At 65.6% G+C, this 908,019-nt stretch carries 855 protein-coding genes, 15 tRNA genes, 3 rRNA genes, 1 other RNA gene, 5 pseudogenes and 3 riboswitches (1 of these 882 only partly in view); of the genes and pseudogenes, 392 read left to right on the top strand and 487 right to left on the bottom strand.

Features of this window, described 5'->3' with window-relative positions; all coding sequences use genetic code 11:
• The 15 genes from PCA10_RS07085 to PCA10_RS07015 form a co-directional block, all read left to right on the top strand.
• A protein-coding gene (locus PCA10_RS07085) for a helix-turn-helix domain-containing protein (RefSeq protein WP_016491361.1) crosses the window boundary here: on the top strand, positions 1–266 show its final stretch. Its footprint begins 328 nt before the window's first position; 266 of the gene's 594 nt are visible here — the last part of the coding sequence; the start codon falls outside the window, past its left edge; the stop codon is at positions 264–266.
• 325 nt (positions 267–591) lie between these two features.
• Complete coding sequence (gene purU, locus PCA10_RS07080) at positions 592–1,458, top strand: formyltetrahydrofolate deformylase (protein WP_016491360.1); 867 nt, start codon at positions 592–594, stop codon at positions 1,456–1,458.
• Complete coding sequence (folD, locus tag PCA10_RS07075) at positions 1,455–2,378, top strand: bifunctional methylenetetrahydrofolate dehydrogenase/methenyltetrahydrofolate cyclohydrolase FolD (protein WP_016491359.1); 924 nt, start codon at positions 1,455–1,457, stop codon at positions 2,376–2,378. Before purU (PCA10_RS07080) ends, folD begins: the two co-directional genes overlap by 4 nt.
• Positions 2,360–3,601 (top strand): FAD-dependent oxidoreductase, encoded by a 1,242-nt coding sequence (locus PCA10_RS07070; protein ID WP_016491358.1) that lies wholly within the window; start codon positions 2,360–2,362, stop codon positions 3,599–3,601. The genes folD and PCA10_RS07070 overlap by 19 nt, the downstream gene beginning before the upstream one ends.
• An 11-nt stretch (positions 3,602–3,612) precedes the next feature.
• On the top strand, positions 3,613–3,915 hold the full coding sequence (locus PCA10_RS07065) for a sarcosine oxidase subunit delta (protein ID WP_016491357.1): 303 nt from the start codon (positions 3,613–3,615) through the stop codon (positions 3,913–3,915).
• Positions 3,912–6,809, top strand: a complete 2,898-nt coding sequence (locus PCA10_RS07060) for an FAD-dependent oxidoreductase (protein ID WP_016491356.1) — start codon at positions 3,912–3,914, stop codon at positions 6,807–6,809. The genes PCA10_RS07065 and PCA10_RS07060 overlap by 4 nt, the downstream gene beginning before the upstream one ends.
• 3 nt (positions 6,810–6,812) lie before the next feature.
• Positions 6,813–7,379 (top strand): sarcosine oxidase subunit gamma, encoded by a 567-nt coding sequence (locus PCA10_RS07055; RefSeq protein ID WP_016491355.1) that lies wholly within the window; start codon positions 6,813–6,815, stop codon positions 7,377–7,379.
• A 114-nt stretch (positions 7,380–7,493) separates the two neighbouring features.
• A complete protein-coding gene (locus PCA10_RS07050) occupies positions 7,494–8,282 on the top strand; it encodes an IclR family transcriptional regulator (protein WP_016491354.1) in 789 nt (262 codons plus the stop codon).
• Positions 8,283–8,738: 456 nt separating this feature from the next.
• A complete protein-coding gene (locus PCA10_RS07045; RefSeq protein WP_016491353.1) occupies positions 8,739–9,329 on the top strand; it encodes an amino acid synthesis family protein in 591 nt (196 codons plus the stop codon).
• 26 nt (positions 9,330–9,355) lie between these two features.
• Positions 9,356–10,189 carry an alpha/beta fold hydrolase gene (locus PCA10_RS07040; protein WP_016491352.1) on the top strand — a complete coding sequence of 278 codons (834 nt, stop codon included), beginning with the start codon at positions 9,356–9,358 and terminating at the stop codon, positions 10,187–10,189.
• Complete coding sequence (locus PCA10_RS07035) at positions 10,186–11,667, top strand: aldehyde dehydrogenase (RefSeq protein WP_016491351.1); 1,482 nt, start codon at positions 10,186–10,188, stop codon at positions 11,665–11,667. Before PCA10_RS07040 ends, PCA10_RS07035 begins: the two co-directional genes overlap by 4 nt.
• 11 nt (positions 11,668–11,678) lie before the next feature.
• Positions 11,679–12,164: a flavin reductase family protein gene (locus PCA10_RS07030; protein WP_016491350.1), complete on the top strand. Its 486-nt coding sequence runs from the start codon at positions 11,679–11,681 to the stop codon at positions 12,162–12,164.
• 73 nt (positions 12,165–12,237) lie between these two features.
• The gene (locus tag PCA10_RS07025) at positions 12,238–12,627 is read left to right on the top strand and encodes a carboxymuconolactone decarboxylase family protein (RefSeq protein ID WP_016491349.1); all 390 of its coding nucleotides are present in this window, start codon (positions 12,238–12,240) and stop codon (positions 12,625–12,627) included.
• A gap of 81 nt (positions 12,628–12,708) precedes the next feature.
• Positions 12,709–13,461, top strand: coding sequence for a GntR family transcriptional regulator (locus PCA10_RS07020; protein ID WP_016491348.1), 753 nt, complete (start codon positions 12,709–12,711; stop codon positions 13,459–13,461).
• A 4-nt stretch (positions 13,462–13,465) separates the two neighbouring features.
• On the top strand, positions 13,466–14,029 hold the full coding sequence (locus PCA10_RS07015; RefSeq protein WP_016491347.1) for an NUDIX hydrolase: 564 nt from the start codon (positions 13,466–13,468) through the stop codon (positions 14,027–14,029).
• Between the two features lie 92 nt (positions 14,030–14,121).
• On the opposite strand, the gene PCA10_RS07010 is transcribed toward PCA10_RS07015, so the two are convergent.
• The gene (locus PCA10_RS07010; RefSeq protein WP_016491346.1) at positions 14,122–14,415 is read right to left on the bottom strand and encodes a DUF1330 domain-containing protein; all 294 of its coding nucleotides are present in this window, start codon (positions 14,413–14,415) and stop codon (positions 14,122–14,124) included.
• 81 nt (positions 14,416–14,496) lie between these two features.
• Between PCA10_RS07010 and ribBA (PCA10_RS07005) the strand changes: the two genes are divergently transcribed.
• The 5 genes from ribBA (PCA10_RS07005) to PCA10_RS06985 all read left to right on the top strand — a co-directional run bounded on the left by ribBA (PCA10_RS07005) (position 14,497) and on the right by PCA10_RS06985 (position 20,079).
• On the top strand, positions 14,497–15,606 hold the full coding sequence (gene ribBA / locus PCA10_RS07005; protein WP_016491345.1) for a bifunctional 3,4-dihydroxy-2-butanone-4-phosphate synthase/GTP cyclohydrolase II: 1,110 nt from the start codon (positions 14,497–14,499) through the stop codon (positions 15,604–15,606).
• A gap of 524 nt (positions 15,607–16,130) precedes the next feature.
• The gene (locus tag PCA10_RS07000) at positions 16,131–17,156 is read left to right on the top strand and encodes an ABC transporter substrate-binding protein (RefSeq protein ID WP_016491344.1); all 1,026 of its coding nucleotides are present in this window, start codon (positions 16,131–16,133) and stop codon (positions 17,154–17,156) included.
• Positions 17,141–18,100, top strand: a complete 960-nt coding sequence (locus PCA10_RS06995) for an ABC transporter permease (protein WP_144276950.1) — start codon at positions 17,141–17,143, stop codon at positions 18,098–18,100. Before PCA10_RS07000 ends, PCA10_RS06995 begins: the two co-directional genes overlap by 16 nt.
• 3 nt (positions 18,101–18,103) lie before the next feature.
• Positions 18,104–18,913 carry an ABC transporter permease gene (locus tag PCA10_RS06990; RefSeq protein ID WP_016491342.1) on the top strand — a complete coding sequence of 270 codons (810 nt, stop codon included), beginning with the start codon at positions 18,104–18,106 and terminating at the stop codon, positions 18,911–18,913.
• Between the two features lie 17 nt (positions 18,914–18,930).
• Complete coding sequence (locus PCA10_RS06985; protein WP_016491341.1) at positions 18,931–20,079, top strand: ABC transporter ATP-binding protein; 1,149 nt, start codon at positions 18,931–18,933, stop codon at positions 20,077–20,079.
• A gap of 195 nt (positions 20,080–20,274) precedes the next feature.
• Here PCA10_RS06985 and PCA10_RS06980 read toward each other — a convergent pair whose 3' ends face one another.
• Together PCA10_RS06980 and PCA10_RS06975 are read right to left on the bottom strand one after the other, a co-directional pair.
• Positions 20,275–20,556, bottom strand: coding sequence for a hypothetical protein (locus PCA10_RS06980; protein WP_016491340.1), 282 nt, complete (start codon positions 20,554–20,556; stop codon positions 20,275–20,277).
• A 110-nt stretch (positions 20,557–20,666) separates the two neighbouring features.
• On the bottom strand, positions 20,667–22,007 hold the full coding sequence (locus PCA10_RS06975) for an OprD family porin (protein WP_016491339.1): 1,341 nt from the start codon (positions 22,005–22,007) through the stop codon (positions 20,667–20,669).
• Between the two features lie 616 nt (positions 22,008–22,623).
• On the opposite strand from PCA10_RS06975, the gene PCA10_RS06970 reads away from it, so the two are divergent.
• Together PCA10_RS06970 and PCA10_RS06965 are read left to right on the top strand one after the other, a co-directional pair.
• Positions 22,624–25,353, top strand: a complete 2,730-nt coding sequence (locus PCA10_RS06970; RefSeq protein ID WP_016491337.1) for a multicopper oxidase domain-containing protein — start codon at positions 22,624–22,626, stop codon at positions 25,351–25,353.
• A 46-nt stretch (positions 25,354–25,399) separates the two neighbouring features.
• A complete protein-coding gene (locus PCA10_RS06965) occupies positions 25,400–26,371 on the top strand; it encodes an SCO family protein (RefSeq protein ID WP_016491336.1) in 972 nt (323 codons plus the stop codon).
• Positions 26,372–26,555: 184 nt separating this feature from the next.
• Here PCA10_RS06965 and PCA10_RS06960 read toward each other — a convergent pair whose 3' ends face one another.
• On the bottom strand, positions 26,556–27,470 hold the full coding sequence (locus tag PCA10_RS06960; protein ID WP_016491335.1) for a LysR family transcriptional regulator: 915 nt from the start codon (positions 27,468–27,470) through the stop codon (positions 26,556–26,558).
• 159 nt (positions 27,471–27,629) lie between these two features.
• Here PCA10_RS06960 and PCA10_RS06955 point away from each other — a divergent pair, with 159 nt between their 5' ends.
• The 7 genes from PCA10_RS06955 (at position 27,630) to PCA10_RS06925 (ending at position 34,734) form a co-directional block, all read left to right on the top strand.
• Positions 27,630–28,274, top strand: coding sequence for a hydrolase (locus PCA10_RS06955; RefSeq protein ID WP_016491334.1), 645 nt, complete (start codon positions 27,630–27,632; stop codon positions 28,272–28,274).
• 66 nt (positions 28,275–28,340) lie between these two features.
• The gene (locus PCA10_RS06950) at positions 28,341–28,898 is read left to right on the top strand and encodes an antibiotic biosynthesis monooxygenase (protein ID WP_016491333.1); all 558 of its coding nucleotides are present in this window, start codon (positions 28,341–28,343) and stop codon (positions 28,896–28,898) included.
• A gap of 16 nt (positions 28,899–28,914) precedes the next feature.
• Positions 28,915–30,894 (top strand): amidohydrolase, encoded by a 1,980-nt coding sequence (locus PCA10_RS06945; protein WP_016491332.1) that lies wholly within the window; start codon positions 28,915–28,917, stop codon positions 30,892–30,894.
• A 257-nt stretch (positions 30,895–31,151) separates the two neighbouring features.
• Complete coding sequence (gene ycaC, locus PCA10_RS06940) at positions 31,152–31,778, top strand: isochorismate family cysteine hydrolase YcaC (RefSeq protein ID WP_016491331.1); 627 nt, start codon at positions 31,152–31,154, stop codon at positions 31,776–31,778.
• 249 nt (positions 31,779–32,027) lie between these two features.
• A complete protein-coding gene (locus PCA10_RS06935) occupies positions 32,028–33,833 on the top strand; it encodes a monovalent cation:proton antiporter-2 (CPA2) family protein (RefSeq protein ID WP_016491330.1) in 1,806 nt (601 codons plus the stop codon).
• Between the two features lie 217 nt (positions 33,834–34,050).
• Positions 34,051–34,278, top strand: a complete 228-nt coding sequence (locus PCA10_RS06930) for a LapA family protein (protein WP_016491329.1) — start codon at positions 34,051–34,053, stop codon at positions 34,276–34,278.
• A gap of 78 nt (positions 34,279–34,356) precedes the next feature.
• On the top strand, positions 34,357–34,734 hold the full coding sequence (locus PCA10_RS06925) for an SHOCT domain-containing protein (protein ID WP_016491328.1): 378 nt from the start codon (positions 34,357–34,359) through the stop codon (positions 34,732–34,734).
• Positions 34,735–34,835: 101 nt separating this feature from the next.
• On the opposite strand, the gene PCA10_RS06920 is transcribed toward PCA10_RS06925, so the two are convergent.
• Entirely contained in the window at positions 34,836–37,310 is a 2,475-nt protein-coding gene (locus PCA10_RS06920; protein ID WP_041770160.1) for a putative bifunctional diguanylate cyclase/phosphodiesterase, read from the bottom strand.
• Between the two features lie 387 nt (positions 37,311–37,697).
• Between PCA10_RS06920 and PCA10_RS31225 the strand changes: the two genes are divergently transcribed.
• From PCA10_RS31225 to PCA10_RS06880, 9 genes are all read left to right on the top strand, one after another.
• The gene (locus tag PCA10_RS31225; protein WP_331711921.1) at positions 37,698–37,850 is read left to right on the top strand and encodes a PSPA7_2676 family Cys-rich small protein; all 153 of its coding nucleotides are present in this window, start codon (positions 37,698–37,700) and stop codon (positions 37,848–37,850) included.
• A 267-nt stretch (positions 37,851–38,117) separates the two neighbouring features.
• Positions 38,118–39,266 (top strand): methyl-accepting chemotaxis protein, encoded by a 1,149-nt coding sequence (locus PCA10_RS06915; protein WP_016491326.1) that lies wholly within the window; start codon positions 38,118–38,120, stop codon positions 39,264–39,266.
• A 253-nt stretch (positions 39,267–39,519) separates the two neighbouring features.
• Positions 39,520–39,885 (top strand): response regulator, encoded by a 366-nt coding sequence (locus PCA10_RS06910; protein ID WP_016491325.1) that lies wholly within the window; start codon positions 39,520–39,522, stop codon positions 39,883–39,885.
• Between the two features lie 21 nt (positions 39,886–39,906).
• The gene (locus PCA10_RS06905; protein WP_016491324.1) at positions 39,907–41,745 is read left to right on the top strand and encodes a chemotaxis protein CheA; all 1,839 of its coding nucleotides are present in this window, start codon (positions 39,907–39,909) and stop codon (positions 41,743–41,745) included.
• Complete coding sequence (locus PCA10_RS06900) at positions 41,732–42,217, top strand: chemotaxis protein CheW (RefSeq protein ID WP_016491323.1); 486 nt, start codon at positions 41,732–41,734, stop codon at positions 42,215–42,217. Before PCA10_RS06905 ends, PCA10_RS06900 begins: the two co-directional genes overlap by 14 nt.
• Before the next feature lie 18 nt (positions 42,218–42,235).
• Positions 42,236–44,242 (top strand): methyl-accepting chemotaxis protein, encoded by a 2,007-nt coding sequence (locus PCA10_RS06895; protein WP_016491322.1) that lies wholly within the window; start codon positions 42,236–42,238, stop codon positions 44,240–44,242.
• Positions 44,243–44,293: 51 nt separating this feature from the next.
• Positions 44,294–45,139: a CheR family methyltransferase gene (locus PCA10_RS06890; protein WP_016491321.1), complete on the top strand. Its 846-nt coding sequence runs from the start codon at positions 44,294–44,296 to the stop codon at positions 45,137–45,139.
• Positions 45,136–45,747: a putative chemoreceptor glutamine deamidase CheD gene (locus PCA10_RS06885; protein ID WP_016491320.1), complete on the top strand. Its 612-nt coding sequence runs from the start codon at positions 45,136–45,138 to the stop codon at positions 45,745–45,747. The genes PCA10_RS06890 and PCA10_RS06885 overlap by 4 nt, the downstream gene beginning before the upstream one ends.
• Positions 45,748–45,752: 5 nt before the next feature.
• Positions 45,753–46,802, top strand: coding sequence for a protein-glutamate methylesterase/protein-glutamine glutaminase (locus tag PCA10_RS06880; RefSeq protein WP_016491319.1), 1,050 nt, complete (start codon positions 45,753–45,755; stop codon positions 46,800–46,802).
• Positions 46,803–47,518: 716 nt separating this feature from the next.
• Here PCA10_RS06880 and dmpG read toward each other — a convergent pair.
• The 4 genes from dmpG to PCA10_RS06860 are packed head-to-tail and all read right to left on the bottom strand — an operon-like array spanning position 47,519 to position 51,107.
• Positions 47,519–48,553, bottom strand: coding sequence for a 4-hydroxy-2-oxovalerate aldolase (dmpG, locus tag PCA10_RS06875; protein WP_016491318.1), 1,035 nt, complete (start codon positions 48,551–48,553; stop codon positions 47,519–47,521).
• A 13-nt stretch (positions 48,554–48,566) separates the two neighbouring features.
• Positions 48,567–49,475 (bottom strand): acetaldehyde dehydrogenase (acetylating), encoded by a 909-nt coding sequence (locus tag PCA10_RS06870; RefSeq protein WP_016491317.1) that lies wholly within the window; start codon positions 49,473–49,475, stop codon positions 48,567–48,569.
• A 16-nt stretch (positions 49,476–49,491) separates the two neighbouring features.
• Positions 49,492–50,283, bottom strand: a complete 792-nt coding sequence (locus PCA10_RS06865) for a fumarylacetoacetate hydrolase family protein (RefSeq protein WP_016491316.1) — start codon at positions 50,281–50,283, stop codon at positions 49,492–49,494.
• Positions 50,280–51,107 carry an alpha/beta fold hydrolase gene (locus tag PCA10_RS06860; RefSeq protein WP_016491315.1) on the bottom strand — a complete coding sequence of 276 codons (828 nt, stop codon included), beginning with the start codon at positions 51,105–51,107 and terminating at the stop codon, positions 50,280–50,282. The genes PCA10_RS06865 and PCA10_RS06860 overlap by 4 nt, the downstream gene beginning before the upstream one ends.
• Positions 51,108–51,472: 365 nt before the next feature.
• Between PCA10_RS06860 and PCA10_RS06855 the strand changes: the two genes are divergently transcribed.
• A complete protein-coding gene (locus PCA10_RS06855; protein ID WP_016491314.1) occupies positions 51,473–52,246 on the top strand; it encodes an SDR family oxidoreductase in 774 nt (257 codons plus the stop codon).
• Between the two features lie 88 nt (positions 52,247–52,334).
• Here the strand turns inward: PCA10_RS06855 and PCA10_RS06850 are convergent, their stop codons facing one another.
• From PCA10_RS06850 to PCA10_RS06815, 9 genes are all read right to left on the bottom strand, one after another.
• Positions 52,335–52,778, bottom strand: a complete 444-nt coding sequence (locus PCA10_RS06850; RefSeq protein WP_016491313.1) for a nuclear transport factor 2 family protein — start codon at positions 52,776–52,778, stop codon at positions 52,335–52,337.
• Positions 52,775–53,164, bottom strand: a complete 390-nt coding sequence (locus PCA10_RS06845; protein WP_016491312.1) for a nuclear transport factor 2 family protein — start codon at positions 53,162–53,164, stop codon at positions 52,775–52,777. Before PCA10_RS06845 ends, PCA10_RS06850 begins: the two co-directional genes overlap by 4 nt.
• Positions 53,165–53,174: 10 nt before the next feature.
• Positions 53,175–54,377: an acetyl-CoA C-acyltransferase gene (locus PCA10_RS06840; RefSeq protein ID WP_016491311.1), complete on the bottom strand. Its 1,203-nt coding sequence runs from the start codon at positions 54,375–54,377 to the stop codon at positions 53,175–53,177.
• A gap of 137 nt (positions 54,378–54,514) precedes the next feature.
• Positions 54,515–54,976 (bottom strand): MaoC family dehydratase, encoded by a 462-nt coding sequence (locus PCA10_RS06835; RefSeq protein WP_016491310.1) that lies wholly within the window; start codon positions 54,974–54,976, stop codon positions 54,515–54,517.
• 2 nt (positions 54,977–54,978) lie between these two features.
• The gene (locus PCA10_RS06830; RefSeq protein WP_016491309.1) at positions 54,979–55,761 is read right to left on the bottom strand and encodes an SDR family oxidoreductase; all 783 of its coding nucleotides are present in this window, start codon (positions 55,759–55,761) and stop codon (positions 54,979–54,981) included.
• Positions 55,762–55,775: 14 nt separating this feature from the next.
• Positions 55,776–56,963 carry an acyl-CoA dehydrogenase family protein gene (locus PCA10_RS06825; RefSeq protein WP_016491308.1) on the bottom strand — a complete coding sequence of 396 codons (1,188 nt, stop codon included), beginning with the start codon at positions 56,961–56,963 and terminating at the stop codon, positions 55,776–55,778.
• The gene (locus PCA10_RS06820; protein WP_016491307.1) at positions 56,960–58,117 is read right to left on the bottom strand and encodes an acyl-CoA dehydrogenase family protein; all 1,158 of its coding nucleotides are present in this window, start codon (positions 58,115–58,117) and stop codon (positions 56,960–56,962) included. The genes PCA10_RS06825 and PCA10_RS06820 overlap by 4 nt, the downstream gene beginning before the upstream one ends.
• A gap of 447 nt (positions 58,118–58,564) precedes the next feature.
• Complete coding sequence (locus PCA10_RS30170) at positions 58,565–59,056, bottom strand: hypothetical protein (RefSeq protein WP_016491306.1); 492 nt, start codon at positions 59,054–59,056, stop codon at positions 58,565–58,567.
• Between the two features lie 182 nt (positions 59,057–59,238).
• Positions 59,239–60,389, bottom strand: a protein-coding gene (locus PCA10_RS06815; RefSeq protein WP_144276949.1) for an IS3 family transposase whose coding sequence is annotated in 2 segments (ribosomal slippage) — positions 59,239–60,152 and positions 60,152–60,389 — 1,152 coding nt in all. Because the reading frame shifts where the segments join, the coding sequence is not laid out codon by codon here.
• Between the two features lie 869 nt (positions 60,390–61,258).
• On the opposite strand from PCA10_RS06815, the gene PCA10_RS06805 reads away from it, so the two are divergent.
• The 4 genes from PCA10_RS06805 to PCA10_RS06790 all read left to right on the top strand — a co-directional run bounded on the left by PCA10_RS06805 (position 61,259) and on the right by PCA10_RS06790 (position 64,376).
• The gene (locus PCA10_RS06805) at positions 61,259–61,726 is read left to right on the top strand and encodes a BRO-N domain-containing protein (RefSeq protein ID WP_016491303.1); all 468 of its coding nucleotides are present in this window, start codon (positions 61,259–61,261) and stop codon (positions 61,724–61,726) included.
• Positions 61,723–61,968: a hypothetical protein gene (locus PCA10_RS06800; protein ID WP_016491302.1), complete on the top strand. Its 246-nt coding sequence runs from the start codon at positions 61,723–61,725 to the stop codon at positions 61,966–61,968. Before PCA10_RS06805 ends, PCA10_RS06800 begins: the two co-directional genes overlap by 4 nt.
• 737 nt (positions 61,969–62,705) lie before the next feature.
• Positions 62,706–63,395 carry a GNAT family N-acetyltransferase gene (locus tag PCA10_RS06795; protein ID WP_016491301.1) on the top strand — a complete coding sequence of 230 codons (690 nt, stop codon included), beginning with the start codon at positions 62,706–62,708 and terminating at the stop codon, positions 63,393–63,395.
• A gap of 306 nt (positions 63,396–63,701) precedes the next feature.
• A complete protein-coding gene (locus PCA10_RS06790; RefSeq protein ID WP_016491300.1) occupies positions 63,702–64,376 on the top strand; it encodes a MarC family NAAT transporter in 675 nt (224 codons plus the stop codon).
• A gap of 230 nt (positions 64,377–64,606) precedes the next feature.
• Here the strand turns inward: PCA10_RS06790 and PCA10_RS06785 are convergent, their stop codons facing one another.
• The 4 genes from PCA10_RS06785 to PCA10_RS06770 form a co-directional block, all read right to left on the bottom strand.
• Entirely contained in the window at positions 64,607–65,731 is a 1,125-nt protein-coding gene (locus tag PCA10_RS06785) for an agmatine deiminase family protein (RefSeq protein WP_016491299.1), read from the bottom strand.
• 71 nt (positions 65,732–65,802) lie between these two features.
• Complete coding sequence (locus PCA10_RS06780) at positions 65,803–66,906, bottom strand: extracellular solute-binding protein (RefSeq protein WP_016491298.1); 1,104 nt, start codon at positions 66,904–66,906, stop codon at positions 65,803–65,805.
• Positions 66,903–67,817 carry an N-carbamoylputrescine amidase gene (gene aguB / locus PCA10_RS06775; RefSeq protein ID WP_016491297.1) on the bottom strand — a complete coding sequence of 305 codons (915 nt, stop codon included), beginning with the start codon at positions 67,815–67,817 and terminating at the stop codon, positions 66,903–66,905. Before aguB ends, PCA10_RS06780 begins: the two co-directional genes overlap by 4 nt.
• Before the next feature lie 4 nt (positions 67,818–67,821).
• Positions 67,822–68,871, bottom strand: a complete 1,050-nt coding sequence (locus PCA10_RS06770; protein WP_016491296.1) for an agmatine deiminase family protein — start codon at positions 68,869–68,871, stop codon at positions 67,822–67,824.
• 133 nt (positions 68,872–69,004) lie between these two features.
• Between PCA10_RS06770 and PCA10_RS06765 the strand changes: the two genes are divergently transcribed.
• On the top strand, positions 69,005–69,889 hold the full coding sequence (locus PCA10_RS06765) for a LysR substrate-binding domain-containing protein (RefSeq protein ID WP_016491295.1): 885 nt from the start codon (positions 69,005–69,007) through the stop codon (positions 69,887–69,889).
• 169 nt (positions 69,890–70,058) lie between these two features.
• Here the strand turns inward: PCA10_RS06765 and PCA10_RS06760 are convergent, their stop codons facing one another.
• Positions 70,059–70,481: a glycine zipper domain-containing protein gene (locus PCA10_RS06760; protein ID WP_016491294.1), complete on the bottom strand. Its 423-nt coding sequence runs from the start codon at positions 70,479–70,481 to the stop codon at positions 70,059–70,061.
• Between the two features lie 292 nt (positions 70,482–70,773).
• Here PCA10_RS06760 and PCA10_RS06755 point away from each other — a divergent pair, with 292 nt between their 5' ends.
• Positions 70,774–72,531: an AMP-binding protein gene (locus tag PCA10_RS06755; RefSeq protein ID WP_016491293.1), complete on the top strand. Its 1,758-nt coding sequence runs from the start codon at positions 70,774–70,776 to the stop codon at positions 72,529–72,531.
• A gap of 12 nt (positions 72,532–72,543) precedes the next feature.
• Here PCA10_RS06755 and rlmE read toward each other — a convergent pair whose 3' ends face one another.
• Positions 72,544–73,164, bottom strand: coding sequence for a 23S rRNA (uridine(2552)-2'-O)-methyltransferase RlmE (gene rlmE, locus PCA10_RS06750; protein WP_016491292.1), 621 nt, complete (start codon positions 73,162–73,164; stop codon positions 72,544–72,546).
• 237 nt (positions 73,165–73,401) lie between these two features.
• Between rlmE and PCA10_RS06745 the strand changes: the two genes are divergently transcribed.
• The 5 genes from PCA10_RS06745 (at position 73,402) to PCA10_RS06725 (ending at position 78,630) form a co-directional block, all read left to right on the top strand.
• Complete coding sequence (locus PCA10_RS06745) at positions 73,402–75,039, top strand: NAD(P)/FAD-dependent oxidoreductase (protein ID WP_016491291.1); 1,638 nt, start codon at positions 73,402–73,404, stop codon at positions 75,037–75,039.
• 11 nt (positions 75,040–75,050) lie between these two features.
• The gene (locus PCA10_RS06740; protein ID WP_016491290.1) at positions 75,051–75,782 is read left to right on the top strand and encodes a TrmH family RNA methyltransferase; all 732 of its coding nucleotides are present in this window, start codon (positions 75,051–75,053) and stop codon (positions 75,780–75,782) included.
• Between the two features lie 215 nt (positions 75,783–75,997).
• Positions 75,998–76,921, top strand: coding sequence for a chromate resistance protein ChrB domain-containing protein (locus PCA10_RS06735; protein WP_016491289.1), 924 nt, complete (start codon positions 75,998–76,000; stop codon positions 76,919–76,921).
• Positions 76,922–76,934: 13 nt separating this feature from the next.
• Positions 76,935–78,299: a chromate efflux transporter gene (chrA, locus tag PCA10_RS06730; RefSeq protein ID WP_016491288.1), complete on the top strand. Its 1,365-nt coding sequence runs from the start codon at positions 76,935–76,937 to the stop codon at positions 78,297–78,299.
• A gap of 10 nt (positions 78,300–78,309) precedes the next feature.
• The gene (locus PCA10_RS06725; RefSeq protein WP_016491287.1) at positions 78,310–78,630 is read left to right on the top strand and encodes a rhodanese-like domain-containing protein; all 321 of its coding nucleotides are present in this window, start codon (positions 78,310–78,312) and stop codon (positions 78,628–78,630) included.
• Between the two features lie 318 nt (positions 78,631–78,948).
• Here the strand turns inward: PCA10_RS06725 and PCA10_RS06720 are convergent, their stop codons facing one another.
• Together PCA10_RS06720 and PCA10_RS29500 are read right to left on the bottom strand one after the other, a co-directional pair.
• On the bottom strand, positions 78,949–80,073 hold the full coding sequence (locus PCA10_RS06720; protein ID WP_016491286.1) for a nickel/cobalt efflux transporter: 1,125 nt from the start codon (positions 80,071–80,073) through the stop codon (positions 78,949–78,951).
• A 6-nt stretch (positions 80,074–80,079) separates the two neighbouring features.
• Positions 80,080–80,311: pseudogene (locus PCA10_RS29500) on the bottom strand (metal-sensing transcriptional repressor).
• Between PCA10_RS29500 and PCA10_RS31285 the strand changes: the two are divergent.
• Positions 80,225–80,464 carry a hypothetical protein gene (locus PCA10_RS31285; protein ID WP_394296611.1) on the top strand — a complete coding sequence of 80 codons (240 nt, stop codon included), beginning with the start codon at positions 80,225–80,227 and terminating at the stop codon, positions 80,462–80,464. The pseudogene PCA10_RS29500 and the gene PCA10_RS31285 overlap by 87 nt on opposite strands.
• 110 nt (positions 80,465–80,574) lie before the next feature.
• Here PCA10_RS31285 and PCA10_RS06710 read toward each other — a convergent pair whose 3' ends face one another.
• The gene (locus PCA10_RS06710) at positions 80,575–81,798 is read right to left on the bottom strand and encodes an OmpP1/FadL family transporter (protein WP_158491036.1); all 1,224 of its coding nucleotides are present in this window, start codon (positions 81,796–81,798) and stop codon (positions 80,575–80,577) included.
• 169 nt (positions 81,799–81,967) lie between these two features.
• Positions 81,968–83,269, bottom strand: coding sequence for an OmpP1/FadL family transporter (locus PCA10_RS06705; protein WP_016491283.1), 1,302 nt, complete (start codon positions 83,267–83,269; stop codon positions 81,968–81,970).
• 221 nt (positions 83,270–83,490) lie between these two features.
• On the opposite strand from PCA10_RS06705, the gene PCA10_RS31280 reads away from it, so the two are divergent.
• Positions 83,491–83,670 carry a DUF6506 family protein gene (locus PCA10_RS31280; protein ID WP_016491282.1) on the top strand — a complete coding sequence of 60 codons (180 nt, stop codon included), beginning with the start codon at positions 83,491–83,493 and terminating at the stop codon, positions 83,668–83,670.
• A 213-nt stretch (positions 83,671–83,883) separates the two neighbouring features.
• Here PCA10_RS31280 and PCA10_RS06695 read toward each other — a convergent pair whose 3' ends face one another.
• From PCA10_RS06695 to PCA10_RS06650, 10 genes are all read right to left on the bottom strand, one after another.
• Positions 83,884–84,759 carry an SDR family oxidoreductase gene (locus PCA10_RS06695; protein WP_016491281.1) on the bottom strand — a complete coding sequence of 292 codons (876 nt, stop codon included), beginning with the start codon at positions 84,757–84,759 and terminating at the stop codon, positions 83,884–83,886.
• 206 nt (positions 84,760–84,965) lie between these two features.
• The gene (locus PCA10_RS06690) at positions 84,966–86,114 is read right to left on the bottom strand and encodes an acetyl-CoA C-acetyltransferase (RefSeq protein ID WP_016491280.1); all 1,149 of its coding nucleotides are present in this window, start codon (positions 86,112–86,114) and stop codon (positions 84,966–84,968) included.
• 158 nt (positions 86,115–86,272) lie between these two features.
• Positions 86,273–87,325, bottom strand: a complete 1,053-nt coding sequence (locus PCA10_RS06685) for an acyl-CoA dehydrogenase family protein (RefSeq protein ID WP_016491279.1) — start codon at positions 87,323–87,325, stop codon at positions 86,273–86,275.
• A 10-nt stretch (positions 87,326–87,335) separates the two neighbouring features.
• A complete protein-coding gene (locus tag PCA10_RS06680) occupies positions 87,336–88,502 on the bottom strand; it encodes an acyl-CoA dehydrogenase family protein (protein ID WP_016491278.1) in 1,167 nt (388 codons plus the stop codon).
• 5 nt (positions 88,503–88,507) lie between these two features.
• Positions 88,508–89,266 carry an enoyl-CoA hydratase family protein gene (locus PCA10_RS06675; protein ID WP_016491277.1) on the bottom strand — a complete coding sequence of 253 codons (759 nt, stop codon included), beginning with the start codon at positions 89,264–89,266 and terminating at the stop codon, positions 88,508–88,510.
• A gap of 67 nt (positions 89,267–89,333) precedes the next feature.
• Positions 89,334–90,407: an NAD(P)H-dependent flavin oxidoreductase gene (locus PCA10_RS06670; RefSeq protein WP_016491276.1), complete on the bottom strand. Its 1,074-nt coding sequence runs from the start codon at positions 90,405–90,407 to the stop codon at positions 89,334–89,336.
• Positions 90,407–91,270, bottom strand: coding sequence for an enoyl-CoA hydratase (locus tag PCA10_RS06665; protein WP_016491275.1), 864 nt, complete (start codon positions 91,268–91,270; stop codon positions 90,407–90,409). The genes PCA10_RS06670 and PCA10_RS06665 overlap by 1 nt, the downstream gene beginning before the upstream one ends.
• A gap of 14 nt (positions 91,271–91,284) precedes the next feature.
• Positions 91,285–92,097 carry a CoA-transferase subunit beta gene (locus PCA10_RS06660; RefSeq protein ID WP_016491274.1) on the bottom strand — a complete coding sequence of 271 codons (813 nt, stop codon included), beginning with the start codon at positions 92,095–92,097 and terminating at the stop codon, positions 91,285–91,287.
• Positions 92,098–92,107: 10 nt separating this feature from the next.
• Positions 92,108–92,989 carry a CoA transferase subunit A gene (locus tag PCA10_RS06655; protein WP_016491273.1) on the bottom strand — a complete coding sequence of 294 codons (882 nt, stop codon included), beginning with the start codon at positions 92,987–92,989 and terminating at the stop codon, positions 92,108–92,110.
• An 11-nt stretch (positions 92,990–93,000) separates the two neighbouring features.
• A complete protein-coding gene (locus PCA10_RS06650; RefSeq protein ID WP_016491272.1) occupies positions 93,001–93,894 on the bottom strand; it encodes a VOC family protein in 894 nt (297 codons plus the stop codon).
• A gap of 647 nt (positions 93,895–94,541) precedes the next feature.
• Here PCA10_RS06650 and PCA10_RS06645 point away from each other — a divergent pair.
• The 3 genes and pseudogenes from PCA10_RS06645 (at position 94,542) to PCA10_RS06635 (ending at position 97,776) form a co-directional block, all read left to right on the top strand.
• Positions 94,542–94,868, top strand: coding sequence for a hypothetical protein (locus PCA10_RS06645; RefSeq protein ID WP_016491271.1), 327 nt, complete (start codon positions 94,542–94,544; stop codon positions 94,866–94,868).
• A gap of 192 nt (positions 94,869–95,060) precedes the next feature.
• Positions 95,061–96,098: pseudogene (locus PCA10_RS06640) on the top strand (metal-dependent hydrolase).
• Between the two features lie 70 nt (positions 96,099–96,168).
• The gene (locus tag PCA10_RS06635; protein WP_016491269.1) at positions 96,169–97,776 is read left to right on the top strand and encodes a methyl-accepting chemotaxis protein; all 1,608 of its coding nucleotides are present in this window, start codon (positions 96,169–96,171) and stop codon (positions 97,774–97,776) included.
• A gap of 158 nt (positions 97,777–97,934) precedes the next feature.
• On the opposite strand, the pseudogene PCA10_RS06630 reads toward PCA10_RS06635, so the two are convergent.
• Both PCA10_RS06630 and maiA read right to left on the bottom strand, forming a co-directional pair.
• Positions 97,935–99,363, bottom strand: a pseudogene (locus PCA10_RS06630) (amino acid permease).
• Positions 99,364–99,451: 88 nt separating this feature from the next.
• Positions 99,452–100,117, bottom strand: coding sequence for a maleylacetoacetate isomerase (maiA, locus tag PCA10_RS06625; RefSeq protein ID WP_016491267.1), 666 nt, complete (start codon positions 100,115–100,117; stop codon positions 99,452–99,454).
• Positions 100,118–100,420: 303 nt separating this feature from the next.
• On the opposite strand from maiA, the gene PCA10_RS06620 reads away from it, so the two are divergent.
• Both PCA10_RS06620 and PCA10_RS06615 read left to right on the top strand, forming a co-directional pair.
• Positions 100,421–101,509, top strand: coding sequence for a helix-turn-helix transcriptional regulator (locus tag PCA10_RS06620; protein ID WP_041770159.1), 1,089 nt, complete (start codon positions 100,421–100,423; stop codon positions 101,507–101,509).
• Positions 101,510–101,663: 154 nt separating this feature from the next.
• On the top strand, positions 101,664–102,560 hold the full coding sequence (locus tag PCA10_RS06615) for a class I SAM-dependent methyltransferase (protein WP_016491265.1): 897 nt from the start codon (positions 101,664–101,666) through the stop codon (positions 102,558–102,560).
• A gap of 149 nt (positions 102,561–102,709) precedes the next feature.
• Here PCA10_RS06615 and PCA10_RS06610 read toward each other — a convergent pair whose 3' ends face one another.
• Genes PCA10_RS06610 through trhO form a run of 3 tightly spaced genes read right to left on the bottom strand, consistent with a single transcriptional unit; the run spans position 102,710 to position 106,060 of the window.
• A complete protein-coding gene (locus PCA10_RS06610; RefSeq protein ID WP_016491264.1) occupies positions 102,710–104,491 on the bottom strand; it encodes an ABC transporter ATP-binding protein in 1,782 nt (593 codons plus the stop codon).
• Positions 104,484–105,095: a DsbA family protein gene (locus PCA10_RS06605; RefSeq protein WP_041770552.1), complete on the bottom strand. Its 612-nt coding sequence runs from the start codon at positions 105,093–105,095 to the stop codon at positions 104,484–104,486. Before PCA10_RS06605 ends, PCA10_RS06610 begins: the two co-directional genes overlap by 8 nt.
• 29 nt (positions 105,096–105,124) lie before the next feature.
• Positions 105,125–106,060 carry an oxygen-dependent tRNA uridine(34) hydroxylase TrhO gene (gene trhO, locus PCA10_RS06600; protein WP_016491262.1) on the bottom strand — a complete coding sequence of 312 codons (936 nt, stop codon included), beginning with the start codon at positions 106,058–106,060 and terminating at the stop codon, positions 105,125–105,127.
• Between the two features lie 737 nt (positions 106,061–106,797).
• Between trhO and PCA10_RS29490 the strand changes: the two genes are divergently transcribed.
• Positions 106,798–107,859: a fimbrial protein gene (locus PCA10_RS29490; protein WP_158491035.1), complete on the top strand. Its 1,062-nt coding sequence runs from the start codon at positions 106,798–106,800 to the stop codon at positions 107,857–107,859.
• 57 nt (positions 107,860–107,916) lie between these two features.
• Here the strand turns inward: PCA10_RS29490 and PCA10_RS06590 are convergent, their stop codons facing one another.
• A complete protein-coding gene (locus PCA10_RS06590) occupies positions 107,917–108,222 on the bottom strand; it encodes a BolA family protein (RefSeq protein ID WP_016491260.1) in 306 nt (101 codons plus the stop codon).
• A 12-nt stretch (positions 108,223–108,234) separates the two neighbouring features.
• Positions 108,235–108,744: a DUF2059 domain-containing protein gene (locus PCA10_RS06585; protein WP_016491259.1), complete on the bottom strand. Its 510-nt coding sequence runs from the start codon at positions 108,742–108,744 to the stop codon at positions 108,235–108,237.
• A gap of 351 nt (positions 108,745–109,095) precedes the next feature.
• On the opposite strand from PCA10_RS06585, the gene PCA10_RS06580 reads away from it, so the two are divergent.
• The 3 genes from PCA10_RS06580 (at position 109,096) to PCA10_RS06570 (ending at position 112,189) form a co-directional block, all read left to right on the top strand.
• On the top strand, positions 109,096–110,106 hold the full coding sequence (locus PCA10_RS06580) for a DUF2804 domain-containing protein (protein WP_016491258.1): 1,011 nt from the start codon (positions 109,096–109,098) through the stop codon (positions 110,104–110,106).
• Between the two features lie 72 nt (positions 110,107–110,178).
• Complete coding sequence (locus PCA10_RS06575; RefSeq protein ID WP_016491257.1) at positions 110,179–111,573, top strand: class II fumarate hydratase; 1,395 nt, start codon at positions 110,179–110,181, stop codon at positions 111,571–111,573.
• The gene (locus PCA10_RS06570) at positions 111,566–112,189 is read left to right on the top strand and encodes an NAD(P)H-dependent oxidoreductase (RefSeq protein WP_016491256.1); all 624 of its coding nucleotides are present in this window, start codon (positions 111,566–111,568) and stop codon (positions 112,187–112,189) included. Before PCA10_RS06575 ends, PCA10_RS06570 begins: the two co-directional genes overlap by 8 nt.
• Before the next feature lie 231 nt (positions 112,190–112,420).
• Here PCA10_RS06570 and PCA10_RS06565 read toward each other — a convergent pair whose 3' ends face one another.
• The gene (locus PCA10_RS06565) at positions 112,421–113,368 is read right to left on the bottom strand and encodes a DMT family transporter (RefSeq protein WP_016491254.1); all 948 of its coding nucleotides are present in this window, start codon (positions 113,366–113,368) and stop codon (positions 112,421–112,423) included.
• Between the two features lie 209 nt (positions 113,369–113,577).
• Here PCA10_RS06565 and PCA10_RS30880 point away from each other — a divergent pair, with 209 nt between their 5' ends.
• Complete coding sequence (locus PCA10_RS30880) at positions 113,578–113,787, top strand: DUF6316 family protein (protein ID WP_016491253.1); 210 nt, start codon at positions 113,578–113,580, stop codon at positions 113,785–113,787.
• 58 nt (positions 113,788–113,845) lie between these two features.
• Here PCA10_RS30880 and PCA10_RS06555 read toward each other — a convergent pair whose 3' ends face one another.
• Complete coding sequence (locus PCA10_RS06555; protein ID WP_016491252.1) at positions 113,846–115,030, bottom strand: thiolase family protein; 1,185 nt, start codon at positions 115,028–115,030, stop codon at positions 113,846–113,848.
• Positions 115,031–115,136: 106 nt separating this feature from the next.
• On the bottom strand, positions 115,137–116,624 hold the full coding sequence (gene pap, locus PCA10_RS06550; RefSeq protein ID WP_016491251.1) for a polyphosphate:AMP phosphotransferase: 1,488 nt from the start codon (positions 116,622–116,624) through the stop codon (positions 115,137–115,139).
• Positions 116,625–116,826: 202 nt separating this feature from the next.
• Between pap and mnmC the strand changes: the two genes are divergently transcribed.
• The 7 genes from mnmC (at position 116,827) to PCA10_RS06515 (ending at position 127,615) form a co-directional block, all read left to right on the top strand.
• Complete coding sequence (gene mnmC / locus PCA10_RS06545; protein WP_016491250.1) at positions 116,827–118,794, top strand: bifunctional tRNA (5-methylaminomethyl-2-thiouridine)(34)-methyltransferase MnmC2/FAD-dependent 5-carboxymethylaminomethyl-2-thiouridine(34) oxidoreductase MnmC1; 1,968 nt, start codon at positions 116,827–116,829, stop codon at positions 118,792–118,794.
• A gap of 2 nt (positions 118,795–118,796) precedes the next feature.
• Entirely contained in the window at positions 118,797–119,546 is a 750-nt protein-coding gene (locus PCA10_RS06540; RefSeq protein WP_016491249.1) for a sulfite exporter TauE/SafE family protein, read from the top strand.
• A 114-nt stretch (positions 119,547–119,660) separates the two neighbouring features.
• Positions 119,661–121,430, top strand: a complete 1,770-nt coding sequence (locus PCA10_RS06535) for an N-acetylglutaminylglutamine amidotransferase (protein WP_016491248.1) — start codon at positions 119,661–119,663, stop codon at positions 121,428–121,430.
• Positions 121,431–121,434: 4 nt separating this feature from the next.
• Positions 121,435–123,171 carry an N-acetylglutaminylglutamine synthetase gene (gene ngg, locus PCA10_RS06530; protein ID WP_016491247.1) on the top strand — a complete coding sequence of 579 codons (1,737 nt, stop codon included), beginning with the start codon at positions 121,435–121,437 and terminating at the stop codon, positions 123,169–123,171.
• A gap of 131 nt (positions 123,172–123,302) precedes the next feature.
• Complete coding sequence (locus PCA10_RS06525) at positions 123,303–124,496, top strand: osmoprotectant NAGGN system M42 family peptidase (protein ID WP_016491246.1); 1,194 nt, start codon at positions 123,303–123,305, stop codon at positions 124,494–124,496.
• A 62-nt stretch (positions 124,497–124,558) separates the two neighbouring features.
• Positions 124,559–127,336 carry a hybrid sensor histidine kinase/response regulator gene (locus PCA10_RS06520; protein WP_016491245.1) on the top strand — a complete coding sequence of 926 codons (2,778 nt, stop codon included), beginning with the start codon at positions 124,559–124,561 and terminating at the stop codon, positions 127,334–127,336.
• Positions 127,337–127,384: 48 nt separating this feature from the next.
• Complete coding sequence (locus PCA10_RS06515) at positions 127,385–127,615, top strand: YheU family protein (protein ID WP_016491244.1); 231 nt, start codon at positions 127,385–127,387, stop codon at positions 127,613–127,615.
• 12 nt (positions 127,616–127,627) lie between these two features.
• Here PCA10_RS06515 and PCA10_RS06510 read toward each other — a convergent pair whose 3' ends face one another.
• Positions 127,628–129,061 (bottom strand): multiheme c-type cytochrome, encoded by a 1,434-nt coding sequence (locus tag PCA10_RS06510; protein ID WP_016491243.1) that lies wholly within the window; start codon positions 129,059–129,061, stop codon positions 127,628–127,630.
• Between the two features lie 791 nt (positions 129,062–129,852).
• Here PCA10_RS06510 and PCA10_RS06505 point away from each other — a divergent pair.
• Both PCA10_RS06505 and PCA10_RS06500 read left to right on the top strand, forming a co-directional pair.
• Positions 129,853–130,173 carry a hypothetical protein gene (locus PCA10_RS06505; protein ID WP_016491242.1) on the top strand — a complete coding sequence of 107 codons (321 nt, stop codon included), beginning with the start codon at positions 129,853–129,855 and terminating at the stop codon, positions 130,171–130,173.
• A gap of 187 nt (positions 130,174–130,360) precedes the next feature.
• Positions 130,361–131,434: an alpha/beta fold hydrolase gene (locus PCA10_RS06500; RefSeq protein WP_041770156.1), complete on the top strand. Its 1,074-nt coding sequence runs from the start codon at positions 130,361–130,363 to the stop codon at positions 131,432–131,434.
• Positions 131,435–131,989: 555 nt separating this feature from the next.
• Here PCA10_RS06500 and cls (PCA10_RS06495) read toward each other — a convergent pair.
• The 7 genes from cls (PCA10_RS06495) to PCA10_RS06465 all read right to left on the bottom strand — a co-directional run bounded on the left by cls (PCA10_RS06495) (position 131,990) and on the right by PCA10_RS06465 (position 139,917).
• A complete protein-coding gene (cls, locus tag PCA10_RS06495) occupies positions 131,990–133,384 on the bottom strand; it encodes a cardiolipin synthase (RefSeq protein WP_016491239.1) in 1,395 nt (464 codons plus the stop codon).
• A gap of 131 nt (positions 133,385–133,515) precedes the next feature.
• On the bottom strand, positions 133,516–136,395 hold the full coding sequence (locus PCA10_RS06490; RefSeq protein WP_016491238.1) for an HD domain-containing phosphohydrolase: 2,880 nt from the start codon (positions 136,393–136,395) through the stop codon (positions 133,516–133,518).
• A 111-nt stretch (positions 136,396–136,506) separates the two neighbouring features.
• Positions 136,507–136,839 (bottom strand): YnfA family protein, encoded by a 333-nt coding sequence (locus tag PCA10_RS06485; protein ID WP_016491237.1) that lies wholly within the window; start codon positions 136,837–136,839, stop codon positions 136,507–136,509.
• A 23-nt stretch (positions 136,840–136,862) separates the two neighbouring features.
• Positions 136,863–137,291, bottom strand: coding sequence for a hypothetical protein (locus PCA10_RS06480; RefSeq protein WP_016491236.1), 429 nt, complete (start codon positions 137,289–137,291; stop codon positions 136,863–136,865).
• A 75-nt stretch (positions 137,292–137,366) separates the two neighbouring features.
• Positions 137,367–138,521 (bottom strand): MFS transporter, encoded by a 1,155-nt coding sequence (locus PCA10_RS06475; protein WP_016491235.1) that lies wholly within the window; start codon positions 138,519–138,521, stop codon positions 137,367–137,369.
• A 110-nt stretch (positions 138,522–138,631) separates the two neighbouring features.
• Complete coding sequence (locus PCA10_RS06470) at positions 138,632–139,444, bottom strand: SDR family oxidoreductase (RefSeq protein ID WP_016491234.1); 813 nt, start codon at positions 139,442–139,444, stop codon at positions 138,632–138,634.
• Between the two features lie 104 nt (positions 139,445–139,548).
• Complete coding sequence (locus tag PCA10_RS06465) at positions 139,549–139,917, bottom strand: DUF2784 domain-containing protein (protein WP_016491233.1); 369 nt, start codon at positions 139,915–139,917, stop codon at positions 139,549–139,551.
• 123 nt (positions 139,918–140,040) lie between these two features.
• Here PCA10_RS06465 and PCA10_RS29345 point away from each other — a divergent pair, with 123 nt between their 5' ends.
• Positions 140,041–140,196 (top strand): DUF3309 family protein, encoded by a 156-nt coding sequence (locus PCA10_RS29345; protein WP_016491232.1) that lies wholly within the window; start codon positions 140,041–140,043, stop codon positions 140,194–140,196.
• Positions 140,197–140,470: 274 nt separating this feature from the next.
• Here the strand turns inward: PCA10_RS29345 and PCA10_RS06455 are convergent, their stop codons facing one another.
• Together PCA10_RS06455 and PCA10_RS06450 are read right to left on the bottom strand one after the other, a co-directional pair.
• Positions 140,471–142,129 (bottom strand): cation acetate symporter, encoded by a 1,659-nt coding sequence (locus PCA10_RS06455; RefSeq protein ID WP_016491231.1) that lies wholly within the window; start codon positions 142,127–142,129, stop codon positions 140,471–140,473.
• Complete coding sequence (locus tag PCA10_RS06450) at positions 142,126–142,437, bottom strand: DUF485 domain-containing protein (protein WP_016491230.1); 312 nt, start codon at positions 142,435–142,437, stop codon at positions 142,126–142,128. The genes PCA10_RS06455 and PCA10_RS06450 overlap by 4 nt, the downstream gene beginning before the upstream one ends.
• Before the next feature lie 224 nt (positions 142,438–142,661).
• Between PCA10_RS06450 and PCA10_RS06445 the strand changes: the two genes are divergently transcribed.
• Together PCA10_RS06445 and PCA10_RS06440 are read left to right on the top strand one after the other, a co-directional pair.
• Positions 142,662–142,886 (top strand): DUF2061 domain-containing protein, encoded by a 225-nt coding sequence (locus PCA10_RS06445; protein WP_016491229.1) that lies wholly within the window; start codon positions 142,662–142,664, stop codon positions 142,884–142,886.
• A gap of 101 nt (positions 142,887–142,987) precedes the next feature.
• A complete protein-coding gene (locus PCA10_RS06440) occupies positions 142,988–144,538 on the top strand; it encodes a glycoside hydrolase family 17 protein (protein ID WP_041770155.1) in 1,551 nt (516 codons plus the stop codon).
• 183 nt (positions 144,539–144,721) lie between these two features.
• Here PCA10_RS06440 and PCA10_RS06435 read toward each other — a convergent pair whose 3' ends face one another.
• Positions 144,722–145,102: a hypothetical protein gene (locus tag PCA10_RS06435; RefSeq protein ID WP_016491227.1), complete on the bottom strand. Its 381-nt coding sequence runs from the start codon at positions 145,100–145,102 to the stop codon at positions 144,722–144,724.
• Between the two features lie 240 nt (positions 145,103–145,342).
• On the opposite strand from PCA10_RS06435, the gene PCA10_RS06430 reads away from it, so the two are divergent.
• The 3 genes from PCA10_RS06430 (at position 145,343) to PCA10_RS06420 (ending at position 148,493) form a co-directional block, all read left to right on the top strand.
• Positions 145,343–146,638 carry an alpha/beta fold hydrolase family protein gene (locus PCA10_RS06430; RefSeq protein ID WP_016491226.1) on the top strand — a complete coding sequence of 432 codons (1,296 nt, stop codon included), beginning with the start codon at positions 145,343–145,345 and terminating at the stop codon, positions 146,636–146,638.
• The gene (locus PCA10_RS06425; RefSeq protein ID WP_016491225.1) at positions 146,631–147,395 is read left to right on the top strand and encodes an MlaA family lipoprotein; all 765 of its coding nucleotides are present in this window, start codon (positions 146,631–146,633) and stop codon (positions 147,393–147,395) included. The genes PCA10_RS06430 and PCA10_RS06425 overlap by 8 nt, the downstream gene beginning before the upstream one ends.
• Before the next feature lie 252 nt (positions 147,396–147,647).
• On the top strand, positions 147,648–148,493 hold the full coding sequence (locus PCA10_RS06420; RefSeq protein WP_016491224.1) for a pirin family protein: 846 nt from the start codon (positions 147,648–147,650) through the stop codon (positions 148,491–148,493).
• A 9-nt stretch (positions 148,494–148,502) separates the two neighbouring features.
• On the opposite strand, the gene PCA10_RS06415 is transcribed toward PCA10_RS06420, so the two are convergent.
• On the bottom strand, positions 148,503–149,708 hold the full coding sequence (locus PCA10_RS06415) for a patatin-like phospholipase family protein (RefSeq protein WP_016491223.1): 1,206 nt from the start codon (positions 149,706–149,708) through the stop codon (positions 148,503–148,505).
• A 37-nt stretch (positions 149,709–149,745) separates the two neighbouring features.
• Complete coding sequence (locus PCA10_RS06410; RefSeq protein ID WP_016491222.1) at positions 149,746–150,666, bottom strand: lipid A biosynthesis lauroyl acyltransferase; 921 nt, start codon at positions 150,664–150,666, stop codon at positions 149,746–149,748.
• A gap of 121 nt (positions 150,667–150,787) precedes the next feature.
• On the opposite strand from PCA10_RS06410, the gene minC reads away from it, so the two are divergent.
• The 7 genes from minC (at position 150,788) to lpcA (ending at position 156,090) form a co-directional block, all read left to right on the top strand.
• Positions 150,788–151,534, top strand: a complete 747-nt coding sequence (gene minC / locus PCA10_RS06405) for a septum site-determining protein MinC (protein WP_016491221.1) — start codon at positions 150,788–150,790, stop codon at positions 151,532–151,534.
• Positions 151,535–151,632: 98 nt separating this feature from the next.
• Positions 151,633–152,448 carry a septum site-determining protein MinD gene (gene minD / locus PCA10_RS06400; protein ID WP_016491220.1) on the top strand — a complete coding sequence of 272 codons (816 nt, stop codon included), beginning with the start codon at positions 151,633–151,635 and terminating at the stop codon, positions 152,446–152,448.
• The gene (minE, locus tag PCA10_RS06395) at positions 152,445–152,699 is read left to right on the top strand and encodes a cell division topological specificity factor MinE (RefSeq protein WP_016491219.1); all 255 of its coding nucleotides are present in this window, start codon (positions 152,445–152,447) and stop codon (positions 152,697–152,699) included. The genes minD and minE overlap by 4 nt, the downstream gene beginning before the upstream one ends.
• A gap of 63 nt (positions 152,700–152,762) precedes the next feature.
• Positions 152,763–153,398 (top strand): RluA family pseudouridine synthase, encoded by a 636-nt coding sequence (locus PCA10_RS06390; RefSeq protein ID WP_016491218.1) that lies wholly within the window; start codon positions 152,763–152,765, stop codon positions 153,396–153,398.
• Between the two features lie 37 nt (positions 153,399–153,435).
• Positions 153,436–154,011: a class I SAM-dependent methyltransferase gene (locus PCA10_RS06385; protein ID WP_016491217.1), complete on the top strand. Its 576-nt coding sequence runs from the start codon at positions 153,436–153,438 to the stop codon at positions 154,009–154,011.
• Between the two features lie 176 nt (positions 154,012–154,187).
• Positions 154,188–155,477, top strand: coding sequence for a M18 family aminopeptidase (locus PCA10_RS06380; protein ID WP_016491216.1), 1,290 nt, complete (start codon positions 154,188–154,190; stop codon positions 155,475–155,477).
• Between the two features lie 25 nt (positions 155,478–155,502).
• Positions 155,503–156,090 carry a D-sedoheptulose 7-phosphate isomerase gene (gene lpcA / locus PCA10_RS06375; protein ID WP_016491215.1) on the top strand — a complete coding sequence of 196 codons (588 nt, stop codon included), beginning with the start codon at positions 155,503–155,505 and terminating at the stop codon, positions 156,088–156,090.
• Between the two features lie 180 nt (positions 156,091–156,270).
• Here the strand turns inward: lpcA and PCA10_RS06370 are convergent, their stop codons facing one another.
• Positions 156,271–156,987, bottom strand: a complete 717-nt coding sequence (locus tag PCA10_RS06370; protein ID WP_016491214.1) for a UTRA domain-containing protein — start codon at positions 156,985–156,987, stop codon at positions 156,271–156,273.
• Positions 156,988–157,288: 301 nt separating this feature from the next.
• Here PCA10_RS06370 and PCA10_RS06365 point away from each other — a divergent pair, with 301 nt between their 5' ends.
• The 6 genes from PCA10_RS06365 to PCA10_RS06340 all read left to right on the top strand — a co-directional run bounded on the left by PCA10_RS06365 (position 157,289) and on the right by PCA10_RS06340 (position 162,623).
• Positions 157,289–158,347, top strand: coding sequence for an ABC transporter substrate-binding protein (locus PCA10_RS06365; protein WP_016491213.1), 1,059 nt, complete (start codon positions 157,289–157,291; stop codon positions 158,345–158,347).
• A 207-nt stretch (positions 158,348–158,554) separates the two neighbouring features.
• Positions 158,555–159,361 (top strand): alkaline phosphatase family protein, encoded by an 807-nt coding sequence (locus PCA10_RS06360; protein ID WP_016491212.1) that lies wholly within the window; start codon positions 158,555–158,557, stop codon positions 159,359–159,361.
• Positions 159,358–160,200 (top strand): ABC transporter permease, encoded by an 843-nt coding sequence (locus PCA10_RS06355; RefSeq protein WP_016491211.1) that lies wholly within the window; start codon positions 159,358–159,360, stop codon positions 160,198–160,200. The genes PCA10_RS06360 and PCA10_RS06355 overlap by 4 nt, the downstream gene beginning before the upstream one ends.
• The gene (locus PCA10_RS06350) at positions 160,187–160,984 is read left to right on the top strand and encodes an ABC transporter permease (RefSeq protein WP_016491210.1); all 798 of its coding nucleotides are present in this window, start codon (positions 160,187–160,189) and stop codon (positions 160,982–160,984) included. The genes PCA10_RS06355 and PCA10_RS06350 overlap by 14 nt, the downstream gene beginning before the upstream one ends.
• Complete coding sequence (locus tag PCA10_RS06345) at positions 160,981–161,970, top strand: ABC transporter ATP-binding protein (RefSeq protein WP_016491209.1); 990 nt, start codon at positions 160,981–160,983, stop codon at positions 161,968–161,970. The genes PCA10_RS06350 and PCA10_RS06345 overlap by 4 nt, the downstream gene beginning before the upstream one ends.
• Positions 161,970–162,623: an HAD family hydrolase gene (locus PCA10_RS06340; protein WP_016491208.1), complete on the top strand. Its 654-nt coding sequence runs from the start codon at positions 161,970–161,972 to the stop codon at positions 162,621–162,623. The genes PCA10_RS06345 and PCA10_RS06340 overlap by 1 nt, the downstream gene beginning before the upstream one ends.
• 222 nt (positions 162,624–162,845) lie before the next feature.
• Here PCA10_RS06340 and PCA10_RS06335 read toward each other — a convergent pair whose 3' ends face one another.
• Positions 162,846–164,177: an OprD family porin gene (locus tag PCA10_RS06335; RefSeq protein ID WP_016491207.1), complete on the bottom strand. Its 1,332-nt coding sequence runs from the start codon at positions 164,175–164,177 to the stop codon at positions 162,846–162,848.
• 249 nt (positions 164,178–164,426) lie between these two features.
• Here PCA10_RS06335 and modA point away from each other — a divergent pair, with 249 nt between their 5' ends.
• Entirely contained in the window at positions 164,427–165,182 is a 756-nt protein-coding gene (modA, locus tag PCA10_RS06330) for a molybdate ABC transporter substrate-binding protein (protein WP_016491206.1), read from the top strand.
• 117 nt (positions 165,183–165,299) lie between these two features.
• Here modA and PCA10_RS06325 read toward each other — a convergent pair whose 3' ends face one another.
• The 4 genes from PCA10_RS06325 to PCA10_RS06310 form a co-directional block, all read right to left on the bottom strand.
• On the bottom strand, positions 165,300–165,839 hold the full coding sequence (locus PCA10_RS06325) for a hypothetical protein (RefSeq protein WP_041770154.1): 540 nt from the start codon (positions 165,837–165,839) through the stop codon (positions 165,300–165,302).
• A 613-nt stretch (positions 165,840–166,452) separates the two neighbouring features.
• Positions 166,453–168,009, bottom strand: coding sequence for an alkyl hydroperoxide reductase subunit F (gene ahpF, locus PCA10_RS06320; protein ID WP_016491204.1), 1,557 nt, complete (start codon positions 168,007–168,009; stop codon positions 166,453–166,455).
• Between the two features lie 121 nt (positions 168,010–168,130).
• Positions 168,131–168,694, bottom strand: a complete 564-nt coding sequence (ahpC, locus tag PCA10_RS06315) for an alkyl hydroperoxide reductase subunit C (RefSeq protein WP_016491203.1) — start codon at positions 168,692–168,694, stop codon at positions 168,131–168,133.
• A 155-nt stretch (positions 168,695–168,849) separates the two neighbouring features.
• Positions 168,850–169,815 carry an NAD(P)H-quinone oxidoreductase gene (locus PCA10_RS06310; protein WP_016491202.1) on the bottom strand — a complete coding sequence of 322 codons (966 nt, stop codon included), beginning with the start codon at positions 169,813–169,815 and terminating at the stop codon, positions 168,850–168,852.
• A 126-nt stretch (positions 169,816–169,941) separates the two neighbouring features.
• Between PCA10_RS06310 and PCA10_RS06305 the strand changes: the two genes are divergently transcribed.
• Entirely contained in the window at positions 169,942–172,020 is a 2,079-nt protein-coding gene (locus PCA10_RS06305) for a carboxy terminal-processing peptidase (RefSeq protein WP_016491201.1), read from the top strand.
• Between the two features lie 72 nt (positions 172,021–172,092).
• Here the strand turns inward: PCA10_RS06305 and PCA10_RS06300 are convergent, their stop codons facing one another.
• A complete protein-coding gene (locus PCA10_RS06300; protein WP_016491200.1) occupies positions 172,093–173,295 on the bottom strand; it encodes an ISL3 family transposase in 1,203 nt (400 codons plus the stop codon).
• A 121-nt stretch (positions 173,296–173,416) separates the two neighbouring features.
• Here PCA10_RS06300 and PCA10_RS06290 point away from each other — a divergent pair, with 121 nt between their 5' ends.
• Positions 173,417–175,162 carry a bifunctional diguanylate cyclase/phosphodiesterase gene (locus PCA10_RS06290; RefSeq protein WP_016491199.1) on the top strand — a complete coding sequence of 582 codons (1,746 nt, stop codon included), beginning with the start codon at positions 173,417–173,419 and terminating at the stop codon, positions 175,160–175,162.
• Positions 175,163–175,278: 116 nt separating this feature from the next.
• Here PCA10_RS06290 and PCA10_RS06285 read toward each other — a convergent pair whose 3' ends face one another.
• From PCA10_RS06285 to PCA10_RS06275, 3 genes are read right to left on the bottom strand one after another with little or no spacing between them, the layout of a single operon-like run.
• Positions 175,279–175,746, bottom strand: a complete 468-nt coding sequence (locus tag PCA10_RS06285; protein WP_016491198.1) for an SEL1-like repeat protein — start codon at positions 175,744–175,746, stop codon at positions 175,279–175,281.
• Complete coding sequence (locus PCA10_RS06280) at positions 175,746–176,111, bottom strand: hypothetical protein (RefSeq protein WP_016491197.1); 366 nt, start codon at positions 176,109–176,111, stop codon at positions 175,746–175,748. The genes PCA10_RS06285 and PCA10_RS06280 overlap by 1 nt, the downstream gene beginning before the upstream one ends.
• Positions 176,108–176,422 carry a helix-turn-helix domain-containing protein gene (locus tag PCA10_RS06275; protein WP_016491196.1) on the bottom strand — a complete coding sequence of 105 codons (315 nt, stop codon included), beginning with the start codon at positions 176,420–176,422 and terminating at the stop codon, positions 176,108–176,110. The genes PCA10_RS06280 and PCA10_RS06275 overlap by 4 nt, the downstream gene beginning before the upstream one ends.
• A gap of 145 nt (positions 176,423–176,567) precedes the next feature.
• Between PCA10_RS06275 and PCA10_RS06270 the strand changes: the two genes are divergently transcribed.
• Positions 176,568–177,305: a substrate-binding periplasmic protein gene (locus PCA10_RS06270; RefSeq protein WP_394296625.1), complete on the top strand. Its 738-nt coding sequence runs from the start codon at positions 176,568–176,570 to the stop codon at positions 177,303–177,305.
• On the opposite strand, the gene PCA10_RS06265 is transcribed toward PCA10_RS06270, so the two are convergent.
• The 6 genes from PCA10_RS06265 to PCA10_RS06240 form a co-directional block, all read right to left on the bottom strand.
• On the bottom strand, positions 177,293–177,727 hold the full coding sequence (locus PCA10_RS06265) for a YkvA family protein (RefSeq protein ID WP_016491194.1): 435 nt from the start codon (positions 177,725–177,727) through the stop codon (positions 177,293–177,295). The genes PCA10_RS06270 and PCA10_RS06265 overlap by 13 nt on opposite strands.
• A gap of 368 nt (positions 177,728–178,095) precedes the next feature.
• The gene (locus tag PCA10_RS06260; protein WP_016491193.1) at positions 178,096–178,806 is read right to left on the bottom strand and encodes an FKBP-type peptidyl-prolyl cis-trans isomerase; all 711 of its coding nucleotides are present in this window, start codon (positions 178,804–178,806) and stop codon (positions 178,096–178,098) included.
• A gap of 201 nt (positions 178,807–179,007) precedes the next feature.
• A tRNA-Asp gene (locus PCA10_RS06255) sits at positions 179,008–179,084 on the bottom strand.
• A 14-nt stretch (positions 179,085–179,098) separates the two neighbouring features.
• Positions 179,099–179,174: transfer RNA gene (locus PCA10_RS06250), tRNA-Val, on the bottom strand.
• A 72-nt stretch (positions 179,175–179,246) separates the two neighbouring features.
• A tRNA-Asp gene (locus PCA10_RS06245) sits at positions 179,247–179,323 on the bottom strand.
• A gap of 15 nt (positions 179,324–179,338) precedes the next feature.
• Positions 179,339–179,414: transfer RNA gene (locus PCA10_RS06240), tRNA-Val, on the bottom strand.
• Between the two features lie 159 nt (positions 179,415–179,573).
• On the opposite strand from PCA10_RS06240, the gene rdgC reads away from it, so the two are divergent.
• From rdgC to sugE, 3 genes are all read left to right on the top strand, one after another.
• Positions 179,574–180,494 carry a recombination-associated protein RdgC gene (gene rdgC / locus PCA10_RS06235; protein ID WP_016491192.1) on the top strand — a complete coding sequence of 307 codons (921 nt, stop codon included), beginning with the start codon at positions 179,574–179,576 and terminating at the stop codon, positions 180,492–180,494.
• A 56-nt stretch (positions 180,495–180,550) separates the two neighbouring features.
• Positions 180,551–181,492, top strand: coding sequence for a bile acid:sodium symporter family protein (locus PCA10_RS06230; protein ID WP_016491191.1), 942 nt, complete (start codon positions 180,551–180,553; stop codon positions 181,490–181,492).
• 147 nt (positions 181,493–181,639) lie between these two features.
• Positions 181,640–181,957 (top strand): quaternary ammonium compound efflux SMR transporter SugE, encoded by a 318-nt coding sequence (sugE, locus tag PCA10_RS06225; protein ID WP_016491190.1) that lies wholly within the window; start codon positions 181,640–181,642, stop codon positions 181,955–181,957.
• A gap of 39 nt (positions 181,958–181,996) precedes the next feature.
• Here the strand turns inward: sugE and PCA10_RS06220 are convergent, their stop codons facing one another.
• From PCA10_RS06220 to PCA10_RS06200, 5 genes are all read right to left on the bottom strand, one after another.
• Positions 181,997–183,871 carry an MFS transporter gene (locus PCA10_RS06220; protein ID WP_016491189.1) on the bottom strand — a complete coding sequence of 625 codons (1,875 nt, stop codon included), beginning with the start codon at positions 183,869–183,871 and terminating at the stop codon, positions 181,997–181,999.
• 237 nt (positions 183,872–184,108) lie between these two features.
• The gene (locus PCA10_RS06215) at positions 184,109–184,438 is read right to left on the bottom strand and encodes an AzlD domain-containing protein (protein WP_016491188.1); all 330 of its coding nucleotides are present in this window, start codon (positions 184,436–184,438) and stop codon (positions 184,109–184,111) included.
• Positions 184,438–185,151 (bottom strand): AzlC family ABC transporter permease, encoded by a 714-nt coding sequence (locus PCA10_RS06210; protein ID WP_016491187.1) that lies wholly within the window; start codon positions 185,149–185,151, stop codon positions 184,438–184,440. The genes PCA10_RS06215 and PCA10_RS06210 overlap by 1 nt, the downstream gene beginning before the upstream one ends.
• A gap of 36 nt (positions 185,152–185,187) precedes the next feature.
• Positions 185,188–186,027 (bottom strand): AraC family transcriptional regulator, encoded by an 840-nt coding sequence (locus tag PCA10_RS06205; protein WP_041770548.1) that lies wholly within the window; start codon positions 186,025–186,027, stop codon positions 185,188–185,190.
• Positions 186,028–186,032: 5 nt separating this feature from the next.
• On the bottom strand, positions 186,033–186,602 hold the full coding sequence (locus PCA10_RS06200; protein WP_016491185.1) for a GNAT family N-acetyltransferase: 570 nt from the start codon (positions 186,600–186,602) through the stop codon (positions 186,033–186,035).
• Between the two features lie 240 nt (positions 186,603–186,842).
• Between PCA10_RS06200 and PCA10_RS06195 the strand changes: the two genes are divergently transcribed.
• Positions 186,843–190,322 (top strand): hybrid sensor histidine kinase/response regulator, encoded by a 3,480-nt coding sequence (locus PCA10_RS06195; RefSeq protein ID WP_016491184.1) that lies wholly within the window; start codon positions 186,843–186,845, stop codon positions 190,320–190,322.
• Between the two features lie 198 nt (positions 190,323–190,520).
• Here PCA10_RS06195 and PCA10_RS06190 read toward each other — a convergent pair whose 3' ends face one another.
• Entirely contained in the window at positions 190,521–190,940 is a 420-nt protein-coding gene (locus PCA10_RS06190) for a hypothetical protein (protein WP_041770547.1), read from the bottom strand.
• Positions 190,941–191,097: 157 nt separating this feature from the next.
• Between PCA10_RS06190 and PCA10_RS06185 the strand changes: the two genes are divergently transcribed.
• Together PCA10_RS06185 and PCA10_RS30780 are read left to right on the top strand one after the other, a co-directional pair.
• The gene (locus PCA10_RS06185) at positions 191,098–191,688 is read left to right on the top strand and encodes a Crp/Fnr family transcriptional regulator (protein WP_016491182.1); all 591 of its coding nucleotides are present in this window, start codon (positions 191,098–191,100) and stop codon (positions 191,686–191,688) included.
• 66 nt (positions 191,689–191,754) lie between these two features.
• The gene (locus tag PCA10_RS30780; RefSeq protein WP_016491181.1) at positions 191,755–191,898 is read left to right on the top strand and encodes a hypothetical protein; all 144 of its coding nucleotides are present in this window, start codon (positions 191,755–191,757) and stop codon (positions 191,896–191,898) included.
• Between the two features lie 9 nt (positions 191,899–191,907).
• On the opposite strand, the gene zapE (PCA10_RS06180) is transcribed toward PCA10_RS30780, so the two are convergent.
• Complete coding sequence (gene zapE / locus PCA10_RS06180) at positions 191,908–193,014, bottom strand: cell division protein ZapE (RefSeq protein ID WP_016491180.1); 1,107 nt, start codon at positions 193,012–193,014, stop codon at positions 191,908–191,910.
• Positions 193,015–193,150: 136 nt separating this feature from the next.
• Positions 193,151–194,389 (bottom strand): diaminopimelate decarboxylase, encoded by a 1,239-nt coding sequence (gene lysA, locus PCA10_RS06175; RefSeq protein ID WP_016491179.1) that lies wholly within the window; start codon positions 194,387–194,389, stop codon positions 193,151–193,153.
• Positions 194,390–194,509: 120 nt separating this feature from the next.
• On the opposite strand from lysA, the gene PCA10_RS06170 reads away from it, so the two are divergent.
• The 4 genes from PCA10_RS06170 to PCA10_RS06155 all read left to right on the top strand — a co-directional run bounded on the left by PCA10_RS06170 (position 194,510) and on the right by PCA10_RS06155 (position 199,693).
• Positions 194,510–195,436: a LysR family transcriptional regulator gene (locus PCA10_RS06170; protein WP_016491178.1), complete on the top strand. Its 927-nt coding sequence runs from the start codon at positions 194,510–194,512 to the stop codon at positions 195,434–195,436.
• A gap of 71 nt (positions 195,437–195,507) precedes the next feature.
• On the top strand, positions 195,508–197,004 hold the full coding sequence (pdxR, locus tag PCA10_RS06165) for a MocR-like pyridoxine biosynthesis transcription factor PdxR (protein WP_016491177.1): 1,497 nt from the start codon (positions 195,508–195,510) through the stop codon (positions 197,002–197,004).
• 312 nt (positions 197,005–197,316) lie between these two features.
• Positions 197,317–198,384 (top strand): sugar phosphate isomerase/epimerase family protein, encoded by a 1,068-nt coding sequence (locus PCA10_RS06160; protein WP_016491175.1) that lies wholly within the window; start codon positions 197,317–197,319, stop codon positions 198,382–198,384.
• Between the two features lie 49 nt (positions 198,385–198,433).
• Complete coding sequence (locus PCA10_RS06155; protein ID WP_016491174.1) at positions 198,434–199,693, top strand: MFS transporter; 1,260 nt, start codon at positions 198,434–198,436, stop codon at positions 199,691–199,693.
• A 61-nt stretch (positions 199,694–199,754) separates the two neighbouring features.
• On the opposite strand, the gene pbpG is transcribed toward PCA10_RS06155, so the two are convergent.
• The 3 genes from pbpG to PCA10_RS06135 form a co-directional block, all read right to left on the bottom strand.
• Positions 199,755–200,702 carry a D-alanyl-D-alanine endopeptidase gene (pbpG, locus tag PCA10_RS06150; RefSeq protein ID WP_016491173.1) on the bottom strand — a complete coding sequence of 316 codons (948 nt, stop codon included), beginning with the start codon at positions 200,700–200,702 and terminating at the stop codon, positions 199,755–199,757.
• Positions 200,703–201,428: 726 nt separating this feature from the next.
• Entirely contained in the window at positions 201,429–201,815 is a 387-nt protein-coding gene (locus PCA10_RS06140) for a DUF488 domain-containing protein (RefSeq protein WP_016491172.1), read from the bottom strand.
• Positions 201,816–201,827: 12 nt separating this feature from the next.
• A complete protein-coding gene (locus PCA10_RS06135) occupies positions 201,828–202,268 on the bottom strand; it encodes a thioesterase family protein (RefSeq protein WP_016491171.1) in 441 nt (146 codons plus the stop codon).
• 97 nt (positions 202,269–202,365) lie between these two features.
• Between PCA10_RS06135 and PCA10_RS06130 the strand changes: the two genes are divergently transcribed.
• On the top strand, positions 202,366–203,325 hold the full coding sequence (locus PCA10_RS06130) for a GlxA family transcriptional regulator (protein WP_016491170.1): 960 nt from the start codon (positions 202,366–202,368) through the stop codon (positions 203,323–203,325).
• Positions 203,326–203,376: 51 nt separating this feature from the next.
• On the opposite strand, the gene PCA10_RS06125 is transcribed toward PCA10_RS06130, so the two are convergent.
• Positions 203,377–204,255 (bottom strand): SDR family NAD(P)-dependent oxidoreductase, encoded by an 879-nt coding sequence (locus tag PCA10_RS06125; protein ID WP_016491169.1) that lies wholly within the window; start codon positions 204,253–204,255, stop codon positions 203,377–203,379.
• Positions 204,252–206,021 (bottom strand): FAD-dependent oxidoreductase, encoded by a 1,770-nt coding sequence (locus PCA10_RS06120; RefSeq protein ID WP_016491168.1) that lies wholly within the window; start codon positions 206,019–206,021, stop codon positions 204,252–204,254. The genes PCA10_RS06125 and PCA10_RS06120 overlap by 4 nt, the downstream gene beginning before the upstream one ends.
• A 238-nt stretch (positions 206,022–206,259) precedes the next feature.
• Between PCA10_RS06120 and PCA10_RS06115 the strand changes: the two genes are divergently transcribed.
• The 4 genes from PCA10_RS06115 to PCA10_RS06100 all read left to right on the top strand — a co-directional run bounded on the left by PCA10_RS06115 (position 206,260) and on the right by PCA10_RS06100 (position 211,863).
• Positions 206,260–207,843: a DUF1302 domain-containing protein gene (locus PCA10_RS06115; protein WP_016491167.1), complete on the top strand. Its 1,584-nt coding sequence runs from the start codon at positions 206,260–206,262 to the stop codon at positions 207,841–207,843.
• A 20-nt stretch (positions 207,844–207,863) separates the two neighbouring features.
• Positions 207,864–209,246, top strand: coding sequence for a DUF1329 domain-containing protein (locus PCA10_RS06110; RefSeq protein ID WP_016491166.1), 1,383 nt, complete (start codon positions 207,864–207,866; stop codon positions 209,244–209,246).
• Between the two features lie 99 nt (positions 209,247–209,345).
• Positions 209,346–210,695 (top strand): DUF1254 domain-containing protein, encoded by a 1,350-nt coding sequence (locus tag PCA10_RS06105; RefSeq protein ID WP_016491165.1) that lies wholly within the window; start codon positions 209,346–209,348, stop codon positions 210,693–210,695.
• 178 nt (positions 210,696–210,873) lie between these two features.
• On the top strand, positions 210,874–211,863 hold the full coding sequence (locus PCA10_RS06100; protein WP_041770150.1) for a 5'/3'-nucleotidase SurE: 990 nt from the start codon (positions 210,874–210,876) through the stop codon (positions 211,861–211,863).
• A gap of 609 nt (positions 211,864–212,472) precedes the next feature.
• On the opposite strand, the gene PCA10_RS06095 is transcribed toward PCA10_RS06100, so the two are convergent.
• The 5 genes from PCA10_RS06095 to PCA10_RS06075 form a co-directional block, all read right to left on the bottom strand.
• On the bottom strand, positions 212,473–212,685 hold the full coding sequence (locus PCA10_RS06095) for a tautomerase family protein (protein WP_016491163.1): 213 nt from the start codon (positions 212,683–212,685) through the stop codon (positions 212,473–212,475).
• Positions 212,686–212,834: 149 nt separating this feature from the next.
• Positions 212,835–214,046 (bottom strand): NADH:flavin oxidoreductase, encoded by a 1,212-nt coding sequence (locus tag PCA10_RS06090; protein WP_016491162.1) that lies wholly within the window; start codon positions 214,044–214,046, stop codon positions 212,835–212,837.
• Positions 214,043–215,134: a 3,4-dihydroxy-2-butanone-4-phosphate synthase gene (ribB, locus tag PCA10_RS06085; protein ID WP_016491161.1), complete on the bottom strand. Its 1,092-nt coding sequence runs from the start codon at positions 215,132–215,134 to the stop codon at positions 214,043–214,045. The genes PCA10_RS06090 and ribB overlap by 4 nt, the downstream gene beginning before the upstream one ends.
• Positions 215,135–215,145: 11 nt before the next feature.
• The gene (locus PCA10_RS06080) at positions 215,146–216,072 is read right to left on the bottom strand and encodes an alpha/beta hydrolase (protein ID WP_016491160.1); all 927 of its coding nucleotides are present in this window, start codon (positions 216,070–216,072) and stop codon (positions 215,146–215,148) included.
• A 10-nt stretch (positions 216,073–216,082) separates the two neighbouring features.
• Complete coding sequence (locus PCA10_RS06075) at positions 216,083–216,922, bottom strand: SDR family NAD(P)-dependent oxidoreductase (protein ID WP_016491159.1); 840 nt, start codon at positions 216,920–216,922, stop codon at positions 216,083–216,085.
• A 176-nt stretch (positions 216,923–217,098) separates the two neighbouring features.
• On the opposite strand from PCA10_RS06075, the gene PCA10_RS06070 reads away from it, so the two are divergent.
• The 7 genes from PCA10_RS06070 (at position 217,099) to PCA10_RS06045 (ending at position 224,896) form a co-directional block, all read left to right on the top strand.
• On the top strand, positions 217,099–218,145 hold the full coding sequence (locus PCA10_RS06070) for a Rieske 2Fe-2S domain-containing protein (protein ID WP_016491158.1): 1,047 nt from the start codon (positions 217,099–217,101) through the stop codon (positions 218,143–218,145).
• A gap of 109 nt (positions 218,146–218,254) precedes the next feature.
• Positions 218,255–219,385, top strand: coding sequence for a helix-turn-helix transcriptional regulator (locus tag PCA10_RS06065; RefSeq protein ID WP_016491157.1), 1,131 nt, complete (start codon positions 218,255–218,257; stop codon positions 219,383–219,385).
• Positions 219,386–219,508: 123 nt separating this feature from the next.
• Complete coding sequence (locus tag PCA10_RS30565; RefSeq protein WP_016491156.1) at positions 219,509–219,667, top strand: hypothetical protein; 159 nt, start codon at positions 219,509–219,511, stop codon at positions 219,665–219,667.
• Positions 219,668–219,852: 185 nt separating this feature from the next.
• Positions 219,853–221,268: a cytochrome c oxidase accessory protein CcoG gene (ccoG, locus tag PCA10_RS06060; protein WP_016491155.1), complete on the top strand. Its 1,416-nt coding sequence runs from the start codon at positions 219,853–219,855 to the stop codon at positions 221,266–221,268.
• 81 nt (positions 221,269–221,349) lie between these two features.
• Positions 221,350–222,771: a GntR family transcriptional regulator MpaR gene (mapR, locus tag PCA10_RS06055; protein WP_041770540.1), complete on the top strand. Its 1,422-nt coding sequence runs from the start codon at positions 221,350–221,352 to the stop codon at positions 222,769–222,771.
• A 301-nt stretch (positions 222,772–223,072) separates the two neighbouring features.
• The gene (locus tag PCA10_RS06050) at positions 223,073–223,270 is read left to right on the top strand and encodes a hypothetical protein (RefSeq protein WP_016491153.1); all 198 of its coding nucleotides are present in this window, start codon (positions 223,073–223,075) and stop codon (positions 223,268–223,270) included.
• A 153-nt stretch (positions 223,271–223,423) separates the two neighbouring features.
• Positions 223,424–224,896, top strand: coding sequence for an inorganic phosphate transporter (locus PCA10_RS06045; protein WP_016491152.1), 1,473 nt, complete (start codon positions 223,424–223,426; stop codon positions 224,894–224,896).
• Between the two features lie 243 nt (positions 224,897–225,139).
• Here PCA10_RS06045 and PCA10_RS06040 read toward each other — a convergent pair whose 3' ends face one another.
• On the bottom strand, positions 225,140–226,639 hold the full coding sequence (locus tag PCA10_RS06040) for a helicase HerA-like domain-containing protein (RefSeq protein WP_016491151.1): 1,500 nt from the start codon (positions 226,637–226,639) through the stop codon (positions 225,140–225,142).
• A 125-nt stretch (positions 226,640–226,764) separates the two neighbouring features.
• On the opposite strand from PCA10_RS06040, the gene PCA10_RS06035 reads away from it, so the two are divergent.
• The gene (locus PCA10_RS06035) at positions 226,765–228,642 is read left to right on the top strand and encodes a methyl-accepting chemotaxis protein (RefSeq protein ID WP_016491150.1); all 1,878 of its coding nucleotides are present in this window, start codon (positions 226,765–226,767) and stop codon (positions 228,640–228,642) included.
• A gap of 170 nt (positions 228,643–228,812) precedes the next feature.
• Here PCA10_RS06035 and PCA10_RS30710 read toward each other — a convergent pair whose 3' ends face one another.
• The 3 genes from PCA10_RS30710 to purU (PCA10_RS06025) are packed head-to-tail and all read right to left on the bottom strand — an operon-like array spanning position 228,813 to position 230,320.
• Positions 228,813–228,986: a hypothetical protein gene (locus PCA10_RS30710; RefSeq protein ID WP_016491149.1), complete on the bottom strand. Its 174-nt coding sequence runs from the start codon at positions 228,984–228,986 to the stop codon at positions 228,813–228,815.
• An 8-nt stretch (positions 228,987–228,994) separates the two neighbouring features.
• Positions 228,995–229,420: a CBS domain-containing protein gene (locus tag PCA10_RS06030; protein ID WP_016491148.1), complete on the bottom strand. Its 426-nt coding sequence runs from the start codon at positions 229,418–229,420 to the stop codon at positions 228,995–228,997.
• A 48-nt stretch (positions 229,421–229,468) separates the two neighbouring features.
• Positions 229,469–230,320, bottom strand: coding sequence for a formyltetrahydrofolate deformylase (purU, locus tag PCA10_RS06025; RefSeq protein WP_016491147.1), 852 nt, complete (start codon positions 230,318–230,320; stop codon positions 229,469–229,471).
• 328 nt (positions 230,321–230,648) lie between these two features.
• Here purU (PCA10_RS06025) and mvaT point away from each other — a divergent pair, with 328 nt between their 5' ends.
• Entirely contained in the window at positions 230,649–231,029 is a 381-nt protein-coding gene (gene mvaT / locus PCA10_RS06020; protein ID WP_016491146.1) for a histone-like nucleoid-structuring protein MvaT, read from the top strand.
• Positions 231,030–231,112: 83 nt separating this feature from the next.
• Here the strand turns inward: mvaT and sbcB are convergent, their stop codons facing one another.
• Complete coding sequence (sbcB, locus tag PCA10_RS06015) at positions 231,113–232,543, bottom strand: exodeoxyribonuclease I (protein WP_016491145.1); 1,431 nt, start codon at positions 232,541–232,543, stop codon at positions 231,113–231,115.
• A gap of 309 nt (positions 232,544–232,852) precedes the next feature.
• Here sbcB and PCA10_RS06010 point away from each other — a divergent pair, with 309 nt between their 5' ends.
• Genes PCA10_RS06010 through PCA10_RS05985 form a run of 6 tightly spaced genes read left to right on the top strand, consistent with a single transcriptional unit; the run spans position 232,853 to position 239,695 of the window.
• Entirely contained in the window at positions 232,853–233,581 is a 729-nt protein-coding gene (locus tag PCA10_RS06010) for an RDD family protein (RefSeq protein ID WP_016491144.1), read from the top strand.
• Positions 233,578–234,558 (top strand): stage II sporulation protein M, encoded by a 981-nt coding sequence (locus tag PCA10_RS06005; protein WP_016491143.1) that lies wholly within the window; start codon positions 233,578–233,580, stop codon positions 234,556–234,558. The genes PCA10_RS06010 and PCA10_RS06005 overlap by 4 nt, the downstream gene beginning before the upstream one ends.
• Positions 234,545–236,128 (top strand): DUF4129 domain-containing protein, encoded by a 1,584-nt coding sequence (locus PCA10_RS06000; protein WP_016491142.1) that lies wholly within the window; start codon positions 234,545–234,547, stop codon positions 236,126–236,128. Before PCA10_RS06005 ends, PCA10_RS06000 begins: the two co-directional genes overlap by 14 nt.
• The gene (locus tag PCA10_RS05995) at positions 236,125–237,345 is read left to right on the top strand and encodes a DUF4350 domain-containing protein (RefSeq protein ID WP_016491141.1); all 1,221 of its coding nucleotides are present in this window, start codon (positions 236,125–236,127) and stop codon (positions 237,343–237,345) included. The genes PCA10_RS06000 and PCA10_RS05995 overlap by 4 nt, the downstream gene beginning before the upstream one ends.
• Positions 237,342–238,367, top strand: a complete 1,026-nt coding sequence (locus PCA10_RS05990) for an AAA family ATPase (RefSeq protein ID WP_016491140.1) — start codon at positions 237,342–237,344, stop codon at positions 238,365–238,367. Before PCA10_RS05995 ends, PCA10_RS05990 begins: the two co-directional genes overlap by 4 nt.
• On the top strand, positions 238,364–239,695 hold the full coding sequence (locus PCA10_RS05985; RefSeq protein WP_016491139.1) for a DUF58 domain-containing protein: 1,332 nt from the start codon (positions 238,364–238,366) through the stop codon (positions 239,693–239,695). The genes PCA10_RS05990 and PCA10_RS05985 overlap by 4 nt, the downstream gene beginning before the upstream one ends.
• Before the next feature lie 286 nt (positions 239,696–239,981).
• On the opposite strand, the gene rhlB is transcribed toward PCA10_RS05985, so the two are convergent.
• The 5 genes from rhlB to PCA10_RS05960 all read right to left on the bottom strand — a co-directional run bounded on the left by rhlB (position 239,982) and on the right by PCA10_RS05960 (position 246,650).
• Positions 239,982–241,454: an ATP-dependent RNA helicase RhlB gene (gene rhlB, locus PCA10_RS05980; protein WP_016491138.1), complete on the bottom strand. Its 1,473-nt coding sequence runs from the start codon at positions 241,452–241,454 to the stop codon at positions 239,982–239,984.
• A gap of 98 nt (positions 241,455–241,552) precedes the next feature.
• On the bottom strand, positions 241,553–242,710 hold the full coding sequence (locus PCA10_RS05975) for a dipeptidase (RefSeq protein WP_016491137.1): 1,158 nt from the start codon (positions 242,708–242,710) through the stop codon (positions 241,553–241,555).
• Between the two features lie 107 nt (positions 242,711–242,817).
• Positions 242,818–243,756: a GGDEF domain-containing protein gene (locus tag PCA10_RS05970; RefSeq protein WP_016491136.1), complete on the bottom strand. Its 939-nt coding sequence runs from the start codon at positions 243,754–243,756 to the stop codon at positions 242,818–242,820.
• A gap of 302 nt (positions 243,757–244,058) precedes the next feature.
• On the bottom strand, positions 244,059–245,960 hold the full coding sequence (locus tag PCA10_RS05965) for an acyl-CoA synthetase (protein WP_016491135.1): 1,902 nt from the start codon (positions 245,958–245,960) through the stop codon (positions 244,059–244,061).
• Positions 245,961–245,990: 30 nt separating this feature from the next.
• A complete protein-coding gene (locus PCA10_RS05960) occupies positions 245,991–246,650 on the bottom strand; it encodes an alpha/beta hydrolase (protein ID WP_016491134.1) in 660 nt (219 codons plus the stop codon).
• Between the two features lie 476 nt (positions 246,651–247,126).
• Between PCA10_RS05960 and PCA10_RS05955 the strand changes: the two genes are divergently transcribed.
• From PCA10_RS05955 to PCA10_RS05940, 4 genes are all read left to right on the top strand, one after another.
• On the top strand, positions 247,127–248,155 hold the full coding sequence (locus tag PCA10_RS05955) for an amino acid ABC transporter substrate-binding protein (RefSeq protein ID WP_016491133.1): 1,029 nt from the start codon (positions 247,127–247,129) through the stop codon (positions 248,153–248,155).
• 109 nt (positions 248,156–248,264) lie between these two features.
• Positions 248,265–249,452, top strand: a complete 1,188-nt coding sequence (locus PCA10_RS05950; protein ID WP_016491132.1) for an amino acid ABC transporter permease — start codon at positions 248,265–248,267, stop codon at positions 249,450–249,452.
• Between the two features lie 10 nt (positions 249,453–249,462).
• Positions 249,463–250,560, top strand: a complete 1,098-nt coding sequence (locus PCA10_RS05945; protein WP_016491131.1) for an amino acid ABC transporter permease — start codon at positions 249,463–249,465, stop codon at positions 250,558–250,560.
• 10 nt (positions 250,561–250,570) lie between these two features.
• Positions 250,571–251,332: an amino acid ABC transporter ATP-binding protein gene (locus tag PCA10_RS05940; RefSeq protein ID WP_016491130.1), complete on the top strand. Its 762-nt coding sequence runs from the start codon at positions 250,571–250,573 to the stop codon at positions 251,330–251,332.
• A gap of 601 nt (positions 251,333–251,933) precedes the next feature.
• On the opposite strand, the gene PCA10_RS05935 is transcribed toward PCA10_RS05940, so the two are convergent.
• The 5 genes from PCA10_RS05935 to PCA10_RS05915 form a co-directional block, all read right to left on the bottom strand.
• Complete coding sequence (locus PCA10_RS05935; protein WP_016491128.1) at positions 251,934–252,710, bottom strand: ABC transporter substrate-binding protein; 777 nt, start codon at positions 252,708–252,710, stop codon at positions 251,934–251,936.
• A gap of 374 nt (positions 252,711–253,084) precedes the next feature.
• Positions 253,085–253,534: a molybdopterin synthase catalytic subunit MoaE gene (gene moaE / locus PCA10_RS05930; protein WP_016491127.1), complete on the bottom strand. Its 450-nt coding sequence runs from the start codon at positions 253,532–253,534 to the stop codon at positions 253,085–253,087.
• A 1-nt stretch (position 253,535) separates the two neighbouring features.
• Positions 253,536–253,784: a MoaD/ThiS family protein gene (locus tag PCA10_RS05925; protein WP_016491126.1), complete on the bottom strand. Its 249-nt coding sequence runs from the start codon at positions 253,782–253,784 to the stop codon at positions 253,536–253,538.
• The gene (gene moaC / locus PCA10_RS05920) at positions 253,784–254,257 is read right to left on the bottom strand and encodes a cyclic pyranopterin monophosphate synthase MoaC (RefSeq protein WP_016491125.1); all 474 of its coding nucleotides are present in this window, start codon (positions 254,255–254,257) and stop codon (positions 253,784–253,786) included. The genes PCA10_RS05925 and moaC overlap by 1 nt, the downstream gene beginning before the upstream one ends.
• A gap of 81 nt (positions 254,258–254,338) precedes the next feature.
• Entirely contained in the window at positions 254,339–255,730 is a 1,392-nt protein-coding gene (locus PCA10_RS05915; RefSeq protein WP_016491124.1) for a PhoH family protein, read from the bottom strand.
• A 422-nt stretch (positions 255,731–256,152) separates the two neighbouring features.
• Between PCA10_RS05915 and yaaA the strand changes: the two genes are divergently transcribed.
• The 15 genes from yaaA to PCA10_RS05840 all read left to right on the top strand — a co-directional run bounded on the left by yaaA (position 256,153) and on the right by PCA10_RS05840 (position 275,709).
• Positions 256,153–256,932: a peroxide stress protein YaaA gene (gene yaaA / locus PCA10_RS05910; RefSeq protein ID WP_016491123.1), complete on the top strand. Its 780-nt coding sequence runs from the start codon at positions 256,153–256,155 to the stop codon at positions 256,930–256,932.
• 795 nt (positions 256,933–257,727) lie between these two features.
• Positions 257,728–259,038, top strand: coding sequence for a GDP-mannose 6-dehydrogenase (gene algD / locus PCA10_RS05905; RefSeq protein ID WP_016491122.1), 1,311 nt, complete (start codon positions 257,728–257,730; stop codon positions 259,036–259,038).
• A gap of 256 nt (positions 259,039–259,294) precedes the next feature.
• Positions 259,295–260,776 (top strand): mannuronan synthase, encoded by a 1,482-nt coding sequence (alg8, locus tag PCA10_RS05900; RefSeq protein ID WP_016491121.1) that lies wholly within the window; start codon positions 259,295–259,297, stop codon positions 260,774–260,776.
• A 29-nt stretch (positions 260,777–260,805) separates the two neighbouring features.
• Complete coding sequence (locus tag PCA10_RS05895; RefSeq protein ID WP_016491120.1) at positions 260,806–261,966, top strand: alginate biosynthesis protein Alg44; 1,161 nt, start codon at positions 260,806–260,808, stop codon at positions 261,964–261,966.
• A gap of 13 nt (positions 261,967–261,979) precedes the next feature.
• Positions 261,980–263,338 carry an alginate biosynthesis TPR repeat lipoprotein AlgK gene (gene algK, locus PCA10_RS05890; RefSeq protein WP_016491119.1) on the top strand — a complete coding sequence of 453 codons (1,359 nt, stop codon included), beginning with the start codon at positions 261,980–261,982 and terminating at the stop codon, positions 263,336–263,338.
• Positions 263,339–263,472: 134 nt separating this feature from the next.
• Complete coding sequence (locus PCA10_RS05885) at positions 263,473–264,918, top strand: alginate export family protein (protein WP_016491118.1); 1,446 nt, start codon at positions 263,473–263,475, stop codon at positions 264,916–264,918.
• 58 nt (positions 264,919–264,976) lie between these two features.
• Positions 264,977–266,506 carry a mannuronan 5-epimerase AlgG gene (gene algG / locus PCA10_RS05880; protein WP_394296624.1) on the top strand — a complete coding sequence of 510 codons (1,530 nt, stop codon included), beginning with the start codon at positions 264,977–264,979 and terminating at the stop codon, positions 266,504–266,506.
• Between the two features lie 11 nt (positions 266,507–266,517).
• Positions 266,518–267,942 (top strand): alginate O-acetyltransferase AlgX-related protein, encoded by a 1,425-nt coding sequence (locus PCA10_RS05875; protein ID WP_016491116.1) that lies wholly within the window; start codon positions 266,518–266,520, stop codon positions 267,940–267,942.
• 14 nt (positions 267,943–267,956) lie between these two features.
• On the top strand, positions 267,957–269,057 hold the full coding sequence (locus tag PCA10_RS05870; RefSeq protein ID WP_016491115.1) for a mannuronate-specific alginate lyase: 1,101 nt from the start codon (positions 267,957–267,959) through the stop codon (positions 269,055–269,057).
• Between the two features lie 137 nt (positions 269,058–269,194).
• The gene (locus tag PCA10_RS05865) at positions 269,195–270,688 is read left to right on the top strand and encodes an MBOAT family O-acyltransferase (protein WP_016491114.1); all 1,494 of its coding nucleotides are present in this window, start codon (positions 269,195–269,197) and stop codon (positions 270,686–270,688) included.
• 12 nt (positions 270,689–270,700) lie between these two features.
• Positions 270,701–271,849: an alginate O-acetyltransferase gene (locus PCA10_RS05860; RefSeq protein WP_016491113.1), complete on the top strand. Its 1,149-nt coding sequence runs from the start codon at positions 270,701–270,703 to the stop codon at positions 271,847–271,849.
• Positions 271,850–271,917: 68 nt separating this feature from the next.
• Positions 271,918–272,562: an alginate O-acetyltransferase AlgF gene (locus PCA10_RS05855; RefSeq protein WP_041770538.1), complete on the top strand. Its 645-nt coding sequence runs from the start codon at positions 271,918–271,920 to the stop codon at positions 272,560–272,562.
• Positions 272,563–272,835: 273 nt separating this feature from the next.
• Complete coding sequence (locus PCA10_RS05850) at positions 272,836–274,278, top strand: mannose-1-phosphate guanylyltransferase/mannose-6-phosphate isomerase (RefSeq protein ID WP_016491111.1); 1,443 nt, start codon at positions 272,836–272,838, stop codon at positions 274,276–274,278.
• 46 nt (positions 274,279–274,324) lie between these two features.
• On the top strand, positions 274,325–274,786 hold the full coding sequence (locus PCA10_RS05845) for a hypothetical protein (RefSeq protein WP_016491110.1): 462 nt from the start codon (positions 274,325–274,327) through the stop codon (positions 274,784–274,786).
• 92 nt (positions 274,787–274,878) lie between these two features.
• Complete coding sequence (locus tag PCA10_RS05840) at positions 274,879–275,709, top strand: SDR family oxidoreductase (RefSeq protein ID WP_016491109.1); 831 nt, start codon at positions 274,879–274,881, stop codon at positions 275,707–275,709.
• 10 nt (positions 275,710–275,719) lie between these two features.
• Here PCA10_RS05840 and PCA10_RS05835 read toward each other — a convergent pair whose 3' ends face one another.
• From PCA10_RS05835 to bufA2, 3 genes are read right to left on the bottom strand one after another with little or no spacing between them, the layout of a single operon-like run.
• A complete protein-coding gene (locus PCA10_RS05835; RefSeq protein ID WP_016491108.1) occupies positions 275,720–276,493 on the bottom strand; it encodes an HvfC/BufC N-terminal domain-containing protein in 774 nt (257 codons plus the stop codon).
• Complete coding sequence (bufB, locus tag PCA10_RS05830; RefSeq protein ID WP_016491107.1) at positions 276,484–277,329, bottom strand: MNIO family bufferin maturase; 846 nt, start codon at positions 277,327–277,329, stop codon at positions 276,484–276,486. The genes PCA10_RS05835 and bufB overlap by 10 nt, the downstream gene beginning before the upstream one ends.
• Positions 277,330–277,377: 48 nt before the next feature.
• Positions 277,378–277,635, bottom strand: a complete 258-nt coding sequence (gene bufA2 / locus PCA10_RS05825; protein WP_016491106.1) for a BufA2 family periplasmic bufferin-type metallophore — start codon at positions 277,633–277,635, stop codon at positions 277,378–277,380.
• Between the two features lie 249 nt (positions 277,636–277,884).
• Here bufA2 and PCA10_RS05820 point away from each other — a divergent pair, with 249 nt between their 5' ends.
• Together PCA10_RS05820 and PCA10_RS05815 are read left to right on the top strand one after the other, a co-directional pair.
• A complete protein-coding gene (locus PCA10_RS05820; RefSeq protein WP_041770148.1) occupies positions 277,885–278,259 on the top strand; it encodes a hypothetical protein in 375 nt (124 codons plus the stop codon).
• 21 nt (positions 278,260–278,280) lie between these two features.
• Entirely contained in the window at positions 278,281–278,817 is a 537-nt protein-coding gene (locus tag PCA10_RS05815; RefSeq protein WP_016491104.1) for a GNAT family N-acetyltransferase, read from the top strand.
• A 37-nt stretch (positions 278,818–278,854) separates the two neighbouring features.
• On the opposite strand, the gene PCA10_RS05810 is transcribed toward PCA10_RS05815, so the two are convergent.
• Both PCA10_RS05810 and PCA10_RS05805 read right to left on the bottom strand, forming a co-directional pair.
• Positions 278,855–279,175, bottom strand: a complete 321-nt coding sequence (locus tag PCA10_RS05810) for a cupin domain-containing protein (protein ID WP_016491103.1) — start codon at positions 279,173–279,175, stop codon at positions 278,855–278,857.
• On the bottom strand, positions 279,172–280,077 hold the full coding sequence (locus tag PCA10_RS05805; RefSeq protein ID WP_016491102.1) for a DMT family transporter: 906 nt from the start codon (positions 280,075–280,077) through the stop codon (positions 279,172–279,174). Before PCA10_RS05805 ends, PCA10_RS05810 begins: the two co-directional genes overlap by 4 nt.
• A 147-nt stretch (positions 280,078–280,224) precedes the next feature.
• On the opposite strand from PCA10_RS05805, the gene PCA10_RS05800 reads away from it, so the two are divergent.
• Entirely contained in the window at positions 280,225–281,097 is an 873-nt protein-coding gene (locus PCA10_RS05800; RefSeq protein ID WP_016491101.1) for a helix-turn-helix domain-containing protein, read from the top strand.
• Here PCA10_RS05800 and PCA10_RS05795 read toward each other — a convergent pair whose 3' ends face one another.
• The 3 genes from PCA10_RS05795 to purL form a co-directional block, all read right to left on the bottom strand.
• Positions 281,098–281,415 (bottom strand): YqfO family protein, encoded by a 318-nt coding sequence (locus tag PCA10_RS05795; protein ID WP_016491100.1) that lies wholly within the window; start codon positions 281,413–281,415, stop codon positions 281,098–281,100.
• A gap of 172 nt (positions 281,416–281,587) precedes the next feature.
• Complete coding sequence (locus PCA10_RS05790) at positions 281,588–281,848, bottom strand: CDGSH iron-sulfur domain-containing protein (protein WP_016491099.1); 261 nt, start codon at positions 281,846–281,848, stop codon at positions 281,588–281,590.
• Positions 281,849–282,000: 152 nt separating this feature from the next.
• On the bottom strand, positions 282,001–285,897 hold the full coding sequence (gene purL, locus PCA10_RS05785; RefSeq protein WP_016491098.1) for a phosphoribosylformylglycinamidine synthase: 3,897 nt from the start codon (positions 285,895–285,897) through the stop codon (positions 282,001–282,003).
• Positions 285,898–286,062: 165 nt separating this feature from the next.
• On the opposite strand from purL, the gene mltF reads away from it, so the two are divergent.
• Complete coding sequence (mltF, locus tag PCA10_RS05780; protein WP_197539861.1) at positions 286,063–287,529, top strand: membrane-bound lytic murein transglycosylase MltF; 1,467 nt, start codon at positions 286,063–286,065, stop codon at positions 287,527–287,529.
• A 116-nt stretch (positions 287,530–287,645) separates the two neighbouring features.
• On the opposite strand, the gene tadA is transcribed toward mltF, so the two are convergent.
• Entirely contained in the window at positions 287,646–288,134 is a 489-nt protein-coding gene (gene tadA, locus PCA10_RS05775; RefSeq protein ID WP_041770146.1) for a tRNA adenosine(34) deaminase TadA, read from the bottom strand.
• Positions 288,135–288,141: 7 nt separating this feature from the next.
• Positions 288,142–289,506 (bottom strand): multicopper oxidase family protein, encoded by a 1,365-nt coding sequence (locus PCA10_RS05770; protein WP_016491095.1) that lies wholly within the window; start codon positions 289,504–289,506, stop codon positions 288,142–288,144.
• A gap of 214 nt (positions 289,507–289,720) precedes the next feature.
• On the opposite strand from PCA10_RS05770, the gene PCA10_RS05765 reads away from it, so the two are divergent.
• Complete coding sequence (locus PCA10_RS05765; protein WP_016491094.1) at positions 289,721–290,362, top strand: intradiol ring-cleavage dioxygenase; 642 nt, start codon at positions 289,721–289,723, stop codon at positions 290,360–290,362.
• A 192-nt stretch (positions 290,363–290,554) separates the two neighbouring features.
• Here PCA10_RS05765 and guaA read toward each other — a convergent pair whose 3' ends face one another.
• The 3 genes from guaA to PCA10_RS05750 all read right to left on the bottom strand — a co-directional run bounded on the left by guaA (position 290,555) and on the right by PCA10_RS05750 (position 294,424).
• Positions 290,555–292,132: a glutamine-hydrolyzing GMP synthase gene (guaA, locus tag PCA10_RS05760; RefSeq protein ID WP_016491093.1), complete on the bottom strand. Its 1,578-nt coding sequence runs from the start codon at positions 292,130–292,132 to the stop codon at positions 290,555–290,557.
• Positions 292,133–292,212: 80 nt separating this feature from the next.
• Positions 292,213–293,682 carry an IMP dehydrogenase gene (gene guaB / locus PCA10_RS05755; RefSeq protein WP_016491092.1) on the bottom strand — a complete coding sequence of 490 codons (1,470 nt, stop codon included), beginning with the start codon at positions 293,680–293,682 and terminating at the stop codon, positions 292,213–292,215.
• A 190-nt stretch (positions 293,683–293,872) separates the two neighbouring features.
• The gene (locus PCA10_RS05750; RefSeq protein ID WP_016491091.1) at positions 293,873–294,424 is read right to left on the bottom strand and encodes a hypothetical protein; all 552 of its coding nucleotides are present in this window, start codon (positions 294,422–294,424) and stop codon (positions 293,873–293,875) included.
• A 106-nt stretch (positions 294,425–294,530) separates the two neighbouring features.
• Between PCA10_RS05750 and xseA the strand changes: the two genes are divergently transcribed.
• The 4 genes from xseA to leuA all read left to right on the top strand — a co-directional run bounded on the left by xseA (position 294,531) and on the right by leuA (position 300,072).
• The gene (xseA, locus tag PCA10_RS05745) at positions 294,531–295,910 is read left to right on the top strand and encodes an exodeoxyribonuclease VII large subunit (RefSeq protein ID WP_016491090.1); all 1,380 of its coding nucleotides are present in this window, start codon (positions 294,531–294,533) and stop codon (positions 295,908–295,910) included.
• A gap of 2 nt (positions 295,911–295,912) precedes the next feature.
• Complete coding sequence (locus PCA10_RS05740; RefSeq protein WP_016491089.1) at positions 295,913–296,734, top strand: peptidoglycan DD-metalloendopeptidase family protein; 822 nt, start codon at positions 295,913–295,915, stop codon at positions 296,732–296,734.
• Positions 296,735–296,824: 90 nt separating this feature from the next.
• A complete protein-coding gene (locus PCA10_RS05735) occupies positions 296,825–298,048 on the top strand; it encodes a mechanosensitive ion channel family protein (RefSeq protein ID WP_016491088.1) in 1,224 nt (407 codons plus the stop codon).
• A 353-nt stretch (positions 298,049–298,401) separates the two neighbouring features.
• A complete protein-coding gene (gene leuA, locus PCA10_RS05730; RefSeq protein WP_016491087.1) occupies positions 298,402–300,072 on the top strand; it encodes a 2-isopropylmalate synthase in 1,671 nt (556 codons plus the stop codon).
• Positions 300,073–300,243: 171 nt separating this feature from the next.
• On the opposite strand, the gene PCA10_RS05725 is transcribed toward leuA, so the two are convergent.
• From PCA10_RS05725 to trmJ, 22 genes are all read right to left on the bottom strand, one after another.
• Entirely contained in the window at positions 300,244–300,609 is a 366-nt protein-coding gene (locus PCA10_RS05725; RefSeq protein ID WP_016491086.1) for a winged helix-turn-helix transcriptional regulator, read from the bottom strand.
• Between the two features lie 15 nt (positions 300,610–300,624).
• Complete coding sequence (locus PCA10_RS05720) at positions 300,625–301,419, bottom strand: amidohydrolase (protein ID WP_016491085.1); 795 nt, start codon at positions 301,417–301,419, stop codon at positions 300,625–300,627.
• On the bottom strand, positions 301,407–302,555 hold the full coding sequence (locus tag PCA10_RS05715; RefSeq protein WP_016491084.1) for a pyridoxal phosphate-dependent aminotransferase: 1,149 nt from the start codon (positions 302,553–302,555) through the stop codon (positions 301,407–301,409). The genes PCA10_RS05720 and PCA10_RS05715 overlap by 13 nt, the downstream gene beginning before the upstream one ends.
• 178 nt (positions 302,556–302,733) lie before the next feature.
• Entirely contained in the window at positions 302,734–304,212 is a 1,479-nt protein-coding gene (der, locus tag PCA10_RS05710) for a ribosome biogenesis GTPase Der (protein WP_016491083.1), read from the bottom strand.
• 78 nt (positions 304,213–304,290) lie between these two features.
• A complete protein-coding gene (gene bamB, locus PCA10_RS05705) occupies positions 304,291–305,430 on the bottom strand; it encodes an outer membrane protein assembly factor BamB (protein ID WP_016491082.1) in 1,140 nt (379 codons plus the stop codon).
• Between the two features lie 4 nt (positions 305,431–305,434).
• Complete coding sequence (locus PCA10_RS05700) at positions 305,435–306,073, bottom strand: YfgM family protein (RefSeq protein WP_016491081.1); 639 nt, start codon at positions 306,071–306,073, stop codon at positions 305,435–305,437.
• A gap of 32 nt (positions 306,074–306,105) precedes the next feature.
• Positions 306,106–307,395, bottom strand: a complete 1,290-nt coding sequence (gene hisS, locus PCA10_RS05695) for a histidine--tRNA ligase (protein ID WP_016491080.1) — start codon at positions 307,393–307,395, stop codon at positions 306,106–306,108.
• A 14-nt stretch (positions 307,396–307,409) separates the two neighbouring features.
• Positions 307,410–308,522, bottom strand: a complete 1,113-nt coding sequence (gene ispG, locus PCA10_RS05690) for a flavodoxin-dependent (E)-4-hydroxy-3-methylbut-2-enyl-diphosphate synthase (RefSeq protein ID WP_016491079.1) — start codon at positions 308,520–308,522, stop codon at positions 307,410–307,412.
• 3 nt (positions 308,523–308,525) lie between these two features.
• Positions 308,526–309,617 (bottom strand): RodZ domain-containing protein, encoded by a 1,092-nt coding sequence (locus PCA10_RS05685; protein ID WP_081663905.1) that lies wholly within the window; start codon positions 309,615–309,617, stop codon positions 308,526–308,528.
• Positions 309,614–310,369 (bottom strand): type IV pilus biogenesis/stability protein PilW, encoded by a 756-nt coding sequence (gene pilW / locus PCA10_RS05680; protein ID WP_016491077.1) that lies wholly within the window; start codon positions 310,367–310,369, stop codon positions 309,614–309,616. Before pilW ends, PCA10_RS05685 begins: the two co-directional genes overlap by 4 nt.
• 13 nt (positions 310,370–310,382) lie before the next feature.
• Positions 310,383–311,531 carry a dual-specificity RNA methyltransferase RlmN gene (rlmN, locus tag PCA10_RS05675; RefSeq protein ID WP_016491076.1) on the bottom strand — a complete coding sequence of 383 codons (1,149 nt, stop codon included), beginning with the start codon at positions 311,529–311,531 and terminating at the stop codon, positions 310,383–310,385.
• A gap of 24 nt (positions 311,532–311,555) precedes the next feature.
• Complete coding sequence (ndk, locus tag PCA10_RS05670; RefSeq protein ID WP_016491075.1) at positions 311,556–311,987, bottom strand: nucleoside-diphosphate kinase; 432 nt, start codon at positions 311,985–311,987, stop codon at positions 311,556–311,558.
• Positions 311,988–312,091: 104 nt separating this feature from the next.
• Entirely contained in the window at positions 312,092–312,292 is a 201-nt protein-coding gene (gene iscX, locus PCA10_RS05665) for a Fe-S cluster assembly protein IscX (protein ID WP_016491074.1), read from the bottom strand.
• Between the two features lie 2 nt (positions 312,293–312,294).
• Positions 312,295–312,633, bottom strand: coding sequence for an ISC system 2Fe-2S type ferredoxin (fdx, locus tag PCA10_RS05660; RefSeq protein WP_016491073.1), 339 nt, complete (start codon positions 312,631–312,633; stop codon positions 312,295–312,297).
• Positions 312,634–312,640: 7 nt separating this feature from the next.
• Entirely contained in the window at positions 312,641–314,500 is a 1,860-nt protein-coding gene (hscA, locus tag PCA10_RS05655) for a Fe-S protein assembly chaperone HscA (RefSeq protein WP_016491072.1), read from the bottom strand.
• A 47-nt stretch (positions 314,501–314,547) separates the two neighbouring features.
• Positions 314,548–315,069 (bottom strand): co-chaperone HscB, encoded by a 522-nt coding sequence (gene hscB / locus PCA10_RS05650; RefSeq protein ID WP_016491071.1) that lies wholly within the window; start codon positions 315,067–315,069, stop codon positions 314,548–314,550.
• Between the two features lie 7 nt (positions 315,070–315,076).
• Positions 315,077–315,400: an iron-sulfur cluster assembly protein IscA gene (gene iscA / locus PCA10_RS05645; protein ID WP_016491070.1), complete on the bottom strand. Its 324-nt coding sequence runs from the start codon at positions 315,398–315,400 to the stop codon at positions 315,077–315,079.
• 25 nt (positions 315,401–315,425) lie between these two features.
• Positions 315,426–315,812: a Fe-S cluster assembly scaffold IscU gene (iscU, locus tag PCA10_RS05640; protein WP_016491069.1), complete on the bottom strand. Its 387-nt coding sequence runs from the start codon at positions 315,810–315,812 to the stop codon at positions 315,426–315,428.
• 30 nt (positions 315,813–315,842) lie between these two features.
• Complete coding sequence (locus PCA10_RS05635; RefSeq protein ID WP_016491068.1) at positions 315,843–317,057, bottom strand: IscS subfamily cysteine desulfurase; 1,215 nt, start codon at positions 317,055–317,057, stop codon at positions 315,843–315,845.
• 49 nt (positions 317,058–317,106) lie between these two features.
• Positions 317,107–317,604 (bottom strand): Fe-S cluster assembly transcriptional regulator IscR, encoded by a 498-nt coding sequence (iscR, locus tag PCA10_RS05630; RefSeq protein ID WP_016491067.1) that lies wholly within the window; start codon positions 317,602–317,604, stop codon positions 317,107–317,109.
• Between the two features lie 186 nt (positions 317,605–317,790).
• Entirely contained in the window at positions 317,791–318,567 is a 777-nt protein-coding gene (gene cysE / locus PCA10_RS05625) for a serine O-acetyltransferase (protein WP_016491066.1), read from the bottom strand.
• Positions 318,567–319,340, bottom strand: coding sequence for a tRNA (cytosine(32)/uridine(32)-2'-O)-methyltransferase TrmJ (trmJ, locus tag PCA10_RS05620; protein WP_016491065.1), 774 nt, complete (start codon positions 319,338–319,340; stop codon positions 318,567–318,569). The genes cysE and trmJ overlap by 1 nt, the downstream gene beginning before the upstream one ends.
• A 150-nt stretch (positions 319,341–319,490) precedes the next feature.
• On the opposite strand from trmJ, the gene suhB reads away from it, so the two are divergent.
• Positions 319,491–320,306, top strand: a complete 816-nt coding sequence (suhB, locus tag PCA10_RS05615; RefSeq protein ID WP_016491064.1) for a type III secretion system regulator SuhB — start codon at positions 319,491–319,493, stop codon at positions 320,304–320,306.
• Between the two features lie 66 nt (positions 320,307–320,372).
• Here suhB and PCA10_RS05610 read toward each other — a convergent pair whose 3' ends face one another.
• The 6 genes from PCA10_RS05610 to queA form a co-directional block, all read right to left on the bottom strand.
• Positions 320,373–320,963, bottom strand: coding sequence for a glycine zipper 2TM domain-containing protein (locus tag PCA10_RS05610; RefSeq protein ID WP_016491063.1), 591 nt, complete (start codon positions 320,961–320,963; stop codon positions 320,373–320,375).
• A 183-nt stretch (positions 320,964–321,146) separates the two neighbouring features.
• Positions 321,147–322,061 (bottom strand): protein translocase subunit SecF, encoded by a 915-nt coding sequence (secF, locus tag PCA10_RS05605; protein ID WP_016491062.1) that lies wholly within the window; start codon positions 322,059–322,061, stop codon positions 321,147–321,149.
• Positions 322,062–322,069: 8 nt separating this feature from the next.
• Complete coding sequence (secD, locus tag PCA10_RS05600; protein ID WP_016491061.1) at positions 322,070–323,932, bottom strand: protein translocase subunit SecD; 1,863 nt, start codon at positions 323,930–323,932, stop codon at positions 322,070–322,072.
• A gap of 62 nt (positions 323,933–323,994) precedes the next feature.
• Positions 323,995–324,336 (bottom strand): preprotein translocase subunit YajC, encoded by a 342-nt coding sequence (yajC, locus tag PCA10_RS05595; protein ID WP_016491060.1) that lies wholly within the window; start codon positions 324,334–324,336, stop codon positions 323,995–323,997.
• A gap of 59 nt (positions 324,337–324,395) precedes the next feature.
• The gene (gene tgt / locus PCA10_RS05590; RefSeq protein ID WP_162472271.1) at positions 324,396–325,511 is read right to left on the bottom strand and encodes a tRNA guanosine(34) transglycosylase Tgt; all 1,116 of its coding nucleotides are present in this window, start codon (positions 325,509–325,511) and stop codon (positions 324,396–324,398) included.
• Between the two features lie 14 nt (positions 325,512–325,525).
• Complete coding sequence (gene queA, locus PCA10_RS05585) at positions 325,526–326,575, bottom strand: tRNA preQ1(34) S-adenosylmethionine ribosyltransferase-isomerase QueA (protein ID WP_016491058.1); 1,050 nt, start codon at positions 326,573–326,575, stop codon at positions 325,526–325,528.
• A 109-nt stretch (positions 326,576–326,684) separates the two neighbouring features.
• On the opposite strand from queA, the gene PCA10_RS05580 reads away from it, so the two are divergent.
• The 3 genes from PCA10_RS05580 to PCA10_RS05570 all read left to right on the top strand — a co-directional run bounded on the left by PCA10_RS05580 (position 326,685) and on the right by PCA10_RS05570 (position 327,895).
• Positions 326,685–326,770, top strand: a tRNA-Leu gene (locus PCA10_RS05580).
• A gap of 311 nt (positions 326,771–327,081) precedes the next feature.
• The gene (locus tag PCA10_RS05575; RefSeq protein WP_016491057.1) at positions 327,082–327,294 is read left to right on the top strand and encodes a cold-shock protein; all 213 of its coding nucleotides are present in this window, start codon (positions 327,082–327,084) and stop codon (positions 327,292–327,294) included.
• A gap of 103 nt (positions 327,295–327,397) precedes the next feature.
• Entirely contained in the window at positions 327,398–327,895 is a 498-nt protein-coding gene (locus tag PCA10_RS05570; RefSeq protein ID WP_016491056.1) for an RDD family protein, read from the top strand.
• A 52-nt stretch (positions 327,896–327,947) separates the two neighbouring features.
• Here the strand turns inward: PCA10_RS05570 and lptG are convergent, their stop codons facing one another.
• Positions 327,948–329,009, bottom strand: a complete 1,062-nt coding sequence (gene lptG, locus PCA10_RS05565; protein ID WP_016491055.1) for an LPS export ABC transporter permease LptG — start codon at positions 329,007–329,009, stop codon at positions 327,948–327,950.
• A complete protein-coding gene (gene lptF, locus PCA10_RS05560) occupies positions 329,002–330,123 on the bottom strand; it encodes an LPS export ABC transporter permease LptF (protein ID WP_016491054.1) in 1,122 nt (373 codons plus the stop codon). Before lptF ends, lptG begins: the two co-directional genes overlap by 8 nt.
• A 140-nt stretch (positions 330,124–330,263) precedes the next feature.
• Here lptF and PCA10_RS05555 point away from each other — a divergent pair, with 140 nt between their 5' ends.
• From PCA10_RS05555 to PCA10_RS05525, 7 genes are all read left to right on the top strand, one after another.
• Positions 330,264–331,751, top strand: coding sequence for a leucyl aminopeptidase (locus PCA10_RS05555; protein ID WP_016491053.1), 1,488 nt, complete (start codon positions 330,264–330,266; stop codon positions 331,749–331,751).
• Positions 331,748–332,164 carry a DNA polymerase III subunit chi gene (locus tag PCA10_RS05550; RefSeq protein ID WP_016491052.1) on the top strand — a complete coding sequence of 139 codons (417 nt, stop codon included), beginning with the start codon at positions 331,748–331,750 and terminating at the stop codon, positions 332,162–332,164. Before PCA10_RS05555 ends, PCA10_RS05550 begins: the two co-directional genes overlap by 4 nt.
• Positions 332,165–332,176: 12 nt before the next feature.
• A complete protein-coding gene (locus PCA10_RS05545; protein WP_016491051.1) occupies positions 332,177–332,677 on the top strand; it encodes a hypothetical protein in 501 nt (166 codons plus the stop codon).
• A gap of 120 nt (positions 332,678–332,797) precedes the next feature.
• Positions 332,798–335,647, top strand: coding sequence for a valine--tRNA ligase (locus PCA10_RS05540; protein ID WP_016491050.1), 2,850 nt, complete (start codon positions 332,798–332,800; stop codon positions 335,645–335,647).
• A 65-nt stretch (positions 335,648–335,712) separates the two neighbouring features.
• Complete coding sequence (locus tag PCA10_RS05535) at positions 335,713–336,009, top strand: winged helix-turn-helix domain-containing protein (RefSeq protein ID WP_016491049.1); 297 nt, start codon at positions 335,713–335,715, stop codon at positions 336,007–336,009.
• 41 nt (positions 336,010–336,050) lie between these two features.
• Positions 336,051–337,880: an SLC13 family permease gene (locus tag PCA10_RS05530; protein ID WP_016491048.1), complete on the top strand. Its 1,830-nt coding sequence runs from the start codon at positions 336,051–336,053 to the stop codon at positions 337,878–337,880.
• 34 nt (positions 337,881–337,914) lie between these two features.
• On the top strand, positions 337,915–338,484 hold the full coding sequence (locus tag PCA10_RS05525; protein WP_016491047.1) for a VTT domain-containing protein: 570 nt from the start codon (positions 337,915–337,917) through the stop codon (positions 338,482–338,484).
• A 13-nt stretch (positions 338,485–338,497) separates the two neighbouring features.
• Here PCA10_RS05525 and PCA10_RS05520 read toward each other — a convergent pair whose 3' ends face one another.
• The gene (locus PCA10_RS05520; protein ID WP_016491046.1) at positions 338,498–339,553 is read right to left on the bottom strand and encodes an ABC transporter substrate-binding protein; all 1,056 of its coding nucleotides are present in this window, start codon (positions 339,551–339,553) and stop codon (positions 338,498–338,500) included.
• Positions 339,554–339,727: 174 nt separating this feature from the next.
• Between PCA10_RS05520 and rlmF the strand changes: the two genes are divergently transcribed.
• Positions 339,728–340,714, top strand: a complete 987-nt coding sequence (gene rlmF, locus PCA10_RS05515) for a 23S rRNA (adenine(1618)-N(6))-methyltransferase RlmF (protein ID WP_041770535.1) — start codon at positions 339,728–339,730, stop codon at positions 340,712–340,714.
• A gap of 113 nt (positions 340,715–340,827) precedes the next feature.
• On the opposite strand, the gene PCA10_RS05510 is transcribed toward rlmF, so the two are convergent.
• Together PCA10_RS05510 and sbcD are read right to left on the bottom strand one after the other, a co-directional pair.
• Positions 340,828–344,265 (bottom strand): AAA family ATPase, encoded by a 3,438-nt coding sequence (locus tag PCA10_RS05510; protein ID WP_016491044.1) that lies wholly within the window; start codon positions 344,263–344,265, stop codon positions 340,828–340,830.
• Complete coding sequence (gene sbcD / locus PCA10_RS05505; RefSeq protein ID WP_016491043.1) at positions 344,262–345,482, bottom strand: exonuclease subunit SbcD; 1,221 nt, start codon at positions 345,480–345,482, stop codon at positions 344,262–344,264. The genes PCA10_RS05510 and sbcD overlap by 4 nt, the downstream gene beginning before the upstream one ends.
• 110 nt (positions 345,483–345,592) lie before the next feature.
• Here sbcD and PCA10_RS05500 point away from each other — a divergent pair, with 110 nt between their 5' ends.
• On the top strand, positions 345,593–346,927 hold the full coding sequence (locus tag PCA10_RS05500; RefSeq protein WP_016491042.1) for a TAXI family TRAP transporter solute-binding subunit: 1,335 nt from the start codon (positions 345,593–345,595) through the stop codon (positions 346,925–346,927).
• Between the two features lie 61 nt (positions 346,928–346,988).
• Positions 346,989–347,996, top strand: coding sequence for a nucleoid-associated protein YejK (gene yejK / locus PCA10_RS05495; protein ID WP_016491041.1), 1,008 nt, complete (start codon positions 346,989–346,991; stop codon positions 347,994–347,996).
• 120 nt (positions 347,997–348,116) lie between these two features.
• On the opposite strand, the gene PCA10_RS05490 is transcribed toward yejK, so the two are convergent.
• Genes PCA10_RS05490 through PCA10_RS05480 form a run of 3 tightly spaced genes read right to left on the bottom strand, consistent with a single transcriptional unit; the run spans position 348,117 to position 349,940 of the window.
• Positions 348,117–349,052, bottom strand: coding sequence for a glutathione S-transferase family protein (locus PCA10_RS05490; RefSeq protein ID WP_016491040.1), 936 nt, complete (start codon positions 349,050–349,052; stop codon positions 348,117–348,119).
• A gap of 36 nt (positions 349,053–349,088) precedes the next feature.
• The gene (locus PCA10_RS05485; protein WP_016491039.1) at positions 349,089–349,406 is read right to left on the bottom strand and encodes a GIY-YIG nuclease family protein; all 318 of its coding nucleotides are present in this window, start codon (positions 349,404–349,406) and stop codon (positions 349,089–349,091) included.
• Between the two features lie 48 nt (positions 349,407–349,454).
• The gene (locus PCA10_RS05480) at positions 349,455–349,940 is read right to left on the bottom strand and encodes a nuclear transport factor 2 family protein (protein WP_016491038.1); all 486 of its coding nucleotides are present in this window, start codon (positions 349,938–349,940) and stop codon (positions 349,455–349,457) included.
• Between the two features lie 118 nt (positions 349,941–350,058).
• Here PCA10_RS05480 and PCA10_RS05475 point away from each other — a divergent pair, with 118 nt between their 5' ends.
• Complete coding sequence (locus PCA10_RS05475; protein WP_016491037.1) at positions 350,059–351,012, top strand: GlxA family transcriptional regulator; 954 nt, start codon at positions 350,059–350,061, stop codon at positions 351,010–351,012.
• 125 nt (positions 351,013–351,137) lie between these two features.
• Here PCA10_RS05475 and PCA10_RS05470 read toward each other — a convergent pair whose 3' ends face one another.
• From PCA10_RS05470 to PCA10_RS05450, 5 genes are all read right to left on the bottom strand, one after another.
• Positions 351,138–351,770 carry a helix-turn-helix transcriptional regulator gene (locus PCA10_RS05470; protein WP_016491036.1) on the bottom strand — a complete coding sequence of 211 codons (633 nt, stop codon included), beginning with the start codon at positions 351,768–351,770 and terminating at the stop codon, positions 351,138–351,140.
• Positions 351,771–351,849: 79 nt separating this feature from the next.
• Entirely contained in the window at positions 351,850–352,974 is a 1,125-nt protein-coding gene (locus tag PCA10_RS05465; RefSeq protein WP_041770534.1) for an NAD(P)/FAD-dependent oxidoreductase, read from the bottom strand.
• 10 nt (positions 352,975–352,984) lie between these two features.
• Positions 352,985–353,941, bottom strand: a complete 957-nt coding sequence (locus PCA10_RS05460) for an ornithine cyclodeaminase family protein (RefSeq protein ID WP_016491034.1) — start codon at positions 353,939–353,941, stop codon at positions 352,985–352,987.
• A 143-nt stretch (positions 353,942–354,084) separates the two neighbouring features.
• Entirely contained in the window at positions 354,085–355,089 is a 1,005-nt protein-coding gene (locus tag PCA10_RS05455; protein ID WP_016491033.1) for a DUF481 domain-containing protein, read from the bottom strand.
• A 130-nt stretch (positions 355,090–355,219) separates the two neighbouring features.
• Positions 355,220–356,218 carry a DUF481 domain-containing protein gene (locus tag PCA10_RS05450; RefSeq protein WP_016491032.1) on the bottom strand — a complete coding sequence of 333 codons (999 nt, stop codon included), beginning with the start codon at positions 356,216–356,218 and terminating at the stop codon, positions 355,220–355,222.
• On the opposite strand from PCA10_RS05450, the gene PCA10_RS05445 reads away from it, so the two are divergent.
• Positions 356,217–356,603 carry an MGMT family protein gene (locus PCA10_RS05445; RefSeq protein WP_016491031.1) on the top strand — a complete coding sequence of 129 codons (387 nt, stop codon included), beginning with the start codon at positions 356,217–356,219 and terminating at the stop codon, positions 356,601–356,603. The two genes, PCA10_RS05450 and PCA10_RS05445, sit on opposite strands and share 2 nt — an antisense overlap.
• Positions 356,604–356,690: 87 nt before the next feature.
• Positions 356,691–358,433, top strand: coding sequence for an AmpG family muropeptide MFS transporter (locus tag PCA10_RS05440; RefSeq protein WP_016491030.1), 1,743 nt, complete (start codon positions 356,691–356,693; stop codon positions 358,431–358,433).
• Between the two features lie 60 nt (positions 358,434–358,493).
• Here PCA10_RS05440 and PCA10_RS05435 read toward each other — a convergent pair whose 3' ends face one another.
• Together PCA10_RS05435 and PCA10_RS05430 are read right to left on the bottom strand one after the other, a co-directional pair.
• Positions 358,494–359,318, bottom strand: a complete 825-nt coding sequence (locus PCA10_RS05435) for a mechanosensitive ion channel family protein (RefSeq protein ID WP_016491029.1) — start codon at positions 359,316–359,318, stop codon at positions 358,494–358,496.
• 116 nt (positions 359,319–359,434) lie between these two features.
• Complete coding sequence (locus PCA10_RS05430) at positions 359,435–359,914, bottom strand: YajQ family cyclic di-GMP-binding protein (RefSeq protein WP_016491028.1); 480 nt, start codon at positions 359,912–359,914, stop codon at positions 359,435–359,437.
• Positions 359,915–360,139: 225 nt separating this feature from the next.
• Here PCA10_RS05430 and PCA10_RS05425 point away from each other — a divergent pair, with 225 nt between their 5' ends.
• Genes PCA10_RS05425 through PCA10_RS05410 form a run of 4 tightly spaced genes read left to right on the top strand, consistent with a single transcriptional unit; the run spans position 360,140 to position 364,650 of the window.
• On the top strand, positions 360,140–361,102 hold the full coding sequence (locus PCA10_RS05425; protein ID WP_016491027.1) for a GGDEF domain-containing response regulator: 963 nt from the start codon (positions 360,140–360,142) through the stop codon (positions 361,100–361,102).
• Positions 361,099–362,010, top strand: coding sequence for a putative 2-dehydropantoate 2-reductase (locus PCA10_RS05420; protein ID WP_016491026.1), 912 nt, complete (start codon positions 361,099–361,101; stop codon positions 362,008–362,010). Before PCA10_RS05425 ends, PCA10_RS05420 begins: the two co-directional genes overlap by 4 nt.
• A 44-nt stretch (positions 362,011–362,054) precedes the next feature.
• On the top strand, positions 362,055–364,073 hold the full coding sequence (locus PCA10_RS05415; RefSeq protein ID WP_016491025.1) for a sensor histidine kinase: 2,019 nt from the start codon (positions 362,055–362,057) through the stop codon (positions 364,071–364,073).
• Between the two features lies 1 nt (position 364,074).
• A complete protein-coding gene (locus PCA10_RS05410) occupies positions 364,075–364,650 on the top strand; it encodes a cob(I)yrinic acid a,c-diamide adenosyltransferase (protein ID WP_016491024.1) in 576 nt (191 codons plus the stop codon).
• Positions 364,651–364,697: 47 nt separating this feature from the next.
• Here the strand turns inward: PCA10_RS05410 and PCA10_RS05405 are convergent, their stop codons facing one another.
• The 4 genes from PCA10_RS05405 to secA all read right to left on the bottom strand — a co-directional run bounded on the left by PCA10_RS05405 (position 364,698) and on the right by secA (position 370,615).
• On the bottom strand, positions 364,698–365,639 hold the full coding sequence (locus tag PCA10_RS05405) for a Nudix family hydrolase (protein WP_016491023.1): 942 nt from the start codon (positions 365,637–365,639) through the stop codon (positions 364,698–364,700).
• Positions 365,636–366,274, bottom strand: a complete 639-nt coding sequence (locus PCA10_RS05400) for a glutathione S-transferase family protein (RefSeq protein WP_016491022.1) — start codon at positions 366,272–366,274, stop codon at positions 365,636–365,638. Before PCA10_RS05400 ends, PCA10_RS05405 begins: the two co-directional genes overlap by 4 nt.
• A 265-nt stretch (positions 366,275–366,539) precedes the next feature.
• Positions 366,540–367,757, bottom strand: coding sequence for a bifunctional glutamate N-acetyltransferase/amino-acid acetyltransferase ArgJ (argJ, locus tag PCA10_RS05395; protein ID WP_016491021.1), 1,218 nt, complete (start codon positions 367,755–367,757; stop codon positions 366,540–366,542).
• Positions 367,758–367,873: 116 nt separating this feature from the next.
• Complete coding sequence (gene secA, locus PCA10_RS05390) at positions 367,874–370,615, bottom strand: preprotein translocase subunit SecA (RefSeq protein ID WP_016491020.1); 2,742 nt, start codon at positions 370,613–370,615, stop codon at positions 367,874–367,876.
• Positions 370,616–370,866: 251 nt separating this feature from the next.
• Here secA and PCA10_RS05385 point away from each other — a divergent pair, with 251 nt between their 5' ends.
• Positions 370,867–371,322, top strand: a complete 456-nt coding sequence (locus tag PCA10_RS05385) for a DUF721 domain-containing protein (RefSeq protein WP_041770144.1) — start codon at positions 370,867–370,869, stop codon at positions 371,320–371,322.
• 222 nt (positions 371,323–371,544) lie between these two features.
• On the opposite strand, the gene lpxC is transcribed toward PCA10_RS05385, so the two are convergent.
• The 18 genes from lpxC to rsmI all read right to left on the bottom strand — a co-directional run bounded on the left by lpxC (position 371,545) and on the right by rsmI (position 390,907).
• Positions 371,545–372,456 carry a UDP-3-O-acyl-N-acetylglucosamine deacetylase gene (lpxC, locus tag PCA10_RS05380; protein WP_016491018.1) on the bottom strand — a complete coding sequence of 304 codons (912 nt, stop codon included), beginning with the start codon at positions 372,454–372,456 and terminating at the stop codon, positions 371,545–371,547.
• Positions 372,457–372,568: 112 nt separating this feature from the next.
• A complete protein-coding gene (gene ftsZ, locus PCA10_RS05375; RefSeq protein ID WP_016491017.1) occupies positions 372,569–373,756 on the bottom strand; it encodes a cell division protein FtsZ in 1,188 nt (395 codons plus the stop codon).
• A 47-nt stretch (positions 373,757–373,803) separates the two neighbouring features.
• Positions 373,804–375,054, bottom strand: coding sequence for a cell division protein FtsA (gene ftsA / locus PCA10_RS05370; RefSeq protein WP_016491016.1), 1,251 nt, complete (start codon positions 375,052–375,054; stop codon positions 373,804–373,806).
• A gap of 22 nt (positions 375,055–375,076) precedes the next feature.
• Positions 375,077–375,940, bottom strand: coding sequence for a cell division protein FtsQ/DivIB (locus PCA10_RS05365; protein ID WP_016491015.1), 864 nt, complete (start codon positions 375,938–375,940; stop codon positions 375,077–375,079).
• Between the two features lie 4 nt (positions 375,941–375,944).
• Entirely contained in the window at positions 375,945–376,892 is a 948-nt protein-coding gene (locus tag PCA10_RS05360) for a D-alanine--D-alanine ligase (RefSeq protein WP_016491014.1), read from the bottom strand.
• Entirely contained in the window at positions 376,889–378,349 is a 1,461-nt protein-coding gene (gene murC, locus PCA10_RS05355) for a UDP-N-acetylmuramate--L-alanine ligase (protein WP_016491013.1), read from the bottom strand. The genes PCA10_RS05360 and murC overlap by 4 nt, the downstream gene beginning before the upstream one ends.
• Positions 378,342–379,412 carry an undecaprenyldiphospho-muramoylpentapeptide beta-N-acetylglucosaminyltransferase gene (murG, locus tag PCA10_RS05350; protein ID WP_016491012.1) on the bottom strand — a complete coding sequence of 357 codons (1,071 nt, stop codon included), beginning with the start codon at positions 379,410–379,412 and terminating at the stop codon, positions 378,342–378,344. Before murG ends, murC begins: the two co-directional genes overlap by 8 nt.
• Positions 379,409–380,617 carry a putative lipid II flippase FtsW gene (gene ftsW / locus PCA10_RS05345; protein ID WP_016491011.1) on the bottom strand — a complete coding sequence of 403 codons (1,209 nt, stop codon included), beginning with the start codon at positions 380,615–380,617 and terminating at the stop codon, positions 379,409–379,411. The genes murG and ftsW overlap by 4 nt, the downstream gene beginning before the upstream one ends.
• On the bottom strand, positions 380,617–381,963 hold the full coding sequence (murD, locus tag PCA10_RS05340) for a UDP-N-acetylmuramoyl-L-alanine--D-glutamate ligase (RefSeq protein ID WP_041770143.1): 1,347 nt from the start codon (positions 381,961–381,963) through the stop codon (positions 380,617–380,619). The genes ftsW and murD overlap by 1 nt, the downstream gene beginning before the upstream one ends.
• Before the next feature lie 6 nt (positions 381,964–381,969).
• Positions 381,970–383,052: a phospho-N-acetylmuramoyl-pentapeptide-transferase gene (mraY, locus tag PCA10_RS05335; RefSeq protein WP_016491009.1), complete on the bottom strand. Its 1,083-nt coding sequence runs from the start codon at positions 383,050–383,052 to the stop codon at positions 381,970–381,972.
• A gap of 2 nt (positions 383,053–383,054) precedes the next feature.
• The gene (locus PCA10_RS05330) at positions 383,055–384,419 is read right to left on the bottom strand and encodes a UDP-N-acetylmuramoyl-tripeptide--D-alanyl-D-alanine ligase (RefSeq protein WP_016491008.1); all 1,365 of its coding nucleotides are present in this window, start codon (positions 384,417–384,419) and stop codon (positions 383,055–383,057) included.
• The gene (locus tag PCA10_RS05325; protein WP_016491007.1) at positions 384,412–385,875 is read right to left on the bottom strand and encodes a UDP-N-acetylmuramoyl-L-alanyl-D-glutamate--2,6-diaminopimelate ligase; all 1,464 of its coding nucleotides are present in this window, start codon (positions 385,873–385,875) and stop codon (positions 384,412–384,414) included. The genes PCA10_RS05330 and PCA10_RS05325 overlap by 8 nt, the downstream gene beginning before the upstream one ends.
• Positions 385,875–387,608, bottom strand: coding sequence for a peptidoglycan D,D-transpeptidase FtsI family protein (locus tag PCA10_RS05320; protein WP_016491006.1), 1,734 nt, complete (start codon positions 387,606–387,608; stop codon positions 385,875–385,877). The genes PCA10_RS05325 and PCA10_RS05320 overlap by 1 nt, the downstream gene beginning before the upstream one ends.
• Entirely contained in the window at positions 387,605–387,898 is a 294-nt protein-coding gene (ftsL, locus tag PCA10_RS05315) for a cell division protein FtsL (protein WP_016491005.1), read from the bottom strand. Before ftsL ends, PCA10_RS05320 begins: the two co-directional genes overlap by 4 nt.
• Entirely contained in the window at positions 387,895–388,842 is a 948-nt protein-coding gene (rsmH, locus tag PCA10_RS05310) for a 16S rRNA (cytosine(1402)-N(4))-methyltransferase RsmH (protein WP_041770142.1), read from the bottom strand. The genes ftsL and rsmH overlap by 4 nt, the downstream gene beginning before the upstream one ends.
• Positions 388,839–389,294, bottom strand: coding sequence for a division/cell wall cluster transcriptional repressor MraZ (mraZ, locus tag PCA10_RS05305; protein ID WP_016491003.1), 456 nt, complete (start codon positions 389,292–389,294; stop codon positions 388,839–388,841). The genes rsmH and mraZ overlap by 4 nt, the downstream gene beginning before the upstream one ends.
• Positions 389,295–389,614: 320 nt before the next feature.
• Positions 389,615–389,973: RNase P RNA component class A (gene rnpB, locus PCA10_RS29315), an RNA gene on the bottom strand.
• 40 nt (positions 389,974–390,013) lie between these two features.
• Entirely contained in the window at positions 390,014–390,907 is an 894-nt protein-coding gene (gene rsmI, locus PCA10_RS05300; protein WP_041770141.1) for a 16S rRNA (cytidine(1402)-2'-O)-methyltransferase, read from the bottom strand.
• A gap of 99 nt (positions 390,908–391,006) precedes the next feature.
• Between rsmI and PCA10_RS05295 the strand changes: the two genes are divergently transcribed.
• The 4 genes from PCA10_RS05295 to PCA10_RS05280 are packed head-to-tail and all read left to right on the top strand — an operon-like array spanning position 391,007 to position 394,332.
• Positions 391,007–392,818, top strand: coding sequence for a penicillin-binding protein activator (locus tag PCA10_RS05295; RefSeq protein ID WP_016491001.1), 1,812 nt, complete (start codon positions 391,007–391,009; stop codon positions 392,816–392,818).
• Positions 392,815–393,183, top strand: coding sequence for a YraN family protein (locus PCA10_RS05290; protein ID WP_016491000.1), 369 nt, complete (start codon positions 392,815–392,817; stop codon positions 393,181–393,183). Before PCA10_RS05295 ends, PCA10_RS05290 begins: the two co-directional genes overlap by 4 nt.
• Before the next feature lie 28 nt (positions 393,184–393,211).
• Complete coding sequence (locus PCA10_RS05285) at positions 393,212–393,805, top strand: phosphoheptose isomerase (protein ID WP_016490999.1); 594 nt, start codon at positions 393,212–393,214, stop codon at positions 393,803–393,805.
• Positions 393,802–394,332, top strand: a complete 531-nt coding sequence (locus tag PCA10_RS05280) for a BON domain-containing protein (protein WP_016490998.1) — start codon at positions 393,802–393,804, stop codon at positions 394,330–394,332. Before PCA10_RS05285 ends, PCA10_RS05280 begins: the two co-directional genes overlap by 4 nt.
• A gap of 47 nt (positions 394,333–394,379) precedes the next feature.
• Here PCA10_RS05280 and PCA10_RS05275 read toward each other — a convergent pair whose 3' ends face one another.
• The 7 genes from PCA10_RS05275 to rplM all read right to left on the bottom strand — a co-directional run bounded on the left by PCA10_RS05275 (position 394,380) and on the right by rplM (position 399,196).
• Positions 394,380–394,802, bottom strand: coding sequence for a ClpXP protease specificity-enhancing factor (locus PCA10_RS05275; protein WP_016490997.1), 423 nt, complete (start codon positions 394,800–394,802; stop codon positions 394,380–394,382).
• A 10-nt stretch (positions 394,803–394,812) separates the two neighbouring features.
• Positions 394,813–395,430 (bottom strand): glutathione S-transferase N-terminal domain-containing protein, encoded by a 618-nt coding sequence (locus PCA10_RS05270; protein ID WP_016490996.1) that lies wholly within the window; start codon positions 395,428–395,430, stop codon positions 394,813–394,815.
• An 89-nt stretch (positions 395,431–395,519) separates the two neighbouring features.
• Complete coding sequence (locus tag PCA10_RS05265; protein ID WP_016490995.1) at positions 395,520–396,302, bottom strand: cytochrome c1; 783 nt, start codon at positions 396,300–396,302, stop codon at positions 395,520–395,522.
• Complete coding sequence (locus PCA10_RS05260; RefSeq protein WP_041770140.1) at positions 396,302–397,513, bottom strand: cytochrome b; 1,212 nt, start codon at positions 397,511–397,513, stop codon at positions 396,302–396,304. Before PCA10_RS05260 ends, PCA10_RS05265 begins: the two co-directional genes overlap by 1 nt.
• Positions 397,513–398,106 (bottom strand): ubiquinol-cytochrome c reductase iron-sulfur subunit, encoded by a 594-nt coding sequence (gene petA, locus PCA10_RS05255; protein WP_016490993.1) that lies wholly within the window; start codon positions 398,104–398,106, stop codon positions 397,513–397,515. The genes PCA10_RS05260 and petA overlap by 1 nt, the downstream gene beginning before the upstream one ends.
• Before the next feature lie 254 nt (positions 398,107–398,360).
• Positions 398,361–398,753 carry a 30S ribosomal protein S9 gene (rpsI, locus tag PCA10_RS05250; protein ID WP_016490992.1) on the bottom strand — a complete coding sequence of 131 codons (393 nt, stop codon included), beginning with the start codon at positions 398,751–398,753 and terminating at the stop codon, positions 398,361–398,363.
• 14 nt (positions 398,754–398,767) lie between these two features.
• Positions 398,768–399,196 (bottom strand): 50S ribosomal protein L13, encoded by a 429-nt coding sequence (rplM, locus tag PCA10_RS05245; protein WP_016490991.1) that lies wholly within the window; start codon positions 399,194–399,196, stop codon positions 398,768–398,770.
• Between the two features lie 274 nt (positions 399,197–399,470).
• Between rplM and PCA10_RS05240 the strand changes: the two genes are divergently transcribed.
• Positions 399,471–400,508, top strand: coding sequence for an NADP(H)-dependent aldo-keto reductase (locus PCA10_RS05240; RefSeq protein WP_016490990.1), 1,038 nt, complete (start codon positions 399,471–399,473; stop codon positions 400,506–400,508).
• 46 nt (positions 400,509–400,554) lie between these two features.
• Here the strand turns inward: PCA10_RS05240 and PCA10_RS05235 are convergent, their stop codons facing one another.
• Entirely contained in the window at positions 400,555–401,694 is a 1,140-nt protein-coding gene (locus PCA10_RS05235) for an acyl-CoA dehydrogenase family protein (protein ID WP_016490989.1), read from the bottom strand.
• Between the two features lie 150 nt (positions 401,695–401,844).
• Between PCA10_RS05235 and PCA10_RS05230 the strand changes: the two genes are divergently transcribed.
• Positions 401,845–402,843: a GlxA family transcriptional regulator gene (locus PCA10_RS05230; protein ID WP_016490988.1), complete on the top strand. Its 999-nt coding sequence runs from the start codon at positions 401,845–401,847 to the stop codon at positions 402,841–402,843.
• 63 nt (positions 402,844–402,906) lie between these two features.
• Here PCA10_RS05230 and zapE (PCA10_RS05225) read toward each other — a convergent pair whose 3' ends face one another.
• The 3 genes from zapE (PCA10_RS05225) to PCA10_RS05215 all read right to left on the bottom strand — a co-directional run bounded on the left by zapE (PCA10_RS05225) (position 402,907) and on the right by PCA10_RS05215 (position 406,266).
• Positions 402,907–404,001 (bottom strand): cell division protein ZapE, encoded by a 1,095-nt coding sequence (gene zapE / locus PCA10_RS05225; RefSeq protein WP_016490987.1) that lies wholly within the window; start codon positions 403,999–404,001, stop codon positions 402,907–402,909.
• Between the two features lie 259 nt (positions 404,002–404,260).
• Positions 404,261–405,607: a tryptophan--tRNA ligase gene (locus tag PCA10_RS05220; RefSeq protein ID WP_016490986.1), complete on the bottom strand. Its 1,347-nt coding sequence runs from the start codon at positions 405,605–405,607 to the stop codon at positions 404,261–404,263.
• 29 nt (positions 405,608–405,636) lie between these two features.
• The gene (locus PCA10_RS05215) at positions 405,637–406,266 is read right to left on the bottom strand and encodes an alpha/beta hydrolase (protein WP_016490985.1); all 630 of its coding nucleotides are present in this window, start codon (positions 406,264–406,266) and stop codon (positions 405,637–405,639) included.
• 126 nt (positions 406,267–406,392) lie between these two features.
• On the opposite strand from PCA10_RS05215, the gene PCA10_RS05210 reads away from it, so the two are divergent.
• Positions 406,393–406,833 (top strand): Z-ring associated ZapG family protein, encoded by a 441-nt coding sequence (locus tag PCA10_RS05210; RefSeq protein ID WP_016490984.1) that lies wholly within the window; start codon positions 406,393–406,395, stop codon positions 406,831–406,833.
• An 89-nt stretch (positions 406,834–406,922) separates the two neighbouring features.
• On the opposite strand, the gene cysN is transcribed toward PCA10_RS05210, so the two are convergent.
• Together cysN and cysD are read right to left on the bottom strand one after the other, a co-directional pair.
• A complete protein-coding gene (gene cysN / locus PCA10_RS05205; protein ID WP_016490983.1) occupies positions 406,923–408,824 on the bottom strand; it encodes a sulfate adenylyltransferase subunit CysN in 1,902 nt (633 codons plus the stop codon).
• Positions 408,825–408,836: 12 nt separating this feature from the next.
• The gene (gene cysD, locus PCA10_RS05200) at positions 408,837–409,754 is read right to left on the bottom strand and encodes a sulfate adenylyltransferase subunit CysD (RefSeq protein WP_016490982.1); all 918 of its coding nucleotides are present in this window, start codon (positions 409,752–409,754) and stop codon (positions 408,837–408,839) included.
• Between the two features lie 284 nt (positions 409,755–410,038).
• Here cysD and mltB (PCA10_RS05195) point away from each other — a divergent pair, with 284 nt between their 5' ends.
• Positions 410,039–411,136: a lytic murein transglycosylase B gene (gene mltB / locus PCA10_RS05195; protein ID WP_016490981.1), complete on the top strand. Its 1,098-nt coding sequence runs from the start codon at positions 410,039–410,041 to the stop codon at positions 411,134–411,136.
• A gap of 47 nt (positions 411,137–411,183) precedes the next feature.
• On the opposite strand, the gene PCA10_RS05190 is transcribed toward mltB (PCA10_RS05195), so the two are convergent.
• Entirely contained in the window at positions 411,184–411,942 is a 759-nt protein-coding gene (locus PCA10_RS05190) for a Nif3-like dinuclear metal center hexameric protein (RefSeq protein ID WP_016490980.1), read from the bottom strand.
• A gap of 111 nt (positions 411,943–412,053) precedes the next feature.
• Here PCA10_RS05190 and algW point away from each other — a divergent pair, with 111 nt between their 5' ends.
• Complete coding sequence (gene algW, locus PCA10_RS05185) at positions 412,054–413,223, top strand: Do family serine endopeptidase AlgW (protein WP_016490979.1); 1,170 nt, start codon at positions 412,054–412,056, stop codon at positions 413,221–413,223.
• Between the two features lie 82 nt (positions 413,224–413,305).
• On the opposite strand, the gene hisC is transcribed toward algW, so the two are convergent.
• From hisC to PCA10_RS05135, 10 genes are all read right to left on the bottom strand, one after another.
• Complete coding sequence (gene hisC / locus PCA10_RS05180; RefSeq protein ID WP_016490978.1) at positions 413,306–414,358, bottom strand: histidinol-phosphate transaminase; 1,053 nt, start codon at positions 414,356–414,358, stop codon at positions 413,306–413,308.
• Positions 414,359–414,360: 2 nt separating this feature from the next.
• Complete coding sequence (gene hisD / locus PCA10_RS05175; RefSeq protein WP_016490977.1) at positions 414,361–415,674, bottom strand: histidinol dehydrogenase; 1,314 nt, start codon at positions 415,672–415,674, stop codon at positions 414,361–414,363.
• A gap of 123 nt (positions 415,675–415,797) precedes the next feature.
• Positions 415,798–416,433, bottom strand: a complete 636-nt coding sequence (gene hisG / locus PCA10_RS05170) for an ATP phosphoribosyltransferase (protein ID WP_016490976.1) — start codon at positions 416,431–416,433, stop codon at positions 415,798–415,800.
• Between the two features lie 90 nt (positions 416,434–416,523).
• Positions 416,524–417,789 (bottom strand): UDP-N-acetylglucosamine 1-carboxyvinyltransferase, encoded by a 1,266-nt coding sequence (gene murA, locus PCA10_RS05165; protein ID WP_016490975.1) that lies wholly within the window; start codon positions 417,787–417,789, stop codon positions 416,524–416,526.
• Between the two features lie 20 nt (positions 417,790–417,809).
• The gene (locus PCA10_RS05160) at positions 417,810–418,049 is read right to left on the bottom strand and encodes a BolA family protein (RefSeq protein ID WP_016490974.1); all 240 of its coding nucleotides are present in this window, start codon (positions 418,047–418,049) and stop codon (positions 417,810–417,812) included.
• 109 nt (positions 418,050–418,158) lie between these two features.
• Complete coding sequence (locus PCA10_RS05155) at positions 418,159–418,467, bottom strand: STAS domain-containing protein (RefSeq protein ID WP_016490973.1); 309 nt, start codon at positions 418,465–418,467, stop codon at positions 418,159–418,161.
• Complete coding sequence (locus tag PCA10_RS05150) at positions 418,464–419,108, bottom strand: MlaC/ttg2D family ABC transporter substrate-binding protein (protein WP_016490972.1); 645 nt, start codon at positions 419,106–419,108, stop codon at positions 418,464–418,466. The genes PCA10_RS05155 and PCA10_RS05150 overlap by 4 nt, the downstream gene beginning before the upstream one ends.
• Positions 419,109–419,119: 11 nt before the next feature.
• Positions 419,120–419,587: an outer membrane lipid asymmetry maintenance protein MlaD gene (gene mlaD / locus PCA10_RS05145; protein WP_016490971.1), complete on the bottom strand. Its 468-nt coding sequence runs from the start codon at positions 419,585–419,587 to the stop codon at positions 419,120–419,122.
• Positions 419,587–420,384, bottom strand: a complete 798-nt coding sequence (mlaE, locus tag PCA10_RS05140) for a lipid asymmetry maintenance ABC transporter permease subunit MlaE (RefSeq protein ID WP_016490970.1) — start codon at positions 420,382–420,384, stop codon at positions 419,587–419,589. The genes mlaD and mlaE overlap by 1 nt, the downstream gene beginning before the upstream one ends.
• Positions 420,384–421,193, bottom strand: coding sequence for an ATP-binding cassette domain-containing protein (locus tag PCA10_RS05135; RefSeq protein WP_016490969.1), 810 nt, complete (start codon positions 421,191–421,193; stop codon positions 420,384–420,386). The genes mlaE and PCA10_RS05135 overlap by 1 nt, the downstream gene beginning before the upstream one ends.
• A gap of 232 nt (positions 421,194–421,425) precedes the next feature.
• On the opposite strand from PCA10_RS05135, the gene PCA10_RS05130 reads away from it, so the two are divergent.
• The 10 genes from PCA10_RS05130 (at position 421,426) to PCA10_RS05085 (ending at position 428,418) form a co-directional block, all read left to right on the top strand.
• Positions 421,426–422,400 carry a KpsF/GutQ family sugar-phosphate isomerase gene (locus tag PCA10_RS05130; RefSeq protein ID WP_016490968.1) on the top strand — a complete coding sequence of 325 codons (975 nt, stop codon included), beginning with the start codon at positions 421,426–421,428 and terminating at the stop codon, positions 422,398–422,400.
• On the top strand, positions 422,400–422,924 hold the full coding sequence (locus PCA10_RS05125) for a KdsC family phosphatase (RefSeq protein ID WP_016490967.1): 525 nt from the start codon (positions 422,400–422,402) through the stop codon (positions 422,922–422,924). Before PCA10_RS05130 ends, PCA10_RS05125 begins: the two co-directional genes overlap by 1 nt.
• 8 nt (positions 422,925–422,932) lie before the next feature.
• Complete coding sequence (gene lptC / locus PCA10_RS05120; protein ID WP_016490966.1) at positions 422,933–423,502, top strand: LPS export ABC transporter periplasmic protein LptC; 570 nt, start codon at positions 422,933–422,935, stop codon at positions 423,500–423,502.
• Positions 423,489–424,025, top strand: coding sequence for a lipopolysaccharide transport periplasmic protein LptA (lptA, locus tag PCA10_RS05115; protein ID WP_016490965.1), 537 nt, complete (start codon positions 423,489–423,491; stop codon positions 424,023–424,025). Before lptC ends, lptA begins: the two co-directional genes overlap by 14 nt.
• Positions 424,025–424,750: an LPS export ABC transporter ATP-binding protein gene (lptB, locus tag PCA10_RS05110; protein WP_016490964.1), complete on the top strand. Its 726-nt coding sequence runs from the start codon at positions 424,025–424,027 to the stop codon at positions 424,748–424,750. The genes lptA and lptB overlap by 1 nt, the downstream gene beginning before the upstream one ends.
• Before the next feature lie 147 nt (positions 424,751–424,897).
• Positions 424,898–426,394 carry an RNA polymerase factor sigma-54 gene (locus PCA10_RS05105; RefSeq protein WP_041770139.1) on the top strand — a complete coding sequence of 499 codons (1,497 nt, stop codon included), beginning with the start codon at positions 424,898–424,900 and terminating at the stop codon, positions 426,392–426,394.
• An 84-nt stretch (positions 426,395–426,478) separates the two neighbouring features.
• Positions 426,479–426,787 carry a ribosome hibernation-promoting factor, HPF/YfiA family gene (hpf, locus tag PCA10_RS05100; protein ID WP_016490962.1) on the top strand — a complete coding sequence of 103 codons (309 nt, stop codon included), beginning with the start codon at positions 426,479–426,481 and terminating at the stop codon, positions 426,785–426,787.
• 10 nt (positions 426,788–426,797) lie between these two features.
• Positions 426,798–427,262, top strand: coding sequence for a PTS IIA-like nitrogen regulatory protein PtsN (ptsN, locus tag PCA10_RS05095; RefSeq protein ID WP_016490961.1), 465 nt, complete (start codon positions 426,798–426,800; stop codon positions 427,260–427,262).
• Positions 427,263–427,271: 9 nt separating this feature from the next.
• Entirely contained in the window at positions 427,272–428,129 is an 858-nt protein-coding gene (gene rapZ, locus PCA10_RS05090) for an RNase adapter RapZ (RefSeq protein WP_016490960.1), read from the top strand.
• A gap of 16 nt (positions 428,130–428,145) precedes the next feature.
• On the top strand, positions 428,146–428,418 hold the full coding sequence (locus PCA10_RS05085; RefSeq protein WP_016490959.1) for an HPr family phosphocarrier protein: 273 nt from the start codon (positions 428,146–428,148) through the stop codon (positions 428,416–428,418).
• Positions 428,419–428,431: 13 nt separating this feature from the next.
• Here PCA10_RS05085 and PCA10_RS05080 read toward each other — a convergent pair whose 3' ends face one another.
• From PCA10_RS05080 to pmbA, 6 genes are all read right to left on the bottom strand, one after another.
• Entirely contained in the window at positions 428,432–429,313 is an 882-nt protein-coding gene (locus tag PCA10_RS05080) for a ZIP family metal transporter (protein WP_016490958.1), read from the bottom strand.
• A 57-nt stretch (positions 429,314–429,370) separates the two neighbouring features.
• Positions 429,371–429,982, bottom strand: coding sequence for a superoxide dismutase (locus PCA10_RS05075; RefSeq protein WP_016490957.1), 612 nt, complete (start codon positions 429,980–429,982; stop codon positions 429,371–429,373).
• A 14-nt stretch (positions 429,983–429,996) separates the two neighbouring features.
• Entirely contained in the window at positions 429,997–430,443 is a 447-nt protein-coding gene (locus tag PCA10_RS05070) for a hypothetical protein (protein ID WP_016490956.1), read from the bottom strand.
• A gap of 55 nt (positions 430,444–430,498) precedes the next feature.
• Positions 430,499–431,875: a class II fumarate hydratase FumC gene (fumC, locus tag PCA10_RS05065; protein ID WP_016490955.1), complete on the bottom strand. Its 1,377-nt coding sequence runs from the start codon at positions 431,873–431,875 to the stop codon at positions 430,499–430,501.
• Entirely contained in the window at positions 431,868–432,263 is a 396-nt protein-coding gene (locus PCA10_RS05060; RefSeq protein ID WP_016490954.1) for a hypothetical protein, read from the bottom strand. The genes fumC and PCA10_RS05060 overlap by 8 nt, the downstream gene beginning before the upstream one ends.
• A gap of 150 nt (positions 432,264–432,413) precedes the next feature.
• Positions 432,414–433,760, bottom strand: coding sequence for a metalloprotease PmbA (gene pmbA, locus PCA10_RS05055; RefSeq protein ID WP_016490953.1), 1,347 nt, complete (start codon positions 433,758–433,760; stop codon positions 432,414–432,416).
• A 144-nt stretch (positions 433,761–433,904) separates the two neighbouring features.
• On the opposite strand from pmbA, the gene yjgA reads away from it, so the two are divergent.
• Positions 433,905–434,426 carry a ribosome biogenesis factor YjgA gene (gene yjgA / locus PCA10_RS05050; protein WP_016490952.1) on the top strand — a complete coding sequence of 174 codons (522 nt, stop codon included), beginning with the start codon at positions 433,905–433,907 and terminating at the stop codon, positions 434,424–434,426.
• A 75-nt stretch (positions 434,427–434,501) separates the two neighbouring features.
• Here yjgA and tldD read toward each other — a convergent pair whose 3' ends face one another.
• The 8 genes from tldD to mreB all read right to left on the bottom strand — a co-directional run bounded on the left by tldD (position 434,502) and on the right by mreB (position 445,432).
• Positions 434,502–435,944 (bottom strand): metalloprotease TldD, encoded by a 1,443-nt coding sequence (tldD, locus tag PCA10_RS05045; protein ID WP_016490951.1) that lies wholly within the window; start codon positions 435,942–435,944, stop codon positions 434,502–434,504.
• Between the two features lie 2 nt (positions 435,945–435,946).
• Positions 435,947–436,795, bottom strand: a complete 849-nt coding sequence (locus PCA10_RS05040; RefSeq protein WP_016490950.1) for a carbon-nitrogen hydrolase family protein — start codon at positions 436,793–436,795, stop codon at positions 435,947–435,949.
• Between the two features lie 56 nt (positions 436,796–436,851).
• Entirely contained in the window at positions 436,852–440,670 is a 3,819-nt protein-coding gene (locus PCA10_RS05035; protein ID WP_016490949.1) for a YhdP family protein, read from the bottom strand.
• Positions 440,671–440,678: 8 nt separating this feature from the next.
• Positions 440,679–442,136: a ribonuclease G gene (gene rng, locus PCA10_RS05030; RefSeq protein WP_016490948.1), complete on the bottom strand. Its 1,458-nt coding sequence runs from the start codon at positions 442,134–442,136 to the stop codon at positions 440,679–440,681.
• 9 nt (positions 442,137–442,145) lie between these two features.
• Positions 442,146–442,736: a Maf family protein gene (locus tag PCA10_RS05025; RefSeq protein WP_016490947.1), complete on the bottom strand. Its 591-nt coding sequence runs from the start codon at positions 442,734–442,736 to the stop codon at positions 442,146–442,148.
• Between the two features lie 51 nt (positions 442,737–442,787).
• The gene (gene mreD / locus PCA10_RS05020; protein ID WP_016490946.1) at positions 442,788–443,276 is read right to left on the bottom strand and encodes a rod shape-determining protein MreD; all 489 of its coding nucleotides are present in this window, start codon (positions 443,274–443,276) and stop codon (positions 442,788–442,790) included.
• Complete coding sequence (gene mreC / locus PCA10_RS05015) at positions 443,276–444,313, bottom strand: rod shape-determining protein MreC (RefSeq protein WP_231866644.1); 1,038 nt, start codon at positions 444,311–444,313, stop codon at positions 443,276–443,278. The genes mreD and mreC overlap by 1 nt, the downstream gene beginning before the upstream one ends.
• An 81-nt stretch (positions 444,314–444,394) precedes the next feature.
• Positions 444,395–445,432, bottom strand: coding sequence for a rod shape-determining protein MreB (mreB, locus tag PCA10_RS05010; protein ID WP_016490944.1), 1,038 nt, complete (start codon positions 445,430–445,432; stop codon positions 444,395–444,397).
• Positions 445,433–445,650: 218 nt separating this feature from the next.
• Here mreB and gatC point away from each other — a divergent pair, with 218 nt between their 5' ends.
• Genes gatC through PCA10_RS04985 form a run of 5 tightly spaced genes read left to right on the top strand, consistent with a single transcriptional unit; the run spans position 445,651 to position 449,699 of the window.
• The gene (gene gatC / locus PCA10_RS05005; RefSeq protein WP_016490943.1) at positions 445,651–445,938 is read left to right on the top strand and encodes an Asp-tRNA(Asn)/Glu-tRNA(Gln) amidotransferase subunit GatC; all 288 of its coding nucleotides are present in this window, start codon (positions 445,651–445,653) and stop codon (positions 445,936–445,938) included.
• Between the two features lie 14 nt (positions 445,939–445,952).
• A complete protein-coding gene (gene gatA, locus PCA10_RS05000) occupies positions 445,953–447,404 on the top strand; it encodes an Asp-tRNA(Asn)/Glu-tRNA(Gln) amidotransferase subunit GatA (RefSeq protein WP_016490942.1) in 1,452 nt (483 codons plus the stop codon).
• Positions 447,405–447,415: 11 nt separating this feature from the next.
• Positions 447,416–448,861 (top strand): Asp-tRNA(Asn)/Glu-tRNA(Gln) amidotransferase subunit GatB, encoded by a 1,446-nt coding sequence (gene gatB, locus PCA10_RS04995; protein WP_016490941.1) that lies wholly within the window; start codon positions 447,416–447,418, stop codon positions 448,859–448,861.
• Positions 448,862–448,917: 56 nt separating this feature from the next.
• Complete coding sequence (locus PCA10_RS04990) at positions 448,918–449,307, top strand: septal ring lytic transglycosylase RlpA family protein (RefSeq protein WP_016490940.1); 390 nt, start codon at positions 448,918–448,920, stop codon at positions 449,305–449,307.
• Between the two features lie 14 nt (positions 449,308–449,321).
• Positions 449,322–449,699, top strand: a complete 378-nt coding sequence (locus tag PCA10_RS04985) for a carboxymuconolactone decarboxylase family protein (RefSeq protein ID WP_016490939.1) — start codon at positions 449,322–449,324, stop codon at positions 449,697–449,699.
• A gap of 126 nt (positions 449,700–449,825) precedes the next feature.
• Here PCA10_RS04985 and PCA10_RS04980 read toward each other — a convergent pair whose 3' ends face one another.
• From PCA10_RS04980 to PCA10_RS04970, 3 genes are all read right to left on the bottom strand, one after another.
• Entirely contained in the window at positions 449,826–450,767 is a 942-nt protein-coding gene (locus PCA10_RS04980; protein WP_016490938.1) for an AEC family transporter, read from the bottom strand.
• Positions 450,768–450,964: 197 nt separating this feature from the next.
• Entirely contained in the window at positions 450,965–451,525 is a 561-nt protein-coding gene (locus tag PCA10_RS04975; RefSeq protein WP_016490937.1) for a response regulator transcription factor, read from the bottom strand.
• Between the two features lie 24 nt (positions 451,526–451,549).
• Entirely contained in the window at positions 451,550–452,806 is a 1,257-nt protein-coding gene (locus PCA10_RS04970) for an ATP-binding protein (protein ID WP_016490936.1), read from the bottom strand.
• A 237-nt stretch (positions 452,807–453,043) separates the two neighbouring features.
• On the opposite strand from PCA10_RS04970, the gene PCA10_RS04965 reads away from it, so the two are divergent.
• The 4 genes from PCA10_RS04965 to PCA10_RS04950 all read left to right on the top strand — a co-directional run bounded on the left by PCA10_RS04965 (position 453,044) and on the right by PCA10_RS04950 (position 458,832).
• Complete coding sequence (locus PCA10_RS04965) at positions 453,044–453,757, top strand: SIMPL domain-containing protein (RefSeq protein WP_016490935.1); 714 nt, start codon at positions 453,044–453,046, stop codon at positions 453,755–453,757.
• 211 nt (positions 453,758–453,968) lie between these two features.
• The gene (locus tag PCA10_RS04960) at positions 453,969–455,570 is read left to right on the top strand and encodes an ABC transporter substrate-binding protein (RefSeq protein WP_016490934.1); all 1,602 of its coding nucleotides are present in this window, start codon (positions 453,969–453,971) and stop codon (positions 455,568–455,570) included.
• A 258-nt stretch (positions 455,571–455,828) separates the two neighbouring features.
• Positions 455,829–457,196, top strand: coding sequence for an OprD family outer membrane porin (locus PCA10_RS04955; protein WP_016490933.1), 1,368 nt, complete (start codon positions 455,829–455,831; stop codon positions 457,194–457,196).
• 37 nt (positions 457,197–457,233) lie between these two features.
• Positions 457,234–458,832 carry an ABC transporter substrate-binding protein gene (locus PCA10_RS04950; protein WP_016490932.1) on the top strand — a complete coding sequence of 533 codons (1,599 nt, stop codon included), beginning with the start codon at positions 457,234–457,236 and terminating at the stop codon, positions 458,830–458,832.
• A gap of 284 nt (positions 458,833–459,116) precedes the next feature.
• On the opposite strand, the gene PCA10_RS04945 is transcribed toward PCA10_RS04950, so the two are convergent.
• Positions 459,117–460,334, bottom strand: coding sequence for a M24 family metallopeptidase (locus PCA10_RS04945; protein WP_016490930.1), 1,218 nt, complete (start codon positions 460,332–460,334; stop codon positions 459,117–459,119).
• Positions 460,335–460,494: 160 nt separating this feature from the next.
• Here PCA10_RS04945 and PCA10_RS04940 point away from each other — a divergent pair, with 160 nt between their 5' ends.
• The 6 genes from PCA10_RS04940 to PCA10_RS04915 all read left to right on the top strand — a co-directional run bounded on the left by PCA10_RS04940 (position 460,495) and on the right by PCA10_RS04915 (position 467,118).
• Positions 460,495–461,058, top strand: a complete 564-nt coding sequence (locus PCA10_RS04940) for a cupin domain-containing protein (RefSeq protein ID WP_016490929.1) — start codon at positions 460,495–460,497, stop codon at positions 461,056–461,058.
• Positions 461,059–461,349: 291 nt separating this feature from the next.
• On the top strand, positions 461,350–462,924 hold the full coding sequence (locus tag PCA10_RS04935) for an ABC transporter substrate-binding protein (RefSeq protein WP_394296623.1): 1,575 nt from the start codon (positions 461,350–461,352) through the stop codon (positions 462,922–462,924).
• 190 nt (positions 462,925–463,114) lie between these two features.
• Positions 463,115–464,125, top strand: coding sequence for an ABC transporter permease subunit (locus PCA10_RS04930; protein WP_016490927.1), 1,011 nt, complete (start codon positions 463,115–463,117; stop codon positions 464,123–464,125).
• Positions 464,126–464,155: 30 nt separating this feature from the next.
• Positions 464,156–465,067, top strand: coding sequence for an ABC transporter permease subunit (locus PCA10_RS04925; protein ID WP_016490926.1), 912 nt, complete (start codon positions 464,156–464,158; stop codon positions 465,065–465,067).
• A gap of 108 nt (positions 465,068–465,175) precedes the next feature.
• Positions 465,176–466,150: an ABC transporter ATP-binding protein gene (locus tag PCA10_RS04920; RefSeq protein ID WP_016490925.1), complete on the top strand. Its 975-nt coding sequence runs from the start codon at positions 465,176–465,178 to the stop codon at positions 466,148–466,150.
• Complete coding sequence (locus tag PCA10_RS04915; RefSeq protein WP_016490924.1) at positions 466,147–467,118, top strand: peptide ABC transporter ATP-binding protein; 972 nt, start codon at positions 466,147–466,149, stop codon at positions 467,116–467,118. Before PCA10_RS04920 ends, PCA10_RS04915 begins: the two co-directional genes overlap by 4 nt.
• A gap of 87 nt (positions 467,119–467,205) precedes the next feature.
• Here PCA10_RS04915 and PCA10_RS04910 read toward each other — a convergent pair whose 3' ends face one another.
• Entirely contained in the window at positions 467,206–467,823 is a 618-nt protein-coding gene (locus PCA10_RS04910) for a LysE family translocator (RefSeq protein ID WP_016490923.1), read from the bottom strand.
• Positions 467,824–467,965: 142 nt separating this feature from the next.
• Here PCA10_RS04910 and PCA10_RS04905 point away from each other — a divergent pair, with 142 nt between their 5' ends.
• Complete coding sequence (locus tag PCA10_RS04905) at positions 467,966–468,439, top strand: Lrp/AsnC family transcriptional regulator (protein WP_144277023.1); 474 nt, start codon at positions 467,966–467,968, stop codon at positions 468,437–468,439.
• A 76-nt stretch (positions 468,440–468,515) separates the two neighbouring features.
• Here the strand turns inward: PCA10_RS04905 and PCA10_RS04900 are convergent, their stop codons facing one another.
• The 9 genes from PCA10_RS04900 to PCA10_RS04860 all read right to left on the bottom strand — a co-directional run bounded on the left by PCA10_RS04900 (position 468,516) and on the right by PCA10_RS04860 (position 482,329).
• Complete coding sequence (locus PCA10_RS04900) at positions 468,516–469,436, bottom strand: 5-oxoprolinase subunit C family protein (protein ID WP_016490921.1); 921 nt, start codon at positions 469,434–469,436, stop codon at positions 468,516–468,518.
• Positions 469,433–470,110, bottom strand: a complete 678-nt coding sequence (locus tag PCA10_RS04895) for a 5-oxoprolinase subunit B family protein (protein ID WP_016490920.1) — start codon at positions 470,108–470,110, stop codon at positions 469,433–469,435. The genes PCA10_RS04900 and PCA10_RS04895 overlap by 4 nt, the downstream gene beginning before the upstream one ends.
• Positions 470,107–470,853 (bottom strand): 5-oxoprolinase subunit PxpA, encoded by a 747-nt coding sequence (locus tag PCA10_RS04890; protein WP_041770138.1) that lies wholly within the window; start codon positions 470,851–470,853, stop codon positions 470,107–470,109. Before PCA10_RS04890 ends, PCA10_RS04895 begins: the two co-directional genes overlap by 4 nt.
• A 658-nt stretch (positions 470,854–471,511) precedes the next feature.
• Positions 471,512–474,079, bottom strand: a complete 2,568-nt coding sequence (locus PCA10_RS04885) for a sulfite reductase flavoprotein subunit alpha (protein ID WP_081664034.1) — start codon at positions 474,077–474,079, stop codon at positions 471,512–471,514.
• A 181-nt stretch (positions 474,080–474,260) separates the two neighbouring features.
• Complete coding sequence (locus PCA10_RS04880) at positions 474,261–476,465, bottom strand: TonB-dependent receptor (protein ID WP_016490917.1); 2,205 nt, start codon at positions 476,463–476,465, stop codon at positions 474,261–474,263.
• A 319-nt stretch (positions 476,466–476,784) separates the two neighbouring features.
• On the bottom strand, positions 476,785–477,888 hold the full coding sequence (locus PCA10_RS04875; RefSeq protein ID WP_016490916.1) for an alpha-hydroxy acid oxidase: 1,104 nt from the start codon (positions 477,886–477,888) through the stop codon (positions 476,785–476,787).
• A gap of 10 nt (positions 477,889–477,898) precedes the next feature.
• Entirely contained in the window at positions 477,899–478,579 is a 681-nt protein-coding gene (locus tag PCA10_RS04870; protein WP_016490915.1) for a Fe2+-dependent dioxygenase, read from the bottom strand.
• A 178-nt stretch (positions 478,580–478,757) separates the two neighbouring features.
• Positions 478,758–480,971, bottom strand: a complete 2,214-nt coding sequence (locus PCA10_RS04865; RefSeq protein WP_016490914.1) for a TonB-dependent receptor — start codon at positions 480,969–480,971, stop codon at positions 478,758–478,760.
• A 194-nt stretch (positions 480,972–481,165) separates the two neighbouring features.
• Positions 481,166–482,329, bottom strand: a complete 1,164-nt coding sequence (locus PCA10_RS04860) for a type III PLP-dependent enzyme (RefSeq protein WP_016490913.1) — start codon at positions 482,327–482,329, stop codon at positions 481,166–481,168.
• 590 nt (positions 482,330–482,919) lie between these two features.
• Here PCA10_RS04860 and PCA10_RS04855 point away from each other — a divergent pair.
• The gene (locus PCA10_RS04855) at positions 482,920–484,503 is read left to right on the top strand and encodes a peptide chain release factor 3 (protein ID WP_016490912.1); all 1,584 of its coding nucleotides are present in this window, start codon (positions 482,920–482,922) and stop codon (positions 484,501–484,503) included.
• Between the two features lie 245 nt (positions 484,504–484,748).
• Here PCA10_RS04855 and PCA10_RS04850 read toward each other — a convergent pair whose 3' ends face one another.
• Entirely contained in the window at positions 484,749–485,762 is a 1,014-nt protein-coding gene (locus tag PCA10_RS04850; RefSeq protein ID WP_016490911.1) for a M14 family metallopeptidase, read from the bottom strand.
• 96 nt (positions 485,763–485,858) lie between these two features.
• Between PCA10_RS04850 and PCA10_RS04845 the strand changes: the two genes are divergently transcribed.
• Positions 485,859–486,482, top strand: coding sequence for a TetR/AcrR family transcriptional regulator (locus PCA10_RS04845; RefSeq protein ID WP_016490910.1), 624 nt, complete (start codon positions 485,859–485,861; stop codon positions 486,480–486,482).
• A gap of 58 nt (positions 486,483–486,540) precedes the next feature.
• On the opposite strand, the gene PCA10_RS04840 is transcribed toward PCA10_RS04845, so the two are convergent.
• The 4 genes from PCA10_RS04840 to PCA10_RS31085 form a co-directional block, all read right to left on the bottom strand.
• Complete coding sequence (locus PCA10_RS04840) at positions 486,541–487,236, bottom strand: ABC transporter permease (RefSeq protein ID WP_016490909.1); 696 nt, start codon at positions 487,234–487,236, stop codon at positions 486,541–486,543.
• 10 nt (positions 487,237–487,246) lie between these two features.
• Positions 487,247–487,957, bottom strand: a complete 711-nt coding sequence (locus PCA10_RS04835; protein WP_016490908.1) for an amino acid ABC transporter permease — start codon at positions 487,955–487,957, stop codon at positions 487,247–487,249.
• Between the two features lie 70 nt (positions 487,958–488,027).
• A complete protein-coding gene (locus tag PCA10_RS04830) occupies positions 488,028–488,813 on the bottom strand; it encodes a transporter substrate-binding domain-containing protein (protein WP_016490907.1) in 786 nt (261 codons plus the stop codon).
• A 71-nt stretch (positions 488,814–488,884) separates the two neighbouring features.
• Positions 488,885–490,888, bottom strand: coding sequence for an aminotransferase class I/II-fold pyridoxal phosphate-dependent enzyme (locus tag PCA10_RS31085; protein ID WP_016490906.1), 2,004 nt, complete (start codon positions 490,886–490,888; stop codon positions 488,885–488,887).
• A 214-nt stretch (positions 490,889–491,102) separates the two neighbouring features.
• Between PCA10_RS31085 and PCA10_RS04820 the strand changes: the two genes are divergently transcribed.
• Positions 491,103–491,894 carry a TatD family hydrolase gene (locus PCA10_RS04820; RefSeq protein WP_016490905.1) on the top strand — a complete coding sequence of 264 codons (792 nt, stop codon included), beginning with the start codon at positions 491,103–491,105 and terminating at the stop codon, positions 491,892–491,894.
• Positions 491,895–492,050: 156 nt separating this feature from the next.
• Here the strand turns inward: PCA10_RS04820 and PCA10_RS04815 are convergent, their stop codons facing one another.
• From PCA10_RS04815 to PCA10_RS04800, 4 genes are all read right to left on the bottom strand, one after another.
• Complete coding sequence (locus PCA10_RS04815) at positions 492,051–494,081, bottom strand: methyl-accepting chemotaxis protein (protein ID WP_016490904.1); 2,031 nt, start codon at positions 494,079–494,081, stop codon at positions 492,051–492,053.
• 246 nt (positions 494,082–494,327) lie between these two features.
• The gene (gene ampE / locus PCA10_RS04810) at positions 494,328–495,164 is read right to left on the bottom strand and encodes a regulatory signaling modulator protein AmpE (RefSeq protein ID WP_016490903.1); all 837 of its coding nucleotides are present in this window, start codon (positions 495,162–495,164) and stop codon (positions 494,328–494,330) included.
• A 15-nt stretch (positions 495,165–495,179) separates the two neighbouring features.
• On the bottom strand, positions 495,180–495,728 hold the full coding sequence (gene ampD / locus PCA10_RS04805) for a 1,6-anhydro-N-acetylmuramyl-L-alanine amidase AmpD (RefSeq protein ID WP_016490902.1): 549 nt from the start codon (positions 495,726–495,728) through the stop codon (positions 495,180–495,182).
• 338 nt (positions 495,729–496,066) lie between these two features.
• Positions 496,067–498,346, bottom strand: coding sequence for a DUF1631 domain-containing protein (locus PCA10_RS04800; RefSeq protein ID WP_016490901.1), 2,280 nt, complete (start codon positions 498,344–498,346; stop codon positions 496,067–496,069).
• A 323-nt stretch (positions 498,347–498,669) separates the two neighbouring features.
• On the opposite strand from PCA10_RS04800, the gene nadC reads away from it, so the two are divergent.
• On the top strand, positions 498,670–499,518 hold the full coding sequence (gene nadC, locus PCA10_RS04795) for a carboxylating nicotinate-nucleotide diphosphorylase (RefSeq protein ID WP_016490900.1): 849 nt from the start codon (positions 498,670–498,672) through the stop codon (positions 499,516–499,518).
• A gap of 55 nt (positions 499,519–499,573) precedes the next feature.
• Here the strand turns inward: nadC and PCA10_RS04790 are convergent.
• The 3 genes from PCA10_RS04790 to PCA10_RS04780 all read right to left on the bottom strand — a co-directional run bounded on the left by PCA10_RS04790 (position 499,574) and on the right by PCA10_RS04780 (position 501,938).
• Positions 499,574–499,649, bottom strand: a tRNA-Thr gene (locus PCA10_RS04790).
• 71 nt (positions 499,650–499,720) lie between these two features.
• Positions 499,721–501,436 carry a PglL family O-oligosaccharyltransferase gene (locus PCA10_RS04785; protein WP_041770137.1) on the bottom strand — a complete coding sequence of 572 codons (1,716 nt, stop codon included), beginning with the start codon at positions 501,434–501,436 and terminating at the stop codon, positions 499,721–499,723.
• Positions 501,437–501,491: 55 nt separating this feature from the next.
• Positions 501,492–501,938: a pilin gene (locus PCA10_RS04780; RefSeq protein ID WP_016490898.1), complete on the bottom strand. Its 447-nt coding sequence runs from the start codon at positions 501,936–501,938 to the stop codon at positions 501,492–501,494.
• Between the two features lie 271 nt (positions 501,939–502,209).
• Between PCA10_RS04780 and pilB the strand changes: the two genes are divergently transcribed.
• The 5 genes from pilB to yacG are packed head-to-tail and all read left to right on the top strand — an operon-like array spanning position 502,210 to position 506,816.
• Entirely contained in the window at positions 502,210–503,916 is a 1,707-nt protein-coding gene (pilB, locus tag PCA10_RS04775; protein ID WP_016490897.1) for a type IV-A pilus assembly ATPase PilB, read from the top strand.
• Between the two features lie 2 nt (positions 503,917–503,918).
• Entirely contained in the window at positions 503,919–505,136 is a 1,218-nt protein-coding gene (locus tag PCA10_RS04770; RefSeq protein ID WP_016490896.1) for a type II secretion system F family protein, read from the top strand.
• Between the two features lie 2 nt (positions 505,137–505,138).
• The gene (locus PCA10_RS04765; protein ID WP_016490895.1) at positions 505,139–506,011 is read left to right on the top strand and encodes a prepilin peptidase; all 873 of its coding nucleotides are present in this window, start codon (positions 505,139–505,141) and stop codon (positions 506,009–506,011) included.
• Positions 506,008–506,619, top strand: coding sequence for a dephospho-CoA kinase (coaE, locus tag PCA10_RS04760; protein WP_016490894.1), 612 nt, complete (start codon positions 506,008–506,010; stop codon positions 506,617–506,619). Before PCA10_RS04765 ends, coaE begins: the two co-directional genes overlap by 4 nt.
• Positions 506,616–506,816 (top strand): DNA gyrase inhibitor YacG, encoded by a 201-nt coding sequence (gene yacG, locus PCA10_RS04755; protein WP_016490893.1) that lies wholly within the window; start codon positions 506,616–506,618, stop codon positions 506,814–506,816. The genes coaE and yacG overlap by 4 nt, the downstream gene beginning before the upstream one ends.
• A 9-nt stretch (positions 506,817–506,825) precedes the next feature.
• Here the strand turns inward: yacG and PCA10_RS04750 are convergent, their stop codons facing one another.
• From PCA10_RS04750 to PCA10_RS04735, 4 genes are all read right to left on the bottom strand, one after another.
• Entirely contained in the window at positions 506,826–507,041 is a 216-nt protein-coding gene (locus tag PCA10_RS04750) for a hypothetical protein (protein ID WP_016490892.1), read from the bottom strand.
• A 119-nt stretch (positions 507,042–507,160) separates the two neighbouring features.
• On the bottom strand, positions 507,161–507,850 hold the full coding sequence (locus PCA10_RS04745) for an energy-coupling factor ABC transporter permease (protein WP_016490891.1): 690 nt from the start codon (positions 507,848–507,850) through the stop codon (positions 507,161–507,163).
• On the bottom strand, positions 507,847–508,314 hold the full coding sequence (locus PCA10_RS04740) for a hypothetical protein (RefSeq protein WP_041770136.1): 468 nt from the start codon (positions 508,312–508,314) through the stop codon (positions 507,847–507,849). The genes PCA10_RS04745 and PCA10_RS04740 overlap by 4 nt, the downstream gene beginning before the upstream one ends.
• A gap of 4 nt (positions 508,315–508,318) precedes the next feature.
• The gene (locus tag PCA10_RS04735; protein ID WP_016490889.1) at positions 508,319–508,741 is read right to left on the bottom strand and encodes a GNAT family N-acetyltransferase; all 423 of its coding nucleotides are present in this window, start codon (positions 508,739–508,741) and stop codon (positions 508,319–508,321) included.
• A gap of 133 nt (positions 508,742–508,874) precedes the next feature.
• Between PCA10_RS04735 and PCA10_RS04730 the strand changes: the two genes are divergently transcribed.
• From PCA10_RS04730 to PCA10_RS04720, 3 genes are all read left to right on the top strand, one after another.
• Positions 508,875–509,501 carry a DUF1780 domain-containing protein gene (locus tag PCA10_RS04730; protein WP_016490888.1) on the top strand — a complete coding sequence of 209 codons (627 nt, stop codon included), beginning with the start codon at positions 508,875–508,877 and terminating at the stop codon, positions 509,499–509,501.
• 95 nt (positions 509,502–509,596) lie between these two features.
• The gene (locus PCA10_RS04725) at positions 509,597–509,770 is read left to right on the top strand and encodes a DUF3094 domain-containing protein (RefSeq protein WP_016490887.1); all 174 of its coding nucleotides are present in this window, start codon (positions 509,597–509,599) and stop codon (positions 509,768–509,770) included.
• Positions 509,771–509,830: 60 nt separating this feature from the next.
• A complete protein-coding gene (locus PCA10_RS04720) occupies positions 509,831–511,129 on the top strand; it encodes an NAD(P)/FAD-dependent oxidoreductase (RefSeq protein WP_016490886.1) in 1,299 nt (432 codons plus the stop codon).
• Between the two features lie 147 nt (positions 511,130–511,276).
• Here PCA10_RS04720 and PCA10_RS04715 read toward each other — a convergent pair.
• From PCA10_RS04715 to PCA10_RS04705, 3 genes are all read right to left on the bottom strand, one after another.
• Positions 511,277–511,352 (bottom strand) — tRNA-Lys (locus tag PCA10_RS04715).
• 10 nt (positions 511,353–511,362) lie between these two features.
• Positions 511,363–511,439 (bottom strand) — tRNA-Pro (locus PCA10_RS04710).
• A 9-nt stretch (positions 511,440–511,448) separates the two neighbouring features.
• A tRNA-Asn gene (locus PCA10_RS04705) sits at positions 511,449–511,524 on the bottom strand.
• A 205-nt stretch (positions 511,525–511,729) separates the two neighbouring features.
• Here PCA10_RS04705 and PCA10_RS04700 point away from each other — a divergent pair.
• Both PCA10_RS04700 and PCA10_RS04695 read left to right on the top strand, forming a co-directional pair.
• Positions 511,730–514,033, top strand: a complete 2,304-nt coding sequence (locus tag PCA10_RS04700; RefSeq protein ID WP_041770135.1) for a DUF1631 domain-containing protein — start codon at positions 511,730–511,732, stop codon at positions 514,031–514,033.
• A 19-nt stretch (positions 514,034–514,052) separates the two neighbouring features.
• Positions 514,053–514,394, top strand: a complete 342-nt coding sequence (locus PCA10_RS04695; RefSeq protein WP_016490884.1) for a PilZ domain-containing protein — start codon at positions 514,053–514,055, stop codon at positions 514,392–514,394.
• A 57-nt stretch (positions 514,395–514,451) separates the two neighbouring features.
• Here the strand turns inward: PCA10_RS04695 and clpB are convergent, their stop codons facing one another.
• The 3 genes from clpB to rluD form a co-directional block, all read right to left on the bottom strand.
• Complete coding sequence (gene clpB, locus PCA10_RS04690; protein WP_016490883.1) at positions 514,452–517,016, bottom strand: ATP-dependent chaperone ClpB; 2,565 nt, start codon at positions 517,014–517,016, stop codon at positions 514,452–514,454.
• Between the two features lie 188 nt (positions 517,017–517,204).
• A complete protein-coding gene (gene pgeF, locus PCA10_RS04685) occupies positions 517,205–517,930 on the bottom strand; it encodes a peptidoglycan editing factor PgeF (RefSeq protein WP_016490882.1) in 726 nt (241 codons plus the stop codon).
• A complete protein-coding gene (gene rluD / locus PCA10_RS04680) occupies positions 517,927–518,901 on the bottom strand; it encodes a 23S rRNA pseudouridine(1911/1915/1917) synthase RluD (protein ID WP_016490881.1) in 975 nt (324 codons plus the stop codon). Before rluD ends, pgeF begins: the two co-directional genes overlap by 4 nt.
• A 147-nt stretch (positions 518,902–519,048) precedes the next feature.
• Between rluD and PCA10_RS04675 the strand changes: the two genes are divergently transcribed.
• Positions 519,049–520,068 carry an outer membrane protein assembly factor BamD gene (locus tag PCA10_RS04675; protein ID WP_016490880.1) on the top strand — a complete coding sequence of 340 codons (1,020 nt, stop codon included), beginning with the start codon at positions 519,049–519,051 and terminating at the stop codon, positions 520,066–520,068.
• A gap of 58 nt (positions 520,069–520,126) precedes the next feature.
• Here PCA10_RS04675 and PCA10_RS04670 read toward each other — a convergent pair whose 3' ends face one another.
• On the bottom strand, positions 520,127–521,758 hold the full coding sequence (locus PCA10_RS04670; RefSeq protein WP_016490879.1) for an NAD+ synthase: 1,632 nt from the start codon (positions 521,756–521,758) through the stop codon (positions 520,127–520,129).
• A gap of 170 nt (positions 521,759–521,928) precedes the next feature.
• On the opposite strand from PCA10_RS04670, the gene PCA10_RS04665 reads away from it, so the two are divergent.
• Genes PCA10_RS04665 through PCA10_RS04655 form a run of 3 tightly spaced genes read left to right on the top strand, consistent with a single transcriptional unit; the run spans position 521,929 to position 525,096 of the window.
• On the top strand, positions 521,929–522,165 hold the full coding sequence (locus PCA10_RS04665) for a PP0621 family protein (protein ID WP_016490878.1): 237 nt from the start codon (positions 521,929–521,931) through the stop codon (positions 522,163–522,165).
• A complete protein-coding gene (locus PCA10_RS04660; protein WP_016490877.1) occupies positions 522,155–523,756 on the top strand; it encodes a sensor histidine kinase in 1,602 nt (533 codons plus the stop codon). The genes PCA10_RS04665 and PCA10_RS04660 overlap by 11 nt, the downstream gene beginning before the upstream one ends.
• A gap of 2 nt (positions 523,757–523,758) precedes the next feature.
• A complete protein-coding gene (locus tag PCA10_RS04655) occupies positions 523,759–525,096 on the top strand; it encodes a sigma-54-dependent transcriptional regulator (RefSeq protein ID WP_016490876.1) in 1,338 nt (445 codons plus the stop codon).
• Between the two features lie 10 nt (positions 525,097–525,106).
• On the opposite strand, the gene thiO is transcribed toward PCA10_RS04655, so the two are convergent.
• A complete protein-coding gene (gene thiO, locus PCA10_RS04650) occupies positions 525,107–526,216 on the bottom strand; it encodes a glycine oxidase ThiO (protein WP_016490875.1) in 1,110 nt (369 codons plus the stop codon).
• A 53-nt stretch (positions 526,217–526,269) separates the two neighbouring features.
• Here thiO and PCA10_RS29195 point away from each other — a divergent pair, with 53 nt between their 5' ends.
• The 7 genes from PCA10_RS29195 to PCA10_RS04615 all read left to right on the top strand — a co-directional run bounded on the left by PCA10_RS29195 (position 526,270) and on the right by PCA10_RS04615 (position 534,650).
• The gene (locus tag PCA10_RS29195; RefSeq protein WP_016490874.1) at positions 526,270–526,803 is read left to right on the top strand and encodes a GspH/FimT family pseudopilin; all 534 of its coding nucleotides are present in this window, start codon (positions 526,270–526,272) and stop codon (positions 526,801–526,803) included.
• An 80-nt stretch (positions 526,804–526,883) separates the two neighbouring features.
• Entirely contained in the window at positions 526,884–527,378 is a 495-nt protein-coding gene (locus PCA10_RS04640; RefSeq protein WP_016490873.1) for a GspH/FimT family pseudopilin, read from the top strand.
• Positions 527,369–527,959 carry a type IV pilus modification protein PilV gene (gene pilV / locus PCA10_RS04635; RefSeq protein ID WP_016490872.1) on the top strand — a complete coding sequence of 197 codons (591 nt, stop codon included), beginning with the start codon at positions 527,369–527,371 and terminating at the stop codon, positions 527,957–527,959. Before PCA10_RS04640 ends, pilV begins: the two co-directional genes overlap by 10 nt.
• Entirely contained in the window at positions 527,956–528,903 is a 948-nt protein-coding gene (locus PCA10_RS04630; RefSeq protein ID WP_016490871.1) for a PilW family protein, read from the top strand. The genes pilV and PCA10_RS04630 overlap by 4 nt, the downstream gene beginning before the upstream one ends.
• Positions 528,900–529,385: a PilX N-terminal domain-containing pilus assembly protein gene (locus tag PCA10_RS04625; RefSeq protein WP_016490870.1), complete on the top strand. Its 486-nt coding sequence runs from the start codon at positions 528,900–528,902 to the stop codon at positions 529,383–529,385. The genes PCA10_RS04630 and PCA10_RS04625 overlap by 4 nt, the downstream gene beginning before the upstream one ends.
• Positions 529,386–529,407: 22 nt before the next feature.
• On the top strand, positions 529,408–534,213 hold the full coding sequence (locus PCA10_RS04620) for a PilC/PilY family type IV pilus protein (RefSeq protein WP_016490869.1): 4,806 nt from the start codon (positions 529,408–529,410) through the stop codon (positions 534,211–534,213).
• The gene (locus PCA10_RS04615; RefSeq protein WP_016490868.1) at positions 534,213–534,650 is read left to right on the top strand and encodes a type IV pilin protein; all 438 of its coding nucleotides are present in this window, start codon (positions 534,213–534,215) and stop codon (positions 534,648–534,650) included. The genes PCA10_RS04620 and PCA10_RS04615 overlap by 1 nt, the downstream gene beginning before the upstream one ends.
• A gap of 60 nt (positions 534,651–534,710) precedes the next feature.
• Here PCA10_RS04615 and ispH read toward each other — a convergent pair whose 3' ends face one another.
• From ispH to murJ, 6 genes are all read right to left on the bottom strand, one after another.
• A complete protein-coding gene (gene ispH, locus PCA10_RS04610) occupies positions 534,711–535,655 on the bottom strand; it encodes a 4-hydroxy-3-methylbut-2-enyl diphosphate reductase (protein WP_016490867.1) in 945 nt (314 codons plus the stop codon).
• Between the two features lie 28 nt (positions 535,656–535,683).
• Positions 535,684–536,121: an FKBP-type peptidyl-prolyl cis-trans isomerase gene (locus PCA10_RS04605; RefSeq protein WP_016490866.1), complete on the bottom strand. Its 438-nt coding sequence runs from the start codon at positions 536,119–536,121 to the stop codon at positions 535,684–535,686.
• Positions 536,114–536,617, bottom strand: coding sequence for a signal peptidase II (gene lspA / locus PCA10_RS04600; protein WP_016490865.1), 504 nt, complete (start codon positions 536,615–536,617; stop codon positions 536,114–536,116). The genes PCA10_RS04605 and lspA overlap by 8 nt, the downstream gene beginning before the upstream one ends.
• Positions 536,610–539,444, bottom strand: coding sequence for an isoleucine--tRNA ligase (gene ileS, locus PCA10_RS04595; protein WP_016490864.1), 2,835 nt, complete (start codon positions 539,442–539,444; stop codon positions 536,610–536,612). The genes lspA and ileS overlap by 8 nt, the downstream gene beginning before the upstream one ends.
• Positions 539,445–539,459: 15 nt before the next feature.
• Entirely contained in the window at positions 539,460–540,398 is a 939-nt protein-coding gene (gene ribF / locus PCA10_RS04590; RefSeq protein ID WP_016490863.1) for a bifunctional riboflavin kinase/FAD synthetase, read from the bottom strand.
• Between the two features lie 110 nt (positions 540,399–540,508).
• Positions 540,509–542,044, bottom strand: coding sequence for a murein biosynthesis integral membrane protein MurJ (murJ, locus tag PCA10_RS04585; RefSeq protein ID WP_016490862.1), 1,536 nt, complete (start codon positions 542,042–542,044; stop codon positions 540,509–540,511).
• A gap of 218 nt (positions 542,045–542,262) precedes the next feature.
• On the opposite strand from murJ, the gene rpsT reads away from it, so the two are divergent.
• The gene (rpsT, locus tag PCA10_RS04580) at positions 542,263–542,538 is read left to right on the top strand and encodes a 30S ribosomal protein S20 (protein WP_016490861.1); all 276 of its coding nucleotides are present in this window, start codon (positions 542,263–542,265) and stop codon (positions 542,536–542,538) included.
• Positions 542,539–542,650: 112 nt separating this feature from the next.
• Here the strand turns inward: rpsT and PCA10_RS04575 are convergent, their stop codons facing one another.
• The 5 genes from PCA10_RS04575 to rplU form a co-directional block, all read right to left on the bottom strand.
• Positions 542,651–543,115, bottom strand: a complete 465-nt coding sequence (locus PCA10_RS04575; RefSeq protein WP_016490860.1) for a CreA family protein — start codon at positions 543,113–543,115, stop codon at positions 542,651–542,653.
• Positions 543,116–543,129: 14 nt separating this feature from the next.
• Positions 543,130–544,248 carry a glutamate 5-kinase gene (proB, locus tag PCA10_RS04570; protein WP_016490859.1) on the bottom strand — a complete coding sequence of 373 codons (1,119 nt, stop codon included), beginning with the start codon at positions 544,246–544,248 and terminating at the stop codon, positions 543,130–543,132.
• A gap of 80 nt (positions 544,249–544,328) precedes the next feature.
• A complete protein-coding gene (gene cgtA / locus PCA10_RS04565) occupies positions 544,329–545,546 on the bottom strand; it encodes an Obg family GTPase CgtA (RefSeq protein WP_016490858.1) in 1,218 nt (405 codons plus the stop codon).
• 140 nt (positions 545,547–545,686) lie between these two features.
• Positions 545,687–545,944, bottom strand: a complete 258-nt coding sequence (rpmA, locus tag PCA10_RS04560; protein ID WP_016490857.1) for a 50S ribosomal protein L27 — start codon at positions 545,942–545,944, stop codon at positions 545,687–545,689.
• Positions 545,945–545,968: 24 nt separating this feature from the next.
• Positions 545,969–546,280 (bottom strand): 50S ribosomal protein L21, encoded by a 312-nt coding sequence (gene rplU, locus PCA10_RS04555; RefSeq protein ID WP_016490856.1) that lies wholly within the window; start codon positions 546,278–546,280, stop codon positions 545,969–545,971.
• A gap of 243 nt (positions 546,281–546,523) precedes the next feature.
• On the opposite strand from rplU, the gene PCA10_RS04550 reads away from it, so the two are divergent.
• Both PCA10_RS04550 and PCA10_RS04545 read left to right on the top strand, forming a co-directional pair.
• Entirely contained in the window at positions 546,524–547,492 is a 969-nt protein-coding gene (locus PCA10_RS04550) for a polyprenyl synthetase family protein (protein ID WP_016490855.1), read from the top strand.
• Positions 547,493–547,620: 128 nt separating this feature from the next.
• On the top strand, positions 547,621–547,863 hold the full coding sequence (locus tag PCA10_RS04545) for a PA4570 family protein (protein ID WP_016490854.1): 243 nt from the start codon (positions 547,621–547,623) through the stop codon (positions 547,861–547,863).
• A gap of 142 nt (positions 547,864–548,005) precedes the next feature.
• Here PCA10_RS04545 and PCA10_RS04540 read toward each other — a convergent pair whose 3' ends face one another.
• From PCA10_RS04540 to PCA10_RS04515, 6 genes are all read right to left on the bottom strand, one after another.
• Positions 548,006–548,623, bottom strand: a complete 618-nt coding sequence (locus PCA10_RS04540) for an FKBP-type peptidyl-prolyl cis-trans isomerase (RefSeq protein ID WP_016490853.1) — start codon at positions 548,621–548,623, stop codon at positions 548,006–548,008.
• A gap of 88 nt (positions 548,624–548,711) precedes the next feature.
• Entirely contained in the window at positions 548,712–549,017 is a 306-nt protein-coding gene (locus PCA10_RS04535; protein ID WP_016490852.1) for a DUF6482 family protein, read from the bottom strand.
• A gap of 123 nt (positions 549,018–549,140) precedes the next feature.
• The gene (locus PCA10_RS04530) at positions 549,141–549,635 is read right to left on the bottom strand and encodes a TIGR00645 family protein (RefSeq protein WP_041770134.1); all 495 of its coding nucleotides are present in this window, start codon (positions 549,633–549,635) and stop codon (positions 549,141–549,143) included.
• Between the two features lie 192 nt (positions 549,636–549,827).
• The gene (locus PCA10_RS04525; RefSeq protein WP_016490850.1) at positions 549,828–550,169 is read right to left on the bottom strand and encodes a PA4575 family protein; all 342 of its coding nucleotides are present in this window, start codon (positions 550,167–550,169) and stop codon (positions 549,828–549,830) included.
• 212 nt (positions 550,170–550,381) lie between these two features.
• Positions 550,382–552,892: a Lon protease family protein gene (locus PCA10_RS04520; RefSeq protein ID WP_016490849.1), complete on the bottom strand. Its 2,511-nt coding sequence runs from the start codon at positions 552,890–552,892 to the stop codon at positions 550,382–550,384.
• A gap of 88 nt (positions 552,893–552,980) precedes the next feature.
• Positions 552,981–553,304 carry a TraR/DksA family transcriptional regulator gene (locus tag PCA10_RS04515; protein WP_016490848.1) on the bottom strand — a complete coding sequence of 108 codons (324 nt, stop codon included), beginning with the start codon at positions 553,302–553,304 and terminating at the stop codon, positions 552,981–552,983.
• A gap of 162 nt (positions 553,305–553,466) precedes the next feature.
• On the opposite strand from PCA10_RS04515, the gene PCA10_RS04510 reads away from it, so the two are divergent.
• Together PCA10_RS04510 and PCA10_RS04505 are read left to right on the top strand one after the other, a co-directional pair.
• Entirely contained in the window at positions 553,467–555,320 is a 1,854-nt protein-coding gene (locus tag PCA10_RS04510) for an Lnb N-terminal periplasmic domain-containing protein (protein ID WP_016490847.1), read from the top strand.
• Between the two features lie 174 nt (positions 555,321–555,494).
• A complete protein-coding gene (locus PCA10_RS04505) occupies positions 555,495–556,715 on the top strand; it encodes an RtcB family protein (protein ID WP_016490846.1) in 1,221 nt (406 codons plus the stop codon).
• Positions 556,716–556,745: 30 nt separating this feature from the next.
• On the opposite strand, the gene betT is transcribed toward PCA10_RS04505, so the two are convergent.
• A complete protein-coding gene (gene betT / locus PCA10_RS04500) occupies positions 556,746–558,773 on the bottom strand; it encodes a choline BCCT transporter BetT (RefSeq protein ID WP_016490845.1) in 2,028 nt (675 codons plus the stop codon).
• A 221-nt stretch (positions 558,774–558,994) separates the two neighbouring features.
• Between betT and PCA10_RS04495 the strand changes: the two genes are divergently transcribed.
• Positions 558,995–559,360, top strand: a complete 366-nt coding sequence (locus PCA10_RS04495) for a hypothetical protein (protein WP_016490844.1) — start codon at positions 558,995–558,997, stop codon at positions 559,358–559,360.
• 131 nt (positions 559,361–559,491) lie between these two features.
• Here PCA10_RS04495 and gdhA read toward each other — a convergent pair whose 3' ends face one another.
• From gdhA to ettA, 3 genes are all read right to left on the bottom strand, one after another.
• A complete protein-coding gene (gene gdhA / locus PCA10_RS04490) occupies positions 559,492–560,826 on the bottom strand; it encodes an NADP-specific glutamate dehydrogenase (RefSeq protein ID WP_041770133.1) in 1,335 nt (444 codons plus the stop codon).
• A 241-nt stretch (positions 560,827–561,067) separates the two neighbouring features.
• Entirely contained in the window at positions 561,068–561,598 is a 531-nt protein-coding gene (locus PCA10_RS04485; protein WP_016490842.1) for a hypothetical protein, read from the bottom strand.
• Between the two features lie 58 nt (positions 561,599–561,656).
• Complete coding sequence (gene ettA, locus PCA10_RS04480) at positions 561,657–563,324, bottom strand: energy-dependent translational throttle protein EttA (RefSeq protein ID WP_016490841.1); 1,668 nt, start codon at positions 563,322–563,324, stop codon at positions 561,657–561,659.
• Positions 563,325–563,703: 379 nt separating this feature from the next.
• On the opposite strand from ettA, the gene PCA10_RS04475 reads away from it, so the two are divergent.
• Both PCA10_RS04475 and glyA read left to right on the top strand, forming a co-directional pair.
• On the top strand, positions 563,704–567,948 hold the full coding sequence (locus tag PCA10_RS04475; protein WP_016490840.1) for an EAL domain-containing protein: 4,245 nt from the start codon (positions 563,704–563,706) through the stop codon (positions 567,946–567,948).
• Between the two features lie 131 nt (positions 567,949–568,079).
• On the top strand, positions 568,080–569,333 hold the full coding sequence (glyA, locus tag PCA10_RS04470; RefSeq protein WP_016490839.1) for a serine hydroxymethyltransferase: 1,254 nt from the start codon (positions 568,080–568,082) through the stop codon (positions 569,331–569,333).
• 218 nt (positions 569,334–569,551) lie between these two features.
• On the opposite strand, the gene PCA10_RS04465 is transcribed toward glyA, so the two are convergent.
• The 4 genes from PCA10_RS04465 to PCA10_RS04450 form a co-directional block, all read right to left on the bottom strand.
• Positions 569,552–570,619, bottom strand: coding sequence for an extracellular solute-binding protein (locus PCA10_RS04465; protein ID WP_016490838.1), 1,068 nt, complete (start codon positions 570,617–570,619; stop codon positions 569,552–569,554).
• Positions 570,620–570,982: 363 nt separating this feature from the next.
• Complete coding sequence (locus tag PCA10_RS04460) at positions 570,983–571,186, bottom strand: YbdD/YjiX family protein (protein WP_016490837.1); 204 nt, start codon at positions 571,184–571,186, stop codon at positions 570,983–570,985.
• 12 nt (positions 571,187–571,198) lie between these two features.
• Positions 571,199–573,265 carry a carbon starvation CstA family protein gene (locus PCA10_RS04455; protein WP_016490836.1) on the bottom strand — a complete coding sequence of 689 codons (2,067 nt, stop codon included), beginning with the start codon at positions 573,263–573,265 and terminating at the stop codon, positions 571,199–571,201.
• A gap of 154 nt (positions 573,266–573,419) precedes the next feature.
• A complete protein-coding gene (locus tag PCA10_RS04450; RefSeq protein WP_016490835.1) occupies positions 573,420–573,926 on the bottom strand; it encodes a DUF3015 domain-containing protein in 507 nt (168 codons plus the stop codon).
• A gap of 171 nt (positions 573,927–574,097) precedes the next feature.
• Between PCA10_RS04450 and PCA10_RS04445 the strand changes: the two genes are divergently transcribed.
• From PCA10_RS04445 to PCA10_RS04435, 3 genes are read left to right on the top strand one after another with little or no spacing between them, the layout of a single operon-like run.
• Positions 574,098–575,279: a DUF3142 domain-containing protein gene (locus PCA10_RS04445; protein WP_016490834.1), complete on the top strand. Its 1,182-nt coding sequence runs from the start codon at positions 574,098–574,100 to the stop codon at positions 575,277–575,279.
• Complete coding sequence (locus PCA10_RS04440) at positions 575,266–577,425, top strand: hypothetical protein (protein ID WP_016490833.1); 2,160 nt, start codon at positions 575,266–575,268, stop codon at positions 577,423–577,425. Before PCA10_RS04445 ends, PCA10_RS04440 begins: the two co-directional genes overlap by 14 nt.
• A gap of 51 nt (positions 577,426–577,476) precedes the next feature.
• Complete coding sequence (locus PCA10_RS04435; protein WP_016490832.1) at positions 577,477–577,845, top strand: PilZ domain-containing protein; 369 nt, start codon at positions 577,477–577,479, stop codon at positions 577,843–577,845.
• 88 nt (positions 577,846–577,933) lie between these two features.
• Here the strand turns inward: PCA10_RS04435 and radA are convergent, their stop codons facing one another.
• From radA to PCA10_RS04420, 3 genes are all read right to left on the bottom strand, one after another.
• Positions 577,934–579,301: a DNA repair protein RadA gene (gene radA, locus PCA10_RS04430; protein ID WP_016490831.1), complete on the bottom strand. Its 1,368-nt coding sequence runs from the start codon at positions 579,299–579,301 to the stop codon at positions 577,934–577,936.
• Positions 579,302–579,344: 43 nt separating this feature from the next.
• Positions 579,345–579,623: a hypothetical protein gene (locus PCA10_RS29190; protein WP_016490830.1), complete on the bottom strand. Its 279-nt coding sequence runs from the start codon at positions 579,621–579,623 to the stop codon at positions 579,345–579,347.
• An 80-nt stretch (positions 579,624–579,703) separates the two neighbouring features.
• Positions 579,704–579,949: a YdcH family protein gene (locus PCA10_RS04420; RefSeq protein ID WP_016490829.1), complete on the bottom strand. Its 246-nt coding sequence runs from the start codon at positions 579,947–579,949 to the stop codon at positions 579,704–579,706.
• 201 nt (positions 579,950–580,150) lie between these two features.
• Here PCA10_RS04420 and mscL point away from each other — a divergent pair, with 201 nt between their 5' ends.
• Positions 580,151–580,567 (top strand): large-conductance mechanosensitive channel protein MscL, encoded by a 417-nt coding sequence (gene mscL / locus PCA10_RS04415; protein WP_016490828.1) that lies wholly within the window; start codon positions 580,151–580,153, stop codon positions 580,565–580,567.
• Between the two features lie 156 nt (positions 580,568–580,723).
• Here mscL and PCA10_RS04410 read toward each other — a convergent pair whose 3' ends face one another.
• The 3 genes from PCA10_RS04410 to PCA10_RS04400 all read right to left on the bottom strand — a co-directional run bounded on the left by PCA10_RS04410 (position 580,724) and on the right by PCA10_RS04400 (position 584,696).
• The gene (locus PCA10_RS04410; RefSeq protein WP_016490827.1) at positions 580,724–582,277 is read right to left on the bottom strand and encodes a TerC family protein; all 1,554 of its coding nucleotides are present in this window, start codon (positions 582,275–582,277) and stop codon (positions 580,724–580,726) included.
• A 275-nt stretch (positions 582,278–582,552) separates the two neighbouring features.
• Positions 582,553–583,029, bottom strand: coding sequence for a DUF934 domain-containing protein (locus tag PCA10_RS04405; RefSeq protein WP_016490826.1), 477 nt, complete (start codon positions 583,027–583,029; stop codon positions 582,553–582,555).
• Complete coding sequence (locus PCA10_RS04400; RefSeq protein WP_016490825.1) at positions 583,026–584,696, bottom strand: nitrite/sulfite reductase; 1,671 nt, start codon at positions 584,694–584,696, stop codon at positions 583,026–583,028. Before PCA10_RS04400 ends, PCA10_RS04405 begins: the two co-directional genes overlap by 4 nt.
• 282 nt (positions 584,697–584,978) lie before the next feature.
• Here PCA10_RS04400 and ccoN point away from each other — a divergent pair, with 282 nt between their 5' ends.
• On the top strand, positions 584,979–586,415 hold the full coding sequence (gene ccoN / locus PCA10_RS04395) for a cytochrome-c oxidase, cbb3-type subunit I (RefSeq protein ID WP_051148022.1): 1,437 nt from the start codon (positions 584,979–584,981) through the stop codon (positions 586,413–586,415).
• Positions 586,408–586,650, top strand: a complete 243-nt coding sequence (locus PCA10_RS04390) for a hypothetical protein (protein WP_016490823.1) — start codon at positions 586,408–586,410, stop codon at positions 586,648–586,650. Before ccoN ends, PCA10_RS04390 begins: the two co-directional genes overlap by 8 nt.
• A 175-nt stretch (positions 586,651–586,825) precedes the next feature.
• Here the strand turns inward: PCA10_RS04390 and PCA10_RS04385 are convergent, their stop codons facing one another.
• Entirely contained in the window at positions 586,826–587,602 is a 777-nt protein-coding gene (locus PCA10_RS04385; RefSeq protein ID WP_016490822.1) for a ferredoxin--NADP reductase, read from the bottom strand.
• An 82-nt stretch (positions 587,603–587,684) separates the two neighbouring features.
• Here PCA10_RS04385 and PCA10_RS04380 point away from each other — a divergent pair, with 82 nt between their 5' ends.
• Positions 587,685–588,803, top strand: a complete 1,119-nt coding sequence (locus tag PCA10_RS04380) for a methyltransferase (protein WP_016490821.1) — start codon at positions 587,685–587,687, stop codon at positions 588,801–588,803.
• Between the two features lie 109 nt (positions 588,804–588,912).
• Here the strand turns inward: PCA10_RS04380 and PCA10_RS04375 are convergent, their stop codons facing one another.
• From PCA10_RS04375 to PCA10_RS04340, 8 genes are all read right to left on the bottom strand, one after another.
• Entirely contained in the window at positions 588,913–589,053 is a 141-nt protein-coding gene (locus PCA10_RS04375) for a DUF2474 domain-containing protein (protein WP_016490820.1), read from the bottom strand.
• A 9-nt stretch (positions 589,054–589,062) separates the two neighbouring features.
• Entirely contained in the window at positions 589,063–590,070 is a 1,008-nt protein-coding gene (gene cydB, locus PCA10_RS04370) for a cytochrome d ubiquinol oxidase subunit II (protein ID WP_016490819.1), read from the bottom strand.
• Positions 590,071–590,073: 3 nt separating this feature from the next.
• Complete coding sequence (locus PCA10_RS04365; protein ID WP_016490818.1) at positions 590,074–591,513, bottom strand: cytochrome ubiquinol oxidase subunit I; 1,440 nt, start codon at positions 591,511–591,513, stop codon at positions 590,074–590,076.
• 259 nt (positions 591,514–591,772) lie between these two features.
• Entirely contained in the window at positions 591,773–592,339 is a 567-nt protein-coding gene (locus PCA10_RS04360; protein ID WP_016490817.1) for a nucleotidyltransferase family protein, read from the bottom strand.
• Between the two features lie 129 nt (positions 592,340–592,468).
• Positions 592,469–593,440: an XdhC family protein gene (locus PCA10_RS04355; protein ID WP_016490816.1), complete on the bottom strand. Its 972-nt coding sequence runs from the start codon at positions 593,438–593,440 to the stop codon at positions 592,469–592,471.
• Between the two features lie 14 nt (positions 593,441–593,454).
• Entirely contained in the window at positions 593,455–594,675 is a 1,221-nt protein-coding gene (locus tag PCA10_RS04350; protein ID WP_016490815.1) for a cytochrome c, read from the bottom strand.
• A gap of 2 nt (positions 594,676–594,677) precedes the next feature.
• Positions 594,678–595,217, bottom strand: coding sequence for a (2Fe-2S)-binding protein (locus PCA10_RS04345; protein WP_016490814.1), 540 nt, complete (start codon positions 595,215–595,217; stop codon positions 594,678–594,680).
• Positions 595,210–598,038: a xanthine dehydrogenase family protein molybdopterin-binding subunit gene (locus PCA10_RS04340; RefSeq protein ID WP_016490813.1), complete on the bottom strand. Its 2,829-nt coding sequence runs from the start codon at positions 598,036–598,038 to the stop codon at positions 595,210–595,212. Before PCA10_RS04340 ends, PCA10_RS04345 begins: the two co-directional genes overlap by 8 nt.
• A gap of 287 nt (positions 598,039–598,325) precedes the next feature.
• Between PCA10_RS04340 and PCA10_RS04335 the strand changes: the two genes are divergently transcribed.
• Entirely contained in the window at positions 598,326–599,534 is a 1,209-nt protein-coding gene (locus PCA10_RS04335; protein WP_016490812.1) for an MFS transporter, read from the top strand.
• Between the two features lie 38 nt (positions 599,535–599,572).
• On the opposite strand, the gene PCA10_RS04330 is transcribed toward PCA10_RS04335, so the two are convergent.
• Complete coding sequence (locus tag PCA10_RS04330) at positions 599,573–600,136, bottom strand: DJ-1 family glyoxalase III (RefSeq protein ID WP_016490811.1); 564 nt, start codon at positions 600,134–600,136, stop codon at positions 599,573–599,575.
• Between the two features lie 194 nt (positions 600,137–600,330).
• On the opposite strand from PCA10_RS04330, the gene PCA10_RS04325 reads away from it, so the two are divergent.
• Together PCA10_RS04325 and trmA are read left to right on the top strand one after the other, a co-directional pair.
• Entirely contained in the window at positions 600,331–601,623 is a 1,293-nt protein-coding gene (locus PCA10_RS04325) for an NCS2 family permease (protein WP_041770131.1), read from the top strand.
• Positions 601,623–602,717 (top strand): tRNA (uridine(54)-C5)-methyltransferase TrmA, encoded by a 1,095-nt coding sequence (gene trmA, locus PCA10_RS04320; protein WP_016490809.1) that lies wholly within the window; start codon positions 601,623–601,625, stop codon positions 602,715–602,717. Before PCA10_RS04325 ends, trmA begins: the two co-directional genes overlap by 1 nt.
• Positions 602,718–602,755: 38 nt before the next feature.
• Here trmA and PCA10_RS04315 read toward each other — a convergent pair whose 3' ends face one another.
• Positions 602,756–603,142 (bottom strand): DUF4345 domain-containing protein, encoded by a 387-nt coding sequence (locus tag PCA10_RS04315; protein WP_016490808.1) that lies wholly within the window; start codon positions 603,140–603,142, stop codon positions 602,756–602,758.
• A gap of 140 nt (positions 603,143–603,282) precedes the next feature.
• Here PCA10_RS04315 and PCA10_RS04310 point away from each other — a divergent pair, with 140 nt between their 5' ends.
• The 3 genes from PCA10_RS04310 (at position 603,283) to ypfJ (ending at position 605,574) form a co-directional block, all read left to right on the top strand.
• A complete protein-coding gene (locus tag PCA10_RS04310; protein WP_016490807.1) occupies positions 603,283–603,717 on the top strand; it encodes a DUF411 domain-containing protein in 435 nt (144 codons plus the stop codon).
• Positions 603,718–603,777: 60 nt separating this feature from the next.
• Positions 603,778–604,632: a PhzF family phenazine biosynthesis protein gene (locus tag PCA10_RS04305; RefSeq protein WP_016490806.1), complete on the top strand. Its 855-nt coding sequence runs from the start codon at positions 603,778–603,780 to the stop codon at positions 604,630–604,632.
• 69 nt (positions 604,633–604,701) lie between these two features.
• Entirely contained in the window at positions 604,702–605,574 is an 873-nt protein-coding gene (ypfJ, locus tag PCA10_RS04300) for a KPN_02809 family neutral zinc metallopeptidase (RefSeq protein ID WP_016490805.1), read from the top strand.
• Between the two features lie 136 nt (positions 605,575–605,710).
• On the opposite strand, the gene PCA10_RS04295 is transcribed toward ypfJ, so the two are convergent.
• The 11 genes from PCA10_RS04295 to PCA10_RS04245 form a co-directional block, all read right to left on the bottom strand.
• The gene (locus PCA10_RS04295; RefSeq protein WP_016490804.1) at positions 605,711–606,064 is read right to left on the bottom strand and encodes an endonuclease domain-containing protein; all 354 of its coding nucleotides are present in this window, start codon (positions 606,062–606,064) and stop codon (positions 605,711–605,713) included.
• A gap of 82 nt (positions 606,065–606,146) precedes the next feature.
• Positions 606,147–606,740, bottom strand: coding sequence for an HAD family hydrolase (locus PCA10_RS04290; RefSeq protein ID WP_016490803.1), 594 nt, complete (start codon positions 606,738–606,740; stop codon positions 606,147–606,149).
• A 53-nt stretch (positions 606,741–606,793) separates the two neighbouring features.
• Entirely contained in the window at positions 606,794–607,762 is a 969-nt protein-coding gene (locus PCA10_RS04285; RefSeq protein WP_016490802.1) for a Csu type fimbrial protein, read from the bottom strand.
• A gap of 17 nt (positions 607,763–607,779) precedes the next feature.
• Positions 607,780–610,125: a fimbria/pilus outer membrane usher protein gene (locus tag PCA10_RS04280; protein ID WP_016490801.1), complete on the bottom strand. Its 2,346-nt coding sequence runs from the start codon at positions 610,123–610,125 to the stop codon at positions 607,780–607,782.
• A 24-nt stretch (positions 610,126–610,149) separates the two neighbouring features.
• On the bottom strand, positions 610,150–610,929 hold the full coding sequence (locus PCA10_RS04275) for a fimbrial biogenesis chaperone (RefSeq protein ID WP_016490800.1): 780 nt from the start codon (positions 610,927–610,929) through the stop codon (positions 610,150–610,152).
• 21 nt (positions 610,930–610,950) lie between these two features.
• Complete coding sequence (locus PCA10_RS04270) at positions 610,951–611,493, bottom strand: Csu type fimbrial protein (RefSeq protein ID WP_016490799.1); 543 nt, start codon at positions 611,491–611,493, stop codon at positions 610,951–610,953.
• Positions 611,493–612,020 (bottom strand): Csu type fimbrial protein, encoded by a 528-nt coding sequence (locus tag PCA10_RS04265; RefSeq protein ID WP_231866615.1) that lies wholly within the window; start codon positions 612,018–612,020, stop codon positions 611,493–611,495. Before PCA10_RS04265 ends, PCA10_RS04270 begins: the two co-directional genes overlap by 1 nt.
• Before the next feature lie 57 nt (positions 612,021–612,077).
• Complete coding sequence (locus PCA10_RS04260; RefSeq protein ID WP_016490797.1) at positions 612,078–612,617, bottom strand: Csu type fimbrial protein; 540 nt, start codon at positions 612,615–612,617, stop codon at positions 612,078–612,080.
• A gap of 319 nt (positions 612,618–612,936) precedes the next feature.
• Positions 612,937–613,806, bottom strand: a complete 870-nt coding sequence (gene tesB, locus PCA10_RS04255) for an acyl-CoA thioesterase II (protein ID WP_016490796.1) — start codon at positions 613,804–613,806, stop codon at positions 612,937–612,939.
• Between the two features lie 31 nt (positions 613,807–613,837).
• Positions 613,838–615,439: a nitroreductase family protein gene (locus PCA10_RS04250; protein ID WP_016490795.1), complete on the bottom strand. Its 1,602-nt coding sequence runs from the start codon at positions 615,437–615,439 to the stop codon at positions 613,838–613,840.
• Complete coding sequence (locus PCA10_RS04245; protein WP_016490794.1) at positions 615,436–615,996, bottom strand: GNAT family N-acetyltransferase; 561 nt, start codon at positions 615,994–615,996, stop codon at positions 615,436–615,438. The genes PCA10_RS04250 and PCA10_RS04245 overlap by 4 nt, the downstream gene beginning before the upstream one ends.
• Positions 615,997–616,066: 70 nt before the next feature.
• On the opposite strand from PCA10_RS04245, the gene PCA10_RS04240 reads away from it, so the two are divergent.
• The 5 genes from PCA10_RS04240 (at position 616,067) to PCA10_RS04220 (ending at position 620,344) form a co-directional block, all read left to right on the top strand.
• Entirely contained in the window at positions 616,067–616,987 is a 921-nt protein-coding gene (locus tag PCA10_RS04240) for a histone deacetylase family protein (protein ID WP_016490793.1), read from the top strand.
• A gap of 121 nt (positions 616,988–617,108) precedes the next feature.
• Positions 617,109–618,347, top strand: a complete 1,239-nt coding sequence (locus PCA10_RS04235) for a TIGR03862 family flavoprotein (protein ID WP_016490792.1) — start codon at positions 617,109–617,111, stop codon at positions 618,345–618,347.
• A 76-nt stretch (positions 618,348–618,423) separates the two neighbouring features.
• The gene (locus PCA10_RS04230) at positions 618,424–618,789 is read left to right on the top strand and encodes a VOC family protein (RefSeq protein ID WP_016490791.1); all 366 of its coding nucleotides are present in this window, start codon (positions 618,424–618,426) and stop codon (positions 618,787–618,789) included.
• Positions 618,790–618,913: 124 nt separating this feature from the next.
• Positions 618,914–619,888, top strand: coding sequence for a response regulator (locus PCA10_RS04225; RefSeq protein WP_016490790.1), 975 nt, complete (start codon positions 618,914–618,916; stop codon positions 619,886–619,888).
• A gap of 3 nt (positions 619,889–619,891) precedes the next feature.
• The gene (locus PCA10_RS04220) at positions 619,892–620,344 is read left to right on the top strand and encodes a PAS domain-containing protein (protein ID WP_016490789.1); all 453 of its coding nucleotides are present in this window, start codon (positions 619,892–619,894) and stop codon (positions 620,342–620,344) included.
• A gap of 147 nt (positions 620,345–620,491) precedes the next feature.
• Here PCA10_RS04220 and PCA10_RS04215 read toward each other — a convergent pair whose 3' ends face one another.
• From PCA10_RS04215 to yedA, 8 genes are all read right to left on the bottom strand, one after another.
• A complete protein-coding gene (locus tag PCA10_RS04215) occupies positions 620,492–621,961 on the bottom strand; it encodes an aldehyde dehydrogenase family protein (RefSeq protein ID WP_016490788.1) in 1,470 nt (489 codons plus the stop codon).
• Between the two features lie 19 nt (positions 621,962–621,980).
• Complete coding sequence (locus tag PCA10_RS04210) at positions 621,981–622,793, bottom strand: ABC transporter permease (RefSeq protein ID WP_016490787.1); 813 nt, start codon at positions 622,791–622,793, stop codon at positions 621,981–621,983.
• Positions 622,793–623,704, bottom strand: a complete 912-nt coding sequence (locus PCA10_RS04205; RefSeq protein ID WP_016490786.1) for an ABC transporter permease — start codon at positions 623,702–623,704, stop codon at positions 622,793–622,795. Before PCA10_RS04205 ends, PCA10_RS04210 begins: the two co-directional genes overlap by 1 nt.
• Before the next feature lie 98 nt (positions 623,705–623,802).
• Entirely contained in the window at positions 623,803–624,948 is a 1,146-nt protein-coding gene (locus tag PCA10_RS04200; RefSeq protein WP_016490785.1) for an ABC transporter substrate-binding protein, read from the bottom strand.
• A 57-nt stretch (positions 624,949–625,005) separates the two neighbouring features.
• The gene (locus PCA10_RS04195) at positions 625,006–626,124 is read right to left on the bottom strand and encodes an ABC transporter ATP-binding protein (RefSeq protein ID WP_016490784.1); all 1,119 of its coding nucleotides are present in this window, start codon (positions 626,122–626,124) and stop codon (positions 625,006–625,008) included.
• Positions 626,125–626,713: 589 nt separating this feature from the next.
• Positions 626,714–627,538: a response regulator transcription factor gene (locus PCA10_RS04190; protein WP_041770129.1), complete on the bottom strand. Its 825-nt coding sequence runs from the start codon at positions 627,536–627,538 to the stop codon at positions 626,714–626,716.
• A 681-nt stretch (positions 627,539–628,219) separates the two neighbouring features.
• A complete protein-coding gene (locus PCA10_RS04185) occupies positions 628,220–629,542 on the bottom strand; it encodes a DEAD/DEAH box helicase (RefSeq protein ID WP_016490781.1) in 1,323 nt (440 codons plus the stop codon).
• 60 nt (positions 629,543–629,602) lie between these two features.
• Positions 629,603–630,526 carry a drug/metabolite exporter YedA gene (gene yedA, locus PCA10_RS04180; RefSeq protein ID WP_016490780.1) on the bottom strand — a complete coding sequence of 308 codons (924 nt, stop codon included), beginning with the start codon at positions 630,524–630,526 and terminating at the stop codon, positions 629,603–629,605.
• 162 nt (positions 630,527–630,688) lie between these two features.
• Here yedA and PCA10_RS04175 point away from each other — a divergent pair, with 162 nt between their 5' ends.
• A complete protein-coding gene (locus tag PCA10_RS04175) occupies positions 630,689–631,165 on the top strand; it encodes an Lrp/AsnC family transcriptional regulator (protein WP_016490779.1) in 477 nt (158 codons plus the stop codon).
• Between the two features lie 172 nt (positions 631,166–631,337).
• On the opposite strand, the gene PCA10_RS04170 is transcribed toward PCA10_RS04175, so the two are convergent.
• Both PCA10_RS04170 and PCA10_RS04165 read right to left on the bottom strand, forming a co-directional pair.
• Positions 631,338–631,949, bottom strand: coding sequence for a 3'-5' exonuclease (locus PCA10_RS04170; protein WP_016490778.1), 612 nt, complete (start codon positions 631,947–631,949; stop codon positions 631,338–631,340).
• A 26-nt stretch (positions 631,950–631,975) separates the two neighbouring features.
• Positions 631,976–632,476, bottom strand: a complete 501-nt coding sequence (locus tag PCA10_RS04165) for an NYN domain-containing protein (protein WP_197539869.1) — start codon at positions 632,474–632,476, stop codon at positions 631,976–631,978.
• A 69-nt stretch (positions 632,477–632,545) separates the two neighbouring features.
• Here PCA10_RS04165 and PCA10_RS04160 point away from each other — a divergent pair, with 69 nt between their 5' ends.
• From PCA10_RS04160 to PCA10_RS04140, 5 genes are all read left to right on the top strand, one after another.
• On the top strand, positions 632,546–633,106 hold the full coding sequence (locus PCA10_RS04160; protein WP_016490776.1) for a cysteine hydrolase family protein: 561 nt from the start codon (positions 632,546–632,548) through the stop codon (positions 633,104–633,106).
• A gap of 164 nt (positions 633,107–633,270) precedes the next feature.
• Positions 633,271–633,996 carry a type 2 periplasmic-binding domain-containing protein gene (locus tag PCA10_RS04155; protein ID WP_016490775.1) on the top strand — a complete coding sequence of 242 codons (726 nt, stop codon included), beginning with the start codon at positions 633,271–633,273 and terminating at the stop codon, positions 633,994–633,996.
• Positions 633,997–634,039: 43 nt separating this feature from the next.
• Positions 634,040–634,519, top strand: a complete 480-nt coding sequence (locus PCA10_RS04150) for a YbaK/EbsC family protein (protein ID WP_016490774.1) — start codon at positions 634,040–634,042, stop codon at positions 634,517–634,519.
• 75 nt (positions 634,520–634,594) lie between these two features.
• Positions 634,595–635,260: a YciC family protein gene (locus PCA10_RS04145; protein ID WP_016490773.1), complete on the top strand. Its 666-nt coding sequence runs from the start codon at positions 634,595–634,597 to the stop codon at positions 635,258–635,260.
• Between the two features lie 95 nt (positions 635,261–635,355).
• Positions 635,356–635,793 (top strand): VOC family protein, encoded by a 438-nt coding sequence (locus tag PCA10_RS04140; protein WP_016490772.1) that lies wholly within the window; start codon positions 635,356–635,358, stop codon positions 635,791–635,793.
• Here PCA10_RS04140 and PCA10_RS04135 read toward each other — a convergent pair.
• Together PCA10_RS04135 and PCA10_RS04130 are read right to left on the bottom strand one after the other, a co-directional pair.
• Positions 635,787–636,587 (bottom strand): substrate-binding periplasmic protein, encoded by an 801-nt coding sequence (locus tag PCA10_RS04135; RefSeq protein WP_016490771.1) that lies wholly within the window; start codon positions 636,585–636,587, stop codon positions 635,787–635,789. The two genes, PCA10_RS04140 and PCA10_RS04135, sit on opposite strands and share 7 nt — an antisense overlap.
• A gap of 13 nt (positions 636,588–636,600) precedes the next feature.
• Complete coding sequence (locus tag PCA10_RS04130) at positions 636,601–636,849, bottom strand: CDGSH iron-sulfur domain-containing protein (protein WP_016490770.1); 249 nt, start codon at positions 636,847–636,849, stop codon at positions 636,601–636,603.
• An 88-nt stretch (positions 636,850–636,937) separates the two neighbouring features.
• Here PCA10_RS04130 and PCA10_RS04125 point away from each other — a divergent pair, with 88 nt between their 5' ends.
• Positions 636,938–638,026 (top strand): endonuclease/exonuclease/phosphatase family protein, encoded by a 1,089-nt coding sequence (locus tag PCA10_RS04125; protein WP_016490769.1) that lies wholly within the window; start codon positions 636,938–636,940, stop codon positions 638,024–638,026.
• A gap of 27 nt (positions 638,027–638,053) precedes the next feature.
• Here the strand turns inward: PCA10_RS04125 and hrpB are convergent, their stop codons facing one another.
• Positions 638,054–640,576 carry an ATP-dependent helicase HrpB gene (gene hrpB / locus PCA10_RS04120; protein WP_016490768.1) on the bottom strand — a complete coding sequence of 841 codons (2,523 nt, stop codon included), beginning with the start codon at positions 640,574–640,576 and terminating at the stop codon, positions 638,054–638,056.
• 127 nt (positions 640,577–640,703) lie between these two features.
• On the opposite strand from hrpB, the gene PCA10_RS04115 reads away from it, so the two are divergent.
• The 6 genes from PCA10_RS04115 to PCA10_RS04090 all read left to right on the top strand — a co-directional run bounded on the left by PCA10_RS04115 (position 640,704) and on the right by PCA10_RS04090 (position 644,220).
• Complete coding sequence (locus PCA10_RS04115) at positions 640,704–641,123, top strand: hypothetical protein (RefSeq protein WP_016490767.1); 420 nt, start codon at positions 640,704–640,706, stop codon at positions 641,121–641,123.
• A 1-nt stretch (position 641,124) separates the two neighbouring features.
• Positions 641,125–641,628: a DinB family protein gene (locus PCA10_RS04110; RefSeq protein ID WP_016490766.1), complete on the top strand. Its 504-nt coding sequence runs from the start codon at positions 641,125–641,127 to the stop codon at positions 641,626–641,628.
• Positions 641,625–642,512, top strand: coding sequence for a cation diffusion facilitator family transporter (locus PCA10_RS04105; protein WP_016490765.1), 888 nt, complete (start codon positions 641,625–641,627; stop codon positions 642,510–642,512). The genes PCA10_RS04110 and PCA10_RS04105 overlap by 4 nt, the downstream gene beginning before the upstream one ends.
• 59 nt (positions 642,513–642,571) lie before the next feature.
• Positions 642,572–642,991 (top strand): MAPEG family protein, encoded by a 420-nt coding sequence (locus PCA10_RS04100; protein WP_016490764.1) that lies wholly within the window; start codon positions 642,572–642,574, stop codon positions 642,989–642,991.
• 370 nt (positions 642,992–643,361) lie between these two features.
• Positions 643,362–643,841, top strand: coding sequence for an Lrp/AsnC family transcriptional regulator (locus tag PCA10_RS04095; protein WP_016490763.1), 480 nt, complete (start codon positions 643,362–643,364; stop codon positions 643,839–643,841).
• A gap of 175 nt (positions 643,842–644,016) precedes the next feature.
• Complete coding sequence (locus PCA10_RS04090) at positions 644,017–644,220, top strand: DUF2788 domain-containing protein (protein WP_016490762.1); 204 nt, start codon at positions 644,017–644,019, stop codon at positions 644,218–644,220.
• Between the two features lie 171 nt (positions 644,221–644,391).
• Here PCA10_RS04090 and PCA10_RS04085 read toward each other — a convergent pair whose 3' ends face one another.
• A complete protein-coding gene (locus PCA10_RS04085) occupies positions 644,392–645,024 on the bottom strand; it encodes a pseudouridine synthase (protein ID WP_016490761.1) in 633 nt (210 codons plus the stop codon).
• A 78-nt stretch (positions 645,025–645,102) separates the two neighbouring features.
• On the opposite strand from PCA10_RS04085, the gene PCA10_RS04080 reads away from it, so the two are divergent.
• Entirely contained in the window at positions 645,103–646,155 is a 1,053-nt protein-coding gene (locus tag PCA10_RS04080) for an MBL fold metallo-hydrolase (RefSeq protein ID WP_016490760.1), read from the top strand.
• 93 nt (positions 646,156–646,248) lie between these two features.
• On the opposite strand, the gene amn is transcribed toward PCA10_RS04080, so the two are convergent.
• The 4 genes and pseudogenes from amn to PCA10_RS04060 form a co-directional block, all read right to left on the bottom strand.
• A complete protein-coding gene (gene amn / locus PCA10_RS04075; protein ID WP_394296608.1) occupies positions 646,249–647,730 on the bottom strand; it encodes an AMP nucleosidase in 1,482 nt (493 codons plus the stop codon).
• A gap of 119 nt (positions 647,731–647,849) precedes the next feature.
• Entirely contained in the window at positions 647,850–649,499 is a 1,650-nt protein-coding gene (locus PCA10_RS04070; protein ID WP_016490758.1) for an acyl-CoA dehydrogenase family protein, read from the bottom strand.
• Positions 649,477–650,148, bottom strand: coding sequence for a TetR/AcrR family transcriptional regulator (locus tag PCA10_RS04065; RefSeq protein ID WP_016490757.1), 672 nt, complete (start codon positions 650,146–650,148; stop codon positions 649,477–649,479). Before PCA10_RS04065 ends, PCA10_RS04070 begins: the two co-directional genes overlap by 23 nt.
• A gap of 115 nt (positions 650,149–650,263) precedes the next feature.
• Positions 650,264–652,661 (bottom strand): annotated as a pseudogene (locus PCA10_RS04060) (hybrid sensor histidine kinase/response regulator).
• A 255-nt stretch (positions 652,662–652,916) separates the two neighbouring features.
• Here PCA10_RS04060 and PCA10_RS04055 point away from each other — a divergent pair.
• The 4 genes from PCA10_RS04055 (at position 652,917) to PCA10_RS04040 (ending at position 656,480) form a co-directional block, all read left to right on the top strand.
• On the top strand, positions 652,917–653,714 hold the full coding sequence (locus PCA10_RS04055; RefSeq protein ID WP_041770126.1) for a hydroxymethylpyrimidine/phosphomethylpyrimidine kinase: 798 nt from the start codon (positions 652,917–652,919) through the stop codon (positions 653,712–653,714).
• Positions 653,711–654,340: a thiamine phosphate synthase gene (gene thiE / locus PCA10_RS04050; protein WP_016490753.1), complete on the top strand. Its 630-nt coding sequence runs from the start codon at positions 653,711–653,713 to the stop codon at positions 654,338–654,340. The genes PCA10_RS04055 and thiE overlap by 4 nt, the downstream gene beginning before the upstream one ends.
• 32 nt (positions 654,341–654,372) lie before the next feature.
• Complete coding sequence (hemL, locus tag PCA10_RS04045; protein WP_016490752.1) at positions 654,373–655,662, top strand: glutamate-1-semialdehyde 2,1-aminomutase; 1,290 nt, start codon at positions 654,373–654,375, stop codon at positions 655,660–655,662.
• A gap of 269 nt (positions 655,663–655,931) precedes the next feature.
• On the top strand, positions 655,932–656,480 hold the full coding sequence (locus PCA10_RS04040; RefSeq protein ID WP_041770125.1) for a tetratricopeptide repeat protein: 549 nt from the start codon (positions 655,932–655,934) through the stop codon (positions 656,478–656,480).
• 27 nt (positions 656,481–656,507) lie between these two features.
• On the opposite strand, the gene PCA10_RS04035 is transcribed toward PCA10_RS04040, so the two are convergent.
• Positions 656,508–656,831: a DUF1820 family protein gene (locus tag PCA10_RS04035; protein WP_016490750.1), complete on the bottom strand. Its 324-nt coding sequence runs from the start codon at positions 656,829–656,831 to the stop codon at positions 656,508–656,510.
• Positions 656,832–656,968: 137 nt separating this feature from the next.
• Between PCA10_RS04035 and miaB the strand changes: the two genes are divergently transcribed.
• The 5 genes from miaB (at position 656,969) to lnt (ending at position 662,345) form a co-directional block, all read left to right on the top strand.
• Positions 656,969–658,309: a tRNA (N6-isopentenyl adenosine(37)-C2)-methylthiotransferase MiaB gene (gene miaB / locus PCA10_RS04030; protein WP_041770124.1), complete on the top strand. Its 1,341-nt coding sequence runs from the start codon at positions 656,969–656,971 to the stop codon at positions 658,307–658,309.
• Positions 658,310–658,401: 92 nt separating this feature from the next.
• A complete protein-coding gene (locus PCA10_RS04025; RefSeq protein ID WP_041770123.1) occupies positions 658,402–659,418 on the top strand; it encodes a PhoH family protein in 1,017 nt (338 codons plus the stop codon).
• The gene (ybeY, locus tag PCA10_RS04020; protein ID WP_016490747.1) at positions 659,411–659,875 is read left to right on the top strand and encodes an rRNA maturation RNase YbeY; all 465 of its coding nucleotides are present in this window, start codon (positions 659,411–659,413) and stop codon (positions 659,873–659,875) included. The genes PCA10_RS04025 and ybeY overlap by 8 nt, the downstream gene beginning before the upstream one ends.
• Positions 659,876–659,896: 21 nt before the next feature.
• Positions 659,897–660,736, top strand: coding sequence for an HlyC/CorC family transporter (locus PCA10_RS04015; RefSeq protein WP_016490746.1), 840 nt, complete (start codon positions 659,897–659,899; stop codon positions 660,734–660,736).
• An 88-nt stretch (positions 660,737–660,824) separates the two neighbouring features.
• Entirely contained in the window at positions 660,825–662,345 is a 1,521-nt protein-coding gene (gene lnt / locus PCA10_RS04010; protein ID WP_016490745.1) for an apolipoprotein N-acyltransferase, read from the top strand.
• A 61-nt stretch (positions 662,346–662,406) separates the two neighbouring features.
• Here the strand turns inward: lnt and PCA10_RS04005 are convergent, their stop codons facing one another.
• Positions 662,407–663,168 (bottom strand): YdcF family protein, encoded by a 762-nt coding sequence (locus PCA10_RS04005; RefSeq protein ID WP_016490744.1) that lies wholly within the window; start codon positions 663,166–663,168, stop codon positions 662,407–662,409.
• Between the two features lie 23 nt (positions 663,169–663,191).
• Positions 663,192–663,617, bottom strand: coding sequence for a hypothetical protein (locus tag PCA10_RS04000; protein WP_016490743.1), 426 nt, complete (start codon positions 663,615–663,617; stop codon positions 663,192–663,194).
• Between the two features lie 254 nt (positions 663,618–663,871).
• On the opposite strand from PCA10_RS04000, the gene leuS reads away from it, so the two are divergent.
• The 6 genes from leuS to lipA all read left to right on the top strand — a co-directional run bounded on the left by leuS (position 663,872) and on the right by lipA (position 671,018).
• Positions 663,872–666,493: a leucine--tRNA ligase gene (gene leuS, locus PCA10_RS03995; RefSeq protein ID WP_016490742.1), complete on the top strand. Its 2,622-nt coding sequence runs from the start codon at positions 663,872–663,874 to the stop codon at positions 666,491–666,493.
• A gap of 60 nt (positions 666,494–666,553) precedes the next feature.
• Positions 666,554–667,159: an LPS-assembly lipoprotein LptE gene (locus tag PCA10_RS03990; protein ID WP_016490741.1), complete on the top strand. Its 606-nt coding sequence runs from the start codon at positions 666,554–666,556 to the stop codon at positions 667,157–667,159.
• Between the two features lie 40 nt (positions 667,160–667,199).
• Positions 667,200–668,237 (top strand): DNA polymerase III subunit delta, encoded by a 1,038-nt coding sequence (gene holA, locus PCA10_RS03985; protein WP_016490740.1) that lies wholly within the window; start codon positions 667,200–667,202, stop codon positions 668,235–668,237.
• 74 nt (positions 668,238–668,311) lie between these two features.
• Positions 668,312–668,470 carry an alternative ribosome rescue factor ArfA gene (gene arfA, locus PCA10_RS29480; protein ID WP_081663898.1) on the top strand — a complete coding sequence of 53 codons (159 nt, stop codon included), beginning with the start codon at positions 668,312–668,314 and terminating at the stop codon, positions 668,468–668,470.
• A gap of 55 nt (positions 668,471–668,525) precedes the next feature.
• Positions 668,526–669,839: a lytic murein transglycosylase gene (locus tag PCA10_RS03980; protein ID WP_016490739.1), complete on the top strand. Its 1,314-nt coding sequence runs from the start codon at positions 668,526–668,528 to the stop codon at positions 669,837–669,839.
• 126 nt (positions 669,840–669,965) lie between these two features.
• On the top strand, positions 669,966–671,018 hold the full coding sequence (lipA, locus tag PCA10_RS03975; RefSeq protein WP_016490738.1) for a lipoyl synthase: 1,053 nt from the start codon (positions 669,966–669,968) through the stop codon (positions 671,016–671,018).
• Positions 671,019–671,135: 117 nt separating this feature from the next.
• On the opposite strand, the gene lipB is transcribed toward lipA, so the two are convergent.
• From lipB to PCA10_RS03920, 11 genes are all read right to left on the bottom strand, one after another.
• A complete protein-coding gene (gene lipB, locus PCA10_RS03970) occupies positions 671,136–671,771 on the bottom strand; it encodes a lipoyl(octanoyl) transferase LipB (protein WP_016490737.1) in 636 nt (211 codons plus the stop codon).
• Complete coding sequence (locus PCA10_RS03965; RefSeq protein ID WP_016490736.1) at positions 671,771–672,052, bottom strand: DUF493 domain-containing protein; 282 nt, start codon at positions 672,050–672,052, stop codon at positions 671,771–671,773. Before PCA10_RS03965 ends, lipB begins: the two co-directional genes overlap by 1 nt.
• A gap of 74 nt (positions 672,053–672,126) precedes the next feature.
• Complete coding sequence (locus PCA10_RS03960) at positions 672,127–673,290, bottom strand: D-alanyl-D-alanine carboxypeptidase family protein (protein ID WP_016490735.1); 1,164 nt, start codon at positions 673,288–673,290, stop codon at positions 672,127–672,129.
• 64 nt (positions 673,291–673,354) lie between these two features.
• Positions 673,355–674,356 carry a septal ring lytic transglycosylase RlpA family protein gene (locus PCA10_RS03955; RefSeq protein WP_016490734.1) on the bottom strand — a complete coding sequence of 334 codons (1,002 nt, stop codon included), beginning with the start codon at positions 674,354–674,356 and terminating at the stop codon, positions 673,355–673,357.
• 3 nt (positions 674,357–674,359) lie between these two features.
• Positions 674,360–675,349, bottom strand: coding sequence for a lytic murein transglycosylase B (gene mltB / locus PCA10_RS03950; protein WP_144277020.1), 990 nt, complete (start codon positions 675,347–675,349; stop codon positions 674,360–674,362).
• A gap of 35 nt (positions 675,350–675,384) precedes the next feature.
• Complete coding sequence (gene rodA / locus PCA10_RS03945; protein ID WP_016490732.1) at positions 675,385–676,530, bottom strand: rod shape-determining protein RodA; 1,146 nt, start codon at positions 676,528–676,530, stop codon at positions 675,385–675,387.
• A complete protein-coding gene (mrdA, locus tag PCA10_RS03940; RefSeq protein WP_016490731.1) occupies positions 676,527–678,425 on the bottom strand; it encodes a penicillin-binding protein 2 in 1,899 nt (632 codons plus the stop codon). The genes rodA and mrdA overlap by 4 nt, the downstream gene beginning before the upstream one ends.
• 9 nt (positions 678,426–678,434) lie before the next feature.
• Positions 678,435–678,902 carry a 23S rRNA (pseudouridine(1915)-N(3))-methyltransferase RlmH gene (gene rlmH / locus PCA10_RS03935; protein WP_016490730.1) on the bottom strand — a complete coding sequence of 156 codons (468 nt, stop codon included), beginning with the start codon at positions 678,900–678,902 and terminating at the stop codon, positions 678,435–678,437.
• A 12-nt stretch (positions 678,903–678,914) separates the two neighbouring features.
• Positions 678,915–679,274, bottom strand: a complete 360-nt coding sequence (rsfS, locus tag PCA10_RS03930; RefSeq protein WP_016490729.1) for a ribosome silencing factor — start codon at positions 679,272–679,274, stop codon at positions 678,915–678,917.
• Between the two features lie 22 nt (positions 679,275–679,296).
• Positions 679,297–679,941, bottom strand: a complete 645-nt coding sequence (gene nadD, locus PCA10_RS03925) for a nicotinate-nucleotide adenylyltransferase (protein WP_016490728.1) — start codon at positions 679,939–679,941, stop codon at positions 679,297–679,299.
• Positions 679,941–681,206, bottom strand: a complete 1,266-nt coding sequence (locus PCA10_RS03920; RefSeq protein WP_016490727.1) for a glutamate-5-semialdehyde dehydrogenase — start codon at positions 681,204–681,206, stop codon at positions 679,941–679,943. Before PCA10_RS03920 ends, nadD begins: the two co-directional genes overlap by 1 nt.
• 319 nt (positions 681,207–681,525) lie before the next feature.
• On the opposite strand from PCA10_RS03920, the gene PCA10_RS03915 reads away from it, so the two are divergent.
• Both PCA10_RS03915 and PCA10_RS03910 read left to right on the top strand, forming a co-directional pair.
• Positions 681,526–682,236: a DNA-3-methyladenine glycosylase gene (locus PCA10_RS03915; protein ID WP_016490726.1), complete on the top strand. Its 711-nt coding sequence runs from the start codon at positions 681,526–681,528 to the stop codon at positions 682,234–682,236.
• The gene (locus PCA10_RS03910; RefSeq protein WP_016490725.1) at positions 682,233–683,549 is read left to right on the top strand and encodes a bifunctional DedA family/phosphatase PAP2 family protein; all 1,317 of its coding nucleotides are present in this window, start codon (positions 682,233–682,235) and stop codon (positions 683,547–683,549) included. The genes PCA10_RS03915 and PCA10_RS03910 overlap by 4 nt, the downstream gene beginning before the upstream one ends.
• Positions 683,550–683,669: 120 nt before the next feature.
• Here the strand turns inward: PCA10_RS03910 and PCA10_RS03905 are convergent, their stop codons facing one another.
• From PCA10_RS03905 to PCA10_RS03895, 3 genes are read right to left on the bottom strand one after another with little or no spacing between them, the layout of a single operon-like run.
• Complete coding sequence (locus PCA10_RS03905) at positions 683,670–684,260, bottom strand: LON peptidase substrate-binding domain-containing protein (protein WP_016490724.1); 591 nt, start codon at positions 684,258–684,260, stop codon at positions 683,670–683,672.
• Positions 684,261–684,269: 9 nt separating this feature from the next.
• Positions 684,270–684,986, bottom strand: coding sequence for an LrgB family protein (locus PCA10_RS03900; protein ID WP_016490723.1), 717 nt, complete (start codon positions 684,984–684,986; stop codon positions 684,270–684,272).
• On the bottom strand, positions 684,983–685,345 hold the full coding sequence (locus PCA10_RS03895; RefSeq protein WP_016490722.1) for a CidA/LrgA family protein: 363 nt from the start codon (positions 685,343–685,345) through the stop codon (positions 684,983–684,985). The genes PCA10_RS03900 and PCA10_RS03895 overlap by 4 nt, the downstream gene beginning before the upstream one ends.
• A gap of 211 nt (positions 685,346–685,556) precedes the next feature.
• On the opposite strand from PCA10_RS03895, the gene PCA10_RS03890 reads away from it, so the two are divergent.
• From PCA10_RS03890 to PCA10_RS03875, 4 genes are all read left to right on the top strand, one after another.
• On the top strand, positions 685,557–686,012 hold the full coding sequence (locus tag PCA10_RS03890) for a MaoC family dehydratase (RefSeq protein WP_016490721.1): 456 nt from the start codon (positions 685,557–685,559) through the stop codon (positions 686,010–686,012).
• Positions 686,013–686,096: 84 nt separating this feature from the next.
• Entirely contained in the window at positions 686,097–687,824 is a 1,728-nt protein-coding gene (locus PCA10_RS03885) for a C13 family peptidase (RefSeq protein WP_016490720.1), read from the top strand.
• A 28-nt stretch (positions 687,825–687,852) separates the two neighbouring features.
• Positions 687,853–688,494 carry an oxidoreductase gene (locus tag PCA10_RS03880; protein ID WP_016490719.1) on the top strand — a complete coding sequence of 214 codons (642 nt, stop codon included), beginning with the start codon at positions 687,853–687,855 and terminating at the stop codon, positions 688,492–688,494.
• Between the two features lie 104 nt (positions 688,495–688,598).
• Positions 688,599–689,066, top strand: coding sequence for a YbaK/EbsC family protein (locus tag PCA10_RS03875; RefSeq protein WP_016490718.1), 468 nt, complete (start codon positions 688,599–688,601; stop codon positions 689,064–689,066).
• 618 nt (positions 689,067–689,684) lie between these two features.
• Here PCA10_RS03875 and PCA10_RS03870 read toward each other — a convergent pair.
• The 3 genes from PCA10_RS03870 to mpl are packed head-to-tail and all read right to left on the bottom strand — an operon-like array spanning position 689,685 to position 691,958.
• Positions 689,685–689,975, bottom strand: a complete 291-nt coding sequence (locus PCA10_RS03870; RefSeq protein WP_016490717.1) for a YceK/YidQ family lipoprotein — start codon at positions 689,973–689,975, stop codon at positions 689,685–689,687.
• A complete protein-coding gene (gene ubiX, locus PCA10_RS03865) occupies positions 689,968–690,597 on the bottom strand; it encodes a flavin prenyltransferase UbiX (protein WP_016490716.1) in 630 nt (209 codons plus the stop codon). The genes PCA10_RS03870 and ubiX overlap by 8 nt, the downstream gene beginning before the upstream one ends.
• An 8-nt stretch (positions 690,598–690,605) precedes the next feature.
• Positions 690,606–691,958: a UDP-N-acetylmuramate:L-alanyl-gamma-D-glutamyl-meso-diaminopimelate ligase gene (mpl, locus tag PCA10_RS03860; RefSeq protein ID WP_016490715.1), complete on the bottom strand. Its 1,353-nt coding sequence runs from the start codon at positions 691,956–691,958 to the stop codon at positions 690,606–690,608.
• Positions 691,959–692,239: 281 nt separating this feature from the next.
• Here mpl and PCA10_RS03855 point away from each other — a divergent pair, with 281 nt between their 5' ends.
• The 3 genes from PCA10_RS03855 (at position 692,240) to PCA10_RS03845 (ending at position 695,146) form a co-directional block, all read left to right on the top strand.
• Positions 692,240–693,595, top strand: coding sequence for a C4-dicarboxylate transporter DctA (locus PCA10_RS03855; protein WP_231866611.1), 1,356 nt, complete (start codon positions 692,240–692,242; stop codon positions 693,593–693,595).
• Positions 693,596–693,659: 64 nt separating this feature from the next.
• Positions 693,660–694,355, top strand: a complete 696-nt coding sequence (locus tag PCA10_RS03850) for a FadR/GntR family transcriptional regulator (protein WP_016490713.1) — start codon at positions 693,660–693,662, stop codon at positions 694,353–694,355.
• Between the two features lie 56 nt (positions 694,356–694,411).
• The gene (locus PCA10_RS03845) at positions 694,412–695,146 is read left to right on the top strand and encodes a GntR family transcriptional regulator (protein ID WP_016490712.1); all 735 of its coding nucleotides are present in this window, start codon (positions 694,412–694,414) and stop codon (positions 695,144–695,146) included.
• Here the strand turns inward: PCA10_RS03845 and PCA10_RS03840 are convergent.
• Positions 695,143–696,012, bottom strand: a complete 870-nt coding sequence (locus tag PCA10_RS03840) for a LysR substrate-binding domain-containing protein (RefSeq protein ID WP_016490711.1) — start codon at positions 696,010–696,012, stop codon at positions 695,143–695,145. The two genes, PCA10_RS03845 and PCA10_RS03840, sit on opposite strands and share 4 nt — an antisense overlap.
• Positions 696,013–696,142: 130 nt before the next feature.
• Here PCA10_RS03840 and PCA10_RS03835 point away from each other — a divergent pair, with 130 nt between their 5' ends.
• From PCA10_RS03835 to phnX, 3 genes are all read left to right on the top strand, one after another.
• The gene (locus tag PCA10_RS03835) at positions 696,143–697,312 is read left to right on the top strand and encodes a 2-aminoethylphosphonate--pyruvate transaminase (protein ID WP_016490710.1); all 1,170 of its coding nucleotides are present in this window, start codon (positions 696,143–696,145) and stop codon (positions 697,310–697,312) included.
• A 285-nt stretch (positions 697,313–697,597) separates the two neighbouring features.
• Positions 697,598–698,929: an MFS transporter gene (locus PCA10_RS03830; RefSeq protein WP_051148021.1), complete on the top strand. Its 1,332-nt coding sequence runs from the start codon at positions 697,598–697,600 to the stop codon at positions 698,927–698,929.
• Between the two features lie 36 nt (positions 698,930–698,965).
• Entirely contained in the window at positions 698,966–699,793 is an 828-nt protein-coding gene (gene phnX, locus PCA10_RS03825; protein WP_016490708.1) for a phosphonoacetaldehyde hydrolase, read from the top strand.
• Between the two features lie 205 nt (positions 699,794–699,998).
• Here phnX and PCA10_RS03820 read toward each other — a convergent pair whose 3' ends face one another.
• Entirely contained in the window at positions 699,999–701,900 is a 1,902-nt protein-coding gene (locus tag PCA10_RS03820) for a sigma-54-dependent Fis family transcriptional regulator (RefSeq protein WP_016490707.1), read from the bottom strand.
• Between the two features lie 351 nt (positions 701,901–702,251).
• Between PCA10_RS03820 and exaC the strand changes: the two genes are divergently transcribed.
• Positions 702,252–703,772, top strand: a complete 1,521-nt coding sequence (gene exaC / locus PCA10_RS03815) for an acetaldehyde dehydrogenase ExaC (RefSeq protein WP_016490706.1) — start codon at positions 702,252–702,254, stop codon at positions 703,770–703,772.
• Positions 703,773–704,046: 274 nt separating this feature from the next.
• Here exaC and qhpR read toward each other — a convergent pair whose 3' ends face one another.
• Complete coding sequence (qhpR, locus tag PCA10_RS03810; RefSeq protein WP_016490705.1) at positions 704,047–705,099, bottom strand: AraC-like transcriptional regulator QhpR; 1,053 nt, start codon at positions 705,097–705,099, stop codon at positions 704,047–704,049.
• Positions 705,100–705,397: 298 nt separating this feature from the next.
• Between qhpR and eat the strand changes: the two genes are divergently transcribed.
• The 5 genes from eat (at position 705,398) to PCA10_RS03785 (ending at position 711,931) form a co-directional block, all read left to right on the top strand.
• Positions 705,398–706,765 carry an ethanolamine permease gene (eat, locus tag PCA10_RS03805; protein ID WP_016490704.1) on the top strand — a complete coding sequence of 456 codons (1,368 nt, stop codon included), beginning with the start codon at positions 705,398–705,400 and terminating at the stop codon, positions 706,763–706,765.
• A gap of 54 nt (positions 706,766–706,819) precedes the next feature.
• Positions 706,820–708,214, top strand: a complete 1,395-nt coding sequence (locus PCA10_RS03800) for an ethanolamine ammonia-lyase subunit EutB (protein ID WP_016490703.1) — start codon at positions 706,820–706,822, stop codon at positions 708,212–708,214.
• 16 nt (positions 708,215–708,230) lie between these two features.
• A complete protein-coding gene (eutC, locus tag PCA10_RS03795; RefSeq protein ID WP_016490702.1) occupies positions 708,231–709,058 on the top strand; it encodes an ethanolamine ammonia-lyase subunit EutC in 828 nt (275 codons plus the stop codon).
• A 139-nt stretch (positions 709,059–709,197) separates the two neighbouring features.
• The gene (locus PCA10_RS03790) at positions 709,198–710,454 is read left to right on the top strand and encodes an OprD family porin (protein WP_016490701.1); all 1,257 of its coding nucleotides are present in this window, start codon (positions 709,198–709,200) and stop codon (positions 710,452–710,454) included.
• A 229-nt stretch (positions 710,455–710,683) separates the two neighbouring features.
• Positions 710,684–711,931: an OprD family porin gene (locus tag PCA10_RS03785; RefSeq protein WP_016490700.1), complete on the top strand. Its 1,248-nt coding sequence runs from the start codon at positions 710,684–710,686 to the stop codon at positions 711,929–711,931.
• Positions 711,932–711,949: 18 nt separating this feature from the next.
• Here PCA10_RS03785 and PCA10_RS03780 read toward each other — a convergent pair whose 3' ends face one another.
• Positions 711,950–714,073: an acetyl-CoA hydrolase/transferase C-terminal domain-containing protein gene (locus PCA10_RS03780; protein WP_016490699.1), complete on the bottom strand. Its 2,124-nt coding sequence runs from the start codon at positions 714,071–714,073 to the stop codon at positions 711,950–711,952.
• Positions 714,074–714,261: 188 nt separating this feature from the next.
• Between PCA10_RS03780 and PCA10_RS03775 the strand changes: the two genes are divergently transcribed.
• On the top strand, positions 714,262–714,720 hold the full coding sequence (locus PCA10_RS03775; protein WP_016490698.1) for a GNAT family N-acetyltransferase: 459 nt from the start codon (positions 714,262–714,264) through the stop codon (positions 714,718–714,720).
• A gap of 40 nt (positions 714,721–714,760) precedes the next feature.
• On the opposite strand, the gene PCA10_RS03770 is transcribed toward PCA10_RS03775, so the two are convergent.
• Positions 714,761–716,353 carry a serine/threonine-protein kinase gene (locus PCA10_RS03770; RefSeq protein WP_016490697.1) on the bottom strand — a complete coding sequence of 531 codons (1,593 nt, stop codon included), beginning with the start codon at positions 716,351–716,353 and terminating at the stop codon, positions 714,761–714,763.
• A 151-nt stretch (positions 716,354–716,504) separates the two neighbouring features.
• Here PCA10_RS03770 and PCA10_RS03765 point away from each other — a divergent pair, with 151 nt between their 5' ends.
• The 10 genes from PCA10_RS03765 (at position 716,505) to PCA10_RS30135 (ending at position 723,363) form a co-directional block, all read left to right on the top strand.
• Complete coding sequence (locus tag PCA10_RS03765; RefSeq protein WP_016490696.1) at positions 716,505–717,164, top strand: DedA family protein; 660 nt, start codon at positions 716,505–716,507, stop codon at positions 717,162–717,164.
• Between the two features lie 10 nt (positions 717,165–717,174).
• Positions 717,175–717,993, top strand: a complete 819-nt coding sequence (locus PCA10_RS03760; RefSeq protein ID WP_016490695.1) for a M90 family metallopeptidase — start codon at positions 717,175–717,177, stop codon at positions 717,991–717,993.
• Positions 717,994–718,071: 78 nt separating this feature from the next.
• Positions 718,072–718,599 carry an inorganic diphosphatase gene (gene ppa, locus PCA10_RS03755; RefSeq protein WP_016490694.1) on the top strand — a complete coding sequence of 176 codons (528 nt, stop codon included), beginning with the start codon at positions 718,072–718,074 and terminating at the stop codon, positions 718,597–718,599.
• A 212-nt stretch (positions 718,600–718,811) separates the two neighbouring features.
• Positions 718,812–719,192: a hypothetical protein gene (locus tag PCA10_RS03750; protein ID WP_016490693.1), complete on the top strand. Its 381-nt coding sequence runs from the start codon at positions 718,812–718,814 to the stop codon at positions 719,190–719,192.
• Between the two features lie 11 nt (positions 719,193–719,203).
• Positions 719,204–719,425 (top strand): hypothetical protein, encoded by a 222-nt coding sequence (locus PCA10_RS03745; RefSeq protein WP_016490692.1) that lies wholly within the window; start codon positions 719,204–719,206, stop codon positions 719,423–719,425.
• 375 nt (positions 719,426–719,800) lie between these two features.
• Entirely contained in the window at positions 719,801–721,036 is a 1,236-nt protein-coding gene (locus PCA10_RS03740; protein ID WP_016490691.1) for a tyrosine-type recombinase/integrase, read from the top strand.
• Between the two features lie 525 nt (positions 721,037–721,561).
• Positions 721,562–721,834, top strand: coding sequence for a hypothetical protein (locus PCA10_RS30140; RefSeq protein WP_144276941.1), 273 nt, complete (start codon positions 721,562–721,564; stop codon positions 721,832–721,834).
• A gap of 108 nt (positions 721,835–721,942) precedes the next feature.
• Entirely contained in the window at positions 721,943–722,149 is a 207-nt protein-coding gene (locus tag PCA10_RS03730; protein WP_016490689.1) for a helix-turn-helix transcriptional regulator, read from the top strand.
• Positions 722,150–722,359 (top strand): hypothetical protein, encoded by a 210-nt coding sequence (locus PCA10_RS03725; protein WP_016490688.1) that lies wholly within the window; start codon positions 722,150–722,152, stop codon positions 722,357–722,359.
• Positions 722,360–722,559: 200 nt separating this feature from the next.
• Complete coding sequence (locus tag PCA10_RS30135) at positions 722,560–723,363, top strand: hypothetical protein (RefSeq protein ID WP_016490687.1); 804 nt, start codon at positions 722,560–722,562, stop codon at positions 723,361–723,363.
• 50 nt (positions 723,364–723,413) lie between these two features.
• Here the strand turns inward: PCA10_RS30135 and PCA10_RS31080 are convergent, their stop codons facing one another.
• Positions 723,414–723,539 carry a hypothetical protein gene (locus tag PCA10_RS31080; RefSeq protein ID WP_269451127.1) on the bottom strand — a complete coding sequence of 42 codons (126 nt, stop codon included), beginning with the start codon at positions 723,537–723,539 and terminating at the stop codon, positions 723,414–723,416.
• Positions 723,536–724,003, bottom strand: a complete 468-nt coding sequence (locus PCA10_RS03715; RefSeq protein WP_016490686.1) for a terminase small subunit-like protein — start codon at positions 724,001–724,003, stop codon at positions 723,536–723,538. The genes PCA10_RS31080 and PCA10_RS03715 overlap by 4 nt, the downstream gene beginning before the upstream one ends.
• A 310-nt stretch (positions 724,004–724,313) precedes the next feature.
• On the opposite strand from PCA10_RS03715, the gene PCA10_RS30130 reads away from it, so the two are divergent.
• Together PCA10_RS30130 and PCA10_RS03710 are read left to right on the top strand one after the other, a co-directional pair.
• Positions 724,314–724,667: a hypothetical protein gene (locus tag PCA10_RS30130; protein WP_144276940.1), complete on the top strand. Its 354-nt coding sequence runs from the start codon at positions 724,314–724,316 to the stop codon at positions 724,665–724,667.
• A gap of 72 nt (positions 724,668–724,739) precedes the next feature.
• Complete coding sequence (locus PCA10_RS03710; protein WP_016490684.1) at positions 724,740–725,351, top strand: recombinase family protein; 612 nt, start codon at positions 724,740–724,742, stop codon at positions 725,349–725,351.
• Between the two features lie 124 nt (positions 725,352–725,475).
• On the opposite strand, the pseudogene PCA10_RS30850 reads toward PCA10_RS03710, so the two are convergent.
• Positions 725,476–725,736 (bottom strand): annotated as a pseudogene (locus tag PCA10_RS30850) (hypothetical protein); the annotation flags it as partial.
• A 124-nt stretch (positions 725,737–725,860) separates the two neighbouring features.
• On the opposite strand from PCA10_RS30850, the gene PCA10_RS03705 reads away from it, so the two are divergent.
• On the top strand, positions 725,861–726,400 hold the full coding sequence (locus PCA10_RS03705) for a DUF1003 domain-containing protein (RefSeq protein ID WP_016490683.1): 540 nt from the start codon (positions 725,861–725,863) through the stop codon (positions 726,398–726,400).
• A 718-nt stretch (positions 726,401–727,118) separates the two neighbouring features.
• On the opposite strand, the gene PCA10_RS30560 is transcribed toward PCA10_RS03705, so the two are convergent.
• Positions 727,119–727,289, bottom strand: coding sequence for a hypothetical protein (locus PCA10_RS30560; protein WP_016490681.1), 171 nt, complete (start codon positions 727,287–727,289; stop codon positions 727,119–727,121).
• A gap of 177 nt (positions 727,290–727,466) precedes the next feature.
• Here PCA10_RS30560 and PCA10_RS30125 point away from each other — a divergent pair, with 177 nt between their 5' ends.
• The 5 genes from PCA10_RS30125 to PCA10_RS03680 all read left to right on the top strand — a co-directional run bounded on the left by PCA10_RS30125 (position 727,467) and on the right by PCA10_RS03680 (position 737,701).
• Positions 727,467–727,763, top strand: coding sequence for a hypothetical protein (locus PCA10_RS30125; RefSeq protein ID WP_016490680.1), 297 nt, complete (start codon positions 727,467–727,469; stop codon positions 727,761–727,763).
• A 163-nt stretch (positions 727,764–727,926) separates the two neighbouring features.
• Positions 727,927–728,142 (top strand): CsbD family protein, encoded by a 216-nt coding sequence (locus PCA10_RS03695; RefSeq protein ID WP_016490679.1) that lies wholly within the window; start codon positions 727,927–727,929, stop codon positions 728,140–728,142.
• 44 nt (positions 728,143–728,186) lie between these two features.
• Positions 728,187–728,423, top strand: a complete 237-nt coding sequence (locus PCA10_RS03690; protein WP_016490678.1) for a hypothetical protein — start codon at positions 728,187–728,189, stop codon at positions 728,421–728,423.
• A 147-nt stretch (positions 728,424–728,570) separates the two neighbouring features.
• Positions 728,571–728,954, top strand: coding sequence for a hypothetical protein (locus PCA10_RS03685; protein WP_016490677.1), 384 nt, complete (start codon positions 728,571–728,573; stop codon positions 728,952–728,954).
• 29 nt (positions 728,955–728,983) lie between these two features.
• Positions 728,984–737,701, top strand: a complete 8,718-nt coding sequence (locus PCA10_RS03680; protein ID WP_016490676.1) for a glycoside hydrolase family 94 protein — start codon at positions 728,984–728,986, stop codon at positions 737,699–737,701.
• Positions 737,702–737,857: 156 nt separating this feature from the next.
• Here the strand turns inward: PCA10_RS03680 and PCA10_RS30120 are convergent, their stop codons facing one another.
• Positions 737,858–738,004 (bottom strand): lmo0937 family membrane protein, encoded by a 147-nt coding sequence (locus PCA10_RS30120; RefSeq protein ID WP_016490675.1) that lies wholly within the window; start codon positions 738,002–738,004, stop codon positions 737,858–737,860.
• 574 nt (positions 738,005–738,578) lie between these two features.
• Between PCA10_RS30120 and PCA10_RS03675 the strand changes: the two genes are divergently transcribed.
• Positions 738,579–738,914 (top strand): ElaB/YgaM/YqjD family protein, encoded by a 336-nt coding sequence (locus PCA10_RS03675; RefSeq protein WP_016490674.1) that lies wholly within the window; start codon positions 738,579–738,581, stop codon positions 738,912–738,914.
• Positions 738,915–738,936: 22 nt separating this feature from the next.
• Here the strand turns inward: PCA10_RS03675 and PCA10_RS03670 are convergent, their stop codons facing one another.
• The 4 genes from PCA10_RS03670 to PCA10_RS03655 all read right to left on the bottom strand — a co-directional run bounded on the left by PCA10_RS03670 (position 738,937) and on the right by PCA10_RS03655 (position 742,423).
• A complete protein-coding gene (locus PCA10_RS03670) occupies positions 738,937–739,653 on the bottom strand; it encodes an alpha/beta fold hydrolase (protein WP_016490673.1) in 717 nt (238 codons plus the stop codon).
• 148 nt (positions 739,654–739,801) lie between these two features.
• A complete protein-coding gene (locus tag PCA10_RS03665) occupies positions 739,802–740,704 on the bottom strand; it encodes a hypothetical protein (protein WP_016490672.1) in 903 nt (300 codons plus the stop codon).
• On the bottom strand, positions 740,701–742,107 hold the full coding sequence (gene cls / locus PCA10_RS03660) for a cardiolipin synthase (protein WP_016490671.1): 1,407 nt from the start codon (positions 742,105–742,107) through the stop codon (positions 740,701–740,703). The genes PCA10_RS03665 and cls (PCA10_RS03660) overlap by 4 nt, the downstream gene beginning before the upstream one ends.
• A gap of 97 nt (positions 742,108–742,204) precedes the next feature.
• A complete protein-coding gene (locus PCA10_RS03655; protein ID WP_016490670.1) occupies positions 742,205–742,423 on the bottom strand; it encodes a hypothetical protein in 219 nt (72 codons plus the stop codon).
• Between the two features lie 267 nt (positions 742,424–742,690).
• Between PCA10_RS03655 and nhaA the strand changes: the two genes are divergently transcribed.
• Together nhaA and PCA10_RS03645 are read left to right on the top strand one after the other, a co-directional pair.
• A complete protein-coding gene (nhaA, locus tag PCA10_RS03650; RefSeq protein WP_041770120.1) occupies positions 742,691–744,037 on the top strand; it encodes a Na+/H+ antiporter NhaA in 1,347 nt (448 codons plus the stop codon).
• 176 nt (positions 744,038–744,213) lie between these two features.
• Positions 744,214–744,942, top strand: coding sequence for a Crp/Fnr family transcriptional regulator (locus PCA10_RS03645; RefSeq protein WP_016490668.1), 729 nt, complete (start codon positions 744,214–744,216; stop codon positions 744,940–744,942).
• Positions 744,943–745,034: 92 nt separating this feature from the next.
• On the opposite strand, the gene PCA10_RS03640 is transcribed toward PCA10_RS03645, so the two are convergent.
• Positions 745,035–746,189: a DesA family fatty acid desaturase gene (locus PCA10_RS03640; protein ID WP_016490667.1), complete on the bottom strand. Its 1,155-nt coding sequence runs from the start codon at positions 746,187–746,189 to the stop codon at positions 745,035–745,037.
• Between the two features lie 54 nt (positions 746,190–746,243).
• Positions 746,244–746,390 carry a lmo0937 family membrane protein gene (locus tag PCA10_RS30115; RefSeq protein ID WP_016490666.1) on the bottom strand — a complete coding sequence of 49 codons (147 nt, stop codon included), beginning with the start codon at positions 746,388–746,390 and terminating at the stop codon, positions 746,244–746,246.
• Between the two features lie 200 nt (positions 746,391–746,590).
• On the opposite strand from PCA10_RS30115, the gene PCA10_RS03635 reads away from it, so the two are divergent.
• The 3 genes from PCA10_RS03635 to PCA10_RS03630 all read left to right on the top strand — a co-directional run bounded on the left by PCA10_RS03635 (position 746,591) and on the right by PCA10_RS03630 (position 747,771).
• Complete coding sequence (locus tag PCA10_RS03635; RefSeq protein ID WP_016490665.1) at positions 746,591–746,932, top strand: hypothetical protein; 342 nt, start codon at positions 746,591–746,593, stop codon at positions 746,930–746,932.
• 171 nt (positions 746,933–747,103) lie between these two features.
• Entirely contained in the window at positions 747,104–747,280 is a 177-nt protein-coding gene (locus tag PCA10_RS29465) for a CsbD family protein (RefSeq protein WP_016490664.1), read from the top strand.
• A 50-nt stretch (positions 747,281–747,330) separates the two neighbouring features.
• Positions 747,331–747,771, top strand: a complete 441-nt coding sequence (locus PCA10_RS03630; protein ID WP_016490663.1) for a PRC-barrel domain-containing protein — start codon at positions 747,331–747,333, stop codon at positions 747,769–747,771.
• A 62-nt stretch (positions 747,772–747,833) separates the two neighbouring features.
• Here PCA10_RS03630 and PCA10_RS03625 read toward each other — a convergent pair whose 3' ends face one another.
• The 5 genes from PCA10_RS03625 to PCA10_RS29335 form a co-directional block, all read right to left on the bottom strand.
• Positions 747,834–748,154 (bottom strand): BON domain-containing protein, encoded by a 321-nt coding sequence (locus PCA10_RS03625; protein ID WP_016490662.1) that lies wholly within the window; start codon positions 748,152–748,154, stop codon positions 747,834–747,836.
• A 221-nt stretch (positions 748,155–748,375) separates the two neighbouring features.
• Entirely contained in the window at positions 748,376–749,203 is an 828-nt protein-coding gene (locus PCA10_RS03620; protein ID WP_016490661.1) for a BON domain-containing protein, read from the bottom strand.
• Between the two features lie 162 nt (positions 749,204–749,365).
• On the bottom strand, positions 749,366–749,629 hold the full coding sequence (locus tag PCA10_RS03615; protein WP_016490660.1) for a hypothetical protein: 264 nt from the start codon (positions 749,627–749,629) through the stop codon (positions 749,366–749,368).
• Positions 749,630–749,748: 119 nt separating this feature from the next.
• Positions 749,749–750,084 (bottom strand): DUF3509 domain-containing protein, encoded by a 336-nt coding sequence (locus tag PCA10_RS03610; protein ID WP_016490659.1) that lies wholly within the window; start codon positions 750,082–750,084, stop codon positions 749,749–749,751.
• A 111-nt stretch (positions 750,085–750,195) separates the two neighbouring features.
• Complete coding sequence (locus PCA10_RS29335; protein WP_016490658.1) at positions 750,196–750,354, bottom strand: DUF3309 family protein; 159 nt, start codon at positions 750,352–750,354, stop codon at positions 750,196–750,198.
• A gap of 634 nt (positions 750,355–750,988) precedes the next feature.
• On the opposite strand from PCA10_RS29335, the gene PCA10_RS03600 reads away from it, so the two are divergent.
• From PCA10_RS03600 to PCA10_RS03595, 3 genes are all read left to right on the top strand, one after another.
• Positions 750,989–751,198: a hypothetical protein gene (locus PCA10_RS03600; RefSeq protein WP_016490656.1), complete on the top strand. Its 210-nt coding sequence runs from the start codon at positions 750,989–750,991 to the stop codon at positions 751,196–751,198.
• A 152-nt stretch (positions 751,199–751,350) separates the two neighbouring features.
• Positions 751,351–751,527, top strand: a complete 177-nt coding sequence (locus tag PCA10_RS29460; protein WP_016490655.1) for a CsbD family protein — start codon at positions 751,351–751,353, stop codon at positions 751,525–751,527.
• 104 nt (positions 751,528–751,631) lie between these two features.
• Positions 751,632–752,045: a PRC-barrel domain-containing protein gene (locus PCA10_RS03595; protein WP_016490654.1), complete on the top strand. Its 414-nt coding sequence runs from the start codon at positions 751,632–751,634 to the stop codon at positions 752,043–752,045.
• A gap of 52 nt (positions 752,046–752,097) precedes the next feature.
• Here PCA10_RS03595 and PCA10_RS30110 read toward each other — a convergent pair whose 3' ends face one another.
• On the bottom strand, positions 752,098–752,244 hold the full coding sequence (locus tag PCA10_RS30110) for a lmo0937 family membrane protein (RefSeq protein ID WP_016490653.1): 147 nt from the start codon (positions 752,242–752,244) through the stop codon (positions 752,098–752,100).
• A gap of 285 nt (positions 752,245–752,529) precedes the next feature.
• On the opposite strand from PCA10_RS30110, the gene PCA10_RS03590 reads away from it, so the two are divergent.
• Entirely contained in the window at positions 752,530–753,213 is a 684-nt protein-coding gene (locus PCA10_RS03590) for a Crp/Fnr family transcriptional regulator (protein WP_016490652.1), read from the top strand.
• Between the two features lie 310 nt (positions 753,214–753,523).
• On the opposite strand, the gene PCA10_RS03585 is transcribed toward PCA10_RS03590, so the two are convergent.
• Complete coding sequence (locus PCA10_RS03585; RefSeq protein ID WP_016490650.1) at positions 753,524–753,721, bottom strand: DUF3156 family protein; 198 nt, start codon at positions 753,719–753,721, stop codon at positions 753,524–753,526.
• A gap of 181 nt (positions 753,722–753,902) precedes the next feature.
• Here PCA10_RS03585 and PCA10_RS03580 point away from each other — a divergent pair, with 181 nt between their 5' ends.
• Genes PCA10_RS03580 through PCA10_RS30705 form a run of 4 tightly spaced genes read left to right on the top strand, consistent with a single transcriptional unit; the run spans position 753,903 to position 756,071 of the window.
• Positions 753,903–754,493, top strand: coding sequence for a hypothetical protein (locus tag PCA10_RS03580; protein ID WP_331711920.1), 591 nt, complete (start codon positions 753,903–753,905; stop codon positions 754,491–754,493).
• Positions 754,486–755,130: a BRCT domain-containing protein gene (locus tag PCA10_RS03575; RefSeq protein ID WP_016490648.1), complete on the top strand. Its 645-nt coding sequence runs from the start codon at positions 754,486–754,488 to the stop codon at positions 755,128–755,130. The genes PCA10_RS03580 and PCA10_RS03575 overlap by 8 nt, the downstream gene beginning before the upstream one ends.
• Positions 755,131–755,175: 45 nt before the next feature.
• Positions 755,176–755,904 carry a zeta toxin family protein gene (locus PCA10_RS03570; protein WP_016490647.1) on the top strand — a complete coding sequence of 243 codons (729 nt, stop codon included), beginning with the start codon at positions 755,176–755,178 and terminating at the stop codon, positions 755,902–755,904.
• The gene (locus PCA10_RS30705; RefSeq protein WP_016490646.1) at positions 755,901–756,071 is read left to right on the top strand and encodes a hypothetical protein; all 171 of its coding nucleotides are present in this window, start codon (positions 755,901–755,903) and stop codon (positions 756,069–756,071) included. The genes PCA10_RS03570 and PCA10_RS30705 overlap by 4 nt, the downstream gene beginning before the upstream one ends.
• A gap of 153 nt (positions 756,072–756,224) precedes the next feature.
• Here PCA10_RS30705 and PCA10_RS03565 read toward each other — a convergent pair whose 3' ends face one another.
• Entirely contained in the window at positions 756,225–756,545 is a 321-nt protein-coding gene (locus PCA10_RS03565; RefSeq protein WP_016490645.1) for a helix-turn-helix domain-containing protein, read from the bottom strand.
• A gap of 101 nt (positions 756,546–756,646) precedes the next feature.
• On the opposite strand from PCA10_RS03565, the gene PCA10_RS03560 reads away from it, so the two are divergent.
• On the top strand, positions 756,647–756,907 hold the full coding sequence (locus tag PCA10_RS03560; RefSeq protein WP_016490644.1) for a hypothetical protein: 261 nt from the start codon (positions 756,647–756,649) through the stop codon (positions 756,905–756,907).
• Positions 756,908–756,917: 10 nt separating this feature from the next.
• Here the strand turns inward: PCA10_RS03560 and PCA10_RS03555 are convergent, their stop codons facing one another.
• Both PCA10_RS03555 and PCA10_RS03550 read right to left on the bottom strand, forming a co-directional pair.
• On the bottom strand, positions 756,918–757,151 hold the full coding sequence (locus tag PCA10_RS03555) for a hypothetical protein (RefSeq protein ID WP_041770119.1): 234 nt from the start codon (positions 757,149–757,151) through the stop codon (positions 756,918–756,920).
• A gap of 358 nt (positions 757,152–757,509) precedes the next feature.
• Positions 757,510–759,270, bottom strand: a complete 1,761-nt coding sequence (locus tag PCA10_RS03550) for a SulP family inorganic anion transporter (protein WP_016490642.1) — start codon at positions 759,268–759,270, stop codon at positions 757,510–757,512.
• Positions 759,271–759,551: 281 nt separating this feature from the next.
• On the opposite strand from PCA10_RS03550, the gene PCA10_RS03545 reads away from it, so the two are divergent.
• From PCA10_RS03545 to PCA10_RS03530, 4 genes are all read left to right on the top strand, one after another.
• Complete coding sequence (locus tag PCA10_RS03545; protein ID WP_016490640.1) at positions 759,552–759,761, top strand: hypothetical protein; 210 nt, start codon at positions 759,552–759,554, stop codon at positions 759,759–759,761.
• 185 nt (positions 759,762–759,946) lie between these two features.
• Positions 759,947–761,431 carry an arginine-ornithine antiporter gene (arcD, locus tag PCA10_RS03540; protein ID WP_016490639.1) on the top strand — a complete coding sequence of 495 codons (1,485 nt, stop codon included), beginning with the start codon at positions 759,947–759,949 and terminating at the stop codon, positions 761,429–761,431.
• 49 nt (positions 761,432–761,480) lie between these two features.
• The gene (locus PCA10_RS03535) at positions 761,481–762,143 is read left to right on the top strand and encodes a VIT1/CCC1 transporter family protein (RefSeq protein ID WP_016490638.1); all 663 of its coding nucleotides are present in this window, start codon (positions 761,481–761,483) and stop codon (positions 762,141–762,143) included.
• 78 nt (positions 762,144–762,221) lie between these two features.
• Positions 762,222–763,160, top strand: coding sequence for a class I SAM-dependent methyltransferase (locus PCA10_RS03530; RefSeq protein ID WP_016490637.1), 939 nt, complete (start codon positions 762,222–762,224; stop codon positions 763,158–763,160).
• Between the two features lie 132 nt (positions 763,161–763,292).
• Here the strand turns inward: PCA10_RS03530 and PCA10_RS03525 are convergent, their stop codons facing one another.
• From PCA10_RS03525 to PCA10_RS03495, 7 genes are all read right to left on the bottom strand, one after another.
• The gene (locus PCA10_RS03525) at positions 763,293–764,180 is read right to left on the bottom strand and encodes a SphA family protein (protein WP_016490636.1); all 888 of its coding nucleotides are present in this window, start codon (positions 764,178–764,180) and stop codon (positions 763,293–763,295) included.
• A 74-nt stretch (positions 764,181–764,254) separates the two neighbouring features.
• Positions 764,255–765,316 carry an NADH:ubiquinone reductase (Na(+)-transporting) subunit F gene (locus PCA10_RS03520; protein WP_016490635.1) on the bottom strand — a complete coding sequence of 354 codons (1,062 nt, stop codon included), beginning with the start codon at positions 765,314–765,316 and terminating at the stop codon, positions 764,255–764,257.
• A 10-nt stretch (positions 765,317–765,326) separates the two neighbouring features.
• On the bottom strand, positions 765,327–765,686 hold the full coding sequence (locus PCA10_RS03515) for a phenol hydroxylase subunit P4 (RefSeq protein ID WP_016490634.1): 360 nt from the start codon (positions 765,684–765,686) through the stop codon (positions 765,327–765,329).
• A gap of 58 nt (positions 765,687–765,744) precedes the next feature.
• Positions 765,745–767,271 (bottom strand): aromatic/alkene/methane monooxygenase hydroxylase/oxygenase subunit alpha, encoded by a 1,527-nt coding sequence (locus PCA10_RS03510; RefSeq protein WP_016490633.1) that lies wholly within the window; start codon positions 767,269–767,271, stop codon positions 765,745–765,747.
• A gap of 35 nt (positions 767,272–767,306) precedes the next feature.
• Positions 767,307–767,576 carry an MmoB/DmpM family protein gene (locus PCA10_RS03505; protein ID WP_016490632.1) on the bottom strand — a complete coding sequence of 90 codons (270 nt, stop codon included), beginning with the start codon at positions 767,574–767,576 and terminating at the stop codon, positions 767,307–767,309.
• A complete protein-coding gene (locus PCA10_RS03500; protein ID WP_016490631.1) occupies positions 767,573–768,568 on the bottom strand; it encodes an aromatic/alkene monooxygenase hydroxylase subunit beta in 996 nt (331 codons plus the stop codon). The genes PCA10_RS03505 and PCA10_RS03500 overlap by 4 nt, the downstream gene beginning before the upstream one ends.
• 43 nt (positions 768,569–768,611) lie before the next feature.
• Positions 768,612–768,869: a phenol hydroxylase subunit gene (locus PCA10_RS03495; RefSeq protein WP_016490630.1), complete on the bottom strand. Its 258-nt coding sequence runs from the start codon at positions 768,867–768,869 to the stop codon at positions 768,612–768,614.
• A gap of 381 nt (positions 768,870–769,250) precedes the next feature.
• On the opposite strand from PCA10_RS03495, the gene PCA10_RS03490 reads away from it, so the two are divergent.
• The 6 genes from PCA10_RS03490 to PCA10_RS03465 all read left to right on the top strand — a co-directional run bounded on the left by PCA10_RS03490 (position 769,251) and on the right by PCA10_RS03465 (position 774,080).
• Positions 769,251–770,954, top strand: a complete 1,704-nt coding sequence (locus PCA10_RS03490) for a sigma-54-dependent Fis family transcriptional regulator (RefSeq protein ID WP_016490629.1) — start codon at positions 769,251–769,253, stop codon at positions 770,952–770,954.
• A gap of 88 nt (positions 770,955–771,042) precedes the next feature.
• Positions 771,043–771,477: a hypothetical protein gene (locus PCA10_RS03485; RefSeq protein ID WP_016490628.1), complete on the top strand. Its 435-nt coding sequence runs from the start codon at positions 771,043–771,045 to the stop codon at positions 771,475–771,477.
• Positions 771,478–771,968: 491 nt separating this feature from the next.
• Entirely contained in the window at positions 771,969–772,211 is a 243-nt protein-coding gene (locus tag PCA10_RS03480; RefSeq protein WP_016490627.1) for an exodeoxyribonuclease VII small subunit, read from the top strand.
• The gene (ispA, locus tag PCA10_RS03475; protein ID WP_016490626.1) at positions 772,208–773,095 is read left to right on the top strand and encodes a (2E,6E)-farnesyl diphosphate synthase; all 888 of its coding nucleotides are present in this window, start codon (positions 772,208–772,210) and stop codon (positions 773,093–773,095) included. Before PCA10_RS03480 ends, ispA begins: the two co-directional genes overlap by 4 nt.
• Positions 773,096–773,475: 380 nt before the next feature.
• On the top strand, positions 773,476–773,730 hold the full coding sequence (locus tag PCA10_RS03470) for a type II toxin-antitoxin system HicA family toxin (protein ID WP_016490625.1): 255 nt from the start codon (positions 773,476–773,478) through the stop codon (positions 773,728–773,730).
• Complete coding sequence (locus PCA10_RS03465) at positions 773,727–774,080, top strand: type II toxin-antitoxin system HicB family antitoxin (protein ID WP_016490624.1); 354 nt, start codon at positions 773,727–773,729, stop codon at positions 774,078–774,080. Before PCA10_RS03470 ends, PCA10_RS03465 begins: the two co-directional genes overlap by 4 nt.
• A 167-nt stretch (positions 774,081–774,247) precedes the next feature.
• On the opposite strand, the gene PCA10_RS29180 is transcribed toward PCA10_RS03465, so the two are convergent.
• Together PCA10_RS29180 and PCA10_RS29175 are read right to left on the bottom strand one after the other, a co-directional pair.
• Positions 774,248–775,147, bottom strand: a complete 900-nt coding sequence (locus PCA10_RS29180) for a phosphatase PAP2 family protein (RefSeq protein ID WP_016490623.1) — start codon at positions 775,145–775,147, stop codon at positions 774,248–774,250.
• Between the two features lie 107 nt (positions 775,148–775,254).
• Complete coding sequence (locus PCA10_RS29175) at positions 775,255–776,265, bottom strand: fimbrial protein (protein WP_016490622.1); 1,011 nt, start codon at positions 776,263–776,265, stop codon at positions 775,255–775,257.
• 318 nt (positions 776,266–776,583) lie between these two features.
• Here PCA10_RS29175 and PCA10_RS03450 point away from each other — a divergent pair, with 318 nt between their 5' ends.
• Both PCA10_RS03450 and dxs read left to right on the top strand, forming a co-directional pair.
• On the top strand, positions 776,584–779,850 hold the full coding sequence (locus tag PCA10_RS03450; protein WP_016490621.1) for a carboxyl transferase domain-containing protein: 3,267 nt from the start codon (positions 776,584–776,586) through the stop codon (positions 779,848–779,850).
• A 232-nt stretch (positions 779,851–780,082) separates the two neighbouring features.
• A complete protein-coding gene (gene dxs, locus PCA10_RS03445; RefSeq protein ID WP_016490620.1) occupies positions 780,083–781,978 on the top strand; it encodes a 1-deoxy-D-xylulose-5-phosphate synthase in 1,896 nt (631 codons plus the stop codon).
• 131 nt (positions 781,979–782,109) lie between these two features.
• Here the strand turns inward: dxs and PCA10_RS03440 are convergent, their stop codons facing one another.
• From PCA10_RS03440 to nrdR, 13 genes are all read right to left on the bottom strand, one after another.
• Positions 782,110–782,916 (bottom strand): cobalamin-binding protein, encoded by an 807-nt coding sequence (locus PCA10_RS03440; protein ID WP_016490619.1) that lies wholly within the window; start codon positions 782,914–782,916, stop codon positions 782,110–782,112.
• On the bottom strand, positions 782,916–783,335 hold the full coding sequence (locus tag PCA10_RS03435) for a hypothetical protein (RefSeq protein WP_016490618.1): 420 nt from the start codon (positions 783,333–783,335) through the stop codon (positions 782,916–782,918). The genes PCA10_RS03440 and PCA10_RS03435 overlap by 1 nt, the downstream gene beginning before the upstream one ends.
• Positions 783,332–783,946: a GTP cyclohydrolase II gene (ribA, locus tag PCA10_RS03430; RefSeq protein WP_016490617.1), complete on the bottom strand. Its 615-nt coding sequence runs from the start codon at positions 783,944–783,946 to the stop codon at positions 783,332–783,334. The genes PCA10_RS03435 and ribA overlap by 4 nt, the downstream gene beginning before the upstream one ends.
• A gap of 109 nt (positions 783,947–784,055) precedes the next feature.
• A complete protein-coding gene (locus PCA10_RS03425) occupies positions 784,056–784,730 on the bottom strand; it encodes a retropepsin-like aspartic protease family protein (protein WP_016490616.1) in 675 nt (224 codons plus the stop codon).
• Entirely contained in the window at positions 784,717–785,472 is a 756-nt protein-coding gene (locus tag PCA10_RS03420) for a substrate-binding periplasmic protein (protein ID WP_016490615.1), read from the bottom strand. Before PCA10_RS03420 ends, PCA10_RS03425 begins: the two co-directional genes overlap by 14 nt.
• 46 nt (positions 785,473–785,518) lie before the next feature.
• The gene (locus PCA10_RS03415) at positions 785,519–786,019 is read right to left on the bottom strand and encodes a phosphatidylglycerophosphatase A family protein (RefSeq protein WP_016490614.1); all 501 of its coding nucleotides are present in this window, start codon (positions 786,017–786,019) and stop codon (positions 785,519–785,521) included.
• Positions 786,012–786,980, bottom strand: coding sequence for a thiamine-phosphate kinase (thiL, locus tag PCA10_RS03410; protein WP_016490613.1), 969 nt, complete (start codon positions 786,978–786,980; stop codon positions 786,012–786,014). Before thiL ends, PCA10_RS03415 begins: the two co-directional genes overlap by 8 nt.
• 14 nt (positions 786,981–786,994) lie before the next feature.
• On the bottom strand, positions 786,995–787,468 hold the full coding sequence (nusB, locus tag PCA10_RS03405) for a transcription antitermination factor NusB (RefSeq protein WP_016490612.1): 474 nt from the start codon (positions 787,466–787,468) through the stop codon (positions 786,995–786,997).
• Positions 787,465–787,941, bottom strand: coding sequence for a 6,7-dimethyl-8-ribityllumazine synthase (gene ribH / locus PCA10_RS03400; RefSeq protein ID WP_016490611.1), 477 nt, complete (start codon positions 787,939–787,941; stop codon positions 787,465–787,467). The genes nusB and ribH overlap by 4 nt, the downstream gene beginning before the upstream one ends.
• A 61-nt stretch (positions 787,942–788,002) precedes the next feature.
• Entirely contained in the window at positions 788,003–789,097 is a 1,095-nt protein-coding gene (ribBA, locus tag PCA10_RS03395) for a bifunctional 3,4-dihydroxy-2-butanone-4-phosphate synthase/GTP cyclohydrolase II (RefSeq protein WP_016490610.1), read from the bottom strand.
• Positions 789,098–789,114: 17 nt separating this feature from the next.
• Positions 789,115–789,777 (bottom strand): riboflavin synthase, encoded by a 663-nt coding sequence (locus PCA10_RS03390; protein WP_016490609.1) that lies wholly within the window; start codon positions 789,775–789,777, stop codon positions 789,115–789,117.
• A 590-nt stretch (positions 789,778–790,367) separates the two neighbouring features.
• Positions 790,368–791,474: a bifunctional diaminohydroxyphosphoribosylaminopyrimidine deaminase/5-amino-6-(5-phosphoribosylamino)uracil reductase RibD gene (gene ribD, locus PCA10_RS03385; RefSeq protein ID WP_016490607.1), complete on the bottom strand. Its 1,107-nt coding sequence runs from the start codon at positions 791,472–791,474 to the stop codon at positions 790,368–790,370.
• Entirely contained in the window at positions 791,474–791,938 is a 465-nt protein-coding gene (gene nrdR / locus PCA10_RS03380) for a transcriptional regulator NrdR (RefSeq protein ID WP_016490606.1), read from the bottom strand. The genes ribD and nrdR overlap by 1 nt, the downstream gene beginning before the upstream one ends.
• Positions 791,939–792,051: 113 nt before the next feature.
• Between nrdR and PCA10_RS03375 the strand changes: the two genes are divergently transcribed.
• The 3 genes from PCA10_RS03375 to trxA all read left to right on the top strand — a co-directional run bounded on the left by PCA10_RS03375 (position 792,052) and on the right by trxA (position 794,228).
• Entirely contained in the window at positions 792,052–792,477 is a 426-nt protein-coding gene (locus tag PCA10_RS03375) for a YbaY family lipoprotein (RefSeq protein WP_016490605.1), read from the top strand.
• On the top strand, positions 792,474–793,127 hold the full coding sequence (locus PCA10_RS03370; protein WP_016490604.1) for a class I SAM-dependent methyltransferase: 654 nt from the start codon (positions 792,474–792,476) through the stop codon (positions 793,125–793,127). Before PCA10_RS03375 ends, PCA10_RS03370 begins: the two co-directional genes overlap by 4 nt.
• 231 nt (positions 793,128–793,358) lie before the next feature.
• Complete coding sequence (gene trxA / locus PCA10_RS03365) at positions 793,359–794,228, top strand: thioredoxin (protein ID WP_016490603.1); 870 nt, start codon at positions 793,359–793,361, stop codon at positions 794,226–794,228.
• Between the two features lie 121 nt (positions 794,229–794,349).
• On the opposite strand, the gene PCA10_RS03360 is transcribed toward trxA, so the two are convergent.
• A complete protein-coding gene (locus PCA10_RS03360) occupies positions 794,350–794,700 on the bottom strand; it encodes a hypothetical protein (RefSeq protein WP_016490602.1) in 351 nt (116 codons plus the stop codon).
• Positions 794,701–794,805: 105 nt separating this feature from the next.
• On the opposite strand from PCA10_RS03360, the gene PCA10_RS03355 reads away from it, so the two are divergent.
• From PCA10_RS03355 to PCA10_RS03335, 5 genes are all read left to right on the top strand, one after another.
• Entirely contained in the window at positions 794,806–795,369 is a 564-nt protein-coding gene (locus tag PCA10_RS03355; protein WP_016490601.1) for a DUF2796 domain-containing protein, read from the top strand.
• A gap of 39 nt (positions 795,370–795,408) precedes the next feature.
• Positions 795,409–796,116 carry an ABC transporter ATP-binding protein gene (locus tag PCA10_RS03350; RefSeq protein WP_016490600.1) on the top strand — a complete coding sequence of 236 codons (708 nt, stop codon included), beginning with the start codon at positions 795,409–795,411 and terminating at the stop codon, positions 796,114–796,116.
• Position 796,117: 1 nt separating this feature from the next.
• Positions 796,118–797,380: an ABC transporter permease gene (locus PCA10_RS03345; RefSeq protein ID WP_016490599.1), complete on the top strand. Its 1,263-nt coding sequence runs from the start codon at positions 796,118–796,120 to the stop codon at positions 797,378–797,380.
• Between the two features lie 7 nt (positions 797,381–797,387).
• Entirely contained in the window at positions 797,388–797,906 is a 519-nt protein-coding gene (locus tag PCA10_RS03340; protein WP_016490598.1) for a DUF3299 domain-containing protein, read from the top strand.
• Positions 797,907–798,059: 153 nt separating this feature from the next.
• Positions 798,060–798,731 (top strand): OmpW/AlkL family protein, encoded by a 672-nt coding sequence (locus tag PCA10_RS03335; protein WP_016490597.1) that lies wholly within the window; start codon positions 798,060–798,062, stop codon positions 798,729–798,731.
• 274 nt (positions 798,732–799,005) lie between these two features.
• Here PCA10_RS03335 and PCA10_RS03330 read toward each other — a convergent pair whose 3' ends face one another.
• The 6 genes from PCA10_RS03330 to PCA10_RS03305 form a co-directional block, all read right to left on the bottom strand.
• Positions 799,006–799,935, bottom strand: a complete 930-nt coding sequence (locus PCA10_RS03330) for an NAD-dependent epimerase/dehydratase family protein (RefSeq protein WP_016490596.1) — start codon at positions 799,933–799,935, stop codon at positions 799,006–799,008.
• Positions 799,928–800,812 carry a sugar nucleotide-binding protein gene (locus tag PCA10_RS03325; protein WP_041770118.1) on the bottom strand — a complete coding sequence of 295 codons (885 nt, stop codon included), beginning with the start codon at positions 800,810–800,812 and terminating at the stop codon, positions 799,928–799,930. Before PCA10_RS03325 ends, PCA10_RS03330 begins: the two co-directional genes overlap by 8 nt.
• 96 nt (positions 800,813–800,908) lie before the next feature.
• Positions 800,909–801,679: a precorrin-4 C(11)-methyltransferase gene (gene cobM / locus PCA10_RS03320; protein WP_016490594.1), complete on the bottom strand. Its 771-nt coding sequence runs from the start codon at positions 801,677–801,679 to the stop codon at positions 800,909–800,911.
• Positions 801,676–802,086: a cobalamin biosynthesis protein gene (locus PCA10_RS03315; RefSeq protein ID WP_016490593.1), complete on the bottom strand. Its 411-nt coding sequence runs from the start codon at positions 802,084–802,086 to the stop codon at positions 801,676–801,678. The genes cobM and PCA10_RS03315 overlap by 4 nt, the downstream gene beginning before the upstream one ends.
• On the bottom strand, positions 802,083–802,796 hold the full coding sequence (locus PCA10_RS03310; protein ID WP_016490592.1) for a CbtA family protein: 714 nt from the start codon (positions 802,794–802,796) through the stop codon (positions 802,083–802,085). Before PCA10_RS03310 ends, PCA10_RS03315 begins: the two co-directional genes overlap by 4 nt.
• A gap of 11 nt (positions 802,797–802,807) precedes the next feature.
• Positions 802,808–802,993 carry a CbtB domain-containing protein gene (locus PCA10_RS03305; protein ID WP_016490591.1) on the bottom strand — a complete coding sequence of 62 codons (186 nt, stop codon included), beginning with the start codon at positions 802,991–802,993 and terminating at the stop codon, positions 802,808–802,810.
• Between the two features lie 102 nt (positions 802,994–803,095).
• A riboswitch (cobalamin riboswitch) is annotated at positions 803,096–803,312 on the bottom strand.
• Positions 803,313–803,370: 58 nt separating this feature from the next.
• Positions 803,371–803,565: riboswitch (cobalamin riboswitch) on the top strand.
• A 92-nt stretch (positions 803,566–803,657) separates the two neighbouring features.
• On the opposite strand from PCA10_RS03305, the gene cobW reads away from it, so the two are divergent.
• Entirely contained in the window at positions 803,658–804,710 is a 1,053-nt protein-coding gene (gene cobW, locus PCA10_RS03300) for a cobalamin biosynthesis protein CobW (RefSeq protein WP_016490590.1), read from the top strand.
• A gap of 158 nt (positions 804,711–804,868) precedes the next feature.
• Positions 804,869–808,603 carry a cobaltochelatase subunit CobN gene (cobN, locus tag PCA10_RS03295; protein ID WP_016490589.1) on the top strand — a complete coding sequence of 1,245 codons (3,735 nt, stop codon included), beginning with the start codon at positions 804,869–804,871 and terminating at the stop codon, positions 808,601–808,603.
• An 85-nt stretch (positions 808,604–808,688) separates the two neighbouring features.
• Here cobN and PCA10_RS03290 read toward each other — a convergent pair whose 3' ends face one another.
• Positions 808,689–809,777, bottom strand: coding sequence for a 3-deoxy-7-phosphoheptulonate synthase (locus PCA10_RS03290; RefSeq protein ID WP_016490588.1), 1,089 nt, complete (start codon positions 809,775–809,777; stop codon positions 808,689–808,691).
• 514 nt (positions 809,778–810,291) lie between these two features.
• Here PCA10_RS03290 and PCA10_RS03285 point away from each other — a divergent pair.
• The 3 genes from PCA10_RS03285 (at position 810,292) to PCA10_RS03275 (ending at position 812,542) form a co-directional block, all read left to right on the top strand.
• Positions 810,292–811,293 carry an ATP-binding protein gene (locus tag PCA10_RS03285; RefSeq protein WP_016490587.1) on the top strand — a complete coding sequence of 334 codons (1,002 nt, stop codon included), beginning with the start codon at positions 810,292–810,294 and terminating at the stop codon, positions 811,291–811,293.
• Between the two features lie 2 nt (positions 811,294–811,295).
• Complete coding sequence (locus PCA10_RS03280; RefSeq protein ID WP_144276938.1) at positions 811,296–811,949, top strand: vWA domain-containing protein; 654 nt, start codon at positions 811,296–811,298, stop codon at positions 811,947–811,949.
• 149 nt (positions 811,950–812,098) lie between these two features.
• Positions 812,099–812,542 (top strand): hypothetical protein, encoded by a 444-nt coding sequence (locus PCA10_RS03275; protein WP_016490585.1) that lies wholly within the window; start codon positions 812,099–812,101, stop codon positions 812,540–812,542.
• A gap of 230 nt (positions 812,543–812,772) precedes the next feature.
• On the opposite strand, the gene PCA10_RS03270 is transcribed toward PCA10_RS03275, so the two are convergent.
• From PCA10_RS03270 to PCA10_RS03245, 6 genes are all read right to left on the bottom strand, one after another.
• A complete protein-coding gene (locus PCA10_RS03270; RefSeq protein WP_016490584.1) occupies positions 812,773–813,090 on the bottom strand; it encodes a CcdB family protein in 318 nt (105 codons plus the stop codon).
• Entirely contained in the window at positions 813,090–813,335 is a 246-nt protein-coding gene (locus PCA10_RS03265) for a type II toxin-antitoxin system CcdA family antitoxin (RefSeq protein ID WP_016490583.1), read from the bottom strand. Before PCA10_RS03265 ends, PCA10_RS03270 begins: the two co-directional genes overlap by 1 nt.
• A gap of 80 nt (positions 813,336–813,415) precedes the next feature.
• On the bottom strand, positions 813,416–814,123 hold the full coding sequence (locus tag PCA10_RS03260; RefSeq protein ID WP_016490582.1) for a (2Fe-2S) ferredoxin domain-containing protein: 708 nt from the start codon (positions 814,121–814,123) through the stop codon (positions 813,416–813,418).
• Positions 814,120–814,851 (bottom strand): cobalt-precorrin-6A reductase, encoded by a 732-nt coding sequence (locus PCA10_RS03255; RefSeq protein ID WP_016490581.1) that lies wholly within the window; start codon positions 814,849–814,851, stop codon positions 814,120–814,122. The genes PCA10_RS03260 and PCA10_RS03255 overlap by 4 nt, the downstream gene beginning before the upstream one ends.
• Entirely contained in the window at positions 814,851–815,945 is a 1,095-nt protein-coding gene (locus PCA10_RS03250; protein ID WP_016490580.1) for a cobalt-precorrin-5B (C(1))-methyltransferase, read from the bottom strand. Before PCA10_RS03250 ends, PCA10_RS03255 begins: the two co-directional genes overlap by 1 nt.
• Positions 815,946–816,036: 91 nt before the next feature.
• A complete protein-coding gene (locus PCA10_RS03245; protein ID WP_016490579.1) occupies positions 816,037–817,242 on the bottom strand; it encodes a bifunctional cobalt-precorrin-7 (C(5))-methyltransferase/cobalt-precorrin-6B (C(15))-methyltransferase in 1,206 nt (401 codons plus the stop codon).
• Positions 817,243–817,323: 81 nt separating this feature from the next.
• Positions 817,324–817,516: riboswitch (cobalamin riboswitch) on the top strand.
• Between the two features lie 89 nt (positions 817,517–817,605).
• On the opposite strand from PCA10_RS03245, the gene cobG reads away from it, so the two are divergent.
• From cobG to PCA10_RS03205, 8 genes are all read left to right on the top strand, one after another.
• A complete protein-coding gene (cobG, locus tag PCA10_RS03240) occupies positions 817,606–818,922 on the top strand; it encodes a precorrin-3B synthase (protein WP_016490578.1) in 1,317 nt (438 codons plus the stop codon).
• Positions 818,919–819,545, top strand: coding sequence for a precorrin-8X methylmutase (locus tag PCA10_RS03235; protein WP_016490577.1), 627 nt, complete (start codon positions 818,919–818,921; stop codon positions 819,543–819,545). Before cobG ends, PCA10_RS03235 begins: the two co-directional genes overlap by 4 nt.
• On the top strand, positions 819,542–820,294 hold the full coding sequence (locus PCA10_RS03230; protein WP_144276937.1) for a precorrin-2 C(20)-methyltransferase: 753 nt from the start codon (positions 819,542–819,544) through the stop codon (positions 820,292–820,294). The genes PCA10_RS03235 and PCA10_RS03230 overlap by 4 nt, the downstream gene beginning before the upstream one ends.
• Positions 820,294–821,949 (top strand): precorrin-3B C(17)-methyltransferase, encoded by a 1,656-nt coding sequence (gene cobJ / locus PCA10_RS03225; protein WP_016490575.1) that lies wholly within the window; start codon positions 820,294–820,296, stop codon positions 821,947–821,949. Before PCA10_RS03230 ends, cobJ begins: the two co-directional genes overlap by 1 nt.
• A gap of 110 nt (positions 821,950–822,059) precedes the next feature.
• Positions 822,060–822,560, top strand: coding sequence for a sigma-70 family RNA polymerase sigma factor (locus PCA10_RS03220; RefSeq protein WP_016490574.1), 501 nt, complete (start codon positions 822,060–822,062; stop codon positions 822,558–822,560).
• Positions 822,557–823,522, top strand: coding sequence for a FecR domain-containing protein (locus PCA10_RS03215; protein WP_016490573.1), 966 nt, complete (start codon positions 822,557–822,559; stop codon positions 823,520–823,522). Before PCA10_RS03220 ends, PCA10_RS03215 begins: the two co-directional genes overlap by 4 nt.
• A gap of 217 nt (positions 823,523–823,739) precedes the next feature.
• Positions 823,740–826,142 carry a TonB-dependent siderophore receptor gene (locus tag PCA10_RS03210; RefSeq protein WP_016490572.1) on the top strand — a complete coding sequence of 801 codons (2,403 nt, stop codon included), beginning with the start codon at positions 823,740–823,742 and terminating at the stop codon, positions 826,140–826,142.
• A gap of 465 nt (positions 826,143–826,607) precedes the next feature.
• Positions 826,608–827,870 (top strand): OprD family porin, encoded by a 1,263-nt coding sequence (locus PCA10_RS03205; protein WP_016490571.1) that lies wholly within the window; start codon positions 826,608–826,610, stop codon positions 827,868–827,870.
• Between the two features lie 357 nt (positions 827,871–828,227).
• On the opposite strand, the gene PCA10_RS03200 is transcribed toward PCA10_RS03205, so the two are convergent.
• From PCA10_RS03200 to kdgD, 7 genes are all read right to left on the bottom strand, one after another.
• Positions 828,228–829,160: a 2-hydroxyacid dehydrogenase gene (locus PCA10_RS03200; RefSeq protein WP_016490570.1), complete on the bottom strand. Its 933-nt coding sequence runs from the start codon at positions 829,158–829,160 to the stop codon at positions 828,228–828,230.
• A gap of 212 nt (positions 829,161–829,372) precedes the next feature.
• The gene (gene garD, locus PCA10_RS03195; protein ID WP_016490569.1) at positions 829,373–830,929 is read right to left on the bottom strand and encodes a galactarate dehydratase; all 1,557 of its coding nucleotides are present in this window, start codon (positions 830,927–830,929) and stop codon (positions 829,373–829,375) included.
• A gap of 145 nt (positions 830,930–831,074) precedes the next feature.
• Positions 831,075–832,421 carry a glucarate dehydratase gene (gene gudD, locus PCA10_RS03190; protein WP_016490568.1) on the bottom strand — a complete coding sequence of 449 codons (1,347 nt, stop codon included), beginning with the start codon at positions 832,419–832,421 and terminating at the stop codon, positions 831,075–831,077.
• 17 nt (positions 832,422–832,438) lie between these two features.
• Entirely contained in the window at positions 832,439–833,857 is a 1,419-nt protein-coding gene (locus PCA10_RS03185) for an MFS transporter (protein ID WP_081663892.1), read from the bottom strand.
• A gap of 46 nt (positions 833,858–833,903) precedes the next feature.
• Positions 833,904–835,175: a glucarate dehydratase family protein gene (locus PCA10_RS03180; RefSeq protein WP_016490566.1), complete on the bottom strand. Its 1,272-nt coding sequence runs from the start codon at positions 835,173–835,175 to the stop codon at positions 833,904–833,906.
• Positions 835,176–835,267: 92 nt separating this feature from the next.
• A complete protein-coding gene (locus tag PCA10_RS03175; RefSeq protein ID WP_016490565.1) occupies positions 835,268–836,710 on the bottom strand; it encodes an aldehyde dehydrogenase family protein in 1,443 nt (480 codons plus the stop codon).
• A gap of 21 nt (positions 836,711–836,731) precedes the next feature.
• Positions 836,732–837,643 carry a 5-dehydro-4-deoxyglucarate dehydratase gene (gene kdgD / locus PCA10_RS03170; RefSeq protein ID WP_016490564.1) on the bottom strand — a complete coding sequence of 304 codons (912 nt, stop codon included), beginning with the start codon at positions 837,641–837,643 and terminating at the stop codon, positions 836,732–836,734.
• Positions 837,644–838,060: 417 nt separating this feature from the next.
• Here kdgD and PCA10_RS03165 point away from each other — a divergent pair, with 417 nt between their 5' ends.
• The 6 genes from PCA10_RS03165 (at position 838,061) to PCA10_RS03140 (ending at position 843,707) form a co-directional block, all read left to right on the top strand.
• Positions 838,061–838,873, top strand: a complete 813-nt coding sequence (locus PCA10_RS03165; protein ID WP_016490563.1) for an NAD-dependent epimerase/dehydratase family protein — start codon at positions 838,061–838,063, stop codon at positions 838,871–838,873.
• Between the two features lie 51 nt (positions 838,874–838,924).
• Positions 838,925–839,806, top strand: a complete 882-nt coding sequence (locus tag PCA10_RS03160; RefSeq protein WP_016490562.1) for an SMP-30/gluconolactonase/LRE family protein — start codon at positions 838,925–838,927, stop codon at positions 839,804–839,806.
• Between the two features lie 64 nt (positions 839,807–839,870).
• Complete coding sequence (locus PCA10_RS03155) at positions 839,871–840,842, top strand: TRAP transporter substrate-binding protein (RefSeq protein WP_016490561.1); 972 nt, start codon at positions 839,871–839,873, stop codon at positions 840,840–840,842.
• A gap of 53 nt (positions 840,843–840,895) precedes the next feature.
• Complete coding sequence (locus PCA10_RS03150; RefSeq protein WP_016490560.1) at positions 840,896–841,423, top strand: TRAP transporter small permease; 528 nt, start codon at positions 840,896–840,898, stop codon at positions 841,421–841,423.
• Positions 841,424–842,704, top strand: a complete 1,281-nt coding sequence (locus PCA10_RS03145) for a TRAP transporter large permease (RefSeq protein WP_016490559.1) — start codon at positions 841,424–841,426, stop codon at positions 842,702–842,704.
• A gap of 91 nt (positions 842,705–842,795) precedes the next feature.
• The gene (locus PCA10_RS03140; RefSeq protein ID WP_016490558.1) at positions 842,796–843,707 is read left to right on the top strand and encodes an EamA family transporter; all 912 of its coding nucleotides are present in this window, start codon (positions 842,796–842,798) and stop codon (positions 843,705–843,707) included.
• A gap of 24 nt (positions 843,708–843,731) precedes the next feature.
• Here PCA10_RS03140 and PCA10_RS03135 read toward each other — a convergent pair whose 3' ends face one another.
• Positions 843,732–844,484, bottom strand: a complete 753-nt coding sequence (locus PCA10_RS03135; protein WP_016490557.1) for a FadR/GntR family transcriptional regulator — start codon at positions 844,482–844,484, stop codon at positions 843,732–843,734.
• Positions 844,485–844,605: 121 nt separating this feature from the next.
• Between PCA10_RS03135 and PCA10_RS03130 the strand changes: the two genes are divergently transcribed.
• Positions 844,606–845,469 carry an aldose 1-epimerase gene (locus PCA10_RS03130; RefSeq protein ID WP_016490556.1) on the top strand — a complete coding sequence of 288 codons (864 nt, stop codon included), beginning with the start codon at positions 844,606–844,608 and terminating at the stop codon, positions 845,467–845,469.
• Positions 845,470–845,527: 58 nt separating this feature from the next.
• Here the strand turns inward: PCA10_RS03130 and PCA10_RS03125 are convergent, their stop codons facing one another.
• Both PCA10_RS03125 and PCA10_RS03120 read right to left on the bottom strand, forming a co-directional pair.
• Positions 845,528–846,016: a single-stranded DNA-binding protein gene (locus PCA10_RS03125; RefSeq protein ID WP_016490555.1), complete on the bottom strand. Its 489-nt coding sequence runs from the start codon at positions 846,014–846,016 to the stop codon at positions 845,528–845,530.
• Positions 846,017–846,025: 9 nt separating this feature from the next.
• Entirely contained in the window at positions 846,026–847,420 is a 1,395-nt protein-coding gene (locus PCA10_RS03120; protein WP_016490554.1) for an MFS transporter, read from the bottom strand.
• 208 nt (positions 847,421–847,628) lie between these two features.
• Here PCA10_RS03120 and uvrA point away from each other — a divergent pair, with 208 nt between their 5' ends.
• Positions 847,629–850,463, top strand: a complete 2,835-nt coding sequence (uvrA, locus tag PCA10_RS03115) for an excinuclease ABC subunit UvrA (protein WP_016490553.1) — start codon at positions 847,629–847,631, stop codon at positions 850,461–850,463.
• 70 nt (positions 850,464–850,533) lie between these two features.
• Here uvrA and katG read toward each other — a convergent pair whose 3' ends face one another.
• The 55 genes from katG to tyrS form a co-directional block, all read right to left on the bottom strand.
• Positions 850,534–852,684: a catalase/peroxidase HPI gene (katG, locus tag PCA10_RS03110; RefSeq protein ID WP_016490552.1), complete on the bottom strand. Its 2,151-nt coding sequence runs from the start codon at positions 852,682–852,684 to the stop codon at positions 850,534–850,536.
• Positions 852,685–852,995: 311 nt separating this feature from the next.
• Positions 852,996–853,385, bottom strand: a complete 390-nt coding sequence (rplQ, locus tag PCA10_RS03105; protein ID WP_016490551.1) for a 50S ribosomal protein L17 — start codon at positions 853,383–853,385, stop codon at positions 852,996–852,998.
• Between the two features lie 44 nt (positions 853,386–853,429).
• On the bottom strand, positions 853,430–854,431 hold the full coding sequence (locus tag PCA10_RS03100; protein WP_016490550.1) for a DNA-directed RNA polymerase subunit alpha: 1,002 nt from the start codon (positions 854,429–854,431) through the stop codon (positions 853,430–853,432).
• A gap of 22 nt (positions 854,432–854,453) precedes the next feature.
• A complete protein-coding gene (gene rpsD / locus PCA10_RS03095) occupies positions 854,454–855,074 on the bottom strand; it encodes a 30S ribosomal protein S4 (RefSeq protein ID WP_016490549.1) in 621 nt (206 codons plus the stop codon).
• Between the two features lie 16 nt (positions 855,075–855,090).
• Positions 855,091–855,480 (bottom strand): 30S ribosomal protein S11, encoded by a 390-nt coding sequence (rpsK, locus tag PCA10_RS03090; protein ID WP_003093689.1) that lies wholly within the window; start codon positions 855,478–855,480, stop codon positions 855,091–855,093.
• Positions 855,481–855,510: 30 nt separating this feature from the next.
• Complete coding sequence (gene rpsM / locus PCA10_RS03085) at positions 855,511–855,867, bottom strand: 30S ribosomal protein S13 (protein ID WP_016490548.1); 357 nt, start codon at positions 855,865–855,867, stop codon at positions 855,511–855,513.
• A 132-nt stretch (positions 855,868–855,999) separates the two neighbouring features.
• Complete coding sequence (gene rpmJ / locus PCA10_RS03080; RefSeq protein WP_014854209.1) at positions 856,000–856,116, bottom strand: 50S ribosomal protein L36; 117 nt, start codon at positions 856,114–856,116, stop codon at positions 856,000–856,002.
• 29 nt (positions 856,117–856,145) lie between these two features.
• Positions 856,146–857,474, bottom strand: a complete 1,329-nt coding sequence (gene secY, locus PCA10_RS03075) for a preprotein translocase subunit SecY (protein ID WP_016490547.1) — start codon at positions 857,472–857,474, stop codon at positions 856,146–856,148.
• Positions 857,475–857,909 carry a 50S ribosomal protein L15 gene (rplO, locus tag PCA10_RS03070; protein WP_016490546.1) on the bottom strand — a complete coding sequence of 145 codons (435 nt, stop codon included), beginning with the start codon at positions 857,907–857,909 and terminating at the stop codon, positions 857,475–857,477.
• Positions 857,910–857,912: 3 nt separating this feature from the next.
• Complete coding sequence (rpmD, locus tag PCA10_RS03065; protein ID WP_016490545.1) at positions 857,913–858,089, bottom strand: 50S ribosomal protein L30; 177 nt, start codon at positions 858,087–858,089, stop codon at positions 857,913–857,915.
• A gap of 2 nt (positions 858,090–858,091) precedes the next feature.
• Entirely contained in the window at positions 858,092–858,592 is a 501-nt protein-coding gene (gene rpsE / locus PCA10_RS03060) for a 30S ribosomal protein S5 (protein ID WP_003448746.1), read from the bottom strand.
• A gap of 3 nt (positions 858,593–858,595) precedes the next feature.
• Complete coding sequence (rplR, locus tag PCA10_RS03055; RefSeq protein WP_003448744.1) at positions 858,596–858,946, bottom strand: 50S ribosomal protein L18; 351 nt, start codon at positions 858,944–858,946, stop codon at positions 858,596–858,598.
• Between the two features lie 10 nt (positions 858,947–858,956).
• Positions 858,957–859,490 (bottom strand): 50S ribosomal protein L6, encoded by a 534-nt coding sequence (gene rplF, locus PCA10_RS03050; RefSeq protein ID WP_016490544.1) that lies wholly within the window; start codon positions 859,488–859,490, stop codon positions 858,957–858,959.
• A 12-nt stretch (positions 859,491–859,502) separates the two neighbouring features.
• Positions 859,503–859,895, bottom strand: coding sequence for a 30S ribosomal protein S8 (rpsH, locus tag PCA10_RS03045; protein WP_016490543.1), 393 nt, complete (start codon positions 859,893–859,895; stop codon positions 859,503–859,505).
• Between the two features lie 193 nt (positions 859,896–860,088).
• Positions 860,089–860,394: a 30S ribosomal protein S14 gene (gene rpsN / locus PCA10_RS03040; RefSeq protein ID WP_016490542.1), complete on the bottom strand. Its 306-nt coding sequence runs from the start codon at positions 860,392–860,394 to the stop codon at positions 860,089–860,091.
• Between the two features lie 13 nt (positions 860,395–860,407).
• Positions 860,408–860,947, bottom strand: a complete 540-nt coding sequence (gene rplE, locus PCA10_RS03035) for a 50S ribosomal protein L5 (protein ID WP_016490541.1) — start codon at positions 860,945–860,947, stop codon at positions 860,408–860,410.
• Positions 860,948–860,967: 20 nt separating this feature from the next.
• On the bottom strand, positions 860,968–861,282 hold the full coding sequence (gene rplX / locus PCA10_RS03030) for a 50S ribosomal protein L24 (RefSeq protein WP_016490540.1): 315 nt from the start codon (positions 861,280–861,282) through the stop codon (positions 860,968–860,970).
• A gap of 12 nt (positions 861,283–861,294) precedes the next feature.
• Positions 861,295–861,663 (bottom strand): 50S ribosomal protein L14, encoded by a 369-nt coding sequence (rplN, locus tag PCA10_RS03025; RefSeq protein WP_016490539.1) that lies wholly within the window; start codon positions 861,661–861,663, stop codon positions 861,295–861,297.
• Between the two features lie 22 nt (positions 861,664–861,685).
• Complete coding sequence (gene rpsQ / locus PCA10_RS03020; protein ID WP_003448733.1) at positions 861,686–861,952, bottom strand: 30S ribosomal protein S17; 267 nt, start codon at positions 861,950–861,952, stop codon at positions 861,686–861,688.
• Between the two features lie 2 nt (positions 861,953–861,954).
• Complete coding sequence (gene rpmC / locus PCA10_RS03015) at positions 861,955–862,146, bottom strand: 50S ribosomal protein L29 (protein WP_016490538.1); 192 nt, start codon at positions 862,144–862,146, stop codon at positions 861,955–861,957.
• The gene (gene rplP / locus PCA10_RS03010; protein WP_016490537.1) at positions 862,146–862,559 is read right to left on the bottom strand and encodes a 50S ribosomal protein L16; all 414 of its coding nucleotides are present in this window, start codon (positions 862,557–862,559) and stop codon (positions 862,146–862,148) included. The genes rpmC and rplP overlap by 1 nt, the downstream gene beginning before the upstream one ends.
• A gap of 12 nt (positions 862,560–862,571) precedes the next feature.
• Positions 862,572–863,258, bottom strand: a complete 687-nt coding sequence (gene rpsC, locus PCA10_RS03005) for a 30S ribosomal protein S3 (RefSeq protein WP_016490536.1) — start codon at positions 863,256–863,258, stop codon at positions 862,572–862,574.
• A gap of 13 nt (positions 863,259–863,271) precedes the next feature.
• A complete protein-coding gene (gene rplV, locus PCA10_RS03000; RefSeq protein WP_007161246.1) occupies positions 863,272–863,604 on the bottom strand; it encodes a 50S ribosomal protein L22 in 333 nt (110 codons plus the stop codon).
• A gap of 13 nt (positions 863,605–863,617) precedes the next feature.
• The gene (rpsS, locus tag PCA10_RS02995) at positions 863,618–863,893 is read right to left on the bottom strand and encodes a 30S ribosomal protein S19 (protein ID WP_016490535.1); all 276 of its coding nucleotides are present in this window, start codon (positions 863,891–863,893) and stop codon (positions 863,618–863,620) included.
• A 14-nt stretch (positions 863,894–863,907) separates the two neighbouring features.
• Entirely contained in the window at positions 863,908–864,729 is an 822-nt protein-coding gene (rplB, locus tag PCA10_RS02990) for a 50S ribosomal protein L2 (protein ID WP_016490534.1), read from the bottom strand.
• Positions 864,730–864,740: 11 nt separating this feature from the next.
• Complete coding sequence (gene rplW / locus PCA10_RS02985) at positions 864,741–865,040, bottom strand: 50S ribosomal protein L23 (protein WP_016490533.1); 300 nt, start codon at positions 865,038–865,040, stop codon at positions 864,741–864,743.
• Complete coding sequence (gene rplD, locus PCA10_RS02980) at positions 865,037–865,639, bottom strand: 50S ribosomal protein L4 (protein WP_016490532.1); 603 nt, start codon at positions 865,637–865,639, stop codon at positions 865,037–865,039. The genes rplW and rplD overlap by 4 nt, the downstream gene beginning before the upstream one ends.
• 13 nt (positions 865,640–865,652) lie before the next feature.
• Positions 865,653–866,288, bottom strand: coding sequence for a 50S ribosomal protein L3 (gene rplC / locus PCA10_RS02975; RefSeq protein ID WP_016490531.1), 636 nt, complete (start codon positions 866,286–866,288; stop codon positions 865,653–865,655).
• An 85-nt stretch (positions 866,289–866,373) separates the two neighbouring features.
• Entirely contained in the window at positions 866,374–866,685 is a 312-nt protein-coding gene (gene rpsJ / locus PCA10_RS02970) for a 30S ribosomal protein S10 (protein WP_003463313.1), read from the bottom strand.
• A 158-nt stretch (positions 866,686–866,843) separates the two neighbouring features.
• On the bottom strand, positions 866,844–868,037 hold the full coding sequence (gene tuf / locus PCA10_RS02965) for an elongation factor Tu (RefSeq protein ID WP_016490530.1): 1,194 nt from the start codon (positions 868,035–868,037) through the stop codon (positions 866,844–866,846).
• Positions 868,038–868,067: 30 nt separating this feature from the next.
• The gene (gene fusA / locus PCA10_RS02960; RefSeq protein WP_016490529.1) at positions 868,068–870,197 is read right to left on the bottom strand and encodes an elongation factor G; all 2,130 of its coding nucleotides are present in this window, start codon (positions 870,195–870,197) and stop codon (positions 868,068–868,070) included.
• A gap of 18 nt (positions 870,198–870,215) precedes the next feature.
• Positions 870,216–870,686 carry a 30S ribosomal protein S7 gene (gene rpsG, locus PCA10_RS02955; RefSeq protein WP_016490528.1) on the bottom strand — a complete coding sequence of 157 codons (471 nt, stop codon included), beginning with the start codon at positions 870,684–870,686 and terminating at the stop codon, positions 870,216–870,218.
• 109 nt (positions 870,687–870,795) lie between these two features.
• The gene (rpsL, locus tag PCA10_RS02950; protein WP_003448708.1) at positions 870,796–871,167 is read right to left on the bottom strand and encodes a 30S ribosomal protein S12; all 372 of its coding nucleotides are present in this window, start codon (positions 871,165–871,167) and stop codon (positions 870,796–870,798) included.
• A gap of 165 nt (positions 871,168–871,332) precedes the next feature.
• A complete protein-coding gene (rpoC, locus tag PCA10_RS02945; RefSeq protein ID WP_016490527.1) occupies positions 871,333–875,532 on the bottom strand; it encodes a DNA-directed RNA polymerase subunit beta' in 4,200 nt (1,399 codons plus the stop codon).
• A gap of 67 nt (positions 875,533–875,599) precedes the next feature.
• Positions 875,600–879,673, bottom strand: coding sequence for a DNA-directed RNA polymerase subunit beta (gene rpoB, locus PCA10_RS02940; RefSeq protein WP_016490526.1), 4,074 nt, complete (start codon positions 879,671–879,673; stop codon positions 875,600–875,602).
• 222 nt (positions 879,674–879,895) lie between these two features.
• Positions 879,896–880,264 (bottom strand): 50S ribosomal protein L7/L12, encoded by a 369-nt coding sequence (rplL, locus tag PCA10_RS02935; RefSeq protein WP_016490525.1) that lies wholly within the window; start codon positions 880,262–880,264, stop codon positions 879,896–879,898.
• 83 nt (positions 880,265–880,347) lie between these two features.
• Complete coding sequence (gene rplJ / locus PCA10_RS02930; protein ID WP_016490524.1) at positions 880,348–880,848, bottom strand: 50S ribosomal protein L10; 501 nt, start codon at positions 880,846–880,848, stop codon at positions 880,348–880,350.
• A gap of 212 nt (positions 880,849–881,060) precedes the next feature.
• A complete protein-coding gene (rplA, locus tag PCA10_RS02925; protein ID WP_016490523.1) occupies positions 881,061–881,756 on the bottom strand; it encodes a 50S ribosomal protein L1 in 696 nt (231 codons plus the stop codon).
• Positions 881,756–882,187: a 50S ribosomal protein L11 gene (gene rplK / locus PCA10_RS02920; protein ID WP_016490522.1), complete on the bottom strand. Its 432-nt coding sequence runs from the start codon at positions 882,185–882,187 to the stop codon at positions 881,756–881,758. The genes rplA and rplK overlap by 1 nt, the downstream gene beginning before the upstream one ends.
• Before the next feature lie 116 nt (positions 882,188–882,303).
• Entirely contained in the window at positions 882,304–882,837 is a 534-nt protein-coding gene (nusG, locus tag PCA10_RS02915) for a transcription termination/antitermination protein NusG (protein ID WP_016490521.1), read from the bottom strand.
• A gap of 10 nt (positions 882,838–882,847) precedes the next feature.
• On the bottom strand, positions 882,848–883,216 hold the full coding sequence (gene secE, locus PCA10_RS02910) for a preprotein translocase subunit SecE (RefSeq protein WP_016490520.1): 369 nt from the start codon (positions 883,214–883,216) through the stop codon (positions 882,848–882,850).
• Between the two features lie 47 nt (positions 883,217–883,263).
• Positions 883,264–883,339: transfer RNA gene (locus PCA10_RS02905), tRNA-Trp, on the bottom strand.
• Between the two features lie 53 nt (positions 883,340–883,392).
• The gene (tuf, locus tag PCA10_RS02900; protein WP_016490519.1) at positions 883,393–884,586 is read right to left on the bottom strand and encodes an elongation factor Tu; all 1,194 of its coding nucleotides are present in this window, start codon (positions 884,584–884,586) and stop codon (positions 883,393–883,395) included.
• 84 nt (positions 884,587–884,670) lie between these two features.
• Positions 884,671–884,746 (bottom strand) — tRNA-Thr (locus tag PCA10_RS02895).
• 26 nt (positions 884,747–884,772) lie between these two features.
• A tRNA-Gly gene (locus tag PCA10_RS02890) sits at positions 884,773–884,846 on the bottom strand.
• A 26-nt stretch (positions 884,847–884,872) separates the two neighbouring features.
• Positions 884,873–884,957, bottom strand: a tRNA-Tyr gene (locus PCA10_RS02885).
• A 144-nt stretch (positions 884,958–885,101) separates the two neighbouring features.
• Entirely contained in the window at positions 885,102–885,779 is a 678-nt protein-coding gene (locus PCA10_RS02880; protein ID WP_016490518.1) for an SPOR domain-containing protein, read from the bottom strand.
• A gap of 9 nt (positions 885,780–885,788) precedes the next feature.
• On the bottom strand, positions 885,789–886,538 hold the full coding sequence (locus PCA10_RS02875) for a pantothenate kinase (RefSeq protein WP_016490517.1): 750 nt from the start codon (positions 886,536–886,538) through the stop codon (positions 885,789–885,791).
• Positions 886,528–887,484 (bottom strand): bifunctional biotin--[acetyl-CoA-carboxylase] ligase/biotin operon repressor BirA, encoded by a 957-nt coding sequence (gene birA, locus PCA10_RS02870; RefSeq protein WP_041770115.1) that lies wholly within the window; start codon positions 887,482–887,484, stop codon positions 886,528–886,530. The genes PCA10_RS02875 and birA overlap by 11 nt, the downstream gene beginning before the upstream one ends.
• Before the next feature lie 206 nt (positions 887,485–887,690).
• Positions 887,691–887,806, bottom strand: a 5S ribosomal RNA gene (rrf, locus tag PCA10_RS02865).
• A gap of 141 nt (positions 887,807–887,947) precedes the next feature.
• Positions 887,948–890,838 (bottom strand): 23S ribosomal RNA (locus PCA10_RS02860).
• A 227-nt stretch (positions 890,839–891,065) separates the two neighbouring features.
• A tRNA-Ala gene (locus tag PCA10_RS02855) sits at positions 891,066–891,141 on the bottom strand.
• A 32-nt stretch (positions 891,142–891,173) separates the two neighbouring features.
• A tRNA-Ile gene (locus PCA10_RS02850) sits at positions 891,174–891,250 on the bottom strand.
• 65 nt (positions 891,251–891,315) lie between these two features.
• Positions 891,316–892,852 (bottom strand): 16S ribosomal RNA (locus PCA10_RS02845).
• Together the 16S, 23S and 5S rRNA genes with 2 tRNA genes alongside form the textbook arrangement of a ribosomal RNA operon.
• Positions 892,853–893,379: 527 nt before the next feature.
• Positions 893,380–894,579, bottom strand: coding sequence for a tyrosine--tRNA ligase (gene tyrS, locus PCA10_RS02840; protein ID WP_016490515.1), 1,200 nt, complete (start codon positions 894,577–894,579; stop codon positions 893,380–893,382).
• A gap of 181 nt (positions 894,580–894,760) precedes the next feature.
• Between tyrS and PCA10_RS02835 the strand changes: the two genes are divergently transcribed.
• Positions 894,761–896,200, top strand: coding sequence for a peptidoglycan DD-metalloendopeptidase family protein (locus PCA10_RS02835; RefSeq protein ID WP_016490514.1), 1,440 nt, complete (start codon positions 894,761–894,763; stop codon positions 896,198–896,200).
• Between the two features lie 4 nt (positions 896,201–896,204).
• Positions 896,205–897,296, top strand: coding sequence for an anhydro-N-acetylmuramic acid kinase (locus PCA10_RS02830; protein WP_016490513.1), 1,092 nt, complete (start codon positions 896,205–896,207; stop codon positions 897,294–897,296).
• A 61-nt stretch (positions 897,297–897,357) separates the two neighbouring features.
• Here PCA10_RS02830 and erpA read toward each other — a convergent pair whose 3' ends face one another.
• Both erpA and argC read right to left on the bottom strand, forming a co-directional pair.
• Positions 897,358–897,708 carry an iron-sulfur cluster insertion protein ErpA gene (erpA, locus tag PCA10_RS02825; protein ID WP_016490512.1) on the bottom strand — a complete coding sequence of 117 codons (351 nt, stop codon included), beginning with the start codon at positions 897,706–897,708 and terminating at the stop codon, positions 897,358–897,360.
• 150 nt (positions 897,709–897,858) lie between these two features.
• Positions 897,859–898,893, bottom strand: coding sequence for an N-acetyl-gamma-glutamyl-phosphate reductase (gene argC, locus PCA10_RS02820; protein ID WP_016490511.1), 1,035 nt, complete (start codon positions 898,891–898,893; stop codon positions 897,859–897,861).
• 133 nt (positions 898,894–899,026) lie between these two features.
• Between argC and hemJ the strand changes: the two genes are divergently transcribed.
• The 5 genes from hemJ (at position 899,027) to PCA10_RS02795 (ending at position 903,666) form a co-directional block, all read left to right on the top strand.
• Complete coding sequence (gene hemJ, locus PCA10_RS02815; protein ID WP_016490510.1) at positions 899,027–899,452, top strand: protoporphyrinogen oxidase HemJ; 426 nt, start codon at positions 899,027–899,029, stop codon at positions 899,450–899,452.
• A gap of 20 nt (positions 899,453–899,472) precedes the next feature.
• Positions 899,473–900,435 (top strand): NAD(P)H-dependent flavin oxidoreductase, encoded by a 963-nt coding sequence (locus tag PCA10_RS02810; RefSeq protein WP_016490509.1) that lies wholly within the window; start codon positions 899,473–899,475, stop codon positions 900,433–900,435.
• Entirely contained in the window at positions 900,432–901,691 is a 1,260-nt protein-coding gene (locus PCA10_RS02805; protein WP_016490508.1) for an alanine racemase, read from the top strand. Before PCA10_RS02810 ends, PCA10_RS02805 begins: the two co-directional genes overlap by 4 nt.
• Before the next feature lie 93 nt (positions 901,692–901,784).
• Positions 901,785–902,822 carry a DUF805 domain-containing protein gene (locus PCA10_RS02800; protein ID WP_016490507.1) on the top strand — a complete coding sequence of 346 codons (1,038 nt, stop codon included), beginning with the start codon at positions 901,785–901,787 and terminating at the stop codon, positions 902,820–902,822.
• Between the two features lie 55 nt (positions 902,823–902,877).
• Positions 902,878–903,666: an SDR family NAD(P)-dependent oxidoreductase gene (locus PCA10_RS02795; protein WP_016490506.1), complete on the top strand. Its 789-nt coding sequence runs from the start codon at positions 902,878–902,880 to the stop codon at positions 903,664–903,666.
• Between the two features lie 3 nt (positions 903,667–903,669).
• On the opposite strand, the gene PCA10_RS02790 is transcribed toward PCA10_RS02795, so the two are convergent.
• Positions 903,670–905,151: an AAA family ATPase gene (locus tag PCA10_RS02790; protein ID WP_016490505.1), complete on the bottom strand. Its 1,482-nt coding sequence runs from the start codon at positions 905,149–905,151 to the stop codon at positions 903,670–903,672.
• An 89-nt stretch (positions 905,152–905,240) separates the two neighbouring features.
• Between PCA10_RS02790 and PCA10_RS02785 the strand changes: the two genes are divergently transcribed.
• Positions 905,241–905,579 carry a histidine triad nucleotide-binding protein gene (locus tag PCA10_RS02785; RefSeq protein WP_016490504.1) on the top strand — a complete coding sequence of 113 codons (339 nt, stop codon included), beginning with the start codon at positions 905,241–905,243 and terminating at the stop codon, positions 905,577–905,579.
• An 85-nt stretch (positions 905,580–905,664) separates the two neighbouring features.
• The gene (gene coq7 / locus PCA10_RS02780) at positions 905,665–906,312 is read left to right on the top strand and encodes a 2-polyprenyl-3-methyl-6-methoxy-1,4-benzoquinone monooxygenase (RefSeq protein WP_016490503.1); all 648 of its coding nucleotides are present in this window, start codon (positions 905,665–905,667) and stop codon (positions 906,310–906,312) included.
• Between the two features lie 60 nt (positions 906,313–906,372).
• On the opposite strand, the gene speD is transcribed toward coq7, so the two are convergent.
• A complete protein-coding gene (gene speD, locus PCA10_RS02775) occupies positions 906,373–907,167 on the bottom strand; it encodes an adenosylmethionine decarboxylase (protein WP_041770114.1) in 795 nt (264 codons plus the stop codon).
• Between the two features lie 246 nt (positions 907,168–907,413).
• Complete coding sequence (locus PCA10_RS02770) at positions 907,414–907,839, bottom strand: OsmC family protein (RefSeq protein WP_016490501.1); 426 nt, start codon at positions 907,837–907,839, stop codon at positions 907,414–907,416.
• Positions 907,840–908,019: the final 180 nt, after the last annotated feature.

Genomic DNA, 908,019 nt, shown 5'->3' with positions numbered 1-908,019 from the left:
ACCACACGCGCGGGCCGAAGAAGAACTTCGAGGCCTACATGGTGAGCATGGATGACGCCAGCGAGGAGTTCCCCACCTTCGCCCACCCCGGCACCGAGTTCCTCCACCTGCTGGAGGGCGAGCTGGTGTACCGCCACGGCAACCAGCTCTACCACATGCAGGCCGGCGACAGCCTGACCTTCGACGGCGACATCCCCCACGGCCCGGAGAAGCTGCTGCAGGTGCCGATCCGCCTGTTGTCGGTGATGAACTACGGCAACGAGTAAAGTCCGCCCATTCCGATACCCATCGATCTCCACCGATGGGTATCGCTTCGCTCAACCCATCCTACGCACCCGGTCCGGTAAACCTCTGTAGGGGCGAATTCATTCGCCAAGCAGCCCGCAGGGCTGCCAGACGCCGCACGAAAAGTTTCCTGACAGGATAAAAATTTTCCCAACAGGCTAGACCTGCAGATTTACTTCGCCTATAAAAGCGCAACAGGAATTTTAATTTCCTGACAGTAAAAATATTTCAGGGACGAAATCCCGTTTCACCCATGCAATTTTCCCGCCTTGCGATGAGCTGCCGCCCCCCAATCGAGGACCCGACATGCAACACGCCACCAGCCATTACATCCTCAAGATCAGTTGCCCGGCGACGTCCGGCATCGTTGCGGCGGTGACCACCTACCTCGCGGAGAAGGGTTGCTACATCAGCGAGATGTCGCAGTTCGACGACGACACCAGCGGCCGCTTCTTCATGCGCGCGGTGTTCCGCTTCAACGACCAGTACGAGGGCGACATCGACGAAGTTGAGCAGGGCTTCGACGCGGTGGCCCGCCGCTTCGAGATGGAGTGGTCCCTGCACGGCACCACCCAGCCCATGCGCGTGCTGCTGATGGTGAGCAAGTACGACCACTGCCTGGCCGACCTGCTCTATCGCCACCACAAAGGCGAGATGGACATGCAGATCACCGCCATCGTCTCCAACCACCTGGACCTGCGGCCCATGGCCGAGCGCGAGGGCATCCGCTTCATCTATCTGCCGGTGACCCGCGACACCAAATCCCAGCAGGAATCGGCCCTGCTGCAGATCATCGACGAGACCGGCACCGAGCTGGTGGTGCTCGCCCGCTACATGCAGATCCTCTCCGATGACCTCTGCCGCCAGCTGTCCGGCCGCGCCATCAACATCCACCACTCGTTCCTGCCCGGCTTCAAGGGCGCCAAGCCCTATCACCAGGCCTATGAGCGCGGCGTGAAGCTGATCGGCGCTACTGCCCACTACGTAACCAGCGACCTCGACGAGGGCCCGATCATCGAGCAGGAAGTGCAGCGCGTGGACCACGCCTACCTGCCCGACGACCTGGTCGCCATCGGCCGCGATACCGAGACGGTGGCCCTGTCCAAGGCGGTGAAGTACCACCTGGAGCACCGGGTCTTCCTCAATGGCGACCGTACGGTGATCTTCCGGTGAACGCACAAGCCCCTATCAAGCTGATCGACGGCAAGGCCGCCGCCGCCCGCGTGCTGGCGGAGGTGAGCGCCGAGGTGCGGCAAATGAAAGCCGCAGGCCTCGCCCCGGGCCTGGCCGTGGTGCTGGTGGGCCAGGACCCGGCCAGCCAGGTCTATGTGCGCAACAAGGTGCTGCGCGCCGAGGAGTGCGGCATTCGCTCCCTGGAGCACAAGCTGCCGGCGGACACCGCCGAGGCCGAGCTGCTGCAACTTATCCACACGCTCAACGGCGATGACAGCGTCAACGGCATCCTCGTCCAGCTGCCGCTGCCGGGGCATATCGACGAGAGCCGCGTGCTCCAGGCCGTGAGTCCGCTGAAGGATGTGGACGGTTTCCATGCCGAAAACGTCGGCGGCCTCAGCCAGGGCCGCGAGGTGCTCACCCCCTGCACCCCCGCCGGTTGCCTGCGCCTGCTTGAGGACACCTGCGGCGACCTCGCCGGCAAGCACGCGGTGGTGATCGGCCGCTCGAATATCGTCGGCAAGCCCATGGCCGCCCTGCTGCTGAAGGCCCACTGCACGGTCACCGTGGTGCATTCAAAGAGCGCCAACCTGAAGGATCTGTGCCGCCAGGCCGACATCGTGGTCGCCGCCGTGGGCCGCCCGCGCCTGGTGGATGCCGAGTGGATCAAGCCCGGCGCCGTGGTCATCGATGTGGGCATCAACCGCATCGAAGAAGACGGCCGTTCGAAACTGGTGGGTGACGTGGACTTCGACTCCGCCCTCGCCCACGCCGCCGCCATCACCCCGGTGCCCGGCGGCGTCGGCCCCATGACCATCGCCTTCCTGATGAAGAACACCCTGGCCGCCGCGCGCCTGCAGCACCCGGCCCAGCCCAACCTTGCCAAGCTCCCGGAGGCGCCATGCCGTTCAATCTCCTGAAATATGGCCTCAGCTCCGAGTACCCGGTGGAGGTGGACCTGCCGCCGCCCACCGAGCTCAAGCCGTCCTACGACGTGGTCATCATCGGCGGCGGCGGCCACGGCCTGGCCATCGCCTACTACCTCTCGAAGTACCACGGCATCACCAATGTGGCGGTGCTGGAGAAGTCTTACCTCGGCGGCGGCAACACCGCGCGCAACACGGCGGTGATCCGCTCCAACTACCTCACCTCCGAAGGTGTGCGCTTCTACGCCGAGTCGGTGAAGATGTTCCAGAACCTCTCCAACGAATTCGACTTCAACATCATGTATTCCGAGCGCGGCCAGCTCACCCTGGCCCACACGGATGCCACGGTGCGCGCCTTCCGCCAGCGCGCCGAAGTGAACAAGCACTTCGGTGGCCGCACCGAGATGATCGACCGCCAGCAGATCCGCGAACTGGTGCCCAGCCTCAACCTGGACCCGGGCCACCTGCCGGTGCTCGCCGGCCTCTGGCACATCGACGGCGCCACCGCGCGCCACGACGCCGTGGCCTGGGGCTACGCCAAGCAGGCGGCCAAGCGCGGGGTGGAAATCCACCAGCTCACCGAAGTGCAGGACCTGGTGATCGAGAACGGCCGCATCACCGCCGTGAAGACCAATCGCGGCACGGTGAAATGCGGTTGCGCGGTGCAGGCCATCGCCGGCGCCAGCTCGCTGATGCTGGCCAAGGCGGGCATCCGCGCGCCGATCCACACCTACCCGTTGCAGGCCATGGTGACCCAGCCGTTCAAGCCCTTCCTCGACCCGCTGGTGAGTTCCTCGGCCCTGCACTGCTACGTGCAGCAGACCAGTCGTGGCGAGATCGTCTTCGGCGGCGGCTCCGACCCCTACCCGCTGTACAACACCCGCTCCACCCTGGACCTGAAGGAAAGCCTGCTGGCCCACGCCATCGAGATGTTCCCCTTCATGGCCAACGCCAAGCTGATGCGCCAGTGGGCGGGCATCACCGACATGACCCCGGACTACAGCCCGATCATGGGCCTGTCGCCGGTGCAGAACTATTACCTGGACGCCGGCTGGGGCACCTGGGGCTTCAAGTCCACGCCCATCTGCGGCAAGACCATGGCCGAGCTGGTGGCCAGCGGCGGCAAGGTGCCGGAGCTGATCAAGCCCTTCGCCCTCGACCGCTTCAGCACCTTCCAGCAGGTCAACGAGATGGGCGCCACGGCGGCGAGCCACTAAGGGGAACCACCATGAAGATCATGAACTGTCCGCTCAACGGCCCCCGCAACATCAGCGAATTCACCTACGGCGGCGAATTCAAGGTGATGCCCGACCCGGCCACCTGCAGCGACGCCGAGTGGGCCGACTACGTGTTCAACAGCGACAACGCCGCCGGCGTGGTGCGCGAGTGGTGGCTGCACAACGCCTCCAGCTACTGGTTCCTCGCCGAGCGCCACACGGTTACCGACCAGATCATTCGTACCTTCGATCCGAAGGAAGTGTTCAGCCAGCGGGTCGAGTTCGCCCCGCACGCCCAGGAGATCGCCGGATGAGCCGCCTCCCCGCCCCCATGGGGCTGCTGATCGACCGCGACCAGCCGCTCCGCTTCAGCTTCGAGGGTACCGACTACCAGGGCTTTGCCGGCGACAGCATCGCCAGCGCCCTGCTCGCCAACGGCCGCTGGCTGCTCTCGCGCTCCTTCAAGTACCACCGCCCGCGCGGCCCACTGACCATGGCCGGGCAGGACGCCAACACCCTGGTGCAGCTGCCCGACGAGCCCAACGTGCTGGCCGACGCCCAGGCGATCCGCGCCGGCATCCAGGTGACCGGGCAGAACTTCAACGGCTCGCTGGACAACGACCGCGACGCCTACCTGGGCAAGTTTTCCAAGTTCATGCCGGTGGGCTTCTACTACCGCTCCTTCTACAAGCCCAAGGGCATGTGGAAGGTATGGGAGCCGCTGATTCGCAAGAAGGCCGGCCTGGGCGTACTCGACCTCGGCTTCAAGCCGCAGTACTACGACAAGGCCTACCTGTTCGTCGATGTCGCCATCATCGGCGCCGGTCCCGCCGGCCTCTCCGCCGCCCTGACCGCCGCCAACGCCGGCGCCAAGGTGCTGCTGGTGGAACAACAGCCGGTGCTCGGCGGCTCGCTGACCTACGCCCGCTTCGATGTGGAAGGTCGCCGCGCCGAACTGCTGCGCCGCGAGCTGGTGGCCGCCGTGGAAGGCCACGCCAATATCCAGATACTGAAGGACGCCACCTGCAACGCCTGGTTCACCGACAACTACCTGCCGGTGATCCAGGGCCGGCGCATGTACAAGGTGCGCGCCCGGCAGTGCATCGTCAGCGCCGGCGCCTTCGACCAGCCGGTGGTGTTCCGCAACAACGACCTGCCCGGCATCATGCTGGCCAGCGCCGCCCAGCGGCTGATGAAGCTCTACGCGGTGAAGCCGGGCAAGCGCGCCGTCGTGCTCACCGGCAACGACGACGGCTACCTGGCCGCCCTCGACCTCGCCGAGCAAGGCGTTCAAGTCGCGGCCCTGGTGGACATGCGCCAGCAGCCGTCCGATGCCACCCTCAAAATCGCCGTGGAAAAGCAGGGCATCCCCTGCCACCTCGGCAGCACCGTCTATGAAGCCCTGCACGAGAAAGGCATGCGCCATGTCAGCGGGGTGGATATCCGCCGCATCACCGCCCAGGGCCAGGTCTCCGAGAGTGGCCTTCGGCTTGCCTGCGACCTGCTGTGCATGTCCGCCGGCTACATGCCGGTGTACCAGCTGCTGTGCCAGGCCGGAGGCAAGCTGGCCTACGACGAGCAGCGCGCCGAGTTCGCCATCAGCGGCCTGCCGCAGCACCTTGCCATTGCCGGCTCGGTGAACGGCCGGCACAACCTGGACAACGTGCTGCTGGACGGCGCCCGTGTCGCCGCCGGCGCCTGCGTGGCCCTCGGCCTGGACGCGGGCATCGGCGAGGCGGCCTTCGCCGGCGAGGCGCGGGTCAACTTCGACTGGCCGATCTTCCCCCACCCCAAGGGCAAGGATTTCGTCGACTTCGACGAGGACCTGCAAGTGCGCGACATCGTCAACGCCACCCGCATCGGCTACCGCGACGTGCAGTTGGTCAAGCGCTTCTCCACCGTCGGCATGGGCCCGTCCCAGGGCCGCCATTCGGCGCTGCCCACCGCCCGCCTGGTGGCCCAGGCCACCCGCCGCAGCATCAGCGAAACCGGCGTGACCACCGCGCGCCCGCCCTTCGAGGCGGAGAAGCTGGCCCATGTCGCCGGCCGCGCCTTCGACCCCTACCGGCAGACGCCCATGCACAGCCGCCATGTGGCCGCCGGAGCCAAGCTGATGCCCGCCGGCATCTGGCAGCGCCCGGCCTATTACGGCAAGCCCGAGGAACGCGAGCGCTGCATGCAGGAAGAAGCCCGCCATGTGCGCGAGAAGGTCGGCCTGATCGACGTCTCCACCCTGGGCGGCCTCGACGTGCGTGGCCCGGATGCCGCCGAACTGCTGGAGCGCATCTACACCTTGCCCTTCAAGAAGCAGCCGGTGGCACGCACCCGCTACGCGCTGATGACCAACGAACAGGGCGTGGTGATCGACGACGGCGTCTGCGCGCGCCTGGCCGACAACCACTTCTACGTCACCGCCACCACCAGCGGCGTCGACCGCATCTACCAGCAGATGCTCAAGTGGAACGCCCAGTGGCGCCTGAACGTGGACATCACCAACGTCACCGCCGCCCTGGCCGCCGTGAACCTGGCCGGGCCGCTGTCGCGCCAGGTGCTGGAAAAGCTCTGCGACGACGTCGACCTGTCCGCCGAGGGCTTCCCCTACCTCGCTGTGCGCACCGGCACGGTGGCCGGTATCCCGGCGCGGCTGATGCGGGTGGGCTTCGTCGGTGAGCTGGGCTACGAGATCCACGTTCCGGCGCGCCATGGCGGCAAGCTGTGGGACGCGCTGATGGCCGCCGGCACCGAGTTCGGCATCCGCCCGTTCGGCGTCGAGACCCAGCGCCTGCTGCGCCTGGAGAAGGGCCACGTGATCATCAGCCAGGACACCGACGGCATGACCCATCCGGGTGAGATCGACATGGAATGGGCCATCGGCCGCAAGAAGGCCTTCTTCGTCGGCAAGCGCTCGATCGAGATCCTCGAAGCGCAGCCGCTCAAGCGCAAGCTGGTGGGCTTCACCCTGCCCAAGGGCAGCCCGCAACCGCTGGAAGGCCACCTGGTACTGAAGGGGCCGGACATCAGCGGCAACGTCACCTCCTGCGAGTACTCGACCACTCTCGGCCAGATAATCGGCCTGGCCTATGCCGGCGCCGACCAGGCCGAACCCGGCATGGTCATCCCCATCCGCGTCGAGGGCGGCCAGGTGGTGCAGGCCACGGTGGTGCAACTGCCCTTCTTCGATCCCGACAACCAGCGCCAGGAGCTCTGAGCCATGACCAGCCTGAACCCCATCGAGCGCTGCGCGCTCATCGACCTCACCGACCTGCCACGGGTGGGCTTCCGTGGCATCGACGCCGCCGCCTTCCTCAGCGGGCGCGGCTACCAGCTGCCGGAGGCGCCCAACCGGGCGCTGGCCCAGGCCGACGGCGGCCTGGTGGCGCGCCTGTCGCAGACCGAGTACCTGTTGCTGGGCAGCCTGGCCGACCGAGGCGAACGTATCGCCGCCGAGGAAGCCGGCTGGCAGCTGGGCGAACTGGGCAACTACCTGCTGCCGCGCCAGGACAGCCATGCCTGGCTGCAGCTCTCTGGGCGCCATGTGGCCGAGGTGATGGCCAAGGTCTGCGGGGTGGACCTGCGGCCCGAGGCCTTCCCGGTGGGCGCGGTGGCGCAGACCTCGGCGGCGCGGATCAACGTCATCGTGATCAACGCCGGCAGCGGCGAGCGGCCGTTCTTCCACATCCTCTGCGACCGGCCGTCCCTGGAGTACTTCCAGGCGGCCATGCTGGATGCCATGGAGGAGTTCGGTGGCCAGCCGGTGTCGTTGGAAGCGTTGCTCTAGTAGGTTGGTGCAGAGCGCAGCGAAGCCCAACATGGCGCGCGCAGCGGGCCCCCGATCGTTGGGCTTCGTACCTCTGCCCAACCTACAGGAGTCCACCTGATCGAAGGAGTCTCCATGACCGCCATCGAAACCCCTGATCGCGAAACGGACTACCGGGTGCCGGCCCTGCAGCGCGGCCTGACCATCCTCGGCATGTTCAACGCCCGCGAGCGGGTGCTGGGCATGCAGGACATGGCCGAGCGCCTGGGGGTCAGCACCTCGGCGCTGTACCGCATCGTGCAGACCCTGGTGGACATGGGCTACCTGCAGAAGGCCGGGCGCAACGCCTTCGAGCTGGGCCCCCAGGTGATCGCCGACGGCTTCGCCTACCTGGCCAGCCGCGACATAGTCGAAGTGGCCATGCCCGAGCTCAACGCCCTGCGCGACCGCACCTCGCTGTCCTGCCACCTGAGCATCCGCGAGCACACCGACAGCCTCTATGTGTACCGCGCCTTCGCGCCCCAGCGACTGACGGTAAACATCCCCATCGGCACCCGCCTGCCCTGCCACGCCACGGCCCTGGGGCGGGTGCTGCTGACCGCCCTGGGCGAGGCGGAGCTGGGCCAGCTCTACCAACACCTGCGCCTGGACGACTACCCGCCACCGGCGCCGCGCACCCTGCCGGAACTGCAGGCGCTGATCGCCCAGGACCGCGAACGCGGCTGGGTGCTGCACCGCTCCGACTACTCCACCGCCATCGCCACCGGCATCCGCGACCACGCGGGCCAGGTGGTCGCGGCCATCAACCTCTCCGGCGCCGACGCCGTCATGGACGGCCCCGACGCCCAGGGCCGCTTCCTCCAGGCGCTGTTCCAGAGCGCTGCGGCGATCTCGGCGCAGTTGGGGTACGTTCCCCGGGCCTGAGCCCCTTCCTTCCTTGTGGGGGCGAATTCATTCGCCATGGGCTGCGCAGCGGCCCCGAGACCTTGCCGGCCGAACCTGCGGTCCGGTTGGCGAATGAATTCGCCCCTACAACTATCCTGCCCATCCGCGGCGCACGCTTCTTTGTGGGGGCGAATTCATTCGCCATGGGCTGCGCAGCGGCCCCGGGACCTTGCCGGCCGAACCTGCGGTCCGGTTGGCGAATGAATTCGCCCCTACAACAATCCTTCCCGCACCGAAGGCGCCCCCAGGATATCCCCCACCACATGGAAGTCCGTATTACGGTATTCCATATTTTCCCGTATCCTTCCGCGCCCTTCCTGGGCTGCATGACCTTCCGTCGCCCGGCCCTGTCCTCCCCTGGGCCCTGGCTCTTGCATATTCAATATTATGGTATACCATCAGACAGCAAGAGATTTCCCAAACCAGGAGAGCCCAATGAGCTTCGAAATCCGCAAGATCGTCAGCTACGTGGAAGAGACCTTCATCGAAGGCGGCAAGGCCACCGACAAACCGGTGACCATGGTCGGCCTGGCCGTGGTGATCAAGAACCCCTGGCTCGGCCGTGGCTTCGTCGAGGACCTCAAGCCCGAGATCAAGGCCAACTGCTCCGACCTCGGCGCCATGATGGTCGAGCGCCTGACCGCCGCCATCGGCGGTGCCAACAAGATCGAGGCCTACGGCAAGGCCGCCGTGGTCGGCGCCGACGGTGAGATCGAACACGCCTCCGCGGTTATCCACACCCTGCGCTTCGGCAACCACTACCGCCAGGCGGTGAACGCCAAGAGCTACCTGAGCTTCACCAACAAGCGCGGTGGCCCCGGCACCTCGATCCAGATCCCGATGATGCACAAGGACGACGAGGGCCTGCGCTCCCACTACATCACCCTGGAAATGCAGATCGAGGACGCACCGCGCGCCGACGAGATCATCGTCGTGCTGGGCGCCGCCAACGGTGGCCGCCTGCACCCGCGCATCGGCAACCGCTACATCGACCTGGAAGAACTGGCCGCCGAGCAGGCCCAGTGATCCCAAGCCCCGTGCAGGAGCGATCCATGATTCGGCTCACCGCTGAACGCACACCGGCCGGCACCAGCTACCTGGCGACCGGCCAAGGCCACCCCGTGGTGCTCATCCACGGGGTCGGCCTGAACAAGGAAATGTGGGGCGGCCAGATCGTCGGCCTGGCCCCGCACTTCCAGGTCATCGCCTACGACATGCTCGGCCATGGCGCCAGCCCGCGCCCGGAACCGGGCACGGGCCTGGAGGGCTACGCCGAGCAGCTGCGCGAGTTGCTGGAACACCTGCAGCTCGAACGCGCCACGGTCATCGGCTTCTCCATGGGCGGCCTGGTGGCGCGGGCCTTCGCCCTGCACCACCCGCAGCGACTGGAGGGCCTGGTGATCCTCAACAGCGTGTTCAACCGCAGTGCCGAACAGCGTGCCGGGGTGATCGAACGCACCCGCCAGGCCGCCGAACACGGCCCCGACGCCAACGCCGAGGCGGCGCTGTCGCGCTGGTTCAGCCACGAATACCAGGCGGCCAACCCCGCGCAGATCGCGGCCATCCGCCAGACCCTTGCCAGCAATGATCCGCAGGGGTATCTGACTACCTATGAGCTGTTCGCCACCCAGGACATGTACCGGGTCGAGGACCTGCCCGGCATCACCGTGCCGACCCTGGTCGCCACCGGCGAACTGGACCCGGGCTCGACACCGGAGATGGCCCGGCAACTGGCCGAGCGCATTCCCGGCGCCCAGGTGGCGGTGCTCGACGAGCAGCGCCACATGATGCCGGTGGAGTCGCCGCGTCTGGTCAACCAGATGCTGCTGGACTTCCTCCTGCAGGCGCAGAACTTCCAGAATCACGCAAAGGGGATCGTCGCATGACGCTCGCACGCTTCCAGATGTGCATCGACGGCCAATGGGTCGATGCGCTGTCCGGCAAGACCTTCCAAAGCCTCAACCCGGCCCTGGCCGCGCCCTGGGCGGAACTGCCCGATGCCGACGAAGCGGATGTCGAGCGTGCCGTGCAGGCGGCCCACCAGGCCTTCGGCAACCCGGCCTGGCGCGGACTCTCCGCCACCGCGCGGGGCAAGCTGCTGCGTCGCCTGGGCGACCTGATCGCCGAGAACAAGGAACACCTCGCCCAGCTGGAAAGCCGCGACAACGGCAAGCTGATCCGCGAGACCCGTGGCCAGGTCGGCTACCTGCCGGAGTTCTTCCACTACACCGCGGGCCTGGCGGACAAGCTCGAAGGCGGCACCCTGCCCATCGACAAGCCGGACATGTTCGCCTACACCGTCCACGAACCCCTGGGCGTGGTGGCCGGGATCATTCCCTGGAACAGCCCGCTGTACCTCACCGCTATCAAGCTGGCCCCGGCGCTCGCCGCCGGCAACACCATCGTGCTGAAACCCTCCGAGCACGCCTCGGCGACCATCCTCGAACTGGCCCGCCTGGCCCTGCAAGCCGGCTTCCCGGCCGGCGTGGTCAACGTGGTCACCGGCTTCGGCCCGAGCACCGGCGCGGCGCTGACCCGCCATCCGCTGGTGCGCAAGATCGCCTTCACCGGCGGCGCCGCCACCGCCCGCCACGTGGTTCGCAGCAGCGCGGAGAACTTCGCCAAGCTGTCCCTGGAACTGGGCGGCAAGTCGCCCAACATCATCTTCGCCGACGCCGACCTCGACAGCGCCATCAACGGCGCCGTTGCCGGCATCTACGCCGCCTCCGGGCAGAGCTGCGTGGCCGGTTCGCGCCTGCTGGTGCAGGAAGACATCTACGACGAATTCGTCGAGCGCCTGGTGGCCCGCGCCCAGCGCATCCGCATCGGCAACCCCCAGGACGACGGCAGCGAGATGGGCCCCATGGCCACCGCGCAGCAGCTTGCCGTGGTGGAGGGCCTGGTGGCCGACGCCATCGCCGAAGGCGCGCGCCTGCGCATGGGCGGCAAGCGCCCGGCCATCGACGAGCAAGGCTGGTACTACGAACCGACCCTGTTCGAGTGCGACCGCAACTCGATGAAGATCATGCAGGAAGAGGTCTTCGGCCCGGTGGCCTCGGTGATCCGCTTCAAGGACGAGGCCGAAGCGCTGGCCATGGCCAACGACTCCCAGTTCGGCCTCGCCGCCGGCATCTGGACCCGCGACCTCGGTCGCGCCCACCGCATGGCCCGCGACATCCGCTCCGGGATCATCTGGGTCAACACCTACCGCGCCGTGTCGGCCATGGCCCCCATCGGCGGTTTCCACAACAGCGGCTACGGCCGCGAGAGCGGCATCGATTCGGTGCTGGCCTACACCGAGCTGAAAACGGTGTGGATCAACCTCTCGCAGGCGCCCATGCCCGACCCCTTCGTGATGCGCTGAGAGGCACCGCCATGATCGAACCCGGCATCTACAAAGAAGTGATGGGCTCCTTCCCCTCCGGCGTCACGGTGGTCACCACCCTGGACGAGGCAGGCGACATAGTCGGCATCACCGCCAGCGCCTTCAGCGCCTTGTCCATCGACCCGGCCCTGGTGCTGTTCTGCCCCAACTACGCCTCGGACACCTACCCGATCCTGCGAGACAGCAAGCGCTTCGCCATCCACCTGCTGTGTTCCGACCAGCAGGCCGAGGCCTACGCCTTCGCGAAGAAGGGCAAGGACAAGGCCAACGGCATCGACTGGCACCTTAGCGAGCTGGGCAACCCGCTGCTGTCCAAGGCCACGGCCATCATCGAGTGCGAGCTGTGGCGCGAGTACGACGGCGGCGACCACGCCATCATCGTCGGCGCGGTGAAGAACCTGATCCTGCCCCGGGAGCCGGTCACGCCCATGGTCTACCACAAGGGCAAGCTCGGTCCCCTGCCGGAGATCGCCTGAGTCACCTTCGGGGCCGCTCGCCACCTCTCTCGGCAGCGGCCCTTTTTTATCCACAGAGGAACCGGAGCCGCGCATGAGCAACGACAAGTACGCCAAGGGCCTGGAGATCCGCACGAAGGTGCTGGGCGAGGCCTACGTGAACAAGTCGATCCAGAACGCCGACGACTTCACCCGCCCGCTGCAGGAGCTGGTCACCGAGTACTGCTGGGGCCACGTCTGGGGCCGGGACGGCTTATCGCTGAAAGAACGCAGCATGATAAACTTGGCCATGATTTCGGCGCTCAACCGCCCCCACGAGCTGAAGCTGCATGTTCGCGGTGCCCTGCGCAACGGCCTGTCCCGCGAGCAGATCCGCGAGATCCTCCTGCAAGTCGGCATCTACTGCGGTGTGCCGGCGGCAGTGGACAGCTTCCGCATCGCCCGCGAGGCTTTCGCCGAAGCCGACGCGGAAGCACAGGGTTGACCGCCGGCGCCACCCGATGATGGAGCACCCTCTGGTGCTCCTTCGTTTTTCCTACGGACAGCCATAACCAGAGCGGACCACATGAAACGCTTGCCCCTCGACGACAGCTTCAAGGTCAACCGCAATCCCGTCACCCTGCGCGAGATCGTCCTCGACAAGCTGCGGGGCGCCATCCTGAACTTCCAGCTGCTGCCCGGCGACCGCCTGGTGGAGCGCGACCTCTGCGACCGCCTCGGCGTCAGCCGCACCTCGGTGCGCGAGGCCCTGCGCCACCTGGAGTCAGAAGGCCTGGTGGAATTCGCCGACGCCAAGGGGCCGCGCGTGGCCATCATCACCCTGGAAGACGCCTGCGATATCTACGAGCTGCGCTGCGTGCTCGAAGGCCTGATCGTCCAGCTCTTCACCCTCAACGCCAAGGCCAAGGACATCCGCGCCCTGGAGAAGGCCCTGGCGGAGAACCGCGAGGCCCTGGAGGAAGGCGAGCTGCAACAGGTGCTGGAATCGGTGCAGGGCTTCTACGACGTGCTGCTGGAAGGCTCCGGCAACCACATCGCCGCCACCCAGCTGCGCCAGCTGCAGGCACGCATCAGCTACCTGCGCGCCACCTCGGTATCCCAGGAGAACCGTCGCGGCGCCAGCAACCAGGAAATGGAACGCATAGTCGAGGCCATCAAGAGCGGCGACCCGCTGGCCGCCCACCAGGCCTCGGTGGACCATGTCCGCGCCGCCGCCAAGGTGGCGCTGGACTACCTCAAGTCCAAGCAGGACGAACCAGGCAAGGTGCGCGACATCGCCAGCCCGATCGCCCTCAAAGAGCCGCGCATCGGGCGCTGACGCCATGCCCGCCCCGCGATTCTGCTCACAGTGCGGCTCAGGCGACCTGAGCCGCCGGCAACCCGACGGGGACACCCATTCGCGCCTGGTCTGCGCCGGTTGCGGGCATATCCACTACGAGAACCCCAAGGTCATCGCCGGCTGCATCATCGAGCAGGACGGCAAGTACCTCCTCTGCCAGCGCGCCATCCCCCCGCGCCCCGGCACCTGGACCCTGCCCGCCGGCTTCATGGAGAACGGCGAGACCACCGAGGAAGCGGCCCTGCGCGAAGTCTGGGAAGAGAGCGGCGTGCGCGCCGAGATCGTCTCGCCCTACTCCATCTTCAGCGTGCCGAAGATCAGCGAGGTCTACATCATCTTCCGCGCCATCGCCCTGGAAGTGACCGGCCAGCACGGCCCGGAGACCCTGGACTACCGCTTCTTCGCCGCGGAAGAGATTCCCTGGGACGCCATCTACTACCCGGCCATCCGGCAGATCCTCGAGCGCTACATCGAGGAACGCCAGGCGGGGGTCTATGGCATCTACATGGGCAACGACGATACCGGGAAGATCCATTTCATCCGGTAATACCCAGGCCTTTGTAGGTTGGCGCAGAGCGAAGCGAAGCCCAACGAGCAGACCTCGGCTCCGCGTGTTGGGCCTCGCAGGCTCGGACCAACCTACGGCTCGACCCCCTCCACGATGATCACCTCCGCCCGCGCCACCCCCTGGCGATATCCACAGGCCTCCTGGTAGTCCGCCGAGCGGTAGCAGGCCTGGGCCTGGTCGTAGGAATCGAACTCGATCACCACGCTGCGCTGGGGCGTCGCGCGGCCCTCCATGGCTTCCGAACGGCCGCCTCGGGCCAGCAACTTGCCGCCATACTTGGCGAACGCGGCCGGGGCGCGACGGGTGTACTCGGCATAGCGTTCCGGGTCGGTGACATCCACGTGGGCGATCCAGTAAGCCTTCATGCTGACCTCTGCTGTTTCGGTGAAAATTGGTATTATGGTATACCAGATTACTTCCCCTTTGATCCAGCCAGGTAACACGCCATGCCATTCGACCGCATCGAAGAAATCATCGAAGACTTCCGCCAGGGCAAGATGGTCCTGCTGGTGGACGACGAGGACCGCGAGAACGAGGGCGACCTGCTGTTGGCGGCGCAAGCCTGCACCCCTGAAGCAATCAACTTCATGGCCCGCGAGGCTCGGGGCCTGATCTGCCTGACCCTCACCGACGAGCACTGCCAGCGCCTCGGCCTGGAGCAGATGGTGCCGGCCAACGGCAGCGCCTTCGCCACCGCCTTCACCGTCTCCATCGAGGCCGCGAGCGGCGTCACCACCGGCATCTCCGCCGCCGACCGCGCCCACACCGTGCTCACTGCCGTGGCGCCCGATGCCTGCGCCGACGACCTGGTGCAACCCGGCCACATCTTCCCACTGCGGGCCAAGGAAGGCGGCGTGCTGACCCGCGCCGGGCACACCGAGGCGGGCTGCGACCTGGCGCGCCTGGCCGGCTTCAGCCCGGCGGCGGTGATAGTCGAGGTGATGAACGACGACGGCACCATGGCCCGCCGCCCGGACCTGGAAGCCTTCGCCAAGAAGCACGGGATCCGCATCGGCACCATCGCCGACCTGATCCACTACCGCCTCAGCACCGAGCACACAGTGGCGCGCATCGGCGAGCGCGAACTGCCCACGGTGCACGGCACCTTCCGCCTGGTGACCTATGAAGACCGCATCGAAGGCGGCGTGCACATGGCCATGGTGATGGGCGAGATCCAGCGCGACCAGCCGACCCTGGTGCGGGTCCACGTGATCGACCCGCTGCGCGACCTGGTGGGCGCCGAATACACCGGGCCGAAGAACTGGACCCTCTGGGCCGCCCTGCAGAAGGTGGCCGAGGCCGGCCACGGCGTGGTGGTGGTGCTGGCCAACAACGAGTCCTCCCAGGCCCTGCTGGAGCGGGTGCCGCAGCTGACCCAGGCGCGCCGCCAGTTCAGCCGCTCGCAGTCGCGCATCTACTCCGAGGTGGGCACCGGCGCGCAGATCCTCCAGGACCTCGGCGTAGGCAAGCTGCGCCACCTGGGCGCGCCGCTGAAGTACGCCGGCCTGACCGGCTACGACCTGGAAGTGGTGGAGACCCTGCCGTTCGAGGGTTGAGCCCTGCGAGGGCGTGAATGCCCTTTCGTAGGATGGGTAGAGCGAAGCGAAACCCATCGCAGGATGCAGCCCGGATGCAATCCGGGAATCGTCCGCACCGAATGATGGGTTTCGCAGCGACGTAGGATGGGTTGAGCCTGCGATACCCATCAGTTCGCGCCGCATGGGTATCGCTCCGCTCAACCCATCCTACGGAGCTACCCATCCTACGGCTTCCGGCCGGGCAGGCCTGCGGCCTGCTTCGCGAATGAATTCGCTCCTACCTCCCGCCCCCTACACCTTCCCCCATCCGCAACCGCTGGCGATGACCGGCAAGGCGAAAGGCTTGCACAAAGTTTGGAATACCATAATATGACATTCCGTAGGCCGTAGATTTTCAGCGAGTGCGCCCGCCAGGGACCAGCATGTAACAAGAGCACTCGGCACGGCCGCCCTTGAAGGCCCCATTGGGGTCCCCTGCTCCTGATAAGCGGGTAGAAAGCGAAGCCCGCTTGCGTACAAACACAACAATGAGGGCAAGCAAGATGGTGTTGAAAAAACGTGCAAGCGCGGTACTCGCCGCAGTCATCCTGGCCGCGACCGGCACCGCCGCCTTCGCCACCGAGAACCTCAGCTTCGTCAGCTGGGGCGGCACTACCCAGGATGCGCAGAAGCAGGCCTGGGCCGAGCCCTTCAGCGAGGCTAGCGGCATTCGCGTGGTGCAGGACGGCCCGACCGACTACGGCAAGCTGAAGGCCATGGTCGAGAGCGGCAACGTGCAGTGGGACGTGGTGGACGTCGAGGCCGACTTCGCCCTGCGTGCCGCCGCCGAGGGCCTGCTGGAGCCGCTGGACTTCAACGTGATCCAGCGCGACAAGATCGACCCGCGTTTCGTCTCCGACCACGGTGTCGGCTCCTTCTACTTCTCCTTCGTGCTCGGCTACAACCAGGGCAAGCTCGGCGGCAACGCCCCGCAGGACTGGACCGCCCTGTTCGACACCACCAAATACCCCGGCAAGCGCGCCCTCTACAAATGGCCGAGCCCCGGCGTGCTGGAACTGGCCCTGCTGGCTGACGGCGTGCCCGCCGACAAGCTCTATCCGCTGGACCTGGACCGCGCCTTCAAGAAGCTCGACACCATCAAGCAGGACATCGTCTGGTGGGGCGGCGGCGCCCAGTCCCAGCAACTGCTGGCCTCCGGCGAAGCCAGCCTCGGCCAGTTCTGGAACGGCCGCGTCTACGCCCTGCAGCAGGACGGCGCGCCGGTTGGCGTGACCTGGAAGCAGAACCTGGTCATGGCCGATTTCCTGGTGATCCCCAAGGGCGCCAAGAACAAGGACGCGGCCATGAAGTTCCTGGCCAACGCCAGCAGCGCCAAGGGCCAGGCCGAGTTCGCCAACCTAACCGCCTACGCCCCGGTGAACGTCGACAGCGTGAGCCAGCTCAAGGGCGACCTCGCCCCCAACCTGCCCACTGCCTACGCTAAGGATCAGATCACCCTCGACTATGCGTACTGGGCCAAGAACGGCCAGGCTATCGCCGCGCGGTGGAACGAATGGCTGGTCAAGTGAAGATGGCGGCCATTCCGCCCGGCTCGCCGGCCAACGCCGGCGGAGGCGCAGCCCGCGCCTCCGCCGGCAGCGACTCGAAGGCTGCGCCGATGAAGCGAGACAACCAGACCGCGCTGCGCTGGCGCGGTGCCCGTAACCTGATCCCGGCCCTGCTGTTCCTCAGCCTGTTCTTCCTTGCACCGCTGATCGGCCTGCTCCTGCGCGGGGTGCTCGAACCCACGCCGGGGCTGGGCAACTACGAACAGCTGTTCGCCAACTCGGCCTACGCCCGCGTGCTGTTCAACACCTTCGCCGTCGGCGGCCTGGTGACCCTGATCAGCCTGCTGCTCGGCTTCCCCCTGGCCTGGGTGATCACCCTGGTGCCCCGTGGCTGGGGGCGCTGGCTGCTGAGCATCGTGCTGCTGTCGATGTGGACCAGCCTGCTGGCGCGCACCTACTCCTGGCTGGTGCTGCTGCAGGCCACCGGCGTCATCAACAAGACGCTGATGGCGTTGGGCATCATCGATCAGCCGCTGGAGATGGTGCACAACCTCACCGGCGTGGTGATCGGCATGAGCTACATCATGATCCCGTTCATCGTGCTGCCCCTGCAGGCCACCATGGCGGCGATCGACCCGATGGTGCTGCAGGCCGGCTCGATCTGCGGCGCCAGCCCCTGGACCAACTTCTTCCGGGTGTTCCTGCCGCTGTGCCGGCCGGGCCTGTTCTCCGGTGGCCTGATGGTCTTCGTCATGTCCCTGGGTTACTACGTCACCCCCGCCCTGCTGGGTGGCGCACAGAACATGATGCTGCCGGAATTCATCGTCCAGCAGGTGCAGTCCTTCCTCAACTGGGGACTGGCCAGCGCCGCCGCGGCGTTGCTGATCGCCATCACCCTGGCGCTGTTCTACGTCTACCTGAAGCTGCAGCCGGAATCCCCGGTGGCTTCGAGTACTGCGAGGTAAGCCATGCTGCTGTCACCCAACGCCATGGGCCTGCGCCTGCGCATCGGCCTCTACCTCACCACCGGGGCGATAGCGGCCTTCCTGCTGCTGCCGATCCTGTTCATCGTGCTGCTGTCGTTCGGCTCCTCCCAGTGGCTGGTGTTCCCGCCGCCGGGCTGGACGCTGAAGTGGTACGGCCAGTTCTTCTCCAATGCCGACTGGATGGACGCGGCGCTCGCCAGCCTCAAGGTCGCCGTGCTGACCACCGTCTGCGCCGTGGCCCTGGGCCTGCCCACCGCGTTTGCCCTGGTGCGCGGCAAGTTCCCCGGCCGGGAGTTCTTCTACGCCCTGTTCACCCTGCCGATGATCGTGCCCCTGGTGATCATCGCCGTGGCCGTGTACGCCCTGTTCCTCAAGCTCGGCTACACCGGGACGCTGTTCTCCTTCGTGGTCAGCCACGTAATAGTCGCCCTGCCCTTCACCATCATCTCGATCATCAACTCGCTGAAGCTGTTCGATCAGTCCATCGAGGATGCCGCGGTGATCTGCGGTGCCTCGCGGCTGCAGGCGGTGATGAAGGTGACCTTCCCGGCGATCCGCCCCGGCATGATGGCCGGCGCCCTGTTCGCCTTCCTGGTCTCCTGGGATGAAGTGGTGCTGAGCGTGATGATGGCCAGCCCGACCCTGCAGACCCTGCCCGTGAAAATGTGGACCACCCTGCGCCAGGACCTGACCCCGGTGATCGCCGTCGCCTCGACGCTGCTGATCGGCCTGTCCGTCCTGGTGATGCTGATAGCCGCCGTGCTGCGCCGGCGCAACCCTGCAAGCGCCTGAGCGCCGAGGTAAAGACAATGAGTGCCGTGATCCAAGACACCCGCGAAAACAAGACCCTGGTCAGCCTGCGCAACCTGAACAAGCACTACGGCGACTTCACCGCTGTGGATAACATTTCCCTGGATATCCAGGACGGCGAGTTCCTCACCTTCCTCGGCTCCAGCGGCTCGGGCAAGAGCACCACCCTGTCGATGCTGGCCGGCTTCGAGACCCCCAGCTCCGGCGAAATCCTGGTGGACGGCAAGTCCCTGGTGAACGTGCCGTCCCACAAGCGCGACATCGGCATGGTGTTCCAGCGCTACTCGCTGTTCCCGCACCTCAACGTGCGCGACAACATCGGCTTCCCCCTGGACATCCGCAAGCAGGCCGCCGGCGAGCGCGAGCGCCGCGTAGAGGCCATGCTCAAGCTGGTGCAGCTGGAGCAGTTCGCCCAACGCCGCCCGGCCCAGCTCTCCGGTGGCCAGCAGCAACGGGTGGCCATCGCCCGGGCGCTGGTGTACGAACCGCGCATCCTGCTGATGGACGAACCCCTCGGCGCCCTGGACAAGAAGCTGCGCGAAGACCTGCAGGACGAGCTGCGTCACCTGCACCGCCGCCTGGGCATCACCATCGTCTACGTCACCCACGACCAGGAAGAAGCCATGCGGCTGTCCCAGCGCATCGCCATCTTCAGCCACGGCAAGATCGTCGGCCTGGGCAGCGGCTTCGACCTCTACCAGAACCCGCCGAATGCCTTCGTCGCCTCCTTCCTCGGCAACTCCAACTTCCTCAAGGTGAAGGCCCAGGGCAACGCGGTGGCCAGCTTCGAGAACCAACCCTTGGCGATCCGCCCCACCGCCGGCCTGCAAAACGGCCAGGACCTGGTGCTGATGGTGCGCCCGGAGAAGGCCCAGGTGCTGAGCCCGGAACAGGCCGCCCGCGAACCGCTGGCCGCCGGCTGGAACCAGATCCAGGCCAAGGTGAGCGAAACCGTGTTCCTTGGCGAAAGCCTGACCTGCAGCGTCGTCACCGCAGGCGGCACCCAGCTGACCCTCAAGGAGCTCTCCGGTGCCACCGCGCCCCTGCAACCGGGCGACCCGGTGATGGTGCGCTGGGCCGCGGCGGATGCCTGCGTGTACAGCGAGTGGAACGAGAGCGACCTGGTCAAGGGCGCCGGGGCGCATTGATCGAGAGATGCGGGGCAGGCCTTCGGCCTGCTTTCGCGAATGAATTCGCTCCTACAACGGCCCCGGATTCCGAGCTCGGATTCGATGCGCGCAGCGCCGGCACGGCCGCGCTTTATGTAGGAGCGAATTCATTCGCGAAGGGCCGCGCAGCGGCCCGTGGGTCCGAGTCACACTGCTGGCAGGGGGAACTCCCGCTCACCCCTGCTCCGCCTTCCTGTCGGCCTCCTCCAGCTCCTTGATGCGCTGGTCGTAGATCGTGCACTCTTCCTCGCCGCCCTTGGTCTGGGTCTGCGGCTTGAGCGCCTTCATCTCCTCGTTGATCTCGCGGGCCTTTTCCGGGTTGCTCTCGGTGACCTGCTTGACCTTGGCGGCCAGTTGCTCGGCCTTGGCCGCGGCTTCGTCTGTGGTGCAGGCGGCGTGGCCGTATAGCGGCGCCAGCAGGATCAGGGCGGCGCCCAGGGCGCGGAAGGTGTTCATGGCGTGTTCCTCAGGTTGCGAAATGCCTCTCCCTTGGATGGAGGACCGCGCACGCGGGAAAGTTCAGGTGCGATGCGCCGCCCGCAGGAAGCGGGCGGCGGGCGGGGACCTCAGATGAGGTCGAGGGGGTAGTCGGTGATCACGCGGAACTCGTCGATATTGCCCTCGCCCTGGGCCGGGTTGCCCCGGTGCCAGGTCTGCCGCAGGCGGAAGCTCAGCCCCTTGGCGGCGCCGGATTGCACCACGTAGCGCGCCTCCAGGTTGGTTTCGCGGTGCTTGCCGCCATCGCCCCAGCGCCCGGCGTAGGGGCTGTTGGCTGGCAAGTGGGTGCCGTCGATGCCCGAACCACGTAGCCAGCGCCCCATCAGGTTGAGGCCGGGCGCGCCGAAGGCGGCCATGTCGAGGTCGTAGCGCAGCTGCCAGGAGCGCTCGTTGGGGCCGTTGAAGTCGGAGTACTGCACGGCGTTGGGCAGGCGCACGGGCCCGGCCTTGTCCCGGCCATTCTGGCCATTGCGGTTGACGGCGCCCACCGCGAGGAAGTCGAACGGCGTATTGCCGTCGATGTTCTGCATGGCCAGGGTGAAGCGCTGCGCGCCCACCTGGTACCAGCCGCTGAGCCCCAGGGTGGTGTTGTCGATGCTGCCGGCACGGGCACGGCCCGTGTCGAGGCTGCGGTAGAGGTTGAGCTCGGCGCCCAGGCGGCGGCCCCTGTCCAGTTCGCGGCTACCGGCAAGCTCCAGGTAGTACTGGTTCCAGATGTCCTCGAAGCGCGCGGTGTAGAGGCTGGCGGAAAGGTCCGGGCTGAACTGGTAGCGCCCGCCCGCGTAATCGACCGAGGGCGTGGTGACGCCGGCATAGAGGGCCCAGAGATCGCCGTCGCTGCCGGTGGTGACATGGCCGGTGGCCGAGGTGAAATGCCCGGCCTGCAGGGTCAGGCCTTTCAGCTCCCGGCTGTCCAGGGCGACGCCGGTGGCGGTCTGCGGGATCAGCCGGTTGTGGCCCACGGCGAATACCGGGGTATCCACATGCTGCTCGCCGATGCGCAACTCCGTGGCGGACACCCGCAGCTTCAGCGCGGCGCCGGCCTTGCCGTAGTCATCGGCCACGCTGCCGTCATCGCGGATCGACAGGTTGAAGGTGCCGCTCTTGCCGGGCGAGGCGTCCAGCTTCAGGCCCAGGTAGGCGAAGGCATCCAGGCCGAAGCCAACGGTGCCCCGGGTGAAACCGGAGCTGTAGTCGAGCATCAGGCCATGGCTCCAGTCCCGGCGGTTCGGCCGGCCATCCTGGGCGCTGCGGTTGAAGTAGTAGTTGCGGTTGAGAAGGGTCAGGCTGTCGTCGTCGAAGAAGCCGCCCTCCTCGGCCGCTGCGGACATAGGCAGGGTGAGAAGAACGGAGCCGAGCAGTACGGCGCCTTGGCTGGCGAGGCTCTTGTAGTCGGGCATGGCGGTCATCCGGCGGTTTCGTGAGTGGGCTTGGGCTTGAAGTGCGCGGATGTTAAGCGCCGCTCAGGCCACGGCAGAAACCCGGCAAAACACCCTTTCGGCACCCTACAGAGCGATTCGGAGGAATCCGTCGATCAATCGGACAACCCGCAAAACTGATCAGAAATAACCCGCTTCCACCAACCATTAATGGCCACGTCAGAAAAGTGTCGGCCGCTAAAAACCGCTTTCCGCCACCTCCACCCAAACGCCCTCTATCAGGCTGTAACCCCCGTATTTGGGGGTTCTACCGCTGATGCCAGCCTTTTGACCTTTCGCCAAACGCGACTCATCTCGCACATTGACACACCTTGTTACAAAGAAAAGGATTAACCCCGAGGCCAACGTGCCACTACCGCCTCGCACCTGATGTCGCGTGCCGCAGCGCCGCCGTTTTCAGTCAGCAGCGCTGACGACCTCCGCCCCACCCGTGCCTCTACTCAGTGGCTCGACTCTTCTCTCGATGTGTTCCTCACTCTTCGATAGCGAGGTGGGTATGTCTGCCCGGAAAACGCGCGTGATCGCCAAAGCCCTGAACAGGGTGCCGGCGATCTTCAAATCCACAGGTTTTTTCCTTGGCGCACTGATGGCGCTGGATCTCTACGCCGCGGTCGCCGTTCCCCTGGACCTGTTCGGGCCGCCGCCTGCGGACGACCCCTCGCACTTCAGCGGTCCACCGAAGAACTCCCAGGCGGCACTGGAGGCACTGGAGACCGCCGCCCCGGCCAATTCCGGCGCCCTCGAGTTGCCCAACGGGGTAACCGGCGACCGCGACGCCACCCGGGTCGACAACGTGTTGCCGCCGTCGCGGCAGACCTCCTTCAACTACCCCACCAACGGCCAGCCGAGCCCGCTCTTCGGCGCCCAGCCCTTCAGCCAGCAGATGATGCTGTTCGAAGTCTTCGGCCTGGAAAAACTCGACCCCACCTCCCCGCCGCAATCCCTCCCCTTCCCAGCGCCGAGCCTGGGCGCCGCGCCGGAACAGGACCCGGGTGACGTCTCGCGCAGCGGCCCGTCCGGCGCGGACCTCGACGACTTCCTCGGCCAGCCGGGCCTGGCGCCCTTCCCGACCCAGTACGCCGATACCCTGGACCGCAACCCCTGGAGTCCGGAGATCGAGGACTTCCTGCACCGCAACATAGCGGGCTCCGCGGAGGGTCGCCCTCCAGGCATGGGCTGGTCGCACCAGCGCTGGAACGAGTTCTACCCGCAAGTGGAAATCAAGACGGCCCAGGCCGGCGCCCGCACCAACGGCGGTGTCCGCGACCAGTACCAGCGGCACCAGTACGGCGAAGGGGAATTCGGGCCGGGCGGGCTCTACTACAACACCGCCGGCCTGCCCTACACCAACGGCACCACCCGTGGCATCCAGCCGCGCTTCCACCCCAACATGCCGGTGCAGGACCACAACGCCCTGTGGACCTTCGACGGCACCTTCCCGCCCAAGCTGATGATGGTCCGCTATGGCCAGCCGATCCTGATGCGCCACTACAACGCGCTGCCCATCGACCCGGCGGCCAACCGCGGCTTCGGCCTGCACACCATCACCACCCATGAACACAACGGCCACACCCCGGCCGAAAGCGACGGCTACGCCAGCGCCTTCTTCTTCCCCGGCCAGTACTACGACTACCGCTGGCCGATCCAGCTGGCCGGCTACGACACCATCAACACCAGCGCCACCGACCCCCACGCGGCCTTCCCCTGCGATGACGGCGAAACCCTCTGGGTCAACGACGCCCATCCGGGCATGAAGACCTGCCAGAACGGCAAGATCCAGATTCGCGGCGACTGGCGGGAAACCATGAGCACCCACTGGTTCCACGACCACATGCAGGATTTCACCGCGCAGAACGTCTACAAGGGCAACGCCGCGATGATGAACTACTACAGCGCCGTGGACCGGGGCAACGAAGCCTTCGACGACGGCGTCAACCTGCGCCTGCCCAGCGGCACCGGCCTGTCCTGGGGCAACCGCGACTACGACGTCAACCTGCTGGTGGCCGACAAGGCCTGGGATCAGCAGGGCCAGCTGTGGTTCAACCCCTTCAACACCGACGGCTTCCTCGGCGACCAGGTGCTGGTCAACTGGCAGTACAAGCCCTGGTTCGACGTACGCGCCCGCAGCTACCGCTTCCGCATCCTCAACGGCTCGGTGTCGCGCTACCTCAAGCTCGCCATCGTGCGCGAGATCAAGGGCACCAGCGGCGAATTCCAGGGGCCCAAGGGCTCGGGGGTTTCCTATGCGCGGGTGCCGTTCCACATGATCGCCAACGACGGCAACATCATGGAACACGCCGTGCCCTTCGACGGCACCATGGACCTGGACCGCGACGGCAACCTCAAGGATCACTTCGGCATCCTGCCCATCCAGGGCATCGCCGAGCGCTATGACATCGTGGTCAATTTCGCCAGGAACGGCGTCAAGGCCGGGGACAAGCTCTACTTCGTCAACGTCCTCGAGCATGAAACCGGCAAGGGCGCCAAGCAGGAAATCGCCCTGGCCGACATCCTCTCCGAGAAGTACAAGGCGGTGATCAAGCAGACCAGCAAGGGCCCCGCCTGGGACAAGGGCGATCCTGGTGTGGGCCGCTTCCTCGAACTGCGCGTGCAACCCTACAGCGGACAGGACCTGGCGATGAACCCGGCGGACTACGAGCCGGCCAAACCGGGCAAGGCCGCCGGCAAGGTGATGATCCCCCTGACCCTGCACGCCGATAACGCCAGCGACCGCCAGCTGCTGAGCCAGACGCGCCACCGCAGCTTCGAGTTCGGCCGCAGCAACGGCACCGACGAGACCCCCTGGACCATCAAGACCGACGGCGGCCAGGGCTACAACATGGACCCACGGCGCATCTCCGCCGCCCCGCAACTGGCCAATGGCCCGACGCCGGCCGGCTACGCGGGCGCCGGCACCCTGGAGATCTGGAAGATCAAGAACGGTGGCGGCGGCTGGTCGCACCCGGTCCACGTGCACTTCGAGGAAGGCGTCATCCTCAGCCGGGGTGGCCTGCCGCCGCCGGAATGGGAGAAGTGGGCACGCAAGGACGTCTACCGCATCGGCGAAGACAGCGAGACCCAGCAGGAAGTGGAAATGGCCGTGCACTTCCGCGAGTTCGCCGGCACCTACATGGAGCACTGTCACAACACCCAGCACGAGGACAACTCGATGCTGCTGCGCTGGGACATCGAGCACCCCGGCCAGGTCCAGCTGATGCCCACGCCACTGCCCAGCTGGGACGGCGTGAGCTACGTGGACTCGGTCGCCCTGCCGACCTTCCGCAGCGGTGACGGCACCGGCCAGACCAGTCGCTGAACCTGAACCAGGCGGAGCCACCGGCTCCGCCTTCCGGAGAGAGCCCATGCGCATTCCAGGCATCCACTGGCTGGCCCTCATCCTGCTGGCGCTGGCCACCAGCGGCGCCGGCCTCTGGCTGGCACCGGCCAGCCGCCCCGTCTCATCCGCCCCCTGGGGCCGCGACTACTTCCCCAACACCGCCCTGATCGACCAGGACGGCAACCACCTGCGCTTCTTCGACGACCTGATCGAGGGCAAGGTGGTGGCGATCAACTTCATCTTCACCAGCTGCGGCGATACCTGCCCGCTGGAAACCGCGCGCCTGCGCCAGGTGCAGAAGCTGCTGGGCGAGTCGGTCGGGCGGGATATCCACTTCTACTCCATCAGCATCGACCCGCTGCACGACACCCCCGAGGTGCTCAAGGCCTATGCGCGGAAATTCCAGGTGGCGCCGGGCTGGCAGTTCCTCACCGGCGACTACGACGACATCACCCAGCTGCGGGAGAAGCTCGGCCTGCTGGTGCCCGGCGACGATCCGGGCAACCTCAAGCAGCACAACCTCAGCCTGGTGGTGGGCAACCAGGCCACCGGCGAATGGATGAAGGTCTCGCCCTTCGAGAACCCCTACATCCTCGCCGACAAGCTCGGCAACGGCCTGCAGAACTGGCGCCGCTCCAACGCCGGCAGCCAGAGCTACGCCGAGGCCCCGGTGATCCGCCCGCCCTCCAACGGCGAGCAGCTGTTCCGCACCCGCTGCAGCGCCTGCCACACCCTCGGCCCCCAGGACGGCGAGCTGGGCGCACTGCGCAGCGTCGGCCCCGACCTGCTCGGCGTGACCCACCAACGCGACCGCGCCTGGCTCATCCGCTGGCTGAAGGAACCCGACCGCATGCTCGCCGAAAACGACCCGCTGGCCAGCGAACTCTTCCGCCAGTTCAACCAGGTGGCCATGCCCAACCTGCAACTGGGCGAGATGGATATCCAGGCGCTGCTCCAGTACCTGGACGACGAAACCCGGCGCCAGGCGCAGCGCTGAGAAGCAGCAAGCCGCCCTTGTAGGATGGGTTGAGCCTGCGATACCCATCAGCGGGGCCGCATGGGTATCGCTTCGCTCAGCGGTACGCCGCCCGCCCCATCCTACGGAACGTTCTTCTTCGATGGGCAGAGCTTGCGAAACCCATCAATTCGCGCCGCATGGGTTTCGCTCCGCTCTACCCATCCTACAAACCTGCGCAGGGTATCGCCTCATTCGCCCGGCTCATTTCCTCCACCAGGAAATCGATGAAGGCGCGGGTCTTCTGCGGCAGGCGTCGGGCCGAGGGGTAGACGGCGTTGATGCTGATGGGCGGTGCCTGCCATTGGCACAAGAGGGCCACCAGGCGGCCGGCCGCCAGGGCGTCGTCGACGATGAAGCTGGGCAGCAGGGCGATGCCCATGCCGGCCTCGGCGACCTGGGCAAGGAAGTCGCCGTTGTTGGCCTGCAGCGGCCCGTGCAACTGCACCCGGCGGGTTTCCTCGCCGTTGCACAGGGCCAGGCTGACCCCACTCTGCAGGTAGCCGTAGCCGAGGAAGGCGTGCTCGGCCAGCTCCTCGGGCGATTGCGGGGTGCCCGCCTTGGCCAGGTAGCCGGGCGAGGCCACCAGGATGCGCGGGGCCGGCGCGATGGTGCGGGCGACCATTGAGGAGTCCGCCAGGCTGGCGATGCGGATGGTCAGGTCGAAGCCGCCGCGCACCGGGTCCACCTGCTGGTCGCTGAGCACCAGTTGCAGCTCGATCTGCGGATGCCGCTCGTGGAACAGCGGGATCAGCGGCCCCAGCTTGCGCAGCCCGAAGGACATGGGCGCGTTCACCCGCAGCACCCCGCGCAGCTCCCCTACCCCGTCCCGCGCCCGTTGCTCGGCCTCGTCCAGGGCCGCCAGCAGGTCCCGCGCCGACTCGAAGTACTCCGCGCCCGCCTCGGTCAGGTGCAGGCTGCGAGTGGTGCGCACCAACAACTGCACACCGATGGCCTCCTCCAGCGCCTGTACCTGCTTGCTCACGGTGGAGCGCGGCAGGTCCAGCGCCCGCGCGGCGGCGGCAAAACCATTGCTGCGCACGGTTTCGATAAAGGCGCGCATGCAGTCGACCCGGTCCATCAGTGTCTCCAATTCAGAATCAATGAAGTTCAAATATAGCTAATTGTTTCTCTCAATGGGTGAGCACAAACTTTATCCCACGTCGGCACACAACAGCCTCCACGAAGGAGGCACCGGCAGGAAGAACTCAAACAACCCATCGCCCCAAGGAGAAACACCATGTCCATTCGCGAACTGCTGAACCCGACCAACTCCGCCCTGATCCTCATCGACCACCAGCCGCAAATGGCCTTCGGCGTGCAGTCCATCGACCGCCAGCAGCTGAAGAACAACACCGTGGCCCTGGCCAAGAGCGCCAGGATCTTCAACGTCCCGACCATCCTCACCAGCGTGGAAACCGAAAGCTTCAGCGGCTACATCTGGCCGGAACTGCTGAATGTGTTCCCGGGCCAGCAGCCCATCGAGCGCACCTCGATGAACTCCTGGGAAGACGAAGGCTTCGTCGCCGCCGTGAAGGCCACCGGCCGCAAGAAACTGATCATGGCCGCGCTCTGGACCGAAGTTTGCTTGACCTTCCCGGCCCTGGAGGCCCTCGAGGCTGGCTATGAGGTGTACATCGTCACCGACGCCTCCGGCGGCACCTCCCAGGAAGCCCACGACATGTCGGTACAACGCATGATCCAGGCCGGCGCCGTCCCGGTCACCTGGCAGCAGGTCCTGCTCGAGTACCAGCGCGACTGGGCCAAGCGCGACAGCTACGACGCGGTGATGGACCTGGTGCGCGAGCACAGCGGCGCCTACGGCATGGGCGTGGACTACGCCTACACCATGGTGCACAAGGCCCCCCAGCGTCAGGTGAAGTAAGCCCCACGGGCCGGCGGCGCGAGACGCCCCCGGCCCCCTTCCACGCCTTGCACGGAGCACCGCGCCATGAGCACCGACGACATCGTCACCCTGCTGATCCGCCACCGGGTCAAACACGGCAGCGAACAGGAATACGAAGGCTGGCTGCGCCGCATCATCGGCATCGCCAAGGGCTACCCCGGCCACCTGGGGATCGACGTGGTGCGGGACAAGCAGGACGGCCTGCAACAATTCACCTGCGTCCTGCGCTTCGCCAGCGGCGACCAGCTGCAGGCCTGGCTGGGCTCCAGCGAGCGTCGCGACCTGGTGGCGGAAGTCAGCCACCTGCTGGCCGACGGCGACCAGGTGGAGATCAACCCCGAGCGGGAATTCTGGTTCACCCCGGCCACCACCGACGCCACGCCGCCGCCACGCTGGAAGCAGGCCTGCGTCACCTTCCTGGTGATCCTGCCGCTGGCGCTCGCCGTGCCGCTGCTCTGGCAGCCCGTGTTCAAGGTCGTGCCCTGGCTCGGCGGCTATGTGCCGAGCAACGTGGTGATCACCGCCAGCATCGTGCTGCTGGTTGTCTATCTTTTCATGCCGCCGGTGACGCGCTTTTTCGCCGGCTGGCTGAACCAACGCTGAGCCCAAGGAGGGTTCCATGAGCGAAGACCCATCCAGCAACAGCCGCCGCCAGTTCCTCGCCGCCAGCTCCGTGCTCGGCGCCGCCGGCGCGCTCTGGTCCGCATTGCCATTCGCCGGTAGCACCGGCTCCGCCCATGCCAGCACCCAAGGGGGTTCCATGACCGCTGACCTGATCCTGTTCAACGGCCGCCTGCACACGGTGGACCGCGAGAAGCCCAGCGCCAGCGCCGTGGCCATCAAGGACGGCCGCTTCCTCGCCGTCGGCAACGACGCCGAGGCCATGGCCCATCGCGGCGACGCCACCCAGGTCATCGACCTCAAGCAGCGCACCGTGATCCCCGGCCTCAACGACTCCCACCTGCACCTGATCCGTGGCGGCCTCAACTACAACCTGGAGCTGCGCTGGGAAGGCGTGCCCTCCCTGGCCGACGCCCTGCGCATGCTGAAGGACCAGGCCGACCGCACCCCCTCGCCGCAGTGGGTACGGGTGGTGGGCGGCTGGAACGAGTTCCAGTTCGCCGAAAAACGCATGCCCACCCTGGAAGAGATCAACCGCGCGGCGCCGGACACCCCGGTGTTCATCCTCCACCTCTACGACCGCGCCCTGCTCAACCGCGCCGCCCTGAAAGCCGTGGGCTACAGCAAGGACACCCCCAACCCGCCCGGCGGCGAGATCCAGCGCGACGGCAACGGCAACCCCACCGGCATGCTCATCGCCCGGCCTAACGCCACCATCCTCTATGCCACCCTGGCCAAGGGGCCGAAGCTGCCGCTGGAATACCAGGTCAACTCCACCCGCCAGTTCATGCGCGAGCTCAATCGCCTGGGCCTGACCAGCGCCATCGACGCCGGCGGCGGCTACCAGAACTACCCGGACGACTACCAGGTGATCGACGAACTGGCCAAGCAGGGCCAGCTCAGCGTGCGCATCGCCTACAACCTGTTCACCCAGAAGCCCAAGGAAGAACTCACGGACTTCCAGAACTGGAGCAAGGTGGTCAAGCCCGGCGACGGCACCGACTTCTTCCGCCACAACGGCGCCGGCGAGATGCTGGTGTTCTCCGCCGCCGACTTCGAGGACTTCCTCGAACCGCGCCCGGACCTGCCGCAGACCATGGAACAGGAGCTGGAACCGGTGGTGCGCCACCTGGTGGAACAGCGCTGGCCCTTCCGCCTGCACGCGACCTACGACGAATCCATCTCGCGCATGCTCGACGTGTTCGAGAAGGTCAACCGCGACATCCCCTTCAACGGCCTGCCCTGGTTCTTCGACCACGCCGAAACCATCAGCCCGAAGAACATCGAGCGGGTGAAGGCCCTCGGCGGCGGCATCGCCATCCAGGACCGCATGGCCTTCCAGGGCGAGTACTTCGTCGACCGCTACGGCGCCAAGGCCGCCGAGAAGACCCCACCGATCCAGCGCATGCTCGCCGAGGGCGTGCCGGTGGGCGCCGGCACCGACGCCACGCGGGTGTCCAGCTACAACCCCTGGACCTCGCTCTACTGGCTGGTCAGCGGCAAGACGGTCGGCGGCCTGGAGCTTTATCCACAGGGCCTGTCCCGGGATACCGCGCTGCAACTGTTCACCCACGGCAGCGCCTGGTTCTCCAGCGAGCAGGGCAAGAAAGGCCAGATCAAGGTGGGCCAGCTGGCCGACCTGGCGGCGCTCTCGGCGGACTACTTCAGCGTCGACGAGGAAGCCATCAAGTGGATCGAGTCGGTGCTCACCGTGGTGGACGGCAAGGTGGTCTACGCCGCCGGCGAGTTCGACAAGCTCGGCCCGCCGCAGGTGCCGGTGCTGCCCGAGTGGTCGCCGGTGGCCAAGGTGCCCGGCCACTGGAAGCCCGCCGCGCCGCTCACCGCCCAGGTCCACCAATGCGTCGGCGCCTGCGCCGTGCACGCCCACAGCCACGAACGGGCGCGCCAGTCGAACATGCCGGTGAGCGACTACCAGGGCTTCTGGGGCGCGCTGGGCTGCTCGTGCTTCGCCTTCTGAGGAGGGAGCGCCCAGCAACGAATTGTGGGGGCGAATTCATTCGCCAAGGGACGCGCAGCGCCCCCTGGGACTCCCGGGCAGGCCTACGGCCTGCATGGCGATTGAAATCGCCCCTACAAGGAAAGCGGCACTCCATGACACGCCGCACGCACCGACGACTGACCCGTAATCGACAACTTCGCCGCCTATAGTTTTCCCATCCCGTCGCGCCGCAGAGGACCTGCGGCAAGACGCCTACCCGTGCAAGGAGATTCACCATGGCTTTCCAATACAAGCGTCTGGACAAGAACGATGCCGCCGTCCTGCTGGTCGACCACCAGGCCGGCCTGCTCTCCCTGGTGCGGGACATCGATCCCGACAAGTTCAAGAACAACGTGCTGGCCCTGGGCGACCTGGCCAAGTACTTCAAGCTGCCGACCATCCTCACCACCAGCTTCGAGACCGGCCCCAACGGCCCGCTGGTGCCCGAGCTGAAGGCGCAGTTCCCCGACGCCCCCTACATCGCCCGCCCCGGCAACATCAACGCCTGGGACAACGAGGACTTCGTCAAGGCGGTGAAGGCCACCGGCAAGAAGCAGCTGATCATCGCCGGCGTGGTGACCGAGGTCTGCGTGGCCTTCCCGGCGCTCTCGGCCATCGAGGAAGGCTTCGAGGTGTTCGTGGTGGCCGATGCCTCCGGCACCTTCAACGAAGTCACCCGTGACGCCGCCTGGCGCCGCATGGAGGCCGCCGGCGCGCAGCTGATGACCTGGTTCGGCGTGGCCTGCGAGCTGCACCGCGACTGGCGCAACGACATCGAGGGCCTGGCCGAGCTGTTCTCCAACCATATCCCCGACTACCGCAACCTGATCACCAGCTACAGCACCCTCACCGCCAAGAAGTGAGACTCAGGGGCCGCGTCCCATCGACGCGGCTCCTGCCCCGAGGCATCTCCCTGCTCTAAGGTCTCTACGAAAAGTCTCCGAGCGAAGGTCAGGCAAGGCAAAAACAGGCGAAGAAGCGGAGTTTACGAGTTGTAAATGAGCATTCTGATCGGACTCGCGCACGAGCCTGTTTTTAACGCAGCATCACCGAGCGCAGGTACTTTTCGTACAGAGCTTAAGATGTCGCCCCCCAAGACCAAGGAGAGCCCAATGACCCAGGAAGGCAGCCTGCTACAGGCCGCGGTGGTGTTCCTGTTAGCCGCCGTACTCACCGTACCCCTCGCCAAGCGCCTGCAGCTGGGCGCCGTGCTCGGCTACCTGCTGGCCGGCGTCCTCATCGGCCCCTCGGTGCTGGGCCTGGTCACCGATCCGCAAAGCGTCGCCCACGTCTCCGAGCTGGGGGTTGTGCTGCTGCTCTTCATCATCGGCCTGGAGCTCTCGCCCCGCCGGCTCTGGGTGATGCGCCGCCCGGTGTTCGTCGCCGGCCTGGCCCAGGTGCTGTGCACCGCCCTGGCCATCGGCCTGGTGGCCTGGCTGGTGTTCGGCAGGAGCCTGAACACCGCCGCCGTGCTGGGCTTTGGCCTCGCCCTGTCGTCCACCGCCTTCGGCCTGCAGTTGCTCGCCGAACGCAAGGAACTCACGGCCCCCCATGGCCGCCTGGCCTTCGCCATCCTGCTGTTCCAGGACATCGCCGCGATTCCCCTGATCGCCCTGCTGCCACTGCTCAGCGGCAGCGGCCAGCTCGACGCCGACGAGATGGACCCGCAACACATCCTCCTGGCCGTGGCCAGCATCGGCGCGGTGATCATCGGCGGGCGCTACCTGCTGCGACCGGTGTTCCGCGTGGTGCTCAAGGCCGGCCTGAAAGAAGTCTCTACCGCCACTTCTCTGCTGGTGGTGATGGGCACCGCCTGGCTGATGGACCTGGCCGGCGTCTCCATGGCCCTGGGCGCCTTCATCGCCGGCCTGCTGCTGGCCGACTCGGAATACCGCCACGAACTGGAAGCCCAGATCGAACCCTTCAAGGGCCTGCTGCTGGGCCTGTTCTTCATGGCCGTGGGCATGAGCGCCGACCTCGGCCTGCTGCTGCGCGAGCCCTTCGCGGTGATGGTGCTGACGGTGCTGCTGCTGATGCTCAAGCTGCCCCTGCTGTACCTGGTGGGGCGCCTGGCCGGCGGCCTGGAACGCGCCCAGGCGCTGCGCCTGGGGATAGTCCTGGCGGCCGGCGGCGAGTTCGCTTTCGTGGTGTTCAAGCTGGCCTTCGAGCAGGGCATGCTGGACGACCGCCTGCACGGCCTGCTGGTGCTCAGCATCACCCTGTCCATGGCGGTGACGCCGCTGCTGGTGCTCGGCCTGTTTCCGCTGCTGGGCACGGCACCGGCGCCGGTGGAGGTGCCCGAGGAATACACCCGCATCGACAACGACGAGCCACGGGTGGTGGTCGCCGGCATGGGCCGCATGGGCCAGATCATCGCGCGCCTGCTGCGGGCCCAGCGGGTGCCCTTCGTGGCCCTGGACACGGCGGTGGAGATGGTGGAATACGGCCGCAGCCTGGGGCGCATGCCCATCTACTACGGCGACCCGCTGCGCCCGGAAATCCTCCGGGCGGCCAAGGTGGACAAGGCCGAGTTCTTCATCGTCGCCACCGACGACCCGGACACCAACCTGAAAACCGCTGAGCTGGTGAAGCGCCTCTACCCGCACATCCAGGTCATCGCCCGCGCCCGCAACCGCCAGCACGTCCACCGCCTGCTGGACCTCGGCGCCGTGCCGGTGCGCGAGACCTTCCACTCGGCCCTGGAGATGAGCCGCCAGGCCCTGCTCGGCCTGGGTCTTTCGCCGGACCAGGCCGACGCCCGCATCCGCCGCTTCCAGCGTCACGACGAGGAAGTGCTGGCCGCCCAGCACCAGGTCTACGACGACGACGCCGCGGTGATCCAGACCGCCCGCCAGGCCCGCGCGGAACTGGAGCACCTGTTCGACGCCGACCTGATCGAGGACAAGGGTGTGAAATAAGCGGCCGGCCCTCCCTTTCCCGGCGAGGGCCGCGATTCCCCCAGGTTTGACAACGCTTGGCTCCCCACTACGTTTGATTGGCAGAGGGTCATGGAAAAGCCTGGCGGCCGATTCGTGACGCTCCGGATGCGTCGCGGCCAACGGGGATCGAGGCTCGGGCCAGCTCGAAGACGTCATGGCCGCGCCGCTAGCCTTTCCGCCCCCAGGAGCACGCTGTATGAGCCGCTACCTCTACATCGCATTGATCGTACTTTGCGCCGGTATCGCCCTGCTGCTGAAAGTCCAGAACATGGAAACGGCAACCGTCTCCCTGTTGAACATGAGCGTCACCCTGCCAACCTCGATTCTCGTTCTGTCGGTCTACGTGCTCGGCATGTTCACCGGAGGCTTCGTCTTCGGCCTGCTGCGCAGCTGGATAAACAAGGCCACCGCCAGGCCGAACTAAGCGTCAGGCATCCGCCGAGAGCGCCCCGGCGCAGCGACGACCGCCTCTTTCAACCTTGGCCATTACATGGGAAGTCACATGAGCAACTTCTGGGATCTGATTCAACTGCTGCTCTCCACCTTCGTCCTCCTCGTCTACCTGCTGATCATGTTCCAGATCATCGGCGACCTGTTCCGCGACTCGGAACTCGGCGGAGGCTTCAAGGTGCTGTGGATAATCGGGCTGGTGTTCCTGCCCTTCCTCACCGCGCTGATCTACATCATCGTCCGCGGCCGTGGCATGGCCGAGCGCCAACGCGCCAGCCTGCAACGCGCCAAGTCGGACGCCGACGCCTACATCCGCGAGGTGGCCGGCAAGTCCCCCGCCGAACAGATCGCCGACGCCAAGTCGCTGCTGGATGCGGGCACCATCAACCAGGACGAATTCGCCCGCCTCAAGGCCAAGGCACTCGCCTGACACCCCTCGATGGGTTTCGCAGGCTCTACCCATCCTACGACCTGACCGTAGGATGGGTAGAGCGAAGCGAAACCCATCGGCACATACAGCCCTCCCCCTCCTCAATGCTCGGCCATCAACCGCTCGTGCACATATTCCCGGAAGCGTTCGGCCGGCAGCGGCGGGGCATACAGGAAGCCCTGGTAGGTCTTGCAGCCATGGCTGAGGAGGAAGGCGCGCTGGGCCTCGGTTTCCACGCCTTCGGCGATCACCGATAGCCCCAGGATCTTGCTCAGGCTGACGATGGCGCAGGCAATGGCGGCATCGTTGGCGTCCACCAGCACATCGCGGATGAACGACTGGTCGATCTTCAGCTGGTCCAGCGGCAGGCTTTTCAGGTACGACAGCGACGAGTAGCCGGTGCCGAAATCGTCCAGGGACAGGCCGATGCCGATCTGCTTCAGCTCGACCATCCGCGCCACGGTGCTTTCCATGTCCTCCACCAGCAGGCCCTCGGTCAGCTCCAGCTTCAGCCGCTTCGGATCGGCGCCGGTGTACTTCAGCACGTCCAGCACCTCCTGGACGAAGTCCGGGTGGTGGAACTGGCGGGCGCTGACGTTCACCGCAACGCTCAGCCGGGCGGTTTCCGGGTGCTTCGACCAGACCACCAACTGCATGCAGGCGGACTGCAGTGCCCAGCGGCCCAATGGCAGGATCAGCCCGGTTTCCTCGGCCAGCGGCACGAACTCGTGAGGCATCACCATGCCCCGCTCGGGGTGCTGCCAGCGCATCAGCGCCTCGGCCCCCACCACCTGCCCGTCGCTGCTCACCTGCGGCTGGTAATGCAGCACCAGCTCCTTGTTCTGCCAGCCCTGGCGCAGGTCGGCTTCGAGCTTGGCCCGCGCGGTGGCCACCGCCTGCATCTCCGGGTCGAAGAAACGCATGGTGTTGCGGCCCGCCGCCTTGGCGCGGTACATCGCCAGATCGGCGCGTTTCATGATGTCGTCGACACTGTTCAGCTGGCCCTGGAACAAGGCGATGCCGAGGCTGGGGGTGCTGTGGTGTTCGTAACCGTCCAGCTGGTAGGAAATGTTCAGCGCCTGGAGGATCTTCTCGCCGATGGCCTTGACCTGGATCGCCGCGTCCGGCGGGCTGTCGTTCAGGTTCTCCAGCAGCACCACGAACTCGTCGCCGCCCAGCCGCGCCACGGTGTCGCTCTCGCGGATGCAATGGCTGAGCCGCTGGGCCACCTGTTGCAGCAGCATGTCGCCCCGGTCATGGCCCAGGGTGTCGTTGAGCGCCTTGAAGTTGTCCAGGTCGATGAGGATCACCGCGCTGGTGTGCAGGCTGCGCGCGCCCAGGGCCAGCAGGTGCTGCAGGCGGTCGAGCATCAGGCGGCGGTTGGCCAGGCCAGTCAGCTGGTCGTAGAAGGCCAGGCGCATGACCTCCTGCTCCGCCGACTTGCGGTGGGTGATGTCGGTGTTGATCGACAGCACCGATTGCGGCAGGCCTTCGTCGTCGCGCACCAGGGTGCGGTGGCTCTCCAGGGTGATGGTGCTGCCGTCGCGCCGCTTGAGGGTGACCTCGCCCGCCCAGTCCCCCACGGCGATCAGGCTGTCGACGGTATCGTCGAAGGCGCGATGGCTCGGGTAGATGATCCCCTGCGCCGACTGGCCCAAGGCGTCCTCCCTCGGCAGGCCGAAGAGGCGCTCCGCGCTCTTGTTCCAGTAGAGGATGCGCTGGTCCATCCCATGGACGACGATGGCGTCCTGGGCCTTGTCCAGCAAGGACGCCTGCTGGCGGAACTGCCGCTCGCTCTCGCGCAGCACGGCCAGGTAGCCCTCCCGCTCGGCGGAGTGGGCCTCCATCTCGCGGCGGATCTTGCCGCCATAGACCAGGGCGGCGCTGACCATCATCAGCACGAACAGCATGATGGCGTACTCGACCCGGCGCAGGACTTCCACCGACTCGAGTTCTTCCTCCAGCAGCTTGCTCTGGATCAGCCCCACCCGTTCACGCACGGTGGCCAGGGAGGCCAGCAGTTCGGAGTACTTGCGGTCCATGGTCGCCATGCGCTTGCCGGCGTTGTCCGACTGCCCCTGCCGGAAGTAGGAAAAGATCAGCAGCGCCTCGTTGACCATCTCCACCATGGCGGCGTCCACGGCATCCACCTCGTCCTTCAGCCGCAGGGTGAAGGCGCGGATATCGGCGCTGTGTTCGGCCTGGTTGTCGATGCGCCCCTGCAATTGCGCCCTGGCGGTGGCCAGGTGCTCATTGAAGGCGCGCAGGGCCTCGCTCATGTTGCGGTGCTCGGCCTCGACGTCATGGGTATCGAAGACGTTGTTGCCCGGCGCGTTGACGTCCGAGGCCAGGCTGCCCAGGGTCGAAAAGCTGGACAACTGCAGGACCCAGGACTGGTTGGCCTTGATCGAACGGTGATAGGTGTCGACGATCAGGTGGTTGAGCAGCACGCTCAGCACCACCACCAGCACGTCGAAGCCGGCGAGGAAGTAATACATGCGGTGCCATCTGGCCGTCCGCGGCCTGGGGCTGGCGATGGCTCGCTGCGCGGCGCTTTCGCTTCTGAAAAAATCCATTTACCGATCTCCAGCCTGCCCCTGTCGCCTGGACTGATGGAAGCCCCACGCCAAACCCGCCGCCCGGTCGCACTGCATTGGGCCGCCCACCAAGCATAGCCATTGAATGGCCAGCAGATTCCCCGCCCAGGCCGGACCAAAAGGCGGCCGAAAACCCCGCGCGGCCGCCCGGCGCCCGTGTTGGGCAGGTGAGCGCCCAGCCGCCATCCGCCCACCGGAATGCCCTCCCCGACCAACGGCAGCACCATTCGCCCCTTTAGGTTGATCGTTCTAGAGCGCCAGGCGGATGCTCGGCGCCGACCCATGCCTCCAACAAGAACAAGGCGAGTGCAGTTCCATCCATTCACTGCCGGATCGAACCAGGGGAAAGTCCCCGGGGGAGGAGCCATGCGTATTCGTTGCTTTCTGCTCGGTTGCCAATGGACCGAGGGTTTTCGTACCGAGGTGGGCGGCGCGCCCATGTTCTGTCAACGCTGCCTGCGCTGCGGGGCCCATCGCTACCTCAGTCTCTCGGAGGAGGAGGCCGAAACGACGGGATAAAAGGCACAAGTAACCGACAGCTGGCCATTTGACTCTAGCGTACGACCCTCTAGCTTTAACGTGCATTGCCGATGACCTAGTGTCTGTACGAAAAGTGCCTGCGCTCGGTGATGCTGCGTTGAAATCGACCTCAGAATGCTCATTTACAACACGTAAACTGCGCTTCTTCGGCCGATTTCGCCTTGCCTGACCTTCGCTCGACGACTTTTCGTACAAGACCTGGTAAGCGCCGTCTTCCGGCATTCGAACCTCGCAAGGGAGTGCTTCATGTCCCATCAGTCGTCCGCCTTCAAGGGCCTGGCCCTTCACTCCCTGATCTGGCTGGCCTGCGCCGGCATGGTCGCCGTCCACCTGCCCCTGTGGCTGGCCCTTGGCGGCGGCTGGCTGGCCAGCCTGTTGTTGCTCTGGCTGCAACGCGACGGCCGGCCCCAGGCGCTGCCGGCCAATGCCCAGCCGGCGCTGGCGGAGCCCGACTGGCAACGGGCGCGCGATGCCCTGGATGAACAGCTCGGTACCCTGCAGGCCCACGCCGGGCAGATCGACGGCCTGCTGCAGGATGCCATCGGCCGCCTCGGCGCGAGCTTCCATGGCCTGGCCGCACGCATCGACCAGCAGCGCGGCCACTCCCATTCCCTGATCGAGCGCTATGGCAACCAGCAGGGCGGCGACGAGGGCATGAACTTCCAGGAGTTCATCGCCACCACCCGCAGCACCCTGGGGCTGTTCGTCGAGGCCACCCTGGAAACCAGCCAGACCTCCCAGGAGCTGGTCACCCGCATGGATCGGGTCACGCACAAGATCGCCGATATCCTGAAATCCACCCACGATATGGACGCCATCGCCAAGCAGACCAACCTGCTGGCGCTGAACGCCGCGATCGAGGCGGCCCGCGCCGGCGAAAGCGGCCGGGGCTTCGCCGTGGTGGCCGACGAGGTGCGCGCCCTTTCCACCCGCTCCACCGGTTTCTCCGAGCAGATCCGCGAGCACGTCAACGAGGTCTACCGCGAGATCCAGGACGCCGAATCGGCCATCTCCCAGCTCGCCGACAAGGACATGGGCTTCGCCCTGGAGTCCCGCCAGCAGCTCCACCACATGCTGGAGGACCTGGACGGCATGAACCGCCACACCCTGAAGGTGATCCAGGAAATGGACCGCCTCTCCCTCGAAGTGGGCGCGGGGGTCGACCAGGCCATCACCGCCCTGCAGTTCCAGGATCTGGGCAGCCAGTTGCTGGGGCAGATGCGCAAGCACTTGGCCAAGCTCGGCGGCTTTGCCGCGGGCCTGGCCGGCCTGCGCGCGGCGGCGCCGGAGCACTGGGCCGAACGGCTGGAGCAGGAAACCGCCGAACTGCGCAAACCCATCGCCAACCCGGTGAGCCAGAGCAGCGTCAAGGCCGGCGAGGTGGAGCTTTTCTGAACCGATAGATAACCCTCAGGCACCATCCATCCGCGCGACGAATGGGTGGCGCCGGGATCTGGACGCGCCGCTGCGCGCCCCTGTAAAAAGAGTCATGGCCAGTAGCCATCCAGCGCCAGAGGAACACCGTAGGTTGGGCTGAGCAAAGCGAAGCCCACCAGAGCAACCGACTGCTCCCATGTCGAGCTTTGCAGGCCAGCAACCAACCTACACAGGCTTCACCCATAAGAAAGCGGCAAGGAGAGCGGCACTGATGAGCAAGCAGATCCTGATTGTCGACGACTCGGCCTCCATCCGGCAGATGCTGAGCTTCACCCTCAAGGCCGCCGGCTACCTGGTGGACGAGGCGGTGGATGGCCGGGACGGCCTGGGCAAGGCCCAGAGCAAGGCCTACAACCTGGTCTTCACCGACCAGAACATGCCCAACATGGATGGCCTCAGCCTGATCCGCAGCCTGCGTGGGCTGCCCGGCTACCGCGCCACCCCCATCCTGATGCTGACCACCGAGTCCAGCGATGCCATGAAGCAGCAAGGCAAGTCCGCCGGCGCCACGGGCTGGCTGGTCAAGCCCTTCGATCCGCCAAAACTGCTGGAAGTCACCCGCAAGGTCCTCCCCTGACTCCGGCACAAGGCGCTTCCCATGAACGACGGGATGAACCAGTTCCTCCAGGTATTTTTCGAGGAAACCGAAGAACACCTGGCCAGCCTCGAACTCCTGCTGCTCGGCCTCGACCTCCAGCAGCCCGACCCGGAAGAGCTCAACGGCATCTTCCGCGCCGCCCATTCCATCAAGGGCTCGGCGGGCATGTTCGGCTTCGACGACCTGACCGCCGTGACCCACGAGCTGGAAACCCTGCTCGACCGCATCCGCAGCGGCCAGCTGGCCCTGCAGGCGGAGATGGTCGACCTGTTCCTGCAGGCCCGCGACGTCCTGATGCGCCTGCTCGATGCCCATCGCCAGCAGCGCCCCGACCCGGACGTGCCGGTGTCCTCCACCGTCGCCCGCCTGCGCGAGCTGCTGGACGCCGCGCCCGCCACCGGCGAAGAGGCGTCGTTCGGCTTCTTCGACGACGCGCCGGGCACGCCCCAGGCCGCCACTGACGATGACTTCGGTTTCTTCGACGAAGCCCCCGGCGCCCCCGCCCAGGCGGCCGATGACGGCTTCGGCTTCTTCGACGATGCCCCCGGCACCCCGGCCCCCACGGTGAGCGAAGCGCCCAAGGCGGTAGCGCCACCCGCCTCGCCTTCCACTTCCCCATCCACCAAACCCAGCGCCGGCGAGGGTGAATCCAGCTCGATCCGCGTCAGCGTCGAGAAGATCGACAGCCTGATCAACCTGGTGGGTGAGCTGGTGATCACCCAGGCCATGCTCGGCCAACTCGGCGGCGCCCTCGACCCGAGCCTGCACGAGCGCATCCACCAGGCCCTGGCGCAGCTGGAGCACAACACCCGCGACCTGCAGGAATCGGTGATGTCGATCCGCATGTTGCCCATCAGCTTCATCTTCAGCCGCTTCCCGCGCCTGGTACGCGACACCTCCGCGCGCCTGGGCAAGCAGGTGGAACTGCTGCTGCAGGGCGAGCACACCGAGCTGGACAAGGGCGTGATCGAGCGCCTCAGCGACCCCCTCACCCACATCGTGCGCAACAGCATCGACCACGGCATCGAACTGCCCGAGGTGCGCCTCGCCGCCGGCAAACCCGCCAGCGGCACCCTGCGCCTGGGCGCCTTCCACCAGGGCGGCAGCATCGTGGTGCAGATCAGCGACGATGGCCGTGGCCTGGACCGCGCGCGCATCCTCGCCAAGGCCCGCGAGAAGAACCTGGCGGTGCACGACGGCATGAGCGACGCCGAGGTCTGGCAACTGATCTTCATGCCCGGCTTCTCCACCGCCGAGGTGGTCACCGACCTCTCCGGGCGCGGCGTCGGCATGGACGTGGTCAAGCGCAACATCCAGGCCATGGGCGGACGCATCGAAATCGACTCCGCCGCCGGCCTGGGCACCCGCATCAGCATCCGCCTGCCCCTGACCCTGGCGATCCTCGACGGCCTGATCGTGGCCGTGGCCAACACCCACTACGTGATCCCGCTGACCTACATAGTCGAGTCCCTGCAACCCAAGGCCGCCGACATCCGTGGCCTGGGCGGCGAGGAAGGCGCGGTGATTCGCGTGCGTGGCGAGTACCTGCCGCTGCTCTCGCTGCACGACCTGCTGGGCGAAGCCGCCCCGCCGCTGCCTGCCGAGCAATCCATCGTGGTCATCCTCGAAGCCGACGGCCGCCCCTTCGCCCTGCAGGTGGACGACCTGGTGGGCCAGCAGCAGGTGGTGATCAAGAGCCTGGAACAGAACTTCCGCCGGATCGAAGGCATCGCCGGCGCCACCATCATGGGCGACGGCAGCGTCGCCCTGATCCTCGACGTAGACGCCCTGCCGGGGCTGGCCCAACAACAAGGAGCAGCGCTGCATGAACTCCCCTAGCGTGCAACAGGGCGGGCAACCGGCCCAGGAGTACCTGACCTTCACCCTCGGTCGCGAGGAGTACGCCATCGACATACTCCGGGTGCAGGAAATTCGCGGCTATGACCAGGTGACCGCCATCGCCAACAGCCCGGCCTTCATCAAGGGCGTGATCAACCTGCGTGGCGCCATCGTTCCCATCGTCGACCTGCGCATCAAGTTCAACCTGGCCGACGTCACCTACGACCCCTTCACCGTGGTGATCATCCTCAACATCGGCCGGCGCATCGTCGGCGTGGTGGTGGACTCGGTGTCCGACGTGATCGCCCTGTCAGGCGAGGAGATCAAGCCACCGCCGGAGTTCGGCGCCAGTTTCGATACCGAATACCTGCTGGGCCTAGCCACCGTGGCCGAGCGGATGTTGATCCTGGTGGATATCGAGAAGCTGATGACCAGCCGCGAAATGGGCCTGGTCGAAGCAGCCGCAGCCTGACACGCAAGGGGAAAATCCATGGGTCTGTTCAACACCAAAGCACAAGCTCAGCTTCGCGCGCAGCACCTGGCCAGCCTGATCCAGGGCCTGGCCGACGGCAACCTCGACCAATCCATCGGCAGCGGTGACGACCTCACCTGGGCGCCGGTCTACGACAGCCTGGCGAAGCTGCAGCAGGGCCTGCGCCAGCAACGCGCGGAAGCCGCCAGCACCGAGGCGCTGGAGCGCGCCCTGGTGGAGATGACCCACCAGCACAGCGACGGCTGGATCGACGAAGTGATCCCGGTGGACAAGTTCGCCGGCACCCAGGCGCGCATCGCCAAGGGCATCAACGACCTGGTGGCCGCCCACATCTCGGTGAAGATGCAGGTGGTGGGCGTGGTCACGGCCTACGGCCGTGGCGACTTCAGCCGCGACATGGAACGCCTGCCCGGCAAGAAGGCGCAGATCACCGAGGCCATCGACGGCGTGCGCGACCGCCTCCAGGCCGCCGCCCGCGCCGCCGGGGAAAACACCAGGATCAAGAGCGCCCTGGACAACTGCAGCACCAACGTGATGATCGCCGACGGCGAGCGCAACATCATCTACATGAACAAGACCGTCACCAGCATGCTGCAGAACGCCGAGGCGGACCTGCGCAAGGCCCTGCCGAGCTTCTCGGTGAACCGCCTGCTGGGTGGCTCCATCGACCAGTTCCACAAGAACCCCGAGCACCAGAAGCGCCTGCTCGCCACCTTCACCAGCACCTTCCGCACCCAGATCGAAGTCGGCGGGCGCACCTTCGGCCTGGTGGCCAACCCGGTGATCAGCGACACCGGCGAACGCCTGGGCTCGGTGGTGGAATGGGCCGACCGCACGGTGGAAGTGAACGTCGAGCGCGAAGTGGCCGCCCTGGTCAACGCCGCCGCCGCCGGGGACTTCACCAAGCGCATCAGCGAAGACGGCAAGAGCGGCTTCATCCTCAACCTGGCCAGCGGCCTCAACCAGCTGGTGGATACCGCCGACAAGGGCCTCAAGGATATCTCGCGGATGCTCGGTGCCCTGGCCCAGGGCGACCTGTCCCAGAGCATCAGCGCCGACTACCAGGGCACCTTCGGCGAGCTCAAGGACTACTCCAACGAAACCGCGCAGAGCCTCTCGCGCATGCTCGGGCAGATCCGCGAGTCGGCCGACACCATCAACACCGCCGCCAGCGAGATCGCCAGCGGCAACGCAGAACTCTCGACCCGCACCGAGCAGCAGGCCTCCAGCCTGGAGGAAACCGCCTCGAGCATGGAGGAACTGACCAGCACGGTGAAACTCAACGCGGAGAACGCGCGCCAGGCCAACTCCCTGGCGGTGAACGCCTCGGAGGTCGCCACCGAGGGCGGCAACGTGGTGCAGAAGGTGGTCAACACCATGGCCTCCATCAATGAGTCGGCACGCAAGATCTCCGACATCATCGGCGTGATCGACGGCATCGCCTTCCAGACCAACATCCTCGCCCTCAACGCCGCGGTGGAAGCCGCACGCGCCGGCGAGCAGGGCCGTGGCTTCGCCGTGGTGGCGGCCGAGGTGCGCACCCTGGCGCAACGCTCAGCGGCGGCGGCCAAGGAGATCAAGACACTGATCTCCGACTCGGTGAACAAGGTGGAGAACGGCAACACCCTGGTGGCCCAGGCCGGGCAGACCATGAGCGACATCGTGATCGCCATCAAGCGGGTCACCGACATCATGGCCGAGATCGCCGCCGCCTCCACGGAGCAGAGTCGCGGCATCGAGGAGGTCAACGGCGCGGTCAACCAGATGGACGAGATGACCCAGCAGAACGCCGCCCTGGTGGAACAGGCCGCGGCGGCCGCCGAAGCGCTGCAGGAACAGGCCGGGCTGATGGCCCAGTCGGTGGCAGTGTTCAAGCTCGACCCGGCCCACGCCGCGCCGCCGGCCCAGCACGTGCAGCAGGCCAAGCGCAGCACGCGCCAGCCGCAGCCGGCACGGGGCGGTCGGGGTGCGCGGAGCAAGGAAGAGGAGTGGGAAGAGTTCTAGTGCCACTGCTGCCCCCGGCGCCCAGGCGCCGGGGGCTTTCGAGGTAAACGGATGAACGCACAGGCACTGGGCGTACACGAGTTCGGCTACAGCGAGCGGGACTTCGAGCAGGTCTGCGACCAGCTCTACCGTCGCGCCGGCATCAGCCTGGCCGCCAGCAAGCAGCAGATGGTCTACAGCCGCCTGGCCCGTCGCTTGCGCCACCTGGCGCTGCCAAGCTTCGCCAGCTACCTGGCCTACCTCGACCAGCACCCGGAGGAATGGCAGCCCTTCATCAACGCCCTGACCACCAACCTCACGGCCTTCTTCCGCGAGAAGCACCACTTCGATCAATTGGTAGCCCTGGCCGGCGAAGCCCAGCGCCGGGGCCGCACCCTGCGTTTCTGGTCGGCCGCCGCCAGCACCGGGGAAGAGCCTTACTCCATGGCCATCGCCCTGCACCAGGCATTGGGTGAGCGCTTCGGGCAGGTGCAGATCATCGCTTCGGATATCGACACCGGCGTGCTGGAAACCGCGCGCAACGGGGTCTACCCCCTGGAGCGGATCGACCAGTTGGACCCGGCCATCAGGAAGCGCTACTTCCTGCGCGGCACCGGCAGCAACGCCGGCTTCGCGCGGGTGATACCGGAGCTGCGCCAGCACGTGGAGTTCCGCCGCATCAACCTGCTGGACGCCGACTGGCACATGGCGGGCGGGCTCGACGCCATCTTCTGCCGCAACGTGATGATCTACTTCGACAAGCCCACCCAGGTGCGCCTGCTGGAGCGCCAGGTGCGCCTGCTCAGGCCCGACGGGCTGTTCTTCGCCGGCCATTCGGAAAGCTTCGTGCAGGCCAACCACCTGGTGAAGCTGGTCAGCCGCACCGTCTACCGACCCGTCGCAGGAGTCGCGGTATGAAAGGAGAAACCGCCGGCGCCATCGCCGCCACCCGCTATTTCGACCCGGACTTCCAGCTGCCGGCGGTCAAGGTGCTGCCCGGCGAGTTCTACGCCACGGCAGAAGACCAGGTGCTGGTGGCGGTGCTCGGCAGCTGCATCGCGGTGTGCCTGTTCGATGCCCAGCGCGGCATCGGCGGCATGAACCACTTCCTGTTGCCCGACCCCGGCCCCGGCAGCGGCATGGCCAGCGCCGCCACCCACCACGGCGTGCGCATCATGGAGCAACTCTCCGAGGACCTGCTGCGCCTGGGCGCCCGCCGCCACCAGCTGGAGGCCAAGGTGTTCGGCGCCGGCAACCTGCCCCACGAACTGCTGCGCCACGACACAACCCTGCGCACCGTGGAGTTCATCCACAGCTACCTGGACACCGAAGGCATCACCCTGCTGGCCGAGGACGTGATGGGCGCCGAGGCGCGCAAGGTCTACGTCTTCCCCTCCAGCGGCAAGGTGCTGGTAAAGAAGTTCAAGAGCCTGCACAACGACACCATCCTCCAGCGCGAGCTGGAATACATGCTCTACCTCAAGCGCGGCGAGGCGCTCGGCCCCTACGACCTGTTCGAGGAATGACCCCCGTGGCGATCAAGGTACTGGTGGTGGATGACTCGGCGCTGATCCGCAGCCTGCTCAGCGAGATCGTCCGCGCCGACGCCGAGCTGCAACTGGTGGGCGTGGCGCCCGACGCCTATGTGGCCCGCGACCTGATCAAGCAGCATTCCCCCGACGTCATCACCCTGGACGTGGAAATGCCGCGCATGGACGGCCTGACCTTCCTCGACAAGCTGATGAAAGGCCGGCCGACACCGGTGGTGATGATCTCCTCCCTCACCGAGCGCGGCTCCGAGGCCACCCTGCGCGCCCTGGAGCTGGGCGCCATCGACTTCGTCGCCAAGCCCAAGCTGGGCATAGCCGAAGGCATGCAGGCCTACGCCGAGGAAATCCGCGCCAAGCTCAAGGTGGCCGCCCGCGCGCGCATGCTGCGCCGCGCCCCGGTGGTGGCCCGTGGGGCCGAGGGCGGACTGCCCCTGGTGGGTACCGAGAAACTCATCGCCATCGGCGCCTCCACCGGCGGCACCGAGGCAATCAAGGAAGTCCTCCTGGGCCTGCCCGCCGACAGCCCGGGGGTGGTCATCACCCAGCACATGCCCGCCGGCTTCACCCGCTCCTTCGCCGCGCGCCTGGACAAGCTCTGCCGCATCCAGGTCAGCGAGGCCCGCGACGGCGACCGCATCCTCCCCGGCACCGCCCTGCTCGCCCCCGGCGGCCTGCACATGGAAGTGGTGCGCTCCGGCGCCAACTACATTGCGCGGCTGTCGGAAGCGCCGCCGGTCAATGGCCATCGCCCGGCGGTGGACGTGATGTTCAACAGCGCCGCCCGCTGCGCCGGCCGCAACCTGATCGCCGCCCTGCTCACCGGCATGGGCAAGGACGGCGCCCGAGGCCTGTTGGCGATACGCGAGGCCGGCGGCTACACCCTGGCCCAGGACGAAGCCAGCTGCGTGGTCTACGGCATGCCCCGCGAGGCGGCCGAGCTCGGCGCGGCCGAGGACGTGCTGCCGCTGGAGGACATCGGCCCGGCGCTCATGGTCCAGGCCAGGAGACGGGGCAGCGGCAACCGGGTGTGAGTGGGGTCTTGAGGGGATGGGGTTTCACATGATGCCCCGGCACCGAGCAGCGGACACTCCCCTCACCCCCGCCCTCTCCCAGGGGGAGAGGGAGCCATTCGTGCCAGCGCATGACCATAAGCCACACTCGGACTACCCCCTCTCCCTCCGGGAGAGGGTTGGGGTGAGGGAAATCAGACGCCGCTCGCTATTTCCCGGGATCGTCGTAAGTCATGTAGCCCGGATTCCATCCGGGCTACGAACCTCGCGCATGGCTCGTAGGATGTGGCGGGCGGCGTTCCGCTTGAGCGAAGCGATACCCATCAACCACCGCCCGCATGGGTTTCGCTTCGCTCTACCCATCCTACAAAGGCAGGCCGTGCCAAATGGCACGGCCCCTCGATCCGCCCATCAACGCCCCCGGATTTCATCCGGGCTACGAAACCTCGCGCATGGCTCGTAGGATGTGGCGGGCGGCGATCCGCTTGAGCGAAGCGATACCCATCAACCACCGCCCGCATGGGATTCGCTTCGCTCTACCCATCCTACAAAGGCAGGCCGTGCCAGCCATGTAGCCCGGATGCAATCCGGGGAAATCCAACCGCCGCCCCCGGATTTCATCCGGGCTACGAAACCTCGCGCATGGCTCGTAGGATGTGGCGGGCGGCGTTCCGCTAGAGCGAAGCGATACCCATCAGACAAAGGCAGGCCGTGCCAAATGGCACGGCCCCTCGATCTCAGGTCGGCAACACCTCGCGCTGGCGCGACAGGGTCAGGGCCAGGTCTTCGATCATGTCTTCCTGGCCGCCAACGGTGCCGCGGCGGCCCAGTTCCACCAGCAGCTCGCGGGCCTGGATGCCGTACTTCTGCTCGGCGCGCTTGGCGAACAGCAGGAAGGAGCTGTACACCCCGGCATAGCCGAGGGTCAGGGCATCGCGGTCGACGCGGATGGGCTGGTCCATCATCGGCACCACCAGGTCCTCGGCCACGTCCATGATCTTGTACAGGTCGATGCCGCTGGCCACGCCCATGCGCTCCAGCACCGCGACGAACACCTCCAGCGGCGTGTTGCCGGCGCCAGCGCCCAGGCCCGCCACCGAGCCGTCGATGCGCGCGGCGCCGGCCTCGATGGCGGCCAGGGAGTTGGCGATCGCCATGCCCATGTTGTGGTGGCCGTGGAAGCCCACTTCGGTGCCGGCATTCAGCCCGGCGCGCAGCGCGCCGATCTTCTCGGTCACTTCATCGGGCAGCATGTAGCCGGCCGAATCCGTGCAGTAGATGCAGTTGGCGCCGTAGCTCTCCATCAGCCTGGCCTGCTCCAGCAGTTTTTCCGCGCTGACCTTGTGCGCCATCATCAGGAAGCCGACGGTATCCAGGCCCATCTTCGCCGCCATGCCGATGTGCTGGCCGGACACGTCGGCCTCGGTGCAGTGGGTGGCGACGCGGATGGTGGCAACGCCGTGGTCGCGGGCCATCTTCAGGTGGTCGAGGGTGCCGATGCCCGGCAGCAGCAGCGCGGACACCTTGGCCTGCTTGAGCTTCGGGATCACCGCGGCGAAGTACTCCTCGTCCGAGTGGGCCGGGAAGCCGTAGTTCAGCGAGGCGCCGCCCAGGCCATCGCCGTGGGTGATCTCGATCAGCGGCACGCCGGCGGCGTCCAGGCCGGTGGCAACGGCGACCATCTCGTCCAGGCTGATCTGGTGGCGCTTGGCGTGCATGCCATCGCGCAGGCTCATGTCGTGCAGGCGCACGTGCTTACCTTGCAGGTTCATGGGGTATCTCCAATCAGCGGGCGGGGAGCGTGAGGGCGCCCTTGTGGGCTTCTTCGGCGAACATCTCGGCGGTGCGCAGGCCGGCGGCGGTCATGATGTCCAGGTTGCCGGCGGACTTGGGCAGGAAATCCCCCAGCCCTTCCACCTCGATGAAGATCGACACCTTGCGGCCGTCGAACACCGGGCCGTTGATCAACTTGTAGCCCGGTACGTAGCGCTGCACCTCCTTGACCATGTGCAGCACCGAGGCGCGGATTTCCGCCTGGTCCGGCTCGCCTTCGGTGAGGCAATGGATGGTGTCGCGCATCATCAGCGGCGGCTCGGCCGGGTTGATCACGATGATCGCCTTGCCGCGCTTGGCACCGCCGATCTTCTCCACGGCGCCGGCGGTGGTGCGGGTAAACTCGTCGATGTTCTGCCGGGTGCCCGGGCCCACCGAGCGGGACGACACCGTGGCGACGATCTCGCCGTATTCCACCGGCTGCACCCGGGACACCGCCGCCACCATCGGGATGGTGGCCTGGCCGCCGCAGGTGACCATGTTGACGTTCAGCGCGAGGGTTTCGGCGTGCTCCTTGAGGTTGACCGGCGGCACGCAGTAGGGGCCGATGGCCGCCGGGGTGAGGTCGATCATGATCACCCCCAGCTCATTGAGCTTGCGGCTGTTCTCGGCGTGCACATAGGCCGAGGTGGCGTCGAAGGCGATGCGGATGTCGTCGTCCAGCACATGGGGCAGCAGGCCGTCGACGCCGCCCGCCGTGGTTTTCAGGCCGAACTCGGCGGCGCGTCTCAGGCCCTCCGAGGTCGGGTCCACGCCCACCATCCACACCGGCTCGATCCATTCCGAACGGCGCATCTTGATCAGCAGATCGGTGCCGATATTGCCCGGCCCGATGATGGCCGCCTTGAGTTTCTTGCTCATGATTGCTCCCCAGGAGTCAGTCGCGGAAGGACACCCGGGCGCTGCCCAGGCCCTCGATGGTCAGTTCGAAGCGGTCACCGGCGCGCGCCGGTTCCAGCGGCACCAGGGAGCCGGAGAGGATGATTTCCCCGGCCTTGAACGGAATGCCCAGCTCGCCCAGGGTGTTGGCCAGCCAGGCCACCGCCGTGAGCGGGTTGCCCTGCACCGCCGAGCCCAGGCCCTCGCTGATCTGCGCGCCGTTCTTGAACACGCGCATGTGCAGGTTGGGCAGGTCCAGCTCGCGCGGGTCCACCTGCTCGCGGCCGAGCACGAAGACCCCGCAGGAGGCGTTGTCGGCCACGGTGTCCTGGATGCGGATCTTCCAGTCGTGGATGCGCGAATCGACTATCTCGAAGCACGGCATCACGTAGTCGGTGGCCTCCAGCACGTCCTGCTCGGTCACGCCGGGGCCGATCAGGTTGTGCTTGAGCTTGAAGGCGATTTCGCCCTCGGCGCGGGGCTGGATCAGGCGGTTGGCGGCGAGGGAAATCTCGGCGCCATCGTCGAAGCGCATGTCACGGGTGATGAAGCCGAAGTCCGGCTGGTGCACATCGAGCATGCGTTGCACGGCTGCGGAGGTGACGCCGATCTTCTTGCCGACGATGGCGTCGCCCGCCGCCACCCGGCGCGAGATGGTGCGCAGGGAAATGCGGTAGGCGTCGTCGATGCCGATGCCCGGCCAGCGGCTGGTCAGGGGTTGCAGGGTGCTTCCGGCGACCAGCGCCTGGTAAAGCTCGTCGCCGTATTGACGGTGCAATGCCTCGTTCATGGTCGGCCCTCGGCGAGAAAGTCCAGGCAGGTGCGGTTGAACAGCTCGCGGTGCTCCACCATCACCCAGTGGCCGCATTCGCTGAGCATCACGAAGCGGATGTGGCGGCAGGCCTCCAGCAGGGTCTGGGCGCCGGAAGACGGGCAGAACTTGTCGTTCATGCCCCAGAACCCGAGGATCGGGCAGGCCAGCTCGGCCAGGCGCGCGGTCAGGTTCGGCACCTGCATGCTGCTGAGCACGCAGCGGGGTTGCTGCTTGACCACGGCGACCCGCTCGTTGACCGTTTCGTCGCTGATCAGGCTGGGGTCGAAGAGTTGCAGGGCGAGCAGGCGGCGCATGCCGGCGGCATCGTTCAGCTCGCCATTGGCGAAGGCCGCGCCCATCTTCTGGATGCCTTCCATCTGCAGGTAGTACTGCTCTTTTTCCATCAGCCCGCCGGGGGCCATCAGCACCAGGCGGCTGACGCGCTGGGGCGCATCCAGCGCCAGCTTGATGGCGATGGCGCCGCCCAGGGAGTTGCCCACCAGCACGCAGCGCTGGATATCCAGGGCGTCCAGCAGGCCGGCCAGGGCGCCGACGAAGAAGTCCAGGCTGTAGGTGGTTTCCGGCTTGTCGGAGGCGCCATAGCCCGGAAGGTCCGGGACTATCACCCGGTAGCCGAAGCTGGCGAAGGTCGGGTAGTTCTGCTTGAAGTTGCCATGGCCGCTGGCACCCGGGCCGCTGCCATGGATGAACACCACCGGCTCGCCCTCTCCCGCCTCGATGTAATGCAGTCGCAGGCCATCCGGCAGCGTGACGAAACGCCCTTGCGCTAACGCCCCCATGGGAATCTCCTCGGCTTGTTGTTGTGCCGGGATTATTCGGCGCGGCCTGTTGGGCAACATCGTCCGAGAGGACTAGCAGGTGGGGGCATTCGTAGGGTGGGTCACGCTTCACCGACCCACCATCGGTGCCGAACCGGGCTCCGTTTTCCCTGTAGGGGCGAATTCATTCGCCAAGCAGACCGCAGGTCTGCCCCAGAAGGCCCCGGGGCAGCTGCGCTGCCCTTGGCGAATGAATTCGCCCCTACAAAAGAAGCCGCCCCCTCAAGAACCCGGAGGGGCGCACCCGCCCTAGTCCCCTTGGACGTAGGCACCCCACCCCACTCGCCCTAGCCTGCCGCTATCGATCCTTCACAGACGAGGCAGCCATGGGCGACCCGATGGATTTCAGCGGCAAGGTGGTACTGGTAACGGGCGGCGGCAAGGGCGTGGGGCGTGGCATCAGCCAGCGCTTCCTGCAAGGCGGCGCCGAGGTGGTGATCTGCGGGCGCAACGCGCCGGACAGCCTGCCGGCCCACGGCGCCCACGAGGCTGTCTTCCTGCCCTGCGACGTGCGTGACCTGGAGCAACTGCAAGCCATGCTCGACACCATCGTGGAGCGCTTCGGCCGCCTCGACGTGCTGGTGAACAACGCCGGCGGCGCGCCCCATGCCGAAGCGGCCACGGCCTCGCCACGCTTCTCCGAATCCATCATCCGCCTCAACCTGCTGGCGCCCCTCAACCTCTGCCAGCTGGCCAACCGGGTGATGCAGGCGCAGCCACAAGGCGGCGCCATCATCAACATCTGCAGCGTCAGCGCCACCCGCCCCTCCCCCGGCACCGCCGCCTATGGCGCGGCCAAGGCCGGCTTGCTCAACCTCACCCGGTCGCTGGCCGTGGAATGGGCACCCAAGGTGCGGGTGAACGCGGTAACCGCCGGGCTGATCCTCACCGAACAGGCCGAACTGCATTACGGCGATGCCGCAGGCATGGCAAGGGTGGCGGCGGGTATTCCCCTGCAACGCCTGGCCACCCCGGGGGATATCGGCGATGCCTGCCTGTACCTCGCCTCGCCGCTGGCCAGCTATGTGAGCGGCGCGGATATCTGCGTGCATGGTGGCGGGGAGAAGCCGGCGTTTCTCGACGCCGCCGGGGTGAATTGAAAAAAGCCGATGGGTATCGCGTAGCTCAACCCATCCTACGACCTGCCACGTAGCACCCGTAGGATGTGGTTGAGCGAAGCGATACCCATCAATTGGAAGCAACCGACTCCACCACCGAATGCGCCCTGAACACCGTCTCGACGATCTTCCAGGCGCCATCGATGCACCGATACCGATCCTGGTAGACCCCGCCCAGCTGCCGGGTGGCGCCGGTTTCGGCATCGAGGTTGAAGTAGTACAGCGCCCAGCGCCCCAGCGCTTCGTCCTCCCCCGTCAGCTCGATCTCCGGGTTGGCGCCGTGGTGCAGGTCGATCACCCGCTCGTTGCAGGCCATCGACTGGTAGAGCGCGACAAAGCTGTCGCGCTCCCCGAACGTCCCCAGGGGGCCGTAGTCGATCACGATCGCGCCTTCGGCGAAGCACGCGCGGATCGCCTCCACCTCCTTCAGGTCACAGGCGTTGAAGTAGCAATGCTTGAGCAGGCGGATGGCCTCCAGCGCCTCCAACCGGGCCAGACGCTGCTCCAGGCTCACGACTGATCCCTTGGAACCACGTTGGCCTCGCCCCAGAAGGCCTTCATGGAACGGATGCGCCCCTCGGCGTCGAACTCCATCACATCGATCACCTGGATGGAGCACGGGCTGCCGTTCCAGAGGATATCCACGCAGAACGGCACCGCGCCGCTGCCGGCATGGCTGGCGGACACCGGCCCGGTTTGCCGGGCGCGGGCGTTGGCCTTGCCCAGGCCCTCGCGGTAGAAGCGGTCGATGGCGTCGATGCCCACATGCTGCGGGCTGCCCACCGGGTCTTCCACTGTGGCGTTTTCTGCGTAAAGCGCGCGGATGCCGTCGATGTCGCAGGCATCCACCAGCTCGATGTAGCGAGCCATGGTCTGTTGAACCTGTTGCGGACTGATCATTGCGTTCTCCTCATGCCACTTCGAACAGGGCGGCGGCACCCATGCCGCCACCGATACACATGCTCACCACCACGTAGCGCAGGCCACGGCGCTTACCTTCGAGCAGCGCATGGCCGACCATCCGCGCCCCGGACATGCCGAAGGGGTGGCCGATGGCGATGGCGCCGCCGTTGACGTTCAGGCGCTCGTCGGGAATCCCCAGCGCATCGCGGCAATGGATGACCTGGCAGGCGAAGGCCTCGTTCAGCTCCCACAGGCCCACATGCTCCACCGACAGGCCATGGCGCTTGAGCAACTTGGGAATGGCGAAGACCGGGCCGATGCCCATCTCGTCGGCAGCGCACCCCGCCACCGCCAGGCCCCGGTAAATGCCCAAGGGCTCCAGCCCACGGCGCGCGGCCTCCTGGGCGCTCATCAGCACCGAGGCGGAGGCGCCATCGGAGAGCTGCGAGGCGTTGCCGGCGGTGATGAAACGCCCGGCGCCGGTCCACTGGCCGCCCTGCCACACGGGCTCCAGGGCGCCCAGGCTTTCCAGCGTGGTATCGGCGCGGTTGCATTCGTCATGGCGCAGGGTCACCGACTCATGGCGGCTCTCGCCCGTGGCCTTGTCCAGCAGCAGCTTGTTCACCGTGAGGGGCGCTAGTTCGGCTTCGAACAGGCCGGCACTCTGCGCCAGCGCGGTACGCAGCTGGCTCTGGTAGCTGTAGGCGTCCTGCGCCTCGCGGGAGATGCCGTAGCGCGCGGCGACGATCTCGGCGGTTTCGATCATCGGGATATAGGCGCGCGGGTCCTGCGCCAGCACCGCCTCGGACTGGTTGCGGTAGCTGTTCTTGTGCTTGTTCTGCACCAGGGAGATGGACTCCAGGCCACCGGCCACGGCGATATCGATCTCGTCGCACATGATGCTCTTGGCCGCCAGGGCGATGCTCATCAGCCCCGAGGAACACTGGCGCTCCACCGCCATGCCGGCCACGCTGGGCGGCAACCCGGCGGCCACCGCGCAAAGGCGGCCGAGGTTGTAGGCCTGGGTGCCCTGCTGGGCGGCGGCGCCCATGATCACGTCGTCCACCTCGCCCGGCTCGATACCAGCACGGCGCAGCGCCTCGCGCACCACATGGCCACCCAGCAGCGGCGCCTCGGTGTCGTTGAAGGCACCCCGGAAGGCCTTGCCGATGGGGGTGCGGGCGGTGGAAACGATTACGGCTTCTTTCATGGATCACTCCGGATTCATCAATGCCCTGTAGGGGCGAATTCATTCGCCAAGGGCAGCGCAGCTGCCCCAATCGAGCCTTGCAGGGCAGGCCGCTGGCCTGCTTGGCGAATGAATTCGCCCCTACAAGAAGAGCGCGCTCACGCGGCGGGGTAATACCGGCTGATGGTGTCCACCACGCAGCCCGGCCGCTCCTCGCCCTCGATCTCCACGCTCACGCGGATGGTGGCCTGCACCCCGCCCTTCACCTCTTCGGCGGCAATCAGCTGGGCGCTGCCGCGCACGCGGCTGCCGGCACGGACCACATTGGGAAAACGCAGGCGCTCGCCGCCGTAGTTCACCCCCATGGCAATGCCGCGCACCTCGACTATCTGCGGCAGGAACAGGTTGACCAGCGCCAGGGTCAGGTAGCCGTGGGCGATGCAGGCGCCGAAGGGCCCGCTGGCGGCCCGCACCGGGTCCACGTGTATCCACTGGTGGTCACCGGTGGCCTCGGCGAACTGGTCGATGCGCGACTGTTCCAGGGTCAGCCAGTCGCTGTGGCCAAGTGGCTCGCCCACGCGCGTCAGCAGCGCAGCCGGCGTCTCGAAGATCATCGTCATGCTCAGGCCCTCTGGCTGGAAACCGACAGCACTTCGCCGGTCATGTAGGAGCTGTAGTCGCTGGCCAGGAACATCATCACGTTGGCCACTTCCCACACCTCGGCGGCGCGGCCGAAGGCTTCGCGGGAGGCGAGCTGGTCCAGCAGCTCCTTGGGGGCGGACCTTTTCAGGAAGTCGTGCAGGGCGATGCTCGGGCTCACCGCGTTGATACGAATGCCGTGCTCGGCCGCCTCCACCGCCGCGCAGCGGGTCAGGGCCATGACCCCGGCCTTGGCCGCGGCGTAGTGGCTCTGCTCCTTCTGCGCGCGCCAGCCGAGCACCGAGGCGTTGTTGACGATCACCCCGCGCTGGCGCTCGATCATCTTCGGCAGCATGGCGCGGGTCATGCGCATGGTGCCGGTGAGGGTCACGTCCAGCACGCGGTGCCACTCCTCGTCGCTCATCTCCACCAGCAGGCGCGAACCGCCCAGGCCGGCGTTGTTGATCAGCACGTCCACGCCTTCCAGCTCGCGCTCGGCGGCGGCCACCAGGGCCTGCACCTGCTCCTCCGAGGTGACGTTGCACACCTGGCCATGGACCTGCTCCAGCCCGGTGGCTTCGCGGATCTTCGCCGCCGCTTCCTGCAGGCGGCCCTCATGGATATCGCTGATCATCAGCGCCCGGCAGCCCTCTTCGGCGGCGCGCAGGGCGGCGGAAAAACCAATGCCGGCACCGGCGGCGGCGGTGATCAGCACCGACTTGCCGCGCAGCAGGCCATGGCCGGGAACGTAGGTTGGAATGCTCATGCAAGGTCCTCGGATCAGGCGCGCACGCGCGGCTCGCGGGGCATGCCCAGCGCGCGTTCGGCGATGATGTTGCGTTGGATTTCGTTGGTGCCGCCGTAGATGGAATCGGAGCGGCTGAACAGGAACATCGACTGCAGGCGGCCCAGTTGGTAGGGCGCGCCCTCCAGCAGTTCGGCGTCGGGGCCGAGCACATCCATGGCCAGCTTGCCGAGGGCCAGGTGCCAGTTGGCCCAGCACAGCTTGTAGATCATCGCCTCGCGGCGCAGCGAGCCATCCTGCGGGCCGGAGAGCATGCGCAGGGAGTTGTAGCGCAGGATGCGCAGCCCGCCCCAGGCCTCGGCGATGCGCTGGCGCAGCAGCGGGTCGCGCGCCGCACCATTGGCGCGGGCGATGCGGATGATTTCTTCCAGCTCGTTGTGGAACAGCATCTGCTGGCCCAGGGTGGACACCCCGCGCTCGAAGCCCAGCAGCGCCATGGCGATCTTCCAGCCATCGCCGGGGGCGCCGAGGAGGTTGTTGGCGTCGGTCAGCGCCTCGTCGAAGAACACCTCGTTGAATTCCGAGGTACCGGTGAGCTGCTCGATGGGCCGCACCGTGATGCCCGGCTGGTGCATGGGCACCAGGAGGAACGACAGCCCCTGGTGGCCGACGCTGCCCGGCGTGGTGCGGGCGATCACGAAGCACCACTCGGATTCATGGGCGAGCGAGGTCCAGACCTTCTGCCCGCTGATGCGCCACTGGCCGTTCTCCAGCACGGCGCGGGTCTTCACATTGGCGAGGTCCGAGCCGGCAGCGGGCTCGGAGTAGCCCTGGCACCAGAACTCGGTGCCGGCGACTATGCCCGGCAGCAGGCGGCGCTGCTGCTCAGGGGTGCCGAAGGCGGCGATGGTCGGCCCGGCCAGGCCCTCACCTATGTGCCCCATACGGCCTGGACCGCCCGCGCGGGCGTACTCCTCGTGAAAAATCACCTGCTGGCTGATGGAAAGCCCACGGCCGCCGTGCTCCGGCGCCCAGCCCACGCAGGTCCAGCCGCCTTCGGCGAGGCGGCGCTCCCAGGCTTTGCGCTCCTCGGGGAAGCTGTGTTCATCCCCCGGCCCACCGCGAAAACGCAGCGGCTCGAACTCGCCCCGCAGGTTGTCCGCCAGCCAGCCGGCCACGTCGCGGCGGAAGCTTTCGTCCGCCTCACTGAAACTGATCTTCATGGGTATTCCCCCAGGAGGGCGGCGGCGATGCGCTCGCGATGCCAGGACGGCGCGCCGAACAGGGCCTCGCTGGCCCGGGCGCGCTTGAAGTAGAGGTGCGGGTCGTACTCCCAGGTGAAGCCGACGCCACCGTGGAGCTGGATGGATTCCGCCGCGCACTGGAAGAACGCCTCCGAGCAGCGCGCCTTGGCCAGCGCAGCCGCCAGCGGCAGCTCGGCGGCGATGCGCTTGTCACCATTGAACGCCAGGGCTTCCTCGGCCACGCAGGCGGCATACCAGGCCGCCGAACGCGCGCACTCCACCTCCAGCATCATGTCGGCGGCGCGGTGCTTGATGGCCTGGAAGCTGGCGATGGCGCGGCCAAACTGCTGGCGCTCGGCGGTGTAGGCCAGGGTCAGGTCCAGGGCCTGCTGGGCACCGCCCACCTGCTCGGCGGCCAGGGCCACGCAGGCCAATTGCAGCACCCGCTCCAGCAACTCACCGCCCTGCCCCGCCGCGCCCAGACGGGCCTCGGCCGGCACCACGACCTGGCTGAAACTCACTTCGGCCAGCTTGCGGGTCTGGTCCAGGGTCGGGACAAGCCGACGGCTGATGCCGGGCGTATCAGCCGGCACCGCGAACAGCCCGATACCCTCGCGGCCACGGGCCGCGACTATCAGCAGCCCCGCGCTGTGGCCATCCACCACCTGGCGCAGGACTCCATCGATGACAAACCCAGCACCTTCGGCCCGCACGCTGGCCTGCACCGCGTCCAGGCCGCTGCGGTTGTTGCTGGCATAGGCCAGGGTCGCCGTTAGGCTGCCTTCGGCCAATTGCGGCAGCCAGTGCGCCTTCTGTTCGTCATTGCCCCCCAGCAGCAAGGCCGGGGTAGCGAGGCAAGCAGTGGAAAAGAAAGGGGAACAGAACAGGCGACGGCCCATCTGCTCCAATAGAATCGCCAGCTCGACAAAGCCGAGGCCAAGGCCACCGTACTGCTCGGGAATATGAATGGCCGGCCAGACCATCTCGCGGCATACGCGCTGCCAAAGCTCCGGGTCGTGCCCCAACGCAGTGGCCATCGCCGCCCGCACGGCGGCGGAATCGGAAACATCCGCGAGAAAACTCTCGGCGGACTCGCGGATCATCTCCTGCTCATCGCTGAATGCGAAATCCATAGGGCTGCCTGCTCATGACTCTCGGGGATCGGGAGCGAGTCTGGCGGCTTGTGCGGGGCGGGGAATCGTCCGGATGGACGACGGGGGTTAGGGGGGAGGTTAGAGGGGGTTGGTCGCCGTGTAGGTTGGGTAGAGCGGAGCGAAACCCAACGCGGGACCATGCAGACAATGACGAGCTGTTGGTCTGCGCGACGGGTATACCCCGGGCAGGAATTTTTCGAAGTGCGAAGGGACAGGTTAGCGCGGTAGGTTTAGGCCGCTATCGGCCAAAGGCGGGCGATTAGAGTAGAGAAAGTAAATCTATCCCCTTTCCGTCCCATAAGTGCTTCTGGCATACCTGCTAAAGGAAAAGCCCCCATCTGGGGGCTTAACACACGAGCAGAAGGCTCACTCGAACTTACGCCTACTGCTTGATGCCCATTCTATGTGGCCTACAGCCAAATGCTCTCAAGTAGCGCAACGCCTCCAATTCCAATCCCCACTTTCCACGCGGCTTGTGCGTGAAGAGTGCCCTATGTACAGGCCTTCCAATTTTGCTGCATCAACAATCTTAAGCTGCAGGGTTCCAAAGTATGCAAGCCGATCATTTTTATCGTACCACTCCCCCATGACGTACGAATTTTTTATCGTGGCAAACATACAATAGGTTCTACCTTTAGCGTCAAACTCTGCATACAGGTACTTCCCAAACTGCTTGATCTCTGTGTAGCTGTGCCTATCCGCAACATCTTTGAAGCTAGGGCTGTCTGGGGCTTCCCAGATCTGCTCCCACCTGCCTGAAATTTCAGGTGGTCGATCTCGGAAAAAGCCCCTAACAGGAACCCAGTGAAAGAATTTCACAAAATAGTGAGAGAGACTAAAATCCAGAAGAGTTTTTATAATAAAAATCGCACAGGGAGCGACAAGTCCAGTTGCAACAACGTTATAATCTATATTCATATTACGACACTAATTCAGCAATTCTTCAGATATTTTTGCCGATATTTCAGAAAGATCATTTACCAGCTTTCTAGCAAGTTTATTTTTCATCAGCGACTTCGCATGCGCTATTAGCTCCTCGCGCACCTCTTGGCTAAGAGTGAAGTCCATGTGCGAGAGCTCTGTGAATCGCCCCGGCTTTCCTAGACACTCTCCAAGCTCTGGAAATAACGCTTTTCAAACTCCACTGGCGATAGCTGCATAGCGCTGCTGTGCCGGCGTTTGGGGTTATAAAACATCTCGATGTAATCGAACACATCACTCCGGGCTTCTTCGCGGGTGCCGTAGGTTTTTCGTCGGATGCGTTCCCGCTTCAGCAACTGGAAAAAGCTTTCCGCCACCGCGTTGTCGTGGCAGTTACCGCGTCGACTCATGCTGCTGATCAGGTTGTTGGCCTTGAGGAAGCTCTGCCAGTCCGAGCTGCTGAACTGGCTGCCCTGGTCGGAGTGGATCATCACTTCCTGCTTGGGCTTGCGCCGCCACACCGCCATCAACAGGGCATCGATAGCCAGGTCGCTGCACATCCGTGGCTTCATCGACCAGCCGATCACCTGGCGTGAAAACAGATCCAGCACCACCGCCAAATACAGCCAGCCTTCATAGGTGCGGATGTAGGTGATGTCGGTGACCCAGACCTTGTTCGGTTCACTAACGTTGAATTGCCGCTCCAGGCGATTGGGCGAAGCCACCGTTGGCCGGCCGCCGTAATAGCCGGGGCGCCGCCGATAGCCGGTCTGTGAGCGCAGCCCTTCTCCTCGCATCAGGCGAGCCACGCGGTGCCGGCCACAGGACTCCCCCAGCTCACGCAGGTCGTCGTGAATCTTGCGATAGCCGTAGACCCCACCGCTTTCCAGCCAGGCATGTTTGATCAACCCGAGTAGGCGCTGATCTTCCTTGGCGCGTACGGATTTCGGCTCGGTCAGCCAGGCGTAGTAACCGCTGGGATGCACTTTCAGGGTCTGGCAGAGACGTCGAACCGGGTACTCCACCGACAGCTTGCTGATGAAGGCGTACTTCAGCCGGACTCCTTGGCAAAGTACGCGGCGGCCTTTTTTAGGATGTCTCGCTCTTCGGTCACTCGCTTGAGTTCGGCGCGCAGACGACGCAGTTCGGCCTGCTGATCGTCGTCTTGCTGCCGCTGCGCCTGGGGCTTGCCGTAGCGCTTGATCCAGGCATACAGGCTATGCACCGACATGCCTAACCGCGCTGCCACCTCGGCTACGGGGAGGCCGCGCTCGGTCACTTGTTTGACCGCTTCGATTTTGAATTCTTCGGGGTAACGCTGGTTGCTCATGGCACCTCCTAATGGGCCTCATTATGAGGCTTGGAGGTGTCTACGAAACTAGGGGCGATTCACAGCTCCTGTGTCGCTCTGGCTGTACTCCAGCTGAGTAAGCCCGCTTCGCTGGGAGCCACGACCATCCCATCCGCACACTCATCGCAACGCTTCGCGGGGCAGAGAAGTGGAGCGAGCCATCAGCCCCGGCTAGAGCTTGCTAGCGACTTGTTAGAACGAATCTGCTGATTGCCAAGGCGACTAAATGGTTTCGCTTCGACGTCGAAAAGAGGGTCTATACCCAGCTACCAACAGATGGGCGTAACGTCTGCCATGCTCAATTAGCTGTCACGATTGACACGCTCGCGATGACCGCTATTGGCCGATAACCGCCGCTCGAACGCGGCGTCTATCAGCCAGCTACATCCATTTGCAGTCCACCAATCCGTCCCCATGTAACGCCAAAGCACGAAACCAGTTGGTTTGACCAACATAATGGCGTCGTCCACACGGCCACCTCCTACAGATTTTTCCGACTCTCTTTCCCCTTCCCTACAGAGAACTTTCCCACACCCCATTAGCCTTGAGGCCCTACGCGCGCCCTGGCTAGTGTCCCTCCCCGTCACGGTCAATCCCGTGGCCGGGTTTGACAGCCTGACAGCGAGAGACGCGATTGCGCCTCAGAGGTGCATGCGGAAGCGGCGAACTGCTTCTGCAGGCTCTCGCTCGCATGCAGTTTTCAACTGCATTGATCTATGGCAGATCGCGTGGGGAGACCCTCGTGGTCTGCCGGGTTCTCTTGCCTCGGTCTGTCAACCCCGCGCGATCCGCCACCCTCGATGACAGCGCGGGTGGTGGAGTCTTCCTATCGCAAGAGGAGATTCGCCATGCACGACGCATACACCCCAATCGTTTTCTATCACCACCACCAGCGCCTGCGCGCGGTGATGGTCGACAACCAGCCCTGGTTCGTCGCCCATGACTTCGCGCGTCTAATCGGCCTCCCCGATGCCCAATCCCTGCTCCAGGCCCTGGAGCCCCACGAGCAGCAAACCCTCTGCCTCGGCTACACCCATGACTTCCACGAAGACGTCACCGCCATCAGCGATATCGGCGCCTACCGGGCGCTGTTCCAGTTCGGCGGGCCTGAGCATGAGGCTGTCGGCCGCTGGATCAGCGCAGTGCTGGTGCCAACGCTGCATGACTATCACCGGGTGCCGGATGCGGCGCCGCGCCGGAACGAGCTGAGCTATGAAGGCCGGCGGATTGGTGTGGTGCGCTGGCAGGGTGAGGTGTGGGTGGCCTGGCGGGATTTGCCGGCCTTTATGGTTAGCGGCAAGGAGGCGTCGGCATGAGCGAGGACCTTGATGAGCGGCGGCTGTGGGAGCTGGTGAATCGGCTGGATTCGCGGCTGAACACGGTGCGGGTGCTGGCTGAAGTCCTCCTGGACAATGCAGCGATGCGAGAGGGGATTCCCGGGCCCTATCTGGACAACGTCAAGGAGAGTGCGTTGATGGAGGCGGTGATCTATTTGTCCCGGAGCAACGAGAAGGATTTCTTGCGGTTGGCGAAGATGGAGAAGTTGCCGTTGGTGTGAGGTGAGGTGGGCCCCTCTTCCGGGTTGGGAGAGGGGCCTTTGTTTTGTTGGGGCAACGGGGTTGCCCTTTCGCGAATGAATTCGCTCCTACAGGGTTGGGGAGGAGTTTGGTGCGGGGGTTGTGTGCCGGCACCGGGGCAACGGGTTGCCCTTGGCGAATGAATTCGCCCCTACAGGGTTGGGGTGAGTTTGGCGTGGGGGAATCGCGAGCAGAGCTCGCTCCTACGGGGAGCTGCGATTGAAATCGCCCCTACAGGGGTGGGTGCGCGCGGGGGATTGTGTGCCGTCCCGGGGCAACGGGTTGCCCTTGGCGAATGAATTCGCCCCTACAGGGTTGGGGGGAGTTTGGTGCGGGGGTGATCGCGAGCAGAGCTCGCTCCTACGGGGAGCTGCGATTGAAATCGCCCCTACAGGGGTGGGTGCGCGCGGGGGATTGTGTGCCGTCCCGGGGCAACGAGTTGCCCTTGGCGAATGAATTCGCCCCCACAGGGTTGGGGTGAGTACGGCACAGGGGATGTGTGCCGGCACCGGGGCAACGAGTTGCCCTTGGCGAATGAATTCGCCCCTACAGGGTTGGGGTGAGTTTGGCGCGGGGGGGTTCGCGAGCAGAGCTCGCTCCTGCGGGGAGCTGCGATTGAAATCGCCCCCACAGGGTCTCAAAACGTTTGGTGCTTGCGGGCGTTACAATGGCGACCGCGCCGATCCCCCGGATCGGGCACGCCCGGAGCCCGCTTCAGATGTTCACCCTTGTAAACCTGGATACATCGCCGCCCGAATCGCTGAAGAGTCAGGTTCTGCAAATGGTGGTGGACTACTTCAGCGACATCAGCCCGGTGCCGCTCACGCCCAGCAATCCGCTCTATCAGCTGTATCAGTACGTGATCGGCTTTGAAGTGCACCTGTATCTGCAGGGCATGGACAGCGCCGTGGACAGCAGCGCGCGGTTGATCCTGGCCCTGGATGATGAAGACCCCTCCCAGGTGCTGGGTTTTGCCCTGTACCTGCCGAGCCAGGATGATGCCGAGGCCTGCACCCTGGCCTATATGGCCGTCGCGGCCAGCCACCGCCGGCGCGGTATCGCCCGGGCCTTGTTGCAGCGGGTGACCCTGCATCGGCCCCACGTCGAGCTGGCCTGCGTGGCGAGCAAGGTGCCGGCCTTCGAGGCCATGGGGTTCCAGGTACTGGCCGCGCAGGGGCCGCAGGTGCTGCTGAACACCCGCGACCACCGCTCGGACGGCATGGTGGCGGTGCAGGACCTGGCCCCGATCTACCAATCCAAGGAAGTGCGGCAGATCCACGCCTACCTGGTGAAGCAACATGGCCAGAAGGCCATGCGCGAGGCCGAGAACAAGCGCGACCGCCTGCTCGACCAGCTGGCCTATCAGGCCCAGGTGTTGGTGAAAGAGCGTTTCCCCACGATTCACTGATGGCCAAAGGGGCAGTAGGTCGGGTGGATGTCGCGTTTCACCTCCACCCATGGAGCCCGCCGAATCATGGGCGGGGGACCGGTGAGGCCTGCTTGCCTTTGGGGCAACGCGTTGCCCTTGGCGATTGAAATCGCCCCTACAGGAGTTCGGGGTTGTTCGCGAGCAGAGCTCGCTCCTACGGCGGTGTGTCGCCCAGGCTTCACCATCGCCCTGCTTGTCTATATTGAGACGACGCTGCCGACGCGGATCGTTTCCGCTGCCGGCACTCGCGGGGGATCCGCCAGAACAGTTTAAGGATGGCTGGGCATGGGTGATTTATTCGACGTAGTTGTGTTGGGGCTGCTGGCCTTGCTGCCCTTGATAAACCCACCCACGACAGTGGCGCTGTTCCTGACGCTCTCCCAAGGGCTTGGCCGCGAAGAGAAGAACCAGCAGGCGCTGCGCACGGCGATCAATGTCTTCGTCATCATGACGCTCGCCTTCTATGCGGGCGAACTGATCATGGATGTCTTCAATATTTCCATACCGGGTTTGCGCATCGCTGGTGGCGGAATCCTGATAATCATTGGTTCACGTATGCTCTTCCCTCAGCCTTCCCAGCCAACCACCGCCAACAACGACGGGGCGCAACGCGCCAACTTTTCCTTCATCCCGCTGGCCATGCCCAGCACGGCAGGGCCGGGCACCATCGCGCTGATCATCAGTGCTTCCGCCACCTTCAAGTACAACACCACCTTTCCAGCCTGGGTATTGGTGGTAGCGCCGCCACTGATCTTCCTTTCTACCGCGCTGATTCTCTGGGGTTGTTTGCGCGCGTCAGAGCTGATCATGAAAATGACCGGCCCGTCAGGCATCGATGCCATCTCGCGCATGATGGGTTTTTTGCTCGTGTGCATGGGGGTTCAGTTCGCCATCAATGGCTCGGTAGATATCGCGCAAACCCTCATCAATAACAACGCTCAGCTATTCCGCCATCCATAGTTTCCGTTCGCGAAGCTCCCATGGTCCGGTCCGCCATTTTTGGGGGCGGTGCTCGGATTCGATGGGTATCGCGGGCTCAACCCATCCTACGGGGCTGTGCCTGCGGGGAGATTCCCATGTAGTTGTGGGGGCGAATTCATTCGCTGACCGGACCGCAGGTTCGGCCGTCTCGATTCCATGGGGCAACGCGTTGCCCTTGGCGATTGAAATCGCCCCCACAAGGTCATACCTCAGGTGCGCGGCAGGTTCTTGGTGACGCAATGAATGCCGCCACCGCCGGCGGCGATGGGGTCGATATTGACCTGTTCCACCACCCGGCCCGGATAGAGCCTGGTCAGCAGGTCCTTGCAGTACTTGTCCGCCGCCGCGTCGCCGAACTGCGGGGCGATCACCGCGCCGTTGATCGGCAGGTAGTTGATGTAGCCGGGTGCGAAATCCGGGTTGCCCTGGGTGTACTGGTTGTTGCGCTTGGTCAGGGGCGGCGGCAGGGTGTGGACCACCAGCTTGCGGCCGTCGGCGTCGGTGGCGCTCTTGAGGATCTCCAGGTGCTTGCGGGTCACGGCGTAGTCGTAGGACTTGGGGTCGTTGTCGAGGTTGGCGATCACCACGCCCGGCTGGACGAAGCGCGCATAGAAGTCGACGTGGGCATCGGTGATGTCCTTGTCCTTGATGCCCGGCAGCCAGATGATCTTGCGCAGGCCGAGGTTGGCCTTCAGTTCGGCTTCGATCTGCGCCTTGCTGAGCCCTGGGTTGCGGTTGCTGTTGACCCAGCAGCTCTCGGTCATGATCGCGGTGCCATGGCCGTCCACCTCGATGCCGCCGCCCTCGCCCACCAGGGCGCTGCGGATGTAGGCGGCTTCCATTTCGTAGCTCAGCGGATCGGCCACGGCGGTGTCGTTGGCCGAGGTCTGCTTGCCGCCCCAGCCGTTGAAGTTGAAGTCCACCAGGCCCAGGCCACCGGCGCCGTCCACCACGAAGCAGCCGCCGTAGTCGCGCACCCAGACGTCATCCAGCGGCATGGTGAGGAATTCGATGTTGGTGGTGCCGCATTTGCTCTTGGCCTGGGACAGCTGGCTGGCCCGGCACAGCACGGTCACCGGCTGGTATTTGGCGATGGTCTTGGCCAACAGGGCGATGCAGTTGTTCACCGCGCCCTCCCAGCCCTGCCAGACCTTTGAGGAGGCGGCGAAGGCGAGGATCACCCGCTCCTGCGGGCCGTGTTCGTCGGGCATGTACCAGCTCGCGGCCAGGGCGGCCGGCACGCGGGCCGCGCCGAAACCGAGGCCGAGGGAGGCAACGGCGCCGACACCGCTGGCCGCCATCAGCTGCTTGATGAAGTCACGACGTGTAGACATGGAAGGTCCTCTGTTGGGTGGGCGAGTGGATCGCGGCGGCACCCGCTTGCGGGCGCCGCGTCCTGTGCGGATCAGTCGTGGATGGCGGTCTTGAAGGTGGTCCAGGCACGCATGCGCGCACGCATGTCGCGCTGGGGGATGTCCTTGCCGGGAATCAGCCGCGCATAGGTGGCCTCGTCGACATAGATATCCGGGTTGTTGCGCATGTCGGCGGCCACCATGGGTTTGGCCTTGGCGCTGGAGGTGGGGTAGCCGGTAGCGTTGCTGATGGCCGCCATGTTTTCCGGGCGCATGATGAAGTTGATCAGCGCGTAGGCGTATTCCGGATGCTGGGCGTCGGCCGGGATCGCCATGGTGTCCATCCACACGGTGGTGCCCTCGGAGGGGATGCGGTACTGGAAGCGCTCCGGCTTGCCGGCCTCGTCGGCGGCCCGTTGCGCCTGGGTCATGTCGCCGCTGTAGCCGAGGGACAGGCAGATGTCGCCGTTGACCAGCTGGGTGACCGGCTGCGACTGGAACTTGCGGATGTACGGCTTGATGCCCTTGAGCAGCGCAACCGCCTCGGCCAGCTCATCGGGCTTGCTGCTGCGCGGGTCGTGGCCGAGGTAGTTGAGCACCACGGCCAGCACTTCGTCGGGCGAGTCGATCATCGAGATGCCGCAGTCGGCGAACTTCGCCGCCAGCTCCGGCTTGAAGATCATGTCCAGGCTGTTGACCGGCGCATCGGCCAGGCGCTTTTCGATCAGCGCCTGGTTGTAGGTCAGGCCGATGGTGCCCCAGGTGTAGGGCACGGTGGCGTGCCGCGAGTAGGGGTACTTGGTCTGCAGGTTGCGCAGGCCGGGCTCGATGTCGCCGAGGTGCTCCAGCTTGGCGGTATCCAGCTTCTGCAGGGCGCCGGCGCGCATCAGGCGCTCGGCCACCGTGTCGCCGGGGAAGATCAGGTCGTAGCCGCTGTGGCCGGACATCATCTTGGCTTCCAGCGTTTCGCTGCTGTCCATCACGTCGTAGATGACCTGGATGCCGGTTTCCTTGCTGAAGGCCGCGAGGGTTTCCGGGGCGAAGTAGTCGGCCCAGTTGTACAGCCGCAGGACTTTTTCCTCGGCCTGGGCGGTGAGCTGCGCACCGAGCAGAACAACGCTCAGCGAACCGATCAGGAGCTTTTTCATGGCGTTCATGTGCGGTCTCCCTGGCGCTGCCAGCGTACGTGGGTTTGACGGCCATCCAGGCCCAGCAGCGGGCCATACATTTCCGGGCGACGGTCGCGGTAGATGCCCCAGTTCAGTCGCTCCTCGCGCATCAGGCCGAGGTCGAGCCGCTGCACCAGCACGCGGGTGTCGTCACGGCCGGCCTCGGCCAGCAACTTGCCCTTGTGATCGGTAATGAAGGACGAGCCGTAGAAGCGCATCTGCAGTTCCGGATCGGTGGTCGCCACTTCATGGCCCACGCGATTGGCGGCGATCACCGGGAGGATGTTGGCCGCGGCATGGCCGCGCTGGGCCATTTGCCAGTGGTCTCGCGAATCCAGCTCGGCCGCTCCCGGCTCGGAGCCGATGGCGGTGGGATAGAGCAGCACCTCGGCGCCCATCAACGCCAGGCAGCGGGCGGTTTCGGGGAACCACTGGTCCCAGCAGATCCCCACGCCAATGCGGCCGAAGGCGGTGTCCCAGACGCGGAAGCCGGTATCGCCGGGGCTGAAGTATTCCTTCTCCTGGTAGCCGATGGCGTTGGGGATGTGGGTCTTGCGGTACACGCCCAGCAAGGTGCCGTCGGCATCGGCCACCGCCAGGGAGTTGAAGTAGGCGTTGCCGGCACGCTCGAACCAGCTGAGCGGCAGCACCACGCCCAGCTCGCGGGCGAGGTTGGCGAAGCGCTTGAGCACGCGGCTCTGGCCGTATTCCTCGGCCAGGGCGAGGTGCTTGTGGTGCTGCTCGATGCAGAAGTACGGCGTGGCGAACAGCTCTTGCAGCAGGATCAGCTGCGCGCCCTTGGCGGCGGCTTCACGCACCAGTTGCTCGGCCTGGTCGAGGTTCTTGCCCAGGTCCCAGCTGCAGGGGAACTGGGTGGTGGCGACAGTGAGGATGCTCATGCCATCACCCCTTCAGCGGCCAGGCCGGCTGTTGCTGGGTGATGCAGTGCACACCGCCGCCGCCATGGGCCAGCTGGTTGATTTGCACCGGCACCACTTCGCGGCCGGGGAAGGCCAGGCGCAGGGTGGCCGCCGCTTCGTCGTCGGCGGCGATGCCGTAGGCCGGCATGATGATGGCGCCGTTGGCGATGTAGAAGTTGGTGTAGGAGGCGCAGAACACCTCGGCGTTCGGGTCCACCGCCTCGCTGGCCTCGTACAGTTCGAGCATCTCGAAGCGGCGGCCCTGGGCGTCGGTGGCCAGCTCCAGGGCGCGGCGGTTCTCCCGCGCCACCTTGGCGTAGGTCGAGGACGAATCGCGGGTGGCGTCCAGCAGCAGCGCGCCTGGGCGGGCGAAGGCGCACACGCCGTCCACGTGGCCGTCGGTCATGTCGCCGGTGACGTAGTCCGGGTCGCCCGGCAGCCAGATGGTTTTCTTCACCCCCAGCAGGCGGGTGAAGATTTCCTCCATTTCCACCTTGCTCATGCCGGGGTTGCGGTTGCTGTTGAGCAGCACGGACTCGGTGGTGATCAGGGTGCCCTGGCCGTCGACATGGATGGCGCCGCCCTCGTTGGTCAGCACCGTGTCGAAGCACTCCATGCCGAGGTGGCCGAGCACGCGCCGGGCCAGGCTCTCGTCGAGGTCGAAGGCGGACTTGCCGCCCCAGGCGTTGAAGCGCCAGTTGACCCCGGCGACGCCCAGGGTGGGATGGCAGACGAAGCTGGGGCCGGAGTCGCGGCACCAGCTGTCGTTGATCGCCAGTTCGATCAGCTCGACGTTGGGTCCGCAAAGTTCGCGGGCACGCTCCACGGCCGAGGGGTCCACCACCATCTTCACCGGTTCGAAGCGGGCGATGGCGTTGGCCACCCGGGCGAAGTCCACCTGCACCTCGGCCAGCGTCACGCCCCAGCCGTTCTCCCAGAGCGCCCGGTTGTGGGGGAAGGCCATCCAGGTGGCGGCATGTTGGACCCATTCGGCGGGCATGACCCAGCCGTTCTGCGCATCATTCAGTTGCATACAAGTGCCTTGAGTTCAGATTTTGTTATCAGCGAAAACCGAGGCCTCGGTAGTTGATTGCATGCTAGGCCTGTAAAAATGCGGGAACAAACGATAGATTTTGCGGATCACTGATTAGCAAGGCTTATCGATCATGCTGAAACACTGGCCACCCCTGAATGCCCTGCGCGGCTTCGAAGCCGCTGCTCGCCTCGGCAGCTTCCACAAGGCCGCCGAAGAGCTGCACCTCACCCAGTCGGCCATCAGCCAGCAGATTCGCAGCCTGGAAAGCTTTCTCGAACAGCCGCTGTTCTTTCGCAACGGCCGCAGCGTGGCGCTGACCGATGCCGGCTTCGACCTGCTCAGCACCACCCAATCCCTGTTGCAGCAACTGGCCGTGGGCATCCGCCGCCTCGACCAGTACCGCAAGCCCAATCAGTTGGTGGTCAACACCACCCCGGCCTTCGCCCGTCATTGGCTGGTGCCGCACCTGGCGGATTTCCACCGGCGCCACCCGCAGGTGGACCTCTGGCTGCTGACCACCGACGAGACGCCGGACATGGCCACCCAGACCATCGACATCGCCGTGCGCGACGACCTCAGCGCACAGGCCGAATGCAGCCTGCGCGTGCTCCTGGAAGACCGCCTCTACCCCGCGTGCCACCCCGGCCTGCTGGAGCTGCCGGCGAATGCGCGGACGACCCTGCATGGCGAGCGCGAGATGGACTGGAGCCATTGGCAGGTGCAGGGCGGCGCCGACATCGGCCAGCAGAGCCAGGGGCTGAATTTTTCCGATCCCGGCCTGCTGCTGGATGCCGCCAGCCAGGGGCTGGGCATCGCCCTGGTGAGCCAGTTGCTGGCCGGGCGCGCGCGGGATCAGGCGCTGCTGGTGCCCCTCACGGAGCAGACCGTGCGTGGCCCGAACTGGAGCTGGCTGGTGCACCGCGACAGCGAGGGCGACCCGCTCACCCGCAGCTTCTGCACCTGGCTGGTGGAGGCGCTGGAGAAGCAGGCCGTCCGACAGATGATCCCGGCCTAACCGGGGGCCATGACGGGGCAGGCCCTGATTGCCCTGCCCGCTGACACCGGTCGTGCCCCTACCCCAGCACCCTGCGTACCCACCATCCCTCCACAGCCAACCCCGCAATCGCACGCTGAAAAGCAAAAGCCCGCCAGGAAGGCGGGCTTGCGGGTAACGACCGCTGGGGTCAGTCGTGATGCTTGTGCTTGTGTTTACGCTTGTGGCTGGCCTTGTGGTTGTCGTGGTGGTCGTCGTCATCGGCCAGGTTGTTGCCGATGGCGCTGCCGGCAGCGCCACCCAGGCCGGCGCCGATTGCGCCACCGGTGGCACCGCCCACGCTGTTGCCGAGCACCTGGCCACCGGCCGCACCGAGGCCACCGCCGATAGCCGCTTCGGTCTTCTTGCCATCCTTCGCGCTCACCGCGCCGCCCGCCGCGCCGCCGAGGCCGGCACCGATGGCCGCGCCGGTGCTGCCGCCGACGGCCTGGCCCACCACGCTCCCCAGGGCCCCACCGACGCCACCGCCGACCGCCGTGTTAGTGGTTTCGCCGGCGACTACGTACTGGGACGCCAGGATGCTGAAAGCAAGTGCGGAGAATGATTTGCGCATGGTTGCTAGCCTCGATTGGAACGGAATGAGGTGAATTCTGGCGGATGCGCAGCAGCCGGACAACGCACGTCCGGCTGTTCATGGACCTGGGTCAACAGACGGCCCACTAGCGCTACCGCCTATCGAGCAACCTGGCGTCGAAGCCGTGGTTGCAGCCGATCCCAGCTCGTTCAGCGCACGCGCAAAGGCCTCGTCGAACCTCTGAGTCACTACCGCAGGTTCTTAACATTTGTTAATGCCGCCCCTCCCATGGCCTGCACAGAATCGAGAAAACAATCCGCAGGAACCTGCCATGCTCCCTCCTCCTCGTGCGAAAACCGTCTACGAGCTGCTGCAAGCGTCTGCCAGTGCCCATCGTGACAAACCGGCACTGACCTACCTCAGCGACCTGAGTCCAATCGAGGGGCAGCAGGTGAGCTATGGCGAGCTGCTGGCCAACACCCACCGCGCGGCGCGGCTGATTCTCGACCTTGCAGGCAGCCGTAAACCGGTAGTCTCGCTGCTGCTGCCGAACATTCCCCAGAGCCAGTACCTGCTCTGGTCCGCCGCCTGCGTCGGGGTTGCCAACCCGCTCAACCCGCTGCTCTGCGAGGATGCGCTGTACAACCTGATGCTGAAGGCGAACACCGAGCTGATCTTCGTACTCGGACCGATGCCCGGTTCCGACCTTTGGCAAAAGACCCTGAACGTTGCCCGACGCCTGCCACACCAGCCCAAATGCGTGTCGGTCGTGACCGCGGGGGGCGACTTCAGCTTCGAGGCATTGCTGGACAACTACAGCGCCGCCGAGCTGGAGGCACAGTTGCAGCCGCAGGCCGACGACATCGCCGCCTACTTCCACACCGGCGGCACCACCGGATTGCCGAAACTGGCCTGCCACACCCACGCCAATCAGGTGGCGGCAGCGCACGCCTATGTGCGTTGCATGGCCGCCAGTTCCGCTGACGTGGCGCTCAACGGCTTGCCGCTCTTCCACGTCGCGGGCGCCCTGGTGAACAGCCTGGGCGGAATCGCCAGCGGCTTGCACATGCTGTTGCCGACCCTCGCAGGCTTCCGCAATCCAGAGGTGATCCAGCGTCACTGGCAACTGGTCGAGCGGTACGGCATCACCATCAGTGGCGGCATCCCGACGTCGGTTGCGGCCATGCTCGAGGTCCCCCTTGGCGGCCATGACATCAGCTCGCTGCGTTTAATGATCTCGGGCGGCGCACCGGTGCCGGCGGCACTCTGCGAACAGCTTCGCGCCATGACCGGGCTGAATCTGTACCAGGCCTATGGCATGACCGAGGCGGCCGGCGTCATCACCTTGCCCAACCTCGAATGCCCCTCCATACCCGGCAGCGCTGGCCACGTGAGTGGCGCGATCGAGGTTCGGATAGCCGGCAACGGCGAGATCTGCGTGCGTGGTCCGACCGTCTTCCCCGGTTACCTGGGACACGGCGAAAACCCGCTGGAGGACGGCTGGCTCCGCACCGGTGACCTGGGGCGCCTGGACGACCAGGGCAACCTCTTCATCACCGGAAGGGCCAAGGACCTGATCATCCGCAGTGGCCACAACATCGACCCGGCGCTGATCGAGAACTGCCTGGAGTCCCACCCCCAGGTGTCGCTGGCCGCCGCCGTCGGCATGCCCGACGAATATGCAGGGGAACTACCGGTGGCCTTCGTGCAGCTGCGCCGGGGCAGCCTGGCCAGGGTTGACGAGCTGCTCGCGTACGCCCTTGAACACATGGCCGAACGCCCGGCCTGCCCGAAACGGATTTTCCTGCTGGAGCAATTACCGGTCACGGCGGTGGGCAAGATCATCAAGCACCGCCTGCGCGAGCTGGCGGCGGCGCACGCGTACAACGAACGCGCGGAACAGCGGGGGCTTCGGCTCACCGTCGAGGTGAACCAGCAAAGCGATGGCAGCCTCGTACTCAACCTCGAAAACGTGCCGGTGGAACATCGAGGCTGGTGTGCGGAACAGGCCGAACGCCTGGGGCTGCGGTGGGATGCAGGAGCAAATGCCCCTGAACGGGGCATTGCGCGAGATGCGAGGCCGGAGTAGCTAGTGGGCGCCTCAGCCCTTGAAGCCCTTGCCCACCAGGTAGACCTCCCGCGAGCGCGGTCGGGAAGCTTCCGGCTTGCGGATCACCACCTTCTCGAAGGAGGTGCGCACATCCTTCAGGTACTCGTCTGAGCCTTCGCCCTGGAAGACCTTGGCCAGGAAGTTGCCGTTGGGCTTGAGCACCTGGCGGACCATGTCGAGGACGAGCTCCACCAGGTACATGGAGGAGGCCTGGTCGGCGGCGGCCACGCCACTGATGTTGGGGGCGATGTCGGAGATGATCAGGTCGGGCTGGCGGCCGGCGAGCAGGTCGAGGATCTGCTGGAACACGGCGTCGTCGGTGAAGTCGCCCTGGATGAAGTCGACGTTGTCGAGCGGGTCCATCGGCAGGATGTCGCTGGCGATCACCCGGCCATTTTCGCCGACGAGCCGGCCGGCCACCTGCGACCAGCCACCGGGGGCGGAGCCCAGGTCCATGATCAGCATGCCGGGGCGGATCAGCTTGTCCTTCTCGTTCAGCTCGATGAGTTTGTAGCTGGCACGGGAACGCAGGCCATCCTTCTGGGCCCGTTTGACGTAGGGATCGTTGACGTGTTCATCCAGCCAGCGGCGGCTGCTTTTGGATCGTTTCATGGGAGAGCCAACAGGGAGAATCGAAGTGGGGAGCGCACCAACGAATAGGACGGAACGCAAGCGATTGGGCGCAAAGTGGCGGCGATTATAAGCCGATAACGCCGCCCAGGTTAAATCCGCCGGGCGGGTGCCCCATCGGGCCAGGCCTGACAGGGGGGGGCGGCGGCGGCTACAATTGGCGGCTTACCCCCTCCCCTATTGCTTCCTTTGCCGGAGTCACCGGCCAGGATTACCGCCATGATTCGCATCAACGAACTGTCCCTGCCCCTCGATCACTCCGCCGATGAACTGCGCCAGGCCATCGTCCAACGCCTGAAAATCAGCGATGCCGACCTGCTGAACTTCACCGTGTTCAAGCGCAGCTACGATGCCCGCAAGAAGAACAGCGTCATCCTGTTCATCTACATCATCGACCTGGAGGCCCGCGACGAGGCGGCGATCCTGGCGCGCTTCAGCGACGACCACAACGTGCGCCCGGCCCCGGACACCAACTACTACCCGGTGGGCCAGGCCCCGGCCGACCTCACCGAGCGGCCGCTGGTGGTGGGCTTCGGCCCCTGTGGCCTGTTCGCGGCGCTGCTGCTCGCGCAGATGGGCTTCAAGCCCATCGTGCTGGAGCGCGGAAAGGACGTGCGCAGCCGTACCAAGGACACCTGGGCGCTGTGGCGCAAGAAGGTCCTGACCCCGGAATCCAACGTACAGTTCGGCGAAGGCGGTGCCGGCCTGTTTTCCGACGGCAAGCTCTACAGCCAGATCAAGGACCCGAAGTTCTACGCCCGCAAGGTGGTGCACGAGTTCGTTCGCGCCGGCGCGCCGGAAGAGATCATCTACGTGAGCAAGCCGCATATCGGCACCTTCCGCCTCACCGGTGTGGTATCGGCCATGCGCGAGGAAATCATCGCCCTCGGCGGCGAGGTCCGGTTTGAAAGCAAGGTGACCGAGCTGCTGATCGACGATGGCCAGCTCGAGGGCGTGGTGCTGGCCAATGGCGAAACTATCCACAGCCGCCATGTCGTGCTCGCGCTGGGCCACAGTGCCCGCGATACCTTCCGCATGCTGCACCGCCAGGGCGTGTTCATGGAGGCCAAGCCCTTTGCCGTGGGCTTCCGCATCGAGCACCCGCAAGGCCTGATCGACCAGGCCCGGCTGGGCAAGTACGCCGGCCATCCGGAGCTGGGCGCCGCCGACTACAAGCTGGTGCACCACGCCAAGAACGGCCGCGCCGTCTACAGCTTCTGCATGTGCCCGGGCGGCACCGTGGTAGCGGCCACCTCCGAGCCGGAGCGCGTCGTGACCAATGGCATGAGCCAGTACTCGCGCAACGAACGCAATGCCAACGCCGGCATAGTCGTGGGCATCAACCCGGAGCAGGATTTCCCCGGCGACGCGCTGGCCGGCGTGGAACTGCAGGAGCGCCTGGAGTCCCACGCCTATGTGCTGGGCGGCAGCGATTACTGCGCCCCCGCGCAGCTGGTGGGCGACTTCATTCGCGGCGTGCCGTCGAGCGAATTCGGCGAGGTGGAACCCTCCTACAAGCCCGGCGTGCGCCTGGGCGATCTGGCGCCCTCGCTGCCGGACTACGCCATCGAGGCCATCCGCGAGGCGCTGCCGGCCTTCGGCAAGCAGATTCGCGGCTTCGATCGCCCCGACGCGGTGCTCACCGGTATCGAGACCCGCACCTCGTCCCCGGTGCGCATCACCCGCGACCACGAGACGCTGCAGAGCCTCAACCTGCGTGGCCTGTACCCGGCCGGTGAAGGCGCCGGATATGCCGGCGGCATCCTCTCGGCGGGCGTGGACGGCATCAAGGTCGCCGAAGCCCTGGCCAAGTCGCTGCTGGCCGGGCTGAACCAGACCGAAGCGCAGACCCACTGAGCGCCGCCCTGATGAAACTCGACGACATCAAGAAACTTCACCAGAAAAAGTACCGGGCCGAGTTCGGTCATTTTCTGGTGGAGGGCGAGCATCTGCTGCTGGAGCTGCAAAAAGCCGCCGTGCACAACCCGCTACTGCTGCGCAGCCAGCTGTATGTGACCGGCGCCTTCGAGCACTGGCAAAGCCCGTTCGAGACCCATCTGATCAACGACCGCCAGATGGCGCAGATCGCCGACACCAAGACGCCCCAGGGCATCATCGCGGTGGTGCCGATGCCGGCACCGGCCGCGCCGGTTTCCGCGCCCGCCGGCAACGAGCGCGCCATCTACCTGCATGAAATCCAGGACCCGGGCAACCTCGGCACCATCCTGCGCACCCTGGCGTGGTTCGGGAACTTCCGCTGCCTGCTCAGCCCCGGCAGCGTCGATCCATACAACCCCAAGGTCGTGCGTTCCAGCATGGGCGCCATCTTCCATGCGCCCATGGAGCTGGATGTGGAGCTGGACTCCCTGGGCTCGCGCTTTGCGCGCATCGCCTGCCTGGACATGCAGGGCGAGCCCGTGCAAGCGGCCGGATTCAAGGCCTTCGATTGCTACCTGTTCGGCAACGAAGCTCGCGGCGTGCCCCGCGAGCAGCTGATGGCCCTCGATGCCCAGCCCTTCACGATCCCGGGCTGCGGCGCCATCGAATCGCTGAACCTGGCCACCACGGTCAACATGTGCGCGTACGAGTTGAACCGATAGGCGGGATGCTTGCGGCACGCCCCTGACCAGCCGCAGACCGGACGCTCCCGCCCCATCGCCGCCGCTCACAAGCGCTGGTGATCGGCAAGGAGCGGACATCGACGACAGCTCGACATCGACCTGTGAAGCCGCCTGTCTTCAGACAGGCGGAGCTTTGCCTGGGCCTCGAGCAGGAATAACGTAGAGATAGATACAAATCATGTTGAGAGATCTACATGAAAAACTGGCTATCTCTCGTTCTTGCCCTCCCCACCGCCAATGCCACCGCACGCATGCGGGCTTGGCGCGCGCTGAAGGCCTCCGGTGCCGCCGTGCTGAGGGACGGGGTGTACCTGCTCCCCGACAGCGACATGTGCCGCGCGGCGCTCGCCGATATCGAACGCGACATCCTTTCGATCAATGGCACCGCCTACCTGCTCCCCATCCAGGACCCGCAGGGTGAGCGCTTCATCCCACTGTTCGAACGCAGCGAGGATTATGCGAACCTGCGCACCGAGATCGACGCCTGCCGAACCCAGCTGAGGGCGGAGAACGCGCTGGCTTCCACCAGGCAGGTGCGCAAACTTCGCAAGGCCTTTGCCCAGCTGGCGAACATCGATTTCTTCGCGGACCAGACTCGCCAACAGGTCGATGCGGCTCTGCAGGAGCTGGAAACCGCCGTCAGCCGCGCCCTCTCCGCGGACGAGCCATCCAGCCATGACCAGCCCATTGCGTTGCAGAGGCAGCAGGACTATCAGGGACGCACATGGGCGACTCGCAAGCGCCCGTGGGTGGATCGCCTCGCCAGTGCCTGGCTGATTCGCCGCTTCATCGATCACGACGCGCGCATCCTCTGGCTGGACTCGCCCCATGATTGCCCACCCGACGCGCTGGGCTTCGATTTCGACGGTGCCACCTTCAGCCACGTCGGCAACCGCGTCACGTTCGAGACCCTGCAAGCCAGTTTCGAGCTGAACGCCCCCGCCCTGGGGAAAATCGCCGCCCTGGTGCATTACCTGGACGTAGGCGGTGTGCAGCCGGCCGAGGCGGCGGGTATCGAGCGGCTGCTGGCGGGTCTGCGGGAAAGCATCACCGATGATGATCAGCTCCTGAGCGCCGCCAACGCCGTCTTCGATGGCCTGCTGAGCGCCTTTGCGTAGGACGAGATGAACGATGAATGAAACCACCGTGCGGCCCGCCGAGCAGTCGCAAACCCGCACCGCTCCCGTGGGCTTGTTCCAGGCCTTCCTGTTCTGGTTGAAGCTCGGTTTCATCAGCTTCGGCGGGCCCGCCGGGCAGATTTCGATCATGCACCAGGAGCTGGTGGAGCGCAGGCGCTGGATCAGCGAGCGGCGCTTCCTCCATGCCTTGAACTACTGCATGTTGTTGCCAGGCCCCGAGGCCCAGCAGCTCGCGACCTACATCGGTTGGCTGATGCATCGCACCTGGGGCGGCATCATTGCCGGCGTGCTCTTCGTACTGCCGTCGCTGTTCATCCTGATCGCGCTGTCCTGGGTGTACATCGCGTTCGGCGAGGTGCCGGTGGTAGCCGGCCTGTTCTATGGCATCAAGCCGGCCGTGACCGCCATCGTGGTCCAGGCCGCCCATCGCATCGGCTCACGGGCGCTGAAGAACAACTGGCTGTGGGGGATCGCGGCGGCGTCTTTCGTGGCCATCTTCGCGTTGAACCTGCCCTTCCCGCTGATCGTGCTGGGCGCCGGTCTGGTGGGCTACATGGGTGGCCGCTGGGCGCCGGAAAAGTTCGCACTTGGCGGTGGCCACGGCGCGGCCAAGGCCAGCTACGGCCCGGCACTGATCGATGACGATACGCCGACGCCCGAGCATGCGCGTTTTCGCGGGTCCCGCTTGCTGACACTGATGGCCATCGGCGCGGTGCTCTGGTTGCTGCCGATGGGCCTGCTCACGGCCGTCTTCGGTTGGCAAGGCACCCTGACCCAGATGGGCTGGTTCTTCACCAAGGCGGCACTGCTGACCTTCGGTGGCGCCTACGCGGTGCTGCCCTACGTCTACCAGGGCGCGGTGGGCCACTACGGCTGGCTGACGCCGACGCAGATGATCGACGGCCTGGCCCTGGGGGAAACCACCCCCGGGCCACTGATCATGGTCGTCGCCTTCGTGGGTTTCGTCGGCGGCTATGTGCATCCCATGTTCGGTGCCGACCAGGCCTTCCTCGCCGGCGCCGTGGCGGCCGCCCTGGTCACCTGGTTCACCTTCCTGCCGTCGTTCCTGTTCATCCTGGCGGGCGGGCCGCTGGTGGAGTCCACCCACAACGAGCTGAGGTTCACGGCGCCGCTGACCGCCATCACGGCTGCGGTGGTGGGGGTGATCCTCAACCTGGCGCTGTTCTTCGGCTACCACGTGCTCTGGCCGTCAGGCTTTGCCGGCCGCTTCGACTGGCCGTCGGCGCTGATCGCCGTGGCAGCGGCGATTGCCCTGTTCCGCTACAAGCGGGGTGTCATCCAGGTGCTGCTGGCCTGCGCCGTTGTTGGGCTGGCGGTGCATCTGTTGCGTGCCTGAGAGGTGTGCGATGAACCGAATCACGAGCTGTGAACTGATGGAGTGGCAAACGGCAGGACGTAGCTTCACGCTGCTGGATGTACGCCGCGAAGCGGTGCGTGCGGCTGACGCGGCGGTCATTGCTGACGCGCACTGGCTCGACCCCGAGTCGGTATTGCGCTGGAAGGACTCCGTACCACGGGACAGGCCCGTGGTGCTCTATTGCGCCCATGGCCACGAAATCAGCCAGGGCATCGCCGCCACCCTCGAAGCCATGGGGCTCGACGCGCGCTACCTGGTCGATGGCTTTTCCGGTTGGCGTGACGCCGGCCGGCCCACCCAGGGCCTGTAGACGCCACGACGGCCCGAACGGTCATCGCGCGCCCCGGTTCAGCACGTAGGATGGGTTGAGGTACGAAACCCATCAGGCGAAGGTGAGCTCGGCGCGGGGTTGTTCGCGAGCAGAGCTCGCTCCTACGGCGGTCAGTTGCGCACAGGTGTGGCCCGGATGAAATCCGGGCTACCGGCCCAGGGCTTTTGCAGGAGCGAATTCATTCGCGATGACCGGGTACGCTGGGGCAGCTGCGCCGCCCTTGGCGAATGAATTCGCCCCCACAAGGCTGGAATAAGCGCGGCGCGGGGACTATTCGCTAGCAGAGCTCGCCCCGGTTCAGCCGAGCTGGGCGCTCAGCCCCATCCAGCCATGGAGGCCGACGTAGATACCCACACCGATGATCAGCAGGCTGGACAGATAGGGCGCGCGACGCGCCACGGCCCCCAACCAGGGCCAGCGATTGGAGGCCCGCCGGGCTCCGATGGCCGCCGCCGCGCCCACGCTGACCAGGGTCAGGGCCAGGCCGATGCTGAAACACAGCACCAGCACGGCGCCGAGGGCGACCTCCTTCACCTGCAGGCAGAGCAGCAGCACGGTAATTGCCGCCGGACAGGGGATCAGCCCGCCCGTCAGGCCGAACAGGATGATCTGCCCCGTCGTCACGCTCCGATTGGCGAAACGCTGGCGGATATCGTTGGCATGGGCGCGCTCGTGGGCGTCCTGGTAGCCCTCCAGTGACAGTTCCAGCCCGCCCAGCTCGGCATGGCTGTGGTCGTGCTCATGCTCGCGGAAGTCCAGGTCGTAATCGTGGGAGTGATTGCCGTGCCCCAGGCTCAGGCGCACGCCGAACTCATGAGGCTCTGGAATCTCGTCAACGGACTCCAGATAGCCGCCACGATCCGCGAACGCAAAACGCCGCATGCGTCCATTCGCTCGGGTGGTCTGCAAGGTCACCTCACCGGCATCCCAGGTGTGACCGCTGAGCACATTCAGCCGCCAGCGCGGCGGCACCCCTTGTTCGAAAATCGACAGCTCGACTCGCCCATGGCCGGTGTCGATACGCCGGCTTTCGTCATGATGGTGATGGTCCTCGTCCTGCTCGAAACGCCACATCTGCTCGCCGCGCAAGGTGCGCCAGAGCATCCACAGCGCAATGGCCACGATGATCGCCGCAGATGCCAGCTGGAAATACGGCTCGGTGGTCTCGGCGTCGAGGTTCTGCCCGAGGTACATGCCGCCCAGAGCGACCAGCCAGACCACGGCGGTATGCGAAACGGTCGCGGCCAAACCCAGCAGGATCGCCTGCTTCACGGTGCCGCGAACGGCGACGATGAAAGCCGCCATCATGGTCTTCGAGTGGCCGGGCTCCAGCCCGTGCAAGGCGCCCAGAAGGATGGCGCTCGGGAAATAGAGCCAGGCATGGGCCGGCCCCTGTTGCAGTATTTCGGCGAAGCTGGACATGGCGGGTCAGAGGTACTTGGTGATCTGTTTGAACTCTTCCAGTGGGGCACGCTCGCCACTGGTGAGCGCCCCCCACGGTGTGTTCCAGGCAATGGTCGATATGGTCCTGGATCAAGGTGCGCTTGGCCTGGCAGACGGCCTTTTCCACCGCGTGCAATTGCTGGGCGATGTCCACGCAGGCGCGACCGTCCTCGATCATGCCGATGATGCTGCGCAGATGGCCTTCCGCCCGCTTCAACCTTTTGACGATATCGCCATGACTCTGGTGCTGGTGACCGCGTTCGTGCTTGCTCATCGCAAGACCCCGTGCAAGGAAATGGACCGCCACATCCTATCCCCCCGGGGGGATATGGAAACCGGGCTTTTGCAGGAGCGAATTCATTCGCGATAACCGGGTACGCTGGGGCAGCTGCGCCGCCCTTGGCGAATGAATTCGCCCCCACAAGGCTGGGATGAGCTCGGCGCGGGGTTGTTCGCGGGACGCGCAAGGTGCGCGGCAGTCTAGAAGTGGTATGCCCCGGAAACGATCACCGCGTACGGGTGCTCGGTTTCGCCCACCACGCGGCCGCGCGCGGCGGAGGGGCCGGTGTCCACGGGGGATTTGCCGAAGTCCACCAGGTGCAGGTTGAACTCCATGGCCTTGCCGCTGGCGTATTCCACCTGCACCCCGGCGCCCACGCCCCACATGCGGTCCAGCGGCATGGCCAGGCTGCGCTTGCCATCGTCCACCGGGGCCTGCACGTAGAAGGTGTCGAGGGTGTAGCGCAGCCCGCCGTTGGCCGGGAAGCCGTAGCCCAGGGTGCCCGCCCAGAAGTTGTTGAAGCCGCTGTCTTCCACATGGAGGGTTTCGCCGTCCAGGGAGATGGAGTTGGCGCCGAATTGCGAGAACTCCACCCAGGCGATGTCGGCGACGATGAACGCCCCCGAGTCCAGTTCGTGGTACACACCGCCGATGATGCGCTGGGGCATCACCTGCTCCACTTCGATGTCGTCGGGGAGGATGCCCCGTTCCAGCAGCCCGCCGATCACCGGGCCGGTGTTGCGGAACTTGAGGTCGCCGTCGATATCGGTGGTCGATTCGCTCGTGTAGACCAGGCCGAAGCGGGTCTTCTCGGTCATTTCCCACAGCAGCGACAGGCTGAAGTTGGTGCCCACGCCGTCGAGGTCGGCCTCCAGCTTTCCATCGCCGGCGCCGGGCGTCAGGGTGTTGATGGCCACTTCCGACTGCGACGAGATGTAGTTGATGCCCACCGAGGCCCCCACCGACCACTGCTCGTTGATCCGCCAGGACAGCGCCGGCGTCACGGCCACGTACACCAGCGAGTAGCTGTCGGTGTAGTAGCGGCCGGCCCAGTCGGAGCCGTACTCCGAGCCGAACCCGGAAGGGATGGTCAGCGAGATGCCGGCATGGAGGGTGTCGCTGAGCGGCCTCACGTAGTAGGCCTGGGGAATCATCACCGGGTTGAGGTCGTTGTCCGGGTCGCCGCCGCTGGTGGTGGTCCGCCCTTCATCCACTTCGAAGGTGCCGAAGCCGGTGGCCTGCATCAGGCTGAGGGTGCTGCTGGGCTTGTCCAGCCGGGCCATGCCGGCGGGGTTGTCGCTGGCGGTCTCGGCGCTGTCGGCGCTGGCTGCGATACCGGCGAAGCCCGCCGAACCGGCCAGCGCGTGCGCGGCGCCCAGGCAGGCGAACACGCCGGACAACAGCCGCAAGGATGCAACCGCCATGGAATCCCCCCAGGAGAATACAGAAACGGCCCGAGTCGAAGACGACAGGCGTGACGATGTTGAACCAGAGGTCGACATGCGCCGTACTTGTCGAGGCAACCGCCAGCAATGCGTGTCGATGCTCAAGGAGCGTCTGCCCGGCACCGCTCGGCTGGCCGATCAGAACGGTTTAGAAGCGCCAGGTCGCGCCACCGCCGATGATGTGCAAGGCCGCGTTGTCGTAGCTGCCCGAGAGGGTGGTGCCGGAGCGGCGCTTGCTCTGCTCCACATCCATGTCGCCGAGCCACCCCAGGGTGTAGGCCACATGCACGTCGAACCCCTCGTCCACCTGATAGTTGATCCCGGTTGCCAGGCGCCAGGTTTCGGCCATGGGGTTGTCCACCGTGCGGTCTTCGTCGTCCACCGCCGAGCTGTCGTAGCCCACGCCCATGTTCCAGCGCAGTTGCCGGGTGACCTGGTACTGGGCGCCGATGGAGGCGTGCCAGGTGTCCTTGTACTTGCGGTCCACGGACCTATCCACGCCACCGGCGTTGGCGTCCACTTCCACGCCGACGTCGCCGAACTCGCTCCAGTCCTGCCAGCCCAGGCTGCCCAGCAGCTTCCACTGCGAGTCGAGCTGGTGGGCCACGCTGAACAGCACGGTCTGCGGCACGTTCAAGTCCAGTTCCAGGGAGTCGACGCCGAGCCGGCCCAGCGCCGCGTTGATGATCGGGTTGCTGACATCGCGCACGTCCGGATTGTCCTCGAACTCCAGCTTCACCTTGCTGGTGTAGGCGAGCCCGACCTGGGTGCGCTCGTCGAGCTTGTACAGGAGGCCGAGATTGACGCCGGCGCCGGTATCGGTGTCCTTGTATTCCAGTTGGCCGTCCGGACGGTCGAGCAGGCCGAGCAGGTTGTTGTTGATGGCCACCTCGGTGCGGTAGTAGCCGTACACCAGGCGCGGGCCGACGCCCAGCGAGAGCTGGTCGGTGAACTTGTAGGCGATGTTCGGCTGCAGGGAGATGCCGATGATGGCGGCCTCCTGGGTGAAATAGCGGCCGGCCCAGTCGTCGTCGTAGTCCACCGCCAGGCCGAAGTTGCCGTACATGCCGAAGCCGATGGCCGAGCGCTCGTCGATCTGGTGGCTGACGAACAGGCTGGCGCCGGGCAGCCATTCCAGGGCGTTGCCGCCTTCGTTGCCGTCGAACTGGTTGTTGGCGTCGCGGGAGAAGCGGATATCGCCGAGGATCACCTGGGCGTTGGCGCTGATCTGCGTCCCCGCCAGTTCGGTGAGGCCGGCGGGGTTGCTCATGAGCACGCTGGGGTCGCTGGCCAGGGCGGCGGAGCCGGCGTTGGCGAGGCCCGCGCTTTCCTGGCCGGCCTCGTAGATCAGGACGCCGCCGGCGTGCGCCTGGCTGCCGAGCAGGCCCAGGCCGGATGCAAGTACCGCAGCGTGGACATAGCGCGTGGTGCGAGTGCCGAACGTTCTCATGGACGATCCCCTGACGAGAGTGGTGGCCACGGCACTCCCGGTACCTGGAAACCCGCGTGCTACCCCGTGCAGTGCTGCGAATGGCAACTGCCGTGCGGCGGTGCGTCCAGACCGGCCATGACAAGGAGAAGCCTAGTTAGGCGGCTCGGACGCGCAACTTTTGCAGCAAAAATTTTGAGACGGACTCGCATCCGCAGGCTGGCTCGTCGTCTCGGGTAGGGTTGGCCGTTGAGCTCGTCCGGGAGGACGTTCAGTTCATTGAGCTTTGTGGTGGCTTCGAGGCGATCTGGGTGGGGAAGGTCATCGAGGCGACAGGGGGCGACATTCCTGTTGGGCACGTCGGCTTCTCGGGCGGAGCGACGGTGGCCAGGCTCGTGAAAATCTTCGCGGATGAGCAGTAGCTGATCGTGGGCGTCCGCCTGCGGCTGTTCCACCCTTGCTGAAAGGACGCCGCGGCAACCTACGGCGCATCCTTTGCCAGGCCGGCACCGGCGTTGTCGAAGGACAATTTCCGGCCGGTTTCCACAAAGGCTTTCCGGCCTGACCCGGTGCCCTCCCGGCCCGGGCCAGGCCGCCCCGGTGCTCCGTCTCTCTAGCTCCTAGCCCGGATGGCGTCAGGCGCCATACACCTTCTGCGCCGGCACGGCGTCGGCCAGCAGGCGCTCGACCACCTCGCCCACTTCCCCGGGCTGGTAACGGGCGCCCTTGTCGAAGCCGGGGCCACGGCGCCAGCCATCGGCGATGGAGAGCTTGCCGCCCTCCACTTCGAACATCTGCCCCGTGACCGACTGGGACGCTTCGGAACCGAGCCAGACCACCAGGGGCGCGACGTTCTCGGGGGCGAAGTGGTCGAAGCCGTCTTCCGGTTTCTTCATCACCGCGGCGAACACCTCCTCGGTCATGCCGGTACGCGCGGCCGGGGCCAGGGCGTTGGCGGTGATGCCGTAGCGCGCGAGCTCGGCGGCCTGCACCAGGGTCAGCGCGGCGATGCCGCCCTTGGCGGCGGCGTAGTTGGACTGCCCCACGGAACCCTGCAAGCCGGCGCCGGAGCTGGTGTTGATGATCCGCGCGCGCACCGCCACACCGCCCTTGGCCTGCTCGCGCCAATGCTTGACCGCATGGCTGGCGAGGCAGAAGTGGCCCTTGAGGTGCACGGCCATCACCGCGTCCCAGTCGGCTTCGCTGAGGCTGGCGAACATGCGGTCGCGGCAGATGCCGGCGTTGTTCACCAGCACATGCAGGTCGCCGAAGGCTTCGATGGCCTGGCGCACGATTTCGCCGGCGGCGGCGTAGTGGGTGATGTCGCCGTTGTTGGCGATGGCCGTACCGCCGTTGGCGCGGATCTCGGCGACCACCGCTTCGGCGGCGGGCAGGTTGATGTCGTTGACCAGCACCTGGGCGCCCTCGGCGGCGAAGGCCAGGGCATAAGCCCGACCCAGCCCGCCGCCGGCGCCGGTGATGATGACGGAACGGGATTGGCAGATTGGCATGGGAAGTTCTCCGGTGATTCGTATGGGCTACGGTTCTGATGGGTATCGCTTCGCTCAACCCATCCTACGAGCTCCCCTCTCCTCTTCAGGGAGAGGGGCCGGGGATAAGGTCAAAGCTTTTGGCAGTGGGTCTTCCAGTTGCGTAGCCCGGATGAAATCCGGGGCAATGGTCGGGCCCGCTCCCGGATTGCATCCGGGCTACAAGATCAGAGCCGCTCGATGATGGTTACGTTGGCCTGCCCGCCGCCTTCGCACATGGTCTGCAGGCCGAAGCGGCCGCCGCTGCGTTCCAGTTCGTGGAGCAGCGTGCACATCAGGCGGGTGCCGGTGGCGCCCAGGGGGTGGCCGAGGGCGATGGCGCCGCCGTTGACGTTGGTGCGTTCATGGGGGTAGCCGGTCTCTTTCAGCCAGGCCATGGCGACGGAGGCGAAGGCTTCGTTGATTTCCACCCGGTCGATGTCTTCGAGCTTCATGCCGGCGCGCTTGAGGGCGTATTCGGTGGCCGGGATGGGCGCGGTGAGCATCCACACCGGGTCGTCGGCGCGCACGCTGATGTGCTGGATGCGCGCGCGGGGCGTGAGGTCGTAGCGCTTGAGCGCCGCCTCGGAAACCACCAGCAGGGCACTGGCGCCATCGCAGGTCTGGCTCGACACGGCGGCGGTGACTCGGTCGCAGCCGAACAGGGTTTCCAGTTCGGCCATCTTGTCCAGGCTGGTCTGGCGCGGGGTTTCGTCGTGTTCGACGCCGGCGAGCGGCACGATCTCCCGGGCGAAACGGCCCTGCTCGATGGCCCGCAAGGCGCGGCGGTGGGATTCCAGGGCGTAGGCTTCGAGCGCCTCGCGGGACAGCTGCCACTTTTCGGCGATCATCTGCGCGGCGCGGAACTGGGTGGGCGGCACGCGGCCGTAGCGCTTCACCCAGCCCTCGGAGCCGGAGAAGGGATCGCTGAAGCCCAGGGGCTCGGCGGCGGTCATGGCCGAGGAGATGGGGATCTGCGTCATGGTCTGCACGCCGCCGGCGATCACCACGTCCTGGGTGCCGCTCATCACGGCCTGGGCGGCGAAGTGCACCGCCTGCTGGGAGGAGCCGCACTGGCGGTCGATGGTGGTGCCGGGCACGGCCTGGTGCAGGCCGGCGGCCAGCCAGCAGGTGCGGGCGATATCGCCGGCCAGCGGGCCGATGGTGTCGACGCAGCCGAAGATCACGTCGTCGTAGTCCTCCTCGGGAATACCGTTGCGCGCTACCAGTTCGCGCAGCACGTGGGCGCCGAGGTCGGCGGCGTGGATCTGGCTCAGGCCGCCCTTGCGCCGGCCGGTGGGGGTGCGCAGGGCGTCGACTATGTAGGCTTGGGGCATGGGAACCTCGAATGTTCAGTAATGCTGTGAAGATGAACTTCCCTCACCCCCCGCCCCTCTCCCGGAGGGAGAGGGGAGACAAGCGGCCCGTTGCACGGACAGCCCCCTCTCCCCCAGGGGCGACCGGCGTGGAGAGGGTTGGGGTGAGGGAAGCCGGGTCAGAAGGTATTGCCCGCCCCCGGCTGGATACGCCCGGCGAACAGCGCCTCGCGCACCCGCGCCTTGTGCCAGCCACGGTCGCCCCAGACCTTGTCCAGGGCCCAGGCGCGTTTCATGAAGAGCTGCAGGTCCACCTCCCAGGTGTACCCCATGGCGCCGTGGGTCTGGATGGCGTTCCTGGCCGCCAGCAGCGCGGCTTCGGCGCAGGCCAGGCGGGCGTGGGAGACCTGCACGTCCTGTTCGGAAAGGCCCCGGGCCACGGCATAGGCGGCACGGTAGAGCGGGCCCTTGGCGAATTCGATCTGCACCGCGACGTTGGCCATCAGGTGCTTCACCGCCTGGAAGGAGCCCACCGGCTTGCCGAACTGCTTGCGCTCGAAGCTGTAGTCCACCGCCAGGTCGACCATGCGCGTGGCCAGGCCGAGCAGTTGCGCGGCGCTGCCCAGGGCACCCCGGTTCATGGCCGCGTGCCACAGCGCCTCGCCCTGTTCGGCATCGGCCACACGGGTGGTGGCACTGGGTGTCCAGTCGACGCGGAAGAGGTGCCGGCTCGGGTCCACCGACTCGTTGCGTGTCAGGCGTACCTGATCGGGACGCAGGGCATGCACTTCGTTGCCATGGGGCAAGAGCAGCAGGTCGGCCACATGGGCATCGGCCACCAGCGGATTACCCGGTTGGCCCACGGCCAGGCGTGCCTTGCCTTCGGCGATGCGGGTCAGCCATTCGCCCTGGAGGTCGAGCTGGCCGGTCAGCGCCGTCAGCAGCGGCACCCCCACCAGCATGGTGTCCACCAGGGGCTCGGGCAGGCCGGCGTAGCCGCATTCCTGGGCCAGGAGGATGAAGTCCAGCTCGTTCATGTCCAGGCCGCCGAAGCCGTCCGGCACGGTGATCGCGGTCAGGCCCAGCTCGGTGAGCTGCGCCCAGAGGGCATCGCTGCGGCCGCTTTCGGTCTGCCAGAGTTCGCGGATGCGCTCCGGGGTGACTTCGTTGGTGAGGAAGGCGCGCACGTTGTCCTGGAACAGCAGTTGGTCGTCGCTGAAGGTAAAGTCCATGGCGCGCTCCTCAGGCTCGCGGCATGCCGAGCAGGCGCTCGGCGATGATGTTGCGTTGGATTTCGTTGGTGCCGGCGTAGATCGGCCCGGCCTGGGCGAAGAGGAAGCCGTCGAGCCAGTGGCCCACGTCCCCCGCGTCCGGCGCCTCGGGCTGCAGCTCGGCACGCAGGCCGAGGATCGACAGGGCGGTCTCGTGCATGCGCAGGTCCTGCTCGGACCAGAAGATCTTGTTGGTGGAGGATTCCGCGCCGATCTTGCCGCCCTTCAGCAACCGGGAAGCGGTCATGTAGGTGTTCAGGGTGTAGGCCTCGGCGTCGAGCCAGGCGCGCATCACCGCCTCGCCGATGGCCGGGTCCAGGTCCGCCTGTTCGCGGTTGGCCAGGTAGAGCTGCACCAGGCGCCTGGCGGTTTCCTGGAAGCGCGCCGGCGAGCGCAGCATCAGCCCGCGTTCGAAGCCGGCGGTGGACATCGCCACATGCCAGCCCATGCCCTCCCCGCCCAGCACGTTATCCACAGGCACTTCCACGTCGTCGAAGAAGATTTCGGCGAAGCCCGGCAGGCCATTCAGTTGCGCGATGGGGCGCACGGTGATGCCGGGGCTGTTCAGTGGCAGGAGGATGAAGGTGAGCCCGTGGTGGCGGCTGGAGTGCGGGTCGCTGCGGAACAGGCCGAACAGCCAGTCGGCCCAGACGGCGCGGGTGGACCAGGTCTTCTGGCCATTGAGCACGTACACATCGCCGCGGCGCTCGGCGCGGCAGCGGATGGCGGCCATGTCGGAGCCGGCATTCGGTTCGGACCAGCCCTGGGCCCAGACTTCCTCACCGGTGGCCATCTTCGGCAGGAAGCGTTCCTGCTGCGCGGCGGTACCGAATTCCATCAGGGTCGGGCCGAGCAGGAAGATGCCGTTCTGGTTGACCCGCGCCGGGGCGCCTGCGCGGTAGTACTCCTCCTCGAAGATCAGCCATTCGATCAGGTCGCAGCCGCGTCCGCCCAGTTCCTTCGGCCAGGTGACCATGCCCCAGCGGCCTTCGTTGAGCTTGGCTTCCCAGGCGCGGTGCTGGGCGAAGCCTGCCTCGCAGTCGAAGGATTGCAGGGGTTCGGCGGGCAGGTTGGCGGCCAGCCAGGCGCGGATTTCTTCGCGCAGGGCGCGTTGTGCGGCGGTGTAGTTCAGTTCCATGGTGGTCAGCCCTTGAAGGTGGCGGCGCGCTTGTCGACGAAGGCATCGCGGGCTTCCTGGGAATCCAGCGAGCGATAGGCCTGCAGGGTGAAGCCCTGTTCCCAGCGGTATTTGTCTTCGAGGTTGCCGTCCTCGATGCCGGTGAGCGCCTCCTTGGCCAAGGCGATCATCGCCGGGCTCTTGGCAGCGATCTTGCGGGCGATCTCCAGGGCCGCCTCGCGCAGTTCGGCACGGGGCACCACGCGCTCCACGGCGCCCAGGCGATAGGCCTCGGCGGCGTCGATCATGTCGCCGGTGAAGTACATGTGGCGCACCTTCTGCACCGGGAACAGGCGCTGCAGGTGGGCGCCGCCGCCCATGGCGCCACGGTCCACCTCGGGTACGCCGAAGCGCGCGCAGTCGGCGGCCACCAGGATGTCCGCCGCACCGCAGAGGCCGATGCCACCGCCGAGGACGAAGCCATGCACGGCGATGATCACGGGCTTGGGATTGCGGTGCACGGCCTTGAAACTGTCGTAGTTGCCCTTGTTCACGGCGACGATCAGGTTGCCGTCGGCGGCCAGTTCCTTGATGTCCACGCCGGCGCAGAAGCCCCGGCCCTCGGCACGGATGAGGATGACCCGGACCTCGGGTGCGTCGCCCAGGCGTTCGAGCTCGGCGGCGATGGCGGCCCAGCCCTTGCTGTCGAAGGCGTTCACCGGCGGATGGTCGAAGACCAGCTCGGCGATGCCGTTGTCGATGCTCACGTGAAATGGATTGCTCATCCGCCTACCCCTGTTGTTATTGGTTTCTTCACTCGTGGGGTGCGCCGCGCGCACCAGCTGTTGGTCCCTACGAGGGCTCCGTTCGGCGGCACAGCGCGGCGAGCACCTGCTCGGCCTGCTGCACGATGGATTCGATGAGTTCGGCGCAGCCCGGCAGGCTGTCGATGCTGGCGGCGACCTGGCCGGCGGGCAGCACGCCCTCGGCGGGCAGGCCGTCGACCATGGCCTTCTGGATCACCATGGGCGCGTTGGCGGCCATGAGGGTCTGGGCGGCGGAGAGGCCGTCGTTGCCGCGCAGCTTCAGCGCGCTGCCCAGCAGTTGAGTGAGGCTGGCGCCGCTGTGGCGGCGGTAGGCCAGGGAACTGCGCAGGGCCAGCAGCAGGCGCTTGAGGCCGCCGGAACGCTCCAGGCGGTCGAGCAGTTCGTTGCGGATCATCCGTTGCGGCATGCCGTCGATGGCGCGGCTGATGATGATCGCCGCCGGGTCGCGAACCTTCAGGTAGCGCTCCAGGGTGGCCGGGGGCACCGGGCTGTCGGCGCTCATCAGGAATCGCGTGCCCATGGCGATGCCCTCGGCGCCCAGGGCCAGGGCGGCGAGCAGGCCGCGTCCGTCCTTGAAGCCGCCGGCGGCCACCACCGGCACGTCGAGGGCGTCCACCACCTGGCCGAGCAGGATCGCGGTGGGCACCGCACCGGTATGGCCACCGCCCTCCCCGCCTTGCACGGTCACCGCATCCGCGCCCATTTCCACGGCCTTCTGCGCGTGCTTGAGGGCGCCCACGGTGGGCAGGCAGATCACGCCGGCATCCTTGAGCCTGGCGATCATGGCCTTGCCCGGCGAGCGGCTGTAGCTCACCGCGCGCACCTTGTGCTTGAGCACCAGCTCGACGATCTCGCCGGCATTGGCCTGGTACATGTGGAAGTTCACGCCGAAGGGCTGGTCGGTCAGCCGCCTGGTTTCGAGGATGGCGGCCTCCATCTGCGCCGGCTCGATGGTGGCGCCGGCGAGAAAACCGAAGCCGCCGGCGTTGCCGGTGGCCGCCACCAGCCTGGGATCGGCGACCCAGCCCATGGCGGTCTGGATGATCGGGTAGCGGCAGCCCAGCAGGCGGGTCAGGCGGGTGTCGAGGGAGATCGCCATCACGCCTCCGTCCTGCGCTGGGAGTCGGCCATGCCCCGGGCGTCGTAGCCACCCAGGCGGTCGCCGCTGACCAGTTCGTTGTGGGCATGGGCGAAGTGGTGCAGGCCGAACACCATGTCCATGGTGGCGCGCTTGCCCATCAGGTCCTCGGCGTTGTTCACCGCCTGCTTGGTCAGCTGCAGCCCCAGGCGCGGCATCTGCGCCACGCGCCGGGCCATGTCCAGGGTCACGTCCTCCAGCACGTCGCGGGGCACCACCTTGTTGACCATGCCCATCTGATAGGCGCGCTCGGCGCCCATGCGCTCGCCGAGGAAGAGAAACTCCTTGGCGATGCGCGGGTTGAGCTCGTGCACATGGGCGAAGTACTCGACGCCGGGGATGCCCATGCGCACCACCGGGTCGGCGAAGTAGGCGTCGTCCGAGGCGACGATCAGGTCGCAGACCCAGGCCAGCATCAGGCCGCCCGCGATGCAGGCGCCCTGGACCATGGCGATGGTCGGCTTGGGGATGTCGCGCCAGCGCCGGCACATGCCGAGGTAGACCTCCTGCTCGCGGGCATAGAGGAATTCGCCACCGGGCTTGTTGACGTGGTCGTACCAGAGGCTGGCGCGGTCGAAGCTCTGGTGGATGTCGCGCTCCGGGGTGCCGATGTCATGGCCGGCGGAGAAGTGCCTGCCGGCACCGCGCAGGACGATGACCTTGACCTCGTCGTCGTCGCAGGCACGGCGGAAGGCGGCGTCCAGGGCGTAGGTCATGCGCGAGTTCTGCGCGTTGTGGTACTCGGGGCGCTGCATGGTGACCAGGGCCACCGGGCCCTGCACCTCGTAGCGCACCACCTCGTCGTCGGGCTGTTGGGGGTTCATCTGCACGGTTCCCTTCAGTGGCTGGTGGCGCGGGCACGTACGCCGGGCGGATTGTCCTTGAGCTGGCTGGCGCGCAGGTTGTGCGGGTCCAGCTGCTGGATGAGGATCAACTGCTCCAGGGTCGGTGCGGCGGTGGTGGGAATGCGCTCGGGAAGGTGCAAGGGGAAGCCGGTGGCGGCCTGGACGTCTTCGACCGCGACGCCGGGATGCAGGGAGCGGACGCGCATCTGCCGCCCGGGCCCCTGGAAGTCGAGCACGCAGAGGTCGGTGACGATCAGGCGGATGTCGATCTCGTCCAGCGACCAGCCACGGGCCAGGCGCTCGGGGTTGTAGCCGACGGAGGCGACCACATCCACCTCGCCCTCGACGAACACCCGCTTGTTGTGGCTGGACACCAGGAAGGAGTTGGCGTGGCTGATGGAGTTGCCCGGGAAGCCGCGCACGCCGAGCATCTGCGACCTGGGCTTGGCGTGTTCGCCGATGCAGGAGATGTTGGCCTGGCCGAAGCGGTCGATCTGCACCGGGCCCACCAGGGCATGGCGCCGGCCACTCCAGACGTTGTCGAAGATGCGCGAGAAGCCCATCCAGCTGTCGAACTTCGGCTGGTAGTCGCCGCGTGGGCCGAGGGGTACCGGCTCGGCGACCATGAAGGCTTCGGAGTCGGTCATCATCAGGTCGGCATTGTGGTTGAGCATGGCCAGGGAAGCGGCCAGGCGCTGCAGCACGCCGATGCCGGTGGCGAGCACTTCGCCGTCGCCGACGAAGGCTTCGGAGGCGGCGCAGATCATCAGCTCGGCGAGGCTGTAGGGTTGTTTGGTGGCAGTCATCTCAGCGTCCTCAGAAAACCGGGAGCGGCAATTCGCGGATGGCGTCCAGGCCGCCGACGCGGGCGAGGTACTCCGCCTCGCCACAATTCACGTAACGCTCCACATAGGCTTGCCAGCCGTCCGGCTCGGCGGCCGAGGCGTTGTAGGCCTTGAAGTGGGCGGTATCGAAGCCATAGAGCGGCGCGCAGGACGAGGGGTGGGCGCCGCCCGGCAGGTGCACCACGCCGCTGGTGCGGTTGCGTTCCCAGAACACCTGGCGGGCGCGGGCCGGGTCGGCGTGGAACCAGGCGCTGTCCACCAGCTCGTCGCAGCTGACGTAGGCCTTGGCCGCGGCGCGGACGAAGAGGTCGTCCATGTAGTGGTCCGGGCCGGCGATCTGGCAGACGCCACGGGCATCGGCGCGGTCGACGTGCACCAGCGCCGCGTCCAGCTTCAGCGCCGGCATGGCGACCCAGTCGCGGCGGTCGTCGTAGGGCGAGGCCACCAGTTTGAGCTCCGGGTTCAGGCGCAGCACGTCGGTGCCCAGGCCCACGGCGGTGGGAATGAAGGGGGCGCCCATGGCGGCGGCCTTGAGGCCGAGCAGGAGCATGCCTTCGTCGATTTCCATCACCTCTACCGCGCCCTCCTGGCGGGCCTTGCGGAAGTAGGGTTCGAGCGGGATGAAGTCCAGCGACACGAAGGCGTAGACCAGCTTGCGCACCTTGCCGGCGGCGCAGAGCATGCCGACATCGGCACCGCCATAGGCGACCACGGTGAGGTCCTTGAGGTCGGAGCGGAGTATCTCCCGTACCAGGGCCATCGGCTTGCGCCTGGGGCCCCAGCCACCGATGCCGATGGTCATGCCATCGCGCAGCTGGCCGACCAGGTCGGCGGCGGTCATGCGTTTATCCATGGTGCTGCTCCTTAGCGGCGGCCAACGCTGAAGTCATGGCCCCAGTGGCTGACCACCGTGCTTTCGAAGGGGGTGTGGACCTCCCAGTCCATGACCTTGCCGCCGCAGCCGTACTCCAGGTCGAAGCCGCCGGGGGTCTGCATGTAGAAGCTGGTCATGTCGTCGTTGGTGTGGCGGCCGAGGGTGGCGGAGAGCTTCACGCCGTGGGCCGTCATGCGGTCCAGGGCGCGGCCGACGTCGTCCAGCTCGCGCACTTCCACCATCAGGTGCACGCAACCGGAGGGGATCGGGCATTCGAACAACGCCAGGGAGTGGTGGCGGGCGTTGTTGCAATGGAGGAAGTGGATGCGTTTTTCCGGCTCGGCGGGGTCGGGGGTGAAGCGCACCTTCATCAGGTCGGAGAGGCCGAAGCCCATGACCCGCTGGTAGAAGTCCAGGCAGCGGTCGAAGGACGGCGCCGGCAGGACCGCATGGCCCATGCCCAGCGCGCTGGTGACGAAACCGGACACGCCGGCCGGCGAAATGAATGGCGCGAAATCCTGCAGCGGGCCCCAGAACAGCTCATGACGGTTGCCGTCCGGGTCGGCGAACAGGGCCAGTTCCTGCACCTTGCGCGAGGCGGCGTCGCTGGCGCTGCCACGGCGGACCTCGACATCGGCCTGCTGCAGTTCGGCGATGGCCTGCTCGAAGGCCGCCTTGCCCGCCACTTCCCAGCCGCAGGCGCCATAGCCGTCGCGGTCGGCGCGCTCCACCAGGATGCGATAGGGGCGCTCGTCCATCTTCAGGTAGAGCCGCTCATGGGCGCCGGCATCCACCATCATGCCGAGCACCCCGGTGGCGTAGTCGCTCCAGCGCGTCAGGTCTGTCGAGGCTACGGTGACGTAACCCAGGCCACGGATATCCATGCGGTTCTCCTCATTGTCATCGGCCCCGCGCAGGTCGTACGCGGGGCTCCATGGGGAGGGATTTAATCGGCAGGCCGGAGGGGAGGCATCGTCCAATGGGACTAGCGCGAAAGGCGCGGAAATCGGGGGTTGTGGCGGTGGCGGGGCACATTGCGAGGGGACGGCGCGGCACGGTCGGCTTTTCGTAGGATGGGTTGAGCTTGCGATACCCATCAATACCGACCGCATGGGTATCGCTTCGCTCAACCCATCCTACGGTCGCTGCATGCGAGATTTTCGTAGCCCTTCGCGAATGAATTCGCTCCTACATGCGGGGCGATTGACCCGCCGCGCAAGTTCAATACAAAACCCGCGCCAAAGTTCATGTAAATTCAAATTGATTTGTTTCTGGATTGTTTCAATGAAACTTCCCAGAAACATACAAGCCACATGAATTAACAAATCAAAATACACTTCATTACATGCGCTAAAAGTGAGCAAAACAGCAGGAATAACCCATGCCAATCAGCACATTACAAACTACCGCCAATCTTTTATTTCACCACCTGTCAGTCAATAAAAGTTAGCACTGGAAGACTTTCGCAACTTCCTTAATATCCGTTCTCGGGGGTTTACCGGGGGATTAACGAGTTCACGAGGAAGAAACGATGAAATCCGCAATTACCACCACTGCCTTGTCCAGCCTGCTGTTTTCGATTGTTGCATTCACGTCAATGCAGGCCAGCAGCGCGTCCCTTCAAGCAGAAAACCAGCAGCCGCTGATGCTGGCCGAGGGAGGCAGTGACCGCCTCTTGCAGTACCGGGAGATGCAGGCGCAGCGTCAACAGACCACGCGGGACGACAGCGAGCGCTTCGTCCAGTTGATAGAAGAGAAACCCACCGCAGCCGGTACCTCGAACGAGGTCGAACCCATCGCCAAACCCACCACCCGTACGCACTCACGCATTCACCACATGAAAGTGGAATACGAGTAGTGGCCTGAAGTCGTCGGTCCCTCAGGGCGCACCCCACCCCGCGCCCTGAGGGCCAGCCCCAGTCAGGGTGGAATCGCGATCACGAAAGTCCCCTACCGAATCGTCCGCCGAAAAATCTGGTGCGAATTTACTGCTGCCGAACAGCTGGCCGGCGCAGTAAGTTAGCCGGCGGATCAATCACGGGGAACGGCAATGGATTCACTCACCCAGGCGGTGCTCGGCGCCACCATCCAGGGCGCGCTGCTCGGCCGCTGGCAGGGGCGCAAGGCGCTGCTCTACGGCGCACTGCTGGGCACCCTGCCGGATCTGGACGTGGTGATCCACTACACCGATGCGGTGGCGGCGATGACCTACCACCGGGGCTTCAGCCATTCGCTCTTCGTCCTCAGCGCCCTGGCCGCGCTGCTCACCCTGGCGGTGCGACGATGGCGGCCCAATCCCGGGTACTCCGCGCAGCGCCTGTTCCTCACCCTCTGGCTGGTGCTGGTCACCCATCCCTTGCTGGACAGCTTCACCAGCTACGGCACCCAGCTGTTCTGGCCCATGCAGACGCCGCCCATCGCCTGGTCGAGCATCTTCATCATCGACCCGCTCTACACCCTGCCGCTGCTGGCGGCGGTGATCGGCGGGCTGCTGTTCGGCCTGCGCGGCCGCACGCCGCGCCTGCCGGTGGCGGCCCTGGCGCTGTCCAGCCTGTATCTGCTCTCCAGCCTCGGCGGCAAGTTCATGGCCGAGCAGCGGGTGCAGGAGGTGCTGGAGCGCGAGGGCATCCGCCCGCAGGCGATCTTCAGCACGCCGACGCCCTTCAACACCCTGCTCTGGCGCGTGATCGTGCTGGACGGCGAGGACTACCACGAAGCCCTGGTGAGCTGGTTCGACCAGCAACCGCCCCGGCTCGAACGCATCCCCCGTGGCACCGAGCTGGCGCGGCGTCTGCGGGATTCGCCGCAGCACCTGCGGCTGGCCTGGTTCACCCACGGCATCCTGCGCTACGACCAGATCGACCAGGCGCTGGTGGTCACCGACCTGCGCCTGGGCATGACCGGCTTCCACCCCTTCCGCTTCATCCTCGCCGAGCGCCGCGACGGCCGTTGGTAGCCGGTGAGCGAAGCGCGCCGCTGGCCCAGCGACCGTGGCGACCTGGAGCGCCTGAAGCTGCTCTGGACGCGCATCTGGCACCAGGACGAGAACGTGCCGCTTTCCAGCTGGGCGGGGTTATTGCGCCGCTGACCGGGTTATCCCCGGTGCGTGCGGCTGGGCTACCCTTCCCCACACTCGAAGTACCACTTGGGGAAGGGACATGAAAATAAGACAGAAAATGGTCGCTTCGGGCGCCATCAGCATCCTTGCTTCCGTGCTGCTCGGTGGCATCGGCTACTGGGGCCAGACCCAGCTGGCCGGGGCGTTGGCGGAAAACCAGCTGAGCGTCAGCGCCCTGCGCAACCACCTGGAGGGCGACATGATGCACGACGCCCTGCGCGCCGATGTGCTGGCCGCCCTGGTGGTACAGCCCGGCGACGCGGCCGCCGCCCAGCAGGTGCGCGACGACCTGCGCGAACACAGCGAGTGGTTCCGCCGCACCCTGGCGGACAACGCGAAGCTGCCGCTCACCGCCGACATCCGCAGCGCCATCGCCGACTCCCAACCGGCCCTGGAAACCTATATCGCCGAGGCCGAGCGCCTCGTCGCCCTGGCCCTGCGCGACCCGCAGGCGGCCCGTGGCGAGCGCTCGGCCTTCGAGCGCAGCTTCGCCGAACTGGAGGAAAGGAACGAAGCCCTCAGCGGCAAGATCGAGGCTCACGCGGCCAAGACCCGCGCCGACGGCGAGGCGGCCGTGAGCAGTGCCGCCGCCTGGCTGGTGGGCGGCATCCTGCTGGTGATCGGCCTGCTCTGCCTGGTCACCGGCCAGCTGATGCGCGCGGTGCTGCGGCCGCTGGAGAAGACGGTCAAGGTGGCGCGCGCCATTGCCCAGGGCAACCTGGCGACCCAGGTGAGCATCGACAGCGACGACGAGGCCGGCCAGTTGCAGCGGGCCCTGGCCGAGATGCAGGGCAACCTGCGGCAGATGATCGCCACCATCCGCAACGAGAGCGAGGAACTGCGCGGCACTGCCCACCGCCTGAGCGAGACCTCGCAGCACATAGTCGACGGCGCCAGCGAGCAGTCCGACAGCGCCACCAGCATGGCCGCGGCCATGGAGCAGATGATCGCCAACATCGGCCAGATCGCCGAGCACGCGCGCAACGCCCAGGGCATTTCCGCCCAGTCCGAGCACCTTGCCGGCAGCGGCGGCAAGGTGATTCTCGGGGTGGTGGACGGCATGAACCGCATCGCCGAGGCGGTGAACCGTTCCTCCAGCACCATCACCGCGCTGGGACAGTCGTCGGAGGAAATCCACTCGATCATCCAGGTGATCAAGGGCATCGCCGAGCAGACCAACCTGCTGGCCCTCAACGCCGCCATCGAGGCCGCCCGCGCCGGCGATGCCGGGCGCGGTTTCGCCGTGGTGGCGGACGAGGTGCGCAGCCTGGCGGCGCGCACCGCGCAGTCGACCCAGGAAATCACCGGGATGATCCAGCGCATCCGCGAGTCCACCCAGCAGGCGGTGGACAGCATGCAGGCAGGCGTGGAACGGGTGCAGGACGGCGTGGGCCTGGCGCGCCAGGCGGGAGATTCGATCAACGAGATCCGCAGCGGCGCCCAGCGCGCCGCCGAGGTGGTGGAGGAGATTTCCCACACCATCGGTGAGCAGTCCAAGGCCAGCGGCGAGGTGGCCCAGCGGGTGGAGTTGATCGCACAGATGTCCCGCAGCAACAGCCACGCCATGCGCGACCTGGCCCTGGCCGCCGAGCGCCTCGATCAGGTGGCCGGCACCATGCAGTCGTCGGTGGCGCGATTCGAGCTCTAATCCCATCACGCCGGCTCGATGGGTTTCGCAGGCTCTACCCATCCTACGGTGGTGCAGCTTTTGTAGGATGGGTCGGGCGGCGTTCCGCGAGCGAAGCGAAACCCATCAAAACCAGCCGCCACAAAAGAAGAACCCCGGCACCAGGCCGGGGTTCTTTTTTACACAGGGTGATCAGGCGGCTTCGGCGCCGGCCACCTTGGCGGCCTGGGCCTTGGCGCTGAGCTTGAGGCGGTAGCAGCCCCACATCACCAGCAGCCACACCGGGATGGCGTACACCGAGACCTGGATGCCCGGGATCATCAGCATGACGCCGAGGATGAACAGCACGAAGGCCAGGCACAGGTAGTTGCCCATGGGATACCAGAGGGCGCGGAAGCTGCTGCGTTGGCCACCCTTGTCCATGTGCTGGCGGAACTTCAGGTGGGAGTAGCTGATCATCGCCCAGTTGATCACCAGGGCCGCCACCACCAGGGACATCAGCAGTTCCAATGCGTTCTGCGGCACCACGTAGTTGACCACCACGGCGAGGAAGGTCACCACGGCCGACACCAGGATCGAGCGCACCGGCACGCCGCGCTTGTCCACCTTGGCCAGGGCGCGCGGAGCGTCGCCCTGCTCGGCCAGGCCCAGCAGCATGCGGCCGTTGCAGTAGGTGCCGCTGTTGTAGACCGAGAGCGCGGCGGTGAGCACCACGAAGTTCAGCAGGTGGGCGGCGGTGTCGCTGCCGATCAGCGCGAAGATCTTCACGAAGGGGCTGCCGCTGTAGGGGTCGCCGGCGCTGTTGATGGAGGCCAGCAGCGCGTCCCAGGGGCTCAGGGAGAGCAGCACCACCAGGGCGCCGACGTAGAAGATCAGGATGCGGTAGATGACCTGGTTGATCGCCTTGGGGATCACCTGCTTGGGTTTGTCCGCCTCGGCGGCGGTGAAGCCGAGCATTTCCAGGCCGCCGAAGGAGAACATGATGAAGGCCATGGCCATCACCAGACCGCTGACGCCATTGGGGAAGAAGCCACCATGGGCCCAGAGGTTGGCGACCGTCGCCTGCTCGCCACCGCTACCGCTGAACAGCAGCCAGCAACCCAGGACGATCATGCCGACGATGGCCACCACCTTGATCATGGCGAACCAGAATTCGGTCTCGCCGAAGAGCTTCACGTTGGTCAGGTTGATGGCGTTGACCACCACGAAGAACACCGCGGCTGTCGCCCAGGTGGGGATCTCCGGCCACCAGAAGTGGATGTACTTGCCCACCGCGGTGAGCTCGCTCATGCCCACCAGTATGTAGAGCACCCAGCAGTTCCAGCCGGAGAGGAAGCCGGCGAAACCGCCCCAGTACTTGTGGGCGAAATGGCTGAAGGAGCCGGCTACCGGCTCTTCGACGATCATCTCGCCGAGCTGGCGCATGATCAGGAAGGCGATGAAACCGCAGATGGCGTAGCCGAGGATCATCGAGGGGCCGGCGGACTTGAGTACCCCGGCCGAGCCGAGGAACAGGCCGGTGCCGATGGCGCCGCCGAGGGCGATCAACTGGATGTGGCGATTCTTCAGGCCGCGTTTCAGCTCGCCCGAGTGGTGCTTGTCACTCATTGCGTCACCTTTTGTTGTTGTCGTGACGGGATTTCACCCGCCGGGCTTGTGACCCGGCGGAGGTTTGCAAGGCAGGTGGGTAAACCTGTTACTGCGCGTCGGGCTGCGCCTCCGGGGCGGCATTCCTGAATGCCTCGAGGGCGTCGCAACGTGCAGCGATATCGAGGATGCGCGGATAGCTCGACAGGTCACAGTCGAAGCGCCGCGCGTTATACACCTGGGGCACCAGGCAGGCTTCCAGATAGCCCGGTCGGCTGCCCAGGGAGAGCTTGGAACCGAAGGCTTCCAGGCCCTTTTCCACAGCGCCGAGGCCCAGGGTTATCCAGTGGCGATACCAGGCGTCCTTGGCCTCGTCGGCCACACCCAGCTCGGTCTTGAGGTACTGCAGCACCCGCAGGTTGTTCAGCGGATGCACATCGCAGGCGATATGCATGGCCAGGGAGCGCACCAGGGCGCGCTGGGCCGGGTCGGCCGGCAGCAGCGCCGGCACGGGGAAGACTTCTTCGAGGTATTCGAGAATGGCCAGGGACTGGGCGATGCGCAGTTCGCCCCCGGCGTTGCCGCTGTCCACCAGCAAGGGCAGCAGGCCCTGGGGATTGAGTTCGCGGTAGGCCGCCTGGTGCTGCTGGCCGCCATCCTTGACCAGGTGCACCGGCTCCTGGCGATAGGCCAGGCCCTTGAGGTTGAGGGCGATGCGTACACGGTAGGCGGCGCTGGAGCGCCAGTAGCCGTAGAGGGTGAGTTCGGAGTTCATGGGGTCGCCACTTTCTTGTTTGCGTCATCTCACTCTGGCAGTGCCCGGGGAACAAGGCGCCCCGGCCAGCCCAGCGAGGCGCCGGACGGTCGAACCGGCAAGTATTCCTTACAACGCCGTGAACCTGCCGATAGCAGGGGCCAGGCGCCCCGCTCGCGTAAGGTTTTCGTTACGAGGCGTTCAGCCAGGCTGCCAGCTGGTAGTCCGTCGAGCCGACCGGTGGCGGTTTGCAAGCGGTCACGGCCTGTGCGATATGAAGGCCATGCGCCATCAATTTCGCAAGGAAGCTGCGCCGTGCCGCACATGGATGAGCTCTACGACAGCCTGGTGAACCTCTGCTACGAGTGCGTGCTGGACCCGGGAGCCTGGCGGCCGTTGCTCGATCACCTGGCGGCTGCCACCGGACACCAGATGGGCGCCCTGCTCTTCCTCGACCAGCGCGATCAGCGTCCGCGCGTCACCTCCATCCACAGCTGCGACCCGGCCAGCGTGGAGGCCTACAACGCCTACTACCACCAGTTCGACCCGGCCAAGGAGATGCTGGTCCCACGGGCGGTGGGCAGCTGGTACCACGACCTGGAGGAGCTGGGGTCGAGGCGCATCCAGCGCGACCTCTACTACCAGGAATTCCACATCCCCTTCGGCATGCACAACATCTCCTGCATCAAGCTGCACGAGACCGCCGCCTCGGGCACCTACCTGTCGTTGCTCACCGCCGTGGGCGCGACCCTGCCGGAGATGCCCCAGCGCGACCTGCTGGCCCGCCTGAGCCCGCACCTGCTGCGTGCGGCGCGGATGAGCGACCGCCTGCAGGAGCTGGAACTGGAGGTGGCGCACCGAGACCTGTTGCTGGAGCGCCACCCGGCGCCGGTCTGGTTGCTGAACGGCGAAGGGCGGGTGCTCTATGGCAACCGCCAGGCGGAGCAACGCCTCGGCCAACCACAGTTCGCCCTGCAGGGCCGCCAGGGGCGACTGCATGGCAAGGCCCTCGACGGCCGCCTGCAGGCACTGATTCGCCAGGCCGTCGGCCGCGACGGAAAACGCCGCGCCGGCTGGCTCGACCTGGACAGCGAGGCCCAGAGCCAACTGCTGGTGACGCCGTTGCCCGAGGACCTGGCGCTGGCCGCCCGGCACCGGGGGCCGCTGGTGCTCGTGGCGCTGCTGGAGAACCAGCCGGCCAGCCAGTTGCTGGCCGACCTGTTCCAGCTCACCCCGGCGGAGCGGCGCCTCGCCGACCTGCTGGTCCGGGGACTGACCCCGGAGGCCTGTGCCGCCCGCCTGAACGTGTCGATCAACACGGTTCGCACCCAGTTGCGCGCGCTTTTCCGCAAGACCGAGACCGAGCGCCAGGCCGAGCTGGTGCACCTGTTCACCCGCCTCCAGGGGCTCTGAATCAGCCACTTCCGTTTATCCGAAAAGCGCTTTTCATTCATCTGGATGATGGCGGGCCAATAGCCATCAACTAAGGTTCCACACGGAGTGTACGCCTGTCGTCCATCCCGCGTGTCGGGTCGAGGAAACCACGCAGGGCCAGAGGAGGTGGCAAGTGGAAGAAGTCAGTGGTCCAGAAGATCTGAGCAAAGGCCTGGAACAACAACAGCAGCTTCAACAGGAGCTGGCGAGCATCAAAGCCGAGCGGGAGCGTCTGCACTACGACAAGCCCGCCCCCCGTGCCCCGGAGCAGGCACCGCCGAGCAACATCCTCCCCTTCCCCAAGCGACAGCTGCCAAGCCCCAGCCTGCGCTGCGGCAACGCCCTGCTGCTGGATTATCTCTACGGCGTCGAGCCGGATGCCCTGCGCGACCTGCCGGCGGAACGCACCCACCAGCTCTTCGATTTCGCCACCAGCGCCCAGGCGGCCCGCGCGCTGCGCTGCCGGCGGCGGATGCTGGCCCGCGCCATCGATGAGACCTGCCAGCGCGTTGGCCAGCAGGCACGCCTCCTGTGCATCGCCGGCGGGCATTTCCGCGAGGCGGAGCTGGCGCGCGAACTGCGCCACGGTGGCTTCGGCGAGATGCTGGTGTTCGATGACGACGCCGCGCGCCTGGATACCGTGCGCAAGAGCTACGGCGCGCTGGGCGTGACCACCCGCCAGGGCGACCTGGAGCAGTTACTGGCCGGCGAGTGCGGGCTGGAGGGCTACGACCTGGTGTTTTCCGCCGGGATCACCGAGCTGCTGGATGACCATCGCTGCGAGCGGCTGGTGCAACGGCTGTTCCAGTCCGTGCGCCCGGGTGGACGCCTGCTCCTGGCCAACTTCCTTCCCGGTGTCAGCGCCGTGGCCTTCCTGGAGGGACTGCTGGACTGGCGCCCGCACTATCGCCAGGACGTGCAGATGCTCAGCCTGCTGGATGGCGTGGACTACAACCAGATCGCCTCGGCGCGGGTGTTCCATGACATCGGCCAGCGCATCGTCTTCCTCGAGGCCGTGCGCTACGGCTGAGGGATGGTCCACACACCTGCGATATCCATCGGCCCTGTCCGCATGGGTATCGCTTCGCTCAACCCATCCTACGGACGGTGTGTAGGATGTGGCGGGCGGCGTTCCGCTTGAGCGAAGCGATACCCATCAAAATCGCTCGCGCTGCAACCTCAACCCTGCTGCAAATGCCCGTAGAGCTTGGCGTAGAGGCCGCCTTCGGCGATCAGCTGCTGGTGGTCGCCGTCCTCGGCTATGTGGCCGCCGTCGAACACCAATACCCGGTCCGCCTGCTTAACCGCTGAGAGGCGGTGGGCGATGATCAGGGTGGTGCGGCCGTTGAGGAAGGAGCCGAGCGCCTGGTGCAGGGCGTATTCGGTGGCCGCATCCAGGGCGGAGGTGGCTTCGTCCAGGACCACGACCTTGGGCTCGGCCAGGACCATCCGGGCGATGGCCAGGCGCTGCCGCTGGCCGCCGGACAAGCGTACCCCCGAGCGGCCGACCACGCTGTCCAGCCCCTGGGGCAGGCCACGGATGGTGTCGGCCAGCTGGGCGATTTCCAGGGCACGCCAGCAGGCGTCGTCGCTGCGCTCACGGCCCATGGTCAGGTTGGCGCGCACGCTGTCGTTGAACAGCGCCGGGTGCTGCAGGACCACGGCGACGTTGTCGCGCACCTCGGCCAGGCCGATCTCGTCGAGGCGGCAGCCGCCGAAGCGGATCTGCCCCGCCTGGGGCTGGTAGAGCCCCAGCAGCAGTTGCACCAGGGTGCTCTTGCCACCGCCGCTGGCGCCGACGATGGCGACCTTTTCGCCGGGGGCGATGGACAGGTTGAGGCCATCCAGCACCGGCTCCTCGCCATAGGCGAAGCGCAGGCCCTTGACCTCGATCCCCACCGTCTCGCGGCCCTTGAAGGGGTCGACGCTGGCGCTGTACTGGGGTTCGTCGGCACGCGCCAGCAGCTCGTTGATGCGCCCGAGGGCGCCGCCGGCCGCGTAGTAGGAGTACTGCAGGCCGAGCAGTTGTTCCACCGGGCCGATCATGAACCAGAGGTAGCTGAACACCGCCAGCATCTGGCCGATGGACAGGTCGGAGAAGAGCACCGTGAGCATGGCCGCGGCACGGAAGAAATCGATACCGAACTGGAACAGCAGGCCGCTGGTGCGGCTCGCCGCGTCGCTCTTCCACTGGGAGGCGACGGCGTAGTCGCGGACTTCCTGGGCGCGCTGGCCGAGGCGACCGAAGAAGAAACCCTGGCGGTTGCTGGTGCGCACTTCCTGGATGGCTTCCAGGGTTTCGGTGAGGGCCTGGGTGAAGCGCCCGGTGCTGTCGTTCTCCAGCTTCTTCAGGTGCTTGACCTTCTTGCCCAGCTGCACCGTGGAGTAGATCACCAGCGGGTTGAACAGCAGGATCAGCAGCGCCAGCTGCCAATGCATCCAGACCAGGATGGCCGCCGTGCCGGTGAGGGTGAGCACGGCCACCAGGAAGCGGCTCAGGGTTTCGCCGACGAACCGGTCCAGGGTGTCCAGGTCGGTCACCAGGTGGGCGGTGACGGTGCCGCTGCCGAGGCTTTCGTACTCCCCCAGGGAGATGCGTTTCAAGCGTTCGATCAGGCGGATGCGGATGCGGTAGACGATGTCCTTGGCCAGCCGCGCGAACAGCCGCGCCTGCAGCACGTTGAACACCAGGGCCATGCCGCGCAGCACCAGGGTGACCACCAGCATCAGGCCGATGTAGCCGGCGGCATTCTCCCAGGGCTGGGGCAGGAAGTGATCCATGAAGCGCAGCGCGGCATCACCCCGTTGCAGCAGCACTTCGTCCACCAGCAGCGGCAGCAGCAGCGGGATGGGCACGCTGCACAGGGTGGCCAGCACGGCCACCAGGTTGGCCAGCCAGAGGGCTTTCTTGTGGCGCAAGGCGAGACGGCGGATCTCCGCCCAGCTCAGGCGATCAGGCATGGGTACCTCGCTCCAGCCAGCGGCCCAGCAAGGGTTGCAGCTCGGCCAGCGGCTGGTAGCCGTTGGTCAGCAGCGCCAGCTGGCCATCGCGCTCGGCCAGCAGGGTGGGGAAACCGGCGATACCGAGGTCCTGTACCCAGGTGAAGTCGGCGCTGGTCGCCTCATGGCTGGCGGCGGCGTCGAAGGCCGTGGCGAATTCGATGCGCGGAATCCCGGCCTGCTCGGCCAGGGCCACCAGGGTGGAGGCCTGGGTCACGTCGCGGCCTTCGGCATAGAAGGCCTGCTGGATCAGCCGCACCAGCGGCCAGGTCAGCTCCGGCGCCAGGGCGCGGGCCACCACCAGGGCGCGGCAGGCCGGCTCGGTGTCGTAGACGAAGCCGTCAGGCAGGGCGCCGTCGAACTGGAAGGGCTGCCCGGTGGCCTGGTTGACCGCCTGCCAATGCTCGAGGATGTAGCGCCGGGTGTGGTTATCCAGGGCGGCGCCGTGGCCGGTGCGCAAACCGCCGGCCACCAGGTGCAGCGGCACTCCGGCCGCCGCGGCCTGTTCAGCCAATGCCGCCACCACCGGGGAGAAGCCCCAGCACCAGGAGCACATGGGGTCCATCACATAGAGCAGGCGGGCATTGGACAAACTCAGTCCTCCAGGGCTTGGCGCGGGTCGCGGCCGATGGGGTGAGGCAGGTTGCGGGCCTTGGCCAGCTCGATCTGCTTCTGCCGTTCACGGGCGCTGGCGCGGGTCTTCTCGCTCAGGCTGTCCCAGCAATGGGGGCAGCTGATGCCGGGGGAATAGTGCTCGGATTGGCGCTCTTCCACGGAAATCGGATTGCGACAGGCGTGGCACTGGTCGAAATCCCCCTCGGAGAGATCGTGCCGCACGGTGACGCGGTTGTCGAAGACGAAGCAGTCGCCGCGCCACAGGGTTTCCGCCTGGGGCACCTCTTCCAGGTACTTGAGGATGCCGCCCTTGAGGTGGAACACCTCCTCGAAGCCCTGGTTCAGCATGTAGCTGGAGGCTTTCTCGCAACGGATGCCGCCGGTGCAGAACATCGCCACCTTCTTGTGCACCGCCGGGTCGTAGTGGGCCTTGATGTACTCGGGGAAATCGCGGAACGACTTGGTCTTGGGGTCCACCGCGCCCTCGAAGGTGCCGATGGCCACTTCGTAGTCGTTGCGGGTGTCGATCAGCAGCACCTCGGGGTCGCTGATCAGGGCGTTCCAGTCCTGGGGCTCGACATAGGTGCCCACTTGCTGGTTGGGGTCCACGCCGGGCACGCCGAGGGTGACGATTTCCTTCTTCAGCTTGACCTTGGTGCGGTAGAAGGGCTGATCGAGGCAGTAGGACTCCTTGTGGTCCAGGTCCACCAGGCGCGGGTCGACCTTGAGCCAGGCGAGCAACGCGTCGATGGCCTCGCGGGTGCCGGAGACGGTGCCGTTGATGCCTTCCTCGGCGAGCAGCAGGGTGCCGCGAACGCCGTGGTCGAGCATGGTCTTGAGCAGGGGTTCGCGCAGCGCAACGTAGTCCTTCAGGGTGACGAACTTGTACAGCGCCGCAACAACGATCTGGGTCATGCGGGTACTTCCTCCAGTGGTCGCCCGCGTAAAGGGCGGACCGGGTGACAGAAACGACTGCGCCGGCTGGGCCGGCGCAGAGGCGGATTCTATCAAAAAGCTGGAGGAGACGGACTGCGTGAAAAGGTCTCAGGCGGTCGCTGGTCGGACCCGCGCGAATGTCCACACAAGATGAATGGATAAATCTCACAAAACCATGGAAGCGCCTGACAGACAGGACGAAACCACGCTTGGCAGACTGCCCGCCCCTTATCAACCGGGATGGAGTCCACCCCATGGAAGTGATCCTTCACAGAATGAAGCCAACAGTCCCGCCCCCGACCATGCCGGGCGAAACTTCATTTGCGTTATTGCGTTATTGCGTTATTGCGTTATTGCGTTATTGCGTTATTGCGTTATTGCGTTATTGCGTTATTGCGTTATTGCGTTATTGCGTTATTGCGTTATTGCGTTATTGCGTTATTGCGTTATTGCGTTATTGCGTTATTGCGTTATTGCGTTATTATACAGATTGCACAAAGTAAAATAAACACTTCAAGCAAAAATAATTCAATTAAACCCGCGCTTTCCCGAACACTTTCTCGCCAGACCATCAGGCTTTCAAAGTTCCGTCGCTCTCCCCCTTCCCGAGCAACTCCACACTTCCTTTCAAACATGAAAAACAGGCCCAGGCCGAACTCCACTCGTCTGGCCGAAAGGAAAAATACCCTTATTCATTCTTCGCTCGGGAAATGCTGATGAATATTTTTTATCGTCTTGGCCTGAAGCTGGCCAGCTTGGTTACCATTGCTCTATGGGGGTATTCATGGGCAGGCGACTGCGCCTCTGGAACTGGTGCCGGTATTCAATTCAACTACAATGCGGATGAATCAGTAACCTTCACTAACGACACCTCGAGAACTGTGTCGAGCCTTTACTGGGCGCCAAGAGAGCAAGCACCTATAAAATGTGTATGCAACGGGGACTCGCTCACAAATGAAGTCTGGACAACTGTTCATAAACTCGAAAAAGGCGAAACTTCCGTACACAATGGCTATAACTTGCAATTTTACCAGATAAGCAACATACCCGTCCAAGTATCTAGTGTTTTAACTGGAATTAGCCCTCAAACTCCGCTCCCACTAACCAACTATATCAACCCAATAGAGCGGGCCACCGGGTTTTGCAATCAGGGGTTCTATACCATTAACCGCACCTTGGGAATGTATTTCTCGATATATCTGAAAATCGATCAGCCAATGGCCGGGGAGATAGTCATTCCACCAACCCATGTCTTCGACCTGCAAGTAGCCGCAGATCAACCACCCACCTCGACAACTCCAGTTGTGGCGTCGTTCTGGTTAAGCGGTCGCATCGTAACGCCGCAAAGCTGTCAACTTTCATCCGCCAACAACATCATCAACTTCGGCAGCATTGCCAACGGGGAGCTCTCGCTCTCGGAAGCGCCGGCCGGCAAGAAAATAACCAGAAGCTTTGAAATTCAGTGTTCAGGCATGGGCCAGTTGGTAACGGCCAGCCTGAGCCTGGAAGGCACGCCCCATATCACCAACAAGCAGGCCCTGGCGGTAAACGAACGCGATGACATCGCCATCCTGCTGTTCAATGGCGAAAAGGCTATCGCGCCCGTGAAGCCCGGTGATTCGCACGAGAACGCGGACAGAATTCCGCTGATGTTCGAAGCAGGCAGGGGTAGACAGAAGAGTGCGTTCGACCTGACGGCTTACCCCATCCGCACAGGCCCCAGTGTCAAGCCCGGCCCCTTCAGCAGCCAGGCAACCGTTGTGTTCGACTTCAAATAGGCGCGCCAAGCCGCCATGGCCCCTTGCGGGCCATGGCGGTTCGCCATTCATAGGGATTCAGTGATCGTGCTGGCTGCCGCCCTTGCAGGTCGGCGAATCCGGCGCGGCGCCTTGCGCGGCCCACTCCTCGGGGGTGTAGGTGTGCAGGGCCAGGGCGTGGAACTGCCCCATCAGCTCGCCCAGGGAGGCGTAGACCTTCTGGTGGCGCTTGACGGCGTTGAGCCCGGCGAACTCCGGGCTGACGATCACCGCCTTGTAGTGGGTTTCCAGGCCGCGGCTGTGCATGTGGCTCTCGTCCAGCACCTCGAGGTGCTGCGGTTCGAGTGCCGCCAGGGCGGTCAGGATACGGTCACGCATGGACATGGGTCGCTCCGCTTACTGCTTCTTCTGGTCCTTGGGCGCCAGTTCGGTGGTCATGTCGCTGAGCAGCTTGTTGACCTCGGGTACGGCGGCTTCCAGGCGGCTCTGGGTGAGCTGGGCGGACTGCTGGGTGAGGGAGGGCATCTTTTCCAGCACTTTCTTGCCCAGGGGGGATTCGTAGAAGGCGATCAGGTCTTTCAGTTCCTGCTCGCTGAAGTTGCTGGTGTAGATCTTCACCAGTTCGGGCTTGAGCTTGTCCCAGCCCACGGCCTTGTCCAGGGCGGCGTTGGCCTTGGCCTGGTAGGTTTCCAGGGTGGCTTTCTTGGTGGCCGGGGCCTGGGTCTGCTCGAAGCGCTGTTCGAACATCTGCTGCACCTGGGCGTAGACCGGAACGGTCAGCTTGTCGGCGCGGGCGAGCTTGAGGAAGCGCTCGGCATCGGCGGCATGGCTGGCGGCGTCGGCCAGGACCTGGCCACTGGCGCAAGCCAGCAGGACGGCGGTGCAGAGAACGCGAAGCTTGGTCATTGTGAATCCTTTGTCTGGGCACGATTGCGGGGGGTTGCCCCGAGGCTGGTCATTCTGCGCTCAAGGCGACGACAGGCTCAAGCGGCGGCTTTTTTCGACAACCCCATGGCGAAAATGTGCAATGCCGCACTCCATCGAGCAGTTGTCAAAGTGCCATCACTTGCTCATGCTTCCCCCCACTGGGCATGCTTCGCAGGCTAGGAATCTAGTCGCGTCCATCGACGGGTTTACCGATGGGATTGCAGCCGGCTTCCTCAGGCATTGTGCGGATATCCGCCAAGCACGGCTGAATCGTGCAGGCAGAACCCGCGCAAGCAATGACCAGGCTTCGCACACACATGGACGTGCCCGATGAATAGCCATATTTCCACCCTGCCCCCGGGGATTCCCGCGCTCTGCGATGCCCGCGGCAAGCTGGCGTCCGGCGTGATCGGCTGGTCGAACCGGCCGAAGCTGAACTACGCCATCCCCGGCCACCTGGGTCGGCGCAAGCGCTGGAACCACTGGTGCATCACCACCCCGCGCTGGATGCTCTCGCTGACGGTCGCCGACGCCGATTACCTGGGCTACGGCGGCGCCTACTTCCTCGACCTGGATAGCGGCCAGGCCGTCGCCCATACGGTGATGCGCCCCTTCGCCCTCGGCTGCCGGCTGCCCGACACCGCGATGGAGAGCCACAGCTTCGAGCATCCACGCCTGTCGATCCGCATCGAGGAGCAGCCCGGCCGCCTGACCCTGCGGGTGGAAGCGCCGGACCTCGGCGGCCAGCCGCTGCATGCCACCCTGGACGTGCAGCGCCCCGCCCACCTGGATTCGGTGAACCTGGTCGCCCCCCTCCCCGGCCGCTGCTTCCACGCCAGCAGCCGCCAGCTCGGCCTCCCCGCCAGCGGCTGCGTGCAGCTGGGCGAGCGCCAGTACCACTGCACCACGGGCCAGAGCTTCGCCGCCCTGGACTTCGGCCGTGGCGTGTGGCCCTGGAACAGCCACTGGACCCGCGCCGCCTTCGCCGCGCCCGGCGGCATCGCCGGCAACTTCGGCGCCGGCTGGACCGATTCCAGCGGCCTGACCGAGAACGCCCTCTGGTTCGGCGGTCGCCTGGCCAAGCTCGATCGCCCGGTACGCATCGAGCAGGCGCCGAACAATCCCCTGGCGCCCTGGCAACTCTCCACCGCCTGCCGCCAGGTGGCACTCACCTTCACCCCGAGCCAGCTGCACCAGGCCAACCCACGCATCGGCCCGCTGTACGCCGATACACGGCAGTGGTTCGGCCACTTCGACGGCACCCTGCGCAGCCCGGACGGCGAATGCGTGCCGGTGACCAACGCCCTTGGCTGGCTGGGGGCCACCCGCGCGCGCTGGTAATTGCCCGAACGGTTGAACCGAGTGCCGTGGATGCGGCCTAAACTGCGGAATCAATAGCCGGAGCCCATCGACATGAGCCGAACTGAAACTGACAGCCTTGGAGCAGTCGAGGTTGCCGACGACGCCTATTGGGGCGCCCAGACCCAACGCTCGCTGGAAAACTTCGCCATCGGCGCCGAGCGCATGCCGCTGGCCCTGGTGCATGCCCTGGCCCTGATCAAGAAGGCCGCCGCGCGGGTCAACGGCCGCGACGGCGACCTGCCGCCGGATGTCGCCCGCCTGATCGAGCAGGCCGCCGACGAGGTGCTGGCCGGCAAGCATGACAGCCAGTTCCCCCTGGTGGTCTGGCAGACCGGCAGCGGCACCCAGAGCAACATGAACGTCAATGAGGTGATCGCGGGCCGCGCCAACGAACTGGCCACCGGCAATCGCGGCGGCAAGAGCCCGGTGCACCCCAACGATCATGTGAACTTCGCCCAGAGTTCCAACGACTGCTTCCCCACCGCGATGCACATCGCCATCGCCCGCGCCGTGCAGCACGAGCTGCTGCCGGCCATCGCCGAGCTGTCTGGCGGCCTCGCCGAGCAGGCGGCGCGCCATTCCCAGCTGGTGAAGACCGGTCGCACCCACATGATGGACGCCACCCCCATCACCTTCGGCCAGGAGCTGTCGGCCTTCGTCGCCCAGCTCGACTACGCCGACAAGGCCATCCGCGCCGCCCTGCCGATGGTGCTGCAGCTGGCCCAGGGCGGCACGGCCGTGGGCACCGGGCTCAACGCACCGGATGGCTTCGCCGATGCCATGGCCGCCGAACTGGCGGCACTCTCCGGTCTGAATTTCGTCTCGGCGCCGAACAAGTTCGCCGCCCTGTCCGGCCACGAGCCGCTGGTGAACCTCTCCGGCGCCCTCAAGACCCTGGCCGTAGCCCTGATGAAGATCGCCAACGACCTGCGCCTGCTGGGCTCCGGCCCCCGTGGCGGCCTGGCCGAAGTGCGCCTGCCGGCGAACGAGCCGGGCAGCTCGATCATGCCCGGCAAGGTCAACCCTACCCAATGCGAGGCGCTGTCCATGCTGGCCTGCCAGGTCATGGGCAACGACGCCACCGTCGGCTTCGCCGCGAGCCAGGGGCACCTGCAACTGAACGTGTTCAAGCCGGTGATCGTGCACAACCTGCTGCAGTCCATCCGCCTGCTCGGCGACGGCTGCCGCAACTTCCAGCAGCACTGCGTGGCCGGCATGGAGCCGGACGCCGCACGCATGGCCGAGCACCTGGAACGCGGCCTGATGCTGGTGACCGCGCTCAACCCGCACATCGGCTACGACAAGGCCGCGCAGATCGCCAAGAAGGCCTATGCCGAAGGCACCACGCTGCGCGCAGCGGCACTGGCCCTGGGCTACCTGACCGACGAAGAGTTCGACACCTGGGTACGCCCGGAGAGCATGCTGGGAGCCGGTCACCATGGCTGAAGCGGCAAAGCATGGCGCCACGCCCCTGGAGGGCGATGGCAAGCGCATCCTGTTGATTCTCGGCACGCCCAAGGGCGGCAGCCTGTGCCACGCCCTGTGCGAGGCCTTCGCCCAGGGTGCGCGCAGTGAAGGGCACGTGGTGCGCCTGTTGAAGCTGGGGGAGATGCACTTCGACCCGGTACTGCGCGAAGGCTACGACCAGAGCCAGAACCTGGAGCCCGACCTGCTGGAGGCCCAGCGGCAGATCCACTGGGCCGAGCACCTGGTGTTCGTCTATCCGGTCTGGTGGGGCGGCCTGCCGGCGCTGCTCAAGGGCTTCTTCGACCGGGTCTTCCTGCCCGGCTTCGCCTTCCGCTATCGCGACCAGTCGACCCAGGCCTGGGACAAGCTGCTGACGGGGCGCACCGCCGACCTGCTGGTAACCCTGGATACCCCGCCCTGGTACTTCCGCTGGATCTACGGCGCGCCGGCCCATCGCCAGATGGTCCGCGCCATCCTCGGCTACTGCGGCATCAAGACCCGCCGCCTCACCGAGTTCTCGCCGGTGCGCCCGTCCTCCGAGGAGCAACGCCAGGGCTGGCTGCGCAAGGCGGAAACCCTGGGGACGCGCTGCTAAGGGGGTTCGACGGGGGCAGCTGCGCTGCCCTTGGCGAATGAATTCGCCCCCACAGGTTCGGCCCGCAGAGTGATGCGCAATCCTTGGTAGGTTGGGTCGGGCGGCGTTCCGCGAGCGCAGCGAAACCCAACACACGCAGTCCAGGCCTGGCAGACAGTATTGGGCTTCGCGTAGCTCAGCCACAACCTACGGGTCAGGTCGTAGGATGGGTTGAGCGAAGCGATACCCATCCTACGCAACAGCGCGAGCGCGCCAGCTGCGCATCAGCGACGGCGCCAGGGCGGTGAGCGCCGAGCCCAGCACCACCACCACGGCGCCGGCGTAGGCCAGGGCGTTGACCTCTTCCGGTTGCACATGGTCCGGCCAGAGGCTGGCGCACAGGGCGACGCTGGCGAAGGTCACCAGCGGGGTGATGGCCAGGGTGGCGCTGACCCGCGAGGCTTCCCAGTGGGCCAGGGCCTCGGCGAAGGCGCCGTAGGCCACCAGGGTGTTCAGGCAGCAGGCCAGCAGCAGCCAACCCTGCAGCGGGCTCAGGGACAACAGCTCCAGCGGATGGGCCCAGGGCGTCAACAACGCGGCGCAGCCGAGGTAGATCACCATCATCACCTGGGCCGAGCTCCAGTGGCTGAGCAGCTGTTTCTGCGCCAGGCCGTAGAAGGTCCAGACGAATGCCGACAGCAGGATCACCAGCACGCCGATGGTGTACTGGCCCATGGAGGTGAGCAGTTCGTCCAGGCGCTGGTTGAAGAACAGGCCGAAGCCGAGGATGGTCACCACCAGGCCGAAGGCCTGCCCCAGGCTGAAGCTTTCCTTGAAGACGAACAGGCTGCTCAACAGGAAGAGGATGGGCGCGACCTGGATCACCAGCTGGGTGGTGCCGGGGCTGAGCATCTTCAGGCCGATGAGGTAGAACACATAGTTGCCGGTCAAGCCGGCCACCGCCACCACGATCAGCCAGCGGCCGCGCGCGCCCAGGGGACGGATGGCGGGCAGGCGGCGGTTGGCGCCGAGGTAGAGGAACAGCAGCGAGCCCGCGACTACCAGCCGGTACCAGGTGACGGTCACCGGGTCCATGGTCTGCAGGACTTCTTTCAGCCAGATAGGCAGGACACCCCAGAGCACGGCCGTGGTCAGGGCGAGGAGCAGGCCGAAAACCCAACGGCCGGAGGAGACGTGCATGGGAACCTCTGCGGGGAGCCCGACAGTTGGCAGCGGGCGGGGAAGAGACGCCATTCTAGAAGCAGCGCTTGCCAGGGCACAGGAACAGTTGCCGGCCCGTCGCCGGGGCAACTGTATCTGTCGTGCCGGGCTGCCGCCCGTCGAGCCCCGCAGCACGTCCGTCGGCGCTGGTTAGACTGATATAGCCAGTGGAAATTGGAGGTGGTCCGATGTTCGGTCGACGCGCGTGCGACATGGCGCCAGGCACTCATTACCGCAGTGAACGAGTCAGCGCCGTGAATGGGCAATACTTTTTCTCGACCCGCGAAGGGACCCTGGAAGGCCCCTTCTTCACACGGGTGGATGCGAACCGGGAGATCGCGCTCTACATTCGCCGCATCCATCAGTCCAACGCCCTCCTCGCTTTGCGGGGCCGATGAATGTCCCGCAAAGAAAAAACCCGCGCCAGGCGCGGGTTTTTTCTTATCCGGGCCGGCCTCAGCGATAGGCCTCGAACAGGCCGGTGGCGCCCATGCCGCCCCCCACGCACATGGTGACCACGCCGTAGCGCTTGTTGCGGCGCTGCAGCTCACGCACCACATGGCCAACCTGGCGGGAGCCGGTCATGCCGAAGGGGTGGCCGATGGCGATGGAGCCGCCGTTGACGTTGTAGCGCTCGTTGTCGATCTCGAGGAAGTCGCGGGCGTAGAGGCACTGCGAGGCGAAGGCTTCGTTGAGTTCCCAGAGGTCGATGTCGTCGACTGTCAGGCCCCGCGCTTTCAGCAGCTTGGGCACCGAGAACACCGGGCCGATGCCCATTTCGTCCGGCTCGCAACCGGCAACGGTGAAGCCACGGAAGATCGCCAGCGGCTTGAGGCCCAGTTCGAGGGCCTTGTCCAGGCTCATCAGCAGGGTCATGGAGGCGCCGTCGGAGAGCTGCGAGGAGTTGCCGGCGGTCACTGAGCCATCCTCGGCAAATACCGGCTTGAGCGAGGCCAGGCCTTCCAGGGTGGTGTCCGGGCGGTTGCAGTCGTCGCGATCGACCACGCCGTCGAGGATCTGCTTCTCGCCGGTTGCCTTGTCCTCGACGGCGTACTTCACCGCCATCGGCACGATTTCGTCGGCGAACAGGTTCGCCGCCTGGGCGCGGCCCATGCGCTGCTGGCTTTGCAGGGCGTAGAGGTCCTGGGCCTCGCGGCTGACGTTGTAGCGACGGGCGACGATCTCGGCGGTCTGGCCCATGGGGTAGTAGATGCCGGGGTGTTCGAGCTTCAGGCGCGGGTTGACGAAGTTGTCCTGGTTGATGCTTTTCAGGGTCAGGGTGATGGACTCGACACCGCCGGCCACCATCACGTCGCTGCAACCGGAGGCGATCTGGTTGGCGGCGATGGCGATGGCCTGCAGGCCCGAGGAGCAGTAGCGGTTGAGGGTCATGCCGGCGACCTGGATGCCCAGGCCCGACAGCACCGCCACGTTGCGGCCGATGTTGTGGCCCTGGGCGCCTTCGTTGGAGCCGGCGCCGACCACGCAATCGTCCACCAGGGCCGGGTCGAGGTCGTTGCGCGCCAGCAGCGCGTTCACGCAGTGGGCGGCCATTTCGTCCGGCCGGGTCATGTTGAACTTGCCACGGAAGGACTTGGCCAGGCCTGTCCGCACGCTGTCGACTATCACCACTTCACGCATGACGCACCTCGTTCTTGTCGGGAGGGAAAGTGGGACGAGCATAGTTCCGCGCTATGGTGCCCCACCACGATCATTCATCCCGCGTATGCGCGCCCATCCCCTCGGGTCACTTCTGCTTGAACGCGGCCTCCAGCGCTTCGTTGATGGTGCGCAGGACTTTCACCCGCGCGTAGCGCTTGTCGTTGGCCTCCACCAGGGTCCAGGGCGCGATCTCGGAACTGGTGCGGTCGACCATGTCTTCCACCGCGTCGACGTAGAGGTCCCACTTGTCGCGGTTGCGCCAGTCTTCCTCGGTGATCTTGTAGCGCTTGAAGGGCACCGCCTCGCGCTCCTTGAAGCGCTCCAGCTGGGTGTCCTTGTCGATGGACATCCAGAACTTCACCAGGACGATGCCGTACTTGTGCAACTGTTCCTCGTAGTCGTTGATCTCGCTGTAGGCGCGCAGCCAATCGGCCTCGGAGCAGAAGCCCTCGACCCGCTCCACCAGCACCCGGCCGTACCAGGAGCGATCGAAGATGGTGAACTGCCCGCGCCCCGGCACGTGCCGCCAGAAGCGCCAGAGATAGGGCTGGGCGCGTTCTTCCTCGGTGGGCGCGGCAATCGGCACGATGCGGTACTGCCGTGGGTCCAGCGCATCGGTCACGCGGCGGATCGCCCCGCCCTTGCCGGCCGCGTCATTGCCCTCGAACAACGCCATCAACGCATGGCCGCGCATGCGCGGGTCGCGCATCAAGCCGTTCAGGCGCGCCCGCTCGCTGGCGATCTGCTGCTTGTAGTCGTCCTTGCTCAGCGTGAGGCTGAGGTCGAGGCTGCCCAGCAGGCCGAGGTTGTCCAGGCTCGACATCAACGGCGCCACGTGGGGCTGCGGCGCGGGCGGGCCATTGCGCTTGAGCGCGGCCTGCAGGCCTTCGAGGATGATGCGGCCGACGCTGAGGCTGCGGTAGCGCTCGTCGAAACCCTCGATCACGTACCAGGGCGCGTAATCGCGGCTGGTGCGGCGCAGCACCCGTTCGCCGAAGCGCACGAAACGGTCGTAGACCTGGCTCTGCTTCCAGTCCAGCGGGTTGAGCTGCCAGCTGCGCTGCGGGTCCTTCTCCAGGGCCTTGAGACGCTCCTTGAGCTGCTTCTTGGACAGGTGGAACCAGAACTTGAAGATCAGCGCGCCCTCGTCGCAGAGCATGCGTTCGAAGCTCTCGGCGTCGTGGATGGCCTGGTCCAGGCGGGCATCCTTGATATCGCCCTCGACCCGCGCATGGAGCATCTGGCTGTACCAGTTGCCGAAGAAGATGCCGATGCGACCCTTGGGCGGCAGCTTGCGCCAGAAGCGCCACTGGGGCGGTCGTGCGAGTTCTTCGTCGGTGGGGCGCAGAAAGCTCTCGACGTTGATCAGGCGCGGGTCCATCCATTCGTTGAGCAGCTTGACCGTCTCGCCCTTGCCGGCGCCTTCGATGCCGTTGATCAGGATGAGTACCGGGAAGCGCGCCTGCTGCTTCAGCTCGTACTGCGCTTCGAGCAGGGCTTCGCGTAGTTCCAGCACGGCCTTCTCGTAGGTGTCCTTATCGATGGAATGGCCGATTTCAGCGGATTCGAACATGCAGATCTCCTTGGCGTACTGGAGAAAAGGTAGCGGAAGGCCAAGGACCTGTCTGTCCTGCGTATCAGAGCCAGCCCGTAGGATGGGTTGAGCCCAGCGATACCCATCGCCTCCGCCATCGCGATTGAAATCGCTCCTACAGACAGGCTGGCCCCCGCCTCCGATCGGCTACTATTCGCGCTTCGCTGCCACGGGAACCCCCATGTCCGATTTCCACCACGCCCAGCTCGACTGGGACGAGCAGGGCCAACCGCTGTCGCGGGAGTTCGACGACGTCTACTTCTCCCCCACCTCGGGAATCGACGAGACCCACCATGTGTTCATCGCCGGCAACGACCTGGCCCCGCGCTTCGCCGAGCTGCCGGCGGGCGGGCGCTTCGTCATCGGTGAAACCGGCTTCGGCACCGGACTGAACTTCCTCTGCGCCTGGCAGTTGTTCGAGCAGTGCGCGCCCCGTGACGCCCGGCTGCATTTCGTCAGCGTGGAAAAATTCCCCCTTGCCCGCGACGACCTCCAGCGGGCCCTGGCCCTCTGGCCGGACCTGGCGCCCCTGGCCGCGCAACTGATCGACCAGTACGTGGCGATTCACCCCGGCTTCCAGCGCCTGGAGCTGGCCGGCGGCCGCGTGGTGCTGACCCTGCTGGTGGGCGATGCCCTGGATTGCCTGCCGGAGCTGGACGCCCGCATCGACGCCTGGTTCCTCGACGGCTTCGCCCCGGCGAAGAACCCGGACATGTGGAGCCCCGCCCTCTTCGCCCAGCTGGCGCGACTGTCCGGCCCCGGCGCCAGCCTGGCCACCTTCACCGCCGCCGGCTTCGTACGCCGTGCGCTGAAGGAGGCGGGATTCGCCGTCAAACGCGTCCCGGGCTTCGGCAAGAAGTGGGAAATGAGCCGCGGCCTGTTCACCGGCGAGCCTGGCGACGAGGCCAAGCCCTGGTACGCCCGGCCGCGCTTCACCCCCGGCAGGCGCGAGGCCCTGGTGATAGGCGCGGGCCTGGCCGGTTGCGCCAGCGCGGCCAGCCTCGCCGCCCGTGGCTGGCAGGTGACGCTGCTGGAGCGCCACGACGCACCGGCCCGCGAGGCCTCCGGCAATCCGCAGGGAGTGCTCTACCTCAAGCTGTCCGCCCATGGCACGCCGCTCTCACGGTTGATCCTCAGTGGCTTCGGCCATACCCGCCGCCTGCTCCAGCGATTGGAGCAAGGCCGCGACTGGCAGGCCTGCGGCGTGCTGCAACTGGCCTTCGACGCCAAGGAGGCGCAGCGCCAGGCCAAGCTGGCCGAGGCCTTCCCCGCCGACCTGCTGCACCAGCTGGACCAGGCCGACGCCGAAGCCCTGGCCGGCGTCGCCCTGCCCGCCGGCGGCCTGTACTACCCGCAAGCCGGCTGGGTCCACCCGCCGGCCCTCTGCGGCCTGCTGGCCGGGCACCCGAACATCCGCCTGGTCACCCACCGCGAAGCGCTGGAACTGCGCCGCGAAGGCGACCTCTGGCAGGCCCGCGCCGCCGACCAGACCCTCGCCAGCGCGCCGGTGGTGGTGCTGGCCGGCGCCGCCGAGGTGCTGCGCTTCCCGCAGACCGCCGGGCTGCAGCAGAAACGCATTCGTGGACAGATCAGCCGCCTGCCGGCGACCGCGCAAAGCGCGGGGCTCGCTACCGTGCTCTGCGCCGAGGGCTACGTGGCGCCACCGCGCGAGGGTGAACACACCCTGGGGGCCAGTTTCGATTTCCACAACGACGACCTGGAGCCCACCGCCGCCGAACACGCCGGCAACCTCGAACTGCTGGAAGAGATATCCACAGACCTGGCCCAGCGCCTGGGCGTCGCCGAACTGGCGCCGGAGCAGTTGCAAGGGCGTGCGGCCTTCCGCTGCACCACCCCGGACTACCTGCCGATAGTCGGCCCCCTGGCCGACCCCGAGGCCTTCGCCGAGGCCTACGCGGTGCTGGCCAAGGACGCGCGCCAGGTGCCGGAAGTGCCGGCGCCCTGGTTCGACGGCCTCTATGTGAACAGCGCCCATGGCTCGCGCGGGCTGATCACCGCGCCGCTGTCCGGCGAGCTGCTGGCCGCCTGGCTCGATGACGAACCACTGCCGGTGCCGCGCGCGGTGGCGGAGGCCTGCCATCCCAACCGCTTCGCCTTGCGCCGCCTGATCCGCGGCCAGAGCGCCTGACCATGGACCCGTTGCTGCTCGAAGCCCTGGCCATCGGCACCGTCCTCGGCCTGCTGCTGGGCCTGACCGGCGCCGGCGGTTCCCTGGTGGCCCTGCCGCTGCTGCTCAGCCTGCACCTGCCCCTGCGCGATGCCATCGGCGTGAGTCTGGGCGCCGTGGCCCTGTCCGCCGCCGTGGGCGCCGTGCCGCGCATCCTCCAGCGCATGGTGGCCTGGCGCCCCGTGCTGCTGCTGGCCATCGCCGGCCTGCCCGGCAATGCCGTCGGCCAGTGGTTGGGGCGCTTCATCCCGGAGTCCGCACTGATCCTGGGCTTCTGCCTGCTGGTGCTCTGGTCGGCCTGGCGCATGTGGCGCGGCGCCAACCTACCAAAAAGCCACGACGGCCCGGTGCGCAGCGCGCCGCTGGTGGTCATCGGCGCCGGCGTGGGGCTGTTCTCCGGGTTGATGGGGGTGGGCGGCGGCTTCCTGGTGGTGCCGGCGCTGCTCTGGTTCACCCCGCTGTCAATGCTGGCCGCCACCGCGACTTCCATGGCGGTGATCGCCCTGGTCTCCGGCGGCGGCTTCCTGATCTACCTCAGCGGCGCCCAGCCGCCCATGTCGCTGCTCGGGGGCCTGGCCGCCGGCGGCGCCTTCGGCGTGCTCTGCGGCGGTCGCTGGGCCACCCGTCTGAAGGGCGCCACCCTGCAGCGCCTGTTCGCCCTGATGCTGGTGGCCGTGAGCCTTTCTCTCGCCGTGCAGAAACTGATCAGCTGACACTGATATAACCAATCGATATAAAACTCACGGAAGTGCACGGGGGTCGGACCCCTTAGTGCCACTTTTTAATGAGTGGCACGAACTCCCCAACGGCAACACCGGTAAGGACTTATGTGCGGCATTTCTGGAGAACTGCGTTTCGACAAACAACCGGCCGACCTGGCCGCCCTCGATAGAATCACCCACCATTTGGCACCCCGTGGCCCAGACGCCTGGGGCCTGCACAGCCAGGGACCGATCGCCCTGGGCCATCGACGGCTGAAGATCATGGACCTGGCCGACGCCTCCGGGCAGCCCATGCTGGACCCCGAACTGGGGCTGGCCATGGTGTTCAACGGCGCCATCTACAACTACCCCGAACTGCGCAAGGAACTGCTCGCCCTGGGTTACCGCTTCCACTCCGACGGTGACACCGAGGTGCTGCTCAAAGCCTGGCATGCCTGGGGCAAGGACATGCTGCCCAAACTCAACGGTATGTTCGCCCTGGCCATCTGGGAACGTGACAGCCACCGCCTGTTCCTCGCCCGCGACCGCCTCGGCATCAAGCCGCTGTACCTGTCGCGCACCGGCAAACGCCTGCGCTTCGCTTCCAGCTTGCCAGCCCTGCTCCAGGGCGGCGACCTGGACGGCGAGCTGGATGCCCAGGCCCTGAACTTCTACCTCAACTTCCACGCCGTGGTGCCGGCACCGCGCACTCTGGTCAAGGGTGTGGAGAAGCTGCCGCCGGCCAGCTGGATGCAGATCGACGCCGACGGCAACTGCAGCCAGGGCACCTGGTGGAAGCTGGAATACGGCCCGCGCGACGACGAGCAGACCCTCGGCCTGGAAGACTGGCGCGACCTGCTGCTGGGCGGCCTGCGCGATGCGGTGGCGATCCGTCAGCGCGCCGCCCGGGAAGTGGGCGTGCTGCTCTCCGGCGGGGTGGACTCCAGCCTGCTGGTGGGCCTGCTGGCGGAAACCGGCGTCGAGCAACTGGCGACCTTCTCCATCGGCTTCCAGGATGCCGGCGGCGAGCGCGGTGACGAGTTCGAGTTCTCCGACCTGATCGCCCAGCACTACGGCACCCGCCACCAACAGCTGCGCATCGACGAGCGCGAGGTGCTGGAGCAGTTGCCCGCCGCCTTCGCCGCCATGAGCGAGCCGATGGTCAGCCACGACTGCATCGCCTTCTACCTGCTCTCCCGCGAGGTCTCCAGGCACTGCAAGGTGGTGCAGAGCGGCCAGGGCGCCGATGAGCTGTTCGGCGGCTATCACTGGTATCCGCCGCTGGCCGAAACCACGGACCCCTTCAACAGCTACCGCACGGCCTTCTTCGACCGCGGCCACACCGAATACCAGGCCACGGTGCAGCCGGCCTGGCTGGCCGACGACCTGGCCGGCGACTTCGTCCGCCAGCACTTCGAGCGGCCCGGCGCCCTGGACCCGGTGGACAAGGCCCTGCGCCTGGACAGCACCGTGATGCTGGTGGACGACCCGGTGAAGCGGGTCGACAACATGACCATGGCCTGGGGCCTGGAAGCGCGGGTGCCGTTCCTCGACTACCGGGTGGCGGAGCTTTCGGCGCGCATCCCCTCGCGCTTCAAGCTCGGCGACGGTGGCAAGGCGGTACTCAAGGCCGCCGCGCGCCAGGTGATCCCCCACGCCGTGATCGACCGCCCCAAGGGCTACTTCCCGGTACCCGGCCTCAAGCACCTGCAAGGACGCACCCGTGACTGGGTGAGCGAATTGCTGCTGGATCCGAGCCAGGATCGCGGCCTGTTCCAGCCCGCCATGCTCGAGCGTCTGCTGGCCAGCCCGGCGGAGGACATCACCCCGCTGCGGGGTTCCAAGCTCTGGCAGATGGCCGCCCTCAACCTCTGGCTCAATCAACAGGGACTCTGATGCCATGAAAGCCCATACCCTGCACGGCCAGCGTCTGTTGCGCGGCCAGGCGCCGTCCTACCAGCGCCTGCAAGCGCGCCTGGCCGAAGGACACCAGCCCCCCCACGATGCGCCGCAGATACTCCACTGCGGCTGGGGCCGCCTGCTCCTCGGCCACACCTTTCCCGACCCGGAGAGCCTGGCCCGCGAACTGCTGGCCGAGCAGCCGGGCAAACGCGATATCGCCCTGTATGTCGCTGCTCCCCAGCAGGTGCTGGCCCAGGCGCCGCAACAGCTGTTCCTCGACCCCTCCGATACCCTGCGCCTGCGCTTCCCCGACTACCGTCCGGCGCGCCGGGCCTTCCGAGGCTTCCGCATCCGCCGCGCCCTGAGCGACGCCGACTGGCAGGCGGTGAACCAGCTCTACCGCTGCCGCGACATGCTGCCCGTGGACCAGGCGGCCATCACCCCGCGCCACCTGGGCGGGCCGGTGTACTGGCTGGCCGAGGACGAGCGCGACGGCCAGGTGATAGGCGCGGTGATGGGCCTCAACCACCAGAAGGCCTTCGACGACCCGGAAGGCGGTTCCAGCCTCTGGTGCCTGGCGGTGGACCCGCAGTGCAGCCGGCCCGGCGTGGGCGAGGCCCTGGTGCGCCACCTGGTGGAGCACTTCATGGGCCGTGGCCTGAACTACCTCGACCTCTCGGTCCTGCATGACAACCGCCAGGCCAAGTCGCTCTACGCCAAGCTGGGGTTCCGCGACCTGGCCACCTTCGCGGTGAAGCGCAAGAACAGCATCAACCAGACCCTGTTCCTCGGCCCGGGCCCGGAGCAGTCCCTCAACCCCTATGCCCGCATCATCGTCGACGAAGCCCTGCGGCGCGGCATCGAGGTCCAGGTGGACGATGCCGAGGGCGGGCTGTTCAGCCTCAGCCAGGGCGGCCGGCACATTCGCTGCCGGGAGTCCCTCTGCGACCTCACCAGCGCGGTGAGCATGACCCTCTGCCAGGACAAGCAACTGACCCACCGGGCGCTGGCCCGCGTGGGCATCCGCCAACCGGCCCAGCGCCTGGCGGGCAGCGACGCGACCAACGCCGCCTTCCTCGCCGAGCACGGCAGTCTTGTAGTCAAGCCGGTCAATGGCGAACAGGGCCAAGGGGTGGCCGTGGGCCTGGAGAACATGGAAGACGTGCAGACCGCCATCGCCAATGCCGAGCACTTCGACAGCCGGGTGCTGCTGGAAAGCTGCCACCTGGGTCTGGACCTGCGGGTGGTGGTGATCAACTTCGAGGTGGTGGCCGCCGCCATTCGCCGCCCGGCCGAAGTGGTGGGCGATGGCCAGCGCACCCTGCGTCAGCTGATCGAACGCCAGAGCCTCCGGCGCCAGGCCGCCACCGACGGCGAGAGCCGCATTCCCCTGGACGGCGAGACCGAGCGCACCCTGCGGGCCGCCGGCTACGGCTATGACGATGTGCTGCCCATCGGCACCCGCCTGGCGGTGCGGCGTACGGCCAACCTGCACACGGGCGGCGTGCTCGAGGATGTCACCGTGAACCTTCACCCCGCACTGGCCGAAGCCTCGATCCTCGCCGCGCGGACCCTGGATATCCCGGTGGTGGGCCTGGACCTGCTGGTGTCCGCCGCCGACCAGCCGGACTACGTACTGATCGAAGCCAACGAGCGGGTGGGCCTGGCCAACCACCAGCCGCAACCCACGGCGGAGCGCTTCATCGACCTGTTGTTCCCGTTAAGCCGAACCTGAGCAAGGCGTAGGGTGGATGGCGCTCTTCCATCCACCGCTGGCGATCACCCCGAGCCGCGAAGGTGGATCGGTGAAGCGTGATCCACCCTACGGATCGGAACCCCAAGGCCAGTCCCGGCCAAGGAGACGCCATGAGCAAGAGACTTCCCGAACCCGACCTCGCCTACCTGCAGCGGGTGCTGCTGGAAATGCTCGCCATTCCCAGCCCCACCGGTTTCACCGACACCATCGTGCGCTACGTCGCCGAACGGCTGGACGAGATCGGCATCCCCTACGAGCTGACCCGACGCGGCACCATCCGCGCCACCGTCAAGGGCCGCCAGAGCAGCCCGGACCGCGCGGTGTCGGCCCACCTGGACACCATTGGCGCCATCGTCCGCGAGATCAAGGACAACGGCCGCCTGGGGCTGGCCCCGGTGGGTTGCTGGTCCAGCCGCTTCGCCGAGGGCAGCCGGGTGAGCCTGTTCTGCGACAGCCGGGTGCTGCGCGGCAGCGTCCTGCCCCTGCTGGCCTCGGGGCACGCCTTCAATACCCAGGTGGACAGCCTGCCGGTGAGCTGGGACCACGTGGAGCTGCGCCTGGACGCCTACAGCACGACCCGCGCCGACTGCGAGACCCTCGGCGTGGGAGTGGGTGACTTCGTCGCCTTCGACCCATTGCCGGAGTTCACCGAGAGCGGCCACATCAGCGCCCGCCACCTGGACGACAAGGCCGGCGTGGCCGCCCTGCTCACCGCCCTCAAGGGCATCGCCGAGGCCCGGCTGGTGCCGCCCATCGACTGCCACCCGCTGTTCACCATCACCGAGGAAATCGGCTCCGGCGCCGCGGCCGCCCTGCCCTGGGACGTCAGCGAATTCGTCGGCATCGACATCGCCCCGGTCGCCCCCGGCCAGCACTCCAGCGAGCACGCGGTGACCGTGGCCCTGCAGGATTCCGGCGGCCCCTATGATTTCCACCTGTCCCGGCACCTGCTGCGACTGGCCGAGGTCAACGCCATTCCCTTGCGCCGCGACCTGTTCCGCTACTACCACAGCGACGCCCAGTCAGCGGTCGCCGCCGGCCACGATATCCGCGCGGCCCTGCTGGCCTTCGGCTGCGACGCCACCCACGGCTACGAGCGCACCCATATCGACAGCCTGGAAGCCCTGACCCACCTGCTCACCGCCTACCTGATGAGCCCGCCGGTGTTCGCCTCCGACGCGGTGGCCAACCAGCAATCCCTGGAGCCGTTCAGTCACCAGTTGGAACATGACGCTCAGATGGAGAGCGAGACACGCGTCCCGACAGTGGAAAGTCTTGTAGGAAAGGGTGAAAGCAATCCTTGAAGGGCGTCCGTGCTAGGAGCAAAGTGCCACCCAGGGACGTATAACAACACGGGTGGTCACCCATGCTTCACCTTTCAGGCTGTGTGAAAACACTCGCACTCGGTCTGGCCTTGCTCCTGCTCTGGCTCAGTCGAAGCGTATCCGCCATGGAGGCGGCACCACTCGACCAGGACCAGTTGCGCCTGCCCCTCGGCCACTGGGTCGGCTACCTGGAAGACCCCAAGGGCGAACTCAGCCTGGAACAAGTGCGCAAGCTGCCCGATCCGGCGTTCCAGCCCATCCCGGGGGAACACGCCAACCTGGGCAAGAACGACTCGGTGTGGTGGTTCCGGGTGCACCTGGACAACCGCCGCCCGCGCGCCCTGGAAGGCTACCTGGAAGCCAATTACCCGCTGCTGGACAACATCCGCCTCTACTACCTGACCGCCGACGGCCGAGTGCAGAGCCAGGAAACCGGCGACCATTTCGCCTTCGCCGAGCGCCCGGTGCAGGTACGCAACTTCTGGTTCCCCCTGCGGGTGGAGCCGGGCCAGAGCACCCTGATTCTGCGTGTACAGAGCACCAGCACGATCTTCGTGCCACTGGTGTTCAGCACACACGACGCCAGCGCCGCCGCCCAGGAGAACCTCATGGGGTTCAACGGGGCCTTCTATGGCGTGCTGGTGGCCATGTTCTTCTACAACCTGTTCCTCTACCTGTCCCTGCGTGAACCGGCGTACCTCTGGTACCTGGCCTACAGCCTGAACATCGGCCTGCTAGCCGCCTGTTTCGACGGCATGCTGTTCAAGCTGCTCCCCGAGCATGTGACCCTGCAGTCGGTCGCCATCTACATCTTCATGTACCTGCATTGCCTGGCGGCGGTGCAATTCAGCCGGCATTTCCTGCACACCAGCCTGCACTTCCCGCGCCTGGACCGGGTGCTGCGGGGCCTGATGCTGGGGACCCTGGTGGCGCTGCTGAGCGCCCCGCTGATCGGCCTGCCGAACTGGAACATCCTCGCCAGCCTGACAATGCTCGGCGTCTCCGCCTTCCTGCTGTTCACCGGCCTCTACGTCTGGCGCCAGGGGCTGCGCTACGGCTCCTACTACACCCTGGCCTGGGGCGTGCTGCTGCTCGCCTTCATCCAGATCACCGCCGGCTCCCTGGGCAGCGAAGCCCTGGGGCTGTTCGGCGCCACCGTGGTGAAGATCGGCGTCACCATCGAGCTGATCACCCTCTCGATCGGCCTGGCCGACCGCATCAACACCCTCAAGGAAGAAGGCTTCCGCTCGCGCCAGGCGGCCGAGCAGGCGGACTTCGAGAACCAGGCCAAGAGCCGCTTCCTGGCCAAGATGAGCCACGAGATCCGCACCCCGCTCAACGGCGTGCTGGGCATGCTGCAGCTGCTCAAGGAAACCCCGCTGGACCGCAACCAGCGTTTCTACGTCGACACCATTTCCGGTTCCGGGTCGGCGCTGATGACGGTGATCAACGACATCCTCGACTTCGCCCGCATCGAGTCGGGCAAGCTGGAACTGGAAAACATCGAGCTGGACCTGGAAGACCTGGTGTCGGAAACCCTGGGCCTGTTCACCGCCCAGGCCATCGAGAAGCGCCTGGCGCTGCACCTCAGCCTCGATGCCGGCGTGCCCAGGCGCATCCAGGGCGACCCCACCCGGCTCAAGCAGGTGCTGATGAACCTGCTGGGCAACGCCCTGAAGTTCACCGCCGAGGGCCATGTGTCCGTCGACCTGCGCCTGCGCCACAACGCCGGCGGCAAGCCGCGCCTGGTGTTCAACGTCAGCGACAGCGGCATCGGCATCCGTGCCGAGGCCCTGAGCCAGCTGTTCGACTCCTTCGCCCAGGGCGACTCCAGCACCACCCGGCGCTACGGCGGCAGCGGCCTGGGCCTGGCCATCAGCAAGGAGCTGGTGGAAATGATGGGGGGCCGCATCGAGGTGCAGAGCACCCTGGGCCAGGGCACCCGCTTCAGCTTCGACATCCCCTTGCAGCCGGGCGAGTTCAGCACCGACGACCTCAACCAGTTGCTGGACGGCCGCACCGCGCTGCTGGCCTGCCAGGACGCCCAGGGGCTCGACGCGCTGGGTCGCCTGCTCGGCCGCTGGGGCATGCGCTGCGAACGCTGCCAGGACCCGGAGCGCCTGCAGGCGCACCTGGAAGACTTCGCCGTGCCGCCCTTGCTGGTACTGCAGGCACCCTGGCCCGGCGCGCCGGAGCGCTGGCTGGACCGTTTGCGGCCGCAGCTGGAGCCCGGCCAACGGGTGCTGCTGATCTGCCCGCCGGAGCACTGCCAGCCATTGCCGTCCATGGCCGGCCTGCGCCTGCGCGCCATCGCGCAGCCGCTGACCCTGGCGCAGTTGCGCGGCACCCTGCAGGAGCTCTACCGCGAACGCCGCCTGGAAGAGCGCACCCAGCAGCAGGAAGAGCGCCGCCGGGTCAGCAGCACGCCCTGCATCCTGGTGGCCGAGGACAACCCGGTGAACCAGATGGTGGTCCAGGGCTTCCTGAAGAAGCGCGGCTACCTGGTGCGCACGGTATCCAACGGCCTGGCGGCGGTGGACGAGTACCAGCGCGACCCGGAAGGCATCCAGCTGATCCTGATGGACTGCGAGATGCCGGAAATGGACGGCTTCGAGGCCACCCGGCAGATTCGCCGGCTCGAACGCACCCGCAATTGGCCGGCGGTACCGATAGTCGCGCTGACCGCGCACATACTCGAGGAGCATCGCCAGGCCGGGGCGGACGCCGGCATGGACGACTTCCTCGGCAAGCCCCTGGACAGCGCCCTGCTGTTCGCCACCCTGGAACGTTTCATCCTGCGCCAGAACGTGGACGGGTGACGGCGCATGGCGACGGCGCTAGCATGCGCGCCGCTGCCCGGAGGCCCCATGCTGATTCCCTTTAACCTGATCGAAGCCGATACCCTGACCCGCCTGATCGAGGACTTCGTCACCCGCGAAGGCACCGACAATGGCGATGACACCCCACTGGACACCCGCGTCGAACGGGTGCGCCGGGCGCTGAAGAAGGGCGAAGCGGTCATCGTCTACGACGCCGACAGCCAGCAGTGCCAGCTGATGCTCAAGCTCGACGTGCCCAAGGAGTGGCTGGAGGAGTGACCCATCAGCGGGTCACAGCCCGGCTTGCACCGTCGTCGTCAGGGGCAGGCTGGTGGACACCTGGGCCATTCGCGTCACCTCCACCTTCAGCTTGTCCGGGCCCAGCAGGTAGTCCACCAGGCGCTGCGGGAAGGGCCAGTAGTTCAGCTCCGCACTGAGGGTGATCGGCCCGACCGCATCGGCCGGCACCTGGAAGGAGAACTCGCGGACGTCATAGCCCTTGGGCAGGATCCGGTTGTCCGAGAGGATCTGCGTGGCATTCCACACCTCGATGTCCAGCTCCTTGCCGTCCTTGTCCCCCAGGTGAACCTTGAAGTTGCGGGTATCGGGCTCGGTGGCGCCGTCCCTGATCGCCCCCAGCCGGTAGAACTCGCGCCCGGCGGCGTCCACCACATGGAAGTCGATCCAGACCTCGCGCCCCTCCGGGAAACCGGTGGGCAGCTTGTGCCCGGCGCCGACGTTGGCGACCTTCACCCGCACCGACGCCTCCCGCCCCGGCGCCAGGTCCGTCGGCACTGACTCGAAGCTGATCTCGGCGGCCTTGGCCAGGTAGTCCCGCGCACGCTGGGCCGCTTCCTTCTGGCCCAGGTACTCCAGCACCGCCGCGTTGGCGCCGGTGAACCAGTGGGACGCCACGTCGGCCCGGTCCGGCCCCATGGTCGCCGCCTTGCCGGCGAAGCCCGGCATATGGCAACTCTGGCAGCTCTGGCCGTTGAAGCTGTAGGGGCTCTCGAGCCACTCGTCGTAGGTGCGCTCCACCGCCACCGAACTGAAGGGGTGGGTGACGTTGTGGCAGGTGGCGCAGAAGTCCGAGCGGGTGTGCAGGCCGGAGTAGACGGTGTCGTGGTAGGGCGAGACGCCGTCGCTGCGCGGGCCGAACTTGGTCGGTTTGCCATGGGCACGCGGGCTCAGCACATAGGCGCCGTTGTCCAGCCCGGTGCGGGCGCTGATGTTGTGGCAGGTTTCGCAATCCACCCCGGGCATGGGGTTGTTCTGAGCGGTGAACGCCACCGAGGCACGATTGACCGTCGAGTTGATCTGGCCGGTGGTGAGGCCGATGGGGGTGTGGCAGCCGGTACAGAAGTTATCCACACGCCCTTCGGTGGCCTCGCTGGCATGGCGCAACAGCGCCCGGTAGATGGGCTCTTCCCAGGCGTGGGACATCATCGAGGTGCGCCACTGCCGGTAGATCTCGGTATGGCAGGCGCCACAGACCTGCGCGTCATCGAAGTCCCCGACATTCAGCACGGCATTGTTCGGCGTATTGGCCCGATGGGGAAAGAACGGCAGCCCCTGCTTGTCCTCCAGCAACCGGGAGCGCGCCGGCTCCAGCCACTTGTCGTCGGACTGCGCGGCATCCCCGGCGACGGCGAGGCCGGCGGCCAGCACCAGCAGTAGCGCGGCGAGCAGCCGCAGGGAGGTTGGAGCCTGTGCCGGATCGCCCATTTCGCCGCCTCGCCCGCTTCTCGCAGAGCCCACTTGAAAGGCGCACGAAACCCGCAGATTAACGGCAATAGCCGTCTCTTTCAGCGCCTTTAGCCGAAGTTGAACTGGAACCCCCGCATGTGGGGGTGTAAGTCAGTAGTAGATGGGCGGCGAGGCAGCGTCAAAGGTCTGGCAAGGCGCCATCTCGACCTGATTGGCGCGCTATCCGATTGATCCGGAAGGGAATCGATGTAACAGGATGAGACAGACGAGGCGATGAAGCGGCGATTATTCCGTACCAGCAACCGCTGGGCCGCAGAAATGACAGGCACAAAAAAGGCCGCCACGGGGCGACCCAAACAAAGCACAGAGCACCAATAGACTCTGAGTACAGAGTGTAGAAGCTCTGCTACGAAATGATGACAACGCGCGGAAAAACCACCGGCATTTCGTCGGTATCTTCGCGAATAGGCAGCACAACTGCTCTAGGTCGCGGCATCCACCGCAGCCGGCTGACGCAAGAAATCCCCCGGTCTTGGGAGAAAGTTCGTACAAATCGTTGGCCTTGAGCGCCTACAAAAGCCCTCGCTAAAGTCCCCGACCGTTGCGATTGGAATCGCCACCGGGTGTCGCAACCCGAACTTCACGCAGGTCACGGCATGCCACGCATGCAATCGCTCAATGGCGGGCCGTGCAGGGAAGGCCAAGGCCTTGCCGGGTTTTCCTCGCGTAACCGGTTTGCGACCCCTGCACGGTCCGCCGCCCATCACCCCCGAGCCGGGGCGGCCTCAAGTACGCGAGGAAGCAAGGATATGCGCCGCCACGACCTAACCGCCCCGCCGGGGTTCAGGCCCCTCCCCCTGCCGTCGCAGCCCTACGATGATGTGCTCTTCATCAACGCCGAGGCACCCTCAAGCCACCTCTTCGAAGCCGCCAGCCAGCGCATGGCCGCCCTGGGCGACCTGCTGCAGATCCTGGAAAACGGCGCCCATGGCGACGTACTGCCCCAGGAAACCGCCCGCCTAGCCTCCGCCCTCGGACTCCTGCTGGCCGACGCCCAGGCCCTGCACGAGGCCGCCTTCCGCCGTGTGCGGGAAGAGGAAGGTGGGACACCCGCCGAAACCAACGGCTGATCCGCCAAGGGGCTACTCCCTCTCACTTCGGGGTCGACGGAAGGTCGGCCCGCTTCAAAAAAGCGTCGCTTTGCATCAACTTTTCTCCCTGGCCCCTTCCCTAGACTTGGCCAGCCCGCCCCTCCAACCACCGGGGTTGCCGGGACGCTGTACGGGCCGACCACCAACGACAAGAAGGAAGGTACAGATGAGAATTTCCCGCGCAGGACTGGTGTTGGCGTTCAGCTGGACGATGGGTATGGGGGCGGCGTACGCGGCCGGCCCGATCAAGGTGCAGGACAGCTTCGACGCCATGGGGCCGGCGATGCAGAGCTGGGTGGATGGCAACGGCAAGACGCTGCACTACCTGGATGAAGGTCCGCGAAATGGTCTGCCGGTAGTGCTGGTTGGCGGCAACGGCACCAGCGGCCGGGTGCTGGCCCTGACCGACTTCCTGCGCAGCCTGCGTGAACAACTGGGCCTGCGCTTCATCACCCTGGAACGCAACGGATTCGGCCAGACCGAGTACGACCCGGCGGGCAATTACCAGTCCTATGCCGATGAAGTGGCGGCCCTGCTCGACCATCTGGATGTCGAGCGTTTCTCCCTCGTGGCGATTTCCGGCGGCGGCCCCTACGTGGCGCAGATCGCCTCCAGGCTGGCGCCGCAGGTGCGCTCGGTCCACATGGCGGCGGCCTTCTCGCAGATCGAAGGCGTGGTGGCGCCACCGGCCCGCTGCGCCGCCAGCGACGAGCAGGTGGCCCAGGCCTACCTGGCCGGCCATTACGACGTGCCCTCGGTCTGGTGGGACCTCGGCCCCAACACCGCGGTGAACCGGATCCACGGCTTCCTCGACGAAGCCGCCGATGAAGGCGCGCGCTTCTACTACGCCAAGGGCTCCAAGGGCTTCGACATGGCGCCCCTGACCCATGAGCTGCGCCTGTACTGCGAGCAGCCGGTGGCCGACCTCTCCGCCGTCTACGCGCCGGTCTTCCTCTACTACGGCCTGGCGGACGCCACCGTCACCACCGCCCACGCCGACTTCTGGAAAGGCCGCTTCCCCAACGTGGCGGCCACCCGCCTCTATCCGGGCGAAGGGCACGACGTGCAGTACCGCCACTGGGGCCAGATACTCGCCGACCTGAAGTACCAGGGCCAACGCGTGCTGCTCTGCAACCGTGGGCGCTCGGAGCTGGTGGAGACCCGCCAGGCCGAGAAGCTGCTGCAACGTGGGGCCAGCCTGGATATCTGTGCGTGGCAGGAGCCCGCTCCGCGGACGTGAGAGCGTCGCAGGATGGGCCGGCGTGCCCGGAATTCGATGGGTTTCGCAAGCTCTACCCATCCTACGAACTGATACCCACACCGGCCGGTAGCGTCGTAGGATGGGTTGAGTGGAACGATACCCATGCTGACAAGGCCGATGGGTATCGCAAGCTCAACCCATCCTACGGAAGTGATGCCCACACCGACCCGAAGCGAAGTAGAGAAGGTGACGCCGCGCAAACCGCCCCTTCAGCAGGCCGAGCGGAATCGCTGTGAAACGAAGCGAAGTGAAGTAACAGCCGCAGGCTGGCCCGAAGGGCGAGCGTAGCGAGTCAAGGGGTTGAGCGGCATGGATGCCGCGAGAGGCGCGCGGGGCCATGGATGGCCCCTCGCGCCGTGCCCCTGGAACAGCGATGAAAGGAGGGAACCCGGCGCAGCCGGGCCGGATGCAGGGGCAAGCGTTTTGCTTCCTTTGAGGTGGGCGGCACTCCGTCGACTGTAAAAGGGAGTCGCCCGGGAGGGCGAAATAGAACCCGACAGCCCGCTCGGCAATGAGCGGGACAAGAGGGCGCCCCTACAACCAATACTCCCAAACCCGCCCGATCCGCTCACTCATCCGCGCACTCACCGGTCGCTTGCGCCACTTCTCCGCCGTGAGTTCCTCCGAGCCTTTCACGTCGTAGAGGAACGCCTGGCGCATCCGCTCGCCGAAGTCCGCCCCCAGCACCACCACGTTGACCTCCTGGTTGTGCAGGAAGCTGCGCCAGTCGAGATTGGTGGAACCCACCGTGGACCAGACCCCGTCTATCACCCCGGCCTTCACATGGAGCAGCGCGTCACGGCGCTCGTAGATGCGTACGCCCGCCTCCAGCAGTTCGCTGTAATAGGCTCTTCCGGCGTGGAACACCAGCCAGGAATCGGTGCTGCTGGGCACCACCAGGCGCACGTCGACGCCACGGGCCACGGCTTGCTTGAGGGCGTCCAGCAACTGCGGGTCAGGCACGAAGTAGGCACTGGTCAGCCAGATCTCGCTCTGCGCGCTGTGCAGCGCGGAGATGAGGGTGGCGTAGATCTGGCTGTAGGGTTCCTCCGGCGAGCTGCCGATGGCCCGTACCACTTCCTTGCCCTTGGGCTCCAGCGGCGGGAAGTAGTGACGCTTGACCAGTTCGCCGCCCTTCTGCCGGTCCCAGGTGCTGATGAAGAGTTTCTGCAGGTCAGCCACCACCGGCCCCTCCAGGCGCAGGTCGGTGTCGCGCCAGGGCAGGTCTTCGCCTTCCCCCCGCCCACGGCTCGAGCCGAAGGAACCGCCGGAATAGACCCCGCTGATGTTCACTCCGCCGAGGATGGCCACGCGCCCGTCGACGATCAGCAGCTTGCGATGGTCCCGCTGGTTCAGTTCCCAGCCGGCCTTGGCGGTCATGGGGTTCACCGGGTTGAACTCCACCAGGCGGATGCCGGCCTCCTTCAGCCTGGCGAAGAACTCCGGCGGCGTGCCCAGGGTGCCGACGCTGTCGTAGATCAGGTTGACCTGCACGCCGCTACGCTGCTTGGCGATCAGCGCATCGGCGAAGCGTTGCCCGGTTTCGTCGCCTTCGAGGATGTAGGTCTCCATGTTGATGTGGTCGCGCGCGCCATCGATGGCCGCGAACATCGCCGCATAGGTCGCCGGGCCGTCCTGCAGCAACTCCACATGGTTGCCGGTGGTGAGCGGGCTGCCCACCAGGGCTTCCTCCACGGCCAGGTGCAGGCCGAAGATGTCGGTCGCCATGCCGGAAGCCTTGAGGCGGTCGAGGATGGCTTTGCTCTGGGCATCCGAAAGCGGCCCGCCGGCGCCGTCCACCTGCACCGGGGTAGCCGGTGAATGGGCCATGTCGGGGTTGATGCGGGGCAACGAGGTGCAGGCCAGGAGGAGCGTGCAACAGAGCGCCACCAGGACCAGCGCCACGCTCCCTGATGACGGCAGTTTCATTGAGCATCCTCCAGCGGGGGGGAGGTGTGGTGCCTGGAAAGTCCAGCGGCGGCGCGCAGATGCGCTCTCCAGGCTGTCATGCCAGTTCGACAGCATGGCAGCGGGAAAGGTTGGGGAAATTTCTCCGGGGTTCAGGCCGGCTTGCAGTTTTCCGGAACGAAGCGCAACAGCGCGTCGGCCTCGGGCACCTCGGCCAGGTAGCGCTCGGCATAGTGCAGGCAGGCGCCGGAACGCAACAGCAGGCTGAACAGGTCGGGGTCCAGGTGTCCCTGCTCGCACATGCCCTTCATGATCGCCAGGGCCTGTTCCAGGGTCTTGCTCGGCTTGTAGGGCCGGTCCCGCGCGGTCAGCGCCTCCAGCACATCGGCGATGGCCAGCATCCGCGCCTGCAGGCTCAGCTGGCTGGCGTCCAGGCCCCGGGGGTAGCCGCGTCCGTCCATGCGTTCGTGGTGGCCGCCGGCGATCTCCGGCACCTGCGCCAGGGTCCCGGGGAACGGCAAGGCTTCGAGCATGCGAATGGTCTGGACCACATGCTCGTTGATCTTGTAGCGCTCCTCCTCGGTCAGGTTGCCACGGCCGATGGAGAGGTTCTTCAGCTCCCCCAGGTCGTAGAGCAGTTCTGGCTGCCGCAGGTTTACGCCCCAGGGGTTGTCAGCGCCGAACCGTTCCTCGGCGCGGCGCGGCACCCGGTGCTCCGGGCGGTCGGCCAGCAGGGGTTCCGGCACCGGCAACTCGGGCGCTGGCAAGGCTTCCTTGCGCTGACGGGCCTCGCCGGAGATGCCCAGGCGATCATCCAGGGTACGCAACCAGGTGCGCCCGGCGACCTGCCGCAGACGCTCCCGGCGCTCGTCGTCCATGCTGCCGGCCTGGTTGCAGGCGGCGACGAAGGCGAAGTCATCGTCCAGGCGCTGCAGCGCGGCATCCCGGGTGGCCGTCGCCGCCTCGGGGTCGGCGCCGGCGCGCAGCGCCTCGAGCCAGTCGATCCGGGCATCGCGCTTGAGCACCTCGAAGCGCATGCGGACTTCGTGGATGCGGTCGTAGAGGGTTTCCAGCCGGGTGGACTTGTCCACCACGTACTCGGGGGTGGTGATCTTGCCGCAATCGTGCAACCAGGCCGCGATGTGCATGGCCTCGTGGTCTTCGGCGCTCATATGGAAGCCGGCGAAGGGGCCTTCGCGCTCGGCGCAGGCGGCCTCGGCCAACAGCCGCGCCAGTTCCGGCACCCGCGCGCAGTGGCCGCCGGTGTAGGGACTCTTGGCGTCCACGGCGGTCGCGATCAGGCGGATCAGCGAGTCGAACATGGCCTTGCGCTGGTCCAGCAGGCCACGGGTCTCCAGGGCCACCGCGGCGAACCCGGACAGCGCCTCGATGAAACGCAGGTGGCTGGCCAGCGGCGGCGTGGCATGGAACAGCACCAGCACCCCCTGGGCCTCGCCGTGACGACTGAACAACGGCACGCTGACGCTGGCGCAGGGGGAGAGACCGAAGCGCGCTGCAGCCTCGGCCTCCGCCGCCGAGGCCTGGGTTTGCCGGCTCGCCAGTGCCTGCTCGGCGGCGAACAGGCCGGTACAGGCGCCCAGGCCCTGCTCGATGGGCTGCCCCCGCCAGAGCCCGGCCACCGCCTCCAGGCCGCCGCCTTCTTCCGGGATGAACAGCAAGGCGCCCTGGCCCTGGCTCGACTCCACCGTCACCTGCAGCAGGGTGGGCAGCAGGCGACGGATGTCCGGCTCGTCGTTCAGGCGCTTCAACGCATTGATGAATCCACCCATGGCATCGCGATTGCGCTGCAGGGTGATGGACAGCTCGCGTACCTCGCGTATGGGACTGTTCTCCTCGTTCAGTTCCACGTCGAACTCGAAGTAACGGACCCGTGTCGACTGGCGCGCGAGACGATCGATCGGGCGGCTGACCACACCGGCCAGCCAGTACGCCAGGGCGCCGGTGACCAGCAGCGCCACCAGGGTCACCAGCAGGGCCTGGTCGCGCAGGATCTCGGCTTCGTGCAGCAGTTCATCGCGGGGGACGGCGATGCCCAGGAAGAGGGTCGCCGCCTCCGGCACCGGCAGGCGCTGCAGGTAGAACTGCCAGTCATCCCCGTCCACTGACTGGAGCTGGGTCACCAGGCTGTCCGCGCCGAACGCGCTGTCGGGCAGGGGTAACGCCGCGAAGCCGGCGATCACCGAGTCGGACATCTGTCCCAGGGTGACCTGCCGATCATCCGCCTCGGGCCCATGGTCGAGGGTGTCGCCAGCAAGGACCCGGCTCTGGCCGTCGAAGATCAGCATGCGTGAACCGAAGGTGTGACGCGTCTGCCGCAGCCAGTCATCGAGCAGAGTGTGGCACAGGTCTGCACCCACCACCTGACCACCAGGGGTCATCATGGCCACGGTCGAGCCGATTACCCGAGTCTCGAAGAAGCGGTAGGGCGGCGTGCGCACCAGCTCGCCCCGCTGCTTGGCCAGGGTGTACCAGGGTCTCTCGCGCGGATCGAAGTCGGTCAGGTGGTCCGAAAGGCGCTGCCCGATCGGGCTCAGCAGGCGATCCAGGAAGACATACCGGGAGCGGGCGCCATCGGCATTGCGCACCACGCTCTGGAGCAGGTAACGCGCCCCGACGGGCGCATCGAAGAAGGCCATGTCGCGCTGGTCGCTGAGGGGACGCAGCTGGAAGTAGTCACCCCGTTCGTTGCCCACGAAGACCGACACCATGACCGGCGAGCTGTCGAGGGCTTCGACCATCTCCGGCAGCGCGGCGAGGTCGCGCTGGGAATCGTCGGCGTCGAGGCCGGGGGCCAGGGTCAGCAACTTCACGTTGGTGCGGATGGGCCCCAGCAGGCGCTCCAGCTCGGCCGCGGTCTCCTTGGCGGAATCGCGGGCCTGGGTAGCCGCACGCTGGGCGATCAACCCGGCGCTGCGCTCGTAGAGCACGAATGCGATCACTCCCCCCACGCCGCTGGTCATCAGCACCATGAACAACACGAGGTAGAAACGGAGTGGCCTGGCGCGGCTCATGCAAATCCTTCCCTGGTCGAGGTGGCACCGATTGATACTGGCACGGGGTCCGGCACATCGCGAATCCGTGCGATGGCAGGCCGGGCTTGTCCGGCGCGGGCCGGACGAGGGTCAGGACTGGGAGAAGCGCGGTCCGAGCAGGATGATGCTGGCGCCGACGACGCAAAGCGCCGCGCCCAGCCAGTCGCTCGCCAGGGGACGGGTACGTTCCACCAGGCCCAGCCAGAGCAGCGAGGCGACTATGTAGATGCCCCCGTAGGCGGCATAGGCGCGGCCGGCGTAGGCGGCTTCAACGCGGGTCAGCAGCAGGGCGAAGAGGGTCAGGCTGAGCAGGCCGGGGGCGACCCACCAGGCGCTCTTGCCCATCCGCAACCAGAGCCAGAAGGCGTAGCAGCCGGCGATCTCGAAGAGCGCGGCGAGGAAGAACCAGAGGTAATTGAGCATGGGTTCGGTCCCTTGAAGGTGGATCAGCCGTGCACGCCGCCTTCGCGTTCCCAGGCACAGCGCACGCGCAGGTTGTCTTCCTGGGGGCTGTGCAGGCCCTGCTCGCTCTCCCAGCGGAAGGTATGGATGCCGTTGAGTTCGGTTTCCAGGTGAACCACCGCACTGCTCCAGTACAGCTGCTTGAGCAGGGCTTCGAACTCCTTGACCCAGAGGCTCCACTCGTACTCCACCGCCGGGTAGCTCGCGCCGAAGTGGATCACCTGGGTACGGAACAGGCCGGCACCGGGTTGCTCGCAGCAGGAAAACATCTCGCGGCCGAGAAAGGCCCAGCCCTCGCCGCCGGGCAGGCTGTCCAGCACGCGGCGATTGGTCTCGCGGCGCAGGCGATGGGCCTGATCGTCGAGCGACGGCCAGTCGCGGATGCAGCCATAGACGATGGATTCGGACTCCACGCGGGCACTCCAGGAAAACAGTGGCAGCCTTCTAACACAGGACCGCCACCGGAGAAAGGAAATGCGTCGAAGTCCTCAACGGCGAGGTCGGCCCAGCATCCAGGCCAGCAGGCACATCACCAGGGCGAGGCCGGTGATGACCATGAAGGGCTGCTGGTAGCTGCCCGCCAGGTCGCGGCCCAGCCCCATCAGGATCGGGGTCAGGCAGGCCAGGCTGTAGCCGGCGAACAGCATCATGGCGGTCCAGCGGCTCACCGCCAGCGGGGTGTGCGCTTCGTACAGCGGCAGCACCAGGGACAGCGCGAAGGAGCCACTCAGGCCCAGGCCCAGCAGGCCGGCCCAGAGCTCCGGCAGCAGCATCGGCTGCCAGCTGATCATCCCCAGGCACAGCGTGCTGAGCAGGCCGCAGGCCAACAGCAACTGGTAGCGATTGTCGAAGCGCTGGGCCAGCCAGGGCAGCCCGAAGGCGCTGGGCAAGCCCACCAGCATGAACAGGCCGAACAGGCTGTTGCTGTGCAGCAGACTGAGACCCGCCTCGTGGTAGCGGGCCACCAGCCAGGTGGTCAGGGCGTAGAACAGGCCAGCCTGGATCGCGAAGAAGGCGGTGATCAACCAGGCGCGCGGCTCGCCCCAGGGCAGGCCGCCCGGTTCCGCTTCGCCCTCGGGGTCGGCGCGGTTGGGGATGCGCAGCCAGAGCAGCAGCGCGAGGATCGCCGGCAAGGCCCAGAAGGCCAGGCCGAAGTGCCAGCGGTCCGCCAGCAACTGGGTCACCGCCGGCGTCACTACCGCACCAGCGGCTCCGCCCAGGGTCATGCTCAGGGAATACCAGGCGACCACGCGCCCGACCTGGTCATGGAAGTGGCGCTTGATGAAGCCGGAGAGCAGCGGCCCCGCCACCGCGATGCCGGCGCCCATGACCACGGAGCTGCCGATGAGCACGCTACTGGCATGGCTGCCGAGGCGCGCCAGCATGGCAAGGCCGATCAGGCCCAGGCAGGCGGAAATCACCCGCTCCAGCCCGAAGCGCACCGCCAGGCGCGGCGCCAGGGGCGCGAGCAGCCCCATGCAGAGCACCGGCAAAGCTGTCGTCAGGCTGATCAGGCCGCGACTCAGGGCCAGTTCTTCAGCGATGCGTTCGATCAGGGGAGAAAGAGAGGTGATGCCGGGCCGCAGGTTGATGGCGGCGAGCACCAGCGCCAGCAACAGCAGCGCGCGGGAAAGGGGTTTCACGGTGAATCCATCCGGGTTGGCAGCCAGGCCGGGGGAGCAACCCTACTCCCCCGCCCCGACGCCGGGCAACCTCGAACGATGAAAAAGCTGACCGACAGGACAGCCAAGGCTTACGCGTGGCTGCGATTCTTCGCGCGCATCTTGGCCGACATACCGGCCATCTCGTCATAGAGCATCTGCGGGTTCTTCTGCTTGACCGCCCAGGCCATGCGGCCCTGCTCATGGGGCAGGATCATGAAGGTGCCGGCGGCCACTTCCTGGAAGATGTAGTCGGCGATATCGGCGGCGCTGATCGGCGAGCTTTCCAGCAGCTTGCCTACCTGTTGCTTCATGGCCGGGGTCGGGCCTCGGAAGGAGTCCAGCAGGTTGGTCTGGAAGAACGACGGGCAGACCACGTGCACGCCAACGCCCTCTTCCTTCAGCTCGATCAGCAGGCTTTCGGACAGGGCCACCACGCCGGCCTTGGCGACGTTGTAGTTGCTCATGGCCGGGCCCTGCATCAGCGCGGCCATGGAGGCCACGTTGACGATCTTGCCATGGCTCTTCTGCAGCAGCGGCAGGAAGGCCTTGCAGCCCTTGACCACGCCCATCAGGTTGATTGCGATCTGCCAGTCCCAGTCTTCCAGGGACAACTCCTCGAAGAAGCCGCCGGAGGCGACGCCGGCGTTGTTGACGATGATGTCGATGCCACCCAGCTTCTCTTCACAGGCCTGGGCGAGGGCGGTGAGCTGGCTGTAGTCGCGGACGTCGCAGCGCTGGGTGAAGCCATCGCCGCCGGCTTCGCGAACCAGCTTGAGGGTTTCGGCCAGGCCGGCTTCGTTGACGTCGGACAGGGCCAGCTTCCAGCCTTCGCGTGCCCAGCGCAGGGCGATTTCGCGGCCGAGTCCGGAACCGGCGCCGGTGATCATGATGCGGTTTTGCATGGTGAGGTGCCTTTCTGCTTGTGCGGTTGTTGAGCCGCAGTGTAGCGAAGGCCATAGTCCGTCCACCCTTGAATCACGGCGCTGAATGACAGGGGCAAACCCCGCTAGCGGCGCTGCCTCAGGCGCCTTATCAGCAGCCCGTAGGGCAGCAGGTTGAGCAGCAGCACCGCAGCCCCGAGCCAGAGCTGGATGGCCGGTGTCAGCCCCGCCGGGTAGATCACCGGCACCAGGTAGTGTTCGATGAATCCGCCGCTGTAGCCCTGCTCCCCCGCCGCCAGGCGCAGCCGGTTTTCCAGGGGGGTGAGCGGGCAATACAGGTGGAAGAATTCCACGCTGGCGCCCCAGGCCGCCGCCGGCAGATGCAGCAGCGCCAGACGGGGCCAGCGCAGCACCAGCCAGCCACCCAGCACCACGAACAGGATGAACGCCAGGTGCAGCGTCAGCACGGCGTCGGCGGCGATTCTGTAGGCCATGGCGGGTCCCCGTACGGTGGTTTTCCTTGAACCATCCTCCATGATGGCAAGTCGGTAGCTACATGCACGGCTGATCGACACCGGCCGCGCACTGGCAATCGAGCTGACGAGGAGTCACTGCCTATGATCACCCTTCTGCTGCTAGTCATCCTGGTCCTGCTGCTGGTCGGCGGCCTGCCGGTCTTCCCCCATTCGCGCAACTGGGGCTACGGGCCATCCGGAATGGTCGGGGTATTGCTGGTCATCGTGGTGGTCCTGTTGTTGCTGGGGATGATCTAGCCCACACCGGTTCTAGCGCAGCGATACCCATCAGCCCTGTCCGCATGGGTATCGCTCCGCTCAACCCATCCTACGGATAGCCCTCTCCCGGCTCCTCACGCTGAAGAAGGAAATCGCCGGGGAATGCGAAAAAGCAACGTAGGATGGGTTGAGCTTGCGATACCCATCAACCATGTCCGCATGGGTATCGCGTAACTCATCTACGAACTCGTGCCGGCCATAAATGAAAAGGGCAGCCCGAAGGCTGCCCTTTTGTCTTGCCGTCGAACCTGGATCAGTGAGCTACGGCACCACTGGCGCCCAGGCCGGTCTGGGAACGCACGAACTGCGGGTAGAAGCGCGCACGCTCCTCGTCCGCGGCGGCCGATTTGTCGGTGATCGAGAAGAACCAGATACCGACGAAGGCAACCAGGATGGAGAACAGCGCCGGATACTCGTAGGGGTAGACCGGGGTGGCATGGCCAAGGATCTGCACCCAGATGGTCGGGCCGAGGATCATCAGGCCCACCGCGGTGACCAGGCCCAGCCAGCCGCCGATCATGGCGCCACGGGTGGTCAGCTTCTTCCAGTACATGGAGAGGATCAGTACCGGGAAGTTGCAGCTCGCGGCGATGGAGAACGCCAGGCCGACCATGAAGGCGATGTTCTGCTTCTCGAACAGGATGCCGAGGCCGATGGCCACGAAGCCCAGGATCACGGTGGTGATCTTCGAGACGCGCAGCTCGTCCTTCTCGCTCGCCTTGCCCTTCTTGAACACCGACGCGTAGAGGTCGTGGGACACGGCCGAGGCACCGGCCAGGGTCAGGCCGGCGACCACCGCGAGGATGGTGGCGAAGGCCACGGCGGAGATGAAGCCGAGGAACAGGCTGCCGCCTACGGCGTTGGCCAGGTGCACCGCCGCCATGTTGTTGCCGCCCAGCAGGGCGCCGGTGGCGTCCTTGAAGGCCGGGTTGGTGCTGACCAGCAGGATGGCGCCGAAGCCGATGATGAAGGTCAGGATGTAGAAGTAACCGATGAAGCCGGTGGCGTAGAACACCGATTTACGGGCTTCCTTGGCGTCGCTGACGGTGAAGAAGCGCATCAGGATGTGCGGCAGGCCGGCGGTACCGAACATCAGTGCCAGGCCGAGCGAGATAGCCGAGATCGGGTCCTTGACCAGACCGCCGGGGCTCATGATGGCCTCGCCTTTGGGGTGGACCTTGATGGCTTCGTTGAACAGGGTGGCGATGTCGAAGTTGACGTGCTTGAGCACCATCAGCGCCATGAAGGAAGCGCCGGAGAGCAGCAGCACGGCCTTGATGATCTGCACCCAGGTGGTGGCGAGCATGCCGCCGAACAGCACGTAGAGCACCATCAGGATACCGACCAGCACCACGGCGACGTGGTAGTTGAGGCCGAACAGCAGCTCGATGAGCTTGCCGGCGCCGACCATCTGGGCGATCAGGTAGAAGGCCACCACCACCAGCGAACCGCTGGCGGACAGGGTGCGGATTTCCTTCTGCTTCAGGCGATAGGAGGCCACGTCGGCGAAGGTGTACTTGCCGAGGTTGCGCAGGCGTTCAGCGATCAGGAAGAGGATCACCGGCCAGCCAACCAGGAAGCCGATGGAGTAGATCAGGCCGTCGTAACCGGAGGTGAACACCAGGGCGGAAATACCCAGGAAGGACGCCGCGGACATGTAGTCACCGGCGATCGCCAGGCCGTTCTGGAAACCGGTGATGCTGCCGCCGGCGGTATAGAAGTCGGCAGCCGACTTGCTGCGCTTGGAGGCCCAGTAGGTGATGTAGAGGGTGGCGCCGACGAAGGCGACGAACATGACGATGGCCGAGGTGTTCAGCGGCTGGCGCTGGACGTCACCCTCGATTGCACCGGCGGCCCAGAGCACGGGCGCCACTGCCATCAGGCCGAGTACCGCAAGGATTCGCGCGATCATTGCTGGACCTCCTTGAGGATTTCCTGGTTCATGCGGTCGAACTCGCCATTGGCACGGCGAACGTAGATGCCGGTCAGCACGAAGGCCGACAGGATCAGACCGACACCGATCGGAATACCCCAGGTCACGGGAGAGTCAGGACTGACGCGGGCGCCGAGCAGTTGCGGCTCGAATGCGATCAGCAGGATGAAGGCCAGGTAAAGGCCGAGCATGATGGCAGAGAGTATCCAGGCGAAGCGTTCTCGCTTGGACACCAGTTCCTGAAAGCGCGGATTCTCTTGAATCCGCTTGTAGGTGCTGTCGTTCATTATTGTTGTCCTCCACAGCGCGGGTTGCTGGTGAGCCAACAATAGAACGGTCGTACAAGCACAACAGACGACCTTAGTCTTACTTCAGGCAATTCTCGACCAAGGTCGTAGCCTTTTCATACAGCAAAACTATCAACCCCATGCTGGATGAACATTTCCCTGCATCGCACCGCGCGCCTAGCCTTGGCCTATCCGAATAATCATTCTCATTACCGAGGTGCGCCATGCTCAAGACCGTGACCTTCACCCTCATGCACTTCTGCATCGCGTTCAGCGTGACCTACGCCCTGACCGGCAGCATCGCGGTGGGTGGCCTGGTGGCGGCGGTCGAGCCGCTGTGCAACTCGGTGGGTTTCTACTTCCACGAGAAGATCTGGAAGCGCTTCGAGAAGGACGACAAACCGAAACAGGAGATTCCCAAGCATGCCTGGTTGCACCACCACGCTTAAGTAATCAGCTGTACGGATTTTCCGGCTCCGGGCGTAGGAGCGGAGAGCGCGAATCCGCTAAGATGCGCGGCTTTGCCCCCACGCAAGCAGCAGCCTTAGCCATGAGTCAGAACGCCCGTTTCCCGGCACTCCCCTATCTGTTTTCGTTCCTGGTAGCCGTCGTGGCCCTCGCCGGCCTCTGGTACGGCCTTGGCAAGCCGGTGATCCTGCCGGACGCCGCGACGCCCAGCCACAAGCTGCAGTGCGCGTCCTACAGCCCCTTCGACAAGGACCAGTCGCCCTTCGACCAGCCCTTCGTGCTGCGCCCCGAGCGCATGGACGCCGACCTCGCCCTGCTGGCGACCCGCTTCCACTGCGTGCGCACCTACTCCATGACCGGCCTGGAAGCCATTCCGGAGCTGGCCCGCAAGCACGGCCTGAAGCTGATGCTGGGCGCCTGGGTGAATGGCAACCCGGTGGACACCCAGAAAGAGATCGATGCGCTGATCAAGGCCGCCAACGCCAACCCGGATGTGGTGCAGTCGGTGATCGTCGGTAACGAGACCCTGCTGCGCAAGGAAGTCACCGGCGCCCAGTTGGCCAAGCTGATCGAGCAGGTCCAGGCCCAGGTGCAACAACCGGTGACCTACGCGGACGTCTGGGAGTTCTGGCTGCGCCACCCGGAAGTCGCACCGGCGGTGGACTTCCTCACCATCCACCTGCTGCCCTACTGGGAAGACGATCCCGCCGGTATCGACGAGGCCCTGCGCCATGTCGCCGAAATCCGCCAGGTGTTCGGCAACAAGTTCGCCCCCAAGGACATCTTCATCGGCGAAACCGGTTGGCCCAGCGAAGGCCGCCAGCGTGAAACCGCCGTGCCGAGCCGGGTCAACGAAGCCAAGTTCATCCGTGGCTTCGTCGCCCTGGCCGAGCAGAACGGCTGGGGCTACAACCTGATCGAAGCCTTCGACCAGCCCTGGAAGCGCGCCAGCGAAGGTGCGGTGGGCGGCTACTGGGGTCTGTTCGACGCCGACCGCCAGGAAAAAGGCGTGCTCGCCGGCCCGGTCAGCAACCTGCCCTACTGGCCCATGTGGCTGGGGGTTTCCGGCCTGATCTTCCTGGTTACCCTGGTGCTCGCCGGCCGTCCGGCCTCCACCCGCGCCGCCCTGGTGCTGCCGCTGCTGGCTGCCGTGGGCGCCGCCTGCATCGGCCTCTGGGGCGAGATGGCACGCGTCACCAGCCGCTTCGTCGGCGAGTGGGCCTGGGCGGCCTTCCTGGTGGGCCTCAACCTGGTGGTCCTGGCCCATGGCGCCCTGGCGCTGTCCACCCGGGAAGGTGCCCGTGGCCGCCTGTTCGCCTGGCTCGAGGCCCGCGGTGGCTGGTGGCTGTCCGCCTCCGCCTTCGCCGGCGCGGTGCTGATGCTGGCCCTGGTGTTCGATGCCCGCTACCGCAGCTTCCCCAGCGCCGCCCTGCTGCTGCCGGCGCTGGTGTACCTGTTCCGTCCGGTGGCCGCGCCCCGTCGCGAGATCGCCTTGCTGGCGGTGCTGATCGGCGCCGGCATCGTGCCCCAGCTCTATGAGGAAACCCTGGGTAACATCCAGGCCATCGGCTGGGCTGTGGTCAGCACCCTGCTGCTGGCGGCGCTGTGGCGCAGCCTGCGGGTTCGCGGCTAAAGATTGATGGGTTTCGCTGCGCTCTACCCATCCTACGGGCTCTATGCATCCCGTAGGATGGGTAGAGCGCAGCGAAACCCAACAAAAGAGCTTCGTGAACCACCGGCCCATGCCGAATGGCGTGAAACCCGTAAACAAAAAAGGACGCCCTCGGGCGTCCTTTTTCATGGCTGCGGATTCGCCTCAGGCGGGTACCGCCACCGGCTGGGTCCGGCGCACCAGGCGCAGGCCGGCGATGACGCAGGCGAACACGGCGAGGCTGGCGGTGTAGAGCACCAGGGCCGGCAGGGCGAACAGCAAGGCCAGCAGGGCCAGGCCCCAACCGGCGCGGCCGGGCACGAAGAACGCGGCCAGGGCGGCGCCCAGGCTGATCCAGGCGATGACGCGGAAGTGAATCAGCAGGCCCAGGCCGGAACGCACCTGGCATTCCCAGCGCTGTGCCTCGTCGACGCACAGGCCGACCCACTGGCCATCCTCCATCAGGGCGAAACGAAGCCCGTAGCTGGCGGCCAGCCAGAACGGCAGCAGGATCAGCAGCAGGATGAAGGGTGAACGGCTCGACATGTTTCTCTCCGAATGGGTAGGCGGCGCCAAGGATACCCCCCCGCTGGCGCTATGCAAGACCTCGCGCAGGCCCGGTCTGATGGATGGGCCGCACTTGCGGGACTTGCAGTTGTCATAGCCTCGGTATTCACTCATGACGTGCTTTTATAAGGAACGTGGCCCGGAAGCCCCGGGGGAGTGACTGGAGCCGGCCGCCAACGCGGAACCAGGCCTCAGCAGAATCTGAACAGGGACCATCCTATGCTCCGCCTTCGACTCGCTGCCCTATTGGGTAGCCTGATCTTCTGTGCCCAGGTATTGGCCGCGGACCTCGACGCGAACACCTACGGTTTTCCGATCACCAACCCCTTCGAGGCGACCATCGCCACGACTCCGCCGGACCTGCGCAGCCAGGTGCCGGCGAACGAAGACATCAACCAGTCCGACTACGACCTCAAACTGCGCCCGGAGCGGGAAACCGAGCTGCCGGACAACTTCTGGCCGGTGAAGTCGCTGCGCTATCGCCTGGCCCGGCAGAAGGGCCCCGCGCCGCTGGTTTTCGTCATCGCCGGCACCGGCGGCCACTACGCCAGCACCCATGCCGAAAGCCTCAAGCGCCTGTTCTACGGCGCCGGCTACCACGTGGTGCAGCTCTCCTCACCCACCAGCTACGACTTCATGGCCGCCGCCTCGCGCCATGCCACCCCCGGCATTTCCAGCGAAGACGCCGATGATCTCTACCGGGTGATGCAGGCCGTGCGTGCCCAGCACCCGAGCCTGCCGATCACCGACTTCTACCTCACCGGATACAGCCTCGGCGCCCTGGACGCGGCCTTCGTCAGCCACCTGGACGAAACCCGCCGCAGCTTCAACTTCAAACGCGTGCTGCTGCTCAACCCGCCGGTGAACCTCTATACCTCGGTGACCAACCTCGACCGCCTGGTACAGACCCGGGTCAAGGGCGTCGACGACACCACCACCTTCTACCAGGTGGTGCTCGGCAAGCTGACCCGCTACTTCCAGCAGAAGGGCTACATCGACCTGAACGACGCCCTGCTGTTCGATTTCCAGGAGTCCAGGCAACGGCTGACCAATGAGCAGATGGCGATGCTGATCGGCACCGCCTTCCGTTTCTCCTCCTCGGACATCGCCTTCACCTCGGACCTGATCAACCACCGTGGCCTGATCACCCCGGCGAAGTACCCCATCACCGAAGGCACCAGCCTGACCCGCTTCTACAAGCGCGCCCTGCAGTGCGACTTCGATTGCTACATCACCGAGCAACTGATCCCCTACTGGCGCGCCAAGTACGATGGCGGCAGCCTGAGCCAGTTGATCAACCAGGTCAGCCTCTACGCCCTGGAGGACTACCTCAAGGGCAGCAGCAAGATCGCCGTGATGCACAACGCCGACGACCTCATCCTCGGGCCGGGCGACCTGGGCTTCCTGCGTCGCACCCTGGGCGACCGGCTGACCCTGTACCCACACGGCGGCCACTGCGGCAACCTCAACTACCGCGTCAACGGCGACGCCATGCTGGAGTTCTTCCGTGGATAAGAAAGCACTCTTGATCGCACTGTTGTTGACCAGCGGCCTGGCAAGCGCCCAGGAAGCAGACCCGGACGGTTTCACCCAGCCGCTGAAGGAGCTGAAGTTCAACCCCGGCCTGGACCAGCGCGAGTTCGAACGCGCCACCCTGGACGCACTGAATGTCTTCGACCCCTTCGAGTCCTGGAACCGGCGCGTCTACCACTTCAACTACCGCTTCGACGAATGGGTGTTCCTGCCCGTGGTGCGCGGCTACACCTTCGTCACGCCACGGGTGGTGCGCAGCGGCGTCAGCAACTTCTTCAGCAACTTGGGCGATGTGCCCAACCTGCTCAACAGCATCTTGCAGCTGCGCGGCCAGCGCTCCATGCAGATCACCGCGCGCCTGATGTTCAACACCACCATCGGCCTGGCCGGCCTGTGGGACCCCGCCACCCGCATGGGCCTGCCCAAGCAGAACGAAGACTTCGGCCAGACCCTGGGCCACTACGGGGTCAGCGAAGGTCCCTTCCTTATGCTGCCGGTCCTCGGGCCCTCGAACCTGCGGGACACCAGCGGCCTGGTGGTGGACTTTGTGGCCGAAGACCAGATCAACTTCCTCAACGTCGCCGAAGCCAGCAGCAACCACCCGGAAATCACCGTCCTGCGCATGGTGGACAAGCGCTACAGCACCAACTTCCGCTACGGCCAGCTCAACACCCCCTTCGAGTACGAGAAGCTGCGCTACGTCTATACCCAGGCGCGCCGGCTGCAGATCGCGGAGTGAAGGCCCCCTTGTGTGAGCGAATCCATTCGCGAAATTCGCAGGATGGGTTGTAGGGGGGAAATTCATTCGCCAAGGGCGGCGAAGCCGCCCCCGCATCTGCAGGCCGAACCTGCGGTCCGGTTGGCGAATGAATTCGCCCCTACAGAACACAAATTCAATCCACTTATTCGATATATACCAAGAAAAATCACGCACCATTCATCCATTTCCTACGAGTAGCATCACCTCCATCCCATTTACCAGGAGGCCCAGATGAACTACCGCCAGATTCTCGAACAACGCCCCGGTCAGCCCGCCTCCGACGGCGCCGGGGTCAACCTGATTCGTGTCTTCGCCGAGCAGGGCGTACCGCGCTTCGATCCCTTCCTGATGCTCGACGAGTTCGGTTCGGCCAACCCGGACGACTACGTCGCCGGCTTCCCCTCTCACCCGCACCGTGGTTTCGAAACCATCACCTACATGCTCGAAGGGCGCATGCGCCATGAAGATCACCTGGGCAACAGCGGCCTGCTGCAGAACGGCGGCGTGCAGTGGATGACCGCGGCGCGCGGGATCATCCACAGCGAAATGCCGGAACAGGAAGAAGGCGTGATGCGCGGCTTCCAGATCTGGCTCAACCTGCCGGGCAGGGACAAGATGGGCGACCCCGGCTACCGCGATTTCGACCCGGCGGAAATTCCCCGCGTGACCACCGCCCAGGGCGTGGAAGCGCTGGTGATCGCCGGTCGCTTCGACGATGGCCAGGTCAACCAGGACGGCGCCGTGCAGCGCCCCCATAGCGAACCGCAGATCTTCGACCTCGACCTGCCCGCCGGCGGCCGGGTGGCGCCGCGTCTGGCCGATGGCCTGCGGGTGCTGCTCTACGTGTACGAGGGGGAGGCGCAGGTCAACGGCCATACCCTCGGCAAGGGCCGCCTGGCGCGCCTGTCCGAGACGGGCGCGGTAGAGCTGGCCAGCGCCGGCGGCGCCAAGGTACTGCTGCTGGCCGGACGCCCCCTGGGCGAACCGATCGTCCAGTACGGCCCCTTCGTGATGAACAGCCGCGAGGAAATCGAGCAGGCCCTGCGGGACTACCGCGACGGCCGCTTCGGCGTTTGAGCCAGGCCCTTAGAAGGCGGAAACGACCTGGGGATTCACCGGCGCCGTTTCCAGGCCGAGGAAGTGCTGCAGTTCGGCACGCTTGGCCATGGCGTCCTGGTAGCCCAGCTCGATCAGCTCGTTGCAGTAGCCCGGCTCGAACAGCAGGTAGCTGAGCACCCCCGCGCCACTGGCCCGGGTCGCCCCCGGCCCACGCAGGAAGGTGCGGATGGCGCGGGGCATCTCGCGCCTGTGGCGGGCGGCGATTTCATCCAGGGGCCGGCTGGGCGAGATCACCAGCACCTCGACCTGCTCGGAGCTGAGATTACGCGGCCGGGCTTCGGGGGCAATGGCCCGGCTCATGCTGTTGATCCGCTCCAGCAGTTCGATGTCGCTTTCCAGGTTGTCGATGAAGGTGCTGTTCAGCAGGTGCCCGCCGATCTGCGCCAGGGTCGGCGGCCGGCCGAACTGGGGCTGTGGCGGCAGCGGCGCCGAGTTCGGCCCCACCGGATTGCCGCTCACCCCCACCACCAGCACGCGACTGGCACCCAGGTGCAGCGCCGGACTGATGGGCGCGGTCTGGCGCACCGCGCCGTCACCGAAGTACTCGCGGCCCAGGCGCACGGGCGGGAACAACAGGGGAATCGCCGCGCTGGCCATCAAGTGCTCCACGCCGAGGCGCGTCGGCACGCCGACCCGGCGATGGCGGTACCAGGGGTCGATAGTGGCGCGGCCCTGGTAGAAGGTCACCGCCTGGCCGGACTCATAGCCGAAGGCGGTCACTGCCACGGCACGCAGATGCCGGGTGCGCACGGCGGCGGAAATGCCGGAGAAGTCCAGCTCCCGTGTCAGCAGGTCGCGCAGGGGGGCGTTGTCCAGCAACGCCACGGGCAGGTCATGGCCGCCGAGGCCGAGCAGGCTGTTGCCGAGGAAGCGTGAGCTCTGGCGCAGCACGCCGGGCCAGTCGCTGCGGTAGATCTGCCCGCAACGAAAGCCCTGCCAGACGCTGTTCAGGCGTCGGACCGCCTGGCTGAAATGCAGTGCGCCGCAGGCCAGGCCGACGGCGTTCACGGCGCCGGCGGAGGTGCCGACTATCACCGGGAAAGGATTGCAGGCCGCGTCCGGCAGCAGGTCGGCGATGGCCCCCAGTACCCCGACCTGGTAGGCCGCCCGCGAACCGCCACCTGAAAGGATCAGCCCGGTAATGGGCTTCTGGGTGGCGGTGCTGGCATCCATGGACTGCTCTCCGGGCGGGATTTTCCGAGTATAGGTTTCAGTACAGCTTGGGCGCGCCTTCGGGCCGGGTCTTGAAGCGGCGGTGGGCCCAGAGGTATTGCTCGGGGCATTCGCGCACCGCGCCTTCCACCCACTGGTTGACGCGCAGGCAGTCGGCCTCTTCGGTCTCGCCGGGGAAGTCGGCCAACGGCGGATGGATCACCAGCCGGTAGCCGGAGCCATCCTCCAGGCGACGCTGGGTGAAGGGCAGCACGATGGCCCGGCCCAGGCGGGCGAACTTGGTGGTGGCGGTGACGGTGGCGGCCTCGATGCCGAACAGCGGCACGAACAGGCTCTGCTTGCGACCGTAATCCTGGTCCGGCGCATACCAGATGGCGCGGCCGGCGCGCAGCACCTTGAGCATGGCGCGCACGTCTTCGCGCTCGATGGCCGTGGCATCCAGGTTGTGCCGCTCGCGGCCGCGACGCTGGATGAAGTCGAACAGCGGATTCTTGTGCTCGCGGTACATGCCGTCGATGGTGTGCACCTGGCCGAGCAGCGCGGCGCCGATCTCCAGGGTGGTGAAGTGCAGGGCCATGAGGATCACCCCCTGGCCTTCGGCCTGGGCCTTCTGCAGATGCTCCAGCCCTTCTATATGGGACAGCCGCGCCAGGCGGTCCTTGGGCCACCACCAGCTCATCGCCATCTCGAAGAAGGCGATGCCGGTGGAGGCGAAGTTCTCCCGCAGCAGCCGCGCCCGCTCGGCGCTGGACAGCTCGGGGAAGCACAGCTCCAGGTTACGCCGGGCGATCTTGCGGCGCGAACCGGCCACGCGCAGCATCAGCGCCCCCAGTACACGCCCAAGCCCCAGTTGCACCCGGTAGGGCAGCAGGGTGATCAGCCAGAGCAGGCCGAGACCCAGCCACAGCGCCCAAAAGCGCGGGTGAAGGAACTGTGGGCGAAATTGAGGTCTATCCATCTCTGAATCCGCTCGAGCGAGAAAACCGCGCATTCTACTCCAAATGCAGAGCCCCCTTCCGGCTTGCTAGCGCCGGACGATCTCGCTATAAGTCCTCGCCATTCACGATTGCAGAACGACCATGAGCCAAACCGACCTTCTCGACCAAGAACCCGTGTTCCAGCTCAAGGGCAGCATGCTCGCCATCACCGTGATGGAACTGGCGCACAACGACCTGGAACGTCTCGACCGGCAATTGGACGAGAAAGTCGCCCAGGCGCCCAACTTCTTCCAGAACACTCCGCTGGTCATGGCGCTGGACAAGCTGCCGGAGGGCGAACCGCCCCTGGACCTCCCAGCCCTGCTGGAGATCTGTCGCCGCCACGGCCTGCGCACCCTGGCCATTCGCGCCAACCGCGAGGCCCATATCGCCGCCGCCGACGCCCTGGACATCCCGGTGCTGCCGCCCTCCGGCGCCCGCGAACGCCCCCTCGACCCGGTTGAACCCGGGGCGAAGAAGAAAGTCGAAAAAACCGCCGAGCCGGCCAAGCCCGCGGTGCAACCGACCCGGATCATCACCACCCCGGTGCGCGGTGGCCAGCAGATCTACGCCCCCGGCGGCGACCTGGTGGTGCTGGCGGCGGTCAGCCCCGGCGCGGAACTTCTTGCCGACGGCAACATCCATGTTTACGGTCCCATGCGTGGTCGTGCCCTGGCTGGTATAAAGGGCGACACCAAGGCCCGGATCTTCTGCCGCCAACTGGCCGCCGAGCTGGTCTCGGTGGCCGGCCAGTACAAGGTTGCCGACGACCTGCGGCGCGACCCGCTCTGGGGTCAGCAGGTACAGGTCAGCCTGTCGGGAGACGTGTTGAACATCACCCGCCTTTAACGGATACTGCCGCGAATTCAGGGACCTGAAAGGGAAGACGGACGGCTCGGATTGAGCTGATAACTTCCCGATTTTCTTATCATTTGGGGTGAATCACCTTGGCCAAGATCCTCGTTGTCACGTCCGGCAAGGGTGGAGTGGGTAAAACCACCACCAGCGCCGCCATCGGTACCGGTCTCGCACTGCGCGGTCACAAGACCGTCATCGTCGACTTCGACGTCGGCCTGCGTAACCTGGACCTGATCATGGGTTGCGAACGCCGCGTGGTGTACGACTTCGTCAACGTCATCAATGGCGAAGCGTCCCTCACCCAGGCCCTGATCAAGGACAAACGCCTGGAAAACCTCTATGTGCTGGCCGCCAGCCAGACCCGCGACAAGGACGCCCTGACCCTCGAAGGCGTCGGCAAGGTCCTCGAAGAGCTGGCGCAGACCTTCGAATACGTGGTCTGCGACTCGCCGGCCGGTATCGAGAAAGGCGCCCACCTGGCCATGTACTACGCCGATGAGGCGATTGTCGTGACCAACCCGGAAGTCTCCTCCGTGCGCGACTCCGACCGCATGCTCGGCCTGCTGGCCAGCAAGTCCCGTCGTGCCGAGAAAGGCGAAGAGCCGATCAAGGAGCGCCTGCTCCTGACCCGCTACAATCCCGAGCGCGTCACCAAGGGCGAAATGCTTGGCGTCGAAGACGTCGAGGAAATCCTCGCCATCAACCTGCTCGGCGTCATTCCGGAATCCCAGGCGGTACTCAAGGCCTCCAACCAGGGTATTCCGGTTATCCTCGACGACCAGAGCGACGCCGGCCAGGCGTACAGCGATGCCGTCGACCGCCTGCTCGGCAAGGAGCTGCCCCATCGCTTCCTCGACGTGCAGAAGAAAGGACTCTTACAACGCCTGTTCGGAGGCCGTGAATGAACATTTTCGACTTCTTTCGCGAGCGGAAGAAGCAGAACAGCGCTTCGATCGCTAAGGAACGACTCCAAATCATCGTTGCCCACGAACGTGGCCAACGCAGCCAGCCGGACTACCTGCCGGCCCTGCAGAAAGACCTGGTGGACGTGATCCGCAAGTACGTCGACATCGACGAGGAGCAGGTCCAGGTCCTGCTGGAGAACCAGGGCAGTTGCTCTATTCTCGAGTTGAACATTACCCTGCCCGATCGTTGATCGAAGCAGTTGTGCAATAAACGGCGGCCTCGGCCGCCGTTTGCTTTTCGGACAACCTAGAACATGCCGCTTTCCCAGATCGAGTTCGTCCATCAGGACGACGCCCTGTTGGTGGTCAACAAGCCCACCCTGCTGCTCTCGGTGCCCGGTCGCGCCGAGGACAACAAGGACTGCCTGATCACCCGCCTGCAGGACAACGGTTACCCGGAGGCGCGCATCGTCCACCGCCTGGACTGGGAAACCTCCGGGCTGATCGTCCTGGCCCGCGACGCCGACAGCCATCGCGAGCTGTCCCGCCAGTTCCACGACCGCGAGACCGAGAAGGCCTACACCGCCCTTTGCTGGGGTAAGCCGGAGCTGGACAGCGGCCGCATCGAGCTGCCCCTGCGCTACGACCCGCCGACCAAGCCGCGCCACGTGGTGGACTTCGAGCAGGGCCGCCACGCCCTGACCTTCTGGAAGGTGCTGGAACGCTGCGGCCACTACAGCCGCGTCGAGCTGACCCCGATCACCGGCCGCTCGCACCAGCTGCGGGTGCACATGCTCGAAATCGGCCACCCGCTCCTGGGCGACCGGCTCTATGCCAACCCCGAGGCCCTGGCCGCCCACGACCGCCTGTGCCTGCACGCCAGCATGCTGTGCCTGACCCATCCGGTCAGCGGCGAACGCCTGCGATTCGAGTGCCCTGCCCCGTTCTGACCTAGGCTCAAGAAAAAGACCGCGCGTCGGGGCAATCATGAGCTTCTCAGAGTTCTACAACGCCACCCAGGGGCAGCCCGCCCGCGCCACCCTGCTGACCGCTCTGGAAGTCTGGAACGGGCCACCCGGCCACGCCCTGGACCTGGGCTGCGGGGCTGGCAGGGACACCCTGGAGCTATTGCGGCGCGGCTGGCAGGTCCTGGCCGTGGACGCCGAACCCGAAGCCCTGTCCCGCCTCGAAGCCCAGGTGGACGGGGAGCGACGCTCCCTGTTGCGCAGCCACTGCGGCCGCTTCGAGGCCATGCCCCTGCCGCCGGCGCAACTGGTGAACTCCAGCTTCGCCCTGCCGCTCTGCCCGCCGGTCGCCTTCCCTACCCTCTGGCAGTCCATCTGCACCGCCCTGCCCGGCGGCGGGCTGTTCGCCGGCCACCTGTTCGGCGAGCGGGACGACTGGGCCGACAACGGCATCACCATCCTGCGCCGCCGCCAGCTGGAAGAACTGCTCAGCGGCTGGGAAGTGCTGATGCTGGAAGAGAAGGAAGAGGATGGCATCACCGCCAAAGGCCGCAACAAGCACTGGCACCTGTTCTCGGTGGTCGCCCGCCGCCTGTAGGAGCGAATTCATTCGCGAATGCTCCTGGGCGCAAGACATCGCCCCGCGATCGCGATTGAAATCGCTCCTACAAAGCAGCCCCTATCGCCCCATTAGGAAAAATCAGCGCCGCCCGGCCTCCTAATCATTGGGAGCTATGGGATAAACTCCCGGCCATTGCTGTCCGGAGTCCCACAATGCGCGAAGAGTTGAACCAGGGCCTGATCGATTTCCTCAAGGCCTCGCCCACCCCCTTCCACGCCACCCGCAGCCTGGCCAAGCGCCTCGAGGCCGCCGGCTACGTGCGCCTCGATGAACGCGAGGCCTGGCGCGTCGAAAGCGGTGGCCGTTATTACGTGACCCGCAACGACTCCTCGATCATCGCCATCAAGCTGGGCAAGCGCCCGGTGCTCGAAGGCGGCCTGCGCCTGGTCGGTGCCCACACCGACAGCCCCTGCCTGCGGGTCAAGCCCAATCCCGAACTGCACAAGCAGGGCTTCTGGCAACTCGGCGTCGAAGTCTACGGCGGCGCCCTGCTGGCGCCCTGGTTCGACCGCGACCTGTCCCTGGCCGGCCGCGTCACCTACCGCGCCGCCGGCATGGTGGAAAGCCAGTTGGTGGACTTCCAGGCGCCAATCGCCGTGATTCCCAACCTGGCCATCCACCTCAACCGCGAGGCCAACCAAGGCTGGGCCATCAACGCCCAGACCGAACTGCCGCCGATCCTGGCGCAGCTGGCCGCCGGCGAGGCCCGCGAATTCCGCGACCTGCTGGCCGAGCAGCTGACCCTGGAGCACGGCGTGGTCGCCGACGCGGTGCTGGACTACGAGCTGTCCTTCTATGACACCCAGGGCGCCGCGATCATCGGCCTGTCCGGTGACTTCATCGCCGGCGCGCGCCTGGACAACCTGCTGTCCTGCTACGCCGGCCTGCAGGCCCTGCTGGCCGCCGACGCCGACGAAAGCTGCGTGCTGGTCTGCACCGACCACGAAGAAGTGGGCTCCTGCTCCGCCTGCGGCGCCGACGGCCCCATGCTGGAACAGGTGCTGCGTCGCGTGCTGCCGGAAGGCGACGCCTTCGCCCGGGTGATCCAGCGCTCGCTGCTGGTCTCGGCGGACAACGCCCACGGCGTACACCCCAACTACGCCGACAAGCACGACGGCAACCACGGCCCGAAACTCAACGCCGGCCCGGTGATCAAGGTCAACAGCAACCAGCGCTACGCCACCAACAGCGAAACCGCCGGCTTCTTCCGCCACCTGTGCCTGGAAAACGAAGTGCCGGTGCAGAGCTTCGTGACCCGCAGCGACATGGGGTGCGGCTCCACCATCGGTCCGATCACCGCCAGCCAGCTGGGTGTTCGCACCGTCGACATCGGCCTGCCGACCTTCGCCATGCACTCCATCCGCGAACTCGCCGGTAGCCAGGACCTGGCCCACCTGGTGAAGGTGCTGGCCGCCTTCTACTCCAGCCACGACCTGCCCTGACCCACTGACTCGAACAGGTAAGCCCATGCTCAGCCATATCCGCAACAGCCTGGAGGAAGCCAGGACCGCCCTGGACAACTTCATCGCCAACGAGAACGCCCTGAAAAGCATCGAGCGGGCGGCCGAGCTCCTGGTCGAGAGTTTCGAGAACAAGGGCAAGGCGTTTTCCTGCGGTAACGGCGGCTCCATGTGCGATGCCATGCACTTCGCCGAGGAGCTGACCGGCCGCTACCGCAAGAACCGGCCGGGGGTCGCCGCCGTCTCCATCAGCGATGCCAGCCACATCAGCTGCGTCGCCAACGACTTCGGCTACGACTACATCTTCTCCCGCTACGTCGAGTCCCACGGCCGTGCGGGCGACGTGCTGCTCGCCATCAGCACCAGCGGCAAGAGCCCCAACGTCATCAAGGCCGCCGAAGCCGCCCGCGCCCTCGGCGTGAAGGTGATAGCCCTGACCGGCAAGCCGGGCTCGGCCCTGGAAGCCCTGGCCGACGTCTGCATCTGCGCCCCCGGCGGCGACTTCGCCGACCGGGTGCAGGAGCTGCACATCAAGGTGATCCACATCCTGATCGAACTGGTGGAACGCAAGCTCTCGCCCGAGAACTACGCCTGACGTCCGCAGGGAGCGAATCGCCGCCCACCTCATCCTGCGGACAGCCCTGTCCGCCGTAGTGCGTGCCGAGCTTGATTCGTAGGATGTGGTTGAGCGCAGCGATACCCATCAGCTCCAACGGACAGCATGGGTATCGCTGCGCTCAACCCATCCTACCCAGCCACTCACCTTCCGTCTGTCTCACTCCGGTACTTCCACGCTCACCTGGATCGCATCGTGCCGCCAGAACTCGAGGTCGCAGTCGATCAGCCGACCATGCTGGTCGCGGTTGATCCGGGTGATGCGCAACGCCGAGCTGCCGGTCGTGACCTTGAGCGGTGCGGCGGCCTCCGGATGCAGGGCGGTGGGCACCATGTCGAAACGCACCCGGCCGTAGCGGATGCCGTATTCGCTGGCGTACAGCTCGGTGAGTGAGCAGGTCAGGTCGAAATCGATGATGCCGGGGAAATACGCCGGATTCAGGTAATGCTCCACGTAGAGCACCAGCCGCTCGTCGATGCGCCGCACGCGGCGGATCTGGTAGACGCTGGACAACGCCGGCAACTCCAGCAGCTCGCAGATCTCCACGCTGGCCGGAATCAGCCGCGCCCCCAGCACCTCGGTGGCGGGGGTACGCCCCTGGGCGGCGACCATGGCGTGGAAGTGGCTGCGCAACAGCGGGTTGTAGAGCAGCCGAGGCGGTGAGACGAACCAGCCGCGACGTTCCTCACGGTAGATCAGCCCCCGGGCCTCCAGTTGCCCCAGCGCCTCGCGCAGGGTGATGCGGGTGGTGGCGAACAACTCGCTCAACTTGCGCTCGGCCGGCAGCTTGCTGCCCTGGGGCAGCAGGCCATGCTCGATCTGCTCCTGCAGTGCGGCGCAGATGGCGTTCAGGGGGCGGGACGCCTCGTCGCGCATCGAAAGACTCCAATCTGGAATAGACCAGCACCATCGAGGTGCGTCATTACCGGGTTTGCCGGCCATCCTAGGCAGCCTAGATGACCATGGCGTGACAGCCAGCCAGGCCTGCATGCGGCATGCCAGCGCCAATCGCGACCTCCCTGTGAATCAGCTACTTAGCCATGGTCTAAGCTTTTTGGGCGTCCGCCGTCGCCGGAACGGGCGGCGAGCCTGAAATCAAACCGTCATCCAAGGCTTCTAGATTTGGCCTGGGTCTTGCTGATCTAGACCAACCTCAAAACCTGCTAAGGAGCTTCACATGAAACGCCTCTTGCTGGCTTCACTGATGGGAACGGCCATTACCCTGGGAACCCAGGCCATGGCGAGCGACGCAGATCTGAAGAGTCTTGAACAAGCCGCCCGCCAGGAAGGCGCAGTGAACAGCGTGGGCATGCCCGACAGCTGGGCCAACTGGAAGGACACCTGGATCGACCTCAACAAGCTGTACGGCCTCAAGCATGTCGACACTGACATGAGCTCGGCCCAGGAGATCGCCAAGTTCGCCGCCGAGAAGGACAACGCCACCGCCGATATCGGCGACGTCGGCGCGGCCTTTGGTCCCATCGCCGTCCAGCAGGGCGTGACCCAGGCCTACAAGCCGAGCACCTGGGAACAGATCCCGGTCTGGGCCAAGGACGCCGACGGCCATTGGATGCTGGCCTATACCGGCTCCATCGCCTTCATCGTCAACAAGCAGCTGGTCAAGGAAGCCCCCAAGTCCTGGGCCGACCTGAAGCAGGGCAAGTACAAGGTCGCCATCGGTGACGTCAGCGCCGCCGCCCAGGCGGTCAACGGCGTGCTGGCCGCGGCCATCGCCAACGGCGGCGACGAGACGAACATCCAGCCGGGCCTGGACTTCTTCGCCGAACTGGCCAAGCAGGGCCGCCTGTCGCTGTCCAACCCGACCATCCAGACCCTGGAGAAGGGCGAGGTGGAAGTGGGCATCGTCTGGGACTTCAACGGCCTGTCCTACCGCGACCAGATCGACCCCAGCCGCTTCGAGGTGCTGATCCCCTCCGATGGCTCGGTGATCTCCGGCTACACCACCATCATCAACAAGTACGCGAAGAACCCCAACGCCGCGAAGCTTGCCCGCGAATACATCCTCAGCGACGCCGGCCAGATCAACCTGGCCAAGGGCAACGCCCGGCCGATCCGCGCCGAGCACCTGACCCTGCCGGCCGAGGTGAAGGCCAAGCTGCTGCCCAACGAGCAGTACGCCAAGGTCCAGCCGATCAAGGATGCCAAGGCCTGGGAAAACACCTCCAAGGCGCTGCCGCAGCTGTGGCAAGAGCACGTAATCATCGAAATGGAATAAAAGCCGCCCAATCTCTGGCTGCGCTTGCTCATGCTGTGTTGAACGCGGGCTCGGACAGCGACTTGTCGCTGAACGCCCTCTGGGCGGCCCGAAAGGGCGAGTAGAACGAGTAATGCGATTTTACAGTCGTAAACTCCGCTTCCTCGCCCGCGTTCGCCTTGCCTGAGCTGCGCTCGCCGAGAGCTTGAACGGCTTTTGGAGAGAATGATGAAACGCAAAGTCATCCTCGTTCTGCTGGATGGCCTGAACTACGAGGTGGCCCGGCATGCGCTGGGCCACCTGCTGGCCTACTGCGGCGCCGGCCGCGCCGTGCTGTACAAGCTCCAGTGCGAACTGCCGGCGCTGTCCCGGCCACTCTACGAATGCATCCTCACAGGGGTGCCGCCGATCACCAGCGGCATCGTCCACAACGACGTCTCGCGCCTGTCGAGGGAGCGCAGCATCTTCCACTACGCCAGCGCCGCCGGCCTGTCCACTGCCGCGGCGGCGTACCACTGGGTCAGCGAGCTGTACAACGCATCGCCCTTCGTGGCCGCCCGCGACCGTCACACCGAGGCACCCGGCCTGCCGATCCAGCACGGCCACTTCTACTACGCCGACCACTACCCGGACTCGCACCTGTTCGCCGACGCCGAAAGCCTGCGCCTGCGCCACGACCCGGACTTCCTCCTGGTGCATCCGATGAACGTGGACGACGCCGGCCACAAGCACGGTCTGGATTCCCCGCAGTACCGCAACAGCGCGCGGGTGGCCGACATCCTCCTGGCCGAGTACCTGCAACGCTGGCTCGACGCCGGCTACCAGGTGCTGGTGACCGCCGACCATGGCATGAACAACGACCGTTCCCACAACGGCCTGCTCCCCGAGGAGCGCGAGGTGCCGCTGTTCGTCCTCGGCGACGCCTTCAGCCTGGATGCCAACGCGCAGCCGAAGCAGACCGAACTCTGCGGAACGGTCTGCGAGCTGCTCGGGGCTTCCCACGACAAGACCTTCTGCCGGGAGCTGTTGAAGTGAAGTCATCCAACCGGGGCAGATGGCTGGCACTGCTGTGCCTGTTGCCCTTCGCGCTGTTCTTCATCGCCTTCCAGATCGCGCCGCTGGCCTGGGTCGCCCTCAACAGCCTGAACAGTCCCGAGGGCTGGGGACTTGCCAACTACAGCAAGGTGTTCGGCTCCAGGTTCTATCTGCAGGCCATCAAGCACAGCCTGCAGATAGCCTTCTGGTCGAGCCTGATCGGCATAGTGGTCGCGGTGATCGGCAGTTACTCGCTGCACCGGGTGGACTCGAAGCTGCGGGACTTCGTCATGGCGTTCTCCAACATGACCAGCAACTTCGCCGGCGTGCCCCTGGCCTTCGCCTTCATCATCCTGCTGGGCTTCAACGGCGCGCTGACCATCCTGCTCAAACAGGCCGGGGTGATCGAGGACTTCAACCTCTACTCCAAGACCGGCCTGATCGTGCTCTACACCTACTTCCAGATTCCCCTGGGGGTGCTGCTGCTCTACCCGGCCTTCGACGCCCTGCGCGAGGACTGGCGCGAGTCCGCCGCACTGCTCGGCGCCAGCCCCTGGCAGTTCTGGCGGCACATCGGCCTGCCGGTGCTGACCCCTGCCCTGCTCGGCACCTTCGTCATCCTGCTGGCCAACGCCCTCGGCGCCTACGCCACGGTCTACGCCCTGACCACCGGCAACTTCAACGTGATGACCATCCGCATCGCCGCCATGGTGGCCGGCGACATCGCCCTCAACCCCAACCTGGCCAGCGCCCTGGCGATGGTGCTGGTGGGCCTGATGGCGCTGATCACCGTGGTTCATCAGTGGCTGTTGAAGAGGAGCTACCATGTCGCGCGCTGAATCCGGGCGCGGCGGCCTCTATCACCGCGTGGTGGTCTGGCTGCTGTTCCTGATCCTCCTGCTGCCGCTCGCCGGCACCCTGCTCTACTCGCTCTCCACCAGTTGGTCGGCGACCATCCTCCCCGACGGCCTGACCCTCAAGTGGTACCTGGCGCTGTGGAGCGACACGCGCTTTCTCACCGCCTTCGGCCAGTCGCTGCTGGTGTGCTTCGGCGCGCTGGCGCTGTCGGTGGTGCTGATCCTGCCGCTGCTGTTCGTGGTGAACTACCACTTCCCCAGGCTCGATGCCCTGATGAACATCCTCATCCTGCTGCCCTTCGCGGTGCCGCCGGTGGTGTCCTCGGTAGGGCTGCTGCAAGTCTACGGTTCGGGGCCGCTGGCCATGGTCGGCACGCCCTGGATCCTGATCGGCTGCTACTTCACCGTGGCCCTGCCCTTCATGTACCGCGCCATCACCAACAACCTGCAGGCGATCAACCTGCGTGACCTGATGGACGCCGCCCAGCTTCTGGGTGCCAGCACCTGGAAAGCGGCCTTCCTGGTGGTGCTGCCGAACCTGCGCAACGGCCTGATGGTGTCGCTGTTCCTGTCGTTCTCCTTCCTCTTCGGCGAGTTCGTCTTCGCCAACCTGCTGGTGGGGACCCGCTACGAGACCCTGCAGGTGTACCTGAACAACATGCGCAACAGCAGCGGCCACTTCAACAGCGCCCTGGTGATCTCCTACTTCTTCTTCGTGCTGCTGTTCACCTGGGCAGCCAACCGTCTGAACAAGGACAAGGCATGAGTTTTCTTTCCATCCGTGGCCTGCACAAGAGTTATGGCCAGACCGCGATCTTCAGCGACATCCATTGCGAGATCGGCAAGGGCGAGTTCGTCACCCTGCTCGGCCCGTCTGGCTGCGGCAAATCCACCCTGCTGCGCTGCATCGCCGGACTCACCGAGGTCAACGGCGGGCAGATCCTGCTGGACGACCAGGACCTGGTGCCGCTGTCGCCGCAGAAGCGCGGCATCGGCATGGTGTTCCAGAGCTATGCGCTGTTCCCCAACATGACGGTGCAGCAGAACGTCGCCTTCGGCCTGCGCATGCAGAAGGTCGCCCCCGCCGACAGCAAGCGCCGGGTGGACGAGGCCCTGGCGATGGTGGAGCTCGGCGACTTCGCCGCGCGCTACCCGCACCAGCTCTCCGGCGGCCAGTGCCAGCGCGTGGCCCTGGCCCGCTCGCTGGTCACCCGCCCGCGCCTGCTGCTTTTGGATGAGCCGCTGTCGGCCCTGGACGCGCGCATCCGCAAGCACCTGCGCGAACAGATCCGTGGCATCCAGCAGGAGCTCGGGCTGACCACCATCTTCGTCACCCACGACCAGGAAGAAGCGCTGACCCTGTCGGACCGCATCTTCCTGATGAACGACGGACGCATCGTCCAGAGCGGCGACGCCGAAACCCTCTACACCGCCCCGGTGAACGCCTTCGCCGCCGGCTTCATCGGCAACTACAACCTGCTCGACGCCGATGCCGCCAGCCGCCTGCTGCAACGCCCGGTGAGCGGCCGCGTCGCCATCCGCCCGGAAGCCATCGCCCTCAGCCGTGACGGCGGCATCGAGGCCGAAGTGCGCAGCCACAGCCTGCTGGGCAACGTGGTGCGCTACCGGGTCGAGGCCCGCGGCGTGGAACTGGTGGTGGACGTACTCAACCGCTCCGCCGAAGATCTGCACCCCAAGGGCCAACGCATAGGCCTGCGCATAGACGATCACGCAATACGGGAGGTGGCCTGATGGCCCTGGCAATCTTCGACCTGGACGACACCCTGATAGACGGCGACTGCGCCAGCCTGTGGAGCGAACACATGGCGGAACTGGGGTGGGTCGATGGCGAATCCTTCGTCCGCAAGGACCACGAACTCATGGCGCTCTACGCCGACGGCAAGCTGGCGATGGAGGACTACATGGCCTTCAGCCTGTCGCCGCTGGTGGGGCGCTCGGCCGAAGAAGTGGACTTCGTGGTCGGGCCTTTCATCGAGGATGTGATCGAGCCGCTGATCCACTCCGACGCCATGCGCTGCCTGGCGCGCCATCGCGAGGCCGGTGACCGGCTGCTGATCATCTCCGCCTCGGCGAGCTTCCTGGTCAGCGCCATCGCCGAGCGCCTGGGGGTGGAGGAAGTGCTGGCCATCGACCTGGAAGAACAGCACGGCCACTACAGCGGCCGCACCCGGGGCGTGCTGACCTACCGCGAAGGCAAGGTGACGCGCCTGAACGCCTGGCTGGAGGAACAGGGCGAGAGCCTGGAAGGCGCCTACTTCTATTCCGACTCGCGCAATGACCTGCCCCTGCTGACCCTGGTGGCCAACCCCAACACGGTGAACCCCGACCCGGCCCTGCGCGCCCATGCCGAAGCAGCCGGCTGGCCGATCCTGGAGTGGCGCTGAGGCCGCGCCCGTTGGGCTTCGCTGCGCTCTGCACCAACCTACGGAATCACCGTGCTTCACCCGTAGGTTGGGTAGAGGCACGAAACCCAACAAGCGGAGCCCCGTTGGAACACCCACGTTGGGCTTCGCTGCGCTCTGCACCAACCTACGGAATCACCGCGCGTCCCCGTAGGTTGGGTCGGGCGGCGTTCCGCGAGCGCAGCGAAACCCAACACTCCAGCCTTACAACAGCGTCAGGGTGTAGCTCAGGATCAGGCGGTTCTCGTCCTGGTCGCGGGCCGCGTCGCTGCGCAGCACGGCGTTACGCCAGGACAGGCCCAGGCCCTTGAGCGGGCCGTCCTGCAGCACGTAGTCGAGGCGGAAATCCCGTTCCCACTCGCCCTGGTCGCTGCCCTGGGTCTCGATGTTGCTGCCCTTGAGGTAGGTGGTCGTCGCCTTCAGGCCCGGCACGCCGACCTTGGCGAAGTCGAAGCCGTACTCGGCCACCCAGGTGCGCTCGCCGGCGCTGAGGAACTTGCCGATCTGGCGGTCGGTGATCAGGTAGGCGGTGGCGCCGTCGCCCTGGTTGAGGAAGGGGAAGGCGCTGTCGCCGGACACCTGCTGGTAGCCCAGGCTGGCCGCGTGGCCGCCGAGGGTGTAGGTGAAGAAGGCGCTCCAGGTGCGGTTGTCCACCTCGCCCTTGTTCGGGTCGTTGGATGCCCAGTTGCCGCTGCTGACGAAGCCTTCGCCACGGCCGGCGAGGCTGCTGTTCTTGCCGTCGGAGTCACTGTAGAAGTAGCGCAGGTCGGACTTCAGCGCGCCCACCGGCAGCGCCCAGTTGTGGGTCAGGCCGACGAAGTGCTGCTGGTAGAAGTCTTCCAAGTTGCCGTAGTAGTACTGAGCGAGCAGGTTGTCGCTGACCTTGTAGTCGCCGCCGGCGAAGTAGAAGGTGTTGACGAACTGACCGCTGCGGGCGTTGTTCGCGCCGGCGATCGACAGGCCACGGGCGTCGCTGGAGTTACGCCCCTTGGCGTGTTCCAGCTGGCCACCGACCAGGGTCAGGCCGGCGATCTCGTTGGAGGTGATCTGCCCGCCCTCGAAGGTCTGCGGCAGCAGGCGGCCGTCGTTGTAGGTCACCACCGGCAGCTTGGGCAGCAGGGTGCCGATGCGCCCTTCGGTCTTGGAGATACGCACCTTGCCGGTCAGGCCCAGGCTGCCAAAGTCATCCTTGGCGCGGCCGTCGTTGTCGGTGGGGAACACGGTGCCGCCGTAGTTGCTGCTGGTGGGGTTGTAGTGGCGGCCCTTGCCGGAATCCAGCTTGACGCCCAGAAGGCCCAGGGCGTCGACGCCCACGCCGACCGTGCCTTCGGTGAAGCCCGAGGCGTAGTTGAAGAGGAAGCCCTGGCCCCACTCCTCCTGCTTGGACGGCGAGGCGGTGCCTTCGCGGTTGTCCTGGTTGATGTAGAGGTTGCGCAGGGTCAGGCTGGCCTTGCTGTCTTCGATGAAACCGCCGGCGGATGCCTGCTGGGCCAGGACGGCAGCACCTGTGGCGAGACAGATGGGCGAGATTCTCATTGTTCTACTCCTGTGGATGGCTCTGCTGGTCGTATATCCGGGCTCGAATCGCTGTATTGTTTTGTATATAGCGATAGGTGAATATGCAGCGCTGGCTGGGCCAGCAAGCAATGTCCGAGAGCGGAAAGGCGTGCATCAGACCGAAACTTGACTTGAAAGTCAAATTATCACAAGAATGCCCAGCCATCGCTATATAGAAATCTACATAGCGATGCATCGCATAAGAACAACCTCGTCAGGAGTCATCCCATGAGTCATCGCCTCACCCGTGCCGCCGCCGCGCTCGCCGCTCTGTTCGCCCTGGGCAGCGCATCGGCCGCGGAAGTCCAGGTGGCCGTCGCCGCCAACTTCACCGCGCCGATCCAGGCCATCGCCAAGGATTTCGAGAAGGACACCGGCCACAAGCTGGTAGCCGCCTACGGCGCCACCGGTCAGTTCTACAACCAGATCAAGAACGGCGCGCCCTTCGAGGTGTTCCTCTCGGCCGACGACACCACGCCCGCCAAGTTGGAGAAGGAAGGCGACACCGTACCGGGCTCGCGCTTCACCTATGCCATCGGCACCCTGGTGCTGTGGTCGCCACAGGAAGGTTATGTGGATGCCAAGGGCGACGTGTTGAAGAACGGCGCCTACAAGCACCTCTCCATCGCCAACCCGAAGACCGCGCCCTACGGCCTTGCGGCCACCCAGGTGCTGGACAAGCTGGGCCTGACCGAGACCGTGAAACCCAAGCTGGTGGAAGGCCAGAACATCACCCAGGCACTGCAGTTCGTGTCCAGCGGCAACGCCGAGCTGGGCTTCGTCGCCCTGTCCCAGGTGTACAAGGATGGCAAGGTCACCAACGGATCGGCCTGGATAGTGCCGGCCGAGATGCATGAGCCGATCCGCCAGGACGCGGTGATCCTGAAGAAGGGTGAAGCCAGCCCGGCCGCCCAGGCGTTGGTGGATTACCTGAAGGGGCCGAAGGCGGCCGAGGTGATCAAGTCCTACGGCTACGAGCTGTAAGAACCCTCTGTAGGTTGGGCTGAGCTACGCGAAGCCCAACGCATCCTGGCGCAATCCTGCAGCGTTGGGCCGCGCTTCGCTTGGCACCAACCTACGACTATGGGGCTGACGACATGATCAGTCGTCGCCCTCCTCCATCGCGGCCTTCAGTGCCTCCAGCGCCGGCGCGGCGTAGATGCCCACCTCCACCGCCAGCTGCATGACCTTCTCCAGGTCGTTCTTGTAGACCAGCACGCACTGCAGCTCGTCATCCAGCGGCTCGCTGAAGTCCACCAGCACGTAGCCGCCCTGCTCCGGGTAGAGGCTGCCCATCTGCACCTGGATGCGGTTCAGCGCTTTGAGCGGCTCGACCTTCACCAGCTGCTTGGGCTTGAGCACGAAGTTCACGCTCGGACCGAAGGAGTCCACTACCTGCTGGAACAATTGGTCGTAGGTGTCGGCCTGGAACAGCACGGTGTCCGGCAGGCTGCCCACCACCACCCACTCGCCCAGGGGAATCGGGAAGTCGTCGTCGTAGTTGATGTCGGGGTTGGCGGCGAGGAAGGCGCCTTCATCGGCATAGGCCTGGGCTGCATCATCGGCGACGCGCTGGATCTCGTCCTCGGCCATGCAGCCGGAGCTGATCGCCGTGATCAATTCGATAAGTTGCTGTTTCAAGGGAAGAGCCCGCCGCGTTGTGGATCGAAGGCGCGAAGGATACCGCGAAGTCGTGGGGATGGTTGTTTGCAGATTTCCGGGGAGCCCATGTTGGATTGGCAAATTTGTGTGATGGCCATGACGCGGCTATCTGCCGGCTGATACAGCCCTCCCCCCCTCTCCCAGAGGGAGAGGGGGGACTCGCGCCGGCAGGCACGAAACGGTCTTGATGCCCGCACCAGCCTGATAGCGAGCCAAGAAGTTGAAGCCGCGCAGAGCGCCCCTTCAGGAGGCCGAGCGGAATCGCTGCGGAAGGGGTTGAGCGGCATGGATGCCGCGAGAGGCGCGCGGGGCCATGGATGGCCCCTCGCGCCGTACCCCTGGAGCAGCGATGCAGCGAGGGTACCCCGGCGAAGCCGGGGCCGGATGCAGGGGCAAGCGCTTTGCTTCCTTTGGGTGGTGCGGCATTCCGACGACTGCCAAAGGGAGTCGCCCGGGAGGGCGAAAAGAAAACCCACAGCCCACTCGGCAATGAGCTGAGCTACCGAAACGTTCCAGGCAATCAACAAAGCCATAAAAAAAGCGGAAGGCCCTCGCGAGCCCTCCGCCTCATCAGCACACCACGCTGAGTAAATCAGGTCGTACGGATCAGATGATCGAAGGCACTCAGGGAAGCCTTGGCGCCCTCGCCCACGGCGATCACGATCTGCTTGTACGGAACGGTAGTCACGTCGCCGGCGGCGAACACGCCCGGAATGTTGGTCTGGCCCTTGGCGTCGACGATGATCTCGCCGCGCGGGGACAGCTCCACCACACCCTTGAGCCACTCGCTGTTGGGCAGCAGACCGATCTGCACGAAGATGCCTTCCAGCTCCAGGGTCTGCAGCTGGTCGGTGGTGCGGTCCTTGTAGACCAGGCCGTTGACCTTCTGGCCGTCGCCCTTCACTTCCGTAGTCAGCGCGCTCTTGATCACGTTGACGTTGGGCAGGCTGGCCAGCTTCTTCTGCAGCACGGCGTCGGCACGCAGCTTGTCGTCGAACTCGATCAGGGTGACATGGGCGACGATGCCGGCCAGGTCGATGGCCGCTTCCACGCCGGAGTTGCCGCCGCCGATCACCGCCACACGCTTGCCCTTGAACAGCGGGCCGTCGCAGTGGGGGCAGTAGGCCACGCCACGACCACGGTATTCCTGCTCGCCGGGGACGTTCATTTCGCGCCAGCGGGCACCGGTGGAGAGGATCAGGGTCTTGGCCTTGAGGGCCGCGCCGCTCTCGAATCGCACCTCGTGCAGCTCACCCTCGGCCTTGGCCGGGATCAGTGCGCTGGCACGTTGCAGGTTCATGATGTCGACGTCGTACTGCTTGATGTGCTCTTCCAGGGCGCGGGCCAGTTTCGGGCCTTCGGTCTCCTGGACGGAGATGAAGTTCTCGATGGCCATGGTGTCCAGCACCTGGCCACCCAGGCGCTCGGCCGCCACACCGGTGCGGATGCCCTTGCGGGCGGCATAGATGGCCGCGGCGGCGCCAGCGGGACCACCACCGATCACCAGCACATCGAAGGCTGCCTTGGCATTGAGCTTGTCGGCATCGCGAGCGGCGGCGCCGGTGTCGATCTTGGCGAGGATTTCCTCCACGCCCATGCGGCCCTGGCTGAACAGCTCGCCGTTGAGGTAGAGGCTGGGCACCGACATGATCTGGCGCGCATCGACCTCGTCCTGGAACAGCGCGCCATCGATGGCGACGTGACGGATGTTCGGGTTGAGCACGGCCATCAGGTTCAGTGCCTGCACCACGTCGGGGCAGTTCTGGCAGGACAGCGAGAAGTAGGTTTCGAAGTTGAACTCGCCCTCGATCGCCTTGACCTGCTCGATCACGTCCTGGTCGAGCTTGGACGGGTGGCCGCCGACTTGCAGCAGGGCCAGCACCAGGGAGGTGAACTCGTGGCCCATGGGGATGCCGGCGAAGCGCAGGGAAATATCCGCGCCGGGACGGTTCAGGGAGAACGACGGGCGACGGGCGTCGCTGCCATCGGTCTTCAGGGTGATCTTGTCGGTCAGGCCGACGATGTCTTGCAGCAGCCCGAGCAGTTCGCGGGATTTGTCGCTGTCATCGAGGGACGCGACGATCTCGAACGGCTGGGAGACCTTTTCCAGGTAGGCTTTCAACTGGGTTTTGAGATTGGCGTCCAACATGGGCGATTTCCTTTCTTGCGGGCATGAGTCACCCCTCGACGGTCGTTGCCGACCGCCCGAAACGGGATGAGGGGTGTGATGCAGAGCGGACGGCTAGCGCCGTCCGCTTGGAGCAGCAGGCTTAGATTTTGCCTACGAGGTCGAGGGAGGGAGCCAGAGTGGCTTCGCCTTCCTTCCACTTGGCCGGGCAGACTTCGCCCGGGTGGGCGGCCACGTACTGGGCAGCCTTGACCTTGCGCAGCAGTTCCTGGGCGTCACGGCCGATACCACCGGCGTTGACTTCGACGATCTGGATCTTGCCTTCCGGATCGATCACGAAGGTGCCACGGTCAGCCAGGCCAGCTTCTTCGATCAGCACGTCGAAGTTCTTGGACAGGACCCAGGTGGGGTCGCCAACCAGCGGGTACTGGATCTTGCCGATGGTGTCGGAAGTGTCGTGCCAGGCTTTGTGGGTGAAGTGGGTGTCGGTGGACACGCCGTAGATCTCCACGCCCAGCTTCTGGAACTCGGCGTAGTTGTCAGCCAGGTCGCCCAGCTCGGTGGGGCAAACGAAGGTGAAGTCGGCCGGGTAGAAGAAGAATACGGACCACTTGCCTTTCAGGCTGGCTTCGGTGACTTCGACGAACTTGCCGTGGTGGTAGGCGGTTGCTTTGAAAGGTTTGACTTCGGTATTGATCAGAGACATCGCAACGTCCTCGTTGGGTTAGAAAATTTACCCGACGAAGACTATGGGGTTATTCCAAAAAGATCATATTGATTGAGGTCATCAGATCGATTGAGTACTTCAATCCTGGCCTGAACGCCACGGACCATGGGGTCTGTAGCGCTCAGGCCAGGGCCTCAGGCGAGGCTTTCGTCGAGCACCAGCACGAGTTTTCCTTCCACCTGGTTGCTCGCCAGCGCCTCGAAGGCCACCTCGGCGTCCTTGGCCGGGAAGGCCCGTTCCAGACGCGGTTGCAGTCGTCCTTCGGCGAACAGTGGCCAGACATGCTGGCGCAGTTCGCTGATGAGGTCGGCCTTGAACTGCTCGTCGCGGCTGCGCAGGGTGGAGCCGATCAGTTGCACGCGCTTGCCCAGCACCAGGGCCAGGTCCAGCTCGGCCTTGCGCCCGCCCATCAGGCCGATGTTCACCCAACGGCCATCGGTGGCGGCCAGGGCCAGGTTGAGGCTGGCGTAGTTGCCTCCCACCGGGTCGAGGATCACATCGAAGGGCCCGAAGTCCCGCAGGCTTTCCAGGCCTTCGCCGCGCAGCGCGCCACCCTGTGCGCCGAGGGATTCGCAGTAGGCCAGGCGCTCGGCGGAGCCGACGCTGACCCAGCAGGGGCTGCCAAAGGCCTTGCACAGCTGGATCGCGGCCGAACCGACACCGCTGGCGCCGGCATGCAGCAGCACCTTCTCGCCGGGCTTGAGCGCGGCCAGCTGGAACAGATTGAGCCAAGCGGTGGCATATACCTCAGGCAACGCGGCAGCCTCGGCCAGGGACAGGCCTTCGGGCACCGGCAGCACGTGACGAGCGTCCACCACCACTTCCTCGGCCATCCCGCCACCCGCCAACAGGCAGCAGACGCGGTCGCCGACACGCCAGGCACCGCTGCCGGCGCCCACCTCGACTATCACCCCGGACGCCTCCAGGCCGAGGATGTCGCTGGCCCCTGGCGGCGGCGGGTAAAGGCCCGCGCGCTGCAACAGGTCCGCACGATTCAGACCAGCGGCCGCCACGCGAATCCGCACCTGCCCGACGTCACAGGCCGGACTGGCCCGCTCCCCCCACTCCACGCGCCCTTCGACGCCTTGCAATGCCTTCACGGTGCCTCCATAGTGAGATCTGACCTGGCCCGGCGAGCTGCCGGGCCTTTGTATTGCGCCGATGGAACCTGGCGCTCTCAATTACGGCCTAATATGCGATATCACCTGTCTCGACGTCGAATCAGCATGAAGCGTTCCCTGATCAGTTCCGCCCTTGTCCTGGCCCTCAGCGTTGGCGTCATGCCACTGCAGGCCGCCACCACCGCCGCGAACAGCTGGGACGCCATCCAGCCCGACCGCGAACAGGTGATCGCCAGCCTCAACGTGGTGGAACTGCTCAAGCGTCACCACTACAACAAGCCACCGCTCAACGACGAGCGCTCGGTGAAGATCTACGAGGGCTACCTCAAGCTCCTCGACCCCGCGCGGATGTACTTCACCGCCGCCGATATCGCGGAATTCGACAAATGGCGCACGCGCTTCGACGACCTGCTGAAAAGCGGCGACCTGGAGCCCGGCTTCATCATCTACAAGCGTCACCTGGACCGTCTCAAGGAGCGCCTGGAGTTCGCCCTGGCGATGCTCGACAAGGGCGTCGACAAGATCGACTTCACCATCGACGAAAGCCTCGAGACCGACCGCGAGAAGGCGCCCTGGGCCAAGGACCGCGCCGCCCTCGACGACCTCTGGCGCAAGCGTGTGAAAGATGAAGTGCTGCGCCTGAAGCTGGCCAAGAAGGAACCCAAGGCCATCCAGGAACTGCTGGTCAAACGCTACAAGAACCAACTCGCGCGCCTCGATCAGACCCGCGGCGAGGACGTGTTCCAGGCCTACATCAACGCCTTTGCGCAGACCTACGACCCGCACACCCAGTACCTCTCCCCGGACAACGCTGAGAACTTCGACATCAACATGAGCCTGTCCCTCGAGGGCATCGGCGCAGTGCTGCAAAGCGACAACGAGTACGTCAAGGTGGTGCGCCTGGTCCCGGCCGGTCCGGCCGAGAAGAGCAAGCAGGTGGCCCCGGCGGACAAGATCGTCGGTGTCGCCCAGGGCGATGGCGAGATGGTCGACGTGATCGGCTGGCGCCTGGACGAAGTGGTCAAGCTGATCCGTGGCCCGAAAGGCTCGGTGGTGCGCCTGGAAGTGATCCCGGCGAGCAACGCGCCGAACGACCAGACCAGCAAGGTCGTCTCCATCACCCGCGAAGCCGTGAAGCTGGAAGAGCAGGCGGCGAAGAAGTCGATCCTCAACCTCGAGCATGAAGGCAGGAAGTTCAAGCTCGGCGTGATCGAGATTCCGGCCTTCTACCTGGACTTCAAGGCGTTCCGCGCCGGCGATCCCGAGTACAAGAGCACCACTCGCGACGTGAAGAAACTCCTCGGCGAGCTGCAGAAGGCCAATGTCGACGGCGTGGTCATCGACCTGCGCAACAACGGCGGCGGCTCCCTGCAGGAAGCCACCGAGCTGACCGGCCTGTTCATCGAGCAGGGCCCGACGGTCCTGGTGCGCAACAGCGACGGTCGGGTCGACGTACTGGCTGACGAGAACACCGGCACTTACTTCACCGGCCCCATGGCCGTGCTGGTCAACCGTCTCTCCGCCTCGGCCTCGGAAATCTTCGCCGGCGCCATGCAGGACTACCACCGCGCACTGATCATCGGCGGCCAGACCTTCGGCAAGGGCACGGTACAGACCATCCAGCCGCTGAACCACGGCGAACTGAAGCTGACCCTGGCCAAGTTCTACCGCGTCTCCGGCCAGAGCACCCAGCATCAGGGCGTACTGCCGGACATCGAGTACCCCGCGGTTGTGGACACCAAGCAGATCGGTGAAAGCGCCCTGCCCGAGGCCATGCCCTGGGACAGCATCCGCCCGGCGATCAAGCCCGAGATGGACCCCTTCAAGCCGTTCCTGGCTGAACTGAAGGCCCGTCACGATGCGCGCACAGCCAACGATCCGGACTTCGTCTACAGCCGTGAGCGCCTTGCGCTGGCGCAGAGCCTGATGACGGACACCGTGGTCAGCCTCAACGAAACCAAGCGTCGTGCCGAGCAGCAGGACATCGAAGCCAAGCAGCTGGCGATGGAGAACACCCGTCGCAAGGCCAAGGGTGAAGAGCTGCTGAAGGAACTCAAGCAGGAGGACGAAGATGCCCTGCCGGAAGAGGACAAGACCAAGCCGGAGGACGACGCCTACCTGAACGAAACCGGGCAGATCCTGCTGGACTTCCTGGGCTTGGACTCCGCAGTGGCGAAACACTGAAATGATGTCATAACGCCGTCACACAACTGTCGTGAAATCCGGGGGCCGCACAAGCGGCCCCTTTTCTTTGGTTCATCGCGCTTTCCCGGGGAAGGCGGCCTTGATTTTCAGGAAGAAGTAGGCCGAGTCGCGGAAGCCATAGGCCATGCGCTTGATCACTTTGATGCGGTTGTTCACCCCTTCCAGCTGGCTGGTGTGCAAGGGGAAACGGGCGCTGGCGAGGATGCCGCGCGCGTAACGCTTGAGGTTCCTGGCAAAGCGTTGGAGCGGCGCCAAGCCGCTGTCCCGGGCGTGCCGCAGCCAGGTTCGCCAGCGCCGCCAGCCGTCCTGCACACTGGGGGCGTACCAGATTTCCTTTAATGCGTCCTTGAGCACGTAGGCCGTGGCCAGTGGCTGGTTGGCCGCGAGCAATTCCTGCAACTGCACGGCCTGTCCGCCCTTGAGGTTTTCGCGATTGCGCAGCAACAGCCAGCGGCTTTGCTTGACCACCTTGCGCGCCGGTTTGTCCTGGCGCAGGAGGTTGGCCTGGTCGACCCGGATCCGGTCGATCACGTCCCGGCCGTAGCGCGCCACCACGTGGAACAGGTCGTACACCACCTCGGCCTGCGGGCAATGCCGTTTCACCTCGAGGTCGAAGGCGGTGTTCATGTCCATGGCCACCGCCTCGATCTGCCGGCAGTGCTCGCCGAGCAATTCGAAGAACGGACGGATCGCCTCACGGCTGTTGCCATGCCCGACCCACAGCACCCGCGTGCGCTCGGCATCCATGATCACCGTGGCGTAACGATGCCCCTTGTGCAGGGCAAACTCGTCCATCACCAGCCGACGCACCTCGCCTGGCTCAAACGCGCCAACCGAGGCGTCCAGGCGGCGCTTGTCGAGCGTCTTGAGCGTGTGCCAATGCAGGCCAGTGAGGCGGCTGACGTGACTGATCGGCAGCAATTGCAGCAAACCCTCGAGCCAGACGCGCAAACGCTGAGTCAGGCGTGACGCCGGCTCCAGCCAGTCGATCCGCTCGGTCACCCGCCCACAATCCAGGCAATCGACGCGACGCACCGGCAGTTGGAGCAGCACGCGCTGATCCAGCAGGTCACGGTCACGCACCTGGCGGATTCGCCGCTCGTGGATCAGCGGGCAGTCTTGGTGACAGCGGCCACATTTGGGGAGGGAGCCGGCTTGAGGTTCGAGCTCAATCAGCAGGGTGTCGTGAGTGGCTTGGCGACAGGCGACGACCTCGTAGCCTGGCCAGAACTGGGCAAGATCAATAGGATTCACGGCGGCAGCAGGGAGTGGGGGTTGGTTCGTTTGGCGACTGCCAATCTACCCACTTCCCTGACTGTCAACTCGCTCTTCCCCCTGAATCCGCGAAGAACCTTTTCTTTTCACGAGTAACAGCATGACCGTCACCGAGCAGTTGAGCGCATTGGGCATGATCCTCGCTCACGGCGACCTGCACAGCCTGTTCCAGCCTATCCTGTCGCTGTCGGAGCGACGCATCCTCGGCTATGAAGCCCTGACCCGCGGCCCGTCCAACAGCCCGTTGCACCCGCCGGTCACCCTGTTTGCCGTGGCGCGCCACGCCGGCCGCCTGAGCGAACTGGAAATGGCCTGCCGCAAGAGCGCCTGCAGCCGCTTCAAGGCGCTGGGGCTCGACGGCCTGCTGTTCCTCAACGTCTCCCCGGAATCCCTGCTGGACCCGGCGCACCAGCCGGGACGCACCCTGAAGATGCTGCAGGCCTTCGGCATCCCGCCCAGCCGGGTGGTGATCGAACTCACCGAGCAGACGCCCACCGAAGACTTCAACCTGCTCGACACCGCCTTGCACCACTATCGCGCCATGGGCTTCTCCATCGCCCTGGACGATCTCGGCGCCGGCTACTCCAGCCTGCGCCTGTGGTCGGAACTGCGCCCGGACTACGTGAAGATCGACCGCCATTTCATCGACGGCATCCACCAGGACGCGGTCAAGCGCGAGTTCGTCGAATCCATCCTGAAGATGGCCAAGGCCTCTCGCGCCCAGGTGATCGCCGAAGGCATCGAGCTTGCGGAGGAACTCGCCGTACTGGCCGAAATGGGCGTCGACCTGGTCCAGGGCTACCTGCTCGGCCGACCCCATGAAAACCCGTCCCGCGATGCCCGCGCCCTGCTGCCGGCGGTGGAATCGATCAGCAGCCTGAACGAAGAGACCAGCGACCTCGGCGCGCTGCTCAACGAGCAACCCGCCGTGCACGAGGACACGCCCATCCACCGGGTGCTGGAGGCCTTCCGTGCCCAGGCCAACCTCAATTCACTGGCGGTGCTGGACGCGCACCAGCGGCCGGTGGGCATCGTCCATCGCCACTTGCTGTCCGAAGCGCTGCTGCGCCCCTTCGCCACCGACCTGCTCACCCGCAAACCGGTGAGCAGGCTGATGAGCACGGACTTCCTCGCCGTGGAGCTGGGGCAGTCCCTGCAGCAGGTCAGCCGCCTGCTCACCAGCCGCGCGCGCCAGCGTATCGAGGAAGACTTCATCATCATCCTCGACGGCCGCTACCGGGGCCTGGGGCGGGTGATCGACGTGCTCAAGCTGATCACCGAGCTGAAGATCCAGCAGGCCCGCCACGCCAACCCGCTGACCCTGCTGCCCGGCAATGTGCCGATCCAGCAGTGCCTGACCCGCCTGCTGCATCAGCAACGCCAGGCGGTGGTCTGCTACGTGGACATCGACAGCTTCAAGCCCTTCAACGATCTCTACGGCTACGCCAAGGGCGACGAAGTGCTGCTGTGCCTCGCCCAATGCCTGAGCGAGCGGGTAGACCCCGCACGGGACTTCGTCGGCCATATCGGCGGCGACGACTTCATGCTGGTGCTGGGTTCGGAAGACTGGCGCCTGCGGCTCAACCAGCTGCTGGAGGACTTCCAGGGGCAGTGCCGGCGCTTCTATCGCAATGACCACCTGGAAGCGGGTTGCTTCGTGGCCCACAACCGCCACGGCCAGCGCGAGGAATACCCGCTGCTGTCGATATCCATAGGCGTGGTGACTCTCAAGACCGAGGATTGCAGCCAACTGGACGCGGCGCAGCTGGCGAGCCTCGCCTCGGAAGCCAAGCGCCACGCCAAGGCCATCCCCGGCTACAGCCTGCATATCATCGAAGCGGTGTGAGCTACCCAGCATTGCGGAGCCCGGTATTGGGCTTCGCTGTGCTCGTGTACGCCGCCTGGGTACATCAATGGCGTAGGTTGTGGCTGAGCTACGCGAAGCCCAACGGGCAGGGCAAGCTAGAGCCCCAGCTCGGCGGCACGCTGGGCCGCACGGTAGGCGGCGGCGGGATCGGGCTCCAGGCCCGGGCCGCCATTGCGGTAGAGATCAGCCAGCTTGCGGGCGGCCAGAGGGTGGCCGGCTGCCGTCGCCAGACCCCACCAGCGCGCGGCCTCGGCCGCGTCCGGTGCCTGGCGGGTGTCGCCATCCAGGCTCAGCACACCCAGCTGGTAGGCCGACTTTCCGTCACCGGCGGTGGCCGCCAGGCGCAGCAGGCGAATGCCCTCCTCCCGCGCGCCGAAGCCCTTGCCACGATGCAGCAGCAGGTGGCCGTAGAAGCTCTGCGCCGAACGATCGCCCAGGGCCGCCATGCGCCCGTACTGGCTCTGCATCCATTGCCAGGCACGCGGCTGGCCCACCAGCTTGGGAAAGCGCATCAACCAACGCGCCACCTGGTATCCGAGCCGTGCCCGCAGCTTCCAGAGCATCAGGGCTCCTCGGGGTAGGAGAACTCGAACACCCGCACGACTTCGGAGGCATGCCAGGACGCCGCGGCGGTGCCATCCGGAGGGCCGGCGAAACGGCCCAGGCGTACCACGCACTCGAAGTAACCGGTGCGCGGCAGGCGGCTGGCGCCCTGGCTGATCACCAGGGAACTGCGCAGCGGGCGCTCGGCACGGGCATCCAGGGCCGCCAGGTGCTCGAGGGCCGCGGTGAGGGTCTGCATCGCCGGGGACGGCAGTTGCAGACGTTCGATCAACGCCCGGTAGGTCAGCAGGTGGCGCTGCCGGCGGGCGTCTTCCAGTTCGGTCAACAGGGCTTGCCAGTGCTGGCGGCTGATTCGCAGACTCAAGATCCGGACTCCCAGCCGGAGACCCCGAGGATACGTGCCAGGCTACGTTTGATGGCTTCGTCGGGCTCGCGCTCGCCGCTCTCGATCAGCCCCAGGTAATGGGGGCTGATACCCACGGCGCGGGCCAGTTGCTCCAGGCTCTGGCCCTGGGCTTCGCGCAGCGATTTCAGTTGACTGAATGCCGTCGCGCTCGGTTCGGCGGCCTTTTCCGTGGTGGCCTGGCCGGCGGCGCGCAGCAGCGCCTGGTATTCCGCCCAGGGCAGTACCGCGTACTCCGCCTGGCCGTCACGCATGATCACTTGCACACTCATTGAAGCTCCCCGTGGAACGCAGTGCCGACTGCTTCAGCACCCCCATGCAGGCGGCCATCTTATCAGGCCGAGTGCCCGCAGAGGGTGAACTATACTGCGTCCACCTGGAGGGGGGAGCCTCGTGGCGCGGCATTTTCTTGTGGTTCTGTGCATCTTCGTCGGCTTCGTGCCCAGACTGTCTCCAGCAGACGAGCTGCGCTGGGGTTTCGGCCCGGCCGACGGCATGCCCTACGCGCAGGTCAGCGACCACGTCCTGCTTGGGGGCTTCATCCAGCGCCTCGGCGAACGTATTTCCAAGGATCTGTCGATCCAGGTGCGATTCGTCGAAACCCCGAACAAGCGCATCGAGGAATCCCTGAAGAACGGGCGCATCCACCTGATCTGCAATTCGAACCCCGAGTGGATGCTCGACGCCTCGGCCTATCACTGGTCACCGCCGCTGTTCGAGGAAGAGGATGCGCTCCTGCAGCACCGCGACAGCCCGCCCATCAACAACCTGGGCGACCTCAGGGGCAAGGTTCTGGGCACCAGCCTGGGATTCGCCTACAGCATGCCGATGATGGAAGCCTTCGCCACTGGCGCCATCGCGCGCAAGGATGTGCGCGACCTGGGCACGCGCCTGAATCTGCTCAGCCACAAACGCCTGGACGCGGTCATCGACATGCGCCGGGCCCTCGCCTTTGAGCTGGCGCGGCACCCCGACGCGCCCCTGGTGTTCAGCCCCTGGGTAGTGGAGCGCTATCCCCTGTATTGCGCCTATGGCGGTGGTCTGCCGGTGGCGGCCGAACGCCTGGATGCGGTGCTACGGAAGCTGCACGACAGTGGTGAACTCGACGCGCTGCTCCAGGACGAACAGCGGCGCGGCACGCCTCAGGAACGCTGAGAGTCGGGTGCCGACAGGCGTTCCAGCTCGGCCTGCACTTCGGGACGTTGGGCCGCGCGCCAGGCGCGGAAGGCGTCCAGCTCGCCACTCCAGGTCTTCAGCACCCAGGCCATCACCGCCAGGTCGTCGGCGAAGCCGACACCCACGAGCCAATCCGGCAGCGCGTCCAGGGGGGTGACGAAATAGATCAGGGCGCCCACCACGGCGAGCAACGCCTTGGGGTTGATCTGCCGGTACTCCCCCCGCAGCCAGGCATTGGCCAGGGACAGTAACAGTCGCAGGTCTTCCTTCACCGCACCCAGCCGACCGCTCTGGCTCGCGCTCTTGCGCGAGACCGCCCAGAGCAGGGAAGGCAAACGGCCACCAGCGAGGAAACGCTGCGCCAGAGTGAGGTAACGCTGGAAATTCCAGGGTGCTTTCATCGGTACTCCTCGGCAGAAGCCTGGCCTAGACAGCGCTGCGCGGTTATCCACGAAATCTGTGGATAACCTTGTTAGCAGTTTTCCACAATCGGAGGAAAAGGCCCATGTCATGGGGCTCCGCGACAAATCGGGCAAATTTTGCCCAGTGGCAAAAGACCAGCAAAATCAAGTATTTGACCAGATGGTCCGCAATGCGACTGCGGGTCGCACCCGCGACAGTCGTGGTTACCCGGTCATGTGCATAACCGTAACACTTTCTCGTCGTGACTCTCTCGTTGTGACCGAAAGGACGGTTCGCGGTTCGAGTGGGACTGCGCCGAAAACGAAAACGCCCCGTCGAGACGGGGCGTTTGCGAGGAAGCGACGACTTACTGCTGGGCAGCGGCAGCCTGATCCTTGATGCCAAGCAGTTCCAGGTCGAACACCAGTACGGAGTTCGCCGGAATCGCCGGGCTCGGGCTCTGCTCGCCGTAGGCCAGCTCGCTCGGGATGTAGAGCTTGATCTTCTCGCCCACGTGCATCAGTTGCAGGCCTTCGACCCAACCCGGGATCACTCCGTTGACCGGCAGGTCGATGGGGCTGCCGCGCTGTACGGAGCTGTCGAATACGGTGCCGTCGGTCAGCTTGCCTTCGTAGTGAACGGTCACCACGTCGGTGGCCTTGGGCTGGGCACCCTCGGCCTTCTTCACGATCTCGTACTGCAGGCCGGAGGCGGTGGTCACCACGCCTTCGCGCTTGGCGTTGTCTTCGAGGAATTTCTTGCCGGCTTTGGCGTTCTCGGCGTTCAGCGCGGTCATGCGCTCTTCGGCACGCTTCTGCAGGAAGGCGAAGGCTTCGACCAGCTCTTCATCCTTCAGGCGTTGTTCCTTCTTGCCGATGGCGTCTTCGATACCCTGGGCAACGGCCTTGGGATCGAGGTCATCCATGCCTTCCTGGGCCAGGCTCTTGCCCATGTTCAGGCCGATACCGTAGGAGGCCTTCTGGGCCGGAGTCTTCAGTTCAACGCTGGTCTGCGAATCGCAGCCTGCGAGAACCAGGCCCACCAGGGCCACTGCGGCCGCCAACCGATGTTGTTTCATGCTGAATCCTTGTCTGTCGCCGTGATGGCAATACGATTGAACGGCGAGCTTAGCAGGCCGCCGCAAGTAGTGGCTATGGGCAATAAGATCGGAGACACCGCAATTAGTTCAGCGACTTGCGACGCATCACGTAAGCAATGTTGTCGCTTTCCTACGGGCAAGAAAAAGCCCCCAGGTATCGCTACCTGAGGGCTTTCTATATGGCGCAGCGGACGGGACTCGAACCCGCGACCCCCGGCGTGACAGGCCGGTATTCTAACCGACTGAACTACCGCTGCGTGTTTCGCGAAAATGGTGGGTGATGACGGGATCGAACCGCCGACCCTCTGCTTGTAAGGCAGATGCTCTCCCGGCTGAGCTAATCACCCAAATGTGCGGCTGTTCAGAGACCGCACACTAAACTAAAAACCCTCAGGCATCGCTGCCTAAGGGTTGGAATATGGCGCAGCGGACGGGACTCGAACCCGCGACCCCCGGCGTGACAGGCCGGTATTCTAACCGACTGAACTACCGCTGCGCGTAACTGCGAGATTGGTGGGTGATGACGGGATCGAACCGCCGACCCTCTGCTTGTAAGGCAGATGCTCTCCCGGCTGAGCTAATCACCCTTCACTCTCGAAGTGGGGCGCATTCTAGAGAGGTATCCGACCCCTGGCAAGCCCTCTTTCGAAAAAAAAATTTCAGGCCTTCCAAAGGCTTAGCGCAGGGTTGGCCTGGAGCTCCGCGACGCGAATAATGCGCGCTTTGTGTCCGGAGGTTTTCCCCCTATGTGGTTCCGCAACCTGCTCGTCTACCGCCTCACCCAGGATCTGAACATTGACGCCGAGGCCCTGGAAGCCGCGCTGGCCAGCAAGCCGGCCCGCCCCTGTGCCAGCCAGGAGCTGACCACCTACGGTTTCGTGGCCCCCTTCGGCAAAGGCCCGGATGCACCGCTGGTGCATGTCAGCGAAGGCTTCTTCCTGGTTGCCGCGCGCAAGGAAGAACGCATCCTCCCCGGCAGCGTGGTGCGCGATGCACTGAAGGAAAAGGTCGACGAAATCGAGGCCGAGCAGATGCGCAAGGTCTACAAGAAGGAGCGCGACCAGCTCAAGGACGAGATCGTCCAGACCTTCCTGCCGCGCGCCTTCATCCGCAAGTCCGCCACCTTCGCCGCCATCGCGCCGGCCCAGGGCCTGATCCTGGTCGACGCCTCCAGCGCCAAGCGCGCCGAGGACCTGCTGTCCACCCTGCGCGAAGCCATCGGCTCGCTGCCGGTGCGTCCGTCCACGGTGAAGATCGCCCCCACCGCCACCCTCACCGAGTGGGTCAAGACCCAGGAAGCCGCCACCGACTTCTACGTGCTGGACGAGTGCGAACTGCGTGACACCGACGAAGACGGTGGCGTGGTGCGCTGCAAGCGCCAGGACCTGACCAGCGACGAGATCCAGCTGCACCTGACTTCCGGCAAGCTGGTCACCCAGCTGTCCCTGGCCTGGCAGGACAAGCTCTCGTTCATCCTCGACGACAAGCTGGTGATCAAGCGCCTGCGCTTCGAGGACCTGCTGCAGGAGAAGGCCGAACAGGATGGCGGCGAAGACGCCCTGGGCCAGCTCGACGCCAGCTTCACGCTGATGATGCTGACCCTGGTGGAGTTCATCCCGCAGCTCTTCGAAGCCCTCGGCGGCGAAGAGATTCCGCAGGGCGTCTGAACCCTCCAAGCGCCGGCCCCGAGCCGGCGCTTTCACGATAACGACAAGGAATGCCCATGCGTGCCCTCGCCGCCCTCAGCCGCTTCGTCGGCAACACCTTCGCCTTGTGGATCCTGCTGTTCGCCGTGCTGGCGTTCTACCAGCCCGCCTGGTTCCTGCCGCTGACCAAATGGATCGTGCCGCTGCTCGGCCTGATCATGTTCGGCATGGGCCTGACCCTCAAGGCCGAGGACTTTCGCGAAGTCGCCCGGCGTCCGCTGCGGGTGCTGATCGGCGTGCTCGCCCAGTTCATCATCATGCCCGGCCTGGCCTGGCTGCTCTGCAAGGCCTTGCAGCTGCCGCCGGAAATCGCCGTCGGCGTGATCCTCGTGGGCTGCTGCCCGGGCGGCACGGCTTCCAACGTCATGACCTGGTTCTCCCGTGGCGACGTGGCGCTGTCGGTGGCCATCACCGCCGTGACCACCCTCCTCGCCCCGGTGGTGACACCCGCCCTGATCTGGCTGCTGGCCTCGGCCTGGCTGCCGGTGGAGTTCAGCCCGCTGTTCATGTCCATCCTCCAGGTCGTGCTGCTGCCCATCGCCCTCGGCCTCGTGGCCCAGCGCCTGCTGGGAGAGCGGGTACGGCTGGCGGTGGACGTGCTGCCCCTGGTTTCGGTGGTGAGCATCGTCGCCATCGTCGCCGCCGTTGTGGCTGCCAGCCAAGCCAAGATCGCCGAGTCCGGCCTGCTGATCATGGCCGTGGTGGTCCTGCACAACGGCCTGGGCCTGGCCCTGGGCTACCTGGCCGGCCGCCTGTTCGGCCTGCCGCTGGCCCAGCGCAAGACCCTGTCCATCGAGGTCGGCATGCAGAACTCGGGCCTCGGCGCCGCACTGGCCAACGCCCACTTCTCGCCGCTGGCCGCCGTGCCCAGCGCGCTGTTCAGCGTCTGGCACAACCTCTCGGGCTCCCTGTTGGCGGCAGTCTTCCGCCGCATGAGCGACGGCTCCGACAAGGCCTGACGCCGCCTTCCTACAGTTCCTGGTCGGCCGGACTTGTCCGACCGGCCAGGATGTGCAGAATATTGCGCAGCGCAAGGACGACCTTGCCACTCACTCAGTGATCAACCGGGGACGGCCCCATCACACGCTGTCCCATTGGAGGTCACCATGTCCTGGATCATTCTGTTTTTCGCCGGCCTGTTCGAGGTGGGCTGGGCCGTCGGCCTGAAATACACCGACGGCTTCAGCAAGCCGTTGCCCACCGCGCTCACCGTTGGCGCCATGATCATCAGCCTGGGGCTGCTGGGCCTGGCCATGAAGGAACTGCCGCTGGGCACCGCCTACGCCATCTGGACCGGCGTCGGCGCCGTCGGTACGGTCATCGCCGGGGTCATCCTGTTCGGCGAATCCATGGCGCTGATACGCCTGGCCAGCGTGGCGCTGATAGTCGCCGGCCTGATCGGCCTCAAGCTCAGCCACGGCTAACCACCATGAAAAAGCCCGCCGATTGGCGGGCTTTTTCATTCAGCGGAGTTCACCCCGCAACTGCGCCACCTGCATCTGCAGGGTCTGGCGGTCCGCCGACTCCGGCGCCAGCGGCGTTCCGGCCACCAGCCTGATACGCGACCAGAAGCGGCGGAACAGGCCCTTCTGCGGATCACGGCTGAAGAAGCTTCCCCAGAGCCCCTGCAACGCCATGGGGATCACCGGCACCGGGTTCTCCTCGAGGATGCGTTCGATACCGCTCTTGAACTCGTTCAGCTCGCCGTCGCCGGTCAGCTTGCCCTCCGGGAAGATGCACACCACCTCGCCCCTGCGCAGGTACTCGGCGATCTGCTTGAAGGCCGCGTCGTAGACCAGCAGGTCCTCGTGGCGGGCGGCAATGGGCACGGTACCCGCCGTGCGGAACACGAAGTTCAGCACCGGCAGCTGGTAGATCTTGTAGTACATGACGAAGCGCACCGGCCGGCGCACCGCGCCGCCGATCAGCAGGGCGTCGACGAAGGACACGTGGTTGCACACCAGCACCGCCGGTCCTTCCTCCGGAATCGCCTCCAGGCCCTTGTGCTCCACCCGATACATGGAATGGCCCAGCAGCCAGACCAGGAAACGCATGGTGAACTCGGGGACGATCTTGAAGATGTAGCTGTTCACCGCGATGTTCATCAGCGACACCACCAGGAACAGCTCCGGGATCGACAGCCCGGCGACGCTCAGGAAGAGGATCGAGGCAATCGCCGAGACCACCATGAACAGCGCATTGAGGATGTTGTTCGCGGCGATCACCCGGGCCCGCTCGTTCTCCGCCGTGCGCGACTGGATCAGCGCATAGAGCGGCACGATGTAGAAGCCGCCGAACAGGCCGATGCCGAGGATATCGGCGAGGATCAGCCAGGCCTGGCCGTACCCCAGCAGCGCCAGCCAGCCGTGGGGCGCGGCGCCTTCGGGGAAGCCGCCGGAATGCCACCAGAGCAACAGGCCGAACAGGCTCAGGCCGATCGAGCCGAAGGGCACCAGGCCGATCTCCACCTTGCCGCCCGAGAGTCGCTCGCAGAGCATCGAACCCAGGGCGATACCCACCGAGAACACCGTGAGGATCAGGGTCACCACGCTCTCGTCGCCGTGGAGGAATTCCTTGGAGAACGCCGGGATCTGGGTCAGGTAGACCGCACCGAGGAACCAGAACCAGGAGTTGCCCACCAGCGAGCGCGACACCGCCGGCCGCTGGCCAAGACCCAGACGCAGGATCTGCCAGGACTGGCGGAAGATGTTCCAGTCCAGCTTGAGCTCGGGCAGCGCGGCGGCCGCGCGGGGGATTCCGCGGCTGGCCAGGTAACCCAGGCAGGCAACCAGGACGATGGCGCAGGCCACCACCGTTTCGAAGCGCTCCACCGACATCATGACGCCGGCGCTGATGGTGCCCGCGAGGATGGCCAGGAAGGTGCCCATCTCCACCAGGGCGTTGCCCCCCACCAGTTCGTTCTCGCGCAACACCTGGGGCAGGATCGAGTACTTCACCGGCCCGAATAGCGCCGAATGGGTGCCCATGGCGAAGAGCGCGGCAAATAGCAGCGGCAGGCTGTCGAAGAAGAAGCCCAGGGCGCCCACCACCATGATGGCCACCTCGGCCAGCTTGATGGCGCGGATCAGCGCGTCCTTGGCGAACTTCTCACCGAACTGCCCGCCCAGGGCGGAGAACAGAAAGAACGGCAGGATGAACAGCAACGCGCAGAGGTTGGTGAAGATGCTCTTGTCGCCGGAGATGGCGAATTTGTAGAGGATGGCGAGGATCAGCGACTGCTTGAAGATGTTGTCGTTGAAGGCGCCGAGCAGCTGGGTCACGAAGAACGGCAGGAATCGCCGGGTGCCCAACAGGGCGAATTGCGAGTGTTGGCTCATCTTCCTTGGTACCTGGTGGTTGGCTTGGAACCGCACATCGCTGATTGGACAGCACCACGCAGGCCAAAAGCCACACCCACAGGAGCGAATTCATTCGCGAAGCCCGAGCGAAGCCTCCCCCCACAAAGGACCGTAGGATGTGGTTGAGCGCAGCGAAACCCATCAGCTCCAACGAACAGCATGGGTATCGCAAGCTCAACCCATCCTACGAAAAGCAATCGTGCCGCCCGATTCTCCTCAGATCGGCAACTGCCCCATCACCCAGCGCAGCAGGAAGAACAGCACCAGCCCACCGAGGATGGTCGCCAGCAGGTGGCGGGTCAGCGCGGCGATCAGGATGGCGCCCAGTCCGCCCAGCAGGTAGGCGTTGTCCAGGGCCAGGTTCAGGTGCTGGCCGTCGGGCATCAGCATGCCCGGCACCACGATGGCGGTGAGCACCGCGGTGGGCACGTAGTGCAGGCCCTGGCGCACCACCGGCGGGAAGCTCAGGTTGGGCCAGGCGAACAGGCTGTAGCGGATGGCGAAGGTGATGGCCGCCATGCCGAGGATCAGGCTCCAGGTTTCCATCACACACCCTCCCCCAGCAGATCGAGTCGATAACGCCGTTCCAGCACGATGCCCACGGCGATGCCGCACAGGGCCGCGGCCATCAGCCCGAGCTTGTAGGGCAGGCCCTGGCAGGCCAGCGCCACGGCGCCGGCCACCAGCGCGGCCGCCACCTGGGGCTTGTTGCGCAGCATGGGCACGACGATGCCGATGAAGGTGGCGAGCATGGCGAAGTCCAGTCCCCAGGCAGCCAGGTTGGGCACCGCCTGGCCGAACAGCACGCCCACCAGGGTGCACAGCTGCCAGTTCAGGTACATGGCCAGGGCCGCGCCGAAGAAGTACCAGTGCTTGTGCGGCGACTCGTCCTTGTCCGCATAGCGGTGCTGGACCACGGCAAAGGCCTCGTCGGTGAGCCAGAACGCCAGGGGCATCCGCCAGCGGCTAGGCAGGTGACGCACGAAGGGCTGCAGGGTGGCGCTGTAGAGGGCGTGGCGCAGATTGACCACGAAAGTGGTCAGCAGGATCACCGCCACCCCGGCGCCACCGCCCAGCAGGGTGATGGCGATGAACTGCGCGGAACCGGCGAACACCAGCAGCGACATGCCGAGGGTCTGCCAGGCGGTCAGCCCGGCGCCGCCGGCCAGCGTGCCGAAGATGATGCCGAAGGGAATCGCGCCAACGATCATCGGAACGATGTCGCGGGCGCCGTGGATGAACTCTGTGGAACGGGACATGGGGCCTCCTTGTCCCGTGAGGTTAGCCCGGCGCCCTCAGTGGGTCTTGAACGATCTTGCGCAGGCGTCGCGGTACTCGCCCGGCCCCACGCCGTAGGCTTGCTTGAACTGGCGGGTCAGGTGGCTCTGGTCGGAAAACCCCAGCTGCGCCGCCACCCCGGCCGGCGCGCAGCCGGCCTTGAGCAGGGCGCGGGCCTGTTCCAGGCGGCGCTGCTTGAGCCAGGCGTAGGGCGGCATGCCGGTGGCATGGCGGAAGGTCCGGGCGAAATGGAAGGCCGACAGCCCCACCTCGGCGGCCAGGTCCTCCAGGGACGGCGGCTCGGCCAGGTGGGCGCTGAGAATCTCCCGCGCCAGCGCCACCGCCCGAGGCTCGGAGCCGGCCGCACGGGGCATGGCGATGCGCGCATGGCGGCGGAACAGCAGCAGGATCGCCTCGCGCCAGGCCTCCTGGACCTGCAGCGCCGGCGAGCTGCTCTCCAGCATCCGGTGCAGGTTGATGAAGGTGGCCGCTACCTCGGGATCATGGATCACGCTCTCGGCGAAGCCCGGCAGGCCGTCCATGGGAATATCCAGCTCCTCCAGCACCTCGCTGACCCGTTCCAGGTCGGGGTAGAAGCCCCGGTAGCGCCAGCCCTGCTCATGGGCCTTGGAGCCGGTGTGCAACTCGTCGGGATTGATCAGCACCATGCTGCCCACCGGCGCCAGGTGGTCGCTGCCCCGATGACGGAATCGCTGCGCACCGGACTCTATCACGGTGAACACATACCCCTCGTGCACATGGGGTGCGAAGCGTTGCTCGATGTAGCGCGCATGCAACAACTCCACACCACCCAGCTCGTTGGCCTGCCAGAAACGCGTCGTCTCGCCGTTCGCCATCTCCATCAAGCGCTGAACAGCGCCTCCAGGCGTTGCTTCACATCCGGCCAGTCGCGGTCGGTGATGCTGTAGAGCACGCTGTCGTCCAGGCGCCCGCCGGCCAGGCGGCGGTGGTTGCGCAGCACGCCCTCGCGATGAGCGCCGAGCTTTTCGATGGCGCGCTGGGCGCGCAGGTTGCTGGCGGCGGTCTTCAGTTGCACCCGCACCAGCTGCCACTCCTCGAAGGCGTGGCGCAGCATCAGGTACTTGATCGAGGCATTCAGGCCGCTACCGTGCTCGCCAGCGGCGAGCCAGGTCCAGCCGATCTCGGCGGCGGGCAGGTTGGGGATGAAGTCGGCAAAGCGGGTGGTACCCACCAGGTTGTCGCCAAGACGGATGGCGAAGACCACCGCCTGGCCTTCGCGCTGGGCAGCCAGGCCCTGGCGATACCAGTCGGGGCGCAGGGGGCCGTTCATGTACACCAGTGCTTCGCGGTTGGCCTCGGCCAGGGTGACCAGCGCCGGGATATCGGACTCGGCCAGCGGATCGAGGCGCAAGGCGCCACGCTGCAGGGTGACCGGTTGTGGATTGAACATCTACGCCCTCCTCAGGCGAAAGCACCCGGCAGGATGGGAACGTCGCGAGTGCCGTGCAGGCATCCGCGCTAGAAAATGGAACGGCGCGGACAATAGAGCACGCTAGCAGCCCCGCCGCGGGGGCTCAAGAGCACCTGCGACCTTGGTAGCAGCGGCCTGACGAACTACCGGCTTTGGTGCGAAACTGCTGGAAGTCATATTCCGGCGGGCGAAACCGTCCGCGCAGCATCCGGAGCCGCAATGTCGCTGTCCAGCGGGCTGATCGCCACGGTCGCCTTCCTCTACATGGCCATCCTCTTCGCCATCGCCTTCTATGGCGATCGCCGCAGCGCGCCGTTGTCGCCGCGCATGCGCGCCTGGGTCTACAGCCTGTCGCTGGCGGTGTACTGCACCAGCTGGACCTTCTTCGGCGCCGTCGGCCAGGCCGCCGGCCAGGTATGGAACTTCCTGCCGATCTACCTCGGCCCCATCCTGTTGCTGCTGGTGGCGCCCTGGGTGGTGCAGAAGATGGTGCTGATCAGCAAGCAGGAAAACATCACCTCCATCGCCGACTTCATCGCCGCGCGCTACGGCAAGTCCCAGACCCTCGCGGTAGTGGTGGCGCTGATCTGCCTGGTCAGCGTGCTCCCCTACATCGCCCTGCAGCTCAAGGGCATCGTCCTCGGGGTGAACCTGTTGATCGGTTCCGGCGCCGAATCCGCCGGTACCCGCGCCCAGGACACGGCCCTGATCGTCTCCCTGGTGCTGGCCCTGTTCACCATCCTCTTCGGTACCCGCAACCTCGACGCCACCGAGCACCACCGTGGCATGGTGCTGGCCATCGCCTTCGAGTCCCTGGTGAAGCTGCTGGCCTTCCTCGCGGTGGGCGCCTACGTCACCTTTGGCCTATTCGACGGTTTCGACGACCTCTTCACCCGTGCCCGCAGCGCGCCGCAACTGGAGCACTACTGGCAGCAGTCCACCGACTGGTCGGCCCTGCTGGTGCAAACCGGCGTCGCCATGCTCGCCATCATCTGCCTGCCCCGGCAGTTCCACGTCACGGTGGTGGAGAACATCGAGCCCCGCGACCTGCGCCAGGCGCGCTGGGTCTTCCCGATCTACCTGGCCCTGGCCGCGCTGTTCGTGGTGCCCATCGCCCTGGCCGGACAGATGCTGCTGCCCAGCGGCGTGATGCCGGACTCCTTCGTGATCAGCCTGCCCCTGGCCGAGGCCCACCCCGCCCTGGCCCTGCTGGCCTTCATCGGCGGCGCCTCGGCCGCCACCGGTATGGTGATCGTCGAAGCCGTGGCGCTCTCCACCATGGTCTCCAACGACATGCTGCTGCCCTGGCTGCTGCGCCGGCAGAACGCCGAACGCCCCTTCGAGGTGTTCCGCCACTGGATGCTCTCGGTACGCCGGGTGAGCATCGTGGTGATCATCCTGCTGGGCTACGTCAGCTACCGCCTGCTGGGCTCCACCGCGAGCCTGGCGACCATCGGCCAGATCGCCTTCGCCTCCATCGCCCAGCTCGGCCCGGCGATGATCGGCGCGCTGTTCTGGAAACAGGCCAACCGCCGTGGCGTGTTCGCCGGCCTCGCCGCCGGCGCCGCGCTCTGGGCCTACACCCTGGTGCTGCCGGTCATGGCCAGAGGCCTCGGCTGGCCGCTGGAGACCTTCCCGGGGCTGGCCTGGTTCATGGCCAACCCGCTGAACCTGCCCATCGAACCCCTGACCCAGGGCGTGGTGCTGTCGCTGGCCGGCAACTGGGTTCTCTTCGCCTGGGTCTCGGTGTTCTCCCGCACCCGGGTGTCCGAACACTGGCAGGCCAGCCGCTTCATCGGCCAGCAGGTGTCGGCCCGCGACAGCTCCCGCTCGCTGCTGGCGGTACAGGTCGACGACCTGCTGATGCTCGCCTCGCGCTTCGTCGGCGAGGAACGCGCGCGGCAGAGCTTCATCCGCTTCGCCTACCGCCTGGGGATCAGCTTCAACCCGGCGCAGAACGCCAACCAGGACTGGATCACCCACACCGAGCGCCTGCTCGCCGGCGTACTGGGCGCCTCCTCGGCGCGGGCGGTGGTGAAAGCCGCCATCGAAGGCCGCGAAATGCAGGTGGAGGACGTGGTGCGTATCGCCGACGAAGCCTCCGAAGTGCTGCAGTTCAACCGCGCCCTGCTGCAGGGCGCCATCGAGAACATCACCCAGGGCATCAGCGTGGTGGACCAGTCCCTACGCCTGGTGGCCTGGAACCGCCGCTACCTGGAACTGTTCAACTACCCCGACGGCCTGATCAGCGTTGGCCGCCCCATCGCCGACATCATCCGCTACAACGCCGAGCGCGGCCTGTGCGGCCCCGGCGAGGTGGAATCCCATGTCGCCCGGCGCCTGTTCTGGATGCGCCAGGGCACCCCGCACACCTCCGAGCGGCTGTTCCCCAACGGCCGCGTCATCGAGCTGATCGGCAACCCCATGCCCGGCGGCGGCTTCGTCATGAGCTTCACCGACATCACCGCCTACCGGCAGGCCGAGCGGGACCTGAAAGACGCCAACGAAGGGCTGGAGCAACGGGTCATCGAGCGCACCCATGAACTGTCCAAGCTCAACCAGGCGCTGATCGAGGCCAAGGGCACCGCCGAGTCGGCCAACCAGTCCAAGACCCGCTTCCTCGCCGCCGTCAGCCACGACCTGATGCAGCCCCTGAACGCCGCGCGACTGTTCTCCGCCGCCCTCGGCCACCAGCAGGACGCCCTGCCCCGCGAAGCCCGCGAGCTGGTCAACCACCTGGACAGCTCGCTGCGTTCGGCCGAAGACCTGATCACCGACCTGCTGGACATCTCGCGCCTGGAAAGCGGCCGCATCACCCCCGACCGCACCGCCTTCCCGCTGGCTTCGCTGTTCGACACCCTGGGCGCGGAGTTCAAGGCACTGGCCCAGGAACAAGGCATGGAGTTCCGCCTGCATGGCAGCAAGCTGCGGGTCGACAGCGACATGAAGCTGCTGCGCCGGGTACTGCAGAACTTCCTCACCAACGCCTTCCGCTATGCCCGCGGCCGGGTATTGCTGGGCGCACGGCGTGACGGCGACCAGTTGCGCCTGGAAGTCTGGGACCGTGGCCCCGGCATCCCGGAAGACAAGCGCAAGGTGATATTCGAGGAATTCAAGCGCCTGGACAGCCACCAGACCCGCGCCGAAAAGGGCCTGGGCCTGGGCCTGGCCATTGCCGACGGCCTCTGCCGGGTGCTCGGCCACAAGCTGGAAGTGCGTTCCTGGCCCGGCAAGGGCAGCGTGTTCAGCGTCACTGTGCCCCTGGCGCGCGTCCAGCAGCCCTCGCCGACGGTGCAGAAGCAGGCCGAGGCCAATGGCCAGGCGCTCAACGGCACCCAGGTGCTGTGCATCGACAACGAAGACAGCATCCTCACTGGCATGCACAGCCTGCTCTCGCGCTGGGGCTGCCAGGTCTGGACCGCGCGCAACCGCCTGGAGTGCGAACACCTGCTGGCCGAGGAAGTGCGGCCGCAACTGGCGCTGGTGGACTACCACCTGGATGAAGGGGAAACCGGCACCGAGCTCATGGCCTGGCTGCGCACCCGCCTGGGCGAGCCGCTACCCGGCGTGGTGATCAGCGCCGACGGCCGCGCCGAACTGGTGGCCGAAGTCCACGCCGCCGGCCTGGACTACCTGGCCAAGCCGGTCAAGCCGGCCGCGCTGCGGGCGCTGATCAGCCGGCATGTGAACCTGCGCTAGAGAAGTAGGGTGCGCCATGGGCACCAAGGTCGTGGCGTGGACCGTAGGATGTGGTTGAGCGAAGCGATACCCATCAATCGCAGTCCTATACGAGGCAGCAGGCAGCCCGGATGAAATCCCGGGACCCCCCACCGCCGCTCCCGGATTTCATCCGGGCTACGGAAAGCCGGCCGTGCCGCATGGGAACGACCAGCCCGGTCAGAGCTCTTCGTCTTCCCGCACCAGCACGCAGTGCAGGCCGTCGTCGTCTTCGCTGCAATCGTAGAGATAGAACATCTGCACCTCGCCGGAGGCGGCGACCACGGCGACGAAGTCGCCGGAATCGGCGAGGAAGAAATCACGGCTGGCCGGGTCCGCCTGGCACTCGATCAAGGCGGTGACGAACGAGCCCGGATCGATTTCGCCGAAGTAGTCCTCGCGGTCCTGTGCGCTCCATTGGGCCGGGGCCTGGAAGGGGCCGGTGAAGACGATGCGCGCATCGCCCAGGTCCTCCTCCTCGGCGTCCAGGTCGTTCTCGTCGGGACGGTACAGGGTGCATTCCAGGGCGTCGGCATGGGCGAGCACGGCCTGGCGGGCGGCCAGGCGCTTCTCCGGGTCGAGGCCGGCGGCCAGGCAGATCTGGGCCCAGCTGTCTTGTTGGCGTGGGGACACGGGGGAGTTCCTTCTTGGTGGAGGCTGAAAAAAGGAGTCTAGTGTCAGGCACGCCAGGGCGGCGGGCAATTCCCCGTTGAGTTGGATGTGCTTAGCTGACTGGATAGCCCCCAGGCCAAGACCCATGATCCCCGCCGACACCAAGGTCCAGCTGCAGGAAATCTTCCACGCCCATGGAATGACCGATCCCGCGCTGCAGGACTGCCTGCTGCAGTCGCTCAAGCTGCGCGAAGTCGAGCGCGAGCAACTGATCATCCACGCCGGCGAACGGCCCAGCCACTTCTACGTCATCCTTTCCGGCGTGGCCCGCTACTACTACCTGTCCCCCGAAGGCCGGCAGTGGAACAAGAGCTTCTTCCGCGAAGGCCAACTGATCGGTTCCCTCAGCGCCCACCTCAAGCAGCAACCCTGCCGCTACAACATCGCCGCGGTGGAACGCTGCCGGCTGGCCGCCCTGCCCCTGTCCCTCTTCGCCCAACTGGGCGAGCGCTTCCCGCAACTGGTGCAGATGCAGGAACTGATGGTCCGCCGGATCATGCTGCGCAACGAGGACCGTGAGGCGCTGCTGCTCACCAGCAACGGCGAACAGCGCTACCAGTGGCTGGTGGAGAACGAGCCCTGGCTGGTACAGCGGGTGCCCCAGTACCACCTGGCCAGCTACCTGGCCATGGACCCGGTGACCTTCTCGCGGGTCAAGCGCAAGCGGGAGAACTGACCGGCCCACGCGCGGCATCAGCCGTTCCGCGAAAGACTCGCCAGGCTCAACTGCACCGCCCGCGCCTTGCGTGGCGACAACGTCACGCCCCCCGCCCAGTACCTGCCGATGATCGATGGGTTCCTGATAATGGGCGGCGCGCCCGGCGGCCACCTGGACGAACAGTGCGCCATGGCCGGCCTGGACGCGGTGCGGGAACAGCTCAAGTAGCCAGCGGGTTCAGAAGCGCGCCAACTGCATTTCCCGCAGCCGGCTCAGGGTGCGGCGGAAGGGAAACTCCAGGTAGCCCTCGGTGTAGAGGCAGTCCATGGCCACCGCCGCCTCCAGGTAGAGCGGCACCCGGCGATCGTAGCACTCGTCCACCAGGGCGATGAAGCGGCGCACACCATCGTCGTGCACCGACAACTGCGGCAGCTCGCGATCACCAGCCTCCACCCGCTCGGCGCCATCCTCGGTGCCTCGGGCGATGCGCCCTTCGCGGCGGGCGGCGCTGAGGTTGGGCACATCACCCAGGAGAATCGCCGGGAAACGGTCGCAGAGGGCGATGAAGTCCAGCGCCGCCAAGGGTTGCTCGCAGAGGTCGGCATAGCGGAACCAGGCCGCCGCCGCACACTGGCGCACCACTGGCACCGGACGATGGCCCAGCTCCACCGGTTCGCTGGAAGCGCCCTGCCCCGCCGCCAGCCGCTCGAAGACCTCGGCCAGGGCGCTGGGGCTATCGGGCTCGGCCACCCAGTAACGCGGGTGGGCCGCGCCGGGATGCAGGCGATGGTCCTGGCCGCCGTCCACGGCCACCACCTGCATGTGCGCCTCGATGGCCTCGATGGCCGGGAGGAAGCGCTCGCGGTTGAAGCCATCGGCATAGAGCTCGCGCGGCGGCTGGTTGGAGGTGGCGACCATGGCCACGCCCTCGTCGAACATCGCCCGCAACAGGCGGCCCAGCAGCATGGCGTCGCCGATATCGTTGACGAACAACTCGTCGAAGCAGAGCACCCGCACGTCCCGCGCCAGCTCGCGGGCCAGTGCCTGGAGCGGGTCCGGGGTGCCGGTGAGCTGGAACAGGCGCTGGTGCACCCAGAGCATGAAGTGATGGAAATGCTGGCGCCGCGCGGGCACCCGCAGGCTCTGGTGGAAGCGGTCCATCAGCCAGGTCTTGCCGCGTCCCACGGGGCCCCAGAGGTACACACCGGTCACCTCGCCCGCGCGATGCAACGCCTCATGACAGGCCTCGAGGCAATCCACCGCGAGGCGCTGCGCCGGGTCAGGCTGGAAGCCGCCCTGCTCCAGGGCGTGCAGGTAGGCGGCGAGGGGGGAATCGAAGTTCATGGGGCCGCATTGTGGCCGGTGGCCACAAGCCGCCACAACCGTAGGTTGGGTAGAGCGCAGCGAAACCCAACACGCACGGTCAAGGCCTGGCACCGTTGGGCTTCGCGTAGCTCAGCCACAACCTACGACTTCGCTCCTACAGCTCCAGCGCCAGCAGGTCAGCCAGGGTCTGGCGGCGGCGGATCAGGCGCACATCGTCGCCGTCAACCAGCACTTCCGGCAGCAGCGGGCGGCTGTTGTAGTTGGACGACATGGACGCGCCGTAGGCGCCGGTGTCGTGGATCAGCAGCAGGTCGCCGACCTTGGCTGCCGGCAGGTCACGGGGGGCCACCAGGCCGCCGTCGTGCTGGGTGAAGACGTCACCGGATTCGCACAGCGGGCCGGCCACCACGGTCGGGCGGCTCGGCGCGGTCACCGGATAGCCGGTGTCGTCCAGCAGCGTCATGGCGTGGAAGCTGCCGTACATGGACGGGCGCATCAGGTCGTTGAAGCCGGCGTCCACCAGCACGAAGTGGTTGTTGCCCACGTCCTTCGCCGCGCGCACTTCGCTGAGCAGGCAGCCGGACTCGGCCACCAGGAAGCGGCCCGGTTCCAGTTCCAGACGCACCGGATGGCCGACGATGCCTTCGACTTCGCGGCGGGCCTGGTTCCACAGTTCGGCATAGCGCGGGATATCCACCACCGGGTCGCCGTCGCGGTAGGGAATGGACAGGCCGCCGCCGGCGGAGATCGCCTCCAGGTCGCTGCCCAGTTCGCGCACGGCATCGACCATGGCGCCGCAGACCTCTTCCAGGTGGCTGTAGTCCACGCCGGAGCCGATGTGCATGTGCAGGCCCACCAGCACCAGGCCGTAATCGCGGATCACCGCCATGGCGGCGCCCAGCTGGCTGTGCCAGATGCCGTGCTTGCTGTTCTCGCCGCCGGTGTTGGTTTTCTGGCTGTGGCCGTGGCCGAAGCCGGGGTTGATGCGCAGCCACACGCGGTGGCCGGGGCTGGCCTGGCCGAGCTGGGTGAGCATGTCGATGGAGCCGACGTTGACCTCGATGCCCAGCTCCACGGCGCGGGCCAGGGTGCCACGGTCGAGCAGGTCGCAAGTCAGCACCACGCCCGCCGGTTCGCCCTTGGGCGAGTAGCCGGCCAGCAGCGCGCGCTCGATTTCACCGAGGGACACCGCATCCACCTGCACACCCTCTTCGCGCATCAGGCGCAGGATCGAGAGGTTGGAGCAGGCCTTCTGGGCGAAGCGCACCACGTCGAAGCTGCCCTTGAGCTGGGCGATGCGCTCGCGGATCACGGCGGCGTCGTAGCACCACAGCGGGGTGCCGTGTTCACGGGCAAGGTTGGCGAGGGTGGCGGCGGGGATGTTCGGGCGCATGGCGGCCTCCGGAAACGGGAATGGCGCCATGATGGCGAGGCCTATCGATTCAATAAAATACCAATTTATGCAGACTCGATTCATTATTGATATGGACCAATCACCTAGCCCGAGCTCGCCATGGACCTCTCCATCCGCCATATCGAAGTCTTCCGCGCCGTGATGACCGCCGGCAGCGTCACCGGCGCCGCGCGCCTGCTGTTCACCTCGCAGCCCACGGTGAGCCGCGAGCTGGCGCGCTTCGAGCACCTGCTGGGCTTCCGCCTGTTCGACCGCGAGGGTGGTCGCCTGGCCCCCACCGCCCAGGGGCTGGCGCTGTACGACGAGGTGCAGCGTTCCTATGCGGGGCTGGAACGCATCGTCGGCGCGGCCCAGGCCATCCGCCGCTTCGACCAGGGCCAGTTGGCCATCACCGGCCTGCCGGTGTTCGCCCAGACCTTGCTGCCGGCCTTCGCCCAGGCGCTGCAGGCACTTCACCCCGGCGTCAGCCTGAGCATCGCCGCGCAGGAGTCCCCGCTGCTGGAGGAATCCCTGAGCGGCCAGCGCCACGACCTCGGCCTGTCGGAAACCGAGCTGGTGCCGCGCGGCACCCAGGGCAGCACCCTGCTGGCCGCCGACATGGTCTGCATCCTCCCCGCCAACCACCCCCTGCTGCACAAGCCGGTGCTGGCGCTGGCGGACTTCCATGACCAGCCCTTCATCAGCCTCTCGGGCCTGGACATCTATCGCCAGAGCCTGGATGCGCACTTCGCCAGCGCCGCGGTGAGCCGCCGCCTGGTGGTGGAAACCAGTACCGCCGCCTCGGTCTGCGCCATGGTGCGCCAGGGCCTGGGCCTGGCCATCGTCAACCCGCTGAGCGCCCTCGACGAGGCCGGACGGGGCCTGGAGATGCGCCGCCTCGCCGTCTCGGTGCCCTTTCGGGTACAACTGATCCGCCCCGAATTCCGCCCGGCCTCCAGCCTGGTGGACACGGCGGTGGAGCTGTTCCGCGAACAGGCCGAAGCGATCCGGCAACGACTGGCGCAACGCCTCACCGGCACTCCCTGAGCCCTCCCCGCGCCAGGCACGGGCGAGCACAATAGGCGCCCATCGCACGCTGTGCACAAGGCAGGAACCGAATGAAGATCCCCGGCGGCATGTTGCTCTCCGGCATCGCGCTGGACCGCTCCAGCGCGATACCGCTGTATCGTCAGCTCTACCTGCAGGTACGCAAGCAGATCCTCGAAGGGCGCCTGCCCGGCGGTACCCGCCTGCCCTCCACGCGGACCCTGTGCAAGGAACTGGCGCTGTCGCGCATCACCCTGCTGAACGCCTTCGACCAGCTCACCGCCGAAGGCTTCCTGGCGCCACGCACCGGCGCCGGCACCTACGTCAGCGATGAGTGGGAAGGCCGCGACGCCGCCGCCGACGCCCCGCGCAAGCCACCGCGCCTGTCGAGCCTGAGCCAGGCGGTGCACTCCCTGCGCAGCGAACACTTCGGCGGGGTGTCCTACGACGCCTGGGCGGCGGACTGCCCCACCTCCTTCCTGCCCAGCCACCCGGCCTACGACGCCTTCCCCATGCCGGTGTGGAAGCGCCTGGTCGACCGCCACCTGCGCAAGCCGAACAAGGCGCAACTGGGCTACGGCGAACTGAAGGGACTGCAGCGCCTGCGCGAATCCATAGTCGAATACGTCTTCGATGCGCGCGGCATCGACTGCAGCCCGGACCAGGTGGTGATCACCTCCGGCGCGCAGCAGGCCTTCAACCTGCTGGGCATGCTGCTGCTCAACCCCGGCGACAGCGTGTGGATGGAGGACCCCGGCCACATCGCCGCGCGCATCGCCTTCCAGGCCCTCGGTTGCCAGCTGGTGCCCCTGCGCATCGACGACCAGGGGCTGGACGTGCAGCAAGGCCTGCGCGAATGCCCGGAGGCGCGCCTGGCCTTCACCACGCCCTCACGCCAGCACCCGCTGGGCACCACCATGAGCTACGCACGCCGCCAGGAACTGATCGACTGGGCCGGCCGTGGCCAGGGCTGGATAGTCGAGGACGACTGCGACAGCGAGTTCCGCTATGTCGGCCGCCCGCTGCCGGCGCTCCACGCCATGGACCCGTGGCAGAAGGTCATCTACGTGGGCACCTTCAGCAAGGTGCTCTACCCCTCGTTGCGCCTGGGCTACGTGATCCTCCCCGAGGCGCTGGTCGAACCCTTCTGCGCGATCCGCGCGGTGATGGACCGCAGCCCCTCCACCCTGCACCAGGCCACCACCGCCGACTTCATGCAGGACGGCCACTTCCTCGGCCACATCCGCCGCATGCGCACGCTCTACCAGGCGCGCCAGGCCAGCCTGGTGGAATCGCTGCAGCGCCATCTGGGTGGGTTCCTCAGGGTGGCTCCGGTGGAAGCCGGCCTGCACCTGATGGGCTGGCTGGACCAGGCCGTGGACGACGACGCCCTGGCGCGCGGGCTCGCCGAGCACCAGGTCTACACCTACGCCCTGCGCGACTACTGCATCCGCCGCTACCTGCCGCCCGGCCTCTTGCTGGGTTTCGCCGCCACCCCGGAGGAGCAGGCGGAGCAGCGCGTACAGGAATTCGCCAGCGCCCTGCGCTCACTCGGCTACCTACGCTGAGAACCTATTTACGCTCTGCTGCGCGTCGGCCCTGCGGCGTTAAAAACAGGCTCGGCAAGCCGCTCGCGGCTAACGCGCTTCAGCGCGGCCCGAAGGGCGAGTGAAACGAGTAATGCTCATTTACAGCTCGTAAACTCCGCTTCCTCGCCTGTTTTTGCCTTGCATGGCTCTAGCTCGCGAGAGCGTAAACAGGTTCTGCGCACCACCAAAGTGGTCATAACAACAAAAGGAAAATGGCTATAGAGATAGAACCATTCCGGAGCGATAAAGAGTCCGCCGGCCACCCCGGCGCCGCTATCAGGAATGACAATAATGAATGCTATCCAAGCCCGATTCGCCGCCTTGCTGAGCCACAACGCCGGGGCCGACTCCACGCCCCCGCCGCTCACCCCCGAACTCGCCCGCCGCCTGCTGCAGCGCCTCGACAGCCTGCGCCTGTTCGCCCACGGCTATCCCCTGCTGACCAACCTCACCCAGGGCCGCGTCAGCCCCGAGGACATGCTCGACTTCGCCTATCGCCACGAACTCGACGGCCTGTCCCTGCACCTGCTGGATGGCGAGCACGACAGCCTCTCGCGGATGTCCCCCGAGCGCCTCGCCGCCTTCGGCGCCAAGGCCCGCGACCTGGGGCTGGACGTCCACGTGGAGATCAGCAGCACCCTGCCAGCCGACGTCGACCAGGCGGTGGCCGTGGCCCGCGCCATCGGCAGCCGCAACATCCGCGTCTATTCGCGCTACGAGGGCCACCTGTCGCGGGTGATGGGCCTGATCGAGGACGACCTGCGGCGCCTGGCACAGCTGGCCGACGAACACGACCTGAACTTCGATTTCGAGCAGCACGAGGAGCTCAAGAGCGACGAGATCGCCACCCTGCTGCGCCGTGTCGGACACCCGCGCCTGAACGCCCTGTTCGACTTCGGCAACATGATCAACGCCTGCGAACAGCCGTTGCCGGCCCTGGCCAATCTCGCGCCGTTCATCCGCCAGGTTCACCTCAAGGGCGTGCGGGTGGTGCCCGAGCAGAATGGCTTCGGCCACTACGGCGTACTCCAGGGCAGCCTTGATGACCAGTTGCCCGGCGCGCGCATGCTGCTCGAACTGCTGTTGCTGGGCGAAACCACGCCCCAGGTGGTGGCCTTCATCCTGGAGCAGGAAAACCACTACATCGCCCCGGCCTTCCGCCAGGTGGGCGAAGACGAAGATCCCTTCATTCCCTACCGCGAGATGAGCGAAACGCCGCTGCCGCCGGGCTACAGCCTGGAGCGGATGCTGGCCGACGAGCACCGCTGGGCCAACAACCAGGTGCGCCATATGCGCGGCCTGCTGGCCGAGCTGCGCCTGCTGGCCGAACTGGCCCTGGCCGACAGCGAACGCACCTGAGCGGCCGTCCCGACGGCTCCCCCTACCCCGGAAACTGTGGAGAACAACAATGACAGCACAGGCTAAAGCCAAGTGGCTCCGTTTCCTGGTCCTCGTCCTCGGCGGCGGGACCATCTACAAACTGTCCAACCTCAAGGACGCCTTCTACATCCCGATGCAGGAGCAGATGGGGCTGAGCCATACCGAAATCGGCACCCTGCTCAGCGTCAACGCCATCGTGGCCACCGCCCTGTTCGTGGTGGGCGGCCTGCTCGCCGACCGCTTCGAAACCCGCAAGCTGATCCCCCTCGGGCTGATCGGCACCGGCGCCCTGGGCCTGTACCTGGCCAGCTTCCCCGGCTTCAACCAGTTGCTCATCGTCTTCGCCCTGCTGGCGGTGTGCGCCGACTGCCTGTTCTGGCCGTCGCTGCTCAAGGCCGTGCGCAACCTCGGTGAAGACGGCGAACAGGGGCGCATGTTCGGCTTCCTCGAAGGTGGCCGTGGCGTGGTGGATACCCTGGTGGCGTTCGCCGCCCTCGGCGTGTTCGTCGTCCTGGGCTCCGGCGCCGCCGGGCTGAAGGGCGCGATCCTGTTCTACTCCGTGATCGACATCGGTGTCGGCCTGCTCACCCTGCTCCTCCTGCGCGGCGCCCGCCAGGACAACGCCGCCCGTGACCCCGTGGGCTTCTCGGGCCTGCTGGAGGCGGTGCGCGTGCCGGGCATCTGGCTGGTGAGCCTGAACGTGTTCATGGTCTACATCGTCTATTGCGGCCTGACCTACTTCATCCCCTACCTGAAGGAGATGTACCACCTGCCGGTCGCCCTGGTCGGCGCCTACGGCATCATCAACCAGTACTTCCTCAAGGTGCTGGGCGGGCCGGCCGGCGGCTTCATGGCCGACAAGGGCCTGAAGAGCCCCAGCCGCTACCTGAAGTGGGCCTTCCTCGCGCTGTTGCCGCTGATGGCGGTGATCCTCAGCATTCCCCGCGGCGAGAGCTACATCTATGCCGGCATGGCCGCAACCCTGAGCTTCGCCCTGGTGGTGTTCACCATGCGCGGCGTGTTCTGGGCCCCCATGAGCGAAGTGGGCATCCCGGCACGCATCACCGGCTCCGCCTTCGGTATCGGCTGCCTGATCGGCTACGCCCCCGGCATGTTCGCCTACATCGTCTACGGCGCGCTGCTCGACCACTTCCCGGGCGAACAGGGCTACACCTACGTGTTCAGCCTGATGAGCGTGCTGGCGGTGATCGGCTTCCTCGTCTCCAGCCTGCTCCACCGAGCTGTGCACAAGCGCGTCACCCGCACCACGAACGAAGCCCTGGCCTGACGGCCGCCGGAAACGAAAAAGCCAGCCTCGCGGCTGGCTTTTTTCATGGTGGCGAAGAACCTCAGTTCTTCACCTCGGTCTGCACCGTGGCCTGGCGCAGCTGGCTGTCCTTGTACTGGCGGTAGTTCTTCGCCGCCGCCGGTACCGGACCACTCTTGCCGGTTTCCAGCCAGCGGCGCATGCGGGTGGCGTCGGCCACGTGGGTGTACTTGCCGAAGGCATCCAGCAGCACCATGGCCACCGGGCGGCCGTTCATGCGGGTGAGCATCACCAGGCAGTGGCCGGCCTCGTCGGTAAAGCCGGTCTTGGTCAGCTGGATACTCCAGTCGGCCTTGCGCACCAGGTTGTTGGTGTTGCGGAAGCCCAGGCTGTAGCGCGGCTTGACGAAGGTGATGGTCTTTTCCGGGGTGGTGCTGAGCTGGCTCAGCATGGGGTACTTGCGCGCTTCCTTGAGCAGCAGCACCAGGTCGTGGGCGCTGGACACGTTGTGCAGCGACAGGCCGGTGGGTTCGACGTAGCGGGTGCTGCTCATGCCGAGGGCACGGGCCTTGGCGTTCATCGCCTTGATGAAGGCCGGGTAGCCGCCCGGATAGTTGTGGGCCAGGGCAGTGGCGGCGCGGTTCTCGGAGGACATCAGGGTCATCAGCAGCATGTCGTGGCGATTCACCTGGCTACCGACGCGCACCCGCGAATACACCCCCTTCATGTCGGGGTTGTCGCGGATGGTCACGCTGATGATCTCGTCCATCGACTGCTTGGCGTCCAGCACCACCATGGCGGTCATCAGTTTGGTCACCGAGGCGATGGGGGCAACCAGGTTGGAATTGCGCGAATAGAGAATCTTGTCGGAGTTGAGGTCCAGCAGCAGCACGCTGCCGGAAGCCAGATGCAGCTGCGCCGGATCACGAACCGGCGGCGGCGCCTCCTGGGCCTGGACTGGGGAGCCTGCAAGAACCAACAGGCAGGAACCAACGACGAACAGCTTGGCGATCGAACTGCGAATATTCACGATGCGTCCAGTGATGGGAATAGGAAGAGAAAAGCCACGAAATACTTGGAAGATATCAGCCAAGTATAGAAACGAAGGTGCGGGGTTATTCAGCACCTTCCGTCGACGGGGCGCGATTTTGCGCCTTTGGTCGAATGACTTCCAGAGGCAAATGAGTGGGGAATCGCGCCGGTAAACACGGGGGCGCCAACGTAGGATGGGTTGAGCTTGCGATACCCATCAATCGCGGTCCGCATGGGTTTCGTACCTCAACCCATCCTACAAAGTGGTGCCCGCACCGGCCTGAAACGAAGCAACGAAGATGACGCCGCGCAACGCGCCCCTTCAGGAGGCCGAGTGGAATCGCTGTGGAAGGGGTTGAGCGGCATGGATGCCGCGAGAGGCGCGCGGGGCCATGGATGGCCCCTCGCGCCGTGCCCCTGGAACAGCGATGGAATGAGGGGAGTTTGGCGAAGGCAAACGGGGACGCCGAGTTCCGGATGCAGGGGCAAGCGTTTTGCTTCCTTTGGGTGGTGCGGCATTCCGACGACTGCCAAAGGGAGTCGCCCGGGAGGGCGAAACAGAAACCCGAAGTCCACTCGGCAATGAACTGAGCTCCAGCCTCACCGCCGGCGTCCATCCGGGCTTCGCCGATGGGTATCGCTTCGCTCAACCCATCCTACGGCCCTTGAGCCAGAAGAGCTGATGGGTATCGCTCCGCTCGACCCATCCTACGGTCCCCACTCCTCAGCGCAACACAGCGCCTCGTTCTTCCAGCATCTTCCGCAACACCGAGCGATGGCAGCGCGCCTCGTCCTCGCAGTAGCAGCCCACCGCAAAATGGCTGGTGGCGGACAGCAGCGCCAGCATGTCCAGCACCCGACCTCCCTCCCCACCCTCGATCTCCGCACGGTAGCGCTTGGCGAAGCGCGCCCAGTCGGACTCGCTTTCGGCCGTCTTGCCCCCGGCCATCAGCTCGGCGCTGGGCGCCAGCAGCGGCAGCCAGGTGTCGTAGTAGTCGCGACTGGCGAACTCGGCCTTGGGCACACCCCGTGGCGGGCGCCGCACGGTACCGATGCGCGGGCCTTCGTCGGCCGCGCGTGGCGTACCCAGTCGAACGATGCTGATGCTCATCCTTCCTCCTCCTCAGCGTGCGCTGCCCGGCAGCTCGCGGAAATCCTCGCCTTTTTCCAGCGCCTGGAGCGCTTGCAGCAGGGCCGGCGGTGGCGCCACCAGCTTGCGCTGTTCCAGGTCGAACCAGCCGACGGTGGAGGTGACCCGCGCAGCCAGCCTGTCGCCCCGGCGGAACTCATTGCGCAGCAGCATGCGGCTGCCGTCCTCGGACATGCCGGCCAGGCAGAAGCCAATGTCGATCTCCTCGAGCAGATTGATCTCGCGCAGGTACTCGATCTCGTCCTTCATCACCACCGGCCCCAGGCGCAGGCGGCGGAACTCCGACATGGGGAAGCCGTTCTCGGAGAAATACAGCATGCGCACGTCGGCGGACTTGTCGAGGTAGGCGGTGTTGCGCATATGGGAGTTGAAGTCCATGTCGCCCCATCCGGCGATAAGGGTCTTCTGGTACATGAGGCGTCTCCGGGGCAAGGGGGGGTGAGGCTCACTGTATGGCCGCCGTGGCCTTTGCAATACTGGCGCGATTGACAACTTTGGTAGCGATCTCGCCATGAAGCTCACCGTCCTAGCCCTCGAAGGGGTGTTCGATACCGGCCTGGCCGCCGTGCTCGACGCCCTGGCCACCGCCAACGAGCTGGCCGCCTTGCACGGCCTGCCCTGCCCTCGGTTCGAGGTGACCCTGGCCGGTGTCCGCCTTGAGGTGCGCAGCGCCCAGGGTTTCGGCGTGCCGGTGCGCCCGCTGGCGGACTGCCCGACGCCGGACTGGGTGATAGTGCCCGCCATGGGCTACAAGATGCCCGAGCCGTTGCAGCAGGCCCTGGCCCGCCCGGACGTGGCCGACGCCGTCATCGCCCTGCGCGGCTGGGCGGAGGACGGCGCACGCATCGCCGCCGCCTGCATCGGCACCTTCGTGTTGGCCGAGAGCGGCCTGCTCGATGGCCACGAAGCCACCACCACCTGGTGGCTGACGCCGCTGTTCCGGCAGCGTTATCCACAGGTGCGGCTGGATGCCGGGCGCATGATTGTCAGCGCTGGGCAGCTGGTGACCGCCGGCGCTGCCTTGAGTCACCTGGACCTGACCCTCTGGCTGATCCGCCAGACCAGTCCGGAACTGGCCGCGCTGGTGGCGCGCTACCTGATAGTCGACGCGCGCCCCTCGCAATCGGCCTACGCCCTGTCCGATCACCTGGCCCATGCCGACCCGCTGGTGCAGCGCTTCGACCGCTGGGTTCGCGAACGCCTGGCCGAGGGCTTCAACCTGGACGCGGCGGCGGCCGAGCTGGCCACCAGCAAGCGCACCCTGGCCCGGCGTATCCATGAAGTACTGGGCAAGACACCGCTGGCCTACGTCCAGGACCTGCGCATCGAGCGTGCCGTGCACCTGTTGAAAACCGGCGACCGCAGCGTCGAGCAGATCGCCACCGAGGTGGGCTACGCCGACGGCGTGACCCTGCGCACCCTGTTGCGCAAGCGCCTGGGCAAGGGCATTCGCGAGCTGCGCGCGGGCTGAGCCGTCCAGCGCCATTGCCGAGGGTTCTCCCCGGATTTCATCCGGGCTGCCTCAGATCACCCGCGCCGGGTGTTGCTGCCGAGGTGCGCCGAGCATCTCGCGGTAGCTTGGCGGCTGGCGGCCTTCGGCTTCGCTGATGCCGTAGCCCTCGGCCAGCTCGGCGGTCACCAACGTCTGCCCGGATAGCGTGGACAACTGCGGATCGTCCAACAGGGCGTGGATCACCCGGCCGTTGAATTCCGGGGTTTCCGCCATGGCCAGGAAGGCCTCGTACTGGTCGGCCCGTTCCGCTCCGGCAATGGCCGTGCGCTCGGTACGCTGCGGCCCCAGCCACAACGACACCGCGCTGACGCCCGTGCCTTCGAGATCCACCGCCATGTCCGCCGCGAACTTATCCACACCCGCTTTCTGCGCGCCGTAGGCCGGGCCGTGCATGTAACAGCCGGCCCCGTAGGACGAGACGAAGGCGATCAGGCCCTGGCCATTGCGCACCAGCAGCGGCGCCGCATGGTAGCTGGCGACATAGGCCGAGCGCAGGCCGACATCGAGGATGTCCACCAGCTCCAGGGGTTTCTCCCAGAAAGGCCCCGGATCGATCAGGTTCTCGTGGAGGAAGGCGGCGTTGTTCACCAGCAGGTCGAGACGCCCTTGCTCACGCTCGATGCGGGCGAAGAGTTCGCGCACCTGCTCATCATCTCGATGGTCACAGGGCACGGCGATGCCCTTTCCGCCAGCGCAGGTCACCGCTTCGGCGGTTTCCGCGAGACTGCCCGGCAGCAATTGCCCACGCAGTCGGCTGGCACTCTCGGTGCTGGAACGGCCGCTGAGGTAGACGGTCATGCCGGCGGCGCCCAGGGCGATGGCGATGCCCTTGCCGACGCCGCGACTGGCGCCGGTGACCAGGGCGATACGGGGATTACGGGTTGTCATGGGATGCTCCTTGAGAGGGGTTGCGCACGTCGTCCGGCAGAGTCATGCGCACCATCGGCGCCGGACTTCTCAGCGTGGATATGCCCAGCGGCGAGGAAGCCGAACACCATGGCCGGGCCGATGGTGGAACCCGCCCCCGGATAGGTGCGGCCCATCATCGAGGCGGCGCTGTTGCCGATGGCGTAGAGGCCGGCGATGGGGCTGCCGTCTTCCCGCAATACGCGGGCATGCACATCGGTGAGCAGGCCACCCTTGGTGCCGATGTCCCCGGCGTCCACCTTCACCGCGTAGAAGGGTGCCTTGAGCAACGGCGCCAGACAGGGGTTGGGCGTCACGGTAGGGTCGCCGTAGTAGCGGTCGAAGAGCGACTCGCCCTTGTGGAAATCCTCGTCCCGGCCAGCTTCGGCCATGAGGTTGAAGCGCTCGACGGTGCGCAGCAGCCCGGCCGGGTCGACGCCTATCCGACCGGCCAGCTCCAGCAGGCTGTCGGCCTTGTGGAAGTAGCCATGCAGACGCGCGGGCAAGCGGCTGTCGGGCATGGCATAGCCGGGCAGCAGTGCGCCGCAGGGGTACTTGCGGCGGAACTCGGCGTCGAACACCAGCCAGCAGGGCACGCTGCTGGCGCCCTCGCGGTTGTTGTCGTACATGGCGTAGACGATATCGGTGTAGGGCGCCGCCTCGTTGACGAAGCGCTCGCCAATCGAGTTCACCATGATGCAGCCGGGCAGCGTGCGTTCGACGAACAGCGCGCGTTGCTTCTCCTCGCCTTGCACATGGGTGGTCGGCGCCCACCAGCTGTGGTCCATCAACGCGGTGGCGGCGCCGAGGGCCTGGCCGGCGCGGATGGCGTCGCCGGTGTTGAAGGGCGGTGTGGCGCTCCAGTCGCTGCGCGACGGCTGTGGATGGTACTGGCTGCGCATGGCCTGGTTACGCTCGAAACCACCAGCGCCCAGCACCACGCCTCGGCGGGCGCGGACCCGCAACGTGCGCCCTTCGCGCAGCAGTTCGGCACCCACCACCCGGCCGTCTTCCTCGATCAGGCGCTGCAGCTGGCAGTTCAGCCAGAGCGGCACATCCCGTTCCATCAGCGAGCGGCGCAGCGCCCCCACCAGGGCATTGCCCAGGGTGAGGAAACGGTCGCGCCGGCTGCGCAGGCGACCGGGCAGGTCGCGCCAGTAGCGCCAGAGAATCTTCAGGGTCAGCCCCAGCCAACCGGGGCCACGGCAGAGGAGCACCTGGGCCTCGGCCATGGTCATGGTCATCCGCCCCATCATCAGGGTGCCGGGCGACGGCTCGCGCATCCGCGCGAATTCATCGCCCAGCAGGCGCGCGTCGAACGGCAGCGGGTCCATGGAACGGAAGCCCGGCTTGCCGCCAGGCACTTCCGGGTAGTAGTCCGCGTAACGCGGCTGCGCCTCGAAGCGCACCCGGGAACATTGCTCCAGGTAACGCACCACCCGATGGCCCTGCTCGACGTAGGCCTCGATGCGGCCGTCGTCGATTTCGCCCCGGGTCACCGCGCGGATGTAGGCGATGGCCTCCTCGGCCGAATCATGCCCGCCAAGGGCCTCGATGCGGTGGTTGCAGGGAACCCAGATACCGCCGCCGGACACCGCCGAGGTACCGCCGTAGCGGTCGCTCTTCTCCACCACCAGCACCTCGGAGCCCAGGTCGCGGGCACGCAGGGCGGCGGTCATGGCGCCGGCTCCGGAACCCACCACCAGTACGTCGCAGCTCTCATCCCATTGCAGGCCGTTCGCGCTCATTGGATCGCTCCTTGTTGTTCTGAATGCGCAATCCAGCCGGATTCTCGGCAGCCCCGAGCGCCACCGGCATCGTCCGTTGGGACTAGCGCCGGCGAGCGTTCCGGCCGTCCGAGCCGCTTAGTCTTTTCGGACGATGTTGACCGCTGCCGGTGACCACATAGTCAGGCCGCCTCATTCAACGAACACCTCAGGTGTGGTCCGCGTGCGGCTGCGCCACAACGCCCCGGAGAGGGAACCGATGATAAAAATAAGAAGCGGCAACACTGAACAATCACTCGAGAGAGCCATTCACCTCGCCTTCGTGGGCCTGCTGGGCGGGCTGGCCACGCAGAGCCAGGCCATGAGTTTCACGCCCACCCCCGACCTGACCATCGACTGGGATACGACCCTCAGCTACAGCCTGGCCTGGCGTGTCGAGGATCGCGACCACAAGCTGGTGGCCGATGCCAACGGCAACGATGGCAACAACGCCTTCGACAAGGGCAGCCTGATCAACAACCGCATCGGCTTCGTCAGCGAGGCCAACCTGAAGTGGCGTGAGGACTACGGCGTCTTCGTGCGCGGCGCCGGCTACTACGACAACGTCTACGACCAGGGCAACGACAACGGCACCGGCACCTCCAACTGCTTCGCCGGCGGCCACTGCTCGCGGCCCGACCGCTTCCCCCAGGACACCATCGACCAGCATCGCGAAGACCTGCGCCTGCTCGACGCCTACGCCTACGGCAACTGGACCGTCGCCGACCGCAGCCTCAACCTGCGGGTCGGCGACCAGGTGGTGAGCTGGGGCGAGAGCATGTTCTACCCGGGCATTTCCGCCGCGCAGAGCCCGGTGGACGCGACCAAGGCGACCACTCCGGGTGTGGAGGTCAAGGAGATCCTGCTGCCGGTGGGCCAGGTGTTCGCCCAGTACAACCTGACCGAAAGCCTCAACCTGCAGACCTACGTGCAATACGAGTGGGACAAGACCGAGCTGTTCGGCGTCGGCAGCTACTTCTCCACCACCGACCTGATCGACGAAGGCGGCTTCAACGACTTCAGCGGCACCGTGCGCCGCCTGGCCGATGACAAGCCCAGCGACAGCGGCCAGTACGGCGTGGCGCTGACCTACGCGTCGGACCTGCTCAACGGCACCGAGTTCGGCCTGTACTACTCGCGCTACCACGACAAGGCCCCGACCCTGGACTTCCAGAGCGACCTCGGCTTCTACCGCGTCCGCTACTTCGACAACATCGACCAGTACGGCGCGAGCTTCGCCACCGTGCTCGGCGAAACCAGCATCGCCGGCGAGGTCAGCTACCGCGATGGCCAGCCGGTGATGGTGGACAACGGCTTCTCCAGCTCGGTGCGCGCCGAGACCCTGCAATCCCAGTTGTCCGTGGTGCACGTGGTGGGCCCCACCGGCTTCACCGACAACCTGACCCTGGTGGGCGAGGTGGTCTACCTCCACGTCCTCGACAACGACGCCTCCGAGCCGGTCACCCTGTTCCCCGGCTTCACCCTGCCCGGCACCGACAGCCTGGTCTACGACCGCGACGCCTGGGGTTTCACCGCCCAGGCGACCCTCGACTACAACAACGTGTTCGACGGCTGGGACATGTCCGTACCCCTCACCCTGAGCGTCGCCGCCCATGGCGACAGCGCCATCAACGGCCTGATCGCCAACGGCGCCCACGACAACCGCATGAGCGTCGGCACCACCTGGCGCTACCTCAACAACTTCACCGTCGAGACCCTCTACAACGCCTATCTCGGCAACGCCAACAACAGCCCCTTGGCCGACCGCGACAACGTCGCCCTCAACTTCAAGTACCGCTTCTGAGCACGCTGGAGGAATTTCGCATGAACACGATCAAGCCCAACCTGATGCGTTCGGCATTGGCCATCGCCCTGCTCGGCAGCTGCCTGGTGGCCCAGGCCAAGATCAGCGACGCAGAACTCGCCCGCCTCGGCCAGGACCTCACCCCGCTGGGCGCCGAAAAGGCCGGCAACGCCGACGGCAGCATCCCCGCCTGGAGCGGCAAGTGGAGCGGCACCCCGCCCCATGTGAAGTTCGCCGGCGCCGGCACGCCCTACCCGGACCCCTATGCCGATGAAAAGCCGCTGTTCACCATTACCGCGGAAAACATGGAGCAGTACGCCGACAACCTCAGCGACGGCCAGAAGGCACTGCTCAAGCGCTACGGGAAAACCTTCCGGATCCCGGTGTATCCGAGCCACCGCGATTTCCGCGTCGATGAGGTGACCGAGGAGTTCATCCGCAAGAACGCCACCACCGCCGAACTGGCCGGTGGCGGCAACGAAGCCCACAACGCCTGGGGCGCCTCGCCCTTCCCGATCCCGCAGAACGGTGCCGAGTTGCTGTTCAACCACACCATGCAGGGCCGCGCACGCACCGAGGAGGCCAACTACATACAGGCGGTGATCTACCCGGACGGCAACCGCACCATCGACAAGGTCAACTACAAGATCTTCTCGGTCTGGTCGGACCCGGCGCGGACCCTCGGCGACTCCGCCGGCATCCTTTCCAACTTCATGATCACCAACCTGGAACCGGTGCGTAAGAAAGGCGAGATCGTCGCCGGCCAGGAGTTCATCAACGCCTTCAGCCAGCCACGCCAGGCCTGGCAGTACGCGCCCGGCCAACGCCGCGTGCGCCGCGCGCCCACCGTGGGCTACGACTCCCCCACCGGCGCCGGCGGCTTCCGCACCTACGACGAGGACCGCCTGTTCAACGGGTCCCCTGACCGCTACGACTGGAAGATCGTCGGCAAGCGCGAGCTGTACATCCCGTACAACAACTACCTGATCGACGAACCCAAGGTCACCACCGAACAGATCCTCGCCACCACCGGCCACGTGAACCCGGACCTGATGCGCTACGAGAAGCACCGCGTGTGGGTCCTGGAGGCGACGCTGAAACCCGGCTCGCGGCATATCTACGCCAAGCGCGTGATGTACATAGACGAGGACAGCTGGGCGGCGGTGATGGCGGACAACTACGACGCCCGTGGCCAGCTGTGGCGCACCAACATGCAGACCTCGATCTACGCCTACGACATCAAGCGCTTCCATGCGCGCCTGGGCATCTACCAGGACCTGATCGCCGGCTCCTACCTGGTGGACCGCCTGCTCGACGGGCAGAAACCCGCGCTGCTCAACGCCAGCCAGTGGGCGCAGGAGGAGTTCTCCCCCGGCTACCTGCGCAAGCTCGGCACCCGCTGAGTACAGCCGCCGTGCCAGCGCCCGTCGCTGGCACGCGCCTTCTTCGCGAACCGCGACGCCTCGACACCACCTGATCCATGCCCTGATCCGGAGCCCCGCATGCCCTCCCTTCGCCGCACCGCACTCGCCCTCTCGCTCTGCCTGCTGGGCGTCACGGCCCAGGCCGCCGACACGGAGCAGGACCTGATCCGCGAGGCCTTCCACTACAGCTATCCGCTCTACAAGCTTTCCGACTACCGCTGGACCGCCCTCAACGACCCGGGCGCGCGTACCGCCACCGAGGTCAACCGCTTCGCCCATTCCCGCGCCATCACCACCTCCGCCGATCGCTGGGCCAACTCGCCGATCGTCGACGCGCTCTACTCCACCGCCTGGATCGACCTGGCCAACGGGCCCGTCACCCTGCATACGCCGGACACCGGCAAGCGCTACTACGTGCTGACGCTGATCGATTTCTACAGCAACACCTTCTTCTACGCCGGCACCCGCGCCACCGGCACCGCCGCGCAAGCGCTCTGGCTGGTCGGGCCCGACTGGAGGGGCGATGCGCCAGCCGGCACCCGGCTGGTGCGCGCGCCCACCAACGACCTGTACCTGAACCTGCGGGTGCTGGTGGACGGCCAGGCCGACCTGGCGGCGGCCCACGGCGTGCAGGACGGCTTCCGCATCGTCCTGGCACAGGCGGCCGCACCGGCCCCGACTCGCCCGCAACCCCTGCGCGATGACGCCGAGCGCTACCTGCAGGTGGTCAACCAGATGCTCGCCCTCGACCCGCCGCCAGCGGACCAGGCGCCGCTGCTCGAACGCTTCGCCCGCGTGGGTATCTGCGGCAGCGCTTGCAGCTGGGAGGCGCTGCCGGAAGCCCAGAAGCAGGCCTGGCGCGGCGCCCTGCCGAAGCTGCAGGCCGGCTTCATGCAGGCCTACCTGAAGATGGGCGCGGCCAATGGCTGGATCGACTACAGCCCGCCCGGCAACCTGCTGGGCACCGACCGGCAACGGGACTTCACCCAGCGCGCCTACGCCCTGGCCATCGGCATGGGCATGCTCGGTCTGCGCCGCGAAGAGGCCAACTACTGGATCACCCTGCGCGACGAGCACGGCCAACCGCTGCGCGGTGACGGCCGCTACCGCCTGCATCTGCCGGCGGGCGGTGTTCCGTCCGAGGCCTTCTGGTCGGTCAGTCTCTATACCGCCGCGCAAGACGGACAGTTTCTCTACCCCAACCCGTTGAACCGCCACCACCTGGGCAGCCGCACCGGCCTTGTGCCCAACGCGGATGGCAGCCTCGACCTGTTCATCCAGCCGGAGCAACCGGCGGAGCGGCCGGGCAACTGGCTACCGACGCCCGCCGATGGCCAGCCCTTCCAGCTCTTCGTGCGCGCCTACATCCCCGCACGGGACGTACTCGCCGGCACGTTCAGGATGCCGCCCGTGCGGCGGGTGGATTGATGCGCCAACCAGACACGGGGGAATGGCGCGCACGCCTGGGCGCCCTTCACCTTCACGAGCATGCCGGAAGGCCGCAGCCCTCTGGCAGTTGTTGCAACGGGCGTCTCGAGCGCCCGTCACCCATCGACCCCGAGGTCGGCTTTTACCTAACAGCCTCACTTCCACAAGGACAACAACAATGACAATGCTGCTCCGTGCCGGTATCGGCCTGGCCGCCCTTGGCCTGTCCCTGCAGGCCAGTGCCCTGAACATCCTCCTGACCAACGACGACGGCTGCCGCGCCCCCGGCATCGACGCCGTCTACCAGGCCCTGCTCGCCGCCGGCCACCAGGTGACCCTGGTGGGCCCGCAGAACGACAGCAGCGGCATCGGTGCCGCCAGCGTGGTGGTGCCCGGCCAGGCGGTCGCCATCACCCAGCTGGCCCAGGACAAGTACTGCGTCGGCCCGCCCCCCGGCTACACCCCGCCGGCAGGCAAGACCTCGGCCATCGGTACTCCGGTGGACGCGGTGAACGTCGGCCTCGACCTGCTGCTCAAGGACAATCGCCCGGACCTGGTGGTTTCCGGCACCAACTTCGGCGACAACGTCGGCCCGCTGACGCAGATGTCCGGCACGGTGAACGCAGCCGTGCGCGCCATGTTCAAGGGCGTGCCGGCGGTGGCCATCTCCACCGCCATCGACCTGCAACTGATCGCCCAGAACCCGGCGGCCGGCGCTCAGAAGACCCTCAATGCCATGGACGACACCGCACGCTTCGCCGTCCGCGTGATCGACCGCGCCGCAGCCGTAGGCGCTCAGGCGCGCAAGCTGTGCGCCAAGAGCCGCGGCAAGGCCAAGCCCCATTGCGAGATCAACGTGATCGGCCTGCCGGGGGTTACCGGGCTGAACATCAACTACCCGGCGCTGGAGTCGGGCGAGGTGAAAGGCGTGGCCTTCGCCCCCATCAGCGACTGGGGCAACGTGGTCTTCGCCCCGCAGCAAGGCGCCGATGGCGTGGTGCGCATGAACCTGGTCGCACCGCCTGCACCCACCGCCCTGCAGAAACAGGGCGACGCCTACCAGCTCTCCCTGGGCAAGGCGGTGATCACCCCCATCGACGGCAACTACACCGCCTCGCCCCTGGTGCAGGCCCAAGCGAAGCTGATGCTGAACGGCCTCAAGCCGTGACGTTCGGCTGAAAGAAGAAGCCCCCGGATCGGGGGCTTTTTTGCGGGGTTTCGGGAAAACGGTGGGCTGGTATTCAGCTTTGCTCAGTTCGTTGCCGAGTGGCTCTCGGCTTTCTGTTTCGCCTTCCCAGGCGACTCCCTTTGGCAGTCGCCCCAAAGGAAGCAACGTAGGATGGGTTGAGCAGAGCGATACCCATCAGCCCTGTCCGCATGGGTATCGCTCTGCTCAACCCATCCTACAAGTTACGAGCTACGAACTGATGCCCATACCGGACTGAAACGAAGCAGCGAAGATGACGCCGCGCAGAGCGCCCCTTCAGGAGGCCGAGTGGAATCCTTGTGGAGGGGGACGAGCGGCATGGATGCCGCGAGAGCCGCGCAGGGCCATGGATGGCCCTGCGCGGCGGGCCCCCGGAGCAAGGATGGAACAAGGGGAGTTTGGCGAAGCCAAACCCGGATGCAGGGGCAAGCCCTCTTGGTTACTTCTGGGTGGTTCGGCACCCCGACGACTGCCAGAAGTGACTCGCCCGGGAGGGCGAAACAAAAAACCGCAGCCCGCTCGGCAATGAGCCGAACACACCCTCCCCTATCAGGCGGATAACCGGGCCCGCTACTTCTCCTCCGCAAGCTGTCGTCGATATTCGGTGGTAGTCATCCCGGCATACCCCCAATTATCGGTGTCGACTTCCTCGATCACGATGTGGGTCAGCTCCGGGCGCTTGTTGAGAACGCGCTCGAGGGTCTCGGTGATTTCGGCGATCACCTGGGCTTTCTGCTCCCGGGTGACACCATCGCGGGTAATGCGCACGCTGACGAAGGGCATGTCGACTCTCCTCTGTACTCCCCTCGACATGAAGGGAGCTAAGTGGAGGTCAATCTAGGGCCTTGCGCCGCGCGGAAAAATACGCCGGCGCACACATCATTCATGACGCCATGTAATGAGTTACCGACGCGACTCGGCAAGGCCTGCCGTTAGACAACCGCCGCCTGCGGGCCGAGTACACAGCGAATGCCACCTGGCAGCCCCATGCTCGCCACGCACTGGTTGCAGTGGTTGCAGGCGCTGCGCCAGTCGCGGCCTTGCACCTGCAGGCGCTGCGGCAACAGCGGGTCGTTGAGCAGGGCGCGGCCAAGGGCGAGGAAGTCGAAGCCTTCGTCCACAGCCCTGGCCATGCCCTCGGCGCTGGACACACCCCCTAGGTAGACCAGCGGCATCGTCACCGAACGGCGCATCTGCCGGGCCAGTTCGAGGAAGTAGAGCTCCTCGAAGGGCAGGTTCGGGAAGCTGGCGCCACCGAACCACTTCATGGCGGTGCGCTGCAGCGGGTTCTTCTCCAGGAGCACCATCTGCGGCAAGGGGCTGTCGCCACGGAACAGGAACATGGGCGTGCGGCTCACCAGGCCGCCGCTCATGACGATGGCGTCCAGCCCGGCCTGCTCCAGCAGTCGCGCGGCCTGGCAGGCTTCGTCGATTTCCAGGCCGCCCTTGAAGCCATCGCTGAGGTTGAGCTTGGCCAGCAGCGGGAAGTCGCGCCCCACCGTCCCACGCACCGCCGCCAGCACCTGCAATGGCAGCGCCATGCGATTCTCCAGGGAGCCGCCATAGGCATCGCGGCGCTTGTTCAGGGCCGGCGAAATGAACTGGCTGAGCAGGTAGCCGTGGCCCATGTGGATTTCGATGGCATCGAAGCCGGCGTCGCGCACCAGGCTCGCCGCCGCCGCGTACTCGGCGACGGTGCGGCGGATGTCGGCCGCGTCCATGGCGCCGCCGAAGGGGATGCCGGAGAACAGGCCGTACTGGTTGATGCAGACGCTGGGACCGCGCGGGCGCGGGATGCTGCGCGGGCGGTTGCGGCTGAAGTAGCCGCAATGGGCCAACTGCGCGGAGATGGCGCCGCCCTCCCCGTGCACGGCGGCGGTCAGGCGCCGCAATTGCGGGAAGATGCCGGCGTGCATCCACATCTGGTCAGGGAAGGTCAGGCCATCGGGGGAGACGCCGCAGTAGGCCACCGTGGTCAGGCCGACGCCGCCCCGGGCCATGGAGGCGTGATGCCGGATCAGGTCGTCGCCGGGAATCCCGCCCGGGCACATGCCTTCGAAGGTGGCGGTCTTGATCAGGCGATTGCGCAGTACCAGGCCAGCCAGGCGGGCCGGTTGCAGCAGGCTGTCCAGTTGCGGGCTCATGCGGGTTCCGCTGCGTCGAAGGGAATGAATTCGGCGACTTCCAACTCGAAGCCGGACACCGCCTTGTAGCTCACGGGAAAACTCAGCAGGCGCATCCGGCGCACGCCGACATCACGCAGGATCTGCGCGCCGATTCCCAGGGTGCGCTGGGGGAAGCTCGGCGGACGCGGCTTCTGCGCGCCCTGCTGGAGTTGTTCGATCAGCGCCGCCGGGGTCTCCTGCTGGGCCAGCAGCACGACCACGCCGGCGCCCTCCTCCGCCACCCGTGCCAGGGAGCGATCAAGATTCCATTGACCCGGATGGCTGTCCAGCAGGTCCCGCAGGGTTTCCGCCGCCTGAACCCGCACGAGGGCGGGCTGGTCGCGACGGATTTCGCCGCGCAGCAGGGCCAGGTGCAGTTGCCCCTGGTAGTCGTCCAGGTAGGTGATGACGCGGAACTCGCCGTGCCGGGTACGCAGGGGGTATTCGCCGGAACGACGGATGGTGCCTTCGTGCAGGATGCGGTAGTGGATCAGGTCGGCCACGCTGCCCAGTGCCAGGCCATGGCGCTGGGCGAAGTCCCGCAGGGCCTGGCCACGGGCCGGCTCGCCATCTTCGTCGAGAATGCCCACCAGCACGGCGGCGGGCATCAACCCGGCCAGGCGCGCGAGGTCGCAGGCCGCTTCCACATGGCCGGCCCGCTGCATCACGCCACCGGGCTGGGCGCGCAGGGGAAAGATGTGGCCGGGTTGCACCAGGTCCGCCGGGCCGCTGGCCGGGTCCACCGCGACGGCGATGGTGCGCGCGCGGTCGGCGGCGGAGATGCCGGTGGACACCCCGCTGCGAGCCTCGATGGAGAGGGTGAAGCCCATGCCGTGGCGGGCCCGCGAGTGGGGCACCATGAGTTCCAGGCCCAGGGCCTGGCATCGCGCCTCGGTCAGCGCCAGGCAGATCAACCCGCGTGCTTCGCGGGCCATGAAATTGATGGCGGCGGCATCGGCGTGGCCGGCGGCGATCAGCAACGAGCCCTCGCCATCGGCCTCGTCGTCGGTGATCACCAGCATGGCGCCACAAGCCATGGCCTCGATCAGTCGTTGCGGGGTGTCCATGAGCGCTCCTTTCAGTTCAATGCCCGACGCAGGTCGGCGGCGGCGGACTCCAGCACGGCCTGGGCCTTGCCGACGAAGGCAGCCATGCTGACGAAGCCATGGATCATGCCGTCGGCGCGCTCCAGGCGGACCGGCACCCCGGCCTCCTGCAGGCGCCGGGCGAAGGCCTCGCCCTCGTCGCGCAGGGGGTCGTACTCGGCGCTGACCAGGGTGGTGGGCGGCGAGCCGGCCAGGTCCTCTGCGCGCAAGGGCGACGCCAGGGCGTCGCCGGCCAGCGCGGGCTGCGGCAGGTACTGGCGCCAGAACCAGCGCATCTGTTCGCGGCTGAGCAGGTAGCCCTCGGCGAAGGCCTCGTGTGAGGCGCTGTCGCAGCCGGCGTCGGTGCAAGGGTAGAACAGGCACTGGTAAGCGATATGCGGGCCCTTGTTCAGTCGGGCCAGGCGCCCCACCGCGATGGCCAGGTTGCCCCCGGCGCTGTCGCCGGCCACGGCCAGGCGGCTGGCGTCGAAGCCGAGTTCCCCGGCGCGCGCCACCAGGTCGCAGGTGGCCTGGTAGCAGTCCAGGGGCGCGGCCGGGAAGGGCTGCTCCGGTGCCAGCCGGTAAGCCACCGAGACGACCACCGCCTGGCTCAGGCGGGCGAGGCTGCGGCACAGGTTGTCGTGGGTATCGAGGGTGCCGATGACGAAGCCGCCACCGTGGAAGAACACCAGCAGGGGCAGGTCGTCACGATCCTCCGGACGATAGAGGCGCGCGTCGAGCTCGCCCTCGGCGCCGGCCAGGCGCAGGTTGCGCACCTCGAACAGGCGCTCGCCGGGCAGCGGCGGCATGAGGTTGTCGCAGAAATGGCGGTACTGCTGGGGATCGAGCTGGTCGTAATCCGGCTCCGGCGCCTGGCTGAACTGCTGGAGCACGGCGGCGATCTGCGGGTCGAGGGACATCCTGGGCTCCTTAGGCGTCGGCCATCTCGAAGACCGGGTTGGTCTCCTCGAGAATGCTGTTCAGGCGCCGTTCCAGCGCCGGTTTGAAGTTCTTGTGGGGCAGCAGCCAGAAGCGCCCGGCCTCGATGCCGGCGAAGACTTCGCAGGCCAGCGCGCGCGGGTCCATGCCCTGGCGGATGCTGCTGTCGAGCAGGGCATCGAGTTGTCCGGTGGCCTCGCCGGCGGCCTGGTTGGAGGCCTGGTTGGAGGCCTGGTTGGAGGCCATGATTTCGCTGGCCACGGGGCCCGGGCAAAGCACCGCCGCGCTAACCTGTGACTGCAAGGCGGCCAGTTCGTAATGCAGGGTTTCTGACAGGGCCACCACCGCCTGCTTGCTGACGGTGTAGGGACCGAGCATGGGGCTGCAGACCAGTCCGGCGAGGGACGCGGTGTTGATCACCTGGGCCGGGCGCTGCTGGCCGAGCAGCAGCGGCATGAAGCTGCGGATGCCGTTGATCACGCCGCCCAGGTTGATGGCCAGCAGGCTTTGCCAGCGTGCCGCATCGATCTCCCAGCTGAAACCGGTCTGCATCACCCCGGCGTTGTTGAACAGCAGGTCGACGCCGCCAAAGCGCTGTACGGCCAGGTCGCGCAGGGCGTCCAGTTGCGCCGGGTCGCCGACGTCGGCGGCCAGGCCGGCGACTTCCACCCCCTGCCCTTGCAAGTTATCCACAAGGGCCGCCAGGCGCTGCCCGTCCACATCGCTCAGTACCAGGCGCAGGCCACGCGCGCCGGCCTCTTGCGCCAGGCCGTGGCCTATGCCGCCGGCCGCACCGGTAATCACCGCCACCAGGCCTCGTTCGATTCGCATGCAGATTGTCCATCCGGCTTGTTCTTGTTGTCGCCAGTAAAAGCCTGGCGCCGGGCGCGGCCATCGTCCGATCAGACGATGCCGGGAAATGCAGGCACCGCAGAATCCTCCGAGTGCAAGAGCCGCAGCGCTGCGCATGGCGGCGGCCATCGATAACCTGATGGGAGAACAAGAAAATGAGCACCCTGCACCGCATCGAAGCCCGGCAGCTGGAACCCCGCTTCGCCCGTGGCTGGCACTGCCTGGGACTGGCCGAGCAGTACCGCGATGGCAAGGCCCACCGCCTGGACGTATTCGGCACCCGCCTGGTGGCCTTCGCCGGCGAGGACGGGCAGATCCGTATCCTCGACGGCTTCTGCCCGCACATGGGCGCCGACCTCAGCCAGGGTTGCGTCGAGGGCGACGCCATCCGCTGCCCCTTCCATGAATGGCGCTGGCGCGCCGACGGGGTCTGCGACGACATCCCCTACGCCAAACGCATTCCGCCCCGGGCGAAGATCAAGTCCTGGCCGGTGTCGGAACAGAACCAGCTGCTGTTCGTCTGGAACGACCCGGAAGGCAACGCGCCGATCGAGGAGCAGGCCATCCCGCGCATCGACGCCTGCTTCAGCGACGACTGGGCGGACTGGGAAGTGGCGGAACTGAAGATCGACACCAACTGCCGCGAGCTGATCGACAACATCTCGGACATGGCGCACTTCGACGCCGTGCACGGCACCGACCTCAACCACTTCAGCAACACCTTCGAGCGGCACATGGCGGTGCAGGTGATGCGCGGCAGCAGCGCGCGGCTGTCCGGCGACAGCGAGTTGACCACGGTGGCCACCTACTATGGCCCGGCCTATCAGATCACCGAGATGACCGGTGCCATGGACGGCGTGTCCATCCACTCGATCCTGCTCAACTGCCACGTGCCCATCGACCTCCACAGCTTCACCCTGCGCTACGGCGTGCTGGTGAAGAAGGTTCCCGGCCTGACCGACGAACAGAACCGCGAGATGGCGCGCGCCTACGTGGCCCAGGCCCAGGCCGCCTTCTATGAGGACGTGGCCATCTGGCACAGCAAGACCCGCGTGGACAACCCGCTGCTGTGCGACGGCGATGGCCCGGTCTACCAGCTGCGCAAGTGGTACGAGCAGTTCTACACCGACGTCGCCGAACTCCCGGCCGCGCTGGCCGAGGCCCGCTCCTACGTCGTCCTGGATATCGTCGAAACCGCCTGATCGGCTCAGGCCGCCGGTCGTCTTACGAACAAAGGGGACGATCGGCCTTGCTGAATCCGCCGCTTAGTCGGTAAGAAGCACCCTACAAAAATAACAATGTGGTTCAGACATGGCACACGAACTCACGCTCGACGAATTCAGCGGGATGCTCGGCAACCTCTATCAGGGGCCGCTAGAAGACATTCCCTGGGCAACCTTCCTCAACCAATTGAACCAGTACCTGCAAAGCAAGTACGTCACCTTCATCCTGCGCCCGCCGAGCGAGCACTCCGAAGGCCTGATGGTCAACACCACGGGCAGCTCCTCCGAGGTGACGGCCTCCTACAACAAGCACTTCTTCGCCCTCGACCCCTTCGTCGGCCTGCCCAACCGGCAGGTGGTCACCAATAGCGAATTCCTTTCGCGCGTGGACTGGGAGGAGTCGGAGTTTTTCAAGAGCTTCCTGGAGCCGGTGGGGGTGTTCCACATCCTCGGTGCGGACATCCGCACCAGCGACGGCGCCCAGTGCCGCATCCGCGTCAGCCGTGGCCGCGAGGACGCGGAGTTCACCGCAGACGACAAGGCGCTGGTGGCGCAGTTCATCCCGCACCTGGAACGCTCCATCCAGATCCACACCCAGCTGAACCGCATCGAGACCGAGCGCAACCTCTACGCCGGCGCGGTGGATCAGCTGGCGGTGGGCACCATCATCCTCGACGAGGACGGCAAGGTGCTGCAGACCAACCGCGTGGCCGAGCGCCTGCTGCAGGACAAGGACGGCCTGAAGCTGGTCAACGAAGGCCTGCAGGTGGGCAATCCACGGGATACCCAGGAATTCCGCCGCCTGGTGAAACAGGCCCTGCAATCGCAGAAGAACAACCTGCCCTCGGTGGTGGAGGCGCTGCGGGTACAACGGCCCTCGGGCAAGGCCGACCTCGGGATCATCGTGCGCTCGGTGCCGCTGTCGGCCTGGAACGAAGGCAAGCAGTGCCCCTCGGTGGTGATCTTCATCAGCGATCCTGAGCAGGAGTCCAGCGCGCCCCAGGAGATCGTCAAGGCGCTGTTCGATCTCACCCCGGCCGAAGCCCAGCTGGCGATGCTGCTGGCCAACGGCCTGACCCTGGACGAAGCCTCCGACGCCCTCGGCATCAGCCGCAACACCGCCCGCGCGCACCTGCGCTCGACCTTCTCCAAGACCGGGGTGACGCGGCAGACCATGCTGGTGCGGCTGATCCTGCGCAGCGTGGCGACCCTGGGTTGAGGACCCAAGGTTGAGATAGTCCGTTTGGACGAGGCGGGTTGTCGCCGCGGCTCCTAGTCTGCGCTAGCGGGCCGCGACTACGCCCCAGACAAGATCAGCGTCCACCCTCACCGAGGTTGCGCCATGACAATAAGCACCAGACTCTGCCTGTTCCTCCTTGCCTGCGCCTTCGTCGCCGCCTATCTGAGCCTGCTCGCACGGCCGCTGCCGGCGCCGCTGGCCGGCCTGAACCACTGCCAGCAGGCACCGCAGTCCTGCTACGCCCCGCCCATGCGGTTCTGACCCGCGACCTATTGCCGCGCCCGTGCGCAGGTGTTTCGGCGTCGGGCCAGAATCCGCGCGCCCTGCGCCTTCGCGCCGCTTCCAGACGCATCTGATATGGTTTTTTCCGTCTGACCTGAATCTGTTTTGCCCATCAGTGCCTTCCTATAGTCCGCCTCGCCGTAACAGCCTGATGGGCACTGATCATGAGCGAACGAATTCCGGTGCAGGTCATAGAGGTCACCCCCAGCCTGCCCCCCATTGCGAACAAACCCCTTTCCGCCTCCGTCGGACCTGTCCACACCCGCCGCTTCAGCGGCTTCTACCGTGACCTGCGCCGCGTCGGCGCGGGCCTGCTGTGCCTGTTGTTCTTCGGCACCCTGTGGCTCGACTGGGACGGTCGCCAGGCGGTGCTCTGGAGCCTGGACGACAGCAAGTTCTACATCTTCGGCGCCACCTTCTGGCCCCAGGACTTCATCCTGCTGTCGGGGCTCCTGATCATCTGCGCCTTCGGCCTGTTTTTCATCACGGTGTTCGCCGGCCGCGTCTGGTGCGGCTACACCTGCCCGCAGAGCGTCTGGACCTGGATCTTCATGTGGTGCGAGCAGGTCACCGAAGGCGACCGCAACCAGCGCATCAAGCTGGCCGCCGCGCCCTGGAGCGCCGCCAAGCTGTTACGCCGCACAGCCAAGCACGGGCTCTGGCTGGCCATCAGCCTGGCCACCGCCATCACCTTCGTCGGCTACTTCACCCCGGTGCGCGAGCTGGTGGCCGACCTGGCTACCTGGGAAGTGGGCGGCACCGCGCTGTTCTGGGTGATCTTCTTCGCCGCCGCCACCTACATAAATGCAGGGTGGATGCGCGAGCAGGTGTGCATCCACATGTGCCCCTATGCGCGCTTCCAGAGCGTGATGTTCGACAAGGACACCCTGATCGTTTCCTACGATGCCGCCCGCGGCGAATCCCGTGGCCCGCGCAAGAAGGACAGCGACCCGAAGGCCCAGGGCCTGGGCGACTGCATCGACTGCCAGATGTGCGTGCAGGTGTGCCCCACCGGCATCGACATCCGCGATGGCCTGCAGATCGCCTGCATCGGCTGCGCCGCCTGCATCGACGCCTGCGACTCGATCATGGAGCGCATGGGCTACGCCCCTGGCCTCGTGGGCTACTCCTCGGAGCGCGCCCTGGAGGGTGGCCGGACCCGGCTGCTGCGGCCACGCCTGATCGGTTACGCCAGCGCCCTGCTGCTGATGATCGTCGCCCTGGTCTGGATGGGCGCCACCCGTTCGCAGCTGTCGGTGGACGTGATCAAGGACCGTGGCATGTTCCGCGAAAACGCCGCCGGCGAGATCGAGAACATCTACAACCTCAAGCTGATCAACAAGACCCAGCGCGACCAGCGCTTCGTCATCGAACTGGCCGACGCGCCCGGCTTCCGCCTGCAGGGTGAGCATGAGGTGGGCATCAAGGCCGGCGAGATCATCTCGTTGCCGGTCTCGGTTGCGCGGACCGACGACAGCGGCCCGGCCGGGTCCCGTCCGCTGCGTTTCGTGGTGCGCAGCCTCGACGATCCGGACAGCCAGGCCAGCGCCGGCAGCACTTTCGTCAGCCCGAGGCGCTGACCCGTGGCCAGGGACCATGGCGGCAAGGGCATCGAGCGCTTAGAGTTGGGCACCGGCTTGCCGCTGCCCAACCAGGAAAAGATGAAGCGCTACGAGAAATTCGCCGACGACATCGCCGAGCTGATCCGCTCCGGGGTACTGGCCCCGGGGCAGAAGGTGCCCTCGGTGCGCCACGCCAGCCGAACCTATGGCGTCAGCGCCTCCACCGTGTTCCAGGCTTACTACCTGCTGGAGAGCCGCGGGTTGATCATGGCCCGCGCGCGCTCCGGCTACTTCGTCTGCGAACACGCGCGCCGGCCGCTGCCCGAACCCCAGGCGGGCCCCCGCGAGGCGGCCACCACCGAGGTGGACGTCAGCGAACTGGTGTTCTCCGTGCTCAGCTCCATCAAGGACCCGGACACCGTGCCCTTCGGCTCGGCCTTCCCCAGCCCGGAGCTCTTCCCCCTGCAACGTCTGGCGCGCTCCATGGCCCATGCGGTACGGGAGATGGACCCGCGCTCGACGGTGTCCGACATGACACCGGGCAACCATGCCCTGCGCCGGCAGATCGCCCTGCGCTACATGGTTGGCGGCCTGCCGCTGCCCATCGAGGAGCTGGTGATCTGCAACGGCGCCCTGGAAGCCCTGAACCTCTGCCTGCAGGTGGTGACCAGCCCCGGTGACCTGGTGGCCATCGAGGCACCGGCCTTCTACGCCAGCCTGCAGGTGCTGGAGCGGCTCAAGCTCAAGGCGGTGGAAATCCCCGTGCATCCCCGCGACGGCATCGACCTGCAGGTGCTGGAAGACAGCCTGGCGCGCCTGCCGATCAAGGCCTGCTGGTTCATGAGCAACTTCCAGAACCCGCTGGGGGCGAGCCTCAGCGAAGACAAGAAACGCCAGTTGGCGGCACTCCTGGCCAAACACCAGGTGCCGATGATCGAAGACGACGTCTACGCCGAACTGTACTTCGGCCAGCACGCGCCCAAACCGGTGAAGGCCTTCGACAGCGAAGGCCTGGTGATGCATTGCAGTTCCTTCTCCAAGAGCCTGGCACCCGGCTACCGGGTGGGCTGGGTAGCCGGAGGGCGTTTTGCCGGGCAGATCGAACGGCTCAAGTTGATGACCAGCATCTCCGCCTCGGTGCCAGCCCAGGCGGCGATCGCCGACTACCTGCAACACGGCGGCTACGACCGCCACCTGCGCAAGTTGCGCTACGCCCTGGAAACCCAGCGCAACGCCATGCTGGCCGCCGTGGCACGACACCTCCCCGAGGAAACCCGCGTCAGCCGCCCGGAAGGGGGTTACTTCCTGTGGCTGGAGTTCCCCGAGCAGGTGGACTCCCTGCGCCTGTTCCAACTGGCCCTGGCCCAGGGCATCAGCATCGCGCCGGGCCCCATTTTTTCCGCGACACGGCGTTTCGGCCATTGCGCACGCCTCAACTATGGCCATCCCTGGGACAACTCCAGCGAACAGGCAATGGAAACTCTCGGGCGGATTATCAGATCACTTCTGGGTAAGTCCTGATTCTCGTAGAGTAGATTTCCTTCACACACGCGAGAATTTTCCGCAATGGAGCTTTCTCGATGTCTTGTTATACTTTGCAACGTTCTTTCCGGGCTTTTAGCGAAATTGATTTCGAACCCCGGAACAGTCGTAGGGTCTTTTCGTTGATGCGTAGAAAAGGCCCGTAGTTGCGAACACTCACTTTGTCCTACAAGAAGGCCGCACAGATGGCCTCGCACAGGTTATCGACGCAGTGGAGGCCAAAGCCTCTAGATCGCCTGTTCCAGCCCTAGACCATTGATCAATTAAACGGATAGACCACGTGACGAAAGACGAACTGCGCGCCGAACTCGAGCGCCAGGCGCAACGTTACAAGGAAGTTTACGGCGGCGAGGTCACCACCTATGCCGCGCAAAGGGATCCGGAGCGCAAGCCTTGGCGCAAGAAACCCAGCCTGCTCGACAAGAGCTTCGAAAGAGAGCTGGAGAAGATCGAGAAAGAGCGAAACGAGGGAGTCTGAGGGATTGTCGCAACGCCCGTCCGGGCTGTTGCTCGTATTGATTTGCGACAACTTCTGAAGGGAATGCCAGGAACCGCTCGACGCCCGGGTCTGGGCGACGACCGGTTTTCTGGCATAATCGCGGCCCCTTCATGAGCCAGTCACATAACCTTCATGTTCGATCTCTTCAGTGGGCTTGATGCCTGGCTGGTGCTGAGCCTCTGTCTCGCCCTGGCATTCGTCCTGACCTTCGAATTCATCAACGGTTTCCATGACACCGCGAACGCGGTGGCCACTGTCATCTACACCAAGGCCATGTCGCCCTACCGGGCGGTGATCCTTTCGGGGATCTTCAACTTCCTTGGCGTGCTGCTCGGCGGTGTCGGCGTGGCCTATGCCATCGTTCACCTGCTGCCTGTGGAACTGCTGATCAACGTCAACACCGGCCACGGTCTGGCCATGGTGTTCAGCCTGCTCACCGCCGCCATCGCGTGGAACCTGGGCACCTGGTACTTCGGTATCCCGGCTTCCAGCTCCCACACCCTGATCGGTTCGATCCTCGGTGTCGGCCTGGCCAATGCCCTGATCACCGGCCTGCCACTAGGCGAGGGCGTGAACTGGGGCAAGGCGATCGACATCGGCCTGTCGCTGATCTTCTCCCCGGCCGCCGGCTTCCTGGTGGCGGCGCTGCTGCTGCTCGGCCTGAAGTGGATGTATCCGCTGTCGAAGATGCACAAGACCCCGGAAACCCGTAAGGAGCTGGACGAGAAGAAGCATCCGCCCTTCTGGAACCGCCTGGTGCTGGTGATCTCGGCCATGGCCGTGAGCTTCGTGCACGGCTCCAACGACGGCCAGAAAGGCATCGGTCTGATCATGCTGGTGCTGATCGGCATCGTCCCGGCCAAGTTCGTCCTGGACCTCAATAGCACCACCTACCAGATCGAGCGCACCCGCGACGCCGCGACCCACCTGAGCCAGTTCTACCAGCGCCACACCGACACCCTCGGCGAGATGCTGGCCCTCGGCAAGAGCAACGGCAGCGAGATGCCCAAGCTCTATCGCTGCGATCCGAAGCAGACCGAGCCGACCATCGCCGCCCTGCTGAAGACCCTCGAAGGCGTCTCCGACTACAAGAACCTGGACGAAGAAAGCCGCGTCGAGGCCCGTCGCTACCTGCTCTGCCTGGACGACACCGCGAAGAAGGTGGGCAAGCTTTCCGAGCTGCCGGCCCGCGAGAAGGCCGACCTCGAGAAGCTGCGCAAGGACCTGACCGCCACCACTGAATACGCGCCCTTCTGGGTGATCCTGGCCGTGGCCCTGGCTCTGGGCATCGGCACCATGGTGGGCTGGAAGCGCGTGGTGCGCACCGTCGGCGAGAAGATCGGCAAGCACGGCATGACCTATGCCCAGGGCATGAGTGCGCAGATCACCGCCGCCTGCGCCATCGGCATGGCCAACATCTACAGCCTGCCGGTCTCCACGACCCACGTCCTGTCCTCCGGCGTCGCCGGCACCATGGTCGCCAACAAGAGCGGCCTGCAGGGCGGCACCGTGCGCAACATCCTGATGGCCTGGGTCCTCACCCTGCCCATCACCATCCTGTTGTCGGCCGCCCTCTTCTGGCTGGCCATCACCTTCATCGTCTGATCCGGACGAGGATGGAAAAAAGGGCGCCTTCGGGCGCCCTTTTTCGTGCTTCAGGAAAGCGGCTTGAAGACCCGTAGGTTGGGCCAAGCGCAGCGCGGCCCAACGTTGGGGACGAGCTCGTAGGATGTGGTTGAGCGTAGCGATACCCATCGGCTCCAACCAACAGCATGGGTATCGCAAGCTCAACCCATCCTACGTTGCCGGCCATCACCTCCATTGCCCGATCCCGACCAGGCAAGGCCCTCAACGCCGCTTGCTGCCTCCCAGCAAGGAGCCCATCAGCCCGCGCACCAACTGGCGACCCAGCTGGTTGGCGGCCTGGCGCACCGCCGTCTTCATCGCCTGGCTGGCGAAGGAGCCCAGCAGCTCGCCGGCCAGATCGCCCACACCGGGCTGTTCGGCCGGCGCCTTGCCGCCGGCCTTGGCGGGAGCGTCCGCTTCGGCGGGGGCCTCGGCCTTGCGGGCCGTGAGCATTTCATAGGCGGACTCGCGGTCGATGGCCTTGTCGTAGTGCCCGGCCTGGGGCGAACCACGCACCAGGGCCGTACGCTCGGCCTCGGTCAGCGGACCGATACGCGACTGCGGCGGCGCGATCGCCACGCGCTGGACCATGGCCGGGGTGCCCTTCTCTTCCAGGGTGCCCACCAGGGCTTCGCCAATGCCCAGCTCGGTGAGCACCGCCAGGGTGTCGATCGCCGGGTTCGGACGGAATCCGTCAGCCACCGCGCGCAGGGATTTCTGCTCCTTGGCGGTGAACGCGCGCAGGCCGTGCTGGATGCGCAGGCCCAGCTGGGCCAGAACGTCGTCCGGCAGGTCGCTGGGGGACTGGGTGACGAAGTAGACACCGACGCCCTTGGAGCGGATCAGCCGCACCACCTGCTCCAGGCGTTCCTGCAGGGCTTTCGGGGTGCCGCTGAACAGCAGGTGGGCCTCGTCGAAGAACAGCGCCAGCACCGGTTTGTCGGCATCGCCGCGCTCGGGCAACTGCTCGAACAACTCGGCCAGCAACCAGAGCAGGAAGGTGGCGTAAACCTTGGGCGCTTCGTGGACCAGGCGGCTGGCGTCCAGCAGATGGATGCGTCCGCGACCGTCGCGATCGGGCTGGAGTATGTCTTCCAGTTGCAGGGCCGGTTCGCCGAACAGCGCTTCGGCGCCCTGCTGCTCCAGGGTCGCCAGGCGACGTAGCAGTGCCTGGGCGGAAGCACCGGCGAACAAGGCGCGATCCTCCCCCAGCAATTCGGGGTGGTCCTTCAAGTGGTTGAGCAGTGCCTTGAGGTCCTTCAGATCGAGCAACAGCAGGCCTTCGCGGTCGGCCACCTGGAAGGCGGCGTAGAGCGCGGCCTGCTGGCTGTCGGTCAGTTCCAGGAGATTGCCCAGCAACAGGGGGCCCATTTCGCTGAGGGTCGTGCGCAGCGGATGGCCGGACTGCCCGGCCACGTCCCAGAGGGTCACCGGATACGCCTGCGGCCGATGCCCCAGCCAGGGCATCGAGGCGATGCGTTCGGCCACCTTGCCCTGGGGGTTGCCGATGGCGCCCAGGCCACAGAGATCGCCCTTGATATCGGCAGCGAAGACCGCCACACCTGCATCGCTGAACACCTCGGCCAGGCGCTGCAAAGTCACCGTCTTGCCGGTGCCGGTGGCGCCGGCGATCAGGCCATGGCGGTTGGCCAGCTTCATGGCCTGGGAAACGGCATTGCCCTCTGGATCGGCACCAAGAATCAGGGAAAGTTGTTCGGGCATTTTGCCTTCCTCGGATTAAAGCTTTTTGTAGGCCCAGCCGATAAATAAACCGACGTTTCTACTCAGTTTTTAAGCACCTGCGTGCCATAAAGACTGGTGCCTGACCTAACCGGACGCAAGCAAACATGATCAAAAACCTGCGGTTCAGCCACAAGATTCTGCTCGCCGCCTCGCTGGTGGTAATAGCAGCCTTTTCGCTGTTCACCCTGTACAACGATTACTTGCAAAGGAATGCGATCCGCGACGACCTGGAAAACTATCTGCAGGAAATGGGCGAAGTCACCGCCAGCAATATCCAGAACTGGCTTTCGGGCCGGATTCTGCTGGTGGAAAGCGTGGCCGAATCCCTGGCCAGCAACCCCTCGTCCGACGCCGTACCGGCGCTGCTGCAACAGCGGGCGCTGGCATCCACTTTCGCCTTCACCTACTTCGGCACCCAGGACGGGCAGTTCACCATGCGCCCGAACAGTGCCATGCCCGACGGCTACGACCCGCGCACCCGCCCCTGGTACCAGGGCGCCAAGAGCGCAGGCGGCACGACCCTCACCGAACCCTACGTGGACGCGGCGACCGGCCAGCTGATCATGACCATCGCCACGCCGGTGCAGGCCCTCGGCGTAGCCGGCGGAGACCTGAGCCTGCAGACCCTGGTGCAGATCATCAACGCCCTGGACTTCGACGGCATGGGCTATGCCTTCCTGGTCAGCGCCGACGGCAAGGTCCTGGTGCACCCGAACAAGGACATGGTGATGAAGAACCTGCGGGACATCTATCCGCAGAACACCCCGCGCATCGGCACCGGCTTCAGCGAAGCCGAGCTGGACGGCACCCCCCGCATCCTCACCTTCGCCCCGGTCAAGGGCCTGCCCTCGGTGAACTGGTACATCGGCCTGTCCGTGGACAAGCAGAAGGCCTACTCCATGCTCAGCGAGTTCCGCACCTCGGCCATCATCGCCACCGTCATCGCCGTGGTCATCATCATCCTGCTGCTGGGCATGCTGATCCGCGTACTGATGCAGCCGCTGCACATCATGGGCCGCGCCATGCAGGACATCGCCCTGGGTGAGGGCGACCTGACCCGCCGCCTGGTGATCCACGCCCAGGACGAGTTCGGCGAACTGGCCGGCGCCTTCAACCGCTTCGTCGAGCGTATCCACGGCTCGATCCGCGAGGTGTCCTCGGCCACCTCCCAGGTCAACCAGGTGGCCAAGCTGGTGCTCAACGCCTCCAACTCGTCCATGAGCAACTCCGACGAGCAGGCCAACCGCACCAACAGCGTCGCCGCGGCGATCAACGAGCTGGGCGCCGCCGCCCAGGAGATCGCCCGCAACGCCGCCGACGCCTCGCACCAGGCCTCCTCCGCGCGCACCCTGGCCGAAGACGGCCGCCAGGTGGTGGAGCGCACCATCTCGGCGATGAACGAGCTGTCCGGGAAGATCCGTGCCTCCTGCGGCAACATCGAGACCCTGAACAGCAAGACGGTGAACATCGGCCAGATCCTCGAAGTGATCAAAGGCATCTCCGAGCAGACCAACCTGCTGGCGCTCAACGCCGCCATCGAAGCGGCGCGCGCCGGGGAAGCCGGCCGTGGTTTTGCCGTGGTGGCGGATGAGGTGCGCAACCTGGCCCACCGCACCCAGGAGTCGGCCCAGGAAATCCAGCAGATGATCGAGGAACTGCAGGTGGGCGCCCGCGAGGCGGTCAGCACCATGACCGAGAGCCAGCGCTACAGCGAACAGAGCGTGGAAATCGCCAACCAGGCCGGCGAGCGCCTGGGCAGCGTGACCAACCGCATTGGCGAGATCGACGGCATGAACCAGTCGGTGGCCACCGCCACCGAGGAGCAGACCGCCGTGGTCGACTCGCTGAACATGGACATCACCGAGATCAACACCCTCAACCAGGAAGGCGTGGAAAACCTCCAGGCGACCCTGCGCGCCTGCGCCGACCTCGACCAGCAGGCCGCACGCCTGCAGCAACTGGTGGGCAGCTTCCGGATCTGACGATGCGGCCCCCCCGAAGGCTGTAGGTTGTGGCTGAGCTACGCGAAGCCCAACATCCCCCATCGTTGGGCCGCGCTGCGCTTGGCCCAACCTACGGGGGACGTAGGTTCTGTGGGGGCGAACTCATTCGCGATCTGGACCGACGGATACACCGGAATGACAAAGGCGCCCTAGGGCGCCTTTTTCTTTTCTTCTTCTTCCTGCACCTTGCGCCACAACTCCTCGGCGCCGGGAAACTCGGTACCGTCGTCCTCGCTCAACTCATCCGGGTCATAGCGCCTGACGCAGCCTTCGCCCAGGGTGGGCGGCGGACGGGAAGTGGCGCGGTCGCGTGGGTCGGACATGGGGTACCTCAGACTTCAGGGGGCTGGCCGGTGTCATGCTGGGCAAATGCCTTGACCGCCCGCAGCACGTCGCGTCGAGTGATCTGGCCCACCAGCACACCGTCTTCGATCACCGCGTAGCTGGTGCGGTTCTCACGCAGGAAGGACTCGCAGACTTCGATGATGTCGAGCTCGGGGGAAATGCACTGCACCTGCGCCGTCATGCAGTCGCCGACGCTGCCGCAGGCCTGCTCGTAGTAAGCCACCGCCAGGGTGCCCCGCAAGCAGTCGTTCTCCGACAGGATGCCGATCAGGTGCCCCTGGGCGTCCACCACCGGAGCATCGCACAAGCGGTGCTCCAGCAGGCGTTCGATGGCCAGGAACAGATCGGTGTCGGACCTGAAGGTCAACAGGTGGCGCGACATGTAATCGCGCACCTTGATCGACTTGAGCATGGGCGGGCTCCTTTGCCGGCAGACCGGATCGGGTGCCCGCCGCAGGGATCAGTCGAATACGACGGTCTTGTTGTCGTGCACCAGCACCCGGTCTTCAAGGTGATAGCGTAGTCCACGGGACAGCACCATCTTCTCCACGTCCTTGCCCAGGCGAACCATGTTCTCGATGCTGTCGCGATGGGTCACGCGCACCACGTCCTGCTCGATGATGGGGCCGGCATCCAGCTCCTCGGTGACATAGTGGCAAGTCGCGCCGATCAGCTTGACCCCGCGCAGCGACGCCTGGTGGTACGGCTTGGCGCCGACGAAGGACGGCAGGAAGCTGTGGTGGATGTTGATCACCTGGTGGGCGTAGCGCTGGCACAGCTCCGGCGGGAGGATCTGCATGTAGCGGGCGAGCACCACGGTATCGGCGTCGTGCTCCTCCACCAGGCGCGACACCTCGTCGAAGGCCGGCTGCTTGTCCTTCGGGTCCACCGGAACGTGGAAATAGGGAATGCCGTGCCACTCCACCATGCTGCGCAGGTCGTCGTGGTTGGCGATCACGCAGGGAATCTCGCAATCCAGTTCGCCGCTGTGCCAGCGGTGCAGCAGGTCCGCCAGGCAGTGGGACTCGCGACTGGCCATCAGCACGACACGCTTCTTCACCTCGGAGTCGGTCACCCGCCAGTCCATGGAAAACTCACGGGCGATGGGGGCGAACGCCTGGCGGAAGCCGTCCAGGTCGAAAGGCAGGGAATCGGCACGAATTTCATGACGCATGAAGAACCAGCCACTCTGATTGTCCGAGTGGTGGCTGGCTTCGGTAATCCAGCCGTTGTAGGTAGCCAGGAAGTTGCTGACCTTGGCGACGATACCAACGCCGTCCGGACAGGCAATCACCAGACGAAATGTGCGCATGGGGGGAAACACTCCAGAGACTTCGCAAAGGCGGCCATTCTAGCCAGTGCGCGAGAAAACTTCAGTAACCGCGTGGCCCTTGGGGGATTGGCGGTGGCTGCCGAACAACGCCGGACGCACAACTAAAGGGCAAGCCGGGCCGCCAATATAGCGAGTATCCCCAGCATAACTACGCAATAGAGCCATCATGGGACTAGTATCAAAGAAGAAGACGCCAACAATGCGTACAAAAGTTTTCCCACATATTTACTTGCAGATAATCGCTGTCTATTATTGATGACACTTCGCAATCGCAAGTCAACGCACGATTCCAACAAGGGACGCCGACATGTCGCTGATCAATGAATACCGGGCTACGGAAGAAGCCATCAAGGAGCTCCAAGAGCGCCTGAAGAATCTGTCCCAGGACGACAAGCTGAAGCAAGAACTCGAGTTCGAAGGCAAATTGCGCACTCTGATGGGTGAATATCAGAAATCCCTGCGCGACATCATCGCCCTGCTCGATCCTGAGTCCCGCGCCTCCAAGGCACCGCGCGCCGCCAAGGCCGCCAACACCGGCAGCAAGCGCGCCCGCAAGGTCAAGCAGTACAAGAACCCGAACACCGGCGAAGTCATCGAAACCAAAGGTGGCAACCACAAGACCCTGAAAGAGTGGAAAGCCAAGTGGGGCGCCGACGTCGTTGAAGGTTGGGCCACCATTCTGGGCTAAGCCAACGGCAATAAAGAACGCCAGCATCAGCTGGCGTTTTTTATTGGCCTCGGAAAATCCCCGGATAGTTTCCGGGGATTTCCTCACAACTGAAAGCGACCGCCCAGTTCCAGGGCATATCGACGCCACTCCCGCAACACCGCCTGTTGCCCGACGTCGGCCTTCGGCTGTAACTCGTCGAGCGCCTTGAGGAAACTCTCCAGGGTATTAGGCGCCCCGAATTCCGGGCTCTTCAGCCGATTTCTGCAGAACTCCAGCCAACGAGTACGCTCGGCCTCGGACAAAGTTTCAGGGAAGTTTCTCGCGCGGTAACGGAACAGCAATTCCGGCAGGCGCGGGTCATCGAAGGACCAACTCTCCCTGGACAAGCGCTGCGGATCGGCGCTGCGTACTTGTTCGCAGAGACGACGATCGCGATCGCCGAGGAACCCGTCGTACAGCTGCTGTTCCGGATCATCCAGCGCACTGAATTCCTCCTGCGCATAAATGACCGGCAACTTTTCCTGCCAGGCCGCCGATTGCTCGCCGAGCAGCGTGGCGCGGCGCTGGCAGAGTTCCATGTCGACGCCCAGGCGCTGGCGGTCGGCCTCGCGCAACACGCCCAGCGGCGCGACCACCGGGCAGCGATTGATGTGCAGCAGCTTCAGCGGCACCGGCAGTTCGCCCTCGGCCAGGTCATCGCGACGGGTATAGAGGCGCGCGCGCAATGTCTCGGCATCCAGCTCCAGCAACGGCGCCGGGTCGGCCTGCAGGTCGATCACGATCAGTGCGTTGCGGTTGCGCGGGTGCCAGGCCAGCGGCAGCACCACCCCCAGGTAGTGGCGCTCGCCGGAGAAACGCCCGGAGATATGCACAAGCGGCTGCATCAGGCGCACCTGCTCCTGCACTTTGTGCTTGCTGCGCAACTGATAGAGATAGTCGTACAGCTTCGGCTGGCGCTCACGCAGCAACCGCGCCAGGGCAATGGTGGCGCGGACGTCGGAAAGCGCATCGTGGGCCTGGCCGTGGTCGATGCCGTTGGCGGCGGTGAGCAGTTCCAGGCGCAGGCTGACGCGGCCCTCCTGCTGGGGCCACTCGATACCCTCCGGGCGCAGCGCATAGGCGGTGCGGACCAGGTCGATCAGGTCCCAGCGACTGTTGCCGCCCTGCCATTCGCGCGCATAGGGGTCGTAGAAGTTGCGATAGAGGCTGTAGCGGGTGACCTCGTCGTCGAAGCGCAGGCTGTTGTATCCGGCGCCGCAGGTGCCCGGCAGCGAGATTTCGGCGTGGACCCGGTGCATGAACTCGGCTTCGCCGAGACCTTTTGCCTCCAGGGTGCCCGGCAGGATGCCGGTCACCAGGCAGGCGGCCGGATGGGGCAGGATGTCGTCGCTGGGCTTGCAATAGAGGTTGATCGGCTCGCCGATCTCGTTGAGCGACTCGTCGGTGCGAATGCCGGCCACCTGCAGCGGCCGATCGCAGCGCGGGTTGATGCCAGTGGTTTCGTAGTCGTGCCAGAAGATGCTGGAAGTCACGGCGTCCCCCTTGTTCGTGAGCTCGGCAGTCTATCACCCGGCAGTCGCTCACCAGGGCGTCGAGGGCGGTGGGAAACTTCGTCTTGCGGCGGCTTGCTGGGTGGTTTCCGCCGGGCCTAGAATCGCCGCCACTGGATGCTACCGCCGACAAGGATCGCCCCATGCCTGCACCCCGCGCAGCCGCTTGCACCGTTTCCGCGCCCGCGAACAAGCCGAATCATTCACAGCATGCGGGCTGAGTCGCCCCTGTCAGGTTGCCTGGATTCCGGCCGCTCGCTAGCATCGGGCTTTCCCTTTGGCGCCCCGCCGATGCCCTCACCCCGATCCGGCTCCCATCCCACCCTCGTCCAGCCCCTGGACACCCGCTACCAGGTGGAAACGCCGGAAGGCATCGACCTGATCCTGCGTCCGGCCGGCCTGCTGCCCCGCGCCCTGGCCTATGCCATCGACCTGGCTATCCGCGGCGCCATCATGCTCGTGCTGTTCATCGCCCTGGCCCTGCTCGGCCAGCTCGGCTTCGGCCTCGGGCTGATCCTGATGTTCCTGCTCAACTGGTGGTACATGGTGCTGTTCGAGGTCCTCAACCAGGGACGCTCCCCGGGCAAACAGATGATGGGGCTGCGGGTCGTCCACGACGACGGCACGCCCATCGGCTGGTCCGCCTCCCTGGTGCGCAACCTGCTGCGCTTCGTCGACCTGCTGCCCTTCGCCTACACCCTGGGCGCCCTCAGTTGCCTGCTGCACCCCAGTTTCAAGCGCCTGGGCGACATCGCCGCCGGCAGCCTGGTGGTCTACCGCGACGAGAAGCATCCGCGCCCTGAACTGCCGGCCGCCGACCCGGAACGCGCGCCCTTCGCCCTGACCCTGGCCGACCAGGGTGCCCTGCTCAGCTTCGCGGAGCGCCAGGCGAGCCTCTCCCCGGCGCGCCGCGCCGAGCTCGCGGCCATTCTCGCCGAGCCACTGGACGTACCGCCGGAGCAGGCACAGGCACGTATCAACGGCATCGCCCGGGGCCTGCTGGGGTCGACGTCGCCATGAAGCAGAACCTGTTCGAACGCCACTATCAGAAGCGCTGGAAAGCCTTCGCCGAACTGCTCGAAAGCCTCGAGCGCGGCAAGGCCGACGCCCGTGCCTGCGAATCCTTCGCCGCCGACTACCGGCAGATCTGCCAGCAGTTGGCCCTGGCCCAGGAACGCGGCTACAGCAGCCACCTGGTGGAACACCTGCAGCAGCTGGCCATGCGCGGCCACCAGCAGTTCTACCGTCATCGCAGCCACCTCGGCGCGCGCCTGTTGGGTTTCATCCTCGGCGGTTTTCCGCGCCTGGTGCGCAGCCAGTGGCGCAGCATCGCCGCCGCCAGCCTGCTGTTCTACGGCAGCCTCCTGCTGATGGGCGTCCTGGTACACCAGTGGCCGGACCTGGTCTACAGCCTGATGGACCCGGAGCAGGTGTCGTCTATGGAGTCCATGTACGACCCGGACGCCCGGCGCATCGGCCCCATGAGCGAGCGCGATGCGGGCGACGACTGGATGATGTTCGGCCACTACATCATGAACAACATCGGCATCGCCTTTCAGACCTACGCCGGCGGCTTGCTGTTCGGCGTCGGCAGCCTGTTCTTCCTGCTCTTCAACGGGCTGCACATCGGCGCGGTGGCCGGCCATCTGACGCAGATCGGCTTCGGCGAGACCTTCTGGTCCTTCGTCATCGGCCACGGCGCCTTCGAGCTCACCGCCATCGCCTTCGCCGGCGCCGCCGGGCTGCAACTGGGCTGGGCCCTGCTCGCTCCCGGCCGCCTGCCCCGTGGCGAAGCCCTGCGCCTGGCCGCCGGGCGCAGCGTGCAGCTGGTGGCCGGGGTGATCCTGCTATTGCTGATCGCCGCCTTCGTCGAGGCCTACTGGTCGTCCATCAGGCTGGTGGAACCCCAGGTGAAGTACCTGGTGGGTGGCGGCCTCTGGCTGCTGGTGGGGCTCTATTTCGGCTTGGTCGGCAGGAGATCCCATGCGCCTGACTGATGCCAGCGTCACCATCCGCCCGCGCAGCGCCTGGGAGGCCATGGACCTTGGCGTGCTGCTGGCGCGCCGACACGCCGGCCTGCTGATGGCCAGCTGGGCCCTGGTGACCGTTCCGCTGTTCGCCCTGCTCAGCCTGATCTTCTGGAGCTACCCGGGACTCGCGGTGTTCATCTTCTGGCTGCTCAAGCCGGCCTACGAACGGCTGCCGCTGTACATCCTCTCCCGCGCCCTGTTCGGCGACACGCCCACCCTCAAGGAAGCCCTGCGCGCCTACCCGCGCCTGCTCAAGCCGCAGTTGCTGGCCAGCCTCACCTGGCGCCGCCTCAGCACCACCCGCAGCTTCGACCTGCCGGTGCTGCAACTCGAAGGACTCAAGGGCCAGGCACGCAGCCAGCGCCTGGTGGTACTCGGCCAGCGCGACGCCGGCGGCGCCACCTGGCTGACGGTGATCGGCGTGCACCTGGAATCGGCGCTCTGGTTCGGCCTGATCACCCTGCTCTACCTGATGCTGCCGCAACAGGTGGCGCTGAACTGGGACTGGCAAAAGCTGCTGGAAATGGCCTCCGGCGACTGGCTCTGGCTCGAGCATCTGTCCAACAGCCTGTACGTCCTGGTGCTGATGGTCTGGGGGCCGGTGTACGTCGCCTGCGGCTTCACCCTCTACCTCAACCGCCGTACCGCCCTGGAAGGCTGGGACATCGAGTTGCAGTTCCGCCGCATGCGCCAGCGCCTGACCGGTGCGGCCTATGGCCTGCTGCTGGGCCTGGGCCTGTTGCTCACCCAGCTGCCGCAAGCCGCCATGGCGGACAGCGAACCAGCCCTGTGCCCCGCGCCCCAGGCCTACCTCGACGGCCCCGACAGCGAACGACTCACCCACCAGACCCTCACCGGCAAGGCCGCCAAAGAGGAGATCGCCGCACTCCTCGACGCCCCGCCCTTCCAGAACCGCGAAACCGTCACCCGCTGGAAGCTGGACATGGGCGACGCCGACGCGCAGGCCAAGCCCGACAACGCCCAGGGCTGGGCCGAGTTCATTCGCAACCTGTTCCGGCTGGCCGAATACGCCAAGAGCCTGGATAGCCTGGCCCTGGTCATGAAGGTGCTGCTCTGGGGCCTGCTGATCAGCCTCCTGGCCCTGCTGGTCTGGCGCTACCGCGACTGGTTCAGCGCCTTCGCCGGTCGCATCGGCCTGCCCCAGCGCCGCCCACGCGCGGCGCCCTCGGTGCTGTTCGGCCTGGAACTGGCGCCGGAAAGCCTGCCCGACGATGTCGCCGCGGAGGCCGAACGGCTCTGGGCCAGCCAGCCCCGCGAGGCCCTCGGCCTGCTCTACCGCGCCCTGCTCAGCCGCCTGCTGCACGACTTCCGCCTGCCGCTCAAGCAATCCCATACCGAGGGCGAAGTGCTGCAACTGGTACGTCACCTGGACAACATCGAGCTGGAAGACTTCAGCCAGGACCTCACCGGCCACTGGCAGAACCTCGCCTACGGCCATCGCCTGCCCAGCGCCGAACTGCGCCAGGGCCTCTGCGATGGCTGGCGCCGCCTGTTCGCCACGGGAGCCACGGCATGATCGTGCGTCCACGGGTGCTGCTCGGCGCCGGCCTGCTCCTGCTGCTGGGCCTGCTGGCCATCTACCTCGGCGGGCGCCTGCTGCCCTACCAGGACAGCGTCGAGCACGGCCCTGCACCCGAAGTGCTGGGCAATCCCTACCTGGCCGCCGAGCACTTCCTGCGCAAACGCGGCCTCGCGGTGACCCGCGCCGACGGCCTGGAGGTGCTGGACAAGCTGCCCAGCGCCGGCCACAGCCTGCTGCTGCTCGGCAGCCGCTCGCGGATGACCCCGCGCCAGGCCGATCGCCTGCTGCAATGGGCAAGCAAGGGCGGCCACCTGCTGTTCATCGCCGAACGTCTCTATGACGAAAAGGTCGGTGAGAGCGGCGACCTGCTGGCCGACCGCCTGGGCATCCAGCAGTACGAAACCAGGGACCTCGACAAGGGCAGCGACAAGGCCGCCGAGCCGGACGGCGAACAGCCGGAGGAAGCGGCCGACAGCGACCAGGCCCGCGCCGAGGAAGACCCCTTCCCCGAGCTGACCAAGCTCTACCTGGAGAACGAGCAGGCGCCGGCCTACGCCAGCTTCGACCCGGATTTCCACCTCTTCGACAGCCAGAACCGCGCCCACGCCTGGGCCAACAGTGCCAAGGCCACGCACATGCTCCAGCTGAACCATGGCGACGGTCTGGTGACCGTGCTCACCGACGGCTGGATCTGGCAGAACCGCGACATCAACGAGTACGACAACGCCTGGCTGCTCTGGTACCTCACCCAGGACAGCGACGTCACCCTGCTCTACCGCGCCGAACGCGACAGCCTGGCCAGCCTGCTCGGGGAGAACTTCGCCGAGGCGCTGGTGGCCCTGGCCCTGCTCATCGTCCTGCTGCTCTGGCACGTCGGCCAACGCCAGGGCCCGCTGCAGGCCCCGGCCAGCCGCTCGCGGCGGCAACTGGAAGAACACCTGCGCGGCAGCGCCGATTTCCTGCTGCGCCGCAGTGGCCAGGCCAGCCTGCTGCAAGGCCTGCAGCGGGACATCCAGCGCCGTGCCAGGCATCGCCATCCCGGATTCGAACGGCTCCCCGTGGCCGAGCAGTGGCAGGCGCTGGGCCGCCTGACCCGCCTGCCGCCGAGCGCCATCAGCCAGGCCATGCGGCCGCTGCCCCGGCAACGGCTCAACGCCGCCGACTTCACCCGCCAGGTCGCCCACCTGCAAACCCTCAGGAATGCCCTATGACGAGCGAACAGATTTCCGACCCGTCGCAACCCGAAGTCGCCGCCGCCGCGCCCTCGGTCGCCACCCAGCGCCAGCGCGCCAGCCAGCTGGCCCAGGCCCTGCGCCTGGAACTGCGCAAGGCGGTGGTCGGCCAGGTTGCCGTGATCGACGACGTACTCACCGCCCTTCTGGCCGGGGGCCACGTGCTGGTGGAAGGCGTTCCCGGCCTCGGCAAGACCTTGCTGGTACGTGCCCTGGCCCGCTGCTTCGGCGGTGAGTTCTCGCGCATCCAGTTCACCCCCGACCTGATGCCCAGCGACGTGACCGGCCACGCCGTGTACGACATGCAGAGCGAGCAGTTCAAGCTGCGCAAGGGCCCGGTGTTCACCAACCTGCTGCTGGCCGACGAGATCAACCGCGCCCCGGCCAAGACCCAGGCCGCCTTGCTGGAAGTGATGCAGGAGCGCCAGGTCACCCTCGAAGGCCGCGCCCTGCCGGTGCCCCAGCCCTTCCTGGTGCTGGCGACGCAGAACCCCATCGAGCAGGAAGGCACCTACCCCCTGCCGGAGGCCGAGCTGGACCGCTTCATGCTCAAGCTGCGCATGGACTATCCGGCCGCCGACGAAGAGCTCGAACTGGTGCGCCAGGTCACCCGTTCGGCCCGTGCCGACATGCTCGATGTCGCGCCCCTGCGTACCCTGATCCAGGCCCGCGACGTGCTGGCCCTGCAGAAGATCGCCAGCGAGCTGCCGGTGGACGACCAGGTACTCGACTACGCCGTGCGCCTGGCCCGTGCGACCCGCACCTGGCCGGGCCTGGCCATGGGCGCCGGGCCGCGCGCCTCCATCGCCCTGGTGCGTGGCGGCCGCGCCCGTGCCCTGCTGCGCGGCGGCGACTTCGTGCTGCCGGACGACATCAAGGGCTGCGCCCTGGCCGTCCTGCGCCACCGCGTGCGGCTGTCGCCGGAGCTGGATATCGAGGGCCTGTCGGTTGACCAGGTACTGCAACAACTCCTCGACCAGGTGCCGGCGCCGCGCCTATGAAACCGTCCCGCGCCTTGATCGCGCTGGTGGCCGGGCTCCTCGCACTCGCCCTGCTGCTGGGCGCTCTGCCCGCCCTGGGTGTCGGCCTGCCGGCTCAGCTGGGGCCGCTCTGGTGGGGGCTGCTCTGCGCCCTGGTACTGCTCGGCCTGCTCGATGCCCTGTGGTTGCGCCGCCTGCCATCGCCGCGCCTGGAGCGGCAACTGCTGGGCAACCTGGCCCTCGGTCGCTGGAGCGATGTGCGCCTGACCCTGCACCACGGCTTCGGTCGCAGCCTGGCCGTCGAGGTCTTCGACCAGGTGCCGGCGGCCATGGAGTTCGAACTCCTGCCGCAACGGGTGGAGCTGCATCCGGGCGAGATGACCGAGTTCGGCTACCGGGTACGCCCGCTCAAACGTGGTCACTTCCACTTCCCCGCATGCGAAGTGCAGCTGCCCAGCCCCCTCGGCCTGTGGCGGCACAAGCGGGTGCTGGCGCTACCCAGCGAAGCCCGTGTCTACCCGGACTTCGCGCGGCTCTACGGGGCCCAGTTGAAGGCGGTGGACGACTGGCTCAGCCAGCTCGGCGTGCGCCAACGCCCGCGCCGTGGCCTGGGCCTGGAGTTCCATCAGCTGCGGGAATTCCGTGACGGCGACACCCTGCGCCAGATCGACTGGAAGGCCACCGCACGCAAGCGCATGCCCATCGCCCGCGAGTACCAGGACGAGCGCGACCAGCAGATCGTCTTCCTCCTCGATTGCGGCCGGCGCATGCGCAGCCATGACGGCGACCTCTCGCACTTCGACCACGCCCTCAACGCCAGCCTGCTGCTGAGCTACGTGGCCCTGCGCCAGGGCGACGCGGTGGGACTCTCCACCTTCGCCGCCGAGCGCGACCGCCATGTGGCGCCGGTGAAGGGCCAGGCGCAACTCAGCGTGCTGCTCAATGGCGTCTACGACCTGGACAGCACCTTGCGCCCAGCGGACTACAACGCGGCCGCCGACAAACTGCTGGCGCGCCAGCGTCGCCGCGCCCTGGTGGTGTTGGTGAGCAACCTGCGCGACGAGGACGATGCCGAGCTGTTCAACGCCGTGAAACGCCTGGGCCGCCAGCACCGGCTGCTGGTGGTGAGCCTGCGCGAGGAGATACTCGACAACCTGCGCCATGCCCCGGTGCAGAGCTTCGATGACGCCCTGGCCTACTGCGGCACGGTGGACTACCTCAACGCCCGCGGCAGCCTCCATGAACGCCTGGCCGCCCACGGCGTACCGGTGCTCGACGCGCGCCCCAGCGAGCTGGGGCCCGAACTGGTGAGCCGTTACCTGGCGTGGAAGAAGGCGGGGGCGCTGTAGGCGGACACTCGTCGTAGGTTGTGGCTGAGCTACGCGAAGCCCAACGCTGCCACGCCTCAACCACGCGCGTTGGGTTTCGCTGCGCTCTACCCAACCTACAGTTGGCTCAGTCACAAGCCCGGATGAAATCCGGGGGCAGTGTAGGAGCGAATTCACTCGCGAAATGGCCCGGCACCGAGTGGCCGGCTATTGCCCTCACCCCAGCCCTCTCCCAGAGGGAAAGGGGGCCCAAGCACCAAAGAAAAAGGCGAAGCACATGCTTCGCCTTTCCTCGTTCCGGCCCGACTCAGTGGTGCTTGCGCGGCACCGGCTTGAGCAGTTCGGTCGGGGGCATCTCGCAGTTGATCTTGCGACCCAGCAGCTCCTCGATCGGCGGCAGGGCGAACGCGTCGTCCTCACCGGCGAAGCTGATGGAGGTGCCCGTGGCGCCGGCGCGGCCGGTACGGCCGATGCGGTGCACGTAGTCGTCCGGATCTTCCGGCAGGGTGAAGTTGATCACGTGGCTGATGCCTTCGATGTGGATGCCGCGACCGGCAACATCGGTGGCCACCAGCACGCGGATCTTGCCTTCGCGGAAGCCTTCCAGGGTCTTGATGCGCTTGTGCTGGGGCACGTCGCCGGACATCTGGGCGGCACTGATGCCGTCCTTGGTCAGGCGTTCCTCGATGCGGCGCACTTCGTCCTTGCGGTTGGCGAAGACCATCACGCGGGTCCAGTCGTTCTGGGCGATCAGGTTGTAGAGCAGCTTGTACTTGTCACTGCCGGCCACGGCATAGACGTGCTGTTCGACGGTATCGCTGGCGACGTTCTCCGGCTCGATCTCGACGATGGACGGGTCCACGGTCCACTGCTTGGCCAGGTTCATCACGTCTTCGGTGAAGGTGGCGGAGAACAGCAGGGTCTGGCGCTCGCCCTTGAAGGGGGTCTGGCGGATGATCTGGCGCACCTGCGGGATGAAGCCCATGTCGAGCATGCGGTCCGCTTCGTCGAGCACCATCACCTCGACCATGTCCAGGTGCACCTCGCCGCGCTGGTTGAAGTCCAGCAGACGGCCCGGGGTGGCCACCAGGATGTCGCAGAAGCGCGATTCCAGCTGGCGGAGCTGCTTGTCGAAGTCCATGCCGCCGACGAAGCTCATCACGCTGAGGCCGCTGTACTTGGTCAGGTCCTGGGCGTCCTTGGCGATCTGCACCACCAGCTCGCGTGTCGGCGCGATGATCAGCGCACGGGGCTCGCCCATGTAGCGCTCTTTCGGCGGAGGGGTTTGCAGCAGCTGGGTGATGGTGGAAATCAGGAAGGCCGCGGTCTTGCCGGTACCGGTCTGGGCACGGCCGATGGCGTCCTTGCCCTTGAGGGTATGGCCAAGGACCTGGGCCTGGATCGGGGTGCAGTAGGGGAAGCCCAGGTCGTGGATGGCATGCATCAACCGCGGATCGAGGTTGAAGTCGTGGAAGCGGGTCTTGCCCTCCTGGGGCTCCACGTTGAAATCTTCGAGCTTCCAGTTATCCACAGCGGCGGCCTTGGCCGGGCGCTCACGGCGCGGCTTGTCGGGCTTGGGCTTGTCGCTACGGGGTTTCTTTTCGCCACGGGGGGCACGCTCGCCAGAGCCTTCGGCCTTTTCGCCGGCTTCGCGGGGAGCTTTCTTGGGCTTGGCCGGCTGCTCTTGCTTCTCGACCGGGAGGGGGGATGACACTGTGGGGGCGGGGCCGACCTGCGGCTCTTCGCCCTTGCTGAATATTTTCTTGAGTGCCTTGAGCACGGTGGTCTCGTCGATTGATTAAGGAATGAACGGCCGCCAGTGTAAAGCAAGATGCCCGCAGGGCGAAGTGCTGTGGGCAATCAAGGACTTGACTTGAACTAGGGAAGGCTCTCCAGGAGCAGCCGGCGCACGTTGCCGCCCATGATCGAGGCGATGTCCGCCTCACTGAAACCCGCTTCCTTGAGGCCCTGGGTCAGTTGCGCCAGGCCGCTGGTGTCGAACGGCGTGTGCACCGCGCCATCGAAGTCCGAACCCAGCGCCACATGCCGTACGCCCACCTTGTCGGCGACGTAGCGGATGGCTTTGACGATGGCGGCGACCGAGGTATCGCACACCGCGGTGTCCCAGTAGCCGATGCCGATCACGCCGCCGGTGGCCGCGATGCGCTGGATATGCGCGTCGCTCAGGTTGCGGGTACCCGGGCAGGTGCCCTCGACGCCGGTGTGGGACACCAGTACCGGGCGCTCGACCATGTTCAGCACATCGTCGATCAGCGGGCGGGAGGCGTGGGCCAGGTCAACCAGCATCTTCTTCTCTTCCAGGCGCTCGATCACCCGACGGCCGAAGGGGGTCAGGCCGCCCTTTTCCAGGCCGTGGGCCGAACCGCCCACCTCGTTATCGAAGAAATGGGTCAGGCCCATGATGCGGAAGCCCGCGTCATACATGCGATCGACGTTCTCCAGCTTGCCTTCCAGCGGATGCAGGCCCTCGGTGGCGAGGATGGCGGCGACGCGGTTCGGGTCCTTTTCCCAATCGGCGAGGTACTTGGTGAAATCCTCGCGGCTGCGCACCAGGATCAGCTTGCCCTGGCTACCGGCGGCGGCCTCATCCAGCTTGTGGCCCTGGTAGAGGGCGCGCTCCAGCAGGCTGTGCCAGGTCGCACGGGGCCAGCGCTGGGCCATGACCAGCAGGGTGATGTCGTCGCTATCGGCGCCATTGCTCTCGTAGTTCAGGCCCCGTGGCGTCTTGGTGACGGTGGAGAACACCTGCAGGCCCACATGGCCTTCGAGCAGGCGCGGCAGGTCGCTGTGGCCGAAATCATGGCGCTCCAGCAGGTTGCGGTTCCACAGCAGGGCGTCGTCGTGCAGGTCGGCGACGAACAGGGTCTTGTGCAGGGTTTCCGCCTCGTCCGAGGCACGGTAGGGCGGCGGCGCGGCCACGGTGTTCATCTCACGGTCGAGGAACCCCGGCAGGTAGAAGAAAATCCCCAGGCCAACGGCCACCAGCAGTAGCAAAGCGATCAGGAGTTTGCGCATGTCCAGCTTCCAGGCTGTTTTTTAGTGAACGGACTCTAGCAAACAGACGTTTGAGGGAAGTGGAAAACCAGGGGAGATTTCTTTCGCCCCCCATGGGCGGGGAGGAATCAGCCGTTCAGGCGGTTTCGTCCATCCTGTTTGGCCTGGTACAGCGCGCCGTCGGCGCGGGCGATCAAGCCTTGCAGGCTGTCCGACTGGCGCATTTCGGCAAGGCCGATGGAGACGGTCACGCCGGGCAGCACGCCAAGCGGCGAGTAGAAGAAGGGAATCAGCTCCAGGCTCGAACGCAACCGCTCGCCGATGGCGCGAGCCTCGCCACTGTCGATTTCCGGCAGCAGGATGACGAACTCCTCGCCGCCATAACGCGCCATGCTGTCCTTGGGCCGCAACTGGTCGCGCAGGGTATGGGACACCAGGCAGAGGGCGTAGTCCCCGGCCAGGTGGCCATGGCGGTCGTTGTAGTCCTTGAAGTGGTCCACATCCAGCATGAGCAGGGACAACGGCTGCTCGTTGAAGGCGCAGCGCGTGCTTTCGCGCTGGTAGATATGTTCCAGCCAGCGGCGGTTGAACAGCCCGGTGAGGGTGTCGATCTTGGCGTTCTGCTCGGTGTCGAGAATGATCCGGTTGCCCTGGCGGACACGGTCGCAGAGCAGCTCCAGGAGGTTCTGCATCAGCTGCGGCGCCTGCTGGAACAGCTTGACCAGGGACTCCCGGTGCAGGCGCAGGACGCTGGTGGGCTCGCCGGCCACCACATAGGCCGAAGGGCAGTCGTTGTCGATGAAGCTGATCTCGCCGGCGCACTCGCCCGGCATGATGGTGCTCACCGGGCTGTTGTCCAGGGACCCGAGGTAGACCATCAACCGCCCGCTCAGCACCAGGTAGAGGTACTGGTTGCGGTTGAACGGCGAAAGCACGACTTCCCCCGCCTCCAGATCACAGGCGCGGAATTCCTTGAGCAACTGTTCGAGATTGTGCGCGGTGACATTCTGGAACAGCCGCAATCGGCTCAACAGGGCCACGTCTTCTTGCCAGTTCACATGCTTCATGCCTGCAACGGCCTCGTTTGGCAGTCGAAGCGGTGGATACCGCTAACGATCCTTGTCTCAGCTGTAAATCCGATGTGACAGTATTCCCGCACTTTTTGAATGACAATGCTCGACAAAAGCCGGGCCGACAAACGGCTGGATATCGGTAAGGAACGCGACATTTCCTGATATTCGCCACACATTCGCAACAAATTTCCGGGCGCGCAAAAATGCCCCCGGAAGGCTCGAAGCCTGGGGGCATGAAAGAGGCATGGGGCGGAAGGCCGTCCTCGGGGGGCCTTCGATTGGCAGTATAGGTGGCTTCAAGCCATCAGGCGGAACTTCACCGAATAGCCGGCCAGGCGCGCTTCCAGCTTCGCCTGCACGGCGGCGTCCAGGCCCGGAACGCGGATCTCCGCGACCTGGCCATGGCGGTCGTCGTTGACCACCTCCACCTTCACCCCCGGCGCAATGGCGCCCAGCACATCCTCCAGGACCCGGCGGGTGGCGTCGAAACGCAGGGCCGGCTTGAAGGTCTTGCCCACGGCCGTGACCGGGATGGCCTCGATTATCCAGACATCCTTGGGCACCGCCGCGCGCTCGGGCACCTGCCCTGCCGCGTGCTCCAGCAACTCGGCCTCGCTGGCGCTGGCGCCGGGCTTGAGCTGCACATAGGCCACCGGCAGTTCGCCGACCTTGTCGTCCGGCTTGCCCACGGCCGCCGCCATGGCCACGGCGGGATGCCGGTGCAGGGCCTCTTCGATCATCTGCGGGTCGATATTGTGGCCGCCACGGATGATCAGGTCCTTGCTGCGGCCGGTGAGCCAGATGTAGCCATCGGCGTCCATGCGGCCGAGGTCGCCGGTGTTGAACCAGTCGCCGTCGACCCAGATGTCCTGGTTCTTGCTCGCCTGCAGGTAGCCCTTGAACACGGTCACCCCGCGCACGCAGAGGTTACCGATCTCGTCGTCGGCGGCATCGCGCAGGTAACGTCCCTGCTCGTCCAGCACCGCCACCTTGACCTGCACATAGGGCATGCGCATGCCGACGGAGCCCGGCCGGCGTTCGCCGTGGGCGGGGTTGCCGCAACTGCCGCAGGTGGCTTCGGTCAGGCCGTAGCCCTCGATCAGCTTGAGGCCGGTCTTGGCCTCGAACTGGCGGATCAGCTCCACCGGCATGGGCGCGGCGCCGCACAGGGCATAGCGCAGGCTCGACAGGTCATGGCCCTCGCTGGGCACCTGCAGCAGACCGGCATAGATGGTCGGCACGCCGCTGAAGAAACTCACGCGGTAACGCTCGATGACCTTCCAGAAGTTCTGGATCAGTCGCGTGTTGCGATAGCCCTGGGGCGTGGCGATGAGGATCTCGGCGCCGGCGTAGAAGGGCGCGAGGCCGGTCACCATCACGCCGTTGACGTGGAAAAGCGGCAGGCCGCAGAGGGTGTTGTCGCCCTCCCCCAGGTTGATGGCGTAGGCCAGGATCATCGCCATGGCCACCTCGTTGCGGTGGCTGTGGGGCGCCAGCTTCGGCGTACCCGTGGTGCCGCCGGTATGGAAATACGACGCGACGTCGTCCGGGGCGATCACCCGGCCACTCTGCAGGTGGTCGGCGGGGAAGCGGTCGAGCAGCTCGTCGAAGTCCAGTACGCCCTCAGACAGCGCGCCGCGCTGGGCCTTGATCGCACTGCGCTGGGGCTCGGGCAGCAGGTTGGCCAGGTCCACCGTGACTATCGCCTCGAGCTCCGGCAGCTGCTCGCGCAGGCCGGCCACCTTGTCCCAGAGGTCGGTACCGGGGAACGGCGCCAGGGTCACCAGGACGTTGGAGTCCGCCGCCCGCACCAGCTCGGCGATGTGCTCGGGCTCCAGCATCGGGTTGATGGCGTTGACCACACCGGCTGCCTCGCCACCCCAGATGGTGAAGTGGGTCTGGGGCAGGTTCGGCAGCAGGAAGGACACCGCCTTGCCGGGCCGCACACCCAGGTGATGGAAGGCGTTGGCGGCCTGGGTGACGCGCGCCAGCAGCTGCGCGTAGCTCAGCTCATGGGGGGTTTCCTCGGCGTCCCCCTGGAGCAGGAAGGTCATGGCGCGCTTGTGCGGGTGGCGTTCGGCGCTCTGGCGGATCAGTTCAAAGGTGCTGTCCGGCATGCCGCGCTGTTCCAGCGAAAGGCGTTCGATTTCTTCGATATCGCGCAGGTTGGCGATGGGCGGAGCTACGTTCTGGGCCATGGTCGGTTCTTGTGCTGTCGGGTTTCGGGGTCAGCGCTGCAGGTGTTCCACCAGCCAGGTACCGATATCACGGATCTGTTGCGGCAACACCTCGTGGGCCATCGGGTAGTCGCGCCAGGCGACCGGTACTCCGGCCGCGGCCAGGCGATCGTGGGCGGCACGGCCCATCGCCGGCAGCACCACGTCGTCGAAGGTGCCATGCAAGCACAGGACCGGCAGCTGCCGTTGGCTGTCGGACAGTTGCATGTCGTCACTGAAGGTGGGGGCGTAGGTGGACAGCGCCAGCACCCCGCCCAGCTCCCCCTGCCAACGCAGGAAGGCCGCGTGCAGCACCACCGCACCGCCCTGGGAGAAGCCGGCGAGGAAGATCCGCCGTGGGTCGATGCCGCCGTCGATCTGCGCCTGCACCAGGGCCAGCACCTGCGCGGACGATTCCTCCAACTGGGCCTCGTTGATGGCGCGCTCGGGGCGCATGGCGAGGATGTCGTACCAGGAGGGCATGGCCCAGCCGCCATTGATGGTCACCGCGCGGGTCGGCGCCTGGGGCAGTACGAAGCGGGTGCTGTCGAGGACTTCCTGCAGGGCCTCGGCCACCGGCAGGAAGTCATAGCGGTCGGCGCCCAGGCCGTGGAGCCAGATGATGCAGGCGTCGGCGCCAAGTGTGGGCTCGAGGATCAGTGTGTCGCTCATGTGTGGCTCCGTTGTGGTGCATCTGCACAGTAGTGGGGCGGCGGCATCGAAGGGAGTGGTTTGATAACTGAAGAAGATGTCGCACCGCTAAAACTTTATCTATTGACCTATAGGAATCGTCCTACAGGCACCCTGCTGGTACGACCTTTGCTAACCAGCAGCAAACTGAATCGCGTCGGTCGCAAGGTAACACTTGCCCGGCGTGCAACGGGTTGGGTTGCGCCTTCGGTCGCAACCTTGCAGGCGTTTACCTGTCGCCATTCGTGGCGGAAAGGTGTGCGCAATCCGTCTCCAGCCCATTTGACCAATGGGCAAGGAAGTGTCTGGTGGCGAGCGGAGCAGCGCCAACTAGACTCCTTCCTTAGGTCTTACACCCCGGTTGACCTTTTCCAGTGCATAAAAGGTTGAACCTGCCTCACGAGGGTACGGCGGTGGGACCGAGACTCCAACACCAATAAAAGCAACTGGAGGTTTTGATGAAGATGGTGAAATCCACCCTGGCCGTGCTGACCGCGGCAACCGTTCTCGGTGTCAGCGGTTTCGCGCAGGCGGGCGCCACCCTGGACGCGGTGAAGAAGAAAGGCTTCGTGCAATGCGGCATCAGTGACGGCCTCCCGGGCTTCTCCTATGCCGACGGCAAGGGCAACTACCTGGGCATCGACGTCGATGTCTGCCGCGCAGTTGCCGCCGCCGTGTTCGGCGATGCCAGCAAGGTCAAGTTCAGCCCGCTGACCGCCAAGGAACGTTTCACCGCGCTGCAGTCCGGCGAAGTCGACGTCCTTTCGCGCAACAGCACCTGGACCAGCTCTCGTGACGCGGCCATGGGCCTGAACTTCACGGGCATCACGTACTTCGACGGCCAGGGCTTCCTGGTGAACAAGAAGCTCGGCGTTTCCAGCGCCAAGGAACTCGATGGCGCCACCGTCTGCATCCAGGCCGGCACCACCACCGAGCTGAACCTGTCCGACTACTTCCGCGCCAACAACCTGAAGTACACCCCCATCACCTACGACACCTCCGACGAGAGCGCCAAGTCGCTTGAGTCCGGTCGTTGCGACGTGCTGACCTCCGACCAGTCCCAGCTGTATGCACAGCGCATCAAGCTGGCCGCTCCGGACGAGTACGTGGTACTGCCGGAAGTGATCTCCAAGGAACCCCTCGGCCCAGCCGTGCGCCAGGGTGACGAAGAGTGGTTCGACATCGTGCGCTGGACCCTGTTCGGCATGCTCAACGCCGAAGAAATGGGCATCACCTCGAAGAACGTCGAAGAGCAGGCCAAGACCACCAAGAACCCCGACGTTGCCCGTCTGCTGGGCAAGGAAGGCGAGTTCGGCAAGGACCTGAAGCTGCCGAACGACTGGGTGGTGCAGATCGTCAAGCAGGTCGGCAACTACGGTGAAATCTTCGATCGCAACGTCGGTGCAGGCAGCGCGCTGAAGATCGAGCGTGGCCTCAACGCCCAATGGAACAAGGGTGGTCTGCAGTACGCACCGCCGGTGCGTTGACCGTCACCCGGCGACCTCATGAGGAGGTCGCCGGGCCCGAGTTCCGTAATACGCGAACCCTGGCCGCCGTCCCCCCATCCGGTCGGCCAGCGGTTCCCAGAGGGCTGTCATGCAAAAACCTGCCAACGCCCCGCGTGCCCCGAAAGGTTCGTTCTGGACCGATCCGAAGGCGCGTGCGTGGCTATTCCAGATAATCGCCGTCGTCGCCGTCATGGCGCTCGGCTGGTACCTATTCCAGAACACCCAGCACAACCTCGAGCAACGCGGCATCCTGTCCGGCTTCGACTTCCTCCAGCAGAGCGCCGGCTTCGGGATTTCCCAGCACCTGATCGACTACAACGAAAGCCACAGCTACGCCCGTGTCTTCGTTATCGGTCTGCTCAATACCCTGCTGGTCTCGGTCATCGGCATCTTCTTCGCCACCATTCTCGGCTTCATCCTCGGCGTCGCCCGACTGTCGCCGAACTGGCTGGTGCGCAAGCTGGCGACCGTCTACATCGAGACCTTCCGCAATATCCCGCCGTTGTTGCAGATCTTCTTCTGGTACTTCGCGGTGATGCTGCCCATGCCGGGGCCGCGCAACAGCCTGGCCATCGGCGAGCACCTGTTCCTCAACAACCGCGGCCTGTACATGCCCGCTCCGGTGGCCACTGATGGCTTCTGGGCCTTCGTGGTCAGCCTGCTGGTGGTCGTGGCGGCGATCATCGCCGTCGCGCGCATGGCGAAAGCCAAGCGTGAGGCCACCGGCCAGCGCTTCCCGGTACTGCTGGCGTCGCTGGCGCTGCTGGTGGTGATCCCCGGCCTGGTGTCCCTGGTGTTCGGCGCGCCCTTCGAGTGGAGCATGCCGGTACTGCAGGGCTTCAACTTCCGCGGTGGCTGGGTGGTGATCCCTGAACTGATCGCCCTGACCCTGGCGCTGACCGTGTACACAGCGGCCTTCATCGCCGAGAACGTGCGTTCGGGCATCCAGGCGGTCAGCCACGGCCAGACCGAGGCCGCACGCTCCCTGGGCCTGCCCGTCGGCAAGACCCTGCGCCTGGTGATCATCCCGCAGGCCTTGCGTGTGATCATCCCGCCGCTCACCAGCCAGTACCTGAACCTGACCAAGAACTCGTCCCTGGCGGCCGGCATCGGCTACCCGGACATGGTCTCGCTGTTCGCCGGTACGGTACTCAACCAGACCGGCCAGGCCATCGAGGTGATCGCCATCACCATGAGCGTCTACCTGGCCATCAGCATCAGCATTTCGCTGTTGATGAACTGGTACAACAAGCGCATTGCGCTAGTCGAGCGGTGAGGGCCGAGCCATGACGACACATGTATTCAAGCCCGACCAGCCGCCACCCCGGATGAGCGTCGGCCTGCTGGGTTGGCTGCGCGCCAACCTGTTCTCCAACTGGTTCAACACCCTGTTGACCCTGTTCGCCATCTACCTGGTGTGGCTGATCGTGCCACCGCTGATCAAGTGGGCCTTCCTCCAGGCCGACTGGTCCGGCACGACCCGCGCCGACTGCACCAGCGAAGGCGCCTGCTGGGTCTTCATCAAGATGCGCTTCGCCCAGTTCATGTACGGCTTCTACCCCGAGGCGCTGCGCTGGCGTGTGGACCTGGCCGTGTGGATCGCCATCATCGGTGCCGCACCGCTGTTCATCCCGCGCTTTTCGCGCAAGGCGGTCTACGGCCTGGGCTTCCTGGTGATCTACCCGCTGGTGGCCTACTGGCTGCTGCACGGTGGTTTCCTTGGCCTGAGCACCGTCTCCACCAGCCAGTGGGGCGGCCTGATGCTGACCCTGGTGATCGCGGCGGTGGGCATCGTCGGCGCGCTGCCCCTGGGCATCCTGCTGGCGCTCGGCCGGCGCTCCAACCTGCCGGCGATCAAGGTCATCTGCGTGACCTTCATCGAGTTCTGGCGCGGCGTGCCGCTGATCACCGTGCTCTTCATGTCCTCGGTGATGCTGCCGCTGTTCCTGCCCGAAGGCCTGTCCTTCGACAAGCTGCTGCGGGCGCTGATCGGCGTGATCCTGTTCCAGTCGGCCTACGTTGCCGAAGTGGTGCGCGGCGGCCTGCAGGCCATCCCCAAGGGCCAGTACGAAGCCGCGGCCGCCATGGGCCTGGGCTACTGGAGGATGATGGGCCTGGTGATCCTGCCGCAAGCCCTGAAACTGGTGATCCCGGGCATCGTCAACACCTTCATCGCGCTGTTCAAGGACACCAGCCTGGTGATCATCATCGGCCTGTTCGACCTGCTCAACAGCATCAAGCAGGCCACCACCGACCCGGCCTGGCTGGGCATGGCCACCGAAGGCTACGTCTTCGCCGCCCTGGTGTTCTGGATCTTCTGTTTCGGCATGTCCCGCTACTCCATGAGCCTGGAGCGCAAGCTGGACACCGGCCACAAGCGTTAGGAGTCATTCCATGACTGAAGCAAGCAAGAAAACCGCCGGCGAGCCGATCATCCAGCTGCAAGGCGTGAACAAGTGGTACGGCCAGTTCCACGTGCTCAAGGACATCAACCTGGATGTCCGCCAGGGCGAGCGCATCGTCCTCTGCGGCCCGTCCGGTTCCGGCAAGTCCACCACCATCCGCTGCATCAACCGCCTGGAGGAGCACCAGCAAGGCCGCATCGTCGTCGATGGCACCGAGCTGACCAACGACCTCAAGCACATCGAGGCGATTCGCAGCGAAGTGGGCATGGTGTTCCAGCACTTCAACCTGTTCCCCCACCTCACCGTGCTGCAGAACTGCACCCTGGCGCCCATGTGGGTGCGCAAGATGCCCAAGCGCCAGGCCGAGGAAATCGCCATGCATTACCTGGAGCGCGTGCGCATCCCGGAGCAGGCCCACAAGTTCCCGGGCCAGCTCTCCGGCGGCCAGCAGCAGCGCGTGGCCATCGCCCGCGCCCTGTGCATGAAGCCGAAGATCATGCTCTTCGACGAGCCCACCTCGGCGCTCGACCCGGAGATGGTGAAGGAAGTGCTCGACACCATGATCGGCCTGGCCCACGACGGCATGACCATGCTCTGCGTGACCCACGAGATGGGCTTCGCCCGCACCGTGGCCGACCGGGTGATCTTCATGGACAAGGGCGAGATCGTGGAACAGAACGAACCCCACGCCTTCTTCGACAACCCGCAGAACGAGCGGACCAAGCTGTTCCTGGGGCAGATCCTGCACTGAGGATTGGTCGCTGGATGAGAAAGGGAGCCTTTGGGCTCCCTTTTTCTTTGGTGCGGGGAAGTCCCTGTAGGAGCGAGTTCATTCGCGAAATGTTCGAGCACCGAGCCTACCGACGCATCCCTCTCCCCCGCCCCTCTCCCGGAGGGAGAGGGGTGACGCGCGCCGGCCAGTACGAAGCGGTCCTGATGCCCATGCAGGTGTAAAACGAAGCAGCGGAGATGACGCCGCGCAAACCGCCCCTTCAGGAGGCCGAGTGGAATCCTTGCGCAGGGGACGAGCGGCATGGATGCCGCGAGAGCCGCGCAGGGCCATGGATGGCCCTTCGCGGCGGGCCCCGGAGCAAGGATGGAAGGAGGGGACCCGGCGCAGCCGGGCCGGATGTCGGGGCAAGCGTTTTGCTTCCTTTGGGGCGACTGCCAAAGGGAGTCGCCCGGGAGGGCGAAACAGAAACTCGCAGCCCACTCGGCAGTGAGCTGAGCACCAGCCCCAAGCCCCCGGATTTCATCCGGGCTACGGCTATCGCGAGCAAAGCTCGCTCCTACAGGTTCCAGCGCAAACAAAAAGGCCGCGCAATCGCGCGGCCTCTTGGCAACGGTAGGACTCACTCGCCGTAGATATCGAAATCGAAGTACTTGGCCTGGATCGCCTGGTACTTGCCATTGGCACGCAGCGCCTTGATCGCGCTGTTGAACTTCTCGCGCAACTGCTCATCGCCCTTGCGCACCGCGATGCCGGCGCCTTCGCCGAAGTACTGCGGATCGTTCAGCACCGGGCCGACGAACTCGTAGCCCTTGCCGTTATCGGTCTTGAGGAAGCCCTCGTTGAGCGGGAAGGCATCGGCCAGTACCGCGTCCAGGCGACCGGACAGCATGTCCAGGTAGATCTCGTTCTGGGTGCTGTAGCGCACCACCTTCACGCCCTTGGGCTCCAGCACCTCGGTGGCGAAGCGGTCGGTGGTGGTGGAGCGCTGGGTACCGACGGTCTTGCCTACCAGGCTCTTGAACTCGGGGTCGACCACGCTGCCCTTCTTCATCACCAGGCGCGCCGGGCTGTAGTAGTACTTGCCGGTGAAGTCCACGGACTTCTTGCGCTCATCGGTAATGGTCATGGAGGACAGCACGGCGTCCACCTTCTTCACCTTGAGGGACGGGATCAGGCCGTCGAACTCCTGCTCAATCCACTGGCACTTCACCTGCATCTCCTCGCACATGGCATTGCCGATGTCGTAGTCGAAGCCGGCGATCTGGCCATCCGGGGTCTTGAAGGCGAAGGGTGGGTAGGCGGCTTCGATGCCGATGCGCAGCGGCTTGTCGGCGGCGAACACGCTGGAGGCCAGCAGACCGAGGGCAAGGCTGCCCAGCAGAACGAGTTTCTTCATGGTGCGACTCCCGCAGTACGGATAGGGGCCCGCCACAGGACTTGGCGAGCCGGTTCGAAATGGGTTTTCGGGGCAGAAGAAGACGCCGCCAGGGCTGGCAGGCTTGGAAATGCAGTGGGTAGCTGGCTGTGGATCATCATGGATGCCGCTAACTTGTACTTGTGAGTCCATACTGGACTCAAATGTACACATCGTCAACAACCCAAGAAAAAGCCCGGCAATGCCGGGCTCGTTCAATACATCAGGGGCGCCTTGTAGGGGCGAATTCATTCGCCAAGCGGGCCGAAGGTCCGCCCTTCAGACGCCCATGGGGCTGCTGCGCAGCCCTTGGCGAATGAATTCGCCCCCACAGGAAAGAGCAGTCCGCGCCGGGATCATTCCCAACGCTCGGCCGCCGCCTTGTCGCTGCAGCGCCCTTCCACCCAGCGCGGGCCCTCGGCGGTGTCTTCCTTCTTCCAGAAGGGGGCGCGGGTCTTGAGGTAATCCATTATGAAGTTGCAGGCGTCGAACGCGGCCTGGCGGTGGGCGCTGGCGGTACCGACGAAGACGATCGGCTCGCCCGGTTCGAGCCGGCCGACCCGGTGGAGGATATCCACATTGAGCAGCGGCCAGCGCTCGCGGGCCTCAAGGGCGATCTTCTCCAGCGCTTTCTCGGTCATGCCCGGATAGTGCTCGAGGAACATGCCCGCCACGTCCTGGCCGTCATTGAAATCGCGCACATAGCCGACGAAGCCGACCACCGCGCCGACGCCGACATTGGCCGCGTGCAGGGCATTGAGCTCGACACCCGGGTCGAAGGCGGTTTCCCGCACCCGAACGGCCACCTCAGCCTCCGGTAACCGTGGGGAAGAAGGCGACCTCGTCGCCATCGGCCAGCGCCTCTTCCAGGCTGCACAGCTCCTGGTTGCGGGCGCACATCAGGTTCTGCTCGGCGAGCACTTCCCACACCCCGCCACGGGCCAGCAGGTGCTGGCGCAGGCCATCCAGATTCGCCAACGCCGAATCCCAGTTGAGCTGCTCGCCTTCGATGCCGAGCGCTTCACGGTAACGGGCGAAATACTGCACGCGAATCATCATTGCTCCCCGGCCTGGTAGTGGCCGCTCTTGCCGCCCAGCTTCTCCAGCAGGCGTACGTTTTCGATGGTCATGCCGCGATCCACTGCCTTGCACATGTCGTAGAGGGTCAGGGCGGCGACGCTGGCGGCGGTCAGCGCTTCCATTTCCACCCCGGTCTGCCCGGCCAGCTTGCAGCGGGCGACGATGCGCACGCAATCGTCGCCGTCGGCTTCCAGCTCCACCTTGACGCTGGTGAGCATCAGCGGATGGCAGAGCGGGATGAGGTCGGAGGTCTTTTTCGCGGCCTGGATGCCGGCGATCCGCGCCACGGCGAAGACGTCGCCCTTGGGATGGCCGCCGGTCTGGATCATGGCGAGGGTTTCAGGGCGCATGCGCACACGGGCTTCGGCCGTGGCCTCACGGGATGTCACCGATTTGTCGGTGACATCCACCATGTTGGCGCGGCCCTGGGAATCGAGATGGGTAAGCACTGCAGGTCTCCTCGAACAGGAGACAGATTGTATACAGAAACACCCATCGGGCGGCAGCTGCCGCCCGGCGGGAGTTGCAGGTTACATGTGCGCTTCGGCGTACTCGGCCAGCACGGAGCGCGGCACACCCTGCAGGGTGATGTGCACGCCGTGGGGGAAGTCCTTGAAGCGCTCGGTGAGGTAGGTCAGGCCGGAGCTCGGCGCGGAGAGGTAGGGGGTGTCGATCTGCGCCAGGTTGCCCAGGCAGATCACCTTGGACCCGGTGCCGGCACGGGTGATGATGGTTTTCATCTGGTGCGGCGTCAGGTTCTGGCACTCGTCGATCAGGATCAGGCTCTGCTGGAAGCTGCGGCCACGGATGTAGTTCAGGGATTTGAACTGCAGCGGCACCTTGCTGAGGATGTAGTCCACGCTGCCGTGGGTGTTCTCGTCATCCATGTGCAGGGCTTCGAGGTTGTCGGTGATCGCCCCCAGCCAGGGTTCCATCTTCTCGGCCTCGGTGCCGGGCAGGAAACCGATCTCCTGGTCCAGGCCCTGCACGCTGCGGGTGGCGATGATGCGGCGATAGCGCTTGCTCACCATGGTCTGCTCGATGGCCGCCGCCAGCGCCAGGATGGTCTTCCCGGAACCCGCCGCTCCCGACAGGTTGACCAGGTGGATATCCGGGTCCAGCAGCGCGTAGAGCGCCAGCGCCTGGTACACGTCACGCGGGCGCAGGCCCCAGGCTTCCTGATGCAACAGGGGTTCCTGGTGCAGGTCGAGGATCAGCAGCTCGTCGTTCTTGATGCCCTTGATCCAGCCGACGAATCCCTGCTCATCGACGATGAACTCGTTGACGTGCACCGCCGGCAGGTTGTCGGTGAGTTGCACCCGGTGCCAGGTGCGGCCATGGTCCTGGCGGGTTTCCACCTTGCTCACGCGGTCCCAGAAGGAGCCCGACATGTCGTGGTAGCCACGGGACAGCAGGGAGACATCGTCCACCAACTGATCGGTGTGGTAGTCCTCCGAGTCGATCCCGCAGGCCCGCGCCTTCAGGCGCATGTTGATGTCCTTGGTCACCAGCACCACGGACATGCCCGGTCTGCGGCTCTTCAGCTCCACCAGCTGGTTGATGATGCGGTTGTCGTTGAGGTCTTCAGGCAGCCAGGTGATGGGGGCTGCGCGCTTGCTCATGAGGATCGAGAGGAAGCCGCAGGGGCCGCTCTTCTCGCGCTGGATGGGTACGCCGTGCTCCACTTCCTCGGGAGTGGCACCACTGAGGATCTTGTCGATGTTACGGATGGCCTGCCTGCATTCGGCCGCAACGCCTTGTTTACCGGTCTTCAGCTTGTCCAGTTCTTCCAGCACGGTCATCGGGATGGCGACGTGGTGTTCCTGGAAGTTCAACAGTGCGTTGGGATCGTGGATCAGGACGTTGGTGTCGAGCGCATACAAGGTTGGAGCGGTAGGGCGGGAGCGTCCGTGGTCATCCATACTCGGTCACCTTCTTATAGGGCCAGGCGACGGAATGCCAGGGAGGCTCTCCGCCGCGGAGAACCGCCGACCTCCCCGTTCCGGGTCATGCCAGGCGGGGAAAGCTGCCAACAAGGTGGGGGCCATTGGCCGCCACCTGTCTGCAGGGTTCGGCGGTCTGGTTTTTTAATACTCCATTCCGGATGACAGAAAAAAGAACTTTTTTGCCTGTACGAACTTTTTTTTCAGCACGACAAAAACCCCTTGGCGCGTAGGAAACAGACCGTTAAAGTCGAAAGTCCCCTCCCCCGCTTTTCACCGAATTTCCCCCTCCCCCCAGCACCCCGTTCCCACGGTCGGGTTGAAACTGCCTATCGGCGGGATAGCTGGAGCCTTCGGCAGCAAATCCCTAGAATCGCCCCATTCCCGAAGGAGACGATTCGATGCTGTTGGTGATTTCCCCCGCCAAGACCCTGGACTACGAGACCCCGCCGGTCACCCCGCGCCATACCCAGCCGGAGTTCCTCGACCATTCCCAGGAGCTGATCCAGCAACTGCGTGGATTCAGCCCCGCGCAGATCGCCGAGCTGATGCACCTGTCCGACAAGCTCGCCGGCCTGAATGTCGCGCGTTTCGGCAGCTGGCACCCAGACTTCACCCCGGACAACGCCAAGCAGGCCCTGCTGGCCTTCAAGGGCGACGTCTACACCGGCCTCAACGCCGAAGACTTCAATGACGCCGACTTCGACTTCGCGCAAGCCCACCTGCGCATGCTCTCCGGCCTCTACGGCCTGCTGCGCCCGCTGGACCTGATGCAACCCTACCGCCTGGAAATGGGCACCAGGCTGGCCAACGCGCGCGGCAAGGACCTCTACGCCTTCTGGGGCGAGCGCATCAGCGGCTGGCTGAACGAGGCCCTGGCGGCCCAGGGCGACGACATCCTGCTCAACCTCGCCTCCAACGAATACTTCAGCGCGGTCAAGCGCAAGGCCCTGAACGCCCGCATCATCGATACCGAGTTCAAGGACCTGAAGAACGGCCAGTACAAGATCATCAGCTTCTACGCCAAGAAGGCCCGTGGCCTGATGGCCCGCTACGTGATCAAGGAGCGCCTGACCGACCCGGCCGGCCTCAAGGACTTCAACTACCAGGGCTACCGCTACTCGGTGGAACACTCCAAGCCCGACAGCCTGGTATTCCTGCGGGACGAACCGCAGGAGTGACCCCACAAACCCCGCCGCCCGGCGGGGTTTTCGTTTGTGCCTCCCCCTTCCCTCTCCCCCGTAGGTTGTGGCCAAGCGCAGCGCGGCCCAACGACGGCGCTCAACCCGGGCCACGGATCGTTGGGCTTCGCTACGCTCTGCACCAACCTACGAACCCGCGCCGGCCATTCAATGGCCACCGCAAGTTCAATATCACTTCAAGATCATCTGGCCGCTACAAACTTCCATTTGATACTGGCCAACTTGCTTCCCGATAGTGGCCAAGTTGCAAAATGCAACCACCGAAAACTTGCAATTTGCATTGCCAGGAACTTTTCCAGAGCAGACCAACTCTGAGAATGCCACCGACAGCCACGCGCTGCGCAGCAATAAAACTGCAATAGTAAAATTCAGGGACGAACGGTAGGAACTATCCGAAAAGACCGACACTCATACCACCCGTGACTTAATTCTTTGCACCACTTTTTCGGTGCGCCTTTAAAACTGCCTGCTAACTATCGGCTCGCCGCCGAGGGGTAGTTTTTGTCTGGCGAAAGCCAAATGAACTGATTAAGGAGACGCGCAACAAACTCGACCTACTGGACAAAACCAACGAGCCAGAGCCCTAGCGGCGATCAGCTCAGGACTCTACCCGGGCAAGCGATACGACATGCCCAGTTCAGGCGCCCTAACTTTGGCGTCCGGTATTAATCATGCCTGTGCACTGCAAAGTTGCTTATGCCACATAACAGTGCAAATGGAAGTGACACTACCGTCACATATTAAACAGCGTGCTGAAAGGACGAGGTGAATACGATGCGAATCAGCATCTTCGGTTTGGGCTATGTTGGTGCAGTGTGCGCCGGCTGCCTCTCTGCTCGTGGTCATGAAGTTGTCGGCGTCGACGTTTCTCAGACCAAGATAGACCTGATCAACAATGGCAAATCGCCAATTGTCGAACCGGGCCTGGAAGAACTTCTGCAACAGGGCGTCAAGACTGGCCGCCTGCGTGGCACTACCGATGTCGCCGGTGCCGTGCTGGAAACCCAGGTGTCCTTCATCTGTGTCGGCACCCCGAGCAAGAAGAACGGCGACCTGTCGCTGGATTACATCGAAGGCGTCTGCCGCGAGATCGGCTTCGCCCTGCGCGACAAGGCCGAGCGCCACACGGTGGTGGTGCGCAGCACCGTACTGCCGGGCACAGTGAAAGACGTGGTGATCCCGATCATCGAAGACTGCTCCGGCAAGAAGGCCGGCGTGGACTTCGGCGTGGCGGTCAACCCCGAGTTCCTCCGCGAGAGCACCGCGATCAAGGACTACGACTTCCCGCCCATGACCGTCATCGGCGAACTGGACAGCGCCTCCGGCGACCTGCTGGAAACCCTGTACCGAGAACTGGACGCGCCGGTCATCCGCAAGCCCATCGAAGTGGCCGAGATGATCAAGTACACCTGCAACGTCTGGCACGCCGCCAAGGTCACCTTCGCCAACGAGATCGGCAACATCGCCAAGGCGGTCGGCGTCGATGGTCGCGAGGTGATGGACGTGGTCTGCCAGGACCACAAGCTCAACCTGTCCAAGTACTACATGCGCCCGGGCTTCGCCTTCGGCGGCTCCTGCCTGCCCAAGGACGTGCGCGCACTGAACTACCGCGCCACTTCCCTGGACGTGGAATCGCCCCTGATCGGCTCGCTGATGCGCAGCAACGCCGGCCAGGTGCAGAAGGCCTTCGACATCATCGCCGGTCACGACAAGCGCAAGGTCGCCCTGCTCGGCCTGTCCTTCAAGGCCGGTACCGACGACCTGCGGGAAAGTCCCCTGGTGGAACTGGCCGAGATGCTCATCGGCAAGGGCTTCGACCTCAGCATCTTCGACCGCAACGTCGAGTACGCCCGCGTCCACGGTGCCAACAAGGACTACATCGAGTCGAAGATCCCCCACGTCTCCTCGTTGCTCGACAGCAACTTCGACGCGGTGATCGACAAGGCCGACATCATCGTCCTCGGCAACCGCGACGAGCTGTTCGCCCCGCTGGCCCAGAAGGCACCGGCCGGCAAGCAGGTGATCGACCTGGTGGGCTTCATGCCCAAGGCCACCCACGGCAACGCCGAGGGGATCTGCTGGTAAGAACCTGCTTACGATCTGCTGCGCGTCGGAATAACTGCGTTGAAAATGGCTTCGGAATGCCGCTTGCGGCTAACGTGCTTCAGCACGGCCCGGAGGGCGAACGAAGTGAGTAATGCTCATTTACAGCTCGTAAACTCCGCTTCCTCAGCCATTTTCGCCTTGTTCTTCTCTAGCTCGCGAGATCGTAAACAGGTTCCAAGCGCACCGCCCCCTCCCGCACGGGAGGGGGCATCGCCAACGAGCCCGGGACGACTCTATGGACAAGATCAAGCATGGTCTGCTCGAAGCATCGGGCTGGCTGTTCTACCTCATCGCGCTGATGCTGCTGGCACTGGCTTTGCCCAAGTCGGTGTTCGACCCCGATTCCAAGCATTTCCTGCTGTTGATCGGGGCCGTGGGTATCTGGCGCTACTCCATGGGTGCCCTGCACTTCGTGCGCGGCACGCTGTTCCTCTACGTCATCTACCCCTGGTACAAGCGGCGCGTGGCCAAGCTCGGCGATGCGGCCGATCCGTCCCACGTGTACCTGCTGGTGACCAGCTTCCGCATCGAGGCACTGACCACCGCCATGGTCTACCGCTCGGTGATCCAGGAAGCCATCAACTGCGGCTACCCCACCACCGTGGTCTGCTCCATCGTCGAGCTGTCCGATGAACTGCTGGTGAAGAACCTCTGGTCCCGCATGGCGCCGCCCGCGCGGGTCAAGCTGGACTTCGTGCGCATTCCCGGCACCGGCAAGCGCGACGGCCTGGCCTATGGCTTCCGCGCCATCTCCCGGCAGTTGCCCGATGCCAACGCCGTAGTGGCGGTGATCGACGGCGACACGGTGCTGGCCGAAGGCGTGGTGAAGAAGACCGTGCCCTGGTTCAAGCTCTTCCCCAATGTCGGCGGCCTGACCACCAACGAGTTCTGCGAAGTACGTGGCAGCTACATCATGAGCGAGTGGCACAAGCTGCGCTTCGCCCAGCGCCACCTCAACATGTGCTCGATGGCCCTGTCCAAGCGCGTGCTGACCATGACCGGTCGCATGTCGGTGTTCCGCGCCAGCGTCGTGACCGACCCGGACTTCATCACCGACGTCGAAAGCGACCACCTGGACCACTGGCGCCTGGGCCGCTTCCAGTTCCTCACCGGTGACGACAAGTCCAGCTGGTACAGCCTGATGCGCCTGGGCTACGACACCTTCTACGTGCCGGATGCGGCGATCAACACGGTCGAGCACCCGCCGGAGAAGAGCTTCGTCAAGGCCAGCCGCAAGCTGATGTTCCGCTGGTACGGCAACAACCTGCGGCAGAACTCCCGCGCCCTGGCGCTGGGTCCGCGCCGTCTCGGCTGGTTCACCACCGTGGTGCTGGCCGACCAGCGCGCCTCCATGTGGACCTGCCTGCTGGGCCTGGCCGTGGCCATCATCGCCAGCCTGAAGTACAGCATCGCCTACCTGCTGGTGTACCTGTTGTGGATAGGCCTCACCCGCCTGGTCCTGACGCTGCTGCTGAGCATTACCGGCCACCGGATCGGGCCGGCCTACCCGCTGATCCTCTATTACAACCAGATCGTCGGGGCCCTGGTGAAGATCTACGTCTTCTTCCGCCTCGACCAGCAGTCCTGGACCCGCCAGAACACCAAGCTCAACCGTGACCTCGCCAGCTTCTCGCGCTGGTTCAACACCTGGTCCTCACGCGCCATGACCTTCTCCGCAACCAGCGTGTTCATCGCAACGCTGCTGGCGATCGTGTGAGCACAAGGAACCCGACAGGAATCGAAGCCATGAATACAGCCGTCAATCTCAATGTGGTGCATGAATCCGAAGCCCAGCGCCAGCACGCGCGGGTGAAGATCCCCGGCAAAGTCCGCTATATCGCCCGAGGCGAGCGCTTCGAAGCGTCGCTGCTGGACGTCTCCGCCGGCGGCTTCGCCTTCACCGGCGGACGCTCCGGCGCCGCGATCGGCGACCATCACAAGGGCCGCCTGATGTTCCAGATCGACGGCCTCAGCCTCGGCCTGGACGTGGAGTTCCAGGTGCGCGCCGTCGACAGCCGCAACGAGCGCATCGGCTGCGTCTTCCACAACCTGCATCCGCGCGACATCGCCACCCTGCGCTACCTGATCAGCTCCCACCTCTCGGGCGAGCTGGTCACCGCCGGCGACCTGCTCAACACCCTGCAGCGCGAGAACTTCACCAAGCCGCGCAAAGGCGGTGCCGGTGGCGGCATGGGCGCCCTCGCCCGCCTCAAGGCCGTGGGCTTCAGCCTCGGCATCTTCGTCATCGGCGTCGGTGCCTTCGGCTACATCGGCAAGTCCCTCTACGGCCTGTACTTCGTCACCCATGCCGACTCGGCCATGGTGGCGGTGCCGTCCCTGCAGGTCACCATGCCCCGCGAAGGCACGGTACAGAGCCTGGTCGGCCCCGACGCCACGGTGAGCAAGGGCGCCCCCATCGCCTCCTTCAGCGCCACCATGCTGGAAATGCTCAAGGGCCACCTGACCGACGACCAGCTCACTCCGGGCAACGTCGAAGAGCTCTTCGGCAAGCAGATGAAAGGCACCCTCACCAGCCCCTGCAACTGCAAGATTTCCCGCCAGCTGGTGGCCGACGGCCAGTTCGCCAGCAAGGGCGACGTGATCTTCGAACTGGTGCCCCAGGACAGCCTGGCCACCGTGCAGGCGCGCTTCCCCTTCCGCAACATCGCCCAGGCCCGTCCCGGCGCCCGCGTCACCTTCCAGGTGGCCGGCGAAGACCAGGTACGCCACGGCAAGATCCTCAGCAGCAACCTGCATGACGGCAGCATGTCCGCCGACATCCGCGCCACCATCCAGCCCGACGAGCCGCTGCCCAGCACCCTCGCCGGCCAGCCGGTTGACGTGAGCATCGATCGCGGCCCGTCCATCGACTGGTTCGTCGATCGCGCACTGGCCGCGGGCTTCTGAGGAGGGCGCAGCCATGGTCCATCACGCCACCCCCGTCCTGCTGCTGGCAGCCGCCGTCGCCCTCGCGGGCTGCGCCGGCCTGCCCGATGAGCGCCTCGCCCGCGAGGCGCTGCAGCGTGGTGACAACACCACCGCCGAGCAGAACTTCCGCGAACTGGCCGACCTCGGCTATGCCGACGCCGCGGTCGGCCTGGCCGACCTGCAGGTGGCCAGCGGCGATCCCGCGCAGTTGCAGAAGGCCGAGCAGACCTACCGCCAGGCCATGGACCAATCGCCCCGCGCCAAGGCGCGCCTCGGCAAGCTGCTGGCGCGCAAGGCCGACCTGAACCCGGCCGAACGCCGCGAAACCGCACAATTGCTGGAGGAGTCCTTCGAGGCGGGTGAACAGAGCAGCCTGCTGCCGCTGGTGATGCTCTACCTGCAGTACCCGCAGGACTTCCCCTCGGTGAACGTGCCGGAACGCATCAAGCAGTGGCGCGCCGAAGGCCATACCCAGGCCGAACTGGCGCAGATCCTCTTCTACCGCACCCAGGGCACCTACGATCAGCACCTGGGCGAGATCGAAGAGATCTGCACCCGCAACCTGGCCGTGGCCGACGTCTGCTATGTCGAGCTGACCACCGTCTACCAGAAGCAGGACAAGGGCGACGCCCGCCAACAGTTGCTGGACCAGTTGATGGCCGGTTACCAGGCCGGGCGCATCCCCGCCCAGCGGGTGGACGCGGTGTCCCAGGTGCTGGCCGATGCCGACATCGGCACGCCCGACGAAGGCAAGGCCCGGGAACTGCTGGAAGCGGTCGCGCCCAGCTACCCCGCCGCCTGGGTCAGCCTGGCCAAGCTGCTCTACGACTACCCGGCCCTCGGCGATACCGAACAGATGCTGGGCTACCTGGAGAAGGGTCGTGCCGCCTCCCTGCCCCGCGCCGAGCTGCTGCAGGGCCGCCTCTACTACGAAGGCAAGCTGGTGCCCCTGGACCCGAAGAAGGCCGAGGAACACCTGCAGAAGGCCGCGCCCACCGAGCCCACGGCCAACTACCTGCTGGGCCAGCTCTACCTGCGCGGCTACCTGGGCGACATCGCCCCGGACAAGGCCCTGGAGCACCTGCTCAGCGCCGCCCGCAATGGCCAGGTCAACGCCGACTTCGCCCTCGCCCAGATGTACGCCCAGGGCAAGGGCATCCGCCCCGACCTGGTCAACGCCTACGTCTTCAGCCAGCTGGCCCTGCCCAAGAACACCCCGCAGGCCCTGGAGCTGGCGCAGCAGGTTGAACAGCAACTGCCAACGGCCGAACGCGCCCGTGCCGAACAACTGCTGCGCGACGAACGCGCCGCGCGCGGCACCGCGCCGGACGCCCAGATGAGCAGCCTATGAATCCGCATGGCCTCCGTAGGTTGGGCAGAGCGCAGCGAAGCCCAACAGCCGAGTGCGGCAAGCGTTGGGCTTCGCACAGCTCAGCCGCAACCTACGAAAAACGCAGCCAGCGGACCGAGAACAAAGGAAACACGATGAGCAACAAACCCTGGATTCGTGCAGGCCTCGGCCTGTCCCTGCTGGCCGTCGGCATCGCCCACGCAGCCCAGCCCGAAGGCCGCAATTTCGGCCTGGACGTGAAGATCACCGCGCAGTCGGAAGACGACCGCGACCTCGGCACCCGCGATGGCGGCGACGTCAACGGCATCGGTCTGGACCTGCGCCCCTGGGTCTATGGCGAGCGCGGCGAGTGGAGCGCCTTCGCCATGGGCCAGGCGGTCACCGCCACCGACATCGTCGAAACCGATACCCTGGAATCCAGCGACATCGAAGCCGACGCCAGCCAGGGCAACAACGGCCGCGAGCCGGACAAGAGCTACCTGGCCATGCGCGAATTCTGGGTCGACTACGGCGGCCTCACCGCCTACCCCGGCGAGCACCTGCGCTTCGGTCGCCAGCGCGTGCGCAGCGACGAAGGCACCTGGTGGGACACCAACATCGAAGCCCTGCGCTGGAGCTTCGACACCACCCTGCTGCGCGCCCATGCCGGCGTCGCCGAGCGCTTCTCCGACTACCGCACGGACATCGACGAACTGGCCCCGGAAGACGAAGACCGCCAGCACTTCTTCGGTGACATCTCCACCCAATGGCGTCCCGGCCACTGGGTGGGCGCCAAGCTGCATCACAGCCACGACACCGGCGACCTGCCCAAGGTGGGCGAGGAAGTCGACGAACTGTCCAAGCGCACCACCGGCGACCTCACCTGGCTGGGCCTGGAAGCCGACGGTGGCTTCTTCGACCGCCGCTCCACCCAGCCGCTGAACTACTGGGCCCAGGCCACCTGGCTGACCGGTGATGTCGATGAGCTGTCGCAGACCACCGTGGGCGACCAGAACATCGCCAGCGGCAAGCGCAACGTCGATGTCGACGCCTGGGCCCTGGACCTCGGCCTGCGCTGGAACATCGACGACCAGTGGAAAGTCGGCGGCGCCTACGCCCGTGGCAGCGGCGGTGGCGATGACGACAGCTCCGAGCAGTTCCGCCAGACCGGCCTCGAGAGCAACCGCTCCAACTTCACCGGCACCGAAGCCCGCATGCACCGCTTCGGCGAGGCCTTCCGTGGCGAGCTGAGCAACCTCCAGGTCGCCACCGCCTTCACCTCCTGGCAGATGGGCGAGGACTACGACGCGAGCCTGGTCTACCACCGCTTCTGGCGCGTGGACGACAACCAGGACGTCGGCCAGAGCGGAATCATCGCGCCGCTGGAAGACGGCGAGAAAGACATCGGCCAGGAAATGGACCTGGTGGTGACCCGCTACTTCAAGCAGGGCCTGCTGCCGGCCTCCATGGCCGAGCACCTGGACGAGCGTTCGGCCCTGGTGCGTTTGCGTGGCGGCGTGTTCAAGCCGGGCGATGCCTACGGCAGCGGCACCGACTCACTGATGCACCGCGCCTTCGTAGACGTCATCTGGCGCTTCTGATGGGCATCCGCGCATGGGAGGAACAGTCATGAAACGTGGCATGGGAAGCACAATGCTGATGGGCGGCGTCGTGCTCGGCGCCCTGCAGTTCGCCGCACCCTGGGTCCAGGGTGCCGAGCTGGCTCAGGAGCTGAAGCCGATCAAGAACTACACGGTGTCCACCGCACCGGTGGAGCAGCTGCACCTGGAAACGCCCAAGGTGCCGGACCTGTCCGGCTACACCGCGCAGGCCGTGGAGGCGAAGATCGACCGATCGAAGCCCGGCCGCGTGGTGGTCCGGCGCATGGTCCAGCAGGACGCGCTGAAAGACTTCATCGGCGGCGACGAGCGCCTGCGCGAGTGGGTCAAGCGCCAGCAGGCCATGCCCCAGGCGATCTTCATCGAAGGCGGCCACGTGACCCCGCAGGACCTCGCGCGCGCCCTGCCCGACAGCCAGTTCAGCGAGACCGAGCCGGGTGTCTACCTGGCCCGCCTGCCCGTGGTGGTGGCCCAGGGCGCGAACCTGGAGATCGGCAAGGACACCAAGGACTTCCGCCTGTCCCAGGAGCGCGGCGCGTTCCTGGTCAACGACGGCAAGCTGTTCATCACCCAGAGCCAGCTCACCGCCTGGAACGAGGCGAAGAAGGAGCCGGCCTGGTTCCGCAAGCCCGACGAGTTCCGCCCCTTCCTGGTTTCCTGGGGCGGTAGCGAGCTGTACATCGTCGGCAGCAAGGTCACCAGCCTCGGCTACAACAACTCCAAGTCCTACGGCGTCTCCATCACCCAGTACACCCCGGGCCAGGCAAAGCGCCTGAAGCGCTCGGCGCCCACCGGCTGGCTGCTGGATTCGGAGTTCGTAGACCACTGGTACGGCTTCTACTGCTTCGAGGCCGAGAACGTGGTGATCAAGGGCAACACCTACCGCGACAACATCGTCTACGGCATCGACCCCCACGACCGTTCCCACGGGCTGATCATCGCCCACAACACCGTGTTCGGGACCAGGAAGAAGCACGGCATCATCATTTCCCGCGAGGTGGACGACAGCTGGATCGTCCACAACAAGAGCTACGACAACAAGCTCTCAGGGATAGTCATCGACCGTAACTCGGTGAACAACCTCGTGGCCTGGAACGAGGTCTACCAGAACCACTCCGACGGCATCACCCTCTACGAGAGCTCCAACAACCTGCTCTGGGGCAACCGCATCGTCAACAACAAGCGCCACGGCATCCGCGTGCGCAACAGCGTGAACATCCGCCTCTACGAGAACCTCTCGGCGGCCAACGGCCTGACCGGCGTCTACGGCCACATCAAGGACCTCTCCAACACCGACCGGAACATCGAGCTCGACCCCTTCGACACCAAGGTCTCGCTGATCCTGGTGGGCGGCAAGCTCGCCGGCAACGCGTCCAGCCCCCTGTCCATCGACTCGCCGCTGTCGGTGGAGCTGTACCGCGTCGAGCTGCTCGCCCCGAGCAAGTCCACCGGCATCAGCTTCGCCGGAATCCTCGGCGAGAAGCAGGACGAAATCCTCGACCTGATGGTGCGCCGCCAGCAAGCGGTGCTGATCGATCCCGTCGAAAGCCAGGCCGAACTCCAGGATTGAGGTACGAGATCATGCAAAGACTTTCCCGCAAGTGGTTCACCCCCTCGGCCCTGGCCGCCGCCCTGCTGGCCGCGGCACAGGGCGCCCAGGCCGCGCCCGAATACAGCGTGCAACGCACCGGCCCGCTCTGCGCGGTGGCCCAGGACCCGGCCAGCTACAACACCAAGTACCTCAGCTTCTTCACCGCCCTGGTGCAGGGCCAGGACGACTGGCTATTCCGTACCCAGTACGACCTGCGCACCGACTTCGGCACCACGCCCTACGGCTGGAGCCAGTTCCGTCGCCTGCGCGATGCGCTCAAGGCCCGTGGCGTCGAGCTGCTGGTGGTCTACCAGCCCACCCGTGGCCTGATAAACCGCGAGAAGCTCACTCCCGAGGAGAAGGCCCACTTCAACTACGACCTGGCGAAGAAGAACTACCTCGCCGCCGTGGAGCAGTTCCGCAAGGCCGGTATCTGGACCACCGACCTCTCGCCGCTGTTCGACGAGCAGGGCGTGGGCACCGACTACTACTTCAAGGCCGACCACCACTGGACCCCGGCCGGTGCCGAGCGCACCGCCAAGCTGGTGGCCGAGACCCTGAACCAGATCCCCGGCTTCTCCGACATTCCGAAGAAGGACTTCCAGAGCAAGGTGGTGGGCCTGCTGCCCAAGGCCGGCACCCTGCACAAGACCGCCGGCCAGCTCTGCGGCACCACCTACGCCACCCAGTACGTCGAGCGCTTCGAGACCGAGGCGGCGGGCGACGGTGGCGACAGCCTGTTCGGCGACGAGTCCAACCCCAAGGTGGCCCTGGTGGGCACCAGTAACAGCGGCCCGGCCTACAACTTCGCCGGGTTCCTGCAGCAGCACAGCGGCGCCGAGGTACTCAACATGGCAGTCAGCGGCGGCGGCTTCGACAGCGCCCTGCTGCAGTACATGAGCAGCAAGGAGTTCCACGAGAACCCGCCCAAGGTGCTGGTCTGGGAGTTCGCCACCCACTACGACATGGCGCAGAAGAGCTTCTATCGCCAGGCCGTGCCGCTGGTGAACAACGGCTGCGAAGGCCGCCCGGTGGCGCTGAAAGCCAAGGCCAAGCTGCACCCCGGCGCCAACGAGGTGCTGGTCAACGGCAAGGGCTCGGCCCCCCGCGACCTGCGTGGCCGCGACTACCAGGTGGACCTGACCTTCAGCGACCCCTCGGTGCACGAGGCCAAGGCCACCATCTGGTACCTCAACGGCCGCCGCGAGAACTTCAAGCTGGAACAGAGCGATCGCGTCGACACCGGCGGCCGCTACGTCTTCGAGCTGCGCAACGATCCCGACTGGGCCGACCTGAACCTGCTCGCCCTGGAAATCCACAGCCCCGAACAGATGCCCCAGGACCTCAGCGTCGAGGTCAGCCTCTGCAAGCGTCCGAGCAAGGGCGGGGAAGACCTCACGGCCCAGGCCCGCTGAGGAAGGAGGACTCCATGCCGCAACGTCAAACCTGGCTTATCGCTCCCCTGCTCGCCGGCATCCTGCTCGCCGGGCAGGCCCACGCCGCCGACCTGGTGCCGCCGCGAGGCTACTTCGCGCCTGTGGATATCGACGCCAAGTCGGCCGGCCAATGCAAGGCACCGCCAGTGCCCTATACCGCCAAGCTGGAGTTCCGCAGCAAGTACGAGGGCTCCGACAAGGCCCGCGCGACCCTGAATCCGGCAGCGGAAAAGGCCTTCCGCGACAAGACCGCGGCCATCACCGAGATGGAGCGCGGCGTCAGCAAGATGGTCATGGAGTACATGCGCAAGGGCCAGCGCACCCAGCTCGAATGCAGCCTGCAGTGGTTGGGCAGCTGGGCGCAGGCCAACGCCCTGCTCAGCACCGAGTACAACCACACCGGCAAGTCCATGCGCAAATGGGCACTAGGCAGCATGGCCTCGGCCTACCTGCGCCTAAAGTTCTCCGAGTCCCAGCCGCTGGCGCCCTACCAGGCGCAGACCCAGGTGATCGAATCCTGGTTCTCGCGCCTGGCCGATCAGGTCGTCCACGACTGGAGCGACCTGCCACTGAAGAAGATCAACAACCACTCCTACTGGGCCGCCTGGTCGGTGATGGCCACCAGCGTCGCCACCAACCGCCAGGACCTCTTCGACTGGTCGGTGAACCAGTACCGCGTCGCGACGAGCCAGGTGGACAAGGACGGTTTCCTGCCCAACGAACTCAAGCGCCGCCAGCGCGCCCTGGCCTACCACAACTACAGCCTGCCGCCGCTGGCGATGATCGCCAGCTTCGCCCAGGCCAACGGCCTCGACCTGCGCAACGAGAACGACGGCGCCCTGCAACGCCTCGGCGACAAGGTGCTGGCCGGCGTGGACGACCCGGAAGCCTTCGACGACAAGACCGGCGACGACCAGGACATGAGCGAGCTGAAGAAGCATTCCAAGTTCGCCTGGCTGGAGCCCTGGTGCTCGCTCTACCAGTGCTCGGCCGCAACCCTCGAACGCAAGGACGAGATGGGCCCCTACAAGACCTTCCGCCTGGGCGGCGACGTGACCCGGGTGTTCCACCCGAAGAAGGAGGGTGGGAGCTGACCCCGGAGTGAGGGCAGCCGGGCTCCGCGCGCGGTTCCACATCCCTCCCCCCCAGCCCCTCTCCCACAGGGAGAGGGGAGACAAACGCCCCCGCCCATGTGGCGGGACGAAATCAAACGTTCAACGGAGAGACTCGGATGGTCTTTTCTTCAAACGTGTTCCTGTTCCTGTTCCTGCCGATCTTCCTCGGCTTGTACTACATGGTCGGGACACGCTACCGAAACCTGCTGCTGCTGATTGCCAGCTACATCTTCTACGCCTGGTGGCGCATCGACTTCCTGCTGCTGTTCGTGGCGGTCACGGTGTTCAACTACTGGATCGGCCTGCGCGTGGGCGCGGCCGGGGTGCGCACGAAAACCGCGCAGAAATGGCTGCTGCTCGGCGTGGTGGTCGACCTCTGCGTGCTGGGCTACTTCAAGTACGCCAACTTCGGCGTCGACAGCTTCAACGCCATCGTCGCCTCGTTCGGCATGGAGCCCTTCGTGCTCACCCACATCCTGCTGCCGATCGGGATCTCCTTCTACATCTTCGAGTCCATCAGCTACATCATCGACGTCTACCGCGGCGACACCCCGGCGACGCGCAACCTGATCGACTTCGCGGCCTTCGTGGCGATCTTCCCGCACCTGATCGCCGGCCCGGTGCTGCGCTTCCGCGACCTGGTGGACCAGTTCAACCACCGCACCCACACGGTGGACAAGTTCGCCGAGGGCTGCACGCGCTTCATGCAGGGCTTCATCAAGAAGGTCTTCATCGCCGACAGCATCGCGCCCATCGCCGACCACTGCTTCGCCCTGTCCGACCCCACCACGGGCGACGCCTGGCTCGGCGCCCTGGCCTACACCGCGCAGCTGTACTTCGACTTCTCCGGCTACAGCGACATGGCCATCGGCCTCGGCCTGATGATGGGCTTCCGCTTCATGGAGAACTTCAACCAGCCCTACATCAGCCAGTCCATCACCGAGTTCTGGCGACGCTGGCACATCAGCCTCTCCACCTGGCTGCGGGACTACCTCTACATCAGCCTGGGCGGCAACCGTGGCACCACCTTCCAGACCTACCGCAACCTGTTCCTGACCATGTTGCTGGGCGGCCTGTGGCACGGCGCCAACTTCACCTACATCATCTGGGGTGCCTGGCACGGCGCCTGGCTGGCCATCGAGCGCGCCCTAGGGGTCAACGCCGCGCCACGGGTGATCAACCCGCTGAAGCTGGCCTTCACCTTCCTGCTGGTGGTGATCGGCTGGGTGATCTTCCGCGCCGAGAACCTCGATGTGGCCTGGCGCATGTACGCCGCCATGTTCAGCTTCGGTGACTGGCAGCTTTCCGAGCTCAACCGTGCCCAGCTCACCAGCCTGCAGATCGCCACCCTGGTGTTGGCGTACGTGGTGCTGGCCATCTGCGGCATCCGCCAGTTCTACGCCCAGCCCCTGGCCGGCGCGCCCAAGGCCCGCGCTCGCGACGAAGACGACGGTATCGCCATCAACGCCGACGGCAGCGCCACCCTGCCCGCCGCCCGCGTGAAGCTCGCCACCCTGGCGTTCCACGCCGCCGTGCTGCTGCTGTTCGCCGTCTCGGTGCTGAAGCTCTCGGCGCAGAGCTTCTCGCCCTTCCTGTACTTCCAGTTCTGAGTGGAACCGACCATGAACAGAACCCTGAACCTGCTCTACATCGTGCTCTTCTGCGGCCTGCTGCTGGCGCTGAGCCTGTGGTCCATGCGCGCGGTCTTCGGCTTCTCCGTGGCCCGGGAAACCAGCGTGCTGGACGGCAAGCTGGCGCTGGCCTTCGAGAAGAACTACGACGCGCAATTCCCGGTCAAGCAACTGGGCACCAACCTCTGGGCATTGCTGGACTACAAACTGTTCGGCGAAGGCCGCCAGGGCGTGGTGATCGGCCAGGACGGCTGGCTCTTCTCGGACGAGGAGTTCGACCCGGTGGCCGACGGCTCGAAGCAGATGCGCGACAACCTGGCGCTGATCCAGGGCGTTCGCGACGAGCTGGCCCGACATGACGTCCAGCTGGTGCTGGCGATAGTCCCGGCCAAGTCGCGGCTCTACCCCGAGCATGTCGGCGAAGCCGTTCCCACCGCCCTGCGCCAGGACCTCTACGAGCGCTTCCGTGGCGCCGCCCGCAAGGCCGGGATCATCGCCCCGGACCTGCTCGTCAGCCTCGAGGCCGCCAAGGACCAGGGCCAGGTCTTCCTGCGCACCGACACCCACTGGACGCCGCTGGGCGCCGAGGTGGTGGCCGGCAACCTGGGCAAGGCGGTCGGCCAGGCCATGGAGCTGCGCGGCAACCCGCAGCAGTACGTCACCGAGACCCAGGGCGTGGATGCCTACAAGGGCGACCTGACCCGCTTCCTGCCCCTGGACCCGCTGTTCGAGAACCTGATGCCGGCCCCCGACCAGTTGCAGCAGCGCACCACCCGCAGCGCTGATGAAGCCGCCAGCGGCGACGACGCCCTGTTCGCCGAGAGCGAAGTGCCGGTGGTGCTGGTGGGCACCAGTTACAGCGCCAACGACAAGTGGAACTTCGCCGGCGCCCTGCGCCAGTCGCTGCAGCGCGACCTGGCCAACCACGCCGAGGACGGCCACGGGCCGATCCTGCCGATGCTCAAGTACCTCAAGAGCGACGAATTCAAGGACGCCGCGCCGCAGCTGGTGATCTGGGAGTTCCCGGAACGCTACCTGCCGATGCCCAGCGACCTGTCCGACTTCGACCCCGAATGGGTCGCCGGCCTGCGCAAGGGCTCGGTCGACGACCAACGCCTGGCTTCGCGCTCGGCCAACTGAATCCCCCTCGCGAGGGGAAATCCGGGCCGAATCCGGCCCGATCAAGAGAGAAGATGGAGGTACACCTCATGAACCGACAGAACAACCGCAGCTGGACGTCTTATGCCTGCGCCCTGGTGCTCGGCCTCGGTGCCCTGCAGGCCCAGGCCGATGAAGGCGGCCTGTATGGCCCGCAAGCCCCCAAGGGGTCGGCCTTCGTCCGCGCCTACAACGCCGCCAGCAACGAGCTCAGCGTCAACGTCGGCAACACCGCGCTGACCGACGTGCCGCCCCAGGGCTCCAGCGACTTCAAGTTCCTCCCGGCGGGCAACTACAGCGCCCAGGTGGGCGGCAGCAACCTCTCGGTGAAGCTGGAAGCCGACCGCTACTACACCCTGGTCAACCAGACCGGCAAGTCGCCGCAGCTGGTGGAGGAGCCGGTCTTCCGCAACAAGCAGAAAGCCCTGCTGCGCGTGCAGAACCTGTCCGACGCCAAGCTCACCCTGAAGACCGCCGACGGCAAGACCCCGGTGGTGGCCGACGTGGCTCCGCAAGGTCGCGGCGAGCGCGAGATCAACCCGGTGAAGGTTGGCCTGGCGCTGTTCGACGGCGACCGCAAGGTCAGCGACCTCAAGCCCATCGCCCTGCAGCGCGGCGAGGTGGTCTGCCTCTACATCACCGGCAGCGGCGACAAGCTCGCGCCGGTCTGGGTCAAGCGCCCCGTGGAATCCTGAATCCCGGTATCCGAGCAGTAGCCGGCACGGCCTGGACCGTGCCGGTCATTACCCGCCACGCAGAGGGCGGGAAAAAGTAGAACCAGGCGGCGTCAACGCGTCGCGAGCGAAGGTTATGCAAGGCGGAAACAGCCGAAAGAGCGGAGTTTACGACTGTAAATGAGCATCTTGAGGTTGTTTCCAACGCAGCAGAACCGAGCGCAGTAGCGCTGACGCCGCCTGGGTGATCGATGGAAGCAGCGCCTCACCCACTTACGAGTTAGGAGAAACCCAATGATTCCCGTGATCCTCTCTGGCGGTAGCGGCTCTCGCCTCTGGCCTCTTTCGCGCAAGCAGTATCCCAAGCAGTTCCTCGCCCTCACCGGCGAACAGACCCTGTTCCAGCAGACCCTGCAACGCCTGAACTTCGAAGGCATGCAGCCGGCCGTGCTGGTGGCCAACCAGGATCACCGCTTCATCGTCCAGGAACAGCTGGACGCCGTCGGCCTGGAAACCCAGTCCATGCTGCTCGAGCCGTTCGGCCGCAACACCGCGCCGGCCGTGGCCATCGCCGCCATGCAGCTGCTGGCCGAAGGCCGCGACGAGCTGATGCTGGTACTCCCGGCCGACCACGTGCTGCGTGACCAGCGCGCCTTCCAGCAGGCCCTGGCGCTGGCCACCATCGCCGCCGAGAAGGGTGAGATGGTGCTGTTCGGCGTACCCGCCGAGCGTCCGGAAACCGGTTACGGCTACATCCGCAGCAAGACCGACGGCGCCCTGCCGGAAGGCATCAGCCGCGTCGCCCAGTTCGTCGAGAAACCCAACGAAGCCACCGCCCAGCAGTACGTGGCCTCCGGCGACTACTTCTGGAACAGCGGCATGTTCCTGTTCCGCGCCAGCCGCTTCCTCGAAGAGCTGAAACTGCACGATGTGGATATCTACGACACCTGCCTGCTGGCCCTGGAGCGCAGCAAGCGCGACGGCATCGCGGTGAACATCGACTCGGCCACCTTCGCCTGCTGCCCGGACAACTCCATCGACTACGCGGTGATGGAAAAGACCGCCCGCGCCTGCGTGGTGCCGCTGACCGCCGGCTGGAACGACGTGGGCAGCTGGAGCTCGATCTGGGAAGTGCACGACAAGGACAAGAACGGCAACGTCACCAAGGGCGACGTGGTGGTGCAGGACAGCCACAACTGCCTGGTGCACGGCAACGGCAAGCTGGTGTCGGTGATCGGCCTGGACGACGTGGTGGTGGTGGAAACCAAGGACGCCATGATGATCGCCCACAAGGACCGCGTGCAGGACGTGAAGAAGCTGGTGAACAAGCTCGACGCCGATGGCCGCAGCGAAACCCAGAACCACTGCGCCGTGTACCGCCCGTGGGGCTCCTACGACTCGGTGGACATGGGCGGCCGCTTCCAGGTCAAGCACATCACGGTCAAGCCGGGCGCGCAGCTCTCGCTGCAGATGCACCACCACCGTGCCGAGCACTGGATCGTGGTGTCCGGCACCGCCCAGGTGACCTGCGACGACAAGGTGTTCCTGCTCACCGAGAACCAGTCCACCTACATCCCGATCGCCTCGGTGCACCGCCTGGCCAACCCCGGCAAGATCCCCCTGGAGATCATCGAAGTGCAGTCCGGCAGCTACCTGGGCGAAGACGACATCGAGCGCCTGGATGACGTCTACGGCCGCGCCCCGCAGTCCGCCACGGTACACAGCATCGCCCGCTGATCGGCGCTGACTGGGTTAGCATGGGAGCCTCCACAAGGAGGTTCCCATGCTGATCGGCCTCGTACTCATCCTCACCTGGGTCATCCTGCTGCTGCGCTACCCGGCCAAGGCGCTGCCGCTGTCCATGGTCGCCGTGGCGGGCCTGGGCCTGGTGGCCAGCTGGGTGTTCTGGCAGGAGCGCGTTGAACAACGCCGCTTCGCCCGCCTGGAAATCCAGCTCCGCCTCGATTCGCAATGCCCCGCCGACCGGCCGCTGGCCATCTCCGTGCGCAACGGCGCCGACGCCGTGCTGCGCGATTTCGCCTGGCAGGTGCAGGCCTTCCGCCCCGGCGACGACATCAACCTGGCCCGTCCCAGCTACGACCGCCCGCGCTATCTCGGCCCCACCGATATCCAGCCCGGCGCCACCTGGAGCGACTGCCTGCCGCCGCCGCCCATTCGCCAGGGTTATCGTGCCCAATCCCTGGAGTTTCGCGCCGCCGATCTGCGTGGCACATTCGTCGACTGACCATGCTCCCCTCTCCCCATGGGAGAGGGGCCGGGGGTGAGGGAAGCTCGGCCCACACCGCCCGCCCAGTATTCCGCGCACAAGGACACGTCATGCCCTCCCCCACCGCCCTCATCACCGGCTGCTCCAGCGGCATCGGCCGCGCCCTGGCCGACGCCTTCAAGGCCGCCGGCTATAGCGTCTGGGCCAGCGCCCGCAAACCCCAGGACCTGGCCAGCCTGCAGGCGGCCGGCTTCATCGCCGTGGAACTGGACGTCAACGACCGGGCCGCCGTCGCCGCCCTGGCCGAGCGCCTGGAGCGCGAGGCGGGTGGGCTCGATGTGCTGGTCAACAACGCCGGCTACGGCGCCATGGGCCCGCTGCTGGACGGCGGCGTCGAGGCCCTGCGCAAGCAGTTCGACACCAATGTCTTCGCCCTGGTGGACCTGACCCGCGCCTGCTTCCCGCTGCTGCGCAAGCGCCGGGGCCTGGTGGTGAACATCGGCAGCGTGTCCGGTGTGCTGGTCACCCCCTTCGCCGGCGCCTACTGCGCCTCCAAGGCGGCGGTGCACGCCCTGTCCGATGCCCTGCGCCTGGAACTGGCGCCCTTCGGCATCGAACTGATGGAAGTCCAGCCCGGCGCCATCGCCTCCAGCTTCGGCAGCAACGCCAGCCGCGAGGCCGAGGCGGTGATCGCCGAGGGTTCGCCCTGGTGGCCGGTGCGCGAAGGCATCCGCGCCCGCGCCCGCGCATCCCAGGACAAGCCCACCCCGGCCGAGGACTTCGCCCGCGTCCTGCTGGCCGCCGTGCAGCGCACGCCGCGCCCGGCCCTGGTACGCATCGGCAACGGCAGCCGCGCCCTGCCGATCCTGGCGCGCTGGGTACCGAAGGCGCTGCTGGACCGCGTGTTGAAAAAACGCTTCGGCCTGACGGTGGAGTTGTAAACAGCGGGCCTCAGTGCGCCTGGAACAACCCCACCAGGCCCTCGCTTATCCACAGCTTCAACCAGCCCGCCGCCTGCAGCGGATCGCCCAATGCCGCGCAGAGCTCGGCGAAGTTCCAACCCTGCTCCACCATACCCAGCAGCGCCGCACGCTCGTCGTCGGCGAGGCTGCGGTACTGCCCCACCAATCCCTGGCGCCAGACCAGGCACAGCCCTGGCTGCGGCAATGGCGCGCTGGCGGGAAACTCGCCGCCATGCTTGACCGCGCGCCACTGCGCCAGGCTGTTGTAGCGGCACGACAGGCGCTGCACGCTCGGCAGCAATGCCAGGCGCAGCTCGGGCCACTCCTCGGCGGGCATTCGCGCCATAGCCTCAAGGGTCAGGCTGGCGGCGTCCGGCGCGTCGAACGCCAGGGTGAAGGCCCACTCCAGGCGTGCCAGCTCCGCCAGCGGCGCGGCCTGCTCGGCCACCAGCCAGGACTCGATGAACCCGGCCAGCTCCGCGCCCAGCCAGCGCAGGCTGAAATGCCGGGACGGATGGGCGTCCAGGTAGGCCAGGGCCAGGGCATCGAACTCCTCGTCGCCAAGCCAGTGATGCAGCGCCGGGTAGTCTCCGCGCAGGGTCTCCAGCAGCCGCGCGCGAAAGGCGTGGTGGTAGATCTGCAGCCCCTCCAGCGCGCCCAGCTCGGGGCCGCCGCGGATGACGGCGAGCAGCTCGTGATCGACACTGCCGCCTGCATCCAGCAGGTAGTCCTCGAAGCGCCGCTGGAATTCGCTCAGGCGCATGCGGCCTCCTGCGCCAGAGTGGCGGCGGCCAGCGCCCGCGCCTTGCCCAGCTCGGCCAGGAGATCGTCCAGGGGCGGCAGGTGGTCGTCGCGCTCCAGCAGCGTGGCCACCGGGCCCAGGTGTGCCAGGGTGCGTTGGTAGAGCTGCCAGACCGGGTCGCAAATCGGTGCGTCGTGGGTATCGATCAGGTAGTGGCCGTAGTCGCTGTGCCCGGCCAGGTGCAACTGACGGATGGCCTTGGCCGGCAACGCGCTGATGAAGTCCCAGGGCTCGAAACCCTGGTTGCGCGCGCTGACGTAGACGTTGTTCACGTCCAGCAGCAGCTCGCAGCCACTGCGCTCCACCAGGGCCGCGAGGAACTCCCACTCGCTCATTTCGCTGTCGGCGCAGCGCAGGTAGCTGGAGACGTTTTCCAGCACCAGTGGCCGGCCCAGCAGCTCCTGCACCTGCGCCACCCTCCCGGCCACATGGCTCAGGCTTTCTTCGGTGAAGGGCAGCGGCAGCAGGTCGTGCAACTGGTGGGCGTTGCCCCGGCTCCAGCAGAGGTGGTCGGACACCCAGCGCGGCTGCACACGCTGGGCGAGGTCCTTCAGCTGGCGCAGGTAATCGCGGTCCAGCCTGTGGGGACCGCCGATGGACAGCGAGACGCCGTGCATCACCAGTGGATAGCGCTCGGCGATGGCGTCCAGGTAGTAGAGCGGCTTTCCGCCGGTGACCAGGTAATTCTCGGAGACCACCTCGAACCAGTCCACGGCGGGCTGGTGATCGAGGATCTCCTGGTGATACTGGCTTCTCAGTCCCAGGCCGAAGCCCAGGCTGGTGGGGTTCGCATGCATGGCAGGTCTCTCCGGACCGGGGGTGGCCCGCAGGCCACCCCGGACTCGTCAGGCGCCGACTTTGCCGCCGGCGGACTTGCACTCGGCCAGGGTGGTGGCCTTGAAGCCCTGGCCCTTGCAGGAGCCCTGTCCCTTGCAGGAGTTGTTGGCGGTCTTGCAGTCGTTCTGGCCCTTGCAGGCGTTGATGCCGTAACAGTGCACGGTGCCCTCTTCAGCCATGACCTGGGTCGGCAGGCTGGCGAACAGGCTGGCGGCGGTCAGGGCCAGGGCAAGGCCGGTCACGCTGGCGGAGGATTTGATGGTCATTTTTGTAGTCCTCGAAGGTGGTGGTAGACCGGCTTCGTGCGCCGGACATAGAGGTAGAGAATGCCCATCGCCTGGCGTTACACCCGGACACAAAAATTCCGCCGTCACCCTGGTGGAGTCCGGATTCGGTGGCGGGAATCCGCTAGCGCAAGGGCCATTCCAGCGGGTGCGGCGCGAGCGTTGCCGGGCTCGTTCGATGACCGTCCCGGATGGAATCCGGCTACAGTTGCCCCATCCCAGCCACGAGACATGACCATGTCGCTCTCCATGCGCTACGCCGTCGGCGGCGTCGCCCTGGCCATCATCCTCAACCTGCTGTTGCGCAGTTTCGTGAAAGTCGGGGGCATCTTCGCCACGCTGCTGATCGCAGCCGCCACGGCCGCGCTGCTGGCCCTGGCCTTCCGCCTGATCCAGCGCCGAGTCCCCGAAGCCGGCGAGCGCTGGCGCATCGTGATCCTCTACGGCGGCTTGCTCGGGCTGCTATACCTAGGACTGCTGGCGATGATGACGCTGCAGGACACGCCCAGCCCCATGGGTGTCCTGCTGTTCTTGGTCCATTACCTTTGCTATCCGGTAATGGCCGCTTTGCTGTTGCCGAAGCGGATATTGGCGAACGGCCGCTGACGCCCCACAAGGATGTCCACCATGAACTACCGTCCCTTGCGCGTACCGGCCGACAGCGACCGGCTCACCGCCTTCGAGGCTTCCTACTGCACTTCCCACATCTGGCGCGTCGAGGCCGACGGCCTGGCCCTGCGCCTGGTCGAGGAAGAATTGCCGGAGCCCTTCCACAAGGCCTACGACACCACCGGTTTTCCCGCCGAGGTCGCCGAAGCCGACTTCGCCCTGGCGGCCGAGGCGCGGGACGGCAGCCTGGCCGGCTTCGCCTGCGTACGCCTGGTGCCCTGGAACCGCAGCGCCGAGTTGAGTGCGCTGTTCGTGGCCCCGGAGCACCGCGGCCAAGGCATCGGCCGCTCCCTGCTGGGCGGCGCCATGGTCTATGCGCGCAGCCAGGCGATGCGCTGCCTGTGGCTGGAAACCCAGACCAGCAACTATCCGGCCATCGGCTTCTACCAGCGCGCCGGCTTCATCTTCTGCGGGCTCAACACCATGCTCTACGACCCCGGCGAAGTGGCCCCGGAGGAGATCGCCCTGTACTTGACTCATCCGCTCAACGGCTGATGCACCTGCAACAGGCGGGAGGGCGAGGAGACAGCGACTAGGCGCTGCCTTCCCGCTCCACCACCAGGATGCGCGCAGCCCCAAGGGGATGGGCCACATGCTCGCAGCCGACCCCGGCATGGAAGATATCCCCCACGCCCAGCCGCACCCGCCGCTCGTCACCCCTCTCTCGGTAGCGCATCTCCACCTCGCCATCCAGCACCACGAAGACCTCCTGGCCATCGTTGACGTGCCAGACATAGGGCTGGTCGGTCCAGTGCAGGCGCACCGTGGTGCCGTCGAGATTGGCGATGTCCAGCGCGCCCCAGGCCCGCTCGGCGGTGAAATCGCGGCAGCGAATCACGCGACTGGCACTCATGCCCGACCCGCCGCGGCGGCGACTGGAGTGGCCGGTTTGGGTTTGCGGAACACCAGGAGGTTGCCGGCCATCACCAGCACCAGGCCCAGCAGCGCCGGCGCGGTCCATTGGTAGCCTTCGACGAAGGCCGAGATGTTCAGCGCCACCACCGGGAACAGCACGGTGCAGTAGGCGGCACGCTCGGGCCCCATGCGCCCCACCAGGGTCAGGTAGGCGGTGAAGCCGATCACCGAGCCGGGAATCGCCAGGTAGAGCAGGGAGCCGATGTAGCGGGCGTTCCATTCCATGCCCATGGGCGTGCCGCTGGCCAGGCACCACGCGGTGAGCATCAAGGCGCCGTAGAACATGCCCCAGGCGTTGGTGGTCAGGGGCTTGAGTCCGGCCTTCTGCTGCAGGCTGGAGAGCATGTTGCCGGCGGAGAAGCACAGGGTGCCGAGCAGGGCCAGACCCAGGCCCAGGAAGGTTTCGCGGCTGGCGGTGTGGTGCGAGAGCTCGGGCCAGAACAGCAGCCCCAGGCCCAGCAGGCCGAGGCCGCCGCCGGCGAGGACATTGGCGGCGATGCGCTGGCCGAAGAAGATCCGCGCATTGAGGGCGTTCCACAGGGTGGCCGTGGAGAACACCACGGCTATCAGGCCGCTGGGAATCCACTGGCTGGCGGTGTAGAAGCACATGAAGTTGACGCAGAACAGGCACAGGCCCTGGGCCAGGCAGATCATCTGGGCGCGGCCGTCGAGCTTCTGCAAGCGCCGGCTTATCAGCAGGAAGGCGAAGAGCACCGCGGCCGCCAGGGCGAAGCGATAGGCGATGGAGGCGGGAATGGCGACGCTGCCCATCTGCAGCTTGATGGCGATCCAGGTGGTGCCCCAGATCAGGACGGTCAGCAGGTACAGGGACAGGTTCATCGGGGCGACTCCGGTGGCGATGGGGCCAGTCTCCGCCCGCCCCTGCCCGGGCGCTTGCACAAACTTGCGCTTATCTCGTCGGAGACCTGCCCGGCCGTGCGCTCGCGCGCTAGGATGGACTTCACTCGCACACCGGCCGTTCCGCCCATGTCGTTACTCGATCAGAACCAGGTCTTCCAGTCCCTCAGCAGCTCACCCCATGCTCGCCTCGAGCACAGCGCGGAGCTGGGCGATGGCCTGGGCGCGGCACTCTGGAGCAACCACCACGACGCCCGCGACTACCAGGGGCCGAAGGTCCACACCCTGTCCTGCTACCTGGCGGGCGGCACCGGCACCTTCCGCCGCGAACGGCCGGATACCAAGGGCGCGCCGGACAAACTCTGCATCCTGCCCGCCGGCCACGAGTCCTCCTGGGTGATCAACGGCGACATCCGCCTGGCCCACCTCTACTTCAGCGCCGAGCACTTCGCCCAGGCCGCGGTGACCCTGCTGGACCGCGAACCCCGGGAGCTGCAGCTACACGAGCGGACCTTCCTCGACGACCCGCAGCAGGCGCGCAGCTTCCACCAGTTGATCCGCCTGGACTGGAACGAGCCCGCCGAGCGCCTGCAGGCCACCGGCCTGGCCCACGACATGATCCACCACGCCTTGCTGACCCAGGTCGGACTGCGCGACGGATTGCGCCTGAAGGGTGGATTGGCGCCGGCCCTGCGCAAACGCCTGGTGGATTACATCGAGAATCGCCTGGCCGAACCCATCAGCCTGGGCGAACTGGCGACCTTCGCGGCGCTGTCGGAATACCACTTCGCGCGGATGTTCCGTGAGAGCTTCGGCGTGCCGCCGCACCAGTACGTACTGGCGCGCCGCCTGGAGCGGGCGCGCAAGCTGTTGCGCGACACCGCGCTGCCCTTGCAGGAGATCGCCCTGGCCTGCGGCTTCGCCAGCGCCAGCCACTTCAGCAATCGCTTCCGGGCGGCGGTCGGCGGTACGCCGGGGGCCTTCAGGGCGGCGTTGCGCTGATCAGAACACCAGGTCGGACAAGCGCCAGACCTCGAAGGCCGGGGTTTCGTAGGGATGGGTCTGCTTCAACGCCTTGACCGCCCCGTGGAGCAATTCATCGGCGACCACCATCTCCACCTTCCACTCGGCCACCTGCTCGACGCTGCCGACCTCGCCAAGGAAGGGATTGCTGCCCTGCAACGGGCGGAACTGCCCCTGGCCGAGGGTCTGCCAGCTGCAGCTGTCATAGGCGCCGATGCGCCCGCCACCCGCGGCAAAGATGGCTTTTTTCACGGGTTCCAGATGGCTCTCCGGAACGTAGAAACACAGCTTGTACATCGATTTCTCCCCATGGACCGGAAGACGGATTAGCACTCGGCAATGGATGCCACCAATGATGGCATTTTGACGTCACTTTTACCGAGGCGCCGTTCACATACGGCAAGTTGGACCCATGGGCTGGCAAAGCGTTCTGCCCTGGCACGCTGCCCGTGGCGAGAAATGCGACGCCCTACTCGCCTTTCCAGAAACGTCGCCAGCGCTGGCCGAGGCCGTCCACGGGCGGGTTGTGGCTGCCATCGCAGTAAGGCATGAGCGCGGACCGGCCACAGCGGCACAGCAGCAGGCGTTGTTCGCGGGGCGCGGTGTGGTCGAGGCCGTCGGGGCAATCGGCGGGGCAATCGGGCAACCGGGCGGAGCGGCCGCAGCGACACAGGCGGCAGCGCTGGCCGGGTTGCAGCAGGCGGACTTCGGGGAGAGTCGGGTCCGACATGGCGGGGCTCGGAAACGAAAAAGGCGGGAGAAGAGTGCCTTCTCCCGCCTTTTACTGTCGATGGCCGAGGGGGCCAAAAAGCGCCCTCTCCCGCCCTGCGGGCACCCTCTCCCCGAGGGGAGAGGGTCATCAGAACGGCCTACGGCCGGCTTTTAGTCTACCCAGACGCGGGCGTTGCGGAACATGCGCATCCAGCCGGCGTCTTCCTGCCACTCATCCGGACGCCAGGAGTTCTGCACGGCACGGAACACACGCTCCGGGTGCGGCATCATGATGGTCACGCGGCCGTCGCGGCTGGTGAGGCCGGTGATGCCACGGGGCGAGCCGTTGGGGTTGGCCGGGTAGGTCTCGGTGACCTTGCCGTGGTTGTCGACGAAACGCATCGCCACGCAACCGGACAGGTCGGCTTCCAGCAGGGCCTCTTCGCTTTCGAACTCCGCATGGCCTTCGCCGTGGGCGATTGCGATGGGCATGCGCGAACCGGCCATGCCACGCAGGAAGATCGACGACGACTCCTGCACCTGGACCATGGCGACACGGGCTTCGAACTGCTCCGAGCGGTTGCGCACGAAGTGCGGCCAGAACTCGGTGCCGGGGATCAGCTCGTGCAGGTTGGACATCATCTGGCAACCGTTGCAAACACCCAGGGAGAAGCTGTCCTTGCGCTCGAAGAAGGCCTGGAAGCCGTCACGGGCACGGGTGTTGAAGAGGATCGACTTGGCCCAGCCCTCACCGGCGCCGAGTACGTCGCCGTAGGAGAAGCCACCACAGGCCACCAGGCCCTTGAAGTCTTCCAGGCTGACGCGGCCGGCGAGGATATCGCTCATGTGCACGTCGATGGCGGCGAAGCCGGCGCGGTCGAACGCGGCGGCCATTTCCACCTGGCCGTTGACGCCCTGCTCGCGGAGGATCGCCACCTGCGGGCGCGCACCCTTCTTGATGTAGGGCGCGGCGATGTCCTGGTTGACGTCGAAGGCCAGCTTGACCGACAGGCCAGGGTTGTCTTCTTCCAGCAGGGTGTCGAATTCCTGGTCGGCGCATTCGGCGTTGTCACGCAGGCGCTGGATCCGGTAGCTGGTTTCCGCCCACTGGCGTTGCAGCATGCGGCGCTCGCCGCCGAACACGGCTCCGCCATTGAAGCTGATGGCGACATCGGCGCCGTTGACCGGCTGGCCGATGACCGCCACGCAGTCGCCGAGGCCGGCGGCGCTGAACTGGGCCAGCACTTCCGGGGTGGCGTCCTGGCGAACCTGGATGACCGCGCCCAGCTCTTCGTTGAACAGCACGGCGGCCAGGCCGTCACGGTTGTCGGCCAGGGCGTCGAGGTAGAGGTCCAGGCCGCAATGGCCGGCGAAGGCCATTTCCAGCACGGTGGCCAGCAGGCCGCCGTCGGAGCGGTCGTGGTAGGCCAGCAGGTGGCCATCGGCGTTCAGGCCCTGGATCACGGCGAAGAAGGCCTTGAGGTCTTCGGCGTCGTCGACGTCCGGTACTTGCTGGCCGAGCTTGCTGTAGACCTGGGCGAGGATGGAGCCGCCGAGGCGGTTCTGGCCACGGCCGAGGTCGATCAGGATCAGGTCGGTTTCGCCCTTGTCCAGGCGCAGCTGCGGGGTCAGGGTCTGGCGGATGTCGGTGACCGGCGCGAAGCCGGTGACGATCAGCGACAGCGGCGAGGTGACGGACTTGTCCACACCCTCGTCCTGCCAGCGGGTCTTCATGGACATGGAGTCCTTGCCCACGGGGATGGTGATACCCAGCGCCGGGCACAGTTCCATGCCCACGGCCTTGACGGTGTCGTACAGGCGGGCGTCTTCGCCCGGGTGGCCAGCAGCGGCCATCCAGTTGGCGGAGAGCTTGATGTCCGAGAGTTTCTCGATCTTCGAGGCGGCCAGGTTGGTGATGGTCTCGCCAACGGCCATGCGGCCGGACGCCGGGGCGTTCAGCAGGGCCAGCGGCGTACGCTCGCCCATGGCCATGGCTTCACCGGTGTAGACGTCGAAGCTGGTGGCGGTGACGGCGCAGTCGGCCACCGGTACCTGCCACGGGCCGACCATCTGGTCGCGGGCCACCAGGCCAGTGATGGTGCGGTCGCCGATGGTGATCAGGAAGTTCTTGCTGGCCACGGCCGGGTGGTTCAGCACGCGGTTCACCGCGTCTTCCACGTCCAGCTCGGCGGCGGCGAAATCGTCGATCAGCTCGGCTTCACGGCTGACCGAACGATGCATGCGCGGCGGCTTGCCGAGCAGCACTTCGAGCGGCATGTCCACCGCCTTGTTGCCGAAGTGGCTGTCGTTGACGGTCAGGTGCGGCTCTGCGATGGCCTCGCCGACTACGGCGAAGGGGCAACGCTCACGTTCGCAGATGGCCTTGAAGCGTTCGAAATCGGCAGCGTCCACGGACAGCACGTAGCGTTCCTGGGACTCGTTGCACCAGATTTCCAGCGGGCTCATGCCCGGCTCGTCGTTGGGCACGGCGCGCAGCTCGAAACGGCCGCCACGGCCGCCATCGTTGATCAGTTCCGGCAGGGCGTTGGAGATGCCGCCGGCGCCCACGTCGTGGATGAACTTGATGGGGTTGTCGGCACCTTGCTGCCAGCAACGGTCGATCACTTCCTGGCAACGACGCTCCATTTCCGGGTTGTCGCGCTGCACCGAGGCGAAGTCGAGGTCGGCGGAGCTGGAACCGGTGGCCATGGAGGAAGCCGCGCCGCCGCCCAGGCCGATGAGCATGGCCGGGCCGCCGAGGACGATCAGCTTGGCGCCGATGGAGATCTCGCCCTTCTGCACGTGCTCGGCACGGATGTTGCCCATGCCGCCGGCGAGCATGATCGGCTTGTGGTAGCCGCGCACTTCTTCACCGTGGGGGGTGTCGATGGCCTGCTCGAAGGTACGGAAGTAGCCGGTCAGGGCAGGACGGCCGAACTCGTTGTTGAACGCGGCGCCGCCCAGCGGGCCTTCGATCATGATGTCCAGCGGGGTGACGATGCGCTCGGGCTTGCCGTAGGGCTTCTCCCAGGGCTGCTCGAAACCGGGGATCTGCAGGTTGGAGACGGTGAAACCGGTCAGGCCCGCCTTGGGCTTGGCGCCACGGCCGGTGGCGCCTTCGTCGCGGATCTCGCCGCCGGAGCCGGTGGAGGCGCCGGGGAAGGGGGCGATGGCGGTCGGGTGGTTGTGGGTTTCCACCTTCATCAGGATGTGTACGGGCTCCTGGGTGGCGCCGTACTGGCGGGTCACCGGGTCCGGGAAGAAGCGCCCGGCGGTGGAGCCCTCGATCACCGAGGCGTTGTCCTTGTACGCGGACAGCACGCCTTCGCGGTGCATCTCGTAGGTGTTCTTGATCATGCCGAACAGGCTCTTCTCTTGCGCCTGGCCGTCGATATCCCAGCTGGCATTGAAGATCTTGTGGCGGCAGTGCTCGGAGTTCGCCTGGGCGAACATCATCAGCTCGACGTCGTGGGGGTTGCGGCCCAGATCGTTGAAGCTCTTCACCAGGTAGTCGATTTCGTCTTCGGCCAGTGCCAGGCCCAGCTCGACGTTGGCCTTCTCCAGCGCGGCGCGACCGCCGCCGAGGATGTCGACGACAGTCAGCGGCTTGGGCTGGGCGTGGCTGAACAGGCCGGCGGCCTCTTCCAGGCCCGGCAGCACCAGCTGGGTCATGCGGTCATGCAGGACGGCGGCGATCGCCTCTGCGTCGGCATCGCTGATCGCACCGGCTACGTAGTAGGCGATACCGCGCTCGAGGCGCTCGATCTTGGCCAGGCCGCAGTTGCGGGCGATATCGGTGGCCTTGCTCGACCAGGGCGAGATGGTGCCGACGCGCGGTACCACCAGGAACAGGCGGCCGCTGGGCTCCTGTACCGGGACGCTGGGGCCGTACTTGAGCAGGCGGGCCAGGACTTGTTCTTCCTCCCCACTGAGGACGCCGGTCACTTCGGCGAAGTGGGTGAACTCGGCGTAGAGTCCGCTGACGGCGGAGACTTTCTGGGTCAGTTGCTCGAGCAATTTGCCGTGGCGAAAAGCGGAAAGGGCGGGAGCACCGCGCAGGATCAACATCTTCGGGACAGCCTCTGGGAAGGGGTGTACAGGGAGGCCGTGCATTCTAGCGCAAAGCGCCGCTTTCCGGCACCTCCGAAGGTGCCTCGCGTCGCCCGACAGCTAGCAGAGAAGATGTTTCCTGTCGAGATATGGCGCCCGCCAGGCTTTGCGTATACTTCGGGGATGCTTAATCAACACCTGTTCGGCACACGTCGGGCTTTCTGGGCCCTGGCTACCGGATTCTTCCTGATGCTCGTCGGCTGCAAGCAGCCCACTACCCTCGAGCGCGTTCAGGAGGAGGGTGTGCTTCGTGTCATCACCCGTAACAGTCCGGCCACCTTCTTCGAAGACCGCAACGGCGAAACCGGTTTCGAGTACGAACTGGTCAAGCGCTTCGCCGACGACCTGGGCGTCAAGCTGGAGATCGAGACCGCCGACAAGCTCGACGACCTCTTCTCCCGCCTCGGCCAGGCCAACGGCCCCGTGCTGGCGGCAGCCGGCCTGGTGGCCAGCGATACGCGTCGCGCCGAAGTGCGCTTCTCCCGCTCCTACCTCGATGTCACCCCCCAGGTCATCTACCGCAACGGCGAACGCCGCCCCACCCGCCCGGGCGACCTGGTCGGGCGCCGCATCATGGTGCTCAAGGGCAGCAGCCACGCCGAGCAACTGGAAGCCATGAAGGCCGACCTGCCGGGCCTGAAGTTCGAGGAATCCGACGAAGTGGAGGTGGTCGACCTGCTGCGCATGGTCGACGAAGGGCAGATCGACCTGACCCTGGTGGACTCCAACGAACTGGCGATGAACCAGGTCTACTTCCCCAACGTGCGCGTGGCCTTCGACCTGGGCGACTCCACCAGCCTGGCCTGGGCCATGGCCCCGGGGGAAGACAACAGCCTCTACGACGCGGTCAACGCCTTCCTCGAAAAGGCCCGCAAGGACGGCACCCTGCAGCGCCTGAAGGAACGCTACTACGGCCATGTCGACGTACTCGGCTACGTGGGCGCCTACACCTTCGCCAAGCACCTGCAGCAGCGCCTGCCCAAGTACGAACAGCACTTCCGCCTGGCTTCGCAGAAAAACGACGTCGACTGGCGCCTGCTGGCCGCCATCGGCTACCAGGAATCCCTCTGGCAGCCCACCGCCACCTCCAAGACCGGCGTCCGCGGCCTGATGATGCTCACCGAAGGCACCGCCCAGGCCATGGGCGTGTCCAACCGCCTGGACGCTCGGCAGAGCATCCACGGCGGCGGCAAGTACTTCACCATGATCAAGAACGGCCTCTCCGATGACCTCAAGGAGCCGGACCGCACCTGGTTCGCCCTGGCCGCCTACAACATCGGCATCGCTCACCTGGGCGACGCCCGCAAGCTGGCCAAGGCCGAGGGCCTGAACCCGAACAAGTGGCTGGACGTGAAGAAGATGCTGCCGCGCCTGTCGCAGAAGCAGTGGTACCGCAAGACCCGCTACGGCTATGCCCGGGGCGGCGAGACCGTGCACTTCGTGCAGAACATCCGCCGCTACTACGACATCCTCACCTGGGTGACCCAGCCGCAGCTGGAAGGCAGCCAGCTGGCCGAGAACGCCAGTCACCTGCCGGGCATCAACAAGACCCGCCCGCCGGAAGAGCAGACTCAGGACGAGAAGCTCTGAGCGGCTGATCCCTGTTTCGGCAGCCCGGATGCAATCCGGGGAAACCCCATCTCCACTCCCGGATTGCATCCGGACCAGGGTTCTTGCAGGAATGCAGACCTGAGGTCCGCCCTCCCCTACTCCTTGCGCGCCGCCCGACGAGCCTGGAAGAACCCCGAGAGCATTTCGCTGCACTCCTGCCCCAGCACCCCGCCCTCCACCAGCACCCGGTGGTTGAGGAATTCCTGGTCGAAGAAGCGGCCACGACTGACCGCCACGCCCGCCTTGGGTTCGGTGGCGCCGTACACCACGCGGGTGATCCGCGAGTGGACGATGAGCCCGGCGCACATGCTGCAGGGCTCCAGGGTGACGTAGAGGGTGCTGCCTACCAGGCGGTAGTTCTCCAGGCGGCTGGCGGCATCGCGCACCGCCACCATCTCGGCATGGGCGCTGGGGTCGTGGCCGGAGATCGGGCAATTGAATCCGCGCCCGACCACTTCGCCATCCTGCACCAGCACCGCGCCCACCGGCACCTCGCCCAGCGCCGCACCCTGGCGGGCGAGCTCCAGGGCTTCGCGCATGAAATGTTCGTCTCGGCTGCGGTCGATGATCCGGGGCTGGCGCATGGTCGGTTCAGGCAACCTCGATGGCGGCCATCAGGCCGGTTTCCATGTGGTCGATCACGTGGCAATGGAACATCCACACCCCCGGATTATCCGCTACCAGCGCGATGCGCGCGGTCTCGTTCTTGCCCAGCAGGTAGGTGTCGGTGAAGTAGGGAATGATGTTCTTGCGGTCCGAGTCCAGCACCTTGAAGGCCATGCCGTGGAGGTGGATCGGGTGCAGGTACTGGGCCATGTTGCGCAGCTCGAAGATGTAGTGGCCGTCCTTCTTCAGCTTGGCGATGGGCCGGTCGGCGCAGGTCTTGTCATTGATGTCCCAGGCCTTGCCGTTGATCTGCCAGTAGTTGCTCGGCCGCCCGGCGCCACTGGCCAGGGTCGCCGCCCATTCGAAGTTGAAGCGCAGCACCTGGGCCTTCTCCAGGTCGGGCTCGGGCACCGGGTTGGCCGGCAGCGCCGCCGGCCAGTCGCCGGGCGCCTCGCTGCTGGCCACGCTCTTCAGCGTCGCCAGGCGCAGCGGGCCGTTGCGCAAGGACAACTCGGTGCCTTCGGCCGGCACCTTGAGCGCCAGCTCGATACGCATGCCCGGACCCAGCCAGTACTCCTTGCCGAGATCGCGAGGCTCCACCGGATGGCCGTCGAGGGAGTAGATGCGCGCCTCGCCCCCCGGCAGGTTGAGCCGGTAGGTCACGGTGTTGTCCAGGTTGAGGATGCGCAGGCGCACCACCTGGCCGGCGGGCAGGTCCAGGGTCGGCAGCGGCTTGCCGTTGATGGTGGTCAGGCGGCCACGGGTGCCTTCGCGGGCGGCCTCGCGGGGCACGCTGAAGGCGGTGAAGGCGCCTTGCTCGTCCACGTGCCAGGTCTTCAGGCTGAGCACTTTCTCGTGGCGGAAACCCGTGGGCTCGCGTTCCTCGACTATCAGCGGCCCCACCAGGCCGCGTCCCAGCTGGTGGGCGCTGGACAGGTGCGGGTGGTACCAGAAACTGCCGGCGTCGTCGGTCTTGAAGCGGTAGTCAAAATACTCGCCAGGCAATACCGGCAGCTGCGAGACGTAGGGCACGCCGTCCATTTCCAGGGGCAGGCGGATGCCGTGCCAGTGGATGGTGGTGGGCTCGTCGAGCTTGTTGATGAAGCGCACCCGCAGCCAATCGCCCTGGCGCGAACGCAGTTCGACGCCCGGCGCTTGGCCGCCGTAGGCCCAGGCCGGGGTGGTGTGGCCAGGGACCAGTTCAACGTCCAGCGGCGCGGCGATCAGTTCGTAGTCATGGGTCTTGGCGCCCCGCGTGCGACCCAGCCAGTAGCGGGCACCGCCGGCGCCAAGGCCGACCACACCGAGGCCAACCAGGCCACCAAGAATCTGTCTGCGAGTGAAGGACATGGGGTCAGTCTCCTCAAGGGAAGAACGGGGGCTGCCCATCGGCTAATCGAACCGGCCTCTGACGTGCCGGCTTACGGGGCGCACAAGATACACCCCGCGACTGTGAAAGATAAGTGAAAGCATCCGCATTGGCCGCGACCGATGGGCGCAGCCGCCCTGCCCCGCCAGGCGTAGGATGGGAGGGCCTGCAGGCCTGTACACAGAGGATCGCCCCATGCATCCCACGCGCCGCGAAATGATCCAGTTCTGCCTCGGTGGGCTGGTGTTGTTGAACTGGCCACGCCTCGGCCAGGCCGCCACCAGCACCTGCCGCCTGAGCCCGGTACAGACCGCAGGCCCCTTCTACCTGGAGGATGCGCTGCTGCGCCAGGACATCACCGAGGGCCGGCCCGGTACACCACTGCGGCTGCAATTCGAGGTGCTGCAACTGGACGGCTGCCGCCCCCTGGACGACGCCGCGCTGGAAATCTGGCATTGCGATGCCCAGGGCGCCTATTCGGGCGTCGGCGCCGACCCCAGCCGCTTCCTGCGCGGAGTGCAGATCACCGACGCCCAGGGCCGCGCGGAGTTCCGCAGCATCCTTCCCGGCTACTACCCGGGCCGCACCAACCACGTCCACCTCAAGCTGCACCTGGGCGAACGGGATATCCACACCGGCCAGCTGTACTTCCCCGAGGCCGTCATCCGCCCCGCCATGACCCAAGCGCCCTACGCCCATCCCGGCCAGCACTGGACGCCCCTGGAGCGGGACTACGTCTTCCGCCGGCAGGACGGCGATCAGTCGGTGGCCGAGTTGGTGGAAGACGGTGAGGGGTATGTAGCGCGGCTGACGCTGGTGGTGGATGCGCGGAGCTGAGCACGGTGCATTCGCCATGCAGACCGGTAGGATGGGTTGAGCGCAGCGATACCCATGCGGGACAAGGTCACTGGGGCAGCTGCGCCGCCCTTGGCGAATGAATTCGCCCCCACCGGTATTTCGCCCAAAACGAAACCGGCCAGGCTTTCAGGGCCTGGCCGGTGATTCAACGCATGCCCGAAGGCGCGTCCATCATTCCCACTCGATGGTCGCCGGCGGCTTGCTCGACACGTCGTAGGTGACGCGGGAGATGCCTTCGATCTCGTTGATGATGCGGTTGGAGACGGTCTCCAGCAGCTCGTAGGGCAGGTGGGCCCAGCGAGCGGTCATGAAGTCGATGGTTTCCACCGCGCGCAGGGCCACGACCCAGGCGTAGCGACGGCCGTCGCCGACCACGCCGACGGATTTCACCGGCTGGAACACCACGAACGCCTGGCTGGTCTTGTGGTACCAGTCGGCCTTGTGCAGCTCTTCGATGAAGATGTGGTCGGCACGACGCAGCAGGTCGGCGTATTCCTTCTTCACTTCGCCGAGGATGCGCACGCCCAGGCCCGGGCCGGGGAACGGGTGGCGGTAGACCATGCTGTAGGGCAGGCCCAGTTCCAGACCGATCTTGCGCACTTCGTCCTTGAACAGTTCGCGCAGCGGCTCGACCAGTTCGAACTGCATGTCTTCGGGCAGGCCGCCGACGTTGTGGTGGGACTTGATCACGTGGGCCTTGCCGGTCTTGGCGCCGGCCGACTCGATCACGTCGGGGTAGATGGTGCCCTGGGCGAGGAACTTGATGCCCTGCAGCTTGGTGGCTTCCTCATCGAAGACTTCGATGAAGGTGCGGCCGATGATCTTGCGCTTCTCTTCCGGGTCGGCGACGCCTGCCAGGCGGCCGAGGAACTTGTCGGCGGCATTGGCGCGGATCACCTTGACGCCCATGTTCTCGGCGAACATGGCCATCACGTGGTCACCCTCGTGCAGGCGCAGCAGGCCGTTGTCGACGAAGACGCAGGTCAGCTGGTCGCCGATGGCCTTGTGCAGCAGGGCCGCTACCACCGAGGAGTCGACGCCGCCGGACAGGCCCAGCAGCACCTTGGACGAGCCCACCTGGGCACGCACGGTGGCGATGGCGTCTTCGACGATGTTGGACGCGGTCCAGAGGGCGGCGCAGCCGCATATCTCCAGCACGAAGCGGGAGAGGATGCGCAGGCCCTGCTTGGTGTGGGTCACTTCCGGGTGGAACTGCACGCCGTAGTAGGCGCGGTGATCGTCGGCCATGGCGGCGATCGGGCAGCTCGGGGTGCTGGCCAGGATGTGGAAGCCATCCGGCATGTCGGTGACCTTGTCGCCGTGGCTCATCCACACGTCGAGACCGAGGACGCCGTCCTCGTCGATGTGATCTTCGATGCCGTCCAGCAGGCGGGCCTTGCCCACCACGTCGACGCGGGCGTAGCCGAACTCGCGCAGGTCGGAACCCTGCACCTTGCCGCCCAGCTGCTCGGCCATGGTCTGCATGCCGTAGCAGATGCCGAACAGCGGCACGTTCAGGTCGAACACGGCCTGGGGCGCGCGCGGGCTGTCAGCCTCGTGCACCGACTCGGGGCCACCGGCGAGGATCACGCCGCGCGGAGCGAAGGCGCGGATCGCCTCGTTGCTCATGTCGAACGGGTGGATCTCGCAGTACACGCCGATCTCGCGCACACGGCGGGCGATCAGCTGGGTGTACTGGGAGCCGAAGTCGAGGATCAGGATCCGGTGGGCGTGAATGTCTTGGGACATGGCCATCTCTCGTTACGGAATTCACAAACGACACGGGGCTGAATCGAACAGCCCCGTGACGCACTAGCTTTCAGTCAGCCTCAACCAACGCGGTAGTTGGGGGCTTCCTTGGTGATCTGCACGTCGTGGACGTGGGACTCGGCCATGCCGGCGCCGGTGATGCGCACGAACTGCGGCTTGGTGCGCATGTCCTCGACGGTCGAGCAGCCGGTGTAGCCCATGGAGGCACGCAGGCCGCCCATCAGCTGGTGAACGATGGCGGTCAGGCTGCCCTTGTAGGGAACGCGGCCTTCGATGCCTTCGGGAACCAGCTTCTCGGCACCGGCGGCGGAATCCTGGAAGTAGCGGTCGGAGGAACCCTGGGACTGCGCCATGGCGCCCAGCGAACCCATGCCGCGGTAGGCCTTGTAGGAACGGCCCTGGAACAGCTCGACTTCGCCCGGAGCCTCTTCGGTACCGGCGAACATGGAGCCCATCATCACGCAGGAGGCACCGGCCACGATGGCCTTGGACAGGTCGCCGGAGAAGCGGATGCCACCGTCGGCGATCAGCGGGATGCCCGAGCCGGCCAGGGCGGCGGCGACGTTGGCGATGGCGGAGATCTGCGGTACGCCGACACCGGCGACGATGCGGGTGGTGCAGATGGAGCCCGGGCCGATGCCGACCTTGACCGCGTCGGCGCCGGCTTCGGCCAGGGCCTTGGCGGCGTCGCCGGTGGCGATGTTGCCGCCGATCACCTGTACATGGGGGTAGGTGTCCTTGACCCAGCGCACGCGCTCGATCACGCCCTTGGAGTGGCCGTGGGCGGTATCCACCACCACCACGTCGACGCCGGCGGCGACCAGTGCGGCAACGCGCTCGCCGGTATCGGCGCCGGTGCCCACCGCCGCGCCAACGCGCAGGCGGCCTTGCTCATCCTTGGAGGCCAGCGGGTAGGTCTTGGCCTTCTCGATGTCACGGAAGGTCACCAGGCCGCGCAGGTAGAAGTTCTCGTCGACCACCAGCATCTTCTCGATGCGGTTTTCGTAGAGCTTGACCTTCATCTCTTCCAGCGGGGTGCCTTCGCGAGCGGTGACCAGCTTGTCCTTGGGAGTCATGATCGCGGCGACGGTGTCGCCGACGTTCGGCTTGAAGCGCAGGTCGCGGCCGGTGACGATACCGACCAGCTCGCCCTCTTCCACCACCGGGAAGCCGGAGAAGCCGTATTCACGAGCAATCTGCAGCAGCTCGATGATCTTGGTGGAGGGGGTGACGGTGACCGGGTCACGGACGATGGCGGTCTCGTGACGCTTGACCTTGCGCACCTCGGAAGCCTGCTGCTCGATGGTCATGTTCTTGTGAACGATGCCGATGCCGCCTTCCTGGGCCATGGCGATGGCGAGGCGAGCTTCGGTCACGGTATCCATCGCGGCGGACACCAGCGGGATGTTCAGTTCGATGCCGCGGGTCAGGCGGGTCTTGAGGCTGACATCCTTGGGCAGAATCTCGGAATAACCCGGGATCAGGAGAACGTCGTCGAAGGTCAGGGCTTCTTGGCTGATGCGCAGCATGGCGGGGGCTCCCAGGCGGGAAAATTGGAAGCGCGCCATTATAACGAGGCACGAGCCGCCGCTCAACGCGGCAAACAGGTCGCAGATCGGGTTTCTTTTCCTGTAGGAGCGAATTTATTCGCGAAGTGCTACCCCGGTGTCCAGCGGCGGCCCTTCGGCCCGCTTTCGCGATTGAAATCGCTCCTACCCATCAGCCGTCCGTTCTCACCTGCCTCACGGAGAATCCCAGGCGCTCGCCGAAGGCATCGAGGAAAGCCTCGGTGAAACGGGTTTCGCCCCAACCATTGAAGATGAAGCCAAGGTTGGAGAAGCCGCAGGGCTGCAGGAACAGGAAGCCGTTGATGTCGTCCTCGAAGCCGCACTCCGGGCAGGTGAAGTTGTCGGTGTGCCCCGGCCACCAGTCCTCGAGGCTCTCGAACAGCGGCTCGCCGACCTCCCGGCGGCATTCCGGGCAGCCCGCTTCATTGTGGAAATTGCGCGTGGGCGTATAGATGCAGCGCTTGTCCACCAGCTCCAGGCCATTGACCTTCTGGCCGAAGGGCAGGCGCTCGGGATGCTCCACCACCTCCCGCGCGCCGGGCGCGATGGCGTAGGCCATGCGGTTGCCGCGCAGGCCGCAGGTGCTCGGCAGCGCCGCGACGACGTCGAGCCTGGCCAGCCAGCGCTGCATGCGACCGGCCAGGGCCTGCTGGCCGGGCAAGCTGGATATCTGCGGCACCAGGATCAGTTGGCTCGATTCCATGTCGGGACTCCTGCAGAGGGGGTGGGGACGAGGGCGCGCAGCTTAACGAGCGATTCTCCATCGTCAACTATGGCGCATCCCGACAAAGCCATTATCATTTCCGCCCATGTTCAAAGACCCTTTCCAACGGCTCGGCCTCGACCGCGATGTGCTGACCGTCAGCCAGCTCAACCAACGCGCCCGTCATCTACTGGAAGACGTGTTTCCACAGGTCTGGGTGGAGGGGGAGATCTCCAACCTCGCCCGCCCCGCTTCCGGCCACCTCTATTTCACCCTCAAGGACTCCCAGGCCCAGGTGCGCTGCGCGCTATTCCGGCAGAACGCCCAGCGTGTGCGCCAGGCCCTGCGCGACGGCATGGCGGTGCGGGTACGCGGCAAGGTCTCGCTGTTCGAGGGCCGTGGCGACTACCAGCTGATCGCCGATGCCGTGGAGCCGGCCGGCGACGGCGCCCTGCGCCTGGCCTTCGAGGCGCTGAAGGAAAAGCTCGCCGCCGAGGGCCTGTTCGCCGCCGAGCGCAAGCGGCCGCTGCCGGCCCATCCGCAACGTATCGGCATCATCAGCTCGCCCACCGGCGCGGTGATCCGCGACATCATCAGTGTGTTCCGCCGCCGCGCGCCGCAGGTGCGCCTGACCCTGATCCCCACCGCCGTGCAGGGCCGCGAAGCCACCGGCCAGATCGTCCGCGCCCTGGCGCTGGCCGATGCCCAGGGCTTCGACGCGCTGATCCTGGCCCGTGGCGGCGGCTCCCTGGAAGACCTCTGGTGCTTCAACGAGGAAGCCGTGGCCCGTGCCGTGGCGGCCTGCCGGACGCCCATCGTCAGCGCCGTCGGCCATGAAACGGACGTGTCCATCAGCGACTTCGTCGCCGACGTGCGCGCGCCGACGCCGTCGGCCGCCGCCGAACTGCTGGCCCCGGATGCCGGTGACCTGCAACAGCGCCTGGACAGCCTGCAACGCCGCCTGGTCCTGCGCCTGCAAGAGCGCCTGACCCGCGAGCGCCTGCGCCTTGACGGCCTATTCCGACGCCTGCGCCACCCCGGCGAGCGTCTGCGCCAGCAGTCCCAGCGCCTGGATGACCTGGACATGCGCCTGCGCCGCGCCTTCGAGCGCCAGCTGCAGGTGCGCCAGGAACGCCTGGCTCGCCTGGATACCCGCCTCGCCGCCCAGCATCCGGGGCGCGCCCTGGCACTGTTGCGGCAGCGACTCGACGGCCTGGCCACGCGCCTGCCCCGCGCCGCCCGCGATGCGCTCAAGGACCGCCGCCAACGCCTCGAGACGCTGGCCCAGACGCTGAACGTGGTCAGCCCCCTGGCCACCCTCGGGCGCGGCTACAGCATCCTTCTCGACGAACGCGGCCAGGCCATTCGCGCCGCCAGCCAGACCCTGCCCGGCCAGCGCCTGAAGGCGCGCCTGGGCGAAGGCGAGCTGGACGTGCGCGTCGAAGACAACCACCTCACCCCCGTGAACCTTTCCCTGCTGGACTGACCATGCGCCTGTTCGCCGCCCTGCTCCTCTGCCTCGCCCTGCCCGCCCATGCCGAAGGCTTCATCACCCGCCTGCTGAACAAGCCGGTGCCCGGCGGTGTGGCCGTGGTGCAACTGGGCAACGGCGCCCAGGCGCCCACGGCGCGCTACCAGGGCAAGCCGGTGCTGGTGGTGAAGGAGGACGGCCGCGACTGGATCGCCATCGTCGGCATCCCCCTCGGCACCAAGGCCGGCCCACAGCGGATCGAGGTGAACGACGGCCGCTCCCTGGCCTTCGACGTGGGCCCGCGCAGCTACCGCGAGCAGCACATCAAGCTGGCCAACACCCGCCAGGTGAACCCGCTGCCACAAGACCTCAAGCGCATCGACCGCGAACTGGCCGAGCAGACCACCGCCTACCGCCGCTTCAGCCCCGGTACGCCAAGCAACCTGCTGTTCGACAAGCCGGTGAACGGCCCGCTTTCCAGCCCCTTCGGCCTGCGCCGCTTCTTCAACGGCGAGGAACGCAACCCGCATTCCGGCCTGGACTTCGCCGTGGGCGCCGGCACCCCGATCAAGGCACCGGCGGCGGGCAAGGTGATCCTCATCGGCGACTACTTCTTCAACGGCAAGACCGTGTTCGTCGACCACGGCCAGGGCCTGATCAGCATGTTCTGCCACATGTCCAAGGTGGACGTGAAACTCGGCCAGCAGCTGCCCCGTGGCGGCGTGGTCGGCCGCGTCGGCGCCACCGGCCGCGCCACCGGGCCACATATGCACTGGAACGTCAGCCTCAACGATGTGCGTGTGGACCCAGCCATATTCATCGGCGCCTACAAGCATTGAGCTACATCTACGCTTACAGGCCAGGCCTGGGACCTTGGCGGAGCCTCTGCTAAGGTCCGGCGCCTTTTGCAACATCCGTAGGGAGCACCCATGGAGAACGACTACACCCACTGGCTGGTCTGGCTGCGGCAGCACGACGAGCTGCACACAGTGGTTTCCACCACCGTCCTCCTGCTGCTGGCCTGGGCCTCCAACTGGCTGGTCAAGCGCATTCTCCTGCGCGGGCTGTTCCGCATCACCGGCGCCCAGATCCAGGACCACGGCCTGATCAAACGTCTGGCCAACGTGGTGCCGGCGCTGGTACTGGCCTTCGGCGTGAAGGTGGTGCCGAACCTGCCCGGGGCGCTGGTGGAGGTGATCACCAACGTCTGCGCCGCCTTCATCATCCTCACCATCGCCCTGGCCCTGAGCGCCACGCTGAACATCGTCAACGCCCTCTACCAGCGGCGCAAGGACGCCCACCTGCGCCCGATCAAGGGCTACGTGCAGGTGCTGAAGATCGCCATCTACGCGATTGCCACCATCCTGATGATCGCCAGCCTGATCGACCGCTCGCCGCTGATCCTGCTCTCCGGCCTTGGCGCCATGGCCGCGGTGCTGCTGCTGATCTTCCAGGACACCCTGCTGTCGCTGGTGGCCAGCGTGCAGATCACGTCCAGCGACATCATCCGGGTCGGCGACTGGGTGGAAATGCCCCAGCTCAACGCCGATGGCGATGTGATCGACATCGCCCTGCACACGGTGAAGGTGCAGAACTGGGACAAGACCATCACCACCATTCCCACCAAGCGCTTCATCACCGATTCCTTCAAGAACTGGCGCGGCATGCAGGAATCCGGCGGCCGGCGCATCAAGCGCTGCCTCTATCTGGACCAGAACAGCGTGCGCTTCCTCAGCCAGGACGATATCGAGCGACTGCACCGCTTCCGCCTGCTGGACGGCTACCTGCGAACCAAGGAAAGCGAGCTGCTCTCATGGAACAGCCAGCTGGAAGAGACCGAGCGCTTGCCCATCAACATCCGCCAGCTAACCAACATCGGCACCTTCCGCGCCTACGTCGAGCACTACCTGCGGGAGAACCAGGACATCCGCAAGGACATGACCCTGCTGGTCCGGCAGATGGCGCCCACCGCCGATGGCCTGCCCCTGGAGCTCTACTGCTTCACCAACACCACGGTCTGGGCCCGCTACGAGGCCATCCAGTCAGACATCTTCGACCACCTGCTGGCGATACTTCCGGAGTTCGGCCTGCGGGTGTTCCAGCATCCGAGCGGCGCGGACATGCGTGATTGGCGCCTGCCGTCGACCGAGTGATCCGCCTCGCCCACGGATTGCCCGATCCAGGGCATTTCGCGGGCGAGCCGCCACAAGCCCCGCAATGAAGCGCAATCCAATCAAGAAAATACGGATCAGAGCGCAATAATTTCCTCACTTGCCAATTCTTGCGCTCTTTTTCACCATTTTTCCCGCGATGCTTGCCATATTCACTCACGATGAATAGGGTTAGCCCTTATGAAAACCGCACACACCCTCATCCTTCTGCGTCAACACGCCTGCCTGCGACTAGTCAGCCCACGACTGCGTGGCTGAAACCTACCTCCGCCGCACTCGCTGACTTCCCTACCCGGCCGCCCCGCGCAGGCCCGCAGTAACAAAGGATTTGCCCCATGAGCATGCTGAAAGACCCTTCTCGCAAGTACCAGGCGTTCCCGGCCATCAACCTGCCGGACCGCACCTGGCCGTCGAAGACCATCACCGAAGTGCCGATCTGGTGCAGCTCCGACCTGCGCGACGGCAACCAGTCGCTGATCGAGCCGATGGATGCGCAGAAGAAGATGCGCTTCTTCAAGACCCTGGTGCAGGTGGGCCTGAAGGAAATCGAAGTGGCCTTCCCGTCCGCTTCCGATACCGACTTCAACTTCGTCCGCGAGCTGATCGAAGGCGGCCACATTCCCGATGACGTGACCATCCAGGTACTGACCCAGGCCCGTGAAGACCTGATCACCCGTACCTTCGAGTCCCTGAAGGGCGCCAAGAAGGCCATCGTCCACGTCTACAACGCCACCGCGCCGTCCTTCCGCCGCATCGTCTTCAACCAGGACAAGGCCGGCGTGATCGGGATCGCCACCAAGGCCGCCAGCCTGATCAAGCAACTGGCCGCCCAGCAGCCGGGCACCGACTGGACCTTCCAGTACTCGCCGGAAATCTTCAGTTCCACCGAGCTGGACTTCGCGGTCGAGGTCTGCGACGCCGTGATCGACGTCTGGCAGCCGACCCCCGAGAAGAAGATCATCCTCAACCTGCCGGCCACCGTGGAATGCGCCACGCCGAACATCTACGCCGACCAGATCGAATGGTTCGGTCGCCATGTCAGCCGCCGCGACTCCGTGATCATCAGCCTGCACACCCATAACGACCGTGGCACCGGCGTCGCCGCCACCGAGCTGGGCCTGATGGCCGGCGCCGATCGCGTCGAAGGCTGCCTGTTCGGCAACGGCGAGCGCACCGGCAACGTCGACCTGGTGACCGTGGCGCTGAACATGTACACCCAGGGCCTGCACCCGCAACTGGACTTCTCCGACATCGACGCCGTGCGCAAGGTGGTGGAAGAGTGCAACCAGCTGCCGGTCCACCCGCGTCACCCGTACGTGGGCGACCTGGTGCACACCGCCTTCTCCGGCTCCCACCAGGATGCCATCCGCAAGGGCTTCGCCCAGCAGGAAGAAGGCGCCCGCTGGGAAGTGCCTTACCTGCCGATCGACCCCGCCGACATCGGCCGCAGCTACGAAGCGGTGATCCGGGTGAACAGCCAGTCCGGCAAGGGCGGCATCACCTTCCTGCTGGAGCAGGAATACGGCATCAGCCTGCCCCGTCGCATGCAGATCGAGTTCAGCCAGGTGGTGCAGAAGGAAACCGATCGCCTGGGCCTGGAAATGACCGCCGAACAGATCTACAAGCTGCTGGACAGCGAGTACCTGCAGGCCACCAGCCCGTTCACCCTGAAGGGCCATCGCCTGCAGGAAGAGAACGGCACCAGCGCCGTCGACATCGAAGTCCAGGTCAAGGGCGAGACCCAGCACCTGCGCGGCATGGGCAAGGGCCCGCTGGAAGCCCTGGTCGCCAGCCTGCCAGTGGGCGTCGAGATCATGGACTACTCCGAGCACGCCATCGGTGCCGGCACCAACGCCAAGGCAGCGGCCTACATCGAGCTGCGCGTCAACGGCGGCCGCGCCCTGCACGGCATCGGCATCGACGAGAACCTGACCACGGCGAGCTTCCGCGCCCTGTTCAGCGCCCTCAACCGCGCCCTGAGCCAGACAGAGGCCGAAGCGGCCTGAGGCTGACGCAGTAACGAAAAACCCCGCCAGCTGGCGGGGTTTTCTTTTGTAGCGGGTCGCTCTTGTGGGAGCGATTTCAATCGCGAAGCGGACCGCTGGTCCGCCATCGGAATCCTCTCAGGGCAGCTGCGCCGCCCTTGGCGAATGAATTCGCCCCCACAGACCAGCGCCCTACTCCTGCTGCTGCCAGTGGCACTTGCCCCAGGCGCACATGGAGTCCAGCACCGGTTTCAGGCTGCTGCCGTGCTCGGTGAGCCGGTATTCCACCCGTGGCGGCACTTCGGCATAGACGGTGCGCGAGACAATGCCGTCGCGCTCCAGCTCACGCAGCTGCTGGGTCAGCATCTTCTCGGTGATACCCGGCACCAGCCGCTTGAGCTCGGAAAAGCGCCGCGCCGCCGGCATCAGGTGGTAGACCAGCAGGGATTTCCACTTGCCGCCGATCACCGCCAGGGTGACTTCCACCGGGGTGTTGTAGACCTTCTCCCCGGCCACGAGCAGGTTGCCCTCGGCCGGTAGCGACTTGTGTCCGCTCATGCTTCTACCCCGCTCTCAGAGGTGCAGGTCGAAGCCGTCCGCGTCGCGCATCGCCGGGAAGCGCTCACGGTAGGCCGCCAATTGCGACGCCGACAGGCTGACGAGGAACACTCCATCGACGTCGCCCGCGTCCAGCAGGCTTTCACCCTGGAAGTCCAGCGCCTGGCTGTCGCCGCTGTACGCATGGCCCTTGCCGTCGGTGCCGACGCGGTTCACCGCCGCCACGTAGCAGAGGTTTTCGATGGCCCGTGCGGGCAGCAGACGGTTCCAGTGATGACGGCGGGCGGCCGGCCAGTTGGCGGTATAGAGCAGCAGGTCGGTGTCGTGGGGATCACGGCTCCACACCGGGAAGCGCAGGTCGTAGCAGATCAGCGGACGCACCCGCCAGCCCTTGAGCTCGAACAGCGCCTGGGTCTCGCCCGGCGTGTAGTGCTTGTGCTCGCCGGCCATGCGGAACAGGTGGCGCTTGTCGTAGTGCAGCACCTCGCCGTCCGGGCGCGCCCAGAGCAGGCGGTTGCGATGGCTGCCGTCGGCGGCCTGGATGATCAGGCTGCCGGTGATCACCGCGTCCAGGCGCCGCGCCTGCTCGCGCAGCCAGGCGTCGCTCGGGCCCTGCTCGGGCTCGGCGAGCGCGGCGGAGTCCATGGAGAAGCCGGTGGTGAACATCTCCGGCAGGATGATCAGGTCGGCGCCCCGGGCCTGTTCCAGCAGTACCTCGAAATGCGCCAGGTTGGCGGCGCGGTCGTGCCAGGCCAGGGTGGTCTGCACCAGGGCCAGCTTGAGGTCGGGTAGGGCGGTCAGATCGCGCATAGTTTTTCCGCCGCCTGGCGCAGCGTCTCCTCACGTTTGGCGAAGCAGAAACGCACCAGGCGCAGGTCCTTGGGTGCTTCCCGGTAGAACACCGAGACCGGGATGGCGGCGACGCCGTGCTCGCGGGTCAGCCACTCGGACATGGCCACGTCGTCCAGGTCCGCGCGGATGGCGCTGTAGTCCACCAACTGGAAGTAGGTGCCGGCGGCGCGAGTGAAGGTGAAGCGCGAATCGGCCAGCAGGTCGCAGAACAGGTCGCGCTTGGCCTGGTAGAAGGCCGGCAGTTCGGCGAGATGTTCCGGGTGCGCGGCCATGAAGTCGGCCAGGGCCCACTGCAAGGGGGTGACGCCACAGAAATTGACGTACTGGTGGACCTTGCGCAGTTCGGCGGAGAGCAGTGGCGGCGCCACCACATAGCCGGTTTTCCAGCCGGTGACGTGGTAGGTCTTGCCGAAGGAGCTGACCACGAAGGAGCGGGCGTAGAGCTCGTCGTGGGCCAGCACGCTGACGTGGCCAACGCCGTCGAACACCAGGTGTTCGTAGACTTCGTCCGACACCAGATAGATATCGCGACCCCGGATCAGCTCGGCCAACTGGTCCAGTTCGGCACGGGAAATCAGCGCGCCGCTGGGGTTGTGCGGGCTGTTGAGGATGATCATGCGGGTGCGCGGGCTGAGCGCGTCCTTCATCCGCTGCCAGTCGATGGAGAAGCCCGGCAGCGCCAGGGGCACGTGTACGCAGCGGCCGCCGGCCAGCTCCACCGAGGGTTCGTAGCTGTCGTAGCAGGGGTCGAGGACGATCACCTCGTCACCACTGCGGACCACCGCCTGGATGGCGCAGAAGATCGCCTCGGTGGCGCCCGGGGTGATGGTCACCTCGCTGTCGGCGCTGACGGCGCGGCCGTAGAAGGTCGCGACCTTGGCCGCCACCTGCTCGCGCAGGGCCGGCAGGCCGGTCATCGGGGCGTATTGGTTATGCCCGGCAGCGATGTGCCGGCCGACCGCGTCGCACAGCGCAGCGGGCGCGGCGAAGTCCGGGAAGCCCTGGGACAGGTTGATGGCGCCGACTTCAGCGGCGAGCTGGGACATACGGGTGAAGATGGTGGTGCCGACGTTGGGCAGCTTGCTGGTGATCATTGCAATCCGGCTGTTGGCGACTGGGAAATGGGACATAGCTTAACGCGGGAGCGCAGGGGGCGCACCGGGGATGGCGTGGCAACCAGGGGCATCGCTGATGGGTTTCGCGGGCTCTACCCATCCTACGGAGCGGGCATGAAAAAGGGCGCCCGTGGGCGCCCTCTTCCTGCAACCGGTATCAGCGCTTCTTGTCGCGGCGCTTCTTCTCGGCTTTCTTGTGGTGCGACATGAGACGGCGCTTCTTGTTCACCTGACGCTCGGTCAGGGTATTCTTCTTGCCCTCGAAGGGGTTCTCGCCGCCCTTGTACTCGATGCGGATCGGCGTACCGACCAGCTTGAGCACGCGCCGGTAGGTGTTCTCCAGGTAGCGCGAGTAGGACTTGGGTACCGACTCCGTCTGGTTGCCGTGGATCACGATCAGCGGCGGGTTGGCACCACCCAGGTGGGCATAGCGCAGCTTGATGCGGCGACCGTTGACCAGCGGCGGCTGGTGCTCCTGCACCGCGTCCTCGAGGATCTGGGTCAGGCGGCTGGTGGGCCAGCGGGTGATGGCGGAACGGAAGGACTCCTGCACCGACTTGTACAGGTGGCCGACGCCTGTACCGTGCAGGGCCGAGATGAAGTGGATGTCGGCGAAGTCGACGAAGAACAGCCGGCGTTCCAGCTCGGTCTTCACGTAGTCGCGCTCACTCGGCTCCATGCCGTCCCACTTGTTCAGTGCGATCACCAGCGCGCGGCCGGTTTCCAGCACGAAGCCGAGCAGGTTGAGGTCGTGCTCGACCACGCCTTCGCGGGCGTCCATCACAAAGATCACCACGTTGGCGTCCTGGATGGCCTGCAGGGTCTTGACCACCGAAAACTTTTCCACCGCCTCGAAGATCTTGCCGCGGCGACGCACGCCGGCGGTGTCGATCAGAGTGTACTTCTCTTCGTTGCGCTCGAAGGGGATGTAGATGCTGTCGCGGGTCGTGCCGGCCTGGTCGTACACGATCACCCGCTCTTCGCCGAGCATGCGGTTGACCAGGGTGGACTTGCCTACGTTGGGCCGACCGATGATGGCGATCTTGATGCCATCTTTCTCGCTCGGGCCGGGGATGCGCTTGGCTTCCTCGCCTTCGGCGACCTCTTCGGCCTGGGCGGCTTCCTCTTCGTCGGCGGCGTCGTCACGGGGGAACTCGCCGAGGGCAGCCTGCAGCATGCCGGTGATGCCGCGGCCGTGGGCGGCGGCGATCGGCAGGGCGTCGCCCAGGCCCAGGGGGCTGAACTCGGCACGCGCGAGGTCCGGGTCGACGGTATCGACCTTGTTGGCCACCAGGAAGCTGCGCTTGTTCCGCTTGCGCAGGTGCTCGGCGATCATCTGGTCGGAGGCGGTCATGCCCGCACGGGAGTCGACCATGAACAGCACCGCATCGGCTTCTTCGATGGCCTGCAGGGACTGCTCGGCCATTTTCGCGTCGATACCTTCCTCATCGCCGGAGATACCCCCGGTGTCGATGACGATATAGGTGCGACCCTGCCACTTCGCCTCGCCGTACTGGCGGTCACGGGTCAGACCTGCGTACTCCGCGACGATCGCGTTGCGGGTCTTGGTCAGGCGGTTGAACAGGGTGGACTTGCCGACGTTGGGCCGACCCACCAGGGCAATTACGGGAACCATGAGGCTCTCCACTGTTATTTCAGAAAACACAAAGGCCGCTGCCGTGTTGACGGCAGCGGCCGGACATCAGGCTTCAGCTTAGCGGATGGTCAGGCCGACCAACTTGCCGCTGTTGCCAAAGGCGTAGACCCACTCACCGACCACCAGGGGACGAGCACGCAGGCCGTCACCGTCGATCTTCTCGCGGCCGACGAAGTGGCCGTCCACCTGGCTCAGCAGGTGCAGGTAACCTTCGTAGTCGCCCACAGCCACGTAGCTGGAGAAGACTTCCGGAGCCGACAGCTGGCGACGGGCCAGGGCATCGTTGGTCCAGAGGGCCGAGGCGGAGCGCTCGTCGACGCCTTCCACGCTGCCGTTGGCCAGGCTCACGTAGACGTTGCCGAAGCCCTGGGCTACGCCGGCATAGCTGGACGCCTCGCGCTCCCACAGCACACGGCCGCTTTCCAGTTCCAGGGCGGCGACGCGACCCTGGTAGGTCGCGACGTAGAGGGTGCCGCCGGAGAGCAGCAGGCCACCGTCGATATCCACCACGCGATCCAGCTCGGAACGGCCCTGGGGTACGGCCACGCGGGATTCCCAGACCGGGATGCCGCGCTGGATGTCCAGGGCGAGCACCTTGCCGGTGGAAAGGCCGGCAACAGCCAGGTTGTTGGTCACGATCGGCGCGCCGGTGCCCCGCAGGGTCAGCACGGCCGGGGTGTTCTCGTAGATCCAGCGCTGGTTGCCGGTGGCGGCGTCGAAGCCAACCAGGGAGTCGTTCTGGGTCTGCACGACCACCACGTCACCGTTGTTGGCCGGCGGAGCCAGGACTTCGCCCTTGACCCGGGCGCGCCATTTCTCTTCGCCGTTGGTGGCGTCGAGGGCGACGACTTCGCCTTTCAGGGTGCCGAACATCACCAGGCCGTAGCCAACGCCCACCGCACCGGACACCGGCAGCTCGAAATCCTTTTTCCAGATCACGTCGCCGTTGAAGCGATTGAGGGCCATGACCACGCCATCGACGTCGGCGGCGAAGATGGTGTCGCCATCGACGGCGGGCACCAGCAGGTTGTAGGTCGAACCCTGGCCATCACCCACCGAGCGGCTCCAGCCCTTGGACAGCGTCACTTCTTCAGTGATGTCGGGCAGGTCGGCCGGGGGCAGTTCCTTCTTGCTGTTGCTGCTGCAGCCCACGGCCAAGAGGGCCAGGGCCAGCACTGCGGCATTCTTCCAGCGCATCACGTCACGCGTCCCCTTTTGCCAGGTCGTCGAGCTTCATCTGCAGGCCGCCCACGGCGGCATCTTCCGGCAGCGCAGCCTTGGCCTTCTGGTAGGCGGCGTGCGCGTCGTCGGCACGACCCAGCTGTACCAGCAGGTCGCCCTTGAGTTCTTCGCGGCTGGCGAGGAAGGCCTTGTCGGCATCGCCATCCAGCAGCTTGAGGGCATCTTCGGCCTTGCCCTGGGCAGCCAGGACACGCGCCAGACGCTGGCGAGCCAGCTCGCCCAGGGTCTTGTCGGCGGGCTTGTCGAGCACGGCCTTGAGTTCGGCGGCGGCATCGTCCAGCTTGCCGGCCTCGACCGCGACCTTGGCCACGAACAGGCTGCCGTACTGGGCGTAATGGGTGCCGCCGAAATCGCTCTTCAGCTTGCCGGCCAGCTCAGCGACCTTCGCCGCATCCGGGGTGCCGCTGGGATTGAGCGCGGTCTCCAGCAGTTGCTGGTAGACGATGGACGCGCCCTGGGCCTGGTTGCCCTGGTATTTCTGCCAGGCTTGCCAACCGAAGACCACTACCAGCGCCAGGGCGCCGCCAGTGAGCATGGGTTTGCCGTTGCGCTGCCACCAGTCCTTGACCTGCGCAATCTGTTCTTCTTCAGTCTGCATGCTTAAACCCCGTACTCCTGATCTTTAGTTGCTCAAGCCTGCTTCAGGCAGGCTGCGAGATGCTCGGCCAGAGCATCCCAGGCAATGCTTTGTTGTTCACTGTCGTCGCGAAGCGGCTTGCAACCTACCACGCGCTTGGCCACTTCGTCGTCCCCCAGGATCAACGCGTAGCGGGCACCGCTCTTGTCGGCCTTCTTGAACTGGCTCTTGAAGCTGCCGGCACCGGCGTTGACCAGCAGGCGCAGGCCCGGCAGGGCATCGCGCAGCTGTTCGGAAATGCGCAGGGCCGCGAGTTCGGCGGCTTCGCCGAAAGCGCAGATGAAGATATCGGCCGGGCTGTTCAGCTCCTCCGGCACCAGGCCAAGGGTTTCCAGCAGCAGCACCAGGCGCTCGACGCCCATGGCGAAGCCCACGCCCGGGGTAGGCTTGCCGCCGAACTGGCCGACCAGGCCGTCGTAGCGGCCGCCGGCACAGACGGTGCCCTGGGAGCCGAGCTTGTCGGTCACCCACTCGATCACGGTGCGGTTGTAGTAATCCAGGCCGCGAACCAGCTTCTGGTTGATCTCGTAACGGATGCCCAGCGCGTCCAGGCGCGCCTTGAGGCCCTCGAAGTGGGCCAGGGACTCTTCGTCCAGGTAGTCGTGCAGGGTCGGGGCGTCCACCAGCAGGGCCTGGGTGCCGCCGTCCTTGCTGTCGAGGATGCGCAGCGGGTTGGTGGTCAGGCGACGCTGGCTGTCTTCGTCCAGCAGGTCGAAACGCTCCTGCAGGTAGGCCACCAGGGCGTCACGGTAGCGGGCACGGGCCTCGCTGGAACCCAGGGTGTTGAGCTGCAGGGTCACGGCGTCGGCCAGGCCGAGCTTGTTCCACAGGCGCCAGGTGAGCGCGATCAGCTCCGCGTCGACGTCCGGGCCGGGCAGGTTGAAGACTTCCACGCCTATCTGGTGGAACTGGCGGTAGCGACCCTTCTGCGGCTTCTCGTAGCGGAACATCGGGCCGGCATACCAGAGCTTCTGCACTTGGCCGCCACCGGTCAGGCCATGTTCGAGCATGGCGCGCACGCAGCCGGCGGTACCTTCGGGACGCAGGGTCAGGGACTCTTCGTTGCGGTCGAGGAAGGTGTACATCTCCTTGTCGACCACGTCGGTACCTTCGCCGATGCCGCGGGCGAACAATTCGGTGAACTCGAGGATCGGCAGGCGGATTTCCTTGTAGCCGTAGCCATCCAGCAGTTCGGCCAGGGTGCTTTCCAGGTAGCGCCAGGCGGGCGTCTGCTCCGGCAGGATGTCGTTCATGCCACGAATGGCTTGCAGGGTCTTGCTCACGAAGGTTCCTTATTTCAGCTACGGACGATCAACGCCGCGTCAGCTTCGGCCTTGGCGGCCGCCTTCTCGCGGATGAGCCGTTCCAGCTCGTCCACCAGGTTGTCGTTGTTCAGCTTCTGCGCCGGCTTACCGTCGATGTAGACCAGGTTGTTCGGGCTACCGCCGGTGAGGCCGATATGCGCTTCCTTGGCTTCGCCCGGACCGTTGACCACGCAGCCGATCACGGCCACGTCCATCGGTACGAGCAGGTCTTCGAGGCGGCCTTCCAGCTCGTTCATGGTCTTGACCACATCGAAGTTCTGCCGCGAGCAGCTCGGGCAGGCGATGAAGTTGATGCCACGGGAGCGCAGGTGCAGGGACTTGAGGATGTCGAAACCGACCTTGACCTCTTCCACCGGGTCCGCCGCCAGGGAGATGCGGATGGTGTCGCCGATGCCGTCGGCGAGCAGCATGCCCAGGCCCACCGCCGACTTGACGGTGCCGGAACGCAGGCCGCCGGCCTCGGTGATGCCCAGGTGCAGGGGCTGCACGATCTGTTTGGCCAGCAGGCGATAGGCTTCGACGGCCATGAACACGTCGGAGGCCTTCACGCTGACCTTGAAGTCCTGGAAGTCCAGCTTGTCGAGGTGCTCGACGTGACGCAGGGCGGATTCCACCAGGGCCTGCGGGGTCGGCTCGCCGTACTTCTTCTGCAGGTCCTTTTCGAGCGAACCGGCGTTGACGCCAATGCGGATCGGGATGCCCTTGTCACGGGCGGCGTCGACCACGGCCCTGACCCGGTCTTCCCGGCCGATGTTGCCCGGGTTGATGCGCAGGCAATCGACGCCCAGTTCGGCAACGCGCAGGGCGATCTTGTAGTCGAAGTGGATGTCCGCTACCAGCGGCACCTGGACCTGTTGCTTGATGCGGCCGAACGCTTCGGCGGCATCCATGTCCGGTACGGAAATGCGCACGATGTCGACGCCGGCATCCACCAGGCGCTGGATCTGGCCAACGGTGGCGGCAACGTCGCAGGTGTCGGTGTTGGTCATGCTCTGCACGGCGATGGGCGCATCGCCACCCACCGGCACGGAGCCGACCCAGATTTTCCGCGAGACGCGGCGTTTGATCGGGGATTCGCAATGCATGGCTTATTGCCCCAGTTTCAGGCGGGCGGTTTCGCCACGGACATACGGCGACACATCAACCGGCTGGCCGTTGAAGCTCAGCTGGGCACCACGGGCATAGCCCAGACGGACTTCCAACGGAGCCCGGCCGGCCACTTCCAGTTTGTCTCCGGTGCGTTTCAGGCCGCTGACCAGAACCTTGCCGTTGGCGTCGGTGACCTGGGTCCAGCAATTGGCGGTGAACTGGATACTGACCACACCCTCGCCCTGCTGCGCGACGACCGGGGCGGCCGCTTCGGCGGCCGGGGCCGGTGTGGTGGCAGGCGCGGTCGGAGCAGTCGGAGCGGTCGGCTGGGTGGCAGCGGGAACGCTGGGCACGGCGGCGACAGGCGCGGAAGACTGGGTCGTCGGAGCGGCGGGAGCAGTGGGCGCGGCGGCTAGGGCGGGCACGACGGGGGCTACCGGCGCTACCGGAGCGGTTTCACCCGTGGGCTGGGCAGCCGCGCCTTCGGCCACCGGCTGTTCCGGCTGGGCGGCGGTTTCCGGGGATACCTGGGGCGGAACCGGCGCCTGGCCTTCCTGGGCCTCGGCAACGGCCTGGTCTTCCGGCTCATCCAGGGGATGGATCTGGGTGGTGCCGTCGGCACTCTCCACTTCCACGTGTTCCATGTTCACGCTGGCGGCTTCGTCGTTATTGCGGCTGGAATGCTCCTGCCACCAGAAGAAACCGACGCCGCCAAGGGCGACGAGGACAATGAAACTGAAGATGCGCAGCACGCTCTGGGACAGGCGCACCGGCTCTTCGATGCGACCCAGGCTGTGCACGCTGCTGCCCTTGGCATCGGTACCGGTGTAATGGTCGAACTCGGCTACCAGGGCCGCCTGGTCCATGCCCAGCAGCTTGGCGTAGGCGCGCACGTAACCACGGGCGAAGGTGTGGCCGGGCAACTGGTCGAAATCACCGGCCTCGAGCCGGCGCAGGGAATGCTCGGTCAGGTTCAGGTGACGGGCGACTTCGCCCAGGCTCAGATTCTTGCTCTCACGGCCCAGACGCAGGGTTTCACCCGGGTTGGCGCGAGTCGCCGCTACAGCTTCGGGATGCGACGCTTTCATCATTGCTCCGACAGGTAATGCTGATATTCCGGCGTGCCGGGATAAAGTCGCTTGAGTTGCAGACCGAGGCTGGCGGCCTGGTCGCGGTCTTCAAATATGGTCGACAGACGCGCACCGAGCAGCAGGCTGCGGGCATTCTGCGGGGCTATCTGGGTGTAGCGATCGTAGTAGTCGCGAGCCGGCACGTACTGTTTTTCGTCGTAGGACAGCTGGGCCATTTCCAGCAACGCCAGAGGCTGGTCGCGGTTCAGCCGCAGCGCCTTGTCGAAATGCTGTTTGGCCAGGGCCGGGTCGTTCATCTTCAGGGCGGTCAGACCGAGGCTCTCGAACACACGGGAACGCTCAGGGTAGAGCGTGTCGTCGGCGGCCTGCTGGAAGCGCTCGTAGGCATCCTTGTAGCGGCCTTGTTCGTACAGGAAGCCGCCATAGTTGTTGAGGATGCGCGAGTCGTTGCGGGCGGACAGGGCCTTGCGGAAATGCTCGTCGGCCAACTGGGGTTCCATCTCGGTCTGGAACACCAGGGCCAGCGCCGCGTTGGCGTCGGCGTTGGACGGATCCAGTTCGAGGGCTTTCTTCAGCGGCACCTTGGCGCGCTCGGTGGCGCCCTGCTTGAGATAGCCGATGCCCAGGGCGATATAGGCGTCACGCGCCTCATCACGGCCCTTGTCGGTTTTCATCGGGTCGACCTGGCCGGTCGACACGCAAGCCGCGAGCAATACGGTGGAAACGAGGAGCAGCGCGGCGCGCAGGGTCATGGGGTGTCCTTCATCAGTTCCGGTTCGTGGCGTTCTGCGACGCCTCCGCTTCCGCGTTCAGCTGGCGCACGGCGATATAACGTTCGCTGCGGCGGGTACGGTCCATGACCTGGCCGACCAGCTGGCCGCAAGCGGCATCGATGTCCTCGCCGCGGGTGGTGCGGACGGTGACATTGTGCCCGGCCTTGTGCAACAGGTCCTGGAAGCGGCGGATCGAATTGTTGCTCGGCCGCTCATAACCGGAATGCGGGAAGGGGTTGAACGGGATCAGGTTGATCTTGCAGGGGAAGTCCTTGAGCAGCGCGATCATCTGTTGAGCGTGTTCGGGCTGGTCGTTGACATCCTTGAGCAGGGTGTACTCGATGGTCAGCACGCGCTTCTCGCCGAGGCGGGAGATATAGCGACGGCAGGAGTCGAGCACCACGGCCAGGGGGTACTTTTTGTTGATCGGCACCAGTTGATTGCGCAGCGGGTCGTTGGGCGCGTGCAGCGACAGCGCGAGGGAAACGTCGATCACCTCGCCCAGCTTGTCGATCATCGGCGCCACGCCGGAGGTGGACAGGGTCACCTTGCGCTTGGAGATGCCATAGCCGAGGTCGTCCATCATGATGTTCATGGCGGCGACCACGTTGTCGAAATTCAGCAGCGGTTCGCCCATGCCCATCATCACCACGTTGGTGATGGCACGGTCGATCTTCGCGGGGATGGTCCCGAAGGACTTGTTGGCGATCCACACCTGGCCGATCACTTCGGCGGCGGTGAGGTCGCTGTTGAAACCCTGTTTACCCGTGGAGCAGAAGCTGCAGTCCAGGGCACAACCGGCCTGGGACGAGACACACAGGGTGCCACGGCCGCCTTGCGGGATGTACACGGTTTCGACGCAGCTGCCGGAAGCCACACGGACCACCCATTTACGGGTGCCATCGCTGGAGATGTCCTGGCTGACCACTTCCGGGCCGCGAATCTCGGCAGAGGCCTTGAGCTTGTCGCGCAAGGCCTTGCCGATATTGCTCATGGCGTCGAAATCATCGACGCCGAAGTGGTGAATCCACTTCATCACCTGACCGGCGCGGAAGCGTTTCTCCCCGATGGACTCGAAGAAGCTTTCCAGTTGCGGCTGGGTCAAGCCCAGCAGGTTCACTTTACCGGTCGATTCAGTCATGGCCTCACCCTCTCCCATTCGCGATTAGCGAATGCGAGCGCACACCTCGGTGGCGGCGAAGAAGTACGAGATCTCGCGAGCGGCGGAAGCCTCGGAGTCGGAACCGTGTACGGCGTTTTCGTCGATGGAGACGGCGAAGTCAGCGCGGATGGTGCCGGCGTCGGCTTTCTTCGGGTCGGTAGCGCCCATCAGCTCACGGTTCTTGGCGATGGCGCCTTCGCCTTCCAGGACCTGAACAACGACCGGGCCGGAGGTCATGAAGGAAACCAGGTCCTTGAAGAAGGGACGCTCTTTGTGCTCGGCGTAGAAGCCACCGGCTTCGCGCTCGGACAGTTGCACCATCTTGGCGGCAACAACGCGCAGACCGGCTTTTTCGAAGCGGGTGACGATCTCACCAACTACGCTCTTGGCAACGGCGTCCGGCTTGATGATGGAGAGAGTGCGTTCAACAGACATGGAAAAACTCCAGAAACGAGGATTAAAGCGAAAAATTAAACCCGCGAATTATACGCGGGTTAGGGGGAAATGCGTAAGGGCCGCAGCCCGGAGGTAGTCGCCGCTCAGTCGGCTTCTTCGATCCAGGCCGCCTGGATGGCCTCCAGGACCTTCTCGCCGCCGCGCTGCGGGTCGTCGGAAAACTCCGGCAGGGCCAGGACCCAGTTGTGCAGGTCGACGAAGTTGACGTAGCGCGGGTCGACTTCCGGCTTGGATTCCGCCAGTTGAATGGCGATTTCCAGCACATCGGTCCATTTCAAGCTCATTTTCAGTGACCCTCGGAGACCTGGTTGATGGTGTATTTCGGAATTTCCACCACCAGATCTTCATCGGCGACTACAGCCTGGCAGGAAAGGCGAGACTGAGGCTCCAGGCCCCAGGCCTTGTCGAGCATGTCGTCTTCCAGTTCGTCGGAAGCTTCCATGGAGTCGAACCCTTCGCGCACCACGATGTGGCAGGTGGTGCAGGCGCAGGACTTCTCGCAGGCGTGCTCGATGTCGATGCCGTTGCGCAGGGCGGCGTTCAGGACGCTTTCGCCCGGCTGCGCCTCGATCACGGCACCCTCGGGGCAATGCTCGGCGTGGGGCAGGAAGATGATCTGCGGCATTTCTGGGTCAATCCTCGATTTCGTTGAGTCGGCGACCGGACAGCGCGGCCTTGACGGCGGCGTCCATACGACGGGCGGCGAAGGCATCGGTCACCTGGGACAGGCGCTTGATCTGGGTTTCGATGGCGACGACATCACTGCCGACGATCAGCTCGCGAAGGCTTTGCATGCTATCCAGGATCGCCGCGAGTTCGGTTTCGTCCAGCAGACGCTCGCCATCGGCATCCAGCGCGGCCTGGACCGCCTCGAGCAGACGCTCGGCGTCGACCTGCTGCTCGCGCAAGGCACGGGCATTCTTGTCGTCGCCGGCGTACTGGAAGGAATCCTGCAGCATGCGCGAGATCTCGCCATCGGTCAGGCCGTAGGACGGCTTGACCTGAATGCTCGACTCGACGCCCGAGGCCAGCTCGCGGGCGCTCACACCCAGCAGCCCATCGGCGTCCACCTGGAAGGTCACGCGAATCTTCGCCGCACCCGCCACCATGGGCGGAATGCCGCGCAGCTCGAAGCGCGCCAGGGAACGGCAGTCCTTGATCAGCTCGCGCTCACCCTGGAGCACATGGATCATCATGGCCGTCTGGCCATCCTTGTAGGTGGTGAAGTCCTGGGCGCGAGCCACCGGGATGGTGGTGTTGCGCGGGATCACCTTTTCCATCAGCCCGCCCATGGTTTCCAGGCCGAGCGACAAGGGGATCACGTCCAGCAGCAGCAGCTCTTCGCCGCGCTTGTTGCCGGCCAGGGTATCGGCTTGCACCGCGGCGCCAATGGCCACTACCTGGTCCGGATCGATATCGGTAAGGGGCTGGCGACCGAACATCTCGGCCACCGCCTCGCGCACACGGGGCACACGGGTGGAGCCGCCGACCATGACCACGGCCTCTACCTCTTCCAGCTCGATGCCGGCATCGCGCACGGCACGGCGGCAGGCCTTGAGGCTGCGGGACACCATGGGCTCGATCAGCGAATCGAACAGCTCGCGGGTCAGTACACCGCGCCATTCGCCGTAGGCGAGTTCGACGCTGTCGGCTTCGGTCAGGGCTTCCTTGGCATCGCAGGCGGCGCGCAGCAAGCTGCGCTGGGCGCCCGGATCGAGGTCGGCGGAAAGGCCGGCCTGCTGAACCATCCAGCCGGCGATGGCATGGTCGAAATCGTCGCCGCCCAAGGCACTGTCGCCACCGGTGGCCATGACCTCGAAGACACCGCGACTCAGGCGCAGGATGGAAATATCGAAGGTGCCGCCGCCCAGGTCGTAGATCGCCACGACGCCTTCGGCCTGCTTGTCCAGGCCATAGGCCACCGCAGCGGCGGTAGGTTCGTTGAGCAGGCGCAGCACATTGAGGCCGGCGATGCGCGCGGCATCCTTGGTGGCCTGGCGCTGGGCTTCGTCGAAGTAGGCCGGCACGGTGATCACCGCCCCCACCAACTCACCGCCCAGGGTCTGCTCTGCGCGCTGGCGCAGGGCCTTGAGGATGTCCGCCGACACTTCCACCGGGCTCTTGGCGCCCTGCACGGTCTCGATGAACGGCATGTGCGACTGACCGCCGACGAAGCGGTAGGGCAACTGCTCGCCCAACTGCTTGACGTCTTCCAGGCCACGGCCCATGAAGCGCTTGACGGAAATGATGGTGTTCAGCGGATCGCTGGAAGCGGCCTGCTTGGCACCACGACCGACCTCGACGCGATCAGCGTGATAGCGGACGGCGGAAGGCAGGATGACCTGACCTTCGGCATCGGGCAGGGGCTCGGCGACGCCGCTGCGCACGGCAGCGACCAGCGAATTGGTGGTACCCAGGTCGATGCCCACCGCCAGGCGGCGCTGGTGCGGCTGGGGGGTCAACCCGGGTTCGGCGATCTGCAGTAAGGCCATGCTTGTCTATTTATCAGGCGTACCGGCAACCAAGACGGCATCGCGGGTTAATTGTCGAGGTGCTCTTCCAGTTGGCGCACTTCGTGGGTCAGCTTGTCGAGGAACTGCATGCGGCGCACCACACGCTCGGCCTCTTCGCGGCGCTCGGGATCGTTCCAGCACTCGGCGAAGTCGCCATCCAGCTCGCCCTGCGCAGTCTTGAGGCGGCGCTTGAACGCAGCCACGCCATCAAGGTCGGCACTGTCATGCAAGTCTTCCAGTTCCTCACGCCACTGCATCTGCTGCAGCAGGAACTGCGGGTCCTGCACCGTGGCTTCGAGCGGCAGCTCGCGCCCACTGACGGCTAGCAGGTACAGCGCCCGTCGCGGCCCACTCTTGAGCGTCTGGTAGGCATCGTTGAGCTGGGCGGCGCGCTCCAGCGCCAGGCGCTGCTCGCGCTCGGTAGCATCGGCGAAACGGTCGGGATGGACGGCACGCGCCAGCTCGCGATAACGCGCCGCAAGCTGGTCAAGATCCAGTCGATAACCCGGCTTCAGGTCGAACAGGGCGAAATGACAGGGAGTTCCCACATACGCCTCAGACGTTAAAGCTCTCGCCGCAGCCGCATTCGCCGCGCACGTTCGGGTTATTGAACTTGAAGCCTTCATTGAGCCCTTCGCGAACGAAGTCCAATTCAGTGCCATCGAGATAGGTCAGGCTCTTGGGATCGATGATCACCTTGACGCCATGACTCTCGAAGACCATGTCTTCGGCAGCCAGTTCATCGACGAACTCCAGCACATAGGCAAGACCGGAGCAGCCAGTCGTACGCACCCCCAGACGGATACCTTCACCCTTGCCGCGCCCCTCGAGGGAACGCTGCACATGGCGGGCGGCGGATTCAGTCATGCTGATGGCCATTGCAACTCCTTACTCGTTCGAGTGCTTAGAGCAGACCCTTCTTCTGCTTGTAGTCATGGACGGCCGCCTTGATAGCGTCCTCGGCCAGAACCGAGCAGTGAATCTTCACCGGCGGCAGAGCCAGCTCTTCGGCGATGGTGGTGTTCTTGATGGAAGCCGCTTCGTCGAGCGTCTTGCCCTTCATCCACTCGGTGGCGAGGGAGCTGGACGCGATGGCGGAGCCGCAGCCATAGGTCTTGAACTTGGCGTCTTCGATGACACCCTGCTCGTTGACCTTGATCTGCAGACGCATCACGTCGCCACAGGCAGGCGCGCCGACCATGCCAGTACCCACGTTGGGGTCCTGGGCGTCGAGCTTGCCGACGTTACGCGGGTTTTCGTAGTGGTCGATGACCTTTTCGCTGTATGCCATGGTATCTATTCCTCACTCATCAGGGTGGCGTCAGTGCGCCTGCCATTCGACCTGGGACAGGTCGACGCCCTCTTTATACATATCCCACAGAGGGGACAGTTCACGGAGCTTGCTGACCGCTTCACGCACCTTGGCAGCGGCGTAGTCCACTTCTTCTTCAGTGGTGAACCGGCCGAAGGTGAAGCGGATGGAGCTGTGCGCCAGCTCGTCGTTGCGGCCCAGGGCACGCAGCACGTAGGACGGCTCCAGGGAAGCCGAGGTGCAGGCGGAGCCGGAAGAGACCGCGAGGTCCTTGAGCGCCATGATCAGCGACTCGCCTTCGACGTAGTTGAAGCTGACGTTCATGTTGTGCGGTACACGAGAAGTCGCGCTGCCGTTCAGGTAGAGCTCTTCCATGCCGTCGATCTGGGCCCAGAAGCGATCGGCCAGGGCCTTGATACGCACGTTCTCGGCAGCCATTTCCTGCTTGGCGATGTGGAAGGCTTCACCCATGCCGACGATCTGGTGGGTAGCCAGGGTGCCGGAACGCATGCCGCGCTCGTGGCCGCCACCGTGGGTCTGCGCCTCGAGACGCACACGCGGCTTGCGGCGCACGTAGAGGGCGCCGATGCCTTTCGGGCCGTAGGTCTTGTGTGCGGAGAAGGACATCAGGTCGACCTTCAGCTTCTCCAGGTCGATCTCCACCTTGCCGGTGGACTGTGCGGCGTCGACGTGGAAGAGGATGCCGCGGGCACGGGTCAGCTCGCCAATGGCGGCGATATCGTTGACGGTGCCGATCTCGTTGTTCACGTGCATGATCGAGACCAGGATGGTGTCGTCACGCAGGGCCGCCTCGACCATGGCCGGAGTGATCAGGCCATCTTCGCCGGGCTCGAGGTAGGTGACTTCGAAACCTTCGCGCTCCAGCTGGCGGGTGGTGTCCAGCACCGCCTTGTGCTCGATCTTCGAGGTGATGAGGTGCTTGCCCTTGCCACTGTAGAAGTGCGCCACGCCCTTGATGGCGAGGTTGTCGGATTCGGTCGCGCCGGAGGTCCAGACGATTTCGCGCGGGTCGGCGTTGACCAGCTCCGCTACCTGACGACGAGCATTCTCCACCGCTTCTTCAGCCTTCCAGCCAAACACGTGGGAGCGCGAAGCCGGGTTACCGAAGTTGCCATCTACCAGCAGGCAATCGCTCATTTTCTGGGCGACGCGCGGGTCCACCGGCGTAGTGGCGGAATAGTCGAGGTAAATCGGCAATTTCATCTGGGCTCTCCTATCAGGTATCGGGGCCAATCACGGGCCGGCGCCCTGCTCAATCTATGGCGGACGCTTCAATCTTATCGAGATGGGGCATCCTGCCGTTGCTTCCACAGCGGCGTTGATCCTGCCGCTGAGCGACCTCCTGAACCTCGCGGCGGTTGACCAGGTCGGCCAAGCTGATGCCACTGAGGAACTCGTGGATCTGAAGGCTCAGATCACACCAGAGGTGGTGGGTAAGGCAGGTGTCGCCGGAATGGCAATCGCCCAGGCCTTGGCAACGGGTGGCATCCACCGATTCGTTGACCGCGTCTATTACCTGGGCGACATGAATGCCATGCATGTCGCGGGAAAGCTGGTAGCCACCACCGGGACCGCGCACGCTGCTGACCAGGTTGCCGCGGCGGAGCTTGGCGAAAAGCTGCTCGAGATAGGACAGGGAAATGCCCTGTCGCTCGGAAATATCCGCCAGGGACACCGGCCCATGCTGCGCATGCAGCGCCAGGTCGAGCATGGCGGTGACGGCGTATCGGCCTTTGGTGGTCAGTCGCATGGTGAGTACCACGGGATCGCTGGAATGCAGCGAGTATGCAATTCCCGACTATTTAAGTCAACTATAAGCCTGATCAAATCAGTCGGAATTACACGATACAGGGGCGTGCATGATATCAGAGGGAAATCCCGTTAGCACCCTAAGAATCCGACCCGAGACAGCCGCCCCGGATCGAATCGGCAAGGTTCAGACCACCGACTTCGGCTCGTCATCCTTGACCCCGGCGAAGTCCTCTTCGCGCAGCTCCGGCAGGGCCTTGGCGCAGTAGTCGCTGCCCAGGGCGGTGAGCGCCTTGCACATGCCGTCCAGACGCTCGTCCACCGCCTGTACGTGGTCCAGCAACTGGCCGATGGCGCGGGCCACCGGGTCGGGCATGTCCTGGCCAACGCCGTAGGCGTCGAAGCCGAAGCGCTCGGCGATGGCCTGGCGCTTGGCCTCCTGCTCCGGGTCGGCCTTGACGATGACCCGCCCGGGAATCCCCACCGCGGTGGCGCCCGCCGGCACCGCCTTGGTTACCACGGCGTTGGAACCGATCTTGGCGCCGGCCCCCACGGTGAAGGGCCCGAGTACCTTGGCGCCCGCCCCCACCACCACGCCGTCTTCCAGCGTCGGGTGGCGCTTGCCCTTGTTCCAGCTGGTACCGCCCAGGGTCACACCCTGATAGAGGGTGACGTCGTCACCGATCTCCGCGGTCTCGCCAATGACGATGCCCATGCCATGGTCGATGAAGAAACGCCGGCCGATCTTCGCGCCAGGATGGATCTCGATGCCCGTCAGCCAGCGACTGAAGTTCGACACCAACCGCGCCAGCCACTTCCAGCCACTTATCCACAGGGCGTGGGCGACACGATGCAGCCATATGGCATGCAGGCCCGGATAACAGGTGAGCACCTCGAAGGCATTGCGCGCGGCCGGATCACGATGGAATACGCCCTGAATGTCTTCTCGAATGCGCTCGAACATCACGTGTCACTCCGTTTGCCTGTTTCGCCCCGCACGGCTTTCTGGGTTTCGGTCAGGATGCCGCGCAGGATATTCATCTCCAGCTTGCTGATGTTGCTGCGTCCATAGAGGCGACGCAGGCGGGACATCAGGTGCCGGGGCTTCTCCGGATCAAGGAAGCCGATCTCCACCAGGGTGCTTTCCAGGTGTTCGTAGTAGCGCTCCAGCTCATCGACGGTAGCCGGCTGGGTGTTGAGCATGGCGGTGGCTTCCACCTTCTCCACCTTGCTCGGCAAGCCTTCCTGCTCCAGCCAGGCCATGCGCACCTCGTAGACCAGCACCTGGACGGCGGCCGCCAGGTTCAGCGAGGAGAACTCGGGATTGGAGGGGATGTGCACATGGTACTGGCAGCGCTGCAGCTCTTCGTTGGTCAGGCCTGCGTACTCGCGACCGAACACCAGCGCCACCTCACCGCCGACCTGCACCTGCTCGACGGACGTGCGACCACACTCGCGCGGGTCCAGCAGCGGCCAGGGGATACGGCGATCGCGAGCGCTGGTTCCCACCACCAGACTGCAACCCACCAGAGCCTCTTCCAGCGTGGCGACCACCTGGGCGCCATCCAGGATGTCATCGGCACCCGACGCGCGAGCGCGAGCCTCGGGACTGGGGAAGTCCATGGGATCCACCAGCACCAGCTTGGTCAGGCCCATATTTTTCATGGCGCGGGCAGCACCACCGATATTGCCGGGATGGCTGGTATTGACCAGCACCACGCGAATGTTCTGCAGCAATGCTCTAGTCTCAGCGGAAGCTCAGGGGAGCGGAATATTACCGGAGGCACCGACTCAACGCCACGAATCACGTAGCCTCCCCCTGCCTGCCCTAAGCTTTATCTGGTACCATGTGCGGCTTTCTTCTTTAACGACCCAGGTGACTTCCCCATGCAGCCTATGCTGAATATCGCCCTGCGCGCCGCTCGCAGCGCCGGTGAACTGATTTTCCGCTCCATCGAGCGCCTGGACGTTATCTCCGTCAACGAGAAGGACGCCAAGGATTACGTCACCGAGGTCGATCGCGCCGCTGAGCTGTCCATCGTGCAGGCCCTGCGCAAGGCCTACCCGAACCACGGCATCCTCGGCGAAGAAGGCGGCCTGCTGGAAGGCAAGGGCGAAGGCGCCGACTACCTGTGGATCATCGATCCCCTGGACGGCACCACCAACTTCATCCGTGGCGTTCCGCACTTCGCCGTCAGCATCGCCTGCAAGTACAAGGGCCGCCTCGAGCACGCCGTGATCCTGGATCCGGTCCGTCAGGAAGAGTTCACCGCCAGCCGTGGTCGTGGCGCCGCCCTGAACGGCCGCCGCCTGCGCGTCAGCCCGCGCAAGAGCCTGGAAGGCGCACTGCTCGGCACCGGCTTCCCCTTCCGCGACAGCCAACTGGACAACCTCGACAACTACCTGGGCATGTTCCGCAGCCTGGTCGGCCAGACCGCCGGCATTCGCCGCGCCGGCTCCGCCAGCCTGGACCTCGCCTATGTAGCGGCCGGTCGCTTCGACGCCTTCTGGGAATTCGGCCTGTCCGAGTGGGACATGGCAGCCGGCGCGCTGCTGGTGCAAGAAGCCGGCGGCCTGGTGAGCGACTTCACCGGCGGCCATGACTTCCTCGAGAAAGGCCACGTGGTGGCGGGCAACACCAAGTGCTTCAAGGCGGTACTGACCGCCATCCAGCCGCACTTGCCGCCGTCGCTGAAGCGCTGATCGCCTTCACGCAGACATGAAAAACCCGGCCTAGGCCGGGTTTTTCGTTTTCCGGGGCTTGTCGCCCTACTGCTGGACGCCCGCGCCGCCGCCCTGGGACGGGGAGGAGCCGACACCGCCCTGCTGACTGAGGATCAACTGGCCTTCCTTGGTCACAGGAATCTGCCGACCCGGGTCATGATCCATGCGCACCTGACCGACCTTGCCGTCCAACTCGTACCTTACGTCGTAGCCCACCAGCTTCTCGCTGGTGTCGGTGACGATCTTGCAGCGGGTTTCGGTGGTGGTATAGGTGTCGCCTTCCTGCATGTGCTCCTGCACCTTGTTACCGGCGTAGCCGCCACCCACCGCACCGGCGACGGTAGCGATCTTCTTGCCGTTACCGCCGCCGATCTGGTTGCCCAGCAAGCCACCGGCAACCGCGCCGAGGACAGTACCGGCGATCTGGTGCTGGTCCTTGACCGGACGCTGGCGGGTCACCGCCACGTCATTGCAGACCTCGCGCGGAGTCTGGATGGTTTCGTTGATCGGCTGGACCGCCAGCACTTCGGCGTACTCCGGGCCGCTATTGCCTACCAGGTTGTAAGTGGCGACCGCGCCGCCGGCGGTCACGCCAACCGCGCCCAATACGGCACCGACGATCATCGACTTGTTCACATGAACCTCCTGATTCGCTTCCTCTGCGGGCATACGTGCCCTACTCCTTGCCTTGGATGGGATGCATCGGTTCAAGTTCCCAAGCACGAAGGAACAATCTGATAAATGGGACGGACTACTCATACAACAGAAACGACAAGGCCCGGCATTTGCCGGGCCTTGCGCAAGCGTTGAAGCGACGACTCAGGGACGTTCATCTACCTCGGCGGTATTCGCCGGCGGAATCAGGTCTTCGGAGGTCAACTTCAGCCAAATCAGCACCGGGGCGCTGATGTAGATGGAGGAGTAGGTACCCACAACCACACCCACCAGCAGCGCCAGGGCGAAGCCATGCAGGCTGTCGCCGCCGAACAGCAGCAGGGCGAACAGCGCCAGCGCGGTGGACATCGAAGTGGCGATGGTCCGCAGCAGGGTCTGGGTGCACGACACGTCGATGTTCTCGATCAGGTCGGCGCGACGCAGCACGCGGAAGTTCTCGCGGATACGGTCGAAGATGATGATGGTGTCGTTCAGCGAGTAACCGATCATCGCCAGTACCGCGGCCAGTACGGTGAGGTCGAAGGGGATCTGGAAGAACGCCAGGATACCCAGGGTGACGATCACGTCATGGACCAGCGAGGCCACAGCGCCCACGCCGAACTTCCACTGGAAGCGGAAGGCCAGGTAGAGCAGGATCCCGCCCAGCGCCAGCAGCATGGCCAGGCCACCCTGGTCGCGAAGCTCTTCACCCACCTGCGGGCCGACGAACTCGACGCGCTTGAGCTCGAAGACGCTCGCGGCGTCCTGCTGACGCAGGGCCTCGGCCACCTTGTTGCCCAGCTGCGGGTCTTCGCCAGCCAGGCGCACCAGCACGTCGGTGGAGGCGCCGAAGCTCTGCACCACGGCATCCTCGAAGCCAGCCTTGCTCAGGTTCTGCTTGATCTGCTCCAGGTTAGCCGGCTGCTCGTAGGACAGCTCGATCAGGGTACCGCCGGTGAAGTCCAGGCCGAAGTTCAGGCCCTTGACGAACAGCGCACCGATACCGATCAGGCTGATGACCACGGTGATGGCGAACGCAATGTTGCGTATCGCCATGAAACGGATAGTTGACTTGATCATGGCAGGCCTCAAATCCACAGTTTCTTGAAGTTGCGGCCACCGAAGATCAGGTTGACCAGACCACGGGTGAACATGATGGCGGTGAACATCGAGGTGATGATCCCCAGCGACATGGTCACGGCGAAGCCCTTGATCGGACCGGTACCGAGAGCGAACAGGATGCCGCCCACCAGCAGGGTGGTGAGGTTACTGTCGACGATCGCGGTGTAGGCGCGGTCGAAGCCCTCGTGGATCGCACGCTGCACCGACAGGCCGTTGGCCAGCTCCTCGCGAATCCGCGAGTAGATCAGCACGTTGGCGTCCACCGCCATGCCCAGGGTCAGCACGATACCCGCGATACCCGGCAGGGTAAGGGTCGCGCCGATCACCGACATCAGGCCCACCAGCAGCACCAGGTTGAACGCCAGGGCAATGGTGGCCAGCACACCGAAGAAGCGGTAGATGGCGATGATGAACAGCGATACGAAGACCATCGCCCACCAGGTGGACTCGATGCCCTTGACGATGTTCTCGGCACCCAGGCTCGGGCCGATGGTGCGCTCTTCGGCGAAGTACATCGGTGCGGCCAGGCCGCCGGCGCGCAGCAGCAGGGCCAGTTCCGAGGACTCGCCCTGGCCGTTCAGGCCGGTGATGCGGAACTGGCTGCCCAGCGGCGACTGGATGGTCGCCAGGCTGATGATCTTCTTCTCTTCCTTGAAGCTCTGTACCGCCACTTCCTTCTGCGCGCCATCGACGTCGCGGGTTTCGTAGCGGGTGACCGGGCGCTGCTCGATGAAGATCACCGCCATGCTGCGACCCACGTTGTTGCGGGTAGCACGGTTCATCAGCTCGCCGCCGTGACCGTCGAGACGGATATTCACTTGCGGACGACCGTTTTCGTCGTAGCTGGCCTGGGCGTCGGTAACCTGGTCACCAGTGATGATCAGGCCACGCTCCAGCTGTACCGGCGGACGACCCGGCTCGCGGAATTCGAAGGTCTCGGTGGACGCCTTGCTGGCCGTCGGCTCGGCGGCCAGGCGGAATTCCAGGTTGGCGGTCTTGCCGAGGATACGCTTGGCTTCGGCCGTGTCCTGCACGCCGGGCAGCTCGACCACGATGCGGTTGGCACCCTGGCGCTGAACGATAGGTTCAGCCACGCCCAGCTCGTTCACACGGTTACGTACCGTGGTGAGGTTCTGCTTGATCGAGTATTCGCGGATTTCCGCCAGCTTGGCCTGGGTCAGGGCAAGCTGCAGGACCTGCTGGCCGCCACGCTCGGCGTCGGTCAGGTCGAAATCGGTGAAGCTCTTGCGGATCAGCACGCGGGCCTTGTCCAGGGATTCCTGGTCGCTGAAGCCGAGCTGGAAGCCGTTCTCGGTCGCCGGCAGGCTGCGATAGCGAATACGCTCCTTGCGCAGCAGCGTACGGACTTCACCTTCGTAGATCTTCAGGCGCGCATCGACGGCTTTCTCCATGTCCACTTCCAGCAGGAAGTGCACACCACCGGAGAGGTCGAGGCCCAGTTTCATCGGCGTGGCGCCGAGTTTGCGCAGCCAGTTCGGGGTGGTAGGCGCCAGGTTCAGGGCGACCACGAAGTCGTCACCCAGCGCTTTGCGCACCACGTCCTTGGCCGGCAGCTGGTCGCCGAGCTTGGTCAGGCGCAGCAGGCCGCCAGTCTGCGACAGGCTGGACGCCTTGAGCGCGATACCGGCCTGCTCGAGAGCAGCGGCGGCCTTGTCCAGGTCGGCTTGCTGGATCTTCAGCGCGGTACTGGTCCCAGTGATCTGGATTGCCGGATCGTCCGGATAGAGATTGGGTGCGGAATAGACCAGACCGATCGCCAGCACCGCCAGGATCAGCAGATATTTCCACAGTGGGTACTTGTTGAGCATGACTCCGCCCGTTATGAAGCGGGGCGCCTGTTGGCGCCCCGTCGGTGTTGATCCATGAACCCTTAGATAGCTTTCAGGGTGCCCTTCGGCAGGGTCGCCGCGATAGCCGCTTTCTGGAACTTCAGCTCTACGCTGTCGGACACTTCGATGACCACGAAGTCATCAGTGACCTTGGTGACCTTGCCAGCGATGCCGCCGGAGGTAACCACTTCGTCGCCCTTCTGCAGGCCACCCAGGAGAGACTTGTGCTCCTTGGCGCGCTTGGCCTGGGGACGCCAGATCATCAGATAGAAGATGACCAGGAAACCGATCAGGAATACCCACTCGAAGCCAGTACCGGCAGGGCCGGCAGCAGCGGCCGGTGCAGCCGCGTCAGCAAAGGCGGCGGGGATCAGAAAGCTCATCTAGAACTCCTATTGCGGAAAATTTGGAATGTACTCGAATGTGGAACCATGCGGCTTTATCAGCCCAGGGGCGGAGTCGGTAGTCCGCGCTTGGCATAGAAGGCATCGACAAAGACGGCCAATTTACCCTGTTGGATAGCCTCGCGCAAACCAGCCATCAGGCGCTGGTAATGCCGCAAGTTGTGGATTGTATTCAACATGCTGCCGAGCATTTCGCCGCATTTGTCCAGATGGTGCAGATAGGCCCGCGAGAAGTGTTTGCAGGTGTAACAGTCGCAACTCGCATCCAGCGGCGAATCGTCATGCCGGTGCACCGCGTTGCGGATTTTCAGCACCCCGGTCTCGATGAACAGATGGCCGTTGCGCGCGTTGCGGGTGGGCATCACGCAATCGAACATGTCCACGCCACGGCGCACACCTTCCACCAGGTCCTCGGGCTTGCCGACGCCCATCAGGTAGCGCGGCTTGTCAGCCGGCATCTGTCCGGGCAGGTAGTCCAGCACGCGGATCATCTCTTCCTTGGGCTCGCCCACCGACAGGCCGCCGATGGCCAGGCCATCGAAACCGATCTCGCTGAGGCCCTCGAGGGAGCGCATGCGCAGGTCTTCATGCATGCCGCCCTGGACGATCCCGAACAGTGCCGCGCTGCTCTCGCCATGGGCCACCTTGGAGCGCTTGGCCCAACGCAGGGACAGCTCCATGGAGCGCTTGGCCGTGTCGACGTCGGCCGGATAGGGCGTGCACTCGTCGAAGATCATCACGATGTCCGAGCCCAGGTCGCGCTGGACCTGCATCGACTCTTCCGGCCCCATGAACACCTTGGCGCCGTCCACCGGGGAGGCGAAGGTCACGCCTTCTTCCTTGATCTTGCGCATGGCGCCCAGGCTGAAGACCTGGAAACCGCCGGAGTCGGTGAGGATCGGCCCCTGCCACTGCATGAAGTCGTGCAGGTCGCCGTGACGCTTTATCACCTCCATGCCCGGCCGCAGCCAGAGATGGAAGGTGTTGCCGAGAATGATCTGCGCGCCGATCGCCTCGATGTCGCGCGGCAGCATCCCCTTCACCGTGCCGTAAGTGCCCACGGGCATGAAGGCCGGCGTCTCGACGACGCCCCGCGGGAAGGTCAGGCGGCCGCGACGGGCCTTGCCGTCGGTGGCCAGCAGCTCGAAGTTCATCCGGCAGGTGCGCGTCATGCTTGATCCTCGGGCCCGCGCGGAGCGGGGTTGCGGGTGATGAACATCGCATCACCGTAACTGAAGAAACGATACCCCTGCTCCACCGCCGCCGCGTAGGCGGCCATGGTCTCCGGATAGCCGGCGAAGGCCGAGACCAGCATCAGCAGGGTGGATTCGGGCAGGTGGAAGTTGGTGACCAGGGCATCCACCACGTGGAAGGGGCGGCCCGGGTACAGGAAAATGTCGGTGTCGCCGCTGAAGGCCTTGAGCTGGCCATCCCGCGCGGCGCTTTCCAGGGAACGCACGCTGGTGGTCCCGACAGCGATCACCCGACCACCCCGGGCGCGGCAGGCGGCCACGGCATCCACCACATCCTGGCCCACTTCGAGCCATTCCTGGTGCATGTGGTGGTCCTCGATACGCTCCACGCGCACCGGCTGGAAGGTGCCCGCCCCCACGTGCAGGGTGACGAAGGCCTTCTCCACCCCTTTGGCCGCGATGGCGTCGAGCAGCGCCTGGTCGAAGTGCAGCCCGGCGGTGGGCGCCGCGACCGCGCCGGCGTGGCGCGCATAGACGGTCTGGTAGCGCTCGCGATCGGCCTCGTCATCGGGCCGGTCTATATAAGGCGGCAGCGGCATATGGCCGACCCGTTCCAGCAGCGGCAACACCTCTTCGGCGAACTTCAGCTCGAACAGGGCGTCATGCCGGGCAATCATCTCGGCTTCGCCGCCGCCGTCGATCAGCAGGGTCGTACCCGGCTTGGGGGACTTGCTGGAACGCACATGGGCGAGCACGCGATGGCTGTCCAGCACGCGCTCGACGAGAATCTCCAGCTTGCCGCCGGAGGCTTTCTGGCCGAACAGGCGCGCAGGAATCACCCGGGTGTTGTTGAACACCATCAGGTCGCCTTCGCGAAGGTATTCCAGCAGGTCGGCAAAATGCCTGTGGCTGAGCTCGGCGGTTTCGCCGTTCAGCACCAGCAGACGGCTGGCGCGGCGCTCGGCCAGGGGATGACGGGCGATCAGAGCTTCAGGAAGCTCGAAGTGGAAGTCGGCTACGCGCATGGTGGGAGGTCGAATCGCAGGGGCGCAGATAGTACAGGAAATGCCCGATCCTGACCACGGAGACGGATTGACCGCCCTTGAGCGCCTCCCTATACTGCGCGCCCATCGTGCCTCGGTGGCGGAATGGTAGACGCGGCGGATTCAAAATCCGTTTCTGGCGACAGAGTGAGAGTTCGAGTCTCTCCCGGGGCACCACGATATCCCTCAGCTCCACTCCAGAGCCTTTCCCAGGGCTTTTCGACCCCCTCGTTTTTCCGCCTGTCCGGGGCCTCTCCCCGACCCTAAAAGTTTGGCTTTTCGGGGCTTGGCATTTACTCAGAACTTAGCGTAGAGTTGGCCAACTGTGTTTGCATGGGTCGCTGTTGAATCGTGACCTGATGCGGTAGATCACCAGATCCGCTACATCCCGCTCGACTTCTCTTACCTCTTTGCAACCAGTTCCAGTCCTTCTGGCGCGTCAGTGATACAGCAGGCTGCCATCAACTTCAGTTTCAAGGATTAAAGATATGTCGAATCGTCAAACCGGCACCGTCAAATGGTTCAACGACGAGAAAGGTTTTGGTTTCATTACCCCGGAAAGCGGCCCGGATCTGTTTGTTCACTTCCGTGCTATCGAAGGCAGCGGCTTCCGTAGCCTGAAAGAAGGCCAGAAGGTTACCTTCGAAGCCGTTCAAGGCCAGAAAGGCATGCAGGCTGACAAGGTTCAGGTCGTAAACTGATCCTGAGCTTCGCCGAAAGCCCCTGATGGAAACATCAGGGGCTTTTTTGTGCCTGGCGATCGGCTGCTAGAATGGCGCGCCCTCAACACGCCAAGAGCCCGCAATGCCGAAACATCAGCTGCGCCCCCAGGGCGATTACCCCGCCGCCGGGCTGCTTCGCCGCTTCGCCGCGATCCTCTACGACTTCCTGCTCTGCGTCGCCCTGCTGATGGTGGTCACCCTCGCCTACCAGCAGATCGTGCTGCGTCTGATCCATGGCGGCGAGCGCCTGCGCGAGATGGCCGACCAGGGCCTGCTGGCCCACGACCCCCTGCTCTCCACCCTGCTGGTCTTCAGCCTGTTCGGCTTCTTCGCCAAATTCTGGACCCACAACGGCCAGACCCTGGGCATGCAAGTCTGGGGACTGCGCGTGCAGAACAAGGACGGCTCGGCCATCAGCCTGTGGCAGGCGCTACTGCGCTTCGTGATCTCCATCGGGTCCTGGCTGACCCTTGGCCTGGGCTTCTTCTGGAGTCTCTGGGACAAGGAAAAGCGCACCTGGCACGACATCTATTCGGAATCCCAGGTAGTGCACCTGCCCAAGGACGCGCACAAGAAGTGATCCCCCATAAAAAAGCCGGCTCAATGCCGGCTTTTTTATTGCGTGAAGCGGATCAGCCCGCCCGCCTCAACAGCCAGACCCCCGCCAGCGCGCAGATACCCGCAGGCACCAGCACCGCGAACAACGGCGAGAAGCCGAACACCAGGCTCGATGGCCCCAGCAGGTCCTGGCTGATACGCACCACGAAGCCGATGACCACGCCGGTGAAAACCCGCTGACCCAGGGTGACCGAGCGCAATGGCCCGAAGATGAACGAAATCGCCATCAGCACCAGCGCGGCGGTAACCAGCGGCTGCAGCACCTTGGTCCAGAACGCCAGCCAGTAGCGGCCATTGTTCAAGCCTTGATCCGCGAGGTAGTGGATATAGCGCCAGAGACCGGTGATCGACAGCGCCTCCGGCTCCATCACCACGGTACCCAGCAGTTGCGGATTGAGTTCCACGTCCCAGCGCTCGGTGACGCTATTCACCACTTCGGTATGGTCGCCACGGAAGTGCGTGGTGGACACGTCCTCCAACTCCCAGTGGTCGCCCTGGTACAGCGCGCGCCTGGCGAAGCTGGCGGACTGCATGCGGCGCTCGCCATCGAAGTGGTAGCGGGTCACGCCATAGAGCACGCCATTGGGCTGCACGGCGTTGATGTGGACGAATTCCTCTCCCTGGCGGTGCCAGAGGCCGCGCTTGGAGCTTTGCGCATCACCGCCGCCCTGGGCCAGGGAACGACTGGCCTGGGCCATGTTCTCGCTCCAGGGCGCGACGTATTCGCCGATCAGCACACCCACCACCATCAGCACCAGCATGGGCTTCATGACCGCCCAGACGATACGACCGATGGACACGCCGGCGGCCCGCATCACGGTCAGCTCGCTGCTGCTGGCCAGAGTACCGAGGCCGATCAGGCTGCCGATCAACGCCGCCATGGGCAGCATGTCGTAGATCCGTCGCGGCAGCGTGAGCACGACGTACCAGGCCGCGGCCATCACGTCGTAGCCGCCGCCCAGGTCGCCCAGCTCGTCAATGAAGGCGAATATCGCCGCCAGGCTGACGATGACCCCGAGCACCGCGAGGATGCCGAAGAACACGCTGGTGCCGATGTAACGATCCAACCTAACCATGGGCCACCTCACGGGCATCACGACGAGCCGCCCATTTCAACGACAGAGGCTCCCAATACAACAACAGCAGGCCGACCACGGCGAACAGCCCATGCACCCACCACAGGCCGACGGCCATGGGGATGCGCCCCTTGTCCAGCTGGCCGCGCGCGGCGATCAGCAGGGACAGGTAGGCCATGTACAGCAGGATCGCCGGCAGCAACTTGAGGAAACGGCCCTGGCGCGGGTTGACCTTGGACAGCGGCACCGCCAGCAGGGTGACCACGAACACCAGCAGAGGAATCGACAGGCGCCACTGCAGCTCGGCCTGGTGACGAGGGTCCGGGCTTCCGATCAGCTCGGAGGTGGGCACCGCCTCGCGCTCGCCGATCTCGGAGCTGATCTCCGGCTTGGGCAGCAGCACGCCGTAGGTGTCGTACTGGATGATGCGGTAGTCGGCCTTGCCCGGACTGCCGTCGTAGCGATAGCCGTTCTTCAGGATCAGGTAGCGACTGCCGTCGGCCTGGATCTCCTGGTGCCCCTTCTCCGCCACCAGCACGCCGATGCCGCGGTCCTTGCCGTCCTGGCGCGACACGCGCTTCTCGGAGATGAACACGCCGCCCAGTTCGCCACGGTCAGGGGACAGGGTCTCGGTATAGGTCACCCTGCCACCACCCTTGAGCGCCTGGAAACGCCCGGGCACCAGGGTATCGAGTTCGGTCAGGGCATCCTGCTCATTGAGGATGCGCGCCACCTGGGCCACGCCCTGGGGCGCCAGCCCCAGGCTCAGCCAGGCCACCAGCAGGGCCACCAGCAGGGCCGGCGCCAGGCTGTAGACCATCAGGCGCTGCTGGCTCATGCCGGTGGCGCTGAGCACGGTCATTTCGCTGTCGAGATAGAGCCGGCCGTAGGCCAGCAGGATGCCGAGGAACAACCCCAACGGCAGGATCAACTGGAGGAAGCCGGGAATACGGAAACCCATGATCAGGAACAGCACACCCGGGTCCAGGGCGCCTTGCGCGGCCTGGGCCAGGTACTTGATGAAACGGCCGCTCATGATGATCACCAACAGCACGGCGCTGACCGCGCTCAGGGTGACCAGCACCTCGCGAGAGAGATAACGGAAGACAATCAAAACCAGACACTCCAGGGTTGTCAGGCTCGGGCGGCTACGCTCAAACTAGCCGCTTTATGGCCAGCCCGCCTGTTGACGGGCCACTGAAAAAATAGCCGGCATTATCTTCCAATACCGGCTCTTTGTCTTGGGGACACATCATGGAATTCCTCGTCAAAAGCGCCCGTCCGGAAACCCTGAAAACCGCCACCCTGGTCGTCGCCATCGGCGAAGGACGCAAGCTCGGCGAAGCCGCCAAGGCCGTGGACGCCGCTGCCGGCGGTGCCATCACCACCCTGCTCAAGCGTGGCGACCTGGCCGGCAAGGCGGGCCAGACCCTGCTCCTGCACAGCCTCCCCAACCTCAAGGCCGAACGCGTGCTTCTGGTCGGTGCAGGCAAGGAGCGCGAACTATCTGACCGCCAGTTCCGCAAAATGATCGCCGCCGTGAACGGCGCCCTCAAAGGCCTCGGCGGCAGCGACGCCACCCTGGCCCTGGACGAACTGGTCGTTAAGGGCCGCGATGCCTATGGCAAGGCCCGCCTGATGGTGGAAACCCTGGCCGACGGCGGCTACGTCTTCGACCGTTTCAAGAGCCAGAAGGCCGACCCCAAGGCTCTGAAGAAGATCACCCTGCTGGTGGACAAGGCCGCCCAGGCCGACGTGGAGCGCGGCAGCCTGCACGCCCAGGCCATCGCCAACGGCATGGCCTTCACCCGCGATCTGGGCAACCTGCCGCCGAACCTCTGCCACCCGAGCTTCATCGCCGAAGAGGCCAAGGCCATGGCGAAGGAGCACAAGAACCTCAAGGTCGAGGTACTGGACGAGAAGAAACTCAAGGAACTGGGCGCTGGCGCCTTCCTCGCCGTGGCCCAGGGCAGCGAGCAGCCGCCGCGGATGATCGTGCTCAACTACCAGGGCGGCAAGAAGGACGACAAACCCTTCGCCCTGGTGGGCAAGGGCATCACCTTCGACACCGGCGGCATCAGCATCAAGCCGGCGGCCGGCATGGATGAAATGAAGTACGACATGTGCGGCGCCGCCAGCGTGCTCGGGACCTTCCGCGCCCTGCTGGAGATGCAGCTGCCGATCAACGTCGTCGGCCTGCTGGCCTGCGCCGAGAACATGCCCAGCGGCCGCGCCACCCGCCCCGGCGACATCGTCACCACCATGAGCGGGCAGACGGTGGAGATCCTCAACACCGACGCCGAAGGCCGCCTGGTACTGTGCGACACCCTCACCTACGCCGAACGCTTCAAGCCCCAGGCGGTGATCGATATCGCCACCCTCACCGGCGCCTGCATCGTCGCCCTGGGCAGCAACACCTCTGGCCTGATGGGCAACAACGACACCCTGGTCAAGCAGATCCTCAAGGCCGGCGAATACGCCGATGACCGCGCCTGGCAGCTGCCGCTGTTCGACGAATACCAGGAGCAGCTGGACAGCCCCTTCGCCGACATCGCCAATATCGGCGGCCCCAAGGCCGGCACCATCACCGCGGGCTGCTTCCTGTCGCGCTTCGCCAAGAAATTCCACTGGGCGCACCTCGACATCGCCGGTACCGCCTGGATCAGTGGCGGCAAGGATAAAGGCGCCACCGGCCGTCCGGTGCCCCTGCTCACCCAGTACCTGCTGGATCGCGTCAAGTGAGGATAGAGTTCTACGTGCTGTCCTCGGCCAACCCGGCGGACCGCCTGCGCGCGGCCTGCCAGTTGGCCGCCAAGGGCTGGCGGCATGGGCTGCCGGTCCTGCTGCGCTGCACCGACGCCGCCCAGCGCGAAGCGCTGGACCAGCTGCTATGGACCTTCCGCGCCGAAAGCTTCATTCCCCACAGCCTGATCGAGGACGATGCCAACGCCCCGGTGGTGCTGGCCCTGGACGAAGAGCCCGACGTCCAGCAAGGCCTGCTGATCAATCTCGCGTCGAACATCTCGCCCCATGTCGAGCGTTTCAGCCGCGTCATCGAGATCGTCAACCAGGAACCCGATCTACTTGCCGCCTGCCGGGAGAATTTCCGCACCTACCGGCAGCGGGGCTATGATCCGAAACGAGTCGAACTCTAGCCGTACTGCCCCATGGATACCCCAAAGCCTCCCCCCAAGCCGGCGCACCTGCTGGACGACCTCGAATCCATCCGGGCCCTGCTCGGCGATGACCTCGGCGACGTAGAACCGCCGCTGCTCACCGACAGCCTGGACCCCGACAGCATCCCGCTGCTGTCCGACATAGTCGCGCCCGCGCCGACGGCACCGACCGCCCCCGTGACGCAGCAGCCACCCCAGGCCGAGCTGCCGTTGCCGGCGAGCCCTGCCGCGCCCACGCCGACAGTCGCCGCCGAGCCGATTCCAGCGCCAGCTCCGGCGCCGCAATCCAACCAGCCCATGGCCGACGCCATTCGCCAGCGCATGACGCCCGCCGGCAACCCCGAACTGCTGCGCCTGGACAACGAACTGCGCGCCGCCGCCCAGCTGATCCTGCAAGACGTGATCGACGACTTCGTGCCGCAGATCGAAGCCGAGCTCAAGCGCCGCCTCGACGCCCGCCTCACCCGCCTGCTGCCGCCCCGCCGGCAGTAATGCACCGCGCCCGGAACCAACCGGGCGCCGCCGACAACGCACGCCAATTCTTTCCCCGGCCGGTTACCGTTATACTCTCCGGTTTTCCCGTTCAGTTGCCTCTAGGGTCCCCGCCGAACCATGGACAAGACCTACCAGCCCCACGCCATCGAGACTTCCTGGTACCAGACCTGGGAGTCGAATAACTATTTCGCCCCGCAAGGTTCCGGCGAGTCCTACACCATCATGATCCCGCCGCCGAACGTGACCGGCAGCCTGCACATGGGTCATGGTTTCAACAACGCGATCATGGACGCCCTGATCCGCTACCGCCGCATGCAGGGTCGCAACACCCTGTGGCAGCCGGGCACCGACCACGCCGGCATCGCCACCCAGATGGTGGTGGAGCGCCAGCTGGCCGCCCAGGGCGTCAGCCGCCACGACCTCGGCCGCGAGAAGTTCCTCGACAAGGTCTGGGAATGGAAGGAACAGTCCGGCGGCACCATCACCCGCCAGATCCGCCGCCTCGGCTCCTCCGTGGACTGGACGCGCGAGCGTTTCACCATGGACGACGGCCTTTCCGAAGCGGTCAAGGAAGCCTTCGTGCGCCTGCATGAAGACGGCCTGATCTACCGCGGCAAGCGCCTGGTCAACTGGGATACCAAGTTCCACACCGCCATCTCCGACCTCGAAGTGGAAAACCACGACGAGAAAGGCAGCCTGTGGAACCTGCGTTATCCGCTGGCCGACGGTCACAAGACCGCCGACGGCAAGGACTACCTGATAGTCGCCACCACCCGTCCGGAAACCATGCTCGGCGACGCCGCCGTGGCCGTGCACCCGGAAGACGAGCGCTACAAGGCCCTGATCGGCACCTTCGTCGAGCTGCCCCTGGTGGGCCGCCGCATCCCGATCATCGCCGACGACTACTGCGACCCCGAGTTCGGCACCGGCTGCGTGAAGATCACCCCGGCCCACGACTTCAACGACTATGAAGTCGGCAAGCGCCACAACCTGCCGCTGCTCAACATCTTCGACAAGAACGCCGCCGTGCTCGCCAGCGCCCAGGTGTTCAACCTCGACGGCAGCGTCAACGACCAGCTGGACGCCAGCCTGCCCGCGCAGTTCGCCGGCCTGGACCGCTTCGAGGCGCGCAAGCAGATCGTCGCCGCCTTCGAACAGCTCGGCCTGCTGGAGAAGATCGAAGACCACGCACTGAAAGTGCCCAAGGGCGACCGCTCCGGAACCGTCATCGAGCCCTGGCTGACCGACCAGTGGTACGTCTCCACCAAGCCCCTGGCCGAGCCGGCCATCGCCGCAGTGGAAGACGGCCGCATCCAGTTCGTGCCCAAGCAGTACGAGAACATGTACTTCTCCTGGATGCGCGACATCCAGGACTGGTGCATCAGCCGCCAGCTCTGGTGGGGCCACCGCATCCCGGCCTGGTACGACGACGCCGGCAACGTCTATGTCGGCCGCGACGAAGCCGAAGTGCGCGCCAAGCACAACCTGGGTGACCAGCCGCTGCGCCAGGACGAAGACGTGCTGGACACCTGGTTCAGCTCCGGCCTGTGGACCTTCTCCACCCTCGGCTGGCCCGAGCAGACGGACTTCCTCAAGACCTTCCACCCCACCGATGTGCTGGTTACCGGCTTCGACATCATCTTCTTCTGGGTGGCCCGCATGATCATGCTGACCATGCACCTGGTGAAGAACGAAGACGGCAGCGCCCAGGTTCCGTTCAAGACCGTCTACGTCCACGGCCTGGTGCGCGACTCCCAGGGCCACAAGATGTCCAAGTCCAAGGGCAACGTCCTGGACCCGCTGGACATCGTCGACGGCATCGACCTCGACACCCTGCTGGAAAAACGCACCAGCGGCATGATGCAACCCAAGCTCGCCGAGAAGATCGCCAAGCAGACCAAGGCTGAATTCCCCGAGGGCATCAACAGCTACGGCACCGACGCCCTGCGCTTCACCTTCCTCTCGCTGGCCTCCACCGGCCGCGACGTGAAGTTCGACATGGGCCGCGTCGAGGGTTACCGCAACTTCTGCAACAAGCTGTGGAACGCCGCCAACTTCGTCATCGAGAACACCGATGGCCAGGACACCGGCATCAACGACGAGCCTGTCGAACTGTCCTCCGTGGACCGCTGGATCATCTCCGCCCTGCAGCGCACCGAAGGCGAAGTCGCCCGCCACCTCGATGGCTTCCGCTTCGACCTGGCCGCCCAGACCCTCTACGAGTTCATCTGGGACCAGTACTGCGCCTGGTACCTGGAGCTGGTCAAGCCGGTACTCTGGGACGAGAACGCTCCCATCGAGCGCCAGCGCGGCACCCGCCGTACCCTGATCCGCGTGCTGGAAGTGGCCCTGCGCCTGGCGCACCCCTTCATGCCCTTCATCACCGAAGAGATCTGGCAGCGCATCAAGGGCCAGGCCGGCAAGAGCGGCGACACCCTGATGCTGCAACCCTGGCCGATGCCGGTCGCGGAGCGCATTGACGCCGCCGCCGAAGGCGACATCGAGTGGGTCAAGGCGCTGATGCTCGGCGTGCGGCAGATCCGTGGCGAGATGAACATCTCCATGGCCAAGCGCATCGACATCATCCTCGCCAACGCCAACGACGAAGACCGTCGTCGCCTGGCCGACAACGAACCGCTGCTGAAGAAGCTGGCCAAGCTGGAAACCATCCGCGTCCTGGCCGCTGGCGAAGAAGCACCGATGTCCGCCACCGCCCTGGTCGGCGACATGCAGGTGCTGGTGCCCATGGCCGGCCTGATCGACAAGGACGCCGAACTGGCCCGCCTGGACAAGGAAATCCAGCGTCTGGACGGCGAAGTGAAGCGCGTCGGCGGCAAGCTCGGCAACGAAGGCTTCGTCGCCAAGGCCCCGGCCGATGTGATCGAGAAAGAACGGGCCAAGCTGGCCGAGGCCGAACAGGCCCTGGCCAACCTGACCGAACAGCGCGGGCGCATCGCCAGCCTGTAATGCCCACAAGGCCCGCCACTCGGCGGGCCTTGTTCGTTATGCGCCAAGCACAGCAAGGACCTCCCATGGAAACCAGCAAGACCAAGACCAGCTTCTACCGCCGCCTCTACGTCGCCTGGCTGATCGATAGCGGCACCGCCGCCAGCGTCCCGGCGCTGATGGAGGCCACCGGCATGCCGCGGCGCACCGCCCAGGACACCCTCCTGGCCCTGGCCGACCTGGATATCGACTGCCACTTCGAGCAGACCGAGGGGGAGCGCAACAACGCCGGCCACTATGTCATCCGCGACTGGGGCGCCATCGACAAACGCTGGATCGCCGCTAACCTGCATCAGATCAAGGCTGTCTTGGGTTACCCCTGAAAGACTGCTGCTCCCCATAGAGGAACCTTCGGGAGTAACGCTTGAATCACGAATTGCTCTGGGTGTTGGCCCTGCTTCTGGCCGCGGTCACCCTGTTCATCCTCAACAAGCCGCGCATGGATGTGGTCGCGCTGCTGGTGATAGTCGCCCTGCCGCTGACCGGCGTGCTCGAGATCCGCGACACCCTGGCCGGGTTCAGCGACCCCAGCGTGGTGCTGATCGCCGCCCTCTTCGTCATCGGCGACGGCCTGGTGCGCACCGGCATCGCCTATCGCCTGGGGGACTGGCTGGTGGCCACGGCCGGCAGCAGCGAGACCCGCCTGCTGGTACTGCTGATGGTGTCCGCCGCCGGCCTCGGCTCGGTGATGAGTTCCACCGGCGTGGTGGCGATCTTCATCCCCGTTGCCCTGGGGGTCGCGGCAAAACTGAAGATCTCCCCCGCGCGCCTGATGATGCCCCTGGCCTTCGCCGGGCTGATCAGCGGCATGCTGACCCTGGTGGCCACCGCGCCCAACCTGGTGGTGCACAGCGAACTGCGCCGCGCCGGCCTGGAGGGCTTCGGCTTCTTCAGCCTGACCCCCGTGGGCCTGGTGGTGCTGGCCCTGGGCGTGGTCTACATGCTGCTGACCCGGCACTGGCTGGCCCGCCCCAAGAAGGACGCCGAGGGCAGCGCGCCACGCCTGACCCTGTCCGACCTGGCCACCGCCTACCGCCTTCACGAGCGGGAACGACGCCTGAAGGTGCGCGCCGACTCGCCCCTGGCGCGCCAGGCGCTCAACGAACTGGAGCTGCGCAGCCAGTACGGCATCAACGTGATCGCCGTGGAGCGCCACCAGCGTTTTCGCAACCTGCTGCTAATGGCCACCGGCCACACAATGCTGGAACCCGGCGACGTGTTGCTGGTGGACCTCGCCAGCCCGGCCATCGCCCTGCTCGGCGCCTACCAGGAACTGGGCCTGGAACCCCTGCCCCTGGCCTCCTCCTACTACAGCCTGCACGCCCGCCAACTGGGACTGGCCGAAGTGGCCCTGCCACCGGAGTCGAAACTCCCGGGTAAGACTATCCAGGAACTGGGTTTCCGCAGCCGGTACAACCTCAACGTGGTCGGTGTGCGCCGTCATGGCAAGGCATTGGAAGGGGTGCTGGTGGACGAGAAGCTCAAGGCGTCCGACACCCTGCTGGTGGCCGGCGAATGGAAATGCATCCACCAGCTACAAGGCCAGAGCCGCGACTTCCTCGTGCTCAGCCTGCCCGCCGAGGTGGACGAAGTAGCCCCCACCGCACGCAAGGCCCCCTACGCCCTGCTCAGCCTGGCGGTGATGATCCTGCTGATGGTCACGGGCTGGGTACCCAACGTGATGGCCGCGTTGATCGGCTGCCTGCTGATGGGCGCCTTCCGTTGCATCGACCTGGACAGCGCCTACCGCGCCATCCACTGGCCGACGCTGATCCTCATCGTCGGCATGCTGCCCTTCGCCCAGGCGCTGCAGCAGACCGGCGGCATCGACATCGCGGTGAAGGGGCTGGTGGCGGTGCTGGGCGAGGCTGGGCCCTACGCCATCCTCGCCACCCTGTTCATCGTCACCGCGCTGATCGGCCTGTTCATCTCCAACACCGCCACCGCCGTGCTCATGGCCCCGGTGGCCATCGCCACGGCCCAGGAACTGGGCGCCTCGCCCTACCCCTTCGCGATGATCGTCGCGCTGGCGGCCTCGGCTGCCTTCATGACACCGATTTCCTCGCCGGTGAACACCCTGGTGGTAGGTCCCGGCCAGTACAGCTTCTTCGACTTCGTCAAGGTGGGCGTGCCCCTCACCCTGTTGGTGATGGTGGTCAGCGTGCTGATAGTGCCGCTGGTTTTCCCGCTTTGAATTCCACAGTAGACACCGACACCCGAGTCCCTACATGTACAAATACCGTCGCCTGCTGCTCGCAGCCCTGTTCCTCGTCATATTGCTGCTGGCCGTGGAACTCAGCGGCCTGCGGGAAAACCTGAACCTGCGCTACCTCACCGACATCCTGATGGAGAACAAGGTCAAGGGCCTGATCGTCTTCGCCCTGCTGTTCGCCCTGGGCAACCTTATCCACATCCCCGGCTGGATCTTCCTCGCCGCCGCCGTGATCGCCCTCGGTCGCGGCTGGGGCGGCCTGGCCACCTACCTCGCGGGGACGTTCTCCTGCTGCACCACCTTCGCCCTGGTCCGCATGATCGGCGGCGACGCCCTGCGCGAACCGGACTTCAAGATCGCGCAACGCATCCTGGCCCACCTCGACCGCCGCCCGGTGGCCGTCATCACCCTGCTGCGGGTGCTGTTCCAGACGGTGCCGCCGCTCAACTACGCCCTCAGCCTCAGCGGCGTGCGCTTTCGCCACTACCTCCTCGGCACCCTGCTCGGCCTGCCGCTGCCGATCGCGGTCTACTGCCTGCTGTTCGACTACCTCATCACGGTAACGAACCTGACCGGGGCGGCGTGAGCCCAGCCCGAGGCTAAAGCCCTGTCCGGGCCAGGGACTTGATGCGCTCCTTCTCATTGGGCAGGAAGCCAGCATCGAAGACCTCCTCCACCGTGGGAGTACGGGGTAACCCCTTGACCTCGACCAGGAGGGCGATCAGCCGCCGCAGCCGTGCTTCGTCCACCGCGCCGATGCCCAGGCGGGCGCCTTCGGGGTGCGCCATCTCAGTGGCCAGAGTGCCCATCAGGCGTTGCCTGTCGATTTCCCGCGAGGCGTCTGGCGCGCGCTTGAGCAGCGCATCCATGGCCACTTCCGGGTCGGCCAGGGTAGCGGCCAGGCCACGGTTCGCGCCCAGCACCAGGGCACGCACGGCAGCCTTGTCGCCGTCGTACAGCTCACGGGTGACGAACAGCGTATTGCCGTACATGTCCGGCAGGTGCTCGGCGTAGGTGAGGAAGCGCAGTTGCTCGGGCCGCACGCCATGGTGGGCCGAGGTGGCGATGAGGGTGTTGACGAAACCGAACATGGCTTGCGGGCCCCGCCCCTCGACCATGGCCTTCACCTGGGCCCCCATCTCGGTGGAGTCCTCGAGCAGGGTGACGCTGCCGGCATCCAGCCCCGTGGCCCGGGCGAACAGGTCGAAGGTGAGCATGGCGGAATCGCCAGGGTGTCCCCAGATGCGCAGGCCGGCCAGGTCTCGTGGCCGCAGGATCGGCCCGGCAGACGGCACCACGATGGTGAACGGCACGCTGTTGAAGGTCGTGTACACGGCAACGGGCCCCTGGCCCGGCGCCGAGCGGGCGATGCGCTCGATCAGGCTGCTCATGTCGCCATAACCGGCGTCGTACTCGCCATCGCGCACCAGCGGCACCACCCTTGAGGCCCCCTCGCCCGGGCTGAACCGCGGATTCACGCCCGCGTCCCGGAAGTAACCGCGCTCCTCGGCCAACAGGAAGAAGGCCACCGGTCCGGAAAAACTGGTGTTCAGCAGTACGTTCAAAGACCTTGCCGGCGGGTCGGCGGCCTGCGCCTGCAAGGCGCAGGCGAACAGCAGGGCGGATAGGGCGATGCCCTTGGCAATGGCGATCATGGCGTGTGTCCTTGGCTGATTCGTGGACCGACGCAGTCTTAGCACCCTGCCCGCCCATGGGCAGGCGCCTGCGCTGATACGCCCTATCAGCGAACGCGCCATGCCACCCGAATCCCCACTCCCGGCCCGGCCTGTGGGAAAATGCCGCGCCTTCACCTGCCGATGCCCGCCACCATGCCGCAACCGCCCAAGCGCCCCCGCCCCGCCACCGCCAAGCCGCCCGCCGCCAAGGGGCAGTTGCACCCGCGCAACCGCCACCAGGGCCGCTACGACTTTCCCCAGCTGATCCAGGGCAGCCCGGAGCTGGCGCGCTTCGTCATCATCAATCCCTACGGCAAGGAGAGCATCGACTTCGCCGACCCGGAGGCGGTCAAGGTGTTCAACCGTGCCCTGCTGCGGCAGTTCTACGGCATCCGCCACTGGGATATCCCCGCCGGCTACCTGTGCCCGCCCATTCCCGGCCGCGCCGACTACCTGCACGGCCTGGCCGACCTGCTGGCCGTGGCGAACGACGGGCAGATCCCGCGCGGCAAGGGCATCCAGGCGCTGGACATAGGCGTGGGCGCCAACTGCATCTACCCGCTCATCGGCCATAGCGAGTACGGCTGGCACTTCACCGGCACCGACATCGACGGCACCGCCCTGGGTTCGGCACGCGCCATCGTCCAGTCCAACCAATTGGGCGAGGCCATCGAACTGCGCCAGCAAGCCGAGCCGCGCCATATCTTCAAGGGCCTGATCGCCCCGGGCGAACGCTTCGACCTGACCCTGTGCAACCCGCCCTTCCACGCCTCTCTGGAAGAAGCCACCCGTGGCAGCCAGCGCAAGTGGAAGAACCTCGGCAAGCTCGACCCCAAACGCAAGCTGCCGGTGCTGAACTTCGGCGGCCAGGGCGCGGAGCTCTGGTGCGTTGGCGGCGAAGCCGGGTTCCTGCAGCGGATGGTGGACGAGAGCCTGCAGTTCAAGGAGCAGGTGCTCTGGTTCAGCAGCCTGGTCTCCAAGGGCGCCAACCTGGCCGGCGTGGAAGCCCGCCTGCGCCGCAGCGATGCCGTGGAGGTACAGGTGGTGGACATGGCCCAGGGCCAGAAGCAGAGCCGCTTCGTGGCCTGGACCTTCCTCGACGCGGCCCAGCGCGAGGCCTGGCGCAGGGCGCGCTGGTAAACCGGGCCCGGGGACGACCGTAGGGGCGAATTCATTCGCCATGCAGGCCGCAGGCCTGCCCCACACGCATCGGAGAGGGGTGGCCATGCCACCCTTGGCGAATGAATTCGCCCCTACAAGGTGATGCTACCCACCGCGAAGCACCCATCCAGCCGGCTGTAGCCCATGCCCACGCCCTTGTGGACCTTGAGCTGCACCGGGATGCGCTCCTTCAGCGCTTCCACATGGCTGATCACGCCGATCATCTTGCCGCTGGCGTTCAGCGCATCCAGGGCGTCGAGGGCCACTTCCAGTGTCTCGCCATCCAGGGTGCCGAAACCTTCGTCGAGGAACAGCGAATCGATGCTGGTCTTGTGGCTGACCAGGTCGGACAGCGCCAATGCCAGTGCCAGGCTGACCAGGAAGCTCTCGCCGCCGGACAGTGTCTTGCAATCGCGGACCACATCGCCCTGCCAGGTATCCATCACTTCCAGCTCCAGTTCACCGCCCTGGCGCCGGGCCAGCTGGTAACGGCCATGCAGCCGTTGCAGCTGCAGGTTGGCCAGGTGCACCAGGTGATCCAGGGTCAGGCCCTGGGCGAACTTGCGGTACTTGGCGCCATCGGCCGAGCCCACCAGCCCGTTGAAGCGTTGCCAGAGGTCGTACTCGGCCTCCTGCCGAGCGATCTCGGCGAACAGCGCCTGCTGGCTCTGCCGGCGCTGTTCGTCGCCGCTGAGCTGGGCGCGGATTTCGCCCTGGCGCAGACTCAGCTCGCGCGTGCGCTCGCCCAGCGCCTGCCATTCGGCCTCCAACCGCTCGCGATCCAGTTCGCTCTGGGGCGCGGCCTGCAGGCGCTCGACCTGGCCCCTTGCATCCGCCAACAGGGCCCCGGCATCGCCCAGCTCGCGCTGCAGGCGCTGCTGCAACGCCTCCAGGGCGAGGCGCTCACCTTCCTCCAGCAGGGCCGCGCGGAAGGCGGCCTCATCCGCGAAGGGGCTTGAGGCCAGGCCCTGGCGCCAGGCGTCCAGGGCGAGCTGCAGCTGGAGGCGGGCCTCCTGGGCCCCTTGTTCCTGGCTGCGCTCGCCGCCCTTGAGCTGGTTGAGGCGCTGCTGCGCGGCATCCAGATCGATCTCCAGCGCCGCGAGCGCGACCTGGGGATCCTCCACCGGCGCCAGCGGCGCTTGGCCGGCCTGACCCGAGGCCTGCCAGCGGCCCTGCCACAGGCGGGCCTGGTCCTGGGCCGTGGCCAGCGCGTGCTGCTGGTCGCGCAACTGGCCTTCCAACTGCTGGCTGACCAGTTGGTCGTGCTGCCATTGCTGCCAGTCGGCTTCGCGCTCGGCGAGCCAGGCATCGCCCGCCACCGGCAGGCTGTAGCCCAGCGGCGCCAGGCTCGCGGCCAGGCCCTCGCGGGCTTCGTGCTGCTGGCCATCCAGCTGCTCCAGGCGCTGGCCGTTGCCCTGTTCCTGCTGGCGCAGGCCGGCGCTGTCCTTCTCCAGCAGGGCGAGCTGGCTGCTGCTGTCCTGCAGGGCCTTGTCCCGTTGCTGGCGCAGGTCGCGGGCCGTGGCCAGGGCGGACTTGAGCTGGTCCAGCCGGGCCAGGCGCTCCTGCAACGCCCGCAGGCGCTCGGCGTGGCCCTGCACTTCGTTCTGCAAGGCGGCGAGGTCCGGCAGTTGCAGCTCCAGCCCCTGGCACAGCTGGCGCCAGCGCTCCAGGTACTCGCTCTGTTCGGCTTCGCCACCGCGCAGGGTTTCATTGAGCTGGGCGACCTGCGCGTCGAGGGCGGCAAGGCGGTTGCTCAGGGTTTCGCCCTGTTGCCGCACCTGGTCCTGGGCGGCCTTGTGCTCGTTCAGCCCCTGCTGGGTCGCTGAGAGGTTGAGCGCCTGGTAGGCGGCGATGGCCGGGTGTTCATGGGAGCCGCACAAGGGGCAGGCTTCGCCCGGCTGCAAAGCGGCGCGATGGGCCTCCAGCTGCTGGATGCGCTGCTCCTGCTCGAGGAGTTTCTCCTTGTCGGCGATCTGTTGCTTGAGTTCGGCGAAGCGCCGGCGCAGGCCGTCGCGCTGCTCGCTGAGGGCTTGCTGCTCCTCCTGCAGCGGTTGCAATTGCTCACGGGCACGGGCCTGCCGCTCGGCCAGTTGCCGGCGTTGCTGGGAAAGCTGCTCCAGGCGTTCCAGCTGGCCGCCACGTTCCAGCAGCTGCTGCCATTGCGCGCGCAGCGCGGCATCGTCCTGGCCGCCGAGCAGCGTATCGAGCCGTGCCTGCGCCTCGGCCTCGGCCTGCCCGGCCTGTCCCTGCTCGACCCTGGCGCGCGCCTGGGCGCTGCGGGCCTGCTCCACGCGAGCTTCCAGCTCGGCACCCTGGCGCTGCAGTTCGGCCTGGGCGCGCCGCAACTCGGCCTGCTCGACCTCGCGCCGGGCCAGGGCGCCGAATTCGGCCCTCCAGGCCCCCAGGTGCTCGCCCAGGCGAGCCCGCTGGGGTTGTTCGGCCAGGCGTTTGTGCAGGGCTTGCCGCTCGTTCTGGAGGCCGTCCAGGGCACTCTGCCGCGCCTGCACCCATTGCTCGCCGAGCTGGGCACCCTGCCAGAGCTGGTCGAGGATGCGTTCGGCCAGGGCCTGCAATTGCTGGCGGGTCAGGCGCAGCTCGTCTTCGCCCTGGTCCAGCCGCTGCCGGGCGCGCTGCCAGTCGAGGTGCAACGGCAACAACTGGCTGGCCGGCGCACTGGCGGCCAGGCGGGCCAGTTGCGGCGCGGCGCCTTCCAGGGCGACGCGGGCCGCCTGCCCCTGGCCCTCGGCGGCTTGCTGGCGGGCCAGGGCCTTGTCCAGCTCGTCGCGCCACTGTCGCTGGCGTTGCAGGTCGGCTTCGCGGGCTTGCAACGCCAGCGCCTGGCCGGCGAGGTCCGTGGCTTCCGCCTGCAGCGCGGTGCGGGCTTCGTCGCTGAGCAGCTCGACGCCCTCGGCGCGAGCCCGCGACTGGTCCAGCGCGGCCTTCACCTCGCGGGTGCGCTCGAATACCCGCTGGGAGATGCGCCCGTAGATTTCCGTGCCGGTCAGCTCCTCCAGCAGCTCGGCGCGCTGGTTGGCGTTGGCCTCGAGGAAGGCGGCGAAACCACCCTGGGCCAGCAGCATGGATTTGGTGAAGCGCTCGAAATCGAGGCCGGTCAGGCTCTCGGTGAGCCGGAGCTTGTCGTTGATCTTGTCGGTGAGGATCTCGCCATCCCGTACCCGTGCCAGCTCCACCTTCGGCGGCTGCAGGCCACCATCGGCCTTGTCACGGGCACGGCGCTGGCTCCAGAACGCTCGATAGCCCTCGCCCTTCACCTCGAACTCGACTTCCGCCAGGCAGTCGGCGGTATGCCGGGTCATGAGTTCGTTGATGCTCGCCGACACCGTGCCCATGCGCGGCGTGCGGTGGTAGAGCGCCAGGCAGATGGCATCCAGCAGCGTGGTCTTGCCGGCGCCGGTGGGGCCGGTGATGGCGAACAGGCCGTTGCCGGCGAAGGGTTCGCCACGGAAATCGATCATCCACTCGCCCTTCAGCGAGTTGAGGTTCTTCAGGCGCAGGCTGAGGATCTTCATGCCTGGTCCTCCCGCAGGTCGGCCAGCACCTGGCGGTGCAGCCCCAGCAGCTCGCGGTGCAGGCCGTCCTCCAGCACCTCGCTTTCCAGGCGTTTGTCGAACACCTCTTCCGGGTTCAGCTCATCCAGGGTTTCCCGTGCCGCGCGCGCAAGGCCGGGCTGGGCGTTGCCGCGTTCGCGGCGAATGCGCAGCACTTCCACCGGCAGGCCCTCGCAGAGCGCGGCGAGGCGCGCCTGCAGGTCGCTGAGGTAGTCGTCGGTGCTCACCAGCACCTCCAGCCACACCGGACGTTCCGGCGTCCCCTCCCGCGTCACCTCGGCCAGCTGCGCCGGCAACTCGTCGAGGCTGCCGCGCACTGAATGCAGGGGCTGGAAACAGGGCACCGGCAGGGCTTCCACCTGGTGCAGGCCAATGCTGTCGAGCTCCACCAGCAGCACTTGTTTCTGCTGCTTCGCCTCATCGAAGGCCAGCGCGATGGGCGAGCCGCAATAGCGGATGTGCTCGAGGCCGCCCACTTTCTGCGGCCTGTGGATATGTCCCAGGGCGATGTAGTCCGCCGCCGGGAACGCGCTGGTTGGGAAGGCCTCGAGGGCGCCGACGTAGATTTCCCGCACCGACTCGCTGGCGCTGGCGCCCACCGTGGTCAGGTGGCCGCTGGCGATGATCGGCAGGCCGCCGCCCAGCTCGTTGCGGCGCTGCTCGGCCAGGGCGAAGAGCTGCTGGTAGTGATCCTGGATCGCCTGCTGCAACGAAAGCTGCTTGTCCGCCGCGCTCTGCCCGGCCTGGCTTTGCAGCACATCGCGCGGGCGGATGAACGGGATCGCGCAGAGGATGGCGCCGGGTTCGCCGTTGCGCCGCTTGAGCACCAGCAGTTGCTGGTCGAGGTCGGTGCCCACCGCCGGCACCACGCGGGTGCCCAATTGCGCCAGCAGGGCGCGGCTCTCGCCGAGCATGGCCACCGAATCATGGTTGCCGGCGAGCACCACCAGGCTGGCGCCGGTATCCAGCAGCTCGACGATGAACTGGTTGTACTGCTCACGGGCGTAACTGGGCGGTGCGCCGGTGTCGAACACATCCCCGGCGATCAGCACCGCATCCACCTGGCGCTCGCGTACCTGCTCGATCAGCCAGCGACAGAAGGCCTGATGTTCGGCCTGGCGGGTCTTGCCCATGAAATGCTGGCCCAGGTGCCAGTCGGAGGTGTGGAGGATGCGCATCGGGGATCACTGCTGCGGAACGGAAATGCCGGCAACCCTGTCATTTCCTTCGCGGCCTGGCAACAACAGAGCCGCTATCCTTGCCCCATACGCTGCACACAGGGAATGACATGCAACGCATCTTCCGCGACATCAAGATCATGCTCCTGGCCAACCTCTGGCTGGTTCCGGTGCTGGCCGCCCTGGTGGGCGCTCTCTTCTACTTCGTCGCGCCGCCGCCGCCCATGCACGCGCGGCTGGCCACGGGCAGCCCCACGGGCGGTTATCACGCGTTCGGCGTGAAGCTCAAGGACGTGCTCGCCAAACAGGGCTTCGCGCTGGAACTGGTGCCCAGTACCGGTTCCCTGGACAACCTGGCCAAACTGCAGAAGGACGAGGTGGAGATCGCCCTGGTGCAGAGCGGCCAGGAGCTCACCCTCAGTACCCATCAGCGCGAACGCCTGCATGGCCTGGGGGTGATGTACCAGGAGCCGCTCTGGCTGTTCAAACGCAAGGAGATGGACATCGACAGCATGGCCGACCTGCTGCAGTTGCGGGTGGCCATCGGCGCGCCGAACAGCGGCACCCGTTCGGTCAGCGAGGCGTTGCTGGCGGCCAACCAGATCAGCCCCGAGCGATTCCCGGTGCAGTGGCAGCCGATCAGCGGCAGCCGCGCGGCCAACGCCCTGCTCGCCGCCGAGCTGGACGCCGGCTTCTTCCTCGGGCCCGCCGAGAGCGCCGTGGTCCAGCGCCTGGCGGCCAGCCCCGAGCTGGACCTGGTGAGCCTGCGCCGCAGCGCCGCCTACCGCGCGCGGCTGCCGTTCCTGACCAAGCTGGAAGTAGGCGAGGGCCTGCTCAACCTATCCAGCAACAGCCCGTCGCGGGATATCCGCACCTTGGCGCCGGTGGCCACCCTGGTGGCCAACGACGAATTCCACCCCTCGCTGACCCCGCTGATCCTCGAAGCGGTCCGTGAGGTGATGCAGGACGGCACCCTACTCGACCCGCCCGGCACCTTCCCCAGCGCCAAGCCGCAGACGCTCAACACCCTCAGCGAAGCCAACTACTACTACGAAAAGGGCCTGCCGATCCTGCAGCGCTACCTGCCCTTCCGCATCGCCTCCCTGGCCGACCGCTACATCATCCTGCTGATCCCGCTGCTGGTGATCATGATCCCGCTGTCCAAGGCCATCGGCCCCATCTACCGCTGGCGCATCCGCGCGCGCATCTACCGCTGGTACAAGTACCTGCGCGAAGTCGACCGCAAGCTGGATGCCAGCACCCCAACGGCCCAGTTGGTCGCCCAGATCGAGGAGCTGGAGACGCTGGAACGACGCCTGGCCAAGGTGGAGGTGCCGCTGTCCTACTCCAACGAGCTGTACGACCTGCACGTGCACCTGCGCTATGTGATCGAACGGCTCCATGCACTGCAGAGACGGCAGGCAGGCCTCGATCAGGTCGGTTAGACTTGCGCTCTTTTCCCGCCGGCGCCCCTCGCGCCGGATGTGCCCCTGAGAGCGAAGATCCATGCCCATCCGCCACTGCATCGTTCACTTCATCGACAAGAAGCCCGACGGCAGCGCCGCCGTACTGCATGCCCGGGATAGCGAACTGGCCGAGTCCCACGCCATGGAGAACCTCCTGGCCGACCTCAACGAGAGCTACAACGCCAAGCAGGGCAAGGCCTGGGGCTTCTTCCACGACGAGTCCGGCGCCTACCCCTTCAGCGGCTGGCTGAAGGAGTACCAGGACGGCGTCCGCGACTTCACCGCCTTCAGCCGCCAGGCCGTCGAGCACCTGCAGAAGCTGATGGAGGAGTCCAACCTCTCCACCGGCGGCCACGTGCTCTTCGCCCATTACCAGCAGGGCATGACCGACTACCTGGCCATCGCCCTGCTGCACCACAGCGAAGGCGTCGCCGTGACCGACTCGCTGGACGTGGCGCCGGCCCGTCACCTGGACCTGGGCCAACTGCACCTGGCGGCGCGGATCAACCTGTCGGAGTGGAAGAACAACCAGCAGTCCAAGCAGTACATCTCCTTCATCAAGGGCAAGAACGGCAAGAAGGTCTCGGACTACTTCCGCGACTTCATCGGCTGCCAGGAAGGCGTCGACCCGCCGAGCGAGACCCGTACCCTGCTCAAGGCCTTCAGCGACTTCGTGGAAAGCGAGGACCTGGCCGAGGAGCAGGCGCGGGAGAAGACCAAGACCCTGGTGGACTACGCCAACACCCAGGCCAAGATGGGCGAGCCGATCACCCTCGACGAGCTCTCCGGCCTGATCGACGAAGACCGTCCGCGCGCCTTCTACGAGCACATCCGCAACAAGGACTACGGCCTGTCCCCGGAGATTCCGCCGGACAAGCGCACCCTCAGCCAGTTCCAGCGCTTCACCGGCCGCGCCGAAGGCCTGTCGATCAGCTTCGAGGCCCACCTGCTGGGCTCGAAGGTCGAATACGACGAAGGCCGCGACATGCTGATCATCCGCCAGCTGCCCACCCAGCTGAAGGATCAGCTGAAACGGCGCAAGGACTGATCCGATACCGAGCGATGCCCCCCAAGGGGGCACAGCCTGCTCCCTGTAGGAGCGAATTCATTCGCGAAGGGCCGCTAGCGGCCCGTGGGTCCAATTCGCGAATGAATCACAAGCCTCCGATCAACGCCCCTCGATACGGAACCCCAGGCGCGGGAAGTGCACGTGCACCAGGCCCGCGCGCTCGTCCTCGCGACGCAGGATGATCTCCTCACGGCCAGCGAACACCAGCCCGCCCTCCACCGGGTCGACGCCGTAGTCGGTGGCCGCCACCGCCACCGTCTGCCCCGGCTTGAAGCCATTGGGGTCGACGAAGTCTTCCACCGGCAGCGCAGCCGGCGTGGCGTTGCGGGCGATATCCACAGCCTCGGCGGCGGACAACGGGCTGCTGGCGCCCTCGCCGAAGCCCAGTACCCGACCGAACCAGGCCGCCACGTCCGGATAGTCGTCCACCAGCGGGGCGGTGACCGGGGTGCCCTTGAGGAACCACAGGCAGTGGGCCAGGGAGAAGTCGGCCACCGAGGGTTCGCCGAAGAGGAAGTCGCCTTCGCTGCGTTCCAGTTGCTGTTGCAGGCGCCCCATCAGCACCGGCCAGTTGCTGCGGGCGTGCTCCGCCGGCAAGCGGGTGGTGCTGCCGCCGGAGAACAGCTTGGCGCGGTCGGCGAGGAAGGCCTGCTGCACCGCGGGCGGCAGCTGGCCCATGCGCACGGCGATGGATTCGGGCTGGAACACCAGGGTCACCGCGTGCTGGAAGATCACCGAGTCCACCCACAGGGCGAAACTGGCGACATTGAACTCCTGGCCTTCCGGGAACAGCGCCGGGCCGGATTTTTCCGCTTCCAGGCGGCGGGCGATCAGCGCGGTATCGCAGTAGATGTCGGCGCCCACCTGCAGCACCGGGGTCTTGCGGTAGCCGCCGGTCAGCGCCATCAGGTCGGGCTTGGGCATAATCCGGGGGATGTCCACCGAGCGCCACGACAGCTGTTTGAAGCCGAGCATCAGCCGCGCCTTCTTGGCGAAGGGGGATTGCTCGTACTGGTGCAGGATGAGTTCGGACATGGCAGGTCTCCGCTGCGGTTGGAAGAGTGCCGCAGCTTAGCCCGGCACTTCGGTGAGGCCTATGGTTTCGGCGCGCTCCCAGCCCAGTATCAGCGCCTCTTTTGCCGCCTTCTTCATGCGCTTGATGGCGATCTCCCGACGCAGGGCCTCGCCCTTGTCGGCGCAGGCCTCGACGAACACCAGTGCCTGGGCCGGACTGGAATGGAAGAACCGCGCGCCCTTGCCACTCTGGTGCTGGGCGAAGCGACGCTGCGGGTCGTCGCTGATGCCGCAGTAGAGGGCGCCGTTCTCGGCGCGCACCAGGTAGACGAACCAGGGCTTGGCGACGGGGGCGGATTCGGCGAGTTCGGGCATTGCGGGGTCCTACTGGAGGGCCGCCGCATTAAGCATTGGGGAAGCGCTTCAAGACAAGTTCTTCAGCGACCCGCTGCGGTAGGCGGCCAGGCCCCGGGCGGCCTGCTTGCGAATGGCGCCCTGCACCGGCGGCAACCAGCCCAGCAGCAGCCCCTTGGCCCCCAGGGCCTGACGGGACCAGCGCCAGAGGTCGAAGCTGTCGTGGTGCTCGATGATCTTGCCGTCCGAGAAGAGGAAGCGCGCCTGGATGCGGTTCTCCACGCGGCGCCCGGTCTGGGTGAACAGGTAGGTGGCGACCCAGTTGGCGCGGCCGGTGAGGTCATCGGCCTCGACGCCGTCGAAGGTCAGGCTGAACTGCTGCGCACGATTGGCGAGCATGCGCCACATGTCCCCGGCCTCCCGCCCGTTGAGGTCGGTGAAGACCGGGTCGCTGAAGTGCACGTCGGGGCTGTAGCAGGCGGCCATGGCCTCGGCGTCCAGGCGCTGGAAGGCCTGGTAGAAGTGGGTGATGAGTTCGGCGTTGGGGTGTGCCATGGGACGGCTCCGGCAAGGTCGGTATGCCTGGAAGTATTGACCCGGAAGCGCAGGAAGGCGATTGGCGGTATCGCCAACTTTGTGGCAATAATCGCCAAACCTGCCCAGAGCCCCCGCCATGATCCGTGTAGCCCTGTTCGTCTGCCCCCAGACCGTTTGCTCCAGCCTGGCCATGGCCGACGACGCCTTCCGCCTGGCCAACCAGTTGGCCGGCGAGCCGCTGTTCCTGGTGCAGCGCTTCAGCCGGGATGGCCAGCCAGTGGATATCGGCATGGCCGAGGTCCGGGTGGACGGCGGCCTGGAACTGGCCGAAGCGGCCAACCTGATTGTGCTGAGCGCCACCGGTGCCGCGGTGGAGCGGACCCTGGCGGCCAACCGCGAGCTGCTGCCCTGGCTGGCGGCACGGCCGGACACCCAGCAGCTCGCCAGCCTCTGCAGCAGTGCGTTCCTGCTGGCCGCCTCGGGGCGCCTCGACGGTCGCCGGGCCACCACCCACTGGGCACTGGCGCCGGCGTTGCGCAAGGGTTATCCACAGGTGCGCCTGGACGCGGAGGCCCTGCTCACGGAGGACGGCAACCTGTTCTGCTCCGGCGGCGCCCAGGCCGGGCTCGACCTCTGCCTGCACCTGATCGCCTGGCACGGCGGCGACTGGTTGGCGCGGCGTGTGGCCGGCGCCCTGGTGTTCGACCTGGATCGCGGCCGCCAGTCACGTTTCGCGCCACTGCTGCCGGCGATCGGCAGTGAGGACCCGCAGATCGGGCCACTGCTGCTCTGGCTGGAACGGCACCTGGCCGAACCGCTGGACCTGGAGGCGCTGGCGGCCCGCGCCCACTGCTCCAGCCGCACCCTGCTGCGTCGCTTCAAGGCCGCCACCGGGCTGACGCCCAACGCCTACCTGCAACGCCTGCGCATCAGCGCCGCGCAGACCGCCCTGCGCCATCCGACGCGCTCACTGGAGCAGGTCGCCGCCCAGGTGGGCTACGCCGACCGCGCCACCTTCGCCAAGTTGTTCAAGCAATTGTGCGGGGAAACGCCAGGGGCCTTCCGGCGCAAGCTACGCGCCACCCCGTAGGATCTGACCGAGCGCCACGCTCCTACCTGGCACGGCCGGCTCGACGTAGGAGCGATTTCAATCGCGAAGGACCGCGCAGCGGGCCGTGGGTCCGTTTCGCGAATGAATTCGCTCCTACACGGTGCTCAGACCGACTCTTCCTTCAATTCCTTGAGGTGCTTGTAGACCGTGGCACGCCCCATATTGAGCACGTTGGCCACGTAGTTGGCCGCGCTCTTGCCCTTGAAGGCGCCTTCGGCGTGCAGGGCGAGCACCAGCTCGCGCTTGTGCTCGCGGGTGAGCAGGTTCAGGCCCAACTGGCGCTGGCGCAGCCAGTTGTGCAGGAAGCTGTTGATGCGCTCCTGCCAGTCGTCGCGGAACAGAGCGTCGGGCTGGGGGATGAGTTTGCTGGAGGAGAGGAACAGGTCGAGCGCCGCCTTGGCCGTCTCGAACATGGAGATGTTCAGATTGATGCAGAGCACGGCGGCCGGCGCGCCCTGGGCGTCGCGCAGCACGGTGCTCATGGAACGGATCTTCTGGCCGTCCCAGTTGAGCTTCTCGTAGGGGCCGATGTTCCGCTCGTCCACGTCTTCACCGAGCATGTCTTCCAGGGCCGCGTCGTCGCCGACGCTGCGCTTGGAGATGTTGTTGGCGATGTAGTCGATCTTCTGCGTGCGCAGGTCGTGCAGCACCACCTCGGCATGGGGGAAGAACAGCGTGGCGATGGCGTCGGCGATGGCCCGGTAGTTGTCCAGGGCGGGGTCTGGGCGCGGGGTCATGGAGCGGCTCCTGGAGCGGGAAGATCGGCGCCGGGCGCGGGGCCCGGCGCAGCGAGTGTGGCGCAAAGCGCCCGCGCCGTCATCCCAGCCGCGCGGGGGACAACATGGCCTCGGTCAGGCCGAAGCTCGCCAGGTGCTCGGCCAGCGGCTGGCGCAGGATCAGGCAGGCGCTGGCCTCACCCATCGCGGCGGAGGTCTGGATGCCGTAGCCGCCCTGCCCCGCCACCCAGAAGAAGCCCGGTGTGCGGGGGTCGTAGCCGGACACCAGGTCGCCATCCGGGAAGAACGAGCGCAGCCCCGCCCAGACCCGCGTGGGACGGCGAATGCTCATGCTGGTGTGTTCTTCGATCTGGTAGATGCCCATCGCGATGTCCAGCTCTTCCGGCTGCACGTCGTGGGCGTCCACCGGGTCGGCGTTGGCCGGGGAGCCCAGCAACACGCCGGCGTCCGGTTTGAAGTAGAAGGACTCATCCAGGCTCACCAGGGCTGGCCAGCCATGGGCGTCCACGCCCTCCGGCGGACTGAAGATGAAGGCGGCGCGGCGCTTGGGCTGCAGGCCCAGGGGCTGGACGCCGGCCAGTTGCGCGAGCTGGTCGCACCAGGCGCCGGCGGCGTTGACCAGCACGGGGGCCTGGAAGCTGCCCTGGGTGGTTTCCAGCAGCCATTGCTCGCCTTCGCGGCGAACACCGGTGACTTCGCAGCTGTGCCGTACTTCGCCGCCGTTGCGGCGGATGCCGCGCAGGTAGCCCTGGTGCAGGGCGTCGGTGTCGATGTCGGCGGCGCTGGGGTCGAGCATGGCGCCCTGCACTTTGTCGCGACGCAGCACCGGCACCAGGGCGCAGGCCTGGTCCGGGGTCAGCATGCGCATGTCGGGGACATTTTCCAGGGCGCTGTCGAACTGGCGTTGCAGCTCTTCGGCGTCGCCGGTGAAGTCCACCACCATCTCACCGCGCGGGGTGAGCAGCGGGTGCTCGCTGAAGCCTTCCGGCGGTGCATCGAAGAAGGCGCGGCTGGCGGCGGTCAGCGCCCGCACCTGGGGCGTGCCGTAGGCGACGGTATAGAGGGCGGCGGAACGGCCGGTGGAGTGGTAGCCGGCGTGCTCCTCGCGTTCCAGCACCAGCACGCGGCCATGGCGGGACAGCCAGAAACCGGTGGAAGCGCCGGCGATACCGGCACCGATGATGATGAAGTCAGCCTGGTTCATGGAGTCCACCTCACTGGCCTTGGCGCTGCAGATGATAGAGGGCATTGGCCAGCGCCATGTCTTCCAGGCCGAGGCCGATGGAGCGGAAGAACACCGTGCGTTGGTAGTCCGGGCGCGGCGCCTGGCCGCTCAGCAGTTCCGGCAGGTCGCCACGGATGCTGTCGCGGCTCCAGCCGTGCTGTTCGGCGGCCAGCAGCATCTCGCCGGCGGAACCCGGGGTCGTGGCGCGGTAGTCGCAATACACATCCATTTCGCCCAGGGCCTGTGGCGGTACTTCGTGGGCGCGCGGGGCGTTGGTGCTGATGGAGGTGACCAAAGCCGGCCGGGTGAGGCTGCGCGGGTCGAGCACGGGACCTGCGGACGAGGTGCAGAGCATCACCACGTCGGCCTCGGCCACCGCCTCTTCCAGGCTGCCGGCGATGCTCACGCGGGGGTCCTGGGTGCGCAATTGCGCCTGCAGGTCGGCGTCTGCGGCCAGGGCCGGCGAGAACACCGCGATGCGCTGCCAGTCACGCAGGCCCTTCACATAATGCAGGTGGGCGCGGGCCACCGGGCCGCTGCCGATCACCGCGAGGCGGCTGGCGCGCTCCGCTGCCAGGGCCTCCACCGCCACCGCCGTGGTGGCGGCGGTGCGTGCGGTGGTCAGCTCGCCGGCATCGCAGAGCAGCAGCGGCTGGCCACTGTCCATGGACATCAGCAGGGTCCAGGCGGTCACCAGGGCGCCATCGGGCTTCTTGATGTAGGGCGAGGTCTTGACCCCGTAGACCCCATCCTTGGCCAGCACGCCCAGGTAGTTGATGAAATCGCCGGCGGCGTTGGGGAACTCCACCAGTTGCTGGGCCGGCTGCACGGCTTCGCCAGCAGCGAGGTCCTGGAACATGCGGCGCATGGCCTGGTGCACGTCCACCTGCTGGAGCAGGCGGCGGGCGTCGGATTGGCCAAGGACGAGGGGCGAGGTGCTGGTCATCGGGGCGCTCCCAGAGGCTGGATGTAAACTATTTTTCCATATTGGACTTTTAAGTTTACACCAGCAAGGGAAAGCGGACCGGATGTACGGGAATGGCGCCTGGGTGTAAGGCCGCCACCCTGAGGCGGCGGCTAGACAGGCCGTTACCAGCCTACGCCGAAGCCGACGGTGTAGCGGGTTTCGTCGATCTCGCCCTCGGCGCCGCTGACCAGGTCTTTTTCCGCCTTCATGTTGAGCGAGGCCCAGTCGGTGAGCTTGTAGCGCAGGCCCAGTTCGGCATCCAGCGAGTAGTCGGCGGTGTTGTCCAGCGGGCGGCCAACTTCGCCATTGGTGAACAGCTCCACGGTCTTGCCCACCAGGTAGCGGTTGTAGTCCCACTTGGTGCTGAGGGAGTAGAAGCCTTCCTTGTTGCCCGTGGCGAAGCGGTAGTCGGTGCGGTTGACCAGCCCCGCCAGGGAGAAGGCGCCCAGCTCGTCGTCCCAGAACTGGTAACCGGGACCGGTACCCAGGGTGCGCTGGCGCTCGATGTCGCCGAGCTTGTCGCGCTTGTACTCGCCGCGGCCCTGCCAGAAGAACTTGTCGGTGATGAAGCGATCGAGGGCGTACTCGGTTTCCCAGTTCTCCGAGGTCTTCACATCGTCGGTGAATTCGCGGTTGTACTCGCCCGAGGCGTTGTGCCGCCAGCGGCCATGGCGGGCCCGGGTCCGGAAGTCGACGTCGTAGTCGTCGGTGTCCTTTTCGGCGCGCTTGTAGTCCAGGGAGACGTCGATGTTGCCCGTCCAGGTCAGGTCTTCCACCAGCGGCTTGGGCTTCATGATCTGCTCGATGCTGGCGAGTTCGACCTCCTTGGGTGCCTCGCCGTTGGCCAGGATCACCTTGCCGTCTTCGGCGCGATGCAGGGACTTGGCGCGCTCGCCGTGGAGGTCGTCCTGCTTGATCAGCAGTTCGCGATCGCTTTCCAGGGTGGCGACCTTCTTCCAGTCCAGGGGGATGGTGCCGCCGTAGTCGGTCTCCAGGACCAGCTTGCCGCCATCGAAGACGCGGATGGTACCGGTGAGACGGTCGCCGTTCTTCAGCCAGACGGTGTCGGCGAAAGCGGCGGAGGATGCGGCGACAAGCGCCGCGCAGAGCAGGGATCGGGACAACATAAAGCGACTTCTTTGCTCGGATTTTCGAAAAAGCCGGGCATTATCCTCATGACCGACAGCAGAGCAAGGACTGACCGGCCCTTCCCCTGCGAGTTCCGAAAAAGCGATGGGCGTGCCCCGCCCGAATGCCCTACCAGCCGATACCCACACCCAACAGATAGTGCCGGTCGGAAGAGGTCTGGCCGAGCCCGCGCAACTGGTCCAGCTCATAGAGCAGCGATAGCCTGGCCCAGCCGTTGATGCGGTAGCGCAGGCCGAATTCGCTGTCGAGCACGTAGTCGATCTCGCTGATCTGCGGGACCTGCACCTGCGCCTTGGAATAGATTTCGAAGCGGGTGCCGGAGAGCAATCGCTTGAAGTCCCATTCGAAGGAATAGGCATTGAAGTCCAGGTCGCCGTCGTCGCTTTCCAGCTGGAAGCGACTGAACTGGGTGATCAGGTCGAAGCGCCCCAGCTCGCTGTCCCAGAAGCGATAGCCCGGGCCCAGGCCATAGGAGCGCTGGCGCTCGACGAACTGGAAGTCGTCGACTTGCCGCTCATGGCTGCCGCGAACGAACCAGTGCTCGGTGAAGAAGCGGTCGAGGTCGTACTCCATCTCCCAGTTGTCCTCGGTCCGCGCGCCGTTCTTGCTCTCCTTCTCCAGCTCGCCGCTCAGTACGTGGCGCCAGCGCCCGTGTTCGACGCGGGTGTCGCCCTTGAGCTTCCACTCGTCCGTCTTGTTCTCGTTGCGCTCCAGGTCCAGCTTGGCGTCGAGGTTGCCCTCCCAGATGCGGTCCCTGAGCATCGGCCGCGGCGGCACCATCTGCCGGATGCTGGCCAGCGGCACGATTTCGCTCGTACCGTTGTGCAAGCGCACCATGCCCTTGCCCGCCGCCTCCAGGCTCTGGCTATGCTGGCTGTCCAGGCCCTCGCGCTTGATCAGCAGCGGTTTATCCGTGCGCAGGGTGTCGATATCCTTCCAGTTGATCAGCACCTGGCCGGCATACTTGGTCTTCAGCGCCAGCTTGCCGCCGTCGAGCAGAATGATCTCGCCCGTCAGGCGATCGCCGTTGTTCAACCAGAGGGTATCGGCCAGCAGCGGCGCACAGGCCAGATACGCGAGCAGGGTAAATAGGCTACGGAGCAGCATGGTCGGCAAGCAAAAGAAAGAAGAAGCGCGAGAGCATGCATGGGCGGACTTGCCGACAGCAAGCCCGGACATCCGTCGCGAGGCGCTCTACCTGACCCTCGGCCAGGTACCGGAGGGCAAGGTGGTGACCTATGGCCAGCTCGCCGAGTTGGCGGGCCTGGGCCGCGCCGCCCGCTGGGTCGGGCGGACCCTGAGCCAGCTGCCGAGCGGCACCCTGCTGCCCTGGCATCGGGTACTGGGCTCCGGCGGGCGTTTCAGCCTGGCCGTGGGCACGCCATCGGGCAACGAGCAGCGGGCACGTTTGCGCGCGGAAGGTGTCAGTATCCTGAACGACAAGGTGGACATGCGTCGGCACGGCTGGCTTCCCATGCCGCCCAAGGGTTAGAGTGCGCCCTGCCCTGTTTCCTGCCCCTTTCCCGGACGCCGCGAGCAGCCCCATGTCCAGCACCACGCCTTTCGGACCGCACCGCTAATGCCCCATAGTTCCTGGCGCGCCGCTATTGCCGCCTATGCCTCGCCGGCTACTCTCTCGCTGCTCCTGCTGGGTTTCGCCGCCGGCCTGCCCTACATGCTGGTGTTCTCCACCCTTTCAGTCTGGCTCCGCGAAGCCGGGGTTTCCCGCGAGACCATCGGCTTCGCCAGCCTGATCGGCCTGGCCTATGCCTTCAAATGGATCTGGTCGCCGCTGCTCGACCAGTGGCGCCTGCCCTTCCTGGGCCGCCTCGGCCGCCGCCGCTCCTGGCTGGTGCTGTCCCAGGCCGCGGTCGGCATTGGCCTGGTGGGCATGGCGCTGTGCGACCCGCAGACCAACCTCACCTGGCTGATCGCCCTGGCGGTACTGGTTGCCTTCGCCTCGGCCACCCAGGACATCGCCATCGACGCCTACCGCCTGGAAATCGCCGAAGACAGCCGCCAGGCCGCGCTGGCCGCGAGCTACATGACCGGCTACCGGGTCTCGGCGCTGCTGGCCACCGCCGGCGCGCTGTATTTCGCCGAGTGGTTCGGTTCCACCACCCAAGTCTACGAGTACGGCGCCTGGGCCAGCACCTACCTGTTGTTCGCCCTGCTCATGCTGCCGGGGCTGATCACCAGCCTGTGGATGCGCGAACCCAAGGTGGACCTGCCGATCCAGAGCAACAGCTCACGCTTCAAGCTCAAGCACCAGCTGTCGTCGGTGCTTATCCTGCTGGTGATGCTGATCTCCCTGCCGGCGATGATCACCGGCCTGCTCGATCGCGCCTGGCCGCGCGCCGCGCTCTACGCCCTGTTCCTGATCACCTGCCTGTCGCCCTGGGGCATGCGCCAGATCCTGCCGGTGCGCGAGCTGCTCAGCCAGCAGCGTCGTCAGCTACTGGTGGCCGCGCGGGGCAAGGTGATGCCGAACTTCGACTTCGTCCACCAGACGGTGTCGATCATCGTGCTGATCGTGATCCTGGTGACCATCGCCGCCGCCGTGAAGGCCTTCTCCTCCGGCGCCTGGCCACGCGGCACCCTGTTCCTGCTGATCACCCTGGCCTGCTTCTCCGCCGCCGGCCGCCTGCTGATGGCGCCGGTGCTGACCCCCATCAACGAGTTCGTCCAGCGCTACCGCTGGCAAGCGCTGCTGCTGCTGGGCCTGATCGCCACCTACCGGATGTCGGACACGGTGATGGGCGTGATGGCCAACGTCTTCTACATCGACCAGGGTTTTTCCAAGGAACAGATCGCCAGCGTCAGCAAGCTGTTCGGTCTGGTGATGACCCTGCTCGGCGCCGGCGCCGGCGGCCTGCTCATCGTGCGCTTCGGCATCCTGCCGATCCTCTTCATCGGCGGCGTCAGCTCGGCGGCCACCAACCTGATGTTCGTGGCCCTGAGCGACATGGGCGCGCACCTGAACATGCTGATCCTGACCATCTCCTGCGACAACTTCAGCGCAGGGTTGGCCACCTCGGCCTTCGTCGCCTACCTCTCGAGCCTGACCAACCTCAAGTTCTCGGCCACCCAGTACGCCCTGCTCAGCTCCATCATGCTGTTGCTGCCACGGCTGATCGGCGGTTACTCGGGGGTGATGGTAGAGAGCCTGGGCTACCACAACTTCTTCCTGCTCACCGCCCTGCTGGGCATCCCGACCCTGCTGCTGATCGCCATCCAGTGGGGACGCGACCGCCAGCAACCCAAGGAGAACGGCTCGCCCAGCGCGCCGACCGCGCCCAACGGTTCCACCGAGCAGCCCTGATTTCCCACGGACATGAAAAAGGCCGGCATATGCCGGCCTTTTTCATGGCGCAGTCGGGACTCAGGCCGGTACCACCTGGACCATTCGCGGCGGCTGCGCCAGCTCGACGCCGGCCGCGCTCAAACTGTCGCGCAGCTGCTCGTTGAGCTTGAAGATCACGCCCCAGTAGTCGGCGTTGGACGTCCACAGCCGCAGGGACAGATTGATCGAGGTGTCCCCCAGGGCGGACACCACCACCACCGGTTCCGGGTTCTGGTGCACGCGGGGGTCGCGGGCGAGCTTGAGCAGCACGTCGCGCGCCTTGGACAGGTCGGCGGAGTAGTCCACCTTCACGTCGTAGAGCACCTGGCGGTTTTCCTGCTTGGAGTAGTTGGTGATGATCCCGTTGGACAGGCTGCCGTTGGGCACGATCACCGTCTTGTTGTCGCCGGTGCGCAGCACGGTGTGGAAGATCTGGATGTGGTCCACGGTGCCGGAAACGCCCTGGGCCTCGATGAAATCGCCGACCTTGAAGGGCCGGAACAGCAGGATCAGCACACCACCGGCGAAGTTCGCCAGGCTGCCCTGCAGGGCCAGGCCGATGGCCAGGCCGGCGGCACCTATGACGGCGACGAAGGAGGTAGTCTCGACACCGATCATCGAGGCCACGCTGACCATCAGCAGTACCTTGAGGATGATGTTGATCAGGCTGCCGATGAACCCCTGCAGGGTGCGATCGACGCGGCGGTGCGTCATGAGGGCGCTGACCCGGCCGGTCAGCAGGTTGATCAGCCACCAACCCAGCAACAGGGTGACCAGGGCCAGGGACAGCTTGCCGCTGTATTCCAGGGCGATGGGCCCCCAGGTTTCGGATGCCGTCACCAGTTGATCGACGTTCAGCTCCATGGATGCTCTCCTGCACTTCGTGGGCAATACAAAACCAGGTCGCCATGGACAAGCCATGGCGAACAAGGTTCAGGACACTCTAGGGTTGCGACGCGAATCGGTCGCGAAGGTTCCGCTCAGTCGCGGAAGTTGTTGAACTGCAGGGGCATGCCGAATTCCTTGGCACGCAAGGCGGCGATGGCCTCTTGCAGGTCGTCACGCTTCTTGCCGGTCACACGCACCTGCTCGCCCTGGATGGCCGCCTGGACCTTGAGCTTGCTGTCCTTGATGTGCGCGACGATCTTTTTCGCCAGTTCCTTGTCGATACCCTCACGCAGCACGGCTTCCTGCTTCACGAACTTGCCGGAAGCGTAGGAATCCTTGAGTTCGAGGCACTGGACATCGATCTTGCGCTTGACCAGGGCCAGCTTGAGAATCTCGATCATCTGCTCGAGCTGGAAGTCGGCATCGGCGGTCAGGGTGACGGTCAGTTCCTTGAACTCGAAGGTGCCCTTTCCGCGCAGGTCGTAGCGGCGCTCGAGCTCCTTGATGGCGTTGTCGACAGCGTTGGTGACTTCGTGTTTGTCCAGTTCGGACACCACGTCGAACGAGGGCATGGGATTCCTCCAGATAGACGGCGCGATCTGCATCACGGATATGAAAGCGCCTGGCTTGACGGTAAAAAATGCGCACCCATTATAACCGAGCGACGCGTTGCATTTCGGCGCCGTGCCCAGCAGTCCGAAACCGGCAGAACGGTAGGGCCACAAGGCAATCTGATTGCAACTTGATATCATAACGCCATAATTTTCTATCCCACCTCCTCCTTGCGAGCCTGCCACATGCCCAACCCTCATCTCAGTATCCTGGTGGTGGACGATGCCAAGTTCTCCAGCGCCATGATCGGCCGCACGCTCAGCCAGGCCGGTTACCAGGATCTGCGATTCGCCAGCAGCGCCAGCGAAGCCCTGCAATTGCTGGAAGACAAGCCGGCCAACGTCATCCTCGCCGACTGGCTGATGCCCGAGATCGACGGCCTCGAACTGACTGCGCGGGTACGCCAGCTCGACGAAATGACCGACCACTACAGCTACATCATCCTGCTCACCGGCAAGGAAGGTGAGAACGTACTGGGCGAAGCCTTCGACCGGGGCGTGGACGACTTCATCAGCAAGGCCGCCATGAGCGAGCAGCTGGTGCCCCGCGTCTACGCCGCCGACCGGCTGTGCAATACACTGCAGCGCCTGCTGCAGGAGAACCGCCTGCTGACCCAGAACATCGCCAGCCTGGAGCAACGCAACCTGGTGGACTCCCTCACCGGCCTCGGCAACCCGCGCTACCTGCGACAGAAGCTCGCCGACAGCCTGCGCCAGGTGGAATCCCGTGGCGGCGCGCTGTGCTACCTGCTGATCGGCCTGCTGGATGCGCCTCAGCTGCGCCAGCAGTACGGCGAAACCTTCTACAACGAGCTGCTGCACGGCGTCGCCCGGCGCCTGCAGCAGTTGGTGCGACCGCTGGACGTGCTGACCCGCGTGGACGACAGCCATTTCGGCCTGATCACCCTGCTGGACGACCTGCACGAATGCTCGCCCAGCAGCTTCCGGCGGCTGCACGAAGGGCTGAACCTGAAGGCCTTCAAGACCAGCGAAGGGTTCATCACCCTCAAGGCCGGCATCGCCCTGGTGGGCCTCGATACCAAGGCCCTGCCCCTGGACCCCGAGGAACTCCTGGAGAAGGCCTCCGCCATGCTCCCCGAAGCCTACGCCAGCGGCCGGGTCACCGCCCTGCGCCTCCCGCAACCATGACCTGGCACGTTCTCGGCGCCGGCAGCCTCGGCAGCCTCTGGGCCGCCCGCCTGGCCCGCGCCGGGGTGCCTGTGCGCCTGCTGCTGCGCGACCGCGCGCGACTCAAGGCCTATGAAGCCGCGGGCGGCCTGACCCTGGTGGAACAGGGCCAGGCGCGGCTTTACCCGATTGCCGCCGAACTGCCCAGCGGCACCGGCCCAATCGAGCGCCTGCTGGTGGCCTGCAAGGCCTACGACGCCGAAGCCGCGGTGCAGCCGCTGCTGCCGCGCCTGGCCCCAGGCGCCGAGCTGATCCTGCTGCAGAACGGCCTCGGCAGCCAGGACCAGGTGGCCCTGCGCGTACCCCACGCCCGCTGCGTGCTGGCCTCCAGTACCGAAGGCGCCTTTCGCGAGTCGGACTTCCAGGTGGTCTTCGCCGGCCATGGCTTCACCTGGCTCGGCGACCCCCAGCGACCTGGCGCGCCGCAGTGGCTGGACGAGCTGGAGCACGCCGGTATCCCCCATGGCTGGACGCCGGACATCCTCTCGCGGCTGTGGCGCAAGCTGGCACTGAACTGCGCCATCAACCCGCTCACCGTGCTGCACGATTGCCGCAACGGCGGCCTCGCCGAGCACCCGGCCGAGGTCAGCGTGCTCTGTGCGGAACTGGTGGAGTTGCTCCAGCGCTGCGGCCAACCCGCCGCCGCCGAGGACCTGCACGAGGAGGTGCTGCGGGTGATCCAGGCCACCGCCGCGAACTATTCCTCCATGTACCAGGACGTCGCCAACGGCCGCCGCACCGAAATCAGCTACCTCCTGGGCCATGCCTGCGCCACCGCCGCGCGCCACCAGCTCGGGCTACCGCACCTGGAGCGCCTGCACGCACGCCTCAAGGCTCACTTGCAGCAACGCGGATTGCCGGTCACCTGACCCCGCGCTAACCTGCCCTCAGCCCAGCTGTGGATGCCCCGCCCTTGACCAGCCTGCGTCAGCGCCTCGAGAACCTGTCGGTCGGCCGCAAACTGCTTGCAGCCCTGCTGGTTCTGCTCGCCACCGTCCTGCTCATCGCCAACCTGGCCTTCATCAGCGCCGCCTACTGGATCTCCCAGGAAAGCGTGGCGCCCCAGGGCCTGGAAACCCTCGGCCGACTCTTCGCCACCTCGGCCATCGGCCACGAGGCGCTGTCCTCCGAAGAAAAGGCCAAGGAGATGCTGCAGCGCCTGGACAGCTACACGCCGCTGCGCGCCGCCGCCCTGTATGACAGCGACGGCCGCCTGCTGGCCCAGTTGCAGCGCGGCGCCCAGCTGGAACTGCCGATGACCGCCGGCGATATTCGCGGGTGGCGCCTGCGCGAGTTCCGCACCACCCATGTCGCGGAACTGCCGCTGCCGGGCCGTCCCGCCGGGCACCTGCTGCTGGTGGCTTCCAGCGAACTGCCCGGGGTCTTCTACACCGGTACCCTGACCGCCAGCCTGGCGATCCTCGCCTGCAGCGTGCTGCTCTGGCTGCTGGTGGCGCGGCAGATCCGGCGCATGGTGACCCGTCCCATCCGCCGCCTGGAGGAGCTGTCCCGCCAGGTGACCCGCGAGGAAAACTATGCCCTGCGCGCGCCTCGCGGCAATCGCGACGAGATCGGCAGTCTCGCCGACGCGTTCAACACCATGCTCAGCCGCATCGAAGCCCGCGAACAGCAGCTCAAGCGCGCCCGCGACGACGCCCAGGCGGCCTTCGACCAGGCTCACGAACTGGCCGAGGAAACCCGCCACTCCAACCGCAAGCTGGAGCTGGAGGTGCAGGTACGCAGCAAGATCGAGAAGAAGCTCACCGGTTTCCAGAACTACCTCAACAGCATCATCGACTCCATGCCCTCGGCGCTGATCGCCCTGGACGAGCAGCTCTACGTCACCCAGTGGAACCAGGAGGCCAGCGCCCTCTCCGGCACGCCCATGGACGACGCGCTGAACCAGCCGGTATTCCTCGCCTTCCCCTCGCTCAAGCCCTTCCTGCCGCAGATCCGCCTGACCGCCGAGAAGCACAAGGTGGAGAAGGTCGAGCGGGTCAGCTGGCTGGCCGGCGAAGAAGTCCACCACTACGCCCTGACCTTCTACCCGCTGATGGGCGGCACCGGGCGCGGCGTGGTGATCCGCATCGACGACATCACCCAGCGCCTGTCCATGGAAGAGCTGATGGTGCAGTCGGAGAAGATGCTGTCGGTCGGCGGATTGGCGGCCGGCATGGCCCACGAGATCAACAACCCCCTCGGGGCCATCCTGCACAACGTGCAGAACATCCGCCGGCGCATCTCCCCGGAACTGGACCGCAACCAGGAACAGGCCGCCATCAGCGGCATCAGCCTGGAGTCGGTGAACCAGTACCTGGATGCCCGCGAAGTGCCCCGGCTGCTGGACGACATCCACCAGGCCGGCGCCCGTGCGGCGAAGATCGTCACCCACATGCTCGCCTTCAGCCGCCGCAGCAATCGCCAACTGGCGCCCTGCCAGCTGCCGGTGCTGCTGGACCAGGCCCTGGAGATCGCCAGCAACGACTTCGACCTCACCGAAGGCTTCGACTTCAAGGGCCTGCGCATCGTCCGCGAATTCGACCCGGAACTGGGGGCTGTGCCGGGCACCGCCAACGAACTCGAACAGGTGCTGCTGAACCTGCTGAAGAACGCCGCCCAGGCCATCCACCTGCGCGAGGACGACGAGGAAGGCCGTATCACCCTGCGCACCCGGCTCGCCCCGCCCTGGGCGGAAATCCAGGTGGAGGACACCGGCGTCGGCATCCCCGAGAACGTCCGAAAGCGCATCTTCGAGCCCTTCTTCACCACCAAGGAAGTGGGCCAGGGCACGGGGCTCGGGTTGTCGGTTTCGTATTTCATCATCACCAACAACCACAAGGGCCAGATGGAAGTGCAGTCCAAGGCGGGCCAGGGGACGTGCTTCACCTTGCGCCTGCCGCTGACTTCCAGCGCCATGGACGCAGGAGCCTGAAATGGGTAACCGCCTTTCGAAGATCTACACCCGCACCGGCGACAAGGGCGAGACCGGGCTTTCCGGCAACCGCCGGGTACCGAAGGACCACCCACGGATCGAAGCCATCGGCGAAGTGGACACGCTGAACAGCCAGCTCGGCCTGCTGCTGGCGGAGTTGGCCGACGGCCAGCCGCAATGGCCCGGCCTGGGCGAAGTGATCGAGGTACTGGAACCCTGCCAGCACCGCCTGTTCGACCTCGGCGGCGAGCTGGCGATGCCGGAATACCAGGTGCTGGAACAGCCTGAGATAGAGCGACTGGAAGCCGCCATCGACCTCTGGAACGACGAGCTCGGGCCGCTGAAGAACTTCATCCTGCCCGGCGGCTCGCGCCTCGTGGCCCAGGCCCATGTCTGCCGAAGCGCAGCCCGCAGCGCCGAACGCCGGGCGCAGACGCTGAACGGCGAAGAGCCCCTGCGCGCGGAACTCCTCGCCTACCTCAACCGCCTATCCGACCTGCTCTTCGTCGCCGCCCGGCTCATCGCCAGGCGCGAGGGCGTAGAAGAGGTGCTCTGGCAGGCGGCTAGCAAACCGTAGGTTGGTGTAGAGCGAAGCGAAACCCAACGCTTCGCTCCCGCTGGAGATTACTCGGGCCAGAACGCCCGGATACCCGCCACGCCCTGGGCGCCAATGCTCCAGGCACGCTCCACATCGGCCGGGCCAACCCCGCCCAGCAGGTAGGCCGGCTGGTTGAAGCCGCGCAGCAGTTCCGTCGCGCGTTCCCATCCCAAGGGCTGGGCGTCGGGGTGGGTCTGGGTGGCCTGCAACGGCGAGAGGGTGACGAAGTCCACTTCCATGGCCGCCGCCAGTTGCAGCTCCTCCACGCTGTGGCAGGACGCTGATAGCCAGCGTTCACGGGGGAACGGACGGCCATTGGGGGCGTACTTGCGCAGTTGCTCGGCGGTCAGGTGCCAGCCGGCGGCGGGGAAGTCGCCCAGCCACTCCAACGGTCCCTTGAGCATCAGCTGCGCCTTGCCGGCGCAGAGGCCCTGCACGTCCACGGCCAGGTCGCGGTACTGGGCATCGAACATGCGTGGTGCACGCAATTGCACCAGACGCACGCCATTGGCCAGGGCGGACTTCAGGCCGGCCAGCAGCGCCGGCGGCTCGAGATCGTCAGGGGTAATGAGGTAACGGTCCGGCAGACGCGCGGCGGCAACTATGGGCTTGTTGGCGGCCGGGAACTCGTAGCCCGAGAGCTCGCGTGACGAGGCCCAGGCCAGGGGCTGGCCCTCGGCGCCGTGGGGCTCGCCGGCAAAGGACGAGACTTCCCAGACATCCAGCAGCACGTGCTTGTCCGGGTAGTCGTGGTGGACCTGGATCAACGGCCGGGCAGCACTGACGCGAATCCCCAGTTCCTCTTCCAGCTCGCGGGAGAGCGCGGCCTGTACGGGCTCGCCCTCCTCCACCTTGCCGCCGGGAAACTCCCAGAGGCCGCCCTGGTGCTTGTCGTCCGGACGCCTGGCGATCAGGACACGGCCGTCTGCGCCACGGATCACGGCGGCGGCCACATGCACTCGTTTCATTCAATGATCTCCGTTTCCTGCAAGGCGGCCTGGTACCAACGCTGGAAGGCAGGCCACCGGTAAATGGTGTCGACATAGGCCGCGGCGTCTTCCGGCAACTCCACGGCATAGCTGCGCAGGCGGCAAGCCACCGGCGCGTAGAAGGCGTCGGCGATGCTCGCATGGCCGAACAGGTAGGGGCCATCCTGGCCGAAGCGCGCTCGGCAATCGGCCCAGAGAGCGCAGATGCGGCGGATATCCTCGGCCACTTCCTCGGGCACCTCGGCCAGCGGCTGGTTGCGCTTGAGGTCGAAGGGCATGTTGCTGCGCAGGGGCACGAAACCGCTGTGCATCTCCGCGCAGACGGTGCGGGCATGGGCACGGGCGGCCTGGCCGAAGGGCCAGAGATGCGCTTCGGGGAAACGCTCGGCAAGGTACTCGGCGATGGCCAGGGAGTCCCAGATGGTGCCGTCTTCGGACTGCAGCACCGGTACCTTGGCGGTGGGCGAGTAGCCCAGCAGGCGCTGGTGGCTGTCCGCCTGGTAGAGCGGGACGCGAACCTCGTCGTAGGGCGAGCCGGTCAGCTCCATGGCCAGCCAGGCGCGCAGCGACCAGGACGAGTAGTTCTTGTTGCCGATGATGAGTGTCAGGGACATGTCCAGCTCCTTGGTTCCAGTTCGTCAGGGGATCGCTGGATCATGGAAGCTGCCTCGGTCCGTGGCAAATTCCCGATTTTCATCGGGGCATGAAAATCGGGAATGCCAGGTGGGAACGATCAGATCGAAAGCCTATTCACGATCTTGCGAGCTAGAGCCATGCAAGGCAAAAGCAGGCGAGGAAGCGGAGTTTACAGCTGTAAATGAGCATTCCGAGCCTGCTTTTAACGCCGCAGGGCCGACGCGCAGCTGATCGTAATAGGCTTTAAGTGCGGTATTCCGCGTTGATCTTTACGTACTCATGGGACAGGTCGGTGGTCCAGATGGTCTCGCTGCAATCACCGCGGCCCAGCTCGATGCGGATGGTGATTTCCTCGCGGGCCATCACCGCCGCGCCCTGCGCCTCGGTGTAGGTGGCGGCACGGCCACCCTGGCTGGCGATGCAGACTTCGCCGAGGAACACGTCGATCAGGCTCACGTCCAGGTTCGGCACGCCGGCATAGCCCACGGCGGCCAGGATGCGGCCCCAGTTGGGATCGGAGGCGAACAGCGCGGTCTTGATCAGTGGCGAGTGGGCCACGGCGTAGGCCACGTCCAGGCACTCCTGGTGGTTGCCACCGCCATTGACCTGCACGGTGACGAACTTGGTGGCGCCTTCGCCGTCGCGGACGATGGCCTGGGCGACCTCCATGAATACGTCGAACACCGCTTCCTTCAGCTTGGCGAACAGCTCGCCGCTGGCGGCGGTGATTTCCGGCAGGGCAGCCTGGCCGGTGGCGATCAGCATGCAGCAGTCGTTGGTGGAGGTGTCGCCATCGATGGTGATGCGATTGAACGACTTGTTCGCCGCATCGCGTACCAGTGCCTGCAGCACGTCACGGGCAACCTTGGCGTCGGTGGCGATGTAGCCGAGCATGGTGGCCATGTTCGGACGGATCATGCCGGCGCCCTTGCTGATGCCGGTGACGGTGACGGTCACGCCATCGTGCTGGAACTGGCGGCTGGCACCCTTGGGCTGGGTGTCGGTGGTCATGATGCCTTCGGCGGCCTGGACCCAGTTGTCCGCCTTGAGGTCGGCCAGGGCGGCGGCCAGGGCGCCTTCGATCTTCTCGACCGGCAGCGGCTCGCCGATCACGCCGGTGGAGAACGGCAGCACGGCGTCTTCGCCGACGCCCGCCAGTTCGGCCAGCTTGGCGCAGGAACGACGGGCGCGGACCAGGCCGTCCGGGCCGGTGCCGGCGTTGGCGTTGCCGGTGTTGGTCAGCAGGTAGCGTACCTCGCCTTCCAGGCGCTCACGGGTGATCAGTACCGGGGCGGCGCAGAACGCGTTGGTGGTGGTAACGCCAGCGATACGGGAGCCTTCGGCGCAGCGCATGACCACGACGTCCTTGCGCCCGGGGCGCTTGATGCCGGCGGAGGCGATGCCGAGTTCGAAACCGGGAACCGGGTGCAGGGTGGGCAGAGGGCCAAGACCAACAGCCATGGAAGCGCTCCTTTGTCAGGGGGTGACCGGCTGCGGTCGGCGCAGGCGGCCTGGGATATCTGGAAAAACGCCGCGAGCGGCAGGGCCGGTCGCGGCGTTGGAACTACAGCGTTGCCTTAGCCGATCTGGCCGTGGCAGTGCTTGTATTTCTTGCCCGAGCCGCAGGGGCAGGGTTCGTTGCGGCCTACCTTGGGTTCGGTGCGTACCGGTGCGGCAGCGGTGGCGACAGCCAGGTCACCTTGTTCCTCGGCCATTTCCGGCTCGTCGAGGCTGGGCGCGGCGGCATGCTGGAACTGCATGCGGCTGGCCATTTCCTCGGCTTCGCGGCGCAGGCGGGCTTCTTCCTCGACCGGGTCTTCGCGACGAACCTGGACGTGGGAGAGAACGCGGATGGTGTCGCGCTTGATGGAATCCAGCAGGTCCTGGAACAGGGTGAAGGATTCGCGCTTGTATTCCTGCTTCGGGTTCTTCTGCGCGTAGCCACGCAGGTGGATACCGTGGCGCAGGTGGTCCATGGTGGACAGGTGGTCCTTCCACAGGTCGTCCAGTACGCGCAGCAGCATCTGCTTCTCGAAGGCACGCAGGGCTTCGGCGCCGGCGAGATCTTCCTTCTCGTTATAGGCGGCCAGCAGTTGCGCCATGATCTTCTCGCGCAGGGTCTCTTCGTAGAGCTTGTCGTCTTCGTCGAGCCACTGCTGGACCGGCAGCTTGAGGCCGAAGTCGCTGTAGAGGGCGGCTTCCAGGCCGGCGATGTCCCACTGCTCGGGCATCGACTGCGGCGGGATGTGGGCGTCGATGGTGCTGTTCAGCACTTCTTCGCGGAACTCGCTGATGGTGTCGCCGATGAATTCGGCGGCCAGCAAGCTGTTGCGCATGTGGTAGATCACCTTGCGCTGCTCGTTGGCCACGTCGTCGTATTCGAGCAGCTGCTTGCGGATGTCGAAGTTGCGGCCTTCGACCTTGCGCTGGGCCTTCTCGATGGCGTTGGTCACCATGCGGTGCTCGATGGCCTCGCCGGACTGCATGCCCAGGGCCTTCATGAAGTTCTTCACCCGGTCGGAGGCGAAGATGCGCATCAGGTTGTCTTCCAGCGACAGGTAGAAGCGGCTGGAACCCGGGTCGCCCTGGCGACCGGCACGGCCGCGCAGCTGGTTGTCGATACGGCGGGACTCGTGACGCTCGGAAGCGACGACGTGCAGGCCACCGGACTCGATCACCTGCTGGTGACGCTTCTGCCATTCGGCCTTGATCTGCGCGACCTGTTCGTCGGTCGGGGCTTCCAGGGCGGCCACTTCGGCTTCCCAGTTGCCGCCCAGCAGGATGTCGGTACCACGGCCAGCCATGTTGGTGGCGATGGTCACGGCGCCCGGGCTACCGGCCTGGGCGATGATCTCGGCTTCACGCTCGTGGTACTTGGCGTTGAGCACCTTGTGCTCGATGCCGGCCTTGGTCAGCAGGTCGGCGACGTACTCCGAGCTTTCGATCGAGGCGGTACCCACCAGCACCGGACGGCCGTTGGCCTGGCATTCCTTGATGTCGGTGATGATGGCGGCGAACTTCTCTTCCTGGGTCAGGTAGACCAGGTCGTTGAAGTCCTTGCGCGCAACCGGACGGTGGGTCGGGATGACCACGACGTCCAGGCCGTAGATCTGACGGAACTCGAAGGCCTCGGTGTCGGCGGTACCGGTCATGCCGGACAGCTTCTTGTAGAGGCGGAAGTAGTTCTGGAAGGTGGTGGAGGCCAGGGTCTGGCTCTCGGCCTGGATCGGCAGGTTTTCCTTCGCCTCGATGGCCTGGTGCAGGCCTTCGGACAGGCGACGGCCGGGCATGGTACGGCCGGTGTGCTCGTCGATCAGCAGGACCTGGTCGTTCTGCACGATGTATTCGATGTTGCGGTGGAACAGGGTGTGGGCGCGCAGCGCTGCGTAGACGTGGGTCAGCAGGCTGAGGTTGTGCGCCGAGTAGAGGCTCTCGCCCTCGGCCAGCAGGCCGGCCTGGGTGAGCATCTCCTCGATGTACTGGTGGCCCATCTCGTTGAGCTCGACCTGGCGGGTCTTCTCGTCGACCGAGTAGTGGCCTTCCTGGGTGACCTGGCCCTCCACTTCCTCGATGTGCCGCTTGAGGCGCGGGATCAGCTTGTTGATCTGGATGTAAAGCTGGGAGCTGTCTTCAGCCTGACCGGAGATGATCAGCGGGGTACGCGCTTCGTCGATGAGGATGGAGTCCACTTCGTCGATCACGGCGAAGTTCAGCTCGCGCTGGAACTTGTCGTCCAGGCTGAAGGCCATGTTGTCGCGCAGGTAGTCGAAGCCGAATTCGTTGTTGGTGCCGTAGGTGATGTCGGACGCGTAGGCGGCGCGCTTCTCTTCCGGCGGCTGGAAGGGGGTGACGATACCGACGGACAGGCCGAGGAACTCATACAACGGACGCATCCAGTTGGCGTCGCGGCGGGCCAGGTAGTCGTTCACGGTGATCACGTGCACGCCCTTGCCGGACAGCGCGTTGAGGTAAACGGCCAGGGTCCCTACCAGGGTCTTGCCCTCGCCGGTACGCATCTCGGCGATCTTGCCCTCGTGCAGGGCCATGCCGCCGATCAGCTGGACGTCGAAGTGGCGCATGCCCATCACCCGCTTGCCGGCCTCACGGGCCACGGCGAAGGCCTCGGCAAGCAGTTGGTCAAGGGTCTCACCCTTGGCCAGGCGCGCCTTGAACTCTTCGGTCTTGGCACGCAGCTGGTCATCGGACAAGGCCACCATCTGCTCTTCGAACGCGTTGACGGCCTGGACAGCCTTCGCCATGCGCTTCACTTCGCGTTCGTTCTTGCTTCCAAAGAGTTTCTTCAACAATGGCGCAAACATATAGAGAGATTCTTCCACACATTGGGATGGAGGGCGGCCTGGAGTCGCCCGCGCAGCCGCCATGGCTGCTTGCGAAGGGGGCATTCTACCCGGAATCCTTGTCGAGGAAAGCGGGAGCGGTTCCCGGTCTCCGTAGGACCGCGACCGCACCAGCGGATCGGCCGGCCGTGGCGTCGGGGGACGAACACGGACCGTGACGATGGACTCCCTCTGTTAATATGGGCGCATCTGCCCTCATTCAAGCTCCCATCATGGCGTTTCGTCCGTTGCCCGCCCGCTCCCCCGCCGCCTTGCTGCGCGAGCAGAAGCCGTTGCGCGCACTGTTCAACGAAGCCCAGCGCATCGACCAGCTCCAGCAACTGCTCGCCAGCCAGCTGCAACCGGCCGCCCGTGAGCACTGCCACGTGGCCGCCTGGCGAGAAGGCCGGCTGCTGCTGATCGTCACCGACGGCCACTGGGCTACCCGGCTGCGCTACCAGCAGACCCGCCTGCTGCGCCAGCTGAAGGGCTTCGAGGCGTTCGCCGGCCTCGAGCGGATCATCTTCAAGGTGCAACCGAGCTACAGCCCGGCCACCGCCCCCGCACTCGAAGGTCGCCTCTCCCCCGCCGCCGCCGAAAGCCTGCAGGCCACCGCCGATACCGTGACCGACCCCAGGTTGCGCGAAGCCCTGGAGCGCCTGGCGCGCCACGGCAAACCCCAGGAATGAAGCACAGTCCGCCACCGAGCGCCCATGCCGGTCCTGGCACACCCTGCTTGATGTAGGAGCGAATTCATTCGCGAAGGGCCGCAGGCCCGTGCCCGCCAATTGCGAATGAATTCGACCCGACAATGACGTGGCCCGAATGCAATCCGCGCCCGCCCAAACAAATGCCCATAAAAAAAAAGGCCACCCGAGGGTGGCCTTTGAAGTCAGGAAAGAGGGTATTGCTTAAACGGCTGCTACCGGTCGCATATAGGAGATAGGTGCAGTCCTGGCATCCTCGAAGGTCACCACTTCCCAGGCGTCCTTCTGCTCGATGAGCTGGCGAAGCAGGCGATTGTTCAGCGCGTGACCCGACTTGAAGCCACGGAATTCGCCGATCAGGCTGTTGCCGAGCAGGTAGAGGTCACCGATCGCATCGAGAATCTTGTGCTTGACGAATTCGTCCTCGTAACGGAGGCCGTCTTCGTTAAGCACCTGGTTCTCGTCAACCACGATGGCGTTCTCCACGCTACCGCCGAGTGCCAGGTTCTGCGAACGCAGGAACTCGATGTCGCGCATGAAGCCGAAGGTCCGCGCGCGGCTGACCTCCTTGACGAACGAGGTGCTGGAAAAGTCCACGCTCGCACTCTGGGTGCGGTTGCGGAAAACCGGGTGATCGAAATCGATCTCGAAGCTCACCTTGAATCCGTCGAAGGGCACGAAGGTGGCGCGCTTGTCGCCCTCTTCTACTGTCACTTCGCGCAGGATGCGGATGAATTTCTTGGCCGACTCCTGCTCCTGCAGACCGGCAGATTGAATCAGGAAGACGAAGGGACCGGCGCTGCCGTCCATGATCGGCACTTCCGACGCGGAGAGTTCGACGTAGGCGTTGTCGATGCCCAGGCCAGCCATGGCCGAAAGCAGGTGCTCCACGGTGTCCACCTTGACCTCACCGTTGATCAGTGTGGTCGACATGGTGGTCTCACCAACATTCTCGGCGCGGGCGGGGATTTCCACCACGGGGTCGAGGTCGGTACGGCGGAACACTATGCCGGTGTCGACCGGCGCGGGCTTCAGGGTCAGGTAAACCTTTTCCCCGGAATGCAGCCCTACGCCAGTGGCACGGATAATGTTCTTGAGAGTGCGTTGTCTGATCATGGCATTGGCCGCTTGTGCGCAAGTTGCGAACTGTTTTCAACAATGGGCGGCGATAATAGCAGAACCGCCCTTTGCTGAACACCAATCACCCTAATGCTCCTGATATAGTCCATCAATCGGCCTGGCGACGCAGGAAGGCCGGGATGTCCAGATAATCCAGGTCATCCTGAGTGTTGAGCTTTGCGGCGGTGGCCGCGCCGGCGTGAGCCTGGTTGCGCATCACGGTCGGGCGATCCAGATCGCGGTAGTTCACCGACGACTGCTCCGGACGAGTGGCAACGGTGGCGGTGGCCACAGCGGCGGCTTGTACGGTGTTGTCGACGACCTTCACAGGCTTCTCGATGCGCGCACCCAGGCCAGTGGCCACTACGGTTACGTGCAGCTCGTCGCGCATGTCCGGATCGATCACGGTACCCACCTTGACGGTGGCGTGCTCGGAGGCGAACTGCTCGATGATGTTACCCACGTCGGAGTACTCGCCCAGGGACAGGTCGGGACCGGCGGTGATGTTCACCAGGATGCCGCGCGCGCCCTGCAGGTTGACGTCGTCCAGCAGCGGGTTGCGGATGGCCGCCTCGGTGGCTTCGCGAGCACGATTCGGACCGCTGGCGCAGCCGGTACCCATCATCGCCATGCCCATCTCACCCATCACGGTCTTAACGTCGGCGAAGTCGACGTTGATCATGCCGGGACGCTTGATGATGTCGGAGATGCCGCGCACCGCGCCGGCGAGCACGTCGTCAGCCTTGGCGAAGGCGGACAGCAGGCTGGCGTCCTTGCCGAGGATGGTCAGCAGCTTCTCGTTGGGGATGGTGATCAGCGAGTCGACGCTCTCCGCCAGCGAGCGGATGCCTTCGTCGGCGATCTGCATGCGCTTGCGACCTTCGAAGGGGAACGGACGGGTCACCACCGCAACGGTGAGGATGCCCATTTCCTTGGCCACTTCAGCGATTACCGGAGCCGCGCCGGTACCGGTGCCGCCGCCCATGCCGGTGGTGATGAAGACCATGTCGGCGCCTTGCAGCACTTCGGCGATGCGCTCGCGGTCTTCGATGGCAGCCTGACGGCCGACTTCCGGATTGGCGCCGGCGCCCAGGCCCTTGGTCACGCCCGGGCCGAGCTGCAGCACGGTGCGCGCACCGATGTTCTTCAGCGCCTGGGCATCGGTGTTGGCGCAGATGAACTCGACGCCTTCGATGTTGCTCTTGGCCATGTGGTTCACGGCGTTGCCACCGCCACCACCGACGCCGATTACCTTGATGACCGCTGTTTGCGGAACATTATCTACGAGTTCGAACATTTCCCCTCTCCTTCCTTTTTTAGTTTTTCGCCTACTGCGTACCGCTGTTAAAAATTGCCCTGTACCCAGCGTTTCAGCCGTTCCAGTACAGGTGCCTTGGCCTCTTCGGCGTAACCGAAGCTGCCAGTGGAAACAGGCATGCCGTCGGACTGCTTGCGCAGCCCGTACATCAGCAGGCCCACGCCCGTGGAATAGATGGGGTTGCGCACGACATCCGCGAGCCCCTTCACGCTATGCGGCACGCCCAGGCGTACCGGCATGTGGAAAATCTCTTCGGCCAGCTCGACCGCGCCTTCCATCTTCGCGGTGCCGCCGGTGAGGACGATGCCCGCCGGGATCAGGTCCTCGTAGCCGCTGCGACGCAGCTCCGCCTGGATCAGGGTGAACAGCTCGTCGTAACGGGGCTCCACCACCTCGGCCAGGGCCTGGCGCGACAGCTCGCGCGGCGGACGGTCGCCGACGCTCGGCACCTTGATGGTCTCGCCGGCGCCGGCCAGCTTGGCCAGGGCGCAGGCGTAGCGGATCTTGATTTCCTCGGCGTACTGGGTCGGCGTACGCAGGGCCATGGCGATGTCGTTGGTGACCTGGTCGCCGGCGATCGGGATCACCGCGGTATGGCGGATGGCGCCTTCGGTGAAGATGGCGATGTCGGTGGTGCCGCCACCGATATCCACCAGGCAGACACCCAGCTCCTTCTCGTCATCGGTGATCACCGAGTAGGCCGAGGCCAGTTGCTCGAGGATGATGTCGTCGACTTCCAGGCCGCAGCGGCGCACGCACTTCTCGATGTTCTGCGCCGCGTTCACCGCGCAGGTAACCACATGCACCTTGGCTTCCAGGCGCACGCCGGACATGCCCAGCGGCTCGCGCACGCCTTCCTGGTTATCGATCACGTAGTCCTGGGCCAGGGTGTGCAGCACACGCTGGTCGGCCGGGATGGCCACCGCCTGGGCGGCATCCAGCACACGCTCGATATCGGCGCCGCTGACCTCGCGGTCGCGGATCGCCACGATGCCGTGGGAGTTCAGGCTGCGGATGTGATTGCCGGCGATGCCGACGAACGCCGAGTGGATGCGGCAGCCCGCCATCAGCTGGGCCTCCTCCACCGCGCGCTGGATGGATTGCACGGTGGACTCGATGTTCACCACCACGCCCTTCTTCAGACCGCGAGAGGGGTGGGTGCCGATGCCGACTATCTCCAGCTGGCCATCGGCCGCGACCTCACCCACCAGCGCCACCACCTTGGAGGTGCCGATGTCCAGGCCGACGATCATCTTGCCGCTCTGTACACTTGCCATGGTTCTAACCTTCTCTCTCAATTCACTGCACGGCGACCGTGGTCGTCGCGGGGGCTTCGATCGGCGTCCGCCAGGCCACAGCCAGGCCGTTCGGATAGCGCAGATCGACGCGCTCTATGTTCGTAATCTGGTCCTTCAGCGTTTTCTCGTAGATCGAGATGAAACGTCGCATCTTGTCCACCAGATGATCCCGTCCCAGCAGCAGCTCGACGCCCTGACCGGTCGACAGGAACCAGCTGCCACGTTCGCGCAGCTCCAGCCGGACGATGGAGAAGCCGAGCGGGCGCAGCATCTGGCTGAGCATCTGGTACTGCTGCATGACCTGCTCCTGGGCGCGCTGCGGCCCCCAGAGCTGCGGCAGTTGTTCGTAGTGGGCCAGCTCGCGCGGGGCGAACGCCTGGCCCTGGTTGTTCAACAGCGCCTCGTCACCCCAGCGGGCGATCGGCAGTTGCTCTTCCAGGCGCACCAGCACCTGGTCCGGCCACACCCGGCGCACCTCGGCGTGGGCGATCCAGGGCATCTGCTCCAGCTCGCGGCGCATGCCCGCCAGGTCGATGCTGAAGAAGCTCGCGGCGATGTAGGGCGCGATGCGCTGCTGCACCGCCTGCTGGCTGATGTAGCTCAGGTCGCCCTGCACATTGACCTTGGCGATGGGCCGGTCGGCGTAGGGCAACAGGCGTTGCGCCGCTTCGTAGGCGCCGAATCCGAGCACCGCCAGCATCACCGGCCAGAGCAGCTTGCGCAGGAAGCCGAAGCTCGGCTTGGGCAGACGCTGGGTCAGCGGCTCCTTGGCCACCATCCGGCTGGCGCCACGCGGTATCGGCTTGCGCGACGGAGCGGCGCGACCGATTACGGGTTCCTGGCGGCGGATAGTGGCGCTACGCATGGGTTCAGCCCCTTGCCTGGACGCTGTCGGTCAGGATCGCCAGCACCAGTTGCTGGAAATCCAGGCCCGCAGCGCGTGCGGCCATGGGCACCAGGCTGTGATCGGTCATGCCTGGTGCGGTGTTGACTTCGAGGAGCCAGAAGCGCCCTTCGGCGTCCTGCATCACATCGGCACGGGCCCAGCCCTGGATGCCGAGGGTTTCGCAGGCGCGCGCGGTGAGCTGCTTCAGCTCTTCCTCCTTGTCCGCGTCCAGACCGCAGGGGATCTGGTAGCGGGTGTCACTGGCCAGGTACTTGGCGTCGTAGTCGTAGAAGGTGTGCGGGGTGCCGAGGCGGATGGGCGGCAGCACTTCGCCGCGCAACCAGGCCACGGTGAATTCGGGACCCTGGATCCACTGTTCCACCAGCACCTGCGAGTCGTACACGGCGGCGCCCTGCCAGGCCTGGATCAGGGCTTCGACGCCCTCCACCTTGGCCATGCCGATGCTGGAGCCTTCGTGGGCCGGCTTGACGATCAGCGGGAAGCCCAGCTCGGCGGCGGCCTGGCGGCAGTCCTGTTCGCTGGCCAGCACGGCGTGACGCGGGGTCGGCAGGCCCAGACTTATCCACAGCTGCTTGGTGCGCAGCTTGTCCATGGCCAGGGCCGACGCGAGGATTCCGCTGCCGGTGTAGGGAATGTCCAGGCACTCCAGCAGGCCCTGCATGCTGCCGTCTTCGCCGCCACGGCCGTGGAGGATGATGAAGGCGCGGTCGATCTTCTCGGCCTGCAGGCGTTGCAGCAGGTCGTCGCCCACGTCGATGCCGAAGGCGTCCACGCCTGCGGCCTGCAGGGACTGCAGCACCATGGCGCCGGACTTGAGGGAGACCTCGCGCTCGGCGCTCTTGCCGCCGTAGAGCACGGCGACGCGACCGAAGGCGGCCGGCTCGAGGTTGGGTTGGCGTTGCGCGCTCATTTGTTCTTCCTCTTGGCGGAGTCACCGGACTGACCGCCGAACAGCGGGTTCTGAATCAGTTGCGGGGCCAAGGCGCCAATATCGCCGGCACCCTGGCAGAGCAGGATGTCGCCGGCACGCAGCAGTGGCTTGACCAGCGGAGCCAGGTCGACGCCGCGCTCGATGTAGATCGGGTCCAGCTGGCCGCGCTGACGAATGCTGTGGCACAGCTGGCGGCTGTCGGCACCGGGAATCGGCTCTTCGCCGGCCGGGTAGACCTCCATCAGCAGCAGTACGTTGGCTTCGCCCAGCACCTGCACGAAATCGTCGTAGAGGTCGCGGGTACGGCTGTAGCGGTGCGGTTGGTAGACCATCACCAGGCGGCGCTCCGGCCAACCGCCACGCACGGCCTTGACCACCGCGGCGACTTCACGGGGATGGTGGCCGTAGTCGTCCACCAGCATCACGCTGCCGCCGTCGACCGGCAGCTCACCGTAGACCTGGAAGCGCCGGCCGACGCCCTGGAAGCCCGACAGGCCCTGGACGATGGCTTCGTCGCTGATGCCCTCGTCGCTGGCGATGGCGATGGTGGCCAGGGAGTTCAGCACGTTGTGGTTGCCCGGCATGTTCACCGAGACATCCAGCGGCTCGCGGTCGCGGCGCAGCACGGTGAACCAGGTGCGCATGCCTTCCTGGCGCACGTTGATGGCGCGCACGTCGGCGTCTTCGGAGAAGCCGTAGGTGACCGTGGGACGGGCCACCTGGGGGAGGATCTCGCGGACCACCGGGTCATCCACGCAGAGCACGGCCAGGCCGTAGAACGGCAGGTTGTGGAGGAACTCCACGAAAGTTTTCTTCAGCCGATTGAAGTCACCTTCGTAGGTGCTCATGTGGTCGGCGTCGATATTGGTGACCACGGCCACCATCGGCTGCAGGTGCAGGAAGCTGGCGTCGCTCTCGTCGGCCTCGGCCACCAGGTAACGGCTGGTGCCCAACTGCGCATTGGTGCCGGCGGCGTTCAGGCGGCCACCGATGACGAAGGTCGGGTCCAGGCCGCCGGCGGCGAAGACCGAGGCGATCAGGCTGGTGGTGGTGGTCTTGCCGTGGGTGCCGGCCACGGCGATGCCGTGGCGGTAGCGCATCAGCTCGGCGAGCATCTCGGCGCGCGGCACCACCGGGATGCGGCGCTCCAGGGCGACCGCCACCTCGGGGTTGGACTTGTTCACCGCGCTGGACACCACCAGCACGTCGGCGTGCTCGGCGTTCTCGGCGCGGTGGCCGATGAAGATCTGTGCGCCGAACATTTCCAGGCGCTCGGTCACCGCCGAGGCCTTGAGGTCGGAGCCGGACACCCGGTAGCCCAGGTTCAGCAGCACTTCGGCGATCCCGCACATGCCCACACCGCCGATGCCGACGAAGTGGATACGGCGGATACGGCGCATCTCGGGCTGGGGCATGGCTTTCTGGCTCTCAACCATGGGCCACCTCCAGGCAGATCTCGACCACGGTACGGGTGGCGGCGGGCTTGGCCAGACGGCGGGCGGTAGCGCCCATGGCCTTGAGTTTTTCGGGCTGCATCAGTACCTCGGTCAGCTGAGCGGCCAGCTTGGCCGCGTCAGTGGAATGTTGCGGAAGAAGGACAGCCGCGCCCTCCTTCGCCAGATATTCGGCATTGCGCGACTGGTGGTCGTCGATCGCATGGGGCAGCGGCACCAGGAACGAGGGCAGGCCGGCGGCCGCCAGTTCGCTCACGGTCAGGGCGCCGGCACGGCAGATGACCAGGTCGGCCCAGGCATAGGCACGGGCCATGTCCTTGATGAAGGGTGCGACCTCGGCTTCGACCGCGGCTTCGCGATAACGCTCCGCAGTGATCTCGTCATGCTTGCGACCGGCCTGGTGGAACACCTCCGGACGCAGGTCCGCAGGCACCTTGGCCAGGGCTTCGGGCAGCAATTTGTTCAGGGGCTCGGCGCCCAGGCTGCCACCCAGCACCAGCAGGCGCGGCTTGCGGCCGGCCAGGGTGTCGCGCGGGGTCTCCAGGAACAGCTCCTCGCGTACCGGGTTGCCGGTGGTGCGCCGTTTGTCGCTTTTCCCGAAGGTCTCGGGGAAGGCCTCGCACACGCGGCTGGCGATCGGCGCCAGGCTGCGGTTGGCGGTGCCGGCGACGGCGTTCTGCTCATGGATGATCAGCGGCACGCCGGACAGGCGCGCGGCCAGGCCGCCGGGGCCGGTGACGTAGCCACCCATGCCCAGCACGCAGACCGGATTCAGCTCACGCACCACGCGACGCGCCTGGAACAGCGACTTGAGCAGCTCGAACGGCGCCTTGAGCAGGGACTTCAGCCCCTTGCCGCGCAACCCGCTCACCTGGATCAGGTGCAGCGGCAAGCCGGCCTGGGGAACCAGTTCGTTCTCGATGCCCTTGGGCGTACCCAGCCAGTGCACGGTGAAGCCCCGCGCCTGGAACTCGCGGGCGCAGGCCAGGGCCGGGAACACGTGGCCGCCGGTACCGCCGGCCATGATCAGCACGTTGCCGCTCATGGGCGCACCTCCTCGTCGAAGAAATCGCTCTCGACGAATTCCACTTCCTCGTTGCCCAGGTGCGTGCGGCGCTCCCACTCGATACGCAGCAGCAGCGCCAGGCTGACGCAGCAGATCACCAGCGAGCTGCCGCCGTAGCTGAGGAACGGCAGGGTCAGGCCCTTGGTCGGCAGCAGGCCGACGTTCACCCCGATGTTGATCAGCACCTGGCCAATCCAGAGGAAGGCCAGGCCATAGGCGACGTAGGCGGAGAAGTACTGACGGGCCTTCTCGGCCCAGAGGCCGATATACAGTGCGCGGACGCTGACGAAGACGAACAGGCCGACGGTGGCCAGGGCACCGATCATCCCCAGCTCCTCGGCCAGCACGGCGAAGACGAAGTCGGTATGGGCTTCCGGCAGGTAGAACTGCTTCTGGATGCTGTTGCCCAGGCCAACCCCGAACCACTCGCCGCGACCGAAGGCGATCAACGCCTGGCTCAGCTGGTAGCCGGCGCCGTACTGGTCGGCCCAGGGGTCGACGAAGTTGGTCAGGCGCTGCATCCGGTAGCTCTGGCTGGTCATCACCAGCACGCCGGCGGCAAGGACGGCGCCGGCCAGCGGGATGAAGCGCACCAGGTTGATGCCACCGAGGAACAGCATGGCGATGCAGGAGCCCACCAGCACCACGGTGGCGCCGAAGTCCGGCTCGGCCAGCAGCAGCACGGCGATGGGGCCCAGCACCAGCATCGGCTTGATGAAGCCGGTGAGTTTTTCGCGCACCTCGTCCTGACGGCGCACCATGTAGCCGGCGATGAACATCACGGTGAACAGCTTGGCCAGCTCGGACGGCTGCAGGTTGAACAGGCCGAAGCCGATCCAGCGCTTGGCGCCGTTGATCTCGCGGCCGATGCCCGGCAGCAGGACCAGCACCAGCAGGACGATGGCCGCCAGCATCAGCTGTGCGCCATGCTTCTGCCAGAAGGCCATGGGGATCTGCAGGGTGACCAGGCCGGCGCCCAGGCCGATCGCCAGGTAAATCAGGTGGCGGATCATGTGGTACAGCGGATTGCCGGATTGCGCCGCGGCGACTTCCGACGAGGCCGATGTGATCATCACCAGGCCCAGGCCGAGCAGCGACAGGCAACCGGCCAGCAGCGGGAAGTCGATGTCGATGCCGCGGCGGCTGCGCAGCGGCGACGGGGCGGCGAGCAGACGGGCCAGCATCAGGCGAGCCCCTCCGCGGCCTGGGCGAACAGGCGCCCGCGTTCTTCGAAGTTCTTGAACATGTCCAGGCTGGCGCAAGCCGGCGACAGCAGCACGGCGTCACCCGCCTCGGCCAGTTCGGCGCAGCGTTGCACGGCTTCGTCCAGGGTCTTGACCCGCACCTGTGGTACGGAATCGCCCAGGGCGTCGGCGATCAATTCGGCGTCACGACCGAGCAGCACCACCGCGCGGCAGAAACGCGCCACGGGAGCCTTGAGGCCGGAGAAATCGGCTCCCTTGCCATCGCCACCGGCGATCAGCACCAGCTTGCCGTCGATATCGGCACCCAGGCCTTCGATGGCGGCCAGGGCGGCACCGACGTTGGTGGCCTTGGAGTCGTCGTAATAGGACACGCCGCGCAACTCGCGCACCCACTGGCAACGGTGGGCCAGGCCGGCGAAGGTCCGCAGGGTATCGAGCATGGGCTCGAACGGCAGTCCCACCGCGTGGCCAAGGGCCAAGGCAGCCAGGGCATTGGATTGATTGTGCGCGCCACGGACTTTCAGTTCGCGCACCGGCATCAGTTTGTCGAACTGGTAGGCCAGGTACTTCTCGCCGTCTTCCTCGATCAGCCCGAAGGACTTGAAGTCAGGGCGGTTGAGGCCGAAGGTCCAGTTGGGCACCTGGTCGGCCACCAGCGGTCGGGACAGGGCATCGCCACGGTTGACCACCACCTGCCGCGCGCCCCGGAAGATCCGGTGCTTGGCCAGGTGATAGGCCTGCATGTCGGCGTAGCGGTCCATATGGTCTTCGCTGACGTTGAGCACGGTGGCCACTTCGGCGTTCAGCCGCTCGGTGGTCTCCAGCTGGAAGCTGGACAGCTCCAGCACATAGAGCTCGACGTCGTCGTCCAGCAGGTCGAGCGCCGGGGTACCCAGGTTGCCACCCACGGCGACGCGCTTGCCGGCGGCCCGAGCCATCTCGCCCACCAGGGTGGTGACGGTGCTCTTGGCGTTGGAACCGGTAATGGCGACGATCGGCGCCTTGGCGTTGCGGGTGAACAGTTCGATGTCACCGGACAGCTTGGTACCGCGCCGGGCGGCTTCCTGCAGCGCCGGCGTGGCCAGGGCCAGGCCGGGGCTCACGTAGAGCTCGCTGGCGCGGCTGAGGAAGTCCGCGTCGAGGTCGCCGCAACGCACTTCCACCTGCGGGTACTGCTCGCGCAGGGTGGCAAGCTCCGGCGGGTTCGCACGGGTATCGGCCACGGCAAACGACACGCCCTGGCGCGCCAGGAAGCGCACCAGGGACATGCCGCTCTTGCCGAGGCCGACAACGATGCGGAACTGGTCGGAAGCGATCAACGTCACGCTCGATTACCTCAGTTTCAGGGTGGCGAGGCCAATCAGCACCAGGATCACGGTGATGATCCAGAACCGTACGATGACCCGGGGTTCGGGCCAGCCTTTCAGTTCGAAATGGTGGTGAATAGGGGCCATGCGGAATACGCGACGACCGGTCAGCTTGAACGAAGCGACCTGGATCATCACCGACAGGGTTTCCATGACGAACACGCCGCCCATGATGAACAGCACCACTTCCTGGCGGACGATCACAGCGATGGTACCCAGGGCCGCGCCCAGGGCCAGGGCACCCACGTCACCCATGAAGACCTGGGCCGGATAGGTGTTGAACCAGAGGAAGCCGAGGCCGGCGCCCACCAGGGCCGCGCAGAACACGATCAGCTCGCCCGCCCCCGGCACGTAGGGGATGAGCAGGTATTCGGCGAATTTGATGTTGCCCGACAGGTAGCAGAAGATCCCCAGCGCTCCGCCGACCATCACGGTGGGCATGATCGCCAGGCCGTCGAGGCCGTCGGTCAGGTTCACCGCGTTGCTCGATCCGACGATGACGAAGTAGGTCAGGACCACGAAGCCGATACCCAGCGGGATCTCGATGTTCTTCACCAGCGGCAGGATCAGGGTGGTCTCGGCCGGGGTGCTGGCGGTCATGTAAAGGAAGACCGCAGCGGCGATGCCGAACACCGACTGCCAGAAATACTTCCAGCGGCTCGGCAGGCCGCGGGAGTTCTTCTCGATCACCTTGCGGTAGTCATCCACCCAGCCGACCGCGCCAAAGGCGAAGGTCACGGCCAGCACTACCCACACATAGCGGTTGGACAGGTCGGCCCACAGCAGGGTGCTGATGCCGATGGCGGTCAGGATCAGCGCGCCACCCATGGTCGGCGTGCCGGACTTGGACAGGTGCGATTGCGGGCCATCGTTACGCACGGCCTGGCCGATCTGGCGGATCTGCAGGGTGCGGATCATCCAGGGTCCGAGCCAGAGCGACAGCGACAGGGCTGTCAGGACGCCGAGAATCCCGCGCAGGGTCAGGTACTGGAACACCCCGAACCCTTTATGGAACTGTTGCAGGTACTCAGCGAGCAGCAGCAGCATGATTAGTGAGCCTCCCCCGTCCCGCAGAATGCCGCGACGACTTTGTCCATCGCCGCGCTACGGGAACCTTTGATCAGAATTGTTGTGTTTGAGTCCTGTTCGTCCACCAGCGCCTTGATCAGGCTGTCCTGGTCGGCGAAATGGCGGCCCTGGGTGCCGAAGGCACTCACAGCGTGCGTCATCAGCGGGCCGACCGCGTACAAGGCGCTGACCTTGCCACGGGCGTATTCGCCGACTTCGCGGTGGCCTTGCTCGGCCCATTCGCCGAGTTCGCCCATGTCCCCGAGCACCAGGATGGTGCGACCGGAAAAACCGGCGAGTATATCAACGGCGGCAAGCATCGACGCGGGGTTGGCGTTGTAGCTGTCGTCGATCACGCGCATGCCGCTGGTGGCGAGCTGCGCTACGGTGCGGCCTTTGACGGGCTGCAGGTTTTCCAGGCCGGCCTTGATCCCGACCAGCGGCACGCCCAGGGCGTGGGCGGCGGCGGCGGCGGCCAGGGCGTTGGCGACGTTGTGCGTCCCCAACAGGTTGAGCTGGATCTGCGCTTCACCCGCCACGCCGAGCAGGCGGAAGGCCATGCAGCCGCGGGCATCGCGGGAGATGTTCTCGGCGCGCACGTCAGCGCGCGGGTCGGTCAGGCCGAACGCGACGACCTGGCGGCCGGCGGCGCGGGCGTGCCAGATATCGAAGGCGCGGTCGTCGCGGTTGAGCACGGCGACACCGTCGGCCGGAAGGCCTTCGAGGATCTCGCCCTTGGCCTCGACAATCTTCTCGGGCCCGCCGAACTCACCCACATGGGCGGTGCCGGCATTGTTCAGGATCGCTACCTGCGGCCGGGTCAGGCCGACGGTGTAACGGATCTCGCCGACGCGGGAAGCGCCCAGCTCGATCATCGCGCTGTCGTGCTCGGCGCCCAGCTCCAGCAGAGTCAGGGGAACGCCCAGGTCATTGTTCAGGTTGCCACGGGTGGCCAGCACCGAACCCTGGGTACGCAGGATGCTCGCGAGCATTTCCTTGACGGTGGTCTTGCCGCTGGAACCGGTCACCGCAGCGACGCGGCCCTTAAACAGATCGCGGTTGTAGGCGCCCAGGCGGCCGAGGCCTTCGCGGGTATCGCGCACCACCAACTGCGGGATCGGGGCATCAGCCACTTCGCGCTGCACCAGTGCCGCAACGGCACCCTTGGCGGCGACATCGGCCAGGTAGTCATGGCCATCGAAGCGCGGACCGACCAGGGCGATGAAGAGTTGCCCGGGCTCGATCTTGCGGCTGTCGCTGGAGACACCGGTGAAGGCCACGTCGGCCCCCACCAGCTCAGCCTGCAACGGCGCGAGCAGCTCTGACAGACGGAAGGGCTTAAGCATCGAGCACCTCCCAGGCGTCCAGGGCCTTGGCGGCTTCTTCCAGGTCGGAGAATGCATGGCGTACGCCGGCGATCTCCTGGTAATCCTCATGGCCCTTGCCGGCCAGCAGCACGACGTCGTCGACGCCGGCCGAGCCGATCAGTTGGGCGATCGCCTGGCCACGGCCGGCGACGAACTGCACCGCGTCGGCGGTGACGAAGCCGGGACGGATATCAGCGAAGATCGCCGCTGGGTCTTCGCTGCGTGGGTTGTCGTCGGTCACCAGCACGCGATCGGCCAGGCGTTCAGCCACCTCGGCCATCAGCGGGCGCTTGCCACGGTCACGATCGCCGCCGCAGCCGAACAGGCAGAGCAGCTCACCACGGACGTGGGGACGCAGGGCTTCGAGGACCTTCTCCAGCGCATCCGGGGTGTGGGCGTAGTCGACCACCACCAGGGGCTTCGCACCGCCGCCCAGGCGCTGCATGCGACCCACCGGCCCTTGCAGGGACGGCAGCACGCGCAGCACGTCGGCCAGCGGGTAGTCCATGGCCAGCAACGCACCGACCACCGCCAGCAGGTTGCTCAGGTTGAAGCGGCCCAGCAGCGGGCTGCGCAGCAGGCCTTCGCCCTGCTGGGTCACCAGTTGGGCGCTGACACCGTGGTCGTCGAAACGGGCTTCGCGGCAATAGAGGAAGGCACTAGTGTCTTCCAGGCTGTAGGTGAACAGCCGCGATTCGTGGCGATCGGCAGCCAGGTTGCGGCCGAACTCGTCATCCAGGTTGATCACCCTGGAACGCAAGTTGGGCCAGGCGAACAGCTTGGCCTTGGCGGCGCCATAGGCCTCCATGGAGCCGTGGTAGTCCAGGTGGTCGCGGGACAGGTTGGTGAACACCGCCACGTCGAAGTCCAGGGCGGCCACGCGGCCCTGCTCAAGACCATGGGAAGAGACCTCCATGGCTACGGCACGGGCGCCGGCCTGCTTCAGGCCCGCCAGGGTGGCTTGCACGGCCAGGGGATCGGGGGTGGTATGGCGGCCGCTTTCCAGCTCGCCGTAGAAACCGGTGCCCAGGGTGCCGACTATGCCGCAGCGCTCACCCAACTGGTCGAGGGCCTGGGCCAGCAACTGGCTGACGCTGGTCTTGCCGTTGGTACCGGTCACGCCGACCAGGCGCACGGCGCGGCTGGGCTCGCCGTAGAAGCGGCCGGCGATCGCCGACAGCTGGCCGGCCAGCCCCGTGATCGGGATGAGTTCGGCGGTGGAGGCCTCGGGGGTTTCGGCGCCCAGGGCTTCATAAGCGATAGCGACGGCGCCACGGGCGACCGCGTCGGCGATATGGGCGCGGCCGTCCTGTTGGGCGCCGGGCACGGCCAGGAACAGATCGCCCGGACGCACCTTGCGGCTGTCCAGGGTCAGTTCACGAATCAGGGTGGCGCTCTGCGCCTGGAGCAGTAGTTGGTTCAGTGGCATGGGCATCAGATCCGCCCTCCTTTGCCGTTGGCCGCATTCGCGGTCTGTTGTTCCTCGGTGGGCAGGTTGTCCGGCACGATGTTCATCAGTCGCAGCGCGCCGGCCATGACCTTGCCGAAAACCGGGGCCGAAACCAGGCCGCCGAAATAACCCGCCTTGCTGGGCTCATCGATCACCACCACCATCGCGATGCGCGGGTTGGAGGAAGGACCGAAGCCCGCGAAGAGCGAGCGATAGGCGTTCTGGGTGTAGCCCTTGGTTCCTACGCTGGCTTTACGCGCCGTGCCACTCTTGCCGGACACGTGGTAGCCGGGCACCTGGGCGCGAAACACACCGCGCGGCGCCTCGACCACTTGTTGCAACATGCCCTGCATGGTCCTGGCCACGTCTTCGGGAATGACCTGGGCGCCCTCGGGGATGGTGTCTACCCGGGTCATCGACAGGGGGACCGCCTTGCCGTTGTTGGCCAGGGTGGCGTAGGCGTGGACCAGTTGGATCGCGGTGATCGACAGGCCGTAGCCGTACGACAGGGTGGCGGTTTCCGCCTTGCGCCACTCGCGGTGGTTGGGCAGGTTGCCCACGCGCTCGCCGGGGAAACCGAGGCCGGTGTCCTGGCCCAGGCCGAGGTTGCGCATGGTGTCGTAGATGGCTTCGCCGCCGATGTCGAAGGCGATCTTGCTCATGCCGACGTTACTGGAGTTGATCAGGATGCCGGTCAGGTCGAGCACCGGCCCTTCGGTCCGGGACACGTCCTTGATGGTGTAGCGGCCGATCTGCAGCGAGCCGGGGTACACCTCGACCTTGTTTTCGGGCTTCCAGCGGCCACTCTGCAGGGCGGCGGACATGGAGATCGGCTTGACGGTGGAGCCCGGCTCGAACACGTCGATCATGGCGCGGTTGCGCATGGCCGCCGGTTGCAGGTTGCGACGGTTGTTCGGGTTGTAGGTGGGCTGGTTGGCCATGGCCAGCACTTCGCCGGTCTTCACGTCGACTATCACCAGGCTGCCCGCCTTGGCGCCGTTTTCCACCAGGGCGTTGCGCAACTCGCGGTGGGCCAGGTACTGCAGGCGCAGGTCGATGGACAGGGCGAGGGTCTTGCCCGGCTTGGCGTTGCGCGCGACCTGGACGTCCTTGATCAGGCGGCCACGGCGGTCTTTCAGCACCTGGCGCTTGCCCGGCACGCCGGCCAGCCATTCCTCGAAGGACAGCTCGACACCTTCGCGACCGCGATCGTCCACATCGGTGAAGCCCACCACATGGGCGGTCACTTCGCCGGCCGGGTAGAAACGACGAAACTCCTCGATGCCGTAGACACCGGGAAGCTTGTTGCCGAGCACGGCCTGCCCCTGCTCCGGGGTCAGGCCGCGCATCAGGTACATGAATTCGCGATTGGCGTTCTGCTCGATGCGCTGGGCGAAGGCCTTGGGGTCCAGGCCAAGGGACTGGGCGATCTGCGGCCACTGGTCGCGCGCGCCCATCAGGTCCTTGGGGTTGGTCCACAGCGTGGTGACCGGGGTGCTCACGGCAAGCGGCTCGCCGTTGCGGTCGGTGATCAGGCCACGGTGGGCGGGAATCGGGATGTGCCGCACGCTGCGGGCGTCGCCGTGGGCCTTGAGGAAATCATGGTCGATCACGTGCAGGTCAACGATGCGCCAGGAAATAGCGCCGACCATGAGGGTGAGCAGGCCCAGGACAATGCGGAAACGCCAGGGGTAGAGTGCGCCTTCGAGCTTCATCATGGCGCCACCATCCGCACTTCGACCGGATCGGGGATGCGCATCTTCAGCTGCTCACTGGCCAGCGACTCGATGCGGTTATGAGCGGTCCAGGTGCTCTGTTCGAGGACCAGCCGCCCCCACTCGGCCTGCGCCTTGTCGCGCACGCTGAGTTCGGCATACAGCTCGTTGAGCAGCTTGCGGTTCCAGTAGGCGCTGTAGGACACCGCGATGGAGGAAAGCAACACGGCCACGAACATCGCCAGCATCACCGTGCTGCCGGGCGGCAGTGGCTTTGCATAGATGCGGCTCACCTGAGCTTCTCCGCGACACGCATGACGGCGCTGCGCGAGCGCGGGTTGGCCTTGAGTTCTTCGTCCGACGCGAACTGCGGCTTGCCCAGCAGCTTCAGGCGCGGCTCGAAGACCGCGTGGCGTACCGGGAGATTGCGCGGCAGCTTGTCGGCCTCGCCCTTGGCATGCTTGCGCATGAAGAGCTTGACGATGCGGTCCTCCAGCGAGTGGAAGCTGATCACCACCAGGCGACCACCGACGGCCAGGGACTCGAGGGCGGCATCCAGCCCCTGCTCGAGATCGCCCAGCTCGTTGTTGACGTGGATGCGAATACCCTGGAATGCGCGGGTAGCCGGGTTCTTGCCCTTCTCCCAGGCCGGGTTGGCGGCGCTCAGCACGGCCGCCAGGTCAGCGGTACGCTCGAAGGGCTTCTCGACGCGACGCTGGACCACGGCACGGGCCATGCGCTTGGCGAAACGCTCCTCGCCGTAATCCTTGAAGACACGGGCGATTTCTTCTTCGCTGGCGCTGGCGATCCACTGCGCGGCGCTCTGGCCACGGTCAGGGTTCATGCGCATGTCCAGCGGGCCGTCGTTGAGGAAGCTGAAGCCGCGCTCCGGATCGTCCAGCTGCGGGGACGACACGCCGAGGTCGAGCAGAACGCCATCCACCTTGCCCGCGAGGTCGCGCGCGCGGACCTCGTCACCGAGCTCGGCAAAGCTCCTTTGCACAATGACAAAGCGGCCGTCATCGGCCGCCAGAGCTTGCCCCGCTGCAATCGCTTGCGGGTCTTTGTCGAACCCCAGCAAGCGACCACCGGGCCCGAGCCGCTCCAGGACGAGCCGGCTATGCCCGCCGCGACCGAAGGTGCCATCCAGGTAGCACCCGTCCGCGCGCAAGGCGAGCCCTTCCACTGCTTCTTCGAGCAGGACAGTAATATGGCGGAAGCTGCTGGTTGCGCTCACAGGATTAGGTCACGTAGTTCGTCCGGCAAACCGCCGGGCTGTTTGATTGCCATGAGATCGGCCTCGGAAATCGCGTTCCAGGCATCCTCGTCCCACAGTTGAAATTTGTTCAGTTGGCCGACCAGCATGGCGCGCTTGTCCAGACTGGCGTGGTCGCGCAAGCGCGGCGGCACCAGAAAGCGACCGGCGCTATCCAGCTCCAGGTCCACGGCATTACCGATCAGCAGGCGTTGCAGGCGGCGAGTTTCCTCGCGCAGGGAAGGCAGCTCACGCAGCTTGGCTTCGACGAGCTCCCATTCAGGCAGGGGATAGACAGTCAGACAGGGATCGACGGCGTCGATTGTAACGATGAGCTGCCCGCCACAACGCGACATGAGCTCGTCACGATACCGACTTGGCATCGCGAGTCGCCCTTTGGCGTCGAGACTGATGGCGTTAGCTCCGCGAAACAAGGCTGCGCTTCCCCTTTGATTGGCTTTCCGTGCCAGTTAATCCCACTTCTACCCACTTCGCTCCACTTCCGCACACTATAGAAATGCGCCAGCCCCACCGTCAAGGCGCGCAAAAGCGGAAAACTCCTTACAGGACGGCAATTTAGCGAGGGTTCAGAAGGGAACTGCGGGGTTTTGGCGGGACAAAGGAGGAGTAAAATCCAGCACTTACAAGTAGCTGAACGTCGAACTTAAAGTAATTTGTTAAGAGTAAGATCTTTTCGGTATTTCGAAGGAGGGGATGAGCGGGCGAAAGAGCTAACGCGGAGAAGAGGGAAAAAGTGAAGAGTCGATCTGTAAGCCGGGTTCTGTCGAGGACAGTCATTCATCTACGGCTGCCATCACTGACAGCCTTTAGCAACCTACCCGAATCCGACGCGGGCCACGCCATGGATTCCTATTTGGTCTTGCTCCGAGTGGGGTTTACCTAGCCACGAACTGTTACCAGTCGTGCGGTGCGCTCTTACCGCACCTTTTCACCCTTACCGGCGCTTGCGCGCTTAGGCGGTTATTTTCTGCGGCACTTTCCGTAGGCTTGCGCCTCCCAGGCGTTACCTGGCACTCCGCCCTGTGGAGCCCGGACTTTCCTCCCTCTCAAAATCGTAGAACGAAATGAGACAGCGACTGTCCGATCGACTCTCCACCGCCAAGGTTAACGGTAGGCGCCCTCAAGAACAAGCTCAGGAATCACCTTGGCGTTCCAGGGCCGCCTGATAGAGCAGGTTCTTGCGCACGCCGGTGATCTCCGCCGCCAGCGCTGCGGCGCGCTTGAGCGGCAGTTCCGCCAGCAGCAGGTCCAGCACCCGCAGCGCCTCCGCGCTCAGGGCGCCCTCGCCTTCCGGCGCCTGCCAGCCAGCCACCAGCACCACGCATTCGCCGCGCTGCTGGTTGGAGTCGGCGGCCACCCAGGCACATAACTCATCCAGCGGCGCCCCCTTCAGGGTCTCGAAGGTCTTGGTCAGCTCCCGCGCCAGCAGCGCCTGGCGGTCGCCACCGAACACGGCGCGCATATCCTCCAGGGACTCCAGCAAGCGATGGGGCGCCTCGTAGAAGATCAGCGTGCGCGGCTCTTCCCTGATCTGTTCCAGTCGTCCCCGTCGCCCGCTGGCCTTGGCCGGCAGGAAGCCCTCGAAGATGAAACGATCCGACGGCAGGCCGGCGGCGGACAGCGCCGCGATCAACGCACAGGCACCGGGCACCGGCACCACGGCGATGCCCGCCGCGCGCGCCTGGCGCACCAGATGGAAGCCCGGATCGGATATCAGCGGCGTGCCTGCATCGGAGATCAGCGCCACGTCATCCCCGGCCTGCAGGCGGGCCAGGAAGCGCCCGCCATGGTCGCGCTCGTTGTGCTCATGGCAGGCCGCCAGTGGCGTCGGGATACCGAAATGCTGCATCAGGCGCGCCGAATGGCGGGTGTCTTCAGCGGCGATCAGGGCCACTTCCCGCAGTATCCGCAGGGCCCGGGCGCTGATGTCATCGAGGTTGCCGATAGGGGTTGCGACCACATAGAGCGTGCCGGGCGCGTTGCCACTGGCGGAAGAAAGAGTCACAAGCCACCTCGGAAAAGACATAAAGCGCGCATTGTATCCCGATTCACCGGCCCGACATCGCGCCTCAACCGGGCCTTGGGTACAATCGCGGCTTTCTTCAACGAGTTTCGGGACCGATAAATGATCGCTTGCCTGCGTCCGCTCTCCGCCCTCTGCCTCGCCGGCCTGCTGGCTGCCTGCTCCAGCTCGCCCTCGTCCAGCCTTGGCGAACTGCCTCGCACTCCCCAGGCCAGCATCGAGCAGCTGCTCCAGCAAGCCAGCCAGGCCGAGCCGGAAGAAGCTTCCCTGCTGCGCCTGTCCGCCGCCGATCTCGCCTATCAGCAAAAGGACATCGGCCGCTCGGCGCGCATCCTCGAGCAGATCCCGATGGACGGCCTGAAGCCCGCCCAGCAGATTTTCGCCAGCACCCTGGGCGCCGAACTGGCCATGGCCCGCAACCAGCCCAAGAGCGCCCTCAAGGCCCTGAGCCACCCCAGCCTCGAGCACCTGGCGGAACTGCCGGTCGATCAGCAGGTACGCACCCAGCTGGTCCGCGCGCGGGCCCTGGAAGCGGAAGGCCAGACCCTTGCCGCCGCCCGCGAACGCGTATTCATCGCGCCACTGCTGAGTGGCGAAGCCGCCAGCAACAACCACGAGGCCATCTGGGCACTGGTATCCAGCCTGCCCCTGGACCAACTGCAAGGCGGCGCCGACAGCGACCTGGCCGGCTGGCTGGAACTGGCGCGCCTGACCAAGACCAGCTCCACCCTGGACCAGCAACAGGCGGCCATCGACAACTGGCGCGCGCAGAACCCGGACCACCCGGCGGCCAAGCAACTGCCGCAGCCCCTGACCAAGCTGAAGGAACTCGCCGGCCAGCCGCTGACCAAGATCGCCCTGCTACTCCCCCAGGAAGGCCAACTGGCCACGGTTTCCCGCGCCCTGCGCGACGGCTTCCTGGCCGCTCACTACCAGGCCAAGCAGTCCGGCCAGCCGCAACCGACCATCGAGATCTATGACAGCTCCAAGCTGACCTCCATCGACGACTTCTACCGCAAGGCCCAGGCCGATGGCGTGCAACTGGTGGTCGGCCCGCTGGAGAAGCCGCTGGTGAAGCAACTCAGCAACCGCGAGCAACTACCCATCACCACCCTGGCCCTGAACTACAGCGACTCCGGCCAGGAAAGCCCGGCCCAACTGTTCCAGTTCGGCCTCGCCGCCGAGGACGAGGCCCGCGAAGTGGCCCGCCGCGCCTGGGCCGACGGCATGCGCAGCGCCGTCGCCCTGGTACCCAAGGGCGAATGGGGTGACCGCGTACTGCGTGCCTTCCAGCAGAGCTGGCAGGCCGAAGGCGGCCAACTGATCGCCGCCGAGCATGTCGATCAACCGGTGCAACTGGCGCAGCAGATCGCCGACCTGTTCCAGCTCCGCGAAAGCGAAGGCCGCGCCAAGAAACTGCAGGGCACCCTGGGCGTCCCCGTGGCCGCGCAGCCGGCGCGCCGCCAGGACATCGACTTCATCTTCCTCGCCGCCACCCCGCAGCAAGCCCAGCAGATCAAGCCGACCCTGGCCTTCCAGTACGCCGGTGACGTGCCGGTCTACGCCACCTCCCACCTCTACTCGGCCAGCAACGACCCGGCCCAGTACCAGGACCTGGATGGCATCCGCTTCTGCGAAACGCCCTGGCTGCTGAACGGCAACGATCCGCTGCGCCGCCAGGTGGGCAGCCAATGGCCGCAGGCCGAAGGCAGCCTGGGCCGCCTCTATGCCATGGGCGCCGACGCCTACAACCTCGCGCCGCGCCTGGAGCAACTCAAGGCCCTGCCGGATTCCCAGGTGGAGGGACTGTCCGGGCGCCTCAGCCTTAACCCCGCGCAGCGCATCGAACGCGAACTGCCCTGGGCCGAGTTCCGTGGCGGCCAGGTCCAACCCCTGAAAGACAGCGACTCTTGATCGATAGACGTGCACGCGGGCAGGCGGCGGAAGCCCTTGCCCGCGCCCACCTCGAAGCAAACGGACTGCGTCTGCTGTCCCAGAACTGGCTGTGCCGACGCGGCGAGCTCGATCTGGTCATGCTCGACGGCGATACAGTAGTATTCGCCGAAGTCCGCTACCGGCGTCACGCCGGATGGGGCGGCGCCCTCGAGAGCGTCGACGCCCGCAAGCGCGAAAAACTGGCATACGCCGCCCAGCAGTTCCTCCAGCAGGAATCCCGCTGGGCAAAATACCCTTGTCGATTTGATGTGATCGCTGTCGATGCAATGGACGGCGATTCACCCCCGCGACTGACCTGGCTGAAGAATGCCTTCGACACCTGATCGGTCGCCCCACTGAAGGTCTAACCCGATGGACATGCAACCCCGTATCCGCCAACTGTTCCAGGCCAGCATCGACACCAAGCTGCAAGCCATGGAACTGCTGGCCCCGCATATCGAGCACGGCAGCATGGTGATGGTCCACGCGCTGCTCAACGAGGGCAAGATCCTGTCGTGTGGCAACGGCGGCTCGGCCGGCGACGCCCAGCACTTCTCCTCGGAACTGCTGAACCGCTTCGAGCGCGAGCGCCCGAGCCTGCCGGCCATCGCACTGACCACCGACAGCTCGACCATCACCTCGATCGCCAACGACTACAGCTACAACGAAGTCTTCTCCAAGCAGATTCGCGCGCTCGGCCAGCCCGGCGACGTTCTGCTGGCCATCTCCACCAGCGGCAACTCGGCCAACGTGATCCAGGCCATCCAGGCCGCCCACGACCGTGAAATGGTGGTGGTCGCCCTGACCGGCCGCGACGGCGGCGGCATGGCCTCGCTGCTGCTACCGGAGGATGTGGAAATCCGTGTTCCTTCCAAGGTCACCGCCCGTATCCAGGAAGTGCACCTGCTGTCCATCCACTGCCTCTGCGACCTGATCGACCGTCAACTGTTTGGGAGTGAAGAATGACCCGTTCCCCCCTGCTACTCGCTGGCCTTGCACTCTGCCTCGCGCTTTCCGGCTGCGGCGGCCGCACCATCGGCAAGACCATCGACGACCAGTCCACCCCGTCCAAGGTCCGCGCCAAGGTAGAGGCCGCCAGCCCCGACCTGAAAACCAACTCGCGCATCATCGTTGCCAGCTACAACGGCGTGGTACTGCTCGCCGGCCAGACCCCGCGCGCCGACCTCAAGGAAATGGCCGGCCAGGCCGCGCAGACCGCCCAGGGCGTACGCCGCGTGCACAACGAACTGCAGGTGATGCAGCCCGCCTCCACCCTGGCACGGATGAACGACAGCACCATCACCACCAAGATCACCACCCAGCTGCTGGCCGACAGCAAGGTGCCCAGCTCGCAGATCAAGGTGGTGACCGAGAACGGCATCGTCTATCTGCTGGGCCTGGTCACCCGCCAGGAAGCCCAGTTGGCTACCAGCATCGTCCAGGGTGTTTCCGGGGTACAGAAGATCGTCCGGCTCTTCGAATACACCAACTGAGCCTTACGGCAGACATGAAAAAGGCGATCCTGGGATCGCCTTTTTCATTACTTGACCACTTTCAGGCTGGGCCGGCCGCTTGGACGCGAAGGCTCGCCACCCGAGCCTGGCGGCTCGTCGGAGGGACCATCGTCATCGGGCTCATCATCGCCCGGCAGCGGCGGCTCGAGATCGAAGACCATGCCCTGGCCGTTCTCCCTGGCGTAGATGGCGAGGACCGCCGCCGAAGGGATATAGAGGCTGTGGGCAACCCCGCCGAAACGACCTTCGAAACTCACCGCCTCGTTATCCATGTGCAGATGACGCACGGCGCTGGGCGAGACGTTGAGCACGATCTGGCCATCATTGGCGTAACCGGGCGGAACCCGCACGCCGGCATGCTCGGCATTGACCAGCAGGTGCGGCGTGCAGTTGTTGTCGACGATCCACTCGTAGAGGGCGCGGACCAGGTAGGGACGACTGGAATTCATCTGGTTCTCCTCAGCGCATATCGCGTTCGGCGGCGGACAGGCTGGCCTGGAAGGAATCCCGGGCAAAGGCCCGCTCCATGTAGTCCAGCAAGGGCTTGGCCGGCCGCGGCAACTCGATACCCAGCACGGGAAGGCGCCAGAGTATCGGCAGCAGGCAGCAGTCCACCAGACTGAAATCTTCGCTCAGAAAGTAGGGCTTGTCCGCAAACAGCGGCGAAACACCAGTCAGGCTCTCGCGAAGCTCCTTGCGCGCCACGGCCTTGTCGGCCTCCTTGCTGCGCGAATCGAGAATCCGATCCACCAGAGAGCACCAGTCACGCTGCACCCGATGGATGAGCAGGCGGCTGTTGGCGCGGGCCACCGGGTAGACCGGCAGCAGCGGCGGGTGCGGATAACGCTCCTCGAGGTACTCCATCACCACGGTGGACTCATAGAGCGCCAGATCGCGATCCACCAGCGTCGGCACGCTGCCGTAGGGATTGACCTCGGCCAGCTTGGGCGGGCAACGGCCCGGCTCGACATTGATGATCTCGGCGGCGACCCCCTTCTCGGCGAGCACGATGCGCACACGATGGGAGTAGTGGTCGGCAGGGTCGGAAAAACAGGCCAGCCTATTGGTGACGGCCATTGCGCCCTCCTCGCTTTGGATTATTCAGGGGCAGAAAGACGCGCGCGCCCTAGTAGGGCGCGCGCTTGGTACAAGAGTGCAGCAGTGTATCAGTGGACGTCCTTCCAGTACTCACGCTTGAGCAGGTAGGCGAACACGAAGAAGAACGCCAGGTACAGCAGCACGAAGGTACCGATGCGCTGGCTTTCCAGCTTGACCGGGTTGGCGGAGTAGGCCAGGAAGGTCACCAGGTTCTGGATCTTCTCGTCGAACTCGGCTTCGGTCAGCTTGCCGGTCTTCGGCACCACAGTCAGCTGGTCGCAAGCTTCGTGGGTGATCGGAGCGCCGGTCAGCGGGTCGAACTGCTTCTTGCCGCCCTCAACCACTTGTACCTGCTTGCAACCGATGACCTGGCGACCTTGCAGGTTGACCAGGACGTTCGGCATGCCGACGTTCGGGAAGACCTTGTTGTTCACGCCCCACGGACGCGCAGGATCTTCGTAGAAGGAACGCAGGTAGCTGTACAGCCAGTCGGTACCACGCACGCGGGCAACCAGGGTCAGGTCCGGCGGCGCAGCGCCGAACCATACCTTGGCGTCCTGGGGCTGCATGCCGATCTTCATGTGGTCGCCGATCTTGGCGCCAGTGAGGACCAGGTTCTTCAGCATCAGGTCTTCAGGAATACCCAGGTCCTTGCCGACGCGTTCGTAGCGTTGGAACTTGGCACTGTGGCAGCCCATGCAGTAGTTCGCGAAGGTACGCGCGCCGTCCTGCATGGCGGCCTTGTCGGTCAGGTCGATGTCGACCTTGTCCAGATGTACATCATGACCACCAGCAGCAAAGGTCAGAGCCGGCAGCGCAGCGAAAACAAATGCAGCAAATAGCTTTTTCATCAGCCTGTCACCCTTTCCGGTACCGGTTTGGTTTTTTCCATCCTTGTGTAGAACGGCATCAGGATGAAGTACGCGAAGTACAGGATGGTGCACACCTGCGACAGCAGGGTACGGCCCGGGGTCGGCGCCAGAACGCCGAGAATGCCAAGGATGATGAAGGATACGCAGAACACCACCAGCCAGATGCGGCTCAGCCAGCCCTTGTAGCGCATGGACTTCACCGGGCTGCGGTCCAGCCACGGCAGGACGAACAGGATGGCGATTGCCGCGCCCATGGCGATAACGCCCGCCAGCTTGTCCGGCACCGCACGGAGGATCGCGTAGAAGGGGGTGAAGTACCACACCGGCGCGATGTGCTCAGGCGTCTTGAACGGGTTGGCCTGCTCGAAGTTGGGCTTCTCGAGGAAGTAACCGCCCATCTCCGGGAAGAAGAACACCACGAAGCAGAACACGAAGAGGAACACCACTACGCCGACGATGTCTTTCACGGAGTAGTAGGGGTGGAACGCGATACCGTCCAGCGGAACGCCGTTCTCGTCCTTCAGTTTCTTGATGTCCACGCCGTCGGGGTTGTTCGAACCCACTTCGTGCAGCGCCAGGATGTGCAGCACGACCAGGCCGATGATCACGATCGGCAGGGCGATCACGTGCAGGGCGAAGAAGCGGTTCAGGGTGATGCCGGAAATCAGGTAGTCACCACGGATCCACTGGGTCAGGTCATCGCCGACCACCGGAATCGCACCGAACAGCGAGATGATCACCTGGGCACCCCAGTAGGACATCTGGCCCCAGGGCAGCAGGTAGCCCATGAAGGCCTCGGCCATCAGGGCGAGGTAGATCAGCATGCCGAAGATCCACACCAGCTCACGGGGCTTCTGGTAGGAGCCGTAGAGCAGGCCGCGGAACATGTGCATGTAGACAACGATGAAGAACGCCGATGCACCGGTGGAGTGCAGGTAGCGGATGATCCAGCCGTACTCCACGTCGCGCATGATGTACTCGACGGACGCGAAGGCTTCCTCGGCGGACGGAGTGAAGCTCATGGTCAGCCAGAGACCGGTGAGGATCTGGTTTACCAGCATCAGCAGTGCCAGCGAGCCGAAGAAGTAGAAGAAGTTGAAGTTCTTCGGAGCGTAGTACTTGCTCAGATGGTCTTCCCACATCTTGGTCGCGGGGAAGCGCGCATCGACCCATTCCATGAATTTGCTCATCATGCCTTCTCCTGGTCCACACCGACGATGATGACGTCATCCGACTCGTACGAGTAAGGCGGAACCGGCAGGTTCAGAGGCGCCGGCTGCGCCTTGTAGACACGACCTGCGAGGTCATAGCGAGAACCGTGGCAGGGGCAGAAGTAGCCGCCGACCCACTCGGCACCCAGGTCTGCCGGGGCGACTTCCGGACGGAAGGACGGCGAGCAGCCCAGGTGGGTGCAGATACCGACCAGCACCAGGATTTCCGGCTTGATCGAACGGGTAACCGGGTCCACGTAGGTCGGTTGCACCGACGCCTTGGACTCGGGGTCCGCCATGCGGTCGTGGATCTTGCCGATATTGGCAAGGATCTCTTCGGTCCGACGCACGATGAACACAGGCTGACCGCGCCACTCGGCGACGATCTGCTGGCCGGCTTCGACCTTGCCTATATTCACCTTGACCGGTGCACCCGCGGCCTTGGCCTTGGCACTGGGCAGCCATGACCCCACGAACGGGACCGCAGCCCCCACCGCTCCCGCAGCACCAACCACAGACGTGGCCGCTACGAGGAAGCGACGCCGGCCTGCATTCACGCCGTCATTGCTCATTCAGTCGTCTCCCATCAGCTTTGTGGCCTGTTGTTCAGGCCTCTACTAAGTAAAAAAATCGAGCCGCGCAAAAAATTCGCCAAATGGTAAAGAAAACCCCCTTTCCTGACAAGGTAATAGCCGGATACAAATAGCCCGAAAGCCTTGAATGACGGGGGTTTTGACTCTGCGACAAGCTGTCGCAGGGACGAAATTCTCGCGCATAAAAAAACGCCCAGCTCCGAAGAGGCTGGGCGCTTTTTGCAAGCGTCGAATTAACGCTTGGAGTACTGCGGACGCTTACGCGCTTTACGCAGACCGACTTTCTTACGTTCAACTTCGCGAGCGTCGCGAGTTACGTAGCCGGCCTTACGCAGCGGGCTGCGCAGGGTCTCGTCGTATTCGATCAGAGCGCGGGTGATGCCGTGGCGGATTGCACCGGCTTGACCGCTTACACCACCGCCAACGACGGTAACGTAGATATCGAACTTCTCGGTGGTCTCGGTCAGCTCCAGCGGCTGACGCACGACCATGCGAGCGGTTTCGCGACCGAAGAAGGTATCCAGGGTGCGATTGTTGATGGAGATCTTGCCAGTACCCGGACGCAGGAAGACGCGCGCGGTAGCAGTCTTACGACGGCCGGTGCCGTAGTTTTGAGTCGCCGACATAATGAACTATCCCGTTAAATCTTCAGTTCTTGGGGCTGCTGAGCGGTGTGCGGGTGAACAGCACCCTTGTACACCTTCAGCTTGCGATACATGTCGCGGCCCAGCGGGTTCTTCGGCAGCATGCCTTTCACCGCGGTCTCGATCACGCGCTCAGGGGCCTTGGCGATCAGCTTCTCGAAGTTGATCTCCTTGATGCCACCCGGGAAGCCGGAGTGAGAGTAGTACATCTTGTCGGTGGTCTTGGCACCGGTAACACGTACCTGCTCGGCATTGATCACGACGATGTAGTCGCCGGTGTCAACGTGAGGGGTGTATTCCGGCTTGTGCTTGCCGCGCAGACGGCTGGCAATTTCGGTGGCCAGACGACCCAGGGTCTGACCTGCAGCGTCGACGACGTACCAGTCGCGCTTAACAGTTTCCGGTTTTGCAGTAAAAGTCTTCATTCGCTATAGCCTCAGGGGCCGCCCTGAAAATTAGACGGCGGATCTTACTGAATAGTGCGCTTCCTGACAAGGTCAGGTCAGCCGGAAACAGACGCTATCGGGGGCTCGGGTCAGCGCGTCCGCTACGGCATGGTTTGTTCGGCGGGCTAGGCATCCCCACCTTCCTTCTCCGCAGGCTAGGCATCCCCGCAAAGAAAGCCGCGGAATTATGCCGATTGCAGGAAAAATATCAACCTGATTTCATGCACCTTTTACGAGAAAGCTGGAGGCAGCAATGGAATACCGCCAACTCGGCCGCACCGACCTCAAGGTCAGCAGCCTGTATCTCGGCACCATGACCTGGGGCGAGCAGAACTCCGAAGCGGAGGCTTTCGCCCAGATCGAGCGCGCCAAAGCCTACGGCATCAACTTCATGGATACGGCGGAGATGTACCCCGTTCCACCGCGCGCGGAGACCTACAGCGCCACCGAAACCATCATCGGCAACTGGTTCGCCAAGCGCGGGGACCGAGCCGACTGGGTCCTGGCCAGCAAGGTGGCGGGCCCTGGCAACGGCATCAGCCACATCCGTGGCGGTAACCTGAAGCACAACCGCGAGCACATCACCGCGGCCCTGGATGCCAGCCTCAAGCGCCTGCGCACGGACTGGGTCGACCTCTACCAGCTGCACTGGCCCGAACGCAGCACCAACTTCTTCGGCCAGCTGGGCTACGCGCACAAGGACGAAGACTTCACGCCGCTGCAGGAAACCCTCGAAGTCCTCGGGGAACAGGTCAAGGCCGGCAAGATCCGTCATATCGGCCTGTCCAACGAAACGCCCTGGGGCACCATGAAGTTCCTGCAACTGGCCGACCAGCTCGGCCTGCCCCGCGCCGTCTCCATCCAGAACCCCTACAACCTACTCAATCGCAGCTTCGAGGTGGGCCTGGCCGAGGTGGCCATCCGCGAGCAATGCGGCCTGCTGGCGTACTCGCCGATGGCCTTCGGCATGCTTTCGGGCAAATACGAGGGCGGCGCCCGCCCGGCCAACGCGCGGATCACTCTGTTCAGCCGCTTTACCCGCTACACCAATCCGCAGACCCAGTCCGCCTGCTCGCGCTACGTGAAGCTGGCCCGTGAACACGAACTGTCGCCCGCGCAGATGGCCCTGGCCTTCGTCACGGCACAGCCCTTCGTGACCAGCAACATCATCGGCGCCACCTCGCTCGAACAGCTCGAAGAAAACCTGGGCAGCAGCGAACTCGTGCTGTCCCCCGAAGTACTGGAGGCCATCGCCGCCATCCACAAGGACCAGCCCAACCCCGCTCCCTGAAGCACAGAAGCCCGGCAATCGCCGGGCTTCCGCTATCAGTCGCCGATCAGACCAGCGCGCGGGCGATGATCTCCTTCATGATCTCGTTGGTGCCGGCGTAGATCCGCTGGACCCGTGCGTCGGCCCAGGCGCGCGCCACGGCGTACTCCCACATGAAGCCGTAGCCACCGTGCAGCTGCACGCACTCGTCCAGCACCTTGCACTGCAGGTCGGTACCCCAGTACTTGAGCATCGCCGCGGTGGGCACATCCAGCTTGCCGGCCAGGTGCAGCTCCATGCAGCGATCGACGAAGACCCGCCCGACCTGGATCTCGGTGGCCATCTCCGCCAGCTTGAAACGGGTGTTCTGGAACTCGGCGACGGACTTGCCGAAGGCCTTGCGCTCGCGGGTGTAGTCCAGGGTCCAGTTGAGTGCCGCCTCGGCCGAGGCCAGGGCGCCGATGCCCACGGTCAGGCGCTCCTGGGGCAGCTCCTGCATCAGGTAGGCGAAGCCCATGCCGGCCTGCCCCAGCAGGTTCGCCTTGGGTACACGGACATCCTGGAAGAACAGCTCCGAGGTGTCCTGGGCCTTCATGCCGACCTTTTCCAGGCGCTTGCCCTTGGCGAAGCCCGGCGTACCCGCCTCCACCAGGAACAGGCTGGTGCCCTTGGCGCCGGCCTTCGGATCGGTCTTGGCCACCACTATCACCAGGTCGGCGAGGAAGCCGTTGGTGATGAAGGTCTTGGAACCGTTGATGACGTACTCGTCGCCGTCCAGCACCGCCGTGGTCTTCACCCCCTGCAGGTCGGAGCCGGCGCCGGGCTCGGTCATGGCGATGGCGGTCACCATCTCGCCGCTGACCAGCTTCGGCAGGTACTTGAGCTTGAGCTCCTCGGAGCCGTAATGAAGGATGTAGGGCGCGACGATGTCGGAGTGCAGGGAGAAGCCGATGCCGGTCAGGCCCAGGCGACCGATCTCCTCGATCACCACCGCGCTGTAGAGGAAATCGGCCCCCATGCCGCCATAGGCCTCCGGGATATGCGAGCAGAGCATGCCGGCCTCACCCGCCTTGTTCCACAGGGCACGGTCGATGTGGCCGTCCTTTTCCCACTGGTGGTGGTAGGGCACCGCTTCCTGTTCGAGGAACTTGCGCACGCTGTCGCGGAAGAGTTCGTGGTCGGAGCTGAACAGGGTTCTTGGAATCATGGCATCACCTTGAAGGGACACTGAGGAGGTATGGAAACGCAGGCCACCGACTCTAGGCCAGTCCCCTGCCCCGCCACACTGGACACTTAGGACAAAAAATAAGACGATCCAGCCGCAGAATGACCGCTTTCCCCTAATAAGAACAACACCATGAGCAACATGCAGTCCCCTAACCTTCGACAGGTCAGCATCCTCGCCGTCGACGGCGTTTTCGCCTCAACCCTCATGCAGGCCAAAGACTTCTTCCACATGGCCAGCCTGCGCTTCGGCAAGCTGCAGGGTAAGGGCCTCACGCCCGCCTTCCAGACCCGCCTGGTCAGTCCGGATGGCCTGCCGGCACGCAGTTTCAGCGACGTCCAGATCCCGGTGGACGGGCCACTGGACCACGCGGACATCATCGTCATCCCCACCTTCTGGGGCGACTTCGACGCCCTGCTCGCCCGTTATCCACAAGTCTGCACCTGGCTACGCGAACGCCACGCCGCCGGCAGCGCCATCTGCGGCGAAGCCACCGGGGTGTTCTGGATGGCCCAGGCCGGCCTGCTGGACGGCAAGGAGGCGACCACCTACTGGCGCTTCTTCGGCGAATTCGCCGAACGTTTCCCCAAGGTCCTGCTGAACCAGGAGAAGCACCTCTCCGACGCCGACAACCTGTACTGCGCCGGCGGCGTCACGTCGGCCTGCGATCTATACATCTACCTGATCGAGCGCTTCTGCGGCGCCAGCATCGCCCAGGCGGTGGCCCGCGACATCCTCTACGAGGTGCAGCGCAGCTATGCCCCGGGGCGCATCGGCTTTGGCGGCCAGAAGCTGCACCAGGACATGACCATCCTGCAGATCCAGCACTGGCTCGAAGAACACTTCGCCGACAAGTTCCGCTTCGAGGACGTGGCCCGGGACCACGGCATGAGCATCCGCAACTTCATGCGCCGCTTCCAGGCCGCCACGGGGGACAAGCCCCTGCACTACCTGCAACGCTTGCGCATCGAGACGGCCAAGGGCCTGCTCTCCGGCACCCGCAAGAGCATCAAGACCATCAGTTACGAAGTGGGTTACGACGACGCCAGTTTCTTCGCCCGGCTGTTTCGCCAGCACACCCAGCTCTCACCCAACCAGTACCGGCGCCAGTACCAGCAGAAGGGCGAATGACCCTCGCCGATCCGCGCAAATGAAAAAGGCTGCCCTCGGGCAGCCTTTTTTCTTGCGCGTTCCTCAGGGCTTGTGCGGCCGCGAAAGGAACTCGTGGGACTGCATTTCCAGCAGGCGGCTCAGGGTGCGCTGGAACTCGAAGTTCAGGCGACCGCCGGTATAGAGGTCCTTCAACTCCACTTCCGCCGAGATGATCAGCTTCACGTTGCGGTCGTAGAATTCGTCCACCAGGTTGATAAAGCGCCGCGCCATGTCGTCCTTCGCCACGCCCATCTGCTCGACGTTGGCGAGGATCACCGCGTGGAAGATCTTGCCCAGTTCGATGTAGTCGTTCTGGCTGCGCGGCCCGTCGCAGAGCTCGCGGAACTCGAACCAGGCCACGTCTTCGCAGACGCGCACGGCGCGGATCTCGCGATTTTCCACCATCAGCGCCTCGCCTTCCTGGGCCATGGTGCAATCCGGCAGCAGGCTCTTGAAGCTGCGGCTCAGGCTGGCCTCGGCTTCGGCATCCAGCGGGAAGTGGAACAGCTCGGCCTGCTCCAGGGCACGCAAGCGATAGTCCACGCCACTGTCGACGTTGACGATCTCGGTGTGCTCCTTGAGCAAGGCGATCGCCGGCAGGAAGCGCGCGCGCTGCAGGCCATCCTTGTAGAGGCCGTCGGGCACGATGTTGGAGGTCGCCACAAGGCTGACGCCGTTCTTGAACAGCTCGTCCAGCAGCGTGGCCAGGATCATCGCGTCGGTGATGTCGGAGACGAAGAACTCATCGAAGCAGATCACCCGCGCCTCGCCGGCGAAACGCTTGCCGATGATGGTCAGCGGGTTCTTCTCGCCCTTGAGGGTCTTCATCTCCTCGTGGACGCGCTTCATGAAGCGGTGGAAGTGGGTACGCATCTTCTGCTTGAACGGCAGCGCGTCGTAGAAGGTATCCACCAGGTAGGTCTTGCCGCGACCCACGCCGCCCCAGAAGTACAGGCCCCTGACGGGGTCCTGGCGCTTCTTGCCGAACAGGCTGCCCAGCAGGCCGGGTTTGCTGCGGTCGTCGGCGATCAGGTCGTCATACAGCCGTTGCAGGTGGCGAACGGCGTTTTCCTGTGCGGCGTCGTGAAAGAATTCCGGCCGTTTGAGATCGGCCTGGTAGCGCTCGAGGGGGGTCATGATCGGTAGCAAGGCAACGAAAAACGGGGCAGGTACTTTAGGGTCTGATGCCGCTTCGACGCAAGTCGCGTTGCTGCGCCAAATGTCGCCAGGCAAGGCGCGGGACGCAGGCAATGGTCATTCCCTTGGCAAGTCCCGCAACACGGCATGGCGACATTTGCCGCGCAACCCGAAGGGCCGCGCGCGAAGCAGCATCAGACCCTATGGCCTGCCCCGTTGATTGGCAATTGGCCGACAGCGTCGGCCGCTGGAAAGACAGTTATTCCTGAGGCGCGAGGGCCGCGTAGAGGCGCTGGATGGCCGTTTCGCGAGCCGCATCGTCGGCGAAGGACGGGCTGGTAGCCACCTGCTCGTCGTCCAGCCAGATGCCGAACGCGTCGCCTTCGACCCGCAGATCCAGCTCATCGCCACCCTGCAGACGCTTGCTCACCTGGCCGGCGGCCTTGCCGTCGGCAAACGAGCGCGACAGCAGCAGCTGCTCGCCATCGGCGTCCAGCAGGCGGAAACGGAAGCTGCCATCCTCGTCGCGGAAGCTGACGAAGCGCGCGCTCTTGGCCGCTTTCTTCTTCGCCTCGCCGCCCACCTGAACGTTGGTGCGGAACGAACGCAGGCCCACGGCCTCACGCAGTTCGTTGAGGAAGGGAGACGCGATCTTGCGGGCCTTGGCGGCACCGGCAAGCAGGATGTCCTCGAGGTCGGACGGCCGCTCGATCAGCGCGTGGTAACGTTCGCGGGCTTCACCCAGTTCGCTGTCGAGCAGCTGGAACAGGCGCTGCTTGGCCTCGCCCCAGGCCAGGCCGGCCAGCAGCTCGGCGCGGAACTCGGCGAGCTGCGCGGGCGTGGCGAACGCCTGGTAGAGGGTGAACAGGTGGGAGTTGTCCGGGTCCTTCGGCTCGCCGGGTGCACGGGAGTCGGTGACGATACGGGCGATGGCATCCTTCAGCTGCTTGGCACTGCCGAACAGCGGAATGGTGTTGTCGTAGCTCTTGGACATCTTGCGGCCGTCGAGGCCTGGCAGGGTCGCCACCTCTTCCTCGATCACCGCTTCAGGCAGGGTGAAGAACTCACGGCCGGCACCGAACAGGTGGTTGAAGCGCTGGCCGATATCGCGGGCCATTTCCACGTGCTGGATCTGGTCGCGGCCTACCGGCACCTTGTGCGCATTGAACATCAGGATGTCCGCGGCCATCAGCACCGGGTAGCTGTACAGGCCCATGGTGACGCCGGCATCCGGGTCCTCGCCGCTCTCCAGGTTCTTGTCCACGGAGGCCTTGTAGGCATGGGCACGGTTGAGCAGGCCCTTGGCGCTGACGCAGGTGAGCAACCAGGTCAGTTCGGGGATCTCGGGGATGTCGGACTGGCGGTAAAAGGTCGCCTTGTCGGTGTCCAGGCCGCAGGCCAGCCAGGTGGCGGCGATTTCCAGGCGCGAACGCTGGATACGGGCCGGGTCGTCGCACTTGATCAGGGCGTGGTAGTCGGCCAGGAAATAGAAGGAGTCGACGTCGCTGGCGCGGCTGGCAACGATGGCCGGGCGAATGGCGCCCGCATAGTTGCCAAGGTGCGGCGTGCCGGTGGTGGTGATGCCGGTAAGGATACGAGTGGTCATGGTGTTCGCTTGTCGGACTTCGTTCGGAATCAGAGACGCGGCAGGACCAGGTCCTTGAGATCGGTCAGCTTGCCGTGGAAGAAGTGCCCGCATTCTGCCACTTTCAGCAGCTCATGGGGGCGCGCGAGGCCAGCCGACCAATCGTAGACGGCCTGGGGCGGCACGATTTCATCGACTTCCGGCTGGATCACCGTCATCTCGCCACCTTCGGGAAGCGGGTGTTCGTCGGTCAGGCGCATGACCGCGGGCGCCGCCATGAACAGGCGCGGCACTTTGATCCCCTGGCGCTCCAGGCGGCCAGCCAGGCTGGCGGCGACGAAACCACCGAAGGAGAAGCCGAACAGGGTCAGCTCCAGCTCCGGGCGCTGGGCGCGGAACCAGTGGGCCGCAGCTTCGGCGTCGTCCACCTCGCCAGTGCCCATGTCGTGGCTACCGGCGCTGGCGCCGACGCCGCGGTAGTTGAAGCGCAGCGTGCTGTAGCCGGCATCGCGGGCGGTGCGCTGCAGGGTGGACACCACTTTGTTGAGCATGGTGCCGCCCTGCACGGGGTTGGGGTGACAGATCAACGCCAGGCCACGGGCCTCGGGCAGATCGAGATGCAGCGCCTCGAGCTGGCCACAGGGACCATCGAGCAGAAGAGGGTTTTCGCGGATCAACAAGGGAAACTCCGTGACCCGGTGACGGGTCGACTCGTCTTGGATAAGCACAACAGGGCTTGCGTCGCGGTATACAGCGCGGATTCGAGCCGTTAACGTAAAGCAAAGCCGTTTATAGAGGAAGGACTCGTGGAACAGTCGCTCACCGTTTGGTTGTTACCAGCCTTCGCCCTGCTCGCCGGCATCGGCATCGGTTTCCTGATCGCACGCCTGGTGCCCAATGCCGCCCCGAACCGGACGCAGCGCCAGCTGGATGATCTGCAGGAACGCTTCGATACCTACCAGAGCGAGGTGGTCACTCACTTCAACACCACCGCCAGCCTGGTGAAGAAGCTCACCCAGAGCTACCAGGAGGTGCAGGAGCACCTGTCCGAGGGCGCCAGCCGCCTGGCCCTCGACGAGCTGACCCGCCAGCGCCTGCTGGCCGCCCTGCACGCCGACGAGGCCGCCAGCCCGCGCGAGCGCCTGACCCCGCCCAAGAGCAACGAAGCGCCCAAGGACTACGCGCCCAAGGCTCCGGATGCCCCCGGCACCCTGGACGAAACCTTCGGCCTGAAAGGCAAGTACTGATTTCATCCCGGCCGGCCACGCAAGTGGCCAGTCGGATAGAAGCCCAATAAAAAGCCCCGCGATTGCGGGGCTTTTTATTGGCCGGTAACTCAGATCGCGCCGCGCTCGCGGAGCAGGTCGAGAACCAGTTTCACGCCCTCTTCCACATTGCTGGACTGGGTATCGATCACCAGATCGGCATCCAGCGGCACATCGTAGGGGAAGGACTCGCCCGGGATATTGTCCTGGCCGGCGGCGTAGAGGCCCTGCGGGTCACGCTCGCGGCACGCCATGGGCGAAGCCTGGACGTACACGGTGATCAGACGGTCGGCACCGATCAGCGCCTTGGCCTGTTCGCGACCTTCGGCATCCGGGGCGACGAAGGCGGCCAGGGTCAGCAGGCCGGCCTCGTTGAACTGACGCGCGACGTGAGCGGCACGACGCCAGTTCTCGGTACGGCCGGCGCGATCCTGCGGCAAACCCTTGTTCAGGTCATGGCGCAGGTTCTGTCCGTCGAGTACGTAAACCGCGCGGCCCATGTCGAACAGCTTGCGCTCGACGGCGTAGGCCAGGGTGCTCTTGCCAGCGCCGGACAGGCCGCTGAACAGCACGGTGGCGGGCTGCTGGCCGAAGCGAGCGGCACGCTCTTCGCGAGCCACGTGGGCCTGCTTGCCATGGTGCCCATCGACGTTACGGCTGGCCTGCGGGTCGGCGATGATCATGCCGGCGCCGACGGTGCCATTGGTGAGGCGGTCGATGACGATGAAGGCGCCGGTGGTGCGGTTCTGCTCGTAGCCATCGAGGGCGATGCTGGCGTCCAGGCTGACCTTGACCTTGGCGATCTCGTTCAGCTGCAGGCTGCTGCCAGCGGTTTCTTCCAGGGTGTTCACATCCACCTTATGGGCGATGCTCGGAATCGAGCCCGGCACATAGCTGGTGGCGCGCTTGATGTCGTACTTCTTGCCCGGGAGCATGGGCTCCTCGGACATCCATACCAGCATCGCGTCGAAGCTGTCGGTGATCAGCGGACGGTTGTCGGCATGCACCAACATGTCGCCGCGGGACACGTCGATCTCGTCTTCCAGGGTCAGGGTGATCGCCTGCCCCGGGCCGGCCTGCTCCAGCTCGCCCTCGTAGGTGACGATGGACTTGACCCGGCTGCCCTTGCCGGACGGCAGGGCCACCACGTCGTCACCCTTGCGCACGATGCCGCTGGCCAGGGTGCCGGCGAAACCACGGAAGTTCAGGTTTGGACGGTTCACGTACTGCACCGGGAAGCGCATGTCGGAAACATTGCGGTCGCCGGAGATTTCCACGGTCTCGAGGATCTCCATCAGCGACTGGCCGGTGTACCAGGGCGAACGCTCGCTCTTGTTCACCACGTTGTCGCCCTTCAGCGCCGACATCGGCACGAAGTGGATCGAGGTGGGGTTCAGCTTGATGCGCTCGGCAAACTGCAGGTAGTCGGCCTTTATGATCTCGAACACGCCCTGGTCGAAGTCCTTCAGGTCCATCTTGTTGATGGCGACGACGATGTGCTTGATGCCCAGCAGGGACGCGATGTAGCTGTGCCGGCGAGTCTGGGTCTGCACACCGTAGCGCGCATCGACCAGGATGATCGCCAGGTCGCAGGTGGAGGCGCCGGTGGCCATGTTGCGGGTGTACTGCTCATGGCCTGGGGTGTCGGCGATGATGAACTTGCGCTTGGCGGTGCTGAAGTAGCGGTACGCCACGTCGATGGTGATGCCTTGCTCGCGCTCGGCCTGCAGGCCGTCCACCAGCAGCGCCAGGTCGACGTCGTCACCGGTGGTGCCGACTTTCTTCGAGTCGCGGGTGATGGCTTCCAGGTGATCTTCGTAGATCATCTTGGAGTCGTGCAGCAGGCGCCCGATCAGGGTGCTCTTGCCGTCGTCGACGTTGCCGCAGGTGAGGAAGCGCAGGAGTTCCTTGCGCTCGTGCTGGGCCAGGTAGGCGAGGATGTCCTGGCTGATCAGATCGGATTGATGGCTCATGGTGCGGAATCCTTAGAAATAGCCCTGACGTTTCTTCTCTTCCATCGAACCTGCCTGGTCATGGTCGATGACACGGCCCTGGCGTTCGGAAGTGCGGGTCAGGAGCATTTCCTGGATGATTTCCGGCAGCGTGCCGGCGGTGGACTCCACCGCGCCGGTGAGCGGGTAGCAGCCGAGGGTACGGAAGCGCACCATCTTCTTCTGGATGGAGGCTTTCTGCTCGTCGGACAGGTGCTCGAGGATGCGCTCGTCGTCGATCATGATCAACGCGCCGTTCATCTCGATGACCTCGCGCTCGGCGGCGAAGTACAGCGGCACGATCGGGATCTGCTCGAGGTAGATGTATTGCCAGATGTCCAGCTCGGTCCAGTTGGACAGCGGGAATACGCGAATCGACTCGCCCTTCTTCACCTTGCCGTTGTAGACGTTCCACAGCTCGGGACGCTGGTTCTTCGGGTCCCAGCGGTGCTTGCTGTCCCGGAAGGAGTAGACGCGCTCCTTGGCGCGGGACTTCTCCTCGTCGCGGCGGGCGCCGCCGAAGGCCGCGTCGAAACCGTACTTGTCGAGCGCCTGCTTGAGGCCCTCGGTCTTCATCACGTCAGTGTGCTTCGCGCTGCCATGGGTGAAGGGGTTGATGTCCTGGGCGACGCCTTCCGGATTGATATGGGTGATCAGGTCCAGGCCCATATCGGCGACCATCTTGTCGCGGAAGCTGTACATCTCCTGGAACTTCCAGCGGGTGTCGACGTGCATCACCGGGAAGGGCAGCTTGCCGGGGAAGAACGCCTTGCGCGCCAGATGCAGCATCACGGCGGAGTCTTTACCGATGGAATAGAGCATCACCGGGTTGTCGAATTCGGCGGCCACTTCACGAATGATGTGGATGCTCTCCGCCTCCAGCTGTTTCAGGTGCGTCAGTTTATCGAGCATGGCTACTCACGAAGGTCTTTCTGATACGACGGCCGGCGGGCCGTGGACGAGCGGGCACTCTAACACAGCGCCAGGCTCTAACTGGGGGAGCCGTTATACCAAAAAAATATAGTCATATAGCCGCGCGAATTCAGTGGCAGCGGGCTGCCAGGCCCCTTCCACCCGAGCCGCTACGGAGCCTCGGAGGGTGGAGAAGATCGCCGGACCGCTACTTCCTCGGACTTGTACCTGCGCAGCGCTGCGCTAGCATAGCCGGCACATTTTCCTGCCCCGAAAGACTTCCCATGCGCCGCGCCGTTTTCGCCTTGCCATTGCTCATCCTGATCTCCGCCTGCAGCAGCAAACCGACTCCCGCCCCGCAGCCGGTGCAGAAGCCGACGCAACCGACGCTCATCACCCCCAGCGCCCATCCGACATTCGGCTCGGTGCAACCGATCACGCCGCTGCGCGGAGACTTTGCGGGCAACCCCAGCGCCCAGCGTTTCATCGATCGCATGGTCAGCCAGCACGACTTCAATCGCGCGCACCTGCAGGACCTGCTGGCCCAGACCCGCGAACTGGATTGGGTGATCCGCCTGATGGACCGCCAGGCGCCGACCTACACAAGGCCCAGCGGCCCCAATGGCGCCTGGCTACGCTACCGGAAGAAATTCATCACGCCGGGCAACGTGCGCAACGGCGTGCTGTTCTGGGACCAGTACGAAGCCGACCTGCAGCGCGCCTACCAAACGTACGGCGTACCGCCGGAGATCATTGTCGGCATCATCGGTGTGGAAACCCGCTGGGGACGCGTGATGGGCAACACACGGATCATCGACGCGCTGGCCACCCTCGCCTTCTCCTACCCTCGCCGCTCCGAGTTCTTCACGGGTGAGCTGGAGCATTTCCTGCTGCAAGCGCGCGAGGAAGGTGACGACCCACTGTCACGACGCGGCTCCTATGCCGGCGCGATGGGCTACGGGCAGTTCATGCCGTCGTCCTTCACCCGATTTGCCGTGGACTTCGATGGCGACGGACATCGAGACCTGTGGAACCCCCGCGACGCCATCGGCAGCGTGGCCAACTACTTCCAGCAGCATGGCTGGATCACCGGCGACGCCGTGGCCGTGCGCGCCACCGGCCAGGCGCGCACGCTGGAAGACGGCTTCAAGACCCAGTACCCGATCAGTGTGCTGGCGGCGGCCGGGCTCCGGCCGCAGGGCTCGCTGGGCAATCACCAGAGCGCCAGCCTGCTGCGCCTGGACATGGGCAAGACCTACCAGTACTGGTATGGCCTGCCGAACTTCTACGTGATCACCCGCTACAACCACAGCACGCACTACGCCATGGCGGTGTGGGAACTGGGCAAGGCGGTGGACAGCCAACGTCAAGGCTCACGATGAAGAACGGCCGGCTCACTGAGCCGGCCGTTTTTACATTCCATGCGCGTTCAGGCGGGATTGGCGCAATCGATGAACAGGTGCTCGATGGCGAAGCGCCTGGCCAGGTAGTCGCCCAGCGCCTGCACACCGTAGCGCTCGGTGGCATGGTGGCCGGCGGCGATGAAGCTGACGCCATTCTCCCGCGCGCTATGTATGGTCTGCTCCGAGACTTCGCCAGTGAGATAGGCATCGACACCCGCCGCGATCGCCTGATCGATATAGCCCTGCCCACCGCCGGTGCACCAACCCACCCGGCTGATCATCCGCTCGCCTTCCACCAGCAGCGGCTCGCGCCCCAGCACGTCGCGCACGCGGCGGGCGAAGTCGCCGGCGGTCATGGGTTCGGTCAGGGAGCCCACCAGGCCGACGACGCGCGGGTTGTCCGGGTCCAACGGGCCTTCGACGGTGATATCCAGCTGGCGCGCCAGCTGCACGTTGTTGCCCACTTCGGGGTGCACGTCCAGGGGCAGGTGATAGGCCAGCAGGCTGATGTCGTTGACCAGCAGGGTCTTCAGGCGACGCTGCTTCATGCCCACCACGCAGGGATTCTCGCCTTTCCAGAAATAGCCGTGGTGCACCAGGATCACGTCCGCCTCGGCCTCCACGGCGGCGTCCAGCAGCGCCTGGCTGGCGGTGACGCCGGTGACGATCCGGCTGACATGGGGACGCCCTTCCACCTGCAGGCCGTTGGGGCAGTAATCCTGGATGCGCGCGGCATTGAGAAAGCGGTCGGCTTCTTCCACCAGAGTGTTCAGGGCAATGGCCATGGTATTCCTCACAAGCTGTTGCGGACGGCTCGTTTTTAACGGGCGCCCTCGTATAATGGCGCCACCTTAAGGGGCACCCTTGCCCCTCGCAACCCTCAGGATTCTCCCTCGATGCTCAAGGCCCTGCGATATTTCGGCTGGCCGCTGGTTGTCGGCGTGCTCGCGGCACTGCTGATCATCCAGCATTACCCGCAATGGGTCGGCCTGCCCCAACAGGAAGTGCATCTGCAGGAAGCGCCGAAGTTCAACTTCAGCCGCCAGGGCCCGGACTCCTATGCCGACGCCGTGACCAGCGCATCCCCGGCGGTAGCCAACCTCTACACCACCAAGATGGTCAGCAAGCCGGCCCACCCGCTGTTCGAGGACCCGCAGTTCCGCCGCTTCTTCGGCGATAACCTGCCCCGTCAGCGACGCATGGAGTCCAGCCTGGGCTCGGCGGTGATCATGAGCCCGGAAGGCTACCTGCTGACCAACAACCACGTGACCGCCGGCGCCGACCAGATAGTGGTGGCGCTGAAAGACGGCCGGGAAACCCTGGCGCACCTGGTGGGCAGCGATCCGGAAACCGACCTCGCGGTGCTGAAGATCGACCTCAAGGACCTGCCCTCGATCACCCTCGGCCGCTCCGACAACATCCGCATCGGCGACGTGGCCCTGGCCATCGGCAACCCCTTCGGCGTCGGCCAGACCGTGACCATGGGCATCATCAGCGCCACCGGCCGCAACCAGCTGGGCCTGAACACCTACGAGGACTTCATCCAGACCGATGCGGCGATCAACCCCGGCAACTCCGGCGGCGCCCTGGTGGACGCCAGCGGCAACCTGATCGGCATCAACACCGCGATCCTCTCCAAGTCCGGCGGCTCCCAGGGGATCGGCTTCGCCATCCCAACCAAGCTGGCCCTGGAAGTGATGAAGGCGATCATCGAGCACGGCTCGGTAATCCGCGGCTGGCTCGGCATCGAGGTACAACCGCTGACCCAGGAACTGGCGGAATCCTTCGGCCTCGAGGGCCGGCCCGGCATCGTGGTCGCCGGTATCTACCGCGACAGCCCGGCCCAGCGCGCCTCGCTGCAGCCCGGCGACATCATCCTCAGCATCGATGGCGAACCGGCCGGCGATGGCCGTCGCTCGATGAACCAGGTGGCCCGTACCCGTCCCAGCGAGAAGATCAGCATTCTGGTGATGCGCAACGGCAAGGAGCTGGAGCTGACCGCCGAGGTCGGGGTCCGCCCGCCACCCAGCAACAACGGCAGCAATGGTGGCAACGGCAGCAACTGAGTCGATCCCGCGTCATCCGCAGGCGCCCATTAAAAAAACCGAGGCGATCACCCGTCTCGGTTTTTTTGTTGCAGCGACTCGTTCAGAGCGTGCCCAGGGCGTCCAGTAGCGCCTGGTTCTGCTCCGGCGTGCCGATGGTGATACGCAGGAACTGCGCAATGCGCTCCTGCTTGAAGTGACGCACGATCACACCCTGCTCACGCAGGCCGGCGGCGATGCCGGCGGCATCCTTCTGCGGATGGCGGGCGAAAACGAAGTTGGCGGCCGACGGCAGCACGTCGAAGCCCAGCTTGCCCAACTCGACCACCACCTGCTCGCGGCTGTCGATCACCTTGCGGCAGGTTTCCTCGAAGTACGCGCGGTCCTCGAAGGCGGCAGCGGCACCCGCGATCGCCATACGGTCCAGCGGGTAGGAGTTGAAGCTGTTCTTGATCCGCTCCAGCGCCTCGATCAGGTCCGGGTGACCTACCGCCAGGCCCACGCGCAAGCCCGCCAGGGAGCGGGACTTGGACAGGGTCTGTGCCACCAGCAGGTTCGGATAGCGGTCCACCAGGGCGATGGCGGACTGCCCGCCGAAGTCGATGTAAGCCTCGTCCACCAGCACGACCGTATCCGGATTGGCCTGCAGCAGGCGCTCGATGGCCTCCAGGGCCAACAGGCAGCCGGTGGGCGCGTTGGGGTTGGGGAAGATGATGCCGCCATTGGGGCGAGCGTAGTCTTCCACGCGGATCTGGAACTGCTCGTCCAGCGGCAGCGCCTCGAAGGGGATACCGTACAGGCCGCAGTAAACCGGATAGAAGCTGTAGGTCACGTCCGGGAACAGCAGCGGCTGGCCGTGCTGGAACAGGCCGTGGAAGGCGTGGGCGAGCACCTCGTCCGAACCGTTGCCGACGAATACCTGGGCCGGCTGCACGCCGTAGTACTCGGCTACCGCCTGCTTCAGGCGGTCGCTGTTCGGGTCCGGGTACAGGCGCAGGTTGTCACCCACTTCCGCCTGCATGGCCGCCACCGCCTTGGGCGAAGGGCCATAGGGGTTCTCGTTGGTGTTCATCTTCACCAGCTTGGCCAGCTTGGGTTGCTCGCCCGGCACGTAAGGCACCAGATCCTTGACGAAGGGACTCCAGAACTTGCTCATGCTCACTCCCCCTTGATGCGGTATTCGGCGCTGCGGGCGTGGGCGGTCAGCGACTCGCCACGGGCCAGCACAGAAGCGGTTTTGCCCAGCACGGACGCGCCATCCGCCGAGCAGAAGATGATCGAGGAACGCTTCTGGAAGTCGTACACCCCCAGCGGCGAGGAGAAACGCGCGGTGCCGGAAGTGGGCAGCACGTGGTTCGGGCCGGCGCAGTAGTCACCCAGGGCCTCGGCGGTATAGCGGCCCATGAAGATGGCGCCGGCGTGGCGGATCTGCGGCAGCCAGGCCTGCGGATCGGCGACGGACAACTCCAGGTGCTCGGGGGCGATGCGGTTGGCGACCTGGCAGGCCTGGGCCTGGTCGGCCACCAGGATCAGCGCGCCACGGTTCTGCAGCGAGGTACGGATGATCTCGGCACGCTCCATGGTCGGCAGCAGCTTGTCGATGCTGGCGGCTACCTTGTCGAGGAAAGCGGCGTCGTGGCTGACCAGGATCGACTGGGCGTCCTCGTCGTGCTCGGCCTGGGAGAACAGGTCCATGGCGATCCAGTCCGGATCGGTGCCGCCGTCGCAGACGACGAGTATCTCCGACGGGCCGGCGATCATGTCGATGCCGACCTGGCCGAACACATGGCGCTTGGCGGTGGCCACATAGATGTTGCCCGGGCCGACCACCTTGTCCACCTGGGGCACGCTTTCGGTGCCGTAGGCCAGCGCGGCCACGGCCTGGGCGCCGCCGATGGTGAAGACGCGGTCGACGCCGGCCACGCAGGCGGCGGCGAGGACGATCTCGTTGATCTCGCCACGGGGGGTCGGTACCACCATGACCACTTCGGCGACGCCGGCGACCTTGGCGGGGATGGCGTTCATCAACACCGACGACGGATAGGACGCCTTGCCACCCGGCACATAGAGGCCGGCGCGGTCCAGCGGCGTGACCTGCTGTCCCAGCACGGTGCCGTCGGCCTCGGTGTAGGACCAGGAGTCCTGCTTCTGCTTCTCGTGGTAGCTGCGCACGCGCGCGGCGGCGGTTTCCAGTGCTTCACGCTGTTCGCTGGAAATGCGCGTCAGCGCCAGTTCCAGGCGCTCGCGGGGCAGGATCAGGTCGGCCATGGAGGTGGCCTGCACACCATCAAAGCGCTGGGTGAACTCCACCACGGCGGCGTCGCCGCGCTCGCGCACGGCCTTGATGATGTCGAGGACCCGCTGGTTGACCGAGTCGTCCGACACGCTCTCCCAGCTCAGCAGATGATCCAGGTGTCGCGCGAAGTCCGGATCAGCGGCGTTGAGTCGGCGGATAGCAAAGGGAGCGGTCATAGCGGGCCTCATGAATGGCAAATGCTCGGGCGCCGCTAGAGTAGCAAGCCCACCGTGCGGGCACCCGAGAATAGTGGCTATGACACGGATAGGCGCGTGCGGCACGGGGCCGCACTCAAGGTGTCAGCTTGGGTGTCGGGACTCGACGGCGTTGCGCAGCATCTCGATCAGCGCCTGGATGCGCGCGTGCTGCATCTTCATCGACGCCTTGTTGACGATCAGCCGCGAGCTGATGGTCGCGATCAGCTCCTGGGGCTCCAGGCCGTTGGCACGCAGCGTATTGCCGGTGTCGACCACGTCGATGATCTTGTCGGCCAGGCCCACCAGGGGAGCCAGCTCCATGGAGCCGTACAGCTTGATCACATCGACCTGGCGACCCTGCTCGGCATAGTAGCGCTTGGCGATGTTGACGAATTTGGTGGCCACGCGCAGGCGGCCCTTGGGTTCGGGGGCGCCAACGGCACCCGCGGTCATCAGCTTGCAGCTGGCGATCCGCAAGTCCAGGGGCTCGTACAGGCCCTGGCCACCGTACTCCATCAGCACGTCCTTGCCGGCTACGCCGAGATCGGCCGCGCCATGCTCGACATAGGTCGGCACGTCGGTGGCACGCACGATAAGCAGGCGCACATCCTCTTGGGTGGTGGGGATGATCAGCTTGCGGCTCTTGTCCGGATTCTCAAGGGGCACGATGCCGGCTTCGGCGAGCAACGGCAGGGTGTCGTCGAGGATACGGCCCTTGGACAGCGCGATGGTGAGCATGAAACTGGTTTTCCTTGGCTACGGCCCGCGAGGGGCCTGTTGCACGGTCGCTACGGGCCGGCCCCGTTCAGGGCCGGCCAGGGGCACGACCTAACCCGGCACGCGACGGATCTTGGCGCCGAGCAACTGCAGTTTTTCTTCGATGCACTCGTAACCACGGTCGATGTGGTAGATGCGGTCGATCAGGGTATCGCCCTCGGCCACCAGGCCGGCGATCACCAGGCTGGCGGAAGCGCGAAGGTCGGTCGCCATGACCGGCGCGCCCTTGAGCTTCGGTACGCCGGTGACGATGGCGGTGTTGCCTTCGACCAGGATCTGGGCGCCCATGCGATTCATTTCGTAGACGTGCATGAAGCGGTTCTCGAACACGGTCTCGATCACCGCACCGGTGCCTTCGGCCACCGCGTTCATCGAAATGAACTGGGCCTGCATGTCGGTGGGGAACGCCGGGTACGGCGCGGTGCGCAGGTTGACCGCCTTGGGACGGTTACCCTTCATGTCCAGCTCGATCCAGTTGTTGCCGGTATCGATGTAGGCACCGGCCTCTTCCAGCTTCTGCAGCACGGCTTCGAGGATGGTCGGATCGGTGTCCTTCAGCTTCACGCGGCCACCGGTGGCGGCAGCGGCCACCAGGTAGGTGCCGGTTTCGATCCGGTCGGGCATCACGTTGTAGCGGGCACCGCCGAGGCGCTTCACGCCGTCGATGGTGATGGTGTCGGTACCGGCACCCTGGATCTGCGCGCCCATGGCGATCAGGCAGTTGGCCAGGTCCACCACTTCCGGCTCGCGGGCGGCGTTCTGCAGCACGGAGCGACCGTTGGCCAGGGCCGCGGCCATCATGATGTTCTCGGTACCGGTCACGCTGACGGTATCGAAGAAGAAGTTGGCGCCACGCAGGCCGCCGGCCGGAGCGCGGGCCTTGATGTAGCCGCCCTCGACGTCGATCTTCGCACCCATCGCCTCGAGGCCACGGATGTGCAGGTCGACCGGACGGGAACCGATGGCGCAGCCGCCGGGCAGGGCCACTTCGGCCTCGCCGAAACGGGCGACCATCGGGCCCAGCACCAGGATCGAGGCACGCATGGTCTTGACCAGCTCGTAGGGAGCCACGAGGGTCTTGATGCTGCTGGCGTCCACTTCGACGGCCAGCTTTTCGTCAATTACCGGCTGGACGCCCATGCGACCGAAGAGCTCGATCATGGTGGTGATGTCGTGCAGGTGCGGCAGGTTGGCCACGGTGACCGGGGTGTCGGCCAGCAGGGTGGCGGCCAGGATCGGCAGCGCGGAGTTCTTGGCGCCGGAAATGCGGATTTCGCCATCGAGGCGTTGACCGCCGGTAATAATCAGTTTGTCCATAGCTCTCTCGGAGGCTGGGCTCAGGAACGCTCGGCCCAAGCGGCCTGGCTGAAGAATTTCATGGTGACGGCGTGGATGCTGCCATCGGCGATCCAGGCGTTCAGGTGGGCGTATACCTGTTGCTGACGCTTCACCGGGCTCAGGCCGGCCAGCTCGTCGCTGATCAGGTTCAACTGGAAGTTGCAGCCTTCACCTTCAACTTCCACCTGGGTACCTGGCAGTTTCGCCTCCAGGAGGCTTTTCACTTCTACGGCCTGCATGCTCAACCTCAATCGGCGCCCAACGCGCGCGGGTCGGCCATGATACAAAAAAGCCCTCCGCCTGCGAACCCCGCTTGCGCAGGGCCTGACGGAGGGCCGTTGGACCGGCTCAGGCTTCCAGGGGAAGCAGCCCGGTCATCTCGGAGACCTCGGCGATCTGCCGCATGTCCTCGGGCATGCCACGCACCGTCACCGTCCTGCCCGCAGCGGCGGCATCGCGCATGAACGCCAGCAGCAGGGCGAGCCCGACGCTGCTGGTCTTCTCCACGGCGGAGCAGTCGAGCACCAGCGCGGTGCCGCTGGCGGCCTGGATCAGTTGCCGGCCCGCCTCGCGCAGTTGCGGCCCGGTGCTGTAGTCGAGCACGCCGATCAGGCGCAGCTCGCCCGACGCGGCCTGTTCGATCCGGGCTTCGCTCATTGTCCGCCCGCCTGCTTGGCTTCGTCGGACTGCTTGGCCTTGGCCACCACTTCGGCCCAGCCGTCGATAGTCTTGTCGAGGTCGTTGCCGTTGCGCTGCATGGCGTCGGCGAACTGGTCGCGGAACAGCTTGCCGATGTTGATGCCGTTGATGATCACGTTACGCAGCATCCACTGGCCGTTGACGTTGACCATGGTGTAGGACACCGGGTAGACGGTGCCCTTGCTGTCCCGGACCTCCATGCCCACGCTGGTGCGCTCGGGGTCTGCATTCTTGACCGGCAGCACGCGGATGTCCTGATTGTCGTACTCCAGCAGGGCGTTGCCGTAGAACTGGATCAGGCTGCGCTTGAAGTTCTCCTGGAAGCGGGTCATCTGCTCGGGAGTCGCGTTGCGCGAGTACTTCACCGTCATGATGCTGCGGGAAATGCCGTCGGCATCCACCACCGGGCCGAGAATGCCGTTCAGGGCTTCGTAGAAGGCATTCGGGTCGCTGCGATACTGCGCCTTGTTGGCCTTGAGGTCGGCCAGCAGCTGGTCGGTGGTCTGCTGCACCACATCGCGCGCGCTCGGTGCGGCCGTGGCCAGCAGGGGCATGGCCGCCAGTAGCACCAGCAGGCCGTTTCGCAGGGCTTTGATCATGTGTCGAATCCTCATTTGCTCTCTTTGTTGACCGTGTTCAGCAGGAACTTGCCGATCAGGTCTTCCAGCACCAGTGCGGACTGGGTGTCACGGATGGTGCCGCCATCCTTGAGCAGTTCCTCGTCGCCACCAACGCTGATGCCGATGTACTTCTCGCCCAGCAGACCGGCGGTAAGGATGGAAGCGGTCGAGTCCGTGGGCAAGTTGTCCACGCGCTGCTCGACTTCCATCGTCACACGACCGGTGTAGCTGTCGCGATCCAGGTCAATGGCCGTGACCTTGCCGATGGTCACACCGGCCATGGTTACCTTCGCTCTGACAGTCAGACCGGCAATATTGTCGAAATGTGCGTAGAGCTTGTAGGAATCACCATTGGCGCCGTACGACAGGCCGCTGACCCGCAGGGCCAGAAGCAGCAAGGCCAACAGACCGGCCAGGAGGAACAGGCCGACACCAATTTCCAAGGTGCGGATTTGCATCAGAAATCTCCAAACATCAAAGCGGTCAGGATGAAGTCCAGCCCCAGCACGGCCAGCGAGGCGTAGACCACGGTTTTAGTCGTTGCGCGGCTGATCCCTTCCGAGGTCGGCTCGCAGTCATAGCCCTGGAACACGGCGATCCAGGTCACCACGAAGGCGAACACGACGCTTTTGATCACGCCGTTCAGCACGTCTTCGGTGAATTGCACACTGTTCTGCATGTTGGACCAGAAAGAGCCTTCATAGACTCCCAGCCAGTCCACCGCCACCATCGCGCCGCCCCAGATCCCCACCACACTGAAGATAATGGCCAGCAGCGGCATCGAGATGAAACCCGCCCAGAGGCGCGGGGCGACGATGTACTTGAGCGGGTCGACGCCGATCATTTCCAGGCTCGACAGCTGCTCGGTGGACTTCATGTTGCCGATCTCGGCGGTCAGCGCGGAACCGGCGCGGCCGGCGAAGAGCAAGCCGGTCACCACCGGGCCCAACTCACGCAGCAGGGTCAGCGCGACCATCTGCCCCACCGCCTGTTCGGAACCGTAGTCCACCAGGATGTTGTAGCCCTGCAGGGCCAGCACCATGCCGATGAAGACGCCGGAGACGACGATGATCGGCAGCGACAGCACGCCCACCGCGTAGAGCTGCTTGACCAGCAGCTGGAAGCCGTTGCGGGTGCCGGTGCGACCGAACAGGGCATGGATCAGGAACAGGGTGGAGCGCCCCAGGGCTTCCAGCACGTCCAGACCGGAACGCCCGAGCAGCCGAATGCGCTCGAGCACGGATGTCTTGCGCATCAGCGCCCCCCCAGCAGGTCTTTGCGGTAATCCGGAGCCGGGAAATGGAAGGGTACCGGGCCGTCCGGAATGCCTTGCATGAATTGGCGGATACGCGGGTTATCGGAATTCATCAGCTCGTCCGGCGTGCCCTGCCCCAGTACCTGAGAATCGCCCACCACATAGAGGTAGTCGGCGATGCTGGCGGTTTCCGCCAGGTCGTGGGAGACCACGATGCTGGTGATCCCGAGGGCATCGTTGAGCAGGCGGATCAACCGCACCAGCACGCCCATGGCGATGGGGTCCTGGCCGACGAACGGTTCGTCGTACATCAGTATCTGCGGGTCCAGGGCGATGGCCCGGGCCAGCGCCACGCGCCGCTTCATGCCCCCGGAGAGCTCATCGGGCATCAGCTCGATGGCGCCGCGCAGGCCAACGGCCTGGAGCTTCATCAGCACAATGTCACGAATCATTTCCTCGGGGAGCTTGGTGTGTACCCGCAGCGGGAACGCGACGTTCTCGAAGACATCGAGATCGGTGAACAGGGCACCGCTCTGGAACAGCACGCCGAACTGCTTGCGCATGTCGAACAGGTCGGCGCGAGAGAGCTTGGGCAGGTTCTGGCCGTTGACCCAGACCTCGCCACTGGCGGGCTTGAGCTGGGCGGCGATCAGGCGCAGCAACGTGGTCTTGCCGCAGCCGGAAGGCCCCATGATGCCGGTGACCTTACCGCGCGGGATGCGGATATCGACATCTTGGAAAATGCTGCGCGTACCGCGTTTGAAGGTGACCCCCTTCAACTCCACGGCATAGGCGTTTTCGGCGCTCATCTGGACTCCTTGCGATACAGCCTCCCTGAAAGACGACGCATCCCAACGCAAGGACACCCCGCCCAGGACGGGCCGAACAAGGCGCGGACTATAGCATTGCGCCCTAGCGCGCCCCAAGGCCGCGCCAGCGTCCGTTCAGCTTTGCGACAGCTGCCACGGCATTGGCGCGTGAGCTAAATCACCTTTACCGCTATAATCGGCGCCTTTTCCCCTCGGCAACTGCACGCCTTCCATGAGCCAATCCAGCGATCTCATCAAGTCCGGACAACGCACCATCCAACTCGAACGCGAGGCGATCGACGCACTTTTGCCGCGCATCGACGCCGACTTCGTTCGCGCCTGCGAGCTCATCCTGGCCTGCAAGGGCCGTGTGGTCGTGGTCGGCATGGGCAAGTCCGGGCACATCGGCAAGAAGGTCGCCGCGACCCTGGCCAGCACCGGCACCCCGGCCTTCTTCGTGCATCCGGCGGAAGCCAGCCACGGCGACATGGGCATGATCACCCAGGACGATGTGGTGCTGGCCCTGTCCAACTCCGGCTCGACCGCCGAGATCGTCACCCTGCTGCCGCTGATCAAGCGCCTGGGCATCACCCTGATCAGCATGACCGGCAACCCGGAATCCGCGCTGGCCAAGGCCGCCGAAGCCAACCTGGACGCCCGGGTGGAGCACGAGGCCTGCCCGCTGAACCTGGCCCCCACCTCCTCCACCACCGCCTCCCTGGTGCTCGGCGACGCCCTGGCCATCGCCCTGCTGGAGGCCCGTGGCTTCACCGCCGAAGACTTCGCGTTCTCCCACCCGGGCGGCGCATTGGGCCGGCGCCTGCTGCTCAAGGTGGAAAACATCATGCACGCCGGCGATACGCTGCCCAAGGTCGCCCGCGGCACCTCGCTGCGCGACGCGCTGCTGGAAATGACCCGCAAGGGCCTGGGCATGACCGTGGTCATGGAGAGCGACGGCACCCTCGCCGGCATCTTCACCGACGGCGACCTGCGCCGCACCCTGGACAAGGGCATCGATGTCCGCCACGCCAGCATCGACGAGGTCATGACCGTCCACGGCAAGACCGTGCGCCCGGACATGCTCGCCGCCGAAGCCCTGAAAATCATGGACGACCACAAGATCAACGTGCTGGTGGTGGTCGACCAGGCCGACCACCCCATCGGCGCGCTGCACATCCACGACCTGACCCGCGCCGGAGTGATCTGATGAGCAATGAACTCCTGACCCGCGCCAAGGCGGTCCGCCTGGCCGTGTTCGACGTGGACGGCGTGCTGACCGACGGCCGCCTCTACTTCCTCCCCGACGGCGGCGAATTCAAGACCTTCAACACCCTCGACGGCCAGGGCATCAAGATGCTGATGCAGTCCGGGGTGACCACCGCCATCATCAGCGGCCGCAAATCCGCAGTGGTCGAGCGCCGCGCCCAGAACCTCGGCATCCCGCACCTGTTCCAGGGTCGCGAGGACAAGCTGGTAGTGCTCGACGGCCTGCTCGCCGAACTCGGCCTCGGCCATGACCAGGTCGCCTATCTGGGCGACGACCTGCCCGACCTGCCGGTGATTCGCCGTGTCGGCCTGGGCATGGCGGTCGCCAACGCCGACGCCTTCGTGCGCCAACACGCCCATGGCGTCACCCAGGCCCGTGGCGGCGAAGGTGCGGCCCGCGAGTTCTGCGAGCTGATCCTGCGCGCCCAGGGCAACCTGGAGGCGGCGCAGGCCGCCTACCTCTGAGGTCCGTCATGCCCAAGAACATTCGACTGGCGCTCATCCTGATTCCCATTGCGGCGCTGCTGATCGCCCTCGGCTACTGGAACATCCGCCCCGAGAGCTTCATGGACCAGGGGGCGAATGCCGGCGACGACAACGCCATCGACTTCTACGTGATGGATGGCAAGAGCACCCAGTTCCAGGAAGACGGCAAGCTCCACTACGAGCTCACCGCCACCCGCCTCGAACATATCAAGGCCACTGATGTCACATTGCTGACCAAACCCGACCTGCTGCTGCATCGCGGCACCGCCTACCCCTGGCATGTCCAGAGTGAACACGGCGAAGTCGGTCCGGAAGGCAAGGAAGTGGAATTGATCGATAATGTCCGGGTGGCCCGCACCGATGCCAAGGGCCGACCGACCATACTCACCACGAGCCGCCTGACCGTATTCCCCGACCAGGAATATGCGCAGACCCAGCAAGCCGTTAGAATCGACGCGGCCAATGGGGTGACCACGGCACAAGGAATGAAAGCGTACTTGAATGACGGCAGGATGCTCCTGCAGTCCAACGTAAGAGGCCAGCATGAGGTTCGTTAAAACCCTCCCCCTGTTGCTCAGCCTGGGCACCGCACTCGGAAGTGCCGCCGCCTGGGCATTGCCCACGGACCGCGACCAACCGATTCGCGTCCAGGCCGACAGCGCCGAGCTCGATGACAAACAAGGCGTCGCGGTCTACCGCGGCAACGTGATCATCACTCAGGGCACCATGAAGATCACTGGCGACACCGTCACGATCACCCAGAACGAGGCCGGCGACGTCGAAGTCTTCACCTCGGTGGGCAAGCCCGCGTACTACGAGCAGAAGCCGGCCGCGGACAAGGAAATCGTCAAGGCCTACGGCCTGACCATCCAGTACTTCGCTGCCAACGAGCGCATCATCCTGCTCGACCAGGCCAAGGTGGTCCAGGAAGGCAACACCTTCGAAGGCGAGAAGATCGTCTATGACACCCAGCGCCAGATCGTCAACGCGGGCCGCGCCACCGGTGGCAGCGTGACCACTCCGCGCCCGCGCATCGACATGGTCATACAGCCGAAGAAGAAAGAGCAGAAAGCACAGTAATGGCGACTCTCAAAGCCCAGCATCTGGCAAAGAGCTACAAGAGCCGCCAGGTGGTCCGCGACGTCAGCCTGTCCATCGACAGCGGCCAGATCGTCGGCCTCCTCGGCCCCAACGGCGCGGGCAAGACGACCTGCTTCTACATGATCGTCGGCCTGGTGAAGGCCGATCAGGGCCGCGTCCTGATCGATCAGCAGGACGTCACCCACCAGCCCATGCACGGCCGCGCCCGCGCGGGCATCGGCTACCTGCCGCAGGAAGCCTCGATCTTCCGCAAGCTGAGCGTGGCGGACAACATCATGGCGATCCTCGAGACCCGCAAGGAACTCGACCGCGCCGCCCGCCGCAAGGAGCTGGAAAGCCTGCTGCAGGAATTCCACATCAGCCATATCCGCGACAGCCTCGGCATGAGCCTGTCCGGCGGCGAACGCCGTCGTGTGGAGATCGCCCGAGCCCTGGCCACCGCGCCCAAATTCATCCTGCTGGACGAACCCTTCGCCGGCGTGGACCCGATTTCCGTAGGCGACATCAAGCAGATCATCCACCACCTCAAGGCCAAGGGGATCGGCGTGCTCATCACCGACCACAACGTCCGCGAGACCCTGGATATCTGCGAGACGGCCTACATTGTCAGTGACGGACAACTGATCGCCGAAGGCGACGCGGAAGCCATTCTGGCCAACCAGTTGGTGAAGGAAGTCTACCTGGGCCACGAGTTCCGCCTGTAGTCTCCCGCGCAAGCACCTACAAGATGGGTTGCAGGAGCTGGGAAAATCCTTCAAGGTCAGGCATATAATTTGCTTCCTGGTGGCGCTTCGGCGCCCTGTAGTGGATGGCGCGAGAGCGCCGGCGAATAAGGTGCTAAGCCCCCTGCCATGAAACCATCGCTAGTCCTGAAGATGGGCCAGCAGCTGACGATGACTCCTCAGCTGCAACAGGCCATCCGCCTGCTCCAACTCTCCACCCTGGACCTCCAACAGGAAATCCAGGAAGCGCTGGAGTCCAATCCCATGCTCGAGCGGCAGGAGGATGGCGACGATTTCGACACCTCCGACCCCATGGCCGAAGGTGACCAGCAGTCCAATTCCGGCAACCAGGATTCCAGCTTCCAGGAGTCCAGCGTCCAGACCAACGCCGAAGCCCTGGAAGACGGCGAATGGCACGAGCGCATCCCCAGCGAACTCCCCGTCGACACCGCCTGGGAAGACGTCTACCAGACCAGCGCCAGCAGCCTGCCGAGCAACGATGACGACGAGTGGGACTTCACCTCGCGCACCTCGGTCGGCGAAAGCCTGCAGAGCCACCTGCTCTGGCAGCTCAACCTGGCGCCGATGTCCGACACCGATCGCCTGATTGGGGTCACCCTGATCGACTGCATCAACAACGACGGCTATCTCGAGGAAACCCTCGCCGAGATCGTCGAAGCCTTCGACCCCGAGCTCGGTATCGAGCTGGACGAGGTCGAGGTCGTCCTCCACCGCATCCAGCAGTTCGAGCCCGCCGGCATCGGCGCACGCGACCTGCGCGAGTGCCTGATCCTGCAACTGCGCCAGCTGCCCTCGGGCACGCCCTGGCTGGTGGAGGCCCAGCGCCTCGCCGCCGACTTCCTCGACCTGCTCGGCAGCCGCGACTACAGCCAGCTGATGCGCCGCATGAAGGTCAAGGAAGACGAGCTGCGCCAGATCATCGAACTGATCCAGTGCCTCAACCCCCGCCCGGGCTCGCAGATCGAAGCCAGCGAACCCGAGTACGTGGTGCCGGACGTCATCGTGCGCAAGCACAACGAGCGCTGGCTGGTGGAACTGAACCAGGAAGCCGTGCCGCGCCTGCGGGTCAATCCGCACTACGCCGGCTTCGTCCGTCGCGCCGACTCCAGCGCCGACAACACCTTCATGCGCAACCAGTTGCAGGAAGCCCGCTGGTTCATCAAGAGCCTGCAGAGCCGCAACGAGACCCTGATGAAGGTCGCCACCCAGATCGTCGAGCACCAGCGCGGCTTCCTGGAATACGGCGAAGAGGCGATGAAGCCCCTGGTCCTGCACGACATCGCCGAAGCCGTGGGCATGCACGAGTCGACGATTTCCCGCGTGACCACCCAGAAATACATGCACACACCCCGCGGGATCTACGAGCTGAAGTACTTCTTCTCCAGCCACGTCAGCACCTCGGAAGGCGGCGAATGCTCGTCTACCGCGATCCGCGCCATCATCAAAAAACTGGTCGCTGCGGAAAATCCGAAAAAGCCGTTGAGCGACAGCAAGATCGCTGGTTTACTGGAGGCACAGGGCATTCAAGTGGCCCGTCGCACAGTAGCCAAGTATCGTGAATCCCTTGGGATAGCGCCTTCCAGCGAACGAAAGCGACTGATGTGACGCGGATATTGACCCACGCCAAAGTGTTCCGGTGGCAGGCCCGTTAGCCTGTCTCTTACACACGGGCAATAAGGAGAAAGCGGTATGCAAGTCAACATCAGTGGACATCAACTGGATGTGACCGACGCCCTGCGCAACTACGTTGTCGAGAAGTTCGACCGTCTGGAGCGCCATTTCGACCGAATCACCAACGTGCAAGTGATCATGCAGGTCGAGAAACTCAAACAGAAAATCGAAGCCACTTTGCACATCGCCGGCGGCGAAGTCGTTGCCAACGCGGAACATGAAGACATGTACGCCGCCATCGACCTGCTCACCGACAAGCTCGATCGCCAATTGATCAAGCACAAGGAAAAGCAGTTGAACCGCCAGCAGGGTGCCACCGCCCGCTGAACCCCTCCCTATGATCCGACTTGAGCAAATCCTGACCCCCGGCCGTTCCCTGGTGAACGTGCCGGGTGGCAGCAAAAAACGCGTACTGGAACAGATCGCCAAGCTGGTCGCGCGCGACCTTCCCGACCTCGACAACCAGGACATTTTCGAAAGCCTGGTAGCCCGGGAGAAACTCGGCTCCACCGGTTTCGGCAACGGCATCGCCATTCCCCACTGTCGCCTCACCGGCTGCACCGCGCCCATCAGCGCCGTGCTGCGCCTTGACGCGCCAGTAGATTTCGACGCCATCGACGGCGCCCCCGTGGACCTGCTGTTCGTGCTGCTGGTCCCTGAAGCCGCCACCGACGAACATCTCGAGCTGCTCCGACAGATCGCCAGCATGCTCGACCGCACTGACGTGCGCGAGCGCCTTCGCCAGGCGCCCGACAGCACCAGCCTGTACCAGGTGGTGGTGGACGTGCAGAGCGGACGCTAGGGTTTTGCCATGCGCCTGATCATCGTTAGCGGCCGCTCCGGCTCGGGCAAGAGCACCGCCCTCGATGTTCTCGAGGACCACGGTTTCTACTGCATCGACAACCTGCCGGCCGCCCTGCTTCCCGAGCTGGCCGAACGAGCGTTGCTGCACACCGAGCTGCTGCAGCCCCTGGTCGCGGTGTCGATCGACGCGCGCAACCTGCCCAGCCAGCTGCTGCGTTTTCCGGAGCTTCTGGCCGAGGCCCGCGCCCGCCACATCAAGTGCGACCTGCTCTACCTCGACGCGGAGAACGACACGCTGCTAAAGCGTTTCTCCGAAACCCGTCGGCGCCACCCGCTCACCAACGACAACCGCTCCCTTGCCGAAGCCATTCGTGACGAGGAACTGTTGCTTGCGCCGATCGCGGACCTCGCCGACCTGAAGATCGACACCACCCATCTCAACCTCTACCAGCTGCGCGACAGCCTCAAGCTGCGCCTGTTGAACCAGCCCGAGCCCGGCACCGCCTTCCTCATCGAATCCTTCGGATTCAAGCGTGGCATGCCGGTGGACGCCGACCTGGTGTTCGACGTGCGCTGCCTGCCCAATCCGTACTGGAAGCCCGAACTGCGCGAGCACTCGGGACTGGAGCCGGCCGTCGCCGAGTACCTCGCCGGGCAACCGGACGTGGAAGAGATGTATCAGGATATCCACGGCTACCTGAGCAAGTGGCTGCCGCGCTTCGCCGCCAGCAACCGCGCCTATGTCACCATCGCCATCGGCTGCACCGGCGGACACCACCGTTCGGTCTACATCGCCGAGCGCCTGGGCGCGGCCCTGAAACCCAGCTTGAAGAATGTCCAGGTTCGCCACCGCGACCTCAGCTAGAAGGATTGGAACCGCGATGCCCGCCTGCGAGATCACCATCATCAACAAGCTCGGCCTGCATGCCCGGGCGGCGGCGAAGTTCGTCGGCGTCGCGGGTCGCTATCCCTGCCAGATCCGCGTGGGCCGCACCCCCGAGAGCCTGGTGGACGGCAAGAGCATCATGGCGGTGATGATGCTCGCCGCCGGCAAGGGCACGCCCATCCACCTGCACACCGATGGCGACCAGGACGACGATGCCCTGACCGCCCTGATCGAGCTGATAAACAACAAGTTCGACGAAGGCGAATGACCCTCCGGCCCTCTCAGGCCAGCGCGGTATCCAGCACCATCATCAGACAGAACCCCACCGCCAGCCCGAGGCTGGCAGCCGTCTCGTGACCATTGCGATGGGACTCGGGAATGATCTCGTGGACCACGGCGAAGAGCATCGCACCCGCGGCCAGTGCCAGACCCCAGGGCAGCAGCAGCACCGAGACCTGAACCAGCCAGGCGCAGAGCACCGCGAATAGCGGCTCCACCAGTCCCGATGCCGCGCCGATCAGCAGCGCCCGCCCCTGGGACATGCCAGCCCCCGCCAGCACCAGCGAAATGATCAGCCCCTCGGGGATGTCCTGCAGGGCGATGCCCAGCGCCAGGCCGTCGGCGCCTGGCAGGCCCGCGCCCGCCGCCACGCCAACCGCCATTCCCTCTGGAATGTTGTGCAAGACGATGGCGATGACGAAGAGCTTGACCCGCGGCGTGATGGAAAACTGCCCATCCAGCCGTGGCGGCTGCTGCGGCAGAAACCGCCCCAGCACGAACAGGCCGGTGGCGCCGAGCAGCAGACCAACGCTCATCAGGCCTCCCGCCGACCACTTGGAGAAGCCGAGGTCACCGGCCGCCTCCAACCCCGGCATCAGCAGGGAGAACACCGTGGCGGAGAGCATCACGCCGGCACCGAACCCCAGCAGGCCGTCCGACAACCGCGCCGAGATGCTGCGCAGAAAGAGCACCGGCAGCGCCCCCAGCGCCGTTCCCAGGGCGCAGAGCGAACCGGCGCGCAGCGCTTGCCACAGGTGTGGTTCCAGCAGAGGTTGCAAGGCCATCATCGCCTGCATCGACAGGAGCGTGAGGCCGACCATCACCACCAGGGCACCGATGAACTGGCGGACGGAACGGCTACTGGAAATCAGGGAAGTCTGCATGGGGGGATCTTGTCGGGTCGAATGGGTGTCGGCGGAGGGACATCCTCCGCCGCGGAATCAGGCCATCGCCTGCTTGTAACGACGGGCCACTTCAGCCCAGTCGATGACGTTGTAGAAGGCACCGATGTACTCCGGCCGGCGGTTCTGGTAGCGCAGGTAGTAGGCGTGTTCCCAGACGTCCAGGCCGAGGATCGGCGTGTTGCCCTGCAGCAGCGGGCTGTCCTGGTTGGCCGAGCTTTCCACCAGCAGGCGCTTGGCCTTGGTGACGCTGAGCCAGGCCCAGCCACTGCCGAAGCGGGTCAGCGCTGCCTTGGTGAAGGCCTCCTTGAAGCGCTCGAAACCACCCAGCTCGGCGTCGATGGCCGCCGCCAACTCACCCTCGGGCACACCGCCGCCGGAGGGCGACATCACCATCCAGAACAACCCATGGTTGGCATGGCCGCCGCCATGGTTGATCACCGCCGGACGCAGCTCGGCCGGCAGATCGTCCAGGCGCTGGAGCAATTGCTCCACCGGCAGCGCGGCCAGGGGATGCCCCTCCAGCGCGGCATTGAGGCCATTCACGTAGGTCTGGTGATGCTTGCTGTGGTGGATCTCCATGGTCTGCGCATCGATGTGCGGCTCCAGGGCATCGTAGGCATACGGCAGGGTGGGCAGTTGGTGGGACATCGACAGCTCCTTGATCAATGGTGGACGCGGCTGACAGCGGCGAAACGGCCGGTCGGGCCTGGCGGGGTACGGCCAATGCCGAGCAGGCGGTCGGTGCGCGGATAGGCGCCGTACTCGCCGATGAACTCCAGCAGGCTGGTGTAGGTGGTGCGGCTGTGGCGCAAGGCGGCCTCGCGCAGGGCACCGGGCAAGCGCCCATCGCCCAGCGCCTGGAGCAGCCGCTCATGGCTGGCGCAAAGGTGCTCGGCGGTCTCCTCCGGCTGGCCGAGCATCAGGTGCAGGTCGGCCAGGTTGTGATGGGAAATCACCAGCGCGGCGACGGCTTCCTCGGCGTTCGGCCAACGTTCGAACAGCACTTGCGCCTGACCGATGGCCTGCAGGTAAAGCTCCCGCGCCTCGATCCAGTCACCGCCGTTGAAGCAGTGATTGCCCGCGGTGATGGTGAGTTTCCAGTGCTCCATGGTCCGCCCTCCTCGGGGTGGGAAGGCGCCGCCGCTGCGGCGCCCCGGTTTACGCTCAGAGACCGCCAGCGGTCAGCTTCTCGGGATCGAGCAGGCGTTCCAGTTCGGCGCGGCCGAGGTCGGTGCTTTCCTCGGCGACATCGATGATCGGACGCCCCTCGCGATAGGCGCGCTTGGCGATTTCCGCCGCCTTGAGGTAGCCGATGATCGGGTTCAGCGCGGTCACCAGGATCGGGTTGCGATCCAGCGCTTCGCGCAACTTGCCCTGGTTGACGGTGAACGTGGCAATGGCGCGGTCGGCCAGCAGACCGCTGGCGTTGCTGAGCAATTCGAGGCTGCCCAGCAGGTTGTGGGCGATCACCGGCAGCATCACGTTCAGCTCGAAGTTGCCGGACTGACCGGCGACGGTGATGGCGGCGTCGTTGCCGATCACCTGGGCCGCGACCATGGCGGTGGCCTCGGGGATCACCGGGTTGACCTTGCCCGGCATGATCGAGGAGCCCGGCTGCAGGGCTTCCAGCTCGATCTCGGCCAGGCCGGCCAAGGGGCCGGAATTCATCCAGCGCAGGTCGTTGGCGATCTTCATCAGCGTTACGGCGGTGGTCTTCAGCGCGCCGGACAGGGCGACGGCGGTGTCCTGGGAACCGATCAGGGCGAAGAAGTTGCTGCCCGGGGTGAAGCGCAGCCCGGTGAGCGTACCGAGCTCGCGGCAGAAGGTGGCGGCGAACTGCGGGTGGGCGTTGATACCGGTGCCCACCGCCGTACCGCCCTGGGCCAGTTGCTGGATGGCCGGCTGCAGGCTGCGCAGTTGCTCGATGTTGGCCTGCACCTGCTGGGCCCAACCGTCCAGCACCTGGCTCATGCGCACCGGCATGGCGTCCATCAGGTGGGTACGGCCGGTCTTCACGAAGGGTTGCACCTCCAGGGACTTCTCGCAGAGCACCTTGAGCAGGTGGCCGAGCGCCGGCAGCAGGCGCTCGTTGAGCTCGATGGCGGCACTGGCATGGATGGTGGTGGGGATGATGTCGTTGCTGCTCTGACCGCAGTTGACGTGGTCGTTGGGATTGACCTTGTCGCCCAGCAGGCGGCTCGCCAGGGTGGCGATGACCTCGTTGGCGTTCATGTTGGAACTGGTGCCCGAGCCGGTCTGGAACACATCCACCGGGAAGTGCGCCATGCACTCGCCGGCGAGCAGTTGCTGGCAGGCGCCGGCGATGGCATCGCCCATGGCCGCCTCGACCTGCCCCAGGTCGACGTTGGCTCGCGCCGCGGCGGCCTTGGCCAGGACCAGGGTGCGTACGAAGGCTTCCGGCATGCGCAGCCCGGATACCGGGAAGTTGTTCACCGCGCGCTGGGTCTGGGCGCCGTAGAGCGCCTCGGCGGGCACCGCCAGTTCTCCCATGCTGTCGCGCTCGATTCGAATGTCAGTCACGTTGCATTCCTTCTTGCGGTTCGTGGAAATCCAGGGACGGCAGCAGCACCAGTGACGACAGGCGCCGCTGCAGGCCCTGCAGCCGTTTCCGGCTGGAGGTATCGGTGGCCAGGCTGCGCAGTGCCCAGAGCGGGCGGTAGGCGTGATCCAGACACAGACAGCGCCAGTGCCAGGGCAAGGCCTGGTCGGCGGCGGTGTCCAGCAGCAGGCGGAAGACGACTTCCTGGGCGCGCCAGGCGGGAGCTCGGCCATGGCGGAAATGTTGCGAGGACAGGGATACGAAGCGCTCGAGCAGCCAGGGATCGTCGGGGGCGAGGGCGCAACGGATGCGGTTGGCCTGCCAGTGCCAATCATTGTCGAGGGACTGGGCCTGGAATCGATCGAGCATGGCAATCCTCAAATGATTTTGATTTACATTTGAGAATGATAAACACTTTGGTGGATAGCAGCGCAAGCGCAACAGACGGACTGTCGCGTCCGGGAAATGAAAAACGCGCCCGGATGGGCGCGTTTTCAACAGCGGGGAAAGCCCTGGCGGTCAGCTGCCGGCCACGGTCATCCGCTCGATCAGCACCGAACCGGTGCGGATATTGCCGCGCAGCTCCAGGTCACTGCCCACCGCGATGATCTGGCGGAACATGTCCTTGAGGTTGCCCGCGATGGTCACTTCCTGGACCGGGAACTGGATTTCGCCGTTCTCCACCCAGAAGCCGGCGGCGCCACGGGAGTAGTCGCCGGTGACCATGTTCAGGCCCTGCCCCATCAGCTCGGTCACCAACAGGCCGCGGCCCATGCGCCGCAACAGCGCCGTCAGGTCTTCCTGGCCGTGGGTGACGAAGAGGTTGTGCACCCCGCCGGCGTTGGCCGTGCTTGGCAAACCCAGCTTGCGTCCGGAGTAGGTGCCGAGGATGTACGACACCAGTTCGCCCTTCTCCACGAACGGCTTGGCGTAGGTCGCCAGGCCATCGTTGTCGAAGGTGGCGCTGGCCATGGCACGGGGAATGTGCGGCCGCTCGTCGATGGACAGCCACTCGGGGAACAGCCTCTGGCCCAAGGTGCCTTCGAGGAAGGAGGACTTGCGGTAGAGGTTGCCGCCGGAAATCGCACCGAGGAAGCTGCCGAAGAGGCCCGTGGCCAATTCGGCGGCGAACAGCACAGGGACTTCGCAGGTGGGTACGGGACGCGCACCCAGACGGGCCGCGGTGCGCTCGGCGGCGCGACGGCCGATGCTCGCCGGGTCGGCCAGTTGGCTGCCGATGCGGTTCACGTCGTACCAGTAGTCGCGCTGCATCTGCCCGTCGCTTTCGCCGATCATCACGCAGCTCAGGCTGTGCCGGGTACTGGCGTAACCGCCGACGAAACCATGGCTGTTGCCGTAGACGCGGCAGCCCTGGTGCGTGTTGAGGGTGGTGCCGTCAGCCTTGCTGACACGCTTGTCGGTGGCGAAGGCCCCCGCCTCGCAGAGCAGCGCCTGCTCCACCGCCTGCTCGGGGGTGATGGACCAGGGGTGGTAGAGGTCCAGGTCCGGCAGTTCGCGGGCCATCAGCGCCGCGTCGGCCAGGCCCGCGCACTCGTCCTCGGACGCATGCTTGGCGATGGCCAGGGCCGCCGCGACGGTTTCGCGGATCGCGTCCTCGCCGCTGGCCGAGGTACTGGCCGAGCCCTTGCGCTGCCCGACGTACAGGGTGATGCCGAAACCCTGGTCACGGTTGAATTCGACTGTCTCCACCTCGCCCTGACGGACGCTGGTGGACAGCCCCTGCTCCACTGAAACAGCCACCTCGCAGGCGCTGGCGCCCTGGCGCCGGGCCTCGGCGAGGATGCGTTCGACCCGCGACTGCAGTTCCGGCAAGGCTTCCGGGCCGACCACTTCTACTTCACTCATAGCCACTCCAGTTCAAAAATTCTTCCACACGACGCGCGCCACCTGGCGCCGCGCCGTACTTGCCGCGCTGCGGCGGCGCCAGCCGGGCCGGACAAGGAGGCCCCGACTGGTTATCATGGCGGCGTTTCCCATTGGACCACCCCCATGTCTGAATTCATCGACGACGACTTCTCCGGAGAGAAGAGCAAATCCCAGGTCAAACGCGAGCTGCACGCCCTGCAAGAGCTCGGCGAACGCCTGACCACCTTCAAGGCCGACGTCCTCGCCAAGCTGCCGCTGAGCGACGCCCTGCAGCGAGCCCTGGCCGAAGCACCGAAGCACAAGGCGAACGTCGCCCGCAAACGCCACATCCAGTACATCGGCAAGCTCATGCGCGAGCAGGACGTCGAAGCGATCGTCGCCCTGATCGACCAGCTCGACAGCTCCACCCGCGAGTACAACGAGCGCTTCCACGCCCTGGAGCGCTGGCGCGACCGCCTCATCGAAGGTGGCGACACCGCCCTGGAAAGCTTCGTCGCCGATTACCCGGAAACCGACCGCCAGCACCTGCGCGGCCTGATCCGTCACGCCCAGCACGAGGCGGCCCATAACAAGCCGCCGGCTGCCGCGCGCAAAGTGTTCAAGTACATCCGCGACCTGGACGAAGCCAAGCGCGGCCTGCGCTGAGCCCGTACGCAAGACCCGAGGCCCAGGGCGAGCATGCTCGCTGCCTGCGGCCTGGAGCCCGTCGCTCGGGGGTCATCAGGCCCCCGTCCCGCCTACGGTGATCGCATCGATCTTCAGGGTCGGCTGACCCACGCCCACCGGCACTGACTGACCGTCCTTGCCGCAGGTACCCACGCCACTGTCCAGCGCCAGGTCGTTGCCGACCATGGACACCCGGCTCATGGCTTCCGGACCGTTGCCGATCAGGGTCGCGCCCTTCACCGGCGTGGTGATCTTGCCATTCTCGATCAGGTAGGCCTCGCTGGTGGAGAAGACGAACTTGCCGCTGGTGATATCCACCTGGCCGCCGCCGAGGTTGGCGCAGTAGATGCCGCGCTGCACCGAGGCGATGATCTCCTGCGGGTCGCTTTCGCCCGCCAGCATGTAGGTGTTGGTCATGCGCGGCATCGGCAGGTGCGCGTATGACTCGCGCCGGCCGTTGCCGGTGCGCGCCACCTTCATCAGGCGCGCGTTGAGCTTGTCCTGCATGTAGCCCTTGAGCACGCCGTTCTCGATCAGCGTGGTGCACTGGGTCGGGGTGCCCTCGTCGTCGACGCTGAGGGAACCACGGCGATAGGCCAGGGTACCGTCGTCGACGATGGTGCAGAGGCTGGACGCGACCTTCTCGCCGATGCGGCCGCTATAGGCCGAGCTGCCCTTGCGGTTGAAGTCACCTTCCAGGCCGTGGCCGACGGCCTCGTGCAGCAGCACGCCGGACCAGCCCGCGCCCATCACCACCGGTAGGGTACCGGCCGGGGCCGGCACCGCCTCGAGGTTCACCAGGGCCTGGCGCAGCGCTTCGCGGGCGTAGCCCATGGCGCGATCTTCCTGGAGGAAATAGCGGTAGTCGGTACGACCGCCGCCACCATGGCCCCCGCGCTCGCGGCGACCGTTCTGCTCGACGATCACGCTGACGTTGAAGCGCACCAGCGGGCGTACATCGGCGCCGAGGCTGCCGTCGCTGGCGGCGATCAGGATGCGCTCCCAGACCCCGGCCATGCTCACGGTGACCTGCTTGATGCGTGGGTCCAGCGCGCGGGTGGCGACGTCGACCTGCTTCAGCAACTCGACCTTTTCGGCACGGCTGATCACGTCCAGCGGGCTGCTGGAATCGTACAGGCGGGTGATCTGCGGGCTGGCGAAGGCCTGGACGCGACCCTCCTGGCCGGCGCGGGAAATCGAACGCGCGGCCCGTGCCGCCTGACGCAGGGCATCGAAGGTAATGGCGTTGCTGTAGGCGAAGCCGGTTTTCTCGCCGGACTGGGCGCGCACGCCCACACCCTGGTCGAGGTGGAAGCTGCCTTCCTTGACGATGCCGTCCTCCAGCACCCAGGACTCCGAAACCTGCCCCTGGAAGTACAGGTCGGCGGCGTCGATGCCGGGGCCGGCCAGCTCGCCGAGAATCTCCGGCAGCCGCTCGATGCTGAGGTCGCCTGGCGCCAGCAGGTGCTCGCTGACGGATAACAAGAGGTCGCTCATAACTACTCCGTACGCGCCGGCCCAGGAGTGGCCGGCGTCATGAATCTTCTGTGGGTGCTGACCGGCATGCGTTGCCGGATGGCCGCTTGTTCGGTGGCGTCGCGATTGGCGAACAATACCGCCTCGCCGCGGGCCTGTTCGGCCAGGACCCGACCCCAGGGATCGACGATGGCCGAATGGCCGAAGGTCTCCCTTGGCCCGGGGTGCGTTCCGCCCTGGCCGGCCGCCAGCACATAGCATTGGGTTTCGATGGCGCGGGCGCGTACCAGCACCTGCCAGTGGGCGGCCCCGGTGACGGCGGTAAAGGCCGCGGGCGCGCTGATCAGTTCCGCGCCGGCCTCGCGCAGGGCGCCATAGAGCTCGGGAAAGCGCAGGTCATAGCAAACGGTCAGGCCCAGGCGGCCAACCGGTGTATCGGCCACCACCACCTCGGCGCCGTGGGCATAGTCATCGGACTCGCGGTAACGGCCCCGATTGTCGGTCACGTCCACGTCGAACAGGTGAATCTTGTCGTAACGCGCCGCCCGTTCGCCCTGCTCGTCGATCAGCAGCGAGCAGGCATTGGGTTTGTCCTCGGGGCGACCGTCAGGCGGCAGCGGCAGGGTCCCGGCCACTATCCACAGGCGCAGGTCGCGGGCCGTCTGGCGCAGCCAGGGCAGGATCGGCCCCTCGCCCAGGGCCTCGGCGCGGCCGAGCTGGGCCAGGTCGCGGCGGCCGATGGCGGCGAAGTTCTCCGGCAGCACGGCCAGCCGGGCACCGCCTTCGGCGGCTTGCTCCAACAGGCGCCGGGCGCTGGCGAGGTTGGCCAGGACATCGTCCTGGCTAACCATCTGAATCACGGCAAGGGACATCGAAATCTCCGCAGAAGGCATGGGATGCATGCTAACTCAAGCTGCGATAGCGCGCTTCAATGAGGCTTTTCGAATGGCTTCTCGAAAGTGAACTTGGGGTTCTTCAGCGAACCTTCAACCCTGTAGCGCACACTGGCGATGCGAGACACCTTGTCCCCCAGCAGCTTGTCGACCACGAACAGCGCGCCGCCGATGGCCGGCGCGCCGACCATCAGCGCGGCGAGCGGCAGGTTGGTGGTCAGCGGCAGAGTCACCAGCAGCGTGGCGTCGATACGGCTGGCCGGCAGGTCGAGGGTGCCGTCCAGCTCCAGCCCGGTGGAAGGACCTTCCAGGGTGATCGGCTTGCGGGTGACGAAACGCCCTTCGCTGCCCACCAGCAAGCCCTTGACCCGATCGTAGGCCAGGCCCTTGTCGAACAGGTCGGAGAAGTCCAGGCGAACGCGCCGGCCAATGGCGTTGAAGTTGAGCAGGCCGAATACCCGCAGGGCCTGGGCGCTGCCTTCCACTTCGACGAACTGGCCCTTGTGCAGGCTGGCGTCCAGGGAGCCGGAGAAGCGCTTGAGGCTGACCCAGGCCGGCGATCCCGGCCAGCGGCCATCGGCGTCCAGGCGGAAGCGCTCGCTGGTGGCCGAGGGCGCGAAGTTCCAGGCCTTCAGCACGTCGGCCAGGTTCTTGCCCTCCAGGCGCCCCTTGTACCAGGAGGCGCTGCTTTGGGCGTCGCCTTCCCAACCCGCCACGCCACCCACCTTGAGCCCCTTGAGGTTGAGGTCCAGGTCATTGAAGGCCAGCCCCTTGGCGTTCGGCCGCACCTTGAACGACGAGGCGCCCAGCGGCGCATCGCCAAGCACCACCTGGTCGATTCGCACATCCAGCGCCGGTACCTGTCGCGGGTCGACGCCCGCCAGCGGGTCGGGCTTGGCGTCGGCTTCGACCTCGTTCTCGGGCGGCTTGGGCAGGCGCACCTCGGTCATGTGGATATCGATCGGCACATCCTTGGCGTCGGCCAGAATCACCCGGCCCTTCACCAGGGAGCTGTCCAGGCCGAGGTTCCAGCCGGTGGCGGAGCGATCCAGGTTGACCTTGAGGTTCTCCAGGCTGGTGCCGAAACCGTTGAATCGACCGATTTCCAGGTCGGCTTCGCGCAACAGGCGCGCCTTCTCGGCGCCATCCTTGGGCAGGTACTGCTTGGCCAGCGCCATCCAGGGGGCGGTATCCAGCTGCTCGATGCGCCCGCGCACGCGCAGGCCCTTGTCGCCCGGCAAGCTGGCCGTGCCGCCACCCAGCACCAGATCGCCGCGGGCCTCTTCGAACTTGCCCACCGGCGCCGCCATGGCCAGGCTGACGAGCCCGCCATGGTCCAGCCAGTAGCGCCGCTCGTCGCCTTCCAGGGTCATGCGCCAGCTGGTCTCCCGGGCCAGGTCGACGTCCTTGCCGAAAGGCGCCGGCAGATCGATGGTCAGGCCCTTGAGGCTGGAGTCGATGCGCAGCTGGCTGTCCTTGCCATCCAGGCTCAGGTTGAGGCTGTAGGGCAGCGTCCCCGACGCCGGCAGCGCCTGGGTCACCCCGAGCCAGGCGGTGAGGTCCTTCAGGGTGATGCTGCCGTCGGCGAAGATGCGCGAACGGGCCTTGCCCTTGCTGCCTTCGGCCTGGGCCCTGGCATGTACCTCGCGGCCAAAGGCTCGGCCGCGAATATCCTTGGCGCTAAGACCGCTGTCGGTGTCGTAGCGGAAGGCGCCCTTGAGCTGGCTGAGGGACAGCTCCGGACGGGGGATCTTCAGTTGTGCGTCCTGGGTGGCAAGATCGACCACCACATGGGGCGGATGGCCCTTCTCCAGGGGAATATCCAGCTTCAGGCTGCCGTCCAGGCTGCCTTCGCCCTGCCAGCCGGCGAAGATCGCGGCGGTGTCCATGGGCGCTTCCTGAAGGATCTTCAGGCCGTCGGCGAAGCTGCTGTCCAGCTGCGCATCCAGTTGCAGGCGCGGCACCTGGCCGGGCTCCACATGGGGCACCGCGGCCGTGGCATCGCTCACCCGACTGTCGAGGATGCGCCCGTCCGGCACCCGCACGCGCACGCCGCTGTCCTCGACCAGGACTTCGCCACGGGCCTCGCGCAATTCCGGCCAGCCGGGCTGGTAGGCCAGTTCGGCGTCGTGCACCTTGAAGAACAGGCTGACGGAACGGGCCGCCGGATCGGCGCCATGGGCCAGGGAGCCCTGGTACTGGAAGAAGCCCTCGTCCACCGCGCCCTTGCGAATGGCTTCCTTGAGCCACTTGGCCAGGGCCGGGCTGAATCCCGGCGAACGCGTCGGCAGGTACTTCTCGGTATAGCTGGCGTCACCGTCGTGCAGGCCGACGCGCAGGTCCATGTAGTCCTCGGCGGCGGGGTCGCGCATCAGGCGGATCAGCATGTCCCCGGCGATTTCCCCCTCCTCGCCGCTCAGGCGCATGAAGGGGCTGGCCAGGGTGAAGGCGTTGTCGTCCAGGCGCCAGGTCAGCCGCGCCCGCGCCTGGCGATAGCGCCAGGGCGTGGGGAACAACTGGTCGAGGTGCAAGGCGAAGTCGTTGGTGTTCAGGCGCAGCTCGCCCTGCTGGAAATCACCCACCAGGCTGCCGTTGACGTTCTCCACGGCGGGAGCGCCATGATAGGCCTCGAAGCCGATGCCACTGAGGTTGCCGCTGAACTCCAGGCGCTTGGCGTCCTGTTGCTGCGGACGGTAGGTCAGGCTGACGTTGCGCAGGGCGCCACGGGGCTTGAGTGCGGCCACCGCCTGCGCGGCAGCTTCGGGCAGTGGCACCAGGGCATCCACCACTGGCAGCAACGGCGCCAGGTCCAGGCGGTCGGCATTGAGTCGCCACAGGGGCTGCTCGCCGGCCTGGTGATCAATACGCAGGTGCGCCTCACCCCAGCGCGTCTCGTCGATGTTCGCGGCCAGGGAATCGAGCAACAGCTGGAAGCCCTGGTCGGTGCGCGTGAAGTAGGCGTTCAGACCCAGGTTGCCGAGGGTTACCGCCTTGCGCTTGGCATAGGCGCCGCGCACCTCGGGTGCGTGCAGCCGGGCGACCGCGCGCTGCAGGCCGCCCTTGCTCCACTCGGCCCAGGCTTCACCGCCGGCCTGCAGGCGCTGCAGGTGCCACTCACCGGTCAGGCTGGCGGGCAGCCAGCGGGACCAGTCGCTCTGCGGCAGGCTGAGGTAGAGCTCGGCCTCGCTTTGCAACCAGGTGTCGGCGTTCAACCGGGTACGCAGGCGCAAGGCAAGGGGCTGCTGGTCGGGCAGCTCGATGCGGCCGTCCAGACGCTGGCGGCTGCCGCTGGCCCGCAGGCTGAAATTGGCATGAGTGAAGCTGACGGGCTGCTGCCCATGAGGTTCCAGGGTGAGCTGGCTGTTGAGCACCGAGACGTGGCCGATGCGTCGTAGCGCATCGCGTACCTGGCGCGGGGCGGGCGTGGGCTTGTCGGGACCGGCGGCGAAGCCTTCCAGGTGCCACTTGCCGTCCGCGTCCTGGCTCAACCCGAGCTGGACGCCATCCAGTTCCAGACGGGCGATGCGCAGCTGCTGGGCCAGCAGGCTGCCGAACACATCCGGAACCACCCGCACCTGGTCCAGGCGCAGGGCGCTGTCGCCCTCCCCGAGCATCAGGTCGTGAACGATCAGCAGCGGCGCCAGCCCATGCCAGCGGCCCTCCAGGCTGCCGATCCGCAGGGGCCGGCCAAGGGCGGCGGAGGCCTTCTCCTCGGCTTCGGCGCGGTACTCGGCCACCAGGGGCACGAGTTCGCGCCCGAGGCTGACATAGAGCGCCGCCAGCACCAGGAACAGGGCGCAGATCCCCAGGGACCAGCGCAGGACACGCATCAACCAGCGAGCGAGGTTTTCCACTCAGCGCCTCAAAGCAGAACCACGTCGTACTGTTCCTGGGAATACATGGTTTCCACCTGGAACTTGATAGGACGACCGATGAAGGCCTCCAGATCGGCGACGTTGCCCGATTCTTCGTCCAGCAGGCGGTCCACCACCTTCTGGTTGGCCAGCACCAGGTAGCCTTCGGCCTGGTAGGCGCGGGCCTCGCGGAGGATCTCGCGGAAGATCTCGTAGCAAATGGTTTCCGCGGTCTTCAACAAGCCACGCCCCTGGCAGCAGGAGCACGGCTCGCAGAGCACCTGGATCAGGCTCTCGCGGGTGCGCTTGCGGGTCATCTGCACCAGGCCGAGCTCGGTGATGCCGATGATGTTGGTCTTGGCGTGGTCTCGCTCCAGCTGCTTTTCCAGGGTCCGCAGTACCTGACGCTGGTGCTCCTCATCCTCCATGTCGATGAAGTCGATGATGATGATGCCGCCCAGGTTGCGCAGGCGCAGCTGGCGGGCAATGGCGGTGGCGGCCTCGAGGTTGGTCTTGAAGATGGTCTCTTCGAGAGTGCGGTGGCCGACGAAGGCGCCGGTGTTGACGTCGATGGTGGTCATCGCCTCGGTCGGGTCGATGATCAGGTAGCCGCCGGACTTGAGCAGCACCTTGCGCTCCAGGGCCTTCTGGATCTCGTCCTCGACCCCGTAGAGGTCGAAGATCGGCCGCTCGCCGGGGTAGTGCTCCAGGCGGTCGGAGACTTCCGGCATCAGTTCGTCGACGAACTGGGTGACCTTCTGGAAGGTTTCCCGGGAGTCGATGCGGATCTTCTCGATGCGCGGGTTGACCAGGTCGCGCAGGGTGCGCAGGGCCAGGCTGAGGTCTTCGTATATCACCGAGGGCGAGGGGGCGGTCTGCATCTGTGCGGAAATCTGTTCCCAGAGTCGGCGCAGGTAGCGGATATCGGCGAGGATCTCGTCGGTGCGGGCGCCATCGGCGGCGGTCCGCAGGATGAACCCCCCGGCTTCCTCGATCCCTTCGGCGGCGATGCAGTCGGCCACCACCTGCTTGAGGCGCTCGCGCTCGGCCTCGTCCTCGATCTTCAGGGAGATACCCACATGGCTGGTGCGCGGCATGTACACCAGGTAGCGCGAGGGGATCGACAGCTGGGTGGTGAGGCGCGCGCCCTTGCTGCCGATGGGGTCCTTGGTAACCTGCACCACCAGGGCCTGGCCCTCGTGGACCAGGGCGCTGATGCTTTCCACCGCGCTGCCTTCGCGGTTGCTGATTTCAGAGGCGTGGATGAAGGCCGCGCGGTCCAGGCCGATGTCGACGAAGGCCGCCTGCATACCCGGCAGCACCCGCACCACCTTGCCCTTGTAGATGTTGCCGACTATGCCGCGACGCAGCGTGCGTTCGACATGCACCTCCTGCAGCACACCGTTTTCCACCACCGCCACGCGCGATTCCATCGGCGTGATATTGATCAGAATCTCTTCGCTCATGCCGTTGACCTATCCCAGGTGCTGCCAACAAGGAATGCCGAAACCGGCGAGCATTTCCGCCGTTTCCAGCAGCGGTAATCCCACTACCGCTGAATAGCTGCCCTCTACCCGACTGACGAATACCGCGCCCAGCCCCTGGATAGCGTAGCTGCCCGCCTTGTCCGCGGGTTCGCCGCTGGCCCAGTAGGCGTCCAGTTCGCTGCGGGCTATTTCACGGAAGCGCACCCAGCTGGCAACCACGCGGGTTTCGCAGCGGCCACCGGCGGCCAGGGCGACCGCCGTGAGCACCTCGTGCTCGCGGCCGGACAGCGCCGCCAGCATGGCCAGGGCGTCGTCACGGTCGGTCGGTTTGCCGAGGATGCGGCCATCGAGCACCACGGCCGTATCGGCGCCGAGCACGCAGGCGTCACCGGCCTCGGCCAGGGTGGCGAGGCCGGCGAGGGCCTTCTCCCGGGCGAGACGCTCGACATAGGCGTTCGCGGTTTCGCCGGGCAAGGCGGATTCGTCGATGGAGGCGATCAGGGTGATATGGGGAACGCCGATCTGCGCCAGCAGCTCGCGCCGGCGCGGCGACCCCGAAGCCAGGTACAGCGTGGCCATGCGGACTTCTCCATGTCGAAGACAAAAGCTTGCGACATGGCCGCAAACCGATCAGTTGACGTTGAGGCGGCGACTCGTACCGCGCAAGGCGGCGTATACCCAGGGCCAGAGCAGTGCGCTGACCAGCGCGGGCAACAGGAAGACCAGGGTTGGGGGACGATTACCGGTGAGGGCATTGAGCCACAGCTGTACGAGTTGAGCCAGGCCGAAAACCACCAGCAGAACCAGGCATTGCTGCCACATGGGGAACATGCGCAGGCGCTGATGCAAGGTCAGCACGAGGAAGGTGATCAGCGCCAGGATAAGGGCGTTCTGTCCAAGGGGGGTGCCATAGAGCACATCTTCCGCCAGGCCCAGTACCCAGGCGGTGGTCATGCCCACCCGATGCGGCAGGGCGAGGGTCCAGTAGGTGAGGAACAGCGCCAGCCAGAGCGGCCGGCCGATCTCCATGAAGCTGGGGACCGGGCCGACGCTGAGTACCAGCGCGAGGATCAGACTGATCCAGATGACCCAGCCATTGTTGGAGCGCTGGCTGACCATCAGTGGTTCTCCTGGGCATTCTGCGTCGCCGGCGGGCGGTTCGGCGTCGCTTGGGCAGGTGCAGCCGGCGCGGCGGGAGCAACCGCGGGGGCTGCAGGAGCTGCGGGAGCCGGTGCAGCGGCAGGCGCCGCCGGGGTTGCGCCGGGAGCGGCCGGGGCGGGCGCCGCCTGCGCGGCGCCAACCGGGGCGCCGGGCTGTGCCGCGGCCTCGCGATCGGCTTCTTCCTGGGCCTTGGCAGCGGCGTTGGCGCGCTCCTCAGGGCTCCGGGTGTCGGTGAACACCAGCAGCATGTAGCGACTGCGGTTCAGGGCGGCGGTGGGCACGGCGCGAACGATGGCGAAGGGCTGGCCGGAGTCGTGGATGACTTCCTTGACGATGGCCACCGGGTAGCCGGCCGGGAAGCGCTGCCCCATGCCGGAGCTGACCAGCAGGTCGCCTTCCTTGATGTCGGCGGTGTCCGCCACGTGGCGCAGTTCCAGGCGCTCGGGGTTGCCGGTGCCGCTGGCGATGGCACGCAGGCCATTGCGGTTCACCTGTACCGGGATGCTGTGGGTGGTGTCGGTGAGCAGCAGGACGCGGGCGGTATAGGGCATGACCTCCACCACCTGGCCCATCAGGCCACGGGCATCGAGCACCGGCTGGCCGAGGAACACGCCATCCTTCTCGCCCTTGTCGATCAGGATGCGGTGGGTGAAGGGGTTGGGATCGACGCCGATCAGCTCGCCCACCAGCACCTTCTCGTCCACCAGGGCGGACGAGTTGAGCAGCTCGCGCAGGCGCACGTTCTGCTCGGTCAGGGTCGCCAGCTTCTGCAGGCGGCGCTGCATCAGCAGGGATTCGGCCTTGAGCTTCTCGTTCTCGGCGATCAGGGTGCTGCGGCTGGTGAATTGGTCGCTGACCCCGTCCCAGACGCGCACCGGCAGGTCAGCCAGCCAATAGAAAGGCGTGAGAACCAGGCCCATCTGGCTGCGCATGGGCTTGAGGGTGTCGAAACGGGCATCGACCACCATCAGCGCAGCCGAGAGCACGGCGAACACCAGCAGGCGCACGCCGAGCGAAGGTCCCTTGGTGAATAGCGGCTTGATGGCTCGCTCCTATGGCAGCGAAGCTCTCCGACCTTACTCGGTGGAGAGCAGATCCATCGCGTGGCGATCCATCATTTCCAGGGCACGGCCGCCACCACGGGCAACGCAGGTCAGCGGGTCCTCGGCGACGATCACCGGCAGGCCGGTTTCCTGGGCCAGCAGCTTGTCCAGGTCGCGCAGCAGCGCGCCACCACCGGTCAGCACCAGGCCACGCTCGGCGATGTCGGAAGCCAGTTCCGGCGGGGATTGCTCCAGGGCGCTCTTGACCGCCTGGACGATGGTCGCCAGGGATTCCTGCAGGGCTTCCAGAACTTCGTTGGAGTTCAGGGTGAAGCTGCGCGGTACGCCTTCGGCCAGGTTACGGCCGCGAACGTCGATCTCGCGGATCTCGCCACCCGGGAAGGCGGTGCCGATTTCCTGCTTGATGCGCTCGGCGGTGGATTCACCGATCAGGCTGCCGTAGTTTCGGCGCACGTAGGTCACGATGGACTCGTCGAAACGGTCGCCGCCGACGCGTACGGATTCGGCGTAGACCACGCCGTTCAGGGAAATCAGGGCGATCTCGGTGGTACCACCACCGATGTCCACGACCATGGAGCCGCGGGCTTCTTCCACCGGCAGGCCGGCACCGATGGCGGCGGCCATGGGCTCTTCGATCAGGAAGACTTCGCGGGCACCGGCACCCAAGGCCGATTCACGGATGGCGCGGCGTTCCACCTGGGTGGACTTGCAGGACACGCAGATCAGGACGCGCGGGCTCGGCTGCAGGAAGCTGTTTTCGTGCACTTTATTGATGAAGTACTGCAGCATCTTCTCGCAGACGCTGAAGTCGGCGATCACGCCGTCCTTCATCGGACGAATGGCGGAAATGTTGCCCGGCGTACGACCCAGCATGCGCTTGGCTTCGGTGCCGACGGCTACCACGCTCTTCTGGTTGCCGTGGTTACGAATGGCTACAACCGAAGGCTCGTTGAGGACGATACCGCGCTCGCGCACGTAAATCAGGGTATTGGCAGTGCCCAGGTCGATCGACAGATCACTGGAAAACATGCCACGCAGTTTCTTGAACATGGGAGAGGGACCCTAGGCAACGCGTGGGTAAAAAAGTGCGGCAAACTCTATCAATGACAGGGATTTTGGGCAAGGCGCCGATATGTTAAATTGCTCGTTTTTCCGGGCCGGCAAGGCCCATCATCGCGGCCTTTGACCGCTCGTTCGCAGCACCGTTCCCCGCTCGATTCCCGCACGGTCGACTGCCCACGCAGGCCGCTTCTAGTTGGAGACCCCCGATGGCGCTTGAACGCTCCGACGTGGAAAAAATCGCCCATCTCGCCCGACTGGGCCTGAACGAGGCCGATATCCCGCGTACCACCGAGACCCTGAACAACATCCTCGGCCTGGTCGACGCCATGCAGGCGGTCGACACCGACGGCATCGAACCCATGGCGCACCCGCTCGACGCCACCCAGCGCCTGCGCGCCGATCGCGTCAGCGAAGATAATCGCCGCGACGCCTACCAGGCCATAGCACCGGCCGTCGAAAACGGCCTGTACCTCGTGCCCAAAGTCATCGAATAAGGAAAGGGTTCCCCATGCATCAACTGACCCTCGCCGAGATCGCCCGTGGCCTGGCCGCCAAGGAATTCTCCGCCGAAGAGCTGACCCGCGGCCTGCTGGCGCGCATCCATCAGCTCGACCCGCAACTCAACAGCTTCATCACCATCACCGACGACCTGGCCCTCGAACAGGCCAAGGCAGCCGACGTACGGCGCGCCGCCGGTGAGCAAGGCGCCCTGCTCGGCGCCCCCATCGCCCACAAGGACCTGTTCTGCACCGAAGGCGTGCTGACCAGCTGCGCCTCGAAGATCCTCGACGGCTTCAAGGCGCCCTACGACGCCACCGTGGTCGCCCGCCTCAAGGCCGCCGGCGCGGTCAGCCTCGGCAAGCTGAACATGGACGAGTTCGCCATGGGCTCCTCCAACGAGTCCAGCCACTACGGCGCGGTGAAGAACCCCTGGGCCCTCGATCGCGTCCCCGGCGGCTCGTCCGGCGGCTCCGCCGCGGCCGTCGCCGCGCGCCTGGTGCCCGCCGCCACCGGCACCGACACCGGCGGCTCGATCCGCCAGCCGGCCGCCTTCACCAACCTCACCGGCATCAAGCCCACCTACGGCCGGGTCTCCCGCTGGGGCATGATCGCCTACGCCTCCAGCCTCGACCAGGGCGGCCCGCTGGCTCGCACCGCCGAGGACTGCGCCCTGATGCTCGGCGCCATCGCCGGTTTCGATCCGAAGGACTCCACCAGCGTCGACGCGCCGGTGGACGACTACCTCGCCAGCCTGAACCAGCCGCTGGCCGGCCTGCGCATCGGCCTGCCGAAGGAATACTTCGGTGCCGGCCTCGACAGCCGCATCGCCGACGCCGTACTGGCCGCAGTCGAAGAGCTGAAGAAGCTCGGCGCCACGGTCAAGGAAGTCTCGCTGCCGAACATGCAGCATGCGATTCCCGCCTACTACGTGATCGCCCCGGCGGAAGCCTCCTCCAACCTGTCGCGTTTCGACGGCGTGCGCTTCGGCTACCGCTGCGAGAACCCGCAGAACCTGGAAGACCTGTACAAGCGCTCCCGCGCCGAAGGCTTCGGCAGCGAAGTGAAGCGTCGCATCATGGTCGGCACCTACGCGCTGTCCGCCGGCTACTACGACGCCTACTACCTGAAGGCGCAGAAGATCCGCCGCCTGATCAGGAACGACTTCACCGCCGCCTTCGCCGAGGTGGACCTGATCCTCGGCCCGACCACGCCCAACCCGGCCTGGAAACTCGGCGAGAAGAACAACGACCCGGTCGCCCAGTACCTGGAAGACATCTACACCATCACCGCCAACCTGGCGGGCCTGCCGGGCCTCTCCATGCCCGCCGGCTTCGTCGATGGCCTGCCGGTCGGCGTCCAACTGCTGGCACCCTATTTCCAGGAAAGCCGCCTGCTCAACGTCGCCCACCAGTACCAGCAGGCGACCGACTGGCACAAACGCGCACCGGCCGGATTCTGAGGACGACTCACATGCAATGGGAAACAGTGATCGGGCTGGAAATCCACGCACAGCTCAGCACCCAATCGAAGATCTTCTCCGGCAGCGCCACCACCTTCGGCGCCGAGCCCAACACCCAGGCCAGCCTGGTTGACCTCGGAATGCCCGGCACCCTGCCGGTGCTGAACGAAGAAGCGGTACGCATGGCGGTGAAGTTCGGCCTGGCCATCGATGCCGAGATCGCCGACAAGAACATCTTCGCCCGCAAGAACTACTTCTACCCGGACCTGCCCAAGGGCTACCAGACCAGCCAGATGGACCACCCCATCGTCGGCAAGGGCTTCCTCGACATCACCCTGGAAGACGGCACCGTCAAGCGCATCGGCATCACGCGCGCGCACCTGGAAGAAGACGCCGGCAAGAGCCTGCACGAAGACTTCCACGGCATGAGCGGCATCGACCTGAACCGCGCCGGCACCCCGCTGCTGGAGATCGTCTCCGAGCCGGACATCCGCAGCGCCAAGGAAGCCGTGGCCTACGTCAAGTCGATCCACGCCCTGGTGCGCTACCTCGGCATCTGCGACGGCAACATGGCCGAAGGCTCGCTGCGTTGCGACTGCAACGTCTCGGTGCGCCCCAAGGGCCAGGCCGAGTTCGGCACCCGCGCGGAGATCAAGAACGTCAACTCCTTCCGCTTCATCGAGAAGGCGATCAACCACGAGGTCCAGCGCCAGATCGAGCTGATCGAGGACGGCGGCAAGGTGGTACAGGAAACCCGCCTGTACGACCCGAACAAGGACGAGACCCGTTCCATGCGCAGCAAGGAAGAAGCCAACGACTACCGTTACTTCCCCTGCCCCGACCTGCTGCCCGTGGTGATCGAGAAGAGCTTCCTCGACGAAGTCCGTAGCCAGCTGCCGGAGCTGCCGAACCAGAAGCGCGAGCGCTTCCAGAGCGAGTTCGGCCTGTCCGCCTACGACGCCAGCGTGCTGTCCGCCAGCCGCGAAATGGCCGACTACTTCGAAGCCGTGAACAACGTCTGCGGCGACGCCAAGCTGGCGGCCAACTGGGTGATGGGCGAGCTCTCCAGCCTGCTCAACAAGGACGGCCTCGAGATCGAGCAGTCGCCGGTCAGCGCCTCGCACCTGGGCGGCATGATCCTGCGCATCAAGGACAACACCATCTCCGGCAAGATCGCCAAGATGGTCTTCGAGGCCATGGCCGCCGGCGAAGGTTCCGCCGACGAGATCATCGAGAAGAAAGGCCTGAAGCAGGTCACCGACTCCGGCGCCATCGAATCGATGCTCGACGAAGTGCTCGCCGCCAACGCCGAGCAGGTCGAACAGTACCGCGCCAGCGACGAAGCCAAGCGCGGCAAGATGTTCGGCTTCTTCGTCGGCCAGGCGATGAAGGCGTCCAAGGGCAAGGCCAACCCGGGCCAGGTGAACGATCTGCTGAAGAAGAAACTCGAAAGCTGATCCAGCCATCGACGACGCCGGGCTTGCCCGGCGTTTTCTTGTCCGAGGTATTCGGCATGTTCCGCACCCTGCTCGCACTTCCGTTGCTCGCCCTGTTCCTGGCGGGCTGCAGCACCAGCCCCTTCAGTGGTGGCGGGAGCGAGTCCGCCCACGGCTACCGCGCCGAAGGCAAGGCCTCCTATTACGGCTCCCGGCACCATGGCCGGCGCACCGCCAGCGGTGAGCGCTTCGACCAGCACGCCCTCACCGCCGCCCACCGTACCCTGCCCTTCGGCACCCGGGTGAAGGTGACCAACCTCAACAACGACCGCACGGTGGTGGTACGCATCAACGACCGCGGCCCCCACACCCGAGGCCGCATCATCGACCTCTCCCACGAGGCCGCCGAGCGCCTCGGCATGCTGCGTGCCGGCGTGGCACTGGTGCGGGTGGAAACCATCGACTGACTGGAGAAAAGACAATGACTGAAGCACGCAAGCCCGGCCTCCAGGTACGCCGGGAAGTCATGGGCGACGCCTTCGTCGACCGCGCCCTGGGCAATGCCACCGAATTCACCCAGCCGCTGCAGGACTTCGTCAACGAACATGCCTGGGGCGGCGTGTGGAACCGCGAAGGCCTGGACCGCAAGACCCGCAGCCTGATCACCCTGGCCGCCCTCACCGCACTGAAATGCCCGCAGGAACTCAAGGGCCACGTGCGCGGCGCCCTGAACAACGGCTGCACCGTCGAGGAAATCCGCGAGGCCCTGCTGCATTGCGCCGTCTACGCCGGCGTACCGGCCGCCATCGACGCCTTCCGCGCCGCCCAGGAAGTCATCGACGCCCATCAGCAGGCCTGACAACCGCCGGACGGACACACGTAGGATGGGTCGGGCGGCGTTCCGCTGAGCGGAGCGATACCCATCAACCCCGCATGATGGGTTTCGTACCTCAACCCATCCTACGTCCGGATCGTGAATGGGCTCTCAGATCCAGCCGGCCCACTGCAGCAGGAACAGCCCCACGTTGGTGGTCACCACCGCCGCCAGGGTGGTGATCACGATGATCGCCGCCGCCAGCTCGTGGTTGGCATTCACCGCACGGGCCATGACGAAGCTCGCGGCGGCGGTCGGGCTGGCGAAGTAGAGGAAGAGGATCGCCAGTTCGGCATCGCGGAAGCCGCAGAGCCAGGCGCCCAGGGTTGCCAGGATCGGCAGCCAGACCATTTTCATCAGACTGGCACTGATGGCGACCTTGCCGCTGGAACGCAGGGACGCCAGGGAAAGCGTGCCGCCGATGCAGATCAGCGCGAGCGGCAGGGTCATCTGCGCGAAGTACTCGCCCGAGGTGATCAGCCAGGCCGGCAGCGGCAGTTGCCAGTAGGCCACGGGCATGGCCGCCAGCACGCCGAGGATCAGGGGGTTGCTGATGATGCTCTTGGCCAGGCTCAGCGGGTCGCTCTTGGCGTCCGGGCTGTAGATCGCCAGGACGATGGCCGACAGGGTGTTGTAGCTGAGGATCACCACTGCCCCGAGGATACTGCCCACCGACAGCCCGTAGTCGCCATACATGCTGGTGGCCAGGGCCAGGCCGACGATGCCGTTGTTGCCGCGAAACGCGCCCTGGGCATAGATGCCGCGATCGGCGGCCGGACAGCGCAGGATGGCCCAGCCCCAGCCGACCAGGAAGCACACCAGGGTCGCCGCGACGAAGTAGCCGATCAGCGCCGGCTGCAACGCGGTGCGCAGGTCGGCCTGGACGATGCCGAGAAACAGCAGGGTCGGCATGGTGCCCTTGAACACCAGGCTCGATGCGGTGTTGATGAAGGCGGTGTCGATCCAGCCGAGGCGCTTCAGGCCCACGCCCAGGAACAGCATGGAGAACACCGGCGCGGTGATGCTGAAGGTCTGTTGGACGACGGCGAGCATTGGCGAACCTTGGCACGGGATAGTTAGGCGGCTAAGGATACCAATTGCGAAGGGAAAAAGGCTTTCGCGAGGTCTTCAGGATCGACTATCTGTAGGGGCGAATTCATTCGCCAAGCAGGCCGAAGGTCTGCCCCGCCGACTTGCAGGGGGACACTACGTGTCCCTTGGCGAATAAATTCGCCCCCACAAGAACCGGCTCAGCGCCGTACCGGACGCTTCTGCAACTTGCGCTGCAGGGTACGGCGGTGCATGCCCAGGGCGCGGGCGGTGGCGGAGATATTGCCTTCGTGCTCGGCCAGCACTCGCTGGATGTGCTCCCACTGCAGGCGGTCCACCGACATCGGGTTTTCCGGCACCAGGCTGTCCAGGTCGGCATGCTCGGAGAGCAGCGCGGTCAGCACGTCGTCGGCGTCGGCCGGCTTGCACAGGTAGTTGGTGGCGCCGCGCTTGATGGCTTCCACGGCGGTGGCGATGCTCGAGTAGCCGGTGAGGATCACCACGCGCATCTCCGGGTCCAGTTCCAGCAGCTTGGGCAGCAGCACCAGGCCGGAATCGCCGTCCATCTTCAGGTCCAGCACCGCGTAGTCGGGCAGGTCGTCCTTGGCCAGCACCAGCCCCTCTTCTGCGGAGCCGGCGACCGATACCCGCAACCCACGGCGCGCCATGGCCCGCGCCATGACGCGGGTGAAGGTGGCATCGTCGTCCACCAGCAGCAGGTGGGGTTGCTCTTCGCCTTCGATCAGGGGTTCGTCAGTCATCTCGCTTCCTCTTCGTCAAGGCACTCAGGCGACGCCGTAGCTGCGCGGCAGGCGCAGCTCGGTCAGGGTACCGCCTTCCTCATGGTTATAAAGTTTAACCGTGCCGCCGGCACGGGTAACGCTGGCCTGGCTCAGGAACAGGCCGAGGCCGAAGCCCTTGCCCTTGGTGGTGAAGAAGGGCCGGCCCAGTTGCTCGGCGATGGCCAGGGGCACGCCGGCCCCGTGGTCGCGGATGGTCAGCACCATCCACTGGTGGTCCCAGTTGACGCGGATATCGAGCTTTTCCGGGCAGGCGTCGGCGGCATTGTTGAGCAGGTTGAGCAGGGCCTGGGTCAGGTCGGCCGGCGGCTTGAGCCGGGGCGCGGTGCCAAGGCCGAGGCACTGGTAGCGATAGGTGGCCTCCGGGCGCATCAGGTGCCAGCGGTTGAGCGTGACTTCCAGCCACTCGATCACCGACTGCTCCATCACCGCCTGGCGGCGATCCGCCTCGGCGGCGCGCACCAGCTGCTGCAAGGTGTCCTTGCACAGCTTCACCTGTTCCTGCAGTAACGCCAGGTCGTCCTGCAGCCCGGGCTTGTCGCGGTATTCACTGCGCAGCTCCTTGAGCAGCACGCTCATGGTCGCGAGCGGCGTGCCCAACTCATGGGCGGCACCGGCGGCCTGGGTGGCGACGGCCAGCAGTTGCTGGTCGCGCATGCCTTCCTCGCGGCGGACCGCCTGCAACTGGTCCTGGCGCCGCAGTTCCTCGGCCATGCGCGCGACGAAGAAGGTGATCAGCGCCGCGGCCAGGGCGAAGCTCAGCCACATGCCGTAGATCAGCAGCGACTCGCGCTGGCCGGTGGGCATTTCCAGCGGATGGAACAGCACCAGCAGCAGGGTGTAGGCCGCGAGCGCGAGGCCCGCCAGCGTCGTGGTGTAGAGCCAGGGCAAGGTGGCCGCGGCAATGGTCAGCGGCACCAGGTAATAAGAAACGAAGGGGTTGGTCGAGCCCCCGGAGTAGTACAGCAGCACGCTGTGGATAACCAGGTCCAGGCCCAGCTGCACGGCGTACTCCAGCTCGGTGACCGGCCACGGCCCGCGCAGCCGCACAGCGGTGCCGACGCAAAGCACCAGCGAGACGCAGAGGGTCAGGCTCAGGGCCAGCCAGGGTAATTGCAGCAGCTGGCTCTTGTAGGCCAGGCCGACCGAGCCGGCCTGGGCGGCCAGCACGAGTATGCGGATCAGGGTCAGCCGCAGCAGATTCTGGCGGCTGGCGGACAGTAACTGTACGGGTTCGAGCATGGGTACTCCCTGGAATCGGCGGAGTATAACCAAGGCGCGCCCCGGCCCGCCTCCATGCGGCAACTCGCCGCAGCGAGGCCATACTTGTCGCGCCAAGATCAAACTGCCAGCAGCTTCTGGAACAACGGTGCCGAATCAGGGTCAATTGCCGCGCTTAACCCGAATGGTCGTCTACCCTCGTCCAACACGGAAATCTCTGCGCGATCCGCGCGGAACAAAGTCCCACAAGGAGCCCCCATGTCCAAGTTCAAGCATTTCGTCGCCCTCGCGTTCTGCGCCGCCAGCCTCGTCGCCGTTTCGACCCAGGCCACGGCCGAGCAACGCTTCAATCAGGTTTCCCTGCGTGCCGAGGTCAGCCATGACGTGGCCCATGACCTGATGAACGTCACCCTCTTCAGCGAGTCGCAGAACACCGACCCGGCCAAGCTCGCCAACGAGATCACCAGCGCCCTCAACAGCGCCCTGGCCAAGGCCAACAAGGTCGAGGGCGTCACCGTCAGCCTGGGCAGCCGTCACAGCTTCCCCGTGTATGACAACCAGGGGCAGAAGATCACCACCTGGCGCGAGCGCGCCGAGCTGAACCTGGAAAGCGCCGACTTCGCCAAGCTGTCGCAGCTGGTGGCCGACCTGCAGGGTGACCTGAAGATGTCCGGCATGAACTTCAGCATCGCCGAGAAAACCCGCAAGACCCATGAAGACGAGCTGATCAAGCTGGCCGTGGATGCCTTCAAGGCCCGCGCCCAGCTGGCCACCAACGCCGTTGGCGGCAAAGGCTACAAGCTGGTCAGCCTGAGCCTGAACAGCGCGGGCTTCCAGCCGCCGCAGCCGATCATGATGCGCAGCATGGCCGCCAAGGGCATGGCCGATGGCGTCGCCGTGTCCGAGATCGAAGCCGGCACCAGCCGCGTCAGCGTCAGCGCCGACGGCACCATCGAAGTGCAGATGCCCTGAGCCTGACCGGGCGCCGCCTTGCAACGAGGCGGCGCCCTCCCCACCAGCTGGTCTCGATTTGCGAAATTGCGACACGCCCTTACAGCTTTATTCCCCCGACTACACTCTTTGCCCACCGGCCCTTGCATCGGGCATATGCCCTGCATAGTTTCTGGCAAGGCCCCCACGAGGGGCCCCTCACGATGACAAACAAAACAAATATGAGGTCAACATGCGTAAAAACGCCGTCATCCAGGCACTTGTCGCCGCTGGGCTGATCGCCAGCGCGCCCTTCGCCAGCGCCGCAAGCAATCTGGTGTTCTGCTCCGAAGGCAGCCCCGCCGGTTTCGATCCGGGCCAATACACCACCGGCACCGACTTCGATGCCGCCGCCGAAACCGTGTTCAACCGCCTGACCCAGTTCGAGCGTGGCGGCACCGCGGTGATTCCAGGCCTGGCCGAAAAATGGGACGTGTCCCCCGACGGCCTCATCTACACCTTCCACCTGCGCCCCGGGGTGAAGTTCCACACCACCGACTACTTCAAGCCGACCCGCGAGTTCAACGCCGACGACGTGCTCTTCACCTTCCAGCGCATGCTCGACAAGGACCATCCCTTCCGCAAGGCGTACCCCACCGAATTCCCCTACTTCACCGACATGGGCATGGACGCCAACATCGCCAAGGTGGAGAAGGTCGACGACCGCACCGTCAAGTTCACCCTCAACGGCGTGGATGCGGCCTTCATCCAGAACCTGGCCATGAGCTTCGCCTCCATCCAGTCCGCCGAATACGCCGACCAGTTGCTCAAGGCCGGCAAGGCCGCCGACATCAACCAGAAGCCCATCGGCACCGGTCCCTTCGTCTTCAAGCGCTACCAGAAGGACGCGCAGATCCGCTTCGCCGGCAACAAGGACTACTGGCAGCCCGGTGACGTGAAGATCGACAACCTGATCTTCGCCATCAACACCGACGCCTCCGTGCGCATGCAGAAGCTCAAGGCCGGCGAATGCCAGGTCACCCTCTTCCCCCGTCCGGCCGACCTGGACGCGCTGAAGAAGGACCCGAACCTGAACATGCCGTCGCAGCCGGGCTTCAACCTCGGCTACATCGCCTACAACGTCACCCACAAGCCCTTCGACAAGCTCGAAGTGCGCCAGGCGCTGGACATGGCGGTGAACAAGAAAGCCATCATCGACGCCGTCTACCAGGGCGCCGGCCAACTGGCCGTGAACGGCATGCCGCCGACCCAGTGGTCCTACGACGAGAGCATCAAGGATGCCGGCTACAACCCGGAACAGGCCAAGGAACTGCTCAAGGCCGCCGGCGTCAAGGAAGGCACCGAGATCACCCTCTGGGCCATGCCGGTGCAGCGCCCGTACAACCCCAACGCCAAGCTGATGGCCGAAATGCTCCAGGCCGACTGGGCCAAGGTGGGCATCAAGGCCAAGATCGTCAGCTACGAGTGGGGCGAATACATCAAGCGCGCCAAGGGCGGTGAGCACGACGCCATGCTGATCGGCTGGAGCGGCGACAACGGTGACCCGGACAACTGGCTGGGCACCCTCTACGGCTGCGACGCCGTGGACGGCAACAACTTCTCCAAGTGGTGCGACGCCGGCTACGACAAGCTGATCAAGCAGGCCAAGGCGACCCCGGACCAGGCCCAGCGTACCGAGATGTACAAACAGGCCCAGCACATCCTCAAGGACCAGGTGCCGATCACCCCGATCGCCCACTCCACGGTCTACCAGCCGATGCGCAAGAACGTGCAGGACTTCAAGATCAGCCCGTTCGCGCTCAACTCCTTCTACGGAGTGGGCGTAGGCAAGTAAGCCGCGCCTGAAAAAACGGGGCCTTCGGGCCCCGTTTTGTTTTCCTGCGTTCCCACTTCCTCCCGCCGCGCCGCATCCCCGGAAATTTCCCCAGCTAGACAAGACAATTCCCACAGCCTGACGCAGTGCAGGCGCCTTGTTGCCAGTTTAAGCAGCACTTAATTTCCAGTCGGGTTCAAACGGCATCCCGCCATGCCCACGGGGCCCGGGGAGTCTCGGCGCGCCCGCATAAACACAACAACAAGAGGAACGCATCCCATGAACCTGATTACCCGCAACGGAACTCTGCTGGGTCTGGCCTTGCTGACCGCCAACGCCACCCTGGCGGCCGAGCAGGCAATAGACCAATCCACCGCCAGGGGCTTCGTCGAGGGCCAGAAGGTCGACCTGGTCACCCGCAACTTCTTCTCCCACGAGCGCACCCAGGACAGCTTCAGTTTCACCATCCCCAAGGATGACGGCGGCGAACCCACGCGGGACCGCTGGACCTGGGTGCAAGGCACCCGGCTCATCTACAACTCGGGCTACACCGAGGGCACGGTCGGCGTCGGCCTGGACCTGGAAGCCATCGGCGCCGTGAACCTGGAGCGGGGCAAGGGGCGCATCGCCGGCGGCGGCAATCGCACCCTGGCCGACAGCAACGGCCATGGCGTGGCGGAGTGGTCGAAGATGGGGGTCGCCAACCTGCGCCTGCGAGCCTCGCGCAGCGAGCTCAAGGCCGGTCGCTTCCGAGTGGACACACCGGTGTTCTCCTACATCTACAACCGCGCCCTGCCCTCCAGCTTCGACGGCGTGGCGCTCGACAGCTTCGAGCTCGACAGCCTCAGCCTGCACGCCGGCAGCTTCCGCCAGGTCAGCCCGCGTAGCCGCGCCGGCAGCGAGGACTTCACCACCGAATACGGGACCCGCGAGGTACGCAGCGATCGCATGAGCTACGTCGGCGCCCGTCACACGCCGGTCGAGGGATTGGAGCTGAGCCTGTTCAGCGCCCGTTTCGAGGACGTGTGGAACCAGCACTTCCTCGGCGCCACCCATGAACTGGGCGACCCCGAGGAGCTCGCCCTGCGTACCGAGCTGCGGGCCTACTCGACCCGCGACCAGGGTGCGCGCAAGGCCGGCTACATCGACAACGACTCCTGGAGCCTGGCGTTCAACCTGACCCACCGCGCCCACAGCCTGACCCTGGGCTGGCAACGGGTGCATGGCGACGAGTTCTTCGACTACGTCAACGAAACCGATGCCATCCACCTGGGCAACTCCCGCTACTCGGACTACAACGGCCCGAACGAAAGATCCGCGCTGTTCAGCTATGACTTCGACTGGAGCCAGTACGGCGTGCCCGGCGTCAGCACCGGCTACTGGTACGTCAAGGGTTGGGGCATCGACGGCACCCGCTACCGCGGCGATCGCAACGGCGCCTATGGCAACTACGCCGAAGTGCGCGCCATGGACGGGGAGCGTCACCGGGAGTACGGCCTGTCGCTCAACTACAAGGTTCCCGGCGGCAACCTGGAAGGCAGCACCGTCCGGGTCCTCTATATGGAACACAAGGCTAGCAAGCAGCAGGTAGACGGCAGCACCAACGAACTGCGCATCGTCAGCACCTTCCCCTTCAACCTCCTGTAGAGTTCATCCAAATCGGTCGGCGCCCAGGAGTCACGCGATGTTGAAGACGCTTCGAACCCTCCCGTTGGCGCTGGCCCTGGGCTGTTTCAGCTGGGCCGCCCAGGCCGCGACCCTGGTGGTCTGCACCGAGGCCAGCCCGGAAGGATTCGATATCGTCCAGTACACCGCGGCCACCACCGCCGATGCGTCGGCCGAAACCCTCTTCGACCGCCTGGTGCAGTTCGTCCCCGGCACCACTCGCCTGCAGCCGGGCCTGGCGGAAAGCTGGAGCATCAGCCCCGACGGCCTGGTCTACGAGTTCCAGCTGCGCCAGGGGGTGCAATTCCACAGCACCCCCTGGTTCAGCCCCAGCCGCCCGTTCAACGCCGATGATGTGCTCTGGACCTTCCAGCGCCAGCTGGACCCACGGCATCCCTGGCACAAGCTGTCTCCGCGTGGTTTCCCCTATGCCGAATCCATGGTCTTCGCCGAACTGATCCAGAGCATCGAGAAGCTCGACGAGCACCGCGTGCGCTTCACCCTGAAACACCCCGAAGCGCCCTTCCTCGCCGACCTGGCCATGGGCTTCACCTCGATCTATTCGGCCGAGTACGCCGAGCAATTGCTCAAGGCCGGCAAGGCCGAGCAACTGAACCGGCAGCCGGTGGGCACCGGCCCCTTCGTCTTCGAGCGCTACAGCAAGGATGCCCAGGTACGCTTCCGCGCCAACCCCACCTACTGGGCCGGCAAGCCTGCGGTGGAGAAACTGCTGTTCGCCATCACCCCCGATCCCAATGTGCGGGTGCAGCAACTCAAGGCCGGCGCCTGCCAGATCGCCGTCTACCCGCGCCCCGCCGACATCGCCGGCCTGCGCCAGGACCCGGCGCTGGATATCCTCGAGCTGGATTCCCTGCTCACCGCCTACGTCGGTATCAACACCCGTCGCCCGCCGCTGGACGACGTGCGGGTGCGCCAGGCCATCAACCTCGCCTTCGACACCCGCGCCTACCTGCGCGCACAGTTCGGCGAGGGCAACGCCAGCCTCGCCGTGGCGCCCTACCCGGCCACCTTGCTGGGCTTCAACGACAAGCTCGACCCCTGGCCCCATGATCCGGCAAAGGCCCGCCAGCTACTGGCCGAGGCCGGCCACAAGGATGGCTTCAAGCTGAGCATCTGGACCCGCCCCGGCGGCGGCCCGGCCAACCCCAACCCGGGAATCGGCGCGCAGATGCTCCAGGCGGACCTGGCGGCCATCGGCGTCAAGGCGGAGATTCGCGTCTTCGAGTGGGGCGAGCTGATCAAGCGTGCCAAGAACGGCGAGCACGACCTGGTGTTCATGGGCTGGGCGGGCGACAACGGCGACCCGGACAACTTCCTCACCCCCAACCTGTCCTGCGCGGCGGCCGAGTCGGGCGAGAACCAGGCCGGCTGGTGCAACGGGGAATTCGACGAACTGATCCGCCAGGCCCGCGCCATCACCGAGCCCGCCAAGCGCGCCGAGCTCTATCGCCAGGCCCTGGCGATCTTCCACGAACAGGCGCCGTGGATTCCCCTGGCCCACCCCAGGCAGTTCGCCGCCCTGCGCAAGGGCGTGCAGGGCTTCCAGCTCAATCCCCTGGGCTCGAACAACTTCGCCAGGGTGAAAGTCGTCCCGTAGGAGCGAGCTCAGGTAGCCCGCAGGATGGGTCGGGCGGCGTTCCGCGAGCGGAGCGAAACCCATCAGCAGGCCCGGATGCAATCCGGGAAAAACCCACCGCCGCTCCCGGATTTCATCCGGATCTACGAACTGCCGTAGAACGTGGCGGGTCGCGCTCATGGTGTAGGGGCGAATTCATTCGCCAAGCAGGCCGCAGGCCTGCCGGTCGCCCCGGGGCAAGCCCTAACCGCCCCTCACCCCGACCCTCTCCCAGAGGGAGAGGGAGGCCCCACCAACCAACCGCGTCAGGCTTCCAACCCGAACGGGTCGTCGATGGAATGGCTCGGCTGGGTAAACCAGCGCGGGCCGTTGGCCGTCATGTAGAAGTGATCCTCCAGGCGGATTCCGAACTCCCCCGGCACGCAGATCATCGGCTCGTTGGAGAAGCACATGCCCTCGGCCAACGGCGTCTCGTCACCACGGACCAGATAGGGCCCTTCATGGACGTCCAGGCCGATACCGTGGCCGGTACGGTGGGGCAGGCCGGGCAGTTGGTAATCCGGCCCCAGGCCTGCGGCCTCCAGGCAGCGGCGGGCGGCGGCGTCCACCGAGCCGCAGGGCGCGCCCAGGTTGGCTGCGTCGAAGGCGGCCTGCTGGGCGGCCTTCTCCAGGTTCCACAGCGCGCGCTGGCGCTCGCTGGGGGTGCCGAACACATAGCTGCGGGTGATGTCCGCCTGGTAGCCATGGAGCTGGCAGCCGGTGTCGATCAGCACCATGTCGCCGTCCTTGAGCACTTGCGCGTGCTTGACCCCATGGGGGAAGGCACTGGCCTCGCCGAACAGCACGATGCAGAAGGTCGAGCCCGGCGCGCCCACCTTGCGGTGCGCCTCGCGGATGAACTCGGCCACCTCGAGGGTGCTGATGCCCGCACGGAGGATGCTGGCGGCGGCCTTGTGCACTTCCAGGGTCATGTCCTTGGCGCGCTGCATCAGCGCCAGCTCGGTGGCGGACTTGTGGTAGCGGCAGGGGTTGATCACACAGGCGGCATCGACGAAATCGAAGCCCGCCCCCAGGCGGCGAATGCCATCGAACATGAAGAAGGCGAGGGACGGGCACAGCCCCACCACCGCGTCGGCGGCCAGGCCCATGCCCGCCAGCATGTCGAGCAGCAGGCGGTAGGGGTTTTCGTGTTCCTGCCAGGTGTGGATAACGCCGTCCACCTCGCGGAAATCGCGGATGGTGCCTTCCTCGAAGGCCGGGGCGATATAGGCCAGCGCGCCATGGGCGGGCAGTACGGCCCCCACCATGCGTTCGCTGGGGTTCCATTTCACGCCGGTGAAATAGCGCAGGTTGCTGCCGGCGTTCAGGTAGATGGCGCTGAGCCCCTGCTCACGCATCAGCACCTGGGCCTTGGCGATGCGCGCCTGGTACTCGGCGAGATCGATGGGCTGCACGCTCGCGGTCATGTTGGTCAGGCCGCCCAGCGCCTGTTGCGGAGTCTTGCCACCTACACCCACTGTCATGTCGTTCTCCCGAATCCTGTTGCAGTCGACAGAATTTAAGCACCACTTAAATAACCGTCAATGCGAAATTTCAGTTCTACTTAATTTCATTAATGCGACAAGCCTTTTCTAAGATGCGCCGCCGGCTATACTGGCGCCCTTCAGAACACGAGCCACGCCAATGACCGTAGATCGCATCGGGGAACGCTTGCGCCGCTATCGCCGCGCCGCCAACAAGACCCTGAACCAGGTAGCCGCCGAATCGGGCCTGACGGCCAGCTTCCTGTCCCAGGCAGAGCGCAACCTCACCGGCGTGTCCATTTCATCCCTGGCGAACATCGCCAAATCCCTGGGAATTCCGCTCAACACCCTGTTCGACCAGCCCATGCAGCACCAGCCCGATTCCCACCAGGGCCAGCGCGTGCGCTACACCATTGGCGGCCAGCCGCTGGCCTACGAGCGCCTGACCAGCAACTTCCCCGGCAACCTGATCAACGCCGTGAAGATGAGCATGCCGGTGGGCTACCAGTCCGAACTCATCTCCCACGAAGGCACCGAGTTCGCCTATGTGCTCTCTGGGCAGATCGTCTACACCATCGAAGGCCGCAACTACCCGCTGGGTGCCGGGGATTCGGTGCATTTCGACGCCGCCAAGCCGCACTTTCTCGCCAACGCCGGCGACGAAATCGCCGAGGTGCTGACCGTCACCACCATGGGCCTGTTCGACGACCATCCCAGCGCCTGAACTCCAGTTTTTCTCAAGTAAGCCTCACTGAATTTAAGTTGACCTTAATTTCAGCATCACTTAAGTTCGGCCTTTCCGGTGCGGGCTGGGTCATCCCTTTTTCCGCACCTCTCATCGCCCGCTCGGGAGCGCCGGCATCCGGCACCCCGGCTCGCGAATGACGGGCGACCTGCGGCCCACGAAGCCACAGGATCAGGGGCCACCAACAGCACCGACTGCGACCACCTGATACGCCGCCCTCAGAACAACAACAACGAGGTCCGCATGCGTCAGAAATCCACCTTCAAGTCCATGCTCGCCGCCAGCCTGATTCTCGGCTCCGGCCTCTCCCACGCCGCCAGCAACCTGGTGTTCTGCTCCGAAGGCAGCCCCGCCGGCTTCGATCCGGGCCAATACACCACCGGCACCGACTTCGACGCGACCTCCGAAACCCTCTTCAACCGCCTCGCCCAGTTCCAGCGCGGCAGCACCCAGGTCGAGCCGGCCCTGGCCAGCAGCTGGGATATCGGCGAAGACGGCAAGCGCTACGTCTTCCATCTGCGCCCCGGCGTGAAGTTCCACAGCACCGACTACTTCAAGCCGACCCGCGCGTTCAACGCCGACGACGTGCTCTTCACCTTCCAGCGCATGCTCGACAAGGACCACCCCTTCCGCAAGGCGTACCCCACCGAGTTCCCCTACTTCACCGACATGGGCCTGGACAAGAACATCGCCAAGGTGGAGAAGGTCGACGAGATGACCGTGGCCTTCACCCTCAACGAGGTGGACGCCGCCTTCATCCAGAACCTGTCGATGAACTTCGCCGCCATCCAGTCCGCCGAGTACGCCGACCAGTTGCTCAAGGCCGGCAAGGCCGCCCAGATCAACCAGAAACCCGTCGGCACCGGCCCCTTCGTGCTCAAGCGCTACCAGAAGGACGCGCAGATCCGCTTCACCGGCAACAAGGACTACTGGAAACCCGAGGACGTGAAGATCGACAACCTGATCTTCGCCATCAACACCGATGCCTCGGTACGCGCGCAGAAGCTCAAGGCCGGCGAGTGCCAGGTCACCCTCAACCCGCGCCCGGCGGATATCGAGTCGCTGAAGAAGGACCCGAACCTGCTGGTGCCCAGCGAACCCGGCTTCAACCTCGGCTACATCGCCTACAACGTCACCCGCGCCCCCTTCGACAAGCTCGAAGTGCGCCAGGCGCTGGACATGGCGGTGAACAAGCAGGCCATCATCGGCGCCGTCTACCAGGGCGCCGGCCAGCTTGCCGTGAATGGCATGCCGCCGACCCAGTGGTCCTACGACGAGACCATCAAGGACGCCGGCTACAACCCGGAACAGGCCAAGGCGCTGCTGAAAGCCGCCGGCATCGAGGAAGGCACCGAGATCACCCTCTGGGCCATGCCGGTGCAGCGCCCGTACAACCCCAACGCCAAGCTGATGGCCGAGATGCTCCAGGCCGACTGGGCCAAGGTGGGCATCAAGGCCAGGATCGTCAGCTACGAATGGGGCGAGTACATCAAGCGCGCCCACAACGGCGAGCACGACGCCATGCTGATCGGCTGGACCGGTGACAATGGCGACCCGGACAACTGGCTCGGCACCCTCTACGGCTGCGACTCGGTCAACGGCAACAACTTCTCCAAGTGGTGCGACGCCGACTACGACAAGCTGGTGAAAGCGGCCAAGGCCACCGCCGACGTGGAGCAGCGTACCGCGCTGTACAAGCAAGCCCAGCACCGCCTGAAGGAGCAGCTGCCGATCACCCCGATCGCCCACTCCACCGTCTACCAGCCGATGCGCAAGGACGTGAAGGACTTCCTGATCAGCCCCTTCGGCCGCAACAGCTTCTATGGTGTCTCCAACGAACGCTGAGTGATCGGGGCCGGGCAACCGGCCTCGATGGCTACTTCGAGCCGGCGCAGACCGGCCGAAGCCTTTCTTACCTGCCACAACGAACGCAAGGCCCGGCCCCATGGTCCGGCGCCTTCACCCATGCGGCCTAAACTGCAGGGAACGGTCAACCAATGGCCGGCATTACCAAGATGAGGAGTGATTCGCCCAAATGCTGAGTTTCATCGCGCGCCGACTGGGGCTTCTGATCCCCACCTTCTTCGGCGTCACCCTGCTCACCTTCGCCCTGATCCGCCTGATTCCCGGCGATCCGGTGGAAGTGATGATGGGTGAACGCCGGGTCGATCCGGAAATGCACGCCCAGGCCATGGAACGCCTGGGCCTCAACAAACCGCTGCCGGAACAGTACCTGGACTACATCGGCAAGCTGGCACAGGGCGACCTGGGCGAATCCCTGCGCACCCGCGAGGGTGTCTGGAACGAATTCCTCACCCTGTTCCCGGCCACCCTGGAGCTGGCCATCGCCGCGCTGATCTTCGCCGGCACCCTCGGCGTGCTGGCCGGGGTGATTGCGGCGCTCAAGCGCGGCTCGCTGTTCGACCACGGGGTGATGGGCATATCCCTGGCGGGCTACTCCATGCCGATCTTCTGGTGGGGCCTGCTGCTGATCATGTTCTTCTCCGTGGGGCTGGGCTGGACCCCGGTGTCCGGGCGCATCGACCTGCTCTACGACATAGAGCCCAGGACCGGCTTCATGCTCATCGACACCCTGCTTTCCGAAGAGGAAGGCGCCTTCGTCGACGCCCTGCGCCACCTGATCCTCCCCGCCGTGGTGCTGGGCACCATCCCGCTGGCGGTGATCGCCCGCATGACCCGCTCGGCCATGCTCGAGGTGCTGCGCGAAGACTACGTGCGCACCGCCCGCGCCAAGGGCCTGTCGCCGGCCCGGGTGGTCTTCGTCCACGGCCTGCGCAACGCGCTGATCCCGGTGCTCACGGTGTTCGGCCTGCAAGTGGGCGCCCTGCTCGCCGGCGCGGTGCTGACCGAAACCATCTTCTCCTGGCCCGGCATCGGCAAATGGTTGATCGAGGCCATCGGCGCCCGGGACTACCCGGTGGTGCAGAACGGCATCCTGCTGATCGCCTGCCTGGTAATCGTGGTGAACTTCGTCGTGGACATCCTCTATGGCCTGGTAAACCCACGCATCCGCCACCAGCGTTAATGGCCCTGGACAGTTTCCCTGGAGCAACTGATGAACACGGTTTCAAATATCCCGGCCACTGACCCGAGCATCCTCTACCCTTCGCCGCTGAAGGAGTTCTGGAAGGCCTTCGCCCACAACAAGGGCGCCGTCGGCGGCCTCGCCTTCATGATCCTGATCGTGATCTGCGCGCTCTTCGCTCCCTGGGTCGCGCCCCATGACCCGAGCGAGCAGTTCCGCGACTTCCTGCTGACCCCGCCGGTGTGGCTGGAAGGCGGCCAGGCGCAGTTCCTGCTCGGCACCGACGAACTGGGCCGCGACCTGCTTTCACGGCTGATCTTCGGCGCCCGGCTGTCCCTGATGATCGGCCTGGCGTCGGTGGTGATGTCGCTGATTCCCGGCATCCTCCTCGGCCTGGTGGCGGGCTTCTTCCCGCGCCTGCTGGGCCCCTCGATCATGCGCCTGATGGACATCATGCTGGCCCTGCCCTCCCTGCTGCTGGCGGTGGCCATCGTCGCCATCCTCGGCCCGGGCCTGATCAACACCGTGATCGCCATCGCCATCGTCTCGCTGCCCTCCTATGTGCGTCTGACCCGCGCCTCGGTGATGGGCGAGCTGAACCGCGACTACGTCACCGCCTCGCGCCTGGCCGGCGCCGGCCTGCTGCGCCTGATGTTCGTCACCGTGCTGCCCAACTGCATGGCGCCGCTGATCGTCCAGGCCACCCTGAGCTTCTCCTCGGCCATCCTCGACGCCGCCGCCCTGGGCTTCCTCGGCCTCGGCGTACAACCGCCGACCCCCGAGTGGGGCACCATGCTGGCCTCCGCGCGCGACTACATCGAACGCGCCTGGTGGGTGGTCTCGCTGCCCGGCCTGACCATCCTGCTCAGTGTGCTGGCGATCAACCTGATGGGCGACGGCCTGCGCGACGCGCTGGACCCGAAACTCAAGAATGCCGTCTGAGGAGCCCGCCATGAATCAAATCATCTTCGTAGGATGGGTTGAGCGCAGCGATACCCATCACGTCCGGTCGAGCACCCCGAACATCGCGTACCGCCCGGAGACCGCAGTATGAGCCTCCTCGACATCAAAAACCTGTCCGTGCGCTTCGGCGACGCCGATGCCGTCCCGGTGGTGGACGGCCTCGACATCAGCGTGAACAAGGGTGAAGTGCTGGCCATAGTCGGCGAGTCCGGCTCCGGCAAGTCGGTGACCATGATGGCCCTGATGGGCCTGATCGATGCGCCCGGCCGGGTCACCGCCGACAGCCTGCGCTTCGACGGCCACGACATGCTCACCCTCAAGGGCAAGCAGCGTCGCCACATCGTCGGCAAGGACCTGGCGATGGTCTTCCAGGACCCGATGACCGCGCTCAACCCCAGCTACACCGTGGGCTTCCAGATCGAGGAAGTGCTGCACCAGCACATGGGCCTCAAGGGCAAGGCCGCCCGCCAGCGTGCGCTCGAGCTGCTGGAACGGGTGGAGATCCCCGGCGCCGCCAGCCGCCTCGATGCCTACCCGCACCAACTCTCCGGCGGCATGAGCCAACGCGTGGCCATTGCCATGGCGATTGCCGCCGAGCCCAAGCTGCTGATCGCCGACGAGCCCACCACCGCCCTGGACGTCACCATCCAGGCGCAGATCATGGACCTGCTGCTGGACCTGCAGCGCGACCAGGGCATGGGCCTGGTGCTGATCACCCACGACCTCGCGGTGGTCGCCGAGACCGCCGACCGGGTCTGCGTGATGTATGCCGGCCAGGCCGTGGAAATCGGCGAAGTGCCGCGCCTGTTCGACTCCCCCACCCATCCCTATACCGAAGCCCTGATCAAGGCGATTCCCGAGCACAGCCTGGGCGCCCGTCGCCTGGCGACCCTGCCGGGCATAGTCCCCGGTCGCTACGACCGGCCCCATGGCTGCCTGCTGTCGCCACGCTGCCCCTATGGCCAGCCCAACTGCGTGGCCCAGCGTCCGACCCTGGATGCCCACGCCCATGGCGCCGTGCGCTGCTTCTACCCCCTTAACCTGATCGAGGTGGCGCGATGAGTGCCGTATTGACCGCTCGCGAGCTGACCCGCCACTACGAGGTATCCCGCGGCCTGTTCAAGCCCCACGCCCTGGTGCGCGCCCTCAACGGCGTGTCCTTCGAGCTGGAGGCCGGTCGCACCCTGGCCGTGGTCGGCGAGTCCGGCTGCGGCAAGTCCACCCTCGCCCGCGCCCTGACCCTGATCGAGGAGCCCTCCTCCGGTTCCCTGCAGATCGCCGGCCGCGAAGTGGCGGGCGCCAGCAAGGAAGACCGCCGGCAGCTGCGCCGCGACGTGCAGATGGTCTTCCAGAACCCCTACGCCTCCCTCAACCCGCGGCAGAAGGTGGGTGACCAACTGGCCGAGCCGCTGTCGATCAACACCGGGCTGTCCCGCGTCGAGCGGCGCGAGCAGGTACAGGCGATGATGCAGCAGGTGGGCCTGCGCCCCGAGCACTTCCAGCGCTACCCGCACATGTTCTCCGGCGGCCAGCGCCAGCGCATCGCCCTGGCCCGCGCCATGATGCTCAACCCCAAGGTGCTGGTGGCGGACGAGCCGACCTCGGCCCTGGACGTGTCGATCCAGGCCCAGGTGCTCAACCTCTTCATGGATCTGCAGGAGCGCTACAACACCGGCTACGTGTTCATCTCCCACAACCTCGCGGTGGTGCGCCACGTCGCCAACGACGTGCTGGTGATGTATCTCGGTCGCCCGGTGGAGATGGGCCCCAGCGCGCTGATCTACGAGCGTCCGCTGCACCCCTACACCAGGGCCCTGCTCTCCGCCACGCCGGCCATCCACCCGGACCCGGCCAAGCCGAAGATCAAGATCGCCGGCGAACTGCCCAACCCGCTCAACCCGCCGTCCGGCTGCGCCTTCCACAAGCGCTGCCCCTACGCCACCGAGCGCTGCAAGGTGGAAGTACCGGAACTGCGGCTGCTCGACGCGCGCCAGGTGGCCTGCCACAACGTCGAGGACATCAACGGCTGAGCCCTTGAATGCGTACCGTAGGAGCGAGCTCTGCTCGCGAACAGCCCGAGCTCGCTCCTACAAATTTAACGACGCCTCGATGAAGCATCAGATATCCCGCAACCACGCCAGCCGCGCCGCGAACCCCACCAGCACCACACCGAACAGCCACTGCTGCACGCGCTGTACCAGCGGCCGGCGCCCCAGCCAGCGGCCCAGCCCCTCGCCCGCCAGGGCATAGGCACTATCGAAGGCCAGTCCCACGGCCACCAGTACCCCGCCCAACAGGGCGAACTGCAGCCCCAGCGGCCCCGCCGCCGGATCGACGAACTGCGGCAGCAGCACCGAGCAGAACAGCAGCGCCTTGGGATTCAGCAGGTTGGTCAAAAGGCCCCGCAGCAGGGCCTTGCCGTAAGCCCGCGACGGCTCCGGCGCACCACTCACCACCAGCGCAGAAGCCTCTGCCTGCAGCAGCTTCACGCCGATCCAGCAGAGGTAGGCGGCACCCGCCAGGCGCACCAGGTCGAAGGTCCAGGGCGCGGTGCGGAACAGCACCGCCAGGCCGAGTCCGGCCAGCGCCACATGGCACCCGCGCGCCAGCGCCAGCCCCAGCGCGGTGGCCAGGGCCATGGCGCGGCCCTGGCGGGCACCGGTTTGCAGCAGGAGGATCATGTCGGGCCCGGGCAGCAGGTAGACCACCGCCAGGGCGATCAGGAAAGCGGTCATTTCTGTGTTCCAGATTCGCCATTGGAAGGAAAATTCTAGAGCCGAAGGCCAGGGCAGGTGCTTGCGTATTCAGCCCATGGAGCCATGATTAATGGCATTTCCTGCCAATCATTACCTACCAATCAGAGCACTTATGCCAAGCATCAAACTCGACGCCCTGGATCACCGGATTCTCGCCGCCCTGCAGCGCGACGGTCGCCTCTCCAACGTGCAGCTCGCCGAGGAAATCGGCCTGTCCGCCTCCCCCTGCCTGCGCCGGGTGCGCCTGCTGGAGGAAGCCGGGGTGATCCGTGGCTACCACGCCAGCCTCGACCGCGATGAGGTCGGGCTGGGCCTGACGGTATTCGTCGGGGTCAAGGTGGAACGCCATGGCCAGGAACAGGCCGAGGCCTTCCGCGCGGCGGTGATCAGCCTGCCGGAGGTAATCTCGGTGCACCTGGTATCGGGCGAATCGGACTTCCTGTTGCAAGTGGTGGTGCCGGACCTGCGCGCCTATGAGCACCTGCTCACCGGCACCCTGCTCAGGCTCCCCGGCGTCAGCGACATCCGCAGCAACTTCGCCATCCAGACGGTGAAGGCGCCCTCCCCGCTGCCGCTGAGCCACTTGCCGAAGTAGGCCCCTCTGCTCGCGAACAGCCCGAGCTCGAACGCTCGCTCCTACGGGATTTGTTGCGGCAGAGAAGCCTTGAAGCTCAACGCCCGAAGAAGCGATAGAACTCCCGCAACTCGTCCTGGGCCTCTTCCAGGCCCATGGCGACGAAGCGCAGCAAGCGGTTGGCCGGGCACTGGGCCAGGCGCCCAAGGTCCAGCGGGTGGACCCAGCCAAGTACCGGATAGCCGCCCATGGTCTGGCGGTCGGCCATGAGAATGATGGGCTGGCCGTCCGGCGGCACCTGGATGGCGCCGCTGACCACGCCCTGGGACCACTGCCGCTGCGGCGCGACCATGGCGTCCCCTTGCAGGCGCGCGCCCATGCGGTCGGACTGCGAGCTGAGCAGCCAGGGCTGCTCGAAGAAGGCGCGGGTCTGTGCCTCGGCGAAGGTCGCGGCATCGCCGCCAATCATCACCCGCAGCACCTGCTCGGCCTGGTAGTCCGGTTGCCAGGGCCAGGGCACGCTGGCGCCACGGGGGAAACCACCGCTGCCGCCGGCAAGCCGATCGCCCACGGCCAGGCGCGCACCGTCACCCTCCAGTCCACCGAGCCCTTCACGCAGTTGGCAGGCGACGCTGCCCAGCACCGCGTCGGCGCGGATGCCGTCGACCAGCGCCAGATAACCGCGCTGGCCGCTGCGGGCGTAGCCGATCTGCAGGCGCTGACCGGCCGCCAGGTGCAGGCGCGACCAATTGAGTCGCGGCTCGCCATCCACCAGCAGCGGCATATCGGCGCCAGTGAACGCCAGCCAGAGCGCTTCCTCCGCCTCGAGCTCCACACCGCCCTGGGCGATTTCCAGTACGGCGCACTGGCGCGGATTGCCCAGCAAGCGGTTGGCCCAGGCCGCCGCCAACAGGTCCATGGGGCCCGCCGGCGATACGCCGAGGTGCTGCCAGCCGTGACGGCCGGCATCCTGCAGCAGGCTAAGGGGGCCGGGCTTGATCACCCGCAGGCCGCTCACGCCTCGCCCCCTTCCGCGCGGTAGCGCTCTTCGTCGATGGCGAAGAAGCGTACGCGGTCGCCCAGGGCCAGCGGACAGGGCGGTTCGCGGCGGGCGTCGAACAGGCTCCAGGGGCAGAGGCCGAGCAGGTGCCAGCCGCCCGGCGATGCCTGTGGATAAATGGCGGTCTGTCGTTCGGCGATGGCCAGGCTGCCGGCCGGCACGCGAACCCGTGGGCTGGCGCGACGCGGCAGGGCGAGGCGCGAATCGAGGCCGCCCAGATAGGCGAAGCCGGGGGAAAAACCGATGGCGCCGACCCGGTACTCGGCGCCGCTGTGGATCGCCACCAGGTCGGCCAGGGCAAGGCCGCAGGACTCGGCCACCCAGGCCAGGTCCTCGCCGCAATACCAGATGGGGATTTCATGCAGCCGGCCGGCCTGGGCGGCGACCGGCTGCGCCAGCCAGTCTTCCAGCAACGGCTCGATCAGTAGCGCCAGCCGCTGGTGGTCGGTGCGGCTGAGGTCGTAGTGCAGCAGCAGCCCGGTCCAGCCCGGCACCAGGTCCAGCAGCAGGTGACCCAGTTGCTGGCGCAGGGTATCGGCCAGCATGGCGATGCGCACCGGCAACCCGGCGTCCGGCTCGTCGGCGAGCACCAGCAGCAGGGCTTCGGCACCCGCAGGCTCGAGGCGGATCATAGGGCGTCCAGCTTGCCTCGCAGACGACGCAGCACCGCCAGGGACTCGGGGTTGTCGCCATGCACGCAGAGGCTGTCGGCCACCAGCCGCAGCGGTTTGCCGTCGATATCCGGGAAGGGTTCGCCCGCGGCGATGGCCAGGGCCTGGTCGAGAATGCGCTCGGGCTCGTGGTGCACGGCGCCCGCCAGGCGCCGGGGCGCCAGCTGGCCATCGGACAGGTAGGCGCGGTCGGCGAAGGCCTCGAACATCAACGGCACGTCGGCGGCATCCGCCAGTTGCAGCTCGCGGCTGTTGTCGGTCAGCGCCAGGACCATCAGCGGCAGGCCCTTGCGGTAACTGGCGCAGGCATCGAGCACCGCCTCCAGCAGCGCATCGTCGCGTACCAGGTCGTTGTACAGCGCGCCATGGGGCTTCACATAGGCCACCTGGGTACCGACCGCCCGGCAGAAGGCGTCCAGCGCACCCAACTGGTAAAGCACCTGGGCCCGTACTTCCTCCGGCGAGCAGGCCATGTGGCGGCGGCCGAAACCGACGAGGTCGGGGTACGCCGGGTGAGCCCCGATGCGCACGTCATGCCGCAGCGCCAGCTCGACGGTACGTTGCATGGTCAAGGGGTCGGCGGCGTGGAAGCCACAGGCGAGGTTGGCCTGGTCCACCAGCGGCATGGCGTGCTCGTCGTTGCCCATGCGCCAGGCGCCGAAGCTCTCGCCCATGTCGCAGTTCAGCAGGATTGGTCTGTTCATGCAGCCGATTATGGCTAAAAGCCGGGACTCTGGTAGGGGTCAAATCATCTGAACCCGCCCAGGAGCAATCCTGCAAGGCGCGCCACGCACCGGGCATCCACGACAGTGTCGTATCCACAGCCGTTGCCCAGCTCATTGCCGAGCGGGCTGGAGGTTTCTGTTTCGCCTTCCCGGGCGAGTTTCTTTTGGCAGTCGCCCCAAAAGAAACCAAAAAGGCTTGCCCCGACATCCGGGTTTGGCTTCGCCAAACTTCCCTCGCTACATCGTCGCTCCGGGGGCCCGGCGTGAGGGGCCATCCATGGCCCCGCACGCCTCTCGCGGCATCCGTGCCGCTCGTCCCCCTCTGCAACGATTCCGCTCGGCCTCCTGAAGGGGCGGTTTGCGCGGCTTCAACTTCTCTGTCCGATGTCAGATCAGTTTAGGCATCAGGACTGTCCGGCGCCCGCCGGCGCGAGTCACCCCTCGCCCGCCGGGAGAGGGGCGGGGGAGAGGGCAGTATCCGCAGCAGCGAGCCAGGTAGGGCAATCACACAACATTGCCGATTCCCAGTTAACAGACCTCTCCCAGATCTCTGTGAAGCGCCCAAAAAAACGCCCCGCACAAGGCGGGGCGAAGCTTCTCTAGGAGCAGGGATCACTCGGTTCGGCGCGGGGCGCCTTCAATACACGTCGCGGCGGTAGCGGCCGTCGTCATTCAGCTGCTGCAGCGCCTCGTCGCCAAGGATTTCGCGCAGGACACGGTCGACGCCTTCGGCCATGCCCTGCAGGCTGCCGCAGACGTAGATCACCGCGCCCTCGTCCAGCCAGGCGCGCAGTTCGCCGGCCGCTTCGCGCAGGCGGTCCTGCACGTAGACCTTCTCGGCCTGGTCGCGGGAGAAGGCCAGGTCCAGGCGTTGCAGCTCGCCCTTGGCCATCCAGCCTTGCAGCTCGTCGCGGCAGTAGAAGTCATGGGCCTGGTTGCGTTCGCCGAACAGCAGCCAGTTGCGCTGGCGGCCGGAGGCGACAGCCGCCTTGAGCAGGCTACGCAGGCCGGCCAGGCCGGTGCCGTTGCCGATGAAGATCAGCGGGCGGTCTTCGTCGATCAGGTGGAAGCGGCTGTTGCGGCGCAGGCGCAGGGGCACGGCGGCGCCCACCGACAGGTAATGAGTCAGCCAGCCGGAGGCGATGCCCAGGCTGCCGTCGGCATGTTGTTCCTGACGCACGATCAGCTCCAGCACGCCGTCGCTGGCCAGCGAGGCGATGGAGTACTGACGCACCGAGAGGCCGATCAGCGCCTGTACCAGGGCCTGGGGCTGCAAGCCCACCAGGTGCTCGAAGGAGTCGGTCAGCAGGCGCCCGGCCAGGGCCTGGCGCAACGGCTGGCGGACGTCGTCCAGCTCCACCTGGGCATCGCCGTCGAGGCCATGTCGGTCGAGCCAGGCCTGGATCCGCGGTTCGGCCTGGCGCGGCAGGATTTCCACCAGGTCGCCGGCTTGCCAGTCCACCTGGCTGCCCAGCGGGGCGCGCAGGCGCAGCATCCAGGTGGATTCCCCCTGGCTGCCGGGGTTGAGGTGTTCGCGGCTTTCCAGGGTCCAGCTCTCGAATGCCGGTCCGCTCCAGGGGCTCAGCGCGACACCGCCGGAAACCTGGGTGAGCTGTTGTTGCCAGTGCTGCAGAGCACCGCCGTCGCCGTTGTCCACTTCCACCGGGTCGAACAGCTGGCTGGCGCCCTGCCCTTTCAGCCAGGCCTGCAGGCGTCGGCCGAAGCCGCAGAACTGCTCGTACTGGCGATCCCCCAGGGCCAGCACGGCGAAGCGCAGGCCGGCCAGTTGGGAAGCCTGGCCGAGCACCTTGCGCTCGAAGCCACGGGCATTGTCCGGGGCCTCGCCATCACCGAAGGTGCTGACCACGAAGAGGGCGTTGCGTGCCTGGGCCAGGGTGCCGCCATCCAGCGCGGCCAGCGGCTCCACCCGAACCGGCAGGCCGGCGGCCTGGAGCTGGCTGGCGCTCTGCCAGGCCAGTTGCTCGGCGAAGCCGCTCTGGCTGGCGAAGCCGATCAGCCAGGCGTCGTCGCCTCCGGCCTCGGCCAGGCCGCCACGGGCGGCTTTCACCGCGCGCTTCTTGCGCCGGCGGTCGAGATAGAGCAACCAGCCGGTGACAAAGAACAGCGGCATGGTCAGGCTCGCCAGCATCACCAGGATGCGGCCGGGCAGGCCGAAGTACTCCCCGACGTGCAAGGCATAGATGCTGGTCAGCAACTGGGCCTTGAAGCTCTTGTCGGTATAGCGCTCGCTGCGCGCCACCTTGCCGGTGGCCGGGTCGAGGTTGATCTGGTTGAGCGCGCGCGGGTGCGCGGCGTCTTCCAGCAGGTAGAACACCTGGGCGGGCTGGCCGCCCACCGGCGGCAAGCGCAGGTTGTAGGCGCTCAACCCGGGGCCGGCGGTCTCGCGGATGCTCTTCCACACCGCGTCGTAGTCCACCACCAGCGGCGGACCGGAAGGCGCCTGCTGGCCGGGACGGCCGCGACCTTCGCCGCGTCCCTCGCCCCGGCGTTCGCCAGGTTTGTGCTGGCCGGCGGGGGCGTCGGAGAGCAGGCGGTTGAGGCCCTCGCGGTACCACTCGTAGGACCAGAACAGGCCCGTCAGGGCGGCCAGGAGGTAGAACACCAGGCACCAGGTACCGGCCACGGCGTGCAGGTCCCAGTTGAAGCTGCGGCCCTTGCGCGACCAGTCCAGGGTCAGCCAGGCGCGCCAGCTGGTGGCCTTGCGCGGCCAGCGCAGGTAGAGCCCGGAGAGGCAGAAGAAGACCAGGATCAGGGTGCTGGCGGCGGTGATCTGCTTGCCGAATTCGCCCATGGCGAGGAACCGGTGCAGCTGCAGCATGAGGCCGAAGAACTGCTGCCCGATCGGTTCTTCGAGGAGTTCGCCGGTATAGGGATCGAAGTAGCGCCAGGGGCCACGGCGCTCGCCCGGCGGCGGGGTGAAGAAGACGCGGGCGGCGTGGTCGTTGTTGGTCTCGACCCAGAGTCCGGAGACCTTCTTGCCCTCGGCGGCTTCGATCTTGCTCACCAGCTCGGCCGGCGGCAGCACACCACCGTCGCGCACCTGGACCGTCAGGCTCTCGGGGTTCAGCAGGCGGAGGATTTCCTCCTGGAAGCTGTACGCAGCCCCGGTGACGCCCATCAGGGCCAGCACCAGCCCGGCACTGATACCGAACAGCCAGTGCAGCTGGAACAGGGTCTTCTTCAACACGTGGATATCCCTCGGGGACGCGCGGGTACGCGTCGAATCGCAGATTCACGGTCGGCACCACGCCAGACCGGGAGGCGATTTTATTTGAGAACGGGATGCATTAAACCACCTAAAGGCGCTTTTACCTTTTATTTACAGCTACGCGGGCCCTGCGCCAGGCAGGGCCCGCGCCTTGCCGTCAGAAGGAGTAGCTGGCGGTCAGGATCGCCGAACGGGCGTCGCCGTATTCGATGGCCGAGGAACGCGCGTCGGTACCGTTCTGCTGGCGTACCCGCTCCACATAGTCCTCGTCGAACAGGTTGTTCACGTTCAGCTGCAGGTCCAGGTTTTCGTTGACCCGGTAGCCGACCATGGCGTTGTGCACCCAGTATTCGTCCAGCTTGGCGGTGGTGCTGGAGCTCACGTTGCGCTCGCTGACGTAGCGGGCGCCGTAGCCCAGGGTCCAGCCTTCCGGCAGTTCGTAGGTGGTCCACAGGTTGAACGAGCGCGGCGGCGTGTTGCCCAGCGCCTGGCCTTCGCGGGCGATGCCGGCGGTGGTATCGGCGGCCTTCAGGGTCTCGCTGTCCTGGAAGGTGTAGTTGGCGAACACATCCCACTGCTCGGTGATGTGGCCGGTCACGCCCAGCTCCACGCCCTGCACGCGCTGCTTGCCGGCCAGTTGGGTGGTGCCGTCGAGCATGGTTTCACGCGCGTCGGTCTTCTCTACGCGGAACAGCGCGCCGTCCAGCTCCAGCTTGCCGCCCAGCAGTTCCCACTTGGTGCCCAGTTCCCAGGTCTCGTTCTTTTCCGGGTCCAGGTTCTCGGTCGCGGCGGTCAGGCCGCCGCCGTTGGAGGCGATGCCTTCGGCGGTGGGGTTGAAGGAAGTGCCCCAGGCCAGGTAGAAGCGGCCGTTCTCCACCGGCTTGTAGACCAGGCCGGCGCGGCTGCTGAGCTCCTCATCCTTGGAGGTGAAGCGGCCGGTCTGCGCATGGGTGCCGGAGAAGGTGTCGCTGTGCCCCTTGAACCAGTCGTAGCGCAGGCCGACGTTGAAGTCCCACTGCTCGTTCAGGGCGATGGTGTCGAAGACGTACAGCGCCTTGTCGTCCAGCTGGTTCTCGGTGTAGCCGGTGGTGGCCTTGGCCACCGGACCGTCCCAATGGCCGGGCGGGTTGGACAGGTCGAAGCCGTCGGCCGGGTAGAGCGCGGCGCCCAGGCCGTGGTTGTAGCTCTTGAGGTCGTAGTTCTCGCGGGAGATTTCCGCACCGGTGACCAGCTCGTGGCCCAGGCCGAAGGTATCGAAGCTGGCGCGCAGGTTGGTCTGGTTGATCCACATCTCGGTGGTGGCGTCACGGCCCAGGGCCTGCGGGCCGGCCGGCAGGTAGCGGCCAGGCGGCACGCCGACGGTGTTGACGTGGGACGCCGAGACGATGGTGTTGCGGTCGATGCGGCTGTAGCGGGTGAGGTTCTGCAGGCGCAGGTTCTCGTTGAAATCGTGCTCGAGGTTGGCGGTGAGGGCGCTTTGCTCGATTTCATCCTTGTCCAGGTTGCTCCAGCCGAAGTAGTCCTCGCGGCTCACACCGCCGAGCTTCTTGCCGTCACGGGCCGGGACGCCGTAGTCGGGCAGGTTGTCGTCCTGCTGGTGGAAGGCACTCAGGGTCAGGCGGGTGGACTCGTTGAAGCCCAGGCGCAGGGACGGCGCAACGCCCCAGCGCTCGCGGTCGATCTGGTCGCGACCGGGCACGTCGTTCTCGTGGGCCATCAGGTTCACGCGGAAGGCGCTGTCGGTACCCACGCCTTCCAGCGGCTGGTTGGTGTCCAGGGTCAGGCGATGGTAGTTGTCGGTGCCGAGGCCGGCACCCAGGGTGGTGAAGGCGCGATCCATCGGCTGCTTGCTGATGATGTTGATGCTGCCGCCGGTGGTGCCGGCTCCGCCGAACACCGAGTTCGGGCCCTTGATGACCTCGACCTGCTCGATGTTGAAGGTGTCGGTACGGCTGGTCTGGGCGCTGTCGCGCAGGCCGTCGATCTGGATGTTGTTGTTCGCGGAGAAGCCACGGATGTTGATGCTGTCGCCGGAACCGCCGCCGCCCTCGCCGGCGTTGAAGGTGATGCCGGACACGTTGGAAAGCACCTGGCGCAGGCTCAGCGCCTGTTGCTCGCGGATCACTTCCCGGGGCACCACGGTGATGGTCTGCGGGGTATCCAGCAGCGGCGCGGTGAACTTCGCGGAGGAAGACTGCTCGACCTTGTAGGTCTTCTCGGTCTTGCCATCGACTTTGACGGCGCCGAGTTCCAGGGTGCCGCCCTGCTCGGCGGCGATCGCGATACCGGCCGGCGCAGCGATGGCCAGACCAATGGCGGTGCCAAGAATGGCGCGTTGCGGCAGCTTGTTCTTTTTGCTCATGAGAATCGTTCCCCCTACGGAATTGGGGCGCAATTCTATTTGCGAATATTTATCAGTAAATATTCAATCAAGAACCTTACACAATCTTTACATTTCTTTGGAAGAAGCCTGATAGCCGAGAAATTGCAGAAGCATCCACTAAAATCGGCTAAATACCGACTTATGGACGATAAAAATCGTAAAATGGCGAACACAAACAAGCCATCGAGAATGTCAGAAAGGAAATGACCAAGCGGTCACATTTGAACCTTTAGAAAGAGCTGACAGAAGAAAGCCCTGCAAAAGTACACCCGCCACTCGATAGATTCGCGTCCAGAGCTCAGCGCCAGATCAGCGAAGCGTCGATATCCGCCAGCGTGGCGCAACCGCCCAGGGCCATGGCCACTTCCAGCTCGGTGCGCAGCAGATGCAGCACATGGGCGACACCCGAGGCCCCGGCCGTGGCCAGCCCGTGGACGTAGGGCCGGCCGATCATGACCGCATCGGCTCCCAGGGCCAGGGCCTTGAGCACATCGGTGCCCCGACGGATGCCGCCATCCAGCAGCACCGGCACCTTGCCGTCGACCGCGCGCACCACCGCCGGCAGCACGTCCAGGGTCGCGGGCATGCCATCCAGGGTACGGCCGCCATGGTTGGAAACCACTATCCCGGCGACGCCCCGCTCCACCGCCCGCGTGGCATCCAGCGGGTTCATCACGCCCTTGACCAGTACCGGCAGACAAGTGAGGGACTGCAACCATTCCAGGTCTTTCCAGGTCGGCGCATGGGCCAGTAACTGGCTGCCGAACAGGGGGCTCGCGCCCGGCTGGGCCACGCTGGGTGGCAGGCTGCGCATGCCCCGCAGGTTGACCGCCTCGACGCCCTCGGGCAGGGCGAAGCCGGCACGCTGTTCCCGATTGCGCATGCCGTTGACCGGCGCGTCCACCGTCACCACCAGGGCCCGGTAGCCGGCCGCCTCGGCGCGACGTACCAGGTCGCGGGTGAAGTCGCGGTCCGCCTGGATGTAGAGCTGGAACCAGAGCGGCGTCTGCGCCGCCTCGGCGATGGCTTCCAGGCTGACGCTGGCCTGGGTGCTGACCACCATGGCCGCCCCCATGGCGGACGCGCCGAGCACGCTGGAGAGCTCGCCGGCCGGGTGGGCCAACTGCTGGAAGGCCACGGGCGCCAGCAGGATGGGGTAATCCAGATCAAGCCCGCACAGCTGCAGGCGCGTATGGCCGCCGTTGAGATCCTCCAGCACCCGACCCAGCAGGCGCACGCGCTGGAAAGCCGCGAGGTTGTCGGCCAGGGTCAGTTCGTCCGCCGCGCCGCCGCTGAGGTAGGCCCAGGCCGAGGGCGTCATGCGCTCGCGGGCGAAGGCCTCGTAGTCGGCCAGCGCGGCGATGGCCGCGGGTATCTGCGCAAGCTTGGGGAGAGGCGTCATGGGGGTTCGCTCAGGTGTGGGACCAATGCCGCAGCAGGTTGTGGTAGAGCCCGGTCAGCCGCACCAGTTCGGGGCTTTCCGGCAGTTGGCGGGTCAACGCCTGGATGCTCTCGTCCAGTTCCAGCAGCATCTCGCGCTGGTTATCCTCGCGGACCATGCTCTGGATCCAGAAGAACGACGCCAGCCGCGCACCGCCGGTGACCGGCTCGACCCGGTGCAAGCTGCCGCTGGAGTAGAGCACCAGGTGCCCGGCCGGCAGCTTCAGCCGATGGCTGCCGTAGCGATCCTCCACCACCAGCTCGCCGCCCTGGTAATCGTCCGGATCGCTGAAGAACAAGGTCGCCGACAGATCGGCGCGCACCCGGTGCGGCGTGCCCGGCACGCTGAAGATCGAATTGTCGATGTGATTGCCGTAGGTACCACCGCAGGCATAGCGGTTGAAGCGCGGCGGCAGCACCTTCAGGGGTAGCGCCGCCGCCACGAACTGCGGATTGGCGGCCAGGCGGTCGAGGATGAAGTCGCCTATCTCGACGGCCAGCGGATCGTCCTGGGCCAGTTGCTCGTTGGCCTTGGCCCGGACCGCGATATGCCCGGCCGTGCTCCGACCGTCCTGCCAACTGGCCCGCTCCAGCGCCGCGCGACACTGGCGTATCTGCTCGGGCGTGAGCACGTCGGGGATGGTCAGCATCATGGTCGGCGTCTCCGTGGGTCCTTTGGCGAACCCCTATCAGTAGCGAATGATTCTAAATTGGGCGGCGGCACTATGACAGCGCCAGCCGCCCCGCACATTGATCCAGGCCGGTATCCCGGCCCCAATGAAAACGCCCCGGCCACGTGCGTGGTCGGGGCGTCCCTGAGGGGGGCCGGACTTAGAAAGACAGAGTCGCGGTCATCACCGCCGAGCGGGCATCACCGTACTCCACGGCGGAGGAACGCGCGGCGTTGCCAACCACGGTGCGTACGCGCTCGACATAGTCCTTGTCGAACAGGTTGTTGAGGTTCAGCTGCAGGTCGAGGGTCTCGCTGACCTTGTAGCCGAGCATGGCGTTGTGCAGCCAGAAGGCGTCCAGCTTGATGCCATCATTGGACGAGGTGAGGTTTCGTTCGCTGACGTAGCGCGCGCCGTAGCCAACCCGGAAGCCTTCTGGCAGGTCATAGGTGGTCCAGAGGTTGAACGAGCGTGGCGGCGTGTTGGCCAGGGCCTGGCCTTCGGTCGCCAGCCCCGCCGGGGTGTTGGCCGCATCGGTAGTTTCGCTGTCGAGGAAGGTGAAGTTGGCGAACACGGCCCATTGCTCGGTGATCCTGCCATTGGCCGCCAGCTCGACACCCTGCACACGGCGCTCGCCGGCCAGGGCGGTGCTGCCGTCGACCATGGTCTCGCGGGCGTTGGTCTTCTCCACCCGGAACAGCGCGCCTTCCAGCCCCAGGCGGCTATCCAGCAGTTCCCACTTGGTGCCCAGCTCCCAGCTGCGGTTCTTCTCCGGCCCCAGGTCTTCGGTCGCGGCGGTGAGGCCGGCGCCGGAGGTGACGAGGTTCTCCGCCGAGGGGTTGAAGGAGTCGCCATAGGCGACGTAGATGCGGCCGTTTTCCACCGGTTTGAACACCAGGCCGGCGCGGCCGCTCAAGCGCTCGTCGCTGGAACTGAACCGCGTCGGGACCCAGCTGCCGCGGGTCAGGGTGAGGTTTTCGGCATCGCCGTCCACCCAGTCGTAGCGCAGGCCCAGGCTGAGGTCCCACTGCTCGGAGAGGGCGATGGTGTCGAACAGGAAGAGCGCGCGGTCGATCAGACGGGTATCCACCTTGGCGGAAGTAGCCCTGTTGGTGGGACCGCTCCAGTAGCCGGGTGGGCTGGCCAGGGGATAGCCGCTGGCGGGAAAGACCAGGTTGTAGGAATAGGTGTCGCGGGAATAGGTCTCGCGGGACAGCTCCACACCACCCACCAAGGTGTGGCCGAAGCCGATGGTGTCGAACTCTGAAGTGAGGCTGGTCTGGCTGATCCACATCCGGCTGTCGACGTCGCGACCATAGGCCTGAGGCCCGGCTGGCAGGTAGCGGCCCGGTGGCATCCCGTCGACGTTGACATGGGCGGCGGAGATCACCGTATCGCGATGCACCTCGGCGTAGCGGGTCAGGCTCTGCAGCGACAACCGCTCGTTGAATTGGTGCTCCAGCTTGACGGTGAAGGCGTCCTGGCGGATCTCTTCCTTGTCCAGGTTGCGCCAGCCGAAGTAGGCATCGCGGCTGACCCCGGCCATCCGTTTGCCGTTCGCCGTAGGCACGCCGTAGTCGGGCAGATTGTCGTCGCGCTGGTGGAAGTAGCTCAGGGTCAGGCGGGTATCCTCGCTGAATCCCAGAGCCAGGGAGGGAGCGACGCCCCAGCGCTGGCGGTCGATGTGATCGCGCTCGGGCACGTCGTTCTCGTGGGCCATCAGGTTGAGCCGGAACGCGCTGCCGTGGCCGACGCCGTCCAGGGGCTGGTTGGTGTCCAGGGTCAGGCGCCGATAGCGGTCGGTACCGAGGCTCGCGCCGAGATCGGTGAAGCGCTCGGCCATGGGCTGCTTGGTGATCTGGTTGATGGTGCCACCGGTGGTGCCGGAGCCGCCGAACACCGAGCTGGGGCCCTTGATCACCTCCACCTGCTCGATGTTGAAGCTGTCGGTGCGGTTGTTCTGGGCGCTGTCGCGCAGGCCGTCGATCTGCATGTTGGCGTTGGCGGAGAAGCCACGGATGTTGATGCTGTCCCCGGAACCGCCACCGCCCTCGCCGGCGTTGAAGGTGATGCCGGAAACGTTCGACAGCACCTGGCGCAGGCTCAGGGCCTGCTGGTCGCGGATCACCTCGCGGGGCACCACGGTGATGGTCTGCGGCGTGTCCAGCAGGGGCACGGCGTACTTGGCGGAGGCGGAACGCTCGGGCCGGTAGGTCTTCTCCTGCCGGCCCTCGATACTCAGGTCGTCGAGATGCAGGGCCCGGCCCTGTTCCTCGGCCTGGGCCCCGAGGTCGATGCCGAACAGGGCGATGCCGATGGTGGTGGCCAGCAGATGGCGCTGGGGCGTTCTGGATACAGCGGTGGACTGCGTCATTGGACTCTCTCCTGGAAAACTGGAGAGGGACTCTATTCAGCATAGATTCTCATTCACACCCACAAGAACCAGGTTCGGAAATACCCTCACCCGTCACAGATTCGACCTACTTCGATCTGAGAGAAAGCGCGTCGTCGGGCGTACAAAACGACGAAGCCCGCCAAGGGGCGGGCTTTGTCGGAGGCAGTGCAGCCTTACAGGTAGAAGGCCTTCAGCGGCGGGAAGCCGTTGAATTCCACCGCGCTGTAGCTGGTGGTGTAGGCGCCGGTGGACAGCCAGTAGAGGCGGTCTTCGGCGGCCAGGTTCAGCGGCAGGCCGTACTTGTAGTTCTCGTACATGATATCGGCGCTGTCGCAGGTCGGACCGGCGATCACCACTTCTTCCACTTCGCCCTTCTTCTCCACCCAGATCGGGAACTTGATCGCCTCGTCCATGGTTTCGATCAGGCCGGAGAACTTGCCCACGTCGGTGTAGATCCAGCGCTCGACCGCGGTGCGGGACTTGCGCGCCACCAGCACCACTTCACTGACCAGGATGCCGGCGTTGGCGATCAGCGAACGACCCGGCTCCAGGATGATTTCCGGCAGCTCGTCGCCGAAGTCTTCCTTGAGGAAGCGGATGATTTCCTCGGCGTAGGTTTCCAGGCTGTTGGTGCGCTGGATGTAGTTGGCCGGGAAGCCGCCACCCATGTTGATCATCTGCAGGGTGATGCCGTCTTCTTCCTTCAGGCGCTCGAAGATCACCTTGACCTTGGCGATGGCGGCGTCCCAGACGTCGATGTCGCGCTGCTGGCTGCCCACGTGGAAGGACACGCCGTAGGGCACCAGGCCCAGTTGCTTGGCGAGGATCAGCAGGTCCAGGGCCATGTCCGGGTTGCAGCCGAACTTGCGGCTCAGCGGCCAGTCGGCCGAGGTGGAACCTTCGGTGAGGATGCGCACGTAGACCTTGGCGCCCGGGGCGGCCTTGGCGATGTTGCGCAGGTCGGCTTCGGAGTCGGTGGCGAACAGGCGCACGCCCTTCTCGAAGAAGTAACGGATGTCGCGGGCTTTCTTGATGGTGTTGCCGTAGCTGATGCGCTCCGGGCCGACGCCGGTCTTCATCACCTTGTCCAGCTCATAGATGGAGGCGATGTCGAAGTTGGAGCCTTTGTCGCGCAGCAGTTCGGTGATTTCGGAGGCCGGGTTGGCCTTCACCGCGTAGTAGATCTTGGCGAAGGGGAAGCAGCTCACCAGCTGGTCGTACGAATTGCTGATGGTCTGCTTGTCGATGACCACGAAGGGGGTTTCTTGCTTATCGGCAAACGCCTTCATGCGCTGGAAGGTTTCGGGCGTGAAATAGTCTTCGACCTTGATCGACATGCGAGGGACTCCATATGGCAAAACAAACAAAGGTTGTTAGGGGTGGCCAGGTGTCGTGTTGGACAACGGGCCGGAACGTCTGATCAGTTTCCCCACTTTGGTTCGCCTACTTCCCAAGGCATGTCGCCGAGGATCTTCAGTCGTTTCCGACATCAAACCTCTCGTCGTCAGTACTTGAGCCGGATGGATCGTTGCCAGCATGGACGTTCGGGCGCGAACTTTAGGACCACAGGAACCACAGATCAATCAAAAATTGCCGCTTTCGTGCATCCCTTTGTCGCATCGCCAGTTGACTGTTTCGAATACTCAACAAAACGTCATGGAATGCTGCACAGATGCGGGTTTCAGGCCGATGACAGAGGCTAGGAAATCGTCAGAAGGAAGGGGGCGATGATGGGGTGGCGAGCGGGGGGTGGCGTCTGTCATTGCGCTTCCGGTTCCAGATGGCGGAGCCAGCTCCGGGCGGATCGTTGAACTGCGCTAGCCGCCGAACGCCCGGCGGCGCTGATCGGCCGGCCATTTCCCGCTATAATCCCGCGCTTTTCCGGGCCGTCCGCGCCCCGCCATCGGATTCCAGCAGGCACGCATCCATGACCACTCAGGCCGCCGAAGTCGCGAAGCGCCGTACCTTCGCCATCATTTCCCACCCCGACGCCGGTAAGACCACCATTACCGAGAAGCTCCTGCTGATGGGGAAGGCGATCGCCGTCGCCGGCACCGTGAAGTCGCGCAAGTCTGACCGCCACGCCACCTCCGACTGGATGGAAATGGAGAAGCAGCGCGGCATCTCCATCACCACCTCGGTGATGCAGTTCCCCTACCGCGAGCACATGATCAACCTGCTCGACACCCCCGGCCACGAAGACTTCTCCGAAGACACCTACCGCACCCTGACCGCGGTGGACTCGGCACTGATGGTCCTGGACGGCGGTAAGGGCGTAGAGCCGCGCACCATCGCCCTGATGGAAGTCTGCCGCCTGCGCGACACCCCCATCGTCAGCTTCATCAACAAGCTCGACCGCGATATCCGCGACCCCATCGAGCTGCTCGACGAGATCGAGGCGGTACTGAAGATCAAGGCCGCGCCCATCACCTGGCCGATCGGCTGCTACAAGGACTTCAAGGGCGTCTACCACCTGTCCGCCGACAAGATCATCGTCTACACGCCGGGCCATGGCCACGAGCGCACCGAGATCAAGGTGATCGAGAAGCTCGACTCCGATGAAGCCCGCGCCCACCTGGGCGACCTCTACGACAACTTCGTCGAGGAACTGGAGCTGGTGCAGGGCGCCTGCCACGAGTTCGACAAGGAGGCCTTCCTCAAGGGCGAGATGACCCCGGTGTTCTTCGGTACCGCCCTCGGCAACTTCGGTGTCGACCAGGTGCTCGACTGCATCGTCGACTGGGCGCCCAAGCCCCTGCCCCGCGCCACCCGCGAGCGCAGCGTGGAGCCCACCGAAGAGAAGTTCTCCGGCTTCGTGTTCAAGATCCAGGCGAACATGGACCCGAAACACCGCGACCGCATCGCCTTCATGCGCATCTGCTCGGGCAAGTACGAGAAAGGCATGAAGATGCGCCATGTGCGCCTGGGCAAGGACGTGAAGATCGGCGACGCCCTGACCTTCTTCTCCAGCGAGCGTGAGCAGCTGGAAGAGGCCTTCGCCGGCGACATCATCGGCCTGCACAACCACGGCACCATCCAGATCGGCGACACCTTCAGCGAAGGCGAGGCCCTGGGCTTCACCGGCATCCCGCACTTCGCCCCGGAACTGTTCCGCCGCGTACGCCTGAAGGACCCGCTGAAGTCCAAGCAGCTGCGCCAGGGCCTGCAGGAACTGGCCGAGGAAGGCGCCACCCAGGTGTTCTTCCCCGAGCGCAACAACGACATCATCCTCGGCGCCGTGGGCGTGCTGCAGTTCGACGTGGTCGCCAGCCGCCTGAAGGAGGAATACAAGGTGGAGTGCGCCTACGAGGCCATCAACGTCTGGTCGGCGCGCTGGATCGACTGCAGCGACGAGAAGAAGCTCAAGGAATTCCAGGACAAGGCCTTCGAGAACCTCGCCATCGACGGCGGCGGCCACCTCACCTACCTGGCGCCGACCCGCGTCAACCTCAGCCTGATGGAAGAGCGCTGGCCGGACGTGAAATTCCGCGCCACCCGCGAGCACCACTGAGGTCCGGCATAACGCCGATGGTGGATGGAAAAAGCGCCATCCACCCTACCGAAGCACGCCCTGTAGGTTGGGTAGAGCGCAGCGAAACCCAACATCGGGATTCGAAGCCGGGCTACTGCTCAGCTCCAAGCAGATGGGGCACGCCACCTGGCGGGTGGACCACGCTTTACCGGTCCACCATCGGGACCCGACATGGCACCGACGGTGGATGGAAAAGCGCCATCCACCCTACGCCAGGCATCAAGTCAAGGATCGAGCGCCCCTTCGCTCCAGGTGCTCGACGGCGCCGAGCCGGTGAACTTGCCCACTATCGCCCCCGCCGGCACCAGCCGGTCGCGGTAACGGGTGACGAACAGGCCCGCCTGGGGCGCCGCCAGCACCTGCTCGCTGCCAGGGTCGCCGGGCCTGGCGATGATCCGGGCGAAGCGCTCGCCCGCCTGCACCTCCGCCCCCAGCTCACGCTCGAACACCAGCACCCCCGCCGTCGGCGCGAAGACGGTTTCCATATGCCCGATGGGCACCGCCCTGCCCCGCCACTGCGGCAGCTCCACGGCCTGGGCGATCAGGCCGCGCGCGCAGAGAAATGCATAGAGGCCATCGGCATCGCGCTGCGCCAGGTCGTCGCTGACATCGGCCTGGCCCCGCAGCTCGACGGTGGACACCAGGCGTCCGTCGAAGCACCCTTCCGCCAGCCAGGGCGCGATCACCACTTCCTCGAAGGCACCATCGCTGTCGCCCTCCCAGATGATCGCCACCTCGGCCCCCAGGGCAGCCGCCAGGTCCTGGCCGGCCGGCCAGAAGCACTGGTGCAGATAGACGTATGGCACCGCCTCGTCGTCGGTGTGCAGGTCGAGGACGATATCGGCGTCCGCCGCCAGCGTCGCCAGGGCCTTCTGCCAGGCGGCCAGGTTGCCCGCCGGTCGCTCCTGCGCGGCCGAGGCCGGGAAGCCGCGATTGAAGTTGCGGCTGGTGGGCTCGTGCACCCGGCCGAGGATGCGCCCGTGGCGGAACTGGCCGATACCCAGCGGGTTGGCTTGCGGCACCAGGGTCACGCTGCCGCGCAACAGGCCCTGCTCGGCGGCCTCCTCGAGGCGCGGCAACAACGTGTGCAGCACCAGCATGCCGGCGATCTCGTCGGCGTGGACGCCGGCCTGCAGGTGCACCCGCGGCCCCGGCTTGCCACTGTCCAGGCGCCAGGCCGGAACCCGCAACGGGGCGCCGGAATCCGCCGGCACGCTCAGGGAAACGTCTTCGATCATGTCCTACCTCCTAATGCTGCCGGGTGCTCCCGGCGCTTGGTGTGTCGCCTGGCCAGGCGGTACTATCCCGGCCCATAGAGCGAAGGAAATCGCCCCTTGGAAACGCCCCGCGAAAGACAACCCCGGACCAACCCCGACGAGCGCCGCGAACACCTGGTACGCGCGGCCCTGCGCTGCCTGGTCGCCGAAGGCCATGCGGGTATTTCGGTGCGCCGCATCGCCAAGGAAGCCAATGTCGCCGTCGGCTTGATCAACCACTACTTCGGCAGCATCGACGCCCTGGTGGCCCAGGCCTACGAAACCCTCGCCAGCGAAGTCAGCCAGCGGCTGCAGGCGAGCATCGATGCCGCAGGGCCCACGCCCTCCGCCCGCCTGGAAGCCTACCTCACCTGCTATTTTTCTCCGGTAACCCTCGACCCCGACCTGCTCAGCCCCTGGGTGGTGTTCTGGAGCCTGATCCGCCATTCGCCGCAGGTTAACCAGGCCCACGAACGCACCTACGGCGGCTCCCTGGTGCTGCTGGAAAAACTGCTCTGCGGCCTTGCCCGGGAAGAAGGCTTTACCATCGCCAAGCCGCGCCTGGCCGCCATCGGCCTCTCGGCCATGCTCGATGGCCTGTGGCTGGAGTGGTGCCTGAACCCCGACAACTTCAGCGCCGAGGAAGGCCTGGAAATCAGCCGCCGCTGGGTGGACAGCCTGCGACGCGGCTCCTACGCCTGAAATCTCCCCGTGGCGGCGCCTTCATGTGCGAATGCGCTGCCACGGCCATTTCCGGTTGTCAGGTCGCCCGGCGAAACATGGTTCGCCGCTCCGCCAGGCTGAATCCCGACTCGATGATGAAGGTCAGGCAGATATAGATGCCCGCCACCAGCAGCAGCGGCTGATAGACCTGGTAGGTCTGCGCGCGGACTACGTTGGCCGCCCCCAGCAGATCCACCACCGCCACGGTTGACGCCAGCGCGGTGGATTTGAGCAGCAGCACGGATTCACCGGCCAGGGTCGGCAGCAGCAGGCGAATCGCCCGCGGCAACCTGACCCGCCACAACACCTGCCGCCGGGTCATGCCGAAGGCCGCCGCGGCCTCGAGCTCACCCCTGGGCACCGCCCGCAGGCCACCCCGCACCACTTCGCCGACGTAGGCTCCCACCGAGAGGATCAGCGCAACGGCGATGTACCAATAGCCGTCACGCAGGTACGGCCAGAGCACGCTGCCACGGATCAGCGGGAACTGGGCGAAGAGGCTGCCCAGGCCGTAGTAGAAGATGTAGATCTGCACCAGCAGCGGCGTGCCACGGATCACGCTGGTGAAGGCGATGCTCGGCGCGGCGACCAGCGGATTGCGCGACATCCTGCCCAACGCCACCAGCACCGCCAGGGCAAACCCCAGCACCGCCGACAACGCCAGCAGCGTGAGGGTGGTGCCGAGGCCGTCGAGCAGTTGCCCGCTGTATTCGACTATCCAGTGCGTGTTCATACGCAGGCCCTCATACCGATGGCATCCAGCGTTGGAAACGACGTTCCAGCCAGCCGCACAGCAGGTTGGACATCAGCGTCAGCAGGTAATACATCGCCGCCGCAACCAGGTAGAAGGTCAGGTAGTGACGCGTCGAACCGGCGGCCTGCTTGGCCGTGAAGAGCAGTTCGTTGGTGCCCACCACGCTGATCAGCGCACTGTCCTTGATCAGCACGACCCACAGGTTGGCCATCCCGGCCAGGGCGTGGGGCGCCATGGCCGGCAGCGTGACCCGGAGGAACAGCGCGCGCCCGCGCATGCCGAACGCCCTGGCGGCCTCGATCTGCCCGTAGGGCACGGCCTGGATGGCGGCGCGGAAGATCTCCGCGGCATAGGCGCCCTGCACCAGGCCCAGCACCGCGATCGCCACCAGGGTGCCGTCGAGCTGCAGCCCGCCGTAGCCGAGCCAGGCGAACAGCTGGTCGAGCCCCATGGAACCGACGTAGAACAGCAACAGGATCAACAGCAGTTCCGGCACCGAGCGGCACAGGGTTGTGTAGAGCTGCGCCACACGTACCAGCGGCCGGGGCCCATTCAGCTTGACGGTAGCCACCGCCAGCCCGATCAGCATTCCAACCAGGAAAGCGCCGAAGGATATCTGCAGGGTGACCCACAGCCCCTTCAGCAGTGCGCCACCCCAGCCCTGGTCGCCAAAGCCGACCAGCTCAAAGAAAGACGACATGACAAATCCTCGAGTTCAGTAACGGACCCCAGCAGTAACCGCCGCTCGTGAAGACGCGGCGGTGCCGCCATCACTGCTTTGGTGCCACGCTGAAATCGAAGTAGCGCGCGGAGATGGCCTTGTAGTCCTCGCTGGCCAGCAGCTTGCCGATGGCGTCGTCGAGCTTCGCCTTGAGCTGCTGGTCTTCCTTGCGCAGGCCCGCGCCGACGCCGCGGCCGAACAGCGGGTCGTGGGGCACGTTGCCCTTGAATTCGAGGCCGCCGGCCTGGGCGTCGGGGGTCTTCATGAAGCTGCTCACGGCGCTGGCGTCCGCCAGCATCAGGTCCAGGCGTCCGGCCAGGAGGTCGGCGTTCACCTGGTCCTGGGTCTCGTAGTAGCGGACGTTGGCGATCTTCTCGTAGTACTTCTTCAGGTAGTTGGAGCTGACCGTGGAGATCTGCACGCCGATGGTCTTGCCCTTCAGGCCTTCGGGACTGATGTCCACGGTCATGCCCTTGGGTGCCGCCACGCCGACGTCGGTGCCGTAGTAGGCGCGACTGAAGGCGATCTGCTGTTCCCGCTCCTCGGTGATGGACAGGGAGTTGAAGATGACGTCGACCTTCTTCGCCAGCAGGGCCGGGATGATGCCGTCCCAGGCGACATCCTTGAGCTCGCATTGGGCCTGCATCTGCGCACAGAGGGCGCGGATCAGGTCGGGCTCGAAGCCGGCCCATTCACCGTTGGGTTGCTTGAAGGAGAAGGGGGGGTAGGGTTCGGCCGCCATGGCGAACCTCAGGGTTTCCGCCTGCGCGCCCGCCGCGCCAGCCATGAGCATTACCGCGCCCGCCATCCAGCTAGTAAGTCGAGTCTTCTTCATGGTGTTCCCCTGCTCTGCTTGATGTTGTTGTGGTTAGAGCTTGTCGCGATGGCCGCCGCCGGCGGCCGGGGTCAGCGATTCTGGTGCGCGTTGACGAACTGCTTGCAGCGCTCGCTCTGCGGGCGCTGGAACAGCTCCTGCGGCGGGCCCTCCTCTTCGATGCGGCCCTGGTGGAGGAAGGCGACATGACTGGAAACGTCGCGGGCGAAGGCCATTTCGTGGGTCACCAGGATCATGGTGCGGCCCTCTTCGGCCAGCGAACGGATCACCCGCAGCACTTCGCCCACCAGCTCCGGGTCGAGCGCCGAGGTGGGCTCGTCGAACAGCATGACCTTGGGATCCACCGCCAGGGCGCGGGCGATGGCCACCCGCTGCTGCTGGCCGCCGGACAGGAAGGACGGGTACTCATGGCGCTTGGCGGCCAGGCCGACCCGCTCCAGCAGTGCCTCGGCCCGCTCCAGGGCTTCGGCGCGGCTTTCGCGCAGGACCTGGATCGGCGCCTCGATGAGGTTTTCCAGTACGGTACGGTGGGGCCAGAGGTTGAAGCTCTGGAACACCATGCCGAGCCGTGAACGGATGCGGGTCAGCTGCTTCTGGTCTGCCACCACCGGCTCACCGATGCGGTTGGTGGCGAGGCGGATGCTCTCGCCATCGACGGTCACCGTGCCCTGGTTGGGGATCTCCAGCATGTTGATGCAGCGCAGCAGGGTGCTCTTGCCCGAGCCGCTGGCGCCGATCAGCGACACCACGCTGCCTTCATGGGCCGTCAGCGATACGCCCTTGAGCACCTCGAACTCGCCGAAGCGCTTGTGGATGGCATCCACCTCCACCATCTTCGGCCGCTCGACACGGATGGGTTCCGCAGCGACGGCGCGTGTCCTGCTCACCTCGATGACCGGGCTGGCACTGAGGGTCGCGGCGAAACGCCGGATGCGCGCGCAGGCCTCGGTCAGCTCGGCTTCGCCCAGGGTGTAGGACAAGCGCACGAACCCGGCCGCCGCAGGGCCGAAGGCCTCGGCATCGAGCACCGACACGCCGGTTTCGCGGAACAGCCGCCAGGCGAAGTCCAGTGAGCTCAGGCCGCTGCCGCGGACATCCAGCAGCACGAACATGCCCGCCGCCGGCTTGAGCACCTTGAGCGGCGCGCAACCTTCCAGGGCCGCCAGCACCAGGTCGCGGCGACGACGATAGAGTTCGCGCATCTCCCCGGTCACCTGGTCGTAGGCGAGTACCGCCGTCAGCGCCGCCTCCTGCACGAAGCCGGGCAGGCCGTAGAGCGAGTTCAGCGCGAGGTTCTCGATATGCGCCACCAGCTCCGGGCAGGCGACTACCCAGCCAGTGCGCCAGCCGGTCATGGCATGGGACTTGGACAGGCTGCCGATGCTCACGGTGCGCGCCTGCATCCCCGGCAGGGTGGCGAAGTAGAGATGCGGCTGCTCGAAGGTGAGGCTTTCATAGACCTCGTCCACCACCACCCAGAGGTCGTGCTGGCGCGCCAGGTCGGCGATGGCTTCCAGCTCGGCGGCGTTGAGCACCACACCTGTGGGGTTGTTCGGGTTGGCGAAGAAGATCGCCCGGGTGCGCTTGCTGATCGCGGCGCGCAGTGCCTCGAGGTCGGGGCGGAAACCGTTCTCGGCGGGACAGGGCACCGCCACCAGTGTGGCGCCGGAGGCCTTGAGGGTGGCTTCGTAGGTGACGTAGACCGGATCGAAGACGATGACTTCGTCGCCTTCCTCCAACAGGCATCTGGCGGTGGCATACAGGCCGTTCTGCGCACCGGCGACCAGGATGGCGCTGTCCGCGGACACCGCCTGGCCGGTGAGGCGGCCGTGCAGGTCGGCGATGGCCTGGCGCAGCTCGGGGCGGCCGGCCACATCGCAGTAATGGGTGTCGCCGGCCTGCAGCGCGCCGATGGCCGCCGCGGTGATCGCATCGGGCGTGGCGATATCCGGATCGCCGATGCTGAGGACGATGACATCCTCGCCCGCACGTTGCGCGGCAATGGCCGCATAGTGAATATCCCAGGCGGCGGTGCCTGCCCCAGCCATCTTCTCCACGAGCGAAGCGAAACGCATGTCCGAGCCCCTTTGAAAAGGAGTGAAACGGGCCGCCCGGTTACATGGACCAGGCGGCGGGTGGGCAAACCATAGCCCAGCGTGAACGAGTGTTCAATAGCGTTTTTTCAGGCGGATGCAACTGGCATTCAGCAGGTCGCGAGGCAGAGCGGATGCGCCGAAAAAAACGCCGAATCCGCCGACAGAGGGCCTGTCCGATGGTGCGCGTCACTATATGCTGTCGCTCATGCTGATCGATACTCACAACCACCTGGACTTCCCGGACTTCGACGCCGACCGCCCGGCGTTGCTGGCGCGTTGTCGCGCCCTCGGCGTCCGCCGCCAGGTGCTGCTCGGGGTGTTCCGCGACAACTGGCAGCGGGTCTGGGAGCTGGCCAACAGCGAGGACGATTTGCATATCGCCCTCGGCCTGCACCCGGTCTACCTGGCGGAGCACCGCGCCGAGCACCTGGTGGAATTGCGCCAGTGGCTGGAGCGCCACGCCGGTCATCCCAAGCTCTGCGCCGTGGGCGAGATCGGCCTGGACTACTTCGTCACCGAACTGGACCGCGATGCGCAGCAGCAGCTGTTCGAGGCCCAGTTGGCCCTCGCGGCGGAGTTCGAATTGCCGGTGTTGCTGCATGTGCGGCGCAGCCATGCGGCGGTGATCGCCACCCTGAAGCGCTTCCGCCTCAAGCGAGCCGGTATCGTCCATGCGTTCGCCGGCAGCCTCGAGGAGGCCAGGGAGTTCCGCAAGCTGGGTTTCCGACTCGGCCTCGGCGGCGCCCCGACCTGGCCCCAGGCCAACCGCCTGCGCAAGGTAGTGGCGCAGTTGCCGCTGGAAGACATCGTGCTGGAGACCGACTCGCCGGACATGGCCCCGGCCATGCACCCCTACGGGCGCAACAGCCCGGAGTATCTCCCGGAGATCTGCGCGGCGCTGGCGGAAATTCGCGGCGTAACGCCCGAGGAGCTGGCCGACGCCAGCACGCGCAATGCCTGCGCGGTATTCGGCTGGGAGATGTGAGCTCCGTAGGGTGGATGGCGCTTTTCCATCCACCAGGGGCGCCATGCCGGGCATCGATGGTGGACCGATGAAGCGCGGTCCACCCTAAGCTTGCAGGAGCGAATTCATTCACGAAAAAGCCCGCCAATTGGCGGGCTTTCTCATGGTGCGGTTGGCTCAGACGCGGAACGCGCCGATCAGTTGCTTGAGCTGGGCCACCTGGCCGGACAGCTCGCGGCTGGCCTTCTCGGTCTGGCTCGCGCCTTCAGCGGTACGCTCGCCGGCGTGGTTGATCTCGACGATGTTCTGGTCGATGTCGTGGGCCACGGCGGTCTGCTGCTCGGCGGCGGCGGCGATCTGCTGGTTCTGGTCGACGATCATGCCCACCGCCCCCAGGATGTTTTCCAGCGCCGCCTGCACCTTGCTCGACTGGCTCACGGTGCCGTCGGCCATCTGGTGACTGACGTTCATCGCCTTCACCGCGGCGCCGACACCGCCCTGCAGCTTGACGATCATCTGCTCGATTTCTTCGGTGGACTGCTGGGTGCGCTTGGCCAGGGTGCGCACCTCGTCCGCCACCACGGCGAAGCCACGGCCCTGCTCACCGGCCCGCGCCGCTTCGATGGCGGCGTTGAGCGCCAGCAGGTTGGTCTGCTCGGCGATGCCCTTGATCACTTCCAGCACCCGGCTGATGGACGCACTGTCCGATGCCAGCTGGTTGATTACGCTCACCGACTGGTCGATCTCGCTGGCCAGGCGCTCGATGCTGCCCAGCTGGCTTTCCACCAGGGCGCGGCCGCTGACGGTCTCCTGGTTGACGCTCTGGGCGCTGTCCACCGCGGCGGCGGCGCTGCGCGCGACTTCCTGGGCGGTGGCGGACATCTGGTTCATGGCCGTGGCCACTTGCTCGATCTGGCTGCGCTGCCCGGCAACCGCCTGGTTGCTGTCACCGGACACCTGCTCCACGCGACCGGCCTGGCGCTCCACCTCGGTGACGGTGTGGCCCACCAGCTCGATCAGGTCGTGGATCTTCGCCACGGTGCCGTTGAACACCTGGCCCAGCTCGCCGAGCTCGTCGCGGCTTTCGGCGCGGAAGCTGACGGTCATGTCGCCGGCGGCAACCTGGTCCATCACCTTGCCCAGGGTCTTGAGCGTGGTGCGGATGGACACGTAGAAGCCGCTGTAGAGATAGAGGATGGCGAGGAACACCACCAGCAGCGCCACCACCAGCAGCACGGTCTGTACCTGCTTGCCGGCCAGGCGGCTTTCCAGCTCGGCCTTGAGGAAGGCCAGGGAGCCGTCGTTGAGCTGGTAGGTCTTCTCCAGGGCGGCACTGACCTGGTCGTAGAACTGCAGCCAGGGCGTGTCGAGGGTATCGGCCATGATCACCTTGTCCTCGAACAGCGCGGCCCCCTGCTTGATGGTGTCGCGGCTGGCGCCGGCCAGGGCGTCCAGCGCCTGGTGGGCGCGCGGGCTGCCGTCGAGGGCATCGGCGATCTTCAGGCCGTATTCGGCGTTGAGCTTGTCCAGGTCCAGCAACAGGTCGTCCAGCTTGGTGCTGGCGGCCGAGTTGAGGAAGCCCTGGCCGAGGGAGTAGGCGCCGATGGCGCGGCCCTTGCCCAGGGCCCTGGTCACCTCGGGGGTGGCGCTGGTGACCAGCTCGGCGATCTGGCGGACTTCGGCCTGGTCGTCCTGGCTGAGACCGGCCTGCCCGGCGACGAACTTGATGAAGACCTGGCTGTTGCCCAGGAGCTTCTCGATCATCGCGCTCTTGCTCTGCAGGGAAGTCTCGCCCTTGGCGGTCTGCAGGGCCGCGAGCAGCTCCTCGCGCTTGGCGTTGAAGACCTCGATCTGCTCCGCCTCGGAGGCGATCGGCTGCAGGCCCTGGAGGGTGGCAAGCAGGCTCTGTTCGAGGTCGGTGATGCGCTTTTCCAGATCGCCGGCATGACCGGACTGGCCGATCATCGCATTGATCAGCACCAGGTCGTTGAGGCTTTCGAGGTCGCGCCGCATGGACAGGCTGGCACCGAGCAGATCCAGGCTCTGCAGCTCGGAGCGGGTGCTCACCAATTGTCGGTAGGAGTCGCGCACCAGGTAGAAGTTGGTGATCAACATCGGCAGGAAGAACAGAACACTGATCAGACTGAACTTCATGCCGAAACTGAGGCGGTTCATCAGTGCGATGGCAGGATACAACAAGGTCTTCACGAGACGTCTCCTGTTCTCATTTATTGTTATGGGCGCGCTCGGAACCGCTGACGGCGTGCGGCCGAAGCCAGGCAACATCCCCACATCGCCTGGCGACCACCGAGTTCGATCAGAAGATTCTGTGAAACAAATCAGAGAATTCTGGCGCGATCATCTGTGTACCCGATATCGGCCGGAGTTTCTGTAACTAAAGGTTAATCAAGGCGGTGCCCGCCCGATGGCGACGGACGAGCACCGTGGCGGGAGTCAGAACAAGAGGGTCCAGACGGCGAAACCGGCGTACCAGAGCACCGCTGCGCGCACCAGCAGCTGCCAGAGGGCATCCAGGGTCGCCACGCCGGCATCGCCACTGCTGGGCTCCGGCAGCTCGGCGGCGGCGCGGCCGGCCAGCTCGATGTAGTGACGCGCGGAGATGTCCCAGTTGAGCAGTTCGTGCAGCAGCACGCGGCTGACGCCGACGAAGTTGCCCACCAGCGAGAAGCTCGCCGCCAGCACCCGCACCGGCAACCAGTCGAAGGCATGGCGGATCGCCTCGGCGCGCTCGCGCAGCACCGGGGTGCTGGCGTTCTCGGCGGCCAGGGCGAGCAGGCGGTAGGCCAGGGCGGCCACCGGTCCCAGCAGCGCATACCAGAAGATCACCGCGAAGAAGCCCTCGTAGGCCTGCCAGAGTTGGTAGCCCTGCACCTGGCGCAGCAGGTCGCCACCCTCCTCCGCTTCCAGGCCGAGATCCCGTTCGGCGACGTGATAGGCGCCCTGGGTGTCGCCGCGCCGCCAGGCGTCGCGGAAGGGACCGAGATCGGCCAGCACGTCGCCGCGCCCGAGGCTGTAGATGATCACCAGCAGGTGCACCGGTAGCGCCAGCCAACCATAGGCCACGGGCTCCAGGACCAGCAGGAGCAGCGCCAGCAGCACCAGGGGCAACAGCACCAGCAGCATCAGGATCGCCCAGGGGCGTGCGCTGAGTCGTGGATTGGCCTCGGCCTTGGCCAGCTCGCGCAGCCAGAAGCCGTCCTGCTGGATATGCCGGCGCCAGGCGGAGAATTTCTCGATCCAGAGCACCAGCAACAACACCAGAAAGTACATGTGTCCCTCCTCTTCCTAAGGTCTGAGCGCAGCCCGCAGGCGCGTCCAATCGAATGCCGGCCCCGGATCGGTCTTGCGGCCCGGGGCTATGTCGCTGTGGCCACAGATGCGCTGCGGCGTGATCGCCGGGTAGGCGCGGCGCAACTGCTCCACCAATGCGATCAGCGCAGCGTACTGAGGTTCCGTGAACGCCTGATCATCGGTGCCTTCCAGCTCGATACCCAGGGAAAAATCGTTGCAATTTTCCCGCCCCTCGAACAGCGAGAGACCAGCGTGCCACGCGCGCTCGTTGCAGGAGACGAACTGGGTGACGGCGCCATCGCGCTCGATCAGGAAATGCGCGGACACCCGCAAGTCGCGGATGCCCTCGAAGTAGGGATGCTCGGCCGGGTCCAGGCGGTTCTGGAAGAACTCCTGCACCTTGCCCGTGCCGAACTCGGCGGGCGGCAAGCTGATGTTGTGGATCACCAGCAGGGAGACTTCGTCCTGCGGGCGACAATTGAAGTTGGGCGATGGGCAGTGGCTGATGCCCTGGCACCAACCGGATTCGGGGTCCAGTTGCATGTCGGCTCCTGTGGTCTGCCCCTACTTTAGGCGCAGTGGAGCCATTCTAGCGAGAGGCGGCCTGCCTCAGAGCCTGTTTAGGATCTAGCGAGCTAGAGCCATGCAAGGCGCAACGACCAACGGGAGTAACAGCCGAAGGCTGGCCCGAAGGGTGAGCGCCAGCGAATCAAACAGGCGAGGACGCGGACTGGGCTCGCACGCGAGTTTACGAGCTGTAAATGAGCAGTACTCGCTCCGCTCGCCCTCCGGGCCGCGCTGAAGCGCGTTAGCCGCAAGCGGCTTTCCGAGCCTGTTTTTAACGCCGCAGGGCCGACGCGCAGCTGATCGTAAACAGGTTCTCAGGCCCCTTTCAGGCGCCGCAGGTTGCCAATCACCGACTCCAGGGCACGGTCGAACAGCAGGGCGTCGTCCAGCAGGCGGATGGCGCTGCGGCGGAACTCCACCGCCAAGCCCATGCGGGTCTTTTCCAGCACCTTCATGCCGGTGCGGTTGACGAAGATGTACTTGCCGGTGGGCTTGATCAGCGCCGCCAGCTTGCAACGCAGCTTGTGCTCTTCGTCCTCCTGGAACTCGACCCAGCTGCCGACGCGCAGGTTGTCGACGAAGCCCAGGGCCTCGTCATCATCGGCCAGGCTGACCTCGGGCTCCTGCGTCGGGCTCTCGCCAGGCGCGGCGAGGACTATCTCCTCGATCACCGCCACCATGGCCGGCTCGGACTCGTCTTGCGCCTCGCTTTCCGACGGCAGTTCGAGCAGCAGAGGCGGCGACTCCAGACCGTCGTCGGCGAGCACTTCCACCGGCTCCGGCTTGCGCAGGCGCTGGAAGGCCTGCACGTGCAGCGCCTCCAGCTGACTGAAGAACTCGCTGGTGGCGAAGGGATCGAAGGCGGCACTGGCCAGCCCGTCACGCAGGGACTTGAGCAGCCCCGGAACCAGCTCCAGCAAGCGTGCGCGGGCTTCCGGCCCTTCGTGGGACTCCACGCTCCAGATCAGGTCATCCATGGTCTGCAGGGTGGCGGTCCATTCATCCGAGGACACGCCATGCTTGAGGCAGGTCAGCAGCAGTACCTTGCTCCAGGCTTCCTGCAGCAGACGCACCACCACTTCCGGCAGGGTGCGGCCCAGCAGGCGCTGGTTGAGTGCGTCTTCCACCTGGCGGCGAGCCAGCTCCGCCTTGGCGCGGCCCTCTTCGGCATCGCGGGTGCGCTGCTCCAGCAGCTCGCTGCGGCGGCGTTCGTCACCGGTATAGGAAAGGAAGTCAGCCAGCAACTCGGAGAAAATCGCCGGGTCGTCGACGAAGTCGTTCAGCAGGCGCTGCACCACTTGCTCGATGCGGTGGTAGAGGCTGTCGCGCTGGGCGTCATCCTGCTCCACCCAACCCAGGGCCGCGCTGGCGATTTCGTTGAGCAGGCGGCGGGCCGGATGGCTGCCGCGGCTGAAGAAGGTCTTGTCCAGCAGGGCGACCTTGAGCATCGGGATCTGCATGCGGCCGATCAGGGCCTTGAGCGAATCCGGCAGAGTGCGGTCGTCGAGGATGAACTCGAACAGCATGGACACCAGGTTGATGACGTCGTCGTCCACCTGGCCGACCACACGGGTCCGACCACTGCGGGCGCTGGCGCGGCTGAGCAACTGGTCGAGGCTGAAGCGCATGTCATAGTCGGCGCTGGACTGCTGCGGCAGGTGCTGTTGCAGGTGGGACAGGAGCCGCAGCAGGTCGATGCTGCTGACCGGCACCGCATCGGCGGGCTGCTCCCGGCGCGGCATGGCGCTGCCGCGTACCTGGGACAGCAGCTCCTGAAGCACACCGAAGACTTCCTGCACGCCCTCTTCGGCAGCCGGGCCCTCGCTGGCCCCCGCCGCCTGGCCCGACTGGGCCGGGCGCGCGGCGTTGCCGGGGCGATCGGACTGGCGCCGCGCCGGTGCCGAGCGCAGGTCCGGGAGCACACCGGCGGCCACCAGCAGTTGGTTGGCTTCGGCGTAGAAACGATCCAGTTCGGTGAGGACGTACTTCTCGAACAGCTTGAGGATGATCAGCTTGACCTTGATCTCTACGCCCAGGCTGCGGCAGGCATCGAGGAAACCTTCGCACAGCAGTCGCGGGCCAAGGGGGTTGGCCTTGTCGTCGACCTTCTTGCTGACCAGGGTGTTGAGGCGGGTGGTGAGATGGCCCAGGGCGATGCCGTCGCGGTTCATCACCTTGGCGACCATGGCGTCCAGGGCCACGGTTTCCTCGAGTTCGTCGTTCTGCACCAGGGACAGGCTGTCGAAGGACACCGCGTCCAGCTGGGGCGCTTTACCGATCTCGTATTGATTGAGTGTGGAGAATGACTCGAACACCTTCTGCAGGAAGGCGCGCTCGATGCTCTTGCGCTTGAGACGCAGGTCGCGCATCGCCTCGAAGAAGGCGTTCTGCTCGGCGTTGCTGGAGGCGCGATCGGCCATCTCGAACAAGGTGTCGTCCGCATTGTCGAACAGCACCTGAAGCGACTGCTTCAGCTGCACTGCGGTTTTGTCGCGCACCTGGATCAAGGCCACGGGCAGCCTTCCTACCGAAGAGGTTGGCGATTGCTGGGTGGCGCCCGTGTTCAACGGCACCACCTTGGCGTCGGTCTGCATCACGAGCCTCCCGCAGGCCGGGCCCTTCCGTAGGGCTTTTCGGACCGCGATTCGATCATGGGGAGTCATCCATAACGTCAAGCATCTGGCGTCAAACTTACTAATTTCCGACTGCATTATATGGATGATGGCGCGACAACCAAGCAGAGATTTCCTACAGACATGAATCAAGTCACAGATGCTGGGCCGCTGTCCGACAAACGCACGTCACGCAAAATGCCATCCTGACTATCTAGCAGAAAGCGTGCAGCGGTTGTGCATCTCCACTGCGCCAGTCGTCGGCAGCCTTTATAATCGCCGCCATTCTGCTTGCGGAGCCCACCATGCCCAACCTCCTCCTCGCTGACCTCACCACCGAAATCGAGGCCAACGTCCGTACCGCCCTCAAGGAAGACATCGGCAGCGGCGACATCACCGCCCAGCTCATCCCTGAAACACGCCAGGCCCGCGCCAGCGTGATCACCCGCGAAGCGGCGATCATCAGCGGCTGCGCCTGGGTCAACGAAGTGTTCCGCCAGCTCGACCCGCGCGTGCAGGTCCAGTGGCAGGTCCAGGACGGCCAGCGCGCCGAGGCCAACCAGGTCCTCTTCCACCTTGAAGGCCCGGCCCGCGCCCTGCTCAGCGGCGAGCGCAGCGCCCTGAACTTCCTCCAGTGCCTGTCGGGCGTCGCCACCCGCGTCGGCCACTACGTGGATCTGGTGAAAGACACCCAGGTGAAGCTCCTCGACACCCGCAAGACCCTGCCCGGCCTGCGCCTGGCGCAGAAATACGCGGTGACCTGCGGCGGCGGCCACAACCACCGGATCGGCCTGTACGACGCCTTCCTCATCAAGGAAAACCACATCGCGGCCTCCGGCGGCATCGCCCAGGCCATCGAAGCCGCCCACCGCATCGCCCCGGGCAAGCCGGTGGAAGTGGAAGTGGAAAGCCTCGACGAACTCCAGCAGGCCCTCGACGCCGGCGCCGACATCATCATGCTCGACGAACTCAGCCTCGACGACATGCGCACCGCCGTCCGCCTCACCAACGGCCGCGCCAAACTCGAAGCCTCCGGCGGCGTGAACGAAACTACCCTGCGCACCATCGCCGACACCGGCGTGGACTACATCTCCATCGGCACGCTGACCAAGGACGTCAAGGCCATCGACCTGTCCATGCGCCTCAGCCTGTAAGCCGGTTCGCAGAAAACAAAAAGCCCCGCGATTGCGGGGCTTTTCGTTTGGATCATGGTGCCGGTGAAAGGAATCGAACCCTCGACCTTCTCATTACGAATGAGCTGCTCTACCGACTGAGCTACACCGGCGCATAGAAGTGCGCGCGTAAACTAGCACCAGACCATCCAAGAATCAATCAGGACAACCAGCCCCCTAGACTTCATCTCCTGCAAACATCCGACTTACTGAGAAAATATGGCTCAACATGATTGAAACCGTCCTTTTCAAGTCTCAGGAAATCAGACCAGGAATCGCTTTGGCCGGGATAATATCGCTCGAACAGGCCGCGCACAGTTTCCCAATCCCGATTTGGAAAGTAGATCTCCCGTGCACGCCAAACACTCGATGCAAGCCCGAAATCTCCTGCGTACCACGCGTAAAATCCCATTTGATCCAGCAACGTATAGGATGGCACTGAACGCGCCAGCCCTTCAAACAAGCAGAATCCACCCTTCCAATTCTCACGGCTTGGCACCAGGTAGTTAAGAACCACAAGATCAGCCGTTTGAGAAATCAGTGGATTGACCGAAACCGTATAAACCGAATGAAGCCGCTCTCTATTTCGCTCCGCCCCATCTACAGATGCGTAGTTCTGGACAAACACGAAATACCCATAGACAGCATGCACAGACAAGAGTGCAACCCCACTCATGAGCACCGTTACGACCTTGCTCCCCCAACGCGTCAGAACGTAGCCCCCCTCATCTACCACGATTCCGAGCAAAACACAGAAAACCACGAAGTAGCCAAACAGCCAGAGTGGGTACTCCAATTGGCTATGAATAAACACACAAGCCAATGCACCCGCGCCGAAGGCCCACGAGTCGTCCTTGCCTCCACGCCTCAGCACATAAGCCATTAGCCACACAATCAATACACTTAGCGCGACACCTAATAATCCACACCCAGCCAGAAGCATCAGAAATAGATTATGCGGATGACTCCATGCATCGCCGGTTGCACTAGGCAGTTGGTCAAGGACGCCCAACTCGAAGCTGCTGAGCGCGTAGTTCTGCATACCCACGCCCATAGGAAGGTTCGCCAGGAAGATCGAAAAGGCCTTCCTGTATTCATCTAAACGGAAGCTCTCTCCATAGACGAATCGCTCCACCCCCGTAAGGGGGCCACCCTGATAATACAGATAAGCCTGAGTCACGACATTGGAAAGCAGCAACAAGGCACCAGACCATAACCACAACCGCCGCGATTTCCCTGTCAAAAATACAGGTAGAAAAACTGCTACCAGAACATAAACAACAGCCGCACGCGACCCCGTCAGCGCAACGGTAGCCCCCACCAGAACCCCATATATTGGCGCAACTCTCAACGCATACGAGCGCCCAGAAAAATAATAGACAAACGCAAAATAGGTAATAAACAGGTAGGAAACAAAAATATTCCTCTGAGCTATGTTTCCGTACACCCCCCCAGCCGAAAGTTCACCCTTACCAATGAACAAAGGCCCAAGATCTAGTTCTAACCACTGCCCCCACCCGGCTACGACGTTGAAAACCCCACCCAGAATCAAACCAAGGGCAAAAGCCATGGTTAGATCGATCTTCTTCGCCGCCCCAGCTCCACTGAACATTGCGACAACCAGCGCCGCGAGAATGACCGAGATCCCTGGCGAGGCTGCCATAACAGGGTTTATTGAATCAACAAAGACGCCCTGCACCGCCAGCAGAGCACCCGCCACGAGCAGCATCAAAGCCAACCGCCCGAAGCGAAAGCCTTGCGAGCGAAAAGATGTAGCAATCAGAAGCAAGGACAATAAGAAGAGAGCAGATTGTGTCGAGACGATTATGGGTGCCGGATAAGCTCTAAATGACAAGACAAAAGGAACAAACCCAAGACAGAACAAAAAAAAACTTTGCATACCACCCCCAACAAAAAGAGGCGACCTAGGTCGCCTCTTCGCTTTCACCGATAAATTATTGACGGCAGTTGGCGGGACGGAAGCGAGCCGGAAGCGAGCCAGTATTGCAAGTCCAGGTAACAGCCCCGCCCGGAGCAACGCCACCTTGCAGGGCAACGCTACTGCTCCGAGGAACCATGATAATGGTGTTGAGGGTGCCGTTAGTGCCGCCAGCAGCATCGGTGTAGGTGATGGTGATTTCACCGTTCGCAGGGTTCACGGCAACGGAATCAACGTTGGTGGTCGGAGCCGGCTGCGACCAACCGGCATCCAGCGGGCTGGTAGCGGACATGGCGTTCTCCGCCACGGTGGTCTTGGCGGAAGCGGCCAGGTTCAGACCTTCGGTAACGCGCGCGCGAACGGTGTAGTCCTGGTAGGCCGGGATGGCGATTGCAGCCAGAATGCCGATGATCGCTACAACGATCATCAGCTCAATCAGAGTAAAACCCTTTTGTGCTTTCATTTATTGATCCTCAGAAGTACTAGGCGGTTGCCTGAGCAGGAGACAGCACGATGTATGCCAAGTCTCCTCAGGGCTTGAATAAGTCGCCATCGGTAGTGCGGACACCTGCGCAATTGGCGTCCAGGTGCCGCAAAGTCGACCAAACAATTCCTGGGGCGCCTCCCTACTCCAGCAATAACTGCCGTTTTTTGTCACTCCCTGGACACGCATTTGGCGACCAAGACCAACTACGTTATAAGGCAGAGTCACAACCGGCAGACTGACGCGCCCCATGAACGAGACCGCTCCTACGCTATCCGGCCTGGCCAAACAACTGGTGCTGACCAACCTCCTCGATGAGCGAAGCGCCCTCCAGGCCCATACCCAGGCACAGCGCAACAAGATCCCGCTGATCACCTACCTGGTACAGAACAAGCTGCTCAAGAGCCGTGATCTGGCGGAGATGGCGGCGGAACAGTTCGGCGTGGCCTTTCTCGATCTCGGCAGTGTCGACAAAGAGAGCCAGCCACGTGATCTGGTCAGCGAAAAGCTGATCCGCCAGCACCGCGCCCTTCCCCTCTGGCGTCGTGGCAACAAGCTCTTCGTTGCCATCTCCGACCCCACCAACCATCAGGCCGTGACCGATATCCAGTTCAGCACCGGGCTGAATACCGAAGCCATCCTTGTAGAGGACGACAAGCTCGGCGATGCCATCGAGAAGTTCTTCGACTCCGCCACTAGCGGAATGGAAGAACTGGGCGATGTCGACCTGGATGGCGTGGACGTCGAAGCAGTCGATGATGACAAAAAGGATACTCCTGGCGGCGTTGATGCCGACGACGCCCCCGTGGTGCGCTTCGTCAACAAGATGCTGCTGGATGCCATTCGCGGCGGCTCCTCTGACCTGCACTTCGAGCCCTACGAGCGCTCCTACCGCGTACGCTTCCGTACCGACGGCATGCTCCACGAAGTGGCCAAGCCGCCGATCCAGTTGGCCAGTCGCATCTCCGCACGCCTGAAGGTGATGGCCGCACTGGATATTTCCGAGCGCCGCAAGCCCCAGGACGGCCGGATCAAGATGAAGATTTCCAAGACGAAATCCATCGACTTCCGGGTCAACACCCTGCCGACCCTCTGGGGCGAGAAGATCGTGATGCGGATCCTCGACCCTACCAGCGCGCAGATGGGTATCGATGCACTGGGCTATGAGGAAGAGCAGAAAGAACTCTACCTGGCGGCGCTGAAGCAGCCCCAGGGCATGATCCTCGTAACCGGCCCTACAGGTTCCGGCAAGACGGTATCCCTCTACACCGGGATCAATATCCTCAATACGGTGGATATCAATATCTCCACCGCCGAAGACCCGGTGGAGATCAACCTCGAGGGCATCAACCAGGTCAACGTCAATCCCAAGCAGGGCATGGACTTCGCCCAGGCCCTGCGGGCCTTCCTGCGCCAGGACCCGGATGTGATCATGGTCGGCGAGATCCGCGACCTGGAAACCGCCGAGATCGCCATCAAGGCCGCCCAGACCGGCCATATGGTGCTATCCACCTTGCACACCAACAGCGCCGCGGAAACCCTGACGCGCCTGCGCAATATGGGTGTGCCAGCCTTCAACATCGCCACGTCGGTCAACCTGATCATCGCCCAGCGCCTGGCACGCAAATTGTGTAGTCATTGCAAGAAGGAACACGAGGTCCCTAGGGAAACCCTGCTCAAGGAAGGCTTCCCTGAAGAGAAGATCGGCAGCTTCAAACTCTACTCCCCGGTGGGCTGCGACAATTGCAACCAGGGTTACAAGGGCCGAGTCGGTATTTATGAAGTGGTTAAAATCACGCCGGCCTTGCAGCAGCTTATTATGGAAGAAGGCAACTCCATCCAGATCGCCCAGCAGGCGCGCCGTGATGGCTTCAATGACCTGCGAACCTCGGGCCTGGTAAAAGCCATGAATGGCATTACCAGCCTGGAGGAAGTCAACCGCGTGACCAAGGATTAAGCATGGCGGACAAAGCGCTGAAACTGAGTACCTTCGCCTGGGAAGGTACCGACAAGAAAGGCTCCAAGGTCAAAGGCGAGATATCAGGACAGAACCCCGCCTTGGTGAAGGCGCAGCTTCGCAAGCAAGGTATCAATCCCACCAGAGTGCGAAAGAAAGCCACCTCATTGCTCGGCGGAAGGAAGAAGATAAAACCCCTGGACATCGCCCTCTTCACCCGGCAGATGGCGACCATGATGAAAGCTGGCGTGCCACTGATGCAGTCCTTCGACATCATTGGCGAGGGCTTCGAGAAGCCTGCCATGCGCACGCTGGTGAACGAGGTCAAGCAGGAAGTGGCCGCCGGTAACAGCCTGGCAAACTCCCTGCGCAAGAAGCCGGAATACTTCGACGAACTGTACTGCAACCTGGTCGACTCCGGCGAACAGGCCGGTGCTCTGGAAACCCTGCTGGACCGGATCGCCACCTACAAGGAAAAGACCGAGGCGCTGAAGGCCAAGATCAAAAAAGCGATGAACTATCCGATTGCGGTCATCGTGGTCGCGATTATCGTTTCGGCGATCCTGCTGATCAAAGTGGTCCCTCAGTTCCAATCTGTTTTTGCCAACTTCGGCGCAGAACTACCAGCATTCACGCAGATGGTTATCGGACTGTCCGAGCTTCTCCAAGAGTGGTGGTTTATTGTACTAGCCGTATTCTTCCTTATTGGTTTCGGACTTCAGCAAGCACATAAGAAATCCCAGAAGTTCCGCGACTGGGTCGACCATACCGTCCTGAAACTCCCCATCGTCGGCGACATCCTCTACAAGTCCGCCGTAGCCCGCTTCGCCCGAACCCTGGCAACCACTTTCGCTGCCGGCGTGCCCCTGGTGGACGCCCTGGACTCCGTGGCAGGCGCCAGCGGCAACGTGGTGTTCAAGAATGCGGTGCTCAAGGTCAAGCAGGATGTGTCCACCGGCATGCAGCTGAACTTCTCCATGCGCACCACCGGCGTCTTCCCCGCCATGGCCGTGCAGATGACCGCCATCGGCGAAGAATCCGGCGCCCTGGACGAGATGCTCGACAAGGTCGCCAGCTTCTACGAAGCCGAAGTGGACAACGCCGTCGACGGCCTGACCGCCCTGATGGAGCCCATGATCATGGCCGTACTCGGCGTCCTGGTCGGCGGCCTGATCATCGCCATGTACCTGCCCATCTTCCAACTCGGCAACGTCGTCTAAGCATGCAGTTGATCGACTTCCTGGCCAGCCATGCGCTGGCCTTTGTTTTCTGCACCCTCGCCCTTGGTTTGTTGGTGGGCAGTTTCCTCAATGTGGTGATCCATCGCCTGCCGCAGATGATGCTGCGCGATTGGCAGGAGCAGGCCCGCGAGGTGCTGAGCCTGCCGGCCGAGCCCAAGGGCCCGGTGTTCAACCTGGTACTGCCGAATTCGCGCTGCCCCCACTGCAACCATGAGATCCGCGCCTGGGAGAACATTCCCGTGGTCAGTTACCTGGCCCTGCGTGGCAAGTGCTCGTCGTGCAAGGCCGCCATCAGCACGCGCTATCCCTTGGTGGAGCTAGTCTGCGGCCTGCTGTCGGCCTACGTCGCCTGGCATTTCGGCTTCAGTTGGCAGGCCGGAGCCTTCCTGGTGCTGACCTGGGGCCTGCTGGCGATGAGCATGATCGACGTCGATCACCAGCTGCTGCCGGATGCACTGGTCCTACCGCTGCTCTGGCTCGGGCTCATCCTCAACAGCCAGGGCCTGTTCGCCAGCCTGGAGGATGCGCTCTGGGGCGCGGTGGCCGGCTACATGAGCCTGTGGTCGGTGTACTGGCTGTTCAAGCTGGTGACCGGCAAGGAAGGCATGGGCCACGGCGACTTCAAGCTGCTGGCAATGCTCGGCGCCTGGGGCGGCTGGCAGGTACTGCCGCTGACCATCCTGCTCTCGTCCCTGGTGGGCGCGGTGCTGGGGGTGATCATGCTGCGCCTGCGCAACCAGGACAGCACCACGCCCATCCCCTTCGGCCCCTACCTGGCCATTGCCGGCTGGATTGCATTGCTCTGGGGTGATCAAATAACGGCGACCTATCTGCAGTTCGCCGGTTTCAAATGAACACACCCTGGATTCTTGGCCTCACAGGCGGCATCGGTAGCGGCAAGAGTGCCGTCGCCGCCCATTTCAGCGAGCTTGGCGTACATCTGGTGGATGCCGACCACGCCGCGCGCTGGGTGGTGGAACCCGGCCGCCCGGCCCTGGCGAAGATCGCCGAGCATTTCGGCAGCGGGGTACTGCAGGCCGACGGCCAGCTGGACCGCGCAGCCCTGCGCCAGCGCATTTTCGCCGACGCCGAAGAGCGTCGCTGGCTGGAAAGCCTGCTGCACCCGCTTATCGGCCAGGAAATCAGCCAGTACCTGGCCCGCGCCGAATCCCCCTATGCCATCCTGGTGTCGCCGCTGCTGATCGAATCCGGCCAGTACCGCATGACCCAGCGCGTGCTGCTGGTGGATGCCCCCGAAGCCGCGCAGCTCCAGCGCACCATGCAGCGGGACAATGTGCCCGAAGCGCAGGTCCAAGCCATATTGAAGGTGCAGGCCAGCCGCGAGGAGCGCCTCAAGCATGCCGATGATGTGCTGCTCAATGACCGCGACCTCCACTGGCTGCAAAGCGAAGTGGAGCGGCTGCACAATTTCTACCTGACCCTGCGAGGAGGCCAGCCATGAGTCAACCCGTCACTGTGGAGTGCCCCACCTGCGGCGCTCCGGTGGAGTGGAGCCCGCAAAGCCCCTCCCGCCCCTTCTGTTCCGAACGCTGCAAGCTGATCGACCTGGGCGCCTGGGCCGCCGAGGAGCATGCGATCCCCGGCGACAACATGGAAGACGACCTGTTCTCCGGCGAACTGCCGCCGCGCGAGCATTGATCCTCCCACTCAGGGCCGCATGAATCCGTAGTCCCGTCCCGGCTCCAGGTTAACCGCCAGGAATTCCAGCTCCCGGGCCAGGTCATCAATCGAGCGCAGCGTCGCGCTGCGTTCCACCACTGCGCTCAGCAGGGCGCGCAAGGCCATCTCCTCGCCAATCCCCTCCTGCTTCGCCGCGTCCAGGCCCCGCTCCAGGACTTCTCTCGCCCAATCGTGAATCCCCATGCCGTCTGCTCCTCATGCTGGTGGATGGAAACGCCATCCACCCTACGGAGAGTCGCCCCACGGAAGTCTTGACGCAGGTCAGGCGCCCCAGCGGCATCGAGCGGGTGAATCGGCGCACATCAGCGAGAGCTGTCGTCATCCTTCCAGGGAGCCTGGAGATAGCGGGTGCGATTGAAGGTTTCCAGCCATTCCGGACAGAACACCACCAGAGCGGTGACCGCCGTGCCGTTGATGAAGGCCTCGGGAAACATCACCAACCAGAGGTAGCCGATGAAATCCTCGAGCCAGGGCGGCATGAGGAAGATGCCGTCCACCCACAGCAAGCCCAACCCGATCAGCACGCAAAGCAATACCGCCAGGGCGGCCGGGAAGAAGCCGCAGCAGAAGATGTACACGAACAGGTTGCGCGGCTGGTGCTGCTCGACCCGCATGGCGCAAAGCTCGGTCACCAGTACCGGCAGCAGCACCAGCAGGGCTCCGTTGATGCCCAGGGCCGCCAGGTCCAGCTTGCCCAGCGCCAGCAGGCCCAGTTGCGCAATCAGCGCCCCCAGCACGGCCAGGGGCCAGTCCAGCAACAGGGTCACCGCGGTCATGCCGATGAGGTGATAGGACAGCCCCGAGTCGAAATCCCGGCGCATCAGCCAGAGCAGGAAGAGCACCAGCACCGTTCCGAACAGCAGGTGCTGGCGGCGCGAATCGCTGAACAGTTCGACCCAGGGCGCGCGCCACGCAGCCCAGGCGAGCGCGGGCAGGTAGATTGCCCAGCCGAGTCCCAGGGTTTGCGTGGAAAGAAGTTCGGCGGCAATCACGGCGCGATGGACTCCAGGGCCGCGCGCAAGGCCGCAGCGTCGCTGAATTCCTTGCTTTCGATGAGCTTGCCGTGATCGAGGCGCAGCCAGAGCACGCCGGATTCGCTACCGGGGTAGCGGCTGGCAACGCGGGACTCGCGGTCCAACAGCACGCGGTAGTTGTAATCGCGCATGGCGGGTACGGCGAAGAGCGAGGACACTAGCGACGGCATGCGACTGATATCCGCCACGAACACCCCATGGCGGGCCTCCAGGTAGCCCTTGGGCCGGCCCTCCAGGGCAGCCTTCAGCAACTTCGCACCATCCATGCTGCGCGCCACCAGCAACAGCTGCAGCCCGTCGTCCAGGCTGTAGGGCTGCTCGTATTGGTCCAGCAGGGTCCAGGGCGCCAGGCGCTCGCCAACCTCGAGGGCGTGACCGAGAGTGGCCAGCAGGCAGAGCATCAGGCCGAGGCAGATCCGCATCGATTCAATCTCCAGTGGTCGAGTAGACACGAATATCCTCACGCACCGACCAGCCCCGCTGCATCTGCCAGAAGGCCAGCGCTTCCGGCGCCTCCTCCAGGACGAATACATGGGACTTGCGGATGCCCAATAGCGCCAGACGCCGCAGCGCTTCCTGCAACAGTGCCCGCGCCCAGCCCTGACCACGAAACGGCAAGTCCACCACCAGGTGCTGCAGGTAGCCGCGGCGCCCGTCGTGACCAACCAGCAGGCAACCGCCCGCGCGCCCCTGGTCGTCCTCGAGCAGCAGGCTGAGGTCCGGGTTGCGCTGTAGATAACCGCAGAAGGGTTCCAGTTCATCTTCGGCACGCACCCTGATACCCGGCGTGCGTCGCCAGAGCTGGATCAGGGCGGCATGGTCGGCGGCGGTGATTGGACGAATGTGCATGGCAGGCTCCAGGCAGGTCCTGAAAGTTTACACCGCGGCGCCAGCAGGCAAGCTGTGCGCATTTGTCGCGACCGCTCGTTCAGGGGCGATCTGGGGGTACCCATTGCCCCGGCCGGAGGGCTAAGCTCCGCTCATGAACGAGTCCGACTACCTGCGCCTGCTGACACGGCAGGCCGAGCAAGCCAACGACTTCCTGTCGAATGCGCGCAAGTGGGAACGCGAGCGCTGGGTCTGCCAGCGACTCCTGCAGGCGCTCAACCTGCCCTCTCGACTCGACGATTTCAGCACCGGCCAGGAGCCGCCGGACGTGCAGTTCCGCGAGGCCAACTTCGAGGTGTTCTTCGTGCTGGACGAAGGCCGCCGCTTGAACGAGGAATGGCGCGCCGAGCTGGAACGCCGCCGCAGCGCCTTTTCCCTCGCGCAACTGGTACGCCGCGAAAGCCGTCCAAAGCGCATCCCGGCCGCCGAACTGCAGGCTCGGCTCGCGCCAACACTGCGCAAGAAGGCGCACAACTACCGCGAGCGCGGCCTCGACCTCGGCGAGCTGGACTTGCTGGCTTTCGTCAACCTCAAGCGCGCCACGCCGGACTTCAACAGCCCTTTTCCGCCGCCTACCGAGTACCTGCTCCAGGGCTGGCGCTCGCTCACGCTACTGGGGCCGAATTTCGCCCGCGTGCTGTTCGCCCACAATGACGCGCCGGATTTTCTGCGCAGCAATCTGGGCCGAACCATCCTCTTCGATGTGGGCATCGGCCTGTAGCGGTGGCAACAGGCTTCGCAAATATCCCCAGCCGCTCGTTGAGCGCCCCTGAGATCGCCAGCTAGAATGCCAACCATTCCTAAGTCGAGGCCACTATGCCCAGCCGCCTGACGCCCGAAGACCAGCAAAAGGTCGACCAGTACCTGAAACTCCCGCAACACCAGGTGGAGCGCAAGCCGTTCCGCCCGTGGCGTCTGCTGTGGATGACGCTGGCCGTGGTGATTGTCCTGGGCATTCTCAGCCGCCTCCTGAGCCGACTGGTGCTATGAGCCTTCCGACGCGCTCGCCCTCGGCGACACAGCATTCCTATAGCCTTGTGAGAACGTCCCATGTCCCATCGCATTGTGATCGTCGGCGGCGGCGCCGGCGGCCTGGAGCTCGCCACCCGTCTGGGTAGAACCCTCGGAAAGAAAGGCCTAGCCAAGGTAGTCCTGGCCGACGCCAACCTCACCCATATCTGGAAACCCTTGCTGCATGAAGTGGCTGCGGGTTCGCTCAACTCCACGGAGAATGAGCTGAACTACGTCGCCCAGGCGAAATGGAACCACTTCGAGTTCCAGCTCGGCCGCATGAGCGGGCTCGACCGCAAGCGCAAGGTCATCCAACTGGCCGCCACCCATGACGAGGACGGGCACGAGCTGGTGCCCGCCCGCGAACTGGCCTACGACAGCCTGGTGCTGGCGGTGGGGAGCACCACCAACGACTTCGGCACCGAAGGCGCGGCTCAGCACTGCATATTCCTCGACACCCGCGAGCAGGCCGAGCGCTTCCACCGCAAGCTGCTCAGCCACTACCTGCGCGCCCACGCCCAGCAGGACGCCAACGACCAGATCAGCGTCGCCATCGTTGGCGCCGGTGCCACCGGCGTCGAGCTGGCGGCCGAACTGCACCACGCCGCCCACGAGCTGGCGGCCTACGGCCTGGACAGCATCCAGCCGGAAAATATGCGCATCACCCTGATCGAAGCCGGCCCACGGGTACTGCCCGCCTTGCCGGAACGCATCAGCGCGCCGGTGCACCGCACCCTGGAAGAGCTCGGCGTCACCGTGATGACCGGTGCGGCGGTCAAGGAAGTCACCGCCGAAGGCCTGCTCACCGCCCAGGGCGAAATGATTCCCGCCAGCCTCAAGGTCTGGGCCGCCGGGATCCGCGCCCCCGGGTTCCTCAAGGACCTGGATGGCCTGGAAAGCAACCGCATCAACCAGTTGGTGGTGCGCCCGACCCTGCAGACCACCCGCGATGACGACATCTTCGCCTTTGGCGACTGCGCGGCCTGCCCCATGGGCGATGGCAGCGAGCGCAACGTGCCGCCACGGGCCCAGGCCGCGCACCAGCAGGCCTCGCTGCTGGTCAAGTCGTTCAAGCTGCGACTGCAGGGCCAGCCGCTGCCTGAGTACCAATACAAGGACTACGGCTCGTTGATCTCGCTGTCGAGCTTCAGTGCCGTGGGCAATCTCATGGGCAACCTGATGGGCAGCGTGAAACTGGAAGGCTGGCTGGCGCGCATGTTCTACATCTCGCTCTACCGCATGCACCAGATGGCCCTGTACGGCGCCTTCCGCACCTTCCTGCTGATGCTCAGCGACCGGATCGGCCGCAGCACCGACCCGCGCCTGAAACTGCACTGAACCGAATGCGGCCGGGAGGAAGCTTTTCAGAAGCTTCTTCCCGGCCAGTTCATTCAGGACTACAGCTGGCGAAGAAAATCGAGACAAACAAAAAAGCGGTAAGGCTTTCGCCTTACCGCTTCTTCGGACCTCCGAAGAGGTCTTGTATGGTGGGTCGTGTAGGATTCGAACCTACGACCAATTGGTTAAAAGCCAACTGCTCTACCGACTGAGCTAACGACCCAAATGTGAGGTGGTCGGGGTAGAGAGATTCGAACTCCCGACATCCTGCTCCCAAAGCAGGCGCGCTACCGGACTGCGCTATACCCCGTCTGGAAGTTGGCTCCGCGACCTGGACTCGAACCAGGGACCCAATGATTAACAGTCATTTGCTCTACCGACTGAGCTATCGCGGAACTTCGGTCTTCCAACTCTTATTCGCTTCGCCGATTTGGCTTCGCGCTTCTGAGGCGCGCCATTTTACGGTTTCAGAACACACTGTCAACCCCCTAAAAAACTAATTCCTACAATGATTTGCAGATGACCGGCCGAGTGCTATACCTGAGCCGTGGCGAGATCGTTCCAGGTCGTGGTCGCGACCTGTCTCCCCACAGGACAGCTATGAGCAATCAGGATCGACCCCCACCTCCTCCCGGTCCCGTGACGACCCTGGCCAGCCGCGGTATACAGCCGCGCTTTGGTGAATTGGTGCAAAGCTGCCGCAAGCTGGCGATGAACCGGCTCGCGGAACATCTGACCGGCGTTTTCGACCAAGTCGACGACACCCTCTTCGAATGCGCCGAGAAAGCCGAGAACAATCAGGTCCAGACCCTGTTCTTCGACAGCATGCGGGACATCCGCAAGCAGCGGCCGCAAATAGAGCGCGCCTACCACCAGTGCGTGGCCAAGAACTTCGAGGACTTCCTCGGCGGCAAGCTGAAGCCCGAACTCAAAGCCAGCGAGCTGGACGCGGACCACCTCCAGCTCATGGGGAACGACGAATACGAAGAAAGCCTGCTGGTCACCAACATGGTCAGCCGGGTCAAATCCCGTTGCGCGCAATCACTGTTCGCCCTCGACCAGCGCCTGGCGGTGCTCAACGGCGGGCGCAAGCTGGGCGACGACGACAATCCCTTCGGCCCGCAGGCCATAGCGCTGGCCTTCCGTGGAGCCCTGGAACCCTGCCCCTTTCCCCTGCGGATCAAGACCATCCTTTATATGCTCTTCGACCGGCACGTGATGCAGGGGCTGGACAGTGTCTACGAAGCGCTCAATCAGCGACTGGTCCAGGCCCGCGTACTGCCCAACCTCAAGTACAGCGTGCAGCGCTCCCCCGGGACCGGCCATTCACCCGCAGCCACGCCAGGGCAGGCACCCGACAAGCCGCAGACGCCCCGGGAGACGCCCGGTACCGCCGCCAGCGGCCCGGTGGACCTGGCCGGCGGACCGCCCAGCGATCCCGGCCAGCTGTTCAGTGGCCTGGCTGCCCTGCTCGGCGAACGCCGCCAGCATCACAGCGAGGCCCCGTTGCCCGGCGGCACGCCGAGCATCTCCAGCTACGCTCCACGGGGCGCCACCCGTACCTATAGCGCCGCCGAACTGCTGGAAGCGCTGAACCGCCTGCAACAGCAATCGGCCCAGGACCTCGCCAGCAAGCTGCGACAGCCGCAGCGTGTCGAAGGCCTGAAGGCCGACCTGCAACAACAACTGGAAAGCCACAGCCGCCTGCCCGGCCAGCAAAAGCTGTCCGACTACGAAGCCGACGTGATCGACCTGGTGGGCATGCTCTTCGACTTCATCCTCGACGACGACAACCTGGCCGACATCTACAAGACCGCCCTCTCCCACCTGCACACGCCGTATCTGAAGGTCGCCCTGCAGGACAAGGCGCTCTTCACCCAGCACCACCACCCCGCCCGGCGCCTGCTCAACAGCATGGCCCAGGCCGGTGTGCTCTATGCCGGCGAAGGCGAGGAACGTGGGCTGCTGGCGAAGATGCACTGGGTGGTGGAGCGTGTGGTGCATGGCTTCAGCGGCGACCTGCTGCTGTTCGACAGCCTGCTCGACGAGTTCAACGAGTACGTCGGCACCCTGCGCCACAAGGTGGAGCTGCGCGAGCAACGCGCGGTTGAAGCCGCCAAGGGCCGCGACAAACTGCTCGGCGCCCGCCAGCAAGCCGTGGACGTGGTGGCGCGCCTGCTCACCGACCGCGAACTTCCGGGGATCATCCAGCACTTCCTGGAACTCACCTGGACCGACGTACTGGTCTTCGTCCTGCTCCGCCACGGCGACCGCAGCAACGAATGGCAGCGCTCGGTGGAAGTCGCCGAACAACTGGCCTGGAGCGGCACCCCGCTGGACGCCGATGGGCGCGCCCGCCTGCAACAACTGCGTATTCCCATGCTGGAAGACCTGCGCAAGGGCCTGGAACTGCTCGGCGGCTACCACGAGGACGGCATCCGCCGCCTGCTCCAGGACCTGGTGGCCTGCCAGCATGCCGTGCAATCCCAGCAACCCCAGGTGGCCGCGCGCATCAACAGCCCGCTGCCGGAGAGCAAGCTGGGCGAGATGCTCGGCGACGATGCCGCACTGGCCAAGACCCCGCGTCCGGTCAGCCTGTCCAACCGTGCCCAGGCGCTGATCAAGGAGCTCGCCCGACTCGAGTTCGGTACCTGGTTCGAGTTCATCGATGGGCCGGACACCCGTATCCTCAAGCTGTCCTGGTACAGTCCGACAACCCGCAACTACATGTTCGTCGACCACAGTGGCCAGCGCGTGGCGATCATGCCGATCACCCAACTGGCACTGGACATGGAACAAGGACTGGCTCGCCTGGTTCCGCCGGAACGCAATGCCCCGCTGGTGGACCGTGCCCTGGGCGCCATCTACCGCGTGCTGCAGCGTTTCACCGGCCGTAGCGCCTGAGCCCGCCTAGGAGTACGCCATGGAAGAACGTCGCCAGCACAGCCGCCACACCACAGAACTGCAGTTGGCCGTGTTCGACCTGCATTCGGAGCAATGCCTGGGCCGAATCGTCGACCTGTCGATGGATGGCTTCATGGTACTGAGTGAGTTGCCGCTGACGGCCGACTCGGTCTGGGAATGCCGACTGGTGCCACTGAACCGGGAAGATGGACTGAAGGAAGTCCGCCTGGGCGCCGACTGCCTGTGGACCCGCATGGCCGAAGACCAGCGCAATTGCTGGGCGGGCTTTCATATCATCGACCTGGCCGAAGACCAGGCGGCGGCACTGGAACACCTGCTGCAGCTCATTCGCGGCACCTGAAACCGGTACGCCGACCAAAAAAAGCCCCGCATCGCGGGGCTTTTTGCTGGGGCCTGATCAGGCGAAGAGAATCTCGTCGCCCTCCACCCTGGCGGTAATGGTGGCGCCGGGCGCGAACTGGCCGGCGAGGATCTGTTGCGCCAGGGGGTTCTCGATCCAGCGCTGGATCGCCCGCTTCAGCGGACGGGCGCCATACACCGGGTCGTAACCGACGGCGATCAGCTTGTCCAGGGCCTCCGGGCTCAGCTCGAGATTCAGCTCGCGCTCGGCCAGGCGCTTGCGCAGGCGCTGCAGCTGGATCTGGGCAATACCGCCGATCTGGTCGCGTCCCAGGGGCTCGAACACCACCACTTCGTCGATCCGGTTGATGAACTCGGGGCGGAAGTGCGCGCTGACCGCGTCCATCACCGCCGCACGCTGAGCCTCGCGGTCACCCACCAGCTCCTGGATCTGCGAAGAGCCCAGGTTGGAGGTCATCACCACCACCGTGTTGCGGAAGTCCACGGTACGGCCATGGCTGTCGGTCAGGCGACCGTCTTCCAATACCTGCAACAGGACGTTGAAGACATCCGGGTGAGCCTTTTCCACCTCGTCCATCAACACCGCGGAGTAAGGCTTGCGCCGCACCGCCTCGGTCAGGTAACCGCCTTCCTCGTAGCCGACGTAGCCCGGAGGGGCGCCGATCAGGCGGGCCACCGAGTGCTTTTCCATGAACTCGGACATGTCGATGCGTACCAGCGCCTCCTCGGTGTCGAAGAGGAACTCGGCCAACGCCTTGCACAGCTCGGTCTTGCCCACGCCGGTGGGGCCGAGGAACAGGAACGAGCCGCTCGGCCGGTTCGGGTCGGCCAGGCCGGCGCGGGAACGGCGCACCGCGTTGGCCACCGCCACCACCGCCTCGTGCTGGCCGATGACCCGCTTGTGCAGGCCGTCTTCCATGTGCAGCAGCTTCTCCCGCTCGCCTTCCATCATCTTGGCCACCGGGATGCCGGTCCACTTGGAGACCACCTCGGCGATCTCCTCGTCGGTCACCTTGTTGCGCAGCAACTGGTTCTCGGTCTTGCCGTGCTGGTCGACCATCTGCAGGCTGCGCTCCAGGTCCGGGATGATCCCGTACTGCAGCTCGGCCATGCGTTGCAGGTCACCCTTGCGCCGCGCGGCCTCCATATCCTGGCGCGCCTGCTCGATCTTCTGCTGGATCTGCGCCGAACCTTGCACCTCGGCTTTCTCCGACTTCCAGATCTCTTCCAGGTCGGCGTACTCGCGCGCAAGCTTCTGGATGTCCTCCTCCAGCTTGGCCAGGCGTTTCTTGGTCGCTTCGTCTTCTTCTTTCTTCAGCGCCTCGCGTTCGATCTTCAGCTGGATCAGACGGCGATCCAGACGGTCCAGGGCCTCCGGCTTGGAGTCGATCTCCATGCGGATGCGGCTGGCGGCTTCGTCGATCAGGTCGATGGCCTTGTCCGGCAGCTGGCGATCGGTGATGTAGCGGTGCGACAGCTTGGCGGCGGCGATGATGGCGCCGTCGGTGATGGTCACGCCGTGGTGTACCTCGTAGCGCTCCTTCAGGCCACGGAGGATGGCGATGGTGTCTTCCTCGCTCGGCTCATCCACCAGCACCTTCTGGAAGCGGCGCTCCAGGGCGGCATCCTTTTCTATGTACTGGCGGTACTCGTCCAGGGTGGTGGCGCCGACGCAATGCAGCTCGCCACGGGCCAGGGCCGGCTTGAGCATGTTGCCGGCGTCCATGGCGCCCTCGGCCTTGCCGGCGCCGACCATGGTGTGCAATTCGTCGATGAACAGGATGACCCGGCCTTCCTGCTTGGACAGCTCGTTGAGCACGCCCTTCAGGCGTTCCTCGAACTCGCCACGGAACTTGGCACCGGCAATCAGCGCGCCCATGTCCAGGGACAACAGGCGCTTGTCCTTGAGGCCGTCCGGCACTTCGCCATTGACGATGCGCTGGGCCAGGCCTTCGGCGATGGCGGTCTTGCCGACGCCGGGTTCGCCGATCAGCACCGGGTTGTTCTTGGTGCGGCGTTGCAGGACCTGGATGGTGCGGCGGATTTCATCGTCACGGCCGATCACCGGATCGAGCTTGCCCTCTTCGGCGCGCTTGGTCAGGTCCACGGTGAACTTGTCCAGCGCCTGGCGGGATTCCTCGACGTTGGGGTCGTTCACGGCCTGGCCGCCGCGCAGGTTGGCGATGGCGTTTTCCAGGGCCTTGCGGGTCACGCCCTGGCCAAGCAGCAGCTTGCCCAGGCGGGTGTTGTCATCCATGGCGGCGAGCAGCACCAGTTCACTGGAGATGAACTGGTCGCCCTTCTGCTGGGACAGCCGGTCCGCCTGGTTGAGCAGGCGCGCCAGGTCCTGGGACAGATTCACGTCGCCCGTGGGGTTCTGGATCTTCGGCAGATGGTCGAGCTCGCCGGTCAGGCCCTGGCGCAGGGCCGCCAGGTCGAAGCCCACCTGCATCAGCAGGGGCTTGATGGAACCGCCCTGCTGGTCGAGCAGGGCGAGTACCAGGTGTACGGGCTCGATGGCCGGGTGGTCGTGGCCAACCGCCAGGGACTGGGCATCGGAGAGCGCCAGTTGCAGCTTGCTGGTCAAACGGTCGATTCGCATAGGTTCGTCCTTCCTTCAGATAGCGGGCGGCGCGATGGAGGCGCCAGACACGAAAAGCCCGCCGGGATGAAGCTTAGATAGGGACGATTCTCGGTGATTCAACCTTTGAGTGATTGACCGGCGTCATTCCGTCATCTTGCAGGAGCGAATTCATTCGTGAAGGAATTCGCACCCACTGTCGGGCGAATTCAGTCCGCCAGCCAGACCAGGCTGGCGAAACGGCCGGTACGCGAGGCGCGGCGGTAGGAATAGAAGCGCGGATCGCTGTGGGTGCAGAAGCCGCCGCCATAGACAGCGGTGACGCCACGGGCGGCCAGGCGGATACGCGCCAGCTGGTAGATGTCGGCCATGAACTTCCCGGCATCGACGCTGGGGCTAAAGGCCTGCTCCGCTTCGGGCTGGCTGGCGACGAAGGCTTCACGCACCTCTGGGCCGACTTCGAAGGCGCCCGGACCGATGGCCGGGCCCAGCCACACCAGCACCTCTTCCGGCGGCAGGGCCAGGGCGTCCAGGGTGGCCTCCAGCACGCCATTGGCAAGCCCGCGCCAACCGGCATGGGCTGACGCAACGCGGGTGCCGGCGCGATCGCAGAACAGCGCCGGCAGGCAATCGGCGGTCAGCACGGCGCTGGCGACGCCGGGTTCGGCGGTCCAGCTGCCGTCGGCTTCGTCCACACGGCTCGGCTCGGCCTGCACCACGCGCACGCCATGGACCTGGCTCAGCCAGGCCGGACGGCAACCCAGGGTGGTGGTCAGCAATTGACGATTGCGCTCGACGGCCTGGGGGTCGTCCTCGACATGCAGGCCAAGGTTCAGGCCTTCATAGGGCGGCAGGCTGAAGCCGCCCTCGCGGGTGGTGACGCAGGCCTTGACCCGCGCCGGGGCGGGCCAGTCGGGCGTCAGCCAGTTGCTCATTGCTCGAAGGACTCGCGATCCTGGCGCAGCAGGCTCAGCAGCCAGACGAAATCGTCGGGCAGCGGCGATTCCCACTTCATGCGTTCGCCGCTTACCGGATGGTCCAGTTCGAGGAAGCGCGCATGCAGGGCCTGGCGCGGGAATTCCTTGAGGGTCTGGATCAGGGTCTGGCTGGCCGCCGGCGGAATGCGGAAGCGGCCGCCATAGACCGGGTCGCCCACCAACGGGAAGTTCACATAGGCCATGTGCACGCGGATCTGGTGGGTACGGCCGGTTTCCAGCTTGACGCGGGTGTGGGTATGGGAACGGAAGCGCTCCAGTACCCGGTAATGGCTGACCGCCGGCTTGCCACCGGCGACCACCGCCATGCGCTGGCGTTGCTGGCCGTGGCGACCGATGGGCGCATCGACCTTGCCGCCGGCGGTGATCACGCCCACCACCACCGCCTCGTAGATGCGGCTGACGCTACGCGCCTGCAGCTGCGCCACCAGGCTGGTGTGGGCTTCGAGGGTCTTGGCCACCACCATCAGGCCGGTGGTGTCCTTGTCCAGGCGATGGACGATGCCCGCGCGCGGTACGTTCGCCAGCCCCGGCACATGGTGCAGCAGGGCGTTGAGCAGCGTGCCATCGGCATGGCCCGCGGCGGGATGCACCACCAGGCCGGACGGCTTGTCCAGAACCAGCAACTGGTCGTCCTCGAAGACGATATTCAGCTCGATGTCCTGGGCCACCCACTCGCCCTGGGACTCCTGCTCGGCGTTCAACTCCAGCAGAGCTCCGCCATGCACGATATCCCGCGGACGCAGCACGCTGCCGTCGACAGTGAGGAGCCCGTCCTTGATCCAGCCGGCGAGGCGGGAACGGGAGTGCTCGGAGAAAAGTTGCGCAGCGACCTGGTCGAGGCGTTGCCCGCCCAGTTCGGAAGGCACTTCGGCGCTGAGTTGGATGACCGTTTTGGTTATGGAAGACATGCTCGGAAACAGAGGGGGCGCAGCCTTTGGTTTCAGCTACGCGCTTGTGGTTAAATACCGCGTCTTTGCCCCGGGGCTTCCGGGGCGCCCATCATAACAGGACGGCTCCAGCCAAGACAGCCAGCCGTCACAGGGACGCAAGCCGCCATGCAAGTGAAACACCTGCTGCTGATCGCCACTCTCGCCCTCACCGCCGCCTGTTCCTCCAACAAAGAAGTGGTGGACGAGAACCTGAGCGAAGCCGAGCTGTATCAGCAGGCCCAGGCCGACCTGGATAACAGCAGCTATACCCCCGCCGTCGCCAAGCTGAAGGCACTGGAATCCCGCTACCCGTTCGGCCGCTACGCCGAGCAGGCCCAGCTGGAGCTGATCTACGCCTACTACAAGAACTCCGAGCCTGAGGCCGCCAAGTCCGCCGCCGAGCGCTTCATCCGCCTGCACCCGCAGCACCCGAACGTCGACTACGCCTACTACCTGAAGGGCCTGGCCTCGTTCGACCAGGACCGTGGCCTGCTGGCGCGCTTCCTGCCGCTGGACATGACCAAGCGTGACCCGGGTGCCGCCCGCGACTCCTACAACGAGTTCGCCCAGCTCACCTCCCGCTACCCGAACAGCCGTTACGCCCCGGACGCCAAGCAGCGCATGATCTACCTGCGCAACCTGCTGGCGGCCTACGAAATCCATGTCGCCCACTACTACCTGACCCGCCAGGCCTATGTCGCCGCCGCCAACCGTGGTCGCTACGTGGTGGAAAACTTCCAGGAAACCCCGGCCGTGGGCGATGGCCTCGCCGTGATGGTCGAGTCCTACCAGCGCCTGGGCCTGGACGAGCTGGCCGCAACCAGCCTGGAAACCCTGAAGCTCAACTACCCGGATCACCCGACCCTGGTGGACGGCAAGTTCGTGCCGCGCGAGCAGGAAGCCGACAACCGCTCCTGGCTGGCCAAGGCCACCCTGGGTCTGATCGAAACCGAAACCCCGCTGCCTCCGGGCGGAACCCGCGCCGCCCAGGACGTGATCAAGCAGTACGAAGATGCCAAGGAAGAGATTCCGGCGGACCTGCTGCCGGAAAACCAGGACGCCGTGCGCGAAGACGAGCATGAAGCCGCTGCCAACTCGGATGATCGCTCCTGGTTCAGCTACATGACCTTCGGCCTGTTCGACTGAACAACGCCGCAAACGAAGAAGGGAAGCCAATGGCTTCCCTTTTTCGTTTACACCCCCATCAATCGCCCAGTCGCCATCCCGAGGTGATGGGATAGCGCCGATCCCGACCGAAGCCACGCTGGGTCACCCTCACCCCGACCGCGGCCTGGCGCCGCTTGTATTCGTTGCGATCGACCATGGCCAGCACGCGATTGACCGTGTCCTCGTCGAAACCCTCGGCGATGATGGCGTTGGCCGACAGGTCATGCTCGATGTAGAGCGTGAGGATTTCATCCAGCACCCCATAGGGTGGCAGCGAGTCCTCGTCCCGCTGCCCCGGTGCCAGCTCGGCCGAGGGCGGACGCTCGATCACCCGAGGCGGAATCACCGGCCCCAGGCTGTTGCGGTACTCGGCCAGGCGAAACACCAGGGTCTTGGGTACGTCCTTGAGCACATCGAAACCACCGGCCATGTCGCCGTAAAGGGTCGCGTAGCCAACCGCCAGCTCGCTCTTGTTGCCGGTCGTCAGCACCAGGGAGCCCTTCTTGTTGGACATCGCCATCAGCAAGGTGCCACGGCAACGCGCCTGCAGGTTCTCCTCACTGGCATCGCGGGGCTGGCCGTCGAACACCGGCGCCAGCACCTGCTGGAAGGCTTCCACCATGGGCCCGATCGACATCACCCGATAGGCAACGCCGAGCAGGCGCGCCTCCGCTTCGGCGTCCTCCAGGCTGATCTGCGCCGTGTAGTGGTAGGGCATCATCACCGCCTCGACCCGCTCCGCCCCCAAGGCATCCGCCGCCACCGCCAGCGTCAGGGCCGAATCGATACCGCCCGACAGCCCCAGGAGCACGCCGTTGAAACCGTTCTTGCGGACATAGTCGCGCACGCCCACCACCAGCGCCTGGTAGACGCTCGCCTCCAGCTCCGGCAGCTCGACGCAGTGGGTCCGGCGCGGTACCCAGCAACCATCCTCCACTTGCAGGTCCACCGGATAGAGGCCCTCGACGAAGGCCGGCGCACGCTGGCAGATCATGCCGCCGGCATCCATCACGCAGCTGCCGCCATCGAACACCAGTTCGTCCTGGCCACCCACCTGGTTGACGTAGATCACCGGCATGCCCCCTTCGGCCACTCGCTCGGCGAGGATCTCCTCGCGCTCCAGCTGCTTGTCCAGGTGAAAGGGCGAGGCGTTCAGGCTGAGCATCAACCGGGCCCCGGCGGCACGGGCCTGGGCCATGGGCTCGGGGTGCCAGATGTCCTCGCAGATCGACAGCGCCACCGGCACGCCCTTGATATCCACCACGCAGGGCTGCCGGCCGGGTTCGAAGTAGCGCTTCTCGTCGAACACCCGGTAGTTGGGTAGATGCTGCTTGTAGTAGGTCGCCAGCAACTGGCCATCGGCGATCACCGCGCAGGCGTTGTAGCGCAGTTCATCTTCCAGCCAGGGATAGCCGAGCACCAGGTAGATGCCGCGCACCTCATCGCGCAGGCGCTGCAGGCCCGACTCGATGCGCCGCTGCATGCTGGAGCGCAGCAGCAGGTCTTCCGGCGGGTAGCCGCACAGGGCGAGTTCAGGGAAGACGATGACATCCGCCTCCCAGGCCTCCCGCGCGGAATTCGCCGCCTCGATGATCCGCTCGGCATTACCCTGGACATCGCCGACACGGAGATTGAGCTGGGCCATCACGATTCGCAGGTTTTGGCGCATGACCGCCTCCCGAGCGTTGTCCACGGCATCGAATGCTTCCCAGCCACCATACTCCGCCCCTTCCGCAGGGAAAACCGGGCAACACGCACCAGCGTGCGGCCGGTCTCTGTGCGCGGACAACCGGCTTGGCTAAACTGCCTGCTTTCCATCAAGAAGAGAGCACCTTCGGCATGTTTCGCCTGCTGTTCTGGATTGCCGTGATATTCGCCGCCATCTGGCTGTGGCGCCGCTTCAAGACCCCTTCGGCGCCGCGCCCCAAGCCGCGCCAGCAGGACGACTCCCAACCCATGGTGCGTTGCGCGCAGTGCGGCGTGCATCTACCCCGCAGCCATGCCCTGTCCCAGGATGATCGCTGGTACTGCAGCCGGGCCCACCTGGAACAGGACCAGCGCCCCGGTGAACGCTGACACCCTTCCCGCTCCGGGCGCGCTCAGCGCCCAGGGCCGGCGCATCTTCCGCCTCTACAGCCTGTACCGGCTGCTGATCGGCCTGGCCCTGGTGCTGCTGATCTCCAGCGAGCTGGACGACCGCCTGCTGGACCTGGCCCGGCCGGAGCTGTTCCGCAACGCCAGCTGGTTCTACCTGATCCTCAACACCCTGATCGCCGCCCTGGTGCCACGCCCGCGGAGCATGGTGCAGGTGTTCAGCCTGGCGGTGGTGGACGTGCTGCTGCTGTCCTGCCTGTTCTTCGCCGCAGGCGGCACACCCAGCGGCATCGCCAACCTGATCGTTGTGTCAGTGGCCATCTCCAACATCCTGCTGCGCGGGCGCATCGGCCTGCTGGTGGCGGCGGTGGCGACCATCAGCCTGATCTACCTGACCTTCTACCTCAGCCTCGCCCACCCGAAGGCCGCCAGCCAGTTCGTCCAGGCCGGCGGCTTCGGCGCCCTGTGCTTCGCCGCGGCGCTGTTCATCCAGGGCCTGAGCCGACGCCTGCAACTGAGCGAAACCCTCGCCGAACAGCGCGCCGTGGATGTCGCCAACCTGGAAGCGCTGAACGCGCAGATCCTCGAACGCATGCGTACCGGCATCCTGGTGCTCGACCCACGCAACCAGGTGCTGCTGGCCAACCAGGGCGCCCAGACCCTGCTCGGCACGGAACACCTGACCGGCCGCGCCCTGGCCGACCAGTGCCCGACACTGCTGGAAAGTCTGGCCCAGTGGCGGGCCAACCCGACCATGCGGCCGCAAAGCATCCGCGCCTTCGCCGACGGCCCCACCCTGCAGCCCAGCTTCGTCCACCTGCAGCGAGCCAATCAGCGCAACACCCTGATCTTCCTCGAGGACATCTCGCAGATCGCCCAGCAGGCCCAGCAGCTCAAGCTCGCCGCCCTCGGCCGCCTGACCGCCGGCATCGCCCATGAGATCCGCAACCCGCTGGGCGCCATCAGCCACGCCGCCCAACTGCTGCAGGAATCGGAAGAGCTCGACGGTCCCGACCGCCGCCTGGCGCAGATCATCCAGGACCATTCACGGCGCATGAACCTGGTGATCGAGAACGTGCTGCAACTGTCCCGCCGACGCCAGGCGGAACCGCAATTGCTCGACCTCAAGTACTGGCTGACCCGTTTCGCCAGCGAATTCCGCAGCTCGTCCAGTGCCGACCAGACCCTGCACCTGTCCACCCTCGGCAGCACCCTGCAGACCCGCATGGACCCGCACCAGCTCACCCAGGTGCTGACCAACCTGGTGCAGAACGGCCTGCGCTACAGCGCCAAGCGGCACTCCCAGGGCCAGGTCTGGCTCAAGCTGTTCCGCGACAGCGAAAGCGACCTGCCGGTGCTGGAAGTGGAGGATGACGGTGACGGCGTCCCGCCCGAGCAGGTGCACAATATCTTCGAACCCTTCTTCACCACCGAAAGCAAGGGCACGGGCCTCGGCCTGTACATCTCCCGAGAGCTGTGCGAGAGCAACCAGGCCCGCCTCGACTACAAACCGCGCGAACAAGGCGGCAGCTGCTTCCGCATCACCTTCGCCCATCCGCGCAAACTGAGCTGACCATGACCCGACAGAGAGCCCTGATCGTCGACGACGAGCCCGATATCCGCGAATTGCTGGAGATCACCCTCGGGCGGATGAAGCTCGACACCCGCAGTGCCCGCAACCTCAAGGAAGCCCGCGAGTGGCTGGCGCGCGAGCCCTTCGACCTGTGCCTGACCGACATGCGCCTGCCCGACGGCACCGGCCTGGAACTGGTGCAGCACATCCAGCAGCGCCATCCCCTGGTACCGGTGGCGATGATCACCGCCTACGGCAGCCTCGACACCGCCGTGAACGCCCTCAAGGCCGGTGCCTTCGACTTCGTCACCAAACCGGTGGACCTCGGCCGCCTGCGTGAGCTGGTCAACACCGCCCTGCGCCTGAGCACCCCGGAAGACGGCGAAGCGCCGGTAGACGGCCGCCTGCTGGGCGCCTCGCCGCCGATGAACGCCCTGCGCAAGCAGATCCAGAAGCTCTCCCGCAGCCAGGCGCCGGTCTACATCAGCGGCGAATCGGGCAGCGGCAAGGAACTGGTGGCGCGCCTGATCCACGAACAGGGCCCCCGCGCCGACCAGCCCTTCGTGCCGGTCAACTGCGGCGCCATCCCCTCCGAACTGATGGAAAGCGAATTCTTCGGCCACAAGAAAGGCAGCTTCACCGGCGCCGTGGAAGACAAACAGGGGCTGTTCCAGGCGGCCAACGGCGGCACCCTGTTCCTCGATGAAGTGGCCGACCTGCCGTTGCCGATGCAGGTGAAACTGCTGCGCGCCATCCAGGAAAAGGCCGTACGCGCCGTCGGTGGCCAGCAGGAGGTGGTGGTGGATGTACGCATCCTCAGCGCCACCCACAAGGACCTGGCCGCCGAGGTGGCCGCAGGCCGCTTCCGCCAGGACCTCTACTACCGGCTCAACGTCATCGAACTCAGCGTGCCGCCACTGCGCGAACGCCGCGAGGATATCCCGCTGCTGGTCGACAGCATGCTCAAGCGCCTGGCCCAGCAAAGCGGGCTGCACGTCGCCAGCCTGGCCCCCGAGGCACTGGATAAGCTCAAGTGCTACCGCTTCCCGGGCAACGTGCGCGAGCTGGAGAACATGCTCGAACGCGCCTACACCCTCTGCGAGGATGACCAGATACAGGCTCGCGACCTGCGTCTGGCGGATGCCAGCGGAGCCGCCGAGAACGGCGAGGCCAACCTGGCGCAGATCGACAACCTGGAAGACTACCTGGAAGGCGTCGAGCGCAAGCTGATCATGCAGGCGCTGGAGGAAACCCGCTGGAACCGCACCGCAGCGGCGCAGCGCCTGGGCCTGACCTTCCGCTCGATGCGCTATCGCCTGAAGAAGCTGGGCATCGATTGATGCCCAGCCTTTAGGCCAGTCGCCCTTCCGGTGCGTAGGGCGCCGGATCGATGATGGGCTCGCGGCCCAGCATCAGGTCCGCCAGCAGGCGGCAGGAGGCCGGCGCCAGCACCAGCCCGTTGCGGTAGTGGCCGCAGTTCAGCCAGAGGCCCTCGGCGCCCGGCACCGGGCCGATGAAGGGAATGCCTTCCGGCGAACCGGGACGCAGCCCCGCCCAGTGCCCCACCAACTCCGCATCCGCCAGTTGCGGCAGCAACTCGAAGGCCGAGGCCTTGAGGCTTTCCAGCGCGTCCGTGGTGGGCGTCTTGTCGAAACCGGCGTGCTCCAGGGTGCTACCTACCAGGATGTGGCCATCCCGGCGCGGAATCGCGTAGCGCCCCTTGGCCAGCACCATGGCCGGCAGAAAGTCGGCGGCGCACTTGAAGAGGATCATCTGCCCCTTCACCGGCTCCACCGGCAGCGCCAGGCCGAGCTGACCCAGCAATTCGCCGCTCCAGGCACCGGCGGCCAGCACCACGCGGTCAGCCAGCACCTCGCCCTGGTCGGTCTCCACGCCGAGCACACACCCGTCCCGGCGCACGAAACCACGCACCGCGCAGTTCTCCCGCAGCGACACATTCGGCAACCGCAACAGCGCCTCGCGTAGCGCACGGGTCAGACGCGGATTGCGCACATTGGCCACGCCGGACATATAGATGGCCCGACCAAACCCCGGCCCCAGCGGCGGCACGGCGGCATGCACCGCATCCATCGCCACGGGCGCAAGTGGCCGCCCTTCGCGCGCCGCCCAGGCCAGTGCATCGGCTTCGTCGTCCAGGTCGAGCCAGTACAAACCCGTCTCGTGAACCTCGGGATCGATCCCTGTTTCCGCGAGCAGGCGCTCACCGAGCTGTGGGTAAAAGTCCTGGGACCAATGGGCCAAGGCCGTGACCGCCTGGCCGTAACGCCAGGGATAGAGCGGCGAAACGATACCGCCCCCCGCCCATGAAGCTTCGCGCCCGGTGCTGCCGCGCTCGATCAGGCACACCTGCAACCCGTCGCGGGCCAGCTCCAGGGCACTGAGAAGACCCAGGGCACCGCCCCCCACGATGGCGACGCTTTTTCCTACATCGGTTGGCATCAAAAACTCCCAACTTAGACTGCTGCTCACATACCCCGGCAAGGACGCCGACCATGAAACAGCCCAGAGGCCATTCCCTCGTCGAACTGCTGTTCTGCCTGCTGATCGCGGGCATCCTGCTGGGCCTCGCCGCGCCCTCCTTCGTCTCGACCCTGGAGCGCAACCGCCAGGCCGCAGCCGTCAACCAGCTGCTCGGGGCGCTGCATTATGCACGCGGCACAGCGGTGATGGAGCGCAAGGTGGTGGGGATATGTGCGGGGGTGTCCACCTGCAACGCGGCCACGCACTGGAACGAACAACTCCTGGTGTTCGTGGACGAGAACCGCAATGGCCAACTGGACGCCGGCGAAGAACTGCTCAAGGTGATTCCACTGGACCGAGCACTGGACATCCATTGGCGCAGTTTTCGATCAACACGCTTCGTGCAATACCAACCCGACGGAACGACGCTGGCGAGCAACGGCACCTTCACCATTTGCCACGCTGATACCCCGCTCATGGCTGTCGTGATCAACCTATCAGGCAGAGTGAGAACTCGAGCACCCTCTAGCCAAGATGGGTGCAACTTGGCAGCAACTCGTCGTTGATTCTGCTCGCTGGTCATTTCAATTGCGCCGATAATCCGTTCATCGGGTAGGGTTCTCCCAGGCAGAAACGGAAAGCGGCAATGCATTCGCGAAAAGGATTCACACTGATCGAACTGATGGTCGTGATCGCCATCGTGGCGATTCTGGCAAGTATCGGCTATCCCGGCTTCCAGACCCTGATCATGAACAACCGAATGACATCCCAGACCAACGGGCTGCTGGGAGTCCTTCAACTGGCGCGCAGTGAAGCCGTTACCCAACGCAAGGTGACGACCGTCTGCCCAACCACGAATCAGTCGACTTGCGCCGCCGCTGGCACCGACTGGAACGTCGGCGTTCTGGTTCGGCTATCGGATGCCACCGTGGTTCGGGTTACACCGGCCGTGGCCAATGGTGCATTGAGCCTCTCGGGTGCCAACTCGATCACCTTCGCCATCGACGGGACTACCGCGAATGGCGGCGCCCTTCGCGTCTGCGACAGCCGGGGTGACGCGAATTCCCGAACCATTCTGATCAACACGGCGGGCCAGTCGCGCAGCCGGGCCTTTCAAGCGGGAGACGTTGCATGCCGCTAATGCAGTCCAGAAGTCGCGGCTTCACCCTGATCGAAGTACTGATCGCCCTGCTCATCCTGGCCATCGGCCTGCTGGGAATGGTCAGCCTGATGATGACCAGCCTGCAATCCAACCAGAACGCCTACCAGCGGGGCCAAGCCAGCCTGATCGCCTATGACATGGCGGATCGGCTGCGCCTCAACCGCACCCTGGCCAGCGGCGCGGACGATTACCTGTTCGACCTGACCAGCACCCCGCCGTCGGACCCAGGCTGCAAGACCACCGGCTGCACCACAGCCAACATCGCCGACATCGATCTTCGCGAATGGCAGGAGAATTTCCAGGACGTCAACGGCGTGGGACAGGATGGCGACGCCTATGTGGCGGTGCTGCCCGGCGGAGCGGGCACGGTGCAACGCAATGGCCGCCGCTACCTCATCACCGTCAGCTGGACGCCCAGCGTCAACGCCAGGGAAACCGAGAGTGACGGCAGCTATGCCTGTAATGGCGTGGTCGACGATGCAACCGACACGGTCATCGCAGGCACGCCGGATAGCGCCGCAAACGCTCGTTGCTTCTTCCAGTTGAGGGTTGACCTATGAGCTCCATGACCATGCACATCGGCCGTCGTAGCCGGGGCTTCTCCCTGGTCGAGCTGATGGTGGCCATTCTGCTCAGCAGCCTGCTCCTGCTGGGTGTATTGCAGATTTTCAGCGACGCCAGTTCGTCGGATCGCGCCAACAGCGCCCTGTCTCGCCTTCAGGAAAGCGGCCGCGTCGCACTCGAAGTACTCAAGCGGGATATCCGCCGAACCGGCTACCAGGGCTGCGCCAGCAGCAGCATCGCGACCCGCAGCGGTTCCAGCCTGATCTTCCCGCGGGACGCCTTTGGCGTGCGCAACGAAACCGCCGCCAATGGCGGTTCCATCGAAGGAGCCGCGACCGCCAGCGACACACTGACCGTCCGCTATGCCGCCCCTGCTCCCATCACCGTAGCCGGGATTACCAGCAGCACGCTCACCCTGCCCAGCGCAATCAGCTTCACGGCGGACCAGACATTCCTCCTGACCGACTGCCTGAACGTCGTGATCTTCAAGCCCAGCGCGGCCGGCAGCAACGTGACCAGCATCACCACCGCCAACTCGAACTTCAGCGGTATCGCCCCAGGCGCCAGGCTCTATCGGGTCAACCAATCCACCTTTGCCATCTGCGCCTCCGGCCGGGGACTGTGCCGCAACAACCACGATGGCTCGGGCGCACAGGAGCTGATCGCCGACGCCGAGAACTTCCAGGTGCTCTACGGCATTCGCGCCAGCGGCCAGACCCGCTGGGTCAACGCGAGCAGCCTGACCAGCACGCTGCGCGAGCAGGTGACCCAGCTGCAGCTCAGCCTGGTCATCTCCAGCCCCGAAAACGCGGCCAGCGGCACCAGCACCCAGACATTGTCCATCGCCAACCTCGGCCAGAACACAGCGCTCGCCGCAGCGGGCGACCAGCGCCTTCGCCGGGTGTTCACCACAGCCATCGAATTGAGGAACCGCCAATGACCCGCATCGCCCGGAACTCTCAGCAAGGAGCGGTCCTGCTGATCAGCCTGGTGCTGCTGCTGATCCTCACGACGCTCGCGGTCACAGCAGCCTCCACCTCGGCCCTGCAGGAGCGCATGTCGTCGAACGCGCAGCAGGCCAATACGGCCTTCCAGGCGGCGGAGAACGGCCTGGCCAATACGATCGCGATGATCTCCAGCTACGTCGCCCCGCCGGCTGACCAGACCTACCGCTACTGCCGGGACCTCGACAACGCCTGCGGCAACGACAGCGAAGAGGCCGATCGCACCGCCAGGACCCGAGTAGTCGTCGCTGCGAAGGTGGAAGACGGTTACTCGCTCCGCGAAGGCAGCGGCACGCCCATGGTGATGACCTATGACCTCACCAGCAGTGCCTCCCTCGACAAGAGCGCGACCACCATCGACAACAGCAATACCAACGCCTTGCACCGCCAGGGCTACATGACCGTAGAAATACGCTGATGCAGTGCTGAGGGAATCAACAATGCACAAGAAGCTCGACACCACCTCCCGCTTCACCGTCAGCCTCATGGCCGGCCTGCTGCTGTTCAGCGGCGCCAACAGCTACGCCGACGACACCGAGATCTTCTTCGGCGGCCCGGCAATCGACAGCGGCATCCGCCCGAACGTCCTGTTCGTGCTCGACAACTCCGGCTCGATGAACTGGCGCCTGAACAGCAACAACACCGCCACCGGCTCGCAGCAATCGCGCATGGACGTCCTGAAGGCATCCTTCCAGGACATCATGAGCCATACCCGCGATATCAACGTCGGCGTCATGGTCCTGAACAGCCGCGCCGCGTACGGCGATTCCCGCTTCGTCTATCCGGTGACCTACATCGATCAGCCGCTTCCCGGCAACGCCGACCTGGTGGCCACCACGCCCGGGATCCGCGCCAGCACCGACGACGCCACCCAAGGCAGCGTTACCCATGCGGCGGTGACCACCGACCCGACGCTGGTAATGGGGACCATCAGTTCGCTCCAGGACATCGACGGTAGCGCCGGGACCTCGGTGCTGACCACCACCGGCAGCTTCTACCGGGTCACAGTCAGCAACACCGAGTACGCCTGCCGTCTGAGCCCGCCCAGTCGCTCAGGCACGCTGCGCTGCACCAACACGGCCAAGACCGACCTCAACCTGAAGCGAAGCGCGCCCGAGGAGCCCCTGTTCAACTTCCAGGATCTGAACGTACCGGGCAACTCCACCATCAGCGAGGCCTATATCGAGGTCACGCCGACCAATACGCCGACCCAGTCCAACCGCCGCAATCCCACGTTCAACGTGCAGATGGAGCGCAGCAAGGCGCCCGCGGCCCTGAACGACAACAACACCCTCGGTACCCGTACCTACCTGACCAGCACCACCACCCAGGCATCGGGGTGGACCAGCGGCAACCGGGTACGCATGGATATCACCGGCCTGATCCAGACGCTGCGCACCAGTACACCGGCGACCAACCCGACCAACTCGCCCATCACCGGGGTGTTCGTCCGACTCACGCCAAACAGCAACAACAACAATAACCAGGACTACACCTTCTGCGCCGAGAACTGCTCCACCGGCAACGCCCCGACCCTGGTGATCCGCTACACCAACCCCGGCTACGCGCCGGAGCAGCGCATGGGTGCACTGCGTTTCCAGGATGTGGGCATTCCCCAGGGGGCCACCATCACTGAGGCTCGGATCAGTTTCGTCCCGGCCGCCACCACTACCACGCCGTTCCCGACCTTCGAGGTCAAGGCAGAGCGGCAAGGCAACGCCAACGGCTTCACCGCTGGGGAAGACCTGCGCTCGAGAAGCAAGACCAACGCCCTGACAACCTGGTCGCCCAACAACTGGCCACTCCAGGCGACACCGGCGCCCATCCAGGGGCCGGATGTCACCGCCCAGGTCCAGGAAGTCGTCGGTCTCACCGGATGGTGTGGCAACAACGCAATGGCCTTCTACCTGGACCCCACGTCCACCAACGGCGCCATCTCGGCCAGCAGCTTCGATGGTGCCGGCGGCCTGCAACCGACCTTGACGGTGAGCTACACCGGCGGCACCGGTGGCTGCTTCAACTCCATCGTCGAAACGCGCATCACCGATGAGAAGGGCGACGGCCACCAGAACAGTTCCGGCGCCGTGACCCTCGGTGCCCTGACCCTGCCCCTGACTACCCGCGAAATCGGCGCGCGTTTCGACAACCTGCCGATCAACCCGGGGGCGGAGATCATGGAAGCCAAGGTGGTGATCACACCAGCCGCCACGGTCAACAGCCCTTCCCAGACCAGCCTGATCAGCTTCCAGAACAGCAACAACTCGGCGGCCTTCACCACCGGCAACAACAACTTCAGCAACCGCAACAGCCGCACCAGTGAAGTGCAATGCCAGATCAACAACACCACTGGCTGGGTGGCGGGCCAGCCTGTTACCTGCGATATCGCCGGCCTGGCTTCGTCCCTGACCTCGATCTTCAGCGTGTCCAACAGCTGGACCCGGGGCAATGCCCTGACCATGTTCCTCCGTCACACGGCCACCAGCACGCTCACGGCGACCGCCTTCGAGACGAACCCGACCCAGTCCATCAAGTTGCGCCTGAAGATTCGCAACGGCGGCCTGTCCACTACCGTCCGCAGCCATGTGAACGCCCTGGTGCAGAACATGTACGCCGAGGACGGCACGCCGATCGTCCCGACCCTCTATGACGCCGCCCGCTACCTGAAGGGCTCGATCTCCGGCAGGCCGACGCCCATCAACAGCACCTGCCAGGCCAACCATGTGGTGCTGCTTACCGACGGCCAGGCCAACAACAACACCGACACCGCCAAGAACGGCATCGCTTCCATGATCAATGCCAGCTGTGCCTCGGCGGACGATGGGGAGCGCTGTGCCAGGGACCTGGCCACCTACCTCTACGCGAACGACCAGGCCCCCAACATCGACGGCAAGAACAACGTCATCACCCACACCGTAGGCTTCGCCCTGGACGCCAGCGGCGATACCGCCAGCGCAAACATCAAGGCGTTCCTCCGTGAAGTGGCGACGAACGGCGGCGGCGCCACCTATACGGCGGAATCCGCATCCGAGCTGAGCACTGCGTTCAACCGGATCATCCAGGAAGTGCTGGCCACCGACACCACCTTCGTCAGCCCCGGCGCAACGGTGAACCAGTTCAACCGCCAGACCAACCGCAACGAAATCTACTTCGCCCTGTTCAAACCATCGGAAAACGACCGCTGGATCGGCAACCTGAAGCGCTACAAGCTGACCAATACCACCGGCAGCGAGGTACTGGACGCCGACAACATTGCCGCCATCGACCCGCTGACCGGTTTCTTCAAGAGCACCGCCCGCAGCTTCTGGAGCACGGGCGACGACGGCGGCAACACGGAACTTGGTGGTGCGGCGGCAAATATGCCAGCCGCCGCCGGCCGCAGTCTCTTCACCTATATCGGCAACAGCCCCAGCAGTGCCGTCAGCCTGGATGCGCAGGCTCACCGCCTGAACACCGCCAACACCAATCTGACCGAGTCGCTGCTGGGTGCATCGAGCACGACCGAACGCACTCAGTTGATCAACTGGATCAGGGGCCTGAATACCGACAACACCGCCCGTAACGCCATGGGCGACCCGCTGCACTCGGTGCCGCGCCTGCTGACCTACAAATGCAACACCTTCAGCAACGCCGCACTGACCGCGTGCTCGGATGAGGACCAGACCGCCTTCGTCGGCACCAACGAAGGCATGGTCCATGCCATCAACACCAGCAACGGCGTCGAGCAGTTCGCCTTCATGCCCCAGGAGCTGCTGCCCAACATCAAGCCACTGATGGTCGATGCCAAGTCCACGTCGGTAAAACCGCGCATCTATGGCATGGATAACAGCGTGGTGATCTGGGCCAACGACGCCAACAACAACGGCGTGATCTATGGCGGCCGCGACCCTGCTTCCACCGATACGCCGCGCCAGCTGACCGGCCTTAACTCCGGCGAGTTCGTGTACGCCTACGCCACCATGGGCCGCGGCGGCAGTAACCTGTACTCACTGGACGTCACCGATCGCACCGCACCCAAGATGCGTTGGTTCATCAGGGGCGCTAGCGTTAACACTACCCAACCCCAGACCCCGACCCCAGGCTTCGAACGCCTAGGCCAAACCTGGTCGACACCTGTGTTGACCACCATCAACGTGGGCGGCACCGCCACCAAGGTGCTGATCTTCGGCGGTGGTTACGACAAGAACCAGGACAACGTGAAAGCGCGTACTGCCGATGGCATGGGTAACGCCATCTACATCGTCGATGCCACCACCGGCGCCCTCATCTGGTCCGCCAGCGCCACCAGCGGCCACACCCTGACCCTGAACAAGATGCAATACAGCATCCCCGCCCCGATTCGCGTGATCGACATCGACCGCGATGGCAAGGCGGACCAGTTCTTCGTCGGCGACATGGGTGGCCAGATCTGGCGCTTCTTCATCAACAACGGCAGCGCCGCCAGTTCGCTGGTAAGCCCGGTGAACGGCAACGGCTCCGGTGCGCCGGATGCCAACGATGGCGTCTTCGCCGACGTCATAGCCGCGGATACCGGCAGCGAAACGCCCGCCGAACTGGAGCGCAAGCTGCGCCGTTTCTATAACGAGCCCGACGTCTCGCTGCTAAACATCAACGGCACCCGTACCCTGACCGTGAACATCGGCTCGGGTTATCGCGGACACCCGCTGAACGCCGTAACCCAGGATCGTTTCTATTCCTTCCGGACGCCCCTGGTGTACAACCCCACCACCGATGCGGCCAACACCCACACGACGTTGACCGAATCGAGCATGTACGACGCGACTGACAACCTGATCCAGGAAGGCAGCAATTCGCAGCAGCAGACGGCGTCCACCGCCTTCACCCGGACGTCCGGCGGCTGGTTCATCCGCCTGGAAAACCCTGGCGAGAAGGTTCTGTCGGATTCCGCCACCTTTGCCGGGCTGTTGGTGTTCACCACCTACGAACCCACGGCGAGCATCAACTCCTGCCGCGCGGCCCAGGGCATCTCTCGGGCGTACACGGTCAACCTGTTCGACGCCACACCGGCGGCGGACAACGTGGACGGCACGCCGGAAAAGGCCGATCGCTCTACCCTGCTGAAAACCAGCGGTATTCCGCCCAAGCCGGTATTCCTCCTGCCGGATAACGGGGGTGGCAGCGGTGGTGGTGGCGACGAGAATGGTCCGTGGGTGCTGTGTATCGGCACCGTGTGCAAGACCATCAAGGGCCCCTACCAGGAATCCACCTACTGGATAGATGACAACTGATGAGCAAGCCAAGACAGATGCGCGGATTCACCCTGATCGAGCTGATGATCGCGGTAGTGGTGGTCGCCATTCTCGCCAGCATCGCCTACCCCGCATACCAGGGCTATTTGCGCCGCAATGCCTGCGAGGCTGCGAAAGCCTCGCTCACAGGCCTGGCCAATGCCATGGAGCGCTTCCGGGCGCAACAGGGCACCTATGTCGGGGCTGCGACCAACGGTGTACCCGATATCTATGCGACCCAGAGCCCGGAGCAAGGCCGGGCGCAGTTCAACCTGGTGGTGGGCGCCGCGTCCGCGACTGCCTTCTCCATCTCGGCCACGCCCGTCGCGGGCGGCCTGTGGAACGGCAACGCCAATACGCTGACCCTGACCTCCACCGGTGCTCGCGCCGGCGGTGGTGCCCTGGTAAACGCCTGGGACCGCTGCCCGTCGAACTGAGGCAGCAGCCAAATAAAAACGGGGCCCAAGGGCCCCGTTTTATTTATACGCAGGAAAGGCTCAGAGCGCCTTCACCCGCAGTTCCTTGGGCATGGAGAAGGTCACATTCTCCGGCCGGCCGTCCAGTTCGACCGCGACTTCCGCGCCCCACTCCCGCAGTTGCTCGATCACGCCCTGCACCAGCACTTCGGGGGCCGAAGCGCCGGCGGTGATGCCGACGCGCTGGGCATTTTCGAACCATTCGCGCTTGAGGTCCTCTGCGCCATCGATCAGGTAGGCGGGGGTGTCCAGGCGCTCGGCCAGCTCGCGCAGGCGGTTGGAGTTGGAGCTGTTGGGGCTGCCGACCACCAGCACCACGTCACTCTCGTGGGCCAGTTGCTTGACCGCGTCCTGGCGGTTCTGCGTGGCGTAGCAGATGTCGTCCTTGCGCGGGCCTCCGATGCTGGGGAACTTGCTCCGCAGTGCATCGATGACCCGGCTGGTGTCATCCATGGACAGCGTGGTCTGGGTGACGAAGGACAGGGCCTCGGGGTTGCGCACCTGCAACCTGGCGACGTCCGCCTCATCCTCCACCAGGTAGATGGCGCCGCCGTTGCTGCCGTCGTACTGGCCCATGGTGCCTTCCACCTCGGGGTGGCCGGCGTGGCCGATGAGCACGCACTCGCGGCCGTCGCGGCTGTAGCGCGCGACTTCCATGTGCACCTTGGTCACCAGCGGGCAGGTGGCATCGAACACCTTCAGACCGCGACGGTCGGCTTCCTGGCGCACGGCCTGGGAGACGCCGTGGGCGCTGAAGATGACGATGACGTTGTCCGGCACCTGGTCGAGCTCCTCGACGAACACGGCGCCACGGGCACGCAGGTCTTCGACCACGAACTTGTTGTGCACCACTTCGTGGCGCACGTAGATCGGCGGGCCGAAGACTTCCAGCGCGCGGTTGACGATCTCGATGGCGCGATCGACGCCGGCGCAGAAGCCGCGGGGATTGGCGAGTTTGATTTGCATGCTGTTACCTCGTCCGGCCGCAGGCGGTTCAGGCCGGCCTGACCGACAGGATCTCCACCTCGAAGGACAGCGGCTTGCCGGCCAGGGGGTGGTTGAAGTCGATGGTCACGTGGGAGTCGTCGATGAGCTTCACCACGCCGGGCAACTCGGCGTTGGCGGCGTCATTGAAGATGATCAGCAGGCCTTCGGAAAGCTCCATGTCCTGGAAGTTGCCACGGGGCATCACCTGCACGTTCTGCGGGTTGTGCTGGCCGAAGCCCTGTTCAGGCTCGATGGCCAGGACACGCTTGTCGCCGCTCTTGAGGCCGAACAGCACGCCCTCGAAGCCCGGCAGCAGGTTGCCGTCGCCCACCTTGAAGGTGGCGGGGTTCTTCTGGAAGGTGCTGTCCACCACGTCACCGTTATCCAGTTTGATGGCGAAATGCAGGGTGACTTCCATATCCGGCCCTATGCGATGTTCAGTCATGGGCAGGTTCTCCGGACTTCTTGGTTTTGAACATATCCAGTGCCAGCATCAGGGCACCGACCGTGATGGCGCTATCGGCCAGGTTGAACGCCGGGAAACGCCAGCGGTCCTGCCAATGCACCAGGATGAAGTCGACTACGTGGCCGAGCACCACGCGGTCGAAGAGGTTGCCCAACGCGCCGCCCAGGACCAGGGCCAGCGCGATGGCCAGCCAGGTTTCCTCGGGTTTCAGGCGCTTCAGCCAGACCACCAGCACGCCGCTGACGCCGATGGCGATCACGGCGAACAGCCAGCGCTGCCAGCCGGAGCTGTCGGCGAGGAAGCTGAAGGCAGCGCCGGTGTTGTAGGCCAGCACCCAGCTGAAGTAGTCGGGAATGACCACGATCTGCTGGTAGAGATCGAGTTCGGTCTCGAAGTACCACTTGGTCGCCTGGTCCAGCACGAACACCAGCGCGGTCAGCCAGAGCCAGCCGAGGCGGCCGTATGACTTAGGCATAGTGACGAACCTCGCCGGCGCCATCGATGTTTTCCACGCAACGGCCGCACAGTTCCGGGTGCTTCACGAACTGGCCGACGTCGGCGCGGTGGTGCCAGCAACGGCCGCACTTGGCATGGCCGGATTTGGCGATCTTCAGCTTGAGGCCGGCGACCTCGGTTTCCACCGCGTCGGCCGGGGCGCTGGCCAGCGGCTGGACTTCGGCAACGGAGGTGATCAGCACGAAGCGCAGTTCGTTGCCCAGCTTGGCCAGGTTGGCGGCCAGGCCTTCCTCGGCGAACAGGGTCACTTCGGCTTGCAGGTTGCCGCCGATGGCCTTGCTGCTGCGCAGGTTCTCCAGTTCCTTGTTGACCGACGCCTTGACGGCCATGACCTGTTCCCAGAACTCGCGGCCCAGCTCGGAGCCTTCCGGCAGCTCGGACAGTCCCTGATACCAGGTGTTGAGCATGACCGACTCGTTGCGCTCGCCCGGCAGGTACTGCCAGATTTCCTCGGCGGTGAAGGCCAGGATCGGCGCGACCCAGCGCACCAGCGCCTCGGCGATGTGGAACAGCGCGGTCTGGCAGGACCGACGCGCCACGCTGTCGGCGGCGGTGGTGTATTGGCGGTCCTTGATGATGTCGAGGTAGAAGCCGCCCAGTTCCTGCACGCAGAAGTTGTGCACGCGGGAGTAGACGTTCCAGAAGCGGTATTCGCCGTAGGCCTCTTCCAGTTCGCGCTGCAGCAGCAGGGCGCGGTCGACGGCCCAGCGGTCCAGGGCCAGCATGTCCTCGGCGGGCAGCAGGTCGCGGACCGGATCGAAGCCGTTCAGGTTGGCCAGCAGGAAGCGCGCGGTGTTGCGGATGCGGCGGTAGGCATCGGCGCTGCGCTGGAGAATCTGCTGGGATACGGCCATCTCGCCGGAGTAGTCAGTAGCCGAGACCCACAGGCGCAGGATGTCGGCGCCAAGGCTGTCGGTGACCTGCTGCGGGGCGATCACGTTGCCCAGGGACTTGGACATCTTGCGGCCGGACTCGTCCACGGTGAAGCCGTGGGTCAGCAACTGGCGGTACGGCGCGTGGCCGTCGATGGCGCAGCCAGTGAGCAAGGACGAGTGGAACCAGCCGCGGTGCTGGTCGGAGCCTTCCAGGTAAAGGTCGGCGGCCGGGCCGCTGGCATGGCCGAGCTCGGCGTGGGAGCCACGCAGCACGTGCCAGTGGGTGGTGCCGGAGTCGAACCAGACGTCCAGGGTGTCGCTGATCTTGTCGTACTGGCCGGCCTCGTCACCGAGCAGCTCGGCGGCGTCGAGCTTGAACCAGGCCTCGATGCCTTCCTGCTCGACGCGCTTGGCGACCTCGTCCATCAGTTCGACGGTACGCGGGTGCAGGTCGCCGGTGGCCTTGTGCAGGAAGAACGGAATCGGCACGCCCCAGTTGCGCTGGCGCGAGATGCACCAGTCCGGGCGGCCGGCGATCATGCCGTGCAGGCGCGCCTGGCCCCAGGTGGGAACGAACTCGGTTTGCTCGATGGCGGAGAGCGCACGCTCGCGCAGGGTGGCGCCCTGCTCCGGCTGCTTGTCCATGCCGACGAACCACTGCGCGGTGGCGCGGTAGATCAGCGGGGTCTTGTGGCGCCAGCAGTGCATGTAGCTGTGGCTGATGGACTCGTGCTTGAGCAGCGCGCCCACTTCTTCCAGCTTGGCGACGATGGCCGGGTTGGCCTTCCAGATGAACTGGCCGCCGAAGAACGGCAGGTCCTGGACATACACACCGTTGCTCTGCACGGGGCTGAGGATGTCGTCGTTGCTCATGCCGTAGTGCTTGCAGGTACGGAAGTCGTCCTCGCCGTAGGCCGGCGCGGAGTGGACGATACCGGTACCGGCGCCCAGCTCGACGTACTCGGCCAGGTAGACCGGCGACAGGCGCTCGTAGAAGGGGTGGCGGAAGCGGATCTGGTCCAACGCCTCGCCCTTGGCGGTGGCGATGACCTGGCCTTCCTGGCCGTAGCGCTGCAGGCAGGACTCCACCAGTTCCTCGGCGAGCACCAGCAGGCGCGCGCCGGTGTCCACCAGGGCGTAGTTGAATTCGGGGTGGACGTTCAGCGCCTGGTTGGCCGGGATGGTCCAGGGAGTGGTGGTCCAGATGACGATGGCGGCCGGCTTGGCCAGGCTCGCCAGGCCGAAGGCGGCGGCCAGCTTGTCGGCGTCCTCGATGGGGAAGGCGACGTCGATGGCATCGGACTTCTTGTCGGCGTACTCCACTTCCGCTTCAGCCAGGGCCGAGGCGCAGTCGAAGCACCAGTTCACCGGCTTCAGGCCCTTGAACACGAAGCCTTGCTTGACCATTTCAGCCAGGGCACGGATCTCGCCGGCCTCGTTGGCGAAGTCCATGGTCTTGTAGGGGTTGTCCCACTCACCCAGCACACCCAGGCGGATGAAGTCGGCCTTCTGGCCTTCGATCTGCTCGGCGGCGTAGGTGCGGCACAGCTCGCGGGTCTTGTCCGCGGACAGGTTCTTGCCGTGGGTGGTCTCGACCTTGTGCTCGATGGGCAGGCCGTGGCAATCCCAGCCTGGCACGTAGGGCGCATCGAAGCCCGCCAGGGTCTTGGAACGGACGATGATGTCCTTGAGGATCTTGTTGACCGCGTGACCGATGTGGATGCTGCCGTTGGCGTAGGGCGGGCCATCGTGCAGGACGAACCGCGGGCGACCTTCACCGATCTGGCGCAGCTTTCCGTACAGGTCGATGCTGTTCCAGCGCTGCAGCAGTTCCGGCTCGCGCTGGGGCAGACCGGCCTTCATCGGGAATGCCGTCTCGGGCAGGTTCAGGGTCGCTTTGTAATCGGTCATTTCAGTCCAGGCTCTTCAATTTGATTGAGTACCCTGCCAATAGGCACGGGCGGCAGCGACATCCGCATCGATCGCCGACTTCAACGCCTCCAGGGAGGCAAAACGCTGCTCATCGCGCAGCTTGTGGTGGAAGGTCACGCTTATCCGCCGGTCGTAAAGGTCGGCGGAGTAGTCCAGCAAGTGAACCTCCAGGTGGGCGCGCCCGTCGCCCTTGACGCTGGGGCGCACACCGATGTTGGCAACGCCGGGCAATTGCCGGCCTTCCAGTTCGACGCTGACCAGGTAGACGCCGTTGAGCGGGACCCGCCGGCGCTTGAGCTGCACGTTGGCGGTCGGGGTGCCCAACTGGCGGCCGAGCTTCTGCCCGTGCAACACCCGTCCGGTAATGGTGAAGGGGCGCCCCAGCAAGCGTTCGGCCAGGGCGAAATCGCCGTCGGCCAGGGACTGGCGGACCCGCGTGCTGCTGACGCGCAGACCATCCAGCTCCACGGTGGCCGCGGCTTCGACGCTGAATCCTTCGGCTTCGCCAGCCTGCAGGAGAAAGTCGAAATCACCGGCCCGATCGCAGCCGAAACGAAAATCGTCGCCGATCTCCAGATGCTTCGCGCCAAGCCCTTCCACCAGCACGGCATGTACGAACTCAGCGGCGCTGAGCTCGCGCAGACGGCGATTGAAGGCCAGGCAGAGCACCCGATCGACGCCCTCCCGGGCCAACAGTTCGAGCTTGTCGCGCAGTCGCGTGAGACGGACCGGCGCGGTGTCCGGACCGAAGAATTCGCGGGGCTGCGGCTCGAAAATCACCACGCACGAGGGTAAACCCAGCTCAGCCGCACGCTCGCGCAACCGCTTGAGAATGGCCTGGTGGCCGCGGTGCACGCCGTCGAAATTGCCGATGGTGGCGACACAGCCCCGATGTTGGGGCCGCAGGTTGTGTAGGCCTCGAACCAGCTGCATAGCACAAGTCTTGTTCACAAAGTGGTCGATTATACGCACAGCCGGCGCCGGACAACAGGCGCTACAGGCCTGCCGGCGCGACAAGCGGCCGCCAGCCCGCGCTCAGCGAATCACACCGCCCGTCGGGCGAAGTCACGGAGACGGAAGCCGAGCACCGCCAGCATGCCGAAATAGGCGATCACGCCAGCCCCCACCAGCAGTCCCAGGCGCAACAGACGCTCGGTCATGCCGCCCTGCTCCCAGGCCGGCAACCATTGCATCACGGCCAGCAGCACGCCGCACATCACCAGCACCGCTAGCAACAGCTTGGCGAGGAATTTCCCCCAGCCCGGCTGCGGCTGGAACAGCTGCTGTTTGCGCAGTTGCCAGAAGAGCAGCCCAGCGTTCAGGCAGGCGGCCAGGCTGATGGCCAGGGCCAGCCCGGCGTGCTTCAGGTGGAAGACGAACGCCAGGTTCATCAGTTGGGTCACCACCAGGGTGAACACAGCGATCTTCACCGGTGTGCGGATGTTCTGCCGGGCGTAGAACCCCGGCGCCAGCACCTTCACCAGGATGATCCCGAGCAGGCCCACGGCATAGGCGATCAGGGCTCGCTGGGTCATCAGGGCGTCATGGGCGGTGAACTTGCCGTACTGGAACAGCGCCACCGTCAGCGGCTCGGCCAGTAGGGCCAGGGCCAGCATGCAGGGCAGCACCAGCAGGAAGCAGAGGCGCAGGCCCCAGTCCATGAGCGCGGAATAGGCGTGGCGATCGTCGCTGGCGTAGGTCTTGGCCAGGGACGGCAGGAGGATGGTGCCCAGGGCCACGCCCAGCACGCCGGACGGCAGTTCCATCAGGCGGTCGGCGTAGTACATCCAGGACACGGAGCCAGCCGCCAGGAAGGAAGCGAAGATGGTGTTGATGATCAGCGAGATCTGCCCCACCGACACGCCGAAGATCGCCGGGCCCATCAGTTTGAGTACGCGCCAGACACCGGTGTCGCGCAGGTTCAGGCGCGGCAGCACGAGCATGCCGATACGTTTCAGCGCGGGCAGCTGGTAGAGCAGCTGGGCCAGACCGCCGGCCAGCACCGCCCAGCCGAGGGCCATGATGGGTGGGTCGAAGTACGGAACCAGGAACAGCGCGAAGAGGATCATGCTGACATTGAGCAGCGTGGGCACGAAGGCCGGCACCGAATAGCGGTTCCAGGTATTGAGGATCGCCCCGGCCAGGGAAGACAGCGAGATCAGCAGGATGTAAGGGAAGGTCACCCGCAGCAGGTCGGTGGTCAGGGCGAACTTCTCGGGGTCGTCGATGAAGCCGGGGGCCGTCACCCGCACCACCCAGGGCGCGGCGAGGATGCCCAGCAGGGTCACCACCGCCAGTACCAGGGTCAGCAGGCCGGCGATATAGGCGATGAAGGTGCGGGTCGCCTCCTCCCCCTGCTGAGTCTTGTACTCGGCCAGGATCGGCACGAACGCCTGGGAAAAGGCGCCCTCGGCGAAGATGCGCCGCAGCAGGTTGGGTAGCTTGAAGGCGACGAAGAAGGCGTCGGTGGCCATGCCGGCGCCAAAGTAGCGCGCAACGATGGTGTCGCGCACGAAGCCCAGCACGCGGGAAAGCATGGTGATGGAGCTGACGGCCGCCAGCGACTTGAGCAGATTCATTCAGTGGTCCGGACAGGAAAGGCGCGGTCCGCCGGGCAGCACGGCCGAGGGACGGTCAAGGCTGCCGAGTGTAGAGTCCGGGCCGGAGAAAAGCATCCTGCGAGAAAAGCTTACGCTCGTCGCCCGAGCCACCCGATCACCCTTGACAAGGCAAAGACTCGTCGGCATGATTCGCGGCCTTAATTTGATTCAATTCCCCAGATTCGAGGAGCTTGACGGTGGCCAATACACCTTCTGCCAAAAAACGCGCCAAACAGGCTGAGAAGCGTCGTAGCCATAACGCCAGCCTGCGCTCCATGGTACGTACCTACATCAAGAACGTGGTCAAGGCTCTCGACGCCAAGGACCTGCCCAAGGCTCAAGCCGCTTTCACCGCCGCTGTACCGGTGATCGACCGCATGGCCGACAAAGGCATCATCCACAAGAACAAAGCCGCTCGTCACAAGAGCCGCCTGAACGCCCACATCAAGGCGCTCGGTCAAGCTGCTGCCTAAGCTTGAGTTCTTGCGAAAAACCGGCCTTCTGGCCGGTTTTTTATTGCCTGCATGAAATGCAGCACACAAAAAAGCCCGGGACTCCCGGGCTTTTTGCTGACTCAGAACCAGCTCAGGGCTTGGTCGGCCAGGGCAGGATAGGGATGGCGGTCACCGCGTTCTGCGGACTGCCCTCGATCACGCGATCGCTATAGACCAGGTACACCAGGGTGTTGCGCTTGCGGTCGAAGAAACGCACCACCTGCATGGTCTTGAACACCAGCGACGTGCGCTCCTTGAAAACCTCCTCGCCATCCTTGAGCTCGCCATCGAAGCGGATAGGGCCCACCTGACGGCAGGCGATGGACGCCTCGGCACGATCCTCGGCCAGCCCAAGGCCACCCTTCACGCCACCGGTCTTGGCTCGGGACAGGTAGCAAGTCACCCCTTCCACGCGGGGATCATCGAAGGCCTCGACCACGATCTTGTCGTTCGGCCCCACCCACTTGAATACGGTGGAGACGGTACCGATCTCCTCGGCCGCCACCGGCAGCGACGCTGCCAGCAGGAGCGCCGCCATTCCCTTGATCAATCGCATTCCCGCCCCTCCGCTCAGACCAGGACCAGGTTGTCCCGATGCACCAACTCCGGCTCGTCGACATAGCCCAGCAGCTTCTCGATGAGGTCGGAAGACTGACCGATGATCTTCTGTGCCTCCAAGGCACTGTAGTTGGCCAGGCCACGGGCGATTTCCGCGCCATCCTGCCCAACGCACACCACCATTTCGCCGCGACGGAAGCTGCCCTGAACAGCCTTCACGCCCACCGGCAACAGGCTCTTGCGATCCTCGCGCAGCGCTTTCACCGCCCCCGCGTCCAGCACCAGAGCGCCGCGGGTCTGCAGATGGCCAGCCAGCCACTGCTTGCGCGCCGCCAGCATGCCGCGCTCGGGCGCCAGCAAGGTACCCAGGCGCTCGCCCGCCTTGAGGCGATCCAGCACACGTTCGATGCGCCCGCCAACTATCACCGTATGAGCGCCGGAACGGGCCGCCAGACGCGCCGCACGCAGCTTCGTCTGCATGCCGCCGCGCCCCAGGGCACCACCGGTGCCACCGGCCACGGCATCCAGCGCGGGATCATCCGCACGGGCTTCGAAAATCAGCTGGGCATCAGGGTTGTGGCGCGGATCGGCATCGAACATGCCATCGCGATCGGTCAGGATCACCAGCAGATCGGCTTCCACCAGGTTCGCCACCAGGGCGGCCAGGGTGTCGTTGTCGCCGAAACGGATCTCGTCGGTGACCACAGTGTCGTTTTCGTTGATCACCGGGATCGCACCCAGCTCCACCAGCGTCCGCAGGGTGCTGCGGGCGTTCAGGTAGCGCTTGCGATCGGAAAGGTCATCGTGGGTCAGGAGGATCTGTGCGGTATGGCGGCCGAGCTCGGCAAAGCTGGATTCCCAGGCCTGCACCAAGCCCATCTGCCCCACCGCGGCGGCGGCCTGCAACTCATGCACGGCGCTTGGGCGGCTTTGCCAACCCAGGCGACTCATGCCAGCCGCGACGGCACCGGAGGACACCAGCACCAGCTCGACGCCCGCATCGCGCAGGGCGACCATCTGCTCGACCCACACCGCCATGGCCGAGCGATCCAAGCCGCGACCATCGGCCGTCAGCAAGGCACTACCGATCTTCACCACCCAGCGCTGCGCGCCAGTCACCTTGTCCCGCATATCGTCCAACCTTAGCTAGAAGGCCGCGCGGCAAGGCGCGCGGCCATGCGAACATCCCACAGCACCGGGCGGTGCCAGGATCAGGGTACGTAGAAGATTTCCGGCCCGTCGCCGTCATCCTCGTCGTCATCGAAATCGTCGTCATCATCAGCATCGGCGTTCTTCAGACCGGCGCGGCGCAGGGCACGCTGGTCATCCATCGCCTGCAGACGGGCACGGGCCTCGTCCTCGATGCGCTGATCCAGCTCGGCGAGCTGTTCGGCATAGTCCGGCTCTTCCGCCATGCGAAGGGCCCGCTCATCGAGATAACGCATGATTTCCTGGGAAAGCGCCTCGGTGCCTTCGCGCTCCAGGGCGGAGATCACGAACACCGGACCCTCCCAACCCAGGCGCTCGAGCACGGCTTTCATGCGCGTGTCGCGATCCTCGTCGAGCAACTGGTCGGCCTTGTTCAGCACCAGCCAGCGATCGCGCTCGGTCAGGGCGGGACTGAAGCGACCGAGCTCCTCGATGATGACCGCAGCAGCGTCGGCCGGATCACTTTCGTCCAGCGGCGCCATGTCGACGATGTGCAGCAACAGGCGGGTACGCGCCAGGTGCTTGAGGAAGCGAATACCCAAGCCGGCGCCTTCGGCGGCACCCTCGATCAGGCCGGGGATGTCCGCGACCACGAAGGACTTGAAGCGCCCCACGCTGACCACACCCAGGTTCGGCACCAGGGTCGTGAACGGATAGTCGGCAACCTTCGGCTTGGCGGCGGAAACCGCGCGAATGAAGGTGCTCTTGCCGGCGTTCGGCAAGCCCAGCAGCCCCACGTCGGCCAGCACTTTCAGTTCCAGCTTGAGATCGCGGGATTCGCCCGGCTTGCCGTTGGTGGTCTGGCGCGGCGCGCGGTTGGTACTGGACTTGAACCGGGTGTTGCCCAGGCCGTGCCAGCCACCCTGGGCCACCATCAACCGCTGACCAGGCTTGGTCAGGTCGCCGATGATTTCCTGGGTACCGGCATCGATGATGGTGGTGCCTACCGGCACCGGCAGAACCAGATCCTCACCCTTGCGCCCGGTGCAGTCCTTGCTGCCGCCGTTCTCGCCGCGCTGGGCGTCGAACCGACGGGTGTAGCGGTAGTCCACCAGGGTATTGAGGTTGGGATCGGCCTCCATGAATACGGAGCCGCCATCGCCCCCGTCACCACCGTTGGGGCCGCCCTTCTCAATGAATTTTTCGCGACGGAAACTCATCAGGCCGTTGCCGCCGTCGCCCGCTTTTACAAAGATCGATACTTCATCGACGAATTTCATCAGGACGCCTCCCGCCACGGGGACGGGTTTAGTGAAACAAAGCACATAGGATACAGGGAACCCCGCCCGATGCAGAGTTTCCATGAAGCAGAAACGAAAAAGCCCCGTCGCAAGACGGGGCTTTTCCAGCGCTTACCTGATTAGGCAGCGACGATGCTTACGTACTTGCGACCGAAAGCACCTTTGACCTCGAACTTGATCACGCCATTCACTTTCGCGAACAGAGTGTGATCCTTGCCCAGGCCTACACCGACGCCGGCGTGGAACTTGGTGCCGCGCTGACGCACGATGATGTTGCCAGCTTTGACAACCTGGCCGCCGTACAGCTTCACGCCAAGGCGTTTACTTTCTGAGTCGCGGCCGTTGCGGGTAGAACCGCCAGCTTTTTTGTGTGCCATGAGTCAAATCCTCCAAAAAGGAAATTAGGCCTGGATGCCGGTGATTTTGATTTCAGTGAACCACTGGCGGTGGCCCTGGCGCTTCATGTGGTGCTTACGACGGCGGAACTTGATGATGCGCACTTTGTCGTGACGGCCTTGGGAGACCACTTCAGCGACTACTTTGGCGCCATCTACAACCGGAGCACCGATTTTCACGTCTTCGCCATTGCCGATCAGCAGGACGCGATCGAAAGTCACGGATTCGCCGGTGGCGACTTCGAGCTTCTCGATCTTCAGGAATTCACCTTCAGCGACTTTGTATTGCTTGCCGCCGGTAACGATAACTGCGTACATGGATTTTCTCCGTTAAACCTGCTCACCCGACGCTTTATAAATAGAGGTATCGGTCGGCATGGCTGCATGGGCCGGAACTGGCACCAGTGCAATTGCGTAAGGCAGGAAAATGCCCAAGGAAGTTCAGGGGCCGCGATTGTACGCAAGCCGCGATTGCCGCGCAAGCACCGCCAGCGCTCGCCTTGACAGCCCCTACCCCGCCCCCTAGCATGCCGCGCAACCTCAAAGGAGCACATCTCGCAGATGCAACCCCAGGCTTTCTACCGCGTGGTGGCGGACGATTTTACCGCAGTCGACGACATCATCCGTCGGCAACTCACCTCCCGCGTTCCCCTGGTGGAGAAAATCGGCGACTACATAGTGTCCGCCGGCGGCAAGCGCCTGCGCCCGCTGCTGGTACTGCTCGGCGGCAACGCCCTGGGTTTCGGCGGTGACCAGCTGCGCCTCCTGGCCGCCACTATCGAGTTCCTGCACACCTCCACCCTGCTCCACGATGACGTGGTGGACGCCTCCGGCCTGCGCCGCGGCCGTTCCACCGCCAACGCACTGTGGGGCAACGCGCCCAGCGTGCTGGTGGGCGACTTCCTCTATGCCCGCTCCTTCGAAATGATGGTGGAACTCGGCTCCATGCCGGTGATGCGCATCATCTCCCAGGCCACCCGGGTCATCGCCGAAGGCGAAGTGCTGCAGCTGTCGAAGATCCGCGACGCCAGCACCACCGAAGAAACCTACATGGAAGTCATCCGCGGCAAGACCGCGATGCTCTTCGAAGCCTCCACCCACAGTGCCGCGGTACTGGCCGGCGCCAGCGCCGAGCAGTGCGAAGCGCTGCGCCAGTTCGGCGACGCCCTGGGTATCGCCTTCCAGTTGGTGGACGACCTGCTGGACTACCGCGGCGACGCCGCCACCCTCGGCAAGAACGTCGGCGACGACCTCGCCGAAGGCAAGCCCACGCTGCCGCTGATCGCCACCATGCGCGACGGCACCCCGGAGCAGGCCAGCCTGGTGCGCAAGGCCATCCAGCAAGGCGGCAGCCAGGACCTGGAAGGCATCCGCGCCGCCGTGGAAGCGGCCGGTGCCCTGGACTACACCGCAAACCTGGCCCGTGACTACGCCGCCCGCGCCATCGCCTGCCTGGACAGCCTGCCGCCCAGTGTCTACCGCGACGCCCTGATCGAACTCACCGAGTTCGCCGTCGCGCGAACCCACTGAGTTACGAGCCTTCGAAAGAGCCCGTCCCAGGACGGGCTTTTTTCTGCCTCGACGAAAGGCGCCAATTGGCACTTGCTATTTTGATAATAGGAATTATTCTCATCTCATGCTTCTCAAGGAGATGAGCCATGACCTACCTGATCGATGCCTGGCTGGATCGCCCCCACCCCTACCTGCGGATACTCCACCGGGAAACCGGTGAGGTCTGCGCCGTGCTGGAAGAGGAAGCCCTCGACGAACTGCGCGACCAGGGCGACCTCGACCTCGCCGGCCTGAATTCCAGCGAGCCGGTGGTGCTCAAGGAGCTGGTGCGAAACCTCTTCCTGTTCTGCTACGCCAGGGCGCTACGGCCCCACGGTGAGGTGCACTGACGGAAAAGGGGGATTCTGGGTGACGCCAGGACGCGTCATCCGCAAGGTCGGCGCCCGGGCGCCCGCCTTGCAGCGAGGGCAAGAGCGCCCTCGCTGGTTCCCGGGCGGGCCAGGGAAGGCACGCCCGGGATCGACTCCGGAATCAGAGGATTTCCAGGAGCTCGACGTCGAACACCAGCACGCTGTGCGGCGGGATGCTGCCAACGCCCTGGGCGCCATAGGCCAGCTCGCTCGGCACATGCAGGCGCCACTTGCTGCCGGCGTTCATCAGTTGCAGGGCCTCGACCCAGCCGGCGATCACACCGCCCACCGGGAACTCGGCCGGCTGGCCGCGATCGTAGGAGCTGTCGAACACAGTGCCGTCGATCAGAGTGCCGTGGTAGTGGGTACGCACGGTGTCTTCAGCCGACGGCTTGGCGCCCTCGCCCGCCACCAGCACTTCGTACTGCAGGCCGGACGGCAGGACGGTCACGCCGTCACGCTTGGCGTTGTCTTCCAGGTACACGCGACCCGCGCCAGCGGCGGCCTCGGCCTTCGCCTCGGCTTCGGCCTGCATGCGCTCGCGGATCACGCGGAAGCTGGCGGACAGGGCGGCGCCGTCAACGCGGCTTTCAACGCCATTGAAGGCATCGGACAGGCCGGCGAGCACGGCATCCAGGCTCACGCCGGGCGGCGGGTTGTCGCGGATCTGGTCGCCGAGCTGGCGACCGATACCGTAGCTGACACGGGTTTCGTCGGTGGAGAGATCGAGTTGGGACACGGCGGAGCTCCGCTCAAGGGGAAAAAAGGCCGGCCAGACTAGCACAGCTTCCCTACCCCGGAGCAGGCCCCGCAGGGCTATCGAGGCCTCAGTGGGAGGTCCGGGTGGACATGGGCACGCGCAGCGTATCCCGGCTGTCCGCTTCCATGCCGCACATCTCGTCATGCACCACGCTGTGCACCAGGTGGAACGGCAGCTCCGGGAACTCGTGCAGCACTTCCCGGGCGTGCTCCACCGAGCGCAGGTGCACGGCGTGGCCGCGGCCGTCGTCCAGTGAGTGGGAACGCCCGTCTATGCGGGCCTCCAGCAGGTAGATACCGCCTTCAAGGGAAATGAGGTTGAGCTCTTCGATGTGCCCGGCACGGGCATGGCTGGTGAGGTCGTGCAATTTCATGGCGTCGCCCTCGTGCGCTGTACACCTCAAATCTAATGCACAGGGGCGGAAGCAGGCGACCAATACGCAACCGCCCGTCCGCTTTATCAGCGGCCGGGCGGCGCGGAGGGCAACAAGCGGCGATCAGTGATCGTGCTTGGTCATCTTGTCCAGGTAACCCATGGCGAAGGCCGAGATAACGAAGGTCATGTGCAGGATCACGTACCACATGATCTTGCTGTTATCGATATTCGGCGCATCCATGAACACCCGCAGCAGGTGAATCGAGGAAATCGCCACGATGGACGCGGCCACCTTCATCTTCAGCGAGCCGGAGTCCATCTTGCCCAGCCAGCTCAGCTTCTCCTTGCCTTCGTCGATATCCAGCTGGGACACGAAGTTCTCGTAGCCGGAAATCATCACCATCACCAGCAGGCCCCCCACCAGCGACATGTCGATCAGCGAGAGCAGCACCAGGATCAGTTCCGCCTCGGTCTTCTCGAACACATGGGGCAGGATGTGCCACACCTCCTGGAAGAACTTCAGGGTCAGCGCCAGCAAGGCCAGGGACAGGCCCAGATAGATCGGGGCCAGCAGCCAGCGCGCGGCGTACATCGAATTTTCTAGCAAGCGTTCCATGGCTTCTCGCAGTCAATAAAAACCGGCCGCGAGTATAACGGCGACTTGCCTACAGAAAAATAATGGCAACTGCCGAGGAAATATCCCCAAACACTGTGGATAAATCTGTGCATGAGCACTGGAACATCCGGCGAGACGCCCTTGCGCCGCTGGCTCGCAGCGGCTGCTCAAAAGCTGTTCAGCTGCAGGCGGTCAGGTTTCGGGACGGAACTGGAAGTCGCCGAGGTGTCGACAGCGGGTGCCGTTGATGCGGCGCAACTCCCCTTGCAGGTGCAGACGCCAGATGGGCGGATCGAAGGCTTCGGTGTAGCCCTGTTCGGCCAGGCAATCGGCGATCGCGCTGAGCACCGATTCCGCCACCAGAGGCCCGTGGAATGGGCCCTGGGCTTTGATCGCCGAGGGTTGTTCCCCCGACATTCCCGCTGCGCAGAGCAGCGTCCAGAGTCCATTCTCTCCCGCCAGCGGACGGATCACGCACTCGATCCGAGTCACCAGTCCCAGGCATTGGCGGGTAAGGCAGAGGTTGCGCGTCATGGCGGCTTTCCTCGCAGAGGCCTGGTTTTCAGCCTACACCCGAGTTACCGACTGCGAAAGGTCGACGCTTATCCCCGCGAGCTGTGGATAACCCTGTGAACAGGGTGAGGGAAAGGCGACGGGACGCAAGCGCTGCACGCCTGCGCCCCTACCGCTCAATGACCAACCAGCCACACCGGGAACCGAACCCCGGCTGCCGGTCGCAATGACACTCAGGCCGGGCCCTGGGTCTTGTCCGGGGCCGGGGCCTTGCCGGGCTCCTGCTTCGGTCCCTTGCGCGCGGGCTTGGGCGGTGCGGCGGCCTTGGAAACGGCCTCGACCACTTCCTGGGCCGGGCCGGCCTTTTCTTCTTCCTCCAGGCCCATCTCGGCGATTTCCCGCAGCCTTGCCACCACGCGCGCGTTGACGCTGCCCTCGGGGAACTGGCCCTTGTCGTCCGGCACACCGGCGGGCTCGCCCACCAGCAGGCTCAGGGCCTCGTCAGCCTGGCGCACGGCATAGACATGGAAGCGGCCCTGGCGCACCGCCTCCAGCACGCGCTCGTCGAGCATCAGGGTGGTGACGTTCGCATGGGGGATGATCACCCCTTGCTCGCCGGTCAGGCCACGGGCTTCGCAGAGGCGGAAGAAGCCTTCGATCTTCTCGTTGACACCACCCACCGCCTGCACTTCACCGAACTGGTTGATCGAGCCGGTGATGGCGAAGCATTGCTTGAGGGGCGTACGCGACAGCGCGGAAATCAGCGTGCAGGCCTCGCCGAGGGAAGCGCTGTCGCCGTCCACGTAACCGTAGGACTGCTCCAGGGCGATGCTCGCGGAAATTTCCAGCGGGAATTCCTGGGCGTAGCGGCTGCCGAGGTAGCCGGTGAGGATCATCACGCCCTTGGAGTGGATGGGCTGGCCGAGGTTGACCTCGCGCTCGATGTCGACGATGCCCGAACTGCCCGGGTAGACGGTGGCGGAAATCCGCGCAGGCACGCCGAAGGCCGAGTCGCCCACTTCCAGTACGGTCAGGCCGTTGCACTTGCCCACCGCGGCGCCCGCGGTGTCGATCAGGATGACGCCCGCCAGCATGTCGTCGAGGATGCGCGCCGATACCCGGCCGGTGCGGGTGGCCTTTGCCTTCAGGGCACGGTCGATGTGGCCGGCATCCGTGGTCGGATCGGAAGCCAGGTGACGGATGAAGTCGGCCTCGCTGACCAGCTGGAACAGGTCGCCGATACGCGCAGACAAACGCCCCTGGTGCTCCGCCAGACGCGCGCTGTAGGTAGCCAGGCGGGCCACGGCGGCGGCGGTGAGCGGTGCCATGCCCTCTTCAGAGGTACGGGTCTTCAGCAACTGGGCGAACTGCTCGAGGCTGTCGTCCGTCAGGACGATCTCTTCGTCGAAGTCCACCAGTACGCGGAACATCTCCTGGAAGTCCGGATCCAGGTCCTGCAGCGTGTAGTAGAGCTGGCGCGAGCCGACGATCACCACCTTCACCTGCAGGGGGATCACCTGGGGCGTCAGGGTCACGGTGGCCAACCGGCCCAGTTCGGCCAGCGGCGACTCCATCTTCAACTGGCGCGAATGCAGGGCACGCTTCAGGGCGTCCCAGACAAAGGGTTCGCTCAGCAGCTTCTCCGCCTCCAGCACCAGGAAGCCGCTGTTGGCGCGGTGCAGCGCACCGGGGCGCAGCTGCCGGTAGCTGGTGTAGAGGGCGCCCTGGTCGGTGCCGTATTCGATGCGGCCGAACAGGTTGTCGTAGGTGGGGTGGGACTCGAACACCACCGGCGCGCCGCCTTTGGCGTGATGTCCCACCACCAGGCTGGGGCAGTACTGCTCTTCCAGCAGCTCGCGACGCTGGGCGTCGGGCTTCTCGTCGAGCAGCTGGTCCACCACCGTCTTCAGCAGGTTGACCTGCATGGCCTGCAGGTAGGCCACCGCGCCGGCGTTCTCGGCGTACTTCTCCGACAGCGGCGAGAGCAGCGGCTGCAGGGCCTGGGTAATGGTTTCTTCGTTGAGATGACGCAGCTGGTTGCTCGACTCGCGCTTCCACTGCGGCAGGCTGGAAAGCTCCTCGTTGAGGCGCTCTTCCAGGGCCGCGATGTCATCGTGGAAGCGCTCGCGCTCGGACTCCGCCAGCTGGGCGAAGTCGGCCTCGTCCAGGGCCTTGCCGTCCTTCATGGGAGTGAAGGCGATGTTCGCGCTGTCGCGGTAGAGGGCGACGTCCTTCTCCAGGGCCAGTCGCTCGATCACATCCAGGGCGCGGTCGTAGCGCTGGTTGAAGGCGCGGTCGATGGCGCTCTTCTTCTGCTGGAAGGTGGGCGTCTCGAATACCGCCGGGAAGGTGGACAGCAGGTTATCCACCAGGTGGCTGATGTCGCTGATGAAGTCGTTCGCCTCCCCCGCTGGCAGTTGCAGCGCACGGGGTTCGCGGGGTTCGTCGAAGTTGTTGACGTACACCCAGTCCGGCGGGGTTTCCAGGCGCTTGCCCTCGGCTTTCAGGTAGCGCTGCACGAAGGAGAAACGCCCCGTACCCGGCTCGCCCATCACATAGACGTTGTAGCCGGGGCGCGGCATCGCCACGCCGAATTGCAGGGCCTCCACCGCGCGCTCCTGGCCGAGCACACCGCGGAAGGGTTCCAGGTCGTCAGTGGTGGTGAAGTTGAACTGCTGGGGCTCGAAGGGACGGGTCAGCGCATCGGGCGCCAGACGCAGGCTGGCAGCGATTGAGTCAGGCATCGAGTGTCCTTAGTGGATCGACAGGAAAGCAATGGCCGCATTCTGGCGCCGCCCCGTCATCACTGGCAAGGCATTGCGCCAGCGGGTTTCAGTGGGACAGGTCGGCGCAGCCCAGACAGTACTCGGCCGCCGGCAGCACCGCCAGGCGCGCCGGCTGTATGGGCTCGCCGCAACGCTGGCAGTAGCCGTAGCTGCCGTCGGCCAGGCGCAGCTTGGCCAGGCCCACGCGGCGCAGGGCCGCCTCGGTTTCGGCCAGTATGGCTTCGAGCACTTCGTCGTTCTCGCGCTGCACCGCCTGCTCGGCGAAGTCCGGCGAATGACTGCTCGCCAGATCCTCGCGGATGGCGTTGGCGCGGGCGGTGTACTGCTCTATCAGAGCGTCGAGGGTGGCGCTGGGGTCGTAGCTGGTCATGTCGGAATCTCCCCGGTTCACCCCTTAAGTGTGGACGCTGTAACGAAGCCTGCATCCACCTGTAGCAAACTTGCGCAAATACCCGCCTTGGCCTTGCTTGACACCCGCAGGCTCTTGTCCAAAGCTCCGCCCGACGACCTCTCAGCAAGAAGAGCCGCGCACTTGAAACGGATTTTCCCGTACCTCGCTCTGTTCACCTGCATCACCGCCCACGCCGCTCCCCAGGTTCCAGCCGAACGTCTCCAGGCATTGGCGGACGATCCCTACTGGATCGCCCTGGGCCACTACGAGACGGGCAAGCTCGGCGGCTGGCGCAGTTATGTGGACGACGCCGACTTCTTCCTCGCCGAGGGCGGGCCAAGCAACCCGGCCGCCGAACTGCGCGCCACCCTCAAAGCGCTCTACGCCCCTGCCGAACTTGGCGACAAGCACCCGCAATGCATCTATCCGGCACGCACCCGCTGGCTGCGCGACCAGCTGCAGCTCACCGACCTGCCCCAGCCGAACTGCAGCGAGTTCAAGGCCTGGTACACCGACATCAACCCCCACAGCACCGTGCTGGTGTTCCCCGCCGCCTACCTGAACAGCCCGTCCTCCATGTTCGGCCACACCCTGCTGCGCATCGACCAGCCGGATGTCCACGAAAACAACACGGTGATGCTCAGCTACGCGTTGAACTTCGGTGCCTTCATCGAAGGCTCTGACAACAGCATCCTCTACGCCTGGAAGGGCCTGATGGGCGGCTACCCCGGCCTCTTCGCCCTGGTGCCCTATCGCGACAAGCTCAAGGAATACAGCCGCCTGGAGAACCGCGACCTCTGGGAATACCGCCTGAACCTCACGCCGGAAGAAACCGGCCGCATGGTGGAGCACGTCTGGGAGCTCAAACAGATCCGTTTCGACTACTACTTCTTCGACGAGAACTGCTCCTACCGTCTGCTGGAGCTGTTGGAGATCGCCCGCCCGGGCATCGAACTCACCGACCAGTTCCCGATCACCGCCATCCCCACCGACACCGTGCGTGCGGTCAAGCAGTCCGGGCTGGTGGAGTCCATCGACTACCGACCCTCCCGGGAAAAGGAACTGCTGGCCCGCGCCGAGCCCCTGGACCACGCTGAGCAACAGTGGGTGCTGCGCCTGGCGGCGGACGAACGCCTGCTGGACGACCCCGCCTTCCTCGCCCTGCCCGCCCCGCGCCGCGCCCTGATCCAGGACGCCGCCTTCCGCCTGGTGCGCTACCACGCCAGTGGCGAGGAACGCACCAGCGCAACCGCCACCCGCAGCTACCGGCTGCTGCAGGGCATCAACCGCAACCCGCCGCCTCCACTTGCAGTGGACCGCCCCGAACTGCCCGAGGAAGGCCACCAGTCGCGCACCTGGCAACTGGGCCTGGGTAGCCGCGACGACCGCGCCTTCGCCGAGTACGGCCTGCGCATGGCCTACCACGACCTCAACGACAACCTCTCCGGCTTCCCCCTCGGCGCGCAGATTGAGATCCTCCAGCTCAAGCTGCGCCAGTACGAGAACAACCACTGGCAGCTGCAGCGCCTGGACCTCGCCACCATCCGCTCCCTCACCCCCCGCGGCGAACTGCTCAAGCCCTGGTCCTGGCAGGTAGCCGGCGGCCTGGAGCGCGTGCCGGGCGAGGACGGCGACGAGCGCCTGGTCAGCCACCTCAACGGCGGCGCAGGCGGCTCCTGGCAATTTGGCGAGAACACCCTGGGCTTCGCCCTGGCCACGGCGCGCATCGAGCACAACGAAGACTTCGCGCCCTTCATCGCCACCGCCGCCGGCTTCAACACCGGCCTGCTCTGGCACAACAAGCTGGGCAGCCTCAGCCTGGAAGCCTCCGGCGACTACTTCCACAATGGCGAAGTCCGCCGCCGCCTGTCCCTCAACCAGCAGTGGGAGATTTCCAGCAACCTCGGCCTGCGCCTCACCGCGCAACGGGACTTCAGCCAGCTCTCCACGCCGGTGAACGAAGTGCTGCTGGAACTGAAGTGGTACCACTATTGATGGGTTTCGTACCTCAGCGGAACGCCGCCCGCCCCATCCTACGGACGCGACACCGTAGGATGGGTTGAGCGCAGCGATACCCATCAAGAAAGCCCGCCACCACCTGTAAGCTGCGCCCCCGTCCCGCCGCAACGGGCCCAGAATGGTTATCCACACCCCGCTCAGGCAACTCCGATGAAAACGAACGGCCCACAACTGCTGGAAGTGGCCAATGGCAAGCCGATCAAGCTCTGGACCCAGGGCGTGCCGGTGGAAGACGAAGCCCGCCAGCAACTGATCAACACCGCGAAGATGCCCTTCATCTTCAAGCACCTGGCGGTGATGCCCGATGTGCACCTGGGCAAGGGCTCGACCATCGGCAGCGTGATCCCCACGCTAGGCGCCATCATTCCCGCCGCCGTCGGCGTGGACATCGGCTGCGGGATGATCGCCGCCCTCACCTCCCTGCGCGCCGCCGACCTGCCGGATAATCTCCACGGCCTGCGCAGCGCCATCGAGCGCGCGGTGCCCCACGGCAAGACCTTCGGCAGGCGCGACCAGGGCGCCTGGGACGACGTGCCGGACGCCGCCGACCAGGCCTGGCGCCCGCTGTCCCGGCGCTTCAAGGCCATCACCGCGAAGAACCCGCGCCTGGAGAAGACCAACAACCGCCACCACCTCGGCACCCTGGGGACCGGCAACCACTTCATCGAGGTTTGCCTGGACGAAGCCGAGCGCGTCTGGTTCATGCTCCACAGCGGTTCGCGCGGGGTGGGCAACGCCATCGGCACCCTGTTCATCGAGCTGGCCCAGGCCGACATGCGCCAGCACATCGCCAATCTGCCGGACCGCGACCTGGCTTATTTCGAGGAGGGCAGCCGGCACTTCGACGACTACGTGGAAGCCGTCGGCTGGGCCCAGGACTTCGCCCGGCAGAACCGCGCCCTGATGATGCAGGCGGTGATCGCGGCGGCGCGCAAGGTGATCCGCAAGCCCTTCGAGGCCAGCCTGGAAGCGGTGAACTGCCACCACAACTACGTGCAGAAGGAACAGCACTTCGGCCGTGAGGTACTGGTGACGCGCAAGGGCGCGGTGTCGGCGCAGAAAGGCGAGCTGGGCATCATCCCCGGCTCCATGGGGGCCAAAAGCTTCATCGTCCGGGGCCTGGGCAACGAGGAGGCGTTCTGCTCCTGCAGCCACGGCGCCGGCCGAGCCATGAGCCGGGGCCGGGCGAAGAAGCTGTTCACGGTGGAGGACCAGGTCCGCGCCACCGCCCACGTGGAATGCCGCAAGGACAAGGACGTGATCGACGAGATCCCCATGGCCTACAAGGACATCGACGCCGTGATGGCTGCCCAGCGCGACCTGGTGGAAGTGGTGCACACCCTGCGCCAGGTGGTCTGCGTCAAGGGCTGACCGGGGCGGGCGCCCCGGCCGGCCGAACACTCAAGTACCGGGCGACGGCGCGTCGGGCGACAGCTGCTGGAGGTAATGCAGGTGCCGCTCGTACTGGTCGAGAACATCAGCGATCACCTGCTCCCGGCTGAAGCCCCAGAGGTTGTAGCCCTGCCCGCCCTCCGCCAGGTGCACCTCCAGCCGGCAGTAACGCCCGGCGCCATCGGCCGCGACGTAGGTCGGCATCGCTGCCTCGCTTACCCGGATCTCGTAGTGGAAGGGCGCGGCCTCGCCACAGGGCGCGTCCAGCACCAGCCGGGGCAGCCCATCCTCCGTCGCGGGGCTGTCCCGCAGCTGCGCGGGCAGGCCCTGGCGCCGCAACGCCGAGCAGACCTCCGCCAGCGCCGGACGGCACACCGCCTCCAGCATCTGGCTTGCCTGCTCGCGTCCCGGTTGGGTGATGGCCCGCACCAGGCGCTGCTCCCAGTCGGGCGCCGCAACCCCGACCGGCTGCAGCCGCGCCGAGAGATAGCCGGCCAGGCCGTGCTGACGGCTGTCCTGGCGCAGCACCTCCAGGCGCAAGGCGCGGTAGAGCCCCGCCATGATGAAGAAGATCACGAAGGAGAACGGCAGCCCCATGATCACCGTGGCGTTCTGCAGGGTCGGCACGCCCCCCACCATCAGCATCGCCAGGGTCAGCAGGCCGATGGCCAGGGACCAGAAGATGCGCAGCCAGGAGGGCGCGTCGCTGGCCGGGTCCTTCAACCGCGAGGTGAAGTTGCCCAGCACCAGCGCGCCGGAGTCCGCCGAGGTGACGTAGAACAGCAGGCCGGTCAGGGTCGCCAGCAGGGTGCTGAAGCCCACCCAGGGGTACTCCGCCAGCAGCGAGTAGAAGGCGCGTTCCGGCAGCTCCATGGCCACCCGGCCGAACTCGGCGTTGCCCGCCAGCACCACGTCCAGGGCGCTGTTGCCGAAGATGGAGATCCACACCAGGGTGAAGGTGAAGGGGATCACCAGGGTACCCACCACGAACTCCCGCAGGGTGCGCCCCCGGGAAATCCGTGCCAGGAACAGGCCGACGAAGGGCGCCCAGGCCACCCACCAGGCCCAGAAGAACAGGGTCCAGCCATTCAGCCAGTCCACCGGGCGGTCGAAGGCGAAGGTGTTCAGGGTCATCCCGGCGAAGCCGCTGAGGTAGTCGCCGATGTTCAGCACCAGGCCATTGAGCAGGAACACCGTGTCGCCGCTGAACAGCACGAAGCCGATCAGCGCGATGGCCAGCAGCACGTTCAGCTCCGACAGCCGGCGGATGCCCTTGTTGACCCCGGAGACGGTGGACAACGTCGCCATCATCACCGACAGCAGGATCAGCAGCGCTTGCGGCAGGATGCCCTCGGGAATGTCGAACATGAACTTCAGCCCGTAGTTGAGCTGCACGACGCCGATCCCCAGGGAGGTGGCGATGCCGAAGACGGTGCCCAGCGCCGCGGCGATTTCCACCCCGTGGCCCAGGGGCCCGTGGATGCGCTGGCCGAAGATCGGGTAGAGCGCCGAGCGGATCGACAGCGGCAGGCCGTGGCGGTAGGCGAAGTAGCCCAGCGCCGCGCCCATCAGCGCATACATCGACCAGCCGGTGATGCCGTAGTGGAACAGGGTCCAGGCCACCCCCTGGCGGGCTGCCTCCAGGGTGCCCGCCTCGCCCTCCGGCGGCGCCAGCAGGTGGGTCACCGGCTCGGCCACGGAGAAGAACATCAGGTCGATGCCGATGCCCGCCGCGAACAGCATGGCGCCCCAGGTGAACAGGTTGAACTCGGGCCTGGCGTGGTCCGGCCCGAGACGGATATCGCCGAAACGGGAGAAGGCGATCACCAGGACGAAGGCGACATAGAGCGTCGCCGCCAGAAAGTAGTACCAACCGAAGCCTTCGGATATCCACCCCAGCACCCGGCCAAGGGCGGCGGCGGCCGTCTGGCCATCCAGCAGGGCCCAGCAGGCCACAGCCAGAATGCAGCCGGCGGAGCCCAGGAATACGGTTCGGTTGAGCGTGTCGGTTTCCTCCGTGATCCGCAGGTCAGTCATGGTCGTTCCTCGATCAGCAGCCATTGGAACGGGGCAAGCTAGCAGCTCGATCCGGCCCTGACTTTCACGGATGCGACCCTTCTAGACCGGCATTCCGACACGCTGTAGGCCGCGTCCGACAAGGCCCCGACAGAGTTTTCACGAAACGTCGACAAGCGTTCTAGGATTATTCCATGGACCCACCCTCAGTCGCGCCCTGGTCGGCACGAGGGAGTTTTTCCATGCGCACCTGGCGCACCCTGTCCTTGTCGTTGCTCTGCGGCATCCTGCTCGCGGGCTGCGAAACCACCCACGACCACCTGCTCGCCCAGGGCTATCCGCCCGCCTTCGCCGATGGTTTCACCGACGGTTGCAGCAGCGGCCGCCAGGCGGCCGGGGTGATGACCGGGGAATTCCGCAAGGACGTACCACGCTACCTGGAGGACGCCACCTACGCCGAAGGTTGGGGCGATGGCTTCCGCCAGTGCCAGGCACAGGTACGCAACGAAGAGCGGCGGCAATACGAGGAACGCTTCCGCGACCGGGATGACGATGAGTGGGATCGGAACCGCGGCAACGCCATGGGGAGGGCGCTGCAACCGAATTAGGACGGGGCTGGAGCCGCGCCGTCACGCCGTAGGGTGGATGGCGCTTTTCCATCCACCGGCAGCGCCATGCCGAACCCCGGATGGTGGACCGATGAAGCGTGGTCCACCCTACGGCTGTAACGGGCTGCGGGTCAGACGACCCCTTGCGCCAGCATCGCGTCGGCGACTTTCACGAAGCCGGCGATGTTCGCGCCCTTGACGTAGTTCACCCGGCCCTTCTCTTCGCCATAGCTGACGCAGGCGTGGTGGATGTTCTGCATGATGCCGTGCAGGCGCTGGTCGACTTCGCCGGCGGTCCAGTGCAGGCGCATGGCGTTCTGGCTCATCTCCAGGCCGCTGGTGGCCACGCCACCGGCGTTGGAGGCCTTGCCCGGCGCGAAGAGGATGCCGGCCTCGAGGAACAGGTCCACCGCCGCCAGGGTCGAGGGCATGTTGGCGCCTTCGGCCACACAGACGCAGCCGTTGGCCAGCAGCACGCGGGCGTCCTCGGCGTCCAGCTCGTTCTGGGTCGCGCAGGGCAGCGCGATATCGCAGGCCAGGGACCAGGGACGCTGGCCCGGCAGGAAGCGCAGGCCATTGCCGCGAAGCTCGCTGAGGCGACCGCGACGGACGTTCTTCAGCTCCATCAGCTCGTCCCACTGCTCCTGGGTCAGGCCGGCCTCGGCAAACAGGGTGCCTTCGGAGTCGGACAGGGAAATCACCTTGCCGCCCAGCTCCATGACCTTCTGCGCCGCGTACTGCGCGACGTTGCCCGAACCGGAAATCGCCACGCGCTGGCCGTCGAAGCCGCGGCCGATACCCTTGAGCATTTCCTGGGCGAAGTAGACACAGCCAAAGCCGGTGGCTTCGGGACGGATCAGGCTGCCGCCGTAGGCCAGGCCCTTGCCGGTGAAGACCGAGGTGAACTCGTTGGACAGGCGCTTGTACTGGCCAAAGAGGAAGCCGATTTCGCGGGCGCCGACGCCGATATCACCGGCCGGGACGTCCAGGTCGGCGCCGATGTGGCGGTACAGTTCGCTCATGAAGGACTGGCAGAAGCGCATCACCTCGGCGTCGCTCTTGCCCTTGGGATCGAAGTCCGAGCCGCCCTTGCCGCCGCCCATGGGCAGCGAAGTCAGGGAGTTCTTGAACACCTGCTCGAAGGCGAGGAACTTCAATACGCCCAGGTTCACCGACGGATGGAAGCGCAGGCCGCCCTTGTAGGGGCCGATGGCGCTGCTCATCTGCACGCGGAAACCACGGTTGACGTGAACCCGGCCGGCGTCGTCGACCCAGGGCACGCGGAACAGGACGGCACGCTCCGGCTCGACGATCCGCTCGATGATGCCGGCCTCCAGGTAACGAGGATTGGCTTCAAGGAAGGGCCACAGGCTGCGCAGGACTTCTTCAACGGCCTGATGGAACTCGGGCTGGTCGGGGTCGCGCTGCTTGAGGCGCTGCAGGAATGCGTCGACGGATTGCGTCATGTCTCTCACCATTTATTTCTTTTTTGGACGATCAAGGCGCGAGACTCTATCAAGCCAGGCAGCACCTCGATAGTGCAAAATGACGCATTTATGAATCTTTTTGGTGCATAGCCTATAAAACACAGGCCCAACCAGTGAAATATCCCGCTAAAGCCCTGATCAACCTTACAAAATCCTCCAGTCGCCCATGCATATTGCGCACTAATTGAGCGCGCGGCACGCACCAAGAAAGCCCAAACGTTCAAGGCAACGTCTGCACTCGCAGCACTTCCCGCGGATTGATCCCCAGGGCACTGCGCTTGCCGCGCATCACCACTGCGCCGCGGTCCGGCAACTCGTACCAGACGGCTTCCGACACGCAGACGCCCACGCCGATGGAGGCATCGTCCAGCACCAACTCAACGCGGAACTGGCAGCCCAGGCCGCCGTCGTCCTTGTCCAGCACCCGCGCGGCGAACTCCGCATCCTGCCCCATCCATTGGGTGTAGAGCGCGGCCACCGGCACCTGCAGGGCGCCCCAGAGCACCAGCGTCAGCAGCGAGCCCAGGGTCAGGTGCAGCCACCAGCGGGCTTGTTCGGTATCGAGGCCGAACAGCGTGTCGAAGCGTTCGCGCCGGGCCAGCCAGGCATAGAGCGCGCCCCCTAGCAGCAGGGCACCGGGCACCGAGGCGAGCGTCCAGGCCGGGGACGGATAAAAGGAGAAGTACAGGCCGCAGACGGCGAACAACGCCAGGCCCGAGAACCAGAACATGTAGTGGTTGAATCCCTTCATCGATCCTCCTCAAACAAAAACGGAGCCCTGTGGCTCCGTTTCCGTAATGGCAGCTGTATTACTGCGCCAGCTTCTTGTAACGCACCCGGTGCGGTTGCGCGGCGGCTTCGCCGAGGCGCTTCTTGCGGTCCGCTTCGAACTCGGTGTAGTTGCCTTCGAAGAAGGTCACCTTGCCGTCGTCCTCGTAGGACAGGATGTGGGTGGCGATACGGTCCAGGAACCAGCGATCGTGGGAGATCACGATGGCGGCGCCGGGGAAGTCCAGCAGCGCTTCTTCCAGCGCACGCAGGGTTTCCACGTCGAGGTCGTTGGACGGTTCGTCGAGCAGCAGCACGTTGCCGCCCTGCTTCAGGGTCAGGGCCAGGTGCAGGCGGCCACGCTCACCACCGGAGAGATCCTTGACGAACTTCTGCTGGTCGGCGCCCTTGAAGTTGAAGCGACCGACGTAGCTGCGCGACGGGACTTCGTAGTTGCCGATCTTGATCTGCTCGAAACCGTCGGAAACCTGCTGCCATACGGTCTTGCCGCCTTCCAGGCTGTCGCGGCTCTGGTCGACGCTGGCCAGCTGCACGGTTTCACCGAGCTCGATGCGGCCGGAGTCCGGCTGCTCCTTGCCCAGGATCATGCGGAACAGGGTCGACTTGCCGGCGCCGTTGCCGCCGATCACGCCGACGATGGCGCCCTTCGGCACGCTGAAGGACAGGTCGTCGATCAGCACGCGGTCGCCGTAGCCCTTGGTCACGTTGTGGAACTCGATGACCTTGTCGCCCAGGCGCGGACCGGCCGGGATGTAGATCTCGTTGGTCTCGCTGCGCTTCTGGAATTCCTGCGACTGCATCTCTTCGAAGCGTTGCAGGCGGGCCTTGGATTTGGACTGACGCGCCTTGGCGCCCTGGCGGACCCACTCCAGTTCGGCCTTCATGGCCTTGGCGTGGGAGGCTTCCTGCTTGGCTTCCTGGGCCAGGCGGTTGGCCTTGGATTCCAGCCAGCCGGAGTAGTTGCCTTCGAAGGGGATGCCGTGGCCACGGTCCAGTTCGAGGATCCAGCCAGCGACGTTGTCGAGGAAGTAACGGTCGTGGGTAATGGCTACCACGGTGCCCTGGAAGTCGTGGAGGAAGTGCTCCAGCCAGGCCACGGAGTCGGCGTCCAGGTGGTTGGTCGGTTCGTCCAGCAGCAGCATGTCGGGAGCCGACAGCAGCAGGCGGCAAAGGGCCACGCGGCGCTTCTCGCCACCGGAGAGGTGTTCGATCTGCGCGTCCCACGGCGGCAGGCGCAGGGCGTCGGCGGCCACTTCCAGCTGGCGCTCGAGGTTGTGGCCATCGGAGGCCTGGAGGATGGCCTCCAGCTTGGCCTGCTCGGCGGCCAGGGCATCGAAGTCGGCGTCCGGCTCGGCGTAGGCGGCGTAGACCTCGTCCAGGCGGGCCTGGGCCTGCTTGATCTCGCCCACCGCCTCTTCGACGATGTCGCGCACGGACTTGGTCGGGTCCAGTTTCGGCTCCTGGGGCAGGTAGCCGACCTTGATCCCGGGCATCGGGCGGGCCTCACCGTCGATCTCGGTATCCACCCCGGCCATGATGCGCAGCAGGGTCGACTTGCCCGCGCCGTTCAGGCCGAGCACGCCGATCTTGGCGCCCGGGAAGAAAGACAGGGAAATGTCCTTGAGAATCTCACGCTTCGGGGGCACGACCTTGCCGACCCGGTGCATGGTGTAGACGTATTGAGCCAAAGTGCAGCACTCCCTAAAAAAGACAAAAAGGCGCCAAAAGTCCGCGCATATTAGCAAATGCGGCCGCCGAACTGCCCCAGTTTCAGCCCTCCGGCACGGCGCCGGGCCCTCCGCCCGACATTCGGCCGCACGATCGTCGTGCATCCGGAGGGGGTCAAGACAGCCCGGATCCTGCCGATAAGCTGCGGACAGGGCGGGAGTGGCAAGGAACGATCGCCCCGCGCGCGGAACTACCGGAATGCACCAGGGAGGGCAAACGATATTCGTCGGTCGTACTGGCACTTTACAGGCCGTCAAGGCATGCTAGCCGGCCCGCGGACCGAGGGTCCGGGACGCCCCGCCACCTGCCAATCGAGCAGTAACAGCAGGAACGCAATCCGTGCCAACCAGCCCCCTCTCTCCACCGCCGAGCGAGCCAGGATCTCCCCTGGCCGGTGCCCCCACGCGCCGTTCGGTCAAAGGGCTGCTGGTGGGCCTGGTGCTACTGATGCTGACCCTGCTGCTCTGGCAGCTGCATCAGGAATATCGCCAGCTGCAGGAAGGCGCACGGGATCGCAACTACACCCTGACCCGCGAGCTGGCCAGCCACCTCGAACTGGTCATGCAATTGAAGGCCGACGCGGTCATCGCCCTGCTGCGCCAACGCGAGCCGGAGTCCAGCAACGAGAACCAGCGCCTGGCCGCCCTCGACCTGCTGCGCCCGCTGCTGCCGGCCTCGCGCAGCCTGGCCTGGCTCAACCCCAATGGCGGCGTGCTGGCCGACACCCAGCCCGATAGCGACGACGAATTGTTCCTCGCCAACCTGGTGCAACGCGCCGAAGGGCAGGTCTACCACTACGCCTTCAGCCCCGTGGGGCGTGGCGAGGTGTACCTGGTCCTGCGCCAGTCGCCGTTCCCCGAGCCCAGCGGTTACTGGGTCCTGCGCATGGACGCCGAGGCCATCCGCACCTGGCTGCTCAAGCACGAGGACCGCGATTACCGCTGGCTGCTGGAGGACCACTTCCTGCAACGGGTCCTGGCGCAGAGCGGCCGCACCGTCCACAGCCCGATCATCATGCCGGTGACCGCCGAGCAGGAAGGCCAGACCATCCTCGTCTCGGCCCTCGGCCACAGCGACTGGCAACTGCGCGCCCTGCACGACGAGCGCCAGGTACGCGCCCACCTGCTGCCGGAACTGCTCAGCAAGCTGCTGCTGTTCTTCATCGCCGCCAGCCTGGCGTTGATCGCCCTGTACTTCCTGCAGCGCGAACAACGTGGCCTGCGCGCCCTCAACGACGCCTCGCGGCGCTCCCTGCGCCAGGCAGCCAGCGCCCTGGGGGTGATCGAGGAACGGGTGCTGGTGACCCAGGTGGACGGTCGCGTGAGCTACCTCAACCCCCAGGCCGAGAGCCTGTTCGGCGTCAGCGGCGCGGCCGCCCAGGACCATCACCTGCTGGCCCTGCTGCCAGGCCTTGACCCGCTGCTGCTCAATACCCCCGGCCTGGACCACCAACTGGTCTCGGACCTGGTGCCGTTTGAAAACGGCCATGAGCAGCGCCTGCTGGCCGTGACCCGCAATGACCTCACCGATGGCGCGCAACTGCTCGGCTACGTCTGGGTACTGCGCGACGTCACCGAGGAACAGCACGCCCTGCGCGTCCTGCAGGAAACCCGGCGGCGCTACCAGGACATCTTCGAGGGCGGCGGCATCGCCCTCTGCGTGCTCGACCTCGCCGAGCTGCGCAAGCACCTGATCCAGCAGGGCATGCGCGACCGCGCCAGCCTGGCCGCCTGGCTCCGCGCCAACCCGCAGCGCCATCCGGAACTGTTGAAGCTGTTGCGCATCACCGAGATCAACCAGGTGGGCATGCGCCTGCTGGAGGTCAACAGCAACGAACAGGCCTGGCGCCAACTGATCGGCAGCCAGCCACTGCGCGAGGGCGGCATCCGCTTCCAACTGATGACGGCCTTGCTGGGCGGCAGCAAGCATCTTGAAATGGAAAGCCAGTTCGTCACGCCCCAAGGCCAGGTGCGGCACATCTGGCTGGTGGTGCACCTGCCGGACATGATCCAGGACCTGGAAGCCGTCACCCTCAGCATCAACGACATCACCAGCCGCAAGGAAGTGGAGCTTTCGCTGATCGAGCGCGAGCGCTTCTGGTCCGACGTGGTGCTGGCGCTGCCCGACACCCTCTATGTCCACGACATGATCGACAAGCGGGTGATGCTCACCAACAACCGCCTGGCCCCGCAGCTGGGCTACGACCGCGACGACATCCGCAGGATGGGCGAGCGCTTCTGGGAGTCGGTGCTGCACCCGGACGACGCCGAACTCTACTCGCGCGTGCGCAGCCTGCAGCAGGTGGTGGGCGATGGCATGCTGCTGCAGTGCCAGCTGCGCTGGCGCCACAAGGACGGCAGCTGGCGCTGGTTCGACGTACGCGAGCAGGCCCTGTCCCGCGACGACAACGGCCGGGTCAGCCGCCTGATCGGCGTGGCCAAGGACATCACCGAACAGATCGAAGCCACCGAGTCCATGCGTGAGAGCGGGCGCCGCTACCGCATGCTCGCCGAAAGCATCAGCGACGTGATCTTCACCACCGACAGCGAGCTGCAGCTCAGCTACGTCAGCCCCTCGGTGCTGCCGGTGCTCGGCTACAGCGCCGAATGGACCATCGCCAACGGCTTCCAGGGCATGTCCGCCGACCCACGGCAGATGGTCAACCTGTTCGAACAGCTGGAGCATATCCGCAACGCCCTGGGCAATCCCCAGCGCCTGGCGGAACTGCGCACCCAGATGCCGGCGCGCCTGTTCCTCTTCGACTGCATGCGCGCCGATGGCCAGAAGATCCCGGTGGAACTGCGCACCATGCTGATGTGGGACGAGTACGGCCGCTTCGAAGGCATGCTCGGCGTCGGCCGCGACGTCAGCCAGCAACGCCGCGCCGAGAAGGACATGCGCATGGCGGCCACGGTATTCGAGCACTCCACCTCGGCCATCCTGGTCACCGACCCGGCCGGCTACATCGTCCAGGTCAACGAAGCCTTCTGCCGCATCACCGGCCACGCCGCCAGCGAGGTGCTGGACCAGTTGCCGGCGATGCTCACGGCCGACCGCCAGCAGGCCAACCAGCTCACCTTCATCATCAGCCAGCTCAACCAGCGCGGCAGCTGGGAAGGCGAGATCTGGCTCAAGCGCCGCGAGGGCGACAGCTACCCGGCCTGGGTCGGCATCACCGCCGTGCACGACGAGGAAGGCGACCTGGTCAGCTATGTCTGCTTCTTCAGCGACATCAGCGAGCGCAAGGCCAGCGAACAGCGCATCCACCGCCTGGCCTACTACGACGGCCTGACCCACCTGCCCAACCGCACCCTGTTCCAGGACCGCCTGCATACCGCCTTGCAGTACGCCGAGCGGAACCAGGAATGGGTGGTGCTGATGTTCCTCGACCTCGACCGCTTCAAGCCGATCAACGACTCCCTCGGCCATGCCGCCGGCGACCGCATGCTCAAGGACGTGGCTGTGCGCCTGGCCACCTGCGTGCACGAGGACGACACCGTGGCGCGCATGGGCGGCGACGAGTTCACCCTGCTGCTGCAGCCGCGCGCCACCCGCGAAGGCGCGCTGAACCAGGCCATCCATGTGGCCGAACAGATTCTCGGCAACCTGGCCCGCCCCTTCGTCCTCGAAGGCCGCGAGTTCTTCGTCACCGCCAGCATCGGCATCGCCCTCTCGCCCCAGGACGGCCGCGAGTTGAGCCAGCTGATGAAGAACGCCGACACCGCCATGTACCACGCCAAGGAACGCGGCAAGAACAACTTCCAGTTCTACCAGGCCGACATGAACGCCCGCGCGCTGGAGCGCCTGGAGCTGGAAAGCGACCTGCGCCATGCCCTGGAGCAGGGCGAGTTCCTGCTCTACTACCAGCCGCAGTTCTCCGGCGACGGCAAGCGCCTGACCGGCGTCGAGGCCCTGCTGCGCTGGCGCCACCCCAAGCGCGGCCTGGTGCCGCCGAGCGAATTCATCCCGGTACTCGAAGAGCTCGGCCTGGTGGTGCAGGTCGGCGACTGGGTGCTGGCCGAGGCCTGCCGCCAGCTCAAGACCTGGCACCAGGCGAAGATGCGCCTGCCGAAGATCTCGGTGAACCTCTCCGCCCGCCAGTTCGCCGATGGCCAGCTGGCCGAACGCATCGCCGCGATCATCGACGACTGCGGCCTGCCCCCGGCCTGCCTGGAGCTGGAACTGACAGAGAGCATCCTGATGCGCGACGTCGGCGAGGCCATGGCCATCCTGGAGAACCTCAAGCGCCTGGGCCTGTGCATCGCGGTGGACGACTTCGGCACCGGCTACTCCTCGCTCAACTACCTCAAGCAGTTCCCCATCGATGTGCTGAAGATCGACCGCAGCTTCGTCGACGGCCTGCCCGATGGCGAGCGGGACGCCCAGATCGCCCGCGCGATCATCGCCATGGCCCACAGCCTGAACCTGGCGGTGATCGCCGAAGGCGTGGAAACCCCGGCCCAGTTGGGCTTCCTCCGCGAGCACGGCTGCGACGAAGTGCAGGGCTACCTGTTCGGCCACCCGATGCCGGCGGTCCAGTTCGAGCGGCTGTTCGGCGCCGCCACCGACTTCATCCTCAGCTGAGCGGCCAGCTCCCACCGCAATGGCCACATGAAGCCCGCTTGTCTGTCACATGACCGACCTTCATATGCCAGCCCGCGACCGATCAGGTAGAATGCGCCCCTTTCCCAGTACCGATCCTTAAGAGGACCGCCATGTTCAGCCGTGATTTGACCCTCGCCCGCTACGATGCAGAACTCTTCGCCGCGATGGAGCAGGAAGCCCAACGCCAGGAAGAGCACATCGAGCTGATCGCCTCCGAGAACTACACCAGCCCGGCGGTGATGGAAGCCCAGGGCTCGGTACTGACCAACAAGTACGCCGAAGGCTACCCGGGCAAGCGCTACTACGGCGGCTGCGAATACGTCGACATCGTCGAGCAGCTGGCCATCGACCGCGCCAAGGAGCTGTTCGGCGCCGACTACGCCAACGTCCAGCCCCACGCCGGTTCCCAGGCCAACAGCGCCGTCTACCTGGCCCTGCTGTCGGCCGGTGACACCATCCTCGGCATGAGCCTGGCCCACGGCGGTCACCTGACCCACGGCGCCAGCGTCTCCTCCTCCGGCAAGCTGTACAACGCCGTGCAGTACGGCATCGACGCCAACGGCCTGATCGACTACGACGAAGTCGAGCGCCTGGCCGTGGAGCACAAGCCGAAGATGATCGTCGCCGGCTTCTCCGCCTACTCCCAGGTCCTGGACTTCCCGCGCTTCCGCGCCATCGCCGACAAGGTAGGTGCCTACCTGTTCGTCGACATGGCCCACGTGGCCGGCCTGGTCGCCGCTGGCGTGTACCCGAACCCGGTACCCTTCGCCGACGTGGTCACCACCACCACCCACAAGACCCTGCGCGGCCCGCGCGGCGGCCTGATCCTCGCTCGCAAGAACGAAGAGATCGAGAAGAAGCTGAACTCCGCCGTCTTCCCGGGCGCCCAGGGTGGCCCGCTGGAGCACGTGATCGCCGCCAAGGCCGTGTGCTTCAAGGAAGCCCTGCAGCCCGAGTTCAAGGCCTACCAGCAGCAAGTGGTGAAGAACGCCCAGGCCATGGCCCAGGTCTTCATCGACCGCGGCTTCGACGTGGTCTCCGGCGGCACCCAGAACCACCTGTTCCTGCTCAGCCTGATCAAGCAGGACATCACCGGTAAGGACGCCGACGCCGCCCTGGGTCGCGCCTTCATCACCGTGAACAAGAACTCGGTGCCCAACGACCCGCGCTCGCCCTTCGTCACCTCGGGCCTGCGCATCGGCACCCCGGCCGTCACCACCCGCGGCTTCAAGGAAGTCGAGTGCCGCGAGCTGGCCACCTGGATCTGCGACATCCTGGAGAACATGGGCGACGAGTCCGTGGTCGACCGCGTACGCGAGCAGGTCAAGGCCGTTTGCGCCAAGCTGCCGGTTTACGGCAAGTAAGCGACAGACGCGCAATGAAGAAGCCCGGCAATGCCGGGCTTTTTCTTTGGGGCTTGTTGGCCTCAGGCGCCGACGCTCAAGCGTAGCGACGTAGGATGGGTTGAGGTACGAAACCCATCAGCACGTAGGATGGGTTGAGCTTGCGATACCCATCAATCCTGCCCGCATGGGTATCGCTCCGCTCAACCCATCCTACGATCCGAACCACTCCCCCTAACTCAACCGGAATGCCGCGCCGCCTTGATCTGCTGCCACAACCCATCGACCCGCGCCTTCTGCTCCGGCGTCAGGCGCTCCAGGAAGTACAGGCGCTTGCGCTCCGCCTGGTCGGGCACCAGCACCGGCTGCTCGCGGGCCAGCCTCTGCATCTCCGGCGAATCGGCGGCCAACGGCGAATAGAAGCGCGAAGCCAGGGCGTTGCGCCGAGCGTTGTCGGGCTGCAGCAGGTAGTCGATGAAGCGGTAGGCCAGGTCCGGCCGCGCCGCGTTGGCGGGAATTGCCAGGCTGTCGATGAACACCAGCGCGCCCTCGTCGGGAATCTGGAAGCGCAGCGCCGGATTGCGCTCGGCCGCCGTCAGCGCGTGGCCGACCCAGGCCATGGCCACGCAGAGCTTGCCGCTGGCGAGGTCGTCGACGTAGCGGTCGTTGTCCAGGTTGCGCACTTGCGACTGCAGGGCCAGCAGCTGCTTGCCGGCCTGGTCGATCTGCCGGGTGCCGCCGAGGCTGAGGTTGCGCCCCCGGTAGTTGAGCCAGAGCGACAGGGTTTCCTCCGGCGCATCCAGCAGCCCCACGCCGCAGCCGGCCAGGCGCGCGCGCTGTTGCTCGTCGAAGAGCAGGCTCCAGCTATTGGGCAGGGAGCCGCCGAACGCCGGCTGGGCCAGGGTCGGGTTGCTCACCAGCCCCACTGAGCCCCAGAGATAGGGCACCACGTAACGGTTGGCCGAACCGAAGCCGGCGAGCATGGCCAGCAGCGCCGGGTCCAGGCTGCCGTAATGGGGCAGCTTGGCGACGTCCAGCGCCTGCAGGCGCTTCTCGTCGATCAGGCGGGCCAGCTGGAAATGCGAGGGCACCACCAGGTCGTACCTGGGCGCTCCCGCCAGGGCCGCATCCAGGTCGGCGGCGGTGTTGAAGGTCTCGTATTCGACGCGCACACCGCTCTCACGCTGGAAGGCGGCGAGCACCTCGGGCTCGATGTAGTTGGTCCAGTTGTAGACCCGCAACACCTCTTCGGCGTGGGCCAGGCCCGCCAGGGCCGATAACAGCAGCAGGCAGAACGTCTTCTTCATGGTTCCCTCCCGCCCCGCTCCCGTGGGGGCTGGAAGGATTAGAAGGATCACCGCCCCAGCTGTCATGGCCCTGGCTGCCAGGTGCTTGTGTGTGGCTGCCGGATTGCCAAAATCGTGAGCCGTGCCACAGGTCAGTAGCCCGGATGCAATCCGGGAGTTTGCGCACCACCGTCCCCGGATTGCATCCGGGCTACCAGAAGGATTTCGTAGGATGGATCGGGCGGCGTTCCGCGAGCCTGCGATATCCATCGGCCGATGTGATGGGTATCGCTGCGCTCAACCCATCCTACCTGCGGGATTCCCAATCACGGAGCGCAAACAAAAACGCCACGGCAATGCCGTGGCGTTTTGACTAGCGCTCACTCAGCAACAGCGCACGGGCCTCCCCTTGCCGCCGCCGTAACGCGCCTCCTGGCGCTCGCGGAAGAATTCCTCGTAACTCATCACCGGCTTGTCCGGGTGCTTGGTGCGGGTGTGCTCGACGTAGTTGTCGTAGTCGGGCATGCCCACCAGCATCCGGGCCGCCTGTCCCAGGTACTTACCCATGCGGCTCAGGTCGTTGAACATATGGGCTCCTCCTCAGGCGTCCGGAATCGGCTGGAAAGGCGATTCCTTGTCGGTGCGCTCCGGTTTCATCCAGGCGCCGCGCCCTACCTTGATGGCGTAGAACAGGATGCTCAGCACCACGAAGAGGAAGAGCACGGTCAGCGCCGCGTTGGTGTAGGCGTTGAAGATCACGTGCTGCATCTGCGCGATGTCCTTGGCCGGGGCCAGGATCTGGCCGGCTTCCAGGGCGTCGCTGTACTTCTTGGCGAGCGCCAGGAAGCCCACGGCCGGGTTCGGGTCGAGCAGCTTGATCAGGCCCGCGGTGGTGGTGCAGATCAGCAGCCAGGTGGCCGGGATCAGGGTGACCCAGACATAGCGCTGGCGCTTCATCTTGATCAGCACCACGCAGCCCAGCATCAGGGCGATGCCCGCCAGCATCTGGTTGGAGATGCCGAACAGCGGCCACAGGGTGTTGATGCCGCCCAGCGGGTCGATCACGCCCTGGTACAGCAGCCAGCCCCAGAGGGCCACGCAGCCGGCGGTGGCGATCACGTTGGCGGTCCAGGAATCGGTACGACTCAGCACCGGAACGAACTCACCCAGCAGGTCCTGCAGCATGAAGCGCCCGGCGCGGGTGCCCGCGTCCACCGCGGTGAGGATGAACAGCGCTTCGAAGAGGATCGCGAAGTGGTACCAGAAGGCCATGGTGTTCTCGCCCGGCAACACCTGGTGGAGGATCTGCGCGATGCCCACGGCCAGGGTCGGCGCACCACCGGCACGGGCCAGCACGGTGTGCTCGCCGATATCCCGAGCGGTGGCCTCGAGCTGTTCCGGAGTGATGGCGAAGCCCCAACTGGTGACCGTGGCGGCCACGGCGTGCACGTCGGTACCCACCACGGCCGGCGGGCTATTCATGGCGAAGTACACGCCCGGCTCGATCACCGAGGCGGCGACCATGGCCATGATGGCCACGAAGGACTCCATCAGCATGCCGCCGTAGCCGATGTAGCGGGCATGGGCTTCGCTGGCCAGCAGCTTGGGCGTGGTGCCCGAGGAAATCAGCGCGTGGAAACCGGACACCGCGCCGCAGGCGATGGTGATGAACAGGAAGGGGAACAGGGTGCCCTTCCACACCGGGCCGGTGCCGTCGACGAACTGGGTCAGGGCCGGCATTTTCAGCTCGGGCATGGTGATCAGGATGCCGATGGCCAATGCGACTATGGTGCCGATCTTGAGGAAGGTGGAGAGGTAGTCACGCGGGGCGAGGATCAGCCATACCGGCAGCACGGCAGCGACAAAGCCGTAGCCGATCAGCATCCAGGTGATCTGCACGCCGGTGAAGGTGAAGGCCGGTCCCCAGACCGGGTCCGCCGCTATCTGGCCACCGAGCCAGATGGAGCCCAGCAGCAGCACCACGCCCACCACCGAGATCTCGCCGATGCGGCCCGGGCGGATGTAGCGCATGTAGATGCCCATGAACATCGCGATGGGAATGGTCGCCATCACGGTGAACATGCCCCAGGGGCTTTCGGCCAGGGCCTTCACCACGATCAGCGAGAGCACCGCGAGGATGATGATCATGATCAGGAAAGCGCCGAACAGCGCGATGGTGCCGGGCACCTGGCCCATTTCCTCGCGCACCAGCTCGCCCAGGGAGCGGCCGTTACGACGGCTGGAAATGAACAGCACCATGAAGTCCTGCACCGCACCGGCCAGGACAACCCCGGAGATCAGCCAGAGGGTGCCGGGCAGGTAGCCCATCTGCGCGGCGAGCACAGGCCCCACCAGCGGGCCGGCGCCGGCTATGGCGGCGAAGTGGTGGCCGAACAGCACGTGCTTGTTGGTCGGGACGTAGTCCAGGCCGTCATTGTTCAACACCGCCGGTGTTGCACGATTGGGGTCCAGCTCCATCACCCGGGTGGCGATGAACAGGCTGTAGTAGCGGTAGGCGAGCAGGTAGATGGCGACAGCGGCGACCACGATCCACAGGGCGTTGATCGCTTCGCCGCGACGCAGCGCGACGACACCCAGGGCACAGGCGCCGGCCACGGCCAGCACTGCCCAGGGCAGGTGGCGCAGGACGCTGTTGTTATTGTTCATAGCACGCTCCGAATGGATGAACTGACAAACTGCCGCACAAGCTTAGTCCCTCTGGCTGCAAGCGTTGCCCGGACAGGGTCTGGGATGCCCCTTGCAGCGACGGGGGGCTAGAAAAAAGCCGGGCATGGCCCGGCTTTCTTATACGTTGCAGGTCTTAACTCGGCAGCTTGGAATAGCGCGCCAGTTGCTGGTCGCGGCTCATCACGTCGAGGGTCGCAGCCAGTACTTGTTCGCCGGTCACGTCCGGATTGGAGAAGATGCTGGAGAAGTTGGCCTGGGTGACTTGCGCGAAGTGGGCGCGGTCGCCCTCCTCGATCCCCAGCAGCACCGCGTAGGCGTCCAGCGCTTCGCCCTGGCCCTGGGCCATGTCTTCGGCGATGTTGTCGAGCATGCCGTTCATCGCCAGCAGCGAGCGACCGCCATAGCCCAGGCGCACGCTGGAGTCGCAACCGTTGGTACCCGAGGTCAGGCCGAAGGTGGCGTTGCCCGAGGTGCCGTTGGTGGTGGTGGCCAACAGGTGCGGGATCAGGCCGCGCTGGCCTTCGAACACCATGTTGCCCCAGCCGCAGCCGCCGCCTCCGGCCTGGTCGGCCTGCGCCGCGAGGCTGGCCACGCCCAGCAACCCTACGATCAAGCCCTTGCTAAGCAGTCGCTTATCCATTATTTGCGCTCCGCATGTATTTATAGAGAAACCGCCTAAGGAGCTTTGGCGACGCTTGGGCAACTGTCAAACCAGCGCCGAGCGCCTTGCCGGCACCGACGAATACCGATGTAATCCGTCGCAGTCCGGGTCCACTGCCCAAGGAGCCCGCCCGCTGGGCGCGCATTGACCATGTCCCCGTTTCGCCGCCGCGCCGCCCTTGTCCTGCTCCTGCTGCTCAGCGCCGGCTGCCGGCCCGACGCCCCGCCCGCGCTCGACCAGCAGCTGTACATCTGGCAGCGGCAATGGGGCCCCGCCCACGCCGACGCCCTGGCCGCCAGCCGCAACGACTTCTCGACCCTGCGGGTGCTCGCCGCCCAGGACCATCCCGGCGCCGGCTGGTCGCGCACCCGGATCAACGCCGAACTGCTGAAGACCGACGGCCGCCCACTGATCGCCGTGGTGCGCCTGGATGGCCAACTGCCCGCACTCGACCTGCCGCGCGCCCGCGCGGACATCCTCGCCCTGCTGGCCGACTGGCGCGCCCAGGGGCTGGCCGTACGGGGCCTGGAGATCGACCACGATTGCGCCAGCGCGCGCCTGCCGGGCTACGCTCGCTTCCTCGGCGAACTGCGCCAGGCACTGCCGGCCGAGCTGCAACTGAGCATCACCGCCCTGCCCGCCTGGCTCGACAGCCCGGAACTGCCCGGCCTGCTGCGCCAGGTGGACAGCAGCGTGCTGCAGGTGCATGCGGTCAGCGCCCCGGCTGACGGCCTGTTCGACCCCACCCGTGCCCTGGCCTGGGCCCGGCGCTGGAACTCACTGAGCGAGCGGCCCTTCCAGCTCGCCCTGCCGGCCTACGGCATCGCCCTGGTCGCAGGCAAGGTGGAAAGCGAAAGCCCGCTGGCCATCGCCGGCCCCCGCCGGGAACTGCAAGCGGACCCGCAACAGCTGGCCGAACTGCTCGAACAGCTGCGCCGACAGCGGCCCGAGCACCTGGCCGGAGTCATCTGGTTCCGCCTGCCCCTGGCCGGCGACCGCCGTGCCTGGCCGCTGGCCACCCTGCAGGCGGTGGCGCGCGGCGACGCGCTGCATGCCGATATCCAGCCGCGCCTGCGCCAGGAAGGCCCGCTCCACGAACTCAGCCTGACCAACCTGGGCAACCTGGGCGCACCCTTGCCGGCGCGGGTGGAACTCTCGGCCCGCGCCTGCGAGGCCGCGGACGCCCTGGCCGGCTACCGGCTGGAACGCAGCGCCGAACGCCTGGTATTCACCCGTCATACCGAAGGCCGGCTCGCCGCTGGCCAGCAGCGCGCCCTGGGTTGGGCACGCTGCCAGCAACTCGATCAAGGAGGATCCCGTGTCTACCCCTGAACGCCGCCACTGCCTGGCCCTGGCCATCGCCCTCTGTCTGCCGGCGCTGAGCGCCCAGGCCTGCGGGCCGGACTTTCCCCTGAGCTTGCTGGACGACCGCGCCCAGACCCTGGCCGAGCTGCCGGAGGGCAACTTCGCCTTCGAGGCCGCGCGCCTGGGCAAGCCGGTGCCCGGCCTCGGTCAAGCAGGCGACGCCACCCTGGTGAGTTACTGGGACAACGGCGACTCGCGCTACCTCCAGCAACGCGACGAGGTCGAGCAACAGCAACTGGGAGATGCCCTCGACCAGCAGGTCAAACGCCTGCGCGCCCTGGGCGACGCCCGCCAGGTGGAGGACCAGGGCCTGGACCTGCCCGCCGAACTGCGTCTCTACACCGCCGGCGCGGTGGCCTTCGCCCAGCAGGACCCGGTGCTGGCCAGCGACTACTTCCGCCGCGTGCTCGAACTGCCGCCGGAGCAGCGCCGCCTGCGCAGTACCTGGGCCGCCTATTCCCTGGGCCGCGCCCAGGCCAGCCTCAGCCGCCGCGACGGCGTGCCCGCCGATGAAGCCCGGCGCAGCGAGGAGGACCAACGCCTGTTCATGGAGGACGCCGGCCAGGCCGCGCGGGAGGCCTTCCAGAAGACCCGCCAGCTCGCCGCCCAGGGCTACGCCGATCCGCTGGAGCTGGGCATCGCCAGCCTCGGGGAGGAAGCCCTGTTGGCCCGCCAGGGCGATGACTGGGCAACAGCCATCGATCTCTACGCCAGCCAGGCCGCCCATCAATCCGCCACCGGCTACAGCTCCCTGCGCCAGCTCGCCGGCGAACTGGCGCGCATGCCCGATGCGCAGCTGGTGCCGCTGCTGACCATCACCGAGGTCCAGCAACTGCTCACCGCCCGCCTGCTCAGCCGCATCGATGGCGACGAGTCCGGGGAAAGCCGACTGGCCACCCTGCTGATCGACAACGCCGGGGCCGACCTGGCCAATGCCGACCGCCTGGCCGCCCTGGCCTACCAGTCCGGCCGCTATGCCGACGCCGCACACTTCCTGGCGAAAGCCGGCGACACGGGCCTCGCCTGGTGGCTGCGGGCCAAGCTGGCCCTGCGTGAAGGCGACGCCACCGGCGCCGCCGAAGCCTACGCGAAAGCCTCCCGCGCCTTCCCCGCCAGCGAAGACTGGGGCACCCGGCGCGCCGCCAACTGGGATTACGAAACAGTGAAGCCGCGCTGCCGGGTCGATGGCGAAAACGCCATCCTCTCGTTGCAACGGGGCGACTACCTGGACGCCTTCGACCTGCTCTACCGCAGCGGCGATATCTATTGGTGGGACAGCGCCACCCTCGCCGAACGGGTGCTCAGCCTGGAGGAACTCAAGCGTTACGTGGACACCAAGGTCCCCGCCCCGGCCATGCAGAACGACCCGGACCCCGAGAACTACCAGCCGCTCCCGCCCGCCGCGCAATTGCGCGACCTGCTGGCCCGGCGCCTGTTGCGCGAAGGCCGCTATGCCGAAGCACCGGCCTATTTCCACAGCGACGAACTACGCGCCGCGGCCCACCGCTATGGCCAGGCCCGGCTGGACGGCGAGGACCGCCTGACCGCCACCGGTCGCGCCGCGGCCCTGTACGAGGCAGCCCGCATCGCCCGCGAACAGGGCATGGAACTGCTGGGCTACGAGATGTCGCCGGACTTCCACAGCCTGGGTGGCTCCTTCAGCCTGCTCCAGGTCGGCCATCAGCAAGCCGGTGACCTGCTCAGCGCCGACGAGGCCGAACGCCAGAACACCAACCTCGCCCAGCCCAATACCCGCTACCACTACCGCTGGGTCGCCGCGCAGCTGGCCGGCCGCGCCGCCGACCAGTTGCCGACAAGCAGCCAGGCTTACGCCGCGGTGCTGTGCAAGGCCACCGGCTGGCTGCTCTACCGCGATCTGCAGGGCGCGCGCGACTACTACCGGCGCTATGTGGAGACCGGGCCATTCGTGCCCTGGGCGGCCAACTTCGGGCAGACCTGCGAGGAACCGGACTTCGACGCCGCCAGCCGGCGCGTCTGGGAAGAACGCGGACAATGGCTGCGCAGCACCCTGCGTCCCTACAAGTACCTGCTGGGGGCCGCCCTGGTCATTGGCGCCGGGATTTTCTGGATCCGCCGTCGCCGGGGCGAATGAAGGCCTGGCCAGCCTTGGCTATAGTGGTTGAAATCTCGCAGGAGCATGGACATGAGTGAAACCGCCAGCGAACGTCGGCGCTTCCACCGCATCAACTTCGACGCCGCCACCGAGCTCAGCCAGGGTGACAAGCGCTGGACGGCGGAGCTGCACGACATATCCCTCAAGGGCATCCTGGTGATTCGCCCGGCCAACTGGGACGGCGACCCGAACCAGCCGTTCGACGTCCGCGTCGAACTGGGCAGCGAGGTCCAGGTGTTGATGGAAGTGCAGCTGACCCGGGAGCAGGACGACCAGTTGGGCTTCAACTGCCTGCATATCGACCTCGACTCCATCAGCCACCTGCGTCGCCTGGTGGAGCTCAACCTGGGCGACGAGGAACTGCTGGAGCGCGACCTCACGGCGCTGGGCGAGCCCTAGCGCCGTAACTCCGTAGGGTGGATGGCGCTTTTCCATCCACCACCGGCGCCATCTCGAACCCCGCACGATTCCGTAGGAGCGAGTGCCTCTACTCGAACAATGCGTCCAACGCCTGTTCCAGGCGGGTAACCGCGACCACTTCCAGACCCGGCGGGTTTTCCTTGGGCGCGTTGCCCTTGGGCACGATGGCACGTTTGAAGCCGTGCTTGGCGGCCTCCTTCAGGCGCTCCTGGCCGCTGGGCACCGGGCGCACCTCGCCGGACAAACCGACCTCGCCGAACACCAGCACATCGTGGGCCAGGGGACGATTGCGCAGGCTGGAAATGATGGCGGCGATCAATGCCAGGTCGGAGGCGGTTTCCAGTACCTTCACCCCGCCCACCACGTTGAGGAACACATCCTGGTCGTAGGTGGGAATGCCGCCATGCCGGTGCAGTACCGCCAGCAGCATGGCCAGGCGGTTCTGGTCCAGGCCCAGGGTCACGCGACGGGGGTTGGCCAGGTGGCTGGTATCCACCAGCGCCTGCACCTCCACCAGCATGGGCCGTGAACCTTCCCAGGTGGCCATCACCACGCTGCCGGGCACCGATTCCTGGGCGCGGGTGAGGAAGATCGCCGACGGGTTGGAAACCTCCTTCAACCCCTTGTCGGTCATGCCGAACACACCCAGTTCGTTGACCGCGCCGAAGCGGTTCTTCACCGCCCGCAGCAAGCGCAGGCGGCCGTCGGACTCGCCCTCGAAATACAGCACGGTGTCCACCATGTGCTCCAGCACGCGCGGGCCGGCCAGGGCGCCCTCCTTGGTCACGTGGCCGACCAGGAAGATCGCCGTGCCGCTCTGCTTGGCGAAACGCACCAGCAGCGCCGCGCTCTCGCGCACTTGGGAGACGCCGCCGGGGGCGGACTGCAGTTGCTCGGTGAAAATGGTCTGGATGGAGTCGATCACCATCACCTTGGGCTTTTCCAGCCGCGCGGTGGCGATGATGCTTTCGATGCAGGTCTCGGTCATGACCTTGAGCTTGTCTTCCGGCAGGCCCAGGCGGCGGGCGCGCATGGCCACCTGCTGCTGGGATTCCTCACCGGTGACATAGAGCGCGGGGAAGCGTGCGGCGATGTTGCAGAGGGTCTGCAACAGGATGGTCGACTTGCCGATGCCGGGATCACCGCCGATCAGCACCACCGAACCGTCCACCAGGCCGCCGCCGAGCACGCGGTCCAGTTCGTTGGAGGCGGTGGAGAAGCGCGGCATTTCCTCGACGCTGACTTCCGCCAGGGTCTTGATCTGCGCCTGCTGGCCGGTCCAGCCGGTGCGCCCGCCGGAGGAAGTCGCCGCGGCGCCCTCCAGCACGGTTTCCACCAGGGTGTTCCAGGCCCCGCAGTCGGCGCACTGGCCGGCCCATTTGGGGAAGGTGGCGCCGCACTCGGTGCAGCCGTACATGCGCTTGGCCTTGGCCATCAGCGGACTCCGTCGAAAAAACGAAAGCCCGCATGATAGCGGATCAGCCCTTGCAGCCGCCCCCACAGTTGCAGCACTGGCCATTGGCGCGGCGGCGCTGGCGTTCGAGGTCCTGGTCCAGGCCTTCCAGGCGCATGTGCAGGGAAGCCAGGCTGGAGCCGTCCAGGGGCTCGCTGCCTTCCTCGACACGCAGGATGCGACGCTGCAAAAGCTCGCGCTGCTGCTGTAGACGTTCCAGGCGCTCGTTGGCCGCCTGGCGTTCGGCGGACAATCGCGGCGCGGACTGGAAGTCCGCGTCGGACAGCAGGAGGGTGGCAGACATGGGGGCGCTCTCCGAACAGTGGAAGCCCCCAGCCTATCCCCTCCCTACCCGGGCACCATTGATCCCGGTCAAGGCGGGCGTCAGCCCTTGGCGCCCTTGAGTATTCGGGCGATCTCGTCCTTCAGGGCGACCCGCTGCACCTTCAGCCCGTGCAGGACGCTATCGTCGAGGGCCTGGTTGCCGTCCTCGACTTCATAGATGCGTGAATCCAGGGTCTGGTACTCCCCCGCCAACCGGGCAAAGTGCGCGTCGCTCTGCAACAGCGAACGCATGGTGTCCTTGAACTCCGGGAATTCCCGGTTGAGCGGGTGATGTTCTAGCGGCATGGCAGCGTTCCTCCTCTAGCAGCCTCCCACTCAGGCTAGACCAGGCCCCGGCGCCGCCAAGCGCCGCCTGACGGAAACTGTACTTGGCTGTACGGTGGCCGAGTCCTAGCATGGGCGCCCGCAAGGAAGGCGCCGTTGCTGGCGGCCTCGATCCGCTGAATTACACTTCAGCGTTAAATCCAGAACCTCAGGGAGTGAAACATGAGCCTGCTCAACGAATTCAAAGCCTTCGCCGTCAAGGGCAACGTGGTCGACATGGCCGTGGGCATCATCATCGGCGCCGCCTTCGGCAAGATCGTCTCGTCCTTCGTCGGCGACGTGATCATGCCGCCCATTGGCCTGCTCATCGGCGGCGTGGACTTCTCCGACCTTGCCGTGACCCTCAAGGCCGCCGAGGGTGATATCCCGGCCGTGGTGCTGAGCTATGGCAAGTTCATCCAGACCATCCTGGATTTCGTCATCGTGGCGTTCGCCATCTTCATGGGGATCAAGGCGATCAACCGGCTCAAGCGCGAAGAAGCCGTCGCTCCCGAAGCACCGCCTGCACCGACCGCGGAAGAAACCCTGCTCACTGAAATCCGCGACCTGCTCAAGGCGCAACAGGACAAGCAGCCCTGACCGATCCGCACCAAAGACAACGGCGCCTCATGGGCGCCGTTGTCATTGGTGGGGGCGAATTCATTCGCCATGGGTCGCGAAGCGGCCCCTCCGGGCTTGCAGGGCGGACCTGCGGTCCGCTTGGCGAATGAATTCGCCCCTACAAGTTGTTCCGATCTACGAAAGGGACCTCAGCAGCAGCCGGTTCACCCGTCGCTCCTTCACCTCGATCACCTGCAGGCGCCAGCCCTCGACTTCCAGGGAGTCACCCACCACCGGCAGGCGGTCCAGCAAGCTCATGCACAGGCCGGCCAGGGTCTGGTAGTCCTCGCCGGGCTTGGCGGTGAAGCCAAGGCGCTCACCCAGCAGGCTCAGGTTCACCGCGCCGCTGACCTTCCAGCCGTCGTCGCAACGCTCGATATCCAGGCCGTCCACTTCGCTGGCGTCCGGCAGCTCACCGGCGATGGACTCGAGGATGTCGGTCATGGTCAGCAAGCCGTCGAAGCCGCCGAATTCGTTGACCACGAAGGCCACGTGGGTAGAGGCCTTGCGCATCTCCTCCAGGGTGCCGAGCACCGAGGCGCTGTCCGGCAGGTTCGGCGGGGTGCGCAGCAACTGCTCGATATCCGGGTCCTGGCCCTGCAGCAGCTCGCGCAGCAGCTCCTTCTTGTGCACGTAGCCCAGGGGCTCGTCCACATTGCCGCCACGGATCACCAGCAGGCGCGAGTGCGGCGAGCGCAGCAGGGCATCGCGGATCGCCTCGCGGCTGTCATCCAGGTCGATGCGCTCCACCTCGCTGCGGTTGGTCATCAGGGTGCGGATCGGGCGCTCGGCCAGACCCAGCACACCGCTGATCATGATCCGCTCGCGGCGGTCGAACGGCACCTTGCCGATATCACCCTTGCCCAGCAGGTCGGCGATGTCCTCACCCACCTCGTCGGCTTCCACGCCACGCCCGCCCAGCAGGCGCAGCACGGCGTGGGCGGTGCGCTCACGCAGGTCGCGGCCACCCTGGAGGTGGCGCTTGCGGCGCCAGCGCACCAGCTGGTTGGCGGCCTCGATCAGCAACGAGAAGCCGATGGCGGCGTACAGGTAGCCTTTCGGGATGTGGTAGCCGAAGCCTTCGGCCGTCAGGCTGAAGCCGATCATCATCAGGAAGCCCAGGCACAGCATGATCACCGTGGGGTGGGCGTTGACGAAGGCGGTCAGCGGCTTGCTGGCGATGATCATCAGGCCGATGGAGACGACCACGGCGATCATCATCACTTCCAGGTGCTCGACCATGCCCACGGCGGTGATCACCGCGTCCAGGGAGAACACCGCGTCCAGCACCACGATCTGCGCCACCACCGGCCAGAACAGCGCATAGGTACGGCTGCCGGACGAAGTGTGGGCGCGGCCTTCCAGGCGCTCGTGCAGTTCCATGGTGGCCTTGAACAACAGGAACACGCCACCGAACAACATGATCAGGTCACGGCCGGAGAAACTCTTGTCGAACACCTCGAACAGCGGCGTAGTCAAGGTCACCAACCAGGAAATGCTGGCCAGCAGGCCCAGGCGCATGATCAACGCCAGGGACAGGCCGATCAGCCGCGCGCGGTCGCGCTGATGGGGCGGCAGCTTGTCGGCGAGGATGGCGATGAACACCAGGTTGTCGATGCCGAGGACGATTTCCAGGACGATGAGGGTCGCCAGGCCCAGCCAGGCCGTAGGGTCAGCTATCCATTCCATTTGGGTCAGGCTCTCTGGAAAAGGTTACGGGCAGGCGTGATCCACGCCGGCGGGCGTTGCATCGACATGCGCGGGAGAATAGCAGCAGGGCGCTGCGGTGCGGATTGGCGCGCAGGGGCGCCACTGGGATGGGGGGCCGCCCCCTGGGGTGCCGGGGGTGGCTTGCAACAATCGCTGTCCATTGGTTTCCGGTTCGGATAAACGAATTGCGAATGCTAAGTCAGAGTTCCTGCCGCTTTAAGTGGCGATTTTTTACCAATCATGTACGAAATCTCTTAGCGCCTACGAAATAGCGGTCTTGGCTCTATCACCGAACGGCCATAGAGCACGCTCAATCCGGCCAATCCCTTCAAGGCATCCTCAGCGGATTTATCCTCGCGCACGGCGAAGGCATCGAAGCCGCACTGGCGCATATGGCTGAGCTGGTCGCGCAGCACATCGCCCACCGCGCGCAGCTCGCCGCGCCAGCCGAGGCGGGTGCGTAGCAGGTAGGCCTGGCTGTAGCCGCGACCGTCACGGAAGCTGGGGAACTCGACGGCGATCAGCGGCACCCCGGACAGCAGCGGCCCCAGCGCCTCCACCTCGTCATCCGGCTGCAGCAGCAGTCCGTCAGCGCCGTCGCGCTCGCGCCAGAGCGCCAGCGGCAGGATCAGCGGCCCCTCCGGCAGCGCCCCTTGTGCTTCGCGCACCAGGCTCCAGGGGTCGTCCACCAGGCGGGCCTGACCGTCCAGCAGCTTGATCAGGTTGTTCATGCCGGCACCTCCGCGCGGGCGTAGACCCGCTCCTTGAAGGGCTCCAGGCCGATGCGCCGCACCGTGTCGACGAAACGCTCCTCGGCTTCGCGGTAGTCGCGGTAGGTGTCCACCACCTTTTCGATCACGTCGGGCACCTCATCGGCACTGAAGGACGGGCCGATCACCTTGCCCAGTTCGCTGTGCATGCCCTGGGCGCCGCCGAGGGTGATCTGGTACCACTCGCTGCCGCCCTTATCCACCCCGAGGATGCCGATGTTGCCGATGTGGTGATGGCCACAGGCGTTCATGCAGCCGGAGATGTTCAGGCTCAGCTCGCCGAGGTCCTGCAACGCCTGCGGGTCCTGGAAGCGCGCCTGGATCGCCTGGGCGATGGGGATCGACTTGGCGTTGGCCAGTGCGCAGTAGTCGCCGCCCGGGCAGGCGATGATGTCGGTGAGCAGGCCGATGTTGGCGGTGGCCAGGCCCTGCTCGCAGGCCAGTCGCCAGAGCCCGTGGAGATCGGCCTTGGGCACGTCGGGCAGCACCAGGTTCTGTTCGTGGGCGATGCGGATCTCGCCGAAACCGAAGCGTTCGGCCCAATCGGCCACCGCCTCCATCTGCGCGGCGGTCACGTCGCCGGGCGGCATGTCCGGCCCCGGCTTGGTGGACAACACCACCGCGGCGTAGCCCGGCACCTTGTGCGGTTGCAGGTTGCGCGCGCACCAGCGGGCGAACTCGGGGTCCCGTGCCAGGGCGCTGCCGAAATCCAGGTCGGCATCGTCCAGGCGGGCGTAGGCCGGCGCATCGAAGCTGGCGGCCACGCGCTGGTATTCGGCCTCGGTGAGTTCGGCGGGACCGTCCTTCAGGTGCTGCCACTCGGCCTCCACCTCGCGGGCGAACGCCTCGATGCCCAGCGCCTTGACCAGGATCTTGATCCGCGCCTTGTACTTGTTGTCACGCCGCCCATGGCGGTTGTAGACCCGCAGGATGGCCTCGACATAGGACAGCAGGTGGCGCCAGTGCAGGCCGTCGCGAATCTGCTGGCCGAGGATGGGCGTGCGCCCCAGGCCGCCACCCACCAGCACCCGCAGGCGCATTTCGCCGGCATCGTCGCGGTACAGGTAGAGGCCGATGTCGTGCATCTGGATGGCGGCGCGGTCTTCCTCCGCCGCGCACAGGGCGATCTTGAACTTGCGCGGCAGGAAGAGGAATTCCGGGTTGATGGTGGACCACTGGCGGAGGATCTCGGCCAGCGGGCGCGGGTCCAGCAGCTCATCGGCGGCCACCCCGGCGAAGGCCTCGGTGGTGATGTTGCGCACGCAGTTGCCGGAGGTCTGGATGGCGTGCATCTCCACCTCGGCCAGTTGCTGGAGGATGTCCGGCACCTCGGCCAGCTCGATCCAGTTGAACTGGATGTTCTGCCGGGTGGTGAAGTGGCCATAGCCACGGTCGTGCTCACGGGCGATGCGCGCCAGGCAGCGCAGCTGGTTCGACGACAGGGTGCCGTAGGGAATCGCCACCCGCAGCATGTAGGCGTGCTTCTGCAGGTACAGGCCGTTCTGCAGGCGCAGCGGCAGGAACTCCTCTTCCGTCAGCTCGCCGCTGATGCGCCGCGCCACCTGGTCGCGGAATTGCGCCACGCGCTCCTGCACCAGGGCGCGGTCGTAGTCGTCGTAGTGGTACATGCAAGCGGGCTCCAGCGAGGCGTGCGGGGGCCTTCACTATGGGTGCGCGAGCGAGTAGGAAACAGCGCCAGGTCCGACAGGAAAAACCGTATCAGATGGTTCGACCGGTGTAGGAGCGAGCGCTGCTCGCGATTTGACGCGCTTCGCGAGCAGAGCTCTCTCCTACACGGGGCTTACCCACCTGTCTGAGCTCTAAAAAGCCAGATTATCTGAGTCTGTTTCCATTTCAGCGACCTTTCCAGAATGGCGTCCGCCAATCTCTCCCACTCGAAAGGCCCGCACATGAACACCGCAATCCCGGAACCGTCCTACGACTACCAGGTGGTCCGCCAGTTTGTCCTGACGACCCTGGTCTGGGGCATCGTCGGCATGGGCATGGGGGTGTTCATCGCCGCCCAGCTCGTCTGGCCGGAACTGAACCTCGACCTGCCCTGGACCAGCTTCGGCCGCCTGCGGCCGCTGCACACCAACCTGGTGATCTTCGCCTTCGGAGGCAGCGCGCTGTTCGCCACCAGCTACTACACGGTGCAGCGCACCTGCCAGGCGCGGCTGTTCGGCGGCCCGCTGGTGCCCTTCACCTTCTGGGGCTGGCAGGCGCTGGCGCTGATCCTGCTGGTCACCCTGCCCCAGGGCCTGACCACCACCAAGGAATACGCCGAGGTGGAGTTCGCCGGCGCGGTGTGGATGGGCATCGTCTGGGTGGCCTACGCGGTGGTGTTCTTCGGCACTGTCATGAAGCGCAAGACCCGGCACATCTACGTGGGCAACTGGTTCTTCGGCGCCTTCATCCTGGTGACGGCCATGCTGCACATCGTCAACCACATGGCCATCCCGGTTAGCTGGTTCAAGTCCTACTCGATGTATTCCGGGGCCACCGACGCCATGGTCCAGTGGTGGTACGGCCACAACGCGGTGGGCTTCTTCCTCACCACCGGCTTCCTCGGGATGATGTACTACTTCATCCCCAAGCAGGCCAATCGCCCGGTCTATTCCTACCGGCTGTCCATCGTCCACTTCTGGGCGCTGATCACCCTGTACATCTGGGCCGGCCCGCACCACCTGCACTACACCGCCCTGCCCGACTGGGCGCAGTCCCTCGGCATGGTGATGTCGATCATCCTCCTGGCGCCCAGCTGGGGCGGCATGATCAACGGCATGATGACCCTCTCCGGGGCCTGGCATAAGTTGCGCGAAGACCCGGTCCTGCGCTTTTTGGTGGTGTCTCTGGCCTTCTACGGCATGAGTACCTTCGAGGGGCCGATGATGGCCATCAAGACCGTGAACGCGCTGTCCCACTACACCGACTGGACCATCGGCCACGTGCACGCCGGGGCCCTGGGCTGGGTGGCGATGATCACCATCGGCTCGCTGTACCACCTGATCCCGCGTCTCTGGGGTCGCGAAGGAATGCACAGCGTCGGCCTGATCAACGCGCACTTCTGGCTGGCCACCATCGGCACCGTGCTCTACATCGCCTCGATGTGGGTCAACGGCATCACCCAGGGCCTGATGTGGCGCGCGGTGAACGAGGACGGCACCCTCACCTACTCCTTCGTCGAGGCACTGGAAGCCAGCCACGCCGGCTTCGCGGTGCGCCTGCTCGGCGGCGCCTTCTTCCTGACCGGGATGCTGCTGATGGCCTGGAATACCTGGCGCACGGTGCGGGTGGGCGATGCACGCACCACCGAAACGGTGCCGCAGGCGGTGGCCCATGGATAGCGAAAGCCTCTACGCCCTGCTCAGCCTGGCCGCCGCCACCTTCTTCTTCCTCGCCACCCAGGCCTGCCTGGGTGGCCGCAGCCAGCGGCAGATCGACGAAGCCACCATGCTGCCCTTCGCCGACGACGAACCGGTGGCCCGGCGCATGGAGCGCGCCACCGGGCGCAGCAGCACGGGGTGCGGTTGTCCGGGAAGGTGTGATGGGGGTTGTACGCGCATTGAGCTGGACGCTTGAACGTAGGGGCGAATTCATTCGCCAAGCAGGCCTGCCCTACCGGGCCCGAAGGGGGCTGCTGCGCAGCCCTTGACGATTGAAATCGCCCCCACAAGAAAGCGGCGTTCGCTGCTTTACCAGGCAGCATGGGTTTCGCTCCGCTCTACCCATCCTACGGAAGCTTCCGTGCCTTGCCTTACCAGTAGTTTTCCACCGCCACCTGCCCCGGCCGGCGGGTCAGGCTGAGGTTCATGTCGCGCCTTTTCAGCACGGCGCGGGTGTCGTCGATCATCTGCGGGTTGCCGCAGAGCATCACGCGGGAATGCTCCGGGGTCAGCGCCAGGCCGGCGGCGCGTTCCAGCTCGCCGTTCTCGATCAGGGTGGTGATGCGCCCGTGCAAGGCGCCGGGCACTTCCTCGCGGGTCACCACCGGGATGTACAGCAGCTTGTCGGCGACGCCGTCCAGGTAGTCGCGGTTCTTCAGGTCGTCGATCAGCGGCTGGTAGGCCAGCTCCGCGGCGTTGCGCACGCTGTAGACCAGGATGATGCGCTCGAAGCGCTGCCAGACTTCCAGGTCCTGGAGGATCGACAGGAAGGGCGCCAGGCCGGTGCCGGTGGCCAGCAGCCAGAGGTCGCGGCCATCGATGAAGCGGTCGAGGGTAAGGAAGCCGAAAGCCTGCTTGTCCACCATCAGGGTGTCGCCTTCCTTCAGGCGCGACAGCTCGCTGGTGAACTCGCCACCGGGCACGACGATCGAGAAGAACTCCAGGTGCTCGTCATGGGGCGCCGACACCATGGAATAGGCGCGCCAGACGGTGCTGCCGTCGGTCTTGGTGACCCCCAGGCGGGCGAACTGCCCGGCGCGGAAGCGGAAGCCCGCATCGCGGGTGGTACGCAGGGTGAACAGGTTGGGCGTCAGGGTCTGCACGTCCTGCAGGGTCTGACGGGTGAACTTCTCTTCGCTGGCGGTCATACTCCGCTCCCACTCTTTCCGATTCGTCCAAAGGCCGCTCCAGTGTCTCGCAAAGCGGCCCGCAGAAACACCGCCGGTTCTTATGCCTATATTCGCTACGCCTTTCGCCCAGCTCGACCTGGTCCGTCAGCCCGAACAGCAGGACGACCCGCTGCTGGCCTTCGACGCCGCAGACGAATACCTGCTCAACCACCTGCATGAGCAGGGCATCTCGGCGGATACCCGCATCCTGGTGCTCAACGACAGCTTCGGCGCCCTGGCCGCGAGCCTCGCGCCCTTCGCCCAGGTCACCAGCAGCGGCGACTCGCACCTGGGCCACATCGCCCTTGAGCGCAACCTGGCGCGCAACCAGCTGGCGCCGGTGCGTTTCGTGCCGGCCAGCGAGGCGTGCAGCGGGCCCTTCGACCGGGTGCTGATTCGCGTGCCCAAGACCCTGGCGTTGCTCGAAGAACAGCTGATCCGCCTGCATGGCCAACTGGCCCCCGGCGCCACCGTGGTGGCGGCCGGCATGGTCAAGCACCTGCCCCATGCCGCGGGCGACCTGCTGGCGAAGTACATCGGCCCGATGCAACCGTCCCTGGCGGTGAAGAAGGCGCGCCTGCTGATCGCCACTCCCGAACAGAAGCCGGCCGTCGCCTCGCCCTACCCCAGCCGTTACCAGCTGGAGCAGCCGCGACTCACCCTGCTCAACCACGCCAACGTGTTCTGCCGCGAGGGCCTGGATATCGGCACCCGCGCCTTCCTCCCGCACCTGCCGCGCAGCCTCGCGGACGTCCGTGCGGCGGACCTGGGCTGCGGCAACGGCGTGCTGGGCATCGTCTACGCCCTGAACAATCCCCAGGCGCAGATGACCCTGGTGGACGAGTCCTACATGGCCGTGCAGTCGGCCCGGGAAAACTGGCGTGCCGCCCTCGGCGAGCGCCCGGCGGATATCCGCGCCGGCGACGGCCTGGCCGAGCAACCGGCGGACTCCCTGGACCTGGTGCTGTGCAACCCGCCCTTCCACCAGCAGCAGGTGGTGGGCGACTTCCTCGCCTGGCGCATGTTCGTCCAGGCGCGCAACGCCCTGGTGGCGGGTGGCGAGCTGTGGATAGTGGGCAACCGCCACCTGGGCTATCACGCCAAGCTCAAGCGCCTGTTCCGTGGGGTGGAGCAAGTGGCGGCGACGCCGAAGTTCGTGGTGCTGAAAGCCAGCAAGTAACGCAGCCTCCAGAACCTTGTAGGGGCGAATTCATTCGCCATGGGCAGCGCAGCTGCCCCACCAGGCTCACAGGGCACGCCTTCGGCCTGCTTGGCGAATGAATTCGCCCCTACGGGGTACTCAACCCCGCCGCCGCCATGAACATCCGCAGCAGGTAGGCCACCGCGCCCAGGGCCAGGACGCTGGCGGTCCAGATGCCCAGCAGCCAGGCCAGGCGTTGCCACAGGGGTTTGCGCTCGGACTTGTCCACAGGACGCTCCTAGTGATAGCCGTCTTCCTGGGTCACCTTGCCGCGGAACACGTAGTAGCTCCAGGCGGTGTACATCAGGATGAAGGGGATGATGAACAGCGCCCCCACCAGCATGAAGCCCTGGCTCTGGGGCGGCGCGGCGGCGTCCCAGATGGAGATGGACGGCGGGATCACGTTGGGCCAGAGGCTGATCCCCAGGCCGCTGTAGCCGAGGAAGATCAGCACCAGGGTCAGCACGAACGGCGCGTGGTGGGCGTTGTTGGCCACCGCCCGCAGCAGCGCCCAGGTGCACACCAGCACCAGGATCGGCACCGGCATGAACCAGAACAGGTTGGGCAGGCTGAACCAGCGGGCGGCGATGTCCGCGTGGGCCAGCGGGGTCCAGATGCTGACGATGCCGGTGATGCCCAGCAGCACCAGCACCAGCGGCCGTGCCATGTCGTGCATCTGCTGTTGCAGGCGACCTTCGGTCTTCATGATCAGCCAGGTGCAGCCCAGCAGCGCGTAGGCGGCGATCAGGCCCAGGCCGCAGAACAGCGGGAAGGGTGCCAGCCAGTCCAGGGAGCCGCCGGCGAAGGCGCGGTCCACCACCGGGATGCCTTCGATGTAGGCGCCGAGCGCCACGCCCTGGAAGAAGGTCGCGGTGATCGAGCCGCCGATGAAGGCCTTGTCCCACAGGTGCCGCTTGGCCGGCCTGGCCTTGAAGCGGAACTCGAAGGCCACGCCCCGGAAGATCAGCCCCAGCAGCATCAGGATCAGCGGCAGGTAGAGGGCCGAGAGCACCACCGAATAGGCCAGCGGGAAGGCACCGAACAGGCCCGCGCCACCGAGGATCAGCCAGGTCTCGTTGCCGTCCCAGACCGGCGCCACGGTGTTCATCATCACGTCGCGCTCGCCATCGTCCTTGACGAAGGGGAAGAGGATGCCGATTCCGAGGTCGAAACCGTCCATCACCACGTACATCATCACGCCGAAGATGATGATGATGGCCCAGATCAGTGAAAGGTCGACGCCCATGGTTCAGTTCCTCGCCTCGGTTGCAGCGTTGTCGTCATCGTCCATGCCCTCTTGGCTGGCCGAAATCGGGCGGGCGGGTGTGCGGTGCTGGCCGGGGCCGCCAATGCCCTGTTCCTTGCCTTCATGGGTGACCGGCCCCTTGCGCACCAGGCGCATCATGTAGCCGATGCCGGTACCGAAGAGCAGGAAGTACACCACCACGAAGGCCACCAGGGTCAGGCTCATCTGGGTCACGCTGTGATTGGAAACCGCATCGGCCGTGCGCATCAGGCCGTAGACCACCCAGGGCTGGCGGCCCATCTCGGTGGTGAACCAGCCGGCGAGGATGGCGATCAGCCCCGAGGGCCCCATCCACAGGCAGAGGTAGAGGAACGGCCGCGAGCGGAACAGCCCGCCACGCCAGCGCAGCCACAGGCTCCAGACGCCCACCAGGATCATCAGCAGGCCGAGGGCGACCATGATGCGGAAGGACCAGAACACCACGGTGGCGTTGGGGCGGTCTTCCTTGGGGAACTCCTTCAGCGCCGGCACCTGCTTGTCCAGGCTGTGGGTCAGGATGATGCTGCCGAGGAAGGGAATCTCCACCTTGAAGCGGGTTTCCTCGCGCTCCATGTCCGGCCAGCCGAAGAGGATCAGCGGCGTGGGCTCGCCATCGCTGTTGTCCCAGTGGCCTTCCATCGCGGCGATCTTCACCGGCTGGTGCTTGAGGGTATTGAGGCCGTGCAGGTCGCCGATGAAGGCCTGGACCGGGGCGACGATCAGCGCCATCCACATGGCCATGGAGAGCATCTTGCGGATGGCCGGGTTGTCACGGCCGCGCAGCAGGTGCCAGGCCGCCGAGGCGCCGACGAAGAAGGCCGTGGCGAGGAAGGCGGCGGTGGCCATGTGCAGCAGGCGGTAGGGGAAGGACGGGTTGAAGATCACCGCCAGCCAGTCCACCGGTACCACGCGGCCGTCGATGATCTCGTGGCCCTGGGGGGTCTGCATCCAGCTGTTGGAGGCGAGGATCCAGAAGGTGGAAATGATGGTGCCGATGGCCACCATCACCGTGGAGAAGAAGTGCAGGCCCGGCCCCACGCGGTTCCAGCCGAACAGCATGACGCCGAGGAAGCCCGCCTCGAGGAAGAACGCGGTGAGCACCTCGTAGGTCAGCAGCGGCCCGGTGACCGCGCCGGCGAAGTCGGAGAAGGCGCTCCAGTTGGTGCCGAACTGGTAGGCCATCACCAGGCCGGAAACCACCCCCATGCCGAAGTTGACGGCGAATATCTTCGACCAGAAGTGATAGAGGTCGCGGTAGACCTCCTGCCGGGTCTTCAGCCACAGGCCTTCCAGTACGGCGAGGTAGCTCGCCAGGCCGATGGTGATGGCCGGGAAGATGATGTGGAAGGACACGGTGAAGGCGAACTGCATTCGGGCGAGATCGAGAGCCTCCAAGCCGAACATGGCGAATCCTCTAATCAGGTTGATACAGGCACGGGCTCGACGCGGCTCCGCAAGATGGGGAACTGCGCCGGGCAGGATTGTTGTTGTGGCTGCGGCGAATACGGGCCGGGTCGGCCCTGCACAATTCCACGCCCAGGGTTTTGACGCGGATCAAGCGATGCCTAGAGAGTAGCCGGTTCGGCCGGGACGGAATCTGTGGTTCGTTGCCGCGCGACAGGTTGTCGCGCGGCTGCGCGCCGCAGGGAAATTGCGGGGATGGTTACGGTTCGAGCGCCTCGGGGCTGTCCACGTCGCGCAGCACGCCCGGATCGTCCACCCCCACCGCCACCCAGGCCGAGGCATGGGCACGCAGCACCCGGCGCGCGCCCTCGTCGCCGGTGAGCCGTTGCAGTTCGGGCCAGAAGTCGCGGCCGAACAGCACCGGATGGCCGCGTTCGTCGTGGTACATGGGGAAGACGATGCGGGCCGGATCCGCCTTGGCCACCAGCGCGCGCAGGCTGGAAGCCATGATCCAGGGCATGTCGCCGAGCAACACCGCGATGGCTTCTCCCGGGCCTGTGGATAACGCCCGTACGCCCGCCGCCAGGCTATGGCCCATGCCCAGCCCGGCGTTTTCGCAACGAATGATGACGCAGTCGGCCGGCAGGCCCAGATCCGCCGGGTCGTCCTCCGGGCGCAGCACCAGGTGCACCTCGTCGAACACCTCCAGCGCCCGCGCCAGGCTGGCGGCCAACAGGGTGCGGCCGTCCGCCATGGCGGCGCGGCGCTTGTCGGAACCGAAGCGATTGCCGAAACCGGCGGCGAGGATCAAGGCTATGCAGGCCATCAGGATTTCCCCTGTAGGGGCGAATTCATTCGCCAGGCAGACCGCCGGTCTGCCCTGTGGGATTGCAGAGGGCAGCTGTGCCGCCCTTGGCGAATGAACTCGCCCCCACAAGGAAGAGCCCCATCGGACTTACACCCGCTCGCGAGCGATGCCATTGCGCACCCGCAGGATATCGGCGAGCACCGCCAGGGCGATCTCGGCGGGGGTCTTGCTGCCCAGGTTGAGGCCGATGGGCGCGATGATGCGCTCGATCTCGGCGTCGCCCAGGCCGCCAACCCGGCGCAGGCGCTCCAGGCGCTTGGCGCTGGTGGCCATGGAGCCCATCACGCCGATGTAGAAGGCTTCGGTGCGCACCGCCTCGAGCATCGCCAGGTCGTCGATCTTCGGGTCATGGGTCAAGGCGACCACCGCCGTGTCGGCATGGCAACCGCCCAGGCGGATGAACTCCGAGGGCAGCTCCCGGCGGATCTCCACCCCCGGCAGCTCGACGCCTTGCAGCGCCTCGTCGCGGGGATCGCAGAGCACCACTTCGAAGCCCAGGCTCTGGCCGATCTCGGCGCACACCTGGGCCACGCTGGAATAGCCCGCCAGCAGCAGGCGCTGGGCGGCACCGACGCGCAGGCGCAGCAGGTCGCCTTCGCGTTCCACCCGGGGCCCGTGCCCACGGTCGGGCAACAGGCGGCGCACGCCTGTGGACAAGTCGAGTTCACGGATCAGCCGGCGCTGGCCGGCCAGGGCGCTTTCCAGTTCGCGCAGGTGGGCCTGGACGTCGCAGTCGGACGCCAGCTTCTCCACCAGCACGTCGAGAATGCCGCCGCAGGGCAGGCGGATCGACGACTGGGTGTCGCTGCCGTCGCCGTAGCGCACCGTCTGCACCGGCTCGGCAAAGGCACCAGCGGCCAGGCGTTCGAGAAAGTCGTCCTCCACGCAGCCGCCGGACAGCGAACCTATCCAGTGCCCGGAGGCATTGGCCGCCAGCAACGAGCCCGGCGCGCGGGGCGCCGAGCCGTAGGTGGCGAGGACGGTGCAGAGCCATACGTCCTGGCCGGAAACGGACCAGTCCAGGGCCTTGCGCACCACCAGCAGATCGAGGTGTTGCATCGAGGGAACTCGCTTCAGTGGGACGGGGCTTCGCCGCGCAACTCCGCCACCCGTTCAGGCGTCACCTCGGTCTCGAGGCCACCCCAGGTCTGGCGCAGGTAATTGAGCAGGTCGCGCATCTGGCCGTCGTCGAGTTTATCCCTGAAGCCGGGCATTGGCTGCATGCGTTCGAAGCCGGTGAACTGCTGCTCGCGAATGCCGTCGTCGATCACCCGCAACAGGTTGCGCGAATCAGCGAGGCGCAGGGTGGTGTTGCCGTCCATGGCGACCGCCACGTGGGGCACGCCCTTGCCCGCCGCTTCGTGGCAGCCGGCACAGAGGTTGAGGTAGTCCTGGCGGCCGCGGGCGGCGCTTTCGCCCAGCTCGCTCTCGGCCACCGCTTTGATGCTGCGCGGCGCCGGCGGCTGTTCGCCGAGCAGGTAGGTGGCCATGGCGCGATGGTCGTCCAGCGGCAGGTACTGGGTGCTGTGGTGCAGCACCGGGTACATCTCGTTGAACACCGAGCCCTGGTCGCTGATGCCGTGCTTGAGGAAGGTGGCGAGGTCGTCCGTGGTCCAGCCGCGTTCGGCCAGGTCCTTGGCCAGCAGGCTCGGCGCCTCGTAGCCGAGGATCACCCCGCCGCTCATGCGCAGGTCCTGTTGCAGGGCGCCGAGGGCGTTGCGCGGGGTATGGCATTCGCCGCAGTGGCCCAGCACTTCCACCAGGTACTGGCCGCGCTGCCACTCCTCGCCCTTGCCGTCGGCCGGTTCCAGCTGCACGCGGTTCTTGTAGAGCATGTTCCAGAAGGTCATGCCGAAACGCACGTTGAAGGGGAAGGCCAGGTCGGTCTTCGGGCTCGGCTTGGCGATGGGATCGAGGCTCATCAGGTAGGCGTAGATGGCGTCCGAATCCTCCCGCTTGAGCAGGTGGTAGGAGGTGTAGGGCATGGCCGGGTACAGCTTGCCGCCGTCCCGGCGCTCGCCCTGGGTCACCGCCCGGTAGAACTCCTCGGCGCTGTAGTGGCCGATGCCGTGTTCCTTGTCCGGGGTGATGTTGGTGCCGTAGATGGTGCCGAAGGGCGATACCAGCGGCAGTCCACCGGCGTACTCGGCGCCGCCCTCGATGCTGTGGCAGGCCACACAGTCGGCGGCGCGGGCCAGGTACTTGCCGCGTTCGATCAGCGTCTTGTCCGACGATTGTTCAGCCGCCTGGGCGGCCAGGGGCAGCAGCAACGCCGCGAGAAATAACCCACGCATCCTCAACCCTCCTTGACCAGGCCGAGGCCTTCCACCACCTCGCGGGCGGCGTTGTAGTAGCGGACATAGCCCGTGCAGCGGCAGATGTGGTTGCCCAGGGCGTTCTCGATCTCCCCTTCCAGCTCGCTGCGCTTGACCGGCTGGCGCTGGAGCTTTTCCACCAGCACGGTGGCGGCGTTGACGTAGCCGGGGGTGCAGTAGCTGCACTGGAAGGCGAACTGGTCGATGAACTTCTGCTGGATCGGGTTCAGCTCGCTCACCTCGCCCTTGGCGTCGCGCTTGGCGTGGCCCTCGATGGTGCGCACTTTCTTGCCGTCGAAGAAATGCGCGCCGGTGATGCAGGTGCGGATTTCCTCGCTGGTGCCGTCCGGCTTGTCGAGGATCGCCACGCAGGCGTGGCAGATGCCCTGGCCGCAGCCCAGGCGCGAGCCGGTGAGGTTCAGGTATTCGTGGAGGAACTCGATCATCATCAGGTCGTCGTCCACGGTGAAGGGGCCGACGACCTGGCCATTGAGGTTCATGCTGAGTGCGCGCTTAGCCATGGAGGGCCTCCTTGATGCGAGCCGGAGTCAGGGGAAGGTCGCGCAGGCGCTTGCCGGTGGCATGGGCCACGGCGTTCACGATGGCGCCGACCACGGGGATCATCACCACTTCGGCGATGCCCTTGGCCGGGTCGCTGGGCGACAGCGGCGGGAGGATTTCGGCGGTCTGGGTCCAGACCGCGCAGTCCTTGGCGCGGGGCAGCTGGTAGCGGTTGAAGTTCCAGGTGCCTTCACCGGGGCCGCCCTCGTACAGCGGCATTTCTTCCAGCAACGCATGGCCGATGCCCATGGCGATGCCGCCTTCGAGCTGGCCGCGCACCAGCTCGGGCACGATGACCCGGCCGCATTCCAGCCAGGAGTGGTGGTTGATCACCCGCGCCTCGAAGCTGCCCTTGTTCACCTTCACTTCCACCAGGGTGGCCACCGGGCTGTAGTAGGTGACCATGGCGTTGTTCAGCTGGGTCGGCGGGTACTTGATGGCGCTGCGATCCAGCAGGTGGAAGCCATGGCTGGTCATCCGCGCCTTTTTCTCCTTGGTCGCGCCGTCGCCGTACTTCACCGCCACCGCGTCCAGCGGGAAGCTGTCGCGCTTGCCGTCGATCTCGAATTCGCCCTCGGCCCAGGCCCAGCGGTTGAAGCCGTGGACGCTGACACCGGTGACCAGGCCCAGCTCGTGGGCCTTGTGCGCCAGCAGCTCGAAGGGAATCGGCGGCAGGCCGTTGGCGGTCAGCTTGCCTTCCACCCAGTGGGCGTCCTCGCGGCGCACCACATAGGGGTTGGCCATGCCGCCGAATTCGCCACGGCCCCAGATGCTCAGCGCCGCCGGCCAGAGGCCGTGGTTGAAGAGGATGCGCGCGGCCTCGCGGGTGCCGTGACCGGAGTAGTAGGCCGAGTTGGTCGCCGACGAGGGCGACGCCAGCTTGCCGACCCAGCGCGGGTCTTTCAGCGCGGCGTCCTGCTCGTCCTGGCTGATCAGGTAGGGGTTGCCGCTGGTGGTCAGGCCCAGCTCGGCCCATTCGGTGACACCGGTGCGGATATCGTCGGCCGGGTGGCCGAGGTAGTCGGCCACCAGCAGGGCTTGGGACGTCGCCATGCCGGTGCCCATGTCGATGGCGATCTGGCGCAGGGTCACGCGGCCCTCGGCGGTGAACTCGACGCTCGCCATGGGTGCCTCGGAGCCGGTGCCGAAGTCTTTCTGGCAGATGGCGAAGCCGACGCCGTACCAGTTGTCCGGGTCCTTGGCCTCCTCCTCGCGCTTGCGCGCGTCGCGGTTCTTCCAGATCTCGTGCTGGGCGGCCTTGTCGAGGATTTCGTCCAGGCGCAGGGCCCCGGCGGGGATGGCGCCCTGGGTGTTCTTCATGCCGGACTTGAAGACGTTCTTCTTGCGCAGCTCGATGGCGTCCACGCCCAGGCGGGCGGCCACCTCGTCCACCATCATCTCGGTGGCGGCCATGGTCTGCAGGGTGCCGTAGCCACGCATGGACCCGGCCTCGACACCACGGGAGTGGTAGGCGGTGGCGGCCAGGTCGCTCTGCGGCAGGTAGTAGATGGACTGCGCGGCGGTAGCGCCCACGGCAGCCACCGAGGGGCTGTAGTTGATGCGGCCGCCGCCATCCACATCCATGTGGGCGCGGAAGATCTGGAACGACAGGTCGTCCTGCTTCACCGCCAGTTGGTAGTGCATGTCGAAGGGATGGCGCTTGATGCCGCTCTGGAACTGCTCGTAGCGGTCGTTGGCCAGGCGCACCGGCACGCCGTCGCCGTAGATCGCGGCCAGGGCGGCATAGAAGACGAAGATGTTGTTGTCCTTGGAGCCGTAACCCACGGTGTAGCCGGGGTGCATGTTCAGCCTGGTCACCTTGAAGCGCGACGGCGCCAGCATGTGCGCGGTCTGCTCGGCCACTTCGAAGGGGCACTGGGTGGCCACCACGAAATGCAGGGTGCCGCTGGCCGGGTCGTACCAGCCGTTGCCGTTGTCCGCCTCGAGGGCGGCCGGCTCGATGGACTGGGTCTTGTAGCGCTCATCGAAGACCAGCCAGCCTTCCGGCGGAGTCTGCAGTTTCTGCTGCATCTGCTCGGCGTGGAACAGCCCCTGGGCGGTCAGGTCGCCCGTGGGGTTGCCGGCGCCCCAGGCGGGTTTGCGCTCGCGGATCAGCGGGAACAGCATGCTGTCCTTCAGGCTGGAGAAGGTATCCGGCTCGAACGGCGTGGCGCCGCCGACGCGGACGAAGCGGAAGCTGCCGTAGGGGTCGCGCTGGTACAACGGCGCCTGGGCGCCGTAGCGCACCGCCTTGTCGCTGGACTTGAGGATGTTCCTGGCCCGGCGGAAGCGCTCGAAGTCCTTCCAGATCAGCAGCGCCACCGGGTGGCCGATGAACATCGGCACCTGGCCTTCGGGCAGGAAGGGATCGGGGCTGTGGCCCTCGGGGAAGGCGATGCCGTCACGCGCGAGGTCCACGGCGGTGACCAGGCGATCGGGCTGGAGTTCGTCGCCCAGCATCGACAGGTCGAGGCCCTGGTAGAGGTGGTCGGCGCGGGTGGCTTTCAGCAGCAGCGCGTGGCCCTGCTGCTGGGGCCAGCCGGGCATGTCCTTGGCGCGGATGTCGCGGGCGAACACCTTGTTGCCGCAGACCTTGCTGACGCCGTCGATGCGGCCACGGGCCTGGCCGCTGGCGGTGTACCAGGGCTCGGGCGTACGGGTGACCTGGGCTTCGAACAGCGCGGCGAAGGCCTTGCTGCCGAGCGGCGCGAAGCTGATGCCGATACCGGCGACGACGCTGCCTTGCAGGAAGGCGCGGCGGGATAATTCAGGAGTGGACATGCCCGTTCCTCACGGCGCCGGCTGCGACCGGCCCCATTCGTTGTGCAGAAGCGATCGTCGGCCCTTCCCGAGGGGAAGGGCCGTAACAAGAATAGTCGGTGGGATTTACCTGACTCGAAGGTCAGATATTAACGGAGTCCCTGGCCCAGACAAATAAAAAATTGTCCTACAGGTCAGAAAATCTGATGAGCGATACGCTGATCGAACGCATTGTTCTGCAAATGCAACCGCATGTTTCAGCTACCGTGCTAGGCTGCACACCGATAGCAACCTAAGCATTTTCATCCATGTCCCAAGCCCTTCTCCTGCGCCACCATCGCCCCTTCATGGCGTTCTGGTTCGCCCGCGTCTGTACGGCCAGCGGCTTCCAGATGATCACCGTCGCCATCGGCTGGCACATCTACCAACTCACCGGCAGCGTGCTCGACCTGGGCCTGGTGGGGCTGGTGGAGTTCCTCCCCCGCGTGATGTTCATGCTGCACACCGGACATGTCGCCGACCGCTTCGATCGCCGCCGCGTCGCCGCCACCTGCCAGGTGCTGCAGGCCCTGGTGGCCGGCGTGCTGGTGTTCAGCAGCGCCACCGACAGCGCCAGCCGCGAGCTGATCTTCCTGATGGCCTTCGTCCTCGGCGCGGCGCGGGCCTTCGAGATGCCGGCCACCCAGGCGTTGCTGCCCAACGTGGTGCCCAAGGAGCTTTTCCCTCGCGCCGTGGCCGCCTCGGCTTCGGCCATGCAGGCGGCGACCATCGTCGCGCCGGCCCTGGGCGGCCTGCTCTATGCCTTCGGCAGTCTCTGGGTCTACGGCCCGACGGCGGTGCTCTATATCGCCGCGTGCATCCTCATGCTCGGCCTTTCCAGCAGCCAGCAGCCGGCCAGCAAGGCGCCGGCCAACCTGGAGAACCTGCTGGCGGGCATCCGCTTCATCCGCAGCCGCCCGGACATCCTCGGGGCCATCTCCCTGGACCTGTTCGCCGTGCTGCTGGGCGGCGCCACCGCCCTGCTCCCGGTATTCGCCAAGGACATCCTGCTCACCGGCCCCTGGGGCCTGGGCCTGCTGCGTTCGGCCCCGGCGGTGGGGGCGCTGCTGATGTCCTTCTGGCTGGCGCGCTTCCCCATCGAGCGCAATGTCGGACGGATCATGTTCACCGCCGTGGGGGTGTTCGGCGTGGCGACCATCGCCTTCGGCCTGTCCACCTCCTTCTGGTTCTCCCTGGCGGTACTGGCCGTGCTGGGCGCGGCGGACATGATCAGCATGGTGATCCGTGGGGCCTTCGTGCAGCTGCACACCCCGGACGAGATGCGCGGCCGGGTCAGCGCGGTGAACGGCCTGTTCATCGGCGCCTCCAACCAGCTGGGGGAGTTCGAGTCCGGCGTCACCGCCGCCTGGTTCGGCACGGTGCCGGCGGTGGTCATGGGCGGCGTCGGCACACTGATCGTCACGGGCGTGTGGATAAGGCTCTTCCCGACCCTGGCCAAGCGCGACAAGTTGCATTGAGGCCCGGGGTTCGCCCCTACAGGCTCCTCGCGTCCGCTTTACACCAGCATCGCCTTGGCGATCTCGTTGCGCTTGGCCTTGCCGCACAGCTGCTCCACCAGGGCAAGGGCGAAGGCCAGTGCGCAGCCCGGCCCCTGGGCGGTGATGCAGTTGCCGTCCACCACCACCGGCTGGTCGACGAAGGTGCAGCCGGACAGCCGGTCGCTGAAGCTCGGGTAGCAGGTCATGCGCCGCTGGCGCAGCACGCCGTAGGGCTGCAGGGCCATGGCCGGCGCGGCGCAGATGGCGGCGAAGAAGCGCCCCGCCTTGGCCTGCTCACGGACCTTCTCGGCCAGGGGTTCATGCTCGCCCAGGCGCTGGGCGCCGGGCATGCCGCCGGGCAATACGATGAGGTCGTAGTCCTGGGCCAGCACGTCCAGCAGCATGGTATCGGCGGTCAGGCGGGTGCCGCGGGCCAGGGTGATCATGCGGCGGCTCTCGATGCTGGCCACCACCGTCTTCACCTCGGCGCGCCGCAGCACGTCGATCAGGGTCACGGTTTCCAGGTCTTCGACGCCTTCGGCGACGGCGATCAGGGCCTGGAGATGAGGTTGGGTATGCATGGTGTTCTCCTTCTCCTGGAAACCGAAGCTGTCCGTCCGGTCATAAATTCACCGCTCCCGGGCTAGCTGGTATGATGCGCGCCTTTTTCCAGACTGGCAGAGAAAAGTCCATGGCGCCCGCGCGCGCCGTGCAACTGTGCTTTGCTTTTCGCCAGCTGAATGACAAAGACGCAGTGCGTCACGGGGAGCCACACATGCTGGAAAAGCTATTCCAACTCAAAGCACACGACACCAACGTGCGCACCGAGATCCTGGCCGGTCTGACGACCTTCCTGACGATGGCCTACATCCTCTTCGTCAACCCGGCCATCCTCGGCGAGACCGGCATGGACAAGGGCGCGGTGTTCGTCGCCACCTGCCTGGCGGCCGCCATCGGCTCGGCGGTCATGGGCCTGATCGCCAACTACCCCATCGCCCTGGCTCCCGGCATGGGCCTGAACGCCTTCTTCACCTACACCGTGGTGCTGCACATGGGCCACACCTGGCAGGTGGCCCTGGGCGCGGTGTTCATCTCGGCCTGCATGTTCTTCCTGCTGTCGATCTTCCGCATCCGTGAATGGATCATCAACAGCATCCCGCTGGAGCTGCGCTCGGCCATCGCCGCCGGCATCGGCCTGTTCCTGGCGCTGATCGCCCTGCAGAAGGCCGGCATAGTCGCCGCCCACCCGGTGACCATGCTGACGCTGGGCGACCTGACCAAGCCCGAGCCGATCCTCGCCGTGCTCGGCTTCTTCCTGATCGTCGCCCTGGAAGCGCGCAAGGTGACCGGCGCCGTGCTGATCGGCATTCTCGCGGTGACCCTCGCCGGTATCGCCCTGGGCGCCTCGCAGTTCGGCGGCATCTTCTCCATGCCGCCGTCCCTGGCGCCCACCTTCCTCCAGCTGGACATCAAGGGTGCCCTGGAAATCGGCCTGGTCAGCGTGATCTTCGCCTTCCTCTTTGTCGACCTGTTCGACAACTCCGGCACCCTCATCGCCGTGGCCAAGAAGGCCGGCCTGATGCGCGCCGACGGCTACATGCCGAAGATGGGCCGCGCACTGATCGCCGACTCCACCGCCGCCATGGGCGGTTCCCTGCTGGGCACCTCCACCACCACCAGCTACATCGAATCGGCCGCGGGCGTCAGCGCCGGCGGCCGTACCGGCCTGACCGCCATCGTGGTCGCCGTGCTGTTCCTCCTGGCGCTGTTCCTCTCGCCGCTGGCGGCCAGCGTCCCGGCGTTCGCCACCGCGCCGGCGCTGTTCTTCGTCGCCGTGCTGATGGCGTCGGGCCTGGCCGAAATAGACTGGGATGACCTGACCACCGCCGCGCCGGTGCTGATCACCACCCTGGCCATGCCGTTCACCTATTCCATCGCCGATGGCATCGCCTTCGGCTTCATCGCCTGGGCCGCGATCAAGACCCTCGCCGGCCGCTTCAACGAACTGAGCCCCGCGCTGGTGATCCTGGCCGTGCTTTTCGTAATCAAGATGGGTTTCTTCCACTGATGAGCCGTCCCCAATTCGACCCCGCGGCCTACGCCGCCCAGCTCCAAGAGAAAACCCAGCGCCTGAAGGCGCTGCTGGCGCCGTTCAACGCGCCTGAGCCGGAAATCTTCGAGTCCCCCCGCGAGCACTACCGCCTGCGTGCCGAGTTCCGCCTGTGGCGCGAGACCGGCAGCGAGAACCGCCACTACGCCATGTTCGAGGCCGGCGACAAGTTCACCCCGATCATGATCGAGGACTTCCCCATCGCCAGCCGCCGCATCAACGAGCTGATGCCACGGCTCAAGGCCGCCTGGCAGGGCAACAAGGTGCTGTCCTTCAAGCTGTTCCAGGTGGAGTTCCTCACCACCCTGGCCGGCGATGCGCTGATCACCCTCTGCTACCACCGTCCGCTGGACGAGGCCTGGCAGGTCGAGGCCGAAAAGCTCGCCGCCGAGCTGGGCGTGAGCCTGGTGGGTCGCTCCAAGGGCAAGCGCATCGTCATCGGCCGCGACTATGTCGAGGAAGAACTGACCGTCGCCGATCGCGCCTTCCGCTACCGCCAGCCGGAGGGCGCCTTCACCCAGCCCAACGGCGAGGTGAACCAGAAGATGCTCGGCTGGGCCTACGAGGTACTGGGCGAGCGCCAGGACGACCTGCTGGAGCTCTACTGCGGCAACGGCAACTTCACCCTGCCGCTGGCCACCCGGGTGCGCCGCGTGCTGGCCACCGAGATCAGCAAGACCTCGGTGAACGCCGCCCTGGCCAACCTGGCCGACAATGCTGTGGATAACGTGACCCTGGTGCGCCTCTCGGCCGAGGAACTGACCGAGGCGCTGAACGAGGTTCGCCCGTTCCGCCGCCTGGCCGGCATCGACCTGAAGAGCTACCAGTTCGGCAACGTCTTCGTCGACCCGCCCCGCGCCGGCATGGACCCGGACACCTGCGAGCTGACCCGGCGCTTCGACCGCATCCTCTATATCTCCTGCAACCCGGAGACCCTGGCGGCGAACATCCAGCAGCTCAGCGACACCCACCAGGTGGTGCGCTGCGCCCTGTTCGACCAGTTCCCCTACACCCACCACATGGAATCGGGTGTGTTGCTGGAACGCCGCTGAGCCACACCCCGGCCCCTCTTCCACGGGAGGGGGGCGCCCTACCCCCCGTCCAGCTTGCGCAAGGCCACGAAGGCCAGCCCGGCCGACACCACCTCGAAGAGCAGCGCATAGAGGTTGAAGGTCTGCCCCAGGCTGCCATCCAGCCAGAGGCCGCTGACCCGCCCCAGGGCCAGGGCGACGTAGACCAGCACCAGCAGATCCAGCGCCGCCCGCGCCAGTTGCAGGCGCAATTGCGCCAGCAGCAGGAAGGCCGCGAGGCCCAGTTGCAGGCAGCCGTACCAGGCGCGCACATCGGTCACCGCCGAGGGGTCCATCAGCAGCATGCCGCTGAGGCTGGCCATTTCTTCCGGGCGGATGAAGTAGGCCAGGCCGAAGCCGGCGAGAATCAGGGCCTGCAGCCCTAGCAGGACGCGGGTGAAGAGCATTGGCGGGTCTCGCGACAGGGTCAGGAAATCAGCATAGGCGGTCCGGGAACAGCCTGATACAGAGCTTCGCTTGGGGCCGGCCGGGGCTGGCGCTATGCTTCCCTCTTCGTCCCGGCCCGCGTCGCCACAAGGAGCCCCCCATGCGCTACCTCCTCCTGCTCAGCACCCTGTTCGCCGGCATCGCCCAGGCCGCCGAGCCGATCACCATGGACGTCTACCGCGACCCCAACTGCGGCTGCTGCAAGGCCTGGATCAGCCACCTCCAGGACAACGGCATAACCGTGCGCGACCATGTGGAAAACGACATGGCCGCAGTGAAGACGCGCCTCGGTGTGCCCCACAGCCTGGGTTCGTGCCACACCGGCGTGGTCGACGGCAAGTTCGTCGAAGGCCACGTGCCGGCGAGCGACGTGCTCAAGCTGCGCGAACGCCCCGACCTGCTCGGCGCCGCCGTGCCCGGCATGCCGGTCGGCTCCCCCGGCATGGAAATGGGCGATCGCCATGACGCCTTCCAGGTGATCGGCGTGTCCCGCGACGGCAAACAGGACGTCCTTCGCGACTATCCTGCACACTGATCCCGAGCCCCCCCTTCAACGGCCGCCCGATGCGGCCGTTTTTCGTTCCTGGAGCCCCATATGGAGTACTGGCAAGTCGATGTTTTCGCCGAACGGGTCCTGGCCGGCAACGGCCTGGCGGTGTTTCCCGATTGCCGTGGCCTATCCCCGGCCGCGATGCAGGAACTGACCCGCGAGCTGCGGCAGTTCGAGTCGATCTTCCTGGCGCCGCTGGATGCCGCCAACCACTTCGCCGCGCGGGTGTTCACGGTGGAGGAGGAACTGCCCTTCGCCGGCCACCCGGTCCTTGGCGCCGCCGCCCTGCTCCACCACCTGCACGGCGGCAAGGCCGATGCCGACTGGCTGCTGCAGCTACCGGAAAAATCGGTAGGCATCACCACCCGTCGCCAGGGCAAGGGCTTCTATGCGGAGATGGACCAGGGCCCGGCCACCTTCGGCAAGGTGCTGGATGGCGCCAGCGCCGCTACCTTCGCCGGCGCCTTCGGCAGCCGCTACGACAGCCGCTATCCGGCCCAGGTGGTCAGCACCGGCCTGCCTTACCTGCTGCTTCCGGTGACCGCTGCCGGCCTCGCGGACGCCAGGCAGCGCGAACCGCTGGACGCGGCCCTGGCCGGGATAGGCGCGGCCTTTGTCTTCCTGATGGATGTGGACGCCCGTGAAGGCCGCACCTGGGACCCGCTGGGCGTGGTGGAAGACATCGCCACCGGCAGCGCCGCAGGCCCCGTGGCCGCCTGGCGGGTGAGCCAGGGCCTGGAGCCGGCCGGGCAGGCCTTCTCCCTGGCCCAGGGGCGCTTCGTGGGCCGACCGAGCCGGCTCGACGTATGCGTCGGCGAAGCCGGCAACGTGCTGGTGGGCGGCACGGTGCAACTGCTCGCCCAGGCGCGCCTGCTGCCCTCCCCGGCGGAGCTCGACTGACGACCGGGCTGGCGGGTATCGCCGCCAGCGTCAACACTGAATAATTCGCGATACGACGGGAGAGTGGACATGCGCTGGCAACGTGCGCGTCGCAGCGACAACGTGGAAGACGCCGGAAGCGCCGGCGGCGGTGGCATGCGCCTGCGCGGCGGCAGGGGACTGGGGCTGGGCGGGATCGCCATCGTGGTCGTCGTGGCGCTGCTGATGGGCGAGGACCCGCTGCAGATTCTCGGCCAGATGACCCAGCAGGGCACCTCGGTGAACCCGCAGCAGCAATCGGCCATGCCCACCGGCACGCCGGAGGAGCGGGAATTCGTCCGTGCCGTCCTCGGCGATACCGAAGACACCTGGCGCGCCATCTTCCAGGCCGCCGGCCGCCAGTACCAGGACCCGAAGCTGGTGCTGTTCAACGGCGGCGTGCAATCGGCCTGCGGCTTCGCCGATTCGGCGGTCGGCCCCTTCTATTGTCCGGGAGACCAGAAGGTCTACCTCGACCTGGACTTCTTCGAGGAGATGGCCAGCCGCTTCCAGGCCGCCGGCGACTTCGCCCAGGCCTATGTGATCGCCCATGAAGTGGGCCACCACGTGCAGACCCTGCTGGGCGTCTCCGCCAAGGTCAACGCGGCCCGCCAGCGCGGCGAACGGGTGGAAGGCGACAACGGCCTGCTGGTGCGCCAGGAACTCCAGGCCGACTGCCTGGCCGGTGTCTGGGCCTTCCACGCGCAGAAGCGCCTGGACTGGCTGGAGCCCGGTGACCTGGAAGAGGCCCTGAACGCCGCCAATGCCATTGGCGACGACCGCCTGCAACGCCAGACCCGCGGCCAGGTGATGCCCGACTCCTTCACCCACGGCACCTCGGAACAGCGGGTGCGCTGGTTCAAGACGGGCTTCGAGAAGGGTGAAGTGGGGCGTTGCGATACTTTTTCGGTGGCGAAGCTCTGAGGGGAATCGAGTGGACTGAAACTTCCCTCACCCCCAGCCCCTCTCCCAGGGGGAGAGGGGAGTCGTCCGGCACGGCGATGGGCGGTGAGTCACCCCTCTACCTCCGGGAGAGGGGGCGGGGGTGAGGGATGCCCGCCTACCGCTTCGCCGCCTGCAGAATCCGCTCTAGCACCGCCTCCGTCTCGCGCAAGGCTTCTCTCGAACTGAAGCGCAGCACCCGAATTCCCTGCTCCGCCAGCCAGCCATCCCGCAACTGATCCCTCCGAGGATCCAGGTAGTGCTGCCCACCATCGATCTCCACTGCAAGGCACGTCTCCATACAGTAGAAATCCAGGACGAAGGGGCCGACCGGATGCTGGCGGCGAAACTTCAAGCCTTGAAGCTGGCGGCCTCGCAGGCGGTGCCAGAGATACAGCTCGGCGTCTGTCGATGTACGCCTCAGCGCACGGCTGAACTCCAGATGTTCCTCATCGATGGGCGGCTTGCGCATGGTGGCTTCCTCCATGCCCCATGGCTGAATTCGCACCAGCCTGCCACCTCCCCCACCCACCTCAGGACGAATCAGCCCTTTCTCACCCCCGGCTCAGCCGCAGCAACTCCCCACAATCCCGCGCATGCCAGTCCACCAGTTCCGGCCAGGGGTTCTCCGGCAGGTTGACCAGTACCGTGGCGGCGCCGGCCGCGCGGCCGCAGTCGAGGTCGAAGCGGTAGTCGCCCACCATCACCAGCTCGCCGGGGGCCACTTGCCAGCGTTCGGCAAGGTGCAGCAGGCCGCCCGGATGGGGTTTGGGCGGCGCCTCGCCACGGCCGAGGATATCGGCGCTGGCGAAACAGTCGTCGAGGCCGATGGCCTGGAGGGTCAGCAGCGCCAGTTCGTGGGCGTTGCGGGTGAGGATGCCGAGCTGGCAACCGCGCCCGTGGAGTTCGCGCACCAGGTCGAGGGCACCGGTGGCGGGCGTGGCGTTGAGCGCCAGTTCCCGTTCGTGCGCAAGCAGCCAGGCGTGCTTGGCGGCGGCTTCGTCCTCGGGCAGCGCGGCGAGGTGGTGGAGGATGTCGTCCTCCGGCGGGATCTCCAGGGCCACGCGAATGGCGGCGAAGTCGTGCACGGCAATGGTCAGGGTGCCATCCATGTCGAACACCCAGTGGCGGTACTGCGCCAGGCTCATCTCTGTCTCCAACGGCTGAGTTCGTTGCCCGCAGGGTACACCGCCGCGCCGCCTCAGTAGTTGATGATCAGGGTGACATTGTCGAGGTAGGTGCCGGCGGGCACGTTGGCCTGGGTCGGGTCGACGCTGGCGTCGAACTGGTAGTTCTGCTGCGCGCCGTTGCCGTTGGCCGACTGGGTCTGGGCGGTGGTCCAGACCGTGCCGCTGGCGGGGAAGTAGAGGTTGTAGTTGATGTGCGAAGTCCCGGAGACCAAACGGCGCCAGGGCGCCTGGTAGTTCTCGCCGTTGTCGAAGCCGATGGTGTAGCCCTCGGTGTTGGTACAGGTCACCCCCACGCTGGTGGTGACCCGGCTGAACTGGCTGATCAGCGCGTGGTTCCCCAGGTCCACCGGCGGGGTGCTGTTGATGATGCAGGCCTTGCTCACCAGCAGGGTGAGCTGGATCGAGGCGATCGAGCCGGTGCCCCAGTTGCTCGGCGCGCCGCACAGGTTCGCCGGGCAGTTCTGGGTGAGCCCCGGGCTGCGCTGCCAGCCGCAGAGCACCAGCACGCCGTTCTCGCAGATCGCGTACTGCCAGTTGATGTTCACCGTGGCGGTGTAGGTGCCGGCGGGCACATTGGGGCCGGCCGGCACCTGGAAGTACAGGGGCAGCCCGGTGGCGCCGGCCAGCAGGCCGAGGACGGTGAGGTCGGAGAGTTCCAGCGGCACGTTGGGCTGCAGCTCGGTGCCGCCGTTGCGGGTGAAGACCTTGAACGGAATGCTGTGACCCGCGCCGTCGCTGAGCACCAGCGGGGTAGTCTGCAGGGTGGCGCGGATGTAGTTGTTGGCCAGCAGCACGATCACGCTGGCGCAGCGCAGGCCGGCGCCACCGATATTGCCCTGGGCCGTGGTGATCAGGCTCAGCGAGCTGACGCTGCCCAGGCTGACCAGCGGCGAGGCGGTCACGGCGCAGGCCGCCAGCGCCCTGCCCGCTCCCAGCAGGAGGACCGACACCAGCATCCAACGCAGCAGTTTCCCGGCCATGCCTTCTCCTTTGCCTGTCAGCGGCAGGTCAGCGGGCCGACCTGGGCCAGCTCGCCGCCGGGGTCCTTCAGCTCGAACGACAGCTCGCAGCGGCCGCCATCCGGCCGCTCCACCCGGATCCGGTTGCGCTCGCCGAGCCCCTCGAAATACACCAGGCCGTCCCAGCCGACGTAGGCGGTGGTCCCCTGGCCGACGAGTTCCGCCTTGCTGCCCCTGGGCACCACCTCGCCCCGGCTGTCGACCAGCAGGATGCTGGCCGCCACCACCCGGCGCATGCCGAATTCCAGCAGGGCGCCACTGCCCTGGTGCACAGCGACGTTGCGGATCACCTCGGGCACCCGCACGTTGGCCGGCAGCTCCAGGGGGTCGACCTCGTAGCGGCCGCGGTAATAGGACGGCACCCAGGGCACCAGCAGGTGCCCGTCGCGGTCGGTGCGGCCGATGGGCTGGTTCTCGAAGCTCACGGGGACATCGGCGAAGCCGTCGGTGCTGACCAGCACGAAGGCGTCGTTGATCCGGTTGGCGGCGAACAGGCTGCCGTCCATGGCCACCACCGAGCCACTCATGTCGCCCCAGACGGTGCGCCGACCATCGTCCTCGTAGGCCCCCGCCTGCAACTGGTTGAAGCGATTGCGCCAGGTGACGTCGGCCTGGCGGTAGTGGCCGTTGCCGATGCCGTAGGCGAGGTTGTAGCCGACACCGCCGTCACTGGGCGGTGCGCGTCCGTAGTTGACCCGTTGGCGGTAGTCGCCCTGGCTGTCGCGCTCGATGGACGCACTGAAGGTGGAGTAGAGGTCGAAGGGCAGGATGAACTGCGCCAGCGCCGAATAGCCGTCCCCGCCGATCTCGCGGTTGAACGCCAGGTACAGGCTGCTGTTGCCCCACAGGCTGCGCGACCAGGACAGGTTGACCAGACGGGTGCGCTCGCCGTCCATGGATTCGCTGGCGAAGTAGCCGACCCCGAAGCTGCCCAGCTGCGGTGGATTGACCGAGAAGGTGGCCTGGTCGATGCGCCGCGCCAGGGCACCGCCCAGCACGCCATCCTCCAGGGCTCCGACCCGGCCGAGGTCGACGTAGCCGGTGCTGCGCTGCAGGCGCTGCAGGCCCACGCCGAACAGCGGTGAGAAGTAGCTGTAGCCGAGGCTGTACTGCTGCCCCCGCTCGCCGCCGTAGTGGCTGCTGGTGTAGGAGCTGCCGAGCGTGCCCCAGCGGCCCACCGCGAAGGTGCCGCCCAGGCCGCCCAGGCGCAGGTCCTCGCCGAGTTCGGCATGACTCTCCAGGGTGAAGGCATCGCTCACCCCGTAGCGGAAGGTGCCGCTGGCGGCCCGGCTGCCATAGGAGAAGTTCTTCAGGCCGTAGTCCTCGCGCAACTGGCCGAGGGACAGCGAGTAGTCGTAGAGGCCCTGCTGCAACAGGCTGTTGGTCACGTAGAAGGGCACGGTGGTGGCCACCTGGCGGCCGAGGGCGTCGGTGGTGACCAGGGTGGCGGTACCCGCGCCACTGATGAAGGGCACGTTACTGAGGGTGAAGGGGCCCGGCGCGATCTGGTCGCTGCTGACCCTGGCGTTGTTGATGAACAGGTCCACCGAGGTGGGCACCTGGGCGTCGCCGTTGAAACGCGGCAGCGGATAGGTGACCAGATCCGGGCGCAGGCCGAAGTTGCGCGCGACCTGCACGCCGCCCAGGCGCACCGCGCTGTTCCAGGTCAGGGCGCCGGTGACCAGGTCGCCGGCCTGGTAGCTGGTCATGCGCGGCTGGTCGTTGTAGCGCCAGAAGCTGTCGAAGCGACGGTAGCCGTCATCGTTCTCCTCGAGGTCGTCGAAGGTGTGGCGGTAGACCCCGGTGTTGTCCAGCACCCCGAAGCCGCCGAAGGCGCGCTGCTCGAGGAAGCCACTGAGGAACTGGGCGGCGTCTTCGCTGTTGTTGTAGAAGAAGTCGTAGTTGAACAGCAGGCCCAGGTCGCTTTGCGCCGGCGTCATGTCGTAGACGCTGGTCTGGCCCAGTTGCTGGTGCGGCAGCCATTCGCTGGGCAAGGTCAGGTCCAGCCGTTGCTGCTCCTGGTCGTAGCGACTGCCCAGACCGGCGATGGCGTCCAGCGCCTGCAAGCCGCTGGCGCCGTGCGCCAGGCGTACGCCGACGCTGCGCAGCTCGTCCGCGTCGGCGAAATAGCGGCCGCCCTGCACGGTCACCGGGATGATCCTCTGGGTCGGCATCTGGTTGATCTGCAGTTGCAGGTAGAGCTGGTAGCGCTGCTCCGGCTCCTGGGCCGCCACGGCAGCCGTGCCCAGCAGCAGGGCCAGGGCCAGCGCGACCACGCGGCCCGCGCCAGAGCTGACGAGCTTGCCCCCGTGCCGTCGCGCCATGCTCCCTCCCGCACCGCGCCGGGGTCACTGGCCGGGAATCGTCCGGGGCTCACGCCACTCATTGATCCTCGCCTCCATGCCGAGTCCGCTGTCCGCTACCCCGGCCGGCAGCACCCAGCGCATCCGCGCACCGGGCAGCACATAGCCGAGCAGGCCCTCGGCCAGCGGCACGCTGCGGCCGCCCTGGCTCAGGCGTACCTCCGACAGACGAGCGTGGGCCGGCCCCTGGTTGTGCAGCAGCAGGAAGCGTTGCCCACCCTCCTGTTGCAGGCTGAAGCTGAGCTGCGGTGCCAGTGGCTGGATACCGGGCCGGGCCTTGGCGTCGCTGGCCATCCCGGCGCCACTGCCGAAGACGAACAACGGCACCGAGTAGCGCATCTGGAATTTCACCCCCAGGTTGGCGTCGGGCTCGGCGTCCGGCTCGAGCATCTCGTCCACCAGCACCCGGTACGCCTGTTCGGTACCCGGCGGCGCCGGCCGCAGGCCGATCAGGCGGATCATCTGGCGCTTGCCCGGGGCGATGCTGACCACCGGCGGGCTGCCCACCACGGCCTGCTGCGGCGTCAGCTGGTCGCTGTAGCCGGCCTGGCTCCAGGCCAGCACCCGCACCTGCATGCTCACGGGCGCCTGGCCGCGATTCTCCAGCCAGAGGGCCGCGGCCTTCTGCTCGGCCTCGATCACCGGGTTGATCGGCCAGATCAGGATGGAGCTGGCGGCCCGCGCCGGCGCGCTGGCCAGCAGCAGGCCCGACAGCAGCAGCCCGAGGCCGGGTTTCGCCTTCCGTGCCAGGTGCAGAACGTCCATGTGTCCCCCTTTGTTGTTCTTCTAGTAGGTGATGGTCACCGTCACCGTATCGGTGTAGACGCCCGCCGACGGCATCACGGCGGCGCTGAACAGGCGCGCGTAGACCGGATAGGTCTGACTGCTGCCACCCGCCGGAAAACTCAGGCTCATGGCCGTGGCGCCATTGTTGCCGTCGCCCCAGACGCTGCTGTAGCCGGCATCCTTGTAGAGCTGGTAGCGCAGGGTCTCGGCGCCCTTGGCGAGGAAGCGTCCGGCACTGACGTTGCCGGTGTTGGCGCCGGCGCTGAGGGCGATGCTCATGTCCAGCCCCGGCGTGCATTGCAGGACGATGGAACCGCCACCCGGGGTGGTCACCCGGTTGACGTCGGTTGGCAAGGCGGCGAACTGACCGAAGGACAGCGAACCGAAGCTGCTGGCATCGCTGGCACCACTGCCGAGCAGGCAGCCCGAACTGATCACCGCCTGGAGCTGGAAGCGGCGCTGCACCGTCAGCTCGTCGGTGCCGGTATCCGCCGCCACGGGCACGGCCAGGGCCGACAGGGCGACGAGCGCGACGCCGCGCATCACCAGCTCACCGTGACGACGACCGTGTCGCTGTAGACACCCGGAGCCGGGGTCGCCTGCGCCGGGACCCGGCCGTACACCGCCAGGTGCTGGTCGCTGCCGTTGCCGACGCCGGTGACACCGACGCTGTTATCCCAGACGCTGAGGTAGCTGGAGCTGGTGTAGAGGTTGTAGGCCACCTGGGCACTGCCGGGGCCGGTCATGCGCCGGGCGTTGACGTTGTTGCTGCCGCCGCCGCTCATCAGCACCCGGTAGGGAGTGCCGGTCAGGCAGTTCACCCGCAGGGAGCCGTTGCCGACCGTGCTGGCCAGGTTGATCACGCTGGAGAGGGAGAAGTGGCTGCCGAAGTCCAGGGTACCGAACTGCCCCTGGTTGCCGGGGGCCGTGCCGCCGATGCTGCAGGCGGGCAGCACCTCGGCGGAGAAGCCGATGGTGGCGCTCTTGGTGGCGGCGAAACCGCAGGCTGGGGCGGTCATCAGTACCATCAGCGCCAGCCCGCTCCCTCTGCTCTGGCGTAGCCACGTCATGGCTCGCTCCTGCTATCTCGTGGATCGTCCCTGTTGATCTGACCCTGGCGCGATGCGCTACCAGGTGACGGTCACCAGCACCGTGTCGGTGTAGGTGCCCGCCGAGGGCGTGGTCTGCGCTGGCACGCGGCCGTAGACCACTATGTCCTGGTTGCTGCCGTTGCCGGTGCCCGAATAGGCGGTGGCGCCGTTGCTGCCGTTGCCCCAGGGCGTGCTGCGGGCGGCATCCTGGTAGAGGTTGTAGCTGACGAATTCGCTGCTGCCGCCACTCATCCGACGCTGGTTTCCGCTGGGCGCCAGGCCGCTGTTGAGGGCGATGGTGTAGGCGGTGTTGTTGGCGCACTGGATGCCGAACGAGCTGCCGGCGCCGGCACCCACGGATTGGCCGTCGACTATGTTGGCCAGGCTCGGGTAGGTACCGAAGCTGATGCTGCCGAAGCTGTTGCTGCTGCCATCGTTGGAGCTGTTGTTCACCGTGCAGCCGGCACCGATGGTGAGCTGGATGCCCAGGTTCCCCTGCAGGGTTCCTGCGGCCTGTGCCTGGGGCACCTGGGACAGCAACAACAGGGCGGGAAGCAGCCAGCGCATGCTTTTCATCGGACGACTCCTACGGCTCCTTGCCGTTACATACAGTCATGATTGGACCGTAGTCCAAAAAGCACGCCGAGCCAGAATGCGCGTCCAGTCAAAAAAAGATGGCCACTGGCCGCCACTCTTCAGTGCCGGCCTAAACAGTTGAATTGTCAGCAGGAACAGGCAATCGGTACGCGGACGTCCGATTCTGGAAGTAGCAAATCACTTACAAGAAAATGAGAAATTCGCCATTAAGCGGTAATAGCGCCGCCTGACAGTGAGCGAAGGCTTTTAAGTACCAAAGGCGATAAAGGCGACCACCGGGCCGCCCCTCGTCACCGGCTCAGCGCCAGTCTTCACGCAGGCGGGTCAGGCCTTCCTGGGCCACCGAGGCCACCAGTTGGCCGGCGCGGTTGAAGATGCTGCCACGGGAGAAGCCACGGCCATTGCCGGACCAGGGACTGTCCATGGAGTAGAGCAGCCAGTCGTCCGCGCGCAGGTCGCGGTGGAACCACAGGGCGTGGTCGAGACTGGCCACCTGCATGAACTTCTGCCACACCGACACGCCGTGGGGGAGCATCGAGGTCGTCAGCAGACCGAAGTCCGAGGCGTAGGCCAGCACGTACTTGTGCAGGGCGCGCACGTCCGGCAGGCCGCCGTCGGCGCGGAACCAGATGTGCTTGATCGGCTCGCCCGGGCGCGGGTCGAAGGGGTTTTCCGCAGTGACCGGGCGGATCTCGATGGGCTTGGCGCAGAGGAACTTGTCGCGCACCCGCTCGGAGAGCAGGTGCGCGTTCTGCCGGGCAAGCTCCAGTTCGCTGGGCAGGTTCTCCGGCCCCGGCACCTGGGGCATGGCGATCTGGTGCTCGAAGCCTTCCTCGTCCTGCTGGAAGGACGCGCTGCAGGTGAAGATCTGCTGGCCCTTCTGGATCGCGGTGACCCGGCGGGTGCTGAAGCTGCCGCCATCGCGCACCCGCTCCACCGAGTAGACCACCGGCAGGGTGGCGTCACCGGGACGCAGGAAGTAGCCGTGCAGGGAGTGCACATGACGCTCGGGCTCCACCGTCTGGCTGGCGGCGGAGAGCGACTGGCCGAGTACCTGGCCGCCGAACAGCTGGCGGAACCCCAGGTCCTGGCTGACGCCCCGGAACAGATTCTCTTCGATGGATTCGAGGCTCAGCAGCGCGACCAATTCGTCGAGCACCTGGGTCATGGAGTTCTCCTCTGCAAGGCCGCCGCCCCGGTCATGGCCGGGGCGGTCGTCGTAATTCTGGATAGGCCGGCAGCGTCGTCAGGCGCTCGTCCCACAGCGCGCGGCCGATGGTGAAATGGTAAAGGCTTTGCCAACGGCTGTCGGCCATTTCAAGCAATTCATGTACCGAATCGTCGAAGTAGCAACCTATCCCGGTGCCGGAAAGACCGGCGGCCTCGGCTTCCAGATAGAGCACCTGGCCGATCTGCCCGCACTCCCAGTACAGCCGTGGGTAGTGCCAGGCGCCCTGTTCCAGGGCGGCGTCGAAGCGCGCAAGCATGGCCAGGGCGACGCAGCCATCGGCGGCGATGTCCTGGCCGCAGGAAAGAAAGCCCGCCAGGCCACGGGCGTCGCCTTGCAACAGGCGGTACAGCGGCAGCTCGTCGCTGGCCCGCTGCCAGAGGAAGTCCTGGCGCAGGCCCTCGGCCAGTTCGGTCTCGGCCACGGCGCCACGGGCCAGCCAGTAGAGACCAGGCTCCAGGCCCTGAACGCGGTGAACGAACAGCAACAGATCCACCTGGGGTGTACCGAGGCTGGCGAAGGGCACCGGCGAATGCTCCGGCATCAGGCGCCTTAGCCAGGCCAGCAGCAGTTCGGCCTGGATACCGCTGCGGCCGTCCATGGACTGGGCGCTGCGCCGCCGGTGCAGCAGCGGGCGCAGGGGCAGGCCGGGGTTATCCACACGCGCAGCGGCCTCGATCAGCGGCCACTCGGCCAGCGGCTGGCGCGGCGCGCGGCACAGGCCATGGACGCGCTCCAGCTCGGGCCAGTGGCGCTGCTGGCGGGACAGGCGATTGGGGCTGCCGTGCAATTCCAGTGCGGCGAGGCCGTCGAGCAGGGTCGGGTCGAGGCTGAATTCCCGCGCCTGGGCCGGGCCGACCCACAACAGCGCATCGGCGTATTCGCCCTCGACGAAACCGGGGCGGTCCAGCCCCAGCACGCCGTCGAGCCGCTCTTGCGCGACCCCGCCCAGCACCCGCACCTGCCAGCCCAGGGCGCTGGCGGCCACGGCCAACGCCGCCAGGGCATGCCCCAGGTCGTGCTGGCAGTAGCGGTAGGCACGCTCGCCGTACTTCCAGGCTTCACGCCAGGGCACGCTGGCCAGGCCCAGCAGGAAACCGCCCGGCGGCAGCGCCGCGGCCAATTGCGCGGCCAGGGGCCCCGGCAGTTCCGCACGGATCTCCAGGGCATGCGCGTCCGGTGCGTAGTGGGCCAGCAGCCCGCTTTCCTCCAACCCTGGCGGCAGCAGCAGGTAGGCCTCGGTGGGATGCAGGTTGCCCGAGGACGGGTTGACCCGCAGCGCCCATTTGCTGGCACCGGCCTCCTTCCAGGCGGAAATGGCCAGGCTGTCGTAGAGCAGTTGCGACAGGCTTTCGCGATTCAGTGGCGCCGGTTGGCCCAGGGGGCCGGCGAACACCAGGTCGTAGGGCGGCGTCTCTTCCAGCGGGCGCTGCCACAGCTCCAGCAGGCGCGCCCCGGCGTAACGGCGGAAGGGCGCCGGCTGGGTGGCCCAGTCCAGTTGGCCGGGGCCGGGGGCGAAGCGCTCGGGGTGGTGCTTGCTGAGTGCGTGGTAGGCGCGCACGGCGTCGCTCATTGCAACGCCTCCCACTCGGCGCGTCCCAGGCGGTAAAGCAGGTGCGGGCGCAGGGCGTGGCCCTGGGGCAGGCCGGGATGTTCGAAGTCGCCATCCGGGTCGCGCTGCATGCCGATGCGCGCCATCACCGCCTGGGAACGCAGGTTGGCGGGCACGGTAAAGGCCACCACTTCCGTCAGCTGCAGCGGCTCGAAGGCGAAGGCCAGCGACGCCCGCGCCGCTTCGCTGGCCAGGCCCTGGCGCCAGTAGCCGAGCATGAAGCGCCAGCCGATCTCCACCGCCGGGGTGAAGGACGCGTCGAAGCCGACGTGCTGCAGGCCGATCACGCCGACGAAGTCGCCCGTGTCACGGTGCTCCACCACCCATTGGCCGAAGCCGTGCTGCAGGAAGTGGCCACGGATGCGCCCCGCCAGGGCGTCGCTTTCCGCCCGGCTCAGGCAGGCCGGGAAGTGACGCATCACCTCCGGGTCGGCATTGAGCGCGGCGAAGGCCGGCAGGTCCTCGTCGCGCCAGGCGCGCAGGTGCAGGCGCGGGGTAATGAGTTCGATCGGGGACATGGGCGGGTCTCTTGAGTGCGGCGCGAAGGCCCCATCATACTGCCGCGAGTACCGCTCCGAGTGCCGTTCGATGTTCCTGCCGCTGGTCTACCACGACGACTACAGCCCGCCCTTTCCGGCGGAGCACCGCTTCCCCATGGAGAAGTTCCGCCTGCTCTACGGGCACCTCCTGGACAGCGGCCTGACCCGCGACGAACAGCTGCACCGGCCGGAGATCTGCCCGGCCGAGGTACTGGCCCTGGCCCACTGCCCGGCCTATATCCGGCGTTTTCTCGATGGCGACCTGGGCCGCGAGGAGCAACGCCGCCTCGGCCTGCCCTGGAGCGAAGCGCTGGCCCGCCGCACCGTGCGCGCCGTGGGCGGCTCGCTGCTCACCGCCGAGCTGGCCATGCGTCACGGCCTGGCCTGCCACCTGGCCGGCGGCACCCACCATGCCCACTTCGACCACGCGGCGGGCTTCTGCATCTTCAACGACCTGGCGGTGATCAGCCGCTACCTGCTGGAAGCGGGCACGGTGCAACGGGTGCTGATCTTCGATTGCGACGTGCACCAGGGCGACGGCACCGCGCGGCTGCTGGCCGACACCCCGGAGGCGATCACCGTGTCCCTGCACTGCGAGAAGAACTTCCCCGCGCGCAAGGCCGAGAGCGACTGGGACATCCCCCTGCCCATGGGCATGGGCGATGCCGACTACCTGCAGGTGGTGGACGACGCCCTGAACTACCTGCTGCCCCTCTACCAGCCCGACCTGGTGCTCTACGACGCCGGGGTGGACGTGCACAAGGACGACGCCCTGGGTTACCTGCAGCTCACCGACGCGGGCCTGGCCGAGCGCGATGAGCGGGTGATCCGCCACTGCCTGGGACGCGACATCCCGGTGATGGGGGTGATCGGCGGCGGCTACGACAAGGACCGCGCCGCCCTGGCGCGGCGCCACGGCATCCTGCACCACAGCGCGGGCAGGGTCTGGCGGGAGATGGGGTTGGAGTAATGTGGTTCACGCATTGAATCGATGGGTGTCGCAGGCTCGCGGAACGCCGGCCGACCCATCCTACGAAACGCTCTCCATCCGGTAGAATGCGCCCTCCCCCATTCCCTTCCGATCGATCCCCATGAATGACTCCTCCCCCTTCGTCGCCGTTATCGGCGGCGGTCCCGCTGGCCTGATGGCCGCCGAAGTCCTGGCCCAGGGCGGTGCGCGGGTGGAGTTGTTCGATGCCATGCCCTCGGTGGGCCGCAAGTTCCTGCTGGCCGGCGTGGGCGGGATGAACATCACCCATTCGGAACCCAAGGCGCCCTTCCTTGGCCGCTACGGCGTGCGCCGAGACGAAGTCGGCGCGCTGCTGGAAGGCTTCGGCGCCGACGAGTTGCGGGCCTGGATCGGGGGCCTCGGCATCGACACCTTCGTCGGCAGCTCGGGCCGGGTCTTCCCCACCGACATGAAGGCCGCTCCCCTGCTGCGCGCCTGGCTCAAGCGCCTGCGCGAGCAAGGCGTGGTCATCCACACCCGCAGCCGCTGGCTCGGCTGGAACACCGACGGCGCCCTGCGCATCGCCACGGCGGCGGGCGAAAGCGCGCTGCGCGCCGATGCCTGCGTGCTCGCCCTGGGTGGCGGCAGCTGGGCACGGCTGGGCTCCGATGGCGCCTGGGTGCCGCTGCTGGAGGCGCGCGGGGTGTCCATCGCGCCGCTGCAGCCCTCCAACTGCGGTTTCGACGTGCAGGGCTGGAGCCCCCTGCTCAAGGACAAGTTCGCCGGTGCGCCGATCAAGCCGGTGACCATCCGCCTGGGCGACGAAGCACCCCGCCAGGGCGAGTTCGTGCTCACCGCCAGCGGTGTCGAAGGCAGCCTGATCTATGCCCTTTCCGCCGCCATCCGCGAGCGGATCAACGCCAGCGGCAGTGCCACGGTCCACCTGGATCTGCTGCCCAGCCACAGCCTGGAGAAAGTCGTCGGTGCGCTGGCCCGCCCGCGCGGTTCGCGCAGCATGGCCAAGCACCTGCACAGCCAGCTGGGCCTCGACGGGGCGCGCGCCGGCCTGCTGCGGGAGCTCTCGGTCAAGGACGACTTCCTCGACCCGGCCCGGCTGGCCGCGGTGATCAAGGCCCTGCCATTGACCCTGGTGCGGGCGCGGCCGCTGGACGAAGCCATCAGTTCGGCCGGTGGCGTCCCCTTCGAGGCCCTAGACGACGGCCTGATGCTCAAGCACCTGCCCGGCGTGTTCTGCGCCGGCGAAATGCTCGACTGGGAGGCCCCCACCGGCGGCTACCTGCTCACCGCCTGCTTCGCCACCGGTCGAGTGGCTGCGCACGGTGCGCTGCACTGGCTATCGGAGCGCCGCGCGCTGAAGTAGCATCCAGCGCCAGGCCCCGGCAGAGGGCCAGCGACGACCGTGCTCCCCTCTCCACAAACCGCCAGGGAATTCCGCCATGAGCGCACTGGATAGCATCGAGATCAAAGCCTTCGTCCCGGCGAAGGACTATGAACAAAGCAAGGCCTTCTACCAGGACCTCGGATTCGAGATGTGCAGCACCTCGGAAATGGTCAGCTACTTCCGCCACGGCCACAGCGCCTTCCTGCTGCAGAGCTTCTACACCAAGGAGTTCGCGGAAAACCTGATGATGCACCTGCAGGTGAAGGACGTTGAGGCCTGGTGGCAGCACGTGCAGGCGTCCGGGGTAATCGAGCGCTACGGCGTACGCGCCGAGCCGCCCCAGGACCAGCCCTGGCGGATGCGCGATTTCATCCTCAGCGACCCCAGTGGCGTCCTTTGGCGCATCGGACAGAACATCTGATCGGAAGCTGGCCGCTAGGTGTCGGCTGGCAAGCGGCCAGCGTCTATGCTTTTCCAGAGCCCAGCTTCTTTTTCCGCGCGGTGCCCCCAAGGTGATTCCCCTCCTCGTCTGCGACGACTCGATGATGGCGCGCAAGCAGCTTATCCGCGCGCTACCGCTGGACTGGCCGGTGCATATCACCCAGGCCACCAACGGCGAAGAAGCCCTCGATGCGATCCGCCAGGGCCATGGCCAGGTGGTCCTGCTGGACCTGACCATGCCGGTGATGGATGGCTACCAGGTGCTCGGCCAGCTCCGCGCCGAAGGCCTCAAGGCCAAGGTGGTGGTGGTGTCCGGCGATATCCAGGAAGAGGCCCAGCGCCGCGTCCATGAACTGGGCGCGCTGGCCTTCATCCGCAAGCCGGCCGACCCGGACGAGCTGCGCGATACCCTGATCCGCCTCGGCCTGCTGCGCCCGGCGCCCTCCACCAGCCCAGTGACCGGCGTCCCCTGCCGCGTCGACCCCGACCTGCGGGTGAACTTCCGCGATGCCCTGCGCGAAGTCAGCAACGTCGCCATGGGCCGCGCCGCCGCCCTGCTGGCGCGGGTGCTCGGGGTCTTCGTGCAGCTGCCGGTGCCCAACGTCAACCTCTTCGAAGTCAGCGAACTGCACATGGCCCTGGCCGACGCCCAGCGCGGCGAGCGGCTGTCGGCGGTGTGCCAGGGCTTCATCGGCGAATCCATCGCCGGCGAGGCGCTGCTGCTGTTCCACGACGCCGAAAGCGACGAGGTGGCGCGCCTGCTGGGTTGGCAGAACCACGGCGATGCCGACGAGGCCGAGATGCAGCTGGACCTGGCGAGCATCCTGATCGGCGCCTGCCTGGCCGGCATCGCCGAGCAGATCGATGTGCGTTTCTCCCAGGGCCACCCACAACTGCTCGGCCAGCACAGTTCCATCGAACGGCTGTTCCAGCTCAGCAACAAGCGCTGGCGCAAGACCCTGGCGGTGGAGATCAGCTACGCCATCGAAGACCACAACCTGCACTTCGACCTGCTCCTGCTGTTCACCGAAACCTCCATCGCGCGCCTGACCCAGAAGATCCACTACCTGATGGACTGACCCATGCCGGCACAGATCGATTTCAAGGAACTCCACTGGCTGCTCGATATCGTCCAGTGCCTGGACGTCGGCGTGGTGGTGCTCGACCGCCAGTACCGCATCGAGGTGTGGAACAGTTTCATGGAGAACCACTCCGGCTTCGGCCCGGACCGGGTCCACGGCAAGAACCTCTTCGAGCTGTTCCCGGAGATCGACCGCAACTGGTTCAGGCGCAAGATGGACACCGTGCTGCAACTGGGCACCCGCGCCTTCAGCCTGTGGGAGCAACGCCCCTACCTGATCCGCTTCGAGAACTACCGGCCGATCACCGGCGAAGAAGACTTCATGTACCAGAACCTCACCCTGCTGCCCCTGGCGGCCGCCGGCGGCCAGGTGGAGCGGGTGTGCCTGGTGATCACCGACATGACCGAAGTGGCGCGGTTGAAGCGGCGGTTGGCGGAGAACGGAACCTCGTAGACGCGGGAACCTTGTGGGGGCGGGAACCTTGTAGGGGCGAATTCATTCGCCAAGCAGGCCGAAGGTCTGCCCCTCGGAGTCCGTAGGGGGCAAATGCGTTGCCCTTGGCGATTGAAATCGCCCCTACAGGAAAGCGGCCACCTCCCCCTATTTCAGGTACCACCCCCAGGGCTCGGTACTGCGGTACTCGGTCACCTGCTTCACCTCCAGGTAGTTCTCCAGCCCCCAGCGGCCCAGCTCGCGGCCGATGCCGCTCTGCTTCATGCCGCCCCAGGGCGCCTGGGTGAAGGTGGGTTGCGAGCAGTTGACCCAGACGATGCCGGCGCGCAGCCCGTTGGCCACCCGCGCGGCGCGGTCGAGGTCGGCGCTCATCACGGCGGCGGCCAGACCGAAGCGGCTGTCGTTGGCCATGCGCAGGGCATCGGCTTCGGTCTTGAAGCGCTTGACGCAGAGCACCGGGCCGAAGATCTCCTCGCGCCAGATACGGCTGTTGTCCGCCGGATCGGCGAACACCGTCGGCTCGACGAAGTAGCCGTGGGACAAGTGCGCCGGACGCTTGCCGCCGGTGAGCAGCGTGGCCTCCTGGCGGCCTTGCTCGATCATCCCCAGCACCTTCTGGTGCTGCCCGGCGCTCACCAGCGGGCCCAGCAGCACGCCGCGCTCAAGGCCCGGGCCGATGCTGATGCGCCGCGTCTCGTCCACCAGGCGTTCGAGCAGGCGTTGGGCGATGCCCTCCTGCACCAGCAGCCGCGAGGTGGCGCTGCACACCTGGCCCTGGTTCCAGAAGATGCCGAACATGATCCACTCCACCGCAGCTTCCACATCGGCGTCGTCGAAGACGATGAAGGCCGACTTGCCGCCCAGCTCCAGGCTGATGTTCTTGATGTCGGCAGCGGCCGCCGACATGATCTTCGCCCCCGTCGGCACGCTGCCGGTGAAGGCCAGCTTGTCCACGCCGGGGTGCTGGCTCAGCGGCCCGCCAGCCTCGCTGCCCAGGCCCGTGACCACATTCAGCACGCCCGATGGCAGGCCGATGCGCTCGGCGGCGCTGGCCAGTTCCAGGGCGGTCAGCGGCGTCAGCTCCGAGGGCTTGAGCACGCAGGTGGCGCCCGCCGCCAGGGCCGGCGCCACCTTCCAGGAGGCCATCAGCAGCGGGTAGTTCCAGGGAATGATCTGCCCGGCCACGCCCACCGGCTCATGGCGGATGCGACAGCTGAAGCGATCGTCCGGCAACGCCAGGGGTTCGTCCTGGCGGGCATCCAGTTCCCGCGCCAGCTCGGCGTAGTAGCGGAAGCAGCCGATGGCGTCGGCTATATCCCACTGCGCCTCGGGCAGCGGCTTGCCGTTGTCCCGTACCTCCAGCACGGCCAGGGCGTCCTGGCGGCCCTCCAGTTCGTCGGCCAGGGCGTCCAGCCAGCCGCCGCGTTCCGCCCCGCTGCTCTGCCCCCAGCCCCGGTTGAACGCCTGGCGGGCGGCGTGCACGGCGTGGTCGATGTCTTCCTCGGTGGCCGCCGGCACCCGCTGGATCAGGTCGCCGCTGGCCGGGTCCAGCACGTCGAAGTAACCGCCCAGGTCGGGTCGGACCCATTGCCCGTTGATGTACAGCTGGTCACGCATGGCTCTGCTCCATGGGCGCTCAGGCGCCGCTGCGGCGGTTCTGCAAGTAGCGGGAGGTGAACAGCAGCGCCAGGGAGACGCAGATGATCACCGTGGAAATGGCGTTGATCTCCGGGGTGATGCCCCGGCGGATGGAGGAGAAGATGTAGATCGGCAGGGTGGTTTCCGAGCCGGCGACGAAGAAGGCGATGATGAAATCGTCGAAGCTGAAGGTGAACGCCAGCAGGAAGCCGGCGAGGATGGCCGGGGCGATCTGCGGCAGGGTCACCCGGCGGAAGGTTTCCAGAGGTGGCGCATAGAGGTCGGCGGAGGCTTCCAGCAGCGCCTTGTCCATGGCCTCGACGCGGGTGCGGACGATCACCATCACCAGCGCCATGGTGAACAGCGAATGCGCCGCGATCACCGTGGCGAGCCCCATGCGCAGGCGCGGCAGGCCGGCGCCCAGCAACAGGTCGAGCAGCGGGTTGACCACCTCGAACAGGCTGATGAAGGCGATCAGCGTGGCGATGCCGATGACGATGCCGGGGATGATGATCGCGCAGTAGGTCATGGCGTCGAAGATCATGCGCACCTTCTTGCCCGCGCGTTGCAGGCCGAACACCGCCAGGGTGCCGAAGAAGGTGGCGATCAGCGCCGAGCAGAAGGCGATCAGCGCGCTGGTGCCCAGGGCCTCCATGATGAAGGGGTTGCCGAAGGCGCGACCGAACCACTGCACCGAGCAGCATTTGAAGGACAGCCCGCTGCGCCCGGCGTTGAAGGAGAACAGCACGATCAGCGCGATGGGCGCATAGAGGAACAGGTAGAGCGAGGTGGAATAGCTGCGCAGCCACATCAGAGCATCCCCTCCGTGCCGCGCTTGCCGTAGCGCGACACCAGCTTCAGGTAGAGGGCGATGATCACCAGCATCATCGCCACCAGGGTCATGGCCACCGCGCTGCCGAACGGCCAGTTGCGCGATTGCAGGAAGAGGTCCACCAGGGCGTTGCCGACGAAGAACACCTTGCCGCCGCCGAGGATGGCCGGGATCAGGAACTCGCCCATGAGCAGGATGAACACCAGCATGGCGCCGGTGATGACACCGGGGGCCGAGAGCGGCAGGGTGATCCGGCGGAAGGTCTCGAAGGCGCCGGCGCCCAGGTCCGACGATGCCTCCAGCAGGCGCTTGTCGAGCTTTTCCAGGCTCACGTAGATGGGGAACACCATCAGCGGCAGGTAGCCGTAGACGATGCCGATCAGCACCGCGGTGGGAGTGTTGATGAGGCGCACGTCCTCCAGGCCGACCATCGCCAGCAGCGCCGGGATGCCCTTGCCGCCGAGGATGAAGATCCAGGCGTAGGTGCGGATCAGGAAGCTGGTCCAGAACGGCACGATCACCAGGGTCAGCAGCAGGGACCGGTTGCGCTGCACCTTCACCGCCAGGAAGTAGGCCAGCGGGTACGCCGCCACCAGGCACACCAGGGTGCCCAGGGGCGCCAGCAGCAGGGTGTTGTAGAAGGCCTTGGCCCGCGAGCCGAGGTTCAGGTAGTTGTCCAGGGTCAGGGCTGCGCTGTAGCCGCCCACCGGGCTGCGCTCGCCCAGGCTGAAGACCAGGATGATCACCAGCGGCATCAGCAGCAGCAGCAGGAACCACAGGGTCGAGGGCAACAGCAGGAGCAGCGTGACGCGCCGGCCGAGGCTGCGACTTTCGACCGGCGCGGCCTGGCCCGCATCGGCCAGCGCGGGGGCGCTGAGAGCGACGTTCATGGAGGAATCCCTACGATTCATGGAAGCGACATTTCGGTAGGAGCGAGCTCTGCTCGCGAAGCCGTTCGCGAGTAGAACTCGCTCCTACCAAGCGGCAATCAGGCCGCCTTGAAGCGGGCCATCAGTTCCGCCCGCGCCGGGCTGGTCAGGGTTGCTGCGGCGCCGAACTCCAGGGCGCTGAGCAGATCGGCGGCCGGGTACATGATCGGGTCCTCGAGCATGGACTTGGGCAGCAGCGCATCCACCCGCTTGTCACCCGTGGGGTAGCCGTGGGCTTCCACTTCACGCTTGTTCACCTGCGGGTCGAGCAGGTAGTTGATGAAGGCGTAGGCCGCATCGGGCCGCTCGGCGCCCTTGGGAATGGCGAAGAAATCGCTCCACAGCTCGCCACCCTCGCGGCCCAGCACGTAGGTCATCTGCGGCATGTCGCGGTGCAGCTGCGAGGCGTCGCCGGTCCAGCACATGGACATCCAGGCGTCGCCGTTGCGCATGGACGGCTGGTAGTCGGAGTTGATCGCGAAGAGGTGCGGCTTGACCTCCAGCAGCAGCTTCTCGGCCTCGGCCAGCTCCTTCGGATCGAGGGAGTTGAAGCTGTAGCCGAAGGACTTCAGGGCGTTGCCGATCACGGTCAGCTGGTAATCGTGGACCATCGCGCGGCCAGAGGCGTCGCCCTTGGCCAGCTCCCAGAACTCCTTCCAGGTGGTGGGCCGCGCCTTGATCTTCTCGCCGTCGTAGACGAAGCCGGTGGTGCCCCAGTTCTTCGGCACGGCGTAGACCTTGCCGTTGATGACGCCCTGCTCCATGAAGCGCTTCTCGTAGGAGGCCGGGTCGAAGTTGGGCAGGCGCGCGAGGTCCAGCGGCTCGATCAGGCCGAGGTCGGCGTAGGTGCTGATGGTGTAGTTGGTGGGCACGAAGACGTCCCAGCCGCTGCCGCCCGCCTGCAGCTTGGCGAGCATCTCCTCGTTGGAGCCGAAGACGTTCATCTGCACCTGGGCGCCGGTCTGCTCGGCGAAGGCGGCGAAGTTCTCGGCGTTGTGATAGTTCGGCCAGGTGGCCAGGACCACGCGGTCGCCGAGTGAGCCCTTCTCGGCGGCGAAGGCGCGGTTGCCGGTGAGCAGGCCCGGCATATTGGCGGCCATGACCGCCATGGCCACACCCAGGCCGGTCTTGCCGAGGAACTCGCGACGGCTGATGGAACCGTTCTGCCAACTGCGCAGTTGCTTGATGAAGTCTTTCCGATCCATTGCTGCTACCTGCCTGTGAGTGGTTGTTCTTGTCCGTTCCGTACTGCGTGTCGTGCGCTAGAGGGCCATTGCCAGGCCGCTGGCCTGGTCCCAGCCGATGCGCACCGGCGAGCCGTGCTCGAAGGCCGAACGCTGGTGCTGGCCATGGCGCGGCACGCGCACGCAGACAATGCCGAAGGGCTCGGTGCGTACGCGGTATTCGGTGAGGTTGCCGAGGTAGATGCGGTCCACCACCTGGCCGGGCAGGCTGATCTCGCGGGGCAACGCGTCTTCGCCGGCGCCGATGGCGATCAGCTCCGGACGCACCGCGATGCAGCCCGGCTCGGTGGCTTGGAGGGTCGGGCCGGTGGGTGTCTGCGGGCTGGCCAGTTGCAGGCCGTGGGCGGTTTCCAGCAGCACGCGGCCGTCCTCGACGCGCCGCACGGTGCCATCGAACAGGTTGGACTCGCCGATGAAGTCGGCGACGTAACGGGTGGCCGGGGTTTCGTAGAGCTGCTCGGGGCTGGCGTTCTGGAGGATCCTGCCGTCCTGCATCACGCTGATGCTGTCGCTCATGGACAGCGCCTCTTCCTGGTCATGGGTGACCAGCACGAAGGTGATGCCCACCTCCCGCTGCAAGCGCAGCAACTCGGACTGCATCTCCTTGCGCAGCTTGCGGTCCAGGGCGGCCAGGGGCTCGTCCAGCAGCAGTACCGTGGGTTTGTTCACCAGGGCGCGGGCCAGGGCCACCCGCTGCTGCTGGCCGCCGGAAAGTTCATGGGGCTTGCGCTGGCCGAAGCCGGACAGGCGCACCATCTCCAGCGCCTCGTCGGCCAGGCGGCGCTGCTCGGCGCGGCTCGGACGCGGCTGGTGGTAGCGCAGGCCGTAGGCGATGTTCTCCGCCACCGTCAGGTGCGGGAACAATGCATAACTCTGGAACACCATGTTCACCGGCCGCTGGTGCGCCGGCACCCCGGCCACGGAGCGCCCGGCCAGCAGCACCTCGCCTTCGCTGGGCTGCTCGAAGCCGGCGATCATCCGCAGGGTGGTGGTCTTGCCGCAGCCGGAACTGCCGAGGAAGGAATGGAAGGCGCCGCGCCGCACTTTGAAGTTCAGGCCGTTGACCGCCGCGACCGCGCCGTAGCGCTTGACCACATGACGGAACTCGATATCGAAGAACTCGCTTGCATCGCTCACAGCCGGCCCCTTTTCGCAGGTGTTCTTGGCATCTGCTCACAGGCTAGCGATGGTGCTTTCAGGCTGTATATATCCCTCGGGGGATAGGCCGATGCTCCACAGAAACTGTGGGGCTTGTTGTGGATAAATCGTGGATGACCGGCTGTGGGCCATGGCGTGCGTGGGCTGCGCGCCGCCGATCATTTTTTGAACAGCCGTGGCGATGCACGCTGCCCACATTTTCTGTGGGACGAACTGTGGATAAGTCGTGGATGACCGGCTGCAGGCGGCGCGGGGCAAGGGCCAGGAGCAAGTGCTTGGTTTTTGAGCAGCAGAGCTGCCGACATGGGGTGGCTTCCCGTGGGGGCGAATTCATTCGCCAAGCAGGCCACGGGCCTGCCCTGGGATAACCATGGGGCAACTGCGTTGCCCTTTACGAATGAATTCGCCCCCACAGGTACAGATCAATCGCTTCAGACACTGCTCACAGAATCTGTGCAAAGTCTTGTGGATAACTCGTGGGCACCCGCGCCGGAGGCCCATGGGAGCTGGTTTCACGCCGACTGGTTGGTTATTGACCAGCCAGGTTTGATCACCAATCGCGATAAGGCTAGACCGCCGTGCGCAAGGGCTCCGGGTCGTCGCGCTGGCCGGCCAGATCACGGACGAAGAGCCCCAGCAGCTCCGACTGGCTGCCGATGCCGAGCTTGGCGTAGAGGTTCTTGCGGTGGATTTTCACCGTACCGGGGCTGATGGCCAGATGCTCGGCAACCGAAGCGCTGGAGTGGCCACGCAGGAGCATCTGCACCACCTCCTGCTCACGGGCCGTCAGCACATGGGCGCCGAACTGGTCGAAGGCTTCGCGGATCTTGTAGTCCAGGTCCTGGGCAGGACGCGGCGCATGGGCGCGGGCCAGTTCCCAGGCCTGGTTGACCACCTGCTCCACCACCGGCTGGGCGCAATCCAGCAGTTGCATCTCGTCGCGGCTGTAGGCCGGGCTGCAGGTGCTGCGCATCAGCGAAAGCACCGCCTTGGCGCCGTCGGCCAGGTCGATGAAGAAGGCGATTTCCTCGGTCAGGCCGGTCTGCTGGTAGTAGGTGACGTAGTACTCGCCCAGGTAGAAGTGATCCGGCGCGAACTGGCGCAGGCGCCAGAGGCCGGGTGCCTGGTTGCGGGTGCAGGCGAGGTAGAAGGGGTCGAGCAGGTAGGGGCCGACCTGGTAGTCCTCGACGTACACATGGCGCTTGTCCGGCGGGAAGGTGTCGAACAGGGGCAAGGGCCGGTGGTTGCCTTCGTAGACGAAGAGCACGAAATGGTCGACGTGGCAGATCTGCTGCAACCACTGGCTGAGGCCGAGCAAACGCGGACGGCCAGCGGGCAGGGCAAGCAGATGAGCGACACCGGTGGTCCAGTGTTTGAGATCCTTGTGGCGCATGTAGGAATTGCCTGAGGTTGGGCTGCGCTTCAATCACTATAGGCGTTCAGCATTTCGCACAGAAATGCAGGAAGTGAGCCAATATCCTGAAAGCCCCACAAAGCGCTCTGGCACGGGGGTACCGGGTGACGACACGCCCCCGAACGGGTAACCGATGCCCCCGAAGGCGTCACCCAATGCCACAAAAGAGGGTGGTTATAGGGCTAATCCTCGTAGCCGGACGCCCCCTCACCCCCAGCCCCTCTCCCAGAGGTAGAAGGGTGACTCGCGCCGGCTAGGGACAATCCATCCTGATGCCCATACCGGCCTGACATGAAGAAGGGAAGATGACGCCGCGCAAAGCGCCCCTTCAGGAGGCCGAGTGGAATCCTTGCGTAGGGGGACGAGCGGCATGGATGCCGCGAGAGCCGCGCAGGGCCATGGATGGCCCTGCGCGGCGGCCCCCGGAGCAAGGATGGAACGAGGGGACCCCGGCGAAGCCGGGGCCGGATGCAGGGGCAAGTTTTTTGGTTCCTTTTCACGGGGGCGGCCATCCGGCGAATGGAAAAGGGACTCGCCCGGGAGGGCGAAACAGAAACCCACAACCACTCGGAAATGAACTGAGCCGCCAACTCGAGCCAGGAGACCTGATGGGTATCGCTTCGCTCAACCCATCCTACGGCCCTGAGCGCCGCAAAAGCCTCAGCCCTTCTTCACCTTCCCAAACCCCGGCCCCTTGCGCACCGCCTTGACCTTGGGCTTCTCGCTGTCGATCCAGCGCCCCAGCGCCGCGCCCTTGCCGTCCTTGCCGGCGGCCTGCTCCTTGGGCTTTTTCGGTTTCTTCGGCTTTTTCAGGATGGCCCCGGTGGCATCGGTCTGCGGCACCCGGTGGTCCGGAACGAAACCGGGCTCATCGCGCCGCTGCAGGGTCTGCTTGATCAATACCTCGATGGCCGACAGCAGCTGTACCTCGTCGGCACAGACCAGCGAAATGGCTTCACCGGTGGCGCCCGCTCGCCCGGTGCGGCCGATGCGGTGCACGTAGTCCTCGGCGACGATGGGCAGGTCGAAGTTGACCACCAGCGGCAGGTCGTCGATATCCAGGCCACGGGCGGCCACGTCGGTGGCCACCAGGATCTGCACCTCGCCAGCCTTGAACCGCTCCAGCGCGCGCAGCCGCGAGGGCTGGGGCTTGTCGCCGTGGATCGCGTCGGCGGAGACGCCCTGGCCCTGCAGCTCGTCCACCAGTTCGTCGACGCCCTTGCGGGTCTTGGCGAACACCAGCACCTGGCCCCAGCGACGCTCCTGCAACAGGTGCAGGAACAGCTCGGCCTTGCGCTTCTTGTCCACGGTGATCAGCCACTGCTTGACGCTCTTGGCCGCCGCGTTGCGCGGGCTCACTTCGATGGACAGCGGGTCGCGCAGCAGCTCGCGGGCCATCTGGCGGATGGCGTCGGAGAAGGTGGCGGAGAACAGCAGGGTCTGGCGGCGCTTGGGCAGCGCGGTGAAAACGTCGTCCAGCTCGCGGGAGAAGCCGAGGTCGAGCATGCGGTCGGCCTCGTCCAGCACCAGCACCTGGAGCTGGTTGAACTTCACCGCGTTCTGCCGGTAGAGGTCCAGCAGCCGCCCGGGCGTGGCGACCAGGACGTCGATGCCCTTGCGCAGCTTCATCATCTGCGGGTTGATGCTCACGCCGCCGTAGACCGCGTAGTTGCGCAGCGGGAGGTGCTGGCCATAGACGCGGAAACTTTCGTTGACCTGCTCGGCCAGCTCGCGGGTGGGCACCAGCACCAGCGCGCGCACCGAGTTGCTGGCCACTTCCGGGCCTTCCTGGGTCAGTTTCTGCAAGAGCGGCAGGGCGAAGCCCGCGGTCTTGCCGGTGCCGGTCTGGGCGGCGGCCATCAGGTCGCGGCCCTTGAGGACGGCAGGAATCGCCTCGGCCTGTACCGGCGATGGGGTCTTGTAGCCGAGCGCCTCGGTGGCGCGCAGCAGGGGTTCGATCAGGCCGAGGGAAGCGAAGGTCATGGGGCAGCCACTGTGTGCGGAAAAGGCGCAATTCTAGCAGGCTGGCCAGCACCTCCGGGATCAACTGGTCTGTTGCAACACCTCTTCCTTGCGCGCTTTCCCGTCCTTGCGCTCACGCCATTGCGGCAGGCCGATCAACACCACCGCGCTGATGATCACCAGCATGGCCAGGCCTTCCTCGACACCGATGGTTTCGCCGGCGAAACCGATGCCCAGCAGCACCGCCACCACCGGGTTGACGTAGGCGTAGCTGGTGGCCGCGGCCGGGCGCACGTTCTTCAGCAGGTAGAGGTAGGAGCTGAAGGCGATGATCGAGCCGAAGAAGATCAGGTAGGCCAGCGCGCCCCAGCCTGCCAGGGTGGGGGCGGCGAGCATGCGCTCGCCGCTGAGCAGGCTGCCGATCAGCAGCGCGGCGCCGCCGGCGAGCATTTCCACCGCGCTGGCCATGGGCCCGGCGGGCAGCTTGAGGTGCTTGCTCCACATGGAGCCGAAGGACCAGGCCGCCGCCGCGAAGAGGATCAGCACCGCGCCCACCGGGCTGGCCTGGAGGTTGGAGCCGAGGTTGAGCAGGCCGATGCCGATCAGCCCGAGCAGGATGCCGGCCCACTCCAGCCGGGCGGTGCGCTGGCCCCAGATCAGCCCGAACAACAGGGCGAACAGCGGAACCGTGGCGATCGCCAGGGCGGCCACGCCGGACGCCACGCCCAGGTACTCGGCCAGGGTCACGCCACCGTTGCCGCAGCTGAGCAGCAGGAAGCCGATGGCGGCGGCGGCCTTCCACTCCTGCCAACTCGGGTTGGGCACCCCGCGCCAGCGCAGGAAGCCATACATCAGGGCGCCGGCCACCACGAAGCGGATGCCGGCCATCAGCAGCGGCGGCCAGGATTCGACGCCGATGCGGATCGCGAGGTAGGTGGAACCCCAGATCAGGTACAGGGCGAGGAAGGCCCCGACGAGCAGGAGCGGAACGCGGCGGGCAGGCATGATCGGAACTCGACAGGGGCAGGATTGAAGCGTCTATTCTATGAAAGGCGACAGGGAGCGAATAAGGCTGAAAGGCAGCTTGATCCTCCCTCAAACCTTGGAAACCACTGAATTGATGTGCTTTCAGCTTGGATTCAACAGCTACTGATTGTGGAGGTCCCTGTGGACAAGTACGACCGCCAGCTGCTTTCGGCGCTTATCGAGAATGGCCGTGCGTCCTTTGCCGACCTGGCACGCCGGGTCAACCTGTCGCCGCCAGCGGTGGCCGACCGGGTGGCCAAGCTGGAGGCCAGCGGGATGATCACCGGCTATCACGCCAGCGTGGACCTGGCGAAGGTGGGCCTGCCCATCGAGTGCGTGATCGAACTGCGCATCACCGACCGTGACTACAAGCGCACCCAGGAGGCCCTGGAAAAGATTCCGCAACTGACCCTCTGCCACCGTGTCACCGGCGACGCTTGCCTGCTGATCAAGGCGGCGGTGGCCTCGATGCCGGAACTGCAGGACCTGATCGACCAGATTGGCAAGTACGGCGCCACCAAGACCTCGCTCATCCTCTCCACGCCCTTCGAGCAACGCATTCCCGGCGTGCTGCAAGAGCGCGCCAAGGTGGAGCCGTTGCACTCGGTGCGGGGTTGAGAGCGTAGGGTGGACCACGCTTCATCGGTCCACCATCCGGGGGCCGGCATGACTCCGCTGGTGGATGGAAAAGCGCCATCCACCCAACCCATCGATCGAGGGATGTTGGGCTTCGCTGCGCTCTGCGCCAACCTACAAGGGCGGTTACGTGCCGGGGTTCGTAGGCTAGGCCCTAGCCTGCCCGGTGACGTCGGAGCGCTTCCGGAATCTTCGCCGCCGGCACCTTCTGCAGGCTGCAGAACAGCTGGTGGGAAACGTCGCCTATCCCGTGTTTTTCCCGCAGGCGGCCGGCCAGGTGCAGGGTCAGGTTGGCGGCCATCTCGGCATCGGCGAGGGCCCGGTGGGCCTTGCCGGTGTCAGGCAGGCACGCCCAGCTGTTGAGGGTGCCGAGCTTGTGGTTGGGGGCTTCGGGCAACAGGCGCCGGGCCAGCAGCAGGGAGCAGGCGAAAGGCTGCCGACGGGTGCGGCCGATGCGCGACAGCTCGAAGTCCCAGAACTTCTGGTCGAACGACGCGTTATGCGCCAGCAGCGGCAGGTCGCCGATGAAGTCGGCGGCCTCGCCCATCACCTGTTCCGGCGGCGGCGCGTCGCGCAGCATGGCGGTGCTGATGCCGGTGAGGTTCTGGATGAAGGCGGGGATCGGGAGACCGGCGTTCATCAGGCTCTGGTAGCGGTCGACTATGCGTCCGCCTTCCAGGATGACCACGCCGATCTCGGTGGCGCGGCAATGGGTCCCCGGCGTGATGCCGGTGGTTTCGAAGTCGATGACGGCTATGGGGTACACGGGAAATTCCAGGTTGAGGGCGCAGCTCAGCTGCGCAATAGCAGGTTGCCTTCGATGGGCTGGTAGCGCGTGGCGGCGCGGATCAGCGACTGCGCGGTGAGGCCCGGCACGCCATAGACCAGGGTCTCCACGCCGTGGGCCTGCGCCACCCGCTCCAGCAGCAGGTCGAAATCGCCGTCGCCCGACCCCAGCACCACCATGTCCACCCGGGGCGCGGCGTCGAGCACGTCGATGGTGATGCCGACATCCCAGTCGCCCTTGGCCGATCCGTCGCTGCGCTGGATGAAGGGCTTGAGCTTCACGTTGAAACCCAGGTTGCGCAGGATCTGCTGGAACTGTTGCTGCCGGGGGTCGCCACGGTCGATGGCGTAGGCGTTGGCTTCGACTATCTCACCCTCGGCACTGACGCTCTGCCAGAAGGCGCTGTAGTGGAAATGGCAACTGTAGGCGTGGCGCACCGTGTAGTAGAGGTTCTGCACGTCGGCGAATACTGCGATCTTCTTCAACGCGGCTCCTCGCGGCTGGATGGCGGCGACTGGATGAGGGTAGATTGCGGCCAGTATGCCAGCCTCGGGGAACGGAAAGTGGATTCGACCATGCAGAACTCGCCGGGTGCCCTGCTGATCATCGACCAGCAACAGGGTATCCGCCGCCTGGACAGGCCGCGCAACAACCCCGGGGCCGAAGAGCGCATCGCCGCCCGGCTCGCCCGCTGGCGCGAAGCCGGCTGGCCGCTGGTGCACATCCGCCACATTTCCCGCGAACCGGACTCGGTGTTCGCCCCCGGCCAGCCCGGCGCCCTGTTCCAGCCGGAATTCATGCCGCAGGCCCGCGAGCAGGTGCTGGAGAAGAACGTGCCCGACGCCTTCATCAACAGCGGGCTGGAACGCTGGCTGCGGGTGCGCGGCATCGAGGCGCTGGTGATAGTCGGCGTGGCCAGCGAGAACTCCGTGGAAGCCACGGCCCGCAGCGCCGGCAACCTGGGGTTCGCCACCAGCGTGGTGGCCGACGCCTGCTACACCTTCGCCAAGGCCGATTTCTCCGGTCGCCCGCGCAGCGCCGACGAGGTGCACGACATGGCCATGGCCAATCTCCAGGGCGAGTACGCCCGGGTGCTGTCGGCGGACGAGCTGCTGGCGGCCAGGCCAACGCCCTGAGAGCGGGCGGCTATAGTTGCAGCTAACCCCGCGCGTATCGAGAACGGGGAAGACGCCGAGACCCACCGCAAGGGTCTGTTGCAAGGAGCAAGGTGCCCGCCATGGCAGGCGGCACCGTCTGGCAGTCACTCCCAGCCACAGGCCGTGCCCCAGGCAAAAGCGCAATGCGTGCTCATGGATGCTGCCTGTTCGCCCTGCTGCTGCTCGCCACCCCCGGCCATGGCGAGACACGCCTGGTATTCAGCGCCTTTCCCGACCAGGGCCTGCCGCTGTTCCAGATCTGCAAACGCATCCTCGCCGAGGCCTACGGCCAGCTCGGCATCAGCATCGAGACCCGCGCGGCACCGGCCGCCCGCGCCCTGCAGGACGCCGAGCGCGGCCTGAACGATGGCGAGCTGTGCCGCACCAGCCTGATCGCCGAGCAACGCCACGACCTGCTGCTGATCCGCACCCCACTGTTCGCCTCCTATGCGGTGGCCTTCGCCAGCCGCCCGCTGCAGTTGCACGACTGGTCCAGCCTCAAGCCGTACCTGGTGGGCTTCGAGCGCGGCAAGGCTGCGCTGGAATTGCGCCTGAAGGGTGTTCGCCAGTCGCCCTCCAACGGTGTGGAGAACGGCATGCGCAAACTGGCCGGCGGCCGGGTGGACGTGCATGTGGAGGACTACTACTCGGGCATGTGCGTCCTGCGGCAGAACGACCTGCGCGGCATCAAGCCGCTGCGACCGGCGCTGGAGCGCTTTCCCATGCACCACTACCTCAACCCCCGTCATCGCGACCTGGCGCCGCGCCTGGAGGAAGTCCTGCGAAAAATGGCGCAGCGGGGCCGCCTGCGGGAGATCGAACGCCAGGTTCTGCAGGAAGCCGGGCTGGATGATCTGAGCCCGCCCTGAAGGATTATCATGGCCCTCCCCTCCGCCACCCACCGGAACCTCCATGTCGCTCCACGCCCGCAACCTGGCCCTGCTCGAGGAGCACGCCATCGCCTACCGGGAAGTCAGCCACGAAGCCGTGCTCGACTACCCCACCGCCCATGTGGTGCGCCAGCGCTTCGGGCTGCGCGGAGTGGAGAGCAAGAGCCTGTTCCTGCGCCTGAAGGACGGCACCTACGCCATGCTGGTGACACTGGAAGGCGCGCGGGCCGACTGGTCCCAGCTCAAGGCCCTGCTGGGCACACGCCCGAGCGTGGCCAGCGACGAGGAGCTGGTCCGTCTGACCGGTTGCGTGCCCCAGTGCGCCTGCCCCCTCGGCCATGCCGAGGACATCGTCCTGCTGGTGGACGAGGCGATCTTCCGCCACGATTACCTGATCTACTCCCCCGGTCCGCCGGAGCGCACCCTGGAAGTGGCCACCGCCGATCTCGCGCGACTGCTGCCGCAGCTGCCGAATCGGGTACTGCACTATCGTTCCGGCTGAGCCGGCCTTGGGAGGTGGCCCCGGCTTGGGCTAAAGTCCCCAAGACCGACTGCCGCAAGATGTGAATGCCCCCAGATGAATCCCTTCGAGCTGCTGCGATCCTCCTGGTACTTCCTTTCGCGCAATGCGGGCGCCATCGCCCTGCTCTGCCTGCCGACCATCCTGATCGAGGCCATCGCCCAGCAAGGCCTGGTTTCCTGGCTTGGCCCGGACAAGTCCCAGGGCGCGTCGATCATCGTCAGCATGCTGTTCTACCCGCTCTACGTCGGTGCGCTGATCATCTACGTCGACAGCCGCAGCCACCGTATCCACCTCAAGCCACGGCAGGTGCTGGAGATGGCGCTGTTCCGCTGGCCGTCCTTCGCCGTGCTGGCGGCCATCAGCACCCTGCTAATCATGGTGGGCGCCTGGCTGCTGATCATTCCCGGCCTCTACGTGATGATCAAACTGGCCTTCGCCGAGTACCTGCTGGTGCTCGACGGCAAGGCGCCGCTGGACGCCGTGAAGGAAAGCTTCGCCCTGACCCGTGGGCACTTCTGGACCATCCTCGCCTGCGTGCTGCTGGTGATGGGGCCGATCTGGGTGGTGGACTGGTTCGCCTACCGCGAACTCGGGCAAAACCCCGACCCGGTGGGCACCGTGATCCTGGAAAGCATCAACAGCTTCTTCCAGCTGTTCGTCAGCATTGCCCTGTACCGGATGTTCACCCTGGTGACGGAGCAGGCCGCCACCGAGCAATGATCCGGCTGGCCCCGCTAAGGGTGGCAACCGGACCAGGTGCAGGTGGAATCGCCACCGGCTGCTAGGCTTTCCGGGCCACTCAAGGAGGAATTTCGATGGCCGAGAATCCCAGCATCCTGTCCCACATTTCGGTGGGCACCAACGACTTCGAGCGCGCCACTGCCTTCTACGACAAGGTCCTGCCCACCCTGGGCTGCAAGCGCATCATGGAGCACCCCGGCGCCGTGGCCTATGGGCGCGAATACCCCGAGTTCTGGGTGCAGAAGCCCATCGACGGCCGCCCGGCCAGCGTTGGCAACGGTACCCACATCGGCTTTTTCGCTTCCAGCAAGGCAGCGGTGCTCGAGTTCTTCGAAGCGGCCCTGGATGCCGGCGGCCAGGGCGATGGCGAACCGGGTCCACGGGCGGAGTACGGCGAGCCCTACTATGGCTGCTTCGTCCGTGACCCGGACGGGCACAAGATCGAGGCGGCCTTCTGGGACATGGAGCTGGATGCGGGTTACGAGCTCTACGTCGAGCCCCACGCTCACTGAGCGCCGGGGCCGTAGCGCCGCGCGGCGTCCAGTACCCAGCCTTCATCGATCATCTGTCCCAGTGCCTGGGCGATCGCCTCGCGCTGCGCCTGCAGCGGACGCTGGCGGGAGAAGCCGATGAACAGCTCGGTGCGCGCCGGCGGCCGATAGGCCAGCTTGACGATGCGGCCGGCCAGTTGCGGGTCGCTCAGCAGCTCGTAGTCCACCTGGCAGTCGGTGCCTATCACCAGTTGCAAGCGCTTGTGGCGCAGCATGTCGAGCAATTGCCCTTCGTTGCCGACACCGACCTTGCGCAACGAGCGGTCGGAGTCGAAGGGTTCGAAGTAGGCCGATCCCCGTACGTAGCCGATGTCGTACTGGCCCAGCTGCGGATAGCCGGTGATGCCTTGCGCCTGTTCCGGCAAACCGTAGAAGCGCGGCGCGCAGGTGAAATAGGGACGTTCGAGGTAGTCGATGTAGGCTTCACGCTCGGGGGTCTTGGCCAGGCCGGTCATCAGGTCCGCCGAGCCCCGCTCCAGGGCCGCCAGCCCCCGCGACCAGGGCGCGCGCTGCACCTCGAAGCGCAAGCCGGTGCGGCGCTCCAGCTCTGCCAGCAGGTCCATGTCCAGGCCACGCAATTGCCCGTCGTCTCCGGCAATGCGAAACGGCGGCCAGAAATCGGTCATCACGCGCAAGGTGACCGGCTCTGCCGCGCCCGCCAGGCCGGGCAGCAGCAACAGGCCGGCTGGCCAGAGTCGGCGCCAGGCTCGCGAAAAAGCGGCCTGCATTGACCAGAGGACTACGCCCAGCTGCATGCCGGCTCCCGGATCAGTCGTTCAATTGGTTGTGGGTGCCATCGCAACAGGGCGGCGTATGGCTGTGCTTGCAGCCACAGAAATACAGGGTTTCGCTGACATCTGCATGATATTTGAGTGGCGCTAGGCCAGTACCCTTGTGCGATCCATCACAGAACGGTTGCTTCTGGCTGCGCCCGCAGCGGCACCAGAAGTAGTCCTGGCCGGCCACCACGTCCACCTCATAGGGTCCCTTGCGGGCTATCCGCACTTCGCTGTCCATTGCCTGTCTCCCGTGCGAGCCTGACTTGGGCGGCGGCAGCGGCTCGGGTATGCTCGCCCCACTTCCAGCATAGTCCCGCCCCATTCCGATGCCCCGAGTCCTGCGTTATGCCCTGCTCAGCCTGTCGGCCGTGGCTGTCGCCCTGGTCGCCCTGATCTATGCACTTACCTGGCACCCGGCGGCGCGCGAGCCGGCGATCCTGACGTGCCAGGCCGAAGCGCCGCTGCTGCAGCCCGGACAGGCGCTCAAGGTGATGACCTGGAACCTCCAGTACCTGGCCGGCAAGCGCTACGTCTTCTACAACGACCTGCCCGATGGCGAAGGCCCGGACGAGCGCCCCACCCCCGAGGACCTGGCCTACAGCCTGGACGAGGTGGTACGGGTGATTCGCGAGGAGCAGCCCGACATCGTCAACCTCCAGGAACTGCACGAGGGCGCGCGCGCGACGGACTACCAGGACCAGCTGGCCCAGCTCCAGGAGCGCCTGGCGGACCTCTACCCCTGTACCAGCCAGGCCTTCTACTGGAAGGCCGCCTTCGTTCCGCAGGCGCACATCCTCGGCAGCGTCGGCATGAAGCTGGCTACCCTCAGCCGCTTCAAGATCGAGAGCGCCGAGCGACTGCAATTGCCCTTGGCGCTGAATGATCCGGTGAGCCGGCAGTTCGACAAGAAGCGCGCCTTGCTGGTGAGCTACCTGCCGATTCGCGACGGCGGGCGCCTGGCGGTGATCAATACGCACCTGGACGCCCTGAGCGACGACCCGACCACCCTCAAGCGCCAGGTGGCCATGACCCGCGGCCTGCTCGACCAACTGCAGAGCGAGAAGCTGCCCTGGGTCCTGACCGGCGACTTCAGCCAATTGCCTACCGGCCAGTACGATCGCCTGCCACAGGTGCAACGCAGCCACTATCCCCGCAATAGCGAGCTGAAGACCCTGTGGAGCCGCTACCCGATGATCCCGAGCCTCGAGGAATCCGGTGGCGCGCAGCAGGCCCGCTGGTTCACCCACTACCCCAACGACCCACGGGTGAAGGGGCCGGACCGCACCCTGGACTATGTGTTCCACAGCCCCAACCTGACCCGTATCGAGGCGCGGGTGCGCCAGGACGATACCCTGCGCATTTCCGACCACCTGCCGCTGGCCGCGCGCTTCTTCCTGCCCTCGGTACACCCGTAGGGGCGTCCCTACGGGAAAGCCCCGCGCCTAGCGCCGGGGCTTGGCCCGGGCGGTGGGCTCGGCCACCAGGGGATCGTCCGGCCAGTAGTGCTTGGGATAACGCCCCTTCAGGTCCTTCTTCACCTCGGCATAGGTGTTGCGCCAGAAGCTCGCCAGGTCCTGGGTGACCTGCACCGGGCGCTGGGCCGGCGACAGCAGGTGCAACTTGACGCCCTGGCGGCCACCGGCGATGCGCGGAGTGTCGGCCAGGCCGAACAACTCCTGCAGGCGCACGGCGAGCACCGGCATCTCTTCGCTGTAATCCAGGCGGATGCGTGAACCGGAAGGGACCTCCAGGGTGCGCGGCGCCAATTCGTCGAGGCGTTGCGGCAACGGCCAGGGCAGCAGGCCCTGGAGCATGCCGGCGAGGTCCAGGTTGGCGAAATGGCTGAGGCGGCTTACCTTGCCCAGCCAGGGCTGCAGCCAGTCTTCCAGGCTGGCCAGCAGCGCGGCGTCGGAGAGGTCCGGCCACTCGCTGTCGCCCTTGCCGGCGAGGTCCAGGCGACGCAGCAGCGCCACCCGCGCCTGCCACTGGCGCAGCTCGGGATTCCACGGCAGCAGCTCCAGGCCCTTGCGCCGCACCAGGCCCAGCAGCGCCCGCGCCCGCATCTCGTCGTCCAGCCCCGCCAGCGCTTCGCGGGCCAGCACCAGCTCGCCGACCTTGAGTTGCCGCTCCGCGCGCAGCACTCCTTCGCGCTCATCCCAGTCCAGCAGCTCCTGACGGCTCACCTGCTCCGCCAGGGGGCCGTCGAACAGCGCCGGATCGAGGTCGGCCGCGAGGTAGATGCGTTCTTCGCGCTGCCCCTGGCGGCTGCCGAGATCGGCGATCACCAGCCAGGGCTCCTTCATCAATGCATCCGGCTCGCCGAAAGTCGCCGCGCGGCCGTTGGCCAGGCGGTAGTCGGCGCCGCCGGCCCGGCGTTGCTGGGCGATGCGGTCCGGGTAGGCGAAGGCCAGCAGGCACCCGAGCCAGCGCGGGTGCTGCGGGTCGGCCACCGCGTCGCTGGCCGGGCCGCGCAGGTAGGAGCGGAACTGCCGCGCCAGTTGGCGGGCACGTTGTACGCCGCCACGGGCACCGCGCGCAGCCCGGTCCTCGCCGGCCAGCAGGGCCACGCGGCCATGCAGGTCGGCGCCAGCGCCCCGGCCGATGTCGCGCTCGCCGAGCAGCGCGGCCAGGTCGCAGGCCAGGGCGCCAAGGCCCAGGGCCTGGCCACGTAGCAGCAGATGGGCGATGCGCGGGTGCGCGGGCAGCTCCGCCATGGCCTGGCCATGACGGTTCAGGCTGCCATCCCCGGCCAGGGCGCCGAGACGCTGCAGCAGGTCGCGGCCCTGGGCGTAGGCAGCGGCTGGCGGCGGGTCGAGCCAGGCCAGTTCATTCGGGTCGCCGACGCCCCAACGGGCCAGTTGCAGGGCCAGACCGGCGAGGTCGGCCTGCAGGATCTCGGCGCTGCCGTGGGCGGCCAGTTGTTCGTGCTGCGTCTCGGACCAGAGACGGTAGCAGGCGCCCGGCTGCAGGCGTCCGGCACGGCCGGCACGCTGGGTGGCGGAGGCGCGGGAAATGCGCTGGGTGTCCAGGCGGGTCATGCCGCTGGCGGGATCGAAGCGCGGCACCCGCTCCAGGCCGGCGTCCACCACCACGCGAACGCCGTCGATGGTCAGGCTGGTCTCGGCGATGTTGGTGGCCAGCACCACCTTGCGCTTGCCGGCCGGTGCCGGCTCGATGGCGGCACGTTGGGCGGCCAGGTCCAGGTCGCCGTGGAGCGGGCAAAGCAGGATGTCGCCGCGACCGTCCAGGCGCTCGCCCAGCTGTTCGGCGACTCTGCGGATCTCCGCCTGGCCGGGAAGGAAGACCAGCAAGCTGCCGGCTTCGTCGGCCAGGGCCTGGATCACGGTCTGCAGCACCCGTGGCTCCAGCGCCTCGCCGGGCTGGCTGGGCCGTCCCCAGCGCTGCTCGACGGGGAACATACGACCCTCGCTGCGCACCACCGGCGCGTCGTCCAGCAAGCGCGACAGGCGCTCGCCTTCCAGGGTGGCGGACATCAGCAGCACCTTCAGCGGCGGCTCGTCCCGCAACAGGGCGCGGCCGTTGAGGGTCAGCGCCAGGGCCAGGTCGGCGTCCAGGCTGCGTTCGTGGAATTCGTCGAATATCACCAGCCCGACGCCTTCCAGCGCCGGGTCTTCCTGCAGGCGGCGGGCCAGGATGCCCTCGGTCACCACCTCGATGCGGGTGCGCGGGCCGACCCTGGATTCCAGGCGGATGCGGTAGCCCACGGTCTCCCCCACCGCCTCGCCCAACTCGCTCGCCAGGCGTTCCGCGGCAGCGCGGGCGGCCAACCGGCGCGGTTCCAGCATGAGGATGCGCTGCCCCGCCAGCCAGGGCTCATCCAGCAGCGCCAGCGGCACCCGGGTGGTCTTGCCGGCGCCGGGGGGCGCCTCCAGCACGGCTTCGTGACGGGAACGCAGGGCGGCCCGCAAGTCGGGCAGGACGGCATCGATGGGTAAGGGATTCATGGACTCTCCAGGCAGGCGCGGAAGTATACCGGCGAACTGCCAGTCACTTGCCGGGGTCTGAGCGATACCAGGCAGTTTTACGGCAAGTGGCTTGGTATAGTTGCGATCTTTCGATCAGGAGATGCTCATGCGCATTGCTTCCCGTTTGATCGGCGGCGCCGTCGCCGCTGCCCTGCTAACCCAGCTGTCCGCGTGCGGCACGCTGTTCTACCCGGATCGCCGTGGTCAGATCGAGGGCAAGATCGACCCCGTCGTCGCCGCCATGAATGCCATCGGAATTCTGTTCTTCGTGATTCCCGGTCTGATCGCCTTCGCGGTCGACTTCGCCACCGGTGCCATCTACCTGCCCGGCGGCCAGAGCGCCCAGGTTTCCCCCGAGGCCCTGCGCGAAGCCATCACCGCCGACGGCAAGGTCGACACCGCCCGCCTGAAAGCGATCATCGCCCGCGAAACCGGCCACGACCTGCCGCTGGACAATCCGCAGCTGCTCCAGCGCAGCGGCAGCCTGCAGCAGCTGGCCGCCTACGGGCTGCCCCCGGCCGCCTGAGATGGGCGCGCTGGCTCGTCACTTCCAGCACCTGCTGGCCTACCACGGCTGGGCCTACCAGCGCCTGCTGGAAAGCCTGCGGCAAGTGGATGAGACGGGCTACCGCGCACCCTGCGGGCTGTTTTTCGGCAGCCTGCACGGCACCCTGAACCACCTGGCGGCGGTGGATCGCATCTGGCTGGCGCGGGTGCGCCGGGAAGCGCCGCCCTACACACGCCTGGATGTGGAAGTGGCCGCCGACCGCGAGCAGCTTGCCGCCTTCCTGGCCCAGGGCGTCCAGGCCTGGCAGGCACTGCTGGCCGGCCTGGATGACGCCGACCTGCTGACCCCACGGGATTACCGCAACATGCGCGGCGAACCCCAGCAGCGCTCCCTGGCCGACATCCTCACCCACCTGGTCAACCACGGTACCCACCACCGCGGCCAGGCGTCCGCGGCGCTATCGGCCATGGGCCTGGAAACGCCCGCCATGGACTTCATCTACTTCAAGCCGGAGCCGGCATGACTTCGCCCCGCCAGCATGCGCGACTGCTGCGCCTGGCTACCCGTGCGTCCCTCGCGGTGGCCATCACCCTGGTACTGGCCAAGGCCGTGGCCTGGGCCATGAGCGGCTCGGTCAGCCTGCTGGCCGGCCTCACCGATTCGCTGATGGACAGCGCGGCGTCGCTGCTCAACCTGCTGGCGGTGCGCTATGCGCTGAAACCGGCGGACGACGACCACCGCTACGGCCACGGCAAGGCCGAAGCCCTGGCGGGCCTGGCCCAGGCGCTGTTCATCAGCATCAGCGCCGTGCTGGTGGCGGCCCAGGCCTACCAGCGCCTGGGCGACCCGCAAGCACTGGAGGCGGAGGCGCTGGGTATCGGCGTGATGATCTTCTCGCTGTTGCTCACCGCCGGCCTGCTGCTGCTGCAACGCAAGGTGGTCCGCGCCACCGGCTCCACGGCCATCCGCGCCGACTCGCTGCATTACCGCTCCGACCTGCTGCTCAATGGCGGCATCCTCCTCGCCCTGGTATTGGCCAATGTGGGCTGGCTCCAGGCCGACGCGCTGTTCGGCCTGGGTATCGCCGGCTACATCCTCTGGAGCGCCATCGGCATCGCCCGGCAGTCGGTCGCGGTGCTGATGGACGAGGAACTCTCGCCGCAGATCAGTGCCGACATGCATCGCCTGGCCTGCACCGTTCCCGGCGTGCTCGGCGCCCACGATGTGCGCACGCGGATTTCCGGCAGCCACTGGTACGTGCAACTGCACCTGGAGCTGCCGGGGGAGCTGTCGCTGTCCCATGCCCACGCCCTCTGCGAACAGGCCGCCGAAGCCATCACCCGCCAGTATCCCCGCGCCGAGGTACTGGTGCATGCGGACCCCAGCGAAGTGGCGAAACGAGACTAGAGCAATTGCTCTAACCTCTCTAGACTCGCTCGCTGCCCAACCACAACGAGGAGTCCGCAATGCCCCTGTCCCCTTCCGCCGCCGCCCTGCTCGGGCTGGTGGCCTGGAGCCTGCTACTGGTGTTCCTGCTGGTGAACCAGCGCGGCCTGCTGGTACTGACCGGGCGGATGAAGGTCAATGTCTTCGCCGCCGATGGCAGCAACACCCCCAGCGCCTTTGGCAAGCGCCTGGTGCGTGCCCACGCCAATACCCTGGAAAACCTGCCGCTGCAGGCGGCCATGCTGATCTACGCCATCGCCGCCGGCCAAACCGCAATCACCGACCCGCTGGCCGGCCTGCTGCTCGGGGCGCGGATTTTCCAGAGCTGCGCGCACCTGATCAGCACCAGTGCGTTGTTCGTCTGGCTGCGGTTTGCCGGGTTCTTCGTGCAACTGGCGATCCTCGCCTGGTGGCTGTTGCGCCTGGCGCAACTGGTCTGACGGTCCGAGGCCGTCTCGCGAGTGAATCGACGGCCCCCCGCCACGCGCGCAACAAAAAGGGGAGCCCCTGACTGCGGGCCCCCCTTCGGGAAATTCGTCCTGTGCTGGCGATTGTGTCGCCGCTTTCGTCGCCTGCCTGATTGGGCAGTGCGGACCCGGTTGCCAGCTCGACCCGGTTGGATCGGCGGCGCCGACGCACCTGATTGGGCGGGTCGGGTGGACTTGCTGTCCGGGCCTTGAAACTGAGAGAAATCTTACGTCACGGTCCGCGACAAATGATTGCTAATATTGCTCACCACGGCATCAATTACGCAATTAATAACTAACACAGCAATATTTTCAGCAACCAAAACAAACAAGGGCCGCTGCAATGGAAAAACTCGATCGCTACGACCTGAAGATCCTCGCCGAATTGCAACGCGACGCGCGCATCTCCAATCAAGAGCTCGCCGAGCGCATCGGCCTGTCGCCTTCGCCCTGCTCGCGCCGGGTCAAGCAACTGGAGGACGACGGCTATATCGTCCGCCAGGTCGCCCTGCTCGACCGCAAGAAGCTCGGCCTCAGCCTCACCGCCTATGTGCTGATCGGCATGGACCGGCACACGCCGGAGCGCTTCGAGCACTTCCAGGAAGTGATCCGCCAGTGCCCCGAGGTACTGGAGTGCAGCCTGGTCACCGGCATGGAGGCGGATTACCAGTTGAAGGTGGTGGTGCCGGACATGGATCACTACCAGCAGTTCCTGCTGGGCCAGCTGACCCGCATCGAAGGGGTGACCAGCGTGCGTTCGAGCTTCGTGCTCAACCAGGTGCTGAGCAGCACCGAGCTGCCCCTGGGCCACCTGCGCGGCTGAACGGCCCTCGCGCGGCGGACGGCTTGGCGTATAATCGCCGCGCTTTGCTGTACCTCCGCGCGGCCCCGCCTCATAAGAGCCTTCCGGCTCACAGAATCACAAGCGCACCGCCCCGCCTTCCGCCCGGTCCTGCGACCCGGCGGGTGCAGCCTGTATTCAGTCCTCGAGGTGTGAGATGAGCCCGGAAAAATTCGAAGAGTTGATGATGACGGCGATGATCACCGTCCTGGTGGGCTTCATGGCCTTCATCGTCTGGGACCTGGCCAAGAAGTCCAAGGCCGGCCGCTTCGGCACCATGATCCTGTTCCTCGCCCTGGGCCTCGGTGTTCTCGGCTTCGTGATCAAGACCGTGATAATCGGCAGCCTGGAAGGCCTCTGATCCCCTCCTCCCCAGGCCTACGCACAATCCCAGGGCCAGCGAGCTAGAGCGAGACAAGGCGCCGGCAAGCGAGAACCGGACTGGGCTCGCACGCGAGTTTACGCCAGTAAATGAGCAGTTCGAGATTGCCGGCAACGCCGTATCGCCGACGCGCAGCAGCCCGGCCCCGGTTCACAGCTTCGCCGGCACGTCCCGGTACTCCCCCAGCCCCAGCCCATCGAGGCTCCAGGGGCCTATGCGCACCCGCACCAGGCGCAGGGTGGGCAACCCCACCGCTGCGGTCATGCGCCTGACCTGACGGTTGCGCCCTTCCCGAATCACCAGTTCCAGCCAGGCGGTGGGCACGCTCTTGCGGAAACGCACCGGTGGATCACGCTCCCAGAGCTGTGGCTCCTCAAGGCGCCGAGCCTCGGCCGGCAAGGTCGGGCCGTCATTCAGCTCCACGCCCTGGCGCAGCCGCTCGAGCTGCTCCTCGCTGGGCTCGCCCTCCACCTGTACCCAGTAGGTCTTAGGCAACTTGTGCCTGGGGTCGGCGATGCGCGCCTGCAGGCTGCCGTCGTTGGTCAACAGCAACAGGCCCTCGCTGTCCCGGTCCAGGCGCCCGGCGGGGTAGATGCCGGGAATCGGGATGTAGTCCTTGAGGGTCGCGCGGCCCTCGCCGTCGCTGAACTGGGTCAGCACGTCGAAAGGCTTGTTGAACAGCACCAGGCGCGGTTCGGCCGGCGCGGCCTTGGCCACGCGACGGGGCGCGGCGACGCCGGGGCGACGGGAAGGGGGACGGGAGGAGCGTGGTGGACGGGACATGCCTGGAAACGGGTTGGCGGTCTGGGATCAGGAGAGGCATGCTAGGTTGACTGTCCCCCCGCCGCAAGAGACAACGCCATGCCGCGTGCCCTGCGCCCCACCTGGCTGATCAGCCTGATGACCCTCGCCGGCTTCCACCGCTCGCCTTACCGGGGCCCGGTATCAGACAACTTCGACGGCAAGCGCTTCCTCAACGTCGAAGCCAGGTCCCGCAAGAGCATGAGTGCCTTCCTGCGCTGGCAGTTCAGTCGCGAGAAGCAGGCGACCTGGATCGACCAGCCCGGTCCCGAGGTGCCGCCCGAGGTGCCCGCGCGGGTGGACGGCGACGAGCTGCGGGTCACCTACATCAACCACGCCACGCTGCTGATCCAGCACCGGGGGCTGAACATGCTCACCGACCCGGTCTGGTCGCAGCGCGCCAGCCCCTTCAGCTTCGTCGGCCCCAAGCGCCATCACCCGCCAGGGCTCAGCCTGGCCCAGCTACCCCCCATCCACCTGATCATGGTGAGCCACAACCACTACGACCACCTGGACCTGGAAAGCCTGCGCGCCCTGGTCGAACGCTTCCCCCTGGCCACCGTGGTCAGCGGCCTGGGCAACGGGCCGCTGATCCGCGAAACCGGTTTCAAGAACGTCATCGAGCTGGACTGGTGGCAGGCCCTGCCACTGGACGGCGGCCTCACGCTGCACGCGGTGCCGGCGCAGCACTGGTCGGCGCGAACCCGCAGCGATACCAACGAGACGCTGTGGATGGGCTTCGTGATCGAATCACCGGACGGCCCCATCCTGTTTCCCGGGGATACCGGCCTCGGCCCCGAGTTCCGGCAGATCCATGAACGCTTCGGGCCGTTGCGCTTCGCCGCCCTGCCCATAGGCGCCTACGCACCACGCTGGTTCATGCGCGACTACCACATGAACCCGGACGATGCGGTGCAAGCCCACCGCCAGCTGGGCTCCCGCAGCAGCCTGGCGATCCACTTCGGCACCTTCAACCTGACCGACGAAGGCCAGTTCGCCCCGCCCCGGGACCTGCGCAAGGCGCTGAAGGAATGGCAGGTGGATGCCAACGACTTCCGCCTGCCGACGCCGGGTTACCAGTGGCTGATCCCGCCTGTGGACAACGCTCCGTAGGATGGGGCGGGCGGCGTTCCGCTGGGCCTGCGATACCCACCGGCCGATGTGATGGGTATCGCTCCGCTCAACCCATCCTACGAACCTCCCCGATCAACGGAAGGGGGGTTCGTCGAAGCTGCGCAGTTTGCGCGAGTGCAGCGCGTTCAGCTGGTTGCGCAACAGGTCGAGGGCCGCAATGCCGATGCGCAGGTGCTGGCTGACGGCACGCTGGTAGAAGGCGCTGGCCGAGCCGGGCAGCTTGATCTCGCTGTGCAGCGGCTTGTCCGACACGCACAGCAGCGTGCCGTAGGGCACCCGCAGCCGGTAGCCCTGGGCCGCCACCGTGCCGCTCTCCATGTCCACCGCCACCGCCCGCGACAGGTTGATCAGCGGGCGTTCCTGGGCCCAGCGCAGCTCCCAGTTGCGATCGTCGTAGGTCAGCACGGTACCGGTGCGCAGGCGCCGCTTGAGGTCTTCGCCGCGCTCGCCGGTGACCTGGGCCGCGGCTTCCTGCAGCGCCTGCTGCACCTCGGCCAGGGCCGGCAGGGGGATGTGCGGCGGCAGCACCCGGTCGAGGATGCCGTCGCGGCGCATGTAGGCGTGGGCCAGCACGTAGTCGCCGATGGTCTGGGACTGCCGCAGGCCGCCGCAGTGGCCGATCATCAGCCAGCAGTGCGGTCGCAGCACGGCCAGGTGATCGGTGATGTTCTTGGCGTTGGACGGGCCGACGCCGATGTTCACCAGGGTGACGCCGTGGCCATCGGCGGCGATCAGGTGGTAGGCGGGCATCTGGTAACGGTGCCAGACCACGGTATCGACTATGGCCTGCATCTCGCCTTCGTCCATGCCGCGCTCCACCACCACATTGCCCGGCAGCACCATGCGCACGAAGCGCGGGTCATCGCGCAACTGGTCGATACCGTGGCGAATGAACTGGTCGACGTAGCGGTGGTAGTTGGTCAGCAGGATCCAGGGCTGCACGAGGCGCCAGTCGCTGCCGGTGTAATGCACCAGGCGCCGCAGCGAGAAGTCCACCCGCGCCGCGTCGAACAGCGCCAGGGGCAAGGGATCGGTGTGTTCCCAGTCATAGAGGCCGTCGGCCACGCCGTCGGTGGCGGCGGACAGGTCGGTGCTGGGGAAGACCCGCGCCAGCTCGGCGGCGGTGACCCCGGAGCCGGCCAGCTCATCGCCCTGCTCCACCACATAGGGATAGGGAATGTTCTGCTGGCTGGTGCCCACTTCCACCAGCACGGTGAAGTCGTGCATCAGCGGCCGCAACTGCTCCAGCAGGTATTTGCGGAAGGCGTCCGGGTGGGTGACGGTAACGCTGTAGTTGCCCGGCACCTGGATCTTGGCGAAGGCACGGGTGGTGGAAGGCACTTCGCCCTGGCAACGGTAGGTGATACGCAGCAGCGGATAGCGGAACAGCGCACGCTGTTCGGCGTCCGGCTCGATGCGTTCCTTGATATAGCGCTTCAGTGCCTGACTGAGGGCGTCGGTGGCCTGCCGGTGCAGCTCGGCGAGGCGATCGACGGCTTCCTCGGCGGTTTCGGCAATCACAAAATCGTTCATTTCGAGGCTCACGGTCGGCATCCTTTCTGTTCGCTCTGGACCTATCTTGCCTGCTTGGACAGGCAAAGGCATAGAAGGATTCGGCAGGATGCACACCGCTCGTTCCCCCCGCCACGGGAGCGGGGGGGAACTGGCCCGGATCAGACCAGGTGCGGCGTCGAACGGGCGACCAGGGCCTCGACATCGGCGCCGCGCGGCAGGGTGCCGTAGACGCGGCCGTGGCCAGCCAGGCGGCTGCCGATAAAGGCGTCGGAAACGGTGGCGTTGCCGGCCTCCAGCAGCAGCTTGGCCTGCAGCGCCACGGCCAGGTCCTCGGTGAGCTGGCGGGCGCGGTACTGGATATCGGCGGTGTCGGCGAAGCCCCGCTTGAGCGCGCCGATGAAGGCCGCCAGGCGCGCATCGCCATGGCCGTCACCCAGTTCGGTGAACAGCGCGTCGAGCACGCCGGGCTCCTTGGACAGGGCGCGCAGCACATCCAGGCACTGCACGTTGCCGGAGCCTTCCCAGGTGGAGTTCACCGGCGCCTCGCGGTACAGGCGCGGGAGTACGGTGTCCTCCACATAGCCAGCGCCGCCCAGGCATTCGGCAGCCTCGTTGATCATCGCGGGGGCGCGTTTGCAGATCCAGTACTTGCCCACTGCGGTGACCAGGCGCGCGAACTTGTCCTCCTGCTCGTCGTGGGCGTTGTCCAGCGCGCGGCCCATGCGCATGGTCAGGGCCAGGGCGGCTTCGCTTTCCAGCGCCAGGTCGGCGAGCACGTTCTGCATCAGCGGTTGCTCGGCCAGTACCCGCCCGCCGACCTTGCGATGGGCGCAGTGGTGGGCGGCCTGGGTCAGGGCCTGACGCATCAGGGCGCTGGAGCCGATCATGCAGTCGAAGCGGGTCAGGGAAACCATCTCGATGATGGTGGGCACGCCACGGCCCTCCTCGCCCACCATCCAGGCCAGGGCGCCGCGGTATTCCACCTCGCTGGAGGCGTTGGACCAGTTGCCCAGCTTGTTCTTCAGGCGCTGGATGTAGAACTCGTTGCGGCTGCCATCCGGACGGTGGCGCGGCAGCAGGAAGCAGGAGAGGCCCTTGTCGGTGTAGGCCAGGGTGAGGAAGGCGTCGCACATGGGCGCCGAGCAGAACCATTTGTGCCCCACCAGTTCGTAGGCCTGGCCCGGCCCGGGGATACCCACCGGATGGGCGCGGGTGGTATTGGCGCGCACATCGGTGCCGCCCTGCTTCTCGGTCATGGCCATGCCGATGGTGGCGCCGTTCTTCTGCTCGATGGGCAGGTTGCGCGGGTCGTATTCGGTGGAGAGGATCTTCGGCAGCCACTTCTCGGCGATATCCGGCTGCAGGCGCAGTGCCGGAACGCTGGCGAAGGTCATGGTCAGCGGGCAGCCGGTACCAGCCTCGGCCTGGCTGTGCAGGTAGCTCATGCCGGCACGGGCCACCTGGGCGCCGGCGCGGGGGTCGGTCCAGGGCATGGACGGCAGGCCGTGCTCAATGGCGGCTCGCATCAGCTCGTGGTAGGCCGGGTGGAACTCCACCAGGTCGACGCGGTGGCCATAACGGTCATGGCTCTTGAATACCGGCTTGTTCTCGTTGGCGAGAAAACCCGCCGCCATCAGCGGCCCGCCGGCCAGGGCGCCATAGGCATCCAGGCGCTGGTCGGCCCAGCCACCCTGGTAGCGGCGGACCCACTCCTGGAGCGGCAGGTCGACGCGATAGAGGTTGGCGCCATCCAGTGGCGGCACCTGATTGAAGACTTCATGGGTTTCAGCGAACTCGTGCAGGCTCATCGCAGGTCTCCGGGGCAGGTTGGCCGGCGCCAAGTGCGCGCAGGCAGAAAATGACGAGGTTGGAGCAAACGGATTCGAAGTCATCCTGGCCGTGACCCGCTTCGCGCAGGGCACGGGCCGGGGGCGACAGCGGGCCGACCATGGATTCGGCGATGGCGCCCACCAGGCAGGCCGCGGTCAGGGAGATGGACGGCACCTGGAATTCACCGCTGGCGCGGCCTTCTTCCAACAGGCGGCAGAACAGATCGGCATAGGCCTCGCGGTAGAGCAGGCGCTGCTCGTCCACCGCCGGGTCCACCGGTTCGGCGATCAGGGCAAAGGCCAGGCGGCGGCTGTGCCAGGCGCGCGCGGCGAACTGGCGCAGGCCGCGCGCCAGGCGTTCGGCGGCCGGGCCTTCGCCCTGCAACACCTTGGCCAGGCTGTCCACTTCCAGTTGGCTGGCCTGGGCGAAGACTTCCGCCGCCAGTTCGCCCTTGTTGCCGAAGTGGCGATAGAGGCTACCGGTGGCGATGCCGGCGTCTTCGGCCAGGGCCTGCATGGTCAGCGCCGCGAAGCCGCCCTCCACTACCCGCGCGTGGGCGCAGGCCAGGATATGACGGCGCAATGCCTGGTCACGGTCGATTCGGGAGGCGGTGGTGCGATAGGCCATGATCTGAATCCTGATTCACTCTATTCAGTGAACCAGCATTCAGACCTTGCAGGAAGCGGGAAAAGCGCCGCGTTTGGAGGCAAATCCGCCGTGGCGGTCGCCGGGCTCGCCGCCTTCAGCCGTGGGTCCGCTCGCTCGCCAGGGGGCGGCAGAGCAGCCAGGCATGCAGCATGGCGCGCAGCTCCTCGAACTTCACCGGCTTGGCCATGTAGTCGCTCATGCCGGCCGCGAGGCAGCGCTCACGGTCGCCGCTGTGGCTGTGGGCGGTGACGGCCAGCACCGGCAGGTCGGCGCAACCGGGCATCGCGCGCAGCGCGCGGCAGGTGGCGAAGCCGTCCATCACCGGCATCTGGCAGTCCAGCAGGACGGCATCGATGGGTTCCCGGCGGATCCGTTCGAGGGCTTCGGCGCCGTTGTCGGCGGTGCACACGCGGTAGCCGAGCTTGAGCAGCATGCCGCGCGTCACCAACTGGTTGATGGCGTTGTCCTCCACCACCAGCACGGTGCATTGCTCGGGCCGGCGCCGGGCCGGGCCCTCGGGGCGGCGTGCGAGTTCCGCCTGGACCTGGGCCGGCAGCCTGAGGACGAGGTCCAGGCTGAAGGTGCTGCCATGGCCGGGCAGGGAGCGGTGGGTGAGGCTGCCGCCCAGCAGTTCGACCAGTTGCTGACTGAGGGCCAGGCCAATGCCGAGGCCGCCGTACTCACGGGTCATGGAGCCGTCAAGCTGGTAGAAGCGGCGATAGATCAGGCCATCCGGCGGACTGGCGAAGCCTATGCCGGTGTCGGTCACTTCGAAGCTCAGCGCCAGACTGCCTTCGGCCGGCGTCTGGCCGCTGACCTTGAGGCTGACACCGCCCCGGCTGGTGAACTTGATGGCGTTGTCCAGCAGGTAGCCGAGCGCCTGGCCCAGCTTGCCGGCGTCGCCTTCGAGGGTGTCCGGCAAGCGCGGGTCCAGCCCCAGCTCGAAGACCAGGCCCTTCTCCTCGGCGCGGGAGGCGAACTGCACCCGCAGGCTGTCCACCAGCCCGCGCAGGCTGAAAGGTTCGCGCCGTGGGTAGAGCTTGCCGGCCTGCAGCTCGGTCATGGCGAGGATGTCGTTGACCAGGCGCATCATGTCCCGCGCGGAACCGGCGGCGGTGCGCTGGTACTGCTGCAGTTCATCGTCCATGGGCAGGGTCTGCATCAGTTCCAGGGAACCGATGACGCCGTTCATCGGCGTGCGCAGCTCGTGGGTCACGGTGGCGAGGAACTCGTCCTTCAGGCGGTTGCTGTTGGCCAGTTCCTGGTTGAGCGCTTCGAGCTTGCGGCCGGTGTCCTGGAGGATGCGCGTGCGCTCCTCCTTCATGGCGTTGATGCGATCGGCCAGGGCCAGGGACAACAGCCCCACCTCCAGCGCCGAGCCGATCTGGCTGGCGTACATGGTGAGGAACACGTTGGGCAGGTAGCCCAGCACCATCAGGGTGTTGATCGCGCCACCGATGAGGAAGGTGCTCCAGGCGATGATGAAATAGCGCGCCACGCGCATGCCCCCGCAGCCAGGCGAGCACGCCGGCGGCGAAGATCACCACGGTGAAGATCAACGCCAGGAAGGTGGCCAGGCGCAAGGCCAGGCCGTAGCTGGCGGTCAGCGCCAGAACCATCGCCAGTCCGCCCAGGGCCATCAGGGCGAGCAGCGCGCGGTCCATCCAGGGGCTGTGGTCGTCGGTGTGCAGGAAGCTGCGCGAGAACTGGCAGCCGAACAGCACCGCCGAGCCGATCAGGAAGGGCGTCGCCGCGTTGGCCCACCAGGGATTGTCGGGCCAGAAGTACTGGATACCGGCGCCATTGACGGAAACCTGGTAGAGCCCGAACGAGGCTATATAGAGGATGTAGTAGAGGTAGCTGGTATCGCGGACGCTGAGGTAGATGAACAGGTTGTACACCAGCATCACCAGCAGCACGCCGTAGATGATGCCGAGCACGTAGGTCCGCTCGGGCTGCTCCTCGAGGAAGGCCTGGGGCGACCAGAGGGTCAGCGGAGCCTGGATGGAGCCTTCACTCTGCAGCCGCAGGTAGAGACGCGTTGGCTGGTTGGGCTCCAGCTCGACATTGAAGACGTAGTTGTTCTGCTTGATCTGGCGACTGGCGAAGGGCAGTGCGTCGCCGGTGCTCTGGGCGAGCCGGTAGCGGCCCTGGCCGTCAGGCAGGTAGAGATCGAGTCGATCCAGCGGCGGATAGGCCAGCTCCAGCAGCCAGTTGTGCCGAGCCGCGGCATCGTGCGGGCGGTAATCCAGGTCGATGCGCAGCCAGAACACCGAGCGCGAATAGCCCGCATTGAGCACGGGTTTGTCGTTACGGTGGAAACTGCTGTCCAGGGCGGCGGAGGTGATGTCGTCGATCTTGGCGTCGCCACGAACGTCTTCGAACACGTCCATGTGCTCGCCCAGCGGGAGGCTGCGCAGCTGCTCATCGAACCCCACGGCGTGGGCCAGGCCGGCAAGCAGGCAAAGGGAGAGGAAAAGGAGGATACGCATGCGGCCCCACAATGGCAGCCAGACCGCGCCAGGAAGTCCCACCTCCTTGATCGACGCGCCATCCAGGGCCAGATTGTTTGAAATGCCGCCCACTCTAGCACAGCGCAAGGCGGCTGAAAGCTGCACATCGCCATCATGCTGGAACAGCTCTATTACGGGCCTTCCAGCCAACACCCCGATGCTTCTGCCGGCCCCTCCGAGGCAAAGCGCCGCCGGTGCGGCCGGACGGGGTGAATAATGGTAAGCTCGCCGACCATGAAAACGACCAACTCTCGCCCCGTAGTCCTCTGCCTTTCCGGCCACGACCCCAGTGGTGGCGCCGGCCTCCAGGCGGACATCGAAGCCCTGATCGCGCAAGGCTGCCACGCCGCACCAGCGGTGACCGCCCTGACCGTGCAGGATACCGTCAACGTTTCCGACTTCCGCGTCCTCGACCGTGAATGGGTGCTGGCCCAGGCCCAGGCCGTGATCGCCGACCTGCCGGTTGCCGCCGTCAAGCTGGGCATGCTCGGCTCGGTGGAGATGGTCGAGACCGTGGTCGAAATCATGCAATCCCTGCCGGGCGTGCCCCTGGTCTGCGACCCGGTGCTGCGTGCCGGCGGCGGCGGCGCCCTGGGCAAGGACGAAGTGGGCTACGCGATGCGCGAACGCCTGCTGCCGGTGGCGACCATCGCCACCCCGAACCTGCCGGAAGCACGCATCCTCGCCGAGCTGCCCGAAGGCACCGCCGACCAGTGCGCGGAGAAGCTCCTGCCCTTCTGCCGCAACCTGCTGATCACCGGCGGCCACGGCGACGAATCCGAAGTGCACAACCGCCTCTACACCCAGGATGGCGGACGCCACACCTACACCTGCCAGCGCCTGCCCGGCAGCTACCATGGCTCCGGTTGCACCCTGGCCAGCACCCTGGCCGGCCGCCTGGCCCTGGGCGAAGAGCTGACCAGCGCGGTGCGCACCGCCCTCGACTACACCTGGCGCACCCTGCGCGATGCCGAGCAACCCGGCCGTGGCCAGTACGTGCCGCGCCGCTTGCCGCTGGATTTCTGCCAATGAAACTGCGTGGCCTCTATGCCATCACCGACAGCCAGCTGCTGGCCGACGGGAAGCTCCTGCCGTACGTCGAGGCCGCACTCAAGGGTGGCGCCCGGCTGCTGCAATACCGCGACAAGTCCAGCGACGACGCTCGCCGCCTGCGCGAAGCCGAAGCGCTGCGCGAACTCTGCACCCGCTACGGCGCCCAGTTGATCATCAACGATGACGCCGAACTGGCCGCGCGCCTGGGCGTGGGCCTGCACCTCGGCCAGGGCGACGGTTCCCTGGCCGCCGCCCGCGCCCTGCTCGGCCGCCAGGCGATCATCGGCGGCACCTGCCACGCCAACCTCGACCTGGCCGCTGCGGCTATCAAGGAAGGCGCCAGCTACATCGCCTTTGGCCGCTTCTACAATTCCCAGACCAAGCCGGGCGCGCCCGCCGCCACCCTGGACCTGCTGGAACAGGCGAAGCAGCGCTTCCAGGCGCCGATCGTCGCCATCGGCGGCGTGACCCTGGACAACGCCCCCGAGCTGATCGCCCGTGGCGCCAGCATGGTGGCGGTGATCCACGCCCTGTTCGGTGCCGACTCCGCCGCCGAGGTGGAGCGCCGCGCCCGCGCCTTCAGCGCCCTGTTCGATACCGTCTGAACCCGAATTCGCTTGTAAAGAGAGACCTGCCCATGTCCCGTTCCGAAACCCTCTTCGCCAACGCCCAGAAACACATCCCCGGCGGCGTCAACTCGCCGGTTCGCGCCTTCAAGAGCGTCGGCGGCACGCCGCTGTTCTTCAAGCATGCGATCGGGGCATACGTGACGGACGAGGACGACAAGCGCTACGTGGACTACGTGGGTTCCTGGGGTCCGATGATCCTCGGCCATAGCCATCCGGACGTGCTCGACGCGGTGCGCCGGCAGCTGGAGCACGGCCTGTCCTACGGTGCGCCGACCGCACTGGAAGTGGAAATGGCCGACCTGGTCTGCTCCCTGGTCCCGTCCATGGAAATGGTGCGCATGGTCAGCTCCGGCACCGAAGCCACCATGAGCGCCATCCGCCTGGCCCGTGGCTTCACCGGCCGCGACAGCATCATCAAGTTCGAAGGTTGCTACCACGGCCACTCCGACTCCCTGCTGGTGAAAGCCGGCTCCGGCGCCCTGACCCTCGGCGTGCCCAGCTCCCCGGGCGTACCGGCGGCCTTCGCCCAGCACACCCTGACCCTGCCGTTCAACGACATCGACGCCGTGGAGAAGACCCTGGCCGAAGTGGGCAACGAAGTGGCCTGCATCATCGTCGAGCCGGTGGCCGGCAACATGAACTGCGTGCCGCCGGCCCCGGGCTTCCTCGAAGGCCTGCGCAGCCTCTGCGACAAGCACGGCGTGGTGCTGATCTTCGACGAAGTGATGACCGGCTTCCGCGTCGCCCTCGGTGGCGCCCAGGCCCACTTCGGCATCACCCCGGACCTCTCCACCTTCGGCAAGATCATCGGCGGCGGCATGCCGGTGGGCTGCTTCGGCGGCAAGCGCGAGATCATGTCGCACATCGCCCCGCTGGGCCCGGTCTACCAGGCCGGCACCCTGTCCGGTAACCCGCTGGCCATGGCCGCCGGCCTGACCACCCTGAAGCTGATCAGCCGTCCTGGCTTCCACGCCGAGCTGACCGACTACACCAGCCGCATGCTCGACGGCCTGCAACAGCGCGCCGATGCCGCCGGCATCCCCTTCGTCACCACCCAGGTGGGCGGCATGTTCGGTCTCTACTTCAGCGGCGCCGACAGCATCGTCACCTTCCAGGACGTGATGAGCAGCGACGCCGACCGCTTCAAGCGCTTCTTCCACCTGATGCTGGACGGCGGCGTCTACCTCGCGCCGAGCGCCTATGAGGCGGGCTTCACCTCCATCGCCCACGGCGACAAGGAGCTGGCGATCACCCTGGACGCCGCAGAACGCGCCTTCGCCCAGCTCAAACTGGCCTGACGCAGACTGCGCCATCCGCGCCCGCCTTCGAGCTGGCGCGGGTGGCCAGGCCCACGCTTTATCCGATCGTTACGTCGCCTCCACCAGCTCCACACCCCGCCAGAGCAGTACCGGCCAGTCGCCTCCAGGGGCAAACGGCCAGCAAGCCGTCCGCAAACCGAGTAAAGCCTTTGTAAGATCGCCCCGGCTTATTTCATAATGTGAACGTCGGCGCGTTTCTCGCCGGCCGGGCATGATGCCCGCACTGCTTCCGAGGCGCTGTGATTCCCATGAAACGCACCGGCCGCACCCTGACACTGGGCTGCCTGTTGCTCTTCCTGCCACTGCTGGCCAATGCCGGCGGCAATTCCTTGCTGATCCCGGCTACCGGCCGCTGCAACCTGAACAGCCTGCCGGAAAACCTCTCGGAAGCCGTTTCCGCTTGCCAGCAAGCCGCCAAGGCCGGCGACGCCGAGGCCCAGTACGAACTCGGCGAGTTCTTCTACGACGGCAAGCGCACCCCGCGCGACCTGCCGCAGGCCCTGCAATGGTTCGAGCAAGCGTCCCTCAAGGGCCACGCGCAGGCGCAGCTGCGCCTGGGCAACATGTTCTTCCGGGGTGAAGGTGTGCCGGCCAACAACGTGCAGGCCTACATCGTGCTGAAGATGGCCGCGGTGAACGGCTCGGACGAAGCGATGGACAGCGCCGACCTGGTGGCCGCGCAGATGCGTAGCGACGAGTTGGAAATCGCCACCCAGGTACTGGGGCAGATCTTCCGCAACTATCTCCTGGAACTGCAGGCCGCCGACGGCAGCTCGCCTTTCTCACCGCTGCCCTGACGGCAGCGACTCACCAGCAGACGCTGCTTACTTCTCCGGCATCGGCATGGGGAACGGCATCACGTTGCCGTTGCCTTTCGCCTCGCTGATCTTCGGCGTGCCGAGGCGCTCCACCTCGTCGATGCGGATGATCGAGTGCATCGGCAGGAAGCTGCGCACCACACCTTCGAACTGGGCCTTGAGCTTTTCTTCGCTGGGGTCCACCACGACCTGGGTGCGCTCGCCGAAGACGAACTCCTCCACCTCCAGGAAGCCCCACAGGTCGCTCTGGTAGATCTGCTTGGCGTACATCTCGTACACCTGGCCCTGGTTCAGGAAGATCACCTTGTAGATCGGGGCGGACTTGCTCATGGCGTATCGAAGGGTCGTCGTGGCGGAATTTCGGGGGCGCAGATCATAGCATAGCCGCCAGGCAGCGGATGCTAGGAAGGCAGGGACATGGCGACTATAATGCGCGGTTCTTCGAACCACCCGATTCCTATACGCGCATGGCCAAGAAGCTCTATATCGAAACCCACGGCTGCCAGATGAACGAGTATGACAGCTCGCGCATGGTCGATCTGCTCGGCGAACATCAGGCGCTGGAAGTCACCGAACACGCGGAAGAAGCCGACGTGATCCTGCTCAATACCTGCTCGATCCGCGAGAAGGCGCAGGAGAAGGTGTTCTCGAAACTTGGCCAATGGCGCGAGCTGAAGCGGCAGAACCCGCAACTGGTGATCGGCGTCGGCGGCTGCGTGGCCAGCCAGGAAGGCGCCGCCATCCGCGAGCGCGCGCCCTACGTGGACGTGGTGTTCGGCCCGCAGACCCTGCACCGCCTGCCGGAAATGATCGACGCCGCCCGCACCACCCGCAAACCCCAGGTGGACATCAGCTTCCCCGAGATCGAGAAGTTCGACCGCCTGCCCGAACCCCGGGTCGACGGCCCCAGCGCCTTCGTCTCGGTGATGGAAGGCTGCAGCAAGTACTGCACCTTCTGCGTGGTGCCCTACACCCGTGGCGAGGAAGTCAGCCGCCCGTTCGACGACGTGCTGGCCGAGGTGATCCACCTGGCCGAGAACGGCGTCCGCGAAGTGACCCTGCTGGGCCAGAACGTCAACGGCTACCGTGGCCTGACCCATGACGGGCGCATCGCCGACTTCGCCGAGCTGATCCGCGTGGTCGCCGCCGTCGACGGCATCGAGCGCATCCGCTACACCACGTCGCACCCGCTGGAGTTCTCCGACGCGCTCATCCAGGCCCACGCCGAAGTGCCGGAACTGGTGAAGTTCGTCCACCTGCCGGTGCAGGCGGGCTCCGACCGCATCCTCGCGGCGATGAAGCGCAACCACACCGCGCTGGAATACAAATCGCGCATCCGCAAGCTCAAGGCTGCGGTACCGGACATGTGCATCAGCTCCGACTTCATCGTCGGTTTCCCGGGCGAGAGCGACAAGGATTTCGAACAGACCATGAAGCTGGTGGAAGAGGTCGGTTTCGACTTCTCCTTCTCCTTCATCTACAGCTCGCGCCCCGGCACGCCGGCGGCCGACCTGGTGGACGACACCCCTGACGAAGTGAAGAAGCAGCGCCTGATGATCCTCCAGGGGCGCATCCACCAGCAGGGCTTCGAAATCAGCCGACGAATGGTCGGCAGCGTCCAGCGCATCCTGGTCAGCGACTACTCCAAGAAGGACCCGGGCATGCTCCAGGGCCGCACCGAGAACAACCGCATCGTCAACTTCCGCAGCGCCAACCCGCGCCTGATCGGCCAGTTCGTCGACGTCCACATCGACGACGCCCTGCCCCATTCGCTGCGCGGCACCCTGCTCGAAGAACGCCTCCACTGACAGAGCTTCGGGGCCCGCGCTTTTCGAGCCGGGCCCTCGGAGTTATTCTGCAACTCACCCCATTGCCACCGCCCAAGGGCGAACACACGACATTGAACGCCTCCCTGGATCTGCATCGCTTCACCCTGGAACCCTTTGAAGCCCGCCGCTTCGCCAATCTGTGCGGCCAATTCGACGAGCATCTGCGACTGATCGAACAGCGCATGGCCATCGAAATCCGCAACCGTGGCAACCAGTTCGAACTGGTCGGCGACCCGCAAAGCACCCGCGCCACGGAAAACCTCCTGCGCCGCCTCTACCGCGAAACCGAAGCCATCGAGCTGTCGCCCGACCTGGTGCACCTGTTCCTGCGCGAAACCGGCATGGACGAGGCCAACCCACGGACCGAAGCGGTGTCCCTGCGCACCCGCAAGGGCAACATCCGCCCGCGCGGCGCCAACCAGCAGGGCTATGTCAAGGCGATCCTCGACCACGACATCAACTTCGGCATCGGCCCGGCCGGCACCGGCAAGACCTACCTGGCCGTGGCCTGCGCCGTGGACGCCCTGGAGCGCGAGCAGATTCGCCGCATCCTGCTGGTGCGCCCCGCGGTGGAGGCCGGCGAGAAGCTCGGCTTCCTCCCCGGCGACCTCTCGCAGAAGATCGACCCCTACCTGCGCCCGCTCTACGACGCGCTCTACGAGATGCTCGGCTTCGAGCAGGTGGCCAAGCTGATCGAGAAGCAGGTGATCGAAGTCGCGCCCCTGGCCTACATGCGCGGTCGCACCCTTAACAACAGCTTCATCATTCTCGACGAGAGTCAGAACACCACCCTCGAGCAGATGAAGATGTTCCTGACCCGTATCGGTTTCGGCTCCACCGCCGTGATCACCGGCGACATCACCCAGATCGACCTGCCGCGCGGCACCAAGTCGGGCCTGACCCACGTGATCGACGTATTGCGCGACGTGCCGGGCATCAGCTTCACCCACTTCAAGTCCCAGGACGTGGTGCGCCACCCGCTGGTCCAGCGCATCGTGGAAGCCTACGACCGCTTCGACAGCCGCCAGCAACCGGCCAAGGCCAAACCCGCCGACAACGACCCAGGCGCCCTAGACGACAATGCTTGAACTCGACCTGCAACTTGCCAGCGAGGCCCAGGGCCTGCCGAGCGAGTCGGACTTCCGTCGCTGGTGCGAACTGGCGCTGCGCCAGCGCGAGGCCGACTCCGAACTGACCATCCGCCTGGTGGATGAGCCCGAGGGCCGCGAGCTGAACAACACCTGGCGGCACAAGGACTACGCTACCAACGTACTCTCCTTCCCCGCGGACGTGCCGGACGAGTTGCTGGATATCCCGCTGCTCGGCGACCTGGTGATCTGCGCGACGGTGGTGGCTCGGGAAGCCGCCGAACAGGGCAAGGCCCTGGAGGCTCACTGGGCGCACCTGGTCATCCACGGCTGCCTGCATTTGCTCGGCTACGACCACATCGAGGATGAGGAAGCCGAGGAAATGGAGACACTGGAACGGGAATTGCTGGCTGAACTTGGCCACCCCGACCCTTACCAAAACGACGAAGACCAATAAGAAGCATCGAGCAAAGGACATATGAGCGAAGATCGATCGAGCAACGGGCACAGGTCCTGGCTGGAAAAGCTGACCCAGGCCTTTGCCCATGAGCCGAAAAGCCGCCAGGAGCTCCTCGAGCTGTTGCGCGAAGCCCACCAGAACAAACTGCTCGACAGCGAAGCGCTGTCGATCGTCGAAGGCGCCATCCAGGTCGCCGACCTGCAAGTCCGCGACATCATGGTGCCGCGTTCGCAGATGATCAGCATCAAGGCCAACCAGACGCCGAAGGAGTTCCTCCCGGCGATCATCGATGCCGCCCACTCCCGCTACCCGGTCGTCGGCGAAAGCCTGGATGACGTCATGGGCATCCTCCTGGCCAAGGACCTGCTGCCGCTGATCCTTCAGGACAACGGCCAGGCCTTCAACATCAAGGACCTGCTGCGTCCGGCCACCTTCGTGCCCGAATCCAAGCGCCTGAACGTGCTGCTGCGCGAGTTCCGCGCCAACCACAACCACATGGCCGTGGTCATCGACGAATACGGCGGCGTGGCGGGCCTGGTGACCATCGAAGACGTGCTGGAACAGATCGTCGGCGACATCGAGGACGAGCACGACGTCGAGGAAGACAGCTACATCAAGCCGCTGCCCAGCGGCGACTTCATCGTCAAGGCGCTGACCCCGGTGGATGCCTTCAACGAGTTCTTCGAGACCGACTTCTCCGAGGACGAGTTCGACACCGTCGGCGGCCTGGTCATGGGTGCCTTCGGCCACCTGCCCAAGCGCAACGAGACCACCGAGATCGGCGAGTTCCGCTTCCGCGTCCTCAACGCCGACAGCCGCCGCATCCACCTGCTGCGCCTCTCGCCGCTGTCCCGCTGATGATCAGGCGCCCCTTCCACTGGGGAGGGGCGCACTGGATAATCCCGCACGCTTTCTCTCCAGCGCCCCTTCCGCCCAAGGACCGAGCATGAACTGGATCACCCGCCCCGGCTGGCCGGGCAACCTGCTGGCCATGGCCGCCGGCGCCCTGACCCCCCTGGCCTTCGCGCCGTTCGACTTCTGGCCGCTGAAAATCCTCTCCCTGGCGCTGCTCTACCTGAGCCTGCGCGACCTGGCGCCGAAGGCGGCCTTCTGGCGCGGCTGGTGCTACGGCCTCGGCCTGTTCCTCGCCGGCACCAGCTGGATCTACGTCAGCATCCACGACTACGGCGCCGCCTCGGTGCCCCTGGCGGGCTTCCTCACCGTCGGTTTCAGTGCCGGCGTCGCGCTGTTCTTCGCCCTGCCGGCGCTGATCTGGGCACGCTGGCTACGCCGCAGCGAAGCGGCCCTCGCCGACACCCTGGCCTTCGCCGCCCTGTGGCTGGCCCAGGAGATCTTCCGTGGCTGGTTCCTCACCGGCTTCCCCTGGCTCTACGCAGGCTACAGCCAGCTGGACGGCCCACTGGCCGGACTGGCGCCGCTGGGCGGCGTGTGGCTGGTGTCCTTCACCCTGGCGCTGACCGCCGCCCTGCTGGTGAACCTGGCACGCCTGCGCGGCCGCCCGGTCCTCCTCGGTGCCGGCGTCGTCCTGCTGGTCGCCCCCTGGATGATCGGCCTCGCGCTCAAGGGCCACGCCTGGACCCAGCCGGCCGGCGATCCGCTGCGGGTGGCGGCGGTCCAGGGCAACGTCGCGCAGAGCCTGAAGTGGGACCCGGAACAACTCGAGGCGCAGTTGGCGCTGTATCGCGACATGACCTTCAGCGCCCGCCAGACGGACCTGATCGTCTGGCCGGAAACCGCGGTGCCGGTGCTCAAGGAGTTCGTCGAGGGCTACCTCGGCGTGATGAACCGCTACAGCCGCGACCGCCAATCCGCGCTGATCACCGGCGTACCGCTGCGGCAGAACAACGAGCGCGGCGAGAAGCGTTACTACAACGCCATCACCGTGGTCGGCGAAGGCGAAGGCACCTACCTCAAGCAGAAGCTGGTGCCCTTCGGTGAATACGTGCCGCTGCAGGAAGTGCTGCGCGGCCTGATCGCCTTCTTCGACCTGCCTATGTCCGACTTCGCCCGTGGCTCGTCCGACCAGGGCCCGCTGATGGCCAAGGGTTATCGCATCGCCCCGTACATCTGCTACGAGGTGGTCTACCCCGAGTTCGCCGCCACCATGGCCGCGCGCAGCGACATCCTGCTGACGGTGAGCAACGACACCTGGTTCGGCACCTCCATCGGCCCCTTGCAGCATCTGCAGATGGCGCAGATGCGCGCCCTGGAAGCCGGCCGCTGGATGATCCGCTCCACCAACAACGGCGTCACCGCGCTGATCGACCCCTTCGGCGCCATCACCGAGCAGATCCCCCAGTTCCAGCCAGGGGTTCTCTACGGCGACGTCGTGCCGATGCAGGGCCTGACGCCCTACCTGAAGTGGCGCGCCTGGCCGCTGCTGATCCTCTGCGGCCTGATCTTCGCCTGGGCGCTGCTGGCCAGCCGTTTCGCCAAGACGCTCTGACGGCCGGCAAGCTTCGATCCAGAGTCCAAGGGCCGCCTAGCGGCCCTTGTGCCCTCCGCCCTCAGCGGTAGGCCAGCGGATAGGCCAACTGCCCGATCACCTCGTTGAGCAGCACCCCGTTCTGCCACACGGCCTTGTGCTCCGGCAGCCAGCCGCCCAGCGGTAGGCCGTTGGGTACCCCGAGAAAGCCCATGGGCGCCGCCACCACTTCGAAACCGACCCGCTCGAAACACCAGCGCGCCCGTGGCATGTGCGACGCCTGGGTGACCAGCAGGACCCGGCGGATGCCTTGTGGCTGGAGCAGCTTCGCGCTGTAGGTGGCGTTTTCCCAGGTGGTGCGACTCTCGCCTTCCTGCCAGCGCACCTCCAGGCCGAAGTCACGCTTGAAGCTGTCGGCCATGATCCGCGCCTCGCTGGGCGGCTCGCCGAAGTGCAGGCCGCCACTGGTCAGCAGCGGCAGGCCGGTGGCATGGGCCAGGCGCGCGGCGTAGCGCACCCGCTCCATGGCCAACAGCGACGGCTGGTCGCCCTGCCAGGCCGGATCACCCTGCGCACGGCCGCCGCCCAACACCACGATGGCGTCCACCCGCGCCGGCAAGCCCGTCCACTCGAATTCGGCCAGCGCCGGCTCGCGCTCCAGCGCCCTGGCGGACCACTCCACCACTATCGGCAGGCTCATCAACCAGAGGCCGCCGAACCCGGTGACGAAACAGACCATGGACAACCGCGGCATGCGCCGGCGCAACCACCAGGCGAGCAGGATCAGCAGCAGCAGGCCGCCGGGCGGCAGGATCAATTGTTTGAGGATGTAGCGAATCGGCATGGGCACCTCCAGGTGCCCGGAGCCTATCGGGGATTGGACGTGCGGAAAAGCTGCGAACCGCAGGACATGCACGCCTGCACACCCTGCCCGCGCTGCCAGGCGGCCGGCGTGCCGCACATGGCGCAGCAGAGTTGCGGACGGCGCTTGAACATCGGCCTGGGCTTGAGGGCGAAGCTCTTCGGCGGACCGCCGTCGCGGCGGGGCAGCGACTCGATGGCGGCCAGCTCCTCGGCGGCCGCATGCCAACCGCGCAGCCAACGCGTGTCGCGGTCAAGATAGGCGCGGATTAACTCCATCTCGGCGGGGGTCAATCCCTTGAGCTCAAGTTCCAGCGGCTCCTCGTCGCGCAAGCGGACCGCCGTGTCCGCTTCATCCAGCGCCAGGGCCAAACGGTGCAAAAGCCGCTCGTAGAGCCCATCCCCTGAATCCGTCCTCCGCAATTCACCCATCCGGCACCTCGAACCACGTAAACGCTTGCCTAGCTTATGAAAAGCTTAGCGTTCGCTTCCCTGCTGCAAGGTGCCCGCGACAAACGGCGCCAGGATTGCCGACGGACGCCCTCCCGTGCATTCAGGGTTTCCCTAGGCCGACGGGGGTCATGTATGCTACGGCGCTTGAATTTCCTTTTCCTCCAGGGTCCGGCGCCACGGCCAAGGCCGGCGCGACCGCACCGAGGAACCCCAATCCTCCAGCGCCAGTAGCCATGCACGAACAGTATCAGCCCCGCGAAATCGAAGCCGCCGCGCAAGCCCATTGGGATGCGCACAAATCCTTTGAAGTGAGTGAGCAGCCCGGCAAGGACACGTTCTACTGCCTGTCGATGTTCCCCTACCCGAGCGGCAAGCTACACATGGGGCACGTGCGCAACTACACCATCGGCGACGTGATCGCCCGCTACCAGCGCATGCTCGGCAAGAACGTCCTGCAGCCCATGGGCTGGGACGCCTTCGGCATGCCGGCGGAAAACGCCGCGATGAAGAACAACGTCGCGCCCGCCAAGTGGACCTACGAGAACATCGACTACATGAAGACCCAGCTGAAAAGCCTGGGTCTTGCCATCGACTGGTCCCGTGAAGTGACCACCTGCAAGCCCGACTACTACCGCTGGGAGCAGTGGCTGTTCACCCGCCTGTTCGAGAAAGGCGTGATCTACCGCAAGAACGGCACCGTCAACTGGGACCCGGCCGACCAGACCGTACTGGCCAACGAGCAGGTCATCGACGGCCGCGGCTGGCGCTCCGGCGCGCTGGTGGAAAAGCGCGAGATCCCGATGTACTACTTCAAGATCACCGCCTATGCGGATGAGCTCTTGAGCAGCCTCGACGACCTGCCCGGCTGGCCCGAGCAGGTCAAGACCATGCAGCGCAACTGGATCGGCAAGTCCCGCGGCATGGAAGTCAGCTTCCCCTACGACCAGGCCAGCATCGGCCAGGCCGGCGCCCTGAAGGTCTTCACCACCCGTCCGGACACCCTGCTGGGCGCCACCTACGTGGCCGTCGCCGCCGAGCACCCGCTGGCCACCCTGGCCGTGCAGCAGCTGCCGGCCGACAAGGCCGCCGAACTGCAGGCGTTCATCGACGAGTGCAAGCGCGGCGGCGTCGCCGAAGCCGACATCGCCACCCAGGAGAAGAAGGGCCTGCCCACTCCGCTGTTCGTCGTGCACCCGCTGACCGGCGACAAGCTGCCGGTGTGGGTCGCCAACTACGTGCTGATGAACTACGGCGAAGGTGCCGTGATGGCCGTTCCGGCCCACGACGAGCGCGACTTCGCCTTCGCCCACAAGTACGACCTGCCGGTGAAACCGGTGATCCGCACCGCCGCCGGTGACGAGACCCCGGCTCCCTGGCAGGACGCCTACGGCGAGCACGGCCAGCTGATCAACTCCGGCGCCTTCGACGGCCTGGACTTCCAGGGCGCCTTCGACGCCATCGAAGTGGCCCTGCAGAAGAAAGGCCTGGGTCAGGCCCGCACCCAGTTCCGCCTGCGCGACTGGGGCATCAGCCGCCAGCGCTACTGGGGCTGCCCGATCCCGATCATCCACTGCCCGAGCTGCGGCGACGTACCGGTACCGGAAGACCAGCTGCCGGTGGTGCTGCCCGAGGACGTGGTGCCGGACGGCGCCGGCAGCCCGCTGGCCAAGATGCCCGAGTTCTACAACTGCACCTGCCCGAAATGCGGCACCGCGGCCAAGCGCGAAACCGACACCATGGACACCTTCGTGGAAAGCTCCTGGTACTTCGCCCGCTACGCCTCGCCGAACTACGAGCAGGGTATGGTCGACCCCGTTGCCGCCAACCACTGGCTGCCGGTGGACCAGTACATCGGCGGTATCGAACACGCCATCCTGCACCTGCTCTACGCGCGCTTCTTCCACAAGCTGATGCGTGACGAAGGCCTGGTCAGCTCCGACGAGCCCTTCAAGAACCTGCTGACCCAGGGGATGGTGGTCGCCGAGACCTACTACCGCACCGCCAGCAACGGCGGCAAGGACTGGTTCAACCCGGCCGATGTCGAAGTCGAGCGCGACGCCAAGGCCAAGGTCATCGGCGCCCGCCTGATGACCGACGGCCAGCCGGTGGAAATCGGCGGCACCGAGAAGATGTCGAAGTCGAAGAACAACGGCGTCGACCCGCAAGCGATGATCGATGCCTACGGCGCCGACACCTGCCGCCTGTTCATGATGTTCGCCTCGCCGCCGGACATGAGCCTGGAATGGTCCGATTCCGGAGTAGAGGGTGCCAGCCGCTTCCTCCGCCGCGTGTGGCGCCTGGCCCAGGCCCACGTTGCCGCTGGCGCAGTCGCCGAACTGGACCGCAGCGCCCTGAACGACGAGCAGAAGGCCGTGCACCGCTCCATCCACCTGGCCATCAGGCAGGCCAGCCAGGATGTCGGCCAGCACCACAAGTTCAACACCGCCATCGCCGCCGTGATGACCCTGATGAACGTCCTGGAGAAGGCCCCGCAGGCCAGCGCCGAAGACCGCGCCCTGCTGCAGGAAGGCCTGGAAGCCGTGGCCCTGCTGCTGGCGCCCATCACGCCGCATATCAGCCATGTGCTCTGGAACGAGCTGGGTCACGCCGACGCCATCATCGACGCCGCCTGGCCGACCGTGGACGAAGCCGCCCTGGTGCAGGACAGCCTGCAGCTGGTGGTACAGGTCAACGGCAAGCTGCGCGGCCACATCGAAGTGCCGGCCGACGCCAGCCGCGAGGCGGTGGAAGCCACCGCGCGAGCCAACGAGAACGTGCTGCGCTTCACCGACGGCCTGACCATCCGCAAGGTCATCGTGGTGCCCGGCAAACTGGTCAACATTGTCGCCAACTGATCGAAGCCGGCGCCCTCCTTCGGGAGCGGCGCCGGACTGCTCGCAAGGGGAAAGCAAGAAATGAAGAAACGGAATCTGTTGGTCCTGGGCCTGACCGTGCTGCTGAGCGCGTGCGGCTTCCAGCTTCGCGGCACCGGCGAAGCCAAGTTCGCCCTGACCGAAATGGACGTGACCGCCCGCAACCGCTTCGGCCCGACCGTGACCGACCTGCGCCAGGCACTGGAAAGGAACGGCGTGAACGTGCATGCCGGCGCGCCCTACACCCTGGTCCTGACCCGTGAGGACGAGACCCAGCGTACCGCCAGCTACACCACCAGCGCCCGCAGCGCCGAGCGCGAGCTGACCCAGACCGTGCAGTTCGAGATCCGCGGCAACAACGACCTGCTGCTGATGGGCGACCGGCTGAGCGTGCAACGCTACTTCGTGCACGACACCAACAACCTGATCGGCTCCGATCAGGAAGCCGCGCAGCTGCGCCAGGAAATGCGCCAGGAGCTGGTGCAGCAGATGATCATGCGCCTGCAGCTGATCACCCCGGCCCAGCTCGACGAGCTGCAGCAGACCGCGGAAGCCCGCGCCAAGGCCGAGGCGGACGCCCTGGAAGCCGCGCAACAGGCCGAGAAGGCTCAACCGCAGCAATCACCGCTGCAACTGCCCATCCAGTGAGTACCAGGGGCCGCACCAGCGGCCCCGTTCATTTACGCCTATGAAACTCAATCCCGCACAACTGGGCAAACACCTGCAGGGCCCCCTGGCGCCGGTCTACGTCGTCAGCGGCGACGAGCCGCTGCTCTGCCAGGAAGCCTGCGACGCCATCCGCGCCAACGTCCGTGGGCGGGATTTCAGCGAGCGCCAGGTATTCAACGCCGAAGCCAACTTCGATTGGGGCCTGCTGCTGGAAGCCGGCGCCAGCCTCTCGCTGTTCGCCGAGAAGCGCCTCATCGAAGTGCGCCTGCCCTCGGGCAAGCCCGGCGACAAGGGCGCCGCGGCGCTGCTGGAATACCTGTCCCGGCCGCCGGAAGACACCGTGCTGCTGCTGAGCCTGCCCAAGCTCGACGGCAGCACCCAGAAAACCAAGTGGGCAAAGGCCCTGATCGACGGCCAGGGCGCGCAGTTCATCCAGGTCTGGCCGGTCGAGGCCCACAACCTGCCGCAATGGATTCGCCAGCGCCTGTCCCAGGCGGGCCTTGCCGCCAACCAGGAAGCGGTGGACCTGATCGCCGCGCGGGTGGAAGGCAACCTGCTGGCCGCCGCGCAAGAAATCGAGAAGCTCAAGCTGCTGGCCGAAGGTGGCCAGGTGGATGCCGCGACCGTCCAGGCGGCGGTGGCCGACAGCGCGCGCTTCGACGTCTTCGGCCTGATCGACGCCGCCCTCAACGGCGAGCCGGCCCACACCCTGCGTACCCTGGAAGGTTTGCGCGGCGAAGGTGTAGAGCCGCCGGTGATCCTCTGGGCGCTGGCCCGCGAGCTGCGCCTGCTGGCCAGCCTGGCCCAGCAATACAGCCAGGGCGTGCCCCTGGACAAGGCCTTCGCCTCCGCCCGTCCACCGGTCTGGGACAAGCGCCGGCCCCTGGTCACGCGTGCGCTGCAACGCCATCCGGCGTCGCGCTGGAACCAGCTGCTGCAAGATGCCCAGCGCATCGATGCGCAGATCAAGGGCCAGGCCCAGGGCGACCCCTGGAACGGCCTGGCACGCCTGGCGCTGCTGCTGGCCGGCCAGCGTTTGCCCCTGCCGGCCGAATAGCTGGACATTTATTGAGCAACGGCCGATGATTCGCGCGCCCGCACCGCTGCGGGCGCCAATCCGAGGACAAGGCCATGGCCAAGAAACGCAAGCACGCCGCGCCAAATCGCGCGAAATCCCTGGTAGCGCAACCACTCTTCCGCTGCCGCCAGGAGAAGCCCCTGAAAGGCAAAGGAAGTTACCGCCGCGAAGCCTCCCAAGATTGGGGGGCTTCGTCGCTTATGGCGGCCTGAAAAGTCGCAGACGTGTTAAGGTCGCGGCTTGATCCGTTAGCCTCGAGACTTCTCTATGTTCGACGCCCCCGCCTCCGGCCTGATCCTCCGCAGTTTGGCCGTGGCCTCCGCTCTCACCCTGCTCAACTCCTGCTCTGGCGCCCCGACCGAGGCTATCGCCACCGCTCCCCTCCCCCAGAGCGCGCCCGCCGGCAAGCCCGTCGCGAAACCGACACCGGCAGTAGAGCCGAGCCTGGAGATGCCCAGCATCAGCTTCGACGCCTGGCGTGACGACTTCCGCCGCACGGCCCTGGCCCAAGGCATAACGGCTGCCACCTTCGATCGCGCGTTCGCCGACGTCACCCCCGACCCCAAGGTCATCGCCGCCGACCGCAGCCAGCCGGAATTCACCCGCCCGGTGTGGGAATACCTGGAAGGCGCCATATCGCCCTACCGCGTACGCAAGGGCCAGAGCCTGCTGGAGCAGAACTCGGCGACCCTGGATGCCATCGAGCAACGCTTCGGCGTGGATCGCGCTCCCCTGGTGGCCATCTGGGGCATGGAGAGCAGCTTCGGCCAGTTCATGGGCGACATGTCGGTGATCCGCTCCCTGGCGACCCTGGCCTACGAAGGACGCCGTCCTGAATTCGCCCAGGCGCAATTGCTGGCCGCCCTGGAAATCCTCCAGCACGGCGACGTACAGCCCTACGGCATGCTCGGCTCCTGGGCCGGCGCCATGGGCCAGACCCAGTTCATCCCCACCACCTACAACAGCCATGCGGTGGACTTCGACGGTGACGGCCGCCGCGATATCTGGAAATCCTCGGCCGACGCCCTGGCCTCCGCCGCGCACTACCTGCAGGCCTCCGGCTGGCGCAAGGGCCAACCCGCCGCGCTGCAGGTGCAATTGCCCGCGGGCTTCGACTACGCCCATGCCGATGGCGATATCCGCAAGTCCGTGGCGCAATGGCAGGCCATGGGCGTGCAGGTCGGCGCACAAGGCGCCGCCCTCGGCGGCGACTCCGCCTCCCTGCTGCTGCCGGCAGGCCATCGCGGCCCGGCCTTCCTGGTGCTGGACAACTTCCGCGCCATCCTCAAGTACAACAACTCCTCGTCCTACGCCCTGGCGGTCAGCCTGCTGGCCGAACGCTTCAACGGCGGTGGCGAGCTCATCGGCAGCTGGCCTCGCGACGAGCTGCCATTGAGCCGCAGCGAGCGCGTGGAACTGCAGGAGTCCCTGGCCGCCGCCGGTTTCGACCCGGGTGCGGCCGATGGCATCATCGGCGCCAATACCCGCAAGGCGATCCGGGGCTACCAGCAGCGCCTGGGCTGGCCGGCGGACGGCTTCCCCACCCAGAAGCTGCTCGGCCAGTTGCGCGAGGGGCGCTGAGCCCCTCGCCTCGCGGGCGCTCCACGCGCCCACGGCCAACGTCGCGCGGCACCTTTGTGATAAACTGCGCGACCTCTCCTTGCCCCTCCGGCAGCCAACGAAGCCTCCAGCGGAGCCAGATTTCCGATGTCCGATAAAGCCTCGTCCACCCCCGTCGCCAGCGGCGAAAAGTTCCGTAACGCCCAGGGCATCACCGCGATCAAGGATGGACAGAAGCGCCGCAACTCGGCGGAACCCCAGGTGTTCGAGCCCAAGCCCAAGTGGCTGCGGGTCAAGGCGCCGGGCGGCAGCCGCTTCGAGGCGGTCAAGCGCAACGTCGGCGAACATCGCCTGAGCACCGTGTGCCAGGAATCCCACTGCCCGAACATGGGCGAGTGCTGGTCCAACGGCACCGCCACCATCATGCTGATGGGCTCGGTGTGCACCCGTGCCTGCCGCTTCTGCGCCGTGGACACCGGCAACCCCAACGGCTGGCTGGACCTGGAAGAGCCGCAGAACACCGCCAAGTCGGTGGAGCTGATGGCGCTGCGCTATATCGTGCTGACCTCGGTGGACCGCGATGACCTCGACGATGGCGGCGCGAGCCACTATGCCGCGTGCGTGCGCGCCATCAAGGAGCGCACCCCGAACGTGGTGGTCGAGGCCCTGACCCCGGACTTCGACGGCGATCACCAGGCCATCGAGGCGGTGGTCGATTCCGGGCTGGAGGTGTTCGCCCAGAACGTCGAGACGGTCAAGCGCCTGACCTACGTGGTGCGCGACCCGCGCGCCGGCTACGAGAAGACCCTGCGCGTGCTGGAACATGCCAAGCGCCACCGTCCGGACGTGCTGACCAAGACCAGCCTGATGCTGGGCCTTGGCGAAACCGACGACGAAATCATCGAGACCATGGATGACCTGCGCGCCATTGGCGTGGACATCCTCACCCTAGGCCAGTACCTGCAGCCCACCCGCAACCACCTGAAGGTCCAGCGCTGGGTCAGCCCGGAAGAGTTCAACCGCTTCCGCGATATCGGCCTGGAGAAGGGTTTCATGGAAGTGGCGGCAGGCCCGCTGGTGCGCTCCAGCTACCGCGCCGACCGAGTGTTCGAGAAGAACAACCTGGGCCTGGCGGCACCGGTTCCGGTACCGGGCCAGAGCGTCGACACCAGCATCATCCCGGTACTCAACCTGGGCTGAGCTGCTTTCCCTCGCCCACAAGGAGCGGGGCCACTTGGCGTTCGTAGGATGGGTTGAGCGAAGCGATACCCATCAGCGGCGCCGATGGGTTTCGCAGATGCACGGTGTTTTGCTGCTTCAGCCGCCTGCCTGGGAGCCGTAGCCCAGCCGCTCTCGCAGTGCCTGCTCCAGGCGCTGCGCCACCTCATCGAACGCCGGCGGCGTCTCGACCAGGTCTTTCAGCTGCACCATCTTCAGCCCCGCGTAACCGCACGGATTGATGCGCCGGAACGGTGCCATGTCCATGTCGACGTTGAGCGCCAGGCCGTGGAAGGAGCAGCCACGGCTTACCCGCAGGCCCAGCGAGGCGATCTTGTCGCCATCGACGTAGACACCCGGGGCGTCCGCCTTGGGCGCAGCGTCAACGCCGTAGCCGGCCAGCACATCCACCAGGCTCTGTTCGAGGGCGGTGACCAACTCGCGCACGCCCAGGTTCAGGCGGCGCAGATCCAGCATCACGTAGGCCACCAACTGGCCGGGGCCGTGGTAGGTGACCTGGCCGCCGCGCTCGACCTGGATCACCGGGATATCGCCCGGCGCCAGCAGATGCTCGGCCTTGCCAGCCTGGCCCTGGGTGAACACCCGGGGGTGCTGCAGCAGCCAGATTTCGTCGGGGGCCTGCTCGTTACGCGTGCGGGTCAGCTCGCGCATCGCCTCCAGGGTCGGCAGGTAGTCCGCCAGCCCGAGATGACGAACGATCAGCGCAGGGGCCACTAGAGCACCATGTGGACGCGGCCCGTGGCGCGCAGGTCGACATGAATGGCCTGCAACTGGTCGACGCTGGTGGCGGTGATCAGCACCTGCACCGAGAGGAAGCGGCCGTTGCGGCTGTCGCGCATCACCAGGGTGGCAGCGTCGAAGTCTGGGGCGTGGCGCTGGATGATTTCGATCACCAGGTCGGCGAAGCCTTCACCGGAATCGCCAATCACCTTGATAGGGTAGCGCTCGCAGGGGAACTCGATTTTCGGGGGTTGTACGTCAGGGGTATCGGTCATGGCGGCAGCGGTCTCGTGATCCGCGATGCCGACGCCCCGCACCCGGTCAGGGTTCGAGGCGTCAGCTCAGTAGGTCAGTTGAACAGGCCGAAGAAGAACAGGCGGATGCCATCCCACAGGCGGCGGAAGAAACCACCTTCCTCAACGGTTTCAAGCGCGATCAGGTCGGCGCTGTGGACAACCTGGTCCTCCAGCTTGATCTCCACCTTGCCGATCACGTCACCCTGCTTGATGGGGGCGATCAGCTGCGGGTTCAAGGTCATGCTGGCTGCCAGTTTCTTCGCCTGGCCCCGCGGCAGGGTCATGGTCAGGTCCTGGGCCAGGCCAGCCTTGACTTCGCGGGTCGCGCCCTTCCACACCTGGGCTTTGGCCAGTTCAGCACCCTTCTGGTAGAAGCTCTGGGTTTCGAAGAAGCGGAAACCGTAGGTCAGCAGCTTCTGGGTCTCGGCCGCGCGGGCCTGCTCGCTGTTGGTGCCGAACACCACGGCGATCAGGCGCATGTTGTCACGCACAGCGGAGGCCACCAGGCAGTAGCCGGCCTCGTCGGTGTGGCCGGTCTTCAGACCGTCGACGGTCTTGTCGCGCCACAGCAGCAGGTTGCGGTTGGGCTGCTTGATGTTGTTCCAGAAGAATTCCTTCTGGGAGTAGATGGCGTAGTGGGCCGGATCTTCGAAGATGATCGCGCGGGCCAGGGTCGCCATGTCGTGGGCGGTGGAGTAGTGCTCCGGGTTGGGCAGGCCAGTGGCGTTCATGAAGTGGCTGCCACTCATGCCGAGCTTCTCGGCGGTGGTGTTCATCATGTCGGCGAATGCGTCTTCGCTGCCGGCGATGTGCTCGGCCACCGCGACGCTGGCGTCGTTACCGGACTGGATGATGATGCCGTGCAGCAGGTCGCTCAGGGACACCTGGGTGTTGACCTGGACGAACATGCGCGAGCCGCCGGTGCGCCAGGCATGCTCGCTGATGGTCACCGGGTCGGACTCGCCGATCTGGCCCTTGCGGATCTCCAGGGTGGCGATATAGGCGGTCATCAGTTTGGTCAGGCTGGCCGGGGGCAGGCGCTGGTCGCCATTGTTCTCGACCAGTACCTGGCCGCTCAGGGCGTCCATCAGCACGTAGGATTTGGCGGCCAGTTGCGGCGGCGACGGGACGATCTGCTGGGCCGCCATGGAGACCGGTGCGACGATGAGCAGGGCTGCGGGCAGTAGCAGGCGTTTGGCGAAGCTGAAGATGTTCATCCGTCTCTCTGAAAAGTAGCTAATGGTCAAACAGGCCCTTGCGGGCCAATAAACGAGGAAGCCGTCAGTCCGGCTTCACCAGTGTGGGCTGGCCGAGGTTGGCCAGGCGCACGGAGTCCTGGACCTGTTGGGCCTCACCCTGAGTTCCGATCGGCCCCAGGCGTACCCGGTGCAGAATCTGCTGGTTGCGCACGACCGAGCTGATGAAGACCGGGGCAGTCACCGTCCCGCTCAGCTTGGCCTTGAGGAGTTCCGCAGCGTCCGGATTGGCGAAGGCGCCCACCTGGAGATACAGGCCAGAGGCTGCGAGTGAATCGTTTTTTTTTGCGTCGATCTGCACAGGCAGGACGGCGGCGGCATGTTGCTGTGGCGGCGGGGTGTACTGCTCGATCGGGGCGACGGCCACCGGCCGGGCGACGGGCTGGGCCTGGGCCTGCGCGGCCATCTTCGGTTGCGCCAGCACCATGGGCACCGGGCGGCCCTGGGCGGCCCACCACTCATGGGGATCGATGCCCTCGACCTTCACCCGGGCGGTACCGGACTCGGCATAGCCGAGCTTCTTCGCCGCGGCGAAGGAGAGGTCGATGATGCGGTCGGAATAGAACGGACCACGGTCGTTGACCCGCAGGATCACGGTGCGGCCGTTGTCGAGGTTGGTCACCCGGACGTAGCTCGGCAGCGGCAGGGTCTTGTGCGCGGCAGTCATGCCGTAGAGGTCGTAGGCTTCGCCGTTGGCGGTGGCCTGGCCGTGGAACTTGGTGCCGTACCAGGACGCGGTGCCCGTCGCCTGATAGCGACGCCCGTCGTTCATCGGGTAATAGGTCTTGCCCAGTACGGTGTAGGGGTTGGCCTTGACCGAGCCGTAGTGCGGCATGGGCACGGCGTCGGGAATGCGCGAGACGTCGACGTCCCACCAGGGCGCGCCATCGCGGTGCGGGCGCGAGTAATCGCCTGGACCGGAAATTGCCCCGCCGGGTTGGACCGGCTCTGGCGCGCGGCTGCTCGAGCAGCTCGCCAGCAACAATGCTACGGCGCCGTAGACGGCGACTCTTGTCATTTGCGGCATCGGTTAACGCCCGCCCCTTGCGTTGACCAGCGATTCGGAAAGCTGATGCACGGCCATTGCGTACATCACGCTGCGATTGTAGCGGGTAATGACGTAGAAGTTCGGCAATCCCATCCAGTACTCCGCGCCTTCGTCACCCTCCAGCTTGAAAGCCGTAACCGGCACATCATCGCGCAGTACATCGCCGCTGGACCAGCCCAGCGCCTTAAGATCGCCGACGTTCTTCACCGGGTCCAGTCCCTGGGTCAACCCTTCGTCGATTCGTTCGCCACGAACCTGGGCGCGACTGACCACCGGCCCGCCATGGACCCAGCCGTGACGCTTGAAGTAACTGGCGACGCTGCCGATGGCGTCCACCGGGTTGTTCCAGATATCGATATGGCCATCGCCATCGAAATCCACGGCGTAGGCGCGGAAGCTGCTCGGCATGAATTGCGGCAGGCCCATGGCGCCGGCGTAGGAACCCTTGAGCATCAGCGGGTCGACCTGTTCCTCGCGAGCCAGCAGGAGGAACTCCTTGAGCTGCTTGCGGAAGAAATCGGCGCGCGGCGGATAGTCGAAGCCCAGGGTGGAGAGGGCGTCGATCACGCGGAAGTTGCCGGTATTGCCGCCGTAGAAGGTCTCGACACCGATGATCGCCACGATCACCTGGGCCGGTACGCCGTATTCCTTCTCGGCGCGGGCCAGGGCATCGGCGTGCTGGTCCCAGAAGGCCAGGCCTTTCTGGAGGCGCGCCGGAGTGATGAAGATCGGCCGGTACTCCTTCCACTGCTTGACCCGCTCGGCGGGCCGGGAAATAGCGTCGAGGATGGACTGCTTGCGCTCCACCTCGCGGAACAGGTCCACCAGCTGTTCGCCGGCAAAGCCATAGTCACGGGTCATTTCGGCGACGAATTCGGCCACCTGCGGCGATCCTTCGTAGTCCCCGGAAAGTGCCGGTGCGGCTGCCCCCAGCAGTCCGACCAGCGCCATCCCCGTGGCGCCCAGCTGCATCCACTTGCGCAGTGCTTTCAAATCATTCACTCGTTTCAAACCTGGGCAATCCACTTGCGATGGGTATGGATCGCCATCAACACCCCAAACCCTGACAACAGCGTCACCAGATGGGTTCCGCCGTAGCTGATGAAGGGAAGGGGCACCCCCACGACCGGCAACAGCCCACTGACCATGCCGATATTCACGAACACGTACACGAAGAAGGTCATGGTCAGGCTGCCCGCCAGCAGCTTGCCGAACAGGGTCTGCGCCTGGGCGGTGATCACCAGGCCGCGACCGATCAGCAGCAGGTAGACCACCAGCAGCAGGCAGACGCCCACCAGGCCGAACTCTTCGCCGAGGACCGCAATGATAAAGTCCGTGTGGCTTTCGGGCAAAAAATCGAGGTGCGACTGGGTTCCCAGCAGCCAGCCCTTGCCGAATACGCCGCCCGAGCCGATGGCGGCCTTGGACTGGATGATGTTCCAGCCGGTGCCCAGCGGGTCGCTCTCCGGATCGAGGAAGGTCAGCACGCGCTGCTTCTGGTAGTCGTGCAGGACGAAGTACCACATCGCCACGGCCACCGGCACCACGGCCGCCACCGCGCCTACGATCCAGCGCCACTGCAGGCCGGCCATGAACAGCACGAAGGCGCCGGAAGCCAGGATCAGCAGGCCCGTGCCCAGGTCCGGCTGCTTGAGGATCAGCACGAAGGGCACCAGGATCAGCACCAGGCTGACGACGATATGCTTGAACTTGGGCGGCAGGTTGTGCCGTGACAGGTACCAGGCGATGGTCGCCGGCATGATGATCTTCATGAATTCCGAAGGCTGGAAGCGGATCACCCCGGGGATGTTGATCCAGCGGGTGGCGCCCATGGCCGTGTGGCCCATGATCTCCACCACCAGCAGCAACGCGACCCCGACCACATAGGCCAAGGGCACCCAGCGCGCCATGAAGCGCGGTTCGAACTGGGCGATCACGATCATCGCGCCGATGCCGAGGCCAAAGGAGCTGGCCTGTTTCATCAGCAATTCCCAGTGCTTGCCACTGGCCGAATACAGGACGAACAGGCTGCCGGCCGCCAGCATCAGGATGATCAGCAGCAGCCAGCCGTCGATATGCAAACGCTGCAGCAGGGTGGCGCGGCGCTTGAGCACATCCTCCTGGGAGATGGTGCGATCGAAGTTGCTGTTCATCGGTTGGCGCTCTGCTGCTCAGCCAGTGGCTGCGGTGGACGGAACTCGGGCCTCAGCTGGCCATCCTCGCCGAGCAGCCAAGCGTCCATGACCTGCTTGGCGACCGGCGCGGCCACGCTGGAGCCACCCTCGCCGTTCTCCACCATGACCGCGACGGCAATCCGCGGATCCTCGGCCGGGGCGAAGGCGACGAACAGGGCGTGGTCGCGGTGGCGCTCCTGGACCTTGTTGCGGTCGTACTTCTCGCCCTGCTTGATGGCGACCACCTGGGCGGTACCGGACTTGCCGGCGATGCGGTAGACGGAAGTCGCCCCCACCTTGTGCGCGGTACCACGGGGGGCATGGACGACCTGCTCCATGCCGAAGCGGCTGTAGTCCCAGAACTTCGGATCGCGCAGGGTGATATCCGGAACCGGGTTCGGGTCCAGCGGCGGCTGCCCCTCGATGGTCTTGGCCAGGTGCGGGCGGATCCACTTGCCGCGGTTGGCCATCAGCGCCGTGGCCTGGGCCAGCTGCAGCGGCGTGGCCTGCATGTAGCCCTGGCCGATACCGAGGATCAGGGTTTCTCCCGGATACCAGGCCTGGCGGTAACGGGCGCGCTTCCACTCACGGGACGGCATCAGGCCGGCGGATTCCTCGAACATGTCCAGGGCCACGCGCTGGCCGAAGCCGAAGCGACTCATGTACTGATGAAGCCGATCTATGCCCATTTTATGCGCAAGATCGTAGAAGTAGGTGTCATTTGACCGCATGATCGCGGATTCAAGATTCACCCAGCCGTCACCGGAGCGGTTCCAGTTACGGTATTTGTGGTCGTAGTTCGGCAGCTGATAGAAGCCCGGATCGAAGACCCGCGTGGCCGGCGTCACCACGCCGGCGTCCAGGCCGGACACCGCCACCATGGGCTTGATGGTCGAACCCGGCGGGTAGAGGCCACGCAGTACGCGGTTGTACAGCGGCCGGTCGATGGAATCACGTAGCTCGGCATAGGCCTTGAAGCTGATACCGGTCACGAAGGGGTTGGGGTCGAAGCTCGGCTGGCTGACCATGGCCAGCACGTCGCCGCTGGACGGCTCGATGGCGACGATGGCGCCACGGCGGCCGGCCAGGGCCGCTTCGGCGGCCTCCTGCAGGCGCACGTCGAGGGTCAGCACCAGATCCTTGCCGGGCTTCGGGTCGGTACGCTTGAGCACCCGCAGCACGCGGCCCCGGGCGTTGGTCTCGACCTCTTCATAGCCCACTTCGCCATGCAGCTGGTCTTCGTAGAAGCGCTCGATGCCGGTCTTGCCGATATGGTGGGTGCCGCTGTAGTTCACCGGATCGAGCTGCTTGAGCTCCTTCTCGTTGATACGGCCGACATAGCCCACCGAATGGGCGAAATGCGCGCCCTGGGGATAGTGCCGAACCAGCTGCGCCACCACTTCCACGCCGGGCAGGCGGAACTGGTTCACCGCCACGCGGGCGATCTGCTCTTCGGTCAGTTCGAAGAGGATGGGTACCGGCTCGAACGGCCGCCGCCCCTGCTTCATGCGGCGCTCGAAGAGCGCGCGGTCGTCCGGGGTCAGCTGCAGGACCTCGACTATCACGTCGAGGGTCTTCTCCCAGTCGCCGGCACGCTCGCGGGTCACGCTCAGGCTGAAACTGGGCCGGTTGTCGGCGATGATCACGCCATTGCGGTCGAAGATCAGCCCACGAGTGGGCGGAATCGGCTGCACGTGGACGCGATTGTTCTCCGACAGGGTCGAGTGGTACTCGTACTGGATCACCTGCAGGTAATACAGGCGGGCGATCAGCACGCAGGTCAGCAGCAGCACCGCCACCGCGCCCACGATGACGCGCCGACGCACCAGTCGGGCATCTCTTTCGTGGTCTTTCAGGCGGATCGGTTGCGGCATGGACAGGATTTACTTGTGGTAGGGGTGGCCGGACAGAACCGTCCAGGCACGGTAGATCTGCTCACCGATGAGGATGCGGACCAGCGGATGCGGCAGTGTCAGCGGCGACAGCGACCAGCGCTGCTCGCTGCGCGCGCAAACCTCCGGCGCCAACCCTTCCGGGCCGCCGACCATGAGATTGACGGTGCGCGAATCCAGGCGCCAGCGATCCAGTTCGACCGCCAGTTGCTCGGTGCTCCAGGGCTTGCCCTGGACTTCCAGGGTGACGATACGTTCCCCCGGCTGCACCTTGGCCAGCATGGCTTCGCCTTCCTGGCGGATCATCCTCGCCACGTCGGCATTCTTGCCGCGCGTGGTCAGGGGAATCTCCACCAGCTCCAGCGAGAGCTCGGATGGAAGGCGCTTGGCGTACTCGTTCCAGCCCTCTTCCACCCAGCGCGGCATGCGCGTGCCGACGGCGATCAAACGTAGACGCAAGGTACGCCCCGCTTACTCGTGCTCGTGGCTGTGGTGGGCGCGGCTCTGCTCGGCACCCTGCCACAGACGCTCCAGGTCATAGAACTGGCGGGTGGCGACCTGCATCACGTGCACGACCACATCGCCCAGGTCCAGCAGGGCCCACTCACCGCCGTCCAGGCCTTCGCTGCCCAGGGGGCGTATGCCTTCTTCCTTGACCTTCTCCAGCACGTTCTCGGCCAGGGATTTCACGTGACGGCTGGAGGTACCGCTGGCGATCACCATGAAGTCGGTGATGCTGGTCTTGCCACGCACGTCGATGGTGGTGATTTCCTGACCTTTCAGGTCTTCCAGGGCCGCAATGGCGACCTTGACGAGTTCTTCGTTTTGCATCGGGTTCAACTACCTCAGTGAATCAGTTCGGCGCACGGTACAGGTCGTGCGCATGGATATAGGCCAATACCGCGTCGGGCACGAGAAAGCGCACCGAGCGCCCCTCCCCCAGCAATTGGCGAATCTGGGTGGCGGAAATCGCCAAGGGCGTCTGCCAGACGAAGGCGATCTGCCCGGCAGGCCCCTGCAGGGATTGCGGCTCGGCCGCGCTGCGCGCAGCCAGCAGGTCGCGCAGGGTTTCCGGCGCCTCGCTGTCGGCATCGGGGCGCTGCAGGACCAGGATGTGGCAATGGTCCAGCAACTCGCTCCAGCGGTGCCAGCTCGGCAAGCCGCAGAAAGCGTCCCAGCCCACCAGCAGGAACAACTGGTCGTCGGGTTGCAGCTCGGTCCGCAGGGACTCCAGCGTCTCGATGGTCCAGGACGGCCGCTCCCGCTTGAGCTCGCGATCGTCCACCGCCAGCGGCGCAACACCGGCCACGGCCAGCGTCACCATTTCCAGGCGCTGGGCCGCCGACACCTGCGGTGTCTCGCGGTGCGGCGGGCGCGCGCTGGGGATCAGGCGCAACTCGTCGAAACCGAACTGCTCGGCCACTTCCACGGCACCACGCAGGTGGCCGATGTGCACAGGATCGAAGGTGCCGCCGAAGAGGCCGATACGTTTGCCCATCAGGTGCGTACGTGACCGTCGCCGAAGACCACGTACTTCTCGCTGGTCAGGCCTTCCAGGCCGACCGGACCACGGGCGTGGAGCTTGTCGGTGGAAATGCCGATCTCCGCACCCAGGCCATACTCGAAGCCATCGGCGAAACGGGTCGAGGCGTTGACCATCACCGAAGCGGAATCCACCTCGGTGAGGAAGCGCCGGGCGTCGCTGAAGTTCTCGGTGATGATGGCGTCGGTGTGCTGCGAGCCGTAGGTGTTGATGTGCAGGATGGCCTGCTCCAGGCCGTCGACGACGCGGATCGAGAGGATCGGCGCGTTGTACTCGGTGCGCCAGTCTTCCTCGGTGGCTTCCAGCACATCGTTGCCCAGCAGCGCGCGGGTGGCGGCGTCGCCGCGCAGTTCCACGCCCTTGTCCCGGTAGATGGCGGCCAGCGGCGGCAGCACACGGGCGGCGATGCCGGCATGCACCAGCAGGGTCTCCATGGTGTTGCAGGGCGCGTAGCGCTGGGTCTTGGCGTTGTCGGCAACGCGGATGGCCTTGTCCAGGTCGGCGGCGATGTCGATGTAGACATGGCAGATGCCGTCCAGGTGCTTGATCACCGGCACCTTGGCCTCGCGGCTGATGCGCTCGATCAGGCTCTTGCCGCCACGCGGGACTATCACGTCGACGAACTCGGGCATGCTGATCAGCGCGCCCACGGCGGCGCGGTCGGTGGTTTCCACCACCTGCACCAGTTCGCTGGGCAGGCCGGCGTCGGCCAGACCCTTCTGGATGCACCGGGCGATCGCCTGGTTGGAATGGATGGCCTCGGAACCGCCGCGCAGGATGGTGGCGTTGCCGGATTTCAGGCAGAGGCTGGCGGCGTCGATGGTCACGTTCGGCCGCGATTCGTAGATGATCCCGATCACGCCCAGCGGCACGCGCATCTTGCCCACCTGGATGCCGGACGGCAGATAGCGCATGTCACGGATCTCGCCGATGGGGTCCGGCAGGGTGGCGACCTGGCGCAGGCCCTCGATCATGTCGTCGATGCGGGCCGGGGTCAGGGCCAGCCGGTCGAGCATGGCTGGCTCCAGGCCATTGGCCTGGCCATTGGCCAGATCCTGCTCGTTGGCGGCGGACAGCTCGGCACGAGCGCCGTCCAGGGCATCGGCGGCGGCCAGCAGGGCGCGGTTCTTCTGCGCGGTGCTGGCACGGGCGGCCACACGCGAGGCGGCGCGGGCGGCGCGGCCAAGGCGGGTCATGTAATCGAGAACGGACTCGGTCATGGTCTCGTGTTCTGGCGAAGGGAAAGCGGCTGATTATAGCGACCGCGCTCGCCCGCGCCCAGCGGCGCCGGGCGGATGGTAGACAGGGCGTTCCAGCGGCCACGTGATTGGCAGTGCAAAGCTCGGCCCAGGCGGGCCCGCAGCTTGTGTAAAAAAAGGTTGCACAGCCTGTTCCCCGGTGGAGGTACCAGGGTCGGGCGCCGCCTACGCACTGAAAGCCGTTTGTTATGTCGCGTGACGAATCCGCTGCAGGAGTTCAGCTTCGCCTCAGCATGGCTTCCGTATAATCGCCAGCCTGTTTCCAGACTGCGACAGCCCCATGTCCCGCGATCCCACCCTGAATCCGCCCTGGCCCGGCGCCCGTCCGCTGGCCGACACCTTCTTCGACCGCGACGCCCAGCTCGTGGCCCGGGAACTCCTGGGCAAGGTCATCCGCCATCGCGTCGACGGTCGCTGGCTGGCGGCACGCATCATCGAGACCGAGGCCTACTATCTGGTGGACAAGGGCAGCCACGCCTCCCTCGGCTACACCCACAAGCGCCGCGCGCTGTTCCTCGACGGGGGGCACATCTATATGTACTACGCCCGCGGCGGTGACTCGCTGAACTTCAGCGCCCATGGCGCGGGCAACGCCGTGCTGATCAAGTCCGGCCACCCCTGGGTCGACGATATCTCCCAGGCCGACGCCCTGGCCGCCATGCAACTGAACAACCCCGATGCCCGGGGCCAGGCGCGAGCGCCCGAGCAGCTGTGCGCCGGCCAGACCTTGCTGTGCAAGGCCCTCGGCCTCAAGGTGCCCGACTGGGACGGCCAGCGCTTCGACTGGCAGCGTCTGTTCGTCGAGGACGTCGGCGAACGCCCGGCGCGCATCATCCAGGCCGCCCGCCTGGGCATCCCCCACGGCCGCGACGAGCACCTGCCCTACCGCTTCGTCGACGCCGCCTACGCCCGCCACTGCACACGCAACCCCCTGCGCCGTGGGCAGGTCGAAGGGCAGGACTACCAACTGATCGAGGACAAGCACCCATGAGTCAATGGTATGACCAGGTCACCGCCTGGCTGAGCGCCAACCCGGAATGGTTGGGCCTGGCCATCTTCCTGATCGCCCTGGTCGAATGCCTGGCCATCGCCGGCATCGTGGTACCTGGCGTCGCCCTGCTGTTCGCGGTCGGCGTGATGGCCGGCAGCGGCGCCCTGGAACTCTGGGAAACCCTGCTGCTCGCCTATGCCGGCGGGCTGGTGGGCGACATGATTTCCTATGGCCTGGGCCGCCGCTTCCACCAGAACATCCGGCGCCTTCCGCTACTGCGCGACCACCCGGAATGGATCAACAGCGCGGAAAACTACTTCCAGCGCTATGGCGTCGCCAGCCTGCTGGTGGGCCGTTACATAGGCCCGCTGCGGCCCATGCTGCCAATGGTGGCCGGCATGCTCGACATGCCCTTCCCGCGTTTCATCGCCGTCAGCATGCTGGCCGCGGCGGGCTGGGCCGTGGCCTACCTGGTGCCCGGCTGGGCCACCGGCGCGGCCCTGCGCCTGCCGCTACCGGAAGGCTTCTGGGCCGAGGCCGGCGTGGTGCTGCTGACCCTGGTGGTCATGTTCGGCCTGATCATCCACAGCACCCTGCGCGAAAAACGCTGGGCCAACCCCATGGCGGCGGGCTTCTGCCTGGCGGCGCTGGGCGCCCTGCTGATCGGCTGGCCGCACTTGCAGGCGCTGGACCAGGGCTTGATGACGCTGGTCCAGGAGCAACGCCACGCCGGCCTGGACCGGTTCATGGTGCTGGTCACCCGCCTGGGCGACTTCCAGACCCAGCTCCTCGCCGGCGCCCTGCTCGGCGGCCTGCTACTGCTGTTGCGCCAGTGGCGCGCGGCCTGCTTCACCGTCGCCACCCTGGTGGCCACGGCACTGGCCAATACCGGGCTCAAGCACCTGTTCGCGCGGGCGCGGCCGGAAGTGCTCACCGAGCCTCTTACCACGTTCAGCTTCCCCAGCGGGCACAGCTCGGCGGCGTTCGCCTTCTTCCTGGTGCTGGGGATTCTCGCCGGCCGTGGCCAGCCGGGCCGCCTGCGCCTGACCTGGCTGCTGCTGGCCTGCCTGCCGGCCCTGGCCATTGCCCTCTCGCGGGTCTACCTGGGTGTCCACTGGCCGTCCGATATCCTTGCCGGCGCCCTGCTGGCGGGCGGCATCGCCTCGGCTGGCCTGGCGCTGATGCAACGGGCGGCACCGCTGACGGCCATGGGTGCGCGGGTATGGGTGCTGCTCCTGCCGGCCGTTCTGGCACTGCTGGGCGGCGTCGCCACCTGGGCCTTGCCGGATGCGCTGGCGCGCTACAGCTACTGAAGCGTGTTGAGTGAGGCAACGTAGGATGGGTTGAGCGTAGCGATACCCATGCGGACAGGGCTGATGGGTATCGCAAGCTCGCGGAACGCCGCCCGCCCCATCCTGCGAGCTAGCGCTTCGTCAGGCGATGGACTCACCCTGCAACTGATCGAGCAACCCCTGGAGAAAGCCCAGGCGCTCGTCGGGATCGGCCAGGGCCAGCAATTGCAGTTTTTCCTTCAGATGGAAGGGCAGCAGGTAGGACAGCTGGTTGGCCAGGGCCTGTTGCCCCTCAACCACCCCGCCCATGCCCAGGCCCTGGACCATGGGGTGCTCGGCCAGGGCATTGAGCAGCGCCGCCAGGTCGGCATGTTCCGGACGCAACGGCCGCTCGGGCTCGTCCTCCAGCCATTCCACGTCGGCCAGGGTCAACTGGTCGCGCAACACCTCGGCCTTGCCAACGTGGAATCGCCGGCCACCCTCGACGCGGATGCCCAGCAGGCCGTTGGGACGCTGCTGCCAGTCGCGGATCAGCGCCTCACAGCCCATGGCGGCAAAACGACTGGCCGCCTCGCCGACTTCCTGGCCTTCGAGAATGCACACCACGCCAAAGCCTTCGCCCTGCTTCATGCAGCGCCCGATCATATCCAGGTAGCGCGCCTCGAATATCTGCAGGTCCAGGGTGCAGCCCGGAAACAGCACGGTGTTGAGCGGAAACAGCGGCAACTTCATGCATCGACCTCAAGCAATCATGGCAACGGCCAGCGGCAGCAGCACGGCGGTGGCCACGCCCATCAGGCTCATGGCCAGGGCCGCGAATGCGCCGCATTCCTCGCCCTCCTGCAACGCTCTGGCGGTACCCACCGCATGGGCGGTGACACCCAGGGCGATGCCCTGCGCGGCCGGGTGGCGCACGCCGCAACGGCGCAGCAGCTCTGGCCCCAATATGGCGCCGAGCACGCCGGTGATCAGCACGAACACCGCCGCCAAGGCGGCCACTCCACCGATCTGCTCGGCCACCAGCATGGCGATGGGCGAGGTGACCGACTTCGGCAGCAAGGTCATCAGGACCATGCGCTCGGTGCCGAACCACCAGCCCAGCAGCGCTACCGACAGCGTAGCGAAGAGGCCGCCGAACACCAGCGTCAGCAGGGTCGGCCAGAACAGCTGGCGGATTCGCCGGAGGTTGAGGAACAACGGTACGGCCAGGGCCACGGTGGCGGGCCCCAGGAACACCGTCAGCAGCTGGGTGCTCTGGCGGTACTCCTGATAGCTGATGCCGAACGTCAGCAGCACACCGATCAGCAGCAGCATCGACAGCAGCACCGGCTGCAGGAACACCCAGCGGGTCTTCTCGTAGGCGGCCAGGGCCAGTTGGTAGACCGCCAGGGTCATGCCGAATCCGAACAGCGGGTGGTGCGTGACCGCCTGCACCGCGGCGTGCCAGTCGAGGCTCATGTGTCCTCCCGGCTACGCGCCTGGCGGTCGATGAGCTTCTGCATCAGCACGCCACAGAAGATGAAGGCCAGCAGCAGCGACAGCACCAGGGCGCCGACTATGGCCCAGAAGTCCGCCCAGATATCCCGGGCGTAGACCATCACCCCGACCGCAGGCGGCACCAGCAGCAGCGGCAGGTAGCGCAGCAGGCTGCTGGCGGCCAGGCTCAGCGGCTCACCCACCTCGCCCCGCACCAGCAAATAGATGAACAGCAGCACCAGGCCGATGATGGGGCCGGGCAACATGGACAGGAACAGGGCATTGAGCCCACTGCCGATCAGCTGGAACAGCACCAGCCAGGTCAGTCCGCGCAACAGCATGAGAATCTCCACGAGTCAGGTCCGGCAAGGCGCGCCTCGGCCGGGACGGCGCATTATAGGCTGCCCCGCCGCCGCGCTATAACTCGCCATTCGCAGGGGGCATGGCGGCTTGACCGGTCCCTCCCGGCGTGATGATCTACACCGGCACGCAAGAAGGGGCCAATGCCCCCGAAAAGAAGAATTACAACACTGCATCCACGGAGGATGACGCATGGCGTTCGTACCAGTAGCTGAACTGAAGGACTACGTTGGCAAGGAATTGGGCCACTCGGATTGGGTGACCATCGACCAGAATCGCATCAACCAGTTCGCCGAATGCACCGGCGACCACCAATTCATCCACGTTGACCCGGAGCGCGCCAAGCAGACGCCTTTCGGCGGCACCATCGCCCACGGCTTCCTCAGCCTGTCGCTGATCCCCAAGCTGATCGAAGACCTGCTGATCCTGCCCGAAGGCGCGAAGATGGTGGTCAACTACGGCCTCGACAGCGTGCGCTTCATTCAGCCGGTGAAGGTCGACTCCCGCGTACGCCTGGCGGTCAAGGTGATCGACATCACCGAAAAGAACCCCGGCCAGTGGCTGATCAAGGCCCTCTGCACCCTGGAGATCGAAGGCCAGCAGAAGCCCGCCTATATCGCCGAATCCCTGAGCCTCAGCTTCGTCTAGCGCGCGGCGAGGAGGCAAAAAAGCCCGCAATCGCGGGCTTTTTTGCGCCACACTGAAAGGCAGATGCTTGGACAAGGACACCCGATGAAAGCGCTTCTGCCCCTCAGCCTCGCCCTGTTGCTCGCGGCCTGCGGCGAAGGTGAACCCCTGACTCCACCGGACGCCCGCCTGCCGGACGGCTCCCGTTATCGCGGCGAGCTGGTCGACGGCCTGCTGCAGGGACAGGGACGCCTGGACTACAACAACGGCACCTGGTTCGAAGGGCAGTTCAAGGATGGCCAGCCGGAAGGCCGGGGCGAATGGCACGGCCCCAATGGCCTGGTGTACATCGGCGAGTTCAAGGCCGGCCTGTTCCACGGCCAGGGTCGTCTCGCCTACGGCAACGGCACCCAGTACGAGGGCGGCTTCGCCCATAACCAGTTCGACGGCGAAGGCACCTTGCGCCAGGGCGACGTCACCTATCGCGGGCAGTTCCGCAACGACAAGTACCACGGCTCCGGCAGCCTCGAATGGGCCGACGGCAGCAACTACCAGGGACTCTTCCGCGCCGGCCAGCCGGAAGGCGAAGGGGTGCGCACCGACGATGCCGGCAACCGTTTCAGCGGCCGCTTCAAGGCCGGCCAGCTCCAGGGCCAGGGCGCCTACCAGGGCGAGGACGGTTCCCACTACATCGGTGAGTTCAAGGACAGCGTGTTCGACGGCAAGGGCCGCTTCACCAGCGCCGACGGCGATGTCTGGAGCGGCACCTTCAAGCAGGGCAACCTGGCGGGCCAGGGAGAATTCATCGGCGCCGACGGCAGCCATTACCAGGGCCACTTCCGCCACTGGCGCTACCAGGGCGAAGGCAAGCTGGCCCTCGCCGACGGCAGCCACTACCAGGGCCATTTCAAAGACGGGCTCTACAGTGGCGAAGGCAGCCTGACCCTGGCCGACGGCACTCGCGAAACCGGCGTCTGGCAGGACGGCACGCGCATCCGCGACGAACAGGGCAAGGCCCTGCCCAACCCGCTGGAAATCGGCCTGCTCGCCCAGGGCCAGTTGCTGGAACAGGCTCTGGCCGCCGTGCCGGCCTCCACCCCGGCGGTGGAGCTGTATTCCATCAGCCTCGCCGGCGATGGCCGGCAGAGCGTGTTCATGCGCGAGGCGGACTACGTGTCCAAGCTCCTCGCCGAGCGTTTCCGCGCCCATGGCCAGGTCACCCTGGTCAACCACCGCGAACACATGGGCGACCGCCCCCTGGCCACCCGCGAGAGCCTGTCCCGCGCCGTCGAGGCCATCGCCAAGCGCAGCGGGCCGGAGGACCTGGTGTTCATCTATCTCACCAGCCACGGCTCGCCGACCCACGAACTGGCGCTGGAGCAACCCGGCCTGCAGCTGGGTCACCTGCCGGCGCAGGAACTTGCCGGGTTGCTCACCCCTCTCAAGGACAGGTACAAGGTCCTGGTGATCTCCGCCTGCTACTCCGGCGGTTTCATTCCCCCACTCAAGGACGACAAGACCCTGATCATGACCGCAGCCCGTTCCGACCGCGTGTCCTTTGGTTGCTCCGAGGAGAACGACTTCACCTACTTCGGCCGCGCCCTGTTCGCCGATGCCTTCAGCGAAACCGACGACCTGGAGCGCGCCTTCGGTATCGCCCGTGACAAGGTCGCCGAGCGTGAACAGGCCGACGACTTCGAAGCGTCGGAGCCGCAACTGTGGGCGCCCAAGGCGGTCACCGCCCGCTGGCGCGCGCTGCGCGAGCACCAGGCGGAACAGGCCCTGACTGCGCAAGGCGGCACGAGCGCCGACAAAACCGCTCGTAGCCACTAAGCTCAGCTTGTATCAGCGGAGAGACAACATGCATCTGACGCCCCAGCACATCCTGCTCGCCGGCGCCACAGGTCTGACCGGTGAGCACCTGCTCGACCGACTGCTCAACGAACCCACGGTGGCCAGGGTCCTGGCACCTACCCGCCGCCCGCTCGCCGAGCACCCGCACCTGCAGAACCCCGTAGGCCCGCTGGCCGACCTGTTGCCGCAACTGCAAGGCCAGGTCGACGTCGCCTTCTGCTGCCTGGGCAGCACCATCCGCCAAGCCGGTTCCCAGAACGCCTTCCGCGCGGTGGACCTGGAGCTGGTCCTGGCCGTCGCCCGGCGCGCCCGCGAGCTGGGCGCACGGCACTTCATCGTGATCAGCGCCCTGGGCGCCAACCCGGCCTCCCCGGTCTTCTACAACAAGGTCAAGGGCGAGATGGAACGGGCGCTGCAAGCCATGGACTGGCCGCAACTGACCATCGCCCGCCCCTCGCTGCTGATGGGGCCGCGCAGCGAATTCCGCCTCGGTGAGCGCGTGGCGGCGCTGTTCCTGCGCTGGCTGCCGGGCAAGTACCGCGGCATCGGCGCCTGCAGCCTGGCCCGCGCCCTCTGGCGCCTGGCCCTGGAAGAGCAGGACGGCGTTCGCATCATCGAATCCGACGAACTGCGCCGACTGGGTCGCTGAGCACCCGCGCGCGCCCTGGGAACGCTGGATGACCCCGCCTCCGCGCGGTTGACGCCGGGCCCATGACCGGACAAGGATTCGGCCTTTACCCAGAGGGATCTCCCATGAGCCTTGAATCGGTCCGCGCCTTCTTCGCCGGAAAGGCGCCCGACATCGACATCATCGAACTTTCGACCAGCACCGCCACCGTGGCCCTGGCCGCCGAAGCCCATGGCGTGGAGCCTGGCCGCATCGCCAAGACCCTGGCCTTTCGCGTGGGCGAGGACGCCGTGCTGGTGGTCGCCCGCGGCGATGCGCGCATCGACAACCGCAAGTTCAAGGAAACCTTCGGTGCCAAGGCCAAGATGCTCGACGCCGAAACCGTACAGGCCCTGACCAGCCACCCGGTGGGCGGCGTCTGCCCCTTCGGGCTGGCCACCCCCATGCCGGTCTATTGCGACCGCTCCCTGCAGGCCTTCGACGAAGTGGTGCCGGCCGCCGGCGCCGTGCACAGCGCGGTGCGCATCACGCCGGATCGCATGGCCGAGCTGGTGGAAGCCCGCTGGGTGGATGTCTGCCAGGAACCGGGCTGATTCGCTGGGACTAGCGGAATACCTTGTGGGGGCGAATTCATTCGCCAAGGGATGCGCAGCATCCCCCATCAAAGACCCTACGGGCCAGTTAGCGAATGAATTGGCTATGCCTGCGTTAAGTGCTGCTAGCAAGTCTTAAGCTGAGCTGATTTTCGAGTGAGCTGGGAGTTTCTGTTTCGCCTTCCCGGGCGACTCCCTTTGGCAGTCGCCCCAAAGGAAGCAAAAGGCTTGCCCCGACATCCGGCCCGGCTGCGCCGGGTCCCCTCCTTCCATCCTTGCTCCGGGGGCCCGCCGCGAAGGGCCATCCATGGCCCTGCGCGGCTCTCGCGGCATCCATGCCGCTCGTCCCCCTGCGCAAGGATTCCACTCGGCCTACTGAAGGGGCGGTTCGCGCGGCGTCGTCTTCTCTGCCTGGTTTCAGACCAGCATGGGCATCAGGACTGCTTCGCGCCTCCCGGCGCGAGTCACCCCTCTACCTCCGGGAGAGGGGCGGGGGAGAGGGATGCATCAGGCAGGGCGCGGAGTCCTGAAAGCGCCGGACCAAACAATGCTCTGAGGTTCTGCAACAGCTAACGCAGACATAGCCAATGAATGCGCTTCCACTGTCTTTCGACGGCATCAGTACCCGCCGCTTACCCCCAGCACCACGCCCAGCTCCGCCGCCACCGCAAAGGGCAGCAGCAGGGTATCCAGCAGCGCGCTGGCCGGCAGGTCGATGGCGGGATACTCCGGCGCGTCGACGCCGAATCTATCCATGGGGCAGCAGCCGTCATTGAGCGAATACCAGTCCAGCCGGGTGCCGGAATAGATGATCGGCGCCCCGGGCTTGGCCGCATTGAGGGTGCCGACGCTGGCGCAGCCTTGCAGCAGGACGAGCGCCAGCAGGATCGGTACGGCGCCCTTAATCATCGACGCCCTGATGATGCTCGCCCCAGCGCGGCAGCATGTCCTGGGGGATATCCAGCAGGTTGAGGATGCGCGCCACCACGAAGTCCACCAGGTCATCGATGGTCTGTGGCTGGTGATAGAAACCCGGCGAGGCCGGCACTATCACCGCGCCGAGGTTGGACAGCTTGAGCATGTTCTCCAGGTGGATGCTGGAGTACGGCGCCTCGCGCGGTACCAGGATCAACTGGCGGCGCTCCTTCAGGGTCACGTCGGCGGCGCGCTCGATCAGGTTGTTGCAGGCGCCGGTGGCGATGGCCGACAGCGTGCCGGTGGAACAGGGCACCACCACCATGGCCGCCGGCGCGCCGGAGCCCGAGGCCACCGGCGACATCCAGTCTTCCTTGCCGTAGCAACGGATCTGTCCCGGCGCGGCGCCGGTGTATTCACTGAGGAAGGCCTGCATGGCCTGGGGCTTGGCCGGCAGGGTGACGTCGGTCTCGGTGGCCATCACCAGCTGGGCCGCCTTGGAGATCAGGAAATGCACCTCGCGGTCTTCCTGGATCAGGCAGTCCAGCAGGCGCAGGCCGTACTGGGCGCCCGATGCGCCGGTCATCGCCAGGGTGATGCGGGAAGGTCCGTTCATGCCGCGCCTTACTCCGCCAGGGCCTTGGCCAGCTTGCCGTGCAGGCCGCCGAAACCGCCGTTGCTCATGATCACCACCTGGGTACCGGGGGTGGCGATGGCCTTGACGCCATCGATGATCGCCTCGAGCGAATCGCACACGCGGGTCGCCACGGTCGAGCCGGCCACGGTGGCGGCCAGGTCCCAGCCAAGGTTCGGCGGCGCGTACCAGAACACCTGGTCAGCCAGTTTCACCGAGTCCGGCAGGCCGTCGCGGTGGGCACCCAGCTTCATGGAGTTGGAGCGCGGTTCGATCACCGCGATCACTGGCGCATCGCCCACGCGCTTGCGCAGGCCATCGAGGGTGGTGGCAATGGCGGTGGGGTGGTGGGCGAAGTCGTCATAGAGAGTCACGCCCTTGACCTCGGCCACCTTCTCCATGCGTCGCTTCACGCTCTTGAACGCGGACAGCGCGGCCACGCCCAGCTCCGGCACCACACCCACATGGCGGGCGGCAGCCAGGGTGGCCAGGGCGTTGGCGACGTTGTGCCGGCCGGTCAGTTCCCAGTCCACGGTGCCGGTCACCGCGCCTTCGAACAGCACCTCGAAGCGCGAACCGTCCTCGGACAGCAGGCGCGCCTGCCACTGGCCGCCTTCGCCGGTGGTCTGCACCGGTGTCCAGCAGCCCATCTCCACAACGCGCTTGAGCGCGGTTTCGGAGGTCGGGTGGATGATCAGGCCCTCGCCGGGGATGGTCCGCACCAGGTGGTGGAACTGTCGCTCGATGGACGCGAGGTCGGGGAAGATATCCGCGTGGTCGAATTCCAGGTTGTTGAGGATCGCCGTGCGCGGTCGGTAGTGGACGAACTTGGAGCGCTTGTCGAAGAAGGCGCTGTCGTACTCGTCGGCCTCCACCACGAAGAACGGCGTGCCGCCCAGGCGCGCCGACACGCCGAAGTTCTGCGGTACGCCGCCGATCAGGAAGCCGGGGCTCATGCCGGCATGTTCCAGTACCCAGGCCAGCATGCTGCTGGTGGTGGTCTTGCCATGGGTGCCGGCGGCCGCCAGCACCCAGCGGCCCTGCAGCACATGGTCGGCCAGCCACTGCGGCCCGGAGACATAGGGCAGGCCCTTGTTCAGCACATGCTCCACCGCCGGGTTGCCACGGGACAGGGCGTTACCGACCACCACCAGGTCCGGTTCGGGGTCCAGGTGCGCCGGGTCATAGCCCTGCATCAGCTCGATCCCCTGGGCCTCCAGCTGGGTGCTCATGGGCGGGTAGACGTTGGCGTCGGAGCCAGTGACACGGTGGCCAAGTTCCTTGGCCAGCACCGCCAGCGAACCCATGAAGGTGCCGCAGATGCCGAGGATGTGGATATGCATGGATGACCTCTGGAAACGGGCTTGCGGAGCCCGAAAAAAACTTGTCGCAGGTTAGCACAGGGGCTTGGCGGACCTCACGGCCGCAAAGGCTCGCCGTTGGACCTCGGCCCAAGGAAAAAGATCGAAGTCGTCGCATCGGACGTGCCCCTGCGCGACAGCCTGACAAACAGCGCTTGCCAAGCTCCCGACATTGGCAATAGGCTGAACTGGTCTGACCGGTAATACCACAACAACAAATATTGCATTCGCCCCACGCGCCCTTCCCTCTTCGGGCCCCGCGGATGCGCCGAACGGAGACCCCCGCAATGCTACTCAAGCTCTGCTCCCGCTCGATATTCCTGCAAGTCGTGGTTGGCCTGGTAATCGGCGTGCTCTGCGGCGTCGCGCTACCGGAATTCTCCGTCCATCTCAAACCCCTGGGCGACGGCTTCATCAAGCTGATCAAGATGCTCATCGCGCTGATCGTGTTCTGCGTGGTGGTCAACGGCATTTCCGGCGCCGGCGACCTGAAGAAGGTCGGCCGCATCGGCCTGAAATCGGTGATCTATTTCGAAGTGCTGACCACCATCGCCCTGGTCCTTGGCCTGGCGGTCGCCTACGGCCTGGGCCTGGGCGCCGGCGCCAACATCGACCTGTCCAGCCTGCATGGCGCCGACGCGGCGGTCTATGGTTCGGCCACCAAGCAACTGCACGGCCCGGTGGACTTCATCCTCGGCCTGATCCCCTCCTCGGTGTTCGGCGCCTTCGCCGAGAACAACATCCTCCAGGTACTGCTGTTCGCGGTGCTCTTCGGCAGCGCCCTGAACCTGGTGGGCGAGCAGGCCAGCGGCGTGTCCCGGCTGATCGGCGAAGTCAGCCACGTGATCTTCCGCATCATGGGCATGATCGTGCGCCTGGCGCCCCTCGGCGTGTTCGGCGCGGTGGCCTTCACCACCAGCCGCTACGGCCTCGAATCCCTGAGCCACCTCGGCGCCCTGGTGGCGGTCTTCTACCTGACCTGCGCGCTCTTCGTGCTGGTGGTGCTGGGCGGCGTGCTGCGCCTGTGCGGCGTGCCGCTGATCCCGTTCATCCGCTACTTCCGCGAAGAACTGCTGATCGTCCTCGGCACCGCCTCCTCCGACGCCGTGCTGCCGCAAGTGATGCGCAAGCTGGAGCGCCTGGGCATCCGCAGCTCCACCGTGGGCCTGGTGATTCCCACCGGCTATTCCTTCAACCTCGATGGCTTCTCCATCTACCTGACCCTGGCCGTGGTGTTCATCGCCCACGCCACCGGCACGCCGCTGTCGGCCGGCGACCTGCTGACCATCCTGCTGGTGTCCCTGGTGACCTCCAAGGGCGCCCACGGTATCCCGGGCTCGGCCCTGGTGATACTCGCCGCGACCCTCACCGCGGTGCCGGCCATTCCCGCCGCCGGCCTGGTGCTGGTACTTTCGGTCGACTGGTTCATGGGCATCGGCCGGGCCCTGACCAACCTCATCGGCAACTGCGTCGCCACCGTCACCATCGCCCGCTGGGAGAGCGACATCGACATCCAGCGCGCCCAGGCGATACTCGCGGGCGACAACGCCGACGACAAGCAGGACGGCTCCCTGCAACTGCGCACGCAACTGGCGCGGCCAGGCAAGACGGATGCCTGAGGGCGGCCGGTGCCCCGTCCGGGGCGCCGACCCGTCACAGGACCTCAATCACTAGGGAGGCTCAATGTTCTCGTCATCCAAGCGGGTCAATTCCATCGTGCAGAAGCTGCTCGAACCCATCGAGCAGGGCTTGTGGGCGGCCGGCCAGATGCTGCCGGGGCAACGCGAACTGGCCGAGCAGCTGGAAATCAGCCGGCCGAGCCTGCGCGAGGCCATCACCGTGCTGGAAACCCTCGGCGTGGTCCGCTCCCTGCCCGGCAAGGGCGTGATGGTGCTGGAGCGCCGCGGCCAGTCGCTGGACGAGGTGCGGATTCCCGTCGCCGCCAGCGCCACGGCCGAAGATGTGCTGCAACTGCGCTACGCCCTGGAGCCCTTCATCGTCGGCCTGGTGGCGCAGACGGTGGACGACAACGCCCTGAGCCAGCTGCGCCTGCTGGTACTGGACATGCGCGAGGCGGTGGAGGATCGCAACCCCACGGCGGTGGCCAGTGCCTATTCGGCCTTCCATCGCAAGCTGGTGGCCATCACCTCCAACCCGATCTTCCTCAGCGTTTCCCAGCAGATCGCTGGCGCCCTGGAGCAAAGCGAAGGCCCGGCACTGCGCGACCCGGAACACGCCGAGCAGATCCTCGAAGAACACGAAACCATCCTGCGCGCCATCCGCCGCCACGACAGCGAACTGGCCAGCCGGGCCATGCGCCAGCACATCCTCAACGAAGGCGTGCGGCTGAACCTGGACCTGCGCCTGCCCGAGGCCTGAAAGGGCGACAACGAGACCACTGCATGGGGGCACCGCCCCCCTGGAGACATCACGCGATGCAAGTCGGGAGCCCCCCCAACCCGGCCAGCGGCGAAGCCCAAGGGCAATCGCGCGCGCCCGGACACCTGGTCTACGAAGCGCTCTACAGCGCGATCCTCGAACGCCGCCTGGCGCCCGCCACGCGGCTGAGCAAGGAAACCCTCGGGCGCATCTTCCGCGTCAGCACCGGCACCGTGCAACGGGCCCTCACCCGGCTGGCGGACGAGGGCGCGGTGGAACTGGCGCCGAACCAGGTCGCGGCCATCGCCCGCCCCTGCGAACGCAACGCCCGGGAACTGCTGGAAGCGCGGCTGATGATCGAAGCCCAGGTGATCCGCCTGATCGGCGACCGCCTGGATGCACAGCACCTGGCGGAGCTGCGGGCGATGGTCGAGCGACAACGCCACTGCCTGGCGGTGGGCGACCACGCCGGCCTGCTCGGCCAGGCCAACCGCTTCCACCTGCGCCTCGCCGAGCACGCCGGCAACCCCTGGCTGCAAAGCTTCCTGGCCAAGCTGCTGCCGCGCGCCGCGCTGAGCATCGCCCTGAGCCGGGGCCGTGCCTACACCGAGGCCTCCTGCGATGAACACCAGGCGCTGCTGGACGCCCTGGAAGCGGGCGATCCGGAGCTGGCCGGCGAACTGCTGAGCCGCCACCTGCACGGGCTGTTCGCCAGGCTGCGCTTCACGCCCCCGCCCACCGAGGACCTGCGCGCAGCCTTCCAGGGCCGGCTGGAGCAACCCCGCCGCTAACGAGGCCCGCGCACGATCTCGAAGAAGGTCTCGATGATCCTGCGCGAACCCTGCTCGCGCAGGCACACCAGGGTCTCGGTCATGCGCTGCCGGCAGTCGCGGATCGGCAGCACTTGGACGTTGGCGCTGGCGCCGACTTCCGCCGCCGACACCAGGCCGACGCCGAGGCCCGCGGCGACCATCTCGAAGGTCGCCTCGCGGCCTTCCACCTCGATGGCCGGGCGGATGGCGATGCCGGCGCGGGCCATCTCTTCTTCAAGAATCTGCCGGGTCATCGAGCCACGCTCACGCAGCACCATGGGCATATCCTCCAGGTCGGCGAGGACGATCGAATCGCGCGCGGCCCAGGGGTGGGAATGGGCGACGAAGGCCACCAGCGGGGAACTGCTGAGCACCTGGGTGATCAGCCCCTCATCCTCCACCGCCCGCCCCAGCAGGGCGAAGTCCGCCTTGTATTCCCGCAACCGGCGCAGGCACTCGTCGCTGTTGCCGGTGACCAGCCGCACAGTGATGCCCGGATAGCGCTCGCAGAAGCGCGCGATATGGCCCAGCAGGTGCACCGGCGAATCCACCGCCAGGGTCAGGCTGCCGGTTTCCAGCGCCCGCTCGCTGGAGAGCAGCTCCTGCACCTCCGCCTCGGCGGTGAACAGGCGCTGGGTGATCGCCAGCAGGCGCTCGCCCAGGTCAGTCAGCTGCACCGAGCGCTTGTTGCGGTGGAACAGCAGGATGCCGAAGCGCTCCTCCAGCTTGCGCACCTGGTCGGAAACCGCCGGCTGGCTGAGGAACAGCGCTTCGGCCGCGCGGGTGAAATTGCCGTGCACCGCCACGGCGTGGAAGGCCTTCAACTGGGCCTGGGATACCGCCATTCGCCTGCCTCCCTACAAATAAGCTCAGGTTATTTTTGAAATACTATAAATCGATTTTTTTTATTTCTAGCAAATTGGTTTTATCTCTCCACCGCAACGCGCCCTCACCAGAACGATGCTGGAGACGACCATGACCAAAGCCGAATTCCCCACCGCCACCCAGCCGCTCGCCGCCCCCGCCCTGGGCGAGCCCTACCTGCTGACCCCCGGCCCGCTGACCACCTCCAAGGCCACCAAGGAAGCCATGCTGCGCGACTGGGGCTCGTGGGACGGCGCCTTCAACCTGGTCACCGCCGAAGTGCGCCAGGAGCTGCTCTCCATGGCCGGCGTGCAGGACGACAGCTTCGCCTGCGTGCCCCTGCAGGGCAGCGGCAGCTTCTCGGTGGAGGCCGCCCTGGCCACCGCCATCCCCCGCGACGGCAAGTGCCTGATCCTGATGAACGGCGCCTACGGCCAGCGCGCCGCCAAGACCCTGGACTACCTCGGCCGCGCCTACCTCACACTGGACAAGGGCGACTATCTGCCGCCGCAACCCGATGAAGTGGACGCCCTGCTGAAAGCCAACCCGGACGTCACCAACGTCTTCCTGGTCCACTGCGAGACCAGCTCCGGCATCCTCAACCCGCTGCGCGAGATCGCCGACGTGGTGAAGGCCCACGGCAAGAGCCTGATCGTCGACGCCATGAGTTCCTTCGGCGCCGTACCGCTGACCATCAACGAAATCCCATTCGATGTGCTGGTGTCCTCGGCCAACAAATGCATCGAAGGCATCCCCGGCTTCGGCTTCGTGATCATCCGTCGCACGGTGCTGGAAGCCGCCAAGGGCCGCGCCCATTCCCTGGCCCTGGATATCTACGAGCAGTGGCTCTACATGGAGCGCACCGGCCAGTGGCGCTTCACCCCGCCGACCCACAGCGTGGTGGCCTTCCGCACGGCGCTGGAGCAACACGCCAGCGAAGGCGGCGTGGCCGGCCGCCTGGCGCGCTACACCCGCAACCGCGACGTGCTGGTGGCCGGCATGCGCGAGATGGGCTTCAAGACCCTGCTGGAAGACCGCTGGCTGTCGCCGATCATCACCACCTTCTTCAGCCCCGAGCACCCGAACTTCGAGTTCAAGCGCTTCTACGAGGAACTGAAGAGCCGCAGCTTCGTCATCTACCCCGGCAAGCTGACCCAGGCCGAAAGCTTCCGCATCGGCTGCATCGGCCAGATCGACGAACACATCGTCCGCCAGTTGCTGCGCGCCATCGGCGACAGCCTGGAGGCCATGGGCGTGGACATGGAGCAAACGACCGCCTGAGCCGGCGGCGAACCTTTACAGGTCGCCCACCGTCCTGAAATGGCTTCCGCTGCGGGTAGCGGGGCCGTGGTGCGGTGACCTTTTTCTGCAACATCCCTGTAGTAAACCAGCCGCTCGGCAACGCCGGGCAGGAGCCATGACCAGCGCCGACATCTATCCACCCGCCTGACGCATCGACCGCTGCCATCTGACCAAGGCCGTGCGTTTAGACAGCCCAGCAGTACTGAAAACAACAACAACCTCCCTATTTGCACTGTCCGGCATACCCACACGGGGTCAGAATCCATGAACAACACAGCAGATGCCTTGCACAGCGGCTGGAAGTCCCTCCAGCGCTGGCGTGTCCAGATATTCCTCATCACCTGGCTGGCCTACGCCGCCTTCTACTTCACCCGCAAGGCCTTCTCCGTCGCCAAACTCGGCATCGGTGAAGACCCGACCTTCGAACTCGACAAGGCCGCCATGGCCAACCTCGACGCCTTGTACCTGGCCGCCTACGCCGTGGGCCAGTTCACCTGGGGCATCTTTGCCGACCGCTTCGGCCCCCGCGTGGTGGTGCTCGGCGGCCTGGTGATCTCGGCGCTGGTGGCCCTCGTCATGGGCACCTTCGCCACCTTGCCGATCTTCGCCACCTGCATGGTGATCCAGGGCCTGGCCCAGTCCACTGGCTGGTCGGGCCTGTGCAAGAACATCGGCAGCTTCTTCGCCACCCGCGAACGCGGTCGCGTGCTGGGCTACTGGAGCACCTGCTACGCCTTCGGCGGCCTGGTGGCCACGCCCTTCGCCGGCTGGTGGGCCTACTCGGTGTTCCAGGACTGGCGCATGGCATTCATCTCCAGCGCCATGGTGGTCGGTGCCGTCGCCGTGCTGTTCTTCTTCCTCCAGCGCAACCGCCCGGAAGATGTCGGCCACGCCCCGGTGGAAGCCCTGCCCGTGAAGGCCAGCGGGCCGCGCGAAGGACACTGGAAGGCCCTGCGCAAGGTGCTGAAGAATCGCACCGTGCTGGTCCTCGGCCTGTCCTACTTCCTGCTCAAGCCGGCGCGCTACGCCATCCTGCTGTGGGGCCCGGTGATCATCTACGAACGCATGCCTTCCATCGGCAAGGTCGCCTCGGCCATCGTCCCCACCGCTTTCGAACTGGCCGGCCTGGTGGGCCCGATCCTCATCGGCTACGCCTCCGACAAGCTGTTCGGCGCCCGCCGCATGCCCGCCTGCGTCCTCAGCCTGGTGGCCCTGACCCTGTGCCTGGCGCTGTTCGTCCCGGCCATGCAGAGCGGCAGCCTGTACCTGGTGGTCGGCCTGCTGTTCATGATGGGCATGACCCTCTACGGCCCCGACTCGATGATCAGCGGCTCGGCCGCCATCGACTTCGGCACCCAGGATGGCGCCGGCACCGCAGCGGGCTTCGTCAACGGCTGCGGCTCGGTGGGCGCCATCCTCGGTGGCCTGCTGCCGGGCTACTTCGACACCGTCACCGTATTCATCGTCTTCACCGCCGCGGCATTGCTGGCCAGCTTGATGCTGGTGCCCTTCTGGAACAGCCGCCCGCAAACCCTGAAAACGCCGGAAGACCTGCCGGCCACTACGCAGCCGGCCATGGCCGTCGCCAAGACCTGAATCCCCTTTCAACTGCAACCCGCTGGAGCCCTCACCATGCAATACAAGCAACCCAAGCAACTGCAAGCCGTGATCCTCGACTGGGCCGGTACCGTCGTCGACTTCGGCTCCTTCGCGCCGACCCAGATCTTCGTCGAGGCCTTCGCCGAGTTCGGTGTCGCCGTGTCCCTGGAAGAAGCCCGTGGCCCCATGGGCATGGGCAAGTGGGACCACATCCGCACCCTCTGCGACATCCCGGCCATCGCCGAACGCTACCGCGCCGCCTTCGGCCGCCTGCCGAGCGACGACGACGTCACCGCCATCTACGAACGCTTCATGCCGCTGCAGATCGAGAAGATCGGCCTGCACTCGGCGCTGATCCCCGGCGCGCTGGAGGCCATCGCCACCCTGCGGGAAGACGGCCTGAAGATCGGCACCTGCTCCGGCTACCCGGCGGTAGTGATGGCCAAGGTGGTGGAAATGGCCCGGGAGAACGGCTACCTGCCGGACCACGTTGTCGCCACCGACGAAGTACCCAACGGCCGCCCGCACCCGGCGCAATCCCTCGCCAACGTCATCGCCCTGGGCATCAGCGACGTGGCCGCCTGCGTGAAGGTGGACGACACCTGGCCGGGCATCCTCGAAGGCCGCAGCGCCGGCATGTGGACCGTTGCCCTGACCTGCTCGGGCAACGCCCTTGGCCTGACGTACGAGCAGTTCAAGGCCCTGCCGAAGGACAAGCTCGACGCCGAGCGCGCGCGCATCGGCCAGATGTTCGAGCCCTCCCGCCCGCACTACCTGATCGACACCATCGCCGAGCTGCCGGCGGTGATCGAGGACATCAACAAGCGCCTGGCCCGAGGCGAGATGCCCCAGGCCAGCTAAGCGGCGCGCTGGAAGCGAAAAGCCCGGCCCCCGAAAGGGGCCGGGCTTTTTCGTTGGCGTAGCTCGTAGGATGGGTTGAGCGAAGCGATACCCATGCGGACCAGGCTGATGGGTATCGCAAGCTCGCGGAACGCCGCCCGACCCATCCTAAGTGGCGTTGCAGAGGCGAATGAATTCGCCCCCACAAGGGAAGGCACGAACCGCCCTACCCCCGCGTCGCAATCGCGTGCTTGCGCAGCTTCCGATACAGGGTGTTGCGGCTGATGCCGAGCTGCTCGGCGGTACGGGTCATGTGCCAGCGCTGGCTTTCCAGGGCGCCGAGCAATGCCGTGCGTTCGGCATCGTCCAGGGGACTGGCCTGGGGTTCGACGGCGGGGGTTGCGGGCACGCCGGCCAGCACCTCGCGAGGCAGGTCGGCCAGGTGGATGATGCCGTCGTCGCAGAGCGCCGCCAGGGTTCGCAGGACGTTGCGCAGCTGGCGCACGTTGCCCGGCCAGTGGTAGTCCAGCAGCGCTTGGCGCGCCTCTTCGACGAGGTGTACCTGCTGGCCTCGCGCTTCCTCGCCCAGCAGATGGTGCAGCAGCTCTGCCTTGTCGCTGCGCTCGCGCAGGGGTGGCAGGTCGATCACCAGCCCATTGAGCCGGTAATAGAGGTCTTCACGGAAGCTGCCGTTGTTCACGCGCTCGCCCAGCTCGCGGTGGGTGGCGCTGACGATGCGTACGTCCACCGCCTGCGCCTCGCCGCCGATGGGCACCACCTGGCGCTCCTCCAGCACCCGTAGCAGGCGCGTCTGCAGCGCCAGGGGCATGTCGCCGATTTCGTCGAGGAACAGGGTGCCGCCATCGGCCTGCTGCAACTTGCCGCGCATGCCTTCCTTGCGCGCGCCGGTGAAGCTGCCGCCGCGATAGCCGAACAATTCGCTTTCGATCAGGGTCTCCGGAATCGCCGCGCAGTTCAGCGCCACGAAGGGCCGCTCGGCCCGCGAGCTGGCCTGGTGCAGGGCACGGGCAAAGGCCTCCTTGCCGGAGCCGGTCTCGCCGTTGATCAACAGCGGCACATCGCGCTCGTAGACCCGCACGGCACGGCGGAAATCGTTCTGCAAGGCGGCGTCGCCCAGGCAGATGCCTGGTCGGGCCGGCTTCGGCTGCTCCAGCGCCACCGCCTGCGGGACACTGCGGTGCACCCCTCGCAGGACCGCGAACAGGGCACGACCATTGCGCGTGCGCAGCGGCCAGCTGGCGGAGGGTTGCGGGTTGGCGCGGGCGAGCAGGTCGTCCAGCCGGCAATCGAAGAAGGCTTCCACCGGTTGGTGCAGCAGGCGCTCACGGGGGCAGCCCAGCAGGTTGATCGCGCTCTGGTTCGCCGCGCTGATCCGCCCTTCCCCGTCGAAGGCCAGCAGGCCCTCGCTGAACAGGCCGACGTACTCGGCCTGCAGGTGGAAACGCAGCAGCCATTGGCCCTCGAAGCGACGCAGGAAGTAACAGCTCTCGATCATCTTCGCCGAGAGGTTCACCAGGGCCATGGTGTGGAACTGGCTCTGGCGTGACAGGTCGTGCCGCGCGGAAGACACGTCGAGCACCGCCATCAGATCGCCCTGGGGGTCGAACACCGGGCTGGCGGAACAGGTGAGGCCGGTGTGACGGCTGCGGAAGTGCTCGTCCTGGTGGATGGTCAGCGCCTGGCGCTCCACCACGCAGGTGCCGATGCCGTTGGTGCCCTCGCGGGCCTCGCTCCAGTCGGCACCGAGCCAGAGCCCGGCGCGCTCGAAGCTGGAACGCTCGGCATGGGCGGTCACGCAGTTGAGGATCACGCCACGGGCGTCGGTGAGCAGCACCGCATGGCCGGCACCGGAGAGCTGTCGATAGAGGTTGTTCATTTCGCCGGTGGCGACGTCCAGCACCTGCTGCATGCGCTCGCGGCATTCGAGCATGCGCCCGTGCTCCAGCACCGCGGGCGCCATGGACTGCGCCGGGTCGAGGCGGTAGTCCTCCAGGCAGCGCAACCAGGAGCGGGCGATCGAAGGGTCGGCGGCAGGCCCGCTGGCCTGCACCTTGCCCTGTGCCAGGGTCAGCACCTGTTCGGTGTGACGGCTGAGGGGGTTCTGCATTGTTATTGTTCTCCAGTGCAGTGCGGGTTTCCGGGAGGCAGCCCGGGCCGTGGCGCGACACCCGCATCGACGCAGCATCCCCTAGCGTGCAGGCCAATGCAATGGCCCGCTGACCCACTGGTCACCTGCTGTGCCAGATGCGTGACAAAGTGTCACTCTGGGTTGTACCGCCCCTGCGACAGCCCACCTCGGGCGCTTTGCGATCTACAACGGAGAACCGCTCTGGCACGGCACTCCTGGCACCTTGGCCCAGGCCTTGCTCAGGATAGACAAACGCCACCGAGAGCCTGTTCACGATCCGCCGAACAGGCAGCGTTCTCTCCAACAATCACAAGAGCCAGGAGAAACACCATGCGTTACGCCCAACCCGGTACCCCCGGCGCTGTCGTTTCCTTCAAGTCCCGCTACGGCAACTTCATCGGCGGCGACTTCGTCGCACCGGTCAAGGGCCAGTACTTCACCAATACCTCGCCGGTGAATGGCCAGCCGATCGCCGAATTCCCCCGCTCCACTGCCGAAGACATCGACAAGGCCCTGGATGCCGCCCATGCCGCCGCCGATGCCTGGGGCAAGACCTCGGTGCAGGACCGCTCCAACGTCCTGCTGAGGATCGCCGACCGCATCGAGCAGAACCTGGAAGTGCTGGCCGTCACCGAGACCTGGGACAACGGCAAGCCGGTACGCGAAACCCTCAACGCCGACATCCCGCTGGCCGTCGACCACTTCCGCTACTTCGCCGGCTGCATCCGCGCCCAGGAAGGCGGCGCCGCCGAAATCAACGAGAACACCGTCGCCTACCACATCCATGAACCCCTGGGCGTGGTCGGGCAGATCATCCCGTGGAACTTCCCGCTGCTGATGGCCGCCTGGAAACTCGCCCCGGCCCTGGCCGCCGGCAACTGCGTGGTGCTGAAACCGGCCGAGCAGACCCCGCTGGGCATCACCGTGCTGATGGAACTGATCGGCGACCTGCTGCCGCCCGGCGTGCTCAACGTGGTGCAAGGCTTCGGCAAGGAAGCGGGCGAGGCCCTGGCCACCAGCAAGCGCATCGCCAAGATCGCCTTCACCGGCTCCACCCCGGTGGGCTCGCACATCCTCAAGTGCGCCGCCGAGAACATCATCCCCTCCACCGTGGAGCTGGGTGGCAAGAGCCCGAACATCTACTTCGAGGACATCATGTCCGCCGAGCCGGCCTTCATCGAGAAGGCCGCCGAAGGCCTGGTGCTGGCCTTCTTCAACCAGGGCGAGGTATGCACCTGCCCGTCCCGCGCGCTGGTGCAGGAATCCATCTACCCGGCGTTCATGGCCGAGGTGATGAAGAAGGTCAACGCCATCAAGCGCGGCGACCCGCTGGACACCGACACCATGGTCGGCGCCCAGGCTTCCCAGCAGCAGTTCGAGAAGATACTCTCCTACCTCGACATCGCCCAGAAGGAAGGCGCGGAAGTGCTCACCGGCGGCGCCGTGGAGAAGCTGGAGGGCAGCCTGGCCACCGGTTACTACATCCAGCCGACCCTGCTCAAGGGCAACAACAAGATGCGCGTGTTCCAGGAAGAGATCTTCGGCCCGGTGGTGGGCGTCACCACCTTCAAGGACGAGGCCGAGGCCCTGGCGATCGCCAACGACACCGAGTTCGGCCTCGGCGCCGGCCTCTGGACCCGCGACATCAACCGCGCCTACCGCATGGGTCGCGGCATCAAGGCCGGCCGCGTGTGGACCAACTGCTACCACCTGTACCCGGCCCACGCCGCGTTCGGTGGCTACAAGAAATCCGGCGTCGGCCGTGAAACCCACAAGATGATGCTCGACCACTACCAGCAGACCAAGAACCTGCTGGTGAGCTACGACATCAACCCGCTGGGCTTCTTCTGATCCCCGGCACCCCATGAAAAAACGCGGCCTCGGCCGCGTTTTTTCGTTGTGGACGCCCCATTTCGCAGGGTGCGGAAAAAGACATCGTTGCGGGTGGACCACGCTTCACCGGCCCACCATCGGGGCCCGGCATCGCACCGCTGGTGGATGGAAAAGCGCCATCCACCCTACGGATGGGGACTAACGCTTTGCCGCAGGGTGCGCCATGCGCACCTCCCACCCTGCCTGGTTCTGTAGGGGCGAATTCATTCGCCAAGCAGCCCGGAGGGCTGCCCTAGCGCTCATCCCCCCGCCACTGCCTCGGGCTCACGCCGAACCAGCGGCGGAAGGCGCGGGAAAAGGCACTGGTCTCGGAATAGCCGAGCAGGGGCGCCAGCTCGGAGATGGGCCGCTGGCGTTGCCGCAGGTAGTGCAGCGCCAGCTCGCGGCGCGTGCGTTCCACCACTTGGCTGAAGCACAGGTTCTCCTCGCGCAGGCGCCGCTGCAGGCCGGCCGGAGTCAGCTCCAGGCGTTCGGCGATGCGCTCCAGGCAAGGTTCCCCCTCGGCCAGGGCCAGGCGGATCTGGGTCCCGGCCTCTTCCACCAGGCTCGGGCCCACGCCCTGCTCGCCCAGGCGACGGATCACGTCCTGGAACAGGAACAGCAGGTTCGGATCACCCTCGGGCATCGCGCGCCCTTGCACATCGCCCTTGGGCAGCAGCATGAAGTTGCACGGACGGCCGAACTGCACCGGCGCGCCGAAGGCCTCGCCATGCTCGCGCCAACCCTCGGGCCGTTCATGCTCGAAGGCCACCGCACGCGGCGTCCAGTCGTGACCCAGCACATGGCGCACCAGGTTCAGCGCCATGCCCATGGTCAGCTCGGCGTCCTGGCGGCGATCGAGGATGGCGCCATGGCGCACCTGGTAGTCGAAGCGGTAGCACTCGCCGCAATCCACCAGGCGGATCAAGGTGCTGTGCTGGTGATAGGGGAAGGCCGCGGCGAAGTTCTTCAGGGCTTCCTCCAGGGTGCTGGAGAACAGCCCCACATAGCCCAGCAGGCCGAGGTCGCGGGGCTGGAACTGCTGGCCGTAGCGCAGCCCGAAATTGTCGCAGCCGGACTGCCGCGCCGCCTCCTCCAGCACCTGGCAGTAGTTGGTCAGGGCCAGGCTGAGGGTCGGGTGCAACAGGCGTTCGGGGTCGATGCCGGCACGACCGAAGATGCGATCCAGGTCGCCACCCTGCCCGGTGATGAAACGGTCGAGCCCGCTGGCCGCCGCCGATAGCACACCGACGTTTCCGGCCATGGGTGCGTGCAAGGCGGCTGTGGAAAACAGGGACTGGCTCATCAGGGACCACCGATTCTTTTTTGAACGCTCAATCAAGCAAAACCCATGCCCTTGCAAGTATTCCGTACCAGGGGCCTCGCGGCCCCGTCCCAGGGCCCGGGGCGGGCCATTTGTGGGCACCGGCGAGGTCCCCGCCCCCTGTCGGAGCACGCCAACTGGGGTGATGGGTAACAGCTCGACACAAATTGACCGCAGGCGCCGCACAGCGTCTTCCAGGGTCAAGTCCCGGGGAGGGTCGCTGGATAAGATCGGGGCTGGTCATCCACCCACCACGCCCGCCCCGGGCAGAGGAACCCCGATGAGCACAACAACACTAAAACCCACGCTCGGCACCCTGCACCTCTGGGGCATCGCGGTCGGCCTGGTAATCTCCGGCGAGTACTTCGGCTGGAGCTACGGCTGGGGCACGGCCGGCACCCTGGGCTTTCTGGTCACCGCCCTGCTGGTGGCCACCATGTACACCTGCTTCATCTTCAGTTTCACCGAACTGACCACCGCCATCCCCCATGCCGGCGGCCCCTTCGCCTACAGCCGCCGCGCCTTCGGCGAGAAGGGCGGACTGATCGCCGGGATCGCCACCCTGATCGAATTCGTCTTCGCCCCGCCGGCCATCGCCATGGCCATCGGCGCCTACCTCAACGTGCAGTACCCCGGGCTCGATCCGAAGCACGCGGCGGTGGGCGCGTACGTCATCTTCATGACCCTGAACATCCTCGGCGTGAGCATCGCCGCCACCTTCGAGCTGGTGGTCACCGTGCTCGCCGTGGCCGAGCTGCTGGTGTTCATGGGCGTGGTGGCGCCGGGCTTCAGCTTCTCCAACTTCGTGCTCAACGGCTGGGCCGGTTCCGACCAGTTCAGCAGCGAGGCGATTTCCGGCATCTTCGCCGCCATTCCCTTCGCCATCTGGTTCTTCCTCGCCATCGAGGGCGCGGCCATGGCGGCGGAGGAAGCCAAGGACCCGAAACGCACCATCCCGCGCGCCTACATCGCCGGCATCCTGACCCTGGTATTCCTCGCCATCGGCACCATGGTGATGGCCGGCGGCGTGGGCGACTGGCGCCAGCTTGCGAACATCAACGATCCGCTGCCCCAGGCCATGAAGGCCGTGGTGGGCAATGATTCCACCTGGATGCACATGCTGGTGTGGATCGGCCTGTTCGGCCTGGTGGCCAGCTTCCACGGCATCATCCTCGGCTACTCGCGGCAGTTCTTCGCCCTGGCCCGCGCCGGCTACCTGCCCAGCGGCCTGGCCAAGCTGTCGCGCTTCCGCACCCCGCATCGCGCCATCATCGCCGGCGGCGTGGTGGGTATCGCCGCGATCTACAGCGACGGCCTGATCAACCTGCAGGGCATGAGCCTGACCGCCGCGATGATCACCATGAGCGTGTTCGGCGCCATCGTGATGTACATCATCAGCATGCTCAGCCTGTTCAAGCTGCGTCAGAGCGAGCCGCACCTGGAGCGCAGCTTCCGCGCCCCCGGCTACCCGGTGGTGCCGGCCATCGCCCTGGTGCTGGCCGTGGTCTGCCTGCTGGCGATGGCCTGGTTCAACACCCTGGTCGGCGGCATTTTCCTTGCATTCATGGCTGCCGGGTATGTCTACTTCCAGTTCACCGCCCACCATCGCGCCAGCGCACCGGCCGATGCCCTGCTGAACCGCGCCTGACCCTGCCACGCCCCGCTGCGTGGCGGCGGGGCGCTTCATCGAGGAGTGCCACGAGTGAGCAGTTTTTCCCATAACGTCGGCGGCGAGACCTGGCGTTTCGACAGCCTCAAGGAAGTCATGGCCAAGGCCAGTCCGGCCCGCTCCGGCGACTACCTGGCCGGCGTCGCCGCCGCCAGCGATGGCGAACGGGTCGCGGCGCAGATGGCCCTGGCCGACATCCCGCTCAAGCACTTCCTCGACGAGGCCCTGATTCCCTACGAGGAAGACGAAGTCACCCGGTTGATCATCGACGGACACGACCGCGCCGCCTTCGCCCCGGTCAGTCACCTGACGGTGGGCGGCCTGCGCGACTGGCTGCTCAGCGAGCACGCCGACGAAACCAGTCTGCGCGCCCTGGCCAAGGGCCTGACGCCGGAGATGGCCGCCGCCGTGTCGAAGATCATGCGCGTGCAGGACCTGGTCCTGGTGGCGCAGAAGATCCGCGTGGTCACGCGCTTTCGCAACACCATGGGCCTGCGCGGGCGGCTCTCCACCCGGCTGCAGCCCAACCATCCCACGGACGAGCCGGCCGGCATCGCCGCGAGCATTCTCGACGGCCTGCTCTACGGCAACGGCGACGCCATGCTCGGCATCAACCCGGCCACCGACAGCATCGCGTCCATCTGCGCCATGCTGGAAATGCTCGACGCCATCATCCAGCGCTACGAGATCCCCACCCAGGCCTGCGTGCTGACCCACGTCACCACCTCCATCGCCGCCATCGAACGCGGCGTGCCCCTGGACCTGGTGTTCCAGTCCATCGCCGGCACCCAGGCGGCCAACGCCAGCTTCGGCGTGAGCCTTGAGGTCCTCCGCGAAGGCTACGAGGCGGGCCTGTCGCAGAAGCGCGGCACCCTGGGCAACAACCTGATGTACTTCGAGACCGGCCAGGGCAGCGCGCTCTCGGCCAACGCCCACCACGGCGTCGACCAGCAGACCTGCGAGGCCCGCGCCTACGCCGTGGCCCGCCACTTCAACCCCTTCCTGGTGAACACGGTGGTGGGCTTCATCGGCCCGGAGTACCTCTACAACGGCAAGCAGATCATCCGCGCCGGCCTGGAGGACCACTTCTGCGCCAAGCTGCTGGGTGTGCCCATGGGCTGCGACATCTGCTACACCAACCACGCCGAAGCCGACCAGGACGACATGGACACCCTGCTCACCCTGCTGGGGGTGGCCGGGATCAACTTCATCATGGGCATCCCCGGCTCCGACGACGTGATGCTCAACTACCAGACCACCTCCTTCCACGATGCGCTCTACGCGCGCCAGAGCCTGGGCCTGAAGCCCGCGCCGGAGTTCGAGGCCTGGCTGGAACGCATGGGTATCCTGGTGCAGAACGATGGCCGCGTGATCCTCGGCGACCAGTTGCCGCCCGCCTTCCGCCAAGCCATCGCGCGCCTGGCCTGACCCCGAGGAGAGACGAATGAAGCGCCCCACCTCCGGCCACACCAGCAACCCCTGGGAGGAACTGCGTCGCCTGACCCCGGCGCGCATCGCCCTGGGCCGCGCCGGCATCAGCCTGCCGACCCACGCCCAGCTCAACTTCCAGTACGCCCATGCCCAAGCGCGGGACGCGGTGCACCTGCCCTTCGACCATGGCGCCCTCAGCCACGCGCTGGCCGAACGTGGCCGCGCCAGCCTGCTGCTGCACAGCGCCGCGGGCGACCGCGATACCTACCTGCAACGCCCCGACCTCGGCCGACGCCTGGCCGCCGCCTCGCGGGAGCAGCTGCTGCAGCACGCCCAGGCCAACCCGGACGGCTACGACCTCGCCGTGGTCGTGGCCGACGGGCTCTCCGCCCTGGCCGTGCAGCGCCACAGCCTGCCGTTTCTCGAACGCATGGAGGATCAGGCCCTGGCCGAGGGCTGGTCGCTCTCGCCGGTGGTGCTGGTGCAGCAGGGCCGCGTGGCGGTGGCCGACGAGGTGGGCGAGCTGCTGAACGCGAAAATGGTGGTGATCCTGATCGGCGAACGCCCCGGCCTCAGCTCGCCGGACAGCCTCGGCCTGTATTTCACCTGGGCGCCCAAGGTGGGGCTCACCGATGCCTACCGCAACTGCATCTCCAATGTGCGCCTGGAAGGCCTCAGCTACGGCATGGCCGCGCACCGCCTGATGTACCTGATGCGCGAGGCCTGCCGCCGCCAGCTCTCGGGGGTCAACCTGAAGGACGAAGCCGAACTGCCGAGCCTCTCCGGCGAGCCGGATCGCACCCTGGCCGGCAATTTCCTGCTGGCCGGCGACCATCACTGAGACCGGGAACGCGGCCAAACGGCCGCGACCGCTCTGCACCGCCGGTCGCCGCGCCATACGCGGCAGCTGATCCTCGGCTAGACAAAAAATAGGCCGCCTTCGAGCGGCCATCGTCTGCTGACCATCAGGAGCAACCGCGATGCAACCATCTCCCCGAAGCGCCCTGGCGCTGGCGGTTTCGGCCATCCTCAGCCTGCCCGCACTCGCCAGCGAGCAATCGGAATCCCAGGGTTTCATCGAAGACGCCGACGCCACCCTGCTGCTGCGCAACGCCTACTTCAACCGAGACTTCAAGGACGGCGCCGCCGACGCCAGGACCTGGGGCCAGGCCTTCATCGGTACCTTCGAGTCGGGCTTCACCCAGGGCACCATCGGCCTGGGCGTCGACGCCTTCGGCCTGCTCGGGGTGAAACTGGACAGTGGCCGTGGCCGCAACTACAGCGCCTTCTTCGACACCGACAGCGAGGGCCGCCCGGTGGACGACCTGTCCCAGGCCGGCGCTGCGGTGAAGCTGCGCGTCTCCAACACCGTGATCAAGTACGGCAACCAGTTCCCGTCCATGCCCGTACTGGCCTATGACGACAGCCGCCTGCTGCCGCAGTCCTTCACCGGCACCCTGCTCACCAGCAAGGAAATCGAGGGCCTGGAGCTGAACGCCGGCCGCTTCACCGGCGACAGCCCCATGGGCGACCCGGCCCGCGACCCCAACCGCCTCAAGAGCATCGACGTGCTCGGCGGCAACTACACCGTCAGCGACGATCTCAGCGTGGCGCTGTACCACTCCGACATCGAGGACATGTACAAGCGCTACTACGGCAACTTCAACTACAACATCCCCTTCAGCGACCTGCAGGCGCTGAACTTCGACTTCAACATCTACCGCACCAAGTACGACGACAGCTCCCCCGCCGCCCTGGCCTTCGGCGGCGATGGCCAGGATGACCGCAACACCATCTGGAGCCTGGCGGCCAAGTACAGCTTCGGCGCCCACGCCCTGATCCTCGCCCACCAGCGCAACACCGGCGACGCCGGCTTCGCCTACGACTTCGGCGACGGCGGCAGCTCCATCTACCTGGCCAACTCCTATTACTCCGACTTCAACCTGAAGGACGAGCGCTCCTGGCAGGCCAGCTACGAGCTGGACTTCGGCACCTACGGCGTGCCGGGCCTCTCCTACAAGTTCGCCTACGTGCGCGGCAGCAATATCTCGGTGGTGGGCGACGACAACGCCACCGAGCGCGAGATCTTCAACCAGTTCAAGTACGTGGTGCAGGAGGGCGCGGCCAAGGATCTGTCCTTCAAGCTGCGCAACTCCATCTACCGCGCCGACAACGATGTGGGTCCGGACCTCAATGAAGTCCGCGCCTTCATCGAGTACCCGCTGAACGTCCTCTGATGCACGCCCCGCCCCGGAGCCAAGGGCTCCAGGACGGGGCATGCCACCCCATCGGAATATTCGTCCAGATGCCGTCGTACTGACGCACAGCGGTATCGGACATCCCCCGACAACGCCCGCGGTTCGATTAGGGAACCATCTGCAACGGTGCGTGTACCTGGTTTTTCCAGGCATGCGCAGAACAAGAAGCCGCCTCGCGGCAACTCTACAAACCGTTGGAGCCCAATCGATGAAACTCACTGCACTCAGCCTGGCCGTCCTCGCCACCATCAGCCTGCCGCTGATGGCCAGCGAACAATCCAGGTCCCAGGGCCTGGTGGAAGACGCCAAGGCCAACCTGCTGCTGCGCAACGCCTACTTCAACCGTGACTACAAGGACAACGTCAGCGATGCCAAGAGCTGGGGCCAGGCCTTCATCGGCACCGTCGAGTCGGGCTTCACCCAGGGCACCGTCGGCGTCGGCTTCGACGCCTTCGGCCTGCTCGGGGTGAAACTGGACAGCGGTCGTGGCCGCAACTACAGCGACTTCTTCGACACCGAGAGCGACGGCCGCCCGGTGGACGACCTGTCCCAGGCCGGCGCGGCAGTGAAGCTGCGGGTTTCCAACACCGTGATCAAGTACGGCAACCAGTTCCCCTCCCTGCCCGTGCTCGCCTATGACGACAGCCGCCTGCTGCCGCAGTCCTTCACCGGCACCCTGCTCACCAGCAACGAAATCGAAGGCCTGGAACTGAACGTCGGCCGCTTCACCGGCGACAGCCCCATGGCCGACCCGGCCCGCGACCCCAACCGCCTCAAAAGCATCGACGTGCTCGGCGGCAGCTACGCGGTCAGCGACAACCTGAACGTGTCGCTGTACCACTCCGACATCGAGGACATGTACAAGCGCTACTACGCCAACACCAACTACAACATCCCCTTCAGCGACCAGCAGGCGCTGAACTTCGACTTCAACATCTACCGCACCAAGTACGACAACGGCTCGGTCGCCGCCCTGGCCTTCGGCGGCGACGGCCAGAACGACCGCAACACCATCTGGAGCCTGGCGGCCAAGTACAGCCTCGGCGCCCACGCCTTCCTCCTCGCCCACCAGCGCAACACCGGTGATGCCGGCTACGCCTTCGACTTCGGTGACGGCGGCAACGCCATCTACCTGGCCAACTCCTACTACGCCGACTTCAACCTGAAGGACGAGCGCTCCTGGCAGGCGAGCTACGAGCTGGACTTCGCCACCTACGGCGCGCCGGGCCTGAACTACAAGTTCGCCTACGTGCGCGGCAGCCAGATCGACGTCGGCCCGGGCAGCACCGGCAGCGAGCGCGAGATTTTCAACCAGGTGAGCTACGTGCTGCAGGAAGGTCCGGCCAAGGACCTCTCGTTCAAGCTGCGCAACTCGATCTACCGCGCCGACAACAGGGTCGGTCCGGACCTCAATGAAATCCGCGCGTTCATCGAATACCCCCTGAGCATCCTCTGACGCCGTGCCGGCCTCGCTTCAACCGCCTTGCGCGGTTGCCTTGAGGCCGGCCAGCAGCAGCTTCTGGTACAGCTGCTCGCGCAGGCCCGCCGGCGCGAGCAGTCCCATCCGCTCCAGGTGCTCGGCGTAGAGCGCCGGCTCCGGCAGGTCGAACAATGCGGCCCGGCCAAGATCGAGAATCTCCCCCAGTTTCAACTTGCTCCTGAGCCAGCGCAGGGCCCGCAACAGCTCCTGCTCCACCGGGGTGAAGTCGCATCCCAGCGGATACTCGGGGAACAAGTGGGGAAACTCGGCGCGCAGGGCCTCCAGGCGCCAGGGCGTGTTCTGCCGCCATGCCGGCTCCAGCTCGAAATCCTCGGGCAGCTTGCCCGCCAGCTGCGCCTCGGCGATCAGCCCATCCTGGAAACGCGAGTCGGCGATGCGCAACAGCGCGGTGATGACCTCTGCGTCGTTCTTGCCGCGCAGGTCGGCGATGCCGTACTCGGTGACCACCAAATCCCGCAGGTGCCGGGGAATCGTGGTGTGGCCGTAGTCCCAGACGATGTTCGAGCTCACCTCACCGCCTGATTCGCGCCAACTGCGTAGCATCAGGATGGCCCGCGCGCCCTCCAGCTCATGGGCCTGGGCAATGAAATCGAACTGCCCGCCGACACCACTGAGCACGCGGCCATCCTCCAGCTGGTCGGCGGCGCTGGCGCCCAGCAGGGTGACCTTGAAGCAGCTGTTGATGAAGCGCGCGTCGCGCCGTTGCAGCCGTTTCAGCGGTTCATCGCCAAGCAGCCGATTGACCTGGCTGATGGGGCTCATGACGATCCGCTCGCGGCGTTCCTCGCTCAGCTCGCCCAGGCGCCGGTAGAAGCTCAGGGGTCCGAGGAAAAAGCCGCTGTGCACCAGGGCCGCGCCCCTGGCCCGGCCCCAATAGGGTTGCAGCTCCGGGTTGTGGATATCACAGGCGCTGCTGCGCCAGTCCGGCAGCCGCAGGCGCCCTTCCTCGAAGCGGATATCCGCGTCCAGCAGGCCGTGGCGCTGCAGCCAGGCCAGTCCCTGGGCATCCAGACCACCGGGCAGCCGCGCGGCCAGGGCATCCAGGTCGACGACGGCGCCGTCGCCATCGAGGATGCCGGCGTCGGCCAGGCGCTGCAGCTCGATATCGGCATACACCGGGCGCCGCAGGATGCCCGCCTCCAGCAGCACCAGCAGGCCGAAGAGGAACATCTCGCTGTTCGCGTAGAGCCCCTGGTGGAACGGCCCCAGGCCGCCCTCGCGCGCGATCAGGCCGCCCCAGCGGTCGGGCACGTCCATCGCGGCCAGCAACGCACGGTAGCCGGTACTGTCGGCCTGGCGGACCAGCAGCGCGGCGGTCAGGGCGTCGGACATGGCGCCTATGCCCATCTGCAGGGTGCCGCCATCGCGCACCAGGGTGCTGGCGTGCAGGCCGATGGCATGGTCCTGGGGGCTCACCGGCATGTTCGGGGTGGAGAACAGGCGACTGCGTTCGACCCGGTCCAGCACCAAGTCGAAGCAGTCGGCATCCAGCTCCGCCGGGCCCGGCATATAGGGCAGCTCGGCGTGTTGCTGGGCCACCAGCAGGATGGTCTCGCCCCGGGCCCGACGCTGGCGCAGGCCGGGAAGCAGGTCGAGGGTGATGTCCGGGTTGCAGCTCAGGCTGAAACGCCCCGGGCTCTGCGGTCGAGCAGCCACCAGCTGGGCGATCAGGTTGATGCCCTTGCGCTGCAGGTCGGCGGCCACCTGGCTGTAGTTGAGGCTGACGTAGTGCTGCTGGGCCTGGGGGTTGTCCAGCTGGCTGCCGGGGTTGAGGTAGAACTCCTCCACCGTCACGTTGGCCGGCAGCTCGCCACAGCGCAGGTCGCTGAGGTAGTCGAGCTCCAGGTAATCGGCGAACACCCGCCGCAGGAAGGGCCCGCTGAAGCGCTGCTCCAGTTCGCTGCCGGGCTGCGGCTTGGCCAGGGACAGCGCGGTGTAGATGGTCAGTTGCCGTTCCGGCAGCGCCTTGACCCGCTGGTAGAGCGCATTGACGAAGCGGTTCGGCTTGCCGAGCCCCAGGGGCAGGCCAAGGCGCAGCGGGCCGTCGATGCGTTCGAGCACCTGTTCGACGGCCTGGTCCAGTGAGCAGCGGAGCATGGCGTTCTCCTTCGCATGTGCCGATTTGCCTTGGACCCTGGCGCCGGTCGGATTGCTCATTTCGCCGCAACCATTCAAACGCTTGCTTGGATTGCGCTTTCCATAATTTCTAGTGCAGCATCGACAGTGCTGGCTGGCACATCCCCTGCATCGCCATTCACGTCAATCAACAGATACCGAGGCCCAACATGCGCATCGTCCAAGCCACCCTGGAGCACCTGGACCTGCTTACGCCGCTGTTCGTGAGGTACCGTGAGTTCTATGGTGAACTGCCCTTCCCGGAGTCCTCGAAAAAATTCCTCGAGAAGCGCCTGAGCCGTAAGGAATCGGTGATCTACCTGGCCTTCCCGGATGACGACGACACCCGTCTGCTGGGCTTCTGCCAGCTCTATCCGAGCTTCTCCTCCCTGTCCCTGAAGCGCGTGTGGATCCTCAACGACATCTACGTCGCCGAAGACGCCCGCCGCCAACTGGTGGCCGATCGCCTGCTGCAAACCGCGAAGAAGATGGCGCGGGAAACCAACGCCGTGCGCATGCGCGTGTCCAGCAGCGTGAGCAACGAGGTGGCGCACAAGGTGTACGAATCCATCGGATTCCACGAAGACACCGAGTTCAAGAACTACATCCTGCCGATCAACAGCGACTGATCGCACCGCACAAGCCCGGCCGGTCCGGGCTTGAGTCGTCCTACCCCAGCCCCATCCACAGGCCCAACCCCAGCAGCAGCGGAACCGCGAGCAGCAGCGCCACGGTCAACGGCCGGGAGCTGCGTCGCTCGCGTGCCGGCTTGCGCCTACGCGCCTGCTCCATGAGCCGTTCCAGGGCCACCTGGAATTCCGACAAGGCCTCATAGCGCGCCCGTGGTTGCGGCGACAGCGCCTTGGCCAGCACGCCATCCCAGCCGTCGGGCACCCCACGCACGCGGCCGCCCAGGGGGACGTAGCGACTCGCCTGGCCGCCCTCGGGCCGCGCCGCCTCCGGCCACTGGCCGCCAAGCAGCCAATAGCCCAGTGCCGCCAGGGCGAACTGATCGGCGCTGCCATCCAGGGCCCGTTCGTGGCGCAGCTCCGGGGCCAGCGGAATGGCCTGGGCCGGCGCCGCTTGCCGCGCGACGCCGGGCAGGATGGCCGCGAACTCCGGCAACAGCAGCAGTTGGCCACGCTCATCCAGCAGTATCTGCCGCGGGTTGAGCCAGAGCCCCTGCATGCCGCGCCGCTGCAATGAGCGCACCGCCTCGATCAACTGCACCAGAATGGACAGCGTGGCCTCGGCATCCAGCGGCCCGCGACCATCGCGCAGCCTGGCCAGGCTCTGGGCACCGGCCGGCGGCATGGCGTAGAGCAGGAAGGCATGACGCCGCACCTGACGCGGCGACAGCACCTGCGGCAGGGTCGCCACCGGGCTGCGGCGCATCACCCATTCACGCTGCCAGAAGGCCTCGTCGGCATCCCCCTCGGCCAGCCAGAGCAAGGCCTCGCGCCCCTCCTCCGCCGCGCGGAACAGGCGCCCCGGCGGGCCGTAGTCGCAGGGCGCGAGCAGACGCCAACCATCCACTTCCTGCCCCAGGGTGGCGGCGGCGAGCTTCGGCCTCTGCCCGGCCGAGGCCTGGGGCGGCAGGTAATGAGGCTCTCCCGGCAAGACCAGGGCCGCCGCGCCGGGCGCGCTGAGCAGCGGTTCCAGCAGGCTGCCCAGTTGACCCGAGCGCAGGCCGCTGGAGGATTCGCGCAGGGCGCGCAGGTCGGCCACCTCCAGCAGCGGCTGGGGGGCCAGCAACAGCGGTTGATGGGGAGCAAGCGGCAGGCTGTGCTGGGTCAGCGCCAGCTCCGCCTGGCTGCCCAAGGGGTTGTCGCGGCCCACCAGGACCTGTTCCTGATCGCCCTGGAAGCGCACCAGGCCTATGGCGCCGGCCTGGAGAAAATGCGCCTCGCCGTCCTGCACCAGCAACAGGCCGGCGCTCAGTTCGGGAAGCCGCTCGCCCGCCTGGCGGCGACGAAACAATTGGAGATTGAGCGCCGCCAGCACCTGCCGCGCCGCCTGGGTTTCACTCCAGCCTTCGGGGGTGCAGCCGTAGTCGGCGAACAGCGCATCCAGGTATTGCCCCAGCATTTGCACCACGGTGGTGCACGAGCGTCCCCAGAGCAGGGCCACCAGCAACACGGGCGGACGCCCCTGGCGCCCCGCCACCCAGGTGGCGCGAGCCCTGGCCGCCTGGCTGGGCAGGTCCAGGCCGTGCCCTTGGGCCAGGCTCACGGCGGGGTGTTCCAGTAGCTGCAAGGCCATGGCAGGCATCCTGATCCGGGAAAACAATGGAAACAGTTGCAGCCTTTATGCCGTTCACCATTCGGCCATTGCCCAGGCGGCGGCGCAGGACTTTTCCCTATAATGCGGGGGTTACCGCCCTCTCCCGCCGCTCCACTGCACAAGGCGTCTCATGGATTTCAACCCGATCGACCTCATCCTGCACCTGGACCAATACCTCAATCTGCTGGTCACCAATTACGGAACCTGGATCTACGCCATCCTCTTCCTGGTCATCTTCTGCGAGACGGGCTTGGTGGTGATGCCCTTCCTGCCCGGCGACTCCCTGCTGTTCATCGCCGGCGCCGTCAGCGCCGGTGGCGCCATGGACCCCTGGCTGCTGGGCGGCCTGCTGATGATCGCCGCCATCAGTGGCGACAGCCTCAACTACCTGGTCGGGCGTACGGCGGGCGAGCGCCTGTTCAGCAACCCCGACTCGAAGATCTTCCGCCGCGACTACCTGCAACGCACCCACGAGTTCTACGACCGCCACGGCGGCAAGACCGTGACCCTGGCGCGCTTCCTGCCCATCGTGCGGACCTTCGCCCCCTTCGTCGCTGGCGTGGGCCGCATGCCCTATCCGCGCTTCTTCGCCTTCAGCGTGCTCGGCACCATCCTCTGGGTGGGCGGCCTGGTCACCCTGGGCTTCTTCTTCGGCAACGTTCCCTTCATCAAGCAGAACCTGTCGCTGATGGTGGTCGTGGTCATCGGCCTGTCGCTGCTGCCGATGCTGATCGGCATGCTGCGCAGCCGCTTTCGCCCAGCCGCCAAGCGCGCCCAGCAGTCGCACTGAGCCACGCGCCATGTGGTCCTTCCGCACCTGGCGCCGCCGGCGCATCCTCGCTCGCAACCCGGTCGACCCACAGCAGTGGGCGGCCCTGCGCCGGCGCCTGCCGATCCTCGACGGCCTGGACGAGGCCGAAGACCAGCGCCTGCGCGAGCGCTGCGTGCTGTTTCTGCACACCAAGCGCATCAGCGCCCTGCCCGGCGTCGAGCTGTCCACCGAGGACCGCCTGCAACTTGCCGCCCAGGCCCAGCTGCCGCTGCTGCACCTGCCGGACCTCGACTGGTACCAGGGCTTCCACGAACTGGTGCTCTACCCCGACGACTTCGTCAGCCCGCAACGCCATCGCGACGCCGCCGGCGTGGAACACGAATGGGATGACGAGCGCAGCGGCGAGGCCTGGCAGTTCGGCCCGGTGATCCTCGCCTGGCCCGGCGTGCGCGCCAGCGGCGGCTGGGACGGCTACAACCTGGTGATCCACGAACTCGCGCACAAGCTCGACATGCTCAACGGCTCGCCCAACGGCCTGCCGCCGCTGCACCGCGACATGCGCCAATCCGACTGGGCCCTGGCCATGCAGACGGCCTACGACTCGCTGAACGAAGCGCTGGACCGCGACCCCGACGCCGCGCCCCCCATCGACCCGTACGCCGCCGAAGACCCGGCGGAGTTCTTCGCCGTCGCCAGCGAGTACTTCTTCACCGCCCCGGATCTGCTGGATGAGGCCTTCCCCGCCGTCTACCGCCAGCTCCAGGCCTTCTACCGGCAGGACCCCCTGGCCCGCCTCAAGCGCCTGCAGGACCGACATCCGGACTACCGCGACGCGACCAATGGATGAGCAGAACTGCGTGGCATCGGCCTTTTAATGTGCCTATAATCGCGCCCACTTTTTTGGCCCCACCCCTGGGAGTTGACCATGAGCTACAGCAAGATCCCGGCTGGCAAAGACCTGCCGAACGACATCTACGTCGCGATCGAGATTCCGGCCAACCATGCGCCGATCAAATATGAAATCGACAAGGACAGCGACTGCCTGTTCGTCGACCGCTTCATGGCCACCCCGATGTTCTATCCGGCCAACTACGGCTACATCCCCAACACCCTGGCTGACGACGGCGATCCCCTGGACGTGCTGGTCGTCACCCCCTACCCGGTGGCTCCGGGTTCCGTCATCCGCGCCCGTCCGGTCGGCGTCCTGCACATGACCGACGAAGCCGGTGGCGACGCCAAACTGCTGGCCGTTCCCCACGACAAGCTGAGCGTCCTGTACAAGGACGTGAAGGAATACACCGACCTGCCGGCCCTGCTGCTGGAGCAGATCAAGCACTTCTTCGAGAACTACAAAGACCTCGAGAAAGGCAAGTGGGTGAAAGTCGAAGGCTGGGGCAACGCTGACGCCGCCCGCGCCGAGATCACCAAAGCGGTCGCCGCTTACCAGAAGTAAGCCCTGCGGGGGTCACCCCGCCAGCGGCACAGAAAGCCCGGCCCATGCCGGGCTTTTTTGTGCCTGGCCGCAACAAAGAGCAGCGGATTCGCCGCGCTCGTCCGCCCTTGATGCCAGCGCGCGTCGACCATCTACACTTGTTCGATAGCAAAATATCGCCCTGCCAAGACCTTGGCGGGCGGGCCACGGCGTCAGAACGAGGAGGGCAAGGGATGAGGAAATTGCGATCGGGCATGCTCGCCCTGGTGGCATGCGTGACTCTGGCAACGGCATCAGGCATTGCCCGCGCCGCAGAGGTGCCGCTGGTCACCGGCGAGCAATGGACGCAGTCGTCGGAGCAGGTCAAGAAGGCCTATCTCGTCGGCATCGCCAACGCCTACCAGGTGGAAGCGGCCTTCCACGGATCGAAGCCGCCAGCCGATGACCGAAGCCTGATTCCCCGTTTCGGCAGGGGCATGAAGGGCCATTCGCTCGACTCCGTGCGCGAAGGGCTCGACCGCTGGTACGCCGCCCACCCCGAGCACGTGACCCGCCCCGTCATCGAGACCATCTGGTTCGAGATGGTCGTACCCGGCCTGAAGCAGAACCCCTAGCGGAGGCGAAGATGAAGCGATTCCTATGGTTTGCCGCAGCCCTCACCCTGATGAGCGCGATGGGCTGCACCAACATGAGCTCACGCCAACAGGGCACCATGAGCGGCGCGGCCATTGGCGCCGCAGCCGGCGCCGGCATCGCCGCGATCGCCGGCGGCAGTGCCTGGACTGGCGCCGCCATTGGCGGTATCGCCGGCGGGGTGGCCGGCAACATCAGGGGCGGCAAGCAGTAATGACCGACGCGCGTTACAGCCAAACGCCTCAGTGAGGTATAGTGCGCGCCACTTGGCGGCAACACATCGCCTTGGTGTAGCGGGAGTAGTGCAAATTTGCTACATTCCGCGCCCTCAGCAGAGCTAAGCACCTGATCTGCAAACGAAATCTAAAGTGGTTGGCGCTTACCAAAAATAAGCCCCGACCTCTCACGGAAAGCCGGCCACAAGCCGGCTTTTTTATTGTCCGCAGTTTTTCGCAACTATCCGCAAAGCCTAGATTCCACGCGGCTTTCAGCCTAATAATTGTCCGCAGGCGTTCGCCCTAACCTGCCCCTTGCCGCGAAAAAGTGGGGGAACAAGTGGGGGAACAGAAACAGCGGGTCGGAGCAGAACATGGGCAAGCTGAACCCCAAACAGGTCGAGAATCTGGCCGAGCCTGGCACCTACGAAGACGGCGACGGTTTGCGTCTTGTGGTGAAGGCCACCGGACGCAAGTCATGGGTGCTGCGCTTTCAGCTCAACGGCAAGCGCCGTGAGATGGGGCTAGGCGGCTTTCCCGAGGTGGGCTTGAAGGCAGCCCGTCTGGCCGCTGCCGATCAGCGCAAACTGCTGGCCGCTGGTGCCGACCCCATGGCAGCCCGTGACGCCGAACGCGAGCGGCAGCGCGAGGTGCAGCGCCAGCAGGAAGCCAAGCGCCGCGACTTCAAGTCGCTGGCGACCGAGTACATGGAGGCCCATGGGGCGAGCTGGTCGGACAAATGGCGCAAGGGCTGGATGCGCAAACTGGAGCTGTACGCCTTCCCCGTTATCGGCACTCTCCCCGCCAGCGCCATCGACACCGAGCACATCTTGCAGGTGCTGAAACCGATATGGGCGACCAAGACCCGCACGGCTGATGAAGTACGTGGCCAAATTGAAGCCGTCTTGGCCGCCGCCAAGACCCGCAGACTGCGCGACGGCGACAACCCTGCGCTCTGGCGGGGGAACCTGGAGAACCTGCTGGGCCGGGCCGAGAAGAAGAAAGCTCGCAAACGCCAGCACTTCCCCGCAATGAACTGGCGCGACGTGCCGGGACTGATGGTACGGCTGGCGCAGATCGAAGGCCGGGACGCACTGGCCGCCCGCCTGCTGATCCTGACTGGCGCCCGCTTGAAAATGATCCGCTTTGCTGCCTGGCCTGAATTCGATCTGGCAGCCGGCGTATGGTCGTTGCCCGCCGACCGGATGAAGGTGCGCCAAGCCTTCGATATTCCCCTGCCTGCGCAAGTGGTCGAGTTGCTGGAGTCCATGCCACGCATTGAGGGCAGCCAGTATCTGTTCCCCGGCCAGGGCAAGACCGGCGTACTGCACGCCAACGCAATCCGCAACCTGTTGCACCGCTTGGGGCATGAAGACATCACCCGCCATGGCTTCCGGTCGAGCTTCCGCGACTGGGCAAACGAGCGCACCCATTATCCGCGCGAAGTCTGCGAGCTGGCGCTGGCCCATGACGAGCGCGACCAGACCGAGGGCGCCTATTCCCGATCCGATTTTTTCGAGAAACGCCGCGCCTTGATGGCCGACTGGGCGCAGTACGCGACCACCCCGCCAGCGGGGAACGTGATTCAGGGCGGCTTCAAGCGCGCCTGACTGAGCACCGGCCAGCCTAGTCCGACGTGACAAACAGCGGACTTCCCACCCGCCTGGTTGGCCGGCTACTTCAAAAAGTGGGGCACCTGAGAGAGCAAGAGATTGAGCAAGACAGTAGAAGCTTGGGGATCGCAGGCTAAGGCACTTCCGTTGGCCAACGTGGCTAGCATGCTAAGGGACGAGCAAGAAGAATTGGTTCAGTTGGTTACGGCGGGCCGGCTGAGCGTTTGCGTGAACGCGCCACCCCAGCTCGGGCTGTGGCGTGTAGCCGGGCTATGGGATGAAGAGCCCAGGCATGCAAGGCAATTTCCAGGGAGTTACGGCCGTCTCTCAACGCGAGAAGCCTGCGAATGCCTAGCCGAAGGGTCTGTCACGGTCTACTCGCTCAACTTGGAGCCTGCCAGCCTGGTGCGATACTCGGACGACAGCCAGACGGTGTGCACGCCTCTCTCTAGCACTGCGCCAGACGGCATTCGTTTCCAGGCCTCTGATCTTCTGGTAAGCCAGACTGAGTATGAGCGTTTTGTGAGCACCAACCCCGCGATCAACGTCCCATGCGAGTCGGATGCCTCCCTTGGCGCCCAGCTACGAAGCATTCGCAAGGACTCGGCAGCCAAGCCACGCGAAGACCGCTCGGCCAGGGAGATCGAGCGCCAGCGATGGCGAGCGAAGGCCGCGGAGATTCAGGCGGCGAGAAAGGAGCCCGCCAGCAAAAGACTGCTTGCCGAACTGGTAAAACAGCATCTCAATCTGCCCGACTCATTCGAAACCATCCGCAAAGCCCTGTCCGCTGGGTAAGTGGGTTGGGTGAGAAATTAGTGGGTTGGGTGCATAGGGCTTACCCAGAAAAGCCTGATTTCATGCGGTCGTCCGCCCCACACCGGGGCTTACCTAGAGGTAACGACGATGGCCGCAAAGACTCAACAGTCCCGCCGTATCATGCGCCTGCCGACTGTGAAGGAAAAATCCGGCTTGGGCCGCACCATGATTTACGACCTGATGAAAGAGGGGCGCTTCCCGAAGTGCCGCCGCATCGCTGGTTCGCACATCGTCGGCTGGGACAGCTGGGAGATTGAGGCCTGGGTTGCCGAGCAGCTGGGCGAGGACGCCTAAATGAAAAAGGCCACGCCTCCCGAAGAAGAACGCAGCCCGTCGCACGGCCATGATACCAGCACCGCAGCCCAGTGCATTCACCTGCTGGAGCATCTGTACCTTAGCCTGGTGGACAGCATCGCTGCCCGCCGGGAGCTGAACATTATGAACGCCTACCTGGAGCGAAAGGGGTGGCTGGCTGCCAAGATCGAAGCGCGGGACGCAGAATGAGCCAAGCATCCCGCCTTACTCCCGTCGTAAGCACGAATGCCCGCATTCGGACTTCCTCCACGGCCGGCGAACCACCCGCAGTCACAGGCACCATTATCTCGCTTGCTCTGCAGGTGTGTTTGTCCGTCCTCGCACGTCAGCGCTGCGACGCCCCACACAGTCCTCTCGGCCTGCTGGACCATAAAAGCCAGGGGTAGCCCATGACGCCTCTCGCCTCGAAGCTACTCCGCCGTGGTGATGAAATTAGCATCGAACTTGGACGCATCATCATCCAACCTGCAAGTGGGAAACCGGTCCCACCTGAATGGCTGAAGAAGCATACGGCCGGCCTTGCCCGAGAAATCCTGACCGCACTTGGATTGGAGGCCTATGAATTTTGCGGTTACACGACAGGCCACTACGGGCCACATAAAGCCCCTGGCGTAACCCTACAGTTTCTGTCGCCAACAACAGACGCATCGCCCTATGTCATTTTCAATGCAGAGCTTACCCGCTGCCGGAATGTCGGATCTGCCAAGAAGGGGACAGCATTGCCGAAAGGACATTTTCGTATCGGCAAACGCAGCCACTTCTATCGCTTCTGGAGATCAACAGAGCTTCCGGAGCCCAAACGCCTCTCGTCGTTCCACGACTATATGGGCAACCTGAAGGGGATTCTGTTTACTGCGACCGTGCAGAACGACCGCATGGATGCCAGTTCGCTACGTCCGTTGACTGTACCTTCGCGCCTTGTGCACGCCGCAATTCTGCCGGACAAGTTGCAGACAACACCCAGACACATTCCGGACAGCGTCCAGACAAGAATGCCGGACAAGGATTTCGCTCAAAGCCAGGGAGCACATGCCTTTCAAGCAAAACAAACTACGAGCGACAAGAATTACGGTAACAAGGTGATTAAGGGGCGCGGGTTTACGGGAGCGAGCATTCCACCCTATCAACATAAGAGACCGGAGGACCAAAGCGTTGACGAGTGGCTTGCGGACTATTCAGGCGCAGACACATAGCCCTGCTTGCGCAGTTGCCGCTCTGCGATGTTGTGCAGGTAGACCTGGGCCTAGTTCAACGTGAACGGCGTCACCCCGCCCGCCTTGGTGCGGATGTTCAGGCAGCGCGGCGTGTAGTGGAGGAAGTCATCCTTCAGGCGCTGCCGGATCGCCAGCCCGTCGAGCCCTGCGGTCAAGTCAGGTGTTCCAGCCACTGCTCATGGGTCAGTTGGGTGACGCTGGTTTCAACCTGCTGCTTGATTCCGTACTTGCGCGCGGCCAGGCGCTCGGCCATCCGCCAACGACTGTCGATCATCAGCTTGGCCTTGCTGATCGCCGCCGGATCAAGCTCTGCGTCGTCGGCGATGTCGAGCGTCTCATCGACGACCAGATCAATACGCACCGCCATGGCCGCCTGGTAGGCGAGGCGGAATTCTTCGTGCCTGATTAACCAGCGGCAGACCACTGCACGCGCCGGCATGCCTGGGCGTTTGCACAGGCGGTTCAGCGAACAGGGCTCCATCAGCGCGGCACAGATGCGCTCGACCATTTCCGCACTGTAGGTGGTCGGGCGGCCGGGGCCGCGCTTGGGCTTAGTCGGCTCCGCTGGCTTGGCCGCCGGGTTGTCGGTGGGGGTCTTGCTGGGGTTCTTCTTGCGCATATTGGCACCTCGTCAGTTCGCCGCGCCCTTCGCGCAGGCAGCAGCCTTGGCTTTACGGCTTCGTCTGGTCGCTCCAATGGTTCTGGCGGCGGACATGAAAAAGCCCGACAGGGGCCGGGCTTCGGAGGTGGCGCGCGTAGGGGCGCAATCTAAAACTGATGATAGATTTTACGCTCAAAAAATCAACCATCCAATAGATAAGAGCTATTTTTAGACCGAGGGCAGATTGGTCAAAAAAAGGAAGTAGCCGGATTGGTAAAAGTAGCCGTCTAGTCACTTTATCTGGCCGGTGCAGAACGACTGCGCAAAATTGCGCACTCCTAGTTCAGCCGGGCCAGGTGCGCCCGCCGGGCTGCAGGTGGGCGGCGGCACTGCGAAGAAAGCGGAAGGCTATTATGGCTTGACCTCTACTTCTGGTGAGTACCTCTGTGCCAGGGAGCAGAACGAAGTCTCTGCAGAGGAGTATCTCGCCTCCCTTCTCATGGGCGAACGCACCTCGTTTTCGGGCGCCAAAACAGGCTTTGACTGGTCACTTTATTCCTTCTCGAAATCGCCAGCGGCCACCGCCGAAGCCGCTGTTGGCTGCTTCTGGCCGACTCTGTTGTTCGTTTTCAAAAAGGCATACCTAATTACAAACGGCGCGACGGGGATTTCTTCGTACTGATTCATTGAAAAGTAACACCCAAAGTGCAACAGTTTTTAAAAAGCACCTCAAATGATACAGGAGCCAGGAATCATGTTCGTCCGTGCCTACCTCCGCGCCTCCACTTTCGAGCAAGATGCCAGCCGAGCCCGCGAGGTCCTGGAGCAGTTCGCTGCCCGCCATGATCGCGTGATCGCCGCGGAGTACCTGGAGAACGCCAGCGGCGCCAAGGCCGACCGGCCGGAGCTGCTGCGCCTGCTGAAGGATGCGCGCAAGGGTGACGTGCTGCTGGTGGAATCCATCGACCGCCTCTCCCGCCTGCCTGCCGAGGATTGGCAGAAGCTGAAGGCTGCCATCGACTCCAAGGGCCTGCGCATCGTCGCGCTCGATCTGCCCACCAGCCACCAGGGTATCGCCGACACCAAGGGTGACGAGTTCACCAGGCGCATGCTCGGCGCCATCAATTCGATGCTGGTGGAGATGATGGCCGCCATCGCCCGCAAGGACTATGAGCAGCGCCGCGAGCGCCAGGCCCAGGGCATCAAGAAAGCCAAGGATGAAGGCAAGTACAAGGGGCGCCCGGTCGACGCCGATCTGCACAAGCGGGTCGCCGAGCTTCTGAGGGCGGGTCTCGGCATTAGATCTACGGCGCGGCATGCCGACTGTTCTACAACTACCGTCCTGCGTATCAAACGAGAAATGTAGGGCGACTCAAACTCCAGCGCTTCCATGCCAAATCACCTCTAGCTGTCCGCCCATGGCCTCGATGTGCTGCGCAGAGTGGAGATATACATATCGGTGCACTACTCCATCTTGGTGATGGCAGGCTGTACTCGGTTTCCTCCAGTAGCCAGTCCACCAGCAGATCGCCCCCCACGTCCTTTCGGATCAGCGGCCAGTTGGGTTCGAAATAGCCAGGGCAAGCCAGCAGTTTGAATTGCCCCAGACCGTACCGCCACAGACCGTCCAGATGCCCCGAGAAGGCTTCAAAGGCTTGGTTTCGATGGGCAGGTAGGAATGAGCATCAATCGATGCCGGACGCGAATTGCTGGATGATGGAGTGGCGATAGCGCAGTTCGATACGCCACAACCTGCAGATAGGCAATGCGCAGGTAGCTTGGGGCCTATTCGGGATGCGACTTCGGAACACTACACAGGTATCCGGGCGCTCAGACTCATGGAAGGTAGCCGGCAGGGCCCAGCAGGAGAGTCCAATGAAAACGCCCCCCTCCAACACCGCGTCGTTATCGACCACCCAAGTCGCCAATGACCACATGCGTTTCCATCGCCCCCATGAGCACCTGGCACCGACCTTTGGCAATGATTCGTTCGCCCTCAAGGCCGAAGCATTCGCGCGGTTCTTTGGCACACCGCTTTTCCTGGGGGCACAAACTGCAATTGTCTTGGTCTGGATTGCTGCGAACCTTGTGGGCCTGGTCCATTTTGACGCCTACCCTTTCATCCTGCTCAACCTGGCCTTCAGTCTCCAGGCGGCCTACGCGGCACCGCTAATCCTGCTCGCGCAAACGCGCCAAGCCGCCCGGGACAAGGCACATGCCGAAGCAGATGCAAAACACCGGGAGACGCTTGCCATCGCCAATGAGCAGCGGCAAGCCATCGCAGCGCAGAGCAGCGCCCAGTTGCTGGAGTTGCTGGAACGAAATACCCGGCTCACGGAACTGACCAAGGAGCTGACAGAGCGCATCGAGCTGTTGACCCTCGAAGTTCACGGGCAGGTAGTCAAAGGTGGCTGATCGCAAGATGGCGGAAGCCCGGAAAGGACGATCAATCCACTCGGGCAAAGGCTAGCCGGTTGGTGCCCAGATCACGTTCTCGCTATTGATCACGGGGAGATGTCCTGGGTTGATATCGAGTTCGTTGTGGAGAAACACCCGGGTTTTCTCGGCGTCCAGTGACCGCCCAGGTCTCTGCCTTAGAACGCTTGCAGACACAGAGAAATGCCCGCAGTTGGGACAATTGATGTCAATCCCATTCATCTGAGCGTCAATCGTTCGCGCCTCACCTAAGCAGTTCACGCATTTCATGTTGTCTCTCCTTGCATCGGTGCGTAACGCGTACAAGCGCAGATGCGGATAACACATCCATCAAGGTGATGGGACCGGCCTGGCGCCACAAGCCCGCTGTGTAGGTGTGTGATTACGGGGTCGGAGGTTTTGCCGGAGGGGCCTCCGGGCATGTGGGTACGACGATCAGGTCGGCCTCTACGTCATCTTCCGGCACCGGGAACGAATAAAGTTCCGCCCGGGAGAAGACTGGCAAGCGTGGCGTGCCCTCATGCAACTGTCCAAGATCAGCGGGCCTTTGGGGCCAGGTAGTTTTTTCGCTACAGCTTGAGATGCTCATGGTGCTCTCGATAGGGCCCGGAATACGGCGGGCCGGCTACCTGAGCATTGCAGAGTGCAAGACCTACGTCGGTGCGCCGCCGCACTCATGCTCGACAGCGCGCAAGGCTCATGTTTTGGGCCCTTGCGGCAGTTCGTCGCTCTTTGGTACGCGTGCCGCGTCGTTCGCCTCCTCGACATGGTGGAGTAGCAACTCGCCGGACGTCTTAAAGGGCGGCGGCCGTCGAGAGCGACGCTTGCCGGTTTTTCGAGGCAGGTTGGGATCGATGTAAGTGTGCATGACGACCTCTGGATCGGAGGCGCTGCGGGTTGCGGTGCCTTCTACCGATCATTGCAGGTCCTCGGCAGCCTCTCGGTGCGCCAGCCCACGGAGGGTTAAGAGGCCCAACGCACCGACCGAGTGCAGCGAGCCTGACACCATACCCGCAGACCGTAATTCCTCCAGTGAGAAGCCGACATGACCGACGAAAACGATAGCCATACTCCCGATACTCTCGATAGCGCTGGGCAGGAAGCGGTTAACCATGCGCGCAGACAACGAACTCGCGCCCTCTACCACTTCCTCGACAAGATCGACGCGGTCATCAAGAAAAGATGCGAGCTGCTACCAGAACGCCCAGCCGAGAATAAAGCCGTCGGCGAGCAGCCTCTGCGGCAGGAAATGCAGCAAAATCCATGCTTCGACCAGCCCATCACTCCACGTGGTGATGATGAGCTCACCGGCTTAGTCCCCGTCGAGGCTCCCAAGCGCTGATTCCCCGTCAGGCACTCGCCTTCGCTGCAACGGCCAGGCTCCTCGCGAGACAGTCGGTGCTAAGCGCGATGGCGCACCGACCGATCATATCGCCGCTGCCATCCTGGTTCTGATGAGCACTCGCCCGTTCGCGAGTACGCCATCCAATGACTGAGGTCAGACCATGAGCAGGATTCTTGCAGACATCATCAAGGGCAAATGGCGAGAGTTGGTAGGTACTGCCAGGGTTGTCTGGGATGAACTGACCGTAGCCGAACTAATTGGCTCCGAAGGTGACACCCAGAAACTGGCCAACCTGATCGAGGAGCGCTACCAGATGAGCCATGAAGAAGCCGAGAAGCAAGTGATCAGCTTTTTCGAGAGAAGCCGCACCCTCTAGCTGCGAGCATCACCTGAAGGGCTGGCCTCGCAAAGGAGTTCACCATGATCTCTGCATACTTCGTAGTTTCCAGGAGTTCCGGCAACATCATCCGGATCACCCGGCGCGAGCGTCCGCCAGACGATACGCCTACTGTTATCAATGTCCCGGTGTCGAGTTCCAGCCTGGTGCGCTATGAAGACTTCCTCGCTTCCGGCAAGGACCTGATCAGCCTGCAAAGCATCACCCGGCAGACCAAGGCCAATAGCGCCAAACCTCAGAATTCGTGCCGGATCGTCTAATCCACGCGTCGTCACCAGCCACCTCCCCCGGCCCGACACAGTGACGCAACGCTCACCTATGTGCGCTAGCAGACAGACGCCCTCGCCCCCCCCCCACCCAGACTCGACAAGGCGACTCTGCACAGCACTTGGCCGGGGTGAGCCACGATGAACATGTATTTGCCGAAGCGCAGCCAGACTGCCCATCGGGCCGATCTGCTGATGAATGGCAGTGCAGCGATCGTGCTGACGGCCTTCCTGCTGTTCTCTGGCCCGCATGATCCCTGGCTGGAAGGCTGTGTCCTGGCCATGATCGGCCTGGCGGCATGGGTTCCCATCAAGGCCATGCTGCGTCACTACACGCCATGGCCCCAGCAGTCGGGCGTGCGCGCAAGCATCCCGACGCTGTTGACGAACTCCGCGCTGCTCGGTGCGTTCCTGTTGATGCCCGTAGCGCTGGCACTGGCCCCCTGGAGCGCGGCCGCCTTCGGCATCGGACTCCTGTGCAGCTTCCTGCTCGATCGCAGCCGCGACCAGCGGGCCGATCGCTGACGCGGCGACCACAACCTCAGGCATCCGGGATGGACATTCTTCGTGCCCTGACATCGCTCCGGCCACCTAGCCTCAACGCCCTGCTCTCGCGCTGGCAAACGGCCTTCCGACATTTCGAGTACGAGCCCGACTTGCGCTCGGACCTGTTCAGCGCGGATCAGATGGAGCAACACGGCCCGCTCCTGGCAGGGCTGCACCGACTGAGCCCCCACAGGACGCCGGATGGGCTGTTGCAGCGACTGAACGACAACGAAGCGACCCTCGCCAGCAGTTGCCGAATTCTCACGGCCGCCTCGCTGTCCAGCCGGCGCATCACGCCCGCAGGGGAATGGCTGCTGGACAACCACTATCTGATCGAAGAGCAGATCCGCACCGCACGCAAACACCTGCCCAAGGGATACTGCCGCGAGCTGCCGCACCTGGCCTCCGGCGGTTCCGAGGGCTTGCCGCGGGTCTATGACATCGCCCTGGAGACCATCTCCCACGGTGATGGACGGGTGGACTGCGACAGCCTCAGCCACTTCGTCCGCGCCTACCAGGCCGTATCGCCGCTCAAGCTCGGCGAACTCTGGGCCATTCCCATCATGCTGCGCCTAGCGTTGATCGAGAACTTGCGCCGCGTGGCCTCGCGCGTCATGGCCAACTGGGATGACCGCAACCTGGCCGATGACTGGGCCGACCGGCTGGCCGAGATTGCCGAGCAGGACCCGAAGAGCGTCGTACTGACAGTGGCTGACATGGCACGTACTGCGCCACCGATGACCAGTTCCTTCGTCGCCGAGCTGGCCCGACGACTGCAAGGCCAGAGCGCGGCGCTGGCCTTGCCGCTGAGCTGGATCGAACAGCACCTGGCCGAGTCGGGGCTGAGCATCGAGCGCCTGGTATCGGCCGATGCCCAGCAGCAAGCCGCGGATCAGGTGGCCGTCAGCAACAGCATTGCCAGCCTGCGCCTGCTGTCAGCCACCAACTGGCGCGACTTCGTCGAGGCCATGAGCCACGTCGAACAGGCATTGCACGAAGACCCGGCCGGCATATACGGCGCCATGGAATTCGCCACCCGCGACCTCTACCGGCACGTGGTGGAGCACCTGGCCAAGCATTGCGAAAGCACGGAAATAACCGTAGTCCGCACCGCTCTCGATCTGGCAGGACGCGCCCCGTCCGAGGAGATCGCCGGCCATGTCGGCTACTACCTGATCGACAAGGGACGGCCTGAACTCGAACAACGCCTGGCTGTACGCCTGACGGTCCGGGAACGCTGGGAGCGCCTGCTGCAGAGTGCCCCCCTGCTCTTCTACCTGGGCCCGGTTGCGCTGCTGTCCCTGGGTTTGACCTGGCCCTTCATCCACTGGGCGCTATCCAGCGCCCTGCCGTCTTTTGCAGTGGCCCTGCTGGCGCTGTCAGCCGCCCTGATGGCAAGCCGGTTGGCGGTCAGCCTGGTGAACTGGCTGGTCACCCTGACCGTGGCGCCACACCAACTCCCGCGCCTGGACTACAGCAAAGGCATCCCCGCCGAGGCACGCACCCTGGTGGTGGTACCCACCCTGATCGGCAGTGCCAAGGACATCGACGAGCTCTGCGAAGGCCTCGAGGTCCGCTTCCTGGCCAACCGCGACAACAACCTGCATTTCGCCCTGCTGAGCGACTTCCTGGATGCCAGTACCGAGGTCCGGGAGCAGGACGCCGAGTTGCAGACCCTGGCGCGGGAACGCATCGAAGCGCTGAACCGCAAGTACCCCGACGCGGCCGTGGACAGGTTCTTCCTGTTCCACCGGGCGCGTCGCTGGAACCCTGCGGAGGGAACCTGGATGGGCTTTGAGCGTAAACGCGGCAAGATCTCCGAGCTCAACGCGCTGTTGCGTGGCGCTGGCCTGGAACGCTTCGCCCTGATCGTCGGCAGGATCGACGTCCTCTGGCAGGTGAACTACGTCATCACCCTCGACACCGATACCCAACTGCCGCGCGATGCGGCGCGGCAGTTCGTCGGTACCCTGGCCCACCCGCTCAACCGCGCCCGTATCGATCCTCAGGGGCAACGCATCATCGGTGGCTACGCCATCCTGCAACCACGGGTTGGCATCAGCCTGCCGAGCACCGCTCGCTCCACCTATGCCCAACTGCTCGGCAGCGACGCCGGGGTCGACCCCTATACCCGCGCCGTATCGGACGTGTACCAGGACCTGTTCCAGCAGGGCTCGTTCATCGGCAAGGGCATCTATGCAGTGGATGCCTTCGAGCAGTCTCTCAACGGCCACTTCCCGGACAACAGCATCCTCAGCCATGACCTGATCGAGGGCTGTTTCGCACGCTCAGGGTTGCTCAGCGACGTGCAGCTCTACGAGGAATTCCCATCGCGCTACAGCAGCGATGTGAAACGCCGCCACCGCTGGATTCGCGGAGATTGGCAACTGCTGCCCTGGACCCTGCCCTGGGCACCCAACGCCCACGGCCGCCGCCAGCGCAATCGCCTTTGCGCCCTGTCGCGCTGGAAGATTGCCGACAACCTGCGGCGCAGCCTCGAACCCGCCGCATTCCTGTCCATGTTCCTGGCGGGCTGGCTGTTGATGGACCAGCCCCTGGCCTGGACCCTGGCGGTACTGGCCATCGGCATGCTCACGCCGCTGCTCGCCTCACTGCTCGATCTCCTGCGCAAGCCCCACGACATGTCGTTGGGGCAGCACCTCACGGCCACCCTGCGCGCTTCTTCCCAGCACTTTTCCCGCGCTTTGCTGAGCCTGGCCTGGTTGCCCCATGAGACCCACTACAGCCTCGACGCGATCCTGCGCACCCTGTGGCGCATGTACGTCAGCAAATCCCTGCTGTTGCAGTGGAGCCCGTCACGGGAGGTTGAGCGCACCAGCACCAACCACCTGAGCGGCCTGTACCGGATGATGTGGATCGGCCCGGCGCTGGCCTTGCTGCTCGTGGCGCTGCTGGTGATGAAACCCCTGGCCCTGGCGGCCGCTTTTCCCCTGCTGTTGCTGTGGCTGGCGAGCCCGGTTATCGCCTGGTGGCTGAGCAGGCCTTCGACGCCCAGGCGCTTTGCCCCATCACCGGGAGACCTGCGCTTTCTGCGCAACCTGGCGCGCCAGACCTGGGCATTCTTCGACCAGCATGTCGGCCCCGAAGACAACTGGCTGCCACCCGACAACCTCCAGGAGCATCCCACCACCATCCTCGCCCACCGCACGTCGCCGACCAACATAGGGGTGGCCATCCTGGCCAACCTGGCGGCCTATGACTTCGGCTACCTGAGCGCGGCGCGCCTGCTGCAGCGATGCGAACGGACCCTGGCCACCATGGCGGGCCTCGACCGTCACCGCCGGCACTTCTACAACTGGTACGACACCCGGACGCTGCAGCCCCTGGCCCCGCAATATGTATCGACCGTGGACAGCGGCAACCTGGCGGGCATGCTGCTGACACTGAGTCCGGGGCTTCTGGCGCTGGCCGACGACAGCCCCTTCCAGCCAAACCAGCTGCGTGGCCTCGAAGACACCCTCGACTTGCTGGAGGTCGCCTGCGCCGACGAAGAACACTCAAGGCCATCCCTGCGCAGGCTTCGCGACATGCTGGATGCAGTACTGGCCGAACCGCCGACATCTCTGGCGGCAGCCTGCGGCTGCCTGCAAGCACTGCGCGACCGCGCGGAGGAACTGGCGACGGCCAGCGAAGCCGCACCCGACAGCGATGCCGCGTTCTGGCTGCAAGCCCTGCGCGCGCAATGCGCGGACCTGCACGATCAACTGCGTCTCTGCCTGTTGCCCAACTCCGACGACGGAGCCGCTGCCGCCAACCTCACGTCCCTGCCCTCCTGGCGCCAGCTCGCCCAGCTCGACGCCGGGCAGTGGCCGGAACCGATGCGCGACAGCGTCAGTGCGGTTCGCCGTCATGCAGCCGCACGGATCAGCGATGCCGAGCGCCTGGCGGAAACAGCGGCAGGCCTGGCGAAGATGGATTTCGGTTTCCTCTACGACGGCGAGCGCAACCTGTTCTGCATCGGCTACAACGTCGACGAGCGCCGCCAGGATGCCGGCTACTACGACCTCCTCGCGTCCGAGGCGCGGCTGAGCACCTTCGTGGCAATCGCCCAGGGCCAGTTGCCCCAGGCGAGCTGGTTCAGCCTCGGCCGGTTGCTCACCAGCACCCGTGGCGTACCGGTACTGCTGTCCTGGTCCGGCTCGATGTTCGAGTACCTGATGCCGCTGCTGGTGATGCCGAGATACGAAGGCACCCTGCTCGACCAGACCTGCTGCGCCGCCGTCGCCAGGCAGATCGAGTACGGCCAGCAACTGGGGCTTCCCTGGGGCGTCTCGGAGTCCGGCTACAACACCCTGGATGCGCACTTCAACTACCAGTACCGGGCCTTCGGGGTGCCCGGCCTGGGCCTCAAACGAGGCCTGGGCGACGACATGGTGGTGGCGCCCTACGCCTCGGCGCTCGCCCTGCTGGTGGCCCCCGAGCTGGCCTGCCGGAATCTGCAAGCCTTGGCGACACAAGGCCTGGCTGGTCGTTACGGCCTGTACGAAGCCATCGACTTCACCCAGGCGCGCCTGCCACGCGGGCAAAGCTCCGCGGTGGTTCGCTCGTTCATGGCCCACCACCAGGGCATGAGTTTGCTGGCACTGGCCAGCCTGCTGCTGGACCGCCCCATGCAGAAGCGCTTCGAGTCGGATCCGCAGTTCCAGGCGAGCGCATTGCTTCTGCAGGAACGCGTGCCCAAGAGCGCACAGGAGTACCAGTACACCTACGACCTTCAGGCCAGCAGCACCGCCACCCGGCCCATCGAAAGCAGGCTGCGGGTATACGCTGATCCGGGGCGCCGTCTGCCTGCCGTGCAACTGCTTTCCAATGGCCGCTACCACGTGATGGTCAGCAGCGCCGGCGGCGGTTACAGCCGCTGTCGCGAGCTGGCCGTGACCCGCTGGCATGAGGACGCCACCTGCGATGATTGGGGCATGTTCTGCTACCTGCGCGATATCGCCAGTGGCGAGTTCTGGTCCGCCGCGCACCAGCCGACGCTGAAGCGTCCGGACCAGTACGAAGCCATCTTCTCCGACGCCCGCGCGGAGTTCCGCGTTCGCCACCGGGACTTCGACGCCCACAGCGAGATCGTCGTATCCCCGGAAGATGACATCGAGCTGCGCCGGATCACCCTGACCAACCGTGCCCGTACCCGGCGCAGCATCGAGCTCACCAGCTACGCCGAAGTGGTACTGGCGCCGGCCATCAGCGATGCGCTGCACCGTGCATTCAGCAATCTCTTCGTGCAGACCGAATTGCTCAAGCCGTTGCAGGCGATCCTCTGCACGCGCCGGCCACGTTCGAGCGAGGAACAGGCGCCCTGGTTCTGCCACCTGCTGGCGGTCCATGGAGCAGACCTCGATAGCATTTCCTACGAGACCGACCGCGCGCGCTTCATCGGCCGAGGTCGCGGCCTGGTTCACCCGGCGGCCATGGATGCCGGCGCGGAGGTACTGGGTGGCGCCTCCGGCTCGGTCTTGGACGCTATTGTCGCGATCCGCTGCCGCGTCACCCTCGATGCGGGCCAGGCCGCCACCATCGACCTGATCAGCGGCGTCAGCGAAAGCCGCGAGGGCTGCCTGCAACTGATCGACAAGTACCGTGACCGCCACCTCGCCGACCGGGTCTTCGACCTCGCCTGGACCCACAGCCAGGTGCTGCTGCGCCAACTCAACGCATCCCTGGCCGACGCCTGGCTCTACGAGCAGATGGCCGCCTCCATCCTTTACGCCAATGCCGCGCTGAGGGCGAAGAACGGCGCCCTGACCGGCAATCAGCGCAACCAAACCGGCCTGTGGGGCCAGGCGATCTCCGGTGACCTGCCGATCGTGCTGGTACAGATCGCCGACGCGGCCAACATCGAGCTGGTGCGCCAGCTGGTACAGGCTCATGCCTATTGGCGGCAAAAGGGCCTGGCGGTCGACCTGGTGATCTGGAACGAAGACAGCGCCGGATACCGGCAGCAACTGCAGGACCTGATCATGGGTCTGATCACCTCGGGCGCCGAAGCCAGCCTGGTCGACCGATCGGGTGGGATTTTCGTGCGGCCGGCGCAACAGCTCTCGCAGGAAGATCGCACCCTGATCAAGGCGGTTGCGCGGATCATCCTCAACGACACGGCTGGCACCTTGCACGACCAGATCCTTCGCCGGCAGCCCAAGGCGCCGTGGCCGCGCTTCGACCCCGACCTCATACCCCCGCCGGCACAGCCCCCGATACCGGCGGCTGGCGCCGCCGATCCCACCCTGTGCCTGGCCAACGCCTATGGCGGCTTCAGTCGCGACGGCAGCGAGTATGTGATCAAGCTGGGGCCCGGCGTCGCCACCCCGGCCCCCTGGGTGAATGTGCTGGCGAATCCGCAGTTCGGCACCGTCATCTCGGAAAGTGGAAGCGCCTACACCTGGAACCTGAACGCCCACGAATTCCGCCTGACGCCCTGGCACAACGATGCGGTCCGTGACGCCAGTGGCGAGGTCCTTTACCTGCGCGACGAGGAGACCGGGCACTACTGGTCACCTACCCCCTTGCCCCGGCGCGGTAATGGCCCGTACGTGATACGCCACGGCTTTGGCTACAGCTGCTTCGAGCATCGCGAAGAGGGTATCGAAAGCGAACTCTGGGTCTGCGTGGCACTCGACACGCCGATCAAGTACTCCCTGCTGAAAGTCCGCAACCTGTCCGGGCGCCCTCGCAAACTGTCCATCACCGGCTATGTCGAATGGGTGCTGGGCGATCTGCGGGACAAGACCGCCATGCACCTGGTCACCGAGGTCCACGACGGCACTGGCGCGCTACTCGCGCGCAATCCCTATTCGATGGAGTTCCCAGGGCGGGTCGCCTTCTTCGCGATGGACCCTCCCTGCCGCAGCCACACCGCGGACCGCAGCGAGTTCATCGGCCGCAACGGCAACCTCCAGGCGCCGGCCGCCATGGCGCAGGGGCAGCTCCTCGGGCACTGTGGTGGCGGCCTCGACCCCTGCGCAGCCCTCCAGGTCGGTATCGAGCTCGCCCCCGGAGCCTCACGCGAGCTGGTGTTCTGCCTGGGCGCCGAGCAAGACGCCGGAGCCGCCGTGGGCCTGCTGCGCAACGCCCTCAGCCGTGGCGCTGCCCATGCAGCCTTGCAGGCCGTACGCGAGCACTGGCGCGAAACCCTGGGACAGGTGCGCGTGGAAACGGCAGCCCCCGCAGTGGATCTGATGCTCAACGGCTGGCTGCTGTACCAGGTCATAGCCTCGCGCTTCCTGGCTCGCAGCGGTTATTACCAGTCTGGCGGCGCCTACGGCTTCCGTGACCAACTGCAGGACAGCATGGCCATGTTGCATGCGGCCCCGCAAAGCGCACGCCAGCACCTGTTGCTTTGCGCCGCCCATCAATTCCTGGAAGGCGATGTGCAGCACTGGTGGCACCCGCCTCTCGACCGAGGCGTACGCACGCGCTGCTCGGACGACTACCTGTGGCTGCCCCTGGCTGTCAGCCGTTATGTGCAGCTGACCGGCGACCGGACCGTGCTCGACGAGCCGGTAAGCTACCTCGAAGGACGGGAACTGAATGCCGGCGAGGAGTCCTACTACGACCTGCCGGAGCGCTCGACGCTGCAGGAAAGCCTTTACCAGCATTGCCTGCGTGCCCTGGAGCGCGGAATGGCCCGAGGCATTCACGGCCTGCCGCTGATAGGCAGCGGCGACTGGAACGACGGCATGAACCGGATCGGCGTCCTGGGTCAGGGCGAAAGCGTCTGGCTGGGCTTCTTCCAGCACGCGGTGCTGGAGCAGTTCGCGGCCATCGCACTGGGTCAAGGCGATGTCGCCTTTTCCGCACGCTGCAATGCGCGGCTCGCGGATCTACGCGCAAACCTGGAACAGCACGGCTGGGATGGCGCCTGGTATCGACGGGCCTACTTCGACGACGGCTCTCCCCTGGGCTCGGCCGCCAACGACGAATGCCGAATCGACGCCATCGCCCAGAGCTGGTCAGTGCTCTCGGGCGTGGCCCCGGACGCGCGCCGACGCCAGGCAATGGACTCGCTGTTCGAGCACCTGGTGCAGCGCGACGCCCGCCTGATCCTGCTGCTTGCGCCACCCTTCGACCGTTCACTGCCCGATCCGGATCCGGGCTACATCAAGGGCTATGTCCCCGGCGTGCGTGAGAACGGTGGCCAGTACACCCACGCCGCAGTCTGGGCTAGCATGGCCTTCGCCGAGCTGGGCGACGGCGCGCGGGCCTGGGAATTGCTGGACATGCTCAACCCGGTCAGCCATGGCCTGGCCGACGCCATCGAGACCTACAAGGTCGAACCCTACGTACTGGCGGCCGATGTCTATGCCATGGCCCCGCACCGGGGCCGAGGCGGCTGGAGCTGGTATACCGGCGCGGCCGGCTGGATGTACCGCCTCATCCTCGAATCGCTGCTGGGCGTGCAACGCGAAGGTCCGAGCCTGCGCTTCGCGCCCGTGCTGCCGGCCGCCTGGCGGGGCTACAGGCTGCGCTACCGCTTCGGCTCGACGCTGTACCACATCGACCTGGTGCAGACCGACAGCGTAGCGGGCGGCCAGCAGGTCAGCCTCGATGGCGAAAGGCTCGAAGATCGCCGGGTGCCCCTGGTGGACGATGGCCAGGACCACCATGTCGAAGTCCACTGCCAACCCTGCGGGCCGGCGCAGCCACGGGCCTGGCCCGAGGACGCCATTGCGCAGGTGCCGGGGCGCACGGACGGCACGGCATAGCCTCCGGCAGGCGAATGGCCGCCGCTCATAAAGCGGGAAAGGGGATGGATCTGGTGGAATCCGGGCCGCCAGGAGGGTTGGCCCCTGTGCGAGGCCCTGGCGGCCGGATTACACAGGCTCAGTTGCAAGACGCTCGCCGGGCGCCTTGCGCCAGGGTCACGAACGCCGCCCCTGAATGAACTGGAGCAGGAACAGCACGAGTGCCACGACCAGGAGGATATGGATGAACCCACCCATGGAGTAGGACGTGACCAGTCCCAGCAGCCATAGAACCAACAACACCACAACAAGGGTTTGGAGCATTTCGGTTCTCCTTCAGCAACACGGCAATGATCTGCCTGCCTACAGGCTGCTCCAAAGCCGGCGGCCAGTCTGTATGGCAACGAACCCAAGGCGAGACTGGCGAGCGCTGCCCTCTGGTCCGATTTACCGACAAAGGCAAGCAATGGCCGGCCGGAGGGTAGATAGTGGACACCTACCGTCCTGCCTCGGAACGAGGCCGGGACGAAACCAGATGCCCCCGTGGAGTTGCATGGAGCCAAGCGCGTATCACAGGTGGACCACGCCCCGGAAGCCATCGCCTCCGGCCCAGCGGAATGTCGCTGAACAGGGGGGTGAACCTTAGAGGCCTGCGTCGATTTCATCAGCGCGGCCATGGTGGACCTTATGGCTGACTCATAGCTGCCGAGGCCACGTTTCCACAGCCCGCCCGTGCGGGCTTTCTTTTGTGGCGAGCGAGGCTCGGACTAAGCGCTTCAGCGAACAGACAGGGCCGCGGGACCAGGCCAATGTGGATACCCGACCATGCCGGGCCTCCCTCGGGCGAAAGCACGAGACCGGCAATCGGATCCGCCCACCCCAGCATTAGGAGTTACCCATGTCCATCAAATCAAACGGCCTCGGCTCCGGCAGGAGCAGCACCAGCCAGGACCTGTCACGGGAGTTCTACAACTTCCTGGCGGATGTCGAAGGCCTGGTCAAGGAAACCACGGAGCTCACCGGCGACGAACTGGAGCAGACCCGGGTCAGGATCGTCGAACGCATCTCGGCGGCCAGGGAATCGATCGGCGAACTGGGCGACAACCTTGCCCTGCAAGGCCGCCGGACCGCCACGGCCACCAACGAATACGTCCACGAACAGCCCTGGAAAGTGATAGGCGCCAGCGCCGCCGCTGCCTTCCTGCTGGGCCTGGCACTGGCCCGTCGGGGCTGACCGACCTGGCGACCCGCCACGTTCAGGACTCCAGGGCCGATACCCATTGCCTGAGCGCCGCGGTCACTTCAGGGGGCTGGTCCAGCGTCGAGAGATGGCCGCACGCTTCGACCACTACCAGCTTCGCCCCCCGGATGCCGGCCGCCAGCTCCTGGTGCAGCGCCACTGGCGTCAACTCATCTTCGCGTCCGCACAGGACAAGGGTTGGGCATTGGACAAGGAGAAGTGACCCGCGGCTATCGACGCGCCCGATCATTGCCCTTTGCTGGCGCAGGAAGGCGTCCTTGCCGAGGCTGTTGGCCATCGAGACTATGAGGCCCACGATGGACGCGTCCTCCTGGTGGGCGGGGTGGACCAGCTTGGGCAGCAGGCTATGGGGCACCGCCGGGAAGTTCGTCTCGGCCAGTTGCATGAGCTTGAGACGCCCCTCCGTTGCCTCGGGCGTGTCCGGCCGGGCGCTGGTATCGAGCAATGCCAGGGCCAGGATGCGCTCGGGAGCCTGCCGCATGATTTCCAGCGCGACGTAGCCCCCCATGGACAGACCGGCCAGGGCAAAACGCCCCGTCGGCGCCTGGGCCAGGACGCTGGATGCCAGTTCCGGGATCGAGTCGGCGCCCGACAGGTCGGCGATCGAGACGCTGGCCAGGTCGGCGAGCCCCTCCACCTGGTCGCGCCATAGCCGGGCATCGCAGAGCAGGCCGGGCAGCAGGAGCAGAGACGGATGTTCGATAGGCGTCATGGGGTCGACCTCGCGGACCGGGTGAAGGCACTGAAATCGTGGGCGGATTCCTCGCGACGTTGTGCCCTGAAGCAGATTGAGCGCCTCTGCCGGACGGCATCTGTTCGGTGACGCACAAAGCCCGGCGTTTTCCGGCGGCCGATCCGCGTCACTGCGCCACCACCGCCTGCTGGCGCTGGATTTCCCTGTGTTTCATCTCCAGGTATTCGCCACGTTCGAGATCGTGCAATTGCAGCGGATAGCGCTCGACTGCGGCGTACCAGGCATTGAGACGCTGTTCCAGCCGATCGGGCGCGGGCGCCGACAAGGTGCCGAGGTAGGCCTCGATCGCCAGGTAGTAGCGCATGGTGTTGCGCTCGACCACGCCCAGGGTGCTACCCACGTGAACCGGCTGCCCCTGGGCGTTGCGGCCGACGATGCTGAAGCCGACCTTGTCGCGGCCGGCGGTCGCCAGGTATCCCTGCATGGCCATCCGCGCCGCCACACCGAAAGCGTACGAGTAGGACAGGTGCAGGAAGCTGCGCCGGGCATCCAGCCCGACCACTTCCAGCACGATCCGATAGCGGCGGGTGTCCAGCGGCCCCTCGGCCGCGGTCAACTGCAATTGCAGGTATTCAGGGGTGGATGCCACGACCTGGTAGCGGAAGCTGAACGCGTAGGCATCGGCCAGGGGCTGGTCGAACTTGCGTCCGACGCTGAGGCTCAGCACGCTGCCGCCTTCGCTGGAGGCGTTGCGGCAACTCTTCACATTCAGGTGCAGGATAAGAATGTCGCACCAGTTGTCGATGCCCTGCAGAGCCGGACCGACCACCGCGAAGGGTTGCTCCACCCGCGCGTAGATCTCGCCCTCGAGCGTGCCTTTGGCCTCGCTCGCCTGCAGGTACAGCGGGCGATTGAAGGGGTTGCCGGCCAGTACCCCGCCCAGTGCCAGGTGGCGCGCCTTCAGCAGCTGCGCAGCGTCCCCGGCATGCACCAGGAGGGATGCGCCGCTCAGCATGCAGAGCAAGCTGGCCCGGAGCAGCATTGTCCAGCCGCGTGGCATGGCGCTCATAGCCAGTACTCCCAGAGGCGTCCAAGGCGCTCCTTGGCTCTCGCGTCGAGTGGGCGGTTCCGCCATTCTTCCAGGGTGATTTCCTTCGACTTCGCCAGGTCGGCCTGGAAGGCCGTCCGCATCTTCTCGCCGAACCCACCACCGAGTACCACGACATTGACCTCCTGGTTATGCAGGAAGCTGCGCCAGTCGAGGTTGGTGGAACCGACCGTGGACCACACACCGTCGATCACCGCGGTCTTCACGTGCAGCAAGGCATCGCCGCGCTCAAAGAGCCTGACGCCCGCCTGCAGCAGCTCGCTGTAGTAAGCACGGCCGGCGTGGAACACCAGCCACGAATCGGTGCTGCTGGGCAGCACCAGTCTCACGTCGCCCCCCCGGGCCACGGCATCCTTGAGGGCCGCCAGCAACTGCGGATCAGGTACGAAATAGGCATTGGTCAGCCAGATTTCCGTCTGCGCGCTCCCCAGGGTCGATATCAGCGTGGCGTAGATCAGGCTATAGGGGTCCTCCGGCGAACTGCCGATGACGCGCATCACCTCGCCGCCCTTGCGCGTGGACGGCGGAAAATAGTGACGGGCCGCGAGCTCGCCGCCCTTCTGCTTGGCCCAGGTCTCGATGAACAGCTTCTGCAGCTCGGCGACCACCGGCCCCTCGACCCGCAGGTCGGTGTCGCGCCAGGGCAGTTCACCACCCGGGCGGACCTTGGAGCGCACGCTGAACGAACCACCCGAGTAGACGCTGCTGATATTGATGCCACCGAGGAAGGCGACCTGGCCGTCAACGATCAGCAGCTTGCGGTGGTCGCGCTGGTTCACGTCCCAGCCGGCCTTGGCTGTCAGCGGATTGACCGGGTTGTACTCCAGGACCTTGATTCCCGCTGCGCTGAGACGCTCGAAGAACTCCGGCGGGGTTCCAAGCGTTCCGACGCTGTCGCGGATCAGGTTGACCTGCACCCCCTTGCGTTGCCGGGCGATCAGGGCTTCGGCGAAGCGCTGTCCGACCTCGTCGTCGTCGAGGATGTAGGTCTCCATGTTGATATGGTCGCGCGCCGCGTTTATGGCTTCGATCATCGCCTGGTAGGTATTCGGGCCATCCTGCAGCAGCTCGACCTTGTTGCCTTCGGTCAGCGGGCTGCCGACTATGGCCTCCTCGATCGCCAGATGCAGGCTGAAGATATTGGTGGGCGCTCCGCCGGACTTGAGTCGATCGAGAATGGCTTTGCTGCGTGCCGCCGACAGCGGGCCCTGGACTCCATCTACCGGCACAGGGGCGGCGGGCGCGCGTGCCATGTCAGGCACCAGGGTCGGCAGGGAACTGCAGGAAATCAGCAGCACCAGGAACAACGCCAGGCACAGCGCCAATGAGATACGCACGCCACTCCAGATGGACTGCAGGTTCATTCGGCACCCTTTCGGCAGTACGGGGGTCACGGCGTCGCGGCAGGCCGGCGGCCTGGCGACTCCCGCCCCCTGGCAAGCGCAGCGGCAGTGGCCGCCCTCATGACTTTCCGGACTCCGCGGGGGCATCCTTGCCCTTCCCCGCCACCTTGTCCCTGGGCACGCCCTTTTGCGCGGCTTCCCGGGCCCTGGCCTCGGGATCGGGCATGCGCTCGGGCTGGGTCGCGGTGGGTGACGTGCTGTTCGGACCGGTGTTCTGTGCCGGATCCACGGTCTTCGCCGTGCCACTGGTGGCGTTGGGTTTGCTGTAGGTGTTCATGCTCGCCTCTGGATCCCCGTGAGAACCGGGTCATTGCGCGGAACCGGGACAGCGCCACAGTGGCAGTGAACGGGCGTGCCGTCGGTACGCTGCCACGCATATAGGGGCGCCACGGCTCCGGAGCGGTGCGCCCCTCGAACGCCCGGGCGGGGATATGTTCGATGACGCACAGATATCGCCGGCAGTCTCCCTATACTGGCCACTCCGGGTCCGCCATGTCGCTGAAGGCTCCGTCCGGAGCCCCTTGGCCAAGTGTTGCGAACCCCCATGAAGCAAGAACGGCAGACCGATAGAGATCCCATCCGACTGCCAAAGGTGCTGGCCGACCGGCTGACCACGCCTTTCTCCCGTTTCCTGCACATCGAGACCGCCGCTGCCGGCGTCCTGCTGCTGTTCACCCTGGCCGCCCTCCTCCTCTCCAACTCGCCGTGGGCACATTCCTTCCTGGGCATCTGGGAGATCCAGGGTGGTTTTCGCATCGGCTCGCTGGAGTACATGCGCTCGCTCAAAGGCTGGATCAATGACGGCCTGATGACGCTGTTCTTCTTCCTGGTGGCCCTGGAACTCAAGCGCGAGCTGGTACTTGGCGAACTGCAGAACCCGCGCATGGCGGCCCTGTCGATCTCGGCCGCCCTCGGCGGCATGCTGGTGCCCGCCGCGCTCTACTGGTTGCTGCAACAGGGACAGCCTGGCCAGCATGGCTGGGGCACGGTAATGGCGACCGACACGGCATTCGTCATCGGCTGCCTGGCGCTCCTGGGCCCACGCATCCCGCCGATCCTGCGCGTATTCATGCTTTCGCTGGCGATCGTCGACGATATCGGGGCCATCCTGGTCGTGGCCATCGGCTACGGCGAGCACATCGCCTGGAGCATGCTCGCCCTGGCCGCATGCGGCCTGGCGAGCGTCCACCTCATGTCGCGGGTCGGCTTCCGCGGTTTCCCGATCTACTTCCTGATGGGCGGACTCATCTGGGTCGCGGTGGATGCCTCCGGGATACACGCGACCATCACCGGCGTGCTGCTCGGTCTGATGACGCCGGCCCGCCGCTGGGTCAGCGACAGGCGTCTGTACGCCATCCTGAGCCAGGTCGTTGCGCACCCCAGCGATGACGAAACAAGTGGCAATACAAAGGATCGCAAGACCTTGCTGGCAGCCGAGATCGCCGCGCGCGAAACCCTGTCCCCGGTGGAGCGGCTGGAGCTTGCCCTGCACCCCTGGGTCGGCTTTGTCATCATGCCGCTCTTCGCTTTCGCCAATGCCGGCTTGCCCTTGTCCCTGGCGGACATCGGCAACTCCGTCACGCTGGCCGTGTTCATCGGCTTCGCACTCGGCAAACCCATTGGCGTACTGACTTTCAGTTGGCTGGCGGTGCGCTTGGGTATCGCCATACGCCCTCCGGACCTTGGCTGGGCCTTGCTGGCCGGCGGCGGCCTGCTGGCGGGAATCGGCTTCACCATGGCCCTGTTCATCGCCAACCTGGCATTCCCCGAGAGCCTGATCGACAGCGCCAAGCTGGGCATCTTCGCAGCCTCGGTCTTTTCCGCGGTGGCCGGTCTCGCGCTGCTGACGCTGATAGCCGTGCCAGGGAACCCCCCTCGCGAAGGTCACTGATGCCTCACGGTGGGAGCCACCCCGGACAGATCGAAGGAGCGCCGCCGGAACGGCGGCAATCCCGGATGAGAGGACCTGCGGCAAGCCTCTCGTTTGTGCTATAGCGTACCAATCGAGCACGATTCCACTGGCGTGCGATGCCAGACGGACATATCGACTATTGTCGGGAGGAGCCAATGTCAGAGCTGCCCATGCCGCGGCAGAACCACCTGCTCGCGGCCCTTTCGGAGGACGTTCAGCAGCGTCTGTTCTGCGATCTCGAACAGGTGCCATTGCCACTCGGCAAGGTGCTGTACGAGTCGGGGCATACCATGCGCCATGTCTACTTCCCCACCGACTCGATCATCTCCCTGATCTACGTGATGGAGAGCGGCGCCTCGGCGGAAATCTCCGTGGTCGGCAACGAGGGGCTGGTCGGAATCGCCCTGTTCATGGGGGGAGAAAGCACTCCGAGCCGGGCCGTCGTGCAGAGTGGCGGGCATGCGTTTCGACTCCCTGGGCAGTTGCTCAAGAATGAGTTCAACCGCCATGGCGAACTGCTGGTGCTGATGCTCCGTTATACCCAGGCCCTGATCACCCAGATGGCGCAGACGGCGGTCTGCAATCGCCATCACTCGATCGACCAGCAACTGTGCCGCTGGCTGCTGCTGTCGCTGGATCGCCTGCCAAGCAACCAGTTGGTCATGACCCAGGAACTGATCGCCAACATGCTCGGTGTCCGTCGCGAAGGGGTGACAGAGGCGGCCGGCAAACTGCAGAAGCTTGGCGTCATCGAATACAGCCGTGGGCATATCACCGTGCTCGACCGGCAGCGGCTCGAGCAGTTGAGCTGTGAATGCTACGCCGTGGTGAGGCGGGAAACCGATCGCCTGCTGCCCTACGTCCCTGCTCGCCCGGCCGGTTGAGGCCACGCCGTGCATGCCGCCGGCGGAAGCGGGCCGATGGAGTTCCCGGGCTCCGGCGAGGCACTACGGGAGTCCTTTCGGTCAGTGGGAACCTACGGCAGCGCATAGGTCCTGAGCATCTTGGCGAATTCGCGCAACGCCCGGATATTGCTGGCCTCGGCCTCATGCACCCACTGCCGGATGGCCTCGGGTATGTCCAGGCCCCTGGAGCTGGCGTCGCCCCAGATCCGCTGCAGGGCGATGCGCCTCTCGTAGGCGACCCTGAGCACCTGGCTCTTCTCCAGCGCCGCCCCGATGAGGGCCCGTTGCCGCTCGTCGAGCAGGCTCGGCTCGCGCCACAGGAGCCGCCTGGCACGACGCAGCGACGCGTCGAGCTTGGCGCGTTCCTGCCTGGCCAGTGGCGCGATCACCAATTTGCGGTACTGCGCCATGACCTGGAAGCGGTTGTTGAGGATGGCCATGGCGGTGTCCACATCCAGGCTGCGCTTGCCCTTGACCCGGGTGGCGACGGGCGCCATGCGCCTGACCCTGGCCAGGCGCAGGAGACACAGCAGCCGGATCCAGGCCCAGCCGAGGTCGAACTCCCATGCCTTCATCGACAGCTTGGCCGAGCCCGGATAGGTATGGTGGTTGTTGTGCAGCTCCTCGCCGCCGACCAGGATACCCCAGGGCACCAGGTTGGTGGCGGCGTCGCGGCATTCGAAGTTGCGGTAGCCGACCGCATGGCCAAGGCCGTTGACCACCCCGGCGGCCCAGAACGGGATCCAGATCATCTGGATCGCCCATACGCTGATGCCGATGACGCCGAACAGGGCCAGATCGATCAGCGCCATCAGACTCACCCCGGCGATGGGGAAGCGGCTATAGAGGTTGCGCTCGATCCAGTCATCCGGGCAGTGCTTGCCGTAGATGCTCAGGGTTTCCTCGTTCCGCGCTTCCTCGCGGTACAGTTCGGCACCCTTGCAGACGACCGTGGCCAGGCCCTTGTAGCGCGGGCTGTGCGGGTCCTCGGCGGTTTCGCACTTGGCGTGGTGCTTGCGGTGGATGGCGGTCCAGGCCCGGGTGGTCATCCCCGTGGTCAGCCACAGCCAGAAGCGGAAGAAATGCTTGAGCGCAGGGTGTAGCTCCAGGGCACGGTGCGCCGAGTAGCGGTGCAGGTAGAGGGTCACCGCCACTATGGTCAGGTGGGTCAGCAGCAGGGTGGCGACCACCAGCTGCCAGACGGACAAATCGAGCATGCCGGACATGAGGTCACCTCGCCCGTACCCGCTCCGGGACCGACAGGCGCGGCCGACGCGTCATCAGAATCGCCGTCCTTGACGCATCAGGAACACCAGGCCGGCCAGCACCACAAGCAACAGGATGTGGATGAAACCTCCCAGCGTGTAGGACGTGATCAGCCCCAGCGCCCACAGGGCTAACAGCAGAATCACAATTGCACCGACCATGACCGCACCTCCATGGGCTACCAGGTAGCCGTAGCGACAGGTCCAGTCTGGCGGCACTGGCCCCGGGCAGTCTGTGCGTCGGCGTACGCATGCGGTCGCGATGGCTGAGTTGGCCAGCGTACCGACCCCTCGGCTGAAGGCTGCCACGCTGGCCTTCCCAGCCAATCCCGGCCGGGTATCAGCCCAAAGGGGGCCTAGCCATGAGTACCTTGACCATCGAAGGCTGGTGCAAGACCAGCACTGGGCAGCGGTCCACCCCGGTGGAGGACATCCAGTTCTACCTGACTGGAAACGACCATCTACGCCTGGAGCAGGCCGAGGAATACCTGCAGAAGAGCCATCTGTCCGAGGTCATGGTCGATGTCGACATGTCGACCCTGGACCTGAGCATGTCGCAGGAATACAGCCCGCTGTCCGATTGCCAGCTGCGCGTCTATCTGGACCCGGACAGTAACCGCGGTCACTTCCACCTGGTCGGGCATCGGGCCAGCGACGGCAGCCTGATCTATACCAACTCCGTCCTGATCGCCCAGATGACCTAGTCGCGCGAGCATCGCCGCCCCACGGCTCCGCCCCCATCGACTCAGCCCGCCGGCGTGGCTATGTGAGTTTCCGTACAGACTCTGCCGGGGGCGGTGTCCATCCTTGAACGGACAGGCGCGGGGAAATCTGAACCCCGCGCGCTTCATTCATCCACACCACTGGAGCACCCCATGAACGAAGACCAAGTGAAAGGCCGGGGCAAACAAGTGAAAGGCCAGGTCAAGGAAGCCGCCGGCAAGCTCATCGGGAACAAGACCCTGGAAAACAAAGGCAAGGTGCAAGACACCGCCGGGAAAATCCAGAAGCACTATGGCGACCTCAAGGACGATCTCGCGAACCCGGATTGAGTCCGCTCGATCCGAGGGCCAAGCCACACAGGTAGCGACTGGAGATCACCATGAACTATGTAGAAAAAGACACCTTCGGCATGTACGGCACCAACGGCAATGGCGTGGGTCCGGAAACAAGGAAAGGACCCGGCCCCGAGCTGATGGGGGCTGACACCCTGATCGGCAACGACGTCTACAACCTCAAGGATGAAGACCTGGGCGACATCAAGGAGATCATGCTGGACATGCGCACCGGCCGAGTGATCTACGCGGTCCTGTCCTTCGGCCCGATCCTGGGCATGGGAGGAAAACTCTTCGCGGTGCCCTGGAAAGCATTGACGCTCGATACGCAACACAAGCGCTTTACCCTGAACGTCGACAAGGACCGCCTCAAAGAGGCGCCAGGCTTCGACAAGAGTCACTGGCCCAACATGGCCGACCAGGCATGGCAGAAGGAAATCCATGCCTACTACCAGCCAGCCAAGCCTGCGGGATCCAGCGGTTTGTGATCCCCACGGAAGTAGCCGGCAAAAGGCCCTTCGATGGAAGGGCCTTTTTTTTCATCCGGCGCTTACTGGGCCGGCTTGTGGACCAGGTCGTTCTTCACCTGGCGGACACCATCGACGGTCGCGGCGACCTGCACCGCCTTGTCGATCTGCCACTGGGAGTCGACGAAGCCCGTCAGCTGCACCGTGCCGTTGAACGTCTTGACCTTGATGTCGAACGAGTTCACGTCGTTCTCCATCAACAGCGCGGATTTGACCCTGGTGGTAAGGGCAATGTCGGAGAGGACTTCGCTGCTGCTCTGCTCGTGTCCGGGATGCGCGCATCCGCCGATGAAGGGGAGACCAGCGGCGAGCGCTGCCGCGATCAACAGTGTTTTCAGGTCCATGGTGATTTCCTTGAGATGGCGCTGCGCGAAGGTGCGTATCACCAGCTTGATAGCGGGGGGCTCGAGGGTCTGTGCGACTCCGCACCGAGTAGCGCGGATGCCAGCGCCACCGGAGCGAACGCACCCTGAGGAGTCGGCAAGTGAAGGGACCGCCGGCAGGCACGACCTGCCGGCGGGAGTCGCCAGCGATCCCGTTCCTCGGGACGGATGGCGACAAGTCCTCAATAGCGAAGGTTGGTGGACTGGACGCTCTTCACGCCTCGCACATTCTGCGCCAGCTCGATCGCCAGGTCGCGCTCGGCGCCACTGTCGACGACGCCACTCAGGGTAACGATGCCGGCGTTGGTGCTTACCGAGATGTCAGAGCTGCTGACATTGCTGGAGTACATCAGAGTGGATTTCACCTTGGTGGTGATCCAGCTGTCGGCCATATTGTCCCCGGCCGCCTTCGCAGTGTTCTTGGCGCTGTCGACCGGCTTCGATTTCGCGGCGTCCACCACCAGTTGGTTGTCCACCGAGACGACGCTGTTGGTGTTCAGCGCCAGACGCCCGGCAAGATCCTTGTCCGCCTGGCTATCGGCATTGCCGGTCAGCGTCACCTTGCCCGAGCGGGTCGAGACGCTGGTGGTCATGCCGTCGGCCTGTTTGCTCCACAGCAGCTTCGACTTGACCGCGGCGGTGATGGTCGCGTCATCGACCATGACGCCATAGCTCCGGTCCTGGCCCGTCTGCGGCGGAACGTAGTCGGGCTTGACCATGATCCGGTTGTCCACTGCATTGATTCCACTGACGCCCAGCGCGATCTCCTTGGCCAGCTCCTTGTTGACCTCTTCCGCGACGTTGCCGGTCAGGGTGGCCTTGCCGTTCGCTACCGACACTTTCAGGTCATTGGCCCGCAGATGAGGATTCAACGCATAGGTCGTCCAGATCTGGGTTTCCTGGCGGGCGTCAGTGAAGGTCTGCGATTCAGCGGCGGCCATACCGCCCGTGGTTCCCAGCGCCAGCGCGATGCTGGCGGCAAGGAGTAGCTTGCGGGTTTGTGTGTGCATCTGGTTTCACCATTCGGGTAAGGGATTGATCCGAACCGGGAACCCGTGGATGGCTGGGCCGCTGGTTTGGGCCGCCTGACACACCGCGTGGCGGTGCATCAGGGGATCTTGTCCGGCTCAGGACTCGTGTGTCTCAGATGAGTGGGTCCGTGCGGGGCAGGCTCACGACTTTCTGGGCTCCTGGCTCATGAGGTCGTCATCGCCCTTGGCCGCGCGTGGCGGCTCTTTCGCGGTGGCCTTGGCAGGTGGTTTGTCCGCATCCCGCGGCGGCGCCCTTCTGGCCTCCTCGCGGTCGGGGTTCTTGGCATCAGCCGTGCGTTCGGGCTTCACGGAAGGCGTGGCGCCGGCGCCCTGGCCGGGTTTCCTGGCCGGGGTGGCGCTGTTGGCCGCACCGCTGCTCGGGATGTGTTTGCTGTGCTTGCTCATGTCAACCTCTGGGGTTGGTGGTGGGGATCAGCACTGTGGCAGCGAACAGCGCAATCCGTCGGTGCGCAATCGCGCTTACTTACCGGGAACGCCGTGGGACGCGGCTGGGCCCCCCGCCCTCAGAAGCGCCGGCCATGGCCCCGTCCCGTCCAGTTCCAGATGGGGGGCTGGCGCAAGGGACGATCGTGGTAGGTGGGCAGTTCAATGCTGATCCAGCAATCATCCGGCGAATGCCACTTCAAGCTGCCTTCCAGCAACCTCAGGTCGCGCTGGACCTGGCGGATCACCAGGCCCGCCTGCGTTGGGTTGGTCAGTGCTCCGGCGTCGATGACCTTGCTCGAGCTTTCCGCTCCCGGCCGGGCGAGCACCATCAGGACCCTGCCGTCCGGACGCGAGGCCAGGGACACCTCGTAGGCTGGGAAGGCAGACGATAAAAGGACCGATGTGAGCTGCATGTGTACCTCCCTTGCGCCCGACAAGGGCGGCCGTGGTGAGATCATCGGAAGTCCGGGCGTTCCTTGGTTTGTTTGCGGTGTGTCGCGCAGCCCTGGACGACCCCAGGGGGCTCATAGCCGTCCGGTGAGCAACAACACGATGACGATGATCAGGACGATGCCCAACCCACCGGTTGGCCCATATCCCCAGTTCCTGCTGTGCGGCCAGTTCGGCAAGGTGCCGACCAGCAGCAGGATGAGGACGATCAACAGGATGGTGCCCAAGCTCATGGCTGTACCCTCCGACTTGAAGGAGCGGAAACCCGCCCGCTGGCGCTCGATGTGAGGCCGAGCACTAGATTGGCCCCACTTCTTCGGCGCATCTGTACGGCAACGAACAGAGACGACTCAGAAGGCGATGCGCGGGACACTGATCACCTGGAACTCCACGCGGTTGCGCGTGGGCTCGCTGGCCCGGCTGCTGCCGAAGTTCCCCAGGTCATTCTCAACCGGTCCGAAAGCGCCGGCTGCGGCGCGATCATGCCCGGCGCTACCGCGTCCCTCGCCAGGTCTTCGCTTATCGCGGTCAAAGGCAGGGCGCTGGCGGAAGCGACGCATAGCAGGAGCAACTGCCGGCGCAGACGCAGCACGACGTTGTCGCTGCAGGCAGGCTGCTGTTTTGCTCGGATAGCGTGCCCAGGGCACGTTGGCGGGATAGGCCATTTCATCACCATCTCCAGACCAGTTGTCCCGTAGGGGTGCGGGACGTCGGGAGCACACGATGGCCAATGGCCGGTGCGCCGTCGGTGCGCCAGCGCTCATAGCACCTCACCGGCGCAGGGTGCGATGGCGTACATACCGGCAGGCCCGGCAGGCACAGAATGAATCAAACGCAGGGCGGCATAGGCTGCAGCAGGTACCGGCAATGAACGGAATGTACGACTCGACCTTGTTCCAGCGCATTGATGCGCAGTGCCAACCGCTGCTGCGCTACCTGCACAAACTCACGGGCGTCCGTTATGCGGCGGTCTCCGAGGCGGGCGGCATCTATGAACTCAGCCCGATCCATGGCGAGCGCAAGCATGCCAGCCAGGAACAGCTGGCCGATGCTGAAGTTTGGCAAAAGCTGGTTTGAGCAACGGCTTTCCGACTGGTTGAGGGGTGAGTGCGCCAACGCACAGACAGGCCCCCTGGTTACCGACAAGGTCATGACTCCTCTCACCGCAATCGTGCGCGAGCCGGGCACATGCACGGCCTCACCGCTCGCGTTGCCCATGGAGCAAGCTCATGAACAAAGATCAATTCGAAGGAAAGGTCGATCAGTTGAAGGGCCTAATCAAGGAAACCACTGGCAGGCTTTTCGGTAACCAACGGCTGGAAAACGCAGGCAAGGCACAAAATGCCGCCGGCAATATCCAGGAGAAGGTCGGCGACAGCAGAGAGGACATCACCAAGGGGTCTTGACCCGTTTCCCTGATTGGCTCCCCTTCCCCTGCACTGCCTTCGTTCCCCGTACGCAGGCATTCCAGGGAAAGGGCCGGCCAACCTTTCTGCTATGGGAGGTACCCATGAACCATCAGGAAAAAAACGCCAGTAACGAAGACAACGTAGCCGGCCCAGCCACTCGAACAGGGCCTGGACCTGAACTGATGGGCGCAGACAGGCTCATCGGCAACGATGTCTACAACCTCGTGGGAGATGACCTCGGGGTAATCAAGGAAATCATGCTGGACATGCGCAGTGGCCGCGTCATCTATGCGGTGCTGTCGTTCACGTCGTTCCTGGGTCTGGGTGAAAAACTTTTCGCCGTGCCCTGGAGGGCATTGGCACTGGATACCGAGCACAAGCGCTTCACGCTCGATATTGATCGGTACCAACTGAAGGATGCCCCAGGATTCGACAAGAACCACTGGCCTGACATGGCCGACCAGCGCTGGCAAATGCAGATCAGCCGCTTCTACGGAAACGCGGGGTGGGAGTGAGTGGCATCGCCCCTCCTGGCAGAGGCGCTCTGACTGCAAGGAGGCTTAGAGCTCACTCACGCCGTGCCAGCCTGGAGCGGAACACGACCAGCGCGATCGACAGGAACAGAAGGATATGGATGAGTCCCCCCATGTAGAAGGAAGTAAGCAGTCCCACCACCCACAGAGCCAACAATCCGATTACGACGAATTCGAACATTTCCGTTCTCCTGCTGCGGCATGGCAATGACCTGCCTCCTTGCAGGTTGCATCCGAGCCCAGGGACGGTCTGTACGGTATCGCACTCAAGACAGGCAGTTTCACCCCGCACAGACCGGCGGAGCACTTCCCGGCTGCCCTCCATTGCAATCAATCCCGCGTGCGTGCACTAACGAACAGACCGTCGCCACCACATTGCGCAAGAGTGCAGCATGAGAAAACTCAGCAGCCTTCTTGCACCGCCCGGGACCTGCGCGTGCTGCAGGGCAAAAGGGAGGCGACCACAGTGTCCAACCATCTTCTCAGTGGCATCCCGAGCAGAGAGCGCAACCGGGTGCTCAATCATTGCGAGTCGGTAGAGCTGGTCTTCGGCAGCCTGCTTTGCGAGACAGACCAGCCATACAGCCATGCCTACTTCCCGCTTACCGGCTTCATTTCGCTGGTGGCGCACCTGGATGCCCATCGGCCGCTGGAAATGGGCCTGATCGGCAGCGAGGGCATGCTGGGCGTCACGCTCATATTGGGCGTGCGCAAGGCGCCCATCCGCGCTGTGGTGCAAGGCGCCGGAAACGCCCTGCGCATCACCTCCAGCCAGCTTCTGCGCGAGTTGCACGAGTGCCCCGAGCTGCAACGCAGTTTGAATCGCTACCTCTACGTACTGATGGCGCAACTGTCGCAAGGGGCCGCCTGCATCCACTTTCATGAGATCCAGCCAAGGCTGGCGCGCTGGCTGCTGATGACCCACGATCGGGCGCAGGCCGATCATTTCCACCTCACCCATGAGTTTCTCGCCGATATGCTCGGCGTGCGTCGGAGTGGCATCACCGTGGCTGCGGGGGAGTTGCAGCAGCAACACCTCATTCACTACAGCCGCGGTGAGATCACCATCCTCGATCGTGCCGGGCTCGAAGCAGCTGCCTGCGAATGCTACAACGCAGTGACGGACTGCTACAGCAAACTGCTTGGCTGAAAGCCGTCCGGCTTCTCGCAGCGTGGCCACGGCTAAGCACCTAGCGAACTGACGTTGTGCAGCGACAACATCCTCTTCACCTGGAGTTCTTGGATCGATCGCGACGACCGCAACGACGGCCTGGTTACCCTGTCCCCCTTGCTGCGCCCCGAACTTTCGCCATCGGACTTGCACATCGAGTGCGCCATCGTGCGACTGGCGGGACGCACCCTGTCGCCGCCGGCGCAACGCCTGATGGACCTGATCCTGGCGCCGAACGGACTGGCGGGAAAAGTTGCGAGTTGCGCAGATCCCATTGGGAGGGCCACCCTCACGCCTCCTCGGCCGGGATCCTCGTAAGCGCGTCGAAGGCCTGGTACAGCAGGTCGGCCTGGACGTCAGTGAGGCGAATGTAACGCCGATAGTGCGGTAACCGGCTCAGCACCTCGTTGGTGCCAACGTGCTCAATCACCAGGGTCCGGACGTTCTCGCCCTGCTGGAGTGCCAGCCGCCTGAAATCCAGGGACACACCATTGGCGCGCCTACCGATCCTGTCGGGCTCCTAGACGAGCCGCTGGCTGAATCGCCAAGCACAGCGCTAGCAGTTGGATGGGTGGGGGGGGCGCATCACGCGGAGAAAAAATGGGGGAACAACTGGGGGAACAAATCACACCAAACAGGCAAAACCCGCATTTTACGCGACCTACAGAGTGAATAAGGCCGGCCACAAGCCGGCTTTTTTATTGTCCGGAAGAAAGTATCGAGAGCATTCAACACTCACCGCATCCATAGCCTCGCTGACGACTGTCGGTACCTCTATCCTCTTGCTATGGCAGCTCCCCGATCCATGGCGGCAGAATGCCCCAATTGCATGGATAGCGGAGATCACCATGGTAGGCCCCTCCCTCATACACCGTTCTTTCTCGGAGCCGGACCGTCCCAAACGCAGTTGGGAGGAAACCTGGCAAGGCCCAGACCACGGCCTAATCAAGTGCTGGGAAACTGGCCGTGATCTCGCCAGCCAAGACCCCGACCTCGCCGCACGCTGCAAAGCCGGAGCGCTCCCACCCCTACATTGGAAAGGCGGTGTTGCGCGCGAGCTGAAGAAGAAGGAGAAGTTCGGCGCCCTCTCTTACCTGGCCCAATGGCAAGGCCTACGTGGCCAGGATCTGGAGATCGACCAGGGAGCCGAAGTCACCCTCACCTGCACAGCAATCGGGATGGTCGTGACCTTCACGCCTGACTTAACAAAGCTGGCCGAGCCGCAAAGCAGCGAAGACGAAGGAGAGTCCAATGGTTGATTTGCATCAGGAGTTCCAAAACAGCCGCTTCTTCCACCAGGCCCGCATCGACAGACGCTCCGCTGATGCGTTGGTCGGCCTCGCTGCCGGCGTGAGTGCAGACGGGCAGATCAATCAACAAGAAGCTGAGTTCCTGGAGAACTGGATCTCCAGCAATCTGGCCCACCTCGATGATCCAGTCATCAACCTACTCTACCGCCGCCTCTCCGATATGCTGGCTGACGGCGTACTGGATGCAGAGGAAGCGGCCGAACTGCTGACGACGCTGCGTAGTTTCGCCGGCCTCAGCAACACCCGTCCCGGCACCGGCGGCAATACCTTCACGGCGCCCACTGACCTACCACTGAGCAAGCCAGTTCCCGAACTGGAATGGGCGGGACGACTGTTCGTGTTTACCGGCGTCATGGCTTATGGTCCACGCAAGGATTGCGAAGCCCTTGTCATCGACCGTGGTGGCCAGATCGGAGCAGGTGTCAGCAAGAAAATTCACTATCTGGTGGTGGGTACCATTGGCAATGAACAATGGCTTCACAGCACCTACGGCACCAAGATCAAGAAAGCCGTTGAGCTTCGTGAAGCTGGAGCACCGCTTGCAATCGTGAGTGAAGAGCACTGGCAAACGGCAGTCTTCGGCTGAAGCGAGGATCTAGGCGCAGGACATTTCGGAGTAGCGGGCCAAAGGATGAACCCGATAGAGGAATACACCAGGGACGAGGCGCTCGAGTATGCAAAGGCCAACAAGAAGGCCATTGCGAGGCGCCGGACTGACAAGTCGATCTACCCACCGGAAGAGGACCCCGTTTCGGTTTTCATGGCGGGCTCCCCTGGCGCAGGAAAAACGGAGGCATCCACTGCGCTACTCAACCTATTCAGTGATACGTCCATCCTGCGGATCGACCCAGACGAACTACGCAACGAGTTCAAGGCCTACAAGGGCGGAAACGCTTGGTTGTTCCAAGGTGCGGTTTCGATCTTGGTGGAAAAGATTCTCGACTTTGCCCTGGACAATCGTCAGTCGTTCCTGCTGGACGGCACGCTCTCCAACTACGAGATAGCGAAGAAGAACATACAGCGCTCACTGAAGCGCGGAAGATTCGTGCAGATCCTCTACGTTTACCAAGATCCGCTGCTGGCCTGGGAGTTTGTCAAGGCTAGAGAAACCACCGAGGGCAGGCGCATCCTCCCCGAACACTTCATCGAGCAATACTTCGCCGCACGTGACGTGGTGAACCGTCTCAAGCTAGAGTTCGGCAAAGCTATCTATGTTGATCTGCTTCTGAAGAGCAACGACAATTCCAGCCGCCTGTACAAGGCTGGTGTCGACAAGATCGACTACCATATCCCTGAGCGGCATAGCAGGGCCTCGCTCGCAGCAAAACTAGGATTTACAGGATCAGGACCGCAGGCATGAGCCTCTTCAACATGGGCAAAAACAGCAAGGCCACCCGTAACCCGTTTGCCGAATTCATCCGCAATGCCAAGTCGGATGAGAAGAAGCGCGTGTACAGCACTGTCATCACCGAGTCGACCAAGCAGCAGAACCAGGTGATAGAGGCTGCCAAAGCTCAAACCATTTGACCTGGCTCCGAGAAAAGCCCCGCCAAGCGCGGGGCTTTTCGTTTCTGCACCGTCCTGCCGACCCGATCCTTTAATCCCACGCGCGGTGGCGCTGGCTTGGGAACTCTTCGGAGCCCAAACGTGCAATCGAAGACAGTGCTGGGAGCAAGCGGCTCACTTTATCGCAGGGCCTACCCCACCTAGTTTCATCGCAAATTCAAGCACTTCATCCCTCTTCTCCCGGGACAGCTTGTGGAATAGCCGCAGCAACTCCGCCATGTCGTCATCGGCCGCATAGAAGTAGGCTTCGGGAAGGTCGAGGGCGGCGGCAATCTGGCGCACGACGACGATGTTGGGCTCGTGCTTGCCCTTCTCGTACTGGTTCATCCGCGCGCTGGCGGACATGGGATCGATCTCCGCCCGGATGCCCAGCGACTCCTGGGACAGGCCTGCAGCCTTGCGCGCCTCTTTCAATCTCCTGGCGAAAACGGACATTTCCTAGCCCTCAAAAGGCTAAGAGATTCTTAGATTTGGCGCGCCCATATACTAAGGTTTCCTTAGTCTCATCCTTCAGAGCTAAACAGGACGTACAGCTAATGAGCGACTTCCGCCCCCTTCCCCAACCCTGCCGGGACGTTCTCTACTTCAATGCCGCAGCGCCAGCCGAGGACCTCTTCGACACGGCCGAGCAACGCATGGTTGCAGCGCTCAATCTGCTGCAGATCCTGGAGTTCAGTGACAGCAAGGATTTCGTCCAGCACCAGGCCACGCGTTTGGCGTCGGCGCTTGGTGTGCTGTTGAGCGACGCGCGCGTGCTGTACGAGGCGGCGCAATTGCGGGCGCAGGAAAGGCCCTAGACGGGTCTGGCTATCCCCGCCTCCACCCCGGCACTCGCAGCCGCGGCAGTGCCATCCGCAGGATGTGCAGGCAACCGCCCAGCACCAGCAGTCCGGCACCTGTGGATAACCAATGGGAAACACCCGGCTTTTCTGCTTCGAAGGCGCCGCCGAGCAGCAGCCAGTCGAGGCCCAGCAATGCCGCCATGAACAGCATCCCGGCCAGGTAGGTCAGCACGGTCAGCAGCAGCCAGAGCGGTTTCATCGGCCGGCGGTATACGGTCGGGGATCGGTCAATCACGGGCTTGCGCTCGCATCCTTGCGTCAGGGGCGCGCATAGTGGCGAATCGCCCATAGCCTGCCAAGGCGTCCCGACGGAAGGCTCGGCTTTGCCAACCGCCCCGCGAAAAACCTGAACCATCCGGGCGACCCTCTCCCTAAACCTTTGAACGCCTCATTTCCACAGGGAATGGCTTGGCCATTCGAAGGAGTACGCCATGCGCTCTGTACTGCTCTGGCTCATCGGGATTCCTATCCCGATCATCATCCTGATCGCCCTCTTCCTATAGGCAGTGACGCGGGGGCGCCACGCGATGGCGTCGCCCGCACCCCATCCAGATTCGCTAAGGCGTCCAGTCCACGTTGTGCTCTTCCAGGTAGGCATCCACGGCGGCCCCCACCGTGGGCTGGAAAACGTCGTGGCCGATGTGGTCGAGCACTTCCAGGCGCTGGAGCTTTTCCTTGACCGGGTCCTTCACTTCCGCGAAGCGCAGCTCGACGCCGGCGGCACGCAGGGTCTGCTCGAGTTCGACGAGCATGTCCGCCGAGGTGACGTCCACGCTGGTCACCGGTTCCGCCGTGATCACCAGCCGACGCACGTCGGTCGGGGACCGGGCGATGGCCTCCAGCACGCACTTCTGGAACAGCTCGGCATTGGCGAAGAACAGCGGCGCATCCCAGCGGAACAGCACCAGCCCCGGTACCAGACGCGCCCCCGGATAGCGGGAGATATCGTGAAAGCCGCGGATGCCGTCGACGCGGCCGAGTACCGCATAGTGTGGGCGCCAGCCGTCCCAGAGGAACTCGATCACGGCGATCACCACTGCCAGGCCGATGCCTGGGACCGCGCCGAGCACCGCAACGCCGACGAAGCAGGTGATGGAGAGCCAGAACTCCCACCGCTGGATGCGGTAGATGCGCGCCAGGTCCTTGAACTCGAAGAGGCCGATGGCGGCGGCGATCACCACGGCGGCCAGGGCACTGTTGGGCAGGTTCTGCAGCAGGTTGGGGGCCAGGAGCAGCAACAGCGACACGGCAATGGCGCCGAACACCCCGGTCAGTTGCGTCTGGGACCCGGCCGCTTCCGCCACCGGCGTACGGGAAGAACTGCTGCTGATGGGGAAACCCTGGAAAAAACCCGTCGCCAGGTTGGCGACGCCCAGGCCGACCATTTCCTGGTTGGGGTCCACCGGGGTGCGGAGCCTCGCCGCAAAGGTGCGCGACAGCACGCTGGTGTCGGCGAAGGACACCAGCGCCACGGCGAAGCCGCCAATCAGCACGCTGACCAGGTCTTCCGGCCGCAGCCAGGGCACCGCAAAGCCCGGAAGCCCCTGCGGCATGGGGCCCAGCACCTTGAGGCCGTGGCTGGTGGCCAGGTCGAGCCCGCCCACCAGCAGGGTCGCCGCGACCACGGCAATGAGAATGCCGGGCACCCGCTCGAAACGCTTGAGCAGCAAGATCAGCGCCAGGGTGCCAGCCCCCACGGCGAAGGCGACCCAGTTGGCCTGGCCGCCCTGGAGGGCCCGGCCGAGGAGGAAGATTTCCCGCAGTGGCCCGCTACCGTCGAGGGAGATGCCGAACAGCTTGGGCGTCTGGCTCACCAGTACGGTGAAGGCGATACCATTCATGTAGCCGTAGCGAATAGGCTTGGACAGCAGCTCGGTGATGAACCCCAACTTCAGCAGGCCGGCGCCCACACAGACCAACCCCGATACCAGCGCCATGCCGCTGGCCAGGGCGATGGCGCGCAAGGGGTCGCCGCCGGACAACGGCAGCACCACGGCGAGGATGATGGCCGCCAGCGCCGAGTCCGGGCCGAGCACGAGAATGCGACTGGGTCCGAACAGCGCATAGGCCAGCAGCGGCACGATGGTGGCGTACAGGCCATAGATGCCCGGTACGCCGGAGGCCTCGGCGTAGGCGATGCCCACCGGCACCAGCATGGTGGTCAGCACCAGGCCGGCGAGCAGGTCTTTCGGCAGCCAGCCGGCCTGGTAGGTGCGCAGCACCTGCAACCCGGGCAACCAGCGGCGCCAGCCAGTCGGGGCGGAGGATTGCGGCAAGCGCCCGGGCTCGTTCGGTTGGGTGGGCTGGCTGTCGTTCATCGGGCGCTCCGCCTGCCTCGGTGGGACGGTTCAGGAAACCAGCATATCCGGCGTGGCCAGGTCGACTTTCCTGACCTGGACGCCAAGCGTTTCATGGGGTGGGAACACCCTAAGAATGGCTGCCTATTCGGGCGACGTCGAAAACCTCGCGAAACTGCCTCAAGTCCTTGTCAGCCGTGGCCTGGAGCGTTCCAAAAAAGAACTCGGACTGCCCTTTCATTACCCGACCAATGGCTAAACTGGACCTGTAGGCATCGCTTCCGACGCTTCGGGAGAGGCTGATGGACCTGTCGATCGAGTTGGTCTCCACGCAGGAACGGCCCCTGTGGCTGGTGCATGCCTGTGGTCTGACCATCGTTTTCCCGGACCAGGCATCCGCCACCTCCTTCGCCCTCAAGCTGGAGATGCGCGTGAACGCGCCTCACTCACTGTCGCAAGAAACCCGGAAACACTGGGCTGCCGAGCACTTTCGCATGTTGCGGGGCTCGTAGGGCGTCTATCGTTTGTGCAGTACCCGGCTGCGGGGCATGAGTTGCATCGAACCAACTCTCAGCAGCGATACAAGCAGTCTGTTCGGTGGCGCGTGCCACTCGAAGGGTCATGCCGTAGGTTAGCGACCATTTCCAGTTGGCCGGCCATCTATTTGAACGATGCCCGCTCGGGCAAGGAGCTTCAGATGGTCGATACAACCAGCAAGATCGACAAGGACTTCCCGCCCCACAAGGAAACCCAGGTCGCGACCGGCAGTGACAAATTGAAGGTCGGGGCGTTGATCGCTCTGGTCGTCGGCTCCATGGTCGGCGGCGGCATTTTCTCCCTGCCCCAGAACATCGCCGCGAGCGCCAGTGCCGGCGCCACGCTGATCGGCTGGCTGATCACCGGCGTCGGCATGTTGATGCTGGCGTTCGTGTTCCAGACCCTCGCCAACCGCAAGCCCACCCTCGACGGCGGGGTGTACGCCTACGCCAAGGCCGGCTTCGGTGACTACATGGGCTTCTCCTCGGCCTGGGGTTACTGGATCAGCGCCTGGATCGGCAACGTCAGCTACATGGTGCTGCTGTTCAGCACCCTCGGTTTCTTCTTCCCGATGTTCGGCGAAGGCAACACCCTGCCCGCGATCATCTGCGCCTCGGTACTGCTCTGGTGCCTGCACTTCCTGGTGCTGCGCGGGATCAAGGAGGCCGCCTTCATCAACACCCTCACCACCATCGCCAAGATGGTGCCGCTGGCGCTGTTCATCGTGATCGCCGGCGTGGCCTTCAAGATGGATGTGTTCACCGCCGACTTCTGGGGCGCCGGCAACAGCGACCTCGGCACGGTGATGGACCAGGTGCGCAAGATGATGCTGGTCACCGTGTGGGTGTTCATCGGCATCGAGGGCGCGAGCATCTTCTCCGCCCGTGCCGAAAAGCGCAGCGACGTGGGCAAGGCAACCGTGGTGGGTTTCATCGGTGTACTGCTGCTGTTGGTGCTGGTGAACATCCTGTCCCAGGGGATCATGGCCCAGGCCGCCCTGGCCGGCCTGAAGAACCCCTCCATGGCCGGCGTGCTGGAGCATGTGGTGGGCCACTGGGGCGCGGTGCTGATCAGCGTCGGGCTGATCGTGTCGCTGGCGGGTGCGTTGCTGTCCTGGACGCTGCTCTGCGCGGAAATACTCTTTGCCAGCGCCCGTGACCACACCATGCCGGAGTTCCTGCGCAAGGAGAACGCCAACCAGGTGCCGGCCAATGCGCTGTGGCTGTCCAACGGTCTCATCCAGCTGTTCCTGGTCGTCACCCTGTTCAACAGCTCCACCTACCTCAGCCTGCTGTACCTGGCGACCTCCATGATCCTGGTGCCCTACTTCTGGTCCGCGGCCTACGCCCTGCTGCTGGCCTGGCGCCACGAAACCTACGAGCAGGCACCCGGTGAGCGTGGCAAGGACCTGCTGATCGCCCTGGTCGCCGTCCTCTACGCCATATGGCTGGTGTACGCGGCGGGCGTGCAGTACCTGCTGCTGTCGGCGCTGCTCTATGCACCCGGGGCCATCCTGTTCGCCAAGGCCAAGCGTGAGCTGGGCCAACCGGTGTTCACCGGCGTCGAGAAAGTGATCTTCCTGGTGGTGGTCATTGGCGCCCTGATAGCCGGTTACGGGCTCTACAGCGGCTTCCTCAGCCTTTGACCCGCCGCCGGCCCTGGCGGCTCGGCCGCCAGGGCCTGGGAGATGCGCCATGATCGAAGCGGACAATGAGAAGCGGCGACCGATACTCGACCCACCCGATCGCATCACCGAAGTGATTTTCGGCCTGCTGATGGCGATGACCTTCGTCGGGGCGCTGAGTGTGGCGACATCCGGCCGCGAGGAGGCGCGCACCATGCTGATCGCGGCCTTCGGCTGCAACCTGGCCTGGGGCCTGGCAGATGCCGTCATCTACCTGTTGCGGACCTGGACCGACCGCACCCGCAACCGAACCTTGCTGCAGCGCCTGCAGAACAGCGCCGATGCCCGCGATGGCCAGGCCCTGGTCGCCGACGCGTTGCCGCCGCGCATCGCCGCGGCGGCGGGTGCCGAAGGCCTGGAAATGCTCCGCCGTCGCTTGATCGACTACAGCGGCGCGCCCGTTCGGACGGGATTGGGGCTGGACGATTTCCTCGGCGCCCTGGGCACCTTTCTGCTGGTGGTGCTGGCGACCTTCCCCATCGTCATTCCCTTCCTGCTCCTGGCCGATACGGGGCTGGCGATCCGCACCTCCAACCTGGTGGCCCTGGGCATGCTGTTCGCCGCCGGCTGGATGCTGGCCCGCTACTCGGGCGGCAATACCTGGGCGGGTGGAGCGGCGATGGCGATTGTCGGTACCGCCCTGATGTTCGCGATCATCGCCCTGGGTGGCTGAACGGCAAGCCCACCGACCCAGCCTTCCCGCCATGGCCAACGAGGGTAGAATGCCGCCCCGCTTTCACGAACCGCCGCCATGAACCTCGACGCCATCGCCACCCTGCAGCAGCAACTCACCACCGCCCTGGACAACCCGCCGGGCGAGATTCGGCGCATTTTCCACGGCCGTGGACGGCGCTGGGCGGGGCTGGAACATGTCACGGTGGACTGGCTGCAAGGCGTGGTGCTGGTGTCGCTGTTCCGCGAAGTGGAGCAAGCGGAGCTGGACGCGCTGAAAGCGATGCTGGCGAGCCTGACCCAATCGCCCACCTGGCAAGGCAGCGGTGCGCGAACCCTGCTGCTGCAGCACCGCTACCTGCTGGAAAGCAGCGTCGAGTTGCTCTGGGGCGAGGCGGTGGACGAGTGCGTGGTCAGCGAAGGCGGCCTGCGCTTCAAGCTGGACCTGGGCAAGAAGCAGAACAACGGCCTGTTCCTCGACATGCGCTACGGCCGCGACTGGGTCCGGGCGAACGCGGCGGGCAGGACGGTGCTCAACCTGTTCGCCTACACCTGCGGCTTTTCGGTGGCGGCCATCGCCGGCGGCGCCGAGCGGGTGGTGAACCTGGACATGGCCAGTTCGGCCCTCAGCCGTGGCCGCGACAATCACCGCCTGAACGACCATGACGTCAGCCGCGTGGGCTTCCTCGGCCACGAGCTGTTCAAGTCCTGGGGCAAGGTGAAGAAGCTCGGCCCCTACGACCTGGTGATCATCGATCCGCCGTCCTTCCAGAAAGGCAGCTTCGCCCTCACCCGCGACTACCAGAAGATCCTCCGCCGCCTGCCGGAACTGCTGACCGAGCAGGGCCTGGTGCTGGCGTGCGTCAACGACCCCGGCATCGGGCCGGACTTCCTCATCCAGGGCATGCAGGCCGAAGCGCCCGAGCTGCGCTTCGTGGAGCGCCTGGAGAATCCGCCGGAGTTCGAGGACATCGACGCGGATGCGGGGCTGAAGGCGCTGGTGTTTCGGCGGGGGTGATTCACCTACGCGCCCGCCTCGCCCTTGTAGGGGCGAATTCATTCGCCAAGCGGGCCAGCGGTCCGCCCTTCAGCGCCAAGTCCAACTCCCCTCACCCCCGCCCCTCTCCCGGAGGGAGAGGGGAGCAAAGCGCTAGAAAGGCACCGTCAGCTTCAGCCAGTAGGCATCCCCTTCGGCGCGGTTGCGCACCTGGCTTTCCTGCTCCCACTTGGCGGTGACGAACCAGCCGTCCTTGCTGCTGTACATCGCCGACGGGCCGATGGCGAAGGCGCGACCCTTGTTGTCCTCGATGCGTTCGCCGTTCTGGCGGTCGTCGGTGGTCTGCCGGTAGTAGTAGCCGCCCACGCCCAGCACCCAGCCATTGCCCAGGCCCCAGCCCAGGGCGTAGTCGACGTGGAATTCCTGGCCCGAGCGGTAGTCCGTGGCGGAGTTCTCCAGGTTGAAGTCGTACATGATCTTGGCGCTGGCATTGAGCCCGGCCGGGTCGACGTGGGAGATCGCCAGCACCGGTTCGATGGTCCAGTAGTTGCGCCCGATATTGGCCAGGTCGCCGCGGTCGTATTCGCCCGAGGGCGCGATGAAGTCCAGGGCGACCACGCTGTGCAGCTTGTCGCTGTAGTGATGGCCCAGCGCCGGGCCGAAGATGATGTCGCCCAGGCCGCGCTTGCTCTGGGACTGGCCGTTCACCTCCACCTTGAGGTCCACCAGGGGGAACAGCGCGGCGAAGGCCAGGCTGCCGCCGAGCACCTGCTGCTCGGTAACCCAGATCAGCCGCGGCGCGACGACGTTGGCACGCACGCGGAAGTCCACGGGCAGGCTGCGTCCGTCGTTGCCGCGCAGGGTGTCGGCTTCATAGTGGGTGGAGAACACCTGGCCATAGAAACCCGGTGGCGGCATCACCCCGGACATGAAGCTTTCCGCGCCAACGGGGTAGGTGGAGCCGCCCCCTTCGGTGGCCTGGGCGACAGGACCGAGGGACGCGAGGATGCAGCAGGACAGGACACGCAACGTGGTGCTCATAGGCTTTACCTTGTTGTTCTTATGGGCGTGGACCGCCCTCCGCGCCAAGGCGCGGAACGGCGGGTGCGGCGGGATCAGATGCGCTTGAACAGAGCTGAGCGGGTGCTTTCGCCGGCGCCGTCGGCGGCGGTGAGGAAGCGCTCCATGAAGATGTCGCGCTCGAACAACCGGCCCTGCATCAGCGTGGTGACGGCAGCGTCGATCATCGGCGGCGGCCCGCAGAGGTAGGCCTTGCTGCCGGAGAAGCGGCCGTCGAAGTGTTTTTTCGCCGCGTCGTGCACGTAGCCACGGAAGCCGCTCCACTGGCTGTCCTCGGCGGCCTGGCTCAGGGCCGGGACGTAGGTGAAGTTCTCGTGCTCCTCGGCCAGGCGCTCGAACAGCTCGCGGTTGTACAGTTCGGCGCGATTGCGCGCGCCCTGGAACAGCACCATGCGCCGCGAGTCACCCTGCTCCAGCAGGTCGAGGATCATCGACTGCGGGCTGGACAGCCCCGAGCCGCCGGCGATGAAGATCAGGTCGCCGGCCTGGGAGCCGCGCACGAAGAACTGGCCATAGGGCCCGGACAGCCCGAGGGCGTCACCCACCTTCAATTGGTTGTGGATAAAACCGGTGGCCTGGCCGCCTTCCACCAGGCGCACATGCAGCTCCACCTCGTCGGCGCGGCTCGGCGGATTGGCCAGGGAGAAGGCGCGGGTGCCCTCGATACCGGGAATCTGCAGGTTGATGTACTGGCCGGACTGGAACGCCATGGGCCGGTCCAGCTTCAGGCGCAGGCCCTTGATGGTGGGCGAGAGGTCTTCCAGGGCGGTGACCACCGCCTGGTAGTCCTCCACGGCGTGGCCCGCGAAGTCGGGGTCGACGTCGATGTCGGCCTCGATCACCAGGTCGCTCTGGGGGATGGCGCAGCAGGCCAGTACCTTGCCCTCGTCGCGCTCCATGTCCATCAGGGCGAAGGGCGAGGCGGCGCCGACGTCCACCTCGCCTTCCAGCACCTGCAATTTGCAGGTGGCGCAGGTGCCGTGGCCGCAGGCGAAGGGCAGCCAGACGCCCTGGCGCAGGGCGGCCTGGAGGATGGTCTGGCCCTCTTCGACTTCTATCTGTTCGCCGGTGGGTTCGATGGTGACTTGGTAGCTCATGACGACGCCCTCAGTTGAAGCTGCCGTTGAGGCCGTCCAGGCCGGGGGTGTCCAGGCGCAGCAGGCTCTTGTGGCCGATGCCGTTGGCGGCCAGGCCGGCCTGCCAGTCGGGCTGGAAGTCGGCGTCGTCGAGGCGCCAGATGGCCTGGGCGAAGTCCACTCGCACGGCATCCGGGTGCGCGGCGATGGCCGGCTTGACCACGTTGTCGATGAAGTCCGCAAACGGCATGTCCGGCGGCAATGGCAGGGTGAAGGGCGCGCAGAACATCAGGTGGCGGTCCCAGGTGAGGTACACCAGTTGCAGGCCGTTGAAGTTTTCCTGGCGGTCCAGGGATTGCGCCTGATAGGCGCCGATGGCGGTCACGGGCATGACGCTGTCCTTCTTGTAATGGGGTGGAAAGGCGGGCGCGTGGCGCCCGCCGCCGGGGTCAGCCAGCCGTGTTGAAGTCGGCGGGCCTGTCGCCCTGCCACTGTTGCCAGCGCTGGTGCTCGGGCGAGCCCTGGTAGTCGAAGTTGTCGAAGCCTGCGGCGATGTTGTAGTAGTCGCGCACCACCGCCTCGACGTCGCCGCCGCCGCAGTTGCCCTGGAGGATCTGGTGCACCGGCAGCCAGGCCTGGACGTACTTGTCCGGCTCGTACTGGAAGATGTCGCAGCAGCCGTCGGAGCAGAAATGGAAGCGCTCGCCGGCGTGCAGCACGCTGCGGTGGCTCAGGGTGGTGTCGGCGTCCGGCTCGGTGAACGACAGCGGGATCTGGCACACCTGGCAGAGCATCGGCAGGGTCGGGTTGTAGAAGCGCTCGCCGCGTGCCTGCATCTCGCGCCAGTGCTCGTAGCGCGGGCGGTAGATGCGGTCGAAGGTGTCCGGGTACTTGGCCGAGAGCCAGTCCAGTTCCTCGTCCGTGGGCATCCAGGTGTGGAAGTTGGTGGCCTGGCTGTACTGGTAGAAGATCGACCAGGCCTGGTGGCTGATGTGCTCCTTGCCGATGGTGGTCTGCTCGACGTACTTGGGCGGACGGATGCCGTAGCGCTCCAGGTCCTTGAACAGCGCGCCGCCGGCCTGCTCGTAGTACACCTCCCAGGCCTCGGCCCAGGACATGACTTTGTTCGGCAGCATGTAGTCCATCATCATCCCCACCAGCGTCAGCAGGCGGTAGCCGCGCCAGAACCACTTGTCGATCCAGCGCTGGATGATCGGCACGTTGTCCTCGTGCTGCTCCAGCAGGAACTTGATCACCTCCAGCCCCAGGGTCATGTGCCGGGCTTCGTCGGACTGCGCCGAGAAGCCGAAGGTGACGGTGGCCATGTCGCCGTTGTAGGCGGCGCCGGACATGAAGGGCACGAACAGCAGGTTGGTCAGCACGTACTCGAAGCTGAACGAGATGGCCGTGAGGAACTCGAAGGGGCCGGCGGTGCGGGCGTCCTCGAAGAAGGACTTGGGCACCGAGAGGAACCACACCCGGTCGTGCATGTGGGCGAAATCATGCAGGCCGTTGAAGTGCTTGTTGTAGTGACTCATGGCGTGGATCTGGGTCTGCACGTGACGCAGTTCGTCGATCGCCTGCATCTGGCAGGCGACCCGTGCGCCGGCCCCGCCGAAGTGCCGGCCGACCCGGGCGAAACCCTGGTAGGCCTGGTACTCCAGCGGGGTCACGCCGGAGAGGAACAGCTTCAGCGCGTTGACGTAGCGCGCGTCGGACAGGTTGGTATGGCCGTTGTTCTGGGCGAAGGCGTCGAAGATGGCGTAGAGCTTCTTCTCCTTCTCGGCCTGGTACTTCCAGTAGGCGTCCATGGTCAGGCGGAAGGGGTCCTCCCACTTGTCCCAGTCGGTGATCTTGATGCCCTCGAAACGCTCATAGGGGTAGATGTCTTCCTTGGTCTGGTAGCTGGGCTCCCAGGCGAGGTCGCGGGTCAGGCAGCGGTACTTGTCTTTCTGGTTCAGGCGTTTGGCGGCCATGGTGGCTCTCCCGATTCTTGTCGTTATGGGCGGGGTCAGTTCCAGTGCAGGGCGAAGCGGTCTTCGTCTTCCTCGACGTTGCCGCCGAGGGTGATGACGTCGATCAGCATTTCCTGCACGTCCCATTCACGGCCGAGCTTTTCCTCGACCGTGGCGCGGTTGATCTCCAGGCGCTGCTCGGCCTGCACGCGGATCATGGCCGGCTGGTGCTGGACCACGGCGTGGGGGTTGTCCTGGACGATGGCGTCGACGATGTAGCGGGCGTTGTCGTTGTCCTGGAAGGCGATGTAGACGAGGGAAGTCATTGCGCGGCTCCTGCAAGGCCGAGTTTCTTCAGGCGGGCGGCGAACTCGCCGGCCACGGCGTCGAGGGCGGCGGCACCGGGGCCGATTTCCGCGAGGGGTGCGAGGGCTTCCAGGGCACGGGCTTGCCACTTGGCCACCCAGCCTTCGACGAGCTGGCGGTTGTCGGCACTCTCGCCGACCACGGTCTTCACCAGGGCATCGACCCAGCGCTGGGTCTCGGCGAACCACAGGCGCATGAACTCGGTGAGCATGCCCACCTGGCCGGCGCCCTGGGCGCAGAGCTGCTCGTCGAACTTGTGGAACAGCAGCGGGTAGAGCAGGCCGTCGCTCACCAGGTTCTGCGCCAGGGTCAGCTCGAACCAGTCGCGCACCACCAGGCTGTCTTCCACGTAGCGGCGCAGGCCTTGCCAGGCCGGGTCTTCCAGCCACTGGCGCTTGGCTTCGGCGAGCAGCACGGTGTCGCCGTCGTCGAGCATCAGGCCGATGCGCGAGAGGTACTGGGCGATGCCCAGCCGGTCCACGGCCTGGAACATGTGCAGCTGGGTCAGGCTGGTGCCGTAGCCGTCGGCGGCGATGCCGCTGTTGTTCATGTTGGCGCCCAGCTCGGCGTGGCGCAGGGGCAGCAGCAGGCGGGCGATCTGCTCGCGGCTGGCGGCGCTGAGTCCGGCCAGCAGGTTGCGCTTCTCGCAGAAGGCGTAATCGTGCTCGGCGTTCTCCTGCATCTTGGCGCGGGTCTGCACGTAGGCACCGTAGTAGAACTGGCGCGGGTCGCTGACGGCGTACCAGTCGGCCATGCGCACGGCGGTGCGGGTGGGGTCGTTGAGCAGCTTGTCCGGCTGCCACAGGGGGCGGTAGTGGAAGTTGGTGGCCGCCTCGATGTCGAAGCTGGCTTCCTGGTAGCGGCTGGCAGGCTTGTCGCCGAAACGCCGGCGGGTGTGGCTGAAGGTCTGGCGGATCGGCTCGGCCGTCGCCGTCTTGATCTCGATACTCATGCAAGGCGTCCTGTAATTGTTGTTGTGCGGGGTGGGCCGGCGTTCAGTCGGCTTGGTCGCGGCTCTCGCCGTAGCGCCATTTCTCCATGTCGGCGTCGACGGCCGCGGCCATCGCCGCATCCATGTGCTGGACCCGGTTGCTCTCGCAGAAGCCGGCGAAGGCGGACTGCGGCAGGACCAGCTCGACGAAGAGGTCCGGGTAGCCGATGGCGAAGTCGAACTCGACGAAGGCGGCATCGGGTTCGCTGCGCACCCGGACATAGCGCGGCAGTTGATCGAAGCGGGGTTGTGACTGGCTCATGCAACGGACTCCATGGGCGGGTGCCAGGAGACAGAGCAACGCCTGTGCCAGGGACGGAAGGCCACCGACGAATATCTTCAAGCCATTGTTTTAAAACGATTTAACCGACATGAGCAGCTCTGAGGAGCAAGCCTGCGACAGCCCCGGCCACCGGTGTGTTTTAACCATTTGCTCAATTGCCCGAAGCCCTTTGAGCAAATGGCCAATCGGCACCTGGCCCATGCCACTGGCAATTGACTTTTCGGCGGCTTTCAGGCCGCTTAGAAAAAGAACCCGGCCCTGCCTTGCGTCTCCCGGCCGCCTGGTCGAACCCACGAAACCGCCCGCCTGAGCGGTGGTTCGGCCCCCTCCCCGTACAAGAACAATCTGGGGTGCGACACGATGAAAGTTGATTACAAGGCGTCGGAGCACCACCCGACCCTGAAGGACCTGACCGACCGGGTCCGCTTCCTCGGCAACGAGGGCAAGATCTGGCTCGACGAGCAACGCATGCTCCTGCTGCAGGCCTCCGCCATGGGCTCCTTCCGCCGCGAGCTGGTGGAGATGCTCGGCGTCGAGCGGGCCAAGGGCCTGTTCCTGCGCCTGGGCTACCAGTCGGGGCTGAAGGACGCCGAACTGGCGCGCAAGCTGCGCCCGGACGCCGACGCGGTGGAGATGTTCCTCACCGGCCCGCAGCTGCATTCGCTCAAGGGCATGGTCAAGGTCGAGCCGATTTCGATGAACATCGATATCGAGAACGGCCAGTTCTACGCCGACCTCGAGTGGCAGAACTCCTACGAGGTGGACAACTGCCAGGCCGAAGGCATGCAGTCCGACCAGCCGGTGTGCTGGACCCTGCTCGGCTACGCCATCAGCTATTCGTCGTTCTTCCTCGGCCGCCAGGTGCTCTACAAGGAAGTCAGTTGCCGTGGCTGCGGCGATTCCCGCTGCCGGATCATCGGCAAGCCGGTGGAGGAATGGGAGGACGCCGGCGAGTTCCTGCGCTACTTCCAGAGCGACCCGATCATCGACGAACTGCAAGCCCTGCAAGTGCAGGTGGCGACCATGCGCCAGCGCCTGCACGAGGACGCCGGACAGTTCTACGGCATCGGCCAGGCGCCGCTCTACCGCAGGGCCTGCACCCTGATCGACAAGGCCGCGCCGGGCAAGGCCTCGGTGCTGCTGCTCGGCGAAACCGGCGTGGGCAAGGAAGTCATGGCGCGCAGCCTGCACCTGCGCAGCGAGCGCGCCGGCGCGCCCTTCGTGGCGCTGAACTGCGCCGCCATTCCACCGGACCTGATCGAGGCCGAGCTGTTCGGTGTCGAGCGCGGCGCCTACACCGGCGCCCAGCAGTCGCGCATGGGCCGTTTCGAACGGGCCAACGGCGGCACCCTGTTCCTCGACGAAGTGGTGGAGCTCACGCCCCGCGCCCAGGCCAGCCTGCTGCGCGTGCTGCAGGAGGAAGAACTGGAGCGGGTGGGCGATTCGCAGACCCGCAAGGTGGACGTGCGGGTGGTGGCCGCCACCCACGAGGACCTGGCCCGCGCGGTGAAGGACGGCCGCTTCCGCGCCGACCTCTACTACCGGCTGAACGTCTACCCGGTGTTCATCCCCTCGCTGCGCGAGCGCAAGGAAGACATTCCGCTGCTGGTGGAGCACTTCCTCTCGCGCCTGCACGACCGCTACGGCAAGACCACCCTGGGGCTCTCCGACCGCGCCCTGGAAGCCTGCCTGCGCTACGACTGGCCGGGCAACATCCGCGAGCTGGAGAACCTGATTGAGCGCGGCGTGATCATCACCGACGCCAACCAGAGCATCAGCGCCGACGCCCTCTTCCCGCACCAGTCCGACGAAGCCCAGGGCATCGGCCTGTCCAGCGAGGGCGCACTGGTGGAGACCTGCGCCAGCGTCGAGCCGGACTGGGTCACCCGCCTGATCGACAGCGGCCTGAGCCTGGACGCGCTGGAGGAAGCCCTGATGCAGGGAGCGATGAAGCGGGCGCAGAACAACGTGTCGGAAGCCGCGCGCCTGCTCGGCATGACCCGCCCCGCCCTGGCCTACCGGCTGAAGAAACTGCCGGCCGAGGATGCCAGCGGCCAGCGCTGAAGCCATTCGCCGGGCTGCGCGTGGCAAAGCCCGGCCCATCCACTAGAGTTCCACCAGCACTTCCGCTTTTGCGCCCAAGGAGGGCCCCATGCGTCTGATCTGTGCCGCTGTTTCCCTGCTCCTGCTCGCCGGCTGCTCGTCCTGGCGTACCGACCCGGGCGAGATCACCCAGGTGCCCAGCGACCGCCTGCTGGCCTTCCAGGAACCCGTGCAAGGCGGTGGTCAGATCGTGGTGAATCGCGACATGGGCGGGCTGGGCAGCGGCTGCTACATCGCCGTGCATGTGGACCGGCAGTTGGCCGCGCGCATCGGCATCGGCGAAGTGGCGAGCTTCCAGGTGCCGCCGGGGGACCGCATCGTCGGCATCGGCCTCGACGAGACCGACGACACCCTCTGCTCCAAGGGCCGCCTGCGCCGTGAAAAGGCCGCCCATGTGGAGCCGGGCCAGAGCGAGCACTTCCGCATCGTCAGCGACAACCGCGAGGGCTTCGCCCTGCTGGCCGACGACCAGCCGCCGAAATGAAAGAGGCCGGAATCGGGTCTGCACTCGGTTCCGGCCTTACGCCAATGGCGTGATTCTTCTGGATCTTCCGTCCTGCCTTCCGCTGACACTGCCTGGAAAGGCCTGTGGAGTGGGATTCCCTTCGCTTTACCGCCCCCGCCCCATACGAGTTGAGCAAAGCATAACGCCGGCAATCGCAACGCGAGTCCCCACCCATCAGCGATTCGGCTCACTGGTCGGCGCGCCCATGGGCCTGCGACCGTTCGCCGGGCGGTTGCCACCGCTCGTTCCCGGTCGATTTGGCTGCGCACGGGTGGGGGCGAATTCATTCGCCAAGGAACGCGCAGCGTTCCCCCGAACGCCTCGGCAGCCCTGCGGCCTGCATGGCGAATCAATTCGCCCCTACAAGCGTCAACCGCCCATCAACCGACCTGCCGCCCGCCCCCTTCATTTGCCCGCAAGGGGCGGCTCTGCTAGTGTCGCGCCCGATTCGACCTCCGCGAGACAGCAGCATGGCCCGCAAGAAAGCCACCCCCGATTTCGAACAGTCCCTCGCCGATCTGCAGACCCTGGTAGAACGCCTGGAGAGCGGCGAACTGTCCCTCGAGGATTCCCTCGGCGCCTTCGAGCAGGGCATCCGCCTGACCCGCGAATGCCAGGCCGCGCTGAACCAGGCCGAGCAGAAAGTGCAGATCCTGCTGGAGCGCGACGGCCAACTGGAAGAGGCCCCCTTCGACGCGGACGAACAGGCATGATCGCCAGCTACCAGGCCCGCTGCCAGGAGCGGGTGGATACTGCCCTCGAGGCCCTGTTCATCCCCCCGCTGGCGCCGCTGGAACGCCTTTACCAGGCCATGCGCTACAGCGTAATGAACGGCGGCAAACGGGTACGCCCGCTGCTGGTCTACGCCGCCTGCGACGCGCTGGGCGGCGATGCGGCGCGGGCCGATGGCGCGGCCTGTGCGGTGGAACTGATCCACGCTTATTCCCTGGTCCATGACGACCTGCCCGCCATGGACGACGACGACCTGCGCCGTGGTCAGCCCACCACCCATATCGCCTTCGATGAAGCCTGCGCCATCCTCGCCGGCGACGGCCTGCAAGCCCTGGCCTTCGAAGTGCTGGCCGACCCCGAGCGCAATCCCCACGACGCCGAGACCCGCCTGGCCATGGTTGCCAGCCTCGGCCAGGCCGCAGGCCCCGCCGGCATGGTGGGTGGCCAGGCCATCGACCTGGGTTCGGTGGGCATCAAGCTCGACCAGCGCGCCCTGGAAACCATGCACCGGCACAAGACCGGCGCCCTGATCGAAGCCAGCGTGCGCCTCGGCGCCCTGGCCAGCGGCCGCGCCGATGGCGCGTCCCTGGCGGCCCTGCGCATCTACGCCCGCGCCGTAGGCCTGGCCTTCCAGGTGCAGGACGACATCCTCGACGTGGAAAGCGACACCGCCACCCTGGGCAAGACCCAGGGCAAGGACCAGGCCCACGACAAGCCCACCTACCCCGCCCTGCTCGGCATGGAACAGGCCAAGGCCTACGCCCTCGACCTGCGCGACCAGGCCCTGGCCGCCGTCGCCAACCTCGGCGAGCCCGCCGAACCCCTGCGCGCCCTGGCCCGCTACATAGTCGAACGGCGCAGCTGATTCGCCGAACCGTAGGTTGTGGCTGAGCCACGCGAAGCCCAACGCTCCCGACCACCGACGTTGGGCCGCGCTGCGCTTGGCCCAACCTACGAAAGCTGCCAGGACTCCTGACCCTAGGGTGGACCACGCTTCACCGGTCCACCGTCGGAGCACGACATGGCACCGAAGGTGGATGGAAAAAGCGCCATCCACCCTACGGACCTACCACCCCGTATGCGTAGCGTCCCACGCTGGATTCGCCTCCTTCCCACAAGCCCGAGCGGGCAACGCGCCCCATCATTTCGCCCGGCAATTGCTAGCCTCCCCCGGCCTATATCGACTCCGGCAGCGAAATGTCGGCCCCCTCATCTGCTATCTAATTTTGCTATCATTCAATCGCCATGCAGAGCCGCCATCGCAGAACGCTCCAGGCCATTTTCCGGACGCCCACCAGCGCATCCATCGTGTTCGCGGACATCGAGGCACTGGTCCTGCACCTCGGCGGGCAGGTACACGAACGGGAGGGCTCCCGCGTGAGGCTCGTGCTAGGGGAAATGCAATGGCGTTGCCACCGCCCGCATCCGGGCAAAGAGGCAAAGAGATACCAGGTGGAAGAAGCTCGCGAATTCCTTCAGCGAGCGGGGGTTGAACCATGAACAGCATGAGTTACAGGGGCTACACCGCACGCATCGAGTTCGACGAACGCGATGACATCTTCGTCGGCCGCCTGCTGGGTGTACGCGACATCATCAGTTTCCAGGGCCAGTCGGTGACGGAGCTACGCGGCCAGTTCCAGGTGGCGGTGGACGACTATCTGGAGGACTGCGCAGAGCGTGGTATCAGCCCGGAGAAACCGGCATCGGGCAAAGTGATGCTGCGCATCCGCCCCGAGGTGCATGCAGCGGCTACCATCGCCGCCCAGGCCATGGGCAAGAGCCTGAACCAGTGGGCGGACGAGGTATTCGAGCAAGCTGCCCGTCGCGCAACAGGCGAGGTCGCCCCGTAGGGTGGACCACGCTTCACCGGTCCACCGTCGGAGCACGGCATGGCACCGCGGGTGGATGGAAAAAGCGCCATCCACCCTACCGCGCCGACCGTAGGATGTGGTTGAGCACAGCGAAACCCATCAATGGGGAGCGACAGGTTTCGCAAGCTCGCAGAACACCGACCGACTCAGGCGATCGTCTCGGCCAGGGTCTCCGGCTCCGGGGCTTTTTCCTGGGCCAGCAGGCCCAGGCGTACCAGGGTCCAGGGCATGGCCACCGCCACGAACAGGCCCATGGCCAGGCCACGCAGGCCCTGCCACAGCTGCGGGTCCAGGGGCCAGAGCGCGCCGGCCTGCTTCAGCACCTTCTGCAGCAGGATGAAAGCAACGGCACCGATAGTGGCAGCCAGCAGGCGGCGCCAGAGCGCAACGTCGGCGGAGAAACGCATCTGCCGGAAGCCCAGCAGCACGCCGGCCATCAGCCCCGCCAGCAGCGGCACGTAGCTGGGCGCCGTGCCCGGCCAGCTCAGCCAGGCGGCGAGGAACACCAGCAGCACCAGCCCCTGGTGCCAGGCGCCATGGGCACCCGCCCACCAGTTCCAGTGGCGCACCTGGGCGAAGGCCAGCAGGGTGGCGATGCCCAGCAGCGAGCCGCCGATCACGTCTTCCACATCATGGGCACCGAGGTACAGGCGGCTGAAGATGATCCCCGCCACCACCACGCCACTCACCACCCAGGCCCAGGCGCGGCGCAGCTCGAAGGCTAGCCAGAACCAGATCACCACGGCTATCTGGGCATGGCCGCTGGGCAGGCCGAAGCTGTCGCCCACCTCATGGTCCATGCGCAGGGCGATGTCCGGACGCGGGTCCTGCCAGTAGTCCTTGAGCCAGGCATTGAGCAAGGCGGTCACCGCCACCAGCACCAGCAGGCGCAGGAACACGCTGCGGTTCCAGGCCCAGTAGCCGAGCGGCAGGAAGAACAGGATGAATTTCTCGTAGCCCAGCAGGGTGAAGAAGTGCATCAGCGGGGTCAGGGTGTCGCTGCGCAGGGGCAGCACCCAGTCCAGGCCGTGGAGCAGTTCGTTCATGGCGCGTCCTTGGTCGCGTGACGGAGGCGCTACAGATACGGCAGCGCGGCCGGCGACGGCAAGGTCCGATCAGGACAAAAGCCATCACCGCCCGCGCAAGACCGCGTTCAGCGGAAGTCGAACTTCAGGGTCACCTGGCTGTTGAAGGTGCCGGGCGGCAGGATGGGAGTCAGCTTGATGGGGTAGGCCTCCAGCTGGAACTCGCCACGCTGGCTGCCCTGGTCGAAGGTCAGGGGAATGATGTGCTCCGGCCCCGGCTTGGCGTTCTGCGGCACCGGCTGCAACTGCCTGCCGTCGTGGCGAAGGACGATCGCCAGGTCACGACGCTCGTTCACCGCCAGGGCGGAAGGTTCGCTGGAGTGGGTGATGCCCTCCAGGCTGAGGTCGATGGAGACCATCTGGGCGATGTTCTCGCATTGCACCTGGAATACGCGGGACACCGTGCGCCGGGGATTCTGCCCCGGCATCGGCAGCTCTCCCGGGTTGAGCTGGCCGAAGTCGATGGTGGTGACCTGCCCCGGCGCCAGCCGGCAGCTCTGCGGCACCACCACCCGGCCGCTCATCCAGACGCTGGCCATGGGCTGGGCGGCGGCCGTGGGCGCCACCTCGTACGCGCCCACCATGTCGAGCAAGCGGGTGCGGGGAATGACCACTTCACCGATGAAGGGCCGGTCGATCATCAGGTGCAGCCGACCCATGCCGCCGGACGCGAAAGCAGTCGTCGTGATGCCGGTCGTACTGCAAATGCGGTTGACCGTCATCAGGTTGCTCACGGCAGAGAGGGGTACCGGCATGTAGGCATTCCTCTGGCCAGCGACCCAGACCTCGGAGGCCACCTGGATATTGCGGTTGACCTGGTAGAACTGCCGGGTCTGCCCGCCGACCTCCGCCGAATAGCCGGCCGGTAGGTCCGTGCGGGTGGTGTAGATGAAAGACGAACCATAGGTGACGCCCGGCCTGGAACAGGTGCAGGAGCCCGGATAGTTCTGCCCCAGGTTCCAGGCATGGGCATTGGCCAGGACCCGCTGGGGCGCGTTGTCGTCCGGGGAGGTGAAGGTGGCGCTGAAGGGAAACTCGAACTGCCGGGCGCCGCCAGTGGGCGTGCAGTCACCGGCCAAGGCCGAGCCGCAGAACGCCAGGGGTAAGAGGAGAGTCGCAGCACGCGGAAGCCGATTGGACCGGCAGGGTTCGGGGGGCCTTGGGCTCACTATCACACTCCGTGTTATGAGAAAGTGCGTCGCATGATATAGCCCGATTCCATGCCACTTTGCTTAACGGCGCTTTCGCGCAGAATGCAGCGAACTTGCCTACGATGAAGTTCCCGAACGCTCCATCAATGCGCCTGAGAAAGGGGTATTCGCCTAAACCACTATCAGTCCCGCCCCGCCCGCCAGCCCCTAGGATTGGCTATTCCGTTCACCACAGGGACCGCCACCGTGAACCGCCCCATCACCAAGCTGCTGATCGCCAACCGAGGCGAAATCGCCATCCGCATCGCCCGCGCCGCCGCCGAGCTGGGTATCCAGAGCGTCGCGGTGTACGCCGAGGACGACGCCACCGCCCTGCACCCGCGCAAGGCCGACTTCGCGGTACCGCTGGCCGGGCGCGGCGCGGCGGCCTACCTGGACGCCGCGCAACTGGTGGACATCGCCCGGGCCCAGGGCTGCGACGCGGTGCACCCCGGCTATGGCTTCCTCAGCGAAAACGCCGATTTCGCCCGCCGCTGCGAAGCCGCCGGCATTCGCTTCGTCGGTCCCTCGGCCGAAGCCCTGGAGCTGTTCGGCGACAAGGCCCGCGCCCGCGCCCTGGCCGAGCGTTGCGGCCTGCCCCTGGCCGCCGGCAGCAACCGCGCCACCACCCTGGAGGAGGCCCGCGCCTTTCTCGCGGGCGGCCCGATCATGCTCAAGGCCCTGGCCGGCGGCGGCGGTCGCGGCATGCGCCCGGTGCGCGAGGCGGCCGAGCTGGACGAGGCCTATGCGCGCTGCCAGTCGGAAGCCCGCGCCGCCTTCGGCAATGGAGACCTGTATGTCGAGCGGCTGATCGAGCAGGCCCGGCATATCGAGGTACAGGTGCTGGGCGATGGCGAGCGGGTCAGCCACCTGTGGGAGCGCGACTGCAGCCTGCAACGGCGCCAGCAGAAGGTCCTGGAGATCGCCCCGGCGCCGCAGCTGGAGCCGACCCTGCGCCAGCGCATCCTCGACGCGGCCCTGACATTGGCCAGCGAGGCGCGCTATCGCGGCATCGGCACCTTCGAATTCCTGGTGGACACGGCCCAAGGCGACTTCGTATTCATGGAGGCCAACCCGCGCATCCAGGTGGAGCATTGCATCACCGAGGCGGTCACCGGCGTCGACCTGGTGCAGGCGCAACTGCTTCTTGCCGCCGGCGCCAGCCTGGCCGAACTGGGTCTGCTGGAACCCGCCGCTCCGCGCGGCTTCGCCGTGCAGTTGCGGATCAACCTGGAAAGCATGCAGGCCGACGGCAGCGCCCGGCCGGCCGGTGGCGTGATCACCGCCTACGAACCCTCCAGCGGCCCCGGCATTCGCGTCGACGGCCATGGCTACGCCGGCTATGCCACCAGCACCAGCTACGACTCGCTGCTGGCCAAGCTGATCGTCCAGGGCGAGGACCTGCCCGCCGCCCTGCGCCGCGCCTACCGCGCCCTCTGCGAATTCCGCCTGGAAGGAGTGGCGAGCAATATCCACTTCCTGCAGAACCTGCTGGGCCGCGCGGAGCTGGCCGGTGGCCTGGACACCCGCTTTATCGAGCGGGAGATCGGCGCGCTGCTGGCGCCCCGCGAGCAGGCCCATCCGCATCTGTTCGCCAGTGCCGGCAGCGGCGGCGTGGCACGGGCCGAGGCCGTCGACGCACCGCCCGGCTGCGTACCGCTGAACGCCCCCAGCCAGGGTGTGCTGGTAAGCCTGGAGGTGCAGGTGGGCGATAGCGTCGCCCCCGGCCAGCAGGTGGCGGTGCTGGAAGCGATGAAGATGGAATTCGTGGTCAAGGCGACCCAGGGCGGCATCGTCCGCGCCTTGCCGGTGACACCCGGCGACAGCCTCTTCGAAGGCACCGCCCTGCTTTACCTGGAACCGGCCGAGGTGGATGGCGCGGCCGTCGCCAGCGAGGAGAGCCGCGACCTGGCGCAGATCCGCGCGGACCTCGCCGAGGTGCTGGAACGCCACGCCATCACCACCGACGCGCGCCGCCCTGACGCCGTGGCCAAGCGGCGCAAGACCGGCCAGCGCACCACCCGCGAGAACCTCGACGACCTGCTGGATGCGGGCAGCTTCATCGAGTACGGCGCCCTGGCCCTGGCGGCCCAGCGTCGTCGCCGCTCCCTGGACGAGCTGATCCAGCAGAGCCCGGCCGACGGCCTGGTGGCCGGCCTCGGCACGGTGAACGCGGCGCAGTTCGGTAGCGAAGCGGCCCGTTGCATGACCATCGCCTACGACTACACGGTGTTCGCCGGCACCCAGGGGGTGATGAACCACAAGAAGACCGACCGCATGCTCGGCCTCGCCGAGCAATGGCGCCTGCCGCTGGTGCTGTTCGCCGAAGGCGGCGGCGGCCGGCCGGGGGATACCGACTTCGTCGGCGTGGCCGGGCTCGACTGCCACACCTTCGTCGGCATGGCCCGGCTCTCCGGCCTGGTACCGCTGGTGGGGGTGGTGTCCGGCCGCTGCTTCGCCGGCAACGCGGCGCTGCTGGGCTGCTGCGATGTGATCATCGCCACCCGCAACGCGAGCATCGGCATGGCCGGCCCGGCGATGATCGAAGGCGGAGGCCTGGGCAGCTTCAAGGCCGAGGAAGTCGGGCCGACGTCGGTGCAGGGCCCCAACGGGGTGATCGACGTGCTGGTGGAGGACGAAGCCGAGGCGGTGGCCGTGGCCAAGCGCTACCTGTCCTACTTCCAGGGAACGCTGCCCGACTGGCAATGCGCCGACCAGCGCGAGCTGCGCCACGCCATTCCGGAGAACCGCCTGCGGGTCTATGACATCCGCGCGCTGATCGGCCTGCTCGCCGACCAGGACTCGGTGCTGGAGCTGCGCCGCCAGTTCGCCCCCGGCATGATCACCGCTTTCGTCCGTATCGAGGGCAAGCCCTTCGGCCTGCTGGCCAACAACCCCATGCACCTGGGCGGCGCCATCGACGCCCAGGCCGGCGACAAGGCCGCGCGCTTCATGCAGCTCTGCGATGCCTTCGACATCCCCTTGCTCTCGCTGTGCGACACCCCCGGCTTCATGGTCGGCCCGGACTCGGAGAAGCAGGCGACGGTGCGCCATGTCTCGCGCATGTTCGTGGCTGCCGCCAGCCTCTCGGTGCCCTTCTTCACGGTGGTGCTGCGCAAGGGCTACGGCCTCGGTGCCCAGGCCATGGCGGCGGGCAGTTTCCATTCCGCGCTGTTCACCATCGCCTGGCCCAGTGGCGAGTTCGGCGCCATGGGCCTGGAAGGCGCGGTGCGCCTGGGCTTTGCCAAGGAGCTGGCGGCCCAGGAGGACCCCGCCGAGCGGCAGAAGCTGTTCGACAAGATGGTGGCCAGGGCCTACCAGAACGGCAAGGCGATCAACATGGCCAGCTTCCTGGAGATAGACGCGGTGATCGACCCGGCGGAAACCCGCGCCTGGCTGCTGCGCGGCCTCAACGCGGCGGCGAAGCCGGCGGCGCGGGACGGCAAGAAACGGCCATTCGTGGATACCTGGTAAGAGCCGGTGCTCCGAAGCCCGAACCGGCTCCGTAGGATGGCGTAGAGCGGAGCGAAACCCATCGAGATCAGGTACCGATTCGATGGTGGATGGGTGAAGCGTCATCCCCCCTACGAGCGGGCGTGCGGGCCCAAGGAGTCCTCGAAACACGCCAGGCGACAGCACGTCTTGGGCAGGCCAAGCCGCATCAGGTAAACTTGCCCATCTTTTTTTTCCTATAACGATTCGCCTGATGCCCACGACGTTCCACGAGATTCCCCGCGAACGCCCCGTCACGCCGCTGCTCGACCGCGCGGCGACGCCGGATCAACTGCGCCGGCTCGGCGAAGCGGAGCTGGAGACCCTGGCCGACGAACTGCGCCAGTACCTGCTCTACACCGTCGGCAAGACCGGCGGCCACTTCGGTGCCGGCCTGGGTGTGGTGGAACTGACCATTGCCCTGCACTACGTCTACGACACCCCGGACGACCGGCTGGTATGGGACGTGGGTCATCAGGCCTACCCGCACAAGATTCTCACCGGACGCCGCGAGCAGATGGGCAGCCTGCGCCAGAAGGACGGCGTCGCCGCCTTCCCGCGCCGCGTGGAGAGCCCGTACGACACATTCGGCGTCGGCCACTCCAGCACGTCCATCAGTGCCGCCCTGGGGATGGCCATCGCCGCCCGCATGCAGGGTTCCAATCGCAAGTCGATCGCGGTGATCGGCGACGGCGCGCTGACCGCCGGCATGGCCTTCGAGGCGCTCAACCATGCTTCGGACGTGCAGGCCGACATGCTGGTGATCCTCAACGACAACGACATGTCGATCTCGCGCAACGTCGGCGGCCTGTCCAACTACCTGGCGAAGATCCTCTCCAGCCGCACCTACGCAAGCATGCGCGAAGGCAGCAAGAAGGTGCTCTCGCGCCTGCCCGGCGCCTGGGAAATCGCCCGCCGCACCGAGGAATACGCCAAGGGCATGCTGGTACCCGGCACCCTGTTCGAGGAGCTCGGCTGGAACTACATCGGCCCCATCGACGGCCATGACCTGCCCACCCTGGTGGCCACCCTGCGCAACATGCGCGACCTCAAGGGCCCGCAGTTCCTCCACGTGGTGACCAAGAAGGGCAAGGGCTTCGCCCCGGCCGAGGTCGACCCCATCGGCTACCACGCCATCACCAAGCTGGACCCGATCAACACCTCGGCGGCACCGAAGAAAGCCAGCGGGCCCAAGTATTCCAGCGTCTTCGGCCAGTGGCTGTGCGACATGGCCGGGCAGGACCCGCGCCTGGTGGGCATCACCCCGGCGATGAAGGAAGGCTCGGACCTGGTGGCCTTCAGCGAACGCTTCCCCGATCGCTACTTCGACGTGGCCATCGCCGAGCAGCACGCCGTGACCCTGGCGGCCGGCATGGCCTGCGACGGCGCCAAGCCGGTGGTGGCGATCTACTCCACCTTCCTCCAGCGCGGCTATGACCAGCTGATCCACGACGTGGCGGTGCAGAACCTCGATGTGCTGTTCGCCATCGACCGCGCCGGCCTCGTCGGCGAAGACGGCCCGACCCACGCCGGCAGCTTCGACCTGTCCTACCTGCGCTGCATCCCCGGCATGCTGGTGATGACCCCCAGCGATGAAAACGAGCTGCGCCTGCTGCTGACCACCGGCTACCACTTCGAAGGCCCGGCGGCGGTGCGCTACCCCCGTGGCAGCGGCCCCAACGCGGCCATCGAGCGCGAGCTGGCGCCAGTGCAGATCGGCAAGGGCGTGGTGCGCCGCCAGGGCGCCAAGGTGGCCCTGCTGGTGTTCGGCGTGCAACTGGCCGAAGCCCTGCAGGTGGCCGAGGGCCTGGATGCCACGGTGGTCGACATGCGCTTCGTCAAACCCCTGGACGAAGCCCTGGTGCGCGAACTGGCCGGCAGCCACGACCTGCTGGTGACCATCGAGGAGAACAGCGTGATGGGTGGCGCCGGTGCCGCCGTCAGCGAGTTCCTCGCCCGCGAGAACCTGCAGAAACCGATCCTTCACCTGGGCCTGCCGGACTACTACGTCGAACACGCCAAGCCGGCGGAAATGCTCGCCGAGTGCGGACTGGACGCGGCCGGCATCGACGCCTCGGTGCGCGCGCGGATGGCACTGCTGGGGCTCTGAGCTCCAGCCTCCCCGGGATTCCGGGCCGCATGGGTATCGCTTCGCTCAACCCATCCTACGGACTCACTGCCTTTGTAGGATGGGTCGGGCGGCGTTCCGCGAGCGTAGCGATACCCATCGCCGATAGCGCATCAGTGGGCGGTATCGAGCAATCGACAGAGCTTCTCGGTGGCCTGCAGCATCTGGAAGCTCGGCCGCTCCAGGCCACGATCGGGCACCGCCCAGACCTGCCGCTTCTTCACCGCATCCAGCTGCGGCCAGGCCTGCCAGGCGCCGAGCTGCGCCGGTTCGCTCACCAGGATCACCGCCGGATTGCGCTGCAGCACCGCTTCGATGCCCACCTGCGGCGCAGGCAGGGTGAGGTCGGCGAAGAGGTTCCTTGCCCCGCAGACCCGCAGCGCATCGCTGACGATCTGCTTGCCGCCGAGGGTGTAGAGCGGCTGGTCCCACACCTGGTAGAAGACCTCGAGCGGTACCTCGCGAGCATGGCGCTGGCGCAGCTGCGCCAGCCCTGCCGCGAAGCGTTCGGCCAGTTGGCGGCCTTGCTCGGCGCGGCCGATACGCTCGCCGATGGTGATGAAGGACTGGGCCAGTTGCTCCAGGTCCCGGGGCTCTACCACCAGTTGGGGAATCGAGAGTTTCTTCAATTGGTCACGACCGGCGGCGCCGACGCTGTCCGGCCAGAGCAGCACCAGGTCGGGTTTGACGCTCAGCAGGCGCTCCGCCTGGAGTTGGCCGTAGCGCCCCACGGACGGCAGGCCGGCCAGTGAAGCCGGGCGCTCGCCACCATCGAGCACGCCCACCAGCAAGTCGCTGGCGCCGAGGTCGAGCATGGTTTCGGTGAGGGAAGGCGCCAGGCTGACCACACGCAGCTGCGCCGTGGCGGGCAGCGCCAGGCACAGCAGGAGCAGCGCGAGCAGCGCGAGCAGCCGGCGCATCAGCCGAGCTGGCGAGGGATTCGGTAGAGGTAGAGGATCACGACGCTGCTCACGGCGAGCAGGATCAGCGCCACGCCGTTGAGTCCGACCAGCACCGCCACGGCGGCGATCCAGGCCGGCAAGCCCGCGGCGAGGAAGGCCTTGCGACGACGGCGGGCCAGCTCTGCCCAGGCGCCTGGCTCTTCGGCACGGCCAAGGGCGGCCTCGGTGGCCACCAGGGCGCGCTTGTAGGCGGAGAACAGCGGCAGGGTGAGGAACATGGACGCCAGGCCGACGATGAACAGCGGCATCTGCAGCACCGGCAGCAGCGGCTCGTCCTCGCCGAACAGGTAGCTCATGACCAACAACGGCAGCAGGGTGTAGCCCAGCTGGCGCCACCAGGCCAGGGCCAGCTGGCGGCGGACTTGCGGGCGTGTCACGACTCCGCTTCCGCCTGGTGCAGGTTGCCCAGCATGTGGCCGAGCTTGCCCGCCTTGGTGGCCAGGTACTTGCGGTTGTGCTTGTTCAGGCCGGTCTGCAGGGGCACCCGCTCGGCGACGTTCAGGCCGTAGCTTTCCAGTGCCTTGACCTTGCGCGGGTTGTTGGTCATCAGCTTGATGGCCTTGATGCCCAGGTGCGCCAGCATCGGCTGGCACATGGCGTAGTCGCGCTGGTCGGCGCCGAAGCCCAGGCGCTCGTTGGCTTCCACGGTGTCGGCGCCCGCGTCTTGCAGTTCGTAGGCGCGGATCTTGTTCAGCAGGCCGATGCCACGGCCTTCCTGGCGCAGATAGAGCAGCACGCCGCTGCCGGCTTCGGCGATGGCGCGCAGGGCGCCTTCCAGCTGGAAACCGCAATCGCAACGCAGGCTGAACAGGGCATCGCCGGTCAGGCACTCGGAGTGCAGGCGGCCCAGGACAGGTTCACCGCTGGCCACGTCACCCAGGGTCAGGGCCACGTGTTCCTTGCCGCTGGCTTCATCGAGAAAGCCGTGCATGGTGAACACGCCGAAAGGAGTGGGCAGCTGGGAGGCGGCGACGAATACGACAGACACCGTGAAACTCCTGGAAATTGTGAAGGCCGGCATTGTAGCAGCAGCGTTGACCGGCACGTCAGATTGAATAGTTGGGGATACGTATCGATTGGCTCGAAGCAGGGAGCCGCTAGTACTTGGACTCCAGCATCAGCACGCCCTGTTCCTCGCGCCAGCGCACGCGGTTGAGGAAGCTCATGCCCAGCAGCACGTCCACCGGCGCGTCGCCTTCGATCACCGCGCCCTCCACGCCGAGCACTTCGAGGCTGCCGACCTTGATGCTGTTGAAGGTCACCCGCCAGGCGTTGACCGTGCCACCGGCGGTGCTGGCCTTCATCGGCATCCCCTTGACCCGGTAGTCGATGCCCAGGCGGCGGGCCTGGTTCTCGTTCATGGCGACGCTGGTGGCGCCGGTGTCCACCAGGAACTGCACCGGGTGGCCTTCGATGGAACCGGCCACCTGGAAGTGCCCGTTGTTGCCACGGGCGATACTCAACTGGGCCCGCTGCGGCGGCGCCGCGGTGCCCGGTTCGGCGGCCTCGGCGCTGGTGTTGTATTCGCGGCTGAGGCTGTAGCCACGCTCCACGCCGTCGACCCGCAGTACCGCACCCTTGCTGTCGGCGCTGATCACCTGGACGCCGCCGGGGCCGGTCTGGCCCACCTTCACCAGCTTGCGCTGGCCATCGACGTTGAGCACCGCGGCACCCGGAAACAGGCCCACCACCTGCACCTGGGTGGCCGCCCCGGCAAGCGCGGGAAGCAGCGCCAGCAGGCAGGCGGCGATGTAGGCATCAGTGCGCGACATGGGGTTTCTCCAGTTCCTTGTCGAAGGCATAGGGTTGCTTCCAGCGCACGAACAGCGGCCGCAGTTCGCCACTGGCCACCAGGGCGCTCATGCGCCGATCGAAAACCTCCGCCAGGTGCCGGCCGCGCTCGGTGTTGGCGAACCCCAGGTAGAGCGGCAGGCGCGTCAGCGGGATGACCTGGTAGCGGCTTGGGTCGGCGGCACTCTCCAGCACGTCGTCCACCTCGGTACGGGCGTCGATATAGAAGTCCACATGGCCCAGGTCGAGCATCGAGAGGATGCCGCTGCGCCGCTGGATTTCCTTGTAGAGCTTCAGGTTCGGCAGGTAGTCCTGGTAGTCGTAGCCGCGAATCCAGGCCAGGCGGTATTGGCCCAGGTTTTCCAGCGTCGGTACCGGCGAGGTTTTCAGCGCCAGGGCGCTGACCTGGTCGGCGTCGTAGTGCCAGCGCGGGTACCAGGCGTTCTCGACCTCGCCGCGGTAGGAACCGACCCAGGCATCCGCCTCGCCACGCTGCACCAGGCCGATGGAGCGGGTATAGGGCACCGAGCGGATCTTCAGCTGGATGCCTTCGGGCTCGTAGACCAGGCGCAGGATGTCCCAGCCGAGCCCGCTGCCGTCGGCCTCGGTGTGCTCGGGCCAGACTTCGCTGGCGAGATGGATTTCGTTGGCCGGGAAGGATTCGGCCCAGGCTGCGGGAAGCAGCATGCAACCGACCAGCACCGCCACTATCCAGCTGCGCATGAAACCTCCCTTCACCCACATGTCCCCGAACAGGGTCCTGACAATCCTAGGCCAGTCCCCAAACGATGAGCTGCATCGCCAACCAGGCGAACACCCCGGCCAGCACGTCGTCAAGCATGATCCCCACGCCGCCGTGGACGTGGCGGTCGATCCAGCGGATCGGCCAGGGCTTGAGGATGTCCATCACGCGGAACACCACAAAGCCCACCAGCAGCCATTGCCAGCCCTCGGGCACCAGCCAGAGGGTGATCCACATGCCGACCATTTCGTCCCAGACGATGCCTTCGTGGTCGTGCACGCGCAGGTCGTCGGCGACCTTGCCGCACAGCCAGAAGCCGAACAGCATGGTCAGCCCCAGCATCAGCCAGTAGCCCCAGTCCGGCAGCATCTGCCAGAGCGGGATGAAGGGCAGGGCCACCAGCGAGCCCCAGGTACCGGGCGCCTTGGGCAAGGTGCCCGAGCCGAAGCCGAAGGCCAGGAAATGCCAGGGGTTGCTCCACACCGAATGGGGGATTGGTTGCGGCGTGGCCGACTCGTGATCAGTCACCTTGACTCCCGAAATGTTGATAACCCAGTGCCGGCGGCTGCAGCTCGGCGCCGCTGGCATCCAGCAGATGCACGCCCTGCCCCGCCTCGACCCGGCCGATCACCGCCACCTCAGGCCAGTCGGCCTGGATGCTGGCCAGCGCGTCGGCGGGAAGGGTAAAGGCGAGCCGGTAGTCGTCGCCACCGGCCAGCGCACAATTGAGGGCGAATTCCCTGGAAAAAAGCCCTTCGAGGGCGGCGGACAGGGGCACGCGCGCAGCGTCCACCAGTAATGCCACCTTCGAAGCGCGAGCGATATGGCCACAGTCGGCGAGCAGACCGTCGGAGATGTCCAGCGCCGCCGTGGCCAGCCCGCGCAGCGCCTGGCCGAGGTCCAGCTGCGGTTGCGGTGCCCAGTAGCGTTGCAGCAGGTACTGCGCCTGCGCGCTGTTGTCCTGGCGTTCGCCCAGCACCAGCGGCAAGGCGCCAGCGCCATCACCCAGGCTGCCGCCCACGCAGAGCAGGTCGCCAGGCCGCGCACCGGCACGGGTCAGGGCCTGGCCGGCGGGCACGCGGCCGAAGACGGTGAGGGTCAGGCTCAGCGGGCCACGGGTGGTGTCCCCTCCCACCAGGCCGATGCCGCAGCCCCGGGCCATGGCGCAGAGGCCATTGGCGAAGGCTTCCAGCCAGTCGGCACGGGCCTCGGGCAGGGTCAGGGCAAGGGTGAAGGCGACGGGCGCGGCGCCCATGGCTGCCAGGTCGCTGACGGAAACCGCCAGGGCGCGCTGGCCGAGAAGGTAGGGATCGGCGTCCAGCGGGAAGTGCACACCGGCCACCAGGCTGTCGGTGGAAACCGCCAGTTGATCAAAGGGGGGCAATTGCAGCAGGGCGCAGTCGTCGCCAATGCCAAGGGCAATGCCTTCGCCCCCGGTCGCGCAAGCGGCGGAGGCGAAGAAACGACGGATCAGCTCGAACTCACCCATTCACTGACAGGCGATCAGCGCTTGCCGCCGCGGACTTCCGCTTCGCGCAGGCGCGGCGCCAGCTTGTCCAGCACGCCGTTGACGAACTTGTGCCCGTCGGTGGCGCCGAACACCTTGGCCAGCTCGATGCCTTCGTTGATCACCACGCGGTAGGGCACGTCCACGCGCTGCATCAGTTCGTAGGTGGACAGGCGCAGGATCGCCAGCTCCACCGGGTCCACTTCCTCGAGGGCGCGGTCCAGGCAGGGCAGGAAGGCTGCATCTATCTCGGTCTTCAGGCGCGGCACGCCGTGGAGGATCTCGTGGAAGTAGGCGCCGTCGACCGTGCTGAAATCGTTGTCGACGCGGAACTGCGCCTCGATCTCGTTGAGCGCTTGACCGGCGATGTGCCAGGAGTAGAGCGCCTGCATCGCCAGGCTGCGGGCCTGGCGACGGGCTGCGATCTTGCCTTTCGGCGCCTTGGGCGCCGAACCGTCTGCGTTGCTCACTTGGCCTCCAGGGCAGCCAACAGGCTGACCATCTCCAGGGCGGACAGGGCGGCTTCGGCGCCTTTGTTGCCGGCCTTGGTGCCGGAACGCTCGATGGCTTGCTCGATGGAGTCGACGGTCAGCACGCCGAAGGCGACCGGTACGCCGAATTCCATGGATACCTGGGCCAGGCCCTTGGTGCACTCGCCGGCGACGTATTCGAAGTGCGGGGTGCCGCCACGGATGACCGCGCCGAGGGCGATGATGGCGGAGTATTCGCCTTGCTGGGCGACCTTCTGGGCCACCAGCGGGATCTCGAAGGCGCCAGGCGCGCGGATCAGGGTGATGTCGCTTTCGCTGACGCCGTGGCGGACCAGCGCGTCAACCGCGCCGCTCACCAGGCTTTCCACGACGAAGCTGTTGAAACGGCCGACCACCAGGGCATAGCGGCCTTTGGGGGCGATGAAGGTACCTTCGATGGTCTTCAGGGACATGGGCGAGTTCTCGTCAATTAAAGAGCGAGGGCCCCGGCCTAGGTGGCCGGAGCCCTTCGGGTCATTCAGCGGGCAGGTATTCTACAACTTCCAGGTCGAAACCGGATATCGCGTTGAACTTCATCGGCGAGCTCATCAGGCGCATCTTGCGCACCCCGAGGTCGCGCAGAATCTGCGATCCGGCACCGACGGTGCTGTAGGTGGTGGGGTTGGTCACCTTGGTTTCGGCGCCCAGCTGGCGTTCCAGGTGGGCCAGCAGCTGCGGACCGGTGAGCGGATTGCCGAGCAGCAGCACCACGCCGCTGCCGGCCTTGGCCACCGCGCTCATGGCGGCGCGCAGGCTCCAGCGGCCTTCCTGGTTGACCATGAACAGGTCGCGCAGCGGGTCCATGTTGTGTACCCGCACCAGGGTCGGCTCTTCCGGGCAGATCTTGCCCAGGGTCAGCGCCATGTGCACGTCGCCTTCCACCGAGTCGCGGTAGGTCACCAGGTTGAACTGGCCCAGCTCGCTGTCCAGCGGCTGCTCGGCGATGCGGTCGACGGTGCGCTCGTGGATCAGGCGGTAGTGGATGAGGTCGGCGATGGTGCCGATCTTGATCCCGTGCTCGGCGGCGAAGGCCTCCAGCTCCGGGCGACGGGACATGGTGCCGTCGTCGTTCATGATTTCGCAGATCACGCCGGAGGGCTCGAAACCGCCCATGCGCGCCAGGTCGCAGGCCGCCTCGGTGTGGCCGGCGCGGGCCAGCACGCCGCCCGGCTGGGCCATCAGCGGGAAGATGTGGCCGGGGCTGACGATGTCGTCGGCCTTGGCGCCCTTGGCCGCGGCCACCTGCACGGTGCGCGCACGGTCGGCGGCGGAGATGCCGGTGGTGACGCCCTCGGCCGCCTCGATGGAGACGGTGAACTTGGTGCCGAAGCCGGAACCGTTGCGCGGCGCCATCAGCGGCAGCTTGAGCAGCTCGCAGCGCTCGCGGGTCATGGGCATGCAGATCAGGCCGCGGGCGAAGCGCGCCATGAAGTTGATGTGCTCGGCCTGCACGCACTCGGAGGCCATGATCAGGTCGCCTTCGTTCTCGCGATCCTCGTCATCCATGAGGATGACCATCTTGCCCTGGCGGATGTCTTCGATCAGTTCTTCGATGCTGTTGAGAGCCATGGGCCCTCCTTATGAATTCAGTTTTTGAGGTAGCCGTGTTCGGCGAGGAAGCTTTCGGTCAAGCCGGAGGACTGGGGCTCGGCCGCCTTGTCGCCCAGCAGCAGGCGCTCCAGGTAGCGGGCCAGCAGGTCGACCTCCAGGTTGATCCGGCGACCGGGGCGGTAGTCCGCCATGATGGTCTCGCCGAGGGTGTGCGGAACGATGGTCAGCTCGAACTCGGCGCCATTCACCGCGTTCACCGTCAGGCTCGTGCCGTCGACGGTGATCGACCCCTTCAGGGCAATGTACTTGGCCAGTTCACGCGGAGAGCGGATCCTGAATTGCACGGCGCGGGCGTTGTCTTCCCGCGCGATGATTTCGCCGATGCCGTCGACATGGCCGCTGACCAGGTGGCCGCCCAGGCGGCTGGAGGGGGTCAGGGCCTTTTCCAGGTTGACCGGGCTACCGGGCTTGAGGTCGTCGAAGGCGGTGCAGGCCAGGGTCTCGCGACTGACGTCGGCCCAGAAGCCGTTGCCCGGCAGCTCCACCGCGGTCAGGCAGACGCCGTTGACCGCGATGCTGTCGCCCAGCTTGACGTCGCCGAGGTCCAGCTTGCCGGTTTCCACCAGGACGCGGACATCTCCACCCTTGGGCGTGATCGCGCGGATGGTGCCGATGGCTTCGATTATGCCGGTGAACATGGGACCTCCAGAGCTTGCAGCGAACCGGCCGGAACCGGCAAAAGACGCATTATAGGCACCCGCACCTCACCCGCGCGCGGACAGGCCGCCAGCGCCGGAAGGAAGGGGGATGTTGCATGGGACATCGATGGAACTCCTGTTTCGTGAAAAACAGGGCGCATGGATCGAAAGGGATCTGGCGGGCGCTGGCACGGACGTACCCCGGCCCAGGCAGGCAATCCCGTTCTCTCTTCATCCGGACTGTTACCGTCGGCTCCGGGATCTAACCGGATCTGCTGACCCTGCTGGCAGTGAGTCAGGATTGGCTGTGCGTCGGCGATACGGCGTTAAAAGCAGCCTCGGAATGCTCATTTACCGACGTAAACTGCGCTTCCTCGGCTGCTTTTGCCTTGTCTCGCTCCAGCTCGCTCAATCCTGGGCTTTCCAGTAGGCGCTCGCGGGCTATGCACCATGGGTGCAATTACCGCCGGTGGGGACTTGCACCCCGCCCTGAGAACGTTTCAGCCAGTGATCAAACTGGCTGGCTGGCGTTTTATCACAGTCACGGCCAACTTGCATCGGCTGAAATCGCCATGCATGGCGGCGGGGTTTCAGGCAGTCGCGCGGGGGATCGCGATGACGCGCCAGTCGTCGCCCACCGCGCGCATCTCGACGATGGACAGCTCCTGGGCCTCGGCCATGCGCGTCAGGGGCCAGTCCAGCAACGGCCGGGCGCTGGAACCGAGGAACTTGGCGGCGATGAATATCTGGTACTCGTCCACCAGCCCGGCCCGGGCGAAGGCCCCGGCCAGGCGTGGGCCGGCTTCCACCAGCACCTCGTTGACGCCACGGCCGGCCAGTTCCTCCAGCAGGCGACGCAAATCGACATGGCCATCGGCGCCCGGCAATGCCAGCAGCTCGTGTCCGGGATAGGCCTCGCGGTCCGCCTGGGCAGTGGCCACCAGGGCCGCGCCGGCCTGGAAGAACGGCGCCGTGGCCGGCACCCGCAGGCTACCGTCCACCAACACCCGCAACGGCGGGCGGCTGACGGCCAGGGCGGTGAGCTCCGGGTCCAGGCCCAGCTCGTCGGCGCGCACGGTGAGGCGCGCGTCGTCCATCAGCACGGTATCGGCGCCGGTCAGCACCACGCTGGCGCGGGCGCGCAGCCGCTGTACCGCCGAGCGCGCCGCCGGGCCGGTGATCCACTGGCTTTCGCCGCTGGCCATGGCGGTGCGCCCGTCCAGGCTCATGGCCAGTTTCACCCGCACAAAAGGCAGGCCCTGTTCCATACGCTTGATGAAGCCGGCGTTCAGCGCTCGCGCTTCGGCCTCCAGCACACCGCTCGCGACTTCGATGCCGGCCTCCGCCAGGCGCGCCAGGCCACGGCCGGCAACCTGGGGGTTGGGGTCTTGCATGGCCGCCACCACCCGCGCCACACCAGCGGCCACCAGTGCATCGGCACAAGGCGGCGTGCGGCCATGGTGGCTGCAGGGTTCGAGGGTGACGTAGGCGGTGGCGCCACGGGCCAGCTCGCCGGCCTGGCGCAGGGCGTGGACTTCGGCATGGGGTTCGCCGGCGCGTACGTGCCAGCCTTCGCCGACGATCTGGCCGTCGCGGACCACGACGCAGCCCACGCGCGGATTGGGATGAGTGGAGTAGCTGCCCTTGTGCGCCAGTTGCAGGGCGCGCGCCATGTAGGCCTGGTCGCTGCTGGCCATCAGTCTTTCGACGGCTCGCGGGCCAGACGCTCGATTTCCTCGCGGAACTCGTTGAGGTCCTGGAAGCGGCGGTAGACGGAGGCGAAACGGATATAGGCGACTTCGTCGAGTTTCTGCAGCTCGACCATCACCAGCTCGCCGAGCACCCGCGACTTCACTTCGCGCTCACCAGTGGCGCGCAGCTTGTGCTTGATATGGGCGATGGCCGCTTCCAGGCGCTCGATGCTCACCGGGCGCTTCTCCAGCGCGCGCTGCATGCCGGCACGCAGCTTGTCTTCGTCGAAGGGCTGGCGGCTACCGTCCTGCTTGATCAGCCGGGGCATCACCAGCTCGGCGGTCTCGAAGGTGGTGAAGCGTTCCTCGCAGGCCAGGCACTCGCGACGGCGACGTACCTGATCGCCCTCGGCGACCAGCCGCGAATCAATGACCTTGGTATCGTGGGCGCCGCAGAAGGGACAATGCATGGCGTTCGAGGGGCATCGGCAGAAAAGGTGGTCCATGGTAGCGCATCCCCGGGGCAAGACAAGCCGACGGCTTTGCGCTATAAGGCCGGCGCTATAGAGAACAGGAATTCCAGATGCGCCCACTCCTTCCCCTGCTCCTGGCCACGCTGCTCGCGGCCTGCGCCAGCGAAGAGCCCGCTCCTGAGCTCCCCGCCGCCAAGCCGTTGCCCGAAGTGCAGGCAACGCCCGCCCATATGCGCGAACTCAGCGGCGTGCTGCAGACGCCCCCCGACGGCAGCGTGGTGGAACTGGCGCTGATGTCGGTCGACGAGCGTGATCGCCCGCAGCGCCTGCTGGGCAGCCTGGAGCTGAATGGCAATGGCGGCCCGCTGCCCTTCCGCCTGCTGTTCAATCCCGAGTACTTCCCCCAGGGCGAGCGGGTCGAGCTACGCGCTCGCGCCAGCCTGTCCGGGCGGCTGATCCTCAAGCTCGAGTCGCTGCCCGTCACCCAGCCGGAGAGCCGCGAGCTCGGCCCGCTGCGGATGGTACCCGCGCCATGAGCGCCCCAGAGCGGCTGCAGGACGCACTGAACCAGCTACTCGGCGACGCCAGCCTGGGTGCCCAGACCCTGCCTGGCACCGACCTGCGCCTCTGGCTGATCGATCCCGACAACATGCACCGCGCCTTCAGCCCCGAGGAAACCCGGCGCATCCTCGAAGAGCCGCCCTACTGGTGCTTCTGCTGGGCCAGCGGCCTGGCCCTGGCGCGCTGGCTGGCCGAAAAGCCCGAGTGGGTGGCCGGCAAGCGCGTGCTGGACTTCGGCGCGGGCTCGGGCGTGGCCGCCATCGCCGCGGCCAAGGCCGGCGCCGCCGAGGTGGTGGCTTGCGACCTCGACCCGCTGGCGCTCGACGCCTGCCGCGCCAACGCCGAGCTGAACGGGGTGACACTCCGCTACTCGACGGACTTCTTCCAGGAAGAGGACCGCTTCGACCTGGTGATAGTCGCCGACGTCCTCTACGACCGCGCCAACCTGCCGCTGCTGGACCACTTCCTCAGCCGTGGCCGCCAGGCCCTGGTGGCCGACTCGCGGGTACGCGACTTCCAGCACCCGCTCTACACCCGCCTGGCCGTGCTGGATGCCTGCACCTGGCCAGACCTGGCCGAGCCTGCGGAATTCCGCAGCGTGAGCCTGTACCACGCGATTCGCTGATTCCCTTGGGGCGCCATGCCGGAACTGTAGGGGCGAATTCATTCGCCAAGGAGCGCGCAGCGCTCCCGATCAGATTCCGGGGCCGGACCTGCGACCCGGTTCGCGAATGAATTCGCCCCTACAGGTGAAGCAGGCCATGCCAGGGGCAGTCGCGGCGCTCGTGAGGGCATATCCATCTGCCCGCCGGCAGCCGTATGATTCGCCCATCCTTTCGCGCTTTCGAGAGTCCAGATGAGCGACATTCCCTACATCTTCGATACCACCGGCGCCGACTTCGACCAGGCGGTGATCCAGAACTCCTTCCACAAACCCGTGCTCGTGGACTTCTGGGCCGACTGGTGCGCGCCCTGCAAGGCACTGATGCCGCTGCTGGCGCAGATCACCGAGTCCTACCAGGGCGAACTGCTGCTGGCCAAGGTCAATTGCGACATCGAGCAGGACATCGTGATGCGCTTCGGCATTCGCAGCCTGCCCACCGTGGTGCTGTTCAAGGATGGCCAGCCGGTGGACGGCTTCGCCGGCGCCCAACCGGAATCTGCCATCCGCGCCATGCTCGAACCCCATGTGCAGCTGCCCGCCACGCCCGAGGGCAACCTGCTGGATGCTGCCCAGGCCGCCTTCAGCGAGGGCCGCATCAGCGAGGCGGAGAACCTGCTCAAGCAACTGCTGACCGAAGACAACAGCAATGCCGCCGGACTGATCCTCTATGCCCGTTGCCTGGCCGAACGCGGTGAACTGGGCGAAGCGGAGACCGTGCTCAACGCGGTGAAGAGCGACGAGCACAAGCAGGCCCTGGCCGGCGCTCGCGCCCAGCTGACCTTCCTGCGCCAGGCCGCCGACCTCCCCGAAGTGGCCGACCTGAAATCGCGCCTGGCACAAAATGCCGGCGACGACGAAGCGGTCTACCAGCTGGCCGTGCAACAGCTCGCCCGCCAGCAGTACGAACCGGCACTGGACAGCCTGCTCAAGCTCTTCGTGCGCAACCGCGGCTTTGAAAACGGCCTGCCCCACAAGACCCTGCTGCAGGTATTCGACCTGCTGGGCGGCGACCACCCGCTGGTCACCACCTACCGCCGCAAGCTGTACAACGCGATTTACTGATTGACCGGCCGCCCCCGTAGGTTGGGCTGAGCGCAGCGAAGCCCAACGAGCGACATCCAGGCCCCGCATGTTGGGCCTCGCAGGCTCGGCGCCAACCTACGGTTTAACCACGCGCGCCGCCTTACCCCTTCCACACATAGATCGGCGCATCCTTGCCCGCGTCCACGTGCACCTGCTCGCTATGGCGCAGGCGCACCAGCAGGCGCTTGCCCGCCGCCGCGCCGCCGGCCAGGGCCTCCAGCTCGGCCAACAGGCGCGGGCCTTCCATCCGCCCGGCTTCGCACAGCAACTGCTGGGCGGTGTCCCAGAGTGCGTCGCTGCGTGGCGCGAGGGGAGCCTTCGCTGCCGCCGGGGCGGCCTGGGCCACGGTTTCCGGGCTCAGCCGGCTGGCCAACTGGTCCCAGTCCTCGGCATCCATTTCCACTGTCAGGTCCACCGGCCAGTCGCCGACCTTTCCGCGTATACGCAGCACATCCACCTCCTCGAGCAGCCAATACGCAATGCTCCCACGGCGCTGGCAGGCTGCCTACATTTGTTATAACGTAACGAACACTTTCACCCATCCCGGAGATCGTCCATGCGCCGCCTGCTGCTCGCCCTGCCCTTCGCCCTGTTGCCCCTGGCCGTTGCCCAGGCCCATGAGCCCGACCATGACCACGGGCACGACAGCCTGGAAGCCCATGAGCACGGCGTGGCGCGACTGAACGTGGCATTGGACGGCCAGACCCTCGAGCTGGAGCTGCAAAGCCCGGCGATGAACCTGGTGGGCTTCGAGCACGAGGCGAAAAGCGACGCCGACAAGGCCAAGGTCGCCGCCGCCCGCGCCGAACTGGAACAGCCCCTGGCACTCTTCGCCCTCCCCGAGGCGGCCGGCTGCAAGGTCGCCAGCCGGGAACTGGAAAGCCCCCTGTTCGGCGATGACGACGAGCACGCCAAGGGCCACGACCACGATCACGATCACAGCGACGTCCACGCCAGCTATCGCCTCGACTGCGCCACCCCCGAAGCGCTCAAAGCCCTGGACCTCGCCGAACTGTTCAAGCGCTTCCCCACCACCGAAAAAATTCAGGTACAACTGATCGGCCCCAACGGCCAGCAAGGCGTGGAACTCTCCAGGTCCGCCACCAGCCTCAGCTTCTAACTTCCTTCGAACCGGTCGGGGCAACCCGAACGTCTTCCCATGAACCAGACACTGATCGAACTCCAGGGGCTGGGCTTTGCCTGGCCCGGCCACGCGGAACTGCTGGATATTCCCGAGTTCCGCCTGCAACGGGGCGAAAGCCTCTTCCTCAAGGGCCCCAGCGGTAGCGGCAAGACCACCTTGCTCGGGCTGCTCGGCGGCGTGCAGAAACCCGGTCGCGGCAGCATCCGCCTGCTCGGCCAGGACCTGGCGAAACTCTCCGCCAGCGCCCGCGATCACTTCCGCGTGGACCACACCGGCTACATCTTCCAGCAGTTCAACCTGCTGCCCTTCCTCTCGGTACGGGAAAACGTCGAACTGCCCTGCCGTTTTTCCGCCCTGCGCGCGGAGCGGGCGCGCCAGCGCCATGGCAGTGTCGATGAGGCCGCCGCCACCCTGCTGCGCCACCTGGGCCTGAAGGAAGAACTCCTGCTGCGCCGCGCCGACGCCCTGTCCATCGGCCAGCAGCAGCGAGTAGCCGCCGCCCGCGCGCTGATCGGCCAGCCGGAGCTGGTGATCGCCGACGAGCCCACCTCGGCGCTCGACGCCGATGCCCGCGAGGCCTTCCTCCAGCTGCTCTTCGCCGAGTGCCGCGAGGCCGGCGCCAGCCTGCTGTTCGTCAGCCACGACCAGAGCCTGGCGCCGCTGTTCGACCGCAGCCTGTCGCTCGCCGACCTGAACCGCGCCGCGCGCATCGAGGAGGATTGAGATGTATCTCTTGCGCCTGGCCCTGGCCAGCCTTGCCAACCGCCGTTTCACCGCCTTGCTCACGGTCTTCGCCATCGCCCTGTCGGTCTGCCTGCTGCTGGCGGTGGAACGGGTGCGCCTTGAGGCCCGCGCCAGCTTCGCCAGTACCATCAGCGGCACCGACCTGATCGTCGGCGCGCGTTCCGGCTCGGTGAACCTGCTGCTGTATTCGGTGTTCCGCATCGGCAACGCCACCAACAACATCCGCTGGGACAGCTTCGAAGCCATCAGCCAGGACAAGCGGGTGAAGTGGGCCATCCCGATGTCCCTCGGCGACTCCCATCGCGGCTACCGGGTGATGGGCACCAGCCCCGCCTACTTCGAGCATTACCGCTTTGGCCGCGGCAAGCCCCTGCAGCTGGCCGAGGGCAAGCCCTTCGCCGACATGTTCGACGTGGTGCTCGGCGCCGAAGCGGCCCAGGCGCTGAAGTACAAGCTGGGCGACAAGCTGGTGCTGGCCCACGGCGTCAGCACCGTCAGCCTGGTGCAGCACGACGACAAGCCCTTCACCGTGGTCGGCATCCTCGCCCGCACCGGCACCCCGGTGGACCGCACCCTGCACATTTCCCTGTCCGGCATGGAAGCCCTGCACGTCGACTGGCAGAACGGCGTGCCCGCCCGCGGCGCCGGCAAGGTCAGCGCCGACCAGGCCCGTGCCCTGGACCTGCAACCCAAGGCCATCACCGCCTTCATGCTGGGCCTGAACAGCAAGATCGCCACCTTCGCCCTGCAACGGCAGATCAACGAATACCGTGGCGAGCCTTTGCTGGCGATTCTCCCGGGCGTGGCGCTGCAGGAGCTCTGGAGCCTGATGGGCACGGCGGAGAAGGCGCTGTTCGTGGTGTCGCTGTTCGTGGTGCTCACCGGCCTGATCGGCATGCTCACCGCCATCCTCACCAGCCTCAACGAACGCCGCCGGGAAATGGCCATCCTCCGTTCGGTGGGCGCGCGGCCCTGGCACGTCGGCAGCCTGCTGGTGCTGGAAGCCTTCGCCCTGGCCCTGGCCGGCGCGGCGCTGGGGGTGGGCCTGCTGTACCTGGGCATCGGCCTCAGCCAGGGCTATGTGCAGGCCAACTACGGCCTCTACCTGCCGCTGGCGCTGCCCAGCCCCTATGAGTGGACGCTGCTCGGCGCTATTCTGGCCGCCGCCCTGTTGATGGGCGTGGTGCCAGCCTGGCGTGCCTACCGGCAGTCACTGGCAGATGGCCTTTCCATTCGCCTGTGAGATTTCCATGAAGCGCATCCTGCTGGCCCTCCTGCTCACCCTGTCCTCGCCGCTCTGGGCCGGCGAGGCGCGCGAACTCACCTGGTCCGAGATGATTCCCGAGGGCGCCCCGCCGCCGGAGCCGCCCGCGCCCATCCACGACCTGTCGCAACTGGGCGACGCCCTCAACGCCGAGGCCGGACCGGCCGCCGGCCAGCAATCACCGGCCGCGCCGGTGGTCGAGGCGCTGGATGGCCAGCAGGTGAAGCTGCCGGGCTACATAGTCCCGCTGGACGTGACCGAGGAAGGCCGTGTCACCGAGTTCCTGCTGGTGCCCTACTTCGGCGCCTGCATCCACGTACCGCCGCCGCCGTCGAACCAGATCGTCCATGTGAAGAGCGAGCTGGGTGTGCTGATGGACGCCCTCTACCAGCCGTTCTGGATCGAGGGCCCGCTGCAGGTCAAGGCCAGCAGCAGCGAGCTGGCCGAAGCCGGCTATCAGATGGATGCGAGCAAGATCTACCCCTACGAATCCCCGTCCAGCTGAGCCTGTTCGCCCCTCGCAGACGCCAAAAGGCCCGCCTTCACCGGGCCTTTTCTTTGCCACCTGCAACGACATTGCTCTGGATCAAGATACGAAGCTTCCTAATTACCGAAACTGGCTCCAGCCAAACACACTTAGAACCGATTGGAGCCTTCCATGCGCAAGCATCTTCTCACCGCCTCCCTGCTCGCCCTCGCCATAGCGTCGCCCCTGGCCCAGGCCCACAAGGCCGGCGATGTGATCATCCGCGCGGGCGCCGCCACCGTCGACCCGAACGAGGACAGCTCCGCCCTGTCCATCGCCGGCGGCAAGGTCGGCGGCACCAAAGCCACCCTGGACAGCGACACCCAGCTGGGCCTGACCGGCACCTACATGCTCACCGACCACGTCGGCCTGGAGCTGCTGGCCGCCACCCCCTTCCAGCACGAAGTGGGCGTGAAGGGCCTCGGCGCCCTGGACGGCAAGCTGGCCGACATCAAGCAGCTGCCGCCGACCCTGAGCCTGCAGTACTACCCGATGGACCCGAACTCCGCGTTCCAGCCCTACGTCGGCGCCGGTCTGAACTACACCCTGTTCTTCGACGAAAGCCTGACCGGCCAGCGCAAGGCCCAGGGCTTCAGCAACCTCGATCTGGATAACTCCTGGGGCATGGCCGCCCAGGTGGGCATGGACTACATGCTGACCGACAACGTCCTGCTCAACGCCGCCGTCTGGTACATCGACATCGACACCACCGCCACCACCGATCTGGCCGGCGCGGGCCGGGTCAAGGTCGATGTGGATGTGGACCCCTGGGTCTACATGATGGGCGTCGGCTACAAGTTCTGAGGACCAGCGATCTGCTGCGCGTCGGAATAACTGCGTTGAGAATGGCCTCGGGCTGCTCATTTACAGCTCGTAAACTCCGCGCCCTCAGCCATTCTCGCCTTGTTCTTCTCTAGCTCGCGCGATCGCGGAAACACAGAAAGGCGCCTGCGGGCGCCTTTTTTGTTCGTCGGGCAAGTGCTGTAGGAGCGAGCTCTGCTCGCGAAAGACCGCGGCGGGAATGTCCCGGATTTCATCCGGGGAAGTCCGACCGCCGCTCCCACCGGGGAGCAGCGGCTCAGCGCCCCAGCAGCTTGGCCACACCTACCTTCAGCGGCGTGGGCTGCGGGAACTCGTAGCGCAGCAGCAGCCGCGCGTTGTTCGCCCGCGAATGACGGATATCCCCGGCACGGGGTTCCACGTAGGTCACCGGCGGCAAGCCCTCCAGCACCTCGCCTATGGCAGCGAGCAGCTGGTTGAGGCTGGTGGCGCGGTTGAGACCGAGGTTGACCGGGCCGACTTCCAGCCACTCCGCTTCCAGCGCCTGCACCAGCACCTGGACCAGGTCGGCGATATAGACGAAGTCGCGGGTCTGCTCGCCGTCGCCGAACACCGTGATCGGCAGGCCAGCCAGCGCGCGCTCGGTGAAGATGCTGATCACCCCGGAATAGGGTGAAGACGGGTCCTGGCGCGGCCCGAAGATGTTGAAGAAGCGGAACACCGCCGGCTCCAGGCCGTGCTGGCGGCGGTAGAAGTCCAGGTACTGCTCGCTGGCCAGCTTGTCCACCGCGTAGGGCGTCAGCGGTGCCTTCGGCGTGTCTTCGTCGATGGCCGTGCCTTCGCCGTTCTGGCCATAGACCGCCGCGCTGGAGGCGAACAACACCCGTTTCACGCCATTCTGGCGCATGGCTTCGCAGACGTTCAGGGTGCCGATCAGGTTGCTCTGGTGGGTCGCGACCGGGTCGTCCACCGACGCTTGCACCGACGCCACCGCCGCCAGGTGCACCACCGCCTTGCAACCCGCCGTGACGCGCGCCACCAGCGCGGCGTCGGCCACATCCCCTTCGATGAATTCCAGGCGCGGATTGCTCAGCGCCAGGTTGGCTCGTTTGCCAGTGGAGAGGTTGTCCAGCACGCGCACGGCATGGCCCCGGGCGAGCAGGGTGTCGGCCAGGTGCGAGCCGATGAAGCCGGCGCCGCCGGTGATCAGGATGGGGGCGTCAACCATGGCGGTAGTAACGATCCAGCAGGGTCGGCAGCGCGGCGCGCCAGGCGCGGGGCTTGATGCCAAAGGTGTGGAGGATTTTCTTGCAGGCCAGCACCGCGTTCTGCGGTTCGTCCGCCGCATCGGGGCGGGCGGCGTGGGCCTGGGGGGTGATGTCCTGCACCTTCAGCGGGTGCAGGCCACGGGCTTCGCTGAGCAGCGCCTGGCCCAGGGCCAGGGGCGTGGTCGCCTCGTGGCCACCGTAGTGGTAGGTGCCCCAGAGCGGCGCCGCGCAATCCAGCTGCTTGATCACCGCCAGCAGCACCCGCGCGGCATCGTCCACCGGCGTCGGGTTGCCGCGGCGATCGTCGGCCAGGCAGATCTCGTCGGCCTGCTCGGCGCGACTGAGGAAACGCCCCAGGGAACCCTCGCGGCTGTCGTCGAGCAGCCAGCCGAAGCGCAGCAGCACATGCTTGGGGCAGGCCGCGCGTACGCTCTGTTCCATGCGCCAGATGGCCTGGCCGCGCTCGCTCAGGGGGATGGGCTCGTCCTTCTCGCTGTAGGCGGTGGCGCGGGAGCCATCGAAGACCCGGTAGCTGGAAGGCTGCAGCAGGACGATGCCGTGGTGCTGGCAGAGCTCCGCGAGGCGTTCCACACCGCGCTCCTGGGCCGACAGGCGAGCGTCGCTGACTTCGTCGGCCTGGAACCAGTCGAAGTAGTAGGCGAGGTTGACCACGGCGTCGGGCCGGGTGTCATCGAGCAGCTGGGTCAGGCTGGCGGCGTCCCAGCCCTGTTCGGGCGGACGCGGAGCGAGAAAACCTATGTCTTCCTCGGCACCCAGGCGAATCAGCGCCTGTCCGAGTGAATTGCCGCCACCCAACAGCATCAAGCGCATTCGCATAGAGAAAAAGGTCGCTTAAAGCCGGTTAGAAGGAGTGGGCGGGCTATTTCCCGCCGCATAAGAGCCGCATTCTGCGGGTTTCACCGGCGTACGTCACTAGCCATGTGGCGGTTGCGCCTTGCCGGGGCGATAGAGGTGGGCATGCCCGGCGCGGTAGAGGGAAGAGTCGGCGAAGCCTTCGGCGGCCAGTACCTCGCCCACCAGGATCAGCGCAGTGCGGCGGAAATCCCGCGCCGCCACCTTGGGCAGGATGTCGCCCAGGGTGCCGGTGACCTGTTCCTGGTCCGGCCAGCTGGCGCGGTGGATCACCGCGATGGGGCAGGCGGCGCCGTAATGCGGCAGCAGCTCCTCGACTATCTTCGCCAGTTGGCTCACGCCCAGGTGGATGGCCATGGTCGCGCGGTGCCGGGCCAGGTCGCCCAGGGCCTCGCCCTCTGGCATCGGGCTCTTGTGGCCGTAGCGAGTGAGGATCAGGGTCTGCGACACCTCAGGCAGGGTCAGCTCGCAGCCCAGCAGCGCGGCGCAGGCGGCGGTGGCGGTCACGCCGGGTACCACCTCATAGGGAATCCCCAGTGCGCGCAGGTGGCGGATCTGCTCGCCAATGGCGCCATACAGCGACGGGTCGCCGGAATGCACCCGCGCCACGTCCTGGCCCCGCCCATCGGCCTCGGCCAGCAGGGCGACTATTTGCGCCAGGTCCAGCTCGGCGGTGTTCACCACCTGCTCCGCACTGTGCCCGGCCAGCACGGCCTCGGGCACCAGGGAACCGGCATAGAGGAGCACCGGGCAGGAACGGATCAAGCGCTGGCCCTTCACCGTGATGAGTTCCGGATCGCCGGGACCGGCGCCGATGAAATAGACCGTCATGGCCGTTCAGCCTCGTGGGCAATGCAGGCCAGGGCGCAGGTGGCGCTGGCACTGCGGCGTTTATCGATGTGCAGGCGGACAGGCCCGCCGAACAGGGCTTCGGCCTGGGCCAGGGCGGCGGCTTCGGCGATTCCGGCGCTGCCGGTGAGCGCCAGCACCCGCGCGGAAGGCTGGCTCAGGCGCCCGGCCTGGGCAGCGAGGCTATCCACAGGCAGGCCGTACAGCGTCAGGCCGAGCCACGCGGCCAGGGCCATCAGCCCCGGCTCCGCGGCCTTAGCCTCGCTGCTGGCCAGGGCGACCAGCTCGTCGAGGCTGGCGCCGGCCTCGGCAAGGCACTGCAGCAGCAGGCGCTGCAGTTCATCCGGCGGGCAGCCAGCGCGACAGCCCAGTCCGGCGACCAGTTTCAAACAGCGGTCGAAGCGTTGCGCTGGTACAGCCAGGCGGCGGCCCAGCCCAGCACGACCCAGAAGGCCGCATTGGTGATCAGGGAGGCGGCGATGAACTCATGCTCCAGCGCTTGCGGCGCCAGGCTGGCATGCACCTCAGGCTGCGGCGCGCCCAGCACATGGGGAATCACCAGCAGCGCCAGGCCGACCACGCGCAACGCCCAGTGACGGCCGAAGGCGATCAGCGCCAGGCCCACGGCGGTGGCCGAGGCGGTGCCGATCCACCAGGCCTGGCGCTGGGCCAGGTCGGCGGCGGCGGTACCCGGCAGTTCCGGCGGCAGGCCGAGGGACGGCGCCAGGGCGAAGGTGGCGAAGCCGCCCAGGCCCCAGAGCAGGCCCTGCCAGGCGCGGCTCGGGCCGCGCAGGCTGAACAGCCCGGCGAGGATGAGGGCGAAGCCCACGGCCACCACCAGGTTGCTGCCACCGGTGGACAGGGTGCGCTGCCAGCCATCTTCCGGGGCCCAGGCCTCGTCGCTGTGCTCATGGCTGTGGGCGACGGCTGCACCGCCGTGCGCGTGGTCATGGGCCTGCTCCGCCGCTACCGGCTCGGCGCTTTCATAGGTTTCCGCCTGGAGGATCAGCGGGGTGACCCACAGGCTCTGCAGCAGGGTCAGCACCAGGGCGGCGATCAGGCCGGCGAACCCGGCGGTCTGGGCGATACGCTTGATCATCGGGTCATCACTCAGTGGCAGGGGAAAGCGGCGCTGTGGCGGGTGTCGTGGGCGGCGTTGTGCACGGCCTCGATATGCGAGAAGCCGGCGAAGTACACCAGGGCGAGGCCGATCAGGCCGGCGCCGATAGCCAGTGCCAGGCGCTGGGACAGGGTCTGGGAGGATACGGCGGAATGGGACAGGGTGCGGCTGGACATTGAAGTTCCCTCTGCAGTGCTAGTGATACCGGCAGAAGGACGCGCGCGGGGAAGCGGGCACGGAGGCGCCCAGGTTTCCGGCTTGCGCCCGCCCACCGCGGGTTGCCAAAACGTGATCAGGCCGGTCTCCGGGCTTGCGACGCCAGCCTTGGGGCTGGATGGGCATGCCTTCCCATGCCGGATTGGCACAGTGGCTTACTTAACCCTACGTTCGCTTACCGTTGCGGGGGCAGCGTCGGACTAGTCCGAAATGGACGCACCGACTTCCCGTTTCACCCTGTGTACGACGACGCAGGGCACCTGAAAAAACCCCGCTAGGACACCATGAGACCGACCAAGCGTCAACTGCCGCGATTGACCGTCGCCCGGGTGCTGCGTAGCCTTCGCCCTTTCGAGGTTCTCCGGCCAGGCGCCGGAGCTAAGAGGGAACGTGGTCCAAACCACGGCTGCCCCCGCAACTGTGAACAGCTGATGTCTTATCCACAGCCACTGCCCCTCGGGCGGGAAGGCGGAGAGACGGCGCAACGCGCCAGGCTGTGAGCCAGGAGACCTGCCTCGACGATATTCCAGACAACCGGGCGGGGTGATCCGGTGGCGAATCCGTTGCGCGGGCCGAGTCCCGCTGCGTTCGTCATGCCCGCCGACCGACCACGCAGAGGCGCGCATGAAAACCCTGGCCAAACTCCCCGTCACCATCGTCACCGGCTTCCTCGGCGCCGGTAAGACCACCCTGCTCCGCCACATGCTGGACAACGCCCAGGGCCGCCGCATCGCGGTGATCGTCAACGAGTTCGGCGAGCTGGGCATCGACGGCGAAATCCTCAAGCAATGCAGCATCGGCTGCAGCGAAGAAGAAGCCATGGGCCGTGTCTTCGAGCTGGCCAACGGCTGCCTGTGCTGCACCGTGCAGGAAGAGTTCTTCCCGGTGATGCGCGAGCTGGTGGCCCGTCGCGGCGACCTCGACCAGATCCTCATCGAGACCTCCGGCCTGGCCCTGCCCAAGCCCCTGGTGCAGGCCTTCCAGTGGCCGGAAATCCGCAATGCCTGCACCGTCGACGCGGTGATCACCGTGGTCGACAGCCCGGCCGTGGCCGCCGGCACCTTCGCCGCCCACCCCGAGCAGGTGGACGAACAGCGCCGCCAGGACCCGAACCTCGACCACGAATCCCCCCTGCACGAGCTGTTCGAGGACCAGCTGGCCAGCGCCGACCTGGTGGTACTGAACAAGGCCGACCTGCTCGACGCCGACGCCCTGGCCGCCGTGCGCGCCGAGGTGGCCGAGGAGCTGCCGCCGGCGGTGAAGATCATCGAAGCCAGCAGCGGCAAGCTGCCGCTGGACATCCTGCTGGGCCTGAACGCCGAGGCCGAGCTGCACATCGACAGCCGCCCCACCCACCATGACCACGAAGGCCACGAGGACCACGACCACGACGAGTTCGACTCCTTCCACCTCGACCTGCCGGAAGTGGCCGAAGGCGCCCTGCTCGAAGCCCTCGGCCAACTGGTGGAGCACCACGCCATCCTGCGCATCAAGGGCTTCGCCGCCATCCCCGGCAAGCCCATGCGCCTGCTGATCCAGGGCGTGGGCAAGCGCTTCGACAAGCACTTCGACCGCAAGTGGCTGCAAGACGAAACCCGTGGCACCCGCCTGGTGGTGATCGGCCAGGAACTGGACCAGGCCGCCATCGCCAACGAACTGCGCACGGCGCTGGCCTGACCCACGACCGTAGGGTGGGTTGAGCCTGCGATACCCACGATGCGATATCGATGGGTATCGCTTCGCTCAACCCATCCTACGGAGCCACCCAGCCACGACCGCACGCACCGAACTGGCCCCTCTCCCTTCAGGGAGAGGGTTGGGGAGAGGGTCCCGCCATGCACCTGCTACGCACCCAACCCGGCGGCTTCGTCCCCGACGACGGCATCGCCCACCTGGCCCAGACGCCCGCCGAGCTGGTGATCCTCTGCAGCGGCGATTCCCACCTGGCTTTGCTGGCCGAGGCCGCCCGCGAGCTGCCCGAGGACTACCCGAGCCTGCGCCTGGCCAACCCCATGCAGCTGCAGAACCACGCCTCGGTGGACCTCTACGTCGACGAGGTGCTGCGGCACGCCAAGGTCATCCTCGTTTCGGTGCATGGCGGCGTCGGCTATTGGCGCTACGGCATCGAGCAACTGGTGGCCCTGGCCGAATGCGGTGCGACCCTGATCCTGGTGCCCGGCGACGACCGCCCCGACCCGGAGCTGGCCGGCCTGTGCAATGTCCCGGCCGAGCAGGCCGAGCGCCTCTGGCAGTACCTGCGCCAGGGCGGCATGGACAACGCCCGGCAATTGTTCAACTACCTGGCCAGCCAGGGGCTGGGCCGCGACTACCCCTGGCGCGAGCCCCAGACCCTGCCCCGGGTCACCCTGTACCACCCGCGCATTCGCCCGGCTGGCCTGGAACACTGGCGGGCCGAATGGCAGCCCGATCGGCCCGTGGCAGCCCTGCTCTTCTACCGCACCCACCTGCAGGCGGCGAACACCGCCTTCATCGACGAGTTCTGCACACGCCTGGCCGCCCAGGGCCTCAATCCCCTGCCCATCGCCGTCGCCAGCCTCAAGGAAGCCGCCTGCCTGGTGGCGGTGGAAGACTGGCTGGACGCCGCCGACGCGGCGCTGATCATCAACACCACGGGGTTCGCCCAGTCGAACCCCGAGGCCCCCGCCCTGCGCCCCTTCCGTCGCGATATCCCGGTGCTGCAGGCCATCTGCTCCCTGGACAACCAGCCGCTCTGGGAAGCCAACCCACAAGGCCTGGGCCCGCGCGACCTGGCCATACACATCGCCCTACCGGAACTGGATGGGCGCATCATCACCCGCCCCATCAGCTTCAAGGGCCTGGCCTGGCGCAGCGAGCGCAGCCAGAGCGACGTGGTCTGCTACCTGCCGCACCGCGAGCGCATGGACTTCGTCGCCGCGCTGGCGCGACGCTGGTGCGCGCTGGCGAGCAAGGCCAACGCCGACAAGCGCGTGGCGCTGATCCTGGCCAACTACCCGACCCGCGACGGCCGCATCGGCAACGGCGTGGGCCTGGACACCCCGGCCGCCGCGCTGAACATCCTCCGCGCCCTGGAAGCCGAGGGTTATCCCGTCGCCGGCCTGCCGGACAGCGGCACGGCACTTATCCACAGCCTGCTGGGCGGGGTCAGCAACGACCTCGACAGCCTGGACGCGCGGCCCTGCGCCCAGAGCCTGGCGCTGGCCGACTACCTCGCCTGCTTCGCCCGCCTGCCCGAGGCCAACCAGCGCGCGGTGACGGAGCGCTGGGGCGAACCGCAGCAGGACCCGATGTTCCGTGGCGGTCGCATGATGGTGGCCGGCCTGCGTTTCGGCCTGGCCTTCGTCGGCATCCAGCCGGCGCGGGGCTACCAGCTGGACCCGGCGGCCATCTACCACGACGCCGACCTGGTGCCGCCCCATGGCTACCTGGCCTTCTATTTCTGGCTGCGCGAGGTGTTCGCCGCCGACGCGCTGATCCACGTGGGCAAGCACGGCAACCTGGAGTGGCTGCCGGGCAAGGGCGTGGGGCTGTCCGCCGAGTGCTGGCCGGATGCGGTCATGGGCCCGTTGCCGAACATCTACCCCTTCATCGTCAACGACCCCGGCGAAGGCGCCCAGGCCAAGCGCCGCGCCCAGGCGGTGATCATCGACCACCTGATGCCACCGCTGACCCGCGCGGAAAACTACGGCCCGCTGCGCGACCTGGAGCGCCTGGCCGACGAGTATTACGACGCCTCCCTGCTGGACCCGCGCCGCGCCGTGCAACTGCGCGGGGAAATCCTCGAGCTGGTGAAAGCCACCGCCCTCGACCGCGAGCTCGACCTCAGCCTCAATGACGACGCGGACAGCTGGCTGCCACAACTGGACGCCTACCTCTGCGACCTCAAGGAGTCGCAGATCCGCGACGGCCTGCACGTGTTCGGCGAATCCCCGGTCGGACGCCTGCGCAACGACACCCTGCTGTCCCTGGTACGCATCCCCCGTGGCGATGGCAAGGGCGCCAACGCCAGCCTGCTGCGCGCCCTGGCCAGCGACCTCGGCCTTGGCGCCGACCCGCTGGACCTGGCCTGGGCCGAGCCCTGGGAAGGCCCGCGCCCGATGCTGCTGGAAGCCATCAGCGACGAACCCTGGCGCAGCAATGGCGATACCCGCGAGCGCCTCGAGCTGCTGGCCATGGGGCTGATCGAGACCCTGGACTTCGGCTCCCTCGGGCCCGCCAGCGATGGGGTTATCCACAGCCTGCGCCGTGTCATCGCGCCCACCCTGGACGCCTGCGGCGCGTCCGAGATCGGCGGCGTACTGGCGGCGCTGGACGGCCGCTTCGTCCCCCCCGGCCCCAGCGGCGCACCCAGTCGAGGGCGCCTCGACGTACTGCCCACCGGGCGCAACTTCTTCACCGTGGACGTGCGCAACCTGCCCACGCCCACCGCCTGGCGCCTGGGCTTCCAGTCCTCCAGCCTGCTGCTGGAACGCCACCTGCAGGACCAGGGCGACCACCTGCGCCAGCTGGGCATTTCCGTGTGGGGCACCGCCACCATGCGCACCGGCGGCGACGACATCGCCCAGGCCCTGGCACTGATGGGCGTGCGCCCGGTGTGGCAGGCCGGCAGCCAGCGGGTGGAAGACTTCGAGATCCTGCCGCTGTCGCTGCTGGATCGCCCACGGGTGGACGTGACCCTGCGGGTGTCGGGCTTCTTCCGCGACGCCTTCGCCAACCTCATCCGCCTGTTCGACGCCGCCGTGCAAGCGGTCGCCGAACTGGACGAACCCGACGACATGAACCCCCTGGCCGCACGGGTGAAACAGGAAAGCGCGCGCCTGGCCGCGGACGGCCTGGCCATCGAGGATGCGCGCCTGCAAGCCGGTTGGCGGGTGTTCGGCGCCCAGCCTGGCGCTTATGGCGCCGGCGTACAGGGCGCCATCGAGGAACGCCAGTGGCAGGACCGCGCCGAGCTGGCCGAGGTCTACCTCAACTGGGGTGGCTACGCCTACGGCGCGAAGAACGACGGCACCCCGGCACGGGAGCGCTTCGCCCAGCGCCTGCAACGGCTGCAGGCGGTGCTGCAGAACCAGGACAACCGCGAGCACGACATTCTCGATTCCAACGACTACTACCAGTTCCAGGGCGGCATGCTCGCCGCCGCCGAAACCCTGCGCGGCGAGCGGGTCGCCAGCTACCACGGCGACCACAGCCAGCCGGACCTGCCGCGTATCCGCTCGCTCAAGGAAGAACTGGCGCGGGTGGTGCGCTCACGGGCGGCCAACCCCAAATGGATCGCCGGGATGAAGCGCCACGGCTACAAGGGCGCCTTCGAACTGGCCGCCACCGTGGACTACCTGTTCGCCTTCGACGCCACCAGCCAACTGGTGGACGACCACCAGTACCAACTGCTGGCCGATGCCTACCTGCTGGACCACGACACCCGCGAGTTCATCCGCCAGCACAACCCCGAGGCCCTGCGCGATATCGCCGAGCGCCTGTTGGAAGCCCAGCAGCGCGGCCTCTGGGAAAACCCCGGCGACTACCGCGAGGCCATCGAGAACCTGTTGCTCGACAGCGAAGAGCAGTAGGTTGACGCAGAGCGCAGCGAAGCCCAACGTTTCAGAGTTGAGCCCGCGCGTTGGGTTTCGCAGGCTCTACCCAACCTACAGGAGCCTACCCCCGCAACCGCGCCGCCGCCTCCCGCAGGATGGCCTCGGTGCCAGCCCAGCCCAGGCAGCCATCGGTGATCGACACGCCGTAGCGCAGGTCGCAGGACAGCGACTGGGCGCCGTCGAACAGGTGGCTCTCGAGCATCACCCCGCGCAACGCATCCTGTCCCGCCAGGCGCTGGGCGATCACGTCCTCCAGCACCGCCGGCTGGCGCAGCGGGTCCTTGCCACTGTTGGCGTGGCTGCAATCCACCAGGATGCGCGGCGCGATGCCCAGTTTCTCCAGCCCGGCACGAGCCGCCTGGACACTGGCCGCATCGAAGTTCGGCCCCTGGTGGCCGCCACGCAGCACCAGGTGGGTATCCGCGTTGCCGGCGGTCTCCACCAGCGCCGGGCGACCCTGCACATCGATGCCGAAGTGCTGGTGGGCATGGGCGGCCGAGCGCATGGCGTCGGTGGCAATGCCGAGGCTGCCGTCGGTTCCGTTCTTGAAGCCCACCGGCAGGTCCAGGCCGCTGACCATCTCGCGGTGGATCTGCGATTCGCTGGTGCGCGCGCCGATGGCGGCCCAGCTCAACAGGTCGTCCAGGTAGCCGGCCACCAGCGGCTGCAGCAGCTCGGTGGCCACCGGCAGGCCCAGTTCGGCCATCTCCAGCATCAGCCGGCGGCTCAGCGCCAGGCCCTCGGCCATGTCGCCGCTGCCATCCAGGTGCGGGTCGTAAACCAGGCCTTTCCAGCCCACGGTGGTACGCGGCTTTTCGACATAGGCGCGCATCACCAGCAGCAGCTGGTCGCTCACCTCGGGCGCCAGGGCGGCGAGGCGCCGGGCGTAATCGAGGGCGGACTCGGGATCGTGGATGGAGCAGGGACCGACCACCACCAGCAGGCGCGCGTCCTCGCCATCCAGCACGGCACGCACGGCCTCGCGCTGGGCGCGGATCTGGCGGGCGAGCTCATGGGACAGCGGCAGGCGCTGGCGCAGTTCGGCGGGGGTGGGCAGTGGCTGGGTGCGGCGAGATGGGGCAACCTCCAGCGCGATGGCGTGGAGCGGTTGCTGTACGGCGGTGGGCAGAACGGATTGCAGGGAATTCATGACTGGCGTCCTCAGCCGGCGCGGCTCGATCCGCGCGCGGCGCTATCTGGGTGTTCGATGCAAGGGAATGGCGGCGTTGGCAGAGCGGCTAAATCGCCAGTCGGAGCTGCGGTAATAGGTCTGGTAGGTGCGGTAGCTGATCATGGTGCGATCCTGTCTGTCGGTTGTTGGCCTTGTGGGCCGGAAAACAAAAACCCCCGGTCGGGTTGCCGACCGGGGGTTTCGTGGAGCTTTGGTGGCGACCCTGCTGGAGTGGGCCGCCTGATGGGTATCAGGTCAGCCCTTGGCTAAACCAATACCCATAGAAATAGCTGGCTGCAGCGGCCACACGCACACGCGCCTGGGCTTGAGCCGGGCGAGCGATGAGCGATGTGGAAGCGAGGTGCGGCATGACGATCTCCAAAGCGAATGCTGGCTAACCTACTGCATCGCCGCGCGCCGTTCAATCACTGTTTTCTATCGGCGACACCGCCCTTCCGCTACCATGCGGGCCATGCGTCCGTAGGATCCAGCCATGTCCGAGCTTCCCCATTTCCCACTGAGCGCCGTCGTCGCTTCCGACGAGCTGAAGTTGGCGCTCTGCCTCGCCGCCATCGACCCCGCCATCGGCGGCGTACTGATCGAAGGCCCCCGTGGCATGGCCAAGTCCACCCTGGCCCGTGGCGTCGCCGACCTGCTGGAAGACGCCAGTTTCGTCACCCTGCCGCTGGGCGCCAGTGAGGAACGCATCGTCGGCACCCTCGACCTGGACGCGGCCCTCGGCGAAGGTCGCGCACGCTTCTCCCCGGGCGTGCTGGCCAAGGCCCACGGCGGCGTGCTCTACGTAGACGAAGTGAACCTGCTCCCCGACCACCTGGTGGACCTGCTGCTGGACGTGGCCGCCAGCGGCATCAACCAGGTGGAGCGCGATGGCATCTCCCACCAGCATCCGGCGCGCTTCGTGCTGATCGGCACCATGAACCCCGAAGAGGGCGAACTGCGCCCGCAACTGCTGGACCGCTTCGGCCTCAAGGTCCTGCAGGGCGGCCAGCCGCAACCGGCCGAGCGCGCCGAGATCGTTCGCCGTCGACTGGCCTTCGATACCGACCCGCAGGCGTTCCTCGCCCGCTGGAGCAACCTGCAGCAGGCCCTGGCACAACGCTGCCAGGACGCCCGCGCGCGGCTGCCGGCCATTCCCCTGGACGATGCCGCCCTGGACGAGATCGCCCAGCGCTGCTTCGCCGCCGGGGTCGACGGCCTGCGCGCCGACCTGGTCTGGCTGCGCGCCGCCCGCGCCCATGCCGCCTGGCGCGGCGTCGAACGCATCGAGGCCGAGGACATCGACGCCGTCGAGCATTTCGCCCTCGCCCATCGCCGCACCCACACCCCGCCGCCCGCCGCGCAGCCACCGGAATCCCCGTCCGCCAACGCACAGTCCCAGCCGTCCACTGGCGAAGGCCAGTGGGGCGAACTACCGGCGCAAACCGTGCCCATGGGTGAACGACGCGAGTTGCCGCGCTGGCCAAAAAAGCCCTGAGCATCCGCCCGCGCACGGTCACAGGGGCGGGTGCGGGGTCCAGGCCCGGCGCCCTCGGCAATGGCCGCAGCGGTGCGCGCCGCAGCGGAAACGCCGGCGCCATCCAATGGTTGCCGACGCTATTGCGCGGGCGCCCGCGCCAGGCTGCGGACCTGATCCGCGCGCCCCGCAGCCGGCAACCCGACGAACTCTGGCTGGTGCTGGTGGACGCCTCCGCCTCCACCCGCCGCCACGGCGCCCTAACCCAGGCCAAAGGCCTGCTGGCCGGCGTCTTCGAGACCGCCTACCGCCAGCGTGCGCGCCTCGCCGTGCTCCACGCCACCGGCCGCCAGCCGCAGTGGCTGTGGCAGGGCAGCAAGGCCTCCCCGGCCCTGCACCACTGGCTCGCCGAACTAGGCGCCGGTGGCGGCACCCCGCTGATCGAGGCCCTGCAACAATCCGCCCAGTGGCTGACGCGCCGGCAACGGCAGAAGCCGGCGGAGGAGCAGCGGGTGCTGATCCTCACCGATGGGCGTTTGAAGGAGTGGCCGGCGCTGGACCCGATGGGCTGCCCGACGCTGCTGGTGGATATCGAGGGCGGCCCGGTGCGCCTGGGGCGGGCGCGCAAGCTGGCGGATGAACTGGGGGCGGAGTACCGAGTCATCGCCGAACTTTAGAGCTATGGGTTTCGCAGACCCATACGCGAATCAGTACGTTCCGAGGCAGATGGCACGTGGATGGACGTCGACAGCGTGATATCAGATCAATACCATCCACGCGGTCCTTTGCCATCACACAGCTTCGCAACAGATTTCAGGAACACTTCATGGAAGAGATCTCTTTCCGGCGCAAGGCGCCAGCGGTCGGTATCGTTGTTTCCCTGTTTTCTCTTATCCAAGGAACAATGTCGGTATTGGCTCCGGCCTTGTTTGCGATCCTTGGCATCGCCGTTTCGCCAGCCAGTGCGACCTACCTCCTCCTCTTGGGTATCGCTTCGCTACTGCTGGGCTACTTGGGAATCAAAGGGCGCCCAACGGCTTACTTCTTCATGGCGTTGCTGTGCCTGTTGCAAAGCATTGCGTTTCGAACTCCTGACGCCCACTTCAACTTCATTGGGCCAGTTTCACTGAGCTTCGGTTTTGGTCGCGAACCCGACCTGGAGTTCACCATCAATGTCCTGGCACTGCTCTTTGCAGCATGCGCAGCACTCGCTCTGTATCAGATGAACAAACAGCAAGTACCCTCGGCGGACGCCCAGCAAACATCCTGATCCGCAACGGATAGCCTCAACCACTAGCTGCGTTCGGCGAGTGAAGCGAAACCCGTCTCTCCAACTCACTCCCAGCGCCGTAGCACCAGGGCCAAGAAAGCCCCGCCAATGGGCGCCGATGAACCACCTCTTCGGGGATAGGAATCAAATTGCGAGGAAATTCTTACCGAAGTGAAGAAGCATCAGTTCCGCCCACGCCAAGCAGCTAACGCTCTTCCACAATCGGCGAACTAGATTCCGGTAATCAGCAGATCCAGCGCCGCGATGACTTCATGGCGGGCATCGGCCAGGTCGGCCACCTGCTGCCCCAGAATCCGCCGGGGTGCGCCAGCCATCTCCGGCGTGACCATCACCACGGCATTCCCCTCCACCTCGAACACGGGCATCAAGGTCTTGAGCACCTTGCCCTTCATCACATCAGCGGAATAGAGCGGCACAACCACCCGGGTACCCAACTCTGCGATCAGGTCGCTCTGGATATCCAGCAGGTAGGGAATGCGCGTGCGGGTGGCAGGGTTGGTGTTGAGGTGCACGGCGAACTGGGGCATCAGAAGCGCCTCACGTCATCGCTGAACACGCCCTCGGCTTCGACCTTCTCGTTGTACGCCGCCATGGCTGTGCGGTTCTCCTCCAGCCAAAGTTCGCGTTGCCTGGCTTTCAACGCATCGGCCAGGGCCTGTTCGAGGGTTGCCGAGAGGTTGATATCCAAAGCCCGCGCCTTGCTCAGCAGGTCGCTGTTGATACTGAGGTTGGCGGCCTTCTTCGGCGCCTGCGGATCGTAAACAGGGTGCATGACGGACCTCCCTCACGACTGATGCGCATACGCTATGCGCATCCATAGCATCAGTCAAAGCCGCCTGCCGGACGGAAAGGCTACGGCTCCATCAACAGCTCCGGCACCTGCCGCTCTTCGACTATCCGCTCCTGCACCCAGCGCAGCACTTCGGCCTCGTCGCGAATGCGGTACCACTCCCCTTCCGGGTAGAGGCTGGCGGTGGGCCCTGAATCGCAGGGGAACTGGCATTGGGTGCGGGTGATGTGCACGCCGCCCTCGCATTCCAGTTTGCCCGCGGCCTTGAGGGTTTCCCGCAGTTTCTTCCACAGCGGCAGCGCGCCACGGCGGGTGCAGCGCGGGCCGTTGCACAGCAGCAGACGGCGGGCGTGGGGCGGAATGCAGGACCAGGAATGGCGCTCCGGCAGCTCCGGAACCTCAAGGCAATCCAGGTGCAGTTCCCGGCGCTCGGCCAGGGCGCAGGCGACACTGGCCGGGTCGCTGTCGAACTGGCCCAGCGGGCTGGCGACGAAGAGGCCTTCCGGCGCGCCCAGCCTGGCGAGTTCACTGCGTAACCAGTCCAGATGCTGGGTGGATGATTCCACTTCGAGGTCGATCACCAGCAGCGGGCGCGGGCTCTCCTGCACGCGCTGCCAGAGCGCGTCGTAGCCGTCACCGGTATCGACGATGTCGGCTAGCGCCGCCTCACCGCGCAGGGCGATCAACTGGCGGCGGAAGAGTTCGCCGAATGAACCTCGGCCGAGGTCCGGCCCGGCGAACAGCACGCGGGCGTAGGGAATTGCAGTCATGGGGCTTCCAGGTGGGGGACGAGGGCCTGCCAGAGGGCCTCGACGGAATCGAATTCGCGCTGCACCGGCGGCAACTCGGGACGCCGGAGTATCAATACCGGCAGCCCAAGCTCACGGGCCACCTGCAGCTTGGGTTCGGTGGACTGGCTGCCGCTGTTCTTGCTGATCAGCACATCGCTGGCCAGGCGGGCGAACAGCTCGCGCTCGCCCTCCAGGCTGAAGGGGCCGCGCGCACCTATCACCTCGAAGCGCTCGCCGGCCGGCTGGGCCGTGAGGCAACGCACCGTCCAGTGCTGCTGCGCCGGTATCTCCCGCAGGTGTTCCAGGGGTTCGCGGCCGAGGGTGAAGAAGGGCCGTTGGAAGTCCTTCAGTGCTTCGATCAGCTCGGCCCAGTCGGCCACCTCGCGCCAGTCGTCACCGGCGCCGGCCTGCCAGCCGGGACGGCGCAGGGCCCAGCAGGGCACGCCGGCCAGTTCGGCGGCGCGGGCGGCGTTGTGGCTGATCTGCGCGGCATAGGGATGGGTGGCATCCAGCAGCAGATCGACACCCTCCTCCGTCATGAAACCCGCCAGCCCTTCAGCGCCGCCGTAGCCGCCAACGCGAACCTGGCAGGCGAGGTCGTCCGGCACCTTGCCGAGGCCGGCGAGGCTGTAGATATGCTCGGGGCCAAGACGGCGGGCCAGGGCCAGCGCCTCGCTGACACCACCCAGCAGGAGAATGCGTTTCATCAAAGTTCCACGGCCTCGCCGACGATATTGCCCTGGCGGTCGATGGCGAACACCTCCAGCCTCACGCTGGCCGGCACCGTCTTGCGGGCGAAGGCCAGGGCATGGGCGCAGACCGCGTCACCCAGGGGGATGCCCGCGTCATGGGCCATGGCCAGTGCCAGCTGGCTGGTGTTGGCGCCGCGCATGGCTTCCTGCAGCTCTGGGCCGGCGCCCAGTTCGGCGGCCCATTGCGCCAGCAGCGGCAGGTCGATGCTGGAGCTGCGGCTGTGCAGGTCCATATGCCCGGCGGCGAGCTTGCTGATCTTGCCGAAGCCGCCGCACAGGCTGAGCTTGTCCACAGGGGCCTTGCGCAGGTGCTTGAGCACGGCCCCGGCGAAGTCGCCCATCTCGATCAGGGCGGTGTCGTCCAGGTGGTAGCGATTGCGCATGGCATCCTCGCTGGCGTTGCCGGTGCAGGCCGCGAGGTGGGTGAAGCCGTTGGCGCGGGCCACATCGATGCCCTGATGGATCGACGCGATATAGGCCGAACAGGAGAAGGGCCGGACGATGCCGGTGGTGCCCAGGATGGACAGGCCACCGAGGATGCCCAGGCGCGGGTTCATGGTCTTCAGCGCCAGCGCCTCGCCGCCCTGCACGCAGATGCTCACCTCGAAGCCGCCGGCATAGCCGTGATCGGCAGCCAGGTCCAGGAGGTGCCCGGTCATCATCTGCCGGGGCACCGGGTTGATCGCCGGCTCCCCCACGGCCAGGGTCAGGCCCGGCTTGGTCACGGTGCCGACACCGGGGCCGGCATGGAAGCGCACGCCGGGCTCCGGCGCCAGGCGGACCTGGGCATAGATCAACGCACCGTGGGTCACGTCGGGGTCGTCGCCGGCGTCCTTGAGGGTGCCCGCCTCGGCGCCACCCTCCATCAACCGACAGAACTCCAGACGCATCAGCACCCGCTGCCCCTTGGGCAGGACGATCTCCACAGCGTCGGCCGTTACCCCGCCCAGCAGCAGGCGCGCCGCCGCCAGGCTGGTGGCGGTGGCGCAACTGCCGGTGGTGTAGCCGCTGCGCAGCGGCGCGGGCTGTTCGGGGGTTTCGTCACGCATGGCTGCTCAGGGTCCCACGTAGGTTGGCGCCGAGGAACGAGGCCCAACAGCTCGGGCCTCGACGTTGGGCTTCGCTGCACTCAGCGCCAACCTACGCATCCTTGGTCACGTCCAGAAGCGTAATCGGCAGCGCCGAGCGCCAGGTATCGAAATCCCCCAGTGGCTGGGCCTGGGCGATGGAGATGCGGGTGAGCGCGCCGCCCTGGCGTTCGCGGAAGGCCACCAGGGTGGCTTCGCTCTGCAGGGTCACGGCATTGGCCACCAGGCGGCCGCCAGGTTTGAGGCTTGCCCAGCAGCGGTCCAGCACGCCCGGTTCGGTAACGCCGCCGCCGATGAAGATGGCGTCCGGCGCGGGCAGCCCGTCCAGCGCCGCCGGGGCCTGGCCGGCCACCAATTGCAGGCCGGGTACGCCGAGGGTGTCACGGTTGTGGCGGATATGGCCCTGGCGTCCTTCGTTGGCTTCCACGGCGATGGCGCGGCAGCCGGGATGGGCGCGCATCCACTCGATGCCAATGGAGCCGCAGCCGGCGCCCACGTCCCACAGCAGTTCGCCGGGACGTGGCGCCAGGCGCGCCAGGGTGATGGCGCGGACATCGCGCTTGGTCAGTTGGCCGTCGTGGCGATAGGCCTCATCAGGTAGGCCGCTGGTGGTCGGTAGCGGGCAGGTGCCATCGGCGGGCCGGACTTCGATGGCCAGCAGGTTGAGCGCGGCGGCTTCGGCGAGGCTCCAGTCGCTGGCGATGCCCTCGATGCGCCGCTCACGCTCGCCGCCCAGGTGCTCCAGCACCGTTAGCCGACTGGGGCCGAAGCCATGTTCGGCCAACTGCGCAGCGATGGCCGCCGGACTGGTGCCGTCATTGCTCAGCACCAGCAGACGCGCACCGTCGTGCAAGTGGGCATTGAGCGCGGCCAGGGGCCGGGCCACCACCGAGAGCAGGGTCACGTCCTGCAACGGCCAGCCGAGGCGCGCGGCAGCCAGGGAGTAGGAAGACGGCGCCGGGATCACGCGCATTTCCTCCGCCGCCACCTGCCGCGCCAGGCTCGCGCCAACGCCGAACAGCATGGGGTCGCCGCTGGCCAGCACGCAGACCGGCGTACCGCGCTTTTCCAGTACCGGCGCCAGGGAGAAAGGGCTGGGCCAGGGGCTGCGCCGGGCACCGATGCAGCGCGGCAACAGGTCGAGCTGGCGCGCTCCGCCGAGCACCTCGACGGCGCCCAGCAAGGCGTGGCGCGCGGCCTTGCCGAGGCCCGCGTAGCCGTCTTCGCCAATTCCCACCACTGTCAGCCAGGGCTGCATCTGCTGTCCTCGATCTCTGAAAACGCCAAGGCCATCCAGCTTCCGACAGGCAGCCTTTTCCTAGGTCTGGGCAAAGCGGGCATAATAGCGCCCTTCATCGGTCGCTGGCGCTCACCTGACGAGCCCCGGCCTAAGAGGGAACACGGTCGAGCCGTGGCTGCCCCCGCAACTGTAAGCAGCGAGTCCATGCAATCCAGGCCACTGAATTTTTCGGGAAGGCCGCACTGGATGATGACCTGCCAGCCAGGAGACCTGCCGATGAAACCAGTCGCGTGTGTACGTATCGAGCGGGGTGTATCGGTGCAACGTTGTCCCTGACAGTCGGGGAATCGGGTCGCCGCGACGCCAACCATGGTGACCTGAGTGGAACACGCCCAGCCCAATCCGCGATCCGTCCGCCCCTCGGCCTGCCCGGGGTTGCTGCGTATCGTCCAGGCGCAGGACGGTGGTATCTGCCGGATCAAGCTGCCCTGCGGCCGCCTGAGCGCGGCCCAGGCCCGCGCCGTGGCCGCCGCAGCCAGCGCCCATGCCAGCGGGGTGATCGAGGCCACCAATCGCGCCAACCTGCAGATCCGTGGCGTGCGCCCCGACGCAGAACAGGCACTGATCGACGCCTTGCTGGCGGCCGGCCTGGGTGCCGGCTCCCCCGGCGCCGACGATGTGCGCAACCTGATGGTCAGCCCCCTGGCCGGCCTCGACACCGACGCCCTTGTGGATATCTCGCCGCTGGCCGAACACATCCTCGACCTGCTGCAGGACCAGGCGCACTTCCACGCCCTATCGCCCAAGTTCGCCCTGCTGCTCGATGGCGGCGAGGCCGTGGCGATGCTGGAACATCCCCACGACATCTGGCTGTCCGCCATGGGTCGGGGCGACGACGCCCTGTTCGCCTTCGGCCTGGCCGGCTGCCCGCCACACTCGCCCGAGCAGCCCCCCGCCCTGGCCGCCGTGCCGCGCGCCCAGGTGCCGGCGCTGCTGCAAGCCCTGCTGGAACTCTTCCTCGAACTGGCGACACCCGAGCAGACGCGCATGCGCCACCTGCTTGCCGAACACCCCGAAGGCGACCTGCTGTTGCGCCTGCAACAGCGCCTGGATCGCCCCCTGTTGCCGGCGGGCAATTGGCAGCGCCCCGCGCCGCAGGCCTTCGCCCACCTGGGCGTTGTCGCCGAGCGCCATGTCGGCGGCGCGCCGGCCCTGGGCCGGCTGGATGCCGCGCAACTCGACGCCCTCGCTGATCTCGCCGACACCTTCGGCGACGGCAACCTGCGCCTCACACCCTGGCAATCGCTGCTGCTGCCCAACGCCCGCGACACCGACGCCGTACTGCAGGCCATGAACCAGCTCGGCCTCGCCACCGATGCCCGTGAGCCCCTGGCGCGGCTGATCGCCTGCACCGGTTCGGCCGGTTGCACCAAGGGCCTGGCCGATACCAAGGCCGATGCCCAGGCCCTCGCACCTCTGCTGCCAGACGCCGCCGTGGTGCACCTCAGCGGTTGCCCGCGTTCCTGCGCCGCCGCCCATGTGGCGCCCTTCACCCTGCTGGCCGTCGCCCCCGGCCGCTATGACCTCTACCAGCGCGACGGCGCCGGCTTCGGCCGGCTGCTGGCGCGCGATATCGGCATCATCGAGGCCGGCGAGCGCCTGGCCGCCTCTCCTGACACCTGGAGTTCCACCCCATGATCGAGTACATCCGCGATGGTCAGGAGATCTATCGCAACTCCTTCTCCATCATCCGCGCCGAGGCCGACCTGGCCGGCATTCCCGCCGACCTGGAAAAACTCGCGGTGCGGGTGATCCACGCCTGCGGCATGGTCGATGTGGTCGAAGACCTGCGCTTCTCCCCTGGCGCCGGCACCGCCGGCCGCACCGCCATCGCCGCCGGCGCGCCGATCCTCTGCGATGCGCGCATGGTCGCCGAAGGCATCACCCGCGCACGCCTGCCGGCGGACAACCGGGTCATCTGCACCCTCAACGACCCCGGCGTGCCGGAGCTGGCCCGCACGCTTGCCAACACCCGCTCGGCAGTGGCCCTGGAGCACTGGCGCGAGCATCTGGAGGGCAGTGTGGTGGTGATCGGCAACGCCCCCACCGCGCTCTTCTACCTGCTGGAGATGCTCGACGCCGGCGCGCCGAAGCCGGCGCTGATCCTCGGTTTCCCGGTGGGCTTCGTCGGTGCGGCGGAGTCCAAGGACATGCTCGCCGCCGACAGCCGTGGCGTGCCCTACGTGATCGTGCGCGGTCGGCGCGGCGGCAGCGCCATGGCCGCCGCGGCGGTCAACGCCCTGGCCACGGAGGTGGAGTGATGAGCAACGGCAAGGGACGGCTGATCGGCCTGGGCGTGGGCCCCGGCGATCCAGAACTGATTACCCTCAAGGCCCTGCGCCTGCTGCAGTCGGCGCCGATAGTGGGCTACTTCGTGGCCAAGGCGAAGGCCAGCCAGGGCCAGGGCGGCAATGCCTTCGGCATCATCGAGCAGCACCTGACCGAGACCCAGCAGCGCATGCCCCTGGTCTACCCGGTGACCACCGAGAAACTGGAGCCGCCGCTGTCCTACGAAACCGTCATCAGCGACTTCTACGACACCGCCGCCGAGCAGGTTGCCCAGCACCTGGAAGCCGGTCGCGACGTGGCGGTGATCTGCGAGGGCGACCCCTTCTTCTACGGCTCCTACATGTACTTGCACGACCGCCTGGCCGAGCGCTACGAAGTGGAAGTGGTGCCCGGCGTCTGCTCCATGCTGGGCAGCGCGGCGGTGCTCGGCGTGCCCCTGGTGTACCGCAACCAGAGTCTCTCGGTGCTCTCCGGCGTGCTGCCGGAAGACGAGCTGAAGGCACGCCTGGCCGACGCCGAGGCCGCCGTGGTGATGAAGCTCGGGCGCAACTTCGACAAGGTCCGCCGGGTGCTCCAGGAGCTCGGCATCGCCGGCCGCGCCCACTACGTCGAGCGCGCCACCATGGCCAACCAGCGCATCGTGCCGCTGGACGAGGTGGACCCCATGGCCTCGCCCTACTTCTCGATGGTCGTCATCCCCGGCCAGAAGTGGAGGGGTTGATGGAACAGCCTAACGCCCCGGCCATCGTCCTCCTCGGCAACGGCGGCCTGGCCACCGCGCGCCGGGTGCAGGCGCTTTATCCACAGGCGCGAGTCCTCGGCCTGGCCGGCCGCGTGGAAGGCGCCGACGAGTGCTACGCCGAGTTCGGCGAAACCCTGCGCGAGCTCTACCGCAGCGACACGCCGATCATCGGCCTGTGCGCCGCGGGCATCCTCATCCGCGCCCTGGCGCCGCTGCTGGCCAGCAAGGGTGCCGAGCCGCCTGTGCTGGCGCTGGCCGAGGACGGCAGCGCCGTGGTGCCGCTGCTCGGTGGCCTGGGTGGGGTGAACCGCATGGCGCGGGAAATCGCCGCGACCCTGAACGTGGCACCCGCCATCACCACCAGCGGCGAGCTGCGTTTCGGCACCTGCCTGCTGGACCCGCCGGCGGGCTATGCCCTGGCCGATATCGAGCAGGGCAAGCGCTTCGTTTCCGACCTGCTGGGCGGTGAGGCGGTGCGCGTGGAAGGCGACGCTCCCTGGCTGGCAGCGGTCAGCCTGCCCCTGGCCGACGAGGCGCAGCGGGTTATCCACATCACCGCCGAAGCGCGCCCGGCGCAGCGCGACGAACTGCTGATCCACCCCCGCGCGGCCGTCGCCCGCATCATCGGCAAAGCCAGTGCCGAAGCCATCCGCCAGGCCCTGGCGGATGCCGGTCTGGCGCCGCTGTCCCTGGCCTGCCTGCTGGCAACGCGGGAGCGCATGGTCGACGGGCAACTCGCCGCGACCGCCACCGAACTGGGCGTGCCACTGCGCTTCGGCGCCGATGAGTCCGCCCTGCCGCCCCTGCTGCGGGAAGCCGACGGCATCGCCATCCACCTGGCCGATGCGCCCCTGGAGCCTGCGACCATCGGCCAGCCGCGCGGGCGCCTGACCGTCATCGGTCTCGGCCCCGGCGCGGCCGAGTTCATGGTGCCGGCCGCGCGCCAGGCCCTGGACGAGGCCCAGGACCTGCTCGGCTACGAAACCTACATCCGCATGGCCGGGCCCCTGCGCCCCGACCAGGTGGCCCACTGCACCGACAACCGCGAAGAGTTGCAGCGCGCACGCCACGCCTTCGAGCTGGCCGCCAGCGGCCGCCGCGTGGTGGTGGTGTCCTCCGGCGATCCCGGCGTGTTCGCCATGGCCGCCGCCGTGCTCGAAGCGCTGGACGACGCCCGCGATCCGGAGTGGCTGCGGGTGGAGCTCCAGGTATTCCCCGGGGTGTCCGCCGCCCTGGCCACAGCGGCCAAGGCCGGCGCCCCGCTGGGCCACGACTTCTGCCTGCTGTCGCTGTCGGACAACCTCAAGCCCTGGGACGTGATCGAGAAGCGCCTGGACCATGCCGGCGCCGCCGACCTGGCCATGGCCTTCTACAACCCCATCTCCAGATCACGGCCCTGGCAGCTGGGTCGTGCGCTGGAAATCGTCCGCCGCCATCGCGCCCCGGAAACCCTGGTGGTGCTCGGCCGCGACATCGGCCGCCCGGCAGAACGCTTGAGCATCACCAGCCTCGGCGAGCTGACTCCCGAGCAAGTGGACATGCGCACCCTGGTGATCATCGGCTCGTCCCTGACCCGTCGCGTGCCCAGGGGCAATGGCGAGGACTGGGTGTATACGCCGCGCTGGTATCGCTGAACGCTCGGCGATACCCATCGGCAACCGTACACGGCGCTGTTGCAAATACCCCGCGCCACGATGAAAATGCGATTAATTTTCATTTGCTATCGCATCTTGCGGTGCCCTTCATGTCCTCTCCCCCCATCACCCTCCAGGCGCTGTACAGCGAGCACCACGGCTGGCTGAAGAACTGGCTGCGCAGCAGGCTGGGCAATGCCGCCGATGCCGCGGACCTGGCCCAGGACACCTTCCTGCGCCTGCTGGGCAAGGGCGACAGCTTCGAGCTGCACACCCCGCGTGCCTTCCTGCGCACCGTGGCGCGCGGCCTGGTGATCGACCACTGGCGGCGCGAGGAACTGGAGCGCGCCTACCTGGAAGCCCTGGCGCACCTGCCCGAGGCCCAGGCGCCCTCCCCCGAGGAACGCGAGCTGATCCTCGAGCTGCTGGAACGTATCGCGCTGCTGCTCGACCGCCTCAAGCCCAAGGCGCGCACCGCCTTCCTCCTTGCCCAGTGCGAGGGCCTCACCCACAAGGAAGTCGCCGCGCGCCTGGGCATCTCCCTGCGTTCGGTGGAACGCTACGTGGCCGACGCCCTGTACCACTGCTACCTGCTGCGGTTCGAGGAATGAGCGGCCAGAGCCGGGTCGCCGGCCCCGACGAACAGGTGGTGCGCCAGGCCATCCACTGGCTGATGCGCCTGCGCGGCAGCGGCGACACCGAGTTGCACAAGGCCTGCGAGCACTGGCGCGGCCAGAGCGGCGACCACGAACTGGCCTGGCAGCGGGTGCAGCAACTCGACCGCGAGCTGGGCACCGGCCTGAAGGCCATGCCCGGTGCCGGTCTGGTGCTGGACAACGCCCGCGCCGGGCTGCAGCGCCGCCAGGCACTGAAGCTGCTGTCCGGCATGGCCGTGGCCGGCGGCGCGCTCTGGCTGACCCGCGACATCACGCCCTGGGAGCGCCTTTCCGCCGACCTCGCCACCGCCACCGGCGAACGCCGGGGCCTGGCGCTGGCCGATGGCAGCCAGCTGCAGCTGAACACCGACACGGCGGTGGATATCCGCTTCGACTCGCAGCAGCGGCTGGTCGAACTGTGCCGTGGGGAAATCCTCGTCAGCAGTGCAATCCAGGCCGCCCCGCTGCGGGTGCGTACCCGCCATGGCCAGCTGGAAGCCCAGGCCGCGCGCTTCGTCCTGCGCCAGGGCAAATCCGCCTCGCGCCTCAGCGTGCTGCAGGGCAGCGTCGCCCTGAAACCGGCCGGCGGCCTGTCCACCCAGTTGGTGCAGGCCGGGCAGAGTTTCGACCTGAGCCACGACGGCATCCACCCCGTGCGACAGCTCGGCATGGAAGCCGGCGCCTGGGTCGACGGCCTGATCGTCGGCCGCGACATGCGCCTGGCGGACTTCCTCGCCGAGGTCTCGCGCTATCGCCACGGCCGCCTGGCCTGCTCCGAGGAGATCGGCGACCTGCGCCTGTCCGGGGTGTTCCGCCTGGACGACACCGACAAGCTGCTGGCCTTGCTGCCGCAAACCCTGCCGGTGCAGCTGCGCTACCGCACCCGCTGGTGGGTGACGGTACAGGCCAGGACCTGAACATCGCCTTACCTGTGGGGGCGATTTCAATCGCCAAGGGCAGCGCAGCTGCCCCAATGAAGGCTCCAGACTGCTGGCCTGCGGCCTGCATCGCGAATGAATTCGCCCCCGCAACGTTCGCCATGACCACAGCGTTGAAAATTTTTTGGCGGGTTTTCCCGCCTGCCCCGGCAAGGGAAATGAATCCCATTAACCATTGCCGCTTCCGGACCCGTTCATGACCCCACCCTGCGCTTCCCGCCTCGCCCTCGCCATCCTCTGCGCCAGCCTCGGTGCGCCACTGCTGCCAGGCGTGGCTCTCGCCGATCAGGCCGCCACCGTCGCCAGCCGCAGCTACGCGATTCCCGCCGGCGACCTGGGCGAGGCGTTGAACCGCTTCGCCCGCGAGGCCGGCATCAACCTCTCCGCCACCCCCGCGCAGACCCGTGGCCTGCAGAGCGGCGGCCTGAACGGCGCCTACTCGGTGGAAGCGGGCCTCGCGCGCCTGCTCGACGGCACCTCGCTGCAGGCCGAAGGCCTCGGCGGCGGCAGCTTCGTGCTGCGTGAAGTGCCGGCCGGCAGCGCGCTGGAAATGCCGAGCACCCAGGTCTTCGCCCTCGGCAACGCCCTGGGCAGCGAGCAGGGCTACCTGGCCACCCACAGCCATGTGGCCACCAAGACCAGCAAGGCGCTGCTGGAAACCTCCCAGAGCGTCTCGGTGGTGACCCGCGAGCAGATCGACGACCAGGGTTCCAAGACCGTGCAGCAGGCCATGCGCTACACCCCCGGCATCTTCACCGGCCAGGTGGGTGCCTCGAACCGCTACGACTACGTGGTAATGCGTGGCTTCGCCGACAACAGCGTCGACAGCATCTACCTCGACGGCCTGAAGACCATGGGCGACAGCGGCACCTTCAGCTCGATGCAGGTGGACCCCTACTTCCTCGAGCGCATCGATGTGCTCAAGGGCCCCTCCTCTGTGCTCTACGGCCGCAGCCTGCCGGGCGGCCTGGTGGCGCTGACCAGCAAGAAGCCGCTGTACGAGGACTATCGCCAAGTCCAGGCCACGGTCGGCAACATGAACCAGAAGGGCGTGGGCTTCGACTTCAGCGGCCCGCTGGATGACGAGAAGCGCATCGCCTACCGCCTGGTGGGCCTGGGCAAGGGCAGCGACACCCAGTTCGACCACGCCAAGGACGAGCGCTACGCCATCGCCCCGTCGCTGGCCATCGATTTCAGCGAAGACACCAGCCTGACCCTCCTCGGCTACCTGCAACACGAGCCGAACGGTGGCTACCACAGCGGCGTGCCGGCCGAGGGCAGCCTGTTCCAGCGCAACGGCCGGCGCATCGACCGCGAGTTCTTCGACGGCGAGCCGGGCCTGGATGATTTCGACCGCACCCAGCGCATGTTCGGCTACCAGCTGGAGCACCGCTTCGACGACGTCTGGACCGCCCGGCAGAACTTCCGCTACCTGAGCTCTGACGTAGACCTGTCGCAGGTCTACGGCTACGGCTGGACCACCCCCACCAGCAACGAGCTGAACCGCTACTTCAGCGGCGCCAGCGAGGAGCTGGAGGCCTACATCATCGACAACATGGTCCAGGCCGAATTCGACTGGGGCGACACCCGCCACACCCTGCTCACCGGCCTCGACTACCAGCGCCGCAAGACCCACGTGGACTGGACCTCCGGCGTCTCCACGCCACTCAACGCCTTCGACCCGGTGTACGGCAACGAGACCCTGAGCTTCCTCAGCGAAGACAACCACACCCGCCGCCTGGAACAGACCGGCCTGTACGTGCAGGACCTGATCGACCTCGACCGCTGGCGCTTCTCCTTAGGGCTTCGCCAGGACTGGGTGGAGGTCTCCGACGAGAACCGCACCGCCAACAGCAAGAGCGACGATCGCTGGAACAAGTTCACCGGTCGCGTGGGCGTGCTCTACCTCTTCGACAATGGCATTGCGCCCTACATCAGCTACTCCGAGTCGTTCAACCCCAACGCCTACTCGGACGCCGCCGGCAAGGCCCTGGAACCCACCGAGGGCACCCAGTGGGAAACCGGCCTGAAGTTCCAGCCAGAAGGCAGCAACAGCATGTACACCGCCTCGGTGTTCCACATCACCCAGGAGAACGTCGCCTCCAAGCTGCCCCAGGACACCTTCTTCACCTCGGTTGGCGAGGTTCGCTCCCAGGGCCTGGAACTGGAGGCCAACACCCAGGTCAACGAGAACCTCAAGGTCCTGGCCAGCTACACCTACACCGACATCACCTACACCAAGGCGCTGGACGGCAACCAGGGCAATACCCCGAACCAGGCGCCCAAGCACATGGCCTCGGTCTGGGCGGCGTACGACTTCAACGCCGGCGCGCTGGACGGCCTGCGCACCGGTCTCGGCGTGCGCTACGTGGGCAAGACCTGGGCGGACAAGGAGAACACCCTGCACGTACCCTCCTACACCCTGGTCGACGCCCTCGTCAGCTATGACCTGGGCAAGCTGGGTATGAAAGGCCTGGACGTCAGCCTGAACGCCAACAACCTGCTGGACGAAGACTACGTCGCCTCCTGCTACAGCCTCGACTTCTGCTACTTCGGCGAGAAGCGCAACGTCAGCGCCACCCTCAGCTACCAGTTCTGAGGCGTTCCCACAAAGCCGGGCGGGCCATCCGCCCGGCTTTTTAATTTAGTGGTCGTACAACCACGGCTACTCCCTTCTTGCACCAAAGCCTCATTCCATTGGACGAAAGCCGTAGATGCGTTGACAACGCGAGGCAGGCCTGTTGATAATTCCGACAGCGTTGTACGACAACGTATAACAAAGAATAAGAACAAGAACCTGCACAGGGATCGACCATGACCCTCGACCGCCCAGGCCTCACCGCGCCAGACCATGCCCGCCCCAGCCGGGCCACGCCCCCATTCCCGAATTGCACCCATCCGGCACCCACAGGATTCGCCGACGGCTAGCCGCGGCTGATGCCTGGCCCCAGGGCCAGGTCGTGCCCTGATCCCAGGGCTCCCCCATTGCCCCCGTCATGACGATGCGCACCAGCCGTGTGCAGGGGGTCGGCTCAACCCAAGAAAACCCCGGAGCACAACAACAATGATCCTCCGCACCGCCCTGCACTCCACCCTCGTAGGGGCTGGCAGCCTCGCCTGCGGCCTCGCCCTGCTGCCCGCCAGCGTCCAGGCCGCCGGCTTCGCCGACGACGCCACGGCGACCCTGAACCTGCGCAACTTCTACATCAACCGCAACTTCGTGAACCCGACCAACCCCCAGAGCAAGGCCGAGGAGTGGACCCAGAACTTCATCCTCGACGCCCGCTCGGGCTTCACCGAAGGGCCGGTGGGCTTCGGCGTCGACATGCTCGGCCTGCTCTCGGTCAAGCTCGACGGCGGCCGCGGCACCCGCGGCACCCAGTTGCTGCCGGTGCACAGCGATGGCCGCCCCGCCGACGACTTCGGCCGCCTGGGCGTGGCCGGCAAGATGCGTGTGTCCAAGACCGAGCTGAAGGTGGGCGAGTGGATGCCGGTGCTGCCGATCCTGCGCTCCGACGACGGCCGCTCCCTGCCGCAGACCTTCCGTGGCGGCCAGGTGACGTCCCAGGAAATCGACGGCCTGACCCTCTACGGTGGCCAGTTCCGCCAGAACAGCCCGCGTAACGACGCGAGCATGGAAGACATGTCGATGAACGGCCGCGCGGCCTTCACCTCCGACCGCTTCAACTTCGCCGGCGGCGAATACGCCTTCAACGAGAAGCGCACCCTGGTGGGCCTGTGGTACGCCGAGCTGGAAGACATCTACCAGCAACAATACCTGCAGGTGATGCACAGCCAGCCGGTGGGCGACTGGACCCTGGGCGCCAACCTCGGCTACTTCAACGGCAAGGAAAACGGCAGCGCCCTGGCCGGCGACCTGGATAACCACACCTGGTCCGCCCTGCTCTCGGCCAAGTACGGCGGCAACACCTTCTACGTCGGCCTGCAGCGCGTCGGCGGCGACGATGCCTGGATGCGCGTCAACGGCACCAGCGGCGGCACCCTGGCCAACGACAGCTACAACTCCAGCTTCGACAACGCCAAGGAGAAATCCTGGCAGGTGCGCCACGACTACAACTTCGCCGCCCTCGGCGTACCCGGCCTGACCCTGATGAACCGCTACATCAGCGGCGAAGACGCCGAAGTGGGCGCGGTCACCGACGGCAAGGAATGGATCCGCGAGACCGAACTCGGCTACACCGTGCAATCGGGCGCACTCAAGGCGCTCAACGTGAAGTGGCGCAACGCGAGTATCCGCCGCGACTTCAACAACAACGAATTCGACGAGAACCGCCTGATCATCAACTACCCGCTGTCGATCCTCTGATGCGCCAACCGGGGTGGGGAGGGCTCCCTTCACCCCGGCTTTCCTCAAGGCACTTTCGGGTGCCTTTTTTGTTGGCGGGCCCCGTAGGTCGTGACGGGCGGTGTTCCGCTTGAGCGCAGACGTAGGCGTAGGATGGGTTGAGCTTGCGATACCCATCGACCCCTGTTGATGGGTATCGCTGCGCTCAACCACATCCTACGAAGCTGACCGCAAACCGGAAAAAAATCGGCGCACTCGTGGTGCGCCGTCACTGCGAATCTGCAGCTCAATTTCGTGGGGAGGAAACGGCGCCCGGCTTGTGGCGGGGAGCCGCATAGTGGCGCCGCCCGACGCGGCCACCGCTATGGGGTGGGCGGATCAGACCACCGGGGTCAGCATCTCGCCCGTGTCGAGGAAGGCCCGCAGGTTGGCGAACACCAGTTCTTCCATCTGCAGGCGGGTTTCCTCGGTGCCGCTGCCGATATGCGGCGTCAGCACGACGTTGTCCAGGCCGTACAGGACCTCGGGCACCTGGGGTTCGGCCTCGAACACATCCAGGGCCGCGCCGCCCAGGCGGCCTTCGACGAGGGCCGCCACCAGGGCTTGCTCATCCACCACCGAACCGCGGGCGACGTTGACCAGGATGCCCTCCGGGCCCAGCGCATCGAGCACCGGCGCGGAGATCAGGTGATGGGTGGCGGCGCCACCGGGGCAGAGGAGCACAAGGAAGTCCGCCCAGCGCGCCAGCGCCAGCAGGTCCGGCTCGTAGCCGTAGGGCGCGTCGGCGTCCGGGCGGCGGTTGTGGTAACGCACCTGCATGTCGAAGCCGCCCGCGCGGCGCGCCACGTCCTTGCCGATGCGACCCAGGCCGACTATCCCCAGGCGCTTGCCGCTGACCTTGCGCGCCAGCGGGAAGTTGCCGGCGGGCCAGAGCCCGGCGCGAACGAAGCGGTCGGAGGCGCTGATGCGCCGCGAGCAGTCGATCACGAGACCCATGGCGAGATCCGCCACGCAGTCGTTGAGCACGTCCGGTGTGGAGCTGACCCGGATGCCGCGATCACGCGCTACATCGACGGCGATGGCGTCGTAGCCGACGCCGAAGCTGCAGATGGCGCGGACCTTGGGCAGGCGCTCGAGCATCGCGGCCGAGCAGCCGAAGCGCGCCGAGGTGACGACTATGTCGAACTCGCCGCCGTGGGCGTCGAGGTAGGCCAGGGCATCGCCCTGGCGCCACAGCTGCACCACGTCGTTCTCGGTCACCAGGCGCTGGTTGAAGCGCTCGGTCAGCGGGCCAATGTGGAGAATCTTCATCCGGGGTTCCTTCTGTAAACAGACCGATGTCGAGGTCTCGCGAGCTAGAGAACAACAAGGCGCAACAACCAACAGGAGTAACAGCCGCAGGCTGGCCCGAATGGGGAGCGCCAGCGAATAAAATGGCTGAGGGCGCGGAGTTTACGAGCTGTAAATGAGCAAGCCCGAAGCCATTCCCAACGCAGTTATTCCGACGCGCAGCAGACCGCAGCTCAGGTTACCGGAGCCGGGTTGAACAGGGTCAGGTCATTGTGAAGGCGATGCTTCTCCGCCCAGGTGTGCTCCTTGCCGCTGGCCACGTCCAGGTAGTAGCGGAACAGCTCCCAGCCCAGCTCATCGAGGGTCACCCGGCCGGTGGTGATACGCCCGGCGTCGACGTCGATCAGGTCCGGCCAGCGCTCGGCCAGCTGGGTGCGGGTGGAGACCTTGATCACCGGCACCATGGCCAGGCCATAGGGCGTGCCGCGACCGGTGGTGAAGACGTGCAGGTTCATGCCCGCCGCCAGTTGCAGGGTGCCGCAGATGAAGTCGCTGGCCGGGGTGGCGCAGTACTGCAGGCCCTTGCCGCGTACCCGCTCGCCGGGGGCGACCACGCCGGCGATGGCGCTGTTGCCGGACTTGGCAATGGAGCCCATGGCCTTCTCGACGATGTTGTTCAACCCGCCCTTCTTGTTGCCGGGGGTAGTGTTGGCGCTGCGATCGGCCATGCCACGGGCCAGGTACTGGTCGTACCAGTCCATCTCGCGCACCAGGGCCTGGGCCACCTCGGGGGTCGCCGCACGCGGGGTGAGCAGGTGGATGCCGTCGCGCACCTCGGTGTTCTCCGAGAACATCACGGTGGCGCCGGCGCGCACCAGCAGGTCGGCGGCCACGCCCAGGGCGGGGTTGGCGGTGACGCCGGAGAAGGCGTCGCTGCCGCCGCACTGCATGCCCAACACCAGTTCGGAGGCTGGGCAGGTCTCGCGGCGGCGCTGGTCCAGTACCTTCAGGCGGTCTTCGATCATGCCCATGATCTGCTCCACCATGCCGCTGAAGCCGGTGGCCGAATCCTGCAGGCGGAAGAACCAGGCTTCCTCGTCCTGGCCGGCGGTGAGGGCGTCGCCGGGCATCAGTTGCTCGGCCTGCAGCTTCTCGCAGCCAAGGCCGATCACCAGTGCCTGGCCGCCGAGGTTGGGGTTGCGCGCGATGTTGTGCAGGGTGCGGATCGGGATCACCGCGTCCGGCGCGTTGATCGCCACGCCGCAGCCGTAGCTGTGAGTCAGCGCCACCACGTCGTCGACGTTGGGGTACTTCGGCAGGATTTCCTTGCGTACCCGTTCCACGCAGTGGTCGAGCACGCCGGTAACGCATTGCACGGTGGTGGTCACGCCGAGGATGTTGCGGGTGCCGACGCTGCCGTCCGGGTTGCGGAAGCCTTCGAAGGTGTAGCCGCTGAGGGGCGCCATGGCCGGCGGCACGGCGGTGGCCATGGGCAGGTGGTCGAGCCCGGGCGCGGCGGGGATGTCGAGCATCTCCTCGCGTACCCAGCTACCGCGCGGGATGTCCCGGAGGGCGTGGCCGATCACGGTGCCGTAGCGCAGCACGGCGGCGCCGGCGGGGATGTCCACCAGGGTGACCTTGTGGCTCTGGGGAATGGCTTCACGGGTGACCAGGCCATCGGGGAACTGGCCACCTTCGGCCACGCCCTGCTCGTTGATGACGATGGCGACGTTGTCGTCCGGGTGCAGGCGCACGTGGCGGGGCGAGTCCTGGTGTTGGATCAACTGCATGGCTGACTCCGTTGTTGTTCTCTCGTTCAGGCTTGTTCGGTGGTCAACGCGTAGGGTGGATCACGCTTCATCGATCCACCATCGGAGGCGGGATCGAGTTCGTCCGGTGGACATGAAAAGCGATGTCCACCCTACGGGCTGTGCCTCAGCGCACCAGGCAGGGGCGCTTGTTGTTGAAGGTCCAGTTCGGCACCAGGAACTGCATGGCGATGGCGTCGTCGCGGGCGCCCAGGCCCTTGGCCTTGTACAGCGCATGGGCCTTGGCCAGCTCGTCCATGTCCAGTTCGACGCCCAGGCCCGGCTTCTGCGGTACCGCCACCTTGCCGCCCTTGATCTGCAGCGGCTCCTTGGTCAGGCGCTGGCCGTCCTGCCAGATCCAGTGGGTGTCGATGGCGGTGATCTTGCCCGGCGCCGCCGCGGCGACGTGGGTGAACATGGCCAGGGAGATGTCGAAGTGGTTGTTGGAGTGCGAGCCCCAGGTCAGGCCCCAGTCGTTGCACATCTGCGCCACCCGCACCGAGCCCTGCATGGTCCAGAAGTGCGGGTCGGCCAGCGGGATATCCACCGACTGCAAGGAGATCGCGTGGCCCATCTGCCGCCAGTCGGTGGCGATCATGTTGGTGGCGGTGGGCAAGCCGGTGGCGCGGCGGAACTCGGCCATCACCTCGCGGCCGGAGTAGCCGTTCTCGGCGCCGCAAGGGTCCTCGGCGTAGGCCAGCACATGGTGCTGGTCGCGGCACAGGGCGATGGCCTGGGACAGCGACCAGGCACCGTTGGGGTCGAGGGTGATGCGCGCCTCGGGGAAGCGTTCGGCCAGGGCGGTGACCGCCTCGATTTCCGCTTCGCCCTGGAGCACACCACCCTTGAGCTTGAAGTCGTTGAAGCCGTAGCGGGCATGGGCGGCCTCGGCCAGGCGCACCACCGCTTCCGGGGTCAGGGCCTCTTCGTTGCGCAGGCGGAACCAGGCGTCGTCGGCGTCGGCCTCGCTGCGGTAGCCGAGGTCGGTGCGGTTGCGGTCGCCGACATAGAACAGGTAGCCGAGCATCTCCACCTCGTCGCGCTGCTGGCCTTCGCCGAGCAGCGCCGCCACCGGCACTTCCAGGTGCTGGCCGAGCAGGTCGAGCAGGGCCGACTCCAGGGCGGTAACGGCGTGGATGGCGATGCGCAGGTCGAAGGTCTGCAGGCCGCGACCGCCGGAGTCGCGGTCGGCGAAGGCCTGGCGCACCTGGTTGAGCAGGCTCTGGTAGTTGCCGATGGACTGGCCCACCAGCAGCGCGCGGGCGTCCTCCAGGGTCTGGCGGATGGCTTCGCCGCCGGGCACTTCGCCCACGCCGACGTGGCCGGCGTTGTCCTTGAGGATCACGATGTTGCGGGTGAAGTACGGGCCGTGGGCGCCGCTGAGGTTGAGCAGCATGCTGTCCTGGCCGGCCACCGGCACCACGCTGAGTTCGGTGATGCGCGGGGCGCCACTGGATACTTGGGTCTGGCTCATGTTCGTTCCTTCCTGTTTCAACGGGCCGGGGACGCGGCGGGGGTTTCGGGGGCAGCCGCCGGGCTTCCGGTTTCAGGCTTTACGCCCTTGAGTTCCACACGCTTGATCTCGCCGACGATGAACAGGTAGCTGAAGGCGGCGAGGAAGGCGTTGACGCCGACGAACACCAGGGCCCACTTGAAGGAGCCGGTGGCGGCGATGATGTAGCCGATGACGATGGGGGTGGTGATGGACGACAGGTTGCCGCAGGTGTTGAAGATGCCACCGGAGAGGCCGGCGATCTGCTTGGGCGAGGTGTCGGACATGACCGCCCAGCCCAGGGCGCCGATGCCCTTGCCGAAGAACGCCAGGGCCATGAAGCCCACCACCATCCAGTCGGATTCCACGTAGTTGCACAGGATCATGGTCATCGACAGCAGCATGCCGCAGACGATCGGGGTCTTGCGCGCCACGCTGAGGGAGTTGCCGCGACGCAGCATCCAGTCCGACAGCACGCCGCCGAGCACGCCACCGATGAAGCCGCAGATGGCCGGCAGGGAGGCGATGATGCCCGCCTTGAGGATGGTCATGCCGCGTTCCTGCACCAGGTACACCGGGAACCAGGTGAGGAAGAAGTAGGTGATGGCGTTGATGCAGAACTGGCCCAGGTAGATGCCGGCCATCATGCGGCTGCTCACCAGCTGCTTGATGTGCTCCCACTTCGGCCCGTTACCCGGCACGCGACGGTTCTGGTCCATGTCCACCAGGGCGCCGTTGGCGGCGATGTGCTCGACCTCGGCACGGTTGGCCAGCGGGTGATCCTTGGGGTTGTAGATGAACTTCAGCCAGACGAAGGAGAACAGGATGCCGATGCTGCCCATGACGATGAACACGTGTTCCCAGCCGAAGCTGTGGACGATCCAGCCCATCAGCGGGGCGAAGATCACCGTGGCGAAGTACTGCGCGGAGTTGAAGATCGCCGAGGCGGTGCCGCGTTCGGCGGTGGGGAACCAGGCCGCGACTATGCGGGCGTTGCCGGGGAACGACGGCGCCTCGGCGAAGCCCACCAGGAAGCGCAGCATGAACAGCGTGACCACGGTCCAGGCCACCGGCAGGGTGTCCACGAAGCCTTGCAGCAGGGTGAACAGCGACCAGGTGAAGATGCTGATGAAGTAGACGCGCTTGGAACCGAAGCGGTCCAGCAGCCAGCCGCCCGGGATCTGGCCGAGCACGTAGGCCCAGCCGAAGGCGGAGAAGATGTAGCCGAGCATGACGGCATCGATGCCGAGCTCCTTCTGCATGGTGGAGCCGGCGATGGAGATGGTCGCGCGGTCGGCGTAGTTGATCGTGGTCACCAGGAACAGCATGAGCAGGATCAGGTAACGCGCACGGGTTTGTTTCAGTACTTCGCCCATGGTTCTTCTCTCTGAATTGTTCTTGTCGAAGAGCTCGCGCATCGCAAGGCGCGAGTGTCGTAGTGCATTCCGCAGGCAGCGGACGGTGTCAGAACCTCGGCTTCCTGATTGTCCAGGCCGGGTCGTACTTGCGCATCTGCCGTGCGTCGTCGCGACTTCGGATATCGATGGACAGGTACTGCTCATGGAGTTTGGCCAGCTGGTCCTGGTCGAGTTCCACGCCCAGCCCCGGCGCCCGGGTGATGCTCACGCAGCCGTTGCGGATCGGCAGCTTGCCGCCCTTGATGACTTCCTCGTCCTCTTCCTGCCAGGGGTAGTGGGTGTCGCAGGCATAGGTGAGGTTGGGCACGGCGGCGGCCACGTGGGCCATGGCCATCAGGCTGATGCCCAGGTGCGAGTTGGAGTGCATCGACAGGCCGAGGCCGAAGGTGTCGCACATCCGCGCCAGCGCCTGGGTATCGCGCAGGCCGCCCCAGTAGTGGTGGTCGGCGAGGATGATCTGCACGCTGTTCAGCGCCACGCTGCGGCGGAACTCCTCGAAGTCGGTGACCACCATGTTGGTGGCCAGCAACATCCCGGTGCGCTCGTGCAGTTCGGCCATGCCTTCGAGGCCAGGGGTGGGGTCTTCGTAGTACTGCAGGTCGTCGCCCAGCAGCTCGGCCATCCGCAGGGCGGTGTCCAGCGACCAGTTGCCATTGGGGTCGATGCGCAGCGGGTGGTCGGGGAAGGCCTTCTTCAGCGCCTTGATGCAGGCCACTTCGTGCTCGGGTTCGAGGGCGCCGGCCTTGAGCTTGATGCTCTGGAAGCCGTGAGCCTCGATCATGCGCGCGGCCTGGGCGACGATCTGCTCTTCGGACAGGGCTTCGCCCCAGGAGTCCGGTGCATAGGGTGCGTCGATGTGTTTGGCGTACTTGAAGAAGAGGTAGGCGCTGAAGGGAACTTCAGTGCGCACCGCGCCGCCCAGCAGGTCCACCAGGGGCAGGCCGAGGGAGCGCGCCTGGAGGTCGAGGAAGGCGACTTCGAAGGCGGAATAGGCGTTGGCCACCTGCTTGCTCGGGTGCGAGCCGGGTGCCAGTTCGGCGCCGGCCTGGACCGGGCCGAGGCGTGCCACCGTCTGGATGACGCGGGCGCGCAGGCCGTTGAGGTCGAAGGCGTCCAGGCCCACCAGGCTGTCCTGCATGGCCTGAAGGACCGCCAGGACCGGTGCGTCGCCGTAGCTCTCGCCGAGGCCGATATGGCCGTTGTCACCCTCCACCTCGATGATCGAGCGCAGCGCGAAGGGTTCATGGATGCCGCTGGCGTTGAGCAGCGGCGCATCGCGGAAGGCGATGGGGGTAACTCTGACTCGTTTGATCTTCACGAGTTTTCCTACCTGTGCTTGTTGTTGTGCCGGTAGTCCCTGTTGATGCACGGGGGCAGGCCCTGCCCCCGTCGTATTCGTGACGCGTCGGATCAGCCTCCGATGTAGGTGGTCTTCACCGTGGTGTAGAACTCCTGGGCGTAGCGACCCTGCTCGCGCGGGCCGTAGGACGAGCCTTTGCGGCCGCCGAACGGCACGTGGTAATCCACCCCGGCAGTGGGCAGGTTGACCATGACCATCCCGGCCTGGGCGTGGCGCTTGAAGTGGTTGGCGTACTTCAGCGAGGTGGTGGCGATGCCGGCGGAGAGACCGAACTCGGTGTCATTGGCCAGCGCCAGCGCTTCCTCGTAGCTGGCCACGCGGATCACGTTGGCCACCGGGCCGAAGATTTCCTCGCGGCTGATGCGCATGTCCGCTTCGCTGTCGGCGAACAGTGCCGGCGCCATGAAGTAGCCCTCGGTCTCGCAGCGCACCCGCTCGCCACCGGCCACCAGGCGCGCGCCTTCGTTGCGGCCGATGTCGATGTAGCCGAGGTCCTGCTCCAGTTGTGCCTGGGACACCACCGGGCCGATGTCGACGCCGCTGTGCAGGGCATGACCGACACGGATGATGCGCATGCGCTCGGCCATGGCCTCGACGAAGCGGTCGTGTATGCCGGCGGTGACGATCAGGCGGCTGCTGGCGGTGCAACGCTGGCCGGTGGAGTAGAAAGCGCTCTGCACGGCGAGTTCCACGGCCACCTTGAGGTCGGCGTCATCGAGGATGATCTGCGGGTTCTTGCCGCCCATCTCCAGCTGCACCTTGGCGCCACGGGCGACGCAGGTGGCGGCGATGTTGCGACCCACACCCACCGAGCCGGTGAAGCTGATGCCGTCGACGCGCTTGTCGCCCACCATGGCTTCGCCGACCACGCGGCCGCTGCCCATCACCAGGTTGAATACCCCGGCGGGGAAGCCGGCGCGGGAGATGATCTCGGCCAGCGCCCAGGCGCTACCGGGAACCAGGTCCGCCGGCTTGAACACCACGCAGTTGCCGTAGGCCAGCGCCGGGGCGATCTTCCAGGCGGGAATGGCAATGGGGAAGTTCCAGGGGGTGATCAAGCCGATCACGCCCAGGGGTTCGCGGGTGACTTCCACCGATACGCCGGGGCGTACCGAAGGGACGATTTCGCCGGCCAGACGCAGGCATTCGCCAGCGAAGAACTTGAAGATGTTGCCGGCACGGCCCACTTCGCCGATGGCTTCGGGCAGGGTCTTGCCTTCTTCACGGGCCAGCAGGGTACCCAGCTCCTCGCGGCGGGCGAGGATCTCGCTGCCCACCTTGTCCAGCGCATCGGCGCGCGCCTGGATGCCGGAGACCGACCAGGACGGGAAGGCCGCGCGGGCCGCCGCGATGGCCTGGGCCACCTGGGCGGCGTCGGCCTGGGCGTATTCGCCCAGGCCGTCGGAAAGGTCGGAGGGGTTGATGTTGCGCGAGTAGCCGCTGCCGGCCACCCACTCCCCGCCTATGTAGTTATCGAAGCGTTGTTCAGTCACAAGACTTCTCCTGGATGCGGATCACTGCGGGCCCTGGGCGTCGATCAGCGCGGCGAGGCGCTCGTACTCGTCGGGCAGCAGGTCGGTCAGCGGCGCGCGGACCGGGCCGGCGTCGTAGCCGGAAATGCGCGCGCCAGCCTTGACGATGCTCACGGCGTAGCCGGCACGGCGGTTGCGGATTTCCAGGTAGGGCAGGAAGAAATCGTCGATCAGCTTGCCCACGGTTTCGTGATCGTCACGGGCGATGGCCTTGTAGAAGTCCATGGCGGTCTTGGGCACGAAGTTGAATACCGCGGAGGAGTAGACCGGTACGCCCAGGGCCTTGTAGGCCGCGGCGTAGACTTCGGCGGTCGGCAGGCCGCCGAGGTAGCTGAAGCGGTCACCCAGGCGACGACGGATGGCGACCATCAGTTCGATGTCGCCCAGGCCGTCCTTGTAGCCGATCAGGTTCGGGCAGCGCTCGGCCAGTTGCTCCAGCAGGGCCGGGGTCAGGCGGCAGACGTTGCGGTTGTAGACCACCACGCCGATCTTCACGGATTTGCAGACCTGCTCGACGTGGGCGGCGACGCCCTCCTGGCTGGCTTCGGTCAGGTAGTGCGGCAGCAGCAGCAGGCCCTTGGCGCCGAGGCGCTCGGCTTCCTGGGCGTACTGGATGGCCTGGCGGGTCGGACCACCGACGCCGGCGAGGATCGGCACCGAGTTGGCGCAGGTATCGACGGCGGTCTTGATGATGGAGGAGTACTCATCCGGCGCCAGGGAGAAGAATTCACCGGTACCGCCCGCGGCGAAGAGCGCCGAGGCACCGTAGGGAGCCAGCCATTCCAGGCGACGGACATAGCCTGCGGCGTTGAAATCGCCGGCGGCATTGAAGTCGGTGACGGGGAAGGACAGCAGCCCGGAGGAGAGGATGGACTTGAGTTCTTGTGGATTCATTATTCGAGCACCCTGCGAAACGGTTTGAGTTGAGCCGGGGATTCGACTACCCGGCGGCCGGTGATCCGGCGGTCCGGCGAACCGGCTTGAGAGATACGTTATCGTACAACTCAAAAAATTTCCAACCCCCTTTCGTCCCTCCGCGGCTCCCTGCCGCCATTCGTCAGCCGCCAGCCCACGCCCTGCCCCGTCCGGCGCTTGGAGCAATAGTCTGAAAAATCAGCTTAACCGCACAAGGACGGGCATTTCACGCACTCAACGAGGGGGCTTTCCAGGTCATCAGGGATGCCGTTACGGAGATGAAATTTTCCACCTTCGTCTCGTTGACAAGGCCAAGAAAGCCTGTCGATAATTTCGGCACTGTCGTACGACAACATATAACGACGCCAAATAACAACAACACGGAATGGCCCAGATATGACCGCTTCCAACCCGCGCCTTGCGCGCATCCTGCTCACCGGCGCCGCTGGCGGCCTGGGCAAGGTCCTGCGTGAAACCGTCCGCCCCTTCGCCGAAGTCCTGCGCCTGTCGGACATCGCGTCCATGGCCCCGGCGGCCGGCCCCCATGAAGAAGTGATCCCCTGCAACCTCGCCGACAAGGCGGCGGTGGATGCCCTGGTCCAGGGTGTCGACGCCATCCTGCATTTCGGCGGCGTGTCGGTGGAGCGCCCGTTCGAGGAAATCCTCGAGGCCAATATCCGTGGCGTGTTCCACATCTACGAAGCGGCGCGCCGCCACGGTGTGAAGCGCGTGGTGTTCGCCAGCTCCAACCACGTGATCGGTTTCTACGGCCAGGACCAGCAGCTCGACGCCGCCTCCCTGCGCCGCCCGGATGGCTACTACGGTTTGTCGAAGTCCTATGGCGAAGACATGGCCAGCTTCTACTTCGACCGCTACGGCATCGAGACCGTGAGCATCCGCATCGGCTCGTCCTTCCCCGAGCCGCAGAACCGCCGGATGCTCTCAACCTGGCTGAGCTACGACGACCTGACCCAGCTGATCGGCAAGGCGCTGTTCACCGCCAACGTCGGCCATACCGTGGTCTACGGCATGTCCGCCAACCGCGACATCTGGTGGGACAACCGCCTCGCCTGCCACCTCGGCTATGCCGCCAAGGACAGCTCCGAGCCGTTCCGCGCCAAGGTCGAGGCCCAACCGGCCCCGGCAGCCGACGACCCGGCTGTGCTGTACCAGGGCGGCGCCTTCTGCGCGGCGGGCCCCTTCGACTGAGTTCCCGCTCGCTCCATCCGCACGGCCAACAAGAACAAGAGACCGACCGCCATGCATGCCGAACTCATAGTGGATGCCCGCAACGCCACGGGCGAAAGCCCGGTGTGGCACCCGCAGGAACAGGCCCTCTACTGGGTCGACATTCCCGCTGGCCGCCTGCACCGCTGGCGCCTGCGGGACGGCGCCAGCCACAGCTGGCAAGCCGGGGAGATGCTCGCCTGCATCGCCCGTTGCGGTGACGACTGGATCGCCGGGATGCAGAGCGGGATCTTCCGCCTGCAAGCGGACGACCAGGGCGGCCTGACCGGCCCGCGCCTGGCCGAGGTCCGCCACGCCCGCCCGGAGATGCGCTTCAACGATGGCCGCTGCGACCGCCAGGGGCGCTTCTGGGCCGGCACCATGCTGCTGGACATGGGTGCCGCCGCGCGGGTCGGCGCGCTCTACCGCTTCGACGGCGGGAACGATCCGCTGCAGATCCGCCTGGACGGTTTCATCGTGCCCAACGGCCTGGCCTTCAGCCCGGACGGCACGCGCATGTACCTCTCCGATTCGCACCCCGACGTACAGGCCATCTGGGCCTTCGACTACGACATCGACAGCGGCACGCCCTACAACCGCCGCCTGTTCGTCGATATGCACGAGTACCCCGGCCGCCCCGACGGCGCTGCGGTGGACGAGGACGGCTGCTACTGGATCTGCGGCAACGACGCCGGCCTGGTGCACCGCTTCACCCCCGACGGCCGCCTCGACCGCTCCCTGGCCGTACCGGTGAAGAAACCCGCCATGTGCGCCTTCGGCGGCCCCGGCCTGGACACGCTCTTCGTCACCTCCATCCGCCCCGGCGGCGACCTCTCCGATCAACCCCTGGCCGGTGGCGTGTTCGCCCTGCGCCCCGGGGTCAAGGGACTGGAGGAACCGCTGTTCCGGGGCTGAGCCCCATCGCAATACCGCAGTTCGCTGGATAGAAACCAAACAAAAACAAGACGGAGTTTCCCCTATGAACCTGAAACGCAAGCTGCTCGTCGCCGCCCTCCCCTTCGCCTTCGGCCTTGCTGGCAGCGCCCACGCCCTGGACATCAAGTTCGCCGAGATCCACCCGGCCGGCTACCCCACGGTGGTGGCCGAGCAGAACATGGGCAAGAAGCTGGAAGCGCAAAGCAATGGCGAGATCACCTTCAAGATGTTCGCCGGCGGCGTGCTCGGCTCCGAGAAGGAAGTGATCGAGCAGGCCCAGATCGGCGCGATCCAGATGGCCCGCGTCAGCCTCGGCATCGTCGGCCCGGTAGTGCCGGACGTGAACGTCTTCAACATGCCCTTCGTGTTCCGCGACCACGCGCACATGCGCAAGGTCATCGACGGCGAGATCGGCCAGGAGATCCTCGACAAGATCACCAACTCCGAATTCAACCTGGTGGCCCTGGCCTGGATGGATGGCGGTACCCGCAACCTCTATACCAAGGAGCCGGTACGCAAGATCGAGGACCTGCACGGCAAGAAGATCCGCGTGCAGGGCAACCCGCTGTTCATCGACATGATGAACGCCATGGGCGGCAACGGCATCGCCATGGACACCGGCGAGATCTTCAGCGCCCTGCAAACCGGCGTGATCGACGGCGCCGAGAACAACCCGCCGACCATGCTGGAACACAACCACTTCCAGAACGCCAAGTACTACACCCTGACCGGCCACCTGATCCTCCCCGAGCCGGTGGTGATGTCCAAGACCACCTGGGAAAAGCTCACCCCCGAGCAGCAGGCCCTGGTGAAGAAGGTGGCGCGCGAGGCGCAGATGGAAGAGCGCGCGCTGTGGGACGCCAAGTCCGCCGCCAGCGAGGAGAAGCTCAAGGCCGCCGGCGTGGAGTTCATCGCCGTGGACAAGAAGCCCTTCTTCGACGCCACCGCCCCGGTACGCGAGAAGTACGGCGCGCAGTACGCCGACCTGATGAAGCGCATCGCCGACGTCCAGTAACCCCTGATGAGCACCACGGCGGGCGCCAGCCCCCGTGGTGCCGGTGAAGTCCCATGAAAGACTCCCTGCTGCGTTTCAACGACGGCCTCTACATGACCTGCATCTGGGTCGCCGGGCTGTCCGTCGCGACCATGTCGCTGATCATTCCCTGGGGCATCTTCGCCCGCTACGTGCTGGGCACAGGCTCCAGCTGGCCGGAGCCGGTGTCCATCCTGCTGATGGTGGTGTTCACCTTCGTCGGTGCCGCCGCCAGCTACCGCGCCGGCGCGCACATGGCGGTGGCCATGGTCACCGATCGCCTGCCGCCGCAGACGCGCACCCTGGTGGCGCTGCTGGTGCAGGTGCTGATGGCGCTGATCTGCCTGTTCATGGCCGTCTGGGGCGCCAAGCTGTGCGCCACCACCTGGAACCAGTTCGTCGCCGCCCTGCCCGGCCTGCGGGTGGGCCTGACCTATGCGCCGATTCCCATCGGTGGCGCGCTAACCCTGGTGTTCGTACTCGAGAAACTCCTGCTGGGCGACCAGAGCCACCGCCGCGTGGTGCGCTTCGACCTGGTTGAAGAAAACGAAGGAGCCGCATAAGTGGACGCATTCATCCTTCTCGGCAGCTTCATCCTGCTGATCCTCCTCGGCATGCCGGTGGCCTATGCCCTGGGCCTTTCCGCGCTGATCGGCGCCTGGTGGATCGACATCCCGCTGCAGGCGATGATGATCCAGGTCGCCGCCGGGGTTAACAAATTCTCCCTGCTGGCGATTCCCTTCTTCGTCCTGGCCGGCGCGATCATGGCCGAGGGCGGCATGTCACGGCGCCTGGTGGCGTTCGCCGGGGTGCTGGTGGGCTTCGTGCGCGGCGGCCTGTCGCTGGTCAACATCATGGCCTCGACCTTCTTCGGCGCCATCTCCGGTTCCTCGGTGGCGGACACCGCCTCGGTGGGTTCGGTGCTGATCCCGGAAATGGAGCGCAAGGGCTACCCCCGCGACTTCTCCACGGCGGTGACCGTGAGCGGCTCGGTGCAGGCGCTGCTGACCCCGCCCAGCCACAACTCGGTGCTCTACTCCCTGGCCGCCGGCGGTACCGTTTCCATCGCCTCGCTGTTCATGGCCGGGGTGATGCCGGGCCTGCTGCTGTCGGCGGTGATGATGGTGCTCTGCCTGATCTTCGCGAAGAAGCGCAACTACCCCAAGGGCGAAGTCATTCCCCTGCGCCAGGCGCTGAAGATCGCCGGTGAGGCGCTCTGGGGCCTGATGGCCATGGTGATCATCCTCGGCGGCATCCTCAGCGGCGTGTTCACCGCCACCGAATCGGCGGCCATCGCGGTGGTCTGGTCGTTCTTCGTGACCATGTTCATCTACCGCGACTACAAGTGGCGCGACCTGCCCAAGCTGATGCACCGGACGGTGCGGACCATCTCCATCGTGATGATCCTCATCGCCTTCGCCGCCAGCTTCGGCTACGTCATGACACTGATGCAGATCCCGGCCAAGATCACCACGATGTTCCTGACCCTGTCGGACAACCGCTACGTGATCCTCATGTGCATCAACGTCATGTTGCTGCTGCTGGGTACCGTGATGGACATGGCACCGCTGATCCTGATCCTCACCCCGATCCTGATGCCGGTGATCGTCGACATCGGCGTCGACCCGGTGCACTTCGGCATGATCATGCTGGTGAACCTGGGCATCGGCCTGATCACCCCGCCGGTGGGCGCGGTGCTCTTCGTCGGCTCGGCGGTCGGCAAGGTCAGCATCGAGAGCACCGTGAAGGCCCTGCTGCCCTTCTACGCGGCGCTGTTCGCCGTGCTGATGGCCGTGACCTACATTCCGGCCATCTCCCTCTGGCTGCCCAGCGTCGTGCTCTGATCCACCCCGGCGGGCCGCGCGCGGCCCGCCTCCCCCGCTCCAGAAGAACGACCCGACGTCGTCCGGAGAACCACCTACACGGACCGTTTCCATGCCTGCCACCACGCTGTTCCCCCGGCACATCGCCGTCCTGCTCCTGGCCTTGCTGGCCTGCTCCTTCGCCGGCAACCACATCGCCGCGCGCTTCGCCTTCGACGACGGCACCGGCCTCCTGCTGGCCATCCTCTGCCGTTCAGGCCTGACCATGCTGGTGCTCACTGGCATCGTGCTCTGGCAGCGCCAGCCTCTCGGCCTGCCCGCCGGCACCCGCCGCTGGCAACTGCTGCTGGGCCTGCTGATCGCCACCCAGAGCCTATGCCTCTACTCGGCGGTGGCGCGAATCCCGGTGGCCCTGGCGCTGCTGGTGGGCAACACCTTCCCCATCGTCCTCGCCCTGCTCACCTGGGCCCTGGGCGGTGGCGCGCCGAGCCGGCGCAATGCATCGCTGATGGGTTTGATCCTGCTCGGCCTGGTATTCGCCCTGGATGTACCCGGGCGCCTGGCGGCGGCGGAAGACGCCGGGCCGGAGTGGACCCTGGGGGTGACGCTGGCCTTCTGCGCCGCCTGCGCCTTCGCTTGCGCCCTGTGGATAACCGACCACAAGCTGGCCGCCCTGCGCGGGCCGGTGCGCAGCATGCTGACCCTGATGATCGTGTTCGCCAGCATGCTGGTGGCCGGCATCAGCGGCCTGGTGCCGGGCGGCATGGCGACGCCGGCGAGCGGCGGCGGCTGGGTCGCCCTGGGCACCCTGGTGCTGCTCTATGGCCTGGCGTTCTCGCTGCTGTTCGTCTGCGTACCACGGCTGAACATGGCCCAGAACGCGCCGGTGATGAACGTCGAGCCCATCGCCACGCTGCTGTTCGGCTGGGTCCTGCTGGACCAGGTGCTGAACGGCATGCAGCTGATCGGCGGCGCCATCGTGGTCGCCGGGATCGTGCTGCTGACTTATCGGAAGAGCGCCTGAGCCGTGTCGGCCCAGGCGCGGGGATCACGCCTTCTGCTGTTCCCGCTCGGCCTCTTCGTGGGCCTGGCGCAGACGTTCGCGGCTGTTGGTCAGGTGCAGGCGCATGGCCGCCCGCGCCGCCTCGGCATCCTGGCGGGCGATGGCTTCGTAGATTTCCTCGTGCTCGCGGGCCAGCCGGGCCATGTACTGCTCCTGGTCGGCGTGGGCGATGCGCGCGGAATTCAGCCGGGTGCGCGGAATGATGCTGGTACCCAGGTGGGTCATGATGTCGGTGAAGTAGCGGTTGCTGGTGGCCAGGGCGATCTGCAGGTGGAACTGGAAGTCCGAGGCCACCGCGTTGGTGCCATGGGCGGCGTTCATGAACACATCCAGCGCCTCGCGGATCGCCACCAGCTGCTCCGGCGTACGGCGCTGGGCGGCGAGACCGGCGGACTCCACCTCGAGGCTGATGCGCAGCTCGAGGATGGCGATCACGTCACGCATGGTGACGATGGTCGCCGGGTCGATGCGGAACCCCATGGGACTCGGGGTATCCAGCACGAAGGTGCCGATACCGTGGCGGGTTTCCACCAGCCCCGCGGCCTGCAGCCGCGAAATGGCCTCGCGCACCACGGTGCGGCTGACGCCCTGGGCTTCCATGATCGCCGACTCCGTCGGCAGCTTCTCCCCGCGCTTGATCACGCCGTCCTGGATCTGCTGGGAGAGTTCGCTCACCAGCTCCTGGGCCAGGCTGCGGTGCTTGCGGCGCGGACGTTGCTGGGTGCTGGGGTTGTCCATGGGGGAACTCGATCTCGGTGGAAACTGAGCGTCCATCATAGCCCAGGCAGTTGTACGATGACACTCATCTGCAGCGAACTCCGGGCTTTTCCATTCATTCCTGTCACCCGGTAAGCAGATGATGACCACTGCCCTGCTCCAGCTCGAAGACCACCTGACCCGCCTGACCCTGGCCCCCGACCTGGGCGGCGCCATCGCCAACTGGCAGTTGCTGGACGGCCGCCCCTTGCTGCGCCACGCCGATGCCGAGGCCCTGGCCGCCGGCACGCCCAGGCGGCTGGGCTGCTACCCGCTGGCGCCCTGGTCGAACCGCATCGGCAACGGCGGCTTCGCCCTGCCGGACGGCTGGCTGGCCCTGGAACCCAACAGCCCCGACCCCTACCCCATCCACGGCAGCGCCTGGCAGCAACCCTGGGACCTGCTGGAACAGCGCGATAGCCTGGTGCGCCTGGGGTTGGAGAGCCGCCAGCCCTTCGCCTACCGCGCCGAACAGCGCTTCCAGCTGCAGGCCGGGCAACTGGATATCCGCCTGCGGGTGACCCATCAGGACCCACGGGCCACCTGGTATGGCCTGGGCCTGCATCCCTACTTCCCGCGCAGCGCGAACACACGCCTGCTGGCGGCGGCGGACTCGGCCTGGCTGTGCGGCGCCGACAAGCTGCCCACCGAGCGGGTCGCCTTGCCCGCCGGCTGGGACTTCTCCACCGCAGCGGCACTGCCGGATGGGCTTGTGGATAACGGCTTCGCTGGCTGGCCGGGCCGCTGCGGCATCCTCCAGACGGACCTGGGCTATCGCCTCGATTGCAGCGCCAGCGGCTGCGACAGCTTCCTGCTGTTCTGTCCCGAGGGCCAAGGCTTCTTCTGCTTCGAGCCGGTCACCCACCCGGTCAACGCCCACCACCTGCCAGGCCGGCCGGGGCTGCGCCTGCTAGCGGCCGGCGAGTCCCTGGAGATCGGCTGGAGCATGGCGGTCAGCCTGCTCTGAAACGACAAAGGCGCAGCCGGATGGCTGCGCCTTTGTTTGTCCGCTTACGCGATTCGACTCAGAACGGGATGTCGTCGTCGAAGCTGTCGTAGTCCGGAGCCGGCTGGGCGGCAGGCTGCGGGGCCGGACGCTGCTGCTGCGGAGCGGACTGCTGCGGCTCGCGCTGCGGGCGCGGGGCACGCGGGGCGTCGCCTTCGCTGCCGGGACGGCCGCCGAGGAGCTGCATCTGGCCGTTGATGTCGACCACGATCTCGGTGGTGTAGCGCTTCACGCCGTCCTTTTCCCACTCGCGGGTGCGCAGGGAACCTTCGACATACACTTGCGAGCCCTTGCGCAGGTACTCACCGGCGATTTCGGCGAGGCGGCCGAAGAACACCACGCGGTGCCATTCGGTGCGTTCCTGCTGCTGGCCGGTCTGCTTGTCCTTCCAGGACTCGCTGGTGGCCAGGGTGACGTTGGTCACCGCGTTGCCGTTGGGCAGGTAGCGGGTTTCCGGATCACCACCGACGTTACCAACCAGAATGACTTTGTTAACCCCACGGGCCATGACGTTCTCCTAGGCTTCAGCACGTTCCGGGGCCGATTCGATCAGGCTCTCCAGGGACGTGCGGTCCAGTTTTTCAGAATCCACTTTGATGTAGATGGCCGCCTCTTCGGCCACCACGACGGCGTCTGCCACTCCGGGCATTGCCAACATACGCGTAACCAGCCCGGTATCGGCCACGGCCGCTGCACTGAGCGGGAGGCGCAGGCTGGTTACGTACGGAGGTTCACGCATAGTAACAGCAATGGCCAGCCAAATTGCACAGACCACGGCACAACCGACGAACACCGTAGACAGGCCGCCATGCTGGTACAGCCAGCCGCCGAGAATGCCGCCCAGCGCCGCGCCGAGGAACTGGCTGGTGGAGTACACACCCATGGCCGTGCCCTTGCCGCCGGCCGGGGCGACCTTGCTGATCAGCGACGGCAGCGAGGCTTCCAGCAGGTTGAACGCGGTGAAGAAGAGGATGGTGCCGAACACCAGGGCGCGCAGGCTGTTGCCGAACTGCCAGAAGAACAGTTCGCAGAGGAAAAGCACCGCGACGGCGCCGACCAGGACCTTCTTCATCTGGCGTTTCTTCTCGCCATAGATGATGAACGGCACCATGCCGAAGAAGCCCACCAACAGGGCCGTGAGGTAGACCCACCAGTGCTCTTCCTTGGGCAGGCCGGCCTTTTCCACCAGCGCCAGCGGCAGGGCGACGAAGCTGGCCATGAGGATCGCGTGCAGGGCGAGGATGCCGAAGTCCAGGCGCAGCAGGTCGGGGTGCTTCAGGGTTGGCAGCAACGCCTGGCGCGCCACCCCGGATTCGCGGTGCTGCAGCGGATGGGAGGCCCGCGGCACCATGGCGGCGACTATGACGATACCCAGCAGCGCCATGATGGCGGTGGCCCAGAACAGCCCGGAGAGGCCGAAGGCGCGGGTCAGCAGCGGGCCGACCACCATGGCCACGGCGAAGGACACGCCGATGCTCATGCCGATCATGGCCATGGCCTTGGTGCGGTGCTGTTCGCGGGTGAGGTCGGAGAGCAGCGCCATCACCGCGGCGGAAATGGCCCCGGCGCCCTGCAGCACCCGGCCGGCGATCACCCCCCAGATGGAGTCGGCGTTGGCCGCCAGGGCGGCGCCGGCGGCGAAGATCAAGAGGCCGATGTAGATCACCGGCAGCCGGCCGATGCGGTCGGAAATGATCCCGAAGGGAATCTGCAGCACGGCCTGGGTCAGGCCATAGGCGCCGATGGCCAGGCCGATCAGGGCCGGGGTGGCGCCCGCGAGATCCTGGCCGTAGGTGGCCAGGACCGGCAGTACCATGAACATGCCGAGCATGCGGAAGGCGAACACCAGGGCCAGGCCGCTGGCCGCGCGCGTTTCGCTGCCGCTCATGCGTTCAGAGTGGGAATCGTGCATAGGTGCCTCAAGGGAGAACGATCGGGGCCTGCGTCATGCGCCCCTGTCTGGCTGGCCACCCGCTCCTGGGTGCCCGGCTGCCGCCGGTGCCCGAAAAATGCCGCGCATTCTAGCAGTCCCGGCGGATTGCGACACGCTTGTGACGCTTTGCCGCGCCCAGGCCGCGGGCCGTATAATCGCGGGTTTCCGCCCGCCAATCGAGGCCGATGTGGACAAGATCCTGATCCGTGGGGCGCGTACCCACAACCTGAAGAACGTCGACCTCACCCTGCCCCGCGACAAGCTGATCGTCATCACCGGCCTGTCGGGGTCCGGCAAGTCTTCGCTGGCCTTCGACACCCTCTACGCCGAAGGCCAACGCCGCTACGTGGAGTCGCTCTCGGCTTACGCCAGGCAGTTCCTGTCGATGATGGAAAAGCCCGATGTAGACACCATCGAGGGCTTGTCGCCGGCCATTTCCATCGAGCAGAAGTCCACCTCCCACAACCCGCGTTCCACCGTCGGCACCATCACCGAGATCTACGACTACCTTCGCCTGCTCTACGCCCGCGTCGGCACGCCGCGCTGCCCGGATCACGATGTGCCGCTGGAAGCCCAGACCGTCAGCCAGATGGTCGACCAGGTGCTGGCCATGCCCGAAGGCCGCAAGCTGATGCTGCTGGCCCCGGTGATCCGCGAGCGCAAGGGCGAGCACCTGGCGGTGTTCGAGGAACTGCGCGCCCAGGGCTTCGTCCGGGCACGGGTGGACGGCAAGCTCTACGAACTGGATGAACTGCCCAAGCTGGACAAGCAGAAGAAGCACTCCATCGACGTCGTCGTCGACCGCTTCAAGGTCCGCGAAGACCTGCAGCAGCGCCTGGCGGAATCCTTCGAGACGGCCATCAACCTGGCGGACGGCATCGCCCTGGTGGCGCCCATGGATGACGAGCCGGGCGAGGAGATCATCTTCTCCGCGCGCTTCGCCTGCCCCCATTGCGGCCACTCCATCAGCGAGCTGGAACCCAAGCTGTTCTCCTTCAACAATCCGGCCGGCGCCTGCCCCACCTGCGACGGCCTCGGGGTGAAGCAGTTCTTCGACGCCAAGCGCCTGGTCCACGGCGAACTGACCCTGGCCGAAGGCGCCATCCGCGGCTGGGACCGGCGCAACGTCTATTACTTCCAGATGCTCGGTTCCCTGGCCGCGCACTACGGTTTCAGCCTGGAAAAGCCCTTCGACGAACTCTCCGCCGAGGACCAGAAGGCCGTGCTGTTCGGCAGCGGCCGCGAGGATGTGGACTTCCGCTACCTCAATGACCGTGGCGACATCGTCAAGCGCTCCCATCCCTTCGAGGGGATCATCCCCAACCTGGAGCGGCGCTACCGCGAGACCGAGTCGGCCACCGTGCGCGAAGAGCTGGCCAAGTTCCTCAGCACCCAGCCCTGCCCCGACTGCCGTGGCACCCGCCTGCGCCGCGAGGCGCGCCATGTCTGGGTGGGCGACAAGACCCTGCCGGCGGTCACCGGCCTGCCCGTGGGCGATGCGGCGGACTATTTCGGCGTCCTGACCCTCACCGGTCGGCGCGGCGAGATCGCCGAGAAGATCCTCAAGGAAATCCGCGAGCGCCTGCAGTTCCTGGTCAACGTCGGCCTCGACTACCTGACCCTGGACCGCAGCGCCGACACCCTGTCCGGCGGCGAGGCCCAGCGTATTCGCCTGGCCAGCCAGATCGGCGCCGGCCTGGTGGGGGTGATGTACATCCTCGACGAGCCCTCCATCGGCCTGCACCAACGGGACAACGAACGCCTGCTGGCCACCCTCACCCACCTGCGCAACCTGGGCAACACGGTGATAGTGGTGGAGCACGACGAGGACGCCATTCGCCTGGCCGACTACGTGGTGGACATCGGCCCGGGCGCCGGCGTGCATGGCGGCCAGATCGTCGCCGAGGGCACCCCGGAGGAGGTGATGGCGCACCCCGACTCGCTCACCGGCAAGTACCTGTCCGGCCGGGTGAAGATCGAGGTACCCGCCCAGCGCACCCCGCGCGACAAGAAGAAGTCCCTCAAGCTCAAGGGCGCCAGCGGCAACAACCTGCAGCAGGTGAACCTGGAGATCCCGGTGGGCCTGCTGACCTGCGTGACCGGCGTCTCCGGCTCGGGCAAGTCGACCCTGATCAACAACACCCTGTTCCCCATCACCGCCACCGCACTGAACGGCGCCACCTCCCTGGAGGCCTCGGCCCACGAGAGCTTCGACGGCCTGCAGCACCTGGACAAGGTGGTGGACATCGACCAGAGCCCGATCGGTCGGACCCCGCGTTCCAACCCGGCGACCTACACCGGGCTGTTCACGCCGATCCGCGAGCTGTTCGCCGGCGTGCCGGAGTCCCGCTCGCGCGGCTACGGGCCTGGACGCTTCTCCTTCAACGTGAAGGGGGGGCGCTGCGAGGCCTGCCAGGGCGACGGCGTGATCAAGGTGGAGATGCACTTCCTGCCGGATATCTACGTCCCCTGCGACGTCTGCAAGGGCAAGCGCTACAACCGCGAGACCCTGGATATCCGCTACAAGGGCAAGAACATCCACGAAGTGCTGGAGATGACCATCGAAGAAGCCCGCGGCTTCTTCGACGCGGTGCCGGCCATTGCCCGCAAGCTGCAGACCTTGATGGACGTGGGCCTGTCCTATATCCGCCTGGGCCAGTCGGCCACCACCCTTTCGGGGGGCGAGGCGCAGCGGGTGAAACTGTCCCGCGAGCTGTCCAAGCGCGACACCGGCAAGACCCTGTACATCCTCGACGAGCCCACCACCGGCCTGCACTTCGCGGATATCCAGCAACTGCTGGACGTGCTCCACCGGTTGCGCGACCACGGCAACACAGTGGTCGTGATCGAGCACAACCTGGATGTGATCAAGACCGCCGACTGGCTGGTGGACCTGGGCCCGGAAGGCGGTTCCAAGGGCGGCCAGATCATCGCCACCGGCACGCCGGAAGAAGTGGCCGCCATGCCGCAATCCCACACCGGGCACTTCCTCAAGCCGCTGCTGGAACGAGACAGAGCCTGACAAAAAAGCCCCGCAAATGCGGGGCTTTTTCTTGTTGCCCGCGCCTGCCTCACGGCAGGCGCGGTCCCTCTCAAGCGATGTCGAAGCGGTCCAGATTCATCACCTTGGTCCAGGCCGCAACGAAGTCGTTGACGAACTTCTGCTTGGCGTCGGCGCTGGCATAGACCTCGGCATAAGAGCGCAGTACCGAGTTGGAGCCGAGAACCAGATCGTTACGGGTGCCGGTGTACTTCACTTCGCCCGTCTTGCGATCCCGGGCTTCGAACACCTCGCCATCGGCATCCACAGGCTTCCATTCGGTCGCCATGCTCAGCAGGTTGACGAAGAAGTCGTTGGTGAGCACCCCGGCCTTGTCGGTCAACACGCCATGGCGGCTATCGTCGTAGTTGGCGCCCAGGGCACGAAGCCCGCCCACCAGCACCACCAACTCCGGTGCGGTAAGGGTCAGGAGTTGCGCCTTGTCCACCAACATCGCCTCGGTAGGAACGCCGAGCTTGCCCTTGCTGTAGTTGCGGAAGCCGTCCGCGACCGGCTCGAGCACATCGAAGGTCTCGACATCGGTCTGGTCCTGACGGGCATCCACCCGGCCCGGAGCGAAGGGCACATCGACGCTCACACCGGCAGCCTTGGCGGCCAGTTCGATGCCCACGTTGCCGGCCAGCACGATCACATCGGCCAGGGACGCCTTGCCGGAGGCTTTCTGGATCTCCACCAGCTTGGGCAGCGCCTTGATCGCACGCTGGTTGACGGGCCAGTCCTTCTGCGGCGCGAGAGCCAGGCGGGCACCGTTGGCACCGCCACGCTTGTCGCCACCACGGAAGGTGGAAGCCGAAGCCCAGGCCACGGAAACCAGGTCACCCACCGAAAGACCGGAGGCCGCGATCTTCGCCTTGATATCGGCGATATCGCCGGGAGTGGGATTGTGGCTGGGAGCCGGCAGCGGGTCTTGCCAGATAAGGTCTTCCTTCGGTACTTCCGGGCCCAGGTAACGCGCCTTGGGCCCCATGTCGCGGTGGGTCAGCTTGTACCAGGCACGCGCAAAGGCATCGGCAAAGGACTGCGGATCGTTCAGGAAACGCTCGGAAATCTTGCCGAACTCGGGATCGAAACGCAGGGTCAGGTCGGTGGTGAGCATGGTGGGTTTGTGGAACTTGCCCTGGATGTGCGCGTCGGGAATGATCTCCGGCGCATCCTTGGCTTCCCACTGCTTGGCACCGGCTGGCGAGGTGGTCAGCTCCCACTCGAACTTGAACAGGTTCTCGAAGAAGTTGTTGCTCCACAGGGCCGGGGTCTTGGTCCAGGTCACTTCGAGGCCGCTGGAGACCGTGTCCTTGCCGTGGCCGCTGCCGAAATCGCTAATCCAGCCCAGGCCCTGGGCTTCGATCGGCGCGCCCTCGGGCTCCGGACCCTTGTGGGATTCGGGTGCGGCACCGTGGGTCTTGCCGAAGGTGTGGCCACCAGCGATCAAGGCCACGGTTTCTTCGTCATCCATGGCCATGCGGCCGAAGGTGGCGCGGATATCCTTGGCCGCCAGCATGAAGTCGCCGCTGGCATTGGGCCCTTCGGGGTTCACGTAGATCAGGCCCATGTGGGTGGCACCGAAGGGAGCGGTCAGCTCGCGGTCGCCGGTGACTCGCTCGGGGTCGACACCGAGCCAGGCGATTTCGGCACCCCAGTTCACGTCCATGTCCGGTTCCCATACGTCTTCACGACCGGCTCCAAAGCCGAAGGTACGGAAGCCCATGGATTCCAGAGCCACGTTGCCGGCCAGTACGAGCAGGTCGGCCCAGGAGATTTGCTGGCCGTACTTCTGCTTGATCGGCCACAGCAGGCGACGGGTCTTGTCGATGTTGACGTTGTCCGGCCAGGAGTTCAGCGGCGCGAAACGCTGTTGGCCACGACCGCCACCCCCACGACCATCAGTGGTACGGTAGGTGCCGGTGGCATGCCAGGCCATGCGGATCATTTGCGGGCCGTAGTGGCCGAAGTCGGCCGGCCACCAATCCTGGGAGTCGGTCATCAGCTTGACCAGGTCGGCCTTCAGGGCCTTGTAGTCGAGCTTGCTGAATTCCTTGGCATAGTTGAACTTCTCGCCGAGCGGATTAGACCTGTCCGAATGCTGGTTGAGCAGGTCAACACGCAGCTGGTTGGGCCACCAATCACGGTTGGTGGTGCCGCCGCCGGCGACGTGGTTGAACGGACACTTGCCTTGATTCGACATTGTTCTCTCCTTCTCCTCATCGAGTCGGCCCACTACCGGCGGCCAACGATTGGATAAGACTAGACCGCGTTCCAAAGAAGGGCCAATTTATGAAAATCAATCAATCGATAGTTTTTATCTCTTAGCAAAGGCGCGGCAATCGACTGCTGGAAACGCCGTTTCAGAGCGGTTCAAGGGTTGGAGAGGGCTCTGGGAAGGCGGTAGCGAGAACGGCCGCCCCCATTAAGAAAGGTAATGAGGGCAAGGCGATGAGAAGCATCCGAGCATAAAAAAACCGGGCGCTAGGCCCGGCTTTTCATGCAACGACCGACTTACTCGGCAGCAGCTTCGACTTCACCAGCGACCGGACGGTCAACCAGCTCGACGTAAGCCATGGGAGCGTTGTCGCCAGCGCGGAAACCGCACTTCAGGATGCGCAGGTAGCCGCCCTGACGGTTGGCGTAGCGCTTGCCCAGATCGTTGAACAGTTTGCCAACGATGGCTTTCGAACGAGTGCGGTCGAAGGCCAGACGACGGTTGGCTACGCTGTCTTCCTTGGCCAGGGTGATCAGCGGCTCGGCAACGCGACGCAGTTCCTTGGCTTTGGGCAGGGTGGTTTTGATCAGTTCGTGCTCGAACAGCGACACTGCCATGTTCTGGAACATGGCCTTGCGGTGTGCGCTGGTGCGGCTCAGGTGACGGCCACTTTTACGATGACGCATGGTTCAATTCCTTACCAAACTTGTACGTTCGGTGATTACGACGATCAGGCAGTCGCCTTGTCGTCCTTCTTGAGACTTGCCGGCGGCCAGTTGTCGAGGCGCATGCCGAGAGACAAACCACGGGAGGCCAGGACGTCCTTGATCTCGGTCAGGGACTTCTTGCCCAGGTTCGGAGTCTTCAACAGCTCTACTTCGGTGCGCTGGATCAGATCACCGATGTAGTAGATGTTCTCCGCCTTCAGGCAGTTGGCCGAGCGTACGGTCAGCTCGAGGTCATCAACAGGACGCAGCAGGATCGGGTCGATCTCATCTTCCTGCTCGACCACTACCGGCTCGCTGTCGCCCTTCAGGTCGACGAACGCAGCCAGTTGGTGTTGCAGGATGGTAGCGGCACGACGGATGGCCTCTTCAGGGTCCAGGGTACCGTTGGTTTCCAGATCGATGACCAGCTTGTCCAGGTTGGTGCGCTGCTCAACACGGGCGTTTTCGACCACGTAGGCAACACGACGAACGGGGCTGAACGAGGCGTCGAGCTGCAGACGACCAATGCTGCGGCTCTCGTCTTCGTCGCTCTGGCGCGCGTCGGCGGGCTCGTAGCCACGACCGCGGGACACCTTGAGCTTCATGTTCAGGACGCCGTTGTCCGCCATGTTGGCGATAACGTGGTCGCCGTTGACGATTTCGACATCATGATCCAGCTGAATATCGGCAGCAGTGACCACGCCCGGGCCTTTCTTCGAAAGGCTCAGCGTTACTTCGTCACGGCCATGCAGCTTGACAGCCAGGCCTTTGAGGTTCAGGAGGATCTCGATGACATCTTCCTGAACACCCTCGATGGCGCTGTACTCATGGAGTACGCCGTCGATTTCGGCCTCGACTACTGCACAGCCAGGCATGGAGGACAACAGGATGCGACGCAGCGCGTTGCCCAGGGTATGGCCGAAACCACGCTCGAGAGGCTCGAGCGTAATCTTGGCGCGGGTCGGACTGACCACCTGCACATCAATGTGGCGGGGGGTCAGGAACTCATTTACCGAACTCTGCATGGATGCACCTATTTTCTAGCCCTTACTTGGAGTAGAGCTCGACAATCAGGTTTTCGTTGATGTCGGCGGACAGATCGCTGCGAGCCGGCACGCTCTTGAACACGCCGGACTTCTTCTCTGCGTCTACCTCGACCCACTCAACGCGGCCACGCTGGGCGCACAGTTCGAGGGCCTGGGAGATACGCAGTTGGTTCTTCGACTTCTCGCGAATGGCAACCACATCACCAGCTTTAACCTGGTAGGACGGGACGTTCACGGTCTGACCGTTCACGCTGATGGCCTTGTGGGAAACCAGCTGACGGGACTCGGAACGAGTAGCGCCGAAGCCCATGCGGTATACGACGTTGTCCAGGCGGCACTCGAGGAGTTGCAGCAGGTTTTCGCCGGTAGCGCCTTTACGGCCAGCAGCTTCTTTGTAGTAGTTACCGAACTGGCGCTCCAGGACGCCGTAGATACGGCGCACTTTCTGCTTTTCACGCAGCTGGGTGCCGTAATCGGACAGACGGCCGCGGCGGGCGCCGTGCTGGCCAGGAGCCGATTCGATGTTGCACTTGGATTCGAGCGCGCGAGCACCACTCTTCAGGAAGAGGTCGGTACCTTCACGACGGGACAGTTTGCATTTGGGACCAATGTAACGAGCCATTTCTCACTGTCTCCTTTTACACGCGACGCTTCTTCGGCGGACGGCACCCGTTATGCGGGATAGGCGTCACGTCGGTGATGCTGGCGATCTTGTAGCCGCAGGCGTTCAGTGCACGCACAGCGGATTCGCGACCCGGACCCGGGCCCTTGACGTTTACGTCGAGGTTCTTCAGGCCGTATTCCAGAGCAGCCTGACCGGCACGCTCGGCTGCAACCTGGGCAGCGAACGGGGTGCTCTTACGGGAACCGCGGAAACCGGAACCACCGGAGGTAGCCCAGGACAGGGCGTTACCTTGACGATCAGTGATGGTCACGATGGTGTTGTTGAAAGAAGCGTGGATGTGGGCGATCCCATCCACCACTGTCTTTTTGACTTTCTTACGAGGACGAGCAGCAGGCTTAGCCATGACTTAATTCCTGTCGATTCGCGGGCGCAATTACTTGCGGATCGGCTTACGCGGGCCCTTACGGGTACGCGCGTTGGTCTTGGTACGCTGACCATGAACCGGCAGGCCACGACGGTGACGCAGGCCGCGGTAGCAACCCAGGTCCATCAGACGCTTGATGTTCATGTTGATTTCGCGACGCAGGTCACCTTCAGTGGTGATTTTTGCAACTTCGCCACGCAGCTGTTCGATCTGCTCGTCAGAGAGATCCTTGATCTTTGCCGCCGGGTTAACGCCGGTGGCAGCGCAGATGGTCTGCGCAGTGGTGCGACCAACACCGTAGATGTAGGTCAGCGAGATAACAGTGTGCTTGTTATCTGGAATGTTGACGCCTGCAATACGGGCCATTCAGTGAAACTCCAGTTGACAGCTACCTACGCCCCGGAAGCCAAGAAAAGGGCGCGAGATATTAGCGCTGTAGAAACAAATAATCAACCCGGCAGCGCACTAGCTGCCGGGCTCATAACGCGTGAATCACACTCAGCCTTGGCGCTGCTTGTGACGCGGTTCCGCGCTGCAGATCACACGAACGACGCCTTCGCGACGAACGATCTTGCAGTTGCGGCACAGCTTTTTCACCGATGCACGAACTTTCATCAGTAACTCCTAGAACCTTACGGAACTGGTCAGCGGAGCATGCCGCTGCCGTAGCCCTTCAGGTTGGCTTTCTTCATCAGGGATTCGTACTGGTGCGAAACGAGGTGGGATTGTACTTGGGCCATAAAGTCCATCACAACCACTACCACGATCAGCAACGAGGTCCCGCCAAGGTAGAACGGTACATTCGCTGCAACCACCAGGAACTGGGGCAGCAGGCAAACAGCCGTCATGTACAGAGCACCGAACATGGTCAAGCGGGTCAGTACGCCATCGATATAGCGTGCAGACTGCTCACCCGGACGGATGCCCGGAATAAAGGCACCGGACTTCTTCAGGTTCTCCGCCACGTCTTTCGGGTTGAACATCAGCGCTGTGTAGAAGAAGCAGAAGAAAACGATCCCTGCACTAAACAGCAGAATGTTCAACGGTTGACCAGGGGCGATAGCCTGCGACAGGTCTTGCAGCCAGCCCATGCTTTCGGACTGACCAAACCAGGCTCCCAGCGAGGCCGGGAACAGCAGGATGCTGCTGGCGAAGATAGCCGGGATAACGCCGGCCATGTTCACTTTCAACGGCAGGTGGCTGGTCTGCGCAGCGAAGACCTTGCGGCCCTGCTGACGCTTGGCGTAGTGCACCGCAATGCGACGCTGGCCACGCTCAATGAACACCACGAAACCGATGATCGCCACTGCCAACAGGCCGATGGCAACCAGAGCGAAGATGTTGATATCGCCCTGACGTGCAGACTCGAAAGACTGCCCGATAGCCCTCGGCAGACCGGCCACGATGCCAGCAAAAATCAGCATCGAGATACCGTTGCCGACACCGCGCTCAGTGATCTGCTCACCCAACCACATCATGAACATTGCACCAGCCACGAAGGTGGTGACAGCCACGAAGTAGAAGCCGAAATCAGACGAGAAAGCGACGCCCTGGCTAGCCAGGCCAACGGACATGCCGATGGCTTGAACCAGTGCCAGGACTACAGTGCCGTAGCGGGTGTACTGGCTGATCTTGCGACGGCCAGCTTCACCTTCCTTCTTCAACTGCTCCAGCTGCGGGCTGATCGCGGTCATGAGCTGCATGATGATCGACGCCGAGATGTACGGCATGATCCCCAATGCGAAAATGCTCATGCGCTCCAGCGCGCCGCCGGAAAACATGTTGAACAGGCTAAGAATGGTCCCCTCGTTCTGCCGGAACAGCTCGGCCAGCCGGTCAGGGTTGATACCGGGCACTGGGATGTGCGCGCCGATCCGGTAGACGATGATCGCCAGGAACAGGAAACGCAGTCGAGCCCAGAGCTCGGACAACCCGCCATTGCTGAGCGCGGAGAGAGCACCTTGCTTAGCCATTTAGTCCTCGAACTTACCGCCAGCTGCTTCGATAGCCGCACGCGCACCTTTGGTGGCGGCGATACCTTTCAGGGTGACCGCGCGAGTAACGTCGCCGGACAGCATGATTTTCACACGCTGTACGTTCTGGTTAATCACGTTGGCATCCTTCAGCGCCTGCAGGGTTACGACATCGCCTTCAACCTTGGCCAGCTCGGAAGTACGCACTTCGGCGCGATCCATGGCTTTCAGAGAGACGAAGCCGAACTTCGGCAGACGACGGTGCAGCGGCTGCTGACCGCCTTCAAAGCCCGGAGCAATGGTGCCACCGGAGCGGGAGGTTTGACCTTTGTGACCACGGCCACCAGTCTTACCCAAACCGCTACCGATGCCACGGCCCGGACGGTGCTTTTCGCGACGGGCACCCGGCGCGGAACGCAGATCGTTCAGTTTCATGGATTAACCCTCGACACGCAGAAGGTAGTAAGCCTTGTTGATCATGCCGCGGTTTTCAGGAGTGTCCTGAACTTCGACGGTGTGACCAATGCGACGCAGGCCGAGACCCTTGACGCAAGCCTTATGGTTAGCCAGACGGCCGTTAACGCTCTTGATCAGCGTTACTTTGACAGTTGCCATGATTAGAGAATCTCCTCGACGCTCTTACCACGCTTGGCCGCTACCGACTCAGGGGACTGCATGTTCTTCAGGCCCTTGAAGGTGGCGTAAACCACGTTCACCGGATTGGTGGAACCGTAGCACTTGGCCAGAACGTTCTGCACACCAGCCACTTCCAGAACGGCGCGCATGGCGCCGCCGGCGATGATACCGGTACCTTCGGAAGCCGGCTGCATGAACACCTTGGAGGCGCCGTGAGCGGACTTGATCGGGTACTGCAGAGTGGTGCCATCCAGGTCAACCTGGATCATGTTGCGGCGAGCAGCTTCCATCGCCTTCTGGATGGCAGCCGGCACTTCGCGGGACTTGCCGCGGCCGAAGCCAACACGACCTTTACCGTCGCCAACTACAGTCAGCGCGGTGAAGGTGAAGATGCGACCACCTTTTACGGTTTTGGCAACGCGGTTAACCTGAACCAGCTTCTCGATGTAGCCTTCGTCGCGCTTTTGCTCGTTATTTGCCATAACTTAGAACTCCAGCCCGCCTTCACGAGCAGCATCAGCCAGCGCCTTGACGCGGCCGTGGTACTTGAAGCCAGAACGATCGAACGCCACCTGAGTGACGCCAGCGGCTTTCGCACGCTCGGCGACCAGCTGACCAACCTTCTTGGCCGCGTCGACGTTGCCGGTGGCACTGTCACGCAGTTCTTTGTCCAGGGTCGAGGCGCTTGCCAGGACCTTGGCGCCGTCGGCCGAAATGACCTGGGCGTAGATGTGCTGGGAAGAGCGGTACACGCAGAGGCGTACGGCTTCCAGCTCGCGCATTTTCAGGCGTGCCTTGCGAGCGCGACGCAGACGAGTTTCTTTCTTTACGCTCATTTGCTATGCCCTACTTCTTCTTAGCTTCTTTACGACGGACGACTTCGTCGGCGTAACGTACACCCTTGCCTTTGTAAGGCTCTGGCGGACGGAAGTCGCGGATCTCAGCGGCCACTTGACCAACCAGCTGCTTGTCGATGCCCTTGATCAGGATATCGGTCTGGCTGGGGGTTTCAGCGGTGATGCCTTGCGGCAGTTCGTATTCCACCGGATGCGAGAAGCCGAGGGCCAGGGACAGCACTTGACCTTTGGCCTGAGCCTTGTAACCAACGCCGACCAGCTGGAGCTTGCGCTCGAAGCCTTGGCTGACGCCGATCACCATGTTGTTAACCAACGCACGGGTGGTACCGGCCATGGCCTTGTTCTGCTGGTCACCATTGCGAGCAGCGAAACGCAGCTCACCGGATTCCTCCAGGACTTCCACGGACGAATGCACTTTCAGTTCCAGAGCGCCCTTGGCACCCTTCACCGAGAGCTGCTGACCGGCGATCTTGACTTCGACGCCAGCGGGCAGCTTGACGGGGTTCTTAGCAACGCGAGACATGCTTCAACCCCCTTAGAACACAGTGCAAAGCACTTCGCCACCAACACCAGCAGCGCGAGCGGCACGATCAGTCATAACACCTTTGTTGGTGGAGACAATCGAAACGCCCAGGCCGCCACGTACTTTCGGCAGCTGATCGACGGACTTGTACTGGCGCAGGCCAGGACGGCTAACGCGCTTCAGCTCTTCGATTACCGGACGGCCTTCGAAGTACTTCAGCTCGATAGACAGCAGAGGCTTGATGTCGCTGCTGACTTGGTATCCCGTGATGTAACCTTCGTTCTTCAGAACGCTGGCTACTGCCACCTTCAGCTTGGAGGACGGCATGCTTACGACAGACTTTTCAGCCATCTGGGCATTACGGATACGAGTTAGCATGTCCGCTAACGGGTCCTGCATACTCATGGGCTAGTTGCTCCTGATACAAAAAGAAATAGCCTTGCGGCTAGAGTCACACACGCAGGCACTGGACGGACTAATGCCAGGCCCGGGCGAGCCGGACATTCTAGAGATACTCCAGAAACGAATCAAGCCCCAAAAGGGGCTTGATTCAGATGACCCGGGCTTGGCCGACCGAAGCCGACCTAGCCGGAGATCATTACCAGCTGGCTTTCACCAGGCCGGGTACATCACCGCGCATGGCAGCTTCACGCAGCTTGTTACGGCCGAGGCCGAACTTGCGGTAAACGCCGTGCGGACGACCGGTGATGCGGCAGCGGTTACGCAGGCGCGAGGCGCTGGCGTCACGGGGCTGCTTCTGCAGGGCTACCTGGGCTTCCCAACGAGCTTCCGGAGTGGAGTTCGGGTTGGCGATGGTAGCTTTGAGCTCAGCGCGCTTCTTAGCGAACTTAGCAACCGTTTGCTGACGCTTCAGCTCACGGTTTTTCATGCTCATTTTGGCCATGTTCCTACTCCAATCAGTTGCGGAACGGGAAGTTGAAGGCGCGCAGCAGGGCACGACCTTCTTCATCCGTACGGGCGGTGGTGGTCAGGGTGATGTCCAGACCGCGCAGCGCATCGATTTTGTCGTAATCGATTTCCGGGAAGATGATCTGCTCTTTCACGCCCATGCTGTAGTTGCCACGACCGTCGAAGGACTTGGCATTCAGGCCGCGGAAGTCACGCACGCGCGGCAGGGAGATCGACAGGAGACGATCCAGGAACTCATACATACGATCACGGCGCAGGGTTACCTTGATGCCGATCGGCCAGCCCTCGCGAACCTTGAAGCCTGCAATGGATTTGCGGGCGTAAGTCACGATGGCTTTCTGGCCAGTGATCTTCTCAAGATCGGCTACAGCGTGCTCGATGACTTTCTTGTCACCGATGGCTTCGCCCAGACCCATGTTCAGGGTGATCTTGGTGATGCGCGGAACTTCCATCACGTTGGCAAGCTGAAGTTCATCCTTCAGCTTGGGAGCGATTTCGTTCCGGTAAATCTGTTTCAGTCGTGCCATGGTTATCTACCTAGCAATTCTCAAGCATCAACCGGCTTTTGGGTCGACTTGAAGACACGAATTTTCTTACCTTCTTCTACCTTGAAACCAACGCGATCAGCCTTGTTGGTTTCGGCATTGAAGATGGCAACGTTGGAGAGGTGCATAGGCGCCTCCCGCTCGACGATACCGCCCTGGACACCGGCCATGGGGTTCGGCTTGGTGTGGCGCTTGATCAGGTTTACACCGCTGATCAGCACACGGCTGTCGGCGAGAACCTTCAGCACCTTGCCACGCTTGCCCTTGTCCTTGCCGGCGATGACGATGATCTCGTCGTCACGACGAATCTTTTGCATGACGGCTTCTCCTTACAGCACTTCGGGGGCGAGCGAGACGATCTTCATGAACTTCTCGGAACGCAGTTCACGGGTCACGGGCCCGAAGATACGGGTGCCGATCGGCTCCTGCTTGTTGTTCAGCAGGACGGCGGCGTTGCCGTCGAAGCGGATGATCGAGCCGTCAGGGCGACGAACGCCATGCTTGGTACGGACCACAACAGCGGTCATTACCTGGCCTTTCTTCACCTTGCCACGCGGAATCGCTTCTTTCACGGTCACTTTGATGATGTCACCGATACCAGCGTAACGACGGTGCGAACCACCAAGGACCTTGATGCACATAACGCGACGAGCACCGCTGTTGTCAGCGACCTCGAGCATGGATTGAGTCTGAATCATATCTTTCTCCGACCCTTAGTCCTTAGACTTCCACGGCACGTTCAACGACTTCCACCAGGGACCAGGACTTGGTCTTTGCCAGCGGACGGGTCTCACGGATGGTGACCTTGTCGCCGATGCGGCACTGGTTGGTTTCGTCGTGAGCGTGCAGCTTGGTCGAGCGCTTCACGTATTTACCGTAGATCGGGTGCTTTACGCGACGCTCGATCAGAACGGTGATGGTCTTGTCCATCTTGTCGCTGACGACGCGGCCGGTCAGCGTGCGGACGGTTTTCTGAGCTTCAGCCATGATTACTTACCTGCTTGCTGGTTGAGCACAGTTTTCACGCGAGCGATGTCGCGCTTCACTTGCGAGAGCAGGTGAGACTGCCCCAACTGGCCAGTTGCCTTCTGCATACGCAGATTGAACTGGTCGCGCAGCAGGCCGAGCAGTTGCTCGTTCAGCTGCTGTACGGATTTTTCACGAAGTTCATTCGCTTTCATCACATCACCGTCCGCTTAACAAAGGAGGTGGCGAGCGGCAGCTTTGCAGCAGCCAGGGCGAATGCCTCACGCGCCAGCTCTTCGGAAACACCCTCGATCTCGTACAGGACCTTGCCCGGTTGAATCTGGGCTACCCAGTACTCGACGCCGCCCTTACCTTTACCCATACGTACTTCCAGGGGCTTTTTGGTAACGGGCTTGTCAGGGAACACACGGATCCAGATCTTGCCGCCACGCTTTACGTGACGGGTGAGAGCACGACGTGCGGCCTCGATCTGACGAGCAGTGAGACGACCACGGCCAGTAGCCTTCAGCGCGAACTCGCCGAAGCTGACCTTGCTACCGCGCTGAGCCAGACCACGGTTGTGGCCGGTCATCTGCTTGCGGAACTTCGTACGCTTTGGTTGCAGCATTTGGCGTACCCCTTACTTAGCAGCTTTTTTACGAGGAGCGGGCGCTTGCGGTTTCAGCTCTTCCTGGCGGCCACCAATGACCTCGCCTTTGAAGATCCAAACCTTCACACCGATCACACCGTAGGTGGTGTGCGCTTCGTAGGTTGCGTAGTCGATGTCGGCGCGCAGGGTGTGCAGGGGCACACGACCTTCGCGATACCATTCGGTACGGGCGATTTCAGCGCCACCAAGACGACCGCTTACCTGGATCTTGATGCCTTTGGCACCAATGCGCATGGCGTTTTGTACAGCGCGCTTCATGGCGCGGCGGAACATTACGCGACGCTCCAGCTGCTGAGCTACGCTCTGCGCAACCAGCATACCGTCGAGCTCCGGCTTGCGGATCTCTTCGATGTTGATGTGCACAGGCACACCCATTTGCTTGGTCAGGTCCTGGCGCAGCTTCTCAACATCTTCACCTTTCTTGCCGATCACGATGCCGGGACGAGCGGTGTGGATGGTGATGCGTGCGGTTTGAGCCGGGCGATGAATATCGATACGGCTTACGGACGCGCTTTTTAGTTTGTCTTGGAGGTACTCACGCACCTTCAGGTCGGCAAACAGATAGTCGGCATAAGTGCGCTTATCTGCATACCAAACGGAGGTGTGCTCCTTGACGATACCCAGGCGAATGCCAGTGGGATGTACTTTCTGACCCATCTGATCGACTCCGTTACTTGTCCGCAACCTTGACAGTGATATGGCAAGACCGCTTGACGATGCGATCAGCACGGCCTTTGGCGCGCGGCATGATTCGCTTCAGCGAACGCCCTTCGTTGACGAAGACGGTGGAGACCTTCAGGTCATCCACATCAGCGCCTTCGTTGTGCTCGGCGTTGGCTACGGCCGACTCCAGCACTTTCTTCATGATTTCAGCGGCTTTCTTGCTGCTGAAAGTCAACAGGTTGAGCGCTTCGCCCACCTTCTTCCCGCGGATCTGGTCGGCGACCAAGCGGGCTTTCTGGGCGGAGATTCGAGCGCCCGACAGCTTAGCGGCTACTTCCATCGTTCCTTACCCCTTAACGCTTGGCTTTCTTGTCCGCTGCATGACCGCGATAGGTGCGGGTAGCGGCGAACTCGCCCAGTTTGTGGCCGACCATGTCTTCGTTCACGAGGACCGGGACGTGTTGACGACCGTTATGAACCGCGATGGTCAGGCCGACCATTTGCGGAAGTACGATGGAGCGGCGCGACCAGGTTTTCACCGGCTTGCGATCGTTCTTTTCCACCGCCACTTCGATCTTCTTCAGTAGGTGAAGATCGATAAAAGGACCTTTTTTCAGAGAACGCGGCACTGTCGTATCCTCAGTTATTTACGGCGACGGACGATCATGTTGTCGGTGCGCTTGTTCGCGCGGGTCTTCGCACCCTTGGTCGGGAAGCCCCACGGAGACACCGGATGACGGCCACCAGAGGTACGACCTTCACCACCACCATGCGGGTGGTCTACCGGGTTCATCGCCACGCCGCGAACGGTCGGGCGAACACCACGCCAGCGCTTGGCACCAGCTTTACCCAGCGAACGCAGGCTGTGCTCGGAGTTCGAGACTTCGCCCAGGGTCGCACGGCACTCAGCCAGTACTTTACGCATTTCGCCGGAGCGCAGACGCAGGGTCACGTAGGCGCCTTCACGAGCAACGAGCTGAACGGAAGCACCAGCGGAACGGGCGATTTGCGCGCCTTTGCCGGGCTTGAGTTCGATGCCGTGAACGGTGCTACCAACCGGAATGTTGCGCAGCGGCAGGGTGTTGCCGGCCTTGATCGGCGCGTTGACACCGGAGATCAGCTGGTCACCAGCGCTCACGCCTTTCGGCGCGATGATGTAGCGACGTTCGCCGTCGGCATACTTCAGCAGAGCGATGTGAGCAGTACGGTTCGGGTCGTATTCGATGCGCTCAACGGTGGCAGGAATGCCATCCTTGTTGCGACGGAAGTCGACCAGACGGTAGTGCTGCTTGTGACCACCGCCGATGTGGCGGGTGGTGATGCGGCCATTGTTGTTACGACCACCGGATTTCGATTTTTTCTCGACCAGCGGAGCGTAAGGAGCGCCTTTGTGCAGCTCCTGGTTGACCACCTTGACCACGAAACGGCGGCCAGCGGAGGTCGGTTTGCATTTAACGATTGCCATGATGCACCCCTTTACTCAGCGCTGCTGGCGAAATCGAGATCTTGGCCCGGCTGGAGAGCGATGTACGCTTTTTTCCAGTCGTTACGCTTGCCCAGACCGCGAACGGTACGCTTGGTCTTACCCTTGACATTCAGGGTAGTGACGCGAGCGACTTTCACGCTGAACAGGCTTTCTACGGCCTTCTTGATTTCCAGCTTGGTTGCATCAGTGGCAACCTTGAAAACGAATTGGCTCTTGCCGTCTGCCAGCATCGTGGCTTTCTCGGAGATGTGCGGGCCAACCAGCACCTTGAATACGCGTTCCTGGTTCATGCCAGCAGCTCCTCGAATTTCTTCACGGCGGACACGGTGATCAACACCTTGTCGTAGGCGATGAGGCTTACCGGGTCGGAACCCTGCACATCGCGAACATCTACGTGCGGCAGGTTGCGAGCAGCCAGGTACAGGTTTTGATCAACGGCTTCGGAAACGATCAGCACGTCGGTCAGACCCAGACCATCCAGCTTGCCCAGCAGGGCCTTGGTTTTCGGGGCATCAACAGCGAAGTCTTCAACCACGATCAGACGGTCCTGACGAACCAGCTCGGCGAGGATGGAACGCATGGCAGCGCGATACATCTTCTTGTTGAGCTTCTGGGAGTGATCCTGAGGCTTGGCTGCGAAAGTGGTACCACCGGAGCGCCAGATGGGGCTGCGGATGGTGCCAGCACGAGCACGACCAGTGCCCTTCTGACGCCACGGTTTCTTGCCGCCACCGGAAACTTCGGAACGGGTCTTCTGCGCGCGAGTGCCTTGACGGCCACCGGCCATGTAGGCGACGACAGCCTGGTGAACCAGGGTCTCGTTGAACTCACCGCCAAAGGTACGCTCGGAGACTTCGATAGCCTGAGCGCCATTTACATTCAGTTGCATCTCAGCTTCCCCCTTAACCGCGAGCCTTGGCTGCCGGACGCACAACCACATCACCGCCGGTAGCGCCAGGAACGGCACCTTTTACCAGCAGCAGATTGCGTTCTGCATCGACACGCACAACTTCCAGGGACTGCACGGTCACGCGCTCAGCGCCCAGATGACCGGACATTTTCTTGCCCTTGAAGACACGACCAGGAGTCTGGCACTGGCCAATAGAACCCGGGGCGCGGTGAGAAACGGAGTTACCGTGGGTGTTGTCCTGACCACGGAAGTTCCAGCGCTTGATGGTACCGGCGTAGCCTTTACCCTTGGACTGACCGGTAACGTCTACCAGTTGACCAGCTTGGAACAGCTCTGCAGTCAGTTGATCGCCAGCCTGGAACTCGCCGTCTTCAAGACGGAATTCCCAGACGCCGCGACCAGCAGCCACGTTTGCCTTGGCGAAGTGACCGGCTTGCGCCTTGGTCACGCGAGAGGCACGGCGCTCACCAACAGTTACCTGTACGGCGCGATAGCCATCGCTGTCTTCGTTTTTGAATTGGGTCACACGATTCGGCTCGATCTCAATGACCGTAACCGGAATGGAGACACCTTCTTCGGTGAAAATGCGGGTCATGCCGCATTTACGACCGACTACACCAATAGTCATGTTGTAAACCTCATGAGTGTACGGGGCTTTCACCCGCTATGGCCGCCCATTTCAGAGCGTTACACGACTAAGAACCCGAGGGTTATTAGCCGAGGCTGATCTGCACTTCCACGCCTGCCGCAAGGTCGAGCTTCATCAGCGCATCGACGGTTTTATCCGTCGGCTGGACGATGTCCAGAACACGCTTGTGGGTACGAATTTCGTACTGGTCACGCGCGTCTTTGTTGACGTGCGGGGAGACCAGAACGGTGTACCGCTCTTTGCGAGTAGGCAGAGGAATAGGACCACGCACCTGAGCACCAGTACGTTTCGCGGTTTCCACGATTTCCTGGGTGGATTGATCGATCAGGCGATGGTCAAAAGCCTTCAACCGAATACGGATTTGTTGGTTTTGCATTTTGACCTCAGACTCTATCTCTGCTTTCCCCAACGGACGGACTACGCCCGTTAAAAGGAGGCGTGATTGTACGGATGCGCCAGATAGGTGTCAACTTTTGACCAGCCAAAAGAAAAAGGGCCCCCTGAGGGGCCCTTTCTTTTTACCGCGATCGTCGATTATTCGAAGATCTTGGCAACCACGCCGGCGCCTACGGTACGGCCGCCTTCGCGAATCGCGAAGCGCAGACCGTCTTCCATGGCGATCGGAGCGATCAGGGTGACAACCATCTTGATGTTGTCGCCCGGCATTACCATCTCAACGCCTTCCGGCAGTTCGCAGTTACCGGTCACGTCAGTGGTACGGAAGTAGAACTGCGGACGGTAGCCCTTGAAGAACGGAGTGTGACGACCGCCTTCTTCCTTGGACAGCACGTACACTTCGCACTCGAACTTGGTGTGCGGCTTGATGGTGCCCGGCTTGGCCAGAACCTGACCACGCTCTACGTCGTCACGCTTGGTGCCGCGCAGCAGGACGCCAACGTTCTCACCAGCACGACCTTCGTCGAGCAGCTTGCGGAACATTTCAACGCCGGTGCAGGTGGTCTTGGTGGTCGCGCGAATGCCGACGATCTCGACTTCTTCCTGAACCTTGACGATGCCACGCTCAACACGACCGGTTACCACGGTGCCGCGGCCGGAGATGGAGAACACGTCTTCGATCGGCAGCAGGAACGGCTGGTCGATGGCACGCACCGGCTCCGGAATGTAGGAGTCCAGGGTCTCTACCAGCTTACGAACGGCGGAAACGCCGATTTCGTTGTCGTCCTTGCCTTCCAGGGCCATCAGAGCGGAACCGATGATGATCGGAGTGTCGTCGCCCGGGAAGTCGTAGGTGTTGAGCAGGTCGCGAACTTCCATTTCAACCAGTTCCAGCAGCTCAGCGTCGTCAACCATGTCGGCCTTGTTCAGGAACACGACAATGTAAGGAACGCCTACCTGACGGGACAGCAGGATGTGCTCGCGGGTCTGCGGCATGGGGCCGTCAGCAGCGGAGCAAACCAGGATCGCGCCGTCCATCTGGGCAGCACCGGTGATCATGTTCTTCACGTAGTCAGCGTGACCGGGGCAGTCAACGTGAGCGTAGTGACGAACAGCGGAATCGTACTCAACGTGGGAAGTGTTGATGGTGATACCGCGAGCTTTCTCTTCCGGCGCGTTGTCGATCTGGTCGAACGCACGAGCGGAACCGCCCCAGGTCTCCGAGCAGACTTTGGTCAGAGCAGCGGTCAGAGTGGTTTTGCCATGGTCAACGTGACCGATGGTGCCAACGTTGACGTGCGGTTTGTTACGTTCAAATTTTTCTTTAGCCACGACAGTAAACCTCTTACTTAAAGGGCTGAATCAACCTTGTTTTTTAACCAGTGCTTCGACGACATTCGACGGAGCTTCGGCGTATTTGGAGAATTCCATGGAGTAGCTCGCGCGACCCTGGGACATGGAACGTACGTCGGTCGCATAACCGAACATCTCGCCCAGCGGAACCTCGGCACGAATTACCTTACCGGAAACGCTGTCTTCCATCCCCTGAATCAGACCACGACGACGGTTCAGGTCACCCATCACGTCACCCATGTAGTCCTCAGGAGTCACTACCTCTACCTTCATGATCGGCTCAAGCACTTTACCGCCGCCCTTCTGGGCCAGCTGCTTGGTCGCCATGGAGGCAGCGATCTTGAACGCCATCTCGTTGGAGTCGACGTCGTGGTACGAACCATCGAACACGGAGGCCTTCAGGCCGATGAGCGGATAGCCGGCGACAACGCCGTTCTTCATCTGCTCTTCGATACCTTTCTGGATCGCCGGGATGTATTCCTTCGGAACCACACCACCAACGACTTCGTTGTTGAACACCAGGCCTTCGGTGATGTTGCCTTTCTCGTCCACGTCAGCGGCAGAGAAGCGGATCCAGCAGTGACCGAACTGACCACGACCACCGGACTGACGAACGAATTTGCCTTCGATCTCGACATTGTCCTTGGTGATGGTTTCGCGGTAGGAAACCTGCGGCTTGCCGATGTTGGCCTCAACGCCGAACTCGCGCTTCATGCGGTCGACGAGGATGTCCAGGTGCAGCTCACCCATACCGGAGATGATGGTCTGGCCGGTTTCTTCGTCGGTCTTGACGCGGAACGACGGATCTTCCTGGGCCAGCTTGCCCAGAGCGATACCCATCTTCTCCTGGTCAGCCTTGGTCTTCGGCTCAACAGCTACCGAAATTACCGGCTCCGGGAAGTCCATACGCTCGAGGATGATCGGCTTTTCCTGATCGCACAGGGTGTCACCAGTAGTGACGTCCTTCATGCCGATCAGAGCCGCGATGTCGCCAGCGCGTACTTCTTTGATCTCGTCACGCTGGTTGGCGTGCATCTGCACCATACGACCAACGCGCTCTTTCTTGCCTTTCACGGAGTTAACGACCGATTGGCCAGACTCCAGAACGCCCGAATAAACGCGAACGAAGGTCAGAGTACCAACGAACGGGTCGGTAGCGATCTTGAACGCCAGAGCGGAGAACGGTGCGCTGTCATCTGCAGGACGCTCGTCAACGATTTCGTTGTCGTCAGTGCTGTCCGGGTGAACGCCCTTGATCGCAGGGATCTCGGTCGGAGCCGGCAGGAAGTCGATAACGGCGTCGAGAACCAGGGGTACGCCCTTGTTCTTGAACGAGGAACCGCAGACAGCCGGAACGATTTCGCAGGCGATAGTACGCTGACGCAGGCCGGCCTTGATCTCTTCGATCGTCAGCTCACCCTCTTCCAGGTACTTGTTCATCAGCTCTTCGTTGGCTTCGGCAGCAGCCTCGACCATGTTGTTGCGCCACTCGTTGGCCAGGTCAACCAGCTCCGCGGGAATCTCTTCCTCGCGGTAGGAGGTGCCCTTGTCGTCTTCGTTCCAGTAGACGGCTTTCATCTTCAGCAGGTCGATCTGACCCTGGAAGTCGTCTTCTGCACCGATGGCCAGTTGAACCGGAACCGGGGTGTGACCCAGGCGGTTCTTGATCTGACCGACGACGCGCAGGAAGTTGGCACCAGCGCGGTCCATCTTGTTCACGTAAACGATACGCGGAACGCCGTACTTGTTGGCCTGACGCCATACGGTTTCGGACTGCGGCTCAACGCCGGAGGTACCGCAGAACACAACGACAGCGCCGTCCAGTACGCGCAGGGAGCGCTCAACTTCAATGGTGAAGTCTACGTGGCCGGGGGTGTCGATGACGTTTACGCGGTACTTGTCGTACTGACCACGGGAGCCTTCCCAGAAGGTGGTGATGGCAGCGGAGGTAATGGTGATACCACGCTCCTGCTCCTGCACCATCCAGTCGGTAGTGGCGGCGCCGTCGTGCACCTCACCCATTTTGTGGCTGAGACCTGTGTAGAACAGGATCCGCTCCGTAGTGGTGGTCTTACCGGCGTCTACGTGGGCGCAGATACCGATGTTACGGTAGCGGTTGATAGGGGTTGTACGAGCCACGAAAAAATCCTCGCTAGATTAGAAGCGATAATGCGAGAAGGCCTTGTTGGCCTCTGCCATGCGGTGCACGTCTTCACGCTTCTTGACAGCTGCGCCCTTGCCATCGAAGGCATCGAGCAGCTCGCCAGCCAGGCGCAGGGCCATGGATTTCTCGCCACGCTTGCGCGCGGACTCAACCAGCCAACGCATGGCCAGGGCATTACGACGGGACGGACGAACTTCGACCGGAACCTGGTAAGTGGCACCGCCTACACGGCGGGACTTTACTTCGACCAGCGGAGCGATGGCGTCGAGAGCTTTCTCGAAGATTTCCAGGGGATCGCTGTTCTTGCGTGCTTTGACGGTATCCAGGGCACCGTAAACGATGCGCTCGGCTACAGCCTTCTTGCCGCTTTCCATCACGTGGTTCATGAATTTGGCGAGGATCAGGCTTCCGTATTTCGGATCGTCCAGAATCTCACGCTTTGCTGCTACACGACGTCTTGGCATTGATAAGCCCTCAAACGGTCTTCAGGTTAGCCCGGGACCATAACCATTCGGTTACGCCCGACCTTACTCTTATCGACTCAATGAATAGATAAACTGATTACGCGCCGAATTACTTCGGACGCTTGGTGCCGTACTTGGAACGGCCCTGCTTACGGTCTTTAACGCCGGTGGTATCCAGCGAACCGCGAACGGTGTGGTAACGCACACCCGGAAGGTCTTTTACACGACCGCCACGGATCAGCACTACGCTGTGCTCTTGCAGGTTGTGACCTTCACCACCGATGTACGAAGTCACTTCGTAGCCGTTGGTCAGGCGAACACGGCAAACCTTACGGAGTGCGGAGTTCGGTTTCTTCGGCGTGGTGGTGTAGACGCGGGTGCATACGCCACGACGCTGCGGGCAGTTTTGCAGCGCAGGTACGTCGGATTTCTCGACGATACGGCTGCGCGGCTTACGCACCAGCTGGTTAATAGTTGCCATCTAATTGCTCCACTGTTGTCTTTCGACGCTATTGCCTTACAAAAAAGCAAAATGACAGGGCATAGCGCCCTGCCAAATTTAGGGGTGCATGAGTCTAAAGAGACTGAATGCCCCCGTCAAGGCAATAACCCCCCGAAGGCCAGAGCCTCCGGGGGGTTATCACACTTAGTTGCTGCTGGAGTTCAGCGCTTCGGTCAGCGCCGCTTCCACTTCGCTCGCGCTCACGCGGACCGGCTTGCCGGCTTCGCGCTGACGCTTGCGCTCGCTGTGGTAGGCCAGGCCGGTACCGGCCGGGATCAGACGACCCACCACCACGTTTTCCTTCAGGCCGCGCAGGTAGTCGCGCTTGCCGGTTACCGCCGCTTCGGTCAGAACGCGGGTGGTTTCCTGGAAGGATGCCGCGGAGATGAACGACTCGGTGGACAGCGAGGCCTTGGTGATACCCAGCAGGACGCGCTCGAACTTGGCGATGAAGCGATCTTCGGTCGCCAGACGCTCGTTCTCTTCCAGTACCTGGGTCAGTTCCATCTGGTCGCCCTTGATGAAACTGGAGTCACCCGACTCGGCAATCTCGACCTTGCGCAGCATCTGGCGCAGGATGGTTTCGATGTGCTTGTCGTTGATCTTCACGCCCTGCAGGCGGTACACGTCCTGGATCTCGTTGACGATGTACTTGGCCAGCGCGCTGACGCCCAGCAGACGCAGGATGTCGTGCGGGTTGCTCGGACCGTCGGAGATAACTTCGCCGCGGTTCACCTGTTCGCCTTCGAACACGTTCAGGTGACGCCACTTCGGAATCAGCTCCTCGTAAGGATCGGTACCGTCGTTCGGGGTGATGACCAGACGGCGCTTGCCTTTGGTCTCCTTGCCGAAGGAGATGGTGCCGCTGATTTCCGCCAGGATCGAAGGCTCTTTCGGACGACGAGCTTCGAACAGGTCGGCAACGCGCGGCAGACCACCGGTGATGTCGCGGGTCTTCGAGGTTTCCTGCGGGATACGGGCGATAACGTCACCCACACCCACTTGCGCACCGTCGGCCACGCCAACCAGGGCGTTCGCCGGCAGGAAGTACTGGGCGGGAACGTCGGTACCCGGCAGCAGCAGTTCCTTGCCGTTGGCGTCGACCAGCTTCACGGCCGGACGGATGTCCTTGCCAGCAGCCGGACGGTCCTTCGGATCCAGAACCTCGATGTTGGTCAGACCGGTCAGTTCGTCGGTCTGGCGCTTGATGGTGATGCCCTCCTCCATGCCGACGAAGGTAACGGTACCCTTCATTTCGGTCACGATCGGGTGGGTGTGCGGGTCCCACTTGGCGACGATTGCGCCCGGGTCGACCTTGTCGCCTTCCTTCACGGAAATCACGGCACCGTACGGCAGCTTGTAGCGCTCGCGCTCACGACCGAAGTCGTCGGCAACCGCCAGCTCACCGGAACGGGACACAGCAACCAGGTTGCCGTTGAGGTTCTCGACGTGCTTCAGGTTGTGCAGGCGGATGGTACCGCCGTTCTTCACCTGGACGTTGTCGGCAGCCGAAGTACGGCTGGCCGCACCACCGATGTGGAAGGTACGCATGGTCAGCTGGGTACCCGGCTCACCGATGGACTGGGCGGCGATTACGCCGACAGCTTCACCGATGTTCACCTGGTGACCACGGGCCAGATCGCGACCGTAGCACTTGGCGCAGATGCCGTAGCGGGTTTCGCAGCTGATCGGCGAACGCACGATCACTTCGTCGACGCTCATGCGCTCGATGAACTCGACCCACTGCTCGTCGACCAGGGTACCGGCCGGAACGATGACTTCGTCGGAACCCGGCTTGAACACGTCACGGGCGATCACTCGACCCAGAACACGCTCGCCCAGGGGCTCGACCACGTCGCCGCCTTCGATGTGCGGAGTCATCAGCAGGCCATGCTCGGTGCCGCAGTCGACTTCGGTCACTACCAGGTCCTGGGCCACGTCGACGAGACGACGGGTCAGGTAACCGGAGTTCGCGGTCTTCAGTGCGGTATCCGCCAGACCCTTACGAGCACCGTGAGTGGAGATGAAGTACTGGAGTACGTTCAGGCCTTCACGGAAGTTCGCGGTGATGGGGGTCTCGATGATGGAGCCGTCCGGCTTGGCCATCAGGCCACGCATACCGGCCAGCTGACGGATCTGGGCCGCGGAACCCCGCGCACCGGAGTCCGCCATCATGTACATGGAGTTGAAGGACTCCTGGTCGACTTCCTTGCCTTCGCGGTCGATGACCTTCTCTTTCGAGAGGTTGGACATCATCGCCTTGGACACTTCGTCGTTGGCCTTGGACCAGAGGTCGATCACCTTGTTGTACTTCTCGCCCTGGGTTACCAGGCCGGAGGCGTACTGGGTCTCGATTTCCTTCACTTCGGCGGTGGCGGCATCGATGATGCGGGCCTTCTCGTCGGGAATGACGAAGTCATTCACACCGATGGAGACGCCGGAAATGGTGGAGTAGGCGAAACCGGTGTACATCAGCTGGTCAGCGAAGATGACGGTGTCCTTCAGGCCAACCACGCGATAGCACTGGTTGATCAGCTTGGAGATCGCCTTCTTCTTCATCGGCTGGTTGACCACGTCGAACGACAGGCCGGCCGGAACCACCTGGAACAGCAGCGCGCGGCCGACAGTGGTGTCGACGATGCGAGTGTTCTTGGTGATGCCACCGTCCTTGTCCTTCACGGTCTCGTTGATGCGCACTTTCACGCGGGCGTGCAGGGACGCTTCGCCGGCGCGGAACACGCGGTCGACTTCCTGCAGGTCAGCGAACACGCGACCTTCGCCTTTGGCGTTGACGGCTTCACGGGTCATGTAATACAGACCCAGAACCACGTCCTGCGACGGCACGATGATCGGCTCGCCGTTGGCGGGCGAGAGGATGTTGTTGGTGGACATCATCAGCGCGCGCGCTTCCAGCTGGGCCTCGAGGGTCAGCGGAACGTGGACGGCCATCTGGTCACCGTCGAAGTCGGCGTTGTACGCGGCGCAGACCAGCGGGTGCAGCTGGATGGCCTTGCCTTCGATCAGTACCGGCTCGAACGCCTGGATACCCAGACGGTGCAGGGTCGGCGCGCGGTTCAGCAGCACGGGGTGTTCGCGGATGACTTCGGCGAGAACGTCCCAGACCTCGGGCAGTTCGCGCTCGACCATCTTCTTGGCCGCCTTGATGGTGGTGGCCATGCCGCGGGCTTCCAGCTTGCCGAAGATGAACGGCTTGAACAGCTCGAGAGCCATCTTCTTGGGCAGACCGCACTGGTGCAGACGCAGGGTCGGACCTACGGTAATTACGGAACGACCGGAGTAGTCCACGCGCTTGCCGAGCAGGTTCTGACGGAAGCGACCTTGCTTGCCCTTGATCATGTCGGCCAGGGACTTCAGCGGGCGCTTGTTCGAGCCGGTGATGGCACGGCCACGACGGCCGTTGTCCAGCAGGGCGTCGACGGCTTCCTGCAGCATGCGCTTTTCGTTGCGCACGATGATGTCCGGAGCGGCCAGGTCGAGCAGGCGCTTCAGACGGTTGTTACGGTTGATCACCCGACGATACAGGTCGTTCAGGTCGGAAGTCGCGAAGCGGCCGCCATCCAGCGGAACCAGCGGACGCAGGTCCGGCGGCAGCACCGGCAGGACGGTCAGCACCATCCACTCGGGGTGGTTGCCGGAGTCCTTGAAGGCTTCCATCAGCTTCAGGCGCTTGGACAGCTTCTTGATCTTGGTTTCCGAGTTGGTCTGCGGAATCTCTTCGCGCAGGCGGCCAATCTCGTGGTCCAGATCGATAGCGTTGAGCAGCTCGCGAACGGCTTCCGCACCCATGCGGGCGTCGAAGTCGTCACCGAACTCTTCGAGGGCTTCGAAGTATTGCTCGTCGTTCAGCAGCTGGCCCTTCTCCAGGGTGGTCATACCCGGATCGATCACCACGTAGCTCTCGAAATAGAGCACGCGTTCGATGTCACGCAGGGTCATGTCCAGCAGCAGGCCGATACGCGACGGCAGGGACTTCAGGAACCAGATGTGGGCAACGGGGGAAGCCAGTTCGATATGGCCCATGCGCTCACGACGCACCTTGGCCAGGGCGACTTCCACGCCGCACTTCTCGCAGATCACACCGCGATGCTTGAGGCGCTTGTACTTACCGCACAGGCACTCGTAGTCCTTCACCGGGCCGAAGATCTTGGCGCAGAACAGGCCATCGCGCTCCGGCTTGAAGGTACGGTAGTTGATGGTCTCCGGCTTCTTCACTTCACCGAAGGACCAGGAACGGATCATCTCGGGCGAGGCCAGACCAATACGGATGGCATCGAACTCTTCGATTTGACCCTGGTTTTTCAACAGATTCAGCAAGTCTTTCAAGGCCTTTCCTCCTCACGGACCCGCTACGACCGGCCTTGACCAGCCGTAGCGTTTTGGGCGTCGCGTGTTATTCGGTTTCCAGTTCGATGTCGATGCCGAGCGAGCGGATCTCTTTGATCAACACGTTGAAGGACTCGGGCATGCCGGCCTCCATGCGGTGATCGCCGTCCACGATGTTTTTGTACATCTTGGTCCGACCGTTCACGTCGTCCGACTTCACAGTCAGCATTTCCTGCAGGGTGTAGGCGGCGCCGTAGGCTTCCAGAGCCCAGACCTCCATCTCCCCGAAACGCTGGCCACCGAACTGCGCCTTACCACCCAGCGGCTGCTGGGTAACCAGGCTGTAGGAACCGGTGGAACGTGCGTGCATCTTGTCGTCGACCAGGTGGTTCAGCTTGAGCATGTACATGTAGCCGACGGTGGTCGGACGCTCGAACTGGTTACCGGTACGGCCGTCGAACAGGCGCATCTGACCGCTTTCCGGCAGGTCAGCGAGCTTCAGCATGGCCTTGATCTCGCTTTCCTTGGCGCCGTCGAACACCGGGGTGGCCATGGGTACGCCGCCCTTCAGGTTCTTCGCCAGATCCAGGATTTCCTGGTCGCTCAGCTCGTTCAGGCTTTCCTGACGGCCACCGATCTCGTTGTAGATCTCATGGAGGAACTCGCGCAGTTCAGCGATCTTGCGCTGCTCTTCCATCATGCGGTTGATCTTCTCGCCCAGGCCCTTGGCTGCGAGGCCCAGGTGGGTTTCGAGGATCTGGCCGACGTTCATACGAGACGGTACGCCCAGCGGGTTCAGAACGATGTCGACCGGAGTGCCATTGGCATCGTGCGGCATGTCTTCGACCGGCATGATCACGGAGACCACACCCTTGTTACCGTGGCGGCCGGCCATCTTGTCGCCCGGCTGGATGCGGCGCTTGATAGCCAGGTAGACCTTGACGATCTTCAGTACGCCCGGAGCCAGGTCGTCGCCTTGCTGCAGCTTGCGCTTCTTGTCTTCGAACTTGTCGTCCAGCATCTGGCGACGGTCGGACAGGTAAGCCTGGGCCTTCTCCAGCTGCTCATTGAGGGCGTCTTCGGACATGCGCAGCTTGAACCACTGACCGCGCTCGAGACCGTCGAGGTACTCGTGGGTGATCTCGGTGCCTTTCTTCACGCCGGCGCCGCCTTCAGCGGTCTGACCGACCAGGGCGGAACGCAGACGCTCGAAGGTGGCGCCTTCGACGATGCGGAACTCTTCGTTCAGGTCCTTGCGGATCTCGTCCAGCTGCATCTTCTCGATGGACAGGGCACGGCTGTCGCGCTCCACGCCGTCGCGGGTGAAGACCTGTACGTCGATGACGGTGCCCTTGGTGCCGGTGGGCACGCGCAGGGAGGTGTCCTTCACGTCGGACGCCTTCTCACCGAAGATCGCGCGCAGCAGCTTCTCTTCCGGAGTCAGCTGGGTCTCGCCTTTCGGGGTGACCTTGCCGACCAGGATGTCGCCAGCCTGTACTTCAGCACCAACGTAAACGATACCGGCTTCGTCCAGCTTGTTCAGCGCAGCCTCACCCACGTTCGGGATGTCCGCGGTGATTTCCTCTGGGCCGAGCTTGGTGTCACGCGCCACACAGGTCAGTTCCTGGATGTGGATGGTGGTGAAGCGATCTTCCTGCACCACGCGCTCGGACAGGCAGATGGAGTCCTCGAAGTTGAAACCGTTCCAGGGCATGAACGCGACGCGCATGTTCTGACCCAGAGCGAGTTCACCCATGTCGGTGGACGGACCATCGGCGAGGATGTCGGCGCGAGCGACCACATCACCCTTCTGCACCAGCGGACGCTGGTTGATGCAGGTGTTCTGGTTGGAACGGGTGTATTTGGTCAGGTTGTAGATGTCGACACCGGCTTCGCCAGTCTCGACTTCGTCGTCATTCACGCGAACCACGATACGGCTGGCGTCGACGGAGTCGATCACACCGCCACGACGGGCCACGACGCAGACGCCGGAGTCGCGCGCTACGTTGCGCTCCATGCCGGTACCAACCAGGGGCTTGTCGGCACGCAGGGTCGGCACGGCCTGACGCTGCATGTTCGAACCCATGAGTGCACGGTTGGCGTCGTCGTGCTCGAGGAACGGAATCAGCGAGGCAGCGACGGAAACGACCTGCTTCGGCGACACGTCCATCAGGGTCACGTCTTCCGGCGCCTTGACGGTGAACTCGTTCAGGTGACGCACGGCCACCAGTTCGTCGACCAGCTGGCCCTTCTCGTTCATCGTTGCCGATGCCTGGGCGATGACGTGGTCGGCCTCTTCGATAGCGGAGAGGAAGACGATCTCGTCGGTCACCTGGGTGCCGTTGACAACGCGGTACGGGCTTTCCAGGAAGCCGTACTGGTTGGTGCGGGCGTAGGTGGCCAGGGAGTTGATCAGACCGATGTTCGGACCTTCAGGGGTTTCGATCGGGCACACGCGGCCGTAGTGGGTCGGGTGTACGTCACGAACCTCGAAGCCCGCGCGCTCACGGGTCAGACCACCTGGGCCGAGTGCGGAAACGCGGCGCTTGTGGGTGATCTCGGAGAGCGGGTTGTTCTGGTCCATGAACTGGGAGAGCTGGCTGGAACCGAAGAACTCCTTGATCGCGGCGGCCACCGGCTTGGCGTTGATCAGGTCCTGCGGCATCAGGCCTTCGCTTTCGGCCATGGACAGACGTTCCTTGACCGCGCGCTCGACGCGCACCAGACCAACACGGAACTGGTTCTCGGCCATCTCGCCGACGCAACGTACGCGACGGTTACCCAGGTGGTCGATGTCGTCGACGATGCCCTTGCCGTTACGGATGTCGACCAGGGTCTTCAGTACGTCAACGATGTCTTCCTTGCTCAGCACGCCCGAACCTTCGATCTCGGTGCGACCGATACGACGGTTGAACTTCATGCGGCCAACGGCGGACAGGTCGTAACGCTCGGCGCTGAAGAACAGGTTGTTGAACAGGGTTTCGGCGGCTTCCTTGGTCGGCGGCTCGCCAGGACGCATCATGCGGTAGATCTCGACCAGGGCTTCCAGCTGGTTGCCGGTGGAGTCGATCTTCAGGGTGTCCGAAATGAACGGACCGCAGTCGATGTCGTTGGTGTACAGGGTTTCGATGCGGACAACCTGGGCCTTGGCGATCTTCACCAGCAGGTCGGTGGTCAGCTCGGTGTTGCACTCGGCGATGATCTCGCCGGTAGCCGGATGCACGATGGCCTTGGCGCTGGTGCGACCCAGGACGTAGTCGAGCGGAACTTCCAGCTCTTTGATACCGGCTTTTTCCAGCTGGTTGATGTGGCGGGCGGTGATACGACGGCCCTGCTCCACAATCACCTTGCCGCTCGGATCCTTGATGTCGAACACGGCGATTTCGCCACGCAGACGCTGCGGAACCAGCTCCAGGTGCAGACCTTCGCCTTTAACGTGGAAGACGTTGGTGGCGTAGAAGGCATTCAGCACTTCTTCGGTGGTGTAGTTCAGCGCGCGCAGCAGGACGGTGGCCGGCAGTTTGCGGCGACGGTCGATACGAACGAATACGCAGTCCTTCGGGTCGAACTCGAAGTCCAGCCAGGAGCCGCGGTAGGGAATGATGCGAGCGGAGTACAGCAGCTTGCCCGAGCTGTGGGTCTTGCCACGGTCGTGGTCGAAGAACACACCCGGCGAACGGTGCAGCTGGGAAACGATGACGCGCTCGGTACCGTTGATGATGAAGGTACCGTTCTCGGTCATCAGGGGGATTTCCCCCATGTAGACTTCCTGCTCCTTGATGTCCTTGATCGCTTTGTTCGACGATTCTTTGTCGAAAATGATCAGACGGACTTTCACCCGCAGCGGCACGGCGAAGGTCACACCGCGCAGTACGCATTCCTTGACATCGAAGGCCGGTTCGCCCAGGCGATAACCGACATATTCCAGGGCGGCGTTGCCGGAATAGCTGATGATCGGGAAAACAGACTTGAAGGCCGCGTGCAGACCGATGTCACGGAACTGCTCTTTGCTGACTCCCGCCTGCAGGAATTCGCGATACGAATCCAGCTGGATGGCCAGGAGGTAGGGTACATCCATGACGTCCGGCAACTTGCTAAAGTCTTTGCGGATACGTTTTTTCTCAGTGTATGAGTAAGCCATCAGCGTTCCCCAGCTTGGTCACCTGCTTGTTTGGCCCCTCCGACGGGAGCAGCCAGAAAATCGTGCAAACCCCTTGGTTTGCTCCGCCTCCCAATGGAGGTCGGGGTCCATCCCAGGTGGCACCCGGAGGGCAACCACCTAGAACGGAAAAAGGCCGGTGGCATGAGCCACCAGCCGTCAGCCTTGCGCGAAGCGCTTCGGCTGTTGACGCAAGGTCGTCGCTTACTTGAGCTCGACTTTGGCGCCAGCTTCTTCCAGAGCTTTCTTGGCAGCTTCGGCCTCTTCTTTCGAAGCGCCTTCTTTGACCACGCCCGGGGCGCCGTCAACAACTGCCTTGGCTTCTTTCAGACCCAGACCGGTCAGTTCGCGAACGACTTTGATCACGTTCACTTTCTTGTCGCCGGCTTCGGTCAGGATGATGTTGAACTCGGTTTGCTCTTCAGCAACAGCGGCGGCGGCAGCCGGGCCAGCGGCAACGGCGGCAGCAGCGGTAACACCGAACTTCTCTTCCATCGCTTTGATCAGTTCAACGATCTGCATAACGGACATTTCGGATACGGCGTTGATGATGTCTTCGTTGGTCAGAGCCATGACTCTAATTCCTGTATTGGTGGACAGCCTTCGCGGCCATCAAAATTTGAAAGTTTTTGCTGAAAGAGGTTATGCGGCCTGGATTAGGCAGCAGCGCCTTCTTTCTGGTCGCGAATAGCCGCCAGAGTACGAGCCAGCTTGCTGGTAGCGCCTTGAATAACGCTCATCAGCTGTGCAACGGCTTCGTTGTAGGTCGGCAGGGTCGCCAGTACGTCGATCTGATTGGCTGCGAGGAACTGGCCCTCGAATGCAGCGGCCTTGATCTCGAACTTGTCCTGACCCTTGGCGAACTCCTTGAAGATACGAGCGGCAGCGCCCGGATGTTCGTTGGAGAAAGCGATCAGGGTCGGGCCTTTGAACACGTCGTTGAGCACTTCGAACTGAGTGCCGGCAACGGCGCGACGAGCCAGGGTGTTACGTACTACGCGCACGTATACACCAGCCTCGCGGGCCTCTTTACGGAGTCCGGTCATAGCCGCTACGGTCACGCCACGGGCATCAGCCACGACAGCGGACAGGCCAGCTTTGGCAGCCTCGTTGACTTCAGCGACGATGGCCTTCTTGTCTTCGAGTTTAATTGCCACGGGTCTAACTCCTGGATGTTACCGTTTCGTCCAGCCGGAGCCGGACGGCGTTTTGGTGTCTGATTCGGTAAACGAATCGGGAGCACCATCTGCGTAGGCTCGGAAATCGCTTCCCGGTTTGAGGCTTGCGCCGCCTACGGTCTTGGATAGCCCCCGCCAGGCAGGGACCCCAATACCTGGCGCGACGGACGAATCCGCCGCGCCTTTATCACTTAGCCTTCGAGGGAAGCCTGATCGATCTGCAGACCCGGGCCCATGGTGGTGCTCAGGGTCACGCGCTTCAGGTACACACCCTTGGAGGTGGACGGCTTCAGACGCTTCAGGTCGGCCAGCAGAGCTTCAACGTTCTGCTTCAGCTTGATCGGCTCGAAGTCGACCTTGCCAACGGAGGCGTGAATGATGCCGTTCTTGTCGGTACGGAAACGCACCTGACCAGCTTTGGCGTTCTTCACGGCGGTTGCTACGTCAGGGGTCACGGTGCCGACTTTCGGGTTCGGCATCAGACCGCGCGGGCCGAGGATCTGGCCCAGCTGACCAACAACACGCATCGCGTCCGGGGAGGCGATAACGACGTCGTAGTTCAGGTCGCCGGCTTTCATTTCGGCAGCCAGTTCGTCCATACCAACCTTTTCGGCGCCGGCAGCCAGAGCGGCTTCAGCAGCCGGGCCCTGGGTGAACACGGCAACGCGAACGCTGCGGCCGGTGCCGTTCGGCAGAACGGTAGCGCCACGAACGACCTGGTCGGATTTACGCGGGTCAACACCGAGGTTGATGGAGACGTCCACGGACTCTTTGAACTTGGAGGTCGCCAGCTCGGCCAGCAGTTTGGCGGCGTCTTCGAAACCGTATTGCTTGCCGGCTTCTACTTTCTCGGCGATCGCCTTTTGGCGCTTGGTCAGCTTAGCCATTACACACCCTCCACGTTCAGGCCCATGCTACGAGCGGAACCGGCGATGCTACGCACGGCCGCGTCCAGGTCAGCTGCAGTCAGATCAGCCTTCTTGGCTTTAGCGATCTCTTCCAGCTGAGCACGGGTAACGGTGCCTACTTTCTGGGTGTTCGGACGGGGCGAACCGCTGGTGATGCCGGCTGCTTTCTTCAGCAGCACGGAAGCCGGGGTGCTCTTGGTCTCGAAAGTGAAGCTGCGGTCGCTGTATACGGTGATGATCACGGGAGTCGGCAGACCCGGCTCGAGGCCTTGGGTACGGGCGTTGAACGCCTTGCAGAATTCCATGATGTTCACACCGTGCTGACCGAGGGCAGGGCCTACGGGCGGCGACGGGTTGGCCTGAGCGGCCTTCACTTGCAGCTTGATATAAGCTTGAATCTTCTTAGCCATGTATAACTCCAGTTACGGGTTCTAGCGCCCGAAGGCTCCCCGATTGCTTTCGCGTTTATCCCAGTGACGACAAAACCCCGCAACCTAGGGCTGCGGGGTTGGGATGCCATTGTCAGTTAAGCCTTCTCGACCTGACTGAACTCCAGCTCTACCGGTGTAGAGCGGCCGAAGATGAGCACGGCCACTTGGATCCGGCTCTTCTCGTAGTTGACTTCTTCGACGACGCCATTGAAGTCGGCAAACGGACCGTCGATAACACGAACAGTCTCACCCGGCTCGAACAGGGTCTTCGGCTTCGGCTTGTCACCGCTGTCGGCTACGCGACGCAGGATGGCCTCAGCTTCTTTTTCGGTGATGGGCGCAGGCTTATCGGCGGTACCACCAATGAAGCCCATTACGCGCGGCGTATCCTTGATCAAGTGCCAAGTCGCCTCGCTCATCTCCATCTGAACCAGCACATAGCCAGGGAAGAATTTGCGTTCGCTTTTGCGCTTCTGGCCGTTACGCATTTCCACCACTTCTTCAGTGGGGACCAGAATTTCGCCGAACTCTTCTTCCATGCCAGCCAGCTTGACGCGCTCGATCAGCGAGCGCATGACATGCTTCTCGTAACCCGAGTAAGCATGCACAACGTACCAACGCTTAGCCACGGCGCACCTATTAACCAACAATCATCGACACAAGCCAACCGAGCAGGGTATCGAGACCCCACAGCAGCAGCGCCATTACCAGGACAACAGCCACAACAATCAGAGTGGTCTGAGTGGTTTCTTGACGAGTCGGCCAAACAACCTTGCGAATTTCCGCGCGAGCTTCCTTGGCGAGAACGAAGAAAGCCTGCCCTTTTGCAGTCTGCAGAGCCACGACAGCGGCGGCAGCAGCAAGAGCGAGAAGCGCGAGAACGCGGTACAGGATCGGCTCAGCAGAGAAGTACTGATTGCCGACCACACCAACAGCAACAAGAGCCACAACAACGACCCACTTCAATGCATCGAAGCGTGCTTCTTTGGCTTCAGCCTTGGCATTCATCAGCTAAGATCCTGTGAGAGAAATGCCAGATTCTCATTCGTGGAATCTGGCAGGCCAGGAGGGAATCGAACCCCCAACCTGCGGTTTTGGAGACCGCCGCTCTGCCAATTGAGCTACTGGCCTGTAACAAAGTCAGGCCGACCATTATGCCGGCCTGACACACCAAGATCAAGTCGTTATTCGAAGATCTTGGCTACAACACCGGCGCCAACGGTACGGCCGCCTTCGCGAATCGCGAAGCGCAGACCGTCTTCCATGGCGATCGGAGCGATCAGGGTGACAACCATCTTGATGTTGTCGCCCGGCATTACCATCTCAACGCCTTCCGGCAGTTCGCAGTTACCGGTCACGTCAGTGGTACGGAAGTAGAACTGCGGACGGTAGCCTTTGAAGAACGGAGTGTGACGACCGCCCTCTTCCTTGGACAGCACGTACACTTCGCACTCGAACTTGGTGTGCGGCTTGATGGTGCCCGGCTTGGCCAGAACCTGACCACGCTCTACGTCGTCACGCTTGGTGCCGCGCAGCAGGACGCCAACGTTCTCACCAGCACGACCTTCGTCGAGCAGCTTGCGGAACATTTCAACGCCGGTGCAGGTGGTCTTGGTGGTCGCGCGAATGCCGACGATCTCGACCTCTTCCTGAACCTTGACGATGCCACGCTCAACACGACCGGTTACCACGGTGCCGCGGCCGGAGATGGAGAACACGTCTTCGATCGGCAGCAGGAACGGCTGGTCGATGGCACGCACCGGCTCCGGAATGTAGGAGTCCAGGGTCTCTACCAGCTTACGAACGGCGGAAACGCCGATTTCGTTGTCGTCCTTACCTTCCAGAGCCATCAGAGCGGAACCGACGATGATCGGAGTGTCGTCGCCCGGGAAGTCGTAGGTGTTGAGCAGGTCGCGAACTTCCATTTCAACCAGTTCCAGCAACTCAGCGTCGTCAACCATGTCGGCCTTGTTCAGGAACACGACAATGTAAGGAACGCCTACCTGACGGGACAGCAGGATGTGCTCGCGGGTCTGCGGCATGGGGCCGTCAGCAGCGGAGCAAACCAGGATCGCGCCATCCATCTGGGCAGCACCGGTGATCATGTTCTTCACGTAGTCAGCGTGACCGGGGCAGTCAACGTGAGCGTAGTGACGAACAGCGGAATCGTACTCAACGTGGGAAGTGTTGATGGTGATACCGCGAGCTTTCTCTTCCGGCGCGTTGTCGATCTGGTCGAACGCACGAGCGGAACCGCCCCAGGTCTCGGAGCAGACCTTGGTCAGCGCAGCAGTCAGAGTGGTCTTACCATGGTCAACGTGACCAATAGTACCGACGTTGACGTGCGGTTTATTACGTTCGAACTTTTCTTTAGCCATCGAGAACGTCTCCCATCAAGAGTTGAGCGAGTTACGCCACCATTAAAACAAAGGCAGATATTTTCATATCTGCCTTTGTTAAGATGGAGCTCATGAGCGGATTTGAACCGCTGACCTCACCCTTACCAAGGGTGTGCTCTACCAGCTGAGCTACATGAGCCAAACACATTACGAAAACAGCGAACTTGGAGCGGGTAGCGGGAATCGAACCCGCATCATCAGCTTGGAAGGCTGAGGTTCTACCACTGAACTATACCCGCGGAGCTCACAGCTCTCGCTTTGAATCTGGTGGAGGGAGAAGGATTCGAACCTTCGAAGTCTATGACGTCAGATTTACAGTCTGATCCCTTTGGCCGCTCGGGAATCCCTCCAAGGGACGGCGGCATTCTCTTCTTCTGCCACCCTGCTGTCAAGCGATTTTCTCATTAAAATCTTGAGGTTAGCCTCACTTGGCAGCAGCTTCGCAATTGAGCCTTTTGGGCCTACGCTGCGAAGCGGGCGCCATTCTATGCAAGCTAACGAGGAGATGCAACACCTTCGCACTGCATAAGTTGATGTTTTAATCCGGAAAAATCTCGGGACAGCTGTTCGAGCAGCGGATCATCAACAAGTCTGCGGCTTTCAGGGGCGACGCGCACCCAGTAGTCACGGTGTGCACGGGTCAGTTCTCGCAAGAAAGGCTCATATCCGGCATCACGCAAACGCTGCATGACACTCTCTGCAGAGTCCAGCCGCGGGAAAATCCCCAGCGAGATTCCATTGACCAGGTCGCCCTGAGTCACGATATAGCTGTCGATCTTGCGCGCCTGAAGCTCCTTGAGTTGACGCAGGGACGCTTCCCGCGATGCCAGCGGCGCGAGATAGACCCAATAGTCCACACCCGCAGCGGCATCCACCGGCTGAACCGTCGCGGCAATATCCAGGCTGATCAGCCGTTGTTCGACTTCGCGTGCTTGTTCTTCGCGATCGAAACCACCCAGGAAGAGGCAAACGGCCTCCTCTGCCTTCGCCGCAGGCGCTGCACTACGCCTGGGCTGAACATTGTCGGACTCGCTGAGCAGGCGGATATCTTGCTGCCCACCCTTATAGAGGGACAGCGTCTCCACCTCCTTCGGCCGCAGCGGAGCCTGCTGCTGATGCCAGACGTAGTAGAAAAGATTGAGGACCAGGAGGAACAGGAACAACCAACGCATGGAACAACCTCAATGCAATGGACAAGCGATTGCCAGCCCGGTGAACACCAGATCCGGCAATACCCTTGCGCGCGGCAGCACATCGCGGACCAGGAGAGCATCGCCACCCGTGAGGAAAACCTCGAAATCATCCCCGAGGTGCTCCGCAGCCAATTCGATCTGCGCCTGGACAAACCCGCGCAGCATCAGCAAACAGCCACGCTCAACAGCCTCTACGGTCGAACGACCAGGAACCATTTCCAGCAACGCCTTCTCCGCAGCAGCATCGTCGTAACGTATACGCCGCGTGTGGGTCCGCAACTGGTTGCGCATGAGCGGCATGCCGGGACAAATGAAGCCCCCCAGGTGCTCACCCTCCCCGGTGACCAGATCAGAGGTCACGGCAGTCCCAAGATCCAGAACGAGACAAGGCTTGCGGGCGATGTGATAGGCCCCCAACACCGCCAACCAGCGATCCAGCCCAAGACGCTGATACTCGGAATAACCATTGCGCACACCCGCCATTTCCACCACAGGCGAAGCACTGGCACTGGAAACACCGAACATGTCCTGCAACTGCCGGGTCAATGCGCGGGTTTCTTCGTCGGACCGAACGCTGACCAATCGACAATGGCGCAATGCCAAATCGGGAACCGACCGAAGCGCCGAGACCAGCTCCTCATCGGAGCCGACGACACCGCCAGCAAGCGTCTTCACCTGAGCGCTGTCGATTACCCGCCACTTGATAAAACTGTTGCCGCAGTCCAGCTCAAGAATCATCACTCAACCTCAAACTGAGCTCTCCACCGCTGTAAGCTCGCTCTTCACCATCGACGCTGAGGCGCAGAGCCCCCGTTGCATCGATTCCCAAGACCCTTCCCTGGATTTTCTGTACGCCGGCAATCAAGCTGACCGGCTTTCCCTGCCAAAGATGACCGCCTTCCCACTCCTCGCGAAGCGCTGAAAACCCTTCGAGCTCGTGGCGACGCAAGTAGCCTTCGAGGCAGGCGCTGAGCTGAGCAATCAATGCGTTCCTGTCGATCAATGTGCCGGACTCGGACTGCATGGACGTCCAGGGTTGATCGATATCGACCACGGACGACTGCATATTCACATTGATGCCGATGCCGACAACCACGTGACAGATGTCGGCAGGATCACCCAGGAGCTCGAGCAGGATTCCCGCAATCTTTCGGTTGTTGACCAGGAGATCGTTGGGCCACTTCAGCCCGGCATCTACCAAGCCGAACGCGCGCAGCGTACTCAGCACAGCAAGACCGATCACCAGGCTCAAGCCCTCGAGCTGGCGGGCGCCACCATTAATGCGCAATGCAAGACTGTAGTAGAGGTTCTGGGCATAGGGACTGACCCACCGGCGCCCCCGCCTTCCCCGCCCCTCGGTCTGACGCTCCGCCACGACCGCGAATGGAGGAACCTCTCCAGCCGCAAGGCGCCGCATGACCTCCGCATTGGTAGAGTCCAGCGAGTCGAACACACGATGCGCCCAAGGAGAACCCGCCTTGTTCAATGCTTCGCTGTCGAGCAGGCTCAGGGGACTTTGCAGCCGGTAACCACGACCGCGCACCTTGTATATAGGGAGACTGAGTTCCGCCTCTAGCTGCTGCAGCTGCTTCCAGACGGCACTTCTGCTAACACCAAGGGCTGCACCCAGAGCCTGCCCGGAGTGGAAACGCCCATCCTGCAGAAGTTTCAATAGAGTCAGCATGTGCTGGGTCCGGCTCACAATGAGGCAGGCATCATATCCATGCACACTCAGGTTGCATAGAAATCCGGCAGGCCCAAGTAGCTCAATCGATACACGACACTGGCGGCTCAGCCCACCGGTGTCATGGGGCTGTTTCGCGCGCCCAGTTTTTCGCGCACAAAGACAAACCCCCGATACGCGAGGCGTATCGGGGGTTTGGGATAGAAGCTTGACGATGACCTACTCTCACATGGAGAAGCTCCACACTACCATCGGCGATGCGTCGTTTCACTACTGAGTTCGGGATGGGATCAGGTGGTTCCAACGCTCTATGGTCGTCAAGCAATTCGGTTGGGATCTCGCGGTGAGGCGCGATCCCGAATCAGGTATGTGACAGTCTGGGTATTTGCGGTTCTTGCGAACTTTCGGTTTCTATCGACTTCAACCAGTCGCACCCACAATCACCAGATTGTTTGGGTGTTATATGGTCAAGCCTCACGGGCAATTAGTATTGGTTAGCTCAACGCCTCACAGCGCTTACACACCCAACCTATCAACGTCGTAGTCTTCGACGGCCCTTTAGGGGATTCAAGATCCCAGTGAGATCTCATCTTGAGGCGAGTTTCCCGCTTAGATGCTTTCAGCGGTTATCTCTTCCGAACATAGCTACCCGGCGATGCCACTGGCGTGACAACCGGAACACCAGAGGTTCGTCCACTCCGGTCCTCTCGTACTAGGAGCAGCCCCTCTCAAATCTCAAACGTCCACGGCAGATAGGGACCGAACTGTCTCACGACGTTCTAAACCCAGCTCGCGTACCACTTTAAATGGCGAACAGCCATACCCTTGGGACCGGCTTCAGCCCCAGGATGTGATGAGCCGACATCGAGGTGCCAAACACCGCCGTCGATATGAACTCTTGGGCGGTATCAGCCTGTTATCCCCGGAGTACCTTTTATCCGTTGAGCGATGGCCCTTCCATACAGAACCACCGGATCACTAAGACCTACTTTCGTACCTGCTCGACGTGTCTGTCTCGCAGTCAAGCGCGCTTTTGCCTTTATACTCTACGACCGATTTCCGACCGGTCTGAGCGCACCTTCGTACTCCTCCGTTACTCTTTAGGAGGAGACCGCCCCAGTCAAACTGCCCACCATACACTGTCCTCGATCCGGATGACGGACCAGAGTTAGAACCTCAAGCATGCCAGGGTGGTATTTCAAGGATGGCTCCACGAGAACTGGCGTCCTCGCTTCAAAGCCTCCCACCTATCCTACACAAGCAGGCTCAAAGTCCAGTGCAAAGCTACAGTAAAGGTTCACGGGGTCTTTCCGTCTAGCCGCGGATACACTGCATCTTCACAGCGATTTCAATTTCACTGAGTCTCGGGTGGAGACAGCGCCGCCATCGTTACGCCATTCGTGCAGGTCGGAACTTACCCGACAAGGAATTTCGCTACCTTAGGACCGTTATAGTTACGGCCGCCGTTTACCGGGGCTTCGATCAAGAGCTTCGCTTGCGCTAACCCCATCAATTAACCTTCCGGCACCGGGCAGGCGTCACACCCTATACGTCCACTTTCGTGTTTGCAGAGTGCTGTGTTTTTAATAAACAGTCGCAGCGGCCTGGTATCTTCGACCGGCATGAGCTTACGGAGCAAGTCCTTCACCCTCACCGGCGCACCTTCTCCCGAAGTTACGGTGCCATTTTGCCTAGTTCCTTCACCCGAGTTCTCTCAAGCGCCTTGGTATTCTCTACCCAACCACCTGTGTCGGTTTGGGGTACGGTTCCTAATTACCTGAAGCTTAGAGGCTTTTCCTGGAAGCATGGCATCAACCACTTCATGTTCTAAAAGAACACTCGTCATCAGCTCTCGGCCTTGAACACCCGGATTTGCCTAAGTGTTCGGCCTACCACCTTAAACTTGGACAACCAACGCCAAGCTGGCCTAGCCTTCTCCGTCCCCCCATCGCAGTAATTAGAAGTACGGGAATATTAACCCGTTTCCCATCGACTACGCATTTCTGCCTCGCCTTAGGAGCCGACTCACCCTGCGTCGATTAACGTTGCGCAGGAACCCTTGGTCTTTCGGCGTGCGAGTTTTTCACTCGCATTGTCGTTACTCATGTCAGCATTCGCACTTCTGATACCTCCAGCAAGCTTCTCAACTCACCTTCACAGGCTTACAGAACGCTCCTCTACCGCTCGTCTTACGACGAACCCGTAGCTTCGGTGTATGGTTTGAGCCCCGTTACATCTTCCGCGCAGGCCGACTCGACTAGTGAGCTATTACGCTTTCTTTAAAGGGTGGCTGCTTCTAAGCCAACCTCCTAGCTGTCTAAGCCTTCCCACATCGTTTCCCACTTAACCATAACTTTGGGACCTTAGCTGACGGTCTGGGTTGTTTCCCTTTTCACGACGGACGTTAGCACCCGCCGTGTGTCTCCCACGCTGACACTTCCAGGTATTCGGAGTTTGCATCGGTTTGGTAAGTCGGGATGACCCCCTAGCCGAAACAGTGCTCTACCCCCTGGAGTGATACGTGAGGCGCTACCTAAATAGCTTTCGAGGAGAACCAGCTATCTCCGAGCTTGATTAGCCTTTCACTCCGATCCACAGGTCATCCGCTAACTTTTCAACGGTAGTCGGTTCGGTCCTCCAGTCAGTGTTACCTAACCTTCAACCTGCCCATGGATAGATCGCCCGGTTTCGGGTCTATACCCAGCGACTAAACGCCCTATTAAGACTCGCTTTCGCTACGCCTCCCCTATTCGGTTAAGCTCGCCACTGAATATAAGTCGCTGACCCATTATACAAAAGGTACGCAGTCACCTAACAAAGTAGGCTCCCACTGCTTGTACGCATACGGTTTCAGGTTCTATTTCACTCCCCTCTCCGGGGTTCTTTTCGCCTTTCCCTCACGGTACTGGTTCACTATCGGTCAGTCAGTAGTATTTAGCCTTGGAGGATGGTCCCCCCATATTCAGACAAAGTTTCTCGTGCTCCGTCCTACTCGATTTCACTTCCTGGACCCTTTCGCGTACGGGGCTATCACCCACTATGGCCGCACTTTCCAGAGCGTTCCGCTAAAATCCAAGAAGCTTAAGGGCTAATCCCCGTTCGCTCGCCACTACTAAGGGAATCTCGGTTGATTTCTATTCCTCAGGGTACTTAGATGTTTCAGTTCCCCTGGTTCGCCTCTTGCACCTATGGATTCAGTACAAGATACCTAGGTTATCCTAGGTGGGTTCCCCCATTCAGAGATCTCCGGATCAAAGTCTGTTTGCCGACTCCCCGAAGCTTATCGCAGGCTACCACGTCTTTCATCGCCTCTGACTGCCAAGGCATCCACCGTATGCGCTTCTTCACTTGACCATATAACCCCAAGCAATCTGCTCGTGATCATAGGGGTGAAGACGACATTCGCCGAAAATTCGCGCTTGAACTCGCAAATTTTACCTTGATTCATTGAGTGCAGTGAAACACTCAACAAGTCACTTCTATCACATACCCGAATTTTTAAAGAACGATTCTGAAGCAAAGTTCAGAATTCAATATCCCACTCGAGATATTCAATTCTGGACTCTTGATCAGCCTGGAGATGGTGGAGCCAAGGAGGATCGAACTCCTGACCTCCTGCGTGCAAAGCAGGCGCTCTCCCAGCTGAGCTATGGCCCCAATGTCAACCGGTCATACGACCCCGCGACAATTGGTGGGTCTGGGCAGATTCGAACTGCCGACCTCACCCTTATCAGGGGTGCGCTCTAACCAACTGAGCTACAGACCCAATCGCCTTCGCAATTGAATCAAGCAATTCGTGTGGGAACTTATGAAGAAGCTGAAGTCTTCGATTAAGGAGGTGATCCAGCCGCAGGTTCCCCTACGGCTACCTTGTTACGACTTCACCCCAGTCATGAATCACTCCGTGGTAACCGTCCCCCTTGCGGTTAGACTAGCTACTTCTGGAGCAACCCACTCCCATGGTGTGACGGGCGGTGTGTACAAGGCCCGGGAACGTATTCACCGTGACATTCTGATTCACGATTACTAGCGATTCCGACTTCACGCAGTCGAGTTGCAGACTGCGATCCGGACTACGATCGGTTTTATGGGATTAGCTCCACCTCGCGGCTTGGCAACCCTTTGTACCGACCATTGTAGCACGTGTGTAGCCCTGGCCGTAAGGGCCATGATGACTTGACGTCATCCCCACCTTCCTCCGGTTTGTCACCGGCAGTCTCCTTAGAGTGCCCACCATAACGTGCTGGTAACTAAGGACAAGGGTTGCGCTCGTTACGGGACTTAACCCAACATCTCACGACACGAGCTGACGACAGCCATGCAGCACCTGTGTCTGAGTTCCCGAAGGCACCAATCCATCTCTGGAAAGTTCTCAGCATGTCAAGGCCAGGTAAGGTTCTTCGCGTTGCTTCGAATTAAACCACATGCTCCACCGCTTGTGCGGGCCCCCGTCAATTCATTTGAGTTTTAACCTTGCGGCCGTACTCCCCAGGCGGTCGACTTATCGCGTTAGCTGCGCCACTAAGATCTCAAGGATCCCAACGGCTAGTCGACATCGTTTACGGCGTGGACTACCAGGGTATCTAATCCTGTTTGCTCCCCACGCTTTCGCACCTCAGTGTCAGTATCAGTCCAGGTAGTCGCCTTCGCCACTGGTGTTCCTTCCTATATCTACGCATTTCACCGCTACACAGGAAATTCCACTACCCTCTACCGTACTCTAGCTCAGTAGTTTTGGAGGCAGTTCCCAGGTTGAGCCCGGGGATTTCACCTCCAACTTGCTGAACCACCTACGCGCGCTTTACGCCCAGTAATTCCGATTAACGCTTGCACCCTTCGTATTACCGCGGCTGCTGGCACGAAGTTAGCCGGTGCTTATTCTGTTGGTAACGTCAAAACAGCAAGGTATTAACTTACTGCCCTTCCTCCCAACTTAAAGTGCTTTACAATCCGAAGACCTTCTTCACACACGCGGCATGGCTGGATCAGGCTTTCGCCCATTGTCCAATATTCCCCACTGCTGCCTCCCGTAGGAGTCTGGACCGTGTCTCAGTTCCAGTGTGACTGATCATCCTCTCAGACCAGTTACGGATCGTCGCCTTGGTGAGCCTTTACCCCACCAACTAGCTAATCCGACCTAGGCTCATCTGATAGCGTGAGGTCCGAAGATCCCCCACTTTCTCCCGTAGGACGTATGCGGTATTAGCGTCCGTTTCCGAACGTTATCCCCCACTACCAGGCAGATTCCTAGGCATTACTCACCCGTCCGCCGCTCGCCGGCATCCCGAAGGACCCGCTGCCGCTCGACTTGCATGTGTTAGGCCTGCCGCCAGCGTTCAATCTGAGCCATGATCAAACTCTTCAGTTCAATACTGCTTGGGTTTTGAGAAAACCCTAAACTTGGCTCAGCAATCGCAAATAAACTCTTTGAATTCACGAAGAGTTACTTGTGTTGCTGATAATCAGTCGACTACCAGTCTTACTTCACAAGCACCCACACGAATTGCTTGATTCAGTTGTTAAAGAGCGTTTCGATCAAGTCTTTCGTCTCAACCGAGGCCGCGCATTCTACAGCAGCCTTTCTTTCTGTCAAGCTGTTTTTCGAAGAATTTCTCTTTCTACTCAACCGCTTGCGCTTTCGATCCGATCACTCTTCTCGTCAGCGGGAGGCGCATTCTACAGCGTTCAAACTCGCTGTCAACGCCTCTGTGATCTTCTTCGTTCGCCCTTTCGGAAGCCCGAAGTGGCCAGCTCTACCACCGCTCGCCGATCACCTCTTCTCGCTTTTCCGCCTTGTTAAGTGCTTGATTTTCAAGCTCTTTCGCCGCCTCGTCGCTGGAAGAGGTGCGCATTATAGGCGCGCAGAATCTGCCGTCAACACTTATTTGAAACTCTTTACTCGGCCGCGAGGGAAACCCGCGCGAACGCCTTCTTGCCCGCTTGCAGGACATGGGTGGCCCCGAGCTTGAATACGAAGCCGCGCTCTACCACCTGGCCGTCCACACGCACACCACCGGAACCCAGCAGGTCACGTGCGACCGCGGCGTTCTTCACCAGGCCTGCCTTATTAAGGACGGAAGCGATGGGCATATCTTCAGCAGAAAGCAACTGGACCTCAGGCAGGTCGAGCGGCAGTTCACCTTCCTTCATACGGTTGCCCGCAGAGCGATGGGCAGTCGCGGCAGCTTCTTCGCCATGGAAGCGCGCCACGATCTCCTCGGCCAGCTTGATCTTGATGTCACGCGGGTTGGCACCCGCCTCGACGTCGCGCTTGAACTGGGTGATCTCGTCCATGGAACGGAAGCTCAGCAGCTCGAAGTAACGCCACATCAGCTGGTCCGGGATAGAGACAAGCTTGTTGTACATCACGCCCGGCGCTTCCTGGATACCCACGTAGTTACCCAGGGACTTGGACATCTTCTTCACGCCATCCAGACCTTCGAGCAACGGCATGGTCAGGATGCACTGGGACTCCTGGCCGTAGGCGCGCTGCAGCTCGCGCCCCATCAGCAGGTTGAACTTCTGGTCAGTGCCACCCAGTTCCACATCGGCACGCAGGGCCACCGAGTCGTAACCCTGGACCAGCGGATAGAGGAACTCGTGGATCGCGATGGGCTGCTGGGTGCTGTAGCGCTTGCTGAAATCATCACGCTCGAGCATGCGCGCAACGGTGTACTGAGAAGCCAGGCGAATGAAGTCGGCCGGACTCAACTGGTCCATCCAGGTGGAGTTGAACGCCACCTCGGTCTTGGCCGGATCGAGGATCTTGAACACCTGGGCCTTGTAGGTCTCAGCGTTATCCAGGACCTGTTCGCGGGTCAGCGGCGGGCGCGTGGCGCTCTTGCCGCTGGGGTCGCCGATCATCCCGGTGAAGTCGCCGATCAGGAAGATCACCTGGTGCCCGAGCTCCTGGAACTGGCGCAGCTTATTAATAAGCACGGTGTGGCCGAGGTGGAGGTCGGGAGCGGTCGGATCGAAGCCGGCCTTGATGCGCAGCGGCTGGCCACGCTTGAGCTTTTCGACCAGCTCGGACTCGACCAAAACCTCTTCCGCACCGCGCTTGATCAGCGCCAGCTGCTCTTCAACCGACTTCATGACAGGACTCGTAGACCATTGGATAGACAAAGGGGAACCAACCATACAAGATCGCGCACCAATTACAAGTTTTGCGCCCAGCCCGTGCCAGTCAGCGGAAGGAAGCACTCCGAGGTTGCCTAGGGCTTATTTTGATTATATTTTAGGCAGTTAGTTCATATTCCAAAACACACCACACGCCATGACGCATTCAGTACCTAAAGAGCCGCCCTACCCGAAGAGCCACTTGCTGGCTGCTAGCGGTGTAGCTGCGCTGCTCAGCCTGGCCCTGCTGGTGTTCCCGTCTCGCGAGGTCGAGGCGAAGAAGACCTTCATCAACCTGGAGCTGGAAAACGGCTCGGAGATGGTGATCCAGGAGAAGGATGACCTCCGACAAGGTTCCGCTGCCGGGGATGAGGGTATCTCGCCGTTCGCCAAGATCGAGAACCCAGCAGAAAACCAGAACAGCGCCGGAAAAGACGCGGATAAGAAGGCAGACCAAGCTTCCGAACTCGCTTCCACTGAAAAACCCGTCGATCCCAGCCTGAAGGCTGTGACCGTGGGTAACGGCGACACTTTGTCCACCGTATTCGCCAAGGTGGGCCTGTCCGCCAACGTCCTGCACGACGTGCTCAACAGCAGCAAGGACGCCAAGCAGCTCAGCCGCCTCAAGGTCGGCCAGAACTTCGAATTCAAGCTGACCCCGGAAGGGCAGCTCGAGCGCATCAGTACCAAGCTGAGCGGGCTCGAAAGTGTTCACCTCGAAAAGACTTCCAAGGGCTACGCCTTCAAGCGTGACCTGATCAAGCCCGAAGTGCGCTCGGCGTACGCGCGTGGCGTGATCGACAGCTCCCTGTTCCTCTCCGCCAAGCGCGCCGGCCTGTCCCATGACCTGACCATGGACCTGGCGAACATCTTCGGCTACGACATCGACTTCGCCCTCGACATCCGCGAAGGCGACGAATTCGAGATGATCTACGAAGAGAAGGTGGTCGACGGCAAGAAGGTCGGCAGTGGCGAGATCCTCGCCGCGCGCTTCATCAATCGTGGCAAGACCTTCACCACCGTGCGCTACGTCGACAAGCAAGGTAACCCCACTTACCTGCGCGGTGACGGCACCGCCATGCGCAAGGCCTTCATCCGTACACCGGTGGACTTCGCCCGCATCAGCTCGCGATTCTCCAACGGCCGCCGCCATCCGATCCTGAACAAGATCCGCGCCCACAAGGGTGTGGACTACGCAGCGCCCCGCGGTACTCCGATCAAGGCTACCGGCGACGGCAAGATCGTCCTGGCAGGTCGTCGCGGCGGCTACGGTAATGCGGTGATCATCCAGCACGGCAGCAAGTACCGCACGCTCTATGGCCACATGAAAGGCTTTGCCAAGGGCATTCGCACCGGCGGCAGCGTGAAGCAGGGCCAGATCATCGGATACGTGGGTACTACCGGTCTCTCCACCGGCCCGCACCTGCACTACGAGTTCCAGGTGAACGGCGTGCACGTCGACCCGCTGGGCGTGAAACTGCCCATGGCCGATCCGCTGATCGCCAGCGAGAAGAAGCGCTTCCTGCAGATGACCCAGCCGCTGCTGGCGCGCATGGACCAGGAAAAGGCCAGCATGCTGGCCCTGAACAAGCGCTGAGCACATGGCGCGCTACCTGGGGGTGATGTCCGGGACCAGCCTTGATGGCCTGGACATCGCCCTGGTTGAACAGACCGACCGCATCACCCTCCTCGATACCCACTACATCCCCATGCCCGGCTCGTTACGCAGCGAGCTGTTGGCACTCTGCGCCCCCGGGCCTGACGAACTGGCTCGCGCAGCGCTGGCGGAGAATGGCTGGGTCGAACTGGCCGCAACCGGCATCAACGCGCTGCTGGTGCGCAACAACCTCGGCGCCAGGGATATCCGCGCTATTGGCAGTCACGGCCAGACCGTGCGCCACGAACCCGCACGGGGCTTCACGATCCAGATCGGCAATCCGGCGCTGCTCGCCGAGCTAACCGGCATCACCGTGGTCGGCGACTTCCGCCGTCGCGACGTGGCCGCCGGCGGCCAAGGTGCGCCCCTGGTTCCAGCCTTCCACGAGTTCCTTTTCGGCGACGCCAACAGCCACCGTGCCGTGCTCAACGTGGGCGGGTTCAGCAACCTGAGCCTGATCGAGCCGGGCAAGCCCGTGCACGGTTTCGACTGCGGCCCCGGCAACGTCCTGCTGGACGCCTGGATCCACCTGCAGCGTGGCGACACCTTCGACCGCAACGGCGATTGGGCCGCCAGCGGCACCCTACAGCAACGACTGCTCGATACGCTGTTCGGCGACACCTTCTTCTCCGCTCGCGGACCGAAGAGCACCGGCCGCGAGCTGTTCAACCTCGGCTGGCTGCAATCCCACCTGGCGCGCCTGCCCCGCTTCAAGCACGAGGATGTGCAGGCCACCCTGCTGGAACTCACCGCCCGCAGCATCATCGACGCCCTGCGCGCGGCTCAGACCAGGACCAACGACCTGTTGGTGTGCGGCGGTGGCGCTCACAACCGCCAGCTGATGCTGCGCCTCGCCGCCCTGCTGCCCGGCACGCGCGTATGCAGCACCGCGGATTTCGGCGTGGACCCCGACTGGGTCGAGGCCATGGCCTTCGCCTGGCTCGCCCACTGCTGCCTGGAAGGCATTCCCACCAACCGTCCCAGCGTCACCGGTGCCCGGGGCCTGCGCATTCTCGGCGCCATCTACCCCGCCTGAGCGAATCCAGCACAAACGAAAACGCCGTGCATATGCACGGCGTTCGCTGGACGAACTGAAATCAGATCGAGAAGGAAGAACCGCAACCGCAGGTAGTGGCGGCATTCGGGTTCTTGATCACGAAGCGCGACCCTTCCAGACCTTCCTGGTAGTCCACTTCGGCACCCGCCAGGTACTGGAAACTCATCGGGTCGACCACCAGGCTGACACCGTCACGCTCGACGATGGTGTCGTCGTCCGCCACGTCTTCATCGAAGGTGAAGCCGTACTGGAAACCCGAGCAACCGCCGCCAGTGACAAAGACACGAAGCTTCAGGCGCGGATTGCCCTCTTCATCGACCAGGTTCTTCACCTTGCTGGCCGCGCTCTCGGTGAACATCAGGGCTGAAGGGGTGAAGGATTCGACGCTCATGCTGCAACTCTCCCGGCTTGACGCCGCCATACTGCGCTAAGGCGAGGCATTATCCGCTTACCCTAGAAAACTGGTCAACTATTAAGCGTTTCGACCCGGCAAAGGGATCGAAGTGCGGCGCCGGCAATGAAACGCCGGCGCCAGGCGCGATCAAGGCAACAGCGCGGCATGGGACAGGCCCAGACGCTCTTCGAGACCGAACATGATGTTGAGGTTCTGGACGGCCTGGCCGGAAGCGCCCTTCACCAGGTTGTCGATCACCGACAGGACCACCACCAGGTCGCCGCCCTGCGGGCGGTGCACCGCGATACGGCAGACGTTGGCGCCACGCACGCTGCGGGTTTCCGGATGGCTGCCGGCCGGCATCACATCGACGAAGGGTTCGTTGGCATAACGCTTCTCGAACAGCGCCTGCAGGTCGACGCTCTTGTCGACCACGTTCGCGTAGAGGGTGGCGTGGATGCCACGGATCATCGGCGTCAGGTGCGGCACGAAGGTCAGGCCCACCGGGCCACCCGCGGCGCGGCGCAGGCCCTGGCTGATTTCCGGCAGGTGGCGGTGGCCCTTGACCGAGTAGGCCATCATGCTTTCGCCCGCCTCGCAGAACAGCGAGCCCACCTTGGCGCCACGGCCGGCGCCGCTGACACCCGACTTGCAGTCGGCGATCAGTTGGCTGGTATCCGCCAGGCCGGCTTCCAGCAGCGGGATGAAGCCCAGTTGGGCGGCAGTCGGGTAGCAACCGGGAACGGCGATCAGGCGCGCGCCCTTGATGGCTTCGCGATTGACTTCCGGCAGGCCGTAGACGGCCTCCGGCAGCAGCGCCGGGGCGCCATGGGGCTGGCCGTACCACTTGGCCCACTCCTCTGCGTCCTGCAGACGGAAGTCGGCGGACAGGTCGATCACCCGGGTACCGGCCGCCAGCAGCTCGCCGGCCAGGGCATGGGCAACGCCGTGGGGGGTGGCGAAGAACACCGCGTCGCAGGCACCCAGGGTGGCCACGTCCGGAACGCTGAACGCCAGGTTGTCGTAGTGGCCGCGCAGGTTCGGATACATATCGGCGACCTTCATCCCGGCCTCGGATCGCGATGTGATCACCGCGACCTCCACCTGCGGGTGCTGCGCCAGCAGACGCAGCAGTTCGACACCGGTGTAGCCCGTGCCGCCGACGATTCCGACCTTGACCATCACTTGCCCCTCAAAGAACCGATTGGAAAGCTGCCGATGATAAGGCCGCATCGGCCAGGGGCCAACCGCCGAGGTGACGTGCGGGCGCTCAAGCCTCTACTATCCGGACGATCTGTCCGATGGAAACCGTCCCATGCTCTATCTGTGGCTCAAGGCCCTGCACCTGATCGCCGTCGTTTGCTGGTTCGCCGGCCTGTTCTATCTGCCGCGACTCTTCGTCTACCACGCCACCGCCGAGGACGAGCCCAGCCGGGAGCGTTTCAAGGTCATGGAACGCAAGCTCTACCGCGGCATCATGGGCCCCTCGATGGTCGCCACCCTGGTCTTCGGCCTGTGGATGCTCTACCTCAATCCGAGCTGGCTGAGCCAAGGCTGGCTGCACGCCAAGCTCACCCTGGTGGTCCTGCTGATCGGTTATCACCACGCCTGCGGCAGCCTGCTCAAGCGCTTCGCCCGCGACGAGAACCGCCGTGGCCATGTGTTCTACCGCTGGTTCAACGAAGTGCCAGTGCTGTTTTTGATCGCCATCGTGATCCTGGTGGTCGTCAAGCCCTTCTGACCTGACAAGAGGAATGCCAGATGTCCCTGCCCGCCCTGCTCGATCAACGCCTGCGCCTGCCGGTGGTCGCCGCGCCGATGTTCCTGGTCTCCAACCCCAGCCTGGTCCTGGCCTGCTGCAACAGCGGCATCGTCGGCAGCTTTCCGGCGCTGAACCAGCGCGAGAGCAGCGGCTTCCGTGCCTGGCTGGAGGAGATCGAAGCGGGTCTGGCTGCGGATGCGGCGCCCTACGCGGTCAACCTCATCGTTCACCACAGCAACCCGCGCCTCTCCGCGGACCTGGCCATCTGCGTCGAGAAGCGCGTGCCCATCGTCATCACCAGCCTTGGCGCAGTGAAGGAGGTGGTGGACGCCGTACACAGCTACGGCGGCCTGGTATTCCATGACGTCACCACCCGCCGCCACGCGGAGAAAGCCGCCGAGGCCGGGGTCGATGGGCTGATCGCGGTCGCGGCCGGTGCCGGTGGCCACGCCGGAACCTGGAGCCCGTTCGCGCTGATCGCCGAAATCCGCCAGTTCTTCGACAAGACCCTGCTGCTCGCCGGCTGCCTCAACCACGGCCACGAGATCTTCGCCGCGCAGATGCTTGGCGCCGACCTCGCCTACCTCGGCACCCGCTTCATCGCCACCCAGCAGAGCGATGCCGAAACCCGCTACAAGCAGATGATCCTCGATGCCCGCGCGGCGGACATCGTCCATACGCCCGCCGTCTCCGGCGTACCCGCCAGCTTCATGCGCCAGAGCCTGGAAGCCGCCGGCTATGACCTGAAACGCCTGGCCGACAAGGCCGATATCAACTACGGCGAGAAGCTCAAGCCGGTCAGCGACGAGGCCAAGGCCTGGAAGACCGTGTGGTCCGCCGGCCAGGGGGTGGGCAATATCCGCGACCTGCCCACGGTTGCAGAACTGGTCGCCCGCCTCGACCAGGAGTACCGCGCCGCCCGCGACAAGGCCGGACAACTGGGCCAACGCTGGACCCGATGAGGCGCCGCACCCTGCTCGGACTCGGCGCGCTCGGCGCCCTGGGCCTGTGGGCGGCGCGCCCCAGCGATCAGGGCCGCCCCCACGATGCCTACTTCGCGCGCCTGAACCAGTTGCTGCGTCAGGACGGCGGCGGCATCCCGCAACTGGTCATCGACCTCGACCGCCTGGATGCCAACGCCGACCTGCTGGCCACGCGGCTCGGTCCGACACCGCTGCGCCTGGTGGCCAAGTCCCTCGCCTCGGGCGGTCTGCTGGACTACCTGGCCCGGCGCCTGAACTGCTCACGCTTCATGGTGTTCCACCAGCCCCAGCTGAACCAACTGGCGCGACTCTTCCCCAACGCCGACCTGCTGCTGGGCAAGCCCCTGCCGGCCGCCGCGGCCCTGGCCTTCTACCGGCAACTGCCACAACACCTTGGCTTCGACCCCAGCCGACAGGTCACCTGGTTGATCGACAGCCCGCAGCGCCTGCAGGAGTACGCCGAGCTGGGTCGCGCCCTCGGGCAGCCGTTGCAGGTCGCCCTGGAGATCGATATCGGCCTGGCGCGCGGCGGCTTCGCCACGCCCGAAGCCCTGGGCACTGCGCTTGGGCAACTGGCGGCCCAGCCGTCGCCGTTGCGGCTACGTGGCCTGATGGGCTACGACGCCCAGGTGGCGCACGCGCCGTTCTGGATCGGCCGCCAACGCGCCCTGGACGAGAGCAACGCCCGCTACCAGGCATTCATCCGCGCCGCCCAAGCCTCGCCGCTCTGGCCGAGCGAGCCGCTGCTCAACGGCGGCGGCAGCCAGACCTACCCACTGCACGTGGGCGGCCAGGGGCCGCTGAACGAGGTGGCAGTGGGCTCCGCCCTGCTCAAGCCGGGTGCCTTCGACAGCGAATTGCTCCATGGCCATCAGCCGGCCCTGTGGATAGCCACGCCGGTGCTCAAGGTGCTCGACGGCGCCCTGCCCTTTCTGGACGCGGCGCAGCGCCTGCTGCAAGGCTGGAATCCCAACCGCCAACGCGCCCATTACCTCTATGGCGGCAACTGGCAGGCGACCCCGGCATCGCCGGTCGGACTCGCCTACGACACGCTCTACGGCCGCAGTGCCAACCAGGAACGTCTGATCGGCTCCCGCGCGACTGCGCTGGCCGTGGACGACTGGGTGTTCCTGCGCCCGGCCCAGTCCGAGACGACCCTCGGCGAGTTCGCCGATCTTCGCCTCTTGCGTGGTGGCAGCCTGGTGGGTCGCTGGAGCCCCCTCGGCACCGGCTGAAGCCTGTATTTGTGCGCCAGACCGCTTGTGCCGCGGGCCGCAGCGCAATTACGCTGTGCCATCATCTTTTCCGTCGTCGACAAGGATGCCCGTATGACCGAAGCCCGTTACAAGATCGTCTTCGACGGTGAACCCATGCCCGGCGTGGCAATGGATACCGTCAAGGAAAACCTCGCCCGCCTGTTCAAGAGTGATCCCAGCAAGATCGACGGCCTGTTCGGCGGCCGCAGCGTCGCCCTCAAGCGCGACCTGCCCGAAGAGGAGGCCGACAAGTACCTGTCCGCCCTGCAGCGCGCCGGCGCCAATGTGCGCAAGGAGCACGACCGGGCCGCCGAGCTGAGCCTGGTGGCCACCGACGACCACCCGGACCCGAATGCGGTCGCGGCCGCCGAAGCCACCACGACCGACGTCATGAGCTGCCCGAAATGCGGCCATGAACAGCCCAAGTCCGCCGAGTGCCAGGCCTGCGGGGTCATCATCGAGAAGTACCTGGCCCGCCAGGCGCAATTGGCGGAGGAGTCCGCTCCACAGAAAGCCGCCGCAGTCGCCGCCAGTGCCACTACCGAAACGGCTTCCCCCTACGCGCCGCCCCAGGCACAGGTAGGCGAGCAGCTGCCGGAATTCGGCGAGCTCAAGGTGCTCAGCACCACCGGCCGCATCGGCCGTGTGCGCTACCTCGGCTGGAGCATGGGTCTGCTACTGGCGTTCCTGCCGATCGGCGCGTTGATCGCCGGCAGCATGGCCGTGTCCACCACCCTCAGTGGCCTGCTAGTGATAGCCGCCTGTGTGGCGCTGATGGTGGTCAGCCTGTTCATCGGCGTGCAGCGCATCCACGACATGGGTTGGTCCGGCTGGCTCTGGCTGCTCAACCTGGTGCCGGTGGTGGGCAGCGTGTTCGCGCTGCTGATGCTGTTCATGCCGGGCACCGCCGGTCCCAACCGCTATGGCCCACCGCCACCGCCGAACAGCCGTGCGGTGATAGTGCTCGCCTGGTTGATCCTCCTCGTGCCGATTCTCGGTATAGTCGCCGCCGTTTCGATTCCGGCCTATCAGGACTACCTGAACGCAGAAATGGGCCAGTCCGCCGGAATCGACCAGCCGGCCGCCATCGAAGGCGAAGCGGCAGAGTAAGCAACCTCCCGGGGCCGGCGTTGTCCAACCCGGCCCCGTTACGGAGAACCTCCAGATGCCCCGTTATGCCCTGATCACCGGCGCCTCCAGCGGTATCGGCCTGGCCCTGGCCGAAGCCCTGGCGCGGCGAGGGCGGCACCTGCTGCTGGTGGCACGGCAACGGGATGTTCTGGAGAGCGTCGCCTGCGAGCTGACCCAGCGCTTCGGCGTGGAGGTGTTGTTCCGCTACTGCGACCTTGCCGAGCCCCTGCACGTATCCGGCCTGCTGATGGACCTGGAACAAGGGGAGCTGGACATCGATCTGCTGGTGAACAACGCCGGCATCGGCACGTCCGGTGCCTACGTCGACCAGGATTGGGGCCGCGAGCAGGAGCTGCTCGAACTCAATGTCCTGGCCATGGCCAGGCTCTGCCATGGCATCGGCGGCCTGATGGCGCGCCAGGGTGGCGGGCAGATACTCAATGTCGCCTCGGTGGCGGGCTTCCAGCCCGGCCCCTGGATGAGCAACTACTACGCCAGCAAGGCCTATGTGCTGAATTTCTCCGAAGGCCTGCGCGAGGAGCTGCGCCCCCGTGGCGTGAAGGTCTCGGTGCTTTGCCCCGGCCCGACCCGCACCGCTTTCTTCCGTGGCGCCCACCTCGAAGTCGGCGGCCTGGAAGGCAGCAAGCTGATGCTGAGCCCGGAGGAAGTCGCACTGGAGACCGTGCGCGCCCTCGAGAAGGACCGCGCCATCATCATCCCCGGTTGGCGCAACCGCGTGGCCGCCTTCCTCCCCAGGCTGGCGCCGCGCTGGCTGGTACGACGCCTGGCGGGCCGGATCATCCGCCGCTTCGCCCAACCCTGAGCCTCAATCGGCCATCACGCAGCGCCCGCTCGCCCAGCCACGCAGGTTGGCCAGCGGTTCGGCCATCAACACCGAGAGCGGGGCCGTTCCCTTCAGTTCCCGCAGCAACAGCGCCTGGTCGGCCGGGCATTGCAGAGCCTGGGCCGCATAGAGCATGCCGACCACTGCCTGTTCGATCTCGGCACCGGAGAAACCGTCGCTGGCAGCCGTCAGTTGGTGGAGATCGAAATGCACCGGGTCCAGCTCGCGACGGGCCAGATGAATGCGGAAGATCTCGGCGCGCACCTCGGGCGACGGCAAGTCGACGAAGAACAGCTCGTCGAAGCGCCCTTTGCGCAGCAGCTCCGGCGGCAATCGTTCGATGGCGTTGGCGGTGGCCACCAGGAACACCGGCGCCTTGCGCTCAGCCATCCAGGTCAGCAGGGTGCCCAGCACACGCTGGCTGACGCCGCCATCGTGGTCGCTGCTGGCCAGGCCCTTCTCGACCTCGTCCATCCACAGCACGCAGGGTGCCATCTGTTCGGCCAGCCGGAGTGCCTCCCGCAGGTTGCGTTCGGTTTCGCCGAAGAACTTGTTGTACAGGCAGGCGAAGTCCAGGCGCAGCAGCGGCAGGCCCCAGAGTCCGGCCACGGCCTTGGCGGCGAGGCTCTTGCCACCGCCCTGCACGCCCACCAGCAACACGCCCTTGGGCCGGTCCTTGCCCTTGTCTTCCAGCAGCGCCGACTGGCGTTCGGCCAGCCAGCGCTTGAGGTTGGCCAGCCCGCCCACCTCGGCGAAGCGCGCGGTTTCATACTCGAAGCTGAGCACGCCTTCCAGGTCCAGCAACTGGAACTTGGCCTTGTTCAACTCCGGCAGGTCTTCCTGGGTGATGGCGCCGTCGTCGCAGATGACGTTGCGCGCCAGGGCCCGGGCCTCGCCGTGGCTCAGACCGCGCAGGTTCTTCACCACCTGCTGCAGGGTGCGGTTGTCGGTGCGCACCCGAGCGCCACGGTTGCGCTCGCTCCAGTTCGTCGCCTCCTCGCGGACGATGCCGAGCAGTTCATCCTCACTGGGCAGCGCCAAGTCGAACCGCGCGGCGTAGCGCTGCACTTCCGGTGGCAGCTTGAGGGCATGGGAAACCAGTACCAGGGTCGGCTTGTGGTTGCCCTCGGCCATGGCCACTTCCTTCAACAGCCGTATCGTCTTGGGGTTGTCGTCGAGGAAGGGGTGCAGGTCGCACATCACGTAGAGATTCGGCTGCGGATCGGCCTTGATCAGCTTGAGCGCCGTTTCAGGCTCGCGGCTATCGCCCTCGCCCAGGCTCTCGCCACCGAACCCCAGGCGCTGGAGCCCTTCGCTGACCGCCCAGGTGTAGAGCCCGAGGCCGCGCTTGACCGCCAGGCTGGTGAGGGTCTCCAGCACGCGGCGCTCGTCCCAGGACTCGATCAGGATCAGCTTGACCCGAGAATCCAGCACCAGGCCGAGGTCGTGGATATCGTTCTTCAAAGGGGCTCCTTGTGGGCACCGACCCAACTGGCCGGGCAATTGGCTCGCCGCTAAACTCGGGGTTTCTTATAACAGGCCGGAGAATTCCCGTGGACTGTCTGTTCTGCAAAATCGCCGCCGGGCAAATTCCCGCGCGCAAGCTCTACGAGGACGACCAGGTCGTCGCCTTCCATGACATCGGCCCCCAGGCGCCCGTGCACTTCCTGGTGATCCCGAAGAAGCACATCCCCACCCTCAACGACCTCACCGAGGACGACAAGGCCCTCACCGGGCACATGCTGCACACCGCCCAGCGCCTGGCCAAGGAGCAAGGCTGCGACGAAGGCTTCCGCGTGGTGATGAACTGCAACGAACTGGGCGGCCAGACCGTGTTCCACATCCACATGCATGTGCTCGGCCAGCGCGCGCTGCACTGGCCGCCGGGCTGATCGCCCGGGCCGGGGCCTGACACCGGTCAAGCCTCGGCCGGCCCCTTGGGTTAGAATGCCCATCGATTTTCCACGGAGGTGCCGCATGGCCAGCGAACGTTCCTACTCTCCCGCCGACCGGCTGCTGCTGCAGGCCGATGCCGCCTTGCGCACCCTGCTGCCCTTCACCGGCCAGCCGTTCCGCCCCTCCCCCGCCGATGGCCAGCCCGATGCCGCGCTCGCGGACGCGGACGCCCGCCACATCGCCGGACTGATGCGCATCAACCACACCGGCGAGGTCTGCGCCCAGGCGCTCTACCAGGGCCAGGCACTGACCGCCAAGCTGCCGGAAGTGCGCGAAGCCATGGAACACGCCGCCGAGGAGGAGATCGACCACCTGGCCTGGTGCGAGCAGCGTATCCGTGAGCTGGGCAGCCGCCCGAGCGTGCTCAACCCGATCTTCTACGGCCTGTCCTTCGGCGTCGGCGCCGTCGCCGGCCTGATCAGCGACCGCGTCAGCCTGGGCTTCGTCGCCGCCACCGAGGACCAGGTGTGCAAGCACCTCGATGAGCACCTCGAACAGTTGCCGGCGGAGGACACCAAGTCCCGCGCGATCCTCGAGCAGATGCGCACCGACGAGGAACAACACGCCACCAGCGCCATCGAGGCCGGCGGCCTGCGCTTCCCGGCACCGGTGAAATTCGGCATGACCCTGCTCTCCAAGGTGATGACCAAGAGCACCTACCGCATTTGAAACCCACAATGAAAAAGGGCGCCATCAGGCGCCCTTTTTCGTTTCCCGCGTGCAAGCGCCTCAGTTGGGCATGTTGCGCGCGTAGAAGATCTCCAGCATTTCGTGGCGCACGCGCGCCTCGACTTCCTTGCGCTGTTCCGCGGTCAGGTTGCTGGTGGCGTCGCCGAACAGGTAGTTGTCCAGCTCGAAGTCCTTGAGCAGCATCTTGGTGTGGAACAGGTTCTCCTGGTACACGTTGACGTCCGTCATCTGGTAGGCGTCCTGGGTGTCGTCGGAGAGGTAGTTCTGGATCGAGTTGATCTCGTGGTCGATGAAGTGCTTCTTGCCTTCCACGTCACGGGTGAAGCCGCGCACGCGATAGTCCACCGTGACGATGTCCGAGTCGAACTGGTGGATCAGGTAGTTGAGCGCCTTCAGTGGCGAGATCACGCCGCAGGTCGATACATCGATGTCCACGCGGAAGGTGGCGATACCGGACACCGGATGGATTTCCGGGTAGGTATGAACGGTGATGTGGCTCTTGTCGAGGTGCGCCAGGATGGTTTCCGGCAGCGGACCGGGGGATTCCTCGATCTGGCTGTCGGTGGGGGTCACCGGCTGCTCGGAAATCAGGATGGTCACGCTCGCGCCCTGGGGATCGTAATCCTGGCGGGCAATATTGAGGATGTTCGCACCGATGATGTCCACTACGTCGGTGAGGATCTGGGTCAGGCGTTCGGCGTCGTACTCTTCGTCGATGTACTGGACGTAGGCCTGCTGGTCCTCGGGGGTTTCCGCGTAGCAGATGTCATAGATGTTGAAGCTCAAGGTCTTTGTCAGGTTATTGAACCCGTGGAGCTTGAGTTTGCTTTTCACCGTTGAGAGCTCTCTGTGCATATGCGGCTCTGCCGCGTGGTTGAGCATGCCCGTCAGAAGCGCACGACACTTCTGCGTAGGACGGTTTACACCTCTTCGCGTTGGCGATTGTGGTCGTAGGTTCGGGGCCGGGCCCCGGAAATTGGAAGGGGGCGAATTATGCAGACGACAGGCGCCGTCTGCCAGAGTTTGCCGAGCAAATATGATGGCCGGATGTCCTCATCCGGCCGATCGTCGTCACCGGGTTCAAGCCCCGAGTTCGATGATCTCGTAATCGTGGGTGATCTCGACGCCGGCACGGCCGAGCATGATCGAGGCCGAGCAGTACTTGTCCGCCGACAACTCCACCGCGCGCTTGACCTGGGCCTCCTTGAGACCGCGCCCTTTCACCACGAAATGCACGTGGATCTTGGTGAAGACCTTGGGGTCCTCATCGGCACGCTCGGCCTCGAGGAAGGCTTCGCAGCTTTCCACCGGCTGGCGGGACTTCTTCAGGATGCTCACCACGTCGAAGTTGGTGCAGCCACCCAGGCCGATCAGCAGCATTTCCATGGGGCGCACGCCCAGGTTGCGACCACCGGACTCGGGCGGACCGTCCATGACTACTGCATGGCCGCTGCCGGATTCGCCAAGGAACAGGGCTTCGCCCGCCCATTGGATGCGTGCTTTCATCGCCTGAAACTCCGCTTGAAAAAAGGTGCGGTAGCTTATCACAGCGCATTTTCCATGCCGGGCCTCAAATAGTTCCCGAGCAGGTGATAGGTGCGTCGCAAAATCACATTGTCGAATGAAGGTCGTCTGTTAAGCTGGCGCCGGATTACTGGCACACTTGGCCGGACAACTATTAGAAAA

It is taken from the genome of Pseudomonas resinovorans NBRC 106553, assembly GCF_000412695.1.
Classification (GTDB): domain Bacteria; phylum Pseudomonadota; class Gammaproteobacteria; order Pseudomonadales; family Pseudomonadaceae; genus Metapseudomonas; species Metapseudomonas resinovorans_A.
Note: the sequence above shows the minus strand (reverse complement) of the source record. Positions and strands in the feature narration are given on the sequence as shown.

Coding starts and splice junctions, on each gene's coding strand:
- iscX (WP_016491074.1), bottom strand. CDS start 312,292: ATGAGCTTGAAATGGACCGATGTGCTGGAAATCGCCATTCAACTGGCG.
- ftsW (WP_016491011.1), bottom strand. CDS start 380,617: ATGCTGGCCCGTCTGCTCGCCGCCCCGTCGCCGCTGCGCAGCCGCCGC.
- PCA10_RS04125 (WP_016490769.1), top strand. CDS start 636,938: ATGCCCCGAGTCCTGCGTTATGCCCTGCTCAGCCTGTCGGCCGTGGCT.
- PCA10_RS05985 (WP_016491139.1), top strand. CDS start 238,364: ATGAAACCGTCCCGCGCCTTGATCGCGCTGGTGGCCGGGCTCCTCGCA.
- PCA10_RS06030 (WP_016491148.1), bottom strand. CDS start 229,420: ATGCTCAAGTCGATCAAGGTGCGCGATTACATGTCGCGCCACCTGTTG.
- PCA10_RS03155 (WP_016490561.1), top strand. CDS start 839,871: ATGAACCTGAAACGCAAGCTGCTCGTCGCCGCCCTCCCCTTCGCCTTC.
- queA (WP_016491058.1), bottom strand. CDS start 326,575: ATGCGCGTAGCCGACTTCCACTTCGAGCTTCCTGAAGCTCTGATCGCC.
- PCA10_RS03630 (WP_016490663.1), top strand. CDS start 747,331: ATGAACTATGTAGAAAAAGACACCTTCGGCATGTACGGCACCAACGGC.
- PCA10_RS06185 (WP_016491182.1), top strand. CDS start 191,098: ATGATCCCCGCCGACACCAAGGTCCAGCTGCAGGAAATCTTCCACGCC.
- PCA10_RS06985 (WP_016491341.1), top strand. CDS start 18,931: ATGAGTGCCGTGATCCAAGACACCCGCGAAAACAAGACCCTGGTCAGC.
- PCA10_RS06200 (WP_016491185.1), bottom strand. CDS start 186,602: ATGTTCAATCCACAACCGGTCACCCTGCAGCGTGGCGCCTTGCGCCTC.
- PCA10_RS04820 (WP_016490905.1), top strand. CDS start 491,103: ATGCTGTCGCTCATGCTGATCGATACTCACAACCACCTGGACTTCCCG.
- PCA10_RS04420 (WP_016490829.1), bottom strand. CDS start 579,949: ATGCCGCTAGAACATCACCCGCTCAACCGGGAATTCCCGGAGTTCAAG.
- PCA10_RS04290 (WP_016490803.1), bottom strand. CDS start 606,740: ATGAGCCTGGCGCAGTACCGCCACTGGGTGTTCGACATGGATGGCACC.
- PCA10_RS04575 (WP_016490860.1), bottom strand. CDS start 543,115: ATGCGATTGATCAAGGGAATGGCGGCGCTCCTGCTGGCAGCGTCGCTG.
- PCA10_RS06900 (WP_016491323.1), top strand. CDS start 41,732: ATGAACTCCCCTAGCGTGCAACAGGGCGGGCAACCGGCCCAGGAGTAC.
- trhO (WP_016491262.1), bottom strand. CDS start 106,060: ATGACCCAGATCGTTGTTGCGGCGCTGTACAAGTTCGTCACCCTGAAG.
- PCA10_RS03905 (WP_016490724.1), bottom strand. CDS start 684,260: ATGAAGTTGCCGCTGTTTCCGCTCAACACCGTGCTGTTTCCGGGCTGC.
- rsmI (WP_041770141.1), bottom strand. CDS start 390,907: ATGTCTTTTCCGAGGTGGCTTGTGACTCTTTCTTCCGCCAGTGGCAAC.
- PCA10_RS04550 (WP_016490855.1), top strand. CDS start 546,524: ATGCAACCCCAGGCTTTCTACCGCGTGGTGGCGGACGATTTTACCGCA.
- PCA10_RS03875 (WP_016490718.1), top strand. CDS start 688,599: ATGAGCCTTGAATCGGTCCGCGCCTTCTTCGCCGGAAAGGCGCCCGAC.
- ampD (WP_016490902.1), bottom strand. CDS start 495,728: ATGCAACTGGACCCCGAATCCGGTTGGTGCCAGGGCATCAGCCACTGC.
- PCA10_RS02800 (WP_016490507.1), top strand. CDS start 901,785: ATGACCGAAGCCCGTTACAAGATCGTCTTCGACGGTGAACCCATGCCC.
- PCA10_RS05765 (WP_016491094.1), top strand. CDS start 289,721: ATGCATCCCACGCGCCGCGAAATGATCCAGTTCTGCCTCGGTGGGCTG.
- PCA10_RS03750 (WP_016490693.1), top strand. CDS start 718,812: ATGAGGAAATTGCGATCGGGCATGCTCGCCCTGGTGGCATGCGTGACT.
- PCA10_RS06130 (WP_016491170.1), top strand. CDS start 202,366: ATGAAGCTCACCGTCCTAGCCCTCGAAGGGGTGTTCGATACCGGCCTG.
- PCA10_RS03595 (WP_016490654.1), top strand. CDS start 751,632: ATGAACCATCAGGAAAAAAACGCCAGTAACGAAGACAACGTAGCCGGC.
- PCA10_RS04870 (WP_016490915.1), bottom strand. CDS start 478,579: ATGATGCTGACCATCCCCGACGTGCTCACGCCCGAGCAGATACGCCAG.
- PCA10_RS04695 (WP_016490884.1), top strand. CDS start 514,053: ATGGAAGAACGTCGCCAGCACAGCCGCCACACCACAGAACTGCAGTTG.
- coq7 (WP_016490503.1), top strand. CDS start 905,665: ATGGCCAGCGAACGTTCCTACTCTCCCGCCGACCGGCTGCTGCTGCAG.
- ribD (WP_016490607.1), bottom strand. CDS start 791,474: ATGGCCAGCAGCGACCAGGCCTACATGGCGCGCGCCCTGCAACTGGCG.
- PCA10_RS05190 (WP_016490980.1), bottom strand. CDS start 411,942: ATGGCCATTGCCCTGAACACTCTGGTGGAAGAAGCCGACCGCTTTCTC.
- PCA10_RS05420 (WP_016491026.1), top strand. CDS start 361,099: ATGACCTGGCACGTTCTCGGCGCCGGCAGCCTCGGCAGCCTCTGGGCC.
- gudD (WP_016490568.1), bottom strand. CDS start 832,421: ATGAGCCAGACCCAAGTATCCAGTGGCGCCCCGCGCATCACCGAACTC.
- amn (WP_394296608.1), bottom strand. CDS start 647,730: ATGCCGACCGTGAGCCTCGAAATGAACGATTTTGTGATTGCCGAAACC.
- PCA10_RS04770 (WP_016490896.1), top strand. CDS start 503,919: ATGGCGGACAAAGCGCTGAAACTGAGTACCTTCGCCTGGGAAGGTACC.
- PCA10_RS04435 (WP_016490832.1), top strand. CDS start 577,477: ATGAGTGAAACCGCCAGCGAACGTCGGCGCTTCCACCGCATCAACTTC.
- PCA10_RS03565 (WP_016490645.1), bottom strand. CDS start 756,545: ATGTCCGTTTTCGCCAGGAGATTGAAAGAGGCGCGCAAGGCTGCAGGC.
- PCA10_RS06075 (WP_016491159.1), bottom strand. CDS start 216,922: ATGCGAATCGAACGAGGCCTGGTGGCGGTGATTACCGGTGCGGCCGGC.
- alg8 (WP_016491121.1), top strand. CDS start 259,295: ATGGACAAGATCAAGCATGGTCTGCTCGAAGCATCGGGCTGGCTGTTC.
- nhaA (WP_041770120.1), top strand. CDS start 742,691: ATGAAGCAAGAACGGCAGACCGATAGAGATCCCATCCGACTGCCAAAG.
- PCA10_RS29180 (WP_016490623.1), bottom strand. CDS start 775,147: ATGAACGAACTGCTCCACGGCCTGGACTGGGTGCTGCCCCTGCGCAGC.
- PCA10_RS04390 (WP_016490823.1), top strand. CDS start 586,408: ATGGATAGCGAAAGCCTCTACGCCCTGCTCAGCCTGGCCGCCGCCACC.
- PCA10_RS03570 (WP_016490647.1), top strand. CDS start 755,176: ATGAACCCGATAGAGGAATACACCAGGGACGAGGCGCTCGAGTATGCA.
- PCA10_RS06430 (WP_016491226.1), top strand. CDS start 145,343: ATGCTCCGCCTTCGACTCGCTGCCCTATTGGGTAGCCTGATCTTCTGT.
- PCA10_RS03290 (WP_016490588.1), bottom strand. CDS start 809,777: ATGAATTCCCTGCAATCCGTTCTGCCCACCGCCGTACAGCAACCGCTC.
- rpoB (WP_016490526.1), bottom strand. CDS start 879,673: ATGGCTTACTCATACACTGAGAAAAAACGTATCCGCAAAGACTTTAGC.
- PCA10_RS05430 (WP_016491028.1), bottom strand. CDS start 359,914: ATGCCCTCGTTCGACGTGGTGTCCGAACTGGACAAACACGAAGTCACC.
- PCA10_RS03990 (WP_016490741.1), top strand. CDS start 666,554: ATGAAGAAACGGAATCTGTTGGTCCTGGGCCTGACCGTGCTGCTGAGC.
- PCA10_RS03635 (WP_016490665.1), top strand. CDS start 746,591: ATGAGTACCTTGACCATCGAAGGCTGGTGCAAGACCAGCACTGGGCAG.
- PCA10_RS04280 (WP_016490801.1), bottom strand. CDS start 610,125: ATGGCGCGACGGCACGGGGGCAAGCTCGTCAGCTCTGGCGCGGGCCGC.
- PCA10_RS03420 (WP_016490615.1), bottom strand. CDS start 785,472: ATGCGCAGCTGGATAGTGGCGGTGCTGGTCGGTTGCATGCTGCTTCCC.
- PCA10_RS06890 (WP_016491321.1), top strand. CDS start 44,294: ATGAACGCACAGGCACTGGGCGTACACGAGTTCGGCTACAGCGAGCGG.
- PCA10_RS03440 (WP_016490619.1), bottom strand. CDS start 782,916: ATGCGCCGGCTGCTCGCGCTGCTCGCGCTGCTCCTGCTGTGCCTGGCG.
- PCA10_RS03615 (WP_016490660.1), bottom strand. CDS start 749,629: ATGAGCAAGCACAGCAAACACATCCCGAGCAGCGGTGCGGCCAACAGC.
- PCA10_RS04215 (WP_016490788.1), bottom strand. CDS start 621,961: ATGCGTGACCAGCTGTACATCAACGGGCAATGGGTCCGACCCGACCTG.
- argC (WP_016490511.1), bottom strand. CDS start 898,893: ATGGTCAAGGTCGGAATCGTCGGCGGCACGGGCTACACCGGTGTCGAA.
- PCA10_RS03710 (WP_016490684.1), top strand. CDS start 724,740: ATGTTCGTCCGTGCCTACCTCCGCGCCTCCACTTTCGAGCAAGATGCC.
- PCA10_RS04985 (WP_016490939.1), top strand. CDS start 449,322: ATGACTGAAGCACGCAAGCCCGGCCTCCAGGTACGCCGGGAAGTCATG.
- PCA10_RS04855 (WP_016490912.1), top strand. CDS start 482,920: ATGACCACTCAGGCCGCCGAAGTCGCGAAGCGCCGTACCTTCGCCATC.
- PCA10_RS04520 (WP_016490849.1), bottom strand. CDS start 552,892: ATGCCTGACTCAATCGCTGCCAGCCTGCGTCTGGCGCCCGATGCGCTG.
- PCA10_RS04800 (WP_016490901.1), bottom strand. CDS start 498,346: ATGCAGACCGACGCCAAGGTGGTGCCGTTGAACACGGGCGCCACCCAG.
- PCA10_RS06365 (WP_016491213.1), top strand. CDS start 157,289: ATGAAACGCCTCTTGCTGGCTTCACTGATGGGAACGGCCATTACCCTG.
- PCA10_RS07020 (WP_016491348.1), top strand. CDS start 12,709: ATGAAACGCTTGCCCCTCGACGACAGCTTCAAGGTCAACCGCAATCCC.
- PCA10_RS03500 (WP_016490631.1), bottom strand. CDS start 768,568: ATGAGTATCGAGATCAAGACGGCGACGGCCGAGCCGATCCGCCAGACC.
- PCA10_RS05840 (WP_016491109.1), top strand. CDS start 274,879: ATGCCCTCCCCCACCGCCCTCATCACCGGCTGCTCCAGCGGCATCGGC.
- PCA10_RS03530 (WP_016490637.1), top strand. CDS start 762,222: ATGAACCTCGACGCCATCGCCACCCTGCAGCAGCAACTCACCACCGCC.
- PCA10_RS03205 (WP_016490571.1), top strand. CDS start 826,608: ATGATCCTCCGCACCGCCCTGCACTCCACCCTCGTAGGGGCTGGCAGC.
- yejK (WP_016491041.1), top strand. CDS start 346,989: ATGCCCATCCGCCACTGCATCGTTCACTTCATCGACAAGAAGCCCGAC.
- PCA10_RS04260 (WP_016490797.1), bottom strand. CDS start 612,617: ATGAAAAGCATGCGCTGGCTGCTTCCCGCCCTGTTGTTGCTGTCCCAG.
- rpmJ (WP_014854209.1), bottom strand. CDS start 856,116: ATGAAAGTTCGTGCATCGGTGAAAAAGCTGTGCCGCAACTGCAAGATC.
- PCA10_RS03790 (WP_016490701.1), top strand. CDS start 709,198: ATGCAACCATCTCCCCGAAGCGCCCTGGCGCTGGCGGTTTCGGCCATC.
- PCA10_RS06070 (WP_016491158.1), top strand. CDS start 217,099: ATGAGCACCCTGCACCGCATCGAAGCCCGGCAGCTGGAACCCCGCTTC.
- tgt (WP_162472271.1), bottom strand. CDS start 325,511: ATGAACTTCGAGCTGCTGGCCACCGACGGCAAGGCCCGTCGCGGCCGC.
- PCA10_RS03870 (WP_016490717.1), bottom strand. CDS start 689,975: ATGATTAAGGGCGCCGTACCGATCCTGCTGGCGCTCGTCCTGCTGCAA.
- PCA10_RS03890 (WP_016490721.1), top strand. CDS start 685,557: ATGGCGTTCGTACCAGTAGCTGAACTGAAGGACTACGTTGGCAAGGAA.
- PCA10_RS03625 (WP_016490662.1), bottom strand. CDS start 748,154: ATGGACCTGAAAACACTGTTGATCGCGGCAGCGCTCGCCGCTGGTCTC.
- PCA10_RS03785 (WP_016490700.1), top strand. CDS start 710,684: ATGAAACTCACTGCACTCAGCCTGGCCGTCCTCGCCACCATCAGCCTG.
- fdx (WP_016491073.1), bottom strand. CDS start 312,633: ATGCCGCAGATCATCTTCCTGCCCCACGCCGAGCATTGCCCCGAGGGT.
- PCA10_RS04945 (WP_016490930.1), bottom strand. CDS start 460,334: ATGACAGTGGGTGTAGGTGGCAAGACTCCGCAACAGGCGCTGGGCGGC.
- yajC (WP_016491060.1), bottom strand. CDS start 324,336: ATGAGCTTTCTGATCCCCGCCGCCTTTGCTGACGCGGCTGCACCGGCC.
- PCA10_RS06410 (WP_016491222.1), bottom strand. CDS start 150,666: ATGGATAGACCTCAATTTCGCCCACAGTTCCTTCACCCGCGCTTTTGG.
- PCA10_RS06120 (WP_016491168.1), bottom strand. CDS start 206,021: ATGAGCGCGAACGGCCTGCAATGGGATGAGAGCTGCGACGTACTGGTG.
- PCA10_RS04245 (WP_016490794.1), bottom strand. CDS start 615,996: ATGTCCCCGATCGAACTCATTACCCCGCGCCTGCACCTGCGCGCCTGG.
- PCA10_RS06285 (WP_016491198.1), bottom strand. CDS start 175,746: ATGCTCTGGAAGCTGCGGGCACGGCTCGGATACCAGGTGGCGCGTTGG.
- rplA (WP_016490523.1), bottom strand. CDS start 881,756: ATGGCTAAGCTGACCAAGCGCCAAAAGGCGATCGCCGAGAAAGTAGAA.
- PCA10_RS03620 (WP_016490661.1), bottom strand. CDS start 749,203: ATGCACACACAAACCCGCAAGCTACTCCTTGCCGCCAGCATCGCGCTG.
- lptG (WP_016491055.1), bottom strand. CDS start 329,009: ATGGTTAGGTTGGATCGTTACATCGGCACCAGCGTGTTCTTCGGCATC.
- rpsL (WP_003448708.1), bottom strand. CDS start 871,167: ATGGCAACTATTAACCAGCTGGTGCGTAAGCCGCGCAGCCGTATCGTC.
- PCA10_RS06915 (WP_016491326.1), top strand. CDS start 38,118: ATGTCCCATCAGTCGTCCGCCTTCAAGGGCCTGGCCCTTCACTCCCTG.
- PCA10_RS03515 (WP_016490634.1), bottom strand. CDS start 765,686: ATGCCCGTGACCGCCATCGGCGCCTATCAGGCGCAATCCCTGGACCGC.
- PCA10_RS05945 (WP_016491131.1), top strand. CDS start 249,463: ATGACGACACATGTATTCAAGCCCGACCAGCCGCCACCCCGGATGAGC.
- PCA10_RS06620 (WP_041770159.1), top strand. CDS start 100,421: ATGGATGAGCTCTACGACAGCCTGGTGAACCTCTGCTACGAGTGCGTG.
- PCA10_RS04485 (WP_016490842.1), bottom strand. CDS start 561,598: ATGAAGGGATTCAACCACTACATGTTCTGGTTCTCGGGCCTGGCGTTG.
- pdxR (WP_016491177.1), top strand. CDS start 195,508: ATGAAGATCCCCGGCGGCATGTTGCTCTCCGGCATCGCGCTGGACCGC.
- pilV (WP_016490872.1), top strand. CDS start 527,369: ATGCCGCTAATGCAGTCCAGAAGTCGCGGCTTCACCCTGATCGAAGTA.
- PCA10_RS04515 (WP_016490848.1), bottom strand. CDS start 553,304: ATGACCAGCTACGACCCCAGCGCCACCCTCGACGCTCTGATAGAGCAG.
- PCA10_RS05570 (WP_016491056.1), top strand. CDS start 327,398: ATGCCGAAACATCAGCTGCGCCCCCAGGGCGATTACCCCGCCGCCGGG.
- ftsA (WP_016491016.1), bottom strand. CDS start 375,054: ATGGCAAGTGTACAGAGCGGCAAGATGATCGTCGGCCTGGACATCGGC.
- PCA10_RS03770 (WP_016490697.1), bottom strand. CDS start 716,353: ATGGCCTTGCAGCTACTGGAACACCCCGCCGTGAGCCTGGCCCAAGGG.
- PCA10_RS03915 (WP_016490726.1), top strand. CDS start 681,526: ATGTCCCGCGATCCCACCCTGAATCCGCCCTGGCCCGGCGCCCGTCCG.
- PCA10_RS06845 (WP_016491312.1), bottom strand. CDS start 53,164: ATGATCAGTCCGCAACAGGTTCAACAGACCATGGCTCGCTACATCGAG.
- PCA10_RS04990 (WP_016490940.1), top strand. CDS start 448,918: ATGTTCCGCACCCTGCTCGCACTTCCGTTGCTCGCCCTGTTCCTGGCG.
- PCA10_RS03695 (WP_016490679.1), top strand. CDS start 727,927: ATGAGCAGGATTCTTGCAGACATCATCAAGGGCAAATGGCGAGAGTTG.
- PCA10_RS06865 (WP_016491316.1), bottom strand. CDS start 50,283: ATGAACGAGGCATTGCACCGTCAATACGGCGACGAGCTTTACCAGGCG.
- PCA10_RS06170 (WP_016491178.1), top strand. CDS start 194,510: ATGGACCTCTCCATCCGCCATATCGAAGTCTTCCGCGCCGTGATGACC.
- PCA10_RS03765 (WP_016490696.1), top strand. CDS start 716,505: ATGGATTTCAACCCGATCGACCTCATCCTGCACCTGGACCAATACCTC.
- PCA10_RS04920 (WP_016490925.1), top strand. CDS start 465,176: ATGAGCCTCCTCGACATCAAAAACCTGTCCGTGCGCTTCGGCGACGCC.
- secE (WP_016490520.1), bottom strand. CDS start 883,216: ATGAATGCCAAGGCTGAAGCCAAAGAAGCACGCTTCGATGCATTGAAG.
- PCA10_RS04115 (WP_016490767.1), top strand. CDS start 640,704: ATGCGCATTGCTTCCCGTTTGATCGGCGGCGCCGTCGCCGCTGCCCTG.
- PCA10_RS04240 (WP_016490793.1), top strand. CDS start 616,067: ATGTTCCTGCCGCTGGTCTACCACGACGACTACAGCCCGCCCTTTCCG.
- PCA10_RS04750 (WP_016490892.1), bottom strand. CDS start 507,041: ATGGGGATTCACGATTGGGCGAGAGAAGTCCTGGAGCGGGGCCTGGAC.
- qhpR (WP_016490705.1), bottom strand. CDS start 705,099: ATGAGCCAGTCCCTGTTTTCCACAGCCGCCTTGCACGCACCCATGGCC.
- PCA10_RS03330 (WP_016490596.1), bottom strand. CDS start 799,935: ATGGTTGACGCCCCCATCCTGATCACCGGCGGCGCCGGCTTCATCGGC.
- PCA10_RS05510 (WP_016491044.1), bottom strand. CDS start 344,265: ATGAAGATCCTCAGCCTGCGCCTGAAGAACCTCAACTCGCTGAAGGGC.
- lspA (WP_016490865.1), bottom strand. CDS start 536,617: ATGCCTAAGTCATACGGCCGCCTCGGCTGGCTCTGGCTGACCGCGCTG.
- PCA10_RS06800 (WP_016491302.1), top strand. CDS start 61,723: ATGAGCGAGGACCTTGATGAGCGGCGGCTGTGGGAGCTGGTGAATCGG.
- PCA10_RS06370 (WP_016491214.1), bottom strand. CDS start 156,987: ATGCGCGACGAGGCGTCCCGCCCCCTGAACGCCATCTGCGCCGCACTG.
- murG (WP_016491012.1), bottom strand. CDS start 379,412: ATGAGCGGCAACGTGCTGATCATGGCCGGCGGTACCGGCGGCCACGTG.
- PCA10_RS05805 (WP_016491102.1), bottom strand. CDS start 280,077: ATGAACCTGTCCCTGTACCTGCTGACCGTCCTGATCTGGGGCACCACC.
- PCA10_RS06095 (WP_016491163.1), bottom strand. CDS start 212,685: ATGCCCTTCGTCAGCGTGCGCATTACCCGCGATGGTGTCACCCGGGAG.
- PCA10_RS05820 (WP_041770148.1), top strand. CDS start 277,885: ATGACCATGTCGCTCTCCATGCGCTACGCCGTCGGCGGCGTCGCCCTG.
- PCA10_RS04880 (WP_016490917.1), bottom strand. CDS start 476,465: ATGAGCAAAAAGAACAAGCTGCCGCAACGCGCCATTCTTGGCACCGCC.
- PCA10_RS03910 (WP_016490725.1), top strand. CDS start 682,233: ATGAGTCAATGGTATGACCAGGTCACCGCCTGGCTGAGCGCCAACCCG.
- PCA10_RS03120 (WP_016490554.1), bottom strand. CDS start 847,420: ATGCACGATTCCCACTCTGAACGCATGAGCGGCAGCGAAACGCGCGCG.
- PCA10_RS05845 (WP_016491110.1), top strand. CDS start 274,325: ATGCTGATCGGCCTCGTACTCATCCTCACCTGGGTCATCCTGCTGCTG.
- PCA10_RS30125 (WP_016490680.1), top strand. CDS start 727,467: ATGACCGACGAAAACGATAGCCATACTCCCGATACTCTCGATAGCGCT.
- mscL (WP_016490828.1), top strand. CDS start 580,151: ATGAGCCTGCTCAACGAATTCAAAGCCTTCGCCGTCAAGGGCAACGTG.
- PCA10_RS06935 (WP_016491330.1), top strand. CDS start 32,028: ATGACCCAGGAAGGCAGCCTGCTACAGGCCGCGGTGGTGTTCCTGTTA.
- PCA10_RS06040 (WP_016491151.1), bottom strand. CDS start 226,639: ATGCCCGAACAACTTTCCCTGATTCTTGGTGCCGATCCAGAGGGCAAT.
- PCA10_RS06705 (WP_016491283.1), bottom strand. CDS start 83,269: ATGAGAACGTTCGGCACTCGCACCACGCGCTATGTCCACGCTGCGGTA.
- PCA10_RS03705 (WP_016490683.1), top strand. CDS start 725,861: ATGAAAACGCCCCCCTCCAACACCGCGTCGTTATCGACCACCCAAGTC.
- cls (WP_016490671.1), bottom strand. CDS start 742,107: ATGAACCTGCAGTCCATCTGGAGTGGCGTGCGTATCTCATTGGCGCTG.
- PCA10_RS02830 (WP_016490513.1), top strand. CDS start 896,205: ATGGCGCGCTACCTGGGGGTGATGTCCGGGACCAGCCTTGATGGCCTG.
- PCA10_RS04130 (WP_016490770.1), bottom strand. CDS start 636,849: ATGGACAGCGAAGTGCGGATAGCCCGCAAGGGACCCTATGAGGTGGAC.
- PCA10_RS04620 (WP_016490869.1), top strand. CDS start 529,408: ATGCACAAGAAGCTCGACACCACCTCCCGCTTCACCGTCAGCCTCATG.
- rpsC (WP_016490536.1), bottom strand. CDS start 863,258: ATGGGTCAGAAAGTACATCCCACTGGCATTCGCCTGGGTATCGTCAAG.
- PCA10_RS06035 (WP_016491150.1), top strand. CDS start 226,765: ATGATCAAAAACCTGCGGTTCAGCCACAAGATTCTGCTCGCCGCCTCG.
- PCA10_RS05870 (WP_016491115.1), top strand. CDS start 267,957: ATGCCGCAACGTCAAACCTGGCTTATCGCTCCCCTGCTCGCCGGCATC.
- PCA10_RS06605 (WP_041770552.1), bottom strand. CDS start 105,095: ATGGACCCCATGTGCTCCTGGTGCTGGGGCTTCTCCCCGGTGGTGGCG.
- katG (WP_016490552.1), bottom strand. CDS start 852,684: ATGTCGAATCAAGGCAAGTGTCCGTTCAACCACGTCGCCGGCGGCGGC.
- PCA10_RS04000 (WP_016490743.1), bottom strand. CDS start 663,617: ATGGGTGAATTGCGGAGGACGGATTCAGGGGATGGGCTCTACGAGCGG.
- PCA10_RS04400 (WP_016490825.1), bottom strand. CDS start 584,696: ATGTACCACTACGACGACTACGACCGCGCCCTGGTGCAGGAGCGCGTG.
- PCA10_RS05485 (WP_016491039.1), bottom strand. CDS start 349,406: ATGCCCGAACTCGCCGAATCCGCCCCCGTCGCCAAGCCCTGGTTCGTC.
- gatB (WP_016490941.1), top strand. CDS start 447,416: ATGCAATGGGAAACAGTGATCGGGCTGGAAATCCACGCACAGCTCAGC.
- PCA10_RS04980 (WP_016490938.1), bottom strand. CDS start 450,767: ATGCTCGCCGTCGTCCAACAGACCTTCAGCATCACCGCGCCGGTGTTC.
- PCA10_RS03900 (WP_016490723.1), bottom strand. CDS start 684,986: ATGAGCCTCGACTGGCACGCCGCGGTGCAGGCGGTCACGCACCACCCG.
- cobJ (WP_016490575.1), top strand. CDS start 820,294: ATGGAACAGCCTAACGCCCCGGCCATCGTCCTCCTCGGCAACGGCGGC.
- cls (WP_016491239.1), bottom strand. CDS start 133,384: ATGAAACTGCCGTCATCAGGGAGCGTGGCGCTGGTCCTGGTGGCGCTC.
- PCA10_RS03680 (WP_016490676.1), top strand. CDS start 728,984: ATGGACATTCTTCGTGCCCTGACATCGCTCCGGCCACCTAGCCTCAAC.
- PCA10_RS03275 (WP_016490585.1), top strand. CDS start 812,099: ATGGAAGAGATCTCTTTCCGGCGCAAGGCGCCAGCGGTCGGTATCGTT.
- PCA10_RS06210 (WP_016491187.1), bottom strand. CDS start 185,151: ATGTCCCGTTCCACAGAGTTCATCCACGGCGCCCGCGACATCGTTCCG.
- gatC (WP_016490943.1), top strand. CDS start 445,651: ATGGCGCTTGAACGCTCCGACGTGGAAAAAATCGCCCATCTCGCCCGA.
- PCA10_RS05955 (WP_016491133.1), top strand. CDS start 247,127: ATGAAGATGGTGAAATCCACCCTGGCCGTGCTGACCGCGGCAACCGTT.
- PCA10_RS03325 (WP_041770118.1), bottom strand. CDS start 800,812: ATGCGAATGCGCTTGATGCTGTTGGGTGGCGGCAATTCACTCGGACAG.
- kdgD (WP_016490564.1), bottom strand. CDS start 837,643: ATGAATCCACAAGAACTCAAGTCCATCCTCTCCTCCGGGCTGCTGTCC.
- PCA10_RS05860 (WP_016491113.1), top strand. CDS start 270,701: ATGAACAGAACCCTGAACCTGCTCTACATCGTGCTCTTCTGCGGCCTG.
- PCA10_RS03855 (WP_231866611.1), top strand. CDS start 692,240: ATGCGCCGAACGGAGACCCCCGCAATGCTACTCAAGCTCTGCTCCCGC.
- pilB (WP_016490897.1), top strand. CDS start 502,210: ATGAACGAGACCGCTCCTACGCTATCCGGCCTGGCCAAACAACTGGTG.
- PCA10_RS06065 (WP_016491157.1), top strand. CDS start 218,255: ATGGCACACGAACTCACGCTCGACGAATTCAGCGGGATGCTCGGCAAC.
- PCA10_RS04065 (WP_016490757.1), bottom strand. CDS start 650,148: ATGGCCTATCGCACCACCGCCTCCCGAATCGACCGTGACCAGGCATTG.
- PCA10_RS04640 (WP_016490873.1), top strand. CDS start 526,884: ATGCATTCGCGAAAAGGATTCACACTGATCGAACTGATGGTCGTGATC.
- bamB (WP_016491082.1), bottom strand. CDS start 305,430: ATGCGCTGGAAGAATGCCGCAGTGCTGGCCCTGGCCCTCTTGGCCGTG.
- PCA10_RS29490 (WP_158491035.1), top strand. CDS start 106,798: ATGAATATTTTTTATCGTCTTGGCCTGAAGCTGGCCAGCTTGGTTACC.
- PCA10_RS06765 (WP_016491295.1), top strand. CDS start 69,005: ATGCTGAAACACTGGCCACCCCTGAATGCCCTGCGCGGCTTCGAAGCC.
- xseA (WP_016491090.1), top strand. CDS start 294,531: ATGTTCAAAGACCCTTTCCAACGGCTCGGCCTCGACCGCGATGTGCTG.
- rpsG (WP_016490528.1), bottom strand. CDS start 870,686: ATGCCAAGACGTCGTGTAGCAGCAAAGCGTGAGATTCTGGACGATCCG.
- PCA10_RS04455 (WP_016490836.1), bottom strand. CDS start 573,265: ATGAACAATAACAACAGCGTCCTGCGCCACCTGCCCTGGGCAGTGCTG.
- PCA10_RS04850 (WP_016490911.1), bottom strand. CDS start 485,762: ATGATCGAAGACGTTTCCCTGAGCGTGCCGGCGGATTCCGGCGCCCCG.
- PCA10_RS04095 (WP_016490763.1), top strand. CDS start 643,362: ATGGAAAAACTCGATCGCTACGACCTGAAGATCCTCGCCGAATTGCAA.
- PCA10_RS06670 (WP_016491276.1), bottom strand. CDS start 90,407: ATGGCGATCTCCCTCGACACCCGCCTGACCCGCCTGCTGGGCTGCCGC.
- PCA10_RS05320 (WP_016491006.1), bottom strand. CDS start 387,608: ATGATGAAGCTCGAAGGCGCACTCTACCCCTGGCGTTTCCGCATTGTC.
- thiE (WP_016490753.1), top strand. CDS start 653,711: ATGAAACTGCGTGGCCTCTATGCCATCACCGACAGCCAGCTGCTGGCC.
- PCA10_RS03160 (WP_016490562.1), top strand. CDS start 838,925: ATGCATGCCGAACTCATAGTGGATGCCCGCAACGCCACGGGCGAAAGC.
- PCA10_RS05865 (WP_016491114.1), top strand. CDS start 269,195: ATGGTCTTTTCTTCAAACGTGTTCCTGTTCCTGTTCCTGCCGATCTTC.
- nrdR (WP_016490606.1), bottom strand. CDS start 791,938: ATGCATTGTCCCTTCTGCGGCGCCCACGATACCAAGGTCATTGATTCG.
- tyrS (WP_016490515.1), bottom strand. CDS start 894,579: ATGAAGTCGGTTGAAGAGCAGCTGGCGCTGATCAAGCGCGGTGCGGAA.
- PCA10_RS03465 (WP_016490624.1), top strand. CDS start 773,727: ATGAACAGCATGAGTTACAGGGGCTACACCGCACGCATCGAGTTCGAC.
- pilW (WP_016491077.1), bottom strand. CDS start 310,369: ATGACCCTGCGCGCCGCGCTGCTCCTCGTTTCCACCGTATTGCTCGCG.
- PCA10_RS04730 (WP_016490888.1), top strand. CDS start 508,875: ATGAACGAGTCCGACTACCTGCGCCTGCTGACACGGCAGGCCGAGCAA.
- mltB (WP_144277020.1), bottom strand. CDS start 675,349: ATGCAGCTGGGCGCCACGGGGATGGCGCTGGTCGGACTGCTGGGGGCA.
- rplB (WP_016490534.1), bottom strand. CDS start 864,729: ATGGCAATCGTTAAATGCAAACCGACCTCCGCTGGCCGCCGTTTCGTG.
- PCA10_RS03955 (WP_016490734.1), bottom strand. CDS start 674,356: ATGCCGCAAATGACAAGAGTCGCCGTCTACGGCGCCGTAGCATTGTTG.
- PCA10_RS03510 (WP_016490633.1), bottom strand. CDS start 767,271: ATGGCCGCCAAACGCCTGAACCAGAAAGACAAGTACCGCTGCCTGACC.
- lipA (WP_016490738.1), top strand. CDS start 669,966: ATGTCCGATAAAGCCTCGTCCACCCCCGTCGCCAGCGGCGAAAAGTTC.
- PCA10_RS05720 (WP_016491085.1), bottom strand. CDS start 301,419: ATGCGCGATCTGACCGCCCTACCCGACCTCAAGCTGGCCCTGGTGCAG.
- cysN (WP_016490983.1), bottom strand. CDS start 408,824: ATGAGCCATCAATCCGATCTGATCAGCCAGGACATCCTCGCCTACCTG.
- hpf (WP_016490962.1), top strand. CDS start 426,479: ATGCAAGTCAACATCAGTGGACATCAACTGGATGTGACCGACGCCCTG.
- PCA10_RS03310 (WP_016490592.1), bottom strand. CDS start 802,796: ATGATCAAGCGTATCGCCCAGACCGCCGGGTTCGCCGGCCTGATCGCC.
- PCA10_RS03285 (WP_016490587.1), top strand. CDS start 810,292: ATGTCCGAGCTTCCCCATTTCCCACTGAGCGCCGTCGTCGCTTCCGAC.
- petA (WP_016490993.1), bottom strand. CDS start 398,106: ATGAGCAATGACGGCGTGAATGCAGGCCGGCGTCGCTTCCTCGTAGCG.
- PCA10_RS04410 (WP_016490827.1), bottom strand. CDS start 582,277: ATGGAATGGATAGCTGACCCTACGGCCTGGCTGGGCCTGGCGACCCTC.
- PCA10_RS29195 (WP_016490874.1), top strand. CDS start 526,270: ATGAAACAGCCCAGAGGCCATTCCCTCGTCGAACTGCTGTTCTGCCTG.
- PCA10_RS06695 (WP_016491281.1), bottom strand. CDS start 84,759: ATGCCAATCTGCCAATCCCGTTCCGTCATCATCACCGGCGCCGGCGGC.
- leuS (WP_016490742.1), top strand. CDS start 663,872: ATGCACGAACAGTATCAGCCCCGCGAAATCGAAGCCGCCGCGCAAGCC.
- PCA10_RS03830 (WP_051148021.1), top strand. CDS start 697,598: ATGAACAACACAGCAGATGCCTTGCACAGCGGCTGGAAGTCCCTCCAG.
- PCA10_RS06895 (WP_016491322.1), top strand. CDS start 42,236: ATGGGTCTGTTCAACACCAAAGCACAAGCTCAGCTTCGCGCGCAGCAC.
- mlaD (WP_016490971.1), bottom strand. CDS start 419,587: ATGCAAATCCGCACCTTGGAAATTGGTGTCGGCCTGTTCCTCCTGGCC.
- PCA10_RS06650 (WP_016491272.1), bottom strand. CDS start 93,894: ATGGATATCCGTGGCCTGGGTTACGTCACCGTAGCCTCGACAGACCTG.
- ileS (WP_016490864.1), bottom strand. CDS start 539,444: ATGACCGATTACAAAGCGACCCTGAACCTGCCCGAGACGGCATTCCCG.
- PCA10_RS04305 (WP_016490806.1), top strand. CDS start 603,778: ATGGAGTACTGGCAAGTCGATGTTTTCGCCGAACGGGTCCTGGCCGGC.
- PCA10_RS05455 (WP_016491033.1), bottom strand. CDS start 355,089: ATGTTGTCCCGATCCCTGCTCTGCGCGGCGCTTGTCGCCGCATCCTCC.
- PCA10_RS05940 (WP_016491130.1), top strand. CDS start 250,571: ATGACTGAAGCAAGCAAGAAAACCGCCGGCGAGCCGATCATCCAGCTG.
- PCA10_RS02875 (WP_016490517.1), bottom strand. CDS start 886,538: ATGATTCTTGAGCTGGACTGCGGCAACAGTTTTATCAAGTGGCGGGTA.
- algG (WP_394296624.1), top strand. CDS start 264,977: ATGGGCGGCGTCGTGCTCGGCGCCCTGCAGTTCGCCGCACCCTGGGTC.
- hisC (WP_016490978.1), bottom strand. CDS start 414,358: ATGAGCAAGTTCTGGAGTCCCTTCGTCAAGGATCTGGTGCCTTACGTG.
- PCA10_RS04495 (WP_016490844.1), top strand. CDS start 558,995: ATGCGCACCTGGCGCACCCTGTCCTTGTCGTTGCTCTGCGGCATCCTG.
- PCA10_RS05295 (WP_016491001.1), top strand. CDS start 391,007: ATGATCGCTTGCCTGCGTCCGCTCTCCGCCCTCTGCCTCGCCGGCCTG.
- PCA10_RS06305 (WP_016491201.1), top strand. CDS start 169,942: ATGAAGCGTTCCCTGATCAGTTCCGCCCTTGTCCTGGCCCTCAGCGTT.
- ribF (WP_016490863.1), bottom strand. CDS start 540,398: ATGCAGCTGGTTCGAGGCCTACACAACCTGCGGCCCCAACATCGGGGC.
- PCA10_RS03345 (WP_016490599.1), top strand. CDS start 796,118: ATGTATCTCTTGCGCCTGGCCCTGGCCAGCCTTGCCAACCGCCGTTTC.
- lptA (WP_016490965.1), top strand. CDS start 423,489: ATGAGGTTCGTTAAAACCCTCCCCCTGTTGCTCAGCCTGGGCACCGCA.
- zapE (WP_016490987.1), bottom strand. CDS start 404,001: ATGACCCCCCTCGAGCGCTACCAGGCCGATCTCAAACGGCCGGAATTC.
- PCA10_RS03100 (WP_016490550.1), bottom strand. CDS start 854,431: ATGCAGAGTTCGGTAAATGAGTTCCTGACCCCCCGCCACATTGATGTG.
- PCA10_RS03845 (WP_016490712.1), top strand. CDS start 694,412: ATGCAAGTCGGGAGCCCCCCCAACCCGGCCAGCGGCGAAGCCCAAGGG.
- lysA (WP_016491179.1), bottom strand. CDS start 194,389: ATGCGCCCGAACATCCCCGCCGCCACCCTCGCCAACCTTGCCCGTGAA.
- rapZ (WP_016490960.1), top strand. CDS start 427,272: ATGCGCCTGATCATCGTTAGCGGCCGCTCCGGCTCGGGCAAGAGCACC.
- PCA10_RS06155 (WP_016491174.1), top strand. CDS start 198,434: ATGACAGCACAGGCTAAAGCCAAGTGGCTCCGTTTCCTGGTCCTCGTC.
- glyA (WP_016490839.1), top strand. CDS start 568,080: ATGTTCAGCCGTGATTTGACCCTCGCCCGCTACGATGCAGAACTCTTC.
- PCA10_RS04450 (WP_016490835.1), bottom strand. CDS start 573,926: ATGGATAAGCGACTGCTTAGCAAGGGCTTGATCGTAGGGTTGCTGGGC.
- PCA10_RS04615 (WP_016490868.1), top strand. CDS start 534,213: ATGAGCAAGCCAAGACAGATGCGCGGATTCACCCTGATCGAGCTGATG.
- mltF (WP_197539861.1), top strand. CDS start 286,063: ATGCTTAATCAACACCTGTTCGGCACACGTCGGGCTTTCTGGGCCCTG.
- PCA10_RS06105 (WP_016491165.1), top strand. CDS start 209,346: ATGCCCTCCCTTCGCCGCACCGCACTCGCCCTCTCGCTCTGCCTGCTG.
- PCA10_RS05360 (WP_016491014.1), bottom strand. CDS start 376,892: ATGAGCGCGCAACGCCAACCCAACCTCGAGCCGGCCGCCTTCGGTCGC.
- PCA10_RS04505 (WP_016490846.1), top strand. CDS start 555,495: ATGAAAACGAACGGCCCACAACTGCTGGAAGTGGCCAATGGCAAGCCG.
- PCA10_RS03685 (WP_016490677.1), top strand. CDS start 728,571: ATGAACATGTATTTGCCGAAGCGCAGCCAGACTGCCCATCGGGCCGAT.
- lpxC (WP_016491018.1), bottom strand. CDS start 372,456: ATGATCAGACAACGCACTCTCAAGAACATTATCCGTGCCACTGGCGTA.
- PCA10_RS04915 (WP_016490924.1), top strand. CDS start 466,147: ATGAGTGCCGTATTGACCGCTCGCGAGCTGACCCGCCACTACGAGGTA.
- PCA10_RS02880 (WP_016490518.1), bottom strand. CDS start 885,779: ATGCGTTGGTTGTTCCTGTTCCTCCTGGTCCTCAATCTTTTCTACTAC.
- PCA10_RS04655 (WP_016490876.1), top strand. CDS start 523,759: ATGACCCGACAGAGAGCCCTGATCGTCGACGACGAGCCCGATATCCGC.
- PCA10_RS04220 (WP_016490789.1), top strand. CDS start 619,892: ATGCCGGCACAGATCGATTTCAAGGAACTCCACTGGCTGCTCGATATC.
- PCA10_RS30560 (WP_016490681.1), bottom strand. CDS start 727,289: ATGCACACTTACATCGATCCCAACCTGCCTCGAAAAACCGGCAAGCGT.
- PCA10_RS04935 (WP_394296623.1), top strand. CDS start 461,350: ATGCTCGCCGCCAGCCTGATTCTCGGCTCCGGCCTCTCCCACGCCGCC.
- radA (WP_016490831.1), bottom strand. CDS start 579,301: ATGGCCAAGGCCAAGCGCATGTACGGCTGCACCGAGTGCGGCGCCACC.
- PCA10_RS05500 (WP_016491042.1), top strand. CDS start 345,593: ATGCAACGCATCTTCCGCGACATCAAGATCATGCTCCTGGCCAACCTC.
- PCA10_RS06925 (WP_016491328.1), top strand. CDS start 34,357: ATGAGCAACTTCTGGGATCTGATTCAACTGCTGCTCTCCACCTTCGTC.
- PCA10_RS06685 (WP_016491279.1), bottom strand. CDS start 87,325: ATGGACTTTACCTTCAGCGACGACCAACTGCTGTTCCAGGACAACGTG.
- PCA10_RS05040 (WP_016490950.1), bottom strand. CDS start 436,795: ATGTCCCTTGCCGTGATTCAGATGGTTAGCCAGGACGATGTCCTGGCC.
- PCA10_RS04625 (WP_016490870.1), top strand. CDS start 528,900: ATGACCCGCATCGCCCGGAACTCTCAGCAAGGAGCGGTCCTGCTGATC.
- ribH (WP_016490611.1), bottom strand. CDS start 787,941: ATGTCCCTGAAGACCATCGAAGGTACCTTCATCGCCCCCAAAGGCCGC.
- betT (WP_016490845.1), bottom strand. CDS start 558,773: ATGACTGACCTGCGGATCACGGAGGAAACCGACACGCTCAACCGAACC.
- PCA10_RS05470 (WP_016491036.1), bottom strand. CDS start 351,770: ATGACCCCGCGCCCAGACCCCGCCCTGGACAACTACCGGGCCATCGCC.
- PCA10_RS06990 (WP_016491342.1), top strand. CDS start 18,104: ATGCTGCTGTCACCCAACGCCATGGGCCTGCGCCTGCGCATCGGCCTC.
- gatA (WP_016490942.1), top strand. CDS start 445,953: ATGCATCAACTGACCCTCGCCGAGATCGCCCGTGGCCTGGCCGCCAAG.
- PCA10_RS06385 (WP_016491217.1), top strand. CDS start 153,436: ATGAGCTTCTCAGAGTTCTACAACGCCACCCAGGGGCAGCCCGCCCGC.
- PCA10_RS04445 (WP_016490834.1), top strand. CDS start 574,098: ATGTCCCCGTTTCGCCGCCGCGCCGCCCTTGTCCTGCTCCTGCTGCTC.
- algK (WP_016491119.1), top strand. CDS start 261,980: ATGGTCCATCACGCCACCCCCGTCCTGCTGCTGGCAGCCGCCGTCGCC.
- PCA10_RS06740 (WP_016491290.1), top strand. CDS start 75,051: ATGAAACTCGACGACATCAAGAAACTTCACCAGAAAAAGTACCGGGCC.
- arfA (WP_081663898.1), top strand. CDS start 668,312: ATGGCCAAGAAACGCAAGCACGCCGCGCCAAATCGCGCGAAATCCCTG.
- PCA10_RS06380 (WP_016491216.1), top strand. CDS start 154,188: ATGCGCGAAGAGTTGAACCAGGGCCTGATCGATTTCCTCAAGGCCTCG.
- mnmC (WP_016491250.1), top strand. CDS start 116,827: ATGTCCGATTTCCACCACGCCCAGCTCGACTGGGACGAGCAGGGCCAA.
- PCA10_RS05135 (WP_016490969.1), bottom strand. CDS start 421,193: ATGAGCGCCGAAAACGCCTATGCCGTGGAGTTGAAGGGGGTCACCTTC.
- PCA10_RS05525 (WP_016491047.1), top strand. CDS start 337,915: ATGTACAAATACCGTCGCCTGCTGCTCGCAGCCCTGTTCCTCGTCATA.
- lnt (WP_016490745.1), top strand. CDS start 660,825: ATGAACTGGATCACCCGCCCCGGCTGGCCGGGCAACCTGCTGGCCATG.
- PCA10_RS07010 (WP_016491346.1), bottom strand. CDS start 14,415: ATGAAGGCTTACTGGATCGCCCACGTGGATGTCACCGACCCGGAACGC.
- PCA10_RS30135 (WP_016490687.1), top strand. CDS start 722,560: ATGACGCCTCTCGCCTCGAAGCTACTCCGCCGTGGTGATGAAATTAGC.
- nadD (WP_016490728.1), bottom strand. CDS start 679,941: ATGGGCAAACGTATCGGCCTCTTCGGCGGCACCTTCGATCCTGTGCAC.
- der (WP_016491083.1), bottom strand. CDS start 304,212: ATGGTTCCCGTAATTGCCCTGGTGGGTCGGCCCAACGTCGGCAAGTCC.
- rplN (WP_016490539.1), bottom strand. CDS start 861,663: ATGATTCAGACTCAATCCATGCTCGAGGTCGCTGACAACAGCGGTGCT.
- PCA10_RS05635 (WP_016491068.1), bottom strand. CDS start 317,057: ATGAAATTGCCGATTTACCTCGACTATTCCGCCACTACGCCGGTGGAC.
- rlmE (WP_016491292.1), bottom strand. CDS start 73,164: ATGAAACGATCCAAAAGCAGCCGCCGCTGGCTGGATGAACACGTCAAC.
- PCA10_RS03555 (WP_041770119.1), bottom strand. CDS start 757,151: ATGAAACCGCTCTGGCTGCTGCTGACCGTGCTGACCTACCTGGCCGGG.
- PCA10_RS03505 (WP_016490632.1), bottom strand. CDS start 767,576: ATGACTTCCCTCGTCTACATCGCCTTCCAGGACAACGACAACGCCCGC.
- rpsK (WP_003093689.1), bottom strand. CDS start 855,480: ATGGCTAAGCCTGCTGCTCGTCCTCGTAAGAAAGTCAAAAAGACAGTG.
- PCA10_RS03850 (WP_016490713.1), top strand. CDS start 693,660: ATGTTCTCGTCATCCAAGCGGGTCAATTCCATCGTGCAGAAGCTGCTC.
- PCA10_RS07025 (WP_016491349.1), top strand. CDS start 12,238: ATGAGCAACGACAAGTACGCCAAGGGCCTGGAGATCCGCACGAAGGTG.
- PCA10_RS04865 (WP_016490914.1), bottom strand. CDS start 480,971: ATGACGCAGTCCACCGCTGTATCCAGAACGCCCCAGCGCCATCTGCTG.
- cobW (WP_016490590.1), top strand. CDS start 803,658: ATGAAAACCCTGGCCAAACTCCCCGTCACCATCGTCACCGGCTTCCTC.
- PCA10_RS03495 (WP_016490630.1), bottom strand. CDS start 768,869: ATGAGCCAGTCACAACCCCGCTTCGATCAACTGCCGCGCTATGTCCGG.
- ribBA (WP_016490610.1), bottom strand. CDS start 789,097: ATGGCTCTCAACAGCATCGAAGAACTGATCGAAGACATCCGCCAGGGC.
- PCA10_RS05995 (WP_016491141.1), top strand. CDS start 236,125: ATGATCGTGCGTCCACGGGTGCTGCTCGGCGCCGGCCTGCTCCTGCTG.
- rpsN (WP_016490542.1), bottom strand. CDS start 860,394: ATGGCCAAAATGAGCATGAAAAACCGTGAGCTGAAGCGTCAGCAAACG.
- PCA10_RS06205 (WP_041770548.1), bottom strand. CDS start 186,027: ATGGCGAACGGCGAGACGACGCGTTTCTGGCAGGCCAACGAGCTGGGT.
- PCA10_RS04100 (WP_016490764.1), top strand. CDS start 642,572: ATGCCCCTGTCCCCTTCCGCCGCCGCCCTGCTCGGGCTGGTGGCCTGG.
- PCA10_RS03370 (WP_016490604.1), top strand. CDS start 792,474: ATGAGCGCCCCAGAGCGGCTGCAGGACGCACTGAACCAGCTACTCGGC.
- PCA10_RS05425 (WP_016491027.1), top strand. CDS start 360,140: ATGCCCAACCCTCATCTCAGTATCCTGGTGGTGGACGATGCCAAGTTC.
- PCA10_RS03640 (WP_016490667.1), bottom strand. CDS start 746,189: ATGTCCGGCATGCTCGATTTGTCCGTCTGGCAGCTGGTGGTCGCCACC.
- PCA10_RS04725 (WP_016490887.1), top strand. CDS start 509,597: ATGCCCAGCCGCCTGACGCCCGAAGACCAGCAAAAGGTCGACCAGTAC.
- PCA10_RS05735 (WP_016491088.1), top strand. CDS start 296,825: ATGGAGAACGACTACACCCACTGGCTGGTCTGGCTGCGGCAGCACGAC.
- PCA10_RS04860 (WP_016490913.1), bottom strand. CDS start 482,329: ATGTCGATCAAGGTCGAAGACTATTTCACGCCCGAAACCTTCCAGCGC.
- PCA10_RS05400 (WP_016491022.1), bottom strand. CDS start 366,274: ATGTCCCTGACACTCATCATCGGCAACAAGAACTACTCGTCCTGGTCG.
- yjgA (WP_016490952.1), top strand. CDS start 433,905: ATGTCTGAATTCATCGACGACGACTTCTCCGGAGAGAAGAGCAAATCC.
- PCA10_RS04350 (WP_016490815.1), bottom strand. CDS start 594,675: ATGCGTGGGTTATTTCTCGCGGCGTTGCTGCTGCCCCTGGCCGCCCAG.
- PCA10_RS06745 (WP_016491291.1), top strand. CDS start 73,402: ATGATTCGCATCAACGAACTGTCCCTGCCCCTCGATCACTCCGCCGAT.
- erpA (WP_016490512.1), bottom strand. CDS start 897,708: ATGAGCGTCGAATCCTTCACCCCTTCAGCCCTGATGTTCACCGAGAGC.
- PCA10_RS03780 (WP_016490699.1), bottom strand. CDS start 714,073: ATGCTCCGCTGCTCACTGGACCAGGCCGTCGAACAGGTGCTCGAACGC.
- PCA10_RS05895 (WP_016491120.1), top strand. CDS start 260,806: ATGAATACAGCCGTCAATCTCAATGTGGTGCATGAATCCGAAGCCCAG.
- PCA10_RS07040 (WP_016491352.1), top strand. CDS start 9,356: ATGATTCGGCTCACCGCTGAACGCACACCGGCCGGCACCAGCTACCTG.
- PCA10_RS29335 (WP_016490658.1), bottom strand. CDS start 750,354: ATGAGCTTGGGCACCATCCTGTTGATCGTCCTCATCCTGCTGCTGGTC.
- ngg (WP_016491247.1), top strand. CDS start 121,435: ATGAAAGCCCATACCCTGCACGGCCAGCGTCTGTTGCGCGGCCAGGCG.
- PCA10_RS03125 (WP_016490555.1), bottom strand. CDS start 846,016: ATGGCCCGTGGGGTTAACAAAGTCATTCTGGTTGGTAACGTCGGTGGT.
- PCA10_RS06415 (WP_016491223.1), bottom strand. CDS start 149,708: ATGGATGCCAGCACCGCCACCCAGAAGCCCATTACCGGGCTGATCCTT.
- PCA10_RS05885 (WP_016491118.1), top strand. CDS start 263,473: ATGAGCAACAAACCCTGGATTCGTGCAGGCCTCGGCCTGTCCCTGCTG.
- PCA10_RS06655 (WP_016491273.1), bottom strand. CDS start 92,989: ATGGATAAACGCATGACCGCCGCCGACCTGGTCGGCCAGCTGCGCGAT.
- PCA10_RS04225 (WP_016490790.1), top strand. CDS start 618,914: ATGGCGCGCAAGCAGCTTATCCGCGCGCTACCGCTGGACTGGCCGGTG.
- PCA10_RS03165 (WP_016490563.1), top strand. CDS start 838,061: ATGACCGCTTCCAACCCGCGCCTTGCGCGCATCCTGCTCACCGGCGCC.
- yaaA (WP_016491123.1), top strand. CDS start 256,153: ATGCTGTTGGTGATTTCCCCCGCCAAGACCCTGGACTACGAGACCCCG.
- PCA10_RS04345 (WP_016490814.1), bottom strand. CDS start 595,217: ATGGCTAAGCGCGCACTCAGCATGAACCTCAATGGCCAGGTCGTCGGC.
- PCA10_RS07045 (WP_016491353.1), top strand. CDS start 8,739: ATGAGCTTCGAAATCCGCAAGATCGTCAGCTACGTGGAAGAGACCTTC.
- tesB (WP_016490796.1), bottom strand. CDS start 613,806: ATGACCCAGGTGCTCGACGAATTGGTCGCGCTGCTGAGCCTCGAATCC.
- PCA10_RS04230 (WP_016490791.1), top strand. CDS start 618,424: ATGAGCGCACTGGATAGCATCGAGATCAAAGCCTTCGTCCCGGCGAAG.
- PCA10_RS03425 (WP_016490616.1), bottom strand. CDS start 784,730: ATGTCGCGCACTGATGCCTACATCGCCGCCTGCCTGCTGGCGCTGCTT.
- PCA10_RS29460 (WP_016490655.1), top strand. CDS start 751,351: ATGAACAAAGATCAATTCGAAGGAAAGGTCGATCAGTTGAAGGGCCTA.
- mvaT (WP_016491146.1), top strand. CDS start 230,649: ATGTCGCTGATCAATGAATACCGGGCTACGGAAGAAGCCATCAAGGAG.
- dmpG (WP_016491318.1), bottom strand. CDS start 48,553: ATGAACCTGCAAGGTAAGCACGTGCGCCTGCACGACATGAGCCTGCGC.
- PCA10_RS04670 (WP_016490879.1), bottom strand. CDS start 521,758: ATGCGCCAAAACCTGCGAATCGTGATGGCCCAGCTCAATCTCCGTGTC.
- cgtA (WP_016490858.1), bottom strand. CDS start 545,546: ATGAAATTCGTCGATGAAGTATCGATCTTTGTAAAAGCGGGCGACGGC.
- PCA10_RS30170 (WP_016491306.1), bottom strand. CDS start 59,056: ATGAATATAGATTATAACGTTGTTGCAACTGGACTTGTCGCTCCCTGT.
- PCA10_RS04700 (WP_041770135.1), top strand. CDS start 511,730: ATGAGCAATCAGGATCGACCCCCACCTCCTCCCGGTCCCGTGACGACC.
- PCA10_RS05490 (WP_016491040.1), bottom strand. CDS start 349,052: ATGTCCGAACTCATCCTGCACCAGTACGAGCAATCCCCCTTCGCCAAG.
- rplQ (WP_016490551.1), bottom strand. CDS start 853,385: ATGCGTCATCGTAAAAGTGGCCGTCACCTGAGCCGCACCAGCGCACAC.
- cysD (WP_016490982.1), bottom strand. CDS start 409,754: ATGCTCGATAAACTGACGCACCTGAAACAGCTGGAGGCGGAGAGCATC.
- mraY (WP_016491009.1), bottom strand. CDS start 383,052: ATGCTGCTGCTGCTCGCTGAGTACCTGCAACAGTTCCATAAAGGGTTC.
- ccoN (WP_051148022.1), top strand. CDS start 584,979: ATGAACACCGCAATCCCGGAACCGTCCTACGACTACCAGGTGGTCCGC.
- PCA10_RS04035 (WP_016490750.1), bottom strand. CDS start 656,831: ATGAGCAAGTCCGCCCCGATCTACAAGGTGATCTTCCTGAACCAGGGC.
- PCA10_RS03140 (WP_016490558.1), top strand. CDS start 842,796: ATGCCTGCCACCACGCTGTTCCCCCGGCACATCGCCGTCCTGCTCCTG.
- secD (WP_016491061.1), bottom strand. CDS start 323,932: ATGCTCAACAAGTACCCACTGTGGAAATATCTGCTGATCCTGGCGGTG.
- PCA10_RS05575 (WP_016491057.1), top strand. CDS start 327,082: ATGTCGAATCGTCAAACCGGCACCGTCAAATGGTTCAACGACGAGAAA.
- PCA10_RS05435 (WP_016491029.1), bottom strand. CDS start 359,318: ATGGAGCTGAACGTCGATCAACTGGTGACGGCATCCGAAACCTGGGGG.
- PCA10_RS05540 (WP_016491050.1), top strand. CDS start 332,798: ATGGACAAGACCTACCAGCCCCACGCCATCGAGACTTCCTGGTACCAG.
- PCA10_RS04780 (WP_016490898.1), bottom strand. CDS start 501,938: ATGAAAGCACAAAAGGGTTTTACTCTGATTGAGCTGATGATCGTTGTA.
- PCA10_RS05915 (WP_016491124.1), bottom strand. CDS start 255,730: ATGGATGACCACGGACGCTCCCGCCCTACCGCTCCAACCTTGTATGCG.
- PCA10_RS05520 (WP_016491046.1), bottom strand. CDS start 339,553: ATGATCGCCATTGCCAAGGGCATCGCCCTATCCGCCCTGCTGTTCGCC.
- rplF (WP_016490544.1), bottom strand. CDS start 859,490: ATGTCTCGCGTTGCTAAGAACCCCGTCAAGCTGCCCGCTGGCGTCGAA.
- purL (WP_016491098.1), bottom strand. CDS start 285,897: ATGTTGATCCTGCGCGGTGCTCCCGCCCTTTCCGCTTTTCGCCACGGC.
- thiO (WP_016490875.1), bottom strand. CDS start 526,216: ATGCCAACCGATGTAGGAAAAAGCGTCGCCATCGTGGGGGGCGGTGCC.
- PCA10_RS06755 (WP_016491293.1), top strand. CDS start 70,774: ATGCTCCCTCCTCCTCGTGCGAAAACCGTCTACGAGCTGCTGCAAGCG.
- PCA10_RS03895 (WP_016490722.1), bottom strand. CDS start 685,345: ATGCTGTTGCGCGGACTGACCTGGCTGGTGCTGTTCCAGCTGATCGGC.
- PCA10_RS04955 (WP_016490933.1), top strand. CDS start 455,829: ATGAACCTGATTACCCGCAACGGAACTCTGCTGGGTCTGGCCTTGCTG.
- hemL (WP_016490752.1), top strand. CDS start 654,373: ATGTCCCGTTCCGAAACCCTCTTCGCCAACGCCCAGAAACACATCCCC.
- PCA10_RS05410 (WP_016491024.1), top strand. CDS start 364,075: ATGGGTAACCGCCTTTCGAAGATCTACACCCGCACCGGCGACAAGGGC.
- PCA10_RS03675 (WP_016490674.1), top strand. CDS start 738,579: ATGTCCATCAAATCAAACGGCCTCGGCTCCGGCAGGAGCAGCACCAGC.
- PCA10_RS05125 (WP_016490967.1), top strand. CDS start 422,400: ATGAGCAATGAACTCCTGACCCGCGCCAAGGCGGTCCGCCTGGCCGTG.
- PCA10_RS03470 (WP_016490625.1), top strand. CDS start 773,476: ATGCAGAGCCGCCATCGCAGAACGCTCCAGGCCATTTTCCGGACGCCC.
- PCA10_RS04960 (WP_016490934.1), top strand. CDS start 453,969: ATGCGTAAAAACGCCGTCATCCAGGCACTTGTCGCCGCTGGGCTGATC.
- PCA10_RS05475 (WP_016491037.1), top strand. CDS start 350,059: ATGATCCGTGTAGCCCTGTTCGTCTGCCCCCAGACCGTTTGCTCCAGC.
- PCA10_RS07030 (WP_016491350.1), top strand. CDS start 11,679: ATGATCGAACCCGGCATCTACAAAGAAGTGATGGGCTCCTTCCCCTCC.
- PCA10_RS05235 (WP_016490989.1), bottom strand. CDS start 401,694: ATGATTCCAAGAACCCTGTTCAGCTCCGACCACGAACTCTTCCGCGAC.
- PCA10_RS04105 (WP_016490765.1), top strand. CDS start 641,625: ATGACTTCGCCCCGCCAGCATGCGCGACTGCTGCGCCTGGCTACCCGT.
- ampE (WP_016490903.1), bottom strand. CDS start 495,164: ATGTACTTTCTGGTGTTGTTGCTGGTGCTCTGGATCGAGAAATTCTCC.
- PCA10_RS06290 (WP_016491199.1), top strand. CDS start 173,417: ATGACCGTCACCGAGCAGTTGAGCGCATTGGGCATGATCCTCGCTCAC.
- hisD (WP_016490977.1), bottom strand. CDS start 415,674: ATGACCGCTCCCTTTGCTATCCGCCGACTCAACGCCGCTGATCCGGAC.
- PCA10_RS06005 (WP_016491143.1), top strand. CDS start 233,578: ATGAAGCAGAACCTGTTCGAACGCCACTATCAGAAGCGCTGGAAAGCC.
- PCA10_RS06525 (WP_016491246.1), top strand. CDS start 123,303: ATGAGCAAGAGACTTCCCGAACCCGACCTCGCCTACCTGCAGCGGGTG.
- PCA10_RS03690 (WP_016490678.1), top strand. CDS start 728,187: ATGATCTCTGCATACTTCGTAGTTTCCAGGAGTTCCGGCAACATCATC.
- PCA10_RS06160 (WP_016491175.1), top strand. CDS start 197,317: ATGAATGCTATCCAAGCCCGATTCGCCGCCTTGCTGAGCCACAACGCC.
- rplD (WP_016490532.1), bottom strand. CDS start 865,639: ATGCAACTGAATGTAAATGGCGCTCAGGCTATCGAAGTCTCCGAGCGT.
- PCA10_RS30115 (WP_016490666.1), bottom strand. CDS start 746,390: ATGGTCGGTGCAATTGTGATTCTGCTGTTAGCCCTGTGGGCGCTGGGG.
- PCA10_RS05715 (WP_016491084.1), bottom strand. CDS start 302,555: ATGATCACCAGCAAGCTGCCCAACGTCGGCACCACCATCTTCACCCGT.
- PCA10_RS03645 (WP_016490668.1), top strand. CDS start 744,214: ATGTCAGAGCTGCCCATGCCGCGGCAGAACCACCTGCTCGCGGCCCTT.
- rlmF (WP_041770535.1), top strand. CDS start 339,728: ATGCCGCAACCGCCCAAGCGCCCCCGCCCCGCCACCGCCAAGCCGCCC.
- PCA10_RS03350 (WP_016490600.1), top strand. CDS start 795,409: ATGAACCAGACACTGATCGAACTCCAGGGGCTGGGCTTTGCCTGGCCC.
- ccoG (WP_016491155.1), top strand. CDS start 219,853: ATGAGCGAACGAATTCCGGTGCAGGTCATAGAGGTCACCCCCAGCCTG.
- PCA10_RS29465 (WP_016490664.1), top strand. CDS start 747,104: ATGAACGAAGACCAAGTGAAAGGCCGGGGCAAACAAGTGAAAGGCCAG.
- mrdA (WP_016490731.1), bottom strand. CDS start 678,425: ATGCCGCAACCGATCCGCCTGAAAGACCACGAAAGAGATGCCCGACTG.
- PCA10_RS03600 (WP_016490656.1), top strand. CDS start 750,989: ATGAACGGAATGTACGACTCGACCTTGTTCCAGCGCATTGATGCGCAG.
- PCA10_RS03840 (WP_016490711.1), bottom strand. CDS start 696,012: ATGGCGGTATCCCAGGCCCAGTTGAAGGCCTTCCACGCCGTGGCGGTG.
- miaB (WP_041770124.1), top strand. CDS start 656,969: ATGGCCAAGAAGCTCTATATCGAAACCCACGGCTGCCAGATGAACGAG.
- PCA10_RS04355 (WP_016490816.1), bottom strand. CDS start 593,440: ATGCAACACCTCGATCTGCTGGTGGTGCGCAAGGCCCTGGACTGGTCC.
- PCA10_RS04975 (WP_016490937.1), bottom strand. CDS start 451,525: ATGACTGACGAACCCCTGATCGAAGGCGAAGAGCAACCCCACCTGCTG.
- PCA10_RS06345 (WP_016491209.1), top strand. CDS start 160,981: ATGAGTTTTCTTTCCATCCGTGGCCTGCACAAGAGTTATGGCCAGACC.
- PCA10_RS06440 (WP_041770155.1), top strand. CDS start 142,988: ATGAGTCAGAACGCCCGTTTCCCGGCACTCCCCTATCTGTTTTCGTTC.
- PCA10_RS06360 (WP_016491212.1), top strand. CDS start 158,555: ATGAAACGCAAAGTCATCCTCGTTCTGCTGGATGGCCTGAACTACGAG.
- rplL (WP_016490525.1), bottom strand. CDS start 880,264: ATGGCTCTGACCAACGAAGACATCATCAACGCCGTATCCGAAATGTCC.
- algD (WP_016491122.1), top strand. CDS start 257,728: ATGCGAATCAGCATCTTCGGTTTGGGCTATGTTGGTGCAGTGTGCGCC.
- PCA10_RS03725 (WP_016490688.1), top strand. CDS start 722,150: ATGAAAAAGGCCACGCCTCCCGAAGAAGAACGCAGCCCGTCGCACGGC.
- nadC (WP_016490900.1), top strand. CDS start 498,670: ATGCCCAACCTCCTCCTCGCTGACCTCACCACCGAAATCGAGGCCAAC.
- PCA10_RS03560 (WP_016490644.1), top strand. CDS start 756,647: ATGAGCGACTTCCGCCCCCTTCCCCAACCCTGCCGGGACGTTCTCTAC.
- PCA10_RS06265 (WP_016491194.1), bottom strand. CDS start 177,727: ATGAAAGCACCCTGGAATTTCCAGCGTTACCTCACTCTGGCGCAGCGT.
- PCA10_RS05875 (WP_016491116.1), top strand. CDS start 266,518: ATGCAAAGACTTTCCCGCAAGTGGTTCACCCCCTCGGCCCTGGCCGCC.
- PCA10_RS03130 (WP_016490556.1), top strand. CDS start 844,606: ATGACCACTGCCCTGCTCCAGCTCGAAGACCACCTGACCCGCCTGACC.
- rplO (WP_016490546.1), bottom strand. CDS start 857,909: ATGAAACTGAACGATCTGCGTTCCGCGCCGGGTGCCCGTCGCGAAAAG.
- PCA10_RS04015 (WP_016490746.1), top strand. CDS start 659,897: ATGAGCGAAGATCGATCGAGCAACGGGCACAGGTCCTGGCTGGAAAAG.
- rpsQ (WP_003448733.1), bottom strand. CDS start 861,952: ATGGCTGAAGCTCAGAAAACCGTCCGCACGCTGACCGGCCGCGTCGTC.
- minE (WP_016491219.1), top strand. CDS start 152,445: ATGAACATTTTCGACTTCTTTCGCGAGCGGAAGAAGCAGAACAGCGCT.
- PCA10_RS05480 (WP_016491038.1), bottom strand. CDS start 349,940: ATGGCACACCCCAACGCCGAACTCATCACCCACTTCTACCAGGCCTTC.
- mlaE (WP_016490970.1), bottom strand. CDS start 420,384: ATGCGCAAGACATCCGTGCTCGAGCGCATTCGGCTGCTCGGGCGTTCC.
- PCA10_RS06580 (WP_016491258.1), top strand. CDS start 109,096: ATGAATAGCCATATTTCCACCCTGCCCCCGGGGATTCCCGCGCTCTGC.
- rplU (WP_016490856.1), bottom strand. CDS start 546,280: ATGTACGCAGTTATCGTTACCGGCGGCAAGCAATACAAAGTCGCTGAA.
- PCA10_RS06465 (WP_016491233.1), bottom strand. CDS start 139,917: ATGGCCTACAGAATCGCCGCCGACGCCGTGCTGACGCTGCACCTGGCG.
- garD (WP_016490569.1), bottom strand. CDS start 830,929: ATGCAGTTGATCCAACACCAGGACTCGCCCCGCCACGTGCGCCTGCAC.
- PCA10_RS05815 (WP_016491104.1), top strand. CDS start 278,281: ATGAACTACCGTCCCTTGCGCGTACCGGCCGACAGCGACCGGCTCACC.
- PCA10_RS04070 (WP_016490758.1), bottom strand. CDS start 649,499: ATGAGCCTGCACGAGTTCGCTGAAACCCATGAAGTCTTCAATCAGGTG.
- PCA10_RS06870 (WP_016491317.1), bottom strand. CDS start 49,475: ATGAGCAAGAAACTCAAGGCGGCCATCATCGGGCCGGGCAATATCGGC.
- PCA10_RS07050 (WP_016491354.1), top strand. CDS start 7,494: ATGACCGCCATCGAAACCCCTGATCGCGAAACGGACTACCGGGTGCCG.
- PCA10_RS06980 (WP_016491340.1), bottom strand. CDS start 20,556: ATGAACACCTTCCGCGCCCTGGGCGCCGCCCTGATCCTGCTGGCGCCG.
- PCA10_RS03535 (WP_016490638.1), top strand. CDS start 761,481: ATGATCGAAGCGGACAATGAGAAGCGGCGACCGATACTCGACCCACCC.
- hrpB (WP_016490768.1), bottom strand. CDS start 640,576: ATGAATCCCTTACCCATCGATGCCGTCCTGCCCGACTTGCGGGCCGCC.
- PCA10_RS06840 (WP_016491311.1), bottom strand. CDS start 54,377: ATGAAAGAAGCCGTAATCGTTTCCACCGCCCGCACCCCCATCGGCAAG.
- PCA10_RS05740 (WP_016491089.1), top strand. CDS start 295,913: ATGCGCCTGTTCGCCGCCCTGCTCCTCTGCCTCGCCCTGCCCGCCCAT.
- ispH (WP_016490867.1), bottom strand. CDS start 535,655: ATGCAAATCAAACTCGCCAATCCCCGCGGCTTCTGCGCCGGCGTCGAT.
- PCA10_RS06450 (WP_016491230.1), bottom strand. CDS start 142,437: ATGAACGACAGCACCTACAAGCGGATTCAAGAGAATCCGCGCTTTCAG.
- PCA10_RS05965 (WP_016491135.1), bottom strand. CDS start 245,960: ATGGCCCAGAACGTAGCTCCGCCCATCGCCAACCTGCGCGATATCGAA.
- PCA10_RS05850 (WP_016491111.1), top strand. CDS start 272,836: ATGATTCCCGTGATCCTCTCTGGCGGTAGCGGCTCTCGCCTCTGGCCT.
- PCA10_RS06585 (WP_016491259.1), bottom strand. CDS start 108,744: ATGACCAAGCTTCGCGTTCTCTGCACCGCCGTCCTGCTGGCTTGCGCC.
- secA (WP_016491020.1), bottom strand. CDS start 370,615: ATGTTTGCGCCATTGTTGAAGAAACTCTTTGGAAGCAAGAACGAACGC.
- trxA (WP_016490603.1), top strand. CDS start 793,359: ATGAGCGACATTCCCTACATCTTCGATACCACCGGCGCCGACTTCGAC.
- PCA10_RS06860 (WP_016491315.1), bottom strand. CDS start 51,107: ATGGGGGCGTTAGCGCAAGGGCGTTTCGTCACGCTGCCGGATGGCCTG.
- ycaC (WP_016491331.1), top strand. CDS start 31,152: ATGGCTTTCCAATACAAGCGTCTGGACAAGAACGATGCCGCCGTCCTG.
- PCA10_RS05725 (WP_016491086.1), bottom strand. CDS start 300,609: ATGAGCGGACACAAGTCGCTACCGGCCGAGGGCAACCTGCTCGTGGCC.
- secF (WP_016491062.1), bottom strand. CDS start 322,061: ATGATCAAGTCAACTATCCGTTTCATGGCGATACGCAACATTGCGTTC.
- PCA10_RS06660 (WP_016491274.1), bottom strand. CDS start 92,097: ATGACTGCCACCAAACAACCCTACAGCCTCGCCGAGCTGATGATCTGC.
- PCA10_RS06000 (WP_016491142.1), top strand. CDS start 234,545: ATGCGCCTGACTGATGCCAGCGTCACCATCCGCCCGCGCAGCGCCTGG.
- PCA10_RS04325 (WP_041770131.1), top strand. CDS start 600,331: ATGCTGGAAAAGCTATTCCAACTCAAAGCACACGACACCAACGTGCGC.
- ubiX (WP_016490716.1), bottom strand. CDS start 690,597: ATGAACGGACCTTCCCGCATCACCCTGGCGATGACCGGCGCATCGGGC.
- proB (WP_016490859.1), bottom strand. CDS start 544,248: ATGCGGGACAAGGTGACTGGCGCGCAGCGCTGGGTGGTGAAGATCGGT.
- PCA10_RS03880 (WP_016490719.1), top strand. CDS start 687,853: ATGCATCTGACGCCCCAGCACATCCTGCTCGCCGGCGCCACAGGTCTG.
- PCA10_RS03390 (WP_016490609.1), bottom strand. CDS start 789,777: ATGTTCACCGGCATAATCGAAGCCATCGGCACCATCCGCGCGATCACG.
- rplM (WP_016490991.1), bottom strand. CDS start 399,196: ATGAAGACTTTTACTGCAAAACCGGAAACTGTTAAGCGCGACTGGTAC.
- PCA10_RS03740 (WP_016490691.1), top strand. CDS start 719,801: ATGGGCAAGCTGAACCCCAAACAGGTCGAGAATCTGGCCGAGCCTGGC.
- rpsI (WP_016490992.1), bottom strand. CDS start 398,753: ATGTCGGCGACTCAAAACTACGGCACCGGCCGTCGTAAGACTGCTACC.
- PCA10_RS30110 (WP_016490653.1), bottom strand. CDS start 752,244: ATGTTCGAATTCGTCGTAATCGGATTGTTGGCTCTGTGGGTGGTGGGA.
- PCA10_RS30120 (WP_016490675.1), bottom strand. CDS start 738,004: ATGCTCCAAACCCTTGTTGTGGTGTTGTTGGTTCTATGGCTGCTGGGA.
- PCA10_RS04840 (WP_016490909.1), bottom strand. CDS start 487,236: ATGAACACGCACTGGATAGTCGAATACAGCGGGCAACTGCTCGACGGC.
- PCA10_RS04830 (WP_016490907.1), bottom strand. CDS start 488,813: ATGAAGAAGACTCGACTTACTAGCTGGATGGCGGGCGCGGTAATGCTC.
- PCA10_RS06905 (WP_016491324.1), top strand. CDS start 39,907: ATGAACGACGGGATGAACCAGTTCCTCCAGGTATTTTTCGAGGAAACC.
- PCA10_RS05280 (WP_016490998.1), top strand. CDS start 393,802: ATGACCCGTTCCCCCCTGCTACTCGCTGGCCTTGCACTCTGCCTCGCG.
- PCA10_RS02810 (WP_016490509.1), top strand. CDS start 899,473: ATGTCCCTGCCCGCCCTGCTCGATCAACGCCTGCGCCTGCCGGTGGTC.
- iscR (WP_016491067.1), bottom strand. CDS start 317,604: ATGCGACTGACCACCAAAGGCCGATACGCCGTCACCGCCATGCTCGAC.
- PCA10_RS06975 (WP_016491339.1), bottom strand. CDS start 22,007: ATGACCGCCATGCCCGACTACAAGAGCCTCGCCAGCCAAGGCGCCGTA.
- birA (WP_041770115.1), bottom strand. CDS start 887,484: ATGCTGACTCTATTGAAACTTCTGCAGGATGGGCGTTTCCACTCCGGG.
- PCA10_RS04110 (WP_016490766.1), top strand. CDS start 641,125: ATGGGCGCGCTGGCTCGTCACTTCCAGCACCTGCTGGCCTACCACGGC.
- PCA10_RS05935 (WP_016491128.1), bottom strand. CDS start 252,710: ATGAAGAAACTCGTTCTGCTGGGCAGCCTTGCCCTCGGTCTGCTGGCC.
- murJ (WP_016490862.1), bottom strand. CDS start 542,044: ATGAATCTGCTCAAGTCGCTGGCGGCCGTCAGCTCCATCACCATGCTT.
- PCA10_RS06275 (WP_016491196.1), bottom strand. CDS start 176,422: ATGAGTGTGCAAGTGATCATGCGTGACGGCCAGGCGGAGTACGCGGTA.
- PCA10_RS30705 (WP_016490646.1), top strand. CDS start 755,901: ATGAGCCTCTTCAACATGGGCAAAAACAGCAAGGCCACCCGTAACCCG.
- PCA10_RS06260 (WP_016491193.1), bottom strand. CDS start 178,806: ATGAAACAACATCGGTTGGCGGCCGCAGTGGCCCTGGTGGGCCTGGTT.
- arcD (WP_016490639.1), top strand. CDS start 759,947: ATGGTCGATACAACCAGCAAGATCGACAAGGACTTCCCGCCCCACAAG.
- PCA10_RS06485 (WP_016491237.1), bottom strand. CDS start 136,839: ATGCTCAATTACCTCTGGTTCTTCCTCGCCGCGCTCTTCGAGATCGCC.
- PCA10_RS05440 (WP_016491030.1), top strand. CDS start 356,691: ATGCCCCATAGTTCCTGGCGCGCCGCTATTGCCGCCTATGCCTCGCCG.
- PCA10_RS03375 (WP_016490605.1), top strand. CDS start 792,052: ATGCGCCCACTCCTTCCCCTGCTCCTGGCCACGCTGCTCGCGGCCTGC.
- PCA10_RS06610 (WP_016491264.1), bottom strand. CDS start 104,491: ATGCCTGATCGCCTGAGCTGGGCGGAGATCCGCCGTCTCGCCTTGCGC.
- mreD (WP_016490946.1), bottom strand. CDS start 443,276: ATGGTCAGCCAGCGCTCCAACAATGGCTGGGTCATCTGGATCAGTCTG.
- rplR (WP_003448744.1), bottom strand. CDS start 858,946: ATGAGCGTAAAGAAAGAAACTCGTCTGCGTCGCGCTCGCAAGGCACGC.
- rdgC (WP_016491192.1), top strand. CDS start 179,574: ATGTGGTTCCGCAACCTGCTCGTCTACCGCCTCACCCAGGATCTGAAC.
- PCA10_RS30880 (WP_016491253.1), top strand. CDS start 113,578: ATGTTCGGTCGACGCGCGTGCGACATGGCGCCAGGCACTCATTACCGC.
- ypfJ (WP_016490805.1), top strand. CDS start 604,702: ATGCGCTGGCAACGTGCGCGTCGCAGCGACAACGTGGAAGACGCCGGA.
- PCA10_RS03135 (WP_016490557.1), bottom strand. CDS start 844,484: ATGGACAACCCCAGCACCCAGCAACGTCCGCGCCGCAAGCACCGCAGC.
- PCA10_RS05925 (WP_016491126.1), bottom strand. CDS start 253,784: ATGATTCGCGTGCAGTATTTCGCCCGTTACCGTGAAGCGCTCGGCATC.
- PCA10_RS06500 (WP_041770156.1), top strand. CDS start 130,361: ATGAGAATTTCCCGCGCAGGACTGGTGTTGGCGTTCAGCTGGACGATG.
- rpsH (WP_016490543.1), bottom strand. CDS start 859,895: ATGAGTATGCAGGACCCGTTAGCGGACATGCTAACTCGTATCCGTAAT.
- PCA10_RS06690 (WP_016491280.1), bottom strand. CDS start 86,114: ATGCCCCAAGCCTACATAGTCGACGCCCTGCGCACCCCCACCGGCCGG.
- cobN (WP_016490589.1), top strand. CDS start 804,869: ATGCACCTGCTACGCACCCAACCCGGCGGCTTCGTCCCCGACGACGGC.
- PCA10_RS03655 (WP_016490670.1), bottom strand. CDS start 742,423: ATGAACACCTACAGCAAACCCAACGCCACCAGTGGCACGGCGAAGACC.
- ribB (WP_016491161.1), bottom strand. CDS start 215,134: ATGGACACCCCGCAACGACTGATCGAGGCCATGGCTTGTGGCGCCATG.
- rplW (WP_016490533.1), bottom strand. CDS start 865,040: ATGAACCAGGAACGCGTATTCAAGGTGCTGGTTGGCCCGCACATCTCC.
- holA (WP_016490740.1), top strand. CDS start 667,200: ATGAAACTCAATCCCGCACAACTGGGCAAACACCTGCAGGGCCCCCTG.
- PCA10_RS03210 (WP_016490572.1), top strand. CDS start 823,740: ATGACCCCACCCTGCGCTTCCCGCCTCGCCCTCGCCATCCTCTGCGCC.
- PCA10_RS05810 (WP_016491103.1), bottom strand. CDS start 279,175: ATGAGTGCCAGTCGCGTGATTCGCTGCCGCGATTTCACCGCCGAGCGG.
- cysE (WP_016491066.1), bottom strand. CDS start 318,567: ATGTTCGAGCGCATTCGAGAAGACATTCAGGGCGTATTCCATCGTGAT.
- minC (WP_016491221.1), top strand. CDS start 150,788: ATGAGCCAAACCGACCTTCTCGACCAAGAACCCGTGTTCCAGCTCAAG.
- PCA10_RS07065 (WP_016491357.1), top strand. CDS start 3,613: ATGAAGATCATGAACTGTCCGCTCAACGGCCCCCGCAACATCAGCGAA.
- purU (WP_016491147.1), bottom strand. CDS start 230,320: ATGCGCACATTTCGTCTGGTGATTGCCTGTCCGGACGGCGTTGGTATC.
- PCA10_RS04330 (WP_016490811.1), bottom strand. CDS start 600,136: ATGCATACCCAACCTCATCTCCAGGCCCTGATCGCCGTCGCCGAAGGC.
- PCA10_RS03965 (WP_016490736.1), bottom strand. CDS start 672,052: ATGACCGATACCCCTGACGTACAACCCCCGAAAATCGAGTTCCCCTGC.
- PCA10_RS04720 (WP_016490886.1), top strand. CDS start 509,831: ATGTCCCATCGCATTGTGATCGTCGGCGGCGGCGCCGGCGGCCTGGAG.
- PCA10_RS05130 (WP_016490968.1), top strand. CDS start 421,426: ATGAGCCAATCCAGCGATCTCATCAAGTCCGGACAACGCACCATCCAA.
- PCA10_RS04970 (WP_016490936.1), bottom strand. CDS start 452,806: ATGCTCGAACCCGTACAGTTACTGTCCGCCAGCCGCCAGAATCTGCTG.
- ptsN (WP_016490961.1), top strand. CDS start 426,798: ATGATCCGACTTGAGCAAATCCTGACCCCCGGCCGTTCCCTGGTGAAC.
- modA (WP_016491206.1), top strand. CDS start 164,427: ATGAGTCATCGCCTCACCCGTGCCGCCGCCGCGCTCGCCGCTCTGTTC.
- PCA10_RS03960 (WP_016490735.1), bottom strand. CDS start 673,290: ATGAACATCTTCAGCTTCGCCAAACGCCTGCTACTGCCCGCAGCCCTG.
- PCA10_RS07015 (WP_016491347.1), top strand. CDS start 13,466: ATGCCCGCCCCGCGATTCTGCTCACAGTGCGGCTCAGGCGACCTGAGC.
- PCA10_RS06635 (WP_016491269.1), top strand. CDS start 96,169: ATGAAAATAAGACAGAAAATGGTCGCTTCGGGCGCCATCAGCATCCTT.
- PCA10_RS03820 (WP_016490707.1), bottom strand. CDS start 701,900: ATGCAGAACCCCCTCAGCCGTCACACCGAACAGGTGCTGACCCTGGCA.
- PCA10_RS04465 (WP_016490838.1), bottom strand. CDS start 570,619: ATGAAGAAGACGTTCTGCCTGCTGCTGTTATCGGCCCTGGCGGGCCTG.
- PCA10_RS04785 (WP_041770137.1), bottom strand. CDS start 501,436: ATGCAAAGTTTTTTTTTGTTCTGTCTTGGGTTTGTTCCTTTTGTCTTG.
- PCA10_RS06645 (WP_016491271.1), top strand. CDS start 94,542: ATGAAATCCGCAATTACCACCACTGCCTTGTCCAGCCTGCTGTTTTCG.
- secY (WP_016490547.1), bottom strand. CDS start 857,474: ATGGCTAAGCAAGGTGCTCTCTCCGCGCTCAGCAATGGCGGGTTGTCC.
- PCA10_RS06680 (WP_016491278.1), bottom strand. CDS start 88,502: ATGGAACTGAACTACACCGCCGCACAACGCGCCCTGCGCGAAGAAATC.
- PCA10_RS03665 (WP_016490672.1), bottom strand. CDS start 740,704: ATGAGCGCCATGCCACGCGGCTGGACAATGCTGCTCCGGGCCAGCTTG.
- PCA10_RS06470 (WP_016491234.1), bottom strand. CDS start 139,444: ATGCAAAACCGCATCATGATCACCGGCGCCGGTTCCGGACTCGGCCGC.
- PCA10_RS05155 (WP_016490973.1), bottom strand. CDS start 418,467: ATGAGCGAAGCCCGGATCGAACAGGCCGCGTCGGGCGAGCTGCGCCTG.
- PCA10_RS04135 (WP_016490771.1), bottom strand. CDS start 636,587: ATGCAGCTGGGCGTAGTCCTCTGGTCAATGCAGGCCGCTTTTTCGCGA.
- PCA10_RS04080 (WP_016490760.1), top strand. CDS start 645,103: ATGCCGCGTGCCCTGCGCCCCACCTGGCTGATCAGCCTGATGACCCTC.
- PCA10_RS04055 (WP_041770126.1), top strand. CDS start 652,917: ATGAAAACGACCAACTCTCGCCCCGTAGTCCTCTGCCTTTCCGGCCAC.
- ndk (WP_016491075.1), bottom strand. CDS start 311,987: ATGTCTGTTGAACGCACTCTCTCCATCATCAAGCCGGACGCCGTTGCC.
- PCA10_RS06950 (WP_016491333.1), top strand. CDS start 28,341: ATGAGCACCGACGACATCGTCACCCTGCTGATCCGCCACCGGGTCAAA.
- PCA10_RS06555 (WP_016491252.1), bottom strand. CDS start 115,030: ATGCGTGAAGTGGTGATAGTCGACAGCGTGCGGACAGGCCTGGCCAAG.
- PCA10_RS03260 (WP_016490582.1), bottom strand. CDS start 814,123: ATGACTGCAATTCCCTACGCCCGCGTGCTGTTCGCCGGGCCGGACCTC.
- PCA10_RS04380 (WP_016490821.1), top strand. CDS start 587,685: ATGCCTATATTCGCTACGCCTTTCGCCCAGCTCGACCTGGTCCGTCAG.
- gdhA (WP_041770133.1), bottom strand. CDS start 560,826: ATGACGCAATCCGTCGACGCATTCCTGCAGCGCCTCAAGCAGCGCGAC.
- PCA10_RS05855 (WP_041770538.1), top strand. CDS start 271,918: ATGAACCGACAGAACAACCGCAGCTGGACGTCTTATGCCTGCGCCCTG.
- PCA10_RS04090 (WP_016490762.1), top strand. CDS start 644,017: ATGAGCCCGGAAAAATTCGAAGAGTTGATGATGACGGCGATGATCACC.
- tadA (WP_041770146.1), bottom strand. CDS start 288,134: ATGCGCCAGCCCCGGATCATCGACCGCAGCCGAGACGAACATTTCATG.
- PCA10_RS04675 (WP_016490880.1), top strand. CDS start 519,049: ATGCAAGTGAAACACCTGCTGCTGATCGCCACTCTCGCCCTCACCGCC.
- rplV (WP_007161246.1), bottom strand. CDS start 863,604: ATGGAAGTAGCCGCTAAGCTGTCGGGCGCTCGAATCTCCGCCCAGAAA.
- cydB (WP_016490819.1), bottom strand. CDS start 590,070: ATGGGCGTCGACCTTTCACTGATCTGGGCCATCATCATCATCTTCGGC.
- PCA10_RS05150 (WP_016490972.1), bottom strand. CDS start 419,108: ATGATCAAAGCCCTGCGAAACGGCCTGCTGGTGCTACTGGCGGCCATG.
- ppa (WP_016490694.1), top strand. CDS start 718,072: ATGAGCTACAGCAAGATCCCGGCTGGCAAAGACCTGCCGAACGACATC.
- PCA10_RS05365 (WP_016491015.1), bottom strand. CDS start 375,940: ATGCGTAGCGCCACTATCCGCCGCCAGGAACCCGTAATCGGTCGCGCC.
- PCA10_RS03480 (WP_016490627.1), top strand. CDS start 771,969: ATGGCCCGCAAGAAAGCCACCCCCGATTTCGAACAGTCCCTCGCCGAT.
- PCA10_RS04340 (WP_016490813.1), bottom strand. CDS start 598,038: ATGTCCACTCCTGAATTATCCCGCCGCGCCTTCCTGCAAGGCAGCGTC.
- PCA10_RS03255 (WP_016490581.1), bottom strand. CDS start 814,851: ATGAAACGCATTCTCCTGCTGGGTGGTGTCAGCGAGGCGCTGGCCCTG.
- PCA10_RS06955 (WP_016491334.1), top strand. CDS start 27,630: ATGTCCATTCGCGAACTGCTGAACCCGACCAACTCCGCCCTGATCCTC.
- PCA10_RS04530 (WP_041770134.1), bottom strand. CDS start 549,635: ATGGAACGCTTGCTAGAAAATTCGATGTACGCCGCGCGCTGGCTGCTG.
- PCA10_RS03715 (WP_016490686.1), bottom strand. CDS start 724,003: ATGCGCAAGAAGAACCCCAGCAAGACCCCCACCGACAACCCGGCGGCC.
- PCA10_RS04385 (WP_016490822.1), bottom strand. CDS start 587,602: ATGACCGCCAGCGAAGAGAAGTTCACCCGTCAGACCCTGCAGGACGTG.
- PCA10_RS06570 (WP_016491256.1), top strand. CDS start 111,566: ATGGCTGAAGCGGCAAAGCATGGCGCCACGCCCCTGGAGGGCGATGGC.
- rpsJ (WP_003463313.1), bottom strand. CDS start 866,685: ATGCAAAACCAACAAATCCGTATTCGGTTGAAGGCTTTTGACCATCGC.
- thiL (WP_016490613.1), bottom strand. CDS start 786,980: ATGGGTGAGTTCGAGCTGATCCGTCGTTTCTTCGCCTCCGCCGCTTGC.
- mltB (WP_016490981.1), top strand. CDS start 410,039: ATGCGCCGCGCCGTTTTCGCCTTGCCATTGCTCATCCTGATCTCCGCC.
- PCA10_RS02835 (WP_016490514.1), top strand. CDS start 894,761: ATGACGCATTCAGTACCTAAAGAGCCGCCCTACCCGAAGAGCCACTTG.
- PCA10_RS05275 (WP_016490997.1), bottom strand. CDS start 394,802: ATGAATTCCAGTCGTCCCTACCTGGTCCGCGCCCTCTACGAGTGGATC.
- PCA10_RS06505 (WP_016491242.1), top strand. CDS start 129,853: ATGCGCCGCCACGACCTAACCGCCCCGCCGGGGTTCAGGCCCCTCCCC.
- PCA10_RS04250 (WP_016490795.1), bottom strand. CDS start 615,439: ATGAGCGACGCCGTGCGCGCCTACCACGCACTCAGCAAGCACCACCCC.
- PCA10_RS06920 (WP_041770160.1), bottom strand. CDS start 37,310: ATGGATTTTTTCAGAAGCGAAAGCGCCGCGCAGCGAGCCATCGCCAGC.
- PCA10_RS06965 (WP_016491336.1), top strand. CDS start 25,400: ATGCGCATTCCAGGCATCCACTGGCTGGCCCTCATCCTGCTGGCGCTG.
- PCA10_RS06720 (WP_016491286.1), bottom strand. CDS start 80,073: ATGTCCAGCTTCGCCGAAATACTGCAACAGGGGCCGGCCCATGCCTGG.
- PCA10_RS30710 (WP_016491149.1), bottom strand. CDS start 228,986: ATGTCCGACCCACGCGACCGCGCCACTTCCCGTCCGCCGCCCACCCTG.
- PCA10_RS06960 (WP_016491335.1), bottom strand. CDS start 27,470: ATGGACCGGGTCGACTGCATGCGCGCCTTTATCGAAACCGTGCGCAGC.
- PCA10_RS04040 (WP_041770125.1), top strand. CDS start 655,932: ATGAAACGCACCGGCCGCACCCTGACACTGGGCTGCCTGTTGCTCTTC.
- ftsZ (WP_016491017.1), bottom strand. CDS start 373,756: ATGTTCGAACTCGTAGATAATGTTCCGCAAACAGCGGTCATCAAGGTA.
- rlmN (WP_016491076.1), bottom strand. CDS start 311,531: ATGACTGAATCGACCGGTAAAGTGAACCTGCTGGGCTTGACCCAGCCG.
- guaB (WP_016491092.1), bottom strand. CDS start 293,682: ATGCTGCGCATCAGCCAAGAAGCCCTGACCTTCGACGACGTTCTCCTG.
- PCA10_RS05545 (WP_016491051.1), top strand. CDS start 332,177: ATGGATACCCCAAAGCCTCCCCCCAAGCCGGCGCACCTGCTGGACGAC.
- PCA10_RS03775 (WP_016490698.1), top strand. CDS start 714,262: ATGCGCATCGTCCAAGCCACCCTGGAGCACCTGGACCTGCTTACGCCG.
- PCA10_RS05970 (WP_016491136.1), bottom strand. CDS start 243,756: ATGAAGCATGTGAACTGGCAAGAAGACGTGGCCCTGTTGAGCCGATTG.
- PCA10_RS05220 (WP_016490986.1), bottom strand. CDS start 405,607: ATGACCACTCGTATCCTTACCGGCATCACCACCACCGGCACGCCGCAC.
- PCA10_RS05025 (WP_016490947.1), bottom strand. CDS start 442,736: ATGGCCACGCTGTACCTGGCTTCGGGGTCGCCGCGCCGGCGCGAGCTG.
- PCA10_RS05330 (WP_016491008.1), bottom strand. CDS start 384,419: ATGCTTAAGCCCTTCCGTCTGTCAGAGCTGCTCGCGCCGTTGCAGGCT.
- rpmA (WP_016490857.1), bottom strand. CDS start 545,944: ATGGCACACAAAAAAGCTGGCGGTTCTACCCGCAACGGCCGCGACTCA.
- rng (WP_016490948.1), bottom strand. CDS start 442,136: ATGAGCGAAGAGATTCTGATCAATATCACGCCGATGGAATCGCGCGTG.
- PCA10_RS05990 (WP_016491140.1), top strand. CDS start 237,342: ATGACGAGCGAACAGATTTCCGACCCGTCGCAACCCGAAGTCGCCGCC.
- PCA10_RS06760 (WP_016491294.1), bottom strand. CDS start 70,481: ATGCGCAAATCATTCTCCGCACTTGCTTTCAGCATCCTGGCGTCCCAG.
- PCA10_RS04875 (WP_016490916.1), bottom strand. CDS start 477,888: ATGACGCCTCTCCCCAAGCTTGCGCAGATACCCGCGGCCATCGCCGCG.
- PCA10_RS04210 (WP_016490787.1), bottom strand. CDS start 622,793: ATGTGGCTGCGCAGCTATTCCACCTCGCTCTACCTGTTCCTCTATGCG.
- PCA10_RS04545 (WP_016490854.1), top strand. CDS start 547,621: ATGACCTACCTGATCGATGCCTGGCTGGATCGCCCCCACCCCTACCTG.
- PCA10_RS06010 (WP_016491144.1), top strand. CDS start 232,853: ATGCCCTCACCCCGATCCGGCTCCCATCCCACCCTCGTCCAGCCCCTG.
- PCA10_RS06835 (WP_016491310.1), bottom strand. CDS start 54,976: ATGACGATGATCTTCGAGACGCCGGCTGCGCTGCTGACGCGCGTGGGC.
- lpcA (WP_016491215.1), top strand. CDS start 155,503: ATGCTCAGCCATATCCGCAACAGCCTGGAGGAAGCCAGGACCGCCCTG.
- PCA10_RS05230 (WP_016490988.1), top strand. CDS start 401,845: ATGAGCAACATGCAGTCCCCTAACCTTCGACAGGTCAGCATCCTCGCC.
- PCA10_RS04890 (WP_041770138.1), bottom strand. CDS start 470,853: ATGAACAGACCAATCCTGCTGAACTGCGACATGGGCGAGAGCTTCGGC.
- bufB (WP_016491107.1), bottom strand. CDS start 277,329: ATGCATGCGAACCCCACCAGCCTGGGCTTCGGCCTGGGACTGAGAAGC.
- PCA10_RS05085 (WP_016490959.1), top strand. CDS start 428,146: ATGCCCGCCTGCGAGATCACCATCATCAACAAGCTCGGCCTGCATGCC.
- PCA10_RS07035 (WP_016491351.1), top strand. CDS start 10,186: ATGACGCTCGCACGCTTCCAGATGTGCATCGACGGCCAATGGGTCGAT.
- PCA10_RS06515 (WP_016491244.1), top strand. CDS start 127,385: ATGCTGATTCCCTTTAACCTGATCGAAGCCGATACCCTGACCCGCCTG.
- PCA10_RS06115 (WP_016491167.1), top strand. CDS start 206,260: ATGATAAAAATAAGAAGCGGCAACACTGAACAATCACTCGAGAGAGCC.
- clpB (WP_016490883.1), bottom strand. CDS start 517,016: ATGCGAATCGACCGTTTGACCAGCAAGCTGCAACTGGCGCTCTCCGAT.
- PCA10_RS04665 (WP_016490878.1), top strand. CDS start 521,929: ATGTTTCGCCTGCTGTTCTGGATTGCCGTGATATTCGCCGCCATCTGG.
- PCA10_RS05800 (WP_016491101.1), top strand. CDS start 280,225: ATGTCGTTACTCGATCAGAACCAGGTCTTCCAGTCCCTCAGCAGCTCA.
- PCA10_RS04160 (WP_016490776.1), top strand. CDS start 632,546: ATGCAGAACTCGCCGGGTGCCCTGCTGATCATCGACCAGCAACAGGGT.
- ahpC (WP_016491203.1), bottom strand. CDS start 168,694: ATGTCTCTGATCAATACCGAAGTCAAACCTTTCAAAGCAACCGCCTAC.
- ispG (WP_016491079.1), bottom strand. CDS start 308,522: ATGCATTGCGAATCCCCGATCAAACGCCGCGTCTCGCGGAAAATCTGG.
- PCA10_RS06080 (WP_016491160.1), bottom strand. CDS start 216,072: ATGTCCCTCGACCCGCAGATCGCCGCCGTGCTCCAGCAGTTCAGCCAG.
- PCA10_RS04005 (WP_016490744.1), bottom strand. CDS start 663,168: ATGCCGATTCGCTACATCCTCAAACAATTGATCCTGCCGCCCGGCGGC.
- pap (WP_016491251.1), bottom strand. CDS start 116,624: ATGTTCGAATCCGCTGAAATCGGCCATTCCATCGATAAGGACACCTAC.
- PCA10_RS30565 (WP_016491156.1), top strand. CDS start 219,509: ATGACAATAAGCACCAGACTCTGCCTGTTCCTCCTTGCCTGCGCCTTC.
- PCA10_RS06825 (WP_016491308.1), bottom strand. CDS start 56,963: ATGAAGATCAGTTTCAGTGAGGCGGACGAAAGCTTCCGCCGCGACGTG.
- PCA10_RS05835 (WP_016491108.1), bottom strand. CDS start 276,493: ATGCGCCTGAGCGAATTCCAGCGGCGCTTCGAGGACTACCTGCTGGAT.
- rplP (WP_016490537.1), bottom strand. CDS start 862,559: ATGCTGCAACCAAAGCGTACGAAGTTCCGCAAGCAGATGACCGGCCAC.
- PCA10_RS04895 (WP_016490920.1), bottom strand. CDS start 470,110: ATGATCCGCCTCGAGCCTGCGGGTGCCGAAGCCCTGCTGCTGGTGCTC.
- PCA10_RS06445 (WP_016491229.1), top strand. CDS start 142,662: ATGCTCAAGACCGTGACCTTCACCCTCATGCACTTCTGCATCGCGTTC.
- lptB (WP_016490964.1), top strand. CDS start 424,025: ATGGCGACTCTCAAAGCCCAGCATCTGGCAAAGAGCTACAAGAGCCGC.
- mpl (WP_016490715.1), bottom strand. CDS start 691,958: ATGCATATCCACATCCTCGGCATCTGCGGCACCTTCATGGGTTCGCTG.
- PCA10_RS06995 (WP_144276950.1), top strand. CDS start 17,141: ATGGCTGGTCAAGTGAAGATGGCGGCCATTCCGCCCGGCTCGCCGGCC.
- zapE (WP_016491180.1), bottom strand. CDS start 193,014: ATGAACTTCGATTCCCCCCTCGCCGCCTACCTGCACGCCCTGGAGCAG.
- PCA10_RS05075 (WP_016490957.1), bottom strand. CDS start 429,982: ATGTCCCACCAACTGCCCACCCTGCCGTATGCCTACGATGCCCTGGAG.
- PCA10_RS05080 (WP_016490958.1), bottom strand. CDS start 429,313: ATGCAGACTTCCCTGATTTCCAGTAGCCGTTCCGTCCGCCAGTTCATC.
- rpsD (WP_016490549.1), bottom strand. CDS start 855,074: ATGGCTCGTTACATTGGTCCCAAATGCAAACTGTCCCGTCGTGAAGGT.
- PCA10_RS05750 (WP_016491091.1), bottom strand. CDS start 294,424: ATGGAATCGAGCCAACTGATCCTGGTGCCGCAGATATCCAGCTTGCCC.
- lptC (WP_016490966.1), top strand. CDS start 422,933: ATGCCCAAGAACATTCGACTGGCGCTCATCCTGATTCCCATTGCGGCG.
- trmA (WP_016490809.1), top strand. CDS start 601,623: ATGAGCCGTCCCCAATTCGACCCCGCGGCCTACGCCGCCCAGCTCCAA.
- PCA10_RS07060 (WP_016491356.1), top strand. CDS start 3,912: ATGAGCCGCCTCCCCGCCCCCATGGGGCTGCTGATCGACCGCGACCAG.
- rpmD (WP_016490545.1), bottom strand. CDS start 858,089: ATGGCAACTGTCAAAGTAACGCTGATCAAGAGCGTTAACGGCCGTCTG.
- PCA10_RS06970 (WP_016491337.1), top strand. CDS start 22,624: ATGGCGCTGGATCTCTACGCCGCGGTCGCCGTTCCCCTGGACCTGTTC.
- PCA10_RS05240 (WP_016490990.1), top strand. CDS start 399,471: ATGGAATACCGCCAACTCGGCCGCACCGACCTCAAGGTCAGCAGCCTG.
- hemJ (WP_016490510.1), top strand. CDS start 899,027: ATGCTCTATCTGTGGCTCAAGGCCCTGCACCTGATCGCCGTCGTTTGC.
- mreB (WP_016490944.1), bottom strand. CDS start 445,432: ATGTTCAAGAAACTGCGTGGCATGTTTTCCAGTGATCTGTCGATCGAC.
- pmbA (WP_016490953.1), bottom strand. CDS start 433,760: ATGAGTGAAGTAGAAGTGGTCGGCCCGGAAGCCTTGCCGGAACTGCAG.
- PCA10_RS05325 (WP_016491007.1), bottom strand. CDS start 385,875: ATGCCCATGCCACTGAACCAACTACTGCTCCAGGCGCAGAGCGCCACC.
- PCA10_RS05450 (WP_016491032.1), bottom strand. CDS start 356,218: ATGCTGCTCCGTAGCCTATTTACCCTGCTCGCGTATCTGGCCTGTGCG.
- PCA10_RS03885 (WP_016490720.1), top strand. CDS start 686,097: ATGAAAGCGCTTCTGCCCCTCAGCCTCGCCCTGTTGCTCGCGGCCTGC.
- PCA10_RS06710 (WP_158491036.1), bottom strand. CDS start 81,798: ATGGCGGTTGCATCCTTGCGGCTGTTGTCCGGCGTGTTCGCCTGCCTG.
- PCA10_RS06090 (WP_016491162.1), bottom strand. CDS start 214,046: ATGAGCCCGCAACTGGACAGCCTGCTGCAACCGGCCCGCCTGGCTGGC.
- PCA10_RS06140 (WP_016491172.1), bottom strand. CDS start 201,815: ATGAGCATCAGCATCGTTCGACTGGGTACGCCACGCGCGGCCGACGAA.
- PCA10_RS05795 (WP_016491100.1), bottom strand. CDS start 281,415: ATGTACAAGCTGTGTTTCTACGTTCCGGAGAGCCATCTGGAACCCGTG.
- PCA10_RS05950 (WP_016491132.1), top strand. CDS start 248,265: ATGCAAAAACCTGCCAACGCCCCGCGTGCCCCGAAAGGTTCGTTCTGG.
- PCA10_RS06230 (WP_016491191.1), top strand. CDS start 180,551: ATGCGTGCCCTCGCCGCCCTCAGCCGCTTCGTCGGCAACACCTTCGCC.
- bufA2 (WP_016491106.1), bottom strand. CDS start 277,635: ATGACCATCAAATCCTCCGCCAGCGTGACCGGCCTTGCCCTGGCCCTG.
- PCA10_RS04535 (WP_016490852.1), bottom strand. CDS start 549,017: ATGAAATTGCACGACCTCACCAGCCATGCCCGTGCCGGGCACATCGAA.
- PCA10_RS03760 (WP_016490695.1), top strand. CDS start 717,175: ATGTGGTCCTTCCGCACCTGGCGCCGCCGGCGCATCCTCGCTCGCAAC.
- PCA10_RS06945 (WP_016491332.1), top strand. CDS start 28,915: ATGAGCGAAGACCCATCCAGCAACAGCCGCCGCCAGTTCCTCGCCGCC.
- PCA10_RS05405 (WP_016491023.1), bottom strand. CDS start 365,639: ATGAAACGAGTGCATGTGGCCGCCGCCGTGATCCGTGGCGCAGACGGC.
- PCA10_RS04265 (WP_231866615.1), bottom strand. CDS start 612,020: ATGACGTGGCTACGCCAGAGCAGAGGGAGCGGGCTGGCGCTGATGGTA.
- PCA10_RS05070 (WP_016490956.1), bottom strand. CDS start 430,443: ATGGAGCACTGGAAACTCACCATCACCGCGGGCAATCACTGCTTCAAC.
- PCA10_RS06790 (WP_016491300.1), top strand. CDS start 63,702: ATGGGTGATTTATTCGACGTAGTTGTGTTGGGGCTGCTGGCCTTGCTG.
- PCA10_RS04365 (WP_016490818.1), bottom strand. CDS start 591,513: ATGTTCGGCTTGGAGGCTCTCGATCTCGCCCGAATGCAGTTCGCCTTC.
- suhB (WP_016491064.1), top strand. CDS start 319,491: ATGCAGCCTATGCTGAATATCGCCCTGCGCGCCGCTCGCAGCGCCGGT.
- PCA10_RS04310 (WP_016490807.1), top strand. CDS start 603,283: ATGCGCTACCTCCTCCTGCTCAGCACCCTGTTCGCCGGCATCGCCCAG.
- iscA (WP_016491070.1), bottom strand. CDS start 315,400: ATGGCCATCAGCATGACTGAATCCGCCGCCCGCCATGTGCAGCGTTCC.
- PCA10_RS06110 (WP_016491166.1), top strand. CDS start 207,864: ATGAACACGATCAAGCCCAACCTGATGCGTTCGGCATTGGCCATCGCC.
- PCA10_RS07070 (WP_016491358.1), top strand. CDS start 2,360: ATGCCGTTCAATCTCCTGAAATATGGCCTCAGCTCCGAGTACCCGGTG.
- PCA10_RS04925 (WP_016490926.1), top strand. CDS start 464,156: ATGAACACGGTTTCAAATATCCCGGCCACTGACCCGAGCATCCTCTAC.
- ispA (WP_016490626.1), top strand. CDS start 772,208: ATGATCGCCAGCTACCAGGCCCGCTGCCAGGAGCGGGTGGATACTGCC.
- PCA10_RS06830 (WP_016491309.1), bottom strand. CDS start 55,761: ATGAGCATTCCAACCTACGTTCCCGGCCATGGCCTGCTGCGCGGCAAG.
- PCA10_RS04285 (WP_016490802.1), bottom strand. CDS start 607,762: ATGGCCGGGAAACTGCTGCGTTGGATGCTGGTGTCGGTCCTCCTGCTG.
- algW (WP_016490979.1), top strand. CDS start 412,054: ATGCTCAAGGCCCTGCGATATTTCGGCTGGCCGCTGGTTGTCGGCGTG.
- PCA10_RS04630 (WP_016490871.1), top strand. CDS start 527,956: ATGAGCTCCATGACCATGCACATCGGCCGTCGTAGCCGGGGCTTCTCC.
- PCA10_RS03545 (WP_016490640.1), top strand. CDS start 759,552: ATGGACCTGTCGATCGAGTTGGTCTCCACGCAGGAACGGCCCCTGTGG.
- PCA10_RS06590 (WP_016491260.1), bottom strand. CDS start 108,222: ATGTCCATGCGTGACCGTATCCTGACCGCCCTGGCGGCACTCGAACCG.
- PCA10_RS03835 (WP_016490710.1), top strand. CDS start 696,143: ATGACCAAAGCCGAATTCCCCACCGCCACCCAGCCGCTCGCCGCCCCC.
- sugE (WP_016491190.1), top strand. CDS start 181,640: ATGTCCTGGATCATTCTGTTTTTCGCCGGCCTGTTCGAGGTGGGCTGG.
- PCA10_RS03215 (WP_016490573.1), top strand. CDS start 822,557: ATGAGCGGCCAGAGCCGGGTCGCCGGCCCCGACGAACAGGTGGTGCGC.
- ybeY (WP_016490747.1), top strand. CDS start 659,411: ATGCTTGAACTCGACCTGCAACTTGCCAGCGAGGCCCAGGGCCTGCCG.
- PCA10_RS05975 (WP_016491137.1), bottom strand. CDS start 242,710: ATGCGCAAACTCCTGATCGCTTTGCTACTGCTGGTGGCCGTTGGCCTG.
- PCA10_RS04185 (WP_016490781.1), bottom strand. CDS start 629,542: ATGACCTTCGCTTCCCTCGGCCTGATCGAACCCCTGCTGCGCGCCACC.
- PCA10_RS04275 (WP_016490800.1), bottom strand. CDS start 610,929: ATGGACGTTCTGCACCTGGCACGGAAGGCGAAACCCGGCCTCGGGCTG.
- PCA10_RS02795 (WP_016490506.1), top strand. CDS start 902,878: ATGCCCCGTTATGCCCTGATCACCGGCGCCTCCAGCGGTATCGGCCTG.
- murC (WP_016491013.1), bottom strand. CDS start 378,349: ATGGTTGAGAGCCAGAAAGCCATGCCCCAGCCCGAGATGCGCCGTATC.
- mapR (WP_041770540.1), top strand. CDS start 221,350: ATGAAGCGCTACGAGAAATTCGCCGACGACATCGCCGAGCTGATCCGC.
- PCA10_RS05385 (WP_041770144.1), top strand. CDS start 370,867: ATGGCGTTTCGTCCGTTGCCCGCCCGCTCCCCCGCCGCCTTGCTGCGC.
- PCA10_RS04155 (WP_016490775.1), top strand. CDS start 633,271: ATGCGTGCTCATGGATGCTGCCTGTTCGCCCTGCTGCTGCTCGCCACC.
- cobM (WP_016490594.1), bottom strand. CDS start 801,679: ATGACGGTCTATTTCATCGGCGCCGGTCCCGGCGATCCGGAACTCATC.
- PCA10_RS03490 (WP_016490629.1), top strand. CDS start 769,251: ATGAAAGTTGATTACAAGGCGTCGGAGCACCACCCGACCCTGAAGGAC.
- PCA10_RS05460 (WP_016491034.1), bottom strand. CDS start 353,941: ATGACCAGCACCTCGCCCCTCGTCCTTGGCCAATCCGACGCCCGCCGC.
- PCA10_RS06770 (WP_016491296.1), bottom strand. CDS start 68,871: ATGCAACTGAATGATGCGCAGAACGGCTGGGTCATGCCCGCCGAATGG.
- maiA (WP_016491267.1), bottom strand. CDS start 100,117: ATGAACTCCGAACTCACCCTCTACGGCTACTGGCGCTCCAGCGCCGCC.
- PCA10_RS04605 (WP_016490866.1), bottom strand. CDS start 536,121: ATGACTGAACATCGCATAGGGCCGGATATGGAAGTCACCCTGCATTTC.
- PCA10_RS06510 (WP_016491243.1), bottom strand. CDS start 129,061: ATGGGCGATCCGGCACAGGCTCCAACCTCCCTGCGGCTGCTCGCCGCG.
- PCA10_RS07000 (WP_016491344.1), top strand. CDS start 16,131: ATGGTGTTGAAAAAACGTGCAAGCGCGGTACTCGCCGCAGTCATCCTG.
- PCA10_RS03920 (WP_016490727.1), bottom strand. CDS start 681,206: ATGACCGAGTCCGTTCTCGATTACATGACCCGCCTTGGCCGCGCCGCC.
- PCA10_RS04140 (WP_016490772.1), top strand. CDS start 635,356: ATGGCCGAGAATCCCAGCATCCTGTCCCACATTTCGGTGGGCACCAAC.
- PCA10_RS06455 (WP_016491231.1), bottom strand. CDS start 142,129: ATGATCGCGCGAATCCTTGCGGTACTCGGCCTGATGGCAGTGGCGCCC.
- PCA10_RS06125 (WP_016491169.1), bottom strand. CDS start 204,255: ATGACAACCCGTAATCCCCGTATCGCCCTGGTCACCGGCGCCAGTCGC.
- PCA10_RS03270 (WP_016490584.1), bottom strand. CDS start 813,090: ATGCCCCAGTTCGCCGTGCACCTCAACACCAACCCTGCCACCCGCACG.
- PCA10_RS04835 (WP_016490908.1), bottom strand. CDS start 487,957: ATGTCGTCTTTCTTTGAGCTGGTCGGCTTTGGCGACCAGGGCTGGGGT.
- PCA10_RS04200 (WP_016490785.1), bottom strand. CDS start 624,948: ATGGATCGGAAAGACTTCATCAAGCAACTGCGCAGTTGGCAGAACGGT.
- PCA10_RS05790 (WP_016491099.1), bottom strand. CDS start 281,848: ATGTCGGACCCGACTCTCCCCGAAGTCCGCCTGCTGCAACCCGGCCAG.
- rodA (WP_016490732.1), bottom strand. CDS start 676,530: ATGAACAGCAACTTCGATCGCACCATCTCCCAGGAGGATGTGCTCAAG.
- purU (WP_016491360.1), top strand. CDS start 592: ATGCAACACGCCACCAGCCATTACATCCTCAAGATCAGTTGCCCGGCG.
- PCA10_RS06725 (WP_016491287.1), top strand. CDS start 78,310: ATGAACCGAATCACGAGCTGTGAACTGATGGAGTGGCAAACGGCAGGA.
- rpsM (WP_016490548.1), bottom strand. CDS start 855,867: ATGGCCCGTATTGCAGGCGTCAACATTCCAGATAACAAGCACACTGTT.
- PCA10_RS05060 (WP_016490954.1), bottom strand. CDS start 432,263: ATGCTCGATCGATTCCAGGCCCAGTCCCTCGACAATGATTGGCACTGG.
- PCA10_RS07055 (WP_016491355.1), top strand. CDS start 6,813: ATGACCAGCCTGAACCCCATCGAGCGCTGCGCGCTCATCGACCTCACC.
- PCA10_RS05960 (WP_016491134.1), bottom strand. CDS start 246,650: ATGAGCGACACACTGATCCTCGAGCCCACACTTGGCGCCGACGCCTGC.
- PCA10_RS06540 (WP_016491249.1), top strand. CDS start 118,797: ATGGACCCGTTGCTGCTCGAAGCCCTGGCCATCGGCACCGTCCTCGGC.
- yedA (WP_016490780.1), bottom strand. CDS start 630,526: ATGCCTGCCCGCCGCGTTCCGCTCCTGCTCGTCGGGGCCTTCCTCGCC.
- PCA10_RS04085 (WP_016490761.1), bottom strand. CDS start 645,024: ATGTCCCGTCCACCACGCTCCTCCCGTCCCCCTTCCCGTCGCCCCGGC.
- PCA10_RS06575 (WP_016491257.1), top strand. CDS start 110,179: ATGAGCCGAACTGAAACTGACAGCCTTGGAGCAGTCGAGGTTGCCGAC.
- sbcD (WP_016491043.1), bottom strand. CDS start 345,482: ATGCGCATCCTCCACACCTCCGACTGGCACCTGGGCCAGCATTTCATG.
- PCA10_RS05105 (WP_041770139.1), top strand. CDS start 424,898: ATGAAACCATCGCTAGTCCTGAAGATGGGCCAGCAGCTGACGATGACT.
- PCA10_RS05770 (WP_016491095.1), bottom strand. CDS start 289,506: ATGTCCTTCACTCGCAGACAGATTCTTGGTGGCCTGGTTGGCCTCGGT.
- PCA10_RS06045 (WP_016491152.1), top strand. CDS start 223,424: ATGTTCGATCTCTTCAGTGGGCTTGATGCCTGGCTGGTGCTGAGCCTC.
- PCA10_RS03355 (WP_016490601.1), top strand. CDS start 794,806: ATGCGCCGCCTGCTGCTCGCCCTGCCCTTCGCCCTGTTGCCCCTGGCC.
- PCA10_RS06420 (WP_016491224.1), top strand. CDS start 147,648: ATGAACTACCGCCAGATTCTCGAACAACGCCCCGGTCAGCCCGCCTCC.
- yacG (WP_016490893.1), top strand. CDS start 506,616: ATGAGTCAACCCGTCACTGTGGAGTGCCCCACCTGCGGCGCTCCGGTG.
- PCA10_RS04235 (WP_016490792.1), top strand. CDS start 617,109: ATGAATGACTCCTCCCCCTTCGTCGCCGTTATCGGCGGCGGTCCCGCT.
- dxs (WP_016490620.1), top strand. CDS start 780,083: ATGCCCACGACGTTCCACGAGATTCCCCGCGAACGCCCCGTCACGCCG.
- PCA10_RS03520 (WP_016490635.1), bottom strand. CDS start 765,316: ATGAGCTACCAAGTCACCATCGAACCCACCGGCGAACAGATAGAAGTC.
- PCA10_RS03220 (WP_016490574.1), top strand. CDS start 822,060: ATGTCCTCTCCCCCCATCACCCTCCAGGCGCTGTACAGCGAGCACCAC.
- PCA10_RS04205 (WP_016490786.1), bottom strand. CDS start 623,704: ATGAACGTCGCTCTCAGCGCCCCCGCGCTGGCCGATGCGGGCCAGGCC.
- PCA10_RS05265 (WP_016490995.1), bottom strand. CDS start 396,302: ATGAAAAAGCTATTTGCTGCATTTGTTTTCGCTGCGCTGCCGGCTCTG.
- PCA10_RS06390 (WP_016491218.1), top strand. CDS start 152,763: ATGCCGCTTTCCCAGATCGAGTTCGTCCATCAGGACGACGCCCTGTTG.
- PCA10_RS04335 (WP_016490812.1), top strand. CDS start 598,326: ATGTCCCAAGCCCTTCTCCTGCGCCACCATCGCCCCTTCATGGCGTTC.
- PCA10_RS03265 (WP_016490583.1), bottom strand. CDS start 813,335: ATGCACCCTGTTTACGATCCGCAGGCGCCGAAGAAGGCCGCCAACCTC.
- rsfS (WP_016490729.1), bottom strand. CDS start 679,274: ATGCAAAACGAAGAACTCGTCAAGGTCGCCATTGCGGCCCTGGAAGAC.
- coaE (WP_016490894.1), top strand. CDS start 506,008: ATGAACACACCCTGGATTCTTGGCCTCACAGGCGGCATCGGTAGCGGC.
- PCA10_RS02805 (WP_016490508.1), top strand. CDS start 900,432: ATGAGGCGCCGCACCCTGCTCGGACTCGGCGCGCTCGGCGCCCTGGGC.
- eutC (WP_016490702.1), top strand. CDS start 708,231: ATGAAGCGCCCCACCTCCGGCCACACCAGCAACCCCTGGGAGGAACTG.
- PCA10_RS03335 (WP_016490597.1), top strand. CDS start 798,060: ATGCGCAAGCATCTTCTCACCGCCTCCCTGCTCGCCCTCGCCATAGCG.
- PCA10_RS03185 (WP_081663892.1), bottom strand. CDS start 833,857: ATGCGCGAGCTCTTCGACAAGAACAATTCAGAGAGAAGAACCATGGGC.
- PCA10_RS02770 (WP_016490501.1), bottom strand. CDS start 907,839: ATGAAAGCACGCATCCAATGGGCGGGCGAAGCCCTGTTCCTTGGCGAA.
- exaC (WP_016490706.1), top strand. CDS start 702,252: ATGCGTTACGCCCAACCCGGTACCCCCGGCGCTGTCGTTTCCTTCAAG.
- PCA10_RS03550 (WP_016490642.1), bottom strand. CDS start 759,270: ATGAACGACAGCCAGCCCACCCAACCGAACGAGCCCGGGCGCTTGCCG.
- PCA10_RS06885 (WP_016491320.1), top strand. CDS start 45,136: ATGAAAGGAGAAACCGCCGGCGCCATCGCCGCCACCCGCTATTTCGAC.
- PCA10_RS06735 (WP_016491289.1), top strand. CDS start 75,998: ATGAAAAACTGGCTATCTCTCGTTCTTGCCCTCCCCACCGCCAATGCC.
- murA (WP_016490975.1), bottom strand. CDS start 417,789: ATGGACAAACTGATTATTACCGGCGGTCAACGCCTCGATGGCGAAATC.
- PCA10_RS04965 (WP_016490935.1), top strand. CDS start 453,044: ATGTCCAAGTTCAAGCATTTCGTCGCCCTCGCGTTCTGCGCCGCCAGC.
- rpsE (WP_003448746.1), bottom strand. CDS start 858,592: ATGGCAAATAACGAGCAAAAGCGCGACGAAGGCTACATCGAGAAGCTG.
- hisG (WP_016490976.1), bottom strand. CDS start 416,433: ATGCTCACCATCGCGCTGTCCAAGGGCCGTATCCTCGACGACACCCTG.
- PCA10_RS05270 (WP_016490996.1), bottom strand. CDS start 395,430: ATGGCCGTCACCAATAGGCTGGCCTGTTTTTCCGACCCTGCCGACCAC.
- PCA10_RS06435 (WP_016491227.1), bottom strand. CDS start 145,102: ATGTCGAGCCGTTCACCCTTCATCCTGCTGCTGATCCTGCTGCCGTTC.
- PCA10_RS04910 (WP_016490923.1), bottom strand. CDS start 467,823: ATGACCGCTTTCCTGATCGCCCTGGCGGTGGTCTACCTGCTGCCCGGG.
- PCA10_RS06665 (WP_016491275.1), bottom strand. CDS start 91,270: ATGAACCCCCAACAGCCCGACGACGAGGTGGTGCGCTACGAGGTGCAG.
- PCA10_RS31225 (WP_331711921.1), top strand. CDS start 37,698: ATGCGTATTCGTTGCTTTCTGCTCGGTTGCCAATGGACCGAGGGTTTT.
- PCA10_RS06855 (WP_016491314.1), top strand. CDS start 51,473: ATGGGCGACCCGATGGATTTCAGCGGCAAGGTGGTACTGGTAACGGGC.
- iscU (WP_016491069.1), bottom strand. CDS start 315,812: ATGGCATACAGCGAAAAGGTCATCGACCACTACGAAAACCCGCGTAAC.
- PCA10_RS06215 (WP_016491188.1), bottom strand. CDS start 184,438: ATGGAAACCTGGAGCCTGATCCTCGGCATGGCGGCCATCACCTTCGCC.
- PCA10_RS06100 (WP_041770150.1), top strand. CDS start 210,874: ATGACAATGCTGCTCCGTGCCGGTATCGGCCTGGCCGCCCTTGGCCTG.
- PCA10_RS06350 (WP_016491210.1), top strand. CDS start 160,187: ATGTCGCGCGCTGAATCCGGGCGCGGCGGCCTCTATCACCGCGTGGTG.
- PCA10_RS04295 (WP_016490804.1), bottom strand. CDS start 606,064: ATGCGCAAGCCGCCCATCGATGAGGAACATCTGGAGTTCAGCCGTGCG.
- PCA10_RS05465 (WP_041770534.1), bottom strand. CDS start 352,974: ATGAACCAGGCTGACTTCATCATCATCGGTGCCGGTATCGCCGGCGCT.
- PCA10_RS04765 (WP_016490895.1), top strand. CDS start 505,139: ATGCAGTTGATCGACTTCCTGGCCAGCCATGCGCTGGCCTTTGTTTTC.
- PCA10_RS03730 (WP_016490689.1), top strand. CDS start 721,943: ATGGCCGCAAAGACTCAACAGTCCCGCCGTATCATGCGCCTGCCGACT.
- PCA10_RS04190 (WP_041770129.1), bottom strand. CDS start 627,538: ATGCGCCACAAGGATCTCAAACACTGGACCACCGGTGTCGCTCATCTG.
- argJ (WP_016491021.1), bottom strand. CDS start 367,757: ATGGCTGTTGGTCTTGGCCCTCTGCCCACCCTGCACCCGGTTCCCGGT.
- PCA10_RS04360 (WP_016490817.1), bottom strand. CDS start 592,339: ATGGCCTGCATAGCCTTGATCCTCGCCGCCGGTTTCGGCAATCGCTTC.
- PCA10_RS29345 (WP_016491232.1), top strand. CDS start 140,041: ATGATCACCCTTCTGCTGCTAGTCATCCTGGTCCTGCTGCTGGTCGGC.
- guaA (WP_016491093.1), bottom strand. CDS start 292,132: ATGTCCCAAGACATTCACGCCCACCGGATCCTGATCCTCGACTTCGGC.
- PCA10_RS03245 (WP_016490579.1), bottom strand. CDS start 817,242: ATGCAGCCCTGGCTGACAGTGGTGGGAATTGGCGAAGACGGCTACGCG.
- PCA10_RS06795 (WP_016491301.1), top strand. CDS start 62,706: ATGTTCACCCTTGTAAACCTGGATACATCGCCGCCCGAATCGCTGAAG.
- PCA10_RS06195 (WP_016491184.1), top strand. CDS start 186,843: ATGTCGCTGTCCAGCGGGCTGATCGCCACGGTCGCCTTCCTCTACATG.
- PCA10_RS03305 (WP_016490591.1), bottom strand. CDS start 802,993: ATGTCCAGCCGCACCCTGTCCCATTCCGCCGTATCCTCCCAGACCCTG.
- aguB (WP_016491297.1), bottom strand. CDS start 67,817: ATGAGCATCCTCACTGTCGCCACCACCCAGTTCCCCTGCAGCTGGGAC.
- PCA10_RS04740 (WP_041770136.1), bottom strand. CDS start 508,314: ATGCGGATCTGCCTCGGCCTGATGCTCTGCCTGCTGGCCACTCTCGGT.
- tuf (WP_016490519.1), bottom strand. CDS start 884,586: ATGGCTAAAGAAAAGTTCGAACGTAATAAACCGCACGTCAACGTCGGT.
- PCA10_RS05285 (WP_016490999.1), top strand. CDS start 393,212: ATGGACATGCAACCCCGTATCCGCCAACTGTTCCAGGCCAGCATCGAC.
- eat (WP_016490704.1), top strand. CDS start 705,398: ATGAGCACAACAACACTAAAACCCACGCTCGGCACCCTGCACCTCTGG.
- PCA10_RS05555 (WP_016491053.1), top strand. CDS start 330,264: ATGGAATTCCTCGTCAAAAGCGCCCGTCCGGAAACCCTGAAAACCGCC.
- PCA10_RS04145 (WP_016490773.1), top strand. CDS start 634,595: ATGAATCCCTTCGAGCTGCTGCGATCCTCCTGGTACTTCCTTTCGCGC.
- PCA10_RS04315 (WP_016490808.1), bottom strand. CDS start 603,142: ATGCTCTTCACCCGCGTCCTGCTAGGGCTGCAGGCCCTGATTCTCGCC.
- PCA10_RS31085 (WP_016490906.1), bottom strand. CDS start 490,888: ATGCGTTTCGCTTCGCTCGTGGAGAAGATGGCTGGGGCAGGCACCGCC.
- PCA10_RS06340 (WP_016491208.1), top strand. CDS start 161,970: ATGGCCCTGGCAATCTTCGACCTGGACGACACCCTGATAGACGGCGAC.
- PCA10_RS03980 (WP_016490739.1), top strand. CDS start 668,526: ATGTTCGACGCCCCCGCCTCCGGCCTGATCCTCCGCAGTTTGGCCGTG.
- PCA10_RS03340 (WP_016490598.1), top strand. CDS start 797,388: ATGAAGCGCATCCTGCTGGCCCTCCTGCTCACCCTGTCCTCGCCGCTC.
- rplC (WP_016490531.1), bottom strand. CDS start 866,288: ATGACTATTGGTGTAGTCGGTCGTAAATGCGGCATGACCCGCATTTTC.
- PCA10_RS03525 (WP_016490636.1), bottom strand. CDS start 764,180: ATGAGCACCACGTTGCGTGTCCTGTCCTGCTGCATCCTCGCGTCCCTC.
- PCA10_RS06675 (WP_016491277.1), bottom strand. CDS start 89,266: ATGAGCAATCCATTTCACGTGAGCATCGACAACGGCATCGCCGAGCTG.
- PCA10_RS06780 (WP_016491298.1), bottom strand. CDS start 66,906: ATGAACGCCATGAAAAAGCTCCTGATCGGTTCGCTGAGCGTTGTTCTG.
- chrA (WP_016491288.1), top strand. CDS start 76,935: ATGAATGAAACCACCGTGCGGCCCGCCGAGCAGTCGCAAACCCGCACC.
- PCA10_RS03485 (WP_016490628.1), top strand. CDS start 771,043: ATGCGTCTGATCTGTGCCGCTGTTTCCCTGCTCCTGCTCGCCGGCTGC.
- PCA10_RS05535 (WP_016491049.1), top strand. CDS start 335,713: ATGGAAACCAGCAAGACCAAGACCAGCTTCTACCGCCGCCTCTACGTC.
- rluD (WP_016490881.1), bottom strand. CDS start 518,901: ATGTCTTCCATAACCAAAACGGTCATCCAACTCAGCGCCGAAGTGCCT.
- PCA10_RS03575 (WP_016490648.1), top strand. CDS start 754,486: ATGGTTGATTTGCATCAGGAGTTCCAAAACAGCCGCTTCTTCCACCAG.
- PCA10_RS04735 (WP_016490889.1), bottom strand. CDS start 508,741: ATGCACATTCGTCCAATCACCGCCGCCGACCATGCCGCCCTGATCCAG.
- rplK (WP_016490522.1), bottom strand. CDS start 882,187: ATGGCTAAGAAGATTCAAGCTTATATCAAGCTGCAAGTGAAGGCCGCT.
- PCA10_RS05160 (WP_016490974.1), bottom strand. CDS start 418,049: ATGCAGGCCGTAGAAGTGAAAAGCCTCCTGGAGGCGAAACTGCCAGGT.
- tldD (WP_016490951.1), bottom strand. CDS start 435,944: ATGAGCGACCTCTTGTTATCCGTCAGCGAGCACCTGCTGGCGCCAGGC.
- PCA10_RS03745 (WP_016490692.1), top strand. CDS start 719,204: ATGAAGCGATTCCTATGGTTTGCCGCAGCCCTCACCCTGATGAGCGCG.
- PCA10_RS06930 (WP_016491329.1), top strand. CDS start 34,051: ATGAGCCGCTACCTCTACATCGCATTGATCGTACTTTGCGCCGGTATC.
- PCA10_RS03250 (WP_016490580.1), bottom strand. CDS start 815,945: ATGCGTGACGAAACCCCCGAACAGCCCGCGCCGCTGCGCAGCGGCTAC.
- PCA10_RS03670 (WP_016490673.1), bottom strand. CDS start 739,653: ATGACGCCTATCGAACATCCGTCTCTGCTCCTGCTGCCCGGCCTGCTC.
- ribBA (WP_016491345.1), top strand. CDS start 14,497: ATGCCATTCGACCGCATCGAAGAAATCATCGAAGACTTCCGCCAGGGC.
- PCA10_RS05700 (WP_016491081.1), bottom strand. CDS start 306,073: ATGCAGACTGAAGAAGAACAGATTGCGCAGGTCAAGGACTGGTGGCAG.
- rplX (WP_016490540.1), bottom strand. CDS start 861,282: ATGCAAAAGATTCGTCGTGACGACGAGATCATCGTCATCGCCGGCAAG.
- hscA (WP_016491072.1), bottom strand. CDS start 314,500: ATGGCCTTACTGCAGATCGCCGAACCCGGGTTGACCCCCCAGCCGCAC.
- phnX (WP_016490708.1), top strand. CDS start 698,966: ATGCAATACAAGCAACCCAAGCAACTGCAAGCCGTGATCCTCGACTGG.
- PCA10_RS04525 (WP_016490850.1), bottom strand. CDS start 550,169: ATGACGCGCAACCTCTGCCTTACCCGCCAATGCCTGGGACTGGTGACT.
- PCA10_RS06820 (WP_016491307.1), bottom strand. CDS start 58,117: ATGGATTTCGCATTCAGCGATGAGCAGGAGATGATCCGCGAGTCCGCC.
- PCA10_RS04405 (WP_016490826.1), bottom strand. CDS start 583,029: ATGAACAACCTGATCAAGCTGCTGGACGGTCAGGCCCGCCTGGTGGAC.
- PCA10_RS04930 (WP_016490927.1), top strand. CDS start 463,115: ATGCTGAGTTTCATCGCGCGCCGACTGGGGCTTCTGATCCCCACCTTC.
- PCA10_RS03200 (WP_016490570.1), bottom strand. CDS start 829,160: ATGAAGATTCTCCACATTGGCCCGCTGACCGAGCGCTTCAACCAGCGC.
- PCA10_RS05685 (WP_081663905.1), bottom strand. CDS start 309,617: ATGATGAAAGCGTCGCATCCCGAAGCTGTAGCGGCGACTCGCGCCAAC.
- PCA10_RS03150 (WP_016490560.1), top strand. CDS start 840,896: ATGAAAGACTCCCTGCTGCGTTTCAACGACGGCCTCTACATGACCTGC.
- PCA10_RS04940 (WP_016490929.1), top strand. CDS start 460,495: ATGACCGTAGATCGCATCGGGGAACGCTTGCGCCGCTATCGCCGCGCC.
- leuA (WP_016491087.1), top strand. CDS start 298,402: ATGAGCATGCTGAAAGACCCTTCTCGCAAGTACCAGGCGTTCCCGGCC.
- PCA10_RS06135 (WP_016491171.1), bottom strand. CDS start 202,268: ATGTACCAGAAGACCCTTATCGCCGGATGGGGCGACATGGACTTCAAC.
- PCA10_RS06785 (WP_016491299.1), bottom strand. CDS start 65,731: ATGTCTACACGTCGTGACTTCATCAAGCAGCTGATGGCGGCCAGCGGT.
- PCA10_RS06220 (WP_016491189.1), bottom strand. CDS start 183,871: ATGAGCCAACACTCGCAATTCGCCCTGTTGGGCACCCGGCGATTCCTG.
- PCA10_RS06520 (WP_016491245.1), top strand. CDS start 124,559: ATGCTTCACCTTTCAGGCTGTGTGAAAACACTCGCACTCGGTCTGGCC.
- PCA10_RS06910 (WP_016491325.1), top strand. CDS start 39,520: ATGAGCAAGCAGATCCTGATTGTCGACGACTCGGCCTCCATCCGGCAG.
- rplE (WP_016490541.1), bottom strand. CDS start 860,947: ATGGCACGACTGAAACAGATTTACCGGAACGAAATCGCTCCCAAGCTG.
- PCA10_RS04150 (WP_016490774.1), top strand. CDS start 634,040: ATGTCGCTCCACGCCCGCAACCTGGCCCTGCTCGAGGAGCACGCCATC.
- PCA10_RS06490 (WP_016491238.1), bottom strand. CDS start 136,395: ATGAGCCGCGCCAGGCCACTCCGTTTCTACCTCGTGTTGTTCATGGTG.
- PCA10_RS06805 (WP_016491303.1), top strand. CDS start 61,259: ATGCACGACGCATACACCCCAATCGTTTTCTATCACCACCACCAGCGC.
- PCA10_RS06565 (WP_016491254.1), bottom strand. CDS start 113,368: ATGCACGTCTCCTCCGGCCGTTGGGTTTTCGGCCTGCTCCTCGCCCTG.
- PCA10_RS04270 (WP_016490799.1), bottom strand. CDS start 611,493: ATGCGCGGCGTCGCGCTCGTCGCCCTGTCGGCCCTGGCCGTGCCCGTG.
- ahpF (WP_016491204.1), bottom strand. CDS start 168,009: ATGTTGGACGCCAATCTCAAAACCCAGTTGAAAGCCTACCTGGAAAAG.
- PCA10_RS06535 (WP_016491248.1), top strand. CDS start 119,661: ATGTGCGGCATTTCTGGAGAACTGCGTTTCGACAAACAACCGGCCGAC.
- pgeF (WP_016490882.1), bottom strand. CDS start 517,930: ATGAGCAACTGGCTGACGCCCGACTGGCCCGCCCCGGCGCGGGTCAAG.
- PCA10_RS29190 (WP_016490830.1), bottom strand. CDS start 579,623: ATGTCTGCCACCCTCCTGCTGTCCGACGCGGACTTCCAGTCCGCGCCG.
- PCA10_RS06335 (WP_016491207.1), bottom strand. CDS start 164,177: ATGAGAATCTCGCCCATCTGTCTCGCCACAGGTGCTGCCGTCCTGGCC.
- PCA10_RS05445 (WP_016491031.1), top strand. CDS start 356,217: ATGGTCGGCAAGCAAAAGAAAGAAGAAGCGCGAGAGCATGCATGGGCG.
- PCA10_RS03610 (WP_016490659.1), bottom strand. CDS start 750,084: ATGCAGCTCACATCGGTCCTTTTATCGTCTGCCTTCCCAGCCTACGAG.
- rpmC (WP_016490538.1), bottom strand. CDS start 862,146: ATGAAAGCGAATGAACTTCGTGAAAAATCCGTACAGCAGCTGAACGAG.
- PCA10_RS03235 (WP_016490577.1), top strand. CDS start 818,919: ATGATCGAGTACATCCGCGATGGTCAGGAGATCTATCGCAACTCCTTC.
- PCA10_RS04950 (WP_016490932.1), top strand. CDS start 457,234: ATGTTGAAGACGCTTCGAACCCTCCCGTTGGCGCTGGCCCTGGGCTGT.
- PCA10_RS04460 (WP_016490837.1), bottom strand. CDS start 571,186: ATGTTCAACGACCTGAGCCGCATGGGTAAGTACCTGGGACAGGCGGCC.
- PCA10_RS05260 (WP_041770140.1), bottom strand. CDS start 397,513: ATGAGCAAATTCATGGAATGGGTCGATGCGCGCTTCCCCGCGACCAAG.